Annotated in this window: 951 protein-coding genes, 1 tRNA gene, 2 other RNA genes, 2 pseudogenes, 10 riboswitches and 1 other annotated feature (2 of these 967 running past the window's edge); of the genes and pseudogenes, 331 read left to right on the top strand and 625 right to left on the bottom strand. The window is 40.8% G+C overall.

Features of this window, described 5'->3' with window-relative positions:
• The 29 genes from spoIVA to ypjB all read left to right on the top strand — a co-directional run.
• A protein-coding gene (spoIVA, locus tag MKY11_RS10635) for a stage IV sporulation protein A (protein WP_008344534.1) crosses the window boundary here: on the top strand, window positions 1-459 show its 3' portion. 1,020 nt of this gene lie to the left of the window's left edge; the window shows 459 of its 1,479 coding nt (coding positions 1,021-1,479); its start codon lies off the left edge, out of view; the stop codon is at window positions 457-459.
• A gap of 374 nt (window positions 460-833) precedes the next feature.
• Complete coding sequence (hbs, locus tag MKY11_RS10630) at window positions 834-1,112, top strand: non-specific DNA-binding protein Hbs (protein ID WP_003215863.1); 279 nt, start codon at window positions 834-836, stop codon at window positions 1,110-1,112.
• Between the two features lie 190 nt (window positions 1,113-1,302).
• Window positions 1,303-1,872, top strand: a complete 570-nt coding sequence (folE, locus tag MKY11_RS10625) for a GTP cyclohydrolase I FolE (protein ID WP_003215789.1) — start codon at window positions 1,303-1,305, stop codon at window positions 1,870-1,872.
• A gap of 23 nt (window positions 1,873-1,895) precedes the next feature.
• Entirely contained in the window at window positions 1,896-2,126 is a 231-nt protein-coding gene (mtrB, locus tag MKY11_RS10620) for a trp RNA-binding attenuation protein MtrB (RefSeq protein WP_008344541.1), read from the top strand.
• A 115-nt stretch (window positions 2,127-2,241) separates the two neighbouring features.
• The gene (locus MKY11_RS10615) at window positions 2,242-3,009 is read left to right on the top strand and encodes a heptaprenyl diphosphate synthase component 1 (protein WP_024718505.1); all 768 of its coding nucleotides are present in this window, start codon (window positions 2,242-2,244) and stop codon (window positions 3,007-3,009) included.
• Between the two features lie 3 nt (window positions 3,010-3,012).
• Complete coding sequence (locus MKY11_RS10610) at window positions 3,013-3,717, top strand: demethylmenaquinone methyltransferase (RefSeq protein ID WP_007500957.1); 705 nt, start codon at window positions 3,013-3,015, stop codon at window positions 3,715-3,717.
• A 24-nt stretch (window positions 3,718-3,741) separates the two neighbouring features.
• Entirely contained in the window at window positions 3,742-4,704 is a 963-nt protein-coding gene (gene hepT / locus MKY11_RS10605) for a heptaprenyl diphosphate synthase component II (protein WP_024718506.1), read from the top strand.
• A 129-nt stretch (window positions 4,705-4,833) separates the two neighbouring features.
• Window positions 4,834-5,280 carry a nucleoside-diphosphate kinase gene (gene ndk / locus MKY11_RS10600; RefSeq protein WP_003216015.1) on the top strand — a complete coding sequence of 149 codons (447 nt, stop codon included), beginning with the start codon at window positions 4,834-4,836 and terminating at the stop codon, window positions 5,278-5,280.
• A gap of 144 nt (window positions 5,281-5,424) precedes the next feature.
• Window positions 5,425-6,201 (top strand): protein-glutamate O-methyltransferase CheR, encoded by a 777-nt coding sequence (locus MKY11_RS10595; RefSeq protein WP_008344547.1) that lies wholly within the window; start codon window positions 5,425-5,427, stop codon window positions 6,199-6,201.
• Window positions 6,202-6,277: 76 nt separating this feature from the next.
• Complete coding sequence (gene aroC, locus MKY11_RS10590) at window positions 6,278-7,450, top strand: chorismate synthase (protein ID WP_007500947.1); 1,173 nt, start codon at window positions 6,278-6,280, stop codon at window positions 7,448-7,450.
• Entirely contained in the window at window positions 7,450-8,541 is a 1,092-nt protein-coding gene (aroB, locus tag MKY11_RS10585; RefSeq protein ID WP_342501401.1) for a 3-dehydroquinate synthase, read from the top strand. The genes aroC and aroB overlap by 1 nt, the downstream gene beginning before the upstream one ends.
• Window positions 8,538-8,921 (top strand): chorismate mutase, encoded by a 384-nt coding sequence (gene aroH / locus MKY11_RS10580; protein ID WP_008344549.1) that lies wholly within the window; start codon window positions 8,538-8,540, stop codon window positions 8,919-8,921. Before aroB ends, aroH begins: the two co-directional genes overlap by 4 nt.
• Before the next feature lie 232 nt (window positions 8,922-9,153).
• Window positions 9,154-10,701 (top strand): anthranilate synthase component I, encoded by a 1,548-nt coding sequence (trpE, locus tag MKY11_RS10575; protein ID WP_342501400.1) that lies wholly within the window; start codon window positions 9,154-9,156, stop codon window positions 10,699-10,701.
• Window positions 10,673-11,695: an anthranilate phosphoribosyltransferase gene (gene trpD / locus MKY11_RS10570; protein ID WP_113767077.1), complete on the top strand. Its 1,023-nt coding sequence runs from the start codon at window positions 10,673-10,675 to the stop codon at window positions 11,693-11,695. Before trpE ends, trpD begins: the two co-directional genes overlap by 29 nt.
• Entirely contained in the window at window positions 11,688-12,440 is a 753-nt protein-coding gene (gene trpC, locus MKY11_RS10565) for an indole-3-glycerol phosphate synthase TrpC (RefSeq protein ID WP_024718509.1), read from the top strand. The genes trpD and trpC overlap by 8 nt, the downstream gene beginning before the upstream one ends.
• Window positions 12,437-13,105 carry a phosphoribosylanthranilate isomerase gene (locus MKY11_RS10560; protein ID WP_342501399.1) on the top strand — a complete coding sequence of 223 codons (669 nt, stop codon included), beginning with the start codon at window positions 12,437-12,439 and terminating at the stop codon, window positions 13,103-13,105. The genes trpC and MKY11_RS10560 overlap by 4 nt, the downstream gene beginning before the upstream one ends.
• Complete coding sequence (trpB, locus tag MKY11_RS10555) at window positions 13,086-14,285, top strand: tryptophan synthase subunit beta (RefSeq protein ID WP_342501398.1); 1,200 nt, start codon at window positions 13,086-13,088, stop codon at window positions 14,283-14,285. Before MKY11_RS10560 ends, trpB begins: the two co-directional genes overlap by 20 nt.
• The gene (gene trpA, locus MKY11_RS10550; RefSeq protein ID WP_017359752.1) at window positions 14,282-15,085 is read left to right on the top strand and encodes a tryptophan synthase subunit alpha; all 804 of its coding nucleotides are present in this window, start codon (window positions 14,282-14,284) and stop codon (window positions 15,083-15,085) included. The genes trpB and trpA overlap by 4 nt, the downstream gene beginning before the upstream one ends.
• An 11-nt stretch (window positions 15,086-15,096) precedes the next feature.
• Entirely contained in the window at window positions 15,097-16,194 is a 1,098-nt protein-coding gene (hisC, locus tag MKY11_RS10545; protein ID WP_024718511.1) for a histidinol-phosphate transaminase, read from the top strand.
• A 117-nt stretch (window positions 16,195-16,311) separates the two neighbouring features.
• Window positions 16,312-17,427, top strand: coding sequence for a prephenate dehydrogenase (locus MKY11_RS10540; RefSeq protein WP_045034315.1), 1,116 nt, complete (start codon window positions 16,312-16,314; stop codon window positions 17,425-17,427).
• Window positions 17,428-17,437: 10 nt separating this feature from the next.
• Entirely contained in the window at window positions 17,438-18,724 is a 1,287-nt protein-coding gene (gene aroA, locus MKY11_RS10535) for a 3-phosphoshikimate 1-carboxyvinyltransferase (RefSeq protein WP_024718513.1), read from the top strand.
• 289 nt (window positions 18,725-19,013) lie between these two features.
• Window positions 19,014-20,285: a tetratricopeptide repeat protein gene (locus MKY11_RS10530; protein WP_342501397.1), complete on the top strand. Its 1,272-nt coding sequence runs from the start codon at window positions 19,014-19,016 to the stop codon at window positions 20,283-20,285.
• 75 nt (window positions 20,286-20,360) lie between these two features.
• Entirely contained in the window at window positions 20,361-20,900 is a 540-nt protein-coding gene (locus tag MKY11_RS10525; protein WP_008344562.1) for a ReoY family proteolytic degradation factor, read from the top strand.
• A 61-nt stretch (window positions 20,901-20,961) separates the two neighbouring features.
• Window positions 20,962-21,408 (top strand): YpiF family protein, encoded by a 447-nt coding sequence (locus tag MKY11_RS10520; RefSeq protein WP_024718515.1) that lies wholly within the window; start codon window positions 20,962-20,964, stop codon window positions 21,406-21,408.
• A 144-nt stretch (window positions 21,409-21,552) separates the two neighbouring features.
• Window positions 21,553-22,059, top strand: a complete 507-nt coding sequence (locus tag MKY11_RS10515) for a ubiquinol-cytochrome c reductase iron-sulfur subunit (RefSeq protein WP_007500911.1) — start codon at window positions 21,553-21,555, stop codon at window positions 22,057-22,059.
• A 2-nt stretch (window positions 22,060-22,061) separates the two neighbouring features.
• Window positions 22,062-22,736 carry a menaquinol-cytochrome c reductase cytochrome b subunit gene (qcrB, locus tag MKY11_RS10510; protein WP_003215804.1) on the top strand — a complete coding sequence of 225 codons (675 nt, stop codon included), beginning with the start codon at window positions 22,062-22,064 and terminating at the stop codon, window positions 22,734-22,736.
• A 41-nt stretch (window positions 22,737-22,777) separates the two neighbouring features.
• Window positions 22,778-23,545, top strand: a complete 768-nt coding sequence (locus MKY11_RS10505) for a menaquinol-cytochrome c reductase cytochrome b/c subunit (protein WP_008344567.1) — start codon at window positions 22,778-22,780, stop codon at window positions 23,543-23,545.
• Window positions 23,546-23,647: 102 nt separating this feature from the next.
• Window positions 23,648-24,241, top strand: a complete 594-nt coding sequence (locus MKY11_RS10500; RefSeq protein ID WP_007500909.1) for a DUF1405 domain-containing protein — start codon at window positions 23,648-23,650, stop codon at window positions 24,239-24,241.
• Between the two features lie 65 nt (window positions 24,242-24,306).
• Window positions 24,307-25,113, top strand: a complete 807-nt coding sequence (gene ypjB / locus MKY11_RS10495; protein ID WP_008344572.1) for a sporulation protein YpjB — start codon at window positions 24,307-24,309, stop codon at window positions 25,111-25,113.
• A gap of 31 nt (window positions 25,114-25,144) precedes the next feature.
• Here the strand turns inward: ypjB and MKY11_RS10490 are convergent, their stop codons facing one another.
• The gene (locus MKY11_RS10490) at window positions 25,145-26,017 is read right to left on the bottom strand and encodes a YitT family protein (RefSeq protein ID WP_003215598.1); all 873 of its coding nucleotides are present in this window, start codon (window positions 26,015-26,017) and stop codon (window positions 25,145-25,147) included.
• A gap of 137 nt (window positions 26,018-26,154) precedes the next feature.
• On the opposite strand from MKY11_RS10490, the gene MKY11_RS10485 reads away from it, so the two are divergent.
• The 17 genes from MKY11_RS10485 (at window position 26,155) to MKY11_RS10405 (ending at window position 41,110) form a co-directional block, all read left to right on the top strand.
• The gene (locus tag MKY11_RS10485; protein ID WP_039165700.1) at window positions 26,155-26,490 is read left to right on the top strand and encodes a nucleotide pyrophosphohydrolase; all 336 of its coding nucleotides are present in this window, start codon (window positions 26,155-26,157) and stop codon (window positions 26,488-26,490) included.
• Between the two features lie 5 nt (window positions 26,491-26,495).
• Window positions 26,496-27,299: a 4-hydroxy-tetrahydrodipicolinate reductase gene (dapB, locus tag MKY11_RS10480; RefSeq protein WP_017359745.1), complete on the top strand. Its 804-nt coding sequence runs from the start codon at window positions 26,496-26,498 to the stop codon at window positions 27,297-27,299.
• Between the two features lie 17 nt (window positions 27,300-27,316).
• Window positions 27,317-27,736, top strand: coding sequence for a methylglyoxal synthase (gene mgsA, locus MKY11_RS10475; RefSeq protein WP_035702930.1), 420 nt, complete (start codon window positions 27,317-27,319; stop codon window positions 27,734-27,736).
• On the top strand, window positions 27,723-28,427 hold the full coding sequence (gene bshB1, locus MKY11_RS10470) for a bacillithiol biosynthesis deacetylase BshB1 (protein ID WP_024718519.1): 705 nt from the start codon (window positions 27,723-27,725) through the stop codon (window positions 28,425-28,427). Before mgsA ends, bshB1 begins: the two co-directional genes overlap by 14 nt.
• A 2-nt stretch (window positions 28,428-28,429) precedes the next feature.
• The gene (gene bshA, locus MKY11_RS10465) at window positions 28,430-29,575 is read left to right on the top strand and encodes an N-acetyl-alpha-D-glucosaminyl L-malate synthase BshA (protein WP_203143396.1); all 1,146 of its coding nucleotides are present in this window, start codon (window positions 28,430-28,432) and stop codon (window positions 29,573-29,575) included.
• Window positions 29,568-30,770 (top strand): CCA tRNA nucleotidyltransferase, encoded by a 1,203-nt coding sequence (locus MKY11_RS10460; RefSeq protein ID WP_135009192.1) that lies wholly within the window; start codon window positions 29,568-29,570, stop codon window positions 30,768-30,770. The genes bshA and MKY11_RS10460 overlap by 8 nt, the downstream gene beginning before the upstream one ends.
• Window positions 30,743-31,726: a biotin--[acetyl-CoA-carboxylase] ligase gene (locus tag MKY11_RS10455; protein ID WP_100325372.1), complete on the top strand. Its 984-nt coding sequence runs from the start codon at window positions 30,743-30,745 to the stop codon at window positions 31,724-31,726. The genes MKY11_RS10460 and MKY11_RS10455 overlap by 28 nt, the downstream gene beginning before the upstream one ends.
• 199 nt (window positions 31,727-31,925) lie before the next feature.
• The gene (panB, locus tag MKY11_RS10450; protein WP_041507030.1) at window positions 31,926-32,765 is read left to right on the top strand and encodes a 3-methyl-2-oxobutanoate hydroxymethyltransferase; all 840 of its coding nucleotides are present in this window, start codon (window positions 31,926-31,928) and stop codon (window positions 32,763-32,765) included.
• On the top strand, window positions 32,762-33,628 hold the full coding sequence (gene panC / locus MKY11_RS10445) for a pantoate--beta-alanine ligase (protein ID WP_061419470.1): 867 nt from the start codon (window positions 32,762-32,764) through the stop codon (window positions 33,626-33,628). The genes panB and panC overlap by 4 nt, the downstream gene beginning before the upstream one ends.
• Window positions 33,621-34,004, top strand: coding sequence for an aspartate 1-decarboxylase (gene panD, locus MKY11_RS10440; RefSeq protein WP_017359738.1), 384 nt, complete (start codon window positions 33,621-33,623; stop codon window positions 34,002-34,004). The genes panC and panD overlap by 8 nt, the downstream gene beginning before the upstream one ends.
• A 115-nt stretch (window positions 34,005-34,119) precedes the next feature.
• On the top strand, window positions 34,120-36,912 hold the full coding sequence (dinG, locus tag MKY11_RS10435) for an ATP-dependent DNA helicase DinG (protein ID WP_342501396.1): 2,793 nt from the start codon (window positions 34,120-34,122) through the stop codon (window positions 36,910-36,912).
• Between the two features lie 132 nt (window positions 36,913-37,044).
• On the top strand, window positions 37,045-37,215 hold the full coding sequence (locus MKY11_RS10430) for a YpmA family protein (protein WP_342501395.1): 171 nt from the start codon (window positions 37,045-37,047) through the stop codon (window positions 37,213-37,215).
• Between the two features lie 12 nt (window positions 37,216-37,227).
• On the top strand, window positions 37,228-37,713 hold the full coding sequence (gene tseB, locus MKY11_RS10425; RefSeq protein ID WP_144665682.1) for a cell wall elongation/penicillin-binding protein regulator TseB: 486 nt from the start codon (window positions 37,228-37,230) through the stop codon (window positions 37,711-37,713).
• A 116-nt stretch (window positions 37,714-37,829) separates the two neighbouring features.
• The gene (gene asnS / locus MKY11_RS10420) at window positions 37,830-39,122 is read left to right on the top strand and encodes an asparagine--tRNA ligase (protein WP_024718525.1); all 1,293 of its coding nucleotides are present in this window, start codon (window positions 37,830-37,832) and stop codon (window positions 39,120-39,122) included.
• Window positions 39,123-39,219: 97 nt separating this feature from the next.
• Window positions 39,220-39,924 carry a DnaD domain-containing protein gene (locus tag MKY11_RS10415; RefSeq protein ID WP_342501394.1) on the top strand — a complete coding sequence of 235 codons (705 nt, stop codon included), beginning with the start codon at window positions 39,220-39,222 and terminating at the stop codon, window positions 39,922-39,924.
• 17 nt (window positions 39,925-39,941) lie between these two features.
• Window positions 39,942-40,604: an endonuclease III gene (nth, locus tag MKY11_RS10410; protein ID WP_008344602.1), complete on the top strand. Its 663-nt coding sequence runs from the start codon at window positions 39,942-39,944 to the stop codon at window positions 40,602-40,604.
• The gene (locus tag MKY11_RS10405; RefSeq protein WP_041507035.1) at window positions 40,601-41,110 is read left to right on the top strand and encodes a YpoC family protein; all 510 of its coding nucleotides are present in this window, start codon (window positions 40,601-40,603) and stop codon (window positions 41,108-41,110) included. The genes nth and MKY11_RS10405 overlap by 4 nt, the downstream gene beginning before the upstream one ends.
• A 36-nt stretch (window positions 41,111-41,146) precedes the next feature.
• Here MKY11_RS10405 and MKY11_RS10400 read toward each other — a convergent pair whose 3' ends face one another.
• Both MKY11_RS10400 and recU read right to left on the bottom strand, forming a co-directional pair.
• Window positions 41,147-43,819 (bottom strand): PBP1A family penicillin-binding protein, encoded by a 2,673-nt coding sequence (locus tag MKY11_RS10400; RefSeq protein ID WP_035702944.1) that lies wholly within the window; start codon window positions 43,817-43,819, stop codon window positions 41,147-41,149.
• A gap of 19 nt (window positions 43,820-43,838) precedes the next feature.
• Complete coding sequence (recU, locus tag MKY11_RS10395) at window positions 43,839-44,474, bottom strand: Holliday junction resolvase RecU (RefSeq protein WP_342502107.1); 636 nt, start codon at window positions 44,472-44,474, stop codon at window positions 43,839-43,841.
• 46 nt (window positions 44,475-44,520) lie between these two features.
• Here recU and MKY11_RS10390 point away from each other — a divergent pair, with 46 nt between their 5' ends.
• On the top strand, window positions 44,521-45,477 hold the full coding sequence (locus MKY11_RS10390; protein WP_342501393.1) for a DUF2515 domain-containing protein: 957 nt from the start codon (window positions 44,521-44,523) through the stop codon (window positions 45,475-45,477).
• Between the two features lie 23 nt (window positions 45,478-45,500).
• Here the strand turns inward: MKY11_RS10390 and sspM are convergent, their stop codons facing one another.
• The gene (sspM, locus tag MKY11_RS10385) at window positions 45,501-45,605 is read right to left on the bottom strand and encodes an acid-soluble spore protein SspM (protein ID WP_017359731.1); all 105 of its coding nucleotides are present in this window, start codon (window positions 45,603-45,605) and stop codon (window positions 45,501-45,503) included.
• Between the two features lie 196 nt (window positions 45,606-45,801).
• Here sspM and MKY11_RS10380 point away from each other — a divergent pair, with 196 nt between their 5' ends.
• The 3 genes from MKY11_RS10380 (at window position 45,802) to MKY11_RS10370 (ending at window position 47,026) form a co-directional block, all read left to right on the top strand.
• Window positions 45,802-46,035: a DUF5446 family protein gene (locus tag MKY11_RS10380; protein ID WP_224558417.1), complete on the top strand. Its 234-nt coding sequence runs from the start codon at window positions 45,802-45,804 to the stop codon at window positions 46,033-46,035.
• Window positions 46,036-46,084: 49 nt separating this feature from the next.
• Window positions 46,085-46,465, top strand: a complete 381-nt coding sequence (locus tag MKY11_RS10375) for a YppE family protein (RefSeq protein WP_234710322.1) — start codon at window positions 46,085-46,087, stop codon at window positions 46,463-46,465.
• A gap of 108 nt (window positions 46,466-46,573) precedes the next feature.
• Window positions 46,574-47,026 (top strand): YppG family protein, encoded by a 453-nt coding sequence (locus MKY11_RS10370; protein WP_017359729.1) that lies wholly within the window; start codon window positions 46,574-46,576, stop codon window positions 47,024-47,026.
• Between the two features lie 21 nt (window positions 47,027-47,047).
• Here MKY11_RS10370 and MKY11_RS10365 read toward each other — a convergent pair whose 3' ends face one another.
• The gene (locus MKY11_RS10365; RefSeq protein ID WP_007500867.1) at window positions 47,048-47,467 is read right to left on the bottom strand and encodes an Hsp20/alpha crystallin family protein; all 420 of its coding nucleotides are present in this window, start codon (window positions 47,465-47,467) and stop codon (window positions 47,048-47,050) included.
• A 168-nt stretch (window positions 47,468-47,635) separates the two neighbouring features.
• On the opposite strand from MKY11_RS10365, the gene MKY11_RS10360 reads away from it, so the two are divergent.
• Window positions 47,636-48,142, top strand: a complete 507-nt coding sequence (locus MKY11_RS10360) for a PTS glucose transporter subunit IIA (protein ID WP_008344623.1) — start codon at window positions 47,636-47,638, stop codon at window positions 48,140-48,142.
• Window positions 48,143-48,191: 49 nt separating this feature from the next.
• On the opposite strand, the gene MKY11_RS10355 is transcribed toward MKY11_RS10360, so the two are convergent.
• The gene (locus MKY11_RS10355; RefSeq protein WP_024718533.1) at window positions 48,192-49,310 is read right to left on the bottom strand and encodes an NADH-dependent flavin oxidoreductase; all 1,119 of its coding nucleotides are present in this window, start codon (window positions 49,308-49,310) and stop codon (window positions 48,192-48,194) included.
• 160 nt (window positions 49,311-49,470) lie between these two features.
• Between MKY11_RS10355 and MKY11_RS10350 the strand changes: the two genes are divergently transcribed.
• The 12 genes from MKY11_RS10350 to pbuX all read left to right on the top strand — a co-directional run bounded on the left by MKY11_RS10350 (window position 49,471) and on the right by pbuX (window position 62,627).
• Window positions 49,471-51,717, top strand: coding sequence for a DEAD/DEAH box helicase (locus MKY11_RS10350; RefSeq protein ID WP_342501392.1), 2,247 nt, complete (start codon window positions 49,471-49,473; stop codon window positions 51,715-51,717).
• A gap of 23 nt (window positions 51,718-51,740) precedes the next feature.
• Entirely contained in the window at window positions 51,741-52,988 is a 1,248-nt protein-coding gene (locus MKY11_RS10345) for a ribonuclease H-like domain-containing protein (protein ID WP_135009780.1), read from the top strand.
• Between the two features lie 314 nt (window positions 52,989-53,302).
• The gene (gene cotD, locus MKY11_RS10340; protein WP_072368252.1) at window positions 53,303-53,539 is read left to right on the top strand and encodes a spore coat protein CotD; all 237 of its coding nucleotides are present in this window, start codon (window positions 53,303-53,305) and stop codon (window positions 53,537-53,539) included.
• A 49-nt stretch (window positions 53,540-53,588) separates the two neighbouring features.
• A complete protein-coding gene (locus MKY11_RS10335; RefSeq protein ID WP_202394241.1) occupies window positions 53,589-54,131 on the top strand; it encodes a DUF1273 domain-containing protein in 543 nt (180 codons plus the stop codon).
• Window positions 54,132-54,206: 75 nt separating this feature from the next.
• Window positions 54,207-54,512, top strand: a complete 306-nt coding sequence (gene gpsB, locus MKY11_RS10330; protein WP_008344631.1) for a cell division regulator GpsB — start codon at window positions 54,207-54,209, stop codon at window positions 54,510-54,512.
• Between the two features lie 60 nt (window positions 54,513-54,572).
• An RNA gene (gene rnpB / locus MKY11_RS10325) (RNase P RNA component class B) lies at window positions 54,573-54,954 on the top strand.
• Window positions 54,955-55,062: 108 nt separating this feature from the next.
• The gene (locus MKY11_RS10320; RefSeq protein ID WP_039165648.1) at window positions 55,063-56,217 is read left to right on the top strand and encodes a class I SAM-dependent RNA methyltransferase; all 1,155 of its coding nucleotides are present in this window, start codon (window positions 55,063-55,065) and stop codon (window positions 56,215-56,217) included.
• A gap of 106 nt (window positions 56,218-56,323) precedes the next feature.
• The gene (locus MKY11_RS10315; protein ID WP_017359721.1) at window positions 56,324-56,521 is read left to right on the top strand and encodes a hypothetical protein; all 198 of its coding nucleotides are present in this window, start codon (window positions 56,324-56,326) and stop codon (window positions 56,519-56,521) included.
• Window positions 56,522-56,596: 75 nt separating this feature from the next.
• Entirely contained in the window at window positions 56,597-58,534 is a 1,938-nt protein-coding gene (locus tag MKY11_RS10310; protein ID WP_327859431.1) for an ATP-dependent DNA helicase, read from the top strand.
• A gap of 127 nt (window positions 58,535-58,661) precedes the next feature.
• Entirely contained in the window at window positions 58,662-60,167 is a 1,506-nt protein-coding gene (locus tag MKY11_RS10305) for a carboxypeptidase M32 (protein ID WP_160757571.1), read from the top strand.
• A 341-nt stretch (window positions 60,168-60,508) separates the two neighbouring features.
• A riboswitch (purine riboswitch) is annotated at window positions 60,509-60,608 on the top strand.
• Window positions 60,609-60,726: 118 nt separating this feature from the next.
• Window positions 60,727-61,311, top strand: a complete 585-nt coding sequence (gene xpt / locus MKY11_RS10300) for a xanthine phosphoribosyltransferase (protein ID WP_268382755.1) — start codon at window positions 60,727-60,729, stop codon at window positions 61,309-61,311.
• Window positions 61,308-62,627, top strand: a complete 1,320-nt coding sequence (pbuX, locus tag MKY11_RS10295) for a xanthine permease PbuX (protein WP_342501391.1) — start codon at window positions 61,308-61,310, stop codon at window positions 62,625-62,627. The genes xpt and pbuX overlap by 4 nt, the downstream gene beginning before the upstream one ends.
• A 64-nt stretch (window positions 62,628-62,691) precedes the next feature.
• Here the strand turns inward: pbuX and MKY11_RS10290 are convergent, their stop codons facing one another.
• Window positions 62,692-63,546, bottom strand: coding sequence for a polysaccharide deacetylase family protein (locus MKY11_RS10290; protein WP_342501390.1), 855 nt, complete (start codon window positions 63,544-63,546; stop codon window positions 62,692-62,694).
• Between the two features lie 813 nt (window positions 63,547-64,359).
• On the opposite strand from MKY11_RS10290, the gene MKY11_RS10285 reads away from it, so the two are divergent.
• The 7 genes from MKY11_RS10285 to MKY11_RS10255 all read left to right on the top strand — a co-directional run bounded on the left by MKY11_RS10285 (window position 64,360) and on the right by MKY11_RS10255 (window position 72,154).
• Window positions 64,360-64,866 (top strand): GrpB family protein, encoded by a 507-nt coding sequence (locus MKY11_RS10285; RefSeq protein ID WP_342501389.1) that lies wholly within the window; start codon window positions 64,360-64,362, stop codon window positions 64,864-64,866.
• 317 nt (window positions 64,867-65,183) lie between these two features.
• Window positions 65,184-66,281, top strand: a complete 1,098-nt coding sequence (locus MKY11_RS10280) for a 3-oxoacyl-[acyl-carrier-protein] synthase III C-terminal domain-containing protein (protein ID WP_039165634.1) — start codon at window positions 65,184-65,186, stop codon at window positions 66,279-66,281.
• On the top strand, window positions 66,281-66,790 hold the full coding sequence (locus tag MKY11_RS10275) for an isoprenylcysteine carboxylmethyltransferase family protein (protein WP_038475250.1): 510 nt from the start codon (window positions 66,281-66,283) through the stop codon (window positions 66,788-66,790). The genes MKY11_RS10280 and MKY11_RS10275 overlap by 1 nt, the downstream gene beginning before the upstream one ends.
• Before the next feature lie 64 nt (window positions 66,791-66,854).
• The gene (fbpC, locus tag MKY11_RS10270) at window positions 66,855-66,962 is read left to right on the top strand and encodes a Fur-regulated basic protein FbpC (RefSeq protein ID WP_306172627.1); all 108 of its coding nucleotides are present in this window, start codon (window positions 66,855-66,857) and stop codon (window positions 66,960-66,962) included.
• A gap of 131 nt (window positions 66,963-67,093) precedes the next feature.
• The gene (locus MKY11_RS10265) at window positions 67,094-70,687 is read left to right on the top strand and encodes a dynamin family protein (protein ID WP_342501388.1); all 3,594 of its coding nucleotides are present in this window, start codon (window positions 67,094-67,096) and stop codon (window positions 70,685-70,687) included.
• Window positions 70,688-70,728: 41 nt separating this feature from the next.
• The gene (locus tag MKY11_RS10260) at window positions 70,729-70,992 is read left to right on the top strand and encodes a YpbS family protein (RefSeq protein WP_008346351.1); all 264 of its coding nucleotides are present in this window, start codon (window positions 70,729-70,731) and stop codon (window positions 70,990-70,992) included.
• Window positions 70,993-71,266: 274 nt separating this feature from the next.
• On the top strand, window positions 71,267-72,154 hold the full coding sequence (locus MKY11_RS10255; protein ID WP_047946659.1) for a 5'-3' exonuclease: 888 nt from the start codon (window positions 71,267-71,269) through the stop codon (window positions 72,152-72,154).
• Between the two features lie 38 nt (window positions 72,155-72,192).
• On the opposite strand, the gene MKY11_RS10250 is transcribed toward MKY11_RS10255, so the two are convergent.
• From MKY11_RS10250 to MKY11_RS10240, 3 genes are read right to left on the bottom strand one after another with little or no spacing between them, the layout of a single operon-like run.
• The gene (locus MKY11_RS10250; protein WP_008346357.1) at window positions 72,193-72,318 is read right to left on the bottom strand and encodes a hypothetical protein; all 126 of its coding nucleotides are present in this window, start codon (window positions 72,316-72,318) and stop codon (window positions 72,193-72,195) included.
• 43 nt (window positions 72,319-72,361) lie between these two features.
• The gene (locus tag MKY11_RS10245) at window positions 72,362-72,757 is read right to left on the bottom strand and encodes a reverse transcriptase-like protein (RefSeq protein WP_017359712.1); all 396 of its coding nucleotides are present in this window, start codon (window positions 72,755-72,757) and stop codon (window positions 72,362-72,364) included.
• A 1-nt stretch (window position 72,758) separates the two neighbouring features.
• Complete coding sequence (locus MKY11_RS10240; protein WP_007500834.1) at window positions 72,759-73,448, bottom strand: queuosine precursor transporter; 690 nt, start codon at window positions 73,446-73,448, stop codon at window positions 72,759-72,761.
• Between the two features lie 94 nt (window positions 73,449-73,542).
• On the opposite strand from MKY11_RS10240, the gene MKY11_RS10235 reads away from it, so the two are divergent.
• From MKY11_RS10235 to MKY11_RS10225, 3 genes are all read left to right on the top strand, one after another.
• Window positions 73,543-74,214, top strand: a complete 672-nt coding sequence (locus MKY11_RS10235) for a ribonuclease H family protein (protein WP_342501387.1) — start codon at window positions 73,543-73,545, stop codon at window positions 74,212-74,214.
• A gap of 1 nt (window position 74,215) precedes the next feature.
• Entirely contained in the window at window positions 74,216-74,398 is a 183-nt protein-coding gene (locus MKY11_RS10230) for a zinc-finger domain-containing protein (protein WP_008346366.1), read from the top strand.
• Window positions 74,399-74,571: 173 nt separating this feature from the next.
• Window positions 74,572-74,754 carry a hypothetical protein gene (locus MKY11_RS10225; protein WP_008346368.1) on the top strand — a complete coding sequence of 61 codons (183 nt, stop codon included), beginning with the start codon at window positions 74,572-74,574 and terminating at the stop codon, window positions 74,752-74,754.
• 51 nt (window positions 74,755-74,805) lie between these two features.
• Here MKY11_RS10225 and cspD read toward each other — a convergent pair whose 3' ends face one another.
• On the bottom strand, window positions 74,806-75,006 hold the full coding sequence (gene cspD, locus MKY11_RS10220; RefSeq protein WP_003215784.1) for a cold-shock protein CspD: 201 nt from the start codon (window positions 75,004-75,006) through the stop codon (window positions 74,806-74,808).
• Window positions 75,007-75,273: 267 nt separating this feature from the next.
• Between cspD and MKY11_RS10215 the strand changes: the two genes are divergently transcribed.
• On the top strand, window positions 75,274-75,975 hold the full coding sequence (locus MKY11_RS10215) for an AIM24 family protein (protein WP_007500832.1): 702 nt from the start codon (window positions 75,274-75,276) through the stop codon (window positions 75,973-75,975).
• Between the two features lie 34 nt (window positions 75,976-76,009).
• Here the strand turns inward: MKY11_RS10215 and MKY11_RS10210 are convergent, their stop codons facing one another.
• Together MKY11_RS10210 and metA are read right to left on the bottom strand one after the other, a co-directional pair.
• Complete coding sequence (locus tag MKY11_RS10210) at window positions 76,010-77,161, bottom strand: diglucosyl diacylglycerol synthase (RefSeq protein WP_007500831.1); 1,152 nt, start codon at window positions 77,159-77,161, stop codon at window positions 76,010-76,012.
• 227 nt (window positions 77,162-77,388) lie between these two features.
• Complete coding sequence (metA, locus tag MKY11_RS10205; protein ID WP_008346374.1) at window positions 77,389-78,297, bottom strand: homoserine O-succinyltransferase; 909 nt, start codon at window positions 78,295-78,297, stop codon at window positions 77,389-77,391.
• A 138-nt stretch (window positions 78,298-78,435) separates the two neighbouring features.
• Between metA and MKY11_RS10200 the strand changes: the two genes are divergently transcribed.
• From MKY11_RS10200 to MKY11_RS10145, 12 genes are all read left to right on the top strand, one after another.
• Window positions 78,436-80,118, top strand: coding sequence for a formate--tetrahydrofolate ligase (locus MKY11_RS10200; RefSeq protein ID WP_017359707.1), 1,683 nt, complete (start codon window positions 78,436-78,438; stop codon window positions 80,116-80,118).
• Between the two features lie 74 nt (window positions 80,119-80,192).
• Window positions 80,193-80,675 (top strand): glutathione peroxidase, encoded by a 483-nt coding sequence (locus MKY11_RS10195; RefSeq protein WP_249855694.1) that lies wholly within the window; start codon window positions 80,193-80,195, stop codon window positions 80,673-80,675.
• Between the two features lie 2 nt (window positions 80,676-80,677).
• Complete coding sequence (locus MKY11_RS10190) at window positions 80,678-81,301, top strand: HD domain-containing protein (protein WP_342501386.1); 624 nt, start codon at window positions 80,678-80,680, stop codon at window positions 81,299-81,301.
• Window positions 81,302-81,331: 30 nt separating this feature from the next.
• Window positions 81,332-82,471 carry a conserved virulence factor C family protein gene (locus MKY11_RS10185; protein WP_017367471.1) on the top strand — a complete coding sequence of 380 codons (1,140 nt, stop codon included), beginning with the start codon at window positions 81,332-81,334 and terminating at the stop codon, window positions 82,469-82,471.
• Window positions 82,472-82,781: 310 nt separating this feature from the next.
• The gene (gene ilvD, locus MKY11_RS10180; protein WP_007500822.1) at window positions 82,782-84,458 is read left to right on the top strand and encodes a dihydroxy-acid dehydratase; all 1,677 of its coding nucleotides are present in this window, start codon (window positions 82,782-82,784) and stop codon (window positions 84,456-84,458) included.
• 81 nt (window positions 84,459-84,539) lie between these two features.
• Window positions 84,540-84,974 (top strand): BrxA/BrxB family bacilliredoxin, encoded by a 435-nt coding sequence (locus tag MKY11_RS10175; RefSeq protein WP_008346384.1) that lies wholly within the window; start codon window positions 84,540-84,542, stop codon window positions 84,972-84,974.
• Window positions 84,975-85,039: 65 nt separating this feature from the next.
• On the top strand, window positions 85,040-85,837 hold the full coding sequence (locus tag MKY11_RS10170) for a class I SAM-dependent methyltransferase (RefSeq protein ID WP_017367470.1): 798 nt from the start codon (window positions 85,040-85,042) through the stop codon (window positions 85,835-85,837).
• A gap of 266 nt (window positions 85,838-86,103) precedes the next feature.
• Entirely contained in the window at window positions 86,104-86,721 is a 618-nt protein-coding gene (locus tag MKY11_RS10165) for a YpjP family protein (protein WP_024718552.1), read from the top strand.
• Window positions 86,722-86,739: 18 nt separating this feature from the next.
• Window positions 86,740-87,267, top strand: a complete 528-nt coding sequence (locus MKY11_RS10160) for a phosphatidylglycerophosphatase A (protein WP_008346387.1) — start codon at window positions 86,740-86,742, stop codon at window positions 87,265-87,267.
• 103 nt (window positions 87,268-87,370) lie between these two features.
• Complete coding sequence (locus MKY11_RS10155) at window positions 87,371-88,165, top strand: thymidylate synthase (protein ID WP_017367468.1); 795 nt, start codon at window positions 87,371-87,373, stop codon at window positions 88,163-88,165.
• On the top strand, window positions 88,162-88,650 hold the full coding sequence (folA, locus tag MKY11_RS10150) for a type 3 dihydrofolate reductase (RefSeq protein ID WP_024718553.1): 489 nt from the start codon (window positions 88,162-88,164) through the stop codon (window positions 88,648-88,650). The genes MKY11_RS10155 and folA overlap by 4 nt, the downstream gene beginning before the upstream one ends.
• 19 nt (window positions 88,651-88,669) lie before the next feature.
• A complete protein-coding gene (locus tag MKY11_RS10145) occupies window positions 88,670-89,293 on the top strand; it encodes an acyltransferase (RefSeq protein ID WP_035703293.1) in 624 nt (207 codons plus the stop codon).
• Between the two features lie 38 nt (window positions 89,294-89,331).
• On the opposite strand, the gene MKY11_RS10140 is transcribed toward MKY11_RS10145, so the two are convergent.
• The gene (locus tag MKY11_RS10140) at window positions 89,332-89,967 is read right to left on the bottom strand and encodes a hemolysin III family protein (protein ID WP_039165595.1); all 636 of its coding nucleotides are present in this window, start codon (window positions 89,965-89,967) and stop codon (window positions 89,332-89,334) included.
• A gap of 13 nt (window positions 89,968-89,980) precedes the next feature.
• A complete protein-coding gene (locus MKY11_RS10135; protein ID WP_047946650.1) occupies window positions 89,981-90,949 on the bottom strand; it encodes a sigma 54-interacting transcriptional regulator in 969 nt (322 codons plus the stop codon).
• 180 nt (window positions 90,950-91,129) lie between these two features.
• Between MKY11_RS10135 and ilvA the strand changes: the two genes are divergently transcribed.
• The 7 genes from ilvA (at window position 91,130) to ypmT (ending at window position 95,958) form a co-directional block, all read left to right on the top strand.
• Window positions 91,130-92,398, top strand: coding sequence for a threonine ammonia-lyase IlvA (gene ilvA / locus MKY11_RS10130; protein ID WP_047946671.1), 1,269 nt, complete (start codon window positions 91,130-91,132; stop codon window positions 92,396-92,398).
• Window positions 92,399-92,434: 36 nt separating this feature from the next.
• Window positions 92,435-92,686 (top strand): YpmP family protein, encoded by a 252-nt coding sequence (locus tag MKY11_RS10125; protein ID WP_008346400.1) that lies wholly within the window; start codon window positions 92,435-92,437, stop codon window positions 92,684-92,686.
• 187 nt (window positions 92,687-92,873) lie between these two features.
• Window positions 92,874-93,716 carry a DegV family protein gene (locus MKY11_RS10120; RefSeq protein ID WP_342501385.1) on the top strand — a complete coding sequence of 281 codons (843 nt, stop codon included), beginning with the start codon at window positions 92,874-92,876 and terminating at the stop codon, window positions 93,714-93,716.
• Between the two features lie 22 nt (window positions 93,717-93,738).
• Window positions 93,739-94,329 carry a cytochrome c oxidase assembly protein gene (locus tag MKY11_RS10115; protein ID WP_007500791.1) on the top strand — a complete coding sequence of 197 codons (591 nt, stop codon included), beginning with the start codon at window positions 93,739-93,741 and terminating at the stop codon, window positions 94,327-94,329.
• A gap of 69 nt (window positions 94,330-94,398) precedes the next feature.
• Window positions 94,399-95,160, top strand: coding sequence for an SGNH/GDSL hydrolase family protein (locus MKY11_RS10110; RefSeq protein WP_017359696.1), 762 nt, complete (start codon window positions 94,399-94,401; stop codon window positions 95,158-95,160).
• Between the two features lie 9 nt (window positions 95,161-95,169).
• Window positions 95,170-95,736, top strand: coding sequence for a YpmS family protein (locus MKY11_RS10105; protein WP_017359695.1), 567 nt, complete (start codon window positions 95,170-95,172; stop codon window positions 95,734-95,736).
• A 24-nt stretch (window positions 95,737-95,760) separates the two neighbouring features.
• On the top strand, window positions 95,761-95,958 hold the full coding sequence (gene ypmT, locus MKY11_RS10100) for a protein YpmT (RefSeq protein WP_008346409.1): 198 nt from the start codon (window positions 95,761-95,763) through the stop codon (window positions 95,956-95,958).
• 188 nt (window positions 95,959-96,146) lie between these two features.
• Here the strand turns inward: ypmT and MKY11_RS10095 are convergent, their stop codons facing one another.
• The 3 genes from MKY11_RS10095 to MKY11_RS10085 all read right to left on the bottom strand — a co-directional run bounded on the left by MKY11_RS10095 (window position 96,147) and on the right by MKY11_RS10085 (window position 97,677).
• Complete coding sequence (locus MKY11_RS10095; RefSeq protein WP_342501384.1) at window positions 96,147-96,815, bottom strand: DUF4397 domain-containing protein; 669 nt, start codon at window positions 96,813-96,815, stop codon at window positions 96,147-96,149.
• A 117-nt stretch (window positions 96,816-96,932) separates the two neighbouring features.
• Window positions 96,933-97,193: a hypothetical protein gene (locus MKY11_RS10090; protein WP_008346413.1), complete on the bottom strand. Its 261-nt coding sequence runs from the start codon at window positions 97,191-97,193 to the stop codon at window positions 96,933-96,935.
• A 52-nt stretch (window positions 97,194-97,245) separates the two neighbouring features.
• Entirely contained in the window at window positions 97,246-97,677 is a 432-nt protein-coding gene (locus MKY11_RS10085; RefSeq protein WP_007500780.1) for a MarR family transcriptional regulator, read from the bottom strand.
• Between the two features lie 138 nt (window positions 97,678-97,815).
• Here MKY11_RS10085 and msrA point away from each other — a divergent pair, with 138 nt between their 5' ends.
• The gene (gene msrA / locus MKY11_RS10080) at window positions 97,816-98,349 is read left to right on the top strand and encodes a peptide-methionine (S)-S-oxide reductase MsrA (RefSeq protein WP_035391726.1); all 534 of its coding nucleotides are present in this window, start codon (window positions 97,816-97,818) and stop codon (window positions 98,347-98,349) included.
• On the top strand, window positions 98,349-98,780 hold the full coding sequence (gene msrB / locus MKY11_RS10075) for a peptide-methionine (R)-S-oxide reductase MsrB (protein WP_007500777.1): 432 nt from the start codon (window positions 98,349-98,351) through the stop codon (window positions 98,778-98,780). Before msrA ends, msrB begins: the two co-directional genes overlap by 1 nt.
• 53 nt (window positions 98,781-98,833) lie before the next feature.
• On the opposite strand, the gene MKY11_RS10070 is transcribed toward msrB, so the two are convergent.
• On the bottom strand, window positions 98,834-99,862 hold the full coding sequence (locus MKY11_RS10070) for an SDR family NAD(P)-dependent oxidoreductase (protein WP_072368232.1): 1,029 nt from the start codon (window positions 99,860-99,862) through the stop codon (window positions 98,834-98,836).
• A 254-nt stretch (window positions 99,863-100,116) separates the two neighbouring features.
• Between MKY11_RS10070 and MKY11_RS10065 the strand changes: the two genes are divergently transcribed.
• Window positions 100,117-100,839 carry an N-acylneuraminate cytidylyltransferase gene (locus MKY11_RS10065; protein ID WP_017367462.1) on the top strand — a complete coding sequence of 241 codons (723 nt, stop codon included), beginning with the start codon at window positions 100,117-100,119 and terminating at the stop codon, window positions 100,837-100,839.
• Between the two features lie 28 nt (window positions 100,840-100,867).
• Here the strand turns inward: MKY11_RS10065 and MKY11_RS10060 are convergent, their stop codons facing one another.
• Both MKY11_RS10060 and MKY11_RS10055 read right to left on the bottom strand, forming a co-directional pair.
• Window positions 100,868-101,662 (bottom strand): DUF3880 domain-containing protein, encoded by a 795-nt coding sequence (locus MKY11_RS10060; protein WP_342501383.1) that lies wholly within the window; start codon window positions 101,660-101,662, stop codon window positions 100,868-100,870.
• A gap of 183 nt (window positions 101,663-101,845) precedes the next feature.
• Window positions 101,846-102,247: a hypothetical protein gene (locus tag MKY11_RS10055; protein WP_007500770.1), complete on the bottom strand. Its 402-nt coding sequence runs from the start codon at window positions 102,245-102,247 to the stop codon at window positions 101,846-101,848.
• 208 nt (window positions 102,248-102,455) lie between these two features.
• Between MKY11_RS10055 and cgeC the strand changes: the two genes are divergently transcribed.
• From cgeC to MKY11_RS10020, 7 genes are all read left to right on the top strand, one after another.
• Window positions 102,456-102,776, top strand: coding sequence for a spore maturation protein CgeC (cgeC, locus tag MKY11_RS10050; RefSeq protein ID WP_007500768.1), 321 nt, complete (start codon window positions 102,456-102,458; stop codon window positions 102,774-102,776).
• An 18-nt stretch (window positions 102,777-102,794) separates the two neighbouring features.
• Entirely contained in the window at window positions 102,795-104,090 is a 1,296-nt protein-coding gene (locus MKY11_RS10045) for a glycosyltransferase family A protein (RefSeq protein ID WP_342501382.1), read from the top strand.
• Between the two features lie 156 nt (window positions 104,091-104,246).
• Complete coding sequence (locus MKY11_RS10040; RefSeq protein ID WP_024718563.1) at window positions 104,247-105,623, top strand: sigma-54-dependent Fis family transcriptional regulator; 1,377 nt, start codon at window positions 104,247-104,249, stop codon at window positions 105,621-105,623.
• 116 nt (window positions 105,624-105,739) lie between these two features.
• Entirely contained in the window at window positions 105,740-107,140 is a 1,401-nt protein-coding gene (gene ablA, locus MKY11_RS10035; protein WP_008346434.1) for a lysine 2,3-aminomutase, read from the top strand.
• A gap of 2 nt (window positions 107,141-107,142) precedes the next feature.
• A complete protein-coding gene (locus tag MKY11_RS10030) occupies window positions 107,143-107,424 on the top strand; it encodes a YokU family protein (protein ID WP_024718564.1) in 282 nt (93 codons plus the stop codon).
• A gap of 79 nt (window positions 107,425-107,503) precedes the next feature.
• A complete protein-coding gene (locus tag MKY11_RS10025; RefSeq protein ID WP_003215834.1) occupies window positions 107,504-107,728 on the top strand; it encodes a YozE family protein in 225 nt (74 codons plus the stop codon).
• Window positions 107,729-107,875: 147 nt separating this feature from the next.
• Window positions 107,876-108,556 (top strand): hypothetical protein, encoded by a 681-nt coding sequence (locus MKY11_RS10020; RefSeq protein ID WP_008346441.1) that lies wholly within the window; start codon window positions 107,876-107,878, stop codon window positions 108,554-108,556.
• Here MKY11_RS10020 and MKY11_RS10015 read toward each other — a convergent pair.
• Window positions 108,553-108,687 carry a hypothetical protein gene (locus MKY11_RS10015; RefSeq protein WP_017359686.1) on the bottom strand — a complete coding sequence of 45 codons (135 nt, stop codon included), beginning with the start codon at window positions 108,685-108,687 and terminating at the stop codon, window positions 108,553-108,555. The genes MKY11_RS10020 and MKY11_RS10015 overlap by 4 nt on opposite strands.
• Before the next feature lie 119 nt (window positions 108,688-108,806).
• Between MKY11_RS10015 and MKY11_RS10010 the strand changes: the two genes are divergently transcribed.
• The 5 genes from MKY11_RS10010 (at window position 108,807) to MKY11_RS09990 (ending at window position 111,714) form a co-directional block, all read left to right on the top strand.
• Window positions 108,807-108,977: a YozD family protein gene (locus tag MKY11_RS10010; RefSeq protein ID WP_008346445.1), complete on the top strand. Its 171-nt coding sequence runs from the start codon at window positions 108,807-108,809 to the stop codon at window positions 108,975-108,977.
• 51 nt (window positions 108,978-109,028) lie between these two features.
• Window positions 109,029-109,637, top strand: coding sequence for a phosphatase PAP2 family protein (locus MKY11_RS10005; RefSeq protein ID WP_047946640.1), 609 nt, complete (start codon window positions 109,029-109,031; stop codon window positions 109,635-109,637).
• A 54-nt stretch (window positions 109,638-109,691) separates the two neighbouring features.
• Entirely contained in the window at window positions 109,692-110,009 is a 318-nt protein-coding gene (locus tag MKY11_RS10000; protein WP_007500756.1) for a hypothetical protein, read from the top strand.
• A 110-nt stretch (window positions 110,010-110,119) separates the two neighbouring features.
• Window positions 110,120-110,815 (top strand): purine-nucleoside phosphorylase, encoded by a 696-nt coding sequence (gene deoD / locus MKY11_RS09995; protein WP_007500754.1) that lies wholly within the window; start codon window positions 110,120-110,122, stop codon window positions 110,813-110,815.
• A gap of 68 nt (window positions 110,816-110,883) precedes the next feature.
• Complete coding sequence (locus tag MKY11_RS09990) at window positions 110,884-111,714, top strand: M15 family metallopeptidase (RefSeq protein WP_058336736.1); 831 nt, start codon at window positions 110,884-110,886, stop codon at window positions 111,712-111,714.
• Between the two features lie 49 nt (window positions 111,715-111,763).
• Here MKY11_RS09990 and MKY11_RS09985 read toward each other — a convergent pair whose 3' ends face one another.
• Window positions 111,764-112,027, bottom strand: coding sequence for a hypothetical protein (locus tag MKY11_RS09985; protein WP_024718566.1), 264 nt, complete (start codon window positions 112,025-112,027; stop codon window positions 111,764-111,766).
• Window positions 112,028-112,119: 92 nt separating this feature from the next.
• Window positions 112,120-112,818 carry a class I SAM-dependent methyltransferase gene (locus tag MKY11_RS09980; protein WP_342501381.1) on the bottom strand — a complete coding sequence of 233 codons (699 nt, stop codon included), beginning with the start codon at window positions 112,816-112,818 and terminating at the stop codon, window positions 112,120-112,122.
• A 151-nt stretch (window positions 112,819-112,969) separates the two neighbouring features.
• Between MKY11_RS09980 and MKY11_RS09975 the strand changes: the two genes are divergently transcribed.
• Window positions 112,970-114,355 (top strand): S41 family peptidase, encoded by a 1,386-nt coding sequence (locus tag MKY11_RS09975; RefSeq protein ID WP_168948661.1) that lies wholly within the window; start codon window positions 112,970-112,972, stop codon window positions 114,353-114,355.
• Window positions 114,356-114,395: 40 nt separating this feature from the next.
• Here MKY11_RS09975 and MKY11_RS09970 read toward each other — a convergent pair whose 3' ends face one another.
• The 3 genes from MKY11_RS09970 to MKY11_RS09960 all read right to left on the bottom strand — a co-directional run bounded on the left by MKY11_RS09970 (window position 114,396) and on the right by MKY11_RS09960 (window position 116,947).
• Complete coding sequence (locus tag MKY11_RS09970) at window positions 114,396-115,889, bottom strand: sodium:solute symporter (protein ID WP_041507073.1); 1,494 nt, start codon at window positions 115,887-115,889, stop codon at window positions 114,396-114,398.
• Window positions 115,874-116,092 carry a DUF3311 domain-containing protein gene (locus MKY11_RS09965; protein ID WP_017359680.1) on the bottom strand — a complete coding sequence of 73 codons (219 nt, stop codon included), beginning with the start codon at window positions 116,090-116,092 and terminating at the stop codon, window positions 115,874-115,876. Before MKY11_RS09965 ends, MKY11_RS09970 begins: the two co-directional genes overlap by 16 nt.
• A 237-nt stretch (window positions 116,093-116,329) precedes the next feature.
• Window positions 116,330-116,947: a nitroreductase family protein gene (locus MKY11_RS09960; protein WP_017359679.1), complete on the bottom strand. Its 618-nt coding sequence runs from the start codon at window positions 116,945-116,947 to the stop codon at window positions 116,330-116,332.
• Window positions 116,948-117,088: 141 nt separating this feature from the next.
• On the opposite strand from MKY11_RS09960, the gene MKY11_RS09955 reads away from it, so the two are divergent.
• Both MKY11_RS09955 and MKY11_RS09950 read left to right on the top strand, forming a co-directional pair.
• Window positions 117,089-117,421, top strand: coding sequence for a winged helix-turn-helix transcriptional regulator (locus tag MKY11_RS09955; protein ID WP_008346466.1), 333 nt, complete (start codon window positions 117,089-117,091; stop codon window positions 117,419-117,421).
• A gap of 75 nt (window positions 117,422-117,496) precedes the next feature.
• Entirely contained in the window at window positions 117,497-117,715 is a 219-nt protein-coding gene (locus MKY11_RS09950) for a hypothetical protein (RefSeq protein ID WP_003215921.1), read from the top strand.
• A gap of 40 nt (window positions 117,716-117,755) precedes the next feature.
• Here the strand turns inward: MKY11_RS09950 and MKY11_RS09945 are convergent, their stop codons facing one another.
• Window positions 117,756-118,229 (bottom strand): spore gernimation protein GerT, encoded by a 474-nt coding sequence (locus MKY11_RS09945; protein ID WP_024718570.1) that lies wholly within the window; start codon window positions 118,227-118,229, stop codon window positions 117,756-117,758.
• 95 nt (window positions 118,230-118,324) lie between these two features.
• Between MKY11_RS09945 and rarD the strand changes: the two genes are divergently transcribed.
• The 4 genes from rarD to bshB2 all read left to right on the top strand — a co-directional run bounded on the left by rarD (window position 118,325) and on the right by bshB2 (window position 120,617).
• Complete coding sequence (rarD, locus tag MKY11_RS09940; protein WP_024718571.1) at window positions 118,325-119,227, top strand: EamA family transporter RarD; 903 nt, start codon at window positions 118,325-118,327, stop codon at window positions 119,225-119,227.
• Window positions 119,228-119,305: 78 nt separating this feature from the next.
• A complete protein-coding gene (locus MKY11_RS09935) occupies window positions 119,306-119,587 on the top strand; it encodes a hypothetical protein (RefSeq protein ID WP_041091271.1) in 282 nt (93 codons plus the stop codon).
• Entirely contained in the window at window positions 119,584-119,934 is a 351-nt protein-coding gene (locus tag MKY11_RS09930; protein ID WP_008346474.1) for a YojF family protein, read from the top strand. The genes MKY11_RS09935 and MKY11_RS09930 overlap by 4 nt, the downstream gene beginning before the upstream one ends.
• A 17-nt stretch (window positions 119,935-119,951) precedes the next feature.
• Complete coding sequence (gene bshB2 / locus MKY11_RS09925) at window positions 119,952-120,617, top strand: bacillithiol biosynthesis deacetylase BshB2 (protein WP_342501380.1); 666 nt, start codon at window positions 119,952-119,954, stop codon at window positions 120,615-120,617.
• Window positions 120,618-120,638: 21 nt separating this feature from the next.
• Here the strand turns inward: bshB2 and MKY11_RS09920 are convergent, their stop codons facing one another.
• Window positions 120,639-122,003, bottom strand: coding sequence for an MATE family efflux transporter (locus MKY11_RS09920; protein WP_342501379.1), 1,365 nt, complete (start codon window positions 122,001-122,003; stop codon window positions 120,639-120,641).
• 59 nt (window positions 122,004-122,062) lie between these two features.
• Window positions 122,063-122,188, bottom strand: coding sequence for a hypothetical protein (locus MKY11_RS09915; protein ID WP_003215647.1), 126 nt, complete (start codon window positions 122,186-122,188; stop codon window positions 122,063-122,065).
• 81 nt (window positions 122,189-122,269) lie between these two features.
• Here MKY11_RS09915 and cdaS point away from each other — a divergent pair, with 81 nt between their 5' ends.
• The 7 genes from cdaS to odhB all read left to right on the top strand — a co-directional run bounded on the left by cdaS (window position 122,270) and on the right by odhB (window position 132,514).
• Window positions 122,270-122,896, top strand: coding sequence for a sporulation-specific diadenylate cyclase CdaS (cdaS, locus tag MKY11_RS09910; RefSeq protein ID WP_024718575.1), 627 nt, complete (start codon window positions 122,270-122,272; stop codon window positions 122,894-122,896).
• Between the two features lie 404 nt (window positions 122,897-123,300).
• Window positions 123,301-124,632, top strand: coding sequence for a peptidoglycan endopeptidase (locus MKY11_RS09905; protein WP_024718576.1), 1,332 nt, complete (start codon window positions 123,301-123,303; stop codon window positions 124,630-124,632).
• A gap of 77 nt (window positions 124,633-124,709) precedes the next feature.
• Window positions 124,710-125,288 carry a superoxide dismutase family protein gene (locus MKY11_RS09900; RefSeq protein ID WP_342501378.1) on the top strand — a complete coding sequence of 193 codons (579 nt, stop codon included), beginning with the start codon at window positions 124,710-124,712 and terminating at the stop codon, window positions 125,286-125,288.
• A gap of 89 nt (window positions 125,289-125,377) precedes the next feature.
• Window positions 125,378-126,256: a MoxR family ATPase gene (locus tag MKY11_RS09895; RefSeq protein ID WP_008346487.1), complete on the top strand. Its 879-nt coding sequence runs from the start codon at window positions 125,378-125,380 to the stop codon at window positions 126,254-126,256.
• Window positions 126,257-126,267: 11 nt separating this feature from the next.
• Window positions 126,268-128,184 (top strand): VWA domain-containing protein, encoded by a 1,917-nt coding sequence (locus MKY11_RS09890; RefSeq protein ID WP_342501377.1) that lies wholly within the window; start codon window positions 126,268-126,270, stop codon window positions 128,182-128,184.
• A gap of 224 nt (window positions 128,185-128,408) precedes the next feature.
• Window positions 128,409-131,243, top strand: coding sequence for a 2-oxoglutarate dehydrogenase E1 component (gene sucA / locus MKY11_RS09885; RefSeq protein WP_327878648.1), 2,835 nt, complete (start codon window positions 128,409-128,411; stop codon window positions 131,241-131,243).
• 14 nt (window positions 131,244-131,257) lie between these two features.
• The gene (gene odhB / locus MKY11_RS09880; RefSeq protein WP_047946567.1) at window positions 131,258-132,514 is read left to right on the top strand and encodes a 2-oxoglutarate dehydrogenase complex dihydrolipoyllysine-residue succinyltransferase; all 1,257 of its coding nucleotides are present in this window, start codon (window positions 131,258-131,260) and stop codon (window positions 132,512-132,514) included.
• 31 nt (window positions 132,515-132,545) lie between these two features.
• Here odhB and MKY11_RS09875 read toward each other — a convergent pair whose 3' ends face one another.
• The 4 genes from MKY11_RS09875 to MKY11_RS09860 form a co-directional block, all read right to left on the bottom strand.
• Window positions 132,546-133,496: a bile acid:sodium symporter family protein gene (locus tag MKY11_RS09875; protein WP_060811914.1), complete on the bottom strand. Its 951-nt coding sequence runs from the start codon at window positions 133,494-133,496 to the stop codon at window positions 132,546-132,548.
• Window positions 133,497-133,649: 153 nt separating this feature from the next.
• Window positions 133,650-134,471 (bottom strand): superoxide dismutase, encoded by an 822-nt coding sequence (locus MKY11_RS09870; RefSeq protein ID WP_342501376.1) that lies wholly within the window; start codon window positions 134,469-134,471, stop codon window positions 133,650-133,652.
• Window positions 134,464-136,341 carry a prenyltransferase/squalene oxidase repeat-containing protein gene (locus MKY11_RS09865; protein ID WP_342501375.1) on the bottom strand — a complete coding sequence of 626 codons (1,878 nt, stop codon included), beginning with the start codon at window positions 136,339-136,341 and terminating at the stop codon, window positions 134,464-134,466. The genes MKY11_RS09870 and MKY11_RS09865 overlap by 8 nt, the downstream gene beginning before the upstream one ends.
• A gap of 100 nt (window positions 136,342-136,441) precedes the next feature.
• Window positions 136,442-137,926: an aldehyde dehydrogenase family protein gene (locus MKY11_RS09860; RefSeq protein ID WP_017359492.1), complete on the bottom strand. Its 1,485-nt coding sequence runs from the start codon at window positions 137,924-137,926 to the stop codon at window positions 136,442-136,444.
• Between the two features lie 209 nt (window positions 137,927-138,135).
• On the opposite strand from MKY11_RS09860, the gene MKY11_RS09855 reads away from it, so the two are divergent.
• The 8 genes from MKY11_RS09855 (at window position 138,136) to MKY11_RS09820 (ending at window position 143,853) form a co-directional block, all read left to right on the top strand.
• Entirely contained in the window at window positions 138,136-138,348 is a 213-nt protein-coding gene (locus MKY11_RS09855) for a DUF6501 family protein (protein WP_017367443.1), read from the top strand.
• 49 nt (window positions 138,349-138,397) lie between these two features.
• Window positions 138,398-138,535, top strand: a complete 138-nt coding sequence (locus tag MKY11_RS09850; RefSeq protein ID WP_072368424.1) for a YozQ family protein — start codon at window positions 138,398-138,400, stop codon at window positions 138,533-138,535.
• A 277-nt stretch (window positions 138,536-138,812) separates the two neighbouring features.
• Window positions 138,813-139,154, top strand: a complete 342-nt coding sequence (locus tag MKY11_RS09845) for a PH domain-containing protein (protein ID WP_008346505.1) — start codon at window positions 138,813-138,815, stop codon at window positions 139,152-139,154.
• Between the two features lie 177 nt (window positions 139,155-139,331).
• Complete coding sequence (locus MKY11_RS09840; protein WP_017367442.1) at window positions 139,332-139,979, top strand: SDR family oxidoreductase; 648 nt, start codon at window positions 139,332-139,334, stop codon at window positions 139,977-139,979.
• 89 nt (window positions 139,980-140,068) lie between these two features.
• Window positions 140,069-140,569, top strand: coding sequence for a TraR/DksA C4-type zinc finger protein (locus tag MKY11_RS09835; RefSeq protein WP_025207496.1), 501 nt, complete (start codon window positions 140,069-140,071; stop codon window positions 140,567-140,569).
• Window positions 140,570-140,702: 133 nt separating this feature from the next.
• A non-coding RNA gene (gene ssrS, locus MKY11_RS09830) (6S RNA) lies at window positions 140,703-140,888 on the top strand.
• 135 nt (window positions 140,889-141,023) lie between these two features.
• Window positions 141,024-142,805: a DNA helicase RecQ gene (recQ, locus tag MKY11_RS09825; protein ID WP_342501374.1), complete on the top strand. Its 1,782-nt coding sequence runs from the start codon at window positions 141,024-141,026 to the stop codon at window positions 142,803-142,805.
• Between the two features lie 256 nt (window positions 142,806-143,061).
• A complete protein-coding gene (locus tag MKY11_RS09820) occupies window positions 143,062-143,853 on the top strand; it encodes a 3D domain-containing protein (RefSeq protein WP_007500712.1) in 792 nt (263 codons plus the stop codon).
• A gap of 152 nt (window positions 143,854-144,005) precedes the next feature.
• Here the strand turns inward: MKY11_RS09820 and MKY11_RS09815 are convergent, their stop codons facing one another.
• Complete coding sequence (locus MKY11_RS09815) at window positions 144,006-144,512, bottom strand: GNAT family N-acetyltransferase (RefSeq protein WP_008346514.1); 507 nt, start codon at window positions 144,510-144,512, stop codon at window positions 144,006-144,008.
• Window positions 144,513-144,716: 204 nt separating this feature from the next.
• Here MKY11_RS09815 and MKY11_RS09810 point away from each other — a divergent pair, with 204 nt between their 5' ends.
• The 4 genes from MKY11_RS09810 to prpB all read left to right on the top strand — a co-directional run bounded on the left by MKY11_RS09810 (window position 144,717) and on the right by prpB (window position 148,935).
• The gene (locus tag MKY11_RS09810) at window positions 144,717-145,256 is read left to right on the top strand and encodes a DUF420 domain-containing protein (protein WP_008346516.1); all 540 of its coding nucleotides are present in this window, start codon (window positions 144,717-144,719) and stop codon (window positions 145,254-145,256) included.
• A gap of 167 nt (window positions 145,257-145,423) precedes the next feature.
• Window positions 145,424-146,566, top strand: a complete 1,143-nt coding sequence (gene mmgD / locus MKY11_RS09805; protein ID WP_041507084.1) for a citrate synthase — start codon at window positions 145,424-145,426, stop codon at window positions 146,564-146,566.
• 2 nt (window positions 146,567-146,568) lie between these two features.
• Window positions 146,569-148,005 (top strand): bifunctional 2-methylcitrate dehydratase/aconitate hydratase, encoded by a 1,437-nt coding sequence (locus MKY11_RS09800; RefSeq protein ID WP_039165498.1) that lies wholly within the window; start codon window positions 146,569-146,571, stop codon window positions 148,003-148,005.
• 12 nt (window positions 148,006-148,017) lie between these two features.
• A complete protein-coding gene (prpB, locus tag MKY11_RS09795) occupies window positions 148,018-148,935 on the top strand; it encodes a methylisocitrate lyase (RefSeq protein ID WP_039963936.1) in 918 nt (305 codons plus the stop codon).
• Window positions 148,936-148,969: 34 nt separating this feature from the next.
• Here prpB and MKY11_RS09790 read toward each other — a convergent pair whose 3' ends face one another.
• Together MKY11_RS09790 and MKY11_RS09785 are read right to left on the bottom strand one after the other, a co-directional pair.
• Window positions 148,970-149,632, bottom strand: a complete 663-nt coding sequence (locus MKY11_RS09790) for a lysozyme family protein (protein WP_017359484.1) — start codon at window positions 149,630-149,632, stop codon at window positions 148,970-148,972.
• A gap of 97 nt (window positions 149,633-149,729) precedes the next feature.
• A complete protein-coding gene (locus MKY11_RS09785; protein WP_017359483.1) occupies window positions 149,730-151,055 on the bottom strand; it encodes an APC family permease in 1,326 nt (441 codons plus the stop codon).
• 187 nt (window positions 151,056-151,242) lie between these two features.
• Between MKY11_RS09785 and czrA the strand changes: the two genes are divergently transcribed.
• Window positions 151,243-151,572: a Zn(II)-responsive metalloregulatory transcriptional repressor CzrA gene (gene czrA, locus MKY11_RS09780; protein WP_007500691.1), complete on the top strand. Its 330-nt coding sequence runs from the start codon at window positions 151,243-151,245 to the stop codon at window positions 151,570-151,572.
• A gap of 35 nt (window positions 151,573-151,607) precedes the next feature.
• Here czrA and MKY11_RS09775 read toward each other — a convergent pair whose 3' ends face one another.
• Window positions 151,608-152,132, bottom strand: a complete 525-nt coding sequence (locus tag MKY11_RS09775; RefSeq protein WP_144665611.1) for a mother cell-specific membrane sporulation protein — start codon at window positions 152,130-152,132, stop codon at window positions 151,608-151,610.
• 118 nt (window positions 152,133-152,250) lie between these two features.
• Between MKY11_RS09775 and MKY11_RS09770 the strand changes: the two genes are divergently transcribed.
• The 7 genes from MKY11_RS09770 to MKY11_RS09740 all read left to right on the top strand — a co-directional run bounded on the left by MKY11_RS09770 (window position 152,251) and on the right by MKY11_RS09740 (window position 158,258).
• Window positions 152,251-153,174: a YafY family protein gene (locus MKY11_RS09770; protein ID WP_342501373.1), complete on the top strand. Its 924-nt coding sequence runs from the start codon at window positions 152,251-152,253 to the stop codon at window positions 153,172-153,174.
• Between the two features lie 54 nt (window positions 153,175-153,228).
• Complete coding sequence (locus tag MKY11_RS09765) at window positions 153,229-153,705, top strand: GyrI-like domain-containing protein (RefSeq protein WP_342501372.1); 477 nt, start codon at window positions 153,229-153,231, stop codon at window positions 153,703-153,705.
• 38 nt (window positions 153,706-153,743) lie between these two features.
• Window positions 153,744-154,463, top strand: coding sequence for an MBL fold metallo-hydrolase (locus tag MKY11_RS09760; RefSeq protein WP_217967065.1), 720 nt, complete (start codon window positions 153,744-153,746; stop codon window positions 154,461-154,463).
• A gap of 3 nt (window positions 154,464-154,466) precedes the next feature.
• Entirely contained in the window at window positions 154,467-155,039 is a 573-nt protein-coding gene (locus tag MKY11_RS09755) for a WHG domain-containing protein (protein ID WP_342501371.1), read from the top strand.
• Window positions 155,040-155,190: 151 nt separating this feature from the next.
• A complete protein-coding gene (locus MKY11_RS09750) occupies window positions 155,191-156,072 on the top strand; it encodes a membrane protein (RefSeq protein WP_039169644.1) in 882 nt (293 codons plus the stop codon).
• Window positions 156,035-156,640 carry a DUF4166 domain-containing protein gene (locus MKY11_RS09745; RefSeq protein ID WP_047946557.1) on the top strand — a complete coding sequence of 202 codons (606 nt, stop codon included), beginning with the start codon at window positions 156,035-156,037 and terminating at the stop codon, window positions 156,638-156,640. The genes MKY11_RS09750 and MKY11_RS09745 overlap by 38 nt, the downstream gene beginning before the upstream one ends.
• Window positions 156,633-158,258 (top strand): YndJ family protein, encoded by a 1,626-nt coding sequence (locus tag MKY11_RS09740; RefSeq protein ID WP_342501370.1) that lies wholly within the window; start codon window positions 156,633-156,635, stop codon window positions 158,256-158,258. The genes MKY11_RS09745 and MKY11_RS09740 overlap by 8 nt, the downstream gene beginning before the upstream one ends.
• Here the strand turns inward: MKY11_RS09740 and MKY11_RS09735 are convergent.
• Window positions 158,255-158,734 carry a hypothetical protein gene (locus MKY11_RS09735; RefSeq protein WP_007500681.1) on the bottom strand — a complete coding sequence of 160 codons (480 nt, stop codon included), beginning with the start codon at window positions 158,732-158,734 and terminating at the stop codon, window positions 158,255-158,257. The two genes, MKY11_RS09740 and MKY11_RS09735, sit on opposite strands and share 4 nt — an antisense overlap.
• Before the next feature lie 267 nt (window positions 158,735-159,001).
• Between MKY11_RS09735 and csaA the strand changes: the two genes are divergently transcribed.
• The 3 genes from csaA to MKY11_RS09720 all read left to right on the top strand — a co-directional run bounded on the left by csaA (window position 159,002) and on the right by MKY11_RS09720 (window position 162,876).
• A complete protein-coding gene (csaA, locus tag MKY11_RS09730) occupies window positions 159,002-159,334 on the top strand; it encodes a chaperone CsaA (RefSeq protein ID WP_017367427.1) in 333 nt (110 codons plus the stop codon).
• Window positions 159,335-159,851: 517 nt separating this feature from the next.
• Window positions 159,852-161,243: an MFS transporter gene (locus MKY11_RS09725; RefSeq protein ID WP_058336754.1), complete on the top strand. Its 1,392-nt coding sequence runs from the start codon at window positions 159,852-159,854 to the stop codon at window positions 161,241-161,243.
• Between the two features lie 25 nt (window positions 161,244-161,268).
• Window positions 161,269-162,876, top strand: coding sequence for a glycoside hydrolase family 43 protein (locus MKY11_RS09720; protein WP_342501369.1), 1,608 nt, complete (start codon window positions 161,269-161,271; stop codon window positions 162,874-162,876).
• A 46-nt stretch (window positions 162,877-162,922) separates the two neighbouring features.
• Here MKY11_RS09720 and MKY11_RS09715 read toward each other — a convergent pair whose 3' ends face one another.
• A complete protein-coding gene (locus MKY11_RS09715) occupies window positions 162,923-164,083 on the bottom strand; it encodes an ROK family transcriptional regulator (RefSeq protein ID WP_035703222.1) in 1,161 nt (386 codons plus the stop codon).
• A 213-nt stretch (window positions 164,084-164,296) separates the two neighbouring features.
• On the opposite strand from MKY11_RS09715, the gene xylA reads away from it, so the two are divergent.
• From xylA to MKY11_RS09700, 3 genes are all read left to right on the top strand, one after another.
• Window positions 164,297-165,634, top strand: a complete 1,338-nt coding sequence (gene xylA / locus MKY11_RS09710; protein ID WP_024718319.1) for a xylose isomerase — start codon at window positions 164,297-164,299, stop codon at window positions 165,632-165,634.
• A 33-nt stretch (window positions 165,635-165,667) separates the two neighbouring features.
• A complete protein-coding gene (gene xylB, locus MKY11_RS09705; protein ID WP_342501368.1) occupies window positions 165,668-167,161 on the top strand; it encodes a xylulokinase in 1,494 nt (497 codons plus the stop codon).
• A gap of 94 nt (window positions 167,162-167,255) precedes the next feature.
• Window positions 167,256-167,942, top strand: a complete 687-nt coding sequence (locus MKY11_RS09700; protein ID WP_008346560.1) for a glycoside hydrolase family 11 protein — start codon at window positions 167,256-167,258, stop codon at window positions 167,940-167,942.
• Between the two features lie 46 nt (window positions 167,943-167,988).
• Here MKY11_RS09700 and MKY11_RS09695 read toward each other — a convergent pair whose 3' ends face one another.
• A complete protein-coding gene (locus MKY11_RS09695; protein ID WP_024718321.1) occupies window positions 167,989-170,028 on the bottom strand; it encodes a molybdopterin oxidoreductase family protein in 2,040 nt (679 codons plus the stop codon).
• A 118-nt stretch (window positions 170,029-170,146) separates the two neighbouring features.
• On the bottom strand, window positions 170,147-171,343 hold the full coding sequence (locus tag MKY11_RS09690) for a cytochrome P450 (protein ID WP_327878596.1): 1,197 nt from the start codon (window positions 171,341-171,343) through the stop codon (window positions 170,147-170,149).
• Between the two features lie 423 nt (window positions 171,344-171,766).
• On the opposite strand from MKY11_RS09690, the gene proC reads away from it, so the two are divergent.
• The 4 genes from proC (at window position 171,767) to MKY11_RS09670 (ending at window position 175,694) form a co-directional block, all read left to right on the top strand.
• Window positions 171,767-172,612 carry a pyrroline-5-carboxylate reductase gene (gene proC, locus MKY11_RS09685; RefSeq protein WP_082136060.1) on the top strand — a complete coding sequence of 282 codons (846 nt, stop codon included), beginning with the start codon at window positions 171,767-171,769 and terminating at the stop codon, window positions 172,610-172,612.
• Between the two features lie 27 nt (window positions 172,613-172,639).
• Window positions 172,640-173,758, top strand: a complete 1,119-nt coding sequence (gene proB, locus MKY11_RS09680; protein WP_058336759.1) for a glutamate 5-kinase — start codon at window positions 172,640-172,642, stop codon at window positions 173,756-173,758.
• 18 nt (window positions 173,759-173,776) lie between these two features.
• Window positions 173,777-175,045, top strand: a complete 1,269-nt coding sequence (locus MKY11_RS09675) for a glutamate-5-semialdehyde dehydrogenase (RefSeq protein WP_335352415.1) — start codon at window positions 173,777-173,779, stop codon at window positions 175,043-175,045.
• Window positions 175,046-175,130: 85 nt separating this feature from the next.
• The gene (locus MKY11_RS09670) at window positions 175,131-175,694 is read left to right on the top strand and encodes a GNAT family protein (RefSeq protein ID WP_178896681.1); all 564 of its coding nucleotides are present in this window, start codon (window positions 175,131-175,133) and stop codon (window positions 175,692-175,694) included.
• 53 nt (window positions 175,695-175,747) lie between these two features.
• On the opposite strand, the pseudogene MKY11_RS09665 reads toward MKY11_RS09670, so the two are convergent.
• Together MKY11_RS09665 and MKY11_RS09660 are read right to left on the bottom strand one after the other, a co-directional pair.
• A pseudogene (locus MKY11_RS09665) lies at window positions 175,748-176,041 on the bottom strand (IS5/IS1182 family transposase); the annotation flags it as partial.
• A gap of 54 nt (window positions 176,042-176,095) precedes the next feature.
• Window positions 176,096-176,665 carry a GNAT family N-acetyltransferase gene (locus MKY11_RS09660; protein WP_342501367.1) on the bottom strand — a complete coding sequence of 190 codons (570 nt, stop codon included), beginning with the start codon at window positions 176,663-176,665 and terminating at the stop codon, window positions 176,096-176,098.
• Window positions 176,666-176,753: 88 nt separating this feature from the next.
• On the opposite strand from MKY11_RS09660, the gene MKY11_RS09655 reads away from it, so the two are divergent.
• Window positions 176,754-177,575 (top strand): MerR family transcriptional regulator, encoded by an 822-nt coding sequence (locus tag MKY11_RS09655; protein ID WP_017367416.1) that lies wholly within the window; start codon window positions 176,754-176,756, stop codon window positions 177,573-177,575.
• Between the two features lie 60 nt (window positions 177,576-177,635).
• Here the strand turns inward: MKY11_RS09655 and MKY11_RS09650 are convergent, their stop codons facing one another.
• The 3 genes from MKY11_RS09650 to MKY11_RS09640 form a co-directional block, all read right to left on the bottom strand.
• A complete protein-coding gene (locus tag MKY11_RS09650; protein ID WP_335350693.1) occupies window positions 177,636-179,465 on the bottom strand; it encodes an ABC transporter ATP-binding protein in 1,830 nt (609 codons plus the stop codon).
• Window positions 179,462-181,195: an ABC transporter ATP-binding protein gene (locus tag MKY11_RS09645; protein ID WP_041507104.1), complete on the bottom strand. Its 1,734-nt coding sequence runs from the start codon at window positions 181,193-181,195 to the stop codon at window positions 179,462-179,464. Before MKY11_RS09645 ends, MKY11_RS09650 begins: the two co-directional genes overlap by 4 nt.
• A 94-nt stretch (window positions 181,196-181,289) precedes the next feature.
• Window positions 181,290-182,192: a LysR family transcriptional regulator gene (locus MKY11_RS09640; RefSeq protein WP_024718330.1), complete on the bottom strand. Its 903-nt coding sequence runs from the start codon at window positions 182,190-182,192 to the stop codon at window positions 181,290-181,292.
• Between the two features lie 153 nt (window positions 182,193-182,345).
• On the opposite strand from MKY11_RS09640, the gene gltB reads away from it, so the two are divergent.
• The gene (gltB, locus tag MKY11_RS09635; protein ID WP_259254494.1) at window positions 182,346-186,917 is read left to right on the top strand and encodes a glutamate synthase large subunit; all 4,572 of its coding nucleotides are present in this window, start codon (window positions 182,346-182,348) and stop codon (window positions 186,915-186,917) included.
• Between the two features lie 16 nt (window positions 186,918-186,933).
• On the top strand, window positions 186,934-188,418 hold the full coding sequence (gene gltD, locus MKY11_RS09630) for a glutamate synthase small subunit (RefSeq protein WP_008346585.1): 1,485 nt from the start codon (window positions 186,934-186,936) through the stop codon (window positions 188,416-188,418).
• Window positions 188,419-188,481: 63 nt separating this feature from the next.
• On the opposite strand, the gene MKY11_RS09625 is transcribed toward gltD, so the two are convergent.
• On the bottom strand, window positions 188,482-189,684 hold the full coding sequence (locus MKY11_RS09625; RefSeq protein WP_342502101.1) for a nitrate/nitrite transporter: 1,203 nt from the start codon (window positions 189,682-189,684) through the stop codon (window positions 188,482-188,484).
• A 169-nt stretch (window positions 189,685-189,853) separates the two neighbouring features.
• Here MKY11_RS09625 and nirB (MKY11_RS09620) point away from each other — a divergent pair, with 169 nt between their 5' ends.
• The 9 genes from nirB (MKY11_RS09620) to MKY11_RS09580 all read left to right on the top strand — a co-directional run bounded on the left by nirB (MKY11_RS09620) (window position 189,854) and on the right by MKY11_RS09580 (window position 202,565).
• A complete protein-coding gene (gene nirB / locus MKY11_RS09620; RefSeq protein WP_342502100.1) occupies window positions 189,854-192,115 on the top strand; it encodes a nitrite reductase large subunit NirB in 2,262 nt (753 codons plus the stop codon).
• Window positions 192,112-194,250 carry a nitrate reductase gene (locus MKY11_RS09615; protein WP_342502099.1) on the top strand — a complete coding sequence of 713 codons (2,139 nt, stop codon included), beginning with the start codon at window positions 192,112-192,114 and terminating at the stop codon, window positions 194,248-194,250. The genes nirB (MKY11_RS09620) and MKY11_RS09615 overlap by 4 nt, the downstream gene beginning before the upstream one ends.
• Before the next feature lie 89 nt (window positions 194,251-194,339).
• The gene (gene nirB, locus MKY11_RS09610) at window positions 194,340-196,751 is read left to right on the top strand and encodes a nitrite reductase large subunit NirB (protein ID WP_342502098.1); all 2,412 of its coding nucleotides are present in this window, start codon (window positions 194,340-194,342) and stop codon (window positions 196,749-196,751) included.
• Window positions 196,752-196,774: 23 nt separating this feature from the next.
• Entirely contained in the window at window positions 196,775-197,098 is a 324-nt protein-coding gene (gene nirD / locus MKY11_RS09605; RefSeq protein WP_008346593.1) for a nitrite reductase small subunit NirD, read from the top strand.
• A 66-nt stretch (window positions 197,099-197,164) separates the two neighbouring features.
• Window positions 197,165-197,857 (top strand): DUF421 domain-containing protein, encoded by a 693-nt coding sequence (locus tag MKY11_RS09600; RefSeq protein WP_008346595.1) that lies wholly within the window; start codon window positions 197,165-197,167, stop codon window positions 197,855-197,857.
• Between the two features lie 99 nt (window positions 197,858-197,956).
• Window positions 197,957-198,937: a pectinesterase family protein gene (locus MKY11_RS09595; protein WP_342502097.1), complete on the top strand. Its 981-nt coding sequence runs from the start codon at window positions 197,957-197,959 to the stop codon at window positions 198,935-198,937.
• A gap of 131 nt (window positions 198,938-199,068) precedes the next feature.
• The gene (gene dacB, locus MKY11_RS09590) at window positions 199,069-200,553 is read left to right on the top strand and encodes a D-alanyl-D-alanine carboxypeptidase/D-alanyl-D-alanine-endopeptidase (RefSeq protein ID WP_342502096.1); all 1,485 of its coding nucleotides are present in this window, start codon (window positions 199,069-199,071) and stop codon (window positions 200,551-200,553) included.
• Between the two features lie 19 nt (window positions 200,554-200,572).
• Window positions 200,573-201,940: an MATE family efflux transporter gene (locus tag MKY11_RS09585; RefSeq protein WP_342502095.1), complete on the top strand. Its 1,368-nt coding sequence runs from the start codon at window positions 200,573-200,575 to the stop codon at window positions 201,938-201,940.
• 64 nt (window positions 201,941-202,004) lie between these two features.
• Window positions 202,005-202,565 carry a CatB-related O-acetyltransferase gene (locus MKY11_RS09580; RefSeq protein WP_135009143.1) on the top strand — a complete coding sequence of 187 codons (561 nt, stop codon included), beginning with the start codon at window positions 202,005-202,007 and terminating at the stop codon, window positions 202,563-202,565.
• A 31-nt stretch (window positions 202,566-202,596) separates the two neighbouring features.
• Here MKY11_RS09580 and MKY11_RS09575 read toward each other — a convergent pair whose 3' ends face one another.
• Window positions 202,597-206,523: a collagen-like protein gene (locus tag MKY11_RS09575; protein ID WP_342502094.1), complete on the bottom strand. Its 3,927-nt coding sequence runs from the start codon at window positions 206,521-206,523 to the stop codon at window positions 202,597-202,599.
• Between the two features lie 184 nt (window positions 206,524-206,707).
• Here MKY11_RS09575 and MKY11_RS09570 point away from each other — a divergent pair, with 184 nt between their 5' ends.
• Complete coding sequence (locus MKY11_RS09570) at window positions 206,708-207,733, top strand: LLM class flavin-dependent oxidoreductase (protein ID WP_342499074.1); 1,026 nt, start codon at window positions 206,708-206,710, stop codon at window positions 207,731-207,733.
• A 38-nt stretch (window positions 207,734-207,771) separates the two neighbouring features.
• Here the strand turns inward: MKY11_RS09570 and MKY11_RS09565 are convergent, their stop codons facing one another.
• Window positions 207,772-208,392, bottom strand: a complete 621-nt coding sequence (locus MKY11_RS09565; RefSeq protein ID WP_007499188.1) for a GPR1/FUN34/YaaH family transporter — start codon at window positions 208,390-208,392, stop codon at window positions 207,772-207,774.
• Window positions 208,393-208,540: 148 nt separating this feature from the next.
• On the opposite strand from MKY11_RS09565, the gene MKY11_RS09560 reads away from it, so the two are divergent.
• Window positions 208,541-209,362 carry a uroporphyrinogen-III synthase gene (locus MKY11_RS09560; protein ID WP_039167898.1) on the top strand — a complete coding sequence of 274 codons (822 nt, stop codon included), beginning with the start codon at window positions 208,541-208,543 and terminating at the stop codon, window positions 209,360-209,362.
• Between the two features lie 39 nt (window positions 209,363-209,401).
• Here MKY11_RS09560 and MKY11_RS09555 read toward each other — a convergent pair whose 3' ends face one another.
• Genes MKY11_RS09555 through MKY11_RS09545 form a run of 3 tightly spaced genes read right to left on the bottom strand, consistent with a single transcriptional unit; the run spans window position 209,402 to window position 211,363 of the window.
• Entirely contained in the window at window positions 209,402-210,004 is a 603-nt protein-coding gene (locus MKY11_RS09555) for a DedA family protein (protein WP_007499192.1), read from the bottom strand.
• A gap of 53 nt (window positions 210,005-210,057) precedes the next feature.
• The gene (gene galU, locus MKY11_RS09550) at window positions 210,058-210,939 is read right to left on the bottom strand and encodes a UTP--glucose-1-phosphate uridylyltransferase GalU (protein ID WP_039167895.1); all 882 of its coding nucleotides are present in this window, start codon (window positions 210,937-210,939) and stop codon (window positions 210,058-210,060) included.
• Window positions 210,940-210,943: 4 nt separating this feature from the next.
• Complete coding sequence (locus MKY11_RS09545; protein ID WP_051404175.1) at window positions 210,944-211,363, bottom strand: GtrA family protein; 420 nt, start codon at window positions 211,361-211,363, stop codon at window positions 210,944-210,946.
• Window positions 211,364-211,518: 155 nt separating this feature from the next.
• Here MKY11_RS09545 and MKY11_RS09540 point away from each other — a divergent pair, with 155 nt between their 5' ends.
• Complete coding sequence (locus tag MKY11_RS09540) at window positions 211,519-211,749, top strand: excisionase family DNA-binding protein (RefSeq protein WP_008346618.1); 231 nt, start codon at window positions 211,519-211,521, stop codon at window positions 211,747-211,749.
• A 43-nt stretch (window positions 211,750-211,792) separates the two neighbouring features.
• Here the strand turns inward: MKY11_RS09540 and MKY11_RS09535 are convergent, their stop codons facing one another.
• From MKY11_RS09535 to MKY11_RS09510, 6 genes are all read right to left on the bottom strand, one after another.
• Window positions 211,793-212,893, bottom strand: coding sequence for a Ger(x)C family spore germination protein (locus MKY11_RS09535; RefSeq protein WP_025207469.1), 1,101 nt, complete (start codon window positions 212,891-212,893; stop codon window positions 211,793-211,795).
• Window positions 212,890-213,990 carry a GerAB/ArcD/ProY family transporter gene (locus tag MKY11_RS09530; RefSeq protein ID WP_342502093.1) on the bottom strand — a complete coding sequence of 367 codons (1,101 nt, stop codon included), beginning with the start codon at window positions 213,988-213,990 and terminating at the stop codon, window positions 212,890-212,892. Before MKY11_RS09530 ends, MKY11_RS09535 begins: the two co-directional genes overlap by 4 nt.
• A 12-nt stretch (window positions 213,991-214,002) precedes the next feature.
• Window positions 214,003-215,499: a spore germination protein gene (locus tag MKY11_RS09525; RefSeq protein ID WP_024719421.1), complete on the bottom strand. Its 1,497-nt coding sequence runs from the start codon at window positions 215,497-215,499 to the stop codon at window positions 214,003-214,005.
• A 69-nt stretch (window positions 215,500-215,568) separates the two neighbouring features.
• On the bottom strand, window positions 215,569-216,909 hold the full coding sequence (locus MKY11_RS09520; protein ID WP_058337183.1) for a (Fe-S)-binding protein: 1,341 nt from the start codon (window positions 216,907-216,909) through the stop codon (window positions 215,569-215,571).
• Window positions 216,906-218,315 carry a glycolate oxidase subunit GlcD gene (gene glcD, locus MKY11_RS09515; RefSeq protein WP_024719419.1) on the bottom strand — a complete coding sequence of 470 codons (1,410 nt, stop codon included), beginning with the start codon at window positions 218,313-218,315 and terminating at the stop codon, window positions 216,906-216,908. Before glcD ends, MKY11_RS09520 begins: the two co-directional genes overlap by 4 nt.
• 77 nt (window positions 218,316-218,392) lie before the next feature.
• Entirely contained in the window at window positions 218,393-219,526 is a 1,134-nt protein-coding gene (locus tag MKY11_RS09510; protein WP_342502092.1) for a sugar diacid recognition domain-containing protein, read from the bottom strand.
• A gap of 124 nt (window positions 219,527-219,650) precedes the next feature.
• On the opposite strand from MKY11_RS09510, the gene MKY11_RS09505 reads away from it, so the two are divergent.
• Window positions 219,651-220,205, top strand: a complete 555-nt coding sequence (locus MKY11_RS09505) for a hypothetical protein (RefSeq protein WP_017367394.1) — start codon at window positions 219,651-219,653, stop codon at window positions 220,203-220,205.
• Between the two features lie 33 nt (window positions 220,206-220,238).
• Here the strand turns inward: MKY11_RS09505 and MKY11_RS09500 are convergent, their stop codons facing one another.
• Together MKY11_RS09500 and MKY11_RS09495 are read right to left on the bottom strand one after the other, a co-directional pair.
• Entirely contained in the window at window positions 220,239-220,628 is a 390-nt protein-coding gene (locus MKY11_RS09500) for a tautomerase family protein (protein ID WP_047947144.1), read from the bottom strand.
• 121 nt (window positions 220,629-220,749) lie between these two features.
• On the bottom strand, window positions 220,750-221,502 hold the full coding sequence (locus MKY11_RS09495) for a DeoR/GlpR family DNA-binding transcription regulator (protein WP_017359514.1): 753 nt from the start codon (window positions 221,500-221,502) through the stop codon (window positions 220,750-220,752).
• Between the two features lie 90 nt (window positions 221,503-221,592).
• Between MKY11_RS09495 and MKY11_RS09490 the strand changes: the two genes are divergently transcribed.
• From MKY11_RS09490 to MKY11_RS09445, 10 genes are all read left to right on the top strand, one after another.
• Window positions 221,593-222,480 carry a tyrosine-protein phosphatase gene (locus tag MKY11_RS09490; protein ID WP_039167874.1) on the top strand — a complete coding sequence of 296 codons (888 nt, stop codon included), beginning with the start codon at window positions 221,593-221,595 and terminating at the stop codon, window positions 222,478-222,480.
• Window positions 222,481-222,504: 24 nt separating this feature from the next.
• Complete coding sequence (locus MKY11_RS09485; RefSeq protein WP_342502091.1) at window positions 222,505-224,040, top strand: family 10 glycosylhydrolase; 1,536 nt, start codon at window positions 222,505-222,507, stop codon at window positions 224,038-224,040.
• 159 nt (window positions 224,041-224,199) lie between these two features.
• Window positions 224,200-225,342: an acyl-CoA dehydrogenase family protein gene (locus MKY11_RS09480; protein ID WP_007499209.1), complete on the top strand. Its 1,143-nt coding sequence runs from the start codon at window positions 224,200-224,202 to the stop codon at window positions 225,340-225,342.
• A 42-nt stretch (window positions 225,343-225,384) separates the two neighbouring features.
• A complete protein-coding gene (locus tag MKY11_RS09475; RefSeq protein WP_342502090.1) occupies window positions 225,385-227,022 on the top strand; it encodes an AMP-binding protein in 1,638 nt (545 codons plus the stop codon).
• Window positions 227,023-227,030: 8 nt separating this feature from the next.
• Window positions 227,031-228,380, top strand: coding sequence for an acetyl-CoA carboxylase biotin carboxylase subunit (locus tag MKY11_RS09470; protein ID WP_041507175.1), 1,350 nt, complete (start codon window positions 227,031-227,033; stop codon window positions 228,378-228,380).
• Window positions 228,377-228,592 (top strand): acetyl-CoA carboxylase biotin carboxyl carrier protein subunit, encoded by a 216-nt coding sequence (locus MKY11_RS09465; RefSeq protein WP_017367387.1) that lies wholly within the window; start codon window positions 228,377-228,379, stop codon window positions 228,590-228,592. The genes MKY11_RS09470 and MKY11_RS09465 overlap by 4 nt, the downstream gene beginning before the upstream one ends.
• A gap of 12 nt (window positions 228,593-228,604) precedes the next feature.
• Window positions 228,605-229,510, top strand: a complete 906-nt coding sequence (locus MKY11_RS09460) for a hydroxymethylglutaryl-CoA lyase (protein WP_342502089.1) — start codon at window positions 228,605-228,607, stop codon at window positions 229,508-229,510.
• 15 nt (window positions 229,511-229,525) lie between these two features.
• On the top strand, window positions 229,526-230,305 hold the full coding sequence (locus MKY11_RS09455; protein WP_039167859.1) for an enoyl-CoA hydratase-related protein: 780 nt from the start codon (window positions 229,526-229,528) through the stop codon (window positions 230,303-230,305).
• An 18-nt stretch (window positions 230,306-230,323) separates the two neighbouring features.
• The gene (locus MKY11_RS09450; RefSeq protein WP_144610086.1) at window positions 230,324-231,847 is read left to right on the top strand and encodes an acyl-CoA carboxylase subunit beta; all 1,524 of its coding nucleotides are present in this window, start codon (window positions 230,324-230,326) and stop codon (window positions 231,845-231,847) included.
• A 14-nt stretch (window positions 231,848-231,861) separates the two neighbouring features.
• On the top strand, window positions 231,862-233,784 hold the full coding sequence (locus MKY11_RS09445; RefSeq protein WP_342502088.1) for an AMP-binding protein: 1,923 nt from the start codon (window positions 231,862-231,864) through the stop codon (window positions 233,782-233,784).
• Between the two features lie 68 nt (window positions 233,785-233,852).
• Here MKY11_RS09445 and MKY11_RS09440 read toward each other — a convergent pair whose 3' ends face one another.
• The 4 genes from MKY11_RS09440 to MKY11_RS09425 form a co-directional block, all read right to left on the bottom strand.
• Window positions 233,853-235,211, bottom strand: coding sequence for an MAC/perforin domain-containing protein (locus MKY11_RS09440; RefSeq protein ID WP_342502087.1), 1,359 nt, complete (start codon window positions 235,209-235,211; stop codon window positions 233,853-233,855).
• Window positions 235,212-235,361: 150 nt separating this feature from the next.
• Complete coding sequence (gene cysI / locus MKY11_RS09435; RefSeq protein ID WP_342499539.1) at window positions 235,362-237,080, bottom strand: assimilatory sulfite reductase (NADPH) hemoprotein subunit; 1,719 nt, start codon at window positions 237,078-237,080, stop codon at window positions 235,362-235,364.
• Between the two features lie 33 nt (window positions 237,081-237,113).
• Window positions 237,114-238,925: an assimilatory sulfite reductase (NADPH) flavoprotein subunit gene (locus tag MKY11_RS09430; RefSeq protein WP_342502086.1), complete on the bottom strand. Its 1,812-nt coding sequence runs from the start codon at window positions 238,923-238,925 to the stop codon at window positions 237,114-237,116.
• A 213-nt stretch (window positions 238,926-239,138) separates the two neighbouring features.
• Window positions 239,139-240,566, bottom strand: coding sequence for an aldehyde dehydrogenase family protein (locus tag MKY11_RS09425; RefSeq protein WP_342502085.1), 1,428 nt, complete (start codon window positions 240,564-240,566; stop codon window positions 239,139-239,141).
• Window positions 240,567-240,778: 212 nt separating this feature from the next.
• On the opposite strand from MKY11_RS09425, the gene MKY11_RS09420 reads away from it, so the two are divergent.
• Genes MKY11_RS09420 through MKY11_RS09410 form a run of 3 tightly spaced genes read left to right on the top strand, consistent with a single transcriptional unit; the run spans window position 240,779 to window position 242,411 of the window.
• The gene (locus tag MKY11_RS09420) at window positions 240,779-241,204 is read left to right on the top strand and encodes a DMT family transporter (RefSeq protein WP_008343684.1); all 426 of its coding nucleotides are present in this window, start codon (window positions 240,779-240,781) and stop codon (window positions 241,202-241,204) included.
• A gap of 13 nt (window positions 241,205-241,217) precedes the next feature.
• Window positions 241,218-241,904, top strand: coding sequence for a Crp/Fnr family transcriptional regulator (locus MKY11_RS09415; protein ID WP_041092782.1), 687 nt, complete (start codon window positions 241,218-241,220; stop codon window positions 241,902-241,904).
• Window positions 241,905-241,925: 21 nt separating this feature from the next.
• Window positions 241,926-242,411 carry a DMT family transporter gene (locus tag MKY11_RS09410; protein WP_024718278.1) on the top strand — a complete coding sequence of 162 codons (486 nt, stop codon included), beginning with the start codon at window positions 241,926-241,928 and terminating at the stop codon, window positions 242,409-242,411.
• 12 nt (window positions 242,412-242,423) lie between these two features.
• Here MKY11_RS09410 and MKY11_RS09405 read toward each other — a convergent pair whose 3' ends face one another.
• Complete coding sequence (locus tag MKY11_RS09405) at window positions 242,424-243,830, bottom strand: phospholipase D family protein (RefSeq protein ID WP_135008812.1); 1,407 nt, start codon at window positions 243,828-243,830, stop codon at window positions 242,424-242,426.
• 161 nt (window positions 243,831-243,991) lie between these two features.
• Between MKY11_RS09405 and MKY11_RS09400 the strand changes: the two genes are divergently transcribed.
• The 5 genes from MKY11_RS09400 (at window position 243,992) to MKY11_RS09380 (ending at window position 248,587) form a co-directional block, all read left to right on the top strand.
• Window positions 243,992-244,768, top strand: coding sequence for a MurR/RpiR family transcriptional regulator (locus MKY11_RS09400; protein ID WP_007499235.1), 777 nt, complete (start codon window positions 243,992-243,994; stop codon window positions 244,766-244,768).
• Between the two features lie 130 nt (window positions 244,769-244,898).
• Complete coding sequence (pfkB, locus tag MKY11_RS09395) at window positions 244,899-245,813, top strand: 1-phosphofructokinase (RefSeq protein WP_342502084.1); 915 nt, start codon at window positions 244,899-244,901, stop codon at window positions 245,811-245,813.
• A gap of 12 nt (window positions 245,814-245,825) precedes the next feature.
• The gene (locus MKY11_RS09390; RefSeq protein WP_342502083.1) at window positions 245,826-247,241 is read left to right on the top strand and encodes a PTS fructose transporter subunit IIBC; all 1,416 of its coding nucleotides are present in this window, start codon (window positions 245,826-245,828) and stop codon (window positions 247,239-247,241) included.
• A gap of 15 nt (window positions 247,242-247,256) precedes the next feature.
• Window positions 247,257-247,715 carry a fructose PTS transporter subunit IIA gene (locus MKY11_RS09385; protein ID WP_039167830.1) on the top strand — a complete coding sequence of 153 codons (459 nt, stop codon included), beginning with the start codon at window positions 247,257-247,259 and terminating at the stop codon, window positions 247,713-247,715.
• A 2-nt stretch (window positions 247,716-247,717) separates the two neighbouring features.
• Entirely contained in the window at window positions 247,718-248,587 is an 870-nt protein-coding gene (locus tag MKY11_RS09380) for a class II fructose-bisphosphate aldolase (RefSeq protein WP_025207447.1), read from the top strand.
• 41 nt (window positions 248,588-248,628) lie between these two features.
• Here the strand turns inward: MKY11_RS09380 and MKY11_RS09375 are convergent, their stop codons facing one another.
• Entirely contained in the window at window positions 248,629-250,152 is a 1,524-nt protein-coding gene (locus tag MKY11_RS09375; protein WP_342502082.1) for an MDR family MFS transporter, read from the bottom strand.
• A 170-nt stretch (window positions 250,153-250,322) separates the two neighbouring features.
• Here MKY11_RS09375 and MKY11_RS09370 point away from each other — a divergent pair, with 170 nt between their 5' ends.
• The 16 genes from MKY11_RS09370 to MKY11_RS09295 all read left to right on the top strand — a co-directional run bounded on the left by MKY11_RS09370 (window position 250,323) and on the right by MKY11_RS09295 (window position 269,235).
• On the top strand, window positions 250,323-250,742 hold the full coding sequence (locus MKY11_RS09370; RefSeq protein WP_249855758.1) for a MarR family transcriptional regulator: 420 nt from the start codon (window positions 250,323-250,325) through the stop codon (window positions 250,740-250,742).
• A gap of 133 nt (window positions 250,743-250,875) precedes the next feature.
• Window positions 250,876-251,349, top strand: a complete 474-nt coding sequence (locus MKY11_RS09365; protein WP_039167822.1) for a GNAT family N-acetyltransferase — start codon at window positions 250,876-250,878, stop codon at window positions 251,347-251,349.
• Window positions 251,350-251,885: 536 nt separating this feature from the next.
• The gene (locus tag MKY11_RS09360) at window positions 251,886-253,958 is read left to right on the top strand and encodes a BglG family transcription antiterminator (RefSeq protein ID WP_342502106.1); all 2,073 of its coding nucleotides are present in this window, start codon (window positions 251,886-251,888) and stop codon (window positions 253,956-253,958) included.
• A 15-nt stretch (window positions 253,959-253,973) separates the two neighbouring features.
• Window positions 253,974-254,240, top strand: coding sequence for a PTS sugar transporter subunit IIB (locus MKY11_RS09355; RefSeq protein WP_017359544.1), 267 nt, complete (start codon window positions 253,974-253,976; stop codon window positions 254,238-254,240).
• Window positions 254,241-254,265: 25 nt separating this feature from the next.
• Window positions 254,266-255,528 carry a PTS ascorbate transporter subunit IIC gene (locus MKY11_RS09350; protein ID WP_268382090.1) on the top strand — a complete coding sequence of 421 codons (1,263 nt, stop codon included), beginning with the start codon at window positions 254,266-254,268 and terminating at the stop codon, window positions 255,526-255,528.
• A gap of 17 nt (window positions 255,529-255,545) precedes the next feature.
• Window positions 255,546-256,238 carry a D-allulose 6-phosphate 3-epimerase gene (alsE, locus tag MKY11_RS09345; RefSeq protein WP_039167812.1) on the top strand — a complete coding sequence of 231 codons (693 nt, stop codon included), beginning with the start codon at window positions 255,546-255,548 and terminating at the stop codon, window positions 256,236-256,238.
• Window positions 256,239-256,421: 183 nt separating this feature from the next.
• Window positions 256,422-257,462 carry a LacI family DNA-binding transcriptional regulator gene (locus MKY11_RS09340; protein WP_326242006.1) on the top strand — a complete coding sequence of 347 codons (1,041 nt, stop codon included), beginning with the start codon at window positions 256,422-256,424 and terminating at the stop codon, window positions 257,460-257,462.
• Window positions 257,463-257,679: 217 nt separating this feature from the next.
• Complete coding sequence (locus MKY11_RS09335) at window positions 257,680-258,936, top strand: ABC transporter substrate-binding protein (RefSeq protein ID WP_342502081.1); 1,257 nt, start codon at window positions 257,680-257,682, stop codon at window positions 258,934-258,936.
• A 30-nt stretch (window positions 258,937-258,966) separates the two neighbouring features.
• Complete coding sequence (locus MKY11_RS09330; protein WP_045034787.1) at window positions 258,967-259,899, top strand: sugar ABC transporter permease; 933 nt, start codon at window positions 258,967-258,969, stop codon at window positions 259,897-259,899.
• The gene (locus tag MKY11_RS09325; RefSeq protein WP_039167804.1) at window positions 259,899-260,729 is read left to right on the top strand and encodes a carbohydrate ABC transporter permease; all 831 of its coding nucleotides are present in this window, start codon (window positions 259,899-259,901) and stop codon (window positions 260,727-260,729) included. The genes MKY11_RS09330 and MKY11_RS09325 overlap by 1 nt, the downstream gene beginning before the upstream one ends.
• A 31-nt stretch (window positions 260,730-260,760) precedes the next feature.
• Window positions 260,761-262,092, top strand: a complete 1,332-nt coding sequence (locus MKY11_RS09320; protein WP_342502080.1) for an alpha-glucosidase/alpha-galactosidase — start codon at window positions 260,761-260,763, stop codon at window positions 262,090-262,092.
• Window positions 262,093-262,454: 362 nt separating this feature from the next.
• Window positions 262,455-263,915: a CoA-acylating methylmalonate-semialdehyde dehydrogenase gene (locus MKY11_RS09315; protein WP_342502079.1), complete on the top strand. Its 1,461-nt coding sequence runs from the start codon at window positions 262,455-262,457 to the stop codon at window positions 263,913-263,915.
• Between the two features lie 223 nt (window positions 263,916-264,138).
• Entirely contained in the window at window positions 264,139-265,683 is a 1,545-nt protein-coding gene (locus MKY11_RS09310) for a glycoside hydrolase family 43 protein (protein ID WP_342502078.1), read from the top strand.
• A gap of 41 nt (window positions 265,684-265,724) precedes the next feature.
• Window positions 265,725-266,990, top strand: coding sequence for a glucuronoxylanase (locus MKY11_RS09305; protein ID WP_342502077.1), 1,266 nt, complete (start codon window positions 265,725-265,727; stop codon window positions 266,988-266,990).
• Between the two features lie 131 nt (window positions 266,991-267,121).
• Window positions 267,122-267,829 carry a response regulator transcription factor gene (locus MKY11_RS09300; protein ID WP_096881480.1) on the top strand — a complete coding sequence of 236 codons (708 nt, stop codon included), beginning with the start codon at window positions 267,122-267,124 and terminating at the stop codon, window positions 267,827-267,829.
• Window positions 267,830-267,831: 2 nt separating this feature from the next.
• The gene (locus MKY11_RS09295; RefSeq protein WP_342502076.1) at window positions 267,832-269,235 is read left to right on the top strand and encodes a HAMP domain-containing sensor histidine kinase; all 1,404 of its coding nucleotides are present in this window, start codon (window positions 267,832-267,834) and stop codon (window positions 269,233-269,235) included.
• Window positions 269,236-269,289: 54 nt separating this feature from the next.
• On the opposite strand, the gene MKY11_RS09290 is transcribed toward MKY11_RS09295, so the two are convergent.
• The gene (locus MKY11_RS09290) at window positions 269,290-269,598 is read right to left on the bottom strand and encodes a DUF4870 domain-containing protein (protein ID WP_007499277.1); all 309 of its coding nucleotides are present in this window, start codon (window positions 269,596-269,598) and stop codon (window positions 269,290-269,292) included.
• 375 nt (window positions 269,599-269,973) lie between these two features.
• On the opposite strand from MKY11_RS09290, the gene MKY11_RS09285 reads away from it, so the two are divergent.
• The 6 genes from MKY11_RS09285 (at window position 269,974) to MKY11_RS09260 (ending at window position 276,555) form a co-directional block, all read left to right on the top strand.
• Complete coding sequence (locus MKY11_RS09285) at window positions 269,974-270,816, top strand: PRD domain-containing protein (RefSeq protein WP_144680422.1); 843 nt, start codon at window positions 269,974-269,976, stop codon at window positions 270,814-270,816.
• A gap of 118 nt (window positions 270,817-270,934) precedes the next feature.
• Window positions 270,935-272,827, top strand: a complete 1,893-nt coding sequence (locus MKY11_RS09280; RefSeq protein WP_342502075.1) for a beta-glucoside-specific PTS transporter subunit IIABC — start codon at window positions 270,935-270,937, stop codon at window positions 272,825-272,827.
• Between the two features lie 23 nt (window positions 272,828-272,850).
• Complete coding sequence (locus MKY11_RS09275) at window positions 272,851-274,317, top strand: glycoside hydrolase family 1 protein (protein WP_335352839.1); 1,467 nt, start codon at window positions 272,851-272,853, stop codon at window positions 274,315-274,317.
• A 236-nt stretch (window positions 274,318-274,553) separates the two neighbouring features.
• A complete protein-coding gene (locus tag MKY11_RS09270) occupies window positions 274,554-274,955 on the top strand; it encodes a MerR family transcriptional regulator (protein ID WP_017367349.1) in 402 nt (133 codons plus the stop codon).
• Window positions 274,956-274,981: 26 nt separating this feature from the next.
• Window positions 274,982-275,908 carry an alpha/beta hydrolase gene (locus tag MKY11_RS09265; protein WP_342502074.1) on the top strand — a complete coding sequence of 309 codons (927 nt, stop codon included), beginning with the start codon at window positions 274,982-274,984 and terminating at the stop codon, window positions 275,906-275,908.
• Between the two features lie 224 nt (window positions 275,909-276,132).
• Window positions 276,133-276,555: a cytidine deaminase gene (locus MKY11_RS09260; RefSeq protein WP_039167783.1), complete on the top strand. Its 423-nt coding sequence runs from the start codon at window positions 276,133-276,135 to the stop codon at window positions 276,553-276,555.
• A gap of 43 nt (window positions 276,556-276,598) precedes the next feature.
• On the opposite strand, the gene MKY11_RS09255 is transcribed toward MKY11_RS09260, so the two are convergent.
• The 3 genes from MKY11_RS09255 to MKY11_RS09245 form a co-directional block, all read right to left on the bottom strand.
• Entirely contained in the window at window positions 276,599-277,366 is a 768-nt protein-coding gene (locus tag MKY11_RS09255) for a pentapeptide repeat-containing protein (protein ID WP_342502073.1), read from the bottom strand.
• A gap of 93 nt (window positions 277,367-277,459) precedes the next feature.
• Window positions 277,460-277,627 carry a YdhR family protein gene (locus tag MKY11_RS09250; RefSeq protein WP_217967984.1) on the bottom strand — a complete coding sequence of 56 codons (168 nt, stop codon included), beginning with the start codon at window positions 277,625-277,627 and terminating at the stop codon, window positions 277,460-277,462.
• Window positions 277,628-277,735: 108 nt separating this feature from the next.
• Window positions 277,736-277,924 (bottom strand): hypothetical protein, encoded by a 189-nt coding sequence (locus MKY11_RS09245; RefSeq protein WP_342502072.1) that lies wholly within the window; start codon window positions 277,922-277,924, stop codon window positions 277,736-277,738.
• A 256-nt stretch (window positions 277,925-278,180) separates the two neighbouring features.
• Between MKY11_RS09245 and MKY11_RS09240 the strand changes: the two genes are divergently transcribed.
• From MKY11_RS09240 to MKY11_RS09215, 6 genes are all read left to right on the top strand, one after another.
• Entirely contained in the window at window positions 278,181-279,350 is a 1,170-nt protein-coding gene (locus MKY11_RS09240) for an NAD(P)/FAD-dependent oxidoreductase (RefSeq protein ID WP_342502071.1), read from the top strand.
• A gap of 42 nt (window positions 279,351-279,392) precedes the next feature.
• The gene (locus MKY11_RS09235) at window positions 279,393-280,073 is read left to right on the top strand and encodes a TetR/AcrR family transcriptional regulator (protein WP_342502070.1); all 681 of its coding nucleotides are present in this window, start codon (window positions 279,393-279,395) and stop codon (window positions 280,071-280,073) included.
• A 163-nt stretch (window positions 280,074-280,236) separates the two neighbouring features.
• Complete coding sequence (locus MKY11_RS09230) at window positions 280,237-280,887, top strand: PAS domain-containing protein (RefSeq protein ID WP_285527308.1); 651 nt, start codon at window positions 280,237-280,239, stop codon at window positions 280,885-280,887.
• Between the two features lie 11 nt (window positions 280,888-280,898).
• Window positions 280,899-281,273, top strand: coding sequence for a RidA family protein (locus tag MKY11_RS09225; RefSeq protein WP_342502069.1), 375 nt, complete (start codon window positions 280,899-280,901; stop codon window positions 281,271-281,273).
• Between the two features lie 72 nt (window positions 281,274-281,345).
• Window positions 281,346-282,449, top strand: a complete 1,104-nt coding sequence (locus tag MKY11_RS09220) for a threonine synthase (protein ID WP_342502068.1) — start codon at window positions 281,346-281,348, stop codon at window positions 282,447-282,449.
• Between the two features lie 78 nt (window positions 282,450-282,527).
• Window positions 282,528-282,782, top strand: a complete 255-nt coding sequence (locus MKY11_RS09215; protein WP_326241984.1) for a hypothetical protein — start codon at window positions 282,528-282,530, stop codon at window positions 282,780-282,782.
• A gap of 62 nt (window positions 282,783-282,844) precedes the next feature.
• Here the strand turns inward: MKY11_RS09215 and MKY11_RS09210 are convergent, their stop codons facing one another.
• The gene (locus tag MKY11_RS09210; RefSeq protein WP_017359567.1) at window positions 282,845-283,189 is read right to left on the bottom strand and encodes a helix-turn-helix domain-containing protein; all 345 of its coding nucleotides are present in this window, start codon (window positions 283,187-283,189) and stop codon (window positions 282,845-282,847) included.
• Window positions 283,190-283,308: 119 nt separating this feature from the next.
• Here MKY11_RS09210 and MKY11_RS09205 point away from each other — a divergent pair, with 119 nt between their 5' ends.
• Window positions 283,309-283,890, top strand: a complete 582-nt coding sequence (locus tag MKY11_RS09205) for an NAD(P)H-dependent oxidoreductase (protein WP_342502067.1) — start codon at window positions 283,309-283,311, stop codon at window positions 283,888-283,890.
• 387 nt (window positions 283,891-284,277) lie between these two features.
• Here MKY11_RS09205 and MKY11_RS09200 read toward each other — a convergent pair whose 3' ends face one another.
• The gene (locus MKY11_RS09200; RefSeq protein WP_342502066.1) at window positions 284,278-284,820 is read right to left on the bottom strand and encodes a TetR/AcrR family transcriptional regulator; all 543 of its coding nucleotides are present in this window, start codon (window positions 284,818-284,820) and stop codon (window positions 284,278-284,280) included.
• 272 nt (window positions 284,821-285,092) lie between these two features.
• Between MKY11_RS09200 and MKY11_RS09195 the strand changes: the two genes are divergently transcribed.
• The 4 genes from MKY11_RS09195 to MKY11_RS09180 all read left to right on the top strand — a co-directional run bounded on the left by MKY11_RS09195 (window position 285,093) and on the right by MKY11_RS09180 (window position 287,978).
• Window positions 285,093-285,737 carry an NAD(P)H-binding protein gene (locus MKY11_RS09195; RefSeq protein ID WP_342502065.1) on the top strand — a complete coding sequence of 215 codons (645 nt, stop codon included), beginning with the start codon at window positions 285,093-285,095 and terminating at the stop codon, window positions 285,735-285,737.
• Between the two features lie 127 nt (window positions 285,738-285,864).
• Window positions 285,865-286,485 carry an NAD(P)H-dependent oxidoreductase gene (locus MKY11_RS09190; RefSeq protein WP_186316901.1) on the top strand — a complete coding sequence of 207 codons (621 nt, stop codon included), beginning with the start codon at window positions 285,865-285,867 and terminating at the stop codon, window positions 286,483-286,485.
• A 125-nt stretch (window positions 286,486-286,610) separates the two neighbouring features.
• A complete protein-coding gene (locus tag MKY11_RS09185) occupies window positions 286,611-287,324 on the top strand; it encodes a DsbA family oxidoreductase (RefSeq protein ID WP_160757640.1) in 714 nt (237 codons plus the stop codon).
• Between the two features lie 201 nt (window positions 287,325-287,525).
• Window positions 287,526-287,978: a VOC family protein gene (locus MKY11_RS09180; protein ID WP_039167759.1), complete on the top strand. Its 453-nt coding sequence runs from the start codon at window positions 287,526-287,528 to the stop codon at window positions 287,976-287,978.
• 248 nt (window positions 287,979-288,226) lie between these two features.
• Here MKY11_RS09180 and MKY11_RS09175 read toward each other — a convergent pair whose 3' ends face one another.
• Together MKY11_RS09175 and MKY11_RS09170 are read right to left on the bottom strand one after the other, a co-directional pair.
• On the bottom strand, window positions 288,227-288,733 hold the full coding sequence (locus MKY11_RS09175) for a sugar O-acetyltransferase (protein ID WP_342502064.1): 507 nt from the start codon (window positions 288,731-288,733) through the stop codon (window positions 288,227-288,229).
• Between the two features lie 2 nt (window positions 288,734-288,735).
• Window positions 288,736-289,899 (bottom strand): isocitrate/isopropylmalate dehydrogenase family protein, encoded by a 1,164-nt coding sequence (locus tag MKY11_RS09170; RefSeq protein ID WP_342502063.1) that lies wholly within the window; start codon window positions 289,897-289,899, stop codon window positions 288,736-288,738.
• 77 nt (window positions 289,900-289,976) lie between these two features.
• Between MKY11_RS09170 and MKY11_RS09165 the strand changes: the two genes are divergently transcribed.
• From MKY11_RS09165 to MKY11_RS09155, 3 genes are all read left to right on the top strand, one after another.
• Complete coding sequence (locus MKY11_RS09165) at window positions 289,977-291,149, top strand: MFS transporter (RefSeq protein ID WP_282747255.1); 1,173 nt, start codon at window positions 289,977-289,979, stop codon at window positions 291,147-291,149.
• Window positions 291,150-291,343: 194 nt separating this feature from the next.
• Window positions 291,344-291,691 (top strand): hypothetical protein, encoded by a 348-nt coding sequence (locus tag MKY11_RS09160; RefSeq protein WP_008343786.1) that lies wholly within the window; start codon window positions 291,344-291,346, stop codon window positions 291,689-291,691.
• A 29-nt stretch (window positions 291,692-291,720) separates the two neighbouring features.
• Window positions 291,721-291,846 (top strand): hypothetical protein, encoded by a 126-nt coding sequence (locus tag MKY11_RS09155; RefSeq protein WP_008343787.1) that lies wholly within the window; start codon window positions 291,721-291,723, stop codon window positions 291,844-291,846.
• A 53-nt stretch (window positions 291,847-291,899) separates the two neighbouring features.
• On the opposite strand, the gene parC is transcribed toward MKY11_RS09155, so the two are convergent.
• The 3 genes from parC to MKY11_RS09140 form a co-directional block, all read right to left on the bottom strand.
• Window positions 291,900-294,341 (bottom strand): DNA topoisomerase IV subunit A, encoded by a 2,442-nt coding sequence (parC, locus tag MKY11_RS09150; RefSeq protein WP_282747253.1) that lies wholly within the window; start codon window positions 294,339-294,341, stop codon window positions 291,900-291,902.
• Between the two features lie 2 nt (window positions 294,342-294,343).
• On the bottom strand, window positions 294,344-296,311 hold the full coding sequence (gene parE / locus MKY11_RS09145) for a DNA topoisomerase IV subunit B (protein ID WP_007499323.1): 1,968 nt from the start codon (window positions 296,309-296,311) through the stop codon (window positions 294,344-294,346).
• A 415-nt stretch (window positions 296,312-296,726) separates the two neighbouring features.
• The gene (locus MKY11_RS09140; protein WP_007499324.1) at window positions 296,727-297,140 is read right to left on the bottom strand and encodes a CoA-binding protein; all 414 of its coding nucleotides are present in this window, start codon (window positions 297,138-297,140) and stop codon (window positions 296,727-296,729) included.
• 154 nt (window positions 297,141-297,294) lie between these two features.
• On the opposite strand from MKY11_RS09140, the gene plsY reads away from it, so the two are divergent.
• Entirely contained in the window at window positions 297,295-297,876 is a 582-nt protein-coding gene (gene plsY, locus MKY11_RS09135) for a glycerol-3-phosphate 1-O-acyltransferase PlsY (protein WP_008343794.1), read from the top strand.
• Window positions 297,877-297,972: 96 nt separating this feature from the next.
• Complete coding sequence (locus MKY11_RS09130; protein WP_008343795.1) at window positions 297,973-298,260, top strand: HesB/YadR/YfhF family protein; 288 nt, start codon at window positions 297,973-297,975, stop codon at window positions 298,258-298,260.
• Between the two features lie 41 nt (window positions 298,261-298,301).
• Here the strand turns inward: MKY11_RS09130 and MKY11_RS09125 are convergent, their stop codons facing one another.
• The 7 genes from MKY11_RS09125 to acnA all read right to left on the bottom strand — a co-directional run bounded on the left by MKY11_RS09125 (window position 298,302) and on the right by acnA (window position 303,094).
• A complete protein-coding gene (locus MKY11_RS09125; RefSeq protein ID WP_277518434.1) occupies window positions 298,302-298,610 on the bottom strand; it encodes a hypothetical protein in 309 nt (102 codons plus the stop codon).
• A 3-nt stretch (window positions 298,611-298,613) separates the two neighbouring features.
• Complete coding sequence (locus MKY11_RS09120; RefSeq protein WP_008343800.1) at window positions 298,614-299,036, bottom strand: thioesterase family protein; 423 nt, start codon at window positions 299,034-299,036, stop codon at window positions 298,614-298,616.
• A gap of 103 nt (window positions 299,037-299,139) precedes the next feature.
• On the bottom strand, window positions 299,140-299,382 hold the full coding sequence (gene tlp, locus MKY11_RS09115) for a small acid-soluble spore protein Tlp (protein ID WP_017359579.1): 243 nt from the start codon (window positions 299,380-299,382) through the stop codon (window positions 299,140-299,142).
• A 15-nt stretch (window positions 299,383-299,397) separates the two neighbouring features.
• Window positions 299,398-299,541, bottom strand: coding sequence for an acid-soluble spore protein N (locus MKY11_RS09110; protein WP_008357830.1), 144 nt, complete (start codon window positions 299,539-299,541; stop codon window positions 299,398-299,400).
• A 51-nt stretch (window positions 299,542-299,592) separates the two neighbouring features.
• The gene (locus tag MKY11_RS09105; RefSeq protein ID WP_003211002.1) at window positions 299,593-299,718 is read right to left on the bottom strand and encodes an FbpB family small basic protein; all 126 of its coding nucleotides are present in this window, start codon (window positions 299,716-299,718) and stop codon (window positions 299,593-299,595) included.
• Between the two features lie 76 nt (window positions 299,719-299,794).
• Window positions 299,795-300,298: a TlpA disulfide reductase family protein gene (locus tag MKY11_RS09100; protein ID WP_008343807.1), complete on the bottom strand. Its 504-nt coding sequence runs from the start codon at window positions 300,296-300,298 to the stop codon at window positions 299,795-299,797.
• Between the two features lie 66 nt (window positions 300,299-300,364).
• Window positions 300,365-303,094, bottom strand: a complete 2,730-nt coding sequence (gene acnA / locus MKY11_RS09095; RefSeq protein ID WP_058337578.1) for an aconitate hydratase AcnA — start codon at window positions 303,092-303,094, stop codon at window positions 300,365-300,367.
• 220 nt (window positions 303,095-303,314) lie between these two features.
• Between acnA and sspO the strand changes: the two genes are divergently transcribed.
• The 4 genes from sspO to MKY11_RS09075 all read left to right on the top strand — a co-directional run bounded on the left by sspO (window position 303,315) and on the right by MKY11_RS09075 (window position 304,805).
• A complete protein-coding gene (gene sspO / locus MKY11_RS09090) occupies window positions 303,315-303,461 on the top strand; it encodes a small acid-soluble spore protein O (RefSeq protein ID WP_017359581.1) in 147 nt (48 codons plus the stop codon).
• Window positions 303,462-303,478: 17 nt separating this feature from the next.
• On the top strand, window positions 303,479-303,625 hold the full coding sequence (locus MKY11_RS09085; RefSeq protein WP_058337579.1) for a small acid-soluble spore protein P: 147 nt from the start codon (window positions 303,479-303,481) through the stop codon (window positions 303,623-303,625).
• A gap of 102 nt (window positions 303,626-303,727) precedes the next feature.
• On the top strand, window positions 303,728-304,117 hold the full coding sequence (locus tag MKY11_RS09080; RefSeq protein WP_025207398.1) for an Hsp20/alpha crystallin family protein: 390 nt from the start codon (window positions 303,728-303,730) through the stop codon (window positions 304,115-304,117).
• Between the two features lie 259 nt (window positions 304,118-304,376).
• On the top strand, window positions 304,377-304,805 hold the full coding sequence (locus tag MKY11_RS09075) for a DUF2621 domain-containing protein (RefSeq protein ID WP_007499335.1): 429 nt from the start codon (window positions 304,377-304,379) through the stop codon (window positions 304,803-304,805).
• Window positions 304,806-304,826: 21 nt separating this feature from the next.
• On the opposite strand, the gene MKY11_RS09070 is transcribed toward MKY11_RS09075, so the two are convergent.
• Window positions 304,827-305,309 (bottom strand): cytochrome c biogenesis protein CcdC, encoded by a 483-nt coding sequence (locus MKY11_RS09070; protein WP_039167726.1) that lies wholly within the window; start codon window positions 305,307-305,309, stop codon window positions 304,827-304,829.
• A 94-nt stretch (window positions 305,310-305,403) separates the two neighbouring features.
• Window positions 305,404-306,111 carry a cytochrome c biogenesis protein CcdA gene (locus MKY11_RS09065; protein ID WP_008343813.1) on the bottom strand — a complete coding sequence of 236 codons (708 nt, stop codon included), beginning with the start codon at window positions 306,109-306,111 and terminating at the stop codon, window positions 305,404-305,406.
• Between the two features lie 214 nt (window positions 306,112-306,325).
• Between MKY11_RS09065 and MKY11_RS09060 the strand changes: the two genes are divergently transcribed.
• Complete coding sequence (locus MKY11_RS09060; protein ID WP_008343814.1) at window positions 306,326-306,493, top strand: aspartyl-phosphate phosphatase Spo0E family protein; 168 nt, start codon at window positions 306,326-306,328, stop codon at window positions 306,491-306,493.
• A gap of 269 nt (window positions 306,494-306,762) precedes the next feature.
• On the opposite strand, the gene MKY11_RS09055 is transcribed toward MKY11_RS09060, so the two are convergent.
• The 6 genes from MKY11_RS09055 to yneA all read right to left on the bottom strand — a co-directional run bounded on the left by MKY11_RS09055 (window position 306,763) and on the right by yneA (window position 311,179).
• Window positions 306,763-306,981: a YneF family protein gene (locus MKY11_RS09055; protein ID WP_003212379.1), complete on the bottom strand. Its 219-nt coding sequence runs from the start codon at window positions 306,979-306,981 to the stop codon at window positions 306,763-306,765.
• An 84-nt stretch (window positions 306,982-307,065) separates the two neighbouring features.
• Window positions 307,066-307,512 (bottom strand): sporulation inhibitor of replication protein SirA, encoded by a 447-nt coding sequence (gene sirA, locus MKY11_RS09050; RefSeq protein ID WP_041507216.1) that lies wholly within the window; start codon window positions 307,510-307,512, stop codon window positions 307,066-307,068.
• A gap of 198 nt (window positions 307,513-307,710) precedes the next feature.
• Window positions 307,711-309,714, bottom strand: coding sequence for a transketolase (gene tkt, locus MKY11_RS09045; RefSeq protein ID WP_041092713.1), 2,004 nt, complete (start codon window positions 309,712-309,714; stop codon window positions 307,711-307,713).
• A gap of 188 nt (window positions 309,715-309,902) precedes the next feature.
• Window positions 309,903-310,133, bottom strand: a complete 231-nt coding sequence (locus MKY11_RS09040; protein ID WP_008343816.1) for a DUF896 domain-containing protein — start codon at window positions 310,131-310,133, stop codon at window positions 309,903-309,905.
• Window positions 310,134-310,202: 69 nt separating this feature from the next.
• Window positions 310,203-310,850 carry a recombinase family protein gene (locus tag MKY11_RS09035; protein ID WP_017359583.1) on the bottom strand — a complete coding sequence of 216 codons (648 nt, stop codon included), beginning with the start codon at window positions 310,848-310,850 and terminating at the stop codon, window positions 310,203-310,205.
• Between the two features lie 17 nt (window positions 310,851-310,867).
• Window positions 310,868-311,179 (bottom strand): cell division suppressor protein YneA, encoded by a 312-nt coding sequence (gene yneA / locus MKY11_RS09030; RefSeq protein WP_007499348.1) that lies wholly within the window; start codon window positions 311,177-311,179, stop codon window positions 310,868-310,870.
• Between the two features lie 159 nt (window positions 311,180-311,338).
• Between yneA and lexA the strand changes: the two genes are divergently transcribed.
• Window positions 311,339-311,959 carry a transcriptional repressor LexA gene (gene lexA, locus MKY11_RS09025; protein ID WP_007499350.1) on the top strand — a complete coding sequence of 207 codons (621 nt, stop codon included), beginning with the start codon at window positions 311,339-311,341 and terminating at the stop codon, window positions 311,957-311,959.
• Window positions 311,960-312,006: 47 nt separating this feature from the next.
• Here the strand turns inward: lexA and MKY11_RS09020 are convergent, their stop codons facing one another.
• Window positions 312,007-312,444: a hypothetical protein gene (locus MKY11_RS09020; RefSeq protein ID WP_057079489.1), complete on the bottom strand. Its 438-nt coding sequence runs from the start codon at window positions 312,442-312,444 to the stop codon at window positions 312,007-312,009.
• Between the two features lie 296 nt (window positions 312,445-312,740).
• On the opposite strand from MKY11_RS09020, the gene MKY11_RS09015 reads away from it, so the two are divergent.
• Entirely contained in the window at window positions 312,741-313,283 is a 543-nt protein-coding gene (locus MKY11_RS09015) for an IseA DL-endopeptidase inhibitor family protein (protein ID WP_017359584.1), read from the top strand.
• A 32-nt stretch (window positions 313,284-313,315) separates the two neighbouring features.
• On the opposite strand, the gene MKY11_RS09010 is transcribed toward MKY11_RS09015, so the two are convergent.
• The 8 genes from MKY11_RS09010 to MKY11_RS08975 form a co-directional block, all read right to left on the bottom strand.
• Window positions 313,316-314,164, bottom strand: a complete 849-nt coding sequence (locus MKY11_RS09010) for an STAS domain-containing protein (RefSeq protein WP_017359585.1) — start codon at window positions 314,162-314,164, stop codon at window positions 313,316-313,318.
• A 144-nt stretch (window positions 314,165-314,308) separates the two neighbouring features.
• Window positions 314,309-314,689, bottom strand: a complete 381-nt coding sequence (locus tag MKY11_RS09005) for a NucA/NucB deoxyribonuclease domain-containing protein (RefSeq protein WP_224559893.1) — start codon at window positions 314,687-314,689, stop codon at window positions 314,309-314,311.
• A gap of 227 nt (window positions 314,690-314,916) precedes the next feature.
• Window positions 314,917-316,911, bottom strand: a complete 1,995-nt coding sequence (locus MKY11_RS09000; protein WP_326111871.1) for a glycosyltransferase family 39 protein — start codon at window positions 316,909-316,911, stop codon at window positions 314,917-314,919.
• A 145-nt stretch (window positions 316,912-317,056) separates the two neighbouring features.
• On the bottom strand, window positions 317,057-317,965 hold the full coding sequence (locus tag MKY11_RS08995) for a trypsin-like serine protease (RefSeq protein ID WP_008343827.1): 909 nt from the start codon (window positions 317,963-317,965) through the stop codon (window positions 317,057-317,059).
• Between the two features lie 244 nt (window positions 317,966-318,209).
• Window positions 318,210-321,353 carry a bifunctional cytochrome P450/NADPH--P450 reductase gene (locus MKY11_RS08990; protein ID WP_342502062.1) on the bottom strand — a complete coding sequence of 1,048 codons (3,144 nt, stop codon included), beginning with the start codon at window positions 321,351-321,353 and terminating at the stop codon, window positions 318,210-318,212.
• A 21-nt stretch (window positions 321,354-321,374) separates the two neighbouring features.
• Window positions 321,375-321,956 carry a TetR/AcrR family transcriptional regulator gene (locus MKY11_RS08985; RefSeq protein ID WP_007499369.1) on the bottom strand — a complete coding sequence of 194 codons (582 nt, stop codon included), beginning with the start codon at window positions 321,954-321,956 and terminating at the stop codon, window positions 321,375-321,377.
• A 228-nt stretch (window positions 321,957-322,184) separates the two neighbouring features.
• A complete protein-coding gene (locus MKY11_RS08980; RefSeq protein ID WP_342502061.1) occupies window positions 322,185-322,895 on the bottom strand; it encodes a DUF421 domain-containing protein in 711 nt (236 codons plus the stop codon).
• A gap of 64 nt (window positions 322,896-322,959) precedes the next feature.
• Window positions 322,960-325,176, bottom strand: a complete 2,217-nt coding sequence (locus tag MKY11_RS08975; RefSeq protein WP_342502060.1) for an RNA ligase — start codon at window positions 325,174-325,176, stop codon at window positions 322,960-322,962.
• 107 nt (window positions 325,177-325,283) lie between these two features.
• On the opposite strand from MKY11_RS08975, the gene MKY11_RS08970 reads away from it, so the two are divergent.
• Window positions 325,284-325,475 (top strand): hypothetical protein, encoded by a 192-nt coding sequence (locus tag MKY11_RS08970; RefSeq protein ID WP_035391946.1) that lies wholly within the window; start codon window positions 325,284-325,286, stop codon window positions 325,473-325,475.
• A 13-nt stretch (window positions 325,476-325,488) separates the two neighbouring features.
• Here MKY11_RS08970 and MKY11_RS08965 read toward each other — a convergent pair whose 3' ends face one another.
• From MKY11_RS08965 to MKY11_RS08935, 7 genes are all read right to left on the bottom strand, one after another.
• Window positions 325,489-326,397 carry a DMT family transporter gene (locus tag MKY11_RS08965; protein WP_039167701.1) on the bottom strand — a complete coding sequence of 303 codons (909 nt, stop codon included), beginning with the start codon at window positions 326,395-326,397 and terminating at the stop codon, window positions 325,489-325,491.
• Window positions 326,398-326,529: 132 nt separating this feature from the next.
• The gene (locus MKY11_RS08960; protein WP_058337587.1) at window positions 326,530-327,252 is read right to left on the bottom strand and encodes a lactate utilization protein C; all 723 of its coding nucleotides are present in this window, start codon (window positions 327,250-327,252) and stop codon (window positions 326,530-326,532) included.
• The gene (locus MKY11_RS08955; RefSeq protein WP_039167696.1) at window positions 327,249-328,673 is read right to left on the bottom strand and encodes a LutB/LldF family L-lactate oxidation iron-sulfur protein; all 1,425 of its coding nucleotides are present in this window, start codon (window positions 328,671-328,673) and stop codon (window positions 327,249-327,251) included. Before MKY11_RS08955 ends, MKY11_RS08960 begins: the two co-directional genes overlap by 4 nt.
• Window positions 328,674-328,694: 21 nt before the next feature.
• On the bottom strand, window positions 328,695-329,411 hold the full coding sequence (locus MKY11_RS08950; RefSeq protein ID WP_007499377.1) for a (Fe-S)-binding protein: 717 nt from the start codon (window positions 329,409-329,411) through the stop codon (window positions 328,695-328,697).
• A gap of 189 nt (window positions 329,412-329,600) precedes the next feature.
• On the bottom strand, window positions 329,601-330,452 hold the full coding sequence (locus MKY11_RS08945) for an SDR family oxidoreductase (protein ID WP_342502059.1): 852 nt from the start codon (window positions 330,450-330,452) through the stop codon (window positions 329,601-329,603).
• A 134-nt stretch (window positions 330,453-330,586) separates the two neighbouring features.
• Window positions 330,587-331,000 carry an Rrf2 family transcriptional regulator gene (locus MKY11_RS08940; RefSeq protein WP_041507230.1) on the bottom strand — a complete coding sequence of 138 codons (414 nt, stop codon included), beginning with the start codon at window positions 330,998-331,000 and terminating at the stop codon, window positions 330,587-330,589.
• 48 nt (window positions 331,001-331,048) lie between these two features.
• Window positions 331,049-331,522: a VOC family protein gene (locus MKY11_RS08935; protein ID WP_051404169.1), complete on the bottom strand. Its 474-nt coding sequence runs from the start codon at window positions 331,520-331,522 to the stop codon at window positions 331,049-331,051.
• A gap of 159 nt (window positions 331,523-331,681) precedes the next feature.
• Between MKY11_RS08935 and MKY11_RS08930 the strand changes: the two genes are divergently transcribed.
• The gene (locus MKY11_RS08930) at window positions 331,682-332,125 is read left to right on the top strand and encodes a DUF2188 domain-containing protein (RefSeq protein ID WP_007499382.1); all 444 of its coding nucleotides are present in this window, start codon (window positions 331,682-331,684) and stop codon (window positions 332,123-332,125) included.
• 28 nt (window positions 332,126-332,153) lie between these two features.
• Here MKY11_RS08930 and MKY11_RS08925 read toward each other — a convergent pair whose 3' ends face one another.
• Complete coding sequence (locus MKY11_RS08925; RefSeq protein ID WP_007499384.1) at window positions 332,154-333,002, bottom strand: Ku protein; 849 nt, start codon at window positions 333,000-333,002, stop codon at window positions 332,154-332,156.
• A gap of 115 nt (window positions 333,003-333,117) precedes the next feature.
• Here MKY11_RS08925 and MKY11_RS08920 point away from each other — a divergent pair, with 115 nt between their 5' ends.
• Both MKY11_RS08920 and MKY11_RS08915 read left to right on the top strand, forming a co-directional pair.
• A complete protein-coding gene (locus tag MKY11_RS08920; protein ID WP_342502058.1) occupies window positions 333,118-334,983 on the top strand; it encodes a DNA ligase D in 1,866 nt (621 codons plus the stop codon).
• Window positions 334,984-335,017: 34 nt separating this feature from the next.
• A complete protein-coding gene (locus MKY11_RS08915; RefSeq protein WP_008343947.1) occupies window positions 335,018-335,713 on the top strand; it encodes a YoaK family protein in 696 nt (231 codons plus the stop codon).
• A 39-nt stretch (window positions 335,714-335,752) separates the two neighbouring features.
• On the opposite strand, the gene MKY11_RS08910 is transcribed toward MKY11_RS08915, so the two are convergent.
• The 5 genes from MKY11_RS08910 to MKY11_RS08890 all read right to left on the bottom strand — a co-directional run bounded on the left by MKY11_RS08910 (window position 335,753) and on the right by MKY11_RS08890 (window position 340,011).
• Complete coding sequence (locus MKY11_RS08910; RefSeq protein WP_024719106.1) at window positions 335,753-335,974, bottom strand: hypothetical protein; 222 nt, start codon at window positions 335,972-335,974, stop codon at window positions 335,753-335,755.
• A gap of 462 nt (window positions 335,975-336,436) precedes the next feature.
• Window positions 336,437-337,549: a tetratricopeptide repeat protein gene (locus MKY11_RS08905; RefSeq protein WP_056703282.1), complete on the bottom strand. Its 1,113-nt coding sequence runs from the start codon at window positions 337,547-337,549 to the stop codon at window positions 336,437-336,439.
• A gap of 244 nt (window positions 337,550-337,793) precedes the next feature.
• Window positions 337,794-338,894 (bottom strand): collagen-like protein, encoded by a 1,101-nt coding sequence (locus tag MKY11_RS08900; protein WP_342502057.1) that lies wholly within the window; start codon window positions 338,892-338,894, stop codon window positions 337,794-337,796.
• Between the two features lie 44 nt (window positions 338,895-338,938).
• Window positions 338,939-339,283 carry an S-Ena type endospore appendage gene (locus MKY11_RS08895; RefSeq protein ID WP_008343952.1) on the bottom strand — a complete coding sequence of 115 codons (345 nt, stop codon included), beginning with the start codon at window positions 339,281-339,283 and terminating at the stop codon, window positions 338,939-338,941.
• A 74-nt stretch (window positions 339,284-339,357) separates the two neighbouring features.
• On the bottom strand, window positions 339,358-340,011 hold the full coding sequence (locus MKY11_RS08890; RefSeq protein ID WP_024720419.1) for a CotZ-related putative spore coat protein: 654 nt from the start codon (window positions 340,009-340,011) through the stop codon (window positions 339,358-339,360).
• A gap of 385 nt (window positions 340,012-340,396) precedes the next feature.
• On the opposite strand from MKY11_RS08890, the gene MKY11_RS08885 reads away from it, so the two are divergent.
• On the top strand, window positions 340,397-340,768 hold the full coding sequence (locus MKY11_RS08885) for an iron chaperone (RefSeq protein ID WP_017357912.1): 372 nt from the start codon (window positions 340,397-340,399) through the stop codon (window positions 340,766-340,768).
• A 58-nt stretch (window positions 340,769-340,826) separates the two neighbouring features.
• On the opposite strand, the gene MKY11_RS08880 is transcribed toward MKY11_RS08885, so the two are convergent.
• Both MKY11_RS08880 and MKY11_RS08875 read right to left on the bottom strand, forming a co-directional pair.
• Window positions 340,827-341,408 carry an undecaprenyl-diphosphatase gene (locus MKY11_RS08880; protein ID WP_342502056.1) on the bottom strand — a complete coding sequence of 194 codons (582 nt, stop codon included), beginning with the start codon at window positions 341,406-341,408 and terminating at the stop codon, window positions 340,827-340,829.
• Window positions 341,409-341,550: 142 nt separating this feature from the next.
• Window positions 341,551-342,093, bottom strand: coding sequence for a GNAT family N-acetyltransferase (locus MKY11_RS08875; RefSeq protein ID WP_342502055.1), 543 nt, complete (start codon window positions 342,091-342,093; stop codon window positions 341,551-341,553).
• 201 nt (window positions 342,094-342,294) lie between these two features.
• Between MKY11_RS08875 and MKY11_RS08870 the strand changes: the two genes are divergently transcribed.
• Window positions 342,295-342,756, top strand: a complete 462-nt coding sequence (locus tag MKY11_RS08870) for a macro domain-containing protein (protein WP_342502054.1) — start codon at window positions 342,295-342,297, stop codon at window positions 342,754-342,756.
• 402 nt (window positions 342,757-343,158) lie between these two features.
• Here MKY11_RS08870 and MKY11_RS08865 read toward each other — a convergent pair whose 3' ends face one another.
• The 12 genes from MKY11_RS08865 to MKY11_RS08810 form a co-directional block, all read right to left on the bottom strand.
• The gene (locus MKY11_RS08865) at window positions 343,159-343,422 is read right to left on the bottom strand and encodes a hypothetical protein (protein ID WP_342502053.1); all 264 of its coding nucleotides are present in this window, start codon (window positions 343,420-343,422) and stop codon (window positions 343,159-343,161) included.
• A gap of 108 nt (window positions 343,423-343,530) precedes the next feature.
• Complete coding sequence (locus MKY11_RS08860) at window positions 343,531-344,715, bottom strand: hypothetical protein (protein ID WP_342502052.1); 1,185 nt, start codon at window positions 344,713-344,715, stop codon at window positions 343,531-343,533.
• A gap of 505 nt (window positions 344,716-345,220) precedes the next feature.
• On the bottom strand, window positions 345,221-345,838 hold the full coding sequence (locus tag MKY11_RS08855; protein WP_342502051.1) for a hypothetical protein: 618 nt from the start codon (window positions 345,836-345,838) through the stop codon (window positions 345,221-345,223).
• A gap of 799 nt (window positions 345,839-346,637) precedes the next feature.
• Window positions 346,638-347,555 (bottom strand): patatin-like phospholipase family protein, encoded by a 918-nt coding sequence (locus MKY11_RS08850; protein WP_342502050.1) that lies wholly within the window; start codon window positions 347,553-347,555, stop codon window positions 346,638-346,640.
• Window positions 347,556-348,475: 920 nt separating this feature from the next.
• A complete protein-coding gene (locus tag MKY11_RS08845; protein WP_342502049.1) occupies window positions 348,476-348,955 on the bottom strand; it encodes an immunity protein YezG family protein in 480 nt (159 codons plus the stop codon).
• A gap of 5 nt (window positions 348,956-348,960) precedes the next feature.
• Window positions 348,961-350,889 (bottom strand): T7SS effector LXG polymorphic toxin, encoded by a 1,929-nt coding sequence (locus MKY11_RS08840; protein WP_342502048.1) that lies wholly within the window; start codon window positions 350,887-350,889, stop codon window positions 348,961-348,963.
• Between the two features lie 182 nt (window positions 350,890-351,071).
• Window positions 351,072-351,950: a hypothetical protein gene (locus tag MKY11_RS08835; RefSeq protein WP_342502047.1), complete on the bottom strand. Its 879-nt coding sequence runs from the start codon at window positions 351,948-351,950 to the stop codon at window positions 351,072-351,074.
• A gap of 572 nt (window positions 351,951-352,522) precedes the next feature.
• A complete protein-coding gene (locus MKY11_RS08830) occupies window positions 352,523-352,858 on the bottom strand; it encodes a hypothetical protein (RefSeq protein ID WP_282747222.1) in 336 nt (111 codons plus the stop codon).
• A 474-nt stretch (window positions 352,859-353,332) separates the two neighbouring features.
• Window positions 353,333-353,554 (bottom strand): hypothetical protein, encoded by a 222-nt coding sequence (locus tag MKY11_RS08825; protein WP_342502046.1) that lies wholly within the window; start codon window positions 353,552-353,554, stop codon window positions 353,333-353,335.
• An 82-nt stretch (window positions 353,555-353,636) separates the two neighbouring features.
• Window positions 353,637-353,771, bottom strand: coding sequence for a hypothetical protein (locus tag MKY11_RS08820; protein ID WP_259254329.1), 135 nt, complete (start codon window positions 353,769-353,771; stop codon window positions 353,637-353,639).
• Window positions 353,772-354,881, bottom strand: coding sequence for a RapH N-terminal domain-containing protein (locus tag MKY11_RS08815; protein ID WP_039166523.1), 1,110 nt, complete (start codon window positions 354,879-354,881; stop codon window positions 353,772-353,774).
• A 398-nt stretch (window positions 354,882-355,279) separates the two neighbouring features.
• Complete coding sequence (locus MKY11_RS08810; RefSeq protein WP_342502045.1) at window positions 355,280-356,125, bottom strand: SMI1/KNR4 family protein; 846 nt, start codon at window positions 356,123-356,125, stop codon at window positions 355,280-355,282.
• 190 nt (window positions 356,126-356,315) lie between these two features.
• Here MKY11_RS08810 and MKY11_RS08805 point away from each other — a divergent pair, with 190 nt between their 5' ends.
• Together MKY11_RS08805 and MKY11_RS08800 are read left to right on the top strand one after the other, a co-directional pair.
• Complete coding sequence (locus MKY11_RS08805; protein WP_342502044.1) at window positions 356,316-356,735, top strand: stress protein; 420 nt, start codon at window positions 356,316-356,318, stop codon at window positions 356,733-356,735.
• Between the two features lie 34 nt (window positions 356,736-356,769).
• Complete coding sequence (locus MKY11_RS08800) at window positions 356,770-357,030, top strand: YesK family protein (protein ID WP_342502043.1); 261 nt, start codon at window positions 356,770-356,772, stop codon at window positions 357,028-357,030.
• Window positions 357,031-357,158: 128 nt separating this feature from the next.
• On the opposite strand, the gene glnA is transcribed toward MKY11_RS08800, so the two are convergent.
• From glnA to spoVK, 5 genes are all read right to left on the bottom strand, one after another.
• Window positions 357,159-358,493: a type I glutamate--ammonia ligase gene (gene glnA, locus MKY11_RS08795; protein WP_007499421.1), complete on the bottom strand. Its 1,335-nt coding sequence runs from the start codon at window positions 358,491-358,493 to the stop codon at window positions 357,159-357,161.
• Window positions 358,494-358,553: 60 nt separating this feature from the next.
• Window positions 358,554-358,964: a MerR family transcriptional regulator gene (locus MKY11_RS08790; RefSeq protein ID WP_007499423.1), complete on the bottom strand. Its 411-nt coding sequence runs from the start codon at window positions 358,962-358,964 to the stop codon at window positions 358,554-358,556.
• 91 nt (window positions 358,965-359,055) lie between these two features.
• Window positions 359,056-360,336: an aminotransferase class I/II-fold pyridoxal phosphate-dependent enzyme gene (locus MKY11_RS08785; RefSeq protein WP_342502042.1), complete on the bottom strand. Its 1,281-nt coding sequence runs from the start codon at window positions 360,334-360,336 to the stop codon at window positions 359,056-359,058.
• Between the two features lie 18 nt (window positions 360,337-360,354).
• The gene (gene hflX, locus MKY11_RS08780; RefSeq protein ID WP_342502041.1) at window positions 360,355-361,617 is read right to left on the bottom strand and encodes a GTPase HflX; all 1,263 of its coding nucleotides are present in this window, start codon (window positions 361,615-361,617) and stop codon (window positions 360,355-360,357) included.
• Between the two features lie 120 nt (window positions 361,618-361,737).
• Complete coding sequence (gene spoVK / locus MKY11_RS08775) at window positions 361,738-362,697, bottom strand: stage V sporulation protein K (protein ID WP_008344008.1); 960 nt, start codon at window positions 362,695-362,697, stop codon at window positions 361,738-361,740.
• A 320-nt stretch (window positions 362,698-363,017) separates the two neighbouring features.
• On the opposite strand from spoVK, the gene MKY11_RS08770 reads away from it, so the two are divergent.
• A complete protein-coding gene (locus MKY11_RS08770) occupies window positions 363,018-363,776 on the top strand; it encodes an N-acetylmuramoyl-L-alanine amidase (RefSeq protein WP_008344009.1) in 759 nt (252 codons plus the stop codon).
• A 55-nt stretch (window positions 363,777-363,831) separates the two neighbouring features.
• Here MKY11_RS08770 and MKY11_RS08765 read toward each other — a convergent pair whose 3' ends face one another.
• The 9 genes from MKY11_RS08765 to MKY11_RS08725 form a co-directional block, all read right to left on the bottom strand.
• Window positions 363,832-364,449, bottom strand: coding sequence for a hypothetical protein (locus MKY11_RS08765; protein ID WP_058213759.1), 618 nt, complete (start codon window positions 364,447-364,449; stop codon window positions 363,832-363,834).
• Between the two features lie 83 nt (window positions 364,450-364,532).
• Window positions 364,533-365,513 (bottom strand): class 1b ribonucleoside-diphosphate reductase subunit beta, encoded by a 981-nt coding sequence (nrdF, locus tag MKY11_RS08760; RefSeq protein ID WP_024720404.1) that lies wholly within the window; start codon window positions 365,511-365,513, stop codon window positions 364,533-364,535.
• Between the two features lie 17 nt (window positions 365,514-365,530).
• Complete coding sequence (gene nrdE / locus MKY11_RS08755) at window positions 365,531-367,633, bottom strand: class 1b ribonucleoside-diphosphate reductase subunit alpha (RefSeq protein WP_017359033.1); 2,103 nt, start codon at window positions 367,631-367,633, stop codon at window positions 365,531-365,533.
• Complete coding sequence (nrdI, locus tag MKY11_RS08750) at window positions 367,593-367,985, bottom strand: class Ib ribonucleoside-diphosphate reductase assembly flavoprotein NrdI (RefSeq protein ID WP_017359034.1); 393 nt, start codon at window positions 367,983-367,985, stop codon at window positions 367,593-367,595. Before nrdI ends, nrdE begins: the two co-directional genes overlap by 41 nt.
• 265 nt (window positions 367,986-368,250) lie before the next feature.
• Window positions 368,251-368,463, bottom strand: coding sequence for a hypothetical protein (locus MKY11_RS08745; RefSeq protein WP_003212415.1), 213 nt, complete (start codon window positions 368,461-368,463; stop codon window positions 368,251-368,253).
• A gap of 79 nt (window positions 368,464-368,542) precedes the next feature.
• Entirely contained in the window at window positions 368,543-368,875 is a 333-nt protein-coding gene (locus MKY11_RS08740; protein ID WP_035391989.1) for a YmzC family protein, read from the bottom strand.
• A 161-nt stretch (window positions 368,876-369,036) separates the two neighbouring features.
• The gene (gene hfq / locus MKY11_RS08735) at window positions 369,037-369,258 is read right to left on the bottom strand and encodes an RNA chaperone Hfq (protein ID WP_003211269.1); all 222 of its coding nucleotides are present in this window, start codon (window positions 369,256-369,258) and stop codon (window positions 369,037-369,039) included.
• Window positions 369,259-369,283: 25 nt separating this feature from the next.
• Window positions 369,284-370,234: a tRNA (adenosine(37)-N6)-dimethylallyltransferase MiaA gene (miaA, locus tag MKY11_RS08730; protein WP_039166571.1), complete on the bottom strand. Its 951-nt coding sequence runs from the start codon at window positions 370,232-370,234 to the stop codon at window positions 369,284-369,286.
• A gap of 69 nt (window positions 370,235-370,303) precedes the next feature.
• Complete coding sequence (locus tag MKY11_RS08725) at window positions 370,304-370,705, bottom strand: YmaF family protein (RefSeq protein WP_007499437.1); 402 nt, start codon at window positions 370,703-370,705, stop codon at window positions 370,304-370,306.
• Window positions 370,706-370,809: 104 nt separating this feature from the next.
• Here MKY11_RS08725 and MKY11_RS08720 point away from each other — a divergent pair, with 104 nt between their 5' ends.
• From MKY11_RS08720 to MKY11_RS08705, 4 genes are all read left to right on the top strand, one after another.
• The gene (locus tag MKY11_RS08720; RefSeq protein WP_017359036.1) at window positions 370,810-371,073 is read left to right on the top strand and encodes a hypothetical protein; all 264 of its coding nucleotides are present in this window, start codon (window positions 370,810-370,812) and stop codon (window positions 371,071-371,073) included.
• 112 nt (window positions 371,074-371,185) lie between these two features.
• Entirely contained in the window at window positions 371,186-371,728 is a 543-nt protein-coding gene (locus tag MKY11_RS08715) for a TetR/AcrR family transcriptional regulator (RefSeq protein WP_041507251.1), read from the top strand.
• A gap of 2 nt (window positions 371,729-371,730) precedes the next feature.
• Window positions 371,731-372,048 (top strand): multidrug efflux SMR transporter, encoded by a 318-nt coding sequence (locus MKY11_RS08710; protein ID WP_017367286.1) that lies wholly within the window; start codon window positions 371,731-371,733, stop codon window positions 372,046-372,048.
• Between the two features lie 15 nt (window positions 372,049-372,063).
• Window positions 372,064-372,432, top strand: coding sequence for a multidrug efflux SMR transporter (locus MKY11_RS08705; protein ID WP_007499443.1), 369 nt, complete (start codon window positions 372,064-372,066; stop codon window positions 372,430-372,432).
• Between the two features lie 46 nt (window positions 372,433-372,478).
• Here the strand turns inward: MKY11_RS08705 and MKY11_RS08700 are convergent, their stop codons facing one another.
• Together MKY11_RS08700 and MKY11_RS08695 are read right to left on the bottom strand one after the other, a co-directional pair.
• A complete protein-coding gene (locus MKY11_RS08700; protein ID WP_017367284.1) occupies window positions 372,479-372,928 on the bottom strand; it encodes an OsmC family protein in 450 nt (149 codons plus the stop codon).
• Between the two features lie 77 nt (window positions 372,929-373,005).
• Complete coding sequence (locus tag MKY11_RS08695; protein WP_039166578.1) at window positions 373,006-373,740, bottom strand: poly-gamma-glutamate hydrolase family protein; 735 nt, start codon at window positions 373,738-373,740, stop codon at window positions 373,006-373,008.
• A 584-nt stretch (window positions 373,741-374,324) separates the two neighbouring features.
• Between MKY11_RS08695 and MKY11_RS08690 the strand changes: the two genes are divergently transcribed.
• On the top strand, window positions 374,325-375,650 hold the full coding sequence (locus MKY11_RS08690) for a S8 family peptidase (RefSeq protein ID WP_056704767.1): 1,326 nt from the start codon (window positions 374,325-374,327) through the stop codon (window positions 375,648-375,650).
• Window positions 375,651-375,739: 89 nt separating this feature from the next.
• Here the strand turns inward: MKY11_RS08690 and MKY11_RS08685 are convergent, their stop codons facing one another.
• The 3 genes from MKY11_RS08685 to MKY11_RS08675 all read right to left on the bottom strand — a co-directional run bounded on the left by MKY11_RS08685 (window position 375,740) and on the right by MKY11_RS08675 (window position 378,591).
• Window positions 375,740-376,888 (bottom strand): Rap family tetratricopeptide repeat protein, encoded by a 1,149-nt coding sequence (locus tag MKY11_RS08685; RefSeq protein ID WP_342502040.1) that lies wholly within the window; start codon window positions 376,886-376,888, stop codon window positions 375,740-375,742.
• Window positions 376,889-377,053: 165 nt separating this feature from the next.
• Window positions 377,054-377,803, bottom strand: coding sequence for a poly-gamma-glutamate hydrolase family protein (locus tag MKY11_RS08680; protein WP_342502039.1), 750 nt, complete (start codon window positions 377,801-377,803; stop codon window positions 377,054-377,056).
• A gap of 314 nt (window positions 377,804-378,117) precedes the next feature.
• On the bottom strand, window positions 378,118-378,591 hold the full coding sequence (locus MKY11_RS08675; protein WP_007499456.1) for a CarD family transcriptional regulator: 474 nt from the start codon (window positions 378,589-378,591) through the stop codon (window positions 378,118-378,120).
• Between the two features lie 590 nt (window positions 378,592-379,181).
• On the opposite strand from MKY11_RS08675, the gene MKY11_RS08670 reads away from it, so the two are divergent.
• Complete coding sequence (locus MKY11_RS08670; RefSeq protein ID WP_024720391.1) at window positions 379,182-379,583, top strand: hypothetical protein; 402 nt, start codon at window positions 379,182-379,184, stop codon at window positions 379,581-379,583.
• 125 nt (window positions 379,584-379,708) lie between these two features.
• On the top strand, window positions 379,709-380,245 hold the full coding sequence (gene bslA, locus MKY11_RS08665; RefSeq protein WP_024720390.1) for a biofilm surface layer hydrophobin BslA: 537 nt from the start codon (window positions 379,709-379,711) through the stop codon (window positions 380,243-380,245).
• A 145-nt stretch (window positions 380,246-380,390) separates the two neighbouring features.
• Here bslA and MKY11_RS08660 read toward each other — a convergent pair whose 3' ends face one another.
• On the bottom strand, window positions 380,391-380,561 hold the full coding sequence (locus tag MKY11_RS08660; RefSeq protein WP_167493203.1) for a hypothetical protein: 171 nt from the start codon (window positions 380,559-380,561) through the stop codon (window positions 380,391-380,393).
• A gap of 416 nt (window positions 380,562-380,977) precedes the next feature.
• Here MKY11_RS08660 and MKY11_RS08655 point away from each other — a divergent pair, with 416 nt between their 5' ends.
• Together MKY11_RS08655 and MKY11_RS08650 are read left to right on the top strand one after the other, a co-directional pair.
• On the top strand, window positions 380,978-381,130 hold the full coding sequence (locus MKY11_RS08655) for a hypothetical protein (protein ID WP_211042663.1): 153 nt from the start codon (window positions 380,978-380,980) through the stop codon (window positions 381,128-381,130).
• Between the two features lie 22 nt (window positions 381,131-381,152).
• Complete coding sequence (locus MKY11_RS08650; RefSeq protein ID WP_342502038.1) at window positions 381,153-381,344, top strand: hypothetical protein; 192 nt, start codon at window positions 381,153-381,155, stop codon at window positions 381,342-381,344.
• A gap of 153 nt (window positions 381,345-381,497) precedes the next feature.
• Here the strand turns inward: MKY11_RS08650 and MKY11_RS08645 are convergent, their stop codons facing one another.
• The 30 genes from MKY11_RS08645 to MKY11_RS08500 all read right to left on the bottom strand — a co-directional run bounded on the left by MKY11_RS08645 (window position 381,498) and on the right by MKY11_RS08500 (window position 405,787).
• A complete protein-coding gene (locus MKY11_RS08645; RefSeq protein WP_342502037.1) occupies window positions 381,498-382,631 on the bottom strand; it encodes a Rap family tetratricopeptide repeat protein in 1,134 nt (377 codons plus the stop codon).
• A 109-nt stretch (window positions 382,632-382,740) separates the two neighbouring features.
• Window positions 382,741-383,172: a DUF1878 family protein gene (locus MKY11_RS08640; RefSeq protein ID WP_159159670.1), complete on the bottom strand. Its 432-nt coding sequence runs from the start codon at window positions 383,170-383,172 to the stop codon at window positions 382,741-382,743.
• Window positions 383,173-383,186: 14 nt separating this feature from the next.
• Window positions 383,187-383,606, bottom strand: coding sequence for a hypothetical protein (locus MKY11_RS08635; RefSeq protein ID WP_159159669.1), 420 nt, complete (start codon window positions 383,604-383,606; stop codon window positions 383,187-383,189).
• A 291-nt stretch (window positions 383,607-383,897) separates the two neighbouring features.
• Window positions 383,898-384,698 (bottom strand): N-acetylmuramoyl-L-alanine amidase, encoded by an 801-nt coding sequence (locus MKY11_RS08630; RefSeq protein WP_342502036.1) that lies wholly within the window; start codon window positions 384,696-384,698, stop codon window positions 383,898-383,900.
• 60 nt (window positions 384,699-384,758) lie between these two features.
• The gene (locus tag MKY11_RS08625; protein WP_061418939.1) at window positions 384,759-385,022 is read right to left on the bottom strand and encodes a phage holin; all 264 of its coding nucleotides are present in this window, start codon (window positions 385,020-385,022) and stop codon (window positions 384,759-384,761) included.
• 20 nt (window positions 385,023-385,042) lie between these two features.
• Complete coding sequence (locus tag MKY11_RS08620) at window positions 385,043-385,255, bottom strand: BhlA/UviB family holin-like peptide (RefSeq protein ID WP_034324986.1); 213 nt, start codon at window positions 385,253-385,255, stop codon at window positions 385,043-385,045.
• A 33-nt stretch (window positions 385,256-385,288) separates the two neighbouring features.
• Window positions 385,289-385,429 (bottom strand): XkdX family protein, encoded by a 141-nt coding sequence (locus MKY11_RS08615; protein ID WP_081105413.1) that lies wholly within the window; start codon window positions 385,427-385,429, stop codon window positions 385,289-385,291.
• Complete coding sequence (locus MKY11_RS08610; RefSeq protein ID WP_061418936.1) at window positions 385,426-385,707, bottom strand: hypothetical protein; 282 nt, start codon at window positions 385,705-385,707, stop codon at window positions 385,426-385,428. Before MKY11_RS08610 ends, MKY11_RS08615 begins: the two co-directional genes overlap by 4 nt.
• Before the next feature lie 13 nt (window positions 385,708-385,720).
• Entirely contained in the window at window positions 385,721-387,148 is a 1,428-nt protein-coding gene (locus MKY11_RS08605; protein ID WP_342502035.1) for a BppU family phage baseplate upper protein, read from the bottom strand.
• A complete protein-coding gene (locus tag MKY11_RS08600; RefSeq protein ID WP_286067405.1) occupies window positions 387,129-387,425 on the bottom strand; it encodes a hypothetical protein in 297 nt (98 codons plus the stop codon). Before MKY11_RS08600 ends, MKY11_RS08605 begins: the two co-directional genes overlap by 20 nt.
• Complete coding sequence (locus MKY11_RS08595; protein ID WP_342502034.1) at window positions 387,425-389,329, bottom strand: right-handed parallel beta-helix repeat-containing protein; 1,905 nt, start codon at window positions 389,327-389,329, stop codon at window positions 387,425-387,427. Before MKY11_RS08595 ends, MKY11_RS08600 begins: the two co-directional genes overlap by 1 nt.
• Window positions 389,330-389,370: 41 nt before the next feature.
• A complete protein-coding gene (locus MKY11_RS08590) occupies window positions 389,371-391,272 on the bottom strand; it encodes a phage tail protein (protein WP_342502033.1) in 1,902 nt (633 codons plus the stop codon).
• Window positions 391,273-391,280: 8 nt separating this feature from the next.
• The gene (locus MKY11_RS08585) at window positions 391,281-392,108 is read right to left on the bottom strand and encodes a phage tail domain-containing protein (RefSeq protein ID WP_216942403.1); all 828 of its coding nucleotides are present in this window, start codon (window positions 392,106-392,108) and stop codon (window positions 391,281-391,283) included.
• Complete coding sequence (locus MKY11_RS08580; protein WP_342502032.1) at window positions 392,105-395,767, bottom strand: phage tail tape measure protein; 3,663 nt, start codon at window positions 395,765-395,767, stop codon at window positions 392,105-392,107. Before MKY11_RS08580 ends, MKY11_RS08585 begins: the two co-directional genes overlap by 4 nt.
• Before the next feature lie 235 nt (window positions 395,768-396,002).
• Window positions 396,003-396,323 (bottom strand): hypothetical protein, encoded by a 321-nt coding sequence (locus tag MKY11_RS08575; RefSeq protein ID WP_133254352.1) that lies wholly within the window; start codon window positions 396,321-396,323, stop codon window positions 396,003-396,005.
• A gap of 77 nt (window positions 396,324-396,400) precedes the next feature.
• Window positions 396,401-397,009, bottom strand: coding sequence for a major tail protein (locus MKY11_RS08570; protein ID WP_268362592.1), 609 nt, complete (start codon window positions 397,007-397,009; stop codon window positions 396,401-396,403).
• Between the two features lie 14 nt (window positions 397,010-397,023).
• The gene (locus MKY11_RS08565; RefSeq protein WP_342502031.1) at window positions 397,024-397,416 is read right to left on the bottom strand and encodes a hypothetical protein; all 393 of its coding nucleotides are present in this window, start codon (window positions 397,414-397,416) and stop codon (window positions 397,024-397,026) included.
• Window positions 397,413-397,796: an HK97-gp10 family putative phage morphogenesis protein gene (locus MKY11_RS08560; RefSeq protein ID WP_342502030.1), complete on the bottom strand. Its 384-nt coding sequence runs from the start codon at window positions 397,794-397,796 to the stop codon at window positions 397,413-397,415. Before MKY11_RS08560 ends, MKY11_RS08565 begins: the two co-directional genes overlap by 4 nt.
• Entirely contained in the window at window positions 397,796-398,128 is a 333-nt protein-coding gene (locus MKY11_RS08555; RefSeq protein ID WP_061418903.1) for a phage head closure protein, read from the bottom strand. Before MKY11_RS08555 ends, MKY11_RS08560 begins: the two co-directional genes overlap by 1 nt.
• Window positions 398,110-398,412: a head-tail connector protein gene (locus MKY11_RS08550; RefSeq protein WP_211063501.1), complete on the bottom strand. Its 303-nt coding sequence runs from the start codon at window positions 398,410-398,412 to the stop codon at window positions 398,110-398,112. The genes MKY11_RS08555 and MKY11_RS08550 overlap by 19 nt, the downstream gene beginning before the upstream one ends.
• Window positions 398,413-398,424: 12 nt before the next feature.
• On the bottom strand, window positions 398,425-399,606 hold the full coding sequence (locus MKY11_RS08545; RefSeq protein ID WP_113387283.1) for a phage major capsid protein: 1,182 nt from the start codon (window positions 399,604-399,606) through the stop codon (window positions 398,425-398,427).
• Between the two features lie 53 nt (window positions 399,607-399,659).
• The gene (locus MKY11_RS08540) at window positions 399,660-400,250 is read right to left on the bottom strand and encodes an HK97 family phage prohead protease (protein WP_342502029.1); all 591 of its coding nucleotides are present in this window, start codon (window positions 400,248-400,250) and stop codon (window positions 399,660-399,662) included.
• Complete coding sequence (locus MKY11_RS08535; RefSeq protein WP_342502028.1) at window positions 400,228-401,463, bottom strand: phage portal protein; 1,236 nt, start codon at window positions 401,461-401,463, stop codon at window positions 400,228-400,230. Before MKY11_RS08535 ends, MKY11_RS08540 begins: the two co-directional genes overlap by 23 nt.
• A gap of 6 nt (window positions 401,464-401,469) precedes the next feature.
• Window positions 401,470-401,670, bottom strand: a complete 201-nt coding sequence (locus tag MKY11_RS08530; protein WP_144739479.1) for a hypothetical protein — start codon at window positions 401,668-401,670, stop codon at window positions 401,470-401,472.
• Between the two features lie 14 nt (window positions 401,671-401,684).
• Window positions 401,685-403,412 (bottom strand): terminase TerL endonuclease subunit, encoded by a 1,728-nt coding sequence (locus MKY11_RS08525; protein WP_342502027.1) that lies wholly within the window; start codon window positions 403,410-403,412, stop codon window positions 401,685-401,687.
• Window positions 403,399-403,887, bottom strand: coding sequence for a phage terminase small subunit P27 family (locus MKY11_RS08520; RefSeq protein WP_148943591.1), 489 nt, complete (start codon window positions 403,885-403,887; stop codon window positions 403,399-403,401). Before MKY11_RS08520 ends, MKY11_RS08525 begins: the two co-directional genes overlap by 14 nt.
• Window positions 403,888-404,101: 214 nt before the next feature.
• Window positions 404,102-404,785 carry a hypothetical protein gene (locus MKY11_RS08515; protein WP_342502026.1) on the bottom strand — a complete coding sequence of 228 codons (684 nt, stop codon included), beginning with the start codon at window positions 404,783-404,785 and terminating at the stop codon, window positions 404,102-404,104.
• Between the two features lie 71 nt (window positions 404,786-404,856).
• The gene (locus MKY11_RS08510) at window positions 404,857-405,234 is read right to left on the bottom strand and encodes an HNH endonuclease (protein ID WP_342502025.1); all 378 of its coding nucleotides are present in this window, start codon (window positions 405,232-405,234) and stop codon (window positions 404,857-404,859) included.
• Window positions 405,225-405,416 (bottom strand): hypothetical protein, encoded by a 192-nt coding sequence (locus tag MKY11_RS08505; protein WP_039963148.1) that lies wholly within the window; start codon window positions 405,414-405,416, stop codon window positions 405,225-405,227. The genes MKY11_RS08510 and MKY11_RS08505 overlap by 10 nt, the downstream gene beginning before the upstream one ends.
• 122 nt (window positions 405,417-405,538) lie before the next feature.
• Window positions 405,539-405,787 (bottom strand): hypothetical protein, encoded by a 249-nt coding sequence (locus MKY11_RS08500; protein WP_342502024.1) that lies wholly within the window; start codon window positions 405,785-405,787, stop codon window positions 405,539-405,541.
• A 151-nt stretch (window positions 405,788-405,938) separates the two neighbouring features.
• Between MKY11_RS08500 and MKY11_RS08495 the strand changes: the two genes are divergently transcribed.
• The gene (locus MKY11_RS08495) at window positions 405,939-406,157 is read left to right on the top strand and encodes a DUF2188 domain-containing protein (RefSeq protein ID WP_342502023.1); all 219 of its coding nucleotides are present in this window, start codon (window positions 405,939-405,941) and stop codon (window positions 406,155-406,157) included.
• Window positions 406,158-406,363: 206 nt separating this feature from the next.
• Here the strand turns inward: MKY11_RS08495 and MKY11_RS08490 are convergent, their stop codons facing one another.
• From MKY11_RS08490 to MKY11_RS08435, 12 genes are all read right to left on the bottom strand, one after another.
• On the bottom strand, window positions 406,364-406,945 hold the full coding sequence (locus MKY11_RS08490) for a hypothetical protein (RefSeq protein WP_342502022.1): 582 nt from the start codon (window positions 406,943-406,945) through the stop codon (window positions 406,364-406,366).
• Between the two features lie 84 nt (window positions 406,946-407,029).
• Entirely contained in the window at window positions 407,030-407,464 is a 435-nt protein-coding gene (locus MKY11_RS08485; protein ID WP_342502021.1) for an ArpU family phage packaging/lysis transcriptional regulator, read from the bottom strand.
• Window positions 407,465-407,481: 17 nt separating this feature from the next.
• Window positions 407,482-407,673, bottom strand: a complete 192-nt coding sequence (locus tag MKY11_RS08480) for a hypothetical protein (protein WP_342502020.1) — start codon at window positions 407,671-407,673, stop codon at window positions 407,482-407,484.
• Between the two features lie 98 nt (window positions 407,674-407,771).
• Window positions 407,772-407,966 (bottom strand): XtrA/YqaO family protein, encoded by a 195-nt coding sequence (locus tag MKY11_RS08475; protein ID WP_149865381.1) that lies wholly within the window; start codon window positions 407,964-407,966, stop codon window positions 407,772-407,774.
• A 134-nt stretch (window positions 407,967-408,100) separates the two neighbouring features.
• A complete protein-coding gene (locus tag MKY11_RS08470) occupies window positions 408,101-408,259 on the bottom strand; it encodes a hypothetical protein (RefSeq protein ID WP_342502019.1) in 159 nt (52 codons plus the stop codon).
• A 208-nt stretch (window positions 408,260-408,467) separates the two neighbouring features.
• Complete coding sequence (dnaB, locus tag MKY11_RS08465; protein ID WP_342502018.1) at window positions 408,468-409,796, bottom strand: replicative DNA helicase; 1,329 nt, start codon at window positions 409,794-409,796, stop codon at window positions 408,468-408,470.
• Window positions 409,793-410,152 (bottom strand): replicative helicase loader/inhibitor, encoded by a 360-nt coding sequence (locus tag MKY11_RS08460; protein WP_342502017.1) that lies wholly within the window; start codon window positions 410,150-410,152, stop codon window positions 409,793-409,795. The genes dnaB and MKY11_RS08460 overlap by 4 nt, the downstream gene beginning before the upstream one ends.
• Complete coding sequence (locus tag MKY11_RS08455) at window positions 410,145-410,795, bottom strand: Replication protein O (protein ID WP_342502016.1); 651 nt, start codon at window positions 410,793-410,795, stop codon at window positions 410,145-410,147. Before MKY11_RS08455 ends, MKY11_RS08460 begins: the two co-directional genes overlap by 8 nt.
• A 148-nt stretch (window positions 410,796-410,943) precedes the next feature.
• Window positions 410,944-411,345, bottom strand: coding sequence for a hypothetical protein (locus tag MKY11_RS08450; protein ID WP_342502015.1), 402 nt, complete (start codon window positions 411,343-411,345; stop codon window positions 410,944-410,946).
• A 173-nt stretch (window positions 411,346-411,518) separates the two neighbouring features.
• Window positions 411,519-412,286, bottom strand: a complete 768-nt coding sequence (locus MKY11_RS08445) for a hypothetical protein (protein WP_342502014.1) — start codon at window positions 412,284-412,286, stop codon at window positions 411,519-411,521.
• The gene (locus tag MKY11_RS08440) at window positions 412,283-412,633 is read right to left on the bottom strand and encodes a hypothetical protein (protein ID WP_282067011.1); all 351 of its coding nucleotides are present in this window, start codon (window positions 412,631-412,633) and stop codon (window positions 412,283-412,285) included. The genes MKY11_RS08445 and MKY11_RS08440 overlap by 4 nt, the downstream gene beginning before the upstream one ends.
• A gap of 210 nt (window positions 412,634-412,843) precedes the next feature.
• Window positions 412,844-413,494: a Rha family transcriptional regulator gene (locus tag MKY11_RS08435; RefSeq protein ID WP_342502013.1), complete on the bottom strand. Its 651-nt coding sequence runs from the start codon at window positions 413,492-413,494 to the stop codon at window positions 412,844-412,846.
• Between the two features lie 124 nt (window positions 413,495-413,618).
• Here MKY11_RS08435 and MKY11_RS08430 point away from each other — a divergent pair, with 124 nt between their 5' ends.
• A complete protein-coding gene (locus MKY11_RS08430) occupies window positions 413,619-413,918 on the top strand; it encodes a hypothetical protein (RefSeq protein ID WP_282067015.1) in 300 nt (99 codons plus the stop codon).
• A gap of 14 nt (window positions 413,919-413,932) precedes the next feature.
• Here MKY11_RS08430 and MKY11_RS08425 read toward each other — a convergent pair whose 3' ends face one another.
• From MKY11_RS08425 to MKY11_RS08415, 3 genes are all read right to left on the bottom strand, one after another.
• On the bottom strand, window positions 413,933-414,205 hold the full coding sequence (locus MKY11_RS08425; RefSeq protein WP_282067016.1) for a hypothetical protein: 273 nt from the start codon (window positions 414,203-414,205) through the stop codon (window positions 413,933-413,935).
• Window positions 414,206-414,319: 114 nt separating this feature from the next.
• The gene (locus MKY11_RS08420; protein ID WP_342502012.1) at window positions 414,320-414,598 is read right to left on the bottom strand and encodes a group-specific protein; all 279 of its coding nucleotides are present in this window, start codon (window positions 414,596-414,598) and stop codon (window positions 414,320-414,322) included.
• Complete coding sequence (locus MKY11_RS08415; RefSeq protein WP_034317533.1) at window positions 414,589-414,792, bottom strand: helix-turn-helix transcriptional regulator; 204 nt, start codon at window positions 414,790-414,792, stop codon at window positions 414,589-414,591. The genes MKY11_RS08420 and MKY11_RS08415 overlap by 10 nt, the downstream gene beginning before the upstream one ends.
• 301 nt (window positions 414,793-415,093) lie before the next feature.
• Between MKY11_RS08415 and MKY11_RS08410 the strand changes: the two genes are divergently transcribed.
• From MKY11_RS08410 to MKY11_RS08400, 3 genes are read left to right on the top strand one after another with little or no spacing between them, the layout of a single operon-like run.
• Window positions 415,094-415,513 (top strand): helix-turn-helix transcriptional regulator, encoded by a 420-nt coding sequence (locus tag MKY11_RS08410; RefSeq protein WP_342502011.1) that lies wholly within the window; start codon window positions 415,094-415,096, stop codon window positions 415,511-415,513.
• An 18-nt stretch (window positions 415,514-415,531) separates the two neighbouring features.
• Window positions 415,532-415,975 (top strand): ImmA/IrrE family metallo-endopeptidase, encoded by a 444-nt coding sequence (locus MKY11_RS08405; protein ID WP_327855545.1) that lies wholly within the window; start codon window positions 415,532-415,534, stop codon window positions 415,973-415,975.
• Between the two features lie 35 nt (window positions 415,976-416,010).
• Entirely contained in the window at window positions 416,011-417,123 is a 1,113-nt protein-coding gene (locus MKY11_RS08400) for a site-specific integrase (RefSeq protein WP_216942340.1), read from the top strand.
• A gap of 50 nt (window positions 417,124-417,173) precedes the next feature.
• Here MKY11_RS08400 and mutL read toward each other — a convergent pair whose 3' ends face one another.
• The 52 genes from mutL to MKY11_RS08140 all read right to left on the bottom strand — a co-directional run bounded on the left by mutL (window position 417,174) and on the right by MKY11_RS08140 (window position 480,337).
• Window positions 417,174-419,075, bottom strand: a complete 1,902-nt coding sequence (gene mutL / locus MKY11_RS08395; RefSeq protein ID WP_342502010.1) for a DNA mismatch repair endonuclease MutL — start codon at window positions 419,073-419,075, stop codon at window positions 417,174-417,176.
• Between the two features lie 22 nt (window positions 419,076-419,097).
• Entirely contained in the window at window positions 419,098-421,674 is a 2,577-nt protein-coding gene (gene mutS / locus MKY11_RS08390) for a DNA mismatch repair protein MutS (RefSeq protein ID WP_342502009.1), read from the bottom strand.
• Window positions 421,675-421,798: 124 nt separating this feature from the next.
• Window positions 421,799-422,344, bottom strand: a complete 546-nt coding sequence (gene cotE / locus MKY11_RS08385; RefSeq protein ID WP_007499466.1) for an outer spore coat protein CotE — start codon at window positions 422,342-422,344, stop codon at window positions 421,799-421,801.
• A gap of 462 nt (window positions 422,345-422,806) precedes the next feature.
• On the bottom strand, window positions 422,807-423,241 hold the full coding sequence (locus tag MKY11_RS08380) for a RicAFT regulatory complex protein RicA family protein (protein ID WP_008344661.1): 435 nt from the start codon (window positions 423,239-423,241) through the stop codon (window positions 422,807-422,809).
• Window position 423,242: 1 nt separating this feature from the next.
• On the bottom strand, window positions 423,243-424,769 hold the full coding sequence (miaB, locus tag MKY11_RS08375) for a tRNA (N6-isopentenyl adenosine(37)-C2)-methylthiotransferase MiaB (RefSeq protein ID WP_007499471.1): 1,527 nt from the start codon (window positions 424,767-424,769) through the stop codon (window positions 423,243-423,245).
• 158 nt (window positions 424,770-424,927) lie between these two features.
• Window positions 424,928-426,106: a glycine C-acetyltransferase gene (locus MKY11_RS08370; protein WP_342502008.1), complete on the bottom strand. Its 1,179-nt coding sequence runs from the start codon at window positions 426,104-426,106 to the stop codon at window positions 424,928-424,930.
• On the bottom strand, window positions 426,106-427,170 hold the full coding sequence (gene tdh, locus MKY11_RS08365; RefSeq protein WP_178896756.1) for an L-threonine 3-dehydrogenase: 1,065 nt from the start codon (window positions 427,168-427,170) through the stop codon (window positions 426,106-426,108). Before tdh ends, MKY11_RS08370 begins: the two co-directional genes overlap by 1 nt.
• A 176-nt stretch (window positions 427,171-427,346) precedes the next feature.
• Window positions 427,347-430,391: an efflux RND transporter permease subunit gene (locus tag MKY11_RS08360; RefSeq protein ID WP_342502007.1), complete on the bottom strand. Its 3,045-nt coding sequence runs from the start codon at window positions 430,389-430,391 to the stop codon at window positions 427,347-427,349.
• Window positions 430,392-430,594: 203 nt separating this feature from the next.
• Complete coding sequence (gene spoVS / locus MKY11_RS08355; protein ID WP_003211281.1) at window positions 430,595-430,855, bottom strand: stage V sporulation protein SpoVS; 261 nt, start codon at window positions 430,853-430,855, stop codon at window positions 430,595-430,597.
• A gap of 202 nt (window positions 430,856-431,057) precedes the next feature.
• The gene (locus MKY11_RS08350; protein WP_019744184.1) at window positions 431,058-431,852 is read right to left on the bottom strand and encodes a TIGR00282 family metallophosphoesterase; all 795 of its coding nucleotides are present in this window, start codon (window positions 431,850-431,852) and stop codon (window positions 431,058-431,060) included.
• Window positions 431,853-431,941: 89 nt separating this feature from the next.
• On the bottom strand, window positions 431,942-433,504 hold the full coding sequence (gene rny, locus MKY11_RS08345) for a ribonuclease Y (RefSeq protein ID WP_003211958.1): 1,563 nt from the start codon (window positions 433,502-433,504) through the stop codon (window positions 431,942-431,944).
• Between the two features lie 300 nt (window positions 433,505-433,804).
• Window positions 433,805-434,848 (bottom strand): recombinase RecA, encoded by a 1,044-nt coding sequence (gene recA / locus MKY11_RS08340; protein WP_007499478.1) that lies wholly within the window; start codon window positions 434,846-434,848, stop codon window positions 433,805-433,807.
• Window positions 434,849-435,025: 177 nt separating this feature from the next.
• Window positions 435,026-436,276, bottom strand: coding sequence for a competence/damage-inducible protein A (locus MKY11_RS08335; protein WP_007499480.1), 1,251 nt, complete (start codon window positions 436,274-436,276; stop codon window positions 435,026-435,028).
• Between the two features lie 16 nt (window positions 436,277-436,292).
• Window positions 436,293-436,874 carry a CDP-diacylglycerol--glycerol-3-phosphate 3-phosphatidyltransferase gene (gene pgsA / locus MKY11_RS08330; RefSeq protein WP_070325845.1) on the bottom strand — a complete coding sequence of 194 codons (582 nt, stop codon included), beginning with the start codon at window positions 436,872-436,874 and terminating at the stop codon, window positions 436,293-436,295.
• Between the two features lie 75 nt (window positions 436,875-436,949).
• A complete protein-coding gene (locus MKY11_RS08325) occupies window positions 436,950-437,861 on the bottom strand; it encodes a helix-turn-helix domain-containing protein (RefSeq protein WP_335352771.1) in 912 nt (303 codons plus the stop codon).
• Window positions 437,862-437,884: 23 nt separating this feature from the next.
• A complete protein-coding gene (locus MKY11_RS08320; protein ID WP_039166619.1) occupies window positions 437,885-438,676 on the bottom strand; it encodes a DUF3388 domain-containing protein in 792 nt (263 codons plus the stop codon).
• A 131-nt stretch (window positions 438,677-438,807) separates the two neighbouring features.
• The gene (locus MKY11_RS08315; protein WP_003211590.1) at window positions 438,808-439,065 is read right to left on the bottom strand and encodes a DUF3243 domain-containing protein; all 258 of its coding nucleotides are present in this window, start codon (window positions 439,063-439,065) and stop codon (window positions 438,808-438,810) included.
• Window positions 439,066-439,137: 72 nt separating this feature from the next.
• A complete protein-coding gene (locus MKY11_RS08310; RefSeq protein ID WP_135008876.1) occupies window positions 439,138-439,866 on the bottom strand; it encodes an SDR family oxidoreductase in 729 nt (242 codons plus the stop codon).
• 29 nt (window positions 439,867-439,895) lie between these two features.
• Complete coding sequence (locus tag MKY11_RS08305) at window positions 439,896-443,015, bottom strand: MMPL family transporter (protein WP_096881431.1); 3,120 nt, start codon at window positions 443,013-443,015, stop codon at window positions 439,896-439,898.
• Window positions 442,993-443,469, bottom strand: a complete 477-nt coding sequence (locus MKY11_RS08300) for a MarR family transcriptional regulator (protein ID WP_024720380.1) — start codon at window positions 443,467-443,469, stop codon at window positions 442,993-442,995. The genes MKY11_RS08305 and MKY11_RS08300 overlap by 23 nt, the downstream gene beginning before the upstream one ends.
• Window positions 443,470-443,620: 151 nt before the next feature.
• Window positions 443,621-444,913 (bottom strand): pitrilysin family protein, encoded by a 1,293-nt coding sequence (locus MKY11_RS08295; protein WP_039166628.1) that lies wholly within the window; start codon window positions 444,911-444,913, stop codon window positions 443,621-443,623.
• Complete coding sequence (locus MKY11_RS08290) at window positions 444,910-446,190, bottom strand: pitrilysin family protein (protein ID WP_056704743.1); 1,281 nt, start codon at window positions 446,188-446,190, stop codon at window positions 444,910-444,912. Before MKY11_RS08290 ends, MKY11_RS08295 begins: the two co-directional genes overlap by 4 nt.
• Before the next feature lie 145 nt (window positions 446,191-446,335).
• A complete protein-coding gene (locus MKY11_RS08285) occupies window positions 446,336-449,452 on the bottom strand; it encodes an MMPL family transporter (RefSeq protein WP_100325014.1) in 3,117 nt (1,038 codons plus the stop codon).
• 319 nt (window positions 449,453-449,771) lie between these two features.
• Window positions 449,772-451,004, bottom strand: a complete 1,233-nt coding sequence (locus MKY11_RS08280; protein ID WP_173408013.1) for an MFS transporter — start codon at window positions 451,002-451,004, stop codon at window positions 449,772-449,774.
• A gap of 100 nt (window positions 451,005-451,104) precedes the next feature.
• Window positions 451,105-451,830, bottom strand: a complete 726-nt coding sequence (locus MKY11_RS08275; protein WP_008344706.1) for a GntR family transcriptional regulator — start codon at window positions 451,828-451,830, stop codon at window positions 451,105-451,107.
• A gap of 164 nt (window positions 451,831-451,994) precedes the next feature.
• On the bottom strand, window positions 451,995-454,370 hold the full coding sequence (locus MKY11_RS08270) for a DNA translocase FtsK (RefSeq protein WP_342502006.1): 2,376 nt from the start codon (window positions 454,368-454,370) through the stop codon (window positions 451,995-451,997).
• 110 nt (window positions 454,371-454,480) lie between these two features.
• Window positions 454,481-454,717 (bottom strand): YlzJ-like family protein, encoded by a 237-nt coding sequence (locus MKY11_RS08265; protein ID WP_008344712.1) that lies wholly within the window; start codon window positions 454,715-454,717, stop codon window positions 454,481-454,483.
• Window positions 454,714-455,442: a ClpP family protease gene (locus tag MKY11_RS08260; RefSeq protein WP_008344713.1), complete on the bottom strand. Its 729-nt coding sequence runs from the start codon at window positions 455,440-455,442 to the stop codon at window positions 454,714-454,716. Before MKY11_RS08260 ends, MKY11_RS08265 begins: the two co-directional genes overlap by 4 nt.
• 121 nt (window positions 455,443-455,563) lie before the next feature.
• Entirely contained in the window at window positions 455,564-457,231 is a 1,668-nt protein-coding gene (gene rnjB / locus MKY11_RS08255) for a ribonuclease J2 (RefSeq protein WP_008344715.1), read from the bottom strand.
• 171 nt (window positions 457,232-457,402) lie between these two features.
• A complete protein-coding gene (dapA, locus tag MKY11_RS08250) occupies window positions 457,403-458,269 on the bottom strand; it encodes a 4-hydroxy-tetrahydrodipicolinate synthase (protein ID WP_008344717.1) in 867 nt (288 codons plus the stop codon).
• Window positions 458,270-458,299: 30 nt separating this feature from the next.
• Window positions 458,300-459,514, bottom strand: a complete 1,215-nt coding sequence (gene dapG / locus MKY11_RS08245; protein ID WP_019744173.1) for an aspartate kinase — start codon at window positions 459,512-459,514, stop codon at window positions 458,300-458,302.
• 92 nt (window positions 459,515-459,606) lie between these two features.
• Window positions 459,607-460,626 (bottom strand): aspartate-semialdehyde dehydrogenase, encoded by a 1,020-nt coding sequence (gene asd, locus MKY11_RS08240; RefSeq protein ID WP_017359063.1) that lies wholly within the window; start codon window positions 460,624-460,626, stop codon window positions 459,607-459,609.
• Window positions 460,627-460,765: 139 nt separating this feature from the next.
• Window positions 460,766-461,359, bottom strand: a complete 594-nt coding sequence (gene dpaB, locus MKY11_RS08235) for a dipicolinate synthase subunit B (protein ID WP_017367267.1) — start codon at window positions 461,357-461,359, stop codon at window positions 460,766-460,768.
• Window positions 461,356-462,258, bottom strand: coding sequence for a dipicolinic acid synthetase subunit A (gene dpaA / locus MKY11_RS08230; RefSeq protein WP_047945907.1), 903 nt, complete (start codon window positions 462,256-462,258; stop codon window positions 461,356-461,358). Before dpaA ends, dpaB begins: the two co-directional genes overlap by 4 nt.
• Window positions 462,259-462,381: 123 nt before the next feature.
• On the bottom strand, window positions 462,382-462,654 hold the full coding sequence (locus tag MKY11_RS08225; protein WP_008344726.1) for a YlmC/YmxH family sporulation protein: 273 nt from the start codon (window positions 462,652-462,654) through the stop codon (window positions 462,382-462,384).
• A 60-nt stretch (window positions 462,655-462,714) separates the two neighbouring features.
• The gene (gene asnB, locus MKY11_RS08220; RefSeq protein ID WP_342502005.1) at window positions 462,715-464,682 is read right to left on the bottom strand and encodes an asparagine synthase (glutamine-hydrolyzing); all 1,968 of its coding nucleotides are present in this window, start codon (window positions 464,680-464,682) and stop codon (window positions 462,715-462,717) included.
• A 12-nt stretch (window positions 464,683-464,694) separates the two neighbouring features.
• Window positions 464,695-465,249 (bottom strand): hypothetical protein, encoded by a 555-nt coding sequence (locus MKY11_RS08215; RefSeq protein WP_058337321.1) that lies wholly within the window; start codon window positions 465,247-465,249, stop codon window positions 464,695-464,697.
• Window positions 465,218-466,213, bottom strand: a complete 996-nt coding sequence (locus MKY11_RS08210; RefSeq protein WP_058337322.1) for a hypothetical protein — start codon at window positions 466,211-466,213, stop codon at window positions 465,218-465,220. The genes MKY11_RS08215 and MKY11_RS08210 overlap by 32 nt, the downstream gene beginning before the upstream one ends.
• 25 nt (window positions 466,214-466,238) lie before the next feature.
• Window positions 466,239-467,432, bottom strand: coding sequence for an acyl-CoA dehydrogenase family protein (locus MKY11_RS08205; protein WP_161565248.1), 1,194 nt, complete (start codon window positions 467,430-467,432; stop codon window positions 466,239-466,241).
• The gene (locus tag MKY11_RS08200) at window positions 467,398-468,708 is read right to left on the bottom strand and encodes a hypothetical protein (protein ID WP_161565247.1); all 1,311 of its coding nucleotides are present in this window, start codon (window positions 468,706-468,708) and stop codon (window positions 467,398-467,400) included. Before MKY11_RS08200 ends, MKY11_RS08205 begins: the two co-directional genes overlap by 35 nt.
• Window positions 468,695-469,951, bottom strand: coding sequence for an ATP-grasp domain-containing protein (locus tag MKY11_RS08195; RefSeq protein WP_342502004.1), 1,257 nt, complete (start codon window positions 469,949-469,951; stop codon window positions 468,695-468,697). The genes MKY11_RS08200 and MKY11_RS08195 overlap by 14 nt, the downstream gene beginning before the upstream one ends.
• 4 nt (window positions 469,952-469,955) lie before the next feature.
• Complete coding sequence (locus MKY11_RS08190) at window positions 469,956-471,086, bottom strand: nucleotidyltransferase family protein (protein WP_342502003.1); 1,131 nt, start codon at window positions 471,084-471,086, stop codon at window positions 469,956-469,958.
• Complete coding sequence (locus MKY11_RS08185; protein WP_052472182.1) at window positions 471,073-472,209, bottom strand: aminoacyl--tRNA ligase-related protein; 1,137 nt, start codon at window positions 472,207-472,209, stop codon at window positions 471,073-471,075. Before MKY11_RS08185 ends, MKY11_RS08190 begins: the two co-directional genes overlap by 14 nt.
• Entirely contained in the window at window positions 472,210-473,061 is an 852-nt protein-coding gene (locus MKY11_RS08180; protein ID WP_342502002.1) for an HAD hydrolase family protein, read from the bottom strand.
• Between the two features lie 3 nt (window positions 473,062-473,064).
• Entirely contained in the window at window positions 473,065-474,147 is a 1,083-nt protein-coding gene (locus MKY11_RS08175) for a myo-inositol-1-phosphate synthase (RefSeq protein ID WP_045034284.1), read from the bottom strand.
• Window positions 474,148-474,171: 24 nt separating this feature from the next.
• A complete protein-coding gene (locus MKY11_RS08170; RefSeq protein WP_342502001.1) occupies window positions 474,172-474,978 on the bottom strand; it encodes a histidinol-phosphatase in 807 nt (268 codons plus the stop codon).
• Window positions 474,979-474,994: 16 nt separating this feature from the next.
• A complete protein-coding gene (locus tag MKY11_RS08165; protein ID WP_058337328.1) occupies window positions 474,995-475,768 on the bottom strand; it encodes an SDR family oxidoreductase in 774 nt (257 codons plus the stop codon).
• A 14-nt stretch (window positions 475,769-475,782) separates the two neighbouring features.
• Window positions 475,783-476,511 carry an SDR family NAD(P)-dependent oxidoreductase gene (locus MKY11_RS08160; protein WP_041507281.1) on the bottom strand — a complete coding sequence of 243 codons (729 nt, stop codon included), beginning with the start codon at window positions 476,509-476,511 and terminating at the stop codon, window positions 475,783-475,785.
• Window positions 476,508-477,497, bottom strand: a complete 990-nt coding sequence (locus tag MKY11_RS08155; RefSeq protein WP_342502000.1) for a phosphotransferase — start codon at window positions 477,495-477,497, stop codon at window positions 476,508-476,510. Before MKY11_RS08155 ends, MKY11_RS08160 begins: the two co-directional genes overlap by 4 nt.
• Before the next feature lie 4 nt (window positions 477,498-477,501).
• Entirely contained in the window at window positions 477,502-478,053 is a 552-nt protein-coding gene (locus tag MKY11_RS08150) for an AAA family ATPase (protein ID WP_052463351.1), read from the bottom strand.
• A 14-nt stretch (window positions 478,054-478,067) separates the two neighbouring features.
• Window positions 478,068-479,102, bottom strand: a complete 1,035-nt coding sequence (locus MKY11_RS08145; RefSeq protein ID WP_342501999.1) for a hypothetical protein — start codon at window positions 479,100-479,102, stop codon at window positions 478,068-478,070.
• Between the two features lie 5 nt (window positions 479,103-479,107).
• A complete protein-coding gene (locus MKY11_RS08140) occupies window positions 479,108-480,337 on the bottom strand; it encodes a methionine adenosyltransferase (RefSeq protein ID WP_058337555.1) in 1,230 nt (409 codons plus the stop codon).
• 109 nt (window positions 480,338-480,446) lie between these two features.
• On the opposite strand from MKY11_RS08140, the gene MKY11_RS08135 reads away from it, so the two are divergent.
• Window positions 480,447-481,529, top strand: coding sequence for a serine hydrolase domain-containing protein (locus MKY11_RS08135; RefSeq protein ID WP_178930149.1), 1,083 nt, complete (start codon window positions 480,447-480,449; stop codon window positions 481,527-481,529).
• On the opposite strand, the gene MKY11_RS08130 is transcribed toward MKY11_RS08135, so the two are convergent.
• Genes MKY11_RS08130 through MKY11_RS08115 form a run of 4 tightly spaced genes read right to left on the bottom strand, consistent with a single transcriptional unit; the run spans window position 481,526 to window position 485,481 of the window.
• Window positions 481,526-482,695 carry a hypothetical protein gene (locus tag MKY11_RS08130; protein ID WP_342501998.1) on the bottom strand — a complete coding sequence of 390 codons (1,170 nt, stop codon included), beginning with the start codon at window positions 482,693-482,695 and terminating at the stop codon, window positions 481,526-481,528. The two genes, MKY11_RS08135 and MKY11_RS08130, sit on opposite strands and share 4 nt — an antisense overlap.
• Before the next feature lie 23 nt (window positions 482,696-482,718).
• Window positions 482,719-483,864 carry a nucleotidyltransferase family protein gene (locus tag MKY11_RS08125; RefSeq protein WP_342501997.1) on the bottom strand — a complete coding sequence of 382 codons (1,146 nt, stop codon included), beginning with the start codon at window positions 483,862-483,864 and terminating at the stop codon, window positions 482,719-482,721.
• A 5-nt stretch (window positions 483,865-483,869) separates the two neighbouring features.
• On the bottom strand, window positions 483,870-484,448 hold the full coding sequence (locus MKY11_RS08120) for a CYTH domain-containing protein (protein WP_342501996.1): 579 nt from the start codon (window positions 484,446-484,448) through the stop codon (window positions 483,870-483,872).
• Window positions 484,449-484,467: 19 nt separating this feature from the next.
• A complete protein-coding gene (locus tag MKY11_RS08115) occupies window positions 484,468-485,481 on the bottom strand; it encodes a hypothetical protein (RefSeq protein WP_342501995.1) in 1,014 nt (337 codons plus the stop codon).
• 101 nt (window positions 485,482-485,582) lie between these two features.
• Here MKY11_RS08115 and MKY11_RS08110 point away from each other — a divergent pair, with 101 nt between their 5' ends.
• Window positions 485,583-485,843: a phosphopantetheine-binding protein gene (locus MKY11_RS08110; protein ID WP_041507289.1), complete on the top strand. Its 261-nt coding sequence runs from the start codon at window positions 485,583-485,585 to the stop codon at window positions 485,841-485,843.
• Here the strand turns inward: MKY11_RS08110 and MKY11_RS08105 are convergent.
• The 3 genes from MKY11_RS08105 to MKY11_RS08095 form a co-directional block, all read right to left on the bottom strand.
• Entirely contained in the window at window positions 485,830-487,545 is a 1,716-nt protein-coding gene (locus tag MKY11_RS08105) for an ABC transporter ATP-binding protein (RefSeq protein WP_058337337.1), read from the bottom strand. The genes MKY11_RS08110 and MKY11_RS08105 overlap by 14 nt on opposite strands.
• Window positions 487,542-489,311: an ABC transporter ATP-binding protein gene (locus MKY11_RS08100; RefSeq protein WP_342501994.1), complete on the bottom strand. Its 1,770-nt coding sequence runs from the start codon at window positions 489,309-489,311 to the stop codon at window positions 487,542-487,544. The genes MKY11_RS08105 and MKY11_RS08100 overlap by 4 nt, the downstream gene beginning before the upstream one ends.
• Window positions 489,312-489,484: 173 nt before the next feature.
• Window positions 489,485-490,405: an aminoglycoside phosphotransferase family protein gene (locus tag MKY11_RS08095; RefSeq protein ID WP_249116254.1), complete on the bottom strand. Its 921-nt coding sequence runs from the start codon at window positions 490,403-490,405 to the stop codon at window positions 489,485-489,487.
• Between the two features lie 170 nt (window positions 490,406-490,575).
• Here MKY11_RS08095 and MKY11_RS08090 point away from each other — a divergent pair, with 170 nt between their 5' ends.
• On the top strand, window positions 490,576-490,839 hold the full coding sequence (locus tag MKY11_RS08090; RefSeq protein WP_052463354.1) for an acyl carrier protein: 264 nt from the start codon (window positions 490,576-490,578) through the stop codon (window positions 490,837-490,839).
• 52 nt (window positions 490,840-490,891) lie between these two features.
• Here MKY11_RS08090 and MKY11_RS08085 read toward each other — a convergent pair whose 3' ends face one another.
• The 93 genes from MKY11_RS08085 to MKY11_RS07625 all read right to left on the bottom strand — a co-directional run bounded on the left by MKY11_RS08085 (window position 490,892) and on the right by MKY11_RS07625 (window position 584,744).
• Window positions 490,892-492,124, bottom strand: coding sequence for a pitrilysin family protein (locus tag MKY11_RS08085; RefSeq protein ID WP_041090488.1), 1,233 nt, complete (start codon window positions 492,122-492,124; stop codon window positions 490,892-490,894).
• A gap of 33 nt (window positions 492,125-492,157) precedes the next feature.
• The gene (locus MKY11_RS08080; protein ID WP_253718759.1) at window positions 492,158-493,051 is read right to left on the bottom strand and encodes a polysaccharide deacetylase family protein; all 894 of its coding nucleotides are present in this window, start codon (window positions 493,049-493,051) and stop codon (window positions 492,158-492,160) included.
• 185 nt (window positions 493,052-493,236) lie between these two features.
• Window positions 493,237-495,354 (bottom strand): polyribonucleotide nucleotidyltransferase, encoded by a 2,118-nt coding sequence (gene pnp, locus MKY11_RS08075; RefSeq protein WP_007499522.1) that lies wholly within the window; start codon window positions 495,352-495,354, stop codon window positions 493,237-493,239.
• 183 nt (window positions 495,355-495,537) lie between these two features.
• Complete coding sequence (gene rpsO / locus MKY11_RS08070) at window positions 495,538-495,807, bottom strand: 30S ribosomal protein S15 (protein ID WP_008354438.1); 270 nt, start codon at window positions 495,805-495,807, stop codon at window positions 495,538-495,540.
• Window positions 495,808-495,962: 155 nt separating this feature from the next.
• Window positions 495,963-496,913: a bifunctional riboflavin kinase/FAD synthetase gene (gene ribF / locus MKY11_RS08065; protein WP_017359069.1), complete on the bottom strand. Its 951-nt coding sequence runs from the start codon at window positions 496,911-496,913 to the stop codon at window positions 495,963-495,965.
• An 18-nt stretch (window positions 496,914-496,931) separates the two neighbouring features.
• On the bottom strand, window positions 496,932-497,861 hold the full coding sequence (truB, locus tag MKY11_RS08060) for a tRNA pseudouridine(55) synthase TruB (RefSeq protein ID WP_342495432.1): 930 nt from the start codon (window positions 497,859-497,861) through the stop codon (window positions 496,932-496,934).
• A 68-nt stretch (window positions 497,862-497,929) separates the two neighbouring features.
• Window positions 497,930-498,280 (bottom strand): 30S ribosome-binding factor RbfA, encoded by a 351-nt coding sequence (rbfA, locus tag MKY11_RS08055; protein ID WP_007499525.1) that lies wholly within the window; start codon window positions 498,278-498,280, stop codon window positions 497,930-497,932.
• Between the two features lie 17 nt (window positions 498,281-498,297).
• Entirely contained in the window at window positions 498,298-498,576 is a 279-nt protein-coding gene (locus tag MKY11_RS08050) for a DUF503 domain-containing protein (protein ID WP_017359071.1), read from the bottom strand.
• Window positions 498,573-500,693 (bottom strand): translation initiation factor IF-2, encoded by a 2,121-nt coding sequence (gene infB, locus MKY11_RS08045; RefSeq protein WP_007499526.1) that lies wholly within the window; start codon window positions 500,691-500,693, stop codon window positions 498,573-498,575. The genes MKY11_RS08050 and infB overlap by 4 nt, the downstream gene beginning before the upstream one ends.
• A 19-nt stretch (window positions 500,694-500,712) precedes the next feature.
• Window positions 500,713-501,015 (bottom strand): YlxQ family RNA-binding protein, encoded by a 303-nt coding sequence (locus tag MKY11_RS08040; protein WP_007499528.1) that lies wholly within the window; start codon window positions 501,013-501,015, stop codon window positions 500,713-500,715.
• A complete protein-coding gene (locus MKY11_RS08035; RefSeq protein WP_008344742.1) occupies window positions 501,008-501,292 on the bottom strand; it encodes a YlxR family protein in 285 nt (94 codons plus the stop codon). Before MKY11_RS08035 ends, MKY11_RS08040 begins: the two co-directional genes overlap by 8 nt.
• A 15-nt stretch (window positions 501,293-501,307) precedes the next feature.
• The gene (gene nusA / locus MKY11_RS08030; protein WP_007499530.1) at window positions 501,308-502,423 is read right to left on the bottom strand and encodes a transcription termination factor NusA; all 1,116 of its coding nucleotides are present in this window, start codon (window positions 502,421-502,423) and stop codon (window positions 501,308-501,310) included.
• 32 nt (window positions 502,424-502,455) lie between these two features.
• Complete coding sequence (gene rimP, locus MKY11_RS08025) at window positions 502,456-502,929, bottom strand: ribosome maturation factor RimP (RefSeq protein ID WP_008344744.1); 474 nt, start codon at window positions 502,927-502,929, stop codon at window positions 502,456-502,458.
• Between the two features lie 241 nt (window positions 502,930-503,170).
• Window positions 503,171-504,301 carry a glycoside hydrolase gene (locus MKY11_RS08020; RefSeq protein WP_335352177.1) on the bottom strand — a complete coding sequence of 377 codons (1,131 nt, stop codon included), beginning with the start codon at window positions 504,299-504,301 and terminating at the stop codon, window positions 503,171-503,173.
• Window positions 504,302-504,324: 23 nt separating this feature from the next.
• A complete protein-coding gene (locus MKY11_RS08015) occupies window positions 504,325-505,551 on the bottom strand; it encodes an endo-1,4-beta-xylanase (RefSeq protein WP_335350601.1) in 1,227 nt (408 codons plus the stop codon).
• A 79-nt stretch (window positions 505,552-505,630) separates the two neighbouring features.
• On the bottom strand, window positions 505,631-507,739 hold the full coding sequence (locus tag MKY11_RS08010; protein ID WP_342501993.1) for a glycoside hydrolase family 48 protein: 2,109 nt from the start codon (window positions 507,737-507,739) through the stop codon (window positions 505,631-505,633).
• 17 nt (window positions 507,740-507,756) lie between these two features.
• Entirely contained in the window at window positions 507,757-509,607 is a 1,851-nt protein-coding gene (locus tag MKY11_RS08005; protein ID WP_342501992.1) for a glycoside hydrolase family 9 protein, read from the bottom strand.
• 420 nt (window positions 509,608-510,027) lie between these two features.
• Window positions 510,028-514,281, bottom strand: a complete 4,254-nt coding sequence (locus MKY11_RS08000) for a PolC-type DNA polymerase III (protein WP_342502105.1) — start codon at window positions 514,279-514,281, stop codon at window positions 510,028-510,030.
• 135 nt (window positions 514,282-514,416) lie between these two features.
• Window positions 514,417-516,114 carry a proline--tRNA ligase gene (locus MKY11_RS07995; protein WP_327878335.1) on the bottom strand — a complete coding sequence of 566 codons (1,698 nt, stop codon included), beginning with the start codon at window positions 516,112-516,114 and terminating at the stop codon, window positions 514,417-514,419.
• Between the two features lie 80 nt (window positions 516,115-516,194).
• Window positions 516,195-517,460: an RIP metalloprotease RseP gene (rseP, locus tag MKY11_RS07990; RefSeq protein WP_007499546.1), complete on the bottom strand. Its 1,266-nt coding sequence runs from the start codon at window positions 517,458-517,460 to the stop codon at window positions 516,195-516,197.
• 6 nt (window positions 517,461-517,466) lie between these two features.
• Window positions 517,467-518,618 (bottom strand): 1-deoxy-D-xylulose-5-phosphate reductoisomerase, encoded by a 1,152-nt coding sequence (dxr, locus tag MKY11_RS07985; RefSeq protein ID WP_017359078.1) that lies wholly within the window; start codon window positions 518,616-518,618, stop codon window positions 517,467-517,469.
• 39 nt (window positions 518,619-518,657) lie between these two features.
• Window positions 518,658-519,452 carry a phosphatidate cytidylyltransferase gene (locus MKY11_RS07980; RefSeq protein ID WP_007499550.1) on the bottom strand — a complete coding sequence of 265 codons (795 nt, stop codon included), beginning with the start codon at window positions 519,450-519,452 and terminating at the stop codon, window positions 518,658-518,660.
• A 12-nt stretch (window positions 519,453-519,464) separates the two neighbouring features.
• Window positions 519,465-520,247, bottom strand: coding sequence for an isoprenyl transferase (locus MKY11_RS07975; protein WP_007499552.1), 783 nt, complete (start codon window positions 520,245-520,247; stop codon window positions 519,465-519,467).
• A gap of 129 nt (window positions 520,248-520,376) precedes the next feature.
• Window positions 520,377-520,934 (bottom strand): ribosome recycling factor, encoded by a 558-nt coding sequence (frr, locus tag MKY11_RS07970; protein ID WP_008344764.1) that lies wholly within the window; start codon window positions 520,932-520,934, stop codon window positions 520,377-520,379.
• A gap of 1 nt (window position 520,935) precedes the next feature.
• Window positions 520,936-521,658, bottom strand: coding sequence for a UMP kinase (gene pyrH, locus MKY11_RS07965; protein ID WP_008344767.1), 723 nt, complete (start codon window positions 521,656-521,658; stop codon window positions 520,936-520,938).
• Between the two features lie 134 nt (window positions 521,659-521,792).
• The gene (gene tsf, locus MKY11_RS07960; protein WP_007499558.1) at window positions 521,793-522,674 is read right to left on the bottom strand and encodes a translation elongation factor Ts; all 882 of its coding nucleotides are present in this window, start codon (window positions 522,672-522,674) and stop codon (window positions 521,793-521,795) included.
• Window positions 522,675-522,765: 91 nt separating this feature from the next.
• Window positions 522,766-523,500, bottom strand: a complete 735-nt coding sequence (gene rpsB, locus MKY11_RS07955; RefSeq protein ID WP_007499561.1) for a 30S ribosomal protein S2 — start codon at window positions 523,498-523,500, stop codon at window positions 522,766-522,768.
• Window positions 523,501-523,655: 155 nt separating this feature from the next.
• Window positions 523,656-524,195, bottom strand: a complete 540-nt coding sequence (locus MKY11_RS07950) for a hypothetical protein (protein ID WP_047945912.1) — start codon at window positions 524,193-524,195, stop codon at window positions 523,656-523,658.
• A 21-nt stretch (window positions 524,196-524,216) separates the two neighbouring features.
• Window positions 524,217-524,984, bottom strand: a complete 768-nt coding sequence (locus tag MKY11_RS07945; protein WP_007499565.1) for a FliA/WhiG family RNA polymerase sigma factor — start codon at window positions 524,982-524,984, stop codon at window positions 524,217-524,219.
• A 24-nt stretch (window positions 524,985-525,008) separates the two neighbouring features.
• Window positions 525,009-525,509 (bottom strand): chemotaxis protein CheD, encoded by a 501-nt coding sequence (locus tag MKY11_RS07940; protein ID WP_007499566.1) that lies wholly within the window; start codon window positions 525,507-525,509, stop codon window positions 525,009-525,011.
• Entirely contained in the window at window positions 525,509-526,135 is a 627-nt protein-coding gene (locus MKY11_RS07935; protein ID WP_007499567.1) for a chemotaxis protein CheC, read from the bottom strand. Before MKY11_RS07935 ends, MKY11_RS07940 begins: the two co-directional genes overlap by 1 nt.
• A gap of 12 nt (window positions 526,136-526,147) precedes the next feature.
• The gene (locus MKY11_RS07930) at window positions 526,148-526,609 is read right to left on the bottom strand and encodes a chemotaxis protein CheW (RefSeq protein WP_045034266.1); all 462 of its coding nucleotides are present in this window, start codon (window positions 526,607-526,609) and stop codon (window positions 526,148-526,150) included.
• Window positions 526,610-526,633: 24 nt separating this feature from the next.
• A complete protein-coding gene (locus MKY11_RS07925; protein ID WP_216895104.1) occupies window positions 526,634-528,661 on the bottom strand; it encodes a chemotaxis protein CheA in 2,028 nt (675 codons plus the stop codon).
• A gap of 5 nt (window positions 528,662-528,666) precedes the next feature.
• Window positions 528,667-529,749, bottom strand: a complete 1,083-nt coding sequence (locus MKY11_RS07920; protein WP_024720361.1) for a chemotaxis response regulator protein-glutamate methylesterase — start codon at window positions 529,747-529,749, stop codon at window positions 528,667-528,669.
• Window positions 529,746-530,651, bottom strand: a complete 906-nt coding sequence (locus MKY11_RS07915) for a MinD/ParA family protein (protein ID WP_100324982.1) — start codon at window positions 530,649-530,651, stop codon at window positions 529,746-529,748. The genes MKY11_RS07920 and MKY11_RS07915 overlap by 4 nt, the downstream gene beginning before the upstream one ends.
• Entirely contained in the window at window positions 530,648-531,766 is a 1,119-nt protein-coding gene (gene flhF / locus MKY11_RS07910; protein ID WP_342501991.1) for a flagellar biosynthesis protein FlhF, read from the bottom strand. The genes MKY11_RS07915 and flhF overlap by 4 nt, the downstream gene beginning before the upstream one ends.
• Window positions 531,766-533,799: a flagellar biosynthesis protein FlhA gene (gene flhA, locus MKY11_RS07905; RefSeq protein ID WP_045034262.1), complete on the bottom strand. Its 2,034-nt coding sequence runs from the start codon at window positions 533,797-533,799 to the stop codon at window positions 531,766-531,768. The genes flhF and flhA overlap by 1 nt, the downstream gene beginning before the upstream one ends.
• 29 nt (window positions 533,800-533,828) lie before the next feature.
• On the bottom strand, window positions 533,829-534,917 hold the full coding sequence (flhB, locus tag MKY11_RS07900) for a flagellar biosynthesis protein FlhB (RefSeq protein WP_216895099.1): 1,089 nt from the start codon (window positions 534,915-534,917) through the stop codon (window positions 533,829-533,831).
• Entirely contained in the window at window positions 534,914-535,693 is a 780-nt protein-coding gene (fliR, locus tag MKY11_RS07895; RefSeq protein ID WP_007499578.1) for a flagellar biosynthetic protein FliR, read from the bottom strand. Before fliR ends, flhB begins: the two co-directional genes overlap by 4 nt.
• A 6-nt stretch (window positions 535,694-535,699) precedes the next feature.
• Window positions 535,700-535,969, bottom strand: a complete 270-nt coding sequence (gene fliQ / locus MKY11_RS07890) for a flagellar biosynthesis protein FliQ (protein ID WP_003211206.1) — start codon at window positions 535,967-535,969, stop codon at window positions 535,700-535,702.
• Window positions 535,970-535,985: 16 nt separating this feature from the next.
• A complete protein-coding gene (gene fliP, locus MKY11_RS07885) occupies window positions 535,986-536,651 on the bottom strand; it encodes a flagellar type III secretion system pore protein FliP (RefSeq protein WP_007499580.1) in 666 nt (221 codons plus the stop codon).
• A complete protein-coding gene (fliZ, locus tag MKY11_RS07880) occupies window positions 536,644-537,303 on the bottom strand; it encodes a flagella biosynthesis regulatory protein FliZ (RefSeq protein WP_024720357.1) in 660 nt (219 codons plus the stop codon). Before fliZ ends, fliP begins: the two co-directional genes overlap by 8 nt.
• 18 nt (window positions 537,304-537,321) lie before the next feature.
• Complete coding sequence (locus MKY11_RS07875) at window positions 537,322-537,684, bottom strand: response regulator (protein WP_003212360.1); 363 nt, start codon at window positions 537,682-537,684, stop codon at window positions 537,322-537,324.
• 27 nt (window positions 537,685-537,711) lie between these two features.
• Window positions 537,712-538,833 carry a flagellar motor switch phosphatase FliY gene (fliY, locus tag MKY11_RS07870; protein ID WP_007499588.1) on the bottom strand — a complete coding sequence of 374 codons (1,122 nt, stop codon included), beginning with the start codon at window positions 538,831-538,833 and terminating at the stop codon, window positions 537,712-537,714.
• Window positions 538,823-539,821: a flagellar motor switch protein FliM gene (gene fliM / locus MKY11_RS07865; RefSeq protein ID WP_008354483.1), complete on the bottom strand. Its 999-nt coding sequence runs from the start codon at window positions 539,819-539,821 to the stop codon at window positions 538,823-538,825. Before fliM ends, fliY begins: the two co-directional genes overlap by 11 nt.
• A gap of 32 nt (window positions 539,822-539,853) precedes the next feature.
• Window positions 539,854-540,282 carry a flagellar basal body-associated protein FliL gene (gene fliL, locus MKY11_RS07860; protein ID WP_041507304.1) on the bottom strand — a complete coding sequence of 143 codons (429 nt, stop codon included), beginning with the start codon at window positions 540,280-540,282 and terminating at the stop codon, window positions 539,854-539,856.
• The gene (locus MKY11_RS07855) at window positions 540,279-540,494 is read right to left on the bottom strand and encodes a flagellar FlbD family protein (RefSeq protein ID WP_008344794.1); all 216 of its coding nucleotides are present in this window, start codon (window positions 540,492-540,494) and stop codon (window positions 540,279-540,281) included. The genes fliL and MKY11_RS07855 overlap by 4 nt, the downstream gene beginning before the upstream one ends.
• A 37-nt stretch (window positions 540,495-540,531) precedes the next feature.
• Window positions 540,532-541,326, bottom strand: a complete 795-nt coding sequence (gene flgG / locus MKY11_RS07850; RefSeq protein WP_342501990.1) for a flagellar basal body rod protein FlgG — start codon at window positions 541,324-541,326, stop codon at window positions 540,532-540,534.
• A gap of 21 nt (window positions 541,327-541,347) precedes the next feature.
• The gene (gene flgD / locus MKY11_RS07845) at window positions 541,348-541,791 is read right to left on the bottom strand and encodes a flagellar hook assembly protein FlgD (RefSeq protein WP_041507305.1); all 444 of its coding nucleotides are present in this window, start codon (window positions 541,789-541,791) and stop codon (window positions 541,348-541,350) included.
• Window positions 541,791-543,113: a flagellar hook-length control protein FliK gene (locus MKY11_RS07840; RefSeq protein WP_342501989.1), complete on the bottom strand. Its 1,323-nt coding sequence runs from the start codon at window positions 543,111-543,113 to the stop codon at window positions 541,791-541,793. The genes flgD and MKY11_RS07840 overlap by 1 nt, the downstream gene beginning before the upstream one ends.
• Window positions 543,114-543,800 carry a MotE family protein gene (locus MKY11_RS07835; RefSeq protein WP_061419077.1) on the bottom strand — a complete coding sequence of 229 codons (687 nt, stop codon included), beginning with the start codon at window positions 543,798-543,800 and terminating at the stop codon, window positions 543,114-543,116. It abuts the gene before it with no gap.
• 12 nt (window positions 543,801-543,812) lie between these two features.
• Window positions 543,813-544,256 carry a flagellar export protein FliJ gene (fliJ, locus tag MKY11_RS07830; protein ID WP_024720352.1) on the bottom strand — a complete coding sequence of 148 codons (444 nt, stop codon included), beginning with the start codon at window positions 544,254-544,256 and terminating at the stop codon, window positions 543,813-543,815.
• Between the two features lie 8 nt (window positions 544,257-544,264).
• Window positions 544,265-545,581 (bottom strand): flagellar protein export ATPase FliI, encoded by a 1,317-nt coding sequence (fliI, locus tag MKY11_RS07825; RefSeq protein WP_342501988.1) that lies wholly within the window; start codon window positions 545,579-545,581, stop codon window positions 544,265-544,267.
• Entirely contained in the window at window positions 545,578-546,342 is a 765-nt protein-coding gene (fliH, locus tag MKY11_RS07820; protein ID WP_024720351.1) for a flagellar assembly protein FliH, read from the bottom strand. The genes fliI and fliH overlap by 4 nt, the downstream gene beginning before the upstream one ends.
• A complete protein-coding gene (fliG, locus tag MKY11_RS07815) occupies window positions 546,335-547,351 on the bottom strand; it encodes a flagellar motor switch protein FliG (protein WP_034281776.1) in 1,017 nt (338 codons plus the stop codon). Before fliG ends, fliH begins: the two co-directional genes overlap by 8 nt.
• Window positions 547,352-547,362: 11 nt before the next feature.
• Window positions 547,363-548,955 carry a flagellar basal-body MS-ring/collar protein FliF gene (gene fliF, locus MKY11_RS07810; RefSeq protein ID WP_017359091.1) on the bottom strand — a complete coding sequence of 531 codons (1,593 nt, stop codon included), beginning with the start codon at window positions 548,953-548,955 and terminating at the stop codon, window positions 547,363-547,365.
• 50 nt (window positions 548,956-549,005) lie between these two features.
• A complete protein-coding gene (gene fliE / locus MKY11_RS07805; RefSeq protein ID WP_007499609.1) occupies window positions 549,006-549,323 on the bottom strand; it encodes a flagellar hook-basal body complex protein FliE in 318 nt (105 codons plus the stop codon).
• 11 nt (window positions 549,324-549,334) lie between these two features.
• A complete protein-coding gene (gene flgC / locus MKY11_RS07800; RefSeq protein WP_007499610.1) occupies window positions 549,335-549,787 on the bottom strand; it encodes a flagellar basal body rod protein FlgC in 453 nt (150 codons plus the stop codon).
• Window positions 549,787-550,176: a flagellar basal body rod protein FlgB gene (gene flgB, locus MKY11_RS07795; protein WP_342501987.1), complete on the bottom strand. Its 390-nt coding sequence runs from the start codon at window positions 550,174-550,176 to the stop codon at window positions 549,787-549,789. The genes flgC and flgB overlap by 1 nt, the downstream gene beginning before the upstream one ends.
• Window positions 550,177-550,466: 290 nt before the next feature.
• Window positions 550,467-551,246: a GTP-sensing pleiotropic transcriptional regulator CodY gene (gene codY, locus MKY11_RS07790; protein WP_041507309.1), complete on the bottom strand. Its 780-nt coding sequence runs from the start codon at window positions 551,244-551,246 to the stop codon at window positions 550,467-550,469.
• A 34-nt stretch (window positions 551,247-551,280) separates the two neighbouring features.
• The gene (gene hslU / locus MKY11_RS07785) at window positions 551,281-552,681 is read right to left on the bottom strand and encodes an HslU--HslV peptidase ATPase subunit (protein WP_008344818.1); all 1,401 of its coding nucleotides are present in this window, start codon (window positions 552,679-552,681) and stop codon (window positions 551,281-551,283) included.
• A gap of 16 nt (window positions 552,682-552,697) precedes the next feature.
• Complete coding sequence (gene hslV / locus MKY11_RS07780; RefSeq protein WP_007499614.1) at window positions 552,698-553,243, bottom strand: ATP-dependent protease subunit HslV; 546 nt, start codon at window positions 553,241-553,243, stop codon at window positions 552,698-552,700.
• A gap of 14 nt (window positions 553,244-553,257) precedes the next feature.
• Window positions 553,258-554,175, bottom strand: coding sequence for a tyrosine recombinase XerC (xerC, locus tag MKY11_RS07775; RefSeq protein ID WP_039166693.1), 918 nt, complete (start codon window positions 554,173-554,175; stop codon window positions 553,258-553,260).
• Window positions 554,176-554,237: 62 nt separating this feature from the next.
• On the bottom strand, window positions 554,238-555,542 hold the full coding sequence (trmFO, locus tag MKY11_RS07770) for an FADH(2)-oxidizing methylenetetrahydrofolate--tRNA-(uracil(54)-C(5))-methyltransferase TrmFO (protein WP_007499618.1): 1,305 nt from the start codon (window positions 555,540-555,542) through the stop codon (window positions 554,238-554,240).
• A 70-nt stretch (window positions 555,543-555,612) separates the two neighbouring features.
• A complete protein-coding gene (gene topA, locus MKY11_RS07765; RefSeq protein ID WP_008344821.1) occupies window positions 555,613-557,688 on the bottom strand; it encodes a type I DNA topoisomerase in 2,076 nt (691 codons plus the stop codon).
• A gap of 194 nt (window positions 557,689-557,882) precedes the next feature.
• Window positions 557,883-558,785 (bottom strand): DNA-processing protein DprA, encoded by a 903-nt coding sequence (dprA, locus tag MKY11_RS07760; RefSeq protein ID WP_342501986.1) that lies wholly within the window; start codon window positions 558,783-558,785, stop codon window positions 557,883-557,885.
• Window positions 558,786-558,848: 63 nt separating this feature from the next.
• On the bottom strand, window positions 558,849-559,751 hold the full coding sequence (gene sucD / locus MKY11_RS07755; RefSeq protein WP_007499624.1) for a succinate--CoA ligase subunit alpha: 903 nt from the start codon (window positions 559,749-559,751) through the stop codon (window positions 558,849-558,851).
• 22 nt (window positions 559,752-559,773) lie between these two features.
• On the bottom strand, window positions 559,774-560,934 hold the full coding sequence (sucC, locus tag MKY11_RS07750) for an ADP-forming succinate--CoA ligase subunit beta (protein ID WP_008344824.1): 1,161 nt from the start codon (window positions 560,932-560,934) through the stop codon (window positions 559,774-559,776).
• A gap of 176 nt (window positions 560,935-561,110) precedes the next feature.
• Complete coding sequence (locus tag MKY11_RS07745; RefSeq protein WP_008344827.1) at window positions 561,111-561,386, bottom strand: FlhB-like flagellar biosynthesis protein; 276 nt, start codon at window positions 561,384-561,386, stop codon at window positions 561,111-561,113.
• A complete protein-coding gene (locus MKY11_RS07740; RefSeq protein WP_160757709.1) occupies window positions 561,383-563,116 on the bottom strand; it encodes a glycosyltransferase in 1,734 nt (577 codons plus the stop codon). Before MKY11_RS07740 ends, MKY11_RS07745 begins: the two co-directional genes overlap by 4 nt.
• Window positions 563,117-563,144: 28 nt before the next feature.
• Entirely contained in the window at window positions 563,145-563,909 is a 765-nt protein-coding gene (locus MKY11_RS07735; RefSeq protein ID WP_268431951.1) for a ribonuclease HII, read from the bottom strand.
• 76 nt (window positions 563,910-563,985) lie between these two features.
• Window positions 563,986-564,834 carry a ribosome biogenesis GTPase YlqF gene (ylqF, locus tag MKY11_RS07730; RefSeq protein WP_007499632.1) on the bottom strand — a complete coding sequence of 283 codons (849 nt, stop codon included), beginning with the start codon at window positions 564,832-564,834 and terminating at the stop codon, window positions 563,986-563,988.
• Between the two features lie 90 nt (window positions 564,835-564,924).
• Window positions 564,925-565,272 carry a 50S ribosomal protein L19 gene (rplS, locus tag MKY11_RS07725; protein ID WP_008344834.1) on the bottom strand — a complete coding sequence of 116 codons (348 nt, stop codon included), beginning with the start codon at window positions 565,270-565,272 and terminating at the stop codon, window positions 564,925-564,927.
• Between the two features lie 137 nt (window positions 565,273-565,409).
• Window positions 565,410-566,144: a tRNA (guanosine(37)-N1)-methyltransferase TrmD gene (trmD, locus tag MKY11_RS07720; RefSeq protein ID WP_007499635.1), complete on the bottom strand. Its 735-nt coding sequence runs from the start codon at window positions 566,142-566,144 to the stop codon at window positions 565,410-565,412.
• A complete protein-coding gene (gene rimM / locus MKY11_RS07715) occupies window positions 566,141-566,665 on the bottom strand; it encodes a ribosome maturation factor RimM (protein WP_008344836.1) in 525 nt (174 codons plus the stop codon). Before rimM ends, trmD begins: the two co-directional genes overlap by 4 nt.
• A 9-nt stretch (window positions 566,666-566,674) precedes the next feature.
• Entirely contained in the window at window positions 566,675-567,061 is a 387-nt protein-coding gene (locus MKY11_RS07710; RefSeq protein ID WP_008344839.1) for a YlqD family protein, read from the bottom strand.
• A gap of 103 nt (window positions 567,062-567,164) precedes the next feature.
• The gene (locus MKY11_RS07705) at window positions 567,165-567,410 is read right to left on the bottom strand and encodes a KH domain-containing protein (protein WP_012009937.1); all 246 of its coding nucleotides are present in this window, start codon (window positions 567,408-567,410) and stop codon (window positions 567,165-567,167) included.
• A complete protein-coding gene (gene rpsP / locus MKY11_RS07700; protein WP_003212139.1) occupies window positions 567,410-567,682 on the bottom strand; it encodes a 30S ribosomal protein S16 in 273 nt (90 codons plus the stop codon). The genes MKY11_RS07705 and rpsP overlap by 1 nt, the downstream gene beginning before the upstream one ends.
• 105 nt (window positions 567,683-567,787) lie before the next feature.
• Entirely contained in the window at window positions 567,788-569,131 is a 1,344-nt protein-coding gene (ffh, locus tag MKY11_RS07695) for a signal recognition particle protein (RefSeq protein WP_008344842.1), read from the bottom strand.
• A gap of 13 nt (window positions 569,132-569,144) precedes the next feature.
• Window positions 569,145-569,477 carry a putative DNA-binding protein gene (locus MKY11_RS07690; RefSeq protein WP_008344844.1) on the bottom strand — a complete coding sequence of 111 codons (333 nt, stop codon included), beginning with the start codon at window positions 569,475-569,477 and terminating at the stop codon, window positions 569,145-569,147.
• Between the two features lie 141 nt (window positions 569,478-569,618).
• Window positions 569,619-570,605, bottom strand: a complete 987-nt coding sequence (gene ftsY / locus MKY11_RS07685) for a signal recognition particle-docking protein FtsY (RefSeq protein WP_017359097.1) — start codon at window positions 570,603-570,605, stop codon at window positions 569,619-569,621.
• Window positions 570,606-570,626: 21 nt separating this feature from the next.
• Complete coding sequence (gene smc, locus MKY11_RS07680) at window positions 570,627-574,187, bottom strand: chromosome segregation protein SMC (protein WP_342501985.1); 3,561 nt, start codon at window positions 574,185-574,187, stop codon at window positions 570,627-570,629.
• Window positions 574,188-574,292: 105 nt separating this feature from the next.
• Window positions 574,293-575,036 (bottom strand): ribonuclease III, encoded by a 744-nt coding sequence (gene rnc, locus MKY11_RS07675; RefSeq protein WP_342501984.1) that lies wholly within the window; start codon window positions 575,034-575,036, stop codon window positions 574,293-574,295.
• A 184-nt stretch (window positions 575,037-575,220) separates the two neighbouring features.
• Window positions 575,221-575,454, bottom strand: a complete 234-nt coding sequence (acpP, locus tag MKY11_RS07670; RefSeq protein ID WP_003212028.1) for an acyl carrier protein — start codon at window positions 575,452-575,454, stop codon at window positions 575,221-575,223.
• A gap of 81 nt (window positions 575,455-575,535) precedes the next feature.
• Window positions 575,536-576,279, bottom strand: coding sequence for a 3-oxoacyl-[acyl-carrier-protein] reductase (gene fabG, locus MKY11_RS07665; protein ID WP_342501983.1), 744 nt, complete (start codon window positions 576,277-576,279; stop codon window positions 575,536-575,538).
• Window positions 576,279-577,223, bottom strand: a complete 945-nt coding sequence (gene fabD, locus MKY11_RS07660) for an ACP S-malonyltransferase (protein ID WP_342501982.1) — start codon at window positions 577,221-577,223, stop codon at window positions 576,279-576,281. The genes fabG and fabD overlap by 1 nt, the downstream gene beginning before the upstream one ends.
• Before the next feature lie 15 nt (window positions 577,224-577,238).
• Complete coding sequence (plsX, locus tag MKY11_RS07655) at window positions 577,239-578,237, bottom strand: phosphate acyltransferase PlsX (RefSeq protein WP_017359101.1); 999 nt, start codon at window positions 578,235-578,237, stop codon at window positions 577,239-577,241.
• Between the two features lie 15 nt (window positions 578,238-578,252).
• A complete protein-coding gene (gene fapR, locus MKY11_RS07650; protein WP_008344859.1) occupies window positions 578,253-578,819 on the bottom strand; it encodes a transcription factor FapR in 567 nt (188 codons plus the stop codon).
• 112 nt (window positions 578,820-578,931) lie between these two features.
• Window positions 578,932-580,980, bottom strand: a complete 2,049-nt coding sequence (gene recG, locus MKY11_RS07645) for an ATP-dependent DNA helicase RecG (RefSeq protein ID WP_072367275.1) — start codon at window positions 580,978-580,980, stop codon at window positions 578,932-578,934.
• The gene (sdaAA, locus tag MKY11_RS07640; RefSeq protein ID WP_024720342.1) at window positions 580,958-581,860 is read right to left on the bottom strand and encodes an L-serine ammonia-lyase, iron-sulfur-dependent, subunit alpha; all 903 of its coding nucleotides are present in this window, start codon (window positions 581,858-581,860) and stop codon (window positions 580,958-580,960) included. Before sdaAA ends, recG begins: the two co-directional genes overlap by 23 nt.
• Window positions 581,861-581,880: 20 nt before the next feature.
• Entirely contained in the window at window positions 581,881-582,543 is a 663-nt protein-coding gene (sdaAB, locus tag MKY11_RS07635; RefSeq protein ID WP_017367229.1) for an L-serine ammonia-lyase, iron-sulfur-dependent subunit beta, read from the bottom strand.
• Window positions 582,544-582,692: 149 nt separating this feature from the next.
• Window positions 582,693-584,366: a DAK2 domain-containing protein gene (locus tag MKY11_RS07630; RefSeq protein WP_017367228.1), complete on the bottom strand. Its 1,674-nt coding sequence runs from the start codon at window positions 584,364-584,366 to the stop codon at window positions 582,693-582,695.
• 15 nt (window positions 584,367-584,381) lie between these two features.
• Entirely contained in the window at window positions 584,382-584,744 is a 363-nt protein-coding gene (locus MKY11_RS07625; RefSeq protein ID WP_342501981.1) for an Asp23/Gls24 family envelope stress response protein, read from the bottom strand.
• 271 nt (window positions 584,745-585,015) lie between these two features.
• Here MKY11_RS07625 and rpmB point away from each other — a divergent pair, with 271 nt between their 5' ends.
• Window positions 585,016-585,204, top strand: coding sequence for a 50S ribosomal protein L28 (gene rpmB / locus MKY11_RS07620; protein WP_003212514.1), 189 nt, complete (start codon window positions 585,016-585,018; stop codon window positions 585,202-585,204).
• A 69-nt stretch (window positions 585,205-585,273) separates the two neighbouring features.
• On the opposite strand, the gene spoVM is transcribed toward rpmB, so the two are convergent.
• The 17 genes from spoVM to MKY11_RS07535 all read right to left on the bottom strand — a co-directional run bounded on the left by spoVM (window position 585,274) and on the right by MKY11_RS07535 (window position 602,844).
• A complete protein-coding gene (gene spoVM / locus MKY11_RS07615; RefSeq protein ID WP_008354550.1) occupies window positions 585,274-585,354 on the bottom strand; it encodes a stage V sporulation protein SpoVM in 81 nt (26 codons plus the stop codon).
• Window positions 585,355-585,425: 71 nt separating this feature from the next.
• Complete coding sequence (locus MKY11_RS07610; protein WP_047947055.1) at window positions 585,426-586,070, bottom strand: thiamine diphosphokinase; 645 nt, start codon at window positions 586,068-586,070, stop codon at window positions 585,426-585,428.
• Between the two features lie 59 nt (window positions 586,071-586,129).
• On the bottom strand, window positions 586,130-586,780 hold the full coding sequence (gene rpe / locus MKY11_RS07605; RefSeq protein WP_017367226.1) for a ribulose-phosphate 3-epimerase: 651 nt from the start codon (window positions 586,778-586,780) through the stop codon (window positions 586,130-586,132).
• Between the two features lie 3 nt (window positions 586,781-586,783).
• Complete coding sequence (rsgA, locus tag MKY11_RS07600; protein WP_041090545.1) at window positions 586,784-587,680, bottom strand: ribosome small subunit-dependent GTPase A; 897 nt, start codon at window positions 587,678-587,680, stop codon at window positions 586,784-586,786.
• Between the two features lie 12 nt (window positions 587,681-587,692).
• Window positions 587,693-589,648, bottom strand: coding sequence for a Stk1 family PASTA domain-containing Ser/Thr kinase (pknB, locus tag MKY11_RS07595; RefSeq protein WP_025207318.1), 1,956 nt, complete (start codon window positions 589,646-589,648; stop codon window positions 587,693-587,695).
• Window positions 589,642-590,412, bottom strand: a complete 771-nt coding sequence (locus MKY11_RS07590) for a Stp1/IreP family PP2C-type Ser/Thr phosphatase (protein ID WP_034647887.1) — start codon at window positions 590,410-590,412, stop codon at window positions 589,642-589,644. The genes pknB and MKY11_RS07590 overlap by 7 nt, the downstream gene beginning before the upstream one ends.
• Window positions 590,413-590,415: 3 nt before the next feature.
• Window positions 590,416-591,504, bottom strand: a complete 1,089-nt coding sequence (gene rlmN / locus MKY11_RS07585; RefSeq protein ID WP_024720337.1) for a 23S rRNA (adenine(2503)-C(2))-methyltransferase RlmN — start codon at window positions 591,502-591,504, stop codon at window positions 590,416-590,418.
• A gap of 3 nt (window positions 591,505-591,507) precedes the next feature.
• Window positions 591,508-592,851, bottom strand: a complete 1,344-nt coding sequence (gene rsmB, locus MKY11_RS07580) for a 16S rRNA (cytosine(967)-C(5))-methyltransferase RsmB (RefSeq protein ID WP_057079566.1) — start codon at window positions 592,849-592,851, stop codon at window positions 591,508-591,510.
• Window positions 592,838-593,791 carry a methionyl-tRNA formyltransferase gene (gene fmt / locus MKY11_RS07575; RefSeq protein WP_178896651.1) on the bottom strand — a complete coding sequence of 318 codons (954 nt, stop codon included), beginning with the start codon at window positions 593,789-593,791 and terminating at the stop codon, window positions 592,838-592,840. The genes rsmB and fmt overlap by 14 nt, the downstream gene beginning before the upstream one ends.
• 5 nt (window positions 593,792-593,796) lie before the next feature.
• Window positions 593,797-594,279, bottom strand: coding sequence for a peptide deformylase (def, locus tag MKY11_RS07570; protein ID WP_017359337.1), 483 nt, complete (start codon window positions 594,277-594,279; stop codon window positions 593,797-593,799).
• Window positions 594,280-594,294: 15 nt separating this feature from the next.
• Window positions 594,295-596,703, bottom strand: coding sequence for a primosomal protein N' (priA, locus tag MKY11_RS07565; RefSeq protein WP_342501980.1), 2,409 nt, complete (start codon window positions 596,701-596,703; stop codon window positions 594,295-594,297).
• Entirely contained in the window at window positions 596,700-597,917 is a 1,218-nt protein-coding gene (gene coaBC, locus MKY11_RS07560; protein WP_047947052.1) for a bifunctional phosphopantothenoylcysteine decarboxylase/phosphopantothenate--cysteine ligase CoaBC, read from the bottom strand. The genes priA and coaBC overlap by 4 nt, the downstream gene beginning before the upstream one ends.
• 115 nt (window positions 597,918-598,032) lie before the next feature.
• Window positions 598,033-598,236 carry a DNA-directed RNA polymerase subunit omega gene (rpoZ, locus tag MKY11_RS07555; protein ID WP_008344896.1) on the bottom strand — a complete coding sequence of 68 codons (204 nt, stop codon included), beginning with the start codon at window positions 598,234-598,236 and terminating at the stop codon, window positions 598,033-598,035.
• Between the two features lie 3 nt (window positions 598,237-598,239).
• Window positions 598,240-598,854 carry a guanylate kinase gene (gmk, locus tag MKY11_RS07550; RefSeq protein ID WP_007499680.1) on the bottom strand — a complete coding sequence of 205 codons (615 nt, stop codon included), beginning with the start codon at window positions 598,852-598,854 and terminating at the stop codon, window positions 598,240-598,242.
• A gap of 9 nt (window positions 598,855-598,863) precedes the next feature.
• On the bottom strand, window positions 598,864-599,133 hold the full coding sequence (remA, locus tag MKY11_RS07545) for an extracellular matrix/biofilm regulator RemA (RefSeq protein ID WP_008344898.1): 270 nt from the start codon (window positions 599,131-599,133) through the stop codon (window positions 598,864-598,866).
• Window positions 599,134-599,209: 76 nt separating this feature from the next.
• On the bottom strand, window positions 599,210-600,085 hold the full coding sequence (locus tag MKY11_RS07540) for a YicC/YloC family endoribonuclease (protein WP_007499682.1): 876 nt from the start codon (window positions 600,083-600,085) through the stop codon (window positions 599,210-599,212).
• Window positions 600,086-600,168: 83 nt separating this feature from the next.
• On the bottom strand, window positions 600,169-602,844 hold the full coding sequence (locus MKY11_RS07535; RefSeq protein WP_041090558.1) for a calcium-translocating P-type ATPase, SERCA-type: 2,676 nt from the start codon (window positions 602,842-602,844) through the stop codon (window positions 600,169-600,171).
• Between the two features lie 165 nt (window positions 602,845-603,009).
• Between MKY11_RS07535 and MKY11_RS07530 the strand changes: the two genes are divergently transcribed.
• Window positions 603,010-604,719, top strand: coding sequence for an NFACT RNA binding domain-containing protein (locus MKY11_RS07530; protein WP_342501979.1), 1,710 nt, complete (start codon window positions 603,010-603,012; stop codon window positions 604,717-604,719).
• 31 nt (window positions 604,720-604,750) lie between these two features.
• On the opposite strand, the gene MKY11_RS07525 is transcribed toward MKY11_RS07530, so the two are convergent.
• The 59 genes from MKY11_RS07525 to MKY11_RS07235 all read right to left on the bottom strand — a co-directional run bounded on the left by MKY11_RS07525 (window position 604,751) and on the right by MKY11_RS07235 (window position 667,173).
• Window positions 604,751-605,254 carry an NAD(P)-dependent oxidoreductase gene (locus MKY11_RS07525; RefSeq protein ID WP_342501978.1) on the bottom strand — a complete coding sequence of 168 codons (504 nt, stop codon included), beginning with the start codon at window positions 605,252-605,254 and terminating at the stop codon, window positions 604,751-604,753.
• The gene (locus MKY11_RS07520; protein ID WP_342501977.1) at window positions 605,235-606,020 is read right to left on the bottom strand and encodes a sirohydrochlorin chelatase; all 786 of its coding nucleotides are present in this window, start codon (window positions 606,018-606,020) and stop codon (window positions 605,235-605,237) included. The genes MKY11_RS07525 and MKY11_RS07520 overlap by 20 nt, the downstream gene beginning before the upstream one ends.
• Before the next feature lie 76 nt (window positions 606,021-606,096).
• A complete protein-coding gene (cobA, locus tag MKY11_RS07515; protein ID WP_035700704.1) occupies window positions 606,097-606,852 on the bottom strand; it encodes a uroporphyrinogen-III C-methyltransferase in 756 nt (251 codons plus the stop codon).
• Between the two features lie 28 nt (window positions 606,853-606,880).
• On the bottom strand, window positions 606,881-607,474 hold the full coding sequence (cysC, locus tag MKY11_RS07510) for an adenylyl-sulfate kinase (RefSeq protein ID WP_008344911.1): 594 nt from the start codon (window positions 607,472-607,474) through the stop codon (window positions 606,881-606,883).
• Window positions 607,475-607,487: 13 nt separating this feature from the next.
• Window positions 607,488-608,624 (bottom strand): sulfate adenylyltransferase, encoded by a 1,137-nt coding sequence (gene sat, locus MKY11_RS07505; RefSeq protein ID WP_045034247.1) that lies wholly within the window; start codon window positions 608,622-608,624, stop codon window positions 607,488-607,490.
• A gap of 57 nt (window positions 608,625-608,681) precedes the next feature.
• The gene (locus MKY11_RS07500; RefSeq protein WP_008344915.1) at window positions 608,682-609,746 is read right to left on the bottom strand and encodes an inorganic phosphate transporter; all 1,065 of its coding nucleotides are present in this window, start codon (window positions 609,744-609,746) and stop codon (window positions 608,682-608,684) included.
• A gap of 13 nt (window positions 609,747-609,759) precedes the next feature.
• Complete coding sequence (locus tag MKY11_RS07495; protein WP_008344917.1) at window positions 609,760-610,461, bottom strand: phosphoadenylyl-sulfate reductase; 702 nt, start codon at window positions 610,459-610,461, stop codon at window positions 609,760-609,762.
• Window positions 610,462-610,506: 45 nt separating this feature from the next.
• Complete coding sequence (locus MKY11_RS07490; RefSeq protein WP_008344920.1) at window positions 610,507-610,653, bottom strand: YezD family protein; 147 nt, start codon at window positions 610,651-610,653, stop codon at window positions 610,507-610,509.
• Window positions 610,654-610,727: 74 nt separating this feature from the next.
• Window positions 610,728-610,830: riboswitch (SAM riboswitch) on the bottom strand.
• Between the two features lie 158 nt (window positions 610,831-610,988).
• Window positions 610,989-611,627, bottom strand: coding sequence for an orotate phosphoribosyltransferase (pyrE, locus tag MKY11_RS07485; RefSeq protein ID WP_017359346.1), 639 nt, complete (start codon window positions 611,625-611,627; stop codon window positions 610,989-610,991).
• Window positions 611,628-611,634: 7 nt separating this feature from the next.
• A complete protein-coding gene (gene pyrF / locus MKY11_RS07480) occupies window positions 611,635-612,339 on the bottom strand; it encodes an orotidine-5'-phosphate decarboxylase (protein WP_017367211.1) in 705 nt (234 codons plus the stop codon).
• Window positions 612,311-613,243, bottom strand: coding sequence for a dihydroorotate dehydrogenase (locus tag MKY11_RS07475; RefSeq protein WP_017359348.1), 933 nt, complete (start codon window positions 613,241-613,243; stop codon window positions 612,311-612,313). The genes pyrF and MKY11_RS07475 overlap by 29 nt, the downstream gene beginning before the upstream one ends.
• A complete protein-coding gene (locus MKY11_RS07470; protein WP_007499709.1) occupies window positions 613,237-614,013 on the bottom strand; it encodes a dihydroorotate dehydrogenase electron transfer subunit in 777 nt (258 codons plus the stop codon). The genes MKY11_RS07475 and MKY11_RS07470 overlap by 7 nt, the downstream gene beginning before the upstream one ends.
• On the bottom strand, window positions 614,010-617,225 hold the full coding sequence (carB, locus tag MKY11_RS07465) for a carbamoyl-phosphate synthase (glutamine-hydrolyzing) large subunit (RefSeq protein WP_061419028.1): 3,216 nt from the start codon (window positions 617,223-617,225) through the stop codon (window positions 614,010-614,012). The genes MKY11_RS07470 and carB overlap by 4 nt, the downstream gene beginning before the upstream one ends.
• A complete protein-coding gene (locus tag MKY11_RS07460; RefSeq protein WP_019743288.1) occupies window positions 617,210-618,304 on the bottom strand; it encodes a carbamoyl phosphate synthase small subunit in 1,095 nt (364 codons plus the stop codon). Before MKY11_RS07460 ends, carB begins: the two co-directional genes overlap by 16 nt.
• Complete coding sequence (locus tag MKY11_RS07455; RefSeq protein WP_035392124.1) at window positions 618,301-619,587, bottom strand: dihydroorotase; 1,287 nt, start codon at window positions 619,585-619,587, stop codon at window positions 618,301-618,303. The genes MKY11_RS07460 and MKY11_RS07455 overlap by 4 nt, the downstream gene beginning before the upstream one ends.
• A complete protein-coding gene (locus MKY11_RS07450) occupies window positions 619,571-620,494 on the bottom strand; it encodes an aspartate carbamoyltransferase catalytic subunit (RefSeq protein WP_017367206.1) in 924 nt (307 codons plus the stop codon). Before MKY11_RS07450 ends, MKY11_RS07455 begins: the two co-directional genes overlap by 17 nt.
• Window positions 620,495-620,624: 130 nt before the next feature.
• A complete protein-coding gene (locus MKY11_RS07445) occupies window positions 620,625-621,953 on the bottom strand; it encodes a solute carrier family 23 protein (RefSeq protein WP_342501976.1) in 1,329 nt (442 codons plus the stop codon).
• Between the two features lie 155 nt (window positions 621,954-622,108).
• Window positions 622,109-622,651: a bifunctional pyr operon transcriptional regulator/uracil phosphoribosyltransferase PyrR gene (pyrR, locus tag MKY11_RS07440; RefSeq protein WP_007499718.1), complete on the bottom strand. Its 543-nt coding sequence runs from the start codon at window positions 622,649-622,651 to the stop codon at window positions 622,109-622,111.
• Between the two features lie 170 nt (window positions 622,652-622,821).
• The gene (locus tag MKY11_RS07435) at window positions 622,822-623,736 is read right to left on the bottom strand and encodes an RluA family pseudouridine synthase (RefSeq protein ID WP_024720321.1); all 915 of its coding nucleotides are present in this window, start codon (window positions 623,734-623,736) and stop codon (window positions 622,822-622,824) included.
• Complete coding sequence (lspA, locus tag MKY11_RS07430) at window positions 623,733-624,200, bottom strand: signal peptidase II (protein ID WP_008344942.1); 468 nt, start codon at window positions 624,198-624,200, stop codon at window positions 623,733-623,735. Before lspA ends, MKY11_RS07435 begins: the two co-directional genes overlap by 4 nt.
• A gap of 94 nt (window positions 624,201-624,294) precedes the next feature.
• Window positions 624,295-624,669, bottom strand: a complete 375-nt coding sequence (locus tag MKY11_RS07425) for a hypothetical protein (RefSeq protein WP_008344944.1) — start codon at window positions 624,667-624,669, stop codon at window positions 624,295-624,297.
• 160 nt (window positions 624,670-624,829) lie between these two features.
• Entirely contained in the window at window positions 624,830-627,595 is a 2,766-nt protein-coding gene (gene ileS, locus MKY11_RS07420) for an isoleucine--tRNA ligase (protein ID WP_008344945.1), read from the bottom strand.
• Between the two features lie 356 nt (window positions 627,596-627,951).
• The gene (locus tag MKY11_RS07415) at window positions 627,952-628,446 is read right to left on the bottom strand and encodes a DivIVA domain-containing protein (protein WP_008344947.1); all 495 of its coding nucleotides are present in this window, start codon (window positions 628,444-628,446) and stop codon (window positions 627,952-627,954) included.
• A 26-nt stretch (window positions 628,447-628,472) separates the two neighbouring features.
• On the bottom strand, window positions 628,473-629,249 hold the full coding sequence (locus MKY11_RS07410; protein ID WP_216895060.1) for an RNA-binding protein: 777 nt from the start codon (window positions 629,247-629,249) through the stop codon (window positions 628,473-628,475).
• Window positions 629,250-629,303: 54 nt separating this feature from the next.
• A complete protein-coding gene (locus MKY11_RS07405; protein ID WP_255290858.1) occupies window positions 629,304-629,588 on the bottom strand; it encodes a YggT family protein in 285 nt (94 codons plus the stop codon).
• A 3-nt stretch (window positions 629,589-629,591) separates the two neighbouring features.
• Window positions 629,592-630,050, bottom strand: coding sequence for a cell division protein SepF (sepF, locus tag MKY11_RS07400; protein ID WP_017359354.1), 459 nt, complete (start codon window positions 630,048-630,050; stop codon window positions 629,592-629,594).
• Between the two features lies 1 nt (window position 630,051).
• Window positions 630,052-630,741 carry a YggS family pyridoxal phosphate-dependent enzyme gene (locus MKY11_RS07395; RefSeq protein WP_274660408.1) on the bottom strand — a complete coding sequence of 230 codons (690 nt, stop codon included), beginning with the start codon at window positions 630,739-630,741 and terminating at the stop codon, window positions 630,052-630,054.
• Between the two features lie 6 nt (window positions 630,742-630,747).
• Window positions 630,748-631,611 (bottom strand): peptidoglycan editing factor PgeF, encoded by an 864-nt coding sequence (gene pgeF / locus MKY11_RS07390; protein WP_035700679.1) that lies wholly within the window; start codon window positions 631,609-631,611, stop codon window positions 630,748-630,750.
• Between the two features lie 212 nt (window positions 631,612-631,823).
• Window positions 631,824-632,060, bottom strand: a complete 237-nt coding sequence (locus MKY11_RS07385) for a YlmC/YmxH family sporulation protein (RefSeq protein ID WP_008344958.1) — start codon at window positions 632,058-632,060, stop codon at window positions 631,824-631,826.
• 79 nt (window positions 632,061-632,139) lie between these two features.
• A complete protein-coding gene (locus MKY11_RS07380) occupies window positions 632,140-632,916 on the bottom strand; it encodes an ABC transporter ATP-binding protein (protein ID WP_019743283.1) in 777 nt (258 codons plus the stop codon).
• Between the two features lie 128 nt (window positions 632,917-633,044).
• Complete coding sequence (locus MKY11_RS07375) at window positions 633,045-633,401, bottom strand: PTS glucitol/sorbitol transporter subunit IIA (protein WP_007499733.1); 357 nt, start codon at window positions 633,399-633,401, stop codon at window positions 633,045-633,047.
• Window positions 633,402-633,427: 26 nt separating this feature from the next.
• Entirely contained in the window at window positions 633,428-634,438 is a 1,011-nt protein-coding gene (locus MKY11_RS07370; RefSeq protein ID WP_024720315.1) for a PTS glucitol/sorbitol transporter subunit IIB, read from the bottom strand.
• 13 nt (window positions 634,439-634,451) lie between these two features.
• The gene (locus MKY11_RS07365; RefSeq protein WP_003210918.1) at window positions 634,452-634,982 is read right to left on the bottom strand and encodes a PTS glucitol/sorbitol transporter subunit IIC; all 531 of its coding nucleotides are present in this window, start codon (window positions 634,980-634,982) and stop codon (window positions 634,452-634,454) included.
• A gap of 17 nt (window positions 634,983-634,999) precedes the next feature.
• A complete protein-coding gene (locus tag MKY11_RS07360) occupies window positions 635,000-635,431 on the bottom strand; it encodes a transcriptional regulator GutM (RefSeq protein ID WP_008354650.1) in 432 nt (143 codons plus the stop codon).
• A gap of 12 nt (window positions 635,432-635,443) precedes the next feature.
• Entirely contained in the window at window positions 635,444-636,688 is a 1,245-nt protein-coding gene (locus MKY11_RS07355; RefSeq protein ID WP_007499740.1) for an SAF domain-containing protein, read from the bottom strand.
• 243 nt (window positions 636,689-636,931) lie between these two features.
• Window positions 636,932-637,870 carry a sugar-binding transcriptional regulator gene (locus tag MKY11_RS07350; protein WP_024720314.1) on the bottom strand — a complete coding sequence of 313 codons (939 nt, stop codon included), beginning with the start codon at window positions 637,868-637,870 and terminating at the stop codon, window positions 636,932-636,934.
• 150 nt (window positions 637,871-638,020) lie between these two features.
• Window positions 638,021-638,800, bottom strand: coding sequence for an RNA polymerase sporulation sigma factor SigG (gene sigG / locus MKY11_RS07345; protein ID WP_003211879.1), 780 nt, complete (start codon window positions 638,798-638,800; stop codon window positions 638,021-638,023).
• Between the two features lie 143 nt (window positions 638,801-638,943).
• Entirely contained in the window at window positions 638,944-639,663 is a 720-nt protein-coding gene (sigE, locus tag MKY11_RS07340) for an RNA polymerase sporulation sigma factor SigE (protein WP_007499746.1), read from the bottom strand.
• A 59-nt stretch (window positions 639,664-639,722) separates the two neighbouring features.
• Window positions 639,723-640,652 carry a sigma-E processing peptidase SpoIIGA gene (gene spoIIGA, locus MKY11_RS07335; RefSeq protein ID WP_017367198.1) on the bottom strand — a complete coding sequence of 310 codons (930 nt, stop codon included), beginning with the start codon at window positions 640,650-640,652 and terminating at the stop codon, window positions 639,723-639,725.
• A 249-nt stretch (window positions 640,653-640,901) separates the two neighbouring features.
• Complete coding sequence (locus MKY11_RS07330; RefSeq protein ID WP_342502104.1) at window positions 640,902-645,215, bottom strand: S8 family serine peptidase; 4,314 nt, start codon at window positions 645,213-645,215, stop codon at window positions 640,902-640,904.
• A 307-nt stretch (window positions 645,216-645,522) separates the two neighbouring features.
• Entirely contained in the window at window positions 645,523-646,668 is a 1,146-nt protein-coding gene (gene ftsZ / locus MKY11_RS07325; RefSeq protein ID WP_007499752.1) for a cell division protein FtsZ, read from the bottom strand.
• A 33-nt stretch (window positions 646,669-646,701) separates the two neighbouring features.
• Window positions 646,702-648,024, bottom strand: coding sequence for a cell division protein FtsA (gene ftsA / locus MKY11_RS07320; RefSeq protein ID WP_007499754.1), 1,323 nt, complete (start codon window positions 648,022-648,024; stop codon window positions 646,702-646,704).
• A gap of 159 nt (window positions 648,025-648,183) precedes the next feature.
• On the bottom strand, window positions 648,184-648,552 hold the full coding sequence (locus MKY11_RS07315; protein WP_003210988.1) for a small basic family protein: 369 nt from the start codon (window positions 648,550-648,552) through the stop codon (window positions 648,184-648,186).
• A complete protein-coding gene (locus MKY11_RS07310) occupies window positions 648,552-649,277 on the bottom strand; it encodes a DUF881 domain-containing protein (RefSeq protein ID WP_327855511.1) in 726 nt (241 codons plus the stop codon). The genes MKY11_RS07315 and MKY11_RS07310 overlap by 1 nt, the downstream gene beginning before the upstream one ends.
• A gap of 20 nt (window positions 649,278-649,297) precedes the next feature.
• Entirely contained in the window at window positions 649,298-649,987 is a 690-nt protein-coding gene (locus MKY11_RS07305; RefSeq protein ID WP_007499760.1) for a DUF881 domain-containing protein, read from the bottom strand.
• A complete protein-coding gene (locus tag MKY11_RS07300) occupies window positions 649,984-650,763 on the bottom strand; it encodes a cell division protein FtsQ/DivIB (protein WP_135008931.1) in 780 nt (259 codons plus the stop codon). Before MKY11_RS07300 ends, MKY11_RS07305 begins: the two co-directional genes overlap by 4 nt.
• Before the next feature lie 136 nt (window positions 650,764-650,899).
• Complete coding sequence (gene murB / locus MKY11_RS07295) at window positions 650,900-651,811, bottom strand: UDP-N-acetylmuramate dehydrogenase (protein WP_007499764.1); 912 nt, start codon at window positions 651,809-651,811, stop codon at window positions 650,900-650,902.
• A 30-nt stretch (window positions 651,812-651,841) separates the two neighbouring features.
• Complete coding sequence (murG, locus tag MKY11_RS07290; protein ID WP_342501975.1) at window positions 651,842-652,936, bottom strand: undecaprenyldiphospho-muramoylpentapeptide beta-N-acetylglucosaminyltransferase; 1,095 nt, start codon at window positions 652,934-652,936, stop codon at window positions 651,842-651,844.
• 198 nt (window positions 652,937-653,134) lie between these two features.
• On the bottom strand, window positions 653,135-654,235 hold the full coding sequence (gene spoVE, locus MKY11_RS07285; protein ID WP_039166797.1) for a stage V sporulation protein E: 1,101 nt from the start codon (window positions 654,233-654,235) through the stop codon (window positions 653,135-653,137).
• A 59-nt stretch (window positions 654,236-654,294) separates the two neighbouring features.
• Window positions 654,295-655,650 (bottom strand): UDP-N-acetylmuramoyl-L-alanine--D-glutamate ligase, encoded by a 1,356-nt coding sequence (murD, locus tag MKY11_RS07280; protein WP_144678839.1) that lies wholly within the window; start codon window positions 655,648-655,650, stop codon window positions 654,295-654,297.
• Window positions 655,651-656,625: a phospho-N-acetylmuramoyl-pentapeptide-transferase gene (gene mraY, locus MKY11_RS07275; RefSeq protein WP_007499771.1), complete on the bottom strand. Its 975-nt coding sequence runs from the start codon at window positions 656,623-656,625 to the stop codon at window positions 655,651-655,653. It abuts the gene before it with no gap.
• Window positions 656,626-656,761: 136 nt separating this feature from the next.
• The gene (locus MKY11_RS07270; protein WP_342501974.1) at window positions 656,762-658,237 is read right to left on the bottom strand and encodes a UDP-N-acetylmuramoyl-L-alanyl-D-glutamate--2,6-diaminopimelate ligase; all 1,476 of its coding nucleotides are present in this window, start codon (window positions 658,235-658,237) and stop codon (window positions 656,762-656,764) included.
• 211 nt (window positions 658,238-658,448) lie between these two features.
• On the bottom strand, window positions 658,449-660,368 hold the full coding sequence (locus MKY11_RS07265; protein ID WP_342501973.1) for a stage V sporulation protein D: 1,920 nt from the start codon (window positions 660,366-660,368) through the stop codon (window positions 658,449-658,451).
• Between the two features lie 125 nt (window positions 660,369-660,493).
• Window positions 660,494-662,644, bottom strand: a complete 2,151-nt coding sequence (locus MKY11_RS07260) for a penicillin-binding protein (protein ID WP_045034300.1) — start codon at window positions 662,642-662,644, stop codon at window positions 660,494-660,496.
• 7 nt (window positions 662,645-662,651) lie between these two features.
• Window positions 662,652-662,999: a cell division protein FtsL gene (ftsL, locus tag MKY11_RS07255; protein ID WP_058337375.1), complete on the bottom strand. Its 348-nt coding sequence runs from the start codon at window positions 662,997-662,999 to the stop codon at window positions 662,652-662,654.
• 36 nt (window positions 663,000-663,035) lie between these two features.
• Window positions 663,036-663,968: a 16S rRNA (cytosine(1402)-N(4))-methyltransferase RsmH gene (gene rsmH, locus MKY11_RS07250; protein ID WP_007499781.1), complete on the bottom strand. Its 933-nt coding sequence runs from the start codon at window positions 663,966-663,968 to the stop codon at window positions 663,036-663,038.
• Between the two features lie 66 nt (window positions 663,969-664,034).
• The gene (gene mraZ / locus MKY11_RS07245) at window positions 664,035-664,466 is read right to left on the bottom strand and encodes a division/cell wall cluster transcriptional repressor MraZ (protein ID WP_003211163.1); all 432 of its coding nucleotides are present in this window, start codon (window positions 664,464-664,466) and stop codon (window positions 664,035-664,037) included.
• A 128-nt stretch (window positions 664,467-664,594) separates the two neighbouring features.
• Window positions 664,595-666,214, bottom strand: a complete 1,620-nt coding sequence (gene bshC / locus MKY11_RS07240; RefSeq protein WP_342501972.1) for a bacillithiol biosynthesis cysteine-adding enzyme BshC — start codon at window positions 666,212-666,214, stop codon at window positions 664,595-664,597.
• 65 nt (window positions 666,215-666,279) lie between these two features.
• Window positions 666,280-667,173, bottom strand: coding sequence for a 2-dehydropantoate 2-reductase (locus MKY11_RS07235; RefSeq protein WP_159159609.1), 894 nt, complete (start codon window positions 667,171-667,173; stop codon window positions 666,280-666,282).
• A gap of 210 nt (window positions 667,174-667,383) precedes the next feature.
• Between MKY11_RS07235 and MKY11_RS07230 the strand changes: the two genes are divergently transcribed.
• Entirely contained in the window at window positions 667,384-667,863 is a 480-nt protein-coding gene (locus MKY11_RS07230; protein ID WP_007499784.1) for an N-acetyltransferase, read from the top strand.
• A gap of 53 nt (window positions 667,864-667,916) precedes the next feature.
• On the opposite strand, the gene gerR is transcribed toward MKY11_RS07230, so the two are convergent.
• The 3 genes from gerR to MKY11_RS07215 form a co-directional block, all read right to left on the bottom strand.
• On the bottom strand, window positions 667,917-668,456 hold the full coding sequence (gene gerR / locus MKY11_RS07225; RefSeq protein ID WP_017359370.1) for a sporulation-specific transcriptional regulator GerR: 540 nt from the start codon (window positions 668,454-668,456) through the stop codon (window positions 667,917-667,919).
• A 138-nt stretch (window positions 668,457-668,594) separates the two neighbouring features.
• Window positions 668,595-668,768 carry a 50S ribosomal protein L32 gene (gene rpmF / locus MKY11_RS07220; RefSeq protein WP_008354700.1) on the bottom strand — a complete coding sequence of 58 codons (174 nt, stop codon included), beginning with the start codon at window positions 668,766-668,768 and terminating at the stop codon, window positions 668,595-668,597.
• A gap of 21 nt (window positions 668,769-668,789) precedes the next feature.
• The gene (locus MKY11_RS07215) at window positions 668,790-669,308 is read right to left on the bottom strand and encodes a DUF177 domain-containing protein (RefSeq protein ID WP_008345010.1); all 519 of its coding nucleotides are present in this window, start codon (window positions 669,306-669,308) and stop codon (window positions 668,790-668,792) included.
• Between the two features lie 26 nt (window positions 669,309-669,334).
• On the opposite strand from MKY11_RS07215, the gene MKY11_RS07210 reads away from it, so the two are divergent.
• Window positions 669,335-670,762 carry a nucleotidyltransferase gene (locus MKY11_RS07210; protein ID WP_342501971.1) on the top strand — a complete coding sequence of 476 codons (1,428 nt, stop codon included), beginning with the start codon at window positions 669,335-669,337 and terminating at the stop codon, window positions 670,760-670,762.
• Between the two features lie 33 nt (window positions 670,763-670,795).
• On the opposite strand, the gene MKY11_RS07205 is transcribed toward MKY11_RS07210, so the two are convergent.
• Both MKY11_RS07205 and MKY11_RS07200 read right to left on the bottom strand, forming a co-directional pair.
• Complete coding sequence (locus tag MKY11_RS07205) at window positions 670,796-671,824, bottom strand: SepM family pheromone-processing serine protease (RefSeq protein WP_017359372.1); 1,029 nt, start codon at window positions 671,822-671,824, stop codon at window positions 670,796-670,798.
• Window positions 671,825-671,828: 4 nt separating this feature from the next.
• Window positions 671,829-672,608, bottom strand: coding sequence for a patatin-like phospholipase family protein (locus MKY11_RS07200; protein WP_017367186.1), 780 nt, complete (start codon window positions 672,606-672,608; stop codon window positions 671,829-671,831).
• Between the two features lie 156 nt (window positions 672,609-672,764).
• On the opposite strand from MKY11_RS07200, the gene ylbJ reads away from it, so the two are divergent.
• Window positions 672,765-673,973 carry a sporulation integral membrane protein YlbJ gene (ylbJ, locus tag MKY11_RS07195; RefSeq protein WP_039168604.1) on the top strand — a complete coding sequence of 403 codons (1,209 nt, stop codon included), beginning with the start codon at window positions 672,765-672,767 and terminating at the stop codon, window positions 673,971-673,973.
• 13 nt (window positions 673,974-673,986) lie between these two features.
• On the opposite strand, the gene coaD is transcribed toward ylbJ, so the two are convergent.
• The 9 genes from coaD to MKY11_RS07150 all read right to left on the bottom strand — a co-directional run bounded on the left by coaD (window position 673,987) and on the right by MKY11_RS07150 (window position 679,055).
• Complete coding sequence (coaD, locus tag MKY11_RS07190; protein WP_007499803.1) at window positions 673,987-674,469, bottom strand: pantetheine-phosphate adenylyltransferase; 483 nt, start codon at window positions 674,467-674,469, stop codon at window positions 673,987-673,989.
• A gap of 3 nt (window positions 674,470-674,472) precedes the next feature.
• Window positions 674,473-675,030 carry a 16S rRNA (guanine(966)-N(2))-methyltransferase RsmD gene (rsmD, locus tag MKY11_RS07185; RefSeq protein ID WP_007499805.1) on the bottom strand — a complete coding sequence of 186 codons (558 nt, stop codon included), beginning with the start codon at window positions 675,028-675,030 and terminating at the stop codon, window positions 674,473-674,475.
• A gap of 312 nt (window positions 675,031-675,342) precedes the next feature.
• Window positions 675,343-675,615: a YlbG family protein gene (locus tag MKY11_RS07180; protein WP_008345023.1), complete on the bottom strand. Its 273-nt coding sequence runs from the start codon at window positions 675,613-675,615 to the stop codon at window positions 675,343-675,345.
• A 65-nt stretch (window positions 675,616-675,680) separates the two neighbouring features.
• Window positions 675,681-676,130: a YlbF family regulator gene (locus MKY11_RS07175; RefSeq protein ID WP_007499807.1), complete on the bottom strand. Its 450-nt coding sequence runs from the start codon at window positions 676,128-676,130 to the stop codon at window positions 675,681-675,683.
• Between the two features lie 57 nt (window positions 676,131-676,187).
• Complete coding sequence (locus MKY11_RS07170; RefSeq protein ID WP_007499810.1) at window positions 676,188-676,595, bottom strand: hypothetical protein; 408 nt, start codon at window positions 676,593-676,595, stop codon at window positions 676,188-676,190.
• 73 nt (window positions 676,596-676,668) lie between these two features.
• Window positions 676,669-676,917 (bottom strand): YlbE-like family protein, encoded by a 249-nt coding sequence (locus MKY11_RS07165; RefSeq protein WP_017359376.1) that lies wholly within the window; start codon window positions 676,915-676,917, stop codon window positions 676,669-676,671.
• A gap of 19 nt (window positions 676,918-676,936) precedes the next feature.
• Window positions 676,937-677,350 (bottom strand): YlbD family protein, encoded by a 414-nt coding sequence (locus MKY11_RS07160; protein WP_024720298.1) that lies wholly within the window; start codon window positions 677,348-677,350, stop codon window positions 676,937-676,939.
• 109 nt (window positions 677,351-677,459) lie between these two features.
• Window positions 677,460-678,503 carry a CAP domain-containing protein gene (locus MKY11_RS07155; protein WP_058337381.1) on the bottom strand — a complete coding sequence of 348 codons (1,044 nt, stop codon included), beginning with the start codon at window positions 678,501-678,503 and terminating at the stop codon, window positions 677,460-677,462.
• 129 nt (window positions 678,504-678,632) lie between these two features.
• Window positions 678,633-679,055, bottom strand: a complete 423-nt coding sequence (locus MKY11_RS07150) for a CBS domain-containing protein (protein WP_039168696.1) — start codon at window positions 679,053-679,055, stop codon at window positions 678,633-678,635.
• A 161-nt stretch (window positions 679,056-679,216) separates the two neighbouring features.
• Here MKY11_RS07150 and MKY11_RS07145 point away from each other — a divergent pair, with 161 nt between their 5' ends.
• The gene (locus tag MKY11_RS07145) at window positions 679,217-679,582 is read left to right on the top strand and encodes a YugN family protein (RefSeq protein WP_008345035.1); all 366 of its coding nucleotides are present in this window, start codon (window positions 679,217-679,219) and stop codon (window positions 679,580-679,582) included.
• A 31-nt stretch (window positions 679,583-679,613) separates the two neighbouring features.
• Here the strand turns inward: MKY11_RS07145 and ctaG are convergent, their stop codons facing one another.
• The 6 genes from ctaG to cyoE all read right to left on the bottom strand — a co-directional run bounded on the left by ctaG (window position 679,614) and on the right by cyoE (window position 685,798).
• Window positions 679,614-680,492, bottom strand: coding sequence for a cytochrome c oxidase assembly factor CtaG (ctaG, locus tag MKY11_RS07140; RefSeq protein WP_017367183.1), 879 nt, complete (start codon window positions 680,490-680,492; stop codon window positions 679,614-679,616).
• Between the two features lie 30 nt (window positions 680,493-680,522).
• Window positions 680,523-680,852 carry a cytochrome c oxidase subunit IVB gene (gene ctaF / locus MKY11_RS07135; protein WP_003211520.1) on the bottom strand — a complete coding sequence of 110 codons (330 nt, stop codon included), beginning with the start codon at window positions 680,850-680,852 and terminating at the stop codon, window positions 680,523-680,525.
• Window positions 680,853-680,854: 2 nt separating this feature from the next.
• Window positions 680,855-681,478, bottom strand: coding sequence for a cytochrome c oxidase subunit III (gene ctaE, locus MKY11_RS07130; protein WP_089374148.1), 624 nt, complete (start codon window positions 681,476-681,478; stop codon window positions 680,855-680,857).
• The gene (gene ctaD, locus MKY11_RS07125; protein ID WP_007499823.1) at window positions 681,475-683,346 is read right to left on the bottom strand and encodes a cytochrome c oxidase subunit I; all 1,872 of its coding nucleotides are present in this window, start codon (window positions 683,344-683,346) and stop codon (window positions 681,475-681,477) included. Before ctaD ends, ctaE begins: the two co-directional genes overlap by 4 nt.
• A 188-nt stretch (window positions 683,347-683,534) precedes the next feature.
• A complete protein-coding gene (gene coxB / locus MKY11_RS07120; RefSeq protein ID WP_342501970.1) occupies window positions 683,535-684,602 on the bottom strand; it encodes a cytochrome c oxidase subunit II in 1,068 nt (355 codons plus the stop codon).
• A gap of 278 nt (window positions 684,603-684,880) precedes the next feature.
• Window positions 684,881-685,798: a heme o synthase gene (cyoE, locus tag MKY11_RS07115; RefSeq protein ID WP_024720296.1), complete on the bottom strand. Its 918-nt coding sequence runs from the start codon at window positions 685,796-685,798 to the stop codon at window positions 684,881-684,883.
• A gap of 389 nt (window positions 685,799-686,187) precedes the next feature.
• Between cyoE and MKY11_RS07110 the strand changes: the two genes are divergently transcribed.
• Complete coding sequence (locus MKY11_RS07110; protein WP_024720295.1) at window positions 686,188-687,111, top strand: heme A synthase; 924 nt, start codon at window positions 686,188-686,190, stop codon at window positions 687,109-687,111.
• A gap of 43 nt (window positions 687,112-687,154) precedes the next feature.
• Here the strand turns inward: MKY11_RS07110 and MKY11_RS07105 are convergent, their stop codons facing one another.
• The 5 genes from MKY11_RS07105 to glsA form a co-directional block, all read right to left on the bottom strand.
• Complete coding sequence (locus MKY11_RS07105) at window positions 687,155-688,588, bottom strand: deoxyribodipyrimidine photo-lyase (RefSeq protein WP_342501969.1); 1,434 nt, start codon at window positions 688,586-688,588, stop codon at window positions 687,155-687,157.
• Between the two features lie 299 nt (window positions 688,589-688,887).
• Complete coding sequence (gene pyc, locus MKY11_RS07100) at window positions 688,888-692,334, bottom strand: pyruvate carboxylase (RefSeq protein ID WP_282833594.1); 3,447 nt, start codon at window positions 692,332-692,334, stop codon at window positions 688,888-688,890.
• 79 nt (window positions 692,335-692,413) lie between these two features.
• On the bottom strand, window positions 692,414-693,625 hold the full coding sequence (ftsW, locus tag MKY11_RS07095; protein WP_008345051.1) for a putative lipid II flippase FtsW: 1,212 nt from the start codon (window positions 693,623-693,625) through the stop codon (window positions 692,414-692,416).
• 210 nt (window positions 693,626-693,835) lie between these two features.
• Complete coding sequence (locus tag MKY11_RS07090; RefSeq protein ID WP_003212509.1) at window positions 693,836-694,117, bottom strand: YlaN family protein; 282 nt, start codon at window positions 694,115-694,117, stop codon at window positions 693,836-693,838.
• A gap of 122 nt (window positions 694,118-694,239) precedes the next feature.
• Complete coding sequence (gene glsA, locus MKY11_RS07085; protein ID WP_019743436.1) at window positions 694,240-695,169, bottom strand: glutaminase A; 930 nt, start codon at window positions 695,167-695,169, stop codon at window positions 694,240-694,242.
• Window positions 695,170-695,289: 120 nt separating this feature from the next.
• Between glsA and MKY11_RS07080 the strand changes: the two genes are divergently transcribed.
• Complete coding sequence (locus MKY11_RS07080; RefSeq protein WP_008345056.1) at window positions 695,290-695,772, top strand: hypothetical protein; 483 nt, start codon at window positions 695,290-695,292, stop codon at window positions 695,770-695,772.
• A 15-nt stretch (window positions 695,773-695,787) separates the two neighbouring features.
• Here the strand turns inward: MKY11_RS07080 and MKY11_RS07075 are convergent, their stop codons facing one another.
• Entirely contained in the window at window positions 695,788-697,110 is a 1,323-nt protein-coding gene (locus tag MKY11_RS07075; protein ID WP_025207279.1) for a PhoH family protein, read from the bottom strand.
• Between the two features lie 140 nt (window positions 697,111-697,250).
• Between MKY11_RS07075 and MKY11_RS07070 the strand changes: the two genes are divergently transcribed.
• Both MKY11_RS07070 and MKY11_RS07065 read left to right on the top strand, forming a co-directional pair.
• A complete protein-coding gene (locus tag MKY11_RS07070) occupies window positions 697,251-697,868 on the top strand; it encodes a YhcN/YlaJ family sporulation lipoprotein (protein WP_039168625.1) in 618 nt (205 codons plus the stop codon).
• 306 nt (window positions 697,869-698,174) lie between these two features.
• Window positions 698,175-698,405: a YlaI family protein gene (locus MKY11_RS07065; RefSeq protein ID WP_008345063.1), complete on the top strand. Its 231-nt coding sequence runs from the start codon at window positions 698,175-698,177 to the stop codon at window positions 698,403-698,405.
• Between the two features lie 29 nt (window positions 698,406-698,434).
• On the opposite strand, the gene MKY11_RS07060 is transcribed toward MKY11_RS07065, so the two are convergent.
• A complete protein-coding gene (locus MKY11_RS07060) occupies window positions 698,435-698,758 on the bottom strand; it encodes a YlaH-like family protein (protein ID WP_007499841.1) in 324 nt (107 codons plus the stop codon).
• A gap of 54 nt (window positions 698,759-698,812) precedes the next feature.
• Window positions 698,813-700,651, bottom strand: coding sequence for a translational GTPase TypA (gene typA / locus MKY11_RS07055; RefSeq protein ID WP_012009833.1), 1,839 nt, complete (start codon window positions 700,649-700,651; stop codon window positions 698,813-698,815).
• 113 nt (window positions 700,652-700,764) lie between these two features.
• Between typA and MKY11_RS07050 the strand changes: the two genes are divergently transcribed.
• The gene (locus tag MKY11_RS07050) at window positions 700,765-700,944 is read left to right on the top strand and encodes a DUF5325 family protein (RefSeq protein ID WP_003211596.1); all 180 of its coding nucleotides are present in this window, start codon (window positions 700,765-700,767) and stop codon (window positions 700,942-700,944) included.
• A 273-nt stretch (window positions 700,945-701,217) separates the two neighbouring features.
• The gene (locus tag MKY11_RS07045) at window positions 701,218-701,853 is read left to right on the top strand and encodes a hypothetical protein (RefSeq protein ID WP_047946848.1); all 636 of its coding nucleotides are present in this window, start codon (window positions 701,218-701,220) and stop codon (window positions 701,851-701,853) included.
• A 44-nt stretch (window positions 701,854-701,897) separates the two neighbouring features.
• On the opposite strand, the gene MKY11_RS07040 is transcribed toward MKY11_RS07045, so the two are convergent.
• The 6 genes from MKY11_RS07040 to MKY11_RS07015 form a co-directional block, all read right to left on the bottom strand.
• Complete coding sequence (locus tag MKY11_RS07040; protein WP_135008946.1) at window positions 701,898-702,191, bottom strand: zf-HC2 domain-containing protein; 294 nt, start codon at window positions 702,189-702,191, stop codon at window positions 701,898-701,900.
• Window positions 702,188-702,706, bottom strand: coding sequence for a sigma-70 family RNA polymerase sigma factor (locus MKY11_RS07035; RefSeq protein ID WP_072367728.1), 519 nt, complete (start codon window positions 702,704-702,706; stop codon window positions 702,188-702,190). Before MKY11_RS07035 ends, MKY11_RS07040 begins: the two co-directional genes overlap by 4 nt.
• Complete coding sequence (locus MKY11_RS07030; protein ID WP_058337388.1) at window positions 702,706-702,969, bottom strand: hypothetical protein; 264 nt, start codon at window positions 702,967-702,969, stop codon at window positions 702,706-702,708. Before MKY11_RS07030 ends, MKY11_RS07035 begins: the two co-directional genes overlap by 1 nt.
• On the bottom strand, window positions 702,959-704,812 hold the full coding sequence (locus tag MKY11_RS07025) for a hypothetical protein (protein WP_342501968.1): 1,854 nt from the start codon (window positions 704,810-704,812) through the stop codon (window positions 702,959-702,961). Before MKY11_RS07025 ends, MKY11_RS07030 begins: the two co-directional genes overlap by 11 nt.
• 183 nt (window positions 704,813-704,995) lie before the next feature.
• Entirely contained in the window at window positions 704,996-705,802 is an 807-nt protein-coding gene (locus MKY11_RS07020; RefSeq protein ID WP_342501967.1) for an inositol monophosphatase family protein, read from the bottom strand.
• Between the two features lie 133 nt (window positions 705,803-705,935).
• Entirely contained in the window at window positions 705,936-706,124 is a 189-nt protein-coding gene (locus MKY11_RS07015) for a hypothetical protein (RefSeq protein ID WP_008345085.1), read from the bottom strand.
• A 287-nt stretch (window positions 706,125-706,411) separates the two neighbouring features.
• Between MKY11_RS07015 and MKY11_RS07010 the strand changes: the two genes are divergently transcribed.
• Entirely contained in the window at window positions 706,412-707,047 is a 636-nt protein-coding gene (locus MKY11_RS07010) for a DUF1054 domain-containing protein (protein WP_024720286.1), read from the top strand.
• A gap of 226 nt (window positions 707,048-707,273) precedes the next feature.
• Here MKY11_RS07010 and MKY11_RS07005 read toward each other — a convergent pair whose 3' ends face one another.
• The gene (locus MKY11_RS07005; RefSeq protein ID WP_008345089.1) at window positions 707,274-707,543 is read right to left on the bottom strand and encodes a UPF0223 family protein; all 270 of its coding nucleotides are present in this window, start codon (window positions 707,541-707,543) and stop codon (window positions 707,274-707,276) included.
• Window positions 707,544-707,733: 190 nt separating this feature from the next.
• Here MKY11_RS07005 and MKY11_RS07000 point away from each other — a divergent pair, with 190 nt between their 5' ends.
• Window positions 707,734-709,206, top strand: coding sequence for an aminotransferase class I/II-fold pyridoxal phosphate-dependent enzyme (locus MKY11_RS07000; RefSeq protein ID WP_144678851.1), 1,473 nt, complete (start codon window positions 707,734-707,736; stop codon window positions 709,204-709,206).
• Window positions 709,207-709,249: 43 nt separating this feature from the next.
• On the opposite strand, the gene MKY11_RS06995 is transcribed toward MKY11_RS07000, so the two are convergent.
• Complete coding sequence (locus tag MKY11_RS06995) at window positions 709,250-709,369, bottom strand: GapA-binding peptide SR1P (protein ID WP_003212464.1); 120 nt, start codon at window positions 709,367-709,369, stop codon at window positions 709,250-709,252.
• Between the two features lie 316 nt (window positions 709,370-709,685).
• Between MKY11_RS06995 and MKY11_RS06990 the strand changes: the two genes are divergently transcribed.
• Window positions 709,686-710,066 (top strand): hypothetical protein, encoded by a 381-nt coding sequence (locus MKY11_RS06990; RefSeq protein ID WP_223255627.1) that lies wholly within the window; start codon window positions 709,686-709,688, stop codon window positions 710,064-710,066.
• A 125-nt stretch (window positions 710,067-710,191) separates the two neighbouring features.
• Here MKY11_RS06990 and lpdA (MKY11_RS06985) read toward each other — a convergent pair whose 3' ends face one another.
• The 5 genes from lpdA (MKY11_RS06985) to MKY11_RS06965 all read right to left on the bottom strand — a co-directional run bounded on the left by lpdA (MKY11_RS06985) (window position 710,192) and on the right by MKY11_RS06965 (window position 716,393).
• The gene (gene lpdA / locus MKY11_RS06985) at window positions 710,192-711,604 is read right to left on the bottom strand and encodes a dihydrolipoyl dehydrogenase (protein WP_003211097.1); all 1,413 of its coding nucleotides are present in this window, start codon (window positions 711,602-711,604) and stop codon (window positions 710,192-710,194) included.
• Window positions 711,605-711,608: 4 nt separating this feature from the next.
• Window positions 711,609-712,952 (bottom strand): dihydrolipoamide acetyltransferase family protein, encoded by a 1,344-nt coding sequence (locus MKY11_RS06980; protein ID WP_008345100.1) that lies wholly within the window; start codon window positions 712,950-712,952, stop codon window positions 711,609-711,611.
• 108 nt (window positions 712,953-713,060) lie between these two features.
• Window positions 713,061-714,038 (bottom strand): pyruvate dehydrogenase complex E1 component subunit beta, encoded by a 978-nt coding sequence (pdhB, locus tag MKY11_RS06975; protein WP_007498597.1) that lies wholly within the window; start codon window positions 714,036-714,038, stop codon window positions 713,061-713,063.
• A 3-nt stretch (window positions 714,039-714,041) separates the two neighbouring features.
• Window positions 714,042-715,157, bottom strand: a complete 1,116-nt coding sequence (gene pdhA, locus MKY11_RS06970; protein ID WP_007498599.1) for a pyruvate dehydrogenase (acetyl-transferring) E1 component subunit alpha — start codon at window positions 715,155-715,157, stop codon at window positions 714,042-714,044.
• A 567-nt stretch (window positions 715,158-715,724) separates the two neighbouring features.
• Window positions 715,725-716,393 carry a YkyA family protein gene (locus MKY11_RS06965; RefSeq protein WP_046343450.1) on the bottom strand — a complete coding sequence of 223 codons (669 nt, stop codon included), beginning with the start codon at window positions 716,391-716,393 and terminating at the stop codon, window positions 715,725-715,727.
• Window positions 716,394-716,628: 235 nt separating this feature from the next.
• On the opposite strand from MKY11_RS06965, the gene MKY11_RS06960 reads away from it, so the two are divergent.
• Window positions 716,629-716,808 (top strand): YjcZ family sporulation protein, encoded by a 180-nt coding sequence (locus MKY11_RS06960; protein ID WP_026050085.1) that lies wholly within the window; start codon window positions 716,629-716,631, stop codon window positions 716,806-716,808.
• Window positions 716,809-716,920: 112 nt separating this feature from the next.
• The gene (def, locus tag MKY11_RS06955) at window positions 716,921-717,478 is read left to right on the top strand and encodes a peptide deformylase (protein WP_008345111.1); all 558 of its coding nucleotides are present in this window, start codon (window positions 716,921-716,923) and stop codon (window positions 717,476-717,478) included.
• 38 nt (window positions 717,479-717,516) lie between these two features.
• Here the strand turns inward: def (MKY11_RS06955) and MKY11_RS06950 are convergent, their stop codons facing one another.
• On the bottom strand, window positions 717,517-718,296 hold the full coding sequence (locus MKY11_RS06950; protein ID WP_024719544.1) for a Cof-type HAD-IIB family hydrolase: 780 nt from the start codon (window positions 718,294-718,296) through the stop codon (window positions 717,517-717,519).
• A gap of 394 nt (window positions 718,297-718,690) precedes the next feature.
• On the opposite strand from MKY11_RS06950, the gene MKY11_RS06945 reads away from it, so the two are divergent.
• Both MKY11_RS06945 and rnjA read left to right on the top strand, forming a co-directional pair.
• Complete coding sequence (locus MKY11_RS06945; RefSeq protein WP_008345114.1) at window positions 718,691-718,900, top strand: DNA-directed RNA polymerase subunit epsilon; 210 nt, start codon at window positions 718,691-718,693, stop codon at window positions 718,898-718,900.
• 5 nt (window positions 718,901-718,905) lie between these two features.
• Window positions 718,906-720,573 (top strand): ribonuclease J1, encoded by a 1,668-nt coding sequence (rnjA, locus tag MKY11_RS06940; RefSeq protein WP_012009818.1) that lies wholly within the window; start codon window positions 718,906-718,908, stop codon window positions 720,571-720,573.
• Between the two features lie 99 nt (window positions 720,574-720,672).
• Here the strand turns inward: rnjA and ade are convergent, their stop codons facing one another.
• The 5 genes from ade to MKY11_RS06915 form a co-directional block, all read right to left on the bottom strand.
• The gene (ade, locus tag MKY11_RS06935; RefSeq protein ID WP_259254152.1) at window positions 720,673-722,403 is read right to left on the bottom strand and encodes an adenine deaminase; all 1,731 of its coding nucleotides are present in this window, start codon (window positions 722,401-722,403) and stop codon (window positions 720,673-720,675) included.
• 263 nt (window positions 722,404-722,666) lie between these two features.
• Window positions 722,667-723,335: a TrkA family potassium uptake protein gene (locus MKY11_RS06930; protein WP_008345123.1), complete on the bottom strand. Its 669-nt coding sequence runs from the start codon at window positions 723,333-723,335 to the stop codon at window positions 722,667-722,669.
• Between the two features lie 37 nt (window positions 723,336-723,372).
• The gene (locus MKY11_RS06925) at window positions 723,373-724,215 is read right to left on the bottom strand and encodes a gamma-glutamylcyclotransferase family protein (RefSeq protein WP_047946864.1); all 843 of its coding nucleotides are present in this window, start codon (window positions 724,213-724,215) and stop codon (window positions 723,373-723,375) included.
• A 27-nt stretch (window positions 724,216-724,242) separates the two neighbouring features.
• Window positions 724,243-725,532: an ATP-binding protein gene (locus MKY11_RS06920; protein WP_017359399.1), complete on the bottom strand. Its 1,290-nt coding sequence runs from the start codon at window positions 725,530-725,532 to the stop codon at window positions 724,243-724,245.
• Between the two features lie 144 nt (window positions 725,533-725,676).
• On the bottom strand, window positions 725,677-725,955 hold the full coding sequence (locus tag MKY11_RS06915) for an AbrB/MazE/SpoVT family DNA-binding domain-containing protein (protein WP_017359400.1): 279 nt from the start codon (window positions 725,953-725,955) through the stop codon (window positions 725,677-725,679).
• A gap of 276 nt (window positions 725,956-726,231) precedes the next feature.
• On the opposite strand from MKY11_RS06915, the gene mreBH reads away from it, so the two are divergent.
• The 3 genes from mreBH to MKY11_RS06900 all read left to right on the top strand — a co-directional run bounded on the left by mreBH (window position 726,232) and on the right by MKY11_RS06900 (window position 728,785).
• Window positions 726,232-727,239 (top strand): rod-share determining protein MreBH, encoded by a 1,008-nt coding sequence (gene mreBH / locus MKY11_RS06910; protein ID WP_017359401.1) that lies wholly within the window; start codon window positions 726,232-726,234, stop codon window positions 727,237-727,239.
• A gap of 74 nt (window positions 727,240-727,313) precedes the next feature.
• Entirely contained in the window at window positions 727,314-727,445 is a 132-nt protein-coding gene (locus tag MKY11_RS06905; RefSeq protein WP_003210922.1) for a protein YkpC, read from the top strand.
• Window positions 727,446-727,552: 107 nt separating this feature from the next.
• Window positions 727,553-728,785: an aminopeptidase gene (locus MKY11_RS06900; RefSeq protein ID WP_008345134.1), complete on the top strand. Its 1,233-nt coding sequence runs from the start codon at window positions 727,553-727,555 to the stop codon at window positions 728,783-728,785.
• Window positions 728,786-728,825: 40 nt separating this feature from the next.
• Here the strand turns inward: MKY11_RS06900 and MKY11_RS06895 are convergent, their stop codons facing one another.
• Complete coding sequence (locus MKY11_RS06895; protein WP_007498620.1) at window positions 728,826-730,445, bottom strand: ATP-binding cassette domain-containing protein; 1,620 nt, start codon at window positions 730,443-730,445, stop codon at window positions 728,826-728,828.
• Between the two features lie 144 nt (window positions 730,446-730,589).
• Between MKY11_RS06895 and MKY11_RS06890 the strand changes: the two genes are divergently transcribed.
• Complete coding sequence (locus tag MKY11_RS06890; protein WP_024719551.1) at window positions 730,590-730,865, top strand: hypothetical protein; 276 nt, start codon at window positions 730,590-730,592, stop codon at window positions 730,863-730,865.
• Between the two features lie 63 nt (window positions 730,866-730,928).
• On the opposite strand, the gene lepB is transcribed toward MKY11_RS06890, so the two are convergent.
• The 8 genes from lepB to MKY11_RS06850 form a co-directional block, all read right to left on the bottom strand.
• Window positions 730,929-731,501, bottom strand: a complete 573-nt coding sequence (lepB, locus tag MKY11_RS06885; protein ID WP_034647709.1) for a signal peptidase I — start codon at window positions 731,499-731,501, stop codon at window positions 730,929-730,931.
• Between the two features lie 210 nt (window positions 731,502-731,711).
• A complete protein-coding gene (locus MKY11_RS06880) occupies window positions 731,712-733,604 on the bottom strand; it encodes a PTS fructose transporter subunit IIABC (RefSeq protein ID WP_008345139.1) in 1,893 nt (630 codons plus the stop codon).
• A gap of 13 nt (window positions 733,605-733,617) precedes the next feature.
• A complete protein-coding gene (gene pfkB, locus MKY11_RS06875) occupies window positions 733,618-734,529 on the bottom strand; it encodes a 1-phosphofructokinase (RefSeq protein WP_342501966.1) in 912 nt (303 codons plus the stop codon).
• The gene (locus MKY11_RS06870) at window positions 734,526-735,281 is read right to left on the bottom strand and encodes a DeoR/GlpR family DNA-binding transcription regulator (protein WP_008345143.1); all 756 of its coding nucleotides are present in this window, start codon (window positions 735,279-735,281) and stop codon (window positions 734,526-734,528) included. Before MKY11_RS06870 ends, pfkB (MKY11_RS06875) begins: the two co-directional genes overlap by 4 nt.
• Window positions 735,282-735,616: 335 nt before the next feature.
• The gene (locus tag MKY11_RS06865) at window positions 735,617-736,810 is read right to left on the bottom strand and encodes an ABC transporter permease (protein ID WP_160757736.1); all 1,194 of its coding nucleotides are present in this window, start codon (window positions 736,808-736,810) and stop codon (window positions 735,617-735,619) included.
• On the bottom strand, window positions 736,797-737,498 hold the full coding sequence (locus tag MKY11_RS06860) for an ABC transporter ATP-binding protein (protein WP_047946876.1): 702 nt from the start codon (window positions 737,496-737,498) through the stop codon (window positions 736,797-736,799). Before MKY11_RS06860 ends, MKY11_RS06865 begins: the two co-directional genes overlap by 14 nt.
• Complete coding sequence (locus tag MKY11_RS06855) at window positions 737,495-738,601, bottom strand: efflux RND transporter periplasmic adaptor subunit (RefSeq protein WP_326378822.1); 1,107 nt, start codon at window positions 738,599-738,601, stop codon at window positions 737,495-737,497. The genes MKY11_RS06860 and MKY11_RS06855 overlap by 4 nt, the downstream gene beginning before the upstream one ends.
• A 20-nt stretch (window positions 738,602-738,621) precedes the next feature.
• Complete coding sequence (locus tag MKY11_RS06850) at window positions 738,622-739,242, bottom strand: YIP1 family protein (protein WP_024719557.1); 621 nt, start codon at window positions 739,240-739,242, stop codon at window positions 738,622-738,624.
• Between the two features lie 517 nt (window positions 739,243-739,759).
• Here MKY11_RS06850 and MKY11_RS06845 point away from each other — a divergent pair.
• On the top strand, window positions 739,760-740,137 hold the full coding sequence (locus MKY11_RS06845) for a hypothetical protein (RefSeq protein WP_073414361.1): 378 nt from the start codon (window positions 739,760-739,762) through the stop codon (window positions 740,135-740,137).
• Window positions 740,138-740,184: 47 nt separating this feature from the next.
• Here MKY11_RS06845 and moaD read toward each other — a convergent pair whose 3' ends face one another.
• From moaD to MKY11_RS06815, 6 genes are read right to left on the bottom strand one after another with little or no spacing between them, the layout of a single operon-like run.
• Window positions 740,185-740,418: a molybdopterin converting factor subunit 1 gene (gene moaD, locus MKY11_RS06840; RefSeq protein ID WP_008345159.1), complete on the bottom strand. Its 234-nt coding sequence runs from the start codon at window positions 740,416-740,418 to the stop codon at window positions 740,185-740,187.
• The gene (locus tag MKY11_RS06835; protein ID WP_041092418.1) at window positions 740,411-740,902 is read right to left on the bottom strand and encodes a molybdenum cofactor biosynthesis protein MoaE; all 492 of its coding nucleotides are present in this window, start codon (window positions 740,900-740,902) and stop codon (window positions 740,411-740,413) included. The genes moaD and MKY11_RS06835 overlap by 8 nt, the downstream gene beginning before the upstream one ends.
• A complete protein-coding gene (gene mobB / locus MKY11_RS06830; RefSeq protein WP_024719560.1) occupies window positions 740,895-741,422 on the bottom strand; it encodes a molybdopterin-guanine dinucleotide biosynthesis protein B in 528 nt (175 codons plus the stop codon). Before mobB ends, MKY11_RS06835 begins: the two co-directional genes overlap by 8 nt.
• Entirely contained in the window at window positions 741,404-742,678 is a 1,275-nt protein-coding gene (gene glp / locus MKY11_RS06825) for a gephyrin-like molybdotransferase Glp (protein ID WP_073414359.1), read from the bottom strand. The genes mobB and glp overlap by 19 nt, the downstream gene beginning before the upstream one ends.
• 9 nt (window positions 742,679-742,687) lie before the next feature.
• A complete protein-coding gene (locus tag MKY11_RS06820; protein WP_342501965.1) occupies window positions 742,688-743,704 on the bottom strand; it encodes a thiazole biosynthesis adenylyltransferase ThiF in 1,017 nt (338 codons plus the stop codon).
• A 29-nt stretch (window positions 743,705-743,733) separates the two neighbouring features.
• Window positions 743,734-744,315: a molybdenum cofactor guanylyltransferase gene (locus MKY11_RS06815; protein WP_019743805.1), complete on the bottom strand. Its 582-nt coding sequence runs from the start codon at window positions 744,313-744,315 to the stop codon at window positions 743,734-743,736.
• An 83-nt stretch (window positions 744,316-744,398) separates the two neighbouring features.
• Here MKY11_RS06815 and MKY11_RS06810 point away from each other — a divergent pair, with 83 nt between their 5' ends.
• Window positions 744,399-745,316, top strand: coding sequence for a sigmaE regulated sporulation protein (locus MKY11_RS06810; RefSeq protein WP_096881347.1), 918 nt, complete (start codon window positions 744,399-744,401; stop codon window positions 745,314-745,316).
• 62 nt (window positions 745,317-745,378) lie between these two features.
• On the opposite strand, the gene MKY11_RS06805 is transcribed toward MKY11_RS06810, so the two are convergent.
• From MKY11_RS06805 to ahpA, 3 genes are all read right to left on the bottom strand, one after another.
• Window positions 745,379-745,960, bottom strand: coding sequence for a hypothetical protein (locus MKY11_RS06805; protein ID WP_007498648.1), 582 nt, complete (start codon window positions 745,958-745,960; stop codon window positions 745,379-745,381).
• Between the two features lie 481 nt (window positions 745,961-746,441).
• On the bottom strand, window positions 746,442-746,900 hold the full coding sequence (locus MKY11_RS06800) for a TlpA disulfide reductase family protein (RefSeq protein ID WP_008345174.1): 459 nt from the start codon (window positions 746,898-746,900) through the stop codon (window positions 746,442-746,444).
• A 276-nt stretch (window positions 746,901-747,176) separates the two neighbouring features.
• Complete coding sequence (gene ahpA, locus MKY11_RS06795; RefSeq protein WP_007498654.1) at window positions 747,177-747,719, bottom strand: biofilm-specific peroxidase AhpA; 543 nt, start codon at window positions 747,717-747,719, stop codon at window positions 747,177-747,179.
• Between the two features lie 271 nt (window positions 747,720-747,990).
• On the opposite strand from ahpA, the gene MKY11_RS06790 reads away from it, so the two are divergent.
• Window positions 747,991-748,800 (top strand): mechanosensitive ion channel family protein, encoded by an 810-nt coding sequence (locus MKY11_RS06790; RefSeq protein ID WP_024719563.1) that lies wholly within the window; start codon window positions 747,991-747,993, stop codon window positions 748,798-748,800.
• A 24-nt stretch (window positions 748,801-748,824) separates the two neighbouring features.
• Here MKY11_RS06790 and MKY11_RS06785 read toward each other — a convergent pair whose 3' ends face one another.
• From MKY11_RS06785 to fadH, 15 genes are all read right to left on the bottom strand, one after another.
• The gene (locus MKY11_RS06785) at window positions 748,825-749,067 is read right to left on the bottom strand and encodes a YkuS family protein (protein ID WP_024424725.1); all 243 of its coding nucleotides are present in this window, start codon (window positions 749,065-749,067) and stop codon (window positions 748,825-748,827) included.
• Window positions 749,068-749,117: 50 nt separating this feature from the next.
• Window positions 749,118-750,296 (bottom strand): N-acetyldiaminopimelate deacetylase, encoded by a 1,179-nt coding sequence (locus MKY11_RS06780; RefSeq protein ID WP_052141832.1) that lies wholly within the window; start codon window positions 750,294-750,296, stop codon window positions 749,118-749,120.
• A gap of 34 nt (window positions 750,297-750,330) precedes the next feature.
• Entirely contained in the window at window positions 750,331-751,041 is a 711-nt protein-coding gene (dapD, locus tag MKY11_RS06775) for a 2,3,4,5-tetrahydropyridine-2,6-dicarboxylate N-acetyltransferase (protein WP_008347987.1), read from the bottom strand.
• A 109-nt stretch (window positions 751,042-751,150) separates the two neighbouring features.
• The gene (locus MKY11_RS06770) at window positions 751,151-751,609 is read right to left on the bottom strand and encodes a flavodoxin (protein ID WP_008347989.1); all 459 of its coding nucleotides are present in this window, start codon (window positions 751,607-751,609) and stop codon (window positions 751,151-751,153) included.
• A 16-nt stretch (window positions 751,610-751,625) separates the two neighbouring features.
• The gene (locus MKY11_RS06765) at window positions 751,626-752,519 is read right to left on the bottom strand and encodes a hypothetical protein (RefSeq protein ID WP_045034210.1); all 894 of its coding nucleotides are present in this window, start codon (window positions 752,517-752,519) and stop codon (window positions 751,626-751,628) included.
• On the bottom strand, window positions 752,509-752,985 hold the full coding sequence (locus tag MKY11_RS06760) for a flavodoxin (protein WP_072367699.1): 477 nt from the start codon (window positions 752,983-752,985) through the stop codon (window positions 752,509-752,511). Before MKY11_RS06760 ends, MKY11_RS06765 begins: the two co-directional genes overlap by 11 nt.
• A 189-nt stretch (window positions 752,986-753,174) precedes the next feature.
• Window positions 753,175-753,585, bottom strand: a complete 411-nt coding sequence (locus MKY11_RS06755; RefSeq protein WP_342501964.1) for a DUF4275 family protein — start codon at window positions 753,583-753,585, stop codon at window positions 753,175-753,177.
• A gap of 102 nt (window positions 753,586-753,687) precedes the next feature.
• Entirely contained in the window at window positions 753,688-754,569 is an 882-nt protein-coding gene (locus MKY11_RS06750; protein WP_039168691.1) for a LysR family transcriptional regulator, read from the bottom strand.
• 96 nt (window positions 754,570-754,665) lie between these two features.
• Window positions 754,666-755,109, bottom strand: coding sequence for a cyclic-di-AMP-binding protein CbpB (gene cbpB, locus MKY11_RS06745; protein WP_007498671.1), 444 nt, complete (start codon window positions 755,107-755,109; stop codon window positions 754,666-754,668).
• A gap of 147 nt (window positions 755,110-755,256) precedes the next feature.
• Window positions 755,257-755,448, bottom strand: a complete 192-nt coding sequence (gene abbA / locus MKY11_RS06740) for an antirepressor AbbA (protein WP_008347999.1) — start codon at window positions 755,446-755,448, stop codon at window positions 755,257-755,259.
• A 149-nt stretch (window positions 755,449-755,597) separates the two neighbouring features.
• Window positions 755,598-756,113 (bottom strand): ribonuclease H-like YkuK family protein, encoded by a 516-nt coding sequence (locus MKY11_RS06735; protein WP_342501963.1) that lies wholly within the window; start codon window positions 756,111-756,113, stop codon window positions 755,598-755,600.
• 139 nt (window positions 756,114-756,252) lie between these two features.
• Complete coding sequence (locus tag MKY11_RS06730) at window positions 756,253-756,495, bottom strand: DUF1797 family protein (protein WP_003212254.1); 243 nt, start codon at window positions 756,493-756,495, stop codon at window positions 756,253-756,255.
• 184 nt (window positions 756,496-756,679) lie between these two features.
• A complete protein-coding gene (locus MKY11_RS06725; protein ID WP_019743902.1) occupies window positions 756,680-757,576 on the bottom strand; it encodes a manganese catalase family protein in 897 nt (298 codons plus the stop codon).
• Between the two features lie 261 nt (window positions 757,577-757,837).
• The gene (locus tag MKY11_RS06720) at window positions 757,838-759,058 is read right to left on the bottom strand and encodes an EAL-associated domain-containing protein (RefSeq protein WP_039168704.1); all 1,221 of its coding nucleotides are present in this window, start codon (window positions 759,056-759,058) and stop codon (window positions 757,838-757,840) included.
• Window positions 759,059-759,122: 64 nt separating this feature from the next.
• The gene (fadH, locus tag MKY11_RS06715; RefSeq protein ID WP_019743904.1) at window positions 759,123-759,887 is read right to left on the bottom strand and encodes a 2,4-dienoyl-CoA reductase; all 765 of its coding nucleotides are present in this window, start codon (window positions 759,885-759,887) and stop codon (window positions 759,123-759,125) included.
• A gap of 139 nt (window positions 759,888-760,026) precedes the next feature.
• Between fadH and MKY11_RS06710 the strand changes: the two genes are divergently transcribed.
• The 3 genes from MKY11_RS06710 to MKY11_RS06700 all read left to right on the top strand — a co-directional run bounded on the left by MKY11_RS06710 (window position 760,027) and on the right by MKY11_RS06700 (window position 762,889).
• Window positions 760,027-760,884: a metallophosphoesterase gene (locus MKY11_RS06710; RefSeq protein ID WP_342501962.1), complete on the top strand. Its 858-nt coding sequence runs from the start codon at window positions 760,027-760,029 to the stop codon at window positions 760,882-760,884.
• Window positions 760,885-761,040: 156 nt separating this feature from the next.
• On the top strand, window positions 761,041-761,538 hold the full coding sequence (locus tag MKY11_RS06705) for a L,D-transpeptidase family protein (protein ID WP_041507380.1): 498 nt from the start codon (window positions 761,041-761,043) through the stop codon (window positions 761,536-761,538).
• 73 nt (window positions 761,539-761,611) lie between these two features.
• Window positions 761,612-762,889 carry an MFS transporter gene (locus tag MKY11_RS06700; protein ID WP_008348012.1) on the top strand — a complete coding sequence of 426 codons (1,278 nt, stop codon included), beginning with the start codon at window positions 761,612-761,614 and terminating at the stop codon, window positions 762,887-762,889.
• Between the two features lie 67 nt (window positions 762,890-762,956).
• Here MKY11_RS06700 and MKY11_RS06695 read toward each other — a convergent pair whose 3' ends face one another.
• On the bottom strand, window positions 762,957-763,133 hold the full coding sequence (locus MKY11_RS06695) for a hypothetical protein (protein ID WP_172793301.1): 177 nt from the start codon (window positions 763,131-763,133) through the stop codon (window positions 762,957-762,959).
• Between the two features lie 165 nt (window positions 763,134-763,298).
• Between MKY11_RS06695 and MKY11_RS06690 the strand changes: the two genes are divergently transcribed.
• Together MKY11_RS06690 and MKY11_RS06685 are read left to right on the top strand one after the other, a co-directional pair.
• Complete coding sequence (locus MKY11_RS06690) at window positions 763,299-763,514, top strand: hypothetical protein (protein ID WP_217967266.1); 216 nt, start codon at window positions 763,299-763,301, stop codon at window positions 763,512-763,514.
• Between the two features lie 477 nt (window positions 763,515-763,991).
• Complete coding sequence (locus MKY11_RS06685) at window positions 763,992-764,453, top strand: YkyB family protein (protein WP_007498684.1); 462 nt, start codon at window positions 763,992-763,994, stop codon at window positions 764,451-764,453.
• Between the two features lie 34 nt (window positions 764,454-764,487).
• Here the strand turns inward: MKY11_RS06685 and MKY11_RS06680 are convergent, their stop codons facing one another.
• The 3 genes from MKY11_RS06680 to MKY11_RS06670 form a co-directional block, all read right to left on the bottom strand.
• The gene (locus tag MKY11_RS06680; protein WP_024719666.1) at window positions 764,488-765,396 is read right to left on the bottom strand and encodes a chemotaxis protein; all 909 of its coding nucleotides are present in this window, start codon (window positions 765,394-765,396) and stop codon (window positions 764,488-764,490) included.
• Window positions 765,397-765,469: 73 nt separating this feature from the next.
• Window positions 765,470-766,780 (bottom strand): MFS transporter, encoded by a 1,311-nt coding sequence (locus MKY11_RS06675; RefSeq protein ID WP_342501961.1) that lies wholly within the window; start codon window positions 766,778-766,780, stop codon window positions 765,470-765,472.
• A 124-nt stretch (window positions 766,781-766,904) separates the two neighbouring features.
• Window positions 766,905-767,444 (bottom strand): RDD family protein, encoded by a 540-nt coding sequence (locus MKY11_RS06670; RefSeq protein ID WP_045035146.1) that lies wholly within the window; start codon window positions 767,442-767,444, stop codon window positions 766,905-766,907.
• A gap of 300 nt (window positions 767,445-767,744) precedes the next feature.
• Between MKY11_RS06670 and MKY11_RS06665 the strand changes: the two genes are divergently transcribed.
• Complete coding sequence (locus MKY11_RS06665; protein WP_017367142.1) at window positions 767,745-767,897, top strand: hypothetical protein; 153 nt, start codon at window positions 767,745-767,747, stop codon at window positions 767,895-767,897.
• A 64-nt stretch (window positions 767,898-767,961) separates the two neighbouring features.
• On the opposite strand, the gene MKY11_RS06660 is transcribed toward MKY11_RS06665, so the two are convergent.
• Window positions 767,962-768,846 (bottom strand): cation diffusion facilitator family transporter, encoded by an 885-nt coding sequence (locus MKY11_RS06660; RefSeq protein ID WP_058337410.1) that lies wholly within the window; start codon window positions 768,844-768,846, stop codon window positions 767,962-767,964.
• Window positions 768,847-769,140: 294 nt separating this feature from the next.
• Here MKY11_RS06660 and MKY11_RS06655 point away from each other — a divergent pair, with 294 nt between their 5' ends.
• Window positions 769,141-770,313, top strand: a complete 1,173-nt coding sequence (locus MKY11_RS06655; RefSeq protein WP_007498694.1) for an aminotransferase A — start codon at window positions 769,141-769,143, stop codon at window positions 770,311-770,313.
• Window positions 770,314-770,338: 25 nt separating this feature from the next.
• On the opposite strand, the gene MKY11_RS06650 is transcribed toward MKY11_RS06655, so the two are convergent.
• Window positions 770,339-772,165 (bottom strand): PAS domain-containing sensor histidine kinase, encoded by a 1,827-nt coding sequence (locus MKY11_RS06650; protein ID WP_039169117.1) that lies wholly within the window; start codon window positions 772,163-772,165, stop codon window positions 770,339-770,341.
• Between the two features lie 156 nt (window positions 772,166-772,321).
• The gene (locus tag MKY11_RS06645) at window positions 772,322-774,445 is read right to left on the bottom strand and encodes a penicillin-binding protein 2 (protein WP_047946013.1); all 2,124 of its coding nucleotides are present in this window, start codon (window positions 774,443-774,445) and stop codon (window positions 772,322-772,324) included.
• A 336-nt stretch (window positions 774,446-774,781) separates the two neighbouring features.
• Between MKY11_RS06645 and MKY11_RS06640 the strand changes: the two genes are divergently transcribed.
• Complete coding sequence (locus MKY11_RS06640; protein WP_007498701.1) at window positions 774,782-775,579, top strand: CAP domain-containing protein; 798 nt, start codon at window positions 774,782-774,784, stop codon at window positions 775,577-775,579.
• 113 nt (window positions 775,580-775,692) lie between these two features.
• On the opposite strand, the gene MKY11_RS06635 is transcribed toward MKY11_RS06640, so the two are convergent.
• The 16 genes from MKY11_RS06635 to MKY11_RS06560 form a co-directional block, all read right to left on the bottom strand.
• The gene (locus tag MKY11_RS06635; RefSeq protein WP_047946011.1) at window positions 775,693-776,565 is read right to left on the bottom strand and encodes an NAD(P)-dependent oxidoreductase; all 873 of its coding nucleotides are present in this window, start codon (window positions 776,563-776,565) and stop codon (window positions 775,693-775,695) included.
• A 13-nt stretch (window positions 776,566-776,578) separates the two neighbouring features.
• Window positions 776,579-777,364, bottom strand: a complete 786-nt coding sequence (locus MKY11_RS06630; RefSeq protein ID WP_342501960.1) for an SDR family oxidoreductase — start codon at window positions 777,362-777,364, stop codon at window positions 776,579-776,581.
• Window positions 777,365-777,440: 76 nt separating this feature from the next.
• Window positions 777,441-779,402, bottom strand: coding sequence for a methyl-accepting chemotaxis protein (locus MKY11_RS06625; protein ID WP_024719660.1), 1,962 nt, complete (start codon window positions 779,400-779,402; stop codon window positions 777,441-777,443).
• A 115-nt stretch (window positions 779,403-779,517) separates the two neighbouring features.
• Window positions 779,518-780,546, bottom strand: a complete 1,029-nt coding sequence (splB, locus tag MKY11_RS06620; protein ID WP_342501959.1) for a spore photoproduct lyase — start codon at window positions 780,544-780,546, stop codon at window positions 779,518-779,520.
• Window positions 780,547-780,626: 80 nt separating this feature from the next.
• A complete protein-coding gene (locus MKY11_RS06615; RefSeq protein ID WP_034646394.1) occupies window positions 780,627-780,869 on the bottom strand; it encodes a transcriptional regulator SplA domain-containing protein in 243 nt (80 codons plus the stop codon).
• 98 nt (window positions 780,870-780,967) lie between these two features.
• The gene (gene ptsP / locus MKY11_RS06610) at window positions 780,968-782,686 is read right to left on the bottom strand and encodes a phosphoenolpyruvate--protein phosphotransferase (RefSeq protein WP_008348058.1); all 1,719 of its coding nucleotides are present in this window, start codon (window positions 782,684-782,686) and stop codon (window positions 780,968-780,970) included.
• Complete coding sequence (locus tag MKY11_RS06605) at window positions 782,686-782,952, bottom strand: phosphocarrier protein HPr (RefSeq protein ID WP_003211078.1); 267 nt, start codon at window positions 782,950-782,952, stop codon at window positions 782,686-782,688. Before MKY11_RS06605 ends, ptsP begins: the two co-directional genes overlap by 1 nt.
• A 93-nt stretch (window positions 782,953-783,045) precedes the next feature.
• Entirely contained in the window at window positions 783,046-785,145 is a 2,100-nt protein-coding gene (gene ptsG / locus MKY11_RS06600) for a glucose-specific PTS transporter subunit IIBC (protein ID WP_024719659.1), read from the bottom strand.
• A 202-nt stretch (window positions 785,146-785,347) separates the two neighbouring features.
• On the bottom strand, window positions 785,348-786,202 hold the full coding sequence (locus MKY11_RS06595; RefSeq protein ID WP_017359435.1) for a transcription antiterminator: 855 nt from the start codon (window positions 786,200-786,202) through the stop codon (window positions 785,348-785,350).
• A gap of 55 nt (window positions 786,203-786,257) precedes the next feature.
• A complete protein-coding gene (locus MKY11_RS06590) occupies window positions 786,258-787,247 on the bottom strand; it encodes a LacI family DNA-binding transcriptional regulator (protein WP_256689214.1) in 990 nt (329 codons plus the stop codon).
• Between the two features lie 292 nt (window positions 787,248-787,539).
• Window positions 787,540-788,634 carry a Xaa-Pro peptidase family protein gene (locus MKY11_RS06585; RefSeq protein ID WP_342501958.1) on the bottom strand — a complete coding sequence of 365 codons (1,095 nt, stop codon included), beginning with the start codon at window positions 788,632-788,634 and terminating at the stop codon, window positions 787,540-787,542.
• 104 nt (window positions 788,635-788,738) lie between these two features.
• Entirely contained in the window at window positions 788,739-790,658 is a 1,920-nt protein-coding gene (locus MKY11_RS06580) for a heavy metal translocating P-type ATPase (protein ID WP_342501957.1), read from the bottom strand.
• A 295-nt stretch (window positions 790,659-790,953) separates the two neighbouring features.
• Window positions 790,954-791,442, bottom strand: coding sequence for an endospore biogenesis thiol-disulfide oxidoreductase StoA (gene stoA, locus MKY11_RS06575; protein WP_340959710.1), 489 nt, complete (start codon window positions 791,440-791,442; stop codon window positions 790,954-790,956).
• 54 nt (window positions 791,443-791,496) lie between these two features.
• Entirely contained in the window at window positions 791,497-792,813 is a 1,317-nt protein-coding gene (locus MKY11_RS06570; protein ID WP_041507392.1) for a polysaccharide biosynthesis protein, read from the bottom strand.
• A 113-nt stretch (window positions 792,814-792,926) separates the two neighbouring features.
• Window positions 792,927-793,580 carry a cell wall hydrolase gene (locus MKY11_RS06565; protein WP_045035134.1) on the bottom strand — a complete coding sequence of 218 codons (654 nt, stop codon included), beginning with the start codon at window positions 793,578-793,580 and terminating at the stop codon, window positions 792,927-792,929.
• A 306-nt stretch (window positions 793,581-793,886) separates the two neighbouring features.
• Complete coding sequence (locus MKY11_RS06560) at window positions 793,887-794,081, bottom strand: hypothetical protein (protein WP_008348081.1); 195 nt, start codon at window positions 794,079-794,081, stop codon at window positions 793,887-793,889.
• A gap of 167 nt (window positions 794,082-794,248) precedes the next feature.
• Between MKY11_RS06560 and MKY11_RS06555 the strand changes: the two genes are divergently transcribed.
• On the top strand, window positions 794,249-794,437 hold the full coding sequence (locus tag MKY11_RS06555; RefSeq protein WP_003211747.1) for a DUF2187 family protein: 189 nt from the start codon (window positions 794,249-794,251) through the stop codon (window positions 794,435-794,437).
• A gap of 124 nt (window positions 794,438-794,561) precedes the next feature.
• Here the strand turns inward: MKY11_RS06555 and MKY11_RS06550 are convergent, their stop codons facing one another.
• From MKY11_RS06550 to MKY11_RS06525, 6 genes are all read right to left on the bottom strand, one after another.
• Window positions 794,562-794,780: a hypothetical protein gene (locus tag MKY11_RS06550; protein WP_017367128.1), complete on the bottom strand. Its 219-nt coding sequence runs from the start codon at window positions 794,778-794,780 to the stop codon at window positions 794,562-794,564.
• Window positions 794,781-795,038: 258 nt separating this feature from the next.
• Window positions 795,039-795,536: a preQ(1) synthase gene (gene queF, locus MKY11_RS06545; RefSeq protein ID WP_003211403.1), complete on the bottom strand. Its 498-nt coding sequence runs from the start codon at window positions 795,534-795,536 to the stop codon at window positions 795,039-795,041.
• 15 nt (window positions 795,537-795,551) lie between these two features.
• Window positions 795,552-796,283, bottom strand: coding sequence for a 7-carboxy-7-deazaguanine synthase QueE (gene queE / locus MKY11_RS06540; protein ID WP_019743916.1), 732 nt, complete (start codon window positions 796,281-796,283; stop codon window positions 795,552-795,554).
• Window positions 796,276-796,716 carry a 6-carboxytetrahydropterin synthase QueD gene (gene queD, locus MKY11_RS06535; protein WP_024719651.1) on the bottom strand — a complete coding sequence of 147 codons (441 nt, stop codon included), beginning with the start codon at window positions 796,714-796,716 and terminating at the stop codon, window positions 796,276-796,278. The genes queE and queD overlap by 8 nt, the downstream gene beginning before the upstream one ends.
• Window positions 796,717-797,373 (bottom strand): 7-cyano-7-deazaguanine synthase QueC, encoded by a 657-nt coding sequence (queC, locus tag MKY11_RS06530; protein WP_008348090.1) that lies wholly within the window; start codon window positions 797,371-797,373, stop codon window positions 796,717-796,719.
• A gap of 159 nt (window positions 797,374-797,532) precedes the next feature.
• A riboswitch (PreQ1 riboswitch) is annotated at window positions 797,533-797,577 on the bottom strand.
• Window positions 797,578-797,648: 71 nt separating this feature from the next.
• Window positions 797,649-798,692 (bottom strand): hypothetical protein, encoded by a 1,044-nt coding sequence (locus MKY11_RS06525; protein ID WP_268356697.1) that lies wholly within the window; start codon window positions 798,690-798,692, stop codon window positions 797,649-797,651.
• Window positions 798,693-798,937: 245 nt separating this feature from the next.
• On the opposite strand from MKY11_RS06525, the gene MKY11_RS06520 reads away from it, so the two are divergent.
• The 3 genes from MKY11_RS06520 to motB all read left to right on the top strand — a co-directional run bounded on the left by MKY11_RS06520 (window position 798,938) and on the right by motB (window position 803,160).
• Window positions 798,938-801,043, top strand: a complete 2,106-nt coding sequence (locus MKY11_RS06520) for an ATP-dependent Clp protease ATP-binding subunit (protein WP_035700539.1) — start codon at window positions 798,938-798,940, stop codon at window positions 801,041-801,043.
• Window positions 801,044-801,605: 562 nt separating this feature from the next.
• Entirely contained in the window at window positions 801,606-802,400 is a 795-nt protein-coding gene (motA, locus tag MKY11_RS06515; RefSeq protein ID WP_008346088.1) for a flagellar motor stator protein MotA, read from the top strand.
• Window positions 802,393-803,160 (top strand): flagellar motor protein MotB, encoded by a 768-nt coding sequence (motB, locus tag MKY11_RS06510; RefSeq protein WP_024719648.1) that lies wholly within the window; start codon window positions 802,393-802,395, stop codon window positions 803,158-803,160. The genes motA and motB overlap by 8 nt, the downstream gene beginning before the upstream one ends.
• Window positions 803,161-803,346: 186 nt before the next feature.
• Here the strand turns inward: motB and MKY11_RS06505 are convergent, their stop codons facing one another.
• Entirely contained in the window at window positions 803,347-803,802 is a 456-nt protein-coding gene (locus tag MKY11_RS06505) for a MarR family transcriptional regulator (protein ID WP_003211701.1), read from the bottom strand.
• A 204-nt stretch (window positions 803,803-804,006) separates the two neighbouring features.
• Here MKY11_RS06505 and MKY11_RS06500 point away from each other — a divergent pair, with 204 nt between their 5' ends.
• The gene (locus tag MKY11_RS06500) at window positions 804,007-805,506 is read left to right on the top strand and encodes an ATP-binding protein (protein WP_007498739.1); all 1,500 of its coding nucleotides are present in this window, start codon (window positions 804,007-804,009) and stop codon (window positions 805,504-805,506) included.
• 51 nt (window positions 805,507-805,557) lie between these two features.
• On the opposite strand, the gene MKY11_RS06495 is transcribed toward MKY11_RS06500, so the two are convergent.
• The 6 genes from MKY11_RS06495 to MKY11_RS06470 all read right to left on the bottom strand — a co-directional run bounded on the left by MKY11_RS06495 (window position 805,558) and on the right by MKY11_RS06470 (window position 810,594).
• Window positions 805,558-805,800, bottom strand: coding sequence for an aspartyl-phosphate phosphatase Spo0E family protein (locus MKY11_RS06495; protein ID WP_008346101.1), 243 nt, complete (start codon window positions 805,798-805,800; stop codon window positions 805,558-805,560).
• A 301-nt stretch (window positions 805,801-806,101) separates the two neighbouring features.
• Window positions 806,102-806,632, bottom strand: coding sequence for a cupin domain-containing protein (locus MKY11_RS06490; RefSeq protein WP_024719646.1), 531 nt, complete (start codon window positions 806,630-806,632; stop codon window positions 806,102-806,104).
• Between the two features lie 16 nt (window positions 806,633-806,648).
• Window positions 806,649-807,281, bottom strand: coding sequence for a methylthioribulose 1-phosphate dehydratase (locus MKY11_RS06485; protein WP_160757956.1), 633 nt, complete (start codon window positions 807,279-807,281; stop codon window positions 806,649-806,651).
• A complete protein-coding gene (locus tag MKY11_RS06480) occupies window positions 807,245-807,940 on the bottom strand; it encodes a 2-hydroxy-3-keto-5-methylthiopentenyl-1-phosphate phosphatase (RefSeq protein ID WP_135008969.1) in 696 nt (231 codons plus the stop codon). The genes MKY11_RS06485 and MKY11_RS06480 overlap by 37 nt, the downstream gene beginning before the upstream one ends.
• The gene (mtnW, locus tag MKY11_RS06475; RefSeq protein ID WP_160757955.1) at window positions 807,941-809,158 is read right to left on the bottom strand and encodes a 2,3-diketo-5-methylthiopentyl-1-phosphate enolase; all 1,218 of its coding nucleotides are present in this window, start codon (window positions 809,156-809,158) and stop codon (window positions 807,941-807,943) included.
• A gap of 99 nt (window positions 809,159-809,257) precedes the next feature.
• Window positions 809,258-809,359: riboswitch (SAM riboswitch) on the bottom strand.
• Between the two features lie 44 nt (window positions 809,360-809,403).
• Window positions 809,404-810,594 (bottom strand): pyridoxal phosphate-dependent aminotransferase, encoded by a 1,191-nt coding sequence (locus MKY11_RS06470; protein ID WP_268361423.1) that lies wholly within the window; start codon window positions 810,592-810,594, stop codon window positions 809,404-809,406.
• A 163-nt stretch (window positions 810,595-810,757) separates the two neighbouring features.
• Window positions 810,758-810,917, top strand: a riboswitch (SAM riboswitch).
• Between the two features lie 79 nt (window positions 810,918-810,996).
• Here MKY11_RS06470 and mtnK point away from each other — a divergent pair.
• Both mtnK and mtnA read left to right on the top strand, forming a co-directional pair.
• Window positions 810,997-812,190 carry an S-methyl-5-thioribose kinase gene (mtnK, locus tag MKY11_RS06465; RefSeq protein WP_335364668.1) on the top strand — a complete coding sequence of 398 codons (1,194 nt, stop codon included), beginning with the start codon at window positions 810,997-810,999 and terminating at the stop codon, window positions 812,188-812,190.
• Window positions 812,191-812,196: 6 nt separating this feature from the next.
• On the top strand, window positions 812,197-813,258 hold the full coding sequence (mtnA, locus tag MKY11_RS06460; protein ID WP_017367119.1) for an S-methyl-5-thioribose-1-phosphate isomerase: 1,062 nt from the start codon (window positions 812,197-812,199) through the stop codon (window positions 813,256-813,258).
• A gap of 24 nt (window positions 813,259-813,282) precedes the next feature.
• Here the strand turns inward: mtnA and MKY11_RS06455 are convergent, their stop codons facing one another.
• The 3 genes from MKY11_RS06455 to MKY11_RS06445 all read right to left on the bottom strand — a co-directional run bounded on the left by MKY11_RS06455 (window position 813,283) and on the right by MKY11_RS06445 (window position 816,195).
• Window positions 813,283-813,417 (bottom strand): hypothetical protein, encoded by a 135-nt coding sequence (locus tag MKY11_RS06455; protein WP_017359454.1) that lies wholly within the window; start codon window positions 813,415-813,417, stop codon window positions 813,283-813,285.
• A gap of 89 nt (window positions 813,418-813,506) precedes the next feature.
• Window positions 813,507-813,998: a methylated-DNA--[protein]-cysteine S-methyltransferase gene (locus MKY11_RS06450; protein WP_058337424.1), complete on the bottom strand. Its 492-nt coding sequence runs from the start codon at window positions 813,996-813,998 to the stop codon at window positions 813,507-813,509.
• 1 nt (window position 813,999) lies between these two features.
• Window positions 814,000-816,195: a PAS domain-containing sensor histidine kinase gene (locus tag MKY11_RS06445; RefSeq protein ID WP_024719640.1), complete on the bottom strand. Its 2,196-nt coding sequence runs from the start codon at window positions 816,193-816,195 to the stop codon at window positions 814,000-814,002.
• A 293-nt stretch (window positions 816,196-816,488) separates the two neighbouring features.
• Here MKY11_RS06445 and MKY11_RS06440 point away from each other — a divergent pair, with 293 nt between their 5' ends.
• Complete coding sequence (locus MKY11_RS06440; protein ID WP_007498757.1) at window positions 816,489-817,508, top strand: acyltransferase family protein; 1,020 nt, start codon at window positions 816,489-816,491, stop codon at window positions 817,506-817,508.
• A 29-nt stretch (window positions 817,509-817,537) separates the two neighbouring features.
• Here the strand turns inward: MKY11_RS06440 and MKY11_RS06435 are convergent, their stop codons facing one another.
• The 5 genes from MKY11_RS06435 to htpX form a co-directional block, all read right to left on the bottom strand.
• Complete coding sequence (locus tag MKY11_RS06435; RefSeq protein ID WP_039169158.1) at window positions 817,538-817,723, bottom strand: hypothetical protein; 186 nt, start codon at window positions 817,721-817,723, stop codon at window positions 817,538-817,540.
• Window positions 817,716-817,880, bottom strand: coding sequence for a hypothetical protein (locus tag MKY11_RS06430; RefSeq protein WP_008346124.1), 165 nt, complete (start codon window positions 817,878-817,880; stop codon window positions 817,716-817,718). The genes MKY11_RS06435 and MKY11_RS06430 overlap by 8 nt, the downstream gene beginning before the upstream one ends.
• Window positions 817,877-818,404 (bottom strand): YetF domain-containing protein, encoded by a 528-nt coding sequence (locus MKY11_RS06425; protein ID WP_017359458.1) that lies wholly within the window; start codon window positions 818,402-818,404, stop codon window positions 817,877-817,879. Before MKY11_RS06425 ends, MKY11_RS06430 begins: the two co-directional genes overlap by 4 nt.
• 98 nt (window positions 818,405-818,502) lie before the next feature.
• On the bottom strand, window positions 818,503-819,849 hold the full coding sequence (locus MKY11_RS06420; RefSeq protein WP_007498761.1) for a TrkH family potassium uptake protein: 1,347 nt from the start codon (window positions 819,847-819,849) through the stop codon (window positions 818,503-818,505).
• A gap of 143 nt (window positions 819,850-819,992) precedes the next feature.
• Window positions 819,993-820,892 (bottom strand): protease HtpX, encoded by a 900-nt coding sequence (gene htpX, locus MKY11_RS06415; RefSeq protein ID WP_008346130.1) that lies wholly within the window; start codon window positions 820,890-820,892, stop codon window positions 819,993-819,995.
• Window positions 820,893-821,173: 281 nt separating this feature from the next.
• Here htpX and MKY11_RS06410 point away from each other — a divergent pair, with 281 nt between their 5' ends.
• Together MKY11_RS06410 and MKY11_RS06405 are read left to right on the top strand one after the other, a co-directional pair.
• Window positions 821,174-821,890 (top strand): DUF1836 domain-containing protein, encoded by a 717-nt coding sequence (locus tag MKY11_RS06410; protein ID WP_058337426.1) that lies wholly within the window; start codon window positions 821,174-821,176, stop codon window positions 821,888-821,890.
• A 124-nt stretch (window positions 821,891-822,014) separates the two neighbouring features.
• On the top strand, window positions 822,015-822,209 hold the full coding sequence (locus tag MKY11_RS06405; RefSeq protein ID WP_008346135.1) for an alpha/beta-type small acid-soluble spore protein: 195 nt from the start codon (window positions 822,015-822,017) through the stop codon (window positions 822,207-822,209).
• 121 nt (window positions 822,210-822,330) lie between these two features.
• On the opposite strand, the gene MKY11_RS06400 is transcribed toward MKY11_RS06405, so the two are convergent.
• From MKY11_RS06400 to MKY11_RS06385, 4 genes and pseudogenes are all read right to left on the bottom strand, one after another.
• Window positions 822,331-823,443: an anti-sigma factor domain-containing protein gene (locus MKY11_RS06400; RefSeq protein ID WP_342501956.1), complete on the bottom strand. Its 1,113-nt coding sequence runs from the start codon at window positions 823,441-823,443 to the stop codon at window positions 822,331-822,333.
• Window positions 823,440-824,195 carry an RNA polymerase sigma factor SigI gene (gene sigI, locus MKY11_RS06395; protein ID WP_008346139.1) on the bottom strand — a complete coding sequence of 252 codons (756 nt, stop codon included), beginning with the start codon at window positions 824,193-824,195 and terminating at the stop codon, window positions 823,440-823,442. Before sigI ends, MKY11_RS06400 begins: the two co-directional genes overlap by 4 nt.
• Before the next feature lie 214 nt (window positions 824,196-824,409).
• A pseudogene (locus tag MKY11_RS06390) lies at window positions 824,410-825,302 on the bottom strand (TerC family protein).
• Window positions 825,298-825,404: riboswitch (yybP-ykoY riboswitch) on the bottom strand. It overlaps the preceding pseudogene by 5 nt.
• 78 nt (window positions 825,405-825,482) lie before the next feature.
• Entirely contained in the window at window positions 825,483-826,097 is a 615-nt protein-coding gene (locus MKY11_RS06385) for a DedA family protein (RefSeq protein ID WP_342501955.1), read from the bottom strand.
• A gap of 248 nt (window positions 826,098-826,345) precedes the next feature.
• Between MKY11_RS06385 and MKY11_RS06380 the strand changes: the two genes are divergently transcribed.
• On the top strand, window positions 826,346-828,769 hold the full coding sequence (locus MKY11_RS06380) for an EAL domain-containing protein (RefSeq protein WP_160757953.1): 2,424 nt from the start codon (window positions 826,346-826,348) through the stop codon (window positions 828,767-828,769).
• Between the two features lie 31 nt (window positions 828,770-828,800).
• Here MKY11_RS06380 and MKY11_RS06375 read toward each other — a convergent pair whose 3' ends face one another.
• From MKY11_RS06375 to MKY11_RS06365, 3 genes are all read right to left on the bottom strand, one after another.
• Window positions 828,801-829,265 (bottom strand): MarR family transcriptional regulator, encoded by a 465-nt coding sequence (locus MKY11_RS06375; protein WP_088004396.1) that lies wholly within the window; start codon window positions 829,263-829,265, stop codon window positions 828,801-828,803.
• A 357-nt stretch (window positions 829,266-829,622) separates the two neighbouring features.
• Window positions 829,623-829,787, bottom strand: coding sequence for a hypothetical protein (locus tag MKY11_RS06370; protein WP_045034954.1), 165 nt, complete (start codon window positions 829,785-829,787; stop codon window positions 829,623-829,625).
• Window positions 829,788-829,825: 38 nt separating this feature from the next.
• A complete protein-coding gene (locus MKY11_RS06365) occupies window positions 829,826-829,981 on the bottom strand; it encodes a hypothetical protein (RefSeq protein WP_008346151.1) in 156 nt (51 codons plus the stop codon).
• 192 nt (window positions 829,982-830,173) lie between these two features.
• Between MKY11_RS06365 and MKY11_RS06360 the strand changes: the two genes are divergently transcribed.
• Complete coding sequence (locus MKY11_RS06360) at window positions 830,174-830,503, top strand: MerR family transcriptional regulator (protein ID WP_007498778.1); 330 nt, start codon at window positions 830,174-830,176, stop codon at window positions 830,501-830,503.
• Between the two features lie 258 nt (window positions 830,504-830,761).
• On the opposite strand, the gene MKY11_RS06355 is transcribed toward MKY11_RS06360, so the two are convergent.
• Window positions 830,762-831,124, bottom strand: a complete 363-nt coding sequence (locus MKY11_RS06355; RefSeq protein ID WP_081105410.1) for a cupin domain-containing protein — start codon at window positions 831,122-831,124, stop codon at window positions 830,762-830,764.
• Between the two features lie 205 nt (window positions 831,125-831,329).
• Here MKY11_RS06355 and MKY11_RS06350 point away from each other — a divergent pair, with 205 nt between their 5' ends.
• Window positions 831,330-832,193, top strand: coding sequence for a LysR family transcriptional regulator (locus MKY11_RS06350; RefSeq protein WP_039170301.1), 864 nt, complete (start codon window positions 831,330-831,332; stop codon window positions 832,191-832,193).
• Between the two features lie 144 nt (window positions 832,194-832,337).
• On the opposite strand, the gene MKY11_RS06345 is transcribed toward MKY11_RS06350, so the two are convergent.
• The 9 genes from MKY11_RS06345 to MKY11_RS06305 all read right to left on the bottom strand — a co-directional run bounded on the left by MKY11_RS06345 (window position 832,338) and on the right by MKY11_RS06305 (window position 839,132).
• Window positions 832,338-832,736: a lipoprotein gene (locus MKY11_RS06345; RefSeq protein WP_039170299.1), complete on the bottom strand. Its 399-nt coding sequence runs from the start codon at window positions 832,734-832,736 to the stop codon at window positions 832,338-832,340.
• Between the two features lie 101 nt (window positions 832,737-832,837).
• The gene (mgtE, locus tag MKY11_RS06340) at window positions 832,838-834,196 is read right to left on the bottom strand and encodes a magnesium transporter (RefSeq protein WP_007498785.1); all 1,359 of its coding nucleotides are present in this window, start codon (window positions 834,194-834,196) and stop codon (window positions 832,838-832,840) included.
• Window positions 834,197-834,403: 207 nt separating this feature from the next.
• A riboswitch (M-box (ykoK) riboswitch) is annotated at window positions 834,404-834,567 on the bottom strand.
• A 131-nt stretch (window positions 834,568-834,698) separates the two neighbouring features.
• Entirely contained in the window at window positions 834,699-834,842 is a 144-nt protein-coding gene (locus tag MKY11_RS06335; RefSeq protein ID WP_008346168.1) for a hypothetical protein, read from the bottom strand.
• A 174-nt stretch (window positions 834,843-835,016) separates the two neighbouring features.
• The gene (locus tag MKY11_RS06330; protein ID WP_008346169.1) at window positions 835,017-835,535 is read right to left on the bottom strand and encodes a PepSY domain-containing protein; all 519 of its coding nucleotides are present in this window, start codon (window positions 835,533-835,535) and stop codon (window positions 835,017-835,019) included.
• 93 nt (window positions 835,536-835,628) lie between these two features.
• Window positions 835,629-836,318 (bottom strand): PepSY domain-containing protein, encoded by a 690-nt coding sequence (locus MKY11_RS06325; RefSeq protein WP_019743443.1) that lies wholly within the window; start codon window positions 836,316-836,318, stop codon window positions 835,629-835,631.
• Between the two features lie 66 nt (window positions 836,319-836,384).
• Window positions 836,385-837,734, bottom strand: a complete 1,350-nt coding sequence (locus tag MKY11_RS06320) for an ATP-binding protein (protein ID WP_178897133.1) — start codon at window positions 837,732-837,734, stop codon at window positions 836,385-836,387.
• 3 nt (window positions 837,735-837,737) lie between these two features.
• Entirely contained in the window at window positions 837,738-838,424 is a 687-nt protein-coding gene (locus MKY11_RS06315) for a response regulator transcription factor (RefSeq protein WP_019743445.1), read from the bottom strand.
• Window positions 838,425-838,624: 200 nt separating this feature from the next.
• A complete protein-coding gene (locus MKY11_RS06310; protein ID WP_169476040.1) occupies window positions 838,625-838,840 on the bottom strand; it encodes a helix-turn-helix transcriptional regulator in 216 nt (71 codons plus the stop codon).
• The gene (locus MKY11_RS06305; RefSeq protein ID WP_342501954.1) at window positions 838,830-839,132 is read right to left on the bottom strand and encodes a hypothetical protein; all 303 of its coding nucleotides are present in this window, start codon (window positions 839,130-839,132) and stop codon (window positions 838,830-838,832) included. Before MKY11_RS06305 ends, MKY11_RS06310 begins: the two co-directional genes overlap by 11 nt.
• A gap of 460 nt (window positions 839,133-839,592) precedes the next feature.
• Between MKY11_RS06305 and MKY11_RS06300 the strand changes: the two genes are divergently transcribed.
• From MKY11_RS06300 to MKY11_RS06290, 3 genes are all read left to right on the top strand, one after another.
• Window positions 839,593-840,552: a S8 family peptidase gene (locus tag MKY11_RS06300; protein WP_007498796.1), complete on the top strand. Its 960-nt coding sequence runs from the start codon at window positions 839,593-839,595 to the stop codon at window positions 840,550-840,552.
• Between the two features lie 113 nt (window positions 840,553-840,665).
• Window positions 840,666-840,858: riboswitch (cobalamin riboswitch) on the top strand.
• Window positions 840,859-841,013: 155 nt separating this feature from the next.
• On the top strand, window positions 841,014-843,302 hold the full coding sequence (metE, locus tag MKY11_RS06295) for a 5-methyltetrahydropteroyltriglutamate--homocysteine S-methyltransferase (protein WP_024719629.1): 2,289 nt from the start codon (window positions 841,014-841,016) through the stop codon (window positions 843,300-843,302).
• 141 nt (window positions 843,303-843,443) lie between these two features.
• A complete protein-coding gene (locus MKY11_RS06290) occupies window positions 843,444-843,914 on the top strand; it encodes a nucleoside deaminase (RefSeq protein WP_008346184.1) in 471 nt (156 codons plus the stop codon).
• Between the two features lie 76 nt (window positions 843,915-843,990).
• Here the strand turns inward: MKY11_RS06290 and MKY11_RS06285 are convergent, their stop codons facing one another.
• The gene (locus MKY11_RS06285) at window positions 843,991-844,407 is read right to left on the bottom strand and encodes an organic hydroperoxide resistance protein (protein ID WP_047945985.1); all 417 of its coding nucleotides are present in this window, start codon (window positions 844,405-844,407) and stop codon (window positions 843,991-843,993) included.
• A 161-nt stretch (window positions 844,408-844,568) separates the two neighbouring features.
• Here MKY11_RS06285 and MKY11_RS06280 point away from each other — a divergent pair, with 161 nt between their 5' ends.
• A complete protein-coding gene (locus MKY11_RS06280) occupies window positions 844,569-845,015 on the top strand; it encodes a MarR family transcriptional regulator (RefSeq protein ID WP_008346188.1) in 447 nt (148 codons plus the stop codon).
• Between the two features lie 33 nt (window positions 845,016-845,048).
• Here MKY11_RS06280 and MKY11_RS06275 read toward each other — a convergent pair whose 3' ends face one another.
• The 6 genes from MKY11_RS06275 to purU form a co-directional block, all read right to left on the bottom strand.
• Complete coding sequence (locus MKY11_RS06275) at window positions 845,049-845,477, bottom strand: organic hydroperoxide resistance protein (RefSeq protein ID WP_007498801.1); 429 nt, start codon at window positions 845,475-845,477, stop codon at window positions 845,049-845,051.
• 176 nt (window positions 845,478-845,653) lie between these two features.
• Complete coding sequence (locus tag MKY11_RS06270; RefSeq protein WP_008346190.1) at window positions 845,654-845,788, bottom strand: hypothetical protein; 135 nt, start codon at window positions 845,786-845,788, stop codon at window positions 845,654-845,656.
• Complete coding sequence (locus tag MKY11_RS06265; RefSeq protein WP_024719625.1) at window positions 845,778-846,914, bottom strand: Rap family tetratricopeptide repeat protein; 1,137 nt, start codon at window positions 846,912-846,914, stop codon at window positions 845,778-845,780. The genes MKY11_RS06270 and MKY11_RS06265 overlap by 11 nt, the downstream gene beginning before the upstream one ends.
• Before the next feature lie 125 nt (window positions 846,915-847,039).
• Entirely contained in the window at window positions 847,040-848,287 is a 1,248-nt protein-coding gene (locus MKY11_RS06260; protein WP_268361385.1) for a glutamate-5-semialdehyde dehydrogenase, read from the bottom strand.
• A 12-nt stretch (window positions 848,288-848,299) separates the two neighbouring features.
• On the bottom strand, window positions 848,300-849,397 hold the full coding sequence (gene proB / locus MKY11_RS06255; RefSeq protein ID WP_058337559.1) for a glutamate 5-kinase: 1,098 nt from the start codon (window positions 849,395-849,397) through the stop codon (window positions 848,300-848,302).
• A gap of 56 nt (window positions 849,398-849,453) precedes the next feature.
• Window positions 849,454-849,673: a binding site (T-box leader), on the bottom strand.
• A 43-nt stretch (window positions 849,674-849,716) separates the two neighbouring features.
• A complete protein-coding gene (gene purU, locus MKY11_RS06250) occupies window positions 849,717-850,619 on the bottom strand; it encodes a formyltetrahydrofolate deformylase (RefSeq protein WP_007498809.1) in 903 nt (300 codons plus the stop codon).
• 163 nt (window positions 850,620-850,782) lie between these two features.
• Here purU and MKY11_RS06245 point away from each other — a divergent pair, with 163 nt between their 5' ends.
• Window positions 850,783-850,968 carry a hypothetical protein gene (locus MKY11_RS06245; RefSeq protein ID WP_212361544.1) on the top strand — a complete coding sequence of 62 codons (186 nt, stop codon included), beginning with the start codon at window positions 850,783-850,785 and terminating at the stop codon, window positions 850,966-850,968.
• Between the two features lie 33 nt (window positions 850,969-851,001).
• On the opposite strand, the gene MKY11_RS06240 is transcribed toward MKY11_RS06245, so the two are convergent.
• Both MKY11_RS06240 and MKY11_RS06235 read right to left on the bottom strand, forming a co-directional pair.
• Window positions 851,002-851,316: a multidrug efflux SMR transporter gene (locus MKY11_RS06240; RefSeq protein ID WP_017367096.1), complete on the bottom strand. Its 315-nt coding sequence runs from the start codon at window positions 851,314-851,316 to the stop codon at window positions 851,002-851,004.
• Complete coding sequence (locus MKY11_RS06235) at window positions 851,313-851,642, bottom strand: multidrug efflux SMR transporter (RefSeq protein WP_212361541.1); 330 nt, start codon at window positions 851,640-851,642, stop codon at window positions 851,313-851,315. Before MKY11_RS06235 ends, MKY11_RS06240 begins: the two co-directional genes overlap by 4 nt.
• Window positions 851,643-851,708: 66 nt before the next feature.
• Window positions 851,709-851,818, bottom strand: a riboswitch (guanidine-I (ykkC/yxkD leader).
• Between the two features lie 199 nt (window positions 851,819-852,017).
• On the opposite strand from MKY11_RS06235, the gene MKY11_RS06230 reads away from it, so the two are divergent.
• Entirely contained in the window at window positions 852,018-853,061 is a 1,044-nt protein-coding gene (locus MKY11_RS06230) for a trifunctional transcriptional activator/DNA repair protein Ada/methylated-DNA--[protein]-cysteine S-methyltransferase (protein WP_342501953.1), read from the top strand.
• A gap of 18 nt (window positions 853,062-853,079) precedes the next feature.
• Here the strand turns inward: MKY11_RS06230 and MKY11_RS06225 are convergent, their stop codons facing one another.
• The 5 genes from MKY11_RS06225 to MKY11_RS06205 all read right to left on the bottom strand — a co-directional run bounded on the left by MKY11_RS06225 (window position 853,080) and on the right by MKY11_RS06205 (window position 855,960).
• Window positions 853,080-853,625, bottom strand: coding sequence for a GNAT family N-acetyltransferase (locus MKY11_RS06225; RefSeq protein WP_041507405.1), 546 nt, complete (start codon window positions 853,623-853,625; stop codon window positions 853,080-853,082).
• A gap of 16 nt (window positions 853,626-853,641) precedes the next feature.
• Window positions 853,642-854,130 carry a small multi-drug export protein gene (locus tag MKY11_RS06220; protein ID WP_159145620.1) on the bottom strand — a complete coding sequence of 163 codons (489 nt, stop codon included), beginning with the start codon at window positions 854,128-854,130 and terminating at the stop codon, window positions 853,642-853,644.
• 110 nt (window positions 854,131-854,240) lie between these two features.
• Complete coding sequence (locus tag MKY11_RS06215; RefSeq protein ID WP_142154844.1) at window positions 854,241-854,993, bottom strand: hypothetical protein; 753 nt, start codon at window positions 854,991-854,993, stop codon at window positions 854,241-854,243.
• Window positions 854,994-854,997: 4 nt separating this feature from the next.
• Window positions 854,998-855,324, bottom strand: coding sequence for a PadR family transcriptional regulator (locus tag MKY11_RS06210; RefSeq protein WP_017367090.1), 327 nt, complete (start codon window positions 855,322-855,324; stop codon window positions 854,998-855,000).
• Between the two features lie 114 nt (window positions 855,325-855,438).
• Entirely contained in the window at window positions 855,439-855,960 is a 522-nt protein-coding gene (locus MKY11_RS06205) for an acyl-CoA thioesterase (RefSeq protein WP_008346212.1), read from the bottom strand.
• Between the two features lie 179 nt (window positions 855,961-856,139).
• Between MKY11_RS06205 and MKY11_RS06200 the strand changes: the two genes are divergently transcribed.
• Window positions 856,140-857,000: a dimethylarginine dimethylaminohydrolase family protein gene (locus MKY11_RS06200; protein ID WP_274660231.1), complete on the top strand. Its 861-nt coding sequence runs from the start codon at window positions 856,140-856,142 to the stop codon at window positions 856,998-857,000.
• 61 nt (window positions 857,001-857,061) lie between these two features.
• Here MKY11_RS06200 and MKY11_RS06195 read toward each other — a convergent pair whose 3' ends face one another.
• From MKY11_RS06195 to proG, 10 genes are all read right to left on the bottom strand, one after another.
• Window positions 857,062-858,030, bottom strand: coding sequence for an oligopeptide/dipeptide ABC transporter ATP-binding protein (locus MKY11_RS06195; RefSeq protein WP_008346217.1), 969 nt, complete (start codon window positions 858,028-858,030; stop codon window positions 857,062-857,064).
• Entirely contained in the window at window positions 858,020-858,937 is a 918-nt protein-coding gene (locus MKY11_RS06190) for an NlpC/P60 family protein (protein ID WP_017359133.1), read from the bottom strand. The genes MKY11_RS06195 and MKY11_RS06190 overlap by 11 nt, the downstream gene beginning before the upstream one ends.
• Window positions 858,937-860,016, bottom strand: a complete 1,080-nt coding sequence (locus MKY11_RS06185; protein WP_342501952.1) for a dipeptide epimerase — start codon at window positions 860,014-860,016, stop codon at window positions 858,937-858,939. The genes MKY11_RS06190 and MKY11_RS06185 overlap by 1 nt, the downstream gene beginning before the upstream one ends.
• Complete coding sequence (locus MKY11_RS06180; protein WP_342501951.1) at window positions 860,013-860,954, bottom strand: LD-carboxypeptidase; 942 nt, start codon at window positions 860,952-860,954, stop codon at window positions 860,013-860,015. The genes MKY11_RS06185 and MKY11_RS06180 overlap by 4 nt, the downstream gene beginning before the upstream one ends.
• Window positions 860,955-861,068: 114 nt before the next feature.
• The gene (locus MKY11_RS06175; RefSeq protein ID WP_072367664.1) at window positions 861,069-862,688 is read right to left on the bottom strand and encodes a peptide ABC transporter substrate-binding protein; all 1,620 of its coding nucleotides are present in this window, start codon (window positions 862,686-862,688) and stop codon (window positions 861,069-861,071) included.
• On the bottom strand, window positions 862,685-863,698 hold the full coding sequence (locus MKY11_RS06170; protein ID WP_007498841.1) for an ABC transporter ATP-binding protein: 1,014 nt from the start codon (window positions 863,696-863,698) through the stop codon (window positions 862,685-862,687). Before MKY11_RS06170 ends, MKY11_RS06175 begins: the two co-directional genes overlap by 4 nt.
• 7 nt (window positions 863,699-863,705) lie before the next feature.
• A complete protein-coding gene (locus MKY11_RS06165) occupies window positions 863,706-864,668 on the bottom strand; it encodes an ABC transporter permease (protein WP_024719611.1) in 963 nt (320 codons plus the stop codon).
• Window positions 864,665-865,600, bottom strand: a complete 936-nt coding sequence (locus tag MKY11_RS06160; RefSeq protein ID WP_048001639.1) for an ABC transporter permease — start codon at window positions 865,598-865,600, stop codon at window positions 864,665-864,667. Before MKY11_RS06160 ends, MKY11_RS06165 begins: the two co-directional genes overlap by 4 nt.
• 18 nt (window positions 865,601-865,618) lie before the next feature.
• Complete coding sequence (locus MKY11_RS06155; RefSeq protein ID WP_274660228.1) at window positions 865,619-866,443, bottom strand: M55 family metallopeptidase; 825 nt, start codon at window positions 866,441-866,443, stop codon at window positions 865,619-865,621.
• A gap of 189 nt (window positions 866,444-866,632) precedes the next feature.
• Window positions 866,633-867,457 carry a pyrroline-5-carboxylate reductase ProG gene (proG, locus tag MKY11_RS06150; RefSeq protein ID WP_048001641.1) on the bottom strand — a complete coding sequence of 275 codons (825 nt, stop codon included), beginning with the start codon at window positions 867,455-867,457 and terminating at the stop codon, window positions 866,633-866,635.
• Between the two features lie 169 nt (window positions 867,458-867,626).
• Here proG and MKY11_RS06145 point away from each other — a divergent pair, with 169 nt between their 5' ends.
• Window positions 867,627-868,946 carry a trypsin-like peptidase domain-containing protein gene (locus MKY11_RS06145; protein ID WP_326241586.1) on the top strand — a complete coding sequence of 440 codons (1,320 nt, stop codon included), beginning with the start codon at window positions 867,627-867,629 and terminating at the stop codon, window positions 868,944-868,946.
• Between the two features lie 42 nt (window positions 868,947-868,988).
• Here MKY11_RS06145 and MKY11_RS06140 read toward each other — a convergent pair whose 3' ends face one another.
• The gene (locus MKY11_RS06140; RefSeq protein WP_096881317.1) at window positions 868,989-869,939 is read right to left on the bottom strand and encodes a ring-cleaving dioxygenase; all 951 of its coding nucleotides are present in this window, start codon (window positions 869,937-869,939) and stop codon (window positions 868,989-868,991) included.
• A 329-nt stretch (window positions 869,940-870,268) separates the two neighbouring features.
• On the opposite strand from MKY11_RS06140, the gene MKY11_RS06135 reads away from it, so the two are divergent.
• A complete protein-coding gene (locus tag MKY11_RS06135; protein WP_342501950.1) occupies window positions 870,269-871,594 on the top strand; it encodes an amino acid permease in 1,326 nt (441 codons plus the stop codon).
• A gap of 13 nt (window positions 871,595-871,607) precedes the next feature.
• Here the strand turns inward: MKY11_RS06135 and MKY11_RS06130 are convergent, their stop codons facing one another.
• From MKY11_RS06130 to ggt, 18 genes are all read right to left on the bottom strand, one after another.
• Window positions 871,608-871,937 carry a hypothetical protein gene (locus tag MKY11_RS06130; protein WP_008358910.1) on the bottom strand — a complete coding sequence of 110 codons (330 nt, stop codon included), beginning with the start codon at window positions 871,935-871,937 and terminating at the stop codon, window positions 871,608-871,610.
• Window positions 871,938-872,000: 63 nt separating this feature from the next.
• On the bottom strand, window positions 872,001-872,957 hold the full coding sequence (locus tag MKY11_RS06125) for a sugar-binding transcriptional regulator (RefSeq protein WP_007498849.1): 957 nt from the start codon (window positions 872,955-872,957) through the stop codon (window positions 872,001-872,003).
• Window positions 872,958-873,049: 92 nt separating this feature from the next.
• Window positions 873,050-873,835 carry an SDR family oxidoreductase gene (locus tag MKY11_RS06120; RefSeq protein ID WP_072367659.1) on the bottom strand — a complete coding sequence of 262 codons (786 nt, stop codon included), beginning with the start codon at window positions 873,833-873,835 and terminating at the stop codon, window positions 873,050-873,052.
• Window positions 873,813-874,508 (bottom strand): SDR family NAD(P)-dependent oxidoreductase, encoded by a 696-nt coding sequence (locus MKY11_RS06115; protein ID WP_024719603.1) that lies wholly within the window; start codon window positions 874,506-874,508, stop codon window positions 873,813-873,815. Before MKY11_RS06115 ends, MKY11_RS06120 begins: the two co-directional genes overlap by 23 nt.
• A 31-nt stretch (window positions 874,509-874,539) precedes the next feature.
• Window positions 874,540-875,922 (bottom strand): dihydrolipoyl dehydrogenase, encoded by a 1,383-nt coding sequence (gene lpdA / locus MKY11_RS06110; RefSeq protein WP_096881316.1) that lies wholly within the window; start codon window positions 875,920-875,922, stop codon window positions 874,540-874,542.
• A 12-nt stretch (window positions 875,923-875,934) separates the two neighbouring features.
• Window positions 875,935-877,257: a dihydrolipoamide acetyltransferase family protein gene (locus MKY11_RS06105; RefSeq protein WP_041507419.1), complete on the bottom strand. Its 1,323-nt coding sequence runs from the start codon at window positions 877,255-877,257 to the stop codon at window positions 875,935-875,937.
• Window positions 877,258-877,274: 17 nt separating this feature from the next.
• Window positions 877,275-878,255, bottom strand: coding sequence for an alpha-ketoacid dehydrogenase subunit beta (locus MKY11_RS06100; RefSeq protein WP_026050078.1), 981 nt, complete (start codon window positions 878,253-878,255; stop codon window positions 877,275-877,277).
• Between the two features lie 31 nt (window positions 878,256-878,286).
• Complete coding sequence (pdhA, locus tag MKY11_RS06095) at window positions 878,287-879,270, bottom strand: pyruvate dehydrogenase (acetyl-transferring) E1 component subunit alpha (protein WP_008346257.1); 984 nt, start codon at window positions 879,268-879,270, stop codon at window positions 878,287-878,289.
• A 180-nt stretch (window positions 879,271-879,450) separates the two neighbouring features.
• Window positions 879,451-880,482: an alcohol dehydrogenase catalytic domain-containing protein gene (locus MKY11_RS06090; RefSeq protein ID WP_017367078.1), complete on the bottom strand. Its 1,032-nt coding sequence runs from the start codon at window positions 880,480-880,482 to the stop codon at window positions 879,451-879,453.
• Window positions 880,479-880,925 carry a hypothetical protein gene (locus MKY11_RS06085; protein WP_008346260.1) on the bottom strand — a complete coding sequence of 149 codons (447 nt, stop codon included), beginning with the start codon at window positions 880,923-880,925 and terminating at the stop codon, window positions 880,479-880,481. The genes MKY11_RS06090 and MKY11_RS06085 overlap by 4 nt, the downstream gene beginning before the upstream one ends.
• Window positions 880,926-880,987: 62 nt before the next feature.
• Window positions 880,988-881,266, bottom strand: coding sequence for a PTS sugar transporter subunit IIB (locus MKY11_RS06080; RefSeq protein ID WP_017367077.1), 279 nt, complete (start codon window positions 881,264-881,266; stop codon window positions 880,988-880,990).
• Between the two features lie 19 nt (window positions 881,267-881,285).
• Window positions 881,286-882,659, bottom strand: coding sequence for a PTS transporter subunit IIC (locus MKY11_RS06075; RefSeq protein ID WP_007498866.1), 1,374 nt, complete (start codon window positions 882,657-882,659; stop codon window positions 881,286-881,288).
• A 50-nt stretch (window positions 882,660-882,709) separates the two neighbouring features.
• Window positions 882,710-883,177: a PTS sugar transporter subunit IIA gene (locus MKY11_RS06070; protein ID WP_024719599.1), complete on the bottom strand. Its 468-nt coding sequence runs from the start codon at window positions 883,175-883,177 to the stop codon at window positions 882,710-882,712.
• A gap of 240 nt (window positions 883,178-883,417) precedes the next feature.
• Window positions 883,418-884,149: a sulfate ABC transporter ATP-binding protein gene (cysA, locus tag MKY11_RS06065; protein WP_285527780.1), complete on the bottom strand. Its 732-nt coding sequence runs from the start codon at window positions 884,147-884,149 to the stop codon at window positions 883,418-883,420.
• A gap of 15 nt (window positions 884,150-884,164) precedes the next feature.
• On the bottom strand, window positions 884,165-885,034 hold the full coding sequence (gene cysW, locus MKY11_RS06060; protein ID WP_135009134.1) for a sulfate ABC transporter permease subunit CysW: 870 nt from the start codon (window positions 885,032-885,034) through the stop codon (window positions 884,165-884,167).
• A 5-nt stretch (window positions 885,035-885,039) separates the two neighbouring features.
• The gene (cysT, locus tag MKY11_RS06055) at window positions 885,040-885,885 is read right to left on the bottom strand and encodes a sulfate ABC transporter permease subunit CysT (protein ID WP_024719596.1); all 846 of its coding nucleotides are present in this window, start codon (window positions 885,883-885,885) and stop codon (window positions 885,040-885,042) included.
• An 11-nt stretch (window positions 885,886-885,896) separates the two neighbouring features.
• Window positions 885,897-886,931, bottom strand: coding sequence for a sulfate ABC transporter substrate-binding protein (locus MKY11_RS06050; protein ID WP_342501949.1), 1,035 nt, complete (start codon window positions 886,929-886,931; stop codon window positions 885,897-885,899).
• A 258-nt stretch (window positions 886,932-887,189) separates the two neighbouring features.
• Window positions 887,190-888,944: a gamma-glutamyltransferase gene (gene ggt, locus MKY11_RS06045; RefSeq protein ID WP_342501948.1), complete on the bottom strand. Its 1,755-nt coding sequence runs from the start codon at window positions 888,942-888,944 to the stop codon at window positions 887,190-887,192.
• 227 nt (window positions 888,945-889,171) lie between these two features.
• On the opposite strand from ggt, the gene MKY11_RS06040 reads away from it, so the two are divergent.
• From MKY11_RS06040 to MKY11_RS06015, 6 genes are all read left to right on the top strand, one after another.
• The gene (locus MKY11_RS06040) at window positions 889,172-889,630 is read left to right on the top strand and encodes an ASCH domain-containing protein (RefSeq protein WP_342501947.1); all 459 of its coding nucleotides are present in this window, start codon (window positions 889,172-889,174) and stop codon (window positions 889,628-889,630) included.
• Between the two features lie 206 nt (window positions 889,631-889,836).
• The gene (locus MKY11_RS06035) at window positions 889,837-890,454 is read left to right on the top strand and encodes a DUF47 domain-containing protein (RefSeq protein WP_017359157.1); all 618 of its coding nucleotides are present in this window, start codon (window positions 889,837-889,839) and stop codon (window positions 890,452-890,454) included.
• Between the two features lie 15 nt (window positions 890,455-890,469).
• On the top strand, window positions 890,470-891,468 hold the full coding sequence (locus MKY11_RS06030) for an inorganic phosphate transporter (protein ID WP_017359158.1): 999 nt from the start codon (window positions 890,470-890,472) through the stop codon (window positions 891,466-891,468).
• Window positions 891,469-891,614: 146 nt separating this feature from the next.
• Window positions 891,615-892,385 (top strand): type II toxin-antitoxin system SpoIISA family toxin, encoded by a 771-nt coding sequence (locus tag MKY11_RS06025; RefSeq protein ID WP_342501946.1) that lies wholly within the window; start codon window positions 891,615-891,617, stop codon window positions 892,383-892,385.
• Window positions 892,354-892,530: a type II toxin-antitoxin system SpoIISB family antitoxin gene (locus MKY11_RS06020; protein WP_008346289.1), complete on the top strand. Its 177-nt coding sequence runs from the start codon at window positions 892,354-892,356 to the stop codon at window positions 892,528-892,530. The genes MKY11_RS06025 and MKY11_RS06020 overlap by 32 nt, the downstream gene beginning before the upstream one ends.
• 99 nt (window positions 892,531-892,629) lie before the next feature.
• On the top strand, window positions 892,630-892,761 hold the full coding sequence (locus MKY11_RS06015) for a hypothetical protein (protein WP_255290884.1): 132 nt from the start codon (window positions 892,630-892,632) through the stop codon (window positions 892,759-892,761).
• On the opposite strand, the gene MKY11_RS06010 is transcribed toward MKY11_RS06015, so the two are convergent.
• Window positions 892,750-893,649, bottom strand: a complete 900-nt coding sequence (locus MKY11_RS06010; protein ID WP_342501945.1) for an N-acetylmuramoyl-L-alanine amidase — start codon at window positions 893,647-893,649, stop codon at window positions 892,750-892,752. The two genes, MKY11_RS06015 and MKY11_RS06010, sit on opposite strands and share 12 nt — an antisense overlap.
• A gap of 311 nt (window positions 893,650-893,960) precedes the next feature.
• Between MKY11_RS06010 and MKY11_RS06005 the strand changes: the two genes are divergently transcribed.
• Entirely contained in the window at window positions 893,961-894,545 is a 585-nt protein-coding gene (locus tag MKY11_RS06005; RefSeq protein WP_041507425.1) for an ImmA/IrrE family metallo-endopeptidase, read from the top strand.
• Here the strand turns inward: MKY11_RS06005 and MKY11_RS06000 are convergent.
• Entirely contained in the window at window positions 894,536-895,159 is a 624-nt protein-coding gene (locus MKY11_RS06000) for a poly-gamma-glutamate hydrolase family protein (RefSeq protein ID WP_024719586.1), read from the bottom strand. The genes MKY11_RS06005 and MKY11_RS06000 overlap by 10 nt on opposite strands.
• A gap of 244 nt (window positions 895,160-895,403) precedes the next feature.
• On the opposite strand from MKY11_RS06000, the gene MKY11_RS05995 reads away from it, so the two are divergent.
• Window positions 895,404-895,775 carry a DUF5412 domain-containing protein gene (locus MKY11_RS05995; protein ID WP_017359605.1) on the top strand — a complete coding sequence of 124 codons (372 nt, stop codon included), beginning with the start codon at window positions 895,404-895,406 and terminating at the stop codon, window positions 895,773-895,775.
• A 39-nt stretch (window positions 895,776-895,814) separates the two neighbouring features.
• Here the strand turns inward: MKY11_RS05995 and MKY11_RS05990 are convergent, their stop codons facing one another.
• Window positions 895,815-896,639: a methyl-accepting chemotaxis protein gene (locus MKY11_RS05990; RefSeq protein WP_274660947.1), complete on the bottom strand. Its 825-nt coding sequence runs from the start codon at window positions 896,637-896,639 to the stop codon at window positions 895,815-895,817.
• Window positions 896,640-896,860: 221 nt separating this feature from the next.
• On the opposite strand from MKY11_RS05990, the gene MKY11_RS05985 reads away from it, so the two are divergent.
• Window positions 896,861-898,330, top strand: coding sequence for an FAD-dependent monooxygenase (locus tag MKY11_RS05985; RefSeq protein WP_342501944.1), 1,470 nt, complete (start codon window positions 896,861-896,863; stop codon window positions 898,328-898,330).
• 27 nt (window positions 898,331-898,357) lie between these two features.
• Here the strand turns inward: MKY11_RS05985 and hag (MKY11_RS05980) are convergent, their stop codons facing one another.
• The 4 genes from hag (MKY11_RS05980) to MKY11_RS05965 form a co-directional block, all read right to left on the bottom strand.
• Window positions 898,358-899,179: a flagellin Hag gene (hag, locus tag MKY11_RS05980; protein ID WP_025207195.1), complete on the bottom strand. Its 822-nt coding sequence runs from the start codon at window positions 899,177-899,179 to the stop codon at window positions 898,358-898,360.
• A gap of 293 nt (window positions 899,180-899,472) precedes the next feature.
• Window positions 899,473-900,312, bottom strand: a complete 840-nt coding sequence (hag, locus tag MKY11_RS05975; protein ID WP_274660949.1) for a flagellin Hag — start codon at window positions 900,310-900,312, stop codon at window positions 899,473-899,475.
• Window positions 900,313-900,537: 225 nt separating this feature from the next.
• The gene (locus tag MKY11_RS05970; protein ID WP_342501943.1) at window positions 900,538-901,947 is read right to left on the bottom strand and encodes a kelch repeat-containing protein; all 1,410 of its coding nucleotides are present in this window, start codon (window positions 901,945-901,947) and stop codon (window positions 900,538-900,540) included.
• Between the two features lie 144 nt (window positions 901,948-902,091).
• Complete coding sequence (locus MKY11_RS05965) at window positions 902,092-902,706, bottom strand: TetR/AcrR family transcriptional regulator (RefSeq protein ID WP_342501942.1); 615 nt, start codon at window positions 902,704-902,706, stop codon at window positions 902,092-902,094.
• Between the two features lie 214 nt (window positions 902,707-902,920).
• On the opposite strand from MKY11_RS05965, the gene MKY11_RS05960 reads away from it, so the two are divergent.
• On the top strand, window positions 902,921-904,033 hold the full coding sequence (locus MKY11_RS05960) for an NAD(P)-dependent alcohol dehydrogenase (protein ID WP_335352711.1): 1,113 nt from the start codon (window positions 902,921-902,923) through the stop codon (window positions 904,031-904,033).
• Window positions 904,034-904,110: 77 nt separating this feature from the next.
• On the opposite strand, the gene alr is transcribed toward MKY11_RS05960, so the two are convergent.
• Window positions 904,111-905,292, bottom strand: a complete 1,182-nt coding sequence (alr, locus tag MKY11_RS05955) for an alanine racemase (RefSeq protein ID WP_342501941.1) — start codon at window positions 905,290-905,292, stop codon at window positions 904,111-904,113.
• A gap of 251 nt (window positions 905,293-905,543) precedes the next feature.
• On the opposite strand from alr, the gene MKY11_RS05950 reads away from it, so the two are divergent.
• Window positions 905,544-905,807 carry a hypothetical protein gene (locus MKY11_RS05950; RefSeq protein ID WP_024720168.1) on the top strand — a complete coding sequence of 88 codons (264 nt, stop codon included), beginning with the start codon at window positions 905,544-905,546 and terminating at the stop codon, window positions 905,805-905,807.
• Between the two features lie 784 nt (window positions 905,808-906,591).
• Here MKY11_RS05950 and MKY11_RS05945 read toward each other — a convergent pair.
• The 6 genes from MKY11_RS05945 to MKY11_RS05920 all read right to left on the bottom strand — a co-directional run bounded on the left by MKY11_RS05945 (window position 906,592) and on the right by MKY11_RS05920 (window position 911,917).
• Entirely contained in the window at window positions 906,592-907,725 is a 1,134-nt protein-coding gene (locus MKY11_RS05945) for a Rap family tetratricopeptide repeat protein (RefSeq protein WP_342501940.1), read from the bottom strand.
• Window positions 907,726-907,898: 173 nt separating this feature from the next.
• Entirely contained in the window at window positions 907,899-908,072 is a 174-nt protein-coding gene (locus MKY11_RS05940; protein ID WP_342501939.1) for a RapH phosphatase inhibitor, read from the bottom strand.
• 287 nt (window positions 908,073-908,359) lie between these two features.
• Window positions 908,360-909,241 carry a hypothetical protein gene (locus MKY11_RS05935; RefSeq protein WP_342501938.1) on the bottom strand — a complete coding sequence of 294 codons (882 nt, stop codon included), beginning with the start codon at window positions 909,239-909,241 and terminating at the stop codon, window positions 908,360-908,362.
• Window positions 909,242-909,297: 56 nt separating this feature from the next.
• A complete protein-coding gene (locus tag MKY11_RS05930; protein WP_342501937.1) occupies window positions 909,298-909,789 on the bottom strand; it encodes a hypothetical protein in 492 nt (163 codons plus the stop codon).
• Between the two features lie 507 nt (window positions 909,790-910,296).
• Window positions 910,297-910,959 carry a type A chloramphenicol O-acetyltransferase gene (gene catA / locus MKY11_RS05925; RefSeq protein WP_301232012.1) on the bottom strand — a complete coding sequence of 221 codons (663 nt, stop codon included), beginning with the start codon at window positions 910,957-910,959 and terminating at the stop codon, window positions 910,297-910,299.
• A 127-nt stretch (window positions 910,960-911,086) separates the two neighbouring features.
• On the bottom strand, window positions 911,087-911,917 hold the full coding sequence (locus MKY11_RS05920; RefSeq protein WP_342501936.1) for a sialate O-acetylesterase: 831 nt from the start codon (window positions 911,915-911,917) through the stop codon (window positions 911,087-911,089).
• Between the two features lie 250 nt (window positions 911,918-912,167).
• Here MKY11_RS05920 and MKY11_RS05915 point away from each other — a divergent pair, with 250 nt between their 5' ends.
• Complete coding sequence (locus MKY11_RS05915; RefSeq protein WP_008348375.1) at window positions 912,168-912,614, top strand: MarR family transcriptional regulator; 447 nt, start codon at window positions 912,168-912,170, stop codon at window positions 912,612-912,614.
• 32 nt (window positions 912,615-912,646) lie between these two features.
• Window positions 912,647-913,591 carry an acetyl-CoA carboxylase carboxyltransferase subunit alpha gene (locus MKY11_RS05910; RefSeq protein WP_342501935.1) on the top strand — a complete coding sequence of 315 codons (945 nt, stop codon included), beginning with the start codon at window positions 912,647-912,649 and terminating at the stop codon, window positions 913,589-913,591.
• Between the two features lie 390 nt (window positions 913,592-913,981).
• Here the strand turns inward: MKY11_RS05910 and MKY11_RS05905 are convergent, their stop codons facing one another.
• Entirely contained in the window at window positions 913,982-914,206 is a 225-nt protein-coding gene (locus tag MKY11_RS05905; RefSeq protein WP_242731882.1) for a hypothetical protein, read from the bottom strand.
• Between the two features lie 495 nt (window positions 914,207-914,701).
• On the opposite strand from MKY11_RS05905, the gene MKY11_RS05900 reads away from it, so the two are divergent.
• On the top strand, window positions 914,702-914,920 hold the full coding sequence (locus MKY11_RS05900; protein ID WP_342501934.1) for a hypothetical protein: 219 nt from the start codon (window positions 914,702-914,704) through the stop codon (window positions 914,918-914,920).
• 746 nt (window positions 914,921-915,666) lie between these two features.
• On the opposite strand, the gene MKY11_RS05895 is transcribed toward MKY11_RS05900, so the two are convergent.
• From MKY11_RS05895 to MKY11_RS05885, 3 genes are all read right to left on the bottom strand, one after another.
• A tRNA-Val gene (locus MKY11_RS05895) sits at window positions 915,667-915,739 on the bottom strand.
• Between the two features lie 128 nt (window positions 915,740-915,867).
• Window positions 915,868-917,046 (bottom strand): cystathionine beta-lyase, encoded by a 1,179-nt coding sequence (gene metC, locus MKY11_RS05890; protein ID WP_017367031.1) that lies wholly within the window; start codon window positions 917,044-917,046, stop codon window positions 915,868-915,870.
• On the bottom strand, window positions 917,043-918,161 hold the full coding sequence (locus tag MKY11_RS05885; protein ID WP_025207168.1) for a methionine biosynthesis PLP-dependent protein: 1,119 nt from the start codon (window positions 918,159-918,161) through the stop codon (window positions 917,043-917,045). The genes metC and MKY11_RS05885 overlap by 4 nt, the downstream gene beginning before the upstream one ends.
• A 79-nt stretch (window positions 918,162-918,240) precedes the next feature.
• Window positions 918,241-918,362: riboswitch (SAM riboswitch) on the bottom strand.
• Window positions 918,363-918,582: 220 nt separating this feature from the next.
• On the opposite strand from MKY11_RS05885, the gene MKY11_RS05880 reads away from it, so the two are divergent.
• From MKY11_RS05880 to MKY11_RS05870, 3 genes are read left to right on the top strand one after another with little or no spacing between them, the layout of a single operon-like run.
• Window positions 918,583-919,323, top strand: coding sequence for an esterase family protein (locus tag MKY11_RS05880; RefSeq protein ID WP_019743058.1), 741 nt, complete (start codon window positions 918,583-918,585; stop codon window positions 919,321-919,323).
• A 52-nt stretch (window positions 919,324-919,375) separates the two neighbouring features.
• Window positions 919,376-919,891 carry a YjcG family protein gene (locus tag MKY11_RS05875; RefSeq protein WP_024720139.1) on the top strand — a complete coding sequence of 172 codons (516 nt, stop codon included), beginning with the start codon at window positions 919,376-919,378 and terminating at the stop codon, window positions 919,889-919,891.
• 6 nt (window positions 919,892-919,897) lie between these two features.
• On the top strand, window positions 919,898-920,332 hold the full coding sequence (locus tag MKY11_RS05870; RefSeq protein WP_008348412.1) for a GNAT family N-acetyltransferase: 435 nt from the start codon (window positions 919,898-919,900) through the stop codon (window positions 920,330-920,332).
• An 83-nt stretch (window positions 920,333-920,415) separates the two neighbouring features.
• Here MKY11_RS05870 and MKY11_RS05865 read toward each other — a convergent pair whose 3' ends face one another.
• Window positions 920,416-920,673 (bottom strand): hypothetical protein, encoded by a 258-nt coding sequence (locus tag MKY11_RS05865; protein WP_008348414.1) that lies wholly within the window; start codon window positions 920,671-920,673, stop codon window positions 920,416-920,418.
• A 126-nt stretch (window positions 920,674-920,799) separates the two neighbouring features.
• Between MKY11_RS05865 and MKY11_RS05860 the strand changes: the two genes are divergently transcribed.
• On the top strand, window positions 920,800-922,746 hold the 5' portion of the coding sequence (locus MKY11_RS05860; protein ID WP_342501933.1) for an ATP-dependent helicase. It continues 363 nt past the right edge of the window; only the first 1,947 of its 2,310 coding nucleotides appear in the window; the start codon lies at window positions 920,800-920,802; its stop codon lies off the right edge, out of view.

The following is a 922,746-nucleotide window of genomic DNA, read 5'->3' as shown; positions in this document are numbered from 1 at the left end:
CAAGATTTTGCACATGCGAAAACGGAGTATGATCAAGTGTCTGACGCTTTAAAAATGGTGAAGCAGACTGGTTATGGAATTGCGGCACCAGCTTTGTCGGATATGAGTTTAGATGAGCCGGAAATCATTAGGCAAGGATCAAGATTCGGCGTCAGATTAAAAGCAGTCGCGCCATCTATTCATATGATTAAGGTAGATGTAGAAAGTGAGTTTGCGCCGATTATCGGAACAGAAAAACAAAGTGAAGAGCTCGTCCGATACTTAATGCAAGACTTTGAGGATGATCCGCTTTCTATCTGGAATTCCGATATATTTGGACGCTCACTCAGCTCGCTTGTCAGAGAAGGCATTCAAGCAAAACTCTCGCTGATGCCGGAAAATGCAAGGTATAAACTAAAGGAAACGCTTGAACGAATTATTAACGAAGGATCAGGCGGTCTGATCGCGATTATTCTATAGGATGTGAGACCTCTCATTGATGGGGGTCTTTTTTTGCGTGCAGGTGAAGTCATAAAAAGACAATTGTATAAAGATTAGTCAGATTCAGGCTGAAATTAGGAATATTCGTTCGCAAAAGTGCCCTTAATCCTTGACGAATAAGGATTCTTCCCTTTAAAATGCTTGATATGGTATTTCATATGTGTTAATCTACTTACAGAAAATCTTCACTTTGTTGGACAAACATTCCTTCAAAGAGAAGTTTTCTAATGAAAAGCCATGTATGACGCTTTCTAGACGCTCTTTTTTTCAAAAAAAGTGTATAGAAAGAAGATGAATTGTGAAGAAATGATAACAATCTATTGAATGCATATTTTTGGGAGGAGGTGAAAGGCATGAACAAGACAGAACTTATTAACGCGGTTGCTGAAGCAAGCGAGTTATCTAAAAAAGACGCGACAAAAGCAGTTGATTCTGTTTTTGATACAATTTTAGATGCACTTAAAAATGGTGACAAAATCCAACTTATTGGTTTTGGTAACTTTGAAGTACGTGAGCGTTCAGCTCGTAAAGGACGTAACCCACAAACTGGTGCAGAGATCGAAATCCCTGCAAGCAAAGTACCTGCTTTCAAACCAGGTAAAGCACTTAAAGACGCGGTGGCAGGTAAATAATCGTTATGTGTAATGATCCTATTGAAGGAGTTATACATATACAGTTTCACACTGGTCTAGAAAAGCCCCTTTGATAAGGGGCTTTTCCTTTTGAATCAAATGGTTTGTTTAGAACGCTCTCCTTTGCTTTTAGGATCTGAAGTGTGCTAGAATCTGAATGAAATGTAATCGCCTTTGGAGGATATAATACATGAGTGAAATAAATAAAGAATTAATCGAACACGCGGTACGCGATATATTAAAAGCAATCGGAGAAGATCCAGATCGTGAGGGACTTCTTGATACCCCAAAACGAGTAGCAAAAATGTATGAAGAAGTGTTCTCGGGATTAAATGAAGATCCAAAAGAACATTTTAAAACCATTTTTGGTGAAGATCATGAAGAACTTGTTCTTGTGAAAGATATTGCTTTTCATTCAATGTGTGAACACCATCTTGTGCCATTCTATGGCAAAGCCCATGTCGCTTATATTCCGCGCGGCGGAAAAGTAACGGGACTCAGCAAGCTGGCGAGAGCAGTAGAAGCCGTGGCAAAGCGCCCGCAGCTTCAGGAGCGCATTACATCAACGATTGCAGATAGTATGGTGGAAACTTTAAATCCACATGGTGTGATGATTGTCGTTGAAGCAGAGCATATGTGTATGACGATGCGCGGAGTGAAGAAACCCGGCGCTAAAACCGTCACTTCAGCCGTACGCGGTACATTTGCAAATGATGCGGCAGCAAGAGCAGAAGTGCTTTCATTTATTAAAAACGACTAATCCATAGATGGAAGGTGAACAGATTGAGTGAAAATAAAGCATCTGATTTTGTGGTGATTAAAGCCATTGATAATGGTGTCAATGTGATCGGCTTAACTAGAGGTTCCGATACAAGATTTCACCATTCCGAAAAGCTCGATAAAGGTGAAGTCATTATCGCACAATTTACTGAGCACACATCAGCCATCAAAGTGCGAGGCGATGCTGTCATTCAAACAAGCTTCGGTGAAATTCAAAGCGAAGCAAAGAAATAACGCACGACTATGCACTTGATAGCATGAAAGTCAGGCCTGATATGGTATAATAAATCTCTATACAATGTAGAGAGCTACATATGAAACTGTAATTTTTGGGACAAGGGTGATATCTTTGCAAGACATCTACGGAATTTTATCTAATCTGAATATAAAATTAAACAAAAAGCTTTCTCATCCTTATTTGGCGAAGCATTTGCGTGCGCCGCTCATCGATGAAGATAAGCTCCTTCTTTTTCATGCAATGTTTGATGAAGCTCAAATCGATGCTGAGAAAAAAGAAAATTATATTTTAACGGCGATGCTTGTGCAAATTGCCCTTGATACCCATGACGAAGTCACAACTGCTGCAGCCATCAAACAAGACGAGTTCAAAAATCGTCAGTTGACCATCCTAGCAGGAGACTATTTCAGCGGTCTCTATTACTCTCTTCTCTCTGACATGAAAGATATTTACATGATCCGTACTCTCGCCACGGCGATCAAAGAGATTAATGAACATAAAATTAGACTATATGATCGATCCATTCAAGATGCAGCCCACTTTTATAAAAGTGTTGCTACAGTAGAATCTGCGCTATTCCAAAGAATTTCTGAGCACTTTCAATTGACGCATTGGAATGAAATTGCAAGTCGCTTCCTTGTTTATAAACGTTTTATGAAACAAGCAGAAGACGACAAACATTTAAAACTTTTTTTGAACGATAGCTATACGGACGCCTATACATGTTTTGACAACTTTGAAAGTGAAGGCTATGAAAAGGCCAAACGATCAATCAAGGAGCATCTAGTTTCATCTCCGATCGTTCAAAAAGAGCTATTAAATCGCTTGGATCATATGAAAAATGAACCTGCGTACCATCAGAAAGTGGAAGAAGGGTAAGTCATGCAGCAATCAAAAGAACAGCGAGTACACGGTGTATTTGAAAAAATTTATAAAAACTATGACCAAATGAACTCTGTCATTAGCTTTAAACAGCATAAAAAATGGCGCGATAAAACAATGAAGCTCATGAATGTTCAAAAAGGAGCCAAAGCGCTAGATGTATGTTGCGGAACTGCCGATTGGACGATTGCACTTGCAGACGCTGTTGGAGAAACAGGCGAGGTCAAAGGCCTTGACTTCAGTAAAAATATGCTGAGTGTTGGCGAAACGAAGGTGAAAACAGGCGGCTACAATCAAATTGAGCTGCTCCACGGCAATGCAATGGAGCTTCCTTTTGAGGACAACTCATTTGATTATGTCACAATCGGTTTTGGCCTTCGAAATGTCCCTGATTACTTAACAGTGCTAAAGGAAATGACACGAGTGGTAAAACCCGGTGGAATGGTTGTCTGCCTTGAAACATCACAGCCTGAGATGATTGGGTTTAAACAAGGATATTATGTCTATTTCAAATACATCATGCCGCTCTTTGGCAAGCTGTTTGCCAAAAGCTATCAGGAGTATTCATGGCTTCAAGAATCAGCCAAAACGTTCCCTGGCATGAAAGAACTGGCGTCTCTTTTTGAAGAGGCCGGTCTGTCTGATGTCTCGTATCATCCATTTACAGGCGGTGTAGCAGCAACACATATCGGAAAGAAGCTTTGAATAAACGATATTTGGGTGAAAATAATGAAACTAAAAGCAATGATTTCTTTTCTAAATCATGATATCGATATAATTGAAAAAGAGCTTGAACAAACCGTTCGCTCTGATTATGCATTATTAAGTGAAGCCGGTCTTCATTTGCTGCAAGCGGGCGGAAAACGAATCCGCCCCGTTTTTGTTCTCCTTTCAGGCATGTTTGGTGACTATGATATTAATAAAATTAAATATGTAGCCGTAGCGCTTGAATTAATCCACATGGCATCACTTGTCCATGACGATGTCATTGATGATGCAGAACTAAGAAGAGGAAAACCGACGATTAAAGCAAAATGGGACAACAGAATTGCGATGTACACGGGGGATTACTTATTTGCAAGGTCACTCGAGTACATGACGAAAATCAATCACCCAATGGCACATGAAATTTTGTCAAAAATGGTCGTCGAGCTCTGTCTTGGGGAAATAGAACAAGTCAAAGATAAATACAACATGGACCAAAACCTTCGTACATATTTAAGAAGAATTAAACGAAAAACAGCCTTGCTTATTGCAGGTAGCTGCCAATTAGGTGCGATTGCAGCTGGAACAGATGAAAAAACACATAAAGCCCTTTACTGGTTTGGGTACTATGTTGGTATGTCGTACCAGATCATTGATGATGTCCTTGATTTTACAGCAACTGAAGAAGAATTAGGTAAACCTGTTGGTGGGGACCTTTTACAAGGAAATGTCACTCTTCCCGTTTTATATGCGCTTCAGAACCCGACGTTAGAAGGTCAGTTGAAGCTGATCAATAGTGAAACGACGGAAAAGCAGCTGAAACCTGTGATTGAACATCTCAAACAAACAGATGCGATCGACCGTTCCATTCGAGTGAGTGAAATGTATTTGAAAAAAGCATTTGAACAGCTCGATCAACTTCCGCGTGGGCGGGCTAAATCTTCATTAGCGTCGATTGCAAAATATATTGGTAAAAGAAAATTCTGATCAACGTTTCGTTGATTGGTTTTTTTGTGAAATTTTTTGTCAAAAATTGATTATTATAAAAAAAAATGATACGATCACTTTGTAACAATGTAAGCCTATACATACATAACGACGGGGTGGAAAACGTATATGGACAAAACATTTCTTATGGTCAAACCTGATGGTGTGGAAAGACAATTAATCGGTGAAATTGTGTCAAGATTCGAAAAAAAGGGGCTTCAGCTTGTTGGAGCAAAGCTCATGAGCATTCCAAAAGAAGTAGCAGAAACACATTACGGAGAGCATAAAGAAAAACCATTTTTCGGTGAATTGGTTGACTTTATTACGTCAGGACCTGTATTTGCGATGGTATGGCAAGGTGAACAAGTCGTAGACGTAACAAGGCAGATAATTGGAAAGACAAATCCGAAGGAAGCGCTTCCAGGAACAATAAGAGGCGACTATGGATTAACTGTTGGCAAAAACATTATCCATGGCTCAGACTCACCAGAAAGTGCCGAAAGAGAAATCAACCTTTTCTTCAAACAAGAAGAACTGACAAACTGGGATCAAACGATCTCAAGCTGGATTTATTAATGTTCAAGCCAAAGTGTTCATCAAATGATCACTTTGGCTTTTTTATATTGAGATTTCTATCCGAATTTTCGCATGAGATGATACAAATTTATGATAAAAACAGCTATACTAGGACAAAGATAGATGAGACAGGAGAGGACATTGATGGATCAGTATCAAGTATTTGTTGGAAAATGGAAAAAACTAACTGGGGTAGATCTGAATTTATATAAAGAAGCACAAATGAAACGAAGATTAACATCTCTTTATGATAAAAAAGGATATAAAGATTTTGAGGCATTTGCGTCTGCTCTTGAAAAGGACAAAGCGCTATTAGATGAAACGATGGATCGAATGACGATCAATGTGTCAGAATTTTACCGAAATTATCAGCGCTGGGAAGTACTTGATCAAAAAATCCTGCCGCTGCTTTCAAAAAACAGCGGCACCCTAAAAATATGGAGTGCAGCTTGCTCAACTGGAGAAGAACCGTATACACTCTCAATGTTGCTATCAAGCCATCCGCTTGTGAAGGACTTCCAAATTATTGCAACGGATATAGATGATAAAGTCCTGCAATCTGCGCAAAAAGGAAGATATCATGAACGATCTTTGCAAGAGGTGCCAGATCAAATCAAGCAAAAATATTTCACCAAAGAAGATTCTTCATTTTACACGGTGAAGGATGAGATTCGAAAGCACATTCAATTTAAGAAACACAACCTTTTAGCAGATCCATATGAAAAACAGCTGGATCTCATCGTGTGCAGAAATGTCCTCATCTACTTTACAGAAGAGGCGAAAGAAGAAATTTACTTAAAAATGAGCAGCAGTTTAAAGCAAAACGGCGTATTATTTGTTGGTTCTACAGAACAAATTTTTCACCCAGAAAAGTTTGGATTAACCTCTGCTGATACTTTCTTTTATCAAAAGAAGGGGTAGTAGCTGACTTTTTAGTAGGAAGTGTGTTATCATAGTTTTACTTAAAAGCGTTAATGCGATGAAGGGAGAATAAGTCATGAGGTACTTAACAGCAGGTGAATCACATGGTCCACAACTGACCACAATTATTGAAGGAGTTCCAGCGGGACTTTACATAGAGCAGGATGACATCAATTATGAACTGGCTAGAAGACAAAAAGGTCATGGCCGCGGAAGAAGAATGCAGATTGAAAAAGACCAAGCGAAAGTGTTAAGTGGTGTCCGCCACGGGAAAACATTAGGTTCTCCTATTGCACTTGTTGTTGAAAATAATGATTGGAAGCACTGGACAAAGGTCATGGGTGCAGAGCCAATTACTGAAGAAGAAGAGAGTGAAATGAAGCGTCAAATCTCTCGTCCAAGACCAGGGCATGCGGATTTAAATGGTGCGATTAAATATGGTCACCGTGATATGAGAAACGTATTAGAGCGCTCATCAGCACGCGAGACAACGGTTCGTGTAGCAGCAGGTGCAGTAGCGAAACAAATTTTGGCTCACCTTGGAATCAAAGTGGCTGGTCACGTCCTTGAAATTGGTGGAGTAAAAGCTTCCCATACCGCTTATGAATCTATTGAAGATTTGCAAAAAGTAACAGAAGAATCACCTGTTCGCTGCTATGACAGTGAAGCTGGTCAAAAAATGATGGATGCCATTGACGAAGCGAAGAAAAACGGCGATTCAATTGGTGGTATTGTCGAAGTCATCGTTGAAGGGATGCCAGTTGGAGTCGGCAGCTATGTGCACTATGACCGCAAACTGGATAGCAAGCTTGCGGGCGCAGTACTGAGTATCAACGCTTTTAAAGGAGTTGAATTCGGTATTGGCTTTGAGGCTGCTTCTAAAAATGGCAGTGAAGTTCATGATGAAATCATCTGGGATGAAGAAAAAGGCTATACGAGAAAAACAAACCGTTTAGGTGGTCTTGAAGGCGGAATGTCAACTGGCATGCCAATCGTCGTAAGAGGGGTTATGAAACCAATCCCAACCTTATACAAACCATTGCAAAGCGTGGATATTGAGACAAAAGAACCTTTCTCTGCAAGTATTGAGCGTTCTGACAGCTGTGCTGTTCCAGCCGCAAGTGTTGTAGCAGAAGCAGTCGTTGCATGGGAAATCGCCAATGCAGTGGTTGAGCAGTTTGGTCTTGATCAAATTGACCGCATTAAAGAAAATGTGGACAAAATGCGCCAGCTTCAGAGGGAGTTTTAATGAAAACACTGGAAGTGAAGACGTCTTCAGCCAATTATCCTGTATATATCGGTGATGGGATTAGACAAAATATCGTAGACTTGATTACTTCCACTGGGCGATCCTACACGAAGCTCTTTATCGTGACAGATTCAGCCGTCGATGCCCTTTATGGAGATGAAATGGTTCAATTACTTAAACAGAAATGGTCTGTACAAAAAGTAGTGGTGCCAAACGGAGAACAATCAAAATCTTTTGCGCAGTTTGAGCAGATTCATACGAAAGCCATCCAATTTCAACTAGACCGATCCTCATGTATCATTGCATTAGGCGGCGGGGTGATTGGAGACTTGGCTGGCTTTGCTGCTGCCACTTATATGAGAGGCATTGATTTTATTCAAGTACCGACCACACTGCTTGCACATGATAGTGCAGTCGGCGGAAAAACCGGAATCAATCATCCGCTCGGCAAAAATTTAATTGGTGCGTTTCATCAACCGGCTGCTGTCATCTATGATACAAGTATGCTAGAGACACTCTCACCAATAGAGCTGAGATCAGGCTTTGCAGAAGTGATAAAACATGCACTGATTTCAAGTGAAGTCTTTTTATCAGAACTGATGTCCATTCGTTCGTTGACAGAATTATCAAAGGATGAACTGGCACATATGCTTTATCAAGGGATTCAAGTGAAAGCATCCATTGTTCAAGAAGATGAAAAAGAACAAGGTGTGCGGGCATACTTGAATTTAGGTCATACACTAGGGCATGCCATTGAAGCGGAGTATGGATACGGTGCGATCACGCATGGAGATGCCATTGCAATTGGCATGCAGTTTGCTTTATATGTCAGTGAAAAAGAGCAAGGACTCAGCCTAGATCGTGAGAAACTTAAATTGTGGATGAAAGAACTAGGGTTCCCAGTACAAGTCACACAAACGATTTCAACCAAAACATTTGTCGATCGCATGATTGGTGATAAGAAGGCAAGAGGCGGGAGTGTTCAGTTTGTTTTGCTAAAACAAGTTGGAGACGTCACCCTGCAATCTTTCACAAAAGATGAGCTGTATCACTGGCTCGAAGAATGGAAACGGGAGGAGGGCTGTCTATGATGTTTCGCGGGATACGCGGGGCTACAACTGTGACAGAAGATACAGAAACAGAAGTGTTAACCAAAACGAAGCAGCTGCTAGAAGCGATCATTTCAAAAAATCAAGTAGATCCAGAGCGTGTCGTGCAGATCTTGATTTCAGCTACACAAGATATTCACTCTGTTTTTCCAGCAAAAGCACTCAGGCAGTTTGAAGGATGGACCTATGTGCCTGTCACTTGTATGCAAGAGCTTGACATTGATGGAGGTCTAAAGAAGTGTATTCGCGTTTTAATGACCGTTCAGACAGATGTCAAGCAGGAAGACATCCAGCACGTATACTTGGAAGAGGCTGTCACGCTTCGGCCTGATTTACAGTTGACAAAAAACAAGGAATTATAATACGATATGAACAGCCGAAGTTTACACACAGGTGTGAACGGCATTGCAAGCTTAGAGAAGATGAGAATGAGACTAGGGTAGTTGAGATGAGTAGAGTTGAGCAGAGATACGATACTTCTATTTAATCATACTGCCTAAAAGAGCGAAGCCTCTTTTAGGCTTATTTCGTATACTCAAACAAATCCTCAAGATGTCCCCTCATTCTCCTTAAATCCATTTAAGGAGTGTGCTTATGAAATCCCAATCAAATCTTACCCAATTTTTAAGAGACAGTCAGTTTTACAAAACCATCCCGATTGTTGAAACCATTACAGTTGATACGCTCTCACCCATTCAAATTGTTGAGAAACTGAAACAGGATATTGTGTATTTGCTAGAAAGCAAAGACGAATCTTCTAGCTGGTCGAGATATTCCTTTATCGGATTACATCCTTTTTTAACATTACATGACGAGCAAGACCATTATATTGCTCGTGACGCTGCGGGAAAGTCAGTGATGCAAAAAGCGGAGCTGAAAGAGTTGCTTGACTGGATGAAAGAGCAATATCAAATCAAGACACCTGAAATTGATATCCCATTTACTGGCGGAGCCGTAGGGTACTTAAGTTACGACCTCATTCCAAACATTGAGCCGTCTGTCAAGCCGCATCCGAATGCATCAACAACAGATAATTGCACATTATTTGTTTGCCAAACAATGATCGCATTTGATCACGAAACAAACCAAGTTCATTTTATTCAGTACACGCAGCTGAACGGTCATGAAACAGAGGAAGAAAAAATTCTGGTTTATCGAGAAAATCAAAAGCAGCTTGAACTGATGATACAGCAGCTTCATACAAAAATTGATATGAAAGAACTGATTATCTCAGGGAATATGAATGAACCCCCTTCGTTTGAACAGGTGACGTCTACCTATGAAAAAGCAAAATTTTTAAAGGATGTCGAAAAAATCAAGGAGTTTATTCGAGCGGGTGATATCTTCCAGGGTGTACTTTCTCAGCGTTTTGACATTCCAGTGACAGTGAGCTCATTTGAATTATATCGTGTGCTTCGGATCGTCAATCCATCACCGTATATGTATTTTATGAAATTAAAAGATCGAGACTTAGTCGGAAGCTCGCCAGAACGATTAATCCATGCGAAAAACGGACACTTAGAAATCCATCCAATTGCTGGTACAAGAAAACGAGGAATGACAAAAGAAGAAGATGATGCACTAGCAAGAGAGTTGCTCGATGATGAAAAAGAAAAAGCAGAACATTACATGCTGGTGGATCTGGCTCGAAATGATGTGGGACGTGTGGCAGAATACGGCAGTGTGTCTGTCCCAACTTTTACAAAAGTCGTGAATTTTTCGCACGTCATGCACATTATTTCTATTGTGACAGGGAAGCTGAAGCAGGATACACATCCAGTAGACGCACTTATGTCCGCTTTTCCAGCAGGCACATTGACAGGCGCCCCCAAAATTAGGGCGATGCAATTATTAAACGAAATGGAGCCTGAGCCAAGAGAGACGTATGGCGGCTGTATTGCCTATATTGGTTTCGACGGCAATATCGATTCCTGTATTACCATTCGCACAATGAGCGTCAAACATCAGACTGCTTCTATACAAGCAGGTGCCGGCATTGTCGCTGATTCCGTTCCAGAAAACGAATGGGAAGAGACGTGTAATAAGGCAGGAGCACTTCTAAAAGCCATTCAGCTTGCTGAACATATTTTCTCAGAAAAGGAGAGTGTGCCAAATGAATCAACGACTATCAGCTCTTGTTAATGGAGGAAAACTATCAGAAAAAGAAGCGAATGGCCTGATGCATGATATGATGAGCGGCTCGTTAACAGATGCTGAAGTCGCTGCTAGTCTATCTATTTTAGCGCATCGAGGAGAAACCGCCGAAGAAATGACAGGCTTCGTGAAAGCCATGAGGCAGCATGCAGCACCAGTAGAAAGGTCACTTGATGTCGTTGATACGTGCGGGACAGGAGGCGACGGTTTATCAACATTTAATATATCAACAGCCGCTGCCATCGTTGCTTCGGCTGCTGGGGCGAAAATCGCCAAGCACGGAAATCGTTCCGTCTCCTCTAAAAGCGGGAGTGCTGACGTGCTAGAATGTCTTGGTATTCAAATTCAATCCACACCTGAAGAAACAAGACGGCAAATACAGCAGAAAAACATGGGCTTTTTATTTGCACCGCTCTATCATTCTTCTATGAAACAAGTAGCCGCCGTACGCAAGCAGCTCGGATTTCGGACAGTATTTAACTTATTAGGACCGCTTTGCCACCCGATGCAGGCCAAAAAGCAAATCATCGGTGTGTATGCAAAGGAAAAGGCAAAGCTCATGGCGGAAGCTCTTGCTCCTTTAGAGCCAGAACATGTCCTGTTTGTTTGCGGAGATGATGGGCTGGATGAATTAACCATTACAGCAAATTCATACATCATTGAACTCAAAAAAGGTGTCATGACAGAATATACGTTAAACCCAGAAGACTTCGGACTTGAAAAAGGGCATTTATCAGACATTCAGGTTCAATCACCCGAAGAAAGCGCCAAATTGATTCAGAATATATTGAATTATCAAGCGGGTGGAGCACCGCTTCATATTACAGCGCTTAATGCTGGGGCCGCATTATATGTGGCAGGAAAAGCAGAGAGTCTGATGGCAGGCACAATGAAAGCATTAGAAACGATCAAAAACGGATCAGCTAAAGAACAATTAGCCCGTCTAAAACAAAAAACGAAAGAGGAAGAGATCTATGCTTAATCAAATTATCGCCCGTAAAAAAGAACATGTGCAGACCTTGCAATTACCTGAGGAAGGACATTATGAAAGACAATCATTTAAAGAAGCCCTTATGAATCCTCACCGCTCGATCGGACTGATTGCTGAGGTGAAAAAAGCGTCTCCTTCCAAAGGAATCATTCAGCCTCATTTTGATCCTTTACAGACAGCAAAAGCATACGAAGCATCAAATGCAGATTGTTTATCTGTCTTAACGGATGAACCGTTTTTCCAAGGGAAAAACGAATATTTGTCTCTTATTAAAGAACACATCACACGTCCTATTTTAAGAAAAGATTTCATTATTGACTCTATACAAGTAGAAGAATCGAAACGGATAGGGGCAGATGCCATTTTATTAATTGGAGAGGTGCTTGAGCCGCAAAAGCTGTATGAGCTCTATACAGAAGCGAAAGAAAAAGGACTGGATGTCCTCGTTGAAGTACATGCAGCACATACACTAGAAAAGATCTTACACCTATTCACTCCTGAGATTATCGGTGTGAACAACCGGAATCTCAATACGTTTACAACAACTGTTGAACAAACAAAAGAGATTGCGCCGCTTGTTCCAAAAGACGTATTACTAGTAAGTGAAAGCGGGATAAAGACATTTGATGATCTGACCTTTGTGAAACAGCACGGAGCAAATGCCGTTCTTGTTGGTGAATCTTTAATGAGGGAACAATCACAGGAGAAAGCCGTTCAGGCATTGTTCGGAGAATGAAGAAAAGTAAGCCTTACTTAAAATATTGCGGGGCTGTCTCACAAGAGGATGTCGCATGCATCTCGCAATCTCAAGCGGATGCCATCGGTTTTATTTTTGCGCCGAGTAAAAGACGAGTTGATCCAGATCAAGTGAAACACTGGCTGTCACAAGTAAAATGCAAAAAAGAGATAGTGGGGGTATTTGTGAATGAAAAAACACCAAAAGTGTGCGAGATCACAAACCACCTACCCTTAGATATTGTGCAGCTTCATGGCGATGAGACGCCAGAAGTTGCAAATGACATCAAACAGCAAACGAAGGCGCTCGTTTGGAAAGTGTTCCATCACGAGCCCGATGTAAACGACACACTTGAACATATGACGGCATTTGCTCCAAGTGTCGACGGTTTTCTCATTGATGCGAAAGTGAAAGGAATGAGAGGCGGTTCTGGAACAGCTTTTGCATGGGAGGCGGTGCCTTCATATGTTCAGCATGCAAAACAACTGGGAAAAACTTGCGCCATTGCTGGCGGGATCACGCCAGATACCATAATAGATCTGCTTGCTTTTGGTCCAGACGCCATAGACCTTTCAAGCGGTATAGAAGAAAACGGGAAGAAAAGCAGTACAAAGATGAAAGTGCTCGAAGAAAGGATGTTGAACCATGTACGCATATCCAAATGAGATTGGCAGATATGGAGAATTTGGAGGGAAATTCGTTCCTGAAACGCTCATGCAGCCACTAGAAGAGATCGAACAAGCTTTTTGTGAATTAAAAGAAGACCCTGCTTTTCAAAAGGAATATATATCGCTTTTGAAAAACTATTCAGGCAGACCAACTGCACTCACATACGCTGATCAATTATCGGCATATCTCGGCGGTGCTAAAATCTATTTAAAAAGAGAAGATTTAAACCATACAGGCGCTCATAAAATTAACAATGCGCTTGGGCAGGCACTGCTAGCAAAAAAAATGGGGAAATCAAATATCATCGCCGAAACAGGAGCAGGTCAGCACGGTGTAGCTGCTGCAACAGTGGCCGCAAAATTCGGTTTATCCTGCACTGTATTTATGGGAAAAGAAGATGTGGAAAGACAATCACTCAATGTGTTCCGAATGAAACTGCTCGGCGCTGAAGTTATACCTGTCACAAGCGGGAACGGAACATTAAAGGATGCAACCAATGAAGCCATCCGCTATTGGGTCCAGCATTGCAGTGACCACTTTTATATGATCGGCTCAGTCGTTGGACCTCATCCGTATCCTCAAATCGTTAGTGAATTTCAGCGGATGATCGGAGATGAGGCAAAAGCGCAGATACTTGAAAAGGAAGGGCAGCTTCCTCATAAAGTCGTTGCCTGTGTTGGCGGAGGGAGCAATGCGATAGGGATGTACCGGGCGTTCTTAGATGAAGAGGTCGATATCATTGGTGTAGAAGCTGCTGGGAAAGGAATCGACACTCCGCTTCATGCAGCGACCATCACGAAAGGGACAAAAGGTGTCATACATGGATCTTTGACATACTTGATCCAAGACGAATTTGGTCAAATTATTGAGCCTTATTCGATTTCAGCTGGATTAGACTATCCGGGGATCGGGCCAGAGCATGCGTATTTGCACGCGAGCGGCCGGGTTCAATATGTGAGTGCGACAGATCAAGAAGCACTAGATGCGTTAAAGCTGCTCACAGAAAAAGAAGGAATCCTGCCAGCGATCGAATCTGCACATGCTTTAGCAAAAGCGTTTGAAATGAGCCAGAACATGAGTGAAGACGACATTGTTCTTGTCTGCTTGTCAGGCAGAGGAGATAAGGACGTGCATACATTAATGAATGTGCTTGAAAGTGAGGGTGAAACAATATGATCACATTTCAATTAGAGCAAGGTCAGAAATTATTTATTCCATTTATTACAGCGGGTGATCCATCAGAAGAGATTACCATTGATTTAGCCCTCGCGCTTCAAGCAGCAGGGGCACATGCGATTGAACTAGGTGTTCCGTATTCCGATCCGTTAGCGGACGGCCCTGTCATTCAAAGAGCTTCTAAAAGAGCACTTCATCATGGTATGAATATTGTAAAAGCGATAGAATTAGCAGGAAAGATGAAAAAAAACGGCGTAAAAATTCCTGTAATTCTATTTACGTATTATAATCCTGTGTTACAATTAGACACAGAATACTTTTTCGCTTTACTGCGCAAAAATCATATTTCGGGACTCTTAACACCCGACTTGCCTTTTGAAGAGAGCAGCGAGCTGCAGAAGAACTGTCAAGCACACGACATTTCATATATATCACTCGTTGCACCAACAAGCAAGGAACGATTAGAAAAAATTGTAGAGCAGGCAGAAGGTTTTGTGTATTGTGTTTCATCTCTCGGCGTCACAGGTGTCAGACAATCTTTCGACGCATCGATTACAGATTTTATTCAACAAGTAAAACAGCTTAGTCAAATACCAGTTGCTGTAGGTTTTGGTATTTCAACAAGAGAACAAGTAGACTCAATGAATAAAATGAGTGATGGTGTCGTTGTTGGCAGTGCGCTTGTCAAAAAAATTGAAGAGCTTCAAGAACAATTAGTAGCAAGTGATACACGCCAAGAGGCTTTAAGAGAATTTGAAACATATGCAAAAACATTTAGTCCCCTCTATTCATTCAAATGAGGTGAAACATTTTGCAAATCAAAGATCAATTAAAACAGCTAAAACCGTATCAACCTGGGAAACCAATTGAAGAGGTCAAAAAAGAATATCAATTAGACAAAATTGTGAAATTGGCTTCAAATGAAAACCCTTTTGGATGTTCCACACATGCAAGAGAGGCCATACAAGCTGAACTTGAACATTTAGCGATTTATCCAGACGGATACAGCGCAAGTTTAAGAACGGAACTTGCTGAGTTTCTTCAAGTAAATGAAAAACAATTAATATTCGGGAATGGCTCAGATGAACTTGTGCAAATTATTGCTAGGGCATTCCTTGATCAACATACAAATACGGTGATCCCATCTCCGTCATTCCCGCAATACCGTCACAATGCAGTAATTGAGCATGCAGAGATTAGAGAAGTACCACTTCTAAATGGTGGAGCTCATGATCTAAAGGGAATGCTGGATGCGATGGATGACAACACAAAAGTCGTTTGGGTGTGTAACCCCAACAATCCGACAGGAAATCATTTGTCAGAGTCTGAGCTCGTATCGTTTTTAGATCAAGTGCCTGCTCACGTGCTTGTCGTTCTAGATGAAGCATATTTTGAATATGTTCGCGCGGAAGACTTTCCGAACAGTTTATCTCTATTAAAAGCCTATCAAAATGTCATTGTACTGCGCACGTTCTCTAAAGCATATGGACTTGCGGCACTTCGAGTAGGTTATGGGGTTGCCTCAGAGGAGTTGATTACCGCCATTGAACCTGCGAGAGAGCCCTTTAATACAAGTCGTATCGCTCAGGCAGCTGCACGTGCAGCCATTAAAGATCAAGACTTCATTCAATCGTGCAGACAAAAAAATGAAGCAGGTCTCAAACAATATCAAGATTTTGCAGACCGTTTTGGATTATTTATCTATCCATCTCAAACAAACTTTGTGCTGATTGATTTTAAAAGAGATGCAGATGAGCTGTTCAATGCACTTTTGAAAAAGGGCTATATCGTTCGATCTGGTCAAGCTCTCGGATTCCCAACTTCTTTACGTATTACTGTTGGAACAAAGGAGCAAAATGAAGAAATCCTAACTACACTTGCCGATTTATTACAAGGCATTCGTGCGTAGCATAACAATGAAGTCATATCCTGTTTATGGGATATGGCTTTCGTTGTAACTCATCCAATATACATATAAGCTATTGAAACAGCTTGTTTAATTTACGCGAAAAATCAGGTGATGAACATGAATGAAGCAAACGAAACCATATTAATCGCTGGGCTTGGTTTAATTGGTGGTTCTATTGCACTGTCGATAAAAAAAGAATTTCCACATAAAAAAATTGTAGGCTATGATGTCTCTAAAGAACAAATGATTGCTGCAACAAAACTAGGAATCATCGACGCGACTGCCGAGTCCTTGATGGAAGGCTTAAAAGCATCAGCAACGATTATTTTGGCAACGCCAGTACAACAAACCGTCAAAATGTTAAGTGATATTGCAGCATCTGGTATTGAAAGAGAGCTCACGATTACGGATGTAGGGAGCACAAAGCAAAAGGTCGTTCACTTTGCTGAAAAAACGTTGCCTGATCATTACCAATTTATTGGCGGGCATCCGATGGCAGGGTCTCATAAGTCAGGTGTCATTGCAGCAAAAGACTTTTTATTTGAAAATGCATTCTACATTTTAACGCCAGCAAAAGTAACAAGTCGTCAGGCTGTTGACCGTTTGAAGGATCTACTGAAGGGAACCAATGCTCATTTCATTGAAATGACACCCGAAGAACATGATGCTGTGACAAGTGTGATTAGTCACTTTCCACACATCGTCGCTGCCAGTCTTGTGCATCAAGCGCATCATTTTGAAGAAGAATTTCCTCTTGTAAAACGGTTTGCTGCTGGAGGCTTTCGAGATATTACCCGTATTGCATCAAGTAATCCTGCAATGTGGCGCGATATCCTTTTGCACAATAAAAACAAGATTTTAGACCGATTTCATGAATGGAAAAAAGAGATTGACCGCATTGAATCCTTTGTGCAACAAGAAGATGCTGAGGGGTTATTCTCTTATTTCCAAGAGGCCAAGGAATATCGCGACGGCCTGCCTCTGAGGAAAAAAGGAGCGATCCCTGCTTTTTATGATCTTTATGTCGATGTGCCGGATCATCCTGGTGTTATTTCGGAAATTACAGGATATCTAGCAAATGAAAACATCAGTATTACAAATATCCGTATTATTGAAACGCGAGAAGACATTAACGGGATTTTACGCATTAGTTTTCAAACAGATGACGATCGAAAGCGGGCAGAACTCTGTATAAAAAATAGAGCAAATTACGATACATTTTATGCTGATTGAGGTGAGGAACATGAAAATTCATAAAAGTGCTCCTATGAATGGAGAAATTCATATTCCAGGAGATAAATCCATTTCTCATAGATCTGTGATGTTTGGCGCTATTGCTGATGGGACTACAGTAGTAAAAAACTTTCTTCCTGGCGCTGATTGTTTAAGCACGATTGATTGTTTTAGAAAGATGGGTGTCGACATCGAACAAAAAGGTACAGATGTTGTCATTCATGGTAAGGGACTAAAAGGACTTAAAGAGCCGAGCGATATTCTCGATGTTGGTAACTCTGGCACGACCATTCGTTTAATGATGGGAATCTTGGCTGGCTGTGAGTTCCACAGTACGCTGATCGGAGACGAAAGTATTGCCAAAAGACCGATGAAACGGGTAACAGGTCCGTTAAGACAATTAGGAGCCAAGATCGATGGTAGAGCAAATGGCGAGTATACACCGCTTTCTATACGTGGGGGTAATTTAAAAGCTATCTCTTATGAGTCTCCAGTTGCCAGTGCCCAGATTAAGTCGGCTGTCCTTCTAGCTGGACTGCAGGCAGAAGGAACAACGACGTTAACTGAACCGCATAAATCAAGAGACCATACCGAAAGAATGTTATCAATGTTTGGTGTCTCGCTACATGAAGATGCACAAAGTGTTTCAATTGAAGGTGGACAAACGTTAAAAGCAACAGATGTATTTGTCCCTGGAGATATTTCTTCAGCTGCATTTTTCTTAGTGGCTGGATCTATCGTTCCAAACAGCCGGATTGTATTGAGAAATGTCGGTTTGAACAAAACGAGAACTGGTATTATAGATGTGCTAAAACAAATGGGTGCAGACCTCGACATTCAAGAAGTGGATGCTAAAGGCGGAGAACCGTACGGTGATTTAACGATCTCTACCTCTTCATTAAAAGGGATCGACATTTCAGGTGATATGATCTCTAGACTCATCGACGAAATTCCTATTATTGCGCTCCTAGCTACTCAAGCAGAAGGAACAACGATCATTAAAGATGCCGCTGAATTAAAAGTGAAAGAAACCAATCGGATTGATACAGTCGTTTCAGAACTTAAAAAACTAGGTGCTCATATTGAAGCAACAGATGATGGAATGAAGATTCATGGTAAAACGAGCCTTAAAGGCGGCGCAGTCGTCTCAAGCTACGGAGATCATCGAATTGGTATGATGTTAGGAATTGCGGCATGTATAACAGAGCAAGCAATCGAGATTGAAGATACAGATGCAGTACGTGTATCTTACCCAAATTTCTTTGAACACATTGAATACTTAACGCAAACAGTCTGAGGATTTCCTCAGGCTTTTTCTTTCCTTTTGCATATTTGAAAGAACTATAGCATAGCTTGTCTCAAGGTGAAACCTTGAAAAAGAGCATTTTGCTGATTCAAAAACAATTTTTTAGCGTATTCGGTTTACAAATCATCAGTTTAGTAAAGTATTGATTGAAAAAGAGTCTTCAAAACACAAAAATGGCTTCATGTTAAAAGAGCAACATATTTGCTGGATATGCAGCTGTCGATTATGATATGAAGTAACAACAGTTTAGGTTTTTGGAAACAGAAAGGAACGGTTTGATTTGAATAGTTCATTACAAGAAGCCATAAAATTAGTTGAGGCGGGTGAGACTGAAAAGGGACTCCAAACACTTGCTCAAGCAGAGAAGCATCTTCATGATGAAGAAAAAGTGCAGGCAGCTCAGTTATATTATGACTGGGGAGATATTGATAAAGCACGGAATCTCATTAGTGATTTACATGATTTATATCCAGAAGAAACAGGATTAACCTGTTTTTATGCAGAGCTGTTAATAGACTCTGATGAAGAAGAGAAGGCAATAGCAGTTCTTGAAACGATTCCTGAAGATGACGATGCGTATCCAGAGAGTTTATTGTTAATGGCAGATTTGTATCAAATGCAAGGACTATTTGAAGTTAGTGAACAAAAGCTTTTAAAAGCGAAAGAGTTACTACCTCATGAAGCCGTCATTGATTTTGCTTTAGGGGAATTGTATTTTTCTCAAGGTCTTTCAAAGAAAGCGTCCGACTATTTCTACAAAGTGGCCGATCAACAAAATGAAATTGGTGGTGTCAATGTATATCAGCGGCTCGCTGAATCATTAAGCACAGCTGGAGAATTTGAAGATGCCCTTGAATGGTATGAAAAGGCTGTAAAGGATCAAGTGGATCCAAATACACTTTTTGGCTACGGATTTACAGCGATGAGGGCTGGCAGAACGAAAACGGCTATTCAGCAGCTCTCTGAACTAAAAGATATTGATCCTTCGTATTCGTCACTTTATATGCCTTTAGCCAAAAGCTATGAGGAAGAAGGACTATATCATGAAGCTTTAGAGATAGTAAAAGAAGGAATTAAAGTGGATGAGTATAACAAAGAGTTATATTTATATGGGGCAAAGATTGATTTAAAAAATGGCCATTCGGAAGATGCGAAAAAATTGCTTCAAGAAGCACTTGCTCTTGATCCAGGATATATTGAAGCGGTTCAAACGCTGCTTGCGATCTATTTAAATGAAGAGCTGTTTGATGAAATTCTGGATGTGATTAAAGAGGTTAAAAGCTTTGGGGAAGAAGATCCAAAATGGAATTGGTATGCTGCTTCTGCTTCTGTCGGACGAGAAGAATACGATGAAGCCGCTGAGTATTTCAAACTTGCTCTGCCTGATTTTGATGAGGAACGTGACTTTTTATATGAATATGCTTCGTTCCTTTTAGAAGAAGGTAGACAAAAAGAAGCCTTGCCGTTATTACGAAAAGTTCTTCAGAAAGATGGCACGAATGAAGAAATTGAAGAAACGATTTTAAGAATTGAAGACGAAATTTCCTTATAGTTTGCAGGAATGAAGAACTGGTTTGTTGAATAATTCATGTATAGAAATTTAATTTACGATAGAGGAGGGAATAACATGCAGACCCCTGTTTCTGTCAATGAAAAGAAGGAATTTATCCGGTGGTTCTTAAACCATTATCAGTTAAAGCGAAGAGAGTGTGTTTGGATATTAAATTATTTAATGAGTCACGACTCTTTGATGGAAAAGGTTCATTTTGTAGAGCAAGCAGAATTTTGCCCAAGGGGAATTATTATGTCAACACACTGTGTGGATGAAGTTCCCTTTAGATTTTATAAAGAAAATATCATGACGACAGATGCAGAAAAATCATTTCATGATATTCGTTTGAATAAACAGCAAGATTTGTTTATTCAATTGAATTTCCGTTCTGCATATCGTTCGCCGGAATATGCCGCTGTACTTGAAACAAATCCTCATATTCCTAAAGATCTTTATGAAAATGAAAAAGATAAAGATCTTGCTGAGAAAGTGCTAGAGCATTCTATCGCTACTTTCCAAAAAGAACGGCTGATGAAAGAAATCGATGAAGCGCTTGACCGTCATGATCAAGAAACATTTAATAAGTTAGCAAAAGAATTAAGCCTATTATCATAAACCAAGCCAATAAGCCTTGCCCTATACAGGCAGGGCTTATGTGATGAAAGAGGGGAACTAGATGAAGTTTCAGGCGGAGGACGCGGATCTCTTTTTACAATCTAAAGATTACATTGATACCGCTATCATTCCATTAGTTGGGATAAATGCAAGCCATATCAAACAAACCGTGTCTTTAGGTGAGTTTACAATGCTTGTGGCAGAGGATCTTGAAAGGCAACTGAAAGGCAGAGTGTTTCTTTTTCCTCCATATACATATTTAGAAGTAAATAATCGTAAGCAAGAAGACATACTTGCACTAAAACAATCATTGCAAGAACATTTTCAGCATGTTGTGTTTATCACATCTGATAACAAATGGAAAGAACAGCTAGAAGTGAGCGAATCGGCATTTATATTGCAGTCTGTTCCGCTTGAGCATTTAAAGGTCAATTTAAAGCAAAAAGTCATTCAAGACAGTGTAGAACAAATTTTGAACTTTTTGTTACAAAAATGGAACCCGTCATAAAAACCCTTACATTTGCATTGTACATAGCTTTTTAGGCTGTTGACCTTGTGAATAGATTGATATATTATGAGGGTGTCCTAGTTTTATGAAATTTTTTCTAATTCAGTTATAAAGTAGCTGACGACCTGAGGGGGGGAGAAAAAAATGAGCGAGAAGAGACATGGAGTGTCCAGGCGTCAATTTTTGAATTACACGTTGACCGGCGTGGGGGGATTTATGGCCGCTGGAATGCTCATGCCTATGGTTCGCTTTGCGCTTGACCCTGTGCTAAAAGGAACAGAGGATCAGGATATGGTTCAAGTTGTCAGTGTAGATGAACTGACAAAAGAACCGAAGCGATTTGACTTTAAAATTGATCAAGTAGATGCATGGTATGAGTCAAAGGAATCTAGGTCTGCATGGGTGTACAAAGAAGGGGATGAAATTGTCGCTTTATCGCCAATCTGTAAACATTTAGGATGTACAGTGAACTGGAACAGTGATCCGAAAAATCCAAACAAATTTTTCTGCCCATGCCATTATGGGCTGTACGACAAGGATGGTACAAACGTACCCGGAACTCCGCCGCTTGCTCCGCTTGACCATTATAAGCAGCAAGTGAAGGACGGATACCTCTATCTTGGAAAAGCTGTGCCGAAAGGGGAAGGGTAACGATGCTTAACAAGATTTACGATTGGGTAGATGAGCGGCTGGACATCACACCGATATGGAGAGACATTGCGGATCATGAAGTGCCTGAGCACGTCAATCCAGCACATCATTTCTCTGCTTTTGTGTATTGTTTTGGCGGTTTAACTTTTTTTGTGACGGTCATTCAAGTCCTTTCGGGCATGTTTTTAACGATGTATTATGTACCGGATATTAAAAACGCATGGGAATCTGTCTATTATTTGCAAAATGAAGTGGCATTTGGACAGATTGTAAGAGGGATGCACCACTGGGGTGCGAGTCTAGTCATTGTTATGATGTTTTTACATACGCTGAGGGTCTTTTTCCAAGGGGCGTATAAAAAGCCTAGAGAGCTAAACTGGATTGTCGGTGTGCTCATTTTCTTTGTGATGCTTGGACTTGGTTTTACAGGATATCTTTTACCGTGGGATATGAAGGCGCTATTTGCGACGAAGGTTGGTCTTCAAATTGCAGAGGCGACACCTTTCATTGGGAAAGAGATTAAAACGCTGCTTGCAGGTCATCCTGACATTGTAGGTGCACAAACGCTGACGAGATTTTTCGCTATCCATGTCTTTTTCTTGCCAGCTGCATTATTTGGGCTGATGGCTGCCCACTTTATTATGATTCGTAAGCAAGGAATTTCTGGACCGCTGTAAAATTTTGCGTTTGATGAATGTTCAATGAGGAGGGGATGACTTTGCATAGGGGAAAAGGGATGAAGTTTGTCGGAGATTCCAGAATACCGGCAGAAAGAAAACCTAACATACCTAAAGACTATTCCGAATATCCGGGAAAAACCGAAGCCTTTTGGCCGAACTTTCTTTTAAAGGAATGGCTTGTAGGTGCTGTTTTTTTAATTGGATTTCTTGTCCTAACTGTTGTTCATGCACCTCCGCTTGAGCGGATGGCTGATCCGACAGATACGGGCTATATTCCGCTGCCAGACTGGTATTTCTTATTTTTATACCAGTTGTTAAAATATGAGTTTGCTGCAGGGAGCTATACAGTGGTTGGCGCAATGATTATGCCTGGAATTGCGTTTGGTGCTCTTTTACTCGCACCATTTCTTGATTCTGGTCCTGAACGCAGGCCATATCGAAGACCAATTGCAGTTGGAATGATGATTCTTGCAGTTGGTGCAGCAACCTATTTAACATGGGAGTCTGTTGCTACTCATGACTGGGAAGCAGCAGCGAAGCAAGGTGAAATCAAGAAAGAAGCAGAGATTGATACCTCAGCTGAAGAGTATAAAATCTATCAAGAGCAGACATGTATCTCCTGTCACGGAGATAATATGCAAGGCGGGGCAGCTGGACCGTCACTTGTTGATAATGGTTTAGCACCAGAGGAAATAGCGAAAATCGCTGTAGAAGGAAAAGGCAACATGCCTAAGGGCATTTTTAAAGGCAGCGATGAAGAACTTGAAAAGCTCTCGAAATATTTATCTGAGGTAAAATCTAAATAATTCAGTTGTTTAAATGCAAGTACAAGGATATACTCAAAAGGAGAAAAAAGCTGGCGCTGTCAGCTTTTTTCTGATTTTAACAGATCGTGAGTGAAGAGAAATATGAGATGGATTCAATATCTGCTAGCCACACGCTACATGCTTGTGCTCGTGCTCATTGTCAACTTTCTTGGCACTGCGTACGGCTATTACTGGTATATTCCGCAGCTCGTAGAGACGCCGGCTGTCTTTTTACCTTTTGTACCGGACAGTCCGACGGCAAGCTTTTTCTTTTTATTTGTATTACTAGCCTTTCTAATGAAACGCCATGCTCCTTATTTTGAAGCACTGGCCCTTGTCACCTTGATCAAATATGGATTATGGGCTGTAGGGATGAATCTTTTCGTGCTCGTTTCTGTTGATGATTTTCCGTGGGAAGGATATATGCTAATTGGTTCGCACTTTGCGATGGCGGTACAGGCTGTGTTATTTGCGCCGTATTATCGTTTTCACATGCGTCATTTGGTTGTAGCAGGTATATGGATTTTACATAATGATGTGATTGATTATGTATTTGGAATGATGCCGCGTTATTCTATGCTTTCTGCCTATTCAAATGAGATCGGCTACGTGACGTTTTGGTTAAGTATTGCCGTTCTTCTTGTTTCGTATTATCTTGTCCTCTCGAAAAAATCGGTCAAGCTTGAACTCCCTTAACAATGTTGGTCTAACCTTGTCCTTTTCTTCATACGCTGTATGGAGAAAGGCTAGGAGGGACTTGCATGAAACGAAAGTCAATCGCGATGATTCTATTATTATTTCTCGTCTTGCATCCAGCTGCTGCAAAAGGTGAGGAAACAACAGCTGCTAAAGCGCTGCAAGAATTAACGGAACTATCAGATTCAATCTTTCAATTAACGAGACAAGCTAAATATGATGAGGCATTACAAGTCGCATTGTATGCTGAAAAGACATTTAAAGCTGAGAATTGGCGTGGAACTCTGACGAATACGCAGGTTCGGCAAATTACACTTGGCTATCAAGATATCATTAAAGGACTCCCGCAGGAAGACTTAAATGAGCGCGAAAAACTTCGGTATGCCTCTCAGTTTAGAATGCTTCTTGATGCGATACAATCAAATTCGGAACCTCTTTGGGGTTCGCTCGAGAAGCCGATTATGGGGTCTTTTCCGACATTAAAGAAAGAAGTAAAAGATCCAGAATCGACGACGTTCTATGAAACTTGGAATGAGCTGGTTTCATTGTATGATATGATTTATCCGAGTTTAACCATTGATATCTCGCCTGAAAAGCTGCAAACGATTAAGCAGCACATGGAAGTAATTGAACAAGGTGAATTTTTAAAAGCATCGAGTGGGACAAAGCTTGAGCGTCTCACGAAACTTGAAGAAGATTTATCAAGTGTGTTTGCGAACGTTGATCAAGATGAAGCGGATCCATCGCTTTTATGGGTCATCTTAACAACAGGAAGTATGATTTTACTCACTTTAACGTATGTTGGGTTTAGGAAATACCGTGCTGAAAAAGAAAAAAAGCAAAAGCGACAAGCCGATTATCCAAAGTCATAAAAAAAGAAGCACCGTTATCGGGCTTCTTTTTTTAGTGGGGATTGAGCGGCTTTTTATGTTCATCTAATGTGAAGCCTTCACCAAGTACGTCATGCACGTCACTCACTGATACAAAGGCATGAGGATCGACGGAAGTTACGACGCTCTTGAGGTGGACAAGCTCATTTTTTGGAACGACGCAGTAAAGGACGTTGCGTTCCTGTTTCGTATAGGAGCCGACACCCTTTAAAATGGTCACTCCGCGCTCCATTTCCTCTGTGATTTTCTTTTGAATGATGTCATCCTTTTCAGAAATAATCATCGCTCCTTTGGCAGCGTAAGCGCCTTCTTGCATGAAGTCGATGACTTTTGCAGCAACAAATACGGCAACAAGTGTATACATGGCTTCTTTGTAATTTAAATAGGTGAGAGAGATGGTAATGACGCATGCGTCGAAGATAAACATCGTTCTTCCCATTGCGACTTGATAATGTTTGTTGATCAGTCTTGCAATAATGTCCACGCCGCCTGTTGTCCCGCCGAATTTAAAGATGATTCCGAGGCCTGTTCCGATAAACACACCTGCAAAGAGTGCGGCTAAGGCTAAATCGTGCTGAAGAGGCATATGTATTTGAAAGCGCTGGAAGATGGCTAGAAAGACAGAAAGACTGACGGTTCCGACAATTGTATATGTAAACATGGTTCTGCCAAGCATTTTCCAGCCGATAAAAAAGATCGGAATGTTTAACACAAGGTTTGAAATAGATGGGTCAATGTGAAATAGAAAATATAAAAGCAGTGTGATACCTGTAAATCCGCCTTCCGCCAAGTTGTTCTGCATATTAAAATGAACAAGGCCGAAAGAAAAAATCGCAGATCCTATTAAAATAAATACGATATTTTTAAGACGAATTTCTTTTAGCAAAAGATCACTCCTTTTTTTGCTTAGACAGCGATAATATTATATGGTATGGAAGAGAAACAAGCAAACTGAGTTTTAAACATTTGTCAAATATTTATGATTTCGCTAACATGTAAGAGATGGATAGGAGGATGAGCTTCATGACGAATGAAAAAACGCTGCGTCACGTGCAGCAAGAAGTCGATGATTACATAGGACAATTTAAAGAAGGCTATTTCAGCCCGCTTGCCATGATGGCCCGTCTGACAGAAGAATTAGGTGAGCTGGCAAGAGAGGTCAACCATTACTATGGAGAAAAGCCGAAAAAAACATCAGAAACAGAAAAAAGCATGGAAGAAGAAATTGGCGATGTGCTGTTTGTGTTAACATGCCTTGCCAATTCACTCAATATATCACTTGAAGAAGCCCATGATCGTGTGATGCATAAATTCAATACAAGAGACAAAGACCGCTGGACGAAAAAAGAAGGGAAGTAGAGAAGATGACGAATCAAACCATCAAAGTAGTAATCGCTGGAGCAAGAGGAAGAATGGGGATAGAGGCTGTCAAGCTGGCAGAAGAAACAAGCCACTTCGAACTAGTAGCAGCACTTGATCACACACATGAGGGGAAAAAGCTATCAGATGTGCTTCATACAACATCTGATGCGCCCATTTATACAGATATTGACGTGTGTCTTTCAGAAACAGCACCGGATGTATTAATTGATTTGACGACCCCAGAAATCGGGAAAGTACATACAAAAAAAGCCCTTGAACATGGCGTACGTCCAGTCGTAGGCACAACAGGTTTTTCAGAAGACGACCTAAAAGAACTTCAGCAATTAACAGAAGAAAAAGGGATAGGCTGTATTATTGCGCCTAACTTTGCTGTTGGTGCTGTTTTAATGATGAAGTTTGCCAAAATGGCAGCAAATTATTTTCCTGATGTTGAAATCATTGAGCTTCATCATGATAAAAAATTGGACGCTCCGAGCGGTACAGGACTAAAAACGGCTGAAATGATTGCTGAAGTAAGAGAAAGCAAAAAGCAGGGGCACCCTGAAGAAAAAGAACTAATCGAAGGTGCTCGAGGAGCAGATTATGATGGCATCCGTCTTCACAGCGTAAGGCTTCCAGGCATGATTGCTCATCAAGAAGTGCTGTTTGGAATGGACGGACAGACGCTCACGATCCGTCATGATTCTTATAACCGTGCATCCTTTATGTCAGGTGTGAAGCTTTCTGTTGAACAGGTGATGCATATTGATCAACTCGTCTATGGTTTAGAAAATATTATCGACTAATAAGGAGTGGATCCCTGATGAACATTGCTTTAATCGCTCACGATAAGAAAAAAAGTGACATGATTCAATTCGCCATTGCGTATCGAGATCTTTTGGCAGATCATACACTTTATGCAACAGGAACCACAGGTTTAAGAGTGAAAGAAGCGACTGGGCTGCCCATTCATCGTTTCCAATCAGGACCACTTGGAGGAGATCAGCAGATCGGTGCTATGATAGCTGATAATGCAATGGATCTTGTGCTCTTTTTTAGAGACCCTCTCACTGCACAGCCGCATGAACCGGATGTATCTGCACTCATCCGGCTTTGCGATGTGTATGCCATCCCATTAGCAACCAATATGGGGACCGCCGAAATTTTAGTCAGGAATTTAAATAAAGGTACGTTTGATTTTCGAGATGTAGCAAAAAACGGAGGAACGCATGAAACCACTTGATATCCTTGCATTCGGTGCCCATAGCGATGATGTAGAGATCGGTATGGGTGGAACGATTGCAAAATACGTAAAAAAAGGGGCACGTGTTGGGATTTGTGACTTGACTCAGGCTGAATTATCTTCAAATGGAACGGTTGAAAGCCGAAAAGAAGAGGCCAGAGCAGCCGCTGCCATTTTAGGCGTCACGACTCGAATCCAGCTCACGCTGCCAGATAGAGGACTTTATCTGAATGACGAAGCGATGAAAGAAATTGCAGGTGTCATCCGAACATACAAACCGAGACTTATTTTTGCCCCGCACCACCAAGATCGGCATCCTGATCATGGTCATGCGGGTTCACTTGTAGAAGAGGCCGCTTTTTCTGCAGGTATACATAAATTTGAAGATTCATACAAGCAGCCAGCGCATAAAATAAGCCAGATGTATTATTACATGATTAATGGCCACCATCGTCCAGATTTTGTGATCGATATTTCAGACGAGATGAAGCAAAAAATTGATAGCTTACATGCGTATAAAAGCCAATTTGTCAAAACAGAGAGTTCAGTGGAGACACCGCTTGTAAATGGTTATATCGATTTTGTCAAAATGAGAGAGTCGATGTATGGAAGGGAAGTCAATAAACCTTTTGCAGAAGGGTTTCTGACAAAGAAGCCACTTTTGATGGACGATGACTTACTTGGGGGGTAATTATGAAAAAATTGAAGATCGGAATCACTTGTTATCCGAGTGTTGGCGGTTCGGGCATTATTGCCACAGAGCTTGGAAAACGTTTAGCTGAAAAAGGGCACGATGTTCATTTCATTACCTCAAGTATTCCGTTTAGACTCAATAAAGTGTATCCGAATATTTATTTTCATGAGGTGGATGTCAATCAATATGCTGTATTTCAATATCCGCCTTATGACCTTGCACTGGCAAGTAAACTCGCAGAAGTCGCAAAACGAGAGAAGCTTGATATTATTCATGCGCATTATGCGGTCCCTCACGCTGTCTGTGCGTTCTTAGCCAAACAAATGACTGGACAGTCTGTCAAAGTCGTCACCACCCTTCACGGGACGGATATTACGGTTTTAGGCTATGACCCATCTTTAAAGGAAGTCATCCGGTTTGCGATCGAATCATCTGACCGCGTAACAGCTGTATCACATTCATTGGCTGCGCAGACATACGATCTGATTAAACCGAATAAAAAAATTGATACGATCCATAATTTCGTCGATGAGCGCGTATATTTGCGTGAAGATCACGAAGTGCTGAAGACGCATTATGGTCTTCTGCAGGATGAGAAGGTCGTCATCCATGTATCAAATTTCCGAAAAGTGAAGCGGGTGCATGACGTAATCCATGTGTTTAAACAGATTTCTGAACAGGTGAATGCAAAACTGCTACTGATTGGGGACGGACCTGAAAAATCGGTTGTTTGCGAGCTTGTGAAAAAGCTTGGATTAACGGACCGCGTGTTATTTTTAGGAAAGCAAGAGAAGGTGGAGGAGCTCTATTCGATTAGTGATTTGAAGCTGCTGCTTTCTGAGAAAGAGAGTTTTGGTCTTGTACTACTTGAAGCAATGGCATGCGGAGTACCTTGTATAGGAACAGACGTTGGAGGAATTCCAGAGGTGATTGCACATGGAGAGACAGGATTCCTTGTTCCGCTTGGTGATGTAGATGGAGCAGCAAAACATGCCATCTCTATTCTGAAAGACAATGTGCTCCATAAGCAAATATCGATGGCAGCCAAGTCTAGTGTTGAAGCCAATTTCTCTTCTGACAAAATTGTGAGAGAGTATGAAGAGCTTTACTTAGAATTGATCGAAGGTGATGTTGAAAATGAATGAACCATTCACACATGCGATCCCTATTTTACATACACTGCATGAACATGGGTATCAAGCTTATTTTGTCGGCGGTGCGGTGAGAGATGTCCTTTTAGGCAGGGAAATTGGGGATATCGATATTGCGACAGATGCCACACCTGATGTGGTGGAGTCTTTATTTGATAAAACAGTAGATGTCGGCAAAGAGCATGGCACTGTTATTGTGTTACTTGACGGGGTCAGCTATGAAGTCACTACGTTTCGGACTGAATCAGAATATGAAGACTTTCGACGGCCTAAAGAAGTGGCGTTTATTTCATCACTAAAAGAAGATCTTTTAAGAAGAGATTTAACGATCAATGCAGTGGCCATGGATATTCATGGTGACATCATTGACCATGTGGGCGGCAAGCGGGATATGAAGCGGAGACGAATTCAAACGGTTGGAGATCCTGCATGCCGCTTTCAAGAAGATGCGCTTCGGATGATGAGAGCGGTGCGGTTTTTAAGCCAGCTCGGGTTTGAGCTTTCTAAAGAGACGGAAGAAGCAATGAAAAAAGATAAACATCTGCTTGCTAATATATCTATTGAACGCAAAAAAATCGAAATGGAAAAACTTTTAAAAGGACGCTACTGTGAGCAAGCCATCAAGGTGCTCATCTCCACCAAATTGTATGAAGAATTGCCCGGCCTCAAAAAGGATCAGCTGAATGAAACGTTCCAAGCTTTCCCGTATTATTTATTGGATGGGTTAGATGAGGTGTGGGGAGCCTTTATCCATTTACTTGGTCTAGATGAGGCGGAGGCGGTGTCCTTTTTAAAAGAATGGAAGTTATCAACGAAACTTTTAAAAGAAGCCGTTGCCATTAGCAAATATGTTGATTGTGACTGGGATGCGGAAAAAATGTTTGAAGCTGGTGAACATGTCCTGCTTTCTAGTATGAAAATCACGCAACTCAAACATGAGCGCCGCATTTTCTTTGATGAGCTGGAGGCGGCGAAACGTTCATATGATGCGTTGCCGATTAAACAGCTTCAAGACCTTGCAGTGTCAGGAAAAGATTTGATGGCCTTTCGGCAAAAGCCAGCTGGTAAATGGATTGCAGAAGAGCTTGCTTCTGTAAAAAAAGCCGTTTTGCAAAACCAGCTTGAAAACCGAAAAGAAGCCATAGAGGAGTGGCTCATAGCGTGCGATCAGCGATTAGAAAACGATTAATTGAACTATTTACAGCATCTGAGCAAGATTTTGTCTCAAGCCAGCAAATATGTGATGAGCTTGGCTGCTCCCGAACGGCAGTATGGAAGCATATAGAGGATTTGCGAAAAGAGGGATATGAGGTCGAAGCGGTCAGAAGAAAAGGATACCGGCTGCTTCGTAAACCGGACAAAATTAGTGAAGACGAAATTCTGTTTGGTTTGGAAACAGAGCTGTTTGGCAGGCATATTTACTTTCAAGAAGAAGTCGCCTCAACTCAGCTCATTGCCCATGACCTCGTCAATAAAGGAGCCCCACACGGCTCGCTTGTTGTCAGTGATCATCAGACAAACGGAAAAGGCCGCCTTCAAAGAACGTGGCATTCACCAAATGGGACAGGCATTTGGATGAGTTTGATTCTCCGGCCGGAAATACCGCTGCACAAAGCGCCGCAAATGACGCTTTTAGCATCTGTCGCCATCGCTGAAGCCATAGCGCAGCAAACGGGTCTCAGTCCATCAATCAAATGGCCAAACGATATTTTGCTAAACGGAAAAAAGGTCGTTGGTATTTTGACTGAATTAAAAGCAGAAGCTGACCAAGTTCACGCAGTCATTATTGGTCCAGGCATTAACGTGAATCAGACGGCAAATGATTTTCCTGAAGAATTAAAGGATGTTGCGACGAGTTTGCAAATGGAGCTGGGTGAAAAGATAGACAGAGCGGCATTGATTCAAACCATCATGTTCACCTTTGAAAAAAGGTATGATGAATATATGACTTATGGTTTTGCTCCGATCAAACAATTATGGGAATCGTATGCGATGACCATTGGAAAGCGTATCATCGCACGCACCGTCAATGGACAATATGCTGGAACGGCGCTTGGGATTAATGATGAAGGCGTTCTTTTACTCGAAACGGAAGGCGGAATCCAAAACATCTACTCCGCTGACATTGAGATCAAGTCAACTTAAGTGGAACACCCGGCACATTTTTGATATACTTCGTGTGGACAGTATCTGAAAAAGAACTGTACCTGTTAGGAAGAAAAATTCGATAAATTTCTGCCTTGATCCTAAGGGACTTGGACAGAGGGATGATTCGTCTGCACATGAGAGATAAAAGCGTGTGAGATCAGACAAGCCATCTCCTCTCCAGAATGAGGAGGAACAAATGAAGACAAAGTTAGATTTTTTCAAAATGAAAGAACAAAACGAACCTATTGTGATGCTGACAGCATACGACTATCCAGCTGCAAAGCAAGCGGAAAAAGCGGAAGTCGACATGATCTTAGTTGGTGACTCACTTGGGATGGTTGTCCTTGGACTTGATTCCACAGTGCAAGTGACGATGGATGATATGATTCATCACACAAAAGCAGTCAAAAGAGGCGCAAAAGACACATTTGTTGTGACGGATATGCCATTTATGTCTTATCATTATTCATTAGAAGAAACGATGAAAAATGCAGCACGCATTATGCGAGAAAGCGGTGCTGATGCCTTAAAGCTTGAAGGTGGAGACGGAGTATTTGAATCCATCCAAGCACTTACAAGAGGCGGTATTCCTGTTGTAAGCCATTTAGGGCTCACCCCCCAATCAGTCGGTGTCCTTGGCGGCTATAAAGTGCAAGGAAAAGACAAAGAGAGTGCACAGAAATTGATTGAAGATAGTCTGAAATGTGAGGAAGCAGGCGCCATCGCTCTTGTGTTAGAATGTGTACCTGGTGAACTGACAAAACGGATTACTGACATGCTAAAGATTCCTGTGATCGGAATTGGGGCAGGGGCTGAAGCAGATGGACAAGTTCTCGTTTACCATGATGTGGTAGGGTACGGCGTGTCTAGAACACCTAAATTTGTGAAACAATACGCGCAAATCGATGCTGTATTAGAAGAAGCGCTCATACAATATACAAAAGAAGTAAAAGCACGCACATTCCCAGAGGATGCTCATACCTTTCATATGAAAGAAGAAGTCCTTGATGGTTTATATGGGGGGATCAAGGAATGAAGGTTGTCTCCCATATTCATGAACTAAAAGAAATGATCAAGCAGCATCAAAAGAAGCAGCATTCCATTGGATTTGTCCCTACAATGGGTTTCCTTCATGAAGGACATCTTACGCTTGCAAAAGAAGCAAGAGATCAAAATGACATCGTAGTGATGAGCATCTTTGTTAATCCATTGCAATTTGGACCGAATGAAGACTTTGAATCCTATCCAAGAGATATGGAAAGAGACCAGCGTCTTGCCGAAGAAACTGGAGTAGATATATTATTTACACCTGATGTGAAGGAAATGTACAAAGATGAGCCATCGATTACGATGACTGTCCAAAAGCGTACAGACGTCTTATGCGGGAAGAAACGCCCAGGACACTTCGACGGCGTTGTCACGGTGCTGACAAAGCTGTTTCACCTTGTCGCACCAACCAATGTATACTTTGGTCTAAAGGATGCACAGCAAGTCGCTGTTATCGATGCAATGATCAAGGATTTCTTTTTTGATCTTCACCTTGTGTCTGTTCCTACTGTTCGAGAAGAAGACGGTTTAGCGAAAAGTTCAAGGAACGTATATCTGTCTGAAACAGAAAGGCAAGAAGCACCTGCTTTATACCGGGCATTAAAAAAAGGACAGACAGCTGTAGAAAACGGTGAACATGATGTAAATCGTATTTATCAATTAGTGGAAGAGGAGATTCTTCAAACGAGTGGAGAAATCGATTATATTGACATTTACTCCTACCCAGAGCTTGAACCTCTTCAGCACTTAACGGGCCAAGTGATCATTGCCACTGCTGTGAAGTTCTCCCGGGCAAGACTGATAGATAATGTGATTTTCCATGTTCCTGAAAGCGGTGAAAAACATGTATAGAACTTTTATGACCTCGAAACTTCATAAAGCGACAGTGACTGAAGCAAACTTACACTATGTAGGTAGTATTACCATCGACGAAGATTTGCTTGATGCGGCAGGCATGATGGCAAATGAGAAAGTGCAAATTGTTAATAATCACAATGGTGCTAGACTTGAAACATATATCATCCCTGGAGAAAGAAAGAGCGGTGTCATTTGTTTAAATGGTGCGGCAGCAAGATTGGTTCAGCCAGGAGATGAAGTCATTATTATCGCTTATGGGATGTTGTCAGAGGAAGAAGCGAAATCGCACACACCTAAAGTGGTCGTGTTAAATAAACAAAATCAAATTGAACAAATGATTGGGCAAGAGCCTGCGAGAACGATTTTATAACGCACGCTCACATGGAAACAGAACAGTTTCATCATAAGGAAGCTGTTCTGTTTCAGCTATATTGCCCAGAGTGTGTTTCACTATGAGTGGAACGAGGAATTGAGGTGTCCATTTTATGACCGATCAAAGGTTTGTTGTCGTTGATATTGAAACCACCGGGAATTCACCAAAAAAAGGTGATAAAATCATTCAAATTGCTGCGGTGGTCATTGAAAATGGACAAATTGTCGAACGGTATTCAAAATATGTGAACCCAGGGAAAACGATTCCTGGATTTATTGAACAGCTGACAGGTATTAAGCAGCACATGGTTGATGACGCGGTGTTTTTTGAGGACATTGCCCAAGAGGTGTATGATCTCATACAGGGCGCTTATTTTGTTGCGCACAATGTTCATTTTGATTTGAACTTTTTAAACGATGAACTAAAAGCATGCGGGAAAAATGAGCTGGATGTGCTAGCGATTGATACGGTTGAAATTTCTAGAATTCTTTATCCTGAGCTTGAAGGTTATAAGCTAACTGAATTAAGCGAAGAGCTCATGCTTCCACATGACCACCCGCACAGGGCGGATAGTGATGCGGAAGTTACTGCCATGTTATTTTTAACCTTATTACATCAATTAAGGAATACACCGCCAAATGTGTTAAAACAGCTGCGCAGATTATCCTCTTATCTTCTAAGTGATATAGGACTTTTAATTAAGCAGCTTGAAACCAATCACTCTAGTCAGGATGATTCGCTTGTAGAAGTAGGATCTTTTGCTGTGAAAGATGTGACCAATCCTATCACTGAATCGACATATGCAGTAGGCGCTGACGATGAGCAACTGTTTGAGGAGATAAAAGAGAAACTTCCTCAAACATTAGAAGGCTATGAAGTAAGAGAAGGCCAGCTCACGATGATGAACAAAGTAAGAGATGCGTTCCATGAAAGAGCTTATGCGTTAATTGAAGCGGCGCCAGGAATCGGGAAAACACTCGCTTATCTTATACCAGCTGCTTTAGAAGCAAAGAAATCAGGAAAACCTGTCATTATCAGTACATATTCAATTTTACTGCAGCAGCAAATGCTTCAGCGCGATGTTCCGCTACTCAAGCAATTGCTCCCATTTGAGCCAGCCGCCTGTGTGTTTAAAGGGCGGGCACATTATATTTGTTTAGATAAGTTTGAGCATGTCCTGCATGAGGAAGATGATAACTATGATGTTGTCTTAACAAAAGCGCAAATTTTAATGTGGCTTCTTGTCACTGAAACAGGTGATTTGTCTGAACTGAATTTACCGTCAGGAGCTGCAAATATAAAAGACCGTATCTCTTGTGTGCACATGCCATTTACATCGAAAAAACGCCGTTTTAAAGAACATTGTTTTTATGAACGGGCTAAACGAAAGGCTCAAACCGCTGATTTAATTTTGACGAATCATCGTCTGCTTTTATCTCAAACGGAAGGAGCTTCTATCTTTCAACATGCAGATGTCTATGTGATTGATGAGGCCCACCAATTTGAAAAAACAGCCAATGAAACGCTAGGTGACAGTGCGTCTTATATCCAGCTTCATGCGAAATTAACGCAGCTTGGCTCTTTGCAAGGCGGGCTGCTTAAGAAATTGAAAAAGAGATTTCATGGGGCAGGTTTATCAACTGACACCTTTATTGAAATGGACGAGTATCTTCAGCAGCTTCAGATGGAAAGTGACGCATTTTTTAGTACCGTACATTCTTTTGTCAAAAGGACAAAACCAAAAGCGGACATCAATCGTCTCATTCATAGAGTCCGTCATCATTCAAAACATGCTCAGTGGGTCCGAATTAAAGAATCAGCGAGTAAGCTTTGTTCATTATTGATTGCTTGTGAGAAACTGTATGAGCAGCAAAAAAATGAGTTACTTCACAAAAGTGATCAGTTCATAGAACACTTTGCATTTGAAGCAGAAGAATACGATCAAGTGATGTCATTTATGCAGACATTCTGCAGTACGCTGTACCGGTTTATCTTTGAACCAAACAATGATGAAACAGTTTGGATTGAGATTGATGCAAAGGGTGCCAAGAATGCTGTCTTTATGCACGCGCAGCCGCTGGATACAGGGGAGCTGCTAGCTGATCGGTTCTTCATGAACAAAAAAAGCGTTGTCCTCACATCAGGGACGCTTACCATCAATCAACGCTTTGATTATTGCTTGGAACGTTTTGGCCTGCAAGATTTTTACCCACACCTTGTCCAAATTGATTCACCTTTTGAACTTGAAAAACAGCTTAAGGTCGTTGTACCTGCTGACATGCCGCCGATCACAAACCGTGATGAACGCGAATATGTGAAGCAAGCTGCAAAATATATTAAGATCATGGAAAAGCAGGATCAAGCGAAAATATTGGTGTTATTTAATTCACATGAGATGTTAAAAGCAGTGTATGAAGAGCTGAAATCAGAAGGTATGCAATCGGCCTTGTTTGCTCAAGGTTTGACAGGCGGGAGCCCTGTAAAATTGACAAAAATGTTCAAATTGGCTAAGCAGGCCATCTTGCTAGGAACAGGGAGTTTCTGGGAAGGTGTGGATTTTCCTGGCTCAGAGCTAACGACCGTCATTATGGCAAGGCTTCCTTTCCGACCGCCCGATTCACCGCTCATTGAAGCAAAATGCGAAGCGGCAAAAAAACAGGGGAAGAATCCGTTTAAAGCCGTCGCTCTCCCGGAAGCTGTGTTAACTTTTAAGCAAGGAGCAGGCCGCTTGCTGCGCTCGGAAAAAGACATCGGAACATTGCTGATTTTAGACCGCCGAGTGAAAACCGCTTCGTATGGAAAACTATTTTTAGAATCACTTCATCATGCGCCAGTTCACGAGATGTCCAAAGAGTCGCTTGAGGCGTATATAGAAAAGCTTAACAACGAAAAGCCGCTGTCATAAGCGGCCTTTCACTGGTGTGGGTTTGGAGTTAATTTATCGTAACGGCTTTTTATGTTCCGTTGTAAAAATAGTATCGGTTCTCACATTGAAAAGTATGACTAACAATATTTACGTACCGAGGAGGAATTAGAAGTGGAAAGTAAAATAGAGGTACTTTCAACTGTTCAAATTAAGTATTCAGAAGACCTATACAAAATCGTCGATTTGCTGAACAGAACGCTTAAAAGGGAAGATCTTATGTTTGGATTAGCATTAGATCAAGAAGATCAAAATCAAGCGATATTTACCATATATCGCACATAGGGGAAGCTTGACATGAAAAAAATAGTTTGGATTATTTCATCCATTGCTGCGCTCGTTTTACTCATTGGCATCATTAGCTTTTCGTGGATTTATCAAATTGCCATGGGACAAAAAGAAGAAGGTCATGAGGCAGCGATTGAACGAGCAAAAAAGCAAGCATCAATAGAACAAGTAGAGCAAGTGGATACCTTTGTTGGGAAAGAAAAGCAATTTATTGTGGAAGGTAAAAACAAACAAAACGAAGCGATCTATGTGTGGGTACCTGCCAGCAAAAAAGAAAAAGTCATTGCTAAAAAAGCAAAAGAAGGCATTACTTCAACCCAAGCAGTACAAGCCGTTCAAAAGGAGAACACCATTTCTAAGCTGAAAAATGTTCAATTAGCACGAGAAGGTGACGTCCTCCTTTGGGAAGTAACGTACTTAAATGAGAACGACCAATATAGTTTCAGCTATGTTGATTTTACGACAGGACGAGTGGAAAAAAATTTAACACCATAGTTTCTTCTGTCTTGCGTTGACCATGCTGATTTAGAACGGTTATAATAAAATGTATGAAAAAAGAATCACACCTATTTAACAAGGTGAGTTTCTTTCTGGCTTTGGAGGGAAATATGTTGAAAACAACTATTAATCAAGTGTTCAAACACGTCGATGAAGAAGTAACAATCGGCGCATGGATTGCCAATAAACGTTCAAGCGGGAAAATTGCATTCTTGCAGCTTCGCGACGGGACAGGCTTTATTCAAGGAGTCGTTGTAAAAGCAGAGGTGGAAGAGGAAGTCTTTAAGCTTGCGAAATCAGTGACACAAGAGACATCGGTCTATGTCACAGGACAAGTAACAAAAGACGAACGTTCACCACTTGGTTTTGAATTACAAGTGAAATCCATTGAAGTGATTCACGAAGCAACAGATTACCCAATTACACCAAAAGAACATGGAACAGAATTCTTAATGGATCACCGTCATTTATGGCTGCGTTCTAAAAAACAGCATGCCATTATGAAAATCCGTAACGAAATTATTCGTGCTACATATGAGTTTTTCCATCAAGAAGGCTTCGTGAAAGTGGATCCGCCAATCTTAACAGGAAGTGCTCCTGAAGGAACAACAGAGCTGTTTGCTACTAAATATTTTGATGAAGATGCGTACCTTTCTCAAAGTGGCCAGCTTTACATGGAAGCTGCTGCGATGGCACTCGGAAAAGTATTCTCATTCGGTCCAACATTTAGAGCAGAAAAATCGAAAACGAAACGTCATTTAATCGAGTTCTGGATGATCGAGCCTGAGATGGCATTTGTTGAATTCAATGAGAACCTTGAGTACCAAGAAAATTATGTGTCTCACGTTGTTCAAAGTGTACTTGAAAATTGTAAAGTAGAACTGCACACACTTGGCCGTGATACAGCAAAATTAGAAAACATCAAAGCACCATTCCCACGCATCACGTATGATGAAGCGATTAAATTCTTGCAGGATAAAGGATTTGATGACATCGAATGGGGAGATGATTTCGGTGCGCCGCATGAAACAGCGATCGCCGAAAGCTATGATAAACCAGTCTTTATCACTCATTACCCAACCTCATTAAAACCATTTTATATGCAGCCTGCACCAGACCGTGATGATGTCGTCCTTTGTGCAGATTTAATTGCGCCAGAAGGCTATGGAGAGATTATCGGCGGTTCTGAACGTGTTCATGATTTAGATCTGCTTGAAGCAAGACTAAAAGAACATGGGTTAGATCAAGAAACGTACAAATGGTACACAGAATTAAGACAGTATGGTTCTGTACCACATTCAGGTTTTGGTCTTGGACTTGAACGAACAGTTGCTTGGATTAGCGGAGCGCCGCATGTGCGTGAAACAATTCCATTCCCAAGATTATTAAACCGTTTATATCCTTAAGACGTGAAAGCCTCCAATATATGGAGGCTTTTTCAAACGTCTTAAGGGCAGCACGTATGAGAAAACGTGATATACTGAAAGTGAAGAGGTGTATCCGATGAAAAGGCAGCAATTTATAGATATGCAGAAAATGGGTTCGACCAGTTTGCCTAATTTGCTGATTGCCCATTATGAGCAATTAGGACTGAATGAATTACAAATGATGGTCATGTTAAAGATTAAAATGAATGAAGAACAAGGTGTCTTTTTTCAGACATTTGAAGAGCTTTCACATGGTATGACCATTTCGGCCGAAGAATGTGCTTATATGGTGCAGTATTTGATTCAAAAAGGGTTTATTTCGATCCAGCCGTTTGAAGACAGGTCTGGTATTCAGCATGACCGGTACTCGGTAGAACCCTTATGGGGTGTGCTGTATGACTTTTTAGAAGCAAAACAGGCGAAAGACCTGCAAAAAAATCATGTGCAGGCTGAAAAATCTTTATATGCGCTATTTGAAGATGAGTTTGGCAGACCACTTTCTCCTCTTGAAGGGGAAACACTCTCGATCTGGATGGACCAAGACCATCATGATGCTGAGATGATTCGTCTTGCTCTAAGAGAAGCCGTTTTATCCGGAAAATTAAATTTTCGCTATATCGATCGAATATTGTTTGAGTGGAAAAAGAAAGGGCTGAAAACAGCGGAAGAAGCGAAAGAGCATAGCCAGTATTTCCGTTCGCAGCAAAAAGCCCCACCTTCAAAAGAAGAAACATCTTCATATAAAAGACAAGTTCCTTTTTATAATTGGCTGGAACAATAACCAATAAAGGAGAAGGCATGTTATCAAAAAAACAAATCAATGAATGTTTAGATATTATAGGAGATATGTTTCCAGAGGCTGAGTGTGAGCTTGTTCATTCCAATCCATTTGAACTAGTGATTGCTGTCGCACTCTCAGCGCAATGTACAGATGTTCTAGTGAACAAAGTGACCAAACATCTATTTCAAAAATATAAAACACCAGAAGACTATTTAAGTGTGCCGCTTGAAGAGTTGCAGCAGGATATTCGTTCGATCGGTCTTTATCGTAATAAGGCAAAAAACATTCAAAAATTAAGCCAAATGCTGATTGAAGATTATGGCGGTGAAGTGCCAAGAGATCGAGATGAGCTAATCAAGCTCCCAGGGGTTGGACGGAAAACAGCAAATGTCGTTGTGTCTGTCGCTTTTGGAATTCCCGCCATTGCAGTAGATACACATGTCGAGCGCGTCAGCAAACGACTTGGGATTTGCCGCTGGAAGGATTCTGTTCTTGAGGTAGAGCAAACCTTAATGAAGAAGGTGCCAAAAGAGGATTGGTCCGTGACCCATCATCGTCTCATCTTTTTCGGCAGATATCACTGTAAGGCGCAGCGGCCACAGTGTGAATCTTGTCCACTTCTTGATATGTGCAGAGAAGGGCAGAAGAGGCTGAAAAAAGGGCTGGTGAAGCTGGCATGAGCGGAGCAGCTGTTTTCACCTCATATGTCGAAAAGCTAAAAGAGAAAAAGGTAGAGATAAGCGGCGAAAAAAAGGATATATTAAGAATCAATCCACTCGCATTTGATCTATCTTCAGAACCTTTACTAGATGAGCAACCGTGGGAGAAAACGGAAGAATTTGTTCCTTTGATGTTTGATCTGTGGAATGAATTAAAAGACAACATGCTTCCTCGCTTTCAAACGAGAAAATCTCGGTGTGAAGAGGATGATATGCTGCAAGGCATTGTCAGTATGATTGCAATGTTTTACTGGATCAAAGGAGAGAAGCTTCAAACCGTTGATTGGGAGCAAATTAAACAACAGACGTTTCCAGTAGCCCCCATTAACTGGACAGAACGATTAGAGTTTATTTTGCTTAAACCTACTCAATATCATTGCTTTATTCAATTGGACGAGTTATACACAGAGCTCAAAAAGCAGTATGGAAAATACGAAGCACTCAGAAAGTTAAAACAAAATCGTTAAAAAAGCACTTGCCACATAGGGCAAGTGCTTTTTTTGTTATTCGTCTTCTTTGCGAGAAGTAGAATTTGACTGAGTATTTGAGCTTTGAGAATTGGCTTTCTCGTCGTCTTTCTTTTTATCTTTATTGGCATCGCTCTGTGAGTTGCTGTTTCCATTTGTACTGTCTGAGCCATCACCATTTTCGGTATTTCCGCCTTGATCTTTTTTATCATCAGGCTTCTGCTCATCAGTGCCACCTTGGTTTTGATTATCATCTGTTTGATCTGTTTGCTCATCATCAGGTTGCTGTGGCTCTTCTTCTTCTTTGTTCTCATCATCTGCTTTTTCTTCCTCTTCTTCGTCATCTTTAATGGTGAGGAAGGTAGAAGCAGCTTTACTTGTGACATCGTCTACAGTCGCTGTCACTTGGAATTTATAGGTGGAACCTGGCTTCACATCAGAGATGACGGCTTCTTTAGAAGAGCTGTTTTGAATGTCTTTATAGCCTCCATCATCGACCGCTTGCTTCACATTAAATGTTGCATCTGCATCGTCATCATAACCCCAAGTGAGTGTAATCGATTTTTTCTCTTCATCATACACCGCTTTTAAGTCAGATGGTTTGTCAGCTTCTTTCTTTTCATATGTGTCAGAAACTTTTGTTGGGACAGTTCCTTTGACGAAGTATTCCGTTGTCTTCTTATCACTTGGTGTGTTTGGTCCAGCTAACTTCGCTGGATCTGATCCTTTTTCAACCGTTGCTTCAACGACACTGTCTGGCTTTTCAAATGAGCCGCTTCCATCATCAATTTGAGAAATTAATTTCTGGAAGACAACTTTGGCAACACGTTGTTCATAATCCGTGAGCCACATTTTGCCGTCTGCATCTTTTGAGTTGCCGATTCCGGTCCACACAGCTGCTGTGTATTGCGGCGTGTAACCGACAAACCATGAATCTTTCGCCCCGCCAGAAGGGATGTTGTATTTATTAATATCATCTTGTGTAAAGTTGGTTGTACCTGTTTTACCAGCTACTTGAACATTCGGTACTTGTGCGAGTGTACCTGTTCCAGATTGTACAGCAGTTTTCAGCATATCTGTGATCATAAATGCAGTGTAATCACTCATGGCTGCTTTAGAGTCTGGTGTTAAGTCAAGCTTCGTCCCGTCATTAAATTCAACAGACGTTACGGCATGCGGTTCATTATAGTATCCGTTGTTACCGAATGCACTAAATGCACCAGCCATTTTAAGAGATGAGACACCTTCGTCAAATCCGCCGATTGAGTAAGACTCAGGAATGTCAGAAGGTAAGTCCAAACCTAAGTTATTGGCGAATTGAACAGCATTGTCTGTACCAGCTTCTTGGAAAGCTTTTAAAGCAGGGATGTTTCGTGATTGTGCCAAAGCACTTCTCATCGACATTTTCCCTAAGTGTCTTCTGTCAAAGTTGTTAATTGGTGTACCGTTAGAGTACGTATAAGGCGCATCATCAATTTGCTGATATGTTGACCATTTTTTGTTTTCAATTACAGGGCCGTAATCTAAAATTGGTTTAATTGTAGATCCCGGCTGGCGTTTTGCATCAGTGGCATAGTTAAAGCCGCCGGCTGGCACATCACGACCACCACCAATGGCACGAATTTCACCATTTTTTGTATCCAGCAGGGTGACTCCAGCTTGCATACCTTTCGTAAATCCGGCTGAATCCCCATTGATGATGTCATCCAGATGATCCTGAGCTTTTCGATCAAGAGAAGTATAGATTTTTAATCCATCTGTTGATACATCTACTTTGGCTTTTTTCTGTACTTCTTCCATGACTTCTTCAATATAAGCAGAGTACTTACTTGAGTTTTGACTCTTATATTTATCAGCTGAAACAACTGTTTTGCTGACAGGTGTTGCTTTTGCTTCCTCATACTCTTTCTCTGAAATATAGCCTTGTTTTTTCATTAGCCCTAAAACGATATTACGGCGTTTTTCCGCTGCCTCTGGATGTTTCACTGGGTTATAGGCAGATGGACTTTGCGGCATACCTGCAAGTGTGGCAGCCTGTGCAACAGTTAGTTTATTTAAATCTGTCACTCCGAAAAATTGTTCAGCTGCTTTCCCAACACCATAAGCATAAGGAGAGAAGAAAATACGGTTTAAATACATTTCTAAAATTTCATCTTTAGAGTATTTTTGCTCAAGCTGAATCGAGAGCCATACTTCCTGTACTTTACGTTTTAACGTCTTTTGATTGTTAAGCAGGGAGTTCTTCACAACCTGCTGTGTAATCGTACTTCCACCTTCTGCTCCAAAACCGTCCTCGACGTTTGCGACAAGAGCACCGCCAATACGGATAGGATCAATCCCGTGGTGTTTATAAAAACGTGCATCTTCAGTTGCAATAAACGCGTCTTTTACCACGTCGGGTATATCTTTAATCGAGACATACGTTCTTTTTTCCGCCCCGACTTCTGCAAAGACTTTTTTGTCTTTATCGTAAAGTTTTGAAGAATACGGCGTTTTTAGCTTGCTATCATCAATAGAAGGAGCGCTTGATGCAAAAACGGCAAAAGTTGTGATTCCGGCTACTAAACAAAGAAGACCGATCACGAGTAAAGATAAAAATATTTTTTTAAATAGACCTGCTTTCTTTTTGCCTTTTTTGTTCTTTTGCTTCTTATTGTTTTCTTGACTTGCTTTACGTCGCTGTTCACGACTTGTAAATTGATCAGACATCACATCTCAACCTTTCGTGTTAAACCTTTTTCGAACGTAAATGTTGCTTCCTGTCATCCGAAAAATGAAGTGTCTCCACTACTTTAATATAATCAATTCTTGGCGAATATCCAAGTGTCATGAGGTGACCTGCTTCCATTAATTCATCTTTGCTAATGGATTTACGGCCGTTTTGCTGCTGCCGCTCCCAAAAGAAGAAGAGGTCAGTAGCGGACAAATAATAAACGGAACCAAATGCGGATATAATAACAAAACAAATACCGCCTTGCTTTTCAACCTGTTTCATATGCTCAATTTGATGGTCGTGGAAATTTTTGAGCGGAAACGAGGTGGTGCTTTTGGTTTCCTTTGCTTCAAAATCGATATAGCGTCCTTTGTATACCCCGTTGTAGTCTGTTGTGGAGGATTGTTTAAAATAGGCTTCTTTAATGACAGCAGCGCTTCTTTTTGGATAATCCACATTGACAATTTGAACAGGGGTAGGCTTTTTATGAATGACTGCGATCCCGTTGACCAAATAGTACTGGTTCGTTTCATTTAAGTCAGCTTCAAGCGTCATCCCGCGGTTACTATAAGATGATTCGCCGCTGCTTCTTTTTTTTGTCCCAATTTGTTGAATGGGCTGATACGATTTTCCGTTAGGATACCGAATCATCAAGTTTCAGCCTCCTTTTAATGCATTTTGTATTGGAGAGATCACCATGTTGTCACAACAAGAGCACATGATTACCCAGCATATTTTACATGAAACGAAAGCGAAAAATAAGGACAACCTGACAAGGACAAATGCGTACAAGCGCTTTTATGACCGTCATCCAGAGATGAAATGGTCTCTGCTTGCTTCTTTTGTCTCCAGAAATGCTGGATGGTCGATGACAGATTTAAAAGGCGAGCTCTTTCATCCGGGTTTAACGGATCAGCAAGGGCATCTGTTCTTTACAGCATATGAAAGAGCGAATTGGTTGATCTTTTCAGATGCTTACCCGCAGCTTCTCTTGTATGAATGGTCAAAAAGGTGCCGTAAACCTTTATTTCATCTGCTGCCCCATTTCGGTGTGTCTCGTTTTATGAGCGCTGAGTGGGAACGATTTTGGCAAACGCGTGACACAGAGCGACTGCTGCATGCACTCATCATAAATGAACAATATACTATACAATCTCCTATTATACAAAATCCTCTCCTGAAAAAGAATGTTTTTCACTCGATTCAATATCTTTTCAGCGAGTGGGCACATTTTCAAACCGTCGTTTTTCCGACAGTAGACGGGCATTTGTATGGGTTAACCATACGAAAGTTTTCCCAAGTAAAAGAGCGCATTACGTTAGGGAAAAAACTAGCAAAACTATTGTTTCGAGCCGATTTGTTTTCGGATTTTTATCATTTTTTGCATACCGTGCCGCATACGGGATCTCGATTTGATTTTGAACCGTTTTTAGGGATTGCGCGAAGGTCAAGCCCTTTCCTCAGAACGGTGTATCCAGTCATGACACATTCATTAGACGATCAAAGGGAAGATTGGTTTCAAAAGAAATTGAGTCGATCCTTGTTTGAAGCAGAGCGTTTACCAAAACAAATTGAGCTGACCGACTGGTATTTTCATAAAAAAAGGCAGCTTCGTTTTCTTTTCTCATTAGAACACTATTTTTTGCATAAATAAAAAGCAGGGGGTACCTGCTTTTTTTACGTGGATGGACGGTTAGGGCCGCCGAGCTTTTTATCAAGCTGATCTGTACTATTTTCTTTCCCTTTTGTTTTTTGCTCTTTTGGTGCTTGCTGCTTTTTCATGACATCTACCTCCTTTGTCCTTAGAATTTACACAATCGGACGCGATCATACAAAGAAGGACAAGCACGTGTCGAAATGGAAGAAATTGCGCTTATCTTCACTTAGATTGGCGATTTAGTTCTAGTTTTGTCATGTATGAAGGAGGGAGCAAAAGAAAAGAGAATGTAACGAGAGATGATAAAGGAGGAATCTGATGATGAGCGAATTTGTATCAAAAGAATCCATTATGCAGTTGTTAGAGGAAATTGAGCGAAAGATTGATGCGGTGGAAGAAGAACTGTCTTTAGCTGTCAAAAAAACAAAAAACGCTGCCGTAGAGGAGCAAGAACAAATCATTGACCGTCTTGAATCTGAAGTGAAGGAATGTGAATTGAAAATTCATGCAGCAGAGTATAAGCTGCAGGCAAGACCCGCATATCACGCCGGATAGCTTTTCTATTTGAGCAATAAGTAAACGTTTGATAGGATGGTTCATAGAGGTGAACACTTTGGACAATCAAACATTACTTAAACATACACAAGAGTTGATCACGTGGATCGAAGAAGCATACGAGCAGTACCTAAAGGGAAAGGCAGAAGAGGAATACCCAGTTTATGATTTTTACAACGATATTAGCCCGGCCGTTGTCAAATTTGATCAGCAAATGGAAGAGTGGCTTACTGCTGCTACCTCATTTATTCATCAGGCCAAACCTAGATACTTACATCAAGAACAGCTTGAAGCCGTCCAAGAAAATGGAAAAGAGGTTGTGCTGCAATCTTATTTTGGCAAACAGCATGCACCTCGTGTGAAAAATTTAGTTGAGTCAGTGATTTATACACTGAACCTTTTAATAGAAGAAATCAACAAACGCAGCTGATGAAACAGCCTGCGTTTTTCTTATGGCTGCTGTAGGCACATCTTCTGCTTCCTGAACATAATATATCATTGACTTCAATATGTTTTCAGAGCGAGAGGAGCGAGATACGTGTTCCCTTATTCAAACCAGCCATCTTATGAAATGAATCAATTTCAGCAACGGCCTTTTCCGTATCCAGATATGCAGCAGCCTCCGCAGCCTCCAGAATATTTCATGCCCCCATATCAAGGTGAAATGAACCAGCCGCCGTCTGCAGGTTATCAGCCGCCTTTTGGATATCAGGAAAACTTCCAGCCTTATCAGCCGCAGCCTGAAGCAATGAATCAGCCGCAAATGCAGCCGCCGGGCATGATGCCTATGCAGCAGCCTATGAATCCTTATCCTTTGCCAAGGCCGCAAAAACAGCAATCATCTCAATTTAAAAGTGTGCTGTCACAATTTAAAAAAACGAATGGGCAATACGATTTTAATAAAATGTTTGATACTGCTGGACAAATGATGAGTACAATGAATCAAGTGGGCTCATTGGCGAAAGGATTTACTAGTATTTTTAAAGCATAGCAAAACCCAATAGATATACATCTATTGGGTTGTTTGTTTTGGCGCAGTCACACGAAGTGATTGATCTTTCCAAACGCTCTTCATATTGGTTTCATCTATTTTTGCAGGCATTAAAATGGTTTTGGTAAAGCTCGAATAGGAGGAAGTCGTGTCTGTTTTGATTTTTTCCTGTACCGATAAGTGTAAATATTGCGCTTTCACTTCTAGTGCGATATCACCTTCGACAAAATGGTCTGGAAATCGAATCTCAATATATACATATTGATCATCTTCTGTCACATCGGTTGTAATGGATGCAAGTGAATGGCTCGTGGTCATCAGCGCCTCTGCACTATTTAAAATGTCGTGAAACGGCGATGATGCAAAAAATTGTTCAATCGCTTCATATAGAATGTCTTCATTTGCTAACAACTCGTGTTTCTTTTCACTTTCATGTTTCATTTGAATCACCTCTCATCTACAGCCTATGCAAAAGGGGCTCAGGCGGTTATCAATTGATGAGAGGAAAAAATTATGATTAAATAGTGTTGAATGAAGCAAGGTGTATGGGCGGGAAGGTTTATACGCTGAATAGATCTAGAAGCAAAGCTTGAAGGGAGCAAATGAACATTGCTGAAAAAATTATTCGGTTTCGGAAAAAACCAAGATGATGTAAAGGAAGAAGTCATTTATTCTCCAGTTGATGGTGAGTTAATGGATATGACCGATGTACCAGATCCCGTTTTTTCTCAAAAGATGATGGGAGACGGCGTAGCTGTAAAACCAAAAAACGGAACCATTGTGTCGCCAGTAGATGGTGAAATTATTCAACTCTTCCATACAAAACATGCAATTGGGATTCGAACACTCTCGGGGCTTGAGCTTCTGATTCATATCGGACTTGAAACGGTTGGATTAAATGGTGAAGGCTTTGAAGCACACATAAAAGAAGGGGATAAAGTGAAAGCAGGTGATCCTCTCATTACATGTGATTTAGCGCTGATTGAAGAAAAAGCGGCAAGCACAGTGACACCAATTGTCATCATGAATGGTGATTTAGTAGAACATCTTGACAAAGAACCTAAGGGCTCTGTAGAAAAGCAGACGTCCAAGCTTTTTACAGTGAAAATGAAATAATCCAAAAAAACTACCCTGAGTTGATAGGGTAGTTTTTTTATTGAGGAGATTAATCCTCCATTGGAACCCAGCCTTTACTTGCTTCCATGACAGTCCATAAACCCTCTGGAATCATGTACTTGTCTTTTTGACTGCGTTTAATGACGGTCTCAATCTCGTTTTCTCTGCCTTCTTTAATCTTTACTGCCCAATCGGGATCAACAATGACTTCTCTTGCAACAGCGATGAGTGGAATCCCTTGATTGTATGCATTCAGTGCATCCTCAGCTGTAATGACGCTGCCGACGCCGATGAGTGGAAGCGTGTCACCACAGCGCTCTTTTAATAACTCCATCCGCGTCTTACTTGTATCAGCACCACGTCTTGCCTTAGCGTCAATCTCCATTAAAGAAATATGCAAGTAATCAAGGTTTTTCGTCTTAAGTACGTCCACTAAAGTAAATGTTTCTGTCATGGTTAAACCAGGTGTTTCTGGTTCTTCAGGTGATAATCGATACCCAAAGATAAATGGTTTTGTTACATGCTCTTTGATTGCTTCTTTCACCGCATCTACAACTGCAATTGGAAATGCGAGACGTTTTTCTTCGCTTCCGCCCCATTGATCTGTACGCTGATTACTATGCGGGGAGTAGAATTGCTGTAATAAATATCCGTTCGCTCCATGGATTTCGATCCCATCAAATCCTGCTTGGATTGCACGCCTTGCTGCTTCTTTAAATGAGTCGATGATGTGAGGAATTTCTTCTTCTGTCAAAGCTCTCGCAATTTGTTTTCCATCTTTAAATACATCACTTGGCGCAACGACATCACCGTTTGGGACTAAATGAGGGAGAGCCTGAGAGCCGCCATGATGAATTTGCATAATGGCTTTTGTTCCTTTCGCTTGAATCGCAGAAGCAAGCTTTTGAAGGCCAGGTATATCTTCATCCCTTGCAATAGAAGGCTGTCCTTCAAACGCCTTACCATCTGGCGTCACGTTTGCACATGCGGTGATGACCATGCCCATTTCGCTTGATCTAGCGGTAATAAAATCAATTTCTTCCTTTGAGATCGTGCCATCCTCATGAGAACCGAAGTGTGTCATTGGTGCAACGACTAAACGGCCATCAATAGAGGCACCCCCTGGGAATGTAAAAGGTTCAAATAAAGGCTTAAATTCGTTTTTCAATCTGATCATCTTCTTCCTTGATAAAATCATTTCACTATAGAAGTGTAATAGATATTGTTACAACACATCAAAATATTTGCTCACAAGCGGTGCATCAAAAAATTGCCGCCTAGTCATGCAAACAAATATTCGGTACACTAGAATGAGAGGTGGATACCAGATGAAGAAGAAAACAATGAACGAACTCATAGAAGATTTAAAAAAAGACGAACAGGTCGAGCATTGGCATGAAATTGAAGAGAAGCCTGCACTGACTTCTCCAATTCCTGAAAGAGTAAATGACAGGCTCAAAGTGGCGCTTGAAAAAAGAGGTGTGAGCGAACTGTACATTCATCAAAAGGAAGCCTTTGAACGTGTGATGGATGGTGAGAATGTGGTGACTGTGACACCTACAGCTTCAGGTAAAACGCTTTGCTACAATCTGCCAGTTCTTCAGTCGATCGCAGAAGATCAGACAAGTCGCTCCCTCTATTTATTTCCAACAAAAGCACTTGCGCAAGATCAAAAAAGTGAATTAAACGAAATCATTCATGAGATGGATGTTCCAATTCACAGTGAAACCTATGACGGGGACACCTCCCCAGCGATTCGCCAGCGCGTCAGACAGGCAGGACATATTGTCATCACAAATCCAGATATGCTGCACTCAGCGATTTTGCCTCATCATACGAAATGGGTCAGTTTATTTGAGAACTTAAAGTATATTGTCATTGATGAACTTCATACATACCGAGGCGTGTTTGGCAGTCATGTTGCCAATGTCATTCGAAGACTAAAGCGAATTTGTGCATTTTACGGAAGTGACCCGACCTTTATTTGTACATCAGCGACCATTGCGAATCCGAAAGAGCTTGCAGAGCAGCTGACCGGAAGCAAGGTGCATCTCATTGAACGAAACGGAGCACCTAGCGGTAAAAAGAATTTTGTCTTTTACAACCCGCCAGTCGTCAATAAGCCTTTAAATATTAGACAAAGTGCGGCCACTGTTGTGAATCAGCTCGCTAAAACATTTTTAAAAGAAAAAATTCAAACGATTGTTTTTGCTAGAAGTAGGGTAAGAGTTGAAGTCATCCTAAGTCATATTCAAGAACTAGTGAAAAAAGAAATTGGTCCTAAATCGATCCGTGGTTATCGCGGGGGCTATTTGCCGAAAGAGCGGCGCATGATTGAAAAAGGCTTAAGGGAAGGAGACATTCTCGGTGTTGTCAGCACAAACGCACTAGAATTAGGAGTAGATATTGGACAGCTAAAAGTCTGTATCATGACCGGATATCCTGGCAGTGTAGCGAGTACGTGGCAGCAGGCTGGACGAGCTGGAAGGCGTCATGAGGAAGCACTCATTATCATGGTCGCAAGCTCATCGCCACTTGACCAATATATTGTCAGACACCCTGAATACTTCTTTAACAGACCACCTGAATCGGCCAGAATCAATCCTGAGAACCTTATCATCCTAGTCGATCATCTAAAATGTGCGTCCTACGAGCTACCGTTTCGAGAAGATGAACAGTTTGGCGGTATGGAAGTAGAAGAAATCTTGCAATACTTACATGAAGAAGGGGTTCTTCATTTCAGCGGGAACCGTTATTATTGGTCAGATCAATCGTTCCCGGCTCATGGCATCAGTCTGAGATCTGCAAGTCAGGAAAATGTCGTCATTGTCGATCAATCCGATGTAGCGAACGTTCGAATTATTGGGGAGATGGATCGATTCAGTGCGATGACTTTACTTCATGATGAAGCGATTTATTTACATGAAGGGGTTCAGTATCAAGTGGAAAAGCTAGATTATGAGCATCTTAAGGCTTATGTGAAACAAGTCGATGTAGAATATTATACAGATGCGAATTTAGCAGTTCAGCTCAAGGTGCTTGAAATTGATCAAACAACAGAGAAAGAGGCGGTATCTGTTCACTACGGTGATGTGACCGTCAATGCAATGCCGACCATTTTCAAAAAAATTCGATTATCTACCGGGGAAAATATCGGTTCCGGCCCGATTCACTTACCTGAAGAAGAGATTCATACGAGTGCTGCTTGGTTTGAATTACATGAAGCAGAGCGGACATTTGAAGAAAAAACACTTGAACAGCTCTTGCTCGGTATTGCCAATGTTCTTCAGCATATTGTTCCGGCGTTTGTCATGTGTGACCGTTCAGACATTCATGTCATTTCTCAAATAAAGGCAGCCCATAACGGGAAACCGACCGTATTTTTATATGATCATTACCCAGGTGGAATCGGTTTAAGTAAAGAGGTCCAGGCTCGCTTTGATGAAATTGCCCGTGCAGCCACTCAGCTGATTGAGCGATGCAGCTGCGAGAACGGCTGTCCATCTTGTATTGGCATGGAAATGAAAGAGATCGATGGAAAAAGCAGTATCATTCAATTGATGGCAGGATTTTAAGGAAAGGGGGAAAAGACGTACTCATGTCATTAAAAGGAAAATTAAACAGAATGAAAAAACACCTGTCGCACAATCAGTCAGATGAAAAGCGTGGGGCAGTAAAAGAGGGACAAACGCACACTGTGACGGCTGAAACCATACCATTTCTAAAAGAGTGGGGGGAATTAGGTGCAGCTCCTTACTACTTTGAAGACTCTTTCTGCCTCATTCGGGAAGTGACCTATCCACTTGACCATCAGCATGGGCGATATTCATTTGCAGAACTGCCGGAGATGGTGAGTGCATGGAACAAAAGTGAGATTCAGCATTCTCTTTCTGCAAAAGGCTACAAGCCTCACGAGCTATTTTTCTTCGATACAGAAACAACAGGACTATCTGGCGGAACGGGAAATATGATTTTTCTACTTGGGCATGCGAGAGTTTATTCAGATAAAGTGGTGGTAAAACAACATTTGCTCACGAATCCAGGAAATGAAGCGGCACTTTACAATAGCTTTCTTAGTGAGGTGGATGTTGAATCGCTAGTGACATATAATGGAAAATCATTTGATTGGCCTCAAGTCAAAACGAGGCATACATTATTACGCGATCAAATACCTGCTCTACCTGAATTTGGTCATTTTGACCTTCTGCATGGGTCAAGGAGATTGTGGAAACATAAATATGAGCGTATGGCTCTTTCGGTTGTAGAAAAAGAGGAACTGCACGTCAATCGAGAGGGAGATACACCGGGGTTCCTCGCACCAATGATCTATTTTCACTTTTTAAAGGAACAAAACCCGAAACTGATTGAAGGAATTTTGACTCACAATGAACTTGATGTCTTATCGTTAATCAGTCTCTACATTCATTTGTCTAAAAAAATCTTATCCAAAGATGCGGTGAAGGAAGACGATGAGAAATATGCATTAGCTAAGTGGCATCTTGCTCACCGTGATGTGCAGGAAGCAACAAAGCACCTGCAAGAATTAACGGGAGCAGCGTTTGAGCATGCGGATCAAGCAGCTTATGATCTATCGTTACAGTACAAGCGATTAAAACAATGGGATAAAGCGGCATGCATATGGAGACGTCTATTTGAATCAAGTGATGTTCATTTAAGATTAAAAGCGGGTGTAGAGCTTGCAAAGTATGAAGAACACCGTCAAAAAGATCCAAAAGCAGCCCTTTCCATTACCCAAACATTGTTATCACGATCGTCTTTAAGTGAACGAGACATTGTGGAACTTGACAAGCGAGAAAAGCGGCTCTTAAGAAAAGCTGGGCAATGAAATTATTGCCTGGGAAAGCGCAAAAAAAGACAACGTTCGGCTCTCGGCCGAAAATAAAAATTGTTTAGCACTTTTATTGTAGAAAAGTCACGAATCCTGTAAAATAACGTTAGATATTGAATGAGGAGCGTAGAGCATGTATAAGGGTCTTTTCTACTTGTTTTTTCTTGTTGTCATATTGGTCGCTTTTGTGTTTTCAAACTATAAAGATGTTTTTCTTGCAAACTTTTAAAATAGGTTAATGCATTAGTACATGTACACCTCTTGATTCATACATTATTAATGTAAGAAAATCAAGGAGAGGGGAATGCTACATGTACCATCATCATCATTGCAATCCAAATGTTACACAGCCAATTGTACATCCAACGAATCACTGCTGTACGCACAGTGAGTCAACTACAATTGTGCCGCACATCCACCCGCAGCATGTAACAAATGTTCATCACCAAAATTTCCAACATGTTCACTACTTCCCGCATACGTTTTCTCAGGTGGACCCGGCAACACATCAACACTTTAACTGCGGTGGACCTTGCTGTAACAGATAAAGTGAAATGGGACTTTTATAAGTCCCTTTTTTTAAAAGCAGGTGAAAAAATGAAAATTATTGCTGTCACAGGGTACAAGCCATTTGAGCTTGGGATCTTCAAACAAGACGAGCCTGCACTTCAATACATAAAAGCGGAACTTCGGAAAAGGCTGACGGCACTCATTGAAGACGGGCTGGAATGGGTGCTCATTTCAGGTCAGTTAGGGGCAGAAATATGGACAGCTGAAGTGGTCTTTGAGCTTCAAGAGGAGTTTCCAGATTTAAAACTTGCTGTCATTACACCATTTTATGAACAGGAAGAGCGCTGGAATGAACAAAATAAAGAGCTGTATGAAGGCGTTCTTGCACAAGCTGATTTTGTAGAAAGTGTCACGCATAGACCGTATGAAAGTCCGGCACAATTTAAACAAAAGAACCGCTTTTTTATTGAAAAAACGGACGGCCTTCTCGTCTTATATGATCCCGAGCACGAAGGCTCGCCAAAATATATGATCAAAGAAGCTGAAACCTATACCGACTACCCAATTATGTATATCACAATGGATGATTTAAGAGCACAGGTTGAGGCGGAAGATCCGTTTTTTGACTAAAAGCAAGAGAAAATTTGACAACGTCACGTATTTCTGAAAAAATATACTATGAATTCACGATATGAGGTGAAAAAGATGCTTGCTGATAAAGTAAAGCTTTCTGCGAAAGAAATTTTAGAAAAAGAATTTAAAACAGGTGTCCGAGGGTATAAACAAGAAGAAGTCGATAAATTTCTAGATATGGTCATTAAAGACTATGAGACATTCCATCAAGAAATTGAAAAACTCCAACAAGAAAACCTTCACTTGTCAAAACAGCTTGAAGAAGCGGTTGAGCAAGGGAAAAGACAGCCTGCACAGTCCAATACAACAAACTTTGATATTTTAAAAAGACTATCTAATCTTGAGAAACACGTTTTCGGCAGCAAACTTTATGATTGAGTAATACCAAAAAAGCTTGTGTCAGATGACATTGTCGTTTATAATAACGCATGTTGATTAACGTTCGGGTAATCGCTGTAATGCTTTGACATTGCAGAGGAAAGTCCATGCTCGCACGGTGCTGAGATGCCCGTAGTGTTCGTGCCTGGCGAAAAAATAAGCCAGGGCAGCCTGGGAAAGGCTGACGGCAGGAAAAATGCCTACGTCCTTTTAGGATATGGCAAAGTATCCTTGAAAGTGCCACAGTGACGAAGTCTCACTAGAAATGGTGAGAGTGGAACGCGGTAAACCCCTCGAGCGAGAAACCCAAACTTGGTAGGGGAACTTTCTCAAAGGAACCAAACGGAGAGAAGGACAGAGAATTCTGTAGATAGATGATTACCACCTGAGTACGAGGTTTTTGCCGTTTGCAGTACGATGGAACAAAACATGGCTTACAGAACGTTATATCCGTTATCATAAACATGATGAAATCAAAGCTCTCCTATTTCTACATATGGAGAGCTTTTATCTTGATTAAGAAAAGAACGAGAAAACAGGTGATAAACAAATGAAAACCTATACACTCATCGCAACAGCGCCAATGGGAATTGAAGCGATTGTTGCAAAAGAAGTAAGAGACCTTGGGTATGAGTGCACTGTAGATAACGGAAAAGTCATTTTTCAAGGAGATGCACTTGCCATTTGCCGTGCGAATCTATGGCTGCGTACAGCAGACCGGATCAAGGTCCAAGTTGCTGAATTTTCGGCTAGAACATTTGATGAGCTTTTTGAACAGACTAAAGCCATTGACTGGGCCGCATTTTTACCGAAAAATAGCACATTTCCCGTCATTGGTAAATCTGTTAAATCTCAGCTTGCCAGTGTGCCGGATTGTCAGCGCATCGTCAAAAAGGCTATCGCGCAAAAACTTAGATCATCTTACAACATACAGTCTGAATGGCTAGAAGAGACAGGCCCTGAATACAAAATCGAGGTAGCGCTTTTAAAAGATAAAGTATTGCTGACGCTTGATACGTCTGGTGTGGGTCTTCATAAACGTGGATACCGTGCAGATCAAGGGGGCGCGCCGATTAAAGAAACCCTTGCAGCGGCGCTTGTCTTATTAACGAACTGGACACCTGACCGTCCGTTTGTCGATCCTTTTTGCGGATCAGGAACAATTGCTATTGAAGCAGCGATGATTGGACAAAACATTGCTCCTGGATTTAACCGTGAGTTCGCATCTGAATCATGGGAATGGATCGGTGAGGACGTTTGGAACAAAGCACGCCTTGAAGTAGAAGAAAAGGCGAATTATGATCAGCCGCTTCACATTATCGCGAGCGATATTGATCATCGTATGGTAGAGATTGCGAAACTGAACGCAGAAGAAGCTGGACTTAGTGAATTGATTCAATTTAAGCAAATGCAAGTGAAAGACTTTCAAACAAAAGATGAGTATGGTGTGATTGTCGGAAATCCGCCTTACGGTGAACGTCTCAGCGATAAGCCAGCTGTGGAAAAAATGTATCAAGGCATGGGCGAAGCATTGAAAAACCTAGATACGTGGTCCATTTACATTTTAACGTCACATGAAAAATTCGAAGAGTGTTTCGGAAGAAAAGCGACGAAAAAGAGAAAACTGTTTAATGGATTTATTAAAACAGACTATTATCAATACTGGGGAAAACGCCGGCCTAGGAAGCAAACAACTGAATCGTAACAAATGTCCACACCACGAGAAGGTGTGGATTTTTTTATGCTAAAAAGGTATAAGTCTTGACGGGACGGAATAAACTGAACTTGATTTTAAAAAAAGAGGTGTCTTCATGATTCATTATGATCAATTTCAGTTAATTCAAAAAGCACTCGCTTCAACAGCCCGAGAAATAGAAGGGATTGAAACGGGACAATCTGCTAAACTTACGGCAGCCATCGAGAACTTAGCAATGGCTCAAAACTACATAGACCATTCAGAGCACGCATTTTTAATGAAGGAAAGCTACCAGCATCGCCTGCGCTCTTAAAAAAAGATTGTCATACCCCAGCATAAATGTTACTATTGAATGTCTGAATGATTCAAAAGTTGGGGGTTGAAGCAGGTGACAGCATCTCGTTTGCCTTTTTCATTAACAAAAGAACATAATTTTTACGAAGAACTGGGCAACTGGATTGGTGATGTGTTTTATGACATTTTGCCAGAAAAGGGCTTTGATCTTCGAGATGAACAAATATTTATGGCTTTTCAGTTAGAAAGAGCCTTTAAAGAAAAAAGTGTGATGTTTGCCGAAGCTGGGGTAGGCACAGGCAAAACAATCGTTTATCTTTTATTTGCGGTCACATATGCAAGATATACAGGGAAACCTGCGATCATTGCATGTGCAGACGAAACGTTAATTGAACAGCTGGTCAAACAAGAAGGTGATATCTATAAAATTGCCAATCACCTTGATATTCAAATAGATGCGAGATTAAGTAAATCGCATGATCAATATTTATGCTTAAAGAAACTAGAGAAAACGATGCAACGTGAAGATGATGAGAAGTGGCTCGACATTTATGAATCGCTTCCTTCATTTGTTCATGAATCTCATGGGATGCAGACATTTTATCCGTATGGTGATCGAAAAGAGTATCCAGAATTAACAAATGATGAGTGGTCAAGAATTGGTTATGACTCTTTTCAGGACTGCTTAACGTGCGACATGCGGCATCGCTGTGGCTTGAATTTATCAAGAGACCATTACCGAAAAGCAACAGACCTCATCATTTGTTCTCATGACTTTTACATGGAGCATGTATGGACAAAGGAGTCACGTAAACGTGAAGGACAGCTGCCGCTCCTTCCTGAGCATAGCTCTGTTGTATTTGATGAAGGGCATCTTCTTGAGTTTGCAGCACAAAAAGCGCTAACATACCGAGTGAAACAATCAACACTTGAGACGTTTTTGGAGCGTCTTTTGCAAAATGATATTCGTGAAGAGTTTGCAGAGCTTGTTGAAGATGCACTTGCAACAAACGATCAGTTCTTTTATCTCTTAAAAACGAATGCCAAAGAAATCAAAGGATCACACCGTCTTGAAATTGGTCGTGTAGATGAGGTAAAGCGTTCAGCAAGTGAATTATGTGATTTGCTTGAGAAGATTGGAGAAGCGCTCGTATTTGAATCAGAGATGTACACAATTGATCAATACGAATTGTCTGTTGTGGAAGAGTACATTGAACAGATGGCGTATTCTTTGTCGCTTTATCAGAAAAATGCCATTAGCTGGCTGGAGAAGCAGGAATTAGATACCACCTTTGTCGTCATGCCAAAAACGGTAGCAGAAGTTCTCGGTGAAAAGGTATTTTCGCAAAAAATCCCTTATATTTTCTCATCTGCTACGTTGTCTGAAAATCAATCATTTGATTATTTAGCTGAAAGCCTTGGGATCAAAGATTATTTATCCATGAGTGTGGCTTCGCCGTATGATTATGAGGAGCAAATGCAAATGTATTTCCATGGAATTCAGCAGCCAATGACAGAGTCAGCTGTAAAAGGTCAGCACGTGCTATCTCAGGTAAAAGAAAATGGCGGTCGATCTCTTATTTTATTCCCTTCATTTGATGAACTGCATGTATTTAGAAAGCAGCTCGAAGCATCAAATGAATCACTGCCTTTCCATGTGTATTTTGAAGGAGACGAGGAGATCAGTACCATTGTTCAAAAGTTCCAAGCGGATGAAACATCTGTGTTATGTTCCGTTCACTTGTGGGAAGGGCTGGATATTCCAGGACAGTCTCTAACAAATGTGGTCATTTGGGGACTTCCATATCCACCGCATGACCCAGTATTTGAAGCAAAACGGAATGAAGCGAAAGATGCATTTACTGAAGTAGACCTTCCGTACATGCTGCTTCGTCTAAGGCAGGGCATTGGGAGACTGATTCGGACAAGCCAAGATGCTGGCAGCATTCATATTTACTTTGGCAGTCAGAAAGATATTGAGCTGCAAAGTAAAATTGAATCCGTTCTTCCAGTAAAGCCAGTGATCTCTTAATGATAGAAAACCATTCAATAAGAGGAGGATACGATCAGCGTATCCTCCTTTTTCATTGACAAAAGAACATTTATTGAAGTAGCCTTGAAACGTACATACATATTTTATTGATTGGGGGAACGAACGCATGAGTCTTGAATCAAAAGAGAAAGCGTTTTATCAATTACTAGGAAAAATCGCCCATTATACAGAGGCGCTTCATTTACTTTATTGGGACTCTCGAACACAAGCGCCTAAAAAAAGCGCTGATTTCAGAGCAGAAACCATCGGTCAATTATCCAGCGATATCTTTAATATGAAGACTTCTGATGAAATGAGAGATCTTCTTGAAGCATTAAATAAAGAGAAAGAAAAGCTGTCAAAAGACACGCAGAAGGCACTCGAATTATCGCAAAAAGAATATGATGAAAACAGCAAAATTCCAAAAGAAGAATTTAAAGAATACTCCATTCTACAATCAAAAGCAGAGCATGTTTGGGTAGAAGCAAGGGAGAAATCAGATTTTTCACTCTTTGCACCCTATTTAAAACAGCTGATTGATTTTAACAAGCGTTTCATCCAGTACTGGGGCGTGAAAAAAACACCATATGATGTGCTGCTCAATAATTATGAGCCGGATATGACGGTTGAACAACTCGATCAAAAATTCGGTGCACTTCGAGACGCCATCGTTCCTCTCGTGAAAAAAATTGAAGCTTCGCCAAATAAACCAGATACTTCGTTTTTATCGAAAAGCTTCCCGATCGACAAACAAAAAGAGCTGAGTCTCTTTTTCTTAAAAGAGTTAGGGTATGACTTTGACGCAGGACGACTTGATACAACGGTTCATCCATTTGCTGTGACATTAAGCAGAGGGGATGTACGTGTGACGACGCGTTATGATGAGCACGATTTTCGAATGGCGATCTTTGGCACCATTCACGAATGCGGCCACGCCATTTATGAACAAAATATTGATGAGGCACTGAGCGGAACGCTCTTATGTGACGGCACATCAATGGGTATTCATGAATCACAGTCTCTTTTCTTTGAGAATTTTATCGGCAGACATGAAGATTTCTGGAAAACGTATTATCAAAAGCTGCAAGAGGCATCTCCTGAACAATTTAAAGATGTCACTTTAGAAGAATTTGTGCATGCGGTGAATGAATCGAAGCCGACTTACATTCGAATTGAAGCAGATGAACTCACGTATCCGCTTCATATTATTATTCGCTATGAAATTGAAAAAGCCATTTTCAATGAAGAAGTAGCCGTTGAAGACTTGCCAGCGTTATGGAATGAAAAATATAAAGCATATCTTGGCATTACGCCGCCTAACGATGCGCTTGGTATTTTGCAGGATGTTCACTGGTCAGATGGTAGTTTTGGATATTTCCCTTCATATGCACTTGGTTATATGTATGCGGCGCAATTAAAGCAGCAAATGATCAAAGATTTACCGAATTTTGATGAACTGATTCAAAATGGGTCTTTTGCACCGATAAAAGAATGGCTAACTGAACATGTCCACAAGCATGGAAAACGGAAAAAGCCATCTGAGATCATTCAAGACGCAACTGGTGAAGAATTAAATGTTCAATACTTAATTGATTATTTAACAGATAAGTACACGAAACTATATTTATCATAAATGAAAGGCACCCTTTGATCAGAAGGGTGCTTCAGCGTGTAGACAAACCCTCGCATTCGTTGTCAGGGTCTGCGCGCCGGTGCTCACGAATGTTAAATTCGCTCTGCTCCGGTGCTCGCCCTTCCTAGACTGCAAAGGTTTTCTATCACGCTGAAAAGAAGACAAAGGGCTAAAATAAAGTTCATTTTAGCCCTTTGTCAACAATCTGAGGCACCCTTTAATCAGAAGGGTGCTTTTTTGCTGCTTGAATATTCTAAAAACGAACGTTTAAAGCTTAATGATTATTTAAGTTCGGTATTTTTCTAGAAAAGTGCTTTCCAAGCGTCTGAAATCTTGTTATAATTTGAACACTATGAAACACTCATATAATCGCGTGATGAAGGCACGCAAGTTTCTACCGGACACCGATACCGTCCGACTATGAGTGAGCAAAATGAAACAGCTTTTGTATGAGCTGAAGATCCCGTGGATCGTTTTCGCATTGCTTGCTCCTTAATGGACAGCAATGCTTTTTTTATGCAAAAAAATGAAAGTTGCTAATATGCTGGGAGGAAGAATGATGGAATTGTTACGTCAAAAGATCGAGAACGAAGGAATCGTTCTGTCAAATCAAGTGCTAAAGGTAGATGCTTTTTTAAATCATCAAATTGACCCTGTGTTAATGCATGAGATCGGTCAAGAGTTTGCTAGATTATTTAAGAATGATGGAATTACTAAAATTATCACAATCGAATCTTCTGGTATTGCACCTGCTGTCATGGCTGGGCTTGCCCTTCATGTGCCAGTTGTTTTTGCCCGAAAGCGGCAATCACTGACTTTAACGGATAACCTTTTGACAGCAAGTGTGTATTCTTTTACCAAAAAAGTAGAAAGTACGATCGCCGTCTCTAACACGCACCTTAGTGAGGATGATTGTGTGTTAATCATCGACGACTTTTTAGCAAATGGAGAAGCCGCTAAGGGACTAGCTGCAATCGCAAAGCAAGCGAAAGCAAAAGTAGCTGGTTTTGGAATTGTTATCGAGAAATCATTCCAGCCTGGAAGAAAAGAGCTTGTGCAAATGGGCTATAGAGTCGAGTCACTCGCACGTATCGAATCGCTTGAGGAAGGAAAAGTCACGTTTGTACGCGAGGTACAATCATGAGTGCCACTAAAAAAGCCAAAACCCTTTCGCTAGGGATACAGCATGTACTGGCGATGTATGCAGGTGCGGTTCTTGTCCCGCTCATTGTTGGAGATGCGCTTGGGCTCACGCCAGCCCAGCTGACGTACTTAATTTCGGCAGATATTTTCATGTGCGGTGCCGCCACACTGCTTCAAGTATGGAAAAACCGCTTTTTTGGCATCGGTTTGCCTGTTGTACTAGGCTGTACATTTACTGCGGTATCTCCTATGATTGCGATTGGCTCTAAATATGGAATTTCATCTATATATGGAAGTATTATCGCCGCAGGGTTTATTGTCATTGCTCTTTCATTTTTCTTTGGGAAGCTTGTGAAATTCTTCCCGCCCGTTGTCACAGGTTCCGTCGTCACGATCATTGGAATTACCTTAATTCCGGTAGCCATGAACAATATGGCAGGTGGTGAAGGAAGTGCAGACTATGGTTCTTTTGAGAATCTTGGACTTGCTTTTCTAGTGTTGTTTATTATTGTCCTTCTCTATCGATTTACAAAGGGATTCATGAAAGCCATTGCCATCTTAATCGGCATTCTACTTGGGACAGCAGTTGCTGCTTTCTTAGGGAAGGTGGAGACGGCAGAAGTGGCGAATGCACAAGTTTTCCGCATCATTGAGCCTTTTTACTTTGGGTTGCCTACTTTTGAGTTTGCACCAATCATGACGATGACATTAGTTGCCATTGTGTCATTAGTCGAATCAACGGGTGTATACTTTGCGCTCGGAGATTTAACGAATCGTTCATTAAAAGAGAAGGATTTAGCAAAGGGATATCGTGCAGAGGGAATTGCCGTCTTATTAGGCGGTATCTTCAACGCTTTTCCATACACAGCCTACTCCCAAAACGTTGGATTGATCCAATTAACAGGTGTGAAGAAAAATCAGGTCATTGTGGTGACAGGTGTATTATTAATGGTATTTGGCCTTTTTCCTAAAATCGCGGCATTTACAACGATTATTCCAAAATCCGTTCTAGGCGGTGCAATGGTCGCCATGTTTGGCATGGTCATTGCGTACGGGATTAAAATGCTCTCACGCGTCGATTTTGCCAAACAGGAAAACTTACTCATTGTCGCATGCTCAGTTGGCATCGGGCTCGGAGTAACGGTGGTACCACAAATGTTTGATCATTTGCCAGAATCGATTAAATTGTTAACAAGTAACGGAATTGTCGCCGGAAGCTTTACCGCTATTTTGCTTCATATTATTTATCACATGATTCCTTTTAAAAAAGAAACAGAGCAGGAGCTAATGGAAGAACCTAAGCAATCTGTTATGTAAACACTTCTCTTGGAGAGGTGAAAGCCCGCATCCTTTGGATACGGGCTTGTTGTGATTAGTGCTATTAATGTTGTACCGGCGGCATTGTTTCGTTAATGACTGCAAATGTATAGCCCCTTGCTTTTAGTTGTGTAATCAGGCTATCTAAATAGTTCGTGGTAGAGGGTTGATCATGCATTAAAATAACTTTTGGTTCCCATGGTTTATTTTTCTCAAACATTTGCAGTTGATTCAATACCTCTGGAACATATTGTGAGTTTTTATATCTCCAGTCAAGGCTATCAATCGTCCAATCCCAGTAAATAAAGCCATTTTGGTTTAAACGTACTTTTTGATCATATGTTAAATTTGGAACACTGCCATAAGGTGTTCTCACAAGACGGGTGTAAACGCCTGTAACAGAAGCAAGAATGAGCTGAGCTTCTCTCATTTCATTTGCGGGAGACTCACTGTTCTGATAAAAGCGGTTTATATCATGCGTCATGCCATGAAGCCCTAATTGATGTCCTTCTTGATAAAGTCTTTTCACAGTTGCTTGGTGAGCTTGGATTTGCGGTCCAAGCATGAAGAATGTCGCCTTCACTTGATGTGCTTTTAAGACATTTAACAGCTGATTTGATGTAGCAGAAGGGCCATCATCAAATGTTAAAAAGACCGTTTTATTCGTTGTCTGTTGGTTTGGATTGGTCTTAAATTGTTGATCCAATGTTCTTGTAGAATGATCTTTTGCTTTCAGACTGATACTTGTGTCTCGGAAGTCACTGCTAGTAACAATTTTTGCTTGCCCATTTGTCGCCTGCAAATGGGGTTTAGACATATCCCAGATAAAAACGAGAAACAGTGTAAGAAGCACTAAACCAATTATCTTCGAGAGAAATATCGTGTTGTAGGGTGTCTGTTTTTTGGACACCTTTTTCATGACAATCACTCCAGTCAATTAAATTTTGTGCCGAATCATGTAGTAGATTCTGTCTTTTTTCACTGTTTTTCATGGTGTTCATATTGATTAAGTATACAGGAAAAAAACACCTTTTTATATATAATCATCAAATAAATTAGCATTTTATGGTTATTTTTTTGTGTTGATCAGAAAAAAAGGTGATCCATTCATGTTTAAATGAAATAATTCTGAATAATGATCGAAACGTTGGTATTTATACGCTAAGATAGCAACAGATTTAACCATTAATGCGAAGTGAAAGGAGATTCCGTATGAAAGTGTTGTAAAATGACGATTTCATTGAAAAAAGGATGCTCAAGTGGATATTGGAGATAGAGGCTATCAATCGCGAATACATAGAGAAAAGCTCTTACCCTACAAAATAAAGAAGAAACAAAAGGAAGCAAAGTCAGTACAACTGAATCAGAGATTGGCTACTATGTAAAAGGTGAATGTGAAAAGTCATTTGCTTATTCCTTTCATACAGCACTTTTACTTGAAGTAAAGGTGGGGTTTGTCTACGGTCTGCACTTCTCATTTGAGAGGTGTTTTTTTGCATAAAGCTATGTTAAATAACTCTATTAATAATCGGTTGAAGGGAATTTTTGTTCTTTAGATATAAAATAAGATGAGAGTGAATTGTTAAGAATCGTATTGAATGACATCAACCAAGAAATAGATCTAAACGAATAGGATGATTGTTGAAATCTGTCTGCTCTCTCCATATGGGACTTATGATAAAGTTGGTTTATTAACATTCTCCAAATGGGTGTTAAAAGGTGGGATAAGTAAATGTTAGGATTACCAAGAGGGGAAGTTTTTTTAGTTCCTTGGTCTATTGAGTGGGCAAAAGAATTTGAAAGTGAAAAGCGAAAGATAATAGGTGATATTGGTCAATACATAATCAATGTACACCATATTGGAAGTACAGCAGTAAAAGGTTTAAGCGCTAAGCCAATTATTGATATTGCCATTGAAATAGAACATTTTTTTGATGGAGAAAAATGTGTAATAGCGTTGGAAGCACTCGGTTACTCATATAAAGGAACAGACGTATTACCTGAAAGACACTACTTTAATAAAGGAGAACCACGAACACATCAAATCCATATGTACCAAAGACATAATAAGTATTTACTTGAACAGTTAAATTTCAGAGATTACTTGAGAAATAATGAGCAAGCTAGAAGTGAGTACCAACAGCTTAAACTTAAATTATCAAGATTACATGGAAATGACAAACACAAATACGCACATGAAAAAACTGATTTTATTAAGTCAATCCTTGAAAAGATTTAGGTGAGGGTTTGCTCTTTAGATGTTCATAAGAGAGGTCATTCACAGAGGAACTCCCAATTAACGGAGTTCTTTTTTTTCATTAAATCACCATTATTTTTGAACATAAATTGCATAAAAAAAGCAGGTTCGCTTGGCTTGGAACGAACCTGTGAAGGAGGAAAACTACATCATGTTTTCACCTATATTATCCAATATTTATCAATTGTCGTCAAGACAAAAAGTTAGACGGAGGAAAATATTTTGACTGAATTGTGTCGTTTTGGCATGTATATCCTTTTTTTGATTGGGGATATTAACCGAAAAAAGAGGTGAAGCCGATGGCATACATTCTTTCAGTTGGAACAAGTCTGCCAAAACATCATGTGGATCAGCAAGCAGCTGCTCAATTTGCAAGGTCTCAATTTAAACGATCGTTTAAAGATATTGATCGGCTATTAAAAGCTTTTAATAATGGCGAAATAGAGAGCAGGCAGTTTGTACAGCCTATTGATTGGTATCAAGAACATCACTCTTTTGAAGAGAAAAACAACCTCTATATCGAAAAAGCATTGGCACATGCGAAAGAAGCCGTTTTTCACTGTCTGCATGAAACAGCGTTCCTTACAATGCCAGTTCCTTTTGATGAGATTGATGCTTTGTTTTTCATCTCCAGTACAGGGTTATCAACACCAAGTCTTGATGCAAAGCTGATGAATGTTCTTCCATTTTCTCCTTATACGAAACGAGTGCCAATTTGGGGGTTAGGATGCGGGGGCGGGGCGGCAGGCTTATCCCGAGCTTATGAATACATCAGGGCGTATCCAGAAGCAAAAGTGCTCGTTGTTGCCTGCGAGCTTTGCAGCCTCACTTTTCAGCCGCAAGATCAATCAAAAAGCAATTTAATTGGAACCTCGCTGTTCGGTGACGGGACTGCGGCCGTTCTTTTAACTGGAGAAAAGGCTGCTTCTAAGTATACGCGGTTAAAAACAGTACCTAAAGTGCTTGGCACGCAGTCAGTGACCATGAAAGATTCTGAGGATGTGATGGGATGGGATTTTACCGCCGACGGATTTCGGGTCATCTTCTCACGTGACATTCCATCCATCATTTCTGGGTGGTTAAAAGAGCAAGTGGATCAATTTTTACATCAGCTAGGGTTTTCAACAGAGGATGTATCCGTATTTCTTGCTCACCCTGGAGGAAAAAAAGTGATTGATGCCTATCTTGAAAGCCTATCTTTACAAGAGCATCAGCTATTTTCTTCAAAAGAGGTTCTGAAACAGCATGGAAACATGTCCTCTGCCACCGTTTTATATGTCATGAAGCATTTTCTTGAACATCAGTCACTAGATGCAGGACAGGTGGGGCTTTGCGGAGCACTTGGTCCAGGCTTTTCGTCAGAATTATTGCTCATGAAATGGGAGGGGCTCTCGTGATGATTTTCTGGATAGTGATTGGCATTTTCATTTGTCAGCGCCTCATTGAAGTGCTTGTGGCGAAAAGAAATGAAAAGAAGGTGAAGGCGCTCGGAGCGATTGAATTTGGTGCAAGCCATTATCCTTATATGGTCGCTATGCATGCAGCTTTTTTCCTCTCGCTTATTGGAGAGACATGGCTGCTGCATCGTCAACCGTCTCGTTTTTTCCTATTGCTACTTGTGTTTCTGCTTGCGACCCAGGTGATTCGGTACTGGGCACTATGTTCACTTGGGACGTTTTGGAATACAAAAATCTTAGTCGTTCCAAATGCGATGATTGTAAAAAAGGGGCCGTATCGCTGGTTGAAGCATCCTAACTATGTGGTGGTGGCGATTGAACTGATGTTCATTCCGCTGCTATTTAACGCATTTATTACTGCCATTTTGTTTACGTGTTTAAATGGATGGATGATGATGGTCAGAATTCAAACAGAAGAAAAAGCACTGAATCAGTATTTACTAAATTAATATTGAAAATCATTATCAATTGTGCTACACTTTCATTAATGATAAACATTCTCAATCATGAAGGATGGACGGTGATCACATGACAATGATTTTCTTACTCGGTACGGTCTGTGTATACAGCTTATTGATTGGCTTCGTATTAAAAGGTGTTTCAAAAAAATCTGCTTCCTGATTGCAGTCCATTGTGACTGATCGGGTAGCAGATTTTTTTATTTCCTCAGATCAGAAGAAAAATCTCTTTATTTTGTGTAAAATGGTACACATACATAACTGACTTTTCTAAAAACAAAGGGGTTTATCGTCATGAAAGACTTGTCTATTCGAGATTCGCTCGTTCAAACTACAGGTGCTTTATATCAAAGCCTTCTGAAAAGGGATGATCACGAGCGCGCAGCCAAACTTGCATCTATTATGAAAAAGGAAGCTGAAGAAGAAGTATATATCGCATTTACCGGCCACTATTCTGCTGGTAAGTCATCACTAGTGAATCATCTTCTTCATGATCACATCCTGCCCACAAGCCCAATTCCAACGAGTGCAAACTTGGTTGTTGTCAGGAAAGGGGTCAGTGAAGTTCAGCTCCATACGTCTGATGGACGTTTTGCAAAAATGAGCGGTTCTTATGATAAAGAAGCGGTGCAGCGTTTTTGTAAAGATGGGGAACAAATTGAGATGGTGGAAATTAGCGGTGATTATAGTGGACTTGAAGAAAAAGTGGCACTCATTGATACACCGGGAATTGATTCAACGGATAATGCGCACTTTTTATCCGCTGCTTCTATTCTTCATCAAGCGGATGCTCTTTTTTATGTCGTTCATTATAACCATGTCCATTCTGAAGAAAACATTCGCTTCATTCGCTCGATTAAAGAGAAAGTGCCCAATCTTTATTTCATCGTCAATCAAGTGGATCGGCATGATGAACAAGAGACAACTTTTGAAAACTACAAAAAACAAGTCGTTGAGATGCTTTTAAAAGAAGGCATTGAAGAAGAACATCTATATTTTACTTCTGTGACGGATGAGGCACACCCAAAAAACGAAATGATCCGTTTAGTGAAGAAACTACAAGAATTACAAACCATGCCTAAAGCATCACTTCGAGCCTATACAGAGCAAAAAATCGAACATGTTTTAAAAGAACATATAGACTCGTTAAAAGAAGAACTGCATGAAGAGGACCTTGATAAGCAGCTTCAAGAAAAAAGGAATGAAGTGAAAGAACTAGAAGAGAAACGCCGATTTATGGAAAATGGTGCAAAGCAGGTAGGAGATGAAGTGTCTTCTGAAGTAGAGAACATCTTAAAAAATGCAAACCTCACGCCATTTAAGATGCGAGAGCTTGCAAGTGACTATATTGAATCGAAAGCACCTGGCTTTAAAGTGGGTTTACTTTTTGCCAAAAATAAAACCGAGCAGGAAAAGGAAAAGCGGGCAAATGATTTCTTAGCAGATGTAAAAAAGAGAATGAAAGCGGAAGTTGACTGGCACATTGCCGAGCTCCTCAAAAAAGAAATAAAACAGCATCAGCTTGGGGAAGCGTTATTAGACAAAGCCATGGCATTTGAGACACCTATTGAAGAATCCTTGCTTGAAAAGGTCATTCACCAAGGGGCAACTTTTTCTAACGAATATGTTCTTCAATATGCGAAAGATGCTGGTGAAGCATTGAAAAGACAGGCGAAACAGCAAGCGCTTCAATTGATTGAACAGATGATTGAAACCTTGAAAGACCAGCTCAAGAATGAACAGGAGAAGCAAGAGGAAAAATGGGAGCAAGCGAAACAAGAGCTTCAGAGCCTTGAGGGGTATAACGAAAAAAATGAACAAATAAGACAGGATATTCAGCATTTATGGGATATTTGGCAAAACGGAACGGATGAGCATATCCCAGGCGACTGGTTTTATGCGAAAAAGCAATGGATGCAGCACGACCAACTGGAGAAGAATCGCGCATCAATTCATGTTGAAGAGAGCGATCAAGCTGCTGAACGGACAAAGCGCGATCAATACCGTCAATCGCAGCATTTAACAACAGCACAATCAATTGCACAATTTAAAGAGCTTTCCCGCATTTTATCGCCTTTAGATATTCTAAAGTCTCAAAGAGATTCCTTTGAAAAACGAACAGAACGGCTACGGGCAAAAGAATTTACACTCGCTTTATTTGGCGCTTTTAGTTCTGGAAAATCTTCTTTTGCCAATGCGCTTGTTGGACGGAAGGTGTTACCATCATCTCCTACGCCAACAACTGCAACAATTAACAAACTGACACGACCTACGGAAGATCATCCTCATGAAAGTGTCAAAGTGGTGTTTAAAACCAAGCAAGACATTCTAGAGGAACTCGATCAGATTCTTGGATTTTCGATCACAACAGAAAAAGGAGATTCGTTTAAGGCAAAGCTGGAAAGAGTGCTGAAAAAACGGCAGCTCGAACAGGATCACCGAATCATTGTAGAACATTTTCTACAAGCCTATGCCAAGTTTCATGATGACATTGACAACCAAACCAATTTACATGTCACACTTCAAGAATTAAAGCCTTATGTAGCGGAAGAATCTGTTTCTTGTGTGGTGAAGGAAGTGACGGTGTATTTAAGTACACCTTTGACAGATAAAGGGCTGACGATTGTCGATACACCAGGTGCTAGCAGTATGAATAAGCGTCATACAGAAATCGCCTTCCAGTATATGAAGGATGCAGACGCCCTTCTTTATTTAACGTATTATCAGCATTCTTTCTCAAAAGCTGATCGCTCATTTTTAAGGAAGCTTGGACTCGTAAAAGATTCCTTTAGCATGGATAAAATGTTCTTTATCATCAATGCAGCTGATTTGGCTAAAGATCAAGCAGAGCTTGAAACCGTATTTGACTATGTACGAAGCGAGCTCACAAAAGAAGGTATCCGCAATCCAAACCTGCATCATGTGTCTAGTAAGGAAGAGATCGAAGGGAAAGAGCCGACATCTTATAATCAATATGCAACACTGAGAAAACAGCTCGACTATTTTATTGAGGAAGAATTAACGAAAGATGCCATTGAACTTTTGCATTTTGAAGCTAATACATTATGTACAACGGTCGATAGACTACGTGCGACCTTGCATCAATCAGAAGATGAGAAAGAAGCTGAAAAGAAAAACATCAAGACATCCTATGAAGCCATTCTCGAAAAAATGCAAGATGTGAAACGGTCTAAACTTGTGACTGAAAGCGTAAAAAAAGACGTGCATGAACAGCTCTATCATATTGTACAGCGGCTTTCATTATTTGCGAATGATCTATTAAAGTCGGCTTTTTATCCTGGCATATCTCAAGGGAATTTTGGTCAGCAGTTAAAAATGGCACTTGAGAAAGCGTTAAAGGAGTATGAATTTGAATTTGTGCAGGAGCTCAAGGCACTTGATATCCGAATGGAATCGTTTATCCACCATTATTTCCAGGAGGAGTGGGAAAAAGGGATGCAGGCTGCATGTGCGGAAGATCCTTACTTTTCTCTCAGCCTGTCAGCCCCTGAGGAGAAAAATGCTGAGCTAAAACAAATTGAAGTCGAAGCAGAGATTACTCCATTTGAGCCGCTTTTAAAGAAACAAAAATCAGCGAAAGCCTTCTTTGAACAAAATGAAAAGGCTACGTTTATTGAAGCCATTCGAGATGTTCTACATCAAATGACAACACGTTGGGCAGATAACGAAAAAGAAGAGTTGCTGAGCAGATATGAAAAGCTAGTGAAGACCTATACGGAAAGGTACGAACAAGATGCTCTCCAACAGCTCAATGAGCAAAAACAGACATTTATGACAAGCCTTACAACAGATGCTGAAAAACAGGCGATCATTGAACAAGTTTATGAACAAACAAATGAATGGAAGAACCAGTTGAAAACGATATGATTCATGATAGACTATATAAAAAAGAAAGCAGTTGATAGACGATGACGAGCGTACACGAAGAAATTTCTGCACATTCACAGAAACAACATGCCCACATCCAATCTTTTCTTGCACTTGAACAAAAAAGAGAGCAGGCGATTGAATCGGCTGTGAAAAAATGTGAACACAATGAACCATTTTCAACAGATGAGATCAACGCCATTACGTCTAAAATGAATGAGCTTGCCCGAGGCGGAATTGTTCCCCTTCGTAAACATGTCACGATTGAGATGGTGGAGGAATACACCCAGCGTAAACAGAAGTAAAGAGTAACTTTCTCATTTTTGGTCATCTTAACAAATGAACCAGAAAGGGGAATGATCATGGCAAAAAAGCAAAACGTAAAGCAGCAGGAGGAGCGCATGCTGAAGGAAAAAGGCATGCCATCCTACGCAGAAGCGGAAACGAAAAAAATGCAATATGGTAAAAAGTAATCGGGCTGCCTCTTCTTTATCAAAAGAAGAAGGCGCCTTTTTTATGTTCGTTTCGATGTTCTATGATAGAATAGGAGTATTGTTTATAAAAAGGGAGCTTAGATGAATGAATAAACACGTCTTACTTGTAGATGGAATGGCACTTCTTTTTAGGTCGTTTTATGCGACGGCTGTCCATCGCAATTTTATGATAAATGATCGTGGTGTACCGACAAATGGAGTGAATGGTTATTTGAAGCATTTGTTAACAGCTGTCCAAACATTTGAGCCGACTCATATCGTATGCTGCTGGGATATGGGGAGCCAGACATACCGTAACGAATTGTTTCAAGATTATAAAGCCAATCGAGGCGAGGCGCCTGTTGAGCTTATCCCGCAGTTTGATTTAGCAAAAGAGGCGACAGAAGAACTGGGGATCATGAACATTGGTGTGAAAGGTTTTGAAGCAGATGATTGTATTGGAACGCTTGCATCTATCTATCAAAACGAAGCACATGTGACCGTCTTAACAGGAGATAAAGATTTGCTGCAGATCTTGAATGAACAAGTGACCGTGGCTTTAATGCAAAAAGGCATCGGGAATTATAAGCATTATACAAAAGCCCTTTTTGAAGAGGAAATGGGCATATCTCCAAAGGCCCTGATTGATATGAAAGCGCTGATGGGTGATGCTAGTGATAATTATCCTGGTGTAAAAGGAATCGGCGAAAAAACAGCGTTGAAATTTATTCAAACGTATCAAACGATTGATCGACTGTTAGAAAATGTTCATGCATTAACGGCAGCTCAGCAAAAGAAAATGCAAGCAGGATTAGAAGATCTGAAGCTTTCTCGTATACTGGCAGAAATTAAATGTGATGTACCACTCAGCTGTCCGATTGACGAAACAAAAATAAAAATGGACCCAGAGCGGGCAGCGGCAATGCTTCGCTTGCATCAAATCAAAGGGATCGAACCAATGGTTAACCGCTTAAGTCAATTAGGAATCAGTTAAGGTTAGAAAAAAAAGAAAGGGCTAAAATCAAGTTCATTTTAGCCCTTTGTGTTGCTTTTTTTCGCCTTATTTTCTAATTGCGATATTGGCTGTTTATCTTTTGTTTGCGCATCACCTTGAGGAGTCGTTCCGTTTGTGACACGGCCTCTGTTCTCTTTATCCAATTCGTATCACCTCACACATTAGCATAACCAAAAGAAAAGCGATTCATCCTTTTGAAAGGTGAATCGCTTTTCTAGCGAGCTGATCAGCCACTTGATTTTCCTTGCTCGGAATCCACTTAATGAAAAATAAATCAAATTCGCTTTGAAGCTGCAGCATTTCTTCGATAAAATGACGAAAAGATGGATTTTTAGCAAATCCTGCATTGGCTGCACGATCTACCACTTGTGAATCAGTGCGGAATGAAACGGTCCGTAATCCTTTTTCTACGCAAATTTTCATGCCTTCAATGAGCGCGGAAAACTCTGCTTCATGATTGCTCATGATGCCAAGAGGAATGGAGAAAGACTCAGCTTTTCCGTCATATTTCAAGAAAATGCCGATGCCAGATGGACCTGGGTTTCCGGCACTAGCACCGTCAATATATATTTCAGCTGGCAATTTATTTCCCCCTTTCATCAATCGGAACCATTTTTTTCGCCGCATAGGCATAAGGTGTGCCAATAGCAGCGACGATAAATTTAATCACATAAGTCGTGATGAAAATTTCGATCCATATATGGAATGGGTAGGTCCCAAGAAAGGCAATGGTTGTGAAAACGAGTGTATCAAGTAGCTGGCTAATCATTGTACTCCCCGCATTTCGCAGCCAGAGCGCACCGTCTGAAGGAAATATCCGGCGAATAAACGAATATACATAAACATCTAACATTTGACTGATGATATAAGCAGCAAGACTACCAAGAGCGACCCTTGGCATAAAGCCAAATATCGTTTCTAATGATGATTGGGAAATGTCAGATGGAGCGGGATGGAAAAGCAAAGCCTCCTGCATGACAACAGTTAATGTTAAAAGGGTGGCAAAGCCAATCCAGACAGCTTTTTTCGCTTCGGTTTGTCCATATTTTTCATTGAGGACGTCCGTTGCAAAGAACACACTGCCATATAAAATGTTGCCAAGTGTTGCCGTTAAGCCAAATAATTCAACGGTTTTGACCACTTGTAAATTGGCAGCAACTGTTGCAAAACCAATCCAGACGAAAAGCCCCATCTTGCCAAATCCTTTATAAAATAGAAGAACAATGATAAAATTAATGATCGCAAATAAGATCCAAATACCTTCATTAAACAAGTGACATGAACTTCCTTTCTAAATGTAAAATGTAACTTTTTGATTATAGCATAACGAACGTTTACCTTAAAAGTATGGGAAGGCGATGTGATCAATGAAACTAAGAGCGCACTATACAATGAAAGTGAAATCGATTGGGTCCATTGCTTTTTTCCAAGAAGATTGGATGGAGCTCAAAGAGGCCTTGCTTTTAGCAAAACATATAGACAAAAAAGAACCGCAGTCACTTCTAACATTTGAAGATGAAAAGGGTGCGATGTGGTCGATGAAAGAACTTGAAAAGCTAAACGAAGAACTTAGGCTTGAACCCGATCAGCTTCAGGTCTATTTTGATGCGAGTTTTCGCAAAGAAACAGGTGATGCTGGGCTTGGAATTGTCGTGTATTATCAGCTCGGACAGGATGCATACCGGTTAAGGAAGAATCACCCTTTTCAGAGCACCACGAACAATGAGGCAGAGTATGCGGCTTTATTTGAAGCGGTAAAAGCTTTAAAAGAACTGGGAGCCAGCAGAAACTCTGTTACGATTAGAGGAGATTCTCTTGTTGTGATGAATCAGCTCAAAGGGGAATGGCCTTGTTATGATGATATACATAACAAATGGCTCGACCGAATTGAGGCTGCGATCAAAGAGCTGAAGCTCACGCCAACATATGAAGTCATCGATCGTAAACAAAATGCAGAAGCAGATCAGCTTGCCAGACAGATACTTGCAGACGTCCCTATCGAAAGTAAGTTGAAATTAGAAGCAGACGGAGCTGAATAAAGTGGATAAAAAAACAGCAGTAAAAGAATTAACAGATCTTCAAGACACGTATTGTTCAGATTGCTTGATTAAAAAGCACTTTCGTAAAGAATTTGGCAAAAAATACGCCCACTCCTTTTGTATACAGCAATGCACGGTAGGAGAGAAGATCAAACAATACGGGAATGAATTACTCAAAAAATAAGCGTACACTCCGGTTTTCCCCTAGATGTATCACGCGTTCACGAAAAAAAAAACGAATAGAATGTGTAAAAAAAGAACATATTCTGAAAAATGAGCCGATATAACTATAGAAAGTTTTGGTTGAGTTACTTTTTGACTAAGTGACGGATAATAGAGGAAAAGGGGAAGGCCGGCATGGATAATAAGGATTTTGAAACGGTATTACATCGGACATTTCAAGAGGTGTACAGTGATCTAGAGCAACTGGTAGATGTAGCAAAGAAGGGAAGACCTTTTCTCGAAAAAGATATCTCTGAAATTGAACAAAGATTAAAGCAAAATATTTTAGCGATTGAAATTCAGCTGAAAATCAAATAAGAGAGGCATACGCCTCTCTTTATTTTGTCGTTTCATCATTGATTGAGTTGATTAGATTTTTGTTACGTTTGCAGCTTGAGGTCCACGATTACCTTCAACGATTTCAAAAGAAACTTCTTGTCCTTCTTCTAGAGATTTGTAACCGTCACCTTCGATAGCTGTGAAGTGAACGAATACGTCGTCTCCGCCTTCAACTTCAATGAAGCCGAAACCTTTTTCATTATTGAACCATTTTACTTTACCGTTTTGCATATTGCTTTTTCCTCCTAGTACTGTAGCACACCTTTCGGCATACTAAAAAAAATTTTTCATCACCTAACGACTTAAGAAGTTGTTAAATGATGGTTCCACTATACACCATCAAAAGTAAAGCGTCAAGCAGGCAAGCCAAATTTTGAGCAGAATGTTTGATTTTTTTGTTTTTTTAGTGAATGACATTTATCTATAAAACGTCCTAATCTCATGAAACCTAACGTATAACTTGTCCGTATATAGTAAAAATACAGAAAGAGGTGCGTCATGAATCGTTACACAATTGAGGAGTTTGTTCAGAATACGCAGCAAGAAGACAAAGGGGAAGGGGTTTTTGAACTTGAAACACCAAGATTGTTAGAAATTAATTTAACGGATACCATTTGGGCAAAAACAGGCTCCATGGTTTCATATCGCGGGAAAATAAAGTTTGAACGTGAAGGTGTATTTGAACACGGTGTGTCAAAGATGTTCAAAAAAATGTTATCAGGAGAAGGAACTTCTTTGATGAAGGCCACAGGTGATGGGAAATTATATGTAGCAGACCAAGGGAAAAAAATTTCGATTCTTCGATTGGCTCAAGGGGAGTCTATTTTCGTTAATGGAAACGACTTGCTCGCATTTGAACCGTCTGTTCGGTGGGACATTAAATTAATGAAAAAGGTGTCTGGCATGCTTGCAGGCGGATTATTTAATGTCAAACTTGAAGGACCAGGTCTTGTGGCAATCACAAGTCATTACGAACCGCTGACGCTGATTGTTCAGCCAGGTGATTCTGTTTATACAGATCCGAATGCGACGGTCGCATGGTCAGGAGATTTGCAGACTGAATTTGTGACAGATGTATCGTTCAAAACGTTTATTGGCAGGGGAAGCGGAGAGTCCATTCAAATGAAGTTTAGCGGAAGTGGCTTTGTTGTCGTGCAGCCGTTTGAAGAAGTGTATACAACGAATGGGAATCAAGGTTAAAAGAAGAAAGGTGTCCGTCAATGACGGACACCTTTTATGATAATGCTTGAGCATACGATTTGTTGCTCATGATCAGATCTGATTGTTCGACGATATCTTCTAAAATGGTTTGAGAAGACTGTTTTAAGTGTAATTTTTTGATGTTTTGTTTCATGGATTCTAATTTTTCTTCGTCTTGCAGCAAGTTGGTGACAGATTCTAAAATGTCTTCGTGTCTGTTGATGACAATGGCAGCGCCGTAATCTTCAAAGAAAAGAGCATTTTCTTTTTCTTGTCCTGGAACAGGTTTGTAAAGAATAACTGGGACACCAATTGCTGTTGCTTCTGTTAATGTAATTCCGCCCGGTTTTGTAATCATACAGTCCGTTACTCTGAACAATTCATCAATTTGTTCCACATATCCAAGCGCCTTCAATTGATTTGGGTGTGCTTGTTCAAGTTCGCTAAGCGATTGCTTCAGCGCTGCATTCTTACCGCACACAACAACAATTTGTACTTCACTGTCAAGAAGTAGTGCTTCACACAGTTCCTTCACATTTTTTAGTACACCATGGGCACCCGCCATAATGAGAAGGACTTTTTTGTCTGATGATAATCCATATTTTTTATAGATGATCGATTTAGGCACGTCTACTTCAAATTGTGGTCTAATCGGAATGCCTGTTACCTTGACATCGCTTGGATGTGTGCCGATTTCTACTAGCTTTTGTTTCACATAATCGGTTGCAACATAGTATCGGTCAATGTTTTCATGTACCCAAATTTTATGAAGACAAAAGTCTGTCATCACATTAAATGTTGGAATGACTTTACCTGTTTTGTTTCGGTATTCAGGTACAACAATCATCGGGAATGTAATGATGATGATATCCGGATTGTGTAATTGAATTAATTCATCAAGACGCTTATTTCCCATCTTTAAATAAATGTTAAATTTGCGTTTATTGTAAATTTTATCTACACCGTAATAAAACAAGCGATAAAATTGTTTCCCAATGGAGAAGCTCTTTAAATATAAATATTGAGTCACTTCGGACACAATGGGATTTGATTCTTGATACAAATTAGAAACTATCACATGTTCAAACCCTTGGGATTTGCATTCATCATACAGTGTTTTTGCAACCTGCATATGTCCATTTCCATAATTTGCGGTCAAGATTAATATTTTTTTATTGGTATTCAAGAATATTCACCTCAAATGTAATCAACAACAACAAAACTTCGTACGAAACTATAAATCTCATAGGTCTACATATACATAAAGATAACATATAAACAGCGAGAGCATATCATTCGTTACGAAAGAATTAAACTAATTTTAAAAAACAAACAGACTAAATTGATAATGGAAGACAGAGCCATTTGTATTTTAACACATTTTAAGCATTTATCATCAGACTACAGTCTATTTTATTCCCACACATATGGTGTTTCTTGATAAACATAGTAATTAAGCCAATTCATAAACAGCAAAGTAGCATGGGCTTTCCAGCGGTTCACTGGAACTAATGTGTCTCCATCTTCGATGAAATAGTGGACGGGTTTTTTGACTGTATCATGTTTCAACAAATCTCTTTCATATTCCTGCTTCAATGTATCTGTATCGTATTCAGGATGTCCAGTTAAAAATACTTGTTTATCATCATCTGAAACAATTAAACAAACACCAGCTTCCTCAGACGTGCTCAATACTTTTAGATTCGGCGTGTTTTTTAATTGTTCTGTATTAATATCTGTATGCCTAGAATGTGGGACATAGTATACTTCATCGAAACCTCTTACTAATCTTTCTTTTTTCTCTTTGACAAGATGCTCAAAAACACCGAATTTTTTCTCTGGAAGCTTGATTTTTTCAATGCCATAATGATGATAAAGACCAGCCTGTGCCCCCCAGCATATATGGAGAGTAGACGTCACATTCGTTTTACTCCAGTCCAAAATGTCCTGCAGTTCTTTCCAATAGGAAACTTCTTCGAAAGCTAAATGCTCAATTGGTGCACCTGTAATGATCATGCCATCAAATTTTTTATGGCGAATCGAGTCAAAGGTCGTATAAAATTCATCTAGATGCTCTCTCGATGTATTCTTCGGTGTATGTGTACTTGGAATCAAAAATGTAAAATACACTTGCAAAGGAGAATTTCCGAGCATTCTCAGCAGCTGCGTTTCAGTTTGTATTTTTTTTGGCATTAAATTTAAGATCACGATATTCAAAGGACGGATATCTTGTTTGAATGCCCTTGTCTCATCCATGACGAAAATGTTTTCGCTCTCTAGTATTTGTTTTGCCGGCAGATGAACTGGTATGTTAATAGGCAACTCGCCACCCCCTGAACCAAAGCTAATTTCACTTCATTATAGGAACTTTCTGGCGATATTTCAATGTTTCAATTATGTTACAATGAAAAATAGAGCAAAAAAGAAAGCTGTTTCTGTCAAAAAAGGAGGCCATTAATCATGATCACAAAGCATTTATCAGATATTGACATTGCCCAAAAGGCAAAGCTGAGACCGATTCAAGACATCGCAGCAAAATTACAAATACATGACGAAGAATTAGAATGCTATGGTTTCACAAAAGCGAAAATATCTTTGACTATTTTTGACCGTTTAAAGGAACAAAAAGAAGGAAATGTGATTCTTGTGACTTCGATCAACCCAACGCCAGCAGGTGAGGGGAAGTCCACCGTAACAGTTGGCCTCGGTCAAGCCTTCGAGAAAATTGGGAAAAAAGCGATCATTGCCATGCGTGAACCTTCACTAGGTCCCACAATGGGTATTAAAGGTGGTGCAGCTGGCGGCGGATATTCACAGGTGTTACCTATGGAAGAAATCAATCTTCATTTCACAGGGGATTTTCATGCGATTACATCTGCACATAACGCTTTATCTGCTTTTATTGATAATCATATCCATCACGGAAATGAGCTTGGGATCGACGCACGCCGAATTGTATGGAAACGAGTGTTAGATTTAAACGATCGTGCTCTAAGACAAGTGGTCGTAGGACTTGGCGGTCAATTAAATGGGTACCCTAGAGAAGATGGATTTGATATTACGGTTGCATCCGAAATGATGGCCATCCTCTGTTTAGCAGACGACTTAAACGATCTAAAAAAACGTCTTTCTTCTATTGTTGTTGCCTACAATCAAGAAGGTGAACCGGTCACAGTTGGAAATCTAGGATATGAAGGCGTATTAACCTTGCTTTTAAAAGATGCGCTGAAACCAAACCTTGTTCAAACGATTGAAGGAACTCCAGCCCTTGTTCATGGTGGTCCCTTTGCCAATATTGCACATGGATGCAATAGTTTAATTGCCACAAAAATGGCGGCAAAACTAGCAGATTACGTCGTAACAGAAGCGGGATTTGGTGCAGACCTCGGCGCGGAAAAATTTCTTCACATCAAAACAAGAGCAGGTGATTTTAAACCAGGCGCTGTTGTCATTGTAGCAACTGTCAGGGCGCTTAAAATGCATGGCGGAATGCAGAAAACAGAGCTCAAGGAAGCAAATGCACAGGCTGTATTAGAAGGTATACATAATTTAGAGAAGCATATTGAAACAGTGCAAGCCTTCGGTCTACCATACATCGTTGCAGTGAACCGTTTTATTACCGATACAAAAGAAGAAATTCAAGCAATAGAAAACTGGTGCGAAACGAATGGACATCCAGTCAAAGCCGTCAATGTATGGGAAGAAGGGGGAGCTGGCGGCGTAGCACTTGCCGAAGAGCTCACGACACTCATTGAAAAGAATGAAAACAGCTTTTCTTATTTATATGAGGAGCAAGATTCCATTGAAGAAAAGTTGTCAAAAGTCGCCAAAGTGGTTTATGGTGCAGACGGCGTCAACCTTACATCAAAAGCAAGAAAGCAGCTAGCTGCAATTGAGAAAAATGGCTGGGCCCATTTGCCGGTTTGTATGGCAAAAACGCAATATTCACTATCGGATGATCCGGCTTTAATCGGCAGACCAAAAGGCTTCACCGTTACGATTCGAGAGTTAAAACCATCTGTAGGAGCAGGTTTTATTGTTGCACTAACGGGAAGCATTCTGACCATGCCAGGTCTCCCTAAAAAACCTGCAGCACTTGAGATGGATTTATTAGAAGACGGCAGTGTGACTGGACTCTTTTAGCAGGAAGCATAAAAAGCGATTTTCTAAAAGAAGCATGTTACGATAGGAAAAAGTGAATCCTAGGAGGCTATGAGATGTCAATTTATGATATTCAGGTCAAGACCATTAACGGTCAGGAAAAATCAATGGCAGATTACAAAGGGAAAGTACTGATCATCGTGAACACAGCGAGCAAATGTGGACTGACCCCTCAATTTAAACAATTACAAGAGTTATACGATCAATATCATGAAAAGGGCCTTGAAATTTTGGGATTTCCGTGCAATCAATTTATGAATCAAGAACCAGAAGGGGAAGAAGCAATTCAAGAATTCTGTTCGTTAAACTATGGTGTGACCTTCCCGATGTTTGCAAAAATAGATGTCAATGGTGACAATGCGCATCCGCTTTTCAAATACCTAACGAGTCATGCGAAAGGTGTGCTTGGTACAAAAACGGTGAAATGGAATTTTACAAAATTTATCGTTGACCAAAACGGAGAAGTGACTGAACGATTCTCTCCTAAAACACCACCAAAAGAATTAGAAAGCTCCATTATCGCTCTTTTGGAGAAATAAGCATGTATTCGAGTAAGCAGCAAGAACAATTGGAGGCAGCTGCCTCCTTTGTTTCAAAACAGCTAAAGAATGAACCGACTGGACACGATGAAGCTCATATCAATCGTGTGCGCCAGCTTGCCGTCCATATTGCACAACAGGAGGGCGGGTCGCTTTTTGTCATTGAAATGGCAGCGATTGTCCATGATGTAATTGATGACAAACTGTCTAGTGAATGGAAGCTTTCACCGCATGATCTCAAGCAGCAGCTCCTTTTGTGGGAAGTGGACACGCAAGATATTCGGTATATCATGGATATCATTACAACGATGTCTTTTCGTCACCGGCATATGCAGCATAAGCCAGTGACATTAGAAGGGGCCATTGTTCAAGATGCAGATCGACTGGATGCGATAGGTGCAACTGGGATTGCAAGGGTGTTTACATATGCCGGTGCAAAAGGGGAGCCTCACTATACAGAGGGTGCTCACCAAGGCACAGTACTTTTGCATATGCAAGACAAGCTGCTTCAATTAAAAGACTTGATGAACACACGTGCTGGAAAGCAGCTGGCTCATGAGCGACATGAGTTTATGTGTCTATTTATTAAGACATGGAAAGAAGAATGCGGCCTTACAGATGAGTAGGGTCTTTATGTGTGTAAGGAGGATGTATAGATGAAAATAACTGCCATAGAACCAACGCCAAGCCCGAATACAATGAAAGTCATTTTGACAGAAGCGCTTGCAGGCGGTAAAAGCAATAACTACAAAAAAGATCAAAAAGACGAAGCGCCAGAGATGATTAAGCGCATTTTAACCATTGAAGGTGTAAAAGGTGTTTACCATGTAGCCGATTTCTTAGCGGTTGAGCGTAATGCGAAATTTGACTGGCAAGGTATTTTACAGCAAGTCAGAGAAGCCTTTGGACAAGAAACGGAAGGGCTTCAGGGAGAATCGCAGTCAGGTGATGACACATTTGGAGAAGTCAAAGTGTTTGTTCAAATGTTTAATGGGATTCCGATGCAGGTGAAGCTGACAGACGGTGAAAGAGAAGAACGATTTGGAATGCCTGAACGTTTCCAGGCAGCGATTTTAAAGCTAAGAAGCAGTTCAGATAATGTTGTATTTGAACGTGTGTGGAAAGAACATGGCGTACGTTTTGGAGAATTTGCTGATATCGGTCAAGAAGTCACAGAAGAGCTGCAAGCTGCATATGACGACGAGCGTTTATCCCGTTTAACAGAGGCAGTGAAGGAAGGTCAAGAGGCTGTAGATAAACAAGTGAACCGAAAAGCATATGATGTGACAGAAGAGATGCTGCGCGATGAAGATTGGAAGAAACGTTTTGCTCATTTAGAGCAAATGCAGCCAGAGAAAAAAGATATACCTGTTTTAATGAAAGCGATGGAGGATCCAAAAACATCGATTCGCAGACAAGCTGTTGTGAATGCTGGCATGATTGAAGATCCAGCCATTTTGCCTATTTTGTATAAAGGGCTTGAAGATAAAACAGTGACAGTTAGAAGAACTGCAGGAGATTGTATTTCGGATCTTGGTGATCCTAGTGCGATTGAAGCGATGATCCAAGCCTTAAAGGACCCAAGTAAGCTTGTCCGCTGGCGTGCGGCCATGTTCCTTTATGAAGAAGGTGACGAAACAGCACTAGAAGCTTTAAAAGAAGCGGAGCAGGACCCTGAATTTGAAGTCAGTCTTCAAGTAAAAATGGCCATCGAACGAATTGAGCACGGAGAAGAAGCAAAAGGCTCTGTGTGGAAGCAAATGACAGAAAGTAGAAAAAATGCATCAGAATCATAAGAAAGACGAGCAGGCTGCCAATAAAAGGCAGCTTGTTTTCTGAAAATGGCTTTTTTATTGGCAGAAAAATTTTTTTAGAAAAATTATTTTGAATATTGTTGAAATATGAGAAAAAACTCTATATAGTAGTACCAATATAGAATATTGGAGGTCAGATTTTATGACACAATCCTTGCTGAGCACTTGCTTCAGCAGAGAAATCAGTCACTATCTATTATAGGTGGCTAAATAAACAGAAAATTTGTAAAATAAAATGAACTCAAAATCATACAGTCAACAAGACTAGTAGTATAGGAGGCTTTTTAAACAGATGGCAGAACTTCGCAGTAATATGATTAAACAAGGAATTGACAGAGCACCTCACCGAAGCTTACTAAGAGCAGCTGGGGTAAAAGATGAGGATTTTGGCAAACCGTTTATTGCCGTATGTAATTCCTATATTGATATTGTCCCAGGGCATGTCCATCTTCAGGAATTCGGAAAAATTGTGAAAGAAGCCATTCGTGAAGCTGGCGGTGTTCCATTTGAATTCAATACAATTGGGGTAGATGATGGTATTGCGATGGGGCATATTGGGATGAGATATTCATTGCCAAGCCGTGAAATCATTGCTGATTCAGTAGAGACCGTGGTGTCTGCACACTGGTTTGATGGCATGGTTTGTATTCCAAACTGTGATAAAATCACGCCAGGTATGATGATGGCTGCCATGCGTGTGAATATCCCAACTGTATTTGTCAGTGGTGGACCGATGGAAGCTGGTAGAACAAGTGATGGCAGAAAAATTTCTCTTTCTTCTGTCTTTGAAGGCGTAGGCGCATACCAATCAGGGAAAATTAATGAAGAGGAATTAAACGAATTAGAGCAATTTGGCTGTCCAACATGCGGATCTTGCTCTGGTATGTTTACAGCAAACTCAATGAACTGTTTAGCAGAGGCGCTAGGGATTGCTCTTCCTGGAAATGGAACCATTTTGGCGACTTCACCAGAACGAAGAGAATTTGCGAAGAAGTCAGCAAAACAATTGATGGAGCTGATCAAAAAAGACATTAAACCACGTGATATTGTCACCGAAAAAGCGATTGATAACGCATTTGCTTTAGATATGGCACTTGGTGGTTCAACAAATACAGTTCTTCATACATTGGCGATTGCAAATGAAGCAGGCGTTGAATATTCACTTGAACGCATCAATGAAGTCGCAGAACGTGTGCCGCATTTATCGAAACTTGCTCCAGCTTCAGATGTATATATTGAAGATTTACATGAAGCTGGCGGAGTGACCGCTGCACTAAATGAATTGTCCAAAAAAGAGGGGGCTCTTCATTTAGATACCATGACCGTCACAGCGAAAACGTTAGGCGAGAATATTGCAGGTCATGAGGTAAAAGATTATAACGTCATTTATCCAATTGACAAGCCATTTACTGAAAAGGGCGGTTTAGCCGTTTTATTTGGAAACCTTGCGCCAGATGGAGCAATCATTAAAACAGGCGGTGTACAAGACGGCATCACACGTCATGAAGGACCTGCGATCGTATTTGAATCCCAAGAGGAAGCACTTGAAGGAATCATTAATCGAAAAGTAGAAGCAGGACATGTTGTCATTATTCGTTATGAAGGACCTAAAGGCGGTCCAGGTATGCCTGAAATGCTAGCACCAACTTCACAAATTGTTGGAATGGGACTTGGTCCAAAGGTTGCTTTAATTACAGACGGACGATTCTCCGGTGCTTCTCGCGGATTGTCTATTGGACACGTCTCTCCAGAGGCAGCAGAAGGTGGCCCGCTTGCCTTTGTTGAAAATGGTGATCATGTCGTTGTCGATATCGAAAAACGCATTTTAAGCGTAGATGTCCCGGAAGAAGAATGGGAAAAAAGAAAAGCAAACTGGAAAGGCTTTGAGCCAAAAGTAAAAACAGGTTACCTTGCCAGATACTCAAAACTTGTGACATCAGCCAATACAGGCGGAATCATGAAAATTTAATGTGAAATTGAACATTTGAAAATTGGCTCTCTCTATAGTATCCTTTATTCACAACATAAGGATTATAGAGGGGGCTTTTTTATGTCAATGGCATATGAAGAATATATGCGTCAGCTCGTCGTACCAATGCGCCAAGAACTGACAAGTGCAGGGTTTCAAGAATTGACGACTGAAGAAGAAGTAGAAAAAACGATGCAGGAAGCAGAAGGAACAACATTTGTTGTCGTCAATTCCGTATGCGGATGTGCTGCCGGTTTAGCACGCCCTGCTGCTACTCAAGCTGTCATGAAAGCAGAAAAAGCACCAGATCGAATGGTGACGGTCTTTGCTGGTCAGGACCGGGAAGCAACGGCTAAAATGAGAGAATACTTCACAGGTGAGGAGCCATCTTCTCCATCTATGGCACTTTTAAAAGGAAATGAACTCGTTCACTTTATCCCGCGTGACGAAATTGAAGGTCATGAAATGGAAGATATTATGAAGAACGTCTTATCTGCATTTGAAAAACATTGCTAATACAAATGTTGAAATGTCCTGTGATCCATCAGGGCATTTTTTCTTGATTATGATGGAGGAACGACATGCTCATTACAACAAGCTTTAGAGCAAATGAACAAACAATTGAAACGGCAAAGGCCCTTGCAAAGGACTTGCATGGTGAGTATATCGAGCGGCGCAAACAATCTGTCAAACAGCTTGCGATCAAGCGGGGGGATGTACTGGTTGTTGGGAAAGAACGATTTGAATGGTATCAGCCAAATGGTGAAAAGTTCTTTTTCCATCCAAGCTCAGCGATGTTTAGGGTGAAGCGGGTTCTGCGAGGGGAAAAAGATCCATTAATAGAAGCAGCACAATTAAAGCCGGGCGATTCCTTTTTAGATTGTACGCTTGGCTTAGGATCTGATGCGATTACCGCAAGCTGCGCTACAGGAGCCAATGGAAAAGTGGCCGGTATTGAAAAAAATCCGATGACGGCATTGCTTGTTCGAGAAGGACTCAGCACTTGGGAAACGGGTGTGAAAGAGGCAGACGAAGCGATGAAACGGATATCTGTCATCAGCGGGGATAGTATTGAGCAGTTAAAGAAGCTCCCTGATCGATCCTATGATATCGTCTATTTTGACCCGATGTTTGAAGAAACCATACAAGAGTCTGCTAGTATGATGCCGCTTCGTCATGCAGCTGAGCATCATTTTGACCATGAAACCGCTGTGAAAGAAGCAATGAGAGTGGCTAGAAAAAGAGTGGTTTTAAAAGATCATTGGAAAAGCACACGATTTACCACTGATTCCTATCAATTTCAGGTGATGAAACGTAAAACCGCCCAATTCCATTACGGATATATCTCAATAGAAGAAGACAAATCAACAAAACTTTAATCACTCTTAACAATTAAAAAAGCCCTATTTCAGGGCTTTTAATCGGTGATCTCCATATAGACAAAATAAAATAACGTCAGCAAGGAAGCTGTGATGAAAAACCCTTCAAGCATATCCATTCCTCCCAAATTTTAGTCGTCGTTACTGTCATTGTAAACGTTTTATCATGAAAAAGAAAGTCTCAACTCAATGACCAAATTGAATGACTGAAAATTCATTATATGCTAGAATAGCAGTATGATAACTTATGGAAGGAATTAGATATCATGAAAATGTGGATGAGAAAAACGCTCGTTGCACTCTTTACGATTGCGACTTTTGGTTTAATCTCTCCTCCATCAGCTTTGATGACAGACAAGCCATCTGAACTTTCTTCATCTGATAAATCACCTTATACAGCAGTTTATGATACATCAGATGATACGCGCAGCTGGGAATTATCGCAAGAAGACAACAAAGAGCGGGTAGACCCCTTTGAGCAATATAAGCAAGAGGTTCTATCAAGTGCAGAAAACCAATCCTTTCTCAAATTTGGTCGTAAAATCACACCTGTCATTGAGGACGAGTATAGAGAAGAGATTCAACCAAAAATTGAACAAGTGTTAACCGACTTTTTAACAAATTTCAAAGATGACGAAAAATTTCAAGATGTTGTTTTAACTGATCAGCCTTCAAGCGGAAATGGGGAAAAAATCTTCCACATTTATAATAGAAAGACTGGAGAAGATTTGCTTCGTTTTCATGTCAGGAGAGATCAGCCGCCTCACAGCGGATATTGGTTTAACTTTCACTACCATACAGCAGAAGATGGATTCCAGACGCATCATGAACTCGGTAATATTTACTGGGATAAAAACACCCCGCCGAGCTGGATGAGCCACTAGAAGGAGATGTCATGCCAATTGAAAAAGTATACAATGAACGAAATGGTTCGCATTACAAAACAAATGTTAAACGAGCGTGGAGTGAAAATAGAAGATATTGCACACATTGTGCTGAAACTCCAAGAGAAATACAACCCAAATCTTCCACTTAGTGTCTGCATTGAAAATGTTGAAAAAGTGCTGAATAAAAGGGAAATTGTCCACGCAGTTTTGACAGGACTTGCTCTTGATCAGCTGGCAGAAAAAAAACTTTTGCCAGAACCTTTGCAGCATTTAGTTGAAACAGATGAACCGCTATATGGAATTGATGAGATTATTCCGCTTTCCATTGTCAATGTATATGGATCAATCGGTTTGACCAACTTCGGTTATCTAGACAAAGAGAAATTTGGTATCATTAGAGAATTAGATGAAGGTCGTCCTGGTGAAGTACACACCTTCCTCGATGACCTTGTCGCTGCGCTTGCCGCTGCAGCAGCAAGTCGCATAGCTCACTCACACCAAGATATTAAGGACGAAGAGCAGGATCGAGTGAATCAAGCATAAAAAGAAAAACATGTCTGCTCATCTTGCAGACATGTTTTTTTGGTTTCAACAAAAGCAGAAATAAGGTAAACTACAACAAGAACATAAATAAAGGATGAAAAAAATGAAACAATACAAAGAGTTATGCCGTCATGTATTACAGCACGGGGATGAAAAAGGTGACAGAACAGGAACAGGCACTATCAGCACGTTCGGTTACCAAATGAGATTTGATTTACAGGAAGGGTTTCCTTTATTAACAACAAAGAAATTACACCTGAAATCAATCATTCATGAGTTACTGTGGTTTTTAAAAGGTGATACAAATGTCAAATATCTTCAAGAAAATGGTGTCCGTATTTGGAATGAATGGGCAGATGAAAATGGAGAGCTAGGGCGTGTGTATGGTGCGCAGTGGAGATCATGGGCGAGTGGAGACGGAGAGACAGTAGATCAGATCAGCAAGCTGATCCATGATATTGAGAATCATCCTAATTCGAGAAGATTGATTGTCAGTGCGTGGAATCCAGGAGAAATTGATCAGATGGCGCTGCCTCCTTGTCATTGCTTGTTTCAATTTTATGTATCAAACGGTAAATTATCGTGCCAGCTCTATCAACGTTCGGCAGATATCTTTTTAGGTGTGCCTTTCAATATTGCTTCGTATGCACTTCTAACGATGATGATTGCCAAAGTGACCAACCTTGAGCCAGGAGAGTTTATTCATACGCTAGGAGATGCTCATATTTATCAAAATCATCTTCCGCAGGTCAAAATGCAGTTAGAGCGTGAGGAGCGCACACTTCCGCAGCTTCGCATCACTAGAGATGTCAAAAGTATTTTTGATTTTACGTTTGATGATTTTGTGCTCGAGAACTATGATCCACATCCGCATATTAAAGGAGAAGTCAGTGTATGATTTCCATGATAGTGGCGACAGGAAAAGACAGAGTCATTGGCAAAGATAATCAAATGCCTTGGCATTTACCCGCTGATTTAGCGTATTTTAAAAAAGTCACAAGTGGCCATACCATTGTCATGGGCAGAAAAACGTTTGAATCAATTGGACGAGCACTGCCTAACCGCCGGAATATCGTGTTGACCACAAGTTCTTCTTTTCAAGCTGAAGGATGCGAGGTGGTCCATTCAATCGATGATATTTTAACCATTGCGAAGACCGAGGAAGAATTATTGATCATTGGCGGGTCTAAGCTGTATGAGGAAATGATGCCATATGCAGATCGTCTATATATCACGCACATTCATCATTCATTTGAAGGCGACCGTTTCTTCCCTTATTACGATGAAGAGAATTGGACGGTTGTATCACGTGAAAAAGGCCATCGTGACGAAAAGAACCCCTACAATTATGAATTTGTCGTCTATGACAGAAAAGAAGGATAAGTGAGTAGGAGGAGTACGGTTGTTTCGTTATTGGTTTTTAACGATTTATGTTGTTGTATCCTTTTTTAAAAGTATAAGGCATTTGTATGATCATGAATTAACGGATCCACGCATTTCCTATACGAAACGAATGCATCTCATCCATGAGCATGCAAAAAGGTTTGCCAGAGGGTGTATTGATCAATCAGGGTCGGTCATGACCATTCATCAGCAAAAAAAGCTGCCAGATGGTCCTGTTATTTATGTCACAGAAGCACATCATCCAGTGACGACGACATTGCTGATTGGTCACTTAGAGAAGCCATTTGCTTTTATGGCAAAACCGCATCTGTTTCGCTATCCCATCTTAAAACAATGGTTGAAGAAGATGGCGGTGATCAAGCAGAATCAATCTGATGAGGCGTTATTAGAAGAAGCAAGAGAAAGAGTTCTATCTGGCCAGAGTCTGTTGCTTTCTGAACAGTATCGTGTCATGGCAGAAACGCTTGCTGAAGAATGTAACTGCTCACTTGTTCCGGTTGAAACTAGCGGCACAGACCGTCTTTTAACAGGGAAGATCGTCAAAAGGCTTCGTCCAGTTAATGTCGATATCCATATAAAAGCACCGGTCAAGATGAGTGATTACGCACAAAAGCGCGCATAGAAAAAACCAGCATCCGAATGTGGATGCTGGTTTTTTGATCATGCTGGGATGTTGACACAATAAAATAGAATGCAGAAGAACATGGATGCACTTCCGCCGAGAACAAAGCTGTGCCAAATCGCATGATGATAGGGAATTTTCCGCCAAATATAAAAGATCGTTCCGACTGAATACAAAATACCGCCTAATAGTAAGAGGCTGAATCCAGCTCCTGTTAATTGAACGTACAGAGGTTTAATTGCGATGATAATCATCCAGCCCATTAATAAATAAACAAGGGTGGATACAATGATAAACCGTTTGACGAAAAAGATTTTAAAAACGATACCGCCTGCAGCAAGCGCCCATACGATTGCAAGAAGAGTATAGCCAAGTGCGCCTTTTAATGGGCCAAGCAAAAATGGCGTATATGTACCAGCAATCAATACATAAATCGCAGAGTGGTCAAGGATTTCAAATACATCTTTTGTTTTTTTGTGCCGAATGCTATGAAGCAAAGTAGAGCTTAAATAAAGCAGCAGCATCGACGCGCCAAATATCGAAAAGCTAATAATGTCAGTGACAGTGCCGTATTGAACAGCGAATAAAACGAGAAAAACAATGGCGGGAATGGATAAAATGACGCCAATGCCATGTGTAATCGCGTTGGCAATTTCTTCTTTTACAGTAAACAATGGATGTCCTCCTTTATTGAACCGGTATATAACCATCAAGCGACTTCAGAAATGAGAGACCTTCAAGTGTAATCTTCGTTCCAGCTCTGCCTTTCCCTTTTGTCACATAGGCTTTTTTCTCAAGATCATCTAATCGACTCCTGACTTGCTGAGGGGTCAGCGGGATGTCGCCTTGTTTGCTTAACTCAGACAAGATACGTCTGCTGGCTGCTTCTCCTTTTTCATTTAGAGACTTAATGGCTTCGAGTAAGAAAACAAATTCTTGTTTCTCCATAAGCGTGAGCTGGTGTTCTTCTTTTTTTCCTTTACCAGCTGTTTGTTGAGGTAATAATACAAAAGGTGGCAAGTGATGCAAGAAAACTGTTTGCCCTTCGAGAATCGCGGCTGCATAATGAACGATATTTTTGAGCTCCTGGACATTCCCTTCAAACGAATATTGCTGTAAGACTTCCCACACACTTGAGTCGATATCAGGCGTCATGTTCAGTTCTCGAAAGAAAGCAGCGGTTAAAATAGGAATATCTGTTTTTCGATCTTCTAAAGGCGGGAGAGGGATATGAAGCACATTGAGCCGATAAAACAGCTCAGGTAAAAAACTGGACGAAACGCTCATCGCCTCTAATGATAAAGACGAAGAAGCAATGATTTTTGTTGCAGGAGAATCTTCGAGAAAACGAATGACCTGATGCTGCATAGGAATACTAAATGCGCTGACTTCGTCTAAATAAAGCACATGATTTGCCGCATGAGTAAATGCTTCCTGCAAAGTCACTTCATCTACAATGGGGCAATAGATATATTTCATCGAAGCCTGCGCAGCAAATGAATGGGCCATTTCTTGTGCAAAGCGTGATTTGCCTGTTCCAATTTCACCTGTGATCAACACAGGCTGATCGTTTTTCGTGAATTGTTTTGCCAAATGAATGGCGTGTTTTATATCTTGGTGTTCTCCATATATATTAGCAAACGGATGTGTGGTCATCGAGCGATTCCTTTCTTTTGGTTCTAATTGGTTTTATTATAACACCCAATTAGAACAAATGTATAGAAAAACGAAAAAGTTCATGAAATTTATCTCCGATCCATGATCTATTGGTTTATTTTTTGAATATTCATGTTATAATGACAAATTAAATAAGGTTAAAGAGAAAGGATCTTGTACATGAAACCGTTGCTCAAAGAAAACACGCTAATTCAAGTGAAAGACATCTTAAAAGCCCATCAAAATTTGAAGGATGTAGTGATTCATACACCACTTCAAAAAAATGAGCGACTTTCTGAACGATATGAATGTAATGTCTACTTAAAAAGAGAGGACCTGCAAGTTGTTCGTTCTTTTAAATTAAGAGGCGCTTTTAATAAAATGAGCCAGTTGCCAAAAGAAAAACTAGAAAACGGCATTGTTTGTGCCAGTGCAGGAAATCACGCACAAGGCGTTGCCTATTCTTGCAAATATTTAGGTATCCACGGGAAAATCTTTATGCCTGCTACCACACCAAGGCAAAAAGTATCGCAAGTGGAGCTTTTCGGAAAAGAATATGTTGACATTATCTTAACCGGAGATACCTTTGATGATTCGTATCATGAAGCAGTCAAATGCGGAGATAAGGAAAAGCGGGAATTTATCCATCCATTTGATGATTTAGATGTCATGGCAGGACAAGGAACGACTGCTGTAGAAATATTAAATGATATCGAAGTGGAACCTCACTTTTTATTTGCAAGTGTCGGAGGTGGAGGTCTGTTATCTGGTGTAGGTACATATATCAAAAATATCTCACCAGAAACCGAAATTATTGCAGTCGAACCGCTTGGCGCAGCTTCACTGCATGCTTCACATGAGAAGGGCGAGGTTGTGACACTTGATTCGATTGATAAGTTTGTAGACGGAGCAGCGGTTCAGCGGATTGGTGAAAAGACGTTTACATCGCTTCAGTCTGTTGTCGATAAGATTAGTCTTGTACCAGAAGGAAAAGTATGTACAACCATTTTAGAGCTGTATAATCAATGTGCAATTGTAGCTGAGCCAGCGGGTGCGTTACCGATCGCGGCTTTAGATGCACATCGTGAGGAGATTAAAGGGAAAAATGTCGTTTGTATTGTCAGCGGAGGCAATAATGACATTGGCCGAATGCAAGAAATCAAAGAACGCTCCATGATTTATGAAGGACTCCAGCATTATTTCATCGTTAATTTTCCGCAAAGAGCAGGTGCTCTCAGGGAATTTTTAGATGAAGTGTTAGGGCCAAATGATGATATCTCACGCTTTGAATATACGAAAAAGAATAACCGAAGCAAAGGACCTGCGCTTGTTGGGATCGAATTGAAAGAAAGAGATGACTATGCAGCGCTGATTGACCGAATGAATAAAAAAGGCTTCCACTATGTTGAAGTGAATAAAGATCAAGATTTATTCCACCTATTTATTTAGGCTTAACAGATAATTGGAAAAGAGGATTGATCGTTTGTGCTGCTCAAAACAATATGTTTTAGACGGATGGATGGAGCTCAGATCAAGGTAACAGAAGTCCCTGTTTTAAAGGGAGATGAATCCTATGGTTTCATGCTCACCTTTAGACTTGAAGCTTTCTTGAAAAAAGTCTATGTATCTAAAGGAAAGAGGCATGTTTACTCTTTCAGGGAGGATGTGAAACGTAACGTCAAGTGGAGCACATATGAACAGATCTACCAAGAGCCTACACTAAAACACAATGCGTAAATTGGAATCTTTGCCAAAGAGAGTGAGCGGCCATTTTCAAATGGCGGCTACTCATCTTGGCAAGGATTTTTTACATGAAAAGAAGAAAATGTGACAATTTCAAAAACGTTCTGACAGTTGTTTTCAAGTATGCACGAAATAAGGTAATATCATATGTAAAGACTAAGACAGCAAGGATGAGACGATAGTGAAACAAATTAAAATTGTAACAGATTCAACCGTGGACCTTCCGCAAGAAAAAATCAATGATCTTTCCATTCATGTCATTCCGCTCAATATCTCCATTTCTGGGGTTGATTATATTGACCGAGTGAACATACAGCCAGATGAATTTATTGAAAAAATGGAGGCCGCTGAGGAACTGCCGAAAACGTCTCAACCTGCCATCGGTCAATTCGTCGAATTATATGAAAAACTGACGGCAGATGGAAGCGAAGTCATTAGTATCCATTTAACTGGTGGGATGAGTGGTACGGTTCAAACTGCTGAAAGCGCTTCTAAAATGGTAGACGGACATATCACTGTCATCGATTCGAATTTTATTTCCTATGGTTTAGGGTTTCAAGTCACCAAAGCAGCAGAGCTTGCAAAAAAAGGGGCAAGCCGTGATGACATCCTCAAAGAAATGGACAAAATTCGTCTTAAAACAAAGCTATTTGTCACAATCGATACATTAGAAAATCTCGTGAAAGGTGGACGAATTGGAAGAGGAAAGGCGCTGATCGGTTCACTTCTTCATATTAAACCAATTGCCAGCTTAACAGACGGCATATACACACCAGAAGCGAATGTGAGAAGTTACTCCGCTCTTGTCCGCTATTTGACAAAACAGTATGTACAGGCGGTGAAAGGGAAAACCGTTCAGGCCATTGGGATTGCACATGCAGACGCATTAGAACTTGCAGAAAAGCTTAAAACAGCACTGCTTGATCACACACCTGATGCACTAGTTGACATCGCTTATACAACACCGATTATTTCCTGTCATACTGGTAAGGGCGCTATAGGCTTTACTTTTTATACCGATTGATTGAAAAGGGGATGTAATTGTCATGTATACAAAAAGGGGAGCCTTATTTGGTGCGCTTACGATTATAAGCGTGCTTCTTTTAGTCTCATGTTCAAATGGACAAATCAAGGATGCGTTAAATTATCAAATCCAGCCGTTTGAGTATCAAAACCAGGATGGTCAAAAGGTGTCGCTCGACGATTTAAAGGGGAAAGTCTGGGTGGCAGATTTTATTTTCACAAGCTGTGAAACGATTTGCCCGCCGATGACCGCACATATGACAGAGCTACAAAAACGGTTAAAAGAGGAAAAATTGGATGCGCACATCATTTCATTTAGCGTCGACCCAGAGGTGGATTCACCGAAAAAGCTAAAGGAATTTGCAAAAGCATATCCATTATCCTTTAAAAATTGGGATTTTCTCACTGGTTACTCGCAGTCAGCGATTGAAAAATTTGCAATGAAAAGCTTTAAGACGATTGTGAAAAAACCTGAAGACGAAGATCAAGTGATACACCAATCTCTGTTTTTCCTCGTTGATCAAGAAGGAAAAGTGATGAAAAACTATGATGGTGTTCAAAATACGCCATATGATGAAATCATCAAGGACATCAAAACACTGAATCGAAGCTAGCATGAGGATGTTCAAATGAGCGAAAACATGATACACTTTTTTAATCAGAAAAAGGAGGGACATCATCGTTTGAAGGCTCGTTTGATTTTGATTGTGATGTCTCTAGCTTTTGTTCTTTCTGCATGTTCCGCACAAGAGGCTGGCATAAAGGATAAACTAGAAGACACACAAAACGTAAAAGAACATATTACGATCGCAGCGGTTGGAGATTCCTTAACAGAAGGAATCGGAGATCAAAATAAAAAAGGGTATGCCGGCATCACTCGTGACAAGATAGAAGCGGTGGACGGTGTACAGTCTGTTACATTAAAAAACTATGCCATTAAAGGCAGTAGAACGGTAGATTTATTAAAAAGATTAAAAGAAAAAAAAGTGCAGGATGGACTGAAAGACGCTGATTATATTTTCTTTACGATCGGCGGAAATGACTTAATGCATGTCGTCCGTCAAAATGTGCTCAACTTGACATTTGCTCCTTTTCAAAAAGAGCAAGGTCCTTTTGAAGAGCGTTTTAAGACCATTCTTGCTCAATTAAGAGAGCATAATGACCATGCAAAGATCATGTATGTCAGTATGTACAATCCTTTTAAATTCAGCTTGTCTGAGCTGAGAGATATTGATGAGGTCGTCAAAGACTGGAATGCTGCTGCCGAAAAAGAACTAAAAAAAGACGGCAATGCTGATATGATCGATGTAGCAGATTTATTTGAAGATGATAAAGATGAAAAATTACTGGCAGATGATGATTTCCACCCAAACCAAAAGGGGTACTCTCTTATGGCAAATCGTTTATTCTCAGAAGTGAAAAAAGAAGGACTGCCGAAGGAATAGGGTGAAAAGATGAAAAAATGGAAGAGTTTATTTTTTGTTTTACTGTCAATTAATCTATTGATTGTTCTTGTATGCGGTATTTTTATGCTGCTGCCGAGCGATCAATCAGCTTCGAAAAAAGAAGTGAACAGCGAGTATGCTTTTAACATTTCTAGTTCAAAAGAATCGCTCACCAGCTTTGTCAATGATTATTTAAAAAACCAAGGATCAAGCGATATGCCCGACTTTCATGTTGCGATTGACCAAGATGTGAAAGTAACAGGTGCAATCAAAGCTTTTTCTTCAACGATTAATGCAAATGTATCATTTACACCATCTGTTGAAGATAATGGGGATGTTCTGCTGAAAGTAGATGACTTTTCAATTGGACAATTAAGCATCCCAATCAGTTTTGTTTTAAGCTACATGGGTCAATTCTATGAACTGCCTGATTTCGTTCATGTGAAACCAGACCAAAAAACAGTGGAAGTGCGCCTTTCAGAAATGCCGCTGACGAATGATATGTATGTCAAAGCGAACAAAATTGATCTTGAGAATGATGAAATTGAATTCTCATATTATCATCCAAAGCAATAGAACGTGTAAGTCAGGAGTGAAACTATGAAGCGAGTCTATCAATATTTTAGTTTACTGTCGCTCTTATTTGCTGCATACTTTGGCATGACAGCTGCCTCTCATTTAAAAGCAGAAAATATCGACCAGTTTTACTTAAATATCGCCTATTGTGCATTATTTTTAGGTACCATGATTCTTGCTTTTGATTTTCAAAAACAAGAAAAAGCTGAAGATGTCTCGTAAATAGCCTTTTCCATTTGGAAAGGCTATTTGTCTTCTTTTCAGCGGAATAGAAAACCTTTGCATTCTAGGAAGGACGAGTACTGGCGCAGAGTGAATGTGACATTCGTGAGCACCGGCACGCAGGACTGACACCGAATGCGAGGCTTTGTCTACACGCTGAGAGCCTTTTCCATTTGGAAAGTCTCTTTTTACATTTGGTGAGACAAGACGACTTTTGCCATTAGCTCTGGCTCTCCGTTTGCAAATCCATGAAGTAAAATAAGATAGGCCCGCTTTGTTTGCAGGTGAACTTTCGGAATATCTAGCAGTACACTTTGAGTACCGGCAGCTTTTAATTCAAAGTGATACTTATTCGGAGAGAAGTGGTAGGTTTGGGTGCCGTTTACATATCCGAGCTCCTTTGATAAGATGCCTTGATCTCGTTCATATATATCAATGAAAGGGAGGTCTGGTGACAGCTGGATAAACGTGAGTGCTGATAGCTCATCTTGCTTAATCAGCGAGTCTTGCTTTTCTGTGAGCAGCGCAAAGCCGGTACGAGCTCCTGTGATACATAGCGTGTAAGTCTCGTTTCCATTAATCATCATACGAGAAGAAAGAATTCTTTCTTTTGTAGCCAGCTTGAATACTTCTATCTCATAAACACCCTCATCCCATTCCATATAAGCAGACAGCTGACCGTATGGCAGCTTTTTTTGGATTGGCTGCTGATTTACAAATACAGCAAGCTCACTTAAATCCGGTGCAGCGTGAAATAATCGAATAACAGCTTTGGAAATGGTGTTTCTCGGATGGTATGGGGGAAAGGTAGCTAATGGACGATATAGAAATTGATTCATCTCGTAGAGCTGCTGCACGTCTTTATCCCTTCTTTCTCTGCAATGTGTTTTTTGTAGCGTATGCAAGAAAGGGACGATCTGTATAGGCAAAAGAAACATAGAAAAAAGCCTGACAAAAAGTGTCAGGCTCTCGTATTAAGAAGGAGATGAATATTGATGATATTCAGCCAACTTAATGAACGTTTTTTCATCCTCAATTAATCCGCAAACGCCGCACTGGACTTTGATTTTCGGTCCTTGATAGTTCATGTGAAAAGGAGAAAGCTGATCTCCTTCATATGTTTCGACAATAGCTCCAGTTGCTGGATCAAGTTTCACAGGTTCTGAATGCTGCTCGATGAGGTTAAAACGCGTTCTGTTGGTTTTGCAGTTCGGACAAAGATATGGACTTGTCATGGTTCATTCCACCTTTTTATCCGTAGCATGTCCTCCACGCTAAAATCTATGCTTAATCCTTTTGACTTTTATCCAGCTTTTTAAATAACTTGATCATCGTTTTCAGTTCTTCATCATCAAATGATTCAAATCGTTCCATGAAGTATTCTGTTTTCTTTTTCTCAAAATGCTCAGTAATTTCCTTACCCTTATCGGTTAAGTGGATTTTGATGATGCGTCGATCCTCTTTTGAACGGATACGAGTGATCCAGCCTTTTTCTACAAGTGTGTCGGTTACAGCTGTAATATGGCTTGCTGATACACCGAGAATTGAGGCGAATTCCGTTACTTTTTTTGCGCCTTGTTCACGCAGCAGATTTAAAATGAGAAATTCATTCCGAGATAATTCGTTTTCAAGCAAGCTGTTAATTTCATAACGTATTTGCTTAAATACGGTTCTCAGTAAAGTATCCATTTCATACATCATTTGTTTTCTTTGTTCCAATCATTAAACCCCCATTATATTTTAAGATACGACAGAATGCTTTCATTTGTTTTTAGGTATACAAGTCGTATCATTTTCATTATTTTTTATCATGTTATAATATGATGATACCATTTTTTAAATGAAGGGGGCACTAATATGTCTGAAAAACAAGAATTAGCCACATTTGCTGGAGGCTGTTTCTGGTGTATGGTTAAACCTTTTGATGAACAGCCAGGCATTATCAAAGTTGAATCAGGGTATACTGGCGGACATACAGTGAATCCAACCTATGAGGAAGTATGTACAAATACGACAGGCCATAGAGAAGCCGTTCAAATTACCTTTGATCCAGACGTTTTTCCGTATGAGAAGCTATTAGAACTATATTGGCAGCAAATAGACCCAACAGATGATGGAGGACAATTTGGTGATAGAGGAGAGTCCTACCGTACAGGGATTTATGTCCACAATGAAAAACAAAGGCAACTTGCAGAAACATCAAAAGAGCAGCTGAGCCAAAGTGGAATTTTCCAAAAGCCAATCGTGACAGAAATTTTAGAGGCTAGTCCTTTTTATCCTGCTGAGGAATATCATCAGCATTATTATAAAAAGAACAAAATGCACTACGAACGATACCATGTCGGTTCGGGCAGAGCAGGTTTTATTCAATCTCATTGGAGTGATAAATAATGGCTAACGAAAAAGAGCAGCGCATCAAAGAATTAAACCGAATGCAGTACGAAGTGACGCAAAATAATGGCACTGAGCCGCCATTTCAAAATGAATTTTGGGATCATAAGGAAGAGGGCATTTATGTAGATATCATTTCAGGCAAACCATTGTTTTCTTCTTTAGATAAATTTGATGCCCATTGCGGCTGGCCAAGTTTTACAAAGCCGATTGAAGATCAAGAGGTAGAAGAGAAAGTAGATACGAGCCATGGCATGGTGCGGACTGAAGTTCGCAGTAAGACGGCCGACTCTCACCTTGGTCATGTATTCCCTGACGGCCCAGGGCCAAACGGTCTTCGATATTGTATTAATTCTGCCGCTTTAAAGTTTATCCCGAAGGATGATCTTGAAAAAGAAGGCTATGGTCATTTGAAACACATCTTTCAATAATTGATTTTAAAAATCGTCACATGGAAGTCAGCTGCTTCCGTGTGACGATTTTTTTATTTTTTATGGTGGGTATGATGTAATTGTTCAATGATGTGAAACAGCTTCTCTTTTGTAATGAGCGGTGCTTCGTTTGATGTGTAATGGGTCAAATGAACTTTTTGAAAATGAGGGTGAAGATGTGGTCTTGGTAAAATGGCATAAAATTGTTCATGTTCAAACAGTGCATCTGCCTCGTGAGGGAATGTGAGCTCCTCGTGAAGTTTTTCTCCAGGTCTTTTTCCCACAACGAGAATATCAGGAGAAGGAACATTGATCAGACCGGCATATTCATGAAATGCTTTCAATAGATCAGCCAGCTGTAATGACTCCATCTTGAGGATGAATGTTTCGCCGCCTTTCATCATGATAGCTGCTTCAAGCGTGAGAGATACAGCTTCTTCGATAGACATAAAAAAGCGTGTCATCTTAGGATCAGTTACAGTTAGAGGTTGTTCATTTAACAACTGTTGAAGCATGATGGGGATGACGGAACCCCTTGATCCAAGCACATTGCCAAACCGGACAGAGCAAAACCTCGTTTTCTGATTTGAAATACTTTCATTCGCTTGAAAAAACAATTTTTCTGAAATTAATTTTGTAGCTCCCATGGCATTTGTCGGAGAAACCGCTTTGTCGGTTGAAATGTTGACAACATGACTGACTTCATGTTCAAGTGCTGCTTCAATGACATGCTGTCCGCCGATGATGTTGGTTTGGACAGCTTCAAACGGATTATCTTCGCAGGTGGGTACTTGTTTGAGTGCAGCTGCATGGAAGATGATATCTACCCCTTTGGCAAGCTGCCTGACGCGGCTGGCATCCCTCACATCTCCAAGTGCAAATACAACCTCTGGATTTGCCGCATATTCATTTTTCATCATGTATTGTTTACTGTCATCTTTACTGAAGACAATGACCTTTTTAGGAGAGCAGGCTGTTAATTTTTTCACAATCTGCCGGCCAATCGAACCCGTACCGCCTGTGACCAAGATGATTTTGTCACGAAAAAAGGTCTTCAAACTCGTTTCTATTTGTTTGGACATATCTAATCCCCCAACTCTCATTTCTCTACTTTGCATCATATGTGAAAGAGTGGAAGACGTTTGAGGAAAAGAACCACTTCATGCATAAATTAGGTGAACCAATTATAACCATCTGCTTGACGACTTAATAGAATATGTAGAGATAGAAGATTAAGTAGAATAGCGAGGCACCTAAAGAACTTCAGTACGGTGATCAGTTCAGCTCTCAGAATGTATTCTCTGATACTGAGCTGCGCGAGGGGAGAAGATCATACATGTATAGGGGAAATCGTATTTTAGCTATGATACCAGCTTTTAGCAGCAAGCAGGGACATCATGCTGAACACATTCGCGTATTGGCGGAGCGGCCGCTGATCTATTGGACCATTCAGCCACTATTACAAATGATTGAATTAGATGAAGTCATCGTATCTTCAGAGGATGTGAATACTCAAATCATTTCGTCCCACTATGGAGCAAATGTGATTGAACTGCCAAGCACACATGTGACAGAACAAACACCTTCTTTAGTAGCTGTGAAGCATGCGCTTGCTTATTTAGAACGAGAGGGAAAGACGTTTGATATTGTTTTGTATTTGCATCCAGCATCACCACTAAGGCAGACGGCAGATATTGAGAACTGCTTGCAGCTTCTAGTAGAGGGGGGATATGATTGTGCGGCTTCTTTTACAGAGGCGTTAGAAAATCCAAATGAAACTTGGACACTTCATGACACCAATGAAGCCAGCCTGTATAAGGACAATCATTATTTTTTTGTACCAACTCAGGAGCACCCTTATACGTATGGACGTTTAAATGGAGCTGTCTATGCGTTTCATGTTCCATATGCAAAAGAATGCATTCATTCCTTTTTAGAAGGATCTGTTGGTGCATATATGATGGATCATGCGCAATCGCTTGTTGTGAAAAGTGAGGAAGATCGGAAAAAGGCAGAGAAGATTTTACTGGCTCGACAAGATGCAGAAGGAACGGCATAAGATGATGGCAATTAGAAAAAGCGCCCGGTCATAGGGCGCTTTTGACTATTTCATAAAGTCTGTAAGGCAGCGTATCAAATGTGTTCCAGCGAACGACTTGTTCGTAATTGTTCTCTGCAACCGATTGTCTTTGTTGAGGGTTTTTTACATAGTGCTCGACCTGCTTAATCAAATCGTTTTCATGTGTGTAAAAAGCGAAGCTTGAAAATGCCTGTGACGGTTGTAGATCTGTCAACTGAAAGCCTCCGCTTGCAGCGATATCAAATGCTCTGTTGTTGAGGCTCATATTTTGAACATTGGCTTTGTTTTGATTATAGGCAAATTGCGCGGGCCTGTGCGGATTCAGAACAATGGCTGATGTTTGATAGATGTCTGCCATCTGCTCGGGACTCAGCCAGCGGGTCATCAGTGAGAGATCACGATATCGTCTGCGTGATTTATTCAACACGCGATGCCACTCTTTTCCTGCCACGAGAATGCGCCATTTGTTTTGATGTAAGAGTGTATTGATGGCTTTGATGCGGTTTGGATAAGGGTAGCCAATGAGTGCAATGTCATAGATGCACGACTCATGTGGTGATTCTTTTTTCTGAAATACGTGTGTATTGGTCGGAATGGGAAAGTAGTGCGTGTGATCAGCGCCCATTTGTTTGTAAAATGACAAAGCACCTTCGTCAATCGTTAAGATCAGCTGTGCATCACTTACACATGCAGCTGACACATCTATATAAAAAGGGTCTTCTGTCATCCACAGTACAACGGGGATCTTTTCTTGTTTGAATTGATGAAGCAGTTCTGTTGGAATATGATCACCGATCATCATGAAAACAAAATCCGGAGAAAATGTCCGGATTTTGTGCATATGAGCGGGTAGAGTTTCCCTATCCACCTTGACGCATGAAAAGGGGGAATCAATGAAGCTCTCTTCTATCCATTGATCGAACATCCGATAGATTCCACCGTAGCCAGAGCTGATATAAAGAAGCTTCATGATGGCCCTCTCACATTAAGATGTGAACGTAACACTTTCTACTTTATCTACATCTAATAGAGTCGTTGCAGAGCCTGTAGGTGTCACAGAGCTTTCTTGTGTGACGAAAACAACACCTGTTGAAGCATCGAATGATACGAATTGAACGGGTCCGATTAAGTCACCTGAGTCCATGACAATGCTAATGACTGTTCCAGGTGCAAGTCTTGCGAAAATCCATCTTGCTGGTTGAGATACGTCGAGTGTTGTAGCAGAATCTGAAGGTGATGCTTCAGCAGCTACCTCACTAAATAAATCGTTCAATTTTTCTTCCACTTGAACTCCTCCTTCTTCGAGATTAACTGTTAACGCATGACTAAGCGGTTTGAAAAACAGCTTTAATAGCTCTTTTTTTAATTCGGCACGCTTTTCGCTCATGTTTTCCCCATCCTTTCTTCATCCATTCAAACACACCACTATGTATATGCCGTTCTCTTTTTTTGGTATAAGCAGAATGCTCATTCCTTGTTCTTTTTTTCATTTAATGACTTCACACATTTTTGAAAAATGTTTTCAAATGCTGATGCTAAATGAAGTGATCCTCATACTCTAGTAAAGATCAAACGAGAAGAAAGAGGGAATCTGAATGGAATTTGAACAACTATTAAATGGCTGGAACGAAGAATTACTAGAAACAGAAGGAATACTTGAAGTTGTGTTGATTATACTTCTTCTTCATCTTTTAGAGGAAAGTGAGGAAGGGAGTGCGTCAGAGATTAAAGAATTGCTGCGCCCGTGGCTTGAGCTCGGCATTCCGCTGCCACGTGTTCATTTAGTCAATGGAGATGTGCTGCAAAACGTGGTTGTCGTACAATTGTTTGACTCAGTAGCAGTCTTTAAAAATGCGACAAATCAACTAAGAGTAAGTGTTCCTTATGTGAACATTGTCAGCTGGGGGGCTTTTTAATCTATTTAAAAAAGGATAATGGTCATGAAAGTATCAGTGATATTAACAAGCTACAACAAACCTGATTTCATTGAACGTGTGCTAAAGAGTGTGGTAGAACAAACGTATCAGCATTGGGAGCTTTTGATCATGGATGATGGCTCTGAACAAGAAACGATCCAAAAGATGCAGCCTTATTTAGTGGATAAGCGCATTCAATTGTATTCTCATCAAATTCATCCTGCAAACCGGCTGAAGACTGTACGTTATGCAACGCTAATTAATGAAGCATTAACACGTATAACAGGTGAGCTGGTTTGTTATGTAACTGATGATACAGTCTACAGAAAAGATCGTTTAGAGAAAATGGTCGAGGTTTTTCAATCGAAGCCTCACATAGATATCGTCTATTCCTCGCAGCGTGTCGTGCATGTGAATCAGCATTTGGTGGAAACGGCGAGCTTCGTTCGAGAAGCAGATCAAGTGTTGGAGCATGCATCCTTTCAAGTCGACCATTGCTCTGTTATGCATAGAAGCCGGCTACTTCCGCTTATTCATGAAAAATACGGACAATACTGGGCCGACGAACCAAAACATTGGCATCATGCTGACTCTGTGTTTTGGATGAGACTGAATCATTTTGCTGCGTTCTTTCCATTAAAAGAAGTACTTGATACCACATATAAAACGCCACAATCATTCCATCATATGTTTGCGAGTATGCCCTACGATTTAATTGACGGAGCTGTGATTGACAGAGAAGGCGCTTATTATCAAATCGCTAGCGGATATCTTCATCGCATTGACAAGCGCTGGGTGAATGAAAAGAACAGGCGTGCGATTCGTGTTCCCTCGTTATGTGCGATGAAATATGAAATGAACGAGCCGCTGACAGTCCCAAATTATACAGTCGTCACCGCAGATAACGGCAGAACATTTTATTATATTGAACATCAGACAAAAAGACGGTTTGCTTCAAAACGTGATGTGCAATATTTTCAGTTTCATCAAAAGGAGATATACACGGTCACAAAACAGCAGCTGGAGACGTTTGAGGATGGCAAGATCATTCAAGTATCTCCTATATTCAGCCCGCCAAATAGACGGCTGTTTAAATGGAAACAAGATGTCTATTTATTTGTGCATGATACCTTTTGCCGAATTGTCCCTGAGGTAGTGAAAATATTTGCGTTTTACCATCAGCCAATCAAACTACAACCTTCTCAATTTGCATTTTTTCAAGAAGGAAAGCCAATTGTGCCGCTGTATATGGAGTCTCTTCAGGAATTTGACTTGTCTCTTTATCAGATATCAGGGCGAAAGCACTCCTTCTAAGAGGGGTGCTTTTTTTAGAATTGACAAAAAAAGCAGGAGATCGAAAGGAAAAAGCGAAACGTGAAAAGGATAGGGGAACACGTTGAATATCATCAAACCGCTGAAAATTGGGCAATACTGTGCCGGATTTTCGGCATAGAAAGTGAGGGGGAAATAGTGGGGAAGGTTGTCGAAAGAGCGGATTGGTTTGAATTAATTTTAGAAGCTATCGATGAAGCGATTCACGTTGTAGACGATCAAGGGGTCACCATCTTTTATAATCATAATGCAGCGAAGTTCGACTGTTTAGCGAAAGAAGAGGTGATTGGCAAGTACATACTGGATGTGTATCCTTCATTAACTGAAAAGACAAGTACACTCATGCATGTACTTAGAACAGGAAAACCCATTTATCATTCGTTGCAAACCTATTTGAATAAAAATGGAGAAAAAATTGAGACTGTCAACACCACACTGCCCATTATGGAAGGCAGCAAGTTAATTGGGGCGGTAGAAGTAGCGAAGGATGTGTCGAAGCTGTCGGCGCTTTCGAATCGTTTAGATCAAAAAAAACGAACGGATGGTGCCGCGGAGACCACTCAAATGCTCGATTTTTCTTCATTTTTAACAAATGATCCACACTTAAAAGAGATGCTGGAAAAAGCGAAAAAAGCTGCTGCATATCCTTCATCGGTTATGGTCTTCGGGGAAACTGGGACAGGAAAAGAGGTACTCGTACAAGCGATTGTTCATGCATCTGATCGGAAAGATCAAGTCTTTATCCCGCAAAACTGCGCTGCTCTTCCAGAATCGCTGCTTGAAAGTCTTTTATTCGGGTCTGTCAAAGGAAGTTATACGGGCGCAATAGATCGCAAGGGGCTGTTTGAGTTAGCAGATGGCGGTACGCTTTTTCTTGATGAGCTGCAAGCGATGCCGCTTACGCTTCAAACAAAATTACTGCGTGTGTTAGAGGATGGTGTTGTCCGCCGGATAGGTGATGCAAAGGCGGTTCAAGTAAATGTCAGAGTGATTACTGCCCTCAATATCGACCCATTTGAAGCCGTTAAAAAACAAATGTTAAGAGAAGACTTATTTTATAGACTGCATGTGTCATCATTTCATATCCCGCCGCTTCGCACAAGGAAGCATGATATCCAGCTGTTATCCCGCCACTTTATTCAAACGTATCATCAGCAATTTTCTAAAAACGTCAACCGCCTTTCTGAAGAAACCGTCCAAGTATTTATGGCCCATCAGTGGCCAGGGAATGTCAGAGAATTAAAACATACGATCGAGCATGCCGTCTTGATGATGCCAAAGGAAGCAGAAGAAATCACCCCAGCATATCTCCCTGCCCATTTGCGGACGCATCAGATAGAAAGTCATCCGCCAGAGTCCTCATTAAAAAGTCAAGTGACGTCATTTGAACAAACGCTGATTCAAGAAGCTTTAAGACAGCACGCAGGGAATATTAAGCAAACGGCAGCCGCTTTAAAAATTCCTCGACAAACATTGCAGTATAAACTAAAAAAATATACAGATGCCGAAAAGTAGGCACTTCAAACATGTGAATGTGACGGAAAAGCTCCTTTTGTAAAGAATAGGGGCATTTTCCCATGTTGGCACATAACTTGCATAGTATAAAGTGAATGCTGATAGGGGGAATGGATATGAATCAAAAACTGTATCAACCTGCGCGACATTGGAAGGACATCGAACTTTGGAAGGACGTACCCGAGGAAAAGTGGAACGACTGGATTTGGCAGCTGACGCATACGGTCAAAACGCTTGAAGATTTAGAAAAAGTCGTGAACTTAACAGAAGAGGAAAAAGAAGGGGTGAAGATTTCCACGAAGACCATTCCACTCAACATTACACCCTACTATGCCTCACTGATGAATCCAGACGATCCAAGATGCCCAATTCGTATGCAGTCTGTACCGATTGCAGAGGAGCTTCATAAAACAAAATATGACCTCGAAGATCCGCTCCATGAAGATGAGGATTCACCTGTTCCAGGTTTAACGCACCGCTACCCAGATCGTGTGCTGTTTCTTGTCACAAATCAGTGCTCCATGTACTGCCGCTATTGTACGAGAAGGCGTTTTTCCGGTCAGATCGGGATGGGTGTGCCGAAAAAGCAATTAGATGCCGCCATTGGATATATTAGAGAAACCCCTGAAGTGCGGGATGTGTTAATTTCAGGCGGTGACGGGCTGTTAATTAATGATCAAGTGCTTGAATACATTTTGAAAAACTTACGAGACATTCCTCACGTTGAAATCATTCGAATTGGAACACGTGCACCGGTTGTGTTTCCGCAGCGAATTACAGATGAATTGTGTGAGATTTTAAAAAAATATCATCCGGTTTGGTTGAACACTCACTTTAATACAAGCATTGAAATCACAAAAGAAGCGAAAGAAGCGTGTGAGCGACTTGTCAATGCTGGCGTGCCTGTTGGTAATCAGGCGGTGATCCTAGCAGGAATTAACGACAGTGTTCCAATTATGAAGAAGCTGATGCATGATCTCGTCATGATTCGCGTCAGACCTTATTATATTTATCAATGTGATTTATCTGAGGGGATCGGCCACTTTAGAACACCGGTTTCAAAAGGCCTTGAAATCATTGAAGGCTTAAGAGGACATACGAGTGGTTATGCTGTGCCAAGCTTTGTTGTAGATGCACCAGGCGGAGGAGGTAAGATCACCTTACAGCCAAATTATTTATTATCTCAAAGCCCAGAGAAAGTGGTCCTGCGTAACTTTGAAGGTGTGATCACCTCTTATCCAGAGCCGGAACATTACGTCGCAGGCCAAGCAGATGCGTATTTTAATGAAATCTATGAAGAAAAGAAAGAACCCGCCATTGGCATAACAGCTCTATTTGAGGACGAAGCAAGATCCTTTACGCCTGAAAATTTAAGCCGAATGAAACGAAGAGAGTCTTATGAGACGAATCCTGAACATGATACGCTCAAAAACAAACGCGAAAAACGAGATGAATTAAAAGAGAAGAAATATCAAGCCCAGCTCAAAAAAGAACAAACCGTAAAGGAGGAGAAATAACGTTGCTGACATGTGATTGGTGTGAGGAGAAGAAAGCGAACGCAGGACAGACCACAGTCTATTGGGAACTCATCACGGGCACACAATCGATTGAGATTTTGGAAACGCCTTCGATTTCTTGCACGCATTGCGGGATGACGTATCAGAAGGATGAGACAGTAAAAGAGATAGAAGATCAATTAATTTTAGTCGATCAAACAAAGCTTCCAGAAAAAATCTCATATGAAGAATTAATGAGCATGGAGCGGTTATTAAAGCGTAATTACTTTGATTTTTCTTCATAAGTTGTACCTCCGCCTATACAAGTCATCAAATTCCTGTATAATATAACAACAAAATAGAGTGTCGCGGAGGGAAAAACAGGTGAAGTCGTTTTACCATTATTTAATGAAGTACAGACATCCAAAACCGAAGGATGAAATCAGTCATTTTGCAAATGCTGCTTATGAAGATCACAGCTTTCCTAAAGCATCCACTGATTATCATGAGCTATGTGCCTATTTAGAGTTAAATGGGGACTATTTAAGCTCCATGACGACATTTGATGAGGCTTTTGAGCAATACGAAGTAGAAGTCAAAAAAAAATAACACACACAACCGCTTGTTCCGTATGGAAGAAGCGGTTTTTTCATGAAGAAATAAAATGGCGTTTTGCATGGTGTGGTTGCCCATGCAGAATTCCTTGCGCCGGCATACGATACGTTAAGACCAAAAGTCGGGCAAGGGGGAGACAGAATGAAGGCGAAAGCACCAAAATATAAAGTAGGGGATATTGTCGTCGTTGTCATGTACGGCACAGTTGGAACGATAACAAAAGTCCATCAAATTGACCAACATTATCTATATGAGGTCAATCATAATGAGGTGCTTTATTTTGAAACATCACTTCAGCTTTACGATGAGTACGACGGGGTGATTGTAGATACAGAAAAGCTGGACATTGAATATGAGTTCCTCATTGGCGATGTTGTATATGTAAAGGATTACGGGAAAGAGCTATTTAAAATCATTGGCCATCGGACTGAGATATGGCGCTACCTTGAAGATGGCTGGGAAGATGTCATTTATGAACTGACAAGGTTAAAAGACGGAGAATGGCTGGAAACAGAAGAAGAAGACTTGACGCTTGTCCTAAGAAAATATGAGATGGATCAGTTTGTTCATCAGCTTCTTTTTGTGCATTACGTTGGAGAAACCTCAAAAGAAATAGAGGAAGATATGGTGCAAACCGCTCTATTACAGTTAGAAGAGAAACAAGAAAGCGAAGCATCACTAGAATTTCTCGCTGTATCTATAGTGGATGAGCTTCTTGATATTTACAATGATTATAAAATTCTCTATGAATTTTTCAAAGACCCAGAATATAAGGATATGATGGACTTTATTTTGGAAAGTTTAAACGAACATTTTGGTTAAAAGAAGACTTGTCCTAACACGAATAAAAAGTAAGGAACACAGAAAAAAGCAATCACATAAAACCATCCCCTCAAGATACGGCCCATCACCTGATCAAAAGTATGTCCATCTAAAATGCTTAACCATTTCATTGCCTCATGCCCCTTTTCTTTTCGTTTACTGCATTTATATGTATGGAATAAGCCATTATGACAAACTGTAATAAAAATAAGGCAGCGTTCATACATCATAAAAAAGGAGGCGGAAAGCAATGAAAGAAGCAGATTTGGTGATTGATACAGAGGAAATTGCAGAATTCTTCTACACGGAGCTGGTCAAAAGAGGGTACATACCATCTGAGCTGGAAACGTTTGAGCTTGCCGATATTACATTTGAATATATGCTGAGGAAAGCAATGATAGTTGAAGAAGAGGCGCGGTAGGCACTATACTTTGAAGAGATTCTGAGTAGAAAGGGAGGGGAATTGTTTCGCGTGTATGTCATCATTTTTTTCCTTTTGTTTGGCGCCATCGCTGCGCTTATGGTGTCTGGCATGTTCCAGGAGTTGGACAACCAGATCATCTTATCGTTTGAAAACATCAGACTTCCTTTTTTAAATGATGTCATGCTGACTTTGACTGACTTTGGTATCAGTGCGCTGCTTGTCCCAATCATGCTCATCTTTAGCGTGGTGCTGTTTATGTATAAACGCTACCACTCTATTATGCTGCTTTTTCTACTATATATAGCAGAAAAAACGGTCAATCATGAACTGAAAGGACTGTTTGCTAGAGAGCGTCCAGCCTTTGATCATCTAGTGAATGAGACCTATTACAGCTTTCCGAGCGGTCATTCTATGAATGCAGCAACGATCTATCCATTTATCGCCTATCTATTAATTGAAATGGTTCCGTGGCTGAAAAAGAGACAAAAAGCAGTCTACATGGTGACAGGGTGTTGTGTGCTGATGATCGGCATCAGCAGGATGTATATCGGTGTTCATTATGTCACTGATGTAGCAGGGGGCTTTGCGATAGGACTAGCTTTATTTCTCATATGTAAAAAGATTGACGAAAAATTGTCCGTCATTCGACAAAAATAGAAGAAGGAAATTCATAGATCCCAGCCAATTTTATATAAAAGGGGAGGGATTTGAATGCAATTGACGTTGAGATTTTTTCAAAAGAAACCTTCAGCTTATCACTTAACCATTTATCAAACACCTGAATATGGTGCAGAAAGCGGGCATCAACCTGTATACCGGACAAAGATTGGCGGCAGGACACACCTTGATGTACTGGAAAAAGCATTCTCGACATTTAATGTACAAGATACAGTCCCTAATGATTACAATGCACGGTTTATCACAACAGGGGATATCGTTGTGATTGATGACCAGAAAAAAGGGAAGTGCTACTACCAGCTCTTTCCGGCAGGATGGAAACGCAGTGAACGCCTAATGACGATGAGTTAAATATAAACGACGATGCCAGCTTTACTTTCAGCTGGTATTTTCTTTTTTGATCTCAATCGTTTATAATAAATGGGACTAAACACATGTTAAACGTAAGTGGAGGCTAAAAAATGAGTGTACATATTGGAGCAGAAAAAGGACAAATTGCAGAAACGGTATTGCTGCCAGGCGATCCGCTTCGTGCGAAATATATTGCAGATACATATTTAGAAGATGTTGTGTGCTATAACGAAGTGCGCGGCATGTATGGTTATACTGGAACATATAAAGGAAAACGCATTTCTGTACAAGGTACTGGAATGGGCGTACCGTCTATTTCGATCTATGTGAATGAGCTGATCCAAAGCTATGATGTTCAAAACTTAATCCGTGTCGGTTCTTGCGGAGCGATCAAAAAAGATGTCAATGTACGTGACGTCATCTTAGCTCAAACCTCATCAACAGATTCTCAAATGAACCGTGTGGCATTTGGACCGATTGATTACGCACCATGTGCTGATTTTGGTTTACTGAAAAAAGCCTACGACACAGCAGAAGCGAAAAATGTAGCTGTGCGTGTTGGGAATGTATTTACAGCAGACCAGTTTTATAATGAAAAACCACTTGAGTTGATGGACCAATATGGAATTCTAGCGATCGAAATGGAGACAACGGCTCTTTATACGCTTGCTGCAAAATTTGGCAGAAAAGCGTTGTCGATTCTGACAGTGAGTGATCATGTGCTAACAGGAGAAGAAACAACTGCTGAAGAGCGTCAAACGACATTTGACGAAATGATCTTAATTGCACTAGATTCTGTTTTATAATAGTATAAAGGGTGTGCTACGATGTAGCGCATCTTTATTTTTTTAGTAGAGCAAAAGGAAGGTATGTCATGAAGAAAAGCTATAAAATACTCTCAATCGCATCGATTCTTGGTTTGACGGCCGCATTATCAGGCTGCCAGTTGCTGGATCAGAAAAGCGGTACCACTGAATCTAACAAAACAAACGAACAAAAGAACGCAGTAAGTTCATCACCCCAGCAAAACTCAAACGATACGGCAGATTCATCTAATCAAGAGCTGACGTTAAAGAGTGAATATTTCAATGACATCAAGGTAGTGAGCGGACTGAAGACCATTCAAAACCCTGAAAATGTGCTTGCTTTAGTGAACAAAGAATATGCACTGCCAGGAACCTATAAACCTTCTGATCTCGTTGTACCAAAAGTGGAATTCTCTTTTTCAGAGGATATTGAAAAACGATATATTCGAAAAGAAGCAGCGGAGGCACTTGCGAAGTTATTCAAAGGTGCTAAAAAGGAAAACTTTGAGCTTGCTGCAGTATCTGGCTATCGTTCCTATGATCGTCAAAAAGTCATTTTTGATAGTGAAGTGAAACTAAAAGGGAAAGAAAAAGCCCAAGAAGCCGTAGCCTTACCAGGCGAAAGTGAACATCAAACAGGTCTAGCTATGGATATTTCCTCAAAAAGTGCCGGCTTTGAAATCTCTGAAAAATTTGGTGAAACACCTGATGGTAAATGGGTAGCCAAAAATGCTTATAAATATGGCTTTATCATTCGTTATCCAAAAGGGAAAGAAGACATCACGAAATATGAATATGAGCCGTGGCACCTGCGCTATGTAGGGAAAGAAGCTGCAAAAGCGATGCATGATCATGATTTAACATTCGAAGAGTACATGAACAAAGTGAAGAAAATATAAACAAATAAAAGGCCTCCCGAAGCTGGGAGGCCTTCTTTTATACGTCGTTTTAAAAAAAGAGCAAACCTGCTAATGCGAAGCCGGTAATAAAACCGAGTCCAATGCCATAAGCTGGACCCCAGCCATAATAACCTCCGTAATAACCTCCGTAATAGCCAAATCCTAAGCCCCCGCGGGACCCGCCGACTGGTCGGATATAAACTTTGCGGTTTGTCACCCGCTCAATACGTCCAACATGTACTCTGCCATGACGATCAGTAATTCTAGCTACTTTCCCCATATGCTGCTGACAAAGTTTGTAGTAGCGCTCCATGTTTTTCCTCCTTATGACAAACTCTTTTCACTCTTATCCTATGCGAAAGACTTCATAGAGTTTGGACAAAACATATAGGAGATTCGCTCATTTTATACTGTACATTCAAATACAAGGTGACTCAGATGTTCTCGGTGTGTTTGAATCAGGTCATAGTGTGTCTGCAATGTATCATAAAGAGAAGGTGGTATTTGATCTGATAATTCCATTTCGGTCGGCTCCTCCTGCACCATGTGCTCATCGAATGAGAGAATCTGAATGTCACGGAATCCTGCGGACGCTAACTGCCTTTTCCATTCAGAAAATGAAAAGAGGGAGTGAAACCCATAAAACTCCCGAATGGCTGCCTGTTCTTCTGAGGAAAGCGGCACTTTTAGCACAGCCTCATTTGCGATCAATTGTTTTCCAGGAGCAAGCACCCGTTTTATCTCAGCAATCGCAGCAGGTAAATGGATGAAGCTTAAAACAGATTCACTGATCAGTAGAGAGAACGAGTCATCCGCAAATGGCAGGTGTTCGATCGATGCTTGCTGTGCACGGAAAGGTAGTTGTTCCCGCTCGAATCGCAGATTGGCTTTTTCAATCATCAAAGGGTGTGTATCAATCGCCTCTACTTCATAACCTAAATGTCCTAGATATGCGGCTGTTTGTCCTGTGCCGCATCCAACATCCAGTATACGATCGTCAGACGCCAAGTTAAGATGCTCAATCATCGTTTTAGTGAGCTCAATTCCACCAGGATGGGCACCTGATACCCCAAAATAGGCAAGCATTTCTACATAGTCACTCATGAAATCCCTTCTTTCTTTATCATGTTTCTCTCTAAAGATTATGCATTGCAGGGCGAAATGGCTTATCTTTTCAAATAGAAGTTTGATCCTTTGGTTGACGGATGAAGAATCGTCCTTGATAATAATGAAAGGAGATAAAGGTGGTGTTTTTTTGAAAAAACAATTCAAGTTCGTGATAGCCATTCTGGTGACAGCAGCGCTTTCCTCAGCGATTACATTTGTGATCACAAAACAAGGTGCTGTCAGCGTTTCAGGAGATGAGAAGTTTAGTAAACTCATGGCTGCATATACGAAGGTGAAAAACGAGTATTACGAAAAAACGGATGATCAAAAACTAGTAGACGGTGCGATTCAAGGAATGATTGCATCACTTGATGATCCATACTCTACATATATGGATCAGGAGGAAGCCGAAGGGTTTAACAACACCATTTCATCTTCATTTGAAGGAATTGGTGCACAAGTAGAAGAGAAGGATGGACAAATTTTAATTGTCGCACCGATTAAAGGCTCTCCTGCTGAAAAAGCTGGTTTGAAACCTCATGATCGTATTTTAAAAGTGGATGGTAAAAGTACAAAAGGCATGTCAGTGAATAAAGCCGTTTCTCTTATCAGAGGGAAAAAAGGAACGGATGTCAAACTGCATTTGAACCGACAAGGTGTTGGAAATGTGGATGTGACGATCACAAGAGATACGATTCCACTTGAAACGGTGTATGCAAAACTAACAAAAGATAAAATAGGCGAAATCCAAATCACGTCTTTTGCTGAAACCACGTCTAAAGAGTTAGATAAAGCGATTGATGATCTCGAGAAAAAAGGGGCAAAAGGTTTTGTCATTGATCTGAGAGATAATCCAGGCGGCATTATGACAGAAGCAATTGAAATGAGCAATGACTTTATCGATAAAGGAAAAGTCATTATGCAGGTTGAGGAAAAAGGAAAGAAACAAGTGTACAAAGCGGAAAAAGAACGCAAAGTTCATCAGCCGACAGTTGTTCTTGTAAACGGCGGTTCAGCGAGTGCTGCTGAAATCATGGCGGCAGCTCTGCACCAATCCTCCAGCATTCAACTTGTTGGAGAAAAGACATTTGGTAAAGGGACTGTTCAAAATGCCCAAAGCTACAATGATGGTTCTAGTGTGAAATTAACCATAGCCAAGTGGCTGACACCAGACGGGTCTTGGATTCACAAAAAAGGAATTGAGCCACAGGTGAAAGCATCTCTGCCGAGTTATGCGAAGCTGCCATACTTAAGTCCGAAAAAGACGTATCAACTGAATGATGATGGAGATGAAGTCAAAGCGGCTCAAAAAATGTTCCAAGCGCTTGGCTACAAAGCAAAAGCCAATGGAGAATATGATCAAGCATTCCAGTCGGTCGTGAAAAGGTTCCAATCAGATCACGATCTAAAGGCTGATGGTATTCTGACAGGGGACACAACGACGGTACTGATGACAAACATCCAAGATAAGCTCAAGAAAAATGATACGCAAATGAAAAAAGCCATTGAAGTGTTGAAAAAAGAAATGAAATAGAAAAAGCAGTCCTCATCAGGGGACTGCTTTTTTTCTTGTGTTACGCTTTGTTAGCCACAGGTTCCGTTGTTTTCCCATTCTTTTCAAACAAATCACTTGTCACAGAATTAGATGTGACATTCTTCTGGAAGAATGGATTCAATATCAAGATGACCACAACGTTTGCTAGTAAACCGAGAAAGCCTTCATAAAGGCCGAATGTCATTTGTGTCATATTCGCTGTAAAGGTCACGATAATTCCTACGATGAGCCCCGCAATCGTTGCTTCTCTCGATTGTTTTTTCCAGAACAAGCTGATGGCAATGGCTGGGAAAATTTGAACCATTCCAGAAACACCGATCAGCTGAAGCGTGACGAGCGCAGTCGGGAACAGCATACCGAATAAAAGAGCAAGACCGATCACGATAAATACCATCGAACGTGTAATGATCGTTAACCGTTTAGGTGACACATTTGGGTGGATTAAATCACGGTACAAATTATTGGCAAATAAATTCGACGCCCCAATGGCCATGATCGAACATGGAATGAGAGAAGCAAGTGCAATCGTTGAATACGCAAGCCCCTGCATCACGCCGCCATATGACGTCTGAATTAAATGAAGAAGAGCAAATCTTGGATTTGTATCTTCCGGTAAGACTAAAAAGGCAATGAAGCCAAGGAAGATGACCAAAATCAATACAATGTTGTAAAGAGGTAAAAACATACTGTTTTTACGGATGGCATCTGCGCTTTTGGCTGTGAAAACACCAGTTGCTGCATGAGCCCACATAAATAATGCGAGTGCAGAAACACCTGATGCGGTAATAAACCACAAAATGCCTTTAGGGCCGCTTTCAGGAATCGTCAGAAGCTGTGGGGCTTCCTTAGCTAACGTATTCATCATTGGTGTCCAGCCGTTAAAATGAATAATCGGGAGGGAAACGACCATAAAGAGCATGATCACCCAAACAAGAATATCTTTAATAATGGCTGTATATGTAGGACCTTTAATACCACTGAAAAATGTATAAAGTGCAACTAAAATAAATGAAATCATAACAACTGCATTCACATTGATATAACTCGTTCCAGCGACAGTTAACGTATCTTGAATCCCGCTTAGCTGAAGACAAATGTATGGAATGAGCATGAGTACACCAACAATGGCAATCAAACTGGATAACAGTTTACTGTCAAATCGCTCACGTGCATAATCAGCAAGTGTTGTCAGCTTGTGATTTTTTGCAACCGTCCAAAGTTTTGGTAAGAAGAAATACGCAATAAAATAAGCAAGAACGGAATAGGGGATAGCGAAAAAAGCAACACTTCCTGCTGTATAAGCTGTACTTGTGAGCCCTAAAAAGGTATAAGCAGTATATAAGTCTGCGCCAACAAGGAACCAGACGAGAAGCCCGCCAAATTTTCTCCCGCCAACAGACCATTCTTCTACTGATTGTCTTGATGATTTATCACGACCAGCGGCAAAACCGATGACCACGACGATGAAAATGATACTTGCAGTAATCAATAAAGCTGTTAAGTTTCCTTGCATTCGTCAGTTCCTCCATTTGAATGTTGCATCCTGTAAATGATAAATGTGCAAACGGGTGTGAGTACAATCCATAGTAAGAGCCAGAAGTGGAAAAAAGGCAGCCCGATGACAAATGGATGAATACGATTCACAAAGGGGAGCAGTGCAAGCTGTCCTATGAATGGAATCGCGATGAGTAGCGCCAGTATCAGTTTTTTGTTCATGTTTTCCTCCTCTAATATTTTGTAATTTCATAATAATAGCAGTTGTCAGATTAGATCACAAGACCATTTTCAGAAAAAACAATCATTTTTATGAATATCATACTAATATAACGCTTTCATTTTTAAAAAGAGGTAAATACTGATGAATGAGAAAGGAAGACTTGAAAATAAGTATGGAAAAATAATATTTAGAGCAAATAAAAAAGCCCCAGCATGACGCTGAGACTGTGCCGTTTTTTATAGAAAATCAGATACTTCTTCGATGTCAAAACGATTGCTTTTGTGAGCTTCTTTTGCTGCTTTCCCGACAGAAATCAACATCACTGGTTCGTATCGACCACTCACATTGAATTCTTTCACGTACGCTTCTTTGCTGAAACCGCCCATTGCGCATGTATCATATCCCATTGCTTTCGCCGCAATCATTAACTGCATAGCAGCTAACGAAGCGTTTGAATACGCAGCTTCACGTGCATATTGCTCGCTTTGGTAAGCACCATTGATTTGCGTCATCAGTGTTTCTTTAATATCTTCTGTGATGAAGCCTTGTTCTGCTAGCTCACTGTAGATTTTTTCACCCTTTAGATTGGCTTCAAGGTCACCTAGCACAGCAATCACAGCTGATGCTTGAGAGACTTGTTTTTGGTTGTAAGCAATTGGAAGAAGCTTTGCTTTTGATTCAGCACTATGGAAAACAGTGAAATGCCAATGCTGAAGGTTCCAAGCAGATGGTGCTTTTGTTGTGATATCAAGAAGCTCTGTTAACTCTTCTTTTGTCATTTCATGAGTTGTATCATACTCTTTTACTGAAGCTCTTTCTTTTAAAATGTCAATCGTTTTTTGATCGCTCGCCATATGGATATTTCCTCCCGTTTTTGCAAATAGTATGGTACAATAAATAAAAAAGTGAGAAACTTACTTATTGTAACTAGAGATATATTTTAAATTGTACACCGTTAGTTTGTCAAACGATTATGAAAAGAAAGGCTGAAATATATGGAATTTCAATTATGTCCAAACATTCAGCAAGCTTTTTTGCTTCTTGGCAAAAGGTGGAATGGTCTCATCATTCATGTATTGCTTGATGGTCCGAAGCGGTTTAAAGACCTGACGGACATTATTCCATCCATCAGTCAAAAAATGCTCGCAGAACGCTTAAAAGAGCTTGAGCAAGAAGGAATCATAAAGCGCACTGTACTTCCTGAAACGCCAGTCAAAGTCATCTATTGTCTAACCGAAAAAGGGAGTGCATTACATGGTGTGTTCGGAGAAGTATCGCGCTGGGCAGGGGAGTATGCTGGATCTCATGTAAAAAAGGAGCAAGCCTAGTTTTAGGTTTGCCCAAACGTTTTGTCTCCTAATGAATATGCTGATGTTAGGCACATGACAAAGGAGGAGAAAAGCATGTACCCTCATACTCCGTATTTTCGAGGCGGTGCCCCTGGCATTCCGCCATATGAATCTAGAGTCCCTTTGTTTTTTGGTTTTGGCGCTCCTTTAGTCGGCGGACTGCTTGGCGGATTTCTAGGAAGTGCGATTTTTAATTATCCTCGTCCATATTACCCGCCACCACCACCGCCTGTTCCACCACCTTATGGCGGCGGATATCCACCATATTATTAAGAAAAAAGAGTAAGCCTGCTTCCATTTCAAAGCAGGCTTTTTATAATGGAATATCAATTTCAGAAATGCCTGGATCATCATGCTTTAAAAACATAATTTCTAAAATACCATCTTGATACGAAGCCTTCGTTCCTTTTCTTTTCACAGCAGCAGGCAGGACAACCTTCTTTTGTTTATTCTCTTCAGGAAAATGATCAATAAACAGCAGATTGGCTGTATGTTTGATTTTTACTTTTTCCGTGTTCGGACGATCGAGCTCTATTTTGACAAACACGTGATCTGTCGTCTCAAATACTTCAACATTCGGCTCTTTCTTTTTTTTATCGTCTGTCTCTCTTGTTTTCTGCTGCTGAGACAGCGGATCCTGAAAGGGGAATTGAGCAGAATAATTGGAGCCGAAAACACTTTCCATGACTTGATTGACATATTGCTCAACGTCTTTAGGATCTGAATTTTTTAACGCTTCTTTTGAAAATTGCTTTTGAAAAGGGAATAATCGGTTCCAGTCAAACATGCAAATCATCCTTTCTAAATGCCCTGAATTAGTATATGCCCATAAAGTGATGTGCGTGCTATAATATACGATAGGTTTAGAAAGGAATGGTTAGATTGAACGAACAACAATCAAAAGGTGTCTTATATACGGCTGCATCTTTTACATTATGGGGGTTGTTCCCATTATATTGGAAACTGATGGAGCATATTTCGTCAGGCGAAATTTTAGCGCACAGAATAGTATGGTCCTTTGTTTTTATGTGCGGTATTCTTTTATATTTAAAGCAAGTCCGTCCAGCGATGCAGACTGTGAAAGGTCTGATGATAGATGGAAAAGCACTTTTTTCATTACTTTTATCGGCTATTTTAATTTCGGTCAACTGGTATGTATACATTTGGGCGGTAAATCACGATCTTATGCTGGAAGCGAGTTTAGGGTATTATATTAATCCGCTTGTATCAGTTTTACTAGGCATCATTTTCTTAAAAGAACGACTGAATAAAATGCAAACCACCGCCATTCTCATTGCCGCAGCTGGGGTCATCATCTCAACTGTTCAGTACGGCTCATTTCCTGTCGTGGCTTTCGTATTGGCTTTTAGTTTTGGGTTTTATGGACTGATTAAAAAAAGGATGAGTTTTACGAGTGCCATTGGATTAACCATTGAAACACTGCTTCTTGCACCAGCTGCGCTTGTTTACTTATTCTTCTTCTTAAAAGAACCTGTTGTCACGATGAATCCGAGCAGCTTCGGCTCTCTTGGGCTATTATTTTTTGCAGGTGTCTTTACAGCTGTACCGCTTCTTTTATTTTCTGAAGGGGCCAAAAGAATTCCTTTATATCAAGTTGGTATTTTGCAGTATATTGCACCGACCATTACACTCTTTTTGGGGCTGTTTGTGTATCACGAACACTTATCTGCAGCAAAAATCGTGACATTCCTCTGTATTTGGGTGGCGATTTTACTATTTACAACCTCTCAACTGCGAATGAAAAAAACAGCGAATTCTCATTAAAGAGACGAAGCAGTTTGCTTTTTTTTGCAGGCGGATCATGTCATAATAAGTTGTTACCAAAACTGTAGAGGTGATCACATGTCATCAGTCGATGAGCTTGCACACGCTTATCAATCTTTATGGAAAAATCGGCAGCTTGATGTAGTGGATATGACTTCATTACACGAGGCGATACAAGATGATTTGCTTGATGCACGCACCCATCCTCGCGCAAGAAAGTCATTACATCAAAAGTATGTACTCGCTGTGGAAAGAATTTTAGAAAGCACGATTGAACAGGGTCATCAACTACAGCTGATCAGCTTACATACAAAAAAGCTGCGAGAACTAATTCAAAATGAAGGAAGGAACCACTCATGAAACCAATTCAAACGGAAGATGTCACAGCACATCTTGAATCGTTTTTAAATCGGCCAGTCTTCGTTCATCTTGAAACGACAACTGGTTCTTATTCAGCTCATGTGAATGAGCAAAATATGACGGTCGTGGCGTATATCCGCAACGCAAAAGTCGTCTATTCACAGGCAAAAATAAAAGGACAAGGTCCATACCGTGTCGGGATGAAAACAGAAGATGGCTGGATTTACGCAGAAGGTTTAACCGATTACGTGTTTGATGAACAAGGCCGCTTGCTGTTAGCAGGACACCTGCCAGACGGAAAGTTAGCGATCTCACTACAAATTAGTGAAACACCATTTCAGGTGTAGGAGAGAGGGGAACAGTGATGAACGAACATGTACTTGTGATGCTGCCTCACCCCGACGATGAATCCTTCGGGGTCGCAGGGCTCATCGCGCAAAGCAGAAAACGTGGAATTCCAGTGACGTATGCATGCGGGACACTTGGAGAAATGGGAAGAAATATGGGAAGTCTAACATATGCTAACCGTGAGACACTTCCTGAATTAAGAAAACAGGAATTAATCAATGCATGTAAAGAAATGGATGTCACAGACTTGCGAATGCTTGGTCTTCGGGATAAAACGTTGGAATTTGAAGATGATGAGTATTTAGCGGATGTGATGGAAAGTATTATTGATGAAGTGAAACCAACCCTTATTGTCACATTTTATCCAGGTCATGGTGTACACCCTGATCATGACGCGACAGGTGAAGCGGTCATTCGTGCTCTATACCGAAAGAAAAAAGAAGACCGTCCCGTCACATACTGTATGGCCATTACGAAAAATCGAGAAGAAGTGCTAGGAAATGCCGATATTGTGATTGATATTACGGATGTAGCCGATATCAAATTAAATGCACTAAGAGCGCATAGAACACAAACAGAAGGCATGCTAAGAGAGCTTGAACAAAAGTTGAAAAACAAAGAACCAGTCGTCCAAAAATGGTTTGATGAAGAAATTTTCTGGACGTATCAATGGAATGACTAAATGAAAGGCAGCTGACTTCAGTCAGCTGCCTTTTCCTGTTGCAGAATGCATACGTCTTTCAATTAACCTGAGACGAACAAATAGGACGATGGCACCTGCGGCAAGCCCAGTAATCAGCCCAATCCAATAACCAAACGCTCCAAATGAGGTATACGTGCCAATCAAGTAGCCTGCTGGAAGGCCGATGACCCAGTAAGAGACAAACGCAGCAATCAGTGTATAATTCACATCTTTATACCCGCGTAGAGCTCCCTGAATTGGTGCGGCGATCGCATCTGACAGCTGGAAAAAGATCGCATACATCAAAAAGTGCTGTGTCATTTGTAAAACAGCTGATTCAGTTGTATATAAACCAGCGATCTCAGGTCTAAATAACAAGATGAGTGCTGCGGTACATAATGAGAACAAAACAGCTGTTGCAATGCCAATATAGCTGTAGCTTTTTGCGTCTTTATACCGCAGGGCACCGGCTTCAAAACCTACAACAATCGTTAAAGCCATTGAGATACTAAGCGGCAGGATATATAAAATAGAAGCAAAGTTCATCGCTGCTTGGTGACTGGCGATTGTCACGGTATCAAAGTGACCCATTAAGAGCGTGACAGCTGCAAAAATACTTGTTTCAAAAAAGATCGCAAACCCAATAGGGATACCGATTTTCAGTATTTGACCCATTCGGGAGACGTTAAAACGAGGTAATGTCTGAAACAACCGAAAGGATGCAAACGGTTCGGCTTTGATGACAATACATATACTCATGATGAAAATCGCCCAATACGTCAGCGCAGATGCAAGACCTGCCCCTGCACCGCCAAGCTTTGGAAACCCAAAGTTTCCAAAAATAAAGAGATAATTTAAAACAAAATTAATAGGAAGTGCGGTTAACGTAATGAACATCGTCACACGTGTTTTTCCTAATGCATCAATGAACGATCTCATGACTGAATAACCAAAAAGCGGGATGATTCCAATAGCAAGGAAGCTGAGAAAATGACGGGCAATGATTTCTACGGATGGTTCAAGCCCAAGTCTCCCTAAAATAAAAGGAACACACAACGATCCAATGACAATCACCACGATACTTAAAAGAAAAGATAAATAAATGGCCTGAAAGACTGCACGAGGAACGTCTTCCCTGCGACCGCCGCCCATCAACTGAGCCACTATAGGGGTAACAGCCATTAAAATACCAGCGAGACCAGTATAAACAGGTGTCCAAATGCTCGAACCGATCGCTACACCTGCTAGGTCTTCTGCACTCACTTTTCCAGACATCACCGTGTCTAAAAATGTGATGAGCGAAAGACCTGCTTGTGTAATTAAAATCGGAATCAATATGGTTAAAAATTGTGCCAACTTTGCTCGAATGCTATTCGTTTCTCTCATCATAAGTTCCTCTCTGAACAGAAATAACGAGAGGAATTATATCACGCTATGTAAAAAAATCAATTCTCCGTCGGATTATTTTTCTTTGAGGGCTTCGTTTTTTTGAACATTTGGGCATAAATAAAAGAAAGACTGACAACACCTAAAATGCTGCAAGCATATTGAATCACTTTTTGAATGGTCATATTGAATTCACCTCCATACAAATAGAATGTGCACAATTTGTTATTTTATGACACAAGCGAAAGAAGGAGGGACATGGTGAGATGATCAATCGCACAAATGAAGAAGCGATGTTTAAGTTAGAAATGAAATCTCATTTAACGCAAATTATGATGGATGCAAGGAAAATCGTCGATTCACTTGACCAGACGGAACAATGCCTTCTTTGTGAACTCGAATCATTGCATGATCAGTTTAATGAAATGCATGCAGAGGCTTCCTCATTTTATTTACAAGCATATATGGAAGAATTCACACCAGGTTTTGCTCAATTTTCTTTAGCCATTGAGAACTTATCAAAACAAAAGCATGGCGCACTGATTGTGATTCAAAGGAGAGATGAGGTGGAGGATTATATACAAAAAGGGACAAACCTCCATGCGAAAATTAGCGCATCATTAATAGAAAGCATTTTCTATCCTGGAAACCCACTTCATGATGGCGCCCTTTTAGTGAAAGAAAACACGCTTGTTTCCGCTGCAAATGTCCTACCGCTCACCTCGAAAAAAGTCAGCCCTTCTCTAGGCACAAGACACCGGGCAGCCATTGGACTTTCTGGCATGACCGATGCCCTTGTTCTTGTGGTATCAGAAGAAACAGGGAAAATGTCGTTTGCGAAAGAAGGCGTCCTCTATCCGTTAACTGTAAAAGATCAAGAAATCAGAAAGTAAACATGAACACAGCATTCTTCATTGGGAAGGGTGCTTTTTTTATTGAGGAGAAAAAACAGGCAATTAAGTAAAAAGTCATTTGATACAGAAAAATTTGTCATGTAGAATAGAACTATGAAACTAGCAACGTGCTTGTTTTGACAAATTTCTAAACGTCAACTTAAAAATTCCTTAAAAAATGTTTATAAAAACAGCAAACAGCCGATAGAAACGATATGGCTTTGTTTTAGCATTTTGAGTTTGCTGCTCTAAAACCTATTTAGTATTGCCCAACGTCTTCATGTCGAGTAATATTATAGAAATAAAGATAAAATAGTGCAAGAGAAGCAGAACCATTAAATGCTAAACTCAAAACTAGTACATAAGTCTTATGGTACGAAATCATGAAAGGCGGAGATTCATCTATGAAGAAAAAAGTAGTAACCGGCCTCACAGTTTCAGCGATCGCAGGCTCAGCTGTTATTGCTGCACCGGCAGAAGCACAGACGATCAAGGTGAAAAGCGGTGACTCACTTTGGAAGATTGCCGAACAGTACAACACAAGTATTTCGGAACTTCAATCTCTTAATCAATTAAAAACGACGATGATTTTTGCAGGACAAAGCTTAAAGATTCCTAGTGCAAAAAGTTCAAAATCCAGCTCATCAACAAGTTCAAAAGCAACGAAATCAAGTGCTTCAACAACATCTAGCTATACAGTCAAGCTTGGGGATTCATTATGGCTGATTGCGAAGAATCACAAAATGTCAGTTGCAAGTTTGAAAAGTTTGAACAGCTTAAACAGTGACCTCATTCGTCCTGGACAAAAGCTGAAAGTGTCTGGAACAGCGAAAACGAGCGGCAGCCAGTCCTCAAATTCAAACTCAACATCTAATTCTAGCTCAAGTAACAAATCAACGAATTCTAATAGTTCGTCGTCAGCATCTAGTACATATAAAGTGAAATTAGGCGATTCACTTTGGAAAATTGCCAATTCGTTAAATATGTCGATTGGTGAAATTAAAACATTGAACTCGCTAAAATCTGATACGATTTATCCAAATCAAGTATTGAAGGTAAAAGGAACGGTGACGTCAAAACCAAGTCAGCCGAAAGCACCTGCTCAACCTAGCACGCCTTCAAACAGCAATCAGTCTTCAAGTAGTAAAACCACATCTTATACGGTTAAATCAGGTGATTCATTATGGAAAATTGCGAATCAGTTTAAGGTGCAGGTTCAATCAATCCGCACAGCAAACAGCTTGAAAAGTGATGTGCTGAGAATTGGACAAGTATTAAAAATCAACGGAACAGCTTCCGGTTCAACTGGATCTAATGGTTCTACGTCAAACGGTTCAACAACACCGGTCAACAATAATAAAAATGACGTTCCAATGAATGCAAAAATCACGACAATGATTCAAGAAGGTAAAAAGCTCACAGGCATACCTTACAGATGGGGCGGCAATACACCAGCTGGATTTGATTGCAGCGGCTTTGTTTACTATCTCATTAATAAGGTTTCATCAGTATCTAGATTGAGTACAGCAGGATACTGGAATATGATGACGCCTGTCAGCACACCACAAGTTGGAGATTTTGTTTATTTCACAACGTACAAAGCAGGTCCTTCTCATATGGGACTATACCTAGGTGGAGGAGATTTCCTTCATGCAAGTGACAGCGGAGTAGGAATTTCAAACTTAAGCAATCCTTATTGGAAAAAAGCCTATCTAGGTGCGAAACGTTTCTTCTAAAAAAGCCGATTTTCGGCTTTTTTTGTTTGCCTTCTCATCAGTTTGTCCATACTGGTAGCAAAAGGGGGCAGTCATAAATGAAAAAGTCAGTGTGGATGATCATGATATGTTTGATCTTTACCGCATCAGCATGTCATGCACCGCCGAAAAAAGAAACGACAGAAGAAACAAGAGAAGTTGCCGCACCTAAACAAGCACCAGTGACAACGTCACTCATAAACGAAAGCGGGCAAAAAATAGGGAGCATTGAAATAAGAGAGTCCTCAGAAAATGGGCTGGATCTGCATGTGAAAGCGAAAGGACTGCCGCCAGGTCCTCATGGCTTTCATATTCATGAAACAGGAATATGTGAAACGCCAGATTTTGAAACGGCGGGGGCTCACTTTAATTCGACACATAGAGAGCATGGCTTCGACAACCCAAAAGGGCATCATGCTGGAGATATGCCTAATTTAGAAGTAGGGGCAGATGGTCAAATTGACGTCGTTGTGAATGTTCCGAATGTGACGGTCAAAGGAGGCCCGAATCAATTGGTTGATCAAAACGGGCGAAGTTTCATCATCCATGCAGAAGCAGATGATTACTTAAGCAACCCTTCTGGCAACTCAGGGAAACGCATTGCTTGCGGAGCCATCACAAAAGAAATGGTAAAATAACAGAAGACGAACCTTTATGTATTGAGTGCATAAAGGTTTTTTTAGTATACTTGGTGAGGAAAATGATCGAAGAGAGGAATTAATCATATATGTTTAACCAACCAGCACTCCCAGAAGAAATTCAAGCAATGATCGAAGCAAAAGGAAAAGTTCTCGAAGAAGAATTTCGTCCGCTTATCGGAACAAGCGGCTATGAATCACAAGATACGTCTATTATTCAAGATGCCATGATTGCACTTGCCCTAGGAAAAAATGTTCTGTTAAAAGGACCGACGGGCTCAGGTAAAACAAAACTAGCAGAAACTTTATCCGCTTTCTTTCAACAGCCGATGCATAGTGTAAACTGCTCAGTTGACCTTGATGCAGAAAGTCTAATTGGCTATAAAACCATCCATAATGATGGACAAGTTGCTTCTATAGAATTCATTGAAGGACCCGTTACAAAAGCAATGAAAAAAGGACACCTTTTATATATTGATGAAATCAACATGGCAAAACCAGAAACACTACCTATTTTAAACGGTGTGCTTGATTACAGAAAAATGATGACAAACCCATTTACAGGTGAAGTCGTTAGAGCAGAAGAAGGTTTTGGCGTGATTGCAGCAATCAATGAGGGATATGTGGGGACAGTGCCGCTCAATGAAGCGCTGAAAAACCGTTTTGTCGTCATTGAAGTTCCTTACATTGGCGGTGGCATTTTAAAAGAAGTACTGCACACTCAATCTGTATTAAAGGATGAGCGTTTAATCGATCAATTCGTACAGCTCTCATCAGATCTCATCGTCCAAGCACACAATGGACAGGTCAGTGAAGAAGCCGCATCCATTCGCGCACTGTTAGATACATGTGATCTTGCGCAATATATCCCGCCGCTTCGTGCAATTGAACGAGGAATTGTAGAGAAGCTAGAAGATGACCGGGAAAAAGCAGCGGTAAGAAATATCGCTCAAACATTATTCGAGTGAGGTTCTGACTTTTGAAATTCATCAAATTTAATGACAGCAGAATCGATTCATTTCTATTTATGGAATTAACGGATTTAGCCAAAACACTTGCCAAAAGTGATGATGTGGAGCTTGAATACGGTGTTCAATCGTACTATGAACCGTTTGAAAAGAAAATTTTCATCAGCCATTTTTGGGATGATCGTCATCAAGAGGATATGATGGCAGGCCTAAAAAGTGATGTGTTCCTGCGAGCAGTAGGGACAGTGTATAGCGATCTTACAGTATTTGAAGACATCATTCGCTATGCCCACACATTATCCATTCCTGATGTGTGCAAACAATTGTTTATGCTGTTTGAAGATATCCGCATTGAAGAGCGGATTAAACGTGACCGCCCAGGAACAAAAAAGGTATTTAAACGGAGAAGAGAGCTTTACAGACGTCACTTTAAAACACAATTAACGATTAACCAAGAGCGCAGTATTTTAACAGATTCACTCTTTTGTGCGATATACGTGAAGCTGACAGCCGAATCTCCGCTTGAAGACATTCCACCCCTTCATGAGCGGATAGATCCAATGATTCCGTTTATTGAGTCAAGTCTTGAACGTGTATATGACGCACGCTCGACATCTGATATCGCCATCATTGTGAAGGAATTGACAGAAGGCTTCGATGAGCTCCTTGAAAAGGATATGCTGAACACATACTTTTTCTTCCCAGAATTGGACTATGAAAAAGCGGCAAAAGAACCGCTTTTCCATGACCTCAAAAGAAAGTCTAAGCTAAGTGAGGATATAAAAGTCGATCGGGAAAAAGAGGGGGATGAAGACATCCATAATGAATATATGGAAGTATGGCATAGAGAAACGGAAGCACCATCTAAAAGTTTCCTTCAATTTGATTTAGAACACGGTGGTAAAAGCGATCTCGGTAAAGATGCGGCAAGAGAAGGTGACGATGGAGATCAGGCGCTTGGAACGGTTCAAGGTTCAGCCAAACAAACCCATCGAAAAGACTATTCAAAGCTTGAAGCACTAGAAGAGGCAGAAGGAGAAGAAAGCGGGGCAGATGCGCATGAGAATGGAAAAGAAAACAAATATGCATTTCCAGTCATGATTTCACCAGAACCTCCTTCACCAGAGCAAATAGATGTGTACAAGCAGCACGCAAAGGCAATCGAGCCTTATCAGAAACGCTTAAAACAAATGATTCAAAAAACACTTGAGCATAAAAAAACATGGCCAAAAACAGATCTTCATGCAGGACGTCTCAGTAAAAAGCTCATTCGTTATTTTACAGAGTCCAATCCTCGACTATTTTATAAAAAACAAGCGCCATCTTCTCAAATTGATGCTGTGTTCACTTTATTAGTTGACTGTTCGGCAAGTATGTTTGACAAGATGGATGAGACAAAAAAAGGGATTGTTCTGTTTCATGAAGCTTTAAAATCAGTGCAGGTACCTCATCAAATTGTAGGGTTCTGGGAAGATACAAATGATGCAACTGAAACAAGTCAACCGAACTACTTTAACACCGTCGTATCGTTCAAAGATTCCTTATTTGACGCAGGACCATCCATTATGTCACTTGAGCCAGAAGAGGATAACCGGGATGGCTATGCGATTCGCCAAATGACAAAAATGATTTTAAAACGAAGAGAAGAGCAAAAGTTCCTCATTGTTTTCTCAGACGGAGAGCCGGCTGCATTCAGCTACGAACAAAATGGGATCGTGGATACACATGAAGCGGTTCTCGAAGCGAGAAAAAAGGGAATTGAAGTGATCAATGTGTTTTTATCCAATTCTCCGATTGAAGAGGCGCAGATGAAAACGATCCAAGATATGTATGGCAAGTTCAGCATTTTTGTACCGGATGTCGATACATTGCCAGATGTGCTATATCCATTACTCAAGAAATTGCTGCATAAAAGCATTGGGGCATAAGGTTTTGCCCCTTTCTTTAAAATATTTTTCGGAATGATTTAAATTTTTTGTTTTTCTTTGAATTTTTTATCTTTAATTGAACAAAGAATGTAGAAAGTAATCCGAAACAGTGGTAGAATATGATTGGAAGCGTTTTATTACATAAATTTGGTCATTGTGTTCTGGAAGTTATATCGAGATAGTGTTCAATCACTTGATGATCAAAGTTGGGGGTAGTGTTCAAAATGTTTCAAAATGATGTGAAACAACCGTTGAGTTGGGAAGAATTTCATGGTCCGAACCTCGGCTACGTGCTCGAGCTCTACGATCAATATGTCCAGGATCCTACTAGTGTTGATGAAGACATAAGAGGCATATTTGATGAACTTGGTGCACCACCGAGTGAAATGAAGGAGGAAATTGGGAAAAAAGAAAATAGCGTAGTTACTTCTGAACAAATCCAAAAGATAGCATCAGTCGTTAAACTGGCAGAAGACATCAGAACGTATGGCCATTTAAATGCTTCCGTCAATCCTCTTCGCAAAGAAAAGGAATTACAAGAGCTGTTTCCATTAAAGGAATACGGTTTAACTGAAGAAGACGTTAAGAATATTCCAATATCAATTATTAGTCCAGATGCACCTAAACACATTTCAAACGGCATAGAAGCCATTAACCATTTGAGAAATACGTATAAGCGTACCATTTCATTTGAGTTTGATCACGTACATGACTTCGAAGAGCGCAACTGGCTCTCTAAATCTATTGAGTCTGGTGAATTATTTAAGAAAAAACCAGCAGATAAACTAGTTTCTGTATTCAAAAGATTAACAGAAGTCGAGCAATTTGAGCAGTTCCTTCATAAAACATTTGTTGGACAAAAGCGTTTTTCTATTGAAGGATTAGACGCACTTGTTCCAGTACTTGATGAAATTATATCCGAGTCTGTTACACAAGGGACTTCAAATATTAACATTGGAATGGCACATAGAGGCCGTTTAAATGTATTAGCACATGTGTTAGGAAAGCCATATGAGATCATTTTCTCAGAATTCCAGCATGCACCTAATAAAGAGCTTGTACCATCAGAAGGCTCTATCGGCATCAGCTACGGATGGACAGGGGATGTAAAATATCATCTCGGTGCTGACCGCCAAATCAAAGATGAAGATACAAAGAGTGCAAGAGTCACACTTGCCAATAACCCAAGTCACTTGGAATTTATTGACCCGATTATTGAAGGAAGCACTCGTGCTGCTCAAGAATCGCGTACTCAAAAAGGCTATCCAGTTCAAGACGTTGAAAAAGCGTTAGCCATCTTAATTCATGGGGATGCTGCATTTCCTGGAGAGGGAATTGTCGCAGAAACATTAAATTTAAGTCAATTAGTCGGCTATCAAGTGGGGGGAACGATCCATATCATTGCCAACAATATGATTGGATTTACCACAGAAAGCAATGAATCTCGTTCAACAAAATACGCTAGTGACCTTGCAAAAGGTTTCGAGATTCCAATTGTTCACGTCAATGCAGACGATCCAGAAGCTTGTTTAGCAGCTGTTCAGCTGGCGGTAGAATACCGTAAACGGTTTAAAAAGGATTTCTTAATTGACTTGATTGGCTACCGCAGATATGGCCATAACGAAATGGATGAGCCTTCTACTACTCAGCCAATGCTGTACGATGCGGTCAGAAAGCACAAAACGGTCAAGAATATCTTCGCAGATAAGCTTGTCACTGAGGGCCTTCTGTCAAAAGAACAAAGAGAAGAAATTGAGCAGGCTGTCACGGCAAAAATTGAAGAAGCTTATAAAAAAGTGCCTTCAAAGAAAGAACATACGATTCAAGAAATCGAACTGCCAGAGCCTGTATCTAACGGCTTCCCTGCAGTTGATACATCTGTAGAGTTTGATGTATTAAGAAAGCTGAATGAAGAATTAATTAGCTGGCCGAAAGACTTCCAAGTATTCGGTAAGCTAAAGCGGATCCTTGAAAAACGTGCAAAAGTGTTTACAGATGATCGCAAAGTGGAATGGTCACTTGGTGAAGCACTGGCATTTGCATCTATATTAAAAGACGGTACGCCGATTCGAATGACCGGACAGGATTCTGAGCGAGGCACATTTGCTCAAAGAAACCTTGTTCTTCACGACAGTCAAACGGGAGATGAATTCATTGCTCTTCATGAACTGAGTGATGCAAATGCATCATTTACAGTCCATAATAGTCCACTGTCAGAAGGCTCTGTCATCGGGTTTGAATATGGTTATAATGTCTATTCTCCTGAAACATTAGTGATTTGGGAAGCTCAATTTGGAGACTTCGCAAATGCGGCTCAAGTGTATTTTGATCAATTTATTTCAGCAGGCCGCGCCAAGTGGGGACAAAAATCAGGGCTTGTGATGCTCTTGCCACATGGATATGAAGGACAAGGTCCAGAACATTCTAGTGGAAGAACAGAACGCTTCTTGCAATCAGCTGCTGAGAATAACTGGACAGTTGCGAACCTGACAAGTGCAGCTCAATACTTCCATATTCTTAGAAGACAGGCGAAAATGCTACTTCGTGAAGAGATTCGTCCTCTTGTCATCATGACACCGAAGAGTCTGCTTCGTAACCCGAACACATTATCCGAAGTCCAAGAACTAACAGATGGACAGTTCCGTCCAGTTCTTGAACAGCCGGGCCTTGTGCATGATCATGAAAAAGTAACACGCCTTGTGCTATCGAGCGGGAAGGTATCGATCGATATTAGTGATCGTTTTACTCAAATGGAAGACTCAAAAGATTGGCTTCATATTGCGAGAGTGGAACAATTATATCCATTCCCGGCCAAAGATATTAAAGCCATTTTATCAAAACTGACGAACTTAGAAGAAATCGTATGGGTGCAAGAAGAACCGCAAAATATGGGCGCTTGGGGATATATTGAGCCATATTTACGTGAAATTGCATCTGAAAAAATAAAAGTACGTTACATCGGCCGCAGAAGACGTTCAAGTACGGCTGAGGGTGATCCAACTGTTCATAAAAAAGAACAAGAACGAATTGTATCTGATAGCTTGACTCGCAAAAACTAAGGGGGAAATGAAAAATGGCGGAAATTAAAGTACCTGAACTAGCGGAATCAATCTCGGAAGGAACAATTGCTCAGTGGCTAAAACAGCCGGGCGATTATGTTGAGCAGGGGGAATACCTGTTAGAACTTGAAACAGATAAAGTCAATGTCGAATTGACAGCTGAAGAATCTGGTGTTCTAAAAGAAGTACTGAAAGATTCTGGTGACACTGTCCAAGTTGGAGAAGTCATCGGAACGATTGCAGCAGGTGAAGCTGGCGGAAGCGAGTCCGCAGCTCCAGCACCTGAGCAAGATTCTGCATCAGCTTCGAAAGAAGAACCAGCAGCTGAACAAAAAGAAGAGGCAGCAAAAGAAGAGCCGAAATCTGGTAATGGCAGAACGATCGCTTCTCCAGCAGCTAGAAAACTAGCAAGAGAGAAGGGGTTAGACTTATCTGAGATTCCAACCGCAGATCCGCTGGGCAGGGTACGAAAGCAGGATGTAGCTTCTTACCAAAAGAATGAAGCTCCTGCAAGTGCACCGAAAGCTGCGCCAAAAGCAAATGCTGCGGTGCAAAATGATCAAGCAGGGAAACCAGTTGAGCGTGAAAAAATGTCACGCCGCAGACAAACCATTGCAAAACGTTTAGTTGAAGTTCAACAAACGGCAGCGATGCTGACAACATTTAATGAAGTCGATATGACAGCTGTCATGGATCTAAGAAAGCGTCGCAAAGATGCCTTCCTTGAACAAAACGATGTGAAACTGGGCTTCATGTCCTTCTTCACAAAAGCAGTGGTAGCAGCACTTAAAAAATATCCACTTCTCAACGCAGAAATTCAAGGTGATGAGCTTGTCATTAAAAAATTCTATGACATCGGTATTGCTGTAGCCGCCAATGAAGGGCTTGTGGTACCAGTTGTCCGTGATGCAGACAGACTATCGTTTGCTGGAATTGAAAAAGAAATCGGTCATCTTGCGAAAAAAGCAAGAGATAACAAATTATCGCTCAATGAATTACAAGGTGGATCATTCACGATCACAAACGGAGGAACATTTGGTTCTCTGCTTTCAACACCAATTTTAAACAGTCCTCAAGTTGGAATTTTAGGTATGCATAAAATTCAGCTTCGTCCTGTTGCAATTGATGAAGAACGCTTTGAAAACCGTCCAATGATGTATTTAGCTCTTTCATACGACCACCGTATTGTCGATGGTAAAGAAGCTGTTGGGTTCCTTGTCACGATTAAAAATCTACTTGAAGATCCTGAACAGCTATTGCTTGAAGGATAATCGAAAGAAAAAGCTAGTACCGATGAGGGTACTAGCTTTTTTGGTCTTTATTTTCTGGGTAGCCTCTTTTTGACCAAAATGTTGCCAGCCAAGAGCCAGATAAATTATGCCATACGCTAAAAATGGCACTGGGAACGGCGGCAAGTGGAGAAAAATGTGCGGTTGCAAGGGCTGCGCCAAGTCCAGAATTTTGCATCCCTACTTCTATTGAAATTGCTCGTTGAGAAGGAATGTCCATTTTACACCATTTTGCAATGAGGTAACCCAATAATAGACCAAGAGCATTATGTAAAACAACAACGGCAAAAATAAGCAGTCCAGATTGCAGAATCTGTTCTTTATTTGCGCTGACAACAGCTGCAATGATGGCGACAATGCCAACCACAGATACAAGCGGGAGTGCTTGTACAGCATACGTCACTTGTTTTTTAAAAAACAATTTGACGATGACCCCTAAAATAATCGGAATTAAGACAACTTGGACAATCGACAAAAACAAAGCACCCGGTGATACAGATAACCAAGATTTTGCAAAGATATAAATGAAAACAGGGGTCAAAATGGGAGCAAGTAGGGTCGAGATCGTTGTCACGGCAACGGATAAGGCCGTATTTCCTTTCGCCAAAAAGGTCATTACATTGGATGCAGTCCCGCCTGGACAGCAGCCGACGAGAATGACACCAACAGCGATTTCAGAAGGCAAATGTAACCCATAGGCCAATAAAAATGCAATGAGTGGCATCAGTGTATACTGCGCTAAAACCCCGATCAATACATAAAGAGGCTTTCTAAAAAGCTCTTTAAAATCTTCAGAAGACAGCGTCAGCCCCATGCCAAACATAATAATGCCAAGTAAAAAAGGGATATAAGGTCCAATCAAAGAAAATGCCGCAGGAAAAGTAAAACCTAGACAAGCAAAGACAATGACCCATATAGCAAATGTTCTTCCCGCAAAGTGACTAATGTGTAAAAGGGTGTTCATACTATCTTTCAACTCTCTTTCTTTTCATATCTTTTCTATTTTAAATGAATTTTCTGAAAAAACAACCTATGATTTTGCATCTGGTGCTCATAATATCATTATGTAAACTAATAAAAAACCCCACATAGTATATGAACTATGTGGAGTATGCGATCAAAAAGGTGTCCATTTCACTTGTTGAGCCTGTTTTAGTCTTGCTTCTGGCTCACGCCAGTCAACGACATTCCACCACTGGTCTACATATTGCGCCTTCTCATTTCGATATTGGAGGTAATAGGCATGCTCCCACACATCAAGAGCAAGAAGGGGGATGATGTCCCATTGCGAGAGGAACTGATGGCGCTCTGCTTGTAAAATGTCTAAACGCTGAGATCTCGGGGACCATACAAGGATCGCCCATCCGACACCTTCTACTTGTTTGGCAGCAGCTGAAAAATGTGACTTGAACGCTTCATAGCTGCCAAATGATTGATCAATGAGACGAAGCATTTGACCAGTAGGTTTTCTTTTTCCTGAAGGACTCATTGAAAACCAAAAGATACAATGTAAATAATGTCCTGCCCCATGAAAGGCAAGTTCACGTTCCCAATGCTTGATCATCGTAAAGTCGTTGGTTCTTCTTGCTTTTTTTAGCGCAAGTTCAGCTTGATTTAGACCATTAACATAAGTTTGATGATGCTTTTGATGGTGCAAGTACATAATTTCTTTTGAAATATAAGGTTCGAGCGCGTCATACCGATAAGTCAGTGGTGGTAACTGATGTTTTCCAGCTGCTATATCGCGCACTTCTTCGTGTGGCTGCATGTCTTCTGCAATCCTTTCGGCTAGTTCGTACCATTCTTGTTCACTCGAATGGTCATCCTCCATTTTGAGTCGTAAATTTTCCACTTTTCGATGAATTTTATCATCTTGCCACACATGTTGAATCGTGCTAAGCCACTCTTTGAGCTGTGAGCGATATTCTTCTTTATTCATGTATACGCCTCATTTCGTTTAAAAATGTAGAACAAGCCATCATCGGAAACACAAATGGGTAGCTATGATAGGTGATGTAAAATTGTTTTGGCAGTCCAATGCCGACTGGATAGTACATGGCTTCTTCAGTATGGTGATGGTTCACTAAAAAGGAGACAGCTTTCAAAATGGCTGCGTTATTTGCTTTCTCATATTGGAGGAGCGCCTCTGTCGCCCATGCGGTTTGAACCACTGTGCCAAAGGGAAGCGGGACATAGGTTTTCAGTTCTGCACTTTTACACGATTCTCCGAAACTGCCATCTTCAAGCTGAATCTGCTTTAGAAAACGGTACGCTTTTTGCACAGCAGGGTGTGAGGAGGGAACACCGGCCGCTTTCAGTCCTGTTAACGCTGCCCAAGTTCCATAAATATAACAAACACCCCATCTGCCAAACCATGATCCGTTTTTCTCTTGGTGGTCAATGAGCCATTTTACACATCGATCTTTTTGCCTGAGAATCGAGGGTGAAGCAGTATCTTTTTCTTCTAAACCAATCAAATGGAGCACACGACCAGTAATATCAGGAGTTGACGGATCAATCGCCGCATCCTCCGCAGATTCAAGCGGAAGGTGACGAAGTAGAAAGTGATCTTGATTTTTTTCAAAAGCAGAAAAGCCGCCATCACGGTTTTGCATGGAGAGAAGCCAGTCATATCCTCGTTTCCACTGAAGTGGAGCGTATTCTTTTGGAATCGCTTTTAACACAATTTGCGTGTCATCACAATCAGGATTATTCGTATTGATATGTGAGAAACCAAAGCCCCCGGGAGCAGCATGACGGTTATGAACTGCCCAATCCGCTTTCTTCATTTGCTGCCGGTCCAGCAAATAGTTGAAGGAATTCATGATCATGGGATCTTCTCGTTTTCTTCCTGCTCTTTGAGAAGCGTAACTGACAAGCGCTGTATCCCACACAGTCGAGGTGGAATTCTCAGCATATAACTTGCCTTGACAGGAGGTGACGAGCCTTTTCATACCTCTGACTGCTTTTTGGATGAGATGATGTCCAGGGGAGTACCCAAGGCTCATGAGGGCATAGACCATAAAGATGGTTGCACTTAAGTAACTATACAGCGTCCCATCTTTTTCAAGACGGGCAAACATGTATCGCTTTGCCGCTTCATATCCGAAAAAGTCGAGCCGGCTGTCGAGGGCTGTATATGACCGCATATACATGAGGAAGTGATCAGTCGAACGTTCTTCTCTTGCCATAAACCAGTCAAATGGATTTTTAGACATGTTTTCATCAAGATGGGCTAATGATGGAAACGTAGCATGAGAGGTGTACCGTTTGTTCAGTGCGATCATCATGGGTACAAAATGAATCCTTGCATAGGCACTAAGGTGGTAGAAGTGCAGCGGAAAAGACGTAGGGATGAGTAAAAAGGAAAGAGGTGCATAGAAGTAGGGCCAAGGGTGCATGCCATTTACGGCAAGCATCCACTTTGTCATAAAATGAACGCTCTTTAGTCCACCTTTTGAGCGAATATATTGTGCTGCTTTTTCCATATGGGGCTCGTCTTTTTGAAATCTGCCAGATGCGAGCATGCCGCAATAACCTTGTACTGTAGCTGTGAGATGTCCCGACTGGTCATGATACAAAGAAAAGGAACCATCTTCATTTTGTTTGGCATGTATTGCTTCGGCCAATTGATGGATCAATTGCTGATCGGGGTCACCAACGGCTTTTAACAGCATAATGATAAAAGCATTTGTCATCATAGGTCCTTCAAAGCAGAAAATAAATGCGCCATCTTCTCTTTGTCTGCGTTCTACCTGCATGTGCAGTTCATCGATATATTCGTTGACTCTCGTTTTAAAATCTTGCATTCGGCCATGCTCCTTTCCTTTATCACTATATTCAGGAGTCGGCCTGTCACATGCCAGCACAAAAAAAGCCGATGACATCGTCATCGGCTTTCTTAAATGATTAGTCTTGCAGATTAATCCACACGCTTTTGACTTCTGTATAGTTGTTAAGGGCATATGATCCCATTTCTCTGCCAAGGCCTGACTGTTTATATCCGCCAAACGGGGAGGCGGCATCAAAGACATTATAGCAGTTGACCCAAATGGTTCCTGCTTCTAGGCGTGCAGCGATATCGTGAGCATGCTTTAAGTTTTCTGTCCAAAGTCCTGCCGCTAACCCATAGTCAGATTGATTGGCCCGTTCGACCACTTCATCAATGGAATCGTAAGGAATCGCAGATAGAACTGGACCGAAGATCTCTTCTTTTGCGATTGTCATTTCATCTTCTACATCTCTAAAGACAGTAGGGGAGACGAAATAGCCTGCTTCATAAGGGCAGTCACCACCGACTACGGCTGTTGCACCTTCTGACTTCCCTTTTTCGATATAACCTAACACACGTTCATGCTGCTCTTTACTCACTAGAGGCCCAATCTGGGTATCATGATGAAGACCAGCTCCTTGTTTTAATGATGTCGCATATTTAGCCATTTGATCGACGACTTCATCATATTGGCTCCGGTGCACAAAGACCCTTGATCCTGCACAGCACACTTGACCTTGGTTAAACATCACGCCGTTTAATGCACCTGGAATGGCTTTCTTTAAATCGGCATCTGGTAAAATAATATTCGGCGATTTTCCGCCAAGCTCTAAAGTAACACGCTTGATGGATTTGGCTGCTTTCTCCATGATCAATTTCCCAACACTTGTTGATCCAGTGAAAGCCAGCTTATTGACATCAGGGTGATCGGTTAATGCTTCACCGGCTGTTTCACCGAATCCAGGAACGATGTTAATCACGCCTTCTGGGAATCCGGCTTTATCCACTAATTCAGCTAAATATAAAGCAGATAGTGGCGTTTGTTCGGCTGGCTTTAAAACGATGGTGCAGCCTGTTGCTAGTGCAGCACCCATTTTCCACATGGCCATGAGCAGCGGGAAGTTCCAAGGAATGATTTGTCCCACAACGCCCACAGGCTCATGGCGGGTATAATTAAAATATCCCTGACTGACAGGAAGGGTTTGTCCAGTCATTTTTGTGGTCCACCCTGCATAATAGCGCATGTGCTCAATGGCAAGAGGGATATCCGCATTGGTTGTTTCATTAATTGGTTTTCCATTATCAAGTGTTTCAAGCTGAGCCAGTTCTTCTTGGTGTTCTTCCATTAAATCTGCCAGCTTAAACATCAAGCGGGCACGTTCGGCTGCAGACATAGAACGCCAAGGTCCATGGAACGCCTTTTTAGCAGCTTTTACTGCCTCATCAATGTCGGCTGCACCTGCTTCATATACATCAATAAGGGTTTCTCCTGTGGCAGGGTTAGGCGTAGAGAATGTTTTGTTATCATGACTTGTGACAAACTGACCGTTAATGTAGAGTTTTTTCGTCCCTTGGAGAAAAGATTCGAGTTTTGAACTGATTTGAAGTGTTGTAGAGCTCATAAATAAACAAACCTCCTTAAAGATATGGGTTGTTCTGCGAGTTCTAGGTGGAAAAAGTGAACATGAAGCCATTTGTATACGCACACGCATGTAAACGTATACATTTATCATATTACACGACATCTTTGAAAGCAATCGATAACACTCATTGCATTTCACGAAAAATTGGCTACAATAAATGTATAGATGAAAAAAGGAGTTTTTAAATCATGATCCATCAAAACTGGCAAACGGCTGAAACGGTAAAACAAGTAAAATGTGTACATACAAATGCGAAAAAATATATGGTTGACCGGGCATTAACGGTTGGACACACATATGATGTGAAAAATGAAACAGAGGAATTTCTCTTTGTTGTTGATAATACGGGTAAAGTAGGCGGGTACTACAAAGAGTATTTCGAAGACAATTCTGCTGAATGATTTTGATGGTCATCACTCATACTAAAAAAAACAGTAAAGGGTGATGATGATGAAAAAGCAGCAGCAAGAAGAGCAGAAACATCAAAATGCTTGGCATGACAATGAAGATGCTGATATGGCGATGACACTTGAGCAAATTTCTGACGTGTATGCCGAAGGAACGATTGATACCCCGAAAGATGAATAGTCATTTAAAACAGTGATTTTACATAATCACTGTTTTTTTATGGTCTCATAACGAATGATTTCTTGAAAAAAACTGAAACTTTTTTCCTGCTTTAACAGTCTAAATAAGTAGAGGAAAGAGCATCGGATCAAAAAGAAAAAGTTAAATGAAATTTAATCTATTCGTAATGGAATAACGACGATTTATAGCGTATTCTATAAGTGAGAATAAAACGTACCCACAGAGCCGTGTGGCCGTTTTGTCATAAAGGAATTTGATGCAGGAAGAGGGGGTTTACGTGGGTATTTTTTCTGTCAGTAAACAAAATGATCATAAAAAATTCGAATCCTTATTAATTGAAGGAGAAAGAATTGAGGCTGTTTACAGACTGCGTCACGACCAAATTTGTTTTACCAATAAACGACTGATCTTTGGCGATAACCGCGTATTTTCTAAAAAGAAAGTCAGGGTCTCCTTGCCGTATCGATCAATTGAAAGTTTTGCCATTCAAGAAGCTGGCGTGTTTGATCAGGACACTGGTATGCTGCTTGTTACAAGCTCAAAAGTATTTGAACTCGATTTTTCTAAAGATACAGATTTGAGTGACGTGCAGGCCATTTTAACAAAACATCTTTGCTGATCAACGATGCGATTACATAGATCACATGCACTTTTCTCATTCTTTGTTCTTATTTTTATCTATCGCATATCCCTTGAGCTTTTCCCACTACAGTGGGGAAGGCTTTTTTCTATTCGTGTGTTTGAATCACATCAAAAAAGGATAAAGATGAAACAGATACAGAAAGGAGAATGAACAATGAAAGTATTAGTTGCTGGAGCAAACGGACATACAGGGAGACTTGTCATTCGATATTTAAAAGAAAAAGGACATGAGCCGCTTGCTCTCATTCGAGATGAAAAACAAGCAGATGCACTAAAAGAACTTGGTGCAGCGCCTGTCATCGGTGATCTTGAAAAGGATGTGACAGATGCTGTGAAGCAAGCAGAAGCTGTCATCTTTGCAGCTGGTTCAGGCTCAAAAACAGGTGCAGATAAAACCATCGCTGTTGATCAAGAGGGGGCAAAACGCCTCGTTGATACAGCCAAAAAAGAAAATATTCAGCATTTTGTGATGCTGAGTTCTTATAATGCCGACGATCCTCATCAAGGAAAAGGACAAGGCAGTATGGAGATTTATTATGAAGCGAAAAGAAAAGCCGATGAACATTTAAAACAGTCTGGTCTTTCTTACACCATTGTGCGGCCAGGAGCACTGCTGCATGAGGAGAAGACAGGGAAAATAGAAGCGGCGGCTCATATTCCAGACGATCGTGACATTGAGATTTCAAGAGAAGATGTAGCCACTGTCTTAGTGGAAAGCTTAACGGAATCCAATGTTAAAAATAAAGCCTTTGACTTAATCAAAGGTGATACACCAGTAGAAGAAGCACTTCGTAATCTTTAAATGAAGAAAGCTGCTGCCAAAGGCGGCGGCTTTTTTGATGTTTTCATTTCGCATGGAGCGGGAAGGTAAAGAGAAAGGAGTGATTGACCGTGAGCTTAACGAAAGAGCAAAAAGCTGATTTATATGAAAGACTTATTCAATTAAAAGAAGATGTGAAAGGATCAAAAAAGAAAGAAGAATCCATGCTGGTCGAATCGAATGAGATTTCAAATGGTGTTGGAAACCATATCGCAGATCACGGAAGCATCTATTTAGATCGCATGACCGAACAGACGCTGGATCAAGTCGACGATCAGCTCGAAGGTGAAATTGATGCGGCGCTTAAGCGGATGGAAGACGGAACATATGGAATTTGTGAAAAAACAGGAAAAGACATTCCATATGAACGTTTGAAAGCAGTACCCTATACTCGTTATTCAATTGATGCAAAGAAAAATGAAGAAACCAATCAAGATCCAAATGAATTTGACCGTTCGTTCTCTGAGCAAATGCGTGATTTAACAAATAGAGAAACAATGGATCAATTACATTCAGATACGTATGAAAGGCTAGAAGAAGAGCAAGATGTTGATGTAGATGAGGAAAAATAACATGATGAGAGGAATTTATGTTTTCTCACCATAATGTTTTCCCACGTCTACATGGACAAAAATCTTGTATACATGAGTATTTTTTTAGAAAAAACATATCTTGAAATTTAATAAACTTTCGTGTAGTATAGTTTAAAGGCTGCGATGCGCGTAATGTTAATTAAGTTTTAACCTTTAAGCTGTAATAGGGAGTTTTATATTGAAGCCGGAATGTCACGCCTCCTTCGAGAGGAAGACAGGAACGTTTCTGCAAACACCCACTTTGAGGAGTGGTGGTTTAAAACTTTCTTACTTAGATTACGGCATCCGCAGCTTTTCCTAGGATGATTCAAGCCATTTTCCATTTTTGGAAAATGGCTTTTTATTTTGTCCAAAATACGATTTTGAACAGACCGAATGTGGATGTACAAATGTATGTTAAAATAGACAAAACAAACGACGGAGAGGGAATTGGATGTTACAACAAGCAGAAGCACTTCTTAAACAATATTATGGCTTTGATGCTTTTAGACAAGGACAAAAACAAGCCATTGAATCGATTGTGAATAAACGGAAGGATACGGTCTGCATTATGCCGACAGGCGGAGGGAAATCGGTTTGCTACCAGATTCCTGCCCTTATGATGGAAGGAACGACAATCGTTGTATCTCCGCTTATTTCTTTAATGAAAGATCAGGTTGATGCGTTAAATGAGATGGGAATACGATCGTCCTTTTTAAATAGTACACTTTCAGCAGGTGAAATGAATACAAGGCTGAAAAAATGTGAACAGGGGGAGTATGATTTGCTTTATATCACCCCTGAACGCTTACAAAATGAACGTTTTTTTCAGCTGCTTGATCGATTGACGATTCCTTTAATGGCTATTGATGAAGCGCACTGTATATCTGAGTGGGGACATGATTTTAGACCGAGCTATCGCTTTATACAAGAATGTGTAAACAAGCTTTCAAAAAGGCCTGTTATTGTAGCATTAACAGCCACTGCTACAAAGAAGGTCCAACAGGATATATGTGTGCAACTTGGCATGGACGAAGAAGAAACAATCTTTACTGGTTTTGCTAGAGAAAATTTGTCTTTTCAAGTGGTGAAAGGGCAAAACAGCGACCAATTCATCACACAATATATGAAGAAAAACAGTCTTGAGTCAGGCATTATTTATACAGCCACACGAAAAGAAGCAGATCAAATTTATCATCGTCTAAAAAAGCAAAAGATCAAAGCGGGTGTTTATCACGGAGGATTAGATGATGAAGTGAGAGAAGAACAGCAAAATCTTTTTTTAAATGATGATATTCAAGTAATGGTAGCTACATCTGCATTTGGTATGGGGATTAATAAGTCTAATGTACGTTTTGTCATTCATCATCAAATTCCAAGAGATATTGAAAGTTACTACCAAGAAGCAGGACGTGCCGGGAGAGACGGGCTTGAAAGTGAATGCATTTTACTGTTTTCACCGCAAGGCGTACGCGTGCAGCGCTTTCTCATTGAACAATCAACAGAAGATGAATTGCGGTATCAGCATGAATTGCTCAAGTTGAGACAAATGGTAGACTACTGTCATACGGAACAGTGCCTTCAGCAATTTGTGATGGATTACTTTGACCAATCATCAAGTGCCCCTTGTCAAAAATGCAGCAACTGTCTAGACGAGAGAGAGCGTGAAGACGTCACGAGAGAAGCACAAATGGTTTTGTCGTGTACCGTTAGAATGAACGAACGATTCGGAAAAATGATGATTGCTCAAGTATTAGCCGGCTCTAAAAATAAAAAAGTGCTTGATTTTGGTTTCGACCGGCTTCCTACTTATGCTTTAATGAAACAGCATTCAGCCCAACATATCAGTGATTTCATTGAATTTTTAATTACGGAAGAGTATTTACACATGTCTGAAGGAGCTTTTCCAACACTAAAAGTGACACAAAAAGGAAAGAAAGTGCTAGTGGGGCAGGAGACCGTCTATAAAAAGCAGGCGATAAAGGCAGAGGCTATTCAAGAAAATGATGCATTATTTGAGCAGTTAAGAATGGTCAGAATGAAGTTGGCAAGAGAGCAGGGCGTTCCGCCATTTGTTGTCTTTTCTGATCAAACATTGAAGGAAATGTCAGCAGTAGAGCCTAAAACAGAAGAAGAACTTTTAAATATTAAAGGTGTCGGCGCACAAAAAAGAGAGAAATATGGAGATGTTTTTTTAGAAGAAATTCGTTTATTTATAGAAAAAGAGAAAAAATAAAGAGTTTGAAGAAGGAAAATAAATTTTTTTCGTTCCACTTGGACGCGTTTTCATCATGATGATTTCCATCCCTACAAAACCTTGATATGATGCGGAATTGAGCCATTTAGTGGGCTGATTTACCAATGGAGAGAGATGTTTCATGTAAAGGAACTGTAATCTAAAACATATCGTTTTGTTATTGAAATGACATTTACATATGTTACGATAGCACTCGTTAGCCGCCATAAAAAGCTAACAAGGGAGGATTTACTTTATGAAGAAGACTATTATGTCCTTGGTTGCTGTTGCAGCAATCTCAACAACAGCATTAGGAGCACAGCAAGCTTCTGCAAAGGAAATCACTGTACAGAAAGGTGATACACTTTGGGGAATCTCTCAAAAAAATGATGTGTCTCTAAAGGACCTAAAGGGTTGGAACAATTTATCTACAGACATGATCTATGTAGGAGATAAATTGACAATCTCTTCAAAAGAGAAAACTCAGGAGCAGTACAAAGTCCAGAAGGGGGACAGCCTCTGGAAAATCGCTCAAAAATTCAATGTGTCAATTAGCGATATTAAGTCTTGGAATAACTTAAACTCAGATATAATTATGATTGGTTCAACATTAAGTGTTGCTGGTCAAAGCTCAGCTCCGGTAAGCTCAGAACCTGTTCAAAAACAGGCACCTGTCCAAAAAGAGCAAACAACGAAAAAAGCTGCTCCTAAAAAGGAAACAGCTAAAGCAGAATCATCTTCTGCTAGTCAAAGTGTTCAAAAAGAAATGACTGTAACGGCTACGGCTTATACAGCAAATGATGGTGGCATCTCAGGTATCACTGCAACAGGGGTAAACTTAAACAAAAACCCAAATGCAAAAGTAATCGCAGTAGATCCTAATGTCATTCCATTAGGAAGTAAGGTTTATGTTGAAGGCTACGGTGAAGCCATCGCAGCAGATACTGGCGGCGCAATTAAAGGTAACAAAATTGATGTACACGTACCAAGCAAATCCCAAGCTAAAAATTGGGGCGTAAAATCAGTCAAAGTGAAAGTACTTAACTAGTAGTCTATTGTTTTTGGAAGAAAGCATCAGGTGGCGGCCTGATGCTTTTATTATACCTTTTTTTGGCCGGAAATACACATATTTTTCTGAAAAATTCGCATTTTCGACAAAAACCAGCGTATAAGTCCATCTCAACGCTGGTTTTTGTGTCGTTAGCTGTCCACCCAATAAATTTCTCCGCTTTGCTCTTTCCAATTAATTTGGACATCAAAATGGTGTTTTTCATAAAAATGAATCAGGCGGTCCACATGGTTCCAATCTCTTTTGACGAGATCCCCAGTAATGACTGGAATGTTTTGCTCTCTTGCGATTTCTTTTAAATGCTTCATACAAATGGATCCATAGCCATTATCAGGCGGGCCTTTAATATCGGCAATGTGAATCTTTCCTTCTTCAGGATATTCCGCGATCAAGGAAAAATCAGATTGTCCGCGAAAAGCTTTTTCACAATCGCTTAACATGATTTTGCACGTATCTGCATTCTCAATTGCAGAGACGATCATCCATTCATCTTCCTTCGCTTGATCAATGCCAATAATCTTTGCTTTTTTTGAAATATCTTTTATATTTTCTTGCATTCGATACATTTGGAACTGCAACTGCTGTAATTCTTGTTCTAATGTCTTCACATCTTTTGTTGTTTCCTGTAAGATTGACAAGTCTATTGCTCCTTTCATAGAAGAGTTGATAAAAACCACACAAATTCCCATTCTAAAGGAAGTGAGTGGATCTTTCAAGCCGCTAGAAGGCAGGCAATCGGCAAGTTTGTCTAAAATTCGACGAAGACAGCGAATTCATTGACTTTAGAGAGAAAGTTAAATAACATACTCTTAGTCGGAACTAATAAAGAGAGGTTTTCAAACATGAACGAACAGAATCAAAAACCGAAAAATTTCACCGGCATTGTTGTCTTTTTAACAATTGCCATAAACGGCTTAATTGCTTTATTATTTTTCATGCCAAAAACAGATAAATTTAGTCATCTGGATATTACATTTCTGCCGTTACTGAATGCTGTGATGAACAGTTTTACGTTTATCTTTTTACTTTCAGCGCTCATTATGATTAAACAAAAGAACATTAAAGCCCATAGACGATTTATCTTTGCGGCTTTTTCAACAACACTTGTCTTTTTAATTTCGTATGTGACGTATCATTCAATGGCAGCTGATACACACTTCGGGGGAGAAGGAATCATTCGTCCGATTTACTTCTTTATTCTCATCACACATATCGTCTTATCTGCCGTCATTGTACCGCTTGCACTGATCACTCTCTTTAGAGGCGCACAAATGCAAGTCGAACGTCATCGTAAAATTGCCAGATGGACCATGCCTCTTTGGCTCTATGTCAGTCTAACAGGTGTCATCGTATATATCATGATTTCTCCATACTACAGCTAACGTATGTCCATCTGGGCATACGTTCTTTTATTTACAAGATGAAGTGCTTTGGATAAAATGGGAATTGGGTATCCGACTTGCACGGTATCTTCCCACCTATAGAATCACATCATGTCTGGCCGTTTGCTCGTTTGGAGAACACAATTGAACAAAACGGGGGTTATATGATGACTGAACAATTGCAGTACAAACCGGGGCTTGAAGACATTGTGGCAAGCGAAACGTCAATTTCGTTCCTAGATGTCCAGCAAGAAGAAATTGTGATTCGCGGTTATGACCTCATCGAGCTGGCACAAAGCAAGACGTACTTAGAAACAGCCTATCTGCTCATTTATGGAAGATTACCAGATGCAATGGAATATCACCAATTTCAGCAAGATATTTCCTCACAAACAAGCTTACATCCAACCATTCAAACCATTTTGACAAAACTGCCAAAAACCACTCACCCAATGGATGCCATGAGAACGTGTTTATCAGCTCTTGCAGGGTACGATGAACAACTGAATGATCGATCAGAAGCATGCCAACAAGCGCGTGCCGTTCGATTACTTGGCCAGCTACCAGCGATTGTTGCGGGAAGCTATCATATTCTCACACAAGACACCACACCTACTCCAGACCAGACCAAATCCTACACTGAAAACTTTCTAGCGATGTTAACAGGCCGCACTCCGGCACAAGACGAAATCAAAGCATTTGACCAAACGCTCACGCTTTATAGTGAGCATGAGCTGCCGAATTCCACATTTGCAGCAAGAGTCATTGCATCTACTCATTCTGACATGTATGGTGCTTTTACTGGAGCGATTTCTTCATTAAAAGGTGACTTACACGGAGGCGCAAACGAAGCAGTCATGCACATGCTGCTCGAAGGCAAAACAACAGAAGGTTTCCTTGCGCTCATCGAACGTAAATTAGCCGCAAAAGAAAAAATGATGGGCTTTGGACACCGGGTATATATGAGAAAAATGGACCCAAGAGCGGCTCTTTTAAAACGATCGTTGAAAACGCTTACCAAATCAAAAGGAGACACGACGCTTTATGACATGTGCGTCGCAGGCGAGGCATACATGAAAGAAAAGAAAAACCTCTATCCAAACCTTGATTATTACGCAGCACCTATTTATTACGTGCTCGGCATTCCTATTTCACTTTATACACCGATTTTCTTTGCTGCGAGAGCAAGCGGATTAGCAGCGCATGTCATCGAGCAGCATTCACACAATCGGATTTTTAGACCGAGAGTAAGGTATTTAGGACCAAGAGGATTAAAAGTCTCTAATGATGATGGAAAAACGGGGGAATGAATATGAATAAAACAGCAGTAGCCAATCAAACAGATCAACTATTAGCAGATATCGCAGCCTATGCCGTGGATGGAGAAATTACGAGCAAAGAGGCCATTGAAACAGCTCGGTATGTACTCATGGATACACTCGGCTGCGGAATGCTGGCGCTCAACTTTCCAGAATGCACGAAGCATCTTGGACCCATCGTACCTGGAACTGTTGTCCCTAACGGAGCAAGAGTGCCCGGCACTTCATTTGTATTAGATCCTGTTCAAGCGGCTTTTAATATAGGATGTATGATCCGCTGGTTAGATTATAATGATACGTGGCTTGCACAGGAGTGGGGCCATCCCTCAGATAACCTGGGCGGGATATTGGCTGTAAGCGATTATATTAGCAGAACGAGGCTTGCAAATGGAGAAGAACCGCTTTCGATGAATGACGTACTGCATGCGATTGTAAAGGCACATGAAATACAAGGTGTGCTTGCTTTAGAAAATTGTTTGAATCGAAATGGCTTGGATCATGTTCTTTTTGTCAAGGTGGCATCAAGTGCAGTCGTTTGTGCAATGCTTGGCGGAACGAAAGAAGATGTGCAGCATGTGTTATCACAAGCATTTGTGGATAATTCACCGCTTAGAACGTACCGGCATGCCCCGAACACAGGATCAAGGAAATCGTGGGCAGCAGGGGATGCCACAAGCCGTGCGGTGAGACTAGCGATGATGACATTGAAAGGAGAAATGGGCTATCAGACGCCCCTCAGTGCAGAAAAGTGGGGATTTGAAGATGTGTTAATGAAAGGAAAACCACTTACACTTGCCCAGCCGCTCGGGTCATATGTGATTGAGAATGTACTCTTTAAAATTGCCTATCCAGCAGAATTTCATGCGCAAACTGCCGCTGAGGCCGCTGTCATTCTACATGACGCGGTAAAAGACCGTTTAGATGAGATTGACAGGATTGAGATTACGACACATGAATCAGCCATTCGAATTATTGATAAAAAAGGACCGCTTTACAACCCGGCAGACCGTGACCATTGCTTGCAGTATATTACGGCCATTGGGTTAATCTATGGTGAGCTGACCGCTGATCATTATGAAGAAGAGACGGCGCAGAATCCGCTCATTGACCGTTTGCGTGATCAAATGATCGTCAAAGAAGATAAACGGTATACAGAAGACTATTTAGATCCGAAAAAGAGATCAATTGCAAACTGTGTTCAAATCTTCTTTAAAGACGGAACGATGACAGATCGAATTGAAATTGAATATCCGCTTGGTCATCGCAGAAGAAGGCAGGAAGGGATCCCGCTGCTTGAAAAGAAATGGGCATATCATTTGAAAACGAGATTTCCACAAAAACAAGTCGATCAAATTGTTTCACTTTGCCAAAATCCAAATCAATTAAAAACAACGACAGTACCAGCATTTATGGATTTATTTGTCATATAAGGGGGAGCTAGTGTGTGGATCGTGAATGATGAAGTAAATCAAGCTGACTTAGCCGCAGCTTTTAAAGAGCAAATGCACAAATCCGCTTTATTTCAAATTCCAGGCGTTCACGATGGAATGTCTGCGCTCTATGCGAGGAAAATGGGATTTCAAGGGCTTTATTTATCGGGTGCCGCTTTTTGCGCAAGCAAAGGGCTTCCTGACCTCGGTATGATTCATTCCACTGAAATGGCGGAAAAGGCAAAGGAAATCATTCGAGCTTCTCAGCTGCCTCTTTTAGTTGATATGGATACTGGCTATGGCGGGGTATTAAATGCAGCCAGGGCAGCAAAAGAAATGGTGGAGAGCAAGGTAGCGGCTGTTCAAATTGAAGATCAGCAAATGCCGAAGAAATGCGGACATTTAAACGGAAAATCACTCGTTTCTGTAGAAGACATGATGGCGAAAATCAAAGCGATCAAACAAGCGGCACCTACACTTCTCGTCATCGCAAGAACAGATGCGAAGTCAGTAAACGGGATGGAGGATGTCATTCACCGGGCTAATCTCTATCTAGAAGCAGGAGCAGATGCCATTTTTCCTGAGGCGCTGATCACAGCAGAAGATTTCACGTATGCTTCAAATAATATAAAAGGGCCGCTTCTTGCAAACATGACGGAGTTTGGAAAAACACCTTATTATCATGCAGACGAATTTTCTATGTTTGGCTTTCAAATGGTGATTTATCCAGTGTCATCCCTGAGAGTTGCTGCAAAAGCGTATGAGCGTTTATTTACAGAGATTAAAGAAAAGGGGACGCAACAGGGAATGCTGGAGGACATGCAAACGAGAAAAGAGCTATATGAAACGATTCATTATGATGAATATGAAGAAATGGATCAGCATTTAGCCAAAACGATCCTGCCGGAAATCGGGAAAGAGCATTCATAAAATGAAAAGCACTTCCTAAACGGAAGTGCTTTTTTTACGATGATGGTGTGGATGATGAAGCCAATTTCATCTTTTCTTCAACTGTTTTCGTTTTTTCTTTTACTTTTTCAGCATAAGTGAAATCACCGTAGCAATACGGATAGCGGAAGTTATCTTTGTCGCCCCCGCATGTATAGACTTCAGGGTTTCGCTTCACTTGCTTTTTGGAGTATTGCTTTGCCAATTTTTCGGAATGTTTTCCCCCGTTTTTTGCAACAAAATCAATATAGCCGATTCCCATGTTATAGCTTTGAATAATGGTTTCCAAATCAACGCCTTTTTTCTTCCCATGCTTGTACATGGTCGAAAAATGATGGACTCCTTGTTTAATGCTTTTCTGAGGGTCATTGATTTCATTTCGTTTCAAACCAAGAGATTCAGAGGACTGCATTGGATCTCCGCCTCTGCCTTTTGATTCTTGATACATCATACCGAGAATTAACGCGGTATATTGATCTAAATCTTGATCTCTTAACTCTGTTTCTACAAGCGGTTTGTAATCATCCAGTCTCGACAAAACAATTGATTCCGTATCAATCGGCAGCTTTTTTAACTCCTTTTGATTAAAGGAAATGACAATGGCCGCTAATACGCAAACAAACAGAAAAATCGTGAAACAGCCTGAAATGGCAAAACATCCTGTTTTTTTCTTTTTCAAGGTCAGTTCACCCCTGTTTTGCCCCGCTTTTAAAAGGGAAGTACAGCCTTTATATTATGCCATATCCTGCACAGGATACCAAGTGAAAACCTTATATTCAATCATAGCCAAACGTAAATTCTGTTCTTGTTTTCAGTCTATAGCAGAAATAAACAAAACCGATCATGAGCCACACCATGCCGATGATTAATGCATTTGTACTGATGCTTGTTAAGAGCCAAATACAAAAAGCCGTTCCGCAAAGAGGGATGATGGCATACCTCAGTGTGTTTAATACACCTCTTTGTTTTTGTTTGATGAAATAGTAAGCGAAAACAGACAAGTTAACAAACGTAAATCCAATTAATGCCCCGAAGCTGATAAACGAGTAAATGACCTCAAGCTCACCAACAACTGCGGTTAACGAAAAAACACCAATTAATAAAATATTAAATACAGGCGTTTTCAATGTTGGGTGAATATAACCGAAGAAACGCTTTGGTAATGATTGATCTCTTCCCATCGCATACAAGAGTCTTGCGGCACTCGCATGTGATGATAGGGAGGAAGAGATGACAGCGACCATGGTGCCGGCTAAAAAGAATGAGTGGAGAAACGCGCCGCCCACAAATTCTGCAATTTCAAGTGATGCCGCATCTGGATGCTTGAACTGTTGAAAATTTGGAAACACCTGCTGTAAAAAATAAGAGGTGAGGGTAAACAGCACACCTCCAATAGCGACCGTTAAAAATATGGCGAGAGGAATCGTTCTTTTTGGTTTAATTGTTTCCTCAGACATGGTCGAAATCGCATCAAATCCTAGAAAAGAAAAACATAAAATCGTCGCACCGGAAAAAATAAGGGCGGGATCTAAGCTCGCTGAATAAAACGGACGGGTTGACAGTATCTCTCCCGTGCCTGCATGCTGCGTGAGCCCATAAATAATAAACCCAACAAATGTCACAGCGACAATCACCTGAAAGGTCACAAATAGCGCTGTAATGTTGGCTGTAAGACGTATACCGATCACATTGACAGTCGTTATGGCGATAGCAAGTATGATGATCCAAATGTAATGAGGTACATCAGGAAAGGCTGCGGTTAAATATGCACTTCCGATTGCAAAATTCACCATAGGCAAAAATAAATAGTCAAGCAATAGTGTCCATCCTACAAGGAAGCCGACGTGAGGATGAATACTTTTTTGCGCGTATGTATATGCAGATCCTGCTTTTGGAAAAGCCTTCACCATATTCCCATAGCTAAGCGCTGTCAATAGTAATGCCAGTAAAGTAAAGATATAAGCTGCAGCAACGTGTCCTTTCGTCAGCTGAGCAACAATGCCGTATGAATCAAATACGACAAGTGGGTCCATATAAGCAAGCCCGATCACAACAAGTGGAAAAACAGTCAGGCTGCGTTTTAGTCTTGGCTCTTCAGTCAATTTGCCTATCAGCTCCTCTAAAAAAATGAATAAATAATGCTCATTTTAAAAAGAATGCTACCACGTGTCAATGCTATTTGAATAAATCTTTTTTCAAAAGGTGTGGAAGCTTTGCATGCTACACGTTTTGGTATATGATGATACATAGAATAAGTCGTGAGTTGACTGACAAGAAAGGTGAAGCGAAATGAAGGAAGAACTGAATACAAATCAAGAACAGGAACGGATGGAGCTGGACGAAGAAAGTCTATTTCTTGTCTCCCAAACATTTAAAGCCTTATCTGATCCGACGCGTATTCGTATTCTGCATTTGCTGTCTCAAGGTGAACATTCAGTAAATGATATAGCAGAAACACTAAACCTTATGCAATCAACCGTATCTCATCAGCTGCGCTTTTTAAAAAATCTTCGTCTCGTGAAATCTAGACGAGCAGGGACCTCGATTTTTTACAGTCCTGAAGATCAGCATGTGATGGAAGTGCTTGAACAAATGATACACCATGCACAGCATGATTGAGAAAAAACCTTCCTACTTTTATATAGGAAGGTTTTTTATGCATGATGTACTTGGGTTGATCGTTTATTTGCTTTCATCATTTGATAAGAAAACACAATATAGTAAGCCGCTAGAAGGAAAAAGCTGAGTATTGTCAGCGCATCATCGCTGACAATATGCTGATACAATTCAACGATATCCATTTTGGTGATCGCATGTGTTGTGAGATTGACCGATTTAAATGCAAGCCTAGATAAAAACAAACATAAAATAAAGCTTTCAATCCATTTACTTGTTTTCATATACAGCCGGCCATTTTCTAATTTCATCTGAATCGTCTGATAGGCGTGAATGGCGAGACTGCTCCCGAAGATCATGCCAATGACGGCATAGATAAAAATACTGTGATTTTGCCATCCTTCTGATAAGAGAATAAGGGCAGTGAGACTAAATACATACATTCTCATGAAAAGATTTACCGGGCGCACAAGCTGATAGCGTCTCATTCGATTCATTCGAATGATGATCCAGACGAGCATGACGATCCCGATCATGAACAACTGCCATACGTAATGTGTCATGATGCAACCTCCTCCTGCACAGGCAGGGATGTAAACGAATGCTGGCTGTTACTTATCATTACCATTCTTTCTTTTTTTATCAAATCAAAACCTATATTTATGAAAAAGAGGAAAAGTCATGAAAATTGATCGCATTTTGTCCATTGTGATGATACTGATTAGCAAACGGCAAGTACAGGCGAAAGACCTAGCTGAACTACATGAAGTGAGCGTGAGAACCATATACCGTGACATTGATACGATCAATCAAGCGGGGATTCCAGTTGTCACAAAACAAGGTGCAGGGGGTGGAATTTCACTCGTTGACGACTATCGTCTAGAGAAAAAATTATTCACTGATGATGATATTGAACTGATTTTAACAGCTCTTGAAAGCATTACGAGTGCATACACCTTTAAAGAAAGTGAACATGTACTAAAGAAAATGAAATCCCTGATCCCGCCTCAAAATGAAAAACAGCAACATGTATTTATTGATTTAAGCTCTTGGGGGAAAGACAGCTATTTAGAAAAGAAGCTCCAGCTCATTCATACCGCTGCCACAGCGCATCAATATATCCAGTTCACCTATCGCAATGCAAAAGGCGAAACACTTCCTAGAAAAGTAGAGCCTTATACACTTGTCTTAAAAGGAAGACACTGGTATTTGTATGCGTATTGCTGCGTGAAAAAAGCGTTTCGTCTGTTTAAACTCAAAAGAATGTCAGACCTTATCACGCATTCAGTATCTTTTCTTCCTAAACGAATAAAAAATGAAGAAAAGCCTTGGAATGATTCTTGGCACGAAGAACCTTCCGTCAGTACACTAACGCTCAGGTTGACTGAAGATTCTGTTGGTAAAGTGAAGGAATGGATAGATGAAAATGAATTTACCGTATGTGCAGATGGTACGTATCTTGCCACAATCACGTTGCCTCAGGATGATTGGTTATATAGCTTTCTTTTTTATTTAGGGCCAGATGTCGAGGTTGTCTCTCCGCTATCCGTTCGGGAAGCATTTGATCTCAAATTGAAACAATTTCAAAAACCAAAAGGAACTTGACACAATGTTGTCAGGTTTCTTTTTATATGATGGAAAAAAAGGAGATGAGAATGTATGTACGATATCGTGATTTTACAGAAACAATGGATCAAGGGATTATCTGTTCGAACAACAAACGAAATGGAGCAAACAAACGAGCGGAAGATTGCACCGCTTTGGCAGCAATTTTTCACGCAGCAGCTTCGCGGAGGACATGCGCCAGTCATAGGGCTGTATTCAGATTATGAAAAGGATGAAAATGGCGCTTATTTGTTCACAGCGGGGCAATTGGTTGACCAGCAGCTAGCACAAGATGCAAAAGAGATTCCAGGCTCCACCTACGCAAGATTTCAAACGAGAAAGGGCCCGATTGAAGAGGTTGTGTTTGAAACATGGCAGCAGATTTGGAGTTGGGATCAGCGTTATTTGCGAACATATACTGGCGATTTTGAATGGTACGACGAACGATCGATTGATCCAAAAGAAGCGCAAATTGATATTTATATTGCAGTCGCTGAAAAAATAGTTGCTAAAACTAATGCTATTAGTTAATATAAAACTAACGACATTAGTTTTAGGGGGAAAACAAGATGAGATTGACAACATTTGACCGTTTGCATCAGCTTACATTAATGCCGCGTATTTTTCCGGTAAATTGTTATGTATTTGAGGAAGAAAATGAACTCATCTTAATTGATGCAGCTTTGAAAATGGCAGCAAGCTCGATAATTGAATTTGCACATCAATTAAACAAACCCATTAACAAAATTATTCTGACTCATAGTCATATGGATCATATTGGCGCACTAGATGAAGTGAAAAAGGCTTTTCCAGAGGCAGTTGTTTATTTATCTAAACGAGATGCTCGCCTGTTTGCTGGCGATTTCTCTTTACTTCCTGGTGAGCCAGAGAAAAAAGTCAAAGGCAGTTTTTCAAAAGACATTCACACAAAACCAGACGTGCTTGTTGAAGAAGGGGACGAGATTGGGTCCCTGAAAGTCATTGCCACACCAGGACATACACCAGGAAGCATCTCTTTATACGATGAAAAGTCAGGGGTTGTCATAGCGGGTGATGCAGTTGTGACAAAAGGCGGTTTATTTGTAACGGGTGAGTTTCGCTTCACCTTCCCATTCCCGGCTTTTGCCACTTGGGATGCAGAAACAGCACTAAAAAGCGCTGAAAAATTACTGGCACTTCCCTTATCATGTCTCGCAGCAGGGCATGGTGATCTCATCATAGAGCCTGAGGCAAAGCTCAGAGCCGCTATCGAAAAAAGGAAGCAGCAGCTACAAAAGGGGGGACAGTAAGCCATGTCTCCAAGAATGGGTATCACACAAGAAAAAATTGTTGAATCTGCCATCGAATTTGTCGATGAAGAGGGCTTTTCCGCTTTGACTATTGCAACATTGTCCAAACGGCTCAACATCAGACCACCATCTCTTTACAACCATATATCCGGTCTTCATGAAATACAGGCAGCTCTTGCTGTCAAGGGGCTGACAATGCTTTGTGAGGCCGGCAAACAAGTAACAGCGGGGCTGGAAAAAGAAGACGCTGTTTTAGTATTTGCAAGACAATATGTTCAATTTGTTCGTCAGCATCCCGGTCTTTATGAGGCTGCTTTTTCACATATGAATGAAAAAGAAGTCAGTGTGGCTGCAGAGAATCTTGCTGATTTTGTCCAATCCATCATGTCTCGTTTTGGTGTAAAAGAAGAGGACATGACGCATGTCGTCAGAGGGCTCAGAAGCTTACTGCACGGTTTTGGAGATATTTCAAACAAAAAAGGATTTCAACGGAAAGAACAGCTTGAAGATAGTGTGAGCTATGCGGTCCGTCTTTATATTGCAGGCATCAAAGAGCAAGAAGATCTGTCTCATTGACAGGTCTTTTTTATGTATCGAACCGATATGATGAAGGAGATGTAAACAAATCAAAACATTTTTTGGGCAAAAAACCAATAAAGATTTGACAGTTTTGTGAAACATGGTATGCTTATTATGTGAAATAATTCACATAGAGGAGTAGAGGCAGATGAAAAGAAAGCCTGTTTATGTGGAAACAACCATTCAAGCACCTATTGAAAAAGTATGGGAGTATACGCAAAATCCAAAGCTTCATGAACAATGGGATTTGCGATTTTCAACCATTTCATTAAATGGACCTAGTGATGAACAGCCCCAATCCTTTTTGTATGAGAAACACCTTGGATTCGGCATTAGTGTAACTGGGACAGGAGCGTATCGAACGAGCGTGAAGGATGAGCGTCATGAAAGAGCATCCTCACTTCAATTTAAATCATCACACCCTTTGTCTTTCATCAAAGAAGGCGGAGGGTATTGGAAATACATGAAAACGAATGATCACATTGTGTTTCAAACGCAATTTGATTATGAAACAAAGGAAGGAAAAGGGTGGAAATGGGCAGACCGTTTGTTTTTTCGACCAATGATGGGGTTTATGACTGCTTTTAGCTTTGGCGCATTAAAGACGTGGCTTGAAAAGGGCACGCATCCCCGGTTGCTGCTAGAGAGAACACTTGCCCATTATGGCATTTGTTTGTTGTTTGCTATCGTCTGGTTATGTCAAGCGATCATTCCTTTTTCACCTTCTGCTTTTGAACATAGCACCGGATTTCGATTGTTTTATGCGCTATTAGGTGTATCATGGCTCATGCCTAAACTGCCAAAGAAATATATATTCATCCTTCAAAGCATCTTTCTGCTGCTGATGCTTGGTATAGGGATTTTATCGCCAGAAACGACTCTGCACGAGCCGCTGGTGCTGAGTGCATTTTTCATTTTATCCGTTGCAGGAATGATCAATTTAAAAGATTGTGTAGATGTGTTTTCGATCAAACGAAAAAGGGGAGGTAGACATGGTCGTTCATCATCATCAAGTAAAGGACTACGATAAGCTGCATCCAACATTAAAAGAACGTTATAACCGCGCGTTTACGGCCGAAGGCATCATGGAGGAAATAGGAGGCGGGACAAAGCTCATCCGATTGTTATTCAAAATCGGCCCATTGTTTCGCTGTTTTTTTCCTGAAAGAGGGCGAAATATTCCCTTCCAAATTGTGAACAAGCCTTTTACGACAAGTAAGGGAGAAGAAGGGATGCACTGGTTTCGAACGTTCTATTTTCCTGAAAAGGAAAGACATTTTGATGCAGATATGATCATTGATCAGAAGAGCCATCAAGTACTGGACTACTTTGGAAAACCTAGGCTTCTTGTGTCAGAGCTTCATTTTACAGTCACGGAAAAAGGGTTCTTGCACATTCAATCAGGTAAGCAAAAGTTTTTGCTGTTTGGGCGGGAGTGGCCACTGCCTTCTTGGCTTTATGGTGAATCTGATGTAACAGAAGGGTACGATGAGCGTGCAGGTGAGTATACGATTGATGTTCAAGTGAAAAATCGCCTTTTTGGCACTCTTTTTACTTATAAGGGCCGGTTTACGGAAAGGGTGTCACCTTATGAATAAATGGCATTTGATGTGTAGCATCGTGTTGATGTCCTGCTTTCTCGTTACACATTTGACGACAGCTCCCATACCAGAATTTTTTGTTTTGATTGCGATTTTATTCTTTCTTCCCGCTTTCTTACACTTTTTTTATCAGGAAGAGAAGAAACGGCAGCAGGAGGGGCTGATCGGCTTCATAATGAAAGCCTTTCCAGTAGCAGCTCTATGTGCAACAGGCGCATTCATCTATCATTCTCTTTGGCTTGCATTGGGATGGCTTTTCTTTACAATGATTCTGGCTTTATTTGGTTTCACCCGTTTGCTGAAAAGAGGGGCCCATCCGCTTCATGAGCTGATGATCGATGGCGCATGTATGTATATCGCTCTAGGTGGGCTTTGGTTCTGGCTGTACATAGCAGATATACAAGTGATGACATTTTCACCGATGATTGTTCTTTTGACAGCTATTCATTTTCATTATTCGGCTTTTTTTATCCCAATCTTTTATGGCTTATTAGGAAGGCAGCGGAAAAAAGAGACGACGCTATACAAAGTGGGTGGCTGGGTTATTTTACTGTCGCCAGTGATGATAGCTGTTGGAATCAGCTATTCTCGCCTGTTTGATACGTTCAGCGTCATTTTGTATGTGATCGCACTTTATTTGTATGGAATTTTGTGTATGAAAACTTCTTTTCGTTCAACTGTCGCAAAAGGGTTCGTTGTGTTTTCTAGCATCATGTTAATGGGAACCATCGTCCTATCATTCCTTTATTCTGCCGGAATGCTTTTACATGTTACCTACATCAGCATGGATCAAATGATTTGGTTTCATGGCAGTATCAATGCAAGTTTGGTTATTTTACCAGGCCTCATTGGATGGTTGCTTGAAAGACCAGCTGATCGATTGAAACAGAAGGACTTTCCGGTATCGAGAGTTCACGGTCGTTTTCAGGTCATGTCTTTTCAACATGACCACATGCAGCATGATGAGAAGATTGGTTTAGTCGATTCTCTTGACCAATTAAATGGAAAGGCATTTTCAGCAGAGAGTGTGTCACCTGTTATTCGCAGATTTTATGAGGACCCGATGTCCTTTACGTTAAAAGCAGCCGTCTGTTTTCATTGGTGGGTAAGGCCGTTTGTCTTTTTGCTTCAACCTGTTTTTAGACAAATAGGACAGCTCTATTTAGGGTCATCACGAAGGCCATATGAAATGCCGGGGAGTCTTTCAAGATTTCAACATCCTCTTGAAGAAAGGAAGAATGTACGTGTGTGGATCAGGCGCAATGAGAAAGGCGAGCAAGTCTTTTATGCGCTCTATGCTCAGCACCATGATGAAGAGACAGTCTATATGAATATTGCTTTGCCGCTTCCTTTTTCACAGCTTACGGCTATTTTAAAACCTTTGAATGAAAAGGAAGATTTTCTATTAAAAAGTAAAAGTCCAAAAGGCAGTACGGGTGATGAAGGATTGTATTTGCATACGTCTTTCATCACCATGAAACTGCCAATGGAAGAAAGCTTTCATATGAAACCGGAGACGGAAAAAAGTCTCACAGCAATTCATCAAATGAAGCTATTCGGCATTCCTTTTTTAACGATTCAGTATCAAATCGACAGTGAAAGCCACTCATCTTAATCAATGATGTCACATGGTTCACCGTGACGAATGATGTTCACAATCGCTTGCCCATCACTCGGATGATGATCTGCATACTGTACTGGCAGTAAAGCAAAAAATACATAGTAGACTGAGAAGTAAGCAAATTGATAGAAAAATTGATGTTCTGGCAGGAAATCGTTGGCGATCATTGTGTTCAATATGAGAACACTGAGCAGGTTGCATAATGATCCGCCTAAGTAGACAAGAATGTGTGAGAAACGGTTATTTCTCCTCATTTCTTCATAGTGGCAAAATGCATCTAGAAAATAGATTCTTCTAATTTCAACGACGCCTATTTTCAATACTTTTTTGCCTCTGCCAAGCGCAAACGAAACCTTTGCTCCAAACAGCCAGGCGACTACAATATGGCCCAGCTGATGCAAGATGGCAACGATAGGAAGAATGACGAAAAACGACCAGCAAAACGTCCACATATCTGATAATGTAAACAAGTGTTAACCCTCCCCGAAATATTCGAGAGGAAGCAGTAGGATTATTTGCCATTTTACCGAATTCATTTTCATGATGCAAACATTTAATAGACTACTATAAAATTATTATGTAAACTAAAAAGGATTTTCAATGAATAGGCTTTTTAACCCTTTCTTTTAGAAGAGTAGGGTGTGCTACAATAAAGAAATTAGTGGAAGACAAGTGGTCATCCAGCAGAAGAAAAATGTGACCTTTTTTATGAAAGATTGAAAGGGAGAGAGATTCTAATGGCAGATATTGAACAGTTTTTAGCGTTAGACATTCGCGTTGGGACGATAGTAGAAGCAGAATTTTTTGCAGAAGCAAGAGTGCCTGCTTTCAAGCTGAAGATTGACTTTGGGGATGAGATTGGCATAAAACAATCTAGTGCACAGCTGACAAAACGTTATCAGGCTGAGAATCTCACTGGGAAACAAATTATTGCAGTGGTCAATTTCCCGCCAAGAAGAATTGCCGGGTTTAAATCAGAGGTGCTTGTCTTAGGAGGCATGCCGTCAAAAGAAGACGTTGTCCTGCTTGCCACCGATGAGCCGGTTGAAAATGGCACCAAAATAGGGTAAGAAAAAAGACATCTTCATCAGAAGATGTCTTTTGCGTATTGAGGCGGAATAACCACACGCCACATTCGTGTGTGTCTCAAAGAGACGTGTTACCCGACTTACACAATTCAGCTCATCGCTTGATTAATATAGCATGGGATTGGTATGAATGCAACCATTATTTGAGTTCTCTTTGTTTTTGGAAGATAAAAAGAAGGTTCATATCCTCATATCATAGAAAAAATGACAAGAAATCAATTATTTGGATTAATTTTTCGAAAAATATTGAAAAGTCAGATCATATTTTATAAAATGAATTCATCTTAGTTTGTTTAATCGATAAACTAAGATGTCGATCATCTATTGATCTATTGTTTAAAGCGAATGATTTGCTGCTATGTGGGCTAAGCTGAAAGAAAGAGATGTTCAGCTTCATTTTTACAACGGATTGAAAGCGCTTTATTTTCGACCTATTGATTGCTGCTGCCCTGCACCATCTGTCCGTTAGAAGAGGCTAAGTGAAGAAGGGAGAAAACTCATGGTGAGTGAGAATTTAAAGAAGATTCGTATGTCTGAAAAAGTGGGGTATGCTTCAGGAGATTTCGCATGTAATTTAATTTATGCAACTGTCTCTACGTATCTATTATTTTTTTATACGGATGTCTATGGATTATCAGCAGCAGCAGCAGGGACGATGTTTTTGGTGGTTCGGGCCATCGATGCGCTTGCAGATCCGTTTATTGGGGCGATGGTTGACCGAACGAACAGCCGTTTTGGCCGGTTTAGACCTTATTTGTTATTTGGTGCATTACCTTTTGCCGTTCTTGCCATTCTTTGTTTTACGACACCGGATTTTTCCGAAATGGGAAAACTCATTTATGCGTACATCACGTATGTTGGTTTATCGCTTACATACACGTTCATCAATGTTCCTTATGGTGCTTTAACTTCCGCAATGACAAGAAATAACCAAGAGGTCGTCAGTATTACGTCTGTTCGTATGCTTTTTGCAAATCTCGGTGGTTTAGTTGTTGCTTTTTTTGTTCCGTTTCTTGCGACGTTTTTGAGTGATACAACAGGAAATACAGCACTTGGCTGGCAGATCACAATGGCATTTCTCGGTGTACTTGGGGGCGGATTACTGATTTTCTGTTTTAAAAGTACGAATGAGCGCGTCACACTTCAAAAGCCAGAGGAAAAGATCAAGTTCAGTGATCTCTTTGTCCAGTTACGAGTGAATCGTCCGCTTGTTGTGTTAAGCATTTTCTTTATCATTATCTTTGGTGTGAACTCGATCAGCAACTCAGTCGGGATTTATTATGTGACGTATAACCTCGGCAGAGAAGATTTAGTGAAGTGGTACGGCCTGATTGGCAGTCTGCCAGCTTTAATGGTGTTGCCGTTTATTCCTAAGCTGCACAAGTTGTTAGGAAAGAAAAAGCTGCTGAATTATTCATTATTGCTGAATATTGTAGGCCTTCTTGCCTTACTTGTGATCCCGCCGAGTCAAATCACTTTAATACTTGTTTTCAGGCTCGTTGCGGCTGCAGGGAGTATTACAGCAGGTGCTTACATGTGGGCACTCATTCCTGAAACCGTTGAATATGGCGAATATAAAACAGGGAAAAGAATGGGGGGACTGATCTATGCAGTGATTGGCTTCTTCTTTAAATTTGGGATGGCCTTAGGCGGCATCGTTCCAGGGCTTGTCCTTGACCGATTTGGTTATATTGCAAATCAAGTGCAAACACCAGAAGCTTTACTGGGCATTTTAATCACGACAACGGTGATTCCTGTATGCTTACTAATTTTAGCGATGGTTGATATTAATTTTTATAACCTAGATGAAGAAAAACATAAAAAAGTCATACGAGAGCTTGAGAATAGAGACAAGGTGTATATCGATCATATGGACGACTTTAAAATGTAGTTCTCTGAAAGAGGAGGAAGTTCAATTGAAGATTACTAATCCAGTGCTCAAAGGGTTTAACCCTGACCCAAGTATTTGCCGTGCGGGAGAGGACTATTACATGGCGGTTTCTACATTTGAATGGTTCCCGGGGGTGCAAATTTATCACTCGAAGGATCTCGTCCACTGGCGGCTCGCCGCGCGTCCCTTGCAAAAAACTTCTCAACTCGATATGAAAGGAAATCCTGATTCCGGCGGGGTTTGGGCGCCGTGTTTAAGTTATGCGGATGGTCAGTTTTGGCTCATCTATTCAGATATTAAAGTAGTAGATGGTCCGTTTAAGGATGGTCATAATTATTTGGTCACAGCTGACGAAGTAGATGGCGAGTGGAGCGATCCGGTTCGGCTCAATAGTTCTGGGTTTGATCCTTCCTTGTTCCATGATCCAAGCGGAAAGAAATACGTGTTGAATATGCTGTGGGACCATCGAGAAAAACATCACTCCTTTGCAGGTATAGCCTTGCAGGAATATAGTGTATCTGAAAAAAAACTGGTCGGTGAGCGGAAGGTCATTTTTAAAGGCACTCCAATCAAACTGACAGAAGCCCCGCATCTTTATTACATCAATGATGTCTATTATTTATTAACAGCTGAAGGGGGCACACGTTACGAACATGCAGCCACAATCGCCCGTTCCTCGCGTATTGATGGGCCGTACGAGGTTCATCCTGACAACCCAATTTTAACGGCTTTTCATGCGCCTAGCCATCCACTACAAAAATGCGGGCATGCTTCCATTGTACAAACGCATACAAATGAATGGTATATGGCTCATCTGACTGGCCGCCCAATTCATTCAAGGAAGGAATCCATTTTTCAGCAAAGAGGCTGGTGCCCTTTAGGAAGAGAGACAGCCATACAAAAGCTTGAATGGAAAGATGGCTGGCCGTATGTGGTAGGCGGAAAAGAGGGGCTCCTAGAGGTTGAAGCGCCTGCGATGAGCGTAAAAGAGTTCTCTCCAACCTATCACACAGTCGATGAATTTAAAGATTCATCGTTAAATAGACATTTTCAAACATTAAGAATCCCATTTACGGATCAGATTGGTTCAGTGACGGAAAATCCTCATCATTTAAGGCTGTATGGGCAGGAATCTTTAACGTCTAAATTTACCCAAGCGTTTGTTGCGAGGCGCTGGCAAAGCTTTTATTTTGAAGCAGAGACAGCGGTTTCCTTCTTTCCGAAAAACTTTCAGCAAGCGGCAGGTCTTGTGAATTATTATAATACGGAAAATTGGACTGCACTTCAGGTGACTTATGACGAGGCGCTTGGCCGTATCCTTGAGTTATCTGTGTGTGAAAATCTGGCCTTTTCTCAGCCGCTAATTAAAAAAATCATCATCCCAGACGAGATTCCGTATGTGTATTTAAAAGTGACCGTTCAGAGAGAGACGTACACGTATTCTTATTCTTTTGATCAACAAGAGTGGAAAAAAATAGATATACCGCTTGAATCGACTCATTTATCAGATGATTTTATTCGAGGAGGGGGGTTCTTTACAGGGGCTTTTGTCGGAATGCAGTGCCAAGACACAAGCGGCGAACGTCTGCCTGCCGATTTTAAGTATTTTCGATACGAAGAAACAACTGAATAAAAAAAGACAACACTCTAAAGGCTGTCTCTCTTTAACATGTATTCCATTATGGTGAAGGCGTGACATCACGCAAAAAAGCTTCAGTGACAAGAGATGTCATCCCTAAGGCTGGTGCGTTTTGTCCTAATGACGAAGGGAGCAGCTCCACCCGTGAGCTGAATTGTGCATCCATTCTAGAGGATACTTCATCTTGAATGACACTTAGAACGGCCTGCTCAGATTCAATGACCTTGTTTCGTAAAATAACGGCTTGTGGGTTGAAGGTATGCAGAACGTTTGTGAGACCTACCCCAATGTAAAAGCCAAAGTTACGCAAGGCATTGAGTGTCTTCATATCATTTAACTTCGCCAGCCGCTCAATATCTTGATAGGTGAATGGCTGACCATCTGTTTGGAGCGATTGGAACAGTGCCTTCTCAGATGCATACAGTTCCCAGCAACCACGATTTCCGCAGCTACATGTCGGTCCATTAAAGTCGATCGTCATATGTCCCATTTCACCAGAAAAACCGTTCGTGCCTCTATATAAATGATGATTGATAATGATGCCTATTCCAATACCAGTGCCGATACTTGCATAGATCAGATGGTCATAATGTTTAGCAGCACCGAAGATTTTTTCACCGTACGCACCGGCATTTGCTTCATTCTCGATAAAAACCGGTACTTGGAATGTGTCTTGGAGACTTGTTTTTAGATCGACATTTTTCCATTTTGAATGAGGTGTAAACACAATTTGTTCATCTGCATCGACCAGACCTGGTATACAAATCCCTATACCAATCAGCCCGTATGGAGAAGAAGGAATGTGTGAACGTAACTGCTGAATCAATTCAATTAAAATACGGACGGTCACATCAGGTGTGCTGGATGGGAGCTTGAGCTGCTCATCATGAATAATCGACCCTTCAAGGTCTGTTAAAATGCCGTTGACATAATCAACACCGACATCAATGCCGATAGAGTAACCTGCACGTTTATTAAACATGAGAAGCACGGGTCTTCTTCCGCCGCTAGATTCACCTTGACCGATTTCATAAACAAGATGTTCTTTCATTAATGTACTCACTTGAGAAGAAACGGTCGATTTATTTAACCCAGTGCGTTCAGATAATTTTGCTCTGGAAATTGGTGCATGGTGCAGAATTTCGTTTAGCAATAGCTTTTGATTTATTTTTTTCACAAAGTTCTGATCCGCAATATCCATTGTATCCACTCCATTTGTTTCGTCTTTAGATTAAGTGAAGAAAAGCCACTTTTTATCGTGTTCATTCTCTATAAAACATGCTTTTCATTTTATTATAACGAAAATATTTCTAAAAAACTAAAAAATATGGAAAATTCAAAGAGATTAGTTGGTAAACTCGTTCGTTTGTTTGTTGAATCAACTTACTAAGTGAATATATAGGGGGAATCACTTATGGTCAAATCAAATATGACTTCGTTAAGTAGTTTACAGGGGATTGGCAACATTCAATATGAAGGAAAACATTCAAAGAACCCATTCGCATTTAAATATTATAATCCGAGCGAAATGATTGGCGGAAAGACAATGAAAGACCACCTGCGATTTTCCGTCGCTTATTGGCATACACTGACTGCTGATGGAACAGACATGTTTGGAACTGGCACGATGAAAAGAGCTTGGGATTCTTATAGTGGAATGGATTTGGCGAAAGCTAGATTGGAAGTGGCTTTTCAGCTCTTTGATCTATTGGATGTTCCGTATTTTTCATTCCATGACCGTGATATTGCACCAGAGGGCGACACGCTTCAAGAGACCAATCAGCAGTTAGACATCATCATAGAAAGAATGAAAGATTACATGCAGCAAAGCGGGGTTCGGCTTCTATGGAACACGGCTAATATGTTTAAGCATCCAAGATTTGTTCACGGTGCAGCGACATCCTGTCATGCAGATGTATTTGCCTATGCAGCTGCACAAGTGAAAAAGGGCATCGAAACAGCAAAGGAACTCGGCGCAGAAAATTATGTTTTCTGGGGAGGACGAGAAGGTTACGACACACTACTGAATACAGATATGAAAAGAGAGCTTGACCATTTGGCGACCTTTTTGCATATGGCGGTCGATTATGCAAAAGAAATTGGATTTACAGGTCAATTTTTAATTGAGCCAAAGCCGAAGGAACCGACAACTCATCAATATGATACGGATGCAGCGACATCAATCGCCTTTTTAAAACAATATGGATTGGATACACACTTTAAATTAAATATCGAGGCCAATCATGCGACATTAGCGGGTCATACGTTTGAGCATGAGCTGCGTGTAGCAAGAATTCATGGACTGCTCGGTTCCGTTGATGCCAACCAAGGAAACTCCCTTCTAGGCTGGGACACAGATGAATTCCCAACGGATTTATATGCCACAACACTCGCCATGTATGAAATTTTGCAAAATGGCGGACTTGGAACAGGCGGTCTCAATTTTGATGCAAAAGTCAGAAGAGCCTCCTTTGAACTGGAAGATCTTCTGTATGCCCATATTGCGGGGATGGATGCATTCGCAAAAGGGCTGCGGGTGGCTCATAGACTCATAGAAGACCGTGTGTTTGAAGATGTGATCAAGCACCGGTACCGTAGTTTTTCTGAAGGAATTGGGCGGGAGATTTCAGAAGGAACGGCAAACTTTCATACATTAGAAGAATATGCACTGAAACATCCGCTCATCAGAAACGAATCTGGCAGAGAGGAACAGCTGAAAGCCAGATTGAATCAATATTTGTTAGAAGATTAATGGAGCGGGCTGATGTTTTGAAGGAGTGAACACATGAAGTATGTGATGGGAATTGATCTTGGAACGAGCGGAGTCAAAGTGATATTAGTAGATGAGAGCGGGAAGGTATGCTGCGAGACGACTAAATCTTACCGCCTCATTCAAAGCAAACCAGGTTATTGCGAGCAAAATCCTGAAGACTGGGTAGAGCAGACGATGGCCGCGATGACAGAACTTATGGAGAGAAGGCCTGTTCAGTCAATGCAGGTAGAAGGCATCAGTTTTTCTGGACAAATGCACGGACTTGTTTTATTGGATGAATCCCTTCAGGTGCTCAGGCCTGCCATCTTGTGGAATGACACAAGAACAACACCGCAATGCGTGCGCATGACAGAAAAGCTAGGAGGCAGGCTGCAAGCGATCACAAAAAATCAGGCGTTAGAAGGATTTACACTGCCAAAGTTGTTATGGGTAAAGGAACATGAACCGGAAATTGATCAACGAATCCATTTGTTTTTACTTCCAAAAGATTATGTCAGATATCGATTAACCGGCGCTATTCATATGGACTATTCTGATGCGGCTGGTACGTTACTGTTGGATATTGGAGAACAAACATGGAGTGAGGAGATTTGTCAAACCTTTGATATTCCGATTCGTATTTGCCCGCCGCTCGTTTCATCGGAGGCGGAGGTTGGAACACTCTTGCCGCAGATCGCAAAGGAAACCGGGATGACAGAAGAGGCGAAGGTTTTTGCGGGTGGAGCGGATAATGCTTGCGGTGCCATTGGTGCCGGCATTTTATCATCAGGTCACACACTATGCAGCATTGGCACATCAGGTGTCATTCTTTCCTATGAAGAAAATCATAACAGAGAGCTGAATGGAAACTTGCATTTATTCCATCATGCCAAAAAAGCAGCTTTTTATACAATGGGAGTCACTTTATCAGCAGGTTATAGCCTCGATTGGATTAAATCTTTACTTGCTCCAAATGATTCGTTTAAAGCCCTTTTAGCCGGAGCAAAGGATATAGCGCCTGGCGCAAATGGATTGCTGTTTACGCCATATTTAGTTGGGGAAAGAACGCCTCATGCAGATTCAGTCATTCGTGGAAGCTTCATTGGATTAGACAGCCGGCATGAAAAAGCGCATATGGTTAGAGCTGTGCTCGAAGGAATCACTTTTTCATTAAATGAATCGATCGCTTTATTCAGGCAGGCCGGAAAAAGAATAGATGCTATTGTGTCCATTGGTGGAGGTGCGAGAAGTCATACATGGCTTCAAATGCAGGCAGACATTTTTCAAGCTAAGGTGATTCAGCTTGAAAATGAGCAAGGGCCTGCGTTAGGTGCAGCGATGATTGCAGCAGTTGGATGCGGCTGGTACGAGTCACTTGAGGTGTGCGCGGATCAGTTTATCCATCAAGCAGCCGTATTTACACCAAATCAACAGCATGTCGATGTATATGATCATCTCTTTCGTTTGTATCAAAGCATTTATACAAACACAAGAGACATTCATGCGGGTCTAGCACAGTATCGATAATCTAGTAGTGAGTAGGGGCATGAAAGGAGGTGATGAATTCGTTTCATCTTAGAGATGACAGAATCAAAAGGATGAAAAAGGAGAGGAATGGAAGATGAATTTGAGAAAATTAAGACTGTTGTTTGTGATGTGTATTGGACTGACGCTTATACTGACGGCTGTACCAGCCCATGCGAGAACCATTACGAATAATGAAATGGGTAACCATAGCGGGTACGATTATGAATTATGGAAGGATTATGGAAACACCTCGATGACACTCAATAACGGCGGGGCATTTAGTGCAGGCTGGAACAATATTGGAAATGCTTTATTTCGAAAAGGAAAAAAGTTTGATTCCACTAGAACTCACCATCAACTTGGCAACATCTCCATCAATTACAACGCAAGTTTTAACCCAGTCGGGAATTCCTATTTATGTGTCTATGGCTGGACACAATCTCCATTAGCAGAATACTACATTGTTGATTCATGGGGCACATATCGTCCAACAGGCACACATAAAGGAACATTTTATGCAGACGGGGGCACATATGACATTTATGAAACAACCCGTGTCAATCAGCCTTCCATTATCGGGATCGCAACCTTCAAGCAATATTGGAGTGTACGTCAAACGAAACGTACAAGCGGAACGGTCTCCGTCAGTGCGCATTTTAAAAAATGGGAAAGCTTAGGGATGCCAATGGGGAAAATGTATGAAACGGCATTTACTGTAGAAGGCTACCAAAGCAGCGGAAGTGCAAATGTGATGACCAATCAGTTGTTTATTGGCAACTAAAAAAGTCAAAGAAAAGAGCCGGGAGCAAAACGCCTGGCTCTTTCTATCATAATTTTTCAACTTCGACTCTGCCGGAAAAGAACGTCGCACCACCGCCCATATCTGCCAAACGATCAGGTGTGAGGCCATTCACCAAATGTTTTTTGCCTTTTTGGTCTGCCCATAATCCCTGGCTGACAACAACGCCAGATAACACATTTTGTCCGACTGACACGATGAGCTCGCATTCTCCTCGATCATTCAGCACACGAACCATGTCCCCATCTTCAATCTGTCTTTCTTTTGCATCTTGTTCATTCATATGAAGCTTCGGAAATTTCTCAAGCTTTTGATGCTTCTCATGAAGAGAGAAGGTGGAATTAAGAAAATTATGGTTTGGTCCCGGTATAAACGTCAGTGGATAATCACTTTCCTTGAATAAAGGTACATAGGTTGGGAGGGCTGGATATCCATCTTTTTTCATTTGTTCAGAGTAAAGCTCAATTTTCCCGCTTGGGGTAGGGAGCTTTAAATCTTCGAAAGGCCCTCGTTTTGCTTTGATCCACTTTTTCTCTTTTAACGCTTGATATGAAATGTTTTCATAGTGCGGATTTTCAGGATGATGAAGAGCTTGTTCCATTAGTTCCGCATCTGTGTCTTTAAAGGCTTCATCTTCAAAGCCCATCGCATGAGCCAAAAGACGAAACACTTCTGTGTTTGATTTGCTTTCTCCATAACGTTCTATAACAGGTTCTTGAATTTGAATGTAATGATGCCAGTAAGAAGTATAAAAATCCTCGTTTTCAAAGGCAGAGGTCGCTGGCAGAACAATATCCGCATAAGTGGCTGTCTCTGTCATGAACAAGTCATGGACAACCGTAAATAAGTCTTCCCGCATCAAACCGTCTCTTACTTTATTTGCTTCAGGTGTCACAACAGCCGGGTTGCAAGAGTAGACAAAAAGAGAATCAATAGAAGGTTCTGCGTTCGTTAGCACGCTGCCCAGCTGATTCATATTAAATGTTCTAGGTTCGCGTTCCTTTAATAATTCCGGCCGCTGAAGAGCGATTTCATTATAACTAAGAAAAGAAGAGTTCGATTTCATCGCACCGCCGCCTTTGTGCAGCCATTGACCGGTGAGGGCAGGGAGGCAGGAGATGGTTCGAATACTCATACCGCCATTATCGTGATGCTGTAGCCCATTGCCAATACGAATGAGAGACGGCGATGTCTCTGCGTACATTCTCGCAAGTGTGATGATGTCTTCTTTTGGGACACCCGTGATCTGTTCAACCGTTTCTGGATCGTACTGCTTCACATGCTCGCGAAGTTCATTGTGACCGACCGTGTAAGTCTCTAAAAATGACGCATCTGTGAGGTCTTCTTTAAAAAGGATATGCATGATCCCAAGAGCTAGCGCACTGTCAGTGCCGGGGCGAAGCGGAATGAACCAATCTGCCATCCGGCCCGTTTGGTTTTTGTGCACATCAATGACGACAATTTTAGCCCCTTGCTTTCGAGCTTTTTGTGCCAACGTGATTTGATGCATATTGGTTGAAACCGCATTGATGCCCCAAAAGATAAATAGTTTCGTATGAATGGTCTCTTCTGGGTCTGTCCCGATGCTTGCGCCCATTGTATATTTATAGCCAGTTGTTCCGGCTGACTGACAAATGGTTCGGTCTAGCTGACTTGAGCCAAGTCGATAGAAAAAGCGGCGGTCCATTCCTTCTGCATTGAGATTCCCCATATTCCCATAGAAGCTGTAAGGCAAAATGCTTTCTGGTCCTTTTTCTTCGATCAGCTTTGTCCATTTTTGACGAATGGTTTCAATCGCCTCTTCCCACGTAATTGGAGCAAACTGCCGGTCACCTTTTTGACCTACACGTTTTAATGGTGTTGTCAGACGTTTTTCATCATATAAACGAGCTGTGACATTCCGCACTTTATTGCAAATGTTTCCTTGAGTGACTGGATGATCTGGATCTCCTTGAACTTTAACGATCTTTCCGTTCTCTTTATGTATTAAAAGACCGCACTGATCAGGGCAATCTAACGAACAAACTGATTTGAATATTCCGTCTTTCATTGCTGTGTAATCGGTCATACGTTTAGCTTCCTTTCCGAATTCCGTGATCACTGTACATATGGATTTTATTTTAGCATGTTCAGACGAGGAAGGTAAGGATAAGCATATGAAAAAAAGCCCCTAATGAAAGGGACTTTTAAAAACGGGTGACCTGCACAGGGAATTCTTTGACCCCAAACACAAACGTGCTTTGAATCGGTTTCAGCTGATCTGCCGCACAGGTGATTTCCCGAAACGTACGGAGTAAAATCTCAAGTGCTAGATGAGCCTCAAGCCGGGCGAGAGGGGCACCAAGACAAAAATGGATGCCGAAGCCAAAGCTCAAATGCGGATTTGATTTTCTGTCAAGACGAAACGTATCTGGATCGTCAAACTTCCGTTCATCACGATTCGCAGATGCCACCCAGCTGATAAGATAGTCTCCTTTTTCAATGTGAGAACCGGCAATCTGAACATCCTCTGCTGCAACTCGCCCAATCGCTTGAACAGGCGGATAATAGCGTAGCGTTTCTTCTGTCAATTGAGGAATGAGAGACAGGTCTTGCCGCACTGATTCGGTGATATGCGGCTGCTCTGTTAAAAGTCGTACGGCATTTGTGATTAAATTCGTTGTTGTTTCATTACCAGCAACGAGTAAGAGTATACAAAAGCCAAGCAGTTCATTTTCTGATAAACGCTCACCGTCAATTTCCGCTTGGATGAGAAGGGAGATTAAATCATCGGCTGGCGTTTCTTTTCGCTTTTGGATCAAATGAGCAAAGTACTCTGACAGCTCTTTTTCTGCTTGTTTTTGCATGTCGACAACGGCTTGAACAGCTTCTTTTGAATCATCTTTGGCTCCTGCAACTAGAGCATCTGAATGTTTTTTGATCAGCTCTCTGTCTTTCACTTCTGCACCGAGAAGCTCGGCGATGATCATGACAGGTAGGGGAGCGGCCAGATCTTGCACAATATCGAAGGTCCGTTGATCCTTTACTTGATGTAATAGATCATGGGTCAAGTCTTTGATCTTTTCTTCTATTTGTTTGATCGCTTTTGGCGTGAAGGCTTTATTGACGAGTGCTCTCATTTTGGTATGTTTTGGAGGGTCCATTGTTAAAATACTCGTTTTAGATGTGCTTCTTCCTCGCTGTGATGAAAACACTTTTGGCTGCTTCAGAACGGACTGAATATCAGCATATCGAAAGAGATCCCAGCACTTTCTCGTTTCGTCGTATCGAATATCACCCTGCGATCGTAATTCATTGTAGATAGGGAATGGGAAAAGAAGGTCATCTGTAGATCGGATTTCTTTCATTGGGATGACATTGACGTAATTTTCTTTTACTTTCATTATGAACGCTCCTTTTTCACTTGATTTCCCTTTCACGGTATCACCAAGAAAAACGCATTTCAACGGACATGTTTTCTAAAATATGTCAATAGTCTAATCGAAAGATTCAAACACATTCTTCCTATAGGAAAATAGAAAGTCATCAAAATGATAGCGCTTTCTAAAAAACTAGAATTGAAGTCACCGAAACCAAAAATAAAATGGTGAATTCAGTCGAACGAAAGGGTACTATGATTCAAATCTGTATAGTTCTTTTGATCTAAATTGATGATTTTAAAAAACACGGCTAACATACATACCGCAAGCTGTTCAGCGTGTATTCGGGACTTTTGAAAAGCGCTGGCTCTTTCTTGACACGATTTCTCATCATGTTACGATAACTTACGTGCGAAAAACACGAACAAAAAGCGAACAAGGGAGAGGATCAATATCATTGATCAAAAGAAAGTTGCTTTCATTGGAGCAGGTTCTATGGCGGAAGGAATGATTGCAGGTATTGTGCGATCAGGTCAGATGCCGCTCAGCCAAATTTACGCAACAAACAAGCAAAATAAGCAGCGATTAAACGAACTAACGAAACGCTACGGAATCCAAACAGCCACAATGGATTCATTTCCTTTTGAAGAAATGGATATGTTGATCCTGGCGATGAAGCCAAAGGATGCTGAAACAGCACTTGAATCATTAAAACCTCATATTCAGAAAGATCAGCTCATCCTGTCTGTACTTGCAGGTGTGAAATCATCGTATATCGAAGACATGCTGCATGAAGGGCAGCCTGTTATGCGAGTAATGCCAAATACGTCAAGTACGATTGGGGCGTCGGCGACCGCTTTATCTGCTGGACGTTATGTGAAAAATGAACATGTAAGCATGAGTCGTGCTCTTTTATCTGAAATGGGAGAAGTGTATACCATTCAGGAAGAGCAAATGGATATTTTCACAGGAATTGCCGGAAGTGGTCCAGCTTATTTTTATTTCTTAATGGAAAGAATCGAAGAGGCTGGAGAAGAAGCTGGCTTATCAAAAGAAATGTCCCGTCAAATCGGTACACAGACACTTCTCGGTGCAGCGAAGATGCTGCAAGAAACAGATGAAAATCCTTCTGTCCTCAGAGAAAAAATTACGTCACCTAATGGAACAACTGCTGCAGGACTAGATGCATTAGATGATTTTGGCGGAGGAGAAGCCATCAAACAGGCTGTCAAACATGCTGCCAATCGATCAAAAGAAATAAGTGAACAGCAAAAACAAAAAGTAACGATATAAATAGAGCCTCAATACAGGAGTGATAAGGTGTACGCAGATAAAGAGAGAAAACGAATTGTTGTGAAAATCGGAAGCAGCTCTCTTACTAGCTTTCAAGGTGAGATTAGTTTAAAAAAACTAGAAAACCTCGTCAATCAAATTGTAAAACTCAAAGATGAAGGACACGAAGTCATTTTGGTCTCATCTGGTGCGGTTGCAGCTGGTTACCGAAAATTAGGATTTATTGATAGACCGAAAACACTGCCAGAAAAACAGGCGTCTGCCTCAATAGGGCAAGGGCTTTTAATGGAGTCATATTCTACTTTATTTTTATCGCACGGTTATATTGCTTCACAGCTATTAATTACAAGAAGCGATTTTTCAGATGAAACGCGCTATCAAAATGTGCGAAATACAATGAATGTGTTATTAGATCGAGGGATCATCCCGATTATTAATGAGAATGATACAGTGACGATCAATCGGTTGAAGTTTGGAGATAATGATACATTGTCTGCAAAAGTAGCTGGACTGATTGATGCGGATTTCCTCGCTATTTTATCTGATATTGACGGCTTGTATGAAGATAACCCTCATACAAATCCGAATGCGAAGAGAATTCTAGAAGTCACAGAAATCACAGAAGACATCGAAGCAGCCGCTGGAGATGCGGGAAGCAGCGTTGGCACAGGCGGAATGAAATCAAAACTCGACGCCTTTAAAATTTCAATGGCCTCAGGCATCAATGGCTTTTTGGGAAAAGCCGATACACCTCACATTTTAGACAAAGCCATCAACGGGACAGAGGACGGCACTTATTTTACAGCTGACGAAAATTTAGCGCCGCTGAATTATAAAAAACAGTGGATTGCTTTTCATTCTGGCCCAAAAGGCGAAATCGTTGTTCGAGAGAAAACACAGGAGCTTCTCATGCATCGTGAGAAAAGTCTGGATTCTGACGGCATAGTCGATGTAAAGGGTTCGTTTAAAAAAGGCGATGTTGTCCGTATTTTAGATCAAGATGAAAGAGAAATAGGGCTTGGCATTGTCAATTATGCGTCCGACGAACTCGCACTGAACGGTGACTTGCTACAGGATGAAGTGGTGCATGTCGTAGATCTTGAAGCGTTTGTTTGTCATTTAGATTTATCAATACCAGTTTGCTAATCATAAGGGAGGAATTTCATGACACTGACAGCTGAAGTTGTCACATCGGTCAAAGAAAAAGCGAAAAAAGCAAAGCACGTATCAAAAAAACTAGGTTTACTTCAAACAGAGGAAAAAAATGAGGCGCTGCTGAAAATAGCAGAAACACTCGAACAGCAAAGTGATTTTATTTTACAGGAAAATCAAAAGGATTTAGAGGCAGGAAAAGAAAAGGGCTTCTCTGAAGCATTAATGGATCGATTAATGTTAAATGAAGAGAGAATTCATGAGTTTGCAGAAAGTTTGCGGCTTGTGACGAGATTAACAGATCCTGTTGGAGAAATATTGGATGAATGGACTCTTGAAAACGGCTTACATGTGAAAAGCCGAAGAGTACCGCTCGGCGTGATCGGGATGATCTATGAAGCGAGACCGAATGTCACTGTCGATGCAGCAGGGCTTGCCCTCAAGGCAGGCAACTCAGTGATTTTAAAAGGCGGTTCCTCCGCTATTTCTTCCAACAAAGCCATCGTCCGCGTCATTCATGAGGCATTGGATGAAACAAAGATCCCTCGTGATGCTGTGCAGTTTATTGAACAAACAGACCGTTCATCGGTTCAAGCGATGTTTCATCTAAAAGAGTGGATTGATGTTTTAATTCCGAGAGGCGGGGCTTCTTTAATCAAAACAGTTGTAGAAGAATCGACCATTCCAGTTCTTGAAACAGGGACAGGGAACTGCCATATCTTTATTGATCAAACAGCGAATGTAGAAAAAGCCATTCAGATTGTCATCAATGCGAAAACAAATCGTCCGGCCGTTTGTAATGCGCTTGAGACTCTGATCGTTCATCGCGATTGGCTGAAAGAAAATGGTGCAGCATTGAATGAAGCACTCCTTCAGCACCATGTCACTGTGCATGGAGATCAAGACGCTCAATCTTTCTTTTCCGAAGCGGTTCCTGCGGAGGAAGTGGATTGGACAGATGAGTATTTAAGTCTTGATCTTGCGGTGAAAGTCGTTGACTCAATTGAGGACGCCATTCACCACATTGATCAGTACGGAACGAAACATTCAGAAGCCATCGTAACAGAGGATGAAAAAAACGCACAAATCTTTCTAAACGAAGTCGATGCGGCCGCTGTTTATCATAACGCATCTACACGTTTTACAGATGGCGGTGCACTAGGATATGGCGCTGAAATTGGCATTTCTACTCAAAAGCTGCACGCAAGAGGGCCAATGGGACTTCCTGCACTGACAACAACAAAGCTTCTTCTGTCTGGTGATGGTCAGATTAGAAGCTAGAATGAATGTAAAGAACACTACCTTTCTCCTTGGGGTAGTGTTTTTTAGTGTATGATAAAAGAAGAGAGAAAAAAGGGGGAACGACATGGAAACGATCAACACATCGATCTATTTAAGAGATTTCAAAGAAAGCGATGCTGAAGCACTGGCAACACTTGAATATGAAAATCGCGAGTTCTTTCAGCCATTTACTTCATTTAGACAAGAGGATTTTTACACCATCCCCGAACAATTGAAGCGAATTCAGACATTTCAGCAAAGCCGCCAAAAAGACGAAACATATGCAAAAGGAATTTTCCACCGTGCGTCACATCAGCTCATTGGCACAATCACATTATCTGGTGTTGTCAGAGATGTTCTTCAAAGCGCCTGGCTTGGATACGGACTTGATCAAAAACATAATGGAAAAGGCTACACAACTGAAGCAATTGCCCTCATGCTAGATGAGGCATTTCATGTGCTGGATCTTCACAGAATTGAAGCAGGTGTTCAGCCTCATAATATAGGTTCCATACGAGTACTTGAAAAGGCAGGTTTTCAAAAAGAAGGTCTATCTAGACAAAATGTAAAAATCAATGGGGAGTGGAAAGATCATTATTTGTTTGCGATTCTTGCGACGGATGAAAGGCCTCACATTATATCAAAATAAAAACTCCCCAGATGAGGGGTTTTCACTGATTTTAATACAATTTATCTGTTAACTTAGGCTGGACATGGTCCTTTCCATGTCCAGTTTGCTAGCTTTTTGAGATTCATGGCAGCGAAAGTAAGCATCGCCTATATTGAAACTTTTTTGAGTCCACGAAGTTTCGTCCAATTGACTTTGTGTACAGTTATCTAAAAACGAGCAGGACTTGCATATCTCTGAATCAGACGCATATTGCTTATAGCCTTCTCTAGTCGTTGTACGATAATGCCCGTTGGGGCAAATGTAACAATCAAAATATGCATCATACACGTATTCATTCTTTTCAAATAACCAGCTTTTGTTCTTGGCGAATGCGAGGTTTTGTCTACACGCTGAAACTCCCCCATATGAGGGGGAGTTTTTTATGAACTTGAACGGTCTTTTTTCATGACTTTCTCAAATTTGAAAAATTCAAATGTCTCAGGCGCTAAAGGGTCATTTTCTTGATCGTTCTCATGAGGCAAGCTCGGATCTGGATGGTGCAAGTGATAAAACTCAACAATCTGAAACCCGCATTTGTTCACATAAAAATGAATGTTGCGCTTTTCAAAATAAGGAGTGACAACTTCCCACACCTTCGTTTCTGGATATTGCGCCTCAATGGCTTTCCATGCTGCCTGACCAATGCCGCGGCTGTGAGATGATGAAGAAATGTATAATAGGTCCACCAAATTGCGGTGTGTGAGAGGGTTGATTTTTAAAACAACCCCTCCTGCTTTTTGACCGTTTAGTAAAATATGATAGACAAGGTTCTCAGCTGAATAAAAAGATTCATCAATCGACTCATCAGGAGGAATTGGTCCACCTTCTGCATCGCCAAATGCATCAATGATGCCAGCTGTGAAAGCATCTTGCAGTTCCTTTTTCATCAAAGGGAAGTCTTCTTGATTTGCAAGTGATAATGTGACTTGATCTTGTGTGATTTTGTTCATGTGTAAATCCTTCCTCCACATATGTGGTGTTTCTGCATGTTATCATAAAGGATGGAGTAACTCCATAGTCAAGAAAGGAGCCCTAAAAATGATGAGCGATGTTCAAAAAACATTTTTAACTGGAGAATTTGCGGCATTATTTGAAGTGAAAAAAGATACACTGCTCTATTATGATAAGATCGATTTGTTTAAGCCGGCAGGTGTTCAGGAAAATGGGTACCGTTATTATACATTTGAACAGTTTGATCATTTCATGGCCATTCAATCTCTTCGTGCTGTTCAATTTCCGATCAAGCAATTAAAACAATACTTTACTGAGCCTTCTCAGGATAAATTGCAAAGTCTTGCGGTTGAGCAAGCAGAAAAGGTCGGGGAGGAGATCCAAAAACTACAGGATATTCAATCTTTTCTTTTTCGTGTGATCGAGACAACGAATGAATTATCATCAGTGAAAACAGGGGAGGTCTTGTTTCAAGAACTGCCAGAAGAACCGATCGTCCTCAGTACATCAAACCCGATTGATTCAAACACACCTATAGAAGAAATTTCTCGAATTGTAGGAGAATTTCTGAAAGGGATTGGTATTAAAGGTGCCGCGGCAAATGGTTCTGTTTTAAACAAGGAGCAGTTTTTGCAGCGTCATTATCATCAATCTGATAGGCTGTTTTGCCGAATGGAAGGGCCGGATGCAGTCAAAAAGCCAGCGGGTCTATATGCAGTCATGTATCAACAAGGAACATATGAAGAGATGGAGACTGCCTATTCACGTTTATTAGATCGAATCGAAGCAGAGGATATGATACTGGATGGGGATGTCTTTGAGGAGTATTTACTTCATTCTCTGATGTCTAAAAATGAAGCGGATTACATGACGAAACTTAGTGTGAAAGTCAGAAAACGGGAAGCTTAAGGCATAACAAAAAGGATAGACAGGCATTTTTTACATGCTGTCTATCCTTTTTGGTGTTGTTTAACCGACTTGGTTTTCGGCAAATTGACTCATATAGAGGTCTGCATAAAAGCCTTTTTCTTTCAAAAGCTCACGATGAGTTCCTTTTTCAATGATCGTGCCATCTTTCATGACTAAAATGAGATCGGCATCTTTAATCGTTGAAAGTCGATGTGCAATGACGAAGCTTGTTCTGCCGTTCATTAATTCATTCATCGCTTTTTGAATATGCATCTCTGTCCGTGTATCGACACTGCTTGTTGCTTCATCTAAGATTAATATCTTCGGATCAGATAAGATGGCACGGGCGATGGTTAACAGTTGACGCTGACCTTGTGAGAGGTTGCCGGCATCTTCTGTTAAGAGTGTGTCATATCCATCTGGAAGGGTGCGGATGAAATCGTCTGCATAGGCATGTTTAGCGGCCTTCAACACATCCTCTTTTGAAACATTTGGTCTGCCATATGCGATGTTGTCATAAATTGTGCCTTCAAAGAGCCATGTATCCTGAAGAACCATCGCAAATAAGTCACGCACTTGCTCTCGGCTGAGGTCGGTGGTTTTTACGCCGCCAATGCGAATGGAGCCTTGATCTAGCTCGTAAAAGCGCATTAACAGATTAATAATCGTTGTTTTTCCAGCGCCTGTTGGCCCAACAATGGCCACCGTTTGTCCTTCTCGGACTTGTAAATTCAAATCTTTAATAATGGGTTGATCTTTCTCATAACCGAAGTGAACGTGCTCAAAGGCCACATCTCCGGAAAGGGATTTAAGATCAATCGCTGCATCTTCTTGCGCATGTTCTTCTTCTTCATCCAGAATTTCAAACACCCGTTCAGCAGAAGCGATAGCAGATTGAACTAAGTTTGCAACACTGGATGCTTGCACAAGCGGCTGCGACATTTGCTGTGTGTATTGGATAAATGCTTGCACATCCCCAACACGAATATTCCCATTAATGACAAGAATTCCGCCAGCAACACTTACCGCCACATAGCCAAGATTCCCAATAAAGGTCATCATCGGCATCATTAAGCCGGAGATAAATTGTGCTTTTCTTGAAGATTCATATAGTTGTTCGTTTAATTGATCAAATGTATCAATGGCTTTCTTTTCATAGCCATACGCACGAACCGTCTGATGTCCTGTGAACATTTCATTAATATGTCCATTGATCATCCCTAGTTCTTTTTGCTGTGCTTTAAAATGCTTTTGCGAAAATGATGTAATGCCTCGAATCGCAAACAAACTAAGAGGCAGCGTCAAACAAACAAGCAGCGTCAGTAGCGGACTGATGAAAAGCATCATGACGACAATTCCAATGACTGTAATGACAGATGTGATCACTTGCGTGAGTGCCTGCTGTAAAGAAGTATTAATATTATCAATGTCGTTCATCACCCGGCTCAGCGTGTCTCCGTGTGTTGTTTTATCAAAATAACGAAGGGGGAGACGTGTGAGCTTGTCATTTGCTTCTTGCCTTAATTCAGCAATGGTCTGCTGCGAGACACCCGCCATCACATATTGCTGCACGAATGAGAAGAGAGATGCTACGACATATAATAGAACAAGCAGCAATAAAATGCGTGAAATGACATCGAATTGAACGCCAGTTCCTTGTGTAAAACTTTCAAATAGGGAAGAGGTGGCATCCCCAAGTAATTTTGGACTGACGACATTAAAAACGGTTGAACCGATCGCTGCAATCAGGACAATGATCAGCTGAAATTTCCTCGGTTTTAAATAGCCCGTTAAACGAAGAAGTGTTTTTTTAAATTCCTTCGGTTTTTGTACTGGGCCCCTTGGGTGACCGCCTTTATGTCCCATTCCAGTAGACATTTTTTTACTCATCCTTGCTCCACCTCCTGACCTTCCTGTGATGCGACTATCTCTTGATAGACAAGGTTATCTTTCAGTAACTGTTCATGTGTACCGATACCTGCTATTTTTCCATCATCTAACACAATGATTTTATCGCTATGCTTCACTGTGCTGATTCTTTGGGCCACAATAATCAAAGCAGCATGTTCTTTTTCAGCTTCTAGCGCTGACCGAAGTTTTGCATCCGTTTTGTAATCAAGGGCAGAGAAGCTATCGTCAAACAGGTAGAATGCGGGTTTTCTTACGAGTGCTCTTGCGATCGAAAGACGTTGTTTTTGACCGCCAGAGAGATTCGAACCCCCTTGGTCTATCTCTGCGTGAATTCCGCCATCTTTTTGCAAAACAAATTCTTCGGCCTGTGCTGTCCGCAGTGCCTGCCAAATCTCGTCATCTGTAGCATCTCGTTTGCCAAAGCGCACATTATCAGCAATGGTTCCGCTAAATAAAATGGCTTTTTGAGAAACATAACCCATCTGACTTCTCAGTTTCTCTTGAGGCAATTCTCTAATATCGACACCATCTAATGTAATTTTTCCTTCTGTTGCCTCGTAAAAACGTGTCATCAGCTGAAGAAGGGTCGTTTTCCCGGAACCTGTACTGCCGATGATCGCCGTCGTTTCACCTTTTTTGGCTTCAAACGTCATGTCTTGAACGGCTGGTTTTTCAGCATTTGAATAATAAAATGACACATTCTCAAAGCGAATGGACTGGGCTGGCTGATCAAGTTTAGTGACAGCTTCTTTTTTGTCTTTAATTTTTGGTTCTAGATTTAACACTTCATTCATCCGTTTAGCTGATGCCTGAGCTCTAGGCACCATAATAAAACTCATAGACAGCATAATGAGTGCCATTAAAATCATCATCGCATATTGAATGAAGGCGATCAGATTCCCAACTTCCATCTGTCCGGCATCAATCCGATTAGCGCCAATCCAGACAATGCCGATATTCGTGAAGTTCATGATAATGAGCATAAAAGGGAACAAGTACGCCATTAATCGATTGACCTTAAGGCCAGTATCCTTATACGATGTATTGGCTTCTTGAAAACGTTCCTTTTCGTCATCTACTCGGTTAAACGCACGAATGACCCGAATGCCTGAAAGCGACTCTCTCATAATCAAGTTCAGCCGGTCCGTTTTTTTCTGAAGCTGGCCAAAGAGGGGGATTGCTTTTCTTGACACCAAATAAATGAACCCGCCAAGAAGGGGAAGAGCTGCTAAAAAGATGAGAGATAACACAGCATCTCTAGATACAGCCAAAATAATTCCACCAACGAGCATAAGAGGCGCCCGTGTCATCATTTGTAAGATCATGATCGTGACATCTTGAACTTGTTTCACATCATTTGTTGATCTTGTAATAAAGGAAGATGTCCCGATTTTTTGAAATTCTTCTAATGAAAATTGTTCGACATGCACAAACAGCTGTCTTCTCATATCACGCCCGAAGCCTAGAGCTGTCTTAGATGACAAGTAGGACTTCCAAATCGTGAGCAAGATGGCAAGTAAAGAACAAGCCACCATCCAGCCCCCAACCTTCCATATATAAGCGACATCTCCTTGGACGATCCCGACATCAACGATATCTGCCGTAAGCGTCGGTAAATACAGCTGGAGCATACTGCTTAAAAAGGTGAGAATCACAATGGACACAACTGATAGCCGATAGGGCTTTAAAAACGATAAAATTGATTTCATACGATTACCTTTCTTCCATATAGTCTGTTGTTCTGTAACTCATCATATACAAAGAGGGATTATTTCTACAAATGAAATGTCTTGTTTTAATGAATTATTTATATTGTTCAATTTTTGAAAAGAAGTCCTTTACAAACATATAAAAATCATGGGCAGAAGGAGACATCTCTCTCGATTTAGAAGCAATAATTCCGACCGTTCTTCTCACTTGAGGGAAATCAATGGGAATTTTCACTGTAAATCGCGGTGTTGTTTCATAAAAAGCACTTTCGGGTAATAAGGTAACGCCCATACCCGCTGACACAAGACCTTTAATGGCATCCAAATCTTCTCCTTCAGATGAGATAGTAGGCTCATAGCCAGCCTGCTTACAGGCATCAACCGCAATTTGTCTCAGCACATATCCTTCAGGAAATAAAACGAAATGGTCTTTTCTCAAATCACTTAAATGAATACTTCTTTGCCCGCTAAAGGGGTGACTAATAGGTAAAAGGGCATAAATGCTTTCGGAAAACAAGATATTTCCTTCTATTTGAGGATCGTTTGTCGGGACGGGTCCTAAAAAGGCAAGATCAATGTCTCGATTTTTGACAGCTTCAATCAGAAATTTATAGGAACCTTGACGAAGTAAAAAATCGACCTCTGGATATTCCAGCTTAAATGCGGAAATGACAGAAGGGAGCACTTGGCTTGCTAGACTTGTAGGAAATCCAATGTTCACTGTCCCTTTGTGGGGGTCTAAGTATTCATCAATTTGTTCTTTGGCGTAATCTATCGCTTTTAGGGCGGTTCTGACATGGTCCAAAAATTGTCTGCCGATTTTCGTTAATTTGATATTTCGTCCTTCTCGTTCGAATAAAGCCACTCCAAGTTCTTCTTCTAAATTGGCAATCTGCCGGCTGATGGCAGATTGGGCAACGTGTAAGTTTTCAGCCGCTTCTGACACGTGTTCACGGTCAGCAACTTCTACAAAATAACGTAATTGACGAAGCTCCATTTTTGCACTTCACACCCATCTATCTCAAAAAGAGATTGTTTTGATCTAAATTATATATTGTTTATATTAATTTGAAAACTTAAAATAAGTTACAGAGTTTGTGAGATTTTATTACTGTGAAAAAACGGATCTTTTAAACGGGGGAGAGAAACGATGACTTATAATCAACTACCACAACCACAAGGTCTCTACCGTCCTGAATTTGAACATGATGCATGTGGAATCGGACTGTACGCCCATTTAAAAGGGGAGGCGACACATAGCATCGTCAAAAAGGGATTGCAAATGCTGTGCCAGCTTGATCACCGCGGCGGGCAAGGCAGTGATCCGTATACAGGTGATGGTGCCGGATTAATGGTACAACTGCCAGACGCTTTTTTTAGAAAGAACTGCCAAGACTTTGCACTTCCTGAAAAGGGCCGTTACGGGGTAGGAATGGTGTTCTTTTCAAAAGATGATGATGCCAAAACGCGTCAAGCGATCGAACAAAAGATCAACGGCTTCATTAAACAAGAAGGGCAAACATTAATTGGCTGGAGAACGGTCCCTGTTGATGCTGGGAAAATTGGAACGGTTGCAGCGAAGAGCTGTCCGGTTGTCCGGCAAGTGTTCATCGGAGCAAACGACAACGTAACAGACCGTTTGTCATTTGAACGAAAATTATACGTCATCCGTAAGCAGGCTGAAAACTGGGGAACAGCAGAAGAAAAACAATTTTACTTTGTCAGTCTGTCTAGTCAAACCATTGTATATAAGGGGCTTTTAACATCAGATCAAGTTGATGCTTTTTATCTTGATCTACAGGATGAAACATTTGTTTCTGCATTTTCACTCGTTCATTCAAGATTTAGTACAAATACATTCCCGACATGGGAACGAGCGCATCCAAACCGTTACTTAATTCATAACGGAGAAATCAACACATTAAGAGGAAACATCAATTGGATGAGAGCAAGAGAACAACAATTTGTGTCTGAAGCCTTCGGAGAAGATCTAGACAAGATTTTGCCAGTGCTGAATGCAGACGGAAGTGATTCATCCATTTTAGACAATGCCTTTGAATTTTTCGTGCTTGCAGGGCGTACTCCTGCTCATACAGCGATGATGCTGATTCCTGAGCCGTGGACGGAGAATACGCACATGTCTAAAGAGAAACGGGCATTTTATGAATATCATAGTTCGTTAATGGAGCCGTGGGATGGCCCGACAGCGATTTCGTTTACGGATGGTAAACAAATCGGCGCCATCTTAGATCGGAACGGATTAAGACCTGCGAGATACTACGTAACAAATGACGATCATATCATTTTCTCATCTGAGGTCGGCGTCATCGACACAAATGAAGAAGATGTGAAGTATAAAGACCGTCTTGAACCAGGTAAAATGCTGTTAATCGATTTAGAAGAAGGACGCATTATTTCTGATGAAGAAGTGAAATCTTCGATTGCGAATGAACTTCCTTATCAAAAATGGCTCGATGAAGAAATGGTTCACGTCAATCGCTCTGAAGAAAATTCAGAAAATTCTAGTATAATGAGTGATTTGTTAACACGTCAGCGTGCTTTCCATTATACGTACGAAGACATTCAAAAATATTTAATTCCTTTACTAGAAGAAGGCAAGGACCCAATCGGCTCAATGGGAAGTGATACACCGCTTGCTGTGTTATCAGATCGTGCGCAGTCGCTGTTTTCTTATTTTAAACAGCTGTTTGCTCAAGTCACGAACCCGCCAATTGATGCCATTCGTGAGCAGCTCGTTACATCGACCATGACTTGGTTAGGTGCTGAGGGAGATATTTTACATCCAAATGAATATTCATGCCGAAGAATTAAACTTTATACACCTGTTTTAACAAGCGGGCAGTTCAACGGCTTGAAAACGATTGTTCATAACGCCTTTAAAAGCAAAACGATTCATACACTTTTCACTGATGACCTAAAACGTGGTCTTGATGCGATGTTTGAAGAGGCAGAAAAAGCCATTCGTGAAGGGGTATCTTTACTAATTCTTTCCGATCGTGACATGACGGAAGAAAAAGTGCCGATTCCACCACTTCTTGCATTGAGTGCACTTCATCAGCATCTTGTGCGTCAAGGCTTACGAACAAAGGTGAGCTTAATCGTCGAATCTGGAGAAGTAAGAGAGGTTCATCATTTTGCGGCACTGATTGGCTACGGTGCAGATGCGATCCATCCGTACCTCGTTTACGAAACATACAAACAGCTTATTGCTGAAGAAGCGATTGCGATTAGCTTTGATGAAGCTGTCACAAAGTTTGGGAAAAGTGTGACTGAGGGCGTAGTTAAAGTAATGTCTAAAGTGGGAATTTCCACTGTCCAAAGCTATCGAGGCGCACAAATTTTTGAAGCAGTCGGCATTAGTGAAGATGTCATCCAGGCGTATTTCACAGGAACAGCTTCTCAGCTAGGCGGTATTGATCTTGACACCATTGCAAGTGAAGCAAAGCTTCGTCATGAGGCTGGGTATCAGGCATCAACTGATCAAACGCTAGAATCAGGCAGTGAGTTCCAGTGGAGAAAAAATGGAGAGCATCATGCCTTTAATCCAAAAACCATTCATACCCTTCAGTGGGCATGCCGCAACGAAGATTATGATCTATTTAAGCAATATACGAAGGCGGCGGATGAAGAACGAATTGGTTTCCTTAGAAATCTATTTGCTTTTCGTTCAAAACAAAAGCCAGTTCGTCTAGAAGAAGTTGAATCTGCTGAATCCATTGTACGCCGCTTTAAGACAGGTGCGATGTCATTTGGTTCACTAAGTAAAGAAGCGCATGAAGCACTAGCGATTGCGATGAACCGAATTGGCGGCAAAAGCAACAGCGGAGAAGGCGGGGAAGACCCTGCACGCTTCACAGTAGATGAGCACGGGGATGATCGCAGAAGTGCGATTAAACAGATTGCTTCTGGCCGCTTTGGCGTGAAAAGTCATTATTTAGTCAATGCAGATGAACTGCAAATTAAAATGGCGCAAGGTGCAAAGCCGGGAGAAGGCGGACAGCTGCCAGGAAATAAAGTATATCCTTGGGTCGCAGACGTACGTGGTTCTACGCCAGGTGTTGGCCTAATCTCACCACCGCCTCACCATGATATTTATTCAATCGAGGATTTGGCTCAATTGATCCATGATTTGAAAAACGCAAACCGTGATGCACGCATCAGTGTCAAGCTAGTTTCTAAAGCTGGCGTTGGTACGATTGCAGCAGGTGTCGCAAAAGGGACAGCGGATGTCATCGTAATTAGTGGATATGATGGCGGTACTGGAGCTTCTCCGAAAACAAGTATTAAACATACAGGACTTCCTTGGGAGCTTGGATTGGCAGAAGCGCATCAAACCCTTGTCTTAAACGGCCTTCGAGAGCGAGTCGTTCTTGAAACGGATGGCAAATTAATGACAGGACGCGACGTTGTCATGGCTGCGATTTTAGGAGCAGAAGAATACGGCTTTGCGACAGCTCCACTTGTCGTATTAGGATGCGTCATGATGAGAGCATGTCATTTAGATACTTGCCCAGTCGGAGTCGCTACTCAAAACCCAGAACTTCGCAAAAAATTCATGGGTGACCCTGATCACATTGTCAACTTCATGATGTTTATTGCAGAGGAAGTAAGAGAAATTTTAGCTGAACTTGGCTTTACATCAATGGATGAATTGATAGGGCGTACGGATGTTTTATCAGTAAGTGAAAGAGCAAAAGCACACTGGAAAGCAGGACAGCTGAACCTTGAAACCCTGCTATATCAGCCAGAGGGAGCACGCACATTCAGAACGCCGCAAAATCATAAAATTGATGAATCACTGGATATGAATGAGATTCTCCCTTATGTACAGGAAGCGCTCGATCATCAAACACCAGTTGATCTGTCACTAAACATTCGCAACATTCACCGTGTAGCTGGAACGATTACGGGCAGTGAAGTGTCTAAGCGCTACGGAGAAGAAGGTCTGCCAGAGGATACGATCACACTTCGGTTCACTGGTTCAGCTGGACAAAGCTTCGGCGCATTTGTTCCAAAGGGGATGTCTTTATATTTAACAGGTGACTCAAATGACTATATCGGCAAAGGACTCTCTGGAGGCAAAATTGCTGTCAAAACATCTGATCACTTTGTACAAAATGGACATGAGAACGTGATTGTCGGTAACGTTGCATTTTACGGCGCGACAAGCGGAAAAGCGTATATTAACGGTCGTGCAGGTGAACGATTTGCCGTTCGTAATTCAGGTGTCAATGTGGTCGTTGAAGGAATCGGTGATCACGGCTGTGAATACATGACTGGCGGACGTGTTGTCATTTTAGGTGACGTTGGGAAGAACTTTGGCGCAGGGATGTCTGGCGGTATCGCTTACGTGCATACATCCGATGCAAAACAGTTCAAAAGAATGTGTAACATGGAAATGATCATGTTTGAAAAACTCACAGATCACGAAGAAGAACAAGAAGTGAAGCAAATGATTCAGGAACACCTTGATTATACAAACAGCTCAAAAGCAGCAGCGCTTCTAGAGAATTGGGCACAAGAAAAGAATCATTTCATTAAGATCATTCCAAGAAATTATAAAATGATGCTTCAAAGCATTGAGGAACAAAAACAAGCAGGCCTCAGCCACGAGGAAGCTGTTATGTTCGCATTTGAAGCAAACACAAAACCGAAAAATAAAGAAACGGCAAACGGGCAAAAAGCAGCCGTCGCTCATTAAGAAAGGGGAGAGGACAATGGGCAAAGCAACAGGTTTTATGGATTATAAAAGAGAAAAGCCAAATGAACGTGACCCTCTCACTCGTCAAAATGACTGGAAAGAATATTCAGCTCCTTATACAGATGAGGTATTGAAACAGCAGGGTGCTAGATGTATGGATTGCGGAACACCGTTTTGTCAAATTGGAATGGAGATCAGGGGCGGCGTTTCTGGCTGCCCGATCTACAATTTAATTCCAGAATGGAATGACCTTGTCTACCGGGGCAGATGGAAAGAAGCGCTTGAAAGACTACAAAAAACGAACAATTTCCCTGAATTTACTGGAAGAGTATGTCCAGCACCTTGTGAAGGCTCATGTACCGTCGCGATCAATGATCCAGCAGTATCGATTAAAAATATCGAACGGACGATCATTGATAAAGGTTTTGAAAATGGCTGGATTACACCAAGAATTCCTTCAAGTCGTACAGGGAAAAAGGTTGCTATTGTCGGATCAGGACCAGCAGGACTGGCAAGTGCAGACCAACTAAACCAGGCAGGACACGCTGTAACCGTGTTTGAACGATCTGATCGTCTAGGCGGACTGCTCACTTATGGTATTCCGAATATGAAGCTCGACAAAGAAGTCGTTGAGCGCAGAGTTAAACTACTAAGACAAGAAGGCATTGACTTTGTGACCAATACAGAAATTGGTGTGGATATCACGGCTGATGAACTGAAAGAGCAATTTGATGCGGTCATCCTTTGTACAGGTGCACAAAAGCAGCGTGACCTGTTAATTGAAGGCAGGGAAGCAAAAGGGATTCACCTGGCAATGGATTATTTAACACTCGCAACAAAAAGTATGCTTGATTCAGGATTCAAAGATAAAAACTTTATTGACGCAAAAGGGAAAGACGTCATTGTGATTGGCGGAGGAGATACAGGCGCTGACTGCGTCGCAACTGCACTTCGCCAAAAAGCAAAAAGTGTTGTTCAATTCGGAAAGCATCCAAAGCTTCCAGATACACGTGTAGGGGATAACATGTGGCCAGAACAGCCTTATGTCTTCTCTCTAGATTATGCTTACGAAGAAGCACAAGCAAAATTTGGAGAAGACCCGCGCCAATATTCGATTCAAACCACAAAGATTGTGGCTGATAAAAATGGGAAGTTAAAAGAGCTTCATACCATTCAAATGGAAAAGGTGAAAAACGAGCAAGGGAAGTTTGAATTTCATGAGATTCCAGGAACAGAGAAGGTATGGCCAGCTCAGCTAGTCTTTATTGCGATTGGTTTTGAGGGAACTGAACAGCCACTAGTGAAACACTTTGGCGTGGACAGCAAAAACAATCGGATTGACGCAAAATATGGGGAATATACAACGAATGTAGAAGGCGTATTTGCAGCGGGAGATGCAAGACGCGGTCAAAGCTTGATTGTCTGGGCGATTAACGAAGGCAGACAAGTGGCACATGAGGTAGACCGTTATTTAATGGGGAGTTCGGTTCTGCCAAAATAGGTCAAACAAAGGGTGTTTACCATATATAGAGAAAAGCCATGACCAAAGAGTGGTCATGGCTTTTTATGATTCAGACATGGTTGGCTGGATAATGACTTTTTTACGTTTGAACTGGGATACAACCAAACAGAGGAAGACAGCAAGAACAAAAAGAGAAATGGTCAAAAAACCAAACGTATAGGAGCCCGTCATTTCTTTTAAACTGCCAAGAACGTTTGGTAAAAAGAATCCCCCAATGCCTCCTGCAGCCCCTACAATTCCAGTCACAATCCCAATTTCCTTATGAAACACTTGCGGGACAAGCTGGAAAACAGCTCCATTTCCCATACCGAGACACATCATTCCGACAAATAAAAGCGCAATGACCACTGGTAAAGCAGGTAGACTACTCACTGCCCCTAAACAGATACCAATCAAAGCAAATAAACCGAGCAGTACTTTCATCCCGCCAATTTTATCGGCGATCAAACCGCCAACTGGCCGAAAGAAGCTGCCTGCCGCCACACAAAGCGTCACAAAATCACCGGCATGAATTTTTGAAATCGCATATTGGTCCACAAAGAAAATACTCAAGAAACTTGAAAGGCCGACAAAACCACCGAATGTAATCGCATAAAGCAGGCAGAAAAACCACGTTGTTTTCACTTGAAAGACTGAAAAATAGGACCGAAGCGGCTGAGGGGCGGGCTGGTTTGGTGCATCTTTTGCTGTGAAAATAAAAAACAAAAAGACGAAACTTAAAGGAATAAGAGCGAGCCCCATCACTGTATGCCAGCCATACACCTCCGCAAGCCTTGGTCCAAAGAGTGTCGAGATCAGTGTTCCGCTGTTTCCGGCGCCGGCAATTCCCATCGCTATCCCTTGTAAATGAGGAGGATACCAGCGGCTTGCCATCGGTAAAGCGACCGCAAAACTCGCACCTGCAACCCCTAATAAAATCCCGATCAGTACTAGCTCTGAAAGGGTTGTACCACCGAAAAACCCCCATATGAGCGGAATGGTGGTCAAAATCATGCCCATCATCGCTGTTTTTTTAGGTCCCATTCGGTCTGTTAATAGGCCTAGCACAATTCGAAAAAAAGATCCCGATAAAATCGGAATGGCTACAATCATGCCTTTTTCTATTGTCGATAAGGCAAAATCTTGTGCAATAAAAGCACCGAGTGCCCCCAGTAAAACCCAAATCATGAAACTCACGTCAAAATATAAAAATGAACCAAACAATGTCTTAGGATGACCACTAGAAGTCAATTCTGAGAGTTTCACAAAACCCCTCCTTTATTTTGAATTTTCTGACTTAAAGATAGCGAGTTGATAGAAGGAATGGAAGTATTGTGTTAGAAAAAATGACATGGATAAACACTTTTTTACAAATGTGTGCCATAATCTAGGCAAACATTGCTTTGGCGCAAAAAGCTAGAAAGGTTGATCTCACATGGCAAAACGTAAACTCTTGTTTATCGGAAATGGCATGGCGAGTATGAAATGTATCGAACATATCGTAAAGAAACAGCCAGAACGCTATTCCATCACAATCATTGGAAAAGAGAAGCACCCAGCTTACAATCGAATAAAACTTTCATCGGTTTTACAAAAAAGTGAATCATTGTCTCAGATTGAACTAAAGCCAAAAGAATGGTACACCAAACATGACATCACCATCCAAACAGGCGAAGCAGTTGTCCACATCGATACAAAGCGTCAATTGCTCATGACAGAAGCACGCCGGAATATCCCGTATGACAAACTGGTTATCGCCACAGGCTCATCGCCTCATTTTCTGCCTATACAAGGCGTATCCAAAAAAGGGGTCTATGCTTTTCGTACGATTGACGATTATGAGGCCATTTACGCTGATTCTTTACGCTATGAGCGTGCAGCAGTCATTGGAGGTGGTGTACTTGGTGTGGAAGTGGCCGCTGGTTTACAGATCGCTGGACTGAAGACAACCTTGATTCATCACACGGATTGGCTTATGCAACGCCACTTAGATGAAACAGCTGCAGGGCTTTTGTCTCAACAATTAAGTCGCAAGGGGATTCAGGTAAAAACAAATGCTCATACGATTGCATGTTTAGGAAACGAGAGAGTAGAAGGCGTTCTGTTAAAAAGTGGAGACATCGTGGATGCTGATCTTGTGGTTTTCACAACAGGGGTCCGTCCGAATATAGAGCTTGCAAAACAGCACGGCATTCATACAAGAAAAGCCATTGTTGTAAATGATGTCATGCAGACAAACGTTGAGAATATTTATGCTATTGGAGAATGTGCAGAGCATAAGGGGATGGTGCACGGTCTTGTGCAGCCTATTTATGAACAAGCAAACGTGCTTGCGAATCATTTATTAGATGAACTGGTCACGAATTTACCTCCTGCCATTTATTCAACAAAATTGAAAGCAAATGACATATCTATTTATTCTGCTGGCAGTATTGTAAACCGATCCCCCTCCGCTTCAGTGGTGACTTACTTAGATGAAGAACAAGAAGTATATAAAAAACTAGTGTTTGAACATGATGTGCTCACAGGCGTTGTATTAGTTGGTCAACTTGAGAGAGCTGAGCAGCTTTTGCAGGATGTAAAAGTGGGGCGTGATAAAAGCGTAGTCATGAAATCACTGAATGAAGAGCAGATATCCCCTTTAGATTCATTAAAAACAGAGGATCTCATCTGCCAATGCCACACGGTGACGAAGGGAGCGATATTCAAAAGCATATCGGCCCATCAGCTGACAAATTTAGAAGAGATAAAAAAACAGACAGGGGCCGCAACGGGCTGCGGAGGCTGTCAAGAGCTTGTTCGTGCCTGCTGCCATGTCTCATCAAATCAGCTAACGGAAGTACTGGACACGTTTTGCTCGTGCACAAATGTAGAGAAACAGACCATTTTTTCGTATATAAAAAATCAGCATCCGCTGAATGAAGAGCAAGTAAGAAGACAATTTAATTGGATGACAGATAACGGCTGTGACAAATGCCGAGCAGCCATTCCATACTATCTTGAGCAGTTTCAAGATCTTTTCGTAAAAGACAGCCCATCAGATCATGAGCACATACTAATGCCTCAGTTATATGGTGGCCGTCTTGATCTGACATTTTTACAGATGATAACCGGATTATTAGAGCAAAAGCAAATTCAGCACGTAGAACTAACGGAGAATAAACGAATTCGGCTGATCGGTATTTCACAAGAGGCCGCCCATATTGTAAAAGAACATGGACACATCATGCCACAAGAAAGCAAGAGACTTTCTCATGTTCTTTCATGTGATTGTCGTCACGATCCATCTGTCACAACACTTGTCATGGAGATCGAAAGACAACTAGAAAACACGCTTTTACCTGCAGTCACATCGATTCATATCGCTGGTCCTTCCTGCGTATGTCATTTCAGCCCCATCTATGACATCTGCATCAAGAAGCAGCTGGATGAATGGGACATTTATATAGGAGGCAGCATACGTCAACCTAAGGCAGGTCAGCTTTTTTATTCTGTGAGCCGAACGGATGAGCTGATTCCTTTTTTAAAAGCACTGCTTGAAGACTATAGAAAACGTGCATATTTTCAAGAATCTATTGGAGACTGGATCCAAAAAAACAGCATCATTTCTATCCGAGAAAAATTGCTCGATGAGGAAATGAGAGAAGAGCTCTGCGAGCAATTTGAGCAAAGTAGACAAAAGGGTGTGAATGTATGAATCAATCTTTTTTACAATATGTGCAGCAAACATCAGAGCAGCAAGAGCGAAAAAGGGTGTTCCCATCTCAATGTCCGTTTTGCAGTATGCAGTGCAAAATGCAATTAGTCGAGCAGCACGCAGAAGGGCGAACACGCTATCAGACGATAGGTATTCATAATCCAACCACGTTCGGCAGGATCTGTATGAAAGGGCAGCATGCCCACCAGCACGCACTGCACAAGGAACGATTGAATTACCCCCTCATCAAAAGAAACGGTCAATTTGTCAAAGTGACTTGGCAAGAGGCACTTGACGAAATCAAAGCACGCACTCAAACCCTTCAGACGGAACATGGGCACGATGCTATCAGTGTGTATGGTAGTGCATCGATTACAAATGAAGAAGCTTATTTACTCGGAAAATTTGCAAGGGTCGCCCTTAAAACGAAATACATTGATTACAACGGAAGACTGTGTATGTCTTCAGCAGCAACAGCAGCTAACCAAACATTTGGACTTGATCGGGGTCTAACCTTTCCGCTTCGTGACATCAAGCATGCCCGGGTTTTACTATTGGTTGGAACCAATATAGCGGAATGTCAGCCGACCCTCATGCCGTACTTGGAAGAAGCTAAAAAGAACGGGGCATTTCTCATCGTGATCGATCCGCGAAAAACAGCAACAGCCAAACTAGCTGACTTACATGTCAGCTTAAGGCCTGGGTCAGATGCTGCACTCGCAAATGGAATCTTACACGTCATGCTTCATGAACAGTTACTAGACGAAGAATTTATTAAAAAACGAACATCAGGTTTTCCAGAAATGAAACAGCATATTTCACACATGTCCCTGCCAGACATTACGCAGCAAACCGGTGTATCGATGAAAGTCATTCAAAAAATAGCGAGAAAATTCGCCCACGAAAAAACAGGCATGATTCTGACTGCAAGAGGCATTGAGCAGCAAATAGACGGGACAGCATCCGTTCGTAATTTCCTGAATATTCTGCTTGTTACTGGGAAAATTGGCCGGATTGGGTGTGGCTATGGTGCCATTACTGGGCAAGGAAATGGACAGGGTGCAAGAGAGCATGGACAAAAAGCAGATCAGCTTCCTGGTTACCGTGATATCACAAACCCAGTACATAGAAAAGAAATGGCTGAAATATGGAAGATCGATGAAAAAGAACTTCCTGGAAAAGGTGTATCTGCTTTTGAAATGTTTGAAAAAATGCAGAAAGGAGAGATAAAAGCGCTCTTTTTAATGTGTTCTAATCCCGTTCAATCAGGTCCGCATGCAAGTTTTATCAAAAAAGCCATCGAGCAGCTGTCCTTTTTTGTCGCAATTGATTTATTTATCTCTGAGACGGCTGCACTCGCAGATGTTATTTTACCAGCTTCGTCATATTTAGAGGACGAAGGGACCATGACGAACATAGAAGGACGCGTTACGCTGAGAGAAGCAACCTATCCACTCAAACACCAAAGAAAGCACGATTGGCAAATCATTTGTGATATAGCAGCAGTATTAGGCAAAGGCGGCTCTTTTTCTTTTTCATCTGCAGAAGACATCTTTGAGGAATTGAGAACAGCAACGAAAGGAGCCAAAGCCGATTATTCCGGTATGACCTATGACAGGTTAAGGAAGACGCAAGGCATATTATGGCCCTGCTCTCATTTGGAAGACCGAGGAACAGAAAGACTATTTGAGCATCAATTCTCACATCCTGATCAATTAGCAAAATTTGCAGTCGTTGCACATGGACAACAGGGTGCAAAAGAATCAGTCAGTCCAGAATATCCACTCTATTTAACGACCGGCAGGGTGATGGCTCATTACCAAACGGGCGTTCAAACAAGAAAAAGCACCTCTCTTGTTGCCCGGCAGTTTGAAGCTTATGCAGAGCTTCATCCTGATACAGCCGAAGCTTATGGACTTCAGCACGGGGAGCTCGTCACCATCCAGTCAAAACGAGGTAGTGTCATCATGAGGTGCCACATAACAGATAGCATCCGAAAAGATACTGTGTTTGTTCCGTTTCACTGGAACAAACATCAATCAATTAACCTATTAATTGGTAAACAGTTAGATCCACACAGTAAAATGCCAGGTTTTAAATATTGTCCTGTACAGCTGTCAGCCTACAAGAATTGAAAACTATGTGAGAAATTTTAACATGTATTTTCCATCTTTGTTTAGATTATGGTACTTTCTAAAAAACGATCACATGAGGGGTGTTTTTCATGAAAGAAAAACTCGTATTAGTAGGGAATGGTATGGCTGGTATCCGAACGCTCGAAAACATTTTAAAAACAGACAATGAACGATTCGACATGACTGTATTTGGAACTGAGCCGTATCCTAACTATAATCGGATTCTTTTATCGAAAGTTCTCCAAGGGGATACAAAGACAGAGGATATTACGTTAAACGATTGGAATTGGTACAAGGAACATCATATTCAGCTGTTTACAAATGAGACCATTGTGAAGATCGATCCAGACAATCAAACCGTTATGAGTGATCAAGGACGGACCGTGCATTATGACCGTTTAATTTTAGCGACAGGGTCACTCCCGTTCATCCCGCCCATTCCAGGGAGCGATAAAAAAGGGGTAACAGCTTTTCGTACATTACAAGACACAGAGGAAATGGTCAAAGCATCTATGATGTACAAAAAAGCAGCCGTCATTGGAGGCGGGCTCCTTGGACTTGAAGCCGCGCGTGGTCTATTAAACTTAGGTATGGAAGTGACCGTCATTCACCTTGGCTCTCATTTAATGGACCGTCAGCTCGATCCGGTGGCAGGTCAGCTTCTGCAAGCAGCTTTAGAAAAACAAGGCATGAGCTTTTTATTAGGAAAACAGACAAATGAAATTTTAGGAGATACAAGAGTAGAAGGGCTAACATTTTCAGATGGTTCTACATTAGAGACAGATATGGTGGTCATGGCAGCAGGAATTAAACCGAATCACAAGCTTGCCGAAACGAGCGGCATTGAAGTGAACCGGGGGATTATCGTCAATGATTTCATGGAAACAAGTGTCCCGCGGATTTACGCAGTCGGAGAATGTGTTGAACATAGAGGACAAACGTACGGTCTTGTTGCGCCATTATACGATCAAGCAAACGTGCTTGCGAAGCATGTTTGTGATATGGCCCCGACGCCTTATGAAGGATCTGTACTATCGACACAGCTAAAAGTATCAGGGGTTGATGTATTTTCAGCTGGAGATTTTATAGAAAACGATGAGAAAAAAGCGATTAAAATTTTTGATGAACAGCAAGGTATTTATCAAAAACTAGTCTTCCAGCAAAACCGCTTAGTCGGCGCCGTCATGTTTGGAGAAACAAGCGATGGACCACGTTTATTCTCGTACATTAGAGAAGGTGTTGATATGTCAGATATGGAAAAAGGATCTGTCTTAACATCAAATGAGCTGGCGCAAGAAAACACGATTGAACAAATGGCAAACGACCATATCGTTTGCGGCTGTAATGGTGTCTCAAAAGGTCAAATAGTGGCAGCTATTCAAAAAGAAGGCCTAACGACCATACAAGAGGTCAAGCAATGTACAAGTGCTTCTAGATCATGCGGAGGCTGCCAACCTGTTGTGGAAGAGATTTTATGGCACACTTTAGGCGATGATGCAAACCGCACTGCGCAAAAAGAAACCATCTGCGCCTGCACCACCTTATCAAGAGATGAAGTGATTCATGAAATAAAAGAGAAAGGTTTGCAGCATGTCAAAGAAGTGATGAATGTACTTGACTGGGAAACAGAAGAAGGCTGTTCAAAGTGCCGGCCTGCACTGAATTACTATTTAGGGATGATGTATCCGCTTGACTACAAAGATGAAAAAAGCTCGCGATTTGTGAATGAACGAATGCATGCCAACATCCAAAACGATGGTACCTATTCGGTCGTTCCACGTATGTACGGAGGCGTGACAAATGCTAATGACCTGAGAAAAATAGCGGATGTCGTTGACAAATATGAGATACCGCTTGTGAAAATGACTGGAGGGCAGCGAATCGACCTTTTAGGTGTCAAAAAAGAAGATTTACCAAAAGTATGGGCCGATTTAAATATGCCGTCTGGTTATGCTTACGGAAAATCATTAAGAACTGTCAAAACATGTGTTGGAGAACAATTTTGCAGATTCGGAACGCAGGATTCCATTTCTCTTGGGATCGCACTTGAAAAGAAATTTGAAGGACTTGCCACACCGCACAAAGTCAAAATGGCCGTATCAGCCTGTCCAAGAAACTGTGCTGAATCTGGGATTAAAGATCTTGGCATCGTAGGTATCGATGGGGGATTTGAATTGTATGCTGGCGGGAATGGAGGGACACATTTACGAGCTGGAGACTTATTAATGAAAGTAAGTACAGCAGAAGAAGTAGAACAAATGGCCGCAGCCTACCTTCAATATTACAGAGAAACCGCAAATTATTTAGAGAGAACATCCGCTTGGGTTGAACGGCTTGGATTGAATCATATCCAAACGGTACTGCTAGATGACCAGAGGCGTGCAGCATTAATCGAAAGAATGGACATCGCACTTTCAACTTATGAAGAACCGTGGCAAGAGATTCGAGAGAACGAAACAGAAACAAGACAATTATTTCAAAAGGCAACTGCTTCCGTCTAAATCAATTGAAGGGATGAGATCAGATGACAGTTTCAATTGTAAAAGTTCATATTGGTACAATATCAGATTTCCCGTTGCAGCTAGGGAAAACAGTCGCAGCCGGTCCACTTGAATTAGCTGTTTTTCAAACCTCTAACAAGCAGTTCAAAGCCATTGAAAATCGCTGTCCTCATAAAGGCGGTGTACTAGCTGAAGGAATGGTGAGCGGAGATCATGTCTTCTGTCCAATGCATGATTGGAAAATCAATCTTTCATCAGGAAATGTTCAAGAACCAGATCATGGATGCGTGAAAACATATGAAGCATTGGTTGAGGGAGACGACGTCTTTATTTTACTGCCTTCATAAATGGTTTAGAACCTTCCTTTCCTGTACATGCTGTAAGTACATGCAGTGAGAAAGGAAGGTATATGTGTGCCATTTTTTAATATTTTGATTGAACTCTTTATCGGATTTTTCGCTTTATTTTCCATTACAAAGCTATTAGGGAAAACACAATTTGCACAAATCACGCCGTTTGATTTTATTTCTGCACTGATTTTAGGGGAGATGGTCGGTAACGCCATTTTTGATCCAGAAGTCAGCGTGCTACATATCCTTTTTGCAGTTGCAGTCTGGGGCGTTTTAATCTACACAGTTGAATGGCTTTCACAAAAATTCAAATCCATTCGCGCTTTTTTAGAGGGAAGACCCACTCTTGTGATTGATAAAGGAAAGATTCACTACAATCGATTAAAGAAAAATATGCTCGATTTAAATCAGTTGCAGACGCTGATTCGAGCGAAAGGGCATTTTGCTCTTAATGAAATTGAATTTGCCATTTTGGAAACGGATGGGTCTGTGAGTGTGCTTCCAAAAATGAAATATGCACCAGCTACAGCCGAAGATGTGAACGTGAAAGGAAAAGAAGTCACATTGCCTAGAACGTTTATTATCGACGGAGAGATTTTAAAAAAAGATTTAAAGGAAGCTGGATTTGATGAAGCGTGGCTGCGAGAGCAATTGAAAAAGCAGCACATATCCTCCTATAAAGACGTCCTATTTTGTGAATGGATTGAAAATGAAGGAATTTATGCGATGAAATATGAAAAAACATCCACAACCTAACACAGTGGATGTTTTTTTGTGTTTTTTTGTTTTATAACTGAATAGGATCAAAAAGAATACGTCAATGAAAACGTTCACAATATAAGGGGGAGATGTGTGATGAAGTATGGAAAACGACTGCTGATGATGGTATTGGCCTTACTGCTTTTTGACTCAGCTTATGCGCAAGCAGCTGGACACAACCATCAAACAAACCGCGTGCTTATTGTCGATCAAAAAGGAAATGGGACATTTCGAACGGTTCAATCTGCCATTGATGCGATACCAGTGAACAATCAACAGCAAACGACGATATATATTAAAAATGGTGTGTATAAAGAAAAGATTCTCCTTCCGCAAAATAAGCCGTATGTGTCCTTTATTGGAGAAAATCAGTATCAGACGATTCTGACGTATGATGATACAAATGCAAGCAGCGGGAGCACAACCAATAGCTCTAGTACAATGATTCGGGCAAATCATTTTTACGCAGAAAATATCACGTTTCAAAATACAGCTGGCCGAAACGCAGGGCAGGCGGTTGCCCTTTATGTATCCGGGGACCGGGCTGTGTTTAAACACGTACGTGTTCTCGGTTATCAAGATACACTTTATGCCACAGGCACAGGGAGACAATATTATGAAGATTGCTATATCGAGGGCACGGTTGACTTCATCTTTGGTTCAGCAACGGCTGTATTTAAAAGAGCTGAAATAAAAAGTCTTGGAAATGGGTATATTACAGCGGCATCCACAACAGAAGCGCAAAAGTATGGCTACGTTTTTATTGATTCCACATTAAATAAAGGAACGGCTGCGTCTCAATCTGTGTACTTAGGCCGTCCGTGGAGACCTCATTCGGCTGTCACGTTCCTCCAAACAAAAATGGATGAACATATTAAAGCTGAGGGATGGCATAACTGGGAGAACAAAGACAACGAAAGAACGGCTAGATATCAAGAATATGGATCAACGGGCGCAGGGAGTCATGTGGCAAACCGGGTGAAGTGGTCAACGATATTAACAAAAAACGAAGCAAGTCAAATCACCGTTCAAGCCGTACTTAGCGGAAACGATGGCTGGAATCCTGAAAAAAGGTAAAAGAGGCTTGTCAGTTTTCGTCAAAGAAAGCTGACTTTTCTGTTTAAAAAACCTTTGAGAACAAACGTTCTTTTGTGTATAATGAACATAATCTGCTAAATTTGGCTGCTTTTCTAAAAAGGAGGGATTGCGTGAAACGTTTCTCACAGGTCATGTTTTTACAACTATGTATTTTGTCGATGTTATTTCTCCCTTTTTCAGTGAAAGATGAACAACTAACGGCTCATGATGATCAATCAAAATGGATCACTTCTTTAGACGAATTCATTCGAACAGCACCTGATTTAGAGGGCGCAATTGCTGGCATCAGCGTACGCGATACTTCTGACACTTCTCTTCTTTATGAACATCAAGCGGACATCCGTCTGACTCCTGCTTCTAATATGAAATTACTCACATCTGCTATCGCACTCGATCTACTGGGTGAAACACACACTTTTCCAACAGACGTTTGGATAGATGGTTCAATTCACAAAAAAACATTGCACGGCAATCTTTATCTCCGAGGCACTGGAGACCCGACATTGTTAGAAAGCGATTTTGCCGCATTAGCCAAACAAGTCAAAAAGGCCGGAATACATACGATTCGTGGACAGCTTTTAGCTGATGATACTTGGTTTGATGACACAAGGTATTCCATCGATCTGCCTTGGAGTGATGAAGATCAATATTACGGCGCTCAAATATCTGCTCTTACTGCTTCACCGAATGAGGATTATGATGCAGGAACGATCATTCTCGAAGTCAAGCCGGGAAAGAAAGCAGGGCAGAAGGCCAGCTATGAGATGATCCCGAAGACTGACGTCGCTCAAGTTGTCAATCAAGTGAAAACTGTGCCAGAAGGCGGAAAGAAGAAAATATCTTTTAAACGCTCTCACGGTACAAACAAAATTACACTGACTGGGACGATTCCGCTAAAAGCATCCTCGTCTAAACAATGGGTCGCATTATGGGAACCGACAACGTATGCTTTAGACTTAATGAAACGAGCATTAAAGGCTGAGGGGATTCAGCTGAAAGGACCACTCCAAACAAAACAAGTTCCTAAAAAAGCGAAAAAAATCGCTTCCCATACATCAATGCCTTTATCCGATCTTCTTGTTCCGATGATGAAATTAAGCAACAATACACATGCAGAAATTCTGTTAAAAGAACTTGGGAAGCGGGTAAAGAACAAAGGGAGTTTTGACAAAGGGCTTGACGTGCTGAATGAACGTCTTCCTGCCTTTGGCATAGATTCATCCATGACTGTGTTAAGAGACGGATCAGGCATATCACCCATTAACCTTGTTTCTGCAAACCAGTTCACTTTATTTTTGACAAACATTCAAAAGGAAAAATGGTTTAACACCTATGTCCATGCACTTCCGTTAGCTGGGGCAAGTGAGCGTATGGTGGGAGGTACATTAAGAAATAGATTGAAAGAACCAGCTACACTAGAAAAAGTGCGTGCAAAAACAGGTACACTATCAACGGTCAGCACACTATCTGGATATATTGAAACGCAGAGTGGAAAAACGCTTGCTTTTTCCATCTTATTGAATCATCTCGTTGATGACGAAAAAGGAAAAGAGATAGAAGACCGCATTGTCAGCATGTTAGCTGAGGATCTTTAGACAGAGAAGGAGAACCATCATGACGTTAGATAATAATCAATCTTTAGTAAAAACCATGTCGATCTTTCTAATTCCACTTTTATTAAGTAATATTTTGCAATCAATTGGACAGCTTGTTTCCATTGTGCTTGTCGGTAGATGGATTGGAGAGGATGCAGTAGCTGCGATATCTGCATTCTTTCCACTTTTCTTTTTACTTGTTTCTTTTTCCATTGGGATTGGATCAGGGAGCTCGATCCTGATTGGACAAGCATACGGAGCAAAAAATGAGCAGAGGTTAAAGGAAATTATCGGTACAACGCTTTCGTTTACCTTTTTAATCGGACTTTCTTTAGCTGTCATTGGAGGTTTTTTTGCCACAGATATTTTACATCTGATGGGGACACCTGCAAATATTGTGGAGGAAAGTGCGGCATATGCCAGAATCCTATTCATCTCCATGCCCATCTTATTTCTTTATTTTGTCTATACAACTTTTTTACGAGGAACAGGAGATTCAAAAACACCATTTTATTTCTTAATGATTAGTACAGGAACCAATATTTTATTGCTGCCAATTTTATTATTCGGCTGGCTTGGTTTACCGGCATTTGGTTTATATGGTGCTGCGTATTCTTCTGTGATTTCTACAATCGTTACGTTTATCATTCTTCATATCTATCTTTATAAAACAAAGCACCCGCTGCGCATTGATGCGTCGGTTAGAAAGCATTTATTGATGAAAGGGGATTTATTAAAAACGCTATTAAAGTTAAGTATCCCTTCTAGTATTAATATGATTCTCATTTCTTTATCAGAAATTGCTGTCATTTCTTTTGTCAACGATTATGGATCACAGGCGACCGCAGCTTATGGCGTTGTCAATCAAGTCGTAAGTTATGTACAGATGCCTGCAGTGAGCCTTGGTATTGCAGTTTCTATCTTCGCCGCACAATTCATTGGCGCAGGAAACATGAATCGTTTGAAGGATGTCATTAAAATTGGGCTGGGGCTAAACTTTGCAATAGGCGGATGGATTATTATTTTCGTCTATATTTTCGCACCGCAAATTTTATCTATCTTTTTAACAGATCCTGCAACGATCGACATTGCATATAGTTTGGTCGTGATTACCCTATGGAGCTATCTCATTTTCGGAACAGCACAAATCGTTGCAGCCACAATGAGAGCAAGTGGCACAGTTCTATGGCCGACCATCTTTAGTATTTGTTCCATTTGGCTTGTTGAAGTACCAGTGGCTTATGTGCTATCACATCATACATCGCTTGGGATCAAAGGAATCTGGATAGGATATCCTGCAGCCTTTTTTGTAAACTTATTGCTCCAATACGGCTATTATCGACTGGTATGGAAGAAAAAGCAGATTGTTGCACTTGTCCAATCATAATGTGAGCCTATCATCTGGCATATATATACGAAGATCGATTACTTTGTAGGGGGTCTGATCTTCTATGTTTTTAAACCAAAGAAGTGAGCTCAGTTCGTATGATATCGGTGACTTCACTTATGCTGGACCAGATTTTCAAGTCTTGACGTGGGGAGAAGGAACAACGCTGAATGTAGGAAAGTTTTGTTCCATCGCAAACGAAGTAAAAGTTTTTCTTGGTGGTGAACACCGAACAGATTGGGTCACCACATATCCCTTCAATCAAATTTTCACAGATGCTGCCCACATTGAAGGACATCCACGATCAAAAGGGGATGTGTGTATAGGGCACGATGTTTGGATTGGATATGGAGCAACAATCATGTCAGGGGTACAGATAGGAAACGGGGCAGTCATTGGAGCAAATAGTCTGATTACAAAAGATGTGCCTCCATATGCGATTGTCGCAGGGAACCCACAGCGGCTCATGAAATATCGGTTTTCTTCTGATATCATTGAAAAACTTCAGTTGTTAGAATGGTGGAATTTAGAGTTTTCGATCATACAGTCTATTTTTCACCTTTTGCAATCTCCTGATATTGACCATTGTATAAACGTAATTGAAGATAGAAAAAAGAAAGGCTGACAGAGCCTTTCTTTTTTTAGCTTAGTTTCGCTTAGCTGAGTCTGATGATGGTAAGTGAGGCACCGGTTGCACCACCACCTATTAGAATGGCTGTTACAACCGCTCCGAAAAATTGTAATGAAATTGTATTTCCTGCTGTTAAATTGACAATAACTGTATTGCTCATAAAAGTTGTAGATACGGCAGACGACTGAATTGAACCTGGAATAGCAGTTGATCCATTCAACCATAGCCTTGTGCTCACTAAAAGTGCAGCAGTGGTATTTACTTGATATGTGATATAGTATTTACCTGTTTGCTGGACTGTGAATGTATCATTTAAACCATTCGGCGTAAATCCATTAATATTTTGATTACTTGGTAAAGCAATGTTCGTACCACCAGCAATAGTAATGATTGTAGGACCTGTTGTATTTCCAGCATAAAGTGCCGTATCAGTTGGACCGCTAGCTCCAGTTGGACCAGTGCTTCCGGTAGCTCCAGTTGGACCGGTGCTTCCAGTAGCTCCAGTTGGACCAGTGCTTCCAGTAGCTCCAGTTGGACCAGTGCTTCCAGTAGCTCCAGTTGGACCAGTGCTTCCAGTAGCTCCAGTTGGACCGGTGCTTCCAGTAGCTCCAGTTGGACCAGTGCTTCCGGTAGCTCCAGTTGGACCGGTGCTTCCGGTAGCTCCAGTGCTTCCAGTTAGTCCTGCTGCAGCTAGTAATGTGTAGTCTGAGGAAGTATCTGGTGTACCTGTTGGTGGTGCAGTGTTTACTACATACGTACTGCCATTAAAGGTCACTACTTGCCCTACTTGGTAAGAAGGGCTGACTACCGGATCAAACGCTTCAATTCCTGTTAATCCTGCACCGGTAGGTCCGGTATCTCCAGTTACACCAGTAGCACCGGTAGGACCCGTATCACCAGTAACTCCAGTTACACCAGTGGCACCGGTTGGACCAGTAGGACCAGTATCTCCAGTTACACCAGTGGCTCCAGTTGGCCCAGTATCTCCGGTGGCTCCAGTCGCACCAGTAGGTCCGGTATCTCCAGTTACACCAGTAGCTCCGGTAGGACCCGTATCACCAGTTACACCAGTCGCACCGGTTGGACCCGTATCACCGGTTGCACCAGTAGGTCCGGTATCTCCAGTTACACCAGTCGCACCGGTAGGTCCGGTATCACCAGTTACACCAGTCGCACCGGTAGGTCCGGTATCTCCAGTTACACCAGTCGCACCGGTATCACCAGTGGCTCCAGTTGGACCAGTCGCACCGGTATCTCCAGTGGCTCCAGTTGGACCAGTCGCACCGGTATCACCAGTGGCTCCAGTTGGACCAGTAGCACCGGTATCTCCAGTTACACCAGTTGCACCGGTTGCACCAGTAGGTCCGGTATCTCCAGTTGCACCAGTGGCTCCAGTAGGTCCGGTATCTCCAGTTACTCCAGTAGCACCAGTAGGTCCGGTATCTCCAGTTACACCAGTAGCTCCGGTAGGACCCGTATCACCAGTTACACCAGTCGCACCGGTTGGACCCGTATCACCGGTTGCACCAGTAGGTCCGGTATCTCCAGTTACACCAGTCGCACCGGTAGGTCCGGTATCACCAGTTACACCAGTCGCACCGGTAGGTCCGGTATCTCCAGTTACACCAGTCGCACCGGTATCACCAGTGGCTCCAGTTGGACCAGTCGCACCGGTATCACCAGTGGCTCCAGTTGGACCAGTCGCACCGGTATCACCAGTGGCTCCAGTTGGACCAGTCGCACCGGTATCTCCAGTTACACCAGTTGCACCGGTTGGACCAGTAGGTCCGGTATCTCCAGTTGCACCAGTGGCTCCAGTTGCACCGGTAGAACCCGTATCACCAGTTACACCAGTGGCTCCAGTAGGTCCGGTATCTCCAGTTACTCCAGTCGCACCGGTAGGACCCGTATCACCAGTTACACCAGTCGCACCGGTAGGTCCGGTATCACCAGTTACACCAGTCGCACCGGTTGGACCCGTATCACCAGTTACACCAGTCGCACCGGTAGGTCCGGTATCACCAGTTACACCAGTCGCACCGGTTGGACCCGTATCACCAGTTACACCAGTCGCACCGGTTGGACCCGTATCACCAGTTACACCAGTCGCACCGGTAGGTCCGGTATCACCAGTTACACCAGTAGCTCCGGTAGGTCCGGTATCTCCAGTTACACCAGTCGCACCGGTATCACCAGTGGCTCCAGTTGGACCAGTAGCACCGGTATCTCCAGTGGCTCCAGTTGGACCAGTAGCACCGGTATCTCCAGTGGCTCCAGTTGGACCAGTAGCACCGGTATCTCCAGTTACACCAGTTGCACCGGTTGGACCAGTAGGTCCGGTATCTCCAGTTGCACCAGTGGCTCCAGTTGCACCGGTAGAACCCGTATCACCAGTTACACCAGTGGCTCCAGTAGGTCCGGTATCTCCAGTTACTCCAGTAGCACCAGTAGGTCCGGTATCTCCAGTTACACCAGTAGCTCCGGTAGGACCCGTATCACCAGTTACTCCAGTCGCACCGGTTGGACCCGTATCACCAGTTACACCAGTCGCACCGGTAGGTCCGGTATCTCCAGTTACACCAGTCGCACCGGTAGGACCCGTATCACCAGTTACACCGGTTGGACCAGTAGGTCCGGTATCTCCAGTTGCACCAGTGGCTCCAGTAGGACCCGTATCACCAGTTACACCAGTCGCACCGGTAGGACCCGTATCACCGGTTGGACCAGTAGGTCCGGTATCTCCAGTTACTCCAGTCGCACCAGTAGGTCCGGTATCACCAGTTACACCAGTGGCTCCAGTAGCACCGGTATCACCAGTGGCTCCAGTTGGACCCGTATCACCAGTTACACCAGTCGCACCGGTAGGTCCGGTATCTCCAGTTACACCAGTAGGTCCGGTAGGTCCGGTATCTCCAGTTACTCCAGTCGCACCAGTAGCTCCGGTAGGACCCGTATCACCAGTTACTCCAGTCGCACCGGTTGGACCCGTATCACCAGTTACACCAGTCGCACCGGTAGGTCCGGTATCTCCAGTTACACCAGTCGCACCAGTAGGTCCGGTATCTCCAGTTACACCAGTCGCACCAGTAGGTCCGGTATCTCCAGTTACACCGGTTGGACCAGTAGGTCCGGTATCTCCAGTTACACCAGTCGCACCGGTAGGTCCGGTATCACCAGTTACACCAGTCGCACCGGTAGGTCCGGTATCTCCAGTTACACCAGTCGCACCGGTATCACCAGTGGCTCCAGTTGGACCAGTCGCACCGGTATCTCCAGTTACACCAGTTGCACCGGTTGGACCAGTAGGTCCGGTATCTCCAGTTGCACCAGTGGCTCCAGTCGGACCCGTATCACCAGTTACACCGGTAGAACCCGTATCTCCAGTTACTCCAGTTGATCCTGCTGCAGCCAGTAATGTGTAGTCTGGGGAAGTATCTGGTGTACCTGTCGGTGGTGCAGTATTTACTACATACGTACTGCCATTAAAGGTCACTACTTGCCCTACCGGGTAAGTAGGACTTACTACCGGATCAAACGCTTCAATTCCTGTTAATCCTGCACCGGTAGGTCCGGTATCACCAGTTACACCAGTCGCACCGGTTGGACCAGTCGGTCCGGTATCACCAGTATCACCGGTTGCACCAGTAGGTCCAGTATCTCCAGTTACACCAGTCGCACCAGTAGGTCCGGTATCTCCAGTAACACCAGTAGCTCCGGTAGGTCCAGTTGCACCAGTTGGACCTCTTTTTACAATCTTAGTATTTGTTTTTTTTCGTCCTTTTGCTTTAGCACAAGTGTTGTGATGTTTAACAACTTTTTTCTTTTTACATTCTCGTTTAAGAAGAGGGCAATCATCAAATAAAGGTCTATCGTGACGAGATTTTCTGTAATGAGGTTGCCAATCATGCTTTTTTCCGCAAAAGGGACATTTGTTATCGTACTGATTATACAAATTCCCCATCTCCTAAAAGTTAATATTTTATTCTATGTGGAAATTTAAAAAGCGGAATTCAGCTAAATGATATTTTTTAGTTCGAAGTTCATCGAATCAAATCATTTAAAAGTTAAATCGTTTTATGTTATGGTGTTGAAAGAATGAAACTAGTATGATTTTTGAAAGAAATGGGGCATCATGTATGAGTCAATCAGTTTTACAACGTGCAGCATATTCCGTGTTAAATTTATCCTCTGTAACAGAAGGTGGCACAATCAAAGAGTCATTTGAACATAGTATGGATTTAGCAAAAAAAGCTGAGAAGTGGGGCTACCATAGATATTGGCTTGCGGAGCATCATAATATGGAAGGGGTTGCGAGTTCAGCAACATCCGTCTTGATTGGACATATTGCTGGAGGGACTGAAAAGATCCGGGTTGGTTCTGGGGGGATTATGCTTCCAAACCATTCTTCACTCGTTATTGCAGAACAATTTGGAACACTGGAGACTTTGTATCCAGGGAGAATTGATTTAGGTCTTGGCAGGGCACCAGGAACAGATCAGTTAACGGCAAGGGCACTTAGACGTAATCTTCATAATGGGGAGGATTTCCCTGAGCAGCTTGAAGAACTTCGGCAATATTTCAAACCGACTGGTCAGGTCAAAAAACATGTAAGAGCCGTTCCGGGAGAAGGATTGGATATACCAATTTGGCTTCTTGGTTCAAGTGGTTTTAGTGCAAGGCTTGCAGGAGAACTGGGACTGCCATTTGCCTTTGCGGCACATTTCTCCCCTAAAAATACCATTCCTGCTTTAGAATTATACAGACAGGCATTTCAACCTTCAGATGTGTTAAAAGAACCTTATGCGATGGTTGGTGTGACGGTTTTTGCTGCTGATCAAACAGAGCGGGCTGAATATTTGGCGACGTCTCATTATCAGCGCTTCTTGAGCCTCATTCGCAATACACCAGGAAAACTCAAAGCCCCTGTTGAAAGTATGGATGGGCTATGGAGTCCATATGAGAAGGCGATGGTGGACGAACAATTAAGTTCGACGATGATCGGGGATAAACAAAAGGTGAAAAAAGAGTTAGAAGCCTTTATTGAGGCGACTCAAGCAGATGAAGTCATGATTAATTCTGATATGTTTGACCATCAAGAAAGAATGCGTTCTTATGAAATCATTGCAGAGATATTTCAAGAGGAACAAGAACAAGAAAAATAAGAATAAAAAAAGAACTGCCAAGAGCAGTTCTTTTTTATTTATGCTTTAGTAAACACGCGAAATGGTTGTCCAACTGGCAGTACTGTACGACCAAAATGTGTATTCAGCACAACAGCTGCAGAACCATAAAATGAAAGAAGAGAAATAATCAATTCTGCAATACCAGCCATCGTATGAGTCACATCGTACATCACACCAAACGAGCTTAGGGACAGGCCAATGAATAAGAAATCAATAAAGACGAAAATCAAAAACAATACTTTATGTGTTTCCATTGCACCGATCGTCATAAATAAGCTGAAAATCAAATAACCAATAAAAGCAAAACCTAGTTGTTTTGGGTCCGCAGCTCCCGCAAGCGTTTTCCCAAAAACGCCCGCTTGAATGAGCCAAGTGGTTCCAACGCCCATCCAAAAAAGACCGAATGCGCCGAAGGCAGTGGCTCCAAAAATATTATGATGCTTTGAATCTTGTATGGACGCAATCAGCTGCGCGATTCCTCCAAGGAAGATAGCCCAAGGTAAAATAAGGGATGTGCCATCTGTGATTCCTAGTTTTTGTGAAGACGCAACAAGCGTCACCATTGCTAAACCAAACAAACCAAGTGGTGTTGGGTCTGCGATTGATAATCGAATTGCTTGAACATTCTGTTTTTCCATAATGACCTCCTACAATTTGCACTTACAAAAGATACTCGAATTCGATAGAAACGTCAAGCTCTTTTTTAGTAGACACTTGCAACGTCTTCCAAATAAATCTATATTTAATACAATACATCATACATGTGATAGAAAAAGAGGGATGAGAATGAGTAAAGGCTTAGCTGGAAAGACCATTGCCATATGCGGAACAAGAAAAACAGAAGAAATGCGTACACTTGTTGAAAAGCAAGGAGGACAAGCTGTTATTCGTTCTCTTCAGGGCACTGTATTTTTAGCCAAAGAGGAATTGAAGCCAGGCATAGAAACCTTTGTAAAGAAGGGAGCTGACTGGGTCATTTTAACAACGGGTATCGGCACAGACACATTAATTGAAAGTGCACAAGAGCTGCAGCTTGGAGAAGCATTTATGAACATTTTATCAAGTGCCCATATCGCTTCAAGAGGATACAAAACGTTCGCGGCTCTAAAAAAACACGGCATTCAGCCAGATGTTTCTGATGAAGATGGAACCGTTCGTGACCTCATTTCAAAGTTAGAAGACAAAGAACTTCAAGGTAAACGGGTCATGGTACAGCTTCACGGTGAAAATGCACCAGCTCTCATTGATTTTTTACATCACAAGGGAGCAGACGTTTTGCAGCTCATGCCATATCAGCACACGCCCCCTGAACCAGAGGCGGCGGACACTTTGCTTCAAGAAATGAAAGAAGGGAAGGTCCATGCCGTTTGTTTTACAACTGCTGTTCAGGTTCATGCCTTTTTCAAACTAGCAGAAGAATGGGGCAAAAAAGAAGAACTGCAACATCTATTCGAGCAGCATGTATTAGCTGTAGCTGTTGGAAAAGTCACAGCTGAAGCTTTAAAAGAAGAGGGGATAAACCGCATTCTAGCCCCTTCACTTGAAAGAATGGGTGCAATGATTATGGAATTATCTCAATATATGAAAAAACAATCGACGCACGCATAGAAAAAACGCCTTTCACATGACGAGTGAAAGGCGTTTTTGTTAGATTGTCCGTTTTCGATTTGTGCGAATTTTTTTCAAAACGAAATACAGTACGATCAGAACGATGGCAATGACCATAATTGGTGTTGTATACGTGTGAGCGACACTTTGAATGTGGTCCCATTTTGTCCCAAGCTGCATTCCAAGATAAATAAATAGAATGGACCAAGGGATGGCGGCTAATCCGGTCAAAAGAACAAATTTGAGAAATGGCATCTTTGCAATACCAGCTGGAATCGAGATCGCGTGGCGCACGACTGGGATAAAACGAGCTGTAAATACGACACCAGTTCCATATCGGTCAAACCAGCGTTCTGCCGTGGCAATATGATGCTCATGGATGAATAAATACTTCCCATACTTTGTTAAAAAAGGTCTTCCGCCGTAAAGGCCGATCCAGTAAATAAAGCACTGGGCAAGTGTTCCTCCAATAACCCCAGCGATGACGGCTCCAACAAATCCAATGCTTCCTGTTGACACCATATATCCGCCGTAGGCAAGTACAATTTCACTCGGAATAATTTCAATCATCAGTCCAAGTGCAACACCTGCGTAACCAAGGCTTGTCAGCCAGGTTAAAATTTCATTAAACAAGGTTCCCATTCATTTCACTCTGCCTTTAAATACGAATTTTCTTCAAGCATCCTTATAAGAGCCTATGCTTGTTTTGCTTCTCTCATGAGTATGCTTTGCATATATGCTAGCATGGCTGGCCGCATATCATGACGCATTAATCCAATTTCAGCCGCTGCCTTAAATGAGCCCAGCTTATCACCAACGTCAAATCTCATCCCATCTAATTGTTTTGCATAAATGGGTGATTCATGTGCAATGATTTTCAGGGCATCTGTCAGCTGGATTTCGTTCCCAGCACCTCTCTCGATTCCTTGTAGAATAGGAAAAATCGATGGTGTTAACAGATACCTGCCCATCACGGCTAAATCGGAAGGAGCTTCATGAATAGCTGGCTTTTCCACTAAGTCTGTGACTTCAAACACTTGACCGTCTACTCTAGCTGGTCTTATCATACCATACTTACTGACATCTAGACGATCCACTTGCTGGACGCCAATGACCTCTCTTTGTTTGTCTTCAAAGACTTCCATGAGCTGAGAGAGTGCAGGTCTTTCTGACACCATGACATCATCACCTAAAAGCACCGCAAAAGGATCATTGCCAGTAAAATGACGTGCACATAATACCGCATGTCCAAGACCTAAGGGCTCCTTTTGACGAATATAATGAATATTGGCCATATCCGCAATATGTTTGATTTCAGCCAGCTGTTCTTTTTTTCCTTTTTCAAGCAACGTGTGTTCTAGCTCAATCGAACGGTCAAAGTGATCTTCAATCGATTTTTTATTTCTTCCTGTGATAATCAGTATATCTTCAATGCCTGATTGAACAGCCTCCTCAACTATGTATTGAATGGCGGGTTTGTCGATAATCGGCAGCATTTCCTTTGGCTGTGCTTTCGTTGCGGGTAAAAAACGTGTGCCTAATCCGGCTGCTGGTATAACGGCTTTTTTGATGTTCATTGAATCATCGCTCCATTTCTGATCGTTTGTTTTCTGATGGAAACACCCATAGGCGGCTTCCAGTAAAAGTGATCATCATGCCAAGAAGGGTACCAATCGCTTTACTAATGAATAATGAGAAGCCTGCTTGCTGCATGACATATAAGACAACATAGGTGAGGAGACACGCGACGCCGTTGACTGTGGCCCACTTGATCCATTCCCACCTATCCGCTTTCTTTTTTACTTGGAACGTCCATTTTCGATTCCAAACATAACTGTTCAGCATTCCTGCTGTATAGGACAGGCACTGTGCAAGAAAAGAGGGAACAAAGCAAGCAGTGAAAAAAAAGAAGAACAGAAAGTCAATCATCGTATTGCTTGCGCCTACAGTTAAAAATGTGGCATAGGTCCGAATATTTTTCTTTGTCATGCGAAGGATCATCACCTCCTAGTGTTTGAGTGGGTGTATGAATACTGTACAAAAGCGAGTTGACGAATCAGTGAAGAAAAGATGAAAAAAACATGAACAAGCGATATCTGTTTTTTCACCAGCTCGTGATATAATTTGTAAGATGAAACGAACGGTGGTGCACATGCATGTATTTAACAATTGGAGAAACAGCTGAATACTTAGAAGTATCAGAAGCATATGTTGAAAAATTAATCCAGCAAAAAAAGATTCGTTACGTATTTGACGGGGAATCGTATCTCATTTATCAAGGGCAGTTTCAAACTCATATGAAACAGCTAGAACAATATAAAGAGCTCATTCAAGACATCTTAAATGAACCAATCCCTGAGGACCCGGACGTAAAAGATGAAGATTAAAAAAGACTGTACGAGAAGGGAGAACCTTTTCATACAGTCTTTTTTATTGGCTGACACCCGTTTGGACAATGTTCATATGACAATTCACTTGGACATCTGCATCAGGGTAGAGTTTTTGCCATTTCTCCGGTGTCATGGCTTTATCTTTAGAGCGATATCTCAAACCAAGTCCAAGTGGATCAATTTTTTGCTTTTTAAAGGATTGAACAAGGTCTTGCCCTTGCTGGGCCACACGCTTCTCCACTTCTTTTTCAACATGCTGCAAGATAGAAGGCGTATCGATTTTTTTTGATTTCATGAATTCTTTTAACTCACCTTTCAGCTTGATATCAATGGTGATATGAGGCTTTTTTGAAAGGTTTTCAGTTGGTTTAATGTGATAAGACACATGTGATTTGATATTTTCAATAACAACATGGGTTTTCTTTCTGTCATTAAATCGAAACTCATAAATCCCATTTTTATGATTTTCAATCATCGCTTTAAACGTAAACGTATCTTCCCCTGGAATATGCCCAACCATTTTTTCTTGATCGAAAAGAGCGACACCTGACACTTTAATAGAGTTGCTTGTATTTTTAATGTAAGGGAGGTAGGCATCCACGCCTTTTGCCATCATCTGATTCATAAAAATATGCTGATTGGTCACAGGTTGATTACCGTTTCGCATGTTTTGAGCCAGTAAATCTGAAAGATATACACCGATATTTAAGTTGGTTTGATTCATTTTTGTATGCAATAAATCTTCAACTTCTCCGTCTACTATGGCAAATACTTGACGAGACCCAATGATCGGATCACGATAGATGTAATTCATCAAATCAATCATACCCACTTCTTTCGCCAGCTTTTCACTTATTAAAATCACGAGTACTTGTCCCATGACAACGGGGAAAGGCGATTTTTCCGAAACAAGAAACTGAATATTACTAATGGTATTTGACTTAGCACTTACAATTTGATAGCTTCCTTGTTCTTCGCTTTTAAAAACAGGGAAAACAAAGAAGCCCTTCATTTCTCCATCTTCCAATAAGTCAAATCCCGCCGCCTGCGAGATACTTAATTCATCTAAGAGACGAGGCTGTGCACAGCTCGTTAAGAAAAGACTCAATAACATGAGACATATCAGAATAGAATGTTTCATGCTCGTTTTTTCACCCACCTTTTTTTCAGCAGCAGCCCAATGATCATACATCCAATCAATCCATAGATGAGGATGTATCCGCTATATTCCACCCATTTATTAAATGTCTCAAATGAGGTAGCTCTAATAAAAAATGAAAACATGACGAGAATGAGAAGGCTGAGAACTATTAACGTGGTGCGCTGGCTCGTGTGAAACACTTGTTTTGCCATTCTGCTGGCTGCCCATAATGGAATAGCGATATTTGGAACGATAAGCAAAAGCCATAGAGACACTTCAATAAATTCAAAGCGCTGGATAAACGGAAGTTTGACAATGCTGGTTAATGTCAATGTTGGCCATTTCGTTAGTTCGAGCTGAGCACTTGAGTAGTACGCTATAGAGACGAGAAATACAAGCAAATTCAGGCATGTCGTTAGCAACACTCCCATATGTGCAAATTTTTGCGACGTTTGTGCTTTTTTAATAAAGGGATAATAGACAAGCAATGTTCCAAAACCAAACATGGATAAAGAGGCATCTTTGACCCCCATCATGAGTTGTGAAAATGAATGATCAAACATTGGGAACATAAAGCGGATGTGACTATATTTCATGACATAAAAACAGATAAAGGTCATCCAGTACGTTAGGACAATGCTAAAGAATGCCCAGCCAGCGATTGTTCTAAATCCGCCTGTGTGAATGTAATAGACGAGGATGAGCAGCACTGATGCAAATAAAAGACCAGGAATTTCTTTAAACAGCCAAACATGGATCACATCCATATAATGAACAAGCACAATCAAAGACAATGAAGAAAAATACAAAATGTAGAGAATGTTGATGAATTGTCCGAGCCATTTACCAAACACAGATTGCGTAATGTCACTAAATTCGTCAGTAGGTGCTTTTTTAAACAAAAAGTAAATGAGGAAAATCATCAAATTGACGCTTGCACCAGCAATTAAAATGGCGATCCACCCATCATTATTAATCGTCCGGACAAGATTCGTCTGGAAATTTAAAATACCAACACCTACTTGATTGGCATTGACAAGAAAAAACACAAAAAAAGGGGATACTTGAAATTTTTCTTTCACAGAAGAAGAGCTCATGCCTTCACTTCCTTATTCATAAAAATCATTTTTCCCCTTACGGCCTTGCTTTGGCTTTTGACGGTGTATCGTTTCATTTTGCGGGCGTAAATTTTCTGGACGTTTTTTCAAAAAGCGGAGCTGGGGACGAATCAAACTACCCTTTAAATCGGCCAATCGAAGTGGAAAGATTGGCTCTAAGTAAGGTTGTCCTATAGACGTTAATTTCATTAAATGTGTAAGAAGAAAAGCCCCCATCAGCGAAATCCCTAGCGCTCCCCACACTTGTGCAGCAAAAAGGAATGGGAAACGTAAGAGACGAATGGTTGTCCCCATTTTATAAATAGGGGTGACAAAAGAGGCAAGAGCTGATAATGCGACTATAATGAGTAGGATATTACTTGTTAATCCCGCTGCAACCGCAGCCTGTCCGATCACAATACCTCCAACAATCCCGAGCGTCTGTCCGACTTTTGCAGGAAGGCGAGACCCGGCTTCCCTAAGTAGCTCAATCGATATCTCTAAAAATAATGCTTCAATAATAGGCGGAAAGGGAACGAGATAGCGTGATGCGACAATCGTTTCTAATAAGTCCTTAGGAATCAGTTCATAGTGAAACGTTAAAACAGCTACATACAAAGGGGTTGCAAAAATAGAAAAAATTACAGCAAAAATGCGTAACAGCCGAAAGGAGGATGCTGCGATCCAAGACATGTTATAGTCTTCCATTGTAGAAAAATACTCGAGTAAAATTGTAGGTGCAAGCAGGGTATGAGGCGAACCGTCAACCATAATGGCTATTTTTCCTTCCGTTAGACCTGAGGAAACCCTGTCTGGCCGTTCTGTATTTAAAAACAATGGAAAGATTGTATTGGACACATCATAAAGCATTTGCGCAAGATAATTAGAATCTAGAATTTGGTCATAGTCAACATCTTGAATCCGCTGAAGAACGGTTTCAATGTTCTGCGGGTTGGCGATATTCTCTATGTATACAACGGCTACTTTCGTTTGAGAAAGGGTACCAACTGTGTGTTCAACTACTTTAAGGTCAGGAGTGGGCAGCCTGCGTCTGAGCAAGTTTAAGTTTGTGTCCAGCCCTTCCACAAAGGCTTCCTGCGCACTAATGATTCCGAATTCAATCTCAGGTTGGCTCACTTGTCTGCCTTTCTTTTCTTCAATCGGCAAAAGGAGGGCTTTGCCCCAGTCTGTCTCAATTCGAACAGCAATACTGCCTCGATGAAGAGCTTCTTCCACTTTTTGAAGGTCCCTCGTAATCACAGCTTGTTCGATTGGGATGTGTTCTTTCAGTTCTTCAAGGGTGGGTGTCAGATGCAATTGCTGAATAAAAGGCAAGATTTGTTCATGAAGGAGATTGCCATTAATTAAAGGACGAAAAAAAGAAATTCTATAAAGGAAACCTCCGGAACTTGATAATTCATTGATAAAATCAGAGGAACGCGATAGTGCCTCAAATACTGAATTCGGGTCTTTCTGTTTTGATTTGTTTTTCTTCAGCACTTGAACCATCTCCTTCCGCGATTTTCCTCTATTATCCAACCAATCGTCTGAAGATATGCATAAAAAAAGCGTTCAGCTTCATGAGCTGGACGCTTTTTTTCCATATTGAACGGCTTCTAATAAAAAGTCAGCCAGATGAATCGCTCTCATGCTAGGCATATGTCCTGCCTTTTTGACGCCTGCTGCCATTTGTAATTGACAGCCTGGATTCGACGTCACAATGGCAGCTGCAGCTGTGTTGCTCGCTTCCGTCATTTTATGATCTAAAATTTGCATCGACATGTCTGGATGCAAGATATTGTAGATTCCTGCAGATCCGCAGCAGCGGCCGGCATCTTTCATTTCTTTAAACGTTACCCCTTGAATGGCTTTCATGAGCACCCTCGGCGCCTGTTGTACATTCATCCCATTTCGTAAATGACAGGAGTCTTGATAGGTGATCACTTGCGCTGGCAAAACCAGTGGCACGCGGCGGTGAAACTCCAGCTCTACAAGGATACTTGATATATCTGTTATTTTCTGTGAGAAAGCTTTACTTCGTTTTTGAAAATCTGGGTCATCCTGAAGCAAATGATCGTAATCACTTAAAAAGGCACCGCAGCCGCCCGCGTTCATGACAATCGCATCGGCATCTGTTTCCTCGAATGCTTCAATATTACGCTTGGCTAACTGTTTTGCTTGGTCTTTTTCTCCGCTATGACCATGTAGCGCGCCGCAGCACGTTTGTATAGGAGGAACGATCACATCGCAGCCTGCCAGCTGCAAGAGATGAATGGTCGCTTTGTTTGTGTTTGAGAAAACTGTATCCATTAAACAGCCAGTAAAAAACGCCACCCGTTTTTTTGCCTGACCAATGGCTTTATATTCATTCAAACGTTTTTTCTTTTGAGGCGGTACCTTTGGAAGTGCCTGTTCCATCAACTGTAAATGGGAGGGAAGCACCTTCAGTATGCGCGTCTTCCTGGCGGCTGTTTGCAGACCAGATGTTTGATAAAATCGAAGGAAACTAGCAGCTTGTCGCATACGACTTTGTGACGGAAAGAGACCTTTAAACACAACACGTCTCATCAATTTGACAGGAAATGATTGTTTTTTATGTTGTTGAATAATGTCTCTGGCATCTTCTAGCAACTGTCCATACTTGACGCCAGAAGGGCAGACTGGTTCACATGCACGGCAGCCAAGACAAAGATTAAGGGAATGTTCAACATCTTCATCTGGCTCAATGACGCCATCTCTTACAGCTTTCATTAACGCAATTCGGCCCCGAGGAGAGTGCGTTTCTTGTTGTCCAGATTCAATATAGGTAGGGCAGGAAGGGAGGCAGAAGCCGCAGCGCATGCAATTAAGCAGCTCCTTTTCATCCATTTGCTCCTGAAACTGCTGCTGGATCTCTTTTTGCTTAGAAGAAGAACTCATGAGACCACCACTCGCTTTCTTGAGGCTTTTCCAAACACTTTATCTGGGTTCATGATATTTGCTGGGTCAAGTGCCTGTTTAATCGCCTTCATGGCAGCGATTCCTTCTTTTTTGACCTTCAGCTCCAAATAGGGGGCTTTCATAAGACCCACGCCATGTTCGCCTGTAATGGTGCCGCCAAGTGCAACGGCTTTTTCAAAAATGGCCTGAAAGGCAGCTTCTACACGTTTCATTTCTTCTTCATTTCTTGCATCTGTCGCACAAGTGGGGTGTAAGTTGCCATCACCTGCATGACCAAACGTACAAATGTTCACCTCGTACTTTCGTGCAATGTCTTCGATTGCACGAACCATATTGGCAATTTCAGACCGGGGAACGGTAGCATCTTCTAAAATCGTTGTAGGACTTAATCGAGCGAGGGCAGATAAAGCAGAGCGTCTCGCTGTTAAGAGCGCACTTGCCTCTTCTTCTGAATGTGCAATCTTGACGCTTTTAGCCCCGTGCTGCTCACAGACTTCTGCGATTTTTTGGATATCACGAGAAACAGCTTCAGGGTTGCCGTCCTGTTCAATTAATAACACAGCTTGAACGTCGGTGGGTAGGCCGATGTTTGCAAAATCTTCAACGACTTCAAGGGTCGGCTGATCCATAAATTCTAATGTAGCAGGAATGATACGCTCAGCAATGATGGCCGATACAGAAGTCGCAGCTTCTTCAAGGCTTTCGTATAAACAAAGCATTGTTTGTTTCGTTTCTGGAAGCGGCAGGAGCTTTAGCACCGCTTCTGTGACAATCCCGAGTGTTCCTTCTGAACCAACGAACAATCGAGTCATATCATAGCCAGCGACATCTTTTGCAAGCTTTCCGCCTGTTTTGATGATGTCACCATTTGGCAAAACCACTTCAAGCCCAAGGACATAATCTCTTGTCACTCCATACTTTAACCCCCGCAGTCCCCCTGAATTTTCGTTAATATTGCCGCCTAATGTGGAAATTTTCATAGAGCTTGGATCAGGCGGGTAGAAGAGACCTTTTTCCTCTACTTGATGAATCAATTCCTGCGTAATTAAGCCAGGCTGCACCGTTGCGGTTAAATTTTCTTCGTCTATTTCTAATAATTGATTCATTCTAGTAAAGAGAATCACCAATCCGCCCTGAGTAGGGCATGTTCCTGCGCACAGATTCGTCCCTGAGCCTCTTGGGACGATCGGCACCTTGTAAGAGGCGCACAGTTTCACAATTTGCTGCACTTCTTCTGCCGTGCGAGGTGTCACGATGGCATCTGGCATCTGTTGAAAATTTGGTGTCGCATCATAAGAGTAGGCAAGACGATCCGCCTTGCTGTCTTGGACATTGGGCGCACCGACAATCTCTTTTAATTGATTTGAAAATTCTGAATCTAGCATATACAATCACTCCCGCTCATTTAACGTCTCGTTTCTACCAGTATAAAAAAAGAACCGTCACATGACTATAGACGATTCTACAAAATATCAGGCTGTTTTATCGTATTTTTTGTATCATGATCTAAAAGCAGCAAGGCCAAATAAAAAAGCATCGCATCTTGCATGCGCTTTGGATCAAGTGTCGTTAAATCCTGAATCCGTTTTAATCTGTAATGAAGTGTATTAATATGGACATGCATAGCTTCTGCTGTATGTTTCAATGAGTAATCCGAAGCGATGAGAACCCGCAATGTTTTCACTAGTTCAGGATAGGGGAAAAGGGACGCAATCGTTCGATCAAGAAACGCATCTTTTGTTTCCTGACTGATTTCCTCCATAAAAAGTTCAAGCGTCAAATCTTCATCAAACACAATGGGTGTTTCAGCATGCGCCAATTTTAAAGCGCGAAAAGCTTGATGAAAGGACTGCTTCATGACATGAGAAGCTGCTGGTTTTCCTGCCCCCATTAAAATCCTCGATGGTGACAGCGCTGTGAGCGCAGCATGAATATGGAACAAGCGCTTGTGCCATGTATCACGACCATCTGGTGTGGCTTGTAGCAGGAGCAAAAAACGTGCATGCCCCCAGCGCACAATGATCTCCTGATTGGTGAGTTGCAATTTGTCCTTCATCTGTTTGTATTGATCCTGCTTCATAAACGATTCGTCTTGACAATCAATGAGAATAGCGACACGCTGCTTGTTGACATCAAAGCCAAGCCGCTGCGCCTTCTCGGTCATTCCAACCGCTGTCTCTGGCAGATGAAGCCAGTCGAATACAAAGGCTTCAAGCTGCCGTTCATCTGTTTCCGTTTCTTGAAAGAATTCATGCTCTTGAATGAGCAGCTCCGTCATTTTACGTAAAATGTCGCCAAAAGGGGAGACATGCCTTGGATCACCTGTCATTCCAATGACCCCAATGACTTCTTGTTTAAAATAAATAGGCAGATTGATACCGGCTTTGACGCCTTTCATCTGCAGCACATCATCCTTTGTGAGAATTCGTTTCTGCCCTTCTAAGGATGTGACATATGCTCCTTCATGAAATTGACCAATGCGTGCTGGATCTGTTGCAGCAATAATGGTACCGTTTGTTTGTGTGATGATGATTTCTTCCGTCAGTACCTTTTTGACCTCATCTACGATTTTTTCTGCCAGTGTCATTGTGAGCAAAACGGTCCCCTCCGAGATGTTTCTTTTACACTATCATACCATCATATGCTCAGGCATATCTTTCTTTTCATGTGTTATGCTAAAATAAAAAACGCATATGAAGTAGATGAAAGGAGATACAGTCATGTCACTGCAAAATCGCTTACAAGATTTATTGAAAGAAGGGCAGGCGCTCACCGACTTTGAATATAACAAAGCCGCAAGTCAAAATTGGCCGCTAGAAGGGGCAAAAATGACAGAAGAAGCACGCTTTGCAGATGTTTATATAGAACGTGTAGACAAGGAATCGGAGGAAATGATTCAAACAGAAAATGCTTCCTTTTTAAATACACCTCTTACATACGTAAAAAAACAACAAAAAGAATTCATTTATATCGAGTCGAAGTGGTTTGATGTGGTGAGAGCCGACGGACTTGCCATAGAATGGGATGAAGTATTTCAGACGTATACCGTGTTATTCGGATTGAAGCGTCCTAAAAAAGATACTGGATTACTAAAAGAGATGCTCTCAACATTAAATGGTGCTCAGCTTCAATTTAATGGACAAGACGGGTTATTTGATATCAACATTCCGCTTCTTGAACTAGAAGACATCAAAGAAGATACGCCTTTAATTGGTGTGATCTCAGCAGTGTACCGCTATTTATTCAACTTGCTCATGCAGCTTGAAAATGAATGAATCAAAAAACGGCTCACATTCCTGAGCTGTTTTTTAGAGCAATCCTCTTATGAATTGAGCCTCACCCATCCCGAAGCTCCAATCGGCGTCTCCATTTTCCACGATGGAAATCATCACATCCGTCTTGGCAACTCCGCATTCTTTTTCTATACGTTCTGCGATTTGTGCATAAAGCTGTTCCTTTTGTTCTTTCGTCCGCTGTTTACTGACAACACTAATGACAACCAGATCCTTTGTTCTCGGATAACCAAGCCCAGTGTCTTCAATGATCATCTCTTCAGGGCGGTGCTGATGAACAATTTGATAGCGATCTCGTTCAGGTACCCCAAAGGCATCAACCATTGCTTCATGGCAAGTGTCCAGCAGTTTTTTTAATTCCTCTTTTGAACGGCCTTCTATCACGTCAAAACGTAACAACGGCATCAGGTCAACCTCCAAATATGTGTTTAATATACAATCATAATGTAACCAACACTTCGCCGTTTCACTCTTTTGCGCATAAGAAAAAAGCCAAAACATTGGCGCTTGGCTTTTTTGCTCTGGACTAAGGCGTGACAAATTTCACATCATGCTCTTTTCCATATTGAAGGTAATCTTCATTTGGTTGTTCATTCGTCACGACGATGTCTATGTCTTTTAAGTCACAAAACGTGGTTAAGGCATAATGGTCGAACTTACTATCATCGACTAATAAAAAGGTTTTGGCGTTTTTTTCAACGAGCGTTTTTTTAATATCTGTCTCAAGCGGGGAGGAATTCGTGACGCCATGATCAATGGATAAACCAGTTGATGCAATAAATGCTTTATTGACATTGTATGCTTTTAGACGCTCAACACTTTGATAACCAACGAAAGAATTTGTTTTTCGCTCTAGCATACCGCCGGTTGAAAAGATGGTGAGGTGTTCATAAGGCATAGCCTGTGTAATGAAATCCACGTTATTTGTCACAACGGTAATCCGTTTCTCCTTCAAATAGGGAAGCATCTCCAGTGTCGTTGTACCAGAATCAACAAAAATCATATCACCATGTTCAACAAAAGCAGCGGCAGCCTGTCCGATCAATTGTTTTTTACTCAGCTGACGAGTCTTTCGCTCCTGATACACCACCAATGTTGAGTGATTCACAGCGACGCCGCCGTACACTTTCTTTAGCACGCCGGATTCTACCAATGCTTGTACATCTCGGCGTATGGTGTTTTTTGAGACGCCAAAATGCGTCACAAGCTCATCAAGAGAGGCAGATTCCCGGTCAAATACATACTCTTTTATTTGCTGAATACGTTTTGTTTTTATCATGCTACAATCTCCAATCAATACGAATATGCTGATTCTATTATAACAATAATTCCACGTAAAAGATGTCACTGATCAACATGGGAGAATCGAATGATCTTTTTCTCTTATCTTTTCTCATTTTTCATAAAAGCGTATGATAGAGAAAAGAGGATAGAAAGGATTTTCACTTCTATGAATCAACACAACATACAATTTTCAAAGCTTGCAAATTTTAGAGAAGTAGGGGGACTCCAAACAACGGATCAGATGGTCATCAAACAAGGAATGATTTATCGCTCTGCCGATTTATCACGTCTCACGAAGCAAGATATATTGACGTTCTCAACACTTGGAATTCAAACGATTTGTGACCTACGTACAAGCTCAGAACGAAAATCACACCCGCCAAAGATCATGGAACATGACAAAATTGTTCATATCCCTATGCAGCCTGACAGCATGATGCCTAGCAAATGGACCATGTTTCGTATGCTAATAGCAGAAGGAAAATCTCTATCCTTTACACCGATCATGAAAGAAGTATATCAAAGCATGCTCTATGAGCGAAAAAAAGAGATTCAGCAATTGTTTACATTACTGTCCGATGAAAAAAATTATCCGCTTATGCTTCACTGTACAAGCGGAAAGGACCGTACAGGCTTTTTATCTGCTCTTATTCAATTAGCAGCGGGTGTGCCGGTGCATACCGTTTTAAGTGAATACATGCGTTCCAATGAAGGCGTGAAAATGCTAGTGAAAAGACAAGAACGATTTGTTCGCATGATGAGTTTATATCGGGTGTCAAAAGAACAAATTCAACCCCTGCTCGGTGTGCAGCAAGATTATCTTGAAGATGTACTGAATGAGATGATGGATACATACGGAAGTGCAGAGCGGTATTTAGTAGAAGCCTGCGACGTCCCTAAAGCTCAGCTGCTTAAAGTAAAAAACATCTTGCTTACACCATCTGCTGGCATTCCATCACAAAACGCAGAATAAACTTAATATGAGGTGATGCAAAGCATGCTGAAAAAGATCAGTATGACGGTTCTGACACTAGTTTTCATGGGTGTCTTCTTATTGATTCCGTCTAGCAGTCTAGCTCGTTCGATGCCAAAAGGGAAGCTTGAGAGCACAAGAGAGATGCGTGCAGTGTGGGTCGCATCAGTTTATAACTTAGATTGGCCTTCAAAGAAAGGACTGCCCGCAGATGAGCAGAAACAAGAGTTCATTCAACTGTTAGACGATATCAAAGCGATGAATATGAACGCCGTCATCATGCAAATTAAACCAACAGCAGATGCCTTTTATCCATCAAAATTTGGTCCATGGTCTGAATATTTGACTGGTACACAAGGGAAAGACCCTGGATATGACCCGCTTGAATTTATGATAGAAGAAGCACATAAACGCGGTCTTGAATTTCATGCTTGGTTTAACCCTTATCGAATCACCATGAATCATACCGATCTCAACCGGTTATCAGCCGATCATCCTGCAAGAGCGCACCCAGATTGGACCATCGCCTACGGAAATCAGCTTTACTTTAATCCAGGCATTCCTGATGCTCAGGACTTCATTGTTGACGGGATAGAGGAAGTAGTGAAAAACTACGATATTGATGCGGTGCATATGGATGATTATTTTTACCCGAATAAAATCGCTGGTGTGCCATTTCCAGATCAAGAAACGTATGAAACTTACGGGCAGAAGTTCACTCATATAGAAGATTGGCGAAGAGATAATGTGAACGTGCTAGTGAAGCAGATCAATGACACCATTAAGAAAGAAAAGCCGTATGTGAAATTTGGTATTAGCCCATTTGGTGTATGGCGCAACATAAAAGATGACCCAACCGGTTCAAACACAACAGCAGGGATGACCAATTATGATGATTTGTATGCTGATACAAGAGAGTGGATACAGCAGCACCATATTGATTATATCACCCCGCAAATTTATTGGAGTATCGGCTTTCAGCCCGCTGCCTATGATGTGCTGACGAAATGGTGGTCAAATGAAGTGAAGGGGCAGCCTGTTCACTTGTACATTGGTCAAGCGACGTATAAAATCAATCAAAACAGTGATCCTGCTTGGTCTGATCCCGAGGAGTATTTTCGCCAGATCGAGCTGAACAGGCAGTCACAGCTCGTACAAGGAAGCATGCATTTTAGTCTGAAAGATATCAATCGGAATCCCTTGAATGTAAAGAAACGATTAATAGAAGAAACCTATAGCAAACCGGCTCTCATACCAGAGATGCCATGGCTTCATCAAAAAGCGCCAAAAAAACCAATCATTCAATCTGTGAAAAAGACAGAGGATGGTGCAGTTTTACAGATACAAAATGATCCGCGCTCTAGTGCATCCTATTATGCAGTCTATCGATTGTCGAATAAAGGGACATACGAATTTGTGCAAACGGTCAGAAAAGAAACAGGTTCCTTCACCCAAACGAAAGACATTTTAGCAAATCAAAAGAAGAGCTATAGCTATAAAGTGACGGCACTCAATCGCCTTCATCATGAAAGCAAACCTTCTACAAAAACAGTAAAATAACAAAGACAGCATAAATGAGGGGTTTCCTCCATTTATGCTTTTTTGCTTTCTCTATTTTTCTACTATTTTTATTTTAATTTTCTGAATTCAATCAAGCTTGGCATGAAGAAGCTATTTCAATAATAAATATGATAGAAAAGCGCCAAAGGGGGAAGCAAAATGGATTTTGAATTAACGAAAGAGCAGCAAATGATCCGTCAGATGGTCAAAGAATTTGCAAAAACAGAAATTGCACCACACGCTCAAACTGTTGATGAACAGGCAGCATTTCCCGTAAAAACATTTCAAAAAATGGGGGAGCTCGGTTTTATGGGTATACCCTTTCCAGAGAAATATGGAGGTTCTGGAGGAGATACGATCTCGTATGCACTGGCAGTAGAGGAAATTGGCAAGCAGTGTGCCAGTACAGGTCTAAGTTATGCCGCAGCGGTTTCCTTAGGCGCAAGTCCACTTTATTACTTCGGCACGGAGGAGCAAAAGATGGACCATCTTGTTCCATTAGCCTCTGGAACAGCGCTTGGCTCCTTCGGATTAACAGAGCCAAACGCCGGATCAGATGCAAAAGGAACAAAAACAAAAGCCATTAAAGACGGACAAGAATATGTCATCAGTGGGGAAAAGTGCTGGATCACCAATGCCAATTATGCCAGAACGATTATTGTCACCGCTGTGACGGATCATGATGAAAACGGACGTCCGATCATCTCCGCCTTTATTGTGGAGAAAGGACAAAAGGGACTTTCGATTACAAATCCATATGACAAAATGGGGGTTCGCGGTTCAGATACCGCTGAAATCATTTTAGACGAAGTGCGTGTACCAGCGCATCATATATTGGGAGACAAATCGAAAGGATTCAAGCAATTTTTATATACATTGGACGGCGGACGAATTTCCATTGCAGCCTTATCTGTCGGAATTGCACAAGCTGCACTTGATGCTTCACTTTCCTATGCAAAAGAAAGAAAGCAATTTGGAAAGACGCTCTCATCCTTCCAGGCCATTCAGTTTAAGCTGGCGGATATGGCGATGCAAATAGAGCTTGCAAGACAAATGGTCTGGAAAGCCGCTTGGCTGAAAGATCAAGGCAAACCATTTACAAAAGAAGCGGCCTATGCCAAACTGTTTGCTTCAGAAATGGCTACAAAAGCAAGTCTTGATGCGGTCCAAATTCATGGCGGAACAGGCTATATGAAAGAATGCGGTGTTGAACGGCTTGTGAGAGATGCCAAGCTCATGGAAATCGGAGAAGGGACCTCTGAAATTCAGCGGCTCGTGATCGCAAGACAGTTGTTAGCGTAATACCTTAATGAAAACGCTTACTATACATGAGGGAGGAAAGCAATGATGTCGATTCACCCGCAAACGATTGGCTCCCTATTAAGAGAAAAAAAAGAACAGCATCCAGCACATGAAGCCATTGTTTACCCAGAACGTTCTTTACGTTATTCATACGAAGCGTTTTATCAAGAGGTCAAGGCAACAGGTAAAGGTCTCATGGCATTAGGGGTTCAAAAGGGAGATCACATCGCCATTATGGCACCAAATATACCTGAATGGCTCATTCTTCAATTTGCCTGCGCCTCCATTGGTGCTGTTCTTGTCACTGTGAATACCAATTTTCAATCACAGGAACTCGCCTATTTACTCAAGCATTCTGACAGCAAAATGTTGTTTATTGTAGACGGCTTTAAAGAAACGTCCTATGTCAACATGCTTGAAGAGCTAATTCCAGAACTTCAAACCGCTCATCAAGAGGAGATCACTTCCACACAATTTCCTTATTTAAAAAGATGTATCTATATCGGTCAGCATGTACCAAACGGTATGCTCGGCTGGGATCGTCTTCAAGTGGCTGCCAAAAGAACCGAAGAGCTTGAATGGGAGAAGCGAATGAATGAGCTCACGCCTGATGACGTTATTAATATGCAGTACACTTCAGGCACAACCGGCTATCCAAAGGGCGTCATGCTCAGCCACACAAACATCGTCTGTAATGCGAGTCAGATCGCAGATTGTATGAAATTAACAGAGCAGGACCGTATGTGTATCCCAGTGCCGTTTTTTCATTGCTTCGGCTCTGTTCTTGGTGTACTTGCTTGTCTCACAAAAGGGGGAACGATCATTCCACTTGAATCATTCCATCCAGAACGAGTCCTTCAAACAGTAGAAAAAGAAAAATGCACCGTTCTTCACGGTGTACCAACCATGTTCATCGCAGAGCTCGATCATCCAAATTTCCACTCTTATGACCTGTCCACATTACGAACGGGGATTATGGCCGGTTCACTCTGCCCATCCCACGTCATGAAAGCAGTCATTGAAAAAATGGGACTGAGAGAGCTCACGATTGCCTATGGTCAAACCGAAAGTTCACCCGTCATTACCCAAACAAGAACCGATGATTCGTTTGAAAGACGCGTTCAAACGGTCGGACGTGCGCTTCCTCAAATTGAAGTCAAAATTGCCTTACCAGGAACGTCAGAAGAAGTGCCAAGAGGACAGCAAGGGGAGCTTTGTACAAGAGGCTATCATGTCATGAAAGGCTATTATAAAAACGAAGAAGCAACAAATGAAGTCATTGATGAGGAAGGATGGCTTCATACAGGGGATTTAGCTGAGATGGATCATGACGGTTATGTGAAAATCACAGGCCGGCTCAAAGATATGATCATCAGAGGCGGAGAGAATGTGTACCCAAAAGAGGTTGAGGATGTCTTATACACTCACCCTGCCATTCTTGACGCACAGGTCGTTGGTATTCCTGACGAGACATACGGCGAGGAAGCAGCCGCATTCATTCGGCTGAAACAAGGGAAGTCGGTCTCAATTGAGACATTAACGAGCTATTGTCAGTCGCAAATGGCACGCTACAAAATCCCGAAATACTTTTTCATTACAGATGAGTACCCAATGACCGCCTCAGGCAAAATTCAGAAATTCCGCTTGAAAAAGCAGGCGCTTGATCTAATAAAGGAGTGAAAGCAGCGATGTTTGAACAAGTATTGATCGCCAATCGAGGCGAAATTGCCCGTAGAGTAATTCGGACATGTAAACGGCTTGGAATCAAAACCGTTGCCGTTTATTCAGAGGCTGATCAGCATGCACTTCATGTGCAAGAAGCAGACAGCGCCTATTATATCGGCGGCGCTAAAGTTTCTGAAAGCTATTTAAACATGGAAGCGATCATTAAGGTTGCCAAACAAACAAATGCTGATGCTATCCACCCAGGGTATGGTCTTTTATCAGAAAATGCGGCATTTGCTGAACGCTGCCGGAGCGAAGGCATTGCCTTTATTGGACCATCTGCACAAGTCATTCAGCAGATGGGAAATAAAATTGAAGCGAGAAAAACGATGGAACAAGCGGGCATCCCAATCGTTCCTGGTGTTTCAGCCCCGCTCCATGATGCAGACGAAGGTGTTCATAAAGCACAGACACTCGGCTATCCCATTATGCTAAAAGCATCGAGCGGTGGCGGCGGGATTGGTATGCAGCTCGTCCGCAACGACGAAGAACTGCATCGAGCGTTTGAAGGAAATCAAAAAAGAGCACAAAGTTTCTTTCAAGACGGAACTTTATACATGGAAAAGGTGATTGAACACGCACGGCACATCGAAATTCAAGTTCTTTTTGATTCGTTCGGTCACGGCGTTCACTTATTTGAAAGAGATTGTTCACTCCAAAGAAGACATCAGAAAATTGTTGAAGAGGCACCAGCCGTCTGTCTTGAAGAAACGGTGAGACAGCAAATGGGACAGATGGCCGTCAAAGCTGCCAAAGCAATTGGGTATGAAAATGCGGGCACAATTGAATGTTTAGTCGATCAAAACCAGCAATTTTATTTCTTAGAAATGAATACGAGATTGCAAGTAGAACACCCTGTCACAGAAGAAATTACCGGAATTGACCTTGTCGAGGAGCAGCTAAAAATTGCCGCATTAGAGCCCCTGTCCTTCAGCCAAGAGGATATTCATCAAATTGGGCACGCGATTGAAGTTAGAATATACGCTGAAGACCCTGTGACATTTTACCCTTCGCCAGGCACGATCACTCGGCTTTCTACACCTGATGCCCCATATATCCGTCATGAGTCAAGCGTCACGAGCGGAAGTGTCATTACCCCATTTTACGATCCAATGATTGCGAAAATGATTGTGTACGGTGATACTCGAAAACTCGCCATAGAACGATTAAAAGCAGCATTACAAGCATATGAAATAGAAGGGATCAAAACCAATGTACCGCTTTTAAAGGAAATGGCCGAATCAACCGCCTTTTTACATGGCCGCATCACAACCGATTATCTGATGAAAAAAAGGGAGGAAAACCGTTCATGAAAACTGTCACGATACAAATGGCCGGAAACTTATGGAAGCTTCTTGTGAAACAGGGTGATGATGTGCAAAAAGGACAGGAAGTCGCCATCTTAGAATCGATGAAAATGGAGATTCCCATTGTTGCAGAAGAAGCAGGTGTGATCAGTAAAGTGTATAAGGCGGAGGGGGAATTTGTTGACGAGGGAGAGGTACTTTTAGAGCTGACAGAATAGGGGGAAAGCCGCATGGCATTACCAAAAAACGTGCTCATTAGAGAGGTCGGCCCGCGCGATGGACTACAAAATGAATCCGTTTGGCTGGACACAATGGAGAAGCGAACATGGATCCATTTACTCGAAGAAGCCCATCTTCCTTATATTGAAGTCACCTCATTTGTTCATCCGACATGGGTTCCAGCCTTAAAAGACGCCAAAGAATTAGCCCAATCATTAAACAAAAAAGAGGATATCACCTATGCCGCACTCATCCCAAATGAAAAAGGATTAGCTCATTTTTTTGAAGCAAACCTTGAGGTAGGGGCTATGTTTATCTCATCGAGTGAGACACATAACAAAAAGAATATGAATCGATCTATACAGGAAACATTGCCTGTGATCAAACAAATGACAGCCGATTTAAAAGCAGAAGGACGGCAAACGCGGGCCTATATTTCAACCGTGTTTGGATGTCCTTATGAAAAACAAGTGCCGATGGACCAAGTGCTGCGATTAACGGAACAGCTGCTGTCCTTCGGCATTGATGAAATATCACTTGGGGATACCATTGGGGAAGCCCATCCGCTGCAAGTAGAAAGACGGTTAGACCTTTTACTTGAACGCTTTCCTGCTGATAAAATCGCACTTCATTTTCATGATACGAAAGGAATGGGGCTTGCCAATATTTATACAGCATTAAAAGCCGGCATCACCATATTTGATGCCTCTAGCGGGGGGCTTGGCGGCTGTCCTTATGCACCTGGCTCCAGCGGAAACGTGGCGACAGAAGACGTGGTGCACATGCTTCACAAACTCGGGATCGAAACAAATGTCGACCTTCCTCGCTTGATTAAAGCGGCTGAATGGATTGAAGCAAAAGTGGATCGAACCCTGCCAAGTCACTGTTTACGCGCTTTTCAGTCTCACACTACTTGATAAAGGGTGAATCACATGACTTCATTGATCAATTTTTCAATACAAGATCACATTGGCACCATGACATTAAATAGACCAGCACAAGCCAATGCTCTCTCCGCTGCTATGCTAGAGGAAATCAACCAAACGATTCAAGAAATCAAACATGATGCAAACATCCGCTGTTTGCTCATGACAGGAGCTGGCGCTAAAGTTTTTTGCGCAGGAGCAGACTTAAAAGAACGGCGATTGATGACAGAACAAGAAGCGAAAGAAGCCGTTCTGACCATTCAGCAAACCTTTACAGACATTGAATCTTTGCCTGTTCCTGTCATTGCCGTGATAAACGGACACGCACTTGGCGGAGGTCTTGAGCTCGCGCTCGCCTGTGATCTCCGCATCGCAAGAGCGGGTGCAGCGCTCGGCCTGCCGGAAACAGGACTAGCTATCCTGCCGGGAGCAGGGGGCACACAAAGACTTTCGCGCCTGATCGGACCCGGGAAAGCGAAAGAAATGATCTTCACAGGCACTTCTTTACGAGCAGAAGAAGCCGTTCAAATTGGGCTGATTGAACGTATCTCTACAGCCGATTCACTGATGAATGATGCCATCACACTCGCAAAACAAATCACCAAAAATGGGCCGATCGCTTTAAAAGAAGCAAAACAAGCCATTCAATCCAGCCTTGATCACGATTTACAAACAGGTCTAACGAAAGAATACGAAGCTTATCTGCGGCTTATTCATACAGAAGATCGACTAGAAGGTCTCAAGGCTTTTCAAGAAAAACGAACGCCTTATTACAGAGGGAAATAGCAAGAAAGGGGAATGTTTATGATCGAAGAATATAAATTAAAAAAACAACGAATTGAAAAGGGCGGGGCAGAACGCTACCATCAAAAAAACAAAGAAAAAGGAAAATTATTTGTCCGTGATCGCCTCCATTTGTTGTTAGATGAGGATTCTTTCATTGAAGATGCCATGTTTGCAGAGTGCAAAGATGAACACTTACCAGCAGATGGTGTCGTCACCGGAACCGGGCGTATGAATGGGCAGACTGTTTGTGTCATGGCAAACGACTCTACGGTTAAAGCAGGATCGTGGGGCGTCAAAACAGTAGAAAAAATCATTCGAATTCAAGAAACGGCCGAGAAGCTCAATTGTCCGATGCTGTATCTAGTCGATTCTGCGGGTGCAAGAATCACCGATCAAATCGCAATGTTTCCAGGCAGAAGAGGAGCAGGGCGCATTTTTTATAACCAAGTCAAGCTGTCGGGGCGCATTCCTCAAATTTGTTTACTATTCGGTCCTTCTGCAGCCGGTGGTGCGTATATCCCTGCTTTTTGTGACATTGTCGTCATGGTCGAAGGAAATGCCTCTATGTATTTAGGCTCGCCGCGAATGGCTGAAATGGTGATCGGTGAAAAAGTATCGCTTGAGGAAATGGGCGGTGCGAAAATGCATTGTAGCATTTCTGGATGCGGAGATATATTAGCCAAAACAGAGGAAGAGGCCATTCAAATTGCACGTGATTATTTAACCTATATGCCTGCCAACTATACAGAAAAACCAAAAACGACAGCAGCAAAAGCACCTAAACCATCTGAAATCACTATCCAAGACTTAATCCCTAAAGGCCAGAATACCCCATTTGATATGTATCAACTCATCGATTTACTGATTGATGAAGGGTCATTTTTTGAAATCAAAAAGCTGTTTGCCGCAGAGTTAATCACCGGCTTTGGCAGAATGAACGGTCAGCCTATCGGTCTCATTGCCAATCAGCCAAGGGTCAAAGGCGGTGTATTATTCCACGACTCAGCTGATAAAGCCGCCAAGTTTATTCAGCTCTGTGATGCCTTTCATATCCCGCTGCTCTTTCTTGCGGACATACCAGGATTTATGATTGGAACAAAAGTGGAACAAGCCGGCATTATTCGTCATGGGGCAAAAATGATCTCCGCTATGTCAGAAGCGACCGTTCCGAAAATATCCGTCATCGTCCGTAAAGCATACGGAGCAGGACTATATGCAATGGCAGGCCCTGCTTTTGAGCCAGACTGCTGTCTCGCTCTTCCATCGGCGCAAATCGCTGTGATGGGTCCAGAAGCCGCTGTAAATGCCGTCTATGCAAATAAAATTGCAGAACTCCCTCCCGAAGAGAGGGCTTCATTTATACAAGAGAAACGGAAGGAATACCAGGAAGATATGAATATCTATGAGCTTGCCTCTGAAATGATTGTCGATGGCGTCATCCCATTTGACCGTCTCAGAACGGAACTTTGTCATAGATTAGTAGCCTATTCATCGAAAGACATGACATTTACGAAACGAAAACATCCGGTCTATCCGGTCTAAAGGGGGCAGACCTCATGATCAACCTGAAACCAGAATGGATACCGGAAGAAAAGCAGTGCCAAAAAACACGTTTGTATCAGTGGATGAAATCTCTTGGTTTTTCTACGTATGACTCATTCTATCAAGCCAGTATTGATCGCACAGACTGGTTTTGGAGAGAAGCGGAGAAGGCAGTCGGCATTCAGTGGAAAAAACCATATGAAGCGGCATTAGGTCACCACTCATTGATGTGGCCGAAATGGTATCAGGGCGGCACACTAAACATCACCGAAACGGCTGTGGACAAATGGGCAGAAAAAGAAGAGACGAGGCATCAGCCCGCCATCATTTGGAGCAATGAAGCCGGTGAAGAAAAGAAATGGTCATTTCTCGAACTTCAAGAGAAAGTGAGCCGTCTTGCAGCTGGCTTTTTGAAAGAAGGACTTCAAAAAGGGGATGTAGCCATCATCTATATGCCAATGCTTCCAGAAACGGTCGCCGTCATGCTTGCCTTTGCAAAGATTGGTGTTATTTTCAGCCCAGTCTTCTCAGGCTATGGAAGCGAGCCACTCGCTGTACGCATTCGTGCGTCAGGCGCATCCATTGTCGTCACAGCGAATGAAATGATGCGGCGAGGGAAAACGATCAACATGCGGGAATGTGTGGCTAATGCCATCAACAAAACCACAACTGTGCAAAAAGTGATTGTGCACACTTCCTCTCATACCGGATATCAGGACGATGTCCTGCTGAATGATTTGTTAAAAGAACAGCCGTTCACCGGCGCGATCTATGTCACAAATGAAGACCCGCTGATGATCTTGTATACGTCAGGCACAACCGGCACACCAAAGGGAGCCGTTCATACACACGCAGGCTTTCCGATAAAGGCAGCTTTTGATGCTGGGCTATGTATGGATGTGGCAAAAGGAGACCGGCTGTTTTGGCTGACTGATATGGGCTGGATGATGGGGCCATTCCTCGTCTTTGGCGGCTTGATCAATGGAGCTGCCATCGTTTTATATGACGGCGCTCCCGATTATCCAGATGAGCAGCAGCTCTGGTCATTCATCCACGAGAAGAAAGTCACTCATTTTGGACTTTCCCCTACATTTGTTCGTTCTGCGATGCAGCAAACGATTGATGGGGTCGAACTATCGCATGTCAAAGCCATTATTTCTACAGGGGAACCATGGAATGAAGCTCCGTGGCAATGGTTATTTCACATCATTGGTCAAAAGAACATTCCAATCTTAAATTATTCAGGAGGAACCGAGGTTTCTGGTGGCATTGTAGGCAGTACGCTGCTTCGCCCCATCAAACCGATTCTCTTTAATGCGGCGATCTTAGGAATGGCGGCAGATGTATACAATGAAGCTGGGCAAAGCGTGATGAATGAAGTAGGGGAGCTTGTGGTGAAAAAGCCATGGGTCGGCATGACATGTGGTTTTTGGAACGAACCGGAGCGTTATGAAGATACGTATTTCAAACGATTTGATGGTGTATGGACACACGGAGATTGGGTCATGCAAACAGAGGACGGAGAATTCCACATCACCGGCAGATCGGATGATGTCATTAATACAGCAGGGAAACGCATCGGGCCAGCTGAAATTGAATCCATCCTTACCTGGCATCCTGCCGTGCATGAAGCCGCTGTGATTGGGGTAAAGGATGAGGTGAAAGGGGAGGCGCTCGTCTGTTTCATCGTGACCAGTCCGCATGCTTTTGAAGAAGCTGCCCTTATCCAAGAGCTTTCAGCCCATGTTGGTTCACATGCCGGAAAAGCGCTCACACCAAAAGAAGTTCATCTCATTTCAGCTTTGCCGAAAACAAGGAATGGAAAAATCGTACGACGTTTACTTAAAGGGGCATATGAAGATCAGCCTTCACCCGATCTATCTTCATTAGACAATCCAGATGTGTACGAGAGCATTTTAAAATATTTCAAAAAATAATATTATAGATGAATTGAAAAACAATCAGCCCACCCCTAGTTGGATGGGCTTAAAACAAATTTTAATTGCTAGGACATTGAGGTGCAGATATAAACATATTCTCCGCCTGCGCTTTGTTTCAAATCTACTGGGATTTTAGTGTATCCAGAGGGAGCCGGTACATCTGGGGTATCCCCGTAAATTAAACTAATACCTCTAATAGGTAAACCCAATTGGGTGTTCTGTGTATACGCTATATAAATATACTTTGTTTTACTTCCTAAGCCTGCATTTAAATCATGCCGAATCAAAGTATATCTTTCATCAGGTGCTTTAGTTAATTCTTCATCAGATACAATTACTTTTATATCGGTAATTGGTAAATTAGCTTCATCGTTATCTAATCCGTTTCTATAGCATATATACAAATAGTCATGCCCATGTCCTTTATTTAAATCGTAATTAATTCTAATATAATCATTTGGCGGTTCAACATCAGGCTTTGAAGAATATATTATGTCCAATCCGTTAATACATGGTTGCCCGATCTTTTTTTCTTTTGATTTCGCATAAGAAGAAAAAGCATCGATTAATACCTTTTTTCTATCAGGGTTTGTACATAAATTCCAAATCGGCTTAAGACCTTTTGGAGCAAAATCACAAAATACTGCATTTTCTTCAATAGACTCTATCCATTTATCATAAGAGCCATTCTTTATATTACTACTGTATTCTGGTCTTCCTCCAAAAGTATGTAATGTTTCTTCAGAAAACCTTTTATAATTTTTTATACTTTCTTCATATTTTAATTTGTCGCTTGCAGAGATGGAATTGACAGTGTATTTATATGACATTTGTGCCATTGTACTTATCGAAAATTCAGATTCATATAAAAGTTTATTTACAACAGTGTTATAAGTTGCTTTTGCACCTACAATTATTTCTTGTAGGTAATGAGTTCCATACTTATCAAATAAGTTTTCGGGAGTTAATTCTTCCAAATCTTTTTTTACTATTTCATCCATATAAAGCGATACTAATATACTTTCGTCAGGCAAAGAAAGAATCCATTTTTGTATAGAATTTAATACCTTAGTAAACGCATAATTACTTTTTGTTAGAAATTTTTTATTAAAGTCCACTTCCAAAGACCCGCTAAAAAAATTATAGTTTCCATCCACTTTTAGAATATTATTTAATGCTGACATATACTCACTTAGTGTTTCACCAGAGAAAATCTGCAAACTGTTTTCATTAATGAATCTAAAGTTTACACATTTAGGAATATTATAATCTTTATTGTCGATATTTTTTAACACCATTTCTCCGAGATTGAATAACTTCCGAGTTGCATTCTGTGTATTTGCATACCTACCAAAAACATCGTATCCATATCCTAATACATCAAGTCCAGGTACATCAGGAATTGTATTTTTTTCACTACTCATATTAACTGACTCTCCTTAGAAAGATTTAGCATGCTCTAACACAATATAGGATGTCATAAAGTTTTTTTTATATGTATACAGCATAAAAAAATCTCTACTTTTTATTAATAACAAAAGTAGAGATCCTCTAAATCAAATACATAGATGATTTTATTGCACATGAAAATTCGTTCCATCTGTTGTCTCTTTCACAATCCCTGCCCGAATGACAAAATCGCCGAAATGTTCATTTTCTTCTCGTTCTTTTGCGTAGCGGGGGAGAATAGAGCCAAGTTCTTTTAGAATGTCTTCCTCACCCACATTTTCACGGTATAATTTACTTAATCTGCTGCCATCAAATGCGGCACCAAGATACATATTATACTTACCAGGTGATTTTCCGATAAATCCAATCTCTCCAAGCGCATGACGAGCACAGCCATTTGGACAACCAGTCATTCGAATGGTGATTTCTTTATCACTTAATCCGTTTTCTTCAACGATGTCTTCGATTTTATCAATCAATCGAGGAAGGTAGCGCTCTGCTTCAGCCATCGCTAAGCCGCAAGTTGGCAAAGATACACAAGCCATTGAGCTGCGGCGCAGGGCAGAGTGCTGCTGGCCGTCTGATAAACCAAACTTCTGAATGAGCTGTTCGATTTGTTTCTTTTTATGAGTTGTCACATTCCCAATGATTAAATTCTGATTGGCTGTTAAACGGAAGTCACCTGTATGAACCTTGGCGATTTCGCGGATGCCTGTCATCAGCGGATAATCATCATAATCTGTGATGCGTCCGCCTTCTACAAACATCGTATAATGCCATCTGCCATTAATGCCTTTTACCCAGCCATAACGGTCACCGTTATGATCAAAGTGATAATCCTTTGCCTCTAAAAGAGTAAACCCAAGACGGCGCTCAAGCTCTTCTTTTACATTCTCAAGACCAAGGCGGTCCACCGTATATTTAAAGCGGGCATTTTTTCGCACGGAACGGTTTCCGTAGTCACGCTGAATGGTGATGACTTGTTTGGCAATTTCTACGACCTGTTCAGGTGTACAAAAGCCGATGACCTTTGCAAGCTGCGGATAAGTCGCTGTATCACCATGCGTCATACCCATTCCGCCGCCAATTGCGACATTAAAACCGACCAGTTGATCGTTTTCGATAATGGCAATAAAGCCTAAATCCTGCGAAAAGACATCAATATCGTTAGCAGGAGGGACCGCCACACCAATTTTGAATTTCCTTGGCAAATAAAGCGGACCATACATCGGTTCAACTTCCGTATCTGGCGTTGCCGCAACCTTTTCCTCATCAAGCCAAATCTCATGATAGGCTCTTGTTTGTGGGAGCAGGTCATCACTTAATTTTTTCGCCAGCTCGTATACATCATGGTGCACTTCTGATTGATAGGGGTTTGATGTACACATGACATTCCGGTTCACGTCGCCGCAAGCAGCAATTGTATCAAGCATAGTAGAATGAATCTCTTGAATGGTTTTTTTCATATTCCATTTTAAAATACCGTGAAGCTGAAAGGTTTCACGAGTCGTCAGCTTTAACGTACCGTTTCCGTATTTGTGAGCAAGCTCATCCATCACAAGCCACTGCTTAGATGTGGCGATTCCGCCAGGCAGACGGACACGCAGCATAAATTGATAGGCAGGCTCAAGCTTTTGTTTTTGTCGTTCATTTCTCAGGTCACGATCATCTTGTAAGTAGCTGCCGTGATGCTTCATCAGACGGTTGTCATCATCCGGAATTCCCGCTGAAATCGGATCAAGCATCACTTCTTTTAACGTACCCCGTAAATAATCACTTTTTTCTTTGATTTCCTCTACGTCGCTCGGAGGTCCATCCGGCGCTGTTAATGCTGTCTTCACCATGTAAGTAAAAGCTCCTTTCTTTCAAGCATCAAATCAATAAACGTCACGCTGATAGCGTTTTTGCTGCTGTAAGTTGGCAAGATAGCTTTCTGCTTTTTCTTTGCTCATCGCACCTTCTTCTTGAATGATGGATAGAAGGGTATTGTGAACATCATGCGCCATATGCTTTTCATCTCCGCAAATATACACGTAAGCACCTTGCTCAAGCCATTCAAATAATTCTTTGCTTTGTTTCTTCATTTGGTGCTGGACATATACTTTTTCCTCAGTATCTCTTGAAAAAGCCACGTCCATTTTCGTTAAGACGCCGTCCTTTAACCACTTTTGCCATTCCGTTTGGTATAAGAAATCCGTCACAAAATGCTGATCACCGAAGAATAACCATGACTTTCCGTTTGCACCCAGTTCCTCACGTTCCTGCATAAATGAACGGAAAGGGGCGATGCCTGTGCCTGGTCCTACCATAATGATCGGTGCATCTGGATCTTGAGGAAGCTTAAAGTTTTGGTTGTGCTGAATATAAACAGGTAACGTATCACCTGGCTGCAGGCGCTCTGCACATAGAATCGAACAGACACCTTGGCGTTCTCTGCCGTGCGCATCATATCTGACAGCCCCTATCGTCAAATGAACCTCTTCGTCATTTGCTTTGAGACTGCTTGCAATGGAATAAAGGCGTGCAGGGATTTTTCTTAAAAGGGCTGTGAAATCTGCGGCGGTTCCTTCAAAAGGACCGAAATCACGAGCCGCATCTACTAAGTCCCGGCCTGCGATATATTCTTTCAGTTTTTCTTCGTTTCCTTCTTCTAAAAGGGCATGCAAGGATTCGCTTTTTGTCAGTTCAGCGATCTTTTGAAGAAGTGGTTTTGTTAAAACCGTGATCTCAAAATGCGAGGTGAGTGCTTCTTTTAAAGGAAGAGTGTCTCCATTTTTATGAACGGTGACGGATTCTTCTGCATTCCACCCGCATGTTTGAATCAGTTCGTCGACAAGCGCAGGATCATTTGTCGGGTAAATGCCAAGGCTGTCACCTGGCTCATACACGAGACCTGAACCTTCAAGCGAAAGCTCTAAGTGACGTGTTTCTTTATTAGATCCACGCCCATTTAAGTTGATATTTTCAAGAACTTCAGCATAAAAAGGATTCGTTCTTGAATATTCAGAAACGGCCGTACTGTTGGCTCCCGCTGATTCTTGCGGCAGTGAGACAGCTTCACCTTCACTCAAAGAAGAGGCAACACCTTGAAGCCATTCTGAAAACGGCTCATCATAATCAAGGTCACAGTCCACTCGGTCAAACAGGCGAGTACCGCCAAGCTCTTGGAAGCGTTCATCAAATTCTTTTCCTGTCTGACAGAAGAATTCGTATGAGCTGTCACCTAATGAAAGGACAGAAAAGCTTAAATGATCGAGCTTTGGCGCACGTCTGCCGTGAACATATTCATGGAACGAAAGGGCATTATCCGGCGGATCTCCTTCGCCATGTGTGCTGACAATGACCAGTAAATTGTTTATTTTTTTCAGATTATTCGGTTTAAAATCGGACATAGAAGAGAGCGTCACTTGAAAGCCTTTCTCTTCAAGATGCTGGGCTGTCTTTTTTGCTAACCCTTCGGAATTGCCTGTTTGCGACCCATAAAGCACGGTCACATCTTTGCTCACAGGCTGGGCAGATGCTGCGGCAGCAGGCGCCGGAGTGACAGCTTCTGAGCCGGCAAGCGCTGCCTGCGCTGATAAATAACCAGTAAGCCAAATTTTTTGCTGATCTGTTAAAGTCGGAAGCAGCTGATTGAGTAACTCTGCCTGCTCCTGGCTAAACGGACTGTTCAATACATGAAGTTGCAACAATATCCACCTCACAAGGAATATAAACATAGATTAATTCGATAGGAATTATATATATAGGTTCAATTTGAACTTTACCGAAAGTTTGCCATTAAGTAAAATATATAATATTGATTGTCATGATTAAGATTTCTAATGACAAAACACGGATGAATAGGGGAGAGGGCACAAAAAAAGGAAAACGGATCACCGTTTTCCTCTTTTTCGCCTGACTTACGCCGTTGGAAGCCCCATCACAGCTTTCACTTCTAAATATTCCTCGATACCGAAATCTCCCCATTCTCTTCCGATACCAGACTGCTTAAAACCGCCAAATGGGGCAAAGTAATCTGTTTCAGCATTGTTAATGGTGATTTGACCGGCACGAATATGTTCAGCGACATATTTTAATGTTTTTTCATCTTGACCAACAACATACCCGGCAAGACCATACACTGTATCGTTGGCGATCTCAAGGGCATGATCGAGGTCTTGATACGTGATCACACTCATGACTGGCCCAAAGATTTCTTCTTGCGCAATGGTCATATCATTTTTCACATTGGTGAAAATGGTATGCTTGGCGAAATATCCTTTATCGATTCCGTCTGGCTTTCCAGTTCCCCCAGCAAGAAGGGTAGCACCTTCTTCGATTCCTTTTTCAATATAAGATTGCACCGTATCCCACTGCTTTTTAGAAACAAGCGGGCCAGTAGCGTGATCTTCTCTCGGATCACCAACTGTAAACTTCGGCAGGGCGTTCAGCAGCGCCTTTTCAAACTTGTCTTTCATTGATTCTGGAATTAGCACACGTGTAGCTGCAGAGCATACTTGACCTGTATTCATCGCAATATGATGAATGGCTGTTTCTGCTGCTTCGTCCACATCTGCATCGTCTAAGACGATAAGAGGGGATTTTCCGCCAAGCTCAAGTGCTACTTTCTTCACATTGTCCGCTGCGTTTTCCATAATTTTAGAGCCGACGGCACCTGATCCTGTAAATGAAACGAAGTCAATATCAGGATGTGAGCTAATGCCGTCACCAATCACGTCACCCGCTCCGTTTACTAAGTTGAAGACTCCTTTCGGTACACCTGCTTCATCAATAATGTCTGCAAGAATCATCGCAGCAAAAGGGGTAATTTCCGCTGGTTTTAAGACAACTGTTGAGCCTGCCGCAATGGCACCCGCAATTTTAAGAGATGTCTGATTCGTCGGGAAGTTCCACGGTGTAATCAATCCGCTGACACCAATTGCTTCTTTTATAATCGTATGTCCACCGCGGTCTTCGGTAAATGTATAAGATTTCAGTGCTTCCGCTGCTTTAGAAAAATGTTCATAACCCATTTTGTAATGAACTTCTTCGGACACTTTCAGCGGTGCACCAAGCTCTTTTGTCATCACTTCTACAAGTTCATCCTTGCGTTTTTCGTACCCGCGCACAATGTTTTCCAGCATTTCTACTCGTTCATTTCGAGATGTTTTTGAGAAAGAAGGGAAGGCGGCTCGAGCTGCTTTGACAGCTTGATCTAAATCTTCTTTCGTTCCTAAACTAATGGTGCCAATGACTTCCTCTGTCGCAGGGTTAATGACCTCCGTCGTTTCGTTTCCTGTTGATGCGACCCATTCTCCATTAATAAAGTGTTTCTCTTGATTTCTCATTCTGACATGTCTCCTTTTTATATGTGATTCAATCCAATATTCTGTTTTCAGCTCATATAAAACTGTACCCACTGTGAAAAATCTAAAACAGAGAAACTGCATGAGAAAAAGTTTCTGATATAATACGCAAAGTGGGACATATGTCCTTTTCAACATGAGGGCATCTATCATTTAATGGAACTAGACTGAAAAAAGAAGGAGCTTTTGAACGAATGAAAGGTGTTATTTTTGCATTATTAGGAGGAGCTTGTATTACACTGCAAGGCGTAGCCAACGCCAGAATTAGTCAAGATATCGGGACGTGGCAGGCGGCAACGATCACGCAGCTGACAGGGTTTATCATCTCTCTCGTCATTTTACTCATCGTACGGGATGGCCACTTTAAGGAATACAAAAAAGTGCAGCCGCTTTATTTAATTGGAGGTGCATTTGCAGCCATTATTATCTTTAATGAGGTCACTGCCATTCAAATCATTGGTGTGACACTCACCATCGCTGCTTTACTTATCGCACAGCTTGCGTTTACCTTTGCCATCGATGCAAAAGGATGGTTTGGTGTTCAGAAGAAAAAAATGAAATGGCCCCATTATGCAGGCATCTTTTTAATGATTGCAGGCGTCATCATCTTAAAACTATAAAGGAGGGCATCAGATGGAGGAGCTGCATGATGAATCTCTTTTTTCCTCTTATATGAAGACGCATCAGTTACAGAATGTCTTTCATCAAAAACTCATCTCACATGTGAGCTTGTGGCGCTATCAGCAAGGTGAGCTGATTTGTTCAAAAGGGGATAAAAGGGAGTATATGTACTTGCTGGTGAAAGGAAAATTAAAGATTTTCACCACCACAAAGGAAGGAAAAACATTTATTCTTTGCTTTAAAAACCCTCTTGAAGCGATTGGAGATATTGAATACGTTCAGCAGACAGATATGGTCAATACAGTTGAAGCCGTTACAGAAGTACATATGCTCAGGATTTCTCATCAAGCCCTCATGCGGCATGCAAAGGACGATCCTCGAGTTTTAACCTTTTTGCTCAAGGGCATCACAAACAAATTTTATACAAAATCAAATGATTTAAGCTTTCACCTTTTATACCCTGTAGAGGTCAGGCTTGCAAGCTATTTATTGTCTGTTTTAACAGGTGATGATGACGCGCACGCACGCACGCTTCGCCTCACGGATGCAGCGAGCTTAATTGGAACAAGCTACCGCCATATTAATCGGGTCATTCAGCAGTTCCAAGAAAAAGGGCTGATTGAAAGGCGAAGAGGAAAGATTACGATTTGTGATCAAAAAGGGCTTTTAGAAATAGCAGAACACAACATTTATGAATAGAAGAAACGAAGGGACTTATATATGATCATAGGAATAATATTAGCTGTCACTGCTGGGGCACTTGTCAGCTTACAAACCATTTTTAATAGTAAAGTCAATGAGCATACAGGCTCTTGGTCAACAACGACGCTAGTTCTAGGAATGGGCTTTATCGCTTCACTTCTGATGGGTCTTTTGTTAGAAGGAACCGGCATGTTTCAATTAAGGCATATGGAAGCCTGGTACTGGATAAGCGGAGCCATCGGGGTAGGCGTTGTCATCTGTCTTGTTCAGAGCATCAAACGTCTCGGTCCCACTTATGGAATCTCGATTGTTCTCACCTCCCAGCTAGGTTGTGCGCTTCTATTTGATTCGCTTGGCTGGCTTGGGTTAGAAAAAGTAACATTTTCTTTTACAAAATTATTAGGTGTACTTGTCATTGTGGCAGGAATCCTCGTATTTAAGTTAACCAAGCTTGAACCAGTAGAAGAGGAGCAGTCAAGAGAAAAAGGGCTGCCACAAAAGTAGCTGCCCTTTTATTTAAATCAACCGCCGCCATAAAACCGTTATGGTAGATAAACCAGTTAAAAGGAGCCTTTTCATGAAAGGCTTTTTTTTCTGTCCATAGTCGCTTGCTTTATATTCTGTTCGATCTTTCGCTACGAGAACACTATAAGCGATTTTTCGTTCGATTGCTTCCGTAAGAGATAACGCAAATGGTGCACTATCAATCACCAAAATCGATTCAGTATTTAAAAAGCTGGATCTTGCATCTAGATTATATGTTCCAATAATACTTAAGTTATCATCAATGACCATTGATTTGGCGTGAATTGAATACGGACCTTGATATTCATACAAATGAACACCTGTTTTCATCAATTCCTTTTTCGTGCTTAAATATCCTGCAAATGCTAAAGGGTTTGGTGTCGCTGTAAGAGAATTCGTCACGATCGTCGTTTGAATATCACTTGGTAATGGCGTGAGTCCGTCTTTCATTGGCCGTGTCGGTATGACATAAGGCGTCTGGATAAGAACCGAACGCTTTGACCGCTGTGCGAGATCGTTTAACTTTTTCAAGACGAGCGGACGTTTATTTAAGCGTTCCACTGGATTTGTGAAAAATGCAATCTGTTTTGCACGAATGGCGTCTTTTGCCCAATCATATGTGGACATGACAAAGGGTTCTTTTGTACGAATGGCTTCCTGATAAGATCGAAGTAGCTGTTTTCTTAGCTTTTTTCCTTTTTTCGCTTTTGCCTTGGAAAATACATCTTTCGTTCTTTTCGTAAAATCATGATTCCACAAATAAACGAAATACTGTTCCATTTCATCTAATACTTTTCCTTTTTTGGCGTTGTACAGCAGCACATCTCGGTCATACGCAAAGTCTTTCGGCGGCTGATCTGCAAAGTATTTATCACCAATATTTCTGCCGCCCATGACAGCGACCCTGCCATCTGCCAAAAGAAGCTTATCGTGAAGGCGGTTATGCCACGTCCATGGCTTGAACAAACGAAAAGGCTCATAAAAACGAATGGCCATATTCGGGTGATTCGCCACAGCATAACGCAAATGCTTTAGCGGTCCACGCAGGCTATGGCAAATGCCATCTAACAACAGCTGAACTTTTACTCCTCGATCAGCCGCTTCAATTAAAGCACCAAGCACCCATTCGGCGGTTTTTCCTTTTTGAATGGAATAATAACTCAAACGAATGTTCTTTTTAGCCTCGCGAATCATTTGAACTCTCACTTGACCCGATTCAAATCCGTCATCAAGCAGCATGACTTGATTTATGCCTTGGTCGTCTCCTGAGATGGAAGAAGCTTTATAGATGCAATGTTCTTTACAAGTTTTTTGAAACGGTAAATAAAACAAGACAAATGCGGTCAAAAATACATACACCACATATAAAAGGATCAGAAAAAACAAGAATTGAAGCACAGTGATCAACTCCTTTCACACAAACCGTTCTTTTTCTTAGTTTATGTTAAAAACAAAATTTCACTCATCCAGCTTTTCCAATGAAAAATACAGGATAAAAGAATCACCTTGTTTTCATAGGGCATTTAATTATAGTATGAAATGAGTAAGGGGGAATCGCATTGAATGAACCATTATTTAATATACCAAGTGATGTGTACCAAACGTTAAGTGAAACAGAACGTTATTTACTGCATTATATTCACCAGCATTTAGAGGATATCTCCACCTTATCCATCGTCACATTAAGTGAAAGAGCTAACGTGTCGACGGCGACCATTGTCAGACTGATGAAGAAAATCGGATACAATGGCTATACATCCTTTAAATATCGATTGAAACAAGAAAAGAAAATGACAGATGATAGTGATCAACTAAAAAATATTGACGAAGACATCAAACTAGCCATTCGAAAAAATGAAGAAGAGGTCTTAAAGACGATTCAACTGCAAAGTATTGGGCAAATTGAGGATGCGGTTCAAAAGATCCATGATGCAGACAAAATTTATATTTTTGGCAGAGGCTTTTCAGAGATGATCGCCAAAGAGATGACCATCAAATTGCAGCTCATCGGAAAAACATGCGAGGTACATGACGACCCGAATATCATTCGGCTCAAATCGCGTGACATTGATAAAAACGAACTTGCCATCTTTGTTTCATTAAATGGAGAAACGTCAGAACTAGTGGAAGCCTGCCAAAACCTCAGTATGAAGCAGGTCACGACCATTACGGTCACAACTAGAATTGATTCTACATTAAGTAAAATATCAGATATGACACTCGTCGGATATAAAGGGGAACAATCATTCTTCCCAGATTATGAAGTCAGGTCCCGCCTGTCGCTTCATGTCATTGCCCGCATTTTACTAGACGCCTATGTGATTCGGATGAAATAAACACTCAAAAAGCCTTCCACACTTTATGATGGGAGGCTTTTTACCGTGAAAACCTTTACACAATCTGAAAACATTTTCACTGAATCGTATGAGATACTTTCTTTAGAGAAAAGAAAGAAGGTGAAACCAATTGATTTATACCTGCACCTTAAATCCTGCTATTGACCTATATATTGCATTAAAAGAAATGCGGGCAGATACAGTCAACCGCACTGAAGATGAGGATTATCAGCCGAATGGAAAAGGTGTTAATGTGTCCATTATGCTAAAGAAATATGGCTTCACCAGCACTGCATTAGGATTTATTGCTGGGTTTTCAGGTTCATATATTGAACAATCGTTAAACGATCTCTCCATTCAAACCGATTTTATCCCAGTGGATGGGATTACACGCATTAATGTATTTATTAACACAACGGAAGAATACAAGCTTGTGAATCAAGGACCTGCTATTGAGGCAAAAGCGCTTGATGCCTTTCGCGAAAAAATCTCGACCATTCCAAAAGGCAGCATCTTCATTATGTCAGGCAGTCTGCCTAAAGGCGTTCCTGCTAGCATTTTCTCAGAGATAGCCGCTATTTGTCATCAAAACAACGTGAAATTTATTTTAGACACAAGCTCTAAAGCGGTTTTAGAAACACTTCAATACAAACCATATTTACTAAAACCAAATGAAGAAGAGATTGCCGCATTTTTTGGGAAAACCCACCGTTTATCAGAAACAGAACTCGTTGAATCAGGACGAAAGCTGATCGAGATGGGTGCAGAGCAAGTACTCATTTCCCGAGGAGGAGAAGGTGCACTATTCCTTACAAACGAAGCCGTATTAAAAGGAAATGCACCAATAGGAACGGTCGTAAACACGGCTTGTTCTGGTGATGCCATGCTCGCTGCATTCCTAAGTAAACAGCTGGAAGGACAACCTCATGAAGTATGCTTACGATACGGCATTGCAACAGGGGCATCTACCGCCTTTTCAAAAGGGTTAAGTGATTTACATGACATTGATTCATTAATTGAGCAAATACACATTCAGAACATATAAGGGGGAGTTCACATGAGCCGCAAGAAAATTGTCGCTGCCACTGGCTGTCCAACAGGCATTGCGCACACATTTATGGCAGCTGAGGCATTAAAAATCGCAGCTGAGCAATTAGGGGTCGACATCAAAGTTGAAACGCATGGTCAAGTAGGAATTGAAAACGCTTTAACGGATCAAGACATTTTGGAGGCCGATGGGGTCATTGTCGCTGCTGACAAAGATGTGAATACAGATCGTTTTCACGGCAAACCACTCATTGAAGTGCCTGTAGCGAAGGGTATCCGCACACCAAACGAACTGATTCAAGGCATTATCAATGGAGAAGCCCCCGTTCATCAAGTGAAAGGAAGAGCTTCTGGAACAGAAAAAACATCTGCGCCTTCATCAGCTCAACAAAAGACAGCGAATAAGTGGATACACACCATCTACAAACATTTAATGAACGGTGTATCACATATGCTTCCATTTGTTGTTGGAGGCGGGGTCTTAATTGCTTTATCTTTTCTATTCGGTATTTACTCAGCTGATCCTCAGCATGAAACGTATCATCCGTTTGCTGCCTACTTGAAAAACATTGGCGGACTCGGCTTTAGCTTAATGGTGCCTATTTTAGCAGCATTTATCGCTGATTCAATCGCCAAACGCCCAGGGATGGTTGTCGGATTTATCGGTGGCTTGCTTGCAAACGATGGAGGCGTTGGATTCTTAGGTGGTATTATCGCAGGTTTTGCAGCAGGGTATATCATCGTACTTCTTCAATTCCTGCTTCAAAAATTACCAGCATCACTTGACGGATTAAAATCAATTTTCATCTATCCTGTCATTGGTATTTTCTTAATTGGGGCTGTCATGACCCCGCTATTAGTTCCAATCACAGGGCTAAATAATTCATTAATGGATTTTCTCTCCTCAGTTCAATCCACAAATCCATTGCTTTTAGGTTTAATTGTTGGAGCCATGTGTGGATTTGATATGGGAGGACCTTTTAACAAAGCAGCCTATGTCACAGGAACGGCTTTACTCGCAGAAGGTAACCTTTACTTCATGGCAGGGGTGTCAGCAGCATGTATCACACCGCCGCTTATCATTGCGATTGCCACAACGATTTTCCGAAAACATTTTACACCACAAGAACGAAATGCTGGGATGATCAACTATATTCTCGGAGCGACTCATATTACCGAAGGAGCCATTCCATTTGCAGCAAAAAATCCAGTCGTTGTCCTGCCAATTATCATGTTTGGTTCCGCCACCTCTGCTATATTGACGTATCTGTTTGGCGTACAGGTTCCAGCTCCGCATGGCGGATTCCTTGTCTTACCAGTCGTCACAGGCGCATTTCAGTGGGTGCTATCCATACTCATCGGATCACTTGTAGGTGCGATTTTATACGGGCTTTACCGCAAGAAAATAGACAAACCCGCAGTTTAATAGGGAGGAAGAGAAATGATGGAACATATTTATATGAATCTACATGAAACAGCTTCTTCACAGGCTGGCGTTTTCGCAGCCATAGCTGACATTGCCTCTAAAGCAGGGATTTGTACATCTCCTGAGGCTGTCAAAAAAGGACTAGCTGAAAGAGAAGCTCTGAGTACAACCGGCTTTCAAGATGGATTTGCCATTCCGCATACACAGTCAGACACCATCACAAAACCGGCACTCGTCATCGTCCGTACAGAAACCGGAATCGAATGGGACGCTTTTGATGGAAAGCCTTGCTTTTTCTTCTTATCCTTACTCATTCCAAAAAGTGAAGCAGGAACCACTCACTTACAAGCACTTTCTGCTCTTTCACGCGGATTAATGGATGAAACGAAACGGCAAAAACTGCTCGAAACAAGAACAAATGAAGAAATGCTCGCTGTATTAAAAACAGATATTTTGACGAGAGAGGATGTTTGACCATGCCTTTACTTTCCACAACACCTATGCTTGAAGCAGCAAAAAAAGAAAAATACGGAATTGTCGCATTCAATGTACATTCCTTTGATAGTATTTACTGGGTACTCGAAACGGCAGCTGAATTAAAATCACCTGTCATTTTGCAAACAACGGTTGGCACGGTCCAATCGCTTGGCGCAAAAGCCATTGCAGATACAGTAAAGGCGGCAGCTGATCAATACCAAATACCAATCGGCCTTCATCTCGATCATTGCACTGATTTTGATGTGATTCTGACTTGTATACGAGCAGGATATACATCCGTGATGATCGATGCTTCCATGCATTCATATGAAGAAAATGTACGCCGCACAAAAGAAGTGGTGGACCTTGCCTTAAAAGTAGGTGTGAATGTAGAAGCCGAGTTAGGCAAGGTAGGCGGGGTAGAAGATGATATTGTCGTGGATGAAAAGGATGCTCAAAAAGCCATTCCATCAGAATGCCGTCAATTTGTAGAAGAAACTAGTGTACCTACTTTAGCACCTGCGATCGGCACGGCCCACGGCATTTATAAAGGGGTGCCGGATATCGACTTTGACCGCATTGAACAAATTGCAGCGCTTGTCGATGTGCCGCTTGTCCTTCATGGTGGTTCAGCTGTACCAGATGAGGATGTCAAAAGATGTGTCGCACTCGGTATGGCAAAGGTCAATGTGTCCACTGAACTGAAAAATGCATACTCTGAAGCGATTCGTGATCATTTCTCAAACGAACCTGAAAGCTTAGATCCGCGTATGTATTTACAAAAAGCCAAACAAGCAGCCAAAGACATGGTCACATCTAAAATAAAGATCGTTGGCAGTGAAGGAAAAGCCCAACTTTTATATCAATAAGATGAAAAAAAGCAGAGCCGCATCGCTCTGCTTTTTTCACATTATTCGCTTTCTTTCATTTCATTTGATGTACGTACTCGTGCATTTCCCATAAATACGACCGTAATCGCCGCAAGTGCAATCGGGAATAAAGCAATCATAAATACATACGTAATACTTTGTGACATCGCATCAATCACTTTATTTAAAATATCAGGCGGAATTTGTGAGCGTGCCTCCTCTTGGAAAATGGCTTGTGGATCACCAACTTGAGAAGAAGCTCCTTTCATTCCGCTAAAAGCATCTGCTAAACGATTTGTCAGGACATTGGTTTGAATCGTTCCAAAAATCGTCACGCCTAAAGTCATCCCAAGTGATCTCATGAACGAATTGGTAGAATTAGCACTGCCGCGGTAGCGCGGAGAGAGATCATTCATTGAAGCAGATGGCAGAAGGGAGAAGCTAAATCCAACGCCAAAACCTGAAATCATCATAAAGAGCGTAAGCCACAATCTTGCTGTATCAGGCGACATATTGGCAAGCAGCAGCATCCCAGCAAAAAATGAAATCACAGAGATGGTCATTAATCGTCTAAAAGGTACTTTCGTCTGCATCGTTCCGCCAATCATACTGCCAATCACGGAACCAATCATCATCGGTGTTAAAATGAACCCGGCACTTGTTGCAGATTCACCGTACACCGCCTGGACGAAGATAGGAATAAAGACAGCTAGAATAATAAACGTCCCGCCATATAAAAACGCCAAGATTTGAGATGTCGCAAACAGACGATTTTTAAACATCCAAAATGAAATAATCGGTTCTTCTGCCTTCCGTTCAACAATGAAGAAGATGGTGCCAAAGACAACAAACACAGCAAATAGTGTCAAGATTTGAACAGAATCCCATGCATACGATTTACCGCCAAGCTCAAGAGCGAACATTAAACTGACAACCGCAACGACAAGTGTAATGGCACCTGACCAGTCAATTTTCTGCTTACGATGCTCGAGCGATTCTTGATAAAATTTGGCGATCAAGAACACACTGACGATACCAATTGGTACGTTAATATAAAACACCCAATGCCAGCCGATCGAATCCGTAATAATTGCTCCTAACAGCGGTCCTAATACACTGGATAGACCAAAAACTGCACCAAACATACCGGACATTTTCCCGCGCTTTTCTGGCGGGAAGATATCAAAGATAATCGTGAAAGCGATCGGAAGAAGAGCACCGCCTCCAAGTCCTTGAATCGCACGGTAAATAATAAGCTGATCCATCGTTTGTGCGATGCCGCACAGCGCAGATCCAATTAAAAAGAAAATAAGTCCAAACAGAAAAAAACGCTTTCGACCATACATATCTGAAAGCTTTCCATAAATCGGCATACCGGCCATCACTGCCACCATATAAGAAGCAGTCACCCAAGCAAATTTATCAAAACTGCCCAAATCGGCGACGATGCTTCCCATTGCTGTTGCGACAATGGTGTTGTCCATCGCTGCCATAAAAATCCCTAACAGCAACCCGATGACAACAAAGCGAGTGGATGCCTTGCCTTTATGATCCACGTTATTCATTTCATTTACCTCCTGCTTACGTTCTCTTCACTTTTTTGCTATGATCAAGTTAATTATAAAGTAAGAGAACATTTATCTTGATGATCAAGATAAATTGATTTTAAAGGGAGGAGAACAAGTTGTCAATAAAGAACGAGGCAGAAGATCGAGCGGACCAGATCATACATACGATGAGACGCCTTGCTACACGAACAGTCCTATTTCACCAAGCAGCTGCTCAATCGCTCGGCCTTTTCCCAACAGATCTCAAATCAGCAGATTTGTTAAACGAACTTGGACCACTCACAGCAGGTGAATTAAGTGAAAAAACCGGTCTTAGCTCAGGTGCGGTCACAGCTCTCATTGACCGGTTAGAAAAAGCAGGCTACGTCAAAAGGGAGAAGGACCCAAAAGACAAGCGAAGGGTCATCATTGTTCCACTAACAGCGGGGAAATCACAAGTGAAGGAACTCTTTCTATCTTTATCGACATCCACCAAAAAACTCACAAATGAATACAAGCCTGAAGAATTGGATTTAATCATTCAATTTATTACCGAGGCAGCTGAGGTCATGGATCAAGAGCTGCAATTGCTTAAGTCTAAGGCGTAAGAAAGGACAATGTGAGGTCTTTAGACGAAGCGGTAATATCTTTTATGAGAAATGTGTTATGAGGGTGCAAGAAGTTCTCATTGAGAATAACAACATAGGATGCTTATCCTAATAAGGGGAGGTATAACAGAAAGTGGAGATTATAAAGTTTAAGGATACTGATACAAAAGATATTGTTTCATTGTTTTATGAAACAGTTCATTCCGTAAATTCAAAAAATTATTCCCAAGTACAATTGGATGCTTGGGCACCAAGAGATGAAAAAGAATCTAAAATGAATTCTTGGAAGGAATCATTGGGTCAAAATATAACATTTGTTGCTAAAGTGAATGATAAAGTTGTTGGTTTTAGCGATTTAACGCATACCGGGTACTTAGATAGACTATTCGTTCATAAAGATTATCAAGGACAAGGTATAGCCACAGCTTTAGTTGATATGCTCGAATCTGAGGCAAAGAAACTAAATCTTTTAGAAATTGATACCGAAGCAAGTATTACAGCTAAGCCATTTTTTGAACATCTAGGTTACAAAATTGTTTGTTCACAAACTGTGGAAAAAAAGGGGGTTAAGTTGGATAATTTTAAAATGCTAAAAAAAATAAAATAATCATTTTCTTGTTATGCTAACAGTTAGTTTAAGGAAGAAAGGGTATAACATATTCGTCATATAAAATATGTTATACCCTTTCATTTATTTAACTTTTTTCAATAGCAGAAAAGATTTTAGAACTCAAATCAACAATGCTACCTTTACAGAATATAGTTTTAAACATTTAAAAGCCAAAACAGCTGAACAAGCTAAGCTATTTAGCGAAACAGGACGAAAGCAGGCACAGTATTTGCCTAATACAAAAAATAAAGTTATTGAGAAAGAAGCATTAAATAAGGGTTAATTGTAGAAAACGAGAAAGGTGCAGTATATTTTATTGATAATACTGGTCGTCCAGTTGGTTTTGATTTAGAGTATTTAAAAATGGCTAAACCAAGATCAAAAGGCTCAAAGCACACTCATGCGAGTGTGCTTTTTCTTATGGCAAAAGAGCACCCAAAAGTTGCACAACATTTACTGCAAACATTTGGACTTCTTTGACGCATGTGAGTTGATTAGACTTATAACCAAAGGGAAGAAGGGAGGGATTCCAACTGCACTTAACCAAGAGGGGCACGACTTTATTATCGATGCTGCTTCACACGACCACTTATCTATCAATTGAAGATTTACAGAATCGACTGAATGTCTCTACTCGAACGGTCTACGCTGAAATTAAGCGAATGAATAGTTGGCTGGAAACCCATCAGCTTAGTGGCGTCCAGCGAAAAGATCAACGAGGCTACTATTTAAATCCACACGAGAAAGAAGTCATTATCGAAAAAGCTGACACTGTTCTTGTCGGTCATGACTATGAACCATGTGTAAAAGAAAGACGTGCCATCTTGCTCCTTTCCATTGCATGCAGTGAGAAGCATCTAAAAATTGATGATTTTATGGAGATGACGAAGGTAAGCCGCAATACACTGCTTGAAGATATGAAACAACTAAAAGAAGCACTTTCAAAACAGCAGCTTACACTTCATTATCAGGCGGCCAGTGGCTATTTAATTTCAGGAGAAGAAAGAACAATTCGGTTGGCGCTGAAACCTTATATTCATTTCATTCGCAACATGATAAAAAATGAAAAAACATTTCCATCGGTTTGGTTAAAGGGTCCTATCTCATATAAGAGAATACATGCTCTCCTTCAACAGTCCGAACAAGATCTGAAGCTTGAGTTTGCAGATGACATGCTGGATCAGCTGTCTATGGATCTCTTTTTCTACTTTAAACGGATGAAGCTAGGACGTGCTGTACACATTTCAACAGAAGAAAAACGGACACTGCAGGAAACAGATGAATGCTTGGCTGCTATTCGTTTCATGGCGCAAATTCAAAAAGAAACCAGTCTTTTGGTTCATGATGATGAAATCTATTTTCTTAGTACGCTATGGCTCAGTGCCAAAAAACAAAAACTTCCAACAAGTCAAAAACCAGAAGAACATCTCATTCGAACCATTGCGAGACAAATGATCATTGACTTTCAGCGTTATGCGTGTATTTCCTTCCAGGAAGTAGAAGTCTTGGAACAAAACTTAACCATGCATTTAATTCCTGCCTATTATAGGCTCATCTATCACATTGATATCATCAATGAATTAACAGATTCCATGAAACATGCACAGCCAGAGGTGTTTGACATCACGCAAAAGGTTGCTTGCCATTTAGAGAAGGCGACCTGTTCAAAGATGAGCGATCATGAAATTGCCTATGTGGCGATGCATTTTGGCGGCTGGATGAGAAGAGAAGGGATTTCGTCGATTGCGAAACGTTCTATTTACATTGTCTGCGGAGAAGGAATTGGCACAAGTCACATGCTGAAAACGCAGCTTCTTGAATTAATCGGTTACATCGACATACGCGGACTGTTATCAAAACGTTCATATGAAGAATTAACATCCATTGATGCCGACTTTGTTGTGTCAACGACACCTATTTCGTTTAAAGGAAAACCTGTTCATCTCGTTCACCCTATTCTCACTGCTTATGAGAAAAAAACATTGCTTCAATATGGAGAAGGCTCAGAACCTAAGCTTGATGAGCAACATGTGAATGCTTTATTCAATATCATTCAGCAGCATACCATCGTTCAAAATGAAAAAGCATTGCTTCATGACTTGAAGGAGCTGCTTCATTCGACATATGTATCACACCAGAAAGGGTGGAAACCAGTGTTAAACGATTTATTAACAGAAGAAACCATTCAGCTCCAGCAAACAGCAGACACATGGCAGGAGGCCATTACAAAAGCAGCGCAGCCTTTAATTGATCAACAAGCGATTCAGGAAAGTTATGTGAAAGCGATGATCCAGTCTGTTCATCAAAATGGCCCTTATATTGTGATTGCGCCACAAGTGGCGATTCCGCATGCCAGGCCAGAGGATGGCGTGAACAAATTAAGCATGTCACTTATGTCATGTCATCAGCCCGTTTTCTTTTCAAAGGATGGAAAAAAGCAAGTTCGGCTCATCATTGTATTAGCTGCCATTGACAGTATGACCCACCTGAAAGCACTCAAACAGCTGACGATGCTGTTAAGTGAAGAAAAACGGGTGAGACAATTGATTGAAGCAGAGGAATTAGCAACCATCCAACAACTAATCAATCAATTTTCACAAGTATAAAGGAGGAAAAAGAGAATGAAAAAAATTCTAGTTGTATGCGGAAACGGTTTAGGAAGCAGCTTTATTGTTGAAATGAATGTCAAAAAGGCTTTAGAAGAATTAGGACTTTTAGCGGAAGTGGATCACACCGATCTCAGTACAAGCAAAAATGAACAAGCAGACCTCTATATCGGAGCAACAGACATTATCGATCAGCTGGATGACGGCACAAGAAAGGTCGCTGGATTAAATAACTTGTTAGACCAGGAAGCCATTAAAGACGTCCTTCGCAAACACATATAAGCCACGAAAAAGGGGGATTCACATCATGATAGAACTGATCATGAACGATATATTGGGCACACCCGCAATTCTCATCGGTTTGTTTGCACTGGCTGGTTTACTTTTGCAGAAAAAGTCAGCTGCCGATACTGTATCAGGCACCTTAAAAACAACAATGGGTTTTTTAATATTAGGAGCGGGCGCCACAGTCGTATCTGATTCACTTGGGGTTTTCAGGAAGATGTTTGAAGCAGCGTTTCACATTCAAGGGGTTGTCCCAAATACAGATGCCATGGCAGCCATTGCCCAAAAGGAATTCGGTACACAGACAGCGCTCATTATGATTTTTGGTATGGTGGTCAATTTGCTTTTGGCAAAATTCACACCCTTTAAATACGTCTTTTTAACTGGTCATCATACGCTATATATGGCGGCTATGCTTGCAGTCGTTCTGTCAACAGCCGGCATGCAAGGAACGCTGCTGATCATCACTGGTTCAATCGTATTAGGTGCAGCGATGGTCATTGCTCCCGCAATCCTTCAGCCGTTTACAAGGAAAGTCACTGGAAGTGATGATCTGGCGCTCGGTCATTTCAGTACGTTCGGCTATTTTACAGCGGGAATGATCGGCAAATGGGTCGGGCGCCCAGAGAAATCAACGGAAACCATTCAAGTGCCTAAATCACTCGGTTTTCTAAGAGATACATCGGTGGCCATCTCCATTACGATGGCTTTGCTTTTCTTTGCGATTGCACCGTTTGCGGGAATTTCATATATAGAAAACATTAGTGGTGGTACGAACTTTGCTGTCTTCATTCTCATTCAGGCCATTACCTTTGCTGCTGGGGTGTACATTATTTTAGCAGGTGTACGGATGGCAATCGGGGAAATTGTGCCTGCTTTCAAAGGGATTGCCGATCGTTTCGTCAAAGGGGCAAAGCCGGCACTTGATGCGCCAACTGTTTTCCCATTTGCTCCAAATGCGGTGATCATCGGTTTTTTATGCAGTTTTGCTGGAGGCATCGTGTCTATTTTCCTTCTTCCTTTGTTTGGTTTAACTGTCATTGTTCCTGGACTTGTGCCGCACTTTTTCTGCGGTGCGACAGCGGGCGTATATGGCAATGCAACAGGGGGAGTGAGAGGTGCAGTCGCCGGTTCCTTTGTGAATGGAATACTCCTTTCATTTTTACCAGCTTGTTTACTTCCTGTGTTAGGCACTCTTGGCTTTGAAGGGACAACATTTGGCGATACAGACTTCGGTATCATCGGAATCTTGATTGGATTGATCAAATTTATATTTCATCTTTAAAAAGGAGGCATTTCAGGATGACAGCTATTTTCTCACCTTCACTGATGTGCATGGATTTAACGCACTTCCGTGAACAAATTCAGCTGCTGAACACAAGGGCAGACCGTTATCATGTCGACGTCATGGATGGTCACTATGTAAAAAATATGACCTTATCACCCTTTTTCATTGAACAACTTCGGAAACTGACAGACGTTCCGATTGATGTTCATCTAATGGCCGAACAGCCTCAGGAATTTTTAATTGATGCATGTATTGATGCAGGCGCAACGATGATTTGTTTACATCCAGAAGTGGTGCAAAGAGACGTTTTTCGAATCATTCGGCATATCCACGAAAGAAAGTGTGAGGTCGGCTTTGTTCTCAATCCCGCCACACCAGTTGCAGCATTAGATGCTTTTATTCATTTAATAGACCGGGTGACGATCATGACAATTGATCCAGGGTTTGCTGGTCAGCCTTTTATCAAAGAAATGCTTCCGAAAATGAAAGAGGTGAAAGAAATCAAAGAGAAGGGGGGATACTCATTTTCAATTGAGGTAGACGGCTCTTGTAATGAAAGCACGTTCCGATTGCTTGCTGAGGCAGGAAATGAAATTTACATCATCGGCACCTCAGGTTTATTTGGACTTCACGAAGAATTAGATAAAGCATGGGAAATAATGAAGCAATTGTTCGCAAAAGAAACAGCCACAATGAAATCACCTTAGTAAAAAAGAGGATGAAGCCCATCCTCTTTTTTACGCAATTTTACTAAACAAACTATCTCCTTATCAAAACATACTCAAAAACTTCATAAAAGCACAAATTTATAATTGAAAGCGCTTTATTTATGTGTTATTCTTCAAATATCTTTAGTAAACATTTAGTCAAAAATGATGAGGAGTTTGCCTATGACTACACTCAAAGATATTGCTCATGATGCAAAAGTATCCGTCTCTACTGTATCCCGTGTGTTAAATGGCGACCAAACGCTTGCCGTTTCACACGCAACAAGACAAAACATCCTCGACATAGCCAAGAAATTAAACTATACCCCAGTCAGAGCAAGAAAAGCCGATCAAGCAGAAGTAAAAAGCCCACCCGCATCCCCAGTCATCGGTGTCGTTGTCGCCCAATCCATTGACGAAGAATTAAATGATCCTTTTTTTTCATCGATTCGAAAAGGAATTGAAAAAGAATATGCCAAACAAGGTCTGTCTACTCTCCACACCTTTCGCCTAAGAAACATGGATAAAGGGGCGATACTAAAGGATATTGACGGTTTGATTGTCATTGGACGAATCAGCCCTGATACGGTTGAAAAGATGACAAACCGAATGGAACATATCGTTTTTATCAATCATTATGCGGATGAAGATTTGTATGATTGTGTACATGTGGATTTTGTCAGAGCGGCAGATCGTGCCATTCGTCATCTGCAATCTCTCGGCTACACACATCTAGGCTATATTGGCGGGAAAGAGAGGGAGCATTATTTCGAAGGAAATGCTGTGATTGAGGACGAAAGACAAACAACTTTTATCAAAAGAATGCAAGAAGCGGGAACTCTTCATATGAATGACATCCACATAGGCGAATATTCGATGCAAGAAGGCTACTCGCTTATGCAAAAAGCCATTCAGAAAGGAAAGCTTCCAGAAGCCTTTTTTATCGGAAGTGACTCTATGGCAATAGGCGCTATGCGAGCGCTACATGAAGACGGCCTTCGTGTACCTCAAGATGTCTCAATCGTGGGGTTTAATGATATCGAAGCCGCTTCCTTTTCAAGCCCGCCGCTCACAACGGTTAAAGTATATACAGAAGAAATGGGGGAAGTAGGTCTAAAGCTTTTGCTTGAGCGGATAGAAGGAAGAAAGCTTCCTTTAAAAGTCGTCGTGCCAACAAAACTCATGCAAAGAGGCAGCACATGCCCAATCCATGAAAGGGGGTGAATAAGCATTTCAGTAAACAAAAAAGAGACAAAAAAGCAGGAAGGGAGCTGCTGAGCATGATGGCCAGATCATGCTGAAAACAACGCAGTTCACCCAATTGCTCTCTTATCTCTTTGAAAAGAATAGAATTCCAGTATAATGGACTTCTTTTGTTTCCGCAACTGCATGAATTCTACCGATAATCGTCTGAATTTTCAGTGATCAAAAGGAGGAAACGATGAATAAAAAAATTTTGATGCTGTGTGCAGCTCTAGTTTTGTCGATGATCTTGTCTGCTTGTGGCAATAACGGTGCGTCTGAAGCAAACGGAAAAGTGACCTTGACTCTATTCTCTACAATGAGCAACAGCGGGGAGAGAAAGGCATTTGAAGAAGTGATCCGTGACTTTGAAAAAGAACATCAAAACATCCGAATTGATGCAAACTTCCCTGGCAACAGCTATGAAGATATGATACGCGTCAAAATGGGCGCAAACGACATGCCAGACCTATTTGATACACACGGCTGGGCCAAGCTGCGATATAGCGAATACGTGGCTGATCTAAAGGAGATGGACTGGGTAAAACAACTCGATCCTTCACTCGATCAAATTTTAAAAGACAAAGATGGCAAAGTCTATGCTTATCCGCTGAATCAAGCAAAAGACGGACTTAGTTTTAATGCCAATCTACTAAAAGAATATGGCATAAAAGTTCCTAAAACACTGAATGAACTGAAAAGTGCTTTACAAACTGTCAAAGAAAAAAGTAAAGGAGACGTTGTGCCGCTCTGGATTCCAGGAGGCGATAATTCAAATATTGCCCAAGTCTTTGATGAGCTGGCAACGCCTTTACTCATTACCGATCAAAAACATCAATACGGAAAAGACCTTGAAAATGGATCATTTGATTGGTCTCACTATACACCGCTTGCACAGCTTATGAAGGAGCTGAAAGATCAAGACCTTTTAAACAAAGATGTACTCACGGCCAAACTATCCCAAGCACCTGAGCTGATGGCACAAAACAAAATTGCTTTCACCTTTGTGGGAGGATCTTTAGGACCTGAGGCGACTGAACTCAATCAATCGATCAAAGTAGGCACTATGCCCGTACCAGCGATTCATGAAGGAGATGAGCAAAGCTGGATTGGCGGGGAACGCTTTACTGTTGCGGCATGGAAAGACTCAAAGCATCTAAAAGAAGCAAAACAATTCATTGACTTTTTAGCAAAGCCTGAAAACGCAAAAAAAATCGCAGAGGGCACTTCCTCTGAAACGGCTTTAAAAGAAGTCAAAGCCAAAAACTATTACTCTACATTTTACGAGCAATATGAAGATATTAAGATTGAACCATATTTTGATCGGAAATACTTACCGAGCGGCATGTGGGCTGTCATGGCAACGACCGGTCAAGAATTATTAGCAGGCTCCATCACACCGGAACAACTATCGAAGAAAATGGAAGAGGAATATAAGCGTCTGAAAAAACAATAGCAGGCTCATGCTGAAACAGGAGTGAAGCCAATGAGTGACATCACAAAAGAAAAACAGGCGGCGACATTTACCTCTTTTCCCAAACAGAAGATGAAAAATAGCCAAAATTCTTCACTTTGGTGGATGTATCTGCCTGCTGTTCTCGTTGTCAGTACCTTTATCATTTATCCCTTTTTTAACGGGATTCAGCTCTCTTTTACAAATTGGAACGGTTTCTCACAACAGTATAAGTGGATCGGACTGGATCAATACAAACGGCTACTACAAGATCCAACTACATGGCTTGTTGTGAAAAATACCCTTATTTACGGCATCGGGAGCACCATCTTACAAAATATGATTGGTCTTGGATATGCACTCTTATTAAATCAAAGTTTAAAAATGAGAGCCATCACAAGAACGGTGATCTATTTACCCGTCATGATCAGCCCGATTGCCATGGGCTATATTTGGTATTTTGTCTTTGCGTACCAAGGTGGTGCTTTAAACGACGTTGTTACCTTTTTTGGATTTGATCCAATGAATGCACTTGGTAATCCGCAGCTAAACACTTGGATCATTGTGTTTGTGAATACGTATCAATTCGTCGGGATTGCCATGATCATTTATTTAGCAGGACTCCAAAGCATTCCTAAAGATTATTATGAAGCAGCACAACTCGACGGAGCTTCAGGTCTTCAGCAATTTTGGCGCATCACATTACCACTTTTAATGCCATCTATCACCATCAATGTTGTGCTCAATGTCATCGGTGGACTTAAATTATTTGATGTCATTGTCGCGCTCACTGGCGGAGGACCCGGAGATTCCTCGCAATCGATGTCGACTTTTATGTACGATTTGTATTTCAAACGGCAGGATGCAGGCTATGCAGCGACGCAAGGTGTCTTCATGGCTGTCATCATCCTTGTCGTTAGTGTCGCAGCGCTCATTTATTTCAAACGAAAGGAGACCGAGGTGTGATGGATAACGCCTATAAACGAAAGAAAAGATGGTACTCCTTACTAGCCCTTTTGATAACATTGCTGCACCTGATTCCATTTTATATTTTAGTCACGACCTCTCTAAAGGGGATAGGAGATTTTAGCTCAAAATGGCTGTTCCCATCAACGCTTCATTTTGAAAACTTTCGCATGGCATGGACAGATGCTCAGCTTGGCCAGTCCTTTTTGAATACAGTGATCATTACGTTCAGCTCGGCTGCCCTACTCATCATCTTTGGATCACTTGCCGCCTATCCGCTCGCAAGAAGAGGAACAAAGCTGAATCAAGCGGTGTATCTCTTATTCATTGCCATTATGGTCATACCGCCGCTCACCGCCCTTGTCCCGCTATACAAAATGGTTGTACAAATTGGCATGATGAATACTTATCAAATCGCTATTTTAAACAATGTTGCTGCTTTTTTGCCACTGACGATTTTTCTATATGCCGGTTTTATCCGGTCGACGATTCCAAAGGAGCTTGAAGAAGCCGCTCGTATTGATGGTGCGGGAACACTTAGAGTCTTTTTCACCGTCGTTTTTCCGCTGCTGAAGCCGATTACCGCTTCTGTTTTAATCATTGCCTGTGTGTATATTTGGAACGACTATCAATTTGCCATCTTCTTCTTGCAAGATAAAGAGATGCATACACTGACAGTCGCCTTATCCAATTTCTTTGGTCAAAATCAACACCAGCTCCAGCTCGTTGGCGCCGCTGCTCTCATTGCGATGCTGCCAATGGTCACGATGTTTTTACTTTTGCAAAAATACTTTATCGCAGGGCTGTCTCAAGGCTCTGTTAAAGGGTAATCCAACCTTGATGTAAAAAGGAGTGTCGTCTATGTCTAAAATTACATTTATCGGTGCAGGAAGTACCGTGTTTGCTAAAAATATATTAGGAGATTGTCTGTTCGTTCCCGCACTTGCCGGCTTTGAATTTGCGTTATATGATATCGACCACAACCGGCTGAAAGAATCAGAAACGATGCTGCGTCACTTAAAAGAGAACTACGGTGCACATGTGACTATTCAGTCGTATCACAACCGGAAAGAAGCCTTAAAGAATGCGAAATATGTCATCAATGCCATCCAGGTGGGAGGCTATCAGCCAAGCACTGTCATTGATTTTGAGATTCCAAAAAAATATGGATTAAGACAAACGATTGCGGATACGGTTGGCATCGGCGGTATTTTCCGTTCACTTCGAACCATTCCCGTGATGCTGGACTTCGCAAAGGATATGGAAGAGGTATGTCCACACGCCTTATTATTAAATTACACGAATCCAATGGCCACACTGACTGGCGCTATGCTGCGTTATACTCGGGTTCAAACGGTTGGTCTTTGCCATAGCGTACAGGTGTGTACGAAAGATTTATTTCAATCACTTGAAATGGACCATGAAGGCATTGAAGAAAAAATTGCCGGCATTAACCACATGGCATGGTTATTAGAAGTGAAACGGGACGGTCAAGACTTGTATCCAGAAATCAAAGCAAGAGCAAAAGAAAAACAAAAAACACGACATCCAGATATGGTTCGTTTTGAACTAATGGATAAATTCGGCTACTATGTCACCGAATCCTCAGAGCACAATGCAGAATATCATCCGTATTTTATCAAATCTCGTTATCCAGAACTGATTGGACAGTTTAACATTCCGCTCGATGAATATCCAAGACGCTGCGAGGAACAAATCAACAATTGGAATACGATGAAACATGACCTTGTGGGAAACACACAAATCACGCATACGCGCTCTAAAGAATATGGTTCACGTATCATTGAAGCGATTGAAACGAACGTTCCCTTTAAATTTGGTGGAAATGTACTGAACACAGGAGGACTCATTCACAATCTTCCGGAAAAAGCCTGTGTCGAAGTGCCGTGTGTCGCAGACCGGAGCGGTATCATGCCATGTTATATCGGAGAGATACCTGAACAATTGGCTGGACTCAACCGGACCAATATCAGCTCACAGCTCATGACGATTGAAGCTGCAATCAGCGGCAAAAAAGAACACATTTACCAAGCGGCATTATTAGACCCGCATACAAGTGCTGAATTATCAATTGATGACACCATCAAACTATGTAATGAATTAATTGAAGCACACGGGGAGATGCTCCCGGATTATACAGAGCCGAGTCAATACGCAATTTCTTCTAAATAACTAACATAAACAGTCTTAGCCTGATGCACTTGGCATCAGGCTTTTTTAAATCAACAAACTGATCATTGACTGAAAGCGTTTTTAATATTATGATTTTTCTAAAGTTAACCAACAGTTAACCAAAAATACATCATCAATTAGTTAACATGATCATGCCACATGACATACAGACAAAACGACCTAAAAGGGGGACAGATCTTCGGCTAGAAGGTATAGACTTCACATGTTTTATCAGAACGTAAAGCAAAACTGTGGTTTCATTTGACAAAGAGTGTATACAGATGAAGGCCCCTTAGATGAGACAATGACGATAAATCAACACACGATTGCATCACAATCCAAACAAAGAGGAGAGAGGGAACATGACCAAAACAGATGTACAAACGTTGAAAAATTATATTGGCGGACAATGGGTGGACGCCGAAACGAATCAAACGGAAGCTGTTTATAATCCAGCTACTGGCGAAGTCATCGCAGAAGTACCGCTTTCAACAAAAACGGATGTAGAACATGCAGTCCAAGCAGCACAGGAAGCGTTCACCACTTGGTCTAAAACAGCTGTTCCCCGGCGGGCACGTATTTTATTTAAATACCAACAGTTACTCGTTGAGAAATGGGATGAGTTGGCTGAACTCGTCACGCTGGAAAACGGAAAAAGTGTAACAGAAGCAAAAGGAGAGGTGCAGCGAGGAATTGAATGTGTGGAATTTGCCGCTGGTGCACCAACCTTAATGATGGGGAAACAACTGCCTGATATTGCGACTGGTCTAGAGTCTGGCATGTACCGCTACCCAATTGGCGTCATCGGCGGCATTACCCCGTTTAACTTTCCGATGATGGTCCCATGCTGGATGTTCCCGCTTGCCATCGCTTGCGGAAATACATTTGTTTTAAAGCCTTCAGAACGAACGCCAATCCTTGCTGCACGGTTAGCAGAACTATTTGAAGAAGCGGGACTTCCAAAAGGTGTGCTCAACATTGTCAATGGCGCTCACGATGTAGTAAACGGTCTGCTTGAACATGAAAAGGTAAGAGCCATTTCGTTTGTCGGCTCTCAGCCAGTCGCAGAATACGTCTATAAAAAAGGGACAGCACATGGTAAACGTGTACAAGCACTTGCCGGTGCAAAAAATCACTCCATCGTCTTGAAAGATGCTGATTTAGAATCGGCAACAAAACAGATCATTGGCGCTGCTTTTGGATCAGCAGGTGAACGCTGCATGGCAGCAGCCGTTGTCGCAGTGGAAGAAGACGTGGCGGACGACTTGATTCAACAATTGGTCGATGAATCCAACCAGCTTGTCATCGGAAACGGAATAAATGAAGATGTCTTTCTCGGACCAGTCATTCGGAAAGAGCATAAAGAACGAACTCTTCAATATATCCTATCAGGAATTGAAGAAGGCGCAAGCCTGATTCGTGATGGCAGACAAGATAACGAAACAAATGGAGAAGGGTATTTTGTCGGACCAACGATCTTTGATCATGTCACAAATCAAATGAAAATCTGGCAGGACGAGATTTTTGCCCCAGTCTTATCCATTGTCCGTGTCTCATCACTCGCAGAAGCAATCGACCTGTCCAATCAATCAAAATTCGCAAACGGTGCCTGCCTATACACAGACAGCGCTTCAAGCATAAGAGAATTTCGTGAAAACATCGAAGCCGGCATGTTAGGCATTAACATTGGTGTTCCTGCTCCAATGGCTTTCTTCCCATTTTCCGGCTGGAAAGATTCCTTCTACGGAGACTTGCACGCCAATGGAACAGACGGAGTAGAGTTTTACACGAGAAAGAAAATGGTGACCGCTCGGTATATGTAGCCTACATTTATTGAACATTGAGGAAGAATGCAGCTCCATCATGGAGACTGCATTTTTTTGTTGTCTTCTAGTTAAAAAGTAAGGGTTTTCATCGCACTCTTTACAGGGTTTCACAGGGAGAAATCATTCTTTGTATTCATTCTTCATCACGAAACATCAACATAATTTGAAATTGGGCCTAAACCCCAATATCAGGAAGATGAAAACAGGAGGAAATGACACGATGAGGACGAGGATGAAGTGCAGCGTTTGTTTATTGATTTTCACTTTGGTACTGAGTTGTTTGCCGGTATATGAAGCGAATGCGGCAAGCACTCCTATTGCCAAGCAAGTAGGAAATGCAAACCCGCTCATTGACCATCACTTAGGAGCAGATCCGTTTGCGCTTACCTATAACGGAAGAGTGTACCTTTATATGTCGAGTGATGACTATGAATATCAAAGCAACGGAACGATTAAGGACAATTCATTTGCAAATCTGAATAGAGTATTCGTCATCTCTTCGGCGGATATGGTCAACTGGACCGATCACGGAGCGATTCCAGTAGCGGGGGCAAATGGGGCAAACGGCGGCAGAGGCATTGCCAAATGGGCAGGCGCATCATGGGCCCCATCAGCAGCGGTAAAGAAGATCAACGGAAAGGATAAATTTTTCCTTTATTTCGCTAACAGCGGCGGAGGGATAGGTGTCCTTACAGCAGACAGCCCGATCGGCCCATGGACTGATCCGATTGGAAAACCACTCGTTACGCCAAGTACACCTGGCATGTCCGGAGTTGTATGGCTTTTTGATCCGGCCGTATTTGTAGATGATGACGGCACTGGCTATCTATATGCCGGCGGAGGCGTTCCAGGCGGTTCCAATCCAACGCAGGGACAATGGGCAAATCCTAAAACAGCAAGAGTCTTGCAGCTAGGTGCTGATATGACAAGTGTGGCCAGTAGCGCATCCACCATTGATGCTCCTTTTATGTTTGAAGACTCAGGGATGCATAAGTATAACGGAACCTACTACTATTCCTATTGCATCAATTTTGGTGGCTCACATCCTGCTGATAAACCACCTGGTGAAATCGGCTATATGACGAGCTCAAGTCCGATGGGACCCTTCACGTATAAAGGACACTTTCTGAAAAATCCGGGTGCTTTTTTTGGTGGCGGCGGTAACAACCATCATGCGGTGTTCAATTTTAAAAATGAGTGGTATGTGGTGTATCATACGCAAACCGTTAGCTCTGCATTATACGGAAGCGGCAAAGGCTATCGCTCTCCACATATTAACAAGCTGGTTCATAATGCAGATGGCTCCCTTCGAGAAGTAGCAGCCAATTATGAAGGAGTGAAACAGCTATCTAATCTGAATCCATATCAACGTGTTGAAGCTGAAACATTCGCTTGGAATGGACGCATTTTGACAGAAGCCTCGTCAGCACCCGGAGGACCAGTGAATAACCAGCATGTCACCAATATTCAAAATGGCGATTGGGTCGCTTTAGGGAATGTAGACTTTGGTTCAAATGGCGCTAGAACATTTAAAGCCAATGTCGCATCGACAGTAGGCGGGAAAATAGAAGTACGCCTTGGCAGCGCGAACGGCAGACTGGTCGGTACACTGAATGTCCCTTCCACCGGTGGAACACAAAACTGGCGGGAAATAGAAACATCGATTAACGGCGCATCCGGAGTGCACAACGTATTTTTTGTCTTTACCGGAACAGGCGGGGGAAATCTATTCCAATTTGATTCTTGGCAGTTTACTCAAAGGTAGCGAATAAAGGTGCTTAAATGTTTGATAGAGGAGTGGGGAATTTGATGTCAAGTATAAAAAAACCAATGCTTGCTTTATTGGTGTGTTTCACCATGCTGTCTGTCATGTTCATAGGGCCCGGAGTAGCTGAAGTATCAGCAGCTGACGCAAACATTAACCTCAACGCAGAAAGACAAGTGATTCGTGGTTTTGGCGGAATGAACCATCCAGCTTGGATTGGTGATTTGACAGCACCACAAAGGGAAACCGCCTTTGGCAATGGACAAAATCAGTTAGGGTTTTCCATTCTTAGAATTTATGTAGACGAAAACAGAAACAATTGGAGCAGAGAAGTCGCGACGGCCAAACGAGCGATCGAGCATGGTGCTCTAGTCATTGCTTCCCCTTGGAATCCTCCAAGCAGTATGGTTGAAACATTCAACCGGAATGGATCACCTGCCAAGCGGCTTAAATACAATCAATACGCAGCATATGCTCAGCATCTGAATGATTTTGTCACTTACATGAAAAACAACGGAGTCAATCTTTATGCGATTTCTGTTCAAAACGAGCCCGATTATGCACACGAATGGACATGGTGGACACCTCAGGAAATCCTGCGATTCATGAGAGAAAATGCCGGCTCCATTAATGCACGTGTGATTGCACCAGAATCGTTTCAATACCTTAAAAATATCTCAGATCCTATCTTAAACGATCCGCAGGCGCTTGGAAATATGGACATTCTCGGCGCACATCTATACGGAACCCAAATTAGCCAGCTTCCGTACCCTCTTTTCAAACAAAAAGGGGCAGGGAAAGAGCTATGGATGACAGAGGTCTACTATCCGAATAGTGATAACAATTCAGCGGACCGCTGGCCTGAGGCATTAGGGGTATCAGAGCATATTCACCATTCAATGGTGGAAGGGGACTTTCAGGCGTATGTGTGGTGGTACATCCGGAGATCATACGGTCCTATGAAAGAAGATGGAATGATTAGCAAACGTGGATACAACATGGCGCATTTCTCCAAGTTTGTGCGTCCAGGGTACGTCAGGATTGATGCAACGAAAAGCCCTGAACCGAATGTTTTCGTCTCAGCCTACAAAGGAAACAATCAGGTCGTCATTGTCGCGATTAATAAAAACAATGCAGGGGTCAATCAACACTTCGTCGTGCAAAATGGCTCTGTTTCTCAGGCGTCTAGATGGGTGACGAGCGGCAGCAGCAACCTTCAGCCTGGAACTGACTTAAACATATCAGGAAATCAATTTTGGGCTCATCTCCCTGCTCAAAGTGTGACAACATTTGTGGTCAAACGCTAGAGAAACACGAAAAGCCAATTTTCTCATTAAAAAAGAAAATTGGCTTTTTTCTGTGTAAATAGAAAGTTGATTTTTCACGACGTCAACACTTTGGGTATAATAATAACAATGACTTCAGGAGAGTGATCATCATGCCAAAGGTTCAAAGCAAAGTATTGATTATAGATGACGAAAAAGAAATTTTAGAATTAATCCATACCGTATTAACAAGAGAAGGCATTGACCAGGTGTTAACAGCTTCAACTGCCCGTGATGGGCTCACGCAATTTCATCAAGAACAACCAGATCTCGTCATACTGGATATTATGCTGCCAGACGGAGAAGGCTACGATATTTGCAAACAAATCAGAGATGTCTCACATGTTCCGATTATCTTTTTATCAGCAAAAGGAGAGGAATCAGACAAAATTGTAGGACTTGCCATTGGCGGTGATGATTATATTACAAAGCCGTTCAGTCCAAAAGAAGTCGCCTACCGTGTAAAAGCCCAGCTAAGACGGTCATCCTACTTACAGCCTTCTCAAGCGGAGCCCGTGATCAAAAAAGGCCCATTTGAGTTAAACGAGCAGCAAGCCGAACTGACGAAAAACGGAGCGGCGATTGAGCTCACTCCGAAAGAACTTATGTTGATGACTTATTTCTTGCAGCATCCGAATCGCGTGATCAGTAAAGAAACGCTTTATCAAGCGGTTTGGGGAGAGGATTTCTTCGGTTCTGATAATACAGTGATGGTACATATACGAAGACTTCGGGAAAAAATAGAACATTCCCCATCTACACCAGAATTTCTCGTGACGGTCAAAGGGCTTGGCTATAAATTTGTTGTAAAGGATGCGTAAAGATGAAATGGCGATTAACAGGCAGATACATGGTCTCTGTCATTATCGTGACCATTATCACGGTCTTTATTAACTTATTTGGATTCATGATATGGCTTGTACTACAAGCAAGCAGTCAGCAAAACGAAGGAAATACGCCGGAAACCTTCACAAGAACATTTGAACAATACATCACCTTGTCTGATCAAAATATCACTGTGAGTAAAGAAGGACAGCAAGCCTTAAAACAACAAAATGCGTGGATTCAAATATTAGACGAAAATGGACAAGACGTCTATCATGCACTAGCACCTAAAGGCATAAAGAGCAAATACACACCTATAGAAATTGTAAACTTACATAAATATAAAGATAAGCAATTGATGTCGACGATCTATGCTGGCGGTAAAAATGGAAAGGGTAAGGAATACAGCTACTTCATCGGATTTAAGGACCCTTCCATCGGAAAATATTTATTTTCTTTTGATACGAAAGAATTAATATCGCAATTCAATATCGGGACGATGATTTTATTATCGATTGATGCCATCATTGCCTTATTCATTGGATACTTATTCAGCCGGCAACTCATCAAACCGCTCGGCCGTGCCATTTACGGCATTCAGCGGCTCGCAAACGGAGATTATACGACGAATCTGCCAACTAAGGGAATATATAAAGATGTGTTCTATAATGTCAATCACTTATCCGAGCAGCTCGCTTCAAGCCAAAAAGAAAAAGACAAATTAGAGCAAATGCGGGAAGAGTGGATCAGTCATATTTCTCATGATATTAAAACACCATTATCCTCTATTCAAGGCTATGCAGAAATCATGAAAGATCCAAATTATCCTCTTTCAGAACAAGATATCAGACATTACGCTGACATCATTGAGAATAAATCACTGTACATCAAAGATGTGATGGAGGATCTCAATTTAACAACAAGGCTGAAAAATAACGACGTGATGCTGCATAAAGAGCTGGTGAACATTGTGCCATTGCTGCGTGAAACGTTAATTGATATCCTCAACGATTCGAGATATGCAGATCAGACCATTGAGCTGCAAACGAATGTAGACAAGCTTATGCTGAATATTGATACGATCCTCATACGAAGAGCGGTCACCAATCTTATTTTAAATGCCCTTGTTCACAATGATGCTGATGTGAAAATCATTGTACAGCTTGAACAAAAAGAACATACCCACATCACCATTCAAGACAACGGCAAAGGAATTGAAGAGGCAGAGCTAGAAAAAGTGTTTGACCGCTACTATAGAGGGACGAATACAGGAGGGACACATGCAGGCTCAGGTCTTGGAATGGCGATTGCAAAAGATATCATCCAAAAACACGGGGGAGATATTACAATACAAAGTATGTTAGGAGAAGGAACAACGATTGATATCCAATTACCCGCTTAAACGGACATACAAAAAAACGGTTCTGCTCAATCACAGAACCGTTTTTTCTAACTCTTATTCCGAAAACACTTTAATGCCTTTCACAATGTTCCAAATGAAAAAGTAGATCGCCACAAGGAATGTCACAGCATACGTTGCAATTAAGAACGGACCAGCATGACTGATATCGTTCATGCCAAGTAAACCTGAACCGGCAATCCCAAGGCCGAAAATCAAATAAGGAATAATATGTGTCCATAGTGATTTTTTCGCATGGTATTTCACTTCGTCTTTTCCTAAGAAATAAACGATAATCGGAAATAGAAATGGTGCAAAAAAGATACTGAAGTAACATAATGAAGACAAAATTTTATTTTCTCTCAAAGCTTTTCACCTCTATGATTGATTTAGAAGAGGGGACCATTTGACTCATCCCTCAATTCCTTACAAACTCATTGTACAACCTCAACCTTAACTCGTATTAATCCGAACCTTACAGCAACCTTAAATTTGTTAAACTGTAGAATGATCAATGCAAGATAAAATCATTATAGGTATTTCAATCTATTTTTTCTGAAAAAATAGTTGACTTTGGTCATTCCCTCTGTATAAAATAAAGTCGTAACCGATGCAGGAGTGTTACTGATATGATCAGGCACCACCAAGTCAGGTAAACAGATTGTACATTTGTACGTTGTTTGCTGAGATTTTGGTGTTTTTTTATGCTTTTTTTAGCATTTTAGGTAAGGTGGGATGAGGATGTTCACCGTCGTTAAAGTTTTAAATAATAATATTGTATTAGCTCTAACAGAGGCTCAAAATGAAGTCGTTGTGTTTGGAACAGGAATAGGTTTTAAAAAGAAGAAAGGTGATACCCTTGATGAGAGCGCTGTCAGTAAGACATTTTATTCTGATCAGACGTCTCCATTAGAATCTCAACTTGCCGCTATCCCAACTGATATCCTTTTATTAACTGAAAAAATCATTCGCGTAGGCGAAGAGATGTTGAATAAGAAGTTAGGTTCCAGCGTGCTCTTTTCGCTATCCGATCATCTCACTTTCGCTATTCAAAGGCACGAAGAAAAAATGGCGTATGAAAACCCCATTGTGTGGGAAATTCCACATCTCTATTTTCAAGAATATCAAGTCGGGAAAAAAGCACTGACAATTATTCAAAAGATGATGGGCATTTCTTTTGAAGATACTGAAGCTTCACTCATTGCCCTGCATTTTGTAAACGCTCAAATAGATGGTCAGTCTATGGGAGACACCATTAAGATGACTCACCTTACGAAAGAAATCGTCAAAATTATTCAAAATATTTTCGAGATGATATTGGATAAATCATCCATTAATTATTCGAGGTTTATTACCCACTTGAGATATTTTATTGTCAGGCAGGAAACCAATCAACCACCGCAGCAGATGGATGACTCGTTAAAAGAATTAATACAGGATCGTTATATGAAGAGTTATGCCTGCGGATTGATCATCAAAGAAATGTTAAAACGAGAATTCAATTGGAATGTGACAGAAGACGAACTTGTTTTTTTAGTCATCCATATTGAGAGAATCACAAAGGAACACCAAAAAAATAAATGATTTCTTTTAGGCGTGTTATGAAAAAGCATTAACCTAAACAAATCTCCATGAGAAAGAATGATCTTTTCTATGGTGGATTTTGTTTAGGTTTTTTTTGTGAAAATGAAGGGGTGAAGGCATGAAAAACAAAGAATTGGCTGGAAAAATTGTGAAATTAATTGGTGGAACCGAAAATATATCTCAAAGTTGGCATTGTATCACACGGCTAAGATTTAATCTCAACGATGAAAGACAGGTAAAAGTAGATGAGCTGAAAACATTAGATGGTGTTTTAGGTGCTCAATTCCAAAGTGGACAGTTCCAAGTCATTATTGGAGCAAAGGTAGCAGAGGTTTATGAGGAAATCGATCATCTGGCAGGTCATAGCAGCAATGATTCGGCTCCTGTTAAAAACACGTCAAAGATGAATCCAATTGAAGTCGTATTCGATGTGATCAGCGGGATTTTCACACCTATTTTGCCAGCGATTGTTGGTAGTGGATTGATCAAAGGGATCATGGCACTGTTCGTTAGCTTAGGCTGGCTGGCGGAGACAAGCTCTACCTATCAAGTACTTCAGATTTTTTCAAATGCTGTCTTTTACTTTTTACCTTTCCTCATTGCTTATTCGGCAGCGAAGAAATTTAAAACGCGAGAATCTCTCGCACTCGCATTAGCAGGAATTTTACTATATCCAACGATGCTCGAAGGTGCAGCAAAAGGAGCAGACCCGTTAAGTTTTTTAGGATTAAGTATTCCACTAAATAATTACACATCTTCTGTATTACCTATTATTTTAGGTGTGCTATTACTAAGTTTTGTCGATAAGTGGATAACAAAAGTGATCCCAAAATCCTTAAGTATCGTATTTACACCGGTACTGAGCCTGATGATCACAGCTCCTCTTACACTGGCTTTTATCGCTCCTATTGGGAACGTTTCTGGGCAATATTTAGAAATCTTTTTCACTTCTTTGTTCAATTTCGCTGGTCCGATTGCCGGTTTATTAATGGGAGGCTTGATGCCACTCATTGTGTTAACTGGAATGCATTACGCATTCTTCCCAAGCACGTTAGCCAGCTTTGAAAAAGTGGGTTACGATATCATGCTGCTTCCGATGAATTTCATTGCGAATATGGCACAAGCAGGCGCTGTGTTAGGTGTCATCATCCGCACCAAGCGGGTAGAAACAAGGTCATTAGCGCTTTCAACATTGCTTCCTAGTTTCTTCGGGATCACAGAACCAGCCATTTATGGAGTCACACTTAGACTAAAAAAACCTTTTTATGCTTCATTAATTGGCGGCGCAGTCGGTGGATGTTTTTACGGTTTATTTTCAGTTAAAACGACAGCCTTTTCGATCCCAGGCATTACTTCACTGCCAACTTACATTATGAAAGAGACAAATAATTTTCAGCTGGCTCTGATTGGAATCGCCCTTAGCTTCATCGTGTCACTTCTCATCACCATTCTCCTTGGATTTCAGGAGTCTGTCACGGCCGCTAACGAGCAAACAGCAGAAAAGCCAAATCACACTGAGAGTACAGAGAATCAACAAATATCTAAGCAAAAAACCCCTTATGAAGTTCAAGCACCTATGAGTGGAAAGATCATTCCTTTATCTGAAGTGAATGATTCCGTGTTCTCAAGTGAAATGATGGGGAAGGGAGTCGCAATTTTGCCTGATAAGGGGGTGGTACAAGCACCGTTCTCAGGAAAAGTAGTGACTGTTACACCTACTAAACATGCCATCGGACTCGTTTCAGATGATGGGATTGAATTATTGATCCACGTGGGGATTGATACCGTCAGCCTAAATGGCCAATTCTTTGATGTACTCGTAAAAGAGGGCGATGAGATGAAGACGGGGGATCATTTATTATCGTTTGATATAGAAGGAATTCAATCAAACCATTTAGATGTAGTGACACCTATTATCGTCACAAATTCAACGCAATACCTTGATGTGATTCATACAGGTGACGCTCATGTCACCGCAGGTCAAAATAAGCTCTTAATGCTTATTCACTAATATAAAGAGAAGGGATGATTGAAATGAAGAATGTAAAAAAAGGATTTTCAGATGATTTTTTATGGGGTGGCGCAACTGCTGCCAATCAAATAGAAGGCGCATACTTAGAAGGTGGCAAGGGCCTGTCGACATCAGACTTTGCTGCATATAAAGATCCTTATGAAAAAGGAAAAGTGAACAACTTTACTTTCGATGTGAGTTCAGCTGAATTAACAAGATACAAGGAACAACCCGATGAATTTGATTTCCCGAAAAGACGCGGAATCGATTTTTACCATCGATATGAAGAGGATATTGCACTATTTGCAGAGATGGGCTTTAAAGTGTTTCGCTTGTCTATTTCATGGGCAAGAATCTTTCCAACTGGTTTAGAAGACAAGCCGAACGAAGAAGGATTGGCTTTTTACGATAACGTATTTGATGAGTGTGCGAAATATGGAATTGAACCGCTAGTCACGATGTCTCATTACGAAATGCCGATTACTTTAACAGAGAAATATAATGGCTGGATGAGTAGAGAGCTTGTCCCGTTGTTTGAAAAATATGCCCGTGCCATTTTAGAAAGATATAAAAATAAAGTGAAGTATTGGATTACATTCAATGAAATGAATATGAACCTCAACAGCCTTTACACCGGTGCTGGAATTTTAGAGGACCTAGTAGACCATAAATTACAGGCTGCGTATCAAGCATCACATCACCAATTTATCGCCAGCGCTCTCACAGTGAAGGCTGCAAAAGAAATCATTCCACATGCACAAATTGGCTGTATGATTAACCAAATAGAAGCCTATGCAAAAACAACGAAACCAGAGGACCAGCTGCAAGCGGTAAAATCGAACCAATTGAATATGTTCTATCCGGATGTTCAAGCTAGAGGTGAATATCCAACATACATGGTGAAATATTTTGCTGATAACGACATAAAGCTGGATATCGAAGAGCAGGATGAGCAAATTTTGAAAGAGGGCATTGTTGATTTTGTGGCGATCAGCTACTATATGTCGCACGTAGCAGAAGCGCGAGAAGATGCAGCTGAGCTAGCGGGTACTTTTGATAGTCCAATCAAAAATGAGCATTTAGAGTTATCACAATGGGATTGGCCAATTGATCCAATGGGTCTGCGCATTTCATTAATTAAACTATATGACAGATACCAAAAACCTTTATTTGTTTGTGAAAATGGACTTGGCGCAAGAGATACATTGACACCAGACAGAGAAATTCACGACGATTATCGAATTGATTATTTAAAACAACATATTGAACAGATGAAAGAAGCAGTCAAAGAAGGTGTCGACTTAATGGGGTATACACCATGGGGTTGTATTGACTTAATTAGCTGCGGAACATCTCAAATGAGTAAGCGCTATGGTTTGATCTATGTAGATCAAGACGACAGAGGGAATGGTTCATTAAATCGTTACAAAAAAGATTCCTTCTACTGGTACAAAAAAGTGATTGAAACAAATGGGGAAGATTTATCATAATCCAGATGGAATAATGATGACACCATTGCATCCGCCTTAATTGGCCGGGTGCGATGGTGTTTTATTTGTTTACCGAAAAGTAACCTTAATGATGTCATAGCAAGCACTAGAGATCTCTTTGCTACAATCATTTGATAATAAAAGTTAGCCGAAAAATGTTTCACCTTGACCTTGAAGTGTAGTTCAACCTTTATAATGTACATATAGTAAAACAAAATAATAAAAAAGGAGTAACGATGGAGTTGATGACTAGAGGAGAACTTGCCAAAAAAACAGGAGTGAGTCCTGCCGCAATTCGTTACTATGAAGAGCACAACATATTACCTGCTCCAAGACGACGTTCAAACGGTTACAGATTCTATACAGACGACTATGTTGTGAAAATTCAATTGATCAAAGATGCGAAAACGCTCGGTTATTCATTAAAGGAAATAGCTGAAATTATGGACATGCTAAGTCAAGACATAGACCTTGATACCCTAAGACAAATTGTCCATCTTAAACATGAAGAAATTGAAAAGAAAATTAAAAGCCTTCGTCTCATTCAAGACCTTTTATCTAACTTATTAAAAACCCCTGAAAAAAAAGTACAAGTCTACCTGGAATCATTTCGTGTTCCGAAGCAGGATGATCAATAAACCTATTGAGTGAAGGAGAGAAAAAAATGAGTGTAGAAATGTATCATGGTGAACGTTCTAAAGAAAGTATTCAATTTGAAACATTATTCGCTTCGCAAAGTAATAAAGAGAGTTTTTCTAGTATCGAACAGACAAAAAAATTTCTTGAGCAAAAAGGAATTGAAAATACGCAGCCTTATGCCATTGGGGATGATGTGAAGTTAATCAATGAGGTACAAGAGCAGACATTCGAAGGCATCCAAGTTTTCACATTGAATGAACAAGCATCACAAAATCAAAAAGTCATTCTCTATCTACATGGTGGCGCATGGACAAATCAGCCTTTGAATGTCCATTGGTGGTTCATGGATAAAATGGCGCAATCACTAGGTGCGAAAGTAGTCGCTCCTATTTACCCAAAAGTACCTCATTATAGCAATCAGGATACGTATCCGAAAATGCTTAACCTATATAAAGACCTTCTGAAAACTGCCGGAAGTGCCAATCAATTGACGATCATGGGAGATTCAGCTGGAGGAAACATCTCACTTGGTCTTGCGCACCTTTTAAAGAAAGAGGATCTGCCGCAGCCGAAGGATATCGTGTTACTATCTGCGTGTGTGGATATGAGCATGAGCAACCCTCTCATATTTGAATATGCAAAAAAGGATCCGATTCTAGGTCATGAAGGAATGGAAGTCATCACAAAAATGTGGGCAGCTGATCAAAGTCTCACAGACCCATTGATTAGTCCCATTTACGGTGACTTTAAAGGGCTCGGGAAGATCACTCATTTTATCGGAACACATGATATGTTATATCCAGATGCTATAAAGCTCGATGAAAAACTATCAGAACAAGGAATGGACATCAAAACCTTTGTTTATCCTGAAATGCTACATGTGTTTGTTGTCATGCCAATTCCAGAAGCGGCAGATGCTCTGAAGAAAATCATTCAAGTGATCAATCGTTAGGGATTCAGTTCACACCTAGAAAGGATACATGTTCTGATGTAAATAGGGGAAAAGGCTGCTTATTTGAAAGCAGCCTTTTTCAATTGAATATGAAATACATTCAAAATGGCAATTCACTACAGATTAAACGATCTTTTGGCTGGTTTGTAAAGGAGAGTGAAGTTCAGTTCATCACCTCATGTTTGGTATAATACATACGAGCAGTGAGGCGAAAGGGGAACGCAATGAAAACGTTTGATCTATCACAAGAAGATATCGAATTAATAGACGAAGCAAAAAAGAAAATTATCAGTCTTTATGAAGATGACAAGCATCATGTAGGGGCAGCGATCCGCATGAAAACAGGAGAAATCATATCAGCTGTCCATATAGAAGCCTATATCGGACGGGTAACTGTTTGTGCAGAAGCCATTGCGATTGGTAGCGCTTTATCGAATGGATACAAAGATTTTGATACAATTGTTGCAGTGAGACACCCTTATTCAGATGAAGAAGATAGAAGAATTAGGGTAGTCAGCCCTTGCGGCATCTGCCGAGAGCTCATTTCAGACTTTGGACCAACGTGTTTTGTCATTCTTGATATGGATGGGAAGCTGGTCAAGGTGAAAATCGAAGAACTCATTCCGCTCAAATATACTCGAAGCTGATGCACCACATAAAGATAAAATAGGAAAAGGGATGTAGCAAACGTTACATGTGATCCTTGCTACATCCAAGATGACTGAAAAAGCGTTCAACAAAAGCGGCCCCATGTATGTTCTCCATATATTTCGTGTTAAAAATATACTGTTCCATTTGTTCAAGCTTCCGCAGACTCCGCACTAGTATTTTCCGATCATGGTCAGACAGAGTAGGATCATCATCTATCTTCTCTAAGGTCTTTTTCACTCGTGCAGATACATGTTCAACATATAAATGGTTTTTGGATGCTGGCGGAATACATGCCGCTAGGTCACAGCCTATAAAACGAACACCATCAAGGGTGCAGTTTTCAAAATTGGCGATCAGCTTTTGTTTGCCATTTCCCTCAAACGTTATATCTATTAGCTTACCAGCAAAGGTACAATTGACGATGTTCGCTGCCTGTAAAACACGGTCATTGAATCTACAATTAGAGAAAGTACAATCAATAAACGTAGCATTCTCCAATGTCATTCCCCTCATATCGCAAGAAGAAAATTCGCAATTGGTGAAGACAGCTTCGTTTTTGCCAATGCCCACAGAGCGCAAGTCTGAACGACTAAAAGTACAATGATCAATCGTACTACCGGCAAAAAATCTCGCATTCGTCAGATCACACGTATCAAATACAAGATGATCCAAGTGACAGCTCCAAAAAATAGGAGAACGAACATTTGAGTTGATGATCGTCGTTCTGCTGATTGTTTCGTTTTCATACCTGGCAACATCAGAAAATGTTTCGTTATCTACTGATATACCAGACTCAAGTCTTCTCATCGCTATCACCCCATCATTTCTTCAGAATTTTTCACAATCATGATGTCCATTCAGCCAGTTCATTTTCTCTTAGCGCTTGTCTTTGACTCAAGATTATATCACAAAACGATATGCGTTTAATGGACCTTTTGTGATATGAGGAATGTCAGAATTCATATCACAGATTTTCGCATTGATATCTATTATGCCAAAGCTAGTGATTCGTTTAGCGTGCATATCGTGATATGTTTCAGCAGTCTCTTTTGTTTTGAATAAATAGATTCCCTATCGGGGTCAGCTTGTATACATTCTTTGACTGAACACTAAGGTAAATCACAAAAACCTAAACACATCTCCACTGTTCATGACGGTGGATTTTGTTTAGGTTTTTTAGCGATTGAATCGTTTTCGAAGAACTAGGCATGAGATAGCGAATACTACGAAAGCGCCCGCTGATCCAGCAGCAAACACCAGCTCAAATTGTTCTGGTTTCGGTTTGAATAACAAAGGGACTGAAAGAATGAGCGCAGCACCACTAAAGCTTAATCCTAATATCAACATGGCCAATAATTTATTCATAGAAACACCTCTTACACTTAGAGTGAGAACAATGGAGACCTACTGATCTAAGTATCATTGTTATGATTCGACAACCTTTAACCGTCCTAAATGGAGTGTATCATATGATGGTAGGCGATTGGTTTCTTTTCATGAAAACACAATCGTACAACAAACAATTTTAAACGAACACTGTTCTTTACGAACGGTGTTCGTTATAATATAAATGAAATGTAATTTAAAACGCTTTCCACAAAGGGATGAGGAGATGCAGAAGATGACGTCATTATCTAAGAATCAAAAGCAAATCGCTATCATTGGAGGAGGACCTGGGGGACTAACACTTGCCTTAATTTTGCAAAATTACGGTATACAAACAACCATCTATGAACGGGAGATGCATGACAAGAGCCTTGAACGAGGGGGCTCACTGGATATTCACGAAGAAACAGGTCAAAAAGCCTTAAAAGAAGCAGGAGTTTATGAGAAATTTCAAAGGAATGCCCGCTATGAAGGGGAAGATTTCCGATTACTTGATAAATCAGGAAGAATTTATTTAGATGAAGAAACGGAATCAGATCAAAAAGGTACTCGCCCGGAAATTGATCGTGGTGTGTTATGTGAACTACTATTAGAACAAATTGACGCTGAAACCATCAAATATGGATATAAACTAGAAAGATGCGTTTCATTAGAAAGTGGTATGACCGAGCTTCATTTTGAAAACGGAGTTGTCGAAACAGTTGACCTTTTGATTGGGGCTGATGGTGCTTTTTCTCGTGTGCGTCCTCTGTTAACAGATATTGAGATAGAATACTCTGGGCTCACGATGCTAGAACTGAATGTCTTAAGCGTAGAGGAGAACCACCCTGATTTAGCTGAATTTAATAAACGAGGTAAGATGTTTGCTTTGGCAGACCACAAAGGACTGATTGGGCAGTTAAATGGAGATGGACGAATCAAAGTGTATGCAAGCCTTATGGTAGAACGCAATTGGATCGAGACTTGTGGTATACCGTTTCATCAAGCGAAAGAAGCAAAAGAACAATTATTAGCGTTATTTAGTGATTGGGATGATCAGCTGAAAAACTATATTCGTTATGCAGAAGATGCCATCATTCCAAGGCGGATTTATACGCTTCCTACCAGTTTTAAATGGAATCGTCATAGAGGAGTAACGCTTATCGGTGATGCAGCTCACGTCATGTCGCCATTCGCAGGCGAGGGTGTGAACATGGCGATGTTTGATGCAAGGGAGCTAGCACTTGCTATTGTCCGACATCCTCATCATATTGAAAAGGCGATTGAAGAATACGAAGACATGATGTACGAATATTCATCAGAAAAAGCGCATGAATCGGAGAATAGTTTAAAACTGTGTTTTTCAAAAAACGCTGCGGTCAAGCTTGCAAATATGATGAATTCTTTTCAAAAGGATGATGATTGATGCTCAATTTACTATTTTACTTTGACATGTTATAAAGAGAGTATGAACAATTCAAATCGTCGTATTATAAGTCGCCGGTCTCGGCCGGCTAAAGAACCCTTAAGCCGTGAGCTGATTGTGAAAACGGCCTATGAGCTTCTTAAGGAGCAAGGAATAGAGGGCATGAGTATGCGTAAGGTGGCTAAAGCATTGGATACGGGACCTGCATCCTTGTATGTCTACGTGAATAATGTTCAAGAACTCAGTGCTTTCGTTTTGGATTATGGTCTCGGACAAATGGTTTATCCAGATTCAGAGGATGGCACATGGAAAGAACAGTTATTCGACATATTGCATACTTATTTCCTACTGCTATTCGAAAAACCGGGTCTCGCTGAAATTTCTCTTTCCACCATTCCACAAGGAACGAACTTTCTTCAGTTGACCGAACGTATTCTGGCTGCATTGCATGAAGGCGGGATCAAATCTACATCCGCAGCATGGGGAGTAGACCTATTGCTGTTATACGTATCTTCTGTAGCTTACGAAAAGGTCTCTTGGAAGAAACAAGGCTCTTCACAGATTTCAGACACAAAAAAAGCATTTCTTCAAGCAGACAAAATGCAGTTTCCTTTCATTCATCGTGTAAAAGAAGAAATGTTTGCAGGTGATACCGTATCAATGGAACGGTTCCGATGGGGAATTGACGTTATTTTGTATGGAATCCAGCAGGAAGACAATTAGAAAGGAACATTAGCAAAAAGCAGTCAATGGCTGCTTTTTTTTATGTGGTGATTTTCATATTTGTGATCTTGTGAGCATTACAATATATAAATAAATCTATATATTGTTTTTATATATAAAAAGTTATATAATCTAATGGAATAAAAAAATGAGGTGCTTAGGCATGGAACATATTAAAAAGTTATTAGAGAGTTATATTCCTTTAGCAAAATCTACTGCAAAAATGTTTGGACCAAATTGTGAAGCGGTGATTCATGATTTAACGAATCCTCAAGCATCTGTCATGTTTACAGTAAATAACCATGTGACAGGTAGAGAAATCGGCCAATCATTTGATCATCTAGTAAAGACTGTATTACAATCAGAAGATTTTAAAGAAGATTATCTGGCTGGTTATACATTTGTAACAGAAGATAAGCGTACGATTCGTTCTTCGACTTCATTAATACGTGATTCAAAGCAAAAAGTGATCGGTGCTTTCTGTATCAATTTTGATGTTGAAGCACTGAATCAAATGCAGCAATTTATGGATACTTTTCTTACTACACAGGTGGAAGCTCAAGAGAAAGAAACAACATCAAATGATGATCTTGAAAATGTGGAAGAAATAGTAGATCAATTGATTCAACAAATCATTCAAAACAGTGTTCATCCAGTTATGAAACGTCATGAAAAAATTGAACTAATCAAATTTATGGATGAAAAGGGCATTTTTTTAATGAAAGGATCTGTTGAGAAGGTCGCATCTATGTTAGGTATTTCCAAAGTAACCGTCTATAGCTATTTGGATGAAATCAAAAATAAATCGAGGTAAGGAGTGTCAAAATGGAAAGCATACTCGAGTTAGGAAATCTAAAATCAAACGGACACTATGCATTCGCAACCATTCATCAAAACACGGTCTATGTGTCGGGACAATTTGCCATCAATCCTGAAACGACAGAAAAAGAGTTCGGCCCCATTGAAAAAGAGACATTACAAGCGCTTAAGAATGTAGAGATGATTGTAGAGGCTGCTGGAAGTAAAAAAGAAAAGATTTTGCGCATGACATTATACATTTCAGATATTGAATTATGGGACAAAGTAGATGCGGTTTATACCGAATTTTTCGGTGAACATAAACCAGCTCGTACGATTGTACCAACGAATGAATTACATTTTGGTTTCAAAATTGAAATGGATGCCATTGCATATATTTAGAATATTTTTTTGACCACCCTATATAAAAAATTATATTTTGTATAAAAAAATATCCGAAGGGGTAGATGATGAATGAATCAATTAAGTTGTAACCATTGCGGGGAAAAATATGAGATGACACCAACTCTATGGAAATGTGATTGTGGTGGAGTATTAAATCTAGTGAAAGATACCCCGAAAATAGACGTCACAGCTTGGGAGCACTATCCAAATTCATTATGGCGTTATGTTGAAACCATGCCATTTCCAAAAGGTTCTAGGACGTGGGAAACTGTGACAATGGGCGAGGGCCAATCTCCTTTAATCGTTCTAGGTCCTAATGAGCCAAACACTTATGTAAAAGTTGATTATATGATGCCGACACTATCATTTAAAGACCGTGGAGCAGCTGTGTTAATGACAAAAGCTAAGGAATTAGGGGTAACAAAAGTCATTGCTGATAGCAGCGGGAATGCAGGAACGGCAATTGCTGCGTATGCGGCGCGTTGTGGTATTGCCTGTGACATCTATCTAAGTGATCAAACATCACCTAAAAAAGTCGCTCAAATAAAAGCCCACGGAGCAACGATTAAAGAAATTCATGGTACACGAGAGGATATTGCAGCTGCGGCCCAAAAGGCAGTAGACGAGGAAAACGTTTTTTATGCAAGCCATGTCTATAACCCTTATTTTTTCGAGGGTACAAAAACATACGCCTATGAAATCTATGAGCAACTAAAAGGAGCACCGGATGCTTTAATTATTCCGGTTGGAAACGGCACTCTGCTGCTCGGTGCATATTATGGCTTTAGAGAGTTATTCGAAAATGGTCTCATTCATAAAATACCGAAAATTGTTGCTGTACAAGCGAAAAACTGCGCACCCCTTGTGAAAGCCTATCAAAATGAAGAAGAATCAGCATCACCTGTCACAAATAAAGGGACCGTAGCAGAAGGGATCGCTATTGCTGCCCCGGCTCGCTCCAAACAAATTTTAGAAGCTGTATACAAGACGAATGGTACGTTTATTGATATTGAAGAAGAAGAAATTATACATGCACGTTCTAAACTGAGTGAGAAAGGATTTTATGTCGAAGTGACATCTGCCATCAATTTTGCTGGCTACATGAAATATCAAAAGGAATCAGAAGAAACCATTATCATACCTCTTTGTGGGGCAGGGATTAAATCAAAATAACCTTAGGACTCTGGTAGAATAGAGCGTTGCGTGCCTCGTTGTCCTATTATAGGTTCAATCAGGAGTAATATTTGCGAAATGAATTTAGATGATATGGAGGGTTTTGGCGGGGACATACCATTTGAGAACTTTACAGATGACATCATTCCTTTGCTGGATCTTTCGGATTCTGATAGTTACTTAATGCCAGATGTTTGTAAAACCGTTGCAGTTAGATTACGTCAACTGATTCACAATTGGCCTGATGATGATATAGATAAGAAGAACGCTCTCTATCTGGCAGAAGGAATGGAGTTAGCGCATCAACAAAATGAGCCAATCGGATTGATATAAGATGAGAAGAAAGCTACTTTAGAAAGCGTGTTTAAACCGTAGTAGCTTTCTTTCCACTCTACCTAATTATTTTTCATTTGTTCCTCTCCCCAATAACATATCTCATCTAATACAGGCATCAGTGATAAGCCCTTTTCAGATAAACTATATTCTACTTTTGGAGGCACTTGGGGATATTCTTTACGATGAATTAAGTGATCCGCCTCAAGCTCTTTTAGTGTATTGGTTAATGTTTTAAAAGAAATCGTTCCGAGCTTACGTTTCAGCTGATTATAGCGAACAGGACCATCGTTTGAATATAAAGCATACAGAACTGGCATTTTATATTTCCCACCAATTAATGACAAAGTATACCCAAAACCAGTATCTTTTAGCTCAGCTTTCGTCTGGAAGGACTCCTCATTCATTTTATACTCTCCTTTGGGTTAGTATCGCACTTTGATTACCGTACTTGTAGTATGTTATAGCATACAATAGAATGTACATCAAAAAATGATGCAAAACTCAGAAAAAGGGTGAATGAATAATGAAAACGATTGTCTATGCACATCCTTGGGATGGAAGTTATAATCATGCCATTTTGACTTCCATAACAGAAAATTTAGAAACAAAGAAAGAACCGTTTCAAGTAATCGATTTATATAAAGATGGATTTAATCCTGTTTTTACAGCTGAAGAATTAAAGCATTTTCATAAAGGAGAAACGCCTTATCCATTAGTGAAGGATTATCAAGAAAAATTAAAACAGTCAACAGAATTGGTATTTATATTCCCAGTCTGGTGGTGGGACTTACCTGCTATTTTAAAAGGATTTATTGATAAAGTGATGTTAAGGGGTTTCGCATTTACGGAAGATCAACACACTGGTGCTTTGAAAGGTTTATTGACAAATATAAAAAAAACAACCGTGATCTCAACATCTACAACAGATAAGGATTATATTGAATCGGAAGCTGGAAATGCCATTCAAAGCGTTTTTATTAACAGAACTCTAGCTGATTTGGGATTGAAAAATGAATCCACGAAATGGATTCATTTTTCAAGAGTGAACTTAACAACAGATGAAAAGAGAAAGCAATTTTTAAAAGATATATCCCAGAATATTTGATTTACAGTACAACAAATAAGTGCCATCTTCTACGACCGATTTAATTTATTGAGAAGGTCGTAGAAGTTTTGAAATTTGAAAGAGGTGAGATTTAGACAAACAAAAGGATTGACTTGTACAAGAAGGTAAATGTATATCCATTGTATGATCTGATAAACAATAGCCGTATAAGAATCCCACTATTTAAAGTAAAGCTTTATAACTTTAGTGCTACACGTTTCAGCAGACTCTTTATCACCAGTCATTTAAGCAACAACAAATAGAGCCTGCCTAATTGACCTCTTGCACTCCTCCAAATACCCCACTATTTAAATCCATACCATTTCTGTGTTTTTTTAATATTTCTTTTAGCACTGCCGGTTCAAGCAGATTGTTAACATCATTTCATTAAAGAAAATACTGACTCATACCATTTCTAAAGATAGGCAGTGTCTTAGTCACTAGCTCTTCTGATGAAATAAGTCTTCCATCCTTATTCCATGTGTATGCAGCTCCGTATATCCCCCAACTTAGCATAGTAGATAGGGTTGTTACCATTTGTTTATCCTCTAATTCGATGATGTTGTTAGTTCCTTTTAGCATAAGATCAGCTATTAGTTTCTGTAACTCCTCTTTAATTTTACTTTCGATAATAGTTCCTAAAGAATGATAACCTTTGGGACATAGGTCGCTTATCTCTTTATGGTGATCACACATGGCTAGAAAAATATTTGCAATGACTTTTTCATTGAATCCATCGTGATCATTGAGTCTTTTTTTCAATTTGTCTGTAAATGTATTGGTGATTGTAGAATGTAACAAATCAAATTTATCGTCAAAGTGCGCATAAAATGTAGCCCGGTTAATAGTAGCCTTTTCTGTGATATCACGTACCGTTATATGGTTGAAATCTTTTTCACTAGCTAACGAAAGAAAAGAGTCTACAATCAACTGTCTTGTACGAAGGATTCTCGGATCTTTTTTTTGGCATAATCATTTTTTCTTCTCCTTTTAGGGTTCATCATCTTGTCTAAAAACGACAATACATATAGAAGTGTTGCGTAAACTACATATTGGCTATTTTGGTTATTGTTTATTATTCTTTTTCATCTTATCATCAATTATACAACGCGCGTTGCTTAAATAACACATGTTATCACGAAAGATTTTTGATCAAGGAAATCATTGTGATCATTCTGAATAACAAAAGGAGATAGACGACCATGAATATCACTATTTTTGGGGCAACTGGTGCAATCGGTCAACTTTTAACACAGTTTGCATTAGAAAACGGAGATTTCGTTACGGTATATGTTAGAAACCCTGAGAAAATAAAGCAAAAGCATTCGAATTTACGCATTGTAACGGGTGAACTAACGAACACTTCAGCTATTGAAACGGCAGTTTCAGAAGCTGATGTCGTGATAAGCACCTTAGGTCCCGGCATTGATTTGTCTCGAAAACAAAAAGGTACACCGATCGCCGACGGACATAACCGAATTGTCAAAGCGATGAAGAAGTTCACCAAAAAAAGGTTGATTACACTCGCGACGCCAGCCTTGCAATCTGAAGACGATAAGAAAAGCTTATCGACGATATTGCCAAGAATATTGCCTAAACTTCTCATGCCAAATGGTTATGCCGAAATGAAGAAGATAGGAGAACTGATTAAACAATCGAACCTGGATTGGACAGTCGTTCGAATCATTAATCCTAATATCAACTACAACGGGCAATCTTACGGTTATTCATTCGGCGATCAGCCAGCTAAAATGTCCGTATCTAGGGAAAATGTCGCTAAACTCATGTATGACGCTGCTAGGCAACACCAATTAATCGGAAAAATGCCCATTGTTTATAATCATTAAATCAGCTTTTTGTATGAGGTTGTTGATTCAGCAGAAATTATAGGAATCATTTAGAGTCATACCAAAATATTGCGTGTGAATTCTTTTTATAAGTATTCAAAATCAAAATCATAAAGGGGAAATGATCATGTCAAAAGTATTATTTGTTAAAGGAACACCTCAAAGTGAGGAACAATCAAGAAGTACGCAAGTTGCTAGAGCATTTATCAATGAATATAAGGAAGTAAACCCAGCAGATGAAATAATAGAAGTAGATGTCTATTATGCAAATGTGCCATTAATCGATGCTGATTTTTTAACTGGACAAAAGAAGTTAAGAAGTGGGGAAGTGCTAACAGATGTTGAAGCACAAAAAATAGAAGCAGTGAATGCATTCACAAAACAATTTATGGAAGCAGATAAATACATCATTCAGTCTTCAATGTGGAATTTAGGAATCCAACCTTTATTAAAAGCCTATTTTGATACAATCATGAGTGCTGGAAAAACGTTTAAATATACATCAGAAGGTCCAGAAGGATTGATGAAAGGGAAAAAAGCAATCCATATTCATGGAATGGGAGGATTTTATTCGCAGGCAATTGGAATGGAACATTCCGATTCTTACGTAAGAGGTGCGCTGAAGTTTGTTGGAATTGAAGTGGAACCAACGATTTTTGTTGAAGGTATTGACTATGATCCAACTAAAGAAGAAGAAATTGTTACTTCAACAATTGAAAAAGCAAAAGCGGTAGCACGAACGTTTTAAAAAAAGCATTGGTGGGATTAGTTAAAAAGATTTTAATTAACATCATCCCACCTCGCACGTTCAAAAGCGTAATAAAGAAGAATGGACAAGATACATTCATCAAAATCATAAAGGGGGAACATAGGATGAAAGTAGAAATTTGGTCTGATTTTGTTTGCCCGTTTTGTTATATTGGCAAACGTCAATTTGAAATAGGGTTAGAACAGTTTGAACATAAAGAAGAGGTCGAAGTCTTATTTCGACATTTTCAATTAGATCCATATGCGGAAAAAAATACAGGAATGGATATCCATCAAGTATTATCCTCTAAGCATGGTGTCCCATATGAAAAAGCAAAAGTACTGAACAATCAATTGAAACAGAAAGCAAAAGAGGTTGGGTTAGATTATCAATTTGATACAATGATTCCTACAAATTCATATGATGCACTTCGTCTTTCTTATTATGCAAAAGAGAAAGGGAAGATTCGGGAGTTTATGGAGCGTATTTTGAAAGCTCATTTCACGGATTCACTAGATATCGGTGATCACGCAACACTTGCTCAACTTACAAGTGAAATAGGGCTTGATGGCAACGAAGCTATGGATGTTTTATCAAATGATCAATATAGCGAGAATATCGCAGCTGATAGAGCCGAGGGATTAAAAATTGGGATTCAGGGCGTTCCCTTTTACGTTGTGAATGATAAATATGTCATCTCAGGAGCACAACCTAGCGAAGTGTTTTTAGAAACATTACAACAGGTATGGAAAGAAGAGTACGCGAATCGTAAGGTTGAAGAGCATAAATTAGAGTCGTCGCTCGATGATTATTGTTCAGATGGAACATGTAAATTTTAATGGATATTCAAAAAAGATTCAGAAATCACAAAAGAATATTATAGTATTTCAAGGCACAGGTATTGTTGTTCTAAATCTTGCAGTAGTGCCAACACCACTTGACTTGTATTGAACCTAATTGGTGCTCGTGTGATATAGCTGCTTTAAATACCACTTTATTATGAATCATTTACTTCCAAAAAATCAAAGGGGTTTAGCGATATGAAAAATACAATTTTCCAAGGCACAATCGAGCATTCAGGATTTGTAGTACCCGATATCGAAGTAGCAGTTGAATTCTTCACTCATATTTTGGGTTTTGAAGTCTTGTTCCGGCCAGGACGGATGCAGTTTGAGGACGATAGTTTAAAAAGATACTTTGGGGTTCACGAACAGTCAATTGTAGAAGGGGCGGCATTTTTGCAATATGGCGGTAGAAAGATCGAACTGGTTCAATGGTCGACGCCAGATCAACAGAATGTTCACCTAAAACCCAGTGATATCGGTGTAGCCCATCTAGCTATTACAGTTACCAATATAGAAGAGGCTTTAAAATATTTTGCAGAACAGTCTGATGTTAAAGTTAGAGAGCTGAGCCCTCTTGGATTTTTCTATATCACAACTTCATGGGGGATGGAGATTCAAATAATGGAATTACCCCAAAAACCTTTATGACCTATTTTTGAAACAGTTTGCTGAGACTGGAAAATAGTGCTGCGTTTGAGTCAATTGAATATAAAATCTAATAATAAAGAGGATCAAGTCAAAGGTTCTCTTTTTTGCATTAATTAATATCTAGTTTACATAATATATATTCTAGGAAGTTAAACAATAATTGAATTTTCTTTGTCTCATTATTAAGTATACTTATCTTATTGAGATAAAACAAAAAATGAAAATCCAACGGTTGATTCGTCAGATTTTCATTCCTCTAAATGTTTTAAGATTTTTGCAGGATTCCCGCCAACAATCACATTTGACGGAACATCTTTTGTCACATTGATAATGGCGCCGCCGCCAATCCATACATGATGTCCAATTGTGACTGGTTTGCCGAATTCAATACCTGTTTGACGTTCTTCTGGATTTAACGGATGTCCAGCTGTGTATATATGTACATTCGGACCTAACAAACAATGATCTCCAATTGTAATCTTGCAAACATCTAATAACACAGCATCAAAATTTGCAAAAAAATGCTCACCAACCTCGATATTGTATCCATAATCACATTGTATTCTGCCTTCAAATACCACATCATCTCCGCAAGCGCCTAAAAGCTCCTTTAAAATGGCCTTTCTCTGTGATGGCTCATTTGTTTGCTGATAGGCAAATGTCAATTGTCGTGCTTTTGCTCGATCTGCCATCAATGTGTGATCATTTGGGTGATAGTATTCTCCCTTGATCATCTTTTCTTTTTCTGTTTTCATGTTCATCTCCCTTTTATTGAAAATTCATTCATCGTTTGAATGAATGCCTCGGTGAATTGTGTCGTCGTCTCATTTCCTCCTAAATCCTTCGTTTTCAAGTTCTTTTTTAAGGCCTCATCAAGAGTATGTTCGATCAGACTGGCTGTCTGTTTTAATCTTTCATCTTGATATTTCACATGTAGCCAGTTACAAAGCATCACTGTAGAAAGAATCATGCCCATTGGATTGGCGATATTTTGACCAGCTATATCAGGTGCTGAACCATGTGCCGCCTGTGCCATCGCTTGATTTTCGTTGCAATTTAATGAGGGTGCCATTCCTAAACTGCCGACTAGTTCCCCTGCAAGATCAGATAAAATGTCGCCAAACATATTTTCTGTCACAATCACATCAAAATCACCTGCACGTCTCACTAAATGAGCAGCCATCGCATCAATATGAATATCCTCAACCTCCACTTGTGGATATGCTTTCGCTACCTCTTGACATGTTCGTAAAAACAAGCCAGATCCTAATTTGATCACGTTCGCTTTATGAACAATGGTGACTTTCCCCCTCCTCTCCACTGCACGTTGAAAGGCTGCGTGGGCAATACGGGTAATTGCTTTTTTTGTAAACACACCTGTAGATATGGCGACATCTGGTGTAATCATCCACTCTCCTGTCCCCTGATACATATTCCGGTCTGGATAAAAGCCTTCTGTATTTTCTCGAAAAATGACAAGGTCGACACCACTGGCAACGCTTTTCACACCTGGCAGCGATTGCGATGGACGAATATTTGCAAATAAATCAAATGTATGACGCAGTTCTCCACTTGGATTTCTTCTTTCTTTCAATTGATCAGGATATGAAGCTGAATCATGAGGTCCTAATATCCAGCCATGGCATTTTTTCAAGGCGGCTATAGTAGAAGCTGGCACTGGATCTTGATGAGAATGAATGGCTTCAGCACCGATAGGACACTCTACAAATTCCACAAATGGTTCATTGAACTGTGACAACGCTGTCTTTAAAATACGCATACTAGAATCAACAATTTCCGGTCCAATCCCGTCTCCCTTTAAAACACCTATTCGATATGACATATGTATCGCCCCTTTTGTCTTTATTCTATCAAAGAATGATGAAGTTGGAATATTTTCTTCATGATGATCCTCCCTCATGTTATTTACGAATCAAGAAGTCTCCTTTATAATCGAGTAGATTTGTTCTGTATGACTACATAGATATGAGGGATTAGATGAAATTAAAGTGGTATAAAGCGATTATTGTTATTTTTACGATGTCTGGGATCTCCATCTCCACTTGGTTTTCAAGAACACCAGAAGTGAGAGATTTATTGCAAGCAGATACAGGCACAATGGGACTCATTTTACTCGGCTTATCTGTAGGTTCCATTGTCGGGCTGATTCTTTCCAATGTATTCGTTCGCAAAAAAGGCGGCCGAGTGGCGATTGTGGTCAGCGCTTTTTTGATGTTTATTGGCTTCTCAACCCTTGCAATTGGCGCCGCCCTCTCTTCTACGCTGATTGTCACTGCTGGTCTTTTTCTTTTTGGTTCAGGCTCAGGCATGTGCAATGTAGCCATGAACTTAGAAGGAACGGAGATTGAGTATCAGATCAAGAGAACGATCCTGCCGATTTTGCATGCTTCTTTCAGTATTGGAACGTTAATTGGTGCAGGTGCCGGAATACTCTTTATTTATTTAGGTGTGTCTGTCCTCATTCACCTTCTCACCATTGCACTCCTTTTCTTTCTCAGCATCCTGATTTGTACACGGTTTATTCCGCACGGGACAGGAAAAGATCCGGATGAGACGCAGACAGAATCAGTTGAGGCTTCTCAAACATCATGGCTGAACAAACGGACGATCTCATTAGCGATGATTGCCTTATGTCTCGCATTTGTAGAAGGTTCTGCAAATGATTGGATTCCACTAGCAATGGTTGATGGCTATCAGGTTTCTCATTCAATGAGTACGGTCATCTATGCATTATTTTTGTGCGGGATGATTAGTGGCAGATTACTGAGCGGACGTTTCATTGATCGCTTTGGCAGGGTGCTGTTGCTAAGAGTCGCGATCTTATCTGCTGCCGCCGGACTATTCTTGGTGATTTTAAAGATTTCACTCATTGTGTGTATGATATCTATCTTTTTATGGGGAATTGGCGCGTCCTTAGGCTTCCCGCTGACCATTTCAGCAGCTGGTGATGATAGCCGCTATGCTGTCAAACGTGTCAGTATCGTCACTTTATCTGGGTATACAGCCTCTCTATCAGGGCCCCCTGTTTTAGGACTGCTCGCCAATCAAGTCGGTCTGCTTCATGCGTTTATTTTTGTTCTGTTTGCCATTTGTATTGCAGGAATCTTTACAAAAGCTGTTGCAAAACCGACATCAATACATTCTTTTTGAAAAGTGCCAGATCTTTGATCTCGGTACTTTTTTAAATTTAATAAATAAAATTGAAACCTTTCATGAAGTGAAACAGTCCTATAGATGTCTTGATGTTTATCGCTTTTTTAAAGAGGGAAAGTAAAAAAATAAGACTTTTCAAATAACTGAAAACGTGGTAAGATCATGAAAATAAACAGGAAGGGGTGAGAAAAATGAAAAAAAATATGCTTTTAAAATTAGCAGTCTTATTCATAGCACTTGCAAGTTTTCATTTGTTCTCAATGCCTCATTCCGTTCAGGTATACCATCATGCAAAGGTGGTTGCTGATCAAGAATCACATGAAATGAAAATCGTTCAGACAGCAGGCGATGAAAAGAAACAAAAACATGTGAACGCAGTATTTGCGGCATTTACAGCACTGCTAGTCATTGGCAGTATGGCAGCTGGATTTGCACGCATCACTTATACTGATCGATTTGACCGGAAAAAGAAGCATTTACTTGCAGTGTTCTACCAGTCTTCGAATTTCCGAGTAGCTCGTGTTAACCCAACCATTTAAATCAAACAAAAATTGGGAGGTTTTACACGATGTTATTTTTCTTAAGAGTATTCATTCTAGGTCTATTCTCTGTCACTTCACTTTCTCTTTTCGTTTACCAAGGAATTGAAGTAGTGCATGCCATCACAAGCATGTTTGGCAATCACGAGAGTTAAATTGACCTCAATATAAAAAACCCCCTGCGTAAGGCAGGGGGTTTTCGTTTTGCTTATTTATTGTCATCTTGGTCAGATGCAGCAGGTGATAAAAGAACTTGAGTTACTTCTCCCTGCTCTTCCTCATCTAAAATAAACGATCCATTGCTATAACGATCATTTGCCCTTAGTGTGGAAATATCGAGCGGGATCGTGGCACCCTTTTCCGTATCAATCTCAAGTGTATCGTGCAGTGAAGCAGCAATCACAGCAACAATTCTGTGAGGGTTTTTCTTTAATTCTCTTAGCATGATCACTCCACGTTTTGCTCTTGATGTCTTATCAAATTCAGAGAGGTTCATCCGCTTCACAGCACCTCTTTGTGTCGTAAGAACAAGCACATTGTTCTTCGGATCAATGATTTGTCCAGAGACCACCTCGTCTCCGTCCTTCAAATTGATGCCTTTCACACCAGCCGCTCTCGGACCGACCACACTCACTTCTTCTTCATCAAACCATAATCCATAGCCATTTTTCGTTGCAATAAACAATTCTTGCTGACCTGTTGTGACATGAACATCTACAAGTTCATCATCACCTTTTAAATTCAAGGCGACAAGCGGTTTTGAATAGCGCTGCGCTTTATATTGGAGAAGCTCTGTTTTCTTCACCATACCGCCTTTTGTAAAGAACAAGAGATACGATGATTCATCGAATTCTTTAATTGGGATCGCTTTTTGAATGGTTTCATCGCGATCAATCGAAATAATATTCGTAATGTGCTGCCCCATGTCTTTCCAGCGTATATCTGGCAACTGATGAACTGGACAGTAAATGTAGCTCCCTTTATTCGTAAATAGCAGAAGAACATCTGTTGTATTCATTTCAAACTGGTGAATCAGTCGGTCTGTATCCTTCATACCGAAGTCCTTACCGTTTGATGCAGCATAGGAGCGCTGGCTCGTCCGTTTGATGTATCCATCCTTTGTGACTGTGACGTACACGTCCTCTGATGCGATCATCACTTCAAGGTTAATCTTAATTTCTTCAATTTTTTCCTCAATGACGGATCGTCTTTCTTCAGCATACGTCTTTTTCAACTTCTTCAAGTTGTTCGTAATGACTTTAAACAGCTTCTTCTCATTCGCTAAAATGTCTTCAAGCTCTGCAATTCGCACGTCAAGCTCTCTTGCTTCGTCTCTTAGTTGAGTGATATCTGTATTTGTTAAACGATATAACTGGAGAGAAACAATCGCTTCTGATTGTGCTTCTGTAAAATCATATTTTTCCATCAAATTGTTTTTCGCATCACGTTTATCATTAGACGAGCGAATCGTCGCAATGACTTCATCTAAAATGGAAAGAGCTTTAATTAACCCATCTACAATATGATGACGTTCTTTTGCTTTTCGAAGCTCGTATGCTGAGCGGTTCGTCATCACTTCTTTTTGATGAGCAATGTAAGCGTCTAGTACAGTTGTAAGCGTCATTAAAGTCGGTCTTCTGTTATGTATCGCGACCATATTAAAGTTATATGGGATTTGCAGATCAGAATTTTTATATAAGAAATTCAAGACACCATTCGCATCCGCTTCTTTTTTCAGCTCTACAACAATCCGAAGGCCGGTACGGTCCGTCTCATCCCGAACTTCAGAGATTCCTTCTACTTTTCTTTCAATGCGGAACTCGTCCATCTTTTTGACAAGATTGGCCTTATTCACTTCATAAGGAATTTCTGTGATCACGATTTGCTGACGTCCACCGCGGATGGTTTCAATCTCCGCTTTTCCGCGAATCATAATCTTTCCTTTTCCTGTTTCATATGCCTTCTTAATACCATCCACACCTTGAATGATCCCGCCTGTTGGGAAATCTGGCCCTTTGATGACTGTCATTAAATCTTCAACCGTACAATGCGGCTGTTCAATTCGCTTAATCACGCCATCAATCACTTCTCCTAGATGGTGCGGCGGAATATCAGTCGCATAACCGGCTGAAATCCCTGTTGACCCGTTCACAAGAAGGTTGGGAAACATCGCTGGTAAGACAACAGGCTCTTTGCTTGTATCATCAAAGTTCGCGACAAATTCGACTGTCTCCTTGTCGAGGTCTTTTAAAAGCTCTGATGCAATTGCAGAAAGCCTTGCTTCCGTATAACGCATGGCAGCAGGAGGATCTCCGTCGATACTCCCGTTATTTCCATGCATCTCAATCAGCACATTTCGCACTTTCCAATCCTGGCTCATTCTCACCATTGCTTCATAAACAGAAGAATCACCATGCGGATGATAGTTACCAATTACGTTACCGACTGTTTTGGCAGCTTTACGGAAGTTTTTATCTTGTGTATTTCCTTCCGCATACATTGCATATAAAATTCTTCGTTGTACAGGCTTTAATCCATCACGTGCATCTGGAAGTGCACGATCTTGGATAATATATTTACTATAGCGACCAAAACGGTCCCCAATCACTTCTTCTAACGGTAAATCATGAAATCGTTCTTGTTGTGCCATGTTTAAACCTCCTCAGCTAGCGACAAGTTTTCATTTTCAAGAATGTTGCTTTCCTCATCAAGTCCAAAGGCGACATTCTTTTCAATCCATTTACGGCGTGGTTCTACTTTGTCACCCATCAGTGTCGTGACGCGGCGCTCCACCCGTGCAGCATCATCGATCTTCACCCTGACAAGCGTTCTCGACTCTGGATTCATTGTCGTTTCCCATAGCTGGTCGGCATTCATTTCACCTAAACCTTTATAGCGTTGAATCGTATATCCTTTTCCAACTTTCTTTAATACGTCATCCATTTCTTCATCAGACCAAGCATATTCAATGACTTCTTTCTTCCCTGAGCCTTTGCTAACTTTATATAAAGGCGGAAGGGCAATGAATACTTTGCCATGCTCAATCAGCGGCTTCATATAGCGGTAGAAGAATGTAAGCAATAGAACCTGAATATGCGCACCATCTGTATCAGCATCTGTCATGATGACAATTTTGTCATAATTGATGTCTTCTACATTAAAATCGACACCAACCCCGCCGCCAATGGCATGGATTATGGTGTTGATTTCTTCGTTTTTGAAAATATCAGCAAGCTTTGCTTTCTCTGTATTAATGACCTTTCCTCGAAGCGGCAGCACCGCTTGGAATTTCCGATCACGTCCTTGCTTGGCTGATCCACCAGCAGAGTCGCCCTCTACTAGATACAGTTCGTTTCTTGCCGGGTTTCTAGATTGAGCAGGTGTTAATTTTCCGCTGAGTGTTGCTTCAGATTTTTTCCGTTTCTTGCCGCTCCTTGCTTCTTCTCTTGCTTTTCTAGCCGCTTCTCTTGCCTGCTGCGCTTTAATCGCTTTTTTCACAAGCAGTGTCGCCGTTTCGCGGTTTTCTTCAAGAAAATAAGCCAATTTTTCAGAAATCACGGCATCAACAGCTGACCTTGCCTCACTCGTTCCAAGCTTTCCTTTTGTTTGCCCTTCAAATTGAAGAAGTTCTTCAGGAATTCTGACAGAAATAACAGCTGACAGACCTTCACGAATATCCGTACCTTCTAAATTTTTGTCTTTTTCTTTTAAAAGGGTCACTTTGCGTGCATATTCATTAAAGGCTCTCGTCATGGCCGTTTTTGCACCAGACTCATGCGTACCGCCATCTTTGGTTCTTACGTTATTGACGAACGACAAAATATTTTCTGAATATCCGTCGTTAAATTGAAAGGCAAAATCGACTTCAATGGACTGATGTTCCCCTTCAAACGAAACGACTTCACTAAGTACATCCTTTTCCTCGTTTAAATAAGCAACGAACGCTTCAATACCTGTCTCATAATAAAAGGTTTCCTGCACATCATGGCGCTCATCAATCAGCTCTATTTTTAGCCCTTTTAATAAAAAGGCTGATTCTCTTAAACGCTCTGATAATGTATCAAAATTATAGGTGGTGACACTGAACATCGTTGGATCTGGCTTAAAATGAATCAGTGTACCGGTCTTTTTCGTTTTCCCGATTTTTTCAAGTGATGTGACTGGCTTTCCGCCATGTTCAAAGCGCTGGTGATAAATAAATCCATCGCGTTCTATCGTCACGGTGAGCCACTCTGAAAGTGCGTTCACAACGGACGCCCCAACCCCGTGAAGTCCACCACTTGTTTTATAACCGCCTTGACCAAATTTTCCGCCTGCGTGCAGGACCGTTAAAATGATTTCTGGTGTCGGTTTTCCAAGCTTATGCATACCAGTAGGCATTCCGCGCCCTTTATCTTGGACGGAAATGCTGTTATCTTTATGTATTTTGACAATGATATGATCTCCATGGCCCGCGAGCACTTCATCGACAGAGTTGTCTACAATCTCATAGACAAGGTGATGAAGACCGCGTGAATCCGTCGATCCAATATACATCCCTGGGCGTTTACGGACCGCTTCAAGCCCCTCTAGCACCTGAATAGAATCATCGTTATAATCTACTTGCTGCTTTTTAACCAAATGCTTAATCCCCTTTCACTAACAAACATAACCGGCTAATCATCAATGATCTCTCTAGATTTTAATGATGATCATGCTGCTCATTACTGTCCACTTTAATAAGCTGCATCATCACCATGCATGTGTGATTCAGCGATACATGCTCTTTTGCACGGTTATGAGAATGTTCTACATTCTGCAATCAGAACTAGAAGTCCATTATAAACAAGACTGTTTCATAAGCCAAATGCAATCATATGATGGTTTTAGCAAAACAGAACAAATGTTCTATATTTATCTTATCGCTCTTTTTCTCGATATGCAAGGTCACCGATAGGTCCCTGTCGCCTTATTTTATCGCTTTCTTCTAGAATCGCAAATATATTTCTGCAACAAAAAAGCAAAAATCCTTGAAAAACCAAGGATTTTTGACGATTTAATGAGTTTTTGTCATCGCATGAGCCACTTTGATACATAAGTCCATGATGGCGACCTTGCCATTTTCCTCAATCAGCCTTTTTGCCTCTTCATGATATACGCCTTGCTGCGCCCAAAAAACAGGTGCGTCTATTTCAAGAAATTCTTTCGCCACCTCAGGCAAAAACTCAGAACGTCTAAAGACATTGACGATATCAACAGGCTCTTTTATGTCTTTTAAAGAGGCGACCGCTTTTACCCCAAGTGCTTCATCAATCGTTGGATTGACAGGAATGATGTCATAACCGGCATCTTGCATGGCTTTTGAAACCATATAGGACGTTCGGTGCGGCTGATCTGACAAACCTACAACTGCAATTCGCTTACTGCTTTTTAATATACGCCCAATTTCTTGTTTTGAAGGATGATTCATCCAGACACTCCTTTTCTTCTATTTTAGCGAATTTCTTGTTAAAAACAAAGCTGAATTCATCGGCCATCGTTTTTTTCAAAAAAAGATCGCCATGTTTTTCATAAGATCATGTTAAAATGTAAGACAAGAGGGAGAATATAAAGGAGTTATGCAGATGTTAATTGCTTTGATGTTTATTTTGGCTTATCTTCTCGGCAGTATTCCATCAGGTCTCATTGTCGGGAAAGCTGCAAAGGGAATCGATATCCGTGAACATGGCAGCGGGAACCTAGGTGCGACGAATGCATTCCGTACACTAGGTGTGAAAGCAGGGTCCATCGTTATCACAGCTGATATTTTAAAGGGGACTCTTGCTTCGGCTTTACCGTTTTTCATGCAACTGGACATTCATCCCTTATTAGCAGGAGTTGCTGCTGTTATCGGTCACAGCTTTCCTGTCTTTGCAAAATTTAAAGGGGGAAAAGCGGTCGCTACATCAGGCGGCGTGCTGTTATTTTATGCCCCGTTCTTATTTATCACGATGATCGCTGCTTTTTTCTTATTTTTATACATTAGTAAATATGTTTCATTATCATCTATGCTGACTGGGATCTACACATTCATTTACAGCATATTCACCCAAGATCTATTTTTAATTATTGTTGTTGCTGTTCTTGCTGGCTTTGTGATCTTCAGACACATCGCCAACCTCAAACGAATTCTCAACAAAACTGAACCGAAAATCAAATGGCTTTAGCCGTTTCATCAATTTAAATATGTGGTAAAAGTAAAGAAAAGCTGTTTTTGCATCCTGCATTTAAAAACAGCATGACTTCAAAAAGGGGCGATCACATTGAAATTAACGATAAAAGATGATGCACTCAATTGGTACAAGAATGAACTGGATTTAGAAAAAGGTGATCATGTTCGCTTTTTTGTCAGATATGGCGGGTGCAGTAATGTACAAAAAGGCTTTTCTCTCGGCGTCGCAAAAGATGAACCTCAAAATGCCGGCGCAACCGCTGAAGTAGAAGGCATTACTTTCTTCGTGGAAGAAAGTGATATTTGGTATTTTGACAACCATGATCTGCATATTGATTATAACGAGTCCGTGAAAGAACCAGAATTTCATTATGAATAAACAAAAAAGATACCTCATCCCTCGGGTATCTTTTTTGTTTATCACTCAATATAAAGTCCATACTCCTGAATGTTTCCTAACAACCGCTCTTTTTGCAAAATCCGTTTTTGCGAATCACCGATGAGATCAAAATGAGGAAAACCTTCGCGAACATGGATCCATTCTTTCTTTAATCCATGCTTTTGTCCCCAAGCGATTAATTGCTCCATATCCTGACAGGCTGCCTTTGTGACAGTATTCGCATGCGGAAAACGGTCATCAAGCCAATAGTGTGTCAAAAAGGCCACATTCCCTTGCCGAACAGCTGATTTCCAAGCATTCAAATCTCTTCTTTTAATTCCAAAGGCCATGAATCAAACCTGCTTCTTGGACTGTTCGTATACGCTGTGCCATGCAGGGAAAGCTTTTCTAAATTGAATCGGTCTAAAGGTTTCTTTGTCCACACAAATATGTGAGGTGGTCCCTGTAATAGCCGTTTGTCCATCAGGTTTTTGTATTTCATAGCCGTACACTGTTTTCACGCCGTTATATTCTTCTATCCATGTGTGAACTGTAGCCGTTTCACCGTACAGTAGTGGTTTCTTATATTGAACCTGAAGATCGACAACAGGTGCAAGGACACCGTCTGCCTCTAACTGGGCATAGGAAAAGCCTAATTCTTTAATTAACGCTGTTCTGCCGACTTCCATCCAAATTAAATAGTTGGCATGATACACAATGCCCATTTGATCTGTTTCTGCATAACGGACTTCTATTTCTTTTTTAGATACATACACGTTTTCATCGCTCTCCTATCAAAACCTAACGTCTCTGACATTTTACCACATTCCAAATGGTTCTTCTAAAAAGAGGCAATAAAATAAACCAGGAATCCCTGGTTTATTCAGTGTAACCGCTCTTTCTTGCTGCTTCCTCGTCCTTTATTTCAGAACGCATTGCGTCAATACTTGTTCTACGGTTTTCATTTTTTTGCTTGATCATCTGCTTTTCTTCCTCTGTTGAAAGACCCATTGCTGCTTCAGATTCATCAATATTTTCAAGTGTGTTTTCGATCATATCCTGCAGCTTCTCAACATTGTCAGAACGATCATCTGGATTGGATTGATATGACTTGTCATTCATCATGCTTCCCTCCTATTATTCGCCCTTCGTCTGTATCACATCAGGCTGTTCATTCGATTTATTATGCATCTTTTTACCTTTATTTCGTTTGTATGCTACAGGTTTTGTCCCTAAATGGTCTGGTGTAAACTGCGCTTGTTTATCATGCTCTCTACCCATCATTCATCCCTCCCTCTTCTTTAGGATGAACGAAAAAGGACAAATCATAACTTATTTTTGTCTAAATCGCTCTTCCAACTTTTCTTCAAGCTGGTTTAAAAATTCCTCATTGCTTAATAATTCTTTTTTATTTTCAAGCACAAGTTCTTCAAATGTACGGCGCTTTCTTCTTCTCATGTCTATCACCACCTCCACTCTGTTCATACCATTTTCGCCAAAACATTTAGAAAATAAGCAAAAAAGAGCTGAATCATTATAGATCCAGCTCTTTTTCAATTTCTTTTTTTGTGAGCATTTGATGCTTTACAGACAGGATACGCCCTTTTTCATCTAGTATGTATGTCGTCGGATAGGAAAGTACCTGATATCTTGCTTGAATACCTTTTTGATCTAATAAAACAGGAAAACTGACCTTAAGTTCATCAATAAATGAGGCGACGTGATCCACACTCTTTTCAGTGTTCGTCAAATTCACCGCTAGTACCTCAACTTGGTCATTTTCACTTCTAATTGCATCTAGATCTGGCATTTCTGTTCGGCAAGGCTTACACCATGTCGCCCAAAAATTGAGGAGTACTTTTTTCCCTCGATAATCAGATAACGATGCCGTTTTGCCATCAAGGGTTTTGAGCTCAAAATCAGGGGCTTTGTCCCCTGTTTCAAGACCGATGGCAGGTTCTTTTGGTCCGAATACATTCCATGCAAGTAAACCAATCAACACAAGTAAAACAGCGCTTGCCATTCCTTTTTTCCACATGATTGATCCTCCACTATGTTAAAAAAGAAGAGAAAGCTGTCTAATCGCCTTCTCTTCTTTGCTTTATTAGTTGCTTGCCAATTTTTCACGCAATACCATTTGAAGGATACCACCATGACGGTAGTAGTCAATTTCGACTTCACTGTCAAAGCGAACAATTACTTCAAATGTTTTCTCGTTGCCATCTGTATCAATTGCTTTTACAGTGACAAGATCACGCGGACGAACTGTTTCATCAACATCTACTTCGAATGTTTCTGTTCCTGTTAGTCCATAAGTTTCTGCACTTTCTCCATCTTTAAACTGTAAAGGAAGTACACCCATGAAGACAAGGTTACTTCTGTGGATACGCTCAAAGCTTTCCGCTAGAACGAATTTAATTCCAAGAAGATTTGTTCCTTTTGCAGCCCAGTCACGAGAAGAACCCATTCCGTAATCTTTACCTGCTAAGATCGCAAGACCAGTTCCATCTTCTTTATAACGCATGCATGCATCATAAATGGATGTCACTTCACCAGTTGGCCAGTACGTTGTATACCCGCCTTCTGTTCCTGGTGCGATTTGGTTCTTAATACGGATGTTTGCAAAAGTACCTCTCATCATAACATGGTGGTTACCACGGCGAGATCCGTATGAGTTAAAGTCTCTAGGCGATACGCCTCTTTCTTGCAAGTATTTACCTGCAGGTGTGTCTTTACCAATCGCTCCAGCAGGAGAAATATGGTCTGTTGTGACAGAATCACCGAACTTCGCCACTACGCGCAATCCTTTAAGTGGTTCAACTTTACCAGGTTCAACTGATAAGTTTTCGAAGAATGGCGGGTTATCAATGTATGTGGAATTTTCATCCCATTTATACAATGCATCGTCCGTCGTTTTAATTTCATTCCAGCGGTCATTGTTGTCAAAAACAGTTTCATACTCTGAACGGAATAGCTCAGGTGTGACAGTGCTTTTCACGACACTGTTGATTTCATCCATTGATGGCCAAATGTCATTGAAATAAACGTTCTCGCCATTTTTATCGACACCGATCGGATCTTTTGTTAAATCAATATTCACCGTACCAGCAAGTGCATAAGCCACAACTAATGGTGGAGATGCAAGGTAGTTTCCTTTTACAAGCGGGTGGATACGACCTTCGAAGTTACGGTTACCTGATAAAACAGAAGTGATCAGCAGATCATTTTCAGAGACAGCATCTTCAATTTCTTTTTCAAGCGGTCCTGAGTTTCCGATACAAGTTGTACAGCCATACCCAACGATGTTAAATCCGAGGTCTCTTAAGTATGGAAGAAGTCCTGAGTTCACGAGGTATCCTGTTACAACCTTAGAACCTGGCGCTAGTGACGTTTTCACGTAGTTTGGCACCTTCATGCCAAGCTCACTTGCTTTCTTCGCAACAAGACCTGCTCCGATTAAGACGTATGGGTTCGATGTATTCGTACAGCTCGTAATCGCTGCAATCGCAATCGCACCTGTCTTCATCACAGCTTTTTCACCATTTGCTAGATCAAATTCAATTTGTTTATCCAGCTCTGATTTTTCTAAGCCAAACCCTTGGTTACCAGCTGGGCTTTCAATGTGCTGATGGAACGTTTCTTTCATTTTAGAAAGTGGAATCAAATCTTGTGGACGCTTTGGACCAGATAAGTTTGATTCAATTTGAGAAAGATCAATTTCCACAACATCTGTAAAAATTGGCTCTTCTGCATCTGGCGTATAGAATAAGCCATTTGCGCGAGAATATTCTTCAACGATATTAATTTGCTCTTCATCACGTCCAGTAAGGCGAAGGTAAGCTAGCGCTTCTTCATCTACTGGGAAGAATCCGCAAGTAGCACCGTATTCTGGCGCCATGTTTGCAATCGTTGCACGATCTGCTAACGGCAATTGTGCAACACCAGGTCCGAAGAACTCGACGAACTTGTTCACTACGCCTTTTTCACGAAGAACTTGTGTCACTTTTAATGCAAGGTCAGTTGCAGTTGTTCCGTTTGGAAGCTCTCCAACTAATTTAGCCCCAATGACTTCTGGTACTGGGAAGTATGAAGGCTGACCGAGCATTCCAGCTTCTGCTTCGATACCGCCAACGCCCCATCCAAGTACACCGATACCGTTAATCATTGTTGTATGTGAGTCAGTACCAACTAATGTATCTGGGTAAGTGATGATCTCGCCATCTTCTTCGATTGCATGAACAACACTTGCAAGATACTCTAAGTTCACTTGGTGAACGATCCCTGTTGCAGGCGGAACAGCTTGATAATTGTTAAACGCTTTCTTTGCCCAGCTAAGGAAGTTATAACGCTCTGCGTTACGTTCGAATTCTAAATCCATGTTAATGTTTAATGCATCTTCAGTTCCAGCTTTATCGACTTGTACAGAGTGGTCAATGACCAGGTCAACTGGAATTTCAGGGTTGATTTTATCTGGGTCTCCGCCCACATCTGCCATTGCTTTTCTTAAAGAAGCAAGGTCAACGACGGCTGGTACACCCGTGAAGTCTTGTAAAATAACACGAGAAGGTTTAAATGGAACATCAATTTCTTTTACCTCGGCAGTTCCCCATTTTGCCAAGTTCTCAACGTGTTCCTTTTTGATCACTCTACCGTCTACTTGGCGAAGCACTGATTCTAAAAGTACCTTAATGGAATAAGGCAGCTTAGAAACATTTCCGATTCCTTGTTTCTCTAGTGCTTCTAACGAATAATAGTGATACGTTTTCCCATTTGTCGAAAACGTTTTTCTAGATTGAAAAGCGTCTTGTTTAGCGACTTGCTGCTGTTTCGACATGTCCAAAATCCCCCTTTTGATGATCAAGATCAATTTCAATTCTCAGAAAAATCGTCGTATTTCACCACAATTTTCTCACAATTTCATCTTAAAACAAATTCATACATAAGTAAATAACAATGCTTTTATTAAATTCAATAAGTTTAGCTTATCATGAGGAAATGATTACTCTTCATAAACTGAGCAGCACGGGTTCATACTAATGCTGAGGTGATAGAACATGACAAAAAGAAAAGCAAATCATGTCATTGACGGCATGAACGCAGCCAAAAGCCAAGGAAATGGTGCAGGCTATATAGAAAATGATCAGCTCGTTTTAACAGAAGAACAAAAGCAAAACAATAAAAAGCGTAAAAAAAACCAATAAGAAAGGAGTGAGAAATGATGACGGACAAAAACACTGGGAAAGACATACGTCAAAACTCTCCTAAAGAGCATCAAGGCGGGCAACCTGAGCCACTATCAGGCAGTAAAAAAGTGAAAAATCGCAACCATACAAGACAAAAGCACAATTCACATCATGATATGTAAACATTCTCTCTTAAGCCCGTGACCAAACGGGATGTTTTAGGTCTTTCACACATTTCAGCTTTTATCATATGATTTATTATGAGATGTGATGGAGGAGTGTTTATGGAGAATGAAAAGCAAGTGAATTCCTCTGATTTTCTTGAAATAGATGATTGGCTGAATGTATTAATGGACGATCCTTTTGCATGGTATGACGAACAGCTCCCAATAGATCTTTATGAAACGAGCCGTGATTATATTATTGAGATCGACCTCTCCACCCTGTCGATCACTGATTTAAAACTGACCTTTTCCGGATGTGAGCTCATCCTCGCTTATTTGATTGATGAAAGAGAACAGCCGATTGAAAAAAGTGTCATGCTCCCTTTTTATTTGAATGACAAAGACATTGATACAGATTACGAAAACAGAATCATATCAATCAAAATCAAAAAGGATGCCCATCGTCAAGACGGAGCATTTTCCTTTCAAATGCCGCACTTCAAACATTAAGAGCCCGCCTGTATACAGGCGGGCTCTCTTCCGTTCGTTTCAAGTCAATACCTTGTGCGAACCACCATGGCCAAATAGTAGAGTCGCTATACAATAATGTATTCCTTTTCTACTAAATGGTTTGGGTCATTCTAGTAAATGGGCGCCTCTTGATCAAAAAAGGCGTTTATAGAGAAAAAACTCATACATTTTTGTTATTTTCTTCTACCTTCCCTTCATGTAAAATAGAGTAGAGAGAAGGGATATAGGGAGTGAGAACATGTTAAGCGGCTGGTTTTTGTGGTTCATTTTATTTTGGGGTACAGTGATGATTGGATTACTAGCAATCGGTGGCTTTTTTATGTTTCGCAAGTTTTTAAAACGATTGCCGAAAGAAGACGGGAAATCAGAGCTTGATTGGCAGGATGAATATATTCAAAAGAGCCTGCACCTATGGCGCGATGAAGACAAACAGCTATTAAATGAGCTAGTATTACCGGTTCCAGAGCTGTTTAGAGACGTCGCCAAAGAAAAAATCGCCGGTAAAATTGGCGAGCTGGCACTTAAAGAACAAGCGGCCAGCATTAATTTAGACTTAATCATTCGCGGCTATATTATCGCTACACCGAAGCGGGATCATAAATTTCTACTAAAGCGCCTTCAAGAAAAAAAGATCGACCATTCACCATATGAATCTTTATTAAAATAACCTCCTTTTTAAAAAGGAGGTTTAATTTATTTGGGCCTGCTGCACATCTAATTGTTTAGACATCTTTCTAAACGACAAATACATCGCAACCCGCCAAGGGACAATCATGCCAAAGGCTAGAATCCAAAACATCCCGCTAAGCGCACCATAATCAATGGAAGAGCTTAAAATCGTCTTCATTCCGATACGAAGGACAAGAAGCCCAATGAGAATAAACACAAATGCTTTTGAACGCTTCAAATAGATTTCATTGCCTCTAATTTCAAATTTCGATGTTTTAATTAAAAAGATAGAGAAAAACATCCCTACAGTAATCGCCTCTAAAAATTCAGCTCCAGTTACTTGAAACATTGGCACAAAAAACATCAGTGCACCAGTGCTCATAAAGATAGGAGGTAAAATAATTTTTTTCGCGGTTGCAGGTTTTGCAGATGATTTAATGCGAATAAACATGACGGCTACCGCCATACATACCGCCACTATAGAAGAAATTATGATCATCATATCAAATCATTCCTTTATTCTTTAAGGTCAGCCTATGTATAATATACTCCAATTGACGAAAAAAAACCATTCGCCGCGACTGTAGAAAACGATTTCAAAAACCAGTAAATCCTCCAAATAATGATGAGAACATAATAATGATCCACGTCAGAAGATCAAAGAACAGCAAGATTCCTACCACGATCATAATAATCCCGCCAGTTTTCATAATGAGCTGCTGACGCTTTCTGATCCAAGCCATTTTTGTGATGAAAAAGGAAAGAACAAAAAATGGGATAGCAAAACCTAATACATACGCAATCATGTAGGTCACAGCGGACTCTGGCTTGTTGCTGGCAAGTGTGATGACGGCTGATAAAATCGGGCCGGTACATGGTGTCCAACCAGCAGCAAAACCCATTCCGATGAGAATCGATCCAAAAAAACCGGCTGGACGATTCTTAAACTGCAACCTCTTTTCTCCCATTAAAAAAGAAGGCTGAAATACACCAAGAATCATAAAGCCAAAGAAAATAATGAGAATGGCACCAATTTGACGAATCGCATCTTGATATTCAATGAAAAACTTCCCAACAAACGATGTCCCAAATCCAATGGCAATAAAAATGAGAGAGAATCCAATTAAAAAGAATAATGTATGAAGAAGACTTCTCCTTCTCAGCATCACCTTCTCAGATTTCACTTCATCTATACTAACGCCCGTAATATAGGATAAAAAGGCTGGATAAAGTGGCAGACAGCACGGTGAGATAAAAGAAAGAAACCCTGCTCCAAACGCTAAAAAGTAATTCAAATCTGACAAAAGAACACCCCCTTCTTACAATATACAATAAGAGATGACAAATTCATTTCATTTTTTTTACATCATCTCAATAAAGATGGTCTAATCTCTTAAAACCTTATATAATTTAATTTGACATCAAGATACCAAACCCTTTAAATTTGAAAATAAACCTTAAAATGGATATAATAGAACCGATTCTTTTTATCAAGATTTGCATGAAAGGAACATGACTTTGGTAAAAACATCATTATTAACTCAAATTGAAGAAAAAAGAGAAGAGTTGATGAAAGTTGTCTTGCATAATGGGATGACGTCAACAGTGACCATCGAACATAGCCAGCAGCTAGATCATCTCCTCTTACAATATCAACGACACTTACACTCAAACTCAGCCAACTAATGATATCTCAAGATAGAAACAAATGCCGCACGATTTTAGAAAAGTTGATATGTGTGACAATAAAAGAAACAAAAACCTCTGCTCACAAGGGGTTTTTTGTTTTGTCTTTAACGGACGGTTCACGGCAAAATAAAAACCACTTTCCCTGCTTTATTCATGCAAGTACAGTGGTTTTATGCGTCTGATGAAGGTGACTTCAATAAAGAAAGGACATCGCTTGTCCAATCTTTAGGGACCATGTTCCATCTATGATCATAATAACGTACGTATTATTTCGCTTGGTTGTTCATGGCTTTCATCATTTGATTGATTTTCTTTTGGGACGGTTTCATGCCCATTTGCATCATCATCATTCGAAGCATTTGTTCATTAATTGGTGGATTCTTTTTCAAGTAGCTCATCATATACTTACGAGCAATAAAGAATCCGAGTGCAACTCCTGCAAGCAGTGCAACAACGCCTACAAGGATGACAACCCATAAATCCATAATTCTTCCTCCTTCATGTTGTCTCGTATAAAGTGTACTAAACAAAAGGCTATTATACAACATTTCACGTTCAATTTTATTTTTTTAAACAAAATTCATCACTTTTACCGGATTGAGCCACCCATGCTTCTTTGATCCAAAGTCCATAGCCAGGAAACAAGGACTAATTTTTCTGAGTACTTCAAAAAACACCGCTTCTGCCTCATAACTGCCTGTGGCAGACATTTGAATGTAACGGTCTTTTATAATGAATGCGGCTGTGCCTTTTCCATCTGGCAGCGATGCACTGTATATTGAGCCTATTTGTGTATAGTGAATGTTGGTTAAATTGTTCATTAAACGCTGGTGCATATGAAAAGCAGGGATTCGTTTCGTTACATAATCCACTTGCTTAACAAGCATGACTAATTCGTCATCACTGCGGTTCGTCCAGTGTAACGATTCAAACAAATGAAACAAAATAGATTCTCTACCAAAATAATGATGAGCAAACTCATCCTCAATCCAATAAATATAATAATGGCGTTCCATGTCTATCCCTTCCTTTCACATTTCGTCAATCTCGCTTATTGCTTGTATTATACAAAAATGTGAAAGAAAGAATTGTCTATATATGAAGCAAGAAGAAACTAGTTTTGTCAAAAAAACAAGAAAAAAGAAAAAAGTTTGCAGAGCATAGTGAAAAGCTCTGCAAACCGACTGCAAAAAAGCATGATGCTTGGAGACTGATTATTTATTCAGCTTTGCTTTTACGCGGCTCACCACGTTGCTGACAGTGAAACCGTATTTTTCAATAATGGTTTCGCCTGGTGCAGAAGCGCCAAATTTATCAATCGCAATCACATCGCCATCAAGGCCAGTGTAACGTTCCCAGCCAAGTGAAGCACCCATTTCGATTGCAACACGTGCTCTCACTGCTTTAGGAAGAACGGACTCTTTGTATTCGTCTGACTGCTCATCAAAGCGATCCCATGCAGGTAAGCTCACGACAGAAACGCGAATGCCTTCTTTTTCAAGTGCTTTTTGCGCTTCAATGGCTAAACCTACTTCAGATCCTGAAGCAAGTAGAAGAGCTTCTGGCTGTGCATCAGCTGCTTCAACGACGACATATCCACCTTTTTCTACGCCTTCATACGCCTTCTCTGGTGCTTGATCAATCGTTGGAAGGTTTTGACGAGTAAGAACAAGCGCTGTCGGTTTATTCGTTGAAGATACAGCAATTTTCCATGCTGCAGCTGTTTCGTTTCCATCAGCTGGACGAATCACAGAAAGGTTAGGCATCGCACGTAATGAAGCGAGCTGTTCAACTGGCTCATGCGTTGGTCCATCTTCCCCAACCGCAATGCTGTCATGCGTAAATACATAAGTGACAGGAAGTCCCATCAATGCAGCAAGACGAATGGCAGGTCTTAAATAGTCTGAGAAAACAAAGAATGTTCCGCCGAATACACGAAGTCCGCCGTGAAGTGCCATACCGTTTAATGCTGCACCCATTGCGAATTCTCTCACACCAAACCAAATGTTTCTGCCAGCGTAATTCTCTCTGCCAAAGTCAGTTGTATCTTTGATTGTTGTTTTATTTGATCCAGCAAGGTCAGCAGACCCGCCAATAAAGAATGGTACTTGTTTTGCAATGCCATTTAATACTTCTCCAGAAGAAGCACGAGAGGCAAGGCTTGAACCTGCTTCATAAACAGGAACCTCTTGATCCCAATTCTCAGGAAGTTTTCCTTCAATCGCAAGCTTCAGCTGAGCTGCTAGTTCTGGATATTCTTTTTCATATTGCTCAAACAGTTCATTCCACGCTGCTTCTTTTTTCTGTCCAGCGTCTTTAACAGCTGTTTTGAAATGATCGTACACTTCAGAAGGTACATGGAAATCTTCTTCAAACGTCCAAGAATAAGCTTCCTTCGTTAGCTTCGCTTCCTCACTGCCAAGCGGTGCACCGTGCACCCCAGACGTTCCCGCACGGTTTGGAGATCCAAAACCGATCGTCGTCTTCACTTCAATAAGTGTAGGTTTGTCTGTACTTTGTTTGGCTTTTTCAATGGCAGCCGTCACTTCGTCAATGTTATTGCCGTCTTTTACATAAAGAACTTCCCAATTCATCGCTTCAAAACGATTCTTCACATTTTCAGAGAAAGAACGATCGAGGTCGCCATCTAAAGAAATGTCATTTGAATCATAAAGAACAATTAAACGGCCCAAGCCTAAATGACCAGCAAGTGAAGCAGCTTCAGAGGAAATGCCCTCCATTAAGTCTCCATCTCCGCAAATGCTGTATGTATAGTGATCCACAACATTAAAGTTATCTTTGTTATACGTTTCTGCAAGATGTCTTTCTGCAAGTGCCATTCCAACAGCCATCGCAATCCCTTGTCCTAAAGGACCTGTTGTCGCATCTACGCCTTCTGTATGTCCAAACTCAGGATGTCCAGGTGTTTTGCTTCCCCATTGGCGGAATTGTTTTAAATCTTCGATGCTCAGATTGTATCCGCTTAAATGAAGCATGCTATATAAAAGCATAGAGCCATGTCCCGCAGATAACACAAAACGGTCTCTGTTAAACCAATTTGGATTTTGCGGACTTACGTTTAAGTGATTCGTCCATAAAGCGTATGCCATTGGTGCAGCGCCCATCGGCATTCCAGGGTGACCGGAATTCGCTTTTTCAATTGCGTCTATGGAGAGAGTACGTATTGTTGCAATAGATTTCAATTCAATCGTTTCCATATAAATCCCCTTCCGTATCTTGTGTACACCATTATCATAAATCTACTGTCCTTTTTTCACAACTATTTCACGCCGAAAAAGAAGGATTTTGTCACATTTAGTTTATCGATCACCTAAAAACTTATGCAAATATGAAAAAAGATGAGAATATTCCTCCCATCTTTTCAAAAATAAAGAAATGATGACCTTTAATGAAGATTCTGGTCTCTTTCTCTTTTTAATTTTTCTGGTGTGACATCGTTTCCTTCTGGATCGACGATTTTCACGGTTTTGAGTGTATTTTTCATAGAAGAACGAAAAGCCTTTAAATATTCCTCTCTTAATTGCTTCTGTTCTGTTTTCTCAGCGTCCGACAAACCGGCTTCTTTCGACTTTTTTGAAAGCTCATTGATTCTTGCAAGCTGTTCTTTAGAAATCATGACAAACTCCTTTAAAACATTTTCTCTACATACTACTAAATATCAGTCATTTTTACAACAAATCACGCTTTAAGTCGCAAGCCCTTTTTCATATTCTTGGTACCTTCTATGGACGGTTGCTTTTGAAATGTCAAAACCAAGTGCCTGCAATGTCACTGCAATTTCAGCGAATGTCATGTTGTTTTTTCTTAATCGAACAATTTCAGAAATCGGTACTTCAATACGTTCGCGGCCAGGCGCCTGTTCTTGGTGTTTTAAATTTAGTTCGGGTTGATACCCTCGCTCAACAGCTTTTTTCATCCCACGCTTAATTTTCAAATTATGAATTTTACGCTGATACTCTTCTACAACGCCTACAATTTCAATGACCATCTCGTCTGCTTCTGAAAGCTCAAGCTCTCCTCTATGAAATACGCTGTACACCTTGACTTTTTCTTTAAACAGACAATGAAGAAGAGCGATTTTCGCCTGCCCTCTTCCAAGGCGTGTCTCATCTTGAATGAGAACAGCATCGATTTCTTCCTCTTTCAGCGCAGCCAGCATGTCAAAAACACCGTCACGATCAAGATCGTATCCACTCGCTTTTTCTTTAATCACTTTGACTACATTCATCTTGTGCGCTGCAGCTAAAGCAAGCAGTTCTTCTTCTTGTCTTTTAAGCGAGGTTTCTTGCTCTTCTTTGGCAGTACTTACTCTCGCATAAATGATTGCATTCATGTCTTCAATCGACCTTTCTACTGTACTGTTGCAAGTTGATATACGACTGGATGCTCTTTTTTAACTGGAATCACAAGGATATCTCCCGGCTGGATGTCAGTTGAAGCGAGATCATTGTGTTCAGTTACCCAGTCAATAAAAGCATTTTTATCGATTGATTTACTGTCGTTTACTTGATCAGCTAATCCCCAAAGAGTATCACCTGATTGAACCTCTATTTTAACATATTGATTTGGATCATTATGGCTAGTGACTGCAATAAGTGAGAGAAATATGCCAACGATGAATGAGAATAGCCCAATAAAAATAATAGATTCCTTTAACCTCATAATGTCATCTCTCCTAATAGAATGTGTGTTCGTTCTTTCTGACACTCATTATAAATACGAACAAACGTTTCTGTCAAACGTTTTTTTCGAACCTATGTTTGTACTGTTAGGAAAAACATGCTATAATTTCTTTAAAATTGACGTTTTGAGGTGCAAAAGATGACGAAGCTATCAAAAAGACAACTCGATATCCTGAAATTCATAAAAGAAGAAGTAAAAAGCAAGGGTTATCCCCCATCCGTTCGTGAAATTGGCGAAGCTGTCGGTCTAGCATCCAGCTCAACTGTCCATGGACATTTAGCTAGACTAGAAACGAAAGGTTTAATTAGAAGAGACCCAACGAAACCTAGAGCGATCGAAGTACTAGATGAAGAGGAAATGAATATTCCAAAAAGCGCTGTAATGAATGTTCCAGTCATCGGAAAAGTCACAGCAGGCTTGCCTATCACGGCTGTTGAGAATGTAGAAGAATATTTCCCACTTCCAGAAACTTTTGCAGCGCCAGATGAACAAGTATTTATGCTTGAAATTATGGGAGAAAGTATGATTGATGCAGGTATTTTGGACAAAGACTACGTCATTGTGCGTCAGCAAAGCACTGCCAACAATGGAGATATTGTGGTGGCTATGACAGAAGAAGATGAAGCAACAGTGAAACGTTTTTATAAGGAAGATACACACTTTAGATTACAGCCCGAGAATCCATCAATGGAACCGATTATTTTACAGAATGTGAGTATACTAGGTAAAGTGATTGGCGTATTTAGAAATATTCATTAAAAAAAGCCGGTATTTCATCAATTGCTGATGAGAGCCGGCTTTTTCTTTTATGAACAAGAATATGCAAGAATACTGGAGCTTGGGAACGAGCCAAATGTAAAGTTCGGCCATATGAAACCCGTTGTACGGCCAAAAGGCTGCGAGGAAAGAACATACATGAGAAATACTTGACCGTTTCTAAGGAACACAATGGTCCACCTTCTATTACATCCAGCTGCAAATTGAACCGTTTGCTGGCTTCCGCCTACACTCTGCCCCGCAATGAGCGGCTGCATACTTTGAGGCTGAGAGACTGCTTGTTGATATTGCGAGATGATATGCTGCGGCGGGGCTGGCGGGACCGATTGTCCTCCTGCACCTTGCCCAGTCCCTCCGAATGGCAAACCGGGAAATCCTCCAACTTGAGAAATAGGAAACGCCGGCATGCTTTGTACCTGCCGATCGTACAAGTACCCATTCCACGTACCTTCATATGGATTATACATACTAAACACCACTTTCTTAGACATTCATCACGACAGTATATGTCATACATAAAAAAAGAGTGTTGAGGAGACAAATAGAAATCTTTCCAAAAGACGTTTTATTCTTCTTTAGAACGGTTAAATACTAATGAGGAAGAAAAAAATAAAAAAATGAAAACTTTTTGTCTCCCTCAAACGTTATATAGATAGAAAGAAAAGAAATAAAAAACATTTAGATTTAATACTTGTAATATCTCTGTAACTATTGTAACATTTGTAACATAAGAAGTTTTCATTGAGAAAAGGAGGCAATCGCCTTGAAAAAATTATTTGTTTTATTAACCGCTATTATGCTTATGATCTCATTACAAACAACAACACTGGCCGCTTCCAAAAAATCAGCCGCTTTGACAAATAAAGAAGCGTTACATATTGCCCTTGATGCAAGAGAACACTTTTGGAGTGCGATGTCAGGCTACAACATTAAAGAGCATTCAGATTACAAATTAAAATCATTTACTTATAAAGATATGACTTACAACTACCTGTCTAAAACATTTGATACAAAGAAAAAACTAAACAGCTATCTATCTCAAGTTTTCACAAAAGATGCCATTACTCACGGTTTAAAAGACTATCAGTTCATCGTTCATAAAGGAAAAATGGCTGTGCCAGTTGGTGACGGAGACAATATGCTTAATTGGGATAAGGCAACACCTAAACTCGTCTCTAAGAAAAGTACAATCCGCACATACGAATTCACAGTTCCAACACTTGATGGACGCAAAGTAAAACGTACTGTCACTTTCGAGAAAGTACAAAACGAGTGGAAAGTAACAAAAATTGACGCTGTGATCTAAATAAAAACCAGGCCGTTTACTAGGCCTGGTTTTTATATGGATGAAAATTCAGTCATACGATCTAAAGCGTGAGCAAGTGATGAAGCCGTTTGAAATTCATTAAAAGGAAGTCCAAGCTGTACAGCCGTTTGAGCAATTTCTGGTCTAATCCCTGAAATGGTCGTATCAACCCCAATTAACCGAAGTGACGTGACAAGATCAAAGATTTGATGTGCTACCATCGTATCAATGATGACGACACCTGATAAATCAATACATAAATGTTGAACACCTTTTTGCGAACACTGTTTTAATGTATTTTCTAAGATAATCTTTGCTCGCGCAGTGTCAATATCTCCAACTAAAGGCAATAAGGCAACATGACTTTTTAACACAATGACTGGAGAACTCAGCTCATAAATCATGTCTCTTTGTGCAACGAGTTTTTTGGTGGTATTTTTCACATATTGCTGAATAAAGACATGAATCGAAATGTTAAATGCCTCAGATATCAAATCATACCAATAAAATATTCGATCAATGTCAATATCACCTTGATGCTGTTTTATAAACTCTTTTAAGTAATGAAGAACCACTCTTTGATTGGACATATATTCTCTCACGACGTAATCTAATGGTGTGTTCAAGTGCTTCGGATCACTTGCTAAGTCTTCAGACCATTTTTTAAATTTCGTATGTAAATACGTCTTGTCTTCAATAAGTGCGCGGATAAAATGCTGATAATAATCTTGATTTTGCCGTTTAAGCTCTGCTATGATGCTGGAATCTGTTGAACGATAAATGGATTCTGGATCATCATCCTCAATTGATTCATACCATGTTTCAGTCAGTTTCTCTGCATGTTGCATGAAAAAATCGTATAATGCACGGTTCTTTTCCATAAGCATATGTCCCTTCACATTTTCTACTTGTCAGTCTTTGTACCTGATGGATTGATTGTACCATTGAATCTTTTGTACCTGCTAGCTCGAATACGCTCCTGTTGAACAAAAAGAGCCCCCTCTCAAGGAGCCTCTTGTCTATGTTTATTTGACAATAAATAAAATTCGTTTCCCGTCAGGATACCCGCTGATTTGATGCCCGACCCATGAACCAGCGCCTCTATTATCTGATGGACTGACATATTGAACGCTTGCCCCCTTTCCTCCTTCAAGACACACCGCCATCGGCCATTCATCCCGGTCAAAACCAGGTTTTGTGGGAATTCCTTTTAATGATTCTTGCCTGCGGGCATCTGCCCCATTTCGGTCAATGGTACACACGTCTGAGTGCCCTTTTCGAATAGCTTCTTGAATATGACTGCCTGTTTCAGGATACCGTTCCTTAGGAAATTGAATCACATGATCATAACGATCTGCTCCTTTTGCGGAACGATCCTCTCCAAAACCACCTAATAACGCACCCATCCAAATGACAAAACAAAGAACGACAGCAGCGATCCAGCCTTTTCTCATCTTCAAAAGCTCGTGACCTCCTCATACTTTTGATGAAATGATGTTGACTTGAAGGGAATGAGTCATTTTTAATGTATGAGTGGCTGAGTGATGACATGTGAAAAACATGAGCTGAATCTTCCTGGATACTGATCCATAAGAAAAAACGAATGATCTCTTCATCATTCGCCTTGTTCTACTTAAGATATTTCATCTACTCTATATAATGTTTCGTTTTGTGAAGACATCTCGGATGGCATCCCCTCTTCAGCTGATGTGGATCGTTTATATTCTTCAGATGAGATGACTGTACCATGTGATTTAATCCAGCTAACCAATTTGCTGTTAGCTGATGACTGATTGTCTGGTAATAAAAAGTATTTCACCTTTCCTTGTTGAATAAGTGCTTTTAATTTGTTGACATTCAAAATAGGATCTGTCCCATTAAAACCGCCTAAAGCCATGACATTCTCATCTTCGTCAATGATATATGGCGCTGCGGTAACAGTCGTAAGCGTTGCAAATAAATACGTTTCACCTGTTTGATGAGCCTTTAAATAAGTGAGTAAGCCTTGATCGACACTAGATGTAAACATGTTCCCACCTCGTGAACTAGCCAGCTGTACACCTGCCTCTGGAAGAACAGCATTTCCACCATATATGATTGGGGTGGCGGACCAAAAACCTGGAAACAGTAACAGCGTTGTCAAAGCAGTGATGAGCAGTCGTTTCATGATCAATTGTTTTTCTCTGTACATCAGCAATAGGATAGCGATACTTGTTCCCGCAATGGCAATGGCATACATCCAAATACTACTGATTTGAGTCGTATAGTTACTCAAAATATACCCTTGGAAGATGGCTGTAACAGCGATTGCTGCTGGAAGCAAATACGCAGATACTCCTTTGTTTGCCTTAAATAACTCTCCCATCTTCTTAGCTCCTATGCCGCATAGTGCTGCAATAGGCGGGGCAAGCATAATGAGATAGTAATGGTGAAAGAAACCCGCAATACTAAAGAATCCGGCAGCAGGAATCAGCCATGCTGTCCAAAACATCGTTTGTTTCCATTCATTTAATTGTGCTTTTCTCTCATTCCACCAGCTGATGATCATCCCTAAAAGCCCAAACAAAGCAAACGGCAGCATCCAACTGATTTGACCTGACAATGCAGATTGAAATAAACGAAATATACCGGGATTCCCAGTGCCATACATATTCATACTTTGTTGACCTACAGCACTTCCAGGCGGAGAACCACTACCTGAACCATGTTGAGGTGGCATCATTTGATTTTGGGATGGAGGCGGCTGATTTCTGTTTGACTGATCCTCTGACGAATTCCCTAATCCAGAATTGTCTGGCATCACCATACCTGCTTGCTGATTCATGTCACCAAAGGATTTCCCTGTCGTCTGACCAAGCAGCCGTTCCGTGCCGTTATAACCAAAGGCAAGTTCTAACACTGAATTTGTTTGGCTGCTTCCCACATAAGGGCGCTCACTTTCAGCTGTCATATCTACAGCAACTGCCCACGATAGAGATAAGCAGACTAATACGACGATCGAGCATAAGAGAGAGAAAATTTTCTTTTTTAACGGTACGCGAGCAGCAATAAAATAGTAGAAAATAAATGCTGGAACGACCATAAACGCTTGCAGCATCTTCATATTAAATCCTACCGCTACCAAAGCGAAGGCCATAAGAAGCCAGCGCATCTTTCCGCTTTTTACAGCACGCATCAAGAAATATGTACCCGCAAGTAATGTGAAGACAAGCATACTGTCGATATTGTTCGTTCTGCTTACAGCTGCGGCAATTGGCGTGAGAGCCATAACGGCCGCTGACACCCTTGCAGCACCTTGACCGAAAGCCGGTTTTATCATGAGATAAAGAAGAAGAACAGACCCCACTCCAGCAAGTGCCTGCGGCAATATCACACTCCATGTATGAAAGCCAAAAATAAGTGCACTGATGGTTTGAATCCATAAAACGACGGGTGGTTTATCAATTGATACGAATCCAGCCGCATCAAATGAGGCATAAAAAAAGTGATGGAAGCTTTTGGACATACTTTTGACTGCAGCTAAATAATATTGATTGGCACTGTCATTCTGCCAAATTTGATAAGTGTAGAGAAAAGCTGCAATCAATAAAATCAACAACAATATCATATCTATTTTTTTATTTTTCACTCATATCTCTTCTTTCTTTTTCATTTATTTCATTCAGCATAGCTTGTAAATATGAAATAGTGATGAACAAAAAAAGAAACTTTTCTGCATTTGACGATAAAAAAAGCCTGTCCCCTGTAAAGGAAACAAGCTGATTGTTCTATTTTTATTGCGCCTTCGCATAGTTGATAAATTCAACAAAGGCAGCAGTCGCTTTTGGTCCGCCGTTGATCGTTCCGTTTGAATAACCCGCATTATGGACCCCGACGATCTGTTGGTTCTGATCTAGCATCGCAGAGCCAGAGTTTCCGCTAAATGTATCGATCGTATAGTATGCGAGATTCGTATCTTCTCTCGTGACTGGACCTGACATTTCCCATTGTGACACTTTGCCAGTCGATCTCATTTTATCACCTGGATATCCAGAAATTTTAATCGTTGTACCTGTTAGATTTGTCACTTGACGAATAGAGCGATAGCCGACCGTATTTCCAATGTTCGTATCTGTTTTAATGACGGCAAAATCATATTGACTCGCCCCCGTGTTGATATATCCGCTTGGTACATAGAATTCGGTCATGTTTGCTGAGCCGTTCACGGCTGTGCTGTCATTCATGCCTGGGTAGACAGACCCTTTTGCACTATAGCTTCTTGTGGCTGTATTGTAGACGCAGTGTCCGTTTGTCAATATTTTGTTTGGAGCAATGAGTGTTCCGGTGCAGCTAGACCCACCAAATGTAATATAAGCAATAGAGTTGTAGGGTGCTACTCTTGTATTCGTCACTTTTGTTCTACCATCGTCTCCAATGACTACTTTTGTTTGAAAGTCTTTTAAATATTTTGTGAGTGGTTTTACTTTTTCGCCAATAGTAGAAGAGAGATCATCCACTTTGTCAAAGGATGAGGGGGTTTTCATATCGTTGTGGAAGTCAGCTGAAGAAATCACCTTTCCGTCAGAAGTCACCATGTCATAATCAGACGTAAGTACTGAATCAGATGCTGCATGGGCAAAACTAGGCACACTTAAAGCACCAAAAACGAGTAGTGAAGGGATTAATTTTTTCACCTTTTTCATCATATTCCTCCTTTATGTCCTATATCAAAAATGATACGATTGTTTCATATTGGAGTAAATGAGAGAATATTCTTATTTTTTACAAAATATTTCATTTGTAAATTAGGTGTTTCGTATCTTCCAAATATTTATTCTAGCGATCTCTCTATGAAAAAAGAAAAACCGCCATTTTGGCGGTTTCAAGATTGTTGACGAAGGGCTAAAATGTGATTTATTTTAGCCCTTTGTCTTCTTTTCAACATGATCAGCTCCATACATCTTTTACATATCTGTTGTCATTGGCTAAAGATGTCAGCCATTGTTCAGCTGTTTCTTTCGCACACTGTTTCTCAGTCTGATACAATTCAATAAGTGTTGCCTCGACATCTGGTGCCATGACCTTTCCATCCCCGCAAATATACAGGTAGGCGCCTTTGTCGAGCAATTCAATGAGCTTGGCTCCATCATTTTTAATGAAGTGCTGGACATACACTTTTTGCTCCTCGTAGCGAGAGTAAGCACGGTGGATGGTGACGACTCCTTTTTGTTCTGCAAGCTGCATTTCGTCATAATACAGATCATCTTCATGCGGGTGGCGGCAGCCAAAATAAAGATGGGCTTCACCTAACGACTTCCCTTCATTTTGCCATGCTTCCCTTGCCTGAATGAACCCTCTAAACGGGGCGATACCTGTTCCTGGTCCAATCATGATCATTGGTATTTCAGGAGAAGGCGGCAATTCGAATCCTGCTTGAGCTTCATGAAGGAAGCAGGCCACTTCATCTCCTTCTTGCAGTCCGCATAAATAGTTTGATGCGACGCCTGCGTATTCACCGCGTCCGCTCCATGATTTTCCTTTCACAACAGCTACTGTGATACTAAGCCTCTTTTCATCTACCTTTGGCGAACTGGAGATCGAGTAATAACGAGGCTTCAATCCTGGTAAAAGGGCTAAAAAATGATCAAATGGCAGTTCACATGCTTCGTATTGTTCTAGTAAATCAAGCATGGTCACACGCTTCTTTAATACAGCTTCTTGATAAATTTCTCCCGCCATTTGTTCAAGTTCAATACGATGAGGTGGGCATACCGTATATTTTGCAAGTTCTCTTAGCTGAGTACGTGTCACAGGCTCTTGCAGCTCTACATGTGACGCCAGCAATTCTCCGACTTGAATTGGCTGATTTAATGGTAAATGACTTGCTTCTTTTTCCGAAGAGAGTATCATGTGCTGCTCTGGATCCAGCTTGAAATGATCGGTCACTCGCTGAACGAGTGTTGCACTATTTTTTGGCACGATTCCGATATGATCTCCTTCTTTATAGTGCTTGCCTTCAGGTAACTGAAGTTCGATATGCCTTGTTTGGCGGGTACTTCTTTCAGATTGTAATTCTTGATTTTTCAATACAACAGCTGAAAAGGCACCATATGTTTTAGCAACAGGACGTTCCACTAGCTCATTCGTATATGCAATGGATAGGTTTGGCTTTTCTTGGCGTTTCTCCTGCAAGGTTAAATTGAATTCTTTTGCAAGCTCATCGAAGACTGTCTTCTGGAATGTTTCTTTATCTTCATCCATATCACCGCCCGCATCGCCTTCACCAATATCCGTTACACGCTTCGCCCCTTTTCTTTCAAGTGCTTCATCAATCAGACGAGGAATACGCTGATACGTGCTCGCCCAATTTCGATCCCCGCACCCAAAGACTGCAAATGTCACATTTGATAGATCTTGCTCCTCATCCTGCGTCACCCAATCCACAAACTGTTTCGCATGATCAGGCGGATGACCGTTGTATGAAGCCGTTACAATTAAAACTGCGCCTGACTCTGGTAACTTTCGAGTATAATCATCAAGCGGTGCCGTTGTCACGTCAAACCCTTTTGCTTTCCCGTCTTCAGCAAATTCGTTTGCCATCTGCTTTGCTGTGCCAAGATTTGATCCGTACAAGACCAATAGCGGTGTTCCATGACTCGCTATTTTCACTTCAGCAGATGCCGTGCTTTTTGTTGGTTCTTCTTTCGGAGGCGCCATAAAGAATTGCTGCTTTCTTGGCCGCACTTTGATTTTAAAATCATTCGGCTTAATCGTCAGAGATTCTTTTAAATCCAGTTCATACGACGTATGGTCAATCAGTTCAAGGTTGTGCAGAACCATCGCCAGAACCATCGTGGCTTCATGAAGGGCAAATTGCATCCCAATACATGCACGCTGGCCATTTCCGAACGGTTTATAGGCATGCTGTGGAATTTTTTCAGGATGCATAAAACGTTCAGGCTTGAATTCTTCTGCATCCTTCCCCCAAACCGCTTGATCCCGATGTATTTTAGGAAGCAACACACTGACACTTTGGTTTTTTTTGATCGGATATTTCCCTCCAATGACTGTATCCTCTTTCGCATAAAGAGAGAACGTAGGCGCAGTCGGCCAGAGGCGAAGTGCTTCATTTAAGACCATACGCGTATAACTTAGTTTTTGAACCTGCTTAAATGTCGGCAGTCCGCCTTGTAGCACGTCGTCTGCTTCTTGTACGGCTTTTTTTAATTTGTCTGGATTTTTTAGTAAAAAATAAATCGCAAATGACAACAATCCACTTGTTGTTTCATGACCTGCTATTAAGAAGGTAATGATTTGATAACGGATATTTTCATCTGACAGGCGTTCACCTGTTTCAGGATCCTTTGCATGTAGCATGAGAGAAAGTAAATCATTGCCCGTTTTATCTTGTTTTTTCCGTTCTTGAATAATGTCATCTACTAATTTCTTCATAAATTCAACATCTTGTTCAAATTCTTTTCTTCTTTTGATCATTAATTTATCTGCGACCGGCAATCTGCTTGCTTGATCCATCGCTTCATTTAAGCCATTCAGCATGCTTTCAATAAATGGATGTTGATTTTCTTTGTAAAAGCTGTTAAATCGAAAATCAAAACCGCATAGCCCGATCGTATCTAAAGTGAGCTTTGTCATATCCTCTGCTACTTCAATTTCTTCATCACGACCCGTTCTTTGCCATTTTTGTACAAGCTGTGTGGCAATATCGAGCATCATCTCATGATAGCCCTTCATGGCCTGCTGGCTAAACGCCGGCATCAAGATGTGATGAGCCTTTCTCCAATTCGGCTCTTCTGTCCAACTTGTGAATAACCCATCCCCTGAAAATGTTCTCACTTTATTGAGACTGCTTCCAATGAATTTATCAAAACGCCTCTCATCAAATACTTCTTTGGCAAGTTCATGGCTGGAAACAAAAATACTTGTTGCTTTTGAAAATTCAAACTGAAAGATCGGCCCTAATTCATCTGCCAGCCGCCAAAAGGTTTGAGAAAGCTCTCCTTTTTTGATATGAGGAATATTTTTTAAAGGTCCGTATGTTTTTGGTTTTGGAATGATTGATGTTTGTTGCATGTGCCCACTCCCTTTATTTCTTTATGATGCAACGCTAATGGCACGCCATAAGCATTGCTCAATATCTTCTAAAAATTCAATGGTTGGCTCAATTTCCTCTGCTAGAATCTGTTTATGAAGCTGAACGAACGCTCCAAATACAATGGATAAAATCGTTCTCCCTGAAAGATTTGGATGAATTCCATCCTTTTTGCCTTCTTCAAAAATATGAAATAGCTCATTTAATAGCTGCTGCATCTTCTCTTTACTTGTCTCATCTAAATAGTGAGAGCGTTTGTCAATTTCTAAGAAGTACAGACCACTTGGATTCTCTTTTGTAAAGAGCACTAAGCAGTAAAAGACATGTTTGAAATAAGCCCTGATACTTGCTTTAGGGTCTGGACTGTTTGTATTCACCTTGTCGATAAATGCAGTCAGGCTTCGCTGGTATAAAATGTTCACAAGAGCCTCTTTACTATCAAAATAACGATAAATAGTTCCTGCTCCAACATTGGCTCTTTTCGAAATCATCGGCATCGTTGTACCGTCAAAACCCCGTTCAATAAATAAGTCCAGAGAAGCCTTCATAATCTGCTCCTGTTTATCAGTAGTTGCTGCGGGCATTTCATCCTCTCCTTTCGTTATAATAGGAATGAATGTTCATTCCGCTTGATGTATATTATATTAATATTTTAAATTCTTCTATTTATACTTAAACATACTTATTTTTCTCCGTCACTACATTTTCTAAAAATAATAATAATTGAGAAATGATACCTAGATAGATGACATCCAAACGACTTATAAATATTGGCAGTTCTGTGACGCGCGGGTGTCGTCCGTACTACATATTCATTCTTGATCAATTGGAGAATGGATGTGATCGTCATATGTATCAATATATAAACTGCCATTACTTGATCGAACCGCATAAACAATGTCTTTTAAAGACAGCTGCCTTTTTTGAAGTTCTTCATAGATCCACTGCTCCGTTAATTGGTTTTCTTGAAGGTTTTTCAAAATGAGCTTTCCGTCCATAATGACTTCAATGGGCATGTAACGCTCTGCCTGCTTCCACAGGTTAAGATCTTTTCGCGTGACATAATCAAATGAAGGGTATTTTTTCACTGACATATGCCCATCTGTTTCAATCATTGCAAATTCAACTTCACTAATGTCAAACACATTCTTTTCTCGGAGCTGTTGATTTAAATAATCAAGTGTATACCTCATTCCTTTCATATTCTCTTCAAGGATTTTGCCATTTTGAATCACAAGCGTTGGTTTACCGGCCATAAATCCTCTCACCTTCCGGCTTCTTAAAGCAAGTAAAGAAATCACATAAATAATGATCACAAGTGTCACAAAAGAAATGGTTGTGTGATGAAGCGGAAGCGTAGTATTAAACGCCAGGTTCGCCGCAATTGAACCTAGACTGATCGCTGCAATGAAATCAAAAATATTCATTTGCGCAATGGTTTGCTTTCCAAGAAGACGGGCACCGCCGAATAAAATAGCAAAAGCAAATATGGTTCGAAGAATGACTTCAATATGATCTGGCATTTCAGCTTCCACCTTTCGATTTCATGAAAAAAAGCCTTTTCTTTAGAAAAGACTCTTTGTTAGACTATGCATTTATTCCGTCATTATTCAAATGGCCCGCTTCCGTTTGCTCAAATTGTGAACGCAGCTCAATGATTGAGCAGTTTCTCACGTTTACTGGATCTTGCTCGAGCAGCCATGTATAAAATCTTGCTTGCTCTGCTGTTTGCAAAGCCTGCATATATTTTTGGGTGGAGCGCTTATCTGCAACACGCTGTTTAATGGATCGCATTTGCTTCCAAAATTGATAATAAGGAAGCTTTAACTTGGTCATAAAGCCGCTGTTATCCTCAATGACATAGCCTTCTTCTTTGATTGTGTCATCATGTGATACAGATTGATACCATTTATAGAAAGAGGTCCAATCATGAAACACTGCCACTTGCTGTTTGCACCGCATGCCAAGCTGTTCACTGAGCCTTTTCACTTCAGCAAATGGTTCTTTTTCATAGCTCAGCTGACGCTTCACGATATCAAGTAAAATGAGTTGATCATGATCATATGTGATAATATGCGGGTCTTTCTCTGACAAAATGACTTCAAATACAAGGGATACATGGTTGTCGCGTACATATGATTTGATGTAATCGACCTGCACATCGTCAAAGGTCGCATAAAATAGCTCTTCGACCCAAGCAGCATGCTGATTTTGCTTCACATGTGACGTATACGATTTGGACGTAAACACCAGTTCATCTTTTATGTCGTTAAACCCAACCGTACCTAAGTATCCATTTGCTTTATCATAGACCGTCACAGGAAATTGAAGATGATTCACTAAATGCTGCATTCTGGTTTCAGGACGTTCATCAATATTAAAGAACTTATTATAACTTCTAGACACAATCTGCTTTGAAGTCATATTGATAAACAACCCTCTTGCTTTGACATTTATTTCATCCCATTGTCTTTCACTAAATGCTTTTTTCGTGAAATTAAAAGATGAAATATCGTGTGGCAGCTTTAATTCCTGTACATATTCATGCTGATCTAAATGGGCTAAAAAATCATCCAGCGTCACATTGGGCTGAACAAAGACCGGTTGCTTGTTTTCAGAAGCTCTGTAGACAGGATTGTCAATTTCATGTGTCTCAATCCCGCCTGCTGTGATTTTTAACACACGCAGCTGTCCGCCAAATTCAACCTGACCTTCGAGATTATAAGATCTATCCGCCGCTTGGATAGGCAGTCTATATAAATTGCGATGACCATGAATTTGAATGATATCTAATCCAGAAGTGTTTTGGACAAATAAGTGGTCAATGTCATCTGAATATTCACCTACTCCGTGAATAAGCTGCTGCGATGAGACATGCAGAAGCTCTTCTGGCAAATGAGCAAGCCCACCATGGGTGACAAGAAATGTCTGACCATGATACGTAAAATAGGTGAGCTGATGAAATGTTCTGACAAACTTCCTTAATTCTTTTAGGTCAAAACCTGCTTCCGCAATTTCAGGCGCAGTATGACGGTTAAACATATTGCTTCTCACTTTTTCTTCATGTGCATATTTGTAAAGATGCTGATCATGATTTCCTTCAATGACAATCACATTGCGGCATTCTCTATGTGCCAGCATCCATTCTAAAACTTCCTTGTTTTCTATTCCTCTATCAAGCAAATCACCTGCAAAGATATAAAGCTCGTTTTCTTTCAAGTCTCCTTGCAAATAAGTATTTAGAGCTGTGTAACAGCCGTGAATATCACCGAAGACGTGAATGGCCTCATACTGATCAAAAGACCTGGGCTGATAAGTCATAATGGCTGGATATTCCTCAGGCGTCAAAACGGTTACCCATGAAGGCACCTTCTCTGTCTTTAACCGTTCATTCATTTGATATAACACAGATTCCTTCACTACTTTGTGCGGCTCTCGACCGCGATTTTGCAGCAGGGATGTTTCAAGACGCACTTGCGTAAAATCGACGACATACACTCTATAGCGGTATGAAGTAGCTAATGATTTATACTGCGAAATGGACTTACTTGTGACATGTGTTGCATCAATGACAGTAAAGTCTCCTCGTTCCATTCTGGCTGTGAGGAGTTCAAATAATAAAGACCAGACTTTATGATCATGTTTGCTTGAAATTTCCGGTTTCCCATTGACTGATAACTGCGGAGGCTGGGTTAACAGACGGATTTGATCCGCTGATAATGTATATGGTTCTAAGCCTTGTTCTTTGATCCAAGTTGATTTACCTGCACCTGGGAGACCTCGTAAAAGGACTAAAGTTCTCATAATGGTTCTCCTTTAATGAGTGATATTTTACCTATTATAGATAAATTATGGATAAATCTCAATCTTTTATTGATTATGGTAATATATAGATATAAGGAGGGTTACACATGCCTAATGAAGCGAATACTGCATTCAACATTGGGGATATCGTATTCCAAGTATTTTCTCTTCTATTCATTGCATTGATCGTGACCATCGTTGTCATCGCGATTCGAATGATAAGAAGAAAACAAGTGGAATTGAAGAAAGTCGAGGCTAGATTAAACAAAGTAATTGAAAAAAATCATTTAAAAGAGTAAAAAAATCCGGGAGTTAACCGGATTTTTTTGTTTTCATCACGATTCCTTGTCGCTGCTGCATCAAAAAGAAAAAGACACCTAAAAGGACAAGAAGACCACCGAACATTTGCAGCAGCGTGACTTTCTCTCCAAGCAGTAAAACAGCGAGTATCGTTGCCCCAACAGGTTCGCCTAGAATACTCATTGAAATAGTTGTCGCATTCACATAGGTTAACAGCCAGTTGTTAATGACATGGGACATGGTAGGGATAATGGCGAGCAGTAAGAAAATCCCCCATTCTTTACCCGAATAGCCTACAAAAGGCGTTTGCTGTATAAGGTTAAATAAAATTAAAAAAAGGCCGGCAAAACCAAATACACAAAAACTATAAATCCAATGAGATATCTTTCTCACAGCCTGTTGACCGATTAATAAATAACAAACAACAGCGATTACACTGAAAAAGGATAAAATGTCTCCTATAATGGCGTCTTGGCTATGTCCGACATCCCCCCATCCGATCATGAGCGCACCAACAATCGCCGCACACATTGTGAAAATGGCTGACTTTGTTGTTCGTTCACGAAAAATGAGAAATCCGCCTAATAATGACACCATCGGCTGAAGTGCAATGATGATTGTAGAGCTCGCCACTGTGGTGAGCTTCAATGAGCCGAACCACAAAACAAAATGGAGCCCTAAAAAGAAACCTGACATACATAAGAAAAACCAGTCTCTTCGCTTTAACGAGACAAACTCTTTTTGACGCGGCAGAATAAACGGAAGCATCAAAACCGCCGCAAATATCATTCGATACATACTTAAAATAGCAGCAGGCGCACTTGACCACTTCACAATAATGGCCGAAAACGAAATCGCAATGATTGAGATCACAAGCGGCACCGCAATCGACTTCTTTGGAGCATTTGTCTTCATTTCCATTAGCAGCTTCCTTTACATCAGCAGTAGATGAGCTTCTCATCTTGTATGACGTCATCTTACTATGACTATTCGCCTAGAAGCAAGATGAATTTTAAGAATGTTTACATAAAAAAGGCTTTCTTCACGAAAGCCTCATTCATCATCTATTAATACATAAACAGCCCGCACCGGCCCATGAACACCAACCACTAAATTCATTTCAATATCGGCAGAATTACTTGGACCTGATATAAAATGAATGGCGCCTTTCGTCTGCTCTCCTTCTTCTACTAAGCGATGAAGAGCTGAAACAGCATGAATCATCCGCGGGACAATTGTGCTTTTTTCAATACATACGATATACATCATCGGTAAAAAATGAAGTGCTCTCCCTTGACCTTGATGGGAGGAAAGAACAACCGTTCCGGATTCTGCAAGTGTGTAATCACTGAATACCACTGCATATTTCGCTTGTTCTGCCTGCCTTATATTTTCTTCTCTTGATGTATCTGCATTCCAGCTAGTGACTGAGATTCCTTCTTTCCGCAAGGCTTGCAACATAGGATGACATTCATATTGTGCAAAACGTCTATCGCTCGAAGTCATCACAGGACCTTCTCCATACTCTTTCATCAATAATCGTAACGTTGAGGGTGCTTCTTTTGGCGTTGTTTCTACCACTCTCGTATGAATTTGCTGACATTGCATCTTCAATTGCTCTACCAATTCTTCTTTCGACAGACCTTCATTTGTTTCCCAATTGACTCGATTCTTCCAAGCCGGACGCCGAATAGATGCAGGCTTGGAGGAGCTTTTGCCTAATTGTTGCTGGATATGTGCTAAAAATGGATCTCGATGAGAAATGGTTCCTTTCATTGCCGCTCCTCCTTTTGTTTCTTTTTAAACCAATCCCGAAACCTTTCTTTGCTTGGCGCTGGGAGGTCACGAATTTCTGTCCAATTCTTTAAAGGACCCGCACCTTTTGAAATCTGTCCGTTTGAAGCCATACGTTTCAAGAGCACAGGGGCTGCTTTTGTTCCAAATCGATACATTCTAGGAGTGGATGCGCCCATTCCGAACATTTTCATTGCCATCATTTCCGCTTTAGGCGCTCTCCCCTCTTTTTCAACGATGGCTTGTCGATGTTTGATTAATAATTCGTGAAGTGGAATTTTCACTGGACAAGCATCTGTACAGGCTGCGCATAAACTTGAGGCGAAAGGAAGCTCTTGGTAGTCGTCATATCCTCCAAGTAGCGGCGAAAGAACAGCGCCAATCGGCCCCGGGTAAATTGATCCGTACGAATGACCGCCAACATGCCGGTAAACGGGGCACACATTGATACAGGCTGCACACCGAATACATTGCAAAACTGGCTGAAATTCCGTCCCTAATATATTTGACCGTCCGTTATCCACAATGACCAAATGAAACTCTTCTGGTCCATCGACCTCTCCTTCTCCTTTTGGTCCCACGACAGAGATATAGCTTGTTAACTTTTGACCGACTGCGCTTCTGCACAATAGACCGACAAGAACATCGAGCTCCTCCATCGTTGGTACAAGCCGCTCCATCCCCATGACTGCGATATGTGTCTTTGGAATAGACGTGACAAGATCCGCATTCCCTTCATTCGTCACAAGACAAATCGATCCTGTGTCAGCCACAGCAAAGTTACAGCCCGTCACACCAATATCCGCTTCAAGAAATTTTTCTCGTAACAAAGCTCTTACAAATTTGGTCATTTCTTCAGGAGTCTCTGACATATCATATCCAAGCTTTTCGTGAAAAACTTCCCGTATTTGTTCTTTCGTCATATGAAGGGCTGGTGCCACGATATGTGAAGGTGGTTCATGGTCATCAACTTGAAGAATATATTCTCCAAGATCGCTTTCAACTACCTCGCAGCCAATCTCTTCTAGCGCTTCATTCATTTCAATTTCTTCTGTGACCATTGATTTTGATTTCACGATCTTTTTTGCTGCTTTTTTTTGTGCTACATCTTGGATGTACGCCGATGCCTCTTCCTTTGTTTTTGCAAAAAACACATGACCTCCACGTCTACTCACGCTCTCACTTAATTGATATAAGTAGTCATCAAGATGGGCAAGTGTATGCTGCCTGATGTCCTCTCCAAGTTCACGCCACTTTTCCCAGTTTCCAAGCTCTTCACTTGCAGTCATCCGCCTTTTATACAGACGCTCCTGTGCCGAGGAAACAGCTCCTCTCATCACAGCGTCTTCTAATCCTTCGCCGATCCGCTCTTTAAAAGCCTTCTCTCCAATTTTCATACTCATGTGCCGTTCCCCCTCTTAGCTTCAGCGGCTATTCAACACTTCTGCGATATGCATCACTTTAACTGGCTTATGAAGACGATTCAGCCTTCCTCCGATATTGAGCAGACATCCACAGTCAGCACCGATGATATATTCAGCACCTGCCTCCTCTATGCTTTGTACTTTTTCATCGACCATCTGCTCAGAAATGGGTGTCATTTTGATTGAAAAAGTTCCTCCAAATCCGCAGCAATTTTCAGCGCGAGGCAATGGTTCCATCACCAAATCTTTGACATTTGACAACAGTGTGAAAGGCGCTTCCTTAATTCTAAGCAGTCTCGTCATATGGCAGGAGGTATGATAGGTGGCTTTTCCTTTCAAACTCGCTCCTACATCTGTTACATGTAATATATCAACAATAAATTCCGTTAATTCATATGTTTTCGCAGCAAGTGCCTGAGCACGGGCGAACCACGCTCGGTCTTCTTTAAAAAGGTGCGGATATTCTAAAAACATGGCCTTACAAGAACCTGATGGTGTGACGACATATTCAGCTGATTCAAAGGCTTTCATCATATTTTTGGCCGCTTTGATTGTTTCTTTTGTATAGCCGCTGTTAAAGGCGGGCTGCCCGCAGCACACTTGTGCTTCAGGGAATTCGACTTCAACACCGAGCCGCTCTAACACCTCGACAGTCGCCTTTCCTACATGTGGCTGCATAGTGTCAATTAAACAGGTGACAAATAAACTGACTCTCATCGGCGAACTTCCTTTCTTTTGCTGCACCTTGATTTATGTCTGGTCATCTGATGACTAAATAATGGACCTTCATTTCATTTTAATCCCAAATTTCTGAAATTTCAACGAACGGATTTGTTTAAAATTTGGATATCGTGCTTGTGAAGGTACATGAAAAAAACGCCCTTTTTACAGGGCGTTTTGACATGTTTATTTTGAAATCATTTCACGTATTCCGTCTTCAAGAGGTGTTAAAGAACGGCCTAATAGTTTTTCGAAATCATGGCTTTCGACTGCTAATGCCCCATCGCGAATTCCGCTTTGCATCGCTTTGACAAATGGAACAGCTTCTTTCGGTACACCATTTGACGCTAAAAATTCTCCAAATGTATCTATATCCATGTGCTCTACTTTGACCTCTTTGCCGCTCACCTTGCTGACCATTTGTGCAAGTTCAGGGTGTGTGCGAAGCGGTCCTGACAATTCATAGATTTCCTGATCATGTGCCGGCAGTGTTAACGCATTTGCTGCTGCTTCTGCATAGTCATTTCTTGTTGCCCAGCCGACTTTACCTTCACCAATTGGGCTGATAAACGGCGCTCCGTTGACTGATGCCAGAATCGTATCTTTTTCATTTTCCACATACCAATTGTTTCTTAAAAAAACATGGGGGATGCCAGAGGCCAAAATCGCTTCTTCTGTTTTTGCATGGTCATGTGCTAGGTTAAGCTGACTTTCTCTTGCATTGACAACACTTGTATAAGCAATAAATGACACATTCGCTGCTTTCGCTGCTTCGATGGCATTTAGATGCTGCTTCACTCGTTCTCCATCCCCAGACGAAATGATCAAAAGACGGTCAATCCCTTGAAACGCTGATTGAAGTGTATCCGGCTGTGTGAAGTCTCCTTTGCGCACATCCACCCCAGCTTCCTTCAAATGTACTGCTTTTTGCGGATCTCGCACACTGACCGCCAATTGTTCAGCTGGTACTTTTGCGAGCAAATGTTTCACGACGAGCGATCCAAGTTGTCCTGTTGCACCTGTCACTAATAATGTCATTGATTTGACCTCCTCATTTTTCGTTCAACGGTGATGTTCCTGAATGAAACAGCTTGTTTCTTACATCAGAGCATTCGTTATAATCAAAATGGTTACAACGAAGGGGTAAAAAAAGCTCTATGTATGAGCTTTTTCTACTCCGCCTCGATTAATAATTGCTTAATTGTCACTTGTTTTAGGCGATGCTCAAGTGCAGACTGTGCTTCTTTGAGTTCTTTCCGCAGTCTCGTATCCATGGCTTGACCAATTCGACACGCAATGACTGGTTGATGAAAATTAAACAACTCTTCATCTTCGATTACATCCACAGCCCGGTACACATCTAGTAGAGTAATGTCCTCTGCCGGCCTTTTTAAGGAAGCACCGCCAACTCCTCGGCGAATCTCAATGAGATCCGCCTTTTTGAGCATAGCCATCATTTTTCTGATAATGACTGGATTTGAATTGACACTTTCTGCAATAAAATCCCCTGTGCACTCTTTTGAAACACCCGCAATAAAAGATAAGATATGAACAGCAATGGTATACCTGCTGCTAATTTGTTTCACATTCCTTCACCACCGTTGTAATCAATATAGTTACAATGAGCGGTTTTGTCAATCAATAAACGGATTTTTCTTTCTTTCCCAATCTTCAAATGTCATCATCTCATGATGTTCTGCTGCATCAATTTCTAGCGGTGCAATACATTCAAGCAGATTTCCATCGGGATCAAGAAAATAAATGGCGGCATGAAATTGTGGTGGATTATCAAGTACTAAAGGCTGTTGCTCTTCCGAAAAGCCAAACATCGGATGTATGCTGATCCCTTTTTCTATCAGCCATTCTTTGATCTGGTCAAGGCTGGATGTTTCTATTTGGAAGGCCACATGTCGCGTCGCTGGGTGATATGGAACAGTGGACATATCAACCTTCCAAAGGCCGAGCCAGCTCTTTCCTTTCTCAATCCATAAAAAGGCCACTCGTTCATTTTCATGAGCAAGCGTTAATTCCAATTTTTCAAAAAAAGAAATGGATGCCTTCAAATCACTCACAGGTAAATGTGCTTCATACAAGCCTTTCATCATCATTTCAATCACTCCTTTACTATCTTCTATTGTGCAGGAATTGAAAACATTCTTCCTCAGCAAAACGATGTATTTCAACCAAGCCATTGGATTGAGATGGTGAAATGTTTGATCCATTGCATATGGGGGAAGGTGTTCAAATAAAAGAAAGGAGCGTTCAATATGCCTTGGACAATGGAAGATTATCCAGCTTCATTCCAATCACTAGACAAAGTCATTCGAAAAAAAGCACTTGAGATTGCCAACAAAATGGTGCAGGAAGGCTATGAAGAAGGTAGAGCGATTCCAATTGCGATCAATCAAGCGAAAGAGTGGAAAAAGAATGCGACGGAAAAAGAAATGGAGGACTTTCACTCTCATGGTTCTGTGACTCCTTCTAAGAAAAGCAGCTCTGCACGACCTGAGCTCATGGATCATGCGCAGCATGTCGTGAAACATGATGAAGGCTGGGCGGTTCAAACTGAAAAAGCGAAGCGTGCAAGTGAGGTAAAAGAAACGAAACAGGAAGCCATCGACCGCGCGAAAGAGATTTCATCTAAAAAAGGAACAGCAGTTGTCATCCACCGAACAGACGGGACGATTCAGGATGTGGTGAAGCCAAAATAAGACCGCCCTTTGGCGAGCGGTCTTTTCTTTATGCATTCTTTTCTTTTTTGGCGGGTGCTTTTCTTTTCTTAGGTGCTGCTTTTTTCGTTTTTTCAGGTTTTGATCGATCGATAGAAGCCTGCAAAGCGGCCATCAAATCGGTGACATTGGATGAAGCCTCTTTTTTACCTGTCGTTGCTGGTTGAACGGTATGTTCTCCAGAGATTTTGTCTCCAATTACATTCATCAGCTGCTCTCTGTATTCATCGCGATAAGCGGCTGGATCGAATGTGGTGGTCAGCTGCTCAATTAAAAGGAGTGCTGTATCCAACTCTTTCTTCACGATATTTTCCTCTTGCGGGATATTCGGGACATCTGATACTTGCCTAATTTCGTCAGGGAAATGAATGGTTTCCATTAGTAAAATATGTTCGTAGCACCTAACAATCGCTAATTGCTCCTTTGAGCGAATCATGATCTTGGCTACACCGATTTTCCCTGATTCTTGTAACGCTTTTCTTAATAATGAATAAGCCTTTGCTCCGCCGGTATCTGGAGATAGAAAATAACTTCTTTCATAATAGATGGGGTCGATCTCTTCTATCTTCACAAAATCAATGATTTCGACGGCTTTTTCTTCATTTTCTTTTCTCAGCCTTTCGAGTTCTTCCTCATCCAATTCAATGAATTTATTTTTGGCATACTCGTACGCTTTTACAATTTGCTCTGGCGCTACCTCCTCGCCGCAGTTAGCACAAACCTTTTTGTAATTAATCGGCGTATGGCATTCTTTATGAAGCTGTCTTAATTTAATATCTTTGTTTTCTGTAGCGGTAAACAGCTTGACTGGAATATTCACCAGTCCGAAGCTAATGCCACCCTTCCATACTGTATGCATCGTAACGCCTCCGTTCTTTTCTCCTTACTATGCAATGTTTTCATCTGAGTTATGTATGTTTATGAAAATTTCATCCCACTCTAAGAACACATGATGTAAGGAAGTGAAAAACACAATGAAACCGATGCGTTTAACGTCTGCACATGATATTCCTGTTGGAGCAGACTGGCTGTATGAATTAAAATATGACGGCTTCAGGGCCATTCTTATTTTGGAAAAAGACACCATCCATTTAGAGAGCAGAGCCGGAAAGCGATTAAATGAACAATTTCCTGAAGTCATTGATCAGTGCCAGCAACTAACAAAGCAGCTTGCACCTTTTTTACCGCTGACCCTAGATGGAGAATTGGTCTTTTTACTGAGTGAACAAGAAAGCGACTTTACAAAGGTTCAGCAAAGAGTCCGGCTGAAAAACACAGAAACCATTCAACGCCAGGCTATGCGGTTTCCATGTCATTTGATTGCATTTGATCTATTGAGATTTAAAGGGAAATCCCTCGTTGATTTACCGCTGATTGAAAGAAAAGCTGAGCTACATGAGGTGTTCCAAGCAGCAAATATTCCTCCCTTCGTTCAGCTGAATCACCCCTCTCTTCTTCAAATCATCCAAGCCGATAGCAGCCCTGATGACATGAAAAAAATCATGACGACCTATTTAGCGGAAGGATTAGTTGCTAAAAAGAAGATGAGTAAATGGCAGGAGCATACCCGCTCGAAAGAATGGCTCAAAATCAAAAATTGGCGGTATGTATCTGTCATCGTGACTCGTTTTAATAAAGACAATGGCTATTTTCAAGGATGTCTTTATCAAGAAACGAATCTCGTAGAGGTTGTCCAATTTAAGCATGGTTTTTCTAAAGAAGAAGAACAAACCCTGCGCACCTTATTTCTAACCAAAGGTCAAATGACTGGAGCATCACATTATGAAATCCCACCATCCATTGTCGTAAAAATTGCCTGTATCTCTTTTGATGGATCAGCCTTACGAGAGCCCCGGTTTTCTTCGTTTTTATTCGATGCAGATCCAGCAACGTGCACCTTTCAACACATGCTCAAACAGCTTTATCCGCTCCCAGCTATGATTGACGTCACCCACCCAGAGAAACCGGTTGTACCTGCCCTTCATATCACAAAGGCAGATTACTTACTTTATTTGAGGCAAGCCGCTCCCTATTTATTACCCTTTTTACGTGAAAGACGTCTTACGTTAATACGCTTTCCTCATGGCACTGGTGGAGAATCTTTTTATCAAAAGGCAACGCCCGATTATGCGCCTGATTTTGTTGAGACAGATCAAGCGCACGATATTAATTACACAATCTGTAATGATCCTGACACGTTGCTTTGGCTTGGTAACCAGCTGGCGATGGAATTTCATATTCCTTTTGAAACGAGAGATACAGATCGGCCTGTAGAAATTGTATTTGATTTAGATCCGCCTTCTGTTAAAGAGTTTCACCTAGCAATAGAAGCAGCCAAACGAATCAAGGTCATTTTAGATGGACTCTTTCTCACCGCATTTATTAAAACAAGTGGTGGGAAAGGGCTACAAGTTTATATCCCATTGAAGAAAAATGCCTTCACATATGAACAAACTAGACAATTCACTGCGTTCATCTGCCAATTTTTATGTGAACAAGCACCCGAGCTGTTTACGCTAGAGCGTCTAAAGAAAAACCGCGGCAACCGTTTATATTTAGACTACCTTCAACATGATGCTGGAAAAACAATCATCGCCCCGTATTCCCCGAGAGGAAACGAGCTCGGACTTGTTGCAACACCGATTGAATGGGAAGAATTAAACAGCGAAGAATGTCACCCTTCTTTATTTACGATGCCGGCTGTTATGAAACGTCTAAAGGAAAAAGGCGACCCATTCCGGCAAATGAGGCACCATGTGAATGATGATTCTTTTCGACAAGTTTTATATCAGCTGCAGGACATGTTACCAGCTCATAAAATGGACATACGCGGTCATTAAGCGTTACACTTATTCATTAGAGAGAAAGAAAGGGATGACCATTTTGACCGCACACTCAATACGAAACATTGCCCTGATGTTCTTATGTCTTACCGCAGGAATAGTGGATGTTATTGGCTATTTAAGCCTAGGGCACGTGTTTACAGCAAATATGACGGGAAATATAGTACTGCTTGGCATTGCAGCAGGCAGTTCATTGCAGTTAACCGCTCTTCATTCCATCACGGCACTTAGCGGATTTGTTCTAGGTGTTTTACTAGCTGTTGTCATAGGTGGAAAACAAGAAAAAACATTTTGGCCAAAAGCCGTTACACGCATCTTTATCATAGAAGTCATCATCTTGCTTCTATTTGCTCTTATGACCATTTTTCCTTATACGCAAGGTGCTTATTTTATGCTGATTATCCTTTTAAGTATGGCGATGGGCATGCAAACGGCGGCCGCACGCAAATTAAATGTCGCTGGCATTTCTACAACAGTTTTAACGAGTACACTTGCTAACTTATTTGAAGATTTGGCGCAACGCTTATCAAATCGGGAAAAAAGAAAAGCCCCTATTCAACATGTGAGCTTGCTGCGAATCGGTTCTATTGTCTTTTACTGCCTAGGAGCTGCTTTAGCTGCGTATACAGATGCTTACGATCCGTTTATCATCATTTGGCTGCCTATTTGCATCCTAGGGGTTATTGTGATCACAGCTACATTTAAGCACTTTCACCAATTGAAATAGCCAATCTTAGATGGCTATTTCAATCACTGTGATGAAACATTAATAACTTCTTACATAAAAACCAGGAGGACGCCCCATAATGAATGTGGAGCCATATGGAGAATATCCAGAAAACGTCCCGAACCCCCCATATCCAGGGTAACCTCCTAAGCCCGAAAACACGCCAGGGCTCACATAATACCCGCCAAAGCCAATATGAGGTCCCACTGCTCCGCCGCTAAAACCGCCGCCATGAAAGCCTCCATACACCCGTGAATCCATACAATCACCTGCCTTCAACTTACACCTCATCTCATCATATGCGTGACAAATGGAGCGGTGTTCCCTCTTTTGTAACAATTTCTATGTACAATAGACCAATTTGATGAAATTTGAATGAAAAGTCCTGCAAAAAATTAAATTAAGCAAAGAAAGGTGACCTTTTTAACTTGTTGCTCTGCCCAATGTTTATTTAGAATAATGGAGCAGGTAACAAATTTGCACACCCCCTTTGTTGCGAATTCTTCTTATTAAACGTTCTTGCAGCGTTTAATAAGAAGAGCCTATTTTCACCCATATAAAAAACCCTTGCTGATCATCATCAACAAGGGCGAGATATGATTGAGTGATTAACCACCAATGATTTTTTCTGCTACTTCGAAAGAACCCGCTACATTTTCAGTTAAAACAGCCGCAGCGACCGCTAACCCTACAACGAATAATACTTTTAATCCTGTTTTCATCTTATATCAACCCCATTCTTTTCATATGTAAATCCGCTTCTAAACTTTTATTCAAGTAAAAAACAGACTGCTCATAAAGTGCTTGCTTTTCACAATACTTTGCAGCAAAGTGAGAAAGCTCTTTCACTTCATGATATTCATTCTTTTCTTCTAACTTTCTTAATTTCTCATTAATTTGCTGAAATCTTTGTGGTACATTCGTTAAGTAAAGATCATGTACGATGCCTATTTTGAGCTGAAACACTTCATGAGAAGCTTCTTTCATTCGGGCATATGCAGCCTCTATATACTGGCTTGCACGCTGCTTTTCACCAATCACACAGAGTTCCCGGCTGATCAGATACGTAGAATGGAAAAAGAAATCTGAATCATAATACTCTTGATGAGACAATGCTTTTTCAAGATGTCGTATAGATTCTTTCGGTTTATTCCAAAATGAATATAAAATGGCCACATTATGGTGGTGCTGAGCCAGCATAAAATCATCCTGTTCGCTAGTCAACACCTCTTCCGCTAAACGATAATTCTCAAGCGCTTCTTCGTACCTGCCAATCTCTGTAAGGTTGGCTGCAATAAGAGAATATGAAAGTGCAGTTCTTCTTTCATAGTGCTTGTGACGCTTATAGACGTGTAGAGCCCTACGAATATAACTTAATGAAAGCATAATATGACTCAGGCGATAGTAAAGCCACGCGACCTTAAAATCAAAATCAGCGCGTTCGATTTCACTTGGAATTTTATCTAAGAGCTTTTCCGCACTTTGATACATCTGTAATGCAACCTCATAATTCCCCTGATGCTGTTCATACACACCCTCATAAAAATCAAAATAATAAGCAAGGCGATTAGACAAATCATCATCTTTTTTCCCATAATGGCCTTCTATACTTTTCGTTGAAACATTGCCCTTTTGCCCTCTTAAATTGTACATCAGAATATGATGCCTTTTCTCTAGAAGAGAATAATACATGAGGATGTCAGCATCATCAATTTCCTCTACTGCCTGTTTCGCTTTAGCAAATAGCCGTTCTGCCTCATCTGCATGATCTTTTTTGATTTCCATGTTCCAGTCATTTAATAGTGATGCCAATTCCGCCACAGGAACTTTGCTCATTCTACACCCCCAATCACCTTCAGCTACACCACATGATTTCACTAAATATGGAACTTCTATTAGCAATTGCTAATTCGTCCATTTGACATCATTTTAATATGAATCACTTGAATCTTCAATAACCGATTCCTTTGTTATTGCGTTTCTTTCTCCTAGTCAATGATGTATACACTAAAAATTCCGTCTTTTTTCTATTAAAGGACACGGTTGAATTGAAAAAAAGCCCTTATTGGGCTTTTTGGATTTATTCCAATCTGATAATGGTTAATGCCGCTCCAACAGATCCCCCGCCAAGTAATACTACGGTTGCGACTAAACCGAATATTTGAAGAGAAATTTGATTCCCTGCTGCAAGTGTTGTAATGAGAGATACATTGTAGGTAGATGTAGATAAAGCAGGTGTTAAAATAGACCCTGCTATGGGTGTTCCGTTGTTAATCACCCTTGTTCCTGCCAGAAGTGCAGCGCTTGTATTTACTTGATACGTGATAAAATACCGCCCTGAAACAGGTACAGTAAACACCGTATTACCACCACTTACGGTAAATCCATCTAAACTTTGGTTATTAGGCAGCGTCACTGCCGTTCCGCCTAAAACAACCAGCACCGTACTTCCCGACGTATTGGATGCGTACATCGAGTTAGTTGTTAAACTAGTACCGGTTGGACCTGTGTCACCTGTTGCTCCGGTTGAGCCAGTTACTCCCGTTGGACCTGTGGCTCCAGTTGCACCGGTTACTCCTGTTGAACCTGTGGCACCAGTTGTGCCTGTGGCTCCCGTTGGGCCAGTTACTCCTGTTGAACCTGTGGCTCCCGTTGGACCCGTCGAGCCGGTTGCGCCGGTTACTCCTGTTGAACCCGTGGCTCCAGTTGTCCCTGTTGCGCCAGTTACTCCCGTTGCACCGGTTGGACCTGTGACTCCAGTTGTGCCCGTTGCACCGGTTGGACCTGTGGCTCCCGTTGGGCCAGTTACTCCTGTTGAACCCGTGGCTCCAGTTGGACCAGTTACTCCTGTTGAACCCGTGGCTCCAGTTGCACCGGTTACTCCTGTTGAACCCGTGGCTCCAGTTGTCCCTGTTGCGCCAGTTACTCCCGTTGGACCTGTGGCTCCAGTTGGACCCGTTGCACCGGTTGGACCTGTGACTCCAGTTGTGCCCGTTGCACCGGTTGGACCTGTGGCTCCAGTTGGGCCAGTTACTCCTGTTGAACCCGTGGCTCCAGTTGGACCAGTTACTCCTGTTGAACCCGTGGCTCCAGTTGTCCCTGTTGCGCCAGTTACTCCCGTTGGACCTGTGGCTCCAGTCGGGCCGGTTATTCCTCCACACATATTAAGTTGGGCGCACATGTCTCTCACTACTTTCAAACTGTGGAATCTTCAAGACATACACACTAATACTGATAATTGAGAGAAAACGAAACGACAATACTTCCAGTCGAGGTTCCACCAGTAGCTAAAATCCCAATCGAGTTCAGATCACTGAGCGTAATGGATCGACTCTCTCCTGGAGGTACCGTGAAATCAGGAACAGCTGTACCGTTTACCTCTAAAGCCACAGTAGGTGCTACAGCCACAATCCCATTGTTTTCCACCATGATGGTTCCGTTTATGACATAAGGTGTTCCATCTGTCCAGACGACAACTGCATCAGCTGCTGCTGCTAAATCAAGTGTGAAGCATACTGCATCATTTACAAAGCCCGCTTGTTCATTACTACATCCGCCTAAAATAGCCATTTTAACCCTCCTTCAACCTAGTCTTGATAGACTATGATCCATTGATATTGGATGATTGTGCGATTATCACAGCTTCAAAGCTTTATTTTTCTTCTTTGCACCATGTTGATTTGCATGTCTAATCGTGCTTGCACATTTTCAGTTGATGGAGATTTCAAGATAAATTTCACATCTTTCACAGTAATCGCACGACTTTCTCCTTTTTGGACAAGAAGATCATAACAAAATGTACCAGTGTGAATCCTAATTGCGACTGGTACATCCTGATGATCTTGATGATGCAACACAACAGTTGCCGTATTGAGAAATTTTGTTCCATTCCGCCATACTTCCACCGAACTGGGCGTTGTGGAAAAACAAAGAAAGATGTGGTGAGATTCTATGTTTTTTAAAATAAGCGCATCATATACAGGAAGCTCTACTTCAATGATTCCACATAAAAAAGAAAGATCTACAAGAATTTTCGAACTGGATCGATACAAAACTTTTTGACAGCATGTTGATCTATTGCAACACGGTACAAGAAGTTCCAACACCACACAATTCTGCTTTTCATTGATAGAACTCAAAGAAAAATAGCAAGTCTTAAACACACTTCTTTCAAAAAACACCCATGAGTAAAAAGGTTCCCCATCTTCCATGGTGAGCAAAAAGGGAGAACTCATCGAACGTTTGTGAGTAAAGCCTTCTAATTTTGTTTGATTGTTTATCTCTTTTAGTTTACTCATCAACAGGTTTGTCACTTACAATCAGCCCAATTCCATGCTGTATACATAACTATATGGTCTTTTATCATATGTGCCTTTGACTATTTTGTGCGATTGGATTAGATGATGAGCATAGCTTTTCATTTTTCAAGTTTCTCTATATAATATGAACAAGAACTTTCCGTGCCTCAGTAGCTCTAGAAGGGAAGAGCGCCGTAAAACAATTGTAGCTAGCGGGTCGCAAGGCAAGGGTTTCAGAAGCACCGAAAAGCAAATGAGCTGAGACAGGTGAAACTCCTGTCGGTGAAATTCCGTAGGGAAGCGTGTTGCCCCCTAGCCTATGCTTACGAAAGGAGTGCGGGTTCGAATCCCGTCTGAGGCTTGATGAATATGGAGGGTGAAAACAATGCAGGTTTTTGAAGAATATGTAAGCAATATCGGTCATCCAGAGCTGAAACAGCGCATGCAAGACATCTTACAATGGATTTCAGACACATTCCCTCAATTAGAGCCAAGAATTGCTTGGAATCAGCCCATGTTCACAGATCATGGCACATTTATTATCGGATTTAGCGTCGCAAAACACCACATTTCTGTCGCACCAGAAGGAAAAGGGATTGATCACTTTTCAGCAGATATTGTACAAGCTGGTTATGACCATGGAAAAAAGATGTTTCGGATGAAAGAAAGCTTACCGATTGACTATCCTCTGCTAAAAAAAATCATCGAATTTAACATTGAAGACAAAGCAGATTGTACTACATTTTGGCGAAAGTAATAAACACCCCGATCTGATGTCATAACAGATTGGGGTGTTTTTTCGTGGGATTTACATTCTATTTGGTTCTCTCTCCTGCCCATTTCTGCTCCACCCATTCATAGCACGACAGAAGCAGGCTAACGCCCTTTTGGAATAGCGGCAAATAAACAACGGTTACCGCCGTTAAACAGGCGATCATAGCACCTACCAACACATCAAATGGATAATGAACACCTACCCAAATCCTTGAAAAGCCTACAGCGCAGGCAATGAAAAGCCAATAAATACGACGCTTGTGGAAAAGCCAAAAGACTATACAAATGGAAAAAATAAAAATGGTGTGATCACTCGGAAAAGAGTTGTTCACTTCCTTTTCGATTAAAAGATTGACTTGATTCAATTCTGCAAAGGGCTGTTGATTGGAATAAAAGAGCCCAGCGACTTTCCCAAGTAACTCTGCCAATATGAAGGTCAGTCCGGCAGATAAAACCATCGCCCTATTGTACCTGCTGCGATTTTGAAACCATATGAACAGACACAAGAGCGCTGCCAGCAGCACTGTATATTCAGCTAGTCCAATAAATATCGGATTCATGTAAACATGATCGATACTGAGCTGATTCACCCATCTAAATAAACCTTCATTAAATCCCCGCATCTCATTTCATCCCTTTTTACTTCATTTATGATAAGGATAATTAAAATGAGATGTCTGCCTCCATCGATCGAACGAACAAACCATGGAATCATATGACATGTTTGTCACTCTGCTGTCACCTGAACATCGTGTACTAACTTATCTAACGAGAGTGATGTTGCACCCACTCCTTTTTTAGCAAAGCATATTGATACGTGTTTTCATATTTAGGTGTGCCGTCTTCATGATTTGTAAATGAAATAAATTCAAGAAAAAGACCTTCTTTGCGCATGCCTAATCGCTCACATAATGCCTGTGAACGGACATTATCATCCTCTACATAGGCATACAGCCGCCTTGCTGCCTTTTCTACAAATAAATAGGACAAAAATGCTTCAGCACTCTCTCGTGCATATCCCTTCCCTTCATATGCTACATTAAAATTCCAGCCGATTGAAAACGTATCAGGCTCCTCTTTTAAATGAAACAACTCACCGATCACCTGCCCGCTTTCTTTCAAACAAACCGCTATATATGATTGGTTTTCTTTTCTCTTTTGCACCTTAGCGGCAGCTTCCTCTAATGTAGAGATTCGATCATCAAGAAAACAGTTCACTCTTGGATTAGACAAGTACTCAAGCATCCCTGCAGCATCTTCATCGCAAAACGGTCTAAGAATTAAACGATTCGTTTCTAATTGATTCATATGTACCCCTCACTGTTTCTACTTGATTTCGAGTTTGCAGCCTCTCTATATTCTAGACGACATGTATCAACTTTGACAATCAGATCATGTTGAAGTGTCTTCAAATAAACCCATCAAAAGCATTTTGGCTATTAAATAACATGATGGCAACTGTTATAATAGAACATAAGTTTGCATTTTATCAAAAAGGGGTTACATCATATGATCAAAACGGTCGATGGCAACATTTTAGAGGCAAGCGAAGACATCATTTGTCACCAGGTGAACTGTAAAGGAGTCATGGGAGCTGGATTAGCAAAACAGATCAAAAGCAAATATCCGAATGTGTTCAAAGATTATAAACAGTTATGTACAGAACATGGAGTTAACTTGTTAAGCTCCATTCAACTCATTACAACAAAAGATGGAAAAACAGTTGCCAACTTATTTGCCCAAGCTGGATACGGAAGAACAAGACAGCAAACAGACTACGATGCCTTACGCAGCTGCTTTCAACACCTAAAGGATACAGTGACACAATCACCTGAAGAGAAAAACCAAACGTCCATCGCCATTCCATACGGGATCGGCTGCGGATTGGCTGGCGGCGATTGGATGATTGTTGAAGAGATGATGGAAGAGGTACTTAGTGATTGTGATGTGACGGTTTATCGGTTTAGATAAAGGAGAAGAGGTTCTTATAAAAATGTAAATACAGGATACAAAAACACAATCTACCCAGACATTCAGACACCTCCCGGCGGCTTTTTCACACCTCTTATCTGTATACCGACCGGGTTGGGCTTGTTAGGTTTCTCTACCATGAATGAATGATGCCAGTATCTAAACTTGAACTAACTGGAGTTACGAAAGGATTCACTCATCTTTTTAAGATACTTGAATTGATAGTAGCCCTCAAGTATAGCTATTAATACTTCTGTTACAGTGAACAAAAAGACATTTACTGGAACAACAAGTACCGCTTAAAATACACCACCATTCTTTTAAATAACTCCAAAAACCAAAATAAAAAGCACCAGTATGAACCAGTGCTTTTACATGTTTTAATACCATAGTGATAGAATTCTAAAGACCCGTGCAAGTTACAATTACATCATTTCCTCCTAAAATCCTAAATTGAATTGAATCGTTTGCCCGTGCTACCACCCAATTATTGTTCATCCTACGAAGACGAGCACGGTATGGAATCCCTCTACCTGCTGTAACTTTAATATCTATTTGATCATTAGCATTTACCTCGCACATTTTATCACCAGAAACTGCTAAATCAAATTTATCTCCATTAACATCCCAATGTTGGATTGAAGAACCACCATTAATAAAATACATACTTAAATCCTCCTTATAATGATCATTTTTTCACGCTTTCATATAGGCTGTAAAAGAACCCAAAGAATAGATTAATTCTTCTATCTTTTTTGAAATAGACATTTTAATTCAACTGTATACCTCATCAAATGGCTTTACAATAAATCCAATTATATTTGGATTTCCTAATTGACTAGTTGATGTAATTGTCACTTCACCGTTGTCTTTAAAGTTTGTCTCGTGGACCCATCCACCTTCACCTTCTGCAGAAAAAAATGGGAAGTATCCACCTTTAATGGATGCAGCAAACTCGTCCTTATGTTTGTCTTCAATGTCCACTTTTAGCTTTAAAGTGATAGAAATTCCATCAACAAAGGCTAGACCAGTAATTACTCGTTTAAGACTACCGTTACTTCCGAATACGTCACTCCAGGAAGGAACTCTATCCCTCCATACTTTTTTATCATTGTGATTTTTTGCCAACAGGAGTGCCTCAGACTCATACCAAGGAGAATAATCCTGAAGCTCTTCAATTAAACCAGCATTCGTGCTAAGAGGTGATGCAGGTAATACTGTAAACTGCTTAAAATCTGCTTTAATTTGGATACTTTCTTTATCGATTGAATTTGTTAATTTTTCCCAATCTGCAGAGACCTTTGTTGAAAAGAAACCCTGAGAAATCTCCATTGAGCCTTTTGCCCAAGTATTTGATGTACTTGTACTTTCTGTTTCACTGTCCATTTGGATTGATTTACTTACACCTGCATTTAAGCTAGCTTGAAGGCTGTTTGCAGTAGCAGTGTAGGCATATTTTCCATTTGCGCTAAACCACTTGTCTACTGCGACGGAAACGATATCTACTTGTTTTAATATTGTTTCCCCGCTTGTCTGTATATCTTTATCAACGTTATTCCTCGCCCATTTACTGAATTTCACTAATTGGAAATCAGAATAGTCTTCTTTATACTCACCAGACTTCGGATCTTTAGATTCATCTTGTCGATATTGAGTCCATTTCACATACTTGTCTTTCAACAATTTTTTCATAGCATCGTCAGTTTGGGAGTTTAGATTGTTGATAACCCCTCCATATACATTTGAGAACCTGTTAAGACCACCAGGTTGATAGTAATTATTAACAGTAGCGGGAGGTATTACATCTAGAAAATCCCAAATTTCTTGAGAAGTATACCCTCCTAAAGAAGTCGAACCTTGTGCTAACTGAAATGTTTCAGGATCAACATCTAACCCTGTTACAACTGCGTGATACCACTGCTGATTTAAGTCCTTCATTTTATCTTCGGTTGCTGACATTTTTAAAACCTCCACATTTTTTTTTGAAATAATTCATTTTTTGCGATGTTTGTCTTTACGAAAATTTCCCTCCTTTTCTTTTCGAGAAGTTTTACAATTTGAAGTGGAATTCCCTTGCCGGCCATCAACTATAACCCTTCTCTTCTCATACTCTTCTCTTAAAACGTTGCGTATATACAAAAAAAAATGAAGATGCAAAATTGTTAAAATTGTTAAAATTTTTTAAAAATATTTAATTTTGATATTTATCTAAACAAAAAACCCCTCGATCTAAGGGGTTAAAAAAGGTGATGATTGTCATCGTTTCTTGATTTAATTATTAATTCGAAATGGTTTTTCTATTTGGCGGGAAATGTTTTATCCCCTATTGAATATCCAAAATATTCGTACGCCCCTGTTAAGTTAATTAAGAATGAGACATAAAAAAGATACTTTAAATAAAAAAAGGTCCCTAAAAAGTTGATTACGTACTTTTTAGAGACCTTTTTTGGAATTAGTTTATCTTCTAAATAGAATTTGATGGTTGAGCCAGCATGTATTCAATGCTTAAATTATTATTTTTTCCATTATTCAGACATATATATAAAATTAGTTGAAAATTGTTTACCCATCCACCTTGACCTTCAGCACAAAACAATGGATATGATCCTTCTTTTACTAATGCCGCAAATTCATCTCGTTCCTCTTTAGGTATGTCAGCATTCAGTTTTATGGTCAGATGTATACCATCAACCACAACTAATCCAGCAATTAAGTGATTAAGGCTACCGTTGGTTCCAAACATACTCTCCCAGGAAGGAGAGGAGCGTTTCCAAACCTTATTATTGTTATTTTCTTTGGCTAACTTTAGAGCAGCTGGCTCAAACCAAGGGTAATACTCCTTAAGTTCTGGTAATTTACCATCCTTTAAACGAAAGGGTTCTCCTGGCAACATTACAAATTGATTAAAATCAGCTTGAATTCGAATACTGTTTCCGTCAATTGCATCTGAAAACTTTTGCATCGAAGAATCTTTTAATATGAAAAAACCAGCAGAAATATCGACTACACCTTTCGCCCATGTATTTATTACATTCTCACTTTTTGCTTCACTGTTCAATTGTAAGGATTTTTTACTACTCATGTCTAATCTGTTTTGAAGTGTATCAGCTATGGCAGTATAGACATAGTCACCTTGTGCAGATTTCCACTTAGCAATTGCCTCCGCTACAATATCTTTTTGTCTTTGAATTGCTGAACCAGTCTCAAATACTTGAATTCAACTATTTTTACTGCCCACTTTGGAACTTGATTAATTCAAACTTTGAATAATCTTGTTTTCCATCTATAGTATATTCCTCAATTTTTGAATCTGTAGTTTCTTTATCTCTGTATGCTTCCCAACTTATAAATTTATCTTTAAGTAATTTTTTCATATCATTATCAGTTTGTAATTCCAAGTTGTTAATAACATTTCGATACTGATCAGAGAATGTAATGGCTTCCCGGTTGATAGTTACTATTTATTGAAACGGAAGGTACTGTATTAAAGAAACGCCAAACGCCATATTTCTTGTGATGTAACTCTTTCTATAGAAATAGAACCTTGTGCTATTTGAAATTGTTGAGGATCTAATCCTAAGTCGGTTATTAAGGCATTGAACCATTGTGAATTTATTTTATCGTCTGTCGTTGTCAAAATAAAATATTCTGATTATTATGTGTATTTTTATACAATCAATACCGTTCGGTTCTTTCCAATTGAGTCGGTATGATGTTATCCTCATCTAAAATTGCTAAACCCCGTTGTGATTGTATTTATATAATAAAACATCCGAAATCACAATCCCGTTAAACAACAACAATTCTAAACTACAATAGAAGCTGAACATTCGTTACAAATTTATCAATGCAACAATATACAAAAGAAATATCAATTCTCCTCAAGGTTCACTTCTGAAATTTTCAATATAACTTTCAAAGTCCCACGTTTTTAAAAAGTCCGTAGCAGCTTTATAACCAGACTGAAAAAGCCATGCTTTTTCTTCTTCATTTAAATGAAAGTCAGTACTTGTAATCGTTCCAGTTGGAATTTTAATAGTCCTTACTTCAGTTTCTTTATCTAAGTAATACAAGTCATGTGCTTGCATCATTGTTTTAAAAATAGATTTATACATACCAATCAGACCAAATTTCTTGATTGGAATGGGGGTTATCTCTTCTTTAATTAACCGAAATCCAAACGTGGGCCATTTAGGTGTTTTTTTAGAATCAAATATCCAAATTGGAAAATTACTTAGAATCCCACCATCTACTATGTAGTAAAAGGTCTTTTGGTTTTTTACTTTCCATTTTACTGGTCGAAAAAAGAAAGGAATTGTACTGCTCATTCTAACAGCCTTAGCTATAGAAAATTTACTCGATTCTCCATATCTCACTAGATCATCTGGGATAGTAACCATTCTACCATTTGAAATATCAGAAATAATAATTTTTAATTTATCTTCTTCAATGTCATCAAAATTTCGAATCCCTTTTTGTTTCAACAGGTCATCAAGCCATTCTTCTTCATAGCTATTGTCATATAAGCCTTCATTTAAAAAGAGATTTAAACCTTTCCCTATTAGAGGGACTTTGTCAATCCAACTTCCCTTCATAAATCTTTTGTAATCTAAACTCTCCATGACTTCTTTTATTTCTGAACTAGAGTATCCACAAGCTAATAAAGTTGCAATTATAGAACCAGCAGACGTACCTGCAAGACGGTTCCATCGATATCCATTTTCTTCAATAGCTTGTGCCCCACCTATATGAGCAATTCCTCTTACTCCTCCGCCTTCAAAAACCCCATCTACAAGCATTTTGTCATCTCCTTTTTTTTTAGTATCTCCTACTTTAATTTTTTATTCGGTCTTTTTCTTAGTCTACGGCGATGTAATATTGTCTAAATAAATACATTCTGAACATTTTTCTAGACAATTTGAATTAATTTTTAATTCAATGTATTTGGCTGACTGGAAATTTATTAATATCGGCAGCTAGGTCTTTACATTTAGATTCTTTTTTCATACAACTTGCCACACACACTGTAAGTTTCGTGACGTTCCTATCTTGATTGTCTTGATCACAATCGATTGATCCCAATGCATATTAAAAATAATATAAAGAATATATGAAATATGTCTTACAGTAACATTCTATCGGTGGATTTTGGTTCTGTATTAATTAAAAAATGAAATGAACCTATATGACCAAAACCAAAGCTACGCCAAAGTTTCAATGATGTTTTCGAATGGCTCGATTCAGCGACTCCTTCCCTATCAGGTGAACTACATCAACTGATGAAAACTGAAAAGGTTGGTTCCCAATCCGATCCCATAAAAAACAGACCCTGCAAGGTCTGTTTAATTCTGCCTATAATCTTTTGGATGTTGTATTTCGGTCGATCATAGTCGTGTTTCGATCAGTTTTTTAAAGAAATACGATGGAGATTTTTTCAAAAAATTGTCATTGAATAAACCCTGTTCCTAAAACAGTAAACACACATGATCAACAAAAGTCGATTATGACCCTTACTTACGACTACAGCATCATTGAAAAGATTAAGGTTATTTTACTGAGGAGTCAGAATGGGCATTTTTAATGCAGCCGTAGAATTATGAAAGCAACATTGTGTTCGCTGATTAAATTAATAAAGTACAAACGTTCTTTATTAATGCGTTTTATGAGCTTGATGTAAATATTGGTACAAAAATCCTCCAAATTAATGGTGTGTAATGTATTAGTTGTTTTCTTCTTTATTTTTAATATAATTCAGCACTGCTTCTTTATCTTCCTCATCTTCAGGTAGAATTCCAAAAGTTTTATATTCCCAAACCTCTCTTCTCTGAATACCATAAAGCCCTGTATTGAGAATATCTTCGTATCCATAATCAATTGAGAATCTCCCCGATCTCTCCAGCTCCAGAGTAGCTGTTGTCCAAGTACCTAAACCATTTTTTATATATTCCTTTTTCAATTCTTCAAAGTCTTCACTGAGTTCGACTAATAAATGGTCGTAAACATAGTCACTTACACTATATCTCTCAGGAATGTGATGCCCATAAATACGTTCTTCATTATTAGTTTCAGTAAAATAAAAATTAATTCCGGCTGAATCATCAAGTATTTCTGCATACATCCAAACTTTACCCCAATCACATGGGATTATTTCATTAATTGTTTCTGCTATCTTTTTGTAATAGCGTTCTATAGATTCCATTTTCTTTAACCTCCAGGTTGATTCTTAATAGTCTCACGTTGTTCGAATTTTTCACCAATTTTATATTGTACTACGAACTTATCAGGTCTAAATGAATCACCCTTATAGATAGGTCGAATACTGACCTCTACATGTTTAGAGGGATCTTTCCTCAAGGCTGCCAACCATTCCTGTTCCATAGTGTACCATTTCCCACCACTCCGATTAATCTGTGAACTCATCGGCACCAGATTATCAATATCTCCAGACCCTTTAAAAATAGACGCAATTAAATGACCACCATCATCATCTAGCAATCGATCCGGCTTACCTGAATTAGATTGAGCGTATTGATTTCTTTTGATCTCTCCATATTTTAAATCATTTGCTTCGACTTTGACAATTCGTCCGTAGTGATCTGTTGTGTAGGTGTAACCTTGCTTTGTTGAATAAACGACATTCGGTTTTAATACCTTTTTGCGTTTCCACCGCACATAGTGATCTCCGTAAGTGACAACGGTCGGTGGTGATTTGGGTGCTGGTAATCGTCTGCCTGTCTTAGAGATACCGTATCCTGAATTGTTATCTAGTCGCTTTGCCATAGAGAGGAGTTTATTTTTGAGATTTTCTCCGTCAAATACATTGTATGGGAGCTTCGGTCCACCAGCCATTTGAAACTTTGGTGAATATGGCAATAGACCAGGAATAGAGACTCTATCTAATGATTTTGCTCCTTGTTCAAGGCCTTTCTTCACTGTTGTTTTGGCCGCTGTTGTCCCTGTTTTTGTGATGGCTCCTGCACCTTTAGAACCAAAGACAATTTCTGCAAGAGAACCAGTCGCATAGGCAAACCAGTGTGACCGTGAATACGCATCACCATCTATGACCTCTTTTTGGAATGAGTCTGAAATCGACTTTCCAATCGCTTTCGACGTTTCAATTGGATGAGAAACAGCCGTTACGACCGATTCAACGGCACCTTCAGGATCTGTCACAAGATCGTAGATACCAACTACTGTATCTTTTGCCACATCATATAGACCCACTGCAGCACCTTTTACACTATCAACGAATACCTCTGATGCTTCTTCCTGTGCTTTGATTTGGAGAAGCTGGCTGTAATACATTTTTTGATCATATGTGAGATTCTCATAACCGATCTCATCTACAATCTCAAAGTACTTCGCTTCTGATAGACACGAAGGATCATTGAGCTTTTCTTTCAATTCTTTGATTCTTCGTTTTTCTTTTTCATCTTTTTTCACCTTTAAATAGGCTTTCACTTGAGCATCAATCTGATCATGGTTCTTGTACACGTCTGTCTTATGAAATGCTTTTGCATCATAATACATTGGCTGAGCATTCTTTCCTTTTCCAGTAGCAGCCATCATCTTTGCATAAAAAGTGTTGAGGTGGTTCTCAACCGCTTCTGACTTTGCGTATTCCGTTTTTAAATCATTGTCTATTTGATGTAAAACTTCAATGGTCTCTTTTCTTTTTTTGTTCGCATCATCTAAATGTTCATTGACCTCTTTACTTGAAAAAATATGTAATTCAATTAAATCACTGATATCGTCAAAAATAGTGGAAAGAGCCTCTTTTTGTTCTTTGACCATATCTTTATTGTTCTGAATCCCTTGTTTCAATTGAGTGTCTAAAAAGTGCTCATCAATAAAAGTACTCCCGCCTAATGATTCATCATCAAGCTTTCCTTTGACTCCATCTAAAAAAGCCTTTTGCATATCGATAAAATCAAGATAAGCGTCTGTGTACAGCGCAAGATCCTCATAAAAAGATTTGATATTGTCTGCACCTTTTCCAGTAAATTCATCACCTAACCCCGACACACTTTTTAATGCTTTTTTCACAAGTTTCATTTCTTCTTGAAGCTCATGATAGGCCTTTGATCTCTGTTCTACAGCTGATAGTAAAGATGGAGCATCTAATATTTTCATATAAAAAAGACTCCTTTATGGCATATTCTTTTACTAGAATACCATAAGGAGTCTTACACTTTAATCCACTTTATCGTTTTTTAACCAATTTTGAAGGATTTGAACATATTCATTGAATGAGATGCTGTTATCAATAGGGATTAATAAGGAATCCTAATAAAGAGAAGGGCTTCACTCTTCTCTTATCTATCTCCATATACAAAGCTATATTCTGTAACTAAATCATCTCCCCAACTATCTCTAAAACTTATTGAAGCTGGGCCAACACTAATGGAAATACCATTTATTGTTGCATAAGTGTGATGATATTTTGTGATAATATTTGCAGGATCTCCTTTTTTAGACTTTGGAACGAGTACATCTCTATCCATTGTTATAAATTGAGTATCTCCATAGCCAGGTGAAAGAATAACTCCATGACCATAATTTTTGTATGAGTCTGTATCAGCTGATAGTTGTTTATCTTCTGTTACATGTGTGAGACCACCTTTACCGTCAGCAACGGCCTTTTGTTGCTGCCAATACCCCTCAAAAGTACCTGATAAAGGGACTGCAGATGTATCCCAAGCTACTGCAAACGCATCTTTCTTATGGTTAACAGGCTTTTTAAACCATTCGGCATAAGAATGATATTGATATTTATAATTAGTTCCAGATGTACCTTTATAAAAAACTTGTTGAGAAATAAGCAGTTTGCTATTTGTTGCCGGATCGGTTGGCGGTAAAGATGATAAGGTATGTATTTTATCAGATTCTCCTAAATCACCATTATCTTTCAACCCTACATCTTCGTATGAAATACTTTTTCCTGTGAGCTTTTTATACTTCTTTATGTCCTCTAATTTTGTTTTTGCAATCCGCTTTTCATTCTCAGAATTATATTCAATTCGTTCTCCATCTAGTGAATTATAATATGTAGTAGACTTGACAACTTCAAGTTTGACTGAATGTTCTTGGCTAGTATTATCTTTAGTTTCCTTACTTTTTGCACTTGAAATACCCCCAAACATTGTCAATGAGAATACGAAAGCTAGTAAAATGAGTATGAACCTGATTTTCATCCCAAACACCTCCGCCCACACACTACCATATAAAGAAAAAACCGTAAATATCTCAAGTATGGTTTTTATTATTATAAGAAAATACAAAGATTAGAATTAACCAAAAAGACAATACTTCAAACAGTCCACTGTTGTATATTTTTGAAAAAGGTAAAATCAAAGTAAAATATGTTAGAATGATGGCTCCTAACAACATGTATAATGTGCTTTTCATATACATCCCCCCAACAATTTTTTCTCAACGATATCATATTTTTTAAGACCTTTCAAAAATGATTTAGCAAAGTTGCTCTTATAGTCTACACTTCGGTAGGCAGTACTCACATAGATTACTTTCACGTTCAAACTCCATCACAACTTCATCAAATTATGATAGCAATCATTAAGACACTTATTAATATTTTGCATCTCAAATCACTTGGGCTTGTAATGCCACCCTGTAATATTCTGTTTACCATTCATTTATTTTCACACCTACATGTGAAGAAAGAACTTTCTCCATCCCTTACTCCAAGTAAACACAAAGCTAAAAAAGGTGAAACTATACTCTACAAAAAAAAGAAAAACCCCTATTATAAGGGTTTTTCTTTTTTGGAATGGTAGTCTTTAATAATATCAATTGGATCAATTGCATCATCATCTTGTGTATATTCCTCTACATAAGGAGTAATTAATTTCTCAAACTGCTTTTCATCATCCACTAGAGCAATACAAGTTTCATACCCTTCAAAATCAGATGGGTATAAATTTGCAACAGCACTGCCGTTTTTCAAAGCCTGATCTATCGCATTTTTTAATTCCAATAGACCCTTCCTGTTTCCTAAAATCAATGCTTCTCTGTGATGAGTTTCTTGAGCATATATATTACACATCTCTAAAACATCATCATCATCCACTTGAATAGACATATAAAAGCACCTCCGAAGTTAAATTTAGTTCATTATATAATTCTTAATGTCAACATGCCAAAGAGCCATGACCTCAAACGTCTGATCCCAATAGTGATTGCGGACATCGCAAACAAAAATAGCTCAAACTACTTAACTGTACTTTGCTCCTTTTTATATTTCATTACTTTTATAATTCTATAAACTATCACAGCAACATAGCACACAACTAAGGTAATCAGATATTCAAAAGGAAAATCTCTTTGTACACCTTGATAAAGAAAAATAGACAAAAGGACTGTAAACAAAACTATTTGAAAAACTTCTTTTTTTATCATCCAAATCCCCCGATATACTTTCACTTACGTTTTATACTTTTAATTACGTTATGTTACCGTGAAATTATAAAACAATCAGTCTTAACATTCTACAGTCAGTTCCATAATTAGGATTTAAGTAACAAAATTGAAAGTATGTACTATATTTGTTTTTACCTCAAATTGTTTTCTTCTCTTTCTTCATAAATTTTTTTCGGTTTTTCAGAATCCCATGCTTTATACAGCTCTCGCATAAATATATACAGTGAAATTGGGTAATACCCAGAGTTCCTCTAACGGACACTGAAATTTCCCTCTTCAAAAAGCAAATAAATTCATTTGTTTTTTTAGAATCTCTATACGCTGCCATCAAAGCAAATGGAGCACCTAATATTTTCATATAAAAAAGACTCCTTTATGGCATATTCTTTTATACCATAAGGAGCCTGACACTTTAATCCACTTTATCGTTTTTTAACCAATTAACCTCCAGAGCTACCTCTTGATGCAACTGTTTGGACATCTTCATGTAGAGGTTGAGTCAAACCGTTTGTAAAGAAAAGTGTACCTAGAGCTACCACAGCTAGTGAAAATGTAATAAAAACCGACTTCTTCAATTAATTCACTCCTTTTCCTACATACTGGCTTGCGAGTAAGGCTCTTTTATAGTAATTTAATGACTGTTTCAGCAAGCCTCTCCCCTCTAAATATTTCGCCACATCAACCAGAATCTCCTCTAAATCAACCCATACTCTTTTCTCTTCAAGCTCTAAACACAGATTGTTTATATTGTTCAATTGAGATTGATTTTTTTCATACAATAGTTCTTTTAACAATTTAAATTTTATTTGAAAAACGTTATGGTTGACTTGTTCTGATAAAGAAATGCCTAGATCAATCCATTCAATCGCGTCATTACTTTTACTGGAGATTTCTATTCTAGAAAGTTCATATAAACATCTCATCTTCAATAAATCTTGATTTTCGATCTCTTTATAACTCAACGTGCGCCTAAATAGTGCTGATGCTTCTTCTAAATTTTCTTTTTTGCTTTCTAGAAAACCCATATTGTAATATAGATGAATGATTAAATGATTGTCATTAATACTTTCGATCATATTCTCAGCTTCACTAAAAAGAGCTCTTGCTTTATCATATTCAAATTGATCAATTAAGTTTAACGCATGTAGCATCCTACAGTTAATCTGTCTTTTGATATATGTTTCATGCGCATTAAATGTGTCACACGCAATTTGTGCATGATATTTTGATAAAAAGGTCATTTTCAAATCATAAAATAGAACTGCGATTTTATAATGAAATTCAGCTTTTTCTATTTCATCATCAACATAAGCCAACTTTTTTTCAGCTATTCTGAAGTAACTTAATGCCTTATCATAATCTTGCAAGTAGTCATGATAGATCCCATTATAAAAGTAGAAGTAATATGACATGAGTTTATTTGTTTTTTCTTCTTTTTCGTCTGGAGCATTCCGCTGAAAGAATGGCTTATCTAAATTTCTGCTAATATTCTGAAGTTTCAGCTTAAGCCTAAAGCTCAAAAGTTGATAGTACAAAAGAATATCTTGATTTTCTTCCATTAAATCAATTGCCCTGTCTATGTCATCTTGCATTTCTATAGCTGCCGATAAATCCCCTTTTTGTATCGCAAGATTCCAAGTGTTTAACATGTTCCCTACCTCCTGAGAGGCAATTAATCCTGACATTCCTTTACCCCCTTCTAAACAAATCCCTAGTATAATTCTAACACGCATTTTACAACATATGTAAAGTGAATCTGCTCATAATAGAAATTTTCGGTATCCCGCAAATATGATAATAATTGAATGGTATGCAATTATAAGAGTTGGTTAAAAGAGAGAGTAGCCAGAAAGGACTTGATACTTATTTCTTTTATTGACCACCTTCATTTTTTAAAAAGAAATTCACAAAATATTGTTTTGAAATTGATATAAAAAGACCTGACTGAGTTTCAGCCAGGTTCATGAAGGGGTCAATCTAAATTATATTATAATGAAATCAAAACAGATAATAAAACATCCGTTCTCATTCACTCTTTGAAAATTCAACCTATACAGTATACTCTACATGCTCTAATTTTGCCTTAATCTAAAAAATCAATATTAACAGCGAAATTTCCAGCTGTTACAGTTATCTGAGGAATTTTAGTTTTTTCAAAAATGTCTACAATTTCAAATAATGTCTTTTTTATAATATCGTTACTTGGCATTGTATATACTCTTAATATAAGGATTGTTTCAATGCTTCTAGCTACTTCAAAAAGAACGTCTTCATCTTTAACAGATTCAATGTAACTTTTTATTCTTTTAAAGAACCACTCTACTTCTTCTAAATCTTGTAACGGATATTTAGTAATTTGATGAATATCGGCTGGATTAGCTGCTTCTTTCTCTAAGATCGCTTCAAGTTCTGCTTTAGTTATATATTCCTCCTCTTCTTCTTCGTATTCACCCTCTGCTGCTTCCTCAACAACAGTGTACTCAGCTGTATAAAGCCCCTCAATGAATTCATCAAAGGAATCTGCTAACTTAAAGTCTTCTTCCATCTCAACATCAAAATAATGAATTGCAGGATTCTCTTTCGTTTTTCGATAATCCATCGCTACCCAAGTATGGCCATCCCCGTTGATCAAAACAAGCCCTTCTGGCAGCTCCCACTCTTTTATTAAATAGGCACTATCCATAATTCCTTCACCTGCAGCAATTCCCATCAGGTGATTAAATTGAATATGATCCTCAGCCCATGAATTAGAGTGAGTGGTTGGAAAAGCATTATGAATGGTATAACCACCATTCTGTTCTAATATGAACTTTTTATATGTATCTGGCAAAGTGATACCAAGTTTCTTTTCAGCCTTAGCTATTTCTGCTTCGTTGATCTTTTTTAACGTATAGTAACCTTCCTCGTCTATTTCCCAAAATGATTTCAAGGTGATGCCTCCTAGTAAAATATGCACATAAGTATACCACCTTGATGAGTATATTTGACAATTTAGGCAAAATAAAAGAAGAATATTTGTTACTTAGTCATTCACAATGTCTATTTTTGTCGAAACGATAGTAAAAAGAAGGTATTTCATGTAAAATTTCCTTTGCACCTAAAAATCAGGAGGATCCAATATGAAGAAATTATCTATATTCATTTTTATTTGTTTAATGATGCTAACAGCTTGCAGTAGCGCAGCATCAAATGAAAAACAGCTCACGACAGCCAATATTATTGAAGCTTTTAAAGGTGCTGGGCTTGAAGCAGAAAAACCATCTGATCTTAAACAAAAAGAGTTTGGAAATATAAGAGAAGAAGGAAAAAGAATTCTTATTCCTTCCTTAGGTGAGAATGCTGGTGGAAGGATTTTTAAATTCGGAAATGAAACTGATTTACAGCAGGCGAAATCCTATTATGATGAGTTAGGCAATGCTGGATCTATGTTCTTCTCTCACACCTATTCAAAAGGAAACTTTTTATTACAAATGAACGGTGAAATGAAAGATGCTGAATTTGAAAAGTATAAGAAAGTAATGGATGAGGAAATAAAATAATTTCATATATTTTTTAAAGAAGGAAGGTCAATAAATGTCATCATTTTGGCTGCTAACAGTTATCATTACGATTGTTATACTTGGTGTTTCTTTTATCTTTAAAAGAAAGAATGCACCTTTACAGTATGGAATACCATCGATTCTCATCATCATAAGTATTATCTTATTATTAATAAGTTTTTTCGTAGGAAGTTGGGAAGGTTTAGGACTGGGTGCAATCAGTATATCTTTACTGATTGCATCTGTGATCACCTTAATTATTAATAGTACCTTGAGTTATTTTAGTCATAAATAACATAGAGCCACTTCTGCATAAGAAGTGGCTCTTTCGATTATTAAAAGTGAAATATGCATGAAAATATCACAAGACCAACTAATTAAATAAAAACCCCCTGAAGCCAATGGCTCCAAGGGGTTTCTTGATTAATACTGAGACATATACTGATCGCGTTCCCATGGGTGTACTTGAGTTCTAAACATATCCCATTCGATTTCTTTTGATTCGATGAAGTGCTCGAATAAGTGGTCGCCTAGTGCGTTGATCATGACTTCGTTTGACTTTAGCAGCTCAAGTGCTTCTGCAAGTGTTGCAGGTAAGTCAGCGATGCCGTTTTCAAGGCGCTCTTCTTTGTCCATGACATAGATGTTTCTGTCGATTGGCGCTGGTGCGTCTAGTTTGTTTTTGATTCCGTCTAGACCTGCTGCAAGTAATACACTTAGTGCAAGGTATGGGTTTGCAGATGGGTCTACACTGCGTACTTCTACACGTGTGCTAATGCCGCGTGATGCTGGAATACGAATCAATGGGCTGCGGTTTTGTGCACTCCATGCTACGTAGCAAGGTGCTTCATAGCCAGGAACAAGACGTTTGTAAGAGTTCACCGTCGGGTTTGTGACCGCTGTGAAGCTTGTTGCGTGCTTCACAATACCTGCGATAAAGTGTCTAGCCGTCTCGCTTAATTGTAAGTCTGCTTTCTCATCAAAGAATGCGTTTTTACCATTTTTAAATAATGATAGGTTACAGTGCATACCAGATCCGTTTACACCGAACAATGGTTTTGGCATGAATGTCGCATGAAGACCGTGCTTTCTAGCGATTGTTTTCACAACAAGCTTGAACGTTTGAATGTCATCACAAGAACGGATGGCGCCTGCATATTTGAAATCAATTTCATGCTGACCAGGTGCTACTTCGTGGTGAGATGCTTCAATTTCAAAGCCCATTTCTTCAAGCTCAAGCACGATGTCACGGCGGCAGTTTTCACCTAAATCTGTTGGTGCAAGGTCAAAGTATCCACCTTTATCGTTTAGTTCGAGCGTTGGCTCGCCTTTTTCGTCTAATTTAAATAAGAAGAATTCTGGCTCAGGTCCAAGGTTGAAATCACTAAATCCTAGTTCTTCCATTTCCTTTAAGATACGCTTTAAGTTGTTACGAGGGTCTCCATCAAATGGTGTTCCGTCTGGCTTATAAATGTCACAAATAAAGCGTGCAACTTTACCTTTTTCTGCTGTCCAAGGGAAAATAACAAACGTGTTTAGATCTGGATATAGGTACATATCTGATTCTTCGATACGTACAAACCCTTCAATAGATGAACCATCAAACATACATTTGTTATCGAGAGCTTTTTCTAACTGGCTCACAGGAATCTCAACATTTTTAATTGTTCCGAGAATGTCTGTAAATTGCAGACGGATGTACTTTACGTTTTCCTCATTTACTAATTTTACGATATCTTCTCTTGTGTACTTTGCCATTTCGTAAAACTCCTCCCCTACAAAAGGTAAAATGTGTATAGCAATGCTTTTGCTAATTGGTTAACGGAAGAACCTTGACATATCCCCCTGCCTAAAGGTCGTTCCTTGTTGGAAACGTCCAGCCTGAATGAGTTCCTTCTTCAGTAGCTTCCTGAGTTCATCATCTGTCAAGTTGTGCTTCGCTGTGGTTTTCTCCTCTGTCTTTGTTTCAGACGATGGATTTTCTGCCTCAGCTTTGGCAAAAAGTTTTTTGATTCCTGCCATGTTTACACCTTGTTCGATGAGGTTTTTGATTTCTAGTAATTTATCAACATCATGGAAAGAAAATAATCGGCGATTCCCATCACTTCTAGCTGGAAATACTAAACCATTTTCCTCATAATAGCGAATTTGTCTTGCAGATAATTCTGTTAGCTGCATGACAATCCCAATTGGGAATAAAGGCATTGAGCGGCGAATGTTATCACTCATCTCAACTGTCTCCTCCTCTTTGCTTAAATTTATTATATGTCATGTTATATTATGTGTCAACGAAATGTTAGGAATATTAACATGGATTTTTTTATCGAGCAGGCACTTCAATAAAACCTTGCTCTAGTAAGGCATCTACAGCACTGCAAATGGAATTTTTCACATGGGCGTACGTGAGACCGCCCTGAACATAGGCTGTGTAAGGCGGTCTAATCGGACCATCAGCTGATAATTCAATGCTGGCTCCTTGGACAAATGTGCCCGCTGCCATAATAACATCGTCCTCGTATCCAGGCATATAGCTCGCATGAGGTGTGACATGACTGTTAATCGGTGATGCATATTGAATGGCCTGACAAAATGCAATCATTTTTTTAGGGTCTCCAAATTCTACAGATTGAATCAAGTCGGTTCTTTTCGCATTCCACGACGGGTTTGTTTGGAACCCGAGTTTTTCAAGAAAACGCGCTGTAAACACGGCGCCTTTTAAACTTTGTGCAACAACATGCGGTGCTAAGAAAAATCCTTGATACATTTCCTGAAGCGCATACAGCGATGCACCCGCTTCACTGCCGATGCCTGGAGATGTCATTCGATAAGAGCAAGCTTCTACCCATTTTTCTTTTCCGACGATGTAGCCGCCCGTTTTGGCAAGGCCACCGCCTGGGTTTTTAATGAGCGAACCTGCCATAAGGTCTGCACCCACATGACACGGCTCTTGTAATTCAGTAAATTCACCATAACAGTTGTCAACAAACACAATGATGTCCTCATTGATGTCTTTCACAAATGAAATCATTTGTTCAATTTCTTCTATTGTAAAGGATGGTCTTGACGCATAACCTTTAGAACGCTGAATCCCGATGACTTTTGTTTTTGGGGAAATAGATTCTTTGACTTTGTCGAAATCGACAGATCCATCTTGACGCAAATCAATGGCTTTGTAATCGATCTGAAAATCTTTTAATGAGCCTGTCCCTTCTTTGCCGCGAATCCCGACAATCTCTTCTAGGGTATCGTAAGGTTTCCCCGTCATGTAGATCAATTCATCACCAGGTCTTAGCACACCGAATAAGGCGATGGAAATGGCATGTGTTCCAGAAATGATCTGCGGGCGTACAAGAGCGCTTTCCCCTCCAAATACATCCGCATAGATCTTTTCTAACGTGTCTCTTCCCATATCATCGTAGCCATAACCAGTTGTCGGGTTAAAATGAGAGTCACTGACTTTATGTTTCCGGTAGCTTTCAAGAACCCGCCACTCATTTTGTTCACTCTTTCGGTCAATTTGCTGATGTATTTGTGAAATGTCTTGTTCTGCTTCTGCTGCTATTTTTTCTAAAATGGTGCCATGTTTTAAAGTGTGAAACATCGTGATTTAATTCCTTTCCTACAACATATACTTCTTGATTTGTCCTAATACGGTTTGCTCCTCACCACTAAATCCAGTGATGTCATAAAGCTCTGCTTCCTTTTGAAATTCCAGTGATTCCACCAAGGTTTCTGACTTTAAGGCAGATATGAGTTTCCCTTCATATGCCGGAATTCTTACATGATATGGCTTTAAAAAATCTTTTTTCAGTTCAGCCATGATATCCGCTTTTAACCGCTTCACATCTTCCTCGCGCCTAGCACTGATTAAAATGTGGCGCTGCTTTGAGGAAGGGATAAAATCCGACCGGATTTGGTCTTTTTTGTTATAGACAGTCAGCATCGGAATACGGTCAGCTTCTAATTCTTCTAAAAGCTTATGAACCGTTCGTTCATGCCCTTCATAATCCTCATTCGAAGAATCGATCACATGAAGCAAATAGTCTGCTTCTTTTACTTCTTCAAGAGTGGAACGAAATGCTGCAATCAGTGTGGTTGGAAGGTCTTGAATAAAACCAACTGTATCGGAAATCAGTACACTGTAGCCAGATTCAAGTGTCATTTTACGCGTCATTGGGTCAAGTGTGGCAAACAGCAAATCTTCTTCATGGCTTTCCGCTTCTGTTAACTGGTTAAACAATGTTGATTTCCCGGCATTTGTGTACCCGACAATAGCGATTTGGAATACGCCATTTTTCTTCCGTCGTTCCCGGTATCTCGTGCGATGTTCTTTGACTGCAGACAGTTGTCCGTGAATTTCGTGTATGCGGTTTCGAATATGACGTCTGTCTGTTTCAAGTTTTGTTTCACCTGGACCTCTTGCGCCAATTCCGCCTCCTTGTCTTGAAAGGCTGATCCCTTGTCCGCTCAGTCTCGGCAAGGCATACTGAAGCTGGGCAAGCTCTATTTGCAGCTTCCCCTCTCTTGTACGGGCTCTTTTGGCAAAGATGTCTAGAATCAATTGCGTACGGTCAATAATTTTCACATCTAAGGCAGTCGCCAAAGCTTTTAACTGGCTAGGCGAAAGCTCGTCGTTAAAAATAATAACGTCACAGTCTAACTCGTCGCAAAGCACTTCAAGCTCTTCCACTTTCCCTTTCCCGATGTAAGTCGCGCTGTCTTGTCTATTTCTTTTTTGCGTCATGATGCTGACAGCTTCACCGCCAGCTGTTTTGGTTAAGGAAGCTAATTCTTCCATAGAATATTGAAAGCGTTCATCCGTTATATGCGGCAGTTGACAGCCGACAAGGATCGCTTTTTCGATCATTTCATGTTCATTCAACGTCAGTTGTTTCCTTTCTGTACTTAAGTTTCAGTAGTACCATCATACCAAACACACCACACGTATACCACCATTCGGAAGGTTTAATTTCTTGTCTCTTTACAAAAAGGATACGCCATTTCAAGAAGGCGTATCCTCTTTCATTTGCAGATCATGGCTTTTAATCGTAAGTAAGTCTTTTTTATCATAATGATCCACAAGAAGCAGCCTCATCGCCTGAGTTCGAATCGCTTTTTCAATGGTGTTTCGCACAAAACGGCCGTTGCTGAATTTAGCAGGACTCGTTGTGCTCTTGATGTGCATTAAGTAGTCTCGCAGTTTCCATTCTGCCTCTTGGGTAAAGACATATTCCCGATCGGCCATCATTCGTTTTGCAATATCCATCAGCTGATCGACCGTATAATCAGGGAAGTTGATATTGATCGGAAATCTCGATTGCAGACCAGGGTTTAGAGAAAGAAAATGATCCATTTCCTTGGAGTATCCAGCTAAGATGAGGATGAATTCATGCTGCTTATCCTCCATATGTTTTACAAGGGTATCAATGGCTTCTTTCCCAAAATCCTTCTCTCCTCCGCGGGCAAGAGAATAGGCTTCATCGATGAACAAAATGCCGCCTAGTGATTTTTTAATCAAATCTCTTGTTTTTTGAGCTGTATGTCCAATGTATTCTCCAACCAGATCTCCTCGTTCCGCTTCAATTAAGTGCCCCTTTGAAAGAACATTCATTTCAAAGAAAAGCTTCCCGACAAGCCGTGCAACCGTTGTTTTCCCTGTGCCAGGATTTCCTTTAAACATCATATGAAGCGCTTGTTTTCCTACCTTTAATCCTTGTTCTTGTCTTTTTTGATTGACAAAAATCCAAGCATAAATTTCTTTTATGTTTCGTTTCATTTCATCCATCCCGACAAGGCTGTTCATTTCTCGTTCTATTTCTCGTAAGATGCTGTGTTTGGCCTCATTTTTTTGCAAGGCCTCTAGGTATTCTGCCTCTGAATCTGCATCAACCAATACTTGCTTCTGTCCATTAAGTATAATGTTGATTTGGCCGTTATTTTTATATGTGACAGCTCGCTCCAACGTATTCACCTCTCGCTCTTCTCTCTTTAATCTATTCGGGTGGAGCTGTAATCGTGACAATCGCCCGCACTAGCATCGGTTTACTGTCAAAATGACCCGAGATACCGGTTATTGTAGGGGATTGTGCGGTTTCCCAGGAAATGATGTGCTATTTCCATTGTATTCATCCATTTCGGGCGGACAAACCAACAATTTGTTTTTTCTTAGAAAAATGGCGCTTTTTCATCACAAATTGTGCAAAAAAGAGTCTCAATGATTTCCGCATTTTGTACAGGCAATTTTTCTATTTCCTCATAAAATAAAGACGAGGTGATGAATAGATGGTGAAAATTTTTATTGATCCTGGCCACGGAGGAACAGATTCTGGAGCTGCTGCTAATGGACTTTTGGAGAAAAATATCACACTGCAAATTGCGCTTTTTCTGAGAGATATGTTGATTAGTGAATATGATGGGGTTTCCGTCCGCTTAAGTCGTTCAATTGACCAATCCGTCACGTTATCCCAGCGTACGAATGCGGCAAACAGCTGGGGAGCTGACTATTTCGTGTCTATTCATATTAATGCTGGCGGAGGCACAGGTTTTGAAAGTTATGTGTACCCTGGCGTTTCAGCACCAACCACCACGTATCGCAATGCCCTTCATGATGAGATTGTCCGCTCCGTTGATTTTGCCGACCGCGGCAAGAAAACGGCGAACTTCCACGTTCTGCGGGAAACTTCTATGTCTGCCATTTTAACTGAAAACGGTTTCATTGATACGGTAGCTGATGCAAATAAGCTCCGTAACGCTACTTTCCTTCAAGGGATCGCTCGTGCTCATGCCACTGGATTAGAAAAAGCCCTTCAATTGAAAAAAAAAGCAAGTAACCTATATAAAGTGCAGGCCGGGGCTTTCAAGGTCAAAGCCAATGCGGATGAACTAGCAGCTACACTCAGATCCAAAGGATTTGAAGCGCTGGTCGTACTGGATAGCGGCATGTACCGAGTCCAAGCTGGCGCTTTCCGTTCAAAGCAAAATGCAGATGACCTCGTCGCTCGATTAAAGCAGGCCGGTCACGACGCATTCGTTTTTCAATAATCTAAAAAACAAACCGGCTCAAGTCATCTTTAGAGCCGGTTTGTTGTCTATCCAATTATGCTAAAATGTTCACGACAAATTGAGACCATGTTTCAAGACGATCGAAGTACTCAGGCTTTTTCAAATCTGTTACTTTCATCCATTTGCCTGAGATTTGATCTGTTTCTTTTACTTCTACATGAGCACCCGGCGATAATTCAAGGGCTGATAACAGTCCGATGTGCACACGGCCGACACTGTTGTCATCATCATTAATGAGTCCAAGGGTTTTCATCTCAAGTTTGTCTTCTTCTTGAATCGAAAGTTCCTCGTCCAGTTCACGATCGGTATTTTCTTTTAGAATCTCAGCAAAATTTTTTCCTTCAATGAAATTCATATGACCCCCAAAGCCAAGAGATAACTTATGATGTAAGCGCGTCTCTCCCCCGCCTTGAAGTCTTTCATATACATACACTTCGTCCTCACGCTTAATCACGACATAAGGTATCGGCTGTTTGAAGTCAGGGTTTTCTTCTGCATCGCCTCTTCGCATCTGCTCGAAGTGTTCTTCGATTTCTTTCATAATGGTGCTGATTGTTTTCTCTTCACTATTCACACCATTAAACGCAAGTGTTTCGTTTTGGAACACGCGTGCGCGCGGTGCAACTAAAATCATTTCGTCCATTTTTCCCATGTTCGGTAACCTCCAGTATGTAACACATTGTTAGAAATGGCAAAAAGCCAAAACGAGTGATGCGTTTTGACTTTTACGCTTTCTTATGATTCATCTCCAAAGAAGAAATCGTCATCTTTTAACGGCTCAACTGTTGCCTTTTTGTAGCCGTTCCCTTTCATTGAGAAGAAGTCATGTGACTTTGTTTTTGTATTGAGTCCGTTCAATACAATTGGGTTGATCTCTTCTTCTTCAAAGTAAGGGGCAAATCCAAGGTTCATTAACGCTTTATTGGCATTGTAACGAATGAACTTTTTCACATCATGCGATAAATTGACTTGGTCATAAATATCCTCAGTGTAATGAAGTTCATTTTCATAAAGCTCATTAAGCAGATCGATAGAGAAATCATAAAGCTCTTTTTGCACGTCAGGTGTTTGTTTGTTGTAAATTTCTTGTGCTAATAATCCAACATACACACCGTGAATCGCTTCATCGCGCAAAATCAAGTTAATGATTTCACCACTTTGCATGAGCTTTCCTTGACCGTAGAAATATAGCGGGTAATAAAAGCCGCTATAGAATAGGAAGCTTTCTAAATAAACTGAAGCAACCATTGCTTTAAATAAGGAAATCGGGTCATCCTTTTGAATGGAACGGTACAGACCTACAATCATATCTGCTTTCTTTTGCAAGAATTTATTTTTCTTGACCCATTCAAATACTTCACTAATCGTTTCAGTCGGTGCAAGTGTCATGAAGATATTTGAGTATGATTTTGCATGCACGGCATTTTCCATCATGGCCATAAAGTTTAACACGGCTTTACGCTGATGACCGTCCACATGTTCAGCCACTATCGGCATTCCTGTATTTCCTTGTTCTGTATCAAGTAACGTCAGTCCAGCCAGTACCTTCATGTACGTATCCTGCTCTTTTTCACCTAAATATTTCCATGTTAAGAGATCCCCGTTTAAGGAAATCTCTTCTGGAAGCCAGAATTGCTTGACGTTTTGGTTGTAAAACATTTGTGTAAAATCGTCTTCGTGTTTTGACCAGTTGGCTGCATCATAAATTTTTGTCACGTTAAACTCTCCTTTAATCAAACAACACAAGAAAGACAGCCTTCCTGCCCTGTATCCTTCGTTCTTGCATAATAAAGTGTCTTAATGCCTTTATGGTGTGCATAAAGATCGATGCGGTTTAAGTCACGCGTTGTCATCGTATCTTTTAGGAATAATGTAAAGCTGATTCCTTGATCGACGTGCTGCTGAATGGTTGCGATCATATCGACCACTTTAAACATGTCCATATCGTATGCTTCTTTATAGAAGAACCAGTTTTGTGCTGAAAGTCCTGGCATTGGATAATACGTTTTGCTGTTTCCGTATGTTCTTTCTTCGATACGTTCCATAATTGGCATCACAGACGCTGTTGCCGATTGAACATACGAAATAGAACCTGTTGGCGCAATACATAATCGATAGCTATGATACATGCCATTTTCCGCTACAAAATCTTTGAGTGCTGCCCAGTCTTCTTTTGTTGGAATGTGCATCCCTTCAAATAGCGCAGCTGCTTTTTCTGTTTTTGGAGTGAAATCATTTTCTACGTATTTATTGAAGTACTCACCTGTTGCATAACCAGAGCCCTCATAACGGTGGAATGTTTCCCCTTTTTCTTTTGCAAGCTCACTTGAACGCTTAATGGAGTAATAGTTCACCATCATAAAGAACGTATTAGCGAAATCTCTTGCTTCTTCACTTTCATAAGCGATTTGGTTTTGAGCTAAATACCCGTGAAGGTTCATCGCACCAAGTCCAATCGACTTCATCGCTTTGTTCGCTTTTCTAACAGCTGGTGCATTGCGGATATCTGTTGTTTCAGACACAAGTGTAAGTGAGTCCGTTGCAAGCTTGACTGTTTTTTCAATGGATTTGTTTTTCATCACGTTCATGATATTTAAAGAACCAAGGTTACAAGAAATATCAAGTCCGATCTCATCATCTTGATCATAGTCCGTGTAAGAAGAGACTTCTGAAGCTTGAAGTACTTCTGAGCAAAGGTTTGAGAATTTCACACGTGAAATATGGTTCAGAGCATGCTCTCTATTCACATTATCTTGGAACATGATATATGGATAGCCTGATTCTGAGCGCAGAACAGCTAATTTTTCAAGAAGTTTTCTCGGATTGACTTTTTCTTTTTTGACTTTCGGGTTTTCTACAAGCTCGTCATACATTTCTTCCATATCCATCTCATCAAGATGCTGTCCATAAGCTTTATAAACTGTATGAGGATAGAATGTGTAAGCTGTTTTATCTTCTCTAGCAAGCTCGATAAATTTATCTGGGATGACGACACCGATCGAAAGTGTTTTCACACGAACATCTTCATCCGCAGAGATTTTTTTCGTATCTAAGAAATCATTAATATCTCTGTGGAAAATATTCAGGTACGCACTGCCTGAACCTTGTCTTTGTCCCATTTGATCTGCATATCGGAATGCATTATCAAGAAGTTTCATGACGCCTACGACACCTTTGGTCGCATTTTCAACATCTTTGATTGCTTCACCTTTCGCACGAAGCTTTGAAAGGTTCAAGCTGACGCCGCCGCCTAATTTAGACAGCTGCATGGAAATATCAATGGCTCTTGAGATATCGTTTAATGAGTCATTCACTTCAAGCAAGAAGCAGCTCACCAGCTCACCACGTCTTTTACGGCCTGCGTTTAAGAATGTTGGTGTACTTGGCTGATACTCTTGGTTGATCATCAGTTCCACAAACTCAAGTGCTTTCTTTTTGTCTCCACCCGCAAAGAAAAGAGCCACAACTGAAATGCGGTCTTCATAGCGTTCAAGGATTTTCTTTTTGTCATTTGTTTTCAGTGCATAGTCATTGTAAAACTTAAACGCACTCATAAATGATGGGAATCTAAATTTCTTGGCATATGCAGCTTCAAATACTTCTTTAATATCTGACATGCTGTATTGTCTTAAAAATTCTTCCTCATAGTAGTCGTTTTCTATTAAGTAATCAATCTTCTCTTCTAGATTATGAAAGAAGACCGTGTTTTGATTAATATAATCTACGAAATAACTATGTACAGCTTCTTTGTCCTTGTCGAACTGAAACTTTCCTTCTTTTTGAATCATAATCTCGTTATTTAATTGTATCCACTTTGGAACCTGATTTTGTGACAATTCTTTCTACCTCCTGTGTAAACAATTCAACATCCCTTTTTGTTCCGCTTAGTTCAAAGGTGTGCAAAATAGGAACTTGATATTGTTTAGAAATCGTATCGGCGCTTTTGGCAAAGTTATCTCCCCACACTTTGTTCCCACTCACCGCTACACCTAGTAAAAGGTGCGCATTTTTCTCTAAAAATGACTGAGTGGTACCAGGGACTTGTCCAAATCCTGTCGTAAAGGTGACGAGAATAAACGGCGTATCCAAAAACTCTTCTCCAGTCAATTTTCGTTTGTCTGTAAAAGGGGTCTTGTCCAAAAAGCGTTGAACATTTCCTGTTTTTGAATCAAATACGATTTGAATCAATTCCATCACGACCTAGTTTTTAGTATTGTTGATCATTTCGTTATTCACTATATATAGTATACTATGTTTTTTCAAAACACAACATATAGATACTCGAAACGAAAAAAATCAACCAACCCGGCCGAACATTCATAGCCGAACTCGTACGTTCAAATAAATAGAGCAGAGCAGGTTCTAAAAATAGACTGCCCTACTCCCTATTCAACTGAAACCGAAATCTATCATAACACGAAAAAAAATCGCTTAGTAGACTAGACTTTTTGTTTTATTTTTTGTAGGCATCGCACTGTAAATCTTCTGACACTTCTGTTATTTCCACTTCAACACCTAATTCTTTGAGCACCGCTTCAAGCGCAGAGACGATCGAGGCTTCTCTTACTAACTCTTTCCCGTTTACAGAAACGCTTGTTCCATATTCGAAACAGGAGTCATCTTCACAAGTTTGTTCCCAATGATTAATTTTAATTTTGTGTGTCATGAACTCATCCTTTTCTGTCTAGATGTCTGATGCATGTTTATAGTGTAGCGACTTCACATTCATTTGTAAATTTACGTGCTTACTCTTCATCAAAGTCTTCACTATCACCATCATCTTCATCCCATTCATCTATGTACTTTGTCGTAATGAGCGTCAGCTCTCCTTCTTTTTCATCAAACCGGTATACATGTACTTCATCATCTTTCACAACAGCAATGTGATTATTTTTTAGCGCAACAGATGATGGTAAAAGACCATCAACATGGCTCCCATCATGCTCACTAGAATGGTTATGCCAACTTTCTTGTCTCGTTTCGATGTTCGAGATGGCGCATGATCCAAATAAGACAACGATTCCAATCAAAAGAAGGATCACTCGAATCCTTCTCAATTCAAGCTCTGCATTTTCCATATAAATCCCCTCACCTTTTAAATGTCCAATAAGGATTTATACGCAACTTGGACAGAAAAGTTTCATGGCATACAAAATAGCCCCTCTGCACTGACAAAAAACGTAGCGGGTTTCGGCCGGTTTATTCGCAGCTGCATGGGGCTATTGGTGAAAACGGGTGTTTATTCTAATTCAAGATTTACATTTTTTTGAGGAGCAAATGTTGAAATCGCATGTTTATAAATAAGCTGCTGCTTCCCTTCTGTCTCAAGCAGCACCGTGAAATTGTCAAATCCCTTTACTTGACCGCGAAGCTGAAAGCCATTCAGTAAAAATACTGTGACAAATGTATTGTCTTTGCGGATCTGATTCAAAAATTGGTCCTGAATATTAATCGGTTTCATGTTTCGTCCTCCTTGATTCTGATAACTACAGTTTCGCTTTAAGTCCAAGCTTTCCTGCTATATATGCGAAAATTTCCTCTTTTTTGTCCGAAAAGTGGCAAGGTGGTGTCATATCAAACCAGGTGACATCCATTTTATTACGGAACCACGTAAACTGACGCTTCGCATATCTGCGGGAATTTTGTTTTAATTGCTGGATGGCTTCATCAAGTGAGCAGTCGCCTTGAAAATAGGCATACAACTCTTTATAACCAATCGCTTGAACAGACTGACAATCTTTCAAACCAGATTGATAAAGTGCGCTCACTTCTTCAATTAAGCCTTCATCTAACATCATATCAATTCTTTGATGAATGCGCTCGTACAAAAGCTCTCGGTCCATTTTCAGCCCAATGAAGGCAGTGTCATAAAGAGGAACTTCTTGATGCCCGTTTTGCATATCAGACATTTTCTGACCTGTTGTATGGATGATTTCAAGCGCCCTTATCACGCGGCGGACGTTATTCGGATGAATCGCTTTTGCAGCGTCAGGATCGGCTTCTTTTAGCTTTTCATACAGCTTGATCGGTCCATGCTGCTGCTTAAACAGCGTCATCTCTTCTCTAAAAGCAGGATCACTTTTCTCATCAGTAAACGTGTAATCATATAAAACAGACTGAATATATAGCCCAGTTCCACCAACAATCATGGGCGTTTTCCCTCTCGCAGCAATCTCTTTGATTTTTAAGCGGACAAGCTGCTGAAATTCAGCTGTAGAAAACGATTCATCCGGTTGTTTAATATCGATTAAATGGTGCGGTACGCCATTCATTTCTTCAGGGGTGATTTTCGCTGTTCCAATATCCATCCCTTTATAGATCTGCATGGAATCCCCGCTGATAATTTCTCCATTAAATGCTTTCGCTATATCAATGCTCAGCTTTGTTTTTCCGACAGCCGTCGGACCTACTAATACAATCACTGGTTGTTTTTTCATAACATCACTCTCTTTTACAAACTGCCTACAGTATAGCATAACTTCTCTTTCTCTCCTATATACTCCTTGTCACCAGCCAAGTGGTTCATTCCCGACCACTTCATATGTCTTTCCTTTTAAACGGTGCTTATGCGTTGGCCTTTCTTCATCTGGACTGTAAACGACTCCCCCATATGGAATCGGGACAGAGTCGGTATAGGCAGAAAACGTGACTTCCTCAATTTCATGGTAGTGCGTCCCGTCCACTCTTGGGATAGCAGGTCCAGTGACGCCATAATATCTATGAAAATGCCCTCTTTCAAATGACGTGATCCCCCGGTAATAATGAGTATGTCTGTCGGTACTGCTTCCATTCACAGGCTGAGAAATACCTTCTATTAAATGATAATGTTCTTCTGTTACATCCGTTCGCGCTTTATAAGCATGTGCATGAGGTGGACATTTAGCCCAATCAGACGGATACAGGCCCATTTTTTACATTCCTCCTTATTTTAGGCATTCACCCAAACACAAGTGGGCCACTCGAATACACTGATGTCAGTTACAGTGATTTTATGTGAAAGGAGTCTTTTTTTATGAATTATTTTGACGCACCGTTTGTTCAAGATGAGATGAGAAGACCTTTTGGATTTGGACGCCCTGGATTTGGTTTTGGAAGACCTGGGTTTGGGTTTGGGCGCCCTGGTTTTGGCTATGGGAGACCTGGATTTTTTGGACCGCCATTTTTAGGTGGTTTTGCTGGAGGGCTTTTAGCTGGGTCGCTTCTTGCTCCAGGATATGGCTATGGTTATCCTTATCCACCGCCATACCCGCCATATGGACCATACCCTTATTATTAAATATGACGATTTAGTGAAAACATCCTCTTATAAAATGAATCGATTGACACATTTGTTTTTCATAGGTTAACATTTACTTTACCGACCGTTCAGTAAAGTAGGTGTTTTTTTTATGTCTAAAACGAAAAAAGAACAAATTTTTGAGGCAGCAGCTCACACCATTCTAAAAGAAGGATTGAGTCAGCTCACCCTTCAGCAGGTGGCAGAACATGCAAATATGACCAAAGCCGGGCTACTGTATCATTTTTCGAGCAAGGAAGACCTGATCCAGCAAATGAATGAGCATGCGGTTGCCTCTTTTCGTCAGCAGCTTGACACGTATCAGGAAACATACAAAAACGAAAAGGCACCTTATGTACGTGCCTATATATTGGCCACATTAAATGACCTTGATAGACAAAACACCACACAGCTATGTACAAGCATGCTGGCTACCATGTCATTTGATGAAGCATTATTAAATCCTTGGCGTCATTTTTATGCGGAATTTAAAGAAAAAGCAACCGAGGAAATCAATGACCCTGCACTTAGCCAGCTGATCCGTCTTGCCTGTGATGGTATATGGTTTTCAGAAATGTTTCAGCTTGAACCATTGAATCGAGAGGAAAAAACCCTTTTACTTCATCGGATTTTACACATTTTAGAGGAGGGATGATGATGATCCTCGGATATCTTTTTTTGGCTATCGCCATTTTTTCAGAAGCAATCGGGGCAGCGATGCTGAAACTATCAAATGGTTTCACACGCTTTAAACCTAGCGCTGTCGTTGTCGCTGGCTACACACTTGCTTTTTACATGTTGTCATTGACCCTTAATATCATTCCACTTAGCATGTCTTACGCCACTTGGTCTGGGGTCGGTACCGTCCTCACGGCTTTTTTTGGCGTGCTCTTTTTCAAAGAAACCTTGAACCGTCAAGCACTTATTGGAATGGCGATGCTTGTTTCAGGGGTCGTACTATTAAATATGTCTTAAAGGATGTGAAGTGATATGAAAGGAATGCTTTATTTAACAGGAGCGATTTTGACAGAGGTTTTTGGCAGTACGATGCTGAAGCTTTCGCAAGGTTTTACACAGGTGCTGCCGAGTATGGGGGTGCTAATCGGATTTGGGTGTGCCTTTACCTTTCTCAGTTTGGCACTCAAAACAATTGAGTTGTCATCTGCATATGCCACTTGGTCTGGCGTCGGTACAGCACTTACTGCTCTTGTGGGCCTCGTGCTATTTAACGAAACCATTCATATGAAAGGATTCATTGGTCTTGCACTTGTCATATGCGGCGTCATTGTCTTAAATCAATCCAAAAAACAAAAGGAAGAAAAGAAAGAACCATTCGATCAAACCGAATGGACGTCATAAAAAAAGTCATTTTCTCCATTAATCAAGAGAAAATGACTTTTTTATCTTAATAACCAGCTTTGATGGTTTCTTCTAAGGAAATATGGACATTCCCTTGCACAGCTCTAGAGATCATACATGAGCTTTCAGCTTTATGTGCAAGCTTACGAGCTCGTTCTATGTCCTGTGCTGTAGCCGACTCTTTGAGAATGATGACAGGACGGTGAATGATTTTCTCATATGTAAACACACCGTTTGTCACATCGACAACTGCCTCAGAGCTCATCGATAAATCCTCTTTCTCTAATTGACTCCGCTCCATCATGGCTGCAAGTGTAATGATATAACATGTGGCCGCTGCACCTAGGAGCATCTCATCTGGATTTGTTCCAATACCCGGTCCATCCATTTCTTTTGGAATGGAAATCTCCGTCTTTAACTGTTCACATTCGATTGTCCCCACATCGTTACGCAGACCAGGCCAGCTTGCCTGAAGATGAAAATGATGACGCGCCATATCTGTCTCTCCTTTTGTTATCACTTTTTATAGTGTAACAAGAATTCACGCTGCTTGTCTTAACATGTGCACCATTTTTATGTATATTCCTCATCAAGCACTGTCCGAATCGCCCTGACATACCGGTAGAACGTCTCGTTTTTTGTACTGGACCGCCGCCGAAAGTCAAAACTGTCAAATAAAGCTTCACGCTGACTTCTACTAATCTCTAGCTGTACACTTTGCCCTGTTTTTGTAAGATTATTAATATTATGATTGCTTGTTCCGCTCAGGGTTGCGTGTGCGACAGCCAGTTCAGCAGAAAATCCATTCCGCTCTAATGAGTTCACAATTTTCTCTGCACGATCATAGTCTGTTCCGCCAACAAGGGTGTGGTCAATTCCCGGCTCCCCTTTATAACCATGAACAGCTAAGACATAATCATGTGCTTTTGCCTGTGCGACTCCGATTGGTTCATCGAAGTTTGTACTTGTAATATGAAGTTCTGATGCATTTTCTCTCAAACCTTCAAATAAGTACGTAGAAAAATCGTTATCAAAAAAATGGACAATCTCACTAACGCCGCCTTCGATTCTCCCGCCATGAGGCGACATCACTAGAAGACGGCTGCCGGGCACTGGATTGGATGTAATTTGATAATGATCTGTTGATTCATTCTCTTCCAGTTCTTTAAAATTGCGATACATATCATTTGAACCGCTTTCGTCTTCTCCACCTGATGACACTGGCTCATCATGTTCCTGTGCTTGCATGGTATAATAGACGCCCCATCCGATGACAAGCAGGAGAAGCAAAGCAAAAAACTTCTTCATTCCCGTTCTCCTTTAACAGATTTCTAAGCCGTTTCTATGATTAATATTGAATCATCATTTCTTTTCATTTTTTCCACATTTTCTCTTCAAATTTGATCATAACACTCTAGATCATGAGATTCCTCAAAAATAAGATAATTGCATTTATATACACAGAAACGCCTCTCCTGATTGAAAACAGAGTTAGAATAGTATGACAAACAAATGAAGTTATGTTTAAAATGACCTAGTCCTACCCAGTCTGTTTTCTTTAATTCGTCTTTTTTTTATGCGAATTTGATTTTTTTCATCTGGAATGAATCACATTTGTATGAGCATTGACCCTGTCTAGAACCCCCCTTTTTTCTGCAGAATCCTCTGTTTTACTGGTTCTCTAAGAAGAACTCTCCCACCTATCATCGGCAGTTTTGATATGATTTCCACCTTTTTCTATTATTTTACAAAATGTAAGCGCTTTTCTTTTTAAAGGGAATGAGTCAGCCGCCAATATGAACAAAAGAAGGGACAAGAATCCGAACAAAGATGCTGTCATGTTCATAACGTAAGAGTGTACGAGAATGGATAGCTAGAATGGAGGGCATCACATGTTTGGATTTTCCATGGTACAAATGGTCAGAACACATGCTAGTAAATTGGATCAGCCTTTAAGAGAAACCGTCCTTCACCTCTATAAGCCTTTTAAGTGGACGCCTTGTTTTCTTCATCGTTTTTTTGAAGGAAGGTTAAAGAAGAGCAAGAAGCTTCGGGTCATCATTGAATTTAAAGAAGATGCAGTCGAAGCAGGTATTCAAAGCACAAAGCAGCTAATGAAAAAAAGCAGAAAAACAAACATCAAAAAACATTTTTCACATATTAACTGCTGCGCAGCTGATCTTACCCCTGCTGCTTTAGAGGAACTCTTAGCAAATGGGGAGCATATTCGCAAAATATATTTAGACAGACAGGTACATGCACTGCTGGATGTGGCAACACAATCAAGTCATGCGGATGAAGTCGTCCGAAATGGCACGACCTTAACCGGTGAAGGCATTACGGTTGCGGTCGTTGACACAGGCGTATACCCACATGAGGACTTAGATGGAAGAATTCGCGACTTTGTAGATTTAGTCAAACAAAAAACGAAACCTTATGATGATAACGGTCATGGAACGCATTGCGCTGGGGATGTGGCTGGAGACGGAGCTGCCTCAGACGGCTTATACAAAGGACCCGCTCCAAAAGCCAATATCATTGGGGTAAAAGTGTTAAATAAACAAGGCGCTGGATCACTTTCTACTATTATAGAAGGTGTTGAGTGGTGCATACAGTTCAACGAAGACCATCCTGATGACCCAATTCACATCATCAGTATGTCACTAGGCGGCGATGCACAGCGTTATGATGACGAACAAGACGATCCGATGGTGCGCGCTGTTAATGCAGCTTGGGATCAAGGGATTGTCGTATGCGTTGCTGCCGGGAACTCCGGTCCTAACAGTCAAACGATCGCAAGCCCTGCCGTGAGTCAAAAAGTCATTACGGTCGGAGCCTATGATGATCGAAATACGCCAGAATCAAGTGACGATGTCGTGGCACCATTTTCGAGCAGAGGTCCAACGGTCTACGGTGAAACAAAGCCTGACCTCCTCGCACCAGGAGTCAATATCGTCTCTCTTAGATCACCAAGATCATTCCTAGATAAACTAGATAAATCAAGTAGAGTCGATGATGATTATACGACGTTATCTGGCACTTCGATGGCGACACCCATTTGTGCCGGTATCTGCGCACTATTATTAGAGCATTCACCAGATTTAACACCTGATGAAGTCAAAGCCTTATTAAAAGAAAATACAAGCAAGTGGTCTGGAGAGGACCCAATGATTTACGGAGCAGGTGCCATCGACGCAGAAAAAGCAATCCAAGAATAAATAAAAAAGCCCTTTACGTTTTTCGTAAAGGGTGTTGTTTTGTCTGTTTTTATGTGTGAAGTCTTTCTTCTACTTGAGCAGCTGACATGTTATGCTTCGTTCTCATACATCTCATCTCCTTTTTGAATGTGCGTACGCGCTTCGATCACAATTTCAAAAAAAGTGGAAGATTCCTTGTACATGTCGCGTTCCTTATAATAATTAGCCGCATCAAGTGCCAATTCCTCTAAATCAGCAAACATTTTTTTGTTTCGTAGTCCCAAAAGGGCTGATCTCAATTGTTCAGAGCTGTCTGTTTCTATATAGAGTGCCTGTAAAAATTGGAATTTCAATTGATAAATTTCATCTCCCAATATAGAGGCCTGATTCATGCCTTCCTTTATAGCCTCACTCGCTCGCTCCATATCTTCGAGTTTAAAACAAGTAAGAGCCAGTGAAAACAATGATTTGATCATCGTTGCAACTTGATCTTTTTGATAAAGTGAAATGGCTTGTTCAAAGAAGACAGTCGCTGTATGATAGGTTCCCATACTATAATGACAAGTTCCTAAGTTATTGAGGGCCATCGCCTTAAAATAAGATGTGCATTCTTTTCTTTCCATTGCTTCACACACTTTTAAAGCTTTTTCTAAATACGGGAGCGCTTTTTGATGCTGATTTACATCAATCCAATTACCTGCCATCACAAAATCGCATTGAATGCTTCTTTTTCCATAAAGCTGATGTTTCTTATAGATGTCTCTCGCTTTTTTCGCATAATGCATAGAAAAATAGGTTTGTTTCATATGATAGTATACTTCAGCAATTTTATAATAAAATTCCGCTTTTTCGATCTCATCTGTCACTAAGATCAGCTGATGTTCCGCATGCTTATAATAGGAAATGGCTTCGATATACCGGTGCTGGGTAAATGCATACATTCCATGGAAAAAATGAAAGTAATAGCCCAATAAACCCGTCATCTCATCTTCTGCCTCTTCAATTTCTTTTGGAAAAGAGACCGCTTGAAGCGATTCATTCCCTGCATGGACTGGCGTTAAGTGCTGAAGCATCATTTGATGGCGAAAATCCATGAGAGAATAATAGAGTAATAAATCTTGATCTTCTTCCATCTCATGAATGTCTTCTTCAACAAGGCGCTTCATATCGTTTGCCTGATCAACTTCAAATTTGCAAATATGTGTGTACCATTGATTGATTTTTACACCTACTTCGGAAGATGGTATTTTGTGTGCCATCCACTTCAGCCCCATTCTATCATATCAAACTGATAACTATTATTTTACATAATTTATGATTTTAAGGCAAATTGTCATTTATTTCATATTTTATGTTGATTTTGCACATTTCTATCTTTTTTACCAAGTTTAAAGAGAGTACTTTTGCCCATCAAAACCTTTTTTCTACGAAGTAGGGTCGAATTCTCTAAGCACTTCTTTTAAACCACTGACATAGCGACTAAATGCTTTTTTCTTTCCTTTTCTCGTATCAAAGTTGTCAAAAAAGGCTTTTCTCTGCGCCGTACTAATTTCTAACTGGACACTTTCGCCACTGGCATTTTGATTATTAATGTTGTTTGGATCCGTTCCGGAGAGGCGCTCGCCTTTTTGCACGAGCTCTGCGGAGAAGCCCCGGTCTTTTAGTTCTCGCACAACCGCTTCTTGCATTTTTTCGTTTGTCCCGCCCACAAGTGTATGTCTTCTATCACTTTTATAGCCGTGAATGGATATAGAAAAGGGATATGTTTTAATCATTTGAACCAAAATCGGTTCATCGAATTTTGTACTAGTGATATGCAAGTCACGATTGTTATCTTGTTTTGTCCCTTCAAATAAATACGTAGAGTACTTCTTTTCAAATGCTTCTACAATTTCACTTGTTCCTGGTTCAATTTCGCCGCCGTGAGGAGAAAAGACAAGTAAGTCACTTCCCCCTTTTTCATGAAACTCTATCTCATAGCCATCTCTTTCATGCCGTATAAGCTGTTTAAAACTTTCATATTGATCCCCTTTTTTTCGCTCTTTCTTATACTTTTCTACTTCTTCATGATGTTGTTTTTGCTCTTTATTTTCTTGGATAGAATGGCTGCATTTCACCATTAAAAGAGCACACAGGATGAGAAAGATGAATCCACATATGAGTAGTCTTTTCATTTCACCGCTCCTTTTCATTCTCTTCGATGTCATCTTATCGCATTATTTTACTATCAATCGCTAAAAGAATTCAAAGAATGTCCGGCTCCTTTTCATGAATCAGGAGAACTTACCTGTTTTTTTATGTTGCCTTAGGTATTTTCGGCTTCTTTAAAACGGTTCATGTGCAAGTAAAAACTAAATCCTATGACCTCATTTTAGTTTTAGTCAAAAACACCTACAAAATTGGGAATTTTCATCTTTTTTCAAATAAAAAAGCTGTAAACAAAAGGAATATCTCCTTCTGTTTACAGCCAGTCTCTGTATATCCAGCATTAAACTCTTAATTCATTCTCTAATGCTGTCAGCACTTCATCTTGCGACATGCCTTGTGCAAGTGAAATTTCGCTCACTAACATGCCCCGTGCATCTTCAAGCATCTTCTTTTCACTAGAATTTAAGGCTTTTTTCTGATTACGTCTCATCAGATCTTTGACAACGTCTGCGCCATCTTCAATCGAACCTGTTTTTAGCTTTTTCAGATTTTCATCATATCTTTGCTTCCAAGTAAGCGTGTCGTCGTTTGTTTCTTCTGCAAAATTGTTCATCACAACTTTCAGCGTAGCTTGATCAGCTACCGGACGTATACCTAGTTGATTGATTCTGCCTTTTGGGACCATCATCTGCATATTCGGCATTTGAATCAGAAAATATTCCTGCGTCTTACCTAAAATCTCTTTTTCTTCCATTCCTTCAATCACACCGGCTCCATGCATTGGATAAACAATTTTATCACCTATTTGAAACAAATCCGCCACCTCCGAAAGTATTCACAATATCATTATAACACATTTCAGCAGAGGATAAAAATTTATATTTTATCATGTTAATTTAGCACTAGTCAATTCTTTTTATTTGAGTTTTTAAAGAATTAGCCTTTTTTTACAAAAGGAGCGCCACCATCCAGTCCTCGTACACCTTTCTTGCATATACTAGCATTGAGTCACATTTAGGAGGGATGACAATGTGCAAATGCAAGAGCAAACATTCCCACTCAAAATGCTATAAAAAGCATGACGATCATCACCATATTGATCCGTGTGAAAAAAAGAAGTTTTATCATAAAAAAGATGATTGGTTTGAGAGCGATTTTTGGGATACGTCAAGAAGTTATGATCCCCATTATTTTCCTAAAAGTGTCTGCAGCAGATGTAAGAAGCGTCGCAGAAAAAGACATAGCTTCTCATTTTAGCGTTTGACGCTGCACCTGCTTTTTGTTTTCCCGGCTGAAAAGCCGGTTTTTTTGTTACATGTCGTTCTTTTCTTTCATATGGATAGGCTCATGAAACAGGTGCAGCTCATAAGATATGGCAACCTGAAAAAAAGGATGAGATACAAAATGAATAATATGAATAACCAAACCAACCATTACCATCAAGGAAATCCCTATCACACGTTTGAAAATGTGTATACAGCCAATCATGAGCATATGATTGCACCAAACATGCATGACCCTATGAATATGCCAAATCATTATCATACCGGTAAAAAAGATGCTTATAGCGGACACCATCCGCATCATCATTCAGCCTATTCCCCTTTTACGAAGCAGTATGAACCCTATTCAAACGTACAAATGAACGATCACCATCACTTCGGTCACTACGGCGGTTATGGTATGGCTCCCTACCATCCAAACGGCTATCATGATATGCATATGATGATGCCTGCAAATCATCATATGACAGGAAATGCTTACGGAATGAACCAACCAAATGCATTCCTACCCCGTTATTACTAAAAAACAAGCAAAATAAGGGTATAAAATACCATTTAATGACATATAGGAATATGGTAACCTTATAGGTAAATAATGGATGTAATCATCTATTATTTACCTATAATCAACCAAGGGGGAAGGAAGAAATGAAGAAAACATGGACAATGATTATGATGGGGATGCTTACATTGGTCATGGCACTCTCAGTACCGCTAGCCGCATCAGCTGAAGGGGCTAAAACAGAGGAAAGCAAAGCTTCAACGAATGCAAGGCCAGCTGCCCTTTATGCAAAAATCACAGGAGCAAGTAAACAAGAATGGTCTTTTTCTGACATTGACCTGACTTACCGTCCAAATTCTGTTCTAAGTATTGGTGCAGTTGAATTTACTTTACCAGCAGGTTTTCAAGCCACAACAAAGGATATTATCAATGGAAAAGCTTTAAAAGACAGTTACATTTTGAACAATGGAAAAACTGTCCGCATTCCAGCTCGTTTCGATTTATTCGGAAGTTCCCAATATACATTACAACTTTCTCATAAAGTACTTCCTGCTGCAGGTACATATACGTTCCGTGCAGAAAATCGTGCGATCAGCATCGGTTCCACATTTTATGCAGAGGATACGATTGATATTAATAAACGGCCAGTTGTCGTCACACCGCCAAATCCTTGCGGATGCTAAACAAAAAAGCGCTCTTAGAGCGCTTTTTCTCATTTATTACATCTCTTGCCACTGTGCTTACTGCATTTTATATAATTGTTACACCATATCTCATGATGGTCTGTCATCATTTAGTTGGCAAATCCATATATGGCGTTTTTTATTGTTATTTTTGCTCTTTTAGTTTTTTAAAAATCACAAATTGATATACGCCAAATAGTAAGGTTAGGATCATAATTGCGGTAAATAGTTGATCGACTGGAAGCAAAAAATATACGACAAAAAAAGATAAAAGCAAAACAAAGTAACCTATATTGAACGCTTTTTTAAATGTCATCATATTCCCTCCTTTTTACAATCATATCACGCTTCACCTAATCGTATAACCAAATAACAAAAACCCCTATCCATTTGAGGAAAGGGGTTATCCTTACAACATGACAGCGGATGTTTATCTTCACATCTCAACAACAGGAACCAAACTATCGGATTGAAAAATTAATTGGTGGGCAAACCGATTCACCCACCATCTCAAACCTAGCTACATCACCCGCTTAAACATCTTCTCCATTTCATATGTGGAATTATTTGTAGGAAATCACACAAGAACATAAGTTCTCTTGTTGTTGCGTTTCCTGCGTTTTATATTATTGTTACATCATACCACTTTATAGTTTGTCATCAATTAGTGGGCATTTAGTGGGCAAGCCCATATACACACTATATTAATGAAGAAAGTAGGAAGCATACCTCATGAAAATAAACAAAATAAGATCATTCCTTTATAAAACATCAAAATACCTGGGTGACGTCAATGCTGTTCAAAAGGGCACTATAGGAAAGCGTATCATGCGACGTGCTGCGGGTAAAGCATCCGGCAAGCTAATGAAAAAGATATTCAAATAAAATAGTTCACGGTGGTGATTTCATGAATGATCTTGAGAGAAAGCTATACAGGATCATCTATAATATGAGCAGGTTTCGCAAAAACCCCACAATTGAGGACTTAAAAATAAAAACAGGTAAAGACGAACAATCTATACGAAAAGCCGTTAAAAATCTTATTTCAAGAAATGAATTGACATGGGATAAGGAAAAGGAGGAATGGCGGTTCAAATAAAAAAAAGCCCCCGAAAAGGGCTTTTTTTAATGAAATTTATCATAACCGATACTTGATGTATGACCTCTTATTGCCTCATCATGATTTTGTGTAATTGCAAAATAACCGATAGTACCTAATGTTCCCACAATTATAATGCTTGCGATCAATGACTTAAATTTCATAAAGGCAATCGCTCCTTCTAATTAATCTTTGGAAATAAAGAATCTTCTCATAAAAATTCGACGCCTTGTCTTTATCTCCTACTTCGTTATATCTTCTAGCTGCATCTTTCGATAATTCTTCAAGAATTGCGTACATGCCTTTTTCGGTTAAATATTCGATATCGCTCAACACTTTATCATAATCATCTTTCACATAAAGAGCCTTATAGAATGTGAACACTTTAAGCATCACATCATCATTTAATTTTTCTGCCAATTCTATTCCCTGGTTTAGGGCATATATGCCAAGATCGTTGTCTTTTTCATGAAAATATGATCTTACAAGCATACTTAAAGGATCAAGTATTCTGTTGAAATGCTCATAACCTCGTTCTTTAAAAGCGTTGATTGAATCATTAAAATATTTAATTGCATCAGCTATTTCATCATTGTGGAAATAACTTAATCCCAAATTATACAACGCTGATCCTTCTAATCTTTTGGTGTCGCTTTTCGTTGCTTTTTCTAGGGCGTTTATAAAGTGTGGTGAAGCTTTTTCGGGGCAGCCCATATCTATATAGTTTAATCCTATGACAAAGAAACACTGAATTTGCCTAACAGTATAAGTATCTTTTTCTTTGTAACAATCTATTGCTTGAGCGATATGGTGCATAGACATGTGGTTTTGTTTCATGTGGTAATAGATTTCAGCCATCTTGTAATTAAACTCGGCACGTTCAATATCATCACTTACAAGAGATAGCTTTTTTTCTGCTCGTTTGTAGAAGGTAATTGCGTTGAGGTATTCATAGTTTTCAAATTCGTACATGCCGTAGAAAAAGTTAAAATAATAATCTAGCAAGCCTGTTAATTTCTCTTGATCCTTTTTTATTTTCATTGCTAGTTCTCTAAAGTTGGCACGCTCTTTCCCATTTTCCAATGGATTCAAATAATCCAACATTAATTTATGTCGGAACTCCATGAGTGAGAAATACAATAATAAATCTTGATTTTCTTCCATATCATCGAGCAAAGATTTTATTTCTTCTTTATATGCTTCGGCGTCAGGTACGTTAAATCTTTGAATATGGTAATACCATTCATTGATTTTCATACCGACATGAGAAGAAAGAACTTTCTCCATAAGACCCTACCCCTTCCTTGCTATTCCCTATAATGACATATATTATCATTTTCCGAATAATTCCACACCGAAAAGAAACCGCAAAAAGCAAACATAAAAAAGACCTCTCTTAATCAAGAGAGGCTTCTAATTCTTCAAGAAGAAATTCACATACTTTAGGTTGAATATGTTGTCTCTTCAAACTTAGTAAAAGGTACTTAGAATTAATGCTGTCAGAAAAGATTTTTTCTTTTAGTAATTCAAATTCCTTTATACTTGGTTTTTCATCTTTTATTAAGTCTTCCGGCAAGATTGAGAAATTCTCATATAATTGTTTATCTTCTTCGCTAACATGTTGATGATATTCATTTGAATTTTGATCAGTGTCATCCGTTAGTCTATGCGAAAATACATTTAACACTTTACAAATCATCTTTACTTGTTTTTCATCGAGATTGTGATCCAATGCATACATAAAAAAAGGATGCTCTTCATTTACCACCATTTTTTTCAAAAGGTAAACTTGGTACTTTAATAGCTCTAATTCTTTTTCAATAGACATTTAAACTCCACCTTTTAAATAACTTGCATAATCGCCCAAGCAATTGAACGAGCAGCGCTAATTGGTATATCTAACTGAAAATGCATAAAATCGATCATACTTTGCTCAATGTCTCTCGACAGTTTATCGAGTTTGTTTGCTATTGCTTTTGAATGTTTTTTAACCAATGCGCCATTCTTTGGACTTAGGTTGCTCAAAAGTTTACCTGTAAGGTCTCCACCGTATCTTAGCGCAAATACTAAAGCATCTTTCTTCCAACTTTTTGTGCTTGCTTTAGGTTCATTCATTTCAACAGCTGTTTGTAAGACAGTTCTTTGCAATTTAGTTTCTACATTTGTTGAAGTCTTTGTCTCTGCTGCAAAAGAAGTTACTGGTGACAAAATTGAAAATAAAGTTGTTAGTGCTAGTGTCCCTGCAATAATTTGTTTTTTCATTTTAAATTCTCCTCAAAAGCAGATGCATCCACAAGTGTTTTTTGGCCTAAAAAAACATTAGCAAATTTAGGGAATTTTTTATACATTTTTTATTAATTTTGAACACATTTAGTCTTTTATTCCTCATTTAGTTAACAGAAATCAGGAAATATTACTCTTTATGGTAAATGTTTTAAATATTTACTCCTCCTAGTGAAATTGAACTTAAACAAAAAAACCCCTATCCATTTAAGGACAGGGGTTTAATAGTTCCTACAATTCCATTTTCTATAGTCATATGTCTATAGATATTTATTTCAATGCCTTTTCTAACGCTGCTTTTGTCTTTGGTCCATAAATGCCGTCAGCATCAAGACCATGCATAAGCTGAAACCGCTTCACCGCATCCGCTGTTTTTGGTCCATAGTATCCATCTACACCGTTGTTTTTCGCTCCTTTGTCCGGGTAATAGTAAACCGCCGCTAGAGCTTGTTGTACAGCTTTTACGCCTGCCCCCTTTGTAAGAGGCTTTGTAACTTTTAAAATGCCTGTTGGCAAACCGTATGACTTTTTAGAAGGCTTGGAAGCTGCTGTTTTGAATGGTTCTGCTTTTGTTGGTTTAGCAGACGGCTTTTTACTTGTGTTAGCAACGGCGATCCCGGCTTGGAAGCTGTCCCAACGATTAAGCAGCTTGCGGGGACATTCTTTCCCGCTCCAATGCTTATGCGGCACAACGTTTGCTAATGGAATCCCTTGATCCTGCATTAACTGGCGAATTAACCATTGAGCATTTTCGACCGCCTTTTCAAAATTACCATCTGCATTTTCACAAATTTCGATGCCGATCGACTTCATATTGCCCGTTCCTCTGCCGTCTCCTGCGTGCCAACCATTTTCGTTTAACGGTAAATGCTGATAGATCACATTTTCGTCTACAGTGTAGTGCCAGCTCACCGCCGTGGATGAGCGTTTCACAAAATTAGCGTGACTTGCTGCGTCTGCGCCCTTTGACGTATTGGCTGTGTTATGAACTGTAATATATAAAGGCTTCATATAGTTGCCTGGTCGATTTTTATTCCCTTTTGAAATGAAGTCTTGAATGATTTTTACCATTGTTCATCTACTCCTTAAAATTGTTTTTTAGTATTTAAAAAAGCCGCCTGGGGCAGCTCTTTATTTTGTTAATCCTTTTTGTTGCAGCGCTTCTTTTTGGGCTTTCCCTCGACTTGTCACATAGTTGTTTTTGTACCATGCGACAAGGGTCGTTACTAACGTAAAGACCATTGAGAAGGCAAGATATAAAGTTTCTGTTAATGTGTTTACCTGGTCCTCACTGATCGGCAAAACAGGTTTGCCAAACATAATTAACGCCTGGTTGATTAGTGCAATAAAAAGAAGCACCGTGCGAACGACCGTGCCTTTGTCAAAGTTTTTCATATTAATTTCCTCTTTTCGTTTTATTTTTGGTTTCTTTCGATACGATCCAATTTCTCGATTACCACGTCATATTTCTCACTGAATTTTGCTAGTACGTCATTTTGTGCGTCAATTTGTTCGTTTAGCTTGTTCTCACGCTCTTTAGTTGTATTGAGGACATAAAACAACACCCAACAAAAAAGAACCGCAAACGGTCCTTGTGTCATCAAATACTGCGCCAAATCCATTTCCACCATACTCACCTACTCCCGCCATAAAAAATAAGCCTATACCTCGTACGGCTCACCTGTGATCTGCTCATATTGTTCGGGGGTGATTCTCCCCGCTGCTACTGTGTTATATACCATTTCTTTTGACCATAATTCACGATCATAAAAACCTTTGATTCTTTCAAACCAAATATTCATGATGCTTCACCTACCGCAAGCAAGTAATAAAGTTCGGCTATTTCTTTTTGCATGATCTCCATTTCTGACGGCTGCGGCTTTGGCTGCAAACTCTCTATATACTCTTTAGAAGCTGATTCAAACCACATCTTTTTCTTTGGATCAAATTTCGCTTTATATAGCCCTTCTTCCGGCGGCACGTCAGTATAACCACTCGGAATTTCTTCATCTTCTGTTATTTTCAAATCTCCCCCAATAACATAGATAAAATTCTCATCATATTGAAAAATAGGTATCATATAAAACGCCTCCTTAAACCTTAAATGAAAAGTTAACCACGATAAACTCGGTGTTACTTGAAGTTGTCTGAATACAAAAGCGCCCATCAGTTGCAATGTACTGGCGGCATATTTGTGGACCGCTTGCTCCGCCTGTGCTAGAGGCTAAACCAACGTTATATAAAGGTGTTGATGGTCTATACCCTTCATCTAACACAAATGCCGCCACGTCGCCTAGCGTTCCCCCTGCTATTGCTCCGGTAATGTGTACCCAGCCAAATGCATCCTTTGTGTAACGAACCCGATAATCATTATTGACTTCACTTTTATAGGTTTTCCAACCGTTCACAATGGTCGGATATTCCCATTTACTGTTTGCGTCAGTATCTGTTAGCATTCGTTTCCAACCTTTGAAAGAACCATCAGTATGAATTGTCCCAAACCAATGTGTATTATCAGCGCTACGGATGACATGAAAGTTTTTCCTAATACCTGTTGTAAATACATCAACGTTAAACCAAGATGTATCATTTGTGGTTGGCAGATTCGTAAAATATTGACCTGCGCCATAATAGAAACCGGGAGGTAACTCGAACAAATTAGTACCTCCGATTGTGGTTGGCACTGCTTGCCTAAAACCCGCATCAGTAGTCAATTTATACATCTGTGCTTTTTTGGATAACTCGTCTGTGTATGATTTTGCGTCACTCAAAGCTTTATTAGCTTTAGTTTGAGCGCCGGAAGTTGTTTCTTTTGCGTCCCACGCTTTTTGTTTATCTTCGGTCACATGTATTTTTTGATCTGTTGCATGATCGTCCGTATATTTTTTAGCTGCTGCAAGCGCTGCGTCTACTTTAGCTTTTGCGCCTTCTTTTGTTTCAAGCGCTTCAAGATCACCTAGTTTTTCTTTCAAGTGATCAAGCTGTTCTTGAAGCTCTTTCGTGATCTTATCAATGTTTCCTTGCATATCGTCAGTTCTCTTTTGAATGTCGGTTTCAAGTTCTGCCGCCATGCGTTCTATTTCGGTTTTCAGTGTTTGGAAATCATCAATATAAAATTCCGCTGCCGGGGCAATGTCCTGGTCAATTAAATTGTGTTGAATATCAAATATGAATTCATTTACTGACAAGGCTTGTCCGTTCCGATAATACAAATTCAAGGACGCTTGAACCTTGCCATATTGCTTGATCTCGTCATTATCTAGGACGTATTCGGCGATCCCTTCTACTTTATCAACAAGTGTGATATTCCGAATGTGCTTCGATCCATTTGCAAATTTTAGTACGAGTTTTCCGTCAACCGCTGACAACGGAAGTGGCACACCATCTTTACGCAATTTGAAAATTAGCTTTCCTGTGCCTATGTCCTGGGTTGAGAAAACAATTTTTGAATCGTACACGCTTTGATCATAGGCGTCAACCACGAAAGGCAGCATGCCATTTTTAAATAACTGATTGGTCATGTTCTACCACCTTTTCTTTTTCCTCTAGCTGCTGCACTTTTTCATTAAGTTCCTTGATGGTGTTTTTCATTTCTTCAATCTCGCTAGGGTTTGTTGTTTGCTCTACAGGAAAATCAATTTTTTGACCTTCTGCATCTTCCAAATAAACATTTTGGAAGTTTACACCCTCAAGACGAATTATTTTTTCCCCTTCGCTGTTGTAGCCCGTGATCGACTCATTTTTTGATAGAATGACAGAATCAACCTCTATTTTTTCATTTCCCATAACTAAAAACATCATGCCACATCCTTTGCATCTGTGATTGTGTCCGGTGCATTATCAACAATGCCGCCTATGGTCCAATCTCCCCGGCAAACATTTCCGTATCTAACAACTCTTTTCGCTGAATCAGTAATATAAATACCCGCCCTTGCTAGGTTACTAAGGGAAGATAACGACCTACATGTGTTTCCTGCAAGTAAAATGTCACGTGCGCCATTTGCGATCCGTATCGCTTCGTATTCACCATGCTTGTTGTAGCCTGCACCAGTGACTAAATTGCCTGTTATGGATGCAATTAAAACGCCCGATTGCTCAATACCATAGCGTCCAGGGCGACGGATATTATTTCCGTTAATGACTAATAGAGTAGACTCTCCAAACGCTGCGATTCCATCACGACCGATAAAGCTGATCTGATTATCTCCTACGTTGACACCTACACAATCATTCATTCTAATACCGTCACCGGAAGTATTAGATAATTGGTTGGCAACAACGACGCCATTTCTAACAGAATCTAATCTAATTGCCGCTTGATTCGGTCCATCTACTCCGTCGATAATATTTCCAACAATATTCACGTTTCTTACAAAACCATCTTCACCGATCCCACGTACATAAATCCCTTCATTGGCACGTGTTTTCAAAATGGTGTTATTGGAAATAACCACATGATAGAACTTTTGTGATTTTGAAAGCTGTTCAAATTTATCGTTCTTTGTATGTGCGGGGTTGGTTGGATCAATGGCGCTTACAGTAATGCCAAAACGACAATTACGAAGCGTATTCTCGGTGATAGTTGTATTCAACCAGTTATATCCACGCACTGCCCATCCATCAATATCATCAAACGTACAATTGCGAACCGTAATATTTTCGTGCCAATAATCAATTGTGGACGAATGAGAACCGACGCCTCTTGTCCATGCTTGCGTACCAGCTGTGCCGGATGCCCCAAAATAACAATTATCAATTAAACCATCTTTACAGACAGTAAAATCATAAGCACCAAAAGCGCCGAATACTTCTTTTCTTTGTGCTAAATCTATTTGAATTGCCTCGGAGAAGTACCTTGTTCCATCAGGATCAACAAACCCGATAAATTTTGAATCAACAATTTTGAAATGACGACATGCGTTAAATTCCACAGCGTGGTAACTTTGCACGTCTTTAAACGTCGCTTCTTTAATCAAAATATTACTGGCGTGTCCGAATGAAAAACAGTTACTTCGCATTGAAATTTTTGTTCCTCGGCAATCCCATAAGCCGCCTTCAATTACAATATTTCCGTTTCCGTTGTAAGCATAGTATTCAGTCGATCCATCACCATTTGTCATCATATATCTACCATAATAATTTAAAAGGGTCGCACCTCTTGCACTTACTAACGTATTTCCCCAATTGATCAATGGCGCACCTAATTTATAAGTGCCTGGGGGAATATATACCCTTACGCTTTTACCGCCTTTCGCACGATCAAGTGCAGCTTGTATACTTGGGGCAGAATCCTTTTTCCCTGTCGGATCAGCTCCAAGTAAAATAACATTTAAATCCGGCAAAAAATCAAAGCGTTTATACACTTGATCAAAGTCATATTCAAGCCGATCATTCAAAGTCGGGTGAATGGTCGCATCAAGTGAAACCCTTCCGTCCACAACCTCTTTTATATCGTTGCCGTCATGATTGACGATTAGATTAACAAGTCGTGACCAATAACTATTGAGCCAATGTGCGACGCTTTTCCCTCTGTGGATGATGCTTGACGCTTCGTGGGCTTTATCGCTTGCTTTATGTTCTTTGATTTCTATGTCCAGTTGATTCAAAGCGTTTTCCGTGGACCTTGCGTTTTGCGATAGGTTATCTTCAAACTCTGCATTCTTGCCAATTTTAAAGACTTTCAATAAATTAAACCTTCCCATTCTATCAGCTCCTTCCATAAAAAATAGCCAACGGTTTCCCGTCAGCTATCTAAGTAAAATGAAATATTAATTTGTGCGCCGTTTGGTAAATCGGCAGCCGTTGGGCTGATCCTTTGACCACCTTTAGCAAGCATAATATTCATGCCGCTTGGGTTGGTAGTATCAACGGTTGCGCCTGCCGTAATCCCCTTTAGACTTAAATCAAAATCAACTCCCGCCCTGGGACTTTTCGGTTTTATGTCAATTCCTATATCAATATCAATGGTATTCCCTATCTCGTCAATTTCCGCACCGTCAACGCTGCTATCATCAATTGACCAGGTTTTCGTAATACTTGAATATGACAAACTCAAATCCTGGGAAACCTTCATATTGATATTATTCAATTGGCTTTGCGTGCTGCTTGCTATGCTCTTTTGTGCCTCAAGCATTTCTGCTATTTCTTTTTTGATTAAATTCCGCTGCTTTTTCATTGCGACGGTCTGCTCTAGTTGATAGTCAATAATATCTTTACGATAGTTCGTCAGCGTGACAGACGGCTTTAAGTCCAAATTAAGAGGGTTGTATTTGATCTCCTGTACCCTTACCTCTCCTTCAAACAGGATGCCGTAAGCTGTATCGGCAATGACTGGAATAATAGCTCCTTTGGAAATATTGTCCTCAATCGCTTCGAGCTTCGGATCATACACTTTTTCAAAATCCAATTCTATTGTTAATTTTGGATAAGGATCAATTTTCCCTTTCAGAAGTTTTTCCATGTCTTCTTTTTTTGAAATGGAATCCTCGTAAATTGTTTCTGCTACTCTAGGGCGACCATCTACAAGAAAAAGTTTTTCGTCGGGGTGAATGTATGTCACAGGTGGGAACATATACTTTTCATCATTTTTAAAGGTCCGATAAAGACCAATAAAATTCCCGTTAGGCACGCTCACCCGGAAACCCGTTTTCATTTTTTTCGTGTTCGGGTTTTTGCTGTCCTTTCCCTTAAACGTTGCAACGACCGTATGCTCTTTATCCTCAAGACCTCGGATCACGTCAACCGTTTCAACCACATGACTTTCTTTGCCCGTGTCTTTGTACGTGCTGAATGTTTTGTTTGTCTTTTTATCAATGTTGAACGTGATTTTCCCGCCTAATTTCTCTTTGATCAGTTTCACGCTGAAGCCTGTTCCTTTAAATTTAAAAGAGAACGTTTGTCCAACATCCTCCGCATACATGGCGTTTAAATCACTGTTTGTTTTCCATTTCCCCGATTTACTATCATAGCCTTTAGTTTCCTCGCTTGCTGTGTCCTTTTCTTCTTTTACCTTGCCATAACCTTTTATTCTTGTGTAAGACTCGGACAGGCTGCTTTTGACACTGATCGTATTCATATTCGCCCTGGTATCTAATTTATAATTGATCCGCTTTTTGATTTCTTTATACACGTAAATATGATCGTTGTTTACATCAAGTTCAACAACAAAAGCCGATATAAGATCGTTCATCAGCTCTAACGACTTTTTCTTGCCGAATCCTTCTAGTTTGGCTTTCAATCCTTTAGCATCCGGCATGATGGTAAAGGAAAGACCGCTTCCTTTTAAAGCGTGTTTAAGTGCTGTGTCTATATCTATTTCTCCGTTAATTTCTTCATCCACCTGGTTATATGTCAGACGAACAATATACATATGATCAGCCACCACATTTCGGAATGACACGCCGTTTTCTGTGCGCTTTTCATCCTCGACAATAATGTATCGCTGCGCTTTATGCTCGATCTCATCTATAAGCAAAATGTTGTCATTTACAAGCATATCGAAAGCCAGTTCAGTCTCGGGTATTTGCAAACATTGAAATGACAATTGCTTTGTGCCGTCTAATTTATCCGAGACTTCGGGTTCTACATGTTCCAAAGGTATTTTATTTGTTGGATCGTGCTTTGACTGTACAAATAATTGATTCATCATGTCACCTACTTATAGTAAAAGCGCAAGACAAACCGCATATCAATACTGGATGCGCCTTCGATCTCAAATGGATTAAAGCCAGGGCGCAAACTCGGAAAGCGACCGGACGTATCCGCCATTTTCCCATCAATCATGACATATTGTCTTGTGACAATAATTTTTTGCTTTTTTGAAACTGATCCCTTTATCGTTAACGCCTCTTTCGTAGCATCATTGCGTATCTTCACGTCCTTACCTGTTAAATACAGGGTGACGCTATAATCAAAGTCAATCGGATCAATTGTCACATCAGAAGCGTTATAGACTTTAAACGTCTTGGACGTAAAGCTATATTTGAGATTGTCTTGACTCGGCAAATTCATGCCGATATGAAAATTTTCACCGCTCAAATTCAAAGGCTTTTCAGTATTAAAGACGGTTTCGCCAAGCCCAAGCCCTGCGGTGAATTCCACATCAACTTCTTTATAATTTTTTCCGTCATCTTTTTCGATTTCTATTTCATCATCACACGTCACCAGGTAACGTATACCAGGTGAAAAAGAACAACTAATGTAATAGGGTTCTTCTCTTACTAGCTCCCTGGTGAGCGCTGCCCTGTATCTATTAAATTGATCCGTGCTTTTTGCTTTAATATAAAATCGTGCTTTGATCTTTCTTTCTTTAAAACGGACTTTTTTCGACGTTTGTTTTAATCCTGGTCTATTTGCCACTACTGCCGTTTGACGTTCGATAGAAGCCGACACAGGCGTAAATTTTACGCAACGTAAAAAGGGAAGGCGCTTGCTGATCAATTGAAGCCCTTCCCCGTAATCCGTATAAAATTCATAGCTCAAGTCGCAAACCCTCCCCTACGCTGCCTATTTTTGAGTAAATCCATATTGTACTTGTTTAGTCCCTCAACATTAATCGTGGTGTCTTTCATGGCGATCTGTGTCAACAAGCCGATCATTTGATCAAACTTGTTTTCTAGCTGCTTAATAGCCTCGGCACTATCATTTTGAACAATCACATTTGTTGATCCTTGCCCTGGCTGCTCGGGCTGATAGCCAACCATTCGATTAGCTTGAGCAAGCACCTGCATAGCTCTGTTTCTTCTGAATTGCCTTAAAGGTAAAATCATTTCCCCTTTGTGGACCTCTGCCGTATGATTTCGGGTAATGATACCGCCTTTATCATAGCCAATGTACTTGCCGCCTTTTCTCATGTTGACTAAACCAGGATGCTTGTTAATTCCGCCATACCGACTATTCAAATAGTTGATAGCCGCAAGAACCTGGTGTACAGGATTTTTGATATTTCCGTAACCCGGCTCTTTGTTTGCTGCAAATGTGCTTGGTATAAATTGCATAAGCCCCTGGGACGGATGCCCCGCTTTTGCGTTGCTGTCCCAATTGTTTACAACTGTAGGATTTCCGCCCGATTCTTTCATGGCGATCGTTTCAAGCGCCTTTGAAAAAGAAGGGGAAATACCTTTAATTGCAATAGCTTGAGCAACCCACTTTTTGACGGCTGCGCTGCCTCCCTCACCAGGAACAAAATCAAAGTCTTTGATCTTGTTTTTAATAAAGGAAACCGCTTTGTCCTTTATAAAAGAAAAGCTGCCTTTAACGATCTGACCAAAGCCCCCTGCCATGCTCGGGGTCGTGATCCCCATTTTTTGAAGTAATGTATTCAGTAGCTTGCTAGGCTTTGTAATGAAGTCAGACACATCAAGTACCAGGTCTTTCACTTTACCGAAAAGACTAGAAATGAAATTGCCGCCCTTGCCTGTACCATCTTTGTAAAATGGCACGTCATCAAACAATGCTTTCGTTTTAGGTCCTGATAATACTTCCGTGCCTTTTGGCAGGTTCATCATTGTGTCAGTTGAAGGAGACAGCCCCATTTGACCGCTAGGCGTGATAAATAGTTCTTGCATTCCTCCGTCGCCTAGAATGGCGGGTCCCCCTGGGTGTCCGCCTGTCCCTTTTGCGTATTTTGGCGGTGTCCATTCCGGTATTTGATTTTCTTTCGGAACGCCCACTTTACCAAGAACCCAGTTAACGCCACCTATTACGCCATTCACAACAAAGGAAAGTTTGTCATTCATTTTATTTGCTAATGCCTTGACGCCTTTTAGCGCCTCCCATGCCATGTTTTTAATTCCATTACCGATTTTACCCGGCAATTTTTTGGCTGCGTCTACAATGTCCCAAAAACGTTTGACCATGCCGTCCTTCATGCTTGTCGCAATAGAAACGGCTTTGTCTTTTAGCCAAGTGACCATTTTCCCGGTGTTTGCAGCTCCATTTTTAAAGAAACCGACAATGCTAGACCACATTTTCGGGAAGATGCCTAAAAGCCCTTTTCCTAGTGATTTCGCAATCCCGAGAATCTTTCCGAAAAAGGAAAGTTGAACAAAATTCCATATCGAAGTAATCGAGCCGAAAAACACATCTTTAATGCCTTCCCACATCTTGCCGAAGTCTCCCGTTAGCAAACCCGAGAAGAATTTTATGACGCCTTGTATCACTTGCATTGCGCCCATGACAACCCCTTTAATGTTGCCCCAAACGCTTTTGATAATGGCAATAATTGCGGGCATGACAAATTGAACAACGGACCATATATTTTGTAAGGCTTGTGTAATGACGCCGCCGTTTTCTTCCCAAAATGTTCCCCACACTGCGGCAAGCTGTCCGATAAATGACAAGATTCCGCCCAGGGCTTGTTTTACAATCGGCGCCATTGTAACAAATACATTCATCAATATGCCGCCTATTGCCTGGAAAGTCGGCTGCATACTCTTAAATGAATTTTTAATAGTATCTATTACGCCTTTCACTGTATCAGTGGTGCTGACAATCATATCAACCACGCCAGGCGGGAAAAGCTGCGATAATATGCCGTACCCTTCTAAGCGTTCAGCGCTTCCCTCACCTTGCAATATGCCCCAAATACCCGCCATTGCCTGTTTTACTGTATTGCCAGCGCTGGACATTTGTTTCATGATCGGATCAGCAATATTAAATGCCTTCTCAAGAAATGTAGCCGCTGCGCCTCCTATTGGCTCTAATGCTGACAGTGCTTGACGCCCGATCTTTTTAAAGCGTGTGCCTAAATTGTCTTGCAACGCCGCCCCTGCTTCGTCAGCTTTGCCCTTTACGTCACCGATTTTCCCATCAATGCCGCCCAGGGCATACATGGCGTCAGCCTCTAAGTCCTCCCATTTTGTCCCGAAAAGAGCCACGCCGATATTGTTAGCGTCCACCTGGTCTTTCATGCCTTTCAACTCTTTTAAAACGGCATTTGAAACATCTTTAACAGTTCCTTTACCTTTCAAGAAATTTTCCCATATCTTTTGAGTTGGTTTGGACAAATCCATCATGGCCGCATTGGTAGATTTTGAACCGTCTTTGACTCGAATTTGAAACTCTTTCATAACGTCGTTGACGTAATCCAGGTTATATACGCCAGCTTTTGTTCCATTGACGAGTAATTGAAAATATTCTTGTGCTGAATAACCCATTTTCCCGAATAACGTTGAATACTCGGACAGGTTATCGAACATTTCGTTTGAAAAATTCAATCCGTTTTGCGCTCCATATGTCATGAGATCGAACGCATCACTCACAGACACGCCAAAACCTTTCATAATGTTGTTTCCTGCTCTCGCAACTTCGTTTACCTCGGAATCAAAAGCATCAGCAAGAACCAGGGCTTTTTTGGTTACGTCAGTAAGGTCCTTGTCTGCAATACTTCGGATATTTTGTTTAATTTGAAACAGACCATTCCTGGCATCATCCAAATTCTCTCCGAAGCCTTGTGACCACACGTCTTTTGCTATTCCTGTGAGCTTTTTGGCTTCATCACCCGTCAAACCTAGCTGCGCTCTTAAACGCCCTTGTGACGCTTGTATATCAGCCGTCATTTTTGCACCAAGCGTGCCAACGGCTGCCGTTAATGCTCCAATGGCTGCCGTACCCGCCACCGCTGCCGTAGCAAATCCGCCCTTTAAAATGCTTGAGAGTTTGGAAACCTCTTTACCCGCTGCCGTTACATCATTAGATACATTTTGATGACTGGCCGCTAAATCTTCGGCGCTGTTTGCTGCTTCTGATTCGGCACGCTCAAGCCGCTCCACTTGACTTTGTGCAAGTCTTAAAGCGTTTTGCATATTGCGGTAACTTGTTATTTGAGAGTTTAAGCGTTGTGCGTATTTCTGCGCCTGGGTTGATCCCTCGCCGTATTGCTCCACTTGCTTTTCATATGCTTGTCTATAGGAATCTACAATTCTTTCTTGAATCTTCAATTGATCCGACAAACCCGACACCTTACTTTTACTTTCGCCGAGCTTGTCATCTAATGCTTTAAATTCGGCTGCGGTTGCTTTGGTTGCGGACTGTGCCGTTTTAAGCTGCTGCCTCAAGGCTGTGACGCCTTTGTCAAACCCTGTACTATCTAACGTCGTATTAACGACTAATGAACCTATCGGACGCCCTTCCGTAGCCATATGGTTTACCTCCTTTCCTTAAAAATTCAAAAATAAAAGAAGGCTCAAAAGCCTCCTGGTTTTAAAATCTGATCTATTGGAACGCTGCCCGTGCTTTGTCCTTTTCGATTCGCGAGACGTAAAAATCCGTTCAAGTCCATGTTGTCTATCTCATGATATTTGTACCCTTCTTTCATCAAATCTTCGTAAATATCATCTAATGAATCTAGGTAATCTTGCCACGTTTCTAAATACTCTATTTCTGTGCTTTCACCGCTTTCTTTTTCAAGCCGTCGTTTCCCTTTTTCTGTCCTGTCACTTGCAGGATGACATCAGCAATGGTTTGAAATGTTTCGTCAGACGGGATGTTGTCTAAAAAATCATCATATGAAAACTGTTGCCCGAATACGTCCACAACATAGGCAATCATTTCATCTAGCATTGTTGTTGCGTCTAAATTTTCTTGTTCACCTTGAGCTTGCAATTCAAGCGCACGTCTTAATTGACGAGCTGACGGCATATCCTTTGTGTACGTTTTTTCTTCTTTTGTTTGTGCATCAATCATTGTTAATTTCAACATATTAAACACCTCGTATATTTTTTAATGAATCCAGTTTAACCAGGTAAAATAAATTACCTGGCTATCAGAAAACACTATTTTTTTGTTGTGGTGCTTGATGGCGCTTCCGCTGTTCCATTGTCACCATCAGTGCTAGGGGCGATCCCTTTAAAGACAAAATCATAAAATCCCTTTTCGGTGAATCCAGGGCTTGCGCTGTGCGCCATGATATACGTCCAACCATCAAATTTCCGGGGCATGAATTGTCCTTCAATAGTTGGCGTAATAAATTCGACTTTATCCTCTTTTGTTTTACCTTCATTAGACGGAATACCGAATTTACCTCGCAAAAGCCCAACATACCAAAAACCACCCTTTGTTTTCTGCCGGAACGTGATAGCAACGAAAGGCGGGTCAGTATCTTTTCCGTATGCCTCAAGCCAGCCGCCAATTAATTCAGCGCCTAGCAATTTATTTTTCATTTCTGTTGTAAGGTCAGCCACATTTATTTCTAGCTTTGCTTCACCAACTCCCGAGCCTTCTTGATCAAATACCCCATCATCCCCGTAAAGAACGGCAATTTCCGAGCTTGGTTCTAATTTTGATTCAATTGCCCCAGGTACTTTTATTACTTCGGTTGCTTCTTTGGCGGCGTCATCCTCAAAAACGCCGACTTGAATATCTCTCAATCCTGTTGTAGCCATTTATTTCATCCTCTCTATGAAAAATTGATTTCTATTTCTTTATTTGCTCTGTACCGCCTTGCATATCTGTACAGTTGTATATCCGGGTCTTTATCAAATGCGGAAGCGTATTGCTGATAGTCAGCCGAAGCCATCAAACGATCAATAATCGGTTGTATTTCTTGTGCTTCCTTAATTGTCCCGGTCCATAAATCTATTTGTATATCAACGCTAATGCCTGTCGCTTGATCATCCTCATACGCATTACGATAGCTTTCAAGCTCATTAATGCGGATCATTGGGGCTTGATCTACCTTTTGATCTAACTCCGGCACGTCCACAAGAAAGACTTTCTCATCCGGCACGTAGCTTGTCAGATCGGCTGATACTGTCAAAATCATTTCTACTTCTTGAATTGGCAGCATCATAGCCCGAGCAACCCCCTATAAACACTTTGCATTTTCGATAAAACGAGTTGTTCATACTCGTTGATCGTGCGCTCTATGAAACTTTGCGGGCGCTGCTTGATCGTTCCGAAGTTAGTAAAATGCAGCCTATAAGCCGTTTCCTTACCATAGCCAACGGTTGAATATATTTCCCCGTCCTCTCTTGGTTTGGAATAGAAAACATCTGATTTTAAATGCTTCTTGTTGCCGCTATCGCTATCAAATGGCGTGTTCTTTTCCAAGCCATCCGCCATCATCTTTGCTCCTGCAAGAACGGCAGCCTTTTCCGCTTTTACATTTTGACGAGCCATCTTTTCAATGGCTTTATATGTTTCTTCTAAACCAGTAGCTTCAAGCGCCATCAACTCACCTTCTTTACAAAGACATTGATCAAGTCTTTGTCCTGCTCGTTCGGCAGAATATCAATGACTTGATAAAGCTCGTTGGTCAAGTGGTCCTGTACGTGCATAGCGTTGGAAATGGTTGATACTTGTTGATAGCGAATAACAAACGTCAAACTATCCTCTAGAACCGTGCCGGCCGTTGATAACTTTTCTCTTAATTTTTGATCTCGCCGTTCCGCCCAGGTGGTGAAAAGTCTTTCTAGTGTGGTCGTGTTTTCCCTGGATATAGGGTCTTTTGTATTTTCCTTTTTCACAAAAGAGATCGGCGTATTTAATCGTCCGTAGTCCATGAGGGGTATTCTCCTTTGAATTGTTGAATGTAAGACATAACGCCGAATGGCACTTCTTGCAAATTCTTGTTTGAGACCGCTGATCGGTTTTCATATCTATGTCCACAAAGCATCATGACCGCATCATCAAAACAAGGGTTGTCATTAAAAAAAGCGTCCCTCTCTTTCGATAAGGTGACGCTATCTTTTATAAATTTTTCAGCAGCCGCTTTTATCGTTTCTAGCATTTTGTCATCCAGGTCATGAGTGATCCTTAAAGCGTGTTTTAATTCTTCAAGGGTCATATTTCTTCACTCCTATTCTGTAGCGCCTGTTTCAACTGGCGGCTTGATTGTTACATAAAAGCCTGCATTCTTGTCCGCTTGCTTTACGTCGAAACGAATAGCAAGGGAAAGGACTTGACCATACACCGCATTTTCAACCCACTTCGCAACAACGTCTACACGATTAGCAAAGAAGGCAGCTCGTTTTAAGTCACCGATAAACATGTTCATATCACCGGCTTTTTTGCCGAGTAATGTATCATCAACAACTTTGATCGGGCTTCCGAAAAGCGTTTTGCCGGATGGTGAAGAAATGTTACTTTGCAAGATGTATTGACCGTTTTTGTCTTTTAGCGTGTCTAGGAATTGAAATGCGGATGACGTCGAAAGAACATTACGGGCATAGGCTTGCTTTAAATCAACATTTAAAATCTTTTTAATGTCGTCCGTTCCTGTAACTGTTTTAGCTGTAAACGTTTTTAAGACACCCGCAATTTTTGTATTTCTTGTGTTTCGTTTGACCTGTTGCAAATGATCCGCTACAAGTGCCGTTAAATCAACGCCGGAATCATCAATTGATTCTTGAGAGATAGCCAATTGACCACGATACGTTTCAACTTTCCAATCAATTTTATTGAATTTTGGGTTTGCTAACTCTGGATTTTTCTCAAGTTCCGCAACCGACACAAGTTCGGTTTCTGTGTTTTCTAAAACTGGATATGAGCCGGATGGTGCTGTCACATTGACTTTATTCACAAATTCAACTAAGTCAACAATATCTTCCGGCGTTTTCTGCGGTGTCGTAATAACCTCAATCGGGATAATTGCCGCCGCTCCTTCTGTTGTCAAACCGTCCCGGACTTCACCTCTAGTACGCAAAAACGTTTCAAAGCTGCGGCGTTGTTCTTCGATTCCTTTATCCAGGCGCACTTGAGGCGTACCTAATGGAAATGATCTTTCTTCGCCTGTTTTTCCTCCACGTGCTCCCTCTGTGATTTCCTCCGCTTCCATTCCTGCCAATTCTTCTAATTCTTTTAGCTTTTCTGTCATTGTCTCAATCTCTGCTTTTAAAGAAGTGATTTCATCTTTAATCGTTTTTGCTTCTTCTAGCTTGTCTTCTTCCGCTCTTTGATGAGCTTCTTTGATTTTTGTATTAATAGCCGTTTGTCTCTTTGTGATCTCTGAACGTAATTCCTGGATTTTCTCTTTTAACATGTGTACATGCTCCTTTTCCAAATAAAATAAGCACCCGCAATGTACGAGTGCTTTCAAAGACTTAATTTAATTAGGTCAAGCTCTAACTTGATTTTCTCTTTTTCTAAATAGCTGCTTTGATGCTGCTTTAAATGCCGTTGTGCAATTGATACGTCCGTATCTTCATAAGCTGGATAAGTGACGATAGAAACATCAGTAATCCGTGAAATATTTGTTAAGCTCCGCAACGGCAGCCCCGATTCTTCATCACGTTTAAAGCTGTCGCCGTTTTTCGCAAGATGAAAACCGAATGAACAATTTGAAATGTTGCCAAGTCTCAAGTTTTCGTATAGATCGTTTGCGTATTGCGTGTTAGGTAGAGACAATTCAAAACGCAAGCCAATATCATCCACAGATAGTTTCAGTGTTCCGGCTTTGGTTCTTCCTAGAATCTTTGACGGATCATGATCAATAAGCGCCCTTACATCTGACATATCAGCATTTTGCAGCGCTCGTTTTTCAATGGTTTCAATGAAGCCGCCCAGGTTTCGGCTGCGTGTACCAAATTTCAATGCATAACCTGTGATCATCCTGCCTTTATCGGTTTCTTCTGTAGCCTTTAGTGAACCCTCTTGAATGGCTCTAATCTCCTTTTCCAATATCATCACCCCCTTTATCAAGTGAAGGAATAGGAAGCCCCTTCGCCTTTGCTTTTTGGATTTCGTCCATAATGTCAACATCCACATAGTTCAAACTCATAAAGCGCCTATCTCCATTTTCAATAGGCGCAATCCCGTATTCTGCTAATGCGTCGTTTTGCGAATAAATGCCGTTTTGAAGTAATGCAATGACGTTTTCTCGCTTTGTTTTAGCGTCTGTTTCCTTAAATCGTCTTGCATCAAACTGAAAACGTTTGGTCCTGCTTTCCGGGTAAAAAAGCATTTTGAAATTTAACTCCGCTGTAATGGCAGCAAAGTAATTTGAAAGGGTGTTTGTCAAATAATCCAGGTTCGCTTGTTCTAGTGAAGTGTTCACTTGCTCGATTCCCAACTTATGAGGCGGCAGCCCGAACACTTTCGCAATTTGTTTGGTTGAATGCGTGTAGTTGTTGACGATCTCAAGAACCTTTGTACTGATTTCTAGCTGCTTAAATTCTTCGTTTTCGCTCAAAACCGCTATTCTTTGTTGATTCCTAACACCCGAATTGACCTTTTCAAATTCATTACGCAAGTTTTCCCTTGCTTCGGGCGACGGTACGCCTTTTTTAAGCGTTACAATGCCGCTTAAATTTGTGCCACGTCTAAAAAAGTCCGTGACAAGTCTTTTGCCCGCTTCCTGGCTTTCAAGTTCGTGCTTGAGACATGATAAGAGGCTCTTTCCGTTTACCCCATCCAGTGAGGAAAACTTGATATGCAGCACGTCAGAAGGTTTCAAAATAGCTTCTTTTCCGTCAGCAGGATAATAACGATAAACAATATCGTTCCGTCCCTTTATTTGATCAACCGAGACTTCGCTATTTAACATGTGAATAAGTTCCCAGGGCGTGCCGTCCTTATCCCGTTTGATATAAGCAAACGATTGACCGTTTAAAAGCGCATTGGCGACAAGAATATATTTGAATGAGTACCCCGAGTAATATTCGTTAGGGCGCTCGTTGATAAGCTGAAACAAGTCACTATCCTTTTCTTCTATTCCTTCGTTTCTAATCATGATCGGACTTGCTGCTATGTCTGACGACAAAACGTGAACCGCTGTGAACACATCACTATTTTTAATGGCTGTTGCTGGCACATAGCTTAAACCATCTAAGCCCACCAAAATTTCATTAAATTCCCTTTGTCCTGCGCTTTGTTGATTGATTGATCTAAAGAACGCCAATTTCCTCTACCCCCTTTCTGTTTCATGGTTGAGAAGAATGGCAACAAAGACTAGCAAAATACCACTAGTCGCAATCCCCAAAATCATCCCGACCATATAAACGGCGGTATTGATGAGGATTAGCCCTAACAAAAATAAAAGAGTATGAAGGTTCGATATGAAGAACCGCCATACTCCTAAAATTAGATGATTGAATTGTTTTGGCACTCTTTCCCCTCCTTCTATATTCCAAAGTCTTCACTTTGATAGTAGGCGTCCCAATCTGTTTCGTTTTGCTCGTAATGGTACATTGCTTCTGTATATGCATTCATTAAGGCAGCGATCGGGTCAATTTTTTCACGGTTCAAGTCCTTGTCGATCTGCACCGTATCATTGACCTTTTTCAAAATGGCGTTATTAATTGCAAGGTTTAGCAATGGGTTGTTTGTATGAAGAAGGCGTTGATCCATGACGTTGAGTCTAAAGTTTTTCGTCGGCTCTGATAATGTCCGTACCCCTTGCCTTACTTCAATAGCAGGATAGCCATATTGTTCAATTTCATTTAAAAACAATGAAATGTTATATGGATCATAAAAGATGCCCTTCACTTGCAAATCATTTTTCGTTATGTGATCGACCATGTAGTCAATCACTTGTTGTAAATTAATGATCCCGGACTCTTTGTCTGTTATTGTGCAATACCCTTCTTGCTCAAGCCTTCTATAATCAATTTTGTCACGCTGTATCTTGTTTTCTAAACCGCCTTTACGTCCGACAAACGAATGACTATCAACAAAAAAGTTTTCCTCGGCATCCTCTAAAGGATAAATAAAGCCTAATGAAGATAAATCTTCCGACCTGGATAAATCCACACCGATATAAACAGGCTTCCCGTAAATATCCGGCTTTTCCTCAATGGCACAATCTTTCCAATCGTCGCCATTAAGCAAACTATCCGAAGAAGCAGAACGCCACAAATTGAAGTTCTTAACAAGCGTTCCGTTCAGATCGTCTTTTTCCTGGGCTTCTTTCAATTTTTTGCGTAAGTTCTTGAGCAATTTCTTTTTCATGCTTTCAACTTCAAGCAACGGGTTACTTTTTATCCAAGTGCTTTCGTCGCTTATCTCTTTTTCATCATCTTGTTCATAGACAACGGCAAAATAACTTTCGTTCTCTTTCTTTCCGCTCAATATATCCGTCACATACGGATATTCTTGAGCATACATAGGACCATTCAATTTGAAACCGGCTGTACTAATGATCAAAATGAGGCTTTGATCTTGTTGCATTTGTGAGGACTCTAAAACTTCTAACATTTTAGTATTTGTAGCCGTGTGAAATTCGTCAAGAATGCCAAGTAATACGTTTAAGCCGTCAAGGTTATCTGTATCACGAGATAACGGCATGATGATGCTATCCTCTAACAAGAAACGGATTTCATTTTGAATGATCTTGGTCATTTTCTTAATTTGTTTTGATTTATTCCGCAACTTTTTAAGTTGCATGACAATCATGTTAAAAACCGCTTTTGCTTGTTTACGAGAGTTTGCCGTCGTGTAAATCTGTCTATCATATCTAGGTGCATCGCCAAAAAGTAATTCATATAAAGCGATCCCGGCAACAAGAACGGATTTACCGCCTTTACGTGCCATGCTGATATATGCTTTTGTAAATCGTCTATATCCTGTTTCTTTGACTCGCCAAGCAAATATCATATAGACAATGAATTTTTGAAAGAGTGCTAATGACGTAGGTTTTCCCGTTGAAATATCCGGCAGCATTTCAAGAAACTTTACAACCTTCGCCCCTTTTTTCGGCTTGTACTCGTATGGATAGTTAGGGTCTTTTGATTTTTCAAGATCCCGCAAATGTCTTTTACAAGCCTGGATGACTTTTTTACTTGCTACAATTTCCCCGTTTACTACTTTTTCAGCGTAAAGAGTACCGGGGTCTTTTTTAATCGTCGTCATCCTGCCTCATTGCCTCAAATATATCGTCTTCTTCGCTGTCATCACCTAAACCGACTAGACGCAATCGGGCATCAAGCGCAAGACCAAGTTGTCCCGCAATGGCTCGAATCTCTTTCGACATTTGCATCATGATTTCAATAGACGGGTTTTTCTTTTTCACTTCAAACCCCTTACTATTTACTTCAAAAACGACTTGTCCCTCTGCTGCCACATCTTCTAGTGCCTGTCGATACTGTGCGTAACTATTACAGTACATAGCCAACAAAGTGCGATCCAGTTCCGAAATAGGCAGCTCGATAATATGAGGGTAAATTCTGATCCATTCGTTTTTTGCCATTGTTGACAGCCAATAAGGCGGGTTCTCTTTCAATGGCGAAATGCCTTTCAATTTTTCTTCATGCTGCTGCCGCTGCTCTCGTTCTTCGTTTGATATTTGCCCTTTTAATGTGTCCGTCATTTGTTTTCGTCTCGCCAATAAAAACCACCACCTTTCAGCAAAATCCAACCTATTAATTTTAGGCAATCAAACAAATGAGTAATTCCTCTCTATCTCAACGCCTGTAAAGGATCAAGCCATTTTATGAATAAGTGAAAAACCGCAAAAAACGGGAAAAATCAAAACTCCATTTCAACACTTTTTTTAAAGTTGAGGGGACGCCGATTTCCAGGAATCAAAAAAGCCCACCCCGTTAATTGTCGGGGGGACTTGAATAATTTTTATAAAGATTAGACAAAAATTCCGATACAGTTTTAAGATAATCAAAACAAAAATCTCTTTCTAAAATGATAGAGTTATGAGGACCAATACTAATTCCCTTCATTTTATTAATTTTATTTTCAAGTTGTTTGTACTTTCTTGACCTACCAATATCAGCTCCATTATGGGCTATCTCATTTCTAATTAGATGTACTTTAAGAATAGTTAACCATTCTTCTGTTCCGCAAGGAAATTCCTGTTCAAGTTTTTCCGTAATGAATGAACCTGCACTAGTTAAAGTGTTCCACATAACTATTTTCGAATATTTTTTTGAATGTTTTTTTTTATAATTTTTCCACGCTTTATTATTTCCAAGCCTACAAAGTTCAACAACATACTCTTCTAATAAAAAATGGATCCTTAATAAAAATGAGTATCTATTCATCTGTTCAAAATCTCTAGCATATGGATCAAGCCACGGTAATTCAGATTTATCGTATTTTTTTAAATCTTCATCGGGTAAATTTTCTATAAAATCACTACTTCTTTTCTCAAATACATCTTCTACATATTCCATAAGTTTATGAATGTTATTTATTTTTTGTAAAATAAAGTTATCATACACTTTTGGAATATTTGAAGGGGACAAAAAACCAAGCAAAGTGACTTCGCTCATATACTTCTCTCCTCAGCAGATAAATTTCCTACATTATAGAAAATATTACAAAAGATATCAATTAAAATTAATCACTTCTTAAATGTCACCTGGTTATGATGAAACTGACAAAGCACTTCAAGGTTGTTTAAATCAGTGCGCTCTATATCGTCATGGAATACCTCTCTAAGCTCTTTATGCTTATGATGGACCACTAACCTATTTGAGATGTTTACACGTCCTTCTGCGGCACACACAGCGCATCTGTAATGACTCTCACGCTTCTTTGCTTCTCGAAGTGATTTCCATTCTCTGCTTTGATAGTATTTGTAGTGCGCTTCGTTCTCCCTGTTGTATCTCACATCTTTGTTGTATTGCTTATCAGCATAGCCCTGGTGCTTTATACAATAGCGTTCGGTCCAGTCTATATATTCACGGCATGACGGTGCGTTACAACGTTTTAACGGCATTTTTCCGCCCTATAAATGACTTCCCCTAACTCACCAATTGGCTTCAATCCGTAATGTACCCGCACTTCATTTAGTGTTAATATCCCTAAACGTAGATTTCTTTGAAAGTCTCGTTCTTTATCTTTCACATCATCATCAGTTGACTTTGCAAAACTCAAACTTGTTGGTTTTGTAAATGACATCGCCAATCTCTCCTTTTTTATTTGATCTAAGCCGCCCCTGTTTGTTAGCCGCCATTGTTTTTGTAAACAGACAGGGACGCTTTACAGCAAATAAAAAAAACACCCCATAGGGTGCTTTTAAATTAAGATTCAGTTGAAACTAATATTTGTGGTGCAAACAGGTCTAATTTACCACAATTAGTGCAAGCAACTACAATAGCCTGTATACTAGGACCTCCAATTTCAATAACATTTTCTTGAGTTTTTGCATCTAATCTTATCATTTTATCTAAAATTTCAACTCCTGGGTGTCCACATTTTTCGCAAGGGTTCTTTACTTTTGAAGTTAATGCTTGTCTAATCTTCTGATCTAGTTCTTTAGAAATTGTCATGTTATCACCTCCATCTCTTATATCGGCAAAAAGCGAGAACATAGAACCATTTGCAGAATTTGTCGAACGATTTTAAGTGTCAGCGATAAAAAAAAACTATGATACATTCAGTCCTTTTGAATTATAATTTATATAGAATGGAGGTGATTTAATGACTAATCAACATATAACAAAGCACCCAAATGGTTGGCAGGTGAAAGGTGCAGGCAATAAAAAACCATCCTCTGTACACCAAACTCAACAAGATGCAATTGCCGCAGGCAGAGAGATTGCCCGCAATCAAGAATCTGAGTTATTTATTCATGGTAAAGATGGAAAAATAAGAGCTCGTGACAGTTATGGTAATGATCCATTTCCTCCAAAAGGATAAATAATATGAATAGGTATCAGTTTATTTAACTGGTACCATCTTTTATATATATATTGGAATCATAATCAAGTTATCTATCCTACCAATCATTGCATAATACAATATTACAACCTTTTTTCTGTCATGATGCGCCAACATTAGGCCAAAAACACGCCAGTTTTACGCCAACAAAAAAGCACCCCGTAGGATGCTTTAATAAATCTTCTCTAAATATTTCTTTTTAATTCTATAAACCTGTCTTCAAGTTGATAAGAAAAATTCCTGATTAGTTCGTAAAATTCCATAATGTCTTTTAAAGCTTTTACTGGATCGATAATTGTAAGATCGAATTCTCTATTCTCCATTAGAGAGTTTGTAAGATTTCTAATTTTTTTAGAAGCTTCGTAATCTAAAACACTCATATGAGAAATTCTTTCATCCTGTATAAGATCTATAAACTCATTAATTACATAATTATAGTCTCTAGGAATACCATTCGTAGTGTAATCCAAAGCATAATAATAATAAGGCCCATATTTACTTAAGTACTCTTGGATAATATCTGTTCTAGCTTGCACGCTTTGTATAAAAACCTCCCGATCTTTGTGGTTTAATTGCATTCTAATCCCATAGTAAGTTATTCCCCCACCTATAACAGCACCAGTGAAGCCAATTATTCCCGCCCACAATGTTTCTTTATCTTCAAAAAACAAATTCAGTAGCCCTGTATAAATTATAAGATCACCTAAAAATAAAGATACTATTATAATTAAAAATATAATATTTGAATACGTACTTGACATTTTCACTTCTCAAAACCTCCTGTCTTTATATCGACAGAACATGAGCATTTGAAACGATTTTGCAAAATTTGTCGAACGAAAAAAACACCTCTAAACGGGTGCTTTATATACAACTTCATTGAGCGCATACGCCAAGTCTAGGAATGTCTTTCCTTTCAAGCGTGTATACGATCTTTCGCTCATGCCGATTTCATTGTATACCTGGTAATCGAAAACAGGTTCTTGCTGCATGTAACGTTTAATGATTATTTGTCTCTCATTATACGGAAGACGATTGACCGCTCTTTGCACCTTCTCAAGAAAGGCATTTCGTTTCTGCTCCCATTCAATACGTTTAATCGCTGTGCTTTCTGTGGATGAGCGGAAAGCGTTGGTAGTAGCGGGAGGCACTATGCTGAATCCTCCTGTTATCTTCGGCAGCATATCGTCCGGGACTTGAAGAAGATATAAGCGGTAGTTGTCGAGAATCCTTTCAACTCTTTTTCTCGTTTCTTTTTTATCTATTACAGGCGGTTCACCCAACATAAGAATACTTCCCCCTTTTATTTGCTTTTTAACGCCACGCCACGCCCTCTTTTATATGTTGGGCGGTAAACACCCATAAGTTCTCTTATTTCTTTTTCTGAAAGCTTCTGCGTGTGATTTCGAGTAGATTTGTTCTTAGGAACGTCAGTTCTTTTTGTTGGCATAGATTTATAGCCCGCTTTTATAAAAGCAGCTCTCAACGTTTTCATTTTGGTTTTTCTCCTTTTCTGAAAATAAAAAAAGGGACACCAATCAAACAGCGCTTTGCTGTCATGATCAGTGCCCCCGGCTTTCCGGTAGGTCGATTTTATTCAAATAGTTCGCCTTCGTTATAAAGCAATCGAGTCACTTTGTTATTGTGAGTAACAATTTTTGTTTCACCATGTGGCGGCAGCGGTGCATATTTCAATATGCCGTTAGATAAAACAAAAACTAAAGGCTCTTTTCCTGCGTCAAAAGTCTCAATATCTATAATTTTACTTGGAATCTCTTGTAATCTCAAGTCTTTCAATGCCTCCTTAATTCATATTCATAACAGCCAAAACAGAAACCGATCCAAACACGATATAAAAGATTAATAGTCGATATTTCATTTTCCTCGCCTCACTTTGTTACTGAACGTAAAATATCGTTGAGTTAAATTTCTTGAGGAACATTAAGCAAATATTGTTTTTCTAGTTCCTGGTCATTCATTTTCTCGTAAAACTCCCGTGAATACCCTCGCCCGGCAACGGTTAGCCATCCAATATAAAATTGTCTTTGCTCCTCTGTTAACCGCTCTTTTCCATTGCTCATATGCCCGATTCCTCCAATTGAATTTTTGTATGATAGTTTTTCAAATGCTCATTCATTCTCGAATGAAATTTCGGTTGTAAGTAAAAGAAAAGTTTTTCATCTTGGTCCGTCCATTTTATTACTGCCTTTTCGTAAACAAGAAATTCGATCAGCAATATCAAGGCGTAATAATTGAATGTCATCGCCTCGTTATACCAATCTTTGACCGTCATGACGATTGTCTATATTCCAAATTGACGAATTGGTTATATTCTTTGACGAACGCTAGTGACACAGTTCCGACTGGACCGTTACGCTGTTTAGCAATAATGATTTCAATAATGTTCTTATTCTCTGTTTCTTTGTCGTAATAATCATCACGATAAAGGAAGGCGATCACATCAGCGTCTTGCTCGATCTGCCCTGATTCTCGAATATCTGACATCATAGGGCGCTTATCCTGGCGTTGTTCAACTCCACGTGAAAGCTGACTCAATGCTATGACAGCAATGTCCAATTCCCTCGCCATCTGCTTGAGCATACGGCTAATTTCTCCGATTTCTGCTGTTCTATTTCCTCTGTGGACTGGATTTCCGACGATCAATTGCAGATAGTCAATAATGATCATCATGTCCTTGCCTTCAAATTCCCTTCTCATCTTGCGAGCCTTTGCCCAAATGTCATTAATCGTCATGCCCGGTTGATCAAATATTCTAAGAGCGGCACTATCTAAAACCCCGTTCACTTTGCTTAATCTGCCCCACTCATCAGCGTTTAAATTACTCGTGCGAATGGATTGAGCATTAATGTTTCCTATGCTTGATTGCATCCGTTTTATTAATTGCTTACGTGACATTTCAAGCGAAAAAATGCCAACCGCTCCGCCTTTATTTAAGTTGAGCGGGTTTTCCATGAAGTTACTTGCGACATTCAAACAAAAGGCGGTTTTTCCTACCGATGGACGAGCGGCGACGATGATAAATTCTTGCTTCTGAAAACCCGACGTCATTCGATCCAATTCAGTAAAACCGCTAGGCATACCAGTTACATCACCTTTAGGTGTTTCTAACTCCTGATAGATTTCCACAAGATCATTATTGATAGACCCATCATCATCCGTGCCAGTCACATCCTCTAAACTCATGAGAGAGCTAATACCTTCTTGAATGACTTGACTTGTGTCCTCACTTTTGGATGATTCTTTAAGGTCAGCGGCTATTTTTGCAATCTCTCGCTTTTGCCAGTATTCAATGATCACATTTTCAAAGTAGGACTGTCTTGCGGTGGTGGCTGCTGTATTCATCAACCCGGATAAGTATTCTCTACCGCCTATACTTTTTATATTTTCACGCCCAACATGTTCAATAATTGCGACTAGGTCAATAGGTTCGCCCTTTTTATCAAGCTCTTGAAAGGCTTTGAAAATGGATTGATTTTGTTGTCGGTAGAAATGCAGCGGCTTGAGCTGCGAATATTTAATCAAATCCGGCTCTTGTAAGATTGCGCCTAGATATTGCTGTTCCGCTTCATCGTTGTAATAAAATACCGCTCCTGTCATGATGGATCACCTATCCCAAGTACCTTTCGTATCTCTGCTTTATGCCGCTCGATCTGTTCTTGTTCTTCCTCGGTCGGTTCAGCCTTGTCCATTTCAGCAAGAAAGTTTTGAGTTTCCACGGCGTTCGGTATGGCAGCGGATCGGTCTTTTCTTGCCTCTTTCGCTTTGATTAGATCAGCAACTTTAGGCGGAAACTGATTGTATTTCACATAAACGATCAAATTCGCCTCGATCTTCTCGTAATTCTCGGGCTTTAAGATTCTTGCCCATGCGTCTAGCTTTGTTTGATCAAACTCAAAATGCTCGTAATATGTCTTGATTAGTTTTAACAATTCAAGTGTCTCTGCTTTAGTCATCTGTCAAATCAAACTCCTTTTCATTCACAGCCACTTTTCTCTTTGCTGCTTCTCTATCGCTTTTAATTTTTACGGTTAATTTATCGAATTGCTTTCTTAGACTTGCAGGACTTAATATATTCGATTTCCAAAAACCATCTTTTTGCGTCCAGTTAATCAAATACTTCACCTGTGCATCCGTCCGCTTGTCGATCTGTCTAATCAACCTAAAATCACTAGCCCATTTTTCTAAGTTCGGTTTTTTAGCTTGCGGATTATTTTCAAGTATTTTTTGATAAAGCAAATTGGCATTCTCCATGTCACAAGGTTCGTACTTGTGACGAGAATTATTTATCTTCTTTTCATTCTTATCATTCTTTACATTCTTGTTTGTGGTCATTTGATGGTCATTTGATGGTCTTTTGATGGTCAGACTGTTGTCGTTTTCGGAAGCCCCATCTTGATAAATAGCCCAATTATCAATGCTTACAATGCTGAACTTGTTGGTCTTTTTTATTGTCAAATATCCCATTTCTTGAAGCTGTTCCAGCCAACGAAAAATTGTCTTTTCTCCCTTTACCCTGTCCTTAGATTTAAGACCGGTATTGTACATGTCCATCAAAGCAAAACGACCTGTTACAAAATCACCTGGCTTTAGCTTCACTGTTTGTCTACCCACTATCTGATCATGTTCCGTATGCGAAGCCTCTGTTAGACATATTAGCCATAACCTTAATAACTGCGGATCATTGAAAATTGGGTTACTTCTAATCTTCCTATGCAACTTGATCCAACCGACCATATCAATCACCTTACTTTAGAAAATTTACGTTTTTGCTGTATGCTGCTTGATCCATCAAGTAGCGGAAACCTGCCACAAATCCGGTTACAAAAGCGTCTTCTACCTCAAGACCCGCTTTTGCTGCGTGCGCTGAATCAAAGTCTTTCAATAGATTTTTTGAGTGAGACAACAATCCTTCTAGTTTCTCGTATAAATCATCTACATTTTCTTGTGCCTGTACTGTTGATTCAGACCATTCAATGTCAGCGGTAAGCGGACCTTGAGGACCGTAAAGTATTTTGGTAGCAACAAATTTTAGAACAGAAACCATGCCCGCATCATACATGTAAGCTTCTTTTTCATCTTGACGACCGATATGCTCTAGCTTCGCTCTCGCTTTGAATACCTTTGAAGGTGTCCCCATTAAGTTCATTTTAAAAATCCCCTTTTTATCTCAAATTTGATTATTGTATTTTTTTGTTAATCGTGTTAAAGTCTATTCAATATCGGGAAGTGTAGGAGCTTCCCGATACCCTTCCTTACTTGCATGACCCTATAATGATGACAAGTAAGAAATCTATGCTGATCCCGAGTGGATCAGTTTTTTTATTTAGCTTGTTCTAACTTGTATTTGTCATATCTTTGAACTGCTTCCTCGACATTTATGTGTGAAAGGATTGAGAAAAACACGTCATTGTTTTCATCTTCTAACACCCAGTCATGAACAAAGTGACAAAACGTATTAAAATCAACTTTTGCCGGAATAGAATCAATGTGACTTTTCACTTCTTCCGCTCTTTCTTTTCTGTGATCAATTGACAGCAATGATAAGAAGTCGTTTTTGCTCATTGTGAAGAAACACATTTCAATAAGATAAGCAATGTCCGTAACCCGTTGAGGTCGGAAGAAAATAAGGTATGTCACTTGATGCATCAACTCAAAGACTTTTCTAGCCTTTTTCTTTTCGTAATTCTTTCTATACGCTTCCTCTAATTTTTCAAGCGAAGAATGAATTCTCCATAGGCGGTTTCGATAATACCTAATGACTTCATCCTGCTGATCCAGTTCTTTTTGAATACGTTTAGACCAAATCAAAGCATTGAATTTGCTGTATTTCTCTACTGGTAGAACGCCGTTCCACTCGAATACATCTAGCAACTTGGGACCCAATAATTCAACGGCTTCTTCCTTTGGCACTCCTACCATAATCTCTTTCAAATTAGCCTGCATGATCTTTTTAATACCGTGCGAATACATGCATTCATACTGTTTGATAGCAGCAGTTAAGAGCGGTTCAATTTCCTTTATCTCTCTGTAAACCTTCTTTAGTCTCTTATTCCATGTTGTGATTGTTGTCATTTGCTTGTCGCTCATGCCGTTACCTCCTGTGTTTCGATCTTGTCAATTGATATAGAAACCTCCGACGGAATGCTTGCGCCTTCGCCTTGTGCTTTCACTTTTGCTTTGACGTTTAGTATTTCTTGTTCTGTTGCTTCTCTCAATCGCAGAACACAGGGAACCCCGTTCATGTCAAAGGTATTTATGACCTTGCCACGCTCACTTGTTTTCTGTTCCACAACTTCAAACATAATACCGTTGTTGTTGCCTTCCTCTTTGGAATACATAACAAGACCTTTACGTTCGACCACAGATTGTGTATTTCGGATAAAACTCTCACGATCTACTGGCTCGGGACAAATATTTTCTATCAACAATTTCATTTGTTCTACCTTCTTTCTTTCTGTTTGTTTTGACTCCACAACTTTGAGGAGTGAGTTTTTTTGTTTATGGTGGGGTAACGAAACGTTACGTGATCTCCAGTCATTTAAAACGACACCAGTTCATAGCTTCTTCATAATTTGACGGCGCAAAATTGCGCTGTGAGGGTGTCGGTTGAAACTACCCCCTATGTTCAACATAGTCCGTCATCTTTAAATTAACGGTCGCCATGTGCCAATCCATGAAATGGCTTCTTCAAAGTCTAGCTTTCTTAAATCCTTGTATGTCGGCACTGCAAAAGCGTCCCTAAAATTGCGGTGGATGCTCGAAAACATACGGCGTTTAATTTCTTCTTCTCCTCCATATCGCTCGACAAGTTCGTATACACGTTTATTGATTCTCTTTTGAATGACGGTTTGCTGATACGCATTGATAGATAGATTGTTTTCTAGTTTGCCAATCCGCTCATCTGTTTCCTTCTGTCTTTGCTCAAGACGAATCATTTGTTGAAGCTGCGGGCTAAGGTGCGAATAGTTTTGTAGGCTCTGTTCCATTTCGTTGAATTGGGTCACGTATGCAGCGGTGAACAATACGCCTTTCTCGCCTGTCATTTTGTTGGCAACCATTTCACAACCTTGTTTTGTGAGTAGGTAATGTTTGTAAAGTTTCCCCGTTCCTGCTTGGTATGTGCTTTCAATAAAGAATCTATCAGGGCTCAAATTTGAGCTTTGACCCAAAACCTTTAAATATCCTTCGATATCTCTCACAAGGTTCTTGTGAAGTTTGCCAGTCATTTCCGCTACTTCTCGACTGTCCACCAAAAGCTGTCCATTCTGCTCAATTACTTGTAAATTGTTATTCATGTTGTTCCTCCTGTTTTGACTCGGGAAAATATCCGAGTGAGATTTTGAAATTAGGTGTGCTGAAAATTCATCGCACTGAACACTACCCTTCTGATAGAATATTTTTGAAGGGAGGTGTTTAAATATGGTAGTAATTAATTTTCTGGATGGCGATAAAATTGAAATAGATGAAAACACTTTACTAATTGGGATCAATAACGCATCAAGAACAGACAAGCCAAATGAAAATATTTTTTATCTCCAGCAAATGTATATGGGTAATCTGCAAGGTGATTTTGAGAAAGATGGTTCAGCTTTAGCGACGTCTGACGAAAGGCTAGGAATTGGCGGATTCCTACTCTCTCATGACTTGTTCTCAATTGGTGATGGCCTAGATAAAACCATTTATTTCACATCGGCTATCAAATCTATATCAGTAGTTTAAAAACTAATGGTGGCTTACTTGAGAGGTAAGCTACCTTTTTCAAGCGCAAAACGCTTTTCAACCCTATTGATTATTTCTAAAAGAATTTTATCTCCGTGATAAGTCGCCTCTTGTCGTAATGCATTTAATTCTCTTTCAACATCGTTGTAGGTCTCCGAAACGGTTCTGATCAACTCGATTAATTCGTCTTCATGATCAGCAATTAATTTTTTGAAATTGCTTTTAAATTCTTCATAAGCATTTCTCCTGTAATTGCCCTTGTCTAATCTAGATTTCTTTTCATTCATTTTTTAGAGCCTCCTTTTCAAGTTATTTGCCATTCCCCAAGTTTGGGGAATCGGTAAGCCCAAATACGGACTTTCCTTTTATGCGCTCAAATTTGAGCCGATCTACCCCCTCGTTTATCCCCTGGCTTGTTCTTTCAACCAATTTATTAAAAACTGCTCACATTCTTTTGCAGGAAAAAGCCATTTCGTGCCGACTCGATATTTTGGAAATCTCGGATCATAAAAAAATGTTTCCTTTATGAAGTTGAGACTCATGTTTGTTTGCTTACACAATTCTTTTGTGTCCCAAAACGTGACCCTGTGTTCTATCGCATCAAGTCGTTTTGAAAGCTCTTTTGAAAGCTGTTCTTCTAAAAGACTTTGATCAATTTCAAAAGTGATCATTAATCCCATCCACCCCTCTCGGATATCCCTAATATTTTGCAAATGTGTTTAGCGTGTTCTTGTGCTTTTCTTCCCGTTTTTTTACCGTTGATGATGTCGCTGATATAAGGGGCAGACACACCCAACATTTCTGCTAACTGTTTTTGCGTCATACCTTGCACATACATTTCTGACTTAACTCTAGCGGCTGTGAGAAATTGCATTTAAAGTCTTGCCTCCTTCCAAAAAATATAAAAAGCTAATTAATTAGCTAAATTCCATTGACCTTTTTATGCGTATAGTTTAATATATACCCATAGCTAAATAAGACTTTAAAAAGCCTGTAATTGTACATTTCATTGCTCCCCAGCGTCTAAAATGTATTTTTCGTAGGTCGTATTTTTTATTGTCTTTTAGCTAACTAATTAGCTTATGTCACCAATATTAAACTATAGGCATAAATTAATCAAGTGTTTTTATGCTTAAAATTTAATTTTGTTTGACTAGCTCACAAGGATGGTTGATATGACGGTTTTTGACATAGTGAAAGAGTTATGCAACGAAAGAAAAATTTCTATTAATGATTTAGAACAATCGCTTGGCTATTCAAAAAACACTTTATACAGGTTAAAAACTCAAACCCCTGGAGCTGATAAACTCCAAAAAATTGCGGATTATTTTGACGTGTCAACGGATTACCTTTTGGGACGCACAGAAGTTAAAAGAAATTTTGATTTAACAGAAAAAGATGAGAAGGACATACAAAAGGAATTACAAAAAATCATAAACGGACTTGAAGGAAATAGTTATGCTGCCTTTGACGGTCAATCCATTGATGACATGGAAGAAGAAGATAAAGAACTTTTAATTGCAAGTCTCGAGAACACTTTGAGAATAGCAAAGAAAATAGCAAAACAAAAATACACTCCTAAAAAATATAGATAAGGGATGATATTTTAAATCATGGGCGATATTACTGAAACTGTTTCTAAATTACAAAGTAGATTTAAAACAACTGATCCTTTTTTCATTGCCAATAAACTTGGAATCATTACTATTCATGAAGACTTAGGGAATACCCTGGGATATTACAGCAAACATTTTCGTACTAAATTCATTCACATAAATGAAAAGGTAAGTGAAAAATCCAGTTTTTTTGTTTGCGCTCACGAACTAGGACACGCTTTGCTTCATAGTGATTCTAATACTCCATTCTTGAAAAGACACACTTTCTTTTCAACTGAAAAAATTGAACTGGAAGCAAACTTTTTCGCCATGCATTTACTGTTTTCTTCCGTTCAAAGGGGTATTACTTATTGTGAATTCAAAGAATATGGCATTCCGAAAGAACTTGTACAAAATTACCGTAGTATTTTTTTAAGCAAAAAATGGAACAAATGTTCTTGAAAGGACCTGAAAATAAAAGCAGGGAGTGAACTATCTTGGCTAGCTTTAGACAACGGGGTAAGAGTTGGGAATACCGTATTACCATTACTGACTCTAAAGGAAAGCGAAAAGAAAAAAGCAAAGGAGGATTTAGAACAAAGAAAGAAGCACAAATTGAAGCAGCAGAAATTGAAAAACAGATTTATTTAGGTAAGCATGAAATTATCCAAAGTAAAGAGGTATTATTAAAAGACTGGTTATATGAATGGCTTGATGTTTACGGTTCTCAATGTCAGCCTAGCACCTTAAAGAACCGTAAATTGTATATTGAAAAGAATATCATCCCCCATCTCGGACAGAACAAATTAGGTCAATTAAAAAGAGTTGATTACCAAAGATATATCAACAATCTATTAAACAAATATGCTAAATCTACAGTTCAAACCATACATTCAATATTTTGTTCAGCAATAAATAAAGCAGTAGAGCTTGAAATGTTAACGCATAATAAGTATTCAAATATTTCTATAAAAAAAGATAGTAATGTAAATGATGACAAGATAAATTACCTTACAAAAGATGAGGTGAATATATTTATTAATGCTGCAAAAAAGTCACGTTTCCATCATTACATCATTGCATTAATTTTACTAAGAACTGGGATAAGAAAAGGAGAGTTGATCGCTCTTCAATGGAATGACATTGATTTTAACCAAAAGACGATACGGATTAATAAGTCAAGAAATGAATATGGCGTAAAAATACCTAAAACAAAGTCTAGTATCCGTACAATCGCTATTGATGACACATTAATAACTGAACTCAAAAAGTATCGTATATGGCAAAAGAAAAACAAAATTAAATATGGGGTTGCATACCAAGAACCTAATTTTTTGATAGCCTCACCCAATGGAAAAGATATAGGAACGTTTGGTATTAATAAAGCTATTGACTCGATCCTGTCGAAAACAAACCTACATCACATTACTCCTCATGGGCTAAGACATACTCATGCAATCATGCTTCTTGAAAGTGGAGTCGATATTAAAACAGTGAGTGACCGCCTCGGGCATGCGACCATAAACATGACAGCGGATGTTTATCTTCACGTTACAAAAAAACACGAAACAGAAAGCGTTTTGCGTTTTGAAAAGTACCTTGAAAATTAATCGGTGGGCAAAAGGTGGGCAAACCTATTCACCCACCATCTAAAACCTTGCTACATCACCCGTTTAAACATCTTTTCCATTTCATATGTGGAATGATGAATCATAATCGGCCGGCCATGCGGACATGTAAATGGGTCTTGTGTTTGCCGGAGTTCATCTAATAAGGCTTTGATTTCATCGTGACGCAAATGACGATTTGCTTTAATCGAGCCTTTACAGCTCATCATGATCGCCGCTTCTTCTCTCAGTTTCTTGATATCCACACGCTTTTCATCAAGTACTTGCTGAATGATTTCTTCGATGAGTTCAGCCTCTTCTCCTTTAGGAAACCACTGCGGATGCGATCGAACGATATAGCTGCCTGATCCGAATGGCTCTAAGAAGACCCCTACTTTTGCTAAAATATCGATATGCTCTTCAATAATCAACATATCGTTTTTTGAGTAGTGAAAGGTTAATGGAACAAGCATTTCTTGCACTTCCTGTTCAATGTCTCCTACCTTTTCACGAAAGTACTCATACTTGATTCGCTCTTGGGCAGCGTGCTGATCGATGATATAAAGACCGCGTTCATTTTGAGCCAAAATATACGTTCCGTGCATTTGTCCAATCGGATACATCACAGGGACACGTTCACTTTCAGCCTGATGCTGGGCTTCACTCTCTTCCAGTATCACTTCGTCATGTTGTTCATGCGAAGCTGCAGATTCCTCTACATATACATGGTCAAACGTTTCTTCAGACGATGCTGGTAAAGTTGCTTCCGTACTTTCCGGTTCACGCACCCCGTATGTGTCGTTCTGACTGGTCTCGTATACAGCCGATTCGAGCGAGTCCGGCTCATAGGAAACAGGTGTTTCCATTCGGCTTTTCATTGTTTGTTTAGAATCAAAAGATAAAGACTGCTGCTCATTTTTCACTGCTGGCATTGGTGCTTTTTTTGGCACTGAAGCACTTGGAATAAGCTGCTGCTTTTGAAAGACGTCTTTAATCCCTTGTTTGATCAACTCATGAAGTTCCTGCTCTTTACTTAGTCTTACTTCAAGTTTAGAAGGATGTACGTTCACATCGACTAAAATTGGGTCCATCTTCATCTCAATAAATGTAATCGGATGGCGTCCGATCGGGAGCAGTGTATGGTATCCTTCGTGAATGGCTTTCACCAGCGGGAAATGCTTGACATATCTGCCGTTGACAACGGAAGACATATAATTACGTGATGCCCTTGTCACTTCTGGTAAGGAAATATAGCCTTTCACTTCAAAATCAAGTGATTGTACATGTAGTGGCAGCATTTTTTTGGCCACTGCCGTTCCATAAATGGCCGCAAGCACATGCCGCACATCTCCGTTTCCATTTGTTTGAAGCAGCACTTTTCCTTGATGTCGCAAACGAATCGACACTTCTGGATGAGCAAGTGCAATTCGGTTCACAACATCAGAAATGTTGCCAAGCTCCGTATGAACAGTTTTCATGTATTTTAGACGGGCTGGCGTATTATAAAATAAATTGGTGACCACAATTTCCGTGCCGCGACGGCCAGAGGTTTTTTTCTCCGAAATGATCTTCCCGCCTTGGAGAGCTAAGTGTGTTCCAGCACCTTCACCGGTACTTGTCTTCATTTCTAAGTGAGAGACGGAGGCAATACTTGGCAGCGCCTCCCCCCTGAAACCGAGCGTCCTGACACGAAACAGATCATTTTCATCTTTGATTTTACTCGTCGCATGACGCTGAAAGGCGAGCTTACAATCTTCAGCATCGATTCCCACCCCATTATCAATAATTCTAATAGAAGAAAGTCCTGCTTCTTCTACATCGATTTCAATGACAGTACTACTAGCATCGATTGCATTTTCCACGAGCTCCTTCACAACAGAAGCCGGACGTTCGACCACTTCACCAGCTGCAATTTTATTTGATAGGTCATCGGATAACTGAATAATCTTTGCCATTTCTTGCTCACCTCACCTTACATTATAATTTCTTTTGCAATTCATATAGCTTTGTCATCGCTTCAAGCGGTGTCATATCCATTAAATTAAATGACTTCAATTCTTCGATCACTGCTTGATCTTTGTTTTTCAGCACAGGTTTTGTTTGCGGTTTTTCTTCCACTTCAAAGAAAGAAAGCTGCTGTTTTTCCTCAACCATTTCTTTTTTCGGGGCTTTAGAGACGCGCGGAATCACTTCATGTGATCCGCTCTCAAGCTCCGTTAAGATGGTCTGGGCTCGATCAATGATCGCATCAGGCAGTTCAGCAAGTTGCGCTACATGGATACCGTAGCTTTTATCCGCTGCTCCTTCTTTGATTTGATGTAAGAAAACAACTGTCCCTTCATGTTCTTCTGCTCGTACGTGGACATTTTTCAGTTCGCTTAATTGGGATTCCAGTACCGTCAGTTCATGATAATGAGTGGAGAAAAGGGTTTTGGCACCAATATGATCATGCACAAATTCAATGATTGCCTGTGCAAGAGCCATTCCATCATAAGTGCTTGTCCCGCGTCCAATTTCATCAAATAAAATTAAGCTGTTCTTTGTCGCATGTACCATCGCATTTTTTGCTTCGAGCATCTCTACCATAAAAGTACTTTGACCAGAAATCAAATCATCTGCCGCCCCAATACGTGTAAAGATTTGATCAAAAATCGGAAGGGTTGCCTTTGATGCTGGCACAAAACAGCCAATTTGCGCAAGAATCGAGATCAATGCCATTTGTCTCATATATGTGCTTTTCCCTGACATATTCGGACCAGTAATGAGCAAGGTTTGTCTCCCTTTGCCCATTTGGCAGTCATTCGGCACATACTCTTGATGATCCATCACTTTTTCAACAACAGGATGACGACCATCAATGACTTCCACTTCATCTGATGAAAATTCAGGGCGGACATAACGCCGCTTTTCACTCACAGTCGCAAAGCATTGCAGGGCATCAAGCTCACTCATTTGTTTTGCGAGCAACTGTAATCTAGGAATATAGGCTTTTACTTGTTCCCGAAGCGCAGAAAATAGTTCATATTCCAATTCACTAATATTTGATTCCGCCTCAAGAATAAGGGCTTCTTTTTCTTTCAATTCAGGTGTAATATACCGCTCTGCATTGGCAAGGGTTTGTTTTCTTTCATAACGGCCTTCTTCTAATAAATGCGTATTTGCACGGGTCACTTCGATATAGTAGCCAAACACTTTATTAAAGCCGACTTTCAACGATCGAATGCCTGTATATTCTCTTTCTTGCTGTTCAAGACGAGCGATCCAATCTTTCCCGTTTCGGCTCGCATCACGATATTCATCTAATTTTGCATTGTAGCCGTCTTTAATCAAATTGCCTTCTTTTAACGTCATCGGCGGATTCTCATAAAGAGCATCTTCTAATAAATCCAGTAAATCACCGCATGGGTCAATGTCATTTGCTCTAGATTTCGCCATATCCTCTGGGAGAGAATGGATAAGCTCTTTAATAGCCGGCACTTGCTTGAGAGATTCTTTCAATTGAATAAGATCACGGGCATTCACATTTCCAAATGCCACACGGCCTGCTAGACGTTCAAGATCATACACTTGCTTTAAACGTTCTCGCAGATCCTCTCGCTCAAAGAAATGTTCCATCAGAATTTGCACCATTTCCTGGCGTTCTTTGATTTGTGAAAGGCGGATGAGCGGACGATCAATCCATTGCTTCAGCAATCTTCCGCCCATTGCCGTTTTTGTTTCATCTAAGAGCCATAATAAAGAACCCTTCTTGCTTTTTGAACGGATGGTTTCTGTTAATTCAAGGTTTCTTTTTGAGTAAAGATCAATTTTCATCGTTTGTTCAAGCTCAAATACTTGAACTTGCTGAAGATGATCAAGACTCCTTTTTTGCGTTCTTCTTAAGTATGCATAGAGTGTGAAAAATGCTATTTTCAGATGTTCGTCAAGGTGAGAAACGAGTCGTTCAGCTTCATCTATTAATTCATCGCTATCTTCGTATGAGATGGTCGCTTGGCAGCGTTCCTTCAGGGTTTTCACCGTTTCTTCATCGAGCTGCTTTGATACCACAATCTCTCTTGCACCGACAGAATAAATTTCAGACACAACTTCATCTAACCGTTCAATGAAAGCCGCCATGTTTTCACCTGTTGATAAATCGGAAAGCGCAAGACCGTAGCCATTTTGAAAGCTGGAAACAGACGCGATAAAGTTATTTTCGTTTTCATTCAGTCCTTTGCCGTCCATGACCGTACCTGGTGTAATCAGTTGAACGACCTCTCTTTTGACCACACCTTTTGCTGTTTTAGGGTCTTCCACCTGCTCACAAATGGCGACTTTATAGCCTTTTTCTATCAGTTGTTCTATGTATGCAGACGCAGAATGATAAGGAACACCACACATTGGAATCGTGCCGCCATCCCTGCTTGTTAACGTAATTTCTAATTCTTGTGCTGCTTCTTTTGCATCATCAAAAAACATTTCATAAAAATCGCCTAAGCGAAAAAATAAAAAGGCATCTTGGTAATCTGCCTTGATCTTTAAATATTGCTGTATCATGGGCGTATAACTTGCCATATTTCTAATCCCTCACTATATTACTTTCGAATTCATACCATCTTTCATTATAGCATAAAAATTCACCTTTTTTCCCTAGATCAAGGCACAAAAAAACTAGGGGGATATGCGCCCTAGTCATCAATTACTCTTCTGGATCACCCGCGAGGAATTCTGGATGAATATCTTCTAATTCCTCATCCACTTCTTCTTCCCATTCGTGATCATCTTTTTCTTTCCAGCTTGAATTGACTTCTACAACAATTTTGGTTTCCCCTACTACTTCAGCAATGAATTCACGCTCTGCTTGAACGACAATTTTATTGCCATTTGGAGAAATGGTGACTTCTAAGCAATTGGGCTGCTGTAAGACTTTCGCAATCACTTCGTGCTCATCATCAAGGAAGTTTTTATCTTTATATCTCAGTTTGATGATATCTACATATTTTACACGTTCTGTGACCACTTCGGTTTTCGTGTTGTCTGCGTAAGAATACCACACGTTAATATCAAATGTACCTTCAATCTCAACTGTTTTACCGACCTTTTCAGCATCATACTTATGATTAATGATCCAACCGCCTAGGATGCTGGTTGGTTTTTGCGATGGAGAAATGGTGTGTGTGCTTTGGGTAAATTTCCTCCCTTTTGCAACCACCGCTTTTGTAATAATTTCTCTGTATTCAGACATTCCGGCATGCCTCCTTGTTCTTGATCGTTTTATCTTATGCTGGGCATTCGTCTAGTGTGTCACGATTTTGAGTCTCATGTTCAATTAAATTCATTTCTGTTTCAGTGTATGCATGGTCGCCCATAAACTTGCCTTGAAAATTGGAAAAGTTGGAGAGTGAGAGATTGGGGTTGATGGAAGCTGAAAGATGTGATTTAATAATGAAGTCACAGTCCCTTTAGGAGTGGCTATATATAAAAATTAATATAAATTTTCGTTTAGAATTAAAGATTAAAATGAATATCAAAAAATTTTTACTTTTTTTAACTCGTATTAGGTATTTCATAAAGAAATAAACTAACCATATAAAATAAAATAGGGGCTGTGGCGTCAACAAATTGTTGATGTCACAGCCTTTAAACTACAAATAACAAATATAGATAAGAATACACAAACAAAAAACCCCGCATCTGCGGGGTTTTCTCATTTAATGGAGCAACTTGGGGATGAGTTTTTCACTTTTGAACCGGTTTCTCCTAATAAGAGGTCACCGCCGGTTGAAAGAATGATTTCATCCGTTACTTGATTAGAAATCGTGTGCGCTACAAGTTGAAGCAGGGAATTAACCTCTGTTTGTGATTCTTTGAATTCTTGAATCACTGGGATCTCATCCAGTTCTTCTTGCAGGGCATCAATTTTTTCTTCCACTTGTTTTAAGGCTTCATGTTTGCCATAATGCTTTAAATTCACAGCTTGCTTTTGAAGTGCCTTAATTTGATTAATGATCGCTGCAATTTTTGTATTTTCATTGATTTGCGCTTCTGCTTTTTTGAAGAAATCAACTTCTTCTGTTTCAGAAATCATTTTCGCGAGCTCTCTTGCGCGCTCGACAATCTCTTTCTTTGAATAAAGCGTCATTTTAATTCACCTCGATAGCTTCTCCAACCATTTCTCCGTCAAGAGACCAAGTTTTGGCTTGTGTGATTTTCACTTTGACGATGTTGCCAATCGCTTCTTTTGGTGCTTTAAAATTCACAAGCTTGCTTTTACTTGTATATCCGGCTAGGATCTCAGGGTTGTTTTTACTTTCACCCTCTACTAATACTTCGACAGTCTGCCCTTCATATTCCTTCATTTTTTTCGCAGAAATTTCATTTACGAGTGCATTCAGGCGCTGCAGACGTTCTTTTTTTACACGCATTGGCACGTTGTCTTTCATATTGGCTGCTGGTGTTCCTTCTCTTGGAGAGTAAATGAACGTATAAGCCGCATCAAACTCAACCTCACGATAGAGGGAAAGCGTCTCTTCAAACTGCTCATCTGTTTCATTTGGGAACCCAACGATAATGTCCGTTGTTAATGAAGCATTTGGCATTGCCTCTTTGATTTTACGCACTAGGTCAAGGTAACGTTCACGGTCGTATTTTCTTGCCATGAGTTTCAGCACAGAAGAACTTCCTGATTGAACCGGCAAATGAATATGGTCGAGAAGGTTTCCGCCTTTGGCAAGCACTTCAATTAAGTGATCATCAAAGTCACGCGGGTGGCTTGTTGTAAAACGGATACGTGGAATATCGATTTTACGCAGCTCATCCATTAGGTGACCAAGACCATATTCCATGTCTTCAAAATCTTTTCCATACGCATTCACGTTTTGACCAAGAAGGGTAATTTCTTTATATCCTTCTGCTGCTAAGCGTCTGACCTCTTGAATAATTTCATCCGGACGGCGGCTTCTTTCCTTACCACGCGTGTAAGGGACGATACAGTATGTACAGAATTTATCACAACCGTACATAATATTCACCCAGCCCTTAATTTTTCCTTGGCGGGCTCTCGGAAGATTTTCAATCACATCGCCTTCTTTAGACCAAACCTCAATGACCATTTCTTTTGAAAGGTAGCATTCAGATAATAGCTCTGGCAGGCGGTGAATGTTGTGGGTACCGAAAATCAAGTCAACAAATGGGTGTTTCTTTAAAATACGGTTAACAACAGATTCTTCTTGCGACATGCATCCGCAGACGCCTAAGATTAAATCTGGCTTTTCACGCTTTAATGCTTTTAAATGACCAAGCTCTCCAAACACTTTGTTTTCTGCATTCTCACGAATGGCGCAAGTGTTTAATAAGATGACATTCGCATCTTCAGTCGAATTTGTTGGTTCATAACCAAGCGCCATAAAAATACCAGCCATCACTTCTGTGTCATGCTCATTCATTTGACAGCCATATGTGCGAATATAAAACTTGCGGCCGTTCCCTAACCCTTGAAACCGCTCGTCAATTTGAAATTGATTGTATTCGACTTCTTCTTTACCCCGTTTTTTTGCATCTTTTAAGGAAGGCGGAATGTACACAGCTTCAAAATATTGGCTGTAGTCCTTCTCGGATTTTTTGTCCGATGAACTTACTTGTCCGCTCGCTTTTCTCTGCTCTTCATTCATGAATTTGTACTCCTTTCAAACCAAGCTCCACCCTACAGTATAGACTATTTTGTCGTGAATTGAAAATAAATTCATATGTGTTTTTTCTATGAAAAATGTCTATTCATCTGGACAGTCATCAATACTCTTGATCAAAAGAAAAGAGAGCCTCAGCTCTCTCAATCAAGTATATTCAGTTTTTTTGCTTCTTCTTCGATGATTGTCAGTGCACGGTCAAGCTCTTCTTTTGTGTGCTCTGCTGTGATGATGGCTCTAATTCTCGCTTTTCCTTTCGCTACAGTTGGGAAAGCAATGCCTTGAGCGAAAACGCCGCGCTCGATTAATGCTTTTGAAAAACGGAAAGTGAGTGCCTCGTCTCCAATCATCATCGGAATAATAGGCGTTTCTGTTGGTGCCACCTCAAATCCAAGACCGATGACTTTTTCTTTAAAATAGGCCGCGTTCTCCCAAAGTGTTTCAATGCGTTCTGGTTCGTCTAACAGCACTTCAATGGCTTCTTCACAGGCTCTTGTGACAGCCGGCGGATGTGAGGTGCTGAATAAAAACGGTCTTGCTTTATGCTTTAAATAGTCGATTAAAACGGCAGAACCAGCGACGTAACCGCCTAGCACACCAACTGCCTTACTAAGTGTGCCAACCTGAATATGCACTCTACCGTCAAGTTGAAAATGATTCACTGTTCCGCGCCCATTTTCACCAAGTACTCCAGACGCATGGGCATCGTCTACCATCACAAAGGCATCATATGCTTCTGCAAGTCTTACAATCTCAGGAAGCAGTGCAATATCTCCATCCATTGAGAAAACACCATCTGTCACGATAAGACGGACGCGGTAATTCATCGATTTCTTTAAAATTTTCTCAAGCTCTTCCATATTAGAATGAGCATATACTTTTTTATCTGCCTTTGTTAAGCGAATCCCATCGATGATTGAGGCATGGTTCAGCTCATCTGAAATGACAATATCATCTTTTGTGAGAATACTGGATAAGACCCCTTGGTTGGTCGTAAAGCCTGATTGGAATACGAGGGCTGCCTCTGTCTTTTTAAAAGCTGCGAGCTTTTTTTCAAGCCGTTCATGCATTGTCATCGTTCCAGCAATGGTTCGTACAGATCCTGTTCCAGCACCGAATTCATCAATCGCCTCTTTTGCCGCTTTCATCAGCCTTGGGTGTGAGGTGAGACCTAAGTAGTTATTTGAAGAGAGTTGTATGACGGATTGTTCATTTAATGTCACCGTGGAAGATTGTTTGGAATCGATTTCTTTCAGTGTTTGATGGGTGCCTTGCTGCTTCATTGTGTCCAATTCATCTTGTAAATACGTAAATTCTTTCATCATTTCGTCCCCCTTTGATATGATGGCATGATCAGTACGACCTTCCCGCACGTACCATTTCTCATGAGTTCAAATCCCTTTTCAAAATCTTCAAATGGCAGCGTATGGGTGACAACCGGCTGTACATCAATGGTATTCGTTCTTAAAAGTTCGGATACTTGACGCCACGTCTCAAACATTTTTCTCCCCGTGATCCCTTGCACGGTTAATCCCCTAAAAACAATTTGATTCGTAATGTCAATGGTTACCGGCCGCTCTGGCAAACTTAGTATATTCACTTTCCCTCCATTTGCACAAGCTTCGAGTGCTTGATTAATCGCAACGGGATGTCCTGACATCTCACACATCACGTCTGCCCCTTCCATCCGCGTGAGCTGCTTAATCATGGCAACAGGATCATCTTTTCCGATATCCACGATATGATCTGCACCCATTTTACGGGCAAGATCCAGTCTGTATTCATTTTTATCAACAGCGAACACTTGGACAGCCCCGGAGGCTTTTGCAACCGCAATCGCCATTAAACCAATGGGACCACAGCCAAAAATCGCCACTGACTTTCCTGAAACAGGTGTATGCAGAACTGTATGAACAGCATTTCCAAGCGGTTCTTGAATAGATGCAAGTTCCACTGGCATTTGAGCTGGATTATGCCACACATTTTGTTCTGGTACTTTGACATATTCAGCAAAACAGCCATCAATGTCTACCCCTAAAATTTTCGTATCGCTGCACAAATGCTGCTGACCCGTTAAACACATATAACACTGATTACAGACAATATGCGTCTCAGCCGATACAAAATCCCCTACTTTTGCTCGTGAGACTTGGTTCCCCGTTTTGACAACTTCCCCTGTGAATTCATGACCAAAAATGTACGGTGCTTTGACTCTCCCCTTCGCCCAATCATCCCAATTATAAATATGCACATCCGTTCCGCATATCGATGTAGCCTTTACCTGGATGAGCACTTCATGATCACTTATTTCTGGAATCGGCATTTCCATCATTGCCGCTCCGTAAGCGCTTTCTTTTTTAACAATCGCTTTCATCGTTCCACACATGACGTACAACCCCTTTGTTAAAAAACTTCTCCCAATCCGATCTTATCATGTCTTATTTTAGACGTAAATACCACTGTCTTTCAGGAGAAGACAAATGAACACTCCACATATTTTTTTAGGTATTTTTCTAAAAAAAAAGCAAATCTCCTTTTATTCGGAGATTTGCTTTTAAGTTGTCAGCGTTTTTTTGAAACGGCTACATATAAAGCCGGCACAATCAGTAGTGTCAGAATCGTTGAGAAAAAGACACCTGATACGATGCAGATCGCTAGCGGCTTAAAGAGTGGGTCATTACTTAAAGCAACGGGCATAAGAGCGACAAGTGCTGTAAATGCTGTCAGCAAAATAGGTCTAATCCTTGCCCTCCCCGCTTCAATCACAGCTGCCTGTTGATCGAGACCTTGCTTGCGCCTCTGTTCAATAAATTCAAACAAAACGACCGCATTTCGGACAACAATACCTGCCAATGAAACAATCCCCATTGTGGCCATAAAGCTAAACGGCGTTTGAGTGACAAATAGTCCAATAATGGCTCCGGATATCGCTAAGTAAACCGTTCCAAGAACTAAAAGCGGCAGCATGAGTGAATTGAACTGGAAAGCGATGGTCACATAAATGAGCAGCAAGACTACCCCAAATAAGAGACTAATTTCAATAAAGAATTGGGTTTGATCTTCATTTTCTCCGCCCTGAGAAATGGTCAAATTCTTCGCTGCATCGCTTTTCCCAACTTCATTTATGACTTCTGTCATATCGTCTTTAAACGTATCTGATGTGCCAGGATATGCCTTTAACGTGATCGTCGGCATCCCATTTTCATGCGGAATGCTTTCAAATTGCTCTGTTTCTTTTTCTTTTACGTATCGGCTAAGCGGCTCAAGTTGAGGCATGCCACCCTCATTTGCACTCACAGGCACCTTGATGTCTTTTAGCTTCAGTCCGTTTTGATGTGTGCTCATGTCTTGTTTCACTACGAGGTCGATGTCATCTGTTCCTTGTTTAAAGGTGCCTAATGGAATTCCTTCTGTGACAAGGCCAAGCTGTCTGCTGACAAACTGAGCAGTGAGCCCATCCTCTGCCATTCGGTCACGATTCAATTCAAATGAGATGGTTTTCACCGGCTGATTGACATCGTCTGTGATCAGACTTGCTCCGCTTTCTTTCATTTCTTTTGTGAGCTTCTCTTTCACATCCACGAGCTTTGAAAATTGTTCTCCTGCAATGGTTACGGTCACAGGCGCCCCCGTTGGCGGTCCTTGAACAATGGTTTTCATAAAGATATCAGCATCTTTAAATTTCTTTCGCAATGGCTCTGTCATACGATCGATCAATGCTTTGCTTGTCATCTGTTCATTGTCTACTCTGACAACAACCTGACCCGTATGATCACTTGCGTTTGAGATACTTTCATTAAACAAGTTCGGCACACCGCCGCCTGCAAAAATGGCCGTCTCTTCAATGCCTTTTTGCTGTTTGATCTCTTGTTCTATTTTCTCTAATGTTTCATTCGTTTTATCTAAGGTTGTTTCACTTGGCAGTGTCACAGTGACAACCACCTCTTTCTTATTCGCCGCAGGGAAAAACTCAAATGGTGTGGCGAAAATAAGCAAAAAGGCAAGTGTGGCAACGAGCAAACCACTTAATCCAATGAGAAGTGGTCGCTTCACGATGTTTGTCAGTACTCGATCTGCATAAAAATCGGCTAACCTTTTTAATGGTTTGCCTAAGAAACCAGGTTCTTTTTGAATCTTCTTGTTCTTTCTTTTTCGATTTGCTGTATATTGATACACTGGCACAAGTGTCAATGAAATGACCATTGACGCAAGTACAGTTGTGACTAGAACAGACGGTAACGCTCGAATAAATGAACCGTTCGCACCAGAAAGGAAAACAAGCGGCAAGAAAGCAAAGACAACAGCCAGCGTTGACGTCAAAATGGATCCAGCCACTTCTTTTACACCTGCAATTGTTCCTTTAAGCGGACTTTCGTATTTTTTCATCTGCCTTAAAATATTATCGTTGACGACAATGGCGTCATCTACAAGTATCCCTAGCGCAATGATAAAGCCAATAATTGAAATTTGATTAAGGTCCACTTGTAAAAAAGGCAGCGGGATGGTTCCGATCGTTATGGATAGAGGAATCGCAAGTGAAACGATAAACGCACCACCAATGGTTAGGCCAAGTGTGGTGACGACAATGACGGCGATAACGGCCACGATCGCTTCTTTGATTAAATCGTTAAAAATGGCATCTACTTCACTTTTTTGTGAATAGTAGTCTATCCAATCCACACCATTTGGCAGCTCTTTCTCTTTTTCAATGACCGCACTGACTTTGTCATACATTTTAGGAATATCCAGTCCTGGCTTAATATTGATTGTAAATGAATAGGCTGGCTTTCCGTTATATGAAACGATATCACTTTTCTCTTTTTCTACTTCTTTTAAACGACCAAGCTCACCGATTGTAACAGGCTCTCGGCTCGTTTTTGAGAAAATCTCAATCTTTTTCATTTGATCTAAACGATCATAGGCATCAATGGACAGCTTGACCTTTTCTCCATCTGCCTGGACGTCACCTAGAGGGGATGTGTCAAATTCTTGATTGATGGCATTTGTGACATCGGTCACGTTTAACCCGTTATCCTCCAGTTTACTTGAATCCAAGTTCAATATTGCTTGTTTGTCATTGAACCCTTTGATGACGACACCATCAACACCTTTGATGTCCTCCACTTTTTCTTTTAACGCACGCAGCGATTCCTGACTTTTTGCTAAATCAGATGAGTTACTTGCTACAATCATATAAGAACCAACTGGCACGTTGCCAAACTCATCCTTTACATCTGGCTCCATCACACCATCTGGAAAAGAAGAGGCCGCATTTGTGGTTTCACTCTTGATTTGACTTGCCACCTTTTGAAAATCGGCGTGATCATCAATTTCAAGCACAATATTTGAGAAACCAATAGCAGAAACAGAGCTTGTCTTCTCTACACCATTGATATCAGAAATAGCCGACTCGAGCTTATTGGTGACATCACTTTCTACCTGTTTTGCATCAGCACCAGGGAAAACAGTCGAAATGGTTACAATATTTGCTTGAAACTCTGGCAGTTCTCGTTTAGGAAGCTGTGTAAACAAATAACCTCCAGCAATGAGAACGATAAAAAATAAAATAAAAACAAGCTTTCCTCTTTTTAAAAAAGCTTCAATCATTATTTCACCTACTTAAATATTTATTTTTGATGAAGTATTTTCAACTTAATCTTAATTTATCATCATGGTGAAAAAATGCAAGCTCTAATATGTCATTTTCTATCTATTTTGTGAAAGAAATATGTTATATGAGAAATGTATAGCGGTAAACAAAAACAACCTGCTTACATGATGTAAGCAGGTTGAAAATAATAAAATTAGAATTATCGTGGTTCAACAATCAGTTTGATTGCTGTTCTTTCTTCTCCATCGATAAGAATGTCAGTAAAGGCTGGAATGCATATCAAATCCACTCCGCTAGGCGCAACAAATCCCCTTGCAATGGCGACAGCCTTGACCGCCTGATTCAGTGCTCCAGCGCCGATAGCCTGTATTTCCGCTGCACCGCGTTCACGTAAAACGCCAGCTAATGCTCCTGCTACTGAATTTGGATTTGACTTTGCTGAAACTTTTAAAATTTCCATTTTTGCTCCCCCTTAAATTTACAATGGATAAGTGAGTGTTCATTAGAACAATCTTTGTTAGATGTTGCTATTTTTTTGAAAATCCATCCCCAAAATGTTTTTCAAAAATAGCAGGCTACCTACCATTTTTACTATATTCACGATAGAGGGCGCATATTCCTTCTTTCTGATTAATATTTTTCTGAAATAAATATGTGAATATTTATTCAAAGAAAATATGGTCATCATTTATCAAAATTCGATCAATTTTGACAGCTTTTTTCGACGGTTCGTCAATTTCTACGATCACTGCACTTAATGTCGTGCGGCCTTCTGCAATTTCAAAACGGACAGGGAGGCTCGTTTTAAATCGTTTAATAATCGTTTCCCGATCAACACCTAAAATACCGTCATAAGGACCAGTCATGCCAACATCCGAAATATAAGCAGTTCCTTTTGGCAAGACGCGGTTATCTGCTGTTTGAACATGTGTATGTGTTCCAACGACACATGATGCACGGCCGTCTGTATACCAGCCCATTGCTTGTTTTTCACTTGTGGCTTCACCATGAAAATCAATAAAAATAAACGGTGTACGTTTTGAAGCTTCTGCTATGAGCTCATCTACTTTTTGAAATGGGCAGTCAATCGGAGGTAAGAATGTGCGGCCTTGCAAGTTGATGACAGCTAGTTCTTTACCTTGTTTTTTAATAAAAGTGAGACCTTTCCCTGGTGTACCTTGCGGGAAGTTTGCCGGACGAACAATATGGGGTGCATCATCGATGAAATCGAAAATGTCTCTTTTATCCCATGTATGGTTCCCCATCGTGAGCACATCAGCCCCAGCTTGAAGCAGCTCGTGATAGATTTTCTCTGTGAGTCCTTTCCCATGAGCCGCATTTTCTCCATTGACAATCGTAAAGTGTGGCTGGTATTTTTTCTTTAGCTTTGGCAAATATTCTTTCAGTGTATCTCTGCCAGGTGAACCAACGATATCTCCAACAAATAATATTTTCATACGTTTTGAACCCTTTCTCTTATAAAATGATCTTCTTATCAGTGTTGCATATTTACACAAAAAAATAAAGCGGCGCTAAGCGCACCGCTCTATTTTGCATACTCTACTGCGCGAGTTTCTCGAATAACTGTCACTTTAATGTGACCAGGGTAATCGAGCTCGTCCTCAATCCGCTTACGAATATCCCTTGCTAGACGGTGAGCTTCAAGATCATTAATTGAATCTGGCTTCACCATAATACGCACTTCACGTCCAGCTTGTATCGCAAACGATTTTTCAACACCTTCATAAGATTCAGAGATGTCTTCTAATTTCTCAAGTCTCCGAATGTAATTTTCAAGCGTCTCACTTCTTGCACCAGGGCGTGCTGCAGATAATGCATCGGCTGCCGCAACAAGAACAGCGATAATAGATGTCGGTTCTTGGTCACCATGGTGAGATGCAATACTGTTGATGACAACAGGATGCTCTTTATATTTCGTCGCAAGCTCAACGCCAATTTCCACGTGGCTTCCTTCTACTTCATGATCAATGGCTTTTCCAATGTCATGCAGAAGACCTGCTCGTTTTGCAAGCTTTGCATCTTCTCCAAGCTCTGAAGCCATGAGACCTGCAAGATGTGCAACCTCAATTGAATGCTTCAGGACATTTTGTCCATAACTTGTACGGAATTTTAAGCGACCGAGAATTTTGATGAGATCCGGATGCAAACCGTGAACTCCGACTTCAAATGTCGTTTGCTCACCCATCTCGCGGATATAATCATCGACTTCACGGCGTGATTTTTCCACCATTTCTTCAATTCGTGCAGGATGAATACGTCCATCCTGGACTAGCTTGTCCAGAGCTATCCTCGCTGTTTCACGTCTTATCGGATCAAAGCCCGATAAGATGACAGCTTCAGGTGTATCATCAATGATCAGGTCAATACCTGTTAACGTTTCTAACGTACGGATATTTCGTCCCTCACGTCCGATAATACGACCTTTCATCTCATCATTTGGAAGATTGACTACAGATACTGTTGTTTCAGCTACATGATCAGCTGCACAACGCTGTAACGCAAGTGAAAGAATGTTTTTCGCTTTTTTATCAGCCTCTTCTTTCGCCCGGTTTTCAGATTCTTTCGTCATGACTGCAATGTCGTGGGAAAGCTCATTTTCAACTTGATCCAGAATGATTTGTTTCGCTTCATCTCGAGTTAGACTAGAAATACGCTCCAACTCAGCTTTCTGCAAACGAATCATATCATCCACTTTGCTTTCCATCTCTTCAATATGTTGTTGTCGTTCATTCAGAGAATGATCTCTCTTCTCCAACAGGGACTCCCGTTTATCTAAAGATTCGTCCTTGCGATCAAGGTTTTCCTCTTTTTGAAGTAAACGGTTTTCTTGTCTTTGAAGCTCATTACGTCTTTCACGAACTTCTTGCTCCGCCTCTACACGAAACGAATGAATTTCATCTTTCGCTTCTAAGAGCGCTTCTTTCTTCAATGCTTCCGCATCACGCTTTGCATCCTCAACAATTTGTTCGGCCATGTTTCTTGCGCCGGATATTTTTGCTTCTGCAATGGTTTTACGAACAAAGTAGCCAACAACTAAACAGATTAGGCTCAGCAAAATGGAGATGATCGTAAACATCGTAGGCGACATATTTTCACCTCCTCTTGCTATGAACTTGGTTTTACAAATAAAGTGTCGGCATGTACATTGTTTTGTGTCTCAACATACAGGGCCTTCACAGGGAATGAGATCCTCACTGCCCTTGTCAAGTTTAAATTAGTTATCAATCATGTTAAGAAAAACAAGTGATACATTCCCATTGTAATTGTGTCGGAAATACTTGTCAAGCTAGTCAGACTAAGGCGTAAGTCGTTATTTCAAGCAAAGACAGAACTTTTGACCCGCTAGCTGTTATGTAATTGTAAAAAAAAGACGCTTTTCAGCGTCTTTTTAGTCATTCAATTCCAATTCTTCTTGTCCTTCTTCGTCAGTTGATTTCACTCCGTTTGTATCCAAACCGTAGTGCTCCCTGATTTGCTCTTGAATCATAAGAAGAATGTCTTTATTCTCTTTTAGGAATTGCTTCGCATTTTCACGTCCTTGTCCAAGACGTTCCTCTTGATAAGAATACCAAGCCCCGCTCTTTTGTACGATATCTAGTTCGCTTCCAAGGTCAATGATTTCTCCCTCTTTCGAGATACCTTCACCGTACATAATGTCTACTTCGGCAATACGGAATGGCGGTGCCACCTTGTTTTTCACAACTTTAATTCTCGTTTTGTTCCCCATGATGTCGTTCCCTTGTTTCAACTGTTCAGCACGGCGTACTTCTAAACGAACAGATGAATAGAACTTAAGTGCACGTCCACCAGGCGTTGTTTCAGGATTACCAAACATAACCCCTACTTTTTCACGAATTTGGTTAATAAAGATCGCAATTGTTTTTGATTTGTTGATAGCACCAGATAGTTTACGAAGTGCTTGAGACATCAAACGTGCTTGAAGACCAACGTGTGAATCTCCCATGTCTCCTTCGATCTCTGCTTTTGGTACAAGAGCAGCTACTGAGTCAATGACAACAATATCAACTGCACCACTACGAACAAGTGCTTCTGCAATTTCAAGTGCTTGTTCTCCTGTATCCGGCTGAGAAAGTAACAACTCATCAATGTTGACACCTAATTTTTGAGCGTAAACTGGATCTAGCGCATGCTCCGCATCGATAAATGCAGCTTGTCCTCCCTGCTGCTGAACCTCAGCAATCGCATGAAGTGCTACTGTCGTTTTACCAGAACTCTCTGGACCATATACTTCAATAATACGGCCGCGAGGGTACCCACCTATTCCAAGCGCAGTATCAAGTGCTAACGAACCACTAGGTACTGTTGAAATACGTGTATCTGTTTGCTCTCCTAGTTTCATAATAGAGCCTTTACCAAACTGTTTTTCTATTTGTTTAAGAGCCATATCTAAGGCTGCTTGACGATCACTCATTCTATTGTTTCCTCCTTTATCAATTCCACTATCTATACTATACCTTGTTTCACGTCATTTGCCAAGAAAAAAACGAACACATATTCGATTTTTTCTTGGCAGATTATTTAAGAAAAGAGCTGTTTCTATTAGAAAAAACGCTCTTTTATAAAGGAGTAAACCTCATAAAAAACAAAATTAACTTTCTTTTAATAATTTGAGAAGGTGGTGCAAACCATATTTCACAGCACGCTTGCGAATGCCTGATCGACTGCCAGTAAACATCCATTCAAACACGTCTGTCTGGTCTTTTGTCGATAGCCCGATAAATACTTTTCCAACCGGCTGTCCTTCGTGTGGTTCAGGACCTGCCACACCTGTAAAGCTAATACCGATATCGCTTCCCGTCAGTTTTCTAACGCCTTCGGCGAGCTCTAACGCACACTCTTTGCTGACAGCACCATGAGAAGACAATGTTTCTTCACGGCAGCCCAGCACTTGCTGCTTGACTTGATTTGTGTAACAAACCACACTGCCGTTTAAAATGGATGATGCCCCTTCGAGATCTGTCAGCCACTCTGAAAACATACCACCAGTCAGGCTTTCAGCCGCTGCTACTGTTTTCCCGTGTTCATGCAAGGCCTTTGAAGCTTCAAAGGCAAGAGATGTATCACCATATCCGTAAAAGTACTCGCCGACCCGTTCTAAAATTTGTGCTTCTGTTTCTTTTAACAGACGCTCTGTTTCTTTTTCATCCTCATGCTTGGCTGTCAGCCTTAGCGTCACTTCCCCGTCAGCTGCAAGCGGTGCAATCGTTGGATTGGTCTGTGCATCAATTAAATCTTCAAGATCTGTTTCCAGCTGAGATTCACCGATGCCAAAGAAACGCAAGACAACAGACACGATTTTTTCCTTTAGGCCGAGTTTTTCAGAAATAAGCGGCTTCGCTTCGTTTTCAAACATCGGGTGCAATTCACTTGGCGGTCCAGGGAGCAGAATGTAAAACGTATCTCCCTCTTGTATAAACATACCAGGTGCCATTCCGAAACGGTTTACGAGCACATCAGATCCCTCTAGAACGAGCGCCTGTTTACGGTTGTTCGGCGACATATCACGTCCGGTTTTACGGAAGTATTCTTGAATAGACTCAAATGCTTCTTCATTTAGCACAAGCTCTTTACCGAGCGTACTCGCAATGGTTTCTTTTGTTAAATCGTCCTTCGTTGGTCCAAGACCACCTGAGAAGATAATAAAATTCGATCTTTCCTGTGCCACTTGAATGGCCCTTTTTAAACGCTCTGGATTGTCACCAACAGCTGTGTGGTAATAAACATTCACACCAATTTCAGCTAGTTGTTTGCTGATGAATTGTGCATTCGTATTCGTAATTTGCCCTAGCAAAAGTTCGGAACCGACTGCAATAATTTCTGCTTTTCTCTCTGACTTCAAAGCGTACACGTCCTTTTTAGTTAGAATTCTTTAAGGCTTCCCAGTTTTTCGCAAAGTAATCCCAGCCTGAGACAACAGTGAAGAACACCGCTACCCACATGGCAAGATCACCAAAAGGGAATGATACAAGTTCAAACGGCAGGTTATGCAAAAGAAGTGCCGAAATCGCAATGATTTGCGCCCACGTCTTCACTTTTCCAAGCATATTGGCTGCGACCACTTCACCGCCTCCAGCTAAGACAAGCCTTAGGCCCGTTACAGCAAATTCACGGCTAATGATCACAATTGCCATCCATGCCGGTGTGAGATTGTATTGAACAAGTATAATTAAAGCCGCTGAAACAAGCAATTTATCTGCAAGCGGATCTAAAAATTTACCAAAGTTTGTGACTAAATTGAGCTTACGTGCATAGTAACCATCAATCCAGTCGGTTGTCGAAGCGATAATAAACAAGATCGCTCCAACAAGGTGAGTGACTTCAATGCTGACGTCACCAAAGCGCGCAACACCCCAATCTAATGGAGCAAGCATAATGATCATAAAAACAGGGATCAAGGCGATCCTAGAAAGAGTTATTTTATTCGGTAAGTTAAACATGAATTTCAATCCTCCAATAAGCCATTTTTTTATGTATATATAATAGTAGGAACAAAAGAAAAGTCATCTACTTGCTTAAGATGACTTTTCCTTTCCTTTATTCACAATCACAATGTTTTGTGTCATGGTGTTTTTAGGGTCTAATTCGTACTTCAGCGTTTCGTCATTGACTTTGATATCGATTCCCGATGCATTTCCTAAGCGGATATCGACTTGGGAAAGATCAGTTAAGTCTGTTTTAAACGATTCGCCATCTTTCAATTCACCCATCTTCAGCACTTTTCCAGATTCGTCTCTCACACGAAGCCATGAAGCTTGTGAGGCAGAAATGGTTAGCTCCATCTTTTCTGCACCTGATACTTCATACGTTGTCGTAGAACCCTCTGTATTCGTCGCCTTCAAAGAAACATCTTCATCGTCTTTAGATGAATCCTTTGAGGAATCGTCTTTTTCAGATGATTTTTCTTGATCATCTGACGAAGCTTTTTCCTTTTTCTTTTGATCCTTTGCAAGCGATGAATCCTCAGACACTTCGTATTTTGATTCTGATTGCTGAGGAGCCGCCTGATTATTTTTTTGTCCGCTATCATGATTAACCGCTTGAACGATCACATAAATGATAGCGATCACCACAAGGATCCCTCCAATGATTAAAATCGTCGGAAGCAGCTCCAGTACCTTTGAGGCAGGCTTTGGCAGCTCTCTTTGCGGTTTAATATTTGATAATTTATCAGACACTTCATCGTTATACGTGCTTGGTACATCTTTACGAAACTCTTCGAACAATTGTTCAGGATTCAGTCCAACGGCTTCGGCATATTGTTTAATAAACGCTCTGACGTAAAATTTACCTGGAATGATATCATAATTTCCTTGTTCTATTGCTAGCAAATAGCGCTTTTGGATTTTGGTAGCCGCCATCAGATCCTCCAGCGACATCCCTTTTTCCTCTCTGGCCTCAACGAGCCGTTTTCCCAATTCAGTCAAAACAAACACCTACCATTACCATATTAAAAATCGAAGCCAGAAAAACCAGAATGATCAAACACTTGTGGTTCTTCAGCGTGCTCGTATGTAATTTCTTCGTCTGCACTATTACGCAATTCAATGATGTAGTCGAAATCATCCATTGTATATTCTGAATTTTGAATAAAGATATCTGGATGCTCTACAACCTTTGTAGCAGGCAGTCTCATAATTTCTCTTAAAAGCTGCAAGTGCTTCTCAGAACCTCTTCTTGTCGACACAATCCCATCAATAATAAAGACGTTATCCGGGCTGTATTCATCTGCAATCAGCTGACTGCGAATGGTCTGTTTCAAAAGAGTCGACGATACAAACAGCCATCTCTTACTTGCACATACACTTGAAGCAACAATTGATTCTGTTTTTCCAACCCGCGGCATTCCGCGAATTCCAATCAATTTATGTCCTTCTTTTTTAAATAATTCAGCCATAAAATCAACAAGTAGACCAAGCTCGTCCCTTTCAAAACGGAACGTCTTTTTGTCATCCGCATCACGCTGAATGTATCTTCCATGACGAACAGCTAAACGGTCACGAAGTTTTGGCTGTCTTAGTTTCGTTACTTTTATCGTTTCCATTGTATTTAAAATTGATTCAAGCCGCTTAATTTGTTCTGTGTGGTCACAGCGAAGAAGCATGCCGCGTCTTGATACATCAACACCATTAATTGTCACAATATTAATTGAAAGCATCCCCATTAAAGAAGAAATGTCTCCTAAAAGTCCGGGACGGTTCACCTGTATCTCATATTCAAAATACCATTCGAGCTTTGCCAAATGATATTACCCCCTTCATTGTGGCAAATTTTTACCTTCCTTTATCATAAAGCATTTTCACATTTTTAGAAAGCACAATGTTGTGAAACAGTTAAAATAAAAAGAGAGGCACAAACGACCCCTCTTTTTGTTTAGTGCGAGCTATTATTTTCAACCAGTTTGACCATCATATTGGCAATTGCGCGCTGCTCATCTTCTGATGCGACGCTCCAAAGGTCAGCAAGTACTCTTTCTTGCTCATTCTTTGCTTCAACTTCATTAGCCAGGTATCCGCCAATTTCATACGCAAGGTTATTGATAGTATCATCTTTTAAGCCTTTATCCTGCGCATGATTTAAACGGTCTCCTAAAAAGTTTTTCCAATGGTCCCAGTTCTCAAGTACTGACATGTCGATTCCTCCATTCGAAAAGATGAATTACAGCCATAGCTTTTGTCATGGAGTGACGAATTATACACGTTTTTAACAGTACCAGCCGCCATTAACGGATAAAATTTGACCTGTCATATAACTTGACTGCTTTGAGGCGAGAAACCAAATGACATCGGCTATCTCTTCAGGTGCGGCAAGACGGCCGAGTGGAATCTCCTCTTCCATCATCGCAAGGTCTTCTTGTGTGAAGCTTTTCATCATATCAGTCTGAACCGCACCTGGTGAGACTGCATTTGCTCTAATTCCACTTGGGGCAAGCTCTTTGGCAAGCCCTTTAATGAAAGCATTTTGAGCACCCTTGACCATACTATACAGTACTTCACACGAGGCACCCGTTTCCCCCCATATTGAGCTAACCGCAATAATATGACCTGACTTTTTTTGGATCATGGCAGGCAAAATGGATTGGGTAAGCTCATATGGACTTGTCACATGAAGCTGCACCATGCTGGCTAGAACTTCTTTTTCAGTATCTGTCACTAAACCAACATGACTCTTTCCGCTATTTAAAACAAGAATATCTGGATCAAGCGGCAGGCGGCTGACAAGCTCTGCTGCTCCGCCTGTTTTCGCTAAATCAGCTTGGATGACGTACGTTTCTACTTGATATGTTTCTTTGAGATCAGCGGAAAGACGGCTAGCCGCTTGTTCATTTTGATGATAATGGAGCATCAGATGGCAGCCTTCTTGGGCAAGCTTTTTGGCTGTCGCCTGCCCAATTCCGCCACTGGCACCAGTAATCAGTGCCCAACGACTCATACTTTGTTCCTACTTTCTTTATGGAATCCTTATTCTTTTCGTTTAAATGGGAACCAATTCGCTGATCCGAACAATTTGACCATCACAGGTACGAACAATGGTAGCACAACGAGCGCATACAATAAAAGCCCTGTGAGAACAAGTGTTGCAATCTGTAAGAGTGACAATACACCTGATGGCAGCATCGCTGCAAATGTTCCTGCCAAAATGACGGCAGCAGACATAATAACAGATCCCATATTTTTCATTGATTCAGTCATGGCAAACTGGATGTCTTTTGTTTTGTATTCATTGAAACGTTCCATTAAGAAAATCGAATAATCGACTCCAAGCGCCATTAAGATGACAAAGCCAAAGAATGGAACAGCCCAGTTGATGCCCGGATATCCGAAGAAATGGGTGAAAATAAATTCTGTTACACCAATGGCGGTAAAGTACGTTAAAATCAGCGATCCAACTAAGTAAAGCGGCATCACGAGAGAACGGAAGAGAATCACTAGTATTAAGAAAATACCGATCATCATGTAAAAAACCGTCTTATTGAAGTCTTGGTCTGACAGCTGTTTTAAATCAGCGTTCATACTTGATACACCAGATACGCCAAATGAAACATCTTTTAAGTTTGTTTCAGGAAGTGCACGTTTGACCGAAGCTTCTACTTGTTTAATTGTTTTCATGGCGTCGTTTCCATATGGATTGTCTTCTAAAATGACGTCAATCTTTGTCATTTTGCGGTCATCCGACATATAGGAATCGAACACTTGCTTGAAAGCTTTATTTTTTAGAACATCTTTTGGAATAAACCAACCGGCCATGTCTTGATCTGGTGCGTTTTTCAGTTCATCTAAGTAGTCTCCTGCACCCATTAAGCCGTTTGAAATTTTCTCAAGTCCGTCGACACTTTTGTTTAGACCATCTGTCAGCTTGGTCAGATCGTCACCAAAGCCTCCAATTTTTTCTTTCATTTGTTTTTGACCATTAATGATGTCGCCGGCTCCATTTGCAAGTTTAGGCATACTATCAGCTAGCTGTCCTTGGCCTTTAGACGTTTGATCTAGCCCGTTTTCAATGGCTTCTAAGCCAGCAATCAGCTCATCAATTTGATTTGTAAACACTTTTTGCTGCTCTGAAGCTTTTGCGATAAAAGCATCTGCTGCTTCAAGCTGTTTTTTTGCTTCTTTTGCTTGTTTTGCATAGCTGTCAGCCTGTTTGGCTCCTTCTTGCAAGGTAGTAGAAAGTTCCTTATATGAAGCTTTGATGGCTTGATATGATTGGTTTTCTTTCACTTGCGGAATTTGCTGCTCAAGTGTACTGAACTGTTTATTTGCTTGACTGATCAAAGCTTTCACATCCGCTGCGGCAGAGGATGAAGTATCGACTTGTGCCAATGCGGCTTTTAATTCTTTGGAAATGCTTTTATAAAGTGCCACTTGCTGATTCACTTGTGCGACTTGATCTGTTAATTCCTTTTTCGCACCCTTTATTCTTTCTTTAATTTCAGAAACACCTTTTTTGTTTTGATCAATTCCGTTTTGCAGTTCTCTCATCTTTTTTTCGACGTTTTGAATACCTGATTTTACGGATTCGGTTCCAGAAATCAATTTGTTAATGCCTTTTCCAGATGATTTAATTTGTGGTGTTTGATCCTCGATGGATTTACTCATGGTTGTAAGAGCATCTTGGATCTTTTTCAACCCTTCGTTACTTTTATCAAGCCCGCTATTTAGCTCTTTGGCTTGAGATTTCACGTACAGATCATTCAGTCCTTTTCCAACAGGGCGTGTCGCACTTCTTACTTTACTCACGCCATCTGTTTGTTCAATGGCGCGGCTTAGTTTTTCAACAGCAATCAGACCTTCGTTATTGTCTAAAAGATCGGATGATTTCACGACAACGGTTGCTGGAAGGGCTTCACCTGGTCCAAATTTGTCAGAGATCGTATTAAATGCATTGACGGATTCGTATTTATTGCCGATTTCGTCTAGGTTGTTATATGAAAGTGTTCCTTTATACATAAGAATCGCTGGAAGGGTAATAATTGCAACGATTAGCAAGCTGAGAAGTGGTTTCTTAAATGAAAAACGACCGGCTGTTTCCCACATTTTCGATTGCGGGTGGGCAATATCGCCTTTGATCGGCCAAAATAACACTTTTCCTAAAACCGCCATAAAGAATGGAACGACAGTGAGCAGTGCCACAATTAACACGGCGACACCAACCGCCACGGCTACAGCTGATTTATACAGTTGGAATTGGGCTAAACCGATACACGTAAAACCAATGAGAACAGCAATTCCGCTGAATAAAACGGTTTTACCTGCCGTCTTATATGTTGTAATAATCGCCTCAATCTTATCTTTTCCGTGAGATAGTTCTTCTTTAAACCGGCTTAGCAACAGGATGCAGTAGTCGGTTCCAATCCCAAACATGATGGCGACCATAAAAATTTGGGTAAAGGTTGAGAGCGGAAAATCAACATACTTTACTAGGTAAGCCACAATGGATTGGCTGACCAAATAGGAAAGCGCCACAGCCACTAAAGGAACGAACGGTGCCACTGCGGATCTAAAGACAAGCACAAGAACAATTAAAATAAACCCAATTGTAATGAATTCCGTTTTTTTCAGACCTTCTTGTGAGCTTGTGATGACATCATCGTCGATTAGCGGCTGACCTGTCATTTCAAATTTCAGGTTCAGGCTCTTAAGCTTTTCATTGACTCTTTCTTTAAAATCGGATGCTTTGATTTTGTTCGAGTCGTATGTAACTGGAACAAGAAGTGTTGTTTGATCTTTAGAGAGCATCTGTTTTTTAATATCTTTGTTTGCATCAAAATAAGAAGTGATGTCTTCAACATGGAGATCTTGATCCTTTTCTAAAATCTCCATCGCTTTCTTTAAAGAGGCTTCTCTTTCTTTGACGATATCCTTTCCTTGAAAGACAATGACGATCGATTTTTCCGTATCCCCATTTTCAGACATGTTCTTTAATAATTGATCGGCGTAGGAAGAAGGATAACCATCTGGAACAGAAATCTGCCCTTTTTCTTTTGTTAATTGCGCCATATTAGGAGCGGTGATTAATAATACAGCCGCTAGTACGACCCAAAGGATCGTAATCAGCCATCTACCCTTTATGATTGCTCTCATTACTATGTTGTGCCTCCTCTTCGATGATAATTTGATAAATCTTTTCATATGTTTGAATAAATGATTCTATTTCTTTTTCATCAAATTTTTCTAAATATGACCGAACAAGATCCTGAAGCTGCTTTTCCATTCGGCTGACCACTTCTTTTCCTTCGGGTGTCACATAAAGATGAACGTTTCTTCGATCAGCTTGATCATGCTCTCGATAAATATAATCTTTATTAAAAAGACGATTGGTCATGGATGTCACAGCACTTTTGTTGACATTACATTCGATGGCAAGGTCTGTTGATGTACATCCTGGGTGTAAATTGATGTATCGAAGCGAGTAATATTGATCAAGTGTCAGTTCTTTATCGAGCTTTTCCGTGATCATACTCGATACTTTTTTTTCCATCATGAGATAGACGTCCGCATATCTCTGGATGAGCTGGGCAATTTTATTTTGTACCATATGCTGCTCCTTTAGTTTGATTGTTTAACTATTAAATAGTTTAACTAATTGCCGAAACAATTGTCAATCAATATCTTCGCATATAAAGCGATTTCTTTAGCTGGACACAAAAAAGACAAACTCTTATATGTTGAGTTTGTCTTTTTTCGTTTTATTTTGTTTTCGGTACGACTTTAAAAACTGACATTCGTTCTTCATCAATTTCTTCGTCTAAGATTTGCTGAATATCTGTTAATTGGATTTGCTCCAGTACTGGCACGACATCAAATAAGCTCATTTCTAAGAATGCGTATCGAGTGAATTGATTGGCGATGTACTCCGGGGAGTTCATTGCTTTTAAAAAGCTGCCAATTTTTTTCTTGCGAGCAAGTTCAATCTTTTCTTCTGTGATCAGGCTTTTTGCTTGAAGAAGCGTTTCTTTTAATTCATCTGCGAGTTGATCAGGGTCATTTGTATCTCCACCAACTGATGTGAAGCCAAAGCCGCCTTCTTCCGTATAATCGTAGCTGAAGGTCTCATCAATTAAGCCTTTTTCATACATCTGTTCATATTGTAAGGAGCTTTTACCAAACAGCGTCTCTAAAATGAGATTCATTCCGAGCTCATGTTTTAACAGTTCATTGCCTTTTTTATGAGGATTCTTTGTTTTTAATCCAAACATACATTTTGAGCCTTGTACGTTCATTGGAAGTTCGTATTCTTTTCGGTACACACCTTCAGGCTCATTGATGTCTTTTCGTTTGATCTCTGGCTGGTCTGTAAATGGCTTTTTCGCCTGATTCGCTCGAACTTGATCTAATATTTGCTTCGGATCAACGGGACCGACAACAAATAGAAGCATATTGCTTGGGTGATAGAACGTTTCATAGCATTCATACAAATGATCTTTTGTAATCGGAGCGATGCTTTCTACTGTTCCAGCTATATCAATTCTCACAGGATGCTCTTGATATAGATTTTCAATCAAACCGAAGAATAAACGCCAGTCGGGATTGTCATCATACATGTTAATCTCTTGACCAATGATGCCCTTTTCTTTTTCGACTGTTTTTTCAGTAAAATAAGGTTCTTGCACAAAATCAATGAGTGTCTCAAGGTTTTGTTCGACATTTGAGGTGCTTGAGAATAAGTAAGCTGTTCTCGTAAATGTCGTAAAAGCATTTGCGGATGCTCCTTGTTTACTAAATGTATGAAACACATCTCCATCTTCTTTTTCAAACAGCTTGTGCTCTAAGAAATGGGCAATTCCATCAGGCACTCGGATCATGTCTTCTTTGCCAAGCGGCACAAATTCATTGTCGACAGAGCCGTATTTTGTTGTAAAGGTTGCATAGGTTTTGTTAAACCCTTGCTTTGGCAGTACATAGACGTCAAGTCCGCTCTCCATTTTTTCGTGATAGACCGTTTCTTGCAGCTGGTCGAATTGAATTGTTTTCACTGTCATGAAGCACCCTCCGTTCCTTTAAGAAAATAGGTCGTATCCCATTCGATTTTTTGACCCACTTTGATGATGTCCTCTTTTGTCACTCTGTCTAACGCTTCTAAAAAGGAATCGAGGCTCTCCCCTGTTGGCACGACGGCATGCTGATATAAGTATTCCGCTGTTCCATAAGACGTATCAATGGTTTCGAGCAGCTGATTTTTGACGACAGCCTTTGTCTGTTCAATTGCTTCATCAGAAAAATCGCCTTTTTGCATGGCATCAAATTGTTCTTTGATAATGTCTACTGCCTGCTGATAGTTGCCGACTTCAATTCCTGACATGACCATCATCAAACCTTTAAAGCTCTCAAGTCTAGAAACAGCATAGTACGCAAGACTTGCTTTTTCCCGCACATTGATAAATAGCTTTGAATGAGAGAAGCCGCCGAATATGCCATTAAACAAATGCAGCGCCGGATAATCTTCATCTGCTATCGTTGTATGTGTGCGAAAGCCAATGTTCAGCTTTCCTTGTTTTACGTCCTCTTCATCAATGACTTCTTTTGGCTCTATTTGTGATCTTGATGATTCGGTATTTTGTTTGACTGGCTCTCTTTCACTTGTTTTAAAGTATTGCGAGACCATTCGATTGATATCTTGTTCATCAACGTCTCCCACAACATAGAGATCCAGCTGGTTGGACTTAAGTGCATGCTCGTATGCTTTAAAGAGCGCTTCTGCCGTAATCGCTTCGACGTCTTCCATTTCACCATTGACGTGCAGTGCATATGGCTCACCTTTACACATTTCCTGTACAAGTCTTAAGTTTGAATAGCGCATTTTGTCATCATAAACGGCTTGAATGCGCTGTTTCAATGTTCGCTTTTCTTGCTCAACGTACAATTCATGAAATACTCCGTTTTCCACGTACGGGTGGAATAAAAGTTCAGAAAGTAAGGCAATCCCTTTTTCTAATAAAGGGGTTTGATCCTTTAAATATTTTTCATTCGCCATTTCTAGACGGAAGGTAATGATGTGATTTTCACCTTTTTTCGCCATGTCTGCGGAAACGGTCGCGCCATAGAGCTCGTCGAAATAAGCACGAAGCTCTCCCGTTTTCGGCATTTTTTCTGTTCCTCTTAAAAGCACATGCGGGAAAAGGGAACGCATGGTGACGTCATCTTTGGATAAAGGCGCAAGCATTTTAAAAAGGATCGTCACGGTTTTAAATTTTTCTGTTTTGACAATATGAGTATGAAGACCAGGTGTATCAAATGTCTTCTCTTGTAAGTACGTCATGAGAAACCTCCTTTGTTCATCCTATTTATTATGTATTAGAACATAGCTGATATATACGTGAAACAGCCATTTAATAGTCATTATATCAATCAGAGGAAAGGATAGGAAATAAAAACGCCTCTGCTAAAAGCAGAGACGCAGGTTGTTATTTCATTCTAAACGGCCACCAATTCCATTTTCCAAAGATGCGAACCATGACCGGAATAAAGAGTGGTAGAACAACAAAAGCATATAATAAAAGTCCAATGAGTACGACCGTTGCAATTTCAACTAATGACAATACACCCGATGGCAGCATCGCAGCAAAAGTACCCGCTAAAATAGCAACTGCTGAAATAATGACGGACCCCATATTTCTCATCGCTGATATCATGGATGCTTGAACATGCTCTCCCTTCCATTCATTGAAACGATCCATCAGGAAGATCGAATAATCAATGCCAAGGGTCACAAGGATAACAAAGCTGAAAAATGGAACAGCCCAGCTGACACCATCGTAGCCAAAGAATGTTTTGAAAATCCATTCTGTTAAGCCAATGGATGTAAAATACGTTAATATGAGTGAAAGTGTTAAGTATATCGGCATGACGATTGACCTTAGTAATAAAACTAAAATAATAAAGATACCAATTAACATGAAAATAACCGTTCTGATAAAGTCACCGTCTGACGTTTCTTTTAAGTCAACATTTAAACTGGAGATGCCAGATACACCGTAATTGGCATTTTTCAAACCACTTACAGGTAAATATTGATCAAGGGTTTCTTCGATTTTTGCTACACCTTTCATTGCTTCATTGCTGTATGGATTTACATTTAAAATCACTTCAAAGGTTGTTAATTTACGATCTGGGGACATATACGTATTAAATATTTTCTTAAACTCATGGCGTTTCAATACTTCTTCTGGTATAAACCAGCCCGTTACTTCTTCATCTGGTGCTTCCTGAAGCTGTTTTAAGTAGCTGTCTGCCTCGGTAAAGCCGCTTTTTACTTGCTCAAGTCCGGAAATACTTTCATCTAATCCATCTGTTAATAGTGATAGTTTAGATGATAGCTGGTTAAACCCTTTTTTCACGGCTTTTTGGCCATCTGTCAGCTGATCTGCGCCATCTTCAATTTTAGGCATTTCTTTGATGAGCTGTTTTTGGCCTTTATTCGTTTCATCAAGACCATCATAAATTTGATCTAGACCTGTCATCAGCGCCTTTACTTGTTGTTTGATTTCTTTTTGCTTGCTTGAGAACGTTTGAATGACTTGATCTGCTTTCTTGATCTTTTGTTTAAAGGCAGATGCTTCCTCTTCATAGACGCTCATTTGCTCTCCAGCTTGATCGAGCATTCCTTTTGTGTCTTTGAATACTTTTTTGATTTCTTTATATTCATTCATGTCTTTGATTTCTGGAAGCCGGTTTTCAAGCCCTTCAAATGATACGTTTTCATAGGATTGTTTCACTTTTTTAATCGTTGTCATCAGCTGCTCATTTGATGTTGCGTGACCTTCCAGTGTGCTTACGACTCGTTCAAGATCTTGAATCATGGTTTCACTTCTGCGGTATTCTTGCTCTAATTCTTTTTTCGCTTGTTTGATTTCAGTGCGAATGGTTCCTACGCCCTCTTTACTGCGCCTCACACCATCCTCTAAAGAAATGAGTGATTTCCTCACTTCTCCGATACCGCCTTTGATGGCTTTTGTCCCATCAATCAATTGATCAATCCCTTTAGCGGATTCTTCAATTTTTGGTTTTTGTTTGAGAAGTGCTAAGTTTGTTTCGGTCAAGCCATCTGTAATTTTCCCGATGCCCTCGTGACCTTTCCCAAGCTCTCCTCCCAGCTCTTTCGCTTGAGAGGTAACGTAGAGCTGACTTAACCCGTCTCCAACTGGGCGAGTGACACTGCGAACCGCTTTCACTTCCTCAATGTCATTTAACTTACGGGTCAGTTTTTCAATCATGACAATCTTTTCTTGATTATCGAGCTCATTGTCACTTTCGACAAGCACATTCAGCGGCAGCGCTTCACCAAAGCCAAATTGCTCAGATATCGTATTAAATGCAGACACTGACTCATACTTTGTCCCAATCTCATTTAAACTATTATAAGAAAGAGTGCCGTCATACATCAGAATCGGAGGAACAGTGATGAGTGCAACTACACCTAAGCTGATGAGCGGTCTTTTAAATGAAAAGCGCCCAGCCCATTCCCAAATCTTACTTTGTGGATGACGAATGTTTTCTCTTTTAGACGGCCAAAAAAGGGATTTTCCGAAAACCGACATAAAAAAGGGAACGATTGTGACAAGTGCAATGAGCAGGATGCCAACGCCTACGGCAACGCTGACGGCTGATTGGTACAATTGGAATTTTGCGAAACCAATACTTGAGAAGCCGACTAACACAGCTAAGCCGCTGAAAAAGACTGTTTTCCCTGCACATTGATACGTGATGATAATCGATTCTTTGACATCACGCCCCTGACCAATCTCCTCTTTAAAACGGCTTAAAAGTAATATACAATAATCCGTTCCTATACCGAACATAATAGCTACCATAAAAATCTGAGTGAAATTAGAAATAGGAAATGGTGTATATTCTACGAGAAAAGCCACAATACACCGGCTGACAGCATAAGAAATGCCAATCGTAATAAGCGGAACAACAGGTGCCAGTATCGATCTGAATACAATTATTAAAATAAAGAAAATAAAAATCATCGTGATAAGTTCAGTTTTCTTCAGACCTTGTTGAGAGCTTTTAATGACATCTGAGTCCACAAATTTTTGACCTGTCATTTCATATGAGACGTTGTAGGGCTTTAAAACTTCCTCAATTCGTTCTTTAACCTTCACAGCTTTTGTTTCGTAGTGGTCGAATTTGAATGGAACAAGAAGTGTACTTTTATCCTTTGATAAAAGTTGTTTTTGAATGTCACGATCTACATGAAAATACGAAGTAATTCCGTCAATGTGGAGTTCTGGGGCATGTGTCATGAGTGCAGCTAAAGCCTTTTTTAATTCCTGCTCTTTGGCAGGGAACAAATGTTGTTCGGAGAATACAATCACACCAGTATCTTTTTTCCCATTATGATCTGAAAGCTTATCCAATAAGTGAAGTGCCTCAGCTGTTGGTGTCCCCTCTGGAACCTTTAACTGCCCTTTTTCTCTTGTTAATTCCTCTAAATCGGGCGCAGTAATAAACAGAATCACAGCTGTTATCATCCACACCATTAATACAATCCATCTTGCTTTAATTATTTGCAACATAGCTGCTTCAAGCTCCTTCTAGTTCATCAATCAATTTGCTGTTTTTGAGCGTGTCTGAAGTGCTGACTTCGTCTCCTTCAACGTGCTAATGGCAGGATGACCTATTCAATTGTCCTTTCGTGTTGAAGAAACGCATATCCATCATCAGCCACGAGCTCAATTTCTGCCTTAAAACAAAGACAGAAAATGAATGTTTTTGAACACCTCCTATTTGGGATAATTTAAAAGATATTACTATACATTAGTTTAACTATCAAAATTTTACATGTCAATTTATAAAAAAGAAAAAAGATGGCAAAATACCGTCTTTTTTCTATGTTTAAACCGTTTTCAATTGTTCACTTTCATCCTTTTCATCTGGCTGGATGAAAAAGAGGACCAAAAATAATGAAATGAGACTACATATGGTCGATAGAATAAAAACGATGGCGTCTCCTTTATCCATAAGAAATGCGTAAATTGGAGGTCCTAAAGCAACACCGATAAACCGCATGCTGCTATAAAATGACGTAATGGTTCCGCACTGCTCTTTTTCAATCCCTTCTGTTATCAACGCATCAAGTGCTGGAAGCACAATGCCAATTCCTACGCCGCCAATACTTAAGCAGACAAACAACACGTAAAAACTGTGATTCCACCATAAAAATATATACGAAAGTGATAAAAGAGCCATACCAACGATGAGAAATATCCTCATTTTCCCCTTTTCTTTCCCGATTGTTTTCCCCGCAATATACGAGCTGATTGATAAGAAAAGGAGCGGGATACTTAGCAGCAAGCCTTTTTTGACACCCGTTATTTGATACGCTGCCTCTAGGTTATCTGATAAATAAAAGAGCACGCCAAAAAGAAGAAACATAATAAAACCGCCAATAGCAAAAATGGCATAAAGCCAGCGTCCCTCATGTTTAAAAATCGTCTTTGTTGCTTTTAAAAACTCTTTAAATGTAGGCGGATCTTCCTCTTTCTTTGCGGATTCAACCATAAACAGAACCATCACAAAACTGATGATTGAAAAGAATGGAATGAACCAAAACGGCACAAACCAAAACCAAGAAGCGAGAAGTGCCCCAATAATAGGACTGAGTACCTTTCCAGCTGTGTTAGAGGTTTCGATTGCTCCAAGTCCCGCACTTACCTCTTCATCATCGTGAAACAAATCGCCAATAAACGGCATGACGACAGGTGCCGCTCCAGCTGAACCAACACCTTGAAGGACCCTGCCAAATAGAATCCACATGTACGGTTCTTTCATGATGGTTGAGGCCACAGCTGCAACAGCTCCTCCAAGCCCTGCGATTAAAAGACACGGTAAAAGTACCTTTTTCCGCCCAATTCGGTCAGATAAATAACCGGCAATCGGAATACACAAAATCGCCACAACGGAGTATACCGTAATAATGAGTGACACTTGAAAGGAAGTGATTGAGAGTTTCTTTTCTATCTCTGGTAATACGGGTATTAGCATCGAGTTCCCAAGCGTCATGATTAGAGGCACTGATGATAATGCAATAATATTCTTTTTACTGACTGTTTTCTCGCCCAACATCATTCACCCAATTCTATATACTGTTACGTATTAGTGTGGCACGTTTCACGGGTTTTATGTATAGACAAACAAAAAGCAACCGCCTATGGAAGCGACTGCTTTGTTAAAATCGTTTACGTATGACATGGAAACTGAATTTATCCGCTCGAAAATAATTGAGCGAGTATAAGACCGGCTGATCATCTTGATCATAGTGCATTTGTTTCAGTAATAGTAACGCTGTTTCTGGGTCACATTCTAATATCGGTGAAACCTGATCGTGATAACCAATCGGTTCGATGTCTGCCACTGCATATTTAATTCCGCTGTGCGGTTCTCTGCCAAACAGCTCAAAAAGCGACTCTTCCTCGTGAGTAAAAGAAGCGGGAAGATGTTTAACCGGAATTTTATCTAAACAATAGACGACTGGCTGTCCATCTGCTGTTCGAACGCGTTCCATTGAAAAAACCTTCTCGGATTCATCACACTGAAAACGAATGACATCATTCTCCGTCGGCTCCCCTTCTTGTGAGGACAAAAAAATGGTACCTGGCGTCATATTGACCTGTTCAATCATTTTTGTAACACTTGTCAGCTGTTCAATGCCAGTAGAAAAAAGCGGTCTTGAGTTGACGAAAGTCCCCACACCATGCCTTCTTATTAAATATTTCTCTTCTTCTAATATACGAAGGGCTTCACGAAGTGTCGCTCTGCTCACGCCTAAAAGCTTTGAGAGCTCAAATTCAGAAGGCAGCTTTTCTTTTTCGGCATATACACCTGTTTGAATATCTTCTTTAATACGGTCAATCACTTTCAAATATAAATGGCGATTGTCTGTTTTGGTCGACATGTTTTCCCTCCGTCTAATCAATGCAAATGATAAGATGAGAAATCTCTATTCCGAGATAAGATGAACATAACTATATCACGTTTTTGCAAATAAATAAATAGTCTGACATCCAGTTAACATAATCAATATATCGTTAACTATATGTTAGGAAAGCTCTCTTCGAATTATGAAGAGAGCTCGTCATGTTGTTCTTTTGAGAGGAGGACTTCTCTCGGTTTACTTCCTTCATATGGTCCGACAACCCCACGCTCTTCCATTGCGTCAATAAGACGTGCAGCACGGGTATAACCGATGCGGAACCTCCTTTGCAGCATAGAAACAGAGGCCGTCTGCATGCCAATGATCAGTTCAACTGCTTCATCATATAAGTCGTCGTCCACAGCCCCAAGCTGATCTTGCGTTTCTTCACTTGGGATCATTTCTTCTTGATATTGTGCTTTTTGCTGTGTGATGACATGATCAACGACATGTTCCACTTCTTCATCTGATAAAAAGGCGCCTTGTACACGAACTGGTTTGTTCGCACCGACCGGTAAGAACAACATATCCCCTCTGCCCAGCAATTTTTCTGCGCCTCCCATATCAAGAATGGTCCTTGAATCGGTTTGTGACGATACGCTAAATGCAATACGAGATGGAATATTGGCTTTAATGACACCAGTAATGACATCAACCGAAGGTCTCTGTGTGGCGATAATTAAATGAATCCCTGCAGCACGTGCCATTTGAGAAAGCCTTGTAATGGAATCTTCCACATCAGAGGAAGCTACCATCATTAAATCAGCAAGCTCGTCTACAATGACGACAATATAAGGGAGTTCTGGCTGCTTCGCTTCTTCTGATTGATTCATTCGTTTAATGTAATCATTGTACCCTTCAATATTTCTTGTACCCGTATGAGAAAACAATTCATAACGGCGCTCCATTTCACTAACCACTTTTTTAAGTGCCTGTGAGGCTTTTTTAGGATCGGTTACAACTGGAGCCAACAGATGCGGGATGCCGTTATAAACATTTAATTCAACCATTTTCGGGTCAATCATCATCATCTTTACTTCATGAGGTTTTGCTCTCATGAGAATACTTGTGATAATGCCATTGATACATACGCTTTTTCCGCTTCCTGTCGAGCCAGCCACAAGTAAATGCGGCATTTTGTTCATTTCAGCCAGTACAGCTTCACCAGAAATATTTCGGCCAAGTCCGATGAGTAGCTTGGCATTTGGGCGGTCATTTTGTTTCGATTCTAAAACCTCTTTTAAAGAAACCATCGCAATTTCTGCGTTGGGAACTTCAATTCCGATGGCGGATTTACCAGGAATCGGCGCCTCAATTCGAATGTCTTTTGCTGCTAATGCAAGGGCTAAATCATCACTCAAGTTGACGATCTTACTTACTTTCACGCCGACATCAGGGTATACTTCATATTTTGTGACGGCCGGCCCTAAATGAACTTGTGTCACTTTTGCTTTTACACCAAAGCTTTGGAAGGTCTTTTCAAGTTTTCTTGCATTTTCATAAATATTCTTCTTATCTGTTTGCTGACCTGAATGCTGCGGCTCAGCTAAAATATCAAGCGATGGCAACTCATAATCCTTATTTTCAAGCTCCGTAAATGTCATAGGCGGAGCTTCTTTCGGTTCATCCCCTGTATCATGAGACGGAGTGCCTTGTATAGTTTCTTGAAGAGGATCTGGCTCATTGACCGGCTGATCTTTTTGAACCGGCGGTGTGAGCATGTCATCTCGATCAGCAAAACTTGAGATAATTGGCTGACGATTGTCAGAAGCCTGCTCTTCTTCCTCGATCAAGATTTGATCATGATCTTCTTCGGCCTCTTCTTGTATGCGTGAACGTTTTTTCTTTTCACTTGTTTTCTGCGCAGGTGCATTCTTTTTCGCCTGCCTTATACTTTTCATATCTTCAATAAATGCTTTCCACTGCTTCACCAAAAATTGTGATACAGGCAGCGTCACTTTTTTGACCATTTCTTGCAGTGACCGGTTAGTGATCAGAACAATGCCAATCAGCATTAGCACAATGGCCATGATTTGAGATCCTGCTTGTGCAAACAAGAAATAGGAGGCCGCAAATAATACGGCACCGATCATACCGCCTCCTAAATCGGGTGAGCCTGTCTCACCTTTCATATCCATTAAGAATAACTCAAACGTATTTCTGATTACACTTTGAGAGCCTATCACGCCTGCAGCTGAAAGATGCTGAAAAAGCTTCACATGGGACAAAAGCAAGATACTCGCAATGATGCAGTATAAACCTGCTTTTCTTCTTGTCAGTAAATCAGGAATTTGTTTTTTCCAAAAGATCGTCACACCAAAAAGAAATAATCCGATAAGGCAGAGAATAAACCATTCACCTGCAAAGAATCGGAATAGATGTACAAAGGTTTGTCCAACTACACCTAGCTGTAAAATGGCAATGATCGCTATGGCAATACAGACTAACCCATTTAGTTCATATTTCAGTTTTAGCTGTTTATTTTGTTTTTTTCTTGTTTTACGTTTTCTCTTTTTCGCCATACTCATCACCTTACTACAAAAGAAAATATAACCTACGAAAAGATCAGAAAGAAAGCAGCCTGGTTTTGGCTGCATCTTGTTGTAAGTTTTCCCTTTATTATAGCATAGAATCATTCATATGAGTCGGTTTGATTGGTGCCTAAATGTAACTTCAATCGCTTACCTGGTGCAAGCTCCTGATTCAAAAAGTCCATTGGATTCGTACTCATTACTTGAACGATTTCCGCTTCATCTTCTTTCATTTCAACCATCACTGGCACGCCCTGAATGTTTACCTGCTGGAGTTTGCGTTCTCCTTGTTCCTCAGCGTAAATGGCTTCATAAGGCATAGGTGTATATAAAATCATTGGATCAGCCCCTCGTTTTGTGCAGCCCGTTCTCCAATAAGCTCGTTCAGCTTTTTAATCGCTTGTCCAACGCCGCCGACTTCATGCATCAGTCCGTATTCAGCCGCCTCATGGCCAACGACATTTGTCCCGATGTCTCTTGTTAGATTGCCTTTAGAGAACATAAGCTCTTTAAATTTCTCTTCTGTAATGTTTGAGTGACTCGTGACAAAGTTAATGACTCTTTCCTGCATTTTATCTAAGTATTCAAAGGTTTGCGGAACACCGATGACTAGACCGGTTAAGCGTACAGGGTGAATGGTCATCGTTGCTGTTTCGGCAATGTATGAATAATCACACGATACGGCGATTGGGACCCCAATAGAGTGGCCGCCGCCAAGCACAATGGATACAGTCGGTTTGGATAAAGAAGCGAGCATTTCTGCAATGGCTAGTCCTGCTTCTACATCGCCGCCCACTGTATTTAAAATGATTAGAAGCCCTTCAATTTTTGGGTTTTGTTCAACTGCTACGATTTGTGGAATGACATGTTCGTATTTGGTTGTTTTATTTTGTGGCGGCAGCTGCATGTGCCCTTCAATTTGTCCAATAATAGTCAGGCAATGTATGTTTGTATCTTGTGATAACTGCGGGACGGCTGTTTCACCAAGCTGTTGTATTTTGCTCATAATGCTATCTTTTTCTTCTGGTTTTCGCTCAGGCTGCTGTTCATTCTGTTCGTCCATTTGTCTCCATCCTTTCCTAAAAACTCTCCTCCTATTATGAACAAGATCGTCACATTCCATCCGCATTCATCATGTCACATCAAAAAAGCCCAAAGAGCTTGTGCTCTTTGGACTTTTCTCATCACACTTCCATAATAATTGGAATGATCATTGGCTTACGTTTTGTTTTTTCATATAGGAATTGATTTAGTACATCGCGCATGGATTGTTTCAGTGTTGACCATTCAACAATTGAGTTTTCCGTTTGCTCTTTCACAATCCCTTTGACCATTTCTGTTGCTTTCACAATCAGCTCTTCGGATTCTCTTACATAAACAAATCCTCTTGTGATGATCTCAGGTCCAGAAATTAATTGTTTCTTTTGTTTATCGAGCGTAATGACCACAATTAAGATGCCATCTTGAGACAATAGGCGTCTATCACGTAAGACAATATTCCCAATATCACCAACACCAAGACCGTCGATCAAAATGTTCCCTTGATGTACTTTTTCACCGATTTTGACGTTTTGACCTCTAAATTCCACAACATCCCCTTTATCAATTAAGAAAATGTCGCTTCGTTTCATGCCCACTTCTTCAGCAATACGAGAATGTGCTTTTTGCATGCGATATTCGCCGTTTACTGGAATTAAATACTTTGGCTTCAGTAAGTTCAGCATGAGCTTTAACTCTTCTTGACAGCCATGTCCAGATACATGCACACGTTTTTGAGCAAAAATCACTTGTGCTCCGCTTCTTGTAAGGAAATCTACCGTTTTTGAATAGGTGAGTTCTTGTCCTGGAAGAGGTGTAGACGCAATCACAACCGTGTCATCTTTTTCAATATGAAGCTGTTTGTGATTTTGTTTCGCCATTTTTGTTAAAGCAGCGAGAGGCTCACCGTGGCTTCCTGCTGTGAGAATGACCACACTGTTTTTCGCCATTTTTTTCACTTCTTGGACTGGAACAAATAATTCTTCGTCTGCTGTCACATAACCAAGTTTGATCGCAAGCTGAAGCGTTGTCATCATATTTTTCCCTGCTACTGCAAGCTTACGGCCATTTTGGTTTGTGGCATTAATGATTTGCTGTACACGGTTAATATTTGATGAAGATACAGCGACAATCACACGATTTTCAGCATTGTACATCGCATTTGAGATTTCGTCTTGGACGAGCGCCTCAGAAGGTGTATAGCCTGGTTTTTCAGCATTTGCACTGTCTGAAAGAAGTGCTAAAACGCCATTGTTTCCAATTTTCGCAATCTCTCCGATGTCACAGGCTTGGTTAAGCGCTGGGGTTTGATCAAATTTAAAATCACCTGTGCATACGATTGAACCAAGAGATGTTTTGAAGCTGATTCCGACTGAATCAGGAATACTGTGATTCGTTCTAAAGAATGATACCTTTGTTGTTTCAAATGTAATGACTGACTTTGCATGAACCTCTCGCAAATCAGCTTTTTGATTGAATCCGTATTGCTTTAACTTTTCTCGAAGTAACGCAAGGGTCAGCTTCGTGCCGTAAACTGGTACAGACAATTTGCTTAAGCAATGGAATACGCCTCCGATTGCTTCATCATGTCCGTGGGTAAGAAAAATTGCTTTCACCCGATCAGCTCGTTCTGTTAAATAAGAGATATCAGGAATGACCACGTCAATGCCTAGCATTTCGTTTTCTGGATGCATGAGTCCTGCATCTACAACATATATGTCGGAATCAATCTCAATGACATATAAGTTTTTCCCGATTTCTCCAACGCCTCCCAGTGCAATAATTCTTACGTTCTCTGTATTTTTCTTTTTCAAAATTCTTATCCTCCTAGTCTCAAGCCCGTCCATCATCGCTTAATGCTATTATAACTGAATCTAATTTTAGAAAACAAGATGAAGTCACATTTTAAGAAAGTGTTTATGTATAAAAAACGGTCATACTCAGGGACATCTGAGAATGACCGCTTACGAATTTTTTTGTTTTGATCAGCTGTTTAATACGCTGCTTAAATTCAGTCTCTCTTCTTCTGATAAAGGTAAAAGCGGGAGTCGAACAGATCCGACATCTAATCCTTTCAGCTGAAGAGCTGTTTTGACAGGCGTTGGATTTGGCGCTGAGAACAGCTGGTTCATAATCGGCACCAGCTTTTGATGGATCAATGCTGCGTTTGCTGTTTGTCCTGAAGCGTAGCTTTTTAGCATTTGCTGCATATCAAGGCCTACGATATGAGAAGCCACAGAGACGACTCCTTTTGCACCAACCGCAACCGCAGGAAGCGTTAGGCTGTCGTCACCAGAATAAACGTCAAAATCTTCTGGTGTCTCTGCAATGATTTTTGTCATGGCATCTAGATCACCGCTTGCTTCTTTGATTGCGACAATATTCGGTATTTGCGCAAGTTTAATCGTTGTTTCTGGTGCTAATGAAGCAACCGTTCTTCCTGGTACATTGTAAAGCATGACAGGAAGAGATGTAGACTCGGCAATTGCTTTAAAGTGTGCATACATGCCTTCCTGTGATGGCTTGTTGTAGTAAGGTACGACAAGCATCACTGCATCAACGCCCGCTTCTTCTGCTTTTTTCGTTAGTTTAATAGACGCATTTGTGTTATTACTGCCTGTTCCTGCAATGATTTTACAACGACCATTTGCTAATTTCACCGATTGCTGAAAAAGAGCGACTTTTTCTTCAGTCGATAAAGTTGGCGATTCGCCTGTTGTCCCTGCAACGACTAAAGAGTCACTGCCGTTTTTTAACAAGTAATCAATGAGAATTGATAGCTTTTGGAAATCAATGTTGCCCTTTTTATCAAAAGGTGTAATCATAGCTGTTGCGATATTTCCGAAATTCATTTTTTTCACCTCATCATGATTCAATCACATTTATCTTGAAAGTTCAAACACTTCATGAAGGGCATTAACAGCCGCTCTCATGTTTTCTTCGTTCACTAACACCCAAATCGTCGTATGACTGTCAGCGGACTGTAAGATCGGAATATTTTGCTCAGATAGTGCAGATACAATTTTAGATGTGACACCTGGTACACCCATAATGCCTGCTCCAACAGCTGATACCTTTGCACAGTTTGTCGTGACAATCGGCGTATAGCCCAGATCTTTTAGGATCGCCGTTGCTTTTTCAGTCATTGCACCTGTCACCGTATAGACGATTTCGCTCGGTGTAATGTTGAAGAAATCGACACTGATTTGGGCATTTGCCATTGCTTTAAAGACTTCTGTTTGTACGCTGTACTGTCCCTCTTTAGCTGGGACTTTGATTTGTGTGACATCATTGACATGTGCAATACCCGTAATCAGGCGGTCGTACACATCATGACTCATTTTATCTGAGTAGTGTGATGTCACGAGTGTGCCCTCATCATCAGAGTATGTTGAACGGACCCTCATTGGTACTTTTGCTTGCATGGCAATTTCAACAGCTCTAGGGTGAATGACTTTTGCCCCTTGGTATGCGAGGTTACAAATTTCTGTGTATGTCACGACTCTCAGTGGTTTTGCATTTTCTACGATACGGGGATCTGCTGTCATGACCCCTTCTACATCTGTAAAAATATCGATGAAATCTGCCTGCAATGCAGCGCCTAACGCAGCAGCTGACGTATCACTGCCGCCTCGTCCGATTGTTGTCACGTCTCCATTTTTTGCAGCGCCTTGGAATCCAGCAACGACAACCACATCATGCTCTGAAAGTGCCGCCTCAAGACGTTCACACTTCATGTCAATAATTTTCGCATTTGTATGTTCTTTATCTGTCACAAAGCCTGCCTGTGATCCAGTCATCGCTACAGCCTTTAGCCCGTTTTCATTCAGCATACTTGAAAAAACAACAGCTGAAATATTTTCTCCGCAAGACACGAGTAAATCTTTTTCTCGGTTTGTCATATGCTGCGCATTGCCGTAAAGCAGACCGAGCAGCGTATCTGTCGCATAAGGATCGCCTTTTCGTCCCATCGCAGACACGACAACGACCGATTTATAGCCTTTCTCTTTTGCAGATAAGATATGTGCAAGTGCCCTTTTTCTCCCTTGATCATCTTTGACAGATGTACCGCCAAATTTTTGGACAATTATTTTCACTGTTTTCACTCCAAGTTCATTCTGACGTAACAGAAGAGAGCAGGCGAAAGATGCCTAACTCTCTTCTATTCGTCCTCATCATCCATTGAATGTTAAACTAATTTTAATGCTCGTAAGCTTTCTGCAATTTGAACGGAGTTCCATGCAGCGCCTTTTAGCAGGTTATCAGATACAATCCACATATGGAAGCCATTTGGACGATCCAAATCCTTCCGAATGCGGCCGACAAATACGTCGTTTTTACCAACAGCATCTGCAGGCATTGGATAAATTTGCTGAGACGGATCATCTTGTAATGTGATGCCTGGTGCATCTTTTAGGATGGACTTGACGTCATCAACCGTTGCGTCATTTGATTCAAGTTCAACGTAAACCGATTCTGAATGACCCGTTTCAATTGGTAGTCTCACACATGTTGCCGCTACTTCCAGCTCTGGCAAGTGCATGATTTTTTTCGTTTCATTGATCATTTTCATTTCTTCAAATGTATAGCCATTGTCTTGGAATTTATCAATTTGCGGAATCGCATTAAAGGCAATTTGATAAGGCATGACTTCTGGTTTCACATCTTCTTTATTTAAAATGGCTTGCGACTGGCTGTACAGTTCGTCAATGGCTTCATGTCCTGCACCTGATACTGCTTGGTAAGTAGACACAATGACTTTTTTCATGCCATACGCTTGACGAAGCGGTTCTAGCGCCGCTACCATTTGAATCGTTGAACAGTTAGGGTTTGCAATGATCCCTTGATGGTCATGCAAATCTTTTTCGTTTACCTCTGGTACGACAAGAGGGGTATTTTCGTCCATACGAAAAGCACTTGTATTATCGACAACAATTGCACCTCGTTTGACTGCTTCAGGAGCTAGCGCTTTGGAAACATTTCCTCCCGCACTGAATAGTGCAATATTGACCCCTTCAAAGCTTTCAGGTGTTGCTTCTTGAACGGTATACTCTTGACCTCTGAATGTCACTTTTGTTCCAGCAGAACGTTTTGAGGATAGTAGAGTAAGTGTATCCATTTCAAAATCTCTGTCAGCTAGTGTTTTTAACATTTGTTGACCGACAGCTCCAGTCGCTCCAACTACAGCTACATGCAATCCTCTTCCCATCAGTAAAACTCCTTCCGACCCATCCATGATTCTTTTCTTTCGGATGGCCATCCTATGACTTTTTACATTTTATTTTACCATAGAAAAGCAAGGCTTGAAGTACCTTTTTTGAATCTTTCATGATTTTCTAGTGAATCTATTATTCGTTTGATCCAATTAAAATGGGCTGAATTTGTCTATGCTCGAGCGCCTCTTCTACTGTTTTCGTCAGTAGATCCATATGCGCTACCATGGAAGTCGGTTTTTTGAATGGATCATCTTGGCCGAATGGAATAAAGAAAATGTTCTTTGTCGACATGAGTCTCATGAGATTTGTACCATTTAAACCTAATGCATCATTGGTGGAAATGCCTAAAACGACAGGGCGATGATTACGAATGGTCGCCTTAGCAGCCATTAAGACTGGACTGTCTGTTAGTGCATTTGCAAATTTCGCCATTGAATTGCCTGTTAAAGGCGCAATGACCATACAATCAAGTGGAAGTTTTGGTCCAAGCGGCTCTGCTTTGACGATTGAGTCAATCGCTTGAAATCCTGTCAGCTTCTCAATCCGCTCAATCCAGTCCGCTCCTTCTCCGAATCTCGTATTCGTATTTTGCACCGTATATGACACGACAGGACGCACTTCTGCCCCTTCTTTCACGAGTGATTCGATTTGCGGAAAAACGGCTTCGTACGTGCAGTGAGAACCTGTTAAACCAAAGCCGATTCTTTTCCCTTTTAGTGTAGTCATGATTCCATCCCCCTTTTTTCCTCCGCAAGTTCACATAAGAGTCCAGATAGCACTTTTGCAATGATCTGCCCGGCTGTCTTTGGTGCCACAATTCCTGGAAGTCCTGGTGCAAGAAGCGCCTTCACTCCATGCTTTTGTGCAAAGTCAAAGTCTGTTCCACCTGGGCGGGAGGCGATATCCAAAATGAGTGTCTTTGGTGTCATGCTGACGATGACAGATGAATCTAATACTAAGCTTGGAATCGTATTAATGATGATGTCGACATCCGTTACTTCATCTTTTAAACGGTCCATTGAAAATGGATCAAGTCCCATCTCAAAGGCTCGCGCTAAATGGGCTGTATCCGCAGCACCAACTTTCACTTCCGCACCTAGCGCCCGAAATGTGCGGGCAATGGTGAGCCCTGTTCGACCAAGTCCGAGAACAGCGACATGTGACCCATGAATCGTATAGTCCGTTTGCTGAATGGCCATCATGATAATCCCTTCAACTGTTGGAATAGAGTTATATATGGCAATATCATCTCGCTCAAACAGCTTCACAAGCTTCCGGTTCACCTGCTTTGCCATATTGTCTAAGTACATATTAGAAATACCTGAGTACAAGATACAATGTGCAGGGGTTCTTTCTAAATATTTAGCTTCTAGCACGACCTTCTCATTTGAAAAAACGGTGGCAACGACCCCTTCGTCTGTAGCACCTGATACCGGAAGGATCATACTATCCACTTGTTCAAATGGAAGCTCTGACATTTTCAGCTTTTCAGCACCAATAAATCCATGATCCAGCTGATCAAATCCGACCAAAAACACTTTGGCATGCTGCTGTGACAGCTTGCGAATGATTTCAAGCTGCCTAGCATCTCCCCCGATCACCGCAACCGTTAAACCGCTCAACATACTGACCGTTCACCTTCTTTATTTAAAAAAGTCTGTAATATTTTCCGAATCTCCCTTTCAGCATATGAGGAGAGGATTCAGCCTGTGAACAAATCGGAGAGAGAAAAGAAAAAGAGCACCCTTTTATGATGGGTGCTCTTTTTCTCCGTGCGGCTGAAGTTCTTCAGGCACATCGAGAATGATCATATCTGATCCTATTTTTTGAATGTGATTCCACGGAACGCGGATGTCATTTCCTTGTTTTCGAAAGCCAAACCATTTGACGGAAGGTATGATGAGTGCTGTAATTTGACCGTCCTGTTCATTTATTTCAAGGTCGGTTTGTCCAAGCACGCCAAGCCGCTCCGCTCTTTTAATATCGACGATCTCTTTTCCTGACAGCTCACTCAGCCTCAAAATCGCATCACTCCCTTCCATATCATATATGCAGCAGGGAGGGTGAATAGACCGGGCCTCTTAATGACTAGTTTGGAGCGGAAGACGCGCCCCTTTGATATAGTGATCATGCCATAATTCCAAGTTGTAAAGCATCCACACTTTTTGGTCCGCTCCATTTTTGTTCTTCTGATTCGAATGATGTCGCAAAAATTGTTCTAACGGCTCTTTTTGAAATAATTGTGTTGCAAAGCTTTGTTGATCAAGAAGTTTCTCTTCGATTTCTCCCATTCTTTTGTTCATCCAATGATACACCGGAACCGGAAAACCCATTTTTCTTCTATATAATATACGCTTATCCACCGTTTGCTCCATTGTCTTTTTCAACATATATTTCGGAATATCTTGGACCTCGCTTGTTTTAAGGCTCGATTGGAAAAATGCTTGCACTTTGCTAGGTAGCCCTTTATAAGGAAGTTTGTACTTGAAAGGCATATCGTTGACAAATTGGATGATGCGATGATCAAGAAACGGTACACGTGCTTCTAATCCGTGTGACATCGTCATCATATCAAGCCGGTCTAACAAGTTGGGTAAATGGATTTGTTGAAATAAATAGAGCAGTTTGTTTTCATAAGACGCCCCTTCCATCTCTTTAAAGCAATGGGCGATCAACTGATTCATGTGCAAATCAGCAGAATCAATTGAATGAGCTTGCTGACCTAAGAGCTGCTCTTTTTCGCTATCCGTAAACCAAGCATATCTTTTTTTATAATGTTCCATTTCCCCATCAAGATGGATAAATTGATGCACCTGTTGCTGAAAGGACGGTTCAAATAATACCTTTGAAAGGATCGATGACAGCTTTCGGTTTTTTTGAAGCCATAAAATTTTACGCCAATCTGAAGGACTCCTAAACACACGTCCATACCCTGCAAACAATTCGTCCGCTCCTTCACCACACAAAACAACCGTTACATGCTTTTTTGCTTCACGTGACATATGGTAAAAAGCGACTTCATGAGGAATGGAAAGAGGATGATCTCTTCGCTTCACAACTTCTGGCAATAATTGAAAGTACTCTTCTTCACTCATTCGATGCGAGTGAAGCTTGACGTTGTATTGATCTGCTGCGAGCTTGGCATAGCTTTCTTCAGAAAAACCTTCCTCTTCAAAGCTGGTCGAAAAACAGTGAATATTCTCGTTCGCATATTTGGACATCAAAGCAACAATAGAAGTCGAATCCACTCCACCACTCAAAAAAGCTCCTACAGGTACATCAGACATCATTTGTTTTTGCACACTATCTTGAAGTAATTCAAACAATCCCTTTTGATAATAACGTTCTCCCCTGTCAATTCCATCAGATGGGAAAGGATATTGCCAATAGGCCTCTTTTGTCATTCCTGTTTCATCTATTTTCAAGATGACACCTGGGGGTAATGTTTGAATTCCTTGAAAGAAAGTTTGCTCGCCGATCGCATAACGGAAGGATAAATAACTAAGGACAGCTTCAGGCTGAATGGCAATTTGTATATCTGGATGCTGAAGAAGAGCTTTCATTTCCGATCCGAAAATAAGCCCTCCTCTACATTCTGAAACATAAAGCGGTTTAATCCCAGACCGGTCTCTAAATAAAAAGAATTCTTTCTTCTTTTGATCCCATATCGCAGCTGCAAACATTCCATTTAATTGCTCAATAAAAGAAATACCATATTCTTCATAGCCATGAACAAGTACTTCTGTATCTGTCAGCGTACGAAACGTATGACCTTTATTCCATAAGTCCTCTCTTAGTTCTTGGAAATTATATATCTCGCCATTTAAAATCACACAAATAGACTCATCTTCATTTGTTATTGGCTGCGGCCCAGATTGAATATCGATAATGGAAAGCCGCGTATGAACCAAACCAACTGAGTCGTCTTGATATACACCACTATCATCAGGTCCACGCACACTAAGTACGTTTTTCATCTTCAGTAAGATGTGTGGATCAAGTGGTGCTTTGTTAAAATGACAATAACCTGCAATGCCGCACATAGACATGGCTCCCTTCCATCACTGATCTGACTGCTGGATCGTCATTGCGAAAATATGCATAAATGGATTATCTTGAAAGCGGATTTCATCAAAAACGATTTTTTGCGAGAAGGAAAGCGAATCAATCCATAGGTTTGATGTCAAATGATGATTGATGCCGGCTACCGTATGAATATAATCAAATGCATAAGCCAATCGATCATCAAATGCAGGTTCACGTTCAATCACATCGGTTAATGAAAGACGAGATTCCAAGACAACGGTCCCCTCTCGTAATAATGTCATCTTTTCGTAGAGATTACCATTAGATGAACAGCCAACGACATGGAGCGCTTCTGCTTCAACTGCCTGAAGTTGAATAGACTGACCTTCTAATTCAATATTGTCTCCTTGATCTTGATAAATGAACTGAAAAGGAATGCCTTCGACCAAAGAGTCTTTCACGTTCATGACCAACTCAGCCGGCAAAGAAGCCCCGCCAATGGTTAATTGGCCTTTTTCATATTCATTTTGATATGTGATGCCTCTGTTATTGACATAATCATGAAGAGTGAGGGGTTGATAGGTTTTCATTTTGAATCACCTCTTTTAGTTGCGTGAGAAGGCTTGTCTCCACTTCTAATGTTTTTTGAAACCGATTCGACGTTCTTTCAATCATACTGCGAGGATTTTTGCTGAGGCCGACTCTAGCTGTAAAATTAGCAAGCACTGTCCAGCTTTGATAAGCATCTTCAAATGCTTGAATAAGGGGTTGTAAATGCTCATTTTCATATGATGATAAAAATGTCACCATATGTTTTCTGGAGTTGGCGACATCCTTTAGTCCTTCAAAATAAACATTGTCTAATAAATTACCATTTTCATCACCTTTGATACTATCTATATAATCTCTTTGAATGACTGAAATTGCGTCAAGTCCTGTGATAGCTCCAGGCAATTCAAAATGTGGCGGTGCACCTTCTAATATGGCGACATGCTCTTTTAAAACTTTCATTACATCCGGTTCTTTCTCAAGATCAACCTGTTTGATCCATTTATAACGATTTTCGGTTCGAGGCGTATGTTCGTAGACAGAGCGTGCGGCTTTCATCAAATGATCTTTACTCAATGTGCCATGATAGGAATAAGCATGGTCACTGATCACTACATGATCATCATTCACCTCAAGTACTTCCAATGTATGATATCCATGTTCTCTTTCAAAAAATGGACAGTACGGTAATTCAAATATATCTAAAGAAACAGACACAGTGCCTCTCTCAGGATGCTGTTTAAAAACCCGATTCATATAGAGGTCTAATTCCTCTTCGGTGTAAAAAATTTCTTCTAAATGAATGCCATTATGATGCAGAATATCTTCACGAAAATGTTTAAAGGAACCGATCAAAACAAATCCTTGGTCTTGAGATCTATAAACAAGACCAGCTTGCCTCCAAATCCTGTCGATTTGAATTCCTTGTCTAAGAAGCATGGCTGCAATCGTTAATTGAGAACAGTTTAAATAATTGTTTCGGTAAATAGGTGCTGCAGTAGCCACATATGTCTCCTCCTTTTTTACGCCATCATACCCAGCGATTTTTTAACGGGATAATGCCCAGCTCTTTTTTCGCAATCACTTCTTTTAATACATCTTCTGAAGGTGGATGAAATTTTGCCGCTTTCACATCTCGGCTTAAGCGCTCAAGCAAAGATCCTTGCTGTAATGAAGAAAAACCCTCGACCTGAGAAGCCAGTTCCACGATTTCTTCTGCCGCCTGTGTCACAAAGTGTTTAGTAATCAGCGTCTTCGTATACAACTCACTCGAGTAATGAGTTTGTTTCTTTTCTCGATCTGCTTGCTGGGCACAGGCCATGAGCTGAGAATGTGCAACATCTAATTTCATTTTCATATCTGCAATACGAAATTGTTGACCTGGTAAAAAGGCTGATTTTTTCTTAGAAATTCGATCATTCCTTTTATATGCCATACCGAGGGCATGTTCATATGCTGCCTTTGCAATCCCGTAATAAACAGCGGTAACAGCTAAACGAAACCAATAGATTAAATGTTCAGTATCTTCTATTGCGTAGCCTTCCCGCCCGATGAGCTGATGATCGGGTATAAACACTTGATCAAAATGAATGTGATGACTCATCGATGCTCTCATTCCCGAATAATTCCACGATTCCTCCACCGCAGCACCTTCACTCGGTAATGTCATTAAAAGCGCCGTCATTCCATATTGAGATGTACATGACGACGGGGCATACTCACAATAGATTGGCAAATATTTAATGCGCGGTGCACCTGTCACAGTAAACTTAGTTCCACTCACAAGATATCCGCCATCTGTTTTTTCGGCGGTGATGGTTGGAATTCCCTCCATTTGCTTTCGCTGATAAATAAAAATCACATTCGGGTCGCTGACAGAAGCGATGAACTCTCCTGAATGCCGAATATCGTCAAATACCGAAGCCTGCTGCTCACTTGTCAGCACTTCAGAAAATGCGCCGAGCGAATAGTAATGCATCGCCATAATGAGGCCTGTTGACGCACACCCTTTAGATATGTGTGACAACAAGGTGATCGTTTCTTCAAATCCATATCCAAGACCTCCGTCTTGTTTTGGCATATTGGCGACATGTAATCCACAATCAATCAGCTCGTCTAGATTCTGATGTGGGAACCGAGATTCGGCATCCAGCTGCCCTGCTCTTTCTGAAAATTGGAGAATGAGACGATCAATCGTTTCTTGTCGAAGCTCTGTCAGTTTCATTTCCACCCCTCCTTTGTCTAAAGAGTGATCTATTTTGTTTCCATAAGAGATCTTCCGGGGTCCCTCTATCTCGCACAACATAATCGTTCCCCTCAAACAACAGTAGCTCAAGCGGAGAAGAATGACCTAAAAATAAGGTAGGGCTGTAGCTCAGTCCATATGCACCAGATTTCTCAATACAAAGAAGATCCCCTACTTCCCCTTGCGGAAGCTCCACCTGCCTGCCAATTAAGTCTTCTGGTGTACAAAGTGGACCAACAATTGATTGTTTCACTACGTCTGCGGTGTTGCTGGAATGTTTAATAAGCCGCATAGGGTAATTATTGCGGAGCAGTCTGCCTCTAAACGTCATCGCTTGATGATGATGCATCCCGCCATCTGCTATTAAAAACGGCTGCCCTTTTGATTCTTTTACATATTGTATCGTTGTTAAATAAACACCACATTCTGCTAAAAGAAATCTCCCCATTTCTATAATAAACCTCGGAAATTCAAGCTCAGTTTCATATGATCTAATCAAATCCGCTACGTGTTGAAATAGCCTTTCAGCATGAAGCGGGGTTTCATGCTGAAAATACGGAATGCCAAAACCGCCACCTAAATCAACCATCTGGCATGTTCGTCCATATTCATTCTTGATTCGAACAGCTGTGTTAAGTGTGTATTCAAACGATGATAAAAGCGATGTTTCATCAAGAACTTGAGTCCCCAGATACATATGGATACCTTTAAATAGCAGCGAATGATCATACTTCTGAAACAGATCAAATACATCATTCAGTTTAGATTCATCTATTCCAAACGGACTTGGAACTCCGCCCATTTTTATTTTGGCTCGTGATTCAATTGATTCTGGATTGATCCGAATGCCTACTGATGCCTGCTTGTCTTGACGTTTTGCAGACTCAGCGATGTAGGTCAGTTCTTCCTTAGATTCGGCGATAATACAATAGATCTCATGCTGAACAGCGGTATCAATCTCTTCCTTCTGCTTACCCGGTCCAGAAAAAATGATTTGCTGCGGTGAATAACCTGCTTTTATCGCCATGAAAAGCTCTCCTTCAGAAGCCACTTCTATACCAGCTCCAAAAGACCGTAACAATGATGCAATCGAGACATTTCCATTGGACTTAAATGAAAAGAACACCTCAGCTGTTTGATGGAGCCATGATGTAATGTGCTCATAGTGCTCTTTCAATGCATCTCCATCGTATACATACATCGGCGTCCCATAACGATTCGCTTTCTCTAAGAGCGTAAAGTCATTTTCCAGCACTACTCCTCCTCCTTTCTGATGAAAATTCCATCTCATCAAACATTGTCAGCATATGAATCTGCTTGTCCTTCTTCATATGGTAAAACAAGATAAACAATCGATAGTGCCACGTATCATCAGATCTCGTCTTACCAAAAGTATAAATAAAGAACCCGCCATCTTCTCCCGGATTGAGTGCTTCTGTTACCTCCGTTAGGACATCTTCAAATGGCAGGTCAGTGCGGCATGAGAATCGTTTAAAGCGGCTTTCGATATATTCGTAGGTTGAAAAAAAACGACAAATCAGTGGGAGTAAATAAGTGACCTGTGTGAACCGGGCATTTATTTCAATGATCGGTATGAGCTGTTCATTTTCATCAATAATTGAATCGACACCAACCACACCACGATACCCTTCATCATAAAGAAGCTCTATGATTCGATGCATGCTTGCTTCGTATTCACGTTTTTTGTCCAATTCATACACAGGCGCAAAATCCGTCCCTAAGTAAATGCCGTCCTCATTAATTTTCTGCTCTGTAATGGAGAGTAAGTGTGACCCCTTCTCTTGAATGAGCAATTGGGCATTTAAGGAGCGTTTAATCGGATGCCATCCCTCTAAGAGCAAATCCGTTTCGATATTCCTTCTTTCAATAAAGGTCAGCAGCTGCATAAATTCTCGGTCACTTTTTAAAATACGCAGCCCCTTCCCAGATGATCCATAAGGTATTTTCAGAACCATTTTGGAGAAATTCTTCGCCTTTAATTCTTCATACGTCTGTTTTAATTCGTCAGCATGATGACAGATAGCGCCGCATGTGACGTTAAACAGATGTTCTTCTGCCCATCTTCTTGTAGAAATCTTATGATTGAACCGCTTTACGAGTGTAGCATTTGAGCCGTATATCGTTCTTTTTTCAATCAATGCTTCTTTTTCAAGGGATTCATCTAAAAGATACGGTACAATCAGTCCATTTAATTTAAATGCTTGGTCTAGGTTAGTTATATGCGGAAGCTGGACACCTTGATTTTCCAAATAGGCTAAAAAAGCTTTATCAGGCTGATGATGCAAGATGACATGATGCTCTTTAGATGCAATCAAAAGCAGTTGTTGTTCTTGCTGAAGAACCAGTTCATTTTGAACATGGTCTGTCATGACTGGTAAAGCTCTTGTTTGATCCCAGCTTTGTTCTTGATTCATATTTCCATACCATATCACGTCATTTCTTCCCTTAAAATCAAATAGCGATGCCGGATCTTTCATGACACTACTCCTTATGCACAGAATGCTTGTTAATATCTAAAGATCGATTAATATGAAAGAATCGTTTACGAATTGGTTGATTCCAAGTATGAACGACATCATTTGCATCCAGCACTTCGGATAAATAAGTAAGCGATTCAGGCTGAAGTGCGTCCATGACAAGTTCAGGAATCGTTTGAGGAAAGACCTCATTCACATAATGAAAAGCAAAATAGACCATCTTTTCAAAGCCATACGCTTTCGTCTGGCGGACAAACAAATCCACATCGAGTAGGTCTTCCTTCATAAACATGCCATATATATCTAGCAGTTTATAAAGCAGTAAGTCTTTCATTGACTCCACTTCATTTAAATAAATCGCTTCTTTATAAAAATGAATACATAGGAAAAGAAGCATATCCTCTTCTTTTAAAGACCATACAAGGTGCTCGTCAACAGACGTTTGAATTCGTCTAGACAGCATTTCTTTGACGATTGAATCCGTTCGGTTCCCTGTCATGAGGTCAACTGAAAACTGAACATCAATTTTATGACAATCAATAAAGCGGCAATCTGGTGTAGGTTTCATATAGGTGTAGGTTTGATGTGAGTTCATGATGAGGTAAAGGATGTCTTTGCGTTTGGCAGGTGTGACTGTCTCCGTTTCATAGTTCCAAGAACCTTGAATATAGCCTAATTCGTTTAATGCGTGTCCAGTTTCTTGCAGCTGATCTTGTGAGATAAAGAGATCGTTGTCCCCAAATAAGCGAAGCCCAACATCACCGTATGCCCACTGGCCAATTACACTTCCTTTTACAATGGCATATTCAATTCCTTTTTGATCAAGTGCTTGAAATAACTGATCATTTAACTTGATATTGTCTCGAGCCGTTTCTAGTTGACCCTTATACATAATCTCTAATGACTTTAAAAAATAAGTCGCTTTAAACTCTTTTCTTAAATGAATGGCATAACGTTTAATATTCTTCCACGCAATTCCTGCTGTCCGGTGAACATGCAGCATTCCGAGAATGACATTCCAGTCTTGCTGCTTATACAAAAGATCCTGCATCTCTTCAATTTGACTCGCTTTTAAAAAAGGAGTGGATAAAGTGAGAGCTGTATGTTCTTCTTGAGTCAGATTACTTTGCAGCATAGCGCTCCTCCTTTAAATGAAGCATGTCTTTCGGCCAATCCTTTCGATTTCGACCGTATGTTTGTAAAAACACTTGAACCCAACGATCGATCCCAAATGCCGCACAACCTGAATAAAGCGGCAGACCATCTTCTCCGCTAATATGGAACCTTTCACAAAGCATCTCTCCGCAGTCGTTAAAAGAAGCGATTGAAACGTCTTTCTTTTCTGTCACAGCGACTAATTCATATTTGCTATTAGCCATTAATTGATAATTCGCTTTATCCATATCATCATAAAAGAAAAAAGGGTCATTTGCGGTCGTGACCTTTCCACTTAGACCAAGTTGATGAAAGCATTCCCATGTGTTCTCAAGGAGTGTTTTTCTCGTTTCATTGATAAATTCTTGATGACCAATAAAGACAATTTCGCGCATACTAAATTCTATTTTCCTGAGAGGGTCCACTTTCCAAGAGATTTCATGTCTAAAACATTGCCCCGTTGCTGTCATCATTTGATTGTCTGTATACGTCTTCCCTTCCCATTCCTCATAGCAGTGATAACAAATACACGGCTGTAAAAAACGGCCTGCCTGCTGGAAGTGTTCAGGCTGAAAACCATGATGCTTTTCTCGAATATCATCAATGATTTGATAATCATGAGGGATCTCAAAAACAGAATAAATATTTTGTGGAAAATTCGTATGATACTTACATTTTTCCATTAAATCTTTACTGATCGTCGAAGGGTATCGCCTTACTTTCGCTCCAAGTGAAATCCCTATATTTAAAAATAATTGATCAAAGTAGTTTGAAAGTTCCAATTCAACTTCATCATAGAAGGTTCTTTTCTGATCTTCCTCGCTTAGTTTCGAATGAACAGGCTCACTAGATAAATGAATATTTGATTTTATTTCTTTTTCACGAAATCTCCGCAGCTGTGCGATATTTGACGATAGATTCGAAAACGCAGTTGATATTGCCTCTTTGTCTCCCATTTTATCTACGGTTACTTCAATCATAGATTCCTCTTCGTTAAGAGCCACGTGCACAATATGAGCAGATAGAAATGAAACTCTTTCCATAAAATCCGATATCATTGTATCTTCTAATGCTTCTGGTAAAGGCAGTTGAAGGGTCCTCAACTAAATACCTCCCTTTTCATTGATAACGTGCGGCGTTTCAAATGATTGTAAAACTTTAAATAGATAATCAGAAATAGGCTCCTGTAAAAGAACATCACTTAACTCAATCGCCGACGGATGACTATCTTGAACGGCTAGCCCCCACTTGGCCTTCTTCAGCATCAGCCTGTCATTATGACCATTTCCAAAGGCAATCACACGATCTAAATCTCTTTCTCCAAAACAATCGAATAAATGGTGCTCAAGCATGTCTGCCTTACAAATCCCTTTTGGAGATATGACTTGAGCATTTAAAAACTGGGCATCTGCTACGTCGCAATGACAATTTTTTAATTGTTGAGCAAGATCCACTTTTTCTTTTGGTAAAATAAATAGTTTTGTGACACGCTCAAAGTTGAATTCTTTCTTGTGACCAACCTCTATTTTTTCTCGTGGAAAGGTGTATAGCATGCAGTATTTCAACTTAGCACTTTTACTTGATGCCACGTGCTTCCCATGAGATTCCATGACAAATTCAGCTTTTCCATCAAGTGATGTGATGATCTGTTGGCATAAAGCTGCATCTACATACCGCTTCACCTCAAATGTTTTCTTTTCATGATGACAAATGACATTCCCATCATTCAGCAAAACATCATGATGAAATAAGGCGAGTAGAGATCGATCTAAATCCAGAGAGAAGAAAGAATCATAGGTTCTTCCTGTCACAATAATGGGTATAATGCCTCTCTGGCGCAGCATCTTCACTGCGCCATGGACATCACCAATAAGCTCGCCTCTGTCATCAATTAATGTTCCATCCAAGTCAAAAGCGGCAAATTTTATCTTGCGAAGATTGAGTTCCGCTTCCACTGGTTACACCTTTTTCAGCTCAGCATTTGCCACATATTCATTGAACAGACGTAATGATTCTGAATCGACTTGTCCAACTGGTGGACTCTTAAATAAGAATGGGCAGACGTCATGTATGACACCGCTATGATTCATATCTTTAGCTGCTTTTGCAACACGCATCGCATTCGCAATGACACCAGCTGAATTCGGACTATCCTCTACTTGTAAACGAATTTCAAGTGAAATGTCAGAATCTAAAACCGAATTCCCTTCTAATCGCAAGAAGCAGACTTTATGATCCCCTAAGTAGCTGACATAACCATTTGGACCTGCTGCCACTTCACTGGCATCAATCCCCGAAGCGAACAATGCTTTTCTCTTCGATTTTTGCTTACTCGTTGATCTCATAGGGTTGGCTAGGTTTAAAAAGTCCGTATTCCCTCCAACATTTAGTTGGTACGTATTGGTGATATCAATCCCGCGGGATTTTAATAGTTCAATTAAGGCTGTATGCAGTGTGGTTGCACCTAAGTGACTTCTTAAATCGTCTCCAAGGAGCGGGGTCTCCGACTCTTCAAACATTTTGACAAACTCAGGATCATTTGCCACCGGTTCAGGTGTCGCATTAATAAAGGCTGTTTGAGCGTGTGCACACGCCTCTGCGTACACACGAACTGCTTCAAACGAACCTGTTGGTAAGAAGCAGACGAGTACATCTGCCTGAACATCTTTTAACCTTTGCGTTACTTCATGTGTTTTCATATTCAGTGAATGTTCATGTGGTTGAATGCAGTTGGACAAATCTCCTTCAAGTCCATCACATAAAGGACCTGCTTCGACGGTTACTTGGAAAAACGGAACATCGATATGTTTCACTGCAGCTGTTGGTTTAGTAAAAATGGCCTCTGATAAGTCTTTTCCGACTTTATTTTGATCTACTTCAAAAGCTGCAACAAATTCGACATCAGATAACTGATAGCCTCCAATGACGTCATGCATAACACCAGAGAGCGTATCCTTCTTTTCCTTAGCCAACTCAACAAATTGAACGATACTTGACGCACATGATCCTACTCCTGCAATTGCTACACGAACTTTTGTCATTTTCATAACCCCTTTTTTATGAATTTATAGAGCCAATTTTCGCTTTTGACGAGATTGAAAAATACACCATTCCTGGTAACCTAATTCCTTCAGCGTTTGTTTCACTTTCAGCCAATCATCTGCCACACGGGCGGGCTGATGAGCATCTGAGCCAAACGTGACTTCCACACCATAAAATTTGGCTCGCTCTAATAGATCCATTGATGGATACCAGCCGCCGCAGTCTTTTGTTTTGCCAGAGGTATTCACTTCAATCACAGAACCACTCTCCGCAATGACTTTTAGCGCATCATCGACAGCTTCTGTTTTGAGATGAGCAATTTCTGGATAAAAACCTTTTAAGGCGTCAATATGCCCTAAAACGTCGAACATTTGACTCTCAGCAGACATCTTAATCAACTGGTAATACGTCTCTTTTTCAATGATGGCTTGTTTCTCTGTGATTCGTTCCCAGCGTTTCCGGTTAAATAGGTCGTATCCATTACTGACATGAACCGAGCCAATGATATAATCAAATGGATAATGTCGATACACGTCTCGGTAGAGGGCTTCGTGTTCTGGAAAATAGTCAGATTCAACACCTAATAGCACGTGAATTTTCCCCTCATATTCCTTTTTCAATTGCAGGACTTCCTCTACATATGATTGAAATTCACTCTTCGCCATCGCTACCCATGGTTTAAAATGATCAGCCTCTTCACCAAAAAACGGGGAATGATCCGATATTCCGATACATTCTAGACCTAGTTTGACAGCCTCATCGATATATTCTCTGATGTTTCCCTCCGCATGACCACAGCGCTGATGATGTGTGTGCAGATCAAATTTCATCAAAATGTTTACTCCTCTACATGGCAGTATAGCCGCCGTCAACCATTAGATTTTCTCCTGTGATAAAACTCGCTTCATCAGAGAGAAGAAAGATGACAGCAGATGCGATCTCTTCTGGATCAGCTGTTCGTTTTAACATGTGCATCCCTCCAATATCAGGGTGCTGATTTGCTTGCTCTCTTGTCAACCCAAGTTCTTCCAAGTGAAATCGTTCGTTATTTTTGTTCCACACCGTACCGGGATTCACTGCATTCACACGAATACCTGCATCCGCCAAATCCATTGCCATGCATCGCGTCATATTCACAACGGCTGCTTTTGTTGCGTTGTATGTTAAATATTTCGGCTGGGCAATATGACCTGAAATGGAGGCAATATTTACAATGGATCCTTTTCCTATTTTCTCCATGTAAGGTGACGTGTGTTTGACACATAGGGCTTGCCCCATAATATTTAAGTCCATGATGCGCCGCCATTCTTCAACAGTAGCTTCAAGGCCACGCATGATAAAAACGGCTGCACAATTCACAAGCATGTCAATTTTCCCAAAATGATCGACTGTTCTTTCTACCATTGAGACAATGGCTGCCTCATCAGCAATATCAGCTTCTATAAACAACACATCATATCCAATTTCTTTGAGCCTTTTTTCTGCTGCTAATCCGTAATCTACATGGTGATCAGCAATGACGACTTGCGCACCTTCTTGTGCTGCTCGTTCTGCGACCGCATATCCAATCCCCTGCGCCCCGCCTGTCACAATCACTGTCTTTTCTTTCATCCCTCGCATGTAGCTGCCTCCTCTTACCACTGAAGTCTTTTACCGTCTCTTAGTAGCTCTCCTGTTGGTCCATCTCGGGGGAGCTGTGCCGCCCATACGATTCCTGATGCACCTTCCTGAACAGTTTTAACCGCCTCTGATGTCCCCATGTCCGTTTGTACCCAGCCAGGACAAACCGCATTCGCAAGAATAGAAAATGGCGCCCCCTCTAAAGCCGTGACTTTTGTCAGAACGTGCAAAGCCGCTTTTGACATCCTGTAGTAAGGACCGCTTTTTCCGTCACGCCTAACATCGTTTGAAGCGGAGATGGCGGAGAGCCTGCCCATGCCGCTAGATACATTGACGATTCGTCCATATCCAGCCTCTTTCATGTAAGGGAAAACCGCCTTGGTCATTCTGGCTGCGCCATACACATTGACATTCATCGTTTCTTGAAGTGTCGATACAGGAAGATCTAAAAAAGATGGAAAGGCGTCATCCATTATGTTGTCAAGAAAGACTCCCGCATTATTAATCAGCACATCCACTCTTCCGTACGAATCCTTTATAAAAGCCGACAGACGTTCAACCGACTCTTCGTTTGTCACATCCAGCTGGTATGGCACAACCTGCTCATTTATATCAGAAGCAGCTAATTCAGCATTTTCAATCTGCCGTGCTGTTAAAATGACAAGCATGCCATCTTGCGCAAGCTGTCTGCACACTTCTTTTCCAATGCCTCTATTTCCACCAGTGACAACAGCAACCTTCAAATCCTCATCTCCGTTTGGAGATACCATTCTTCTTTCAGCTGGCTTGATGCGGATTCTAGTGCTTCCAAGGACCAATCAATATACCAGTTCAATAAGTGAGGTGTGTAAATATGCAGAAGTGTTAAATACCGACCTGTCGGAATATATAAAAGTCTGATAAAACCAGATATAGAACGCCACTCGTTTTCAGATAAGTCATTGGCATATGCCTTTAAAAATTTAATCGTTTTCACAATGTCTAGTTGAAATGTTCCCCGCTTGATTCTCGTTAACAAAAAAGCAGATATGGCTGCATCATAAATTCGTGGTCTATAACCTGCTGTATCAAAATCAAGAACCATGGCGAGCTTCTTATGACGGATGAGCAGGTTGCCAGAATGAAAATCACCATGTGTGACAGCATGTGGTAATGCCTCATACAGACTAGGATTTAGCAGCGTGAGTACATTCATCAGCTCCTGTTCATACACTTTAAGCAAAGAAGCAGCCTTTTGAGAAGAAACGACTTTCTTTAATACACTTGCCGTCTTATCCAGTGTTTCGTCCGGTGAAGTTATCCAGTTTTTCAATTCACAGTTTGGGTTCACAGGCCCTTTCGGTAAGTTCTTTAATGAATGAAGTTGTCTTAATACCCGAATGGCTTCTTGTTCATCTGAACGATTTCCCATTTCATATGGCCTTCCTTCAAAATAGGGCCGCAACTGCCAAAAATGTTCTTTGAATAAAATGGTTTTACGACCGTTCTCTGCCTCTATCATTGGTTGAATCGGGAAACCATGATCAAGCAAAGCATCTGTTAAATCTTCTAAATATTGAAGCCACTTTGCATCATGATTTCTCGCACATTTTTTTAAGACAAAGCGGTTTTTAGCATCCTCTACAAGCCAGCCTTCATTAGGGCTTCTTCCGTTTAAAGGTGTTAAGCGGATTGGCTGTTCCGAAAACCAATATTTCAGGACATTATCAGCATCATCAGATTTCATCATGTCCTCACCCCTTTTTCTCAAGGTTTTTGATTTTCCTAAGTACCAGATCTGCTGCTTCCTGCTTGTCTATGCGCAGGCATTTCACACGTGATTCTTTTTTTAATTTATGAAAAAGCTTCTCGTTTTGATGGAGCACCTCTGGATACACATGAAAGGCATATGAGAAAAATTGGAGCGCATTACCTATTCGCTCCTTATTTCCATTCCAAAGTTTTTCCCTTGTCATGAGCCGCTTGAACGTCCTTTTCATGAGACGGGGGAATGTCTTCCTTCTCTTCACATCAAGCCATATGATCGTATCAGCATATTCAGTCAAGATATGGTGAACAGATGAATATTGACCATCAATCACCCATTTCTTTTGTTTAACAACTTCATGGACGTTATCGATAAACAACTTCCGATCTGTTTTTTTCCAGTTCGCTTGCCAAAACAGGGCATCGAGCTCATAGTGAGGTAACATGAATTCCTGTTTCAAGTGATGGGCAAGGGTCGTTTTTCCAGATCCAGGTGGACCAACTATCCATATTCGCTGGCTAGCTCCTTCATTATTCAAGTGGTTCCCCCCTGTTACAGAACACGTTCATGCTTTTGAATGTCGTTTCTCACTTTTGTTAACAGATCTAATGATTCATCCCAATTGAGGTTTTCAGTTAATTCAAATACTGGTACTTCGCTTGAATGAATGGACACATCTTCACATAACAGATCTAGTGATTCCTCCGAAAAGCCATTTTTCTTTAACAACTGGCCAAAAAGTGTATGTGCGGGGGTCAGCCTTGTTTCAGGTGTACGAAAATAGTGAATCATTCCCGCCATTGCTTCTACAGGTCCTGGTGACAGGTGAATGCCATTAAATCGAGTACACACGTTCGTTAAACCAAACCGCTTTTGCTCCGACAGCAGCATGTGTTTAAAAGAACCTGCTTTTGCCTCTTTAGGGTCCGTTGCACCGATAAAATCTTCTCTTAACATCCTCATGGGCTTCTTTGAAAAACATTCCATGACGATAATAGACTTTGCAGGTGCAGTGAACCACTCAATTTGACAAGGGTGGAATGAATTGAGCAGAAGCATCTGTTCTCCATCCACCTCGGCCTTTATGGCGTATGTGCCCGCACCTAGCTTGTCCACCTTCATGTTCCGTGTAAGAAGCTCTAAACCATATGGCGTAAGCTCTTCGTACTTTTTTAAAAATTGATGGCCTCCATATATGAAATGTTCCTTCTGTTTAAACTCTGGATATTTAAAGAACAGCATCTTTTTTGCCGTATCTGACAATTCACTCAGACCGTTTTTAGAGATTTTGTTCAGCATCCCATATTGTTTTTCTATTATTTTCTTTTCTTTCAAATATAAGGATGATATAACGCGCACGGCTCCTATTTCTACATCATGATTATCTAAGCGTATGAAAAGTTCATCTAATATTCGATCAAGCTGTACACCTTTATGGATACTGGTTAATTCAGGCTTTAGCATCAATAGAAGATGATGTTGATTCAATTGTTGGTGTTTTTCAATTTCATATGGATGAATGGTCACTGCCATGGGTTCTTTTGTATGAATACATGCATGAACGGCATCAATGACTTTTTCTTTCATCCTAATTACCACATTGTCACGCCTTTAAAAATTAAATCTTTTGTCACATCGCCCATCGAATGAACCGCATTCATGACAATGTCTTCAATTCTCTTTCTATCCACTTCATTTCCATCCCACTGTTCAATACGGACGGCAATTTCATCAGGGTTGTGGAGCGGTGCTTCTTTTGAAGTAAAGATATGCACTTCTGTTGGCTTTTGAATGGTCTCAAAAATTTGATCTGCCAATCGTTGTGCGAGCACTCCATACAATTTCCCTGTATGATCAAGCGGGTTTTTACCAGCCGGCGCTTCAATACTCATAGACCGCATTGGGGTGATCAATCCATTTAATCGATTTCCTCTTCCAACAACACCTACATCGCCTGTATCTGCTACAGAACCAAGTGCTGTTAAGTACGGGCGACCATTGCGATCTGTTGCATTCAGCATAAGATCAGGCGTAAGTCCTAACGTTTCATGAATATAGCGAGCGATTTGATCCTGACATTCTTTTTTACGGGAAAAATATTCCTCAAGACTATGAATATCTTTTGCTAGAAAAGGCATGTTTACTATGAGTTTGAAATCTTCATGACGTCTGCTTCCAAATATTTTCACATCCCAGCCGGTATCTGGGTTCACCTTTTTAAATTCTGGTCCATTCACATAACGCTCTGTATAGAGAACGAGTTTCTCAAGACGGCTTAACGGGGCATGAGCATGTAGTAAATTACAGTCATTTGAAACAAGCTTTGGATCCCCGATTTCGATCATGTCTGTTTCAACCATCGGACGATATCTTGAATTTTTACGGCCTGCCCCTTGATGATCAACAATCCGGCAGTCAATGACGAGATGTTCGTCAGCATCAAATCCGGTCGTCACCTCTGATAACACATCTTTGGCTGCATCGAAAAGAATCTTTTTAAGAGGAATCGGCTCATCGCCGTATGCATATGCCCCTTTTCCAGCAAACACAACTTGATAAGGTTTGACCATTGTTCCTTTTCCGTACGTTACATCAGCATCTCCGCCAAGAAGCATCACTTTGTCAAACCAGTGGTGTGCTACTCTGCCGAAATGCTCCATGCAATATTGAGAATAATATTGAGAAGCTCTTTCTGCGATGGCGTCACACATCGTATCTGGATGCCCTACTCCTTTACGTTCTACAAGCTCATATGGAATTTGTTCGATATCCTGGCCATCACCTTTTAAAATATCAAGAATGGTTTTTTGAATTGTTTTCATTATCAATCGCCCGCTCTCTTTTAAAATATAAAAATATTGATCCTTTACCTTAAAACAACATGAAACATTTGGTAATATATATATATTCTGTATGAAAGAGGTGTCTATTTTGATCAATGAATCGATCCTACAACGCTTGCAAGATACAACCACTGATATTAAGAAGTTATTGAATCAACATCAAATTCCTGGCTGCTCTATTTGTATTTCTCATGAAGATAAGCACATTTGGTCGTGGCATGAGGGCCTAGCTGATATTGAAAGCGGCACCCCTGTTACAAAAGACACAACCTTTCGAATTGGTTCTGTGACTAAGCCTTTTACTGCAATGGTCATGATGAAAATACGAGAGGAAGGATTGATTCAACTCGATGAGCCTATTCATACTTACGAACCTTTACTATCTTTCATAAAAAGTCACATATCTGAACCAATTCCACTCACTTTTCGAATGATTGCCTCTCATATCTCAGGCCTGCCCAAAACACTCGATAAAGCAACTCATCTGCGAGATATGACATTAGCTCAGTGCATGGAAATACTGACTATTTTTACACCGCCTTGGTCTATCATCAATTATTCCAGTCTTGGCTATTCAATCTTAAGTAAAGTACTAGAAAAAGTGAGTCAACAGCCATTTAGAGAATTAGTGCATACCCACATACTAGAACCGCTCGATTTGCAGCAAACTGGATTTATTGAAACTGCATCGACAGCCAAAGGGTATACCCTTTCTTCCTCTGGTCTTTCCGGCATATCTTATCCAAGTGCTGAAACACCATCTTGGGAGGACGGTTCAAGCGGACTATTCTCTACAGCAGACGATTTGATTCGATTCATTCAAGCTCAATACGACGGAAACCGTCTGCTTCATCAGCATTCGCTAAAAGAAATGCAAAGCCCCGTTATGGTTGAAGAAGATTTCACTAGAGGTGTTGGTCTATCATGGTTTTTGAGACCTTTTAACGGATTCACCTTAGCTGAACATAGCGGAGAAATTAAAGGCTTCACCTCCTATATTGGCTTCATTCCGAAGCGAAAATTAGGTGTTTGCATTCTCTTAAACTCTGACGAAAGGCTCGCACGGCCGATTGCCGACATGCTCTTTCAAATCATGCTGCCAGCAGATCACGAACAGATGAAAAAGCGTGAAGACCGGCTCAAACGAATGTTTAGACAATCGTCTCTTTAAATGGAACTCACTTTTTTGTTTAATAAATCTGGAATCGCGTCCTGCAGATACCGTGGATCACCCTCTAAATAAAAACATGGCATATTGAATAAATGATGGATCAGCTCAGATGCCTTTTGTTCCAGAAAGGTATCTGACACATGCCGAAGGCCGAGCCAGCCTTTTAAATAGTCAGGATCTTCTGGTTCTCTTATATTGGCGACCATGATATCTTTTGCTCTCTGATCATCTTTTTTTACTGGTACAAGCCTGATCTCACCTGATCCTATTTTGAGTGAAGGAAAAATCACCATATTTACTTTCGTAGAGCTCCGAATCGTTGTTCCTGTCATGTCAGCAGCTTCTTTTGGTGTAATTTCAAACTTACAGCCGCTCGCCCATTTTTCTTTTGCCTCTTCCTCTGTTGATATGGTTTCATCCCATATTCTTTTATCTTGAGACCGGCTGAATTTTTTGTTTTTCAGTTCCTGTATATTTGTTGTGGCTTGGACGGTTCCTACTCCAAGCGCCAAGCACATCGGCCATCCATACACAGTAAGTTCCTGATCTTCAAGCACTGAAATGGAACGATCGTTTGTGATAAAATCTGCTCCTCCATGATGCAAAAACTGCCACATAGTGGTTGACTTCCCGGCACCTTTATCGCCAATAATGAGCGCTCCTTTTTGGCCATCTTCAAAAGAGACAGCCGCTGCATGCGTAAAGCATCCACCTTGGTTTTCTAATGTTCTAAGGGCAATTTCTCGAACGATTCGCAGTGGACAGCGTATCGCAGATTCATTATTGTTTTTTCCAATCACAGCATAACACCCTTTAAAGACCGCCACACTGTGCGGCTCGTCACCTTCATGCGAGGCAAACAATACTTGATCGTCTAATTTCAATCGTTTGTAAGTAAACTTCCTTTTTGCTGTAATCGTTTCACCCTTTTGAAAGCACGCATTGCGAACGGACTGTTCAAGCTCAGGATCAATGATGAACCGTATATCAATCTGTGAAGGCATATCCCCCACATGGCTGTCTGGTTCTTTCGGGATATAATGTTCGATATCTTCAATTGCCAGCGATTCGGTTGATAAAATGTGAAAATGAATACCTGCAAACACAAATGATTTTTCATAAGGAAAATCGTTCTTTGGCTTTTCAAAAAGCGCTTTTATCTCCATATAGAATCCTCCTCTTCATTTTGCTACTGCCTTTCAGGGAACAGCTGTACGACAGGCTCCTCTTCAAGCTCATCACGATTATCCAAGCTGAAAAAACGCTCAACAAAAGATTTCTTCCACATTTTCGAAGAACCGAAATCATTTTCTCCATAGGTTTCTAAGAACGATTGGTCACTCATGTCTAACTGCTGCAATTGATCGATATAGTTCGTTTGATACAATAAATCTACAAACGTAAACGTGTAAAAAAGTGCTTTCTCGGCCCCTAATTCCTTCGCTCTTGCTTGCAAAGCATGCCAATCAAGTTGGTTTTGCTCTTCAGCAAACTTGACGTACTCCCTTACATCGCAAAACTTAATCAAATTGAGATCTGCATGTAAATAGACATACTGCACATTTGTTGCTTCCTTGTATAAATGGAAAGCAAGATGAATGAGAAAATCTAAAGGTTCAAGCATATAAGTATCCGTTTGCAAAAATGACTTTTCATTAGCAGCATCTAGCAAGGCATTTGTCGCGTCGTAGTTTTTTTTCAGCTCAACATCGTATGAAAAATCAACACGGTGAACCTTCAAAAAGTCTTCTCCGCTCCGTTTAATATGTGAATAAAGATTCCCGGCATTCATTCTCCACATCATTTCTTCTTCTCGGGAAATCGGTATTTCTTGATCGGTTGCCCAGTCATATTTCCCGATGATAAACCCTTCCCCCTTGAGCAATGAAGAAGCTCTTTTTCGATCATCTGGATGAATTAAGAAATCAATGTCTGACATCATTCGGAGTCCATAATCTTTGTAAACAAGAGGCGTTAAAATGGCTCCTTTGAGAGGGACTGCTTTCAGCTTTGCTTTTCGAAATGTTTGTAAGAGACGCTTTAATTCCTGGAATCTTTCCAAATTTTTTTGACGATTCCCGATATAATGATAATGAAGTAAAAATTTATAAGTTGTCGTGATTTTTTTTTCATCATCAAGGCGAATCAAATGAGGCGTCATCAGTTGAAGTACCTTATGTCTTGATGCAAGTCCAATCAATTGAGGTACATCGATGCCGTCTTTTAATACATCTCTCATCAACTCTTCTTCTTTTTCATTTAATTGAATACGTGAGCCAAGTAATAGCAGCCTCTCTTCATTTGAGAGAGTGGATTGATCCAAAACAGCCCGCATGTGGATTACTCCTTCCCGTATAGTGATTTAAATCTAGTGATAAATCGAGAGCGTTTCCCTTTTCGATTGACTGGTATGTCCAAATCATCCGTTAGTCTATGAAACCATTGATCTGCCTCATATGCTTTTTCACTGTCATATTCAATTTCTAATTCATGATCTGTGATGCCAAGATAGCTGCTTTGATCCAAATCCACTTTGATGCCTGTCTCGATATAAAAGGTAGTTCGTTCAGTAACCAATAGTCCTAACAACTCTGGCTGTTCAGTCATTGTAAAAGGTAAAGACGTTACGATGTTCTGTACATCTAGTTTTTGTGGTAGATCCTCAATAGGAAATGACTTTTCTTCTCTTACTCTTTTATAGCCATACGTTTGACTGGGACATTTGATCTCAAGTGTTCGTTTGCCACTGGTTTGACGGATCCGTACGGTATAGCCATATCGTTTTAATAAAAAATCTGAGGTGTCGTAATAGTAATTGAAGTTCATTAAATAAGTAGGTTGATGATTTTGACTTAACATGTTGTAGATGTGTTGAAAATCTGTTTGTGACAACAAATATTTATACTCCTGCTCAACCATGACTCACCTCCAAAACGTCTTACACGACCATATCGGATTGTTCAAGAAGCTCTTGAATGAGAAAGGTTCCTTTCTCTAAAGAAGTAAATGCCTGTTTTAATGAATAACAAGGGATCTTTTCCGCTAGATGTTCAAGAAATGGTTCTAGCGCTTCGGGTGTCGGTAATGTGAAATATGGTAAGAGGAACTCATTATGTCTTCCAGGATTGATCACTGCGTGCTCCTTTAGACGTTCCGCTGCTTCATGTGGACTGATTTTCGAAAGTGTGGCGCCCGTTTGCCCATGAGGTAAAAACTCAGGAAACACCATGACATCGATTTTCCCCATTGTTTTGACTTCACGAGAAAACCATTTTTCTAATTCCTCCGGATAGACGAAATGATAGTTCTTATCATCTTCATTAAATGGGTGACTCGATGTTTGAAGCCTATATGGTGTATCAAACTTTTCAATGGCTTCAAAAGAATCTTTCCGAATACTCATAGATCTCGGCCAACCAGTTCCTTTGTACTCGTTGTTCGTATATGAAATCCCTATATCATCGTTTGTGATGTACGTTGCATCGGTTAAGGATAACAAGGATAAAATGGTGGATGTTTTGCCCGCTCTTGATCCGCCTACTAGTGCAATCCCTTTTTGATTCATCTCCATCATGCCGCCATGCAAATAGACAAGTCCATCCTGATAACACAAAAGGCGAAGCAGTACTCTTATTAAACGCAGTGCGTGTTGGGCTGTCCATCTGACATCTTTTGGTTCATCTATCACAACGACTTTCTTCTCTCCGTGATACAGGTAGCGGCAGCGAGGTTCCATCTTGGTTTGATAAAAGACTTCTTCAAGTGGCACTTCTGTTTGAATGTCTTGTGCATATTTGCTGGTTAAAATCGTCCAAACGTCTCCTTCAAGTCTGTCTGTTATTTTGCTGCACTCAACATAGGGATGTACTTTACTGATGACTAAATTCTGAACTGATTCATCTGCCCCTAATACCACACGAACATTATTTTTTTGATAGCTTACATATGACAATGAATGCCACCCCTTATGATAGATTGATAAAAACAATTGCAATTTTCTCCTTAATCCACCAAAATATAACATATATTAATCTTTTAGAAAGGAGCCACGACATGAATGAACTGACACGAACAGAAGTTGAAGAAAAAATTGTCCAACTTGTGATGAATAAGTTGTCGCTCACTGAGCAGCCAGGTCTTGATGATAGTTTAAAAGCTTTAGGATTAAATTCTGTCCAAATTGTCTCTTTTGTTATTTCATTAGAGGACACCTTTCACATTGCGTTTGAAGACGAAGAATTACACCCTGACCACTTCCGCACCTTAGATCGACTCTTTACTTTGGTCAAAACCAAACTGACTAAGACGCTGTGATGACCTGCGCCATAAATAAAGAGCGGTAATGCGAGGAGGCTTCCATCAGCTCCTCATGAGTACCGCAGCTTTGAACGGCACCGTCTTCAAGTACATAGATCATATCTGCATTTTGTATGGTCGATAATCTGTGTGCAATCACAAGCAATGTGCTTCCTCCTTTTGCATCGTCTATCCCTTTTTGAACCTGCCTTTCTGTCTGCCGGTCAAGGGCCGATGTCGCCTCATCTAATATCAGAAAATCAGCCTGTTTTAAAAGCGCTCTAGCGATAGCTAAACGCTGGCGCTGTCCCCCTGACAAGGAGATTCCCCTCTCTCCAATGACTGTATCAAATCCTTTTTCAAGTCCTTTAATGAAGGGAAGAATTTGTGCAATCTCACAAACCTGTTCAAGTTGTTCTTCAGTAATATCAGTTAACCCCATGATGAGATTGAGGCGTATGGTGTCTGGGAAGAAATAGGGTTCTTGCGGGACAACGGCTACCCGTTTTAAGAAATGAGATGGCTCTATCTCTGATCGTTCAACGCCATTTACTAAAATGTTTCCGCTATCCGGTTGATAAAGTCCCAGTGCCAGCTTTGAGATAGTCGATTTCCCGCTGCCGCTCGCTCCAACAATGGCCACTTTTTTTCCTTTTTGAATATGAAGATTCAAGTCGTTTAAAGCCCCTTTAGATGTTTGTTCATAAGAAAAACAAACATCTTCAAACACCACATCTTCCACAGAATGTATTCGCTTCGTTCCTTTTTCTTCGTTTTCTATTTGCAGTACTTCTGCAATTCGATGAACAGATGCACGCTGCTGGAAAAATTCAAATACATACTGGAATAACTCCTGATAACTTTTCATTAATTGAGAAGCATATTGGTAAATGACGACAAACAAGCCGATTGACATGTTTCCTGCTGCTACTTGATATGTGCCAAACACAAGCACAGATAGTATTCCAAACCATTTCAATGGTTCTGTTAAAAATAGAAGCTTATTTTGAAACTTACCTTCTTTTATGACACGATCCATCATGTTGTTAAATAGCTTTTCATACAAACCGATTTCCCATTTACGTCGATCAAATGCAACCACTTCTCTTGTAGAAGAAATTCCTTCTTCGACATGCACGAATAGATCTGACTTTCTCTCTTGCACTTCTTTTGCGATGTTTGTTGCCGTTTTCGCCATTTTTTTACCGACAATGAAATAACATGTACTTGCAAAAAGAAGCAAGAAAAATAATACAGGACTCACAGATAGTAAAATGATCGATAAAACAACGGCCATAAAAATGGTTTGTACAATCTTCGGTATATGTAAAGCAGCTGTGACAGCGACTGTCTTTACATCTTGGTTAAGCTTGTGTAGATAATAACTGACTGGATGAATTTTATATGATCTCATCGATACTTGCTGAAGCTGATCTAACATCTTTCTCTGTAATGAATGGTGGATGGTAAGGTAGTTTTTGTGCATCACATATGGGCTGGCGACAAACATGACAACATAGACAAGAAAAATGATGGCAAACAGCATCAAGATATGGGGGAAATGTTGATTTCCGCTATTCAAAAGGACATCGTCAATGAGCCACTTTTGCAGCCCAATCATGGCTAAATTAGCTGCTGCTTCAATCAAAACGAGTAAAAGAGCGAGGATGAGCATCCATTTTTGCTTTGTGATCAAAAGAAACAGCCAATTTTTCCTCATGTTACACCTGCCTCCTTTTCTGAGCGGTCAGACGCCAATTGATAAAAATGTCCCTTTTTTCTCATCAATTCATTAAAATGTCCAGTTTCTAACATACGACCGTCTTCTATCAAAATAATTCTGTCAAAATGTCTTACAGTAGATAAACGATGAGCGACTGCAATGACAGTCGATTCCTTAAATGTTTGATGTAATGCCTGCTGGACTTTTTGCTCGCTGACACTATCAAGAGATGCTGTTGCTTCATCGAGTAATACAACACTTGGATTCTTAGCAAATAGCCGGGCAATGGCGATCTTTTGCTTTTGACCACCAGATAGTTTTAATCCTCTTTCCCCAAGTATGGTGTCGTATCCGTTTTCTAGTTCTCTTATAAATGAGTCGCAATCTGCTTTTTTAGCGGCTTCAATGATCTGTTGATCTGAAAGACTTGTATCTCCAAAACGAATATTGTCCTTTACACTCATATTAAATAAAAACGTTTCTTGAAAAACAAACCCCATCGCACCTCTTATTTGACTAGTAGATAAACAGCGCAAATCAACTCCATCAAGTGTAATCATCCCAGATGAGGGGTCATAAAAGCGTCCAATTAATTTAAGAAGCGATGTTTTCCCTCCACCGCTCGTACCGACAAGCGCCACTTTTTCACCACGCCGAATATGTAGATTCATCCCCTTTAATAAAGGAGGATGATTGGGATAATGAAAATCAACGTCATGAAACACGATATCGCCTTCGACTTGATCAAGCAGCATAGGCTGATGAGGCTCTCTAATATCGGGTGTTTTTTTCATAAAATGATATAAAGGTTCAATTTGAAAGGTTAAGATTCGTTGTTCTGTTAGAAGTGTGACAATAGAAGTAAGCATATGCATTGCTGAAAAATAATATAGTATATATGCCACAAAACCGCCTGTCGTCAGCTGGCCATTATTTACAAGGTAGATGCCGAGAGCAAATGTAGCTAGAGCACCAATATAATAAGTGAGCCTGCGGTTGCTTCCCCGTAAGTAAGCGAAAAAAACATTTTTTTCATGATCTTGGCGGACCTGTTCATGCAGCTTTTGAATCCGCTCCATGTCCCAATTCATATAACCTAAAATTCTAAGCTCTTCCATTGAAGCAAGACTTTCGTATAATTTTGTTTGCAACGTGCGAAAACCTTCTGCACTTTGTCTTCCGTAGATCGTTGCCTTTTTTTCAAGCCAAGGTCCAAAGATATAGTAGAGAATAAAACTTGGAATGATGATGAGAGTGAGTAAGATAGAAATTTGTATCATAAAGTATAGTGAGATGGCGATAAATAGTGTCTGATTGATAAATTGTGGGAAGTAGCGTCTGTAAATTTCTTGTACAGCTCGTGTTTGTGTGTTAACAAAGGAGAGTGTTTCACTAACAGAATGTTGTTCGTAGTATGAGAAACCGAGTTGACGGATTTGCTGGAAGGCAGCAAATTGTGAATCTCTTGAGGCTTGTTCGATTAATTTTCTTTGCCATAAATTTCGTGCAGCTGTCAGTATAATACCAAGTGCTATCAAGCCAGTCAGGCCTAACAATAATCCATTCATTTTAGAAAAGTCTTTTGCTGGCAAAATCGTTTCAATAAAATATTGAATAAATTTAGGTATAATGAGTTCGCTCAAGGTAATAACGAATCCACTCATAATGACTAGAATCACTTTACCTATATAAGGCTTTAAAAATGAGAGTGTCCATAAATATACACGCCATAACTGCTTTGAATCTTTGTCGATTTGTTTCAATCCATCACCAGCCTTTTGCTCTTTTTCAACAAAAAACGGAATTTTTTTACAACTTTTTCGATCCTTGTTTGGATTATATAAAATGTTTCTACTCATGACAATGTGTAATTTGTATCATTATAACAAAAAAGGCAGTGACTTCCATCACTGCCTAATCGTCCTATATTTCACTGTTATCTAGTGATACGCGTATACCAATGAGGTTCTATTTGACGAAAATAATCATGATCTTTTAATACATTTTCTAGTCTTTCAATCATCTCATCCATTTGACCTGGATCAAATTTAATGACCCACATAATCGATGAAAAGATGCTCATTGCGACATATACAGAGTAAAGCTGCCAAAAATCAGCTGGTATTTCACCATCAAAATACCCATTTATTTGACCAGCCGCAAAAGCTTCACTTGTTTCTCTACTGAAAAGAGCTACTTTATAAAAATCATGAATGGGGTCTCCCCAATCAAAATTATTAAAATCAATAACGCCTGCATATTTATCATTCTTTATAATAATATTCCCTAAATGAAAGTCATCGTGCTGAAATTGGTTAGGCCTTCCCTTCACCTTATCTATGTGCTGTGCGATAAACTGCGCAACTTTTTCATCCCCTTCTATGGAGATACCGCTTTCCCGATAAGCAGTTAAATATCGATGATGCTTTTTCACAACACGCTCTTCCCAAGGTTCGATATGTGATGGCGCTGGATATGTATGCATGTTTCGTAAATCCCGTCCTGCACTTACCCCGATCGCATACTGCTGTTCTTCTGTTAACTGACTCATGATTTCTTTTGCTTCTTGACCTTCTACAAACGATAAAATATAGTACACTTGCTGTGTTTCATCTAGAACACCCATTTTCACTGGATCAGCACACTGAACACCGTGACGTCTTAATTGGGAAAGGAGCTCAAATTGCGTCTTTATTTTGTCATATTGGTCTTGATCTGTGAATCGAAGGACATACTTTTCACCTGATGACATCGTCACGACCCATTTTTCATCTCGAGAATAGCCTTTATCAATCTGGTCTATGGAGATCGCTTTTTTTAATAAGGGAATGTGCTGCACAAGGTCTGTTTTATTCATAAATTGATCCATCCTTCCCAGTCTCTTTTCTTCTCACTCTACCAAATTTTTCATTTGAAGAGAATGATCAACAATTCCTATTTATATCGAAACTGCTTTACAATGTTTTTCCATTCTAATATAGTTAATTTATGTAAAGAATAGAAAATTTGTAAAGAGGAGCGTTGCAGATGAATGAAACGACGGATGCCCTTTCACTATCAAGTCAAGTAAAGGATTTGGTCCTGCGTTCTTTGGACGATGATAGCAAGATTTCTATTGGTGCAGATGAAGAGTTAACAAATCACGGTCTCGATTCAATTAAAGCAGTTTCACTCATTTTGGAATTAGAAGAGGTTTTTGATATTCAATTTGCAGATGAGGAACTATTGACCGAGCACTTTTCGACAATCAATAAAATTGTTCATCAGCTGCAAAACAAGTTAGCTGATTAATCTTTAGACATGAAAAAAAGGCATCTCTTTTAAAAGACATGCCTTTTTTTGATTAAGCAGAAGGTACATCACCCGTTGGACTAATAAGCGAGAGAGCATAATCTTCTGTAAAGATTCTTTTCGATAAATTGTTCACGCCGTCTAATGAGACGCGATTGATTTCATCAATAATTTCATCAAGCGTACGATGTTTGCCAAGGAGTAATTCATTTTTACCATTTCGACTCATCTTGCTGTTTGTGCTTTCAAGACTAAGCATGAGGTTGCCTTTCATTTGCTCCTTAGAGTTTTCAAGTTCTTTCTGCGTAATTCCCTCACGTTTTAAGACGTCTAATGTTTGTAAGATGGTTTCAGATAGCAGATTCAGCTGTTTCGCTCCAGTTCCACCATAGATCGTCAGCATTCCGTTATCTGCAAATGAACTATGATAGCTGAATACAGAATACGCAAGTCCTTTATCTTCTCTTACGTCTTGGAACAACCGGCTGCTCATGCTACCGCCTAGAACATTATTTAAGACGATTAAGTCATAGATGCCCTGATCTCCAGCAGGAAGTCCGTTAAAGCCCATGCAAAGATGCGCCTGTTCTGTTTCCTTTTTGCGTGTCAGTTTGTCATAGTGGAATTGCGGGGCTTCGACAGGCTGCTTTTTCCCCTTTCCTTCATACGAGCCAAATAATGTTTCGACCTCACGAATGAAGGTGTCATCGACGTTCCCTGCTACAGAGATGACGACGCGATCCGGCGTATAGAATTCGTCCATATATTTTCTAAGGGAATCACCGTTAAAAGTAGAGAGTGTTTCCTCTGTCCCTAAAATCGGATAACCTAATGAATGATCACCATAAATGGCTTTACTTAACAAATCATGAACGATGTCATCAGGAGTATCTTCATACATTTTAATTTCTTCATAGACCACATTTTTTTCTTTCTTCAGCTCTTCTTCGTCAAAAGCAGAGTTGAAAAACATGTCACTCAATACATCGAGGGCATAGCCAGCATGTGAATCAAGTACCTTTGCATAATAGCAAGTATATTCTTTTGACGTAAAGGCATTCACTTGACCACCAATGCGGTCAAAGGATTCTGCGATATCACGTGCAGATCTCGTCTTTGTTCCTTTAAAGAACATATGCTCTAAAAAGTGTGAGATCCCATTTACTTCTGGTGTCTCATGTCTAGAACCTGTTCCAATCCAGACGCCAATTGCGACAGACCTTACAGTGGGATTGTTTTCAAGTACAATTCTTACTCCGTTTTGGCATGTATACGTTTTGACCAAGTTTTGCTCCTCCTATTCAACAAACAGATCGCATCACGGATGTCTTTTTTCACTTAGGAGGTCAGAAACCGTTCCTAATTCATATCCTCTTTCTTTGATTTGAGTGATAAGTGCGTCAAGACTTCTCGCTGTTGCGTCTGTTGGATGCATTAATATCATCGCCCCATTGTGAATTTTCCCAAGCACTCGTTTTTGTAATACAGCTGGTGATGGTTTTTGCCAGTCGATCGTGTCTACTGTCCACATAATGGTTTCCATTCCTTCTTGTTTCGCAAGCTTTACTGTTTCTTCTTTAAAGCTGCCGCTTGGAGGCGCAAACCATATCGGTTTTTTCCCAAGGGATTCTTCAATTTGGCGATTTGTTTTAATCATCTGCTCTAATGCTCGTTCTCTTGTCAGTGTGCGCATATCCGGGTGATTGTATGAATGATTTCCAATTTCATGACCATCTGCCACGATTTTTTTAGCAAGGTCTGGACTGTTTTTCACCCATTTGCCTTCTAAGAAAAAGGTTGCCTTCACTTGATGCTTTTCTAGTGTATTCAACATCTTTGTTAAATGCTCGTCGCCCCAAGCTACATTGATCAGGAATGCATTCATCTTTTTGTCCGGATGTCCCTTATAGATAGGTTCAGCACCAAGTTCATGTAAATGGACAGATGGTTTTGTTTCTTTAAAAACAAGCAGCTTTTCATCGAAAGAGCCCTGTTTTTTCATTTTTTCGTAAGAAGCATCGATATCGACTGTCTGTCCATTTAAACCAGGTATCTTTTTCCACACTTTATCAATCTTAGCATTTTGCGGCTTCTCTTCATAGTCAGAAGACTTCGATTCGATCTCTTGATACAGAATATCTTTTGAAACAGATGCTACCTCGGCGTGCTCTTTCATTGAATTCATATATGTAACAGCAGCCGGCTGCTTCATCGTTTGATATGACACGAGCAGTAAAAATACAAACACAAAGAATGGTATCGTTTTTTTCAATGGTTGTCCCTCCCCTTTACCACAAATTATGATGGGGAGAAACAAGCTAGAACTATTGTTGCGCGCAAGAAAAGAAAGAAGCCTGGCACGGATACCTGGCTTCTAACACATTTTATTTGTTCTCATTAAGACTGCTTTTCTTCTTTTTCCTTTTCTTCACGTAAAACAGCTTTACGAGAAAGGTTTACACGGCCTTGTTTATCGATCTCAGTGACTTTGACGAGTAGCTCGTCACCAATCTTCACGACATCTTCTACTTTGCCAACACGTTCAAGTGCAAGCTCAGAAATATGAACAAGTCCATCTTTGCCGCTGAAGATTTCAAGGAAGGCACCGAATTTTTCAATTCGTTTTACTTTACCTAGGTAAAGTTGGCCAACTTCAACTTCTCTGACAAGATCTTCAATGATTTTCTTCGCTTTTTGGTTCATGTCTTCTTCAGTAGAAGAGATAAAGATTGTACCGTCTTGTTCAATATCAATTTTCACACCGGTATCTTCAATGATTTTATTGATTTGTTTACCGCTTGGTCCAATGACATCGCGAATTTTATCTGGATTGATTGTCATCGTTAAGATTTTTGGTGCATAACGTGACAATTCTCCTCTAGAAGCTGGAATCGTTGACAGCATGCTATCTAAAATTTCCATTCTTCCTTTTTTCGCTTGTTGAAGTGCTTCTTCTAAAATGTCTTTTGATAGACCATCGATTTTGATGTCCATTTGAAGCGCTGTTACACCTTTAGATGTACCTGCTACTTTAAAGTCCATATCTCCAAGTGCATCTTCCATTCCTTGAATGTCTGTCAGCACTGTGTAGTATTCACCAGATTTCACAAGTCCCATTGCAATCCCTGCAACTGGTGCTTTAATTGGAACACCTGCATCCATCATCGCAAGTGTGCTCGCACAAATACTTGCTTGTGAAGTAGAACCGTTTGATTCTAACACCTCAGACACAAGACGAACCGTATAAGGGAAATCTTTTTCAGATGGAATGACTGGCTCTAATGCACGTTCGCCTAGCGCACCATGTCCAATCTCACGACGGCCTGGACCACGCATTGGGCCGGTCTCACCAACACTGAATTGCGGGAAGTTATAATGGTGCATGAATCGCTTAGACTCTTCAACACCAAGACCATCAAGAATCTGTACATCACCAAGTGCACCTAATGTACAAATACTGAGTGCCTGTGTTTGGCCTCTTGTAAACAATCCTGAACCGTGCGTTCTTGGAAGAAGTCCTACTTCTGAAGAAAGTGGACGGATTTGATCGACGCCGCGTCCATCTGGACGTACTTTCTCTTCAGTAATAAGGCGGCGAACTTCGTTTTTCACAAGCTTATTTAAGACATCCTTCGCTTGTTTAATCGTTGCTTCGTCACGCTCTTCTTCTTCAAATTTTTGAACAACAGCTTTTTTCACAGCACTGATGGCATCTTCACGAGCATGCTTCTCATGTACTTGAATCGCTTTCAGTAAATCCGCTTCAGCAAGTTGTTTTACTTCCTCTGCTAATGCTTGATCGACTTCATATAAAGGAATATCGATTTTTTCTTTACCGACAGCTTTCACAATTTCTTCTTGGAATTCGATTAAGCGTTTGATCTCTTGATGGCCGTACATGATGGCTTCAAGCATTGTTTCTTCTGGTACTTCATCAGCACCAGCCTCTACCATGTTGATTGCATCTTTTGTTCCAGCTACAACAAGGTTGATATCGCTTTGTTCAAGCTGCTCAACATTTGGGTTGATGATGAGTTTTCCATCTACTCGTCCTACTGTCACGCCAGCGATTGGTCCCTCAAATGGAATGTCAGACACACATAAAGCTAAAGATGAGCCAAACATTGCAGCCATTTCAGATGAACAATCTTGATCCACACTCATGACAATACTAATGACTTGTACTTCATTTCTAAATCCGTCTGCAAATAGTGGACGGATCGGTCTGTCAATTAAGCGGCTCGCAAGGATTGCTTTTTCACTTGGGCGGCCTTCTCTTTTAATGAAACCACCAGGAATTTTACCAACTGCATATAATCTTTCTTCGTAGTTTACAGTGAGCGGGAAAAAATCAAGTGGTTTTGGTTCTTTAGAAGCTGTTGCTGAGCTAAGCACAGCCGTATCTCCGTAGCGTACGAGAACCGCTCCGTTTGCTTGCTTTGCAAGCTGGCCAGTTTCAACTGTCAGTTGACGTCCAGCCCAGTCTATGGTGAAGACTTGTTTCTCTTGTCCCATTCTGAGATAAACTCCTCTCTTGTCGTAAAGTTTTTAGGTTATTTCTTATTATGAACAAAATGATTTTCACATATCAATGTGAAAGCTGTATGTAGAAGGGTTTTTGCCATTCTTTCAACATTTTAACCATAAAATATTAGTGATTATACGATAAAAAAGCGGGAATCCTCCCGCTTTTTACGATTATCGACGTAAGCCTAGTTTGTTAATTAACTCACGGTAACGAGTTACGTCTTTATTACGTAGATACGTAAGAAGATTACGACGTCTACCTACCATTTTCAAAAGACCGCGACGTGAGTGGTGATCTTTCTTATGAGTACGTAAATGCTCGTTCAAGTTGTTAATTGATTCTGTTAGGACAGCGATCTGAACTTCTGGAGATCCAGTATCAGATTCGTGTGTTTTGAACTCATTAATTAATTGAGTTTTACGCTCTTGAGTAATAGCCATCCTGTTTCACCTCCAAATCATGTTAGCCCCATCTACCTCGCAACCGTCGGTGAAGTCGGCCTGCCAAGTAAGTGGTTTTAAAGCTACAGGAATTATCATACTAAAAATATGCCGATTTTGCAAATGATAGAGCGGTTTTTCTGCGATTTTTTTGTTTAATGAAGATGATCTTGAAAAAACTGAATCGCTTCTTCTTTATCTTGACTAATTTGAGCCGTTAATTCTTGGATACCGTTAAATTTTTGTTCACTGCGAATCCGTTTGTACCACTGTAATTTAATCGGTTCACCATAAATTTCTTCGTTAAAATCAAAAAGGTTCACTTCAATCGCAGGCTGATCAGGACGTTTTTCGTAAAATGTTGGTTTGTAGCCAACGTTACAAACACCGTCATACACCTTGCCTTTCACTTCCGCTCTCACTGCATATACGCCTGTTGGCGGGATGATGTATTCAGCAGATAAACCAACATTGGCGGTTGGGAAGCCAATCGTGCGTCCTCTTTTATCTCCATGAATCACAATGCCTCGCAGCTGATACGGTTTCCCTAAAAGCTCACTCACATATTCAACGTCTCCATTTTTCAATGCGGAACGTATAAGGGTCGAGCTGACTTTCCGGTCTTGGTTGGAAAGCTTAGGTACAATGGTCGCAGCAATCCGCCCTTTCCCGTATTCGTCAAACGTTTCCATTGTGCCTGCACCAAACCGGCCGAAGGTAAAATCGAAACCAGCGACTGCATGCTTCACATTCAGTTCGTCCAAATATTGATCGACAAACTCTTGAGGAGACAGTGCTGCAAAGCTTTCGCTGAATTGCACAATGTATAAGTAGTCAGCACCTAATTGTTCGATAAAATCAATCTTATCCTCAAGCGGTGTGATTAAGTCTTTTGGTTCACGTGCTTTTTGCAGAACATGTGATGGATGCGGATGAAAAGTCATGACAGCTAGAGCTAAACCCTCTTTTTCCGCAATGTTTTTCGCTGCATCAATCACTTTTTGGTGTCCGAGGTGAACACCGTCAAAATACCCTAAAGCCATCACAGACGGGACTTGATCCTTTTGATTCAATGTATGTGGGTGTGAAATATGTATAGTCTTCACGAGATGGTCACCTTTTCTTTAAGATTGCTTGTCCTGTGATAAAATCTTCGCCGGCTTCATCAGGTTCTGTTTGGTCGGGTGCTTCATATAAATCGCCATACAACGGCCTGAAGGAGCAAAGACAGCGACACGATCTTCCTCTGCAAAATGAGCAAATTCATCAGGCATAGGTAGGACTGCACCGTTTTCCACTTTACTTGCTAATGTATCATTTATCTCCCATTTCGGCAAATGATTGAGCGCACGCTCGATCGGCACAAGATGTTCCTCAACCGTTCCTTCCTCGCTGATCTCCCGCAACTCATCAAGAGTGATACATTCATCTAACGTAAAGTCACCAGATCCTATGCGAATGAGGTGAGACATGTGGGCTGGAAACCCAAGTTTTTTTCCGATATCGACGGCTAACGTTCTCACATATGTGCCTTTTGAACACAGGACGGTGAATCTAAAGGATACCTTTCCATTTTCAAATGTGACAGGTGTTGTCCGCTCGATGCGATGAATGGTAATTTCACGGCTTGGACGTTCAATTTCAATGCCTTGCCTCGCATATTCATAGAGCTTTTTTCCGCCAATTTTGACAGCAGAAAACATGGGGGGGATCTGTTCAATGGTTCCTTCAAATTGTTTCAACACAGCATCAATGTCATCTTCTGACATCGGTACCGGCACCTTTTTTTCATCTACTACTTCACCTGTTTGGTCTTCTGTCGTTGTAGAAAATCCAATGGTGATTTCCGCATCATACGTTTTCGATTTATCTGTTAAGTACTCCACAATTTTTGTCGCTCGTCCAATACAAATAGGCAGAACACCTGAAACCTCTGGATCGAGTGTCCCTGTATGTCCCACTTTTTTTGTGTGTAAAATCTTTCTCACTTTAAACACACAGTCGTGAGAGGTCATGCCTCTTTCTTTATGTAATAAAAGAACACCGTTTTGCACCTGCGTTCTCTCCTTTCATAAACGATGAAAAAGGACAGACGATCATCGCCTATCCTTATTTCAACGTCTTATTCGTGATCTTTTGTGTTTAGTTCAGCAATCAGGCTTTCAATTCGGTTACCGTAATCTACAGACTCATCGAATTCAAAGTGAAGCTCTGGTGTTTTGCGAAGTCTGATTCGATTGCCAATTTCAGAGCGGATATACCCTTTCGCCTTTGCAAGGCCTTTTAAGGTTTCCTCTCTTTTCTTCTCGTCGCCAAGAACAGAAATGTAGACTTTGGCAATTTGCAAATCACCGGATACTTCAACATCCGTTACAGTCAAAAAGCCGATTCTTGGATCTTTTAGCTTTCTGCCAAGGATGTCGCCTAATTCTTTTTTCATTTGCTCACCCACACGGGTTGCTCTCATACTCATGATCTTATCACCTCTAGTTAAAACCACTCAGTTTTCGTGATCGTTCGTTCAATTTCCGGAAAAGAATCAATAAAGCTTAACACACGCTGAAGTTCCTTTTCCACTTGAACCCGGGAGGAGGAAATGACGGCGATTCCGATCGAAGTACGCTGCCATGTATCCTGATAGTCCATTTCAGCAATGGTCACATTGAATTTATGGCGCGTTCTTGTCATGATACGCTGCAGAACCGCACGTTTTTCCTTCAGTGAGGATGCATCATAGATCATACACTCACACTCGGTATAACCGATCATTTTCTTTCGATTTCTTGCATAACGAATGATTCCATGACATCACCTTCACGGATATCATTGTATTTCTTAATGGTAATACCACATTCATAGCCTTGTGAAACTTCTTTCACATCGTCTTTGAATCGTTTTAATACGTCGACTTCACCTTCAAAGATGACGACGCCATCACGAATTAAGCGGATACCACTGTCTCTAGTAATGGTACCTTCAGTGACATAGCCACCAGCAATTGTACCGATTTTAGATACTTTGAACGTTTGACGAACTTCAACTTGACCGATGACTTTTTCTTCATATTCAGGGTCAAGCATCCCTTTCATCGCAGCTTCAATTTCATCGATGACTTTGTAGATGATGCGGTGTAAGCGGATATCTACGTTTTCTGTTTCAGCTGTGCTCTTCGCATTGCCATCAGGACGTACGTTAAATCCAATCACAATCGCATTAGAAGCACTTGCTAAAATGATATCAGATTCTGTAATCGCTCCAACACCCGTATGGATGATTTTCACTTTGACGCCTTCTACTTCAATTTTTTGAAGAGCTGCCGTCAGTGCTTCAGCAGAACCTTGTACGTCTGCTTTTACGATTAAGTTGATATCTTTCACATCACCTTGTTTGATTTGCTCAAATAGGTCATCGAGAGATAATTTCGCTTTGTCTGAACGCTGTTCATCAAGTTGTTTAGATGCACGCGCCTCACCAACTTGACGAGCTGTTTTTTCATCTTTGAATACGAGGAACTGATCCCCTGCATGCGGTACATCATTTAAACCAGTGATTTCAACAGGTGTAGATGGTCCTGCTGTTTTCACGCGGCGTCCGATGTCATTGACCATTGCACGTACACGGCCAAATGTATTTCCGACAACGATTGGGTCACCTACTTGAAGTGTACCAGTTTGAACGAGAAGGGTTGCAACAGAACCTCTTCCTTTATCAAGCTCAGCCTCGATCACAGTTCCTTTTGCCGCACGATTTGGGTTGGCTTTTAGTTCTGCTACTTCGCTGACAAGAAGGATCATTTCGATCAATTCGTCAATGCCTTCACCTGTTTTTGCAGATAGTGGAACGAAAATCGTTTCGCCGCCCCAAGCCTCAGGTACAAGACCATGCTCAGTTAACTCCTGCATCACACGGTCTGGGTTCGCTGTTGGTTTGTCAATTTTATTGACAGCCACAATGATTGGCACCTCTGCCGCTTTTGCGTGGTTGATCGCTTCAATCGTTTGCGGCATGACACCGTCATCTGCTGCAACGACCAAGATCGTCGTATCTGTTACTTCAGCACCACGTGCTCGCATCGTAGTGAAAGCTGCGTGTCCTGGTGTATCAAGGAACGTGATTTTCTTGCCGTTTTCTTCAATTTGGTATGCACCAATATGCTGCGTAATTCCACCCGCTTCGCCTTCAACAACTTTCGTTTTACGGATGCTGTCAAGAAGCGTTGTTTTTCCGTGGTCAACGTGGCCCATGATCGTTACTACTGGAGGGCGTACTTGCATATCTTCTTCTTTATCTTCAACTTCATACTTTTCAAGTTCAGTTTCTTCTAAAATGATCACTTCTTCTACTGGAACACCATATTCAGAAGCAATTAATTCGACTGTATCTTTGTCGAGCTCTTGGTTGATCGTAGCCATGACACCAAGCATCATCAGTTTTTTGATGATTTCAGCAGTTTCTTTGCCAAGCTCGTCAGCAAGCTGGCCGACTGTCATTGAATTTGTAAATTCAATTTTTTCAGGAAGCTCTTTTTTCGGCTTCACAGGTCTTGCTTGCTGATGCTGCGCCTTGTTGTTGCCGCCGCGTTTATTTTTGTTTTTGTTTTGGTTGTTGTTTTTTTTGTTTTTATTAAATTGATTATTCTGCACGTCATTCTTCTTTCTATCATTGTTTTTGTTAGATGATTGTTTTTTTTGTTCTGCGGGTTTCTCGTTAGCTGTCTCTTTTGCTTTGGCTTTTTTATAGATAGCGTCTAGCTTTTTCACAGTGTCGTCTTCAAGCGTCGCCATGTGGTTGTTCACTTCCACGTTCATATCCTTAAGCGCTGCTATAATATCTTTACTTGAAACATCTATGGCTTTTGCGTATTCATATACTCTCACTTTAGCCATTCGTTCACCCCCAAATAAATTAATCGAGCAAGCTTATGAGCTTCTTAGCGAAGCCTTGGTCAGTGACAGCGACAACTACGCGAGCTTCCTTCCCAATAGAACGTCCGAGAACGGAACGGTCTTCAACTTTTCTAACCGGAACATTGTAAAATTTGCATTTGTCAGATACCTTTTTCTCTGTGTTGGATGAGGCATCTGCTGCAAGAAGAACCAGCTTAGCACGCGCATGTCTAATTTCTTTGATCACCAGATCTTCTCCTGACACGACTTTACGAGCTCGATTTGCTAGACCAAGCAAAGGATACCATTCAGATTCAGTCATTAGGTTTTTTCACCTTTTCAGCTAGTTCTAGTAATTCTTCAAAAATGTGTTCGTCAATCTGTGTCTGAAATTGCTGCTGTAAACTACGTTTGTTCTTCGCCGCAAGAATGGTTTCTTTATCGAGAGAAAGGTAAGCGCCGCGCCCGTTCATTTTTCCGGTTGCGTCAACAGACACTTCACCTTCTTTTGAACGAACAACGCGAATCAGTTCTTTCTTTGGTTTCATTTCTCCCGTCACGACGCATTTTCTAAGCGGGATTTTTTTTCGGCTTTTCACCTTTTATATCACCTCTTATTCGTCAGATTCCTCAGCTACTGGTTCAGCCTCTAAGAAAAGAGATTCAGAGTCTTCAGTTCTTGGGAAAATACCGAGTTCTCTTGCATCTGTTTCGCTTTTAATGTCAATCTTCCAGCTCGTTAATTTCGCTGCAAGACGTGCATTTTGACCTCTTTTACCAATGGCTAATGACAGCTGATAATCAGGGACAATGACAGTTGTCGCCTTATCTTCTTCATTTACAATGACGTCAAGAACTTTTGATGGACTTAACGCATTGGCAACAAATTCAACAGGGTCATTAGACCAATGAACAATGTCAATTTTTTCGCCTTTTAGCTCATTGACAATTGCTTGTACACGCTGACCTTTAGGTCCAACACAAGAACCAACTGGATCAACATCAGGATCATCTGTACGAACAGATATTTTAGAACGGTCCCCAGCTTCTCTAGCGACAGATTTAAGCTCTACAGTACCATCATAAATTTCTGGCACTTCGATTTCAAATAAACGCTTTAAAAGACCTGGGTGTGTTCTTGATACATAAATTTGTGGTCCTTTTGTTGTTTTTTCTACTTTCGTAATGAACACTTTAATGCGGTCATGTGGTTTGTAGTCCTCATTTGGCATTTGTTCATTGACCGGAAGAAGGGCTTCGATTTTGCCAAGTGACACGTAAATGAATTTACTGTCAATTCGCTGAACGATTCCCGTCATGATATCTTCCTCACGATCGATAAACTCAGTGTAAATCACACCTCGCTCTGCTTCTCTCACTCGCTGCGTCACGACTTGTTTCGCTGTCTGAGCTGCAATGCGTCCGAAATCTTTTGGTGTGACTTCAATTTCAACCACGTCACCAACCATGTAATTCGGGTTGATATTTGCTGCATCATCTACAGAGATTTCAAGGCGAGAATCATACACTTCATCTACAACATCTTTTCTTGCGAATACGCGAATCGTTCCCGTTTCACGGTTTAAATCAACACGCACATTTTGTGCTTGGTTAAAATTACGCTTGTATGCAGAAATGAGTGCAGCTTCTATCGCTTCAATAATAATTTCTTTACTAATGCCCTTCTCTTTCTCAAGAACAGTCAGGGCATCTAACAACTCACTACTCATTTTTATGGTTCCCCCTTATATCAATGAAAAGGTTAATTGAACGAAACTGCTAATCTTGCGTTAGCAATTTTTTCGTATGGAATATTGATCTCTTTCTTTCTTGTCTTGATCTTCACTGTCACTGTTGCAATCTCACCATCAAAGCTTGTAAGCTCACCTTCAAATGCCTTTTCACCATCAATTGGTTCGTATGTTTTCATGAAAACATTTTTTCCAAGTGCTTTTTCAAAATCAGCTTTTTTCTTTAATGGGCGCTCCGCTCCAGGAGAGGACACTTCAAGAAAGTAGTTTTGGCTAATTGGATCTGCCTCATCAAGCTTTTCGCTCAAGGCTTCGCTCACTTTGGCACACTCCTCGATATCGACGCCTTTGTCAGAGTCAATAAATACGCGAAGGAACCAGTTTTGACCCTCTTTGACAAATTCAACATCAACGAGTTCAAGCTGTAAGCCATCTAAAATTGGCTGTACCATGTCGCTTACGATGTCCACTACTTTTTTGCTCATTCTCTTCCTCCTTGTGCTTTCGATAAACGCTCTTATCAATCATTCTGCATAAAAACCCTGCTTTATTGTGAGCAGGGGGAGCAGAAAACGGATGAATAATGTCGAGACAAAAATTGCCTGTTCAATACAAAAGAGCGGGTTTCCCCACTCTTGTCTCGGTAATCGTTAGCATTTCCATAAAAACTATACCATATCCAATTTTTTTATGCAAATGAAGTTCCTTATAAACAGGCATTCTTCATCAGTTCTTTTCATTCATTCTTTTGGCGTGTTCACGAATGATTCCTGCCTCCCGGCTCTCCTTTAAAACTCGAAAACCGTCATAATCCGGGTAGAGGGAATCATCGTCTTGAATGCTTGTTAAAATCCAAAATTGGCTACCTGCGCCTCCGAGCTGTTCAATTGTCTTCAGCCAGCTATCATATACATCAGGACGGGCTGCTTGATTTTGATAGCCAAACTCTTCTAATACAACAGGTTTGCCAATTGCGTTTCCTCCGGTGATATGATCTTTAATCCATTTCACTCCCCATGCAGCAGACTGATTCCAGTGATCCGGGTATAAATGATAGGTTCCATAATCAATATGAGGGAGAGCAGTCAAACGATCCCAATCAACACCTTCTCCCCCACTGTAAAACCAATCGTCATGACCTGTCATGCGAAAGAACCCTTCGTCTCCTACTGCAACAAGGTGATTCGAGTCAATTGATTTGATCCATGCACTCATTTCATCTGCCCAGTTTACTAGTATATCTCCCGAAGGGTCTGACTGAGCGCGCGGCTCATTGGCGAGCTCCCATGTCATAATAGCAGGATCATCTTTATATTGAACACCTGAGTACGTATTGGTTCTCTCTAATACATAGCGCACATAGTTTTTGTAAGCTGTTTTAATCCGAGAATCTGTATAAAAGTGATCATGTGATCCTGCCTGAAACCACTTCACATATTGATTCATCCCGCCAAAGTCATCCCAATTGTTCACGAGCGGTATGACCAGCTTGATTCCTTCCTGCCCTGCTTTATAAATCGCATAGTCTAGTTTTTGAAAACCGGATTCTTCATAAACACCTGGACGAGATTGTAAGACTGAGTTTTCTTGAGGGGTACCATCGTGAAATCCCCAAATACGAATAACCTTTAAATCCATTGCCTTCATATCGTCAAAAACAGCATCTACCATCTTTTTTGATTTGTAATGAAAATAATAATTATTTGTGCCAGCAAAGTAAAATGGGTGGTTGTTCAATACAAAATGTGTACCAGATGTTTGCACATAGGAGGAGGCCTTTACGGTCAGAGTGAACCAACCCGCCCATAAAGTGATCAGCAGCATAAAACAAGCCACCCGTTGAACCCATTTTTTCATTCCATTCTCCTCCTCACAATCTCTTATTCTACTGATACGATGATATCTAGTTGAAGCGGTGTTTGTTTAGTTGAATCAAGTTCAATCGTCTGCTGCTGCAACATTTTACTTTCTTCACCAATTCGAACCTCATACGTCCCGTGAAACGCTGGACATGTCACTTGGCCATTCACATCTGTTTTTTCCACTCTTTGTGTCGTCCACTCCTGTAGTAGCTTTTCATAACGCCTTCCCGCTTCATTTAACGACCAATCATGATTCACGATGGCTGCGTGCTCACCTCTCCAATGAGCACCCGCCCAAAATCCCCACATCAGCACACCTTTTACGGCTGGATGACTAAAGGCAACCCGATATAAAGCTTCTAAGTTATCCGCTCGTCTATTGGCATCCGGATGAACAGAGTCATACTCTGTCACCCATATCGGTAGACCAAGCTCAGCAAGCACATCTAGTCTTTGTTTTACAACGACTGGATCCACTCGATCTTCAAAGTGACCTTGAACTCCAATAGCCTCAACTGGTGCCCCCAGCTGACGAAGTTCATTGATATGTGCTTTATATGCGTGATGTTCGCCGTATGAGATTACATTATAATCATTGACAAACAACAAGGCTTGAGGATCAATTTTTTTCGTTTCTTCATACATCCATTTCCAAATCTGTTTCCCAAACCGGTCTTTAAAAAATGAACCATGCATCATTTCGTTGTTTACATCCCAATGACGGAATTTCCCTTTGAAATGATTGCCTGCATGCTCAAGCCGCCTTTTCATGGCTTCATATACTTCATGATTCGGTAATGATTTCAGCCAGTTTGGATTGGCATCCTCTACCTCCCAAAATAAGGCGTGCCCCCTCACTGGAATTTGGTGTCTATTGGCAAAATTCAGCATGGCATCTGCTTTTTCGTAGGTTATTTTCCCTCTTTCAGGCTCATTTGCATACCATTTTGCCTCATTTTCAAACACAGCCCAATTAAAATGTTGAACAAAAAAATCAGCATACGTTTGATTGAATAGTACTTGGTCATTCATTGCTGAACCAAATGCAAATTCATGTCTGATTTGTTTTATTTCCACCTCTATTCCGGCAACTGGCTTTTGTTCCTTATTGATGACGTTTATGACAAGCTCTCTTTGTCTATGTTGTAAGATTCGATTATTTGCTTCTTTTCTCCAGCTTTGATTTTCTTGTTCCTGTGATCCGCCATTCGATGAATGATTCATAAATTCTTTCTTATTAACCATGATGACATCACCTTTGCTTTCATTTCATTTATCTTATTAGGAAACCGCCGGCTAAAAAAGCCGGCAGCTGTACTACGTTCTATTCGTTTATGAGACGATGGTATTCTGCATAAGCCGTAGCCATATCAACTTGCGACCAGAAACGGTGGTAGGTGAAACTTGGCGCTCCGTTTTCCCAATTGCCTGTTGCTTCATTAAAAGATGATTGATATTTACTCTCCAGTGCTGACCAGGCTGGGTCTTGCTTGATTTTCGGACGAAGATCTGCAAAGCTCGTATACACTCCGTTACCTCCTCGCTGCGGGTCAGAAGGAATGGTGCTGGAACCAGGAATCTGATTTCCTTGACCAAATGTTCCATTCCAGCCATTTGGGAAGTACACTTCTTTTTTAAAGAAACGGTGGTAGTCTTCTCTGTCTTCCTCTGTCACAATCCCTACACCATCATTGTAATTCCAAGCGACCTCAAGGAGCTGTGCCGCTGTCTCTTTTGCTCTTATGCCAAGTGCTGTGTAGTTTCCTGTCTCTTTCTGTGTTGCAGCAGCAAAGAATGTGAGTGCTTTGATTAGACTGCCCAGTACACCAGTATCTTGAGTAGGATCTTTTGTAACTGCCGTTAAATTTGGATTACCTGTTGCAGATTGGAACCCGCTCCAAGTGTCAGGCTGGCCGCTCCATTCTATATTCCCAGGAATCCAAAACTCTCCAGGTGCACTCGTCGTAGCAACAGCAACATTTGTCCCCCCTAGAATCCTTTGACCCTGACCATCTAAAAAATACCCATCTTGATCCGACACAGGACGAGTGCCAATAAAAATATAATCTAGTGAATAGTTGACCCATTTTGTGATGACAGATTTGGCCATTTGGAAATTTTCAGATGTTTTGTCGCCATCTTTTGCAAAGATATAATAAAGCTCTGCTACACGCTCAATCGGCCATGCTTGCATTCCAAACCAATTATTGGACGGAGGATCATGGTAAACAGGCGCATCTTCATAAGCCATATCATAAAATGTGCTTCTTCCTGCTGGATAAGCGCTATAGTCTCCATTCCAGCTGTTGGTAGCACCTCCTGCAATCGCTCCCTCTTTTGATTGAAGCCAGACGTAAAATTCAAGCTGTCTCTTTAACGTCTTTTCCCAATCACTTGCAGCAGTTGGTGACGATGGCTTTAAGCCTCCCTTATCTGAGGATAAAGCGTAGGCAGCGACTGGGTTTTGATACCCTTGATGACAATGGCTCGCACCGATACGCCATGACCAATTCGCATATTCTCCAAGTCCCCCGCCCCAAGAGGTATACCATGCCATTAAGTGATGACATGCACTTTTTCCATTTCCAGGATACGGATTACCTTGCTTGCCGCTTCCAATTGTTTGAAAATATTTATCGTACATTCCGTAACGAAGGAAATCACCCATCTTTTTCGCTTTATCAAGATAGGCTGACCCATTATAGCCAAGTTCCTTTGCCCAATACATCGCCTGTATTGCACGTGCATCAGCGTCCGTCGCATTTGTGTAGCGCCACTGGGCGGCTGGCGCTTGATTTTCTTTTGTGAACAAGCTCATGAAACCTTCATTGGGCTTTCCGGCTGTTTTATCATCTTGTGATGGATGAGGGATGGCCTCCCATACGGATTCTTGCGGACCCCGCTGGAATGTGTTTACATATGCGGCTGTATGTGATGGGTTGAGCAAATTCCCATATTCATACCAGTTGTCTACATCAAGAAGCCAGTGCATTAAATACGTTTCATTCGTTCCGTAAGTTGACCTCAGTTCTTGATCAATTGGATCTTGACCAGCAGGGCGAGCACCCGTCAACTGGCTCGGATATTGATCTGGATATGGTTTTTCTGAAGCGTATGTGGCTGGGCTGGATGGATTGTAAGAGCTCATATGCGGCTGTTCGTCATGTCCATCTTCGTTTACTGGAATGATAAACTTCTCCATATTATCCCAAGCCGCTTCTAGTTTGCTCCAATCGCCTGTGTAATGACCATACAATGCTTCAAGCCATAACCAATAGCTGTAAGCTTCTGAAGTTGTCATATGTCCGTAATCAGGTGCCTCGCAAATGAGTGTCTCAACGGAATGATAGGGAATGCCTTCTTTTGAAAAATATCCATTCGTCTCGTTTTTCATTTGATGATAAAGTGTTAAAAACCGTTCTTTATTTGTCATGTCCTCACCCTTTATATTTATTTATTCGGAAGCGTACCAAATACTAAATCACCTTGATCAAAAACAGGGATTCTCGCTGTTTTTTGCATATTGGATGTTAATCCTTGAAAGGAATAATCATTTGAGGCATCCCATATATTCGCACCATTTGGCGCAGATAACCGGAACTGTATTTCCTTCTTATGAAGCGATTCGCCTCCTGGAAAAATAGCTACGCCAGTAAAATCGCTTTCTGTAAAATAGATATGGGATGATGCGTCATACACCGTTAACGGAGATAAGGAAGCGCCTTCATTGTAGACAGCTGTCACTTGAATATCTTTATCAGTGAATCCCTTCGCAAATATCTCGCTCAGATTGACATAATATCTAAAAGAAAGTGATTGACTACTTCTGGCCGGCCAGCCTGATCGATTGTATAAAATGGCTTTGATCTGAGTAGATGTTGTATCGTTACTCATGACAGCTGCCTCTACAAAAAACTCATCTTCCACTTTTTCTTTAGGCGGAAAATTCGGCAACTTTGACTGCCCCTGACCAAACAGCTGCACCATTTTGGCTACATTTCCAGTAAAGGCGGCATTATAGTCTGTTGCTACCTCGTTTGATACATAGTCAGAGATGTCATCGGTATACTGATCCTGTGCATTAGGCCCCCCAACAAGCGCTCCATAAAGCGTGTGCCGATGAGAAGAAGGAGTTGTCAGCTGATTAGACCATGAGCCATGTGCAGTTCGATGGTGTGGATGCATCGGCGGATTTTTGCCAAACCCAACGACATAGCTTCTATTTTGCGGATTATCCCCTAACATATAGTGTGTTTGCCTGATCGCAAATGTTTGGTATCGATTCTTCTTTTCTTGATCAGAGACCCAATCTGCGTACACAAACGCTAAAAATGCAGCATTTGCTGTATAACGAAGTGAACCCCATTGATCTAACCACGCTAGTCCGCCAGGCGTATAAGTGATTCTTTCTACTTTTCCATTTTGAACAAAACCCGTCGACCAGTAATCGAGATTACGCTCCGTCGATTCGATAAACCTTTTCTCCTTTGTGATTCTCGCAAGTAAAATTTGCGAAGCAAAAAAGGTATTGTCCCACGACATCGTAAACGTATAGTCCCAATCCTTCGGCCATTCTTCTACTGCTTTTAGTGCTTTGTTTAAATAGGTCTGGTCATTTGTCGCCAAGTACAGCCATATTCCACCCCAAATGAGCTCATCAATATAGCCGCTCCAAGAGTTATAAAATGGCTGCGCATTGGTGACACAATCTGTATACTCACCGCGATATTGGTCAGCAAATGCATAAAGCTGTTTTGCATGGGTGAGAAGCTTTGCTGCATAAGGCGCATCAGTTTCTTTAAAAATAATTGAACCTGCTGCTAAAGCGGCTGCGGTTTGGGCGGCTACTTCTGTTCCTGGACAATGTTCATCAATTTTAAATGCCGGCCGGTTCATCGGCATCACTTCTGCTGGACCCCACCAGCCATGATCCGCGTTCCCATCGCCTACTTGTGCCCAAAATTCATTTGGACCTGTATGGGCTTTCAAAAAATAATCGGTTGCCCACTTGATTTGATCTAACATATCATCAAGCAGCTCTGCCTCTTCGTAAGCTTCTCGGTACTCATAGACTGTCCATGCAAGCACGGCTGCCGAGTAAGCCATCGGAAGTCCGAACTTCACATGATCACCAGCATCGTACCAGCCGCCTGTTAAATCATGACCAACATCTTTCCCATCCTCTAGTCCAGAATCCCCTCGCCAGTTAAGACGATTGCTTTCAGGAAGCTTTCCGGAACGCTGGGCTTCGTAAAACAAAATGGATTTTTGAAGCACCTCTACATAGTTGTAATCTGACATGTACCTACTTCTCACCCCTTCTTTTTTCTTAAACGTGAAACATTGAACAAGAAATGACCACCTCCTTGTCATTCCGTTCGTGTTTTGTACAGTGTTGAAAAGAATCAAGCGTGTTTCAAAAATGTGCATAGTAAACAGCCATCAGCTTGACGCTCACCGAGGGTTTTCTCCTGATTCTTCATGTGACTGTACCCAAAATGATCATATGTCGTATGAGAACATTTCAGACGGCTAAATTCTCTTTTTTGCTCTATTTGGGTAGAAAGAATGACATACAATCTCTTCTCTCAAAACACGACGTTAAATCAAGATATATGAACAAACAAGAAAATAATTCCAGTTAAAATATTTAGTTAACATAATAATATTATTGTATATACAAAAAAGAACGCCCTTTAAGGGCGCTCTTCATTTTTCACATTAGAACAAAGAAAGCTGGTTTTGATCAGGAAGTGCTTCTAAACAGCCTTGACGATCCAAATACTCAAGGATGGTCTTAGACACTTTTCCTCGTTTTTGTAAATCTTCTTTTGAAAGGAATTCACCATCTTGGCGTGCGCGTACAATATTTAACGCAACGTTTGTTCCGAGTCCAGGGATGGAGTTGAATGGCGGGATTAGCCCGTCTCCATCAATGATAAACTCAGTGGCACTTGATCGGTATAGGTCTACTTTTTTAAAGTGATAGCCTCTTTCACACATTTCAAGTGCAAGCTCTAGTACAGTTAATAGGTTCTTCTCTTTCGGTGATGCATCAAGACCTTTTGAGTTAATATCGTCCATGACCGCTCGAATCGCATTCGATCCTTTTGTCATCGTTTCGATATCAAAATCATCAGCACGAACGGTAAAATAAGCCGCATAGTACAGAAGTGCATGGTGCACCTTGAAATAAGCAATCCGAACAGCCATTAATACATAAGCAGCCGCGTGGGCTTTAGGGAACATGTATTTAATCTTTTTACAAGAATCAATGTACCAGTTCGGTACGTTATTATTCTTCATTTCTTCTTCCCATTCAGGAGGAAGTCCCTTCCCTTTACGAACAGATTCCATGATTTTAAAGGCAAGTGACGGCTCTAAACCTTGATAAATCAGATAGACCATAATATCATCACGACAGCCAATCACTTCGCTTAGTTCACACGTTTTATTATGAATCAGCTCTTGGGCGTTGCCGAGCCATACATCTGTACCGTGAGATAGACCAGAGATCTGAACAAGCTCCGAGAAGGTGGTCGGTTTTGTATCCTCAAGCATCTGACGAACAAACCTTGTGCCAAACTCTGGGATCCCAAGTGTTCCCGTTTTACATCCAATTTGTTCTTCTGTGACACCGAGAGGTTCCGTTCCTTGGAAGATTTTCATGACCTCAGGATCATCTGTCGGAATCGTTTTTGGATCAATTCCGCTCAAGTCCTGAAGCATCCGAATGACCGTTGGATCATCGTGTCCAAGAATATCTAGTTTCAGCAAGTTATCATGGATTGAATGGAAATCAAAATGCGTCGTTTTCCAATCAGAACCTGTCGCATCTGCTGGATATTGTATTGGTGAGAAATCGTAAATGTCCATATAATCCGGCACTACGATAATACCGCCTGGATGTTGGCCTGTTGTCCGTTTGACGCCCGTACAGCCCTGTACGAGCCGGTCAATTTCAGCACCTCTCATATGAAGGTTATGATCTCCTGCGTAGCCTTTCACATAACCATATGCCGTTTTTTCTGCAACGGTACCGATTGTACCTGCACGGTATACATACTCTTCACCAAACAGCTCTTTCGTATAGTTATGGGCAATCGGCTGATATTCTCCTGAGAAGTTCAAGTCGATATCAGGCACTTTATCTCCTTTAAAACCTAAGAACGTTTCAAACGGAATATCGTGTCCGTCTTTTTTATACGGCGTCCCGCATTCAGGACAGTCTTTATCAGGAAGGTCAAATCCTGAGCCAACCGATCCGTCATTAAAGAACTCAGAGTGCTTGCAACTTGGACATACATAGTGCGGTGCAAGCGGGTTTACTTCTGTAATCTCTGTTAATGTCGCAACGAGAGATGAACCAACTGATCCCCTTGAACCAACTAGATATCCATCATCAAGTGATTTCTTAACAAGCTTATGAGAAATTAAATAAATAACAGCGAAACCGTGACCAATAATACTCTTTAATTCTTTCTCAATCCGGTCTTCTACAATTTTCGGTAAATCGTCACCGTAGATGCTGCGAGCCATGTTATAGCTCATTTCCCGAATTTCTTCATCTGCACCTTCGATTTTTGGTGTATAAAGATCGTCTTTGATTGGTTTAATACTTTCGACCATCTCAGATACTTTTTGCGTATTCGTCACGACAATCTCTTTCGCCTTCTCGTCTCCAAGGAAAGAGAAAGCTTCTAGCATTTCATCAGTTGTTCTAAAATGAACTTTTGGCAGTTCATGACGATTAAGCGGATTCGCCCCGCCTTGTGATGAAATTAAGATTTTGCGATAAATTTTGTCTTCTGGATGCAGGTAGTGCACATTTCCAGTCGCCACTACTGGTTTATTCAGTTTTTCACCAAGTTTCACAATGTTTGTGATGATCTCTTTTAATGCACGGTCATCCCGAACAAGCTCCAGCTGGAGTAAATGCTGATACACTTCTGGCGGATGAACTTCTAAATAGTCGTAAAATGCGGCAATGTCTTCTACCTCATCAGGTGACTTCTGCATCATCCCTTCAAACACTTCACCCTTATCACAAGCAGACCCAACAATTAAACCTTCTCGATATTTCTCAAGCTGTGAGCGAGGGATACGCGGCACGCGGTAGAAATAATGAATATGAGAAAGTGAAACAAGCTTAAATAAATTCTTTAGACCCGTCTCATTTTGTGCAATCACGGTTGCATGGTAAGGACGTGAGCGCTGATACGCATTGGACTGTCCCATGTTTTCATTCAATTGATCGTGGTAAGCAATCTCTTTTTCAGCCGCATCTTTTAGCATCTTCAGCATGAGGTAACCAGTTGCTTCTGCATCATAAATCGCCCGGTGATGCTGCGTGAGTTCAATATCAAACTTTTTACACAGCGTGTTCAGCCGGTGATTTTTAAATTCAGGATAAAGGAATCGGCCGAGTTCTAGTGTATCAATGACAGGATTTGATGCTTTATCTGTTTTTAGCAGACGCTTATATGCTGCATTTAAAAAGCCCATATCAAAGCTCGCATTGTGAGCAACAAGGATATCTTGTCCAATCCACTTTTTGAAATCCCGAACAACATCGACCACATCTGGTGCATCTCTCACCATGTCGTCCGTGATACCGGTTAGTTCAATGGTTGTTGCTGATAACGGATGATGAGGGTTTGCAAATGCCTCAAAGCGGTCAATGATTTCCCCGCCTTTGATTTTCACAGCTGCAAGCTCAATGATCGTATCATACACAGCAGAGAGTCCCGTTGTCTCAACATCAAATACGACAAACGTCGCATCTTCTAACAAGCGGTGCTCTGGATTATACGCAATCGGCACCCCGTCATCGACTAAATTGATTTCCACCCCGTACATCATTTTGATGCCATGCTTTTTACTTGCTGCATACGCATCTGGAAAGGATTGTACAACGGCGTGATCTGTCAGGGCAATGGCCTCATGCCCCCATTTTTTTGCTTGTTCAACAAGTCTACCGATGCCAGTGACAGCATCCATCTGGCTCATTGGCGAATGCAAATGAAGCTCAACACGCTTTTCTCCCTCTGGTGCAGTATCTTCTTTCAGCTGAGGTTTCATTTCATTGACGTCATTTGCGATCATGACAAGATCTCTCACAAACGTATCGTTTTGAATGCTTCCTCTTGCTTTGACCCACATCCCTTTTTTCAAGGATTTCATGAGCTGAGCATCTTCTTTTTCTCTCGCAAACATTTTGATCAAAATACTATTCGTATAATCGGTAATTTTAAAGATACAAAGGGTTCTGCCGCTTTTTAGTTCGCGCGTTTCTGCATCAAACACGTATCCTTGGACGGTGATTCGTCTTTCTTCGTCCATAATACTATCAAGCGTACGTATTTCTTCATTGTCTTTGATTTGATAGCCAATCATCAGTGGGCCAGAAGGAGCTTCCTCTTGATCCTCACTTTCCTTCTTCTCCATCTCAACAAGGGCTTGCATGGCTCTTTCTTGATCTTCAGCAAGTTTTTGTTCTCTGAACTTCTGAATCTCTTGATCTGATACAAAAATTTCTGTATCAAATTGAAGTTCTGGAAAACCGACTTGTTTAAATGCAGCCTGAAGCATTGGGCTATATTTCTTCTTGATGGCCAGAGCCTCAGTTTCGCTTTTTGTTTTGATGATGATCTTATGTCCAGACAGCACTGGATTTTGCTGTTGAAGCAAGCTGATGATTGGGGGAGAAATTCCTTGAAGCTCTTCCACACAATGTGACCAATACGATTGAACGAGCTCTTCAGATATGTGCGGATCATTGACTTCAATCGTACAAGTGACTTGTGCGATATGAGAAAATGCATTTGTCAGCCTGCTTAAAAACATTGCATATACTTTGTAAGGCAAAAGTGCCTTAAATTTAAAAAGAAAATGCCACGTTTTTGCCGCCTTATGCACCGTCAATTTGACGATCTCGCCTTCTTCAAAGTAACGGCTGAGGTCATCATCTGTCATTTGAATCTGATTGAGTAATATATGAAATTGCCGCCGGGTAATCGGTAATTGTTCATCCAAGACAGGACCCTCCTTTTGCAAATCAGAAAGGTACCTCTTTTTTGCAGGAGGTACCTTCATTTTTTTGTTCGTTTTTTATGCTTGGCGTATAAATGAAATCAGTTCATCAACAGATACTTCGTGTGATTCACCTGATTTTCTGAATTTCACTTCGACAATTCCTTCTTCTGAACGTTTCCCGCAGCTAATGCGAATTGGCAGTCCAATTAAGTCACTGTCGGCAAATTTGACGCCTGCACGCTCTTGGCGGTCATCGAAAAGGACTTCATAGCCCTCTTCCTGTAAACGCTCATACAGCGTTTCAGCCAGTTCCTTTTGTGCATCGTTTTTCATATTTAAGGCAAGTAGATGAAGATCATATGGCGCAACTGTTTCTGGCCAAATAATCCCCTTGTCATCATGATGTTGTTCAACAATCGCAGAAAGGGTTCTAGAAATTCCGATGCCATAGCAGCCCATGATCATTGGCTGCGCACGTCCATTTTCATCGAGGTATGTTGCATCCATTGCCTCTGAATAACGTGTGCCTAGCTTAAAGACTTGTCCTACTTCAATTCCTTTTGCGAACTGGATTGTACCTTCACCATCTGGAGAAACGTCTCCTTCTTGAATCAAGCGAAGATCTGTATATTCCTTCACTGATAGATCACGAGCAGGATTAACATTGACATAGTGATAATCCGATTCATTTGCACCTGCAACTGCATTTGTCATTCCTTTTACAGCGTGGTCTGCATAAATCGTTACTTCCGCTTCAAGCTTCACTGGTCCAACAAATCCTGGTTCTGTTCCGATCACGTCTAGTACTTCCTCACGTGAAGCAAGCTCTACAAGCTGTGCTCCAACTAAGTTTTTCACTTTCACATCATTTACTTCATGATCGCCTCTTGTCAGGACAAGTACATACGCATCGTCCGCTTTAAACAAGACAGATTTGATACATGTAGAAGGATCCACTTCTAAGAATGACGCAACATCTTGTATCGTCTTCACCTGCGGCGTGTGTACTTTCTCGAGTTCTTTGAAGTCCGCAGGGTTTGCTTCTTCTCCGTGATACACAGCCTCAGCCATTTCAATGTTCGCAGCGTAGGAAGATGTGTCAGAGTATGCGATTGTATCTTCTCCTACTTCTGACAGTGCCATAAACTCATGTGTATCTTTTCCTCCCATTGCCCCAGAATCGGCAATGACGGGTCTAAAGTTAAGACCTACTTTTGAAAAGACATTCGAGTAAGCTGTAAACATTTTGTTGTATGTGTCATCAAGGCTCTCTGGTGAAGAGTGGAATGAATAGGCGTCCTTCATAATAAATTCACGTCCGCGCAATAACCCAAAGCGAGGTCTTTGTTCATCACGGAATTTAGATTGGATTTGATAAAGTGTCAAAGGAAGCTTTTTATACGATTTGACTTCACTGCGTACGAGTGATGTGATCACTTCTTCGTGTGTTGGGCCAAGTGCAAACTCGCGGCCGTGGCGATCTTTCATACGCATGAGTTCTGGACCGTATGTATACCATCTTCCTGACTCTTGCCACATTTCTGCTTGCTGCAGCACTGGCATTAACAGCTCAGCTGCACCCGCCTTTTCCATTTCCTTGCGAACAATGGATTGAATGTGCTGAATCACTTTATGTGCTAGCGGCAGATAATGATAGATACCGCTCGTGTTTTGTCTAATAAATCCAGCTCTTACTAATAGCTGATGACTTTTTGCCTCAGCATCTGCCGGCACCTCTCGAAGAGTTGGAATGAAAGTCAGGGATTGTCTCATGTCGTTACACCTCATTTAAGAAATAGGACTTCTCACAAAAACTCTTGTTTCCCAGAATGAGAAACAAGAGACATTGGTTTTTATAAAAATAATCGCTGGATGTCATTCCATGTCACTACTAGCATTAATAGCATGAGGAACGCAACACCAATGAAGACAACAAGTGCCTCTTTCTCACGATTAATTGGTTTGCCGCGAATGGCTTCAACGAATAGGAAAAGTAATCTTCCTCCGTCTAATGCAGGAATCGGTAATAAATTCACGATCCCTAAGTTGATACTAAGAAACGCAGCAAACTGCATTAATGTTAACACACCTTGTTTCGCTACTTCTCCTGTCATGTCATATATTCCAACAGGACCTGCAAGCATATCTAATGAAAATTGTCCTGTGACAATCTTTTGCAAGTTCGTTAAGATAAGACCTGCTGTAGATATCACTGTCGTTCCTGAGGATGAGATGACTTTGAGAAAGCCATTTTCTGTTGGCGGGTAAGAGCCAAAACGGCCAATGGTTTTTCCTTCGGCCTTCACAGCTTCCGGTACAACTTGAATGGTGCTTTCTTTACCATCTCGGTCAATGACGACATTCATTTTTTTATCTGGGTTCTTTTGAACCGTTTGAACAACGTCTGTCCAAGAATTCATTTTATCCCCATTAATTGAAACGATATGATCTCCCTGCATAAGCCCAGCTTGCGCTGCCCGGCCGTCTTTTGTCAGCTTACCAAGTACAGGATCATCCACGGTTACACCTTGAATAAATCCTAAAGCCACTAGAATCACATATGCCAGGATAAAGTTCATAATCGGTCCAGCTGCAATGGCTTTAATACGCTGCCATACTGTTTTTGAACCAAACTGACGGTTGTATGGCGCAATTTGAATTTCTTCACCATCTGCAATATAGAAGCTTGTTTGGCTTACATTGTAGCCAGTGAGAATGTCTTCATTTCCAGCCTCATATCCTGAAATTCTCATCGCATGATCTAAATCAATTTGTTCAACTTCAATGACAAGTGCATCAGGATATTTCTCTTTATCATTTAAAATGATTTTTTCTACTTCATTTTGCTCATTGAATAAGAGCCCCACTGTATGACCCGGTTTAATTTCAATGACTTCAGGGTCTTCTCCAGCCATTTTAACAAATCCACCGATTGGCAGAAGTCTGATGGTATAGACGGTTTCTTTTCGTTTAAAGGAGAAAATCTTCGGTCCAAAACCAATTGCGAACTCGCGGCATAAAATGCCTGCGCGCTGCGCCATAATTAAATGGCCAAGCTCGTGGAAAAAAACGAGCGTTCCAAAAATAATAATAAACGCAATCACTGTATTCACGAACATACCACCTTATGCGAGGATTGATTGAACAAAGTCTCGTGTATCTTTGTCCACTTCATGGATATCTTGCAAACTAGGCGTTGAAATCACATGATGTCTGTTCAGTGCCTTTTCAATCAATTCTTCAATTTGCAGGAACGTTACTTTGCCTTTTAAAAATGCATCAACAGCTATTTCATTGGCTGCATTAAGCACAGTAGGCATTGTCCCTCCTATTTTACCTGATTCATAAGCAAAATGTAAGCAGCGATACCTGTCAAAATCCGCTTTTTGGAAATTTAATTGTCCAATCTCCCAAAGGTTTAATGATTTCGCTTCTTTTAATGGCGCTCTATCAGGATAAGTGAGCGCGTATTGAATCGGAACCCTCATGTCAGGTGTACCTAACTGAGCCATGACACTTTTGTCATGGAATTCCACCATGGAATGGATGATGCTCTCTTTATGTAACAGCACATCAATTTGATCGTATGGGATATCAAACAGCCAATGCGCCTCAATCACCTCAAGCCCCTTATTCATCATGGTCGCTGAATCGATCGTGATTTTTGCGCCCATGGACCAGTTCGGATGATTCAGCGCTTCTTCAACCGTTACACCTTCAAGCTCCGTGCGTTTTTTATCTCGGAAACTGCCGCCTGAAGCTGTGACGATTAAGCGTTCAATGTTTTTAGCTTGTTCACCTTGCAGGGATTGAAAAATAGCGGAGTGTTCACTATCGACAGGAAGTAAAGGCACGTCATACTTTTTGGCGTACTCTTTTACTATATGACCAGCTGTCACAAGTGTTTCCTTATTTGCAAGTGCGATCGTCTTTTTTTGTTCAATGGCTTTTAATGTCGGCACAAGTCCGACACTTCCTACCAGTGCATTGACCACAACATCCACTGCATCATAGGTCGCTGCTTCGATGTTTGCTTCATCACCCGCAGCCATTTTGACATCGTATTGAAATGAATGACCTTTTAACGTGCGATAGGTCGCTTCGTCTACACATCCAACAAATTCAGGCTGAAATTGTTCAATGATAGGGATGGCCTTGTCTATATTTCTGCCAAACGTCATCGCTTTCAACTTGAATTTGTCTGGATGCTGCCTGATCACATCTAATGTTTGTTCTCCAATTGATCCTGTTGCGCCTAATAGCGAAATATATTTCAAATTGCCACTCCTTCTCTCGTTCAATTAGTTTCTATGAGGTTAGCTAGCAAACGTGGCCAGCAATAAATATAAAAACGGCAGAACGAATAAAAAGCTGTCAAACCTGTCCAAAATTCCGCCATGACCTGGGAGGATTGTCCCTGAATCCTTCACATGGTAATGGCGCTTTAAAGCAGATTCCACAAGGTCGCCAAGCTGTCCAAAAATACTGAGCAAAAGAGTAATAAACATAACAAGCAGATATGATGGCAAAAATCCTGTAACCGCCTGGAACACAAGTGACAGCACGACCGCTGTGACGATTCCGCCGATAAATCCTTCTACTGTTTTGTTTGGGCTGATCTCTGGCCAAAGCTTTCGTTTCCCCATAGATTTCCCAATAAAATAGGCACCTGAGTCAGTGGACCAAATAATCACCGCTGCGAAGAAGATCGCACTCATGCCATACAAGCCTCTAATTTGAATAAAATAATAGAAACTAACGCCAATATATAATGTGGCTAATATAACAAAAGCAACCTCATCGAATGTGAAAGAGTTTTTGCTCAGAACTGTATAAGTTAAAAGGATTAAGACTGCAAATAAAGCAATCTGCATTTTTGATGCGTCTACGTTCGGGAAGAAGCTATTTTCTCCGCCCATTAAAAGCCAAAGCAATATTAAGCTGACAATGCCAGGAAAGCTGAAAATCGAAATCTTTTTCATTCTAAGAAGCTCAAAGAGAGCGACACTTCCCATTAAATAAATCAGCAGGGTAAATGGCATTTGTCCATAAATCACTGCAAGTAAAAACACTGCAGCTGCCAGAACACCCGTCAAAATTCTTTGTTTCATCTGCACCACCCTCTAAATTCCACCGAACCTCCGGCCGCGGCGCTGGTACTCTCCGATAGCGCCTATGAGATGCTCATCAGAAAAGTCAGGCCAAAGCACATCCGTAAAGACAAACTCGCTGTATGCAATTTGCCAAAGCATAAAGTTGCTTAATCTAATTTCTCCACTCGTACGAATAAGCAAATCCGGATCTTGAAGAGATTCTGTCATTAAATAAGCTGAAAACATCTCTTCTGTGATGTCTTCTGCTCGAAGCTTGCCTTCTTTGACTTTTTCAGAAATTTGTCTGCATGCAGAAATAATTTCTGTCCGTCCTCCATAATTGAGCGCAAAATTTAAAATGAGTCCGTCATTATTCGCCGTACTCTTCACTGCGTTCTCTACCGCTTTTTTCGTATGCTGCGGGAGGCCGTCTGGATCACCTGTTAAACGTACACGGACATTTTCCTCGATGAGTTCAGGCAGATAGATGTTTAGAAACTCTTCAGGAAGCTTCATTAAAAAGTCTACTTCTAGTTTTGGACGTTTCCAATTTTCTGTAGAGAAAGCATACAAAGTCAGCACTTTGACATTCAGCTCATTTGCAAGCTTGGTCATGCGCTTGACAACTTTCATTCCTTCATGATGTCCTGCTACCCGTGGAAGCGCACGTTTCTTTGCCCATCTTCCATTCCCATCCATGATAATGGCGATATGTTCAGGAATTTCTCCATTTAATATGTCTTCTTTTGTCAGGCTTTCTAAGTTGGAAGCTGCTGTTTGCTGATTCTTCCAATTTTTGAGTATATTGAGCATGAGATTCCTCCATCACCCAAAAAGGTTGCGTTCCCGCTAATAATATAGTCCTCAACAGTATTAACAAAAAAACCCCCTGTAAACATGAAGAGGGTCTTTTCACTATTATCTATTGTACATAGTTTTTTCTTAAACTTCCATGATTTCTTTTTCTTTATCTTTTGTCACTTCATCAATTTTAGCGACATATTCATCTGTCAATTTTTGAACATCCTCTGTAGATGATCTTAATTCATCTTCAGTGATCTCCCCATTTTTCTCTAGCTTCTTCAATTCATCGTTTGCATCACGACGAACGTTACGAACAGCTACTTTTGCTTCTTCTGAGTATTTTCTCACAACTTTTACAAGTTCTTTACGTCTTTCTTCTGTTAGTGCTGGGATCGCAATACGGATCACGTTTCCGTCACTTGTTGGTGTGATACCAAGATCAGACTTTTGGATCGCCTTTTCGATATCACCGATCGCTGTTTTATCGTAAGGTGTGATAATCAGCATACGTGCTTCTGGCACTGTAATTGACGCAATTTGGTTTAGTGGTGTTTGCGCACCATAGTAATCCACTGTTACTTTGTCTAAAAGGGAAGCATTAGCTCTGCCCGCACGGACAGTTGCTAGTTCACGTCCGTATGCTTGAACGGCTTTTTCCATTTTTTCTTTTGTTTGGTTCAACACTTCTTTTGACACGTTATTTCCCCCTCACAATCGTTCCGATAGATTCGCCATTGACGGCACGTTTAATATTTCCTTCTTCCATAATAGAGAAGACGATTAATGGAATGTCATTGTCCATACATAATGAGGACGCAGTAGAATCCATTACAGCAAGCCCTTCTTTTAGTACATCAAGATATGAAAGCTTATCATATTTTACTGCATCCGCATCTGTACGAGGATCAGCACTGTAGACACCGTCTACATTGTTTTTCGCCATTAAAATGACATCTGCTTCAATTTCAGCTGCACGAAGTGCTGCTGTTGTATCAGTAGAGAAATAAGGGTTACCAGTACCTGCAGCAAAAATCACGACACGTTTCTTCTCAAGGTGACGGATCGCTTTTCTTCTTATGTATGGCTCTGCAACCTGTCTCATTTCGATAGAGGTTTGTACTCTAGACTGAATGCCAAGCGTTTCTAGGCTGTCTTGTAATGCCAATGAATTCATCACTGTTGCAAGCATCCCCATATAGTCTGCTGTTGCCCGGTCCATTCCTAAGTCACTGCCTGTCTTACCACGCCAAAGGTTTCCTCCACCTACAACGACTGCAACTTCAACATCAAGTTCTGCAATTTCTTTTACTTGCTTTGCAATTGATTGAATGACAGTTGGGTTAATTCCATTTCCAGCATCACCAGCTAGTGCTTCTCCACTTAGCTTCAGTACAATGCGATTATATTTCGGTTTGCTCATGATAACCTCCAAGTGTAAACTATACCGTCTCTTATTATGCGTAAGAAACCGTCTTTTGTAAATCAATATCCTCTAAAAAATAGGGAACACAGTGCTTGTGCTCCCTAAAAAAGCCCCAGAGAGCTTTTCAAACATTATTTTTTCACTTGGCTCATGACTTCTTCAGCAAAGTTGTCTTGACGTTTTTCGATACCTTCGCCCACTTCATAGCGAACATAAGTTTGAACAGTTGCGTTTTTCGCACCTACAACTTGTTTCACTTTTTCATCTGGGTTTTTAACGAATGCTTGGTCAAGTAAGCAAATTTCTTCGAAGAATTTGTTTAGACGACCTTCTACCATTTTAGCAACGATATTTTCAGGCTTTCCTTCTTGAAGCGCTTGTTGTGTTAATACTTCACGCTCACGGTTTGCTTCTTCTTCAGACACTTGGTCACGAGAAATGTATTTAGGGTTTACAGCAGCAACGTGCATTGCGATGTCTCTCGCAAGCTCTTCATCAGTTGTTCCGTTAAGAACCGCTAATACACCGATGCGTCCGCCCATGTGTAAGTAAGAACCGAATGCAGCGTTATCTTCTTTTGTGATGACTGAGAAACGGCGCAGCGTAATTTTTTCTCCGATTTTCGCAATTGCAGAAGTAATATGTTCTTCAACTGTTGAACCATTTTCCATTTTAGAAGCATGTGCTTCTTCAATTGTTGCAGGTTTCGCAGCAAGTAAATGATCAGCAAGTTCGTTAAGAAGATTTTGGAATCCTTCGTTTTTCGCAACGAAATCAGTCTCAGAGTTCACTTCTAGGATAACGCCAGTATTGCCGTCAGTTTTAATAAGAGTTAATCCTTCTGCCGCAATACGGTCTGCTTTTTTCGCAGCTTTTGCGATCCCTTTTTCTCTTAGAAGATCGATTGCTTTGTCGATGTCACCATCAGTTTCTGTTAACGCTTTTTTACAGTCCATCATACCTGCACCAGTTTTTTGACGCAGTTCTTTTACTAATTGAGCAGTAATTGCCATTTTACATTTCCTCCTTCTATGTTAAAACACGGATTACTAGGTGAAAAAAAGGTGATAAAAGGCAGTTCCCTCTTATCACCTTTTGAATAGGTTACGCAGTTGTTGTTTCAGTTTCTGTCGTTTCTTCTACAACAGCTTCTTCTTCGCCTTGTTTAGACTCAAGAATCGCATCTGCCATTTTAGCAGTTAGAAGTTTTACAGCACGGATTGCATCATCGTTTGCAGGGATCACAACATCAATTTCGTCTGGATCACAGTTTGTGTCAACGATACCGATAATTGGGATATTCAATTTACGAGCTTCTGCAACTGCAATACGCTCTTTACGAGGGTCGATAATGAAAAGTGCATCTGGAAGACCCTTCATGTCTTTGATTCCGCCTAGGAATTTTTCAAGACGTTCTAATTCTTTTTTCAGTTGAACGACTTCTTTCTTAGGAAGAACTTCGAACGTACCGTTTTCTTGCATTTTTTCGATATCTTTTAAACGTTTGATACGTTTTTGGATTGTTTCAAAGTTTGTTAACGTTCCACCAAGCCAGCGTTGGTTTACATAGAACATACCAGAACGGATTGCTTCTTCTTTCACTGAATCTTGTGCTTGCTTTTTCGTACCAACGAAAAGGATTTTTCCTCCGTCAGCAGCAAGGTTTTTCGTGAAGTTGTAAGCTTCCTCTACTTTTTTCACCGTTTTTTGAAGATCGATGATGTAGATACCGTTACGCTCTGTAAAGATGTAACGCTTCATTTTTGGGTTCCAACGGCGTGTTTGGTGACCGAAGTGAACACCAGCTTCTAGCAATTGTTTCATAGAAATAACTGACATGTTGTTGCCTCCTAATATAATGGTTTTTTTTCCTCCGCTTAAGTCATGTTCACATAAAACTGCGCCACGGCAGCACCTTCATACGAATCATTAAGCGTGTGTATTTAACACCAAGAAATAATATAACACATGATGGACTGACAATCAAGAATCCTTTACAGCTTTCCGCTAAATTTTAATAAAAGCTCGATTTCTGTCTTGCCCGTTTTTAATTCTTTCGCTATTTCTTCTAATGATAGCCCTTGATCATATAAGGCCTTTACTTGATCCTCGAATGTTTCTTCTTTTTCACTTTCAGAAGGTGCAGAAGCTTCTGTTTCGAGACTTGAAACGGGTTCGTTTACCTTCTCTTCCTGCACCTCAACTTCGCTAAGGAGAGCCGACAGGTGCTCTGGAACTGGATCTTCACTTTCTACCGATTGCTGGGATTCAATTGGTGGTTGTGGCTGCTTTGGTGTCTGAAGATCCGATTTCAGCTCTTCAGCAGAAAAATCAGGGGAAGTGGCTGCAGCTTTTGATAGTTTTTCATTCTCTTCTTTGACTTCCATCAAAAATGCAGCCAGGGTATTTTCCGTTTCTTCTAAAAGCTCTCGCTGCTTTTGTTCTGTTGCCTTCAGCGAATTCATTCTCGTGTATAAAATGATCACAAAATAAATAAGTGCAGCATGAAGCATAAAGCTAATCAGCCATAGCATATTTTTTCACTCACTAACTCTTTAAGATTGAATGGCTTTATCAAGCAGATGCTTAAGCTTGAACAATGCCTTTGAATGAATTTGCGAAATGCGGGAGGTCGATAAATTAAGCACTTGACCAATTTCCGTTAACGTCAATTCCTCTTTATAGAAAAGACTAATCACAAGCTTTTCTTTTTCCGAAAGCTCTGTCATTTTTTCAGCAAGCTGTTCAATTAATTCATCTTTCAGCATTTTCTCTTCAGGTGTCACAGTCTTTTCGTCGCGAATCATGACTTGAACGTTTTCTCCGTCTTCTTGATCATGCAGCTTCTCATCAATCGAGAGCAAATTCGCAAAGAACCCTTCATTCATCGTTGTGACCACATCTTGTTCACTCATGCCGAGTTCTTCAGCAACCTCTGTTGGTGTCACATTTCGTAAATATCGCTGTTCAAGCTTTTCAATTGCCGCTTCTACTTTTTTTGTTTTTTCTCTTGATGTACGAGGCAGCCAGTCCTCTTTACGAAGACCGTCGATGATGGCCCCGCGAATTCTGAAGGATGCATATGTATCAAACTTCAGATCTCTTCCGGGGTCAAATTTTTCAAGGGCATCATATAAACCGAGCATCCCTAGACTGATCAAGTCTTCTTTGTGCACTGACTTCGGGAGACCGATGGAAATTCTTCCAACATGATATGTGACGAGCGGCATATAGCGGCGCATAAGATCATCTCCAGCAGCTGGGTCCTTCCACTCTTTCCATCTAGCCCATAGCGCCTGATCTTCGTAATTTAAGGATTGCATCTTTCTCCCCCTATACTTCCTTAGTTATATCTTCATAATGCCTTGTTTCACAGTGCGGATCTCAAGTTCTGTTGTAAGCGGATCGAATTCAATCGTGCGTCCATTGTTTCCGCCCGTGTCCTCACTAATGATCGGGATATGATGAAGAGACAGATGTTCTTTCACAGCTGATACATTTCTAGGTCCAATTCTCATCAGATCATTGGTTGACTTAAATTTAAACATTTCTGCGCCGCCAGCAAGCTTCGCTTTTAGCGCATGTTTGCGCGCTCCTTCTTTTAAGAGCAGATCAATTGTATGCTTGACACCTGTATCTGCATACTTAGCCAAGTTCTCTACCGCTCCTTTTGAAAGAGAGGAGTCTGGAAGCATGACATGGACAAGTCCTGCCAGTTTTTTTTCTTGGTCAAAAAGGACAAGTCCTACGCAAGAACCGAGACCGGATGTCCGTATACGGTCCGGTGTTTTCACAAGCTGAACATCCGCTATACCAACCTTTACAACTGCCGGAATCTGCACGTTCATTATAGGTTACCTAATGCTTTGAACAGTTTTTCAAACGATTCAAAGTCTGGTAATAGAAACATATTTCCTTTCAGCTCTTGCTGATTTTGATCATCAAAAATCGATGTATCAATCACAATCGCCTGATCGCCGAGAGGACTAAACTGCATTAATCCTTCACTAATGACAGCCCCGAACATGTCGAGCGTGACATCTGGAACACTTGGATGAAGCTGCAGTTTTGTTAAATCGGCAAGTGCTGATAAATAAGAGCCTGCTAAAATATTTCCTAGCTCATGAAGCGCTGATGTTCCTAGCATGTGTTCATGAATCGTATCAATATCAAATGCTGGGTCCTGAACAAGCTCTCTTACAAATTGTTCAGCTTGTTCAAACGGCATAATGAAAAAGATTGAACCGGTAAGGTCACCCTCCATTCGCAAAAAGATACTGGCAACTGGAAGGTCTGCTCCACCAAAGAAATCCATTAAATCTTCAAACGAGAGAACTTTGACAAAAGGAACAGCCATATCAATTTTGCGATTCAATAGGCTGGCAAGAGCAGACGCTGCATGGCCTGCTCCGATATTCCCAACCTCACTTAATATATCTAGCTGTTCATCTTTAATTTCATTGAAAATGCTCATCTCACATCCCCCTTAATGAACAGGTGCATCTTGCACGCTCTTGTCGAGGACCGCACCAGCATGAATGATATTGAATAGACGCTGATCATGCTTAATAATTCCTGTCACCCATGACAGTCCTTCTTTTTCAGCTGAATCAGTAGAAGTTTCTACCTCTTCCTGATGAACAGTAATGACATCATTTGCTTCATCAACAATCCAGCCGACTTCAATGTCACCAACTTGTACAATAATCATTCTTGTTTCGTCTGTAATCTCGTTGTCAGTTGATCCAAGTCTCACTCTAAGGTCAATGACAGGTGTCACGACACCACGTAGATTAATGACACCGCATATATAAGGGGCAACGCCAGGAACTCTTGTCGGCTGCTGCCATTTTTCAATGGACTTTACTTCTGATACTGAAATGGCGTATTCTTTTTTGTTTACGATAAACACAATCATCTTTTCGCCAGTTTTGATATCTGTACTCATTTCAGACCGCTCCTCTATTGTTTTTTACTTAATCAGTGCATTACAGTCAACGATGAGTGCAACCTGACCGTCACCTAAGATTGTTGCGCCTGATATCGCAAATACGTTTGGTAGGTAATCTCCAAGTGATTTCAATACAACCTCTTGCTGACCGATAAACGAATCGACCACAAATGCTGTTAGCTTGTCTCCTTTACGGACAACAATAATGTGCAGTTCTTCTTCTAAATCATTCGCATTTGGTACGTTGAACTGTTTCTTCAAGTACACAACCGGTACGATAAATCCACGGAAATCAATGACTTCACGATCATGCGTTTGAAGGATGTCACTCTTCTTAATGACAGCCGTTTCTATAATAGAAGAAATCGGAATAGCAAATGTTTCTTCCTCTAGTTTCACAAGAAGTACGGAAATGATCGATAATGTGAGTGGAAGCTGAATTGAGAACAGTGAGCCTTGACCTTCTGTTGAGTTAATACTCACAGAACCACCTAATGATTCCAGCTTGTTTTTCACAACGTCAAGACCTACACCTCGGCCCGAGATATCAGAAATCGTATCAGCTGTAGAGAACCCTGCTGCAAAGATCAATGAATCAATTTGGTGATCTTCAAGTGTTTCCGCTTCTCTTTCTGTAATAACCCCGCGCTCTAATGCTTTTTCAAGGACCTTTTTACGGTTAATCCCGCCGCCATCATCTTCTACTTCAATGAAGACATGGTTTCCGCTATGATATGCTTTTAAAAGAACAGTTCCTTTTTCTGGTTTGCCTTTTTTCACACGTTCTTCTGGTGATTCAATCCCGTGATCGAGACTGTTTCTAAGTAAGTGTAAGAGCGGATCGCCAATTTCATCGATCACTGTTCGATCAAGCTCTGTCTCAGCACCTTCAATGATCAGTTCAATTTTCTTATTGAGCTCTTTCGTCAATTGACGAATCATACGTGGGAATCTGTTAAACACCGTTTCTACAGGCACCATTCTCATGTTCAAGATGATCGATTGCAGGTCTCCAGAAATACGGGACATTCTTTCTACTGTATCCGTGAGTTCGTTGTTTTCAAGTTCTTTAGCAATCTGTTCTAAACGTCCTCTATCAATGACAAGCTCTTCAAACAGGTTCATAAGTGAATCTAGACGATCGATGTTGACACGGATCGTTTTCGTTCCGCCGGCAGCTGCACCGTTATTGCCATTTGCTTTTGGCGCATCGTTTGCTGGCGCTTTAGCAGCAGGAGCTGCGACTTCTTCATTTTTCTGCTCAGGTTTCTCTGCTTTTGTTTCAGCCTGAGCCACTTCTTCAAAGGCAGAGACTTCAGAAATCTCCACTTGTTCAACCTCTGAGATCGCTGTCACGATTTTTTTCACTTCTTCCATCGGCTGTTTCGATAAGTAAGAAATGCTGAATTCAGATTCAAAATCTTCTGATTCTAAAAGTTCTGCATTCGGAACCGTTTTGACAACTTCTCCTGCTTCGTTCAGTCTTTCAAAAATCATATAGACACGAACGGCTTTTAATAAGCATGCGTCACTTAATGTCACGTTCAGCTCATAACATTTAAAGCCTTGTTCTCTCGCTTCATCAAGAACTGTTCGTTCAAATTCGTTATAGTCTAGGTCGCTTGCAGCTGATGATGCTTCAGCAGTCTCAACGGCAGAGGCTGTTTCTGCATGGCTTCCTGTCACATCTAGTTTTTTACTAATCTCCGTGACATCACGTTTTCCATCCCCGCCCTCTGCAATCGATTGAACCATTGCTTCAAGGTGATCGAGTGCTTCAAACATCGTATCCATTGATTCAGGAGTGACAATCATTTGTTCGTTTCTGATGGCATCAAACATGTTTTCTAAATGATGTGTTAATTGAGCCATATCATCAAAGCCCATCGTTGCACTCATGCCTTTCAGTGTATGAGCGGCTCTGAATATATCATTCACTAGCTGCAAGTCTGTTGGGTTCTTTTCTAATTCAAGAAGTTTTTCATTACAAGTTTGTAAGTGTTCTCTGCTTTCATCTAAAAAGATATCTAAGTATTGGTTTACATCCAACGTGTTCACGCCCTCTCTTTTTTCATGGAGCTTATAATTGCATGTGCGATGTCATCCACATGCCTTGTTTCATGTGCAAGGCCTGCTTTAATGACTGATTTAGGCATTCCGAAAACAACACATGATTCTTCTTTTTCTGCAATGACTTTTGTATGACCGCTTGCGACCATTTTTTTGACACCTTCTGTGCCATCACTACCCATTCCTGTCATAATGACAGCGATTTTCTCGTAACCTTTTATGTTGCTGATGGATTCAAATAAATAGTTAACAGAAGGTTTGTGACGGCTGTCAGTGTCTTCTGGGGACAGCCTGATCACTAAAGCTGCCCCTTGTTCATGAAGTGACATATTCAATCCACCAGGAGCTATGTAAGCCACTCCATTTTTAGCGATGTCTCCATCTTGAGCTTCTTTGATCGTAATTTGTGATAAATGATCTAATCTAGTAGCCAGCGATGCCGTAAATCCTGCCGGCATATGCTGCACAATCAAAATCGGCGCCTCTATGTCTTTTGGCAGCTTCGTTACGACTCGTTGAAGCGCCCTAGGCCCTCCCGTAGAAGTTCCGATTGAAATAATCTTTCGGAGTGATGAACCGCTTCTTACTTCTTGCAGGCGGGGAGCGACCGCTGGAATTGGACTTGGCGGCTTCATGAACGGCTTAGGAGAAACTTGTTTCTCAGTACGTTTTCTCGACAGGCCTGCCGCAAGTACCCGCTCTACAATTTGACCTCTTACTTTGTGTAAATCGAGCGAAATACTTCCTGAAGGCTTTGTCACAAAGTCAAAAGCACCGAGTTCTAAGCAATGGATGGTTAATTCCTTCCCTTGCTTCGTCTGGCTTGACACCATAATCACAGCAAGGTCGTGTTCAGCCAGAATTTGTTTTAATGCTTCTGTTCCATTTAGAACAGGCATTTCCACATCAAGTGTGACAACATCTGGATTCAATTCCTTAATCCGCTTTAGGGCATCTTCTCCATTTCGCGCCGTTCCGACGACTTCAATTTCTTGCTCGGCACTTAGGAAATCACTGATGAGTTTTCTCATAAAAGCCGAGTCATCTACTACAAGCACTCTAATCATGAGTCCACCTTCCTCCTTTTAAAAAAAGAGGACAACTTATCTATAAACGTATGCTGCTCTCTCCGTGCCTCTCTTATCTGCTGATGATACAGTGTTTCAGCCAGCATTTTAATGGTTTTACTTAACCTTGAATGAGGCTGCTTCATATAAAATGGAATTTGTTCAGTGACTGCTTTAGGAACAGCAGGATCATCAGGCACCGCCCCAGCAAACACAAGCTTTCGGTGTAGAAATGACGTCACCACTCCTGCTAATTTCCGGTACGTTTCAGACCCTTCTGACGGGGTTTTACACCGGTTGACGATGATTTGAACAGACTGTTCAAACTGATGAATGGCTAAGTGCTTAATTGCGCTGTAGGCATCCATGATGGATGTTGGTTCTGGCGTTGTCACAACGACCACCTCTCCTGCCGATAAGACAAAGGGGAGTTGATCTTTTGACAAGCCTGCACCCATATCAAAGAATATACAATCAAAGTCATTCAATATTTTCTCCATCTCTTCTAAAAAGAACGACCATTGATCTTTGTCTAAAGAAAACAGCTGTTCAAGCCCGCTTCCGCCAGAAATGTAATACAGATTGTCCGTTCCTTTTGTCATAGCCGCTTGGAAGGATTTTTTTCTAACAAGCACGTCTAATATAGAGCTGGTCGATGTTTTCCCTAGTAAAATATCAATATTCCCCATGCCAAAGTCGAGGTCGATGATGAGCACTTGCTTGCCCGTACTTGCGATAGACAGTGCCATATTCAGCGTTAAATTCGATTTACCTACTCCGCCTTTACCGCTCATGACAGCAATGGTTTTCGCCTGTCCATTCGCACGAAGAGTGTTCGGTACAATCAGTTGATTCTGCTGAACAAGCTTTCTTAAACCTTCGGCTTGGTCAGGCTTCATCATTGTAAGACCATCCTTGTCAAATCAAGGGGGGAACTCTCAAGAATATCCTCAGGCACATTTTGACCATTTGTTAAAAATCCGAGCCCGATTTGAGATTCTGCAATGATTTGAAAGATCGTTCCCATCGTGTCTGTTTCATCAACTTTTGTGAAAATAAATTGATCGATTGGAACATGTTCAAAACGTTTGACCATGGCTTTCATATCCTGATACTTCGACGTCGCACTCATGACAAGAAAACTTTGAATGCTTTCATCAAATGGAATGATATCCGTCAGCTCTTTAATATACGCCTCTTCTTTAAAGTTACGGCCTGCTGTATCGATGAAAATATGATCATAGTCTTTAAAGGTCTGCTGTGCTTTCACAAAGTCCTCTCTTGAATAACAAACCTCAAGAGGTGCATTCAGCAGTTCAGCATATGTTTTTAGTTGTTCAATCGCTGCAATCCGGTACGTATCTGTTGTGATAAAAGCAATTTTCTTTTGCTGCTGAATAGCCGTTTTCGCAGCCAGCTTTGCAATCGTTGTGGTTTTACCAGCACCAGTTGAACCAAACAACACAATGTATTTCGAACGAATCATCAGCTCATCAGAAGTGTGAGCCGGCAGCATCCCTGTGAGTAGTTTTTCAAGTTCTTTTTCAATCTGCTCTTCTTTCACAGCACCTTTTGTTAAAAGACCCTTTAAGCACTCATCTCGAATCTCAGCATCAAGACCTTGATCCTTTAGCTTTTGATCCATTTTCATGAGAGAATCCGGTAAGATCCCGGCATGGCGTTCGTTTCTTGCATATTCTATAGGCTGAGAATGAGAAGGCGCTGCTTTGACTGCTTGAGCAGCAGCCGGCAGCTCTTGTGTAAGGTGTTGAGTCTGCTCCTTTTTCGGTAACACCGGGATAGGCGCAGCTGCTGGTTGTAATCCTTTACCGGCTCTTTCTTCAAAATCTTGATCCAGCACTGCAATCACTTCGACCATTTGCTGTTTCTTTAAACCGAACAGCTTTCGTTTGACAACGGTTTTCGAATTTAATATGACGGCATCCTTCCCAAGCTGCTGCCTGATTTGGATCGTTGCCTCCTGCATAGAATTCGCTGTGATTTTTTTCATTTTCATTAGATATCCACCACTCCGATGCTCTGTACTTCCACATTTGCTTCTAGTTCGTTATAAGATAGTACCGGTAATTCTGGGAAATATCTTTCTAACAACTGTTTGACGTACATTCTTATAGGAGGTGAGCATAATAGAACCGGCGTTTCCTGACGAAGCGAAAGCTGTTCAATTTCTCTCGCCACTGATTGAATCACACTTTCAGAGGATTCTGGATCTAACGATAAGTAGTTCCCATGCTCTGTTTGCTGCACGCTATCTGCAATTACTTTTTCGACTCGGCCTGAGCATGTCACGACTTTCAGTGATTCATTTTCTCTTGCATACTGTGCAGTAATCTGTCTTGCAAGTGCCTGTCTAACATACTCTGTTAGCAAGTCTGTATCAGTCGTTAATTTTCCGTAGTCTGCAAGGGTCTCAAAAATGGTCACAAGGTTTCGAATGGAGACCTTTTCTTTCAGAAGCTTTGCAAGTACTTTTTGGATATCCCCGACTGCTAGTGGATTCGGTGTTACCTCATCTACTAGAACTGGATAACTTTCTTTCAGATGATCGATTAATTGCTTCGTTTCTTGGCGTCCAAGCAGTTCATGGGTGTTTTGTCTAATCTTCTCTGTGATGTGGGTAGACACAACAGATGCTGGATCGACCACTGTATAGCCAAGCATTTCAGCCTGATCTTTTTCTGCTTCTGATATCCATTTTGCCGGCAGACCAAAGGATGGTTCGATTGTTTCAATTCCTTCAATCGGATCATCATCAGGCGTTGGAGACATCGCTAAGTAATGATCGAGCAGCAGCTCTCCTTTTGCCACTTCGTTCCCTTTTATTTTGAGCCTGTATTCATTCGGGTTCAGCGCAATGTTGTCTCGAATACGGACAACTGGAATGACAAGACCTAGTTCAAGAGCAAGCTGCCTTCTGATCATGACAATTCGGTCTAGCAGGTCTCCGCCTTGATTGGCATCTGCAAGCGGAATCAACCCGTAGCCAAATTCAAATTCAATGGCATCCATTTGCAGGAGATGAATGACGCTTTCTGGACTTTTCATCTCTTCTACCTCTGCCTGTTCTTCCAGTACTTCTTCAATCTCTTCTTGATCCTGTTTGTTTTTCGACATCATGTACGCACCGAGTGCAAGTAAACCTGCGATCGGCCCTGTCAAAAGTACGCCAATTGGCGTAAACAATCCAAGCAGGAAGATCGTACCTGCTGTGACATAAAGCATGGCAGGGAAGGCAAAGAGCTGACCCGTAATGTCTGAACCAAGGTTTCCGTTAGAAGCCGCTCTCGTGACAACAATCCCTGTCGCTGTTGAAATAAGAAGTGCAGGGATCTGCGACACAATTCCATCCCCCACTGTTAAAAGAGTAAAGTGGGAAGCTGATTCTTGAATCGACATTCCTTGCTGAATCATCCCAATAATGATGCCAAAAATAATATTGATAATAACGATGATAATACCTGCGATGGCATCCCCTTTAACGAACTTACTTGCACCATCCATTGCACCATAAAAGTCTGCTTCTCTTGCTACTTTTTCACGGCGGTTTCTAGCTTCACTTTCTGTCAGCATTCCTGCATTCAAATCTGCGTCAATACTCATCTGTTTACCTGGCATCGCATCGAGTGTAAATCTGGCCGCAACCTCTGATACACGCTCTGCCCCTTTGGTGATGACAATAAACTGAATGATGATCAGAATAAGGAAGACAACCAGACCAACGAGTATATTGCCCCCAACAACAAATGATCCAAACGTTTCTACAACCTTACCAGCATCTCCAGTTGATAAAATAGAACGGGTTGTAGAGATGTTAAGCCCTAAACGAAACAGTGTTAAGAGCAAAAGTAACGATGGAAAAATGGAAAATTGCAGTGGTTCTTGCATGTTCATTGTGGTGAGAAGCACGATAAGCGCAAGAGAAATATTAATAATGATTAAAATACTTAATAGGATGGGCGGAAACGGTATGACCAGCATCGCCACGATTAGAATAACACTGAATAAAACAGATAAATCTCTTGCTGACATGCCTGTTCTCTCCTTTTAAAACCAAAAATTCATAAAATCTTTTGTTTCGTTTTATATACGTAAGCCAAAATTTCTGCGATCGCCTTAAAATACTCTTCCGGCACCGCTTGGTCGATATCCACTTGATCATAGAGGGCGCGGGCGAGTGGCCGGTTCTCTACAGTCATGACATTATGTTCTTTCGCAATTGTTCTAATTTTCAAAGCCAAAATATCTGTTCCCTTTGCCACAACAAACGGCGCGTCCATCTTTTCTTCGTCATATTTCAAGGCAATTGCGTAGTGGGTCGGGTTTGTAATGATGACGTCCGCTTTTGGGACTTCCTGCATCATCCGTCTCATGGCCATTTCCCTTTGCCGCTGTTTAATTTTTGATTTTATGAGCGGGTCACCCTCTGATTTTTTATACTCATCTTTGATGTCTTGTTTAGACATCCGTAAGTTTTTTTCATAATCAAATTTCTGATACATATAATCAAGCCCTGCTAAGACCATGAGAGCACCTGCTGCATATAGACCCATAATCAAGGTCATATTTGCCACGAAATGAAGAGTTTCCTCTGCTGTTAATAAAGGAAGCCTCAGGATATCGTCAAAGTGCATCCAAAGTGCAATAAATGTCGCAAAACCAATTAAACCAATTTTCAAAATGGATTTTAATAGCTCTACGAGGGCTCGAATACTGTATATTCGTTTAAACCCTTTGATTGGATCGAGTTTTTCTAATTTCGGTTTGATTACTTCTGTCGAAAAGAGAAAGCCAACCTGCAAATAGTTACTAATGATCCCTGCCAGCATACCAACACCAAGGATTGGCATGAGGAGGAGTCCTGTTTCCTGAAGCAATTCCACAAATAGTTGATGAATATTAGATGTGCTAACCTTCATTAGCATCGTTGTTGAATAAAAACGTTCAATGAGCGCAATAATACGCTCTTTCATAAAAGGCCCAATAAAAAAGAATGATAAAAAGATTAGTAGAAATGAGATGGCTGTATTGACGTCGGTACTTTTGGCAACCTGCCCTTTTTTACGTGAATCCCGTCTCTTTTTCGGTGTTGCTTTTTCTGTTTTTTCACCTGCGAAAAATTGCAAGTCGAGTCTAAGTCTTGTCGTCATGACGAACCACCGACCAATGCTAAGAAATTCCTCATGGTGAGCACAATCGTTTCAAATGTATTTTGGACGACCCCGAAGATGACACCCATACAAATGATGATCATAATAAAACTCACGCCCATTTTAATGGGCAGTCCAACGACAAATACGTTCATTTGCGGAACTGTACGTGCCACAATTCCTAATGCCAAATCGACTAAAAACAAACTAGCCACAACAGGTGCTGAGATTTGAAAGGCTATGATGAACATTTGGTTGAAGCTCTTTGCAATAAAGTAAGCAAAGGATTCACTACCGAAGTTCAGTGCATACTGATCAACTTGAATATATTGAAAACTGTAATAGATTCCATCAAGCAGCAAATGATGTGCATTTGTTGCCAGCATCAGTAGCAAGGTAACCGTATAAAAAAACTGCCCCATCAGCGGCGTTTGCGCCCCTGTTTGTGGATCAATAATATTGGCAATCGCAAAACCCATTTGAAAATCGATGAATGAGCCGGCAATTTGAACTGCGGACACCATGATATATGCAATCAGTCCAAGCAGAAGTCCGACCATTGCTTCTTTCACGGCAAGCATCATGTAAAGACCGTCGATATCGAGTGCTGGCGGTTCTTTAATGGTGCTAAAACTAATGACAGCCAAAAACAGTGAAAAACCAACTCTGTGAACTGCTGGTATCGTTCGATGCGCTAATAGCGGCACTGTCACGAAAAAAGCGGTGATCCGAATGAAAACGAGAAGAAAGGCAGGAAATAATTCTATGATTGACATCTCTGATTAACCTGCAAATCGATCTAAATTCGAGAACAGCTCTGTTGTAAATGACACAATTGTTGAAAGCATCCACGGACCAAACACAACAAGTCCAATGAGCACTGCAACAATTTTTGGAATGAACGCAAGCGTCTGTTCTTGGATTTGGGTTGTCGCCTGAAACACACTGACAATTAGTCCCACGATTAGTGCGAGCGCTAGAAGCGGCCCGCTGACAAGTAATACAACATACACTGATCTTTCAGCCATCGTAATGACAAATTCTGAACTCATGTTTTAAGCACCTACTCTAAAAGCTTTGCAGCAAAGATTTAACAATCAAATACCATCCATCAACTAATACAAATAACAATATTTTGAAAGGGAGCGATATCATAACCGGCGGAAGCATCATCATCCCCATCGACATCAGGACACTTGCGACCACCATGTCAATAATTAAAAATGGAATAAAAATCATAAAACCAATTTGAAATGCCGTCTTTAATTCTGAAATTGCAAACGCTGGTACCATCGCCGTTAAGGGAATATCTTTAATCGATTCAGGGGTATCCATTTTTGCGTAACTAAGAAATAAAGCCAAATCTTTCTGTCTCGTATGTTTACTCATAAACTCTTTAATTGGCACTTCGGCTTTTTCATAGGCCTGATTTAACGTAATATCATCATTTAAAAGCGGCGTGAGTGCCTCTTTATTAATCTCTGAGAACGTGGGTGCCATAATAAAAAATGTGAGAAACAAAGCAAGTCCTACAAGCACTTGGTTTGGCGGCATTGAGTTGGTTGCAAGTGATGTTCTGACGAACGAAAGAACAATCACAATCCGTGTAAAACAGGTCATTAAAATAAGAATGCCTGGTGCAACTGAAAATACAGTTAACAATAAAAGAAGACGGACAGATGTGCTAATATTCCCTGCGCCACTGGAATTAAATAAATCGATAAACTCATTCATTTTGTTTCGGGCCTTTCTTTCTGACTTCTGATTGGGTCTTTTTCAATTCGGCTAGCTGCGCCTTTAAATTGGCTGAAAAAGAAGAAGTGGTCGGCTGATCGTGTTTCTTCACTTGCGATGTTAATTTTTGCATCATTTTCGGTAAGTCAGTCTTACTTTCCATCGCTTCTTCGTATTGTTTCACAATCGCTTCGCATTCTTGTTCATCATCGATTTCTTTTAGTAGCTGGATTGAGTCTGCTACGCCGACAACTAATACTCGTTTGCCCACTTTGATCAGCTGAACTGAACGATTTTGACCAACCGTCGTTCCGCCAATATTTTCAACATAGCGAAATGGCTTGAGTAAGCGGTTTTGCTTTCCAACAAATCTCACCAATCCGTAAATGAGCAGGATGACAAAAAGTAAGGCACCAATCATTTTGACAAAATCCATAATGGAGACAGAAGAAGAGGGAACTTCTTCTGCCGGATTCGTTTGATTGTCAGTGGTTTTCTTTTCTGTATCCTTTTTGCTTTCTTTCTCATCTTTGAGCCAGTCATTCACTGTGCCATTTTCAGGATCTTTTGTTTCAGCAAACAGTGAGGCTGGCTGCGCTGTCAAGAAAAGCATAAAACTGATCATTGCTATACATATCAAACGTTTTTTCAACAAGTCTTACACCCTTTTTTAGCCTAACGTTTTATTAATTGCTTCAAGTACACGGTCTGCCTGGAATGGCTTCACGATAAAGTCTTTTGCACCTGCTTGAATGGCATCAATAACCATTGATTGTTGTCCCATCGCTGAGCACATAATGATTTTTGCAGAAGCATCGATTTGTTTAATTTCTTTTAATGCTGTGATCCCGTCCATTTCTGGCATTGTGATATCCATTGTGACTAGATCAGGAGATGTTTCTTTAAATTTTTCAACAGCTTGTGCGCCGTTTTCTGCTTCTCCTACTACATCAAATCCGTTTTTTACAAGAATATCCTTAATCATCATTCTCATGAATGCTGCATCATCTACGATTAATACCTTAGTAGCCATTTACTTATTCTCTCCCTATATGTTTGTTTATTTTAAATTAGAAAGTCTTTCAGACTGACTTAAAATGTCAGTCACACGTACACCAAAGTTCTCATCAATGACAACAACTTCTCCTTTGGCGACGATTCGTTTGTTGACCAGAATGTCGACTGGCTCACCTGCAAGTTTGTCCAGTTCAATGATACTTCCAGCGGAAAGTTCAAGTACTTCTTTCACACTGCGCTGCGTTCTTCCAAGCTCCACTGTAATGGAAAGTGGAATATCCATCAGCATATCAAGATTACCGAGCTGACTTGTTGTATGCTGAGGCTCACTAAATGCCTCAAATTCAACTGGCGCCACATTGACAGGTTCTGCCGGCTTTGGCTTCGCCTGTCTTTTCGGCGGTGCCGATTGCTGCATAGGAGCAGATTGTGCTTGCGGAGCAGCCTGCTGTGGTTCAGGTGCACTCTGAGGTGCTTCTTGAACCGGCTCTTCTTCCGCTGGGTCTGTTAATTCTGCAATCAAATCTTTCGCAAACGTAATAGGGTAAAGCTGCATAATATTTGAATCTATGAGTTCACCTATTGTTAATCTAAAGGACACTTTGACAAGCATCTCTTCAGCTGGAATGCGGTCTGTGCCTTCTCCTTCTTTCACATCAAGCAACTCAACGCGAGGCGGAGAAATATCAATCTTTTTATTAAAGACTGTTGACATGGACGTCGCTGCTGAACCCATCATTTGGTTCATCGCTTCTTGTACTGCACTTAAGTGAATTTCACTTAACGACGGGTCAGCATTTGTTCCATCTCCGCCCATCATTAAATCCGCAATGACTGCCGCATCGGTTTGCTGGATGACAAGCAGGTTACTAGCGCTAAAGCCTTCCGTATAATTCACTTCAATCGCGACATACGGATGAGGAAATTCCTCATTCAGCTTGCTTTTTTGAATCACTGTGACAGTTGGAGTTGTAATCTCCACTTTTTGACTTAATAGGGTTGAAAGTGCTGTTGCAGAGCTTCCAAATGATATATTTCCGATTTCCCCAATGGCATCTTGTTCCATTGCAGAAAGGAGTGTATCAGGCTCTATATCGTCATTGCTGCCTCCTTTAAGGAGCGCATCGATTTCATCTTGTGATAATTTACTTCCGTTATTCTCCATCTTCTTCACCTCTTATGTCGTGATCTAGAATTTGAATCGCCTGTTTCCGATTCACGCGGCCGGCCTGTCCCAAGAATTTCGGTTTATTTCCGACCATAACAGTAAGAGGCGCATTTACTGGTTTGTCCAAGGCAATACAATCACCAATTTCCAAATTCAAAAACTCTTCCACCGTCATTTCCGATTGTCCAAGCTCTGCGACTACCGGTATTTTCGCCGTCATAATCCGTTTTTCAATGGCCTTTGTTTCTTCTTGTTTCGGTTCATTTCGTTCAGATTGCATCCAGTAGTGTACAGACAGCTTCGGAATAATAGGCTCTAATACTACGTGAGGAATACAGAGGTTAATAACCCCGCTTACCTCACCAATTTGTGTATTAAGAGAAATGACGACAACTGTTTCGTTTGGTGACACCATTTGAACAAACTGGGGATTTACCTCGAAATCTGCCATTTCTGGCTCGATGTCGGTTATGGACTGCCACGCTTCTCTGTAGTTTTCCAAAGCTCCCTCAAACATGTTTGAGATAATCTTTGTTTCGATTTCTGTCAGTGATTCTGTCTTATTATGACTAATGCCAATCCCACCCATCAGCCTATCCATCATGGCATAGCCAATCGTTGGGTTCACTTCAAGCATGATTCTTCCTTCAAGCGGGCTGACATAAAATAAGTTTAATAATGTCATATTAGGAATCGAACGAATAAATTCTTCATATGGCACTTGGTCAACCGAGCTGACAGAAATTTGAATATATGATCTTAGCTGCGCTGAAAAGTGTGTGGTAAGCAGTCTAGCGAAGTTATCATGAATTCTTGTTAAACTTCGAATCTGGTCTTTTGAAAAGCGCAGTGCACGTTTAAAGTCGTACACTTTCACTTTTTTCGTCGTTTCTTCTTTTTTCAGCTCTTCTGCATCCATTTCGCCTGTTGATATGGCGGATAATAATGCGTCGATCTCATTCTGGGAAAGCACTTCTCCTGACATTTCTTCACCTCCATCGTGTCAATTAATCGCCTCTATTGCAGATTAAAGGAGGTTATATAAACTTCTTTCACCTTGCCATCTTGCAAATAGTTATTCACTTTGTTTTTGACCTGTGTTTTAAAATGTTCTCTGCCTTTTTTGCCATCAAGTTCATCTGCATTCGTGTCTGATAAAATGTCAATCACGGCATCTTTCACTTGGAAGCTTCTTTTTTCAAGCTCTTCTTTGGCTTTTTCTGAATCAGTTTCAATATTTAGTACAAGTTTAACCGCATTTCCTTCAGATTTTAAATTGGTCACAATCTCAGGAATTTCAACAGAAGCTTTTACGACTTCATCTGCTGTTGGCTCTTTTTCTGCTTTTGCTTCGTCTGACCCATTCACCAGAAAGAAAATACCTGCTCCAATTCCGACGATAGCAATAATCATGATTAGCATTACTACGACTAATTTCTTCTTCATTCAAACTCCTCTATTCCTTGATTCAATGAAATGACTTGGATTTTTCTATAGAAAGAAATGATTTTCTCCTGAAGCTGCTCTTCATCTTCTTTCACAACGAATTTCTTTCCATTGGCGAGTGTAATGGTCGTGTCTGGAAAGCTTTCGATTTGCTCGATATGGAGAGCGTTGAGCATAAATCCTTTGCCATTTAATCTTGTCACTTCAATCATATTAAGCAGAGAAGCGATAAACCGCTCCTCCTACCTCCTATCGTTTCAGATTCACAAGTTCTTGCAGAATTTCATCAGATGTTGTGATCGTCTTTGCATTCGATTGGAATCCACGCTGTGCGATAATCATTTCTGTAAACTCGTCTGTTAAATCAACGTTTGACATTTCGAGTTTACCTGTTTGAAGTTCACCTGTTCCTTGAGTTCCAGGAGCCATGGCATTACTTGGTGCACCGGAACTGAGCGTTTGGCGATATAAGTTATCCCCAACTTTATCTAGTCCTCCTGCATTACTGAAAGACACAAGTGATACTTGTCCAACAGTACGAGAAACGTTGTTCTCAACAACAGAAACGGTCCCATCTGGCCCAACACTAACACTTGACACATTGTCTCGTGGAATGTTGATTCTTTGCCCATCCATACCAAGAAGATAGTTTCCATCAGATGTTACCAAATCCCCATTTGAATCAGGTTTGAAGTTCCCTGTTCTTGTAAAAAGGATTTCACCTTGCTTTTCAATACGGAAAAATCCATCTCCATTAATATAGAAATCATATGGTTCGTCTGTATTTTGAGAAGCACCTGATGTCATGATTTTATCAATAGAAGATAAAGCTGATCCTAATCCAACTTGTTTTGAGTTGATTGAACCAGAGTTATTCGTCGGTCCACCAGAACTTGCAATGGTTTGACTGACCATATCTTTAAAAGTGATACGGCTTTTTTTGTATCCATGTGTATTGACGTTGGCCACGTTATTGGCTACAACATCTAATTTTGTTTGGAAGTTTTTCATTCCGCTAATTCCTGAGTAAAGTGAGCGTAACATTTATTTTCCTCCTCGATTTGCTTACGATTTTTCTCCAACAGTTGTAACATCCCATGGGCTGATTTTCGTTCCATCTTCTAAATATAGGAAGTATTCATTGTTTATGTTTTTCACAGACTTCACAGTGCCAGATATGTCTTTATCATCTTGTTTGCCCGCTACTTCTTTACCAATCCAGCCTACATATGTCGTAAATGGATCTTGGTGTGCAACAAATGTAGACATGATCTGATTCATTTGAGTGATAGATTCGTTCATATTCATTTGCTGTTCTAAAGAAGAAAATGTTGCAAGCTGTGTGACAAACTCACGGTCATCAATCGGGTTTGTCGGATCTTGGTTTTGAAGCTGCGTAAGCAAGATTTTCAAGAACTGATCTCGGCCAAGTGTATCTGTTTTCTTTGCTGCGTTTGAAGAAGTGTCCGCTTGAGCGGCTGTTCTATTCGTCGCATCAACAGTTGCCATTAGATCTCCTCCTCTTCTTCTTCTGATCCAACAAGCGCATCTAGTACATCTTGGAATTCAGCTTCCTGTTCTTCAGGCTGCTGGAAACTTTGTCCTTTTGATGGCTGCTGCTTGCCTTCCTCATTAAATTGTCCAAAAGACGGCTGCTCATTTGACTGAAGCGGTATATGGAAACGGTCAACTTGAACCGACATATTCGGTAGCGCCTGCTTGAGCTGCGGCAGATGATGCTCGAGCAGCTCTTTTGCTGCTTGCGTTGAAGCTGTAATTTTACTCGCATACATCCCGTTTTGTTTCGTTAGCTGGATGGTAATAAACCCTAGATTTTCTGGATTTAATCGTACGGTAAACCGTCCGCTTGAATTGCCAAATGGTGTGAACTTCATTTGTTTCCACGTATTTAAAATCTGCTGATCAACCGTACCTGGCTTTTCGTCAGTTGTTTGCGTCTGCTGCACAGGAGCAGCTGATTGCAGTTGGAAGAACTGTTTATGCCCTGGAAGCAGCGTATGGGTGATTGTTTTTTCAGAAGCAGGTGCCGTAGTGCCTTGACCTTTGGTGACTTCTTTTTTCATAAGCCATTCAAGTGAGGCAGCACCTTTTGCTGGAGATGAGAAGGAAGATTCTTGCCTTGGAGCAACCATTTCTTTTAACTCTCCTAAGGAAATTTTCCACTCTTTATCTGACCCTTTCGCATTCGCCATCATATGATCGATTAACTGATTAAAGTGTTTCAGCTCGCTTTGCGACATATTATTCAGCTTAGGTGCCGATCCTTGCGAGAAGAACTGCTCTTTTACTTGTTGAATGAGCTTTTCATCTGCTCCGTTTTTCGTTAGAAACTTGATGAAATCTTCACCTTTTGCTTGGATATCCTGTACAAGTTTTGCATCAAAGCTCACCGGCTGCTGATTCAGTATTTGATATAAGAAAAAGTGGACTTGTATGAGCTGTTCACTATGTTCAGCAACTGGCTTCTCATCCTGATCGCCATAGATCACCGATTCCATCTTTTGAAATAGCTCTTCAAGTGAATTTAAGTCAGCCCCCTCAAGCTTTTGCCCTTGCAGCGCCTGAAGTGCCGCAAGAAGATCTCCATCTATTCCTTCTTCAGGTGATTGCATCCATTTTTCAATGATTTGCATCGCATCATTCATGGATAGATTGGTTTCCGCTGGCTGAGAAATAGCTGGACCACTTTGAATACCTGCGCCATTTAACAATTGTTTAAACAGGCCGCGAGCAGATACTGCCCCCTCTCCCTTTAGTCCCGAGAGACCTTGGGAAGATTGCTGTAAGGCTCCAATGTCCAATAGCTTCACTTATTGTCCACCTCCATTTTCACTTTCTTCTTTTTTGGCAAGCTCCTTCGTGAACGTTGCTGCCTTCTGAGGTGTCAGTTTTGCTAATATGTCCGTCAGCTTATTTTTACTCAGCTCTTCAAGGATCTTCAAAGCTTCTTTATCACTTAGCTCTGATAAAATTTTGGCAGATTTTCCTGCATCCATGCTTTCATAAATGCTGGCGACCTTTCCTTTTGATTGCTGATTAGAAGATGCTGACGAATCAGTTGAAGATCCTGATGCGTTATTACTTGATGTTGTACTGTTTGATGAACTGTCACTTGCTGACGTGTTCTCTTTATCAGATGTTTTTTCAAGTGAATTGATTTTTTGATTCAATCGTTTAATCTCTTCATCACTTGTCTTCAAGTCTTTTTGAGCAATTTCAAGTTCATTCTCTTGTTCTTTAATCGTCTTTTTCAACGCTTTCAACTCTGTATCACGTTGATCGTTATTTGAAGATGACGTTTTTGATGTGTCATCTGATCCAACCAAGCTGCTAATCCCTGGAATGTTTTGGAGCGGTTTCTTTAGATCATAACCTGCCATATAAAGGATTGTGCCCGTTACAATCACAAGCACAACCAATGGGATAATGACAATAAACAAGATCCATTGAAATTTACCGCCGCCGCTTGATTCCTTTGTTTTTTCCTTCTTAGGCATTCATCTCGACTCCTAATGTCCTTGAAACATGAATTGGCTGATAGAGATATCATCCATTTCTTTCATTTCAATTGCCTTATGTTCAAGGGAGAACTTTTCAAATTGCTTTTCTTTCATTTTTTCAAACTTTTTAAACTCAATATTTTTTTCAGTTAAATCAGATTGTTTTTCATTCATTTGATGGCGTTTCATGATCACAAGCTGCTGATAATGATGAATGGTGTTATCTAAGTTCGTCACAAATTGCTGATAATGACGCATTTCTTGAACACTCATCCCACTTCTCAGCTTTTCTTCTTTGCTCTTTTCCATTAGCTCTTTTTTACTCATATTTTCATAGAGTTTTTCAGCGGCTTGCTCAAATGCCGAAACGGATTGTTGATACGCTGCGAGTGATTTGTCTTTTTCACTTTCTTTCAATTCTAAGAGCTTTTGAAATTTGTATTGATATCTCACTGTTTTTGTCAATCCTCTCTATTCATCAAACTGAGCAATATCCTCACGCTGTCTTCAATCGATACAGCCTCTTCAACGTCCTGCTTCAAAAATGAAATCAGTTGTGGGTAAGCTTGCATGGCCTCATCAATATCTTTAGAGGAGCCTTTTTTATATGCTCCAATGTTAATGAGGTCTTCAGCGTTTTGATATGTGGATAAAAGCTGGCGGAACCGGTTAGCCGCTTCCTTGTGATCATGACTTGCGATATTACTCATGACACGACTGATACTTTTCAGAATATTGACAGCTGGAAACTGTCCTTTGTTGGCCAGTGCACGATCAAGTACTATGTGGCCATCTAAAATCCCCCGCACTGTATCAGCGATCGGCTCATTCATATCGTCACCATCAACAAGCACTGTGTAAAACGCTGTGATGGAACCAAGTTGATTTGTACCAGTTCGTTCTAGCAATTTTGGCAGTATAGCGAACACTGAAGGCGTATATCCTTTTGTTGTTGGCGGTTCACCGGTTGCAAGTCCTATTTCCCGCTGTGCCATGGCGACCCTTGTGACAGAATCCATCATAAACATGACATTTTTGCCTCTGTCTCTGAAATATTCGGCAATAGCTGTTGCAGTATAGGCTGCTTTTAATCTTGTCAGTGCGGGCTGATCTGAAGTTGCGACAACAACAATCGAACGCTTCAGTCCTTCAGCTCCTAAATCTTTTTCGATAAACTCGCGAACTTCACGTCCACGCTCTCCAACAAGTGCAATGACATTGAGATCCGCTTCTGTCTGCTTGGCAATCATCCCCATCAAGGTACTTTTACCAACACCGCTTCCCGCGAATATGCCAATTCTTTGACCAGTGCCGACTGTGAGCAAGGTGTCAATCACTCTGACACCAACGCCCATTTTTTCACGAATAGGCGGTCTGTCCATCGGGTTTGGAGGAGATTGTTCTGTTGAGACAGGTGCAAGTCCTTTAGGAAGCATGCTGCCGTCCAGTGGATCACCGAAGGCATCAACAACCTGCCCGATTAAACCAGTTCCTACTTTGACCTTTAACGATTCACCTGTTGCTTCAACAAGACTGCCTGGTGAGATGTTAGAGGCTTCTACGTAGGGCATGAGTAGAATGTTTTCATCTTTAAAGCCAACGACTTCTGCTTTGATCGGATGATTCTTACTCCCTTTTTTGTGAATAAGACATACATCACCGATTGAGCTTTCTGGCCCCTTGGACTCGATCATCAGTCCAACAACTCGATTGACTTTACCAAAACGTTTATAAGGATCGGCGGTTTCAATCGTTTCTTTTAGCACATCTATGTTCATTTGTGATCACCTGAATCAATGACTTCTAATAACTTTTCTTTTAACTGATTCATTTGGGTATCAACACTCGCTTCCACTTTTCCAAAGCTTGTTTCGACGTAACAAGTACCTTTTGGTGCTTTTTCATCCGAGTAAATGGCAAGATGTGTATTCTTTTGAAGGATTCTATTTAATTCGTCTTTATATTCCATCACATGTTCGTAATGTGCAGGGTCGACATAGATGGAAATATCGTCATATTCCTTCACTTCTGAAACGACCTGCTTCACTAGCGTTAAAAATTGTTCTTTTGTGTCCTCAGCTGCATTCCATACTCGTTTAGCGAGCTCAAACGCAAGTTCGACAATTTCTTCAGCAGAGCTTTCGATTTTTGCTTCATAGTCCTGCTTTGCAAGGCTGACAATGTCATTCGCTTGATCAAGAATCGATTGATACTGTAAATTCGCATCTGCTTCGCCCTTTTGAAAACCATCTTGATATCCTGTTTGTTTCGCTTCTTCAATGAGCTGTACTCTTTCTGCTTCAAAATCAGCTCGCCGCTGATTGATTTCAGCCATTGTTTGTTCCAGCTCACGATTTGCTTGTTCTAAAATACGGCTTGCTTCATCTTGCGCATCACTTAATACAAGCTGAGATGCTTCTGTCTCGTTGACAAGCTCTTCTTCGTGATGTTCTCTTTTGAATTCCACTTGCTGCAAGGGAATGGTTTGACGGCCTTGTTCAGGAATAACAGATGTTTCATGTTTGATAATCCTAGACAATGATATCGTCTCCTCCACCTCGAGCTATGACGATTTCTCCAGCCTCTTCAAGTCTTCTTACGATGCTGACAATACGAGTCTGTGCTTCCTCGACATCTCTAAGCCGGACAGGTCCCATAAACTCCATTTCTTCTTTGAACGTTTCGACCATACGTTGCGACATGTTGCGGAAGACAATTTCTTTGACTTCTTCGCTTGCCACTTTGAGTGCAAGTAGTAAATCGTCATTTTCAACATCTCGAATCACGCGCTGAATGGCTCTGCTATCAAGAGTAACAATGTCTTCAAAGACAAACATACGTTTCTTAATTTCATCAGCAAGCTCAGGATCTTGAATTTCCAGTGTATCTAAAATGGTTTTCTCCGTTGCACGGTCTACACCATTCAGTACTTCGACTACCGCTTCGACTCCGCCCGTTTGGGTATAATCTTGCGTAAAAGTTGAAGAAAGCTTTTGTTCAAGAATACGTTCCACCTCATTGATGATCTCTGGAGATGTGCGATCCATTAAAGCAATTCTTCTTGCAACCTCAGTTTGTACTTCCTCGCCTAACTCAGATAAAATCTGTCCAGCCTGTACTGGATCTAAGTAGGAAAGAATGAGCGCAATGGTTTGTGGATGCTCGTGCTGGATAAAGTTTAAAATTTGCTCTGGGTCAGCCTTTCTAGCAAAATCAAATGGTTTCACTTGAAGTGAGGATGTTAAGCGATTTAAGATGCTGTCCGCTTTGTCCTCACCAAGCGCTTTTTCAAGCACTTGTCTTGCGTACATAAGGCCGCCTTGTGATATGTAGTCCTGCGCGATGGCAATGCTGTGAAACTCTTCGATGACTTCATCTTTTTTAGCAGTATCTACACTTCGTACATTGGAAATTTCTAATGTTAATTTTTCTATTTCGTCTTCAGACAGATGTTTGTATACAGATGCTGACACGTCTAGCCCTAAGGAAATCATTAGGATTGCTGCTTTTTGTCTGCCTGTTAGTCGATTTGGATCTTTTCTCGACATGTGTATTCCTCCTAATCCTCGGACAGCCAGCTGCGTAGCAATTTAGCAAAGTCTTCTGGTTTATCTTTTGCCATTTTTTCAAGCTGATTTTTTCTCACCATTTCTTCTGTTTCTGGCTCAGTATCGATATCAGGAACATGAATTGGTGTACGTTCATCAAACTCAAACTCTTCTTCCTCTTCTTTTCTTCGCTTACGTACGAGAAGAATGATGAGAGCGATAATGGCGAGTAGTAGCACACCGCCAACAATATAAACCCAAATTGGAATATTGTTTGAAGGGTTTTCTGCTGCCGTTTGCTGTTTACCGTCTAATTTTGATACAGATAAAACGATTTTGTTATCTAAGTCAGCTTGAGTGAGCGCTTGACCGTTTGTGTATTCTTTATCAATCGATGTACTGATGATGGTTGAAAGAATTTTTTTGATATCATCCTGCCTTTCAGCAGTTAATGAATTCGGATCGTTTGCAGTAGGCGGTTCAACCAGTGCCTGAATGCCAACGTCTCTGATTTTATAAGGACTTTCTTTGATATCTTTATGAATGCGGTTGACTTCATAATTGATACGATCTTCGCTCTTTTCGTAATCTCCGCTTCCGTTCGTTCCATCGGCGCCTTGATAATTTGTGACATCATCGTCACCTGTTCCAGCGGTGCCTCCAGCTGCTGCGCCATTGCCTGAATAAGTTTCAGCAATCTTTTCAGCGCTGACAGCAATTCCTTGCATGTTTTCTTGATCAACTGGTTCGACAAGATCTTCTTTTCTTTTTTCTTCAGTAAAATCAATGTCTGTAGTGACCGATACGGCAACTTTCTCTTGACCCATCATCGTTCCAAGCAGCTGCTGAATTTTTCGTTGAAGATTCTTTTCAATCTCCTCTTTTTTCTGCTGCTGTGCATCCATTCCACTTGCATAGGAATCTGAGCTGCTGTTTAAGTCATAGTAGTTGGAATCTTGGTCCATAATGACAATGTTTTCTGTTTTTAAATTCGGCACACTTTTTGAAATAAGATGATAAAGGCCTTTTACTTGTTGCTGAGTAAGCGTGTAGCCTGGTTGAACTTGCAGCACAATTGATGCTGATGCATTACTTTGCTCTTCTCCAACAAAAACGGAATCTTTTGGCAGGTTAATCATAACCTTTGAATCTTTAATCCCATCAATCGTGTTGATCAGATTGGATAGTTCTGTCTGAGTTGCGTCTACTTTCAGAACATCAAATTCATTATCTGTTAAACCGAAGCCGGAATTGTTCGCAAAGAAGGAGTAATCAATATTCCCTGTTTTAGGAAGTCCTTCTGATGCAAGTGTTACTTTTAAAGTGTCTGCTTGCTTTTCTGGAACTAAAATCGTCGTTCCGTTATTTGCAAGTTCCGATTTAACGTTTTTGCCATCCAGTTCCTGTTTGATTTGCCCTGCTTCTGCCTCAGACAAATCTCTAAACAACGGAACCATTTTTTCAGAAGAAGCAAAGATGCTAACAACCGTAATAATGATTGCTAGGGCAGCTACGCCGCCAATCATGAGTATTTTTTGTAATTTTGATCGATTTCGCCAAAACTCAACTGTTTTTGTTCTTAATTGCATTAAAGTACGATTCATCTTAACCCCCGGTCATTCCATTCAGTCTATTTTTTGTCCACCAGCACCTCCTACATCTGCATTCTCATAATCTCTTGGTACGCTTCGACTGCTTTATTCCGAAACTCGGTTGCAGCTGTGAGTGTCACACTCGCTTTTTGTGAAGCAATCATGACTTCATCGAGATTGACATCTTTCCCTTGTGCGAGAGCATTCGTATACTGGTCTGATTTCAGCTGTGATTGATTTAATGCCTCAATGGAATTCTTCAGCACATCAGAGAAATTCGTTTGACTTTTAGGTGCAGCCGCCTGCACAGACGATGCATTCGTCAATTCACTTGCTTGCTGAGCGGTTTGAAGCTGGAAAGGAGATATTGCGTTAACCAATTCTTTTCACCTTACTTTCCTATTTCTAAAGCTTTCATCAGCATGCTTTTATTCGCATTCAGCGCAGTCACGTTTGCTTCATATGATCTTGAGCTGCTGATGAGATCAACCATTTCCTTTAATGGATCAACGTTTGGTGTTTGAACATATCCATTTTCATTGGCATCGGGATTTGTAGGATCATATTGAAGGTTGAATGGAGTTTCGTCTTCAGTAATTTTTGTTACTTTGACGCCGTTTCCTAATTTGCCGCTCGAATTCATGCTTGAGTTCAATATAGATGAAAATGATTCACCTGACGGCTGTAATGTGACGAGCTTGCGTCTATAAGGCTCCCACTTGCCATCAACCTGTTTAGCTCTTGTTGTATCCATATTCGCAAGGTTAGAGGATACAACGTCCATTCTGAGCCTCTGTGCTGTTAATGCTGAGGCCGAAGCGTTCACGCCTGAAAAAATCGACATCACTTACCTCCTGTCAAAACTGTTTTAAGAGAATTGAACTTTCCGCTCATTCTTTCAACCAACGCATTATACTGAATTTGGTTTTTAGCGAGTTCACTCATCTCTTGATCAATATCGACATTATTTCCGTTTTCTTGATAAGAAGTACGGTTACTCGAAACAACTGAATAATTAGACCCTGTTTTAGAAAAGTCAATGTGACCTCGGTATGTTTTTTTAGCATCTAATTTGATTGACGCATCATTTAGCATGTCGTGGAATGCAACTTTTTTAGACTTGTAGTTCGGTGTGTCTATATTCGCGATATTATTGCTTATGACTTTTTGCTTAACATTCGCTCTGCCCAAGGCATTCTCAAGGTTGCTTATCGTTCCAGAAAATATATCCAAAACCATATACCTCCAATCATATGTATTTCATTCCATTTAATCATGTCGAGATTTGTAAAACCATATGTTCATTGTAAGAAATAATAGGATTAAAGTCTATGATGTAATTGTAAAAAAAACTCGTAATATATATCTATTTTACGAATAGGTATAAAGACCTAGATTCAAAGCACTACAGAATTGTAAGGGGTTTCTTGGAAAAAAGAGTGTCATTTTTCGGACAAATCCTCATTTTTTATACAAAAAAACCCTTTTCAGCGTTTATTTCGGCCGAAAAGGGTTTTTTTTGATTAGTGAGATTTTAAATTTTCAAGTTCAATTAAAAATTTGTTGTTTAATACTTTGATGTATGTTCCCTTCATTCCAAGAGAACGAGATTCAATAACGCCTGCACTTTCTAATTTACGAAGTGCGTTTACGATCACTGAACGAGTGATTCCTACACGGTCAGCAATCTTACTTGCCACAAGCAGCCCTTCGTTTCCATCAAGTTCTTCAAAGATATGCTCAATCGCTTCAAGCTCACTATATGAAAGAGAGCTGATTGCCATTTGGACAACTGCTTTACTTCTTGCTTCTTCTTCGATTTCCTCTGACTTCTCACGAAGGATCTCCATTCCAACAACTGTTGCACCGTATTCAGCAAGAATTAAATCATCATCTTTAAATGTATCTTGCAAACGAGACAGGATTAACGTTCCTAAACGATCTCCTCCTCCGATAATTGGCACAATGGTTGTCAAACCTGATTCAAATAAATCACGGTTTTCAATCGGGAAAGCTGTATACTCACTGTTAATGTCAAGATTTGAAGATGTTTCAGGGATGTTGAATAGACTCTTTGTATATTCTTCAGGGAACTGACGATCTTCCAACATTTTTTTCATACGTGCATTTTCAATCTGCTGGTTAATGGAGTAGCCAAGAAGTTTCCCTCTTCTGCTTAATACGAAAATGTTTGAATCAATGACATCTCTCAATGTTTCTGCCATTTCTTTAAAATTAACCGGCTTCCCCGCTGCATCTTGCAGCATCGAGTTAATAATCCTTGTTTTTTGTAGTAACGCCATAATAATGATCCTCCTAGATTACTTTATTCATTTGTTAAAGTATAAATTGACTTAAGTCTTTATTATTTGCAATCTTGCCTAGCTTCTCTTCTACATACTGAGGGGTAATGGTCACTGTTTCCATCGTAATATCAGGCGCCTCAAATGAGAGCTCTTCTAGCAGCTTCTCAAGTATGGTGTGAAGCCTTCTTGCACCGATGTTATCCGTCTCCTGATTGACGTGATAAGCCACTTCGGCAATCTTATGAATAGCATCGTCAGAAAATTCAAGAGATATACCTTCTGTTTCAAGTAGAGCCTTATATTGCTTTAATAACGCGTTATCTGGTTCCGTTAAGATTTTCACAAAGTCTTCTATACTTAATTTATCTAATTCTACACGGATTGGGAAGCGTCCTTGAAGCTCTGGAATCAAATCCGAGGGTTTCGCCATATGAAAAGCGCCTGCTGCTACAAATAGAACATGATCTGTTTTCACAGCCCCATACTTCGTCATCACAGTGGAACCTTCTACAATCGGTAAAATATCACGTTGAACCCCTTCACGAGAAACATCTGCAGACGATGCACCACCGCTTTTGGCAATTTTATCGATCTCATCGATAAAGATTATTCCTTGCTGTTCTGCTTTTTGCACGGCTTCCTGACCGACTTCATCCATATCAATCAGTTTTGAAGCTTCCTCAGCAGTTAACGCTTTTCTCGCTTCTCTGACGGTCAGCTTTCTGCGTTTTTTCTTTTTAGGCATGAGATTGCTAAGCGCATCCTGCATGTTCATACCCATTTGCTCCATACCCGAGCCTTGAAGCATATCAAACATGGAAGGCTGCTGCTCTTCAACTTCAATCGTGACGTAATGGTCTTCAAGTTCACCCATCGCCAGCTGGTGCGCAATGCGTTTTCTCGTCGACTCAAGCTCTACTTCTTCACTTGAGTGATCTCGATCACTTTCATCAGCATCAGAACCACCAAACAGCATCTCAAAAGGATTTTTCACAGACTGACTTTTTTTCTTTCCAGGAACAAGTAGATGAACAAGCCGTTTGTTTGCTTGTTTTTCCGCTTCTTCTTGAACATCCTTCATTTTTTCTTCTTTGACTAGTCTGATTGCTGTTTCCACTAAATCTCTGACCATTGATTCTACGTCACGTCCGACATATCCAACTTCAGTAAACTTCGTCGCTTCCACTTTAATGAAAGGTGCACCAGAAATCCTTGCAATTCTGCGGGCAATTTCTGTTTTCCCCACACCTGTCGGACCAATCATTAAGATGTTTTTAGGAACGACTTCATCCTTTAGCTTATCATGTAAAAGACTTCTTCTGTAACGGTTTCTTAAAGCCACCGCCACTGCTTTTTTCGCATCAAGCTGACCAATAATGTACTGATCGAGCTTTTCAACTATCTCTCTTGGGGTGAACGGCTTTTTCTCCATACGTCTCATGTCCTTTCTATTCAAGCTCTTCTAAAGTGATTTGATCGTTCGTATAGACACAGATTTCTCCGGCCGTTTCAAGAGCCGCCTTTGCAATCTCTCGAGCTGAGAGATGGTCACCTGCATGTTTTTTGAGTGCTCTCCCGGCGCTAAGCGCGTAGTTACCGCCTGACCCGATAGCCAAAATGCCATCGTCTGGCTCGATGACCTCTCCTGTTCCAGATACGAGCAGGATGCTTTCTTTATTCATGACGATCAGCATGGCCTCAAGCTGTCTGAGCATCTTGTCACTTCGCCATTCTTTCGCCAGTTCTACAGCTGCTCGTTTTAGGTTACCACCGTATTCTTCAAGCTTCGTTTCAAACTTCTCAAAGAGTGTAAAAGCATCTGCAACTGAACCAGCAAAACCTGCGAGTACTTTGCCTCCGAAAAGACGGCGCACTTTTTTTGCTGTGTGTTTCATGACGACAGCCTGCCCAAAAGTGACTTGACCGTCTCCAGCCATCGCACTTTTTCCTTTATGTTGAACGGCAAAGATTGTGGTTGCATGAAATGATGACATGAAAAAACCTCCTTTTAGGATCGTTTAAAAGCCCTTGGGTGATGAGACATGTACGTTTTTCTTAAAGAATCTTTTGATACATGCGTGTACACCTGTGTTGATGATAAATTTGAGTGACCGAGAAGTTCTTGAACACTTCTTAAATCCGCTCCCTCGTTTAAAAGATGCGTAGCAAAGGTGTGCCTTAACATGTGAGGATGGATATGTAATGTGCCAGACGCCTTTTTCATTAATTCAGTTAGAATGAATCGAACGCCTCTGTCTGTAAGAGGAGCTCCGCGCTGATTCAAAAACACATGTGAATCAGCACGATCCTTTCCCTTCACTTTCAGCTTCTGCCTTCCATCCTCTAAATATGTGGAGAGCGCTTCATGTGCATAAGAGCCGAAAGGTACATACCGTTGTTTGCTGCCTTTCCCATGAACAAGCACTGTATCCATCGATAAATCAAGATCAGATTCTTTTAATGAACATAACTCACTGACTCTCATACCTGTTGCATAAAGAAGTTCTAAAATGGCTTGATTTCTTTGACCAAGCGGTGTATTTACATCAGAAACTGTAAATAGCTCTTTTAGCTCCTCTTCATACAAAAATGAAGGAATTCGCTTATCCTGCTTTGGTAAGCTAACGAGTAAAAAAGGATTTTCTTTCACAAGCTGTTCTCTTAATAAAAATTTATAAAAGCTGCGAAGTGCAGAGACTTTCTTACTAATCGTTCTTCTTGTAAGGCCTTTTTCATAAGCTTCTGTTAAATAAATTCTCGTATCTTGATAGGATACCTCTTCAAAACCGTCTATTCCTTGAATGTTCATAAATCTGACAAACTCTTCAATCGCCTCAGTATAACCCGAGATCGTTAAAGCTGAATAGTTCTTTTCAATCTGCAAATATTCAATGAATAAGTGGACAAGACGCTGTTTCTCTGTCATTTTTACACCTCTTTAAGGCTTTTAAATGGTATCACATATCTTGCTTCCCGTGCAATGTTTTACTACAGAGATTTCGAAATAGTTTGAATAGTTTCGATTGCGCGTTTAGCGTACTCTGCATAGCGCTCTTGTTTGTTTTTAATTCGAACGCCAAGATCTTTCAGCAAGCCAAAGTTTGCATTCATCGGCTGGAAGCTTTTCTTGTTTGTTGATGTGATGTAGTAAGCCATACTGCCAATCGCTGTTTCTTCTGGAAGTGTCACAAGCTCTTCTCCTTTAACAAAACGAGCTGCGTTGATTCCAGCCACTAGTCCTGAAGCCGCGGACTCAACATATCCTTCAACACCAGTCATTTGTCCGGCAAAGAATAAGTCGTCTCTATTTTTAAATTGATACGTCGGTTTTAGAAGGCTTGGCGAGTTAATAAATGTATTACGGTGCATCACACCATAGCGAACAATCTCTGCCTCTTCAAGACCTGGGATCAAACGGAATACTTCCTTTTGATCGCCCCATTTTAGATGTGTTTGGAACCCAACAATATTATATAAAGTACCTGCTGCATCATCCTGTCTTAATTGAACAACAGCGTAAGGTCTTTTCCCTGTTTTTGGATCTTCAAGTCCAACTGGTTTCATCGGGCCAAACAACATGGTTTTTTTCCCTCTTTTGGCCATGACTTCAATGGGCATACAGCCTTCGAAGAAGATTTCTTTTTCGAATTCTTTTAACGGCACAGTTTCAGCAGAAATGAGCGCCTCATAAAAACGATCGAATTCTTCTTCTGTCATCGGACAGTTTAAATAAGCCGCTTCCCCTTTATCATAACGTGATTTCAAGTACACTTTATCCATATCGATGCTGTCTTTCTCGAGGATCGGCGCTGCTGCATCGTAGAAATATAAATACTCTTCACCTGTTAAGGATTTTAATTCTTTTGAAAGTGCTTCTGATGTTAGAGGACCCGTTGCGATAATCGTCGGACCTTCTGGAATGCTTTGCACTTCTTCTTGAAAGACCGTCACATTCGGGTGATTTTTCACGCGGTCTGTGACGTTAGCTGCAAATTCATGACGATCTACTGCAAGCGCTCCACCAGCAGGAACCGAGCTTTCATCTGCTGCTGCGATGATTGCTGAATCTAAATGACGCATTTCTTCCTTTAGTACACCTACTGCGTTTGTTAAAGCGTTCGCACGCAATGAGTTACTGCATACGAGCTCCGCAAATTTATCAGTGTGGTGAGCTGGTGTTTGTTTGACAGGTCTCATTTCATACAGATGAACTTTAATTCCGCGCTTGGCAATTTGCCATGCCGCTTCACTTCCTGCTAAACCTGCTCCGATCACATTTACAAATTGACTCATTGTACAACTCTCCTATTTCGTAAGTTCTATTTGATGACATAAAAAAGCAGGTGAACAAGGTTGCTCACCGCTATTTTTGTTGTTCCTCTTTATAATCACAGTTCACACATTGAACTTGAATGCCTTTTTTCAGCTTTTTCTCTACAAGCATATTTTCGCATTTTGGACACTTTCTTTCAATTGGTTTGTCCCAAGAGACGAATTCACACTCTGGAAAACGATCGCAACCGTAAAAAATGCGGCGCTTCTTAGATTTCCGTTCAACGATATTTCCTTCGTGACAAGTCGGGCATTTGACACCAATATCTTTGACAATTGGTTTTGTGTTACGGCAGTCAGGGAAATTAGAGCATGCCATGAACTTACCGTATCTCCCCATTTTGTACACCATTGGATGACCACACTCTTCGCAATCAACTCCGGCGTATTCAGGCTCGATCTCAACTTCCTGCATCTCTGCTTCTGCTTTTTCTACCCGTTTTGCAAAATCTTGATAGAAACTGTCGATAATGCGTACCCATTCAATCGTACCTTCTTCAACGCTATCAAGTTCTTTTTCCATTTTCGCAGTAAATTCTACGTTAATGATTTCAGGGAAGAATTCAATAATTAAGTTGAGCACAATCTCTCCAAGCTCTGTTGGAATAAACCGTTTGTTATCAAGTGCCACGTAGCCGCGCTTTTGAATGGTATCTAATGTTGGTGCATACGTCGATGGGCGGCCGATACCTAGCTCTTCAAGGGTTTTGACAAGTCTAGCCTCAGTGTAGCGTGGAGGCGGCTGCGTAAAGTGCTGCTCTGGTTCAATATCTTTTGAAAGAACGGTATCTCCCTCTTTCAGATCAGGAAGCATTTTGTCCTTTTCTTCTAACTGGTCGTCCTTCCCTTCAACATATACTTTCATAAATCCAGGGAATTTCACCTTACTTCCATTTGCACGGAAAGTAAGCCCGTTATTTTCAAGATCCACACTCATTGTATCAAGAACAGCTGGTGCCATTTGGCTTGCCACAAAACGTTCCCAAATCAATTTATAAAGACGAAGCTGATCTCTGCTTAGCACGTGTTTGACATCTGCTGGTTTTCTTAGCGTAGAAGTCGGACGGATGGCTTCGTGAGCATCCTGTGCATTTTCGTTCTTTTTGGCAGTACGTTTTGTTGTATTCAAGAAATTCTTGCCATACGTTTGATCAATGAAAGCAGATACTTCTTCAATTGCCGTATTGGAAATACGTGTCGAGTCCGTTCTCATATATGTAATGAGACCTACTGTACCTTCTTTACCAAGATCAATTCCTTCATATAATTGCTGTGCAATCATCATCGTTTTCTTCGCACGGAAGTTTAGTTTTCTCGCTGCCTCTTGTTGTAAGGTAGATGTTGTAAACGGAACAGCTGGGTTGCGTTTACGTTCTTTTTTCGTCACTTTTTCAACAGAAAACTTGCTTCCTTTTAATTTCGAAAGGATTTCTTTTACATCTTCTTTTGTTTTTAGCGGATGTTTTTTGCCATTTACGCCAAAGAAACTCGCTTCAAAGCTTTCTTTCCCTTTTAGGAAGGTACCATCAATTGTCCAGTATTCTTCTGGTTTGAATTCATTAATTTCATTCTCGCGGTCAATAATCAGGCGGAGTGCAACTGATTGAACACGACCGGCGCTTAAGCCCTTTTTGACTTTCTTCCATAAAATTGGGCTGATTTTATATCCAACGAGACGATCTAAGATTCGTCTTGCCTGCTGCGCATCAACCAAGTCCATATCGATCATACGTGGATGTTTAAAGGAATCTTTAATTGCATCTTTTGTAATCTCGTTAAAGACAACGCGGCAATCTGAAGAGAGGTCAAGGTCAAGGCTGTGGGCTAAATGCCAAGCAATCGCTTCTCCCTCTCTGTCGGGGTCAGCTGCGAGATATACTTTTTTTGCTTTTTTCGCTGCTGTTTTTAATTCTTTTAAGACTGGACCTTTTCCTCGAATCGTAATATATCTCGGTTCGAAGTCATGCTCAGTGTCAACACCAAGCTGACTTTTCGGTAAATCCCTTACGTGCCCCATTGAAGCCTTTACTTTATACTTTTTTCCTAAATAACGCTCAATCGTTTTCGCCTTTGCTGGCGACTCAACGATGACTAAATAATCAGCCATACTCAAAATCCCCCTTAAGAGGTGTTCTCTCTTTATCCATTTCACAAATTTATATTTATGTTAATTGCACCTATCTAACAGGCAATCGTTAAAAATTCTTTATGATGAACATCATTATAAACACGAAAAACAAAGTGTAAACTTAAATCCTCACTATTATTAAATATTCCGATGTCTTTTGTCAAACGATATTTTTATGGGAGTTCAGTATATTGAACACCACTCAAGGAGAATTCCTCTAAAATATCCTTCGTTGAATGAACAAGCTTGGCACCTTGCTGAATCAGTCTAGCTGGACCTATAGAATTAGAATCAAAGATCGATCCTGCAACAGCAAACACTTCTTTTCCTTGCTCTAATGCCTGGTAGGCTGTAATAAGCGAACCGCTCTTTTCTTTGCACTGGACCACGATGGTTCCTCTTGTCAGGGCACTAATTAATCTGTTTCTCATTGGAAAATGCCATTTTTCTGGTTTGATATAAGGCGGATGCTCTGACAACAGTAAATGATGTTCTCCCATATATTGAGCCATTTGCACATGTTCTTTTGGATATACATGTTGAAAGCCGCCAGCTACAACACCAATCGTTTTTCCTTTTTTTCTTATGCACTCTTTGTGTGCAAGTCCATCAATTCCTTTTGCTAAACCACTCACAATCATCCAATCTTCCTCTACAAGTTCTCCAACAAGTTTCTTCACGCACGCTTCTCCATAAGAGGATGGCACTCGTGTACCTACTACACCTAAACTTTTTTCTTCATTTAAATAGGTAACGTTTCCTTTTAGGAATAATACTGGGGGAGGATCATAAATGTGTTTTAGTGAGCTGGGATATAAAGGTGATGTGATGGGAACCATGTGAATATTTTGCTTTAAATAGGCTTGAACGATGTGTTGAAAAATGGGGAATTCATTTTCTTCAGCTTGTTGTAAGCGGGTAAAGTCGATCTTTTGTAATAATCGATCCTGTTTGAAATGATGTGTTTCTTCATTTATATATAGCTCAGGATCGACTTTCCACCATTTTGTTAACAAAGAGGGTGAGATGAGGCCTTTTAAGCGGTGAAAAATCATTCTTTCGGACACGTTGTACATACCATTCCTCCAGTTTAAGATAGAAAGAAGAAGACTTGTCAAAGAACAAGTCTTCTTGTGTCATTAATGCGTTTTACAAGCTTCGAAGAGATTCTTCTCTTTTAACACTTTAATTAAGGTTTCTCCCATGACAGATGGTGTCTCTGCCACTTCAATTCCACATTCACGCATTGTTTTTACTTTTTCATCAGCAGTTCCTTTACCACCAGAAATTATGGCACCAGCATGTCCCATACGTTTTCCTGGAGGCGCTGTTTTACCGCCAATAAAGCCAACAACCGGCTTGGTCATATTTGCTTTTACCCATTCAGCTGCTTCTTCTTCAGCAGTACCACCGATTTCACCAATCATGATCACAGCATGCGTTTCAGGATCTTCATTGAAGGCTTTTAATACATCAATAAAGTTCGTGCCATTGACAGGGTCTCCGCCAATTCCTACAGCTGTTGATTGACCAACACCAGCCTCTGAAAGCTGATGTACCGCTTCATATGTAAGCGTTCCAGAACGAGACACAACACCAACATGACCTTTTTTATGAATGTAGCCAGGCATGATGCCAATTTTACATTCTTCAGGTGTAATCACGCCAGGACAGTTCGGTCCAACAAGTCTTGTCTTCTTACCTTCCATATAGCGTTTCACTTTAACCATATCCAGAACTGGAATGTGTTCTGTGATACAAATCACTAGATCCACTTCTGCATCAACAGCCTCTAAAATGGCGTCTGCTGCAAATGGTGCTGGTACATAGATAACAGAAGCATTTGCTCCAGTTGTCTGTACTGCTTCAGATACAGTATTAAATACAGGAACTCCCTCTACTTCAGTTCCACCTTTTCCAGGTGTGACACCGCCAACGATATTTGTTCCATACTCAATCATTTGTTTTGTATGGAATAAAGCGGTTGAACCGGTAATCCCCTGAACAATTACTCTCGTATTTTTATTAATAAATACACTCATTTAGGTTCCCTGCCTTTCTGCTCTACTTGACTAAAGATACAATCTTTTCTGCCCCGTCAGCCATAGACTCAGCAGAAGTGATATTTAAGCCTGAATCACTCAGGATTTTCTTCCCTAATTCAACGTTTGTTCCTTCAAGACGTACAACGAGTGGTAATGTTAAGCCGACTTGTTTCGTCGCTTCAACAACACCTTCTGCGATGACATCACATTTCATGATGCCGCCAAAAATGTTCACGAAAATCCCTTTGACATTTTGATCAGATAAGATGATTTTAAATGCTTCCGTTACTTTTTCAGCAGTTGCACCGCCGCCAACATCAAGGAAGTTTGCAGGGTCCCCGCCGTAATGCTTGATGATATCCATTGTAGACATCGCAAGGCCTGCTCCATTCACCATACAGCCAATATTCCCATCTAGAGAAATGTAGCTTAGGTCATATTTAGATGCTTCAATCTCTTTTGGATCTTCTTCATCAAGGTCACGGTATTCTAATATATCTTTTTGTCTATATAAGGCATTGCTATCAAAGTTTAATTTTGCGTCAAGTGCCATGACTTTTCCATCACCTGTTACAACAAGAGGATTTATCTCGGCAATTGAACAATCCTTTTCAATAAACGCATTGTAAAGGCTTGTCATAAACTTAACAGCTTGACCAACTAATTTTGTTGGAATATTAATTTTAAACGCAACTTCTCTCGCCTGATAGGCTTGGAGACCAATCGCTGGGTCGATGACCACTTTCACGATTTTTTCTGGCGTTTTTTCTGCTACTTCTTCAATTTCAGTACCGCCTTCTTCAGAAGCCATCAATACAATTCTTGATGTCGCTCTATCCAAAACGAGTCCTACATAGTACTCTTTTTGAATATCGCAGCCTTCTTCAATAAGTAAGCGTTTTATTTCACGCCCTTCAGGCCCAGTTTGATGTGTGACAAGTGTCTTGCCGAGCAATTCCTCTGCAAACCCTTTCACTTCATCTTTTGTTTTTGCAATTTTTACCCCACCTGCTTTACCACGGCCGCCTGCATGAATCTGTGCTTTTACGACATATACAGAGCTTCCTAGCTCTTCTGATGCTTTCACTGCTTCATCAGGTGTAAATGCTACTTTACCATTTGGAACTGAAACCCCATATTTTCTTAGGATTTCTTTTCCTTGGTACTCATGGATATTCATTTCCCATCCTCCCAACATATGTAGAAACAAAAATTATAAAATAGACTGCGCTTTCATTTTAAAGAATAAAAAAGAGAATGTCTAGGGTTCTATGTAAAATCGTAAAATCCTTCTAAACATTCAAACTTTTATTTTATTAAAAATATAAATTTTTCAGTCAAAACACTTATTTTACCTTATTTTTTCATTTTTTGATCCAACCGATAGATAAATGAAAATATTTCTGCTACAGTATCGTATAACGCTTCTGGGATTTCCTCATCGAGCGTTAAGTGGCGCATCAGTTCTACTAAATTACGGTCTTCTTGGATAGGGACGCCAGCTTTTTGGGCTTCTTCAATAATATGATCAGCCACATAGCCGCTGCCTGTTGCAACGACTTTTGGCGCTTTTTGTTTTTCTTCATCATAGTGTAGAGCGACCGCTCTTCTAAGCGGTTTTGAATCTTTCATACTCGTAAGTCCAGCCCTTTCTCGCTGATTTTATGAAAGTGTTCATCTAGAAAGTCAGACGGATCAATTGGCTCTTCTCTCTTTTTCGCTGTAATCCCCGTTAAACTATACCCTAGGGCATTTAAATTCTCTCGAACAGCTGGAATCATTGGATTAATGGTCCCTTGAAGTTCGTGAGCCGTCTCGACTGTAATTGACATCACTTTTTGCTGAATCGTACAGTCTATTAACGTTTCTTCTAAGTTCTCCATGTTTAAATAAAACATTAAACGGCACTGAGAAATATCAATAGAGCCATCTTTTTTCTTATGCCCTTTTAGAATAAAGGTTAAATCTTGAACACTATGTTTTGAGAAAAGAGGGTAAGAAACCATCATTTGACTAACTGTTTGGTTTTCCTGATGCACTAGTAACTGCCCATTTAATCTATGGAATAATTGATCCATTTCTTTTTTTACGGGTTCCGGAACATCAGCTTGCCTTGCATCATTTAAAACCATCTTTAATTGGTGAAGCTCTTGGCTTTTGACATCTTGGCTGCCCTTTTCCAGTAATTTCAGCATCCCAATTTCATCTCGTACACCTATCGCTTTTTTCATCGTCATCAGTAAATCGAGTACATCGGTTTTATTGCTTAATGCTGGTTCAGTCTGCTGAATGACCTTTGCCAATGCGTTCGCCTCTGTTTTTGAAAGAAACGGAAATTCCTTTTGAAGCACGGCTGCCTTTGCGTCAGCCTGTGGCCCTGCCTGCTGGACTGCTTGAACCAGTGATGTGAGTTGTTTTACATCAAGCTGCTGCTGTCCGTCTGTGCCTTGCTTTGTGATGCTTGTCAGAATGCGTTCTATTTGCTGAAGCGGGAGCTGTTTTGGACTTAATAATTGCTGCACGCTGTTCTGATTCACTGTATCCACCTGTCGCCCTTGTATAGCGGCGGGCTGGCTCTGCTTTGTTTGCTGAGCCGGATTGACATGAGGCTGCACCTGCTGCAAGCTTTCTCCTTGCTTCGTTTGACCTTCTTTTGCTCCTAGAAGCACCGATAAGAGCTTTTCTGCATGAACAGTTGTCTCAGCATTTACAACCGTACGAACGGCCTGTGTAAGAGCCTGTGTGGCTTCTGATTGCTTCGGAAGCTGTGTTAATCGATCTAGCAGTGCTGTCACATCCTGATGAAGTGTAGAGGGGGATTTCATCGCTAATATTGATTGGAGTACTCCTTGTTGAATCGGCAAATCTTTCTTTAAAGCAAAAAGAAGTGCTTGCAGGCCTTTTTTGATATCCGCGCCTTGAAGTTGTTCAATCCATTTTACTGCCGTTTTTAACTCTGCTTCGTTGATGACCGGTTTTTCTTTTAAAAAGGCTGTAGCTGTTAACATTTGTTCAAGTCCATTTTTAAGCGACAGACCTTCTAGTAGTTTAGCTGCGGCATCCTTTAATGTTTTAGGATCTTGGTCAAATTGCTGAACAGGTCTTAATTTACTCAGACTGCCTCCACCTTCTTGTTCTAATTGGAACCAGTAGAAAGAATCGGCTTTTAGCTGAGCCGCTAGCTGCGCTTTGATTTTGGTCGAACCTATTTGAACAAGTGCTGTATCATCCCCAAGCATTTTCAGTACTTTGCCGAGAATGAGCCGGTGAATATTTTCCTTTCCTTCCGTGTTAAGCGGAACAGATTCTGCTGTATTCAGCCGACTATTCAGTGCAGTATGTATATCTTCAACTCTTGTCATCACAGGCAGCCTCCTTGTGTCAAAATATTTATGAAATAACAGATTTCACTGGTGCAAATGATAACCGGTGGATAGGTGTGGCGCCATGTGTTTGAATGGCAGCCAGGTGCTCTTTCGTTCCATACCCTTTATGTTTTTCAAATTGATACTCAGGGTACTGGCGTCCATACTCTTCCATCATTTGGTCCCTTGTCACTTTGGCAATACATGCACCAGCTGCGATGGATGCGCTTTTAGCATCTCCTTTGATGATATTCTCCTGTTGAGTAGGAAGCGGGAGCGTCATCGCATCTATGAGTAGATAATCAGGTGTGTGAGTGAGCTGCTTTACAGCCTTCACCATCGCCAGTCTTGATGCTTCGTATATATTTATTTCGTCAATCGTTGCCGCATCAACAATGCCGATGCCGATGTCGAGTGCTTCCTTTTGAATGAGCTCATAATAGGTCATTCTTTTTTTCTCAGATAGCTGTTTTGAATCATTTAAACCGAGTAGGACGGTATCTTCTTTTAATATCACAGCTGCCGCAACAACTGGGCCAGCCAGTGGTCCTCTTCCTGCTTCATCTATGCCTGCAATACAAGTGTATCCTTGCGCTCTTGCTTTGGTTTCAAATTGCAGCATTTGCTTCCATGCTGCATGCAGTTCTTGCTGCTTTTCTCTCTCTTTGTTCCATTTGTCCATCAGCTTATGGACACTTTTTCTTGTATCGTCTTTCAATAGTTCACGAATGTATGACTCGTCGTCAGCATGTTGTTCTATTAATTCTTTTATTTGTTTGACCGTGTACATTGGCTTTTCCGCAGCCTCCTTCTTTATATCGGCAGTTTTTCGCAAAAAATAAAGACCCGCATGAGCTGCGTGTCTTTTAGCTTTCAGGCTTCTCAAAAGTGAGGGGACCAAATTTTTCCGTTCGAATATCCCGAATAATGATTTCGGTCGTTTTGTCGTAATTAATGAATCCTCCACTCATCAGACAGCCGCGTTTTGTGCCAATGGCATCAAACAGCTCAACTGTATCTTCAGGTATTTCTGCTAAATCATAGCGTTTTTTTAACCGCTCTGGATAGTGCTCTTCTAAAAAGCGGAGCGCATACACTGCGACATCCTGCAAGTTGATGATTGAGTCTTTAATCGCTCCAGTGACGGCCAGCCTAAGACCTACTTGTTCATCTTCAAATTTCGGCCAGAGAATTCCGGGGGTATCGAGCAGTTCAAGTTCTTTTCCGACCTTCACCCATTGTTGTGACGTCGTAATACCAGGTCGATCTCCTGTTTTCGCAATATTTTTCTTTGCCAACCGATTGATCAGCGTTGATTTGCCGACATTGGGAATTCCGATAATCAAAGCTCGAATGGCACGCGGCTTAACACCTTTTGCTTTCATTCGATCGAACTTTTCTTTTAAGATTTCTTTTGATGTCGTAATGATTTGATTTAACCCTTGTCCATCGACAGAATTAATGGCAAGCGACCGTACACCTTGCGCTTCAAAGTGTGCCTGCCACTCTTTTGTCATACGAGGATCTGCTTTATCTGCTTTGTTCAAAAGCATAATTTTCGGTTTGTTTTGGAGGATTTCTTCAATCATTGGGTTTCTAGAGGACATCGGAATTCTTGCATCGGTTAATTCAAATACGATGTCGATGAGCTTTAATTTTTCTGTGACTTCCCGTCTTGCTTTTGCCATATGGCCTGGAAACCATTGAATTGTCATATGTGCACCTTCTCTCTTCTAACGGTTGTCTCTATACATTGTACAAAAAAAGAGCCTGTTACAGGTAACAAGCTCTTTCCTTTGATATCATTATCGTCTGATTTCTTTGATACGAGCCGCTTTACCGCGAAGTTCACGTAGGTAGTAAAGTTTCGCACGACGTACCTTACCGTGACGTACAACTTCGATCTTAGCGATTTTTGGTGTGTGTACAGGGAATGTACGCTCAACGCCTACACCGTAAGAGATCTTACGAACTGTGAAAGTTTCGCTGATTCCACCACCACGACGCTTAATTACAACACCTTCAAAGATCTGGATACGCTCACGAGTACCCTCGACAACTTTCACGTGTACACGTAAAGTGTCACCAGGACGGAACGCAGGAAGATCAGTGCGTAATTGTTCTTTTGTGATTTCTTCAATCAATTGTTGCATCGTTTTCAACTCCTTCCAACAGATGCTCATGTCCTCTTTCTTCATTGCAGCGGAACATCGTTTTCAAACTTGAATCGGCAAGCCGTCCAAGTCACAAGTAGTATCATACCACACCTGTATACCTTGTGCAATACAATCTAGTCATTATGAAGCTGCCAAAGCCATCTTTTTTCTTCATCCGTTAATGTTTTGCAAGAATCGATCAAATCTGGCCGTCTTGTATAGGTTCGCTTCAACGATTCTTTACGCCGCCACTCTTCAATTTTGGCATGATTTCCAGAGAGAAGCACATCTGGTACTTTCAATCCTTTATAATCAGCTGGTCTTGTATAGTGCGGATGCTCAAGCAGACCTGTACTAAATGAATCTTCGATATGAGACGCTTCTTTTCCAAGCACATGAGGCAAAAGCCTGACCACACTGTCTGCAATCATCATCGCCGGCAGCTCTCCGCCTGTGAGAACGAAATCCCCGATTGAGATTTCATCTGTGACAAGATGCTCCCTGATGCGCTCATCGTAGCCTTCATAGTGGCCGCAAATGAACATAAGATGCTCTTCTTTTGCAAGCTCTTCTGCTTTCTTTTGTGTATATCTTTCTCCTTGAGGACAGACAAGAATAATGCGGGGTTTCTTGTTTGCTTTTTTCGTTAAATCTTCTACCGCATCAAATACAGGCTGTGCTTTCAGAACCATGCCAGCACCGCCGCCATACGGATAGTCATCCACTGTTTTATGTTTATGATCGGAATACTCCCTAAAATTCACGACATCAAATGAGACCGCATCTTTTTCCTGAGCTTTTTTTAAGATCGATGAGTGAAGCACTCCTTCAAACATTTCAGGAAACAGTGTTAAAAAGTCAATTTTCATTCGTCAATGAGTCCTTCCATCACTTCAATGTGTACTTTCTTGGATGAAATATCAACTGTTTTGACGACAGATGGAATATAAGGGATGAGGGCATCTTTTTTGCCTTTTCTTCCAACCACCCATACATCATTTGCCCCCGGCGTTAAAACTTCTTTGATTTGACCAATCAGTTTGTCCTCTTCATCATATACTTCACAGCCGATGATTTCGTGGAAATAGAATTCCCCTTCATCTAATGAACCAAGATGTTCTTTTTCTACTTTTAAAATCGACTCTTTTAATTGCTCAGCTTCATTTAATGAACCGACTTCTTCAAATGTCAGTAAATCAAATTGTTTGTGCTGTCTATGTGATGCGACAGTCACTTTTAGCGGTTCTTTTTGATTTTGTTTGAAAATATAAAGGACGCTGCCTTTTTTGTAGCGTTCTTCTGGGAAATCAGTCTTTGACACAACACGTACTTCTCCGCGCACTCCATGTGTATTGACGATCTTTCCGACATTCAACCATTCTAGTTCCATGTTCTATAATCACCCCTGACGTATTTCCACAATGGTGCCGTCTTTCACGACGATGACATTGTCTTGCATTTTGTCATCCCATTTATCACCTATTTTTACTTCAATCAGCGCATCCACTTCTGTTTCTTTCATTTCACTGCCAAGAGGCAAGATATGCAGCTGCTCGACTTGAAAATCAATTTGCCTCATTTTCTCTTGTCTTTTTTCAATGGCTTTTTGAAATTGAGGGATGGCTTCTTGCTGATGTGGTTCTTTTTCATGCTTTTTGAGTTGAAAATATAGTTGATTGCACTCACGTTCTAGTCTTTCTTTTTTCTCCAAAAAAGTCGTTAACAGTTTGTCCTTACTGCTTTCAGTTAATACTTGCATGACGGTGACATGTTGAATGATCTGCATCTTCCTTTTTGTCCCCCTATCCGAAGGCATTTGTCCTCTACAGTATAACGAAAAATAGATTTAAACGTGTAAAAAAAGGGGAGGTCCTAAGCCCTCTCCCTTTTTAGTCAGCAATCTCAAGTTGAACTTTCTTAGAAGACTCTGCACTTGCTGCAAACATGACTGTTCGTATCGCTTTAGCTGTACGTCCCTGCTTTCCGATCACTTTTCCGGTATCTTCAGCATTGACAGACAGTGTGTAAATGACCTGCTCATCTTTTTCTAATGAAGATACGTGAATATCTTCAGGGAAATCAACAAGTGGCTCGACGATGGACACAATCAATTCTTCCAAGGACAGCTCATTCATTATTTGCTGTTTTTCGCATTATGAAATTTTTCAAGAATTCCTTGGCTTGAGAAAAGGTTACGAACTGTATCAGATGGTTTCGCACCATTTTGAAGCCATTTAAGCGCTAATTCTTCGTTGATTTTCACCTCAGCTGGTGATAACACTGGATTGTATGTTCCAACTGTTTCGATGAAACGACCGTCACGTGGTGAACGAGAATCTGCTACAACAATACGATAGAAAGGAGATCTTTTTGATCCCATACGTTTTAAACGAATTTTTACTGCCATTTTACTAGCACCTCCGAAAATATTTCAACAAGATAGTATATTAACAATGATAAAAGGGTTTGTAAAGTGTTTTTTCTTAACAACGGTTTTATCATGTATAACCAATTACATAAATGGTAATTTAAAGCCGCCTTTTTTCTTTCCTTTGGACATATTGGTCATTTGCTTCATCATCTTTTTCATTTCGTCAAATTGTTTTAAAAGGCGATTGACTTCCTGTACAGATGTTCCGCTTCCTTTTGCAATCCGTTTTCTTCGGCTTGCATTGATGACCTCTGGCTGTTCTTTTTCTTCGGTCGTCATTGATTTAATGATCGCTTCGATGTGATTGAGCTGCTTTTCGTCTACTTGGACGTTTTTGAGCCCTTTCATTTTACCGGCTCCCGGCATCATTTGGATCAGTTCATCAAGTGGACCCATGTTGCGAACCTGCCCAAGCTGCTCGAGGAAATCATCGAGCGTGAAGCTCATTGTCCGCATTTTTTGTTCCAGCTCTTTCGCTTTATCTTGGTCAACGTTTGCTTGTGCTTTTTCAATAAGCGTGAGCACATCTCCCATGCCAAGAATTCTCGATGCCATCCGCTCTGGATGGAATGGTTCAATTGCATCAAGCTTTTCACCTAGTGCGGCGAATTTAATCGGCGTATTTGTGACTGCACGAATTGACAATGCTGCCCCGCCTCGCGTATCACCGTCTAGTTTTGTCAGAACGACACCTGTTAAACCAAGCTGTTCATTAAAGCTTTTTGCGACATTGACAGCATCTTGACCAGTCATCGAGTCAACAACGAGGAAAATCTCTTCTGGATTTGCGACTTCTTTTACTTTCTGAAGTTCATCCATTAAGTCTTCATCAATATGAAGACGTCCTGCTGTATCTAAAATGACATAATCATGATGTTCTTCTTTCGCTTTTTCAATTGCCTGTTTGGCAATTTCGACAGGACTAACTTGATCACCTAATGAGAATACGGGCATATCAAGCTGTTTCCCAAGCGTTTGAAGCTGCTGGATCGCTGCTGGTCTGTAAATATCAGCGGCCACCATCATCGGCTTGCGATTATGTTTTTTGCGAAGTAAGTTGGCAAGCTTTCCAGTTGTGGTCGTTTTACCTGCCCCTTGAAGACCAACCATCATAATGACAGTTGGAGATTTTTTCGCTACAGCGATTTTACTCTCTTCCCCGCCCATTAATTCAGTGAGTTCTTCTTTTACAACTTTAATGACCTGTTGTCCTGGGGTAAGACTTTGCATGACCTCTTGTCCAACTGCCCGCTCGCTTACTTTTTTCACAAAGTCTTTGACTACTTTAAAATTGACGTCAGCTTCAAGAAGGGCAAGGCGTACCTCGCGCATCATTTCTTTTACATCTTGCTCTGACACTTTTCCTTTGCCGCGGATTTTTGAAATCGTCTGCTGCAGTCGGTCGGCTAATCCTTCAAATGCCATACTGTGCCGCCTCCTAATCTAATTTCTCAAGCGATTCAATTAAAGCTTCTGCTTCTTCCTTTTGCGCGGAATCTGCTACAAGCTCTCTCATTTTTGTGAGAAGTTCTTTACGCTCTTTAAATTTCTTAAACAAGAGCAGCTTTTCTTCATATTGTTCAAGCATCGCTTCAGTCCGTTTAATATTATCATAAACAGCCTGTCTTGATACTTCATATTCATCCGCAATTTCACCGAGGGAAAAATCGTCTAGGTAGTAAAGCGACATGTAGCTCTTTTGTTTTGCGGTCAACAACGATTGATAGAAATCAAACAAGTAGTTCATTCTCGTTGTCTTTTCAAGCGTCATGGGCTCTCTCCCCTTTGTTAAGTTCATTCCCTTTACAACAACTAAGTTTACACGGTTCTAATCTATGTGTCAAGTTTTTATCTTGTCACTTCTTGCGGCGATATTTAAATAAAAAAGCCGGCAGTTTTGCCGGCAGTTTGATTAGTCTTCTTGATCAATCATGTCTGAGAATAATCCGTACACATACGATTCAGCATCGAACTCTTGCAGATCGTCTACTTTTTCACCTAATCCCACAAGTTTTACAGGGATGTTGAGCTCATTGCGAATGGCAAGAACAATCCCGCCTTTTGCAGTACCGTCAAGCTTTGTTAAAGCGATACCTGTCACGTTTGTCGCTTTAGAAAATTCCTTCGCTTGCGCCATCGCATTTTGACCCGTTGTCGCATCAAGGGCAAGCAGTACTTCGTGCGGTGCATCGGGCACTTCGCGTTCAATGACTCTCTTGACCTTCTCTAGCTCTTTCATCAAGTTGACTTTGTTTTGCAGTCTGCCTGCTGTATCACAGATCAAGACATCTGCTTTTTTGGCTTTAGCTGATTGAACGGCATCATAGATGACCGCTGCCGGGTCAGAGCCTGCTGTTTGTTTAACGACAGGAACACCAGAGCGCTCGCCCCATACTTCAAGCTGCTCAATCGCCCCCGCACGGAACGTATCACCTGCTGCTAAAATGACGGATTTCCCTTCATTTTTTAGCTTGTTTGCCAGCTTACCAATGGTTGTGGTTTTACCGACACCGTTCACGCCTACAAATAAAATAATATTTAAACGGCCGTCTTCAATGTTCAGTTCAGAGATTTGTTCCTCACCGCTATTGTAAATCTCCACGAGTTTTTCAGAGATGACTGCTTGTACTTCACTTGGGTCTTGAATGTTTCTTAATTTCACTTCTTTTTTCAGCTCATCAATCAGTTCCATCACAGTCGTGAAACCAACATCCGCACCGATTAACACTTCTTCTAGTTCTTCAAAAAAGTCTTCATCCACTTTACGATAGCGAGAAATGAGTTCATTTACTTTTCCCTGAAACGAATTTCTCGTTTTTTCAAGTCCATCTTTAAACTTTTCTGATACTGAATCGGTTTGCTGCGTAAATTTTTCTTTTAATTTCTTAAAAAAGCTCATGGGTTCAAAAACCTCCTTTAATTACTGGACAAGCTCTTTCGTTTCCTCTAGTTTGACAGATACCAGTTTTGAGACACCTGACTCCTGCATCGTGACACCGTACAGAACATCTGCTTCCTCCATGGTTCCTTTTCGGTGTGTAATCACAATGAACTGTGTTTCTTGGCTGTATTTCTTTAAATACTGGGCAAAGCGGAACACATTCGCTTCATCAAGTGCCGCTTCTACCTCATCTAGCACACAGAATGGAACTGGTCTCACTTTTAAGATCGAGAATAATAAAGCGATGGCTGTTAATGCTCTTTCTCCGCCTGAAAGCAGGCTTAGATTTTGCAGCTTTTTCCCCGGCGGCTGCGCCACAATATCGACACCTGAGTTTAGTAAATCGTTTGGATCTGTCAACTTAAGGTCTGCTCTTCCTCCGCCAAATAATGCTTGGAAAACAGATTCAAAATGCCCGCGGATTTGAGAGAATGTCTCAGAGAAACGTTTCGTCATCTCCTGATCCATTTCTTCAATGACTTGGAATAACGTATTTTTCGCTTCTGTCAGATCATTGCGCTGTTCAGTTAAGAAGAGAAAACGTTCATTCACACGTTCATACTCGTCAATGCTGCCTAAGTTCACTGTTCCAAGCTCTTCAATGGCTAGTTTGATCAATTTCACGCGTTTTCTTGCTTCATCCGGCGATAGCGTCAGATGATACATTTCTTTTGCTCCTTCAAACGAAAGGGCATACTCTTCGTTTAAATAGGCGATGAGGTTATCAAGTTCAACTTCCATGCGGCCAAGCTTGATTTCTTCATCTTTTAAGCTTGTCGTGAGCTGTTTATACAGGCGTTTTTGCTCTTTCAGTTCACGTTCAGCGAATTCTAATGTTTCAGAAAGAGCCAGGCGCTGTTTGCGTCGCTCTGAGATAAGCGCTGTCGTTTTGTTTTTATGTTCCAGTTTCTCTTTTGCCGCTTCTTCCAGTTGTTCGGCGCCGTTTGAGCTGGATGACATTTCACTTGTTAAGAGGGACAAATCTTCTTTTGTTTCCGTCAGCGTCTTTTCAGCCTCTTCTAATTCAGCCGTTAAGCTCGACAGTTTTTCTTGTTCATTTGCTAAAGACTGCTCTTTTTTGGCAAGCGAGATTTTCAGCTCTGTTAACTCGGAAGAAATGGTTTCTTTCGTTGAGCTTTGGGTCTGCTTCCGTTTTGTTAACGTGTTGATCTCTTCGTCAAGAGAGGTCAGTTTCTCACCTATAGATGTTTCAAGGGCTGCCTGCTCTTTATCCTTGCTCGCAAGTTCGCTAGAGCGCTGCTGCAACTCTTCTTTTTCTTGATCATAGAGCTCTAGATGAGCGTTAATATTTTTTTCAGCTACTTGCAGTTCATATAATGTCCCTTTTAACTCTTGCTGCTTTTCTCGAAGCATTTCGCCGCGCTGACGCAATTCATTTAATTGGACTTCGCTTTCGGCAATCGATTGCTTCGTTTCTTTTGTTTCTTTTTCAAGGATCGTTGTTTTTTCTTCCATTTCAACGAGCTGCTTTGTTAATGTTTCAATCTCTCGGTTTCTGGACAGGAGGGAATTGTTCTTTTTCTTTACGCCTCCCCCAGTCATTGAACCGCCTGGGTTCACCACGTCCCCATCAAGGGTCACGATACGATAACGATGTCCTAGCATTTTCGCTAGCTCATTGGCACCTTTTAAGTCTTTCACGATTAGGACTGTTCCAAGCAAATTCCGAATGACTTTTTCATACTTTTCGTCAAAGGAAACGAGCTGACTCGCTACGCCGATAAATGCGTCATGCTGCTCAGCTGTTTGAATATCTCTGAACTGAATGGTTCGTTCTTTGATGACGTTCATCGGCAGGAAGGTCGCACGCCCAAAGGAATGCTGCTTTAAGTATCCAATGGCCTGTCTGGCAGCCGCTTCATTTTCAGTAACGACATGCTGCGTGGCTGCGCCAAGTGCAATTTCAATCGCTGTTTCATGTTGCTGCTCTGTTTGAATCAGCTCTGCAATCGCCCCGTGAATACCGCCTAACCGGTCCTTTGCCTTTAAAACCTCTTTCACTCCTTGGAAAAATCCTGAGAAGTCTTCCTGCATGGATTCAAGCATTTCTTTTTTAGATTTTGCCTGCTGTACATATTGATAGGCTTGGTAAAGTGCCGTTTCTTTTTTCTCGTATTGACGTTTCATCTGCTCTAGCTTTTGTTCCGCTTCTCTAAAGCGTTTCACCTGAGCCAAAATGTCTTCTTCTCGTTCTGAAAGTTGCTTCTCGGCTTCTGTTTTCTTTTCCTTCACAGATACCCGTTCTTCGATATGTTTCTGATTATTTTGCGTTAACCGCTCTAGCTGCAAGGCTGCTTGGCGCTGCTGTTCTTCTAGTAATTTACGTTCGTTTCGGATAGAAGCTTGCTCGTTTAATAGGTCAAAATAATCGCTTTTCAGCTGTTCAATTTGCCCTTCCACATCTTCACTATGAAGAGACAGCTGATGCTGTTTTGTTTTCACTTCATCTTTTAGCTGCTGCACTTCTGTTTGCAGGCTGTCACGTGTGACTTTCTGCTGTTCAATCTTTTCCGTTAACAACGCCTGTTTTTCGGTTAAACGCACGAGCGTATCTTCTAGCTGACCTTGGTTAGCGGCCGCATTTTTTTTCCGTTCTTTTAGAACTTCTTTTTTCCCTTCAAGCTTTTCTAGTTCTTCACTTGTGAAAAGGAGGACTTCTTGAAGGTCATGAATCGAATCGTCAAGTGCCTGAATACGGTCTCTCGATTCTTCGATTTTGGCTTCCTTCGCTTGAATGTCTGTGGACTGCTTCATTTCATCTTGTTTGAACCGCTCGACAGCTTCACCAAGTGTTGTCCATTTTTTGTGCAGTGCTTCAATATCATGGACGGTGAGAGCAATTTCTACATTTTCAAGTTCTTCTTTCTTTTGCAGATAGTCTTTTGCAATAGATGCCTGCATTCTTAGTGGTTCTACTTGATCTTCTAGTTCATGCAGAATATCTTCTACCCGGTTTAAGTTGTCCTGCGTTTCAAACAGTTTATTCTCGGCTTTTTTCTTTCTTGTTTTATATTTCAGGACACCAGCTGCTTCTTCAAAGATGCTACGTCTTTCTTCAGCTTTACTCGATAGAATCTCTTCTACCTTACCTTGGCTGATGATCGAAAAAGCTTCTTTTCCAAGACCTGAATCCATGAAAAGATCAATAATATCCTTTAAGCGGACAGACTGATTGTTAATGAGAAATTCACTTTCTCCAGAACGATAGACTCTTCTTGTCACACTGACTTCGTGAAAATCGATCGGCAAAAAGTGATCTTCGTTATCGAGCGTTAATGTCACTTCTGCTAAGTTGACTCGTTTTCTTGAGTCACTTCCTGCAAAAATGATGTCTTCCATTTTTCCTCCGCGGAGGCTTTTTGCTGATTGCTCTCCAAGTACCCAGCGGATCGCATCAGTAATATTACTTTTGCCGCTTCCGTTTGGTCCAACAACAGCTGTAACCCCTTTGACAAAGTCTACAGTCACCCGCTGTGCGAAAGATTTGAATCCTATCACGTCTAAACGTTTGAGGAACATGAGAGTGATCCTCCTTATGTATTTAAAGTACTATTATCTTACCATATGAACTGAAAAAAGATGATGGAAAACAGAGTGAAATCCCCCTGAATCACGAGGGGGATTTTATTGGTTCATATGATGTTTCTGTAATTTAGCAAGTGCTTCCTGTGCAGCATGCTGTTCCGCTTCTTTTTTTGAACGGCCATTTCCAATTCCAAGCACTTCTCCTCTAAGGGATACATTGGCTTCAAATTCCCGGTTATGTGCTGGGCCTTTTTCATGCAGGATTCGGTATTCAAGTACACCTTTTCCATCTCGCTGAACAAATTCTTGAAGCTGGCTTTTAAAGTCCATGACATGTGAGAATGCCCCGTCATTAATTTTCGGGTACACATAGGCTTCTAGGAATCGTTCAACAGGCTCAAGTCCTTGATCTAAATAAAGCGCTCCGATAAACGCTTCAAATACGTCTGCTAAGAGTGCCGGACGCTTTCTGCCGCCTGTCATTTCTTCCCCTTTTCCTAAAAGAACAAGGTCTCCGAAGGACAGCTCATGTGCTAATGACACAAGTGATGGCTCACATACGATCGCCGCTCTCAGTTTTGTTAAATCTCCCTCGCTCATGGCTGGATACTTTGCAAATAAGAACTGTGAGATCGTCAATTCTAAAACAGCGTCCCCTAAAAATTCAAGTCTTTCATTATCCTCATAAGGTTTTTTCCGATGCTCATTCACATAAGAGGAATGTGTAAAGGCTTGATAGAGTAGTTTTTCATTTTTAAAGTGTACAGAAATGCGCTGCTGAAATTCTCTGAATTGCTCTAGTTTTTTGCTCTTTTTCTGTTTGTCTTTATAGTGTTTTGGCATAGCAACCTCCAGGTAGGCGTCATCGCCTTTAAGGATACTGATTATATGGAGTCTCTCTTTCTACATGCAAGGAAACCGTGCTCCTTAGCATCTGAAAAAGGCTGACAATTGATCAGCTGAATATGTTGAAACTAACATAAATTTTCAAAGTCCCGCCATGAAAATAGACGGGACTTTGTTACGCTTATTGCTGGCTATTTATGTAGTTCACAGCGTCACCGACTGTTGCAATTTTTTCAGCATCTTCGTCAGAAATTTCCATATCGAACTCATCTTCAAGTTCCATAACTAGCTCAACTACATCAAGGGAATCAGCGCCTAAATCTTCTTTAAATGAAGCTTCCATTTTCACGTCAGCCTCATCAACGCCAAGGCGGTCTACAATAATTTTTGATACACGCTCTAATACGTCTGCCATTGCCTTTCACCTCCCCTCAAAGTATTATAGTTGATTCGTTTTTAAAAAACTAGAGAAAACGTAACGAAATTTTGATATTTCTTAGGACATAACCATTCCGCCATCCACTTGGATGGTTTGGCCTGTAATATAACCTGCTCCTTCTGAAGCTAAAAAGACAACAACGTTGCTTATATCTTCAGGCGCACCAAAGCGTGCGAGCGGGATTTGCTTAAGCATTTCTGTTTGAACATTCTCATCAAGCTTGTCTGTCATATCAGTAGAAATAAAGCCTGGTGCTACGGCATTGACTGTAATATAACGGCTTGCCAGCTCTTTCGCTGTTGTTTTCGTTAATCCGATCACACCAGCTTTTGCTGCAACGTAGTTTGCTTGTCCAGGGTTTCCGCAAACGCCGACAACAGATGCTACATTGATGATTCTTCCGCTGCGCTGTTTCATCATTTGACGTGTCACAGCTTTTGTACAGTTGAAGACACCTTTTAAGTTTATGTTAATGACATCATCCCATTCATTTTCTTTCATTCTCATGAGCAGGTTGTCCTTTGTAATTCCAGCATTATTCACAAGAATGTCGATTGAACCAAATGTATCAACGGCTTGTTTCATTAATGCCTGTACTTCTTCTGCATTTGACACATCCGCTTTGACAGCAAAAGCCTGCTGGCCAAGTGCTTTGATCTCATCGACGACTTCATTTGCTTTTGCTTCGTTGCCTGAGTAGTTCACCACAACATTGGCACCTTTTTTCGCCAAATCGATCGCAATCGAACGGCCAATACCGCGTGATGCACCTGTGACAACGGCTGTTTTATTTGTAAGCATCAAGAATCCCCCTTGAGTGTTTGAATGGCTGCTTCAATTGTTTCTTGATCTGATACGGAAATGGTCGTCAGGCGGCGATTGACTTTTTTCACAAGACCTGAGAGCACTTTACCAGGACCAATTTCAATAAATGTTGTCACACCTAAGTCAATCAGGCGTTCTACACTTTCTTCAAATCGAACAGGAGAATACAATTGTTCAATCAGCTTCGTTTCAATTTCATTACGTGATGTCACGATGTCTGCTGTTACGTTTGAAATCACTGGCGTCGCGGCATCAGAAATGTCTAATTTAGATAATACATCTGTGAATTTTTCAGCTGCTGGTTTCATTAATGCAGAATGGAAAGGTCCACTCACTTCAAGTGGAATTGCACGTTTTGCGCCCTTTTCTTTCGCTTTCTCTGATGCAAGTTCCACACCTTTTGCTGTACCAGAGATGACGATTTGGCCCGGACAGTTTAAGTTCGCAAGTTCTACAAGATGACCGCTTTCTGTCACTTCTTTTGTCACTTCTACAAGCGCTGCTTGGTCTAAGCCAAGAATCGCCGCCATTGCGCCTTCTCCTGCTGGAACGGCTTCATTCATTAATTCGCCGCGCTTTCTCACTGCGTAAACGGCATCTTTAAACGAAAGAGCTCCCGCTGCAACAAGGGCTGTATATTCACCCAGGCTGTGCCCTGCTGCATAATCTGCTTTGATTCCGCTCTCTTCAAACTTCTTTAAGATCGCGATGCTTGTCGTTAAAAGAGCTGGCTGTGCATTATATGTCAGCGTCAGTTCTTCTGCATCTCCTTCAAAAATCATTGAAGATAAATCAAAACCAAGGGTCTGATCTGCTTCTTCAAACACAGCTTTAGATGCTGCTTCTTGGTCAAATAAATCTTTTCCCATGCCAATTTTTTGAGAGCCTTGGCCTGGGAATAAAAAAGCAATTTTACTCATGCTGCTCTACCTCCATTACGACTCATTCGTGTCTTCTTTTTGAACTTCTTGATGAATGATAGCTGAAACGTCTTTTTTAACGATGTCACGCGCCTGACGAATGGCATGAAAAATCGCATTTTCATCAGAGGAACCATGCGCTTTAATAACGGGCGCTTTTAAACCAAATAATGCGGCACCACCATATTCGGAGTAATCCATTTTAGATTTCATCTGCATTAATTTTGGCTTCATCATACCTGCTGCTATTTTAGCTGTGAAACTGGATGTTAAGGTTTCTTTCAGCATTTTAAAAACAGAAAGGGCTGTGCCTTCGATCGTTTTAAGGGCGATATTCCCCGTGAAACCATCTGTGACAACGACATCAGCTACACCCTCTAATAAATCACGCGATTCTACATTTCCTACGAAATTCAAATCTGATGCTTTTAATAATTCAAAGGTTTTTTTCGTTAAATCGTTGCCTTTTTTATCTTCTGTCCCGACATTTAAAAGTCCAACGCGTGGATTGCTCTTCGGGAAGACATGCTCTGCATAAATAGATCCCATCATGGCATATTGCACAAGATGCTCTGGCTTTGCATCAACGTTTGCGCCGACATCCAATAATAAGAACCCGCTGCCATCAAGTGTTGGCAACGTCGGAGCAAGTGCTGGTCTGTCAATGCCATCAATTCTGCCTACGATAAACAGGCCTGCTGTCATGAGTGCCCCAGTATTTCCAGCTGAAATACAGGCATCTGCTCTTCCTTCTGAAACTTCCTGCGCCATTTTCACCATAGAAGAATCCTTTTTACGTCTCACTGCACGCACTGGTTCATCCGTTGGTTCAATGACTTCTTTTGCATCTAAGATCGTGATGCGTTCATGATTTGTTATGTATGATTTGATCTTGCTTTCATCGCCGACTAGTGTAATCTCGATATCTGAAAATGCTTCTAAGCTTTTTTGCACACCGTCAATAATGGCTTTAGGGGCATGATCTCCCCCCATTGCATCGACTGCAATTCTCATGTTATGTGCCACCTTTTACTTTTGTTTTGAGCGATACATGACGAAATCGCCTGAGAAGACAACTTCCTCACCTACATAGCTGTTTACTTCAACTACGGTTCTGCCTTTTTCTTTATCATGTGAGGCAACTTTGGCTTTTGAGACGACTCTTTCGCCTTGTTTGACCTGCCTTGTAAACTTAATATTTGCTTTTGCTGTCAAAGCCAGTTCATCGTCGATGACGGCTACTGCCAGCGAATTTGCCTGGGCAAAAAGATGATGTCCCCTGGCAATTTGGTTACGGCTAAATACATGCTCTTTTCTTACTTCAAAAATGGAAATCGCTTGATCATCAAGCTCTACATCAATCATTTCTCCAATAACTTCATCCAGCGGAAGAGACTTCACTTCATCCTCTAATGTCTTTTCGGCCACGTGCTTAATTCGTTCGCGTAATTCAGGGATTGACAGCTCCAAACGGTCAAGTCGAACTGTTTGAATGCTTACACCGAACTTACTTGCCAATTCTTCATCAGTAATGAACGGAGTCGAGCTGATCGTTTGCTGGAGAAGCCTTTGTCGTTCTTTTTTATTTAGTTTCATATGCAGACACCATCCGTACATTTATGACTAGGTACTAATAGTAGTATATAATCTCATAGATGATAAATCAATCCTTGTTTCAAAAAGACAAGAAAATTCCTCCAGCACTTGATCAGCTCAATTTATCTCCGCCTAGCACACCGCTGTCTACGAGTGTTTGCCTAAGTTCTTTGTATTCAGGTTCTGTCCAAAAGGCTTCAGACTGCACGAGCTCTGCCGCATCTTTTCTAGCGGTTTCAAGCGCTCTATAGTCATGAACCATGTCTGCCACTTTAAATTCAGGCATTCCGCTTTGTTTCTTGCCAAAGAAGTCGCCAGGGCCTCTTAGTTCTAAGTCCTTTTCAGACAGTTCAAAGCCATCCGTTGTTTCAGACATGATCCGCATGCGCTCTTTACCGGTCTCTGATTTAGGGTCCGCCATTAAAATACAAAAAGATTGATGCTCTCCGCGTCCGACCCGGCCTCTTAACTGATGAAGCTGTGACAGTCCAAAACGGTCCGCATCATAAATGACCATGATGGTCGCATTTGGCACGTTGACTCCAACTTCAACAACTGTCGTTGACACAAGGATTTGCACTTCATTGGAAGTGAAATCTCTCATCACTTGATCTTTTTCATCACTTGCAAGTTTCCCGTGCATTAAGCCGATCGACCATTTTCCGCGATACGCCTCTGTCAGCATGCTGTGAACATCAATCGCATTTTGGACATCCAGTTTGTCTGATTCTTCTATAAGTGGACAAATAATATACGCTTGTCTGCCTTTTCTCAGCTCTTTATCAACAAAAGCAAGAATCCGCTCAAGCATGTCATGCTTCACCCAATACGTTTCAATCTGCTTTCGGCCGGCTGGTAGCTCATCAATGACAGAAACGTCCATTTCTCCAAATACTGTGATGGCAAGCGTTCTTGGAATCGGCGTTGCGGTCATAAACAAAACATCTGGGTCCTGCCCTTTGCTTCGCAGTTTTTTCCGCTGTTCCACGCCGAACCTGTGCTGTTCATCTGTAATAACAAGACCAAGCTGCTGAAATTCCACTTCGTCCTGGATAAGGGCATGCGTGCCGACTAAAATATCAATATCTCCCTCTTTCAGACGTTCAAGCAGTTCTCTGCGGCGCTTTCCTTTCACTGAACTCGTCAAAAGAGCAATATTTAGCCCCCATTTTTCAAATAGCTGATACAGTGAATCGGCATGCTGTTCAGCCAAGATTTCAGTTGGCACCATCAGCGCACCTTGAAAGCCGGATAAATGAGCGGCATAAAGGGCAATGGCCGCTACAGCTGTTTTCCCCGATCCAACATCCCCTTGAAGAAGCCGGTTCATCCGGTACGGGGATGCCATATCTGACATAATTTCATCCAGCACTCTTGATTGTGCTTTTGTCAGCGGGAACGGCAGGCTATGAACAAACTCAAAGACCGCCTCTTTTGAGAACGGATGCTGGATGCCTGATGTTTTTTCTCGTTCTTTTTTTCTGATCGCCTGCATCTTCAGCTGGAAGATGAGAAATTCCTCGTACACGAAGCGTCGTCTTGCTTGCTTGAGCGAGTCTCTCGTTTCAGGGAGATGAATGGTCTTTAGTGCTTCTTGATAAGACATGAGTTTATAAGCAGCTACAAGCTGTTTTGGCAGTGGATCTTCTGCATGGTCTACATAGAGTGACAACGCTTGTTTTACAAATCGTCTCATCATCTTCACGGTTACATTTTCTTTGACTGAATAAACAGGTTCTATACTGCCATCTTGTTCGTGTGTTCCTTTTTTAAATTCCTGAACCATAATGGATTGACGGTTTTTATCCCACTTCCCTGTGACGGATACCGTATCGCCTAAAACAAGACTTCGTTTTAAATAAGGGCGATTGAAGCATATGGCTGTTATCAAAAAACGACCGACAAGCAGCCTGAATGTCAGCCTGCTTCGTTTTTTTCCATAATAGGTGAGAACGGGCTCACTGTGCACTTTTCCTTCAACTGTGACACGTTCGTCATGCCTGACTTCTTCTAAGTTGCGAAGCTCATAGTCGTCATATCGATAAGGAAAGTAGCCGAGTAAATCGGCTACTGTGTAGATTCCAAGTTCATTTAGTGTTTTTTCTGTTTCTTCTCCAATCCCTTTCAAGGCAGAGATCTTATCTTGCAATTTCTGTATCACGAGATGAGGTCACACCTCCGAAAATCTTCTTTTCAAGCTCTCTTGCTGTCGGTGTTGCAGCAAGTCCGCCTTGTGCAGTCTCACGAAGAGCGGTTGGCATCGTTTGACCAATTTTGTACATCGCATCAATGACTTCATCACAAGGGATGCGGCTTGTAATGCCGGCAAGTGCCATATCTGCTGCAATCATCGCATTAGAAGCGCCCATTGCGTTTCGTTTCACACATGGCACTTCCACAAGTCCTGCGACTGGATCGCAAACAAGACCTAGCATATTTTTTAGGGTGATGGCCATGGCTTCAGCGGATTGCTGCGGCGTACCGCCTGCCATTTCTACAATGGCTGCTGCTGCCATACCTGATGCAGATCCTACTTCTGCCTGACAGCCGCCTGCTGCACCAGAGATACTTGCGTTATTGGCGACAACAAAACCAAATGCACCAGATGTAAATAGGAATCTGACCATTTGTTCCTTTGTTGGCTTTAATGTTTCTTTCACTGCAAAGAGCGTTCCTGGCACAACACCTGCTGAGCCAGCTGTAGGCGTTGCACAGATCGTTCCCATTGCTGCGTTCACTTCATTTGTTGCCACTGCCTTACTGACAGCATCTAAAATGGTATGACCAGACAATGTTTTGCCTGATGCGATATATGCTTGAAGTTTCACCGCATCCCCGCCTGTTAAACCAGATAATGATTTCACACCTTTCAGTCCGTTTTCAACGGCCTGTTCCATCACTTCTAGGTTGCGGTACATCTGCGAGAAAATGTCTTCACGTGACTTCCCTGTCACTTCCATTTCTTGAGTAATCATAATTTCTGAAATGGAGGTATTCCGTTCTTCTGTTAGCTGCACGAGTTCTTTGACGTTTTTAAACATCATACATAACCTCCTTGTTGTTACTCTGCAATTTGTGTGACTTGAATAATGTTTGGCAGCGTCTCAAGCTCTGTTAAAACCGCTGGATCAATATTCTGATCCACTTCAATCGTCATGAGGGCTTCTTGCCCGACCTCTTTACGTGCCACTTCCATATGACCAATGTTGATGGCGAATTTCGCTAACACATTGGCAACTGCTGCAATCGTCCCGTAACGGTCGTTATGAACCACAAGAATGGCCGGGTGATTCCCTGAGAGTCTCAGTTCAAAGCCATTTAATTCTGTGATTTCAATTTTACCTCCGCCAATGGAAATCCCGATTAATTCAAGGCTTCCATTCGCATCTGAAATTTCTACTTTTGCTGTATTCGGATGTGCTGGCACCGCATCTTCTTCTTTAAACTCAATGTCGATTTCTTTGCTTTTTGCAATATCGATCGCTGTTTTAATTCGTTCATCAAATGTATCAAAGTCAAGAACACCGCCGATAATGGCTACATCTGTCCCGTGTCCTTTATACGTATCTTTAAAAGAGCCATAAAACGATACAGTAATTCGTTTCGGTTCTCTTCCGAACAAGCTGCGAGCCACTCTTCCAATACGAGCCGCACCCGCCGTGTGCGAACTTGATGGACCAATCATGACGGGTCCAATAATATCAAACACACTTCTAAATTTCATAGGTCTTCCCCTCTCATCACCAATCACAGATTGGTTTGTTACTCCCTTTAGACTAATGGATTCATTCGATTCCCGCAACTCATTTCACCGATGAACACATAGTAAAAAAATGCAAAAGAAGAAGAAGGGCTTCATGTGCCCTTCTTTCTTTATTCAACAGCCAAAATATATGAATAAAGCGGCTGTTTTCCATCGTGGACTTCAACTTCTACATCTTCAAATGTTTCTTCAATATATGCTTCTAAAGCTTCCATCTCATCAGATGATGCATCTTCCCCTTTGATGATTGTGACAATCTCATCATCTTCTGTCACCATTTGGGTCAAAAGCTCTTTTGCTGCATCTAATTGATTTTTAGCTGTTAAGGTAATTTTCCCATTGTATAAGCCCATATAATCGCCTTTGGCAATGTCGATCCCATCAATTTGGGTATCTCTTACCGCAAAGGTAATTTGGCCGCTTTTTACATGATCAATCGCTTCTAACATCGCAGCTTCATTGTCTTCATTTGAAGCTGCTTCATTTAGAGAAAGAAGTGCCGACATTCCTTGAGGAACGGTCTTTGTCGGAATAACAACGACCTCACGACTTGAGACAGTTGCCGCCTGTTTAGCTGCCATGACAATATTAGAATTATTAGGTAAGATAAAGACGGTTTCGGCATGAATGCTATCAATTGCTTTGACAATGTCTTCTGTGCTCGGATTCATTGTCTGTCCGCCTTCAATGACGACGGATGCTCCGATACTTTTAAACAAGTCAGCAATCCCTTCTCCCATTGCGACACTCACTACTCCAAAACGCTGTTTTTCAGCAGCTGTTGCTTTTGGTGCAGCAGGCGAGTGATCTTTTTCTTCATTGACGATCGAGCTATGCTGCTCTCTCATGTTTTCAATTTTCATATTAATTAAGCTGCCGTAGCGCTGTGCATATGATAAGACATCTCCTGGCTGCTCTGCATGAATATGAACTTTTGCAAGCGTATCATCAGATACCACAAGAAGTGAATCTCCGAATTCGCTTAATTCTTCTCTGAAGGCATTTTCGTCAAAGGACTGTTTGTCTTCTTCAAATTTCACCATAAATTCTGTACAATAGCCAAATTCAATATCTTCTGTGTTCATATGGCTTTGTGCACTTTTATGATGCTCTGCACTCACTAATTCTTTTAATGTTGGCAAAGAGGCCGTTTTAGGAGGAAGCTCTTCTCCTCTTAATGAAGCAAGGAAACCTTCATATACACAAAGAAGTCCTTTACCGCCGCTATCTACAACGCCGACTTCTTTTAAAACAGGAAGGAGATCTGGTGTGCGGTCAAGTGATGCTCTTGCTTCCTCAATCGTTAATTCAAGCACACGATCGATTTGGTCTTCTGTTGCTGAAACAGCAACCGCTTTCTTTGCTGCGTCTTTTGCAACCGTTAAGATGGTTCCTTCAATCGGTTTCATGACGGCTTTATATGCTGTATCAACACCGGCCTGCAAGGCAAGCGCAAATTCTTTTGCGTCAATTGTTTCTTTTTGTTCTATATTTTTGCTGAAACCTCTGAAGAGCTGAGACAGGATCACACCCGAGTTTCCTCTTGCCCCCATTAACAGCCCTTTTGACAGAGCCACCCCGACCTTACCAATGTGATCGGTATTTGTTTCTTCAACTGCTTTTGCCCCTGAAGTCATTGACAAATTCATATTTGTCCCCGTGTCTCCGTCTGGCACTGGAAAAACATTTAACGCATCAACAATTTGTGCGTTTTGAGAAAGATGGTGAGCACCTGCAAGAATCATTTTTGCAAATGAGCGGCCACCCAGATTTCTAATAGACAATATATTTCCTCCTTACTACGGGTTCGTAACTTTTACTCCTTGTACATAAATGTTGACTGAGTCAACTGAAAGTCCAACCGTGTGATGAATCGTATATTTGACTTTCGTTTGAACATTATGTGCGACTTCTGATATTTTTGTACCGTAGCTGACGATGATGTACATATCAATATGAATGCGATCTTCTTTTTGACGCACAAGAACACCCCGGCTGAAGTTCTCTTTGCGGAGAATATCCGTCAAGCCGTCCTTTATTTGATTTTTGGACGCCATGCCAACAATACCATAGCAATCGATCGCAGCGCCTCCTGCCACCATTGCAATGACTTCATTTGATATATCAATTTGTCCGTATTTCGTTCTAAGTTCAATGGACACATTGGTTCCCCCTTTTTGAGAAATTGCCCTGAGTTATCACTATTTTACTATAAGACCCTTCTTTTTAAAAGAAATCATTCAATCCGACCCAATCCTACTTATACTATAGCCTTGATTTTTTATCAAGATGTCAAGGTATTTTTCTTGAAAGAGGAGCAAACAATCCTTGCAAACCCCTTGAAGCTGTGGTAAATTATTAAAGTATCTTGAGGCATCTCTAAGTACGTATATGAAGAATATGATGATGTTTTCGCAGTTAGGAGGGAAACAAATGGCACGTAAATGCGTTATTACAGGCAGAAAAACAAAAGCTGGGAACAACCGTTCTCACGCAATGAACTCTACAAAACGTACATGGGGCGCGAACCTTCAAAAAGTTCGTATTCTAGTGGACGGTAAGCCTAAAAGAGTATATGTATCAGCTCGAGCTTTGAAATCTGGTAAAGTTGAGCGTGTATAAGCAAGAGTAAACGCCTGCTACATTTAACTGTAGCAGGCGTTTTTATGTGGAAATAAAGGAGATTACTCATTAATCTTTCTTAAATGAACCAAGCATCGCACGGACAATGCCGCCAAGAAATCTAGGCAGTTTGATTGTATAAAATTTCATTTTGTCCCCCTCCTAAAAGTACCGCTTGCAGCACAATTGAGCTTAATCAGCCATCCACATTGATAGGTTGGTCAATCTTTGCTTCTTACCATTATTAATATGCCTTCATGAAAAGAAAAAGTACCATTTGAGTGGATGAGTTCGTTACTAATACATAGTGTGGAACCAGGCTCAATATGACAATTTTTCAGAGGATATTTGAAACCTTTTAATGTCAGCTTTTCAACCGATGTACCGAAGGGCAAAAACGACACATATTTTTTATCCGAGTCTTGTTTGATTTCGTATGTACCAGGTCCAAACATTTGAATGATATTTTGTTTATCTACAAGGGTCATGCTCTGTTTGTGCTGAATGCCTTTGTAAAGGAGATGGATATTCCCAAGAAAATGATCTGCTCTTCCGCCAGTGATGCCGTAAATTTGAATATGTGCTGGATTCTGACGCAAAGACCAGTTCAGCGCAAGTTCTAAATCCGTTTCATCTTTCTCTGCCTGAAATAGATTGAGTGCAGGCAATTTCTTTTTCAGCTCATGAAGCTCTTCTTCTGTCACACTATCAAAATCACCAAATGCTCTGTCAGGTACAATGCCATGCTCTAGTAAGAAAAGGGTTCCCCGATCTACGCCGACCCAGAGAATGTCCTCCTCAGATGCTTCATGATCAAGCGGCGGGATGTACGCAAAAGGACCGCCGGCTACGATATGTATGTGCATGATTACGCTCCTCTCCATTGAAAAAGAACCAAAGATCACAATGACTTTGGTTCTTTTTCTTATGCTTCTCGAATGGCCTGAATGGCCGCCGCGCGGTCATCTTTCCCATATACCGCTGAGCCGGCAACAAGTAGATTAGCGCCTGCTTCTTTGCAGCTCTTTGCTGTCTCTACATTGACACCGCCATCTATTTCAATGAGTAAATCAGTTAAGCCTTTTTGTTCACTAAGTGTCTTTACTTCTTTTACCTTTGAGAGAACAGATGGAATAAACGCCTGTCCGCCAAAACCAGGGTTCACCGTCATGAATAAGACTAGGTCAACATCCTCTAATACATGCGCAATTTGAGAAACGGGTGTGTGCGGGTTTAAAACAACCCCTGCTTTGACACCTTGTTCTTTTATATGCTGAATCGTGCGATGTAAGTGTGGACACGCCTCGACATGAACAGAAATAATATCAGCGCCCGCTTTTGCAAATGCAGGGATATACTGGTCTGGCTGCTCAATCATTAAGTGAACATCGAGCGGCAGCTTTGTATGCGGCCTGATCGCCTCCACTACATTTGGTCCAAATGTCATATTCGGTACAAAATGACCGTCCATCACATCAATATGAATATAATCCGCTCCACCTTGTTCCACATCACGGATATCTTTCTCCAGATTGGCAAAATCGGCTGATAAAATGGATGGGGCAATATAAACCATGACTTAGTACCTCGGCTTTCTATCTTTAATTTCAGTTAAAAACTCTAAATAATGCTGATAGCGATACTCTCTGATGCGATCGTGTTCTACTGCCTCTTTTACCGCACATCCAGGCTCTTTTACGTGCAAACAGCCCCTGAATTTACATTCTGCACTCTTCTCTCTGATTTCTAAGAAATAGAGCCCTAAATCTTCCGCTTCGATACCTGTAAATTCAAGCGAGCTAAATCCTGGTGTATCGGCAATGAGCCCTTCAGCCGTTCGAATGAGTTCCACATGTCTTGTTGTATGTTTCCCCCTGCCAAGATGGGAGGAAATATCATTTGTTTTCAGTGCTAAATCAGGACTCATCGCATTTAAGAGGGAAGACTTCCCTACACCCGATTGACCTGCAAATACAGTAATCTTGTGATGGAAATACGGGGTCAGCTTTTCAATTCCATCCCCTTCGATCGTCGATGTTAAATGAACGTCGTATCCAATTTGGCGATAGTCTTCTGCATAGGCTTGAATCGTTTCTCGCTCTTGCTCTGTTTTCAGCAAGTCCATTTTTGTGATGCAGATAATCGGTTCAATCTGGCTCTCTTCAACAAGCACTAGGAATCTGTCTAACAGCGATGTACTAAAGGTCGGCTCTGCTGCTGAGAAAACGAGCACCGCTTGATCAACGTTGCTAATAGGCGGGCGAATCAGCTCATTGGTCCGCTCTTTTACTTCCAGCAAATAGCCTTCCTTATCGTTATCTGCTTGATAGACGACATAATCTCCAACAAGCGGGGTTATTTTGTTTTTACGAAAAATCCCTCTTGCTCTACACTGAATTACTTTGCCACTTTCTAGAGACTCATCCAGCACATAATAAAATCCGCTTAATGCTTTAATAATTTTGCCCTCAGGCATAAAGTCCCTCCTTTATTCATCATCAGGGTATTCAATCGTTTTGGAGCTTACTACTTTATCATCCACTGTCACCTGATAGTATCCTTTTTGACCAGGTTCTATCTTAAATTTAATCGTTCGCTCAGTAGGCGCAGTGATTTTAAAGGTTTCATATAAATCAGAAATGCTATGTTCTGCGTCATCAATAGATATTTGAACATTCATTTCTTGTCCTTCTGTTTCTGGTTCATAGGGGATCGCAATCTTTTCAGTCACCGTTTTAGCCGGTTTCTCTTTTGGGCCAAGAGAGAACGTAATTTTAACCGTATCACCAGGTTTAACAGCAGTCCCCGCTCCTGGTTCCTGCTTCATGACCTCACCTTTTGGCACATCGTCAGAATATGCTTCTTTTTCATCTAGCTTTAGTCCATTATCCTCTAGATAATTTGATGCGGCCTGTTTACTATACGTCGTTAAATCCCGTAAGGTAATATCGGCAGGGCCTATACTGACGGTCAATGTGACTTCTTCATCTGCTGCGACAAGTTCTGTATTCGCGGAAGGTTTCTGTTCCATGACAATGCCTGATTCTGTGTCATTATCATTCACTTCCTCCACAACAACCTGTTTAAACCCTTTTTTCTCTAATAGTTCTTTTGCTTTCTCGACCTTTTCACCTGTTACATCAGGTAATTCGGTTTTTTCTTTACCTGTACTTTGATAAAGCTGAATTTCTGTCCCTTCTTTTACCTTCGTTCCGATTTTCGGGTCTGTTTTGACAACCAGCCCTTTTTCAATCTTCTCGTCGGCAATATCAATGGGTTCAGAAGCGACGGTAAATCCGGCTTTCTTCAAGGTATCTTCCGCTTTTTCAACCGTCATGCCAGAAACATCGGTCACCTCTACATCCTTTGGAAAGAGTAATCCTGGGAAGACCGTGATCGCTAAAATGGTCGCAGCCGTCAAAACAAATAAGATCGACGCTACAATCCACGGCCATTTTTTCCGTTTTTTCTTCGGCTTTTGTTTCTCTTTTTTCTTTGGTTTTTGAACCGGGTGGACGGCTGTTTTTTCATTGTCTTGATCGACTTGATGATCTTTTATAATAGGAATGGCTTTTGTTGCTTCATGATCTTCTTCAATGACAAAGCGCTTTTCTTTTAGTCTTGCAGGGTCAAAAGCCGTTTTTAAGTCTTTTTGCATTTCAGATGCATCTTCGTATCGATAGAATGGATCTTTGGCCATCGCCTTTAAGATGATGTTCTCCACGCTTTGTGGTACAGAAGGATTCCACCTTCTCACAGATGGCGGCTCTGATTGCAAATGCTTCAGTGCGACACTGACAGCGGATTCTCCTTCAAATGGCATGCGTCCTGAAATCAGCTCATAAAGAACAATACCAAGTGAATAAATGTCTGACTTTTTCGTTGCAAGACCGCCGCGCGCTTGCTCTGGGGACAAATAATGCACGGAACCAAGAACAGAATTCGTATGGGTAATGGTCGCTGAGCTAAGTGCCATGGCAATGCCAAAATCAGTGACTTTGATATTCCCCAAGTTGTCTATTAATATATTGTGAGGCTTAATGTCTCGATGGACGAGCTGTTTCGCATGGGCTTCTTCCATCGCCGCAACGACTTGCTCCATGATGCGAACGGCTTCTTTTGGATGAAGCGGTCCATTGGCGTGTATGTATTCTTTCAGCGTCATCCCCTCGACATATTCCATGACAATATAATAAATGTCATCTTCTTCCCCTACATCGTAGATACTGACAATATTCGGATGATCTAAGCTGGCTGCTGATTGCGCTTCTCTCCGGAACCGTCTAATAAAATCATCATCGCTTGCAAAGTCAAACCGTAAAATTTTAATCGCCACTTCGCGATCTAAAATCATATCCTCCGCCAAATAAACGTTGGCCATTCCGCCTCCGCCTATGGCGCGAAGAATTTGATAACGGCCGCTGATCCTTTTTCCGATCAACACTTGCTGTCACCCTCCTCTGTTTGGGAGGAGATTTCTAACAGTACTGCTGTAATGTTATCTTCACCGCCGTTGTCATTCGCTGTTTGAACTAACTCTGTTACTTTTTCATCTGGTGCGGTTGTTTGCGATAAAATCTGAATCAAATGTTCTTCTTCTACTTTATTCGATAATCCGTCTGAGCAAAGCAAAATTTGATCTCCTGGATCCACTTCAAAAGTTCGTGCATCAATTTGAACGTGTTTATCTGTTCCTAACGCTTTGGTCAGCACATTTTTTCTTGGATGATATTCTGCATCCGCTTTTGAAATCTCTCCTGTTTTCACTAACTCATTCACTAGTGAGTGATCATCTGTTAATTGGGTCAGCGCGCCTTCTCTTAGCAAGTAGCAGCGGCTGTCACCAATATGGGCAATTGTGACCGTTTGCAAATGAACGAGCGCACAAACGATGGTCGTCCCCATTCCTTGGCATTCCTCATTGTTTTTCGCATGTTCGTATACTTGGTCATTAATGTCGCTAATTTTTGAGATTAACCAATTTTCTTGATCGGCTGGTTTATTTGGAATTGAAGATGTTTCCTGCCAGTATTCTTTTAAAGAAGAAACTGCCATCTTGCTGGCTACATCACCAGCAAGATGACCTCCCATTCCATCTGCTACAACAGCTAGAAGTGTGTCTTCTTTTGCTTCAAAAATACCTGCATCATCTTCATTATGCTGACGGACTTTTCCTGTATCGGTTTGAAAGGCTGCCCTTATCAACATTCGTCACCTCGTCTCTTCCTGACGCTCCTTCGCTCTTAGCTGACCGCAAGCAGCATCAATATCATGGCCTTGCTCTCGTCTAATCGTTACGTTTACGCCTCGTTCTTTCAGCGTTTTTTCAAATAGGAAGATTTGTTCTCTTGGTGTTCTCACGTAATCTCTTTCTGGTACATAGTTCACCGGGATGAGGTTTACATGGCATTTGATTCCTTTTAATAAATCAGCAAGTTCTTCTGCGTGATGGACTTGATCATTGACTCCGCCAAACAGACCGTATTCAAAGCTCACGCGTCTGCCTGTTTTTTGAATGTAGTATTCGATAGCTTCCATTAATTTTGGCAGCTTGTATGCCTTATTGATTGGCATGAGGCGGCTTCGAATTTCAGTATTTGGTGCGTGCAGGGAGACAGCAAAGTTGATTTGCATTTGCTCATCCGCAAATTGATAAATCTTTGGAATGATCCCGCTCGTCGAAACCGTAATATGACGTGCTCCAATATTTAAGCCGTTGTCATGGTTAATGATTTTAAGGAATGCAAGCATTTCATCAAAGTTATCAAACGGTTCGCCAATTCCCATGATGACAACTGAGCTGACGCGTTCATCTGTTTCATCAAGCGCCTGTTGTACTTTCAATACTTGGGCCACAATTTCTCCCGCCTCAAGGTTACGTTTCAAACCGCCAAGTGTAGATGCACAGAATGTACAGCCAATCCGGCAGCCAACCTGTGTTGTGACGCAGACAGAGTTGCCGTATTCGTGGCGCATTAGCACGGTTTCAATGGTATAGCCATCGTGTAATTCAAATAAGAACTTGATCGTTCCATCTTGAGATGTTTGTTTGATCACTGTTTTTAAAGTCGTGATGGCGAATTGATCTTTTAATTTTTCTCTTAATTCCTTTGATAGGTTAGACATTTCATCAAAGGATGTGACGCGTTTTTCATAAAGCCACTCAAAAATTTGTGTTGCACGGAAAGGCTTTTCGCCTTGTTCCTTTAACCAGTCTTTGATTTCATTTAGCTCAAACGAGTAGATCGACGGCATGTCTGTTTTCAGTTCTTTTCTTACTTTTTGTTTTTGTTCTGTCATTTTTTATCCCTTCTTTCTCATGCTGCAAATAAAGAAACCATCTGTTCCGAAATAATGAGGAAGTATTTGTACACTTCCGTTTTGAACAAACGGAGCAACCTGCTCAGGCAGCCGTTCATTAAGAGATAGATCGGGTTCGAAGTCTTGGTGTTCTTGTAAAAACGCATGAATCACTTGTTGATTTTCTGTTGGATCCATTGTACATGTACTGTATACAAGGGTTCCGCCTGGCTTTAGCAGCTGGGCTGTTTCATGCAAGATCGATTGCTGAATTGTCGCAAGTCTTGCTGAGTCTTCCGAGGACTTTGTATATTTCATATCTGGTTTTCGTCTGATGACGCCAAAACCTGAACATGGTGCATCAATGAGAATACGGTCAAACGAAGCATCATCATAATGGTCGGATGCTTTTCTTGCATCAAGCGCTTTTGCCTCAATATGCGTTAAGTTTAGACGCTTTGCCGCCTGTTTGATCAGTTTTACTTTGTGCTCATGTAAATCAAGAGACACTATGTTCCCCTCATCGTTCATTCGCTCTGCGATATGTGTTGATTTACCACCAGGAGCGGCACAGGCATCAAGCACCATTTCTCCCGGCTGAGGGTCCAGCGCTCTTGCGACAAGCATGGAGCTTTCATCTTGGATCGTGACAAAGCCCTCTTGAAAGAAAGGAGTGGATACGATAGATCCTTTCATGAGTTTGAGTGCATCCTCAGAGAGATCGCCGAGCTCTGTCTCAATTCCTGCATCCATGAGTTCTTGCTGCAGTGCAGTGCGGTTTTTTTTCATTTGATTGACACGCAATGTCTGCTTTGGCGGGACTAAATGAATACGGCACATGCTTTCTGCTGCTTCAAAACCGTACGCCTCCACCCATTCTTGTACGAGCCACAATGGATGGCTTGTCTCTATTGAGAGCCTTTTTACCGGATCTTTGATCGCATCAAATGATGGCACGCCTTCTCTTTGCACAGAACGAAGAACGCCGTTGACTAGTGAAGAAATACCTTTATGTCCGCGCTTTTTCGTTAGTTCCACTGCTTCATGGATGGCTGCACGATCTGGAATTTTTTCAAGATAAACCATCTGATAAAGAGACATCCGCAAAAGCTGCATCACCCAAGGAGCCACTTTTTGCGGTTTTTTCACAAAGGGTGTGAGCATATAATCAAGTGCCAGCTTGTTTTGCAGTGTACCGTATACAAGTTCTGTTAATAGCGGTTTGTCTTGATCGGAGAGTTCTTTCTCTTTCATCACTGACTGCAAAAGCAAGTTACTGTAGGCTTGATTTTGTTCGAGTTTGATTAAAGCGTCTAGCGCTACTTCTCTCACATTACTTTTCTTCATTGATTAGCCCTAATTTCTGTCCAATTTCGATATTTGCGCCTCTTAAGAAGTCTTCACCGCTCATTTTTTTCTTTCCAGCGGGCTGTACACTCGTTAATAAAAGGCCTTGATGATTTCCTGTTCCAACGACTGGTCCTTCTTTTTGAAGCTCAATCACTTTCCCAGGTTCTTCTGGTGCTTGAAGCGGAACTTTTTTCGCTTCCCATACTTTTAAGTTAGCACCGTTCCATTCAGTATAGGCAACTGGCCATGGATTTAAGCCGCGAACTTGGTTGTAAAGCTCTTCTCCTGGCTTGGTCCAGTCTAACCTTTCCTGCTCCCGCTTAATATTTGGTGCATACGTTGCTGCCTCTTCATTTTGCGGAATTGGCGAGATAGACCTGCTTAACACATTTGGAACTGTGTCTTTTAATAAAGCCGCACCAGCCACACTTAATTTATCGTGCAGTGTTCCGACGTTGTCTAATTCATCAATTTCTACTTCTACTTTGCTAATCATGTCACCTGCATCAAGCTTTTCTACCATATACATGATCGTCACGCCTGTTTTCTTTTTGCCTTGCAGGATCGCATAATGGATCGGTGCACCGCCTCTTAGTTCTGGCAGCAGTGAGGCATGAACGTTGATACAGCCAAATTCAGGTTCATCAAGTAATCTTTTTGGCAAAATTTGTCCGAATGCTGCTGTTACGATCAAATCTGGCTTTAACGCAAGCACTTTATCAATTTCTTCATCAAGACGTACCTTTTCAGGCTGTAAAACTGGAATGCCGTGTTTTAAGGCTTCTACTTTTACAGGAGGCGGCGTGAGCACTCGTTTTCTGCCTTTCGGGCGATCTGGCTGTGTGACGACCCCTACCACTTCGTATCCTTCTGTTATAAGTGTTTGCAGCACAGGTACTGAGAAATCAGGGGTTCCCATAAATACGATACGTGCCATTTTCTTCACCCTTCCATTTCCGCAAGTTCTTTTTCTGTATACGTTTGAATGATCTTCGACGTGAATAATACGCCGTCTAAGTGATCAATTTCATGCAATAAAGCTCTTGCTAAAAATCCTTCTGCTTCTATTGTAAATGGTTTGCCTTTCTTATCAAAGGCTTTCACCTTCACATAATTTGGTCTTTCAACCGTTCCGTACAAAGATGGAAAGCTCAGGCAGCCTTCAATGTCTGTCTGGCTCCCTTCCACTTCAAGAATCTCAGGATTTACTAAGTCAATCCTCCCAGAATCTTCTCCGATATCGACCACGGCGATTCTTTTTGAGATGCCGATTTGTGGTGCGGCTAGGCCGACTCCATCTAGTTCAAGCATTGTATCATACATATCATCCAGCAGTTTTTTCAGTTTTTTATCGAATGTATCAACAAGCTCTGTTTGTTGTTCAAGCACGTCTGCAGGATGTAAGACTATCGGTTTGATTGCCACGAAAAGACCTCCGTTTTACATCATCATATATGGATTCATATCGATTGATATCATCAACTGTTTTTGTTCCATTTCTTTTTGATAATGATCTTGTATTTTTCGTAATAAACTTGCCAGTTCATTTTCCCTTTTGTATTTTATCACGCATTGATATCGATATCTATCTTTGATCTTAGCGATCGGAGAAGCAGCAGGACCGAGAATTCTTGTATTCGGTGCACAATTCATTTTCAGGAACTGAACAATTTTGTCTGTGACATGCGCTGCCTTTGTCACTTCTTCATGTGATACAGTCACCATCGCCAAAAAATAAAATGGCGGATAGGACTGATGACGACGGTGCAACATCTCCTGCTCATAAAAGGCTTCATAATCATGCTGTTTGGTTAATTCAATACTATAATGCGAAGGTGTATATGATTGAATAATGACTGACCCCGCTTTTTCATGACGTCCCGCGCGTCCGCTTACTTGTGTAAGAAGCTGAAACGTTTTTTCACTTGAACGAAAATCAGGGATGTGAAGAGACGTATCCGCACTAAGGACACCGACAAGTGTAACATCTGGAAAGTCTAATCCTTTTGCAATCATTTGCGTCCCAAGCAGAATGTCTGCTTCTTTATTACCAAAGGACGTGAGAAGCTTTTCGTGCGCGCCTTTCCGAGAGGTTGTATCTACATCCATTCGGATGACCCTTGCTTCTGGCAATACCTTCGTCAGCTCTTCTTCCACACGCTGTGTGCCTGTACCAAAATAGCGAATATGCTCACTGTGACATTCTGGGCATTCTGCAGGTACAGGAGCTTCGTGACCGCAATAATGGCACTTCAGCCGTTTTTGAAAGCGGTGATAAGTGAGAGAGATCTCACAATGAGGACATTGTTCCACATATCCGCAATCACGGCACATCACAAAGGATGAATAACCTCTTTTATTGAGAAATAAAACTGCCTGCTCTTTCCTTTCAAGTACTTCTTTTAACCTAAGCATTAATTCTTCTGAGAACATGGAGCGGTTGCCATTTCTTAATTCTTCTCTCATATCAATTAACGAAACGTGCGGCAGCTGCTGCTGATTGACGCGCCGTTTGAGCGTCAGCAGTGTATACACACCCTTTTCCGCACGCGCATATGACTCAAGTGAAGGCGTTGCACTGCCTAATACAACCGGACATTGGTGCCGCCCTGCTCGTTCAATGGCCACATCTTTCGCATGATACCGAGGCATTTCTTCTTGTTTATATGACGATTCGTGTTCTTCATCTATAATGATCATTCCTAGATTCTCAAACGGGGCAAAAACAGCCGATCTTGCGCCAACGACAAGTTTGACTTCCTTGCGGTGGATTTTCCGCCATTCATCGTATTTTTCCCCAGTCGATAAGCCGCTATGAAGGACAGCCACATTGGACCCGAAGCGCTCTTTAAAACGCTGGACCATTTGAGGCGTTAATGAAATTTCAGGAACTAGGACGATCGCTTCTTTTCCCTTTTGGAGGACATGATCAATCGTCTGTAAATAAATTTCGGTTTTACCGCTTCCTGTGACCCCGTGCAGTAAAAACGTTTCATGTTTTTCATCGCTCACTGCTTGATGAATGGGTTTTGCCGCTTCTGCTTGCTCTGTTGTGAGATCAAGAGGAGTAGATGGTGTAAACTCCCTATCCCGATAAGGATCTCGATAAATCTCTTCATAGCTTTCTGTTAACAGACCTTCTTGAATCAAGGCTTTTATCGTTTGAGAACTAGCACCTGTTTGCTGCTGCAAATCTTTTGCTAAAAACGTCGTTTCATTCGCTTGAAATAGAAAGGTAAGCAACGCCTTCTGTTTCACCGCATTTTTCTTTAACTGTTCCTGCTTTTCTTCAAGTTTTTCTTTCGTAACTGCTACCTGAAGTGTCCGCACCTTTTTCTTTCCGGATTTTTGTGAGACGTGATATCTGACTTCTAGATGACCTTTTTGGACATGCTTTTGAATAGGCTTCAGCTGTTCAGGCGGAATGTCAGCGTAAAGGATGCTCTCTTGCTGACCGAAAAGCTCTTTCAATGACTGCGGAAGTTCCTCAGCTGATAACACCTGAATTTCTTTTTCATATTTGGCTTTCATCGCTGCTGGAAGCATCGATTGAAGCGCCGTAATATGATAGGACAATGTTTTTTCCGTCAGCCAGTGGGAAAGCTCCAATAGCTCATCTGTCAGAACAGGAGATAAATCAAATAAATCGACAATGTCCTTGATATTTCCTGACTGTACGTCTGTTTCTTCTTTGATTTTTGTCACAAACCCTTGAATCTTCCTTGGGCCAAAAGGAACCACTACCCTCATACCAGCCTTGACAAGGCCTTTAAAGCGGTCTGGCACACGATAGTCAAACGGCCTGTCAATGGCTTTCGTTGTGACATCGACGATCACTTCAGCAATCATGCTCGATCACGCTCTTTTGGCAGCAGCTGCTTTGCCTCCTGTAAGATTTCAAAGGCAAGATCTTTTTTGCTCATCATTGGCAGCTCTTTTTTTGTTCCGTCTGCTTTTATCAATGCTGCGACATTCGTATCTGTGCCAAAGCCCGCGCCCTCTGCTGCAACATTGTTCGCGACAATCATATCTAAATGCTTGGATTCGATTTTCTTTTTCGCATAGTATTCTACATCCTGCGTCTCAGCTGCAAAGCCGACTAGCACCTGATGTTCTTTTCTCTTCCCAAGCTCTTTTAAAATATCTTTCGTCCGCTTAAATTCAACCGCTAGTTCACCGTCTTGTTTTTTCATTTTATGAGAATACGTCGTGACAGGCGTATAATCGGCAACGGCTGCTGATTTAATCACTATATCTGCTGTCTCGTATACATTTAACGCTGCTTGATACATCTCCTCAGCCGATTCCACTTGCACTACATCCACATGCTCAGGTGCAGTTAACGAAACAGGTCCTGAAATGAGCGTGACATCAGCGCCCATTTGCTCGGCAGCTTCTGCAATGGCATAGCCCATTTTCCCAGAAGATCGATTTGAAAGGAAACGAACAGGGTCGATCACTTCTCGTGTAGGACCAGCTGTGACCACGACTTTTTTACCTGAAAGCGGCAAGCTGGTTGGCTCATCAAAAAACGCACGGATGTGTTCAACAATTTTTTCAGGCTCCTCTAAGCGTCCTTTTCCAATGTAGCCGCATGCTAAATAGCCTTCACTTGGCTCTATAAACCGGTAGCCGTCTTCATATAAAGTGCGGATGTTCCGCTTGACAGCTGGATGGTCATACATGTGCACATTCATAGCCGGTGCAACCCATACAGGAGCTGTTGAAGCAAGCAAGGTCGTTGTGAGCATATCATCAGCAAGTCCTGCGGCCATTTTACCAATGGTATGTGCTGTTGCAGGGGCAACAAGAATGAGATCGGCCCAGTCAGCTACATCAATATGCGCTATGACTTTTGGATTATTTTCTTTAAATGTATCCACATACACCTCATGCCGAGATAGGGCTTGAAAGGTGAGCGGAGACACAAACTCACGGGCAGATTCTGTCATAATCACTCTTACGTTTGCGCCTGCCTGTACGAGTTTACTAGTGAGTGCAGCTGCTTTATATACGGCGATTCCTCCGCTGACGCCGAGTAAAATATTTTTTGACTGTAACATTTGTTTGTCCCCCTTAACGGCCTTTTTCACAAATTCGTCTACAATTCAAAAAAGTCAAAACCAATCATAGTTTTGACTTTTTTGAACGTATCGTATCTGCATAGCAGAAGCGATGTTATTCTTGCTCTTCTTTTTCAAATGTCAAAAGACCAGCATCGATTTCTTCAAGAGCTTTCCCTACAAATTTGTAGGATTTTGTGTTTTCGATTTGTTGATCTTGATGGATTTGCATTTCACGTGCACGGCGTGCAGACACTGTGACAAGTGTATATTTTGAGTCAAGTTTGTTCATCAATGAGTCAATTGAAGGATCTAACATGGTTTATTCTACCCCCAGCATTTTTTTATATCTTGGTGCGACTCTGTCTCTTCGCAGGTGCTCTGCAAGGACGATCGCTTTAATTCTTTCACATGCAAGCTCGACATCGTCGTTTTCAACGACATAGTCATAAGCATCCATCATTTCAATTTCTTCTTTTGCAGCAGCCATTCGGTTACGGATGAGATCCTCAGATTCTGTCCCGCGTGTAATAATGCGGTTTTGAAGTTCTGAAAGACTTGGCGGTGCAAGGAAAATAAAGAGACCTTCCGGGAATGCTTCTCTTACTTGAAGTGCACCTTGCACTTCGATTTCAAGGAAAACATCTTTTCCTTCGCTCAATGTTTGTTCTACATAGTCAACAGGCGTGCCGTAGTAATTCCCGACATATTCTGCCCATTCTAACAGCTTTTTGTTTTCAATCATATGTTCAAATTCTTCCCTGGTTTTAAAGAAATAATCAACACCATTTCTTTCACCTTCACGCGGTTTGCGGGTTGTCACAGAAATAGAGTATTCAAATTTCGTATCTTCCTGGGAGAAAATGGCTTGTCTGACCGTTCCTTTTCCAACTCCCGAAGGTCCAGAGAGAACGATTAAAAGTCCTCTTTCTTTCATAATGGCGTATTACCCCTGCCCTTCATCTATGATTTCTTCTTTTACAGAAAGTCTTTGCGCGACAGTCTCAGGCTGAACGGCAGATAAGATGACATGGTCACTGTCCATAATGACAACAGCACGGGTTCTTCTTCCGTATGTCGCATCAATGAGCATGCCTCGATCTCTTGCGTCTTGTATCATTCGTTTAATCGGTGCTGATTCCGGACTGACGATCGAAATCATCCGATTCGCTGAAATGATGTTTCCAAATCCGATATTGATCAACTTTATGGTCATCTTCTTTCGTCCCCCTGTAATATAAACGTCTCTAGTCTCGCCGAAAGAGACGCACTGTAAACAGCATACACAATGACTATTCTATATTTTGCACTTGTTCTTTTATTTTTTCAATAGCGCTTTTCATTTCAACCACCAGCTTTGTTAAATGGTGATGGTTTGCTTTTGATCCAATCGTGTTCACTTCACGGTTGAGCTCCTGTACAAGAAAGTCAAGCTTTCGTCCGGCAGCGCCGCCTTGCGTCAAAATTTGCTGGAACTGCTGAAAATGACTTTTCAGCCTCGTAATCTCTTCTGTAATGTCACAGCGATCAGCAAAGATGGCCGCTTCTGTGGTCAGCCTGCTCTCTTCAAGCGCCTCTCCGATCCATTCTTGCAATCTTTGATTCAATCGTTCTTTGTACTGACTCACAACCTCTGGTGCAAACACTTTGATTTCTTCTGTAAATGCCTCGAGTTCAGACAGCCTGAGTTCACAGTCTTTTTGAAGTGATGTTCCCTCCTGCTCTCTCATAAAGCAAAGCTCCTTGACAGCTTCTTCACAAGTGTCAATCAGCAAATGCTCCAGCTGCTCATTCCGGCTGACTGACTCTTCCACCTGAACAGCCTGTTCCAGCTTCAGTAAGTCATGTGCATGCTGAATACCTGAAATATGATAGCGGTCCTCAAGGTCTTTTGCGGCTTTCATATATTCATCAAGCAGCGGCCAGTCAATCTGTAAAGACCGGCTTGCAAGTTTACCGCCTTCAATCGTAACAAACAGCTCAATTCGACCGCGCTGCACGTGACGAAGAATGATTTTTTTTAATGTATCTTCGAAATATAAAAGCGGCCTCGGCAAACGGGCATGAACCTCTTTAAAACGGTGATTGACCGATTTTAGCTCAACTGACACTGTCAGTTCACCGTCCGTTTTACTCGCTTGGCCGAATCCCGTCATACTGCGTATCATGTGAAAACACCCAATTCTTTCATATTAATAAAATGAAAAAGGTAATAGCAGACACTATTACCTCAAAATTATACCATAACCAATTATTTTTTTCTTGTCAAAAGTGATCCCGCCAATAAAAAAGTTGGCAATGCAGACATACCGATGATCAGAAGCCAATCAACTGGTGCGACTGCCACCGTTTTGAAAATCGGCTGAAGCGGCGGATAATAAATGACCACAAGCATCAGCAGCAGGGAAGACACAACGGCGCCGATCAAGTACATATTCCCGAATGGATTGCGTTCAAAAATAGACCGTTCACTGCGGCAGTCAAACACATGAATGAGCTGCGCCAAAACGAGTGTGCTGAATGCAACCGTCTGCGCATATTGAAGATTGTTCGGATCACGGTGATACACAAACATAAAGGCTAACAAAGTGGCAATCCCGATCAGAAACCCTCTTGATATGACCTTCCAACCAAGCCCTCTTGCAAAAATCCCCTCTTTCATGTTCCGCGGCTTTCTCTTCATGACATCGCCTTCTGGTTTATCCATTCCAAGTGCCATAGCCGGCAGGCCGTCTGTGACAAGGTTTACCCACAAAATTTGAATTGGAACGAGAGGCAATGGAAGCGCAAGAAGCATCGCAAACAGCATAACCAAAATCTCTCCCACATTCGATGCCAGCAAATAGCGGACAAATTTGCGAATGTTTTCATAAATATTCCGGCCCTCTTTAATAGCGGATTTAATGGTCGCAAAGTTGTCATCAAGCAAAATAAGAGAAGAAGCTTCTTTGGCAACGTCTGTTCCGGTAATCCCCATGGATATGCCAATATCCGCCTGTTTAATCGCTGGCGCATCATTCACCCCATCACCTGTCATCGCGACAATATGTCCATTTTTTTGATAGGCCTTCACAATTCTCAGTTTATGCTCAGGTGATACACGAGCAAAGACGTACACATCTTCTGCTGTTTGCTCCAGCTCTTTGTCGCTTAGCTGATCCAGAGCTTTTCCATCAAGCACCTTTCCTTGCTTCGGTAAGAGACTTAAATCTTTAGCGATCGCTTTAGCCGTTTCTACGTGATCGCCTGTAATCATCACTGTTTTAATGCCAGCATCCCGGCATTCTTTAATCGCTCGTCTCACTTCAGGACGAGGTGGATCAATCATGCCCTCTAGACCGATAAATGTGAGGCCAGTTTCTGCCTGCTGAACAGAGGTGATTTTTTCTGTCAGACTTACTTTTTTATATGCAATCGCAATGGTTCTGAGCGCTTGTCTTGCTAAACCTTGAATGGCAGCTTCTGTTTCTTGCCGGTGGGCCTTTGAAAATGAGGCGGTGCGTCCGCCGTGCATCATATGACTTGAACGGTTCATCAGCACATCTGGCGCCCCTTTGGCAATGACATACCGCTCCTTCTGATTCGTTTCCACGACGACTGACATCATTTTTCTTTCAGAGTCAAAAGGGAATTCCTCCACCACACGAAATCCCGCTTCGATGAATTGCTCTGTAAAACCCGCTTTACGCGCAGCGGTTAGAAGTGCTCCTTCTGTCGGATCGCCATCAAGTCTCATCTCTCCGTCTTTTTCAACGATGGTCGATGTATTACAAAGTGCTCCGTATAATAGCACCTTTTGCAGGCTTGGATGTTTGTCTACATGGACAAGTTCTCCGTTTAAGGTAAAATCACCTGACGGCTCGTACCCAGTGCCAGAAATATTCCATGTTTTCCCCTCTGCCCATACATGTGTCACTGTCATTTTATTTTGTGTCATTGTGCCTGTTTTATCTGAGCAAATAATCGAGGCGCAGCCGAGTGTTTCCACAGCCGGCAGCTTTCTGACAATGGATTTTTGTTTAATCATCCGCTGCACACCTAGGGAAAGTGCGACAGTGACGATCGCCGGCAGTCCTTCTGGAATCGCAGCAACAGCGAGAGATACACCCGCTAAGAACATATGATACAAATCATGACCTTGCACCACACCAAGAACAACCACAAGCACAGTTAAAAATAATGCAGCAACAATTAAAATTTTCCCCAGCTGCTCAAGCCGTCTTTGCAGCGGTGTTTCCATATTACCTGCTGAATCCAGCATACCGGCAATTTGTCCCATCGCCGTATTCATCCCTGTACCAATGACAACCCCTACACCGCTTCCTCTTGTGACAAGCGTCCCCATAAAGGCCATATTCGTCAAATCTCCAAGCGAGACATGATCTCGCGAGAGCGGACTCGCATGTTTGACCGCTGGGATGGACTCTCCAGTGAGGGCAGATTCTTCGATTTCCAAACTCTTTGTTTCTAGTAATCTGATATCTGCCCCAATTCGGTCCCCGCTTGAAAACTTCACAATATCTCCCGGCACGAGGTGCTTGGACGGGATCTTGACCCATTCATTGTTTCTCCTTGCATAGACATGCGGCGTTGATAATTCCTTTAGTGCTTGGAGGGACTTTTCCGCACGGCGTTCCTGATAAAAGCCAAGCACACCATTTATCAGCACAATCGCCACAATCGCCACAGCATCAATGTATTCACCTAAAAAAGCAGAAATAATCGTTGCCGCAAGCAGGATTAACACCATAAAGTCTTTAAATTGCGCCAAAAAAATAACGAACGCCGACACCTTTTTCCCTTCCTGTAATTCATTTGGCCCATGCTTTTCAAGCCGCTTTTGCACATCTTTTTCTGACAGTCCGTCACCTATCGATGTATTCATTGTTTTTAATAAATCGGTTTGGTTCAGTTCATGCCAATTCATTTGACCTCGTCCACTCCTCTTTTGTTCTCTCTCTTATGCAGTGTTCTATAAGCCAGTTTATTCAGACTCGTCCTAAATCATGCTATAATAATAAGACTGCCTAAAGAACGAGAAAACGTAAGGTTCTTTCAGTAGATTTGTGTGAAAAAAGAGGGTGTATCCAACATGTCATTTGACGGCATTTTTACATACGGTATGACAAATGAATTGCAAGAAACATTAACTGGTGGAAGAATTTCAAAAATACATCAGCCCTACAAGCATGAGCTGATTTTTCAAATCCGGTCAAAGGGGAAGAATCATAAACTTCTTTTATCCGCTCACCCGAGCTATGCAAGGGTACAGCTCACTGAGCACCATGATGATAATCCGAGCGAACCGCCAATGTTTTGTATGCTCCTCAGAAAACATCTTGAGGGTGGGTTCATTGAACGTTTTGAACAAATTGGGTTAGATCGGGTGATCGTGCTGCACGTGCGAAGCCGAAATGAAATTGGCGATGAACAAACCCGTAAGCTGTATATTGAAATTATGGGCAGGCACAGCAACTTAATTCTCGTGGAGGACGAAACGGAGCAGATCATTGACGGACTGAAACATCTTTCTCCATCTGTGAACAGCTATCGAACGGTGCTGCCCGGACATCAATATCTTCTGCCGCCGGCACAGCAAAAGCTGAATCCTTTTGACGTGACGAAGGAAGATATTTTAAAGCATTTACGTTTTCAAGAAGGGAAAATCGCCAATCAAATTGTCGATACATTCTCTGGGGTTTCTCCGCTGTTTGCTAAGGAAGCTGTCCACAGGGCCGGTCTTGCCAATCAGGAAACGATTCCAAGTACATTGCTCGAGATGTTTCAGCTCATTCAGGCGCATTCTTTTACCCCTCAGCTCACGAGAAAAGATGGGAAAGAGTATTTTTATTTATTAGAACTTCAGCACGTCGATGGTGACATGAAGACGTTTGATTCTCTTAGCGAGCTGCTTGACCGCTTTTATTTCGGAAAAGCTGAAAGAGATAGAGTCAAACAGCAGGCGGCTGATCTTGAACGTTTTGTTGCGAATGAAAAAAAGAAAAATGAAAACAAGCTAAAAAAACTAACAAGAACGCTTGAAGAATCTCAAAATGCTCATAAGTATCAGCTTTATGGTGAATTGCTTACTGCCAATATATATGCGATTAAAAAAGGGGATAAAGAAGCGACTGTCATCAATTATTATGATGAAGAAGGCGGAGAGATCACGATCCCGCTCAAAACAAACAAAACCCCTTCTGAAAATGCACAAGCGTATTTTACAAAATACCAAAAGGCAAAAAATGCAGTAGAGGCCGTAAATGAACAAATCAAGCGAACACATGAAGAAATTGTTTATTTTGACGAGCTGATCCAGCAGCTGTCCTCTGCCTCACCAAAAGATTTAGAGGAAATAAGAGAAGAACTGGTGGAAGGAAAATATTTGCGTCCCAAACAAAAACGCAACGCCAAAAAGAAAAAAACATCGGCCATTCAGCTTGAAGCATATGAATCCTCTCAAGGTGTTCCGATTCTCGTTGGAAAAAACAACAAGCAAAACGAATATTTGACCACAAAGGCGGCAGCTCGTGATGACATTTGGCTGCACACAAAGGATATTCCTGGATCACATGTTGTCATTCGTCACAAAGCGCCTGATGAACAAACCTTGCTTGAAGCGGCACAAATTGCTGCCTACTTCTCGAAGGCAAAAGAATCAAGCTCCGTCCCTGTCGATTATACGAAAATCCGGCATGTGAAAAAACCAAACGGAGCAAAACCGGGCTTTGTCACATATGATCAACAGCAAACATTATTTGTGACGCCTGATGAGGATGTTGTCCTAAAGCTGAGAAAATAAAAAAGAGCCGATTAAATCTTTAGATGAGATTTTATCGGCTTTTTCTTTTTCTTTTTTTTCTTTCTATATAGAGCTCATCCAGTGCATCTACATCCTCTTGTTCAAGCAAGGTCTCAATGGCCGCAGCCAACTGTTTAGTGCGGGCTGGGCTTGCACCACTCGTAGATATGGAGATTGTCACTTTTCCTGCCCTTACAACCTTTGGCACAATCACATTGCCTAGCTCTGACTGGCTCACACAGTTGACGAGCTGATGAGGAAGCGCTGATTGCGTCATCCACTCATTTACTGAAGGATCATCTGTAGCAGCAACAATTAAAAATGCATCCTTTACATCTTCCGCATCCACTTTCTTTTTCTTCCAAGTCAGCTGATATGTCTCAATGAGATTCGCCATTTCATCACAAATGTCAGGGCTCACAATGGTTATGCTGCATGGCTCCATGCATAGCGCACTCGTCCTTCTAGCCGCAATCCTTCCACCGCCGGCAATTAGCACGTGTTTATTGGTTAGATCAAGATGAACTGGAAGCATGGCTTTCTCCTTGAAAACGAAACGCATCCTCTTTGTTTAAGATGGTTTCCTGCACACGTTCAATATAAGCTGCTTTTACATGGGGATGAAACCCAATATATCGGCAGACAAGGACATCTCGCAGCCGCTCTCTCGCCTGATTCGCTTCACTCTCAATCTCTTTCATTAAAATGCCGGTAAATAAAAGATAAGGCACGAGATAGATAGGCGTATCGTCATCTACTGTTAACTGTGCTAAGACGTCACGATAATTCGGTTCACACGCTGTAATAAAACACGGAAAAACCTCTGCACAAGGCAACATGCTTCGGACATCATCTGCAATGCCAAACACATCCCGCTTTACATCTGGATCAGAGCTTCCACGGCCAATTAAGAGAATTTTTGCACGCTCTCCCTTGTATCCTGCTTCTTCAATCCTTGCGATAACCGCTTTCGTGACTTCTTGGTTCACGCCAATAGGTCTTCCATATGTCACCTTCACTTGTGGGAAACGTTTTTGTACTTTCACAATCTCATCTGGAATATCTGATTTGGCATGCATGGCAGTTAAAAGGAGGAGCGGGACGATCGCAATGTGGGTTGCTCCTTTTTGTACACAAGTCTCAAACCCTTCATCGATTGAAGGGTCCGTCAACTCTAAAAAACAAATTTCTTGGATATCTGCTTCCACTAACGGCATACAGCTTTTCATAAAAGAAATGGCTTTATCCTGTGCTTCTTTTACCCTGCTTCCATGCCCAACATAAAGGACAGCTTGTTTCATTTGACTCCTCCTTGCAACCCTAGTTTTATTCAGACGAAAAGACACGATGTCCACACGTGTCTTTTCACCTTTGTTCTCATTTCTCAATCAGTGCTGGTTCAAACCAGTTCAACTTTTGATGAAAGTGAACGACATCTCCTACCACGATTAAACTTGGGTGCTCGATCCCTTCTTTTTCAACCGTTTCAGATAGTGTCGCCACCGTGCAGCAAGTCGTCTTTTGCCTTGTGGTCGTACCCCAGTGAATAAACGCAGCTGGGGTTTCAGGATTCCGCCCATTTTTCAAAAGCAGCCGCTGAACTCTTTCCACGTTTTTGACGCCCATGTAAATGACAAGGGTATCAATCCCCGTCGCCAGCGCTTCCCACTTTTCTTCAAAATGTTCATCCTTTTGATAATGCCCTGTCACAAACGCAACATTTGAGCTGAATTCTCGGTGCGTGACTGGAATGCCTGCATAAGCAGCCGCTGCAATGCCAGAAGTAATCCCCGGGACAACTTCATACGGAATACCATGCTCAGCTAAGCATTCGATTTCTTCACCGCCACGGCCAAATACAAAGGGATCACCGCCTTTTAGACGAACGACTATGTTCCCTTCCTTCGCATGAGCAACAAGTGCTTCGTTAATCGCTTCCTGTCTCATCGTATGATGATTCGGCAGTTTGCCGCAATAGATCAACTCCGCCTCCGGTTTGGCATGGGCAAGAATCTCTTGATTGACAAGACGATCATATAAAATGACATCTGCCTGCTGTATTGCCTTATGGGCCTTTAGTGTAATTAAGTCTGGGTCACCCGGTCCGGCACCAACAATGTATACTTTCCCCATCTTGCTTTCTCCCCCTGCCATCAGGCGATTATTTCGTTTTATCCTTTACATAATCAACAAGGCGCTGTTTTGACTCCTCGCGTGATAATTCACCTGTATCTAGGACGAGCTCAGGCGCAGCTGGCTCTTCGTATGGTGAATCGATTCCCGTGAAAAATGGAATTTCGCCGTTTCTTGCTTTTTTATATAATCCCTTTGGATCACGCTCTTCACACACGTTCAGATCACATTTCACAAACACTTCGTGAAATTCTCCGTCTTCGACTAACTGTCTTACGATTTGGCGGTCTTCTTGAAATGGTGAAATAAAAGCAGTAATGACAATCGTTCCTTGCTCAACAAATAATTTCGCCACTTCACCGATGCGCCGAATGTTCTCTTTTCTGTCGTCATCTGAAAAGCCTAAGTCTTTATTGAGTCCATGGCGTACGTTATCGCCATCAAGGACTGTCACTTGGTACCCCTGTTCAAACAGCTCTCGAGCCGCTGCGTTGGCGATCGTCGATTTACCTGAACCGCTTAGTCCTGTCAGCCAAATGATCCCGCTTGTATGGTTGTTTTTCTGTTGATATTCTTTTTTAGTAATAGATGAATCATGCCACACGATATGTTCGTTGCTCATGTCATACCCTCCTTTAAGATACCGTCGTTTTTAATCCTTCGATTAATGTTTCAATGACTTCTTTTCGGCTGAACGTGCTCGGTGGTAATTCACCATTTCTCAGCATCGTTCTAACCTTTGTACCTGAAAGAATGACATGTTCGCTTTTATCATGTGGGCATGTTTTTGGTGTTGCCATGGCTTCACATGTATTGCAGTAAAAGCTGTGCTCAAATTTTAATGGTGTGATCCCAATTTCTTCGCTTGTAAATTGTTCAAATAGCTCCTGCGCTTCGTATGTGCCGTAATAATCACCAACACCTGCATGATCTCTGCCGACAATAAAATGTGTACAGCCATAATTTTTACGCACAAGCGCATGAAAAATGGCTTCTTTTGGTCCAGCATAACGCATGGCAGCAGGAAAAACACCTAAAAAGACGCGGTCTTTCGGGTAATAACCGTTCAGTAACACTTGATAGCTTTTCATTCTTACATCTGCTGGAATATCATCAGATTTTGTTTCACCAACAAGTGGATTTAGAAATAGACCATCCACTGTTTCCAGTGCTGTCTTTTGAATGTATTCATGCGCACGATGGACTGGGTTTCTCGTTTGGAAACCGACAATGGTTTTCCAGCCGTTTTCTTTAAACTGTTTTCTTGTTTCTTCTGGCTCATACGTAAATTGCGGGAAAGGTTTTTCACTGCGTTTCGTCAGTGTAATTTTACCACCAATATACGTATCACCGCGTTCAAATAATTTTTTCACGCCTGGGTGATTGCGGTCATCTGTTTTATACACATTCACTGCTTCTTTTTCCTTATCAGGTGTGTATTGATCTTCCACCTCAATGACCCCGTATACTGTTCCATTATACGATAGACGAACAATGTCACCTTGATTGATCTCCGCTGCTTTTTCCTTTGTGACAGGCAAAGTAATCGGAAGAGACCAAACGACACCACTTGCTAGTCGCATACTGCTGACAACTGCTTCATAATCAGCTTTCGTTAAAAACCCTTCAATCGGACTATACCCGCCAATTGCGATGAGTTCAAGGTCTGCAAAAGAGATGGCATCCAGCTCAATTTCTTTCGCAGCTGTGCTTAGATCAAATTCTTCATTTACTCGATTAATTAATACGCCACCATGTGGTGTTAAACTCATTTGTTCATCTTCCTCTCAATGTTCATATTTATTAGATGTTAATAGTCGGATTTATATTTAAATCCCGCCGCCCTGTTCATGAATCGAGCTGCTCTCATTTTTAACTGCCTTCATAAGACTCAGTGCACCTAGTGAAGCTAGCAGTACACTCATCATGATAAAGATAGAGTAATAGTCTCCTTTTAAGAAAAGGCTTACCAGCAAATAAGATAGACTAAGTGATAAGAAAGGTGACACAACCCATACCTTCAGCATTTTTTTCACAACATGTTTATGAAAAATGTTCGGTCCACCCTTTGCCATACCAAGCCCAATAATGGACGAGGAGGTAATTTGAGTAAGGGGAACAGGGAGTCCGAATATAGAGCTGACGATGACAAGTCCTGCACCGGTGCTCGATAATAGAATGCCTTCACCCGTTTGATAGCGTGTAATTTTCTTTCCGTTTGTTTCTAGTACCCTTCTTCCTAGAAGCAGCGCCCCAATGGCCACAAAGATTCCGCCGTAAAGGGTTCCTTGCCCGACTGATAAAACACCTGATGCGACAAGCGGGCCGACCGCATTGGCGACATTGTTCATGCCGGCTGAAAATGCTTCTAAAAACCCACTGATAATCAAAACAACAGATAAGATCAATGTACCTTTTTTGGATAACGTCCGTTTAGGGAACAATCTGATGATTTTGACAACAGCAAAGGTAAAAACAAAGGCAACAATCGGAATAATCACCCAAAAAGAGACAATGACTAAGATCGATTTCACATACAGCACTTTATATGCGGCTGCCACACCGACCACAGCTCCTACTGTGACCTCACTTGTGGATAAAGGAATGGCCAAGAGATTCGCTATGAAAAGTGATAATGCGGCCGAGCCAATGATGATACACACAATTTCAAGTGTGATGACAGATTCCGGCATAATCCCGGAGCTGATCGTTTTGACGACCTCACCGCCGCCAATCACTGAACCTGCTAATATTCCAACCGCACAAACGCTGAGCGCGTATATTGGCTTTTTGATCGCACCTGAACCATATGCGATGCCCATCGAAGCGGCTGCTCCGCTTGCGCCAATATTTAAAGCAAAGAATAAGCTAAATAAAATTGCGGCGATTTCCATACATTATGCTCCCTTACTCATGTAATCCGCACTCAGTCTTTGCTGTCCCTGACCATCTTCCAGAACGCAAATCATCAGCAGTAAATGCCGGCTGTGTACAAGGTGCACACCCGATGCTTGGATATCCTTGGTCATGTAGCGGATTATAAGTAAGATCCTCTCTAGACGCATATCTCCATATGTCCTTCCACGTCCAGTGGATGAGCGGACATACTTTGACTGATTGGAATTTTTCATCCTTATTTAAGAAGTTCGTACCTGCTCGTTTAGGCGACTGCTCTCTTCTTAAACCAGACAGCCATGCCGGATAGCCAGATAGTGCCTCTTGCAATGGAATGACCTTTCTCATATGGCAGCAGCTTTGAGGATTCGTTTCCCATAATTTATCACCATGCTGCTCATTCTGCTCTTCCACCGTCAGCTCAGGTGTTTTCAGCACGATGTCTAACCCAGGATATCTTTCCTTAACTGCATCAATGGTGTCGTATGTTTCCTTGAAATGCAGACCTGTATCTAAAAAGACAATTCTTGCATCTTTTTTTACTTTCGCAATAAGATCGATCAGGACAATGCCCTCAATGCCAAAACTGCATGCATAAACGAGCTGATCACCATAGTGGCCGTACGCCCATTTCAGCACAGATAGGGCCCCTTTATACAAATCGTCCTCTTGAAATGTAATGGACGGCTCTTGCCAATTTTCATAAGTTAACATTGTTTCTCCCCTTCCGGAGTACTGCTTCTATTGCTATTCTCCGCACTACTTTAATCTGATTTTTTCATTTTTTTCCACTTGAATCACTTGACCGTCCTGAACGATCAACGTAATTGAACCGAATTTCATATCCCCAATCAGCTCTTGCATATGCTTCACTAAGTCCTCATCCTGGTTTTGTTTCAGTTCCATCTCCTCTTCCTCCTCACCGTTAAAATAAAAAAACTTTCTTTCAGTCCGAAAGAAAGATGAGGAAGCTCACGATTTCCTTATCTTTCAAAATAGAATCATTTTGCAGGAAGTAGCACCTTGCAAATCGCAGGTTGCCGGGCTTCATCGGGCCAGTCCCTCCACCTCTCTGGATAAGAGTTTTAATTTGTATTAAATATTAACACAATTCAAACAAAAGTCAACCCGACTTTATTGATAGGATTAGTTTTTATTTGAATTTGAGTCTATTCTACTATTTTTAACCAAATAAAAAACTGTGCAGCGCAGCACAGCTTTTTTAAAACAAGACAAGCTTTTTAGACCGTTTCTTCCATCCAAGATTCAGACGAAGGATCCTGTCTCCAGCGTTTTAGTTTATTCATAGCAGAAGGCTCAATTGCTTTTAGCTCAAGTGCCACTTCTGTCAGTGTGTCATAGTCTGTCAGCGTAACATAGGGAATGTTTTTCTCTTGAAAAGCCGCAGCTGCTTTTGGCAGTCCATAAGTGAAGATCGCAACAACTCCGAGTACGTCACAGCCTTCTTCTTCTAGAGCAGCCACAACTTCAAGAACGCTGCCTCCAGTTGAGATGAGGTCTTCTACGACAACCACCTTTTGTCCAGGTGATACGGCTCCTTCAATTTGATTTCCTTTTCCGTGTGCTTTTGGTTTACTTCTTACATAACACATCGGTACGTTCAGACGATCAGCTGCTAATGCCGCATGAGGAATGCCAGCTGTAGCTGTACCTGCGACAACTTCCGCTCCTTCAAAATGAGTGAGAATCAAGTCTTTTAAACCTTCCGCAATGTCCCCTCTGACCTCAGGATAAGACAAGGTGAGGCGATTGTCACAGTAAATCGGTGATTTGATACCGCTCGCCCATGTAAATGGTTCGTCTGGTTTTAAAGAGACAGCTTTGATTTGTAATAAATGCTTCGCGATTTTCGTTTTCATCCGGCAGTCACTCCCACTCTTTCAAAATTTGTTGATAAGCTTCCACTGGGTTTGTGGCTTTTGTGATCGATCTTCCCACAACAATCTGTGAAACACCCTGTTCTTTGGCAAAGGCAGGTGTCGCCACACGCTTTTGGTCATCCGTTTGATCATTTGGTAAGCGAATTCCTGGCGTCACAGTGAGAAAGGAAGGAGAGATTTGTTCATGAAGCTGTTTTGATTCATGAACAGAGCACACCACACCATCAAGTCCACTTTCATATGCCAATTGTCCATAATGAAGCACAGCCTCTTGCAATGGGCGGTCAATTAGTAATTCTTTTTTCATCATATCTTCTGACGTGCTTGTCAGCTGGGTCACTGCAATAATGCCTGGGCGATTTTGCCCGGCAGGGGTTCCGCTTTCAAGCCCCTCTACGGCCGCCTGCATCATTCTTTTCCCGCCGGCTGCATGCACATTCACCAAATCAACACCAAGTGCAGCAAGCCTGTTCATCGCTTTTTGCACGGTTGTTGGAATGTCATGAAGCTTCAGATCAAGGAAAATACGGCAATTTTTTTCTTTCAGTGCGTCAATAATGGCAGGACCTTCTTGGTAAAACAGCTCCATGCCGACCTTTACGAATAATGGAGTGCCTTCAAAACGATCTATAAAGGCGTGCGCCTCCTGTCCTGATGGAAAATCAAGCGCGATGATGGGCAAGTGCTTCATGTTTCCAGCTCCTTCCGATGCATTCCTCTACAGATGAATACCCATAAGCCGCTAACACATTCGGCAGTTCATCAATGATTTCCGGGCAAATAAATGGGTTCACAAAATTGGCTGTCCCAACAGCTACCGCACTTGCGCCAGCTAGTAAAAATTCAAGTACATCTTCAGCGCTTTGCACCCCGCCCATCCCAATAATCGGAATAGAAACGGCCTGACTGACCTCATGCACCATTCGAATGGCAACAGGTTTTACAGCAGGACCTGATAATCCACCTGTTTTATTGGCAAGAATGGGTTTGCCTGTTTTTAAATCTAAACGCATCCCAATCAAGGTATTGATCATGGTGAGTCCATCCGCTCCAGCCGATTCAATCGCTTTAGCAATCTCAACGATATTGGCTACATTAGGTGACAGTTTCACATAAACAGGAACGGAGGAAACTTCCTTAACAGCTTTTGTCAATGTAGCCGCCATTTCTGGATCGGTCCCAAAGGCAATTCCGCCTGTTTTCACATTCGGACACGAGATATTCAGTTCAAGGGCGTGAACATTGCTTGCTTGACTAATTTGCTTTGCTACTTCAACATAATCATCAACTTGTGATCCAGCAACATTGGCAATAATAGGGGTATCGAACTGCTCAAGCCAAGGTAATTCATGTTCAAGCACGCCTTTTAGACCTGGATTTTGGAGACCAATCGCATTCAGCATACCGGCTCCTGTCTCAGCTACCCTCGGTGTCGGGTTGCCAAATCTCGGTTCAAGGGTCGTGGCTTTAATCATGATGCCACCCAGCAAGGAAAGGTCATATAATGATGCGAATTCTTTTCCAAATCCAAAACAGCCTGATGCAGGAATGATTGGATTTTTTAAAGATAAGCCGGGTAATTCGATGTTTAGCATGATAGCGCCACCTCCTCCGCTTTAAAAACAGGTCCATCCAGACAAACTTTAACGTACGGTTTCTCGTGCTGATCGGTATGACAGACACAAGCAAAGCATGCACCAATTCCGCAGCCCATTCGTTCTTCCATTGAAATATAGACAGGCTTGTCGGGATAAGAGTCTTTTAGTGCTTTTAACATAGGTGTCGGTCCACAGGAAAGCAAGACATCAAAGTCCAGCTCATTCTCTTCAATGACATTTGTCACGAAACCTTTCGAACCATATGTCCCATCAACGGTTGCGATAAACGTATCTCCGAGTGCTTGAAACTTCTCCTCATAAAATACATCCTTTTTCGATTGAAAACCGAGAACATGTTTTACGATGACACCTTTTTTCGTTAACCGCTTAGACAGTTCATATAGCGGAGGCACACCGATTCCTCCACCGACTAATAATGCGGTCTGTCCAGCCTGAACGACTGAAGGGTCATAGCCGTTTCCAAGCGGTCCTAACACATCGACTGACTCTCCCGCACGCTTTTGGGAAAGGAGCTTTGTGCCCTCTCCCTCTGCGCGGTAAATGATGGTTGCTTCTTGCTTTTCGGCATGAATGTTGGCAATACTGATCGGTCTTCTCAGCAGCGGTGTCATGGATTCACTGACCTTTATATGAAGAAACTGTCCAGCTGTTTGAAAGGATTCAACAAGATCACCCTTTAATGTCATTTCGTAAATATGATCAGCGATCTCTCGGTTTGAGACGACCGTCAAGTATGCTTTTTTCATATCGTTACTGTCACCTCAGCATTCGTTTTCACTTCTGGCATTTCATCTGCTCTAAATGTCATGCTCTCTAGCACTCTTAAAATCGCTTCCGCTGTATCTAGTGACGTTAAGCAAGCGACACCATTTTCAACAGATTCACGTCTAATTCTAAAGCCGTCTCTTGCCGGCTGTTTTCCTTTTGTTAAGGTGTTGATGACAAATTGGGCTTCACCATTTCGAATGACATCCAGCAGATTCTTTCCTTCTTCTCCTATTTTGCCGACAACACTTGATGGAATGGAAGCTTGTTTTAAGTAATTTGCTGTTCCTTCTGTTGCTAAAATATGATAGCCGATGGAATGGAATCTTCTTGCAATCTCAAGTCCTTCTTCTTTATCTTTATCAGCCACTGTCAGGAGAACCGTTCCGTCTTTTGGAATTTGAATGCCTGATGCAATCAGCCCTTTGTAGAGGGCTTTTTCGATTGTGACATCTTTCCCCATGACTTCACCTGTTGATTTCATTTCAGGCCCTAGTGTAATATCTACTCTTCTTAGTTTTGCAAAAGAGAAGACTGGAACTTTAACATATACGCCTTCTTGCTCAACATGAAGCCCTTCTTGGTAGCCATAGTTTTTCAGTTTTTCTCCTAAAATAACCTTTGTAGCTAAGTTCGCCATTGGAATGCCTGTAATTTTACTTAAGAATGGGACAGTCCGGCTTGAACGCGGATTCACTTCAAGTACATACACTTCACCTTTTGATAGAACAAATTGAATGTTCAAAAGCCCAATGATGTTAAGGCCTTTTGCGAGTTTAATCGTGTATTCTGCGATTTTCGCTTTGATGTCCTCAGACAAAGTTTGCGGCGGGTAGACCGCAATGGAGTCTCCAGAGTGAACGCCGGCTCTTTCAATGTGTTCCATAATGCCTGGTATGACAACCGTTTCTCCGTCAGACACAGCATCTACTTCAATTTCTTTTCCTGTCAAATACTTGTCAATGAGCACTGGATGCTGCGGATTGACTTTCACCGCATTCTCCATGTAGTGAAGGAGCTCAGCTTCTTGATACACAATTTCCATTGCACGGCCGCCTAATACATAGGAAGGACGGACAAGCACGGGGTAACCGATTTGATTCGCAATCGCTACTGCCTCTGGCACAGACGTTGCTGTCTTACCATTTGGCTGCGGCACGCCGAGTGTTTCTAATGTTTGTTCAAACTTGTCACGGTTTTCCGCACGGTCAAGGTCTTCAAGCGAAGTTCCAAGAATCTTAACCCCTCTATTTGATAATTCATCTGCTAAGTTAATCGCTGTTTGTCCGCCAAACTGAACAACGACACCTTCTGGTTGTTCAAGGTCGATGATGTGCATCACATCTTCTACAGTGAGTGGTTCAAAGTAGAGCTTATCTGAAATACTAAAGTCTGTTGAGACGGTTTCAGGGTTGTTGTTAATAATAATGGCTTCATAGCCTGCTTGTTTGATTGCCCACACTGAATGAACGGTCGCATAATCGAATTCTACTCCTTGTCCGATTCTGATTGGACCTGAGCCTAGCACGATGACACTTTTCTTATCTGTTCGTTCGGATTCATTTTCATCTTCATATGTGCTGTAGAAATACGGTGTTTCTGATTCAAATTCTGCCGCACATGTGTCCACCATCTTATACACAGGAACGATGCCTGCTTCTGTTCTTAGGTTATAGACATCTGCCTCATTCATATTCCATTCGCGACTAATATAAATATCTGAGAAACCTTTTTCTTTCGCTTCTTTTAAAACGTCTACATTGCCTTTATTTTCTTTTAGTGTCTTTTCAAAAGTGATGATGCCTTCCAATTTATGAAGGAAGAAATAATCAATTTTCGAGAATTCATGAATCTGTTCGACAGTATAGCCTCTTCTTAGCGCCTCAGCGATATAAAACAGACGCTCATCTCCTGCTTTGATAATCCGCTTTTCAAGCACTTCGTTTGTAATGTCCGCTTCGTCTTTTAATTCAATGTGATGTACATCCGCTTCAAGTGAACGAACAGCCTTTAAAAGAGACTCTTCTAATGTGCGGCCAATCGCCATGACTTCACCCGTTGCTTTCATTTGTGTTCCAAGTCGTCTGTTGGCAGATTCAAATTTATCGAAAGGCCAGCGCGGGATTTTTGAAACAATATAGTCAAGTGCTGGCTCGAACGCTGCATATGTTTTGCCTGTGACTGGGTTCATCATTTCATCAAGTGTTAGGCCGACTGCGATTTTCGCTGCAAGTTTTGCAATTGGATATCCAGTTGCTTTAGACGCAAGAGCAGAAGAACGGCTCACGCGCGGGTTTACTTCGATGATATAGTATTGGAAGCTGTCTGGGTCAATCGCCAGCTGTACGTTACATCCGCCTTCAATGCCAAGTGCACGGATCAGTTTGAGTGACACATTACGAAGCAGCTGATATTCACGATCACTTAGCGTTTGACTTGGTGCCACAACGATACTGTCACCTGTGTGGATGCCGACAGGATCAAAGTTTTCCATGTTACAAACCACAATGGCATGATCTCCGCTGTCACGCATGACCTCATATTCAATTTCTTTAAAGCCTGCGATACTTTTTTCAAGCAAACATTGTGTCACCGGACTTAACTTCAGTCCATTCTCGACGATTTCTTTTAATTCTTGCTCATTTGTACAAATTCCGCCGCCTGTTCCGCCTAGTGTATAGGCTGGTCTAACAATGACCGGGAAACCGATTTGATCTGTGAATGCCATCGCTTCTTCAAGATTATGGATGATTTCACTTTCTGGTACAGGTTCATTTAATTCATTCATTAGATTACGGAATAAATCTCTGTCCTCTGCTTTTTGAATAGCTGACAGCTTGGTGCCTAGTACTTCAACACCGCATTCAGCGAGTACACCAAGATCTGATAATTCAACAGCAAGGTTCAATCCAGTTTGTCCGCCAAGTGTCGGCAAAATCGCATCAGGACGTTCTTTTCGAATGATTCGTGTTAAAAATTCTGGTGTCAGTGGTTCGATGTATACCTTATCAGCCATTTCTGTATCCGTCATGATCGTCGCAGGGTTAGAGTTCACAAGAACGACTTCATAGCCCTCTTCTTTTAGCGCTAAACAAGCCTGTGTGCCTGCATAGTCAAACTCCGCTGCCTGACCGATGATGATTGGACCTGAACCGATCACTAAAATCTTTTTGATATCTACGCGTTTTGGCATACTTCTTCCCCTTCTTTCTCAGTTGTATGAATCATGTCCATGAACTCGTCAAATAAGTAGTTCGCATCTTCTGGACCCGGTGATGCTTCTGGGTGATACTGGACAGTGAATGCTGGTGCTTCTTTATGTTTTAATCCTTCAATGGTATTATCATTTAGCGCAATATGTGTGACTTCAAGCACGTCTTCATTAATGGCGCTAACCGTGTAGCCATGGTTTTGAGACGTCAAGGTTACCTTGCCAGTTGCTAGTTCTTTGACTGGATGATTGGATCCTCTATGACCAAATTTCATTTTTTCTGTACTTGCGCCGCACGCAAGCGCGAATAACTGGTGTCCTAGACAGATACCAAAGAGTGGTACCTTTCCAATCAGCTGCTGAATCATTTCAACCGCTTCTGGCACATCGACTGGATCCCCAGGTCCGTTTGAAAGCATGATGCCATCTGGTTTTAACTGTAATACTTCATCTGCCGTGATATTGTATGGCACCACAATGACATCACAATCTCGCTTATTGAGTTCGCGCAAAATGCCATGCTTCATGCCGAAATCGACAAGCACAATTCTTTTGCCTCTTCCTGGGCTTGGATACGCATTTTTCACAGATACTTGGCTTACTTGATCTGTTGGTAGCTGCATCGTTTGAAGGCGGCTCACAACGTCTTCTACTTGTTCATCCGGTCCTGCAAAAGCTCCTCTTAATGTACCTGCACTTCGAATCATGCGCGTGAGCTTGCGTGTATCAATGCCGCTAAGGCCCGGGATATTTTTCATTTTTAAATACTCATCAAGTGAGTATGAAGAGCGCCAGTTTGAAGGCTTTTCACAAAGCTCTTTCACGATCAGCCCTTTCACAAACGGTGTGATCGATTCAAAATCATCACGGTTAATGCCGTAGTTGCCGATCAGCGGGTAAGTGAGTGTGACAATTTGTCCGCAGTACGACGGGTCAGACAAAATCTCTTGATAGCCTGTCATCCCTGTGTTAAAGACGACTTCTCCGACTGACGGTTCTAAGCTGCCAAAGCCTGTTCCTTCGAATACTGTTCCGTTTTCTAGCACTAAGCGTCTCTTCATTTTACTAGTCTCCCCTCTTCATAAACGACTTTCCCAGATGCAAGTGTCATGACCGGCCATCCTGATACAGTCAATTTGTCAAACGGTGTATTTTGTCCTTTAGATAAGAAGCTTTTTTTGTCAATTGCCATTTCTTTGTTTAAATCAATCAGTGTGATATCAGCGATTTGACCTTCTTCCAGCTTTCCGTATGGAAGAGCAAAGGCTTCTGCTGGTTTGATGGTCATATAATCAACAAGTTCTTTTAATGTCCATTCCCCTGTTTTCACAAAACGTGTGTACAGAAGCGGGAACGCTGTTTCAAGTCCGACAATCCCAAATGGTGCCCTCTGCATCGTTTCGTTCTTTTCTTCTTCTGTATGCGGTGCATGGTCTGTGGCAATAAAATCAATCGTGCCATCTAAAAGTCCCTCGATCAGTGCCTCTCGATCTTCTGCTCCTCTGAGCGGCGGATTCATTTTATAGTTTGTGTCAAGACCTGGAATGTCTGCATCACATAAGAGAAGGTGATGTGGAGAGACCTCAGCCGTCACACGAATGCCTGCTTTTTTTGCATCGCGTACCACTCGAACGGATTCCTTTGTACTGATATGACATACATGATAATGACAATTCGCTGCTTCTGCTAAGAGGACATCTCTTGCAATATGCACCGATTCACAAATGGACGGTATCCCGTTTAACCCATTTGCTTTTGAAAAGTCTCCTTCATGAACGCACCCTCCATAAATGAGTGAGTTATCTTCACAGTGCGCCACTATGGCTTGATCAAGGCTTGCTGCCTTTTTCATTGCTTCGTACATCATGCCTGCGGTTTGAATACCAACACCGTCATCCGTAAAGGCAAATGCGCCCGCTTCTTTTAACGCTGCAAAGTCTGTCATCTCTTCGCCAATTTGTCTCGTCGTGATGGAAGCGTATGGCAGTACTCTTACAGAGGAGGTCTCTTTGATTCGATTCATCAGCCATTCCATTTGTTCTTTTGTATCTGGAACTGGTCGTGTATTCGGCATTGCTGCAATGGTCGTATACCCGCCTCTTGCTGCTGCCTTAGAACCTGTTTCAATGGTTTCTTTTTTCTCGCCGCCTGGCTCTCTTAAATGCACATGCAGATCAATCAAACCTGGTGATACAAATAGCCCTGCTGCATCAATGACTTCTTCTCCGTCTTCTCTTTCTAAGTGACCCATTGCTTGGATCACTTTTCCTTCTACCCTAATATCCTGCTGCACTCTTTCCCCTGTGCTTGTTAAGATAAAACCGTTTTTAATGAGATATGACATAGACAGAATCTCTCCCTTTTTGATGTAGTCTGCTATTTTGAAAAGCTCTTTTTAACACAGCCATTCGGATATACACACCATTTTCCATTTGTTTAAAAATCCTTGACTGTTTTGACTCTACTAATGAATCATCTATTTCAACACCTCTATTTACTGGTGCTGGATGCATAATAATTGCTCTTTCTTTCATTTTGCTTGCCCTGTCTACTGTTAATCCATAAGTCGATAAGTAACCCTCGTTGCCCATCTTTTCTGAGTGTCTTTCATGCTGAATTCTCAGCAGCATCACCACGTCAGACCGCTTCATGGCTTCGTCCACTTCGACATACGTTCCATGAGGATTTTGTTCATCTTGGAAGGATGCTGGTCCTGAAAAGAGCACTGTCGCTCCTAGTCTTGCGAGGACTTCAGCATTGGACCTTGCCACCCTGCTATGTTTGATATCACCATGAATCGAGATCGTTAAGCCTTCAAAACCGCCAAACTCTTCGAAGATCGTCATCAAATCTAGCAATGATTGTGTAGGATGCTGTCCGCAGCCATCTCCAGCATTAATGATTGGAATCCCGACCTTCCCAATCAGCTCTTTGTAATATTCGTCGGTACTGTCTCTGATGACACATGCCTTGACACCGATGGATTCAAGTGTTTTCACTGTATCGTAAAGGGTCTCTCCCTTTTGAACAGAGGTACTTGCTGCGTCTAGGTTCAGCACATTCATTCCAAGTTTCTTCTCTGCCACCTCAAAGCTAAAACGCGTTCTTGTACTTGGTTCAAAGAAGAGGTTCGCTACAAACTCACCTGCTAAACCATGTTCCTGTTTCCCTTTTTTCAATGCACATGCTTCTTCAATCAGCTGTAAAATTTCTTCCTTTGACAAGCTGCTCATTGTCGATAAATCATTCATTTTTTCTGCCCCCTCTAGTTTTTCATCACTTTCAGGTTCAAAAAAACCCTAAGCCTCGGCAGCTTAGGGTTCTCCAAAAGAAGCAGGGGTGCTTTCGCACGTTCTGCTCCGTTTAGAACCCTTGTCAGCCTCACTGGACTTCTTTTAAAAGGTTTTCGGTATTCGATTCATTTGACTCATCATCTTCTGCCTTCTGATGCGGCAGAATCATGTTTAACAGGACGCCAGTAATGGCAGCGAGTGCCATTCCTGACAGCGTCAGATTGATTTGTTTCACCTCAATGAATGCCCCGCCAATTCCAATGACTAAGATGACTGATGCGATAATGAGATTGCGCTTTTCTTCAAAGTTCACTTTATGATCAATCAGGATTCGCAGTCCGCTTGAGGCTATGATTCCAAAGAGCAGGAACGAAACGCCCCCCATAACCGCGGATGGTACTGTACTGATTAATGCTGAAATTTTCCCAACAAAGCCGAAGCAGATCGCAAACACCGCTGCTCCGCCGATGACGAAGATACTGAACACTCTTGTGATCGCAAGGACGCCAATGTTCTCTCCATAAGTCGTTGTTGGAGGTCCGCCGATGAGTGAAGCGAAGATTGTCGCCACACTGTCTCCTAAAATGGAGCGATGCAGACCTGGCTTTTTAATAAAATCTTGTCCAACAACTTTGCTTAATACGACTTGATGGCCGATGTGCTCAGACATGGTCACAAAGGCAACCGGCACCATCACTGTGAGAATGCTTAAGGTCACAGCAGGTGTATAGTCGACAAATGGTACAACAAAGTCTGGTACAGCAAACCATTTTGCGTCAATGACCGGCTGGAAGTTCACAATGCCTAGTGTTAAAGCAAAAAGGTAGCCGCTGATAATGCCGATTAAGACTGGAATCAAGCTAAGGAATCCTCTTAGGAAGATCATACTAATAATGGTGACAGCGAGCGTGAAGCCTGCAACCATTAAATGCTTCAGGCTGTAAACAAGCTCCTTTGCATTTGGATCCACGTACATCGCCATGTTAACAGCTGTTCCAGCGAGTCCGAGTCCGATGACCATAATGACGGGTCCTACAACGACAGGCGGCAGAAGCTTCATTAGCCAGCCTGTGCCGAGCCATTTGATAAATAATGCGATGAGTGCATATGCCACACCCGCCATAAAGGCACCTACCATTGCTGCTCCAGGGCCGCCGGTGGCTTTTACATTCAAGATAGGGGCGATAAAGGCAAAGGACGATCCAAGATACGCCGGAATTTGCCCTCTTGTGATGATTAAGTACACAATGGTTCCAACCCCGCTTGAGATGAGCGCAACGGCTGGGCTCATATCAATGATCTTTGGTACAAGAATGGTTGCACCAAACATGGCAAACAAGTGCTGCAGGCTGAGTGACAGCCATGTGAACGGTTTTGGGATATCTCGAATGCCTAAATTGGCTTTTTGCTGACTCATGATTTTCCTCCTAGATGTGTCCTTTTTCATTAAAAAAGCCTCTTTGCGAGTATGCGCAAAGAGGCCTAGAAAAACCGTACACGTCACTTTAGTCGTGTGCTCGGTGTCTCTGTTATTGCCCTCTTTGCAAACTCTCTGGAATGCATTTAAAAAGGTTATTTTTCATATATAGCGACAAGGTCGTTTTGATCTACTTCATTGAGCTGAACCATGACTGTCTCTGCTTTTGATGTCGGGATGTTTTTTCCGATATAATCCGCTCGAATCGGCAGCTCCCGGTGTCCCCGGTCGACTAAAACAGCCAGCTGAATGGAAGATGGTCTTCCTACATCCACAAGCGCATCCATAGCTGCTCTCACCGTTCTGCCTGTGAACAGCACATCATCCACGACAATGAGTGTTTTGTCATTAATGTCAGCTGGAATGTCTGCACCCTTGACAAGTGGGTCTTGATTCTCTGTCTTTTTTGTCAGGTCATCACGGTATAGCGTAATATCCAGTTCACCCACAGTCACGGGGTTTCCTTCAATTTGCTCGATGCGCTCTGCAAGGCGCTTTGCAAGATGAATACCTCTTGTCTTGATCCCGGCCAGGATGACATCCTTCATCCCTTTGTTGCGCTCAATCATTTCATGTGCAATACGGGTAAGCGCTCGTCTTATCGCTTGTTCATCAAGAATGACTGCTTTTTGTTCCATCTTTTACACCTCTTTTTGACAAATAAAAAGCCCCTTCTGCAAAGGGCAGAGAGGGGCGCTCATTTGTGCATACTCGTGCACAAATTGATCCGTTATCCTTCTCAGCCTCTCTGGACTGTTTTAAAGAATCTCAATTTCTTCGTTTATTATTTCAAAAAAAGAACGGCCTGTCAATCGTTATTTCTTAATGAATCGATAAAAGCTTGCATATCAGCTGGAATTGGAGCTGTAAACTCCATATATTCTCCTGTTCTAGGGTGATCAAATCCTAACACGCCTGCATGCAGCAGTTGTCCATTGAAATCAACGGTTTTTCTCGGGCCATATTTTGGATCTCCGGCAAGAGGATAACCAATGTATTTCATATGAACACGAATTTGGTGGGTTCTTCCTGTTTCAAGGCGGCATTCTACAACGGTAAAGTCTTTAAAGCGCTCCATCACATCAAAATGAGTGACTGCCTGCTTTGCATTTTCTTTTGTGACCGTCATGCTTTGGCGATCTTTTTTGTCTCGACCAATTGGTGCATCAATCGTTCCAGTATCATGCTGAATGATGCCATGAACAACGGCTGTGTATTTTCTAGTGACCGTTTTCGCCACCAGCTGATTGACGAGTGATTCATGCGCCATATCATTTTTTGCGACCATTAAAAGCCCTGAAGTATCTTTATCAATCCGGTGGACAATTCCTGGTCTCATCACACCATTAATGCCTGACAAATCATTGCAATGAGCCATGAGGCCATTGACAAGAGTACCTGTCACATGTCCTGGTGCTGGATGAACGACCATTCCTCTTGGTTTATTGACCACTAGTACATCTTCATCCTCATAATAAATATCAAGATCCATTGATTCCGCTTCTACATCTAGTGCTTCTGGATCTGGAATCTCTACTTTGATTTGATCTCCAGCTTGTACTTTATAATTGGCCTTCACTTGTTTTCCATTTACTTCGATGAGCCCATCTTTCACCCACTGCTGGACTTGGGTTCTTGACCATTCTGGTTCAGTTGTGCTTAAAAATTTATCAAGCCGTTCACTCGTTTGTTCTTCTGAAACGGCAATGTTTACTTGATTCATGTAGTTGACTCCTTATTTTTCTTTCCATCTAACAGCATTTGAATAAAGAGCAGAATGACCCCCACACATAGAGAGGAATCTGCGATATTAAAGATTGGATAATGATAATCCCCAAATACGAAATGAGCAAAATCAACCACTTCTTGACGGAAAATACGGTCAATAAAGTTTCCAATCGCTCCGCCAAGCATTAAGGCAAGCGCTACGCCAAGTAGCTTGTCCTTTTGTCCATGTTTTTGCAAATAATAAACAATTCCTGCAATAACAACGAGTGTGATCACATAGAAAAACCACATTTGTCCTTGGAGAATCCCCCATGCGGCTCCTGAATTTCGGTGGGATGTGATGTAAAAGAAGCCATCAATCACAGGAATAGAATCACCGAGCATCATATGTTTGACAATGAGCCATTTTGTTAATTGATCTAAACAAATTATCACGAATGCGATTATGTAATAGAACACACACGTTCCTCCATCTTCATACTTTGGTCTTTATGCATTTTATCAAGAAAACAGGATGGAGTAAAGAAACTTTAGTTGACAGACAAAAACCTCCCTACATGTGGAAGGCTTCAAAATGAGAATCGTTTGATTCATAAGGATAAGGGGTGAATGCTTTTTTCTCGTATTGCTTATGATATAAAAAGTCGTCAGTCGTACGAGCTGTCGGAAGAATACTCATTTGTTCAATGGGCATTGTATGCCCTGTCGCCTCACATATGCCATAAGTTCCTTGTTCAATTTTTGCAATCGCGAGCGAAACATCTTGCAGTTCTTCTTTGATGTGATAAAGAAGCGTGGTCGTTTTTGCTTGATCGAACGTGACATGTTCAGCGGGTGAACGCAATGATGCATATTCAAACAGTTTCGATTGCAGTTCTTCTCTCATTTGAAGGAGTTCCATGTAAATCGTCTCTAGATCGCCATTCATGTCGCTGTTTCAACTCCTGCCCTGTCGTAATAATCATATTGTTGCCCCGCCTGTTCACTTTAAAGCCATAAGATTTTTCCTTTCGTTCTAAACGCTGTCATTTTCTCTATATCAAAAACGCCCCGCTATATGCGGGGCGCTAGTTGGTGATATCACACTGTTAATTCTGGTAATATTTCTCCACGATTTCAGCATTTTTGAGCGACAATGTTGGGTATTTTGGATTTGCGCCAACATCTTTTGAAATAATGCGGGAACGTTCGCACAGTTCGCCTTCTGCTTTTTGAACAACAATACGTCCTGATGTGTATTCAGGCGCTGATGCGTCTGCATGCTTCTCATCTTCTACTGTTAACTCAGAAATGATAAACAGCTGCTTCACATCTTCTTTAATGGATGCAAGAAGGTTTTTCACTTCCTCTGTTGCATAAAGGGTCACACTCGCTTCAAGTGAACGTCCGATGACTTTCTCATTACGCGCAATTTCCAGCGCTTTTAGCACATCGTCACGTACTTCCATAAAGCGGTCAAACTTCACTTCTGTCGCTTCTGCTTGAGGAACAGCTACACCTTCTGGCATATCTGTTAACTGAACACTTGGCTCTTCAACAAAGCTTAAGTGGCTCCATAGTTCATCTGCTGTATGCGGAAGAATTGGTGCTGTCAACTTCACTAACGCCATTAATGTTTCATAGAAAACCGTTTGCATGCTGCGGCGGTCTGGATGATCCGCATGCTCAATGTATACCACATCTTTTGCAAAATCGAGATAGAAAGAGCTAAGCTCAATCGTACAGAAGTTGTGGATGGCATGATAGACAACCGCAAATTCGTAATCATCATAAGCTTTTTTCACTTTATCAATCAATTTGTTTAATTTGATTAAGATATATTGATCCACTTCGCGAAGCTCTTCGACTGGTACTGCATTGACTGCTGGATCAAAGTCAAACAGGTTACCATGCAAGAAGCGGAACGTGTTACGGATTTTACGATAAACTTCTGCGACTTGTTTTAAAATGTCGTCAGACACTGGATGATCGGCTTGATAGTTGACAGAAGATACCCAAAGTCTAAGAATCTCCGCACCAAGCTGCTTCGCCACTTTCGTCGGATCAATCGTATTGCCTAATGATTTACTCATCTTGCGTCCTTCTTTATCAAGCGTAAAGCCATGGCTGAGAACACCTTTATATGGCGCTTTTCCAGTGACTGCAACTGCTGTAGATAAAGATGAGTTAAACCAGCCGCGATATTGATCAGAACCTTCAAGGTAAAGGTCTGCCGGACGAACCAGGTCATCTCGTTCTTCTAATACCGCTTGGTGAGAAGAACCAGAATCAAACCATACATCCATGATATCTTGCTCTTTCGTAAATTCACCATTCGGGCTGCCTGGATGTGTAAAGCCTTCAGGCAATAATTCTTTTGCTTCTTTTTCAAACCAAATATTCGAGCCATGTTCTCTAAATAATTGAGAGACGTGTTGAATCGTTTCATCTGTGATGATTGGCTCACCATTTTCAGCATAGAAGACTGGGATTGGAACGCCCCATACACGCTGTCTTGAAATGCACCAGTCACCTCTGTCACGCACCATATTGAACAGGCGCGTTTCGCCCCAAGCTGGAACCCATTTCGTTTCTTTAATATTATCTAATAGTGCTTCTCTGAAATCTTTAATGGAAGCAAACCACTGAGCAGTTGCACGATAAATTGTTGGTTTTTTCGTTCTCCAGTCATGCGGATAGGAGTGCGTGATAAAGTCGAGCTTTTTCAATGCGCCTTTTGCTTCAAGCTGTTCTGTGATGGCTTTATTGGCATCCTCATAGAATAGTCCTTCAAAACCAGGTGCTTCTTCTGTCATCACACCTTTTTCATCTACTGGACATAACACATCAAGACCGTACTTCATACTTACGATAAAGTCATCTTCCCCGTGACCTGGCGCTGTGTGAACACAGCCTGTTCCTGCATCTGTTGTGACGTGATCGCCAAGCATCACAAGAGAATCTCTATCGTAAATTGGATGTGCTGCAACGACCTTATCTAATTCTTTACCTTTTAAGGTTTTCACAACTTCGTACTCTTCAAAGCCAAGTGTTTTTGCCACTTGTTCAACTAGCTCAGATGCGATGACATATCGCTCAGCACCCACTTGAAGCACACTGTACTCTAGGTTTGGATGTACACAAATGCCAAGGTTTGCAGGAAGTGTCCAAGGTGTTGTTGTCCAGATGATGAACTGCTCGCCGTTTTCAAGTACGCCTTTGCCATCTTTCACTTTAAATGATACGTAAATCGATGGTGAACGTTTGTCCTTGTATTCAATTTCTGCTTCAGCAAGTGCTGATTCACTTGATGGAGACCAGTTAACAGGCTTAAGACCTTTGTAAATATAGCCTCTTTTCGCCATTTCACCAAAGACAAGAATTTGCTGCGCTTCGTATTCAGGCTTCAATGTCACATATGGATTATCCCAGTCTGCTCTTACGCCCAAACGTTTAAACTGATTGCGCTGACCTTCGATTTGTTTCCAAGCATACTCCTCACATAGTTTACGGAATTCTGCTGTCGACATTTCTTTGCGTTTGACTTTTTTATTTTTCGTAAGGGCTGTTTCAATCGGTAAGCCATGTGTATCCCAGCCCGGTACGTACGGTGCATGGAATCCATTCATTGATTTAAAACGGACAATAAAATCTTTGAGGATTTTATTGAGTGCGTGCCCCATATGAATGTCACCATTCGCATATGGAGGTCCATCATGCAAAATAAAGGTTGGGCGTCCTTTTGTCCGCTCTAAAACCATTTGATAGATGTCTTTTTCTGCCCACTCCTCTTGGATTTCAGGCTCTTTGTTCGGCAAGTTCCCTCTCATCGGGAATTCTGTTTTTGGCATTAATAAGGTGTCTTTGTAGTTCATACCTATTCCTCCACATGCAAATTCGTATTAAAAAACAATAAAAAAAGCCCTCTCATCCCATAAGGGACGAGAAGGCTTGTCTCGCGGTACCACCCTTTTAGACAAGCGCTTTGAAATTGCCGCTTATCCACTCTAAAATCGTAACGTGATCTGACGCCTTTTCTTACTCATTCATTTCAGAAAAGGAACTAAAGGGGTGATCTCATTGCAGCGTTTCGTAATGTCAGGCTTCCACCGTCCCTGATTCGCTTTATTACGCATGTAACCGCTGCGAGTGTCCCTTTCAAACGTTTATCTCTTGTTAATTTATGATGGTATTATATGCAACATGAGCACGTCATGTCAAGGTGATGCGCTTATTCTTTTTCGTCAAAGACAGCGTCAACTTCATATTCCAGCAAATGATCCCAATCATCATTTTTCAGAAGATCAAGCTGAGCTTCGATGAGCATTTGGAAACGAGTTCTAAAGACTTTCGACTGTTTCTTGAGCTCTTCGATTTCCATTGCAATCTTTCTTGATTTTGATAACGCTTCGTTGATAATACGGTCTGCATTTTTCTCAGCTTCACGAATGATCAATTTCGCTTCTTTATCAGAATGACGCTTCACGTCTTCTGCTGCTTCTTGCGCCACAAGAATGGATTTGTTTAATGTTTCTTCAATTGTTGCAAAATGGCCTAGTCTTTCATCAAGCTCGTTGACTTTGTCTTCAAGCTCGTTCTTTTTGCGAAGTACGATCTCGTAATCTTTACGTACTTGGCTTAAAAACTCATTTACTTCATCTTCGTCATAGCCGCGAAAACTTTTTGTGAACGTTTTATTATGAATATCATTAGGTGTTAATGGCAATTTTGCCACCTCCAGATTCAAATTCGTTATGTCAGAAGCTCAAATGTTACTTTGAATTTATCTTTTTTCGTCTTCCCATCAATTGTTTTTAAGCTAAAGCGGCCAAATCCCCTGACAGAGAGCTGATCACCTTCACCAATTGTAAAGGAAGGGTCTTCAGTGACTTTCCAGTTTACTTTGACAAGACCATTTTTGACCAAAAGCTGTGCTTTTTGCCGAGACTGACGGCTGACAGCAGCACATACAGCGTCAAGCCGCAGTGAAGAAATCGTATCTTCTTTGATATCGGTTTTGCTGATGACTGGCTGAAGATCTGCCTTGCTGATTTCCTCTAATGAAACAGATGCTCTGCCGACATGCGTCAGCTGAGCCCGAACAAAATCGGCAACATCGCTTGTACAAATAAATTGCACGTTGTCCTCTGAAAACAACAAATCACCGAATTTTTGACGCTTCAGGCCTGTCCCAATGAGCGAACCGAGAAGGTTGGGGTGTTCTATAGAAATAAACTTTTTCGCATAGTTCACCTGAAAATAAGTCAGTTCAAAATCCTGCATGGTCGGTGCTAAATAGTCAGGATAGATCAAAGCCCTTTTCCGCTCTGCTTCCTCATACCCGCCAAAAAACATGAGACCCAGCTCATCAGAATGCTGAATCACGGACTGGGTAATGAACTGCTCACGCGGATCAAGAAAGTCTGTTAATTTCATTCGATATTGTTCGAGTGCGATGTTTTTCCAGCCTAATACTTGGTCGACAAATGGCTGTTCGTCTTTTCTAAAATGTTGATAAATATCGCTCATTTTGTTCCCCTTTTATGTAAAAGAGCCTGGCAGATGCCAAGCCCGGCAGCCTGTTTACATGAATCGTACAATCATATTATAAAGACCAGTTAGTCCATACGATGATGCGAAACGAATCACAAGCAATGCCACAATCGGCGAGATGTCAATCATGCCAATTGGCGGAATAATTTTACGGAATGGTTCTAAATACGGTTCGCAAATGTTTGTCAAGAAGCGGCCAATCGCTGTTTCTCTTGCAGATGGCACCCATGACATAAAGATGTAAATAATGATCGCGAATGAGTAAATCGTTAATACCGTACCCAAAATATTAAAAATGAAATTTAGAATAACTATGATTTACCACCTCTGAGGTTCTTCCTCTGTCAATAGTTCTGATATTGTGCCAGATACATCCACATTATCAGGTGTGCAGAGGAATATATTCGAGCCAATACGCTGAATGTCTCCACCGATTGCATAAACCGTTCCGCTTAAGAAGTCGATGATTCGCTTTGCTTGATCGTGCTGAATGCGCTGCAAATTGACGACGACTGCACGCCGATTTTTAATATGATCTGCAATCTCCTGTGCCTCTGCATAAACACGCGGCTCACTTAACACCACTTTAGAGGATTTTTGCACGCTTTGCAAGCTGACGACATTTTGTTTTCCTGCCTGAGGACGCTCTTGAAATGCCGCTTTATCTTTTGTGTTTTTTTCTTCTTGTGCTGGTTCTCTTTCTTCATCAATATATTCGTACTCATACTCTTCATCATCGAGTGTGAAGAAGCTTTTAAACTTATTTTTTATGCTCATGTCACGCACCTCCTGTTTCATTTCCAACAAGTGAAGAGCCAATCCGAACAAATGTCGCACCTTCTTCAATTGCGATTTCAAAATCGTTTGACATGCCCATCGATAAATGCTGACAAGGTGCATTTACTTGGTTCAGTTGTTTTACCTCTTGTTGAAGGCTTCTTAATGTTTTAAAACAGTTTCGTATCACCGTGTGATCATCTGTAAATGGAGCCATCGTCATGAGTCCAGCAATTTCAATATGTTTGAAATCAGCCAGCTGTTTGACAAATGGAATCACGTCTTCGCTTTGTAAGCCGTGTTTTGACTCCTCAAGTGATGTGTTCACCTGTACAAAACAGCGAACCGTGTGATCCGCTCTTTTTTCAATTTCATTCGCAAGAGACATTCTGTCTAGCGAATGTAAGTAGTCAATGGTCTGAATGACAGATTTCACTTTTCGCGTCTGTAAACTGCCGATGAAGTGCCAGCTAATGTTTTCATCGGTTATGGCTGCCTGTTTTTCAAGTAACCCTTGGTCACGATTTTCACCAAAGTGCAAAATTCCGGCATCCTTGGCTTCTAATGCTCGTTCAATCGAGACATACTTTGTGACAGCGACAACCGATACATCGTCTGGATGTCTACCTGCTCTTTTACATGCTTCGTTTATTTGTTCATTTATTTGTCTGAGATTCTCTCGTACATTCAATTGCACTTATGCCTCCTTAAACCCGACAAAAGACATCATACGTCCTGTTTTCCCTTGATCACGCCGGTGTGAGAAGAAATGCTGCTCATTGCAACTTGTGCACATCGAACTGACATGTATGTTTTCTTCTTTTAATCCTGCATGAAGTAATACGTTTTTGTTTAGTGTTTTTAAGTCAATTTTGTATTGTCCTTGTGACATCTCGGAATACACATCCTCTGTTGAAAAAGGAAGCTGTTTCACTTGATCTATGACAACATCATCTACTATGTAGCAGCAGCTGCCAATGGATGGTCCAATGACGACTTGTATATGATCGGCATCAGCGCCTTCTTGGCGAACCCATGCATCAACCATGTTGGCGCCAATTTGTTTGACGGTTCCTTTCCAGCCGGCATGAGCCGTTCCAATCAGCCCAGATTGCGGAGCTAGAAAATAAAGCGGAACACAGTCAGCGAAACAAAGAGCGAGCATGATGTTTGGTTCAGAGGTGTATAAACCATCTGTTCTAGAGAGTGCTTCATCATACTGAAGACTTCCTCTTCCCTTTTGTTCCTTCGTGACTTTCATGATGCGATCCTCGTGTGTTTGGTCAGCAAACACCCAATTAGAGAGCGGCACAGCAGTAGCGTCTGCAATGACTTGACGATTCATTTGGACACTAGAAGCATCATCTCCTACATGGAGTCCAGTGTTCATTGATTGATATGGAGAAAGACTAAAGCCGCCATTTTTTGTCGTAAAACCGGCCAATATCTCTTTTCCAGAACATGTCATGTTCGTCCAATCATGAATCAGCATTGCATAAGGTGATTTCTGCTGAAAGGGGTCATATTTGTCTATCAAAGCTGCCTCCCACCTTTCATTCATCTCTCTTTATATCGCTCCTATTTTACCACAAGACCTGCTAAGACAGTTAGTGGGATTCATTAAATATTACACTCAAATGTGCCCTTTCTACAGGTTTTTTTTCAAATTGATATGAAAACGTAATCTTTTTACCCGAAAAAGACATTGATTGCTGAGAATGGAGAGCTTGTTTTAAGGAAAATTTGATCTATTAGTTGAGGAATTTACACAAATTAAGAAGACAAACGGACAAGTATCACATCTTCGCCAATTTTTACTATATTTCGCCACGGGACAATCATTTCCTCTTCTTTTCCGAAAAATCCCATCATTTTACCTGTACCGCCAATGATAATCGCTTGTATTTTACCGCTCGTGACATTGATATCGATGTCTCCAATAGTACCTAATTTTTTTCCGCTGGACACATCGACGACATCTTTGATTTGGAATTCAGAAATACTGATCATCTGTCCTTCCCCGCCTTTCGTTTTCTACTATAATATGTATGATGGAAAAGCAGGGAAGCAGACCAATAGTTTCTCTTATCTACAATTTACTTAAGTGAGGGCGGCCGTTTTGCCACATGACTTCGACTGGACATTCAAAAAAGGAAGAAAGCAAGTCACTTGTCATCATCTGCTTTGTCTCCCCTTTATGAAAAACAGTACCTTCTTTTAATAATAAGGTGTGCTGAAAAATCGGGAGAATCTCTTCTGCATGGTGGGTCGTATAGAGCAATGTGGGCGCATCTGGTTTTGATGCAATCAATGAGATCGTCTCTAGCACCTGTTCTCTTGCTAAAAAATCAAGACCCGTCACAGGTTCATCTAAGATCAGAAGCTTCGGATCATTCATTAAAGCTCTTGCGATGAGCACTTTCTGTTTCTCTCCTTGCGAGAGGGTTTCATACGTGCGATTGGCATATTGAAACGAGCCAAATGTTTTTAATAAATCAATCGCCTTCTCTCTTATCTCATCTGTCGGTGTTTCATAAAGTCCGATGGAAGCAAATGCCCCGCTCAAAACAATTTCAAATGCATTGTCATCTCTGTGCAGCTTCTTTTCAAGACCAGCAGAGATGAGACCAATTTTCTTCCTTAGTTTTTCACCAAGCGCTTCCTTGCCAAACACATGGCCTAACACCGTCATCTCACCTGACGTTGGAAAATAATATGAGCAAAGCATATTTAATAAAGCCGTTTTCCCAGCACCATTTAAACCATAAAGCACCCAGTGTTCCTGGTTTTTCACCTGCCAGTCAATAGAACGAAGCAGCCATTTTCCATTTCGTTTTAAAGAAACATCCTTCAAGTCAAGCGACACGATCTTTTCCCCCTGAATAAAAATTCTGAATATACAAATAATAACGTCTACAGCATATCGCAAATGTTTCAATCAGTAAACCTAACGCAAAAAAGCTGCTCCCTATAAGGAACAGCTTTTTTCCATGGTTACGAAATTTCAATTCGTACGCCTTCTTTAATATCAGGAAACGTATGCGGGGATGCAAAGACAGCTCCCGGTAATACATCATCAAACGGCTCTTGGAAGTAGATCGAAATATGGCCGAGTTCCTTAAAGTTGTCATTTGCTTTATTGCCTAAAGCAGTAATGGTATAAGTTTGGTCGCCCACTTGAATCGTTCCGCCTAATTTCAGCGGCTCTTCTTCTAAGTGTTCAAACTCATGAATGACAGACATATCTCTTAATTCCTGCGGCGCTGCTGGTCCAAATAAAACAATCAGCTTATCTTCTTTAAACTGCGGGACTAAGATCCCAATTTCTTTTACGACAGATTGTGTTACCATGTATCTCGATTCCTCCTTTAATACGTTTAATACATACCGAAGCTTGCAACGTATGCGATCACAACAGATAGAACGCCTGTAATGAGACGGCTATACAAAACAGCTGGTACCCCATATTGTACCGTTTCCGGCTTCGCTTCACCAAGTGATAGCCCCACCGGGATAAAGTCACACCCTACTTGACCGTTGATTGCAAACAGTGCTGGAAGAGCAAATTGAGGCGGAATGTTTCCTAGTGCAATTTGACTACCAATCAGTACACCGATGACTTGTGCGATGACTGCCCCAGGTCCTAAGACAGGCGATAGGAACGGTAAGGTACAGACAACAACGAGCAGTAAGAGCCCCCATAAAGATCCTGCCAAAGGTGAAAGGAAATGGGCAATCAGATCACCGATTTTTGTATAATTGATAATTCCAATTAACATACTGACAAAGGCCATGAATGGAATAATGTTTTTAAGGAGCATATCAACAGAATCACGACCAGCTTGATAGAATGTGCCGGTTACTTTTCCGATTCCTCTTGAGAATCTCATGAGGAAATTCCCTTTTTCTTGACGCTCGATATTTTCCTCTTTCAGTTTTGAATAGGTTTCTTTGAAATTCTCTTTGTCAATTGGGCCGCTGCTTTCTTGACCTTCTACATTCCCTTCACTATCAGATGCTTCAGCAAAGGAAATATCTTTTTCTGTGACACCTGATACGAAGATATCCTCTGTAATATGTTTTGCAAGCGGTCCAGAAGGAGAGGATGCCAGCACATCGACAGTAGGAATGCGTTTCATTGGATAAAGCCCAATTCGCGCTGTTCCTCCGCAGTCAATGACAACACACATCATTTCATCTTCTGGTATAGAATTTTTAAAGCCATCACATGCTTCTGTCCCTGTCATTTCTGCAATTTTTCGTGCAACTGGGTGAATGCCTCCTCCTGTAATGGAAACGACCTTTCTTCTTTTACCGGTTGGTTCAAGCTCTAATCCTTTTCCCCATCCGCCAGCACCTTTTGCAACAAATACTTTGTGGTTTGTCATGTCTAACCCTCCCCTATTGTGAATTCGCTTTCATTTTTCCTGCTAAGTACTTTGTGATCCATTCCGTAATGATTCCGCGAAGTAAAATGACAACGATCCCGACTAAGAAGTAACGAACAGCCAGCTCTGACATAGAGTATCCAGCTTCTTTAATCCCGTTCGCAATTCCTAAGTAGACAAACAGTTCTCCTGCGTTGGCATACGGGAACAGCGATGTCACCGGATGAACAAATGAAACAGCTGAATCATAGAATGCTGGTTTTTGTTTTTCAGGTAAGAAACGGCCAAACGTATAAGCCATTGGGTTTGTCAAAATAAGAACGGATAAGATCGGCATTAACGTATAGCGCAAAATGGTATATTTCGCTGCAAACTGAATCGCTCTATTCACTCGCTCTTCTCCAATAAACTTCATGACAGCATAAGTGAAAGTAAGTAACACAACAAGCGTTGGAACGATACCTGTAACAAGACCCATGAACTGCTTTCCGCCGGCTTCAAACATCCCGATAAAGTGCTCTCCAAACCATTGAATCCATTCCATGTTTCATCTCCCCTTTCTTAGTTCACATTTGTTATATTTTTTTTAGAAATCGAGACAAGCGCCTGCTCCGCTGCCATGGAGAGTGCTTGCATGACAGCTGGTCCCCTTTTGCGCTTTTTCAATGTTTGTTTCATCATGTGATGCTCATCAAGCACAGCCCCCACATGTTTTCCTTCATAGGAAGGCAGTTCCTTAAATTTAGACAAAATCGAGACGCCACCCAGCACATGACACTTTTGAATGATGTATGATTCATCGACAATGATGAGCGCAATGGCTCCAGGACCAAATTTGCGCCGCTCCATTCCTGAAAACAAGTGATAGCCTTGTTTCCCTTTATAGTCGTCAATCAGTGAATCCATGCTCTTGCGGTAGTACTTGATTTGAATAAACGATAAACCATACTGCACAATCAGAATGATACAAAGTACGATTGCTAATTTTTCCATAGCCTCACGTCCTTATGATTGAAATAAGTGATCTTGTAATGAACGCAGCTTCCAGACCGTTGTGCTTGCATCAAGTTCTACATCATCATGAGATAGGAATTGCCCCAATTTGATATCTTTTTTCGCTACCACTTTTCCGCTGATTAAGCCAATTGGGATGTGGCCGTTCGCTTTCATGTCTTGATGTGTTTCAAGTACACCTCTTACGGAGTATCCGCCAATACCATCAAGTGTTTCTCCTGCTTTAATATCTCTTTTCGCCACAGCGACAGTTTCTGATACTGGTACACCAATTGGATGGATTGAAGAATCGTGTTGTAAGACTGCTTTTGCGATCGTCACTGGTGTTTCAAGACTTGCTAAGTGGAAAGGACGATACAGTGTGTAGTGAGGACCTTTTCCAACTTTTAAGTAGCGAAGTTCTTCATCTACTGGCTCAAGATCACTCTTGACGATGACAAAGACACCTGGTGCAAGTCCGTTTACATATTCAACGACTCCGAAGTTATCCAGTACGCCGCCTTGCTGTTTTTGATTTAATTTATCTGCTACATTTTCTAAATTCGCTTCTACTCCATGCATGCCGACTTTATCAGGCAAAAGTCCTGTTGCATTACTTAATAGGTTCATTTCTGCCATCGTTTTTGTTCCGTCTTGGAATGCTGCCAGCATGTGGGCACTCATATGTTTACTATCTGCTTCAGCTTTACACGTATCTGGGTTTGCTTCTGGGAAGAATGGGTTGTTCTTACCTTTCCCAGCAACCAATACTTCAAGCCCCATTGTTTTTGCAAATTCATATAGTTCTAGCGTTGCTGCTGGTTCATCTCCAGCTGATCCAGAGTAAACAAGTCCTGCATTCGTGAATAATTTATGCATGACCAAGCCGATCGTAATATCGACTTCTACATTTAAAAGAACGAGATGTTTTTTTGAATTAAGCGCTTCCAAAGAAATGTTTGCTCCGACCTCTGGAACACCTGTTGCATCCACAACGACTTCCACAGAATCTGATTGAATCACTTCTCTGTAATCATTTGTGACGACCATTTGATGTGGTTTCGCATGTTGCTTGTAAAAATTCGCTGCTTTCTCAGCTGCACTAAGATGAATATCACAAACACCTGCGACAATCATGCCTGGAATTTTAGAAATTTGTGAAATGAGTCCAAACCCCATTTGACCTGCCCCGATAATCCCAACTTTGATTGGATCTCCGCTGCGTTCTCGTGCTAACAATTGTTGATAAATTGACATCTAAATCATCCTTTCAGGTTTTCTTGCTTCACAATAGATTGCTAGAAAAATAATCTGAAACTTTTAACAAATGTTATAAAAATTAACAAAAATCTGTTTCTTGTAACATTTGTTATTTTATTTATCATTTGTTATGAACTTAGTTTATATGATGTGTCAACTTTGTGTCAAGATAAAATCGATAAAATTCTCAATCTTTTTGAGTCTAAAGACTCAAAAAAACTACCTAATCGGCTTAGGTAGTTACTTTAATAGGGCATCTCCGGTTTGTTCATCTGTAATTAACACATGAATTAATCCACCTTCTAACGCTGCCCTGATCGCTTCAATTTTTTCTTCTCCTCCAGCGACACCAATCACAAGTGGGATCTCTTTCAGTTTTAGAGGACTGATCCCCATCACCCGGTCGTTCCACGGATGCGGATACACTTCACCTTTATGATCAATAAAGTTATAACAAATGTCACCCGCGACATCTTTCGCTTGCAGGATATCTTCCTCACCACTTGTCATATAGGATTTCACCATCGTTGAATGTTGCGGAACCCCACCTATTCCTACGACCGCGATATTTGATGATTCTCCTAATTCAATGACTTTTTTGATCGACGGCTGTCTAATGAGTACATCTTTCGCTTCTTTCGTATCAAGCATGACAGGCACATGTAAAAACTCACATTTGGATTTGAGTGCTTCTGAGCATCTTCCAATAATATAGTTGGCATGAATATCAACATCTTCATTTCCGACGCCTCCGACAAGCGGAACAAATGTCACAGATGGAAAATGCTGAACAGACGTAAGCGCTTTCGCCATTTCATGCAAGGTTGTCCCTGATGAAAAACCGATGACTTGTCCATCCTTCATGACTTTTAATAAAAAGCCCGCAGCCGCAGCTCCTATTCGACTTTTTGTTGTTTCTTGACTGAGAGATTCCACACACACGACTTCTCGCAGCCCATATTTTCGCTCTATTTTTCTTTCTAACGAACCATATTGTTGATTTACTTCATCATGAATAATGATTTCCACGATTCCTGCTTCACGTGCTTTTGCCAAATATTTCGATATGAGCGAACGGCTAACCCCAACAGCTTCTGCAATTTTAGATTGAGTGGCGCCTTCTTCATAGTACATATGCGCAACCTTAATGAGCAGCCTTCTTTCATCATGGAATGTCATAATAACCCTTCTTTCCGCTTCTCTATTCCCTCACAAATGATATTTTAAATAACATTTGTTAAAAACAGATTAAATGAAAAAAATAACAGAGTCAATACTACAGATGGGTTCTCTAAAAAGAATGAAAAAAGCCGCACATCAGCGGCGGCTTTAAAAAATATTTTTATTCATTTGTTTGATTGCTGCTTTTTCAAGCCTTGATACTTGTGCTTGAGAAATGCCGATTTCTTCTGCCACTTCCATTTGTGTTTTGCCTTGGAAAAAGCGTTTACGAAGAATCATTTTTTCTCGATCATTCAATCTGCGCATTCCCTCTTTTAAGGCCAATTCTTCTACCCATTGTGTATCTTTGTTCCGTTCATCACTAATTTGATCCATCACATAAATCGGATCTCCTCCGTCATTATAAATCGGTTCAAACAAAGAAACAGGATCTTGAATGGCATCTAGGGCAAAAACAATTTCCTCATGAGGGACTTCTAACACTTTGGCAATGTCTTCTGCCGTTGGTTCCTTGCTTGTCTCACTAATCAGTCTCTCACGGACTTGAAGCGCCTTATAGGCAATATCTCTTAGTGAACGAGACACCCGGATGGGGTTGTTATCGCGCAAGTATCGACGGATTTCTCCTATGATCATAGGGACCGCATAAGTTGAAAATCTGACATTGTGGCTTAAATCAAAATTATCAATTGATTTCATTAATCCGATACAGCCTACTTGGAAGAGATCATCAACATACTCGCCTCTGTTGTTAAAACGCTGAATCACACTTAAAACCAACCGCAAATTGCCATTGACTAGCTTTTCTCTTGCTGTATCATCACCTTCATCTTGCAGCTGTCTGAATAATTTTCTCATCTCGTCGTTTTTCAGAACAGGCAGTTTGGAGGTGTCGACTCCGCAGATTTCCACTTTATTTCTGGACACTTTTTTCCCTCCCTACAGGAGCTGTTGTACAAAGTTCAGTATCTCCGTGGGATGGAAAAATATGCACGGTCTACGACGAGAAAGATGTGAAAAAATGGTGATCCCTTTGACAGTGCAGGGATAAAGCTTTCAAAAAAATTTTTTTAGACCATCTTATTAAATTCTTTTTGCAATCGTTTAATAATTCTTTTTTCGAGCCTTGAAATATAGGACTGAGAAATACCAAGCATGTCGGCAACATCTTTTTGGGTTTTTTCTTCACCGCCAACTAAACCGAACCTCAGTTCCATGATCTGTTTTTCACGATCGTTTAATTGTTCTAACGCTTTTTTCAGTAATTTTTTATCGACATTTGCTTCAATATCCCGGGTGATAATATCATCATCTGTCCCAAGTACATCTGATAAAAGCAATTCATTTCCGTCCCAGTCGATGTTAAGCGGTTCATCAAAGGATACTTCTGAACGGATTTTATTATTTCGGCGCAAATACATCAAAATCTCATTTTCAATACATCTAGACGCATATGTGGCCAGTTTGATCTTTTTTTCTGGATTAAACGTATTTACTGCCTTGATGAGGCCTATCGTTCCGATACTAATCAAATCCTCAATGTTAATGCCTGTGTTTTCAAATTTTCTTGCGATATAAACGACCAATCGCAAGTTTCTTTCGATCAAAATGGCTCTTGCTGTTTGATCCCCTTTAGGTAATTTAACGAGCAATTCTTGTTCTTCATCCTTTGATAATGGCGGAGGCAGTGCCTCACTTCCACCAATATAATAAATCTCATCACTCTTTAGCCCTAGCTTCATGAGGAGTTTATACCAGTAGTAAGTGAGTTTAAATTTTAATTTTTTCATCTTCTTCTCCCTTCTAAATGTCCAGTTGACTTCGTAAGATAAAAGACATCACAAAAAAACTACGACACCCCTTGTATCATTTTTCCGTCTAACATCTCTGGATGAATGATGGATTGAAATTCCTGATCTGCTGATAATCCACTTAGACTCATCCCAACAAAACACTTCGCTGGCTGGATCATATGCGTTTTTGTATAAAGGACGACCGTATCTGGTTTAAAGCATAGTAGAAACCCGTGATCATGACCGACTGCGCGATACGGAACGAGTCTTAAACGATCAAGCAGCGGAAAATGGTCATCGAGCTTTTGCATCACTTCAACAGGATGAAACTGTTTCATTTTTTCTATAAATGGCTCTCCGAAAATAGATGTGAGCTGATCGAGCTGGACGATCATGACAGGTGTTTTCGTCAATGGATCATACAGCTGATTTCCAGAATCGACCAGACCATTTAAGCGGATTGTTTCTCCTTGAATGTGTATCTCCACAAGTACTTGTTCGTCATATTGTCTTTTTTTCGCACCAACCTCTCCTAATCGTTTCTTTGAAAACAGCCAAATGGCCGGAAAGCCAGTGAGAACAAAAAGCCAGCTAATGGGATCACCAAATCCATCATTTTGTGAAATAAGCAGTCCATCTTGAATGACTGTATTTGTCTGCAAAAACGAATGAACCCCGATCATGCCCCCTCCCATCAAAAATGTGACAAAGTAAAAAGCAAACAGGTTTTGAAAAAAGGAACGAAATCTTTGAAAGCCAAAGGTTCCAAGCACGATCAAGACAGAAAAAAGCAGTTTACCTAAAGGATGCGACACAATCATTGCAAATGGCGTAAAGAGCAAGAGAACAATGCTCGATCCAATGAGAGCTCCTAACATATATCGCCTTTTTTTCACTTGTCGTTTGAGAATAAATGCCGTGAGTAAGAGCAGCAATAGATCAAAACAAAAGTTTAACAGCCAAATGACATCTAAATAAATGACCACCTTCTGCTCCTTTCATCTGAAACAAAGAATCAAAAGCAGTACTTGCACTTGTTTGTACCAGTATAAAACAGTCATCGGATGGAAGTCTGTCAATTCTTGTAGGGGATGATAGAGAACTTTTGGTGGATTGTTATCGTTTTTGTCGACGTATGAGACAGAAAGAACATCCGAATGATTTGTTGGACAAGTGTCTCCTCTATCCATTGCACAAAAAAAGACACGCTCCGAAGAGTCATGTCTTTTTCGCTGTCATTCTTTCTCATTGATGGTGAGTGTTCCTTCTGCCTTCTGTCTTGTGACATTTCCATAATCATCTTTGACAATGACTTCAATCACTACACCTTTTGCTTTTGCAATAGATGTCGCCGTCCAGTAGCCTTCATACGTTCCCGGTGCTACTTCACGAATCGGCAGTTCGGTTGTGTTTTGAAGTTTTGATCTAGCATTTGTCAGCGGCATATGAAGAACAAAGGTGGCATCTAGCTTTTCCCTGCTTTTAAATGAAATCTTAACCGATTCACCTGATGATAGATTCATATTATCTTTTGGCGTTAATTCAGAAATGACAGGTGCATCATATTGAACATCGATGTCGACCTTTTTAGTCGTTTTGTTTCCAGCTGCATCTTTTGCTGTCACTTTGATTGTATTTTTCCCGTTCTCAAGCAGCACCCTTGCAGAATATGCCCCATCCTTTACAGTCGCTTTTTTTCCATTGACTGTGACTTGATCTAGATAATCATCCGCTACTTTCCCTTCCACCGTGAGTGATTCTCTATTAGACTTGTCACCTTTTTTCGGTGTATCAATGGTCAACGTCGGTGCTGTTTGATCGATGATCACCTTGACTGGCTTGGAATGTTTTGTTGAGCCTTTATCCGTTACAGTCGCCGCCGTGAAGACATGCTCTCCACTTGGAACAGATACATTTTCTTTGAAAGTACCCGACTCATCTGATTTGACGTTGGCCACCTCTTCATCATTCTGATAAATGGCCACATTGAGACCCGGAGAGGCTGTGCCTTCAATCGTCAATTCACCTTGATTTGTAATGGTTCCTTCCTTTGGAGAAGTGATTTCTGGTACATCTGCTTCATAGTTTACGAGCGCACGAATCATATAATTCCCCTCTTCTTTCGGAGAAGGAGAAAAAGCACCGCTCGTCAGCTGCCAGCTTCTTTCAGCATTAGGGCCATCTTCATCTGTGGCAAGTCCCGGCGATTCGGTATTCTTTTTCGTTTGAATATAAACAAGATAGAAATCTCCATCCACTGTAATGGCTTGATCTTCTAAATCTACTTTTGTCCATTCACCATTACGCAGTGCATTTGCTTTTAAAGGTCCTGCGATTTTCTCACCTGGTGCGCCACCCTTCCCAGAAGCATCATATACTTCAACAGCAAATTCATCGCCTCCAGGAGCTGGCCATTCTGATGTCCAAAACCGGAAAAGACCACCTGTGACTTGTGCTTGTTTCTTTCCTTTTTCTAATGAAAACTTCACAGCCCAGCCATTGCCAGGATCGTAGAAAGCCCGTGCATTTTCAGCCGTTCCATCATCGTAGCCAATCTCTCCTGGAAAACCGATAAAAGGCTCAAGTTTCACTGACTTTTCAAGTGGCTTTGCCGTCACATCCGCTGTAAACGTATAGCCTTTAAACCCCTTTGCAAAAATTTTGACTGTATAGACACCGCTTAATGCCTTTAGAGAAAATTCACCGGATTCATCTGTTTTCACCGGCTCAATTTTTGCGTCCTCCACAAGATAAACAGTTGCATTCTTCACCTTTTCACCAGTGGTTTCATTGACGACCGTGCCGGAGATCGTTCGTTTCTCTAGCGGCTGTAAGGAGAAATTCGCTTCTACTGTTTCTTTTGATGCCACTTTGACTTTTTGGGACCGTGATTCAAAGCCGTAAGCTTCCGCTTTCACTGTCCATTCTCCTGCTCCTTGAGACAGCTGATATTTCCCTGTCGCTTCATCGGTGGAAGTTGATTTTCCGCTTTCTAGAACACTGATTTGCGCTTTCATTGGAAGAGCTTGAATAGATGGAGCATCATGACTGTTTTGCTTTTGAATGTGTACATGTTTATTTTTTACTTTAGCAGGCTTTGCCTTTTTTGGATCAACTGATTTCTTATTCTGGCTTGTGGATTTTTCTTTTTTGATCACACCTAGCTGGTTCTTAGCTTGTTGAGACAAAGCCTCATCTGTGATTTTCACATCATCTAAATAAAAGCCATCTTTTGTGACACTGCCATCTGTTCTTATCTGAAACAGGACTCTCACTTTTTGCCCTTTATAAGCAGATAAATCAACTTCGCCTGCTGTCCACGCATTTGTTTTCCCCGTATAAGCTGTCACTTGAACGGCGTCTTCACCCTCTGGCTGTACATAGACATGCACATAATCATAATTGGCTTCGAGATCATGCCAGTATTGATATTGCAGGTAGGAAGAACCTGAATCTGATACAGCAATGAGCGGCATAGACAAATTGGCGTCCGTTTTATTTTCATAAGGACTGTCTAAATTGGTGGCATAGACATGTTCCCCGCTAAATGCTTGTTTTGGACCTGTGGACGGTTTTCCCCACTGCCACGGATCTTTTGTTCCACCACTGAACCATCCACTTGGCCATGCTTCAAAATCTTGTGAGTAGCCAGTGGTGATGGATGTTTTAATTGGAAGTGTATAAGAATCTGATGCCGCTTCATTTTCTCCAAAATCTTTCACAATCCATCGGTACGTCACGTTTTCCCCCTCAAGTTCAGGGAGCTGCACCGTATAGGTTCCTTTTAAATGATTTCCATCCGTGCGGTTGGCTTGCAATGTCTCCCATTCACCTTGATCTACTCGGTAAGTCAAAGAAACATTTGCCACTGCTATCTCATCTTCTGCAGTGATGGTCAATGGGGTTGACGTTGCAGCAAAAATTTCATTCGGACCTTTATGTGAAAAAACAGGTGGCTCTGTATCTTCTCCCTCTTTTGTCACCTGGCCTTCAATCGTACCGATTCCATTGGTTAAAGCCGTAATCGCCTCTCTTGCATCCACTAACCCTGCCCCATAGCCGTTGTTAGGGGATTCAGGAAATTGCTGATCTGTCAGTGGTTTCGCTGTCTCAATGAGAATTTGCTGAATTTCATCAACAGAAAGGTCTGATTGCACTTGGCGAAGAAGAAGAACAACAGCTGAGACATGCGGACCTGCCATCGATGTACCATTCCACCCATCCTCATATCCTTTTCCCGGGATCGAAGAACGAATGTTTACTCCCGGAGCAGCAATATCTGGTTTCATTACGCCATATGGAGAAGGACCCTGAAGGGAGAAAGACCCTAACTTGTTGTCCTGATCTGTTGCGCCTGTAGCAAAGGCTTCTTGATAGTTAGCGGGATTTGCAATCGAACCCGCACCGCCTGGATTGAATAAATCGGTATTACCGGCTGAAAATTCTGGAAAGATGTCTGCTGCTCTCCAAGCATTCACTACATCTTTATACCAATCATCAAGACCTGGCCCACCGCCCCACGAATTATTCACAACATCAGGTGCCTTTTCTGGGTGAGGATTTCCGTTTTGATCTTTCGGTGCTAAAATCCATTCACCGGCATCTAACAGATCAGCATCTGTACCGCCATCTTCTGAAAAAGCTTTCACTGCAATCCATTCTGCTCCCGGTGCGACCCCAATTTGATTCTTTCCATCTGGCTCAGAACCAACCATTGTGCCTGTCACATGGGTCCCGTGCTCCAAGTCATCATAAGGGACTTCAGAGCCTGTCGTGGCATCATACCAATTCAGTTCATGAGATGGTTCGTTCGGACGAGCAGGATCAAACCCGCGGTATTTTTCTTTTAGCGCAGGATGATCCCATTCGACACCTGTATCAATACTTGCCACAACGGTTCCGGTCCCGTCATAGCCTAAATCCCACGCTTCTGGTGCATGCACCTGAGCAATATTCCATTCGACTCCATCTACTGCTTTGATTTGTTTGTTTGGCTTAGCATGCTTCAGATCAACAGGACGATGAAGTTGACGAGTTTCATTCGGCAGCACTTGAGCTACTTCTGGAAAAGAAGCAACCTTTTCCATCACTTCTTTTGTTGCCGTCACAGCTAGACCATTCACAATATAGTAGGAATGAATATCTTTCACTTGCTTATTCTTTTTTTCCTTTTGTAAATACGCTAGGAGCGCTTGCTGCGTTTCATCAGATGTTGCTCTCAGCTCAGATACAACGGCTGATCTTTTTGTGTACTGCGTTTTAGCCGCAGTTAATTTTTGTTTTTTTGCTTTTGATACAGCTTCTTTTGCTACTTTTTGTACATTCGTTTGTTCCTTCATTTTGACTAAGAAGGTCACCTTATCTTCCTTTTGAAACTGCTTCTTTAATCTCGAAGAAATCTTGGCTTTTGTTGTCTTAGAGGAAACGGCTTCCTCCTGATATGAGGTAGAAGTCGATTTTGCTTGAACCATCCCAAAGCTTGTCATCGTTAAAGTACCAATCACCAAAAGACTCATGAAACGATAGACGGCGGTTTTACGAAACTTCACTTTCAATAAAATCCCTCCTCCTCAAATGGTCAAACAGTGTGTATCCTGCCCCTCCCCCTTCTTTTTGATCATGACAAGTTTCATGGTGTTCTCATTAATGTAGTCAAATAAAGTTCAACATTTTGTCGTTTTTTGTAAAGGGAATTAAAAATGATTCTTTTGACTTAAAAGACTCAAGCCAAAACACATACGATAGTTCCAAATAACACGTAGGAAACAAGACTTTTATATCAATCAGACTCAGGATCTTCTCACCATGCAGACATAAAAAAAACCCTTCCAAAGGAAGGGGATGAATCGTGCTTGCTTATCGTTTGTTGCGGTTACGTAAGAACGTTGGGATATCCAATGTATCATCACTTGACTGTGTATTTTGTCTTGGTTGTGATGATGTTTGCTGATGTTCCTCACGTTTCACTTCACGCTTTTGTGGAATAGATTGATTTTGCTTTAATCCTTGTCCTAATGGATTTCTTTGAGGTTTTGTCACTTCCGGCTCTTGCTCAATAAAACCGGTTGCGATGACTGTGACCACAATTTCATCCTTCAAGTTATCATTAATGACAGATCCAAAGATCATGTTGACATCTTCATCAGAGGCTGATGCAACAATATCCGCTGCTTCTTGTACCTCATAAAGACTAAGGTTCGTACCACCAGTAATATTCATGATAACACCTTGTGCTCCATCAATCGCTGTTTCAAGAAGTGGTGAAGAAATGGCTTTTTTCGCTGCTTCAGCAGCACGGTTTTCGCCTGTTGCGACACCAATTCCCATAAGAGCTGAACCTTTGTTAGACATGATCGTTTTCACATCAGCAAAGTCAAGGTTAATTAAACCTGGTGTTGCAATGAGATCTGAGATCCCTTGAACACCTTGTCTTAACACGTTATCTGCTGCACGGAATGCTTCAAGCATTGGCGTGTTTTTATCGACAATTTCAAGCAGGCGATCGTTTGGAATCACGATTAACGTATCAACTGCTTCTTTCATAGAAGCAATCCCTTCAACTGCTTGAAGCTGACGCTTTCTTCCTTCAAATGTGAAAGGACGAGTCACAACTCCAACTGTCAAGGCTCCAGAATCTTTTGCGATTTTCGCAATGACAGGTGCAGCACCCGTACCAGTTCCACCGCCCATACCGGCTGTCACAAAGACCATGTCAGCGCCTTTTAGGACTTCTTCAATTTGTTCTTTGCTTTCTTCAGCAGCTTTTTTACCGACTTCAGGATTCGCACCTGCTCCAAGCCCTCTTGTCAGCTTAGCACCGATTTGCATTTTTGTTTCTGCTTTTGATAAGTTTAACGCCTGTGCATCTGTATTCACTGCAATAAAATCGACACCCTGTACGTCATTTTCAATCATTCGGTTGACAGCGTTATTTCCGCCGCCACCTACACCGATTACTTTAATTGATGCTAGGCCGTCTATATTTGTTTCAAACTCCAACATGCTGAATCCTCCTAATCCGTCGAAAATCTAGTTCTATTCCCAGAACATATTAAATAGTTTTTTCATTTTGCCCGGTTTTTTATTTGTCTCTTGTTGCGCTTTTTGTTTCACTTTCGGTCTTGGCTGAGCTTCTTTTACTTGTGGTGTAGAAGAAACCGGCTCCATGGACGCGCCTACTTCATGAAATGCTTCATCCGGCATTTGGAATCCAACCTGTCTGCCCTGAATCTTTGCATTGCGATAAGCAAAATGGATCAGGCCCACTCCTGTCATATATTGAGGTTCCCTGACCCCAATATAATTAGGACTTGCGATTCTTACATTGTTTTGTAAGACCGTTTGTGCCAGAGAAAGGATACCTGGTATAGCTGCCTGTCCACCTGTTAGAACGAATCCGCCAGGCAAATCATGGACACCCATATTGCGTAATTCCTCTGCCACAAAAAGCAGAATCTCTTCCAATCGTGCTTCAATGATATTGGCTGCTTCAAGTTGTGTATACGTCTGTTTTTGGTCCGTACCGATGACGGAAACTTCAAATGTCTCCTCAGACGATGCCTCATCATAGAATGCATGCCCAAATTGCTTTTTGATTCGTTCAGCTTCTTCAGTGGAAGTTCTAAGTCCTATAGACAAATCTTTTGTAATGTTCTCTCCGCCCAATGGGATACTGTGAGTAGAATAGAGATGCCCGTTTTCAAATACGGATATCGTAGTAGAGCCGCCGCCAATATCGACAAGAGCTACCCCTAGATTTTTTTCATCTTTCGATAACGCCGCTGAACCCGATGCGAGTGGCTGCAAGCAAATATCCATAATTTCAATACCAGCTCGCTCTACACATCGGAGCCAGTTATGTAGAATCGTTTTAGAACCTGTGATTAACGATCCATCCACTTCTAGCCGTACACCTAGCATTTTTTTCGGATCTGTGATCTCATCTCTTCCGTCGACGATAAATTGTCTCGGAATTACGTCTACTACGAGATGTTCTTGCGGAATAGATACTACCTGTGCAGCATCCAAGACACGTCTCACATCTTCAGCATGTATTTCTTTATTTTCACTAGACACTGCGACAACGCCGCTCGTATTCTGAATATGAATGTGGTTTCCGTTAATTCCGACTATCGCCTTTTGTAAAGGAAAACCTACCATTCTCTCAGCCTGTTCAAATGCTTGTCTAATAGAATGAACTGTTTCATCTATATCAACAATCGATCCTTTTTTTAACCCCTCTGAAGGGACATTTCCAACACCTATAATGTTAAGCGAATCATCCGCCATTTCTCCGACGATGACTTTTATATTGGATGTACCGATGTCAAGGCTGACGTAAATTTCATTGTTGTTCATTCTATGGCACCTCCTCACATATCAATACTTTCTATTCTATTATTTGCTGAACAACAATACAATGAATGTGTTTTTACAAGTGTGTAACAAAACTTAAAAAATCAACATTTTTTATTAGGATTACTGAAAATATTCGTTACATCATATGTATATCCTTTTTTATGACTCACTTTTTTTCTTTTTTTCTCTAGAAATTGTCCATTTTGTTAGTAGAATTCTTCGAATAACGGCGATATTTTGAAACAATCTAACACCGAATGCAAACATTCCGACTAAATACAAGTCTACACCAAGATGGACGCCCAGAAAAGCTAAACTTATTGCGAGTATAATATTAAAGAAGAAACCTGATACAAACACTAGTTCATCGTATGCCCCTTGCAGATGTGCTCTGATTCCACCAATCAATGTATCAAGCGCAGCAAGTACGGCGAGGGAAAGATAGTTAGAATACTCATTCGGTATCGTAAAATTCGTTAAGAAACCGATCGCAACTCCTATGATTAAACCAAGTACAGGAAGCCACATTAAGATTTTCCCTCCTTTACATCGTCAAGAGGCTTCAATTCATTTAATTGAATTGTACCGTCAAATGCTTTTAAATGAATTTTTTTCTTCGGCGGTCTAATACTCAAACTGAAATTTTCCTGAGCAAACAAATCACCAATATCTGATACATTTAAACGGCTGTATAATTTATCGGCCTGCTCGCTGACCATCTTAATCGTGACTGTATCACCATCTATGCTGTAACCATCCATTTTCGTCGTACCATTAATATCTCGAATAACACTGGTGTTAATCACCCGGTGTTCATTAATGGAAATATGTTTTGCCCCAAACATATTGGCTTCGTTGATTAATTTTTTTAGAAGATCAGGTGGTATATTTTTGAATTCTTCTCCGGTAAGTTCCTTAGAAAAAAGCTGAGTAATTTCTATTTCAACTCCTTCACCCGTTACCTCTGTAAAACCAGCCTTTTCTTTCAAATCCTTCAACGTTTTTGTTAATTGTGCTTCTTTTGATTGATCTTCTTGGTTGCCATACTTTTTTAGCATTTCATCATATTTATCAATTTCTTTCAATAAATCCAGTTCTTTACTTTTGGATGCAGATAAATCCTCTCTTAATTCCCAAACGTCTCGAGTATCGCGAACTTTAGGCTTTTGTAGAGAGTTAAACTGGATGGAGACCATGATGCCAAATATGACCATCAGGACTGTCAAACTAAGTAATGGCTTCTTTTTCCTCAACACCACTCACCTTTTCACATTTAATCTTTGTTTCTTAGAAGAGGATTCATACGAATATCCTTCTTTTCAATCGTCATGGAAATATGATCACTTGTCAGCTGATCAACCACCCCGCCTGCAATGTTTAATGCAGGAATTAAAACAGCTGGATCTCCAATAGCAGAAATGACAAATGGTGCTGGATGTTGAACACCATCAACCGTGACGACTGGACCGTTACAATGTATGTATGATTGGTGTGTGATTCTTTGTCCGTTTATAGCTACAGCAGATGCCCCTGATATAAATAGTTCGTTTATCACATGGAAAATGTGGCTCTCATGCACAATGTAATTATTGACATTTTGTCCACTCGGGATATAAGATGCATCTTCAAGAGATACTTTTACCCCTTTCCCTTTTACACCTATTTCTCCTGTAAACATTCTGTATTTCTCAACATCTTCCAAAACATTAAAATACTGCTCTTTTTCATTTTTCAAACCAAACTCTGTTTCTTGGACTTTTGATTGAAGACGATAAAGTTCTTTTTCAAGTTTTTGATTCGCCTTTTCTTGCTTTGTTAGCTGACTTTTCAAAGAATATTCTTTTTTCCATTGTTCTGTTCGATTGACATCTGCTCGATGCTGCTTCGTATATTGGTATGAAAAAGAAATCAGAAATCCAAGAACAAGCATTACAATTGAGAATATGACGGTTTTGCCTCTCAACGTTCATCTTCCTTTTTCTTAGATTTAAAAGCTTCAAAATACGTAGCTACTTCCATATGAATCGTACCTTTCTCAGAGGACGAAAGCTCTTTGACAATGGCAGGGTACGTCGTCATTTTATCTGCGAATGTTTTAATTGATGCAATAACGGTGTTTCCATCATTCATATAAAATTTAACGAGCCACTGATTGGAGCTAGTCGGTACGTAATATACTTCTGATATTAGTTCCTGAATAGAAGCCGGCAGTTGATTCAGAGCTCTCACTGTTTGCTTCAATTTCTCTTTATTGTCCCAATCGACAAAAATAGGTCCTGCGTGACTTGGTGTTACTTCATCTGGCAAAGCCGTCCCGTTTTCAAGAAGCTCATAATAAAAATGTCCCTTTTGCAGATACGCAATATTTGCATACTCTTTGACAGCAATACTGACCTTATTAGGGAAATGTTTTTTGATACTGACACTTTTAATCAACTTATTTTGCTTTATATGGTCTGCTGTTATATCTTTATTTAAATTCCAAAACTCTGTCTCGCCTTCTTTAATTTGCGAAAGTTTAACGAGCTGTTTTGTTGGTACATGTTCATTACCGGTAATGGTTAAAGAAGAAATTTTACTGATTGGTGTTTGCAAATAGACAATAATTAAAACCATGATAAAAAACAGCAGAATAAAAGAGATTAATCTCCGATTCGCTTTCTGCTTCCTTTGTTCTTTAATTTTAGGGATTCGCTCTTCTATATTGACGATCTTTTCATTTTCATGATCAGGCCGCATATATACTCTTCACCTCATTCAAAGCTGCTTGTCCGCACCTTTGGATCATTCTTTATCTCATATTGATTAGAAAACAAACGGCATGAAAAAATGCCGTTTGTTTTCCTGTGATACCATCATTCATAAGTAGTAGCCTTTAATTTGCTTCACCAATAATTTCTACTTCTGTATGCATCTCTACATTGTAGTCATCTTTGATTTTCTTTTGAATGTACTGAATTAAGTCGAGCACATCTTGAGCCTTCGCCCCACCAGCATTGACAATAAAGTTTCCGTGCATATCAGAAATTCTAGCGCCGCCAATCTGATATCCTTTTAAATTCGCCTTTTCTACAAGCTGTCCTGCATATTCAGGTAATGGATTTCGGAAAATACTGCCGGCGCATGGTTTATTATACGGTTGTGTTTCCTTGCGATAATCTTTATTTTGCTGCATTTTCTTTGTGATTTTCTCACGTTCGTCCTGTTTAAGCTTGAACACTGCTTCGAGAACAATTCCAGGGCGTTCCTTTTGAAGCACAGAAGTTCGATAGCTAAAATTCATTTGCTCATTAGTTAACCACTCGATCGTTCCATCTTCAAATAAGACTCTCGCTTTCACAAGAATCTTGCTGATATCAGATCCATGTGCCCCTGCGTTCATATAAACAGCGCCACCAATAGATCCTGGAATACCAGCTGCGAATTCCAATCCTGACAGCCCCTGCTTACTAAGAGACGTCGCGAGTCTTACAACTGAATAGCCTCCACCAACTGTAATCTCTTCATCATTGACAGTTAAGTGATCAAGCCCAGCGCCCAGCTTTAAAACGACCCCGCGAATTCCTTTATCAAGGACAAGTAAATTGGATCCTCTCCCAATGACCGTCCATTGAGTATCATGTTTTTTCACCTGATCCATAATTGTTTTGACAGCATCGACATCTTTAGGGATGACTAATAGATCGGCCGGTCCGCCTATTTTCATTGTCGTATGATTTGCAAGCGGTTCATTTTCAAGTACTTTACCAACTTGCGCTTCTAATAATTCATTCTTCAAGTTCTCCATATTACCCTCCGCCTTACCTCATATCATTCATCATGAAGTCGTAATTTCTTTTAACACATTATATAAACGTGTGGCCGCATCTGGTACTCCAAGTTCTTTTGTTAAACGGCTCATTTGATGTAGTTTCTCGTCATTACCAGCAATTTCATCAATTGCATGAAGCAAGCGATCTCCAGAAAGCTCTGATTCTCTTAAAACGATCGCAGCATCATGTTTTTCAAGTGATCTTGCGTTAATTTCTTGATGATTTGCGGTCACGTATGGACTTGGAATGAAGATGGTCGGAATTCCAAGTGCCGTCACTTCAGCTATCGTTGTGGCTCCCGCTCTTGCAACAATGACATCAATTGATTTTAAATACTCCGGCATTTGATGCAAGAAAGGCTTTGTGATCATATTCGGTGCTTCACCTTTTTCTTTTAATTCGTTCAGCACTTTTTCATAATGAACCTCACCTGTAATATATAAAAGCTGATAGTTCTTTGCCTTTAATTCATCTTGCATGTCAATCACTGCTCGATTGATTGGAGCTGCACCTCTGCTCCCGCCAAAAATGAGAACCGTTTTTTTCTTCTCATCCAGCCCAAACTCTTTAAGAGATTTTCCCTCTTTAATAGAGACGACTTCAGAGGCTCTTGGGTTTCCCGTAAAAACAACCTTTTCTGAAGGAAAGTGTTCCTTTGCTTCTTCAAAACAGATGGCTACTCTATTCACATACCGTGCCAGAAACTTATTTGTGATGCCTGGCAGGCTATTTTGTTCGTGAATGATCGTCGGGACTTTTAGCTTAGACGCAGCATAAACAACTGGACCACACACATAACCACCTGTTCCAATAACAGCATCCGGCTTAAATTCTTTTAAATAAGATTTACTTTTTTGGACGCCCTTTAGAAACCTCATCACTGTTTTTACATTATCAAAGGAAAGCTTTCTTTTAAAACCTGAAATTTCAATTGATTTAAAAGGGATATTTTCTCTTTCTACAATTTTCTTTTCAAGCCCATTCTCAGTGCCAATATATAAAAATTCCACATCAGGATGCAGTCTTTTCACTTCTTTAATAAAAGCTAGAGCAGGATAAATATGCCCGCCTGTTCCGCCTCCACTAATAACTATACGCATTATACCATTTCCCCTCAATTTTTTTCTGCTCTGAACAAAGTATAAACCCTGTTTTAAACAACAGGGCTCCGTCAAAACCTGTAAAGAAGAGTCAATCATCATGTTTTCGAAACAGAAACTGCCATTTTCACTCTTCAAATCATTTTTTCATACTTTTGCAAAATAAAAGTCTATATGGTTTCATGAACTATCAGCACATTAATATCTAGCATACCTGCTTACATTCAAAAGTACGCCAATTGCCATCAGCATTAATGTCAGTGATGAACCGCCATAACTTATGAATGGGAGTGTGATGCCCGTCACAGGGATGAGACCAGTGACAACTGCGATATTAATCATTACTTGAATGGCAACCATTGAGATGATGCCCACTGCCAAGAAACTTCCATATAAATCTGGTGCACCGAGGGCTATTCTAATGCCTCTCCACAATAGAACACTAAAGAGCAGCAAAATGAGTGATCCACCTATAAATCCAAGTTCTTCAGACAAAATAGCAAAGATAAAGTCTGTTTGAGGCTCAGGCAAATAGAAGAATTTTTGTCTACTCTGACCTAGCCCCATTCCAAACAGACCGCCTGGACCGACAGCGTATAAGGATTGAATAATTTGAAACCCGCTGCCAAGTGGATCCTCCCAAGGATTTAAATAAGATGTAATTCGTTTTATTCGATAGGGTGCTGATAAGACAAGTGCGGCAAATCCGCTAAGCCCTAAAAGACCGAGAAAGATAAAGTGAGCGATTCTCGCACCTGAAACAAATATCATAATAATACAGGTTCCAACCATAACCGTTCCTGTACCTAGGTCCGGTTGCAGCATAATGATGGCAAATGCAGAAAACACAATGCCGAGTGCTGGGGCGAAACCTTTACGAAAGGATGTGATATTCTTTTGTTTTTCAGATAAGAATTTTGCAAGAAACGCAATCATCGCAAGCTTCATAAATTCAGATGGCTGAATACTAAACGCACCGACACCAATCCAGCTTCTTGAACCATTTCTCTCCATACCGATACCAGGAATCAAGACAAGCACGAGTAGGAGAAAACACACTGCAATCAGTATCTTTGACCAAGTCCGCCACGTCCAATAATCGACCCGCATAATGAAAAACATTGCGATAACTCCGATTCCGGCAAACAAAAGCTGTCTTTTTGCAAAATAAAACGAATCATCAAATTTATACGATGCCCACACAGCACTTGCGCTGTACACCATAATTAAACCAATCGTCAATAAAAGTAACGTAATGACAACAAGCAAAAAATCCGGAGAAGTTTTCTTATTCGTCAAGAGACCGACACCCCAAGCATAATTTCATTTGGGCTGTCAGTCATATGAGAGACAAGCCCTTATTTAAGCATATGCACGGCGTTTACAAACATGTCTCCACGTTCTTCAAATGTTTTATGCTGATCCCAGCTTGCACAAGCTGGAGACAATAAAATCACGTCTTCTTCTTCAGATATGCTAAACGCCGCAGGTACTGCTTGTTCAACATTATCGACATGTTTTACGTGATGTATTCCCAGCTCTTCACCAAGCTTCACAAACTTAGGCGCAGTCTCACCAAATGTAATTATTCCTTTTACATTCTTCATAAAAGGTTTTAATTCATCAAATTCATTGCCACGATCCAGTCCACCTGCTAGTAAAATGGTCGGCTGCTTGAAGGCAGACAAAGCTTTACTTGTTGCCAGTATATTGGTCGCTTTACTGTCATTATAAAATTTTCTATTTTGAATCGTCTCCACAAATTGCAAACGATGCTTCACTCCACTAAATGTAGTAAGAACTTGCGCAATCGCTTCGTTTGAGCAGCCTGCATTTTTTACAACACAAATAGCTGCTAGAATATTTTCTTGGTTATGCTCACCAGGAAGAACAACATCCTTGAGGTCAATGACATGTTCATTCATATAGTAGATGGCACCATCTTTAATAAACGCTCCATGTGCTACCGGCTCTTTAACTGAGAAAAACACTTTTTGCGCTTTCGAATCTTCTGCTAGTTTGACAACAGATGGATCATCTAGGTTAACCACAGCTACGTCATTTTCTTGTTGATGTGCATACACTTTCTGTTTTGCTTTTTCGTATTCTTCACGCGTGTGATGATAGTCTAAATGTGCGTCAAAAATATTTAATATTAAGCTGATTTTAGGTCTGAATTCAACGGTTCCCATTAACTGAAATGATGAGAGCTCAGTTACGATCCATTCATCGCCCGCTGCACGCGCGGCAACTTCACTTGCGACCGTTCCGATATTACCTGCTACCAATGTTTTTTGACTGTCTTTTTTCAACATTTCATAAATCAAAGTGGTCGTGGTCGTTTTTCCATTTGATCCGGTAATCCCAATAAAAGGAGATGAGGTCAAATGATACGCCAATTCTATTTCAGTCCAAACTGGAATTTTTCGGCGAAGCGCCTCTTGAACCATCACATTCTCATAAGGAATTCCAGGGTTCTTAATTAAAATCGTAATTTCTTTATCGTCGAACATACGAAGAGGATGACTGCCACAAATGACATCAATCCCCTTTTCAGAAAGTAACTGAGCAGGCTCGTTTTCTTCAAAAGCTTTTTGGTCATTGACCGTCACGTTTATTCCGTGCTCGTGAAGAATTGAGGCTGCCGCATATCCGCTTTTTGCAAGGCCTAGTACTAGTACATGTTCGTCTTTTAACATTTGCATCCTATTCAATTATAACCACACCTCGATGTAAATTCCTAAAACAGCAAGCAATAAACCAGCTGTCCAGAAGGTGACAACTACTCTCCACTCAGACCAGCCAACTAACTCATAGTGGTGGTGAAGCGGGCTCATCTTAAAGATTCTTTTTCCAGTTGTTTTGAAGGAGATGACTTGAAGGATAACGGATAACGTTTCAACAACAAATACTCCTCCAATAATGACGAGTAAAATCTCAAGTTTCGTTAAAATGGCAATGGCCACTATGGCACCGCCTAAAGCAAGCGATCCCGTATCACCCATAAATACTTTTGCAGGATGCGCATTAAAGACAAGGAACCCAAGGACAGCGCCTGCTACTGCTACCGAAAAGATCGCCACATCATACTGAGATTGATTCCAAGCCAATATAGCAAAAGCTCCGAATGCAATAGCAGCTGTTCCAGATAATAAACCATCAAGTCCATCCGTAAGGTTTACCGCATTAGAACCACCGACAAGCATGAAAACGACGAGGATAAAGTATGCCCATCCTAAGTCAAAGCTGACATCTGTTCCTGGAATGCGAATAGTCGTTGCAAACTCATAATAATGGAAGACTGCATAGAAAATCACAGCAATCACAATTTGCCCGATCAGTTTTTGTTTCGATGTTAAGCCAAGATTTCGTTTCATCGCTACTTTAATATAATCATCTAAAAATCCTAATAATCCGTAGCCAAGGGTGACAAATAACAATAAAAACATTTCTGGACTAATCTCAGAGAATTTGTTAATCATCACGATCGTTGTAATTGTAATAGAAAAGATAATCATAATTCCACCCATTGTTGGGGTACCGGATTTCTTTTGGTGAGACTGAGGTCCTTCTTCTCTAATACTTTGACCAAATTTAAGTCTTCTTAAAAACGGAATAAAAATCGGGGATAAAAGAACACTGATTAAAAATCCCATTATGATTGTAAACAATATCACCTGTTCAAGCATTGTTCTTTACTCCTTCCGAATTTCCAAAGCCGTTTTCCATTAGAAAATAGCATTCATTATTATGATATTCATTCGTGTCTTTCGTATGTTGTTTTTGTACAAAATGCTTCATTTCATTACACTCTTTTCATCATTTTTAAGATTTGTTTAGATCTAAAATAGCGTCCGCTGCCACCTTGGCATCATCAAAGTCATAGACTTGATCACCAATGATTTGGTACGTCTCATGGCCTTTTCCAGCTATTAAGACTGTATCGCCCTTTTTTGCATTAGCAATGGCAAAAAAGATGGCCTGTTTCCGGTTCACAAAGCTGTGGTAATAGGCGTTTGGCACGCCATTTTCCATGTCTTTCAAAATGACTGATGGATCTTCACTTCTTGGATTATCTGATGTGAAAACAGGCTCATCTGCATATTTCACAGCGATTTGGGCCATCTGAGGGCGCTTGGTTTTATCACGGTCGCCCCCGCAGCCAACTACACAGAAAATTCTACCTTCTGTTAATTCTCTACACGTAGTCAGTACATTTTCTAAACTGTCAGGTGTGTGCGCATAATCAACGATGACTGGGAAGTCTTGATCAAAATTCACAAGTTCGAATCTTCCTTTGACTCCCTCAAGTTCTTCAATGGCACTAACGATCGTTTCAAACGTTAAGCCTGATACAATTCCTACTGATACAGCTGCTAGAATGTTATACACATTGAATTTCCCAATAAGGGCAACCGTCACGTTTTTTGTGCCGATTGGGGTGATCAAATCAAATTGTGTTCCCTTTGGTTTGATTTGAATGTTCTTTGCCATTACATCTGATTCTTGCTCTAAGCCATACGTCATAATTTCAGCAGCTGTGACTTTTTCAAAATAACTAGACGCTTCATCATCTGCATTTAAAATGGCATGCTTCGGCTTATCGTGCTGAAAGGCACTTCCGAGCTGGGAAAAGAGCAAGCTTTTCGCATGTTTATATTCTTCCATTGTGTTGTGGTAGTCCAGATGATCTTGGGTAAGATTTGTAAAGACGGCAATATCATAATCACATCCATGAACACGCCCAAGATGCAAAGCATGTGATGATACTTCCATAATGGCCGTATCTACGTCTTGATCAAGCATCTGCTTAAAGGTCTTCTGAAGCGTGACACTCTCAGGTGTTGTGTTTTTCACTTCGAGAATTTCATCGTTTACCTTCATATACATCGTACCGATTAAACCTGTTTTTTTATCGGCTTTTCTCATGATTTGCTCAATCATGTGTGTTGTAGACGTTTTCCCGTTCGTTCCTGTAATACCAATTAGATTGAGTTTATGAGTTGGCTGTTCGTAAAAAGCATCTGCCATTCTTGCAAGTGCTCTTTGAGAGTGTTTTACAATAATGACTGGTACATCTGTTATGTGAAGTGGGTGCTCTGCTACAATCGCTGCAGCCCCGCTTTTCACTGCTTTTTCAGCGTAATCATGTCCATCTACTGTATAGCCTTTTATACAGACAAAAAGACTCCCTTTTTTCACTTCTCTTGAATCCATTTCAATGGAAGTAATCTCCGGATTTTCGTTTATCAGTTCACTGTTTTCACTTTTAAAGTATGTAAGGAGTTCTTGTAATTTCATTTCATATCAAACCTCTCAAATTCGTTCACGTGCATGTCTTGTGAAAAAAACACACAGTCTATATTTTATCGTAAAAAAAAGGATACATCCAGCGTATTCCTTAAGTTTCTCTTGGAAAAAGCACACTTTATGCTCTTTTTTTTAAGCGACCCTTCTCTTTCAACAAAAAGAGGCAGCCGAATGAGTGCGGCTACCCTCTGTTCATTCTTTATTATTCATCATTTAAGTATAATCGGATCGTGGAACCTTCTTTGACCTTTGTGCCGGCAGCAGGCGATTGCTTCAACACTTTACTGCCAGTTCCTGAAGCATCAATCTTTAAATTAATCAGGAGTGATTCAAGGTCAGAAACAGATCCTCCTACAAGATTCGGTACCTCAATGGTTTTTGTGTCCAGCCATTGGTACTTCTTTTCAATTTGTCCTTTTCTTTTTTTCACGCCCATTTCAGGCAGACTGTCTCGCATAATATGGCCCACAATAGGTGCGGCTACTGTCCCACCAAATTGAATCGTGCCTTTTGGATTATCTACTGCTACATATACAACAATGCTTGGATCATCCGCAGGTGCAAACCCGATAAATGACACAATGTGGTTATTTTCCATGTACTTTCCGTCTTTTACTTTCTGTGCTGTTCCTGTTTTTCCGCCCACCCGATATCCTTCAACGAATGCATTCCGGCCAGTTCCTTGAGCGACTACACTTTCAAGGGCATACCTGATTTCTTTAGACGTCTCCGCTGAAATGACTTTCTTCTTGGCAATTGGTGATTGCTTTTTAACTACCTCTTTTGTAATTGGATCGATCCATTCTTTTGCAATATACGGCGTGTAAAGCGTTCCTCCATTTACTGCGGCTGCCACTGCAGCCACTTGTTGAATCGGCGTAACAGATACACCTTGACCAAAGGCTGTTGTTGCCTGTTCTACAGGACCAACACGATCAAGCGGGAACAAAATTCCTCTACCTTCTCCTTGAAGGTCGATTCCTGTCTTTTGACCAAAGCCGAAATTTTTAATATAAGAAAATAGTTTATCTTTTCCAAGACGGTCGCCTAGCTCGACGAAACCTGGGTTACAAGAATTTTGTACCACTTCTAGAAACGACTGTGATCCATGTCCTCCCTTTTTCCAGCATCTGAGCCTTGCGCCATCCACTGTCACAGATCCGCTGTCAAAAAAATGATCACGTTTTAAATTTACTTTATTTTCTTCCAGGGCAGCTGCCAGTGTAATGATTTTAAACGTCGATCCTGGCTCATATGTGCTCCACACCGGTAAGTTTCGGTTAAATACTTTTGAATCAACTGATTGATAGTCAGCCGGATCAAAGTCAGGTCTGCTCGACATTCCCAGCACCTCACCATTTTTCGGATTCATGGCAATGGCAATCATGCCATCTGGGTTATATTTTGCCTGGGCATTGTCTAGTTCTCGTTCGATGATGGTTTGCACTTTTGAATCAACTGTTAATTTCATATCAAGGCCATCTTTAGGCGGTGTATAATCATCTGCTTCATCTGGCATTTTCTGCCCTTTTGCATCAGAATAAAATTTCACAGAGCCTTTTTCACCTTTTAAGTCATCATCATAGTACGCTTCTAGTCCAAGTAAGCCTTGATTATCAATTCCAGCAAAACCCAATACATGAGATAAGAAACTTCCAAACGGGTAATGTCTGATGCTGTCTTCTGCTACATAGACTCCATCTAAATCAAGTTCTCTGACTTCTTTTGCTTTTTCATGAGATACTTTTCTCCCCTCTGGGGAAATTCGTTCTATAGACGTTTTCTTGGTGACATGCTTGTACGCTTTCTCCTCAGACATATTCAGTACTGCAGCTAATTTTTTGCTTGTTTCTGCTGGGTCTTTCACCTGCCGCGGCACGACTAAAATAGAGGGAGCACTTTTGTTCGTCGCAAGCTCCACCCCATTTCGATCCAAAATATCTCCTCGTTCTGGTTCAAATGGGAGGTTACGGCTCCATGAATCTTTCGCTAAACTTGTCAGCTTCTCGCCCATAATAAACTGCACATATCCTAATCTAGTATCTATGATGAAAAAAATGATCACCCCAAACAGCAGCACGAAAAGCAATCGTTTTCTCACTGTTACACTTGACACTCGCACGCCCGGTTCACTCCTTACATATGGCTTGTTTTCATCATATGCAGGCTCGTCTTTTTATAGAACGATCTCGTCCATCGCTCAAGCAAAAGAAAAAAACCTAGCAAATGATTTGCTAGGTTTTCAAGTTAATTTGGACTTTTGAAGGTCACTGTGACGACTTTATCTGAAATCTCCGCTCCACTTTTCACGCTTTGTTTGACAGCATATCCCTGTCCATTTGTTTCAATATGCACACCTGAAATAGACGCATATTGAAGAACTTCCCTTCTGGACCAGCCTGTCATATCAGGCATTTTAATGGTTTTCCCTGCTGTTTTCAAAAAGACTTTCTGGCTTTCAGAGAATTCAGAGCCCGCACTTGGCCATTGGCGTTTAATGGATAAACCGTCACCAATGACAACAGGTGATAACTTTTTGTTTTTTGCTTCTGTTTCTGCCTGTTTCACTTCTAAATCTAGGAATGACGGCATTGTTTCTTGTTTTATTTTCTGTTTGCCAGATTTTTTATCGTCTGTTTTTGTTGGTGCAATATTTAAATAGAGCAAACTATTTTTCATCACAGGGTTAAAGATTTCTGAAACAGGGGCAGAGCCCGTTTGTGTTTCAGATAGCTGAGGCTGTTGGACAGCCACATAAACGAGCAGCTTCGGATCATCTTTTGGTGCCATTCCCATAAATGAAAAGACGTAATCGTTTCTCCCTTGAAGGTAGCCGCCAGCACCGCCAATTTGTCCTGTACCCGTTTTCCCAGCGACATCAAAACCTTTGATTTGGTATGGCTGTCCTGTGCCAATTTTTGAGGAAACGACCTCACCTAAAATGTCACGGACTTGCTTCGCTGTATCAGAAGAAATTGGTTTTCCTGCTACTGTTGGTTCGTGCTGTAAAATTGTTTTGTTTGTGTTCGGGTCTGTAATATGATCGATTACATATGGCTTCATCATCGTTCCACCGTTTGCAATGGCTGTCGCCGCTTCAATTTGCTGAATTGGGGTAATCGCGGACGCCTGACCATAAGCAGTCGATGCTTTGTCATATTCGTATCTGAAATTGATTTTACTAGACGCTTCGTTCGGCAAGTCTATGCCTGTTTTGTCATAGAAATGGAATTTTTGCAAGTATTGTTCGTAGCGTGTGAAACCTAATTTTTCTTTTGCCAATTTCGCAAAAGCTACGTTTGAAGAACGTAGAACACCTTCATGAAAATCAATTTTTCCCCAGCCATTTCCGTTGTTATGGTCTCTTACAAGACCGCCGCCTACTTTATAAGTACCAGACTGATACTTGTCACTGCCTTGGTACACTCCTTCTTGGATAGCAGCAGCAAGTGTAAAAATTTTCATCGTTGAACCTGGTTCAAATGCGTAAGAAATGACATCGTTGTTATAATTCGTAATGTCGAGTTCATTTAAATTAAAGCTTGGCCGTTGTCCCATTGCAAGAACTCTTCCAGTTTTCGGATCAACGACTGTCGCAATGATTTTCTTCGGCTTATATTTTTTAGCGACCTGCGTCATACTTTCTTCAAGAAATGCTTGAATTTTTTGATCGATGGTCAGTGTGACGTTTTTCCCATCTTTCGGGGCAACGATGTCTTCTTTACTATTCGGAAGTGCCCATCCGCTTCTGTCGCTGTTATACGTTACATAGCCATCTTTTTCTTTTAAATATTTATTCAGAGCCTTTTCTAGACCCATTGCGCCTGACATGTCCTTGGTGGCTTCATCTAATCTAGCATAACCGATTAAGTTCGAAGCAAACATGCCGTTTGGATAATACCTCTTTGTATCTTTTTCAAAGGCGATCCCAGGAAGTTTTAGCTTTTCAATTTTTTCCTTAGTTGAAAAACTAATATCCTTTCCGGCTTTACCAAACTCGACTTGGAATGCATCTTTTGTATTCAGACGCTTTAAAATTTCACTCTCACTCATATCAATGACTTTTGACAGCTCTTTTGCTGTCTTTTCTTTGTCAACGACATGCATCGGATGCTTTGGATCGACCGTCATTTTCTTGCTCATGATCGCAATCAGTTTATACACAGATGTATCTTCCGCAATCACATTTCCGTTTCTGTCTAAAATGGACCCTCTTTTGGCTTCAAGTGTTTTTTTCGATTGATATTGTTCATTGGCTTTTGCAGCTAACACTTGTCCATCGACGGTTCCCGTAATCTGAATATAAATAAAACGTGCAAGGATGATAAAGAAAAACAGGGCGAAGCAAATACTCGCAATTGCCGCGCCTCTGTTCATCATTTTATTCTTTTTAGGCATCGCCATGTTAATCGACCTTCTTAACATCTTTCGACATGCTTAAGCCTGCTTTTTTAGCGGCTTCAATGATTCTCTCTGGTTCACTTAGTAAATCTTTTTGCTTTTGCAGTTCAGTGATCTTTTTCGATTCTAAAGTCACTTGCTGTTCTAGTTTCTGCACTTCGATATTTGCGTGATAAACAGCAAAGGCTTTCGAAATGATGAGGATCGAGCTGCACATGAGAGCCATGACAAACATGACAAGTAAGATTTTTTCACCAAGTGTAATAGAACCTCTTCTTCTAATCACAACCGATTGACCTTGTTGCTCGGTTTGATGTTGCTTTACTTCTCTTTGGTAAGCCAAATTACTCATAAGAAACCTCCTTTTTATCATCATCTATGGTGTCGTTTACTTTTTTTCTGCAATTCGGAGCTTCGCTGAACGGGCACGGTTGTTATATTCCAGCTCTTGTTCTGATGCAACGATTGGTTTTCTCGTGATCAGCTTCAGTTTTGGTTCAAGTCCTTCTGGAATCACTGGCAGTCCGTGCGGAAGTTCTGGAAGAGAAGACATTTCTTTAAATGTACTTTTACATATCCGATCTTCAAGTGAATGGAATGTAATGACAGAAATTCTCCCCTTCGGATTGAGTAACTCTATTGCTTGTTCTAGTGCTTCTTCAAATACTTTCAATTCATCATTTACGGCAATTCGGATCGCTTGAAATACTCTTTTCGCTGGATGTCCGCCCTTTCGTCTTGCAGGTGCGGGAATTCCTTCTTTAATAATGTCGACAAGCTCTCCTGTTGTTTCAATTGGCGCTTTTTTTCTGGCTTCTTCAATTTTGCGTGCGATTTGCTTGCTGAACTTTTCTTCCCCATATTTGTAGAAAATCCGAACTAGATCTTCAAATGGCCATTCATTCACTACTTGTTTTGCCGACAAAGCAGCGGTTTGATCCATTCGCATGTCAAGAGGTGCATCATGGTGATAACTAAAGCCTCTCTCTGGTGTGTCAAGCTGAGGTGATGAAACCCCAAGATCAAAAATAACACCGTCTACGCTTGTAATTCCTTGTTCATTCAGACGTTCTTTTAAATATCGGAAGTTGCTTTTTATGAAAAGAATGTTCGCTTTAACATGTGCGAGCTTCTCTCGTGCATGATCCAGTGCAGCATCGTCTTGGTCAAACCCAATTAATGTACCTTTTTCTGATAATTGAGATAGTAAATATGAGCTATGACCTGCGCCGCCTAGCGTGCAGTCCACATATGTACCGTCTTCTTTGACGTTTAAACCGTCAACTGTTTCTTTTAATAATACTGTCTCATGTTGAAACATGATGATATGGTCCCACCTTTTTCAAATAGAAATGAATGTGTAGAAAGCTTGCTGCACAAGGGATTATTATATATCAAATCCAATCATGTTTTCAGCAATTTCAGCAAAAGAATCTTCTTGCTCTTCTGTATATTGTTCCCAGATCGACTTACTCCACAACTCAATTCGATTTGAAACGCCGATGACCACACATTCTTTTTCGAGTTTTGCATATTGGAGTAGGTTGGATGCGATGTTAATGCGCCCCTGCTTGTCCAGATCACATTCAACTGCGCCGGAGAAGAAGAACCGGGTAAACGCACGTGCATCTTTTTTCGTTAGCGGCAGTGCTTTGAGTTTCTCTTCAATTAGTTTCCACTCACTCATAGGGTAGCCAAATAAACATTGATCAAGCCCTCTCGTCAGCACAAACTGTTCTCCGAGACCGTCTCTAAATTTAGCAGGGATGATCATGCGCCCTTTTGTATCAATCGTATGTTGGTATTCACCCATGAACATGATCATCAGAGCCCCACTTTCTCACCTATACTCTCCACTATCCACCACTTCTCTCCACAAAACTTATTTTACACTGTTTCTACATAAAAAAAAACCCTGAACTAGTCAGGGTTCATTAAAACTTTATTTCAAAGTTTGACAATTTGTTGCTTGTTTTGAAATGAAAATGGCAGATTTTTGAACGTTTTGAAGAATTCTGGACCATATTTGTTTAAAAAGTACATGATATTCCAAATTCTTTCTTGTGGTGCTTCGAGTGGTTTTAAACTATTTTCAATCCGTTCAAAATCTCGAAGGATGTATCCTTCCTTCTCTTCCACACGCTTTGCAACCTTTTGATAAACAAATTGAAGCTGGTCTTCTATAAATTTGGCATTTTTATCTAATAGCTGTTCAAAGCTTGGTTCGATCTCTAGCGCTTCTTGTCTCATGGCCTCGTGAACATTCGCTAATTCACGTTTGGCATGTTGAACCGATTGAACGAAGCTGTCTGGAAGACTTTGCTGAAAGTGCGCATCCTTCTTTTCTTTCACGCCTTTTGTCAGCACTTCTTCAACCGACAATTCTCTTATCGGCAGCTTCTTATCAATATGCCTTTCAAGAATGGTGACGTGCAATCTTGGAAGAACGGGTGCCATTTTGACATCGAAGTACTCGAAGATGCCTTTCAGCTCACCCCAATAGTTCACTTCACCGTGTCCAGCCATAAAAGCAAGCGTTGGAAGAAGGGTTTCCTGCATCAAGGGACGGGTCACCACATTATTGCTAAACCGCTCTGGGTGCTCCTCGACTTCCTGCAAAAGCTCATCTTTTGTCCAAGTAAGCCCCACTTCAGATATAGAAAATTGGCCATTCTCTTGTTCAATGAGGAAACGCTCATCATCATATTCGTAAAACAAGTTGGCTTGATGGTCACCAGCTTCAATAATCGGCTGATACCCCGCTTGTTCCATGGCAGCCTGCGTGTTATTTAAGTGAGCCACGATCGCATCACTCGACTCCACAATTTGCTTGAATAACGTACGTTCAAGTGGCTTCACGCCGAAGTCTCCTGAATTCAATAACAGCAGTCCATCTTCTTCAAATAGATCGTAAACAATCCACTCAAAGAAATCAGTAAACGTTTCTGATTTGCGTAAACATCGAAGAAGCTGATCAAACAAGTCATTTGTGTAAGCAGATTCCTCATAGGTTGAAAATACATCACGAAGCCATCTCTCTGTTTTCTCTTGGTGGAGAGGTGTTCTTTTCGCAGCTGTTTTTTTCACATGATGTAATGGAAGCTTTTGTTTGACTGGGCCTTTTTCGCCAGACGTGTACACAAAGTTAATTTCGTCTACGTCGTGATCTTCACCCGCTACCCAAAAGACCGGAATAACAGGAACCCCAAGCTCTGATTCTTTTTCTTTGGCAAACTGAATAATGGAAATGATTTTATGTATGGTATAAAGCGGACCTGTTAAGAGACCTGCCTGCTGTCCTCCAACCACCATGACGCTCCGTTCATCACGGATCTTCTCAATATTCTCACGCATCGCAGCCGAATCAAATTTTGCATGGTATGCGCTCATATAATCCGCTAAAGCCTCGCGCGGGAAGCTCCTTTCCATGAGATCGTCGTATCTCTTTTTCCATGTGTGCTCAGAATGTATATCATAATCAAAAAAAGCAGTCATCTCTTTTTTTTCTTCTATATAATCACGTATGAATAAATTCTGACTTCGGATGGAAAGTTCAGTCAATTGCATGTTTAGAACTTCCTTTCTTCAATAAATAGTTAGTTTCCCGAAAAAAGTATAGCATGTAAATGAGCTCACTCAAAAGATTTTGTTTGCTTTTTTTCCAATACTTCCAAGCTTCTATTCAAGAAAGTGAGGAATGGCGGCGTCATCCCTTGACCTTGAGCTTTTTTTAAAAGGTAGCCAATGATTGCTTTTCTTTCAGTTTGGCGGCCTTTGACGATATCTTGCAGCATCGACGATTGATTGGCAGCCGTTTGATGGCAAATTGATTTCACATGAGCCCATAGACGATCTTTCTCAAGCAACCCTAGAATGGAAACCGCTTCTTCAAATGCACATGTCATCATATGTTCATATGACGGGTTCGATACCAATTCCCCATTATTCACATGTAATAAAGCCGTCAACGGATTAATACACACATTGACGAGCAGTTTTTCCTCCAGTACTTTCTTCCATTCATCTGTATAAACCATTTGAAAATCGACCGTTGATAGTTCACTACCCATAGGTTCTTTTTCCTCATGCAGAAATGCTCCCCACTTGATGACACCAATTCCTGTATGGTTTACTGCGCGATCAGACACCTTCATTGCGCCATGCTCTACTACACCAATATATAACTGATGTGCCGTTTTCCAGTTCTTTAAATCGACGAGGTGGGCCATTCCGTTCTGCAAAAATAAGATCCGATGACGAGGCAGTCCCGATAATTCCCCTAGAACATCTTGCAGATGATGATACTTCACTGTCACAATCAGCAAATCAAATATTCCTTTGACTCCCGTATCGGCCCCAACAGCTGATTGAATGGTTTCCCCTCTTACCATTCGTTCGATGCCTAATGCTCGAATTTCTTCTGCCTGCTGTTTTCTTCTTGTAAAGACGGTGATGTCATGATGCTCTGATAAATAACTGGCACAAAGCAGACCAATCGCACCACCGCCAATGATTCCAATTTTCAATTGCCGCACTTCCCTTTTTCTGTTTACTTCATGTTATCAACTATTTTACCAGTTTCGTGCTACGATGCAAAAAGCAGATAACGCGCTATGATTGAATTTTTTTAATTAAAAAACTATAATAATAAGTGTAAAAACTTTTTTAGGCGGATGGGATGAAAACGCCTTCAATGACATCACTGTCGACATTATGTGTGTAAGGGGGAAGATCACATGACACAAGTAAAACGTCTTCTGATTAACTACAAAACATTAGAGGAATTTAAACAATTTAAGGAATATGGCATACAAGAACTTTCTATGCTTGAAGACCTAGAAAGTAATATGATTGAAAATGACAGCAACTCTCCATTTTATGGGATTTACTTTGGAGATAAGCTTGTGGCACGTATGAGCCTCTATCAAGTAGATGGCTCGACGACGACGTATTTTGACCATAATCATGATTATCTAGAGCTGTGGAAGCTAGAAGTGTTGCCAGGATATCAGCGTAAAGGTTACGGCGAAGCACTTGTTGATTTCGCAAAATCTTTTGGCCTTCCAATTCGAACGAATCCACGCGTCAAATCTGCCGGTTTTTGGGATAAAATGGGCTTTGAAGCGGTGAAATATGATATGGAACGCGATAAAGGAGAAAACCCACTCATTTGGGAGCCTGCACATATTCAAAAGAACACAGGTGAGTCCGCTTAATCATTTTAATCATTAAGAAAACGCCCCTCTTTCCATCTGTGAGGGGCGTTTTCTTATTTTGCGTAATCTTTTAAGCTGATATTCTGTTTGACTCTTTCAACAATACCAATAAGTGCCCGGTAATCTTCTTCTGTCATTTTTAATTGACGTTTCAGCTGTTCATTTTCTTCGGTGAGTGATTTTAATTGATGCTGTGCATCTTTAAGCTCCTCCCGTAAATAAGCTGGACCAGATGGTTCTTTCTCAAGCTGCTCTAGAAACCGAATTACTTCTCGAAGCGTCAGTTCAGTCTGATCAGAAGATGCCTTCTCTTCTATAGTGAACGCATGCTGCGGTAAACCCGAAGAATGGATACCAATTTTTTTACGCAGTTCTTTTCGCTGTTTTTTGGCAAGCTCAATGCCTGCCTGGTACTGCTTTCTGACGTAAGAATTCCACCTGAATCCACATGCTGCTGCTGTTCTTGACAATGCTTTTCCAACCTCTTCAAATGCTGAAAGCTGGGTACCTCCATCTCGGATATGCCTTAAAACAACTTCTGCTAAAAGTAAATCTTCATCTTGTGTCCATGCGTCCTGCCGTGTAATCGTCAACTCATCATCCCCCCTGAATCTGAATACCACATCATATGCGCTTACTAGAGTAGATAGACTATTTGCAGGAGAGAAACCTAAAAAATAGATCAATAAAAAAACGCAAGGGAAGATTCCCTCACGTTTTTTTATCAAGCATTAGTTGCTTTTTACGTCTTTGCCTTTGTATGTTCCGCAAGATTTGCAGACACGATGAGAAATTTTCATTTCACCGCATTCTGGGCAAGCTACCATACCAGGTACTTGTAGTTTGAAATGCGTACGACGCAATCTTTTTTTCATTTTAGAAGTTCTTCTAAAAGGTACAGCCATTATTCCCACCTCCTTAAAGAGTTAAGATTCATTATTTTCTTCTAAGAGCTTTTTCAAGCCTTCTAGACGAGGATCAATTCGGTTTTGATGTGCATCTTCCGAAATGACCGCCCAGTCATTCCCTTCCTGTGGTGCAGCACCTTTTACGTCAGCTTGGTCGCAAAAGATTTGCATGGGCACTTCAAGAAGAATTTCTTCCTTGACTATAGGCGTTAAGTCGATGATATCGTCTTCTACAACAGATACGTCTTCATCTTCTATGTCGTCTGTCTTATGAAGTACAAATAGTTCTTTTGTTGAAATCGCAAATGGATAATTTACATCAACAAGCGTTCTTGAACAAGGCAATGTCATTTCACCTGTGATGGTTAAATCAAATGCGACTTGCTTTGATTCGATCACTCCAGTCCCTTTCACCTCTACTGGTGAAATGCGACGTATATCTGAATGAAGGCTAGTAAGTTCATTTAAGTCAACCGTCTCATGAAAATCGAAGCTGTTTTTAGCTTTTTGATGTAACTGATAAACTGTCCATTTCAATTGTATCACCTCTAAGAGCAACAAACATGATTATAGCTTTCATCATGCTATTTGTCAATATTTTTTCTTTACAGTCCTTCATGATGTCAAAGGGCTGTTTGACATCAGTTCTCGGAATGCCTACACTGAAAAAAATGGTCTTCATTTTTCCCTTATGCTACTGTAGCACAGACCATTTAACCATAGCAAGAAAGGCGGAACATCTATTGAAAGCAGTGGGAGTCGTTGTCGAGTACAATCCATTTCATTATGGGCATGCCTATCATGTGAATCAGGCGAAAAAACAAACCTCCTCAGATGTTGCCATTGCCGTCATGAGCGGTTCTTTCCTCCAGCGCGGGGAGCCTGCCATCGTCTCAAAATGGGCACGTACAAAAATGGCACTGCAAAACGGCGTAGACATTGTGTGTGAGCTTCCATACATATATGCCGTACAAAAGGCAGAAACCTTCGCCAATGGCGCTGTGTCCATCCTCGATGCATTAAAATGCCATTCTCTTTTTTTCGGCAGTGAAGATGGAGAGATCAACGCATTTGAGCGCACAGCACACGCTTGGCATGAAAAAAAGGCAGAGATTGATCTTTTAACAAAAGAAAAGGTGAAAGAAGGTCTTAGTTATCCCGCAGCAGCAGCAGGTGCGTTTCAAGAGGCCATTCATTCTGAACACTTACTGGATTTGTCCAAACCAAATAACATTTTAGGCTTTCATTATGTTAAAGCCATCTTAGAGAGAGCTCCTCACATGCAGCCTTTTACGTCTCAAAGAATTGCATCTGATTATCATGATGAAGAACTGCCTGACACCCAAAAAATCGCAAGCGCCACAAGTATCCGAAAAGCTTTAAAAGAACAGAGCTCATTTCAAGCAGTCAAGCCCTACCTCCCAGACGCTACTTTAAAGCAATTACACGACTATCATTCTTCATATGGTCTTTTACATACGCAAGAAGCCTATTTTCGCTTTCTGAAACACGTTTTTCATACAATGGATACGAGTGAACTAGAGGGCATCTATGAAATTGAAGAAGGCATTGAACACCGCATGCAAAAAGCCATGACACATGCATCTTCCTACGAGGAGTATCTATCACTTGTCAAAACAAAACGATATACGTGGACAAGGTTACAGCGGATGAATACGCATCTATTAATGAACGTGAAGAAAAAGACGATGCACGAGCTGCTTGAAGAGAAAAAAGCGCCCTATATTCGTTTACTTGGAATGACAAGGAAAGGACAACAGTACTTGTCTCTTGTAAAAAAAGAGTTGGATGTACCACTTGTGAGTAAACTGTCTTCCTTTTCACATCCCGCCCTTGATCTTGATATTCGCGCTTCAAGGGTGTTTAGCCTTCCCATCTCTGAACCCATGCAAACAGAGTTAACAAAAGCAGAGTTTAAAACATCACCGATTCGATATGATGAAGAGAGCGGACTCTTTTCACCTCGATAGAAAAAAGCAGCCTGATTTGCAGGCTGCTCTTTTTTATGATGCTTTCTCTTTTAATTTGTTTAAATAGTTTAGTGCGTCCTGCATGGTATCCACAGGAACGATTTTCATATCACTTTTAATATCTTTTGCTGTTTTGACTGCATTTTTGTAGTCAGAGTTTGGGTCACCTTTATCATTCGGTGCAAAGAAGATGTCTTTCCCTGCTTTGTCTGCTGCAACAACCTTTTGATCAATTCCGCCAATCGGTCCGACTGTACCATCTGCATCAATCGTTCCAGTTCCTGCGATCGCATAGCCATGTGTTTCATCTTCTTTTGTCAGCTGATTGTAAATTTCAAGTGACATCATTAAACCAGCCGATGGACCGCCGATGTTTTCAATATCCACTTTCACAGAAGGAGACACTTTCACATGACGGTCTGTAAATAGTGATACGCCAATTCCCACTCGTTTTGGCTCTTCTTTAAATGGTTTTAACGTCACGTTCTGCGTAATTTCTTTGCCATTACGTTCAAGTACAAAACGGACAGTCGTGCCTGCTTTTTTACTGCTGATATACGAAACCATTTTATCTGCTGACTCATATGTATGGCCGTCGACGCTTTTGATCTTATCGCCAACTTCAATCTTCCCATATGCAGGCATTCCTTTCATCACATAGCTCGCATATACCCCATTAAACGTATAATCTACTTTTTTTCCCGCTTTTGTATAAGCGGCAATCATTGCATTTTCTTGAGAACTTTTCATGAGCTGCAGCTGCCGTTTCATATAATCCTCATCAGACTCTCCGTCCGCTTTAATATTTTCTTCTGGAACGATTTCGTCATACTTGTTCATTTTTGCAAGCAAATACGTATATGGATTGGCTGGACCTACTTTAATGGTCATAAGAGAAAAGCTGCCCTTCTCGCCATATCCTCCGTCTACTTGAATGTGTGGCGCAATTTCTGTGGCATCACCTGGCTTTGTGACGTAATAGGGCAGTTTCACAAAAGTTAAGCCAAATAAGACTAGAACAACAGCAAAAAAGCTGAGCCAGCGAATATTTAATTTTTTCATTCGATTAACACTCCCATTTATCAATGACATCTTTCAGTTTTCCTTTTAGTTGGTCGGCGGCGAGTTCACCTGCTTCAATCATTTCTTGAACCTGTGTAAACGCACTAGAGCTAAAGGTCTCGAGCTTCGGCCGAATCATGAGATCTGCATGAATGGTTTGGTGACGAACCAATTCATTTTGAAGGATGTCCAAACTTTGCATAATGACATCCGATAATCTCGTTGCCTTTTCTGTTTTTTTCACCCTTGATACATCAGAGGCGATAATGAGATCTGCCCCCATTTCTTTGAGAACAGAAACAGGAATGCGGTCCACTACCGCTCCATCCACCAATTGCCTGCCGCCTATTTCATGCGGAACAAACACACCCGGAATGCTAATGCTTGCCCTGACTGCTTGTGAGACAGACCCTTCTTTGAACACAACCTTCTCCCCTGTCTGAAGGTCACAGGCGACAATCGCAAGAGGCACGCGCATTTCTTCAATATTCTTCCCATATGTAAACGTGTGAATCAGCTGCAAAATTCGATTTCCTTTTAACAGACCGATTTTTGGCAGTGTATAGTCAGCATAATACTTTCTTCTGAAGACAAGTGCAAGTTTTTTCATTTTTTCTACGTCTTGTCCTGCTGCATAAAAGCTCCCCACAAGAGCACCAATACTGCTTCCTGCGATCATATCCACCTGAATTCCTTGTTTCTCAAGACTAGATAAAACCCCGATATGCGCCATCCCTCTGGCACCCCCGGAGCCCAGCGCAAGCCCGATAATCGGTCGTTTCATGAATCCACCCTCCTCTTTCTATGCATATATACGAATCTATAGGTCTAAACATGCCCCTTCTCATCGTATAGTAATAGAAGACAGGCTCGGCTAGCATCTCTTTTTCTTTAATCACGAGCTCGCCAATAGATTATAACGGCAAGGGGCGACATCTCCATGAAAAAATGGAACACTCTGTTCATCGCTGCTTTTTTTATCTTTTTAACAGCCACTGTGATTACACATCCACAAGCCTCTTTGCAAGCATCGAAAAATGGACTTGCAATGTGGTGGGAAGTGGTTTTTCCATCGCTACTACCTTTTTTTATTTTGTCCGAGCTATTAATCAGTTTCGGGATTGTCAGATTTGTCGGCGTATTATTAGAGCCATTTATGCGGCCTATCTTTCGGGTGCCTGGTGTCGGCGGATTTGTACTAGCGATGGGAATGGCCTCTGGTTTTCCTTCTGGCGCTAAATTGACGACAAGACTTCGGCAGGAAGGACAGCTGACGAGAATTGAAGCAGAACGCCTTGTGTCATTTACCAATTCTTCAAACCCTTTGTTCATTTTTGGAGCAGTGGCTGTAGGATTTTTTCATCACCCAGCTTTAGGCATTGTGTTAGCCTGTGCACATTATTTAGGAAATCTCGCGGTTGGGGTGACGATGCGCGGATATAAAGCACGTCATGATGCGCACCTCAGAAGCCGAAAAGGATTTTTATTGCCTCCAATTCGAGAAGCATTCAGCGCTCTTCATACGGCAAGACTTGCAGAGAAAAGACCACTTGGCCAAATATTAAGTGACGCTGTCATGTCATCTGTTCAAACGCTCTTTATGATTGGCGGCTTTATTATTTTATTTTCTGTCTTTAGTCAAATGCTCGCTGTCGTTCATGTGACAGATCTTCTCTCTATCGGGATCGGCTCTATACTGAAAACGATGCACCTTCCGCCGGAATTAGATCTAGCCATGATTGCGGGTCTATTTGAAATCACATTAGGAAGTCAGCTCACAGGATCACAAGAGGTTTCCCTGCTCGCTAAAACAATTGTGGTCAGCTTTATTTTAGGATTTAGCGGATTCTCCGTTCAAGCTCAGGTAGCTGGGATTTTGGCAGCAACCGATATACGCTTTAAACCGTTTTTCTTCGCCCGTTTGCTTCACGGTATTTACGCAGCCGTCTTTGCCTTTTTGTTATTCAAACCCCTTTATGTCTCTAAAGCAGATATGGCGCTTCCAGCAGGGGCATTTGAAACAAGCGAGCAAGTCGTGATGTTTAGCAGCGTGTTATGGAATCAGCTTGTATCTGCTGGTCCTCTCATCACCTTGTTCAGTCTGATCGTGTATATTGCGCTCTATTATCAGAAATTAAAAAATGGATGAGTGCACAATGCACTCATCCATTAAATTTTTCTTTCAGCGCAGCTTCGACCTCTTGCGGTACAAGCTCTTTGACTGATCCATGATATTTCGCTACTTCTTTAACAATGCTTGAACTTAAGAAGGAGTATTGATTATTCGTCATCATAAAGAACGTTTCAATGTCATCATTCAACACTTTGTTCATTGATGTCCCTTGCATCTCGTATTCAAAGTCCGTCACCGCTCTAAGTCCGCGCAAAATGACTTTCGCCTCTTTTTGTTTCGCATAATCAACGAGCAGTCCATGAAAGGATTCCACTTTGATATTTGGTAGCTCCTTTGTTGCTTGACGAATGAGTTCACATCGCTCTTCAACAGTAAACAACGGCTTTTTTGACGAGTTATTGAGGACGCACACATATACTTCATCAAAAATCTTTGCCCCTCTTTTGATAATATCCAAATGGCCCAATGTGACTGGATCGAAGCTACCCGGACAAACGGCTATATTCCCCATGCTTTAATTTCCCCGCTTTCTATAGATCGTAATGCCAGTCATTCCGTACATTTCCTGCCTTGAGATATGCAGCTGTCCTGCTTCCTCTGGCAGTGTCACATCTTTATCATGCTCACACACAATGACGCCATCATCTGCTAATAAGGAATGCTCATCAATCGTATCAAGAAGTGCTTTCAACTTTTGATCTTTATACGGCGGATCAAGGAAGATGGCTTGAAAAGATTCTTCTCGCTTCACTACAGCGGCGAGTGCACGGTTTGCATCATTTCGAAACACTTCACTTTGATCCATCAGCGACAATTGATTCAAGTTGCCTTTAATCGTCTGAATCGCCTTCATATCTCGATCCACAAATATACAATGATCGAATCCTCTAGAAAGCGCTTCAATTCCTAAACCACCACTTCCAGCAAATAAATCAAGGGCCCATCCCCCATCAAAATACGGTCCAATCATATTAAAAATGGATTCTTTTACTTTATCTGTTGTTGGTCTTGTTGATTGGCCGGGTACGGCTTTCAGCGTGCGGCCTTTTTTTGTTCCAGAAATCACTCTCATTTTTCCACCACTTTTTCTGCTTGCATCTATTGAATATTGTTTGATGACAAAAAATTCAACATTATCTTACCATATCCACTCCACATGGGACAATGCACTGAATTCCATTCATTTTCTATGTATAGATCACAAAAGAGAGGGTCATACTACTGTTAACAGCATCTGATGTGGTGCTGTTGCCAACCGCGGAGAAGACTTACGTTTCCCCATAAGTTCTTCCTCCGGTTTCTCCTCTCCCTTTGCCTTCTCCTTAATGAATCATTAAGAATAGAAGGACCCCGCGGGTGATGCCGCGGGGATTTTTTTGTGTCTTTAAAAGCCCACCTTATAGTCATACTCTTTTGCTTTGTCCAATTTCGATTCGTACTCTAATTTAATAAAAGGTTTATAGGAAGGCTCAACACGTTTTACAAATGGCAATGAACTGAGCTTTGCCATGTGGCGCTCAAGATCATTCATATCACAATAAATCACTGCATATTTCATTTTCCTTGAAATATAGTGAACATTCCCAAATTTCCTTAGCGCTTTTGACTGCTTTAACGAATGCAGCCAAACGACCATCCCTTGACGTTTGGTATCCATCTTTTCACCTGCCGCTTTTCAATTCTTTCCGTTCATTATGTAAAAGACGAGACGTTCAAGTCTCGTCAAGATACTTTACAGCCACAGCTGCCTCCTGATCCACAGCCACCGCCGCATGATGATAGACCATCAAAATATGGGTTCCCTGTTGGAACTTTAATATATGCTGATACAGCTTGACCGATTTCAATACTAATCTCATCTAAGATGGATTGAATCGCTGTTTCTGCTTTTTTGAAATCAACCACTGTATCGTGAAGATCTAGCTTTCTTTTGACCTCACGCATTTCTTTTGAGATCGTTCTATAGTCCGGATGGTATTTGCCGAACCGCTGCACATCTTCATATTGCTCTTTTACTTTTGTAAAATGGGCAATAATTTGTTGGGCTTCTTCGTCTTGCTGGAGACGCTTAAAGCAGTTGCGGTAATGTTCAGCCTCCTCCGACTGAAGAATCATGGCAGCCAATTGATTTGCTTCCTCTTGGAGCTCCACAGATTCGATTGTCGCATACATAAATGTTGCACCTCCAATTCATAGTTTACCACGAAACCTATGGATCAGAAAATGCTTTTACGTGACAAATACATCCCACGTCTCTCTTTTCTGCTTATATTCAGGGTGACGAGAATTTAGCACAACGGTCATTTTATGCTTTCCTTTTGAAAGGTGCTTGACCACAAACGCCGCAGTATACTCATTGCCTGCCCGTTTCCCGTCTACATACACAGTAAAATACCCCGCCTTCTTATCCTTTTTTAGGGGTGAAGGTTCAAGGTGAAAATCTTGAAGTGTACTTTCTATATACACAACAGATCCCTGCACTTTGTATTTTAAAAAACCTTGCTGCTTCATTTCACTTTGCGTCTGCTGCATGACTGGTACTGCTGGTTCTTGCCTAGTTACTTGCTCTTGATCATGTTGACTTTGACATCCGGTGAGAAGAAAAAGCAATGCGCATATTGACAGCATCCATTTCATGTTCTGATTCTCCTTTCGTCTACTTTCATAGGATGCTCATGAAATAGACATCTTAATCAACTCAAAAAAAGCCTCACCCGGCTCCATTTTGATTGCGCATTGCTTGGAACATCTGGATCATCATTTCAGCCATTTGGACACTATTGCTCAACTGGCTCACACGATGAGGAATGGTTTTTTCGTAAAAGTTCATTTTATCTAATTCAAACGAAGTGACATTTTCAGGATGCCGCGTTAACTGTCTATACCAGAGTGGGCGCTGCCTGATGAATTTGATTCGATCCTCTTCGGCCATGACAAACTCTTGTACTTCTCTCCGCACCAAAAGCATCCCCTTTCAATTAATCTTTCCTGAAGGAGAATGGGTGCTGGCTGCCTCCAGATGAACCCTTCTTTGAGCCATTTGATGAAAATTGACCGAGTAAGCTTTGTAAAGAGGAAATAGACTGGCTCATTTTATTAATCTGTTCATTCATTTGATCAGCGTCCATTTTTTTCACTGCAGAAACCATTTTAGACATAAAATCTGCTTTTCCCGGTTCACTTTGCTTAGCGGCTTTTTCTTCTTTTGCTTCTTCCGTTTGTGTTTGCCGGTAAGGAGACCACATGTCATCTTCCTCACCAAACATGACCCAATTCTCGTATAAACTTTGCCAGCTTTTTTCTTGCGTCTGCACTTCTTGAATTAATTTCGGATGGCGTCTGACGAACTGTTTAAATTCATCAATGGATGTTTGCTTTTGCTTATTTGTCATATCCTCACCCCCCATACAAATGCCTACTATACTATATACATCTGGGTCTATTTTGGTGAGCCCTTTTCATAAAAAAACAGCCGCCATCTGTGCGCAGCTGTTTAGAGGATTAAGACGTTTTCTTAATGAAGTTTTGTGTATAATACTTTTCTTTCACACCAACGCCAAGGTGCGTGTAATCTTGATTTAACAATGCCTTCCGGTGACCTTCGCTATTCAGCCAACCTTCTACAGCTGCAGGGCCATCAACATAATTATACGCAATGTTTTCCCCCGCAAGCTGAAATGCGACCTCGCCTCTTTCTAACCGGTCTTTCAGCGTGCCGTATTTTTTAGATTCATGGGAGAAATAATGATTATCCTTCATGTCCTCACTATGCATGAATGCCACTTCAGAGGTTTCATCGTCCCACTTTAAGGTCGGCAGTTTGTACTTATGGCGGATAATATTGGTCATATCAAAAATTTGTTTTTGACTCGACGCTTCAATATCCTTCCACTTTTCGCCTGATATCGCCTCAGGTTCAATTAATTGACCTCGATAAACGACTTCATACGGCTTTTGTTTGACAAATGTATCTGCGTTAAAGGCTCGAATGCTCGAAAGAGTGCTTTCAAACTTATCCATGTAGAGCTGGACATACACATCATCTCCCACTTTCACCGTCGGCCTGGTATTCATATCATCTTCTGAGAATTCAAAGCGATATGAATTTCCCTCGTCCTCTACATGAATGTAAGGAGCGATTTGTGTTTTTTTAAATACTTCACTTGTGGCTTGACCGATTTTAAACGGCTCAACATTCAGCCCATCCCCTGTCGCAAACAAGGTCACCACTTTACTGTCCTTTACCCCTACTTGAATATAGTGTTTCTTCGATTGATTGTATATCCACCAGTCATAATCATATGCGGAAGGATCAATGCGATCTGGTTCCCCTAGCTGTTTAAGCACTTCGTTTGAAGACTTCCCCATAAAGGACATGAGACCTTTTTTCGGAATGTTGATCGGCTTATCGCTAGATGTTTCTTCATTAGACACCTTCGGCTCATTGCTGTTTTCTTTTTCTGGTGAAGATCCATATTGAATAAACAGAACGTACGTTCCGGATATAATCAGGAGGATGAAGAGTGTTTTCAGCACAGTTTTCAAATAAACACCTCCGTTAAATTGGCAAGGTACAAAAAGCAAAAAGTACCTTCTACTGTCATTTAAACAAAACTTGCTCCATTTATCAACGACAATACAGCCTATTTAACACGAATTTAAAATATGCCCCTCCTAATGAAGAAATCCTTGGCCATGATCCTGGTCTTGTTGAGAGATTTCCGTCAGGGCATCACCTGCACGATCGTTTGATAAATCTTCAACTGATAAATCCCCAAGGGCTACGATTCCTGTGAGTGCCCCGTTTTTGACAACCGGGATACGGCGGAGCTGATGTTCTGACATCAACCGGACAATTTCTTCTAGGGTTGCATCTTCTTCAGCTGTCAAAACTTCCTTCGTCATGAGGGCACCAACCTCTTGTGAGTTCGGCTTTTTCTCAGCAATACCTCTAAGTACAAGGTCGCGGTCTGTGACAATACCAACAAGCTGATCTCCGTCGACTACTGGAATGGCACCAATGTCATTATCTTTCATTTTGACTGCCGCTTCATACGCATTGTCGTCCTTTTGCAACGTCACTACTTTTTTTGTCATGATATCTTTGATTCTTTTCGTTTTCACGTTGATTCCTCCATCCGTTATTTTCTTTATTACTGTAACCAGCTTATAAAAGAACATACCCTTCACAGTTGAAAGTTTAACGCTTTCATACTATGATTGTCAGTAAAGGGAATTTTTATAAGGAGGGGTTTTGGGTGAAGTTTGAAGGTACGGGGATTGAAAAGGTATCAGCTGACTTAAATAAATTGGATTTCATTATGGAAAGTGAAGGATTTGTACGAGCCGATCAATGGGATTATGAGCGTGTGACGTACGACAGGAAGTATAACATGGTAGAGGGGACGTTTTACTTACGGATCTCTGGCTACGCCACTGAGGGAGATGTCGGCTCCAAAAAAGCCCACATCCAGCTGCTGACACCTTTACTTGGAAAACACTATTATCCGCATGGTGTTGAATATGGAGAAGGCGAAGATTTCCCTAAATCTCTTATTCAATCAAGCAAAAAAACGCTGAACCAATTGAAAGAAAAACTAGAAGCGATAACTGCTGAAGCATAAAAAGCACAGCCCCTGCGGCTGTGCTTTTCATTTATTCATATTTCGGAATGAGCGCATCTGGTACGGCATCTTTCGCTCTTTCTTTTCTCGCCCAGTCAAAGAAGACAACAGCAAGAATCGATCCGTATACAATCTCCTGAATGATTTTCATCAAAATAGCACCTAGCTGCTGATCTTCTAGCAGCGGCAATGTATGAAACATGTCAGGTCCCGTAAGCGCAAGACCAGCAAGCATATCACTCGGTACGCATAGGTGCAGTGCTTGTATCCATGCGCCGGCATCTGAATAAGTAGCATAGATAGGCGCTTCACTAAACATAATGAGTGCGCAGGCAGGTGTCATTAAAATCCCATCTGCCATAATATATCCAAGCTTTAAAATGCCTGTAATCTGCGGCTGACTTTGCACTTTATGGACAAGCGGCCACCACATGAAAAAGGCAGCGATAAAAATGACAACCGTCATCAATGCGTGATAAAACGGATCTGTTTTGACAAAATCGAACACAAGCGGAATATGATACAGCGAAAACAACCCGTTAAATCCGAGCAAGGCAATCAACGGCTTAGAAAACAAGCGGAAAATCGGCTGAATACCCCGTGTTTGAATGATCCGCTCCCAAATCGCCGCAGGTAAACCTGTAATAAGAAGGGGCGGGATGACCAAATAGAGCACTGCCATTTGCGCCATATGTGCACTGAACATAATATGCCCCATTAAATCAATCGGGCTCCCCTTCACTGCATAAAGCAACACAAGCCCCGTGAGAAACAGCGTTTTCTCTTTCACCGTCGCACGGTGCTTACCCTTCGTCACGAGAAGCAGATAAAAAGCGGCTGCTGCTACAATACATGTCAAATAGTAAGGACTCCATAATGCACGAAATCCAAATATCTCTAAGTTTTCCATTGCTGCGCCTCCTTCAAGGGCAAAGCGAGCTTACCACCAAATAATGGTCAAAAAGGCTAAAACGGTAATAAACGCGACAAACACACCTGAGTAAAGAAACAATGCGGGTGTTTCATGCCCTTTTTGGTTCATGTGCATAAAATAATAAAGCTGAAAAGCGACCTGAATCACTGCAAGCAGTAAAATAAAAGGGACAGCGAACCAATTTCCGACGTCTTCAGAGGCGATTGTTAAAAAGGCAACAAACGTTAAACCAATCATCAAGCCGAAAGAAATGAGCTGATGCTTCATTTCTTCGGCATTTTTCTTTTTCCGATAGACAAGATCGACTTTGGACTGATTTGTGTTTTTATTTCCCATTCTTATCCCACCATTCCCATCAAATATACAACGGTAAAGATGAAGACCCACACAACATCAATGAAGTGCCAATAAAGGCTTGCCACATAATATTTTGGTGCATTGTATAAATCGAGTCCGCGTCTCATATTCCGAATCATCAGAGCGGTGATCCAGCAAAGTCCAAATGCGACGTGAGCCCCGTGTGTTCCAACAAGCGTATAGAAGGAAGAGCCAAGTGCAGAGCTCGTAATGGTAAATTCATACGCATGCACATAATGATAAAACTCATAAATTTCTACCCCTAAAAATCCAGCACCTAAAAGAACGGTTACACCTAGCCAAAGCTGCATTTTTTTAAAGGCAAAGTTTTTCATATGATACATAGCATACACACTCGTTAAACTGCTCGTTAACAGAAGCATTGTGGCAATAAAGACAAGTGTGAGGTCAAACATTTCAGTTGTTGTTGCGCCGCCTGCATTTGAATTTTTCAGCGCCAAATAAGTGGCAAACAAAGATGCAAACAGGACCGTTTCTCCCCCAAGAAACAACCAGAACCCGACGAACTTATTCTTTCCTTCTAACGTGGCTTTCTCAGGAGAAGCTGGAAAGGTTTCCGCTGTCATTTTTTGTGGTTCCATTATGCTTTCACCCCTTTGTCATCGTCATCCGTCAAATCTTCTTTGTGAATATGGTATCCATGATCATCTTTAAGAGAGCGAACGAGCATGGTCGCAAACGTGATGCCAAGACCAATGAAGATCACCGGTAGACCCCAGCTGTGTTCTTGACGATACATAAAACCAAACGCTGACACAAATAGACCGAATGAGATAATGATAGGCAAGATGGAATTATTCGGCATGTGAATATCATCGAGCGGTTCAGATGCTGTCATTCCTTTTTTACCATCCATTTTCTCAATCCATAATGGATCAAGTCCCCGTACAAGAGGCAGCTGCTTAAAGTTATATTCTGGCGGAGGTGAAGATACTGCCCATTCAAGCGTTCTTCCATCTCCCCAAGGATCGCCCGATACACGCTCCCCTTTTGCTGTCGTCCAGATGATATTAATCAGCATGATGACAACTGCTACAAACATGAACAGTGCCCCAATCGTACTCACCAAGTTCCCAAGGTCTAGACCCTGACCTGGCAAGAATGTAAAGACTCGGCGCGGCATGCCCCAAAGACCGAGAAAATGCTGGATAAAGAACGTTAAATGGAAACCGACGAAAAACAGCACAAAGCCAATTTTCCCAAGCTTCTCATTCAGTATTTTCCCAAACATCTTCGGCCACCAATAATGCACACCAGCTAAAATACCGAAGACCACACCACCGATAATGACATAGTGGAAATGCGCCACAACGAAGTACGTGTCATGGAACTGATAATCCGCTGCTGCTGCTGCAAGCATGACGCCGGTTACACCGCCAAGTAAGAATGACGGAATGAACGCAACGGAATATAGCATCGGCGTTGTAAACTTCACATTACCGCCCCATATGGTGAGCAACCAGTTAAATACTTTAATTCCAGTTGGCACCGCAATCGCCATTGTGGCTACGGCAAAGATCGCATTGGCAATTGGACCAAGTCCTGTTGTGAACATGTGATGCGCCCACACCATGAATCCAAGGAAACCAATTAATACAGTCGCAAACACCATGGACGAATAACCAAACAATCTTTTTCTTGCAAACACCGGAATGATCTCAGAGAAAATCCCAAATGCCGGCAAAATCAAGATATACACTTCTGGGTGTCCAAAAATCCAGAACAAATGCTCCCAGATGATTGTATTTCCTCCGAGCTCTGGATTAAAAAAGCTCGTATCAAACATTCGATCAAGCATCAGCATCGCAAGCCCTGCTGTCAGCGGCGGGAATGCGAATAAAATTAGTGCAGATGCCACAAACGTCGTCCAGGTAAAGAGTGGCATTCTCATATACGTCATACCTGGTGCTCTCATATTAATAATCGTTGCAAGAAAGTTGATTCCGGCAATTAGCGTACCAATACCCGCTATCTGCAACCCTAAAATATAGAAATCCATGCCGTGCCCTTCTGAATTCAGCGTGAGCGACGCATAGGCAGTCCAGCCTGCATCAGGTGCTCCGCCCATAAACCATCCAAGGTTTAAGAAAATACCTCCGAAAAAGAACAGCCAAAAACCAAGTGAATTCACAAATGGAAACGCTACGTCACGTGCACCAATTTGAATGGGTACAACCGCATTCATTAATGCAAATAAAAGCGGCATTGCTGCAAGGAAAATCATCGTTGTTCCATGCATCGTCATGACTTCATTGTAAAACCCTGCACTCACAAAATCATTTTCAGGGATGGCTAGCTGAATACGGATAATCATCGCTTCCAGGCCACCAATTAAAAAGAAAAATCCCCCTGCCACTAAATATAGTATGGCAATTTTTTTGTGGTCAACCGTCGTTAAGTAATCCCATAAGACAGCGCCAAACCCCCGCTTTTTAGCTATTGTACTCACCATGAAATCCCCCTCTTATCTCCCATTTGCCCCTTTTCATATCAATGTCTATCTTCACGCTCTAAAAACAGACTATATCTGACAGATGACTTATTCTTGGATGTAGAGACTTATTCGGGAGCTCTTAACAAAAACTTCACATAGATCGTATACCCTTTTGAATGTGCGCAACTTCAAGCTGCTCAAGGCATTTACTGTATTTTAAGACCTTTTAAATACTCGTAGAGTGCGTCTGCTTCTGAGTCATTTAGTTTAGGGTACGTCCCTGTCATCTTATTACCTGGTTTAAAGCTCTCTGGATCTTTCAGCCATGCTTTGACATTTTCTTTGTTCATGTCTTTAATTCCAGCTACTTTTGTCCGCTCTCCGAAGGTTGCAAGGTTTGGTGCAGTCCTTGCCGCCTCTGGCCGTTCATCTCCAGGCTCTACCGCATGACAGCTTAAACAGTTTTTCTCTTTAAAGAGTTTTTCACCCACAAGGGCTAGATCTGACGTAGATGCAGGCTTCTTATAATCTGTCATCTTTTTCGTCCAGCCTAAAAACTCATCTTGAGAAAGCGTTTTAACTTTAAAGTCCATTAAAGCATGTGATGGACCACAAAGCTCTGCACATTTCCCATAGAAATATTCTCCAGCATCTTTCGTTCGTTTTGAGTCAAATGTTAAATAAAACTTGTTTTCGTTGTCTGTATTTGTATCAATTTTACCCCCAGCTGATGGAATCCAGAATGAGTGTTTCACATCAGATGCTTTCAGCTTAAAATAAACCTTTTGATCAGTTGGAACAATCAATTCCTGACTTGTCACAATCCCATAATCAGGGTATTCAAATTCCCACCAATATAAGCTGGCTCTTACATTCACTACAAGTGTCTTTTCAGGATCTCGTTTTTTCTTATCCATGGCGCTTGTATCCCCTAGCTCAAGCGTGTATGCCACAACAGGTACAACGAGAATAATGAGTAGAAGTATCGGAATCGCTGTCCACGTAATTTCGAGGTTACGGTTCCCTTCTACCTGTTTAGGAATCGTATCTTCTCCCACTTTAGAACGTTTGAATTTAATGATGACGTAAAAGAAAATGATCGATACAACAATAACGACAAGAACCATAATAAGTGTACTCAGTACCGTTAGGAAAAACTGTTTATCTGCTACTTCCCCAACTGGCTTGAGTGTTGATAAGTATGGTTCACCGCAGCCCGCCAAAACGAGCGTCAGTAAGAGAAACAGTGAATAAACACGCCATTTTCTTATCATAATTTGTCCCAACCCCTTTTGCTTGATCTCCTTTGCCTTTCGCTTTTACCTCTTATTTATAAAATCACCTTTCACCCATCCATAACCCCCGCCTCTTATAAAAGCACTTACATTTCCTCTTTTCATAAAAAAATGATGTTTTTACTCAAAATACCATCTATGTATAAACAGAAAGCCGCCTAAATAGAACTGAATATCAGGCGGCTTTCATAGTTGTAAGAAAATGTTGTGTTATAAGATATAGCCATTGTTTTGATGTGATCAAAGTGTATTTCACTCTAGAATAGTGTAATAATAATCATCGCAACGAAAAAGATCGTTAAGTAGTTTAATGAATAAACGAACATGAGTGTTGACCACTTCATGATATCTTTCATTTTAAAGCCCATAAGACCAATGACGAGCCATCCAATGTTCAGCAATGTGCCAAGTGCGACAATCGGCCATCCTAATCCACCTAAGAAAAATGGAAGCGGGAGAAGACATGCTGTCCAAATGATGATTTGACGTTTTGTGACTTCAAAGCCGTAAACAACTGGCAGCATTGGAATACCTGCTTTGCGGTAATCTTCCGTTTTCTTAATCGCAAGTGATAAGAAATGTGGAATTTGCCAGATGAACATAATCATAAACAGGACCCAAGCCGTTGTGTCGATGGTGCCTGTAACAGCTGTCCAGCCAATTAATGGCGGAACCGCACCAGATACACTCCCAATGACTGTATTAATGGTGTAATGACGTTTAGACCACATCGTGTATAGAACTGCATAAGTAAAGACACCGATAAATCCAATCACTGCTGATGTAACAGTTGTCATCAGAAGCATAATCAGTCCAAGTACAACAAGCAGAATACCAAATGCATACGCTTGACCTGGCTGAACTTTACCTGTCACCGTCGGTCTTGTTTTTGTTCTTTCCATTAGTATATCAATATCACGGTCAAACGCATTATTAATGGCGCATGAACCGGCAATAATAAGAGAAGAACCAATCATTGTTAACAGCACAATATCAAGATTCCCAAGGAAACTCATACCTGTAAAATAAAAAGCAAGCCACATTCCAGTAAATGTTGTAATGAAATTGGAATTGACGATGCCCATTTTAATAAGAGCAAGAAAATCTTTTAAAGCGGTTGTTTCTTCTATTTGTCCATGAATAGCTGCTTCCGCGGCTGTTTTGGAATTTGCCAATGTGTATAACCTCCCTTGCCCAAACCTTCAAACGAACGAATAAAACGTAAAATCGTTACAACTCTATCATACAAGATAAAGAGCTGTAAAAAAACATCCTATTAAATAATAAACGACAAACTTGAAGTTATTTGTGAACTTTTCGTGAATTTATTAGGATGTGCGTTTCAGAAGGCGGTGCAAAATGAAATATTCTCTCCTCTATTTCTATCAGACTGTCAAAGAAAGATCAAGCACTCTAAATCTGTAAACTTTGTGAACTAACATATCATTTTTTTGTGAACTTTGGTCATTATGAATTGCAACAGAACACGCATTTGGCTTAAACTTGAGAGCATGTGAGGTTTTCATTTAGATCAGAAGTTATTTAGAGAAGGTGAAATCATTTGATGAAATTTGCTTTAAGGTTATTGAGCGTTGTCACAACATTTGTGATGCTGATCGTTCTGATTGGCGGTGCGCTTGTGACGAAAACTGGCTCCGGTCTTGGCTGCGGCAGACAGTGGCCCCTTTGCCACGGTCGTTTCTTTCCAGAAATGAACCCTGCTTCCATTATCGAATGGAGCCACCGCATGTCAACAGGAGTTTCCACCATTCTTGTATTGGCACTGGCGGTCTTATGCTGGAAAAAAATCAGTCCAGTATTCCGTGAAACCAAATTTTTGGTCATCATGTCCATTATATTCTTACTGCTTCAAGCGCTGTTAGGGGCACTCGCCGTTGTGTTTGGTTCTAACGCACTTGTCATGGCACTGCACTTCGGTATTTCACTGATTTCTTTTGCTTCCGTTTTACTGCTGGCACTGCTTGTGTTTGAAGCCACCAGATCTGAAACAAAGCTTGTGAAGCCGCTTCATATCGGCAAAAGAATGCAGTTCCATATTTATGGGTTGATCACATATACGTATATTGTGGTGTATACGGGCGCCTATGTGAGACATACAAAATCAAGTCTTGCATGCTCTGTCTTCCCATTTTGTTCAAAAGACGGCGCACTTCCAGCGTATTTTAATCAATGGGTTCAAATGTCTCACCGAGCAGCAGCCCTTCTTTTATTCGTTTGGATATTTGTTGCGATGTTCCATGCCCTTAAACATTATAAAGAACAAAAGCAGCTGTATTATGGATGGATCATTTCAGCCATTCTGATTACACTTCAAGCGATCTCTGGTGTCATGTCTGTTTATTCTCAGCTCGCACTCGGTTATGCGCTTGCTCATTCATTCTTTATTTCTTGTTTGTTTGGGGTACTATGCTACTTCTGCTTACTCATTGCCCGGTTTAAATATGAAAATAGAGAGCCTTTCAGATAAACATAAAAGAAATCCCCCTTTCATCCGAAAAGGGGGATTTCTTTTATGTTTGTTTCGCTTCTTCAAATAGCGAAATGGCCATTTTTCGTCTTTCTTGATGATCGACTGTAGGCAGAGGATATGTATCCCCCAGCACACATCCCGATTTCATTTGCTCATCTATCGGCATTTTACTCGGTTCATGAATCCATTTTTCATTCACATGCTTTAGTTCTGGTACATACCTTCTAATATATTCTCCGCTTGGGTCAAATCGTTTCGACTGGGTCGTTGGGTTAAAAATACGGAAGTAAGGAACAGCATCCGTTCCGACAGAGGCTGCCCACTGAAATCCTCCAATATTCGAAGCCTCGTCATAGTCGACAAGTTTTCTCGCGAAATACGCTTCGCCCATTCTCCAATCGATGAGATAATCTTTTGTCAGGAATGAAGCCGTCACCATTCTCAAACGGTTATGCATCCAGCCTTCTTCATTTAACTGTCTCATCCCAGCGTCAACGAGTGGGAAGCCTGTTTGTCCTTTACACCAAGCTTCAAAAAGTGTCTCATCATCATTCCATTTTATATGTTGAAAGGAGGAGTTGATTTCTTTTTCTTTCATCTCTGGATAATGCGCAAAGATCATATGATAAAAATCACGCCACGCTAGCTCTTTCATAAATGTTTCCTTGCCCTCATCTTCAAAAAGTTCTTCCTCATTGACCGCATGAAAGATCGTGCGAATAGAAATGGTCCCAGTTTTTAAAAACCGAGACAGCTTGCTCGTCCCAAAAACAGACGGAATATCTCGTTTCTCATGATAATGCGTCAATCTTTCTTGAATAAAGCCGCCTAGCGTGCTCATCGCTTTGTCTGATCCCATCTGATCGAATTTCCTTGTACATTTCTTGATGATGTCCCTTAGTTTCGCATCTCCCTTTTCAGAAAGTGACTCATCACAAATCGTATGCTCACTACTCAGAAATGATTTGTCAACTTTTATCACAGACTGCTTCTCCTGCTTCCGCCACGCTTGGTAGTATGGAGTAAACACTTGATAATGAGACCCATCCGCTTTTAAAATATCTCTCGCCCCATGCAGATGCGTATCTTGCCACTTTGACACATGAATGCCCTTTTCTTCTAAGAAATGGGTCACTTGCTCATCACGAGTTCGACCATTTCCTACTTCGTCCTCATTAAAAAAGACCGCATTAATGTCATAAGCATCCATGAGCTTTTGAAAAGCGGACAAAATATCTTCATGAATGAGATGAACATACATGTGAGATTCTCTCGCTTCCTTGACGAAATTGGCCAAGTTTTGAAAGAAATGTTCGTTGTTCAAATCCAGTTCCATTTCTGTAAAAAATGGATCTAGATGATAAAAAGTAAATAATCGGTACTGATGTTTTTTTGCATATGTGATCGCTTTTGATAAGGCGATATGATCATCCAATCGCATATCTCGGCGAAACCAAATCACGACAATTTCCACTCTTTCTTCACCTCATTCTATAGTGTAATCACTCTAGCGGGCGGCTGCACATTTTAATGCGCTCAAAAAAAGACACATCGCAGTGGATGTGTCTTGGATTGTTGACAAAGGGCTAAAATGCTCTTTATTTTAGCCCTTTGTCTTCTTTTCAGCGTGATAGAAAGCCCTTGAAGTCTAGGAAGAACGAGTACTGGAGCGGAGCGAATGTGACATTCGTGAGCACCAGCACGCAGGACTGACAAAGAATGCAAGGGTTTGTCTATACGCTGAGACACATCGCAGTGGATGTGTCTCACTCATTATTCAGGCTTTAAGACAATCAACAGATCTCCAGTTTGAATCCCTTCTCCATTCGTGACATGAATTTCATCCACGACTGCTGAGAACGGTGCTTGTACCGTCGTTTCCATTTTCATCGCTTCATTGATCATCAAATGCTCACCTTGTGAAATTTTCTGTCCTTTTTCAACAAGTACTTTGATGACAGTGCCTGGCATTGATGCCGCAATGTGATTTGGATTTGAGCGATCTGCCTTCATTTTTTCTTGAACGGAGGATTTGATGCTTTCATCCTTAATGACCACTTCACGCGGCTGTCCATTCAGTTCAAAGTAAAGCACTCTTGTAGCGTCCGGATTCGGTTCTCCAATGGACACGAGTTTGACAATGAGGGTTTTCCCTTTTTCAATTTCCACCTCAATTTCTTCACCAAGTCTCATGCCGTAGAAGAAGGTAGGTGTGTCAAGAACAGAGATATCTCCATAGCTTTCTGCTGTTTGAACAAATTCAGAAAAGACTTTCGGGTATAAAGCATATGCAATGGCATCTTGTTCTGTCAACGTCAGATCATGTGATTCTTTGAACTGCTTTTTGATCTCTTCAAAGTCCACAGGCTTCAGTTTCTCACCCGGTCTGACAGTAAGCGGCTCCTCCCCTTTTAAAATCAGCTTTTGCAGCTTTTCTGGGAATCCGCCATGAGGCTGCCCTAAATAACCTTTAAACAATTCAACAACCGAATCTGGGAAATCCAGTGTTGCTCCTTTTTCATAAACATCCTCTTCTGTCAGATCGTTTTGCACCATATAAAGTGCCATATCTCCGACCACTTTAGAAGACGGTGTCACTTTCACAATGTCACCAAACATGTCATTTACACGTCTGTACATTTCTTTTACTTCATTCCAGCGTTCGCCAAGGCCGACCCCTTTCGCCTGCTGTTGCAGGTTACTATACTGGCCACCAGGCATTTCATGCTCATAAATTTCTGTATGCGGTGAATTCATTCCGCTTTCAAACTCATGGTAATATTTTCTGACGGAATCCCAATATTGAGAAAGACGTTCAACCGCTTGAACATTCATTTCTGGCTTTCTTTCATGTCCGTCTAGAGCATAATATAATGAGCTCGCACTTGGTTGTGATGTGAGCCCCGCCATAGAGCTGACTGCAACATCAACAATATCAACACCTGCATCAATCGCTCTTGCATAGGTGAAGAGTCCATTTCCACTCGTATCGTGTGTATGAAGATGGATTGGAATCGTGAGCTCGTCTTTTAGAGCAGATACAAGTTCATAAGCCGCCTGCGGTTTTAATAATCCCGCCATATCTTTAATACCTAAAATATGAGCGCCTGCGGATTCAAGCTCCTTCGCAAGAGAGACATAATATTTCAAATCATATTTCGGACGTGATGGATCAAGAATATCACCTGTATAACAAATCGCTGCCTCTGCCACTTTGCCTGATTCACGAACAGAATCAATAGCAAGCGTCATGCCTTTGACCCAGTTTAGGCTGTCAAAAATACGGAAGACGTCAATGCCTGCCTCTGCCGATTCCTTTACAAATGCTTTAATCACATTATCCGCATAGTTTGTATATCCAACAGCGTTTGATGATCTTAATAACATTTGGAACAAGGTGTTTGGCACTTCTTGACGAAGCTCTTTCAATCTTTCCCAAGGATCTTCTTTCAAGAAACGATATGCCACATCAAATGTAGCGCCGCCCCACATTTCCATACTGAATAACTCTGGCCATAAACCTGCTGTTGGCTGCGCAACTTTCTTTAAGTCGTGTGTTCTAAAGCGTGTTGCAAGCAGGGATTGATGTGCGTCTCTAAAGGTTGTATCCGTTAAGAGTACACCGCTTTGCTCTTTCACCCAATTGGCGAGCCCCTCAGGTCCATGCTTGTCTAACAATTGTTTTGTTCCAGAAGGAATCGTTTCATGGACAGCAAGTTTCGGCACATTTGGTTGATCAAAATGAGGCTTCTTATTTTCCGAAATACCAGGGAACCCATTAATGGTAACGTTACCAATATAAGTAAGCATTTTCGTTCCGCGGTCTTTTTGCTTAGGGAAGTTAAATAGCTCAGGTGTTGAATCAATAAACGATGTATCATATTCCCCTCTTAGAAACTTCTCGTGCTTTGCAACGTTTTCAAGAAACGGAATATTTGTTTTAATACCGCGAATCCTGAATTCTTGTAAATTTCGGACCATTTTAGCCGCAGCTTGATCAAATGTAAGTGCCCAAGTAGACAGCTTCACCAACAGTGAATCGTAATAAGGTGTAATCACCGCACCTTGGAAACTGTTCCCTGTATCAAGACGTACACCAAAACCACCGCCTGAACGGTAAGCCATGATTTTTCCTGTATCTGGCATAAAATCATTCAAAGGATCTTCTGTTGTGACCCTTGATTGAATGGCAAATCCATGTGTAAAGATATCTTCTTGTTTTGGTATCCCGACTTCTTTGCTGTGGAGGTCATGTCCTTTTGCGACAAGAATTTGGGTTTGGACGATATCGACACCTGTGATCATTTCTGTGATCGTGTGTTCCACCTGGACCCTAGGATTGACTTCAATAAAATAAAACTCGCCATTTGCCACTAGGAATTCTACAGTCCCTGCATTGATATACGATACATTCTGGGCCAGCTGAACAGCCGCTTCACAGATGTCTTCACGCAATTGATCTGAAAGGGACACACTTGGTGCAACCTCAATGACTTTTTGATGACGCCTTTGAACAGAGCAGTCACGCTCGTATAAATGAATGATATTGCCGTGATTGTCTCCAATCACCTGCACTTCAATATGTTTCGGATTTTCAATCAACTTTTCAACATATACTTCGTCATTTCCAAAAGCCGCTTTCGCCTCTGACTTTGCACGGTCATAGGCTTCGCTCAGCTCCTCTTTTGATCTGACAATCCGCATACCTCGGCCGCCGCCTCCAAGTGAAGCTTTAATAATAAACGGGTAACCGTATTCTTCACCGAATTTTTCGACTTCTTTGACCGAATCAACTGGCCCGTCACTTCCTGGAATGACTGGAATCCCAGCTTTTTTCGCTTCATCTCTCGCTTTTACTTTATCTCCAAACATATCTAAATGTTGAGAAGTTGGGCCGATGAATTGGATGCCTTCCTCTTCGCATCGTCTTGCAAAATGAATGTTTTCAGATAAAAATCCGTATCCTGGATGAATCGCATCCACGTCATTTCGTTTTGCAATTTCGATGATCCCCTCGATATCAAGGTAGGCATCAATCGGCTTTTTCCCTTCTCCAACTAGATATGCTTCATCGGCTTTATAGCGATGATAAGAGCCCGAGTCTTCTTTGGAGTAAATGGCCACTGTACGTAAGTTGAGCTCCGTACAGGCCCTAAAGACTCTGATAGCGATTTCCCCTCTGTTTGCAACTAGAACCTTTTGAATTGTTCTCTGTGACATTCTCACTCCTCCATATCCCTTAAAATTTTATATGTACTCTATAATAAAGGAAGAAATGAAAACTGTACACTTTTGTTTTCTAAAGATTCAAAGTTTTCTGCAATCCATTTTTTTGAATCGATGGTTTGCTGATTGATTTTTTCTTTTTATAACGCTCTTTATATTCAGTAAACATGCTGATATTCAGCAATATTCCCATACATCCACTCAGTAAAATGATAGAGGATCCCCCGTAGCTGATAAACGGAAGTGTGACCCCAGTGATCGGAATGAGACCTGAAACACCGCCCAAATTAATACACGTTTGGATGGCAATCATTGAAGAAATTCCTATTGCAAGCAAACTTCCAAACGGATCTTCACACTTTCTCGCAATGTAAAAACCTTTCACGACAATAAAGCCAAGGAGAGCAAGGACAAAAAATACACCGAAAAAACCAAGCTCTTCCGAGATAATTGCCATGATAAAATCTGTATGAGGTTCTGGAAGGTATCCATACTTTTGTACACTCTCTCCGAGACCAAGCCCAAAAAAGCCGCCTGATCCAATCGCATAATATGAATTAATCAATTGATGCCCAGAAGCGCCTGCGTCTTTAAATGGATCTTGGAAACTCTCAAAACGTCCAAGACGATTCTGCGTGAAAATTTTATCCCAAAAAAGAATAATAAACGGTGTCACAACAACCATCACCGCACTAAATAATGCGAGCAGCTTGGCCAGCGTTTTACCGCTAAACCCTGAGCATAAAATCATCGCAAGGGCAATCATACCAATGATAAAAGCTGTCCCATAGTCTGGCTGCAAAATAATAAATCCGCATAGGATGGAGACAACCACAATTGGAGGTGTAACCCCTCTTAAAATATGGTCAATATAATGCTGCTTCTTTGCATAGACAGCAGCAAGATAAATGATGACAACGATCTTCACGAATTCCGCTGGCTGAAGACTAAAGGGCCCAAATTTGATCCAGCTTCTGGCATTCCCTGCAATGTGACCGCCAAAGTACACATAAATGAGAGAAAACACAGATAGCAAAAGCATCACAATTTGGAATCTTTTATTTAAGAGCAGCTGATACGGAATGAGGGCTGTAAAAATCAAGATGACCGCCCCAACAATCATAAATAAAAGCTGTTTCTTGAAAAAATTATCTGGCGCAGCATCATATCTGATCACAGATGTAATCATACTTGAGCTATACACCATCACCAAGCCAAATGCGCTAATTAATATAATGGCGAACAATAATGAGTAGTCATACGATTTTAGCATTCTCTTTAACATATAATCCTCTTCCTAACGTCTATTTCTACTGCTTGATATTCTCTTCTCTTAGCTGTTCTTATTCTACTACATTTTCTCCGTTTGATCCCGTTTTACCTCTTTATATTGTTCGTCTTTCATGAGACAATCAAGTCCGTTTGGCATCAATCAAAATAAAAAGGCGGACAAAAAAACTCAAACTTATGTTGTGGAAGTTTGAGTTTTCAATCATTATTTTTTTGTGAACGCATCATGAAGTGCGGATAGTTCTCTCTCAAGTTTATCGAGTAGTTTTTTGCCTTCATGTTGATCAACTAATCCAAGCCGGACAGCGAAATCAATTTCTCTCGATAATCCGAACATTTGAGTATCTAAAACCTCTTCATAAAGAGGACATTGCGGCATCGTTAAGTTGTCCATTTGCACTTGGATCAATTTTAAAATTTTATCTGCATCCAATTTTAATAAAGCCAGTGCTTTTTGCCGATGATCGACTAAAATTTCTGACGCCAAAAGTATCCCTCCGTTCCCCAGGCGAGTACCTAATTCTTCTATTTATCATAAAGCGAAACGCCCAAAATTGCAAGCAGATTTGTACAGTTCGCTCTGTAAAAATAAAAAGAAGCCATTCGTCATTAAAAGATACTCATCTCATATTTTTCACTCATGAGCTCAAGCAGCTTAATACCCGCAATACTATTCCCTTTTTCATCCAAAGCAGGCCCGAATATACCTATCCCAAAGTCGTATGGCGCCGCCCCCATAATTCCGCCTGAAACACCACTTTTAGCAGGGATTCCGATATTGATCGCAAATTCCCCGCTCGCATTGTACATACCGCATGTGACCATAAACGTTTTACAAATTCTAGCAACATCTTTCGAAAGGATTTGCTTTCCTGTCTCTGGATGCCTGCCATCTAATGAAAAAACACACGCGATCTTCGCCAAATCCAGGCTATTCATCATGACGGCGCACTGCTTCGTATAGACATCCATCACCTCTTCTACATTCCCTTTAATGATATGATATTGCTTCATATAATAGCACATTGCGCGGTTAATCATTGATGTTTCAAATTCGGATGCAGCGGTTTCTTTGCAATATGTAATGGTGGTGTCATTGGCAAGCTCTCTAATAAAACCAAGCAGCCGGTTCAGCTGATCTTGCGGCGTTGCCCCTCTTATTAAACTTGTAACGGCAAGCGCTCCTGCATTAATCATTGGGTTAAGCGGCTTATTGGGGCTTGCTGTCTCTAGTTTAATCATCGAATTAAACGGGTCGCCAGTCGGTTCTTGTCCAACATATTGAAACACTTTTTTCGGTCCTTCTTCTGAGAGCACGAGCGCCAGTGCTAATACTTTTGAAATACTTTGCAGGGTGAATCGTTTATCAACATCTCCCGCTGAGTGGCACGTATTACTCACATGATAAACAGCGACAGATAAATCCGATTGATCCGCTTTACCGAGTGCCGGAATATAGGATGCTACCTTTCCATTTTTGGCCACCTTTTTTGCCTCTTCTACAAATCGCTGAAGCTCTTCATTGTCACGACATGCCATGCCCAAAACCCTCCCTATTTTTCGTCTAATCGTAGTGTGTACAAGGAAGTGCATGTTTATGAAAGTGACAAAGCGGGCGAAAACTTCTATAATTTATGTTGGAAAGGGGTTGTCTTGAACATGAGCATTATTCAAATCAAGGGGAACGTACAATACAAGATCACCATTGATCCGAGTGTATGGATTTTCGATGACCGTAAATTTTTAATGGATTCATTTTTTGAGAAAAGTGCAGCAAACGAAGAGCAGCAGCTAGATCAGGAACTCGATCAAGAGCGGGTCATAAGAGAAGGTCAAACACTTCCACCCACATTAAAAACAGAGAAAAAGTACGAAAAAGAAAGGCTTGTCACAGGCAGCTTCGGGATGAAACTTGGCGACATGATAAAAAATGCAGAACCGCTCGAACAAGCGGAGACGTGTGAATTTGTCACAGAAACAGAAACAATTGCTGTTCCGCTCTCTAAGGCGATGGATAGCATTGCCCATTTCAGCCAAAATGGAAAGCCTATAACAGAAGAAGGACCAATCCACGTTTATTTCGAGGATCAGTCCAACATCACTCAGCCGATTAAAGGCGTCAAAGAGTTAATCATTACATAAGATGACGGGTCTGGACTATAATAAATCAGCTGCAAGCTGTGCAAGTCCAGACCTTTCTCCTTTGACAAGCTTGACATGTCCAGATATTTGCTGCCCTTTGAAACGCTCAATGACATATGTGAGCCCATTATTTAAGCTGTCTAAATAAGGGTGATCAATCTGCTCTGGGTCTCCCATGAGCACAATTTTACTTCCCTCACCAACCCGCGTTAATAATGTTTTTACTTCGTGTTTTGTTAAATTTTGCGCCTCATCGATAATGATAAATTGATCAGGGATACTTCTCCCGCGAATATACGTTAAAGCTTCCACTTGAATTGAACCGATGCCCGCTAGTATCGCATCGAGTTCACCAGGTTTTTTTGTGTTAAATAAAAATTCTAGGTTGTCATAGATCGGCTGCATCCACGGTCTGAGCTTCTCTTCTTTTTCGCCTGGCAAATACCCTAAATCCTTACCGACAGGAACAATAGAGCGGGCCACGATGAGCTTTTTAAACATGCCGAGGTCCTCTGTCTGCATTAATCCAGCAGCAAGTGCAAGCAGTGTCTTTCCTGTTCCCGCTTTTCCGATAAGTGTCACAAGCGGAATATCGCGGCGTAAAAGTAACTCAAGCGCCATCGTTTGCTGGACATTTTTTGGGCGAATTCCCCAAATATGTTCTTGGTCATAAATAAGCCGTTTCACATGCTCTGCTTTTTGATCAAGCATCCCCAAAGCAGAACCACCCTCATTTCCCTTCATAATAACAAATTGATGAGGGTTTAATGGCGTTTGGGTGACGTCTTTTATCGGTAACTGATTTTGCTTATAAAATGTATTCAGCTGCTCAGTCGGAATATAGAGCTCGTGATAGCCGTTATCAATGTCTTCATTTTGTAGCACTCGATCGCTTAAGAAATCCTCTGCTTGCAGACCAATGGCATCCGCCTTTACTCGCACTAGGACATCTTTGCTGACCAAAATAACAGGCCGGCCATCCGGTTTTGTTTCTTCCTCTAAGCTCAAATTCTTCGCAACAGCCAAAATCCGGTTATCGTTTGTTTTTTCGATGAAAATTTCTTGAAGTTCATGGAAAGAGCGATGATTCAGCTCAATACGCAGCGTTCCTTTTGACTCCAACGTAATTTTTTCATGCAGTTTCCCTTTCGATCTCAACCCGTCGATTAAACGTGAGACACGTCGTGCATTTTGCCCAACCTCGTCCATATATCTTTTTTTCGAGTCTACTTCTTCTAACACTACGGCCGGAATCACGACCTCGTTGTCTTCAAATGAAAAGATTGAATTCGGATCCTGTAATAACACATTTGTGTCTAATACATAAATTTTACTCAGGTCCTTCGCCTCCTGATCGGGGTTTCATTCATCCTTGTCTTTCCAAAAACGATTGTTAAAATATATGTTTTCATGAATAAAGTTAGAAGGTTAATTCAACAATAAAATAAATCATGCAGTTTGTGAAGGAGGGAATACACATGCGACTATTTTTGACGTTATTCATGGTTCAAACCATTCTTTTATTAGGCGCTTGCCAGCATCAAGAGAAGCCTTTGGCACAAGAACATCAAGACGGAAACAAGCATTTAGTAAGAGTATCAGACTCATCCAAGAAAAACACTGACAAAGCCCGCCCATCAACAGATGTGGCAAAGCACCTAGTGAATGTGACTGAGCATGTAGCAGATGTAAATGACGCAACAGCGATCGTCATCGGCAAGTATGCTGTCGTCGGCATTGATGTAAAAGATGATTTAGATAGAAGCAAAGTTGAAACCATTAAATATTCAGTCGCCAAAGCTCTGAAAAATGACCCAGAAGGTGCGAATGCTGTTGTCGTCGCTGATCCAGATACAGTGAGCCGTTTAAAGGAAATGGGCAAAGAAATACAAGCTGGCAGGCCAGTAAGCGGAATTATGGACGAACTAGCAGCTATTGTGGGCCGTGTTATGCCAGAAATGCCTCGAAATGAAATCGACCGTAACGAAATAGATCCGACAAATGATCCGAACCATCAGCTCAAACAACAAGATCAAAAGCAATTAGAAAAAAACCAAAACGATCAATCAAACCATCATATGAATCAGAAGAAATAATGAGAACGGCTTATATCTCTTGTGATATAAGCATCAGATTGTTGACAAAGGGCTAAAATGAACTTTATTTTGGCTCTTTGTCTTCTTTTCAGCGTGATAGAAAACCTTTGCAGTCTAGGAAGGACGAGCATCGGCGCGGAGCGAATTTGACATTCGTGAGCACCGAAGCGCAGGACTGACACCGAATGCGAGGGTTTGTCTACACGCTGCGGCTTATATCTCTTGTGATATAAGCCTTTTTATACTGATTTTAAGTGGTTCAAAAACATGCTATAATGAAGGCATGACCAAAGTGAGGTGAAAATGATGAGAGTGAAGTGCTCATTATGTGAAAAGCTTGAAACCATTAATGATGATACACTTGTTGCTAAGCGGTTAAGAAATCGACCGATTCATACATATATGTGCGATGACTGCCAGGAAAGAATTAAAGTAAAGACAGAGGCACGCATCAAAACTGGCAGATTCTCTCTTTATCAAGATCCTGCGACGAAAGAGAAAAAGAAGAAAAAAGGAAAAAAAGAACAGAAGACATAAAAAAGACCTGACACAAGTTCAGGTCTTTTTTACGTACTTACTGTTCCTTCTTTTTTCGCACGATGCAGCCGTATTTTATAAATAATCAAAATGACAGCTGCCACAACCAGGCCTTCTGCGACTGGCAAGAAGATACCTAGAAATGTGAGAAACGTGCAGCCAAAAATCAAAAACAAATAAATGACAAGTGCTTTTAAAATCGGTAAACGTCTAGCAAATCCGAGTTTAAAAACAATAATCGCTAAAACAAGGATGGTGCCATATAAGAGCCACATCCCTGTTTGCGGATTTTCATCGACACGAAACAGCATCGCGAAAAAGGATAGATTCTCACTTACTTCCTGATCATTCAAAAAGATTCCCTCCCCTTATCTTTCAGGGTTCTATCTTTTTAATTCTTCATGGAATTAAGATAATCCTGCTAGCTTTTTCTTCTTCGCTGCTTTCTCACGTTCGTTTTTATCTAAAATTTTCTTTCTTAAACGGATAGATTCCGGTGTAACCTCACAGTATTCGTCTTCATTTAAGTACTCAAGAGATTCCTCAAGTGACATAATACGTGGTTTTTTCATGCTCACCGTTTGATCTTTCGTCGCTGAACGTACGTTTGTTTGTTGTTTCATACGGCTCACGTTGACAACAAGATCGTTTTCACGGTTATGCTCACCAACAATCATTCCTTGGTATACTTCAACACCCGGCTCAACGAAAATCACACCGCGCTCTTCAACGCCTTGGATTCCGTAAGCAGTTGCTTTACCTGTTTCCATTGAAACAAGTACACCTTGACGGCGTCCGCCAACTTGACCAGACTGCATCGGCTGGTAGCTGTCAAACGTATGGTTCAAAATACCAAAACCACGAGTTAATGAAAGAAATTCAGTTGTATATCCGATTAAACCACGTGATGGCACTGTAAAGATCAGGCGAACTTGACCGTTACCATTATTGATCATGTCAATCATTTCACCTTTTCTTGCGCCCATTGATTCCATGATAGAGCCAGTGTGCTCTTCAGGTACATCAATTTGAACGCGCTCAACAGGCTCACATCGAACACCGTCAACTTCTTTTACAATAACTTCTGGCTTCGATACTTGTAATTCAAATCCTTCACGTCTCATATTCTCAATCAGAATGGATAAGTGAAGCTCACCGCGTCCTGATACGACCCAAGCATCAGGTGAATCCGTTGGATCTACACGAAGACTTACGTCTGTTTGAAGCTGCTGTTCTAAACGCTCTTCAATTTTACGTGATGTCACGTACTTTCCTTCACGTCCTGCAAATGGGCTGTTATTCACAACAAATGTCATTTGAAGTGTCGGCTCATCGATACGAAGGATCGGCAATGCCTCTTGGTGTTCTACCGGGCAGACTGTTTCTCCTACGTTGATGTCTTCCATACCAGATACTGCAACAAGATCTCCAGCTTTCGCTTCATTGATTTCCACTCGTTTTAACCCTTGGAAACCAAAAATCTTTGTCACGCGGAATTGTTTTACACTGCCATCCACTTTCATTAGAGCAACTTGCTGTCCTACTTGCATCGTTCCTCTAAATACACGGCCAATTCCAATTCTTCCAACATAATCATTGTAATCAAGTAGCGCCACTTGGAATTGAAGCGGCTCTTCATGGTTGTCGACTGGGCATGGGATATGGTTGACAATCGCTTCAAACAACGATTCCATGTTTTCATCTTGCTTACTAGCATCGTTACTTGCTGTACCATTGATTGCTGATGCATATACAACTGGGAATTCAAGCTGTTCTTCTGTTGCATCCAATTCAATGAACAAGTCAATGACTTCATCGACTACTTCAGCTGGACGAGCAAAGTCACGGTCAATTTTATTGACAACAACAATTGGTGTTAAGTTTTGCTCAAGTGCTTTTTTTAGCACGAATCGTGTTTGAGGCATACAACCTTCATATGCATCCACAACGAGAAGTACACCATCTACCATTTTCATGATACGCTCAACTTCACCACCGAAATCGGCGTGTCCTGGTGTATCTAAAATATTAATGCGTGTATCTTTATAATGGATCGCAGTATTTTTAGCTAAGATCGTAATACCGCGCTCTCGCTCTAAATCATTTGAATCCATGGCTCTCTCAGCGATATTTTCATTCGCACGGAAAGTACCAGCTTGATGGAGCAATTGGTCAACAAGCGTCGTTTTACCATGGTCAACGTGGGCAATAATTGCGATGTTGCGAAGGTCTTTTCGAAGTTTCACATTTTCATCTCCTAAAATAATTAGATAACTTTCATATTATATCACAATCCCCTTTAAATGCCGATCGTTTTTCTGTAAACTTATATTAACTCTAAAAAAAGGGATGGAGACAAATGAAACAAATCAAATGGCTTCTATTATTATGTGCATTACTTGCGGTTGTCAGTATGGCGTTTATTGGGGTAACTCTTGCAGAAAAAAACGTGCTGGGTATTTGTCTAAGTATTGTGTTCGCCATGATTTTCATGGGTACAGGATTTACATTAAAACGAAAATTAAACGTACAATCATAAAATTTATGAAAAGCCTTTTACATTTTACATGTAGAAGGCTTTTATTTTGGGTAAAAACAAGACCAACCACCTATGTAACACTAATGATTCAACTAAAAATTTCATATAGTGTTGGCAAATCTAAGCAATCTGAACTCCTCCATTTTTCGACAAGAACTTTTATAGTTCTCCAAAATCAAACACAAAGTTACATTTTTCCTATTCTTCCACAAAGTTTCTCATGGTATGCTGTTCTTGCAACAAAATTTAACAGAAAAGGGAGAGAAAAGAAGCATGAAGAAGTTTTTGAGCAAATCGCTCAGCTCTGTTGTATTTTTCGCTTTAGCTATCATTTTTACTTTCACAACAGTAGCTCCTGGGCAAGCAAGCGCTGCAACTTTCAAAGGGATTCCTTTTGAGCAGCAACAAATTATTAAAGATTTATTGGAGAAAAACGAGCGTGTTATCAGCATTCTCATCAATTCATTTGTTGAGGAAGACAACAGCTACACATTTGATGTGAAAAAAGCTGTTGAGCTCGGTCTTACTGAAGAAGAAGCGGCGACTGCTGAGAAATTCTTAGATCGCGCAGCTGTTCTTACAATCGTTTTCAGTGAAAGCATCACTAAAAACGAAAAAGGAAAATTAGTTTTTGATGCAGAAAAAGCTGTTGAACTTGGTCTTACTAAAGAAGAAGCAACTAAATTCGAAAAGCTTTTCAAATCAGTGATCAAAATTGCTGATCTTGCTGGTGATGCACTTGTTCTAGACAAAAAAGGAAACGTTGTAATTGATTCTAAAATCGCTAAAGGTCTTGGATTCAGCTCTACTGAATTACTTGTTGTCAACCAATTGCTTAAGAAAATTCCTCAAGAGCAATTAAAAACATTCTATGATGCAGTTCAAATTGCAAAAGAAAAATTGAACTAAGCTCAAAAAACCCCCATCCGGTTCATCCAGATGGGGGTTCTTTCTTATATCCAATAAATCAAGAGCATGATGAAATAGACGATACTAAATACGATACTTGCCCGTAATAACAGTTTTCCATAGTAGCGCATTTCAAACTTTCTTTTTTCTTCTTTTTCATCTATGAACGGTATGAATTCTGTTGACTTTGCAATAGACACTGGTTCTTTCATTTCTTCATATAGATGAAGGCATTTTTTGCATGAACGTAAGTGCTCATTCACTAATTGATTTGTTTCTTCACTCGTGTCCCCTTCTATATAAAGTGGTAATAGTTCTTCAATCAAATAACAGTTCATTTGTTGAACTCCTCACAATGTAGCTTTCGTTTCAGCTCTAATCTTGCTCGATGAAGGGTTGTCTTTACTTTAGATAAAGTCCAATTCAAAATTTCCGCTACTTCTTCATACGATAATTCCTGAATATCTCTTAAAATGAGGACTTCTCGGTAAGAATCCTTCAATTGATTGATATGGCTCCACAGCCTTTGAATATCAGTTTGAGTTTCTAAATGCTCTTCAGGTGTCATGAATATCTGCTGCTCTAAAAAGTCAGCTTTTTCTACATCCGTAAAAGTTCGTTTTACTTTTCGGCGATAGTCGTTGACAAATGTATGATAAGCAATGGTGTAAAGCCATGTTTTAATGCTTGAATGTCCTTTAAAAGAGGATAATCCATGCAGTGCCTTGATAAATACATCCTGCGCAAGATCCTTGGCTGTTTCGACATTTCCCGTTCTGCGATATAAATATTTGGTGATTTCCTGAAAATATTCTTCATATATTTTTTCAATTTGATTGGTCGGTCTAGACATCAAAAATAAAACCACACAGTCATCCAAATTGATAAAACGATAAAAAAGAAGTATAACGAAGAAATAAACCACTTCATGCGTTTTAATTCGTGATAATCGCTCTGATCCTCAGTGTGGACAGGAGCAAACTCGTTTCCCTTAACAGAATGCTGAAACTGCTTTTCATGCGTCTTCATCCAGTTAGAAGCCTCTTCTCCAAGCTCCCCTTCCTGATACAATTCATATAAGTCTTGAAAGATGGCTTGTTTTTCTTTATCTGTCAAAACGTTGCACCTCTTTTGTTCGTCCATTTACTTCATATATTTTCCGCTCATTCGATCCGAAGGTTTGAATGATCACAAACCACGAAATGCGCATTTTCCCCTCTTTGTCGATCATTCTCACCGGCTTGATTTGTTTTTTATAGATGGCATAAGGTTCATACTTTTTGAGAACTTGCTGATAGACTTCATCACGTTCTTGATTCGATACCGTATGCGGTAAAGAAGAGTCTGATTGCCAATTCAACTCAATTCCATCGGCATCTCTCGTCACATGAAGTAAATTTGATGATCCGTGAAAAGTATATTGTTTGTGTTCACGAGTTCCTGTTTCTATCTTCACGTCTTTTGACTGTTCCCCTATCAATTCCAACAAATCTTCGTCACTGATATTTCCTTTTTTCTGTTGAAAAATCGCTTTTGATAGCTGTATTTTGAGCAATTCTTTCGTTGAACCATTAAACAGAAATTCAGATTGATCGGCTGTCTTTACCGCCACTTCATGCTGCCATTCAAAATAAAAAGCATCAACGTCTGTGATCTGGTAAGCTGGTGGCTGTAAATTTAACTTTTTATAAATACGATTAATTTTCGTTTTCATTTCTTTGTTTGTTAAATTGATCCCATCTACATCCTTCAATTGAAAGATGGCGTTCCCATATTGCGCTTGTCGAAGCGTCTCTTTTTTCCAGGTGGCAAACGCTAAGCTCTCATCTTTATTCTGAGACATTTTTGGCAAAAGAAGAACGCTTGTCTCCCCGTCTTCTTTTTCAACCACTACATGAATGCGGTCTAGATCAACGGATCGGCCGCTTCTTTCAAAAAATTCAATGGTTTTTTCCCTATATTCTTTATCGGTCAAATGCTGACCCTTTGCGCGACCATGATAAAAATAGCTGTTTAATTCACCTGTAAACGCAGAAACATTCACTTCATACTGATCGGCTGCAAACACGTAGTTATCAGAGATCGGCTGTTTAATAGTCGTTGAATATAATGTAGTGTCCGCTGGTACAAACTTTGAAGCGAATGCTTTTGCACTTGCTTCAGATAAAGGGCGATATTCTTCTGAGAAAGTATCTGTCAGTTCCGTTTTAGTAAATTGAAACATGATATGTGGGAGATTTAGGACCGGGTTTAGCATTAGCATAAAAAAGACGACAATTCCCCAAGCACCCCACTGTCTCAACTTCACCTTGTTTTGTAGTAACGCACATAACAAATGTAATGTCATAAAGCTTCCTGCGGCCGCTACTAAAATCACAATGGATTTAAACGAAGATTGCAGCTCATGCTTCGAGATAGAAGGATAAAAAATATACAGCAGCGCAGCGAAAATCAGGCCATAGAAAAACAGCAATTCTTTCCACTTCTGATGCCAAAACAAACGAAAGAATAGGTGAAGTACCAAAGCGGCAAAGCCAATCATAAGCACAATGGTCATCAAATTTCTCCATACTAGCTCCGTATCACCGCTGAGAAAGAACTTTTTGCTTTCAACTAACACAATAAATACCGTTTGACATAAAGGCAGAAGTAACACAGATAAATCAAATGCAAAAAACATGCCCCTATTTTTTAAATAAGGAAGAGAAATCACATAGAAAAGTGATGCAAGCAAGACATATCCATAGATGAGAAATTGCATGAAATCTGTCAGCACTTCAAATGTTTCGATCGTATACTGTCTAGCTAGCACTTGGTGGATCATCTCAAGTGTCATACTCCCTAGCAGAACTACTCTTAATACGATTCCAGCATAAAATACATAACTACTCTTCTTTTCTTTCCATATGGGAATTGTAATAAAAAGGACAAATAGTCCAAGCACACACCATTGAATCATGTGGATACTGTACTCATTTAAAATAAAAAACCTTTCAAAATGGAGGGATAAATCACTAAACAAATCAAACATCGCTACACAATCCTTTACTTCAAATTAAGGCCTCGCTCGTATAGACATTTGACTTGTCAAAAAGTTTCATCAAATACAAAAAATCACTTCATTCTCATGAAGTGATGTTGTTTATTTTTTATTTCCGCTTCCCTTTATGTAATCATGCAAGATTTTTTCACAGACGGATCGATTTCCAGCAACAATGCTATTTTTCTCTAGAAACGTCAAACGTTCTCCGTGAATATTCGAGTAAACAGCGCCTACTTCATCAAGTAACACACATCCAGCCGCATAATCCCAAGGCGCTAACCTTAACGTGACATATGCATCGCTTCTTCCGCTTGCAATATAAGCTAGTTCAAGTGCAGCTGACCCAATCGTTCGTGTTCCTCTCACATCGCGTACGAGACGGGCAAACGGCTTAGCGTCAAAATAGGGGCTTTCAATCGCCCATGTTGGGTTAATGCCGACAATGGCTTTTTCAATGGCAACATCTTTTAAAGGCGGGAGTAAGGTATCGTTCATATACGCCCCTTCTCCTTTGACTGCATGATAGAGCTCGTCATGGATGACGTCATAAATAAGGCCGATTTTCCCCACACCATGTTCAAAAATCCCAATTGAAATGGCAAAATTTCGTTTTTGATGGATAAAGTTCATGGTGCCATCAATTGGATCAATGATCCATACTATCCCGTCTAGAGAGGTCACTTCTTCCCCTTGGCCCTCTTCTCCTAAAATATGATGATCTGAAAATGTCGACTGTATCTTTTCAATGAAGAAACGTTCTGTTTCTTTATCGATGTTTGTGACAAGATCATTTGGATTTGATTTTGTTTCAATTGATAGACCTTCCTGCATGGATGCTTTAATGCGGCTACCCGCTTCTTTTACCCAAAGCTTTGCAAGTCGGTCAATTTCCACCCAGTTTGTCATCGGACTGTAAACCTCTTTTCTATGTAGTACCTATTTGTATTAGCATACTGATATTATGTACGTAAAAGCAAGAAAAAAGCAGCTTCATACAAAAACGAACCGATGAATTGGTTCGTTTTTACCTCACCTTGTTTTACCCTTGAAGCTGCTCCCATTCTTTTCTTAGGCGCTCAAGCTTTCGTTTGCTGCGTTCTACCTGGATATCATCTTTTTGCTCGATGGCTTCATGAAGCGTCGAAAGCTCATAATCAACCTCTAATCTCCACACAGCGATGCGATTCTTCTTCTCTTGTCTATACCCATGCTTCACGATTTGCTTCACTGGTCAACGCCCCTTCCAGAGAATGATTCATTCCTTGTCAGTTTTCATTGATAAAAAATACAATCGATAAGAGAAATGGTTCTTGCTTATATCGTATGAAGCGATCGCATAACCGCAACGACATTCTGAAAATTGTGTTTTTACCTATTTGTTATGTACCACAAAATCGAAGTTTTTAAACGCCGAACCAAGATCCCTGCTATCTTTCTCTTTAAAGTGCATCTTTTTTTGAGCTTGACCCAAGCTATGATAAAATATGATCAGCGAAAAGATACAGGAGGCATAACATGAGTGAAATGCGTTTTAGAGATGAAGATTTTGAAACATTCACAGTAGACGGTTTAGATGAACGTATGACCGTATTAAAAGAGAGAGTCCGTCCAAAGCTTGAAGCACTTGGTGAACATTTTGCACCGCTTCTTTCTTCTATTACAGGTGACGAAATGTTTGTCCACGTGGCAAAACATGCAAGAAGATCAGTCAACCCGCCAAATGACACTTGGGTGGCTTTCGCTAACAGTAAGCGTGGGTATAAAAAGCTCCCTCATTTTCAAATTGGGCTTTGGAAAACTCATGTATTTGTATGGTTTGCGCTCATTTATGAATCTCCAGTGAAAGGTGAATATGGGCAACTATTCGAAAAAGAGCTGAACACGATCCAAAAGAAAATACCGCAAAACTTTGTTTGGTCTAAGGATCATATGAAACCGGACGTCCTCCGACACAGCGAACTTGATGCTGAACAGCTGAGAACACTATTTGAACGTGTTCAAACAGTCAAAAAGGCCGAACTCCTTTGCGGCATCCAGCTTCCTAGAGAAGAAGTTGTTCAAATGAATAATGAAGAATTCTTATCAAAAATTGAAGATGCCTTCCGCACAGTAACTTATCTATACCGCTTTACACAAAAAGAATCTGTATAAAAAAACGAGCCTATGTTGGCTCGTTTCAGATTGTTGACAAAGGGCTAAAATGAACTTTATTTTAGCCCTTTGTCTTCTTTTCAGCGTGATAGAAAACCTTTGCAGTCTAGGAAGGATGAGCACTGGAGCGGAGCGAATTTGTCATTCGTGAGCACCAGCGCGCAGGACTGACAACGAATGCGAGGGTTTGTCTACACGCTGAAACGAGCCTATATTGGCTCGTTTTTCACATCCGTATCATAGCTGTTTCTTCAGCCTCTCTTGCACTTTTTACTGTGCGATAAGGGGAATACCCACTTCCCTTTTCAAACGCCGCACAATGCGTCTTTTCTTCTGCTTTTGATGGTACAACTTCTTTAAATCGTTTATAAGCCTCTAGTAATGCTTGTTTCGCAATTCCTGTTTCATAGGCTTTTTCAACGGCTTGAAAAAATGAAATGACCGCCATCTTTTCTTCAGTTGTCCAGTCGACGTCCATTGGATATTGATATTCCATTTACTTGTCCCTCACTTTAATCCACATTTCTTATTTGAACTTTTATTATAGCATCTGTTTGATCAGAATCCGATTGATTTTATGCTTTACATTCCGATCAGTTCATAATATAATTCTTTTGTTTTATGCAATGAAATCTGCTGTTATTGGGATAATAATAGCAGGTATTTCGATGAAGGTGGGAAAGCAATTGTCACAACATGATACACCCTTATACACTGGACTAAAAAAACACGCTTCAACCAATCCAGTCCAATTTCACATTCCAGGCCATAAAAAAGGAGCCGGAATGGATCCTGAATTTAGAGCATTCATTGGAGACAATGCATTAAGCATTGACCTTATTAATATAGAACCTCTTGATGATTTACATTCGCCTCGAGGAATGATCAAAGAAGCACAGGAGCTTGCAGCAGAAGCATTTGGTGCAGACCATACGTTTTTCTCTATACAAGGAACAAGCGGTGCGATCATGACAATGGTGATGACCGTCTGTGGCCCTGGAGACAAAATTATTGTTCCACGTAATGTCCATAAGTCGATTATGTCTGCTATTGTATTTTCTGGTGCAGTACCTGTTTTTATTCACCCGGAAATTGACAAAGAGCTTGGCATCTCTCATGGCATCACGCCAGAGTCAGCTAAAAGAGCGCTGACTAAACATCCAGATGCGAAAGGGCTGCTTGTAATTAACCCAACGTATTTTGGCATTTCAGCTGATTTAAAAACCATTGTAGAGATTGCTCATTCATATGACGTACCTGTTCTTGTAGATGAGGCACATGGTGTGCATATTCATTTTCACGATGAGCTTCCATTGTCTGCGATGCAGGCGGGAGCTGATATGGCAGCAACAAGTGTGCATAAACTTGGCGGCTCTCTCACCCAAAGCTCGATTTTAAATATAAAAGAAGGGCTTGTTTCAAAGGATCGAGTACAATCTATTTTAAGCATGCTGACAACTACGTCTACTTCTTATTTGCTTTTAGCCTCCCTGGATGTCGCTAGAAAGCGATTAGCGACTGAAGGAAAGGCACTTGCAGATGAAGCCATTCGATTAGCTGAATCAGCAAGAACTCGTTTAAACGAAATTGAAGGTATTACTTGCATTGGTCAAGAAATTCTCGGTTCACCTTCTACTTACGATTATGACCCAACAAAATTAATCATCTCCATTAAAGACCTTGGACTGAATGGCCATGATGTGGAGAAATGGCTGAGAGAAAGCTACCGAATTGAAGTAGAGCTCTCTGACCTATACAACATTTTATGTATCGTGACGCCTGGCGATTGTGATGAGACGATCGATACGCTTGTAACGGCTATGAAGGAAATTGCGGCCACCTCTGCACGTCAAGGCGGCAAACAAGCCGTGACAGAAGTGTTACTGCCTGAGATCCCTTCGCTTGCGATGACGCCGCGTGACGCTTTTTACGCAACAACGGAAGTCATTCCATTTAAAGAAGCGGCTGGCCGGATCATAGCAGAATTTGTCATGGTTTATCCGCCTGGTATTCCTATTTTTATACCAGGAGAAATCATTACAGAAGAAAATATCTCCTATATCTTTAAAAATATCGAAATCGGTCTTCCTGTTCAAGGACCTGAAGATTCCACACTAAATATGATTCGTGTCATTAAAGAACAAAAAGCCATTTTATAAAAAAGAAACATGCAGCCCCAATTGGAGCTGCATGCTTTTTTATTTATTCAGAGGCTTCATCACAGCAATGACAGTGACCACATGTTCCATAAAGTGTTGTCACTTTTTCATTTTCAAATTGATCAATGGTTTCATTGCAATCTTGACAAATAATTGTACCCACGTACATTCCCCTTTTCTTTACTCAAAGTTTGAAAGCGTTTAATCTATTTCATATCTCTATAATATGATGTCACATTTAAGTTGTCAACGGTTAATTGTATGACACATTTAATCATTTTTTATAAAAATATGCTTTTTTCTCATCATATTGAGGAAACGTTTCAAATGTATTTTGCTTCATATCAATTCTGTAACAATTGAGTAACAATCGAAAATTGTCAAAAAGGACGTGATACACTAGAGTGACTAACAGGGAACTGGCTCCTAAAAATGTTGGTACAACCCCAAAGGATTTTGAGGTGAATAGATTGAATTTTATGAGGACCCTTCTCATTATATTCCCTATGCTCTTTGTACTTAGTTCATGCTCATTTGCGTATATCATACCGAATCAGACAGACCAGGTCAGTCATATTCAAAAGCCGAGAATTCTCTTTTTTACTGATGCAGAAAATCTTGATAAAGAAAGTCCTTATTATGACGCAGTGCTCGATTTAAAAAATGAATATCCGAAGGAAATGTCCAAGATGATTGTCAAAGAAGATCGTAAAGGCTGGAAAAATGAAGTAGACGAACTGCCGGCTATTTTACTTGTCAATAATGAAAAGGTCATTGTGAAGGTGGAAGGTAATGTCCGAAGTAAAGAGGATATCTTATCACCTATATGCCAAGCATTAGATCGAGTGAATACAAATTAACGATTCGACTTTGCACTTATATATCCATATGAAAAAAGCCCTCAGCTCATGAGGGTTTTTCTTTTTCAGCGACGTTTCACATACATAAAAAAACCCTCTCCATGTGGAGAGGGTTTCAACGTTCATTATTTTACGATATGGATTGGGCTTCCGATTGCTACTTCAGCCGTTTCCATTGTGATTTCACCTAAAGTTGGGTGAGCGTGAATTGTCATTGCGATATCTTCAGCTGTCACACCAGCTTCGATTGCAAGGCTAAGCTCTGAAATCATATCAGAAGCGCCAACACCTGCGATTTGTGCACCGATCACAAGACCATCCTCTTTACGAGTGATCATTTTCATGAAGCCATCAGTTGCATCAAGAGAAAGTGCACGTCCGTTCGCTGCGAATGGGAATTTCGCTGCAACGATGTCGATTCCTTCTTCTTTTGCTTCTGCTTCAGTGTATCCAACAGTTGCAAGTTCTGGCTCAGAGAATACAACAGCAGGAATACCAAGGTAATCAATTTCAGCTGGCTCTCCAGCGATTGCTTCAGCAGCAATTTTACCTTCGTAAGAAGCTTTGTGTGCAAGTGGTGGTCCATCAACGATGTCACCAATTGCATAGATGTTTGAAACGCTTGTACGGCATTGTTTGTCAGTTTTGACAACTCCGCGGTCTGTCAATTCAACACCAACTTGCTCAAGACCAAGCTCATCTGTGTTTGGACGACGACCAACAGTCACAAGTACGTAGTCAGCATCGACAGTTTTTTCTTCACCTTTTACTTCGAAAGTAACAGTGACACCGTCAGATTTTTCTTCAACGCCTTTTGCAAGAGCGTTTGTGTGAATTTCAACGTTTCCTTTTTTCTTCAGGTTACGTTTCACTAATGAGCTCATTTGCTTTTCAAAACCTGGAAGGATTTCGTCTCCACCTTCAAGGATGACAACTTCTGTTCCAAAGTTCGCATAAGCAGTACCAAGCTCAGTACCGATGTATCCACCACCGATGACAACTAACTTTTTAGGTACTTCTTTAAGCGCTAAAGCACCAGTTGAGTTAATCACGCGGTCTGTGTATTTAAATGTAGGCAATTCGATTGGACGAGATCCAGTTGCAAGAATTGCATTTTTAAATGTATAAGTCTGCGCTGAATTTTCATCCATGACACGTACAGAGTTGCTGTCTACGAAATAAGCTTCACCTTTGACGATGTCTACTTTATTTCCTTTTAGAAGACCTTGAACTCCACCTGTTAATTTGTTTACAACAGAAGCTTTCCACTCTTGAACTTTTGTGAAATCAACTGTTACGTTTTCAGCTTTGATACCCATGTCTTCAGAATGCTTTGCATTCTCGAAACGATGTCCAGCATTGATCAATGCTTTTGAAGGGATACAGCCGACGTTTAGACATACGCCGCCAAGTGTTCCTTTTTCAACGATTGTTACTTTTTGTCCTAGCTGTGCAGCGCGAATAGCAGCTACATATCCACCAGGACCTGCACCGATGACAAGAGTATCTGTTTCGATTGGGAAATCTCCTACTACCATGAATTTACGCCTCCATTAAAATTAATTGTGGATCATTCAATAAACGCTTGATGTGGTTAAGGGCATTTTGCGCAGTAGCTCCATCAATCATACGGTGGTCAAAGCTTAGGGAAAGAGCTAAGACTGGAGCTGCAACGATTTCGCCATCACGAACAACCGCTTTTTCAGCGATACGGCCAATACCAAGGATCGCTACTTCTGGGTGGTTGATGACTGGAGTAAACCATTGTCCACCAGCAGAACCGATGTTTGTGATTGTGCAAGATGCACCCTTCATTTCAGCTGGAGCCAATTTACCATCACGTGCTTTTGTTGCAAGCTCGTTGATTTCGTTAGATACTTCGAAAATCGCTTTGCGATCTGCATTTTTCACAACTGGAACAAGCAAGCCTTTTTCAGTATCAGCTGCAATTCCGATGTTGTAGTAATGCTTTTGAACAACTTCATCTGTTTTATCATCGATAGAAGTGTTAAGTACTGGGTACTTTTTCAAAGCAGAAGTTAGAGCTTTTACAACGTAAGGCAAGTAAGTTAACTTGATTCCTTGATCAGCTGCAACTTGTTTGAATTGTTTACGATGTGCAACAAGGTTTGTTACATCAACTTCATCCATTAATGTTACGTGAGGAGCTGTGTGCTTAGAGTTCACCATTGCTTTCGCGATCGCTTTGCGGATTCCGCTCATTTTCTCGCGAGTTTCTGGGAATTCTCCTTCTAGAACTGGAGCTGCTGCCGCTTTTGGAGCCGCTTCTTCTTTCGCACTTTCAGCTGCTTGAGGTGCTGCTTCTTGAGTTGCTGCAGAACCGCCATTAAGGAAGCTGTCGATATCTTCTTTTAGCACGCGGCCATTTTTACCAGTACCTGCAACTTTGTAAATTTCAACGCCTTTTTCACGCGCATATTTACGTACAGATGGCATAGCAATAACGCGTTTGTTAGGATCAGCATCTACTTGCTCTTGTGCGCCAGCACCAGTTGCTGCTGCCGCTTCTTCTTGAGCAACTTCTTTCTTTTCAGGCTCGTTACCAGCTTCAGCAGTACCTTGTACTTGAGCTTCAGTTTTCGCTTCGCCTTCTTCTTCGCTGCCTTTAAATTGAAGATTTTCGTAACCAGGTGCATCAAACGTAATGATTGTTTGTCCTACAGTTGCAACTGTTCCCTCTTCAACTTTTAATTCTAATACTTTTCCTTTAACAGGTGAAGGAATTTCTACAACTGCTTTATCATTTTGTACCTCTGCTAAAACGTCATCTTCATTGATTTCGTCGTTTGGTTTTACAAACCACTTAACGATCTCACCTTCGTGGATACCTTCTCCGATGTCCGGAAGTTTAAATTCAAATGCCACTGTTTTTCGCCTCCTAGATTATGTTAAACCCTTGTTCTGTCAACATTACACGGTCATGTAATTGATAAAGGGGAAGAGAAATAAATTCTTTTCCCCTCTATCATTTAATTAAAATTCAAGAACTTTCTTAGCTGTTTCAAGCACGTCTTTATGGTTTGGAAGCCATACGCTCTCAGCTTGAGAGAAAGCAAATACAGTATCAGGTGCAGCTACACGAAGTACTGGTGCTTCTAGGCTAAGAATTGCTCTATCATTGATTTCAGCTACTACGTTTGCTGCAATACCAGCTTGTTTTTGTGCTTCTTGAACAACGATCGCACGACCTGTTTTTTCAACAGAAGCGATGATTGTTTCAATATCAAGCGGGCTCACTGTACGAAGGTCAACGACCTCAGCAGAAACGCCTTCTTTTTCAAGTTCTTCAGCAGCTTTAAGTGATTCGTGAACCATTGCACCGTAAGTGATGATTGAAAGGTCAGAACCTTCACGTTTCACGTCAGCTTTACCGATTTCAATTGTGTACTCTTCTTCAGGAACTTCCTGACGGAAAGAACGATAAAGTTTCATATGCTCAAGGAATACAACCGGATCGTTGTCACGGATTGCAGAAATTAATAGTCCTTTTGCATCGTAAGGTGTTGAAGGAATAACAACCTTGATACCAGGCTGTTGTGCAATAAGACCTTCTAAGCTATCAGCGTGAAGCTCAGGTGTGTGAACTCCTCCGCCAAATGGAGAACGGATTGTCACTGGAGAATGCCAGCGTCCACCAGAACGGTAACGCATACGAGCCATTTGTCCAGAAACAGAATCTAATACTTCGTAAACGAATCCGAAGAATTGAATTTCCATTACTGGGCGGAATTCTTGTAGTCCAAGGCCAATTGCAAGACCGCCAATACCAGATTCAGCAAGTGGAGTATCGAATACACGATCCTCACCAAACTCTTTTTGCAATCCTTCAGTCGCACGGAATACGCCGCCGTTTTTACCAACGTCTTCTCCGAAAACAAGAACGTTTTCGTCATTTTTCAGTTCTGTGCGTAACGCATCAGTGATCGCTTGAATCAATGTCATTTGCGCCATGGCTTACTTCGACTCCTTCTGTTTGTAGATTTCAAGCTGTTCAACCAAGTTAAATGGTTTCACATCGTACATGTTTTCAATCAAATCAGTGACTTTCTGCTTAGGCTGTTCGTCAGCTTCTTTGATTGCTTGTTTGATTTGTTCTTTTGCATCTTCGATGACTTTATTCTCTTCTTCTTCAGACCAAAGGCCTTTGTTTTCCAAGAATTTGCGGTAGCGTACCAATGGATCTTTTTGCTCCCACTCATTTTCATCTTCTTTTGTACGATATCTTGTTGGATCGTCACCAGCCATTGTATGTGGGCCGTAACGGAATGTAAGAGTTTCAATTAATGTTGGACCTTCACCATTTACAGCACGCTCACGAGCTTCTGCAGTCGCTGCGTATACAGCTAATGCATCCATACCATCAACTTGTACGCCTACGATACCAGCTGCAGCTGCTTTTTGTGCAATCGTTTGTGCAGCAGATTGCTTTTCAACAGGTGTAGAGATCGCATATCTGTTGTTTTGGACAACAAAAATCGCTGGCGCTTTGTAAGCCCCTGCAAAGTTAATACCTTCGTAGAAATCACCTTGTGAAGCTCCACCATCACCAGTGTAAGTGATTGCAACAGCATTTTTACCGCGCTTTTTCAAACCAAGAGCTACACCAGCAGCTTGAATGATTTGTGCACCGATAATGATTTGCGGAGAAAGTGCATTCACATCTTCAGGCATTTGGTTTCCAACAAAGTGTCCACGAGAGAACAAGAATGCTTTTGTTAGTGGAAGACCATGCCAGATTAATTGTGGTACATCACGATATCCTGGAAGAATGAAATCTTCTTTCTCAAGTGCAAAGTGAGTTGCAAGCTGAGAAGCTTCTTGTCCAGCTGTTGGCGCATAGAAGCCAAGACGTCCTTGACGGTTCAATGAAATTGAACGTTGATCTAATACACGTGTAAACACCATACGGCGCATTAATTCTTTTAATTGGTCATCTGAAAGATCTGGCATTGCCGCTTCGTTTACGACTTCGCCTTTTTCGTTTAAAATTTGGAACGTTTCAAACTGCTTTTTGATGGCATCGAATTGCTTTTTGCTATCAACAATTGCTTTTTTTGTTTTTGCAGCCATTCTAAAGTCACCTCTTCCTTTCTTTTAACAGTCAATTTGTCGTGAATCCATTTATACATACAGATATAGGATAACCCAAAATGCTCATATGACTCCTGTATATAATAGCCACAAAGATCATTGTCGAAACATTGGATGATCGCTTGCTTTTGAGTTTTTCTAACTGTATTAACGATAGTTCACAAAAAACTAATACAACTTCTGTTAACAAGGAATAGTTTACAACAAGAAAAATAGTCCGTCAATTGATTTAACGGCTTTATTTAAATAAATGTATTCGCTTTACTTTTTATGGTGACCTGTATCAATCTGTTTAATCAACAGCACAAACTGTACTAGTATAGAGTGGATCACTGTACTACAATAGCACATGTTTGTTTTTGTCGAAAAATAAAAAAAGAGCTATTTCCAGCTCTTTTGATCGTGATGGACAAAGGGCCAAAATGAACTTCATTTTAACCCTTTCTCTTCTTTTCAGTTTGACATCTTGGAAAAACGAGTAACGACACGCAGGCACTTTGGGAGTAGCAGCGATAAACAGAGCTAGCAAATATGCAAGTACTGTTTTTAGCTATTTTGTGATTCTTTCTGAGCTGTTTTGTATAAAGCTTGTTTATATTCGTTCAATTGATCTGTATATTGATTGAACTTCTTGCTTTCTTTTCTAACTTTACTATAGGAACGATTCACTGTCTTTAATTTGGATTTCAGCTCAGCGTATCCTAAGTCTTTTCTTTTTAAGGATTCATACAAGTGCTTGTCTTGTTTCAGCGCCTTTTGATACTCACGGTAAAGCTGATCATACGATGCGTATCTTTTTTCAATTGATTTGACTGTTTGTTCTGCTTTGTCTTTTACTTCCGCATCTTTTATCTGTTCAGCGAATTCCTTTACAGATTGAAATTCTTTTTTCGATTGATCCATGCTGTCTTTTTCTGTTTTTAAATGTTCTTCACGCTTTTCTGCCGATGCTAATGCTTGATCAGACAAGTTTGAGACTGTTTTTGTGTGGTCTTTTGTTGTTTGAATCATTTTTTTATACAACTGCTGCTCTTTTTTTTCATAGCTTTGCAGTGCGCCTTGTTCTTTTTCAAAGGATGCTTCTTTTTCGCTCATTTTTGTCATGGCATCTTGCATCTCATAAAGCGGATTTTGACCTCCGCAGCCCGCAAGCAAGAGGGTGCATATTCCCGCTAAAGTTGCACCTGCTTTTATTCTTCTTTTCATCTGTTTCAATTACAAGGTCCCCCTTTACATCTCCACATACCACTATAATTTTTCAGGGCGGTTGTGACAAGGAAAGAGGATGGTTTTTTGAGGGGAAAGAAGATTTTTTTCATGCTCTAGGCTCATGACTATACAAATAGTGCATTCATACATAGTTTATATTACACGCTTCGCCTTCACTTATGAGAGGCCGAGTGTATTTCCAAAGGAGGTCAAAAGTATGTCTAATTATAGTCATGGAAGTATGTATGGTGGATACGGCGGTTACGGTTATGGATACGGCGGCGGTTGTTGCTATCCAAGTTATGGTGGTGGATACGGTTGCGGTTACGGTGGTGGACGTACATTCGCTTTAATCGTCGTCCTATTCATTCTATTGATCATTGTTGGCGCAGCATTCTTAGGCGGCGGTGGCTGCTGCTAATGGCTGAATAAGCCTCTGACCGGTCTCATACGACCGGTCTTCTTTATTTCATTGCATATGTTGTGTATCATTTTATATACTTTACATACAAAGGAAATAGGAGTGAAGTTTTGTGATTACCATGGATGATATCGTACGAGACGGGCATCCCGTCTTAAGACAAACAGCTGAAGCGGTCGAACTCCCGCCAACAGAAGAAGAAAAACAGCAATTAGCTGACATGATTGAATTTGTCAAAAACAGTCAGGATGCAGACATTGCTGAAAAATATGAACTTAGACCCGGTGTTGGCCTAGCAGCTCCGCAAATCAATATCAGTAAACGAATGATCGCTGTTCACTGTGAAGACGAGGGCGGAGAACTTTACAGCTATGCATTATTCAATCCTCGCATTGTTAGCCATTCAGTCAAAAGAGCTTATTTAGCTACTGGAGAAGGCTGTTTATCTGTTGATGAAGCCATCCCTGGATTCGTCCCGCGCTATGAAAAAATCAGGGTGAAAGGTACAACGCTTGAAGGTGAAGACATTGATATTCGCCTAAAAGGGTTTCCGGCCATCGTTTTTCAGCATGAAATTGACCACTTAAATGGCATTATGTTTTATGATCATATTCAAAAAGATCATCCATTCGCCGAGCCAGACAACGCGGTTGCGATCGGCAGATCATAATATAAAAACAAGACCCGTCCATCAGCGGGTCTTGTTTTTTATTCATCAATAAGGCCTAATTCAGTCACAGCGTGGAATATGCCATCCTCATCTACAGGTTTGGTGACAAAGTCAGCTAATGTTTTTAATTCATTGACTGCATTCCCCATCGCAACGCCTGTTCCAACAAACGAAATCATTTCTCGATCGTTCAGCCCGTCACCGAAGGCAATTGTGTCCTTTTGATCGTACGGAAGTCTTTCAATGACTCGTTTAATTCCTTCAGCCTTTGATCCACCTTTTGGCAGGACATCAGTAGATAGCTCATGCCACCTGACGAGATCAATTTCTTCACGGAACGCTTCATAGAGATGTTCCTCTTCTGCTTTACAAAATAGCAGCATTTGATAAATGACGTTTTCTTTAAAGAATGACAAATCATGCTCGGGATGCTCTGTTTTTAAAGTGCCAATCCCTTCATGAATAAATGGATGGTTCGGCACAGACGCCTTCATCGTCTTCTCTCCCATGAAAACAAGCGGATGATCATGTTGATCCGCTGTTTCATAAATTTTATCCATCAGCTCTTGCTTAAGTGGATTGCCGTAAATGACTTCTCCTTCGTACATGACATACTGACCGTTATAAGCAATAAATGAGTCAAGCCCTATTTCTTCTAAAATAGGCTGGATGAGAAAAGGCGATCGGCCAGATGCAATGAAGAGATGATGCCCTTTTTCTTTTAATAAACGAACAGCTCGCTTCGTTGATTCAGGTATTTTTTTATCATGGTCATATAAAGTACCGTCGATATCAAAGAAGATGACTTTTTTATTCATATCTCGTCTCCTGTCTCTTGTTATGTATACCCTCTCCCCTTCATCATACAGAAAGATCTTCACTGACGAAACCACTTCCTCTTAAAACGCCCATTTCCCACATATAACCATGTAACATTAAGTGGAAACATCATATAATACAAGTATATAGAGAGAACGGAACAAATGGCTGAATGAGACTCATACCGAAAGGAGGCGATCCGCGATGCTTCGTCGTCTGCGCAAGAAAATTCGAAGACAATGGAAGGACATGCTTCGTAAAAAATCGATTGCTTAAAAGGATCTTCCGCACATTTGCTGAAGGTCCTTTTTTCTCTGAGACTTTTCTTATGCGCGTTTTTTTAATATAATAGAATAAGCGAGTGTAACATACGGTATTTAAGGAGAGATTTGGATGATATATAAGGTATTTTTTCAGGCAAGTACGACTGAGGTACCTGTAAGAGAACACACAGATTCACTATACGTTGAAGCGGTTTCTGAAAGAGACGTACGCGATAAGTTGAAAAAACATAACTACAATATTGAATTCATTCAGCCTGTAGACGGTGCTTTTTTAGACTATGAACGAGAAAGTGAAAATTTTAAAGTATTGGAGCTATGAGAGGAATGAAATTTGTAAAAAACGATCAGGCGGCAGTTTTTGCGCTCGGCGGATTAGGCGAGATCGGTAAAAACACGTATGGCGTTCAATTTCAAGATGAAATCATTTTGATTGATGCTGGTATTAAGTTCCCTGAAGATGAACTTCTTGGAATTGATTACGTCATCCCTGACTATACGTATTTAGTTAAAAACGAAGATAAAATCAAAGGTCTTTTTATTACTCACGGACATGAAGACCACATCGGCGGTATCCCTTACCTTCTCAAGCAAGTGAATATTCCAGTTTACGGAGGCAAACTCGCAATCGGCCTCCTTCGTAACAAATTGGAAGAGCATGGTCTATTAAGACAGACCAAACTTCACATCTTTGAAGAAGAAGATACGATCAAATTTAGAAAAACAGCTGTATCTTTCTTTAGAACGACACACAGTATCCCAGATTCTTATGGAATTGTCGTGAAGACACCTCCTGGTAACATCGTACATACAGGCGATTTCAAGTTTGACTTTACTCCTGTTGGCGAGCCTGCCAATTTAACGAAAATGGCTGAGATCGGGAAAGAAGGCGTTCTTTGTCTTCTATCTGACAGTACAAATAGTGAAATTCCAGAATTTACGATGTCCGAGAGACGTGTAGGTGAAAGCATTGATGACATCTTTAGAAAAGTAGATGGACGTATTATCTTTGCTACATTTGCATCTAACATTCACAGACTTCAGCAAGTGATCGAGTCCGCTGTTGCCAACGGTCGAAAAGTTGCGGTGTTTGGACGAAGTATGGAGTCTGCTATTGATATTGGACAAGATCTTGGCTACATTAAATGTCCAAAAAACACATTCATTGAACACAATGAAATCAACCGCCTTCCAGCAAACAAAGTAACCATTCTTTGTACTGGTAGTCAGGGCGAACCGATGGCCGCTCTTTCTCGTATTGCCAACGGTACGCACCGCCAGATTTCAATTAACCCTGGAGACACTGTTGTCTTCTCGTCTTCACCGATCCCAGGTAACAATATTAGCGTAAGCCGTACCATTAACCAGCTTTATCGTGCTGGTGCTGAAGTCATTCATGGCTCACTCAATAATATTCATACCTCTGGACACGGCGGGCAGGAAGAACAAAAGCTGATGCTCCGTTTAATTAAACCAAAATTCTTCATGCCGATTCACGGTGAGTACCGCATGCAAAAAACGCATATTAAACTTGCGAATGATTGCGGAATCCCTGAGGAAAACTGCTTTATCATGGATAACGGTGAAGTTCTTGCACTGAAAGGTGACGAAGCAAGTGTCGCTGGCAAAATTCCATCAGGCAACGTGTATATCGACGGTAGCGGTATTGGTGATATCGGCAACATCGTGTTAAGAGACCGCCGCATTCTTTCAGAAGAAGGTCTTGTCATTGTTGTTGTCAGCATGGATATGAAAGAATTCAAAATTTCTGCAGGTCCTGATTTAATCTCAAGAGGCTTTGTCTACATGAGAGAATCTGGCGACCTCATCAACGACGCACAAGATCTCATTTCAAAGCATCTTGAAAAAGTAATGGAACGTAAGACGACTCAATGGTCAGAAATTAAGAACGAGATTACTGACACTCTTGCTCCTTTCCTTTATGAAAAAACAAGACGCCGCCCAATGATCTTACCGATTATTATGGAAGTGTAATGACGTACAAGGAGACACAGCCAATTGGCTGTGTCTCTTTTTTATGCGTAATAAAAAAACCCGCATATCTGTACGATACGTGCGGGTTCAGTCATTGTTTTACGATTGAATCGGGAGATGCTGAAAACTTCTCACATCAAACAATCCTTGTGTTGTCATTTTCACATCAGGAATGACTGGCAGTGCCAAGAAGGATAATGTCAAAAACGGATTAAAGTCTAAGGCAAAGCCTGTTTCCTTTAAAGCATCATGGAGTGCATGAAGGCTTTCATTGACCGTATGTGCAGGTTGATCTGATAATAAACCGGAAATCGGTAATGGAAGCGTATGAAGAACTTCTCCGTCTTTTACAACTGTCAAACCGCCCCCTGCTTCTTTTAACGTCTCAATGGCTTTGATCATATCAGCATCATTTGTTCCAACAGCAATTAAGTTATGCGAGTCATGGGCAACTGTTGTTGCAATCGCCCCCTCTTTTAAGCCGAAACCGCTGACGACCCCTATCCCAATTTCAGATAGACCTTTATGGCGTTCGACAAGTACTATTTTTAATACATCTCGATCAATATCACTCGTAAATTGTCCATCGCTTCCAGAAGGAGATATTTGTTCTAATTTCGTTTCAAGCTGATTCGGTATAATGCGAATGACATTCATCTTTTGGTGATCTGTTATAGGCAGCGTTAGATCTTTCTCTTGAACGTCCACTGCATGTACCGATTGCATGAGCGAAGAATTTGGCGTGATCTTGTCGACACTTGGCAAATATTCTCCATGTTCAGAGACCAATTCTCCTGCGATAAAGACGCTTGTAATTCCTACCTCATGTAAGTCAGAAATGAGCATAAAGTCCGCGTCAAAGCCTGGTGCAATTGCTCCCTTTGTTTTGAGACCGAAGCACTCCGCTGCGTTTAAACTTCCCATTTGATATGCTAAAAAGGGGTCCAATCCTTCTTGTATCGACATCCGTACTTGTTCATCAATACTTCCTTGAGCCATTAAATCATCTAAATGTTTATCATCCGTACAAAAGAAAAAGCGTCTCGCATTCTTCTCATTGACAGCAGGCAATACGTTTTTCACGTTTTTAGCAACAGAGCCTTCTCTCAGCATGACATACATGCCTCTTTTGACACGTTCAAGGGCCTCTTGAGCTGTTGTCACCTCATGATCCGTTTGGACATTAGCTGTTCGGTACACATTAATTAATCGGTCCGTTAATCCTGCTAGATGGCCATCAATGAGTTTATGTTCATGTTGAGCATCAAGCAGTTTTTGAAGCATATCTTCTTCCGCTTGTTCCACCGCGACATAATCCATCACTTCGGCAAGACCAAGCACTTCTTTTTCCTGATAAAGAGGCTTTAAATCTTTTGCTTTTAGTGTAGCACCTGATCGTTCAAAGCTGACTGCCGGTACACAGGATGGCAGCATGAAATATATATTTAAAGCAGCTTTTCTCGCTTCTTCGAGCATAAAACGGATACCTGCAACACCGGATACATTGGCAATTTCATGCGGGTCTGTTACAACAGTTGTCACACCGTGAGGAACGACAGCTTTGGAAAATTCAGCAGGAGTCACCATCGAGGATTCGATATGAACGTGGCCGTCAATGAAACCAGGAACAAGCATTTGACCTGTTGCATCCAGCTCCTGTTCTCCTTCATACTCCCCAATTCCTACTATTTTTCCATTTTCAACAGCGACATCAGCGTCTATCCATTCCTGGTTAAACACGTCCATAACCTTCGCATGTTTAATCACTAGGGCTGCTTTTTTTCTCTTTGCAGCTACCTCAATTTGATGTCTGAAAAGCTCCTTATCCAACGACACTGCCTCCTCCGAGTAAACAATATAATGTTTCTTATCGTAAACGAATCTGTTTGCCCAGTCAATGACATTTAGAGAAAATCAACCATATCAAAAGATTGATTTTTATTTCTGAATAGTGATAATTGGCTGAAAAATAACCATGTTCTATTTTGCTGTTCTTTTAGAAAGTAAACGGCTCTTTTCCACTTTGTTCTCTCCCACAATGTCCGCCCCATATGTACACTTCTAAAGCAAAAAAACACCCCTTCTCGGAGTGTTTAATAGTCGTTCTGCATTTCCCGTTTTTCAAAGCGCCCGATATCTGCCACTGCCCCAATGACAATGAGGATATCTTCTTTTTGAATCATTTCATCTGCGAGCGGTGAAACGATCACTTCTTTCCCGCGTTTAATTGCCACGATATTGATCCCGTACCTTGCACGAATGTCGAGATCTAACAAAGAGTGCCCAGCAAGTCTGCTGTTGGCGACGATTTCAATGAGGCTGTACTCATCTGACAGCTCTAAATAATCAAGCACGTTGTTAGAAATAATTTTATGTGCAATCCGCCTGCCCATGTCTCGTTCAGGATGGACAATACGGTCCGCACCAATTTTATTCAAAACCTTTTCATGGTAGTCATTTTGAGCTTTCACTGTGACCATTTTGACACCAAGTTCTTTCAGCATAATCGTTGTTAAAATACTCGCCTGAATGTTTTCACCTATCGCCACGATCACATGATCAAAATTGCGGATGCCTAGGTTTTTTAGGACAGATTCGTCCGTCGAATCACCAATCACGGCATGTGATGCAATTTTAGCATATTCGTTCACACGATCTTCATTCATATCCATGGCCATGACTTCAAGTCCTTCTTCGCTTAGCGCCTTGCAGATACTTCCGCCGAAGCGTCCAAGACCAATGACTGCATATTCCTTTTTCATGTTCAGACTCCTTTTATATCACTTACCATGCATTTTACTACGGTTTCATTAATGAATCCATATGCGACCGTATTTTTTTACGGAACGCTTCACTTAAGTAAAGGTCTGCTCCTTTTTCGATTTCACTGCGATAATGACCAGGAGGCGCAATTTCTTCGCTCTTTTTTAAAACGAGAAACGTTAAGCAGTCCTCATACACTTGATCACCTACTGTGACATCGACAAATGCTGGGCGATAAGTCCCTTCATTTACACCTTCTCGTTTGTACAAATAACGAATGGCATCAAAAGGTACTTCATATAGAACACCCTCTGTTTCTCCGCCGTCTTCTACCATATCTGCTCTTGATCCATCAGGGCGCACCAATGTAAACCTTGTGGTAAAACGATCAAGTGTGCCGCCGCCGATGATTTGTTTGAAATAATGTTCCACTTTCGCAAGCTTAAACCTTGCATCATCCATACAGGACCCATAGGCAAAATAATAGAAGGAAGACGGTTTGCGCTCCCATAGTTGATATGACTTCCAGCAGCCGCTTTCAATCTCCTTCAGGCTCGATGCCTTCTGCTTACATATTGTATAAGCAACGGCTGACCTTGGCCCCTGGTCTGTCATAACCTCTATTTCCTGCTGGTCATACCCTTCCTCTAGCTCATCTATCTTATGCAGCGTTTCATCACTGACCTCATACAATTCTCCATATACTGTGTTTTGTTCCGAGACAACACACACAGGGTAACCCTCACCTGTATCGTACAGTCTCCCTTTTATCCAAGCAGATGCTGCTAATGGACTGCTTTCTTTCATCAATGTCTCGTGATACTTTTCGTGCTTTAAAAGTGTCCCATACACAAATAACGTCTTTGTCTCTTTCGTCATCACACATCACATCCTCTCACCTTGCTACTATCTGCTTTTTTGATACACAGGTAAGTAAATATCAAAAGCCGTCCCTTTGCTGAGCTCGCTCTTTACATCCATTCTTCCATGGTGATCTTTTAAGATCGTCGCACAGATCGTTAAACCAAGTCCTGTACCTTCTTTTTTAGTCGAAAAGAAAGGATCATATATTTTCAGAATGTCCTCTTCGGACATTCCTTTTCCTTCATCTTGAATCGTGATTTTCCATTCATTCATCACTTTTTCTGTTGATATGTATATATTGCCGCCTTCAGGCATCGCCTCGATCGCATTTTTGATTAAGTTAATGAACAGTTGCTTCATTTGATTGGCGTCTGCTAATATCGTGCCAGCATCCTGCTTTTTAAATGGCTGTTTGAGATCAATATTTGAAAGAACGGCATTGGTCTTTAATAACGTAATCACCTGCTCTAGCAAATCATGGAGCTGTACTTCTTGAAATTGAACCGATTGAGGTTTTGCTAAGACAAGCAGCTCACTTAAAACAAAATCAATGCGTTTAATTTCAGAAAAGATGATATCAAAATAATCGGTTCTTTCAGGATATTGCGTTTTCATCAGCTGCAAAAATCCATTGACTGAGGTGAGCGGATTTCTGACTTCATGGGCAATGCCAGCAGCTATTTGTCCTGCAACAGCCAGCTTTTGTGCCTGCATTTGTAATTGCTGATTTGATCTTTCAAGTTCAAGCTTTGCCTGCTTTTGTTTCGTGATATCTGCAACCGTTCCAATACCTCCAGTAAACTGGTGCTGTTCATCGAAATAAAGCTTATAATGCACATCTCCCCATACCTTTTTTCCTTCTTTATGGAGAAGCTGCAGCTCCACCCGCCCCTCATCCTTATGCTCTTTGATCACAGACAACAAATGCTGAACGACATGCTCTTCTTGATCAAAGTACTGATTATACATCGTACCTAGACACTCCTCTATGTCGTAACCCGTCATTTGTTTCCATGCTTGATTTAAAAAAATGATTTCACCTTTTTCATTGGTTTCAAAGACGATTTCTTGCAAGTTATCTGTTATTCGATTCAGCCGCTCTGTCAGTTCGTGTGCTTCTTTTTCTCGTTTATTTAAATCTGATACAAGCAAATTCAACCGGTCCACATAGCCTGAGATGCTCCAAATACCGGCCAAAACAACGACTGTAAAGGCTAGATCGAGCGGCCAATTAATGTGATAGCCGCTAAGATAATAAAAGAAATCCCAGCTCAAAATTAATATAAATGCAAGAACGGATAACAGGATCCGTACTTGATATGTTTTGTTCAAATAATTCCACCTGCCGCCCTGAGATTCTTTGTCAATTGTACCATTTTCCACTTATTTTTTGAGGGAGATGCGGCATTTTTAAGGAACTTTTTTAGAAAAAATAGCCTGCTCTCAGCACAATGGGAGAGAACAGGCTATTTTTATTTACTGCTGAAGGGCTTCTTGAAGCTCTTTTAGCAGTAGTTCTGCGCCTTCAGCGCTTAATGTAATTTGACCATTTCCATACTCGTGGTTCTCAGAAGTAATCTCACCAGTCATCAGGCAGACGCCCTCTGGCTGATATTTTTTCAAGACGATTTTATCTCCATCTATAAAAAATTCCATACTGTCTTTAATAGCGATATCAAGTGCTCTTCTCAATTCGATTGGCATCACAATACGCCCTAGTTCATCTACTTTTCTTACAACTCCGATAGATTTCAATTTCGTTCCCTCTTTCTTTCATTAGCTCAAGATCAATCTGTTTTTCACCAATTGATATATCGTAGACGTAAGAGATTCTTAAAAGGTTTCTCCTGCATAAAAATTTTTTTCAAAATCGAAAAACCAAAGGGAAAATTTATTGTGATTGTCAAAATGAGACTTGAATTTTACAGATTCATTTCAAGGTGATCACAAACCCCCACAAATGACCTCAACCCTCTGAACTTTTAAATGTAAAATTGTTTAAAACAGCAAAAATAGAGATTGGGTGAAAACATGTTTCAAAATGCCGAAATTGGAATTGATTTAGGAACAGCTAACATATTGGTTTACAGTAAAAATAAAGGAATTATTCTCAATGAACCATCCGTTGTGGCAGTAGATACGGAAACAAAAACTGTCCTTGCAGTGGGGTCAGAAGCAAAAGAGATGATTGGGAAAACACCTGGAAAAATTGTAGCGATCCGTCCGATGAAAGATGGTGTCATCGCTGATTATGATATGACAACCGATTTACTTAAACAAATTATGAAAAAAGCAGGAAAAAATATTGGGTTTACCTTTAGAAAGCCGACTGTGGTTGTTTGTACACCTTCAGGTTCAACAGCTGTCGAACGCCGCGCGATCAGCGATGCTGTCAAAAATTGCGGAGCAAAGCATGTGCATTTAATTGAAGAACCCGTCGCAGCTGCAATCGGTGCTGATCTCCCGGTGGACGAGCCTGTTGCCAACGTCGTTGTAGATATTGGCGGAGGAACGACAGAGGTAGCGATCATTTCATTTGGCGGAGTTGTCTCTTGCCACTCGATCCGAATTGGCGGAGATCAACTGGATGAAGATATCATTACTTTTGTGAGAAAGAAATACAATTTACTGATCGGTGAACGGACAGCTGAACAGGTAAAAATGGAAATTGGTTATGGACTCATTGAACACGAACCCGAGTCATTAGAAGTTCGTGGACGCGACCTTGTCACAGGTCTTCCAAAAACAATTACACTTGAATCAACAGAAATTCAAGGTGCTATGCGAGAATCACTTCTTCATATTTTAGAGGCGATTCGGGCTACATTAGAAGACAGCCCTCCAGAACTGAGTGGTGATATCGTAGATCGCGGCGTCATTCTAACTGGCGGTGGTGCACTATTAAACGGCATTCAAGAATGGCTCTCTCAAGAAATTGTCGTCCCAGTTCATATCGCAGCAAATCCTCTTGAATCTGTCGCAATTGGAACAGGTCGTTCATTAGAAGTAATCGATAAATTGCAAAAAACATTAAAATAATCTTCATGTTCTACTTCTTTTTTCATCATTTCGATCATATCGTGATGAATGGATAAACGTGAAGGAGGAAGAACATGTTGCTTGATTTAGGTAAACGGGTCGTTGTCACAGTCATTTTAACCGGTATTATTTTAGGAGGAATGAGCCTGTCGTTTTCACATATGCCCCCTTCTAATGCACAGCCTGTGAAACAACTGAACCGCTAAAAAAGCCGCACGAAAGCGGCTTTTTTATTTTGCTTCGGGACGGCTCCCCATTTTCCTTTTCGGTCTTAAATCTGATATGATGAACATGACTAAAGGAGGGTTTTTTTATGAGTTCATTTGAAAAACAACTAGATCAATATGCAAAAACCATCGTTGAAGTAGGTGTAAATGTTCAAAGTGGTCAAGAAGTGGTCGTATCTGCGTTCACTGAATCTGTAGACCTTGTCCGCCTTGTGGCAAAACACGCATATGAGCGTGGAGCGAAAAACGTACATATCCGCTGGAGTGATGGTGTTCTGACCCGTTTAAAATATGAACATGCCCCACAAGATGTGTTTGAGCAATTTCCAGAATGGGAAGCACAGATGATGGAAACCATCGCAAAACGTGGCGGTGCTTTTATTACGATCTTGTCAGAAAGCCCTGATCTTCTAAGTGGCATTGACTCGAAAAAAATTGCTTCACAACAAAAAGCTGCAGGTTCAGCACTTCATACATATCGTCAATACGTTCAATCTGACAAAGTTGCATGGACAGTCGTCGGGGCTGCATCAAAAGATTGGGCGAAAAAGATTTTCCCTGAGCATGCAGATGAAGAAGCTGTTGCATTATTATGGGATCAAATCTTTAAAGTCGCCCGCGCTGATCAGCCAGATCCTGTTGAAGCGTGGAAAAAGCATGATGAATCACTAAATGAAAAAGTAAAAGTATTAAATGAACGTCACTACCACAAGCTGCACTATGAAGCACCAGGTACAGATTTAACGATTGAACTTCCAGAGCAGCATATTTGGGTAGGTGCTGGCAGCGTGAGTGAACGCGGCGTATCATTCATGGCCAATATGCCGACAGAAGAGGTCTTTACCGTACCTAAAAAAGATGGTGTAAACGGAACTGTCTCTAGCACTAAGCCACTTAGTTATGCAGGAAACATTATCGATGAATTTACGTTAACCTTTGAAAATGGGCGTATTGTAGATGTGAAAGCAAAAGAGGGCGAAGACATTTTAACCTCTCTCGTTGAAACAGATGAAGGCTCACATTATCTAGGTGAGGTTGCCCTTGTACCAGATGATTCACCAATTTCTAACTCAAATATCCTCTATTACAATACACTTTACGATGAAAATGCATCCAATCACCTTGCCATCGGCAGCGGTTATGCATTTAATATCGAAGGCGGTAAAGAGATGAAACGTGAGGAACTAGACGCAGCTGGTGTGAACAGCAGTATTACACACGTCGATTTCATGATTGGTTCAAAGGAAATGAATATTGATGGGATCACAAAAGATGGTAAACGTGAACCGATTTTCCGAAATGGAAATTGGGCTTTTTAAAGAAAAAAGACATCCTCATGTGGATGTCTTTTCTTTATGTTTATGCATACAGTTCTTGTAGTCTTTTTTGAATCTCTTGATCTGATAAGAACTCATCATAAGTTGTTTGTTTATCAACGATGCCATTTGGCGTCACTTCGATAATACGGTTTGCAACTGTTTCAACAAACTGATGGTCATGAGATGAGAAGAGCATAGCCCCTTTAAAGCTCATTAGACCGTTATTCAGCGCTGTGATGGACTCTAGGTCTAAATGGTTCGTCGGCTCGTCTAACAGCAAAATATTCGCTCCAGACAGCATCATTTTTGATAACATACAACGAACCTTTTCTCCACCTGATAAGACGCTTGCTTTTTTCTTCACTTCTTCCCCAGAGAAAAGCATACGGCCTAAGAAACCACGCAGGAAGCTTTCACTTTGATCATTAGGAGAATATTGACGAAGCCAATCAACAAGATCTAAATCGCTTCCTTCAAAATATTCACTGTTGTCTTTAGGGAAAAAGGCTTGAGATGTTGTCACGCCCCATTTAAACGTCCCGCTGTCTGGCTCCATTTCACCAGCAAGGATTTTAAATAAAGTAGAGACAGCAAGCTCATTACGGCTTAAGAACGCAATTTTATCCTCACGATTCATAATAAAGCTGACGTTATCCAGTACTTTTACACCGTCAATCGTTTTTGATAGACCTTCTACTTGAAGGACATCATTTCCGATTTCACGCTCTGGCGCAAAATGAACATAAGGATATTTACGAGAAGATGGTTTAATGTCATCTAGCGAAATCTTATCAAGCAATTTTTTTCTTGATGTCGCTTGCTTCGATTTAGATGCGTTCGCACTGAACCGAGCAACGAATTCTTGAAGCTGCTTAATCTGTTCTTCTTTTTTCTTGTTGGCATCCTGGCTGAGTTTTAATGCCAGCTGGCTTGATTCATACCAGAAATCATAGTTTCCGACATACACTTGAATTTTTCCAAAGTCAAGGTCTGCAATATGCGTACATACTTTGTTTAAGAAATGACGATCATGCGATACGACGATGACGGTATTCTCAAAGTTAATGAGGAACTCTTCCAGCCACTGGATCGCTTGTAAGTCCAAGTGGTTCGTTGGCTCATCGAGAAGGAGAACGTCAGGTTTACCGAATAGAGCTTGTGCTAACAATACTTTAACCTTTTCAGATCCGCCAAGCTCAGACATTTTCTTCGATTGTAGGCTCTCTGGAATGCCAAGACCTTTTAATAGGATCGCAGCTTCACTTTCCGCTTCCCATCCGTTTAACTCAGCAAACTCACCTTCAAGCTCTGCTGCACGAATTCCGTCTTCATCTGAGAAATCAGGTTTCATATAAATCGCATCTTTTTCCTGCATCACATCATATAGACGTTTGTGACCCATGATGACGACTTTTAACACTTCAAACTCTTCGTATTCAAAGTGGTTCTGTTTTAAAATCGCTAAACGTTCACCAGGACTCATATGAACATCGCCCGTTTGAGCTTCAATTTCTCCAGAAAGAATCTTTAAGAACGTTGATTTACCAGCTCCATTGGCACCAATTAGTCCGTAGCAGTTGCCAGGAGTGAACTTAATATTTACTTCTTCAAATAATTTACGATCAGCAAATCGCAAACTAACATTATTCACTGCAATCATTTATTAATCCTCCATCACTCATTCATCAATATGAAGTATAACATGAATAACGATTGATAGAAACGTCTCTCGCTAAGAACAAAGGCTTTTTGTCCAATATGGTATAATAAGTGGGAATGTTTTTATTGAAGGAGTTCGGGCGATTTGAGATTACTCACACTCATGGAATACTGTTTATTGATTTTCTTTATGGGCATTTATTTATCGGCGACTGGCTTTAATGCAAGAGACTTTGGCCTTTATATTGGACTTGTCCTCATTTACACACTAGTCCATATCTTTTCAAAACGGTTTTTACAAAAGCGCGGAAAAGACAATGTGAAAATTGGATTATTCCGTTCTGTTGTGGCGATTACTGGGTCCGTTTTCGCTTCTGTTTTGGCCATTGTCATCATTGTCACGATGCTCACACCAAATTAAAAACGACCCTACATGAAGGGTCGTCCATTCAAGCACCTTTCTTACGCATTGAGAAAGGTGTATTTATTGTGTTTGTCGAATATCGCCAAATGGGAAGAAAACAAATTCTGATGTGCCGACAATCCGATCCTTTTCAATGAGTCCGAGTCCATTTCGACTGTCCATAGAATTCAGTCTGTTGTCACCCATAACAAAGTAATCGTTTTTCGGTACTTTCACTGGACCAAAATCTCCTGTTAAATGTACCTCATACTCTTTGGCATGCGCCTTGTTCTCTTTTAAATAAGGCTCATCTACTTTTTTACCATTAATGTAAAGCGTATCATCCTTCATTTCAATCGTGTCGCCTGGAAGGCCGATCAATCGTTTGACATAATGAATTTTCTGACCGTCTTTTCCATTAATAATCACGATGTCACCACGTTTGACTCCACCGAGATAGTTGATGGTTTTGTTAACAAACAGCTTTTCTCCATCATGAAGGGTTGGTTCCATTGACTCTCCTTCCACCACATACGGCTCAAAAATAAACGTACGGATGATGAGGACGAGGGCAAGTGCAATTAAAATGGCTTTGATCCATTCAAACAGAGAACTTTTCTTCTCTTTTTTGGCTTGTTTCCCATCAGATTGAATGTCATTTTCGTTTTGTTTGTTTTCTTCGTTCAAAATACTGCTTCCTCCTAAGACTTTCTGCTAAAAGACTTGAAACGCGAATTGAATAACTTTACTTTATCACATGTCATTTAAAAATTCACAAGACAACCATTCAATTAGATATTTTTTCCTAATTTGCTGATAATTAAACAAAAAGAAGCACCGCTCTTCACGATGCTTCTTTTCAAATTAAGCTTCTTGTCGGACTGGTTTTTTTAGAATTCCGAGAAGTAGCGCTGTAACAATGGCACCGATTAAGATGCTGATGATGTAAAGAACTGGATGGTTTGTTACCCAGAAAACGAATAGTCCGCCGTGCGGTGCAGGAAGCGTCACTCTAAAGAATTCTGTTAATCCACCTGCAACTGCTGCACCAATCACAGCTGAAGGAATGACGCGCAGAGGATCTGCCGCTGCAAACGGGATCGCCCCTTCCGTAATGAACGCAGCTCCCATGAAGTAACATGTAATACCTGCTTCACGGTCACGTTTAGAGAATTTGTTTCTAAAGATCGTTGTCGCTAGCGCAATTCCTAGAGGAGGCACCATTCCGCCTGCCATAATCGCAGCATGCGGTGCATAGTTGCCGGCAGCAATCATCGCAAGACCAAATGTGTAGGCAGCTTTGTTAATCGGACCACCCATATCAATGGCCATCATACCAGCTAAAATAATCCCCATTAATACAAGGTTTCCAGTACCAAGTGATTCAAGCCAGTGTGTTAATCCGTCCATGACCATTTTAACAGGCGTGTTGACGATGTAATGCATGATAATCCCTGTAAAGAAAATACCGAACAATGGATAGAGCAGAACTGGTTTAATTCCATCGAGCGACTGTGGTACAAAAGTGAATACTTTTTTGAGTAGCACCACGATGTAACCAGCAAGGAAACCAGCAATCAATCCGCCTAAGAATCCAGCTCCTGCTGCAGAGGCCATGAATCCGCCAACCATACCTGGTGCGAAACCTGGACGGTCTGCAATACTCATTGCGATAAATCCAGCTAATACAGCAACGATTAAGGCAAGCGCATTATCTCCGCCAATTCCTTTTAATACAGCTGCAAATGAATTGAAAGAAGGGTCTTTAGGGTCAGCTGAGTTAATTCCCCAGAAGAATGAAATCGCAACGAGGATACCGCCCCCAACAACAAACGGAAGCATGTTGCTTACACCGCTCATTAAGTGCTTATAGAATCCACTTCTTCCCTTGCCTGATGATTCATTTTCATCTTTTGAAGAACTGCCGCCTGAACCTTTATAGATCGGCGCATCTTGATTGATGGCTTTTTCGATCAATTCTTGCGGACGGCGAATTCCAGCTGTCACAGGTACTTCAATGACATGTTTGCCTTTAAAGCGTTCCATTTCAACTTGTTTATCAGCTGCCACAATAATAGCTGGCGCTTCTTCAATTTCTTTTGCTGTCAGGGCATGTTTAATTCCACTAGAGCCATTTGTCTCAACTTTAATGTCAACGCCCATTTCTTTTGCTTTTTCTTTCAAAGCATCTGCGGCCATAAATGTATGCGCGATGCCTGTTGGACAAGCTGTCACCGCTAAAATTTTAGCAGGTTTTCCCGGTGCAGCCGGTTCCTCTTTGACTTCCTCTTCTTCTTCATCGTCTTTATCATGTGTATTGATAATTTCAATGATTTCATCTTCAGTAGCCGCTTCAAGAAGCTGCTTTCGGATCTCTTCACGCATGAGAAGTGTGGATAAACGAGAAAGTGCTTCTAAATGCGTGTTGTTTGCGCCTTCAGTTGCTGCAATCATAAAGACAAGATGACTTGGCTGTCCGTCTAATGATTCATAATCTACACCAGCTGTTGAACGACCAAATGCAATAGCAGGTTCTTTCACACTTGCTGTTTTCGCATGAGGAATCGCAATTCCTTCTCCGATTCCCGTAGAGCTTTGTTTTTCACGATTAACAACAGCTGCTTTGTAGCCTTCTTTATCATTTAATTTACCAGCTGTATCTAATACAGTGACCAGTTCTTCAATAACGGCTTCTTTTTGCTGGCTGTCTAATTGAAGCTTAATCGTATGCTTCGTGAGTAGTTCTGTAATTTTCATGATGACTCCTCCTTTAAATGCGTGTGACTTTTACTTGTGGCAATAATGTATCGACAAGCTCTTTTGTTCCAAGTTCCTCAGAAAATGCTGTAGCACTTCCTGATGTAACGCCAAGCTTAAATGATTCTTCTATGGAAAGGCCTTTAGAAACGCCGGCTAAGAATCCTGCAACGACTGAATCCCCTGCACCAACTGAGTTGATCAGCTTGCCTTTTGGAACATTAGATTGAAAGATCCCTTCCTTACTGAATAAGAGAGCGCCGTCTCCAGCCATAGATACAATGACATGTTCAGCACCTTGTTCCAACAGCTTTTTCCCATAAGGAATGGCTTCTTCTGCAAATGAAATACTGGTTTCAAACATTTCACCTAACTCATGATGGTTTGGTTTCATTAAGAATGGTTTCAGATCTGCTGCTTTTTTTAAGGCTTCTCCAGAAATATCAAGTACTACTCTTACCCCTTGCTTCGCACATACTTCAGCAATGCGCTCATATGTGTTATGAGGCAGTGAAGAAGGAATGCTGCCTGCTAATACAACGACATCGCCTTCTGTTAATGAAGTGAATTGGGATAAAAACGAATCGAACTGTGCTTCAGTAATACTTGGACCGAGCCCGTTGATTTCTGTTTCTTCGCCTGTTTTTAGTTTCACATTGATACGTGTATCTTCTGACACCTCATGAAAGGCTGTTTGTAATTGTTCGTTTTGTAAAAAGTCTTGAATATATTTGCCTGTAAAACCGCCAATGAATCCAAGTGCTTTTGATTCAACACCATGCCGTTTTAAAAGCCTTGAGACATTGATTCCTTTACCACCTGGATATTTTTTGTCATAGGTTGAACGATTTAAACCGCCGACCGCAAAATCCTCCACGTGTACGATGTAATCAACTGATGGGTTTAAAGTAACTGTATAAATCATGTTTTCACTACCTTTATAACCGTTTTTTCATGGTAATTATCGAATGAATCCTCTTTTGCGTCGTTTGTGATAATGGTGGCTTCCTGTAAACTAGCAAAGGTTGAAAACGATATTTCGCCAAACTTTGAGGCATCTGTTAAGATGTAGGTTTTTTTCGCCTGCTTCATAGCTCTTTTTTTAATGAGCGCTTCTTCTGGATCAGGTGTTGTAAACCCTGCCTCGGGATGAATGCCGTTCGTCCCAACAAAGCTTTTGTCAAAACGGTAATTTTCCATAGCTGTCAAAGCTGCGGCTCCCACCATGGCTCCTGTTCGATGTTTCACTGATCCGCCTATCAGGTAAAAAGAAATGCCTTTTCTCATGAGTGCTTCAATGTGCATGACACCATTTGTCACCACCACGATATCTTGATCTGGATCGATAAAGTCAATCATTTGCTGTGTTGTCGTACCAGCATCTAAGTAAATACAATCGCCTTGTTTTAAAAGTGATGCAGCTGCCTCTGCAATCAATGACTTTTCATGAAGGTTTTTGGCAGATTTCTCAAACACATCTGGCTCAAGACGAATACTAGATATTTTAGCAGCTCCTCCATGAACTCTTTTAAGAAAGCCTTTTTCTTCGAGGGCTGACAAATCTCTTCTAATTGTAGATTCAGACGCATCCGTCATAATCGTTAAGTCCTGTATTTTGATGACATCGTTTTCTTCTAAATAGTCGATAATGAGTTGATGTCTTTCTGGTGTTAGCATTGAAAACACCCCCTTTTGAAAACGTATTCATTTTGCGCGCACCTTTATTGTAATCGCTTTTTTCAACATTATCAATACAAAACAATCAAATACATTCAATAACTATCAAAATCTTTCACAATGGTCATCTTACCTTTATATGTACCATTTGTAAACTGAAAAATATGTGACATTGAGAAGAAAGTCATGATATTAGCATTTCTATCATTTTTCATTTCATTCAATTGAACGAAAAAAAGCCTTTATGCGTTTTGCATAAAGGCTTCAGGTGCGGAAAAGCAGGCAACATATCTCGTTCTACCTTCTTGTCAGCACCTTGAACGTTAACTTTAGGATTATTCATATCTAAGTGATTCAATAGGATCGAGCCTCGCTGCTTTATTGGCAGGAATCAGTCCAAAAATAATACCAATGAGCATACTAAATAGGACGCCTCCACATACGATCTGCCACGATACAAGAGAAGGCCACCCTGCAAACAGTGACACAAGTGAAGCACCTCCTAAGCCAAGCGCGATTCCAAGTAACCCACCGATCAGTGTAAGGACGACAGACTCAATTAAAAACTGAACGAGTATTTGAGTCCTAGTTGCCCCAAGTGCCTTTCGAATTCCGATTTCTCTTGTTCTTTCTGTGACTGATACGAGCATAATATTCATGACACCAATGCCGCCGACAAGTAATGAGATACCAGCAATTGAGCCAATGATTGTTGTCATGACAGACGTAATCTGACCAATGCCTGCTGCAATCTCTTCCAGATTGATCATTTCGTAAGCATCGTCTGTATGGTGATTTTTATTTAATCGTGCAGCCGCACTCTTTCCTACTTCTTTCATTTGATCAGCATGTGCGACTTGAATAGACAACTTATCATATTCTTTCACACCAAATGCAGTTGTCAGCATTGCAAAAGGGACATATATTTCATTCATATCAAATGAAAACAGCCCTTCCTGTTTTGCTAAAACTCCGATCACCTCAACCGGCTGTCCATTCATCCAAATCAACTCGCCTACTGCCTTCTCTCCATTAAACAATTCTTTTTGTATCCCTTCTGAAATAACAGCTGCCCTTCTTCCGCTCCTAAAATCGATTTCACGTAAGTCCTGTCCTTCTGCTATATGTAATGAATGTACATTCGTGTAGCCTTCATTAATCCCATTGACCGTTGCATCTATTGTTGTATCTTGGAACCTTAATTGCATGCCTTGTGCCGTAGAGGAGGCAACCTGTTTAACCCCATTCAATGCTTGAACACTTTGAATGTCTTCTTCAGTAAATGTGGCTTCAAATAACGCATTCGGATTCGCATTTAACTCCTCATCAGAGGGTGTATAGGTCATATCAATGGTATTGTTTGGCCCTGAAATTGATTCTTTCAGCATTTGCTCGCCGCCTTGACCGATGGCAACGACTGCAATCACCGAGCCAACCCCAATAATAATGCCAAGCATCGTTAAAATAGACCGCAATTTATGAGCTAGGACAGAATTCAGCGCTATTTTGATATTTTCAAAGAGTTTCATTCATTGTGTCTCCTTGTATCAATCTATCTTGAGCGAGGCGTCCATCTCTTACAACGACTATCCGGTTTGTATACGCAGCTATTTCTTCTTCATGAGTAACGAGCACAACCGTTGTTCCTTCCTCATTGAGCTTTGTAAACTGTTCCATAATCGAGCCGCTCGTTTTTGAATCAAGAGCGCCTGTTGGTTCATCTGCCAAGATGAGCTCCGGCTCATTGACAATCGCACGTGCGATGGCTACTCTTTGCTTTTGACCCCCTGACAACTCGTTTGGCATATGCTTCATTCGATCTGCCAAACCAACCTTTTCAAGTGCCATTTCCGCACGCTCTTTTCTTTCCTTTTGACTGATACCAGCGTAAATCATCGGAAGTTCAACATTTCGCCTCGCATTTAATCTAGGCAGTAAATAAAATTGTTGAAAAACAAAACCAATGGATCGATTTCGAATCACTGCCAGTTCTTGATCCTTTGCTGCCGACAGCTCCATACCTTGAAAATGGTACTGTCCGGAGGTCGGGTGGTCCAGACAGCCAATGATATTCATTAACGTTGATTTTCCAGAGCCGGACGGGCCCATAATGGACATATACTCGCCTTTACCAATGACGAGGTCCACTTCACTTAATACATCAAATGTCTCCTCAGCGACTTCGTAGCTTTTTGTCACGTTTGAAAGCTGAATCATTCAGCATTCACTTCCATTCCGTCATACATATCATCTGATGGCTCTGCAATGATTTGATCTTCTTTTGTTAAACCTTTCGTCACTTCAAGATCTTGACCTGACGTTTCACCTAATGTCACTTTTACTTTCTTCAGTGCATTCTTTTCAACAACATAAACGTATGAACCATCTTTGTCTTTTTTCACAGCTGTTTCAGGAATTGTGAGCACTTGACGCTTGTCCGTTTCAATTTCCATGATCATTTTAAAGCCTGGTTTTGCATCCGGCTTTTTCCCTTTTATTTCAATTTCGACTGGATATTGTACGGTTTGATCACTAGCAGCTGTTTCTGCTGTTGACTGGGCAGGCACAGCGCCCACTTTTTTCACCACTCCTTGCCAACTCTTTCCGCGAATGACATCAGACGTTACCTTTACTTTTTGTTTCTTTTTGACTTTCATAGCATCATACTCACTGATTAAGCCTCGTACAATCATTTTTTTCTCATTGCCAATATGGATTACCGGCTGTCTCTCTTCTAGCTTCCCTGCGCCAGCATCTTGCTCGACGGAGATGACTGTTCCTTCAATTTTGCTATGTATCGTTAAATCTTCTATTTGTGCCTTTACTTTTTCTTGGTTAAGCTCCGCTTGTTTTTGCTCTAATTCAGCAGCTTTGAGTTCGAGTTCAAGCTGATCTCGCTCGTTTTTCGAATCAGAGCCCGCCTTTTTTCCCTGATTTTCATCTAATGAATTGAGTCTATTTTGTAATTGTTCAAGCTTTAGTGTACTTGATTCAGCCGCAAGTGCTTGCTGCTGTTCTTCAAGCTCCAGTTCCTTATTTTCATATGTAAGGAGCGGTGTTCCAGCTTTCACTTTTTCTCCTTCTTTCACAGCGATATGATTCAGGCTTCCCTTCTCCTCTTCTGTATAAATAAATTGCTCCTCCGAGAATGAAAGTGTTCCAGGCGTCATCACCTTAGAGGTTATTTCTTTTGATGCAAGTTGGACTGTTTTAAATGATGCCGTAGAGGCAGGCTTTGATTGGTTTTTTGCAATATTAAATCCAATAAATAGACCAATCACAATAATGATAATGGATCCGATGATGATTTTCTTTCTCATAAAAACATTCTACCTCCAGCTTACTGCATGTTGATGGTGATCGTAGTTCCTACATATTGAAAAATTAAAGATAATACATAAAAGACACTCACAATAATCCAAGATATTCTTGGCGAAATGCGGCCGACCTTGATCAATAAAAAGCCTGTTAAAACAAGATTCCAGATCACAAAAAGGTCAATATTTCCTAACACAGCATGCCATGAACCAGACATTCGAATGAATGCGTTTAATGAGGTAATAGTGATATCTTTTGGCACATGAAACATGATGATCGCTAAATGAGAAATGATCGTACCAATGATCGTAATAGGTGTGATATAAAGCACACCTGAAAATAGCTGCTGAAACGTTGCATCACCTTTTGCTAAAAAGACGATGAACTTGTATACGGCAGTATTAATGACAATCCCAATGACCAAACCAATGAGCGTGATCACATAAACGAAAGGGATTGGTAAAATTAAATCTGCCCACATTCCTTCATTCACTAGCTGAGACAAATAAGTGACAACAACTGTTAATACAAGCACACATGATAAAGGCCACCAAACGAATGGCTGCTCCCACACTCTTTTTAAATGCTCTGATGGTCTTGTGCTTACGCCTATAATTGTGGGTTTTTGCGTTGTTTCTTTCATCAAATGTCATCCTCTCCATGTGCTGTAAGTATGGAAACGTTTTTTCATACTCTTGTTGTTTCTATTTTATCAAAAGATTGCCAATAAGTGATAGATCATTTGATTTTCTTATTTTCATAGTGATAGGATTGAAACTATTATTCTATTTTCATGAACGACATCCTTCAAATGATACTTGGACCGACCATATTCATATGAAAAAATCCTGATTTTACTGACTGAAAAACATTTTATGAAGTAAACAACATGTCTTTCGGAATAAATATCCTTTTCCTTTGGATTCAGATGGTCTCAGTTAGACACAACATTTTTTTGTTAAAATATTCCTAGTAATTTCAATGAATCCCGGCTTTATAGGACTATGTTTAGCGCCTTTTATAGAACAGATGAGCCTTTAGTAACAATACTTTCATATTAAAAAAATAAAAATAAAAGGATTTTACTTGATCAAATGTTATTTTTTCATATAATGTAAAATAGAGGTAGGTTAAATGATAGTGGAAATGGAGTCAAGTGAATGTTAAGAGAAAAATTGAAACTGCAATTGATTTTACTTTATGAAAAGGAACAAGAAGCATGGCAATACTTTCGAAAGGAAAGAGAACTGATTTATCATGAGCTTAAATTACTTGATATGAAAGAGAGCAGACCTTCTAATGACAAAATATACTACGCAGCAAGGTGTGTAGATATTATTAAAGAAAAAAAGGGAAGCATTGTGAGCACAAAAGAATTAAAAGAACAGCTTCAAGCACGAACAGATTTCAATGTGAGACGAATCAGCGAATTGTATGATCTCATTCAACAGCTCGATCCTCACATTTCTAAAGCACGCCGGGGATGTTTTATTTACGAAGATCATACCCAAGTACCTCTAAAATCTTTTCACACATAAAAAAATTGGTTACAGCCGCCGGCCATAACCAAGTCCTCTAATATCTATTATCCACCACTTACAGGAGGAATGAGTGCAACAGTGTCCCCGCTACGCACTTCAGCATTTCCCCTCGTATATATTTCGTTGACTGCAACCATCACGTTTTGTGCAGTATCAACACCATATACCTCCTGTAATTCTATTTTAATCTCATCAACCGTTGTTTGATCTTTTTGAATGATGATTTGTTGTTTACCGGCCTTCTCAGCAAGGCCGGCGAACAATAATACGCTAATCATGCCGCTTCCCTTCTTTCTCGTTAAGTTGGAGAGTACTAGGTTTTCCTTCCGGGTATGAAACGGTTTCAAGCTGATCACCTATCCAAGCCTCTCCATCTTCCCAGTATTCCTTTTTCCAAATAGGAACGATTTCCTTTATTCGTTCAATCGCATATTCATTGGCTTCATATGCAGCTTTCCGATGAGGTGATGAAACAGCTATTGCCACTGCAATGTCACATATCTCAAGAGTGCCAATACGATGCACAATAGCAGCTTCTGTATCGGGCCAGCGTTTTTTAATTTCTTGTCCAATTTGACTCAACATATTTTCCGCCATTGGTATGTATGCTTCATATGTTAAACGCAGCGTTTTTTTGCCATTTGTCCATTCTCTTACCGTGCCTATGAATGTCGTAATGGCTCCCGCTTTGCGTCTTGTGACATGCTGAATCAATTCATTCACATCAATTGGCTCTTTTGTGATGTTAAAAAGTTCATTCATACGAGGCTTCCCCCTTCAATAAATTAAAAGCAAATGTGATCCCGCGCTTATCAAATGCTGAAAACACAGGAAACGGGTATTTCTCAGTGAATTGTATTTCTTTATTGAAATAAATGGCTGCTTGTATATGAGAAAGTGTTGAAAGATCAATGAGTTCCTGTTCGTCTTTGACACACAGGATTTTGCGGTAAGGCGCCTGTTTGTATCCTTCGATCAAGACGGCATCTAAAGGAAGATGCTGACACATGTTGAGTAGTTGCGCGAATGTCATGTGCCGTATGAAAAAGTGACATTCACCTTCTCCCTCCACACCTGCGGCAAATGCACCCGCTTGAACATATCGATCCGTATCTTTTTGTTTGAACAGACGGTCTGGCTTTCCGCCATGTCCGTGATGTTTGAAGCAGCCTAGCTGCATTTCTTCTTCATCCGCCAGCTGACATAATTTTTCGATCAGCGTCGTTTTACCACTATTTTGATAGCCCACGACTTGTAGAATGTTTAATTTGTCATCCAACATGGAGCACCGCCTTCGTGGTGAAATAGCAGAACGCTGACCTGGTCACCTGCACTAAACCCTCTTGTTCCTCCGGGCAATACAATGAAACAATCAGCATGAGCAATAGATGTCACCGCACTAGATTTATCAAGACCTGTTGGCGTCACACTCAGCTGGCTGCCAGCGAAATCAAGTGATGCTCTAACAAATCGTGTGAACGGATTGGCTTTTGGAAAATCATGTGTCAGCTTCGCCTCAGCAAAAACAGGAAATGGATTTTCTTTCAAACACCATTTATAAATGATCGGTTTGACAAATAGTTCAAAGCCAACAAAACAGGCAGCCGGATTTCCTGACAGCCCATAAAGCAATTGACCATTTGGCAACGCAGCAACGGTCGTCACACTTCCAGGTCTCATGGCGACTTTATTAAACAACACATCTGCACCAAGTTTTTCATAAATAGCAGGTAAAAAGTCAAAATCACCTACCGATACACCACCTGTTGTGATGAGCATATCAACTTTGCTTAAGGCTGCTTTTACTGCTTCATAGCTTTGATCAAAATCATCGGATACACCGCCTAAATCAAGCGGTTCTCCTCCAGCTTCAATAACCTGAGCGTACACCATACTTAGGTTACTATTTCTAATTTTACCGTCCACCATGGCATCACTTACTTGTAGGAGCTCGGTACCTGTTGAGATGATACCGATCACCGGTTTTTTGACGACTGGCACAACCGCATACCCGAACGTTGCCAATATCGCCGTCACGCCTGGGGTTACTTTTGAGCCTTTTTTGATCATGACGTTCCCTTTGAGGGTCTCTTCTCCTTGCCGAGAAATATTGTCTCCCTTTTTCAGAGGTCTTTTAAGTGACATCATTGATTTACCGTCTTTTTCAAACGTTTTCGTCAATTCAAGCATGATCACAACATTTGCTCCTTTTGGAATCTTCGCTCCTGTCATGATGCGAATCGCTTGAAAAGGACCGATCGTTTTTGCAGAAACAATACCTGCCCCTATATGATCAATGACCTCAAATTCAACCGGATGCTCGCTCGATGCATCCTTTGTATCTTCTGCTCGAAGTGCAAAACCATCATACGGAGAACGATCAAAGGCAGGAACATCGTGATCTGCTAAAATATCCTCTGCAAGCCATCTTCCAAGGCTGTTCTTTAAAGGAACCCATTCGACTTGTCCATGTTTTTGAAATTGGTGGACTTTCTTTACTGCCTCTTCTACTGGAATTGGCTGTCGTCTTTCCATCACTTCTCACTCCTATATGCCTAGCAGTCTTGCTAGTAATGAATTGGCTACTTTTTCATCATTTGTCCCATGGATTAATACACGTCCTCCTTTAAAACAAACGATACGGTGTCTTTCATAGCGTATATGAATTAAAAAATCGTTCACTTCCACCTCACAAATAGAGGACAGACGCTCTTTTACATGCTGAAATGAAAGGTTTTCTAAATCCTTCGATATGATTTGAACGGTGTCACGTCCGCAAAGAACCGCTGTTTTTTTGCGCTGTTCCTGTAAATATGGATACGTTCTATTTGAGCCGCAAGAAGGACAGCTCTCCTGCTTCGTACGAGATACATCCATTTTAAACGAAGACGACTGCCACAAATCAAACGTGACAAACTTTCGCTCCATTTGCTCTTCATGCCCTGTTAAATATTTTAATGCCTCTGTTTGCTGATAAGCCGACACCATTTGGACAGCAGGAGAAATAATACCAGCTGTATCACATGTCAAACCCCCAACAGGCATTGAGGTAAACACACATGATAAGCAAGGTGTTTTGCCCGGCAAAATGGTCATATACATTCCCTGACTGCTCACACAGGCACCGTAAATCCAGGGCGTATTTGTTTCTAAGGATAAATCATTCATCACCATTCTTGTCTCAAAATTATCAGTCGCGTCAATGACGATATTTGCTTTTCGGAATAAAGGTCTTAACAGCTCTACTCCTGCATCTTCAATAAGAGCGTGTATGGTCACTTCATGGTTGATCTCTTGGAGACGTTTTTTAGCCGCTGCCGCTTTTGGCACATGCATCTTTGCATCGTGTTCAGTGTACAGCTGCTGCCGCTGTAAATTTGAGAATTCGACATAATCACGATCTACAATCGTCAAAGTACCAATTCCTGAACGGACAAGCCCTTCAGCAGACGCTGTTCCAAGTGCACCAGCTCCAATAATAAGGACATGACTTTCGGCAAGCGCAGACTGCCCTTTTTCCCCTACCGGAGGGAACAAGATTTGCCTTGAATATCGCTCGTTCAATATTGTTCTCTCCTCCTCGTTTTTATGTATCATATCATACCGTTTTCAGGTAAATCGCTTCTTTTATTGATATTGTGAAATTCATTTGGTGCCACGTTCAGTTCGTCGGCTGGAACAACCTGGACGTGAAGTTTTTGTAATAAGTCTTTGATAGCTAATTGATTCTCTTTTAAGCACGCAGAAATAAACGGAAGACTGCGGCGGTGATAAAGCGCAAATAACGGCTGTAATCTTTCCTGCACCATCGGGACCACAGCATCTACATGCTCATGGCAATAAGAAGATAAAGCGACGGCTGTCTCTTTTCGTATGAATGGCATATCACATGCCGTCACTAAATACCACTCTGCTTCTTGCTTTTGCATAGCGGTATATATGCCTGCAAGCGGGCCATACCCACGCACCTGTTCATCATCTAACCAAACAGCTTGTTCCCCTCTTGCTTTGAAAAAGGGCAGAAGCTTCGGGTGACTGATGATGATGGTTTCCCCTTTCAAAAGTTGCTCTTTCACATGTTCATATAGTGGTTTCCCCTGATAGACATGACTTGCCTTTGGCTCTCCAAAACGCCTAGAAGCACCTCCGGCTAGTATCACATTCACTATTCTCATCATCTCATCCCCTTTGATATGGTTGTTCTAATCGCACTCATTTCGCATACTTTATTGATAACATGAATAAGGAGGGTCTACCTATGAACCGGCGCCATGCTTCTCCCCTATTCCATGATCTGTCTCAAGAAAATCTATTTTTAAAAGCTGAAACGGCCAAATATCAACAGATGATTTCAGATTTACAGTCCACATATACGTATGCTAAAAACAAGAAGCTATCTCAAGAATATCATGAGATGAAAAAGGATTTCACTCAATTAAAACAACAATTGGATGAAATGACCATTGACCAAGACGAAGCATCATCTAAAATACAGGATCTCTCTTATAGCAAATCGGAATTATTACATAAAATCGTCCTTCTTCATGAAATGCTGCAAAAGGAAACCTATCATAGACGAAAAGAAACAGAGGAAAAGCACCGATTGCATTTGAAGGTTGTAAAATATAAGGAAATGTCTCAGCAACTACAGGAGCGATTACTAGACCAAGATAAACAGCTTGCAAAAGAGGAGAAAAAAGGAAACATTTTATCCGCTGTGATTGAAAAACTGCAACAAACTCTAGGCGATAAAAACGCAGAGCTTCATTTATTACAAGAAGGCGTGCGGCATCTACAGGAGCGTTTTTATGAAACACAAGAAAAATTACTGCAAATCGAAAAAGCAAAAGAAGCCATTTTTTATGAAACGCTCACGAGCTACCAAAAACAGTTAGCCGAAAGCGAGGAATGGATCGCTTCTCATTTTGCTGATATCGACCAGTCAGCCCAAACAAATGCCGAGCCGTTCTCACAAGACCCTATTTTGCAAACAACCGAAGAAATAGGACCGATTTTGAAGAAACTAAACGAACAAGTAGAAACGCTCCAGGCAAAAGTTGATGCGGTGCAGCGGAGTGGAGAGGTCATGACAGTGAAGATCGATGGATTTAAAAAACAGCGCGACAACATGCCCAAAGAACGAAAAATTGTCTATACAGTTGATCAAAAAAAGTGATCAGTTCATCACGTACGCAAGAAAAAACTGCTGGCATTTACGCCCAGCAGTTTCTTTTTTATTTATTCGTCTTCTGTTTGAATGTCGCCTTCTAAAATATACTGTCCGCGATAAGGTTTCTTCACTTCTGGGTACATTTTAATTAAGCTTTGCATAAACGTTGTCATATTTGGAATTTCAAGACCGCTCTCTTTTTCAATCTCTTTTTGAAGTTCAGAGCTTTTAATCGCCGCATTATGACGCTTTAATGTTTTAATTGCAGCTTCACGAAGCTTAGCTGCCTTTGATCCAGGTCTAGCTGTGCCTCTTCTGCGTCTTGTAGATCCTTCAGGAATACCTACAGGTGCACCATTTAGCTGACCTGTTCCTAAAGATGATGTAACGTTTGACTGCGTTTGCGCAGGCTGATTGTAGCTTCTCATTTCTTGTGCAGCCAGCTCAGCTAATACAGGCAATGAATCCGTTTTTCTCTCTGTACGCACTTCTTTTTTTGTATCTGTGACGAGACCTGTACCTTGACGGTCTAATTCTCTTAGTTTTGCGTAAATCGCATCTCGTTCAATTTGATATTCACGGATGACCTTTACTTCTGCTTCATTTAATTGTTCCAATCGTAAACGTAACGCTTCCCTCTCGTTAAACAATGGATTTCCCCCTCATCATATAAAAAATATTCTATAGTAAATATTAGATTAGAAAACTAATTTTATCAACTATTTTTTTATCATTTTACAGTTTGCTATCAGATAGGTATTTCCAACTAAAATTTTGCCAAAGAAGAAAAATCGGCACCCATTTCATTGCCACTATAGGCTTTTGACCTCCTTTAAAATATTGTAAAAATTTTGAATAAATGCTTATACTACTTGATTTATATAGTTATTTACCAAACTGAAATTTCTTTTGTGCAAAAACGTTCTGAATAGTAAAAAGTTAAAATCTTTACATTTTCATTTCAAATTAAAAATGTAAATAGGCCATAATACCTTTTTGTTTCAGGAAATTTTTTTAATGAAATCCCTCATTTTCTCTTTTCTTAGGCATTCCACCTACAATCATATTCATCCAGTGCAATATGTCTCCTATTTTTCCCCATGAAAAAACCCCCATTCATGGGGGAAAAGCCTATTCTGCAGCCTTTTCAGACTCAGAAAGAACTCGATTGACACGTTTTTCAAGCATTTTCATACCGCTTCCGCCAGCTTGGAAGTGGCGTAAAGCACCTGTTTTATCGAATACATAGTAAGCTGGTACATATTCGTTCTCAAATGCTTCTGTTAATTTATGGTCGCTGTCTACAAAGATTGGCTGTGTGATTTCATGCTCATTTGCAACCTCTTTGATTTTTTCTAGATCTAGGTCATCCTCTGAACGTGGCATATGAACTGCGATCACGTTTAGTTGATCCTTGTATTCATCACGGAATTGGTTCACTTGCGGCATCGCCTCTTTACAAAGGTGACAGCTAACTGACCAGAAGTGGATCAATGTTGGTTTATCACCAATTAATTCTTCTCTTGTTACTTCTCCATTTAACCATTCTTTTGCACCAGTTAGTTCTGGCATTGGTTGACGTAATTTCATTTTGAAGCGCCTCCATCCATTGTATGTCTCGAAACAAAAAGGTCTAACATCAGTTAGACCCCAGCATGTAGACAAACCCTCGCATTCTTTGTCAGTCCTGCGTGCTGGTGCTCACGAATGTCACATTCGCTTCGCGCCAGTACTCGTCCTTCCTAGGGCTGCAAAGGTTTTCTATCACGCTGAAAAGAAGACAAAGGACTAAAATAAACAACATTTTAGCCCTTTGTCAACAATCTGAAGGTCTAACATCAGTTAGACTGTTTCTTCAACTATCAATTAAAGTGTTTTTTGACCAGGCTTCCAGTTCGCTGGGCAAAGTCCACCAGTTTGTAATGCTTGAAGAACACGTAGTGTCTCATCTACATCACGACCGATATTGTTGTGGAATACTGTTTGATATTGAAGTTCGCCTTCTGGGTTAATGATGAATAGACCACGAAGTGCAATTCCTTCTTCTTCAATTAAAACACCGTATTCTCTAGATACTGTGTGGTTTGTGTCAGCAGCTAGTGGGTATTTTAATTCTCCAAGACCATTGTCTTTACGATCTGTGTTGATCCAAGCAAGATGCGTATGGATTGTATCAGTAGATACACCGATGATTTCTGCATCTAAATCTTCAAACTCATCATAACGATCGCTCATTGCTGTAATTTCAGTTGGACAAACAAAAGTGAAATCCATTGGATAGAAGAAAAGAACTGTCCATTTGTCATTCTTGATGTTTTCCTCTAAACTCACTTTACCAAATTCCTTATTAGCAAGTACTGCTTCCATTTCAAAACGTGGAGCTTGTTTTCCTACAAAACGCTCTGCCATATGTAAATCCCTCCAAAAATAATATCTTTATACAGACTTCTTAGCTGTATATAAAATGAGAATCAATAGGTTAAATTCTCATTTAGTTAATAACTTCACAAATATAATTATAATACTTAAGCGATTTTTAGTCAATATTAATTAATAATAAATTTAATTAACGATTTGTCACAATCTCTCGCTCCAACTATTAAAAGTTTAACATGACTTGCATAAGGGAACAAATGATTAGCTTCTCATTTCGCACATACATAGAAAGGTTTTGAAGATCATGAAAGCACTTGAACAAGTAGATTGGGTTTCCATCATCATGAACAGCAGTATAATTTTGTTAAAACTAATCGCTATTTTTGTGATTTATTTTATCATTAGAGCGATTGGAAATAAGATGATTAAGCGTGCCTATTCAGCATTCTCTGAAAAGCATGATGTCTCTTTATCACGAGCTCAGACGCTGCAAAGTCTTACCTTAAATATTTTCGCCTACTTGCTGATTTTTATTCTAGTTGTGATGATCCTCGACTTATTTCATTATAACCCAACCGCCTTGCTGGCTGGTGCAGGTGTTGTAGGACTTGCCATTGGATTTGGCGCTCAGGGATTAGTGAGTGATATTGTGACAGGCTTCTTCATACTGCTGGAAAAACAATTTGATGTCGGCGAGTATATAACGGTTGCTGGTTTCGATGGGATCGTTGAACAAATTGGACTGAGAACAACACAGCTTAGAAGCTTTGACGGCACTCTTCATTTCATTCCGAACCGAAGTATACTTAATGTAAGCAATCATTCACGAGGGACGATGCAGGCACTCGTTGATATCGAATTATCCCCAGATGAAAATGTGGATCAGATGATCACGACTTTGCAAGCAGCCTGTGATGAAGTTCGTGAGAGCATGCCGCAAATCATCGAAGGTCCTCAAGTCGTTGGAGTGGAATCATTTGGCTCCTCATCCCTCGTCCTTCGTATCATTGCAAAAACTGAAACGATGGAGCAGTGGCGTGTCGAACGAATTCTGCGCAAAAAAATGAAAGAAGCACTTGATCTAGCCAAAGAGCAAAAAGAACCAGGTTCATAATATCCTGGTTCTTTTTTGTTAGTTTTATTGAACACGCTGTTCTACTTCTTGACAAATTTCATCAGCCGTCATACCTGACGCTGTAATGACAGATGCCTTTGTCGTTGTGTCTGAAATGCCAAGAACATTTGAATCTAACCCTGTAACCACATAACAGTCACACTGATCCATTTGCTGTTCATTTTGAATACGTACGACATCATACCCTTTTTGCTTCAAAAGCTCTTCTACATCGGATAAAGATTGTTCTACACCAATTCTTGTCATAATCAAGAACACCTCCTGTTCATAAGGTGTACAGGAGACCATTTGATTATTCATTCACCTGCTTGCTTTTTAAAATAAGCCGTCATGACGTTCACAGCTGTTTCAATCGCATTTTCGTCAGGAGTCAGCTTGGCATGGTGCAGACCATATTCTGAATCTACCCCTAACCAAAACATGAACCCAGGGTATTTTTTTAGCATGTAGCCGAAATCTTCTCCTGTCATCGCTTCTCTGCATTCAATGACATTCGCAAGCCCTTCTTCGGCTACATATGACATAAATTCCTCTGTCAAATCCTTTGAATTGTCCACTTCGTAATAAGCTGAAGGGTATCGAACTGTCGCCTTGCATTCGTAACCAATTTCAATTCCCTTTGCGAGTGCTTCAATTCGTTTTCTCACCTTTTCCATAGACTCTGGCGAGAGCGTGCGAATGGTTCCATCAAGCTTTGCATGCTGCGCAATGATATTTTGAGCAGTGCCACCTGTAATCGTGCCAACTGTAATGACGGCACTATCAAGAGGGTCCACATTACGTGAAATCACCGATTGCAGCTGCCCTACTAGTGCACTTGCAGCCACTACCATATCATTTGCTAAATGAGGGTATGCGGCATGCCCGCCTTTTCCTTCAAGATCGATCACAAGCTCACTCGTATTAGCAAATAATAGGCCCGGCTTTGTTGCAATCGTGCCGACTGGATATTCAGGTGCAATATGCAGCGCTGTAATAAAGTCTGGCGTCCACTTTTTTAGAACATCACTTGCAAGCATTGGTTCAGCTCCGCCTGGCCCTTCTTCTGCCGGTTGGAAAATAAATAGCAGATCTTCTTTGATTGGCTGATGCACGAAATGATCAATGATACCAAGAGCAATGGTCATATGAAGATCATGTCCACATGCATGCATGTTGCCCTCATGTACCGATTGAAATGGGTAGCCCGTTTCTTCAGGGATAGATAATCCGTCCATATCTGCACGATACGCAAAGACGCGCGTAGGATTTGTCCCTTTTACTTTCACAAAAAGTCCAGTCCGCCATGTTTCCATCTCGATTCGATCTGTTGGGTACGATTCGAGATGCTTGATGAGGTAAGCTTGTGTTTTAAATTCCTTAAAACCAAGCTCAGGAATTTGGTGCAAATCTCTTCGAATGGATATTAATTGCTCACGATTTAACAAGTGAACTCGCTTCCTTTCCTCTATACGAATAAGACGTGGATATATCATCCACGTCTATGTCTTCAGCTGAGAATTGTGTCAATTAAAGCTGACGCAGTTCTTGTTTGATTTCAGTTTTACCTTTTGTTTTTTCATCAATGTCTTTGATTTTCTTTGCAGGTGTACCTGCTACAACCGTGTAAGGCTCGACATCGTTCACAACGATCGCTCCAGCTGCTACAACTGCACCTTTCCCAATTGTCACACCTTCTAAAACAACAGCGTTTGCACCGATGACAACATCATCTTCTACTACAACTGGCTTAGCAGAAGGCGGCTCAATAACACCTGCAAGAACAGATCCCGCACCGATATGACAGTTCTTACCTACTGTCGCACGGCCGCCAAGAACAACGTTCATATCAATCATCGTACCTTCACCGATGACTGAACCGATATTAATAGAAGCACCCATCATGATGACTGCATTATCGCCAATTTCCACTTGATCACGAATGATTGCACCTGGCTCAATACGTGCTTTGATGTTTTTCAAATCCAACATAGGAATCGCAGAGTTACGACGGTCATTTTCCACGACAACATCTTCAATTTTGTCTTTGTTTGATGCTAGAGCTTCTTGAATTTCGCTCCACTCACCGAAGACAACACCAGTATTACCTGTGATAAATGTTTTTGCATGTTCACCAAATTCAATACCTTCTAAGTCCCCTTTAATGTAGACTTTAACAGGTGTTGATTTTGTACTATTTTGAATAAATGAAATAATTTCATTAGCGTCCATTTGTTTCATGTATGTATGTCCTCCTCTTAATTTATACTTCATTACTGTACCAAAGGAGAGTTTTAATGACAAGTGAAAGAATTGTCTGCGCCTTGGCAAATAAAACAAGCGGGCCTATTTATCCCGCTTCTTGCTGGTGAAGATGAACAAATTGTCTACCAAAAGAAATCAATTCCTCTTCCTCGTTTCCTTCTGGATTCAGCTCAATTTTGATGGATGGTAGGACGATATCACCGCCCAGCTCCTTCACTTTTTCTTCAATTAAATCCACAGCTCCACAAAAATGTTCATAAGATGTATCTCCAGAACCGAATACAGCAAATGCTTTACCCGTCAAATCAAGCTCTTCCATTTCCTCATATAGATCAATAAAATCATCTGGAAGATCACCATCTCCCCAAGTATATGCACCTAACAGAATGTGCGAGTAATCATGAAGAAGTTCAGCATCAATATCCATCGCTTCATGCCGGTCCACGCTAGCCCCAGCTTCCTTTAATCCTTTTTCGATTAAATCAGCCATTGCTTCTGTATTTCCTGACATTGTGGCATACACCAATAAAACTTTTTTCGTCACTTTTTCTTCCTCCTTATTAATGAATCAGTGCAGGTTCCTCATAAGGCCTGACAAACTTACTTTCATATAAACCCGCACAGAAAAAATTCTCCTTTTGATTGGCGACACGAAAACCGTGCCCTTTGATCGTATCAAACCACTTGAGCTCTTTTTGCTCTATATCAAGCTGATACACCTTAGAAAATCCATGCTCGTCCTGTGAGGTGGTCACGTACACAATGCCGTTATCCTCTGACACATCCAAAAATGATTCCTCTCGCGCAAAAGCTTGTGATTGAATATCATGCAGCATATTTGTATGTAAGTCTAAAATTTGAACAGACCCTCTTTTCCCTTTTTTAGAGCCCAACGCACAGACAAGGAGGTGTTCCCTGCAAAGCAGCATAGAAGCAGTCATTCGGTGCTCTTCTCTGTTTAGGAGAAAAATCTGTTCACTTTGCAAGTCATACACCCATATTCCTCCATGCACCTCATGAATCTGCGTTCCAATATAAAGATAATCACCGGCTACACATAATGAACGAATCACAGGGGGCTGATTCACATGAGCAAACGGCTTCATAATTTCCCAGGAAATTCCGAAATCGGTTGACACATAAATACTATGCTTTCCATGTGCGCATACAAACCCATCTTTGCGTCCTGTAATAGACCAAACAACTGCATTTGTTGGAAAAGATGATAGCGCCCATGTGTGGCCCTCATCTCCTGATCGTATGACAGTTCCATTTTCACCAACTCCGAACAAATACGGACCAATATAACTGATAGCGTGGATTTTATGCTTGAGCTTAAAAAGCTGCTGCCATCCGCCCTCCACACTGTAATGAAAAATACCTTCTCGTTTGACAGCAACAAAGTAGCCGCCACTTTTAGACGCAGCAACAGCTGTCGCACCTTTATGAAACATGATTTTCAACTCTTTTCTCAGACAATGATGCCCACGTTAAAAAGCTTGTTGCAAACTCCTCACAGCACGCCACATCTTCATCTGTTTCTGGTGCAAGTTCCATTTTCAATGTTTCAGGAAATACGGATGCACCTGTCGATTTCAGCATGTCATGAAAGGTATGAACAGCCTCGCAAAACTTCGGATAACTGTAATCGCCTGATCCAAATACCGCCGCTTTGATGTGACTAAGTTCAAGTGCTGAGACCTCTTCATAAAAATCTTCAGCTTCATAAGGGAGATCACCGTCCCCCCATGTGTAAGAGCCGATCATGACATAATCGTATGAAGAAAGATCTTCTGCACTTGTGTCGTCAAATTCCATCATCTCTGTCTCTATCCCTTTTCCTTCAAGCGTTTGTTTTAAGATCGCTGCCATATCTTCCGTATTGCCAGACATACTCGCAAATGCAATTAGTGCTTTCATCTATTGGTCACCTCATCTAAATGATAATCATTTTCAATTATTATATGTACACTTTAAATGATAATGATTTTCATTGTCAAATGTTTTATGAAAAGGTGCTGTTCAAAATACACATGACGTACATCAAAAAACCGCTCATTCCAATTGGAAGGCGGCTCTAATTGATCGTGACCCTATGTCACTCGTTTTTTATTTCTGAATAAAATATGGACCGCAATCGGTTTCGTGCGTCATCACAAATGTCCAATTTTCTTCCCAATCCATGACATACAGATCGCTATAGTCCATGTGTCCGTCTGTATATGGCAATTCCTTCACTGACAGGTCAGCGGCGTTTTCAAACAGATACGCTTCTTGAGCAAATTGATAAAAAATAGTACATGTTGTATGCTTTGATTGCTGATGAAAGGCGTTTATCGCTGCCTCTTTTTCAAGGCATTCAACTTTTCCCCAGCTGCATAAGTGCCATAGGAAACCATCCATCCCAATCTCTTTTTGTTCTTCTAAAGAAAGATGACTTGCAAAACGTCCACGCCATCTCTCGCGTAAATAAGTTCCCCACTTCGGTATATCCATCTTCTTTTTTTGTTGATTTCTCATCATTTCTTCCAGCTTTCTGCTTTTTCAGTATGAAACAGGTAAATCTATTAAAAACCTAATCAAACCACTTATCCTAAAAAGCACCTCCTCTTCCAGAAGTACTTACACTGCCTCACTTTCAAGCATTTCTTTCACCACACCAACAAATGCTTGAACTTGTTTTAACTGAAAAGAGGCTTCATATCCTAACAGCCACGTGTCACGTCCGATTTGCTCTCCATTTGCGTCTACGAGCGGGGTTTTGTGTACGCTTTTCTCATGATCATATAAGGTGACCGAAGGCAAAATGGCGTAGCCGATACCGTGATAGGCCATTTGTTTACATGTTTCAATCTGGTCCACAAGAATCGTCTGTTTTGGCGACACTTTAAACTTTTGATGCCACCAGTGCTGAATTTCTTGATAATAGGTGCTATCACTTTTAAATTGAATAAACGGGCGTTCTGTCTCAATTAACTCATCCACGTCCTTGATGACAGAATCGACTAAATATAAATGATCGGTCATTAAGTATTCCTTTGTGCCCTTCCAATCAGGATTCCCGCGAATGATGCCAATGTGGACATGGTCTTCATACAGACTTTTAAGCATCTCACTGCTCCAGCCGGTCACAAGAGATACTTTGGCATTTGGGTATTTCTCGACATACCGCTTCAGCACCTTTGGCAGCCAGTGCTGACCAATAATGGACGCAACTGCAAGCTTGAGTGTACCGTGAATTTCTCCTTCAAGCTCGTCAATTCTCTCTCGCACTCGATCCTGCTCAGTCGTGACCTCTTTGGCGAATTGAATAATCTGTTCGCCAGCTGAAGTGACTGTCAAGCCTTTTTGTGAACGAAAAAAGATTTTGGTTCCCCACTCTTTTTCAATCGTTTGCAGCCTTTGAGATAAGGCAGGCTGAGAGACAAAGAGCCGCTCTGAAGCCTTTCTCATATTCAATTCCTCACTAAGTACAACAAGCATATGTAACTCTTGAAGCTGCATGGGCGCCCTCCTTCTCTTGATAAGTTTTTCTTATTTTATATAGTCATTATATAAATAATAGCTTATGAAGGCAAAAAAAATAAGCTGGGCTACAGCTCATTTTTTTGCGGAATGAATGACTTCATTTAAGCGCTTTAATACAACACGCCGAGTGAAAATTCCTTCGAATACTTGCTCTTCATTTTCCACACAAACAAATCCATTATTCGTCACAGCGTGAACGCCTTTTAAAACAGGATCCGTCGTTTTCAGTCTTGGAATATCTGATAGCATGACCTCTTCTACCTTCAATTGGTCGAGCTTTTCAAATTCAATTCGTTCTAAGCCAAAGATTTTATCCATGATCATATTTGTTCCAATTAACCCATGAAGGTGATAAGAAGCATCCAGAACAGGTATCGCTGTATATCCTGTTTTTGTCAGGACCAATAGGGCGTGCTCAAGATTATTTCCAATTTGAACGTGTGCCACTTTATCTGCATCAATCATATGCTCAGCTACTGTTGACTCAAGTAATTGAGCCGGTTCTATCTCTATCATGTTTCTTCGACCCCTTTTCTCTCAATCATCAATCATACATTCCCCTTTAACATTAAGCATAAACTAAAACGAATTTTGTCGAAAGATTTTTTTTCTGCATAAAAAAGATACTCAGCGTAGAGTATCTAATAGAATGTTCAATCGATATTAATTCTCAAACCTTACTCTGTCATACAATGTGATCAATTTCTTATACGTATTGTCGTCGACATTTTTTGTTCCACATTCTATATCATTGATCTCACTGCTTAGTAATTCGACAGCATATTCCTGATTCAGTAATACGTTTAATAATAGCTTTTTCTCTTCTTCATTAAAACGATTTTCGATGACGCTCATTCAACATCAGGCCCCCTGTTTCATATATGCTTTTATATTGATTAGCAGGCGTTTGAATGTCTGCTTCCTCTCTATACAGCTAGAATAAGGAACTAGAATCGAATCGTCAACCGCACGTTTCGACAACGTTTGGAGAAAAATGACGGAATTTATTTTGTGTATCGATTGGCGTAGCAAAATGCTGCGTATGAGTCGGGTTTTATTTTTGCTTCAATTCCCATGGCTGTGATCATTCCGGTCATTTCCTGGATCAGCTCTTTTGTACTTCCTTTTTTGCCAATATCTAGATGGACTTCAAAACGAAGGTCTGCCCCTTCCTCAGCAAACGGAAGAAGCAAATCCATCAGTTCTGTTAAAGGTCCCTCAAGGATGTCTGCACATACCTTTTGGCTAAACGCTGTCTCTAATGAAATTTTTTCTCTAAGACTTTGTACAGGCCGATTCAACACTTGCTGCGTGAGACAGCCCCAAGCTCCTTTGCCGATCCGGTGAAGATGAATTGCAGTCATAAATCTTGTGATATTCTGATTGACCTGAGAGTCCGTACCAATTGATAGTACATAAACAGATCTCGGGTCTTTTTGAATAAAGTCTTTCATTCTCATGACAACATCAGAAAACGCTAAATGCTCTTCAGAAAGATTAAAGAAAAAAGAATCACTCACAGAAAGGAACTCCTTTTTAATGGTCTCTTATCCGAATATTGCACTGAATGATCATCTTCTATTTGTTCATCACTTATGAAGTGTATGCTTCCGCAATCAACGAAGGAATTCTTAGAAAAAACATTTCATACGATTCAGCTTAGGATTGTAGAAGCTCAAAAATCTCAATCGAAATCATATCAATGTTGTCAAATGGGAAAGTGTTTGGCTTATCCCCTTGTTGAAAAACAGTCAATTCAAACGTTTGATTCTTTTCGAAATACTTAACACTACAGATTTTCTCACCGTTCACTTCGAAATAACGCTGTGCCGGCTCGTTTGCAGCTTCTGCTGTCTCTTGAAGACTTTGCAGCCTTGTAATGATACCCATTAATTGTGACATTCTAAAAAAAGACTCCTTTCAAAAAAACAACTCAAGATGAACCCGTATTGATTATACACAAGTCCTACAAAGCATCATACCATAAAGTGTTCTCAGATGATATTTTTCCTCTTGAATTCAAAAAAAGAAAAAGAATCTGTTTTTTTATTTTGAGTCTTTTTTCTTTTCTCATGCATCTTGTTTTTTATAAACCCGCCGATCTCATCAGGCGTTTCGCAATTTCGTCAAAATCTTCTTTCGAAATACCTGGAGCAAACTCTTCCGGCAAATCTCTATAATCTGGCACGGGTGCACCTTTTGGCGTGCCCTCAATAACCGTCAGCGGCTTTCCATCAATCGGATGGTTTCCTTTCCAAATTTGATTGATATCCTTATAATCCGTATCACTAAATGTATACAGTTTTGTATGAATATTCTGATCTTCAAACTTTCTTGCAGAGTCAAAGTATTTATTGTCGAGATTTGGAATTGGCAGCATCTTCCCAACATCTACCCCTGTCGCTACCTCAAGGGCTTTTGCATACGCCACAACATGAACGCCGCCTCTGACAAGTAAATAACCGATCATTTCTCTTGCCGTAGGGTGATCCGTCATTTCATATACGCGCATTTTATGCGTACGAGCTCCGCACTCTAGGAAGAAGTTATGAAGAAGATCCAGAATCAGATTACCACTTGAGAACACATTCTCACCTGTCCACGGCTTTGCCATGGAGTCAAACGGATAGCCTGTTTGTGCCGTTTGGATAAAATGCTGCGTATTTCGTTTATCAACAGCCGCTTTCATCGGGGTCGTATCTGGATCGCCCCCATGGGTGGTTCCCGTAATCATGAGATTGACTGCAGTTGTCACAAGCTCTACATGACCGAATTCTTCAGCTGTAATACTTGATACAAGATCATAAAATGGTTTGAGCTTTCGTTTCCCTCTAAAGTTAAACGATTGAAACATGTAGTTATTTAATGTGGACATTTCACCAAATTTTCCGCCGAGTAATTCTTGCACAGCCGCTGCACCATTTGCATCTGGGTGATCTGGCATTGGTAAATCAATCAGCAGCCGCTTGTCACGTTTGATCATGACTTTTCCCTCCTACTGTCTAACTATCATCATTTAAGGTGTATGGATGAATTGGGATGTCCTATGCATGAAGGGAGTGATTGGCGCACAAAAAAAACTTGGCGGGGGTAGCGCCAAGTTTTTTGGATCTTGATCTGATAGAGGGGTTGGGGAACAGAGAGTAGCTTCTCTCTATAACTAAATGATAATGATTATCAGTTTCATTGTCAACCATTTTTTCTATCTTTTTTCTAATAAAAAAAACAGCCTTGACGGCTGCTTTTAAATTAATCCTTCCTGCTCATATAGATAAGCATACGGAAGATCTACAAACAAATACACGTCTCCCTCTAACGGATAAGAAAACGTACGTATTCGTTCTCCAGTTTCTAAATCACTGTAGATATCGCTGAAAAATCCTTTTCCGCTAATTCTCATTTGAAGAATATTTGCTAGAAAATAAGGGCGCCAGCTCCAGTTTTTCTCTATATACTCTGGCTGAAACAGCCATTCTTTCTCTTTCTTAAACACATTTCCAGTGATTTGAAACCCTTCTTCATTACACATATAAATGCGAAAGCTGCAATCGGTTAGTTCAAGTGCCAGTTTTTGTATAAGTTCATCATTTGTGCTGCATGATTTTTTTAACGTACTGACGGCTTGATGAATTCGTTTATAAAAGGTTTCAGAATGTTCATAGACAGCTTGGAGTTTCTTTTTCTCATGGGCAATGAATTGTTGAAATTCTTCTTTAAGCTGCTCTTTTCGTTTGTTACGGTCAATTAATTGTGCGGCAGGCTCGTGAAGGTAGAAGCCTTGAAAATATCTTCCGCCATTTCTCCATGCATATTGCAGCTGAAAATTCGCTTCAATGTCTTCATAGATTAAAGCCGCTCCTATTTTTCTTGCAAGAAGTGAAATGCTGTATAACACATATTCATAGGAAGGAGATGGAGACGAAGCCCTTAAAGCCTGTAGATCTATTTTTAATAGATCAGGTGAAAGCAGAGCAATCCGGTCAAGATTGCTGCTTTCTTTTCCTATATTAGATACGGCGATTTTGATCCCATATGTACGATAATACGTTAACGTATGGTAAAGCTGTTCAATGTCGCCGCTAAACGTATGTTCAGTAATTTCAATGACAAACCGGCTAAGCTGAATACCCCTTGCTTCATATTCTTTTAAAAGTTCTAAAAAACTTTCGCCATGATCAAGCATGAGGACATTCGCATCATGATTAATAAAGATGAGCAAATCTTCATCTGCGGTTGTGAAGAGATCAAGCGCTTGACTTAATACTTTGTGATCTACTTCCAATTTATATTCGTCAGGAATAGATGAATCCGTAAAGAAGGAGCCTAGACTAACTGTTCCCGACTCAAGCTTCATTCTTCCAAGAATCTCATAGCCTATCACTTTTTGTTCCTCCGCACTGAAGATCGCTTGATAGTGCGGGAAAACATCTTCAATATTCGTTAAAATATCCAATGGATCGACCATTTTCATCACCTGCTTCTCTCTTTGTGTGATTATACCATATCAAAAGCAGGTCTTACACGGTCATTCAAAATGGTGATTGGTTGAGCCATTGCCCCCCATCCATCGTGATACAATCTCCATTAATATAAGATGCATGCTCAGATAATAAGAAACTCGCAAGTTCTGCAATTTCTTCTGGTGTGCCAAGTCTACCGAGCGGAACACTATCTAATGTTCTTTGGGCAGCCTCTTCTGATTCCCACAGTTTATCTGCACCACCTGTTCTTTCAATGGGCCCCGGCGCAATGGCATTTACGCGAATCCGATATTGCTTTCCCCATTCGACTGCAAGCGTTCGGGTAAGTGATAGTACGCCTGCTTTTGCGGCTGCTGAATGCGCTACACCAACACCAGCCCCCCATGCATATGTGGCGACCATGTTGATCATACTTCCGCTTTTCTTTTGACGAATCCAATAGTTGCCCACTGCATGGCTGCAAAAAAAGGTGCCATTTAGCACAATATCAATGACCGCTTTCCAGCCGTTAGGAGACAGTTTTTCTGCTGGAACTAAAAAGTTGCCTGCCGCGTTATTAATAAGTGCATCCACATCACCAAATGTATCTACCGCAAACTTCACCATTTGATCAGCATCTTCTGGATGTCGCACGTCCATTTGAAAATAAGCGATCGAACCACCTTGCTGTTTGATTTCATTTGCCGTTGTTTCAAGGGTCTCTTCTGTTCTTCCAGTAATCACAACATTCCAGCCCCCGAGTGCCAAATGAGTCGCCATCGCCTTTCCCATTCCGCTTGATCCTCCTGTGACAATCACTGTTTGCTTCGTCATTTGTTCTCCCCCTTTGTGTGTTTTGAATGACTATTCATTCATTATCCATCTATCATATCATGATTTCCCCTCCATACACCATATGGGAGATTCATCAAAAATCATGCTATACTTAATTTTATTTTTAAAGGAGTCTTATATGAAGCAACTTTCCCGTAGGCAGTTTTTAAAAGGAGCAGCTGGTGCGAGTATTCTCGGACTTTTGGCGACCACATCCGGTTATGGCTATGCTCGGTACATTGAGCCGCGCATGATCGACGCCGTATCACTCACCATTCATGATGCTCAGCTACCGGCTTCTTTTGACCAGTTTAAAATTGCGCAATTTAGTGATGTTCATTTAAGTGATACATTTTCGGCAAAAGATTTAGAGACTGTTGTCCAAAAGATCAACGCTGCATCTCCCGATCTCATTGTGTTTACAGGTGATCTTGTTGATTTTGAATCATCGATTGAAGAACATGAAAAAGCCAAAGCCTCTTTGTCTAAGCTTGATGCTCCGTTTGGAAAGTTTGCCATATGCGGAAATCATGACTACGGACCATTTGGCATTGATCTATATGAGGAAACGATGGAAGCTTGCGGTTTTACATTATGTAAAAATGAAGTGTTTCACTTAGAAAAAGAAGGCGGACGCATACAGATCGCTACACTGGATGATCTCATGATGAGTATGCCTGATTACCATTTCATCAAACGAGAAGTCTCTTCTGATCTCTTTACGTTATTGCTTGTGCACGAGCCTGATGCCGCACTAGAACTTGAAACAACACCTATTAACTTGCAGCTTTCTGGGCATACGCATGGCGGTCAAATACAGCTTCCTTTCTATGGACCGATTCTCACAGCACCTTTTGGGCGTATATATGTCGAAGGCTTATACGGTAGCTACCAGCACCGTATCTATGTCAACCGAGGGCTTGGGACAACTAGACTGCCGCTTCGGTTTTTAGCCAAACCTGAAATCACTTTTTTCACCTTAACATCTCACGTGTAAAGAGAAGCCAAATCACCTTTTCCTGCATATGTATAAACAAAGATCATTCTCATGACAAATGTTAGGAGAAACCTTACTGGGCCTGATCCCGTCCATATAGTATATGTGAGGCGGGGATCATGGCTTCTTTTATTTGAGTAAAAGGAGTGTACTTTCGTGCTGCGATACACGGTAAAAAGTGGAGAAACACTTGCTTCTATAGCACTTGATTTTCGAACAACGACAGATGATTTAAAGGCTGCAAATCCGTCACTTCAAGCCCGCGAGCCAGAACAAAATGAAGTCATCATCATCCCTGGATTACCGGATCCTAACACGATCCCTTACCGCATATCTGTGTCAATTTCAGCGAAACGTCTCGTGCTGTTTTCTGGATCACAGCTCTTGCGCTCATACCCGATTGCAACCGGCAGAATATTAAACATGACACCGACAGGTTCTTATTATATTGTCAACAGACAGCCAAACCCAGGAGGTCCCTTTGGCGCCTATTGGCTGAGCCTTTCAAAAATTCATTACGGCATCCATGGAACGAATAACCCGTCTTCAATTGGTAAAGCTGTGTCTAGAGGGTGCATTCGCATGTACAATCAGAATGTCATCGAACTTGCTTCAATTGTTCCAAATGGAACACCTGTGACCATTAGCCAGTAGGAGAAATTAATTGTACGAATGGTTAAAATTTTATATGATAGAAAGTGGGATCTTCAGGTTAAGGAGCGTATTTATGGATATTTTTAAAAACAGAAATTTTGTTCGTCTCTTTTTTGCAGCACTTGCCTCGCAAATGGGGACAACAGTAGGCAATATGGCGTTTGCCTTTTATTTGCTCGACCATTTTAGTCATCAGCCCGCTTACGCCACTTTAGCAGAGTTAATGTATTCACTGCCTACGATCTTTGTCTTTTTTATGGTCGGTGTGGTCGCAGACCGTTTTGATCGTAAAAAAGTCGCAGAGAATTGTGATTGGATACGAGCTGGGCTGACGATCGTTTTATTTATCGTCATTTATTTTAATTCACTGCCGCTTATTTTCTTGATCTTGTTTATACGAAGTGCCATTACGAAGTTCTTCTATCCAGCTGAAGCCTCTCTCGTTCAGGCCATTTTAAATAAAGATCAATATGCAAAAGCTGCTGGTTTAAATCAGATGCTGTTTAGTTTGTTTATGGTATTTGGTGTTGGAATTGGTGCCATTATGTATAAAACGATTGGACTTCACGGTGCCATTACCATTGATTTGGTCAGTTTTATTATTTCCGGTATTCTCATTCGATCATGCAATATTCCAATTGAAGCACGACAGCCTAATGGACAAGCAGGCTGGAAAGGCATGACCGTTAAAACGTCTCTAAAAGATTTTAAAGAAGGCATTCTCTATATTTTAAAAAATAAATTATTGGCTTCTTTAATTTTTGGCTTTTTTGTTTTTGGTCTTGTGAATGGCGCATTTGCCGTTCTTCCGATGTTTACAATGAAATACGGTCTTTCACCGGACCATTTTGAACTGCATACATCCTTTTTTACGATCGCGATCGGTGCCGGACTTCTAGTTGGAAGCTTACTTGGCTCTATTCTTGCGAAAAAGGTAAAGATGCAATATCTCATGTCGATTCCAATTCTAGTTGCAGGTATTTTAATTTTTGTCCTTGGTTCTACCCATACATTATGGTTATTTTATGTCACATCATTTGTCATTGGTACATGTATTGGTCCAGTCAACATTGTCATTGGAGGCTGGCTCCCAAGAATTGTTCACCCTCGTCTGATGGGACGCGTATCAGGGTGGGTTGATCCGCTCACCATGTTTGCACAATCAATGACGCTAGGTTTAATTGCCGTGTTATTTCCAAAGCTCATCACCAATGTTTCTTACATTTATTACGGAATGGGTATTATTATTTTACTCGTCTTTCTTTTTTACTTCATTACACTGCCAAAGTTCAGCAGAGAAGCTGCTGACTTAGATGTACAGCGTGAATTAAAAGGTCAGGGAGTACAATAGATGAAGCAAAAAGGACTTTCTTCTATAGAAAGTCCTTTTTTCATGGAAGTATCAACATAAACGACGATTATTTTTTCTGCTCATCGAAATGATTTGAAGCAAAATGAACGATTCTATCGACTGTATAAATGCTAATAAATAAGATGAGAAAAAGAAGAAAAGGATGAATCGGCTGATCATCTACCATGTACACAATGCCTCCAACGACAAAAGCGACCAATAAAGGCGTTAAAATATCTTTCAATCTAAACCGTCCTTTCTGTTCTCATTGACTTTGCTCTTCTTATCTTATAACAAATTTTTCTTTTTATGAAATAAAAGGGATGTGTATAAATGCAACATTTTTAATAAAAATTCTTTACAATATTGGAAGTTTTATAGTAATATAGTCAGGTTGGAGGTGAGGGGTATGCTAAAAAGCTATTATTTTATTCATTCAAAAAATGAACAAGGACAATATGTTGTACATACAGAAGACTGCGCATTTTTAGGTGATGCAGTAAGCCGTACGTTGATTGGTCTGCACATGAACAGTGAAAGCGCCATGGATGAAGCCAAAAAAATGACGAGTGAAACTGATTTTAACGGCTGTTTTTACTGTGCTTATTCTAGCCATACGAAATAGTCCATGTTTTTAAGCCATATGTTCGACTTTGATTGTCTTGCATATGGTAGATTTTACACGATGAACCATCTATACTTTGATAAACTACCCATTGATTCAAATAGGTAGTTATCTTGTTATGATAGTTCACTTTGTATACATTTCACTACATCCTCTAATGATCGAAAACAAACGATCTTTTAACTTATGCACCCCTACTGCATCTTCTACCAATGCTCAGCCAATTCCTACCACTTGAATATTTAACATAATGGTATGCTTTTCATCTAAAACAGCGAGACATTCATCATAAAAGTGATAGAAAGATGTGTCGACCTCTTCAAATTTCAGCAAGGTTTCAACATCATGATTTTTGGCTATTTTAAATAATAACCATGTAATCTCATTGCTTTTTACAATAAGACTATTTGCAATTTACTAATAAAAACGTATAATTTATACTAAGCACAGGAAGACGAAAGACAAAGGAGAGAAAAAATGGACGATTATGCTCATACTAAAGACATAGAACCTACAGCAGAAAACATCGCAAAAGCCATTTATACTGTTAACCGCCATGCTAAAACCGCACCAAATCCCAAGTTTCTTTATCTTTTGAAAAAACGTGCGCTGCAAAAACTATTGCAAGAAGGTAAAGGAAGAAAAGTGGGCCTACATTTCTCTAACAATCCCAGATATAGTCAACAACAGTCCGACGTGCTGATTGAAATCGGAGATTATTATTTTCATCTGCCACCAACTAAAGAAGACTTCGAATTTTTGCCACACTTAGGAAATTTAAATCAATCATATCGCAATCCGAAAGCGAATATGTCATTAAATCGAGCAAAACAAATACTTCAAACGTATGTCGGTTTAAAAGAAAAACCTGCCGCCACAAAACAAAAATCACATTATACAAAACCCGTCTTCAAACGGCTCGGGGAAAGTTATTTTTAAACAGAAAAACCACTCAAAACGAGTGGTTTTTTCTTTAGATAATAAAATGATCTACCTTTTCAATCAACTGATGAATTTCTGGTTTACTAATTTGATCATCTGCACCGATGGTTTCCCCTTTATGACGCAGATCGTCCGTAATTAATGAAGAGAAAATGAGAATTGGAATGGACTGTGTTAAAGGATTGTCCTTCAGCAGCTTTGTTAATCGATGTCCATCCATTTTTGGCATTTCTATATCCGTAATAATCATATCAATTTCTTCTGTCACACTGATGCCTTTACTGACAAGATCCATGACATGGTCATATGCTTGTTTCCCATCTTCAAAGGTTACAATGTTTTTATAGCCTGCCTCGGTTAATTCATTTGTTAATAAGCGCATGAGAAGCGGAGAATCTTCAACAACATACAGCTTCTTCCCTGTTCTTCTCTCGTCTTTCTCACCGTCAAACATATGATATGTGTCTACGCCAGATGCGGATTCAATATCATAAATGATTTTTTCGTAATCTGGAAGGAAAATCATTTTCTCGTCAAGCTTGATGATCCCTGTTAAATGACGGTCCATTCCTTGATTGAGTGCAGTTGGTTTTTCAATCTCTTCCCAGCTGACGCGGTGAATTTGTGATACCGTTCCTGTATGGAACACAAATTTCCGTTGGTTGAATTCAGTCACAATGTATTTCTCTTGTTCTGACTGATCTGACTCGACATTAAAAAAGGAAAATAGATTGATGACTGGTAAAATCTCGCCTCGTAAACTAATCATCCCTTCTACATCTTGGTGAGAGTGCGGTATAACTGTCACCTCAACTGGCTGAATAATTTCTCTTACTTTCATGACGTTAATGCCGAATTGATTTGAACCAATTTCAAACTTCACAATTTCCAATTCATTAGTACCAGAGTCAAGTAAAATTTCTTGTTTGTTTAAAGCCACGGAAATCCCTCTATTCTTCAATATAAGATTGTACTTTTTATATCGGCAGCATGGGTAAAAAGTTGACGTTTCTTTACGCTTTCTCTCGCACGAATTGATGAATCACAAGTCCTATGGCTGCAAGGATGAGCAAAGACCCTAATGCAAGACGGCTTGCGAGATTCCCATGTGTTGCAAATAGCAGTGTGACGGAGCCATAAATGATGGGACCGACGATTGAAGACACCTTTCCCGAAAACGCAAAGAGACCAAAAAATTGCCCTCGTTTTTCTTTAGGCGTCAGCTCAATAATGAGGATTCGTGATGATCCCCAGCTTGCACCAAGTGAAATTCCGAATAGACTGCCTGCTACCCAGAAGACCCATTCAGTTGTCGCTGTCACAGCTAGAATGAGCGCCACAATTAAAATGACATACACGACTGTAATCGAGCGCTTTGCCCCGATGGCCTTTGTGACATATCCGAATAGAAACGAGCCAATGATACTTGAAATCGTGGACACAAGATAAAGCAAAATAAATTGACCTGCCGTAAAGCCAATGATAATTTTCGCATAAACCGCCATCATCGCAATCGCTGTCTGCAACGCATCATTCATAAAAAAGAAAGCGATCATAAAAATAAAGGCCGGTTTGTACTGCTTCATCTCTTTAAACGTACGAATAATCTCTTTATACCCGCTGAAAAAAGACGCCTTTTTCTCTTGCTGCGGGAGAGGTTGAGGATCTTTTATAATAAAGAGAAAGGGAAGAAAAAAGAGAAAGAATAAAAGGGCTGTCGGAATAAATGCTTCATGAAACTGGTCATTTCCTACAAGTAAATAAACAGAAAGGCCGACAAGTGTACCTAAATAGCCGACAGCAATACCGAATCCAGAAATGAGGGGGATTTCATCCTTTGTCCCAAGATCGGGCAAAATGGTGTCATAAAAAACAAGACTAGAGTGATAGAAAAATTTGGCGATGACGAACAAGGTAACCACCACCAATAAGGAAACAGGAAGACCAAACCATTCGCTTGAGAAATCAATCCCAGCAAAGATCCCCATCATAAAGGTACAGGCAATACAAATCAGGGTAAACACCGTGATATACCGCTTCTTTTTCCCTGTACGATCAATCAGCACACCGTATAAAGGCGTAAAAATGACGAGGAAAAAGCTTGCAAGTGCGTTCGCATAAGAAATAAATGTACTGGCGATTTGATCCATCCTCGCACTGTCGCCTATCGTCTCCTGCAAGTAAAATGGGAAGAAAATGGTGATCATATTCGATGAAAATATCGTATTTGCAAAATCATACAATGCCCAGGCCAAAACAGGTGCGGTGAAAAAGAGCCCGAAGCTTGCCCCTTTTTTCTGAACGATCATTTTCCCTCTTTTCAATAGATTGACTCCCTTCTCTGCTTTATTTTCACTATCATTCTACTTTATGTGACGTTTCCCTCTTCCATACAAGCAATCTATACAAAAAGCACCCCTTACTATTTAGCAGAGGTGCTTCTTTTCATTATTTCTTTACGACAATGGTACTTGCAATCAAATCGTGAAGTGCTTGTTTTTTTTCTGTGAAAAACGCAATGATGTAGCCAATACATAAGATTGGAGACAAAAAGCCTTTTGCAAAAAAGCGACCTGTCGCGCGCCCGAATGTTATTTTTCCACCCGTTACTTTTGTCACTTTGATGCCAAGAGCCATTTTGCCAAGAGTTCCTTGCAGCTTTGATGATTCCATGATCGCATAATACAGCCAAGTCACCGCGATACCGACTAAAATCGTTACGCCATAGAAAAAGATAAAGCCCATTATGACTGCCCATTCTTCATCCGTGATCACCGTTGAAGAATAGTAATAGCTATCATCATACATTAAAAATGCCGCCTCAGGGCTTGAGACAAAAAAGAGTGTTGCGAGAATAAATACAATGAATGAGAATGGTACACTAATAATGACACCGTCTAAAAGATGAGCAAGAAAACGATAACCTACACCAGCTAGTTCAGGATGTTTTTCTTCTTGAATAGGTGCTTCTGACATGTTTGTTTCCATCCTATTTCTCCTTTATTATGTATGTTTTCTATAAATTTCTTATAATCATTCGTTATTATATCTTATGAATATCGCAAGATCAATGGAGCTTTACATTTTTACATGAATTTTAGATCATTTTTCAATGATGATTTATGTGAATAAATACTGAAAATTCACAGAAATTATGGCACATCTAGTTCTTTAAACGCCTGATTTTTTAACATTTTGTGATATTTTTGTCTCATTTCGATTCTTCTGTTGACAATCACGTTTCACATGGTACAATAGTCAAGGATTTTTTAAAGAAAGGTGTTCATGATGGGAACTGTCGTACTATTAAAGAACAACGAAATGACTGTGATTGAAGATATTTGCGAAGCTGATTTTTTAGATATGAAACATGGTTTATCTAATGAAGATGCTGCTTATATCTCTTGGTATGAAGATTACGATACTGCTTATGGATATTGATTTCATTTCATAGATGAAGCGTAAAAAAAGGCGATACAACCTTCAAAGAGGTGGTATCGCCTTTTTACGTTTGTGTGCTTCTTTCACTTTCAGGTTCTACATGAATAAAGATTTGTGCATGCGGAAACGCCTGCTGAATGTTCTCTTCAATTCGATCACATAATTGATGAACATCTTCAATGGTTGTTTTTCCATGAACAATCAAATGGAAGTCAATATATTCTTCAGCACCGGATCGTCTTGTTCGAAAGTCATGATATTCAATGAATTCTTGACTGAATGTTTGAATGATGGCCTCTATCGCTTGTTCTTCTTCCGGGGTTAACCGGGCGTCGACAAGCGGCGGGAAGGCTTCCTTCATGAGTTTAAATGCTTCACGCATAATATAGAGCGCTAGCACCATTCCAATAATCGGATCGAGGAAATACCAGTCCGTTAATGCAACAAGCAATAAACTAAAGGCAACCCCTAGTGACGTAAACACATCTGTTAAAAGATGCAGTGCATTCGATTTCATGGCAACAGAATGTACTCGCTCTGCCTCTTTGTTCACAACTCTCGACACAACAAAATTGATAAGTGCCCCGATCAGCATGACCACAATACCAAGTACCGGCAGTTTAACAGGCTCAGGATGCATTAATTTATGAACACACTCATAAATGATCCAAATCCCAGCTACAAAAATCAACAAAGTTTCAATCGTTCCAGAAATATTCTCAACTTTCCCATGTCCATAAGGATGTTTTGAATCTGCCGGCTTTCTTGAAATACGAACAGAGATAAATGCAATAAAAGAGGCCATTAAATCGAGAAAAGAGTGAATGGCTTCTGATAAAACCGCAACAGATCCAGTTAACACCCCTACAATGATTTTAAGGACCACAACAAACGTATTACTCATGACGGATAAAAAGGCTATTTTCGATGTCTTTGCTGATTGATCCATCTATTATCGTCCTCCTTCAGGAGATCGTATGCCTGTGAAAGCAATTCCCATGACTTGATTCTCTCGTTCTTTCAGTTTATACCGTTTTGCCTTATTCTAATCATCTTAAGCAGAGCTGTATTTTCCGAGCAGGTTACGCTATAATAAATGTTGCTCTTTCTTCATATATCACTCATGCTGTGATGGATGGGAGAATAGACTACATATAACGATATCCGAAGCCTTTCCGCAGGTGACATTTATGCAGTGAATGGTAAAATAGGATAAAAACATAAATTTTTAAGGTGATGAGAAATGGAGCATTTGCTGAATCCAAGAGTAAAGGATATTGAAATTTCAGGCATTCGAACATTTTCAAATCTCGTATCTTCATATGAGGATGTCGTTTCATTGACCATAGGTCAGCCCGATTTTTATACGCCGCATCATGTCAAAACAGCTGCCAAAACAGCCATTGACGAGAATTTCACCTCGTATACTCATAATGCTGGATTTTTAGAGCTAAGACAAGCGATCCAGCAGTACATCAAAAAGAAAGTCCATCTTGATTATGATGCAGAGACAGAAATCATTGTGACAACAGGTGCGAGTCAAGCAATTGATGCTGCGTTTCGAACCATTTTGACTGAAGGCGATGAGGTCATCCTGCCCGGCCCTGTGTACCCTGGCTATGAACCGATCATTCGGATGTGCGGTGCGGTGCCTGTGCATATCGACACAACAAATGCCGGTTTTAAATTAAACGCCAAGCTGATTGAAGATGCATTAACGGAAAAGACAAAGTGTGTTGTCCTTCCATACCCTTCAAATCCAACTGGGGTCACGCTATTAGAAGAAGAATTGAAAGAAATTGCACAGCTTCTTGAAGGAAAGGATATTTTTATTCTATCTGATGAAATTTATAGTGAGCTGACATTTGATCGTCCGCATCATTCCATTGCTTCTTTCTTAAAGGAACAGACGATTGTCATCAATGGACTGTCAAAATCTCATAGCATGACCGGATGGAGAATCGGCTTTTTATTTGCTTCCGCCCCTATTGCTAAACATGTATTAAAAGTACATCAATATAACGTGTCTTGTGCCTCGGCTATCTCACAAAAGGCGGCACTTGAAGCAGTGACAAATGGTGTGGATGATGCACTGATCATGAGAGAGCAATATAAGAAAAGACTCGACTATGTATATGATCGACTCATTTCTATGGGGCTTCCGGTCATTAAGCCTTCCGGCGCTTTTTATATTTTCCCTTCCATTGAATCGTTTGGGATGAGTTCATTTGATTTTTGCATGGAGTTGTTAGAAAGTACAAGACTTGCGGTCGTACCTGGTTCTGCTTTCTCTTCACTCGGAGAAGGATATGTGCGCCTTTCCTATGCATATTCACTTGAAACGTTAAAAGAAGGACTTGACCGTCTCGAACAATTTGTTCTTGAAAAGCGTTCCATACAATCAATAGACGGATGAAACAACGGCTCTCTTGCCGTTGTTTTTATTTTGCGGGAAACATGATGTGAAACACAGTCCCTTTCTCTGGGTCGCTATCTACCCGGATGGTTCCGTTGTGATTTTCTAGAATATTAAATGTCACCATGAGCCCAAGCCCTGTTCCCTTTTCTTTTGTTGTTAAAAAAGGTTCACCGATCCGCTTCATGACCGATTCAGGAATACCAATTCCTTCATCTCTAATCGTGACAAGTATTCCTTCTTTTTCGGCTTTGGCGGTAATGTCTACCTTCCCTCCGTCCGGCATGGATTCGACGGCATTTTTGATTAAATTGATAAACACCTGCTTCAGCTGGTTTTGATCCCCATTCATCAGAAGATCCTCCTCGATATCACTTGTGTTCATCAAAATTCCATTTAAGTTGGCCTGTGTCTCTAACAGAGCGGTGACTTCGCTAATGATTTTTTTCAAATCAAGCGTCTGCATGGATGCCGTTTGCTGCGGCTTCGCAAGCATTAGTAGCTCACTTAAGATGATTTCAATCCGGCTCAGCTCAGAGAAGACAATTTCAAAATATTGATCACGGTCTTTTGTTTTTGGTTTAATGAGCTGTAAAAAGCCCTTAATCGCCGTCAGTGGATTCCTTATTTCATGTGCAATGCCTGCTGCCAATTGACCTGCGATTGATAATTTTTCAGAGCGCAACATGAGTTCTTCTGTTTGTTTTCGTTCAGATATATCTCTTAAAATAATTTGAACGGCTGTTTCACCAAAAAATGTGGTAGGGATACACACCATTTCTGTATAAATCAACCGGTGTTTAAACGTATGGCAGCTCATCGTCACAATCTCAGAATCTGATGCTCTTTCGATAATACGTGATATGCTCTTTTTGACTTTTTGCTGATCACATGAATGGATTTGATGAAAGATATCTTTTCCGATTAATTTATCGTAATGTTCGGCTTCAAATAATTTAATACCTGATTCATTCATAAATACCCATTTATGATCGTGGATGACGGCAATGGTATCAATAGAATTTTGGATAAGCAGCTGATACCGCTCTCTGCTTTTCTGAAGAACGGTTTGAAATTTTTTACGGGAAGAGATATCCACTAATAGTAAAAGTTCTGCCCGTTGATTTTGATAAATTGCCGGAGATGACTTCACTTCAATATGAATCATGCTCCCGTCTTTCCTTTTCCATATTTGTTCAATCATTCCGACTGGAAGGCCTTGCTGTAGTCTTTTGATTCGGCTTCTCACAATGTCATGGTACTCCTCGGCAATAAAATCAAACGCAGACTTGCCGATCATTTCATCTTTTGTACATACACCCATTAATTGCAGCATCGCATCGTTGGCATACACAATTTTCCCAAGCGCCGTAATACATAACGGATTTGGCAGCATGGCAATCAGCTTTTCAGCTTCACTGACATCTTGGAAAGCCGGTAGACTGCCTAACGACTGTTCTGACACTTCTGTTGGTTGAAATGCTGCTTTTTGAGGCTCTGTATTCATTACCCTCATTTTCAGGATCATTTCTCTACTTAATTCGTTGTCTAACCCATCACAAGCAACAAAATCAATGCTTGCTTCTACCCATACAGCTGTAAGATCACTTCTAAGCAGTCTAAAGTGGCAAATCTCTAGCATGTGCTGATTATAGAAATAACTTTCGACGAGAAATTGATCTTCGGTATGAACAAAGTCTTTCAAAAAACACCCTAGTAAATCCTTTTGTTCATAGAGCAAAAGCTGCTTACAATTGGAAGAAATGTAGAGAAAGCGGCCATTAGAAGAAAGAACGGCATGTAAATCAATATTCGAGTACAGCTGATTCGAATCTTTCATTTTTTGTTCCATCGTCGTCCGACCCTCCTTTAATTTTTTTAGGGTTGTCCTTAGTTTGATGTATAAAAAGGATTCGCTAGAAAAACCGTATTTTCCTCCCAATCTCTTGTGAAACGTCCATATTTTCAGCAAAAAGGGAGCACTTTCTCTTGCTGTGCTCCCTGCTGTTTATTGCTTTTCATATTTCTTTTGTAATTCAACGTACTTATCAACAATTTTACTTGGAATGGTTTTAATCACAGGATCTTTATCTGATACATACGGTGTGACGACACTAAATGCCACTTTCGGATTGGAAGAAGGATAATATCCTCCAAAGGTTAAATTGTACGTGGCATTCCCCCACCAGCTCCGGTTGGCACCATAGTAGAAGGTTTGGGCTGTACCCGTTTTCCCTGCGACATCATGCTGACCGAACCGGCCAGCGGCAGTCCCGCCTGTTGATGTGACCATTTTTAGTCCCATTTTGACACGGTCAATATCTGCTTTCGAGTTGTTAATGGTGTTCAGCACCTTCGGCTCATATTTCTTCACAACAGGACCTACTTCTTCCTTATTCGTTGGGAAGTGAACACTTTTCACCACTCTTGGCTGAATACGGTTACCTCCATTTGCGATGGTCGACATGTATTGTGCGACTTGAAGTGGTGTATATGTGTCATACTGACCAATCGCTTCATCAAGCAAAAGTCCGCCGACTGTCTTAGGATGCGTCTGCATTCCGCTTGATTCCTGCGGCAAATCGATGCCTGTTTTTACGCCAAGACCGAATTGCGCATAGTAGTTTCTCATTTTTTGTAAGTGTTCAGGTCTTGCCGGTAATGGCCCATTCTTTTGGTAGGTGATCCCTGCCATTCTCATCGCTACATGAAACATATAGACGTTTGAACTTTTTTGTAGCGCTCGAAGATCATTAACCCAGCCAAGATTGGTATATGATTTCTTCGGTTTTCCATTTCCCGCAAAATACAGCGGTGTATCCGTATAGGATTGGTTGTGTGACATGCCATCTTGATAACCAGAGAGGACAGTAGCTCCTTTGACAACAGAGCCCATTTCATACTGAGTCGTAAATGTTCCGATCGCATAATCTGTGACGTCTCTTCCGTCCATTTTCTTACCTGACATTGCGAGAACATCACCTGTGTTAGGGTCCATCATCACAACAAAGGCACGGTCCATCATATAGTTTCTTGCACTAGCGGATCTTAGCTCTGATTCAACGATTTTGTCGACTTCCTTTTGCAGCTCCATATCAAATGTGAGTGCAAGGTCAAGTCCTCTTCGTCCTTCTGTCCGCTTGATTTCATCAAGCAGTTTGCCGCCGACCTGTGTATATTGAACAGTTGCTTTTTCTGGATTGAGAAAATCTTCATATTGATATTCTAAATAACTTTTTCCTACTCGGTCATTTCTCGAGTAACCTCTTGCCATATAGTAATCTTCACGCTCTTTTATAATGCCTTGCTCTGGGGTGGTGACACCGCCAAGGACATTATAGAGGGTTTTTTCATACGGATATTTCCTTGTCCAGTCATTGATGACATTTACACCAGGCAGTTCATCAAGATGCTCTGATACAAGTGAGATCTCTTCGTATGTCAAACTTACGGATGATGTCTGTTTTGATTCTTTTGTTTCATCGAGTAAAGCAACTTTTTCGTCCCCTTTTTTCTCTTCGTTCGGGTCCATTGCTTTCACGATTTGAGGTTCAAAGGCATATCCGCCTGTAAACCTGCGATAGATCGCTGCAACTGCTTTTTCCTCTGCATCTTTTTCGATCGCCTTGACTTCTTTCTTAGGCACACGCTCTACTTGAAGAGGATAGACATCTTTTGCTTTAAGATTCTTTTGCTCTGCTTTTGAAATGAGCTTATCCGCTTCTTTCGGATGGCTGGCCAGCCAAAAATCTCGAATGTCACGCTCTCTCAAAAAATCTGTATCCATTTTTATATAAGTCGCAAGTTTTCTTGCTACTTTAATCTTATCCTCCGCTTTCACACCGCTTTCTGATGTATAAACGATCGCAGGTACACTTTCGTTATCAACAACGACTCTTCCTCTCGCGTCATACATTTTTCCTCTTGGAGACGGGTATGATGCTGTTTTGACCTCAGTTCGGTTGGCTTGCTTTTTATAATCCTCACCATTGACGATTTGCAGCACACCGAGCTTGATGACAAGTCCAGCAAATAAACTAAATACAGCGAAGAAAAAGAGATTAATTCTCCAGGCGTTCCGGCGCTTCATTTTTTTCTGCTCGGCAGCACCTTGATGCTGTTTCTCTCCCACTTATGTAGCTCCTCTCATCCTTTCAATCTTTTACAATTACCACTCATTATTGTAACACTTTTGTAATAGTTGTTACAGCGAAACAAGTGAAAAAAAGCTGTCAATCCCTATTCTGCAAAAAAATATACTAACACTTTAAAATATTGGTATGTTTATGTCGTTTTCTTTAAATAGAAAGATTCTCCATTCATTGATATAAGGAGACTCTTTCTATGACTTTAACAAAAATGACAAATGGGCGTTGTCAATGGAGGATGCTGGTACGTTTATAACAAAAAGTCCATGTTATGATTTTCTGTGAGAAAACAAAACAAAGATTTTAGGAGGAGTTACAAAATGAAAAAGAAATCATTCATTTTTTCAGCGCTGACAGCTGCTGCATTGATCACGTTCACTGGAGGGCATTCAGCTGATGCGAAAGAGCTTAACCTGAAACAAGTCATAAACGTACAGCATCAAGCCATTGATCTTCATACATTAGCTGCAAAATTACATATCTCTTCAGATGTAAACAAGCTAAGCACTTCAAATCAAAAAGAGATCGAAGCTCTATTAAACAAGCTGATCAAAAGTGGTCAACCTGTTACTGGAACAAAAGTGGTGAAAGAAGTAAACAAAGCAAAAAATGAGCAAAAACAAGAATCAGTGAAAAAACCAGCTGCTTCTAAACCAAGCACACCAGCAAAAGAAAACACAACGAACAACAGTTCAAAATCTGATCAAAAAGACACAACTGCAACAAAAGCAGACAGCAGCTTAAATGCATTTGAACAAGAAGTGGTTGAGCTGACAAATAAAGAGCGTGCAAAACAAGGCTTAAAAGCTCTTTCTGTTGATTCTAAATTAAGCAAATCTGCTCGCGCTAAATCACAAGATATGAAAGATAAAAACTATTTCTCACATACAAGCCCAACTTACGGATCTCCATTTGATCAAATGAAGCAATTTGGTATCACGTACAAAACAGCAGGTGAAAACATTGCTCAAGGTCAAAGATCACCTCAAGAAGTGGTAACAGCTTGGATGAACAGTGAAGGTCACAGAGCGAACATTTTAAACAAAAACTATACACATATCGGTGTAGGTTATGTGAAATCTGGTAACTACTGGACGCAGCAATTCATCGGAAAATAAGATCAAAAAACCTGTCTCTTTTCGGGACAGGTTTTTAGTTTGTCTTCTTTTTTCAGCAATGTGAGGGCTTGTTTACACGCTACAAACTGTTCCACGTAGGCGGGGCAGTTTTTTTATTTCACCCATAATTTATAGATGCTTTGTGTTCCGCTGTTTTCTTCGCCCTGTTCGCTGAGCTTTTCATATAATGACTTCGCTAGTGACAGGCCTGGCATCTCTTCTCCCATCAGCTCTGCTTCTTCAAGTGCAATGCCCATATCCTTAATAAAATGCTTCACATAAAATCCTGGCTCGAAATCACCTTTCAGCATTCTTGGCGCAAGGTTTGACAAAGACCAGCTACCGGCTGCTCCTGTTGTGATGCTTTTAAGTACCTGCTCTGGATCAAGTCCTGATTTTTCCGCATAAGCCATTGCCTCTGCCACACCTACCATCCCTGCTGCGATAGCAATTTGGTTACACATTTTTGTATGCTGACCACTTCCTGCAGGTCCTTGATATTGAATGTTTTCGCCCATTTGCTGAAATAGCGGCAGGCACGCTTCATAGGCTGCTTTTTCTCCGCCAATCATAATGGCAAGCGTGCCATTTTTGGCTCCTACGTCTCCGCCAGAGACCGGCGCATCTAATGCAAATAGTCCTTTTTCCTTCGCTTTCGCTTCAATTTCTTTTGCCAGCTGAGGTTTCGATGTGGTCATATCAATGAGGTATGTACCAGGCGCAGCATGTTCCAAGAGTCCATCTTCTCCTAAATAGACTTCTTCTACATCTGATGGATACCCGACCATTGTGATGACGGCATCTGCCTCCTTTGCGATCTCCTTTACGGTCGATTTCCATAGAGCACCTTTTTGAACCAATGTGTCTGCCTTTGCTTTTGTTCTTGTATAAACGAGAACTTCGTAGCCAGCATCCATTAAATGCCCTGCCATACTACGTCCCATTACACCGATTCCAATAAAACCAACTGTTTTGATTTGTGCCATCAAGAATTCCTCCTTATAGAGACTTTGTCAATCCACCATCAATGATGAGGGTTTGACCTGTCATATATGTATTGGCTTCAGATAAAAGAAAAGCCGCATATGCTGCAAATTCCTCTGGCTGTCCGTAACGGCCCAGCGGAATCATACGTTCAGCTTGTGCTTTGATCTCTTCAACCGATTGTTGCTCCTCTTGTGCACGGTGTTTGTCCAACTGTTTCACGCGCTCTGTTTCAATTTTCCCCGGGGCTAAGGTATTGATCAAAATGCCATCTTTGGCAAGCTCCTGGGCAGCTGTTTTTGTCCAGCCGGTAATGGCCGGTCTAAATGTATTCGACAGCATCAAGCCTGGGATCGGTTCTTTGACCGACATAGATGCAATATTTAACACTCGTGCACCTTGTTTTTTTAAATACGGCAAGGCTTCTTTTAATAACCGAATATAGCTGAGTAAATGAAGCTGAAAGGATTCCATCCAATCTTCATCTGTTAAGGTTTCAAGTGTTCCTGTTTGAGGACCGCCTGTATTGTTCACTAGTATATCAAGACGGTTTTCATCACCTGCTGCTGCGACGACAAGCGCTTTAATTTGCTTGGCATCAGATACATCACATACTTGATACGTCAGCTTCCCTTTTACAAGCGGGGATAATTCTTTGACCGCTTCTTGCAGCGTTTGCTCATGTCTTCCCGAGAGCATCACATCTGCTCCCTCTTTTGCAAGCTGAAAGGCAATGGCTTTACCGATACCTTGACTGCTTGCAGCGACCAATGCTTTTTTTCCAGATAGATTAACATGCATGTTGGCACCCTCCTCTGTTCATATTTTATCATACAAAAAGAACCTTGCTCACATGGCAAGGTTCTTTTCTGCAAGATTATAGTTTAAACCGATTGACTGCCTGACGCAGTGCCTGACTTGATTCGTTCAACATTTCTGTTGATGTTTTCGTTCTTTCTAAAGCTTGTACTTGTTCGTCTGTGGAAGCATGTACTTCCTCAGCTGAAGCGGCGGATTCTTGTGAAATGGCCGCAATACTTTGAATGGAATCATTCATTTTCTGCTGTTCTTCAGTCATTTCATTGATTTGTGTATGAATGCTGTCAATGGAGCCGACAAGTGCCTGCATTTCCATTGTGATACTGCTGAGTGCCTCACCTGTTGAATTGATGGCATCACCTTGTTCTTCATTCATTTTGCTTGCTGCTGTCATCGCTTCAGCTGCCTTTTTCGATTCATCTTGAATGAGTTTTACGGTTTCACTAATATGTTTCGTTGATTCTGCAGATTGTTCAGCCAGCTTTCTGACTTCTTCTGCAACAACAGCAAATCCTCTTCCGCTTTCTCCTGCTCTCGCTGCTTCAATACTTGCATTCAGTGCGAGTAAATTCGTTTGATCTGAGATTTCAGAGATCGCTGTTACGACGTTTTCAATATTTTTTGTTTTATGCTCAAGGTCAAGCAGCATTTGCTCTACCTTCTTCGATTCTTCATTCGCTTGTGTTGATTTTTGGACGAGCAGACCAAGAGCATCAAGTCCTCTATAGCTTGCATCTTCCGATGATTTTGAGTTGGTTTGCATTTGCGTGGCAAGCTCACCCATATGACGAACTTTTTCATACAAATGCTCTGATTTTTCATTAATGGTTTCCGCTTCTGATGCTTGTTTCGTCGCTCCTACAGCGACCTCTTGAATAGCCGTTGCAATCTGTTCACTAGACAGCAAGGTCTCGTTTGAAATTTGGGTCACTTCATCCGTTGATTTCACAACCTGATCTGAAGACTCTTTCACTTTTTCAATTAAATCCCTGATGCCTTCAGTCATTTGATTAAAGCTTTTCGTCAGGAAACCTATCTCATCCTGAGACTTCGACTCAAGCGAGCTGGTTAAATCGCCTTCAGACACTTTACGAACATGCTCGATGAGGCGTTTAATTGGTGTTGTAATGCTTCTAGCCAATAAGTAGCTTAGAATCATGGCAAGTATAATGGCAATGACAGAAATAATGATACTTGTCTGATTCATTTGTTCAGTAATCCAAAGAAGTTTCTTTTTCTCGAAGCTCACACCGATCGTCCAGTTGGCCTCTTTAATTTTTGAGATGACGGTCAGCTGTTTGTCATCATCAATACCCGAGTTGTCGATCGCTTTTTTCACAGAAGCGACTTTTGAGATATTTTTTCCTTGCTCTGTTGGATGTGCCAAAATGGTCCCTGTGCCGTCAACTAAGAAAGCCGTTCCCATATAAGGAATCTTTTGTTCTTTTATATAAGACTGAATGGAAGCCAGTTTCAAGTCAAGTCCAGCGACACCAACTACTTTCCCGTTTCGTACGATCGCCTTTGTGGCTGAAACGACCATTTCATTTGTTGCTTTATCAATGTACGGATCTGTCCATAGGACGTCGTCAGGCTTTTCAGCCGCTTGAATATACCAGTCTCGTTTAGACGGATCATACCCTTCACCAAAATCGGACTCCGGGAAAGCGAACATTTTACCATCACTTGTTCCTATATAAGCAAGCGAGATGAGTTCATCCTGCTCCTGCAATCCTTTTAATTCATCGTTTTCAAATGCCAATGTCTGTTTTGTTTGTTTCTGTGCAAAATCTTCAGTAAGTGTACTTGTTGCCAATTTGTTAATCGTATCACCGTAATTCTCAAGCTTTAGTGCTATGATGTCTCTCATGCTTTCTGCCGTTGCTGCTGTCGTTGTTTTCGCATCTCGTTCAATCAGTGGTCTTAATACTAAATTGGAACCCACTTGAACTGCGACAACGGTTAAAATTAAAATAACTGAGATGAAAACAGCTATTCTCACTTGAAGTTTCTTAAACATCTCATCACCCCTACATCCTACTTTCGCATCTTAATGTGTATATCGGCAAAATTGGTACCGCATTCAATAGTTGTAAGAAAATTTAAATAGAAAAAACAAGCCATAATGACTTGTTTTAAGTAAAATATTCAATTTTTGCAGACGGAAAGTACTGTTCTATATATGATTCTAATGTCTGTCTAAGTTCTTGTTCTTCATCTTTTTTATAGATATATTTTCCAATTCCGTATCTACCCCACTTATATCTTCTCTTTTCTTCATCTAGTTCTAGTTTTGTTTTTGGATAGTTTTTTTGGATGACACGCTTCGCCGGTTTTGTAAAACGGTGCTGAATCATTTCAAAGGTGATATCTTGTCTCACTTCTTCAGGAAGAGCTGCATCGAGTTTTTCAAATAGGACTTTATAGCCCTCTTGCCACCCTTCATGAATGTAAATAGGGGCAATAATAAAGCCCAGTGGATAGCCTGCTTTCGCTACCTTTACAGCCGCTTCAATCCGCTGATCGAGTGGTGATGTGCCAGGTTCGAAATATTTAATGACATAATCGGCATTGATACTAAAGCGGAATCTTGTTCGTCCATTGTGTTTTGCATCTAACAAATGGTCTACATGATGAAATTTCGTAACAAAGCGTAGTTTGCCAAGATCGTTTTGACCAAAGTATTCAATCGCTCGTTTGAGTGTGTGAGTCAAATGGTCAATTCCGACGATATCAGATGTACACGAGGCTTCAAATCGCGTGATATCAGGCGCACGCTCGTTCATGTACTGTTCAGCCTGATCTAAGATCTCTTCTACATTGACATATGTGCGAATGTACGGCTTACTCCCCATAGTCGTTTGCAGGTAGCAATAATGGCAATGCCCCATGCATCCTGTCGCAAACGGAATGGCATACTCTGCAGATGGTTTAGATGTATCAAATTTTAAGGTTTTTCTCACGCCGATAACGAGCGTCGACTTTGCATTACGGTACTTTTGCAAATCATTTTTCCCCGGAATATTTCTCACTTGGTTGTGTGAGGTTGTTTCTCTAATTTCAATTCCCATGCCTTCAAACTTTTCTTTCAGCTCTTGTCCTAATGGGTACTCTAGCGCCCGAGGTTCAATATACACAAGCTGGGGAACGAACGGTTTGATCATAATTAGCACATCCTTACCTTATAGGTTCATATCGTTACTTTAACCTCTCAGGATGGCTTCTATCCTTTCTAAAATCTCCCTTATTCAAACAGATCTTGATAAAGGGCTTCTGCTTCTTCGTATGTTGGAAATACGGCATCATCAGGGGCTAATGGGTGATATGTTTCAAGTAGAAATAGCGCAAGCTCTTGCTCATTGTAAGGATGTGAAACGATTTCCGCTTCTTTAATTTGTGCGACATTGGCTGCATGTGGATTTCGATAAATCACATATACTTGATCACCTGGCTTATAGTTAGAGAAAGACAAACTGGTCACCTCCATTTTTTATTTTAGGATGCCCTTCTCTTCATGCGATATGACTGATTATGATAAAATTCGACAAAAAAACCAGACAGTTTGACCTGTCTGGTTTACATCACCTAGTTATGTTGAAACGTTTTTTTCACGAAATCAACCACTTCTTCAGTTGTACTCAGTGATAAGATATGCTCTTTAAATGATGCAGCTTCTTCCTTAGAAAGCTTGCTTAACTGCGTTCTTGCTGGAAGAATCGATGTTGCGCTCATTGAAAATTCATCTAATCCTAATCCAAGTAGGAGCGGGATTGCGATTTCATCTCCTGCCATCTCACCGCACATGCCAACCCATTTACCTTCTTTATGCGCTGCTTCAATTACAAGCGTTATGAGGCGTAAAATAGCTGGATTGTATGGCTGGTAAAGATAAGACACTCGTTCGTTCATTCGATCAGCAGCCATTGTGTATTGAATCAAATCATTTGTTCCAATACTGAAGAAATCTACTTCTTTTGCAAATTGATCTGCGATAACAGCTGTTGATGGAATTTCTACCATCATTCCGATTTCAATGGAATCAGATACTTCTGTACCAGCAGCAACCAATGCTTCTTTTTCTTCAAGTAAAATAGCTTTTGCTTCTCTAAATTCTGATAACGTCGCGATCATAGGGAACATGATTTTCAAGTTTCCATATGTACTTGCACGAAGTAACGCGCGTAGCTGTGTTCTGAAAATCTCCTGCTCTTCAAGGCAAAGGCGGATCGCTCTATAGCCAAGGAACGGGTTCATTTCTTTTGGAAGCTGCAAGTAAGGAAGTTCTTTATCGCCACCAATATCTAGTGTGCGGACAACCACAGCTTTGCCTTCCATCTTCTCTAAAACGGTTTTATACGCATCGAACTGCTCTTCTTCTGTTGGGAGCTGATCTCTGCCCATGTATAAAAATTCTGTACGGTACAATCCAACTGCTTCGCCGCCATTTTCAAGTACACCTTTCACATCTTCAGGTGTTCCGATATTTGCAGCTAGCTCTACGTGAACGCCGTCTTTTGTGACCGTTGGCTGGTCAACAAGTTTCGCCCATTCCGCTTTTTGAGCTAAGTAGTCTTCATGCTTTTTTTGATACGCTTTCACTTCATCTTCAGAAGGCTGAATGATGACGTCTCCGCTAATACCATCAACAATGATCAGATCATTGTTTTTCACCGTTTTTGTTGCTTCTTTTGTTCCAACAACGGCTGGAATCTCCATTGATCTTGCCATAATTGCTGAGTGAGAAGTACGACCACCGATATCTGTCGCAAAACCTTTGACGAATTGTCTGTTCAGCTGAGCTGTATCAGAAGGTGTTAAATCTTCAGCAATGATAATGACTTCTTCAGAAATCATACTTGGGTTTGGAATGTCAACGCCTAGCAAATGACCAGTGACACGTTTTGTAACGTCGCGAATATCCGCTGCACGTTCTTTCATGTATTCATTGTCCATTGCTTCAAACATTGTAACAAACATTGTTGCTGTTTCTTTTAAAGCAAATTCAGCATTTACTTTATCCGATGTGATTTTATCCTTCACTGGGTTGAGCAGCTCTGGATCACTTAACACAAGAAGGTGTGCAGAAAAAATATCCGCTTTATCTTGGCCAAGTTCTTTTAGCGCATGCTCTTTAATTGCTTCAAGTTCTTGCTTTGAAACATGAATTGCTTCTTCAAAGCGTTTCACTTCTGTCTCTGGATCATTGATGTCTTTTTGGTGAACTGTTAAATCTGGTTCTTCCAGACGATATGCTTTTGCAATCGCAACGCCTGCTGAAGCACCGATTCCTTTCAGTTGTTGCATTACTCGCCTAGGCCTTCACTTTTCATTGTGTCTTTTAGCGCAGCAAGTGCATCATTTTCATCAGAACCAGAAGCAGAGATTGTGATTGTAGCACCTTTCGCAATTCCTAGAGACATTACACCCATAATAGATTTCAGGTTCACTGTTTTACCATTATATTCTAAGTTGATATCAGCATCATATTTACTAGCAGTTTGTACAAGAACTGTTGCAGGACGTGCGTGAATTCCAGAATCTGCAGTTACTTTGAATGTTTGTTGAGCCATTTTTATCAATCTCCTTTTTATACATTTCATACATCCACAATATTATATCATACTGCCGAGCTTGTCATCTAACAAGAACGGCAGTTATGAAAATTATTTTGAAATTTTCATGATGTTTTCTTGGCCAGCTTTGATTTCACCGGATTCTTGAAGGTCAATAAATTGTCCTTCACTTAAGTTTGTAAATACAATTGGTGTCATTAAAGATGGTACTTCTGACTTAATTTTATCAATATCAACCTCTAAAAGTTTTTGACCGATTTCTACTTGGTCTCCCTCTTGTACAAATGCTTCAAATCCTTCTCCTTTGAGGCTGACTGTATCAATCCCGAAGTGAATCAAGATTTCAAGTCCACCATCAGACTGGAGGCCGATGGCGTGTTTTGTTGGGAACACATTTAAGATTTTTCCTCTTACTGGTGAAACCACTGTTCCCTCTTTTGGCAAGATAGCAAAACCGTCACCCATCATTTTCCCTGAGAATACTTGATCTGGCACATCTGTAATTGGATGCAGCTCCCCTGTAATTGGTGAAGCAAACGTTTCTTCCCCTTGTTCGTTTTGAAGCGGTTTTGCAATGACTTCTTCAACCTGCTGACTGACTTCTTCTTTTGCAGAAGGGTCTTTCGCTGGTCGAGGTGTGCGCCCTGCAATAATGTCTTGCATTTGTGTTTTTAAATTATCAGAGCGTGGTCCAAAGATGGCCTGGATGTTATTCCCTACTTCAAGGACACCTGAAGCGCCAAGCTTTTTCAAGCGGTCTTTATCCACTTTTTTCTGATCATTTACAGTGACACGTAAACGCGTAATACAAGCATCTAGGTGTTTAATGTTTTCTTGGTCACCCATTGCTTCAAGAATTTCATAAGGTAAGTCATCGCCTTTTCCAGATTGAGCGCTGCTTGCACCGTCAGCTGCTTCATCTTCTCGTCCTGGCGTTTTCAGATTAAACTTGCGAATCGCAAATCTGAATCCGAAGTAGTAAATGACAGCCAGTACGAGACCGACTGGAATAACAAGCCACCAAGCGGTTCTATTCGGCAGGATACCAAATAGGAAGAAGTCGATTAACCCTCCTGAGAAGGTCATCCCGATTTTCACGTTTAGAATATCCATTATCATAAAGGATAATCCAGCGAATACACAGTGAATCGCAAATAATATCGGTGCAACAAACAAGAATGAGAATTCAAGCGGTTCAGTGATCCCTGTTAGGAAAGAAGTAAGGGCCGCTGATCCCATAATTCCTGCTACAAGTTTTTTATTCTTAGGTTTTGCTTCATGGTAAATCGCAAGTGCTGCTGCTGGAAGTCCAAACATCATGAACGGATATTTCCCTGTCATGAATGTCCCAGCTGTCAGCTGAACACCATCTTTGATTTGCGCCATGAAAATACGCTGGTCACCACGGATAATATCTCCTGATAAGCTCTTATAGCTAAAAAATTCATACCAGAATGGTGCGTAGAATATGTGGTGCAGACCAAACGGAATTAATGAGCGTTCAATGACACCGAATACAAAGGCAGCTAGCGGCTCATTCGCTGCAAGCAGTCCAGTTGAAAATGAGTTCAATGCACCTTGGATTGGCGGCCAAATGACGAGCATCAAAAGCCCTAAAATAAGTGCTGAAATCGACGTAACGATTGGAACAAAACGCTTACCAGCAAAGAAGCCAAGATATTGCGGGAGCTCAATTTTGTAAAATTTATTAAACATATAAGCGGCTAATACCCCGACAATAATCCCGCCAAAAACGCCGGTAGACAAGGTCGGTATGCCGAGCATATTCACATACGCTGGATGACTTTCCTTAAAGAACTTAGCCAATTTGATTGAATCGGATGGAATGGAACCGTTGGCCATTAATACGGCACTCATCGTTACGTTCATGACAAGGTAACCGATGATCGCGGCAATCCCTGCCACACCGTCTCCATTGGCAAGACCGATGGCAACCCCTACAGCAAATAGGAGCGGAAGATTCGAGAAGACAATATTCCCCGCATTCTCCATAACACTAGCAACAAGCTGAATTGTATCATTGCTTAAAAATTGAGCGACATCAATCAGCTGCGGATTTTGCATCGCATTTCCGAGTGCTAGTAAAATACCAGCAGCAGGAAGGATCGCAACTGGAAGCATAAGTGCTCGTCCAATTTTTTGCAACACACCAAAAAGTGATTTAAACACTGGTTGAACCTCCTTTTGTTTTCGCTTACAACATGCATTTCAATTACACACTGACGTACATTTCATAATTAACCGTTTACATTTCACTTTCAGAACACAAAAAAGGCATGGTGATATAAGGTTGCGCAAATAACAGGATCTTATCCTGTATTTACCTTAAGTCACTCATGCCTGATCGAATCAGTTACACGTTTCAAGGAAACTATGAAATTTTATTCGTCAATCTGTACAGGTGAAGTGTCAAATAGACAGCTTCGGCATCTTGTACAGGTTTTTTCAATGCATGTTGCAAAATTTTGATCATTTTCCAAGCAGTATTGTAGCATAAAGGATATTCATTTTTCAATAGATGAAGCAACTTTTCTGGCTCCTCTAATGATTCTTCCCGTTTAATACGCTCAATCGAAAACGTAATATGGCGCAGTAAGCGTAAATAATGAATACTTTCTCTATCTACTTTCATATGAAATGCATCTTCTATGACTTGGACCATTTGTGTCATGAGCTGCGAATGACGGTTGACCTCGGATAAAGGCCGGTTCGTTAAAGCAGAGTGAATGTGGAGCGCAATAAACCCAATCTCTCCTTCGGGCAGCTTTGTTTCAACATCTGGCCGCGCATTTATCAGTTCCACGACTTCCTTTGCGACCTCGTATTCTTTCGGGTATAAGGATTTCGTTTCAAGCATAAAAGGATTGGTGATATCATAGCCTTGTTTAACTCGTTTAAAACTAAAGGCAATATGATCTGTCAGTGCAATATGAATATGCTCATTTAAACGATGCCCCATTTTTTCTCGTATATGATAAATGACGTCATTGGCAAGCTCAATCATGTCCTCATTAATGTGGTGCAGCAATTGTTTGTATTCTGTTTGCTCTTTTGTATTCTTTAACACAAACATTTTCTCAAATGCCGCTTGATCGAGAACGTCACCCGATTTTTTCCCAAAGCCGATCCCTTTATCAATCAGGACCACTTCGCCTAAAGAAGGGTGTTTTGCGATGATGACATTATTATTTAACGCTTTATCAACGGTGAAGGATTCCATGAACATCCCCACCTCCTTCTTATTCAATCCTTCTTATCGTACAAAACAGATGAAACGTGCGTCAACGATTGTTTTTCAAAATAGTCGTTGTGCGCTCAACGAGTCGATATGACAGCACCCTTTTTTCTGGTGCCTCACCTTGTAATACTTGGTTGAACAAGTCAAATGCTTCCTGCCCCATTTGTTTGAGGGGAATGTCTATACTAGAAATCCCCAATGCTTCACTCAATTGATCGTTTTGAAAGCCAAGTATGGCTGGTGATTCTCCAACGTTTATTTGGTGACGCTGTGCTTCTAGTAAAAAACCTGCTGAGACATCATCGTTTGTAATCAGTAAAGCTGTCGGACGATTTTTCATCTCTTTCCATTCTGTAAATAATTGCTTGCCATCAAAAATGGTTAGTTTTCCTTCAATGACCCATTCATCATCAATGTCCTGCCCAAGCGACCGCATCATTTCTTGATAAGTCTGAATGCGAACTTGGCTGTTCTCCCCTTCTGTTCTAGCAAGAACGATTGCGATTCGCTCATGACCGCATGCCGCTAAGTGTTCAAGCCCTTCCTTAAAAGCCTGATCATGCGCAATCGATACCGATGAACATGTATCATGCGGAGTAGGATGACAAAAGATAATAGGACCAGATTCCTGCCACTTTAAAATTTCTCGATCACTTAACGCATTTGAGCAAAAGATTAAACCATCCACACGCTGCTCTTTTAAGCTCATTAATGCTTCTTTTTCCTTTAATGGGTCATATCCTGTTTGAAACAATGCAAAATGCATTCCGCACTCCTGTGCTTTCTCTGCAATCCCTGTGACAATTCCGCTGAAATAGGAGTGATCAATTGTCGGAAGTACAATTCCAAGCATATTGGAATAGCCCTTTGCTAAATGCACTGCCTGAATATTCCGTGTATATTTGAGCTCTTTCATCGCACTAAGTACGCGCTCTCGCTTTTCTTCTTTGACATAAGGATGATCATTCATCACTCGTGATACGGTGGTAACCGATACACCCGCTCTTTTCGCAATATCCCTTATGTTAGGCATTTTTTCTCCTACTTTCTCTTGATATGGTAAGCGTTTCATACTTTAAGATGTATGTGAGCTGAACAAATCACTGGGTGGAAAGGGGAATTCAAGATGGGTATTATCATATGGATCATATTATGTTTGACTATTTTGTTTTCTGCTCGATTCGCACTACATCCTTTAGGAAAAGAACATAAAATCAAGCCGTTTCAATCAATTGATGATTTTTTTGTTGATAAGGATCGCAAAGAGTGACAAAAAAATCACGATGACGCTCCCAATACTTGGACGTTCATCGTGATTTTTTTCATTACTTGATGATCGTCAACTCTTTTGGATAATTGGTTAAGGTGACTGGGCCATCTTTTGTAATGAGAACATCGTCTTCAATTCTAACCCCGCCGACTCCTGGTACATAAATACCCGGCTCGATCGTATAGACCATCCCTTCTTTTAGAAGGTCATCATTTGCTTGACTCATAGAAGGGAACTCATGAACAGAAACCCCGAGTCCATGCCCTAGACGGTGCGGGAAGTATTCGCCATATCCTGCTTCTGCGATCAGCCCTCTTGCTTTTAAGTCAAGGTCACCAATTCTCACACCCGGCTGGCTCATATCAAGTGCTGCCAATTCGGCTTTCAAGACGGTGTTGTAAATATCTTTTTGTTGTTCAGACGCTTCTTGATAGATGAAGGTTCTTGTAATATCTGAACAATAGCCATCCACAATCACGCCGAGGTCAAATAAAACAAAATCACCTTTTTTCAAGGCTGCCTGCCCCGGATTTCCATGAGGTTCTCCTGATTTTTCTCCGAATAGTACCATGGTTGAAAAGGACATGCCCTGAATGCCTTTTTTCTTCAGTTCATATTCGATGACAGCAAGAACTTCGGTTTCCGTCACCCCTTCTTTTAGGGCATGAACCCCAATTTTGACGCCTTCGTCTGCCAATTGAGCTGCTTTTTTCAATGTTTCAATTTCAGCTTCGTCTTTAATTAGTCTTAGCTGATTGAGCACATCTTCTGCCCGGACAAATGTTTCTGCCCCAGTGACAGCTTGGAGCTGCTCTGCTCTTTGCAAAGGAATGGATTCTTTTTCAATCGCTAGGCGAGCCGCTTTTACTCCTCGTTTTTCTAGTGCCTTTTGTATGAAATCAAAGGGGTTTTCATGGTCTTCATATCCAATGAGATCTCCAGCCCATCCCGCATTTTTTGCTTGCTCAACTTCCATCTTAGGCAAAATGAAAAATGGATCTGCTTCCTGAAAAACAAACAGCCCCATCACTCTTTCATGCGGCTCTGTGAAGTATCCAGATAGATAGAATACATTCTCCTTTGTATGTATAAATGCACCTTGAATGTCTTTTTTCTTAAGCCAAGAAGACAAGTTTTTCATTCGATTCATCGTGATCCTCCTCACACGTTTGACTACTGATCTATTGTATCAGTTTTCACTGTATTTCGCACAAAAGCGCACTGACCTAAAGCCAGTGCGCTTTTGTGATTTGCTTAAGAAGCACGAAGCAAACGAAGTCCGTTTAAAATAACCAAAATCGTACTGCCTTCATGCCCAATGACACCAAAAGGTAAATCAAGAACTTGTAAGAAATTCGCACAGATTAACAAACAAATAACTGTTAATGAAAAGATGATGTTTTGTTTAATGATTCGGTTCATCTTTCTTGAAAGACGGATCATCTTTGTTAGATTGTTTAAGTTATTTTTCATTAAAATGAGATCTGCTGTTTCTAAAGCAACATCTGTGCCTCCGCCCATTGCGACGCCAACATCCGCTGTGGCGAGTGCAGGTGCATCATTGATTCCATCTCCGACCATAATGATCGAATCACCTTGTTTTTTCAGTTGATTGACTTCATGTACCTTTTCATCTGGAAGACATTCAGCGACAACGGTTTGGATGCCTGCTTCCTCTGCAATCGCTTCAGCTGTTTTTTGCTGATCCCCTGTGAGCATGACGGTTTGGATGCCTAAATCATTCAGCTCCTGAATCATTTTTTTGGCTTCAGGTCTGATTTGATCCTTCAAACCGAGACAGCCGACGACTTCTTGATTTTTTTGAACATAGACAACTGTATATCCTTTGGATGAAAGAACATCACCATTCTCTTCAATGTCACGATCCATTGCAGCTTTTCCGGCAAAATCTTTCTTCCCAATCCGCCATGTGTCCTCATTTAATTGTGCTTCCACACCAAAACCTGATGTTTCTTCAATGGTTACGTGGGCTGCCCGCTCTGTATGATGCTCTTTTGCCATATCAGAAATGGCTTTAGCTAATGGATGGTTTGACTGACTTTCAATTTGATAGAGAGCATGATAAAAGGTCGATTCATCTTGCCCTTTTGCCAAGACCACTTTTTCAACAGCTGGTTTTCCACTTGTAATCGTACCCGTTTTATCAAATGCAATCATCGTACTTGTGCCCAGTTTTTCTAAAAAGACACTTCCTTTTACAAGCATACCGTTTCTTGCACCGTTTGAGATGAGTGAAAGAGCTGCTGGCATAATTGAGGCAACAAGTGCACAAGGCGAGGCAACCACCATAAACACCATCGCACGGTAGAACGTTTCACTCATGCTCCAGCCAAGTACAAAATGAGGTAGGAACATTAAAATCGCTACAGTGATGAGCACACCTTTTACATAGGCACCTTCAAATTTTTCAATAAACGCTTGGCTTGGCGATACACTTTCTTGTGCAGATTCCACAAGCTTAATGATTTTATGAAAAAGTGTTTCTTCATTATGTTTTGTTACTTCTACTGTTAATGAACCATTTAAATTCACTGTTCCTGCAAACACATCTTCCCCTTGCCCTTTTTCCTGAGGCACCGATTCACCCGTTAAGGCAGATTCGTCTACACTTGTTCTTCCGCTCATGATCACACCATCTGCTGCAATTCGTTCGCCCGCTTTGATTAAAATACGGTCGCCTGGCGTAAGTGAAGAAGCAGCGATTTGGATGGTGGTGCCATCTTCTTCAATTAAAGTGGCTTCATTTGGAGCGATACTCATTAAGGCCGTTAAGTCTTTTTTACTTTTATTTGACGTATACGTTTCTAGCGCACCGCTAAGCGAAAAAATAAAAATTAAAATGGCGCCCTCTGCCCAGTAGCCAATGATCGCTGAGCCTATCGCAGCAAATATCATTAAAAGTTCTACATTTAATGTCTTGGATGAAATGGTTTCTTCAATTCCTTCCTTTGCCTTTGCAAAACCACCAATAACAAAAGCAAGAATGAAAAGAGGAATACTCCACATCGTTTCATCCTTTAGAAACCATCCAATCAAGATGAGAATCCCCGAAATACCTGCTGCGATTAATTCTCCGTGCTGTGCCCATTTTTGAAAGAGCGAGTTGGATCCTTTTTGATCTGTCGTTTGATAAAGTGCTGTATTCTCATTCATGATTACTTTCCCCTCTCTAATTGATAATGATTTTCACATTATCAATCGTTGCCCGTTCCGTTTATCATCTATATTTTCTGCTATTTCAAGCTTTTTATAGGTCTGTAACTCATTATAACAGGTTCTGATCAATTTTCAATTAATAATTATTATAATTTCTTTTTGATAATAATTATCATTATTAGTGTCCGACATTTCTTCCTCTTTCTGAGCACATTTTATTCATCTGAAAGGTAATTGAACACAAAAAAGAACCAACGGATCGCCCATTGGTTCTTTACAGAAAGCTTGTGTTCTACGAATTTGTCCACTCTTTGATTTGTTTTTTCGTCAGCGGACCTACATGGTTTTTGACCACTTCACCCTTTTCATTGATGAAAAAAGTCGTCGGGATCGTAATAATTTGGTATTTCTTCATCATTTCGCCGTGCTCATCGAGAACGATCGGAAATGTGAACTTTCTGTCTTTCACAAATTGGGCAACTGCATGCTTGCTTTGCTCAGCACCAAGTAAATTCACAGTTAGTATGTCTACATCACTTTGATTTTCTTTCACGATCTGTTCAAAGGCTGGCAGCTCCATTTTGCAGGACGGGCACCACGTTGTCCAAAAATGCAGAATGGTCCGCTTCCCTTTCACCGGGATCACCTGCGTTTCACCTGTTAATGTAGGAGCTTCTATCCTCGGCGCCATTACAGGCTCTTTTGCTTCAGCCTCTATGTTCATCAGAAATAAAAGAAGGGTCATCATGAGAAGACTGGCGGGTAGATATTTAAAATTCATCAGCATCTTCCTTCCTGATTTTCCTATAGCTTGCCCGCTAGCTGCACATGACATTCAAGCTTTTTTCAATGTAAGAAACATGGAGACGCCGAGTTCCTTGCAAATCGTCGCATAATGCAAAGCCGTTAATAGCAGCATCCCCGTGTTCATTCCTAAGATAACGCCCATCATATTTAAGGATTCAATGGACCCTAGGAAATACACCATAGAGAACGACACCACGTGCACCCATATATTATGTAGGAACACATCTTTAATGAGACCCATACCAATTAAGCACGCTTGAAACGGCATGACGAACAGGTGGCATAAGAAGTAAGGCCATAGCAGCTGCAAGTAGACGGCTGCTTGAGGTGAGTCAAAAAAGAGCTGCGTGAGCGGATAAGCGAAATAATACATGATCATCACGGCTGGCACCCCATAGCCAAACGTAATGAGAATCGCTTGTCTGACACGTTTTTTCACGAGATCATACTGCCCCAAGGCATAGGCTTCTGATACATTCGGAATCATCACAATCATAATGGAATGAGCGATAAACGCCGGAAAAAAACCAATCGACATCGCTACGCCAGCAAGCATTCCGTAATGATCAACAGCAAGCGTACCAGAAATGCCCGCTGCAACGAGGGCTCCTTTGATTAAAAACGGTTCAACCGCATTAGCAATGGCATGAAAGATACGCATACCTGTTGTCGGAATGGAGACTGCTAACAAACGTTTTCTGACGTCAATCCCTCTTAACTCAACCGATCTGACATTCACAGCATTTTTCGCCATGACGTATTGGGAATATAAATAGATAAAGACGACGAGATCACTTGCAACAATCACACCAATCGCGATAAGCACCGCTGTTTCAATATCAAACGAATACCAATGAAAAAACAAAAATAAACAGATAAGCTGGATCGTTTTTTTCAGCATATTGGCTAGAGCAATTCTACCCATTTGCTGCTTGCCCATAAAATAACCGCGTGCAATGGACGTAAATGCGATGATTGGAATAAGTGACAGAACCAATCCCTTCATCAGCGGATGATACGATTGAAATACAGGAATGAAAGGCAGTACAATGGCTGCTATTGTCGTTGTTGTGCATGTCACCACAAGCGTCATTTTAAATGCATGGCGAAGCATACTTTTATGAAGCCGCTCATGCGATTCTGCAATGAATTTAGAAATGGAGACTGGCAGCTCTAAGCTGGCGATCACAAGAACAAGCATGATGATGGGAAGGATGCTCATATATAAACCCATTCCATGTTCTCCAAGCTCTCTCGCTAAAATCATATTGACTAAAAACTCGATACACTCAGCAATGAAAGCTGCGACAGATAGCAGAATGACCCCTTTTACAAATCGATTCATGTAGCCTCCCCTTGTCTAAAAGCAAATTCTTTTCACATTCTATGAGACAAGTCCTGAAAATATTTTAATAATTGAAGACAAAAAAACAGCGACTGATTGATCGCTGCTTTTCTTTACACTGCAAACACGTGACGGCCAATGCGTTCTACAATTTTACGAGAACGAATCCAGTTATCTGTCGCCGTTTTTGGATTATAAAAATAAATCGCCTTTGTTGTTCTGTCATCTTCTTTGACAACCTGCTTCACAGCTTTTACGGAATCCTGGTCTGCCTTATCATTGATACTTCCATTTGATACGGGCTGGAAGGCATTTCGCTGATAAATCACGCCTCTGACACTGTCAGGAAAAGAGCGGTGTTCTACGCGGTTTAAGACGACGCTTGCTACAGCTTTTTTCCCTGCGTAAGATTCACCTTTTGCTTCTGCATGTACCAACCGAGAAAGCAAGTCCATTTCTTCATTAGAATAGTGTGATTGATTTCTTGAGCTTGCTGGCTTTGCCGTTTCCTTTTTCTTCGGCTTCGGTTTTGATGCCTTTTCCTCTGTTGATGTGCTTAGCATTTTCACTTTCGGCTGATGTTTCTCCTCTGAAAACGCTGGAATCACGGTATGCTTATTATCTTGATCTATATATGAAAGCTGATGCTTTTCAGGTGCTTGTTCAAGTTTCTGACTTAATGTGCCCTCTTGCTCTTGTATATTGTCCATCTTGATCGCTGAGATGAGCATAAGGATGGCAAAAAGAGCTGTATGAATTTTGATCATTCGCCTCATTCCTCCCTTAATTAATGTAGGCCGTAAGATACTTGTCCACTCTAACAAGAGCTTCTTCTATTTTCACGCACAAAGATTTTCATGCCTGTCCAAATTCCGTCATTAAATGGCATGTCCTAGTTGAAATACGCATGAACTGGTAATGTAAGCGTTTAATATAGTCTCTTTTTAGCCTATAATCATCCTTATGCTCCTGATTATGGGTTATTACATTTTCTTTTCATATGTATCAAGCTGGTTTGAAGTGTGACAAAAGAACCAAAATAAAAAGCTTTTTCTCATGAATGAGAAAAAGCTTTAGCTTCTTGCTTCTTTAAGATATTCAAAAATAACATCTCCACCATGCTTGGCGATTCCGCGAAAATGTTTAAAATCATCTTGATTGACCAATACAGAACGAAATGTTAAAAAATCATCCTTTTGAATGGTCACTTGTTTTTCAGTACCATTCCGTAATGATTCTAGTATTGTGTTGATGTGTTCTTCAGTCAAAAAAATCGCTCCTTTTCAGCCTTGATCAAATATTAAATATACCATTCGTTTTCAAAGCGTACAACGAAAACGAAAGAAAAACGTCTTTATCCTTTACATTGGTATGAAAATATTGCAAAATACTTTTTAATAGGGAATGAAATCTGTTTTTAAAGGAGAGGGATCGGTTGAAGATTGCAAAAATTGGGAATGTGATCGAATTTAGAAATGGTTTAACAGGTGTAGTTGAAAAAGTGAATGAAAACTCTGTTATTGTGGATGTCACCATTATGGACAACTATAGAGATTTAGAACTGGATTCACTAACAGTCGTTAATCATAAAAACTATAAAATCATCAAAGACTCCGTACATTAATTTGCAATCCTCAATTCAGACTACCGTTACATAAAGATATACACAGCAAAGCTGACTCGTGTCACAGCTCTGTTCTCTTTTGACAATCACATATGAAAAAGGCTGACTACCATATAAAGTGGCGTCAGTCTTTTTGCGCGTGAAAGGTTTGCATTTCCGCTTTTGTTTTGTACATATCAACTTCTTCAGGTGTTATCACGCCTTTATCAATTAAAAGGGCGATCACTCCAAGTAATGTGGAGGCACTCCATTTATATCGTTCTTTGTTTTGATGTTCAAGCATCTGAAGCTCTTCCCTTAATTCCATTAGCAGCTTCTCTGTTTTGTCTTCTTTGTTTGCCAACACAAACGCCTCCATTTTCATTCGCTCGTTTCAATTTTATCTTAAAGTAAATATATGAAGAATAAAAGCATGATACACCTTTACAAACATACGTTCTGTCGTGTATACTATACATACGAGCTGGTAGCCCCCAGCCGTCCTAGCAAGTTCTATTCCTATTGGTATGAGAAGAGTGACATGACTCTTCTCTTTTTTTATGTGAAATCATAATCTATTCCATAAAAAAAGACATGTCATCCACATGTCTTTTTTTATTTATTAGCGATTATCAATCGTTTCTGGATACATATCGTGATTCATCATACGATACGATGCCATCTCTTCATACTTTGTCCCAGGTTTTCCGTAGTTCGTATACGGATCAATTGAAATACCGCCTCTTGGTGTAAATTTGCCCCATACTTCAATATATCTTGGGTCCATTAATTCAATGAGGTCGTTCATGATAATATTCATACAATCCTCATGGAAGTCACCGTGGTTACGGAAGCTGAACAAATATAATTTTAATGATTTACTTTCGACCATGATTTCATTTGGGATGTAGCTGATATACACGGTCGCAAAATCTGGCTGCCCTGTTTGCGGGCAAAGTGATGTGAATTCTGGGCAGTTGAATTTCACAAAATAATCTCTATTCGTATGTTTATTCGGGAACGTTTCAAGCACTTGTGGTGCATAGTCAAACAAGTAATTGGTCCCCTGGTTTCCTAGTAAAGTGACACCTTCTAATTCTTCTGGTTTTCTTGTCGTCATTTTGTTTCTTCCTTTCTATACGCCTCGTTTATTTCCCCACAATAGCGTGTGCAGTTGTGGTAAGACTCTCACACGATTCAAATCAGGATCTTGCGCTACTTGATCTACAAGCATTTCGTATTTCTTTAATAAGTGCGTTAATAAGTACGCATCATCAGCTGTCGTCGTATCATCATTTCCAACTTGCAAATAAAAGGGGAGTTCTGGGTATTTCGCATGAACATCCTTTGCATAGGCTAGATCAAGATCATCAAAGATCACGACCTTCAGGCTTGCATGTTGCAACCTGTTTCCCTTTTTCAATTCATCTATGATACGCGTAAGTTTCGTAAAATCGGTTTTCATATTTGAACTTGGTGGTTTTGGAGAAATGGTTAAATCATCTATCTTCAAAAACCAATCTTGATACATCGTTCCCTGCGTTTCAAGCGCCGTATCAATTCCTTCTTCATGCAATAAATCAATAAGTGATTCCATTTGTTTTAAAAGCGCAGGATTCCCACCTGAAATGGTGACATGAGAAAAAGCCTTTCCACCTATTCTCTTCAGCTCTTTTACAATGTCCTCTGCCTGAAGCCACTGAATATCATGCTTAGCTGATCCATCCCATGTAAAAGATGAATCACACCAGCTGCAAGAGTAGTCACAGCCAGCCGTTCTGACAAACATGGTTTTTTGACCAATAACCATTCCTTCTCCTTGAATGGTCGGACCAAAGATTTCTAAGACAGGAATCGCTTTAGTCATTGAGCTCAACTCGTTTCGGACGGTAAATGCAGTAGCTTGTTGGTGTCTCTCTGACAAAAACTTGAACACATACTGGTTTGTTCGCTAAAGTCGTTAAATATGCGGCCACTTTATCATACACAGTCTTTGCGACAACCTCAGTGGTTGGCATCGCATATGGATCATTCGATGAGAATTCTTCATGGTCATTGAGCAGTGTATGGTCGTACTGTCCATGAATGAGTTTTTTTAGCGTGCTAAAATTCACAAGGAAACCTGAATCATCTAGATGATCTCCTGCAATCGTAATGTTAATCGTATACGTATGACCATGTACGCGGCTACAAGCGCCAGCATCTTCTCTCGGGATAAAATGGGCTGCCGATACATGCATATCTTTATTTAATTCAAACGAAAATGGATGATTCGTCTGTGGATAGATTTGAGAAAGCATTTAGTTCGCCTCCTTCATGTCCATATAAGTGTCATAGCCATTTTTCCGAAGTTTACATGCAGGACATTCCCCGCAGCCATCAGAAATGATGCCATTATAGCAAGTGAGCGTTTCATTTTTCACAAAATCTAGCGCATTCAGTTCATCAGCCAGTTTCCACGTTTCAGCTTTATTCAGCCACATGAGCGGCGTATGGATGACAAATGGTTTTTCCATTGCCAAATTCACGGTGACGTTACAAGATTTCACAAACTCATCTCGGCAATCTGGGTAGCCGCTAAAGTCTGTCTCGCACACACCCGTGATAATATGACGTGCTCCAATTTGATACGCAAGAATGGATGCAAATGATAAGAAAACTAAGTTTCTCCCCGGAACAAATGTGGAAGGCAGTTCTCCTTCTTTTTCTTCAATATCAATGTCATCTCTTGTTAAGGCATTGGGTGCAAGCTGATTTAAAAGAGACATATCTAATAGATGATTTTTCACACCTAGCTTGTCAGCAATTCTTTTGGCAACATCAATTTCTTCTTGATGACGCTGATTATAATGAAAGGTTACCGTTTCAACCTCTTTAAATTGTTGAAGTGCCCATAGTAAACATGTCGTACTGTCCTGTCCCCCGCTAAAGACAACGACCGCTTTTTCATTTTTCATTTTTCCTTTTCCTCCTTTTGCAGATCCGCACCTCCGCACAAAGCTGCATCTGAAAGGTTCATGAAAACCCCTATTTTTCTCAAAAGAAAAGACACCTTTACATGTGTATGAGGTGTCCCAGCCATAAAAAATAAAAAATGCCACATCCAAGGATACGGCAAGTCCTTAGTTTTTTATAGAGGGTTTTGCTAGAACCTCTCCCGTTTTCACGGATTTTTGTTCAATTTTCACAGAGGATAGTGTACCACATAATTGGTGTACAAGCTATCCCTTCTTTACTTATCACCTGATGCAGGCACTTTTTTCAGACAAAGAAAGAGGATAAAAAAGATACTGACATAGCCAAAAACAGGGTAAACCGTTGAAATGAGTGTGCCGTATCCAATTTTACTGATGACATAACAGCAAAGCAGAATAAAGGATATCGTATACATACTGTTCAATCGGATATACGCCCTCACCTGTCTTTCGAGACCGTATAAATTCCCTATAACGGATGTAAAGACTTCACCAAAGATCACGAATAAATAGATGAGATGAATAGAGTTTGCGACTTGATACACCACTTGGGCCATCGGAATATCATACGCCTCCAGCATATCTAATGAAGAAAGGGATAAAAAGCAGGCGAGCAGAATGAGTGTCAGCATCAGACCTCCAAGCACCGCTCCCCTTTTTATGACGGCTTCGGATGTCATTTCGTTTGCGACCGGTACTAATACGGCTTGAGACAGCGCTAAATTAAATGCACCATACGAAATCGCAGACAACATCCATTCGCCCTCTCCCATTTGCAGCCCCAGAACGTGGCTTTCACCGCTACTAAACACAAATGAGTCTAGAAACACAATCAGCGAAAAGAAAATCAGCATTGGAACGACAAGTACATTGACACCAAATAACCCTTTTGAACCTTTAAAAAGGACAATGACACTTAAAATAATCGTTAAAAAAATACCATATTCTTTTGAGATGCCAAGTTGTTCTTCAAAAATAGCGCCTGCTCCAGAAATCATCACTGACGTCACACCTAGTAAGATAAAAAACATGACGATGTTAATATATCGACTCGCAGCAGCTCCAAATAAAAACCGATTCATATCTTGATAAGACTCCGCTTCAATTCGTTTGGAAATAAGCATCATTTTTGCGCCAAGGCCGGTAAAAATAACACCGCTAATCAAAATCCCGATCAATCCAATCCAGCCAAAACGAACAAAAAATTCTACGATTTCTTTTCCTGTCGCAAACCCAGCTCCAACCACTGTTCCTACATATACAAAGGCAAGCTGAAAAGCGGATTCATTTGAACGTTTCATATGACCCCTCCGCACCCATCACTTTCGATTGTCTCTTTTTTATCCTATGAGACAAGTTCCTTGAAAAGAAGGACAAACCATGATTAAATGCAAAAAAGGATGTTTCATTCAGCTATGAGCAAAACAGTTGAAAGTCAAAATAGGTCAGAGTATACTATAGTCAAAGATGGTCAAACAACAGACCATTTTATTTAACATTCATTGGTCAAATAAAGTCAAACTTTATTTTAAGGAGGTCATGGCTCATGCGTTGTCAACATTGTCAAGTAAATGAAGCAACTATTCGCCTGAATATGCAAGTAAATTCGTCCCGTAGCCAAATGGTTTTATGTGAAGACTGCTATACCTCTTTGATGGAACAGTCAAAAATGAAAATGGGTCCTAACCTTTTCGGAGGCAGCTCATTCTTCTCTGAGCAAGCAGGACATGCGACGAGCCAAGAGCGGCCTAAACAAAAAGGCTTACTCGATGAGCTTGGCCGGAACTTAACGGATGGCGCACATGCTGGTTTAATCGATCCTGTCATTGGCCGTGATGAAGAAGTCACAAGAGTCATTGAGATTTTAAATAGAAGAAATAAAAACAATCCTGTCCTCATTGGTGAACCTGGTGTTGGTAAAACGGCCATAGCCGAAGGACTAGCATTAAAAATTGCAAATGGAGATGTACCAAATAAATTAAAGAACAAACAAGTTTATTTATTAGATGTCTCTTCACTTGTGGCAAACACAGGTGTACGTGGTCAATTTGAAGAACGGATGAAGCAATTAATCAAAGAATTGCAAAGCCGTAAAAATATCATCTTATTCGTTGATGAAATTCATCTTCTTGTAGGCGCAGGCTCTGCCGAAGGGTCAATGGATGCCGGAAACATTTTGAAACCAGCTCTAGCTCGAGGGGAACTGCAACTAGTAGGTGCGACGACATTAAAAGAGTATCGTCAGATTGAAAAAGATGCTGCCCTTGAACGCAGGTTCCAGCCTGTCATCGTTGATGAGCCAACACAGGATGAAGCATTCGAGATCTTAAAAGGCATTCAGGATAAGTATGAAGCCTATCATGGCGTCACCTATTCTGACGAAGCCATTAAAGCGTGTGTTCAATTATCTTCGCGGTATATTCAAGACCGCCACTTGCCAGATAAAGCCATTGATTTAATGGATGAAGCAGGTTCAAAAGCGAATCTTTCCATTGATGCAGCAAGTGAAGATGAATTAACAAACCGTCTTGCGCAAATTGCCGCTGAAAAACAAGCTGCTTTAAATGAAGAACGATATGAAAAAGCAGCGAAGCTTCGAGACGAAGAAGAAGCGATTGAAGCGAGATTGCAAAACAAAACAAATGACAAAGAACATGTCGTCACAGCTGAGGACATTCAGTCGATTGTAGAACAAAAAACAGGTATCCCTGTCGGCAAACTACAAGCAGACGAACAAACAAAAATGAAAGAAATTGATGTCCGCTTAAAAGCCCGCGTCATTGGTCAGGAACATGCGGTTGAAAAAGTGGCGAAAGCCGTAAAAAGAAGCAGAGCCGGCTTAAAATCAAAACATAGACCAACTGGCTCCTTCCTATTCGTTGGGCCAACAGGCGTCGGGAAAACCGAATTGTCTAAAACATTAGCGGAAGAATTATTTGGCTCAAAAGAAGCGATCATTCGTTTAGATATGAGTGAATACATGGAGAAACACTCCGTGTCCAAAATCATCGGTTCTCCTCCTGGTTACGTTGGACATGATGAAGCCGGACAGCTCACGGAAAAGGTTCGCAGAAAACCATACAGCATCATTTTGCTCGATGAAATCGAAAAAGCGCACCCTGATGTCCAGCATATGTTCCTTCAAATCATGGAAGATGGTCGTCTAACAGACAGCCAAGGCAGAACCGTCAGCTTTAAAGACACAGTCATCATTATGACAAGTAACGCTGGCAGCACAGATAAAAAAGCGGTCAAAGTCGGATTCCAGTCTGAACAAGAAGAAGCCATCGAAGAACAATCATTGATTGATTCGCTGAGCGCTTATTTCAAACCGGAATTCTTGAACCGTTTTGACAGCATCATTCAGTTTGATTCATTAGATAAAGACGATTTAGTCAAAATTGTGGATCTTCTGCTCAAAGATTTGTCAGAGCAGTTAAAAGAACAAAATCTAACTGTTCACGTCACAAACGAAGCGAAAGAAAAAATCGCTGAACTTGGTTATCATCCAGCATTTGGGGCTCGTCCGTTACGAAGAACGATTCAAGAGCATGTTGAGGATCAAATGACGGACATCTTGCTTGAAGAAGAACAACTTACTGGATTTACAGTCGATGTTGAACATGACGAAATTGTTGTGAAAAAGAGCTAAGTACATCCTAAGGAGGATCTTCAGCTCCATCATGTTGCAGTGTCTAAATTCCATCTGAGCGCCGACGCTCCCCCGCCTCTTTTCCTTTACGATAAAAGAAAAAGAGGTGGATTACATGGATCACATGATCAATTGGAACTACGATTTGATCAAAATCATACATGAAGAAAAATTAAAAGAATTGCTCTTAGATGAAACAGCTCAAAAAAGATGAAGTTTCCAGATTGTTGACAAAGGGCTAAAATGAACTTGATTTTAGCCCTTTGTCTTCTTTTCAGCGTGATAGAAAACCTTTGCAGTCTAGGAAGGACAGCTACTTGTGCGGAGCGAATTTGGCATTCGTGAGCACCAGAGCGCAGGACTGACACCGAATGCGAGGGTTTGTCTACACGCTGAAAACTCCCTTTTATATGAGGGAGTTTCTTTTTTTACGGCTTTCAGAAAGCGCTTTCGTCAAAATTTCTTCACATAAACTGTCTTAATTTTATATTCTGACTAAAACCCTTCTAGAAGACACCGATATTAACTATAGAAAAAGATAGTTAAAGGATTTGGTGAGATAATGGACAAAACATCGTTAATTGGTATTATTTTAGCATTTATTGCACTGAGTGTCGGTATGGTTTTGAAAGGTGTGAGTCTAACCGCTCTTATCAACCCGGCGGCTATATTGATCATTGTGGTTGGGACAATTTCAGCTGTTGTCATTGCCTTCCCATCTAGTGAAATTAAGAAAACACCAAAATTATTCGGCAAAATTTTCAAAGATAGCAAACTTCCAACGATACAAGAAATGATTCCTCTATTTTCAAACTGGGCACAAATTGCTCGTCGTGAAGGTCTTTTGGCATTAGAGGCAAATCTTGAGGAAGTCGATGACGATTTTCTAAAGAACGGCTTAAGCATGGCAGTTGACGGTCAAAGTGCTGAATTTATTCGCGACGTCTTAACTGAAGAAGTCGATGCCATGTCGGAGAGACATCAGTCAGGCGCATTAATCTTTACACAAGCTGGTACATACGCTCCGACTCTAGGGGTACTTGGTGCCGTTGTCGGACTTATTGCCGCACTTGCAAACATGGGAGACATTGAAGCACTTGGACATGCGATTAGTGCTGCCTTCGTCGCCACACTGCTTGGGATTTTTACAGGGTATGTGTTGTGGCATCCATTTGCCAACAAGCTGAAGCGTAAATCTAAGGAAGAAGTAAAGCTTCGTCTCATTATGATTGAAGGGATTCTTTCTGTCCTTGAAGGCCAGTCTCCAAAGGTCATTGAACAAAAACTTCTGATGTACTTACCAGCAAAAGAACGTGCAAATCTTGTCATTGAAGAAGGAGAAAAACAGAATGGCTAGGAAACGTAAAAAACATGATCATGAAGACCATGTAGATGAGTCTTGGCTGATCCCTTACGCCGATCTTCTTACGCTTCTTCTCGCCCTCTTCATTGTGCTGTTTGCATCTAGCTCCATTGATGCGGCAAAATATGAACAGATGGCTAAATCGTTTAATGTTGTCTTTACTGGCGGCACTGGCGTAATGGACCAATCAAGCATGCAGAGCACCGAAGAAACAGAAAACAGCAATCAAACCAAAAAATCAGCAGAAGATGAAGAAGAAGAAGCAAAAGCGAAAGCTCGTGACCAAGCGGTATTAACAAAGGTTAAAAAGCAAGTAGATTCATTCATTGCGGATAAAAAACTTGGTTCTAAGCTTGAAACAAAGCTGACGGATGAAGGTCTGCTTATTACAATTGAAGACAGCATCTTCTTTGATTCTGGGCGAGCGGTGATCCGCTCGCAGGATGTTCCGTTAGCCAAAGAAATATCCAAGCTGCTCGTCATTAACCCTGCTCGTGACATCGTCATTAGCGGACATACAGATAACGTTCCGATTCGGAATTCTGAATTTGAATCCAACTGGTATTTAAGCGCCATTCGTGCGGTCAACTTTTTAAATATTCTCCTTGAAAACAGCAACCTAGACCAAGAGAACTTTAGCACAAAAGGTTACGGTGAATTTAAACCGATTGCCTCTAACGATACCGCAGAAGGCAGAAGTAAAAACAGACGCGTCGAAGTTCTTATTTTGCCAATTGAGAAAAAAGCAAAATAAATAGGAAGCCAGCAGCTTCCTTTCAGATCATGACAAAGGGCTAAAATGATGTTTATTTTAGCCCTTTGTCTTTCTTATGAGCGCGATTGAAAGCGCTTGTCGTTTATCGGTGCGCAGGACTGACACCATATGCGAGGATTAGTCTACATACTAAAAAGGAAGCCACCGGCTTCCTTTTTTATGTGTTTATTCTTTATGATCATATAAATGCTTGGCACGCAGTCCTACATGTTTGAGCATATCGATGCAGGCATCCTTTTCCTCTTCACTAAGCACACTGATCATCTCGTGAATCTCTTTTGCATGATCTGGGAAGATGTCATCAAGTAAAGCTCTTCCCTGCTCCGTAATATGTGCAAATGTCACCCTGCGGTCTTCTGCACAAGCTTTCCGGCTAAGGAGTTCTTTTTTCTCCAATTTATCAACCACATACGTGATGCTTCCGCTTGCGAGTAAGATCTTATCACCTATTTGCTGAAGCGGCTGATCACCTTTATGATACAGCAATTCTAATACAGCAAATTCAGTCGGATTCAGACCGTGCTTCACAATATGTTTGTTCATGTGGTGATTAATGGAGCGATAGGCACGTGATAGTACAATAAATAATTTCAAAGATTTCTCAACATTATGATTTTCCATTTTTTATCATCCTTTATGAAATGCAACCCACTAATGTGACATTAATAAACAATAAGTAAAATGTCAACATGTTGAACCATTTTTAGCATGAAAAAGAGACCAGAACGAATCACCTAATTTTTTAAAAATCTCACAAGTCATCGTAATAAAGATAGGTTCAATGCTATAATAAGTCTATTAGGTAATACGTTGGAGCGATGAATCATGAGTATACTGAAAGGGTTTTGGAAGAAGATCAAGCTTTACCTTATTTTGGTCGTGATTCCAACCCTCATCATTAGTTATTTTATCTACGAAAAAGAAACTGAGAAAATTGATGTAAAAAACAAACAAACCGCTACACTTATGTTAAATATTCACAAAAACCAAATGAATTATTTAATCAGTGAAACAGAAGCAAGATTAACTTCCCTTGCCATGGGATTTGACCAGCCGCTTGAAGCGAAAAGAGTACAAAACATCCTAGAGAAAATCTATAAACAAGAACCTCGTTTTTCAGGCCTGTATCTCCTAGACCAAAAAGGAAATGTCACAGCCAGCACCACACCATTAAAGGAAAAAATCAACCTGTCATTTAGAGATTACTTTAAACGTATTCAAGTCACAAAACAGACCGTCATCACAGATAACTATGTAAGCCGCATTACTAAGCAGCGGATTCTCTCCATTTGTGTCCCTGTTTTGAATGAGAACGACGAAGTCACAGATGTGCTAGTCGCTGCGATTCAAATTGATTATTTAAGAAATATTATGAATGTATTAAACCCAGAGCTTCATTTTAAGATGCTGAATCAAAATGGAGACGTTGTGTTTACAAGTGGTCCACAGCCAGCATCTGAAAGTGATAGCACCGTGTCTACATATTTAGATGAAAACAGCTGGAAGCTGGAGGTTTTTCCGCAGCGTGCGACAACAAGTGAAGTCCTGTCTGTGATGCTGTTTCCTTTATCCAGTGCGTTTATTCTCTTAAATATCTTATTCACACTCGTCCAATATATCATTTTAAGACGACAAACCCAGCAGGAACGCCACCAAAATGAAGCACAAAAACTTGAACTCATTGGAACACTTGCGGCAAGTACAGCGCATGAAATTCGCAATCCATTAACAGGCATTAGCGGGTTTATTCAACTTTTGCAAAAGAAGTATCGTTCAGAAGAGGATCAGCTTTATTTTTCTGTCATCGAGGAAGAAATTAAACGGATTAACCAAATCGTCAGTGAGTTTCTTGTGCTAGGAAAACCAACGGCTGAAAAGTGGCAAAATAATTCTGTGAAGGAAATTGTGAGTGAGATCATGCCCATTGTATTTTCTGAGGCGAACCTTTATAATGTCGAGGTTGATTTGCAAATCAATACCATTCAAGATGTTGGCGTGTATTGCACGAAGGATCACATTAAACAAGTGGTATTGAATGTAGCGAAAAACTCGTTAGAAGCGATGCCAAATGGCGGTCATTTGAAGATTGTCATTGAGGCTGAAAAAGAACAGGTCATCATAAAAGTGAAAGATACAGGTGAAGGTATACCAGAAGAGATGCTGAAACATATCTTCCTCCCTTTTATTACGTCGAAGGAAAAAGGAACAGGTCTTGGGCTTGTTGTGTGTAAACGAATCATTTCGATGTATGGGGGGACAATCGATATCGAGAGCGAAGTGAACAAAGGAACAACCGTAATCATCATGCTCCCTTCTGCACACTAATAGCTGAAGCATTCATCCGGTTTTGCTAATGGCAAGACCGGTTTTTTGATGTCAATAAGAAGGACGATTGACAGAAAGGAGACTCATTTGTGATACAAGATCATGAAAGGAAGCAACAGATTGTTGTTCATGAAAAAGAAGATACTGATACTCATTCATCAGGTTGTCCAGTTCTTGACTATATTTAATTGTCGTCTCACCTGTATAGCCTTCTACTTGAGCAGCTTCTACCATTTGTCTTCTCTTTTCATCAATTGACATTAATAACTGTTCTTTCCGTACATAAATATTCATGATCTCAGCTCCCGCTATGAATTCGTCTGTCTACGCTCTAAATGATCCGACACCAAAATTATACTTTATTTGTAAATTAAATTAAATATGCTTATTTTATTTAATTTTTTACAGCCTAAAGACCTTTTACCCAATGAATTCTGGGGGTAAACTTCAAAATTGGACAGGACTGACACATTGATTAAACAGAATTTTATCCTATGCAGAAGACCAAAATCAACTATTTTCTCTCTCATTTTATGTCTATTTTCCTAAAAAAAAGCTGATCTTCCGCCTCATGCGAAATGATCAGCTCCCACTATTAAACCGTTTCTTCTTCGTAAATTGGCACCCAGCCCTCAGTTGTGACAAATATGCGAACTGCGACGACTTGACGATCTTCTTGAAGTGTAAAGTAGTGACGAATATTCGGGGGCACAGAAATTAAATCACCTGGATTCAGTCTCACATCAAAAAAGACGCCGTCTTTGCCTTGAATGGCAAAGATTCCATGACCGCTCACGATAAATCTGACTTCATCATCCGTATGATGATGCTCACGTTTAAAGTTTTGAAGCAGTTCATCCAGGTTAGGGGTCGCATCTGATAATGAAATCACATCCTGCGCTTTGTATCCTCTTCGCTCGGAAATACTCTTTATTTCCTCTTGAAACACAGTTAAAATTTCTTCCTTTTCATCATCTGTTAAATCGTACTTTTCTGATAACTGTTTTGGTAGTTTTTCAATATCCCAATGTTCATAAATGACCCCTTGCTGTTCTAAATACGCCTGGACCTCTTGTTCGTTCTCAAGTAACGTGTTCTCTTCATTATGAATGTAAATGGTCGCCATGTGTTTTTCCTCCTTTTTATTTAACAAGCTGCTTTTGATAAAGCGCTACTTTCAAATGATAGGTAAATAAAAATTCATAAGCCTCTAAGACTCGTTTGGCTTCAAATGCGGTTTTCCCCCAAACGGTGATGCCATGATTACGAATGAGTACAGCACCAGCATCGTCCGTCAGGTGCACTGCAAATTGCTCTGCAAGGTGCGGAATATGGGCTGGGTTTTCAATAATAGGAACAGCAACTTCTGCATCCTCTTCCCAATAACCAAGCGCTTTAATGATTTCGTTGCCTTTAAAACGAACTTCTCCTTTATCGCCATACAGCTCAGAAATGACATTGTTATCGATCGTGTGGACGTGAAGACAACATCCTGCTTTCGTCCGCTCATAAACGTATGTGTGAAGCAGTGTTTCAGCTGATGGCCTGAGCGGCTGATTCGGATGAACCGGCTGACCTGCTGCATCAACAAGAACAAAATCTTCATCGGTTTCTTTTCTTTTATCTTTGCCGCTTGCCGTCACCAAAAACGTGATGGGATCATCCGACACTTTTATCGATAAATTGCCGCTTGTTCCGTAAAACCAGTCTCTTTGTGCCAATTCACGTTTGACGTCTGCTAGTTCCTTCCAGTGTTTACTCTTCTCGTCTGCCATTCCTTCACTTCCTTTATTTGATCAAATTGCGCTTTTAGATCAACAAATGTTTCATACTCTTTATGTACGAGCCCTAGCTCTTTACATTCGTTCAGTAAATAATCACGCGCAAACGTGAGATCCGCATGTTTCGCTGCCTCAATATCAGTCACTGAATCACCAATCATGATAATAAAATCATCTTCCTGCGTCAGCTCTCGAATAATGGAAGGCTTGCAGCAGCCACAGCCATTTTGGCATTCTGAATCACAGGCATGCGGCCATTCAATTTGAATATGATCTTCTTTAAATGATGCATGGTTACAATAAATATTCTCTTGTTCGACAATCCCTTCAAGGATAGGATAGACAAAAAAGTCCATACCGCCGCTGAGTACATAGAAAGGAATGTCTGCTTTTTTGACATCATCGACAAACTGTTCAAATCCTTCACGAATCTCTGTATCCTCTAAAATAAATGACCGAATGGCTTCTTTCTGATCACTCGTCAGTAACTGAAACATCTGCCCGACGCCTTCTTGGATCGTGATCTCTTTTGCTAGAACACCATCCTTCCATTTCGTCCATTCTTTCGGAGCAAACTGCTTCATGATGCGAATGATATTATCATTTTTCGTAATCGTGCCATCAAAATCACAACATACAATTGGTTTTTTCATTTATTCTGCTACCCTTCCCCAAAGATCAAGTGCTGCTTGTAAGTCTTGACAAGTTGATGCTTTTTCTTCGATAGACTCTTTTTTGACCACCGCATCAATGATCGAACGAAAGGCTTTCCCTCCTCCAATTGCTCCCCGCGGATGTCCGTGAATCCCCCCGCCTGCATTAATGACATGATCAAGTCCAAAATCTTTGACTAAGATCGGCACCATTCCCGGGTGAATGCCTGCTGAAGGGACAGGAAATGTTTGTTGAACTGTATCCTCTTTCACACATGCTTCGAAAATGCCAATGGCATCTTTTTTCGGAAGGGCGACTGATCCATAAGGAGAGGGAAAAAGACTTAAATCAGCGCCAGCATATCGATTTAATTTGCCTAAAAGAAGAGAATGCGAGAATCCATAGTCTGGAGATGATGTCATTGCACCGCTCACTGCCGGATGTGCCATGATCGGCAATGGGATCTCTGGATCTTCAGCCAAGCTTTGCATGACATCAAGTCCATAGGCAAAAACATTGAATAAAAGCGCATCAGCCCCGAGTTCGGCTGCCTTTCTTGCTCGATCTTTCAAATCAAAAGTTCTACCAGTTAAATTAACAGCATAAAGCGTGCGATGTCCTGTCTCTTCATATGTTTCTTTTAATATCTTTTTTCCTTCCTTGATTCGATCTTCAAAAGGGGCTAATGGGCTTTCAAATAAAATCTCATCATCTTTGATGAAGTCTACTCCACCTAAAGCCTGTAAGCGGAGCTGTTCTTTTAAATCCTCCATATCACGGCCGATCACGCCTTTAAATATACTCATCAATAGTGGCCGATCAAACACGCCTACTTTCTTTCGTATCCCCTCAATGCCAAATACCGGTCCTGGCAGACAGCTTTTAAACCTTTCCGAAAATTCGATATCGACGAGCTTTACTTTCCCATCCAGTGAAAGCTTTCCAAAAATCGTCGTCAACACCGCTGGTATATCAGCTGAAAAGTTCGCCTCAGGATAAGCAATGGTCACCTCTGTTTGATACAGACCACCATTTGCGGGAGACTGTTCTTTTACGCTCACCACACGGCCTTTATGTTTTTTCAGCTGCTCCTTTTTGAGCTGCGGCAAGTCCGTCCATGACCCGACCGTTAACCCAAGTGCGATCTGCTCTGCTTTTCGGTCTATTTGTTCATCCTCTCGATGTGTTAGTACGTATGTTGCCAGTAGTTCACTCACTAGGAATCCCCTTTCGATTGCGTCCTGTATATGGTCAATAAAAAAACCTCTTTAAGTGCTTGATCAGCGCGTTAAAGAGGTTTCGTCTCATTCATCCGAATCTTATCTCTCAGCGCTTGCTGCAAGAATTAGCACCGTGCTTCATGGAAGTCGGTTGCCGGGCTTCATTGGGCTAGTCCCTCTGCCTACTCTTGATAAGAATATTCAATTTTCTTAAATATTGCCTGAATTATCGCACCATTTTTTTACGTTGTCAATGGCTTTTTTTCAAATAACTGCAAGGCAGCGATACGATCAGCTGCTTCCTTTAGCCGCTCCTCACTTGTTAAAAGTCCGACTCTGACGTAGCCTTCACCGTGAGCACCAAAGCCATTCCCGGGTGCCACAACAACATGTGCTTTTTCTAATAATACATCAGAAAAAGTTTCAGATGTATACCCTTCAGGCACCTTTAACCAAGCAAAAAACGAGCCCTTTGGCGCACTGACGTCCCAGCCAATCTCTTTGCATGCAGCAATCCAAGTGTTTCGTCTTTTTTCGTACCGATCATTTTGTACTTGTACGCACGTTTGATCGCTTAAAAGTGCTTCTGCTGCTGCATCTTGAGTTGCTTTAAACAGTGACACAAACAGGTGATCCTGATAAAGCTCAATGGCTTCGATAACAGAGGCATTCCCTGCTGCAAAACCGACTCTCCAACCAGCCATATTATACGTTTTGGACAATGTATAGATTTCAATACCTGTCTCTTTTGCTCCGTCTATTTGCAGGAAACTAAGGGGCTTTTCGCCGTCAAATCCTATGCCGCCATATGCAAAATCATGGACTACACACATCTTATTTTCATTCGCAAACGCAACAGTATCTTCAAAAAATGTCCGGGTTGCAGTCGCACCAGTCGGATTATTTGGGTAATTTAAGTACATCAATTTTGCTTGATTCTTATCCTGCTCTGACAATTGGTGGTAGTCAGGTAAAAAATCATTTTGTTCAAGAAGAGGCATTGTGACCATGCGAGCTCCGGCAAGCACAGCGCCTGACCAGTAATCAGGATATCCTGGATCTGGAACAAGCAGCGTATCACCTGGATTCAGTAGGCATTGCGGCAATTCGACTAGTCCCGCTTTCCCTCCAAATAAGATGGCAATCTCTGTCTTTGGGTCAAGCGTGACGCCATATTCTCTTTCATAAAAAGCAGCTGCAGCTTTTTTTAGTTTCGCTGTCCCGCGGAATGAGGAGTATTGATGATTTTCAGGTTTTGCTACCGCTTCCTGCATCGCTTTCACAATATGTGGAGGAGTGGGCTGATCAGGATTTCCTTGACCTAAATTAATCACATCTGCCCCTTCCTGCACTTTTTTCTGTACTTTTTGTACAAGCGACGCAAAAAATTGTTTCGGTAAATGTTTCAATACATCCGATTGTTGGAATTCCATTTTTTCACCTTCTATTCAAGTTACGTGACAATACAATCACTGTAATGGATTGTTTTATGAATTGTAAAGCAATTTTGAAAAAAGATTGACATGTGAACTGCAGCTCTGATAATATCTAGAATTAAGAAATGCAAGCAGACATGAAACAATTACATATTGATTTCTCTTATCGAGAGTTGGGCGAGGGATTTGGCCTTTTGACCCCAACAGCAACCGACCGTTAATACCACTGTGAAGTGGGGCGCAGCAAGTACAGCGCCAAGACAATTGTCTTATAGGGCACGGTGCTAATTCCATCAGACGTATGTGCTGAGAGATAAGAGAGGCTTCGAGCATACACGCCATCAAGCCTCTTTCTCTCAGGAGAAAGAGGCTTTTTTATATGATTTGGAGGGGAAACAATTGGTTACACTTACGGCATCATATGAAGAATTAACAGAAAGTTCGGCAGTTGCACTTGCCATTAGACTCGGATTGATTCAGGAGAGCAGTCATTTGACCTGTACTGAAATTGGCGACGGAAATTTAAATTACGTCTTTCATATTTATGATCACAAACAAGCAAAAGGACTGATTATCAAGCAGGCCCTTCCTTATGCAAAGGTCGTTGGAGAAAGCTGGCCGCTGACATTAGATCGTGCAAGAATTGAAAGTGCAGCACTCATCAAGCAGTCAGAGTATGCACCTCATCTTGTACCAGCCGTCTATTATTCGGATACAGCTCTTGCAGTGACGGCAATGGAGGATCTATCACACCTTGAAATCGTCAGAAAAGGGCTAATTGCCGGAAAACACTATCCGTATTTATCAGATCATGTCGGAGAATTTTTAGGCAAAACACTATTTTACACGTCTGACTTTGCCACAAATCCTAAAATCAAAAAACAATTCGTGAAGCAGTTTACGAACCCTGATCTTTGTGACATTACAGAAAAACTCGTTTTCACAGATCCTTTCTTTGACAGCGAAACGAATGACTTCGAAGTGGAATTAAGGGAAGAGGCAGAAGCACTATGGGCTGATCTTGAACTGCAAGCAAAAGCAGCCGAATTGAAACGGATCTTCTTAACCTCTGCTGAAACACTGGTACATGGAGATCTTCATACCGGCAGTATTTTTGCAAACGAAACGGAAACGAAAATCATTGATCCAGAGTTCGCTTTTTACGGTCCTTTCGGATTCGATATCGGTCACTTTATTGCCAATCTGTTCATAAATGCTTTATCTCATGAGAATGAGCAGGATCAGCAGCACCTTTTTGATCATGTCGTCAATGTGTGGGCAACATTCAAAGAAGTGTTCACAAAAGCATGGAAAGAAGACAGTATTGAAGCGTTTAGTGTATCGGACAGCTTTTTAGAAACAACGTTTGACCGTATTTTAAAAGAAGCCACCGGCTTTGCTGGCTGTGAGCTTGTTCGCCGAACCATCGGTCTTGCACATGCGGCTGATCTCGATGCGATTCCATCACATTCTAGAAGGCTTCAGCAGAAAAAAGCAGCACTTACACTAGGAAAAACATTGATCAAACAATATCATACAGTGGAAACAGCGTCTGACCTCGTCGCATTATTCCAGCAAACTGTAAAGGAGTGACGAGTTTTGTCTAAAGAATTTGAAGTTCCCCGTTCCGTCGAATGGGAAGAAAACCGTATCAACATTTTGAATCAGCAAAAATTACCCGCTGAAACCGTGTTTGAGCATTTATATACAAAAGAAGATGTGTATGATGCCATTGTGACACTAAAAGTACGCGGAGCACCTGCTATTGGCATTACAGCGGCTTTTGGGCTCGCACTCAGTGCACAAGAGATTGATACAGAAGACATTGATCTCTTTAAGCGAGAAGTCGCTCGCCTGAAAGAATATTTAAACAGTGCTCGTCCAACCGCTGTGAATCTTGCCTGGGCATTAGACCGGCTTTATCAGCGCATTGAGCGTGCTGCTTCGGTGAATGCAGCCAAAACTGATCTTGTCCATGAAGCCATTCAAATTCAAATCGAAGATGAAGAAACATGCCGGCAAATCGGTCAAAATGCTCTTCAGCTCTTTAAATCTGGTGATCGAATTATGACCATTTGCAACGCAGGCTCCATTGCCACAAGCCGGTACGGAACAGCGCTTGCACCCTTTTATTTAGCGAAAAAGAAAAACCTCGATCTTCACATTTACGCATGTGAAACACGTCCTGTCCTTCAAGGCGCTCGTCTGACGACATGGGAATTGATGCAGGGTGGCGTAGATGTGACGCTTATCACGGATAATATGGCAGCCCATACGATGAAAGAAAAACAAATTTCTGCCGTTATTGTTGGTGCAGATCGAATCGCTAGAAACGGTGATACAGCAAATAAAATTGGAACGTTAAGTCTGGCTATTTTAGCTAAACACTTTCAAATTCCATTTTTTGTGGCTGCGCCTCTTTCGACCTTTGATGTGTCAACTCAGGATGGGTCAGATATTCCGATTGAAGAACGCGACCCACAGGAAGTAAAGGAATTAAACGGCATCCAAATTGCGCCTCCTGACGTGCAGGTATTTAACCCTGCCTTTGATGTCACTCCTCATCATCTCATTTCCGGGATCATTACAGAAAAAGGCATTATCACTTCCAACTATACAGAAGAGATTGATGCACTATTCACCGAAAGCGTGTCACTTTAATCAAACAAAAGCGCGGGGTTCTTATCATTTAAGAGCACCGCGCTTTTTTGTTTCGTTCGTTTTTGCTAATATTTCTTTTTTCTGTTCTTCTGTCAACACGTTCATTTTGACGCATAGTGATGTGACGGCATACATTTTATCTTTTTTGCCCCATAACATGTTAGCAGCCTCCTTTTTCCCTAGACCAACTTTTTTAGCTTAATAAAAGGATATGTCGCTCACTAAACATTTGGAACAGGTCAATTCATTTATTTTTGAACAAATGGGATGCCTTCTAATTCTAACAGGATCGCTTTCATCCCTGTCTTCGTCCCTGCATAACCAGTCAGAGTCCTGTCTTTTCCAATGACCCGGTGACACGGGATAAAAATAGGCAATGCATTGCGTCTATTAGCTTGTCCAATGGCTCTGACAGCCTTTGGATTGCCGATCGCTTCTGCAATATCAGCATAGCTTTTTGATTCACCATACGGAATAGTAGAAAGTGCCTCCCACACTTGCTCTTGAAACGGAGAGCCTGCTTGCTTGAGCGGGAGATCGAACACTTTCCGATCGCCCTTAAAATATTCATCCAGCTGTTTTTTCGCTTCTTTTAATACAGGCGTGTCTTCTTGTTTAAAACGGTCTCTCTGCTCTTTGACCAAAAACGATTCATCATCAAACTTCACTTCAATGATGGCGCCATCTTTCTCTAGTATGTATAATGCCCCGATTGGTGCGGTATAGACTGTATAATACACATTAAAGCTCCCCTTCTTGTTTCTGCTGCCGGAGTGGAAGCGTGAGATGGAACACTGTTCCGACCCCTTCTTCACTCTCTACTTCAATGGTTCCTTGATGCTCTTCAATAATTTTATAACTAACCATTAACCCAAGTCCAGTGCCTCTTTCTTTTGTTGTATAAAATGGTTCTCCGAGACGCTTTAGTTTATCCTCTGTCATGCCGCAGCCTTCATCACGAAGAGAAATCACAATGTGCTCCTCCCCCTTCCTTTGAATGCTCACGTATACATTTCCTTTCTGAGGCATTACTTCAATCGCATTTTTTAAAATGTTAATAAAGACTTGCTTCAATTGATTTTGTTCACAGTAGATGAGCGGAATATCATCGAGCACATCTAAATGCATTTGTACATTGCCAAGATTGGCCTGTGCGTGAAGAAGGTCCATCGTGTCTTTGACAATTTGCACGACATTTTTTTCTTCATAGATGATGGCCTGCGGTTTCGCTAAAATCAAAAATTCTGTAATGATGGATTCGATTCTTTTTAGCTCTGATGTGATGACATTAAAATAGAGCGAATACTCCCCTTCAATGTTTCCTTTGAGCAGCTGAATGAAACCTTTTAAAGCCGTCATTGGATTTCTAATTTCATGGGCAATTCCAGCGGCAAGCTCTCCGACAACATGAAGCGTATCCGATTTTCTTACCCGCTCCTCTAATTCCTTGCGCTCAGTCACATCTCTAAAGATGGCCAAATTCATGTTATGAATAATATTTCGTTTAAAAGAAAACTCCAAAATACGTTGATCTGGATGGTTCAGCACAAATGGAACTTCATTGTCCATCTCATCTAATGACATCGCCTGAGCTGGCTGTGCCAAATTTTCAATTTGATATGGCGCAAGGATATGAAAAAGGTTCATTTCCGTTAAGTGATCATCTTTGAGGCCAAGCAGTTCACTTGCGGATGGATTCACATCAATAATCCGGTATTGATTATCGAAAAGAACAATGCCATCCATAGAACCATTAAATACTTTACGGAATTTGAGCTCACTTTCTCGCAGCTCCTCTTCCATTCGCTTTCTGTCACTGACATTCCGTAGAATGGTTAAGTGCTGCCCTTCTAATACCGCATGCTTAGAGGTGAACTCAAGCTCCTTGAATTGGCCATTCGCCATTCTAAAGAGGAGTTCTTCTCTGATTTCAAGATTCCTGATATACCGTCTTCTTGTCGGCCGGTATCTGCGATCAGATTTGACTAGAAAATCCATGAGTTTCTTGCCAATCAGCTGATGCATCGGTAATTCAAAAATTCGGCAGGCTGATTCATTTGCCCTGACAATTTCTCCATCATCCGCCCAAATGATGATGGCATCCATCGCATTTTCGAATATTTCTCTAAAACGTTCTTCACTTTTTAGCAGCTTTTCTTCCATTAATCTTTTTTCTGTAATATCACGCATGATGGACATGTAAAAACCACTCATCACATTGGATGTGATGGTCAGTTCGAATAATTTGTGCTGCCCAGATTGAAGAGTAACAGGAAGTTCTCCCTTTGCTTTCCCTGTTTCTTTCAATGAAGTTAAGAGCTGCTGGAGCGCTGGAAGGTTTTCTTCTTCAACAAATTCATTTAAGTAGCGGTCTGTTAAATCTGTTTTTTGAAGTTCAAAGCTCTGGCAAAAAGAGTGATTGGCGTCAATCATACAACCATCCTGATCAAAAATGACCATACCGTCAATCGCTCGATCAAATAAATCTTTAAACAGCTGCTCATTCATCGAACGTTCTCGCTCTAATATTTTCTTTGAAGAAATATCACGCATGACGACAATATATTGTTGATTCACCACGTCGTGCTCTGCTACAAATTCAATATATTTTGTCTCTCCATTTTCAAGTTGAATGGAGATCTCTCTTTTTAACGTTCCTTTTCGAAAAAAAATCTCAAGCGAGCAGTCAATTTTGTTTTTCGGGATGCCGTATAGGAAATCTAGAACGGATTTATTGAGGAGGTCTTCTTTCGGTGTTTGCACAAGCCTGCATGTCGCTTCATTGGCTTGGATAATGTTGAGGTGCTGATCAAATATAAAAATCGCATCTAACGTCTTATTTAACAGCATTTTGTGCTGTATCAATTCATTTCGCAAATATTCGTTCTCTTTTTCTAATTTTCTGATATTTTTCGCACCATCGAGCGTTTCAGTCATTCTCTTACACTCCTTTTCCAGCCTCATTCCTCTACAATATTTCTACAAGATTTTCATTGTTCCTTCATTCGACTCATAAAAAAAGAGAACTTTTTACACGAGGCTTGCTTCATTTGTTTCATTTGGATGACACGATTGTATAACGATTCTCTTTTCTTACGCTTCTTTTACAACCGTTCTACAATTTCACATCAAATAGCGAAATGAGCCAATTTGTATTTTAAAATGGGGCAAATGAGGGAACAGTGCACTTAGAACGTTTATGTTCGAAAAGAAGCAGGAAAGGTGATGTTATGACGTCAACGAGAGACAGTTATTTTGATAATGCAAAATTTCTTCTGATTTTTCTAGTTGTTTTTGGTCATTTGTTACGGTCATTCATACATGATAATGACTGGATACTCTACTTATATAAATTTATTTATACATTCCATATGCCCGCTTTTATATTGGTGTCTGGCTTCTTTGCCAAAGGTTTTAGAAAACCAGGTTTTATGAAAAAAGTCGCAGTTAAGCTGATCATCCCATATTTGATTTTTCAGGTCATCTATTCTGTGTATTATTATTTCTTACAGGATCAAAGCATCTCTAACTTAAATCCGATTGATCCGCAATGGTCTTTATGGTTTTTAATCAGTTTATTCTTTTGGAACTTACTACTCATTCCTTTTTCAAAACTGCCATTCCACTGGGCAATGATCGTCAGTTTATCGATGGCGTTACTTGTCGGTTACGTGGACAGCATTAGTGATACGCTCAGCCTATCTCGTACGTTTGTCTTTTTGCCGATGTTTTTAGCTGGCTTTTATTTAAAAAAGCAGCACTTTGAATTTATCCGAACAAGCAAAGGGAAACTGACTGCACTTCTTGTACTGATGGCCGTGTTCATGTTTTGCTATTTTTATGAATTCGATTATTCCTTTTTATTTGGGTCACAATCGTACGCTTCTCTTGGAGATGAAGGACTCATTGCAGCTATGAAACGAATGGCATGGTATTTACTTGCATTTGCTGCTACCTTTAGTTTCTTTGCATTAGTCCCTACACGCCGGTTCTTCTTTACCAAATGGGGCACAAGAACGTTATATGTCTATTTACTTCACGGCTTTGTGATTAAGCTTTTAAGAACGACTTGGTTTGATGATTGGGCTCTAAATACGGCAAGTGTATTGATTCTATTGCTGCTTACGGTCCTCTTAACCTTTACCTTATCTAGCACATTTGTTAAAACTGTTGCACAACCAGTCATCGAGCTCAAAATGACCAGTCTGATGCGAACCATTACTGGCAGACAAAACAGTTATATTAAATAGAAAAAACGATCTCTCAGGATCGTTTTTTTCTATTTATTTTTGTTTTTCTGTTCAGTGTGACATTCATCGTTTTTTTTAGGCTTCATTAAGGTATCAATCCATTTACTGCTGTTTATATCTCCCAGCTCGCTGCCAAATTCCTCTTCCAAGATATCGGGGTTCATCGGTTTTTTATGGTCTTTCATATCTTTACTTTTCACATGTTTTTTAGTCACGAGATGCTCCCCCCTGTTTACCTTGATGAGAATTTCGGTTCGCTTGGCGGTCTTCTGATTGCTCGTCAAATTGTGTTTGTCCTTGATCGTGTGCCATGCTTTCTGTAGGCGTCATATTATTTGTGAGTGCTTCATTTTTTGCTGTTTTTCTTTTCATTTGTCATCATTCCTTTTTAACATGTTTAGTTCTTCGCTCAATTGATCAAACAGCTCTTTCATTTGTTTGACTGTCACTGGTTTTTCCTCAGGCTTTAACTCATATCCAATTTGCCCATTCGCTTCTAGCGTTGCTTTTTTGAGACTGCTGATGTCTGTGATGCCCTGCTGCTTTAAGCGCATTTTGAATTGGTCCCTTGTCAGTCGCGTTTTTTTTAGCTTGTGATCAAGCATTTCTCCATCCTCTAAAATCACCACAGACTTCCCTGAAACCAATTTTTCAAAAAAATCAAATTGGATCGACAGCTTTTCCATAATCACAAGCGCCACAATAAAAATGGCGGCCGCATAAATGGTTTCAAGTAAATTATGCTCAATAAAGGGTTGGATAATAATCGATCCAATCGAAATCATGATGACTGTCTGTTGAACCGTTAATTGACTAATGGATTTAGGCCCTGCTATTCTCAGCAGCAAAGTACCAACGAGCAGCATTACAATTGCTTTCCATAACACATCCAGCACGTCTCTTTCACCTCTTACCTATAGATTGCGAACATCCTTTGTGATTTAGCCAGTTATATAATGGAAATAAAAAAACCAGCATTCAGTAGGAATGCTGGTTAGCCGATGATCACACGCTCTTTCGGATAATGATAATTCGCTTCACTTTCCCGGCGGCCAATTAAATACAAGAAGCTTGGAATTCCAATCCGTCCTATAAACATGACCACCATAATAATACACTTACCAAATACGGACAAGTCAGACGTAATTCCGAGCGACAGTCCTGTTGTTCCGAAGGCAGAACAAACTTCAAATAAAGTTTCAAGAAGTGTATGATGGTCTGATAAAGTTAACAGAAACGTAGCACCAAACACTAAAATAAAGGCCATCATCGTCACCATGAGGGATTTATTAATATCCGCTTGATGAAGCTCTCTTTTAAAGATTTTAATGGACTTATTTCCTCTCGCAAAATGAAACAAAGCAAGTAAATTAAGGGCAAACGTGGTTGTCCGAATTCCGCCCCCTACCGAGCTTGGAGATGCCCCGATAAACATCAACAAACATAAAAATAACAGTGTCGGCTCTGTCAATTGCGTAATATCTAATGTCGAAAGCCCGCCACTTCTGGTGGCTGTTGATTGAAACAAAGAATAAAACAAGATTTCATGCCAGCTCTTCCCTAGAAAAGTAAACCGGGCTTCAAGTGCATAAATCCCAATTGCCCCAACGACAACAAGGAGGCCAAACGTGATTGTTGTAATTTTCGTAAACAATGAAAACGATGCATGTTTTCGGTCTTGATTGAATAAATAATCCTTTACTTCGACAAGTACCGGAAAGCCAATAGCACCAAAAATGATGAGCAGCATCGTGATAAATTGGACGAAATAGTCATCTTTATAAGGAATTAACGAATTCCCTGTAATATCAAAGCCTCCATTGGTTGTGGCACTGATACTAGAGAAAAATCCGTGTAAAAAAGCGCCTTGCACATCGTAATACTTTAGAAAATACATACTTAAAATCAGACCGCCTACAAACTCAATCAGCAAGATTAAATATAAGACCTGCTTCATGAGTTTTACAATACCTGATAAGTTGCTCTGGTTTTGGTCTGCCATAATTAATTTTCTTTCTTTAATGCCGATCCTTTTTCGCATAACCAGCCAGACGAATGTACCAAGGGTCATAATGCCGATACCGCCGATTTGCAAAACAAATGCAAGGATCCACATCCCGGTCACACTAAATGTTTGTGACGTATCGACAACAGTCAGACCCGTGACACTGACAGCACTCACAGCTGTAAACAGCGCATCAATAAATGTCCATTTGACTCCTTCTTGGTGAGCCACTGGTAGACTGAGTAGAATGAACGACACGGTCACAGCAAGAAAATAATAAAGGGCAATCAACTGAAAAGCCGACAGCCGGTCGATTAGTTTTTTCATTGGATTCATGGTTATTCCTTCTTTTATCTTTCTTTTCGAATACTATATCATTTTAATGAAAAGGAAGAAGATTTTAAAGGTATTTTGTGCTTTATTTACTTTTTCATCAAAAAGAAAAAGACATCCTTACGCAGAATGTCTTTTGATCTTTCTTATTTTGCTTCTAGTCTTCTAATTCTTTCGTTTAAATCAGGGTGTGTTGAGAAAAGAGAAGCTTTTCTTTTACCACTGATTTTCAGTGTAGCAACAGCTGCTTGATCATCATCTTTGATTCTTGATGTATACGCCTCTAGTGAACGAAGCGCATGAATCATTTTATCTTTTCCTGCAAGGTCCGCACCGCCGCGGTCTGCATGGAATTCGCGATGTCTAGAGTAAGCAAATACGACAAGGCTTCCTAAGATAGAGAAAATAATTTGGAAGACGATCACAGCGATAAAGTGAACAATCGGCACAAGCTCTTCACGTGGAACGAAACGGCTTGCGATCCATGCCGCAATTCTTGAAAGGAAGACAACAAACGTGTTGACGATCCCTTGAAGTAACGTCATTGTAACCATGTCACCGTTCGCTACGTGAGCGACTTCGTGAGCGATAACCCCTTCAACTGCTGCATCATCCATTTCATGAAGCAATCCAGTTGATACGGCAACAAGCGATCTTCTTTTAGAAGGACCTGTCGCAAATGCATTTACTTCAGATGATTGGTAAATACCGACCTCAGGCATTTTAGAAAGGCCTGCTGCTCTTGATAGTCTGTGAACGCGGTCAACAAGCTGCTGCTCATCATATGTTAATGAATCCTTTTCTGGATTTAACACACGCACACCCATCATCATTTTTGCCATCCAGCGAGACATCGCTAGTGACATAAACGAGCCTACAAAACCAACAACTGCACTGAATACAAGAAGATAAAGGATATTAAGTCTTCCGTCTGCTCCTATATAAGAACCAACACCAGTTGCTGCACTAATAACCGATAGGACAATACCAATCGTAGTGATAACAAGAATGTTCGTTAATATAAACAGAAATATTCTTTTACCCATACATAACCTCCGCTGTCATATTAAGTTCATTTGAACTTATTAATAAAATTATAAAAATAAACGTCTCAAATTGCAAGGAAAAAGGAATCGTTTTACTATGTTATATCATACTGGCTAAAACCTCGTCATTTCAATGATTACGCTACTTGCATCCGCAAACAAGTGAACAAATTGTGACGCATCGGTCCTATTTTAGTTTATTTTGCATTTTCATTAAAAAGAGATTATGATGTTGAATTAGATCAATAATCACGTTTTTGACGTACAAAATGAGGTGGAACATGGTGACTTTTAAATTAACGAGAATTGACATGACGAGACTTCTGTATTCTCTAAAAGGCGAGGGAGATCTGACTCCGCTTCAGCTTTTGAATTTATCTGTAAAAAGCGATAAGGAACATGAATATGATGAATTAAAAATCCCTTCTTTTTTTGAAAAACTCGAACGGCGCAAGCAAAAATCAGAGCACGGGCTTTCAACGAACGAAATCGTTGAGCTTGGCAACTTGTGTGAACTGACTTCTCTTAAATCAACAGCCATTCAAAACTGGATCAAGCGCGATATTAAAGATATGATTGGCCATCCAGAGCTTGGCAAGAAGTACTCCATTGATCAAGTCGTTATTTTATTAATTGTCCGGGATTTAAAATCAGTATTTGATTTTGATGCTATTCGTACGATTTTATCTGCCTTATTTAATACGATCACAGATCGAACGGATGATATTATCAGCCCCATCCGTTTTTATGAAGCATATGCGCACGTCCTTGATTTTATTTATCACCATACACATTTTCCATTAAAGGAAACGAATTTACGAGAAATGACAGAAGAGCAGACGGACAAGCTACACGAAGAGTTTACAGAATTGACGAAGCCGCAATGGCATTTGATTAAAGGCATTATCAGTTCTACCGTTTTCTCCGTTTTCACTTCTCACTTGCAAAGCACAGCGCAAGAAATGATGTTGAATACGCTTCAGCTGAAAAAGGCTTAAAACTGAGCCCGAGGTGACCTTCATCACCTCGGCTTTTTTGTGCAGCAATTGCCAGCATAATTGCAGGCTGTTTTTTTCAAAATAAGAAGGCGCAACAAACATGAGGTGAAAGGAGGAATATGTGATGGCAAACCGAAATCAACTTCTTGTTCCTGGAGTAGAACAAGCTTTAGATCAATTTAAATACGAGATCGCTCAAGAATTTGGCGTGAATCTCGGTTCAGATACAGTCGCACGTTCAAACGGTTCTGTTGGCGGCGAGATGACAAAAAGACTCGTACAGCAGGCGCAATCTCAAATGGGCCATTCAACTAAATAAAGACATGGTGAAATACGCCGGATCTATTCTGGCGTTTTTTTACTGTTCATATATAGGCTCATCCCGGTTTTCACGGTATGAGGGCGATGTGTTTTTTCCTTTTTGTTTGACGCCATCTCTGTTACGTTCGCCGTACGGACGATTCTGACCACTGTCGTTTTTTTTTTACATGCTTTTCAGCATCACCACGTGATGTGCCGTTTGGATGTTTTTTTTCATCTGGATCAGTTGAGTGATTTTTTTTTTGCTCTTTGTCTTTTTCAAAAGAGCGATCCTTTTCTTCTTTTCCCTTTTTCTCTTTGTTGTCAAGATTAGGGCTTGTTTGGTGAGGCTTTTGAACAGCTCCTTGCTCTTCCCTCTCAACTTCCTTCTGCTCTTTGTCTTCGCCTTCAGGAGCCTCTTTATCCGGCTGCATCTCATCGCTATCGTCTGTCTTTATGTCTTCTTTTTTGTCTTCGTCTTTTTGATCTTCATCAGCATTTTTCGGCTCTTCTTCTTTGACAGCCTCGTCATCTGCTGGATCTTCATCATCTTTTTTAACGTCCTCTTGTTCGTTGTCTTGCATTTCTTGATTTCTAATATAAGTTCCTGTTGAAATGCCTGCTTTTTGTGCCTTTTCTCTTGTTTCCAGGTCACCTTCCACAGTTTCCAGCTTATAATTGCGCTTTTGATATTCCCCCGAGATGGTGCTGATTTTACTTTTTACGTTTGTTTTGTATGTATGATCCTGCTTGTTTTCATAAACAGTTGAAATATAAATGCTTTTAGAGTGGTTCACGTATCCTTTTTTATCACAATCATCGATGATTTCCTGCACGACTTTGGTCATGTCGTTTTTTTCTAAATCTTTCATACTGGCCAGTACTTGCTTCGCATCTTTATTCAGCGGAGTGACACCGATCACTTGATAGTTGTGATCGAGTTTCAGCTCAAAGCTTGGGTTAATGTCAATCGTCATATATGCATATGCTTTTTGACTTGAGAAAGATGGCATCATAGTGAAAATCACGACAATAATTGCTGCAATTGATAGAATTCCTGCATTTAACGGACGTAAACGAAGCAGGTCAAAAAAACCGGCTCTTTTTCTTTCGAGACGTGATTCATTCGGAAACGTCACTTCTTGACCGATTTCATAGTCTTGCTGTTCATACTTTGTCCGCAGAAATTGTCCATCAGGGGTCAGCAGTGTGACATATTTTTTGTTTTTCTCTACTATAATGCCTCTTCTCATGAATTAAGCACCCCTTTAAGGTAATCTTTCAAATACACATAATCACCTGTCATAATGATCGCCATCGCAATAATATATTTTCTATTTCTCTCAATCGTTTTGCGGCTGACTTCCACTAGCTTTTCCAGCTGTTTGACTGGCAATTGTTTTTTCTGAAATAAAATGGTTCTCAGTTCATCGTGCTTAACGAGTGTATGGGCCACTTTAATGGCATTTTGTCTCGCATCCGCATGCTTTGGTGAATGCTCAAGCAGTTCTTGAAACGTAAGACCATATACTTTCAATCGTTCTTTAAAATGTTCAATCTCTTCTCTTCTATGTTCTTGTTCAATTAAACGCCTATATTCATTTGCAGAAAGCTCTGCTTCAATCATGCTTTGCGAGTATTCGCCATTCTCACTTTCTTGAAGGTCCATTTGAACCGTTGGCGCGTTTCTTGCTTCTTTTCGAATATAGTCGATTACTTTTCTTTTAATAATTAACTCCGCAAATGCAAGGAGTGAGTTGCCTTTTTCGGCAGAGTATTTTTCTATCGCTTCATTAAAGGCAATTAAGCCTACGCTGAATTCATCATCTTTTTCATCTATATATCGTTTACAAACGGATGAAACCGTCTTAGCGACAAATGGTTTGTATTGCTCTATTAATGCATTTTGCAGCTCGGTATCACCCTGTTGGATGTTGATTGCCGACTGCTCTAATGTTTGCTTTTTCTTTCCCTTTTTAAACAAAAGGCTAAGCAATGGTTTCACCTCAGTTCTCCCTATATTACTCATTTATGATAGCTAATTTATGAGGGAAGCGCAAAGGAAGAAATGAGGAATTCATTTCCTGTTACTCAATTGTGACATGTATTTCTTTATCTACTTTACAACGTTTCGTTTAAAAGCAAAGAAATAAGGGGGTATCCCCCCTTTTTTGTAATATACGTGTTATGAAAATGAAATGATATTTCTTTCAAAAAACCTACTCTTCCAGCCGAATCTCTTGTTTTTCCTCGTTTTGCTGGCCGCCTTTTCTTGATGGACTTGATAAAAACCAACCAAATGCTGCAATCGCGAGAAGGACCGTCCAGAAAATGATTTTCCATAATGTTGAATGAATGAAATGAGAGGACACGACCCCAATAGCTGGATGAGAAAGTGTATAGAGCGTCAGCTTCACGCCAACCCATCCGACAATGACAAATGCTGCTGTTTCTAGGCTTGGTCTCGTTTTAAGCAGTTTCACAAATACAGTCGCCGCAAACCTCATGATCACTAGACCAATGATACCGCCTAATAGAATGACAATAAATTGACCGCCATCAAGCCCGCCAATTTGTGGAAGATTTGTTGCTGGCAGAGTCACAGCTAATGCAACGGCTGCTAAAATAGAATCTACTGCAAATGCAATGTCAGCAAGCTCAACTTTCACGACGGTTGCCCAAAAGCCGCTTTGTTTCATGTTTGTGTCTGCTTCCTTTTTCTTAAATACGTGCGATTTTAAAATATGGTGAATCGAAATATATAGAAGATAAATTGCGCCAATCGCTTGAACTTGCCACACATCTACTAAAAACGAAATAAGAAAAAGAGAACCAAATCGCATGACAAATGCTCCCGCAAGTCCGTAAAACAATGCCTTTTTTCTTTGTTTTTCAGGAAGGTGTTTGACCATCACAGCCATAACCAGCGCATTATCAGCTGCTAAAATCCCTTCTAACCCAATCAATACGAGAAGAACCCACCCGTACTCTAAAATAATTGCTGCATCCATCATCATTCCTCCTTATTTTTTATCTATTGTCCCACAACAGACAAAGGCTTATGAATGCAAAAAAGACCTTTGCCTGTAATGGCAAAGGTCTTGCTAGACATGTGATATGTAAATCATGCCAACAAAGCCGATGGAATGAGATTCCATGTAATGACGACTTTGTTTCCGGTGATAACCGGACGCTACTCCCCTTTGGTGGGATTAAGAATATTTAGATTACTTATATCATAATCAACAGATCCCGGATTGTCAACAGGTGACTTTTCATCTTCACCCACTGATTAAGCCGTTGGTGTTTCTGTTTTTCTTTTTCTTCGTTTGAGCCACACGTAGCCAACAAACAACAAGAGCACACCAATACCAATCGGCAATACATATGGTTCTAAAATGGTTCCAACCTCTTGCCAGTTCTCTCCAAGGACAAAACCTAAATACACGTACACAAATGTAATCGGCGTAATCGCCAAAAACGTATACAGGCAAAAAACCCACACATTCATCTTCGCAATCCCACACGGAATGGAAATAAGGGTTCTGACCCCTGGAATAAACCGGCCGCTAAACGCAACAAATCCGCCATGCTTTTCAAAAAAAGCATCCGATTTATCAAGTGACTCAGGTTTAACAAAGAAATACTTCCCATATTTATTTAAAAAGGGTCTCCCTCCATAACGCCCTAACCAGTACAAGGTCAAGGGGCCTGCCACACCACCAATAGAACCGGCAGCCACAACACCAATGAAGGCCATGTCCCCTTTTGAAACCCAGTAACCTGCAAGAGGCAACACCACTTCAGCAGGAACAAATTCAATGCATAATGCAAGAAAGATGCCGAAGTACGACAAATTCTTAAAGGCATCAGCTAATGAAATAATAAAATCTTCGATGTTTATCAATCCCTTTCACACATAATCAGTTTGACAGGCTATGCTTGCAAATCGTACCGTGCCACCTATTAAACGAATAAAAAACCAAAAATGATTCACTTTTCTTCGTTTTTTTACATTAAATTTGATTTTACTATAAAAAATGTTCAAAAAAAATGCTGAATGCCCTTTTTAAGTAAAGGAAAAGTGAACACAGGCGCCACTTGATCCGATATATTAAGTATATGTCTGTTTTTAGATACAGGAGGTTTTCTTACATGACACATTTAACAGGAAGCTACAACGGATGGCTTGTCTTTCTGTCAGTCGCTGTCGCCGCTGTCGCCTCCTACTCAGCTCTTCAATTAGCCAGCCGGGTGATCCAGTCGAGCGGCGCAAAGAAAAGAGTATGGTTGATCATTGGTGCGATGATCATGGGGATGGGAATATGGTCAATGCATTTTATTGGCATGATGGCGTTTCATCTACGCTCTGGTATCACATATGAAACACCCTTACTCATTTTATCGATTTTGGCCTCTTTTATCGGTTCTTTCATTGCTTTTTCAATATGTATTCAGCAGCAACTTTCTACAAGACGACTTTTGATTAGTTCGATCACGATGGGCTCAGCTATTTGCAGCATGCACTACCTCGGATTGGAATCAATGGCGAATGTCACCATCAGCTATGACCCTGTTCTCTTTTTTCTTTCGTTTTTTATTGGTGCGCTCGCTTCATTCTTTTCATTACACCTTTTTTTCCGGCTCCATCGCTCTGAGAAAAGGCGGGAGGATCAGCTGTTAAAAATAGCGGGTGCACTGATGATGGGCGGTGCTATTGCGGGCATGCATTACACTGGCATGGCGTCTTCGACGATGTTTTTTCATTCAGATGGTCAGGTCGCTACGGGTGGTTCTCTTGAAATGTCACCATTTAGCCTGTCCATTTTCATCGGCCTGATGACGCTTATCGTCCAATCACTCATGATTTTCGGCGCCTATATTGATCAACGGATTATGTCACAATCAGATCAGCTAAAAGAAAATGAACAGCGGTTCCAATCACTGATCAAACATAATATAGATGGTATTATCGTGTTATCTGTTGATCGAAAAGTGATATCGGCGAATGACCCAGGCAAACACATTTTGAAAATGTGCAATTCCTGGATTGGTGATGATGTGAGTCAATACGTCATGCCGACTGAGATGTGGGAAGACTTTATTTATCAATCAAAAAAAGCAATTACGCGTGAAGCAGAACTGAAAGCAGCAGATCGTTTTTATTATTATCATGTTACATACATACCCGTACACGTCAACCATACACTTGACAGCATTTATCTCGTTTTAAAGGATTTAACACAGCAGAAGATTGCTGAAAAAGAAATTCATGTGATGGCACATTATGATGCATTAACTGAACTTCCGAACCGTCGTCACGGAATTAATCATTTAAATGATGTATTATCCGCTCAAGAAGAGACAAAAACGTCAACGGCAGTTCTTTTTCTTGATTTAAATCGGTTTAAAATTATTAATGATGCCCTTGGTCATAACATAGGCGATCTGCTGTTGAAAGCCGCCGCAAACAGACTAACCAAATGTTTGCCTGACAATGGCTTTATTGCAAGAATTGGCGGGGATGAATTTTTAATGATCTTTCCTCACATGGAGCATAACACACATAAAATTGAACAGCTTTTGAAAAACATCATTCGCCAATTTGAACGTCCTTTTTTCATTCAAAACCATCAGCTCATTACATCCATTAGTATTGGAATCGCCATCTCTCCGCAAAACGGTAAGAATGGTATGGAATTGATGAGAAAAGCAGATATGGCCATGTATTTATCAAAGAAACATAAACAAAGCCGCTATGAATTCTTTACTGAATCTATGGAGAGATTGAGTGAGGACAGACTCAATCGCGAACTGGAGCTACGAGATGCCATTCAAAGAAAGCAGTTTGTGCTTCATTATCAGCCGCAAATCAGCGCCAAAACAAGACAGATGACAGGTGTTGAAGCCCTTTTGAGAATGAAAGCACCAGACGGTTCTCTAAAATCACCAGAGGCTTTCATTGAACTTGCTGAAGAATCGGGCCTGATTATCGATATTGGAAGGTGGGTCATTGACACAGCATGTAAGCAGGCAAAATTGTGGTATGACAAGCAATTGAAAATCCCTGTAGCGGTCAATTTATCTGCTAAGCAGTTTAACTCTGAAGACTTAATTGATTTGATCAAACTAACGCTAAAAAAATACGACCTTCAACCATCACTTCTTGAGCTTGAAGTGACAGAAAGCATGACAATGGACAACATCAAGCAGTCAAAACAAGTACTGACATCTCTAAAACAACTTGGCGTCCGTATTAGTATTGATGATTTTGGTACAGGCCACAGCTCTTTAAGCTATTTGAAGGATTTGCCGATTCACCGTCTGAAAATTGATAAATCATTTATCGAGGATATTTTGAGCGATTCAAAGTCTGAGCAAATCACAGGGGCTATTATTGCAATGGGGCACCAGCTATCTCTAGAAGTCATTGCTGAAGGTGTTGAAACTTTTGCACAAGCGCAACTTTTATCTGCGCAGGGCTGTGACGATCTACAAGGCTTTTATTATGCCAAGCCACTTCCAGCTAGTGACATTGAAAAATTTATCGCCTATCCTGCTCATCAGCTGGATACATAAAAAAGGTGCCAACCAATGGCACCTTTTCGTTTTATCTAAATAACAAATGCTGACTGTGAATACCTGCTTTTTTCAGCAGACTAATTAATTGCTCCTGTTCTTCACGCGAAAGACCAGAAAACGCCCGCGCAATTCGAAGAGAATGGATTGGATAAATTTTATCCAGATAACTGCGCCCTTTATCCGTTAAATGGGCATAAACTGACCGCTTATCCTTTGGGTCCTGTTCTCTTTCAATGAAACCATTTCGTTCTAACTTGTCAATTACGTACGTAACATTCCCGCTGACAAGCAGGAGTCTTGAGCCGATTTGCTGAAGTTTTTGAGCACCTCTCGTATACAGTAATTCGAGAACGGCAAATTCAGTTGGATTGAATCCATGCTCCTTGCTGTCTCTAATACTGTGTTCGGAAACGCTTTTAAATGCCCTTGCAAAAACTTTGTAAAGCGTCATTGAACGTTCTACTTCTTCTTCATTAAACGATAGTCTCATCACATATCTACCTCTTATAATATTTTTTTAACTTCAAGGCTTTCTTGCGGTGCAGTTGGAGCCTTTCGTAAAAAATAGAAGTACGTTTTTGAAAACCCTTTCAACCACATAAGTGACTCCATTCGTGTTATGTATAAGATTTCGATATAAACTTTTAAAATCCTTCTTATTTTTCACAATCATCTCGAAAAAAAGCTTTTCCAGCAAACCATCATGTTACGACAAATTTTAACATAATCTGTAAAGGCTCTATATTTTCTTACATTTGATTCGTCAAATTTCTACAAAATCCAATATTGCTATAATATTAAACACACAAAAAAAGAACCCTTCATGTGACAACGCACATGATAAGGGATGTTAAAGATAGCGATCGGTTTTGTTGAAAAAGAAATGATACTCTTTTTTTAAGTCACTAATTGTCATGTTCTTGGTCATATCAGGGCTATACACCCCAAGTGAGCAAAGCTGCTTCGTATAATAATGTCTTTCTTTCGCTAAAGCTTCTTTTAATATACTCCGCATGACTTCTCCCCTCCTATCAATGGATATGGATCGGGTGCTTATGAGGACTTTTTATACAAATCATTTTGTACGGCTCTAAGAAGAGCATGTGCATTCTGACCTGCAGCCTGCATGAACTGCTCCAGCAGTTCATCCCTCTTCACATCTAATGCGATGATTTCTTTTGCCATACGGATGATCTGTGTTTTCTCCATCAAGTGCGCCTCCTCCTTATTTTTTCTTTTTCTTATCATATGTTCACGTGATATGATTTGCACTTTATATGTTAATTTTCCTTCCATTGTTTTTCGATTTTTTCATTTTTGTGTTATATTATCTAACAAACGTTAGGTTTTTTTACTGACTGTTGGATATAATATGAAGAAAAGACTTGCAGGGGTGAGGATATGACGCAGGAAGATGTATCTTATAAAGATAAAAAAGTCATTTCAATTGGGATAGTCAGTGAATTAACAGGACTTTCCGTCAGGCAAATCCGATATTATGAGGAACGTAAACTCATCTACCCCCAGCGCTCAACAAGAGGCACACGGAAATATTCTTTTTCTGATGTAGAACGTTTAATGGATATCGCCAATAAACGGGAAGATGGTGTGCAGACAGCGGAAATTTTAAAAGACATGAAGAAAAAAGAACAGGCATTAAAAAGCGGACAATATAAGAAAAAAATGCTGGAAGGACAGATCAACGCGCACTTCCGGTACAAGAATCGATGAACTAAATAACAATTGCTTACTCGGCAAAATAGACTTAGCATCTAATCGTCCTGAATATGAATCGATGAAAGCACGAACTGACCCAAAGACCGATTCTTGCTGAAGAGTCTATTTCAGGTAGCGAAAGGAAATGCGTTACAGCTCATCTTGAATCATTGAAGCAACAAAACGAGGCAGCAATTGCAGCCTCGTTATTAGCTAAAACAACCATTCAACTATTTATCCCCTAAGGTACTTGATCTTTAACGATTTAGTTTTTCAAATTTGTTCAGGAATCGAAACAGTTCGTTCATTGAGCACATTCCCCGTGTTTAGCGTCGTTTTGGGTTCTATTAAGAGCAAGTGAACTTCTTCTTCAGCAATGGGCTGATGTTCAACTCCTTTTGGAATCACAAGAAATTCTCCTTCATGAAGCGTTATTTCCCTATCCCTAAAACGGATGACTAGATTGCCTTTCCACACAAAGAACATTTCATCCTCATCATCATGGTGATGCCAAATGAATTCACCCTTCATTTTCACCATTTTCATGTATGAGTCGTTCAACTCTCCACCTATTCTAGGATTCCAATAATCATTTATTTGCGAAAATTTTTCTTCGATATTTACCTTTGAAATCAATCGATTCCCCTCCTTATTAAATGGAAACGTCTGTTTTAATTGCCACAGCTAAAAAATTCTCATTTTCTCCTCTCGATCAGATAAAAGGGACGCAATGAGCATCAACCTCTTCTATCATTTAGTTTACATACTTCTTTGGATCACGTAAAATCAAAAAATAGCATATAGATTATCACAATTTGTGATGCAAAAAAGGAGAGTTAGTTTGGATATTAAATCTTTGGAAGTATTTAAAGCCGTTGCCATTGAACAAAGCATCACAAAAGCTGCTCAAAAATTAAATTATGTGCAGTCCAATGTCACCGCAAGAATCCAACGTCTTGAACAAGAGTTAGGTGTACCTCTTCTCTATCGATATCATAAGAAAATATCTTTAACGCCTGCAGGACGTGAACTGCTGCCCTATGTAAATAAATTACTATACGATTACGAAGAAGCGATAGAAGCAGTAAAGCTTTCCTCTACTCCGCGGGGATCTTTACACATTGGATCTATAGAGTCCACCGCATCTACAAGATTGCCCAGCATTTTCACAGAATATCACAAAAAATTTCCACAAGTAGAATTGAGCTTGTATATGGCACCTACAGTCGACCAAGTTAGCGCTATCCTCAACTACAAAGTAGACAGCGCGTTAGTAGATGGGCCAATTCTTCATCCAGAAATCATCGAGTATCCTGTATTGGAAGAATCCCTCGTTCTCATTACAAGCTACTCCACGGAGCAATTCCAGGTAGAATCTATTTTACATGAGCCGTTGCTCTCGTCATTCGCCCATTGTATTTATTTAGGACGATGGCAAAAGTGGCTAGAGAACAACGGCTATCCTCCTATGAAGGTCATGGAATATGGTACGTTAGAGGGCGTCCTTAAATGTGTTGAAAGCGGGCTGGGAGTGACTATATTACCAAAATCTATGGTTGAATCTCGGGGGGAAGGCAAATTTACCTGTCATCCATTACCGGAACCACATCGGATCGTGCCCACTGTGTTGATCAGGCGACGTGATTCGTACATGACCAGTGCTCTGTCACAATTTATGGAGTTAATAGGCATTACGAATATGTGATCTGAGACAAATCATTGTTTTCATTAATAAGATCATGTGTGTTAAAAAAGAGGATAGTTAGAGCGACATTCTTTCAGCTTTTCTATCCTTTTACATTATCTCAACTTATGCCTGATTTATCATAAAGCATATGAACGATACTTTTTATTTAGATGAAGCGTCAGTTCCTTCAACAACCCCTACAAAGTCAATTCGTACGCCGCCTTTTTCAGGATCTTCTTTCACCCGAAAGGCAAGCGCCTTTTTTTCTCCAGTGTTTACATCTTTATAATTTGCATGAAAGACATGGATGCTGGCTTCTTCCAATTGAAAATCTTCATAAGAAAGCGTCTCAATTCCCCATTCCTTTTTCGATTTAAGAATGTCACTTGGGCTTGGGACTGCGCCTTCGACATAGACATTGTCCATTTTTCGTTTATTTCCTTCAGTTATCGCTTCAAGCATATGCTCTGATGCCACAAGTCTTCTGTCTTTCCCCTCGTCTTCTCTTGAACATGCACTTAGCAAAACAATGCACATGAAAATGAATAAAAACTTCTTCATTTTTTTCTCCCACCTTCTCCTTAAAATGTAAAGGATGGAAGCGCTATATGCAATCTTTATTCAAAAAAGACTGTAAAACGTTACATTTTACAGTCTTTTGACTACATCAGTGTATGAAGAAATGCTGTTGCAATTCCAAAATAGATGAGTAAGGATAAAATATCATTCAATGTTGTAATCAGCGGTCCAGATGCAATGGCTGGGTCGACGTTTAATCTGTGTAAAATAATCGGCACGACCGTACCTGCCATTGTCCCAATAATCAGTGTTGCAAGAAGCGAGGAACCAACAACAAAACCTAAAATCATATTGCCCTGCCATACCATGGCAACGACCGTAATAATGATTGAACAAACAATCCCAATATAAATACTTGTTCTCAGCTCTCTGAAAATCAAGCGCATAATGGTTTTTTTCGTTAATTCTTCTTTTGACAATCCTCTAATGACAACCGCTAGAGACTGTGTCCCTGTATTCCCTGTCATACCTGCAATCATCGGCATGAAGAATGCTAAAGCAACGACTTGCTGCAAGGTATCTTCAAAATAATTTAAGATACTGCCTGAAATCAGCCCAATGAATAGAAGCAAAATGAGCCATGGAAGACGGCGGTATGCCGCCACAAATGCCGGTGTGTCGAACGTGATATCTTTACCAGAGGCAGCAAACTTTTCATAGTCTTCTCCTGCCTCTTGAATCACAACATCAATGATATCATCGACTGTCACAATTCCGACTAAGACATTGTTCTCTTCTACAACAGGGATGGCAAGGAAATCATATCGCTCAATGAGTTTTGCGATTTCTTCCTGGTCTTGAAAGGCACCAACGGCAATGACTCTTGTAAACATAAGATCCTGCACTTTTTCATCCGGTTCACCTAAAATAAGATCCCTGTATGAGAGTACCCCTACAAGCTGTTTTTGATCGTTTATGACATATAAGTAGTTGATCGATTCAGCAATTTCAGCAAAGCTTTTCAGCTTCACCACGGCATCCTGAACCGTATAATGCTGCGGAATCCAAACGTACCGATTGGTCATGATCCGGCCTGCTGTCTCAGCAGGGTAATTCATGAGAAGCTGGACGGCCTTGGATTCCTCTGCTTCCATGTTAGATAAAAGCTGATCCTTCAGCTCATCCTCCATCTCATCAAACAAGTTGGCTAGATCATCGTTATCCATTTTGTTTGTGACGAAGGTGGCTTTGTCTTTCCCTACTTTTTCAAGAACAATCTCTTGATATTCCCGCTCCAGTTCACCCATCATTTCCGTCACGTCATCGACTGTTAAAAAGCTGAGAAAGCGGCCGCGGTGTTTTTCTGGAAGCTCCTTGAATAAGTAGGCCATATCATAAGGCTGAAGTTCTTCCATAATGTTTTTAAATTCTTTACGTTTCCCATCTCTTAGTAAAATAATGATGCGTAAAATGAGTTCATCGTACGTAATGTTCTGTATCATCGCTGTTACCTCCCCAAAATCAGGAGATACCCGAATCCCTTAGATTGTGCGGGGGTCAGGATCTCCTCTATCTGATGCGTCAATCTGATCTTTTGAGATACTCTCTATGTGTCTCGAATCGGGATGATCCATCCCCACACCTCCTTTTCTCATAAAAAAGCACCTTCAACCGAATGAAGGCGCTTTGTAAGCATGACAAATAAACACTTGCTCCTTCAATCGTAGAGCTTTAGCACTGTATGGCATAGGATTCATCCAGCTGCATTAAAAATCACCTTATGTCGATGATTCCTGTTGACCCATTGGCGTCTTTGGACATTTTTGGGCAGCAGCGTATCTCCATACAGGAGCCTCACCTAACGAAGTCTCATATTGTTGACACACTGAGATTACAGAAAAAGCGCAATGATGTCAATAAGCAAGATGCCAAGTTTTCTGATGTATTCGCTTACTTTTCAAAAAAAGAGCGATAGACAAGTTGACCATCGCCCTTTCATGTCTTCTATTCCTCTTCTGGCTGATTCATATCCTCTTGGGAGAGGAGATGAAAAGAATCATGCAAAAACAAAGCATATCCTTCTCCATCAGGATGGGGAACATATTCCGCACGATCCATCGTCTGTTCTTCTTCTTTTTTCTTCATCATATTCTCTCGCCTCCTTTCCAGTAGTTTGTCCCAATGAAAAAACCTTACACATAAAAGTGTAAGGTTCAGCGTGTGCGTGCTGGTGCTCACGAATGTCAAATTCGCCCCGCACCAGTACTCGTCCTTCCTAGGACTGCAAAGGTTTTCTATCACGCTCAAAGGTTCATTTATAGCTTAATCGTCCCATTCTTGCTTGAGGATTTTGCCTGTTTTAGCGGAAATCTCAAAATCAACTTCTTCGCCGCTTGGTGTCGTAATTTCAATTTCATACAAGTACACACCATTTTCTTTATCTAATTCTGAATCTGTGACTGTTCCTTTTACTTTTGCAAGGGCAATTTGTTCAGCCTGTTTTTTGGTGATTTTTACATTTTGTTTCTTTTCTTTGACTGGATCATTGAGCGCTTTGCCTGTTTTGGCATCGACATATACTTTATATTCAAAGCCGCCTTTTTTAATCTCGACCTCATATACCCATTTCCCTTTTTTACGCTCAAGATCTACATCATCTACATAGCCTTTCACAACTTTTAATGCTGCTTTTTCAGCCTGTTTCTTTGAGACAAAAGAAGATTTCTTTTGCACCACTTGTTCGGCATTTGCCGTTTGATTGGTATTTTGCGCTTGAAGGGTGAAACCACCTGCGACAAGGGCTCCTGTGAATGCTGTAGCTACTAGTACTTTTTTTATCATATTTCATTCCTCCTCTGTTTGATTTCTCCTTTATCTTAAAAAAACAAGATGATAAAGGAAGGAAAGGAACATGAGAAAATCATGAGAAAATGATTAGTTTTCGTACGTAATGCCTTCAATATCTCCTGTATAGGCATTCACTAACACCTCTGCCTCTCTTCCATCCGGCAAATCAAGCTCTACCTCAAACACGAGCATTCCGCTAAAAGTTTCAAGATCTGCATCATCCACTGTACCGCCCACTTCTTTTACGGCAATCTGAATGGCTTCTTCTACCGTTATTTTTGTCAGCTTCTTTTCTTTAGAGGTTGGCTTTTTCTTTTCTGCTTCAATCACCTTGAACGTGTCTTTCTCAACATCCACTTGATACAGTTCTTTTTTTGATTGAATCGTAAAGATAAAGCGATCCGATTTTTCTTTCTTTTGAATCACGGTACCCTTCACTTTTTTCACTGCCACTTCTTCTGCTTGGAGTTCGGCATTTTTCTCATTTGGTTTTTGATAGCTCTTTAACTGTTTCATCTCTTTCATTTGACCGCTTGAGGAAGATGCAATGATTTGATAGATGCCATTTGAATTTTCAAGCGTCAATGTATAATCCTGTTTATGATTGATCAGATCAATATTTGTGATGTTTCCATTGTAGTCTTTTGCGATGATTTTTTTAATGTCTGCTTCGCTTAATATTTTTTGGTCAATGGTTTGAATCATGAGCATTGCAAAAGCCACAAGAATGAAAAGACATCCTGCGAGCGTAAGCAGCATTTTCATTTTTTTAGACATGCAGCGCCTCCTTCCTATTTCCTATTTTATAAGGAGGAAATGAGAAATTGATGAGAAAAGACCTACTTATTTCTGAAAAAGAATGGTCATCACGGTTCCTTCACCGATACGGCTGTCTACCTTTAGCTCAGCCCCATGCTCTTCAGCAATTTGCTTCGCAATTGACAGGCCAAGTCCAGTCCCGCCCGTCTCACTGTTTCTCGCTTCATCCACACGGAAAAAGCGGTCAAAGATTTTCGGCAGATCCTCTTCTTTTATGCCAATTCCTTTGTCAACAACCGAAATAAGCGGTTTCTCTCCTGCTCGTCCGCAGTTCACATCAACTGGCTCTGCACTATATTTAACCGCATTATCAATCAAGATGGTCAAAAGCTGTTTGATCTTCTCTTCGTCTCCTTCAGCAATCACAGGCTGATCTGTTTGTACATGAGTAAGGATGGTTCGATTGGTTGCCACTTCAAGTGTATGACCAACTTGGCTGCACAAATGACCAAGATCAACCGGCTTCATGTCCAAGTAAAGCGGCTGCCCATTTTTCGCCAGTGTGAGTAGTTGATCTGTCAGCCTTTTCATTTTTTTTGCCTCATCATGAATGGCTTGAGAGGATTCTTCTACGACCTCTGGCCGGCTTTGCCCCCAGCGTTTTAGTAAATTGCTGTAGCTCATGATGACGGTAATGGGTGTTTTCAATTCATGAGAAGCATCGTGTAAAAATTGCTGCTCTTTCTCATAATGTTTCTCGAGAATTTCGGCCATTTCATTAAAGGTTTGACCCATTTGATACAGTTCATCCTTTGAATCGCCTGTTAATTCAATTCGTTTAAATGCCTTTTCTCTCATACTTGCTTTCATCGTATTGGTCATTCGACTAATTGGGCGGACAATTTGTTTTGTTAAAATGTGGCCTGCAAAATAAGAAAGCACAATAAACAAAACGCCAGTAGTGATTAAAATCATTTTTAATAACGCCAAGTTCTCTTCTGTATTTTCAATTTCTTCATATACTTGCAGCGACACAATGTCCCCATTTGTCCAAATGACAGGGATAGCCGCGAACGCAATCATATGCTTATTGTATTCTTGAATTTCTGCTGTCTGACCAGATTCGTATGTAAAAGGAAGTGAGCTAAACGTAGATTCCTTCGTGATGGTCAGCTTTGATTCACCTTTCTCTGTGACGACACGGATCATACCATTTTGAGGCAGATACGCTTTCAGAAGCTCTGAAGATGGAAGGCCCTCTTCTTCTGACTTCTTTAGTGCAATAGCAATATTTTCAGCTACTTCCGACAGTCTGGACATATCTTTTTGCGTCAAGGTCATCGAAAAAATAAAATAAATCGCTGTATGAAACAGCAGCACCATTAAAAACAAGGACAACGATGTATAAAGCTGGATCTTATTTTTTAATCTCATGCTTTATCCTTTCATCACATAACCCACACCTCTCACTGTGTGAATCAATTGTTTTTCAAACGGGTAATCGATTTTTTTTCTTAAATAGCGAATATAGACATCAACCACATTCGTGTCACCAAAATAATCAAAACCCCAAACAGCTGTTAAAAGCTGATCTCTTGTGAGCACTTGCTGCTGATGTTTCAATAAATGAACAAGCAAGTCATATTCTCTCGGTGTCAGCTCAAGCGTCTGATCGCCTCTTTGAATTTCTCTTGTTTTCTCATTCACCGTTAAATCTGCAATACTTAGCTCAATTTCCTTTTCCTCTTGCGCATTGTGATTGAACCTCAGCTGTGCACGAATTCGCGCTAATAATTCTTCTATATCAAAGGGTTTTGTAATATAATCGTTTGCCCCAAGATCAAGACCGCTGACCTTATCGGGAACACTTCCTCTTGCGGTAATCAAAATGATCGGTGTTGCCGTATTTGTCTTTCGAACCCTTCTAAGCACTTCAAGTCCGCTTAATTCTGGAAGCATGACATCTAGAAGCACTAAATCAAAACTCTCCTCCTCGAGTGCCTGGAGTCCTTTCATCCCTGTATCTTGGACTGTGACCTCATATCCTTCATATTCAAGTTCTAATGACAGCACTCTTGCAATTTTCTTTTCATCTTCTACCACGAGTATCTTCCCTTTGTTCATCTCTATCTCTCCTATCTGAAAGGCAAGCTTGTCTTTCCATTATTATATGTTGCCTTCCTCCATTGGAACAGTCACAATCTTCATATCTTATTTTTCATGAAAGAGGAATTGTTATGTAATATGGTTGATTTTTATTTTCAGCTGATCCTTGCACAGTACACAAATCAACAAAAAAAAGCCTCTTTTCTGAGGCTGGTCCCTTACTTCTTTTTAGGTTGACTGACAAAAAGCTCATCTACAGTCGTATTCAAAACAGAGGCAATGTCAAAGGCTAATTGTAAAGTAGGGTCGTACTTATCGTTTTCAATGGCATTGATGGTTTGTCTCGAGACCTTACACCGTTTAGCAAGTTCTTCTTGGGATAATTTAATGGATTTCCTTAGTTCTCTTATATGATTTTGCAATTTAATCACCATATTTTTTTCTGTATATGAGTAATGTAACTAAATATATGACCGAAATCACAGTTAGGAACATGATGGGAGAAATCCCAAACCCCTTATCAGAATTGTTCCCTTTGGTCGTTAAAAATATAGACTCTGCGACTTCTAATAAAAGCATACCAATGACCACCATAAATGCATACGATTGAGCTTTTGAGTAGATAAATCTCTTTCTTTCATCACCCTTTTGAATCATGGGCGCGATAAAAATGAACAGTCCGACCACTAATAAGATGACTGAATACACAACTTTTACAACATCCAACGGTTAGTCCCCTCCCAATCAAAATGTCAAATACTTTTTACATTTCAATCATATCATCCGCTTAAAAAATGTCAAATACTTTTTACATTTTATATTCCTTCGATCATTATAATGAAAAAACAATCATCTGCACATGGCATGTACCTTTTTCTTTTCTGTCATCCTCTATCTCTTTATATGATTGTTTTTTCGATCTGCCTTTTTTAGTTCTTTTCACCCATTTTCATCTGTACAGGTGCAAGCTCACTATGCAACATTTCATTCTTTTTCATATGATACTAAGAGTTTTCCTCAAAAGGTGACTTCTTTCGGCAAGATATGAGGAGAACTGCATAATAAATAATTATTTGATTATTTTAAAAATTATTACAATTGACCCTTTCCGATCAAACATTTGTTTTATACAATAACATTACGCAACCTGAATCTACTTTGAAAACAAAATAAGGAGGGCTTTCTTATGAAAGGTGAAATTCGCTTAATTCCGTATGAAGTAAAAGCCAATGTGATGGAAGCGAAAGAGACGCCGGAAAGTATTCAGGAGATTAAAGCACCCGAACTTTGGTCAAGTGGCTTCAAAGGAAAAGGCATAACCATTGCTGTCCTTGATACAGGTTGCGACACGGAGCATCCCGATTTAAAAGATCAGATTATCGGAGGAAAAAACTTTACCGATGATGACAATGGCGATGCTGAGAATGTAAAAGACTACAACGGGCATGGTACCCATGTCTCAGGAACGATTGCAGCAACGGATCAAAATGGCGGCATTTTAGGTGTTGCGCCTGAAGCCAAGCTGTTGATCGTGAAAGTTCTTGGAGGGAAAAATGGCAGCGGGAAATACGAATGGATTATCAATGGCATTAACTATGCGGTTGAACAGAAGGTTGATATTATTTCCATGTCTCTCGGTGGGCCAAGCAATGAACCAGAACTACAAAAGGCCATCCAACATGCGGTAAGCAGCGGTGTGCTTGTTGTCTGCGCAGCAGGAAATGAAGGTGACGGAGACGAGCGTACTGAAGAGTTCTCCTACCCAGCTGCATACAACGAGGTCATTGCCGTCGGCTCTGTCTCTCTTGCAAGAGAATCCTCTGAATTCTCCAATGCGAATAAAGAAATCGACCTCGTCGCTCCAGGTGAAGACATTTTGTCCACTCTCCCTAACCATAAATACGGAAGACTAACAGGCACTTCCATGGCTGCCCCTCATGTGAGCGGTGCACTCGCCATTATTAAAAATGCCGAAGAAGAAGCGTTCCAGCGTAAGCTGACAGAACCTGAGGTATATGCTCAGCTCGTACGGAGAACCCTTCCGCTAAAACAATCGAAAACCCTTGTAGGAAACGGGTTTTTATATTTAACTGCACCAGATGTACTTCTTGAGAAAACATTAGAAGCAGAACTTTTGTCTCTATAGGTACATGTTAGGTCCTGAGAAAAGATAGAATTTTCTCAGGATTTTTTTAATTAAAATTATTCAAAATTTACTTTGACGAAATGAAGTGAACGTTATATAATCGAACACAATAAATTCATAGTTTGAGAGTCGGTAATTCGATCACACGTCGAATTTTAATTGGGAAGACCGGTGAAAATCCGGCGCGGTCCCGCCACTGTAAGTGAGGAGAGCTTTTCGTTAATCATCCACTGTCGTGAAGATGGGAAGGATGAAAAGCTTGCAGATTCACTAGCCAGGATACCAGCCGCTCTATCACATCAAACCCCCTACGGTTGATAGGAGATGTCGGAAAAGCGTTCGTCATTGATACTTACGCCTTCTTTCGCACACACATTTTGTCTTTTTAAACCAGACATTTGCCCTCATCAATCTTGACCATGAGTGTGAGTGTCTTTTTATATTTAGAGGAGGAATTGGAATTGACAATTGTTAAAACAAGTAATCTAGGTTTTCCGCGAATTGGTTTAAACAGAGAATGGAAAAAAGCACTTGAGTCTTATTGGAAAGGTCAAACTGACCGAGAAACCCTCTTAAGCACACTCGATGAACAATTTTTAGCCGCTATTAAAACTCAAATTGATCAACAAATTGACGTTGTTCCTTCTGGGGACTTCACCTTCTACGATCACGTGCTGGATACTGCCGTTATGTTCAATTGGATTCCAGAGCGCTTCCGCAGCTTGAAAGACCCGCTAGATACATACTTTGCGATGGCAAGAGGAACAAAAGATGCTGTCTCAAGTGAAATGACAAAATGGTTTAATACAAACTATCACTACATCGTTCCAGAATACGAAAAAAGCACAGAATTCAAACTCACACATAACAAACCGCTTGAAGCATACGAAAAGGTGAAAAGAGCGTTTGGTGTTGAAACAAAACCTGTCGTTCTTGGTCTTTATACATTTGTTTCTCTTTCTAAAGGCTATGAAGCCAATGAAGTGAAAGAGATTCAGCAACGCCTAGTGCCGCTTTATACTCAGTTGTTAAAAGAGCTTGAAGAAGCCGGTGTAAAATGGGTTCAAATTGATGAGCCTGCTTTAGTCACAGCTTCAAGTGAAGACGTGAAAGCAGTAAAAGCCATCTATCAAACGATTAAAGAAGCTGTACCTGCCTTAAACGTTCTCCTTCAAACATACTTTGACTCAGTAGATGCCTATGAAGAGCTTGTGACGTATCCTGTTGAAGCCATCGGTCTTGATTTTGTCCATGATCAAGGACGAAACCTTGAACAATTGAAAAAACACGGCTTCCCAAAAGATAAAATTTTAGCAGCCGGTATCATTGACGGCAGAAATATTTGGAGATCAGATCTAGGAGAAAGATTATCGTTTATTTCTGAAGTGATTGCTGATGTTCAGCCGAAAGAAGTATGGCTGCAGCCTTCAAGCAGCCTGCTACATGTCCCAGTTGCAAAACATCCGAGCGAACAGCTTGAAGAAAAACTATTAAACGGACTTTCTTATGCCACTGAAAAGCTGGCTGAATTAACGCTATTAAAAGAAGGCTTATCAAAAGGAGCGGCTGCCATTGATGCAGACATCCATGCAGCAAATGAAGCACTTCTGACGTTAAAAGAATTCGCGAAAGGAACGAATGCGGACCTGACAGCAGAGCGCAACAGCCTTTCATCAAAAGATTTTAAACGTCCAGTTGCTTTTGAAGAACGACTACGCATTCAAAATGAATCTCTTGAACTGCCGCTTCTTCCAACCACAACAATCGGAAGCTTCCCTCAGTCAGCTGAGGTGCGCAGTGCTCGTCAAAAATGGCGCAAAAATGAGTGGACAGATGCAGAGTATGATGAATTTATTAAAAAAGAAACAAAAAGATGGATTGATATTCAAGAAGAGATTGGCCTAGATGTACTCGTTCATGGAGAATTTGAACGTACAGACATGGTTGAATACTTCGGTGAAAAACTCGCTGGATTTGCCTTTACAAAATTCGCTTGGGTTCAATCTTATGGATCACGCTGCGTGAAGCCGCCGATCATTTATGGAGATGTAGAATTTACAGAGCCAATGACAGTGAAAGAAACGGTTTACGCTCAAAGCTTAACAGAGAAAAAAGTCAAAGGAATGCTGACAGGGCCTGTCACGATCTTAAACTGGTCTTTCCCAAGAACAGATATCTCTCGTAAAGACATTGCCTTCCAAATCGCTTTTGCTTTACGTAAAGAGGTAGAAGCGTTAGAAGCAGCGGGTATTCAAGTGATTCAAGTGGATGAACCTGCGCTAAGAGAAGGTCTTCCTTTAAAAGAGAGTGATTGGGCAGCATACTTAAACTGGGCAGCAGAGTCATTCCGTCTATCGACATCGTCTGTTCAAAATGAAACGCAAATTCATACACATATGTGCTACAGCAACTTCGAGGATATTGTTGATACGATTGAAGACCTTGATGCAGACGTGATTACGATTGAGCATTCACGTAGTCATGGCGGGTTCCTCGATTATTTAGAAAAACACCCGTATTTGAAAGGTCTTGGACTTGGGGTATATGACATCCACAGCCCGCGCGTTCCATCTGTTGAAGAAATGAGTAAAATCATTGATGATGCACTGAACGTATGTCCGACAGATCGCTTCTGGGTCAACCCTGACTGTGGACTGAAAACAAGACAAGAACCTGAAACCATTGCTGCTTTGAAAAACATGGTGACAGCTGCTGAAGTCGCTCGTAAAAAGCTAGCGCAGCACGCATAATGGACTCACTCTTCCCCTGCTGAACATTTGGCAGGGGTTTTTATGCGCAAATTGTCCTGTTCGATCTCCTCCTACAATGATTCCTTTTCTATCATGATTCGTTTATACTAGAGAAGTCAGTCGAACAAAGGGAGGAAGACAATGAATCACGAAGCTTTTTTACAACGCGCAATTGATCTTGCAGTAGAAGGAGTAAATAGTGGCACAGGCGGCCCTTTTGGAGCGGTCATTGTCAAAGACGGTCAGATTATTGCAGAGGGAAGCAACAATGTCACAACGAGTAATGATCCAACTGCACATGCAGAAGTGACAGCTATTCGAAAGGCGTGCCAAACACTACATACATACCAATTAGAAGACTGTATTTTGTATACAAGCTGTGAGCCTTGTCCAATGTGTCTTGGTGCTATCTATTGGGCTAGACCAAAGGCCGTATATTTTGCCGCTGGACACAAGGATGCAGCGACTTCTGGTTTTGATGACTCCTTTATTTATGAAGAAATCAATAAAGAATACGAATCAAGAAACATTCCATTTTACCAGCTGACCCTTCAAAAAACCCTTGCTCCATTTGAAGCATGGGACACATACGACAAAAAGAAAGAATACTAAAAAAAGACACCTGCTCCACAGCAGGTGTCAGTAGATGCTTGAGAAAGGGCTAAATTTCAGCCCTTTTTTCTTTTCATTAGTCCGCCACTTCAAGCTCTACTTCGATGTTTCCTCTTGTTGCTTTTGAATATGGACAGAATTCATGTGCAGCCTCAACAAGCTCTTTCGCTTTCTCATGATCAAGCCCTTTAGCGGAAACAATCAGCTTCACGCCAAGTTTAAAACCGCCATCACTTTCATCTTTTAATAGACTGACATGTCCTTCTACTTCTGATTCAATTTCGACACCTTGCTTCTTGGCGACTTGTTCAAGCGCCCCACCGAAGCAGGCCGCATAACCCGCTGCAAATAATTGTTCAGGATTCGTACCAGTTTCTCCATCTTTCTTTGCGTTTGGCATCACAATGTTGTGGTCAAGCACACCATCATCAGAACGAACATGTCCTGCTCTTCCGTGCTGTGCTTTTACTTTTGCAGTAAATAATGGTTTCATCTTGATCTCCTCCTTCTTCTACTTATACCTTTCACGTTCTATTCGTTGCTCAAACATTTATGGCACATTGAAGAATTTTTCATTTTTAGTCTGTATTTATTTTAAAAAGGAAGAAAATCTTATACAATGATAAGTATGACAAAAAATAGTTGGTGACAGATATGACAAATGAATTTGAACATATGAAGCTGGAAAATCAGCTTTGTTTCTTGTTATATGCAAGTTCAAGAGAAATGACGAAGCAATATAAACCATTATTAGAAGAGTTAAATATCACATACCCGCAATATTTGGCACTGCTTTTGTTATGGGAGCATGGGACATTAAATGTGAAAACAATGGGAGAGCTTTTATATTTAGACTCCGGTACACTCACACCTATGCTAAAACGAATGGAACAAAATGGACTCATCATCCGTGAACGTTCGAAAGAGGATGAGCGTTCGGTCCAAATTCGTTTAACAGAATACGGAGAAGCTTTACAAGAGAAGGCCACTTCGATTCCATTTCAAATGCTGTCTGGAACAGGCAGATCAGAAGAAGAGCTGAAAACACTTCGCGCTTCTTTACATGAGCTTCTGCAAAAATTAACACAATCAAAAGGCTGAGGGAATATTCCCTCAGCCTTTTTTTGATGTCTATTATTGAGCGACAGCTACTAATTCTACTTCAATGTTTCCTTGCGTTGCTTTTGAGTATGGGCAAACGCCGTGTGCTTTATGAACAAGTTCATCAAGTGCAGATTGCTCAATTCCAGTTCCTTTTACTTCTAATTTAACACCTAGTTTGAAACCGCCGTCTGAACTGTCTTTGATTAAGCTTACATGTGCCGTTACTTCACTTTCAAAACGGATACGCTCTTGTCTTGCGACCATTTGAAGGGCTGAATCAAAACATGCCGAATAGCCCGCTGCGAATAATTGCTCTGGGTTCGTTGCTTTCTCAAGCTTTTTCGCTCTTGGCGTTCCTGGCATTGCTACATCATGCTCTAGTACACCATCTGTTGACACAACCTTACCTTCTCTTCCTCCTACAGCTGATACCGTTGCAGTAAATAAAACTTCTGACATGAATATAACCCTCTTTCGCTCTATTAATATTTTCTACAATTTAATTGTACACAATATAAATTCAAGAGTCAATGAAAAACACTCACTTTCATCTTTCCTCCATTTTTTATTTTTATGAATGTGCAACCTACGATGATTGAAGCGGTCAATAAAAAAAGCCCTTTAAAAAGGGCTTTTTAGATCGTAATATGCTGCGGATTCGGTTTTTCTAGCGTATGGTTTCTGTTATCGGGGTCGGCATTAGGTGATGTGATCCATAATGCCAAGATCGTGATGCTTGTACAGACGACTGCCCATTTTTTAAAATTCATATAAACAATCCCCTCTCTGAATATAGATACGAGCATGTTCCGCTTCCCCATAGAACATGGAAGATTTTTCATAATCCTCCATTTCATTATAATACTTTGCGGTGTCTAAAGCCAGCTCTTCTATATCTGGATATGCATAGGAAGATTCTAAAAAATGGAAAATACGTTTAATATGCTCTGCATCTTGTCGTAAGTACAATGCTTCTAAAAAAATGGTCTTCTGAATATGAATGTCATCCTGCAGAGCTTCTGCTCGTTTCATACATTCTTCTCTGTAATATAATGCTTCATCGTTTTTACCTTGTTTGTATAAGATCTGAGCGGCTGTATAAAGAGGGTCTATCGATCGACGAAGATGATCAGATTGGTTTTGATCAAATAATGAGATGGATTCTTTCATTAAGTCGAGTGCGCGGTTCAAGTCTCCCATTCTGTAATAGCTGTTGCCCATATTAAACAATGAAGAAGCAATAAAACGCACATTCTGAAAGTCTCTTGATCTTGCAAGTGCTCTTTCGAGATGTGGCAATGCCTTTTCATGCCTTCTCATATCATCATAATTACCGGCTACAATAAATTCACACTGAATGGTACGAAGCGCATATAGTTCGTGCTGAATATAGACATCCAGCGCTAGTTTGGCATGGTGCATCGAAATGTGTGTTTGTTTCATGTGATAATATATTTCTGACATTTTAAAATGAAATTCTGCACGTTCAATATCGTCGGATACAAAAGAAAGCTTGTGCTCTGCCTTTTGATAGGACGATATGGCAGCAATGTACTCTCTCCGGCCGAACTCATACATGCCTCTGAAGAAATGATAGTAATATTCAAGCATGCCTGTGACATGCGTTTGATGCTCATCTATTTCTTTCGAAAGCTCGGAAAAGTTGGCGCGAAGCTTTCCTTCCTTTAATGGCTTTAAATAATCGAGCATGACCTCATGCCTGAATTCCATTAAAGAAAAATAGAGAAGCAAATTCTGATCTTCTTCCATTGAATCAAGAGAGGTGCGAATTTCCTGCTTTAACTGTTCTGCTTGTTCTGAATCAAATCTGCGGATTAATTCATACCACTTGTTGATTTTCACTCCAATATCCGAAGAGGGAATGATTTTCGCCATACGTTGCCTTCTCCAATCTTCTCAAAATATAAAACATTACCATATTTTATCATACTTGACCGAAGAAATACAAAAATGAAAGGAAAAAGAGAGCCTTGTGCGATAAGACTCTCTTTTTGGATGGGTTATTCTCTTATTTGTCCTTGACCACGAATGACAAATTTTTCAGAGGTTAGGGCTGGCAGACCCATTGGTCCTCTAGCATGCAATTTTTGTGTGCTAATGCCGATTTCCGCTCCGTAGCCAAATTCAAAGCCATCTGTAAACCGGGTAGATGCATTATGATATACAGCGGCAGCATCAACGGCTGTTAAGAAAAGTGCCGCATGCTGCTCGTTTTCCGTAATGATCGCTTCAGAATGCTTAGAGCTATACATTTGAATATGCTGTATCGCCTCTTCCATGGTCTTGACGGTTTTAATACTGACAATCGGCGCTAAAAATTCCGTTTCAAAATCAGTGGTCGTCGCTAATGTGGCACTAGGTGCAAGTGCACATACTGCTTCATCGCCCCGTATCTCTACACCATGTGTCTGAAGTGCTTCAAAGAGCGAAGCGCCATGTTCTTTTGCCCATGTTTCATGAATGACAATGCTCTCAATGGCATTACAAACAGATGGTCTTTGTGTTTTCGCATTCAGAACAATTTGTTCAGCCATTTCTTTTAGGGCTGTTTCATCAATGTAAATATGACAATTCCCTGCACCCGTCTCAAGTACTGGAACAGTAGACTCTCTCACAACAAGATCAATTAAATGTTTCCCGCCGCGTGGAATAAGGACATCTAGATAGTCATTTAAAGTGAACAGGGTTTTAGCCGTCTCACGGCCTGTATCTTCAATCAATTGTACACTGTCTACGGGAATATCCGTTGGTTGCAGCGCTTCGTGAATGACTTTCACAATCGCTTTATTACTATGAATGGCCGATGAACTTCCTCGAAGAATCACAGCATTTCCAGTTTTCAAGCAAAGAGTGGCCGCATCGACTGTCACGTTTGGTCTTGCTTCGTAAATCATCCCAACCGTTCCAAGAGGCACACGTACTTTTTCAATGAGAAGCCCGTTTTCTTTTTGAATGGTCTCTAATGTTTCACCAATTGGGTCTTTGAGCTGAATGAGTTGATGCGTAGCGTCTGCAATCGCTTCAATTCTCTCTTCTGTTAATGTAATTCTGTCGATCACAGATGGCGTGAACTCTTTGTCTATAGCCGCCTGAACATCTTTTTGGTTTTCGGCAATTAAATAAGCTGAAGATGCTTTTAATGCTTTTGCAATAGCGTCTAATGCAGCATTCTTTTGTTCAGTTGTTTTTAATAGCAGCTGATCTTTGGCTGCGCTTGCCTTTTTTGCTTTTTCTAGAACTTCATTCATCGTTTTCCCTCCTCAGTTTTGTACGTGCTGAACCCAGTGATCTCGGTGAATGACTTCAGGTTTTTCATAAGAAAGCTCATGACTTCGCATCCCTTTAATGCCAAGAAGCTCATCTGAATCATACAATGTTTGTCCTTTACCGACTAATCCGTTTGGACCAACAACTTCGACGACCTCTCCTTTAGAAAATTCACCAGCTACATCAATGACACCAGCTGGAAGAAGACTCCTTCCATTATGCAAAATCGCCGCCTCTGCCCCCGCATCAATCATGATCTTCCCAGAGACTGGTGAGTGGAATTGAATCCATTGGCGACGGTTATTGACTGATGATAAGTCTTGTTCACCAATATATGTGCCGTCTCCTTGACCAGCGAGAATGTGAAGAAGCTTGTCTTCCCCTGTACCTGTGCCAATGAAGACTTTAACGCCAAGGGAGAGAGCTGTTTGTGCAGCTGAAAGCTTAGATTTCATCCCGCCTGTTCCAACCTTTGAACCCGTACTCTTCGCATATGAGAACAATTCATCTGAAATGTGAGTCAGCACATCAAACCGCTTCGCATCAGGATTCTCACTTGGATTGGCATCATAAATTCCGTTGATATCTGTTAAAATGATCAATTGGTCTGCATGAATTAAGCCACTGACCAGTGCTGACAGCATGTCATTATCACCAAAGGTAAGCTCTTCGATGGACACAGAGTCATTTTCATTAATGATCGGTAAAATTTTTCTTTCGAGCAGTTCCATCATCGTTGCGTAAGCATTTCGATATCTTGTACGATCTGAAAAGTCATTACGTGTTAAAAGCATTTGTGCAGGCGTCATCTGAAACTGTGAAAATAGTTCTGTGTATTTCTGCATTAACAAGCCTTGACCTACGGCAGCAGCAGCCTGCTTCCCTTTTAAGGTCACAGGTCTTGACGGATATCCTAAACTGCCAAATCCCGCCGCAACGGCTCCTGACGAAATGAGAATGATTTCATGTCCTGCCTCTTTTAGCTTTGCGATGGCTTTGACATGATCCTGCATTTTTTGTTCATCAATGGCTCCCTTTTGCTCTGTTAATGAACTGCTACCAATTTTTATGACGATCCTTTGCTTTTTCATCATTGATTCCCTCCGCTATACCTTTCACCACATAAAAAATCCCTTTTTCTCCTTATGTAAAGGACGAAAAAGGGATTTTCCGTGGTACCACCTTCATTGAATAAGCATACGTCTGCTTATTCCACTCAACTCCTGTAACGCCAGGCATGCGCTTAGATTTTTCCTCTAAGGCTCAAAGGGTAGGTTCAGCAGCTGTCTGCGGCAAATGTTTCAGCATGTCATTTGCTCTCTTTTACACAGCAGGTCCTGCTTACTATTCCTTCTCAACGCTCGTTAATTTTTTTATATTATCACCAATTGCTTCAGAAAAGTCAAGCGGTCAATTAAACACAATCGTTTTATTCTCATGAACAATGATTCGATCTTCCAGATGCCATTTGACAGCTCGGGCAAGCACACTGCGCTCAATCGTGCGGCCAATATTTTTTAATGCCTCTGCATCATCTCTATGATCTACCCGCTCAATATCCTGTTCAATGATTGGCCCTTCGTCTAAATCATTTGTCACGTAATGAGAAGTCGCCCCAATCAGTTTAACCCCTCGCTCATATGCACGCTTGTAAGGGTTAGCCCCTATAAAAGCCGGCAGGAAGGAATGATGAATATTAATGATTTTGTTCGGGTGCTGTTCGATAAAGGCTGGCGTCAAAATTTGCATGTATCTAGCAAGCACAACCGCATCAATATCATATTCTTCTAATAATGCAAGCTGTTGTTTTTCTGCATCTTGGCGAATGTCTTTATTTGCTTTCACGAAGTGGAATGGAATGCCGAGTGCTTCGACTGTATCTTTTGCCGTTTCATGATTGCTGATGACAACCGCTATTTCAGCCATTAAATTACCGCTTTGCCATTCCCATAAAAGTTCATGTAAACAATGAAGCTCCTTGGACACAAAGATCGCCAGCTTTTTCAGATCACTTGCACGCGACATGCTCCACGTCATGTGAAATGATTGCGCAATTGGCTCAAAGCTGCTTTTCAGTTGATCTAAGTTGGCCGAGATGTCTTTCCAATCAAATTCAATTCTTAAAAAGAACCGGCCGCTCTCATGATCTGTTGTGTATTGACTAGATTCAATGATGTTTGCTCCATGTTCAAATAAAAAAGTAGAAACAGCTGACACAATACCAGGCTGATCCGGGCAGCTGACTAAAAGCCTTCCTTTTTGCTCATGCTTTTGTCTGTGTAATTCAAGTTTCTCTGTAATCAATGTTCTCATGTCTTATGACCTCATTTACATTTTTCATTCTAATGAAATATTATACTGGACTGGAAAGAGAAAAAGCAATTAAGCGTCGTGTTTTTTATTGAATATTCATTCAATTCTGCACCTAGCGTGATATAATATGAATAGACCTTTTATCACAAAAGGAGTGATGGAGATGAAAAACATGACTTTGTTTGGTAAAGTGAGCTTTTGGCTCGGCATCGTATGTCTAATCACGGGCATTTATCTATTTATGACCGGAGAAAGACTCATTCCTTTACTTACATTTGGTGTATGTTTTCTGCTTGTGAGTCATCTTTACCGCAAAAATGAAAACGATTCCAATCATCATTCGATGTAGCAAAAAGGCTGGCACATGTTTGCTAGCCTTTTCTTATTCAATGATTTTTAACCCGACCGCTGCTGATAAAATCAGTGCGATAAAGAAAATACGTTTTGCGTCTTTCGACTCACCATAAAACAGCATCCCAACAATCGCTCCTCCAGCTGCTCCGATTCCTGTCCAAATCGCATACGCCGTTCCCATCGGAATTGTATTCATCGCAAGAGACAGCATCAAAAAGGATAGCGAAAATCCAGCTGCTATGAAGAAAATCCATTTGACATGGCGATCTTTCTGGAATTGATTCATCATGGTGACACAAAGCATTTCTAAGATGCCTGCCCCAATGAGTAAAAGCCAGCTCACGATTCAGCCTCCCCTTTCTTTTCACCTGTGGTCAATTTGAGTCCTAATACACCGCTTAAAAGCACCATGATCAAAAGTATTTTTACTAGCTGTACCGGCTCACCCATGACCATCCCTACTATGACCGTACCGGCTGTTCCAAGTCCGGTGAAAACGGCGTAAAGTGTGCCAACTGGTAGTACAGTCGTGGCTTTCAGGAGTAAATAAAAGCTGACAACAATACAAACGATGGTTGCGCTCCATTCCAATATAGAGCCAGCATATTTCAACCCCATCACCCAGCCGACTTCAAATACGGCTGCAATCAAAACATTTCCCCATTTCATTCGATCTCTTCCTTTCTTACCGATTCCAAGCAATAAAAAAAGCCCGGAAATCGATCGTTTGATCAAATCTCCCGGGCTTTTATCCCTCCGTGTCCATACGGTCTATTGTCTAGACCCTATGTGTTTTCTCTCGGTCCAGACTGCGCTGCCCGCACGGAACCCTAGAAAACCAATTCATGATAATCAGATCTAGCGTAGAGCCGATTCTGTATGAAAAAGTGTATCACACCCTGATATGCCGGTCTACCACTTTGCTTTTTCCCTTCAAATATACTTGTTCATTTTTCGAAAGAAAGTGGATGAAAGCGAAGTATACTAAATGTTAGAAAGAGGAACGACCACATCACTGATATAATAAAACAAGAGGTGGATCAAATGATGATGACCGACGAACAAAAACACGAATTTTATCAAGCACTTGTTGATAAAAATCCGCAATATGACGGCACGTTTTTTGCTGGTATTAAAACAACCGGCATCTTCTGCCATGCCACGTGCACTGCTAGAAAACCAAAATATGAGAACTGCGAGTTTTTCTTTACAGCAGAGGAGGCGCTGCTTGCAGGGTATCGGCCGTGTAAGCGATGCACGCCTTTAACATATCCTAACAGCATTCCAGAAGAAGTCAAAACACTTGTATCAGCAGTTGAAGAGAGCCCTGAGAAACGGTGGAAAGAAGAAGATTTTCGCCAATTAGGGATTCACTCTGCAACAGCTCGGAGAAAATTCAAAGAAATCTATGGAATGACCTTTGTTCAATATGCTAGATCACGCCGAATGGGGCTAGCGTTTAAAGAGATTCTGAACGGAAAAAAAGTCATTGATCAGCAAGTCACCTTCGGTTATGAGTCTTCCAGTGCCTTCAATGATGCCTTTACGAAAATCATGGGAAATCCACCCAAAAAGGCGCAAGTCAATATTTTGCATGCGAATTTTATTTCTACTCCGATTGGGCGGATGATGAGCATTTCAGATGCAACCCATGTGTATTTGCTTGAATTTATGGACAGGCGAGGATTAGAAAGAGAAATTGAGAACATCAGAAAAAAACATCATGCCCGTCTTTTAGTTGGAGAAACAAACGTCCATCAGCAGTTAGCAAAGGAATTGGCCTTATATTTTGAAAAGAAACTCACGCAGTTTACTGTGCCACTTGCTATACATGGCACCCCTTTTCAGAAAAGGGTATGGGATCTTCTATTACAGATTCCGTCAGGCGAAACGAGATCGTATCGAGATCTTGCCATCATGCTTGGCGATCCCCATTTGGTTCGGGCAGTTGGAAATGCAAATGGTGCCAATCAGTTGGCCATCATCATTCCTTGTCACCGAGTCATTCAAACAAGCGGTGAACTTGGCGGATATGGCGGGGGAATCGAACGAAAGAAATATTTACTTCAGTTAGAACAGCGTCTATAAAAGAAAAAGCGGCTCTCCTTATGATTCAAGCGAGCCGCTTTTTCCGTCACGAGTAACACTGTAAACATCAATCATTTGATCCCATTTTGAAATGGTTTTTTCTTTTTTCATCCCCATTTTCATTGCGACCTTGACTGACGCTTCATTGTCAGGGCGAATTAAGCTGACCATTCGCCTCACCTTCATTTCGTCAAAACCATACGCAAGACAGCCTTTTGCAGCCTCAACAGCATATCCTTTTCCCCATGCCGATCTCTTTAGCATATAGCCAATTTCAAGCTCTGTTTGTCCTTCGACGTTTTGGAGAACAATTCCGCTTTGACCAAGTGGTTCCTTCGTTTCTTTTTCTTCAATGATCCACAGGGATGTATGAAATGTGCGGTCATTCTTTTGATTCCAAGCAATCCACTCTTTTGTCTGCTTTTCATCCTTTAGTGAAGGATAATACTTCATGACCTCTTCATCTTGGAACAGCTTTTCATATAAAAAAGGCGCATCGTCTTCATCCATTGTTCTCAGTCTGAGGCGCTCTGTTTCAAGCACGATCCGTGTTTGATGTGTCATTTGTTATCCCCCCTGCTTACTTGCTAAAAATATCTCCGAACAACCCATTTGAATCTGGGGCAAAGTAATGGAACCCCGCACCCGTTAAACTAGCAGCTAATGCGGTCCACATGATTAAACTGACCGTCATCCACACAGTGACTTGTTTTCTTTTCGTACCGAAGCTCATACACATAAAAGCCGCTAAATGACTGCCAATAATAAAAGGACCGATAAGTGCCAAACCAGGGAGACCGTACCGTTCCCAAACCTTTCTGGCTTTCAGCTGTTTTTTCTCTCCTTTTTCATCATGTTTCTCCTCTTTCTTCTTCAGCCACCACGCTTTAAATCGGTCCACGAAGACGATGAGTAGCAAGACGGTAAGAAAGTTGCCGACGAATCCAATAACTGCCGTTGTCACAGGATGCAGACCACTTAAAATCCCCAGCGGAACGACACCAACCACTTCAAAGAAAGGTAAAGCAGCCAATATAAAAACGAGTACATACCCCCATACAATATCCAATCACAGAACCCCTTTTCATTTTTGTCCTCTTCTCATTGTAAAGAAAAATGTGATCCCATATCTACATTTTTTTAGAAAAAGAAAAGCACATCGCAAGTGATGTGCTCTATCTACATTAAATGTTCATTTTTCTTGTTTGTTTTCTGTAAAAAAGCGATTGTGAGCAAGACTAAAATCACAATGGATACCAGACTTGTGAAAAGAAGCATCAGAGGTGATGTCCATCCAAGCCATTCGAATAGGAGCTGCGGCCCAAAGAAGATCACCGGAATGAGCGACACCATATTGGCTTTTAAAATGGCATTCAATAAGACAATACACAGCAGCAACAGAAGAATGACGCCCCATCTTTGGCTCGAGGTCAGCACAAGTAAAGGAGTACCAAGTTTTTGGTCCAATAATTTCACTGTGATCAAGGCTGTCATCTGAAAAACACCTAATATCCAAAAGTAAAAGAATGCCCTCCTGCTTGTTTGAAAGGCAGAAGCTCTAAACATCACAATGGTCATGATCACATTGGCCACTATGATTAGCGGATAACCAATGAGTGCATACCAAGAATACGATAAACTTTGACTGATGGCATCTGCTAACATCATGTAAAAAAGAGATCCAATTAAAAAAGCACTGACAAACGGAACCCAGTCTTTATGATTTCTAGAAAGCTCTTTCGCTAGCTCATCAGCAAAGCCCCGTGGATCTCCGCCAAATACATCTTCCCCTGTTTTCCCATCTTTCTCAGCTTCGACAGCGTGTGTCGTTAATTCATCCATCACTTCGTCGATCTCGTCCTGATTTTTCCCTTTTGATATGAGATAGAGTTGCAGCTCTAATAAGATGTGTCTCGTTTCTTTTGTTACCATCTTCTCACTTCCCTTTATGTAATAATCGCTCTACATTCCCTGACAGCTCATTCCATCGCATAGTAAAATCCGTCAGCGCTTCTTCGCCTCTTTGTGTGAGCGTATAGTATTTCCTTTTCGGTCCACTCGCCGATGCTTTTGTGGACGTATGAACCAGTTGTTCTTTTTGCATGCGCAGCAAGATCGGATAAATACTACCTTCACTAATTTGATCAAACCCATAGTGCGCAAGCTTCTTTGTCATTTCATAGCCATAAATTTCACCTTCAGAAATAATCGACAGCAGGCATCCTTCTAAAATTCCTTTTAGCATTTGTGTTGATTGTGTCATCATCGATCCTCCGCTTTCAGTACCTTGCATGACAAGATAGTTTGATCTTACCACACACTATCTTGCCATGCAAGATACCGACTCAGAAAAAAATCACCGCTTAAAGGGTGATTTTTACGCCCAAGGCTTATCCGTCCCAAGTGCGTCAGCCAAAGCTTTACTATGCTTCCGGCGGCTTTTTCTTTCCTCTGCCCGCTGCTTCGCTGTTTGATGAAGCATGATTTCTTCCTCTGTTTCCGGCATGACTTGTGGAACTCGTTTTGGCTTCCCGTTTTCATCAAGCGAGACAAAAGTAAGAAATGAAGTTGCTGCGAGTCTGCGCTCTCCAGACATCAAGTTTTCCTTAATGACTTTGACGAATACTTCCATAGAAGATGTACCGACCCATGTCACATAAGATTCTAAGCAGACGGACTCTTTCTGTCCAATCGGCTCTAAAAAATCAACTGAATCCATTGATGCGGTGACTGTTTCACTACGGCTGTGTCTTGCTGCCGAGATGGAAGCAATGTCATCTATATAACTCATTAATTTCCCACCAAATAACGTTTGGTGGTTATTCGTATCGAGGGGGAATACCCTGCTGGTTTTCACAACTTTCGATTCCTTGCAGTATTTGAAATTTTCTTCACTCATCGTCATAGCTCCTTCTTGCTGTTTTCGTTGATGCGGAACGACTTTTATTAAACACTATTCTATTAGGTTTGTCTAAACTTTTTGCTTTAGTCTCTCATGAGAGATTTTCTTTCGGAAATGTTTCAACATTTACTAGAAGGAGGAATAATATAATTATCGATAAACAAGGAGGCCCTTTGATGGATTCTATGAAATCAGAGAAAGTGTATAAAACGCCGCAATGTATGAGTGAATATGATGATTTACAAGAAGTCCTCTTATGCAGTCCAATTTATATGGAAATTAAACAGATCATCAATGAAACCCAAAAGCATTTTGCAAGAGAAAATATTTCTCAAATCAAAGCCCTCACGCAGCATAAGCAATTCATCCAAACGCTGAAAAACCATCATGTCCGGCCTGTCCTTCTTCCTGCAAATGAACGTTTCCCTGAACAAGTCTTCACTCGGGATATTGGATTTACAATTGGACAGACTTTATTTGTTTCAAACATGGCAGCCCCTGTCAGACAAGGAGAAGAACATTCCTTAAAAGAATGGGGACAGACAAAAGGATGGACAACCATCACGCTGGATGATGGAACGATTGAAGGCGGCGATGTGCTTGTAGACCAAACCCGGGTATTTGTGGGGATCAGCAAAAGAACAAATCTAGCCGCCATCCAGCAACTCAAAAAAGAACTGCCGAATCACGACATCATTCCTATTCATCTTCCTTCTCACATTTTGCATCTTGATTGTGTGATGAATATTCTTTCTCATCATGAGATCTTGATTTACCCTGAAGCTTTTACGGAAAAGGATCTTCATATGCTCAAAAAGCATTATGATCTCATTGAAATAAGTGAGCAAGAGCAGTTCACACTTGGACCAAATGTGTTGTCCATTGGACAGAAAAAAGTCATCAGCTTACCAATCAACCAAGAAACAAATGCTGCATTAACAGCCAGCGGCTACACCGTCATTGAAGTAGATTTTTCAGAAATCATTAAATCCGGCGGCTCTTTTAGATGCTGTACATTACCTATTAGGCGTTCATAAAAGCCAAAAAGCCAGCTTGTCTACTCGCTGGCTTTTTAAATGCTTACCTTCTTCCCTCTATCTATTTCCTATCATATAAATGACAAGCCACTTCATGCCCTTCTTCGACTGCTTGTAATACTGGCTTTTTGTCCGCACATACATCCATTGCAGCAGGACATCTTGTCCGAAATACGCAGCCGCTTGGCGGATTCACTGGACTTGGAATTTCTCCCTTTAAAATAAACCGCTTGCGTTTATCTTCCACATCAGGATCTGGAATCGGGATAGCAGACAGCAATGCTTGTGTATATGGATGAAGTGGTGTTTTATATAAAGCATCACTGCTGGTCATCTCCACGAGATGTCCTAAGTACATGACACCGATTCGATCGCTAATATATTTGACCATCGATAAATCATGGGCAATAAATAAAAACGTCAATCCCTCTTCTTTTTGCAGTTTTTTCAGCAAATTCACGACTTGAGCTTGAACGGATACATCTAGTGCAGAAATCGGCTCATCTGCCACGATAAACTTTGGCGATAAGGCGAGTGCTCTAGCAATCCCTATTCTTTGCCTCTGACCTCCGCTGAATTCGTGAGGATAGCGTGTAGCAAAATCATGACTTAGCCCCACCGCTTCAAGCAGTTCCTTCACACGCTCGAGTCTTTTTTTTTGACTGCCATACAATTGGTGGATCTCCATCGGTTCTAGCATAATATCTTTTACAGAGAGCCTAGGATTTAAAGAAGAATACGGATCTTGAAACACCATTTGAATTTGCCTATTGAAATCAAATGATTCTCGGTTCGATAAGTGATGGAGACTTTTCCCTTCATACAAAGCTTCACCTTCTGTCGGGTCATAAAGCCGCATGAGCACTTTTCCAAGTGTAGATTTACCGCAGCCTGACTCACCAACAAGACCAAAGGTTTCGCCTTGTTTCAGCTGAAAGGTGACACCATCTAATGCTTTTAACGTTCTTCCTTTCGATAGATGAAAATGCTTTTTTAAGTTGTTGACTTGCAGAAGTGGTTCACTTCCCATCACATCTCCCCCTCTCAGCTTTCAAATATCGCCTTGTTCCTGCCCATTCCTGTTCATATGAAGTACCAGAAAGAGAAAGAAGTTCAATCTGTCTGCCCGTTTTAGGTGAGTGAAGCATCATGCCATCTCCAGCATACATCCCTACATGGCGAACTGCTCCCTTCCCATTGTCATTGGCAAAAAACATGAGATCACCTGGCGCCAAATGGTTTGATGCGACTGGGGTTCCTTGAACTGCTTGGTCACTTGCGTCTCTCGGTAATAAACATCCACACGCTTTGTACATACTGTAAACAAAACCCGAACAGTCGTAGCCATAGCTGCTCATGCCGCCCCACAAATATGACAGTCCAATAAATTGTTTTCCTATAGCTAAGGCATCCTTACCGCTCATAGAAGAAGGTGATGAAGCACGGCGCACATCTTCTTTTTTGATTTCTCTTCTTCCTACTGGAGTTAGAACATCAAAGGAATCGCTCATTTCTTCAACAAGTGCTAGTTCTGTTAAAAAACTAACCTCCATATCCGGTGTTCCGTTTTGATATAAAACCGCTTTTTTCTGACAAACAATCAAGGGACTAGCAGGTGGTTCACTCTCTGATACTTCATTTAATTGCTCTACAGGGATATAACCTGGGTAGCCTTGCGGGTGTTTCCGGCTTGCCTGCTGCGGGATGACAACTTTCATCCAGCCATCTGTTTCCTCCAGCCCAATGACTCGTTCGCCAAGCAGTACTTGGGTTTGAATAAGATTTTCTTCACATAAGGCCAATTTCTGTTCATATGTTTGCTCATCAATCCATTCTTTGATCTGGACGGAACTTTGAAGAACGTGTCGATCTATTTCTCTCGGCGACTGCGGTGCTGTCCATATATTTGCGACTGGAACCTTTGATTCATATAACATCATAAGACCCCTTTCACTCTTTGAATGCCTAACCCATGATGCGGCGGAAAGAGAATATCTTTTCCTTGATAGATAATTCCTCCGTCTATTAAGTCCTCTTTGAGCATAAGCGGCGCATCAAAATCGTAACGGGTAATATTCGGTTGGCTTGCAGCAAGATGAGCGGCTGCGGTAATCCCTAGTTTTGATTCGATCATACTGCCAACCATGCACTTGACGCCGTATGCTTCTGCTAAACTATTGATTTTCAGCGCTTTTTTGATACCGCCTGTTTTCATTAATTTTAAGTTGATGAGATCACAGCTTCTCGTTTCTAACACCTTGATGGCATCATGGAGGCTAAAAATACTTTCATCTGCCATAATCAATGTGTCTGTTGCTTCCGTCACCCGGCGCAGACCCTCGATGTCTTCTTTAGGCACTGGCTGCTCGACTAGTTCAATATCGAGTGCCTCCATTTTTCGAATGGCGACAATCGCTTCCTTCCATGTCCAGCCTTGGTTGGCGTCAAGCCTGATTTGAATATCCGGCCCGACTTTTTCTCGAATCCGTTTGATCCGCTGAATATCCGTATCTATATCATCTTTTCCCACTTTGATCTTTAAGGTACGAAAGCCTTCAGCTGCATATTGCTTCGCATCCTCTGCCATTTCTAGCGGACGGTTGACACTAACCGTGTAATCCGTTTCCAGCTGATTACGATAACCACCAAGATATTGATAAAGCGGCAGGCCAGCCTGCTTCGCTAAACCATCGTAAATCGCCATATCTATTGCAGCCTTTGCACTCGTGTTGCCTACAAGTACACGGTCGATCGCTGAAAAGATTTGTTCATATTGTGACAATGAGGCCCCAATCAAGATCGGCCTCATCACAGCGCAAATAGCATAGTCGATGCTTTCCAGTGTTTCACCTGTAATGACCGATGTCGGCACTGCCTCTCCATAGCTGACATCACCTTGATCATAGGTGATGATCACAATAAGAGATGCGGCGTCATACACCGTTCTTAATGCTGTTTTGAAAGGCTTCTTTAGCGGTACATTCGTTCTGCATGTGCGAACATCTACGATTTTCATTTGATCGCCTCTTTCGCTGCAACACCTGGGGAAATATGCAGTTTTTTCCCTGTAGCATCTAATGTAGCCTGCACGCCGATTGGAATGGCGAAGTTTGGAGATGAATGACCGATCCGAAAACCGCCAAGTGCAGGTTTCTGTTGCGGGACAATATACGTCTCCCATAACTGATCCAGCGTTAACGACTGCTCTTTCTTTTTCGGCTCACATTGATGAAAATCACCAATGATAAATCCCGCCGCATCATGTAATTTTCCTGCAGATACTAAGTGCTGCATCATTCGATCGATTTTATATGGTTCTTCGTCAATATCTTCTATTAATAAAAGCTTCCCCTTTGTATCAATTTCAAAAGGTGTACCAAGTGTCGTGACGATAAGGGCAAGATTTCCTCCGGTGATTTCGCCTGAAGCCGTGCCATGATAAAAAGTGTGAAGAGGTGACAGGTGGTTCGTATACGAAAAGGCTTTTGGAGTGAATAGCTGTAAAAAGGTATCCTTTGTATACGGATGAACCTCTTCAAGTCCCACATCAGAGGAGAGCATTGGACCATGAAAGGTGACAAGACCCGTCTGCTGCTGAATGGCTGTATGTAAAAATGTAATATCACTGTATCCCCAAAAGATTTTTGGGTTCCGGCGAATCAAGTCATAATCAATGGCTTCTGCAATTCTTCCTGTTCCGTATCCTCCGCAAGCACAAATCACTGCCTTCACATCTGGATCTTGAAACATGTGATGAATATCTTCCACTCGTTCATGATCATGAGCTGCTAAATAACCATACCGGGAGTTGATATACTTCCCCTTTTTCACCTTTAGCCCTAAGCTTTCTAAAAAAGAAATACCTCTTGCTAATTTCAGCTCATCAGGCGGGCTTGCTGGTGCAATGATTCCCACTGTATCTCCTGTTTGAAGTGCCGCTGGCAGATGGTTCATGCCAATCCCCTCTTTCTCTTCGTTTCTTTCAATCTATGGGCATCTTCTTCATAACATGAACAAATAAAGGAACAGACGCTTTTTTCAAAGCGTCCCGTTCTCTCAGTTTTTCATTTACTCTCCATCTACCTGTGCCCATTTCAAATCAATGTAACCAACAGGATGACGGACAATGCCCTTTACGCCTTCTTTTTGTAAATAGACTTGGTTATAAAAATGAATGGGAATAATGGGTGCTTCTTCCATCAGAAGTGCCTCGGCATCATGCAGCATACGATTTCTCTTTTGTTCATCTGCTTCTTGACTCGCCTTTTTGATCAGCTGATCATACGTATCATTTGACCAACCTGTCCGGTTCATCGCATTTCCTGTTTGGAAGCTCTCTAAGAAATTGATTGGGTCTGCATAGTCAGCTAGAAATGAACTTTGCGAGAATTGGAATTTGAGTGCCTTTTGATCTTCTGCAAACACATTTGCTTCCATGTTTGCAAGCTTCACGTCTACCCCTAGCGCTTCTTTTAATTGCTGCTGAATGGCTTCTGCTTTTTTCTTATTTTCAGGCTTTGTACTATATGTTAATGTGACGGGCGGCAGCTTTGAATAGTTCTCTTCCTTCAACCCTTTTTCTAATAGTTTTACAGCTTCACTCGTATCATGTTTGACAAGGTCGCCGCCAGCTTCTCTGAAATCTTCACCCTTTGAATCTAAAATTCCTGGTGAAACGAAGGCACGTGCTGGCTTCTCTTCATTTTTCGTCACATACTCTACAATATCCTGAGGATTGATCGCCATTTGAAAGGCTTTGCGAATGTTCTTATTTTGAAAAGGCTCCATGTTGACATTTAGACGATAAAAAAACAGCCCTGCTTGATCCTCAATTTGCACATCTTTGCTTTTTAACAGGTCTTCACTTTGTTCTGCCGGAACGAAGGCCGTATCTAAATCTCCTGATTGATACATTTGGTAATCTGTGTTTCGATCACTGATCATGAGCCATTTCACTTGATCTAGCTTGACCGTTTGTTTGTCCCAATACGTGTCACTTTTTTCCATTGTAAAGCTTTCATCATGCTTCCACTCTGTCAGCTTAAACGGTCCATTGCCGACAAAGGTTTTCGCATCCTTGGCCCAGTTCGGGTCCTTTTCCGCTACCTTCTCATTCACTGGGAAAAAGGCAGGGTTTGCCGTCATATTTAAGAAAGATTTTTGCGGGTATGCTAGCTTGACCTCTAGCGTTTGATCATTAACAGCCTTGACTTTTACATCTTCTTTCTTCCCTTTTCCGCTGTTAAACGCTTCGCCCCCTTCAATCATATAAGCTAAGAATGCCGCAGAAGAGCCCGTCTTTGGATCTAGCAGCCGCTTCCACGCATATTCAAAGTCACTTGCTTTGACTGGATCACCATTTGACCACTTAATCCCATCCCTTAAATGGAACGTGTACGTTTTTCCGTCCTTTGAGATGTCCCATTTTTCCGCCATGGCAGCAGATGGTTCGTGCTTCTCATTCAGTCTCGTTAATCCTTCCATTAAGTTATTGAGCCCTTGCCAGGACACATTATTAAAACCAATGGGTGGATCAAATGATGTCGGTTCGTTTTCGTTATTTAATGTTAAAACTTTCTCTTCACCCTTGCTTGAAGATCCTTTGCCTGCTTGCTCATTGGCTGTACATCCTGCAAGCAGCATCACTGTGATAAAGCACATACTGAGAATCCAACCTGTTTTTCTCATGAAAAACTCCCCCTTTGTGTTGAAGATAAAACCGTTTGCTTCGCTCGTTCATCTTGAAGCCAGCAATGTACTGCATGTGTAGGTGAACGCTGCGTTTCATGCGGCATAATATGATCACACACTTTCATCGCAGACGGACATCGATCGGTATATGGACAACCTTTTGGCGGAGCAAATAAATCTGGCGGGCTTCCTTCAATAGGAATGAGTTCATCTTTCATATCCAGCCTTGGAACGGATTGCAGCAGCCCTTTTGTATAGGGATGCTGTGGACTGTAAAAGATATCTCGCCTTGTCCCAACTTCAACGATTTTTCCCCCGTACATGACAGCCACTCGATCAGCGACTTGTGCTACGACCCCTAGGTCATGTGTGATTAAAATAATCGTCACGCCTGTTTTTTTCTGAATCTCTTTAAATAGTTCTAAAATCTGCGCCTGTATGGTGACATCTAGTGCAGTTGTCGGTTCATCTGCAATCAGCACCTTCGGCTCACAAATAAGAGCCATTGCAATCATGAGCCGCTGCCTCATGCCACCGCTGAATTGATGCGGATATTGCTTCAGCCTCTCTTTCGGCTGCGGAATCCCCACCAAATCAAGCATACGAAGCGCCTCTTCTTTCACTTCTTTTTTTGTCAGCTTCTGATGCACTTTTGCAGCCTCCATCAGCTGATCTCCAATTGTCAGCGTCGGGTTGAGTGCCGTCATAGGATCTTGAAAAATCATGGAGATATCGACACCACGTATGCTGCGCATGTCTTTTTCAGATAATGACAGCAAGTTGCGATCACGAAACCAAATTTCCCCTTGATCGACTTGTGCGCTGTATGCAGGGAGAAGCCGCATGATACTTTGAGACGTCACACTTTTTCCGCAGCCTGATTCTCCGACAATGGCGAGGGTTTCTTTTTCATACACATCCACATTCACCCCGCGTACCGCTTGAACAGAACCGCCATATGTCCGAAAGCTAACATGCAGATCGATAATCCGAAGCATTTTTTTCATCACGCCATCACCTCTTCATCTTCGGATCAAGCGCATCTTGCAAGCCATCACCTAAATTATTAAAGCAAAACATCGTCAGCGAAATAAAAAATGCCGGAAAGAATAAACGCCACCAGTGACCATTATCTGACAGCACTGTCGGCAAGGCATCATTGGCCATCACACCCCAGCTTGCAAACGGCGCTTGAATCCCTAAACCAAGAAAACTTAAGAACGCTTCAGCAAATATCGCTGTTGGTACAGTTAGCGTCATCTGCACAATAATCGGTCCCATCGTATTCGGCAGTAAATTTCTGCGGATGATGCGCAAACTTTTTGCGCCAAAGGTTTTCGAGGCAAGGACATATTCTTGGCTTTTCAGCTGAAGGACTTGACCTCTCACGATTCTTGCCATCCCAATCCATCCTGTGACAGTGAGCGCCACAATAATAGTGACAAGCCCAGGCCCCATCAGAACCATCAATAAAATGACGACGAGTAAATACGGCAGACCGTAAAGAACCTCGACGATCCGCATCATGACATGGTCATACTTCCCGCCTTTATAGCCTGCAATACCGCCATAGATGACACCGATTGCAAAATCAATGAGAGCGGCCATCACGCCCACAAATAATGAAATGCGTGCGCCGTACCAAGTACGTGTAAACACATCACGTCCAAGTTCATCTGTTCCAAACCAGTGAGCAGCTGACGGTGGCAAGTTTTGCATGGAAAGCCGCTGTTCTGTCACACTATTCGGTGCAAGGAGTGGGCCTAATACAGCCATGACGAAAAGAAAAATCAGCACCGATAAACTAAACATAGCGAGTTTATTTTGTTTTAACCGTCGCCAAGTATCTGCCCAATACGAAAGTGAGGGTCTTTTAATGGCATGGACTTCAGATGTCTTTTGTTCTTTAGGAGCAAACCATTCATCTGGCACTTCATGCGCTTGATTCGTTTGATCATGCTGAAGATGTATACTCATGCCTTTCCTCCTTTCTGATGCAGCTGGATCCTTGGATCAAGCAGACGATATGTCACATCTACAATGAAAAGAAGGGTAATTAAGATGATGCTGTAAAAAACAGTGGTTCCCATGATGACAGGATAGTCACGATTATTAATACTCTCAACAAAATATTTTCCCATTCCAGGGATCGCAAATATTTTTTCAATCACAAAACTGCCTGTTAAAATACTTGCGACAAGTGTGCCAAGGATCGTGACAACAGGTAAAAGTGCATTCCGCAGGGCATGTTTAAACACAATTTTATAAGGGGAAAGTCCTTTCGCTTTTGCAGTTCGAATATAGTCCTGCGACAGCACTTCTATCATGCTCGATCTCGTTAACCGGGCAATGATAGCCATTGGACCTACCGCCAGTGCAATGGTAGGAAGCACCATATGCATTGGACTTGTCCACATCGCTGTAGGAAAGAGCTTTACATTCACAGCAAGCTGCTGAATTAATAAGGTAGCAAAGATAAAGTTTGGTATGGATATACCGAAAACAGCAATCGTCATGGCGATATAATCAATCAAGCCATTATGCCGGAGGGCAGCCATGATTCCGAGCAAGATGCCGGAGATGACAGCAATCAAAATAGAGATAAGACCAAGTTCTAATGAGACTGGAAAACCTCTCGCCAATAAATCATTGACACTTTCAGAAGGCTTTTTAATGGAAGGACCAAAATCAAAAGTAACGATGGATTTTAAATAGATCATATATTGAACATAGAGTGGTTCGTCTAAGTGATAGTAGCTTTCGAGGTTTCGCTGGACAGTTTCGTTTGTATTTCGTTCTTCATTGAAGGGCGATCCTGGGATGACCTTCATTAAAATAAACGTTAACGTCGTAATCGTTAAAATCGTGGCAATCATCGCAATCAAACGCTTGAGCAAAAAGCTGGTCATCTGCCGTCTCCCCCTCGCTTAACAAAATGTTGTACGTGCGGCAAGCTCTGTCATGACAAGCATCGCTTGGTAGGCCTCTAATATATTCTCTGCTTGATACGTCACCGTTGTTGTCCCATCAATAATGGCAGTACCAGGCATTAAATTCGCCCATTCAGCTTGTCCATAATTGGCAAACTCAATCTTCAGCAGCGGCTGATCAGGTGGCGTCAGCGGCTTGATGTGATGAATCTCTTTCATTGCGACTTCCACTTGCTGAGAGATTAGTTGGTTGACTTTGGCAGGAGTAAGACATTTCACAGCAGATCTTGAAATGGTTTCTTTCACCGCCACTGTTTTCACGCCAGGCATTAACTTTTCTGCTTCAAGTGCCGCTTGATCGTCTCCGCATACAAGAATGACTGGAACACCATAATAGCCTGCGACATACGCATTAAAGCCCATTTCACCAACTGGATGATCATTTATGTAAAAATGTCTGACACCAAAAATCATACTGTGAGACATCACACCTTTCATTGATGCCCTCGCATGGTAGCCTAAAAAAACAGCGGCATCATACGTTTGATCTAATCCTTGAACCATTGAATAAGGCTTTACATCCCCTGATATGAGAGATGCTTCCTCATGCAAATCTTCAATCAACAGATTATTCATTTTAGAATGGCTATCATTCACTAAAATATCGGTCGCCCCATGTGTAAGAAGAGCTTCTACACAGGCGTTCACTTCACCTGTCATGATTTTTCTCCCGCGCTCATAATTGTGCTGGCGGCTATCAACAAATGTATGATCAGCTAGACCAGTAATTCCCTCCATATCGACTGATACATAGAGCTTCATCCCCATCCCCCTTTAATTAAACTTAAAATTTGTGTATATTTTTCTAAATTTTCTAAAAAATTATATGAGAACTTGATTGATTTTTCAATACAATGTCTGAAAATAAGGAAATTAGACTCAGGTAATACAGGTCAAAAGCATTGATGCGAAAGGATTTATTTTACAGAAAAAACACCACTAGCTATGTCTTTAGTGGTGTTTGTCTGCTTCATCGATTTGCGATTTTAGCTGCGCATATTTTTTCATCGTTTGTGTAAACAAGTCATCGAACATTTGCGGTGCCTGCTGCTGGATGACTGCAGCGCCTTCTCCTGTAATCCCGCCTTTTGTTGCGACCCTATTCACCGTTTCAGCAAATGTCAGTCCGCGTTCAACAAGAACTTGTCCTGTACCGAGCAGCGCATATGTTAAAAATTCATAGGCTTCTTCTAAAGAAAGCTCACTATTCCGAACAGCGGCTCTCGCCATTTCTTCAAAGATTGCTGCAATAAAGCCCGGAGAAGAGCTTGTCAAATTACTCGCCGCATCAAACCGGTCCTCTTCTACTTCCCTGACGATACTAAAAGCTGAAAGCAGGCGGTGGAGTCGTTCTTGTGCCTCCTGTCCAGTGGTTTCACCATGCGCCACAAGGGATACACCCGTCCCTACGGCTGATGTCAAAGTGGGAATGTATCTAGAAACCGGCTGATTCGTATGTTGCATTAATTTGTCTAACGTGACAGCCGCTGCCACTGATACGATATGAAGAGATGTCTTTGCGGGGCTCAGCTGATCTAAGACATCAAGTACAGCAAGCGGTGGTACACAAACAAACACGACATCACATGATGCAGAGATGTCATCTAAAGAGCAAATGTTGACATGCTGGTTCTTCTCTTTCAGCTGTTGCAGCCGCTCCGTTTCACTTCTTGTATGGATCATAAACTGACTGGCATGAAGTACTCCTTTGTCCAGCCATTTTTGTACCATCATATCTGCCATGCTTCCATATCCAATGATTCCAATAGTCTCCACAGTTTAATCTCCTCTATTTTGCTTAGATTCACTACTTATTTTAACAATTTCCCACAATGTTTTCATTTTTATCCCACACTTTTTTCTTACGATAAAGTCAGTATCCACCACATACGGTCAATCACCTTAAACACATACATGTAAAAATCGATGAAAGAGAGTGATCTTGATGACACATCACAAAGATGAAAAACACACTTCTTATGAATTACAAACCATTGAACAGCCGAAAAAAAAGCAGAAGAAGCCAAGTGGCTGGCTGAAGCCATTTGTCAGCGGGATTGTAGGAGGTACGTTAGCGTTAGGTGTTTACGTTCTAACTCCATATGCTCAGCATTCAGAAAATAGTTCAACTGATTCGTCAACGAAAACAGCCGCTGTATCGACAAATGATACAAGTACAAATTCGTCAAAAACAACAGCGTCACAAACATCGAATTCGACCAGCAGTATTTCAAATATGGTCGAAAACGTATCACCAGCCATCGTCGGCATTACAAACTATCAAACACAAAGTCAAACAACCACAGATTTTGGTGATATGAACACACCTTTTGATGGATCACAGCAAAATCAAAACAGCAGCAGTCAAGAACAAGAAAGCGGTACCGGATCAGGGGTTATTTTCAAAAAATCCGGTAGTAAAGCCTATGTATTAACAAACAACCATGTGATTGAAGGAGCAAATAAATTAACAGTCTCCTTGCATAATGGCAAGACGGTAGCAGGAAAAGTGGTTGGTTCTGACCCGCTGACTGATCTTGCTGTCGTGGAAATTAGCAGCAGCGGCGTTACAAAAGTCGCTGAACTTGGAGACTCCTCATCCCTTCGTTCAGGAGAAACCGTCATCGCAATCGGAAACCCGCTTGGTGAAGATTTATCAAGAACAGTGACACAAGGAATTGTCAGCGGTGTGGATCGAACAGTTTCTATGGATACATCAGCTGGCGAAAGCAGTATTAATGTCATTCAAACAGATGCCGCCATTAACCCCGGTAACAGCGGCGGACCGCTTTTAACAACAGACGGAAAGGTTGTGGGGATCACCAGTATGAAAATTTCTGAAACAGGTGTGGAAGGTATTGGGTTTGCGCTCCCAATCAATGATGTCAAACCAATTGCAGAGCAGCTTCTCACAAAAGGAAAAATCGAACGACCTTATATCGGTATCAGCATGCTGGATCTCGAACAAGTACCAGATGCTTATCAGAAGGAAACGCTTGGACTGACAAGCAGTCAGCTGGATAAAGGCGTGTACGTAAAAGAAATCGCTGCTGGCTCACCTGCTGCAAAAGCTGGATTAAAGGCAGAGGATGTCATCACCGCCATCAATGGCAAAAAAGTGACAACCGGCAGTGAATTACGCCACGAGCTTTACACGAATGCAAAAGTAGGAGATACCATCAGCATCACACTCGTTCGTAATGGAAAAGAAGAAACAAAACAAGTGACATTAACACAATCTGAATCAAAGCAAGTCAGCTCTTAACGAAAAAAGCAGCTCATAAAAATTGAGCTGCTTTTTTCATGTTCACTTGATTGGGACCAATCTTTGTTCAATTTCTGCTCGTTTGTGCTCTAAAAATGGTGGAAGTGCTAATTGATCACCAAGTTCATCCACGCTTTCATCCACTGTAAATCCAGGACCGTCTGTTGAGATTTCAAACAAAATGCCGTTTGGCTCTCTAAAATATAGGGCTTTAAAATAAAAACGTTCTACAACACCAGAGTTAGTGAAACCGGCTTTGGCTATTTTATCATGCCATTTTTCAAGCTCTTCTGCGTCCGCTACACGAAAGGCTACGTGATGAACACTCCCTCTGCCAGATCGCTCAGCAGGTCCTTCTGCTTTTTCAATGACATGAATCTCTGTTCCAGCTCCGCCTTGTCCTGATTCAAAAATCGTCACGATTTCCCCATCATTTGATTGTTCACGTGCTTTTTCTGTGAAACCAAGGATGCTCGTTAACACACTGATCGTTTTATCTGCTTCTGCGACTGTTAATTCTACTGGTCCCAAACCTCTGATCGCAAAATCAGCAGGAATCTCATCATGCACTGGTGGCTTCGCTCCATCTTGCACGTTTGGTTCTACAGTCAAAAACAGCTGCTGTCCTTCTGGATCTGTAAATTTCAAGGCAGGTCTGCCGCCTCTTAAAGAAGCTGTTTCTTTCTTTACACCTTTTTCTTCAAAGCGCTTTTCCCAAAATGTGAGTGCCTCTTCTGAAGTGACAATCAAACCTGTGCGTGAGATCGCATTTGTTCCGTCCAACCGGCGGGCGAGCATCGGTATTTCAAAAAACGTCAGCTCTGTACCAGGTGAGGCGACCTCATCTCCATAAAATAGATGATACATCGATGGATCATCTTGATTGACTGTTTTTTTCACCAGTTTTAAGCCAAGGATTTGGCGGTAGAAATCAACGTTTTTCTGAGCATTTGCTGTTAGTGCTGATACGTGGTGAATCCCATTTATTTTCATTGTGTTCACTCCTATTATAAAATATCTCGAATTCAAGATAATATCCTTATGAATAAAATAGGTCATTTTAGAAGAAAAGTCAACCATTCGGCTGCATCTTTATTGGACGTTCGGCTTTCGCCTATTAAATTAACATTAAATCAAAAATAATCTTCTATTGTTCGCTTTTAAGATAACATTCATCCTAATATCTCCAATAAATGAACACTTTTAAATACAAATACGAAAATCAGAAAATTTTTTTAATTCTTGTTTTCCTAAAATCGTATTACAATGAACAAAATACATGTCACAGTAACGTACGAAAGTGATGCAGGAGGTCGTGTGTAATGAACAAAGAACAACCAGCGTTAAAACAAGACATCGGCTTATTTTTTGCCCTATCTCTTGTCATCGGAACAATTATTGGATCTGGCGTTTTTATGAAGCCTGGCAACGTCCTTTCTTATTCAGGAAGCTCAGGCATCGCCTTATTCGCATGGCTGTTAGGCGGGATCTTAACCCTTGCAGGCGGACTCACAGTCGCTGAAATTGGTACACAAATCCCACGTACTGGCGGTTTATATGCCTATCTTGAAGAAATATACGGTGAATTTTGGGGCTACTTATGTGGCTGGGTGCAAATTATTATTTACGGGCCAGCGATTATTGGTGCTCTTGGTCTTTATTTTGGTTCATTATTAGCTAATTTATTTTCTCTTTCTTCTTTATGGGCTACAACGATTGGCATTATCACCGTTCTTTTTTTATGTGTGATCAACATCATGGGAACGAAATACGGTGGTTTTGTCCAAGGACTGACCACGATCGGAAAGCTTGTTCCAATTGCAGCAATTATTGTGTTTGGCTTATGGAAAGGAAATGAACATATTTTCACAGCCGTCAATGAGAGTATCGCACAAATGAACTTCGGTGCAGCAATTTTGGCGACGTTATTCGCCTATGATGGCTGGATTTTGCTTGCAGCGCTTGGCGGTGAAATGAAAAATCCAGAGAAACTGCTTCCTCGTGCGATGGCAGGCGGTATTTTAATTGTCACAGCATGTTATCTCTTTATTAACATCGCCCTTTTGCATGTGTTACCAGCTGATCAAATCGTTCAACTAGGTGAAAATGCAACAAGCACAGCTGCTACAATGCTCTTTGGTCCAATTGGCGGTAAAATTATTAGTATCGGAATCATCATTAGTATCTTTGGCTGTTTGAATGGAAAGGTTCTTTCGTTCCCGCGTGTCATTTTTGCGATGGCAGAACGAAAACAAATTCCGTTTGCCAAAGCCATTTCACGCATTCATCCTACTTTTCAAACACCTTGGATCGCTGTATTTGTACAGATTTTGATTGCCATTGTGTTTATGATCGTCAGTAATCCCGAGAAGCTGTCAGAAGTTTCGATTTTCATGATTTACATCTTTTATGTGATGGCCTTTTTCGCTGTCTTTAAGCTAAGAAAACAAAACTTGGGAATGAAGCGCGCTTATAGCGTACCACTTTACCCGCTCACACCGATCATTGCGATTATCGGCTCTTTCTTTGTCTTAATCAGCACCATGATCACCGATTGGCAAAGCTGCCTGATCTCCATGCTGATCGGCATTGCTGGACTGCCGATTTATTACTACATGAAAAAAACACAAAATAAAGCAGAGCGCTAAGACAGCCTCTGCTTTATTTTTTATATTGCTTAATGACCTTATAAGATTCGTTTAAATATCTCATCAGCCGGTATGGCTTACTTAAAACCCGGATGGGGAGTCTTGAAATGAATCCATTCAGATTCGCCTTATACTCCTGCGTCATCCGCTTCGGCTTTGTGGCAATTTTTTCATATACTTCTTTGTAAAATTCCTTCATGATGTCGACTTGCACACTGATCTTCTGATGACACTCTGTACACTCAACGCTTTTCATCTGATCATTCACATAAACGATGCTGTGGAGGGTCTCTTCTTGGCACCGAGTACAGTGTAGGTTTGCTTCCATTTCGGTTTTCTTCAAGATACACAGCTCCTTTCTCGTTTGATGTTGCTCTTTTTATACAATACGATGGCTGTCAGCTGTTTATTGGACAGATGCTTCCTTTAAAATAGCTGCCGCAGTCAATTCATCGGTGACGAGCACCTGAATAAAGCCACCGTTTAAGGCTCCTAAAATACTTTCAGCCTTATGGGTTCCTTCCACAACTGCGATGACTTTTTTCACGCTCTTTAATTGTTCTAACGATAATCCAATCACCTTTTGGTTCAGCTCATCTTGGACTGGTTTCCCTTCCCCGTCAAAGAAACGAAAACCAATATCACCAACAGCTCCTGATTGCCTTAAACCAGACAAATCCTCTTCTTTTAAATAACCGACTGTTTTCAATGTAGAGCCTTTATGCGGATTCCCAATACCGATCAGGGCAATATCAACATTTCTGCCTTCTTCAAGCACAGCTTCTATGTCCTGCATCGCCATCAGCCGCTCTTTTAATTCTTCTGTTTCTAAAATCGCAGGTGCATATAAATAGGAGCACGTACCATTCATCTTCTTTGCCAGCTCATATGCCAGCTGATTCGCGTGAATGTCGACCGCCTGCCTGCCCATTCCGCCCTCTAAAGGAATGACTTTGACATCGTTTCTTCGCTCAAATGGATATTCCTTCACTAGCTCGGCAAGTGTGGTTCCCCATGAAATACCGATTTTCTCAGCGCCTTTCATGTTTTTAGAAAGATAATAGGCGCCCGCTTGACCGACTGCCCGTTTGACCATCTCAGACATTGTCCCGACACTTGGGACAACGACAGCATCCGTTAATTGAAAGGTCGTTTCCAGCTGCTTTTCAAGTTCCACTGTATGAATACTTTCGTCTTTAATGTACACTTCAACGATTCCCACATCTTTTGCTTTTTGTAAGAGCTTTGAAATGACTGGTCTTGAGACATTGAGCTTTTTTGCAATCTCCTGCTGCGTCCACCCGTCTGTATAATAAAGATGAGCAACCTTGACGAGCTGTCGTCTTTCTTCCCAATTCAGCATGTGACATCATCCTTTTAATATACTATGATTACCAGTATACCAAACATTCGTTTCTAATTGGAACAATTGTTATGAAAATAAAAAAAGAGCGATTAACTCTCCGCTCTTTTTCCCTCGCTATATTTAGGCTGATACGTTCTCCCGCCATCTAATAAGAGTATCTGTCCGTGCAAATAGCTTCCCTCGTCACTTGCGAGAAATAAAGTGACTCCAGCAATATCTTCTGGTTTTCCTAATCTCCCGATAGGAATAAGTGATCGAAGCTGACTTTTCTCAAGCTCAGTCGGATAGAGCGTATCAAGCATCTGAGATTCAATGACGCGCGGTGCAATGACATTGATGCGGACGTGATGGGAACCCAATTCCTTTACAAGCGAACGCATGAGACCAAATGCCCCGGCTTTTGACGCGTAATACTGGATGCCGCCGCCAGAGCCTGTTATCGCAGATCCTGATCCAATAATGACAACGCTGCCTTCTTTCCGCTCACATAGATAGGGTGCTAATGCTTTGATGCAGTAGAAAAGACCATATAGATTCACAGCCAGTGTCTTTTTCCAAAGTGAAAAATCAACCTCTAAAAAAGGAAGGGATTTCGTCATTCCTGCTGAATAGACAAGATGCCCAATGCCACCCAGCTCTTTTTCAGCTGCTGACGCCATTTGCTGAACACTTTCCCACGATGAAACGTCAGCTTGGAACGTCAGCAGCTGAGGATGCTGTTGTTTTAAAAGCGAAAGTCCCTGTTCATCTATATCTGACACAGCTACACGATGCCCTTCTTTTAAAAAACGCTGAGCAATTTCTTTGCCGATGCCTTGGGCGCCACCTACGATGAGAACTGGTTTTTGTTGATTAGCCAGCGCTCTCACCCCCATCGAGCATAATCGCTGCTCCATCTGTAAATGCACCGTACGACGTACTTAAGAAAACCGTCATATGAGCCACCGTCTCCTTGATTTGCTCTTTGTCAGGAAGCAAATGGAGAGGCGGCGGAAGTAGTGCCAATACCCGGATGCCTTTGTCTTTAAATTCGCGCGCTAATCCTTTTGTCATGGCATTCAACATACTATTTGATGTAGCATGTGAGATCCCGCCATCACCTGTTATGCTGCCTGATGAGGAAATATTAATGATGCAGCCCTGCTTCTGATCCACCATATGCCACACAGCGGCTTGACTGGAAAGAAAGACTGTATTTACGGATCTTTCCACTTCATCGACCCATATCTCAGGACTTACGTCATCAATCTCCTCATCTGCTTTTTGCTCGGCTTGATTGACTAAAATATCAAGCTTGCCGCATGTATCGATGACTTGTCTTAGCATAAGCGTAGCATCACGCGGTGTCTCAAGCGGATTGATGACAACAGTCGATTGGCCGCCTAATTTTTCAATGTCTTCGCTTATCGACTTTGCTTTTGATTCATCACGAAAAGCGTGTATGAAAACATGTGCACCTGCCTGGGCCAAAGCTAGGCAGATGGCTTCTCCAAATCCATCTGTGCTATCTGTCACAAGTGCCACTTTCTGATGAAGCTGGACGTGCACACGGATCTCCTCCCTATCCCTTGTTTGGCATTTATTTTCTCAGCTTACTCACAATATCAAGAGCTGCTTCATAAAAGCCTTCTGAGATGGTTGGATGCGGGTGAATCATTTTGGCCATCTCTTCCGCTGTTCCTTCTAAATACATAAATGAGGAAGCCTCTGATATCATCTCCGTTACATGCGGACCAACCATTGTAGCGCCAATGACTTCACCATATACGGTATCGTACACGAGTTTAATAAAACCGGTTTGAACACCTGCTGCCAACGCTTTTCCGCTTGCAGCTAAATCAAATCGCTCTGCCCGCACGTTTAGCCCTTTGGCTTTTGCCTCTTTCTCTGTCAGTCCCACACTCGCTACTTCTGGCAATGTATAAATACATCTAGGAACGATGTCGTGATTCATTTTTTCAGGCTCGCCGCATATATTGCTGACCGCAACGGCTGCCTCTGCCATCGCCGCATGAGCGAGCTGATAGCCGCCGGCTACATCTCCAATTGCATATACACCTTCAACACTTGTCTTCATCTCGTCGTTTACTTTAATAAAAGGACCATCCAGCTGAAGATCAAGCTGACTGACAGCAGAGACATTTGGTCTTCTTCCGACGCAAACTAGCAGTCTTTCAGCCGTAAAGATGTGCGTCTCTCCTTTATCGTCTGTCGCATGAATCGCTTTGACTCCTTCACTTTCTGTTACCTCTGTCACCGTCGTTTTCTTTGCGATATGGATGCCTTTTTTCTTCAATTCTTTTTCTAGTAATTTCGACGCTTCTTCATCTTCCTGCGGAATAATCGACGGAGCGGCTTCTATAATGGTGACTTTTGATTGGAGACTCTGGAAGATGCATGCCAGCTCAAGACCAATTACACCCCCGCCAATAATGACGACAGATGCAGGAATATCTGGGATGTCAAAGATCGTATCACTTGTGTCAAATTGAATCTCTTTGAGCCCTGGAATAGGCGGAATAGCAGGTGATGAGCCAGTGGCAATGATCAGCTCTTTTGTTTCAATCGTTTCTGATCCATCTTGTTTTTCAATGTCAATGCGATTTTTTGTCACAGCTGTGCCTCTGCCGTTATATACATCAATCTTTCCTTGCTTTAATAAAAAGGCGATTCCGCCCCTGAGTTTTTCGATGACATCATCTTTACGTTTTCTCATTTTATCGAAGGAAAGAACCATCTCACCTGTTTCGATTCCCCAGCTTTTTGCTTTCTCAATGGATTCAATGACTTCTGCATGTTTGAGCAGTGTCTTTGAAGGGATACAGCCTCGATTTAAACAAGTCCCCCCTAGAAAATCCTCTTCAATCAATGCAACTTTGTGTCCACGTTCAGCGGCTTGAAGGGCGGCAGTGTATCCGCCAGGCCCTCCGCCAATGACTGTCAGATCATACGTTTTTGTCATCCGATTCATCTCCTACATTAGCAATTCAAATGGTTGTTCAAGCACTTTTTTAAGGTCTGTTAAAAAGGCTGCTGCTGGTGCACCATCTACCACTCGATGATCAAATGATAAACTGACGCCCATCATTGGCCGCACCTGAATTTCTCCATCGATCACTACAGGTTTTTCTTGAATGCGTCCAACGCCTAAAATCGCCACTTCCGGCTGATTAATAATTGGGGTAAACGTGTCAATGGCATACATCCCTAAGTTACTAATGGTAAATGTAGACCCCTTCAACTGGTCTGGCAGTAGCTTTTGATCGCGTGCATTTCGACCAATTTCTTTTGCTTCTTTTGTGAGCTGTTTCAGCCCTTTTTGATTTGCATGAGAGATGACCGGAACCATTAAGCCGTCTTTCACAGCAACCGCAAGACCAATGTGCACATCCTCATGGAAATGGAGCTCATTTTGTTCAAACGTCATATTGATTTGCGGATGGCGCGTGAGGACACTGCTGACCGCATGGATGATGATTTCTGTAAACGACAATCTGTAGCCTGTCTCTTTTTCAATCGCTGGGAGCAGCTGTTTGCGCACTTCTTTTGCTTTTGTCATATCAATTTCACTTGTTAATGTGACGTGCGGCGCTGTAAAGGCACTTTGTGACATGCGATCTGCGATCACTTTTCTCATCCCGGCTAGTTTTTGTGTTCTCACTGGAGCAGCCTCTGCCTTTTGTGCGCCTGCTGCTGTCACATCACTCTTCATGATTTTGCCGTGAGCGCCAGAACCAGCAACATTCGCTAAGTCGATCCCTTCACGAGCAGCCACTTTTCCTGCAAGTGGTGATACGCGCTGGCCTTCCTCGTTCGTGTGAAGGGCCGCTTCGACATCCCGTTTTTGAATTCTGCCTTTTGGTCCTGTACCAGATACTTCGTGAATGGCTACTTGGTGATCTTTTGCCGTTTTTCTCGCTGCAGGAGTTGCGCGTACTTTCTCACCCACCGCTGGTTCAGCTTCAGTCGAAACAGATGGTTCAGATGGTGATGACGTTCCGCTGTCTTCAGAAGATGCTTCATCTGACTGCGCTGGCGGCTCGCTCGGCACCTGCTCATTAGCCTCTCCGATATATCCAATGACAGCATTAACTGGAATCTGATCATCTGCTTCGTAATATTTCTTTAGAAAAACGCCATCATCATAGGCTTCAACCTCGATATTGATTTTGTCTGTCATAATCTCAAATAGAGGCTCACCGATTTCAACCGAATCTCCTTCTTCTTTAAACCATTGAAGCAAGGTACCGATCTCCATCGTACTGCTTAGCTTCGGCATAAATATCTCTTTTGGCATGATCTTCTCCCCTTTACTTAAGAGCGCACGAGCTCTTTTGCTGCTTCAATAATATCTGGCACTTGTGGAATGACTGCTTTTTCCAGCGTTGGGTTGTACGGTATTGGGACGGCAAGACCGCCAAGTCGTTTAATAGGTGCATCTAAATAGTCGAAGGCTTCACTTTCCGCTATCATACTGGCAATCTCTCCGCCGTAGCCGCCTCGTTTCACTGCCTCATGCACAACGATACATTTGCCTGTTTTTTTCACAGATTCAATAATGGTTTCTTCATCTAATGGGACGAGCGTTCTCGGATCAATGATCTCGACATCGATTCCTTCCGCTTCTAGTTCCTTCGCTGCTTCGAGCGCTTTATGCACCATAATGGCTGTTGCGACAATTGTGACGTCCTTTCCGCTTCTCTTCACATCCGCTTTCCCTAAAGGAATCGAATACTGCTCTTCTGGTACTTCACCGATTGTTTTATATAAAAGCTTGTGTTCATAGAAAATGACAGGGTTGTCATCATCCATTGCTGCTTTTAAAAGTCCTTTTGCATCATAAGCTGTTGAAGGCTGAACCACCTTTAGTCCAGGAATATGAGCCATCCACGCTTCTAAGCTTTGGGAGTGCTGCGCTGCGGCACCTGTCCCAGAACCTGCTGGTGTTCTGACAACAAGCGGCACCTTCCCTTTTCCGCCAAACATGTAACGTGTTTTCGCTGCTTGGTTTACAAGCTGATCCATTGCAATTGTAATAAAGTCAGAGAATTGTAGTTCTAAAATCGGACGCATCCCTGTCAAAGCCGCTCCGACTGCGCCTCCTGCGATGGCAGCCTCTGAAATCGGCGTATTGCGGACGCGTTCTGGACCGAATTCCTCGATCATCCCGCGCGTGACACCAAATGCGCCACCGTATACGCCGATATCTTCACCTAAAATGAAGACATCTTGATTTTTTCTCATTTCCTGACTCATTGCTTCTCGAACGGCTTCTAAATATGAAATCTCTCTCACTGTCGTGTTTGTCACGTGATTCCCCTCCTAATTAGGCGTATACATCCTCTAATAGTGTGTCAATTGATGGTTCTTTACTATTTTTCGCAAATTCAACAGATGCCTCGATCTCTTGCTTCGCTTCTTCTTGTAAACGAGCAGCCTGCTCTTCTGTCAGAACATCTAGCTCCATTAAGAGTGACTTAAAGCGTTTAATTCCGTCTTTTTGTCTCCATTCTGTCTCTTCTTCACGTGTACGGTATTTTTTCGCATCACTCTTTGAGTGACCCTTCCAGCGATACGTTTTCATTTCAATGAGTGATGGCCCTTCTCCAGCTCTTGCACGGCTGACCGCTTCATCTACTGTATTCATGATCTCAACCATGTCATTTCCATCAACAGTTTTCCCTGGCATTCCGTAGCTTTCTGCTCTTGTTGAAATGTCTTCAATGTTGATCATTTCTTTCACAGGACCAGACATGCCGTATTGGTTGTTTTCACAAATAAACACAACAGGTAAATCCCAAATGGAAGCAAGATTCAGCGCTTCATGGAAGCTGCCTTCATTTGTGGCGCCGTCTCCGAAGAAACAAAGTACCACAAAGCCTTCCTTTTTCATCTTGGACGTGAGCGCCGCACCTGTTGCAAGCGGAATACCGCCGCCAACAATCCCATTTGCCCCAAGGTTTCCTTTTTCTAAGTCGGCAATATGCATGGAACCGCCTTTTCCTTTGCAGTAACCTGTTTCACGTCCGAACAGTTCAGCCATCATTTTATTGACCTCTGCACCTTTTGCAATACAGTGACCATGTCCGCGGTGTGTACTGACAATCTTATCTTCATCCTTTAACACAGCAATAGATCCAACAGCCGATGCTTCCTGTCCAACACATAAATGGGTCGTTCCATGGATTAATCCTTTAGCAAAGAATTGATCGACCTTTTCATCAAAATATCTTACTAACCACATTTGTTTATATAAATCTGCTAATTTCTCATGACTAATCTGTTCAGGCAAAGTGATTTGTTTTTGCATTTCTTCTCTCCCCTTTACATTTGTTCTTATGTGTTACATTTGTAATTATCATACGTTTAACTCTCATTGAAGTCAAGCATTTCCGTTTATTTTTTAAGCGTTTTCATCTTTTTTCAGAAAAAAAGAGAAAGGCAAAGCCCTTTTCCAAAGACCTTCTCTTTCTCTCCATCTCGTACATTCTCATTCATCTGGATACATCATGATTTTGACGCTTTCACCTTCTGGATGCCTAGCGCATTCTATCGCCTGACGAAGCTGACTTAATGGATATCGATGCGTCACCATTTTTTCTGTATGAACGACTTTCGCTTTTAAAAGCTCTAGCGCTTCACGATAATGATATGGATGCGAGGAATAAGCTCCAACTACTTTCACTTCATCATGGAAAAAACGTTCTGCTGGAATGGAGACATCCCCTTTCGGAAAGTGAGCAAAGACCAAAATCGTTCCGCCTCTTGCGACAGCTTGAAATGCTTCTTTTAAAAGCGCACTACTCCCCACAGAAATAATGACAAGGTCCGCTCCCTTTCCATCTGTTTCTTTCATGACGCGGTTTTCTACTGGCTCAGATGCTGGATGAAAAGCGACGTCCGCCCCAAGATTTCTTGCTTGAAGGAGCCTGTTCTCATTTACGTCTGTAATCATCACTTTTCCAGCCAAATAATATTTGGCAAGCTGTAATTGAATGCAGCCAATTTGCCCCGCTCCAAGAATCAAGACCGAATCTCCAGGATGAACGGGCGCCCTTTCAAAGCCGTGAAGACAGCAGGCAACCGGTTCGACCATCGCTCCTTGTTCATATGAGACGTCATGTGGGAGCTTGCCCATTGTATGCTTAACATGTAAAGCAGGAACACGAATATATTCCGAAAAACCGCCCGGCTCTACATTTGTGGCTGCAAATTGCGGGCACATTGTATAAAATCCTCTTTGACAAAAGTCACAAGTAAAACAAGGGACATGATGCGCTACATACACCCTGTCTCCCGTTTGAACATGTGTGACGTGACGGCCTGTTTCGATAATGTCACCAGCGATTTCATGCCCTAGCACTGTGCCAGGAGGTACCGTCTCATGTGTCGCTTTATAAATATCCGTCCCGCATAACCCGCAGGCACGCATTTTTAATAATACTTCGTCGTCACCAATGGCTGGCCGCTTCCGCTCCTCGTAACGAATGTCCTCTGAAGAATAAAAGACAGCTGATTTCATTTAGCCGCATCCTCCTTTTCATCACATGTCGCAAGACTCTGCAAGGATTGAACGAGCTGCTTGTACTCACTCATCTCACTTGAAATCCAGTAGCGTCCGCCAAATATTCGCGCAGGTCCCACTCTGACATATACTTTCCCGATATGAGGATATGGTTTTAAAAACAATTTTCCTTTAATATCGGACACCGCATATGTGTGCCACCTGCCAAAAGCACCTATTTTCAGCTCATCTTCACTAATCATGATATTCGTTGGCTGATTCAGGCCAGTGATGCTAGAAAGCATAAGGATAGGCAGCGTATAGACACCTAACACAGCTAATGGCTCAGGTCCTGCCGACATCAACGTATAAAGAGACCAGAGAAAAAACACACATATTAACAAGGCCGGAAGGAAAATAGAAAACATGGCAGACGTTCGGCTATAAGCATGCTGCTGCATGAGAACTCCCCCTTTCAAATGACATGGAAGGAGCTTTCGCAGCTCCTCCACGCAATCATCGTTCACTTAATATGATCGATAATTTTTTCAATATCATCTTCAATGCCAAATCCCGTTAAAAAAGATAACGTTTGAATCACAGGCGTTCCTTTTGTATCACTAACAGGCGTTGTCGTCACAATTAAATCAGCACCCTCCGCTTTCTGCGGAACCTCAGATGCCTTACATTGTTCAACGATGACATCGTATCCTTTTTCCTTTAATGTCTCTTCTACCTTTTTTGCCACAACCGTTGACGTAGCAACTGCCGTTCCGCAAGATACTAATATTTTTTTTGCCATGAGAATCCCTCCAGCTCGTTTATTGATCTTTCTGATCTAAGCCCATTTCTTTTGCATACTGCTTTTTAATATCATTTCGCACCCAGTACCAAAGAAGCGCATATGCCAGTGCACAGACAATCGCTGCAATGAAGTAAGGATTGCTCGGATCAAGAAGTCTCACCATGATCCAAGGAATGACGTGTGAACCAAGATCGATACCAGAGATCATATTTGCCCCTTCTGGGAAGTCGAAACCAACTGCTTTCCCCATTGTTGTGGCGAGTGGTGCAAGGTTCGTTGCAATGAAGAAGACAATCATTAAGGTAAAAATACTGTTAATGAGGCCGCGAATAATATTCCCACGAGCGGCTGCTACTGCCCATACTACTGTAAATGGCAGAACCGATAAGTCTGCAAACGGCAGCATACCATTGTAAGGAAGAACGACAGCGAGCAAAATGGTGATTGGCACCATCAAAAGGGCTACAGCCATATTCGCTGGATGACCAATGACAATCGCTGTATCCAAACCAATATAGACATTTTTTCCAGGGAAACGCTTTTGAATATAAGAACGAGCACCCTCAGAGATTGGAATAAGTCCTTCCATTAATAAAGCAACCATTCTTGGCATTAACACAAGCACTGCAGCCATTTGAATTCCAAGGGTCATGACACCTTTTGCATCATAGCCCCCAAGAAGACCAATAATGATACCAAGTATAAGACCCATCACAAGCGGTTCACCAAAGATGCCAAAACGTTTTTTCAAAGTTTCTGGATCCGCATGAATTTTGTTTAAACCAGGGATTTTATCAATCACGCGGTTTGACGCATACATGAGCGGAGCGAAGTTGACCGTTTCAGCATGAGCCATCGATACGCCTTTTAATCCGAAATGGTGTTCAATCGTCGGTGCCGTCCAATCGGCAAGTTTTAGTGTAATCGCAGAAACGATTAAACCAACGGCAAGAGCTAAGAACATATTATGATAAGCGTAGTAAGTAACAGAAGCAGCGAAAATCAAATGCCAGAAATTCCAAATATCCACATTCAATGTTTTCGTAAAGTTAACAGACAGCAAAATGACATTTAACAAGAGCACAAGAGGAATCATCAAAGGGGCAACAGGTGTACCAAAAGAAATGGCGGCTCCAATCGGCCAACCGACATCTAAAATATCAAGCTTTAATCCAAGGGAATTGACCATGGCTTTGGCTGCTGGTCCAAGACCGCTTACAAGTAAATTAATGACAAGATTGACCCCGACAAATCCAATTCCGATGGTAATACCTGCACGGAAGGATTTTTTAAATCCTTGCCTTAAAATCATACCGAATAACGTCATAATAATTGGGAGCATAATTGTTGGCCCTAAGTCTAAGATGAAATCGACGGCTTGCTTGATCATACATCCACCTCCTGATTTTAAATAAAGCGCTTACATTATGTCTTGAATAACTATTGGTTTAATTCTTTTTGAAGTACATCAACGGCTTCTTCATACGATGTCATGTGAGATAATCTTGTCATTACTTCTTCTTTTCTGAAAAGCGTCATCAGTTTCTCTAACATCACGAGCTGCTTACTAGGTTCAGAGATTGCCAGAACGAACACAATTTTGGCTTGAACTGTCTCATGAGGGCTTCCCATCTTATGAAAAATAACAGGTTCCTTTAATGTCGCTACACTGATCGCCGGTTTGTTTACATGTTCAGGATCTGTATGGGGAATGGCTACCCCAAAGGTCGCAAGAGGAAGACCGGTCGGATATGTTTTTTCTCTTTCAAGCACTGCTGGTAAAAAGCTCGATTTAATATACCCTCCAGTTTCTAACCTTTCTGCTAAATAGGCAGTCACCTCCTCACTTGAAGATGCTTCGTATTGCAGCTCAATCAGCTGTTGATCTAACTCAAACAAGCTGTTCAAACAACCACCCCTTTCATTTGGTATAAATATGAACACATGTAACAAATAGAATGAACATTTTAAAATAGAACCTTTTGTAAAGCGCTTACAAACAGATGTGTTATAAAATGTTCAATACTGTTACCTTTGTAAAGATATTATAATATTCGAAATTATAAGTCAATGTTCCTAGGAAAATTTTTATAAAAAAAGATGCAGCTTTTTGCCGCATCTCTTTCATTACATCACATCAACTTCTTGTTAAATATGGCTTCCTATATCTAAAAACTCAGATACAAAAAGGTTGTCTTTCTGCTCTGTCATTTCTTTTTTTGTGCCGATTTTTTCGATTCTGCCCTCATTCATCACCACAACACGATCAGCGATATCAAACGCTTCTTCTTGATCATGCGTCACAAAGATGGTCGTCATTTGAAATTCTTGATGAACTTTTTTCAGCCAATGTCTTAAGTCTTTTCTCACCTTTGAATCTAGTGCACCAAAAGGTTCATCTAAGAGAAGAGCTTTCGGTTTGACGGCTAGAGCACGTGCAAGTGCTACACGCTGCTTTTGTCCACCTGACAGCTGCTCTGGATAACGATGTGCATACTGCGTTAATTGAACGACTTTCAGCAACTCATGCACGCGCTCTTTGATGTCTTTTTTAGGCAGCCTTTCTCCTCTAGGTTTCATCTTCAATCCATAAGCCACATTATCAAATACCGTCATATTTCGAAAAAGCGCATATTGCTGAAAGACAAAACCAATTTGCCGTTTTCGCACTGGAATGTAAGTATAATCCTGTTCTCCAAATAAGATCTGTCCAGTATTCGCATCATCAAGCCCTGCAATAATTCTTAATAAAGTCGTCTTACCTGACCCAGACGGTCCAAGTAAGGAAATCAATTCCCCATTTCCGATCGTCAAATCCACGTTTTGCAAAACCTTCGTCTGCCCAAATTGCTTTGATATTTGTTTCACTGTAATCCCCAAGGCTGATCCCTCCATTTATTTTGAACGCTTGCCAAGCCTATGATCTCTCTGCTGAATGATCTGCTTGATGATTAATGTGATGACCGCAACAAACGCCATGAGAGAGGCCACGGCAAAAGCCGCTTGGAATTGATACTCGTTGTATAGAATTTCTATATGAAGCGGCATCGTATTCGTCATTCCGCGGATATGACCGGATACAACCGACACTGCACCAAATTCACCAATTGCCCTAGCCCCTGCTAAAATGGCGCCGTAAAAAAGGGCCCATTTTATATTTGGAAGTGTCACAAGGAAAAAGGTCTGCCACCCACTGGCACCAAGCGTAAGCGATGCTTCTTCCTCATGAATTCCTTCATTTTGCATAAACGGAATTAACTCTCTCGCAACAAAAGGAAATGTCACAAAGATGGTCGCAAGAATCATCCCCGGTACAGAGTAAATCACTTTCCATCCATTTGCTAAAAGCCACGGTCCTAAAAGTCCATTTGAACCAAATAAAAGTACAAATACAAGTCCTGCAATGACAGGTGACACCGCAAACGGAAGATCAATGACAGTCGTTAACAAACGTTTTCCCGGGAAATGAAATTTTGTGATGAGCCAAGCAGCACTGACCCCAAAAATCATTTGAAGCGGCAATGTGATCATCACAATGAAAACAGTCAATTTGATTGCCGCAAGCGTGTCTGGATGTGAGATGGCAAGAAGATAAGAACTCCATCCTTTCTCAAAAGCCTTTGAAAACACAGCAATCAACGGCATGAGTAAAAACAAAATCAAAAAAGCATACACCACACCAATCAACATACTCTTCACCGCTTTTGATTCCGTCACAGGACTCCTGTACTTGATGCGGTGCTCTTTAAGAAGCTCCCTTTCCAATCGTCTCACCTCACTTCCACTTGTTTTTTCCGCTCGACAAACCACTGCAATCCGTGAATCAATAACAAAATGACAAATGATAAGAGCAGCATGAAACAGGCAATGGCTGCGGCACCTTGATAATCATACTGCTCAAGCTTAGACATGATCATCAGTGGTGTAATCTCTGTTTTAAACGGAATATTTCCCGCTATAAACACAACGGAGCCATATTCACCGAGTGCTCTTGCAAATGCAAGAGAAAATCCAGTCAGCACCGCTGGAAACAAGGCAGGCAGCAGTACATGAAAAAAGGTCTGTTTTCTTGTAGCACCAAGAATAGCTGCGGCCTCTTCCACTTCCTGCTCAAGCCCCTCAATGACCGGTTGAACCGTTCTTATGACAAATGGAACGCCAATAAAAATCAGTGCCAAAATAATACCGAGCGGGGTGTATGCCACCTTCACATGCAAAAATTGCCCAATCCACCCATTCGGAGAATATAGAGTCGTCAAAGCGATGCCAGCCACTGCCGTTGGAAGAGCAAACGGCAAATCGATGAGGGCATCCAGGATGTTCTTTCCTGGAAACGAGTACCGCGTGAGAACCCATGCGATCAGTACACCGAAACCTGCATTGATGAGTGCAGCTGCAAAAGAAGTCGTAACCGTAAGCTGCAGCGACTTTAGCACCCTCGCATCACTAAAGACATTCCAAATTCCTTCTGCTCCTAATGAAGCCGTCCAAATAAATACCATAGATAAAGGAATCACGACAATCGCACTGACATAAACAAGTGTCACTCCGAGACTCAGCCCGAATCCAGGCAGTACACGTTTTCTTTTATTGGCGGCAGCATAGCCTTTCTTCATCACGTCGCCCCCTATTTTTGTCCGCTATATATTTGATCAAATAATCCGCCATCATCAAAAAATCTTTTCTGCGCCTTTCGCCATCCGCCAAATGCCTGATCAATGGTCACCATATCAATCTCTTTAAATTGATCTTTATATTTGTTTAGCACTTCTTGATTTCTTGGTCGATAATAGTTTTTCGCCGCAATTTCCTGTCCTTTTTTAGAATACAAATAATCTAAATAAGCCTTTGCCACTTTCTCTGTTCCTTTTCGTTTCACATTTTGGTCGACAACGGCAACGGGCGGCTCTGCTAAAATACTAATGGAGGGACTGACAATCTCAAATTTGTCTTTTCCTAATTCATGCAGTGTCAAATAGGCTTCATTTTCCCAAGCAATTAACACGTCACCAAGACCGCGCTCGACAAAAGTTGTTGTGGCGCCACGAGCACCTGAATCGAGCACCTCGACATGCTCATATAACTTTTTCACAAAATCCTTCGTTTTTTCTTCATCCCCATGAAAGGTTTTATCGGCATATGCCCATGCGGCTAAATAATTCCATCTTGCACCACCTGACGTTTTTGGATTTGGTGTGATGATAGATACACCTGGCTGAATCAAGTCATCCCAGTCTTTAATTTTTTTGGGGTTTCCTTTCTTCACAAGAAACACAATAGTAGACGTATAAGGTGTGGACTGATTTGGAAATTCTTTTTGCCAATCCTTTGAAAGTAGCCCTCGATCTGCAATGGCATCAATGTCGTACCCAAGAGCAAGTGTAGCCACGTCTGCTTCGAGTCCATCAATAATCGATCTCCCCTGCTTACCTGACCCTCCATGAGACTGCTGTATTGTCACATCTTCACCGGTTTTGTCTTTCCAATAAGTCTGAAAGGCTTGATTGTATTCCTGATACAATTCACGAGTAGGATCGTATGACACATTCAACAGCTCAACCTTTCCCTTTTGATTTGAGGCTTCATTCGCATTTGAGCATGCAGCACTTGTGATGATGAAGAAAAGTGTCATCGCAATAGAAATCCATATCCATTTTTTCATGTTATCCGCTCCCTTTCACATTGAATAGTGACACCAACCTTGCCGTTTTCAGTTCAATACGCAAAAAAGGCTCTCAGCGATTGAAGTACAAAAAAGTTCAGTACGTCAATGCCAAGAGCCTTCGGTTGTCCGATCAGCTATGTATGATTGATGTTAGTCTATATATTATTCAAACTATTCACAGGTGTCAACTATGTTTTTATTATAATGAAAAAAAGAAACGCCGTCTTGATGAGGCGCTTCTTTTCCCGGGAAATGCTATTGATCTGCAGCTACCTTTAGATTGACACCAACAGCAGTTCCATTTCTCGTTGAATCAGCTACTCCAGTAAATGTCCCTGCTTTTCGATCAATCAGTAAAGCTTGCACATTCCCTATATCAATAGGGGAACTGCCAAACTGGTGACCCATATCATTTAACTTTGTTCTTACATCTAGAGGGACACCTACTTCATAACGATACGAAGTTAAGCTGTTTGTGTAGATTCTTGGCTCTTCTACCGCATCCTGAAGCTCCATGTCATATTCAAGTAAATTGAGAATCGTCTGTGAAACAGAAGCAATGATCGTCGTTCCACCAGGAGACCCAACAGTCATGACAGGCTCTCCATCTTTAAAAATGATCGTCGGAGTCATACTTGATAACGGACGTTTATTGGGCTGGACTTCATTTGCCCCGCCAGGTCTTGCATCAAAATCTGTCAGTTCATTATTTAAGAAAAATCCATACTCTGGAACAAGAATCCCTGTACCAAATAATTGTTCAATGGTTGTTGTAAATGACACAACATTTCCCCACTGATCTGCAACAGTAAAATGGGTCGTCTCACCAATGGTTTTATCTTCTGGCTGAGGAACAATTGGGGATGGATTTTTCTCATCCTCATATGCCCAAGGATCTCCTTCTTTCGGGCTGCGATTCATTTGATCTAATTGAATGAGAGAGGCTCTTTCTGAAATGTAATCATCGTCTAGTAGTCCTTTTAGTGGAACATCTACGAATTCGGGGTCGCCGGCATATGCGGCTCTGTCAGCATAGGAGAGGTGCATTGTTTCAGCAAGCAGCTGATATTTTTCGAATGATTTGGGGTCATACTGAGACAGGCTAAAATGGTCAAGTATTTTGAGAATTTGTAGCATAAACACCCCGCCTGAGCTTGGTGGAGGCATGCTTGCAAGCTGATATCCTTTATAGTCTCCCCAGATTGGCTTGTCAGTCTTGACTTCATAACGTTTGATATCTTTTGAAGTCATCGTCCCGCCAAAATCTTGAACTGTATTTGCAAGTGCCTTTGCTACTTTTCCTTCATAAAACGCTTTGCTTCCTTTTTTCGCAATGAGTTTAAATGTTTTTGCAAGACCTGGCTGGACAAGCAGATCTCCTTCTTCGAGCGGCTGATCATTTGGAAGAAAAATTGGCGCTGCGGCCGTGTTTTTCAATTTTCCTTGGTGATCATCAATCGCTTTTGCCAAGACAGAATCAATTTCAAAACCATCTTCTGCAAGTTGAATGGAGGGCTCAATCAATTCCTTCATAGAACGAGTACCCCACTTATCTAATGCAGCTTCAAGACCTTTTACAGTCCCTGGAACACCTACCGCATTTCCATGTGTAGATCGCTCAGCAAACGGAATCACTTTCCCATCATCTGTTAAAAACATGTCAGGTGTTGCGCCCTGTGGTGCTCGCTCTCTGCTATTGATGATGGATGTTTCCTTTGTCTTCCCATCATAAACCATCATAAATCCGCCACCGCCAATTCCAGACATCATTGGCTCTGTTACGTTAAGTGCGTACTGAATGGCAACAGCAGCATCCACTGCGTTCCCACCTTTTTTCAATACGTCAGCACCAATCTCCGATGCAAGCGGATGTGCAGTAGCCACCATACCATCTTTGCCAACAGCTACTTTATTCCCATGAGTTTCGTTTGCAGTGACTTGGCTGACCGGCAGGAAAAACGAGAAAACAAACAGACATATGGACAAAACAGTTAGAGAAATGCGTTTCATGAACAACACCCCTTCCATATTCTTACTTTGACCTTACCGACTTCTTGACCAGAATACAATAGATTATTCTAAAATTTCAAAATTTTTCATTCTATCATCCTATATCTGCCAAACAAAACGCATGTTTTCAAAACATATGACATGCACATCTCGTAGTAATAAAGACATATGTTTTCCAAGTTTGAAACTTCACGATATAATAAACTCATAACAAAGGGGGAAAAAGAATGAACCACAAAAGCACTTTATTTTGGGAATCTTATTGGGAAGAAAAATCAGAAAAAACTCCTGATCACGCCTCTGTTTCTGCTTGGGCATTTGGCGCAAATCCAGATCACTTGCTTGACCTTGTACAACAAGGAAAAAAAACAGCCACTTGTTCTGGATACCTTTTTTACGAAAAAGAACAAGAGCCTCTTCCAAAACCCGGTCAATATGCGGTCATTTTGGATAGCCAGGAGGAACCAAAAGCCATCATAGAGATCACGCAAGTAGATATCATGCCAATGAATGAGGTTCCTGAATCATTTGCAAAAGCAGAAGGTGAAGGCGATCTTTCATATGACTATTGGTACAAAGAACATGAAGAATTTTTCACAGAAGCCCTTAAGCCGTACGGATTAACATTTAAGGAAGATATGTTTCTTGTTTGTGAGCGATTTAAGCTTGTTTATTCAGCTTCTTAACTTTTAAGCGGTGCCAAAAATGGTCCGCTTTTTTGCTTTCTTTTCCCCTTTCTGAAAAAGGTGAGTTGAGATCACATCTTTAGGTCAGAATAAGATCAAATAGAAAAAGTGAAGAAATTTTCGACTACACCTGTTTTTTTTCGACAAAAGAATATATAATTATTTGATGTGTGCATTGTCTCATTTATACAATGGAGGGTTTTTACATGTTAAAAAGGAAAAAAGACAAGTTTTCCGTCTTGTTAACGGAAATTGCTAAAAATTTAGATGAAACTGCTGAGTATTTTGTTAGCTATAAAGTAACAAATCAAACCACTCTGAAAGAATTTTCTGACACATTGAAGGAATATGAGACAAAAGGTGATAATCATGTTCATACCATGATTAAAGAGCTGAACAAAGCCTTTATTACACCGATTGAACGTGAAGACATTCTTCAATTGACGAATAGCCTCGACGATGTTTTAGACGGCATTGAGCATTTTTCTGCAACTTTAGAAATTTATTCAATTACAAGCTCTGACGAACATATCGACAAATTCAGCCACTACATCAGAGAATGTGCGAAAGAAATTTTAACGACTATTGAATTACTGGCTGATAATCGCTTGAAAGATATTCATCCGCACGCAATCAAAATTAAAGAGATTGAGCATAATTGTGACAATCTTCACCGCAAATCACTAAAGAACTTGTTTGGAAAAGAAACAGATCCAATTAAGGTCATTCAATACAAAGAAATTTACGAAACACTTGAAGAAATCGCAGATTCCTGTCAAAGTGTTGCCAACAATCTAGAAACAATCATTATGAAGAATGCGTAACGGGGTTAGTTAAACATGGATACATTACTCATCCTTACCATACTTATTGTCATTTGTGCACTTGCTTTTGATTTCATTAACGGATTCCACGATACAGCAAATGCCATTGCTACTTCAGTTTCAACAAAGGCGTTAAAGCCAAGACATGCTATTATTATGGCAGCGTTTATGAACTTCTTAGGAGCAATGACATTTACAGGTGTGGCAAAGTCCATTACAAAAGACATCGCAGATCCTTTTACACTTCAAAACGGATCTGTCGTCATTTTGGCTGCTTTAATTGCAGCCATTACTTGGAACTTGCTTACTTGGTATTACGGGATTCCGAGTAGTTCTTCACACGCACTGATCGGGTCAATTGCAGGAGCTGTTATTGCCTCTGCTGGTTTTGGCGCTTTAAACTATTCGGGATTCATTAAAATCATTCAAGCACTATTGCTTTCACCTATCCTGGCTTTTGTTTTGGGATATATCGTGTATACCATTATCAAAATTATATTCCGAAACAACAATCTCGCAAAAACAAATAAACAATTCCGACGTGTTCAAATTTTAACGGCTGCACTGCAATCGTATACCCACGGAACAAACGATGCGCAAAAAGCGATGGGAATTATTACGATGGCTTTAATTGCAGGTAATTTGCATACAACAGACGACATTCCTTTCTGGGTACAATTCTCTTGTGCGCTTGCAATGGGACTAGGTACGTCTATTGGCGGCTGGAAGATTATTAAAACAGTCGGCGGTAAAATCATGAAGATTCGTCCAGTAAACGGAGTATCTGCAGACTTAACGGGTGCAGCTATTATCTTCGGTGCAACATTTATTCACTTACCGGTTAGTACCACTCACGTGATCTCATCTTCTATTCTAGGTGTAGGATCTGCACATAGAGTAAAAGGAGTCAACTGGGGTACGGCAAAACGTATGCTTGTCACTTGGGTGATCACATTACCGATTTCGGGAACTCTAGGGGCACTTATATACTTTGTGTTAAATGCGATTCTTTAATTTCAAAGACCTGTCTAACAGGTCTTTTTTTATTTGTTTGCATCCTCAAATGCTCTTTTTCTGCAAGCCATTTTTTCATGAAGCAGGGTTTCCAATCATATCCATAGAAATAAATAAGTATCCATCTGTCTATGGGAGAGAAGAACATGCTATTATTTTTTCAATTGACTGTTTGGTTATTGCTAGGTGCTCTTGCTGTATATGTATTTGCGGTATGGCGCTTTGAACAAAAAGTAAAAGAAAAGATGTTTGCGATTCGTAAAACGTGGTATTGGATTTATGTAGCGGGTGCTGTTGTGTACTGGACAAATGATCCTGCTTCAATCTTCACCAATTGGATGCACTACCTGATTATTGCTGTTTTTTTCGCATTAACTGATGCCTTTATTTTCCTCAGCTCCTATATAAAAAAACTCGGAAATCATGAACTTGAAACCGACACCCATCAACTCCTAGAACAAAATAACGACCTGCTTCATTCTTACCTCAATAAACTAAAAACGTACCAATACCTATTGAAAAACGAACCGATCCATGTATATTATGGAAGTATAGAAGCATATATAGAGGGAATTGAACGACTGATCTATTCTTTTGCAGAAAAAATGAATATTCAAGCAGTTCTTTGTCCTTATGATACGCAGGAGCAAAAAGATGACCTGCTGCGGACACTTGATCAGAGAGCGCTCATTCAAGCAAAGCTTGACAGGCAGGAAGTGTATTACGATGATTTCGGCAAATTGGTTCTCATCCCGTTTTCAGTAGCGGATGCACACTTTGTGATTAAGCTGACCTCTGAGGAAATTGTCACTGAATTCGACTATTTATTAATGACTTCACTTACAACGATTTATGACCTAATCTTGCCTGACGAAGAGGAAGGTGATGAAGATGGAACACGCACTTCAAGGGGATAATAACAATCGCAAGAAAAACCCATTTAAGATTTTAAAGAAAAAGCGCCATATTAGTATGGCTGATTACAAAGTAAGTCCCCATACGGAGCGTATTTTCAAAAAGAATGAACAGCTCCTAGATGAGTATAAAAATAAAAAAGCTTGATTACACTAAAGGACGCGGAACTTCATCCGCGTCCTACTTCCGTTTTCACATCTACTTGCATACAATAAAACCAACTGCTGCAACGATTGAGGTGCCAATATGAAAAAGAAACTTAAACAATTGAGGTATGTTCAGTTTGCTGAATTTAAGCCATCCCCTTATGTCTGCCGATTACACGAAAAAAGTGAAGCCGTCATTCAAGCGGCCAAAAAGAAAGACTCACTGATTTAATAGTTGAAGCAACTTCACTTTTGTTTTAGGACCGTATACTCCATCACTTGTTAGACCATTCATCAGTTGAAATCGCGCGACGGCATTGGCTGTTTTTTCCCCATAAACGCCATCAATGCCCTTATCTACAGCTGTTTTGTCAGGATAAAAATACACAGCAGCAAGCGCTTTTTGGACGAGACGTACATGCTCCCCTTTTGTCAGAGGTGATGTCACCTTTAACACCCCATCCGGCAGTTCATAACTGAGCTTTTCTTCTGCATGATAAATCTTGAGAACTTGTCCAACTCGAATCATGTTCGGGTCACTAATCTGATTCCATGTCTGTAAATCACTCACTGTGACACCATGGGCTTTGGCAATACTCGTTAGCGTATCCCCGCTTTTCACCACATATGTGATAACTGTTTCCGGATCACCTGCAGTCTCAATTCCTCTTTTAAATTCATCCCATGTAGCTAGCAGCAGACGTGGACATGTTTTTCCTGACCAATGCTGATGCGTCACCACATTTGCTAATGGAATGCCATGTTCTTTTAAAAGCTTTTGAATAAGCCACTGGGCATGTTTGACAGCTTGTTGAAAGTTTCCATCCTCATTTTCACAAATTTCAATGCCAATCGATTTTCGGTTGCCATCTCCATGTCCATCCCCAGCATGCCATCCATTTTCATTTAAAGGGAGATGCTGAAAAATCTCCTTGTCATCCACTGTAAAGTGCCAGCTTACCTCTGTTGTTGAGCGTTTGACATATGCCGCGTGACTTTTTGCGTCAGCTCCCTTAGATGTATTGGCTGTGTTATGCACAGTTACATAAAGCGGCTTCATAGCATATCCTGGCCGATTTCCGTTTCCAACTGGAATAAAATCTTGATAAATTTGTACCATGTTTTGCACTCCTTTTTGTTAAATTGATGTTTGATCTTGCTCATCAATCGGTGGCAAACGTAAGACAAATTTGTTTGTTTTCGTCATAAGACTATGGTAAAATTTGAATTCAATCGCCGTTTTATCTTTGTAAAAAATAAAAAATTAGAATAAAAAACAGGAAAAACTTCCAATTTTCTTTGATTTTATGTTAAAATTGTTAAAAACAAGCCGATATAAAAAGTAAGCGATAGCTTTATTAGCCATTTAGTCCTATATGGACTTTTCTTTTACGGCAAAAATAGAACATACGTTTGTATGGAGGTTTTGACATGACTTATTTTTTAACCCATTTAGAAGAAGATATTAAACGGTTATACACTCAACTGCAAATAAGCGGTCCTGCCTATGTAGACATGCATAGGATCGCAGCTGAATTTCATGTATGGGTACACTACGAGGATACTGGCAGCATGATGATCAAACATCAAGGTCTTTACAGTATTATTTTAAACAGAGCCTTATCGTCAGAAGAACAGTGGCAGGATTTCGCCCACGAGCTTTGTCATGTGCTAAAGCATACAGGCAACCACTTTAACATGCACAAGCTCTTTCGAGAACTGCAAGAGTTTCAAGCAAAACAATTCATGTATCACTTTTGTGTTCCGACTTTTATGCTGCTGCAAATGACGCTCCCAAACCTTAGGCAGCAAGCCATTTTGCATATTGCTCAAACATTTCATGTCACTCGGGATTTTGCTGAAAAACGGCTTGCTCTATTTGAACAGCGAAGAGCCGGCATTCAATTTCAAAAAGAATTCACTTCTTATTTAATGAGAGCAGGCAAGGTCGCAGAAAATGAAGCTGCGTATCAAACAAAAGCGTCTGCACACGTGACGTCAGAAGTTTATTCATAAAGGCTTAACACTTGTTTCAGTACATTTGTGTATTGATAAAATTGTTCGGTTTGTGTATCACGCCTACGGCTCCGCCTAAAGTCTTGAAAGAAAGCTCTTCTCTGAGCTTGGCTAATTTCAATTTGAACACTTTTTCCTGTGAGGCATTGATTATTAATATTTTGAGGATGTGTTCCAGCAAATTGATCCGATTCAGATAAAAGTAAGGCATGGAAGCCATTTTGTGTGAGATACTTCACTGTTTCAGCAGCTTTTTCCCTGTCGGTACCGCCAACTAAAGTTTGTAGGACGTCTGTTTCTCCATAGCCGTGGAGTGCAAACGTATAATGATGTGTATGCACTTGAGAAAGACAAATCGGCTCATCAAAACGTGTGCTCGTAATATGAAGAACATGATTGCCTTTCACTTTAAGGCCCTCGAATAAATACATAGAATAATCGGTTGCTACTTCATGGACCAGCTCGCTCACGCCAGATTCAATTCCTCCCGCATGAGGTGACAGGACGAGAAGCTGATCCCCTTTCCGCTGATGAAGAATCTGATAGTCGATCCCTTTTCTTTCATGAGCGGAAAGCTCTTCATAATTTTGATACGTATCTATGATTTGATTCATTCCATCTGCCCCATTTCTCTATATGAGCATAAGTCTACTGATCGCAAATTCTTTTGTAAAGTGTTTTCGAATAACCAGTGCGATCTGAATGCATCCTTAAATTTTCCTTATCTTTACGGGCTAACTGTTGAATGTTGAGAAAAAATGACCGATAATTGAAATGAATAGAACTTTTGGACTATATGAATCTTTTTGTATTCTCTCTCATATATTAGAATATTGCGATCTACACCTGGAGGAATTCATGTTTAAAAAGAAAACCACCATCATCCTTGCCATCTTATGTCTTAGCTTCGCCGGAATTATTTACTGGAAATGCTTCTCTCTTCAAGGCGTATCTCACGGAACATTCATCCGCTCGATATCATCACCTGATGGAACCTATACCATTAACACATATCGACATAGCGGAGGAAAGCTAAAAGAGAATGCGGTCAGAGCAGAAATTGAAAACAAACTCACCCATCACAAAAAAACAATCTACTGGAAGTACCCTGATAAAGATCCTCTGATCAAATGGGAAAATGCACAGCTCGTTCAAATTGGACATGAGTTTTTAAATGTGGTCAAAGGTGAAACATACGATTATCGCTTTGATCAGAAAAATAGAAAATAACGAGCCAGCAAAAAAACGAACCCTTTTTGGATTCGTTTTTTACGTTGACATCACCTTTTGCATAAATTCTTTCATTTCTTTGCTAACCGTCGTCAACCTGTCTACAATTTCACTAAACTCCGTCACTAATAAAGCTTGTTCTGAAGATGACCCTTTCATATGGCCCATACTCTCAAGTAATGTATGTATATTAGAGGAAATCCCTTGCAATGAGCTTTCTATGTTTTCTGTTGCACGTGAGGTTTCGCTTGATAGCTTTTGAACCTCGCTCGCTACCACACTAAAACCCGCTCCCTCTTTCCCTGCCCTAGCTGCTTCAATTGAAGCATTCAATCCTAGCAAACTCGTTTGTTTAGAGATACCTTTGATCATTTTTGTAATATCTGAAGTTTTTTTCGAGCTTTCAAGTGTTTGCTGTGTTTGGAATGTCATTTCCTCACTTGTCGCAGAGAGCTCTTCTGAATGAGCCGCCACCACATGTACTTTTTCTTGAATACTTTGAATGATGTCGTTCAATGACTCCATATACGCCTCAAGTTCTATTTGATTTTTAAGTGGAAAACCTAAAGCGATTGCACCAATGACTTGTTGATTTTCATCGAAAATCGGCAATCCCATTGCATTTAAAGGCGTCCCATACACCGATTCAGGTACAAATGTACTTGATGTTTCACCTCTAAGTGCATTTTTCATATTCTGATCATCTGGTTTAATGGGATCTCCTGTCCGTATTTGAAAATCCACATCTTTTGATGGCAAATACAGCAAGAATTTTTCTCGATCAATGACCCCCATCGTCACTTCATCTCTTAAAATCTTCATCATATAAGGTGCTGCTGTTACAATACTCTGTAGTATATCCATCTTCTCTACCCCCTTAATGTATTTATCGGTCATTCCTCTTAAATTTGATCATTATTTTTTAAAAATAATGATCATGATTGAAGTTTTTTTCATATTTACGAGTAAAAAGTATGCCAATTCCTTTCTATATTCAAAAAAACGAGAATTTGCTATACTTAAAAAATCAACATATGATGAAATGGTCATGTAACCATTTTATATATTCACTGGAGGCGCATGTTGTGACACAACCCATGAAGTATGAGCGGGCGATCGTCATCGGAGGCGGAATAACGGGAATGCTCGCTGCAAAGGTTTTATCAAGTTTTTACCTTGAAGTATTGATTATTGAAAAGGACGAATTGCCAGACGCTCCTGAGAATCGTCTTGGCACGCCTCAAGCCTTTCATCCACATAGAATGCTGCCACTAGGCAAACAAATAGTGGAACGTCTATTTCCTGGTTATACAAAAGAATTACTCGAAATGGGCGGGTACAACACATGGCATCAGACATCTCGATTTATGACAAAAGATGGCGAGTTAGTACTCACCGATACTGAAGAAACAGCTGTCACACGACGTGCCATGCTAGAGTGGGTGCTGATGCAAAGAATGTTACGTGAGGATCGTGTTCAATTTTTAGAAAAACATGAAGCGATCGCTCTTCTTTTTGAAGAAGAAACGACTAAAGTGAGTGGATTACAGGTCAAAGATCGGAGGATAAAGCCTGGAATCATCAACAAAATGAGTGCGGACTTAGTCATTGATACGTCTGGAAGAATGTCTAAATTGCCAAAATGGCTGAAAAGCGCAGGACGAACCTTGCCACAGACAGATGAGCTAATCGTGTCTCTTGGCTATAGCACGAGATACTACCAAATACCATCTGAGGCACCGAACCTAGAACCAATGGTCATCGTTGGACAGCCAAATAAAAAAATTCCAACAGGACTGTTTGAACGAGTAGATCATGATTTAGCAGCGGTTCTTCTCTCTGCAGCTGGCGGCTCTCATTATCCAACAACGGACGCTGATCAGTTTGATGTAGAGACCGCTAGGCTGACCAATCCCTCGATAGCAGAAGCCATCACTCATTTAATTCCCTATACGAAACCAAAAGGATTTAGAGTTCCGGCTTGTGTTAGAAACCACTATGAACAAATGGAAGATTGGCCAAGCGGCTTATTGGTCATGGGTGATGCCTTATGCACATTAGATCCCATTCATGGTCAGGGAATGACAAAGGCCGCTCTTGAGGCACAGACACTTGAGCGTATGCTCAAACAAGCACAAGAAGATGGGCTTATTTCTTTTGAACGGCATACCTTACAACAAATGCAGCATGCCAATGAGCTTGGCTGGTGGCTCTGTGCAATTGCAGATATGGCATGGGAAGGCGTCGAGTTAAAAGGAACCCCCATTTCCCATCTGACATTTGTACAAGAATTTTTCAATTATTATGTACAATATGCCGTTCAAACAAAACAACCTAAATGCCTTGAGGCGTATCATCGTATGCATTCATTCTTAATAGAACCGAGAAAAATCATCAACCTAGAGCAGCTGCAAGACATGATTCAAGCTGACTCCACTGGTGAGGTCCGCAACTGGTGGCATAGGTGGGATCAAAAGAATGATGAATTAAATCGAGCTTTCTTCTATGAAGCTGTTCCAGATTTTCAATTACATCTGTTGCTAAAATCAACATAAAAAAAGCCCCTCAAAGGGGGCTTTTAATTAACGTAATAATTGAAGTACGTTTTGTGGCTGTTGGTTCGCTTGTGCAAGCATTGCTTGAGAAGCTTGAGAAAGAATGTTGTTCTTTGTGAACTCACTCATTTCTTTCGCCATATCAACGTCACGAATACGAGACTCAGCAGCTGTTAAGTTTTCAGCAGAAGCACCAAGGTTGTTGATTGTGTGCTCTAGACGGTTTTGGACTGCACCAAGTGCTGAACGTTGTTTAGATACCGCACCGATTGCAGCATCGATTTTTGCTACTTCAACGTCAAAGTCAAAACCATCTTCATTCACTTTAATATCTTTGACAGTCAATGTTTCAGCGTCCATTTTGCCGATCTTTACGTTGATATTTTGCTCAATGTTCGCTCCAATTTGAAATTGGAATCCATCCTCTACACTACCATCTAATAGATTCTTTCCGTTAAATGCTGTACGCTGAGAAATCCCATCAATTTCATCAACCAAAGCAGTAAGTTCTTCTTGAATCGCCGTTAAATCTTCTGTCTGCTGTGTACCAACGTTACCCGCTTGAACTGTCAATTCACGCATACGTTGAAGAATCGCATGAGTTTCAGTTAATGCACCTTCAGCGGTTTGAATAAGAGAAATACCATCTTGTGCGTTTTTAGATGCCATTTCTAATCCGCGGATTTGTCCACGCATTTTTTCAGAGATCGCAAGACCAGCTGCGTCATCTCCTGCACGGTTGATACGAAGACCAGAAGAAAGCTTCTCCATGTTCTTTTGTCCTGCCCCATTGTTTGCAGACAAACGGTTTAATGTGTTAAGTGCTGCGATATTGTGGTTAATTCTCATTTCCTATTACCTCCATGTGTTTGAACCAATTAGACATCCATGTCCAAAAGTTCTAAATTAGAATTTTTTTGTAAGCCTTACAATCCATTTATCGTTCTTTAATGGAATATGTTTAACAAAAAAGGAATAAATAAGGAAAAAGTCTTATTAGTTATGATCGTTTCGCTAGAGTATGCCAAATTTAAAGGTCATTTTTCATGATTTATCAGAGGGATTTAAGAATCATAAGTAAGGAGAAGGAGAAAAAACGAAGAAAAAAGAGCATAAAAAAAGCCCCATAAAGGGGCCTTTCATTAACGTAGTAATTGAAGTACGTTTTGTGGCTGTTGGTTCGCTTGTGCAAGCATTGCTTGAGAAGCTTGAGAAAGAATGTTGTTCTTAGTGAACTCACTCATTTCTTTCGCCATGTCAACGTCACGGATACGAGATTCAGCAGCCGTTAAGTTTTCACCAGAAGCACCAAGGTTGTTGATTGTGTGCTCTAGACGGTTTTGGACTGCACCAAGTTTACCACGCTCAGTAGATACTTTATTGATTGCAGCATCTACTTTGTCTAATAGAGCATCTGTATTAGCAGCTGTAGCAGTTGTTACAACATAATCTGCTTTCAACATATCAAGACCAGCAGCTGTAGTACCCATGTTAGCAATATCAACTTTTAATTGTTGAGTTTTGTTAGCACCGATTTGGAAAGTAAATCCATCTGTTGCAGTACCATCAAGTAATTTTTTACCGTTGAATGCTGTACGATTAGAGATACCATCTACTTCATCTAAAAGGTTGTCGATCTCATCTTGGATCGCTTTAAGATCTGTAGTTGCATCTTGCGTACCAGTGTTACCCGCTTGAACAGTTAGTTCACGAACACGTTGAAGGATTGAGTGAGTTTCAGTCAATGCACCTTCAGCTGTTTGGATAAGTGAGATACCATCTTGTGCGTTTTTAGAAGCCATTTCTAATCCGCGGATTTGACCACGCATTTTTTCAGAGATTGCAAGACCTGCTGCGTCATCTCCTGCACGGTTAATTTTAAGACCAGAAGAAAGTTTCTCCATGTTCTTTTGGCTAGCAGCGTTGTTTGAAGACAAACGGTTTAATGTGTTAAGTGCTGCGATATTGTGGTTAATTCTCATTTCCTATTACCTCCATGTATGTGGGACCTGACAGACGTCCTTGTCTGAAAAAAGTCCTTTATTCTAGGGCTTAACAACCCTGACAATTCTATTATCGGACGTAGTTATGGGATGTTTAGCAGATTTTTAAAAAAATATCTTGTTTTTTTATGATTTTCATCCTAATTTTAACAATTATACAAAATACAAAAAGCTGCTAATCTATTATCAGCAGCTTTCATTTTATTAATATTGCTTGATATCAAACATTAAGATATTTTGGTACACCACGTAATCTTTCTTACTTGTGAAAGGTCCTTTATTGTGTTCATCATTGATCTCATAAAAGTTCATTCCGATTCCAAAGCTTCTTTCTTTATACCAGTTAAGAAAATCGTTAATTTCTTTCATTGAGAGCAGATAATCCTTTTGCAGTCCGTTTATCATGGTAATGGAAAGTATACCTTTTGTTGATTCTTCCCCAGGCTTTGTCCCGCCCTGATCTTTCGGCTCTTCGGTTGTACCATCACCTGGTTTTGTCCCGTCCTGATCTTTCGGCTCTTCGGTTGTACCATCACCTGGCTTTGTCCCGTCCTGATCTTTTGGCTCTTCGGTTGACCCATCATCTGGCTTTGTTTCATCTTCAACAATTTGTAAGCCATTTAGTGAGATAGAAATTACTGATTTGAAGTCGTTTTTAACCGATTTGGAATGATAATATTCTTTAAAGTTCCTCCCACCTATGATATATATCGTACCGTCAAGAGTTACAGCACTTGATCCCACTCTAGCTTCAGGCAATTCACTTATACTTTTTTTCACAGAATTAGAATCGACATCATAATATTGTGAATATGGTGATATTGGGCTGGATCTGTCATCGTCATACTGACCGCCTACCATAAACAATTTTCCCTGATATGTTGTAAACGCTGCCCCTAGTTGATAAAACTTCAACTTTGATTTCGTTTGTACCCATTGGTTTGTTTCAATGTTATATTCATACACTTGGGCATTCTTGGCATTACTAACTGTTCTTTCTCCACCTGTGACATAAATTTTGTTGTTAATAACTTCTGACATAGACATACCAGTAAATTGCTGAGGAAACATTTTCAATTGTTGCCATGTATCCGTTTTTGTATCATAACTATAAAAATTATGTTCTTGATAAGGACTTTTATTCGTTGCAAGAATATAAATCTTATCATTTACAACACTCGCGCTTATATCACCTTTTGTCACAGCTAGGTTTGGTATATTAATTGGTGTTTCTGACCATGTATCGGATTCTACATCATAAATATCAATTGTTTTTGTGCTATCTTGATATGCTCCTCCAATGACATATATTTTTTTCCCTATCGCCACTGCCGCACTATCTGTTCTTTCTCTTGGCATATTAGCTTTTGAGCTCCACTCATTTTTGTAAGGATCATACATGTAGGTATTTTTATTACTATGTGATTTTTGACTGCTTCCCCCAAAAACAAAAATTTTCCCATCTACTACTACAGAACTAGAATGAAGTCTCTCTTCCGGTAAGTCCGCTCGCTTCTTCCAACCATTTGTCTCAGCTGCATGAGCATTTAGCGGATGAATTGTGACCATCATAAAAATGGCCAAAAGCACTAAAAATAATCCTTTTTTCATCATTTATTTCCCTCCATATCTTAAATACCCCTCCTTTTATCGACATATTTGGAATAAAATTTAATTTTTATCATTGTGCCCCATCCTAAATTCAGGATGCACTTATTTCTATTAATATCTTTCTACATATATCAAATTTATCTGACATTACCTTTTCATAATCGCTTCTTCATCTTTCAACTGAATCATAAGTGAGGATTGAATATATAATAAATTGATAATACGTCGTGCCATTTCTGGGGGAGATGCATTGTAGTCATTTCTGATCCATTCAATGATAAAACCAAAGATGCCGTATGAACGGTACTGGACAAAATAACTGTCGTTGATTTCTGCATACTGATCACTCACAAACGACATTCTATTTTGGAAAATATATTGTATTTTTTTAAGCAATTTTTCTTGTATGTGGGGAATTCGGTCTTCCATCACTAATAAATCATAATAGTCGCGATTTTCAACGATATATTGAAATACATCAGTGCCTTCTGGTTTCATGCGAGTCAAATCCAACAGTGGATTTTCACGAGTCGGCTTACAAAATTCATATTCCAAATCGACCATTTCCCGGTGAATAACATCTGCTGCTAATTCATCTTTACTTTCATAATGCACATAAAACGTCGTCCGATTATAGTTTGCCTTTTCCACAATATCCTTCACTTTTACGTGCGAATATCCTTTTTCTTTTACTAGTATTTTGAATGTTTGACGAAGTGTTTCTTTTGTTCGCTCAACACGGCGATCCTCTTTTTTGATCATGAGCCCCTCCTTTAGACACTTTTTAAAAAATGTTGATTAGAGATACATAAATTCATTTGTGTTGAAAACCTATACAAAAAAGATTTTTTGCTGATTGAAACGGAAAATCTTTCGTCCTACAATCAACTTAGTCATAAAGAAATGAATTTTTTGTGACACTTGATCTAACCTTTCTTCAGAATATCATACTATACAAAAAGTGAGGGCACATGATATGGAAATTCAAGCGATGGTCACAACAAATGAAAAAGATTTCGAGAAACAAACACTATTACTAGATGATCCAAAAGCAGATGAAGTGCTTGTCAAAATCGTTGCATCTGGCGTTTGTCATACGGATGCCACTGTATTAGATGGCACGCTTCCTGTCCCACGTCCTGCTTTATTAGGACATGAAGGCTCTGGCATTGTCGTAAAAGCAGGTTCTAATGTCACAACCGTTCAAGAAGGAGACCACGTTGTACTTGGTTTCGCTTATTGCGGTCATTGCCATAATTGTCTTGACGGGAACGCTGGTGGATGTGAGAACATGATTCCACTGAATTTTTCTGGTCGTAATAAACATAATGAAACGCCTATCCATACACATGATCAACAAGATGTATCACAATTTTTTGGTCAATCGTCATTTGGTACATATGCAACAGTTGATGAGAAAAATGTGGTGAAAGTAGACAAAGAAACTGATTTACGTTACTTAGGACCATTCGGTTGCGGCTTAATGACTGGGAGCGGTACTGTCTTAAATTCACTTGCTCCAGCTCCAGGTACAAGCTTTGTTGTGTTCGGTACAGGTGCTGTTGGTTTAAGTGGGTTAATGGCAGCAAAAATTGCAGGCTGTGATCCGATTATTGCCGTTGATATCCATGATAGCCGCCTTGAGCTAGCAAAAGAATTAGGTGCAACACATGTCATCAACAGTAAACATGAGAACCCAGCTGAAAAAGTGAAGGAAATCACAGAAGGAAAAGGGGCACATTACTCATTTGAAACAACTGGAGTACCAGAAGTCACGCTAGCTGCCCTTCACTGCCTGCGTGTCAAAGGAACTTGTGCAACAGTAGCAGTAGGAAAGCGCGATTTAACGTTTAATGTGACCAATGATCTCATGCTCAATGCGCTCACGTTAAAAGGTGTGATAGAAGGCGATGCCGTTCCTCAACTATTCATTCCTAAACTAGTCAAGTTCTTTAAAAATGGACAATTCCCAGTTGAGAAACTAGCAAAATTCTACGAATTAGAAGAGATTGAACAAGCCTTTGAAGATTCTAAAAATGGATCTACGATTAAACCAATTCTTATTTTAGATAAAGAGTATCGAGCTTAAGCCGAAATAAGACATGAAACTCAAAAGCCCCCTTGCCATATAAAGGGGCTTTTTGCAATTTCATGCTGTCCTTACCTTCACACATACATCACCGGCGTCGAAATTTTAATAATCTTCCCGCCTCGACGATAAAACCTTGGAACACGGCGGCTTAAGGTCGCGACAACTTCGTAATTGATCGTATTCAGCATTTCAGCAATTTCATCAACAGAAATTTCTCCCCCCTTTTGACGGCCATAAATGACGACTTCCTCGCCTTGCTTTGCTTTCATCTCTCCTAAGCTGATCATCGTCATATCCATTGTGACTCTGCCAGCAATCGGCATTCTTTCTCCGCGGAAAAGCATAAACCCTCGATTGGATAAAGCACGTGAGTACCCATCTGCATAACCAATCGGTATGGTTGCAATGACTTCGTCAGGCTTTGCCACATAGGTTGCCCCATAGCTGACCGTTCTTGGCTTTGTCACCATTTTCTTCACGAACGCAATCCTTGCTTTTAAACTGAGAGCGGGCTCTAGCTGAACAGCGTCTAAGCTTTCAATGTATTGCGAGGGATACAATCCATAAAGTCCGATACCAAGCCGGATCATATCGGCGCTAAATTCAGGAAACGCAATCGAAGCAGCTGTATTGTTCATATGTACGGTCGGCAGTTTGATCCCTTCTTCTTTCAAAAACCGAAGAAAATCAATGAAGATGCTGTGCTGCAGCAACGTGAAATCAGGGTCAGGCTCATCCGCAGTGGAGAAATGCGTAAATATTCCATCCCACCTCAGGTTTTCACTCTTTTCAAGCGCCTTCACCACCGCTAACAGCTCTTCCTTTGTCCGTACACCTAATCGTCCCATCCCTGTGTCAACATTGACATGAATCCCAAGCCGGCGCTGGCTTTCTTCTTCCGCTAAGATCTCATTTGCTTGAGCAATCCAGTCTTCTCGAAGGCCGGAGAGATCAATTCTCCAGGCTGCGGCCCTTTTCACACAATCGAGCGGTGTAAATCCAAGAACCAAAATCGGCGCTTCAATTTTTGCTCTTCGCAATACAATCCCTTCTTCTAAGCTAGCAACTGCAAGCTCAGTCGCACCGCTTTCTAGTGCCTGCCGCGCTACCTCCACTGAACCGTGTCCATAAGCATTCGCCTTCACGACAGCCATGATCTTACTTTTTCCTGGAATATGCGCTTGAATCGCTTCGATATTTCTTTTTATCGCATCAAGATTGACTTCTATCCAGACTTCCCTGCAAAGCTTTTGCATGTATTTCTCCTCCTAATCAATTTAATCATCCCTTTATCCATGTTCGCTTTTATGCATAGTCTATCTTTATTCATTTTTAGGAAAAAACATTCAATCATGCCAAAAACAAATAATTACTAAATATGTATATTTTTTGAATTTTTATTTATTTAGACATTTTTTGACATTTTTCTCCTACTAGACGTGCTATTCTTATAAGCATCTGTTAAACATTGGTTTAATAGAAAAATAAGGAAAAGGGAGATGTTTTAATGTTTAAGGGAAAAATGAAAAAAATAGTGGGAGCTACTCTCTTCACTGGTGCTTTAATGTTCTCTGCAATTCCTGCTGATGCCGCTTCGAATTTAATCCCTATTAGGGACAAGTATGATGGCTATCAATATCAATGGAATGGCTACAATAGCAGTGGAGTAGCAACCGTTACCGTTTTCTTTAGAGATTCGAATGGTAAGTCTTACTCTAATACTTATGAATGTGTCACTGTTATAAGCGGCACTTGTTATGTTTACGAATAATGTAAAAATGCAAAAAAATCTGCCCCTTTATTAGGGCAGATTTTTTCACTTCACTTACTTAGAGGCCTCACATGAAATGGTGATTCCCCCTAGTAATTATTTTTCATGTGGTACACTTTTCTAGCTATTCTCATATTATTAACAACATTGAATCGATATAAAGGTGAAAGAGAAATTTAACATTGGCAATTCAAATTTTGAATGAGTTTATAGTGGAGTTTTGCGAATGAAAAATGAGACTTGAGAACTTTTGAATCTTTGTTGTTCTAGTATCGGCTTATACTGCCTGCCTTCCAATCAGAATGTTAGATTCATGAATGCTTTGCTAACTATTGATTTTGATTAAAATCTTTAGCGATAAGAAAGGTGACAATCAAATAGAAGATTGTGCCGAAAAACATACCATTTAACAAACTGATTAACAACATCTTACAAATCAGACCAACATAATAAGACACTGGCGTCCCTGGAAATACAGCCATATTTAACAGGCTAATCATAAAGGTTAAAGCAAAGAATATAATGAAAATCCTTCGAAATCATTTGGGTTTTAACATTGTCATTTTACTTCTTCCTCAGTATATTATATGTGAAAAATATACTTTATCCATTGCATAAATTCCATTTTAAAGTAAAAAGCCCTTTAAGGGCCTTTTACTAAGCAGAATAACCGATACTTGCTGTATGACCTCTCCTAGCTTCATCATGACTTGCTGTAACTTCAGATGTGAAATAACTCACAACACTTATCACACTCATCACCACGAATACAATGGATACAGTTTTAAATTTCATATAGACAGTCACCCCGCTTTACTTGAACTTGGAAATAAAGAATTTTTTCATAAAACAGCATTGCCTTGTCTTTATCTCCCAATTCATTATAATATTTTGCGGCATCTTTTGCTAAGTCTTCAAGGTCAGGATACATGGACTTCATCTCTAACCATTCTGAAATTTGTTCTAGTTGTTCAAAATTGTTGTCAATGTATAGTGATTTTAAAAACGTAAAGATACGTAACAGCACATGATCTTTCAGTTTTTCAGATAGTTCTATTCCGCTATGCAAAGCATACGTACCTAAATCCTGTTCGTTCTTTTTAAAATAGGCTTTTGACAACATCACGAGAGGGTCTAAAATCCGATTTAAATGCTCGTAGCCCCGCTCTTTAAATGCTCGAATCGAGTCATTAAAGTGAATAATTGCTTGTGCTAGGTCACCGTGATGAAAATAGCTCAACCCTAAATTATAGAGCGCTGATCCTTCTAATCTTTTTGTTGAGTGATCGGCAACTTGTTCTAGTGCGCGTTCAAAATGTGGAATGGCTTTTTCGGGACAGCCCATATCGATATAGTTTAAGCCAATGACAAAAGAACATTGAATTTCTCTAACAGTGTATGTATCTTTTTCTCGGTAACATTCTATCGCCTGTGCGATATGGTGCATGGACATGTGGGTTTGTTTCATGTGGTAATAGATTTCAGCCATTTTGTAATTGAACTCGGCACGTTCAATATCGTCACTTACAAGGGTTAACTTTTTTTCTGCCCGCTTATAGAAGGTAATCGCATTTAAGTATTCGTAGTTCTCAAATTCATACATGCCGTAGAAAAAATTGAAGTAATATTCTAGCAATCCTGTTAATTTCTCTTGATCTTTTTTTATCTTCACTGCAAGTTCCCTGAAGTTCGCTCGTTCTTTCCCATTTTCTAAAGGATCCAAGTAATCTAGCATTAATTTATGTCTGAACTCCATGAGTGAGAAATATAATAATAGATCCTGATTTTCTTCCATATCATCAAGCATCGATTTGATTTCTTCTTTATACGCCTCGGCATCAGGAACAATAAATCTTTGAATGTGATAATACCATTCATTGATTTTCAAGCCGACGTGAGAAGAAAGTACTTTTTTCATCCACCCCTACTCCTCCCTCTATTTTCCCTATGATTTTGGGAATAGTCCGCAGTATGCCGCCATGCTGGATGCCTCCTCGTATCTATCTGAGATAAGTATAACATTGACCAACTGTTCATTTACTCATTCTACTTCATAAAAAAACAGACTCTTAAAGTCTGTTTTAATCTTGTCTATACGTTTTCAGAAGTTGTATTTCGATCAATCATAGTCGTGTTTCGATATGATTTTTGTTCCTCCATTGTTGTATTCCGAATTGATTTCGTTTCAATGATTTTTAAAGTTTCTACTGTTGAAACACTTAACAATACAATGGATACAATGATTAGGAGTCTTTTAATCACCATACAGACACTCTCCTTTTTGAATATCATTTTGAGCTTTAAGAGCCTTTCTATTCTGCTACTCTTTCCAAAAAGAAACCGTAAATAAAGAGCTCCCTCTCAGGAGCAGTGTGCTAAATACGCTGTCATAAACCATAACTCAATGGACTACTTGTGTGTCTGATTTTCTTCTAATAATTTTATAATCTTTTCATTAGATTGTTGAATATTTCTCAAAATCGATACCATGTTCCCTGTAAATCCTATCAATATAATGAATAAAATAATGATCATCCACATAAAATTGCCTCCTATGGTTGAATTAACGTTCTAATAGAAGAATAGCCTCTAAAATTAACTTCCTCAAATTTAGTACTATTATCAAAAGGTGCAGGAAAAGCAATGACTTGAAAATTCTTTTCCTTTTTCACTTTTGGCAATTTTATTTGATAAACATTTGTTTTTTCACTTTCTACAGATACATACATCACAGGTTTTCCATTGAATTTTTGTTGATCGAATTCCGAGAATGCGACTAAAGCATAATTCATTTTTTCTTTACTTGTATTATCCACTTGGAGATAGACCGGCATTTGACTTTTTGAAGTATACAGCACTTTATTTGAAACCTTTCCTGAAGCCATGAAAATTTCTTCTCCAGTTAATTCATCCGTTTTATATATTGGAGAAAATTCACTTCTAATATGATGAGATGAAGCTTTTTTTGTAATGAATCGCATCATATAATTTTCTTGTAAACCTGTCGCTATATCTATATGACTATCTTTCAAATGATACTTTGCTTCGGGAACAATAATAAACGCTAATTCTCCAACATCTTTTGGTAATGTCGCTTTGATTGGTAATGTCATCACCTGGTCTTTAGTCATCTCAAATGTGTATGATTTAGCTGGTCTATGATTATCTGCAGAAAATGCTATTTGATTAAAATTTGCTAGTAAGAATAACGTGTACTTTCTATCTGCGTCTATGTAGTGTGAGAAGGAAAGAACTTTGGTTATTTGGTTATTCTTAATCAAACCGATATCTAGAGTATCCAGAAGCTTCCCCTCAGGTTCATACATACCATATGATACGGTCTCCGTTCCTGGTCCAGTAACATCCAACATTTCATCATTATAGTCTATATCGCCAGAGACATTTCCTTGTCTGACAAATAAAATAAAAGTCATTAGTAATACGCTGAAAATGGTTATGAATAAAATTGTTCTATGTCTCATCATGTCTATTAAATTTTAAAAGTCTTTTGGCGACTAACAGTTTTATAACCACTATCTTTATATAAAGAGTTTCCAATCGCTTTACCTTTACATCCCCAGCCACCATCAACACCACCGGCAGCATTCGCTCCAGCATAATTTGATTTCTTCGCAGAATCGGTCTTGCTTTTAGAAAGTCCTCCATCTCCTCCATATAGTCGTGATTTTGCTTCTATATAATCAATTTTACCCTTTGACTTCGCTGTCGTTAACATTCTGTAGTTACATTGAAATATCTCGCCAATCAATCCACCAGTTTTTCTTAGTTTCCAATTCGTAACATAGTCAGCTTTTGCCGATTTTTTGTTAGTTGAATGCGATACAGAATCCGTTGAAGTATCCTCTGCAATTGTTATCCATTCAGTTTCATTTTTCTCAACAGTAGTTGCTGAAACAGTTGCAGGGAATATCGTGCTAGCTAAAAATATTGAAGACAGTAATAATGTATTGCTTTTTTTCATCATGTAAACCACCTTTATCAATTTTTAGAGTAAATACATATACATTTAATTCAATATAATGATTTTAAGATAGAGTGAGCATACATTTTTTCACATCCGACAAAATCACTGCTTTCTTCTATAAGAATCTCCCGCCCTTTTTACAGTTTCAAAATATTCCATTACTCCGTAGTTCATCACCTATCATTAATTAATTTAGAAGCTTACATGACAAACACTCAGAATCATTTTTCAGGCCTACTACTCTTGAAGACAGTTTCAAGCTGAAAATTTCTATACCCCTATCCACACTCCATAAATTCCCTTTATATTACATTTATTATCACATAATGGAATTTATAAAACACCGAAAAGAAACCGCAAAAATAATTGAGAAACAAAACATGATTGCCTTATTTGCAAACTAATAACTTCTTCATCACACAACAAATAAGCAGACTCGTTAAAGTCTGCTTTATGCTAACTTCTATAAACCATTGGAAACCTCTTGCAAATCACTTCTGACATTCAGGACATATCCAATGAATCGTCTAACCACTCTTCACAATGTTCTATAAGCCACCTCAAATATTCCACATATTGACCGACATGATAGCCATCACAAACAGCATGATGGACTTGAATCGCGACTGGCAAGGTGATTTTTTCTTCTTTCATCTTAAATTGACCTAACGTAAATATTGGTAGTAAATAAGTTATATCTGTAGATACATTAAGGTTAAAAGAAGTAAAATCAATCCACGGCAGACTTGAAATATTGAACATGTTTTCTGGCATATGAGGTTTCGGAAATAGGTTATTACTTTTGCTGTAAGTGTCCATGTCCGCTACACAGCTTTTATAAAACCGAGCAAAGTTTTCGTCATAAGGCGTCCAGATACTTGAAAATGTCTTTGTTTCTTTATTTAAAATCGTATAACTAGGATGGAGAATCTCCCAGTAACCAAGTGCATCGTTCACTTGATCCATCCGAAACTCAGGAATTTGCTGCACAGCTCTTGCTAACAAATAAATTTGCACAGGATATACTTTTAGCCTTTTTTCTTTTAATATTGCATACAATTTCGTGATGTCTAGATCGATCACCAGACTATATGAGCATCGGGTTACCGTCATATAATGATGAAAGTGCTCTTTTCTCGGATAATTTTCATCTATTTGTTTAAACATTTTTTATCTCCTCCTGAATGTAATTGCTTGTATTCAGGAGGAAGCTTTATCTGTTTTTACCACCACAATCATCCTTTCAAAAGTTATATCATGTTTCTGTCTATTCAAAGTCTACCATGAGCTTTGCCTACGTTAAAGCCTGCAGCAACTCTTCGTAAGTTATCTTGCCCAACGTGAATTTTTCTAGTGCTATATATGTATTCTCCGCTGAGGTATTCATTCTATTATGACAGTCATTCACTAGCTCATGTTCATTTGGTAATGGTTCATGTATATGTTCTGTTTTTCGCAATGCTTCATAGTATCTTATACCAAATATTCTTTGGGACAACGCATTAATGTGAATTCCGTCCGGATTAGATATAAGGCCTTTCGCAGTAACATAATAACAATTTTCATGATGATTTGCATATATTTGTAGTACCTCATTGATCAGTTGATATTCCACACATCCTGAGCCAAATGCTGTCTTTCCTAAGAAATCGCCCAAACCACCTATCACAAGCGGAATGTTAGGTACAGATAATTCAGTTCTTAGCTCATGAAATAATCTTCTTATTTTTTCATCGTATTCTTTGTATTTCCCATCTTGGCTGTCACTTTCTCCTTGATGCCATAATATCCCGGCCAATTCGCTATCTTCCTTTGCAAATATAGCTTCATTTATTGCATGACGAAATAATGCCCCATCTCGTGACCACTCATCAATGGAACTGCCACCTTCGGCACATGGGATAAGACCAATTTTTTCTCCCTCATGATCCTTACACCAAGTCTCCGCGAAGGAAGCCGCCAGTCCTACACCAGCTACCGGTCTATCAAAATGAATCGGTTCAGTCATCATTTGCCATCTTCCATTTCGCAGCATCATGATTCTTTCATTATAAATTGGCGGCACTTCATGCTTAAAGCCTCGACCCGCCATATTTGATTGTCCAATTAGTAAAAATGACTTCATATTTTTCTCCCCCTCTCTTTATTTTTCATATTTTTGTTGAAAGAACAGTAAACAGCAATTACTTAGGGTAAGATCCTGATGCATCTATCAATCAGGTGGATCGACTATGATCAATCCACTTAAACCATTTTAACAAGAAGAAATCTCTTGTCCATGTTGACATATGGGCTTACGTTAAACTTGTGAAAAAAACATATTCATGTATAATACAATTGATGTATTATACATGAATTTTAGGAGGGTGACCTTTTTGAAAAGAGAAGATGCCTTAAAACTAAGATCAGATATTAAGAAAATGATTATAATAACTGGGGTTTTTGAATCTCAAAATTTGCCCAATGGACCATTTGAAAAACCTCTACCAACTTCTCAAATGATGGCGTTAGAGGAAATAGAGATGGAAAAATTAACCGTTTGGCAACTATCCAATAAACTTAGATTAGAGACTTCAACTGTAAGTAGATTGGTAGATAAGTTAGTAAAAAAGGGACTTGTTTATCGTGAAGTAAATGAAAAAAACAGAAGAGAACTTTTTCTGCACCTCACAGAAAAAGGCCACATTACTGTTAATCGCTTAAGAGAACAATCCCTTACATTTTATCAACGTATCCTCAATAATTTATCAGAATCAGAACAAAAAATAGTTGTGGATGGTTTTGAATTATTTATTGATTCTATTTCTAAGTCTTTTGATTAGAGTGAGGTAAATCATACCCTTTGGAGGATAAAATGAGTTTGGATTTTGAACGTCCTATTATTGAACTAAAAGAGAAATTTGATGAATTAAAGAAAATGATGAAAGAACATAATGTAGATTTATCATCAGAAATTCAAGAATTAGAAAAACGTTTAAATAAAATGCAAGATGAAATTTATTCTAATATTACACCTTTTCAGCGAGTTCAAATTGCAAGGCTACGTAACCGGCCCACGACATTGGACTATATACCTTTATTGTTTACAAACTTTCTAGAACTTCATGGTGATCGATTATATGGTGATGATCAAGCAATGATAGGTGGTATTGCAAAATTTAAAGGGATGCCCGTTACGGTTATTGGTCATCAAAGAGGGAGAAGTACAAAGGAAAATATAGAAAGAAATTTTGGAATGTCACATCCAGAAGGATATAGAAAAGCGCTAAGACTGATGAAACAAGCTGATAAATTTAATCGCCCTATTATTACATTTATTGATACAATTGGCGCCTATCCAGGCAAAGGGTCTGAAGAACGTGGAATTTCTGAAGCGATAGCTCGAAATCTATTGGAAATGGCTACACTTAAAGTGCCAATTGTTTGTATTGTAATTGGAGAGGCATCAAGTGGTGGAGCTCTTGGTATTAGTGTCGGTAATCATATCCATATGTTAGAGTATTCATGGTACTCGGTCATTTCGCCAGAAGGAGCAGCATCTATCCTATGGAAGGACGCTAAGTATGCTCCAGAAGCTGCTGAACATATGAAAATTTCAGCAAAAGATTTAAAGCATTTAGGAATTATTGATGAAATCATTCCTGAAATTAAGGGTGGAGCACAAAATGATATAAAATCACAAGCAAAATTGATTGAATCTGCAATCGAATCATCTCTTAAAAAATTGATACGTTTATCCTCGGAAGAGCTTATACAACAGCGGTATGACAAGTATAGACAAATAGAGAATTATAAATGAAAATACTTAAAACCGTATTACATTTCTGAGAATTCTTACTAAAAAGTTCTAGATATTTTGTAAGTAACCTCTTAAACTGGATATGCTGATACTATTAAAAGTGTGTGATCGGTATGGAAAAGGGATTTTTTGATTCTAAAAATACTGAGAAACAATCTGGTGGATAAAGTTCGTCCCCAATTCGTCCCCAACCAAAAGAAAAAAAACAAAAAACCCTTGCTAGGCAAGGGTTTCAACGATGATTCCGACTGGGCTCGAACCAGCGACCTCTCCCCTGTCAAGGTAGGTATATGACATCCTGTGATTATCACTGAGATCCTCTGGTGTTCCTTCGTATTTTTTAAAACCGAAAAAATGTTACCTTTTTTATTACTTTTTTATACACCTGTTTTAAGCTTTATCACCATTAATATATTTCACTAACATAGCTGCTGCGTACATAAAGAATGCAGCGATTAAACCATTCACCATACTTCCAAAAACTACAATCAAAATCTGTCCTGCGTAATCTGTCCATGTCTTATCTGGAAATACAGCAATGTTCCATATACTTATGAGCATATAGAATCCAGTCACAACGATAAACGTCCAAACAACTAACTTTGATTTGAGCATTTAACGACAATCCTCCAATATCCATTTTCTTCTATGATAACATGAGTTCTTTTAAAACCCTCAATCAATTCACCTTGTTTAGACAAAGACGCTTCTGATGCACCAACAATCCTAATATTTTTATACGCCTAGAACGATGCTTTAATTTCATCATTAGTCGGCTCTCGCGTTCTAATTTCTTTAATTTTTTGTTTAGCCAAACTATAATAGCAGTATAAAAGATCATCAATATAATTAATGTAACTGTTCCTTTCTTCCTTCACCTTCAGAGCCCTATAGACCTTCAGCTCCTTGATTAGAGCATTTCAACTTGCTTTTCATCGATCCCTGGTAATATACAGATTTCACCTTACCACTCCTTGAAAGTTCATATTGAAATTTTCTTATAATCTATCTAACTCTAAAAACCGTTCATATTTTTACAAAAACACCCTTGATTTTATTATAAAAAATGGGATAATCAGGAATATCAAAATAAACAAGGGAGAGTTTTAAATGAGATTAAAAAAAGTTTTAACTTTTTCGGCATTATCCTTTGCTTTACTTGTTTCTGCATCTCCTGCATTCGCTTCAACTTCTAATGCAGACAGCAACATGAGTCAAAAGGTAATAACTCCTCAAGATGAGCTGAAAACTATTCATCTAAAAACCAATACACAAAAAGAATCTATCAAATGTTTCGGTCTCTTTATTAAAAGATGCATAAAAGGGTGATGGTACTTGGACAGGCAAAATAGATAGGGGGGTGACCCTCCTATCATTTTTAATTAGCTAACTTTAAAATATATAGCCGCCTTCACTATGCCTATGTTAGTGATTTCAAGATTTTAATTCAACCTTGATAATTACTGTCTGTTGATGAGTTCCAAATGGTCTAATTTTACCTTTTGTTTGTTCCCATCTAAGAATATTAACATTGAAAAGTTGGTATTAGTCCGTTTACTTTTCCCCCTTATGCTTATGTTTACACCGTTTGTTACAAAATCAACCACTTTGAGAAAAACGTTTCTTTTTGTTACATGCGCTTATATGTAACTAAACGTTACGTTAGAATGTATTTATTAAAGGGTATGTAACAATATATGGAAATAAACTTGGTATCTCAGCATATACAGCCTATGAATTAGGGACAAGAGAACCAGACCATAATACGTTAATAGCTATATCGAACATTTTAGATGTCTCGATTGATGTTCTTCCCAAAGGTAGAAACAACAAGTCGAATATTAAAAAGATCTTGAAACATTAATCGCTTCTCGAGATGGAGAAATTACAGAAGAAGAAGCTCGCGAATTATTAGAAATTAACCCTTAAAACACTGCAGAACACTTTAATCGTTTTGATCCTAAAGATACTGAGAAACAATCTGGTGGATAAAGTTCGTCCCTAATCAAAAGAAACAGAACGAATATTCGTTATCAGAAAAACAAAAAACCCTTGCTAGGCAAGGGTTTAAACGATGATTCCGACTGGGCTCGAACCAGCGACCTCTACCCTGTCAAGGTAGCGCTCTCCCAGCTGAGCTACGGAATCGGGTTATGTATCAGTTCTGGGCTTTCTGTTACTGACAGTCTCTATTATATAACCATCATGATCAGTCGTCAATGGTTTTGTTCAAAAAAGGCACAAAGCCGGTATCCATACCGGCTTTTCACTGACTTTTATGATTGGTTCACAAGGACGGGCTTTAGTTGATCTAGTGCTTGTTTGAAGTCCCTTTTGAGGTCTTCTCCGTTTTCTACGCCCACACTTAATCGAAGTAAACCATCCGTGATGCCTCTTTTTTCTCTTTCTTCTTTTGGCATAGCGGCATGGGACATTTTGGCCGGATAGGAAAGAATGGATTCGACTGCTCCGAGGCTGACGGCGAATACAGGTAATGTGACGCCATCGACCAATTCTTTGACAGCCGCTTGGTTTTCTAGTTCAAATGAAAGAACAGCACCTGCACCGCTCGCCTGCTTCCGCTGAATGTCTGCCCCTGGGTGATCATCTAATCCTGGGTAATATACTTTTTTGACCGCAGGATGTTCTTTGAGGAATGAAGCCAGTTCTAATGCGGTTTGACTGGCTTTTTCTAATCTGACTTGAAGGGTCTTTAATCCTCTAAGCACAAGCCAGCAATCCTGTACGCCAAGTACCGCCCCGAAGGAGTTTTGCAGCGAATAAAGTTCGTCTCCTAGCTTCTCATCTTTCACCACGGCTAAGCCTGACAGTACATCACTGTGGCCGCTTAAAAATTTCGTTGCGCTGTGTAGCACAACGTCAACACCAAGGTCCAGCGGACGCTGAAGCGCAGGCGTTAAAAACGTATTATCTAAGAAAGTCAGACAGTCATGCTCTTTCGCAATCTGTACGACACCTTCAATATCCGTAATACCGAGTGTAGGGTTTGACGGTGTTTCCATGTAAATGACTTTTGTATTTGATTGAATGCCTTGTTTCACTTCATTCAAATTGGTCATGTCCACAAAGGTATGCTCAATCCCAAATCTTGAAAGAACTTGGGTGATCATTCGGAAAGTCCCGCCGTACACATCTCTTGTGACAAGGACATGATCTCCTTTTGATAATAGAAGAAAAGCGGTTGAAATGGCTGCCATACCTGACGCAAAGGCAAGCCCTCTCGTTCCTCCTTCTAGCGCTGCAATGGTATCCTCCAATGCCTGACGTGTAGGGGTGCCTGATCTGGAGTAGTCATATTGACCAAAGTCATCGAAGCTGCTTTGGTGAAACGTCGATGCATGTTGAATCGGTACACTGACTGCACCTGTTGAGCGGTCTGTTTTAAACGCATTATGAACGAGTTGTGTTTCGAGTGTCCAATCGTGTGTGGTCATTTCGTGTGTACCTCCTCTTTCACATTTGATAGTGCCTGTTTCAGGTCTGCTTTTAGGTCCTCCACATGCTCAATCCCGACTGAGAAACGGAGCAATTTGTTACACACACCGTTTGCGATGCGAATCTCTTCTGGGATGTCCATATGAGTTTGCGTTGCAGGATACGTAATGAAGCTTTCGACTCCGCCAAGGCTTTCAGCAAAACAAATCGTTTTCAGCTGCTTCAAAAATGGATTGACCCAGTCCTCTTTGGCTACTCGGAATGACAGCATGCCTCCCTTGCCTGGGTAAAGGACATCTTGAATTTCCGGCTGCTGCTTTAGAAAATCAGCTAATTCCTTCGCATTTGCCTCGTGCTGGCGCATTCTCAGCGCCAATGTTTTCATTCCTCTCATTAAAAGCCATGAGTCAAATGGAGATAAAACCGCCCCAATGGCGTTTTGATGCTGGAACATGTCTTCCGATAGCTTCTCTCCTTTTGTGACGACAAGTCCGGCAAGAACATCGTTATGCCCGCCTAAATATTTGGTTGCACTATGAATGACAATGTCCGCTCCGAGTGTAATCGGTTTTTGCAAGACGGGCGTATAAAAGGTGTTATCCACAATGACCAATGCACCGTGTTCTTTTGCGATTTTCGCAACCTTTTGAATATCCGCTTCCTGCATGAGTGGGTTTGTTGGCGTTTCAATAAAGACGGCTTTTGTATTTGGCGTCATTTTAGAGCGTAAACAGTCTTCATCTGAAAAATCATCATAAACAAAGCGCAGTCCGTACTTTTTCCATTCGTTTTCAAATAGACGGTATGTACCGCCATATAAATCTGATGAAACAATGAGTTCATCCCCGCTCTCAAACAGCGCCATGATCGTTTGGATGGCAGCCATTCCCGAACTGAAGGCAAAACCGGCCGTTCCTTCTTCGAGTGAAGCAATCGCATCTTCTACAAGCTGCCTTGTTGGGTTTTTCGTCCGAATATAATCAAATCCTGTTGATTCCCCAATGCCTCTATGTCTGTAAGCTGTTGAAAGATAAACGGGAGGACTGACAGTACCAGTCACCTCTTCGCTGCGGTTTCCAATTTGCGCTAACTTCGTTTCCACATGTTCTGTCATTTGACACCATCCTAAGTAAAAATCTAATTTCAAAACAGAAAAACCCCTTCTTCATAAGAAGAAGGGGTTTAATCGCTTCCTCTTATCTTCCAAGCAAAAAAGCTGCTTGCTGGATTTAGCACCTTGGTACATCACATGAAGTGATGCATACCGGTTGCTGAGGTTTCAAAGGGCCAGTCCCTCCACCTCTCACGATAAGAATGTGTTGTCTGTCTGTTCTAATTCTTAATACTGTAACGCATTAAACCTCATTTTTCAAGGGGAAATGTAACGATTAATTAAAATTTTCTGTATTTTTCACTAGATTGGATGTCAGCTAATTTGATTGCATGTTAGCATATAGGAACAACGCTGTTTTTCGTGTTACAATGAATGGAAACGTTTCACTTATGATGAATTTGGTTAGCTGGAGGAATGGATTATGGTGAAGAAAACAGGCATCATTCAAGAAGAAACCTTACAGTCAAAAGAACTTGGGGCAGATATGACCATTTTGATTTATTTGCCAGTCAATTACTCCCCCCTTTATACATATCATGTCATCATTGCACAAGATGGTCATGATTATTTCCGTCTAGGTAAAATAGGCAGACAAGCGGAAGAATTAATGCAAAACAAAGAAATGGAACGCTCGATTATCATTGGTGTCCCATATGAAAATGTTACTGAAAGACGAAATACGTATCATCCAGACGGACCAAAGTTCGAGGCGTATAAACGCTTTTTGGCAAATGAACTAGTTCCGTATATTGATGAACACTATCCAACGTATCAAGTTGGATCAGGTCGTACATTTATTGGTGATTCATTAGGTGCTACGATCTCACTTATGACAGCCATTGATTATCCTTCGTTATTTGGCGGACTGATTTTGCAGTCTCCTTACGTGGATGAGTCGGTTCTGCAAGCAGTCAAACAGTCATCATCCCTTGCTCATTATGCCATTATCCATCAAATCGGGTTAGAAGAAACAGCTGTGAAAACGACAGATGGGCAAGTGCTAGACTTTATTCAGCCGAACGAAGAATTAAAGGTCCTTTTGGAGAAGTCCGGTGCGGATTATTTATTTGAGACATTCGAAGGCGATCATAAATGGACGTTTTGGCAGCCGCTCATTTCACCTTCGTTAAAAAGAATGCTCCCATATTCGTTAATCAACTGAATTTTGTTATAATAAAAAATAATAAATACTTTCTTAATCAGGAGGGAACATGATGAAATACGGAGTTGTTTTATTTCCATCAAAAAAATTGCAAGACATTGCGAACTCTTATCGGAAACGTTATGATCCGAACTATGCACTCATACCACCTCATTTAACATTAAGAACACCTTTTGAATTAACGGATCTAGAAGCAGCTGAGGTCGTCTCCACCTTGCGAGAGTACGCAAAAAATGCTTCTCCTATTACGTTACGTATTAAAAAATTCAGTTCATTCGCTCCTGTAAACAACGTGATTTATATGAAAGTAGAACCGAACGAAGAATTAATGACTCTCAATGAGAAGTTGTACACTGATCCGCTTGCTGGTACACCTGAATATGCATTTGTTCCGCATGTGACAGTGGCTCAAAAGTTATCAGACGATGAGCATTCAGACGTTCTAGGCACATTGAAGCTGAGAAAAATTGACCACGAGGAAACGGTTGACCGCTTCCACCTTTTATATCAATTAGAGAACGGTTCTTGGACCGTTTATGAAACATTTATCTTAGGAGAAGAGGGTTAAAGACATTTGAATACAGTCATCGTAAAAGAACAAACACAACGAGAAGATGCTTATTATGTTCGAAAAGAAGTTTTCGTAAAAGAACAAGAAGTCCCGTTAGAGATCGAAATTGATGAACTTGAGGACGAAGCCATTCACTTTGTCATTTATAATGATGACAACAAACCACAAGCTGCTGCTAGACTGCGCATAATTGAAGGTCATAAGGCAAAGCTTGAACGAATTTGTGTATTAAAAGAGGCGCGCTCTTTCGGTCTTGGCCATCAGCTTTTAGAAGCACTTGAGTCTGAAGCGATGGCAAACGGAGCGAAAGAAGCTGTCATGCATGCACAAGTCCAAGCTCTTCCTTTCTACGAAAAGAAAGGCTACAAAGCCGTTTCAGAACCGTTTGAAGAAGCAGGGATTACACATGTCAAAATGACAAAAACACTATCCGTTTAACGAAAATAAAAAGCCAGGGCATCATGGATGCTCTGGCTTTTTATTGATTCCATCTCGTTCGCTCAGGAAGAAAGCGCAGTCATTTAGACGTAAGTATTGATATGAACGCCCTTACCTTCTTCCATAAACATATCTCGTACAAAGCGTTCCCGCTTTTTTTGCTGTACTTTCGTTTCCGCTTCTGTCACTAAGTCCTCTTTTTTCTCCAGCTCTCTGTATACCTTGTCATGAAAGGTGCGGGTGACCTTCGTCACTTTCGCATAGTCTTCTTTATCCTGAGGAGCAGGACGATTGATATATTGAAAATACAGATCCGGCTGAATCGGGGCTATATATCCCATCAAGAACGCCTCCTTTGCTTCTCTTCTACTCTACTATTCCCTAATTATGACTGTTTGAAACACGCCTCATTTGATATGATTAGATGTGTTTCTTTTTAAGATTGATTGACTATTGGAGGACTAGCTTTGAAATGCGCACGACGACATGATCGAACGATCTCATTACATACATATTCGAGAGAACACTATCAATTCCTCCATGATGAGGGGAAAAAAGGGCATTTATCTTGCCCATATTGCGGACAACCCGTCTTTTTTAGATTAAATATACATGAAGAACCTGCCTTTATCCATAAGCAAATATCTCAGCAAGAGATTTGCGAAAAAAGAGAACAACAAGAGGAAAAGAAACCGGCTGAACGAGAGGAAGAGGCATCCTACAAAGAACTTGGCGGCTTTCGCTTTCCAACCGCCAAACAGATCATCTCACAAACAGAAGAATCGGATGACTGGCAGGAACCACGATCCATTCAATTTGGCGAAACCTTTCATTTAGAAAAGAATGAAGAAGTGCATACCATTGACCTCTTTCCACACATCACCTTTAGCGCACCACAGCTTCAAGCAGTCACACACAAAGACGGTCCGATGCTTGTGCTAGCTGGCGCCGGCAGCGGGAAAACAAGGGTACTGACAGCAAGAGCTGCTTATCTGATGTCATACCATCAAATCCCTGCTCACCATATCCTGCTCGTGACCTTCACCACAAAAGCAAGCAGTGAAATGAAAGAAAGACTGCGTATGCAGTATCAGCTTCATCCTTCACAGGCGAGCCAAGTTGTGACAGGCACATTCCACAGTCTATTTTATAAAATGCTGCTTCACGATGATCGGGGCAAATGGAACGGACAGCATTTGATTAAATTCGACTGGCAAAAAGAGCAGTATATTCGCAAAGCGATCATGCATGAAGGACTTGATGAAAAAGACTATCCAACCGATCAAGTGCTGCAATCAATCGGCTATTGGAAAAATGCTTTTTTACCAAACGAACTTCCTGAGCTGAAAGATGAAAAGGAAAAGCAAATGTGGACAATCTATCAATCATACGAACAGCAAAAGCGTGAAAATCAACAATTTGACTTTGATGACATGGCGATTGCCTGTTTACACATGCTGAATAAGCAGCCTGAATTGCTCAAACAATATCAAGAACGATTCAAGTATATTTTAGTAGATGAATTTCAAGATATTAATCCCGTACAATATCAATTAATCCAGCTTTTAGCTGGAGAATCCGAGCAGCTATTTTGTGTAGGCGATGATGATCAAGCCATCTATGCATTTAGAGGAAGCAATCCCGCTTTTATTCTTGACTTCAAACAGGACTATCCTTCGGCCGAGATCGTCCATTTACATGCAAATTACCGCTCTCATCATACGATTGTCGCAAGTGCAGACGCCATTATTAAGAAGAACCAGCATCGTTACGAGAAAACGTTAAAAGCCGTACGCGTGGAGAAAATTCCGCCGACTCTTTTTTATCCATATGACGAGGAAGAGGAAGCAACCATGATCGTAGCAGATATTCAGGAGAAAATTAAAAACGGTGCAAAACCGAATGACTTTTGCGTGCTGTTTAGAACGAATACAGGAGGCCGTGCGATTTATGAACGTCTTCATCAATCGGCGATTCCGTATCAAACCGATGCTGGCGTAAAAGCCTTTTATAGCAGAAGAATTGTTCGGGTGCTGCTCGCTTTTCTTTCGCTAAGTCAGGATGCAGATGATGTCGCCGCAATGAAGCTGCTGCTGCCCGTTTTCTTTTTAAAGCAGCAAACACTGAATACCCTGAAGGCGCTGACCATTACAGAAGATTGTTCTATGGTAGAGGCACTTGGAAAGCTAACAGACATTCAGCCGTTTCAGCGCAAAAAACTGCAATCGATCGTTCCCCTGTTTCGAACGTTAAAATCGTTAAAGCCATCTGAAGCTGTAGCGTTTATTGAACAAAGGATGGGACTTGGTGATTTTTTAAAAAAACGCGTGAATGATACGAATGTGCTTGAAAAAGGAACAGATGATGTACGAGATGTGAAAACAGCGGCGAAACGTTTTGAAACAATTGAAGCC

Source organism: Bacillus sp. FSL W7-1085 (assembly GCF_038595035.1).
Lineage (GTDB): Bacteria > Bacillota > Bacilli > Bacillales > Bacillaceae > Bacillus > Bacillus altitudinis.
Note: the sequence above shows the minus strand (reverse complement) of the source record. Positions and strands in the feature narration are given on the sequence as shown.

Bases quoted from the DNA above. Each gene is read 5' to 3' on its own strand.
- MKY11_RS06490 (WP_024719646.1), bottom strand. From the start codon at position 806,632: ATGGCGACCATTTACATTCATAATGAAGAGAACACGTTACTTGAGAAC.
- MKY11_RS09420 (WP_008343684.1), top strand. From the start codon at position 240,779: ATGAAAGGTGTTATTTTTGCATTATTAGGAGGAGCTTGTATTACACTG.
- MKY11_RS08840 (WP_342502048.1), bottom strand. From the start codon at position 350,889: ATGAAAATATTAGATGCTCCATCTTTACTATCAGCTGTAGAACAGAGA.
- MKY11_RS06140 (WP_096881317.1), bottom strand. From the start codon at position 869,939: ATGAAAATAAATGGGATTCACCACGTATCAGCACTAACAGCAAATGCT.
- MKY11_RS06205 (WP_008346212.1), bottom strand. From the start codon at position 855,960: ATGAGTGAAGAAAATTTCAAATACTGCAAGGAATCGAAAGTTGTGAAA.
- MKY11_RS08695 (WP_039166578.1), bottom strand. From the start codon at position 373,740: ATGAAGAAGTTTTTTGCTTTGCTTCTCCTGCTTGTCATCGGATGGGGC.
- MKY11_RS07525 (WP_342501978.1), bottom strand. From the start codon at position 605,254: ATGCTTCCAGTTCATCTTGATCTAACCAATAAACACGTGCTAATTGCC.
- MKY11_RS10275 (WP_038475250.1), top strand. From the start codon at position 66,281: ATGATTTTCTGGATAGTGATTGGCATTTTCATTTGTCAGCGCCTCATT.
- MKY11_RS07425 (WP_008344944.1), bottom strand. From the start codon at position 624,669: ATGAATGGCGATCTAGAGACGATTTACATGGAACTCCTTCAAATGAGA.
- MKY11_RS08765 (WP_058213759.1), bottom strand. From the start codon at position 364,449: ATGGGAAAAATGGACGAAATGATTTTAGTTGCACCGCGCGCACGCGTG.
- hslV (WP_007499614.1), bottom strand. From the start codon at position 553,243: ATGTCATCATTTCATGCAACCACAATCTTTGCCGTTCAACATAAAGGA.
- miaB (WP_007499471.1), bottom strand. From the start codon at position 424,769: ATGAATGAAGAGCAGAGAAAAGCGAGCGGACAAGTAAGTTCATCGGAC.
- MKY11_RS06590 (WP_256689214.1), bottom strand. From the start codon at position 787,247: ATGCCTAACATAAGGGATATTGCGAAAAGAGCGGGTGTATCGGTTACC.
- MKY11_RS08980 (WP_342502061.1), bottom strand. From the start codon at position 322,895: ATGCCAGATCATATTGAAGTCATTCTTCGAACCATATTTGCTTTTGCT.
- yneA (WP_007499348.1), bottom strand. From the start codon at position 311,179: ATGAGGTTAAAGGAATCTATTATTTTTATTGGGCTATTCTCATTCATC.
- MKY11_RS08560 (WP_342502030.1), bottom strand. From the start codon at position 397,796: ATGGCGCTTGAAGCTACTGGTTTAGAAGAAACATATAAAGCCATTGAA.
- MKY11_RS07300 (WP_135008931.1), bottom strand. From the start codon at position 650,763: ATGCGGCCTGATCATGAAAATGAAAAGATCGTCAATATAGAAGAGCGA.
- ylqF (WP_007499632.1), bottom strand. From the start codon at position 564,834: ATGACAATTCAATGGTTTCCAGGCCATATGGCAAAAGCAAGACGGGAA.
- MKY11_RS09440 (WP_342502087.1), bottom strand. From the start codon at position 235,211: ATGAGTAGTGAAAAAAATACAATTCCTGATGTACCTGGACTTGATGTA.
- MKY11_RS09905 (WP_024718576.1), top strand. From the start codon at position 123,301: ATGAAGAAAAAAGTAGTAACCGGCCTCACAGTTTCAGCGATCGCAGGC.
- sspO (WP_017359581.1), top strand. From the start codon at position 303,315: ATGACAAAAAGAAAAGCAAATCATGTCATTGACGGCATGAACGCAGCC.
- MKY11_RS08195 (WP_342502004.1), bottom strand. From the start codon at position 469,951: ATGAAAGATCCGGCATCGCTATTTGATTTTAAGGGAAGAAATGACGTG.
- msrA (WP_035391726.1), top strand. From the start codon at position 97,816: ATGTCTGAAAAACAAGAATTAGCCACATTTGCTGGAGGCTGTTTCTGG.
- nirB (WP_342502098.1), top strand. From the start codon at position 194,340: ATGAAAGAAAAACTCGTATTAGTAGGGAATGGTATGGCTGGTATCCGA.
- sucD (WP_007499624.1), bottom strand. From the start codon at position 559,751: ATGAGTGTATTTATTAATAAAAATACGAGAGTAATTGTTCAGGGGATT.
- MKY11_RS07150 (WP_039168696.1), bottom strand. From the start codon at position 679,055: ATGACAAAAAAAGTAGTGACGTTGCAAAAGGACGACAATGCGTATGAA.
- rlmN (WP_024720337.1), bottom strand. From the start codon at position 591,504: ATGACAGAACAAAAACAAAAAGTAAGAAAAGAACTGAAAACAGACATG.
- MKY11_RS08635 (WP_159159669.1), bottom strand. From the start codon at position 383,606: ATGAAAAAACAAATTATTGCAGGGACACTAGCACTAACAACTTTATTT.
- nirB (WP_342502100.1), top strand. From the start codon at position 189,854: ATGGCAAAACGTAAACTCTTGTTTATCGGAAATGGCATGGCGAGTATG.
- MKY11_RS09505 (WP_017367394.1), top strand. From the start codon at position 219,651: ATGTCACTGCAAAATCGCTTACAAGATTTATTGAAAGAAGGGCAGGCG.
- MKY11_RS08785 (WP_342502042.1), bottom strand. From the start codon at position 360,336: ATGTTTCACACTTTAAAACATGGCACCATTTTAGAAAAAATAGCAGCA.
- abbA (WP_008347999.1), bottom strand. From the start codon at position 755,448: ATGAGCGTCATCGAAAATCGTTTTAATGAAGAAGAGAAAAAGCTATTA.
- pgeF (WP_035700679.1), bottom strand. From the start codon at position 631,611: ATGAATGAAAGGTGGGAGGCAGCTTTGATAGACAAATATGACCCCTTT.
- MKY11_RS10305 (WP_160757571.1), top strand. From the start codon at position 58,662: ATGAGTCTTGAATCAAAAGAGAAAGCGTTTTATCAATTACTAGGAAAA.
- MKY11_RS06225 (WP_041507405.1), bottom strand. From the start codon at position 853,625: ATGACACATCAAACACGGATCGTGCTTGAAACAGAGCGCCTCAGACTG.
- recA (WP_007499478.1), bottom strand. From the start codon at position 434,848: ATGAGTGATCGTCAAGCAGCCTTAGATATGGCTCTTAAACAAATAGAA.
- ctaD (WP_007499823.1), bottom strand. From the start codon at position 683,346: ATGGTGAGTACAATAGCTAAAAAGCGGGGGTTTGGCGCTGTCTTATGG.
- ptsP (WP_008348058.1), bottom strand. From the start codon at position 782,686: ATGCAACAACTGAAAGGAATCGGTGCTTCAGCAGGCGTTGCGATTGCA.
- pyrF (WP_017367211.1), bottom strand. From the start codon at position 612,339: ATGAAGCACTTGCCCATCATCGCGCTTGATTTTCCATCAGGACAGGAG.
- MKY11_RS05865 (WP_008348414.1), bottom strand. From the start codon at position 920,673: ATGGGATATATAGCCCCGATTCAGCCGGATCTGTATTTTCAATATATC.
- ahpA (WP_007498654.1), bottom strand. From the start codon at position 747,719: ATGGCAGAGCGTTTTGTAGGAAAACAAGCTCCACGTTTTGAAATGGAA.
- trpD (WP_113767077.1), top strand. From the start codon at position 10,673: ATGAATCAACGACTATCAGCTCTTGTTAATGGAGGAAAACTATCAGAA.
- MKY11_RS09495 (WP_017359514.1), bottom strand. From the start codon at position 221,502: ATGATAAAAACAAAACGTATTCAGCAAATAAAAGAGTATGTATTTGAC.
- MKY11_RS09300 (WP_096881480.1), top strand. From the start codon at position 267,122: ATGCCAAAGGTTCAAAGCAAAGTATTGATTATAGATGACGAAAAAGAA.
- MKY11_RS08595 (WP_342502034.1), bottom strand. From the start codon at position 389,329: ATGGGAAGGTTTAATTTATTGAAAGTCTTTAAAATTGGCAAGAATGCA.
- MKY11_RS08815 (WP_039166523.1), bottom strand. From the start codon at position 354,881: ATGTCAGGATTAATTGCCTCTCAGGAGGTAGGGAACATGTTAAACACT.
- MKY11_RS08130 (WP_342501998.1), bottom strand. From the start codon at position 482,695: ATGGAGATAAAAGCGCTTTTTGAAAAGCCAAAGAACGATTTTCCTTAT.
- MKY11_RS08835 (WP_342502047.1), bottom strand. From the start codon at position 351,950: ATGAAAATCAGGTTCATACTCATTTTACTAGCTTTCGTATTCTCATTG.
- ftsL (WP_058337375.1), bottom strand. From the start codon at position 662,999: ATGAGTAATTTGGCTTACCAAAGAGAAGTAAAGCAACATCAAACCGAG.
- MKY11_RS07260 (WP_045034300.1), bottom strand. From the start codon at position 662,644: ATGCCTAAAAAGAATAAAATGATGAACAGAGGCGCGGCAATTGCGAGT.
- MKY11_RS10070 (WP_072368232.1), bottom strand. From the start codon at position 99,862: ATGTCCAAACAAATAGAAACGAGTTTGAAGACCTTTTTTCGTGACAAA.
- MKY11_RS09915 (WP_003215647.1), bottom strand. From the start codon at position 122,188: ATGACCATTCAAAAAGTGATTCAATATGCTTGCAGCATTTTAGGTGTT.
- MKY11_RS06570 (WP_041507392.1), bottom strand. From the start codon at position 792,813: ATGAATCGATTTGTAAAAGGGGTCATTCTGCTATCTGTCGCAGCTTTC.
- MKY11_RS10285 (WP_342501389.1), top strand. From the start codon at position 64,360: ATGTTAGGATTACCAAGAGGGGAAGTTTTTTTAGTTCCTTGGTCTATT.
- MKY11_RS06090 (WP_017367078.1), bottom strand. From the start codon at position 880,482: ATGAAATCAGCTGTCTTTTATTCTTCAGAGGACATTCGTTACGAGGAG.
- MKY11_RS10195 (WP_249855694.1), top strand. From the start codon at position 80,193: ATGTCAATTTATGATATTCAGGTCAAGACCATTAACGGTCAGGAAAAA.
- MKY11_RS08685 (WP_342502040.1), bottom strand. From the start codon at position 376,888: ATGGCACACAAAATACCATCTTCCGAAGTAGGTGTAAAAATCAATCAA.
- MKY11_RS08510 (WP_342502025.1), bottom strand. From the start codon at position 405,234: ATGCCGTTAAAACGTTGTAACGCACCGTCATGCCGTGAATATATAGAC.
- ypjB (WP_008344572.1), top strand. From the start codon at position 24,307: ATGAAACGAAAGTCAATCGCGATGATTCTATTATTATTTCTCGTCTTG.
- MKY11_RS08175 (WP_045034284.1), bottom strand. From the start codon at position 474,147: ATGACAAAAGTTCGTGTAGCAATTGCAGGAGTAGGATCATGTGCGTCA.
- MKY11_RS06125 (WP_007498849.1), bottom strand. From the start codon at position 872,957: ATGCTGAATTGGGAAGAAAGACGACAGCTCGTCAAGGTTGCTCATCTT.
- MKY11_RS06420 (WP_007498761.1), bottom strand. From the start codon at position 819,849: ATGAATCCAATGAAAAAACTAATCGACCGGCTGTCGGCTTTTCAGTTG.
- MKY11_RS09900 (WP_342501378.1), top strand. From the start codon at position 124,710: ATGAAAAAGTCAGTGTGGATGATCATGATATGTTTGATCTTTACCGCA.
- MKY11_RS10485 (WP_039165700.1), top strand. From the start codon at position 26,155: ATGACGAATGAAAAAACGCTGCGTCACGTGCAGCAAGAAGTCGATGAT.
- MKY11_RS08020 (WP_335352177.1), bottom strand. From the start codon at position 504,301: ATGAAAAAATGGGTTCAACGGGTGGCTTGTTTTATGCTGCTGATCACT.
- MKY11_RS06195 (WP_008346217.1), bottom strand. From the start codon at position 858,030: ATGGGAAGTGAACCACTTCTGCAAGTCAACAACTTAAAAAAGCATTTT.
- MKY11_RS06120 (WP_072367659.1), bottom strand. From the start codon at position 873,835: ATGGGGGTGAGAGCGCTGGCTAATCAACAAAAACCAGTTCTCATCGTA.
- MKY11_RS07315 (WP_003210988.1), bottom strand. From the start codon at position 648,552: ATGTGGCTTCCTGTACTTGGTTTAATCATAGGAGTTGCGATCGGTTTC.
- MKY11_RS06870 (WP_008345143.1), bottom strand. From the start codon at position 735,281: ATGCTAACACCAGAAAGACATCAACTCATTATCGACTATTTAGAAGAA.
- MKY11_RS09080 (WP_025207398.1), top strand. From the start codon at position 303,728: ATGGAGAATGAAAAGCAAGTGAATTCCTCTGATTTTCTTGAAATAGAT.
- xpt (WP_268382755.1), top strand. From the start codon at position 60,727: ATGGAATTGTTACGTCAAAAGATCGAGAACGAAGGAATCGTTCTGTCA.
- aroB (WP_342501401.1), top strand. From the start codon at position 7,450: ATGAAAACACTGGAAGTGAAGACGTCTTCAGCCAATTATCCTGTATAT.
- hag (WP_274660949.1), bottom strand. From the start codon at position 900,312: ATGAGAATTAACCACAATATCGCAGCACTTAACACATTAAACCGTTTG.
- MKY11_RS08440 (WP_282067011.1), bottom strand. From the start codon at position 412,633: ATGAAATTGTTGATAGAAAATATTTGTCCCGAGCCAGTAGATCGTGAG.
- MKY11_RS05880 (WP_019743058.1), top strand. From the start codon at position 918,583: ATGGTGAAGAAAACAGGCATCATTCAAGAAGAAACCTTACAGTCAAAA.
- MKY11_RS09385 (WP_039167830.1), top strand. From the start codon at position 247,257: ATGATGGAACATATTTATATGAATCTACATGAAACAGCTTCTTCACAG.
- MKY11_RS09800 (WP_039165498.1), top strand. From the start codon at position 146,569: ATGAATAAAACAGCAGTAGCCAATCAAACAGATCAACTATTAGCAGAT.
- remA (WP_008344898.1), bottom strand. From the start codon at position 599,133: ATGACCATAAAGTTGATCAATATCGGATTTGGAAACATCATTTCAGCG.
- plsX (WP_017359101.1), bottom strand. From the start codon at position 578,237: ATGAGAATTGCAGTCGATGCAATGGGGGGAGATCATGCCCCTAAAGCC.
- MKY11_RS09085 (WP_058337579.1), top strand. From the start codon at position 303,479: ATGACGGACAAAAACACTGGGAAAGACATACGTCAAAACTCTCCTAAA.
- MKY11_RS06275 (WP_007498801.1), bottom strand. From the start codon at position 845,477: ATGTCAGAAGTTTTATTTACTGCAACGGTATCAGCTGTAGGAGGAAGA.
- ylbJ (WP_039168604.1), top strand. From the start codon at position 672,765: ATGAAAAAATGGAACACTCTGTTCATCGCTGCTTTTTTTATCTTTTTA.
- MKY11_RS08315 (WP_003211590.1), bottom strand. From the start codon at position 439,065: ATGTCAGTACTTGAGAACTGGGACCATTGGAAAAACTTTTTAGGAGAC.
- panD (WP_017359738.1), top strand. From the start codon at position 33,621: ATGTATAGAACTTTTATGACCTCGAAACTTCATAAAGCGACAGTGACT.
- MKY11_RS08745 (WP_003212415.1), bottom strand. From the start codon at position 368,463: ATGACACACAAAATTAAAATTAATCATTGGGAACAAACTTGTGAAGAT.
- MKY11_RS09475 (WP_342502090.1), top strand. From the start codon at position 225,385: ATGATGTCGATTCACCCGCAAACGATTGGCTCCCTATTAAGAGAAAAA.
- cotE (WP_007499466.1), bottom strand. From the start codon at position 422,344: ATGTCTGAATACAGAGAAATTATTACAAAAGCGGTGGTTGCAAAAGGG.
- MKY11_RS09470 (WP_041507175.1), top strand. From the start codon at position 227,031: ATGTTTGAACAAGTATTGATCGCCAATCGAGGCGAAATTGCCCGTAGA.
- parC (WP_282747253.1), bottom strand. From the start codon at position 294,341: ATGGCACAACAAGAACGATTTCATGATTTACCGTTAGAAGAAGTGATT.
- MKY11_RS06165 (WP_024719611.1), bottom strand. From the start codon at position 864,668: ATGAGTATACATCTTCAGCATGATCAAACGAATCAAGCGCATGAAGTG.
- MKY11_RS10560 (WP_342501399.1), top strand. From the start codon at position 12,437: ATGAAGAAAAGTAAGCCTTACTTAAAATATTGCGGGGCTGTCTCACAA.
- MKY11_RS08970 (WP_035391946.1), top strand. From the start codon at position 325,284: ATGCCTAATGAAGCGAATACTGCATTCAACATTGGGGATATCGTATTC.
- MKY11_RS09140 (WP_007499324.1), bottom strand. From the start codon at position 297,140: ATGAATCATCCTTCAAAACAAGAAATTGGGCGTATATTAAAAAGCAGT.
- cysT (WP_024719596.1), bottom strand. From the start codon at position 885,885: ATGAAGAAAGGCTATGCTGCCGCCAATAAAAGAAAACGTGTACTGCCT.
- fliG (WP_034281776.1), bottom strand. From the start codon at position 547,351: ATGTCGAGAAAAGATCCAAATCGACTAACAGGCAGACAAAAAGCAGCA.
- rpmB (WP_003212514.1), top strand. From the start codon at position 585,016: ATGGCACGTAAATGCGTTATTACAGGCAGAAAAACAAAAGCTGGGAAC.
- MKY11_RS09185 (WP_160757640.1), top strand. From the start codon at position 286,611: ATGAAAGTAGAAATTTGGTCTGATTTTGTTTGCCCGTTTTGTTATATT.
- MKY11_RS06595 (WP_017359435.1), bottom strand. From the start codon at position 786,202: ATGTTCATGGAATCCTTCACCGTTGATAAAGCGTTAAATAATAATGTC.
- MKY11_RS06145 (WP_326241586.1), top strand. From the start codon at position 867,627: ATGACACATCACAAAGATGAAAAACACACTTCTTATGAATTACAAACC.
- sspM (WP_017359731.1), bottom strand. From the start codon at position 45,605: ATGAAAAAGCAGCAAGCACCAAAAGAGCAAAAAACAAAAGGGAAAGAA.
- nirD (WP_008346593.1), top strand. From the start codon at position 196,775: ATGACAGTTTCAATTGTAAAAGTTCATATTGGTACAATATCAGATTTC.
- carB (WP_061419028.1), bottom strand. From the start codon at position 617,225: ATGCCAAAACGCGTAGATATCAAAAAGATTTTAGTGATCGGTTCAGGT.
- panB (WP_041507030.1), top strand. From the start codon at position 31,926: ATGAAGACAAAGTTAGATTTTTTCAAAATGAAAGAACAAAACGAACCT.
- MKY11_RS06315 (WP_019743445.1), bottom strand. From the start codon at position 838,424: ATGAACAAAGGGAAGATACTCGTGGTAGAAGATGAAAAGAAAATTGCA.
- MKY11_RS07745 (WP_008344827.1), bottom strand. From the start codon at position 561,386: ATGAAAGATTCAAAACCGCTTAGAAGAGCGGTCGCTCTACACTATGAT.
- MKY11_RS08950 (WP_007499377.1), bottom strand. From the start codon at position 329,411: ATGAGAGTCAGTTTATTTGTCACCTGTTTAATTGACACTATGCAGCCA.
- MKY11_RS09460 (WP_342502089.1), top strand. From the start codon at position 228,605: ATGGCATTACCAAAAAACGTGCTCATTAGAGAGGTCGGCCCGCGCGAT.
- coxB (WP_342501970.1), bottom strand. From the start codon at position 684,602: ATGATAAGAAAATGGCGTGTTTATTCACTGTTTCTCTTACTGACGCTC.
- MKY11_RS06480 (WP_135008969.1), bottom strand. From the start codon at position 807,940: ATGAAAAAACCAATTGTATGTTGTGATTTTGATGGCACGATTACGAAA.
- MKY11_RS09325 (WP_039167804.1), top strand. From the start codon at position 259,899: ATGGATAACGCCTATAAACGAAAGAAAAGATGGTACTCCTTACTAGCC.
- fliY (WP_007499588.1), bottom strand. From the start codon at position 538,833: ATGGAGAATAACGGAAGTAAATTATCACAAGATGAAATCGATGCGCTC.
- MKY11_RS09280 (WP_342502075.1), top strand. From the start codon at position 270,935: ATGAAAAACAAAGAATTGGCTGGAAAAATTGTGAAATTAATTGGTGGA.
- MKY11_RS06370 (WP_045034954.1), bottom strand. From the start codon at position 829,787: ATGCGGAGTATATTAAAAGAAGCTTTAGCGAAAGAAAGACATTATTAT.
- MKY11_RS06310 (WP_169476040.1), bottom strand. From the start codon at position 838,840: ATGGTGATTAAATTGCAAAATCATATAAGAGAACTAAGGAAATCCATT.
- topA (WP_008344821.1), bottom strand. From the start codon at position 557,688: ATGGCTGATTATTTAGTCATCGTTGAGTCGCCAGCAAAGGCGAAAACG.
- dpaB (WP_017367267.1), bottom strand. From the start codon at position 461,359: ATGACTACACTAAAAGGGAAAAGAATCGGCTTTGGTTTAACAGGTTCT.
- MKY11_RS05935 (WP_342501938.1), bottom strand. From the start codon at position 909,241: ATGACTTTTATTTTATTTGTCAGACAAGGAAATGTCTCTGGCGATATA.
- MKY11_RS07160 (WP_024720298.1), bottom strand. From the start codon at position 677,350: ATGACAAATAAGCAAAAGCAAACATCCATTGATGAATTTAAACAGTTC.
- MKY11_RS09180 (WP_039167759.1), top strand. From the start codon at position 287,526: ATGAAAAATACAATTTTCCAAGGCACAATCGAGCATTCAGGATTTGTA.
- MKY11_RS10540 (WP_045034315.1), top strand. From the start codon at position 16,312: ATGAATGAAGCAAACGAAACCATATTAATCGCTGGGCTTGGTTTAATT.
- MKY11_RS09660 (WP_342501367.1), bottom strand. From the start codon at position 176,665: ATGAACAAAATCACACAAGATCAAGTCACATTATCACTTGCAAATCAA.
- MKY11_RS10045 (WP_342501382.1), top strand. From the start codon at position 102,795: ATGGTCATGAAAGTATCAGTGATATTAACAAGCTACAACAAACCTGAT.
- MKY11_RS09175 (WP_342502064.1), bottom strand. From the start codon at position 288,733: ATGAAAACAGAAAAAGAAAAGATGATCAAGGGAGAATACTATCACCCA.
- MKY11_RS09970 (WP_041507073.1), bottom strand. From the start codon at position 115,889: ATGCAAGGAAACTTAACAGCTTTATTGATTACTGCAAGTATCATTTTC.
- queC (WP_008348090.1), bottom strand. From the start codon at position 797,373: ATGAAAAATGAAAAAGCGGTCGTTGTCTTTAGCGGGGGACAGGACAGT.
- MKY11_RS07065 (WP_008345063.1), top strand. From the start codon at position 698,175: ATGAGAGTGAAGTGCTCATTATGTGAAAAGCTTGAAACCATTAATGAT.
- fliI (WP_342501988.1), bottom strand. From the start codon at position 545,581: ATGAACATAGATGTGCTAAAAGAAACGATTGAAACCGCCGATCCTTAT.
- MKY11_RS10135 (WP_047946650.1), bottom strand. From the start codon at position 90,949: ATGACCACACATCCGTTTGCTAATATATATGGAGAACACCAAGATATA.
- MKY11_RS07590 (WP_034647887.1), bottom strand. From the start codon at position 590,412: ATGTTGATAAGGGCAGCCTTTCAAACCGATACAGGAAAAGTCCGTCAG.
- MKY11_RS07610 (WP_047947055.1), bottom strand. From the start codon at position 586,070: ATGCACATACATATCGTAGCCGGCGGTCCTTTTGCGTACATCCCGCCG.
- rsmH (WP_007499781.1), bottom strand. From the start codon at position 663,968: ATGTTTCAACATGAGACAGTATTATTAAAAGAAACAGTTGACGGTTTA.
- MKY11_RS06650 (WP_039169117.1), bottom strand. From the start codon at position 772,165: ATGGAACAAAAAATGAAAGATTCGAATCAGCTGTACTCGAATATTGAT.
- MKY11_RS07070 (WP_039168625.1), top strand. From the start codon at position 697,251: ATGCGACTATTTTTGACGTTATTCATGGTTCAAACCATTCTTTTATTA.
- dapB (WP_017359745.1), top strand. From the start codon at position 26,496: ATGACGAATCAAACCATCAAAGTAGTAATCGCTGGAGCAAGAGGAAGA.
- MKY11_RS06210 (WP_017367090.1), bottom strand. From the start codon at position 855,324: ATGACACAATCAACACAAATGCTAAAAGGAATTTTAGAAGGATGCCTG.
- MKY11_RS07940 (WP_007499566.1), bottom strand. From the start codon at position 525,509: ATGAACGTGCAGATTCCGGCAGTTGTAAAGGTTGGTATAGCGGATGTT.
- MKY11_RS08905 (WP_056703282.1), bottom strand. From the start codon at position 337,549: ATGAGCAAAGTTCCTGTGGCGGAATTGGCATCACTATTAAATGACTGG.
- hepT (WP_024718506.1), top strand. From the start codon at position 3,742: ATGAAACTAAAAGCAATGATTTCTTTTCTAAATCATGATATCGATATA.
- cgeC (WP_007500768.1), top strand. From the start codon at position 102,456: ATGGAATTTGAACAACTATTAAATGGCTGGAACGAAGAATTACTAGAA.
- MKY11_RS10020 (WP_008346441.1), top strand. From the start codon at position 107,876: ATGAAGGCGAAAGCACCAAAATATAAAGTAGGGGATATTGTCGTCGTT.
- asd (WP_017359063.1), bottom strand. From the start codon at position 460,626: ATGGGAAGAGGATTGCATGTAGCTGTAGTTGGAGCGACTGGAGCTGTC.
- MKY11_RS09560 (WP_039167898.1), top strand. From the start codon at position 208,541: ATGAGTAAAGGCTTAGCTGGAAAGACCATTGCCATATGCGGAACAAGA.
- ftsA (WP_007499754.1), bottom strand. From the start codon at position 648,024: ATGAACAACAATGAAATTTACGTCAGCCTTGACATCGGTACATCCAAT.
- MKY11_RS06160 (WP_048001639.1), bottom strand. From the start codon at position 865,600: ATGACCAGCTTTTTGCTCAAGCGTTTGATTGCGATGATTGCCACGATT.
- MKY11_RS06520 (WP_035700539.1), top strand. From the start codon at position 798,938: ATGCGTTGTCAACATTGTCAAGTAAATGAAGCAACTATTCGCCTGAAT.
- MKY11_RS07495 (WP_008344917.1), bottom strand. From the start codon at position 610,461: ATGTTAACTTATGAAAATTGGCAAGAGCCGTCCATTACATTTCAAGAG.
- MKY11_RS08300 (WP_024720380.1), bottom strand. From the start codon at position 443,469: ATGGTACAAAATAAAATTGCCCAGCTCATCCAGAGATATGCGGACGTC.
- MKY11_RS08900 (WP_342502057.1), bottom strand. From the start codon at position 338,894: ATGTGCGCCCAACTTAATATGTGTGGAGGAATAACCGGCCCGACTGGA.
- MKY11_RS06800 (WP_008345174.1), bottom strand. From the start codon at position 746,900: ATGAAATTACGTCAACCAATGCCAGAACTAACTGGTGCAAAAGAATGG.
- MKY11_RS09415 (WP_041092782.1), top strand. From the start codon at position 241,218: ATGGAGGAGCTGCATGATGAATCTCTTTTTTCCTCTTATATGAAGACG.
- lpdA (WP_003211097.1), bottom strand. From the start codon at position 711,604: ATGGTAGTAGGAGATTTCCCAATCGAAACAGATACTCTTGTCATCGGT.
- MKY11_RS06155 (WP_274660228.1), bottom strand. From the start codon at position 866,443: ATGAAGCTCTATGTATCAGTCGATATGGAGGGAATTACTGGTCTAGCT.
- MKY11_RS10525 (WP_008344562.1), top strand. From the start codon at position 20,361: ATGCAGACCCCTGTTTCTGTCAATGAAAAGAAGGAATTTATCCGGTGG.
- MKY11_RS09350 (WP_268382090.1), top strand. From the start codon at position 254,266: ATGATAGAACTGATCATGAACGATATATTGGGCACACCCGCAATTCTC.
- MKY11_RS09865 (WP_342501375.1), bottom strand. From the start codon at position 136,341: ATGCAAGATTTTAAAACGAGAGTCAACGAATATATCGATGAACTGCAC.
- MKY11_RS08280 (WP_173408013.1), bottom strand. From the start codon at position 451,004: ATGATGTTGGGCGAGAAAACAGTCAGTAAAAAGAATATTATTGCATTA.
- MKY11_RS07530 (WP_342501979.1), top strand. From the start codon at position 603,010: ATGTCATTTGACGGCATTTTTACATACGGTATGACAAATGAATTGCAA.
- MKY11_RS10175 (WP_008346384.1), top strand. From the start codon at position 84,540: ATGTCAATGGCATATGAAGAATATATGCGTCAGCTCGTCGTACCAATG.
- MKY11_RS08710 (WP_017367286.1), top strand. From the start codon at position 371,731: ATGATCCTCGGATATCTTTTTTTGGCTATCGCCATTTTTTCAGAAGCA.
- MKY11_RS05910 (WP_342501935.1), top strand. From the start codon at position 912,647: ATGAGTTTGGATTTTGAACGTCCTATTATTGAACTAAAAGAGAAATTT.
- MKY11_RS06660 (WP_058337410.1), bottom strand. From the start codon at position 768,846: ATGGATCAATCAGCAAAGACATCGAAAATAGCCTTTTTATCCGTCATG.
- htpX (WP_008346130.1), bottom strand. From the start codon at position 820,892: ATGGGTAAAAGAATATTTCTGTTTATATTAACGAACATTCTTGTTATC.
- MKY11_RS05990 (WP_274660947.1), bottom strand. From the start codon at position 896,639: ATGGATATACTACAGAGTATTGTAACAGCAGCACCTTATATGATGAAG.
- mraY (WP_007499771.1), bottom strand. From the start codon at position 656,625: ATGCTTGAACAGGTGATATTGTTTACAATCATAATGGGATTTTTAATC.
- MKY11_RS06810 (WP_096881347.1), top strand. From the start codon at position 744,399: ATGAACCGGCGCCATGCTTCTCCCCTATTCCATGATCTGTCTCAAGAA.
- MKY11_RS07930 (WP_045034266.1), bottom strand. From the start codon at position 526,609: ATGAGTACAGATATCAAAACTGGCGAAAAGATGATTGTGTTTATCGTA.
- MKY11_RS08805 (WP_342502044.1), top strand. From the start codon at position 356,316: ATGAAGAAATTATCTATATTCATTTTTATTTGTTTAATGATGCTAACA.
- MKY11_RS08610 (WP_061418936.1), bottom strand. From the start codon at position 385,707: ATGATACCTATTTTTCAATATGATGAGAATTTTATCTATGTTATTGGG.
- MKY11_RS08995 (WP_008343827.1), bottom strand. From the start codon at position 317,965: ATGAAAAAGGTGAAAAAATTAATCCCTTCACTACTCGTTTTTGGTGCT.
- MKY11_RS08310 (WP_135008876.1), bottom strand. From the start codon at position 439,866: ATGAGTCGTTGGGCACTGATTACTGGTGCCAGTGGCGGAATTGGGCAG.
- MKY11_RS06135 (WP_342501950.1), top strand. From the start codon at position 870,269: ATGAACAAAGAACAACCAGCGTTAAAACAAGACATCGGCTTATTTTTT.
- MKY11_RS08005 (WP_342501992.1), bottom strand. From the start codon at position 509,607: ATGTCAGATTACAACTATGTAGAGGTGCTTCAAAAATCCATTTTGTTT.
- MKY11_RS10290 (WP_342501390.1), bottom strand. From the start codon at position 63,546: ATGAAAAAGGTGTCCAAAAAACAGACACCCTACAACACGATATTTCTC.
- MKY11_RS06755 (WP_342501964.1), bottom strand. From the start codon at position 753,585: ATGAGAAATCAACAAAAAAAGAAGATGGATATACCGAAGTGGGGAACT.
- MKY11_RS06245 (WP_212361544.1), top strand. From the start codon at position 850,783: ATGAAAAACATGACTTTGTTTGGTAAAGTGAGCTTTTGGCTCGGCATC.
- MKY11_RS08265 (WP_008344712.1), bottom strand. From the start codon at position 454,717: ATGATTTTATATACACCTATGCCTTATGAAGCCATTTACGCTGAGGAA.
- MKY11_RS05965 (WP_342501942.1), bottom strand. From the start codon at position 902,706: ATGATCAAAAAAGAGGATCGCCGTGTTGAGCGAACAAAAGAAACACTT.
- MKY11_RS08120 (WP_342501996.1), bottom strand. From the start codon at position 484,448: ATGGTTGAGCAGGAGTATAAATATTTGTTGTCACAAACAGATTTTCAA.
- MKY11_RS08705 (WP_007499443.1), top strand. From the start codon at position 372,064: ATGAAAGGAATGCTTTATTTAACAGGAGCGATTTTGACAGAGGTTTTT.
- MKY11_RS06950 (WP_024719544.1), bottom strand. From the start codon at position 718,296: ATGAATAAAAAAGTCATCTTCTTTGATATCGACGGTACTTTATATGAC.
- MKY11_RS09005 (WP_224559893.1), bottom strand. From the start codon at position 314,689: ATGGGTGCGTTATTAGGTGGTTTTGGAGAGGATCGTTCCGCAAAAGGA.
- MKY11_RS09700 (WP_008346560.1), top strand. From the start codon at position 167,256: ATGAATTTGAGAAAATTAAGACTGTTGTTTGTGATGTGTATTGGACTG.
- MKY11_RS06925 (WP_047946864.1), bottom strand. From the start codon at position 724,215: ATGACGAAAGAGACAAAGACGTTATTTGTGTATGGGACACTTTTAAAG.
- MKY11_RS07175 (WP_007499807.1), bottom strand. From the start codon at position 676,130: ATGTATGCGACAATCGAATCTGTGGAGCTCCAAGAGGAAGCAAATCAA.
- MKY11_RS09855 (WP_017367443.1), top strand. From the start codon at position 138,136: ATGATCCATCAAAACTGGCAAACGGCTGAAACGGTAAAACAAGTAAAA.
- gpsB (WP_008344631.1), top strand. From the start codon at position 54,207: ATGCTTGCTGATAAAGTAAAGCTTTCTGCGAAAGAAATTTTAGAAAAA.
- MKY11_RS09860 (WP_017359492.1), bottom strand. From the start codon at position 137,926: ATGAGCTCTACAACACTTCAAATCAGTTCAAAACTCGAATCTTTTCTC.
- MKY11_RS08645 (WP_342502037.1), bottom strand. From the start codon at position 382,631: ATGGAGAAAGTTCTTTCTTCTCATGTCGGTATGAAAATCAATGAATGG.
- dinG (WP_342501396.1), top strand. From the start codon at position 34,120: ATGACCGATCAAAGGTTTGTTGTCGTTGATATTGAAACCACCGGGAAT.
- fliM (WP_008354483.1), bottom strand. From the start codon at position 539,821: ATGTCAGGAGAAGTGCTTTCCCAGAATGAGATCGACGCATTATTATCC.
- cdaS (WP_024718575.1), top strand. From the start codon at position 122,270: ATGATCAATCGCACAAATGAAGAAGCGATGTTTAAGTTAGAAATGAAA.
- MKY11_RS09285 (WP_144680422.1), top strand. From the start codon at position 269,974: ATGTTCACCGTCGTTAAAGTTTTAAATAATAATATTGTATTAGCTCTA.
- bslA (WP_024720390.1), top strand. From the start codon at position 379,709: ATGAAGAAAACATGGACAATGATTATGATGGGGATGCTTACATTGGTC.
- fabD (WP_342501982.1), bottom strand. From the start codon at position 577,223: ATGAGTAAAATTGCTTTTTTATTCCCAGGCCAAGGCTCTCAAAAAATT.
- ctaF (WP_003211520.1), bottom strand. From the start codon at position 680,852: ATGGGAAATAAAAACACAAATCAGTCCAAAGTCGATCTTGTCTATCGG.
- bshA (WP_203143396.1), top strand. From the start codon at position 28,430: ATGAAAAAATTGAAGATCGGAATCACTTGTTATCCGAGTGTTGGCGGT.
- MKY11_RS06105 (WP_041507419.1), bottom strand. From the start codon at position 877,257: ATGCCAAAAGAGATATTTATGCCGAAGCTAAGCAGTACGATGGAGATC.
- MKY11_RS06835 (WP_041092418.1), bottom strand. From the start codon at position 740,902: ATGAATGAACTTTTTAACATCACAAAAGAGCCAATTGATGTGAATGAA.
- flhB (WP_216895099.1), bottom strand. From the start codon at position 534,917: ATGACGACAAGACTTAGACTCGACTTGCAATTTTTCGCAGGTGAAAAA.
- MKY11_RS05950 (WP_024720168.1), top strand. From the start codon at position 905,544: ATGTTTAAGGGAAAAATGAAAAAAATAGTGGGAGCTACTCTCTTCACT.
- MKY11_RS08790 (WP_007499423.1), bottom strand. From the start codon at position 358,964: ATGAGTGATAACATTCGCCGCTCAATGCCTTTATTCCCAATTGGGATT.
- motA (WP_008346088.1), top strand. From the start codon at position 801,606: ATGGACAAAACATCGTTAATTGGTATTATTTTAGCATTTATTGCACTG.
- MKY11_RS06265 (WP_024719625.1), bottom strand. From the start codon at position 846,914: ATGGCGAAAATCATTCCCTCTTCGGATATTGGAGTGAAAATCAACAAG.
- MKY11_RS09935 (WP_041091271.1), top strand. From the start codon at position 119,306: ATGTCATCAGTCGATGAGCTTGCACACGCTTATCAATCTTTATGGAAA.
- MKY11_RS07710 (WP_008344839.1), bottom strand. From the start codon at position 567,061: ATGCAGATCATTCAACATGTCACCGTCATGCAAGTATTAACTGAAAGC.
- MKY11_RS08350 (WP_019744184.1), bottom strand. From the start codon at position 431,852: ATGAAAATATTATTTGTTGGAGATATCGTTGGTTCACCTGGCAGAGAT.
- MKY11_RS06585 (WP_342501958.1), bottom strand. From the start codon at position 788,634: ATGAATCGAATGAAAAACTTGTCTTCTTGGCTTAAGAAAAAAGACATT.
- MKY11_RS08110 (WP_041507289.1), top strand. From the start codon at position 485,583: ATGAATGAACTGACACGAACAGAAGTTGAAGAAAAAATTGTCCAACTT.
- MKY11_RS07690 (WP_008344844.1), bottom strand. From the start codon at position 569,477: ATGACGCTTGAAAAGACAACGAGAATGAACTACTTGTTTGATTTCTAT.
- MKY11_RS06400 (WP_342501956.1), bottom strand. From the start codon at position 823,443: ATGAGAAGAGGCATTATAGTAGAGAAAAACAAAAAATATGTCACACTG.
- MKY11_RS09980 (WP_342501381.1), bottom strand. From the start codon at position 112,818: ATGAGTGACTATGTAGAAATGCTTGCCTATTTTGGGGTATCAGGTGCC.
- MKY11_RS08895 (WP_008343952.1), bottom strand. From the start codon at position 339,283: ATGGCTATTTTAGGCGGATGTAGTAATGAACAAGCGGGCTTTGTAAAT.
- MKY11_RS08870 (WP_342502054.1), top strand. From the start codon at position 342,295: ATGATCAAAACGGTCGATGGCAACATTTTAGAGGCAAGCGAAGACATC.
- MKY11_RS09155 (WP_008343787.1), top strand. From the start codon at position 291,721: ATGTTATTTTTCTTAAGAGTATTCATTCTAGGTCTATTCTCTGTCACT.
- queE (WP_019743916.1), bottom strand. From the start codon at position 796,283: ATGACTAAAGCGATTCCTGTCTTAGAAATCTTTGGTCCGACCATTCAA.
- MKY11_RS09310 (WP_342502078.1), top strand. From the start codon at position 264,139: ATGAGGACGAGGATGAAGTGCAGCGTTTGTTTATTGATTTTCACTTTG.
- ndk (WP_003216015.1), top strand. From the start codon at position 4,834: ATGGACAAAACATTTCTTATGGTCAAACCTGATGGTGTGGAAAGACAA.
- MKY11_RS09455 (WP_039167859.1), top strand. From the start codon at position 229,526: ATGACTTCATTGATCAATTTTTCAATACAAGATCACATTGGCACCATG.
- fliQ (WP_003211206.1), bottom strand. From the start codon at position 535,969: ATGAGTTCAGAATTTGTCATTACGATGGCTGAAAGATCAGTGTATGTT.
- pbuX (WP_342501391.1), top strand. From the start codon at position 61,308: ATGAGTGCCACTAAAAAAGCCAAAACCCTTTCGCTAGGGATACAGCAT.
- MKY11_RS09110 (WP_008357830.1), bottom strand. From the start codon at position 299,541: ATGGGTAGAGAGCATGATAAACAAGCGCAGTTTACACCAGACCATTTA.
- murG (WP_342501975.1), bottom strand. From the start codon at position 652,936: ATGCGTATAGTTATTAGTGGAGGCGGAACAGGCGGGCATATTTATCCT.
- MKY11_RS05995 (WP_017359605.1), top strand. From the start codon at position 895,404: ATGTTTAAAAAGAAAACCACCATCATCCTTGCCATCTTATGTCTTAGC.
- MKY11_RS07735 (WP_268431951.1), bottom strand. From the start codon at position 563,909: ATGTACACGGTCAAACAAATAAAAGAATTAATAGAACAACATGCTGAC.
- MKY11_RS08850 (WP_342502050.1), bottom strand. From the start codon at position 347,555: ATGCTTGTAGATGGGGTTTTTGAAGGCGGAGGAGTAAGAGGAATTGCT.
- ftsY (WP_017359097.1), bottom strand. From the start codon at position 570,605: ATGAGCTTTTTTAAGAAATTAAAAGAAAAATTTACGCAGCAAACCGAT.
- MKY11_RS08515 (WP_342502026.1), bottom strand. From the start codon at position 404,785: ATGAGCGAAGTCACTTTGCTTGGTTTTTTGTCCCCTTCAAATATTCCA.
- MKY11_RS09920 (WP_342501379.1), bottom strand. From the start codon at position 122,003: ATGAGAGAAACGAATAGCATTCGAGCAAAGTTGGCACAATTTTTAACC.
- MKY11_RS06085 (WP_008346260.1), bottom strand. From the start codon at position 880,925: ATGCAGCAGCATGCTTATAGCCGAACGTCTGCCATGTTTTCTATTTTC.
- dpaA (WP_047945907.1), bottom strand. From the start codon at position 462,258: ATGTTGAGCGGTTTAACGGTTGCGGTGATCGGGGGAGATGCTAGGCAG.
- mgsA (WP_035702930.1), top strand. From the start codon at position 27,317: ATGAACATTGCTTTAATCGCTCACGATAAGAAAAAAAGTGACATGATT.
- xylA (WP_024718319.1), top strand. From the start codon at position 164,297: ATGGTCAAATCAAATATGACTTCGTTAAGTAGTTTACAGGGGATTGGC.
- MKY11_RS09960 (WP_017359679.1), bottom strand. From the start codon at position 116,947: ATGGCGAGCGATCAAAAAACGATTGACATTTTAAAAGAAAGAGCTTCA.
- MKY11_RS09645 (WP_041507104.1), bottom strand. From the start codon at position 181,195: ATGAAATCAATTTTATCGTTTTTAAAGCCCTATCGGCTATCAGTTGTG.
- gltB (WP_259254494.1), top strand. From the start codon at position 182,346: ATGACTTATAATCAACTACCACAACCACAAGGTCTCTACCGTCCTGAA.
- dapA (WP_008344717.1), bottom strand. From the start codon at position 458,269: ATGAATTTCGGAAATATCGCAACAGCTATGATTACACCTTTTGATAAA.
- acpP (WP_003212028.1), bottom strand. From the start codon at position 575,454: ATGGCAGACGTATTAGAGCGTGTATCAAAAATTATTGTAGACCGCCTT.
- MKY11_RS09230 (WP_285527308.1), top strand. From the start codon at position 280,237: ATGGAACATATTAAAAAGTTATTAGAGAGTTATATTCCTTTAGCAAAA.
- MKY11_RS06850 (WP_024719557.1), bottom strand. From the start codon at position 739,242: ATGAAAGAAACAACGCAAAAACCCACAATTATAGGCGTAAGCACAAGA.
- MKY11_RS06335 (WP_008346168.1), bottom strand. From the start codon at position 834,842: ATGATGAAGAAAAAAGAAGAAGAACAGACGATGGATCGTGCGGAATAT.
- purU (WP_007498809.1), bottom strand. From the start codon at position 850,619: ATGAGAACATTGATTACAGAGAAACTTGAATTACACAGACAAAAGCAT.
- trmD (WP_007499635.1), bottom strand. From the start codon at position 566,144: ATGAAAATTGACTTTTTAACACTGTTTCCTGAAATGTTTGAAGGAGTG.
- MKY11_RS06605 (WP_003211078.1), bottom strand. From the start codon at position 782,952: ATGGCTCAACAAACATTCAAAGTAACTGCAGATTCTGGAATTCACGCA.
- MKY11_RS06615 (WP_034646394.1), bottom strand. From the start codon at position 780,869: ATGGAGGTGACCAGTTTGTCTTTCTCTAACTATAAGCCAGGTGATCAA.
- fabG (WP_342501983.1), bottom strand. From the start codon at position 576,279: ATGCTTACAAATAAAACAGCCGTTGTCACAGGTGCATCACGCGGTATT.
- folA (WP_024718553.1), top strand. From the start codon at position 88,162: ATGATTTCCATGATAGTGGCGACAGGAAAAGACAGAGTCATTGGCAAA.
- MKY11_RS09220 (WP_342502068.1), top strand. From the start codon at position 281,346: ATGAATCAATTAAGTTGTAACCATTGCGGGGAAAAATATGAGATGACA.
- MKY11_RS06455 (WP_017359454.1), bottom strand. From the start codon at position 813,417: ATGTTATGGGGCAAAAAAGATAAAATGTATGCCGTCACATCACTATGC.
- MKY11_RS10380 (WP_224558417.1), top strand. From the start codon at position 45,802: ATGAGCGAATTTGTATCAAAAGAATCCATTATGCAGTTGTTAGAGGAA.
- MKY11_RS07500 (WP_008344915.1), bottom strand. From the start codon at position 609,746: ATGGAAATCGCCGCAATTTTATTTAGCTTATTCTTTGCTTTAAATATT.
- MKY11_RS08855 (WP_342502051.1), bottom strand. From the start codon at position 345,838: ATGAGTAGTAAAAAATCCTTACAATTGAACAGTGAAGCAAAAAGTGAG.
- MKY11_RS08960 (WP_058337587.1), bottom strand. From the start codon at position 327,252: ATGAAAGGAACCATTTCTCATCGAGATCCATTTTTAGCACATATCCAG.
- ypmT (WP_008346409.1), top strand. From the start codon at position 95,761: ATGAAGCGAGTCTATCAATATTTTAGTTTACTGTCGCTCTTATTTGCT.
- acnA (WP_058337578.1), bottom strand. From the start codon at position 303,094: ATGTCGAAACAGCAGCAAGTCGCTAAACAAGACGCTTTTCAATCTAGA.
- MKY11_RS09985 (WP_024718566.1), bottom strand. From the start codon at position 112,027: ATGGAGCGCTACTACAAACTTTGTCAGCAGCATATGGGGAAAGTAGCT.
- gmk (WP_007499680.1), bottom strand. From the start codon at position 598,854: ATGAAAGAAAGAGGACTTTTAATCGTTCTCTCTGGACCTTCGGGAGTT.
- MKY11_RS09100 (WP_008343807.1), bottom strand. From the start codon at position 300,298: ATGTGGAAAAAAGGAATGGCAAGCGCTGTTTTACTTGTGTTGATTGGT.
- MKY11_RS07010 (WP_024720286.1), top strand. From the start codon at position 706,412: ATGAGTGAAATGCGTTTTAGAGATGAAGATTTTGAAACATTCACAGTA.
- MKY11_RS06440 (WP_007498757.1), top strand. From the start codon at position 816,489: ATGACGTCAACGAGAGACAGTTATTTTGATAATGCAAAATTTCTTCTG.
- tsf (WP_007499558.1), bottom strand. From the start codon at position 522,674: ATGGCAATTACTGCTCAATTAGTAAAAGAACTGCGTCAAAAAACTGGT.
- MKY11_RS06230 (WP_342501953.1), top strand. From the start codon at position 852,018: ATGATGATGACCGACGAACAAAAACACGAATTTTATCAAGCACTTGTT.
- MKY11_RS06945 (WP_008345114.1), top strand. From the start codon at position 718,691: ATGATATATAAGGTATTTTTTCAGGCAAGTACGACTGAGGTACCTGTA.
- MKY11_RS08860 (WP_342502052.1), bottom strand. From the start codon at position 344,715: ATGTCAGCAACCGAAGATAAAATGAAGGACTTAAATCAGCAGTGGTAT.
- MKY11_RS09390 (WP_342502083.1), top strand. From the start codon at position 245,826: ATGAGCCGCAAGAAAATTGTCGCTGCCACTGGCTGTCCAACAGGCATT.
- trpE (WP_342501400.1), top strand. From the start codon at position 9,154: ATGAAATCCCAATCAAATCTTACCCAATTTTTAAGAGACAGTCAGTTT.
- MKY11_RS08290 (WP_056704743.1), bottom strand. From the start codon at position 446,190: ATGACGTACTTACAAGAGAAGACATTTGATACACCTGGTCTTCATACT.
- MKY11_RS07205 (WP_017359372.1), bottom strand. From the start codon at position 671,824: ATGAAAAAATTAAATATTCGCTGGCTCAGCTTTTTTGCTGTTGTTCTA.
- MKY11_RS09525 (WP_024719421.1), bottom strand. From the start codon at position 215,499: ATGGTTCAAGTGCTGAAGAAAAACAAATCAAAACAGAAAGACCCGAAT.
- MKY11_RS08770 (WP_008344009.1), top strand. From the start codon at position 363,018: ATGGTGAAAATTTTTATTGATCCTGGCCACGGAGGAACAGATTCTGGA.
- sat (WP_045034247.1), bottom strand. From the start codon at position 608,624: ATGAGTTTAACACCACATGGTGGCGTATTAATTAATCGAGTAAATGAA.
- MKY11_RS07935 (WP_007499567.1), bottom strand. From the start codon at position 526,135: ATGAGCATTTTCAATGAAATTAAAGATGAACAGCTAGATATATTAAGT.
- pyrE (WP_017359346.1), bottom strand. From the start codon at position 611,627: ATGAAAACGAAAATCGCGAAGCATTTATTACAAATCAAAGCTGTCTCT.
- MKY11_RS10610 (WP_007500957.1), top strand. From the start codon at position 3,013: ATGCAGCAATCAAAAGAACAGCGAGTACACGGTGTATTTGAAAAAATT.
- MKY11_RS10500 (WP_007500909.1), top strand. From the start codon at position 23,648: ATGAGATGGATTCAATATCTGCTAGCCACACGCTACATGCTTGTGCTC.
- cspD (WP_003215784.1), bottom strand. From the start codon at position 75,006: ATGCAAAACGGTAAAGTAAAATGGTTCAATAATGAAAAAGGTTTCGGC.
- MKY11_RS06525 (WP_268356697.1), bottom strand. From the start codon at position 798,692: ATGAAACGTTCAAATGAATCCGCTTTTCAGCTTGCCTTTGTATATGTA.
- flgC (WP_007499610.1), bottom strand. From the start codon at position 549,787: ATGTCGATTTTTTCAGGCGTGAACGCTTCGGCCTCAGCATTAACAGCA.
- MKY11_RS09190 (WP_186316901.1), top strand. From the start codon at position 285,865: ATGTCAAAAGTATTATTTGTTAAAGGAACACCTCAAAGTGAGGAACAA.
- MKY11_RS08890 (WP_024720419.1), bottom strand. From the start codon at position 340,011: ATGAGTAAACTAAAAGAGATAAACAATCAAACAAAATTAGAAGGCTTT.
- MKY11_RS10215 (WP_007500832.1), top strand. From the start codon at position 75,274: ATGAATCGTTACACAATTGAGGAGTTTGTTCAGAATACGCAGCAAGAA.
- MKY11_RS10065 (WP_017367462.1), top strand. From the start codon at position 100,117: ATGTATAGGGGAAATCGTATTTTAGCTATGATACCAGCTTTTAGCAGC.
- MKY11_RS09235 (WP_342502070.1), top strand. From the start codon at position 279,393: ATGAACAATTCAAATCGTCGTATTATAAGTCGCCGGTCTCGGCCGGCT.
- MKY11_RS08500 (WP_342502024.1), bottom strand. From the start codon at position 405,787: ATGACAATTTCTAAAGAACTAGATCAGAAGATTAGACAAGCATTAACT.
- MKY11_RS09955 (WP_008346466.1), top strand. From the start codon at position 117,089: ATGGAATTTCAATTATGTCCAAACATTCAGCAAGCTTTTTTGCTTCTT.
- MKY11_RS09075 (WP_007499335.1), top strand. From the start codon at position 304,377: ATGTTAAGCGGCTGGTTTTTGTGGTTCATTTTATTTTGGGGTACAGTG.
- MKY11_RS08590 (WP_342502033.1), bottom strand. From the start codon at position 391,272: ATGAATCAATTATTTGTACAGTCAAAGCACGATCCAACAAATAAAATA.
- MKY11_RS10170 (WP_017367470.1), top strand. From the start codon at position 85,040: ATGCTCATTACAACAAGCTTTAGAGCAAATGAACAAACAATTGAAACG.
- MKY11_RS08415 (WP_034317533.1), bottom strand. From the start codon at position 414,792: ATGCAATTTCTCACAGCCGCTAGAGTTAAGTCAGAAATGTATGTGCAA.
- folE (WP_003215789.1), top strand. From the start codon at position 1,303: ATGAGTGAAATAAATAAAGAATTAATCGAACACGCGGTACGCGATATA.
- bshB2 (WP_342501380.1), top strand. From the start codon at position 119,952: ATGAACGAACATGTACTTGTGATGCTGCCTCACCCCGACGATGAATCC.
- MKY11_RS09335 (WP_342502081.1), top strand. From the start codon at position 257,680: ATGAATAAAAAAATTTTGATGCTGTGTGCAGCTCTAGTTTTGTCGATG.
- ablA (WP_008346434.1), top strand. From the start codon at position 105,740: ATGAATCAAAAACTGTATCAACCTGCGCGACATTGGAAGGACATCGAA.
- rny (WP_003211958.1), bottom strand. From the start codon at position 433,504: ATGTCGCCTACGATGTTTACGATCATCTCCATTTTGCTGAGCCTAATC.
- nth (WP_008344602.1), top strand. From the start codon at position 39,942: ATGTTATCAAAAAAACAAATCAATGAATGTTTAGATATTATAGGAGAT.
- MKY11_RS10225 (WP_008346368.1), top strand. From the start codon at position 74,572: ATGGATAATAAGGATTTTGAAACGGTATTACATCGGACATTTCAAGAG.
- xylB (WP_342501368.1), top strand. From the start codon at position 165,668: ATGAAGTATGTGATGGGAATTGATCTTGGAACGAGCGGAGTCAAAGTG.
- MKY11_RS06175 (WP_072367664.1), bottom strand. From the start codon at position 862,688: ATGAGAAAAACAGGTTGGATTCTCAGTATGTGCTTTATCACAGTGATG.
- csaA (WP_017367427.1), top strand. From the start codon at position 159,002: ATGGCAGATATTGAACAGTTTTTAGCGTTAGACATTCGCGTTGGGACG.
- MKY11_RS10165 (WP_024718552.1), top strand. From the start codon at position 86,104: ATGAAAATGTGGATGAGAAAAACGCTCGTTGCACTCTTTACGATTGCG.
- MKY11_RS09205 (WP_342502067.1), top strand. From the start codon at position 283,309: ATGAAAACGATTGTCTATGCACATCCTTGGGATGGAAGTTATAATCAT.
- MKY11_RS06845 (WP_073414361.1), top strand. From the start codon at position 739,760: ATGTTAAGAGAAAAATTGAAACTGCAATTGATTTTACTTTATGAAAAG.
- MKY11_RS09035 (WP_017359583.1), bottom strand. From the start codon at position 310,850: ATGAATGCAATCATTTATGCGAGAGTAAGTACTGCCAAAGAAGAGCAA.
- MKY11_RS07945 (WP_007499565.1), bottom strand. From the start codon at position 524,984: ATGCAATCCTTAAATTACGAAGATCAGGCGCTATGGGCTAGATGGAAA.
- MKY11_RS09315 (WP_342502079.1), top strand. From the start codon at position 262,455: ATGACCAAAACAGATGTACAAACGTTGAAAAATTATATTGGCGGACAA.
- queD (WP_024719651.1), bottom strand. From the start codon at position 796,716: ATGCTTTCTCAAATCTATCCACAGACGAATCATCCATTTTCGTTTGAA.
- MKY11_RS10060 (WP_342501383.1), bottom strand. From the start codon at position 101,662: ATGATGATCGGTGATCATATTCCAACAGAACTGCTTCATCAATTCAAA.
- MKY11_RS06050 (WP_342501949.1), bottom strand. From the start codon at position 886,931: ATGAAAAAATGGATATGGATTTCTATTGCGATGACACTTTTCTTCATC.
- MKY11_RS08275 (WP_008344706.1), bottom strand. From the start codon at position 451,830: ATGTCGACCAAAACAGACAATCGCCATTTATATTTGAAAGTGATTGAC.
- lexA (WP_007499350.1), top strand. From the start codon at position 311,339: ATGACGAAGCTATCAAAAAGACAACTCGATATCCTGAAATTCATAAAA.
- bshC (WP_342501972.1), bottom strand. From the start codon at position 666,214: ATGCAATTGACTGAACTTTCCATCCGAAGTCAGAATTTATTCATACGT.
- MKY11_RS09020 (WP_057079489.1), bottom strand. From the start codon at position 312,444: ATGTATAATCCATATGAAGGTACGTGGAATGGGTACTTGTACGATCGG.
- MKY11_RS06365 (WP_008346151.1), bottom strand. From the start codon at position 829,981: ATGGAGAAAACACAGATCATCCGTATGGCAAAAGAAATCATCGCATTA.
- MKY11_RS10015 (WP_017359686.1), bottom strand. From the start codon at position 108,687: ATGAAATGGTTAAGCATTTTAGATGGACATACTTTTGATCAGGTGATG.
- MKY11_RS06325 (WP_019743443.1), bottom strand. From the start codon at position 836,318: ATGTCTAAAAAAATGAAAATGCTGCTTACGCTCGCAGGATGTCTTTTC.
- MKY11_RS08545 (WP_113387283.1), bottom strand. From the start codon at position 399,606: ATGTTAAAAGAGAAAATCCAGGAATTACGTTCAGAGATCACAAAGAGA.
- sepF (WP_017359354.1), bottom strand. From the start codon at position 630,050: ATGAGCATAAAAAATAAGTTTAAAAGCTTCTTCACACTCGATGATGAA.
- priA (WP_342501980.1), bottom strand. From the start codon at position 596,703: ATGATTGCTGAAGTGATCGTCGATGTCACAACGAAAGCCATTGACAGG.
- MKY11_RS10365 (WP_007500867.1), bottom strand. From the start codon at position 47,467: ATGAAACATGAAAGTGAAAAGAAACACGAGTTGTTAGCAAATGAAGAC.
- MKY11_RS08700 (WP_017367284.1), bottom strand. From the start codon at position 372,928: ATGGCGCGTCATCATTTTCATCTTCAGGCAAGCTGGCCTGGTCTGCGT.
- MKY11_RS07835 (WP_061419077.1), bottom strand. From the start codon at position 543,800: ATGCCTAAGAAGGAAAAAACAAAGGAATCAAGCGGCGGCGGTAAATTT.
- MKY11_RS09930 (WP_008346474.1), top strand. From the start codon at position 119,584: ATGAAACCAATTCAAACGGAAGATGTCACAGCACATCTTGAATCGTTT.
- MKY11_RS09170 (WP_342502063.1), bottom strand. From the start codon at position 289,899: ATGAGGGAGGATCATCATGAAGAAAATATTCCAACTTCATCATTCTTT.
- flhA (WP_045034262.1), bottom strand. From the start codon at position 533,799: ATGTCAGCAAGAGATTTATCTGTTTTATTCAGTGTTATTCTAATCGTG.
- MKY11_RS09425 (WP_342502085.1), bottom strand. From the start codon at position 240,566: ATGAGAAATCAAGAGAAACACTTTATTAATGGAGAATGGGTCGCATCA.
- stoA (WP_340959710.1), bottom strand. From the start codon at position 791,442: ATGAATTTTAAATATCTACCCGCCAGTCTTCTCATGATGACCCTTCTT.
- MKY11_RS09565 (WP_007499188.1), bottom strand. From the start codon at position 208,392: ATGGAAAAACAGAATGTTCAAGCAATTCGATTATCAATCGCAGACCCA.
- MKY11_RS08095 (WP_249116254.1), bottom strand. From the start codon at position 490,405: ATGAATAAAACAGACCTTGTGCAGCACATTCCCTTATTAAAAAAAGCG.
- MKY11_RS09010 (WP_017359585.1), bottom strand. From the start codon at position 314,164: ATGGAAAAGAACCGTGCATTATACGATTTTTTCATGCAACATGCAGAG.
- MKY11_RS07035 (WP_072367728.1), bottom strand. From the start codon at position 702,706: ATGTCTAGACCGACCAATCAAATTGAAAAAATATATGAAGAATATTTT.
- MKY11_RS06285 (WP_047945985.1), bottom strand. From the start codon at position 844,407: ATGAAACCATTATTTACTGCAAAAGTAAAAGCACAGCACGGAAGAGCA.
- MKY11_RS08975 (WP_342502060.1), bottom strand. From the start codon at position 325,176: ATGAGAACTTTAGTCCTTTTACGAGGTCTCCCAGGTGCAGGTAAATCA.
- MKY11_RS08145 (WP_342501999.1), bottom strand. From the start codon at position 479,102: ATGAAAGAAAAAGTCATTGATGCCGTTCATGCATGTATTCATACAAAA.
- MKY11_RS09380 (WP_025207447.1), top strand. From the start codon at position 247,718: ATGCCTTTACTTTCCACAACACCTATGCTTGAAGCAGCAAAAAAAGAA.
- rsmD (WP_007499805.1), bottom strand. From the start codon at position 675,030: ATGAGAGTGATTTCTGGAACAAAAAAAGGCCGCACGCTGAAAGCCGTA.
- MKY11_RS08550 (WP_211063501.1), bottom strand. From the start codon at position 398,412: ATGACCCTTGAAGAATTAAAACACGCTTTAAGGATCACTCATGACCTG.
- MKY11_RS07435 (WP_024720321.1), bottom strand. From the start codon at position 623,736: ATGAATCAAGTAAACATTGCCGTTTCAGAAGAACAAACGAGTGAACGG.
- MKY11_RS06580 (WP_342501957.1), bottom strand. From the start codon at position 790,658: ATGAATGAGAATACAGCACTTTATCAAACGACAGATCAAAAAGGATCC.
- nusA (WP_007499530.1), bottom strand. From the start codon at position 502,423: ATGAGTAGTGAGTTGTTAGATGCCCTGACTGTTCTTGAGAAAGAGAAG.
- rpsO (WP_008354438.1), bottom strand. From the start codon at position 495,807: ATGGCTATTACTCAAGAGCGTAAAACTCAATTAATTAATGAGTTCAAA.
- MKY11_RS09875 (WP_060811914.1), bottom strand. From the start codon at position 133,496: ATGAACACCCTTTTACACATTAGTCACTTTGCGGGAAGAACATTTGCT.
- MKY11_RS08430 (WP_282067015.1), top strand. From the start codon at position 413,619: ATGGTAGTAATTAATTTTCTGGATGGCGATAAAATTGAAATAGATGAA.
- MKY11_RS06235 (WP_212361541.1), bottom strand. From the start codon at position 851,642: ATGAAATGGGGAAATGTTTTGATTGCAGCCGTATTTGAAGTCGGCTGG.
- MKY11_RS08470 (WP_342502019.1), bottom strand. From the start codon at position 408,259: ATGAGCAATGGAAAAGAGCGGTTAACAGAGGAGCAAAGACAATTTTAT.
- MKY11_RS10155 (WP_017367468.1), top strand. From the start codon at position 87,371: ATGAAACAATACAAAGAGTTATGCCGTCATGTATTACAGCACGGGGAT.
- MKY11_RS07875 (WP_003212360.1), bottom strand. From the start codon at position 537,684: ATGGCTACTAAGGTATTAATCGTAGATGATGCAGCATTCATGAGAATG.
- MKY11_RS06990 (WP_223255627.1), top strand. From the start codon at position 709,686: ATGAGGACCCTTCTCATTATATTCCCTATGCTCTTTGTACTTAGTTCA.
- coaBC (WP_047947052.1), bottom strand. From the start codon at position 597,917: ATGTTACAGTCAAAAAATATTTTACTCGGCGTCAGCGGAGGAATCGCC.
- MKY11_RS08040 (WP_007499528.1), bottom strand. From the start codon at position 501,015: ATGACTGAATCTGAATGGTATCCTTTGCTTGGTCTAGCAAATCGAGCT.
- MKY11_RS06190 (WP_017359133.1), bottom strand. From the start codon at position 858,937: ATGTTATATGAATCAAAGGTTCCAGTCGCAAATATATGGACAGCACCG.
- MKY11_RS08740 (WP_035391989.1), bottom strand. From the start codon at position 368,875: ATGGAAAATGCAGAGCTTGAATTGAGAAGGATTCGAGTGATCCTTCTT.
- trpC (WP_024718509.1), top strand. From the start codon at position 11,688: ATGCTTAATCAAATTATCGCCCGTAAAAAAGAACATGTGCAGACCTTG.
- MKY11_RS10260 (WP_008346351.1), top strand. From the start codon at position 70,729: ATGACGAGCGTACACGAAGAAATTTCTGCACATTCACAGAAACAACAT.
- MKY11_RS08885 (WP_017357912.1), top strand. From the start codon at position 340,397: ATGCAGGTTTTTGAAGAATATGTAAGCAATATCGGTCATCCAGAGCTG.
- MKY11_RS08080 (WP_253718759.1), bottom strand. From the start codon at position 493,051: ATGAAGCAGCCGGCTGCTGTTACATATATGAATTCAATGAAAGAGCAC.
- MKY11_RS09895 (WP_008346487.1), top strand. From the start codon at position 125,378: ATGTTTAACCAACCAGCACTCCCAGAAGAAATTCAAGCAATGATCGAA.
- dnaB (WP_342502018.1), bottom strand. From the start codon at position 409,796: ATGACAGGAGCGGTATTTTATTACAACGATGAAGCGGAACAGCAATAT.
- MKY11_RS09750 (WP_039169644.1), top strand. From the start codon at position 155,191: ATGAAAAGAAAGCCTGTTTATGTGGAAACAACCATTCAAGCACCTATT.
- pgsA (WP_070325845.1), bottom strand. From the start codon at position 436,874: ATGTTTAACTTACCGAATAAAATAACTCTTTCTAGGATCGCCTTGATC.
- MKY11_RS08605 (WP_342502035.1), bottom strand. From the start codon at position 387,148: ATGACCAATCAGTTATTTAAAAATGGCATGCTGCCTTTCGTGGTTGAC.
- MKY11_RS09570 (WP_342499074.1), top strand. From the start codon at position 206,708: ATGAGTCAATCAGTTTTACAACGTGCAGCATATTCCGTGTTAAATTTA.
- rpe (WP_017367226.1), bottom strand. From the start codon at position 586,780: ATGGTTTATATTGCCCCATCCATTTTATCAGCCGATTTTGCCAATCTG.
- MKY11_RS06015 (WP_255290884.1), top strand. From the start codon at position 892,630: ATGAAAAAGAAACTTAAACAATTGAGGTATGTTCAGTTTGCTGAATTT.
- MKY11_RS08935 (WP_051404169.1), bottom strand. From the start codon at position 331,522: ATGATGATGAAAGGCTTGTATGAAGCACATTTACCTGTGAGTGATTTG.
- MKY11_RS05960 (WP_335352711.1), top strand. From the start codon at position 902,921: ATGGAAATTCAAGCGATGGTCACAACAAATGAAAAAGATTTCGAGAAA.
- MKY11_RS09225 (WP_342502069.1), top strand. From the start codon at position 280,899: ATGGAAAGCATACTCGAGTTAGGAAATCTAAAATCAAACGGACACTAT.
- ftsW (WP_008345051.1), bottom strand. From the start codon at position 693,625: ATGTTAAAGAGAATGCTAAAATCGTATGACTACTCATTATTGTTCGCC.
- MKY11_RS06865 (WP_160757736.1), bottom strand. From the start codon at position 736,810: ATGAAACTCTTTGAAAATATCAAAATAGCGCTGAATTCTGTCCTAGCT.
- MKY11_RS06320 (WP_178897133.1), bottom strand. From the start codon at position 837,734: ATGAGATTAAAAAATAAGATCCAGCTTTATACATCGTTGTCCTTGTTT.
- sucC (WP_008344824.1), bottom strand. From the start codon at position 560,934: ATGAATATCCATGAGTACCAAGGAAAAGAAATCCTAAGAAAATATGGG.
- MKY11_RS09125 (WP_277518434.1), bottom strand. From the start codon at position 298,610: ATGGCCTTTGGAATTAAAAGAAGAGATTTGAATGCTTGGAAATCAGCT.
- MKY11_RS09770 (WP_342501373.1), top strand. From the start codon at position 152,251: ATGAAAATTGATCGCATTTTGTCCATTGTGATGATACTGATTAGCAAA.
- trmFO (WP_007499618.1), bottom strand. From the start codon at position 555,542: ATGAGTCAATTTGTAAATGTGATCGGAGCAGGTTTAGCAGGAAGTGAA.
- infB (WP_007499526.1), bottom strand. From the start codon at position 500,693: ATGGCTAAAGTGAGAGTATATGAATACGCAAAAGCCATAGATGTTTCA.
- MKY11_RS06635 (WP_047946011.1), bottom strand. From the start codon at position 776,565: ATGGCACAAATCAAAACAGTTGGTTTTATTGGAATCGGTGTAATGGGA.
- MKY11_RS08955 (WP_039167696.1), bottom strand. From the start codon at position 328,673: ATGAGTATGAAAATTGGAGAGAAGGCTTTTAAAGAGCGGATCGGCGAA.
- bshB1 (WP_024718519.1), top strand. From the start codon at position 27,723: ATGAAACCACTTGATATCCTTGCATTCGGTGCCCATAGCGATGATGTA.
- rpsP (WP_003212139.1), bottom strand. From the start codon at position 567,682: ATGGCAGTAAAAATTCGTTTAAAACGTATGGGATCAAAAAGATCTCCT.
- MKY11_RS09725 (WP_058336754.1), top strand. From the start codon at position 159,852: ATGGTGAGTGAGAATTTAAAGAAGATTCGTATGTCTGAAAAAGTGGGG.
- MKY11_RS10515 (WP_007500911.1), top strand. From the start codon at position 21,553: ATGAGCGAGAAGAGACATGGAGTGTCCAGGCGTCAATTTTTGAATTAC.
- MKY11_RS08170 (WP_342502001.1), bottom strand. From the start codon at position 474,978: ATGAAATTTGATCTGCACACACATCATCAGCGCTGTGGTCATGCGGAG.
- MKY11_RS07110 (WP_024720295.1), top strand. From the start codon at position 686,188: ATGAAATTTGCTTTAAGGTTATTGAGCGTTGTCACAACATTTGTGATG.
- MKY11_RS09375 (WP_342502082.1), bottom strand. From the start codon at position 250,152: ATGAATAACGTGGATCATAAAGGCAAGGCATCCACTCGCTTTGTTGTC.
- MKY11_RS06685 (WP_007498684.1), top strand. From the start codon at position 763,992: ATGGACGATTATGCTCATACTAAAGACATAGAACCTACAGCAGAAAAC.
- rnc (WP_342501984.1), bottom strand. From the start codon at position 575,036: ATGCCAAAACACTATAAAGACAAACAGAAAAAGAGCAAAAAACTAGAG.
- MKY11_RS07385 (WP_008344958.1), bottom strand. From the start codon at position 632,060: ATGATCAGTATTTCTGAATTCCAAATCAAAGATGTCGTCGATGTGTCC.
- MKY11_RS08285 (WP_100325014.1), bottom strand. From the start codon at position 449,452: ATGTTGCAAATAATTAAAGCAAGATGGATTGTATTAATGGTGTGGATG.
- MKY11_RS09485 (WP_342502091.1), top strand. From the start codon at position 222,505: ATGCTGAAAAAGATCAGTATGACGGTTCTGACACTAGTTTTCATGGGT.
- aroC (WP_007500947.1), top strand. From the start codon at position 6,278: ATGAGGTACTTAACAGCAGGTGAATCACATGGTCCACAACTGACCACA.
- MKY11_RS08450 (WP_342502015.1), bottom strand. From the start codon at position 411,345: ATGAACTTAATGGGGACACCTTCAAAGGTATTCAAAGCGAGAGCGAAG.
- hbs (WP_003215863.1), top strand. From the start codon at position 834: ATGAACAAGACAGAACTTATTAACGCGGTTGCTGAAGCAAGCGAGTTA.
- MKY11_RS08690 (WP_056704767.1), top strand. From the start codon at position 374,325: ATGTTTGGATTTTCCATGGTACAAATGGTCAGAACACATGCTAGTAAA.
- MKY11_RS06010 (WP_342501945.1), bottom strand. From the start codon at position 893,649: ATGGTACAAATTTATCAAGATTTTATTCCAGTTGGAAACGGAAATCGG.
- rnjA (WP_012009818.1), top strand. From the start codon at position 718,906: ATGAAATTTGTAAAAAACGATCAGGCGGCAGTTTTTGCGCTCGGCGGA.
- MKY11_RS07040 (WP_135008946.1), bottom strand. From the start codon at position 702,191: ATGAACTGTTATTTGATTGAAGAACTATTACCACTTTATATAGAAGGG.
- MKY11_RS08260 (WP_008344713.1), bottom strand. From the start codon at position 455,442: ATGGACGAACAGAATGAACAGCAGCCTGAGCGAAAACCAGAAGAAAAA.
- MKY11_RS06655 (WP_007498694.1), top strand. From the start codon at position 769,141: ATGGAGCATTTGCTGAATCCAAGAGTAAAGGATATTGAAATTTCAGGC.
- MKY11_RS09275 (WP_335352839.1), top strand. From the start codon at position 272,851: ATGAAGAATGTAAAAAAAGGATTTTCAGATGATTTTTTATGGGGTGGC.
- MKY11_RS06345 (WP_039170299.1), bottom strand. From the start codon at position 832,736: ATGAAGAAGTTTTTATTCATTTTCATGTGCATTGTTTTGCTAAGTGCA.
- galU (WP_039167895.1), bottom strand. From the start codon at position 210,939: ATGAACATCAAAAAAGCCGTTATACCAGCAGCCGGATTAGGCACACGT.
- MKY11_RS06630 (WP_342501960.1), bottom strand. From the start codon at position 777,364: ATGCATGTTAATCTATCTGGAAAAAAAGCATTGGTCGCTGCAAGCAGT.
- MKY11_RS06260 (WP_268361385.1), bottom strand. From the start codon at position 848,287: ATGAATGAAGTTCTAGAAAAAGCAAAAAAGGCAAGCGCAGCCAAAGAT.
- deoD (WP_007500754.1), top strand. From the start codon at position 110,120: ATGAGTGTACATATTGGAGCAGAAAAAGGACAAATTGCAGAAACGGTA.
- sdaAB (WP_017367229.1), bottom strand. From the start codon at position 582,543: ATGAAATTTAGAAGTGTGTTTGATATTATTGGACCCGTCATGATTGGT.
- MKY11_RS07460 (WP_019743288.1), bottom strand. From the start codon at position 618,304: ATGAAGAGACGCTTAGTGCTAGAAAACGGAACAGTATTCGAAGGAACA.
- MKY11_RS09745 (WP_047946557.1), top strand. From the start codon at position 156,035: ATGGTCGTTCATCATCATCAAGTAAAGGACTACGATAAGCTGCATCCA.
- MKY11_RS08920 (WP_342502058.1), top strand. From the start codon at position 333,118: ATGAAACCGATGCGTTTAACGTCTGCACATGATATTCCTGTTGGAGCA.
- MKY11_RS08965 (WP_039167701.1), bottom strand. From the start codon at position 326,397: ATGGAAATGAAGACAAATGCTCCAAAGAAGTCGATTGCGGTGCCGCTT.
- MKY11_RS10000 (WP_007500756.1), top strand. From the start codon at position 109,692: ATGCAATTGACGTTGAGATTTTTTCAAAAGAAACCTTCAGCTTATCAC.
- MKY11_RS06860 (WP_047946876.1), bottom strand. From the start codon at position 737,498: ATGATTCAGCTTTCAAACGTGACAAAAAGCTACGAAGTCGCTGAGGAG.
- MKY11_RS08485 (WP_342502021.1), bottom strand. From the start codon at position 407,464: ATGTTGGGTGAACCGCCTGTAATAGATAAAAAAGAAACGAGAAAAAGA.
- aroA (WP_024718513.1), top strand. From the start codon at position 17,438: ATGAAAATTCATAAAAGTGCTCCTATGAATGGAGAAATTCATATTCCA.
- MKY11_RS07365 (WP_003210918.1), bottom strand. From the start codon at position 634,982: ATGGAATGGATTCAATGGTTTGGAGAGCACTTTATCGGGATGTTTGAA.
- MKY11_RS09675 (WP_335352415.1), top strand. From the start codon at position 173,777: ATGACACTGACAGCTGAAGTTGTCACATCGGTCAAAGAAAAAGCGAAA.
- codY (WP_041507309.1), bottom strand. From the start codon at position 551,246: ATGGCGTTACTACAAAAAACAAGGATTATTAACTCGATGCTGCAAGAT.
- rsgA (WP_041090545.1), bottom strand. From the start codon at position 587,680: ATGCCTGAGGGCAAAATTATTAAAGCATTAAGCGGATTTTATTATGTG.
- MKY11_RS09070 (WP_039167726.1), bottom strand. From the start codon at position 305,309: ATGATGATCATAATTTCTTCTATAGTGGCGGTATGTATGGCGGTAGCC.
- MKY11_RS06665 (WP_017367142.1), top strand. From the start codon at position 767,745: ATGGGAACTGTCGTACTATTAAAGAACAACGAAATGACTGTGATTGAA.
- MKY11_RS06200 (WP_274660231.1), top strand. From the start codon at position 856,140: ATGGATTCTATGAAATCAGAGAAAGTGTATAAAACGCCGCAATGTATG.
- sucA (WP_327878648.1), top strand. From the start codon at position 128,409: ATGTTTCAAAATGATGTGAAACAACCGTTGAGTTGGGAAGAATTTCAT.
- MKY11_RS08360 (WP_342502007.1), bottom strand. From the start codon at position 430,391: ATGATTGAAGCTTTTTTAAAAAGAGGAAAGCTTGTTTTTATTTTATTT.
- cbpB (WP_007498671.1), bottom strand. From the start codon at position 755,109: ATGATAGAGATAGAACCGGCTCAATTACTTGAGTCAACAGTAGCTGAG.
- MKY11_RS06780 (WP_052141832.1), bottom strand. From the start codon at position 750,296: ATGATATATCCACGTCTTATTCGTATAGAGGAAAGGAAGCGAGTTCAC.
- MKY11_RS06785 (WP_024424725.1), bottom strand. From the start codon at position 749,067: ATGACAAGAATTGGTGTAGAACAATCTTTATCCGATGTAGAAGAGCTT.
- ileS (WP_008344945.1), bottom strand. From the start codon at position 627,595: ATGAACTACAAAGACACCTTATTAATGCCAAAAACAGAATTCCCGATG.
- lpdA (WP_096881316.1), bottom strand. From the start codon at position 875,922: ATGACAAAAACGTATGATCTGACAGTCATTGGCGGAGGGCCTGGCGGA.
- MKY11_RS08990 (WP_342502062.1), bottom strand. From the start codon at position 321,353: ATGCAACAAACATCAATCATTCCAAAACCAAAAACATACGGACCTTTA.
- cysI (WP_342499539.1), bottom strand. From the start codon at position 237,080: ATGGTGAAGACAGCATTAACAGCGCCGGATGGACCTCCGAGCGACGTA.
- MKY11_RS07180 (WP_008345023.1), bottom strand. From the start codon at position 675,615: ATGGATACCAAACGTCAAGGGATGGTCGTTTGGCTGCATTCGTTAAAG.
- queF (WP_003211403.1), bottom strand. From the start codon at position 795,536: ATGACGACAAGAAAACCAGAAGAATTAGAAGGTGTCACTTTACTAGGA.
- spoVM (WP_008354550.1), bottom strand. From the start codon at position 585,354: ATGAAATTTTATACAATCAAACTGCCTAGATTTCTTGGCGGCATTGTC.
- MKY11_RS06430 (WP_008346124.1), bottom strand. From the start codon at position 817,880: ATGAAAAGAAAAACAGCAAAAAATGAAGCACTCACAAATAATATGACG.
- MKY11_RS08825 (WP_342502046.1), bottom strand. From the start codon at position 353,554: ATGAAAATATTAGGTGCTCCATTTGCTTTGATGGCAGCGTATAGAGAT.
- rbfA (WP_007499525.1), bottom strand. From the start codon at position 498,280: ATGAGTATGAGAGCAACCCGTGTGGGTGAGCAAATGAAAAAAGAATTA.
- MKY11_RS09990 (WP_058336736.1), top strand. From the start codon at position 110,884: ATGAAGAAAAGCTATAAAATACTCTCAATCGCATCGATTCTTGGTTTG.
- MKY11_RS07370 (WP_024720315.1), bottom strand. From the start codon at position 634,438: ATGACAAACCACAAAGTATTTGTTGCAAAAGGTGCTGGCGGATGGGGA.
- MKY11_RS09640 (WP_024718330.1), bottom strand. From the start codon at position 182,192: ATGGAGCTTCGTCAATTACGTTATTTTGTAGAAGTTGCTGACCGTGAA.
- MKY11_RS08495 (WP_342502023.1), top strand. From the start codon at position 405,939: ATGACTAATCAACATATAACAAAGCACCCAAATGGTTGGCAGGTGAAA.
- MKY11_RS09775 (WP_144665611.1), bottom strand. From the start codon at position 152,132: ATGACACATTACGTATGGCAGTTGTTCATGATCGGGATCGTCATGCTC.
- MKY11_RS06495 (WP_008346101.1), bottom strand. From the start codon at position 805,800: ATGAATATTTATGTACGGAAAGAACAGTTATTAATGTCAATTGATGAA.
- MKY11_RS06725 (WP_019743902.1), bottom strand. From the start codon at position 757,576: ATGATCAAACGTGACAAGCGGCTGCTGATTGATTTACCAATGCCAGAT.
- flhF (WP_342501991.1), bottom strand. From the start codon at position 531,766: ATGAAAATGAAAAAAATCACAGCGAATTCTATGCAGGAGGCAACGATC.
- MKY11_RS06750 (WP_039168691.1), bottom strand. From the start codon at position 754,569: ATGCAGCTTCAAGAGTTACATATGCTTGTTGTACTTAGTGAGGAATTG.
- murB (WP_007499764.1), bottom strand. From the start codon at position 651,811: ATGGAGAACTTGAAGAATGAATTATTAGAAGCGCAAGTTGGTAAAGTA.
- MKY11_RS08090 (WP_052463354.1), top strand. From the start codon at position 490,576: ATGAATGAAACGACGGATGCCCTTTCACTATCAAGTCAAGTAAAGGAT.
- ggt (WP_342501948.1), bottom strand. From the start codon at position 888,944: ATGAAACGCATTTCTCTAACTGTTTTGTCCATATGTCTGTTTGTTTTC.
- asnB (WP_342502005.1), bottom strand. From the start codon at position 464,682: ATGTCTATGTGCGGCATTGCAGGTTATTGTCATTTTAACAAAGCACCA.
- MKY11_RS06905 (WP_003210922.1), top strand. From the start codon at position 727,314: ATGTTGCTTGATTTAGGTAAACGGGTCGTTGTCACAGTCATTTTAACC.
- MKY11_RS09755 (WP_342501371.1), top strand. From the start codon at position 154,467: ATGTCTCCAAGAATGGGTATCACACAAGAAAAAATTGTTGAATCTGCC.
- MKY11_RS09585 (WP_342502095.1), top strand. From the start codon at position 200,573: ATGACGTTAGATAATAATCAATCTTTAGTAAAAACCATGTCGATCTTT.
- MKY11_RS08830 (WP_282747222.1), bottom strand. From the start codon at position 352,858: ATGTCTATTCAAGTGGATGATGATGATGTTTTAGAGATGTGTAATATA.
- MKY11_RS08525 (WP_342502027.1), bottom strand. From the start codon at position 403,412: ATGACGACGATTAAAAAAGACCCCGGTACTCTTTACGCTGAAAAAGTA.
- MKY11_RS10320 (WP_039165648.1), top strand. From the start codon at position 55,063: ATGAAAACCTATACACTCATCGCAACAGCGCCAATGGGAATTGAAGCG.
- MKY11_RS08460 (WP_342502017.1), bottom strand. From the start codon at position 410,152: ATGACTAAAGCAGAGACACTTGAATTGTTAAAACTAATCAAGACATAT.
- MKY11_RS06000 (WP_024719586.1), bottom strand. From the start codon at position 895,159: ATGAATCAAATCATAGATACGTATCAAAATTATGAAGAGCTTTCCGCT.
- MKY11_RS09215 (WP_326241984.1), top strand. From the start codon at position 282,528: ATGAATTTAGATGATATGGAGGGTTTTGGCGGGGACATACCATTTGAG.
- tdh (WP_178896756.1), bottom strand. From the start codon at position 427,170: ATGTGTGGAACGATGAAAGCGATTGTTAAAAAAGAAAGCGCTTACGGA.
- MKY11_RS05900 (WP_342501934.1), top strand. From the start codon at position 914,702: ATGAGATTAAAAAAAGTTTTAACTTTTTCGGCATTATCCTTTGCTTTA.
- MKY11_RS09690 (WP_327878596.1), bottom strand. From the start codon at position 171,343: ATGAAAGTAAAAGAAAATTACGTCAATGTCATCCCAATGAAAGAAATC.
- MKY11_RS09650 (WP_335350693.1), bottom strand. From the start codon at position 179,465: ATGAGTAAAAAAATGTCTACTGGAATGGGACATAAAGGCGGTCACCCA.
- MKY11_RS06485 (WP_160757956.1), bottom strand. From the start codon at position 807,281: ATGGCAGACGAGAAGAGTAAACACTGGAAGGAACTAGCAGACGTCAAA.
- sigE (WP_007499746.1), bottom strand. From the start codon at position 639,663: ATGAAAAAATTAAAATTTAAACTCACTTACTACTGGTATAAACTCCTC.
- cysC (WP_008344911.1), bottom strand. From the start codon at position 607,474: ATGAGCAACGAACATATCGTGTGGCATGATTCATCTATTACTAAAAAA.
- MKY11_RS07270 (WP_342501974.1), bottom strand. From the start codon at position 658,237: ATGAAATTACAAGAACTCCTTACATACTTTAAAAGTGAAAACAGTGAA.
- MKY11_RS10350 (WP_342501392.1), top strand. From the start codon at position 49,471: ATGAAGAAGAAAACAATGAACGAACTCATAGAAGATTTAAAAAAAGAC.
- MKY11_RS06625 (WP_024719660.1), bottom strand. From the start codon at position 779,402: ATGTTTAAGAAACTTCAAGTGAGAATAGCTGTTTTCATCTCAGTTATT.
- recQ (WP_342501374.1), top strand. From the start codon at position 141,024: ATGTTACAACAAGCAGAAGCACTTCTTAAACAATATTATGGCTTTGAT.
- MKY11_RS06040 (WP_342501947.1), top strand. From the start codon at position 889,172: ATGAACCACAAAAGCACTTTATTTTGGGAATCTTATTGGGAAGAAAAA.
- MKY11_RS08425 (WP_282067016.1), bottom strand. From the start codon at position 414,205: ATGAATGAAAAGAAATCTAGATTAGACAAGGGCAATTACAGGAGAAAT.
- MKY11_RS06640 (WP_007498701.1), top strand. From the start codon at position 774,782: ATGAAAAAGAAATCATTCATTTTTTCAGCGCTGACAGCTGCTGCATTG.
- MKY11_RS07540 (WP_007499682.1), bottom strand. From the start codon at position 600,085: ATGATACGCAGTATGACGGGATTCGGCCAAGCGAGTAAAACGGACGGT.
- MKY11_RS07005 (WP_008345089.1), bottom strand. From the start codon at position 707,543: ATGGAATATCAATATCCAATGGACGTCGACTGGACAACTGAAGAAAAG.
- MKY11_RS08410 (WP_342502011.1), top strand. From the start codon at position 415,094: ATGACGGTTTTTGACATAGTGAAAGAGTTATGCAACGAAAGAAAAATT.
- MKY11_RS09465 (WP_017367387.1), top strand. From the start codon at position 228,377: ATGAAAACTGTCACGATACAAATGGCCGGAAACTTATGGAAGCTTCTT.
- sdaAA (WP_024720342.1), bottom strand. From the start codon at position 581,860: ATGTTTAAAAACGTCAAAGAACTCGTGCAGCTAACAGAAGAACGGAAT.
- MKY11_RS08640 (WP_159159670.1), bottom strand. From the start codon at position 383,172: ATGTCTATTGAAAAAGAATTAGAGCTATTAAAGTACCAAGTTTACCTT.
- MKY11_RS07740 (WP_160757709.1), bottom strand. From the start codon at position 563,116: ATGACAAGAGTTGAAGATATACATACTGCACTGAATAGTCGGCTGAAT.
- MKY11_RS09055 (WP_003212379.1), bottom strand. From the start codon at position 306,981: ATGGATTTATGGGTTGTCATCCTTGTAGGCGTTGTTGCACTGCTTGCA.
- MKY11_RS06180 (WP_342501951.1), bottom strand. From the start codon at position 860,954: ATGAACCATCTGCCAGCGGCACTTCAAACAGGAGATACAGTGGGAATC.
- MKY11_RS06505 (WP_003211701.1), bottom strand. From the start codon at position 803,802: ATGGAAAATCATAATGTTGAGAAATCTTTGAAATTATTTATTGTACTA.
- MKY11_RS08630 (WP_342502036.1), bottom strand. From the start codon at position 384,698: ATGGTAAAAATCATTCAAGACTTCATTTCAAAAGGGAATAAAAATCGA.
- MKY11_RS08125 (WP_342501997.1), bottom strand. From the start codon at position 483,864: ATGCGGGCTGTTTTGGATCAATCCACTCTCTCAAATGAAGAGAGGCTG.
- MKY11_RS10265 (WP_342501388.1), top strand. From the start codon at position 67,094: ATGAAAGACTTGTCTATTCGAGATTCGCTCGTTCAAACTACAGGTGCT.
- MKY11_RS08190 (WP_342502003.1), bottom strand. From the start codon at position 471,086: ATGCTGCAAAGTAATCTGACTCAAGAAGAACATACAGCTCTCACTTTA.
- MKY11_RS08205 (WP_161565248.1), bottom strand. From the start codon at position 467,432: ATGAAACTGACAGAGCTTCGACAAGAAACGATTGATCGTCTCATTCTC.
- MKY11_RS05905 (WP_242731882.1), bottom strand. From the start codon at position 914,206: ATGCTCAAATCAAAGTTAGTTGTTTGGACGTTTATCGTTGTGACTGGA.
- MKY11_RS08715 (WP_041507251.1), top strand. From the start codon at position 371,186: ATGTCTAAAACGAAAAAAGAACAAATTTTTGAGGCAGCAGCTCACACC.
- rplS (WP_008344834.1), bottom strand. From the start codon at position 565,272: ATGCAACAATTGATTGAAGAAATCACAAAAGAACAATTACGCACTGAT.
- dapD (WP_008347987.1), bottom strand. From the start codon at position 751,041: ATGAAACAAATGGACGCTAATGAAATTATTTCATTTATTCAAAATAGT.
- fliP (WP_007499580.1), bottom strand. From the start codon at position 536,651: ATGAATGAGTTTATCGATTTATTTAATTCCAGTGGCGCAGGGAATATT.
- MKY11_RS09945 (WP_024718570.1), bottom strand. From the start codon at position 118,229: ATGTTTGACTGGAACCGATTATTCCCTTTTCAAAAGCAATTTTCAAAA.
- MKY11_RS09740 (WP_342501370.1), top strand. From the start codon at position 156,633: ATGAATAAATGGCATTTGATGTGTAGCATCGTGTTGATGTCCTGCTTT.
- ilvA (WP_047946671.1), top strand. From the start codon at position 91,130: ATGAAACCGTTGCTCAAAGAAAACACGCTAATTCAAGTGAAAGACATC.
- MKY11_RS06765 (WP_045034210.1), bottom strand. From the start codon at position 752,519: ATGTTTCATAAAGGTGCGACAGCTGTTGCTGCGTCTAAAAGTGGCGGC.
- xerC (WP_039166693.1), bottom strand. From the start codon at position 554,175: ATGACAGAGAAACAGCGTCTTGTCCACTTATTCATTGAATATTTGCAG.
- MKY11_RS06215 (WP_142154844.1), bottom strand. From the start codon at position 854,993: ATGGTAACAAAAGAAACGAGACACATCTTATTAGAGCTGCAACTCTAT.
- hslU (WP_008344818.1), bottom strand. From the start codon at position 552,681: ATGGAGAAAAAGCCGTTCACCCCAAGAGAGATAGTTGAAAAGCTCGAT.
- MKY11_RS08875 (WP_342502055.1), bottom strand. From the start codon at position 342,093: ATGAATCAATTAGAAACGAATCGTTTAATTCTTAGACCGTTTTGCGAT.
- MKY11_RS07080 (WP_008345056.1), top strand. From the start codon at position 695,290: ATGAGCATTATTCAAATCAAGGGGAACGTACAATACAAGATCACCATT.
- MKY11_RS06280 (WP_008346188.1), top strand. From the start codon at position 844,569: ATGACAAATGAATTTGAACATATGAAGCTGGAAAATCAGCTTTGTTTC.
- MKY11_RS06900 (WP_008345134.1), top strand. From the start codon at position 727,553: ATGAGTTCATTTGAAAAACAACTAGATCAATATGCAAAAACCATCGTT.
- mobB (WP_024719560.1), bottom strand. From the start codon at position 741,422: ATGTTGGATGACAAATTAAACATTCTACAAGTCGTGGGCTATCAAAAT.
- MKY11_RS09270 (WP_017367349.1), top strand. From the start codon at position 274,554: ATGGAGTTGATGACTAGAGGAGAACTTGCCAAAAAAACAGGAGTGAGT.
- MKY11_RS10390 (WP_342501393.1), top strand. From the start codon at position 44,521: ATGTTGTCACAACAAGAGCACATGATTACCCAGCATATTTTACATGAA.
- MKY11_RS09655 (WP_017367416.1), top strand. From the start codon at position 176,754: ATGATGAGCGATGTTCAAAAAACATTTTTAACTGGAGAATTTGCGGCA.
- MKY11_RS08600 (WP_286067405.1), bottom strand. From the start codon at position 387,425: ATGTTTTTAGTTATGGGAAATGAAAAAATAGAGGTTGATTCTGTCATT.
- MKY11_RS09245 (WP_342502072.1), bottom strand. From the start codon at position 277,924: ATGAATAAATTATTGGCCATGTTGATATTAGGATTAAGCTTTAGTGGT.
- MKY11_RS07350 (WP_024720314.1), bottom strand. From the start codon at position 637,870: ATGACATTCCATGATGAAAGAAGGCTGCTCATTAAGGTTGCGCATATG.
- alsE (WP_039167812.1), top strand. From the start codon at position 255,546: ATGACAGCTATTTTCTCACCTTCACTGATGTGCATGGATTTAACGCAC.
- MKY11_RS07855 (WP_008344794.1), bottom strand. From the start codon at position 540,494: ATGATTGAAGTGACAAGATTAAATGGCAAAGGATTTATGCTCAACGCT.
- MKY11_RS09765 (WP_342501372.1), top strand. From the start codon at position 153,229: ATGTACGATATCGTGATTTTACAGAAACAATGGATCAAGGGATTATCT.
- MKY11_RS10235 (WP_342501387.1), top strand. From the start codon at position 73,543: ATGAAACTAAGAGCGCACTATACAATGAAAGTGAAATCGATTGGGTCC.
- rimM (WP_008344836.1), bottom strand. From the start codon at position 566,665: ATGGAACTAGAATGGTTGAATGTCGGAAAGATCGTCAATACACATGGA.
- MKY11_RS10520 (WP_024718515.1), top strand. From the start codon at position 20,962: ATGAAGTTTCAGGCGGAGGACGCGGATCTCTTTTTACAATCTAAAGAT.
- pyc (WP_282833594.1), bottom strand. From the start codon at position 692,334: ATGTCACAGAGAACAATTCAAAAGGTTCTAGTTGCAAACAGAGGGGAA.
- MKY11_RS06035 (WP_017359157.1), top strand. From the start codon at position 889,837: ATGTTAAAAAGGAAAAAAGACAAGTTTTCCGTCTTGTTAACGGAAATT.
- alr (WP_342501941.1), bottom strand. From the start codon at position 905,292: ATGCAAAAGCTTTGCAGGGAAGTCTGGATAGAAGTCAATCTTGATGCG.
- fliR (WP_007499578.1), bottom strand. From the start codon at position 535,693: ATGTCAATCATAGAATTATTTCCTGCCTTTCTTCTCGTTTTCATTCGG.
- MKY11_RS10595 (WP_008344547.1), top strand. From the start codon at position 5,425: ATGGATCAGTATCAAGTATTTGTTGGAAAATGGAAAAAACTAACTGGG.
- MKY11_RS09450 (WP_144610086.1), top strand. From the start codon at position 230,324: ATGATCGAAGAATATAAATTAAAAAAACAACGAATTGAAAAGGGCGGG.
- pfkB (WP_342501966.1), bottom strand. From the start codon at position 734,529: ATGATTTATACAGTTACTTTAAACCCATCAGTTGATTACATCGTACAC.
- rsmB (WP_057079566.1), bottom strand. From the start codon at position 592,851: ATGAAGAAAAGTAATGTGAGAGAAGTAGCGCTAGACGCTTTAATCAAA.
- MKY11_RS06690 (WP_217967266.1), top strand. From the start codon at position 763,299: ATGCTAAAAAGCTATTATTTTATTCATTCAAAAAATGAACAAGGACAA.
- MKY11_RS08680 (WP_342502039.1), bottom strand. From the start codon at position 377,803: ATGAAAAGACTACTCATATGTGGATTCATCTTTCTCATCCTGTGTGCT.
- MKY11_RS10010 (WP_008346445.1), top strand. From the start codon at position 108,807: ATGAAAGAAGCAGATTTGGTGATTGATACAGAGGAAATTGCAGAATTC.
- czrA (WP_007500691.1), top strand. From the start codon at position 151,243: ATGAAGGAAGAACTGAATACAAATCAAGAACAGGAACGGATGGAGCTG.
- MKY11_RS07050 (WP_003211596.1), top strand. From the start codon at position 700,765: ATGAAACAAATCAAATGGCTTCTATTATTATGTGCATTACTTGCGGTT.
- metC (WP_017367031.1), bottom strand. From the start codon at position 917,046: ATGACCACACACGATTGGACACTCGAAACACAACTCGTTCATAATGCG.
- MKY11_RS07170 (WP_007499810.1), bottom strand. From the start codon at position 676,595: ATGAAATGGATGCTGTCAATATGCGCATTGCTTTTTCTTCTCACCGGA.
- MKY11_RS08910 (WP_024719106.1), bottom strand. From the start codon at position 335,974: ATGGATTCACGGGTGTATGGAGGCTTTCATGGCGGCGGTTTTAGCGGC.
- MKY11_RS09530 (WP_342502093.1), bottom strand. From the start codon at position 213,990: ATGAGCTCTTCTTCTGTGAAAGAAAAATTTCAAGTATCCCCTTTTTTT.
- MKY11_RS09330 (WP_045034787.1), top strand. From the start codon at position 258,967: ATGAGTGACATCACAAAAGAAAAACAGGCGGCGACATTTACCTCTTTT.
- MKY11_RS08615 (WP_081105413.1), bottom strand. From the start codon at position 385,429: ATGAATATTTGGTTTGAAAGAATCAAAGGTTTTTATGATCGTGAATTA.
- MKY11_RS07360 (WP_008354650.1), bottom strand. From the start codon at position 635,431: ATGGAAAAATTAGCAATCGTACTTTGTATCATTCTGATTGTGCAGTAT.
- MKY11_RS07980 (WP_007499550.1), bottom strand. From the start codon at position 519,452: ATGAAACAAAGAATTTTGACGGGTGTTCTGGCAGCTGCAGTGTTTTTA.
- MKY11_RS08405 (WP_327855545.1), top strand. From the start codon at position 415,532: ATGGGCGATATTACTGAAACTGTTTCTAAATTACAAAGTAGATTTAAA.
- MKY11_RS06815 (WP_019743805.1), bottom strand. From the start codon at position 744,315: ATGAGAATAGTGAATGTGATACTAGCCGGAGGTGCTTCTAGGCGTTTT.
- MKY11_RS08015 (WP_335350601.1), bottom strand. From the start codon at position 505,551: ATGGTTAATAAGAAAGAATTTATGAATCATTCATCGAATGGCGGATCA.
- fliL (WP_041507304.1), bottom strand. From the start codon at position 540,282: ATGAAGAAGAAATTAGTCGTAGTAATGCTAATCATGATTATTGCTATC.
- MKY11_RS06855 (WP_326378822.1), bottom strand. From the start codon at position 738,601: ATGAGAAAGAAAATCATCATCGGATCCATTATCATTATTGTGATTGGT.
- MKY11_RS08000 (WP_342502105.1), bottom strand. From the start codon at position 514,281: ATGACAGATGATGACCTCAGCCGTTACTTTGAAGAAGGCGAGATCGTC.
- MKY11_RS06730 (WP_003212254.1), bottom strand. From the start codon at position 756,495: ATGTCACAATTAATGGGTATCATTACAAGGCTGCAAAGTCTTCAAGAG.
- MKY11_RS10090 (WP_008346413.1), bottom strand. From the start codon at position 97,193: ATGACAAGTCCATATCTTTGTCCGAACTGCAAAACCAACAGAACGCGT.
- mraZ (WP_003211163.1), bottom strand. From the start codon at position 664,466: ATGTTCATGGGTGAATACCAACATACGATTGATACAAAAGGGCGCATG.
- MKY11_RS06405 (WP_008346135.1), top strand. From the start codon at position 822,015: ATGGCAAACCGAAATCAACTTCTTGTTCCTGGAGTAGAACAAGCTTTA.
- MKY11_RS06565 (WP_045035134.1), bottom strand. From the start codon at position 793,580: ATGATCAAAATTCATACAGCTCTTTTTGCCATCCTTATGCTCATCTCA.
- ffh (WP_008344842.1), bottom strand. From the start codon at position 569,131: ATGGCATTTGAAGGATTAGCCGACCGACTGCAGCAGACGATTTCAAAA.
- MKY11_RS10255 (WP_047946659.1), top strand. From the start codon at position 71,267: ATGAATAAACACGTCTTACTTGTAGATGGAATGGCACTTCTTTTTAGG.
- glsA (WP_019743436.1), bottom strand. From the start codon at position 695,169: ATGGCATGTCGTGACAATGAAGAGCTTCAGCGATTTGTAGAAGAGGCA.
- MKY11_RS09295 (WP_342502076.1), top strand. From the start codon at position 267,832: ATGAAATGGCGATTAACAGGCAGATACATGGTCTCTGTCATTATCGTG.
- ftsZ (WP_007499752.1), bottom strand. From the start codon at position 646,668: ATGTTGGAGTTTGAAACAAATATAGACGGCCTAGCATCAATTAAAGTA.
- MKY11_RS09255 (WP_342502073.1), bottom strand. From the start codon at position 277,366: ATGAGAAGACTTGAGTCTGGTATATCAGTAGATAACGAAACATTTTCT.
- MKY11_RS09340 (WP_326242006.1), top strand. From the start codon at position 256,422: ATGACTACACTCAAAGATATTGCTCATGATGCAAAAGTATCCGTCTCT.
- MKY11_RS06025 (WP_342501946.1), top strand. From the start codon at position 891,615: ATGCTATTATTTTTTCAATTGACTGTTTGGTTATTGCTAGGTGCTCTT.
- MKY11_RS10280 (WP_039165634.1), top strand. From the start codon at position 65,184: ATGGCATACATTCTTTCAGTTGGAACAAGTCTGCCAAAACATCATGTG.
- MKY11_RS07355 (WP_007499740.1), bottom strand. From the start codon at position 636,688: ATGTCAATTTATCAACAATTGTTAGCACGAGAACGCAGCGGAGATCCA.
- qcrB (WP_003215804.1), top strand. From the start codon at position 22,062: ATGCTTAACAAGATTTACGATTGGGTAGATGAGCGGCTGGACATCACA.
- MKY11_RS08625 (WP_061418939.1), bottom strand. From the start codon at position 385,022: ATGAAAAACTTTGACAAAGGCACGGTCGTTCGCACGGTGCTTCTTTTT.
- fadH (WP_019743904.1), bottom strand. From the start codon at position 759,887: ATGACGAAGCAAACAGTGATTGTCACAGGAGGATCAAGCGGAATGGGA.
- MKY11_RS09320 (WP_342502080.1), top strand. From the start codon at position 260,761: ATGTCTAAAATTACATTTATCGGTGCAGGAAGTACCGTGTTTGCTAAA.
- MKY11_RS10460 (WP_135009192.1), top strand. From the start codon at position 29,568: ATGAATGAACCATTCACACATGCGATCCCTATTTTACATACACTGCAT.
- MKY11_RS05875 (WP_024720139.1), top strand. From the start codon at position 919,376: ATGAAATACGGAGTTGTTTTATTTCCATCAAAAAAATTGCAAGACATT.
- MKY11_RS09105 (WP_003211002.1), bottom strand. From the start codon at position 299,718: ATGAGAAGAAGAAAGCGCCGTACATTTGAAGAACTTGTGCTTGAAAAT.
- MKY11_RS09535 (WP_025207469.1), bottom strand. From the start codon at position 212,893: ATGAAACATTCTATTCTGATATGTCTCATGTTATTGAGTCTTTTCTTA.
- MKY11_RS10115 (WP_007500791.1), top strand. From the start codon at position 93,739: ATGTATACAAAAAGGGGAGCCTTATTTGGTGCGCTTACGATTATAAGC.
- pdhA (WP_008346257.1), bottom strand. From the start codon at position 879,270: ATGCAAAAACAAATCACTTTGCCTGAACAGATTAGTCATGAGAAATTA.
- MKY11_RS05930 (WP_342501937.1), bottom strand. From the start codon at position 909,789: ATGAAAAAAAGCAATACATTATTACTGTCTTCAATATTTTTAGCTAGC.
- MKY11_RS08140 (WP_058337555.1), bottom strand. From the start codon at position 480,337: ATGAAAACAATTCAAAAAACCATTCTTGATATTTTAAAAGGTGATGGC.
- MKY11_RS07920 (WP_024720361.1), bottom strand. From the start codon at position 529,749: ATGATTAGAGTGCTTGTAGTAGATGACTCGGCTTTTATGAGAAAACTC.
- trpA (WP_017359752.1), top strand. From the start codon at position 14,282: ATGATCACATTTCAATTAGAGCAAGGTCAGAAATTATTTATTCCATTT.
- mgtE (WP_007498785.1), bottom strand. From the start codon at position 834,196: ATGATACAGAACATTACGTACGATGAACTCATTTTACGCATCATTATT.
- MKY11_RS06930 (WP_008345123.1), bottom strand. From the start codon at position 723,335: ATGAAAAAGGAATATGCAGTCATTGGTCTTGGACGCTTCGGCGGAAGT.
- MKY11_RS08105 (WP_058337337.1), bottom strand. From the start codon at position 487,545: ATGAGGAAAAATTGGCTGTTTCTTTTGATCACAAAGCAAAAATGGATG.
- MKY11_RS08420 (WP_342502012.1), bottom strand. From the start codon at position 414,598: ATGGGATTAATGATCACTTTTGAAATTGATCAAAGTCTTTTAGAAGAA.
- MKY11_RS08670 (WP_024720391.1), top strand. From the start codon at position 379,182: ATGAATAATATGAATAACCAAACCAACCATTACCATCAAGGAAATCCC.
- MKY11_RS08555 (WP_061418903.1), bottom strand. From the start codon at position 398,128: ATGGACTACGGACGATTAAATACGCCGATCTCTTTTGTGAAAAAGGAA.
- MKY11_RS08650 (WP_342502038.1), top strand. From the start codon at position 381,153: ATGAATGATCTTGAGAGAAAGCTATACAGGATCATCTATAATATGAGC.
- gltD (WP_008346585.1), top strand. From the start codon at position 186,934: ATGGGCAAAGCAACAGGTTTTATGGATTATAAAAGAGAAAAGCCAAAT.
- MKY11_RS08945 (WP_342502059.1), bottom strand. From the start codon at position 330,452: ATGACATTATTAGTGACAGGTGCAACAGGACAACTTGGATCGCTCGTC.
- sirA (WP_041507216.1), bottom strand. From the start codon at position 307,512: ATGGAACGCCATTATTATATTTATTGGATTGAGGATGAGTTTGCTCAT.
- MKY11_RS06020 (WP_008346289.1), top strand. From the start codon at position 892,354: ATGAAGATGGAACACGCACTTCAAGGGGATAATAACAATCGCAAGAAA.
- MKY11_RS09165 (WP_282747255.1), top strand. From the start codon at position 289,977: ATGAAATTAAAGTGGTATAAAGCGATTATTGTTATTTTTACGATGTCT.
- MKY11_RS09555 (WP_007499192.1), bottom strand. From the start codon at position 210,004: ATGGGAACCTTGTTTAATGAAATTTTAACCTGGCTGACAAGCCTTGGT.
- MKY11_RS08720 (WP_017359036.1), top strand. From the start codon at position 370,810: ATGAATTATTTTGACGCACCGTTTGTTCAAGATGAGATGAGAAGACCT.
- MKY11_RS09160 (WP_008343786.1), top strand. From the start codon at position 291,344: ATGAAAAAAAATATGCTTTTAAAATTAGCAGTCTTATTCATAGCACTT.
- MKY11_RS09540 (WP_008346618.1), top strand. From the start codon at position 211,519: ATGTATTTAACAATTGGAGAAACAGCTGAATACTTAGAAGTATCAGAA.
- MKY11_RS07520 (WP_342501977.1), bottom strand. From the start codon at position 606,020: ATGAAACAAGCTGTCCTTTATGTTGGGCATGGAAGCAGGGTAAAAGAA.
- rseP (WP_007499546.1), bottom strand. From the start codon at position 517,460: ATGTTCGTGAATACAGTGATTGCGTTTATTATTATTTTTGGAACGCTC.
- MKY11_RS08660 (WP_167493203.1), bottom strand. From the start codon at position 380,561: ATGACATTTAAAAAAGCGTTCAATATAGGTTACTTTGTTTTGCTTTTA.
- catA (WP_301232012.1), bottom strand. From the start codon at position 910,959: ATGTTTAAACAAATAGATGAAAATTATCCGAGAAAAGAGCACTTTCAT.
- MKY11_RS10055 (WP_007500770.1), bottom strand. From the start codon at position 102,247: ATGAGCGAAAAGCGTGCCGAATTAAAAAAAGAGCTATTAAAGCTGTTT.
- MKY11_RS06330 (WP_008346169.1), bottom strand. From the start codon at position 835,535: ATGATAAAAAAAGTACTAGTAGCTACAGCATTCACAGGAGCCCTTGTC.
- spoVS (WP_003211281.1), bottom strand. From the start codon at position 430,855: ATGGAAATTTTAAAAGTTTCAGCAAAGTCAAATCCAAATTCAGTAGCA.
- MKY11_RS10200 (WP_017359707.1), top strand. From the start codon at position 78,436: ATGATCACAAAGCATTTATCAGATATTGACATTGCCCAAAAGGCAAAG.
- MKY11_RS06470 (WP_268361423.1), bottom strand. From the start codon at position 810,594: ATGGAATTCCAACAATCGGATGTATTGAAACATTTACCGAAACAATTT.
- MKY11_RS08380 (WP_008344661.1), bottom strand. From the start codon at position 423,241: ATGACGCTTTATTCAAAGAAAGAGATTGTCGAGCGCGCAAGAGAGCTC.
- MKY11_RS05920 (WP_342501936.1), bottom strand. From the start codon at position 911,917: ATGAAGTCATTTTTACTAATTGGACAATCAAATATGGCGGGTCGAGGC.
- fliF (WP_017359091.1), bottom strand. From the start codon at position 548,955: ATGAATCGTACTTTAATGCAATTAAGAACAAAAACAGTTGAGTTTTGG.
- MKY11_RS07045 (WP_047946848.1), top strand. From the start codon at position 701,218: ATGAAGAAGTTTTTGAGCAAATCGCTCAGCTCTGTTGTATTTTTCGCT.
- rimP (WP_008344744.1), bottom strand. From the start codon at position 502,929: ATGAGCAAAAAAGTAGTGGACATCGTAAGCGACATGGTACAGCCAATT.
- MKY11_RS08370 (WP_342502008.1), bottom strand. From the start codon at position 426,106: ATGAAAGAATTTACGTATTTACAAGATGAATTGGACACAATGAAGCAG.
- MKY11_RS10405 (WP_041507035.1), top strand. From the start codon at position 40,601: ATGAGCGGAGCAGCTGTTTTCACCTCATATGTCGAAAAGCTAAAAGAG.
- MKY11_RS09410 (WP_024718278.1), top strand. From the start codon at position 241,926: ATGATCATAGGAATAATATTAGCTGTCACTGCTGGGGCACTTGTCAGC.
- MKY11_RS06720 (WP_039168704.1), bottom strand. From the start codon at position 759,058: ATGGTCGATCCATTGGATATTTTAACGAATATTGAAGATGTTTTCCCG.
- MKY11_RS09040 (WP_008343816.1), bottom strand. From the start codon at position 310,133: ATGATTTCTAAAGAACAGCTTGCAAGAATCAATGAGCTTTCAAAAAAG.
- MKY11_RS06700 (WP_008348012.1), top strand. From the start codon at position 761,612: ATGGATATTTTTAAAAACAGAAATTTTGTTCGTCTCTTTTTTGCAGCA.
- MKY11_RS06380 (WP_160757953.1), top strand. From the start codon at position 826,346: ATGACACATTTAACAGGAAGCTACAACGGATGGCTTGTCTTTCTGTCA.
- MKY11_RS07230 (WP_007499784.1), top strand. From the start codon at position 667,384: ATGACACAAGTAAAACGTCTTCTGATTAACTACAAAACATTAGAGGAA.
- rpsB (WP_007499561.1), bottom strand. From the start codon at position 523,500: ATGTCAGTTATTTCTATGAAACAATTGCTAGAAGCTGGTGTTCACTTC.
- MKY11_RS06895 (WP_007498620.1), bottom strand. From the start codon at position 730,445: ATGATTGCAGTGAATAATGTTAGTTTGCGATTTGCTGATCGTAAATTA.
- plsY (WP_008343794.1), top strand. From the start codon at position 297,295: ATGTTAATTGCTTTGATGTTTATTTTGGCTTATCTTCTCGGCAGTATT.
- coaD (WP_007499803.1), bottom strand. From the start codon at position 674,469: ATGGGGAATATAGCCGTTTGTCCGGGTAGCTTCGATCCAGTCACATTG.
- msrB (WP_007500777.1), top strand. From the start codon at position 98,349: ATGGCTAACGAAAAAGAGCAGCGCATCAAAGAATTAAACCGAATGCAG.
- pyrH (WP_008344767.1), bottom strand. From the start codon at position 521,658: ATGAGCAAACCGAAATATAATCGCATTGTACTGAAGCTAAGTGGAGAA.
- MKY11_RS06880 (WP_008345139.1), bottom strand. From the start codon at position 733,604: ATGAAAATTACAGAACTACTCACGAAGCATACGATTAAGCTTCAATTA.
- MKY11_RS09490 (WP_039167874.1), top strand. From the start codon at position 221,593: ATGATCTTTTTCTCTTATCTTTTCTCATTTTTCATAAAAGCGTATGAT.
- miaA (WP_039166571.1), bottom strand. From the start codon at position 370,234: ATGAAAAAACAACCAGTGATTGTATTAGTAGGTCCGACGGCTGTCGGA.
- MKY11_RS09870 (WP_342501376.1), bottom strand. From the start codon at position 134,471: ATGAATAAAGAAGAATATCGCTCACAGCTCAAAGAGTGGCTTAGCACG.
- MKY11_RS07200 (WP_017367186.1), bottom strand. From the start codon at position 672,608: ATGAAACGACCGATTATCGGGCTTGCGCTGGGCTCCGGGGGTGCCAGA.
- MKY11_RS08865 (WP_342502053.1), bottom strand. From the start codon at position 343,422: ATGTATTTTATTAATGGTGGTTCTTCAATCCAACATTGGGATGTTAAT.
- glnA (WP_007499421.1), bottom strand. From the start codon at position 358,493: ATGGCAAAGTACACAAGAGAAGATATCGTAAAATTAGTAAATGAGGAA.
- MKY11_RS08270 (WP_342502006.1), bottom strand. From the start codon at position 454,370: ATGGCGAAAAAGAGAAAACGTAAAACAAGAAAAAAACAAAATAAACAG.
- MKY11_RS06790 (WP_024719563.1), top strand. From the start codon at position 747,991: ATGAAAGCACTTGAACAAGTAGATTGGGTTTCCATCATCATGAACAGC.
- smc (WP_342501985.1), bottom strand. From the start codon at position 574,187: ATGTTCCTCAAACGTTTAGACGTGATAGGATTCAAATCTTTCGCACAG.
- MKY11_RS06300 (WP_007498796.1), top strand. From the start codon at position 839,593: ATGAAAGGTGAAATTCGCTTAATTCCGTATGAAGTAAAAGCCAATGTG.
- pnp (WP_007499522.1), bottom strand. From the start codon at position 495,354: ATGGGACAAGAGAAACAAGTCTTCACCATAGACTGGGCTGGACGTCAA.
- MKY11_RS08930 (WP_007499382.1), top strand. From the start codon at position 331,682: ATGCCTTGGACAATGGAAGATTATCCAGCTTCATTCCAATCACTAGAC.
- MKY11_RS09355 (WP_017359544.1), top strand. From the start codon at position 253,974: ATGAAAAAAATTCTAGTTGTATGCGGAAACGGTTTAGGAAGCAGCTTT.
- motB (WP_024719648.1), top strand. From the start codon at position 802,393: ATGGCTAGGAAACGTAAAAAACATGATCATGAAGACCATGTAGATGAG.
- cobA (WP_035700704.1), bottom strand. From the start codon at position 606,852: ATGGGGAAAGTATACATTGTTGGTGCCGGACCGGGTGACCCAGACTTA.
- tseB (WP_144665682.1), top strand. From the start codon at position 37,228: ATGAAAAAAATAGTTTGGATTATTTCATCCATTGCTGCGCTCGTTTTA.
- MKY11_RS07025 (WP_342501968.1), bottom strand. From the start codon at position 704,812: ATGATTCAATGGTGTGTGCTTGGACTATTTGTCCTTTTTATTACAATT.
- MKY11_RS09580 (WP_135009143.1), top strand. From the start codon at position 202,005: ATGTTTTTAAACCAAAGAAGTGAGCTCAGTTCGTATGATATCGGTGAC.
- fbpC (WP_306172627.1), top strand. From the start codon at position 66,855: ATGGACGGTGATCACATGACAATGATTTTCTTACTCGGTACGGTCTGT.
- MKY11_RS08565 (WP_342502031.1), bottom strand. From the start codon at position 397,416: ATGATGCTGCCAATTCAAGAAGTAGAAATGATTTTGACAGTATCAGCC.
- MKY11_RS08655 (WP_211042663.1), top strand. From the start codon at position 380,978: ATGAAAATAAACAAAATAAGATCATTCCTTTATAAAACATCAAAATAC.
- MKY11_RS09370 (WP_249855758.1), top strand. From the start codon at position 250,323: ATGAGACGCCTTGCTACACGAACAGTCCTATTTCACCAAGCAGCTGCT.
- MKY11_RS08435 (WP_342502013.1), bottom strand. From the start codon at position 413,494: ATGAATAACAATTTACAAGTAATTGAGCAGAATGGACAGCTTTTGGTG.
- MKY11_RS08050 (WP_017359071.1), bottom strand. From the start codon at position 498,576: ATGATCGGTTATACCGAGTGTGAGTGTATGATCTATGATGCATCCTCA.
- MKY11_RS07470 (WP_007499709.1), bottom strand. From the start codon at position 614,013: ATGAAAAAAGCATACTTGACGGTCGTCTCAAACCGAGAGATCGCTGAT.
- MKY11_RS05970 (WP_342501943.1), bottom strand. From the start codon at position 901,947: ATGATGAAAAAAGGATTATTTTTAGTGCTTTTGGCCATTTTTATGATG.
- hag (WP_025207195.1), bottom strand. From the start codon at position 899,179: ATGAGAATTAACCACAATATCGCAGCACTTAACACATTAAACCGTTTG.
- MKY11_RS08845 (WP_342502049.1), bottom strand. From the start codon at position 348,955: ATGGAATCTATAGAACGCTATTACAAAAAGATAGCAGAAACAATTAAT.
- panC (WP_061419470.1), top strand. From the start codon at position 32,762: ATGAAGGTTGTCTCCCATATTCATGAACTAAAAGAAATGATCAAGCAG.
- ilvD (WP_007500822.1), top strand. From the start codon at position 82,782: ATGGCAGAACTTCGCAGTAATATGATTAAACAAGGAATTGACAGAGCA.
- ctaG (WP_017367183.1), bottom strand. From the start codon at position 680,492: ATGGAAAACTTAGAGATATTTGGATTTCGTGCATTATGGAGTCCTTAC.
- MKY11_RS08925 (WP_007499384.1), bottom strand. From the start codon at position 333,002: ATGCATACAGTATGGAAGGGTGGCATTAGCTTCGGACTGGTGAATATT.
- MKY11_RS08480 (WP_342502020.1), bottom strand. From the start codon at position 407,673: ATGAAAACGTTGAGAGCTGCTTTTATAAAAGCGGGCTATAAATCTATG.
- fapR (WP_008344859.1), bottom strand. From the start codon at position 578,819: ATGAAACTAAATAAAAAAGAACGACAAAGGCTTCTCCAGCAAACGATC.
- glcD (WP_024719419.1), bottom strand. From the start codon at position 218,315: ATGCTAGATTCAGAATTTTCAAATCAATTAAAAGAGATTGTCGGTGCG.
- pdhB (WP_007498597.1), bottom strand. From the start codon at position 714,038: ATGGCGCAAATGACATTGATTCAAGCGATCACTGATGCGTTACGCACA.
- mreBH (WP_017359401.1), top strand. From the start codon at position 726,232: ATGTTTCAAAATGCCGAAATTGGAATTGATTTAGGAACAGCTAACATA.
- MKY11_RS08800 (WP_342502043.1), top strand. From the start codon at position 356,770: ATGTCATCATTTTGGCTGCTAACAGTTATCATTACGATTGTTATACTT.
- MKY11_RS07915 (WP_100324982.1), bottom strand. From the start codon at position 530,651: ATGATGAAGCCTGACCAAGCCGAAGGTTTAAGAAAGCTTGTTCAGCAG.
- fmt (WP_178896651.1), bottom strand. From the start codon at position 593,791: ATGGCACGTATCGTATTTATGGGAACCCCTGATTTCTCAGTACCTGTG.
- MKY11_RS09445 (WP_342502088.1), top strand. From the start codon at position 231,862: ATGATCAACCTGAAACCAGAATGGATACCGGAAGAAAAGCAGTGCCAA.
- MKY11_RS09850 (WP_072368424.1), top strand. From the start codon at position 138,398: ATGAAAAAGCAGCAGCAAGAAGAGCAGAAACATCAAAATGCTTGGCAT.
- MKY11_RS08305 (WP_096881431.1), bottom strand. From the start codon at position 443,015: ATGAGAGCAATCATAAAGGGTAGATGGCTGATTACGATCCTTTGGGTC.
- MKY11_RS06960 (WP_026050085.1), top strand. From the start codon at position 716,629: ATGTATGGTGGATACGGCGGTTACGGTTATGGATACGGCGGCGGTTGT.
- MKY11_RS10105 (WP_017359695.1), top strand. From the start codon at position 95,170: ATGAAAAAATGGAAGAGTTTATTTTTTGTTTTACTGTCAATTAATCTA.
- MKY11_RS06080 (WP_017367077.1), bottom strand. From the start codon at position 881,266: ATGGCAAAAAAAATATTAGTATCTTGCGGAACGGCAGTTGCTACGTCA.
- MKY11_RS06410 (WP_058337426.1), top strand. From the start codon at position 821,174: ATGGTGACTTTTAAATTAACGAGAATTGACATGACGAGACTTCTGTAT.
- MKY11_RS06670 (WP_045035146.1), bottom strand. From the start codon at position 767,444: ATGGAAACAAACATGTCAGAAGCACCTATTCAAGAAGAAAAACATCCT.
- MKY11_RS08010 (WP_342501993.1), bottom strand. From the start codon at position 507,739: ATGACAAATAAAGAACGGTTTTTAACACTTTATCATCAAATGAAAAAC.
- MKY11_RS09265 (WP_342502074.1), top strand. From the start codon at position 274,982: ATGAGTGTAGAAATGTATCATGGTGAACGTTCTAAAGAAAGTATTCAA.
- mmgD (WP_041507084.1), top strand. From the start codon at position 145,424: ATGACTGAACAATTGCAGTACAAACCGGGGCTTGAAGACATTGTGGCA.
- MKY11_RS09615 (WP_342502099.1), top strand. From the start codon at position 192,112: ATGAATCAATCTTTTTTACAATATGTGCAGCAAACATCAGAGCAGCAA.
- MKY11_RS09760 (WP_217967065.1), top strand. From the start codon at position 153,744: ATGAGATTGACAACATTTGACCGTTTGCATCAGCTTACATTAATGCCG.
- MKY11_RS07375 (WP_007499733.1), bottom strand. From the start codon at position 633,401: ATGGTAACACAATCTGTCGTAAAAGAAATTGGGATCTTAGTCCCGCAG.
- MKY11_RS09670 (WP_178896681.1), top strand. From the start codon at position 175,131: ATGGAAACGATCAACACATCGATCTATTTAAGAGATTTCAAAGAAAGC.
- mutL (WP_342502010.1), bottom strand. From the start codon at position 419,075: ATGGCAAAGATTATTCAGTTATCCGATGACCTATCAAATAAAATTGCA.
- MKY11_RS09695 (WP_024718321.1), bottom strand. From the start codon at position 170,028: ATGACCGATTACACAGCAATGAAAGACGGAATATTCAAATCAGTTTGT.
- MKY11_RS05945 (WP_342501940.1), bottom strand. From the start codon at position 907,725: ATGAAAAAAGTACTTTCTTCTCACGTCGGCTTGAAAATCAATGAATGG.
- MKY11_RS09715 (WP_035703222.1), bottom strand. From the start codon at position 164,083: ATGGATATTGCGGATCAGAACTTTGTGAAAAAAATAAATCAAAAGCTA.
- recU (WP_342502107.1), bottom strand. From the start codon at position 44,474: ATGATTCGGTATCCTAACGGAAAATCGTATCAGCCCATTCAACAAATT.
- proB (WP_058337559.1), bottom strand. From the start codon at position 849,397: ATGAAAAAGCAAAGGATCGTCATAAAAATTGGTAGCAGTTCATTAACA.
- tlp (WP_017359579.1), bottom strand. From the start codon at position 299,382: ATGAATGACAAGTCATATCAATCCAATCCAGATGATCGTTCTGACAAT.
- tkt (WP_041092713.1), bottom strand. From the start codon at position 309,714: ATGGAAACGATTGAATTGAAATCTATTGCAACAATACGTACTCTCTCC.
- MKY11_RS10185 (WP_017367471.1), top strand. From the start codon at position 81,332: ATGAAAATAACTGCCATAGAACCAACGCCAAGCCCGAATACAATGAAA.
- MKY11_RS08155 (WP_342502000.1), bottom strand. From the start codon at position 477,497: ATGATGAAATCTGATGATGCTGATAATGTCCTGAAATATTGGTTTTCG.
- MKY11_RS09195 (WP_342502065.1), top strand. From the start codon at position 285,093: ATGAATATCACTATTTTTGGGGCAACTGGTGCAATCGGTCAACTTTTA.
- MKY11_RS09840 (WP_017367442.1), top strand. From the start codon at position 139,332: ATGAAAGTATTAGTTGCTGGAGCAAACGGACATACAGGGAGACTTGTC.
- MKY11_RS08445 (WP_342502014.1), bottom strand. From the start codon at position 412,286: ATGAGCGACAAGCAAATGACAACAATCACAACATGGAATAAGAGACTA.
- MKY11_RS07975 (WP_007499552.1), bottom strand. From the start codon at position 520,247: ATGCTCAATATACTCAAAAATTGGAAGAATCAGCAAACAGCAGCTTCC.
- MKY11_RS06005 (WP_041507425.1), top strand. From the start codon at position 893,961: ATGACTTATTTTTTAACCCATTTAGAAGAAGATATTAAACGGTTATAC.
- MKY11_RS06170 (WP_007498841.1), bottom strand. From the start codon at position 863,698: ATGAAAAAAATGCTTCGGATTATCGATCTGCATGTTAGCTTTCGGACA.
- MKY11_RS09965 (WP_017359680.1), bottom strand. From the start codon at position 116,092: ATGAACAAAAAACTGATACTGGCGCTACTCATCGCGATTCCATTCATA.
- MKY11_RS07705 (WP_012009937.1), bottom strand. From the start codon at position 567,410: ATGAATGAGCTGTCCTTGGAAGAATTGATTGTGTCCATCGTCGAGCCA.
- MKY11_RS06360 (WP_007498778.1), top strand. From the start codon at position 830,174: ATGACGCAGGAAGATGTATCTTATAAAGATAAAAAAGTCATTTCAATT.
- odhB (WP_047946567.1), top strand. From the start codon at position 131,258: ATGGCGGAAATTAAAGTACCTGAACTAGCGGAATCAATCTCGGAAGGA.
- MKY11_RS07535 (WP_041090558.1), bottom strand. From the start codon at position 602,844: ATGAATTGGCATGAACTGAACCAAACCGATTTATTAAAAACAATGAAT.
- MKY11_RS07475 (WP_017359348.1), bottom strand. From the start codon at position 613,243: ATGCTAAACATCGAATTACCCGGCTTATCTTTAAAAAATCCAATCATT.
- MKY11_RS07490 (WP_008344920.1), bottom strand. From the start codon at position 610,653: ATGGAACTGAAACAAAACCAGGATGAGGACTTAGTGAAGCATATGCAA.
- MKY11_RS10415 (WP_342501394.1), top strand. From the start codon at position 39,220: ATGAAAAGGCAGCAATTTATAGATATGCAGAAAATGGGTTCGACCAGT.
- pyrR (WP_007499718.1), bottom strand. From the start codon at position 622,651: ATGGAACAAAAAGCAGTCATTCTTGATGAACAAGCGATAAGACGAGCG.
- MKY11_RS09950 (WP_003215921.1), top strand. From the start codon at position 117,497: ATGTACCCTCATACTCCGTATTTTCGAGGCGGTGCCCCTGGCATTCCG.
- MKY11_RS09500 (WP_047947144.1), bottom strand. From the start codon at position 220,628: ATGCCGTTGTTACGTTTTGACGTGATAGAAGGCCGTTCAAAAGAGGAA.
- trpB (WP_342501398.1), top strand. From the start codon at position 13,086: ATGTACGCATATCCAAATGAGATTGGCAGATATGGAGAATTTGGAGGG.
- MKY11_RS05940 (WP_342501939.1), bottom strand. From the start codon at position 908,072: ATGGTGATTAAAAGACTCCTAATCATTGTATCCATTGTATTGTTAAGT.
- MKY11_RS08295 (WP_039166628.1), bottom strand. From the start codon at position 444,913: ATGACAGTGAAAACAATTCAATTCGACCAGCTGCAAGAAACGGTCTAT.
- MKY11_RS08570 (WP_268362592.1), bottom strand. From the start codon at position 397,009: ATGGCTACAACAGGATTGAGAGATATTCAAGTCGGCGTTTTTGAGGAT.
- MKY11_RS08215 (WP_058337321.1), bottom strand. From the start codon at position 465,249: ATGAAAACCTATCAACCCCTCACTCTTCATGATTATGTCAATAACAGA.
- MKY11_RS07445 (WP_342501976.1), bottom strand. From the start codon at position 621,953: ATGAGTCAGCAAAAAGCCAATTTAGGCATTCGAGATATCCCAAAACCG.
- MKY11_RS06445 (WP_024719640.1), bottom strand. From the start codon at position 816,195: ATGACTGAAACGCTCGATGGTGCGAAAAATATCAGAAAATTAGAAAAA.
- MKY11_RS09210 (WP_017359567.1), bottom strand. From the start codon at position 283,189: ATGAATGAGGAGTCCTTCCAGACGAAAGCTGAGCTAAAAGATACTGGT.
- MKY11_RS06030 (WP_017359158.1), top strand. From the start codon at position 890,470: ATGGATACATTACTCATCCTTACCATACTTATTGTCATTTGTGCACTT.
- MKY11_RS06075 (WP_007498866.1), bottom strand. From the start codon at position 882,659: ATGATCAAGCAAGCCGTCGATTTCATCTTAGACTTAGGGCCAACAATT.
- splB (WP_342501959.1), bottom strand. From the start codon at position 780,546: ATGATCAAACCGTTCGTTCCCCAGCTTGTGTATATTGAACCTCGGGCG.
- mutS (WP_342502009.1), bottom strand. From the start codon at position 421,674: ATGGCAAGTTATACGCCCATGATACAGCAATATTTAAAGATCAAGGCA.
- rpoZ (WP_008344896.1), bottom strand. From the start codon at position 598,236: ATGTTAGATCCTTCAATTGACTCATTGATGAACAAACTTGACTCAAAA.
- MKY11_RS08725 (WP_007499437.1), bottom strand. From the start codon at position 370,705: ATGGGCCTGTATCCGTCTGATTGGGCTAAATGTCCACCTCATGCACAT.
- MKY11_RS09595 (WP_342502097.1), top strand. From the start codon at position 197,957: ATGAAGTATGGAAAACGACTGCTGATGATGGTATTGGCCTTACTGCTT.
- MKY11_RS06270 (WP_008346190.1), bottom strand. From the start codon at position 845,788: ATGAATTTTAAAAAATGGGCAGTCGTCTGTACAAGCATCACGATCTTG.
- MKY11_RS09260 (WP_039167783.1), top strand. From the start codon at position 276,133: ATGAAAACGTTTGATCTATCACAAGAAGATATCGAATTAATAGACGAA.
- MKY11_RS07455 (WP_035392124.1), bottom strand. From the start codon at position 619,587: ATGTCATATCTCATTAAAAACGGTTTTATCTTAACAAGCACAGGGGAA.
- MKY11_RS07210 (WP_342501971.1), top strand. From the start codon at position 669,335: ATGATTATAGCTTTCATCATGCTATTTGTCAATATTTTTTCTTTACAG.
- MKY11_RS08880 (WP_342502056.1), bottom strand. From the start codon at position 341,408: ATGCGGGGATTTAATGAAGGTTTATTTAGATGGGTGAATCAGCTCAGT.
- MKY11_RS09810 (WP_008346516.1), top strand. From the start codon at position 144,717: ATGAACGAACAGAATCAAAAACCGAAAAATTTCACCGGCATTGTTGTC.
- MKY11_RS06185 (WP_342501952.1), bottom strand. From the start codon at position 860,016: ATGAAAATCGTAGATGTTCGCACATGCAGAACGAATGTACCGCTAAAG.
- flgG (WP_342501990.1), bottom strand. From the start codon at position 541,326: ATGTTACGCTCACTTTACTCAGGAATTAGCGGAATGAAAAACTTCCAA.
- MKY11_RS10315 (WP_017359721.1), top strand. From the start codon at position 56,324: ATGATTCATTATGATCAATTTCAGTTAATTCAAAAAGCACTCGCTTCA.
- MKY11_RS08505 (WP_039963148.1), bottom strand. From the start codon at position 405,416: ATGTCATTTACAAAACCAACAAGTTTGAGTTTTGCAAAGTCAACTGAT.
- MKY11_RS08580 (WP_342502032.1), bottom strand. From the start codon at position 395,767: ATGGCTACGGAAGGGCGTCCGATAGGTTCATTAGTCGTTAATACGACG.
- MKY11_RS09240 (WP_342502071.1), top strand. From the start codon at position 278,181: ATGACGTCATTATCTAAGAATCAAAAGCAAATCGCTATCATTGGAGGA.
- MKY11_RS10190 (WP_342501386.1), top strand. From the start codon at position 80,678: ATGTATTCGAGTAAGCAGCAAGAACAATTGGAGGCAGCTGCCTCCTTT.
- aroH (WP_008344549.1), top strand. From the start codon at position 8,538: ATGATGTTTCGCGGGATACGCGGGGCTACAACTGTGACAGAAGATACA.
- MKY11_RS10345 (WP_135009780.1), top strand. From the start codon at position 51,741: ATGTCATTAAAAGGAAAATTAAACAGAATGAAAAAACACCTGTCGCAC.
- MKY11_RS07995 (WP_327878335.1), bottom strand. From the start codon at position 516,114: ATGAGACAATCCCTGACTTTCATTCCAACTCTTCGAGAGGTGCCGGCA.
- MKY11_RS08165 (WP_058337328.1), bottom strand. From the start codon at position 475,768: ATGCGAGGGATGAAAGAAAAGACAGTGATTGTGACAGGCGGGGCGCAG.
- moaD (WP_008345159.1), bottom strand. From the start codon at position 740,418: ATGATTAGCGTATTATTGTTCGCCGGCCTTGCTGAGAAGGCCGGTAAA.
- MKY11_RS09480 (WP_007499209.1), top strand. From the start codon at position 224,200: ATGGATTTTGAATTAACGAAAGAGCAGCAAATGATCCGTCAGATGGTC.
- MKY11_RS06500 (WP_007498739.1), top strand. From the start codon at position 804,007: ATGAGTATACTGAAAGGGTTTTGGAAGAAGATCAAGCTTTACCTTATT.
- pdhA (WP_007498599.1), bottom strand. From the start codon at position 715,157: ATGGCTGCAAAAACAAAAAAAGCAATTGTTGATAGCAAAAAGCAATTC.
- MKY11_RS05885 (WP_025207168.1), bottom strand. From the start codon at position 918,161: ATGACAGAACATGTGGAAACGAAGTTAGCGCAAATTGGAAACCGCAGC.
- MKY11_RS08985 (WP_007499369.1), bottom strand. From the start codon at position 321,956: ATGCCCGCAGCAACTACTGATAAACAGGAGCAGATTATGAAGGCTTCT.
- hfq (WP_003211269.1), bottom strand. From the start codon at position 369,258: ATGAAACCGATTAATATTCAGGACCAATTTTTGAATCAGATCCGCAAA.
- cotD (WP_072368252.1), top strand. From the start codon at position 53,303: ATGTACCATCATCATCATTGCAATCCAAATGTTACACAGCCAATTGTA.
- MKY11_RS06710 (WP_342501962.1), top strand. From the start codon at position 760,027: ATGAAGCAACTTTCCCGTAGGCAGTTTTTAAAAGGAGCAGCTGGTGCG.
- flgD (WP_041507305.1), bottom strand. From the start codon at position 541,791: ATGGCAACTGTTGATGCGACGAATAGAACAGCCGCTCAAGCGGACACT.
- MKY11_RS06760 (WP_072367699.1), bottom strand. From the start codon at position 752,985: ATGAAAGCACTAATTGCATTTGCGAGTATGTCTGGCAATACGGAAGAT.
- MKY11_RS08915 (WP_008343947.1), top strand. From the start codon at position 335,018: ATGACCATTTTGACCGCACACTCAATACGAAACATTGCCCTGATGTTC.
- MKY11_RS09520 (WP_058337183.1), bottom strand. From the start codon at position 216,909: ATGAGTTCTTCTTCTAAGCAAAAAGAGATCCAGCAGCAGTTTCAGGAG.
- dprA (WP_342501986.1), bottom strand. From the start codon at position 558,785: ATGTACAACGTGTCCGAAAGAATGATTTTTCACCGCTTAAAAGGCCTC.
- MKY11_RS07950 (WP_047945912.1), bottom strand. From the start codon at position 524,195: ATGCTATGGCTGATTAGCTTTATGCTTCATGCTGCACTTATTTATTTT.
- MKY11_RS09820 (WP_007500712.1), top strand. From the start codon at position 143,062: ATGAAGAAGACTATTATGTCCTTGGTTGCTGTTGCAGCAATCTCAACA.
- MKY11_RS10335 (WP_202394241.1), top strand. From the start codon at position 53,589: ATGAAAATTATTGCTGTCACAGGGTACAAGCCATTTGAGCTTGGGATC.
- MKY11_RS07020 (WP_342501967.1), bottom strand. From the start codon at position 705,802: ATGACAAACTGGGTGGAAATTGACCGACTTGCAAAGCTTTGGGTAAAA.
- MKY11_RS08540 (WP_342502029.1), bottom strand. From the start codon at position 400,250: ATGATATTGGAAAAGGAGATTAGAGCCATTCAAGAGGGTTCACTAAAG.
- MKY11_RS10400 (WP_035702944.1), bottom strand. From the start codon at position 43,819: ATGTCTGATCAATTTACAAGTCGTGAACAGCGACGTAAAGCAAGTCAA.
- MKY11_RS07410 (WP_216895060.1), bottom strand. From the start codon at position 629,249: ATGAGCGATATTTATCAACATTTTAGAAAAGACGAACAGCCATTTGTC.
- MKY11_RS07450 (WP_017367206.1), bottom strand. From the start codon at position 620,494: ATGAATGATTTATCGACAATGAGCAGCTTGTCAAAGGAAGAAATTTTA.
- MKY11_RS06290 (WP_008346184.1), top strand. From the start codon at position 843,444: ATGAATCACGAAGCTTTTTTACAACGCGCAATTGATCTTGCAGTAGAA.
- rpmF (WP_008354700.1), bottom strand. From the start codon at position 668,768: ATGGCTGTACCTTTTAGAAGAACTTCTAAAATGAAAAAAAGATTGCGT.
- MKY11_RS09545 (WP_051404175.1), bottom strand. From the start codon at position 211,363: ATGATCCTTCGCATGACAAAGAAAAATATTCGGACCTATGCCACATTT.